This is a genomic window from Winogradskyella sp. MIT101101 (assembly GCF_047126865.1).
GTDB classification, from domain to species: domain Bacteria; phylum Bacteroidota; class Bacteroidia; order Flavobacteriales; family Flavobacteriaceae; genus Winogradskyella; species Winogradskyella ouciana.
This window is the reverse complement of the sequence record NZ_CP138982.1, coordinates 1,367,501-2,290,246: the sequence shown is the minus strand read 5'-3', so window position 1 is coordinate 2,290,246 and position 922,746 is coordinate 1,367,501. Positions and strand designations below refer to the sequence as shown.

At 35.3% G+C, this 922,746-nt stretch carries 763 protein-coding genes, 9 tRNA genes, 1 rRNA gene, 4 pseudogenes and 2 riboswitches (2 of these 779 only partly in view); of the genes and pseudogenes, 391 read left to right on the top strand and 386 right to left on the bottom strand.

Annotated features, from left to right (window positions below):
• Positions 1-1,333, bottom strand: partial view of an NADP-specific glutamate dehydrogenase gene (gene gdhA, locus SIB89_RS10295; protein ID WP_273289704.1) — the 5' portion only. 11 nt of this gene lie to the left of the window's left edge; only the first 1,333 of its 1,344 coding nucleotides appear in the window; its start codon is at positions 1,331-1,333; its stop codon lies off the left edge, out of view.
• A gap of 226 nt (positions 1,334-1,559) precedes the next feature.
• On the opposite strand from gdhA, the gene SIB89_RS10290 reads away from it, so the two are divergent.
• A complete protein-coding gene (locus SIB89_RS10290; protein WP_273289705.1) occupies positions 1,560-2,363 on the top strand; it encodes a THC0290_0291 family protein in 804 nt (267 codons plus the stop codon).
• Positions 2,364-2,394: 31 nt separating this feature from the next.
• Here SIB89_RS10290 and SIB89_RS10285 read toward each other — a convergent pair whose 3' ends face one another.
• Positions 2,395-3,534 carry a cystathionine gamma-synthase gene (locus SIB89_RS10285; RefSeq protein ID WP_273289706.1) on the bottom strand — a complete coding sequence of 380 codons (1,140 nt, stop codon included), beginning with the start codon at positions 3,532-3,534 and terminating at the stop codon, positions 2,395-2,397.
• Positions 3,535-3,632: 98 nt separating this feature from the next.
• Here SIB89_RS10285 and SIB89_RS10280 point away from each other — a divergent pair, with 98 nt between their 5' ends.
• On the top strand, positions 3,633-4,352 hold the full coding sequence (locus SIB89_RS10280) for a DUF3298 and DUF4163 domain-containing protein (protein ID WP_273289708.1): 720 nt from the start codon (positions 3,633-3,635) through the stop codon (positions 4,350-4,352).
• Here the strand turns inward: SIB89_RS10280 and SIB89_RS10275 are convergent.
• The gene (locus SIB89_RS10275; RefSeq protein ID WP_273289709.1) at positions 4,349-5,596 is read right to left on the bottom strand and encodes a cation:proton antiporter; all 1,248 of its coding nucleotides are present in this window, start codon (positions 5,594-5,596) and stop codon (positions 4,349-4,351) included. The two genes, SIB89_RS10280 and SIB89_RS10275, sit on opposite strands and share 4 nt — an antisense overlap.
• A 123-nt stretch (positions 5,597-5,719) precedes the next feature.
• Between SIB89_RS10275 and SIB89_RS10270 the strand changes: the two genes are divergently transcribed.
• From SIB89_RS10270 to SIB89_RS10260, 3 genes are read left to right on the top strand one after another with little or no spacing between them, the layout of a single operon-like run.
• Positions 5,720-6,073, top strand: coding sequence for an arsenate reductase family protein (locus SIB89_RS10270; protein WP_273289710.1), 354 nt, complete (start codon positions 5,720-5,722; stop codon positions 6,071-6,073).
• A complete protein-coding gene (locus SIB89_RS10265) occupies positions 6,066-6,959 on the top strand; it encodes a DMT family transporter (RefSeq protein ID WP_273289711.1) in 894 nt (297 codons plus the stop codon). The genes SIB89_RS10270 and SIB89_RS10265 overlap by 8 nt, the downstream gene beginning before the upstream one ends.
• 1 nt (position 6,960) lies before the next feature.
• Positions 6,961-8,097: a peptidogalycan biosysnthesis protein gene (locus SIB89_RS10260; RefSeq protein ID WP_273289712.1), complete on the top strand. Its 1,137-nt coding sequence runs from the start codon at positions 6,961-6,963 to the stop codon at positions 8,095-8,097.
• Position 8,098: 1 nt separating this feature from the next.
• On the opposite strand, the gene SIB89_RS10255 is transcribed toward SIB89_RS10260, so the two are convergent.
• Entirely contained in the window at positions 8,099-8,578 is a 480-nt protein-coding gene (locus tag SIB89_RS10255; protein WP_273289713.1) for an acyl-CoA thioesterase, read from the bottom strand.
• A gap of 132 nt (positions 8,579-8,710) precedes the next feature.
• Between SIB89_RS10255 and SIB89_RS10250 the strand changes: the two genes are divergently transcribed.
• From SIB89_RS10250 to SIB89_RS10235, 4 genes are all read left to right on the top strand, one after another.
• The gene (locus tag SIB89_RS10250) at positions 8,711-9,568 is read left to right on the top strand and encodes a YicC/YloC family endoribonuclease (RefSeq protein WP_273289714.1); all 858 of its coding nucleotides are present in this window, start codon (positions 8,711-8,713) and stop codon (positions 9,566-9,568) included.
• A 15-nt stretch (positions 9,569-9,583) separates the two neighbouring features.
• Positions 9,584-10,174, top strand: coding sequence for a guanylate kinase (gmk, locus tag SIB89_RS10245; RefSeq protein WP_273289715.1), 591 nt, complete (start codon positions 9,584-9,586; stop codon positions 10,172-10,174).
• Positions 10,175-10,198: 24 nt separating this feature from the next.
• Positions 10,199-10,777 carry a nicotinate (nicotinamide) nucleotide adenylyltransferase gene (gene nadD / locus SIB89_RS10240; RefSeq protein ID WP_273289718.1) on the top strand — a complete coding sequence of 193 codons (579 nt, stop codon included), beginning with the start codon at positions 10,199-10,201 and terminating at the stop codon, positions 10,775-10,777.
• A gap of 78 nt (positions 10,778-10,855) precedes the next feature.
• Positions 10,856-11,194 (top strand): hypothetical protein, encoded by a 339-nt coding sequence (locus SIB89_RS10235; RefSeq protein WP_273289720.1) that lies wholly within the window; start codon positions 10,856-10,858, stop codon positions 11,192-11,194.
• On the opposite strand, the gene SIB89_RS10230 is transcribed toward SIB89_RS10235, so the two are convergent.
• Complete coding sequence (locus SIB89_RS10230) at positions 11,191-11,550, bottom strand: YraN family protein (RefSeq protein WP_412559711.1); 360 nt, start codon at positions 11,548-11,550, stop codon at positions 11,191-11,193. The two genes, SIB89_RS10235 and SIB89_RS10230, sit on opposite strands and share 4 nt — an antisense overlap.
• 48 nt (positions 11,551-11,598) lie before the next feature.
• On the bottom strand, positions 11,599-12,621 hold the full coding sequence (locus tag SIB89_RS10225) for a S66 peptidase family protein (protein ID WP_412559710.1): 1,023 nt from the start codon (positions 12,619-12,621) through the stop codon (positions 11,599-11,601).
• An 85-nt stretch (positions 12,622-12,706) separates the two neighbouring features.
• On the opposite strand from SIB89_RS10225, the gene metG reads away from it, so the two are divergent.
• The 6 genes from metG (at position 12,707) to SIB89_RS10195 (ending at position 24,226) form a co-directional block, all read left to right on the top strand.
• Positions 12,707-14,773 carry a methionine--tRNA ligase gene (gene metG, locus SIB89_RS10220; protein ID WP_412559709.1) on the top strand — a complete coding sequence of 689 codons (2,067 nt, stop codon included), beginning with the start codon at positions 12,707-12,709 and terminating at the stop codon, positions 14,771-14,773.
• A gap of 137 nt (positions 14,774-14,910) precedes the next feature.
• Positions 14,911-17,319 (top strand): hypothetical protein, encoded by a 2,409-nt coding sequence (locus SIB89_RS10215; protein ID WP_412559708.1) that lies wholly within the window; start codon positions 14,911-14,913, stop codon positions 17,317-17,319.
• Between the two features lie 96 nt (positions 17,320-17,415).
• Positions 17,416-19,857: a hypothetical protein gene (locus SIB89_RS10210; RefSeq protein ID WP_412559707.1), complete on the top strand. Its 2,442-nt coding sequence runs from the start codon at positions 17,416-17,418 to the stop codon at positions 19,855-19,857.
• A 165-nt stretch (positions 19,858-20,022) separates the two neighbouring features.
• Positions 20,023-22,404 (top strand): hypothetical protein, encoded by a 2,382-nt coding sequence (locus SIB89_RS10205; RefSeq protein WP_412559706.1) that lies wholly within the window; start codon positions 20,023-20,025, stop codon positions 22,402-22,404.
• 22 nt (positions 22,405-22,426) lie between these two features.
• Positions 22,427-23,329: a histone deacetylase gene (locus SIB89_RS10200; RefSeq protein ID WP_412559705.1), complete on the top strand. Its 903-nt coding sequence runs from the start codon at positions 22,427-22,429 to the stop codon at positions 23,327-23,329.
• A 141-nt stretch (positions 23,330-23,470) separates the two neighbouring features.
• Positions 23,471-24,226 carry a T9SS type A sorting domain-containing protein gene (locus SIB89_RS10195; protein ID WP_412559704.1) on the top strand — a complete coding sequence of 252 codons (756 nt, stop codon included), beginning with the start codon at positions 23,471-23,473 and terminating at the stop codon, positions 24,224-24,226.
• Between the two features lie 53 nt (positions 24,227-24,279).
• Here the strand turns inward: SIB89_RS10195 and SIB89_RS10190 are convergent, their stop codons facing one another.
• Together SIB89_RS10190 and SIB89_RS10185 are read right to left on the bottom strand one after the other, a co-directional pair.
• Entirely contained in the window at positions 24,280-25,674 is a 1,395-nt protein-coding gene (locus SIB89_RS10190) for an RtcB family protein (protein ID WP_412559703.1), read from the bottom strand.
• 99 nt (positions 25,675-25,773) lie between these two features.
• The gene (locus SIB89_RS10185; RefSeq protein ID WP_412559702.1) at positions 25,774-26,358 is read right to left on the bottom strand and encodes a tetratricopeptide repeat protein; all 585 of its coding nucleotides are present in this window, start codon (positions 26,356-26,358) and stop codon (positions 25,774-25,776) included.
• Positions 26,359-27,261: 903 nt separating this feature from the next.
• On the opposite strand from SIB89_RS10185, the gene SIB89_RS10180 reads away from it, so the two are divergent.
• Positions 27,262-27,783, top strand: a complete 522-nt coding sequence (locus SIB89_RS10180; protein ID WP_412559701.1) for a ferritin — start codon at positions 27,262-27,264, stop codon at positions 27,781-27,783.
• A gap of 422 nt (positions 27,784-28,205) precedes the next feature.
• Positions 28,206-29,504, top strand: coding sequence for a T9SS type A sorting domain-containing protein (locus tag SIB89_RS10175; protein WP_412559700.1), 1,299 nt, complete (start codon positions 28,206-28,208; stop codon positions 29,502-29,504).
• A gap of 75 nt (positions 29,505-29,579) precedes the next feature.
• Here the strand turns inward: SIB89_RS10175 and SIB89_RS10170 are convergent, their stop codons facing one another.
• Positions 29,580-29,912, bottom strand: coding sequence for a single-stranded DNA-binding protein (locus SIB89_RS10170; RefSeq protein WP_412559699.1), 333 nt, complete (start codon positions 29,910-29,912; stop codon positions 29,580-29,582).
• Between the two features lie 193 nt (positions 29,913-30,105).
• Here SIB89_RS10170 and SIB89_RS10165 point away from each other — a divergent pair, with 193 nt between their 5' ends.
• From SIB89_RS10165 to SIB89_RS10145, 5 genes are all read left to right on the top strand, one after another.
• On the top strand, positions 30,106-31,020 hold the full coding sequence (locus SIB89_RS10165) for a TIR domain-containing protein (protein ID WP_412559698.1): 915 nt from the start codon (positions 30,106-30,108) through the stop codon (positions 31,018-31,020).
• Between the two features lie 146 nt (positions 31,021-31,166).
• Positions 31,167-31,652, top strand: coding sequence for a hypothetical protein (locus SIB89_RS10160; RefSeq protein ID WP_412559697.1), 486 nt, complete (start codon positions 31,167-31,169; stop codon positions 31,650-31,652).
• 156 nt (positions 31,653-31,808) lie between these two features.
• Entirely contained in the window at positions 31,809-32,453 is a 645-nt protein-coding gene (locus tag SIB89_RS10155) for a spermidine synthase (protein WP_412559696.1), read from the top strand.
• A gap of 38 nt (positions 32,454-32,491) precedes the next feature.
• Positions 32,492-33,016 carry a DinB family protein gene (locus SIB89_RS10150; RefSeq protein WP_412559695.1) on the top strand — a complete coding sequence of 175 codons (525 nt, stop codon included), beginning with the start codon at positions 32,492-32,494 and terminating at the stop codon, positions 33,014-33,016.
• 2 nt (positions 33,017-33,018) lie between these two features.
• Complete coding sequence (locus SIB89_RS10145; protein ID WP_155087987.1) at positions 33,019-33,369, top strand: DUF2116 family Zn-ribbon domain-containing protein; 351 nt, start codon at positions 33,019-33,021, stop codon at positions 33,367-33,369.
• Here SIB89_RS10145 and SIB89_RS10140 read toward each other — a convergent pair.
• Positions 33,366-33,851 (bottom strand): CBS domain-containing protein, encoded by a 486-nt coding sequence (locus SIB89_RS10140; RefSeq protein WP_412559694.1) that lies wholly within the window; start codon positions 33,849-33,851, stop codon positions 33,366-33,368. The two genes, SIB89_RS10145 and SIB89_RS10140, sit on opposite strands and share 4 nt — an antisense overlap.
• 114 nt (positions 33,852-33,965) lie before the next feature.
• On the opposite strand from SIB89_RS10140, the gene SIB89_RS10135 reads away from it, so the two are divergent.
• Entirely contained in the window at positions 33,966-34,775 is an 810-nt protein-coding gene (locus tag SIB89_RS10135; RefSeq protein WP_412559693.1) for an NAD(P)H-binding protein, read from the top strand.
• 68 nt (positions 34,776-34,843) lie between these two features.
• On the top strand, positions 34,844-35,560 hold the full coding sequence (locus tag SIB89_RS10130; RefSeq protein ID WP_273289753.1) for a hypothetical protein: 717 nt from the start codon (positions 34,844-34,846) through the stop codon (positions 35,558-35,560).
• Positions 35,561-35,640: 80 nt separating this feature from the next.
• On the opposite strand, the gene SIB89_RS10125 is transcribed toward SIB89_RS10130, so the two are convergent.
• Positions 35,641-36,168, bottom strand: coding sequence for a hypothetical protein (locus tag SIB89_RS10125; RefSeq protein ID WP_412559692.1), 528 nt, complete (start codon positions 36,166-36,168; stop codon positions 35,641-35,643).
• A gap of 169 nt (positions 36,169-36,337) precedes the next feature.
• On the opposite strand from SIB89_RS10125, the gene SIB89_RS10120 reads away from it, so the two are divergent.
• Both SIB89_RS10120 and SIB89_RS10115 read left to right on the top strand, forming a co-directional pair.
• Complete coding sequence (locus SIB89_RS10120; protein WP_412559691.1) at positions 36,338-37,294, top strand: NAD-dependent epimerase/dehydratase family protein; 957 nt, start codon at positions 36,338-36,340, stop codon at positions 37,292-37,294.
• Positions 37,295-37,348: 54 nt separating this feature from the next.
• Positions 37,349-39,409: an ATP-binding protein gene (locus tag SIB89_RS10115; RefSeq protein ID WP_412559690.1), complete on the top strand. Its 2,061-nt coding sequence runs from the start codon at positions 37,349-37,351 to the stop codon at positions 39,407-39,409.
• A 107-nt stretch (positions 39,410-39,516) separates the two neighbouring features.
• Here SIB89_RS10115 and SIB89_RS10110 read toward each other — a convergent pair.
• Both SIB89_RS10110 and rseP read right to left on the bottom strand, forming a co-directional pair.
• Positions 39,517-39,590, bottom strand: a tRNA-Asn gene (locus SIB89_RS10110).
• A 205-nt stretch (positions 39,591-39,795) separates the two neighbouring features.
• Entirely contained in the window at positions 39,796-41,142 is a 1,347-nt protein-coding gene (rseP, locus tag SIB89_RS10105) for an RIP metalloprotease RseP (RefSeq protein ID WP_412559689.1), read from the bottom strand.
• Between the two features lie 195 nt (positions 41,143-41,337).
• Here rseP and SIB89_RS10100 point away from each other — a divergent pair, with 195 nt between their 5' ends.
• From SIB89_RS10100 to feoB, 3 genes are all read left to right on the top strand, one after another.
• Positions 41,338-42,012: an SCO family protein gene (locus SIB89_RS10100; protein ID WP_412559688.1), complete on the top strand. Its 675-nt coding sequence runs from the start codon at positions 41,338-41,340 to the stop codon at positions 42,010-42,012.
• A gap of 72 nt (positions 42,013-42,084) precedes the next feature.
• The gene (locus tag SIB89_RS10095) at positions 42,085-42,318 is read left to right on the top strand and encodes a FeoA family protein (protein WP_162306918.1); all 234 of its coding nucleotides are present in this window, start codon (positions 42,085-42,087) and stop codon (positions 42,316-42,318) included.
• Positions 42,311-44,410 carry a ferrous iron transport protein B gene (gene feoB, locus SIB89_RS10090; RefSeq protein ID WP_155087976.1) on the top strand — a complete coding sequence of 700 codons (2,100 nt, stop codon included), beginning with the start codon at positions 42,311-42,313 and terminating at the stop codon, positions 44,408-44,410. Before SIB89_RS10095 ends, feoB begins: the two co-directional genes overlap by 8 nt.
• 169 nt (positions 44,411-44,579) lie before the next feature.
• Here the strand turns inward: feoB and SIB89_RS10085 are convergent, their stop codons facing one another.
• Positions 44,580-45,011, bottom strand: a complete 432-nt coding sequence (locus SIB89_RS10085; protein ID WP_273289763.1) for a hypothetical protein — start codon at positions 45,009-45,011, stop codon at positions 44,580-44,582.
• 118 nt (positions 45,012-45,129) lie between these two features.
• Here SIB89_RS10085 and SIB89_RS10080 point away from each other — a divergent pair, with 118 nt between their 5' ends.
• The 6 genes from SIB89_RS10080 (at position 45,130) to SIB89_RS10055 (ending at position 51,175) form a co-directional block, all read left to right on the top strand.
• Complete coding sequence (locus tag SIB89_RS10080) at positions 45,130-45,789, top strand: metal-dependent transcriptional regulator (protein ID WP_273289764.1); 660 nt, start codon at positions 45,130-45,132, stop codon at positions 45,787-45,789.
• Positions 45,776-46,579 (top strand): transporter, encoded by an 804-nt coding sequence (locus SIB89_RS10075; protein WP_273289765.1) that lies wholly within the window; start codon positions 45,776-45,778, stop codon positions 46,577-46,579. Before SIB89_RS10080 ends, SIB89_RS10075 begins: the two co-directional genes overlap by 14 nt.
• 64 nt (positions 46,580-46,643) lie before the next feature.
• On the top strand, positions 46,644-47,555 hold the full coding sequence (locus SIB89_RS10070) for a metal ABC transporter solute-binding protein, Zn/Mn family (protein WP_155087972.1): 912 nt from the start codon (positions 46,644-46,646) through the stop codon (positions 47,553-47,555).
• Positions 47,556-47,804: 249 nt separating this feature from the next.
• A complete protein-coding gene (locus SIB89_RS10065; RefSeq protein ID WP_412559687.1) occupies positions 47,805-48,578 on the top strand; it encodes a metal ABC transporter ATP-binding protein in 774 nt (257 codons plus the stop codon).
• A 316-nt stretch (positions 48,579-48,894) separates the two neighbouring features.
• Entirely contained in the window at positions 48,895-50,022 is a 1,128-nt protein-coding gene (locus SIB89_RS10060; RefSeq protein ID WP_412561901.1) for a metal ABC transporter permease, read from the top strand.
• On the top strand, positions 50,015-51,175 hold the full coding sequence (locus tag SIB89_RS10055; RefSeq protein ID WP_412559686.1) for a metal ABC transporter permease: 1,161 nt from the start codon (positions 50,015-50,017) through the stop codon (positions 51,173-51,175). The genes SIB89_RS10060 and SIB89_RS10055 overlap by 8 nt, the downstream gene beginning before the upstream one ends.
• 63 nt (positions 51,176-51,238) lie before the next feature.
• Here the strand turns inward: SIB89_RS10055 and SIB89_RS10050 are convergent, their stop codons facing one another.
• The gene (locus tag SIB89_RS10050; protein ID WP_412559685.1) at positions 51,239-52,027 is read right to left on the bottom strand and encodes a TerB family tellurite resistance protein; all 789 of its coding nucleotides are present in this window, start codon (positions 52,025-52,027) and stop codon (positions 51,239-51,241) included.
• 177 nt (positions 52,028-52,204) lie between these two features.
• On the opposite strand from SIB89_RS10050, the gene SIB89_RS10045 reads away from it, so the two are divergent.
• The 3 genes from SIB89_RS10045 (at position 52,205) to SIB89_RS10035 (ending at position 54,176) form a co-directional block, all read left to right on the top strand.
• Positions 52,205-52,615, top strand: a complete 411-nt coding sequence (locus SIB89_RS10045; protein ID WP_155087969.1) for a BrxA/BrxB family bacilliredoxin — start codon at positions 52,205-52,207, stop codon at positions 52,613-52,615.
• Positions 52,616-52,785: 170 nt separating this feature from the next.
• The gene (locus SIB89_RS10040; RefSeq protein WP_412559684.1) at positions 52,786-53,523 is read left to right on the top strand and encodes a lysophospholipid acyltransferase family protein; all 738 of its coding nucleotides are present in this window, start codon (positions 52,786-52,788) and stop codon (positions 53,521-53,523) included.
• On the top strand, positions 53,520-54,176 hold the full coding sequence (locus SIB89_RS10035) for an HD domain-containing protein (protein WP_412559683.1): 657 nt from the start codon (positions 53,520-53,522) through the stop codon (positions 54,174-54,176). The genes SIB89_RS10040 and SIB89_RS10035 overlap by 4 nt, the downstream gene beginning before the upstream one ends.
• 1 nt (position 54,177) lies before the next feature.
• Here the strand turns inward: SIB89_RS10035 and SIB89_RS10030 are convergent, their stop codons facing one another.
• Entirely contained in the window at positions 54,178-54,351 is a 174-nt protein-coding gene (locus SIB89_RS10030; RefSeq protein WP_412559682.1) for a hypothetical protein, read from the bottom strand.
• A gap of 13 nt (positions 54,352-54,364) precedes the next feature.
• Complete coding sequence (locus SIB89_RS10025) at positions 54,365-55,249, bottom strand: AraC family transcriptional regulator (protein ID WP_155087966.1); 885 nt, start codon at positions 55,247-55,249, stop codon at positions 54,365-54,367.
• 217 nt (positions 55,250-55,466) lie between these two features.
• On the opposite strand from SIB89_RS10025, the gene SIB89_RS10020 reads away from it, so the two are divergent.
• A complete protein-coding gene (locus SIB89_RS10020) occupies positions 55,467-56,030 on the top strand; it encodes a hypothetical protein (RefSeq protein ID WP_412559681.1) in 564 nt (187 codons plus the stop codon).
• Positions 56,031-56,095: 65 nt separating this feature from the next.
• Here the strand turns inward: SIB89_RS10020 and SIB89_RS10015 are convergent, their stop codons facing one another.
• From SIB89_RS10015 to hemH, 8 genes are all read right to left on the bottom strand, one after another.
• Complete coding sequence (locus SIB89_RS10015; RefSeq protein ID WP_412559680.1) at positions 56,096-57,169, bottom strand: PA0069 family radical SAM protein; 1,074 nt, start codon at positions 57,167-57,169, stop codon at positions 56,096-56,098.
• 118 nt (positions 57,170-57,287) lie between these two features.
• On the bottom strand, positions 57,288-57,773 hold the full coding sequence (locus SIB89_RS10010; RefSeq protein WP_412559679.1) for a hypothetical protein: 486 nt from the start codon (positions 57,771-57,773) through the stop codon (positions 57,288-57,290).
• On the bottom strand, positions 57,770-58,552 hold the full coding sequence (locus SIB89_RS10005) for an enoyl-CoA hydratase/isomerase family protein (protein ID WP_412559678.1): 783 nt from the start codon (positions 58,550-58,552) through the stop codon (positions 57,770-57,772). The genes SIB89_RS10010 and SIB89_RS10005 overlap by 4 nt, the downstream gene beginning before the upstream one ends.
• Before the next feature lie 62 nt (positions 58,553-58,614).
• Complete coding sequence (locus SIB89_RS10000) at positions 58,615-60,069, bottom strand: ATP-binding protein (RefSeq protein WP_412559677.1); 1,455 nt, start codon at positions 60,067-60,069, stop codon at positions 58,615-58,617.
• 159 nt (positions 60,070-60,228) lie between these two features.
• Positions 60,229-60,777 carry a CopD family protein gene (locus SIB89_RS09995; RefSeq protein ID WP_273292623.1) on the bottom strand — a complete coding sequence of 183 codons (549 nt, stop codon included), beginning with the start codon at positions 60,775-60,777 and terminating at the stop codon, positions 60,229-60,231.
• Positions 60,778-60,932: 155 nt separating this feature from the next.
• Positions 60,933-64,037: a WD40/YVTN/BNR-like repeat-containing protein gene (locus SIB89_RS09990; protein ID WP_412559676.1), complete on the bottom strand. Its 3,105-nt coding sequence runs from the start codon at positions 64,035-64,037 to the stop codon at positions 60,933-60,935.
• Positions 64,038-64,084: 47 nt separating this feature from the next.
• Positions 64,085-65,440 carry an MATE family efflux transporter gene (locus SIB89_RS09985; RefSeq protein ID WP_412559675.1) on the bottom strand — a complete coding sequence of 452 codons (1,356 nt, stop codon included), beginning with the start codon at positions 65,438-65,440 and terminating at the stop codon, positions 64,085-64,087.
• Positions 65,440-66,480 carry a ferrochelatase gene (hemH, locus tag SIB89_RS09980; protein ID WP_412559674.1) on the bottom strand — a complete coding sequence of 347 codons (1,041 nt, stop codon included), beginning with the start codon at positions 66,478-66,480 and terminating at the stop codon, positions 65,440-65,442. The genes SIB89_RS09985 and hemH overlap by 1 nt, the downstream gene beginning before the upstream one ends.
• 224 nt (positions 66,481-66,704) lie before the next feature.
• Here hemH and SIB89_RS09975 point away from each other — a divergent pair, with 224 nt between their 5' ends.
• The gene (locus tag SIB89_RS09975) at positions 66,705-70,226 is read left to right on the top strand and encodes a TraB/GumN family protein (RefSeq protein ID WP_412559673.1); all 3,522 of its coding nucleotides are present in this window, start codon (positions 66,705-66,707) and stop codon (positions 70,224-70,226) included.
• Here SIB89_RS09975 and SIB89_RS09970 read toward each other — a convergent pair.
• Positions 70,223-71,122 (bottom strand): helix-turn-helix domain-containing protein, encoded by a 900-nt coding sequence (locus tag SIB89_RS09970; RefSeq protein ID WP_412559672.1) that lies wholly within the window; start codon positions 71,120-71,122, stop codon positions 70,223-70,225. The two genes, SIB89_RS09975 and SIB89_RS09970, sit on opposite strands and share 4 nt — an antisense overlap.
• 200 nt (positions 71,123-71,322) lie before the next feature.
• On the opposite strand from SIB89_RS09970, the gene hemA reads away from it, so the two are divergent.
• The 5 genes from hemA (at position 71,323) to SIB89_RS09945 (ending at position 76,734) form a co-directional block, all read left to right on the top strand.
• Positions 71,323-72,573 (top strand): glutamyl-tRNA reductase, encoded by a 1,251-nt coding sequence (hemA, locus tag SIB89_RS09965; protein ID WP_412559671.1) that lies wholly within the window; start codon positions 71,323-71,325, stop codon positions 72,571-72,573.
• The gene (hemC, locus tag SIB89_RS09960; protein ID WP_412559670.1) at positions 72,566-74,143 is read left to right on the top strand and encodes a hydroxymethylbilane synthase; all 1,578 of its coding nucleotides are present in this window, start codon (positions 72,566-72,568) and stop codon (positions 74,141-74,143) included. The genes hemA and hemC overlap by 8 nt, the downstream gene beginning before the upstream one ends.
• A gap of 121 nt (positions 74,144-74,264) precedes the next feature.
• Positions 74,265-75,296 carry a uroporphyrinogen decarboxylase gene (gene hemE, locus SIB89_RS09955; RefSeq protein ID WP_412559669.1) on the top strand — a complete coding sequence of 344 codons (1,032 nt, stop codon included), beginning with the start codon at positions 74,265-74,267 and terminating at the stop codon, positions 75,294-75,296.
• A gap of 125 nt (positions 75,297-75,421) precedes the next feature.
• On the top strand, positions 75,422-76,192 hold the full coding sequence (locus SIB89_RS09950) for an EI24 domain-containing protein (RefSeq protein ID WP_412559668.1): 771 nt from the start codon (positions 75,422-75,424) through the stop codon (positions 76,190-76,192).
• Positions 76,189-76,734 carry a GNAT family N-acetyltransferase gene (locus SIB89_RS09945; protein ID WP_412559667.1) on the top strand — a complete coding sequence of 182 codons (546 nt, stop codon included), beginning with the start codon at positions 76,189-76,191 and terminating at the stop codon, positions 76,732-76,734. The genes SIB89_RS09950 and SIB89_RS09945 overlap by 4 nt, the downstream gene beginning before the upstream one ends.
• A 10-nt stretch (positions 76,735-76,744) precedes the next feature.
• On the opposite strand, the gene SIB89_RS09940 is transcribed toward SIB89_RS09945, so the two are convergent.
• Positions 76,745-78,589: a hypothetical protein gene (locus tag SIB89_RS09940; RefSeq protein ID WP_412559666.1), complete on the bottom strand. Its 1,845-nt coding sequence runs from the start codon at positions 78,587-78,589 to the stop codon at positions 76,745-76,747.
• A 173-nt stretch (positions 78,590-78,762) separates the two neighbouring features.
• Between SIB89_RS09940 and hemF the strand changes: the two genes are divergently transcribed.
• The 7 genes from hemF (at position 78,763) to SIB89_RS09905 (ending at position 85,043) form a co-directional block, all read left to right on the top strand.
• Positions 78,763-79,665, top strand: a complete 903-nt coding sequence (hemF, locus tag SIB89_RS09935; RefSeq protein WP_412559665.1) for an oxygen-dependent coproporphyrinogen oxidase — start codon at positions 78,763-78,765, stop codon at positions 79,663-79,665.
• 63 nt (positions 79,666-79,728) lie between these two features.
• A complete protein-coding gene (gene hemB / locus SIB89_RS09930; RefSeq protein WP_412559664.1) occupies positions 79,729-80,718 on the top strand; it encodes a porphobilinogen synthase in 990 nt (329 codons plus the stop codon).
• Between the two features lie 29 nt (positions 80,719-80,747).
• The gene (locus tag SIB89_RS09925) at positions 80,748-81,866 is read left to right on the top strand and encodes a CNNM domain-containing protein (protein ID WP_412559663.1); all 1,119 of its coding nucleotides are present in this window, start codon (positions 80,748-80,750) and stop codon (positions 81,864-81,866) included.
• A complete protein-coding gene (locus tag SIB89_RS09920) occupies positions 81,866-82,339 on the top strand; it encodes a methylated-DNA--[protein]-cysteine S-methyltransferase (protein ID WP_412559662.1) in 474 nt (157 codons plus the stop codon). Before SIB89_RS09925 ends, SIB89_RS09920 begins: the two co-directional genes overlap by 1 nt.
• 38 nt (positions 82,340-82,377) lie before the next feature.
• Entirely contained in the window at positions 82,378-83,544 is a 1,167-nt protein-coding gene (locus tag SIB89_RS09915; protein WP_412559661.1) for a serine hydrolase domain-containing protein, read from the top strand.
• 8 nt (positions 83,545-83,552) lie between these two features.
• Positions 83,553-84,242 (top strand): CPBP family intramembrane glutamic endopeptidase, encoded by a 690-nt coding sequence (locus tag SIB89_RS09910; RefSeq protein WP_412559660.1) that lies wholly within the window; start codon positions 83,553-83,555, stop codon positions 84,240-84,242.
• A gap of 87 nt (positions 84,243-84,329) precedes the next feature.
• The gene (locus SIB89_RS09905) at positions 84,330-85,043 is read left to right on the top strand and encodes a 3'-5' exonuclease (protein ID WP_412559659.1); all 714 of its coding nucleotides are present in this window, start codon (positions 84,330-84,332) and stop codon (positions 85,041-85,043) included.
• Between the two features lie 55 nt (positions 85,044-85,098).
• Here SIB89_RS09905 and SIB89_RS09900 read toward each other — a convergent pair whose 3' ends face one another.
• From SIB89_RS09900 to SIB89_RS09890, 3 genes are all read right to left on the bottom strand, one after another.
• Complete coding sequence (locus SIB89_RS09900; protein ID WP_412559658.1) at positions 85,099-89,838, bottom strand: immunoglobulin-like domain-containing protein; 4,740 nt, start codon at positions 89,836-89,838, stop codon at positions 85,099-85,101.
• A gap of 211 nt (positions 89,839-90,049) precedes the next feature.
• Positions 90,050-94,837 (bottom strand): reprolysin-like metallopeptidase, encoded by a 4,788-nt coding sequence (locus SIB89_RS09895; RefSeq protein WP_412559657.1) that lies wholly within the window; start codon positions 94,835-94,837, stop codon positions 90,050-90,052.
• Between the two features lie 167 nt (positions 94,838-95,004).
• Positions 95,005-98,874, bottom strand: a complete 3,870-nt coding sequence (locus SIB89_RS09890) for a M14 family zinc carboxypeptidase (protein WP_412559656.1) — start codon at positions 98,872-98,874, stop codon at positions 95,005-95,007.
• A 225-nt stretch (positions 98,875-99,099) separates the two neighbouring features.
• Here SIB89_RS09890 and SIB89_RS09885 point away from each other — a divergent pair, with 225 nt between their 5' ends.
• The gene (locus tag SIB89_RS09885; RefSeq protein ID WP_412559655.1) at positions 99,100-100,791 is read left to right on the top strand and encodes an ABC transporter ATP-binding protein; all 1,692 of its coding nucleotides are present in this window, start codon (positions 99,100-99,102) and stop codon (positions 100,789-100,791) included.
• 359 nt (positions 100,792-101,150) lie between these two features.
• Here the strand turns inward: SIB89_RS09885 and SIB89_RS09880 are convergent, their stop codons facing one another.
• The 5 genes from SIB89_RS09880 to SIB89_RS09860 form a co-directional block, all read right to left on the bottom strand.
• On the bottom strand, positions 101,151-101,804 hold the full coding sequence (locus SIB89_RS09880) for a CoA transferase subunit B (protein ID WP_412559654.1): 654 nt from the start codon (positions 101,802-101,804) through the stop codon (positions 101,151-101,153).
• 2 nt (positions 101,805-101,806) lie between these two features.
• Positions 101,807-102,508 carry a CoA transferase subunit A gene (locus SIB89_RS09875; protein WP_273292791.1) on the bottom strand — a complete coding sequence of 234 codons (702 nt, stop codon included), beginning with the start codon at positions 102,506-102,508 and terminating at the stop codon, positions 101,807-101,809.
• A gap of 89 nt (positions 102,509-102,597) precedes the next feature.
• Positions 102,598-104,958 carry a penicillin-binding protein 1A gene (locus SIB89_RS09870; RefSeq protein WP_412559653.1) on the bottom strand — a complete coding sequence of 787 codons (2,361 nt, stop codon included), beginning with the start codon at positions 104,956-104,958 and terminating at the stop codon, positions 102,598-102,600.
• Between the two features lie 5 nt (positions 104,959-104,963).
• Complete coding sequence (locus SIB89_RS09865; protein WP_155087936.1) at positions 104,964-105,467, bottom strand: gliding motility lipoprotein GldH; 504 nt, start codon at positions 105,465-105,467, stop codon at positions 104,964-104,966.
• The gene (locus SIB89_RS09860) at positions 105,451-106,635 is read right to left on the bottom strand and encodes a stage 0 sporulation family protein (RefSeq protein WP_155087935.1); all 1,185 of its coding nucleotides are present in this window, start codon (positions 106,633-106,635) and stop codon (positions 105,451-105,453) included. Before SIB89_RS09860 ends, SIB89_RS09865 begins: the two co-directional genes overlap by 17 nt.
• Before the next feature lie 193 nt (positions 106,636-106,828).
• Between SIB89_RS09860 and SIB89_RS09855 the strand changes: the two genes are divergently transcribed.
• On the top strand, positions 106,829-108,229 hold the full coding sequence (locus SIB89_RS09855; RefSeq protein WP_412559652.1) for a T9SS type A sorting domain-containing protein: 1,401 nt from the start codon (positions 106,829-106,831) through the stop codon (positions 108,227-108,229).
• Between the two features lie 39 nt (positions 108,230-108,268).
• On the opposite strand, the gene SIB89_RS09850 is transcribed toward SIB89_RS09855, so the two are convergent.
• On the bottom strand, positions 108,269-109,339 hold the full coding sequence (locus SIB89_RS09850; RefSeq protein WP_412559651.1) for a rhodanese-related sulfurtransferase: 1,071 nt from the start codon (positions 109,337-109,339) through the stop codon (positions 108,269-108,271).
• A gap of 393 nt (positions 109,340-109,732) precedes the next feature.
• On the bottom strand, positions 109,733-111,229 hold the full coding sequence (locus SIB89_RS09845) for a RagB/SusD family nutrient uptake outer membrane protein (protein WP_412559650.1): 1,497 nt from the start codon (positions 111,227-111,229) through the stop codon (positions 109,733-109,735).
• A gap of 293 nt (positions 111,230-111,522) precedes the next feature.
• Here SIB89_RS09845 and recA point away from each other — a divergent pair, with 293 nt between their 5' ends.
• The 4 genes from recA to SIB89_RS09825 all read left to right on the top strand — a co-directional run bounded on the left by recA (position 111,523) and on the right by SIB89_RS09825 (position 115,253).
• Positions 111,523-112,527: a recombinase RecA gene (recA, locus tag SIB89_RS09840; RefSeq protein ID WP_155089284.1), complete on the top strand. Its 1,005-nt coding sequence runs from the start codon at positions 111,523-111,525 to the stop codon at positions 112,525-112,527.
• A 100-nt stretch (positions 112,528-112,627) separates the two neighbouring features.
• On the top strand, positions 112,628-113,083 hold the full coding sequence (locus SIB89_RS09835; protein ID WP_155089264.1) for a hypothetical protein: 456 nt from the start codon (positions 112,628-112,630) through the stop codon (positions 113,081-113,083).
• Between the two features lie 17 nt (positions 113,084-113,100).
• Positions 113,101-113,646: an RNA polymerase sigma factor gene (locus tag SIB89_RS09830; protein ID WP_412559649.1), complete on the top strand. Its 546-nt coding sequence runs from the start codon at positions 113,101-113,103 to the stop codon at positions 113,644-113,646.
• Between the two features lie 2 nt (positions 113,647-113,648).
• The gene (locus SIB89_RS09825) at positions 113,649-115,253 is read left to right on the top strand and encodes a hypothetical protein (RefSeq protein WP_412559648.1); all 1,605 of its coding nucleotides are present in this window, start codon (positions 113,649-113,651) and stop codon (positions 115,251-115,253) included.
• Positions 115,254-115,361: 108 nt separating this feature from the next.
• Here the strand turns inward: SIB89_RS09825 and SIB89_RS09820 are convergent, their stop codons facing one another.
• Positions 115,362-116,105 carry a lysophospholipid acyltransferase family protein gene (locus tag SIB89_RS09820; protein ID WP_412559647.1) on the bottom strand — a complete coding sequence of 248 codons (744 nt, stop codon included), beginning with the start codon at positions 116,103-116,105 and terminating at the stop codon, positions 115,362-115,364.
• 121 nt (positions 116,106-116,226) lie between these two features.
• On the opposite strand from SIB89_RS09820, the gene trpS reads away from it, so the two are divergent.
• Together trpS and SIB89_RS09810 are read left to right on the top strand one after the other, a co-directional pair.
• A complete protein-coding gene (trpS, locus tag SIB89_RS09815) occupies positions 116,227-117,198 on the top strand; it encodes a tryptophan--tRNA ligase (protein ID WP_412559646.1) in 972 nt (323 codons plus the stop codon).
• 18 nt (positions 117,199-117,216) lie between these two features.
• Positions 117,217-117,384 (top strand): hypothetical protein, encoded by a 168-nt coding sequence (locus SIB89_RS09810; RefSeq protein WP_412559645.1) that lies wholly within the window; start codon positions 117,217-117,219, stop codon positions 117,382-117,384.
• On the opposite strand, the gene dprA is transcribed toward SIB89_RS09810, so the two are convergent.
• A complete protein-coding gene (gene dprA / locus SIB89_RS09805; RefSeq protein WP_412559644.1) occupies positions 117,377-118,480 on the bottom strand; it encodes a DNA-processing protein DprA in 1,104 nt (367 codons plus the stop codon). The two genes, SIB89_RS09810 and dprA, sit on opposite strands and share 8 nt — an antisense overlap.
• A gap of 197 nt (positions 118,481-118,677) precedes the next feature.
• Between dprA and SIB89_RS09800 the strand changes: the two genes are divergently transcribed.
• The 3 genes from SIB89_RS09800 to SIB89_RS09790 all read left to right on the top strand — a co-directional run bounded on the left by SIB89_RS09800 (position 118,678) and on the right by SIB89_RS09790 (position 120,573).
• Positions 118,678-119,616, top strand: coding sequence for an SPOR domain-containing protein (locus SIB89_RS09800; RefSeq protein WP_412559643.1), 939 nt, complete (start codon positions 118,678-118,680; stop codon positions 119,614-119,616).
• 60 nt (positions 119,617-119,676) lie between these two features.
• The gene (locus SIB89_RS09795; RefSeq protein WP_273289684.1) at positions 119,677-120,186 is read left to right on the top strand and encodes an acyl-CoA thioesterase; all 510 of its coding nucleotides are present in this window, start codon (positions 119,677-119,679) and stop codon (positions 120,184-120,186) included.
• Positions 120,187-120,357: 171 nt separating this feature from the next.
• Positions 120,358-120,573, top strand: a complete 216-nt coding sequence (locus SIB89_RS09790) for a DUF6515 family protein (protein WP_412559642.1) — start codon at positions 120,358-120,360, stop codon at positions 120,571-120,573.
• On the opposite strand, the gene SIB89_RS09785 is transcribed toward SIB89_RS09790, so the two are convergent.
• From SIB89_RS09785 to atpB, 14 genes are all read right to left on the bottom strand, one after another.
• A complete protein-coding gene (locus SIB89_RS09785) occupies positions 120,570-121,793 on the bottom strand; it encodes a murein hydrolase activator EnvC family protein (RefSeq protein ID WP_412559641.1) in 1,224 nt (407 codons plus the stop codon). The genes SIB89_RS09790 and SIB89_RS09785 overlap by 4 nt on opposite strands.
• A complete protein-coding gene (locus SIB89_RS09780) occupies positions 121,793-122,530 on the bottom strand; it encodes a DUF4292 domain-containing protein (protein ID WP_273289681.1) in 738 nt (245 codons plus the stop codon). The genes SIB89_RS09785 and SIB89_RS09780 overlap by 1 nt, the downstream gene beginning before the upstream one ends.
• Before the next feature lie 54 nt (positions 122,531-122,584).
• Complete coding sequence (locus SIB89_RS09775) at positions 122,585-123,946, bottom strand: tetratricopeptide repeat protein (protein ID WP_412559640.1); 1,362 nt, start codon at positions 123,944-123,946, stop codon at positions 122,585-122,587.
• A gap of 125 nt (positions 123,947-124,071) precedes the next feature.
• Entirely contained in the window at positions 124,072-125,091 is a 1,020-nt protein-coding gene (locus SIB89_RS09770; protein ID WP_412559639.1) for a sugar phosphate nucleotidyltransferase, read from the bottom strand.
• A gap of 146 nt (positions 125,092-125,237) precedes the next feature.
• Positions 125,238-125,672, bottom strand: a complete 435-nt coding sequence (gene dut / locus SIB89_RS09765; protein WP_412559638.1) for a dUTP diphosphatase — start codon at positions 125,670-125,672, stop codon at positions 125,238-125,240.
• Positions 125,662-126,423: a DUF6090 family protein gene (locus tag SIB89_RS09760; protein WP_412559637.1), complete on the bottom strand. Its 762-nt coding sequence runs from the start codon at positions 126,421-126,423 to the stop codon at positions 125,662-125,664. The genes dut and SIB89_RS09760 overlap by 11 nt, the downstream gene beginning before the upstream one ends.
• Positions 126,424-126,428: 5 nt before the next feature.
• Positions 126,429-127,904, bottom strand: coding sequence for an oligosaccharide flippase family protein (locus SIB89_RS09755; protein ID WP_412561900.1), 1,476 nt, complete (start codon positions 127,902-127,904; stop codon positions 126,429-126,431).
• Between the two features lie 125 nt (positions 127,905-128,029).
• A complete protein-coding gene (locus tag SIB89_RS09750) occupies positions 128,030-128,557 on the bottom strand; it encodes a hypothetical protein (protein WP_412559636.1) in 528 nt (175 codons plus the stop codon).
• A 217-nt stretch (positions 128,558-128,774) separates the two neighbouring features.
• Positions 128,775-129,638: an ATP synthase F1 subunit gamma gene (gene atpG, locus SIB89_RS09745; RefSeq protein WP_412559635.1), complete on the bottom strand. Its 864-nt coding sequence runs from the start codon at positions 129,636-129,638 to the stop codon at positions 128,775-128,777.
• Positions 129,639-129,692: 54 nt separating this feature from the next.
• Positions 129,693-131,273 (bottom strand): F0F1 ATP synthase subunit alpha, encoded by a 1,581-nt coding sequence (gene atpA / locus SIB89_RS09740; RefSeq protein ID WP_155089248.1) that lies wholly within the window; start codon positions 131,271-131,273, stop codon positions 129,693-129,695.
• Positions 131,274-131,316: 43 nt separating this feature from the next.
• A complete protein-coding gene (gene atpH, locus SIB89_RS09735; RefSeq protein WP_412559634.1) occupies positions 131,317-131,853 on the bottom strand; it encodes an ATP synthase F1 subunit delta in 537 nt (178 codons plus the stop codon).
• A 6-nt stretch (positions 131,854-131,859) separates the two neighbouring features.
• Positions 131,860-132,354 carry a F0F1 ATP synthase subunit B gene (locus SIB89_RS09730; protein ID WP_273289673.1) on the bottom strand — a complete coding sequence of 165 codons (495 nt, stop codon included), beginning with the start codon at positions 132,352-132,354 and terminating at the stop codon, positions 131,860-131,862.
• A gap of 115 nt (positions 132,355-132,469) precedes the next feature.
• Positions 132,470-132,676, bottom strand: a complete 207-nt coding sequence (gene atpE / locus SIB89_RS09725; RefSeq protein ID WP_103050608.1) for an ATP synthase F0 subunit C — start codon at positions 132,674-132,676, stop codon at positions 132,470-132,472.
• Positions 132,677-132,695: 19 nt separating this feature from the next.
• Positions 132,696-133,796: a F0F1 ATP synthase subunit A gene (atpB, locus tag SIB89_RS09720; RefSeq protein WP_155089245.1), complete on the bottom strand. Its 1,101-nt coding sequence runs from the start codon at positions 133,794-133,796 to the stop codon at positions 132,696-132,698.
• A 211-nt stretch (positions 133,797-134,007) separates the two neighbouring features.
• Between atpB and SIB89_RS09715 the strand changes: the two genes are divergently transcribed.
• Positions 134,008-134,154, top strand: a complete 147-nt coding sequence (locus SIB89_RS09715; protein ID WP_412559633.1) for a hypothetical protein — start codon at positions 134,008-134,010, stop codon at positions 134,152-134,154.
• Positions 134,155-134,340: 186 nt separating this feature from the next.
• Here the strand turns inward: SIB89_RS09715 and SIB89_RS09710 are convergent, their stop codons facing one another.
• From SIB89_RS09710 to SIB89_RS09690, 5 genes are all read right to left on the bottom strand, one after another.
• A complete protein-coding gene (locus tag SIB89_RS09710) occupies positions 134,341-134,619 on the bottom strand; it encodes an AtpZ/AtpI family protein (protein ID WP_412559632.1) in 279 nt (92 codons plus the stop codon).
• Positions 134,537-134,962 carry a bactofilin family protein gene (locus SIB89_RS09705; RefSeq protein WP_412559631.1) on the bottom strand — a complete coding sequence of 142 codons (426 nt, stop codon included), beginning with the start codon at positions 134,960-134,962 and terminating at the stop codon, positions 134,537-134,539. The genes SIB89_RS09710 and SIB89_RS09705 overlap by 83 nt, the downstream gene beginning before the upstream one ends.
• Positions 134,963-135,021: 59 nt before the next feature.
• A complete protein-coding gene (locus tag SIB89_RS09700; RefSeq protein WP_412559630.1) occupies positions 135,022-137,634 on the bottom strand; it encodes a tetratricopeptide repeat protein in 2,613 nt (870 codons plus the stop codon).
• 196 nt (positions 137,635-137,830) lie between these two features.
• A complete protein-coding gene (locus SIB89_RS09695) occupies positions 137,831-138,550 on the bottom strand; it encodes an ABC transporter ATP-binding protein (protein ID WP_412559629.1) in 720 nt (239 codons plus the stop codon).
• Positions 138,551-138,554: 4 nt separating this feature from the next.
• Positions 138,555-140,024: a DUF5687 family protein gene (locus tag SIB89_RS09690; protein ID WP_412559628.1), complete on the bottom strand. Its 1,470-nt coding sequence runs from the start codon at positions 140,022-140,024 to the stop codon at positions 138,555-138,557.
• Positions 140,025-140,126: 102 nt separating this feature from the next.
• Between SIB89_RS09690 and SIB89_RS09685 the strand changes: the two genes are divergently transcribed.
• The gene (locus SIB89_RS09685) at positions 140,127-141,185 is read left to right on the top strand and encodes a 2Fe-2S iron-sulfur cluster-binding protein (RefSeq protein ID WP_412559627.1); all 1,059 of its coding nucleotides are present in this window, start codon (positions 140,127-140,129) and stop codon (positions 141,183-141,185) included.
• Positions 141,186-141,246: 61 nt separating this feature from the next.
• Here the strand turns inward: SIB89_RS09685 and SIB89_RS09680 are convergent, their stop codons facing one another.
• Together SIB89_RS09680 and SIB89_RS09675 are read right to left on the bottom strand one after the other, a co-directional pair.
• Positions 141,247-142,278 carry a glycosyltransferase family 9 protein gene (locus tag SIB89_RS09680; RefSeq protein ID WP_412559626.1) on the bottom strand — a complete coding sequence of 344 codons (1,032 nt, stop codon included), beginning with the start codon at positions 142,276-142,278 and terminating at the stop codon, positions 141,247-141,249.
• A 51-nt stretch (positions 142,279-142,329) separates the two neighbouring features.
• Positions 142,330-142,938 carry a DUF4254 domain-containing protein gene (locus SIB89_RS09675; protein ID WP_412559625.1) on the bottom strand — a complete coding sequence of 203 codons (609 nt, stop codon included), beginning with the start codon at positions 142,936-142,938 and terminating at the stop codon, positions 142,330-142,332.
• Between the two features lie 69 nt (positions 142,939-143,007).
• On the opposite strand from SIB89_RS09675, the gene upp reads away from it, so the two are divergent.
• Positions 143,008-143,667 (top strand): uracil phosphoribosyltransferase, encoded by a 660-nt coding sequence (gene upp, locus SIB89_RS09670; protein WP_412559624.1) that lies wholly within the window; start codon positions 143,008-143,010, stop codon positions 143,665-143,667.
• Here upp and SIB89_RS09665 read toward each other — a convergent pair.
• Positions 143,656-144,573: a DUF6427 family protein gene (locus SIB89_RS09665; protein ID WP_155089235.1), complete on the bottom strand. Its 918-nt coding sequence runs from the start codon at positions 144,571-144,573 to the stop codon at positions 143,656-143,658. The two genes, upp and SIB89_RS09665, sit on opposite strands and share 12 nt — an antisense overlap.
• A 40-nt stretch (positions 144,574-144,613) precedes the next feature.
• Between SIB89_RS09665 and SIB89_RS09660 the strand changes: the two genes are divergently transcribed.
• Positions 144,614-144,841 (top strand): DUF6341 family protein, encoded by a 228-nt coding sequence (locus SIB89_RS09660; RefSeq protein ID WP_155089234.1) that lies wholly within the window; start codon positions 144,614-144,616, stop codon positions 144,839-144,841.
• Between the two features lie 4 nt (positions 144,842-144,845).
• On the opposite strand, the gene purD is transcribed toward SIB89_RS09660, so the two are convergent.
• Positions 144,846-146,117: a phosphoribosylamine--glycine ligase gene (purD, locus tag SIB89_RS09655; protein ID WP_412559623.1), complete on the bottom strand. Its 1,272-nt coding sequence runs from the start codon at positions 146,115-146,117 to the stop codon at positions 144,846-144,848.
• 84 nt (positions 146,118-146,201) lie between these two features.
• On the opposite strand from purD, the gene SIB89_RS09650 reads away from it, so the two are divergent.
• Together SIB89_RS09650 and SIB89_RS09645 are read left to right on the top strand one after the other, a co-directional pair.
• A complete protein-coding gene (locus tag SIB89_RS09650) occupies positions 146,202-147,512 on the top strand; it encodes a phenylacetate--CoA ligase family protein (RefSeq protein ID WP_412561899.1) in 1,311 nt (436 codons plus the stop codon).
• Between the two features lie 3 nt (positions 147,513-147,515).
• Positions 147,516-148,676, top strand: coding sequence for a glycosyltransferase family 4 protein (locus SIB89_RS09645; RefSeq protein ID WP_412559622.1), 1,161 nt, complete (start codon positions 147,516-147,518; stop codon positions 148,674-148,676).
• Here SIB89_RS09645 and SIB89_RS09640 read toward each other — a convergent pair.
• The 25 genes from SIB89_RS09640 to SIB89_RS09520 form a co-directional block, all read right to left on the bottom strand.
• Positions 148,673-150,028 (bottom strand): undecaprenyl-phosphate glucose phosphotransferase, encoded by a 1,356-nt coding sequence (locus tag SIB89_RS09640; protein ID WP_412559621.1) that lies wholly within the window; start codon positions 150,026-150,028, stop codon positions 148,673-148,675. The two genes, SIB89_RS09645 and SIB89_RS09640, sit on opposite strands and share 4 nt — an antisense overlap.
• Positions 150,029-150,218: 190 nt before the next feature.
• Positions 150,219-151,436, bottom strand: a complete 1,218-nt coding sequence (locus SIB89_RS09635; RefSeq protein ID WP_412559620.1) for a WcaI family glycosyltransferase — start codon at positions 151,434-151,436, stop codon at positions 150,219-150,221.
• A gap of 3 nt (positions 151,437-151,439) precedes the next feature.
• On the bottom strand, positions 151,440-151,979 hold the full coding sequence (locus tag SIB89_RS09630) for a putative colanic acid biosynthesis acetyltransferase (protein ID WP_412559619.1): 540 nt from the start codon (positions 151,977-151,979) through the stop codon (positions 151,440-151,442).
• A gap of 12 nt (positions 151,980-151,991) precedes the next feature.
• Entirely contained in the window at positions 151,992-153,083 is a 1,092-nt protein-coding gene (locus SIB89_RS09625) for a glycosyltransferase family 4 protein (protein WP_412559618.1), read from the bottom strand.
• Positions 153,077-154,171 carry an O-antigen ligase family protein gene (locus SIB89_RS09620; protein ID WP_412559617.1) on the bottom strand — a complete coding sequence of 365 codons (1,095 nt, stop codon included), beginning with the start codon at positions 154,169-154,171 and terminating at the stop codon, positions 153,077-153,079. The genes SIB89_RS09625 and SIB89_RS09620 overlap by 7 nt, the downstream gene beginning before the upstream one ends.
• A 148-nt stretch (positions 154,172-154,319) precedes the next feature.
• Positions 154,320-155,552 carry an O-antigen polysaccharide polymerase Wzy gene (gene wzy, locus SIB89_RS09615; protein WP_412559616.1) on the bottom strand — a complete coding sequence of 411 codons (1,233 nt, stop codon included), beginning with the start codon at positions 155,550-155,552 and terminating at the stop codon, positions 154,320-154,322.
• Positions 155,553-155,759: 207 nt separating this feature from the next.
• Positions 155,760-157,109, bottom strand: a complete 1,350-nt coding sequence (locus SIB89_RS09610) for a polysaccharide biosynthesis C-terminal domain-containing protein (protein WP_412559615.1) — start codon at positions 157,107-157,109, stop codon at positions 155,760-155,762.
• Positions 157,087-157,899: a sulfotransferase domain-containing protein gene (locus SIB89_RS09605; RefSeq protein ID WP_412559614.1), complete on the bottom strand. Its 813-nt coding sequence runs from the start codon at positions 157,897-157,899 to the stop codon at positions 157,087-157,089. Before SIB89_RS09605 ends, SIB89_RS09610 begins: the two co-directional genes overlap by 23 nt.
• Positions 157,896-158,801: a sulfotransferase family protein gene (locus tag SIB89_RS09600; RefSeq protein WP_412559613.1), complete on the bottom strand. Its 906-nt coding sequence runs from the start codon at positions 158,799-158,801 to the stop codon at positions 157,896-157,898. The genes SIB89_RS09605 and SIB89_RS09600 overlap by 4 nt, the downstream gene beginning before the upstream one ends.
• A gap of 18 nt (positions 158,802-158,819) precedes the next feature.
• Positions 158,820-159,362 carry a hypothetical protein gene (locus SIB89_RS09595; protein WP_412559612.1) on the bottom strand — a complete coding sequence of 181 codons (543 nt, stop codon included), beginning with the start codon at positions 159,360-159,362 and terminating at the stop codon, positions 158,820-158,822.
• Between the two features lie 29 nt (positions 159,363-159,391).
• Positions 159,392-160,645 (bottom strand): sulfate adenylyltransferase subunit 1, encoded by a 1,254-nt coding sequence (locus SIB89_RS09590; RefSeq protein WP_412559611.1) that lies wholly within the window; start codon positions 160,643-160,645, stop codon positions 159,392-159,394.
• 13 nt (positions 160,646-160,658) lie between these two features.
• Positions 160,659-161,564, bottom strand: coding sequence for a sulfate adenylyltransferase subunit CysD (cysD, locus tag SIB89_RS09585; RefSeq protein ID WP_412559610.1), 906 nt, complete (start codon positions 161,562-161,564; stop codon positions 160,659-160,661).
• Entirely contained in the window at positions 161,557-162,159 is a 603-nt protein-coding gene (gene cysC, locus SIB89_RS09580) for an adenylyl-sulfate kinase (protein WP_412559609.1), read from the bottom strand. The genes cysD and cysC overlap by 8 nt, the downstream gene beginning before the upstream one ends.
• A gap of 1 nt (position 162,160) precedes the next feature.
• Positions 162,161-162,616 carry a DUF2061 domain-containing protein gene (locus SIB89_RS09575; protein WP_412559608.1) on the bottom strand — a complete coding sequence of 152 codons (456 nt, stop codon included), beginning with the start codon at positions 162,614-162,616 and terminating at the stop codon, positions 162,161-162,163.
• A gap of 3 nt (positions 162,617-162,619) precedes the next feature.
• Positions 162,620-163,429, bottom strand: a complete 810-nt coding sequence (cysQ, locus tag SIB89_RS09570; RefSeq protein WP_412559607.1) for a 3'(2'),5'-bisphosphate nucleotidase CysQ — start codon at positions 163,427-163,429, stop codon at positions 162,620-162,622.
• Positions 163,407-164,453: a GDP-L-fucose synthase family protein gene (locus tag SIB89_RS09565; RefSeq protein ID WP_412559606.1), complete on the bottom strand. Its 1,047-nt coding sequence runs from the start codon at positions 164,451-164,453 to the stop codon at positions 163,407-163,409. Before SIB89_RS09565 ends, cysQ begins: the two co-directional genes overlap by 23 nt.
• 6 nt (positions 164,454-164,459) lie before the next feature.
• Positions 164,460-165,575, bottom strand: coding sequence for a GDP-mannose 4,6-dehydratase (gene gmd / locus SIB89_RS09560; protein WP_412559605.1), 1,116 nt, complete (start codon positions 165,573-165,575; stop codon positions 164,460-164,462).
• A 91-nt stretch (positions 165,576-165,666) separates the two neighbouring features.
• Positions 165,667-166,512 carry a dTDP-4-dehydrorhamnose reductase gene (gene rfbD, locus SIB89_RS09555; RefSeq protein WP_412559604.1) on the bottom strand — a complete coding sequence of 282 codons (846 nt, stop codon included), beginning with the start codon at positions 166,510-166,512 and terminating at the stop codon, positions 165,667-165,669.
• The gene (rfbC, locus tag SIB89_RS09550; RefSeq protein ID WP_412559603.1) at positions 166,509-167,054 is read right to left on the bottom strand and encodes a dTDP-4-dehydrorhamnose 3,5-epimerase; all 546 of its coding nucleotides are present in this window, start codon (positions 167,052-167,054) and stop codon (positions 166,509-166,511) included. Before rfbC ends, rfbD begins: the two co-directional genes overlap by 4 nt.
• Position 167,055: 1 nt before the next feature.
• On the bottom strand, positions 167,056-167,919 hold the full coding sequence (gene rfbA / locus SIB89_RS09545) for a glucose-1-phosphate thymidylyltransferase RfbA (RefSeq protein WP_412559602.1): 864 nt from the start codon (positions 167,917-167,919) through the stop codon (positions 167,056-167,058).
• The gene (gene rfbB / locus SIB89_RS09540; RefSeq protein WP_412559601.1) at positions 167,919-168,938 is read right to left on the bottom strand and encodes a dTDP-glucose 4,6-dehydratase; all 1,020 of its coding nucleotides are present in this window, start codon (positions 168,936-168,938) and stop codon (positions 167,919-167,921) included. The genes rfbA and rfbB overlap by 1 nt, the downstream gene beginning before the upstream one ends.
• Positions 168,931-169,986: a hypothetical protein gene (locus SIB89_RS09535; RefSeq protein WP_412559600.1), complete on the bottom strand. Its 1,056-nt coding sequence runs from the start codon at positions 169,984-169,986 to the stop codon at positions 168,931-168,933. The genes rfbB and SIB89_RS09535 overlap by 8 nt, the downstream gene beginning before the upstream one ends.
• A 3-nt stretch (positions 169,987-169,989) precedes the next feature.
• Complete coding sequence (locus SIB89_RS09530) at positions 169,990-171,681, bottom strand: DUF6909 family protein (protein ID WP_412559599.1); 1,692 nt, start codon at positions 171,679-171,681, stop codon at positions 169,990-169,992.
• Between the two features lie 27 nt (positions 171,682-171,708).
• Positions 171,709-173,211: a GH3 auxin-responsive promoter family protein gene (locus SIB89_RS09525; RefSeq protein ID WP_412559598.1), complete on the bottom strand. Its 1,503-nt coding sequence runs from the start codon at positions 173,209-173,211 to the stop codon at positions 171,709-171,711.
• Complete coding sequence (locus SIB89_RS09520) at positions 173,211-174,080, bottom strand: M23 family metallopeptidase (protein WP_155089204.1); 870 nt, start codon at positions 174,078-174,080, stop codon at positions 173,211-173,213. Before SIB89_RS09520 ends, SIB89_RS09525 begins: the two co-directional genes overlap by 1 nt.
• A 113-nt stretch (positions 174,081-174,193) precedes the next feature.
• Between SIB89_RS09520 and SIB89_RS09515 the strand changes: the two genes are divergently transcribed.
• The gene (locus SIB89_RS09515; protein ID WP_155089203.1) at positions 174,194-174,376 is read left to right on the top strand and encodes a twin-arginine translocase TatA/TatE family subunit; all 183 of its coding nucleotides are present in this window, start codon (positions 174,194-174,196) and stop codon (positions 174,374-174,376) included.
• Positions 174,377-174,428: 52 nt separating this feature from the next.
• Here SIB89_RS09515 and SIB89_RS09510 read toward each other — a convergent pair whose 3' ends face one another.
• From SIB89_RS09510 to SIB89_RS09500, 3 genes are all read right to left on the bottom strand, one after another.
• Positions 174,429-175,409: a DUF4837 family protein gene (locus SIB89_RS09510; RefSeq protein ID WP_412559597.1), complete on the bottom strand. Its 981-nt coding sequence runs from the start codon at positions 175,407-175,409 to the stop codon at positions 174,429-174,431.
• 23 nt (positions 175,410-175,432) lie between these two features.
• Complete coding sequence (locus tag SIB89_RS09505; protein ID WP_412559596.1) at positions 175,433-176,989, bottom strand: LysM peptidoglycan-binding domain-containing protein; 1,557 nt, start codon at positions 176,987-176,989, stop codon at positions 175,433-175,435.
• A 62-nt stretch (positions 176,990-177,051) separates the two neighbouring features.
• Complete coding sequence (locus SIB89_RS09500; RefSeq protein WP_155089201.1) at positions 177,052-178,239, bottom strand: phosphoglycerate kinase; 1,188 nt, start codon at positions 178,237-178,239, stop codon at positions 177,052-177,054.
• A 137-nt stretch (positions 178,240-178,376) separates the two neighbouring features.
• Between SIB89_RS09500 and SIB89_RS09495 the strand changes: the two genes are divergently transcribed.
• On the top strand, positions 178,377-179,537 hold the full coding sequence (locus tag SIB89_RS09495; RefSeq protein ID WP_412559595.1) for an ATP-binding protein: 1,161 nt from the start codon (positions 178,377-178,379) through the stop codon (positions 179,535-179,537).
• A gap of 32 nt (positions 179,538-179,569) precedes the next feature.
• On the opposite strand, the gene SIB89_RS09490 is transcribed toward SIB89_RS09495, so the two are convergent.
• The 5 genes from SIB89_RS09490 to SIB89_RS09470 all read right to left on the bottom strand — a co-directional run bounded on the left by SIB89_RS09490 (position 179,570) and on the right by SIB89_RS09470 (position 187,226).
• Positions 179,570-180,124, bottom strand: coding sequence for an OmpH family outer membrane protein (locus SIB89_RS09490; protein ID WP_412559594.1), 555 nt, complete (start codon positions 180,122-180,124; stop codon positions 179,570-179,572).
• 213 nt (positions 180,125-180,337) lie between these two features.
• Positions 180,338-181,195, bottom strand: coding sequence for a class I SAM-dependent methyltransferase (locus SIB89_RS09485; RefSeq protein ID WP_412559593.1), 858 nt, complete (start codon positions 181,193-181,195; stop codon positions 180,338-180,340).
• 79 nt (positions 181,196-181,274) lie between these two features.
• Entirely contained in the window at positions 181,275-183,146 is a 1,872-nt protein-coding gene (mnmG, locus tag SIB89_RS09480) for a tRNA uridine-5-carboxymethylaminomethyl(34) synthesis enzyme MnmG (RefSeq protein WP_412559592.1), read from the bottom strand.
• 83 nt (positions 183,147-183,229) lie between these two features.
• On the bottom strand, positions 183,230-183,640 hold the full coding sequence (gene ybeY, locus SIB89_RS09475; protein ID WP_412559591.1) for an rRNA maturation RNase YbeY: 411 nt from the start codon (positions 183,638-183,640) through the stop codon (positions 183,230-183,232).
• Positions 183,633-187,226 (bottom strand): DUF4175 family protein, encoded by a 3,594-nt coding sequence (locus SIB89_RS09470; RefSeq protein WP_412559590.1) that lies wholly within the window; start codon positions 187,224-187,226, stop codon positions 183,633-183,635. Before SIB89_RS09470 ends, ybeY begins: the two co-directional genes overlap by 8 nt.
• Before the next feature lie 110 nt (positions 187,227-187,336).
• Between SIB89_RS09470 and SIB89_RS09465 the strand changes: the two genes are divergently transcribed.
• Positions 187,337-188,380, top strand: a complete 1,044-nt coding sequence (locus SIB89_RS09465; RefSeq protein ID WP_412559589.1) for an alkane 1-monooxygenase — start codon at positions 187,337-187,339, stop codon at positions 188,378-188,380.
• A gap of 153 nt (positions 188,381-188,533) precedes the next feature.
• Entirely contained in the window at positions 188,534-190,051 is a 1,518-nt protein-coding gene (gene gltX / locus SIB89_RS09460; RefSeq protein ID WP_412559588.1) for a glutamate--tRNA ligase, read from the top strand.
• Between the two features lie 72 nt (positions 190,052-190,123).
• Here the strand turns inward: gltX and SIB89_RS09455 are convergent, their stop codons facing one another.
• A complete protein-coding gene (locus SIB89_RS09455; RefSeq protein WP_412559587.1) occupies positions 190,124-190,747 on the bottom strand; it encodes a hypothetical protein in 624 nt (207 codons plus the stop codon).
• Positions 190,748-190,895: 148 nt separating this feature from the next.
• On the opposite strand from SIB89_RS09455, the gene SIB89_RS09450 reads away from it, so the two are divergent.
• Entirely contained in the window at positions 190,896-191,825 is a 930-nt protein-coding gene (locus tag SIB89_RS09450) for an SPFH domain-containing protein (RefSeq protein WP_155089191.1), read from the top strand.
• 63 nt (positions 191,826-191,888) lie between these two features.
• Here the strand turns inward: SIB89_RS09450 and SIB89_RS09445 are convergent, their stop codons facing one another.
• The 3 genes from SIB89_RS09445 to SIB89_RS09435 all read right to left on the bottom strand — a co-directional run bounded on the left by SIB89_RS09445 (position 191,889) and on the right by SIB89_RS09435 (position 194,733).
• Complete coding sequence (locus tag SIB89_RS09445; protein WP_155089190.1) at positions 191,889-192,368, bottom strand: DUF1761 domain-containing protein; 480 nt, start codon at positions 192,366-192,368, stop codon at positions 191,889-191,891.
• A 95-nt stretch (positions 192,369-192,463) separates the two neighbouring features.
• A complete protein-coding gene (locus SIB89_RS09440; protein ID WP_412559586.1) occupies positions 192,464-192,673 on the bottom strand; it encodes a hypothetical protein in 210 nt (69 codons plus the stop codon).
• A gap of 59 nt (positions 192,674-192,732) precedes the next feature.
• The gene (locus SIB89_RS09435; protein ID WP_412559585.1) at positions 192,733-194,733 is read right to left on the bottom strand and encodes a glutamine--tRNA ligase/YqeY domain fusion protein; all 2,001 of its coding nucleotides are present in this window, start codon (positions 194,731-194,733) and stop codon (positions 192,733-192,735) included.
• A gap of 127 nt (positions 194,734-194,860) precedes the next feature.
• Between SIB89_RS09435 and SIB89_RS09430 the strand changes: the two genes are divergently transcribed.
• The 3 genes from SIB89_RS09430 to SIB89_RS09420 all read left to right on the top strand — a co-directional run bounded on the left by SIB89_RS09430 (position 194,861) and on the right by SIB89_RS09420 (position 195,588).
• Positions 194,861-195,061 carry a zinc ribbon domain-containing protein gene (locus SIB89_RS09430; protein ID WP_155089187.1) on the top strand — a complete coding sequence of 67 codons (201 nt, stop codon included), beginning with the start codon at positions 194,861-194,863 and terminating at the stop codon, positions 195,059-195,061.
• Between the two features lie 43 nt (positions 195,062-195,104).
• Positions 195,105-195,467 carry a dihydroneopterin aldolase gene (gene folB / locus SIB89_RS09425; protein WP_155089186.1) on the top strand — a complete coding sequence of 121 codons (363 nt, stop codon included), beginning with the start codon at positions 195,105-195,107 and terminating at the stop codon, positions 195,465-195,467.
• Positions 195,468-195,517: 50 nt separating this feature from the next.
• A tRNA-Cys gene (locus SIB89_RS09420) sits at positions 195,518-195,588 on the top strand.
• A 658-nt stretch (positions 195,589-196,246) separates the two neighbouring features.
• Here SIB89_RS09420 and SIB89_RS09415 read toward each other — a convergent pair.
• The 5 genes from SIB89_RS09415 to SIB89_RS09395 all read right to left on the bottom strand — a co-directional run bounded on the left by SIB89_RS09415 (position 196,247) and on the right by SIB89_RS09395 (position 201,024).
• Positions 196,247-196,906 (bottom strand): hypothetical protein, encoded by a 660-nt coding sequence (locus SIB89_RS09415; protein WP_412559584.1) that lies wholly within the window; start codon positions 196,904-196,906, stop codon positions 196,247-196,249.
• 60 nt (positions 196,907-196,966) lie between these two features.
• Complete coding sequence (locus tag SIB89_RS09410; RefSeq protein ID WP_155089184.1) at positions 196,967-197,656, bottom strand: LysE family translocator; 690 nt, start codon at positions 197,654-197,656, stop codon at positions 196,967-196,969.
• 44 nt (positions 197,657-197,700) lie between these two features.
• Complete coding sequence (locus tag SIB89_RS09405) at positions 197,701-198,372, bottom strand: head GIN domain-containing protein (protein WP_412559583.1); 672 nt, start codon at positions 198,370-198,372, stop codon at positions 197,701-197,703.
• 23 nt (positions 198,373-198,395) lie between these two features.
• A complete protein-coding gene (locus SIB89_RS09400) occupies positions 198,396-198,695 on the bottom strand; it encodes a YbjQ family protein (RefSeq protein ID WP_155089182.1) in 300 nt (99 codons plus the stop codon).
• A gap of 94 nt (positions 198,696-198,789) precedes the next feature.
• The gene (locus SIB89_RS09395) at positions 198,790-201,024 is read right to left on the bottom strand and encodes a ribonuclease R family protein (protein WP_412559582.1); all 2,235 of its coding nucleotides are present in this window, start codon (positions 201,022-201,024) and stop codon (positions 198,790-198,792) included.
• Positions 201,025-201,710: 686 nt separating this feature from the next.
• Here SIB89_RS09395 and rpiB point away from each other — a divergent pair.
• The 3 genes from rpiB to SIB89_RS09380 are packed head-to-tail and all read left to right on the top strand — an operon-like array spanning position 201,711 to position 203,534.
• Complete coding sequence (gene rpiB / locus SIB89_RS09390; RefSeq protein ID WP_155089180.1) at positions 201,711-202,145, top strand: ribose 5-phosphate isomerase B; 435 nt, start codon at positions 201,711-201,713, stop codon at positions 202,143-202,145.
• Positions 202,146-203,060 carry a cation diffusion facilitator family transporter gene (locus SIB89_RS09385; RefSeq protein ID WP_412559581.1) on the top strand — a complete coding sequence of 305 codons (915 nt, stop codon included), beginning with the start codon at positions 202,146-202,148 and terminating at the stop codon, positions 203,058-203,060.
• Positions 203,061-203,087: 27 nt separating this feature from the next.
• Entirely contained in the window at positions 203,088-203,534 is a 447-nt protein-coding gene (locus SIB89_RS09380; protein ID WP_412559580.1) for a GNAT family N-acetyltransferase, read from the top strand.
• On the opposite strand, the gene SIB89_RS09375 is transcribed toward SIB89_RS09380, so the two are convergent.
• The 6 genes from SIB89_RS09375 to SIB89_RS09350 form a co-directional block, all read right to left on the bottom strand.
• Positions 203,531-204,376 (bottom strand): OmpA family protein, encoded by an 846-nt coding sequence (locus tag SIB89_RS09375; RefSeq protein ID WP_155089177.1) that lies wholly within the window; start codon positions 204,374-204,376, stop codon positions 203,531-203,533. The genes SIB89_RS09380 and SIB89_RS09375 overlap by 4 nt on opposite strands.
• Before the next feature lie 85 nt (positions 204,377-204,461).
• Positions 204,462-206,099 carry a S41 family peptidase gene (locus SIB89_RS09370; RefSeq protein WP_412559579.1) on the bottom strand — a complete coding sequence of 546 codons (1,638 nt, stop codon included), beginning with the start codon at positions 206,097-206,099 and terminating at the stop codon, positions 204,462-204,464.
• A complete protein-coding gene (gene rnpA, locus SIB89_RS09365) occupies positions 206,096-206,473 on the bottom strand; it encodes a ribonuclease P protein component (protein ID WP_412561898.1) in 378 nt (125 codons plus the stop codon). Before rnpA ends, SIB89_RS09370 begins: the two co-directional genes overlap by 4 nt.
• A 63-nt stretch (positions 206,474-206,536) precedes the next feature.
• Complete coding sequence (locus SIB89_RS09360; protein ID WP_412559578.1) at positions 206,537-208,342, bottom strand: M1 family metallopeptidase; 1,806 nt, start codon at positions 208,340-208,342, stop codon at positions 206,537-206,539.
• A 34-nt stretch (positions 208,343-208,376) separates the two neighbouring features.
• Complete coding sequence (locus SIB89_RS09355; protein ID WP_412559577.1) at positions 208,377-209,981, bottom strand: S8 family serine peptidase; 1,605 nt, start codon at positions 209,979-209,981, stop codon at positions 208,377-208,379.
• Between the two features lie 22 nt (positions 209,982-210,003).
• Positions 210,004-210,861 (bottom strand): MBL fold metallo-hydrolase, encoded by an 858-nt coding sequence (locus SIB89_RS09350; RefSeq protein ID WP_273289066.1) that lies wholly within the window; start codon positions 210,859-210,861, stop codon positions 210,004-210,006.
• A 196-nt stretch (positions 210,862-211,057) separates the two neighbouring features.
• On the opposite strand from SIB89_RS09350, the gene SIB89_RS09345 reads away from it, so the two are divergent.
• The 3 genes from SIB89_RS09345 to SIB89_RS09335 all read left to right on the top strand — a co-directional run bounded on the left by SIB89_RS09345 (position 211,058) and on the right by SIB89_RS09335 (position 215,145).
• Positions 211,058-211,375, top strand: coding sequence for a DUF202 domain-containing protein (locus SIB89_RS09345; protein ID WP_155089171.1), 318 nt, complete (start codon positions 211,058-211,060; stop codon positions 211,373-211,375).
• A 13-nt stretch (positions 211,376-211,388) separates the two neighbouring features.
• Entirely contained in the window at positions 211,389-213,164 is a 1,776-nt protein-coding gene (locus SIB89_RS09340; protein ID WP_412559576.1) for an SLC13 family permease, read from the top strand.
• A gap of 70 nt (positions 213,165-213,234) precedes the next feature.
• Positions 213,235-215,145, top strand: a complete 1,911-nt coding sequence (locus SIB89_RS09335; RefSeq protein ID WP_412559575.1) for a cation:proton antiporter — start codon at positions 213,235-213,237, stop codon at positions 215,143-215,145.
• Between the two features lie 58 nt (positions 215,146-215,203).
• Here the strand turns inward: SIB89_RS09335 and SIB89_RS09330 are convergent, their stop codons facing one another.
• The 5 genes from SIB89_RS09330 to lepA form a co-directional block, all read right to left on the bottom strand.
• Positions 215,204-215,953 (bottom strand): hypothetical protein, encoded by a 750-nt coding sequence (locus SIB89_RS09330; protein ID WP_155089168.1) that lies wholly within the window; start codon positions 215,951-215,953, stop codon positions 215,204-215,206.
• Between the two features lie 22 nt (positions 215,954-215,975).
• Positions 215,976-218,381 carry a T9SS type A sorting domain-containing protein gene (locus SIB89_RS09325; RefSeq protein ID WP_412559574.1) on the bottom strand — a complete coding sequence of 802 codons (2,406 nt, stop codon included), beginning with the start codon at positions 218,379-218,381 and terminating at the stop codon, positions 215,976-215,978.
• Positions 218,382-218,633: 252 nt separating this feature from the next.
• Positions 218,634-220,460, bottom strand: a complete 1,827-nt coding sequence (locus SIB89_RS09320; protein ID WP_412559573.1) for a 7TM diverse intracellular signaling domain-containing protein — start codon at positions 220,458-220,460, stop codon at positions 218,634-218,636.
• Positions 220,438-221,073, bottom strand: coding sequence for a response regulator (locus SIB89_RS09315; RefSeq protein WP_412559572.1), 636 nt, complete (start codon positions 221,071-221,073; stop codon positions 220,438-220,440). Before SIB89_RS09315 ends, SIB89_RS09320 begins: the two co-directional genes overlap by 23 nt.
• A 45-nt stretch (positions 221,074-221,118) precedes the next feature.
• The gene (gene lepA, locus SIB89_RS09310; protein WP_155089165.1) at positions 221,119-222,915 is read right to left on the bottom strand and encodes a translation elongation factor 4; all 1,797 of its coding nucleotides are present in this window, start codon (positions 222,913-222,915) and stop codon (positions 221,119-221,121) included.
• Between the two features lie 152 nt (positions 222,916-223,067).
• Between lepA and SIB89_RS09305 the strand changes: the two genes are divergently transcribed.
• Positions 223,068-225,473, top strand: a complete 2,406-nt coding sequence (locus SIB89_RS09305) for a TonB-dependent receptor domain-containing protein (protein ID WP_412559571.1) — start codon at positions 223,068-223,070, stop codon at positions 225,471-225,473.
• A 61-nt stretch (positions 225,474-225,534) separates the two neighbouring features.
• On the opposite strand, the gene SIB89_RS09300 is transcribed toward SIB89_RS09305, so the two are convergent.
• The gene (locus SIB89_RS09300; protein ID WP_412559570.1) at positions 225,535-226,641 is read right to left on the bottom strand and encodes a TolB family protein; all 1,107 of its coding nucleotides are present in this window, start codon (positions 226,639-226,641) and stop codon (positions 225,535-225,537) included.
• Between the two features lie 60 nt (positions 226,642-226,701).
• Between SIB89_RS09300 and SIB89_RS09295 the strand changes: the two genes are divergently transcribed.
• Positions 226,702-227,946, top strand: coding sequence for a M28 family peptidase (locus tag SIB89_RS09295; protein WP_412559569.1), 1,245 nt, complete (start codon positions 226,702-226,704; stop codon positions 227,944-227,946).
• 30 nt (positions 227,947-227,976) lie between these two features.
• Here the strand turns inward: SIB89_RS09295 and SIB89_RS09290 are convergent, their stop codons facing one another.
• Positions 227,977-228,543: a hypothetical protein gene (locus SIB89_RS09290; RefSeq protein WP_412559568.1), complete on the bottom strand. Its 567-nt coding sequence runs from the start codon at positions 228,541-228,543 to the stop codon at positions 227,977-227,979.
• 101 nt (positions 228,544-228,644) lie between these two features.
• On the opposite strand from SIB89_RS09290, the gene dusB reads away from it, so the two are divergent.
• Positions 228,645-229,637, top strand: coding sequence for a tRNA dihydrouridine synthase DusB (dusB, locus tag SIB89_RS09285; protein ID WP_155089161.1), 993 nt, complete (start codon positions 228,645-228,647; stop codon positions 229,635-229,637).
• Between the two features lies 1 nt (position 229,638).
• Here the strand turns inward: dusB and SIB89_RS09280 are convergent, their stop codons facing one another.
• Both SIB89_RS09280 and rbfA read right to left on the bottom strand, forming a co-directional pair.
• Entirely contained in the window at positions 229,639-230,841 is a 1,203-nt protein-coding gene (locus SIB89_RS09280; RefSeq protein WP_412559567.1) for an ABC transporter permease, read from the bottom strand.
• Positions 230,842-231,234, bottom strand: coding sequence for a 30S ribosome-binding factor RbfA (gene rbfA / locus SIB89_RS09275; protein WP_155089160.1), 393 nt, complete (start codon positions 231,232-231,234; stop codon positions 230,842-230,844).
• 93 nt (positions 231,235-231,327) lie between these two features.
• On the opposite strand from rbfA, the gene mce reads away from it, so the two are divergent.
• Together mce and SIB89_RS09265 are read left to right on the top strand one after the other, a co-directional pair.
• Positions 231,328-231,732: a methylmalonyl-CoA epimerase gene (mce, locus tag SIB89_RS09270; protein ID WP_412559566.1), complete on the top strand. Its 405-nt coding sequence runs from the start codon at positions 231,328-231,330 to the stop codon at positions 231,730-231,732.
• A gap of 74 nt (positions 231,733-231,806) precedes the next feature.
• Positions 231,807-231,880: transfer RNA gene (locus SIB89_RS09265), tRNA-Ile, on the top strand.
• A gap of 463 nt (positions 231,881-232,343) precedes the next feature.
• On the opposite strand, the gene SIB89_RS09260 is transcribed toward SIB89_RS09265, so the two are convergent.
• Positions 232,344-232,934 (bottom strand): riboflavin synthase, encoded by a 591-nt coding sequence (locus SIB89_RS09260; protein ID WP_412559565.1) that lies wholly within the window; start codon positions 232,932-232,934, stop codon positions 232,344-232,346.
• Positions 232,935-233,032: 98 nt separating this feature from the next.
• On the opposite strand from SIB89_RS09260, the gene pdxA reads away from it, so the two are divergent.
• The 20 genes from pdxA to SIB89_RS09160 all read left to right on the top strand — a co-directional run bounded on the left by pdxA (position 233,033) and on the right by SIB89_RS09160 (position 251,557).
• Positions 233,033-234,073, top strand: a complete 1,041-nt coding sequence (gene pdxA / locus SIB89_RS09255; protein WP_273289086.1) for a 4-hydroxythreonine-4-phosphate dehydrogenase PdxA — start codon at positions 233,033-233,035, stop codon at positions 234,071-234,073.
• Positions 234,074-234,152: 79 nt separating this feature from the next.
• The gene (locus tag SIB89_RS09250; RefSeq protein WP_412559564.1) at positions 234,153-234,692 is read left to right on the top strand and encodes a YceD family protein; all 540 of its coding nucleotides are present in this window, start codon (positions 234,153-234,155) and stop codon (positions 234,690-234,692) included.
• An 8-nt stretch (positions 234,693-234,700) separates the two neighbouring features.
• Positions 234,701-234,904, top strand: coding sequence for a 50S ribosomal protein L32 (gene rpmF, locus SIB89_RS09245; protein ID WP_087492327.1), 204 nt, complete (start codon positions 234,701-234,703; stop codon positions 234,902-234,904).
• A gap of 178 nt (positions 234,905-235,082) precedes the next feature.
• Positions 235,083-236,081 carry a beta-ketoacyl-ACP synthase III gene (locus tag SIB89_RS09240; protein WP_412559563.1) on the top strand — a complete coding sequence of 333 codons (999 nt, stop codon included), beginning with the start codon at positions 235,083-235,085 and terminating at the stop codon, positions 236,079-236,081.
• Between the two features lie 30 nt (positions 236,082-236,111).
• Positions 236,112-236,594 carry an acetyl-CoA carboxylase biotin carboxyl carrier protein gene (gene accB / locus SIB89_RS09235; RefSeq protein ID WP_155089153.1) on the top strand — a complete coding sequence of 161 codons (483 nt, stop codon included), beginning with the start codon at positions 236,112-236,114 and terminating at the stop codon, positions 236,592-236,594.
• A 95-nt stretch (positions 236,595-236,689) separates the two neighbouring features.
• Positions 236,690-238,039: an acetyl-CoA carboxylase biotin carboxylase subunit gene (accC, locus tag SIB89_RS09230; RefSeq protein WP_155089152.1), complete on the top strand. Its 1,350-nt coding sequence runs from the start codon at positions 236,690-236,692 to the stop codon at positions 238,037-238,039.
• A gap of 129 nt (positions 238,040-238,168) precedes the next feature.
• Complete coding sequence (locus SIB89_RS09225) at positions 238,169-240,211, top strand: T9SS type A sorting domain-containing protein (protein ID WP_412559562.1); 2,043 nt, start codon at positions 238,169-238,171, stop codon at positions 240,209-240,211.
• A gap of 52 nt (positions 240,212-240,263) precedes the next feature.
• Entirely contained in the window at positions 240,264-241,379 is a 1,116-nt protein-coding gene (locus tag SIB89_RS09220) for an NAD(P)/FAD-dependent oxidoreductase (protein WP_412559561.1), read from the top strand.
• The gene (locus tag SIB89_RS09215) at positions 241,376-241,825 is read left to right on the top strand and encodes a 3-oxoacyl-ACP synthase (RefSeq protein ID WP_412559560.1); all 450 of its coding nucleotides are present in this window, start codon (positions 241,376-241,378) and stop codon (positions 241,823-241,825) included. Before SIB89_RS09220 ends, SIB89_RS09215 begins: the two co-directional genes overlap by 4 nt.
• Before the next feature lie 65 nt (positions 241,826-241,890).
• Positions 241,891-242,403 (top strand): YceI family protein, encoded by a 513-nt coding sequence (locus SIB89_RS09210; protein ID WP_412559559.1) that lies wholly within the window; start codon positions 241,891-241,893, stop codon positions 242,401-242,403.
• Entirely contained in the window at positions 242,403-243,533 is a 1,131-nt protein-coding gene (locus SIB89_RS09205; RefSeq protein WP_412559558.1) for an NAD(P)/FAD-dependent oxidoreductase, read from the top strand. The genes SIB89_RS09210 and SIB89_RS09205 overlap by 1 nt, the downstream gene beginning before the upstream one ends.
• Before the next feature lie 47 nt (positions 243,534-243,580).
• A complete protein-coding gene (locus tag SIB89_RS09200) occupies positions 243,581-244,243 on the top strand; it encodes a methyltransferase domain-containing protein (RefSeq protein WP_412559557.1) in 663 nt (220 codons plus the stop codon).
• Positions 244,244-245,296 carry a type III polyketide synthase gene (locus SIB89_RS09195; RefSeq protein ID WP_412559556.1) on the top strand — a complete coding sequence of 351 codons (1,053 nt, stop codon included), beginning with the start codon at positions 244,244-244,246 and terminating at the stop codon, positions 245,294-245,296.
• Between the two features lie 55 nt (positions 245,297-245,351).
• A complete protein-coding gene (locus SIB89_RS09190; RefSeq protein WP_412559555.1) occupies positions 245,352-246,146 on the top strand; it encodes an enoyl-ACP reductase in 795 nt (264 codons plus the stop codon).
• Positions 246,147-246,177: 31 nt separating this feature from the next.
• Positions 246,178-246,576 carry a hypothetical protein gene (locus SIB89_RS09185; protein ID WP_412559554.1) on the top strand — a complete coding sequence of 133 codons (399 nt, stop codon included), beginning with the start codon at positions 246,178-246,180 and terminating at the stop codon, positions 246,574-246,576.
• Positions 246,577-247,020, top strand: coding sequence for a 3-hydroxyacyl-ACP dehydratase FabZ family protein (locus tag SIB89_RS09180; protein WP_412559553.1), 444 nt, complete (start codon positions 246,577-246,579; stop codon positions 247,018-247,020).
• A 24-nt stretch (positions 247,021-247,044) separates the two neighbouring features.
• Positions 247,045-248,319, top strand: a complete 1,275-nt coding sequence (locus tag SIB89_RS09175) for a beta-ketoacyl-[acyl-carrier-protein] synthase family protein (RefSeq protein WP_412559552.1) — start codon at positions 247,045-247,047, stop codon at positions 248,317-248,319.
• Between the two features lie 89 nt (positions 248,320-248,408).
• Positions 248,409-248,660, top strand: a complete 252-nt coding sequence (locus SIB89_RS09170) for an acyl carrier protein (RefSeq protein ID WP_412559551.1) — start codon at positions 248,409-248,411, stop codon at positions 248,658-248,660.
• Positions 248,660-249,259: a 4'-phosphopantetheinyl transferase superfamily protein gene (locus tag SIB89_RS09165; protein ID WP_412559550.1), complete on the top strand. Its 600-nt coding sequence runs from the start codon at positions 248,660-248,662 to the stop codon at positions 249,257-249,259. The genes SIB89_RS09170 and SIB89_RS09165 overlap by 1 nt, the downstream gene beginning before the upstream one ends.
• A gap of 45 nt (positions 249,260-249,304) precedes the next feature.
• Positions 249,305-251,557, top strand: a complete 2,253-nt coding sequence (locus tag SIB89_RS09160) for an efflux RND transporter permease subunit (protein ID WP_412559549.1) — start codon at positions 249,305-249,307, stop codon at positions 251,555-251,557.
• A gap of 3 nt (positions 251,558-251,560) precedes the next feature.
• Here SIB89_RS09160 and SIB89_RS09155 read toward each other — a convergent pair whose 3' ends face one another.
• The 9 genes from SIB89_RS09155 to SIB89_RS09115 all read right to left on the bottom strand — a co-directional run bounded on the left by SIB89_RS09155 (position 251,561) and on the right by SIB89_RS09115 (position 264,933).
• Complete coding sequence (locus SIB89_RS09155) at positions 251,561-252,472, bottom strand: ABC transporter ATP-binding protein (RefSeq protein ID WP_412559548.1); 912 nt, start codon at positions 252,470-252,472, stop codon at positions 251,561-251,563.
• A gap of 68 nt (positions 252,473-252,540) precedes the next feature.
• Positions 252,541-255,567, bottom strand: a complete 3,027-nt coding sequence (locus SIB89_RS09150) for an FG-GAP-like repeat-containing protein (protein WP_412559547.1) — start codon at positions 255,565-255,567, stop codon at positions 252,541-252,543.
• A gap of 11 nt (positions 255,568-255,578) precedes the next feature.
• The gene (locus tag SIB89_RS09145) at positions 255,579-256,940 is read right to left on the bottom strand and encodes an Ig-like domain-containing protein (protein WP_412559546.1); all 1,362 of its coding nucleotides are present in this window, start codon (positions 256,938-256,940) and stop codon (positions 255,579-255,581) included.
• 124 nt (positions 256,941-257,064) lie between these two features.
• A complete protein-coding gene (locus tag SIB89_RS09140) occupies positions 257,065-259,134 on the bottom strand; it encodes an HAD family hydrolase (protein WP_412559545.1) in 2,070 nt (689 codons plus the stop codon).
• A 32-nt stretch (positions 259,135-259,166) separates the two neighbouring features.
• Positions 259,167-261,335, bottom strand: coding sequence for a prolyl oligopeptidase family serine peptidase (locus SIB89_RS09135; RefSeq protein ID WP_412559544.1), 2,169 nt, complete (start codon positions 261,333-261,335; stop codon positions 259,167-259,169).
• 185 nt (positions 261,336-261,520) lie between these two features.
• The gene (locus SIB89_RS09130; protein ID WP_412559543.1) at positions 261,521-262,510 is read right to left on the bottom strand and encodes an aspartate-semialdehyde dehydrogenase; all 990 of its coding nucleotides are present in this window, start codon (positions 262,508-262,510) and stop codon (positions 261,521-261,523) included.
• Positions 262,511-262,699: 189 nt separating this feature from the next.
• Entirely contained in the window at positions 262,700-263,101 is a 402-nt protein-coding gene (gene mscL / locus SIB89_RS09125) for a large-conductance mechanosensitive channel protein MscL (protein WP_155089133.1), read from the bottom strand.
• A gap of 82 nt (positions 263,102-263,183) precedes the next feature.
• On the bottom strand, positions 263,184-264,293 hold the full coding sequence (gene alr / locus SIB89_RS09120) for an alanine racemase (protein WP_412559542.1): 1,110 nt from the start codon (positions 264,291-264,293) through the stop codon (positions 263,184-263,186).
• Positions 264,286-264,933 (bottom strand): thymidine kinase, encoded by a 648-nt coding sequence (locus tag SIB89_RS09115; RefSeq protein ID WP_155089131.1) that lies wholly within the window; start codon positions 264,931-264,933, stop codon positions 264,286-264,288. Before SIB89_RS09115 ends, alr begins: the two co-directional genes overlap by 8 nt.
• 171 nt (positions 264,934-265,104) lie before the next feature.
• Between SIB89_RS09115 and SIB89_RS09110 the strand changes: the two genes are divergently transcribed.
• Positions 265,105-265,851, top strand: a complete 747-nt coding sequence (locus SIB89_RS09110; protein WP_155089130.1) for a hypothetical protein — start codon at positions 265,105-265,107, stop codon at positions 265,849-265,851.
• On the opposite strand, the gene SIB89_RS09105 is transcribed toward SIB89_RS09110, so the two are convergent.
• Entirely contained in the window at positions 265,848-269,267 is a 3,420-nt protein-coding gene (locus SIB89_RS09105) for a gliding motility-associated C-terminal domain-containing protein (protein WP_412559541.1), read from the bottom strand. The genes SIB89_RS09110 and SIB89_RS09105 overlap by 4 nt on opposite strands.
• Before the next feature lie 92 nt (positions 269,268-269,359).
• On the opposite strand from SIB89_RS09105, the gene rsmI reads away from it, so the two are divergent.
• From rsmI to SIB89_RS09090, 3 genes are read left to right on the top strand one after another with little or no spacing between them, the layout of a single operon-like run.
• Positions 269,360-270,028: a 16S rRNA (cytidine(1402)-2'-O)-methyltransferase gene (rsmI, locus tag SIB89_RS09100; protein WP_412559540.1), complete on the top strand. Its 669-nt coding sequence runs from the start codon at positions 269,360-269,362 to the stop codon at positions 270,026-270,028.
• A complete protein-coding gene (locus tag SIB89_RS09095; protein WP_412559539.1) occupies positions 270,028-270,600 on the top strand; it encodes a uracil-DNA glycosylase family protein in 573 nt (190 codons plus the stop codon). The genes rsmI and SIB89_RS09095 overlap by 1 nt, the downstream gene beginning before the upstream one ends.
• A gap of 30 nt (positions 270,601-270,630) precedes the next feature.
• On the top strand, positions 270,631-272,505 hold the full coding sequence (locus tag SIB89_RS09090; protein ID WP_412559538.1) for an AAA family ATPase: 1,875 nt from the start codon (positions 270,631-270,633) through the stop codon (positions 272,503-272,505).
• Positions 272,506-272,587: 82 nt separating this feature from the next.
• Here the strand turns inward: SIB89_RS09090 and SIB89_RS09085 are convergent, their stop codons facing one another.
• Complete coding sequence (locus tag SIB89_RS09085) at positions 272,588-273,190, bottom strand: carboxymuconolactone decarboxylase family protein (protein WP_412559537.1); 603 nt, start codon at positions 273,188-273,190, stop codon at positions 272,588-272,590.
• Between the two features lie 66 nt (positions 273,191-273,256).
• Between SIB89_RS09085 and SIB89_RS09080 the strand changes: the two genes are divergently transcribed.
• The 19 genes and pseudogenes from SIB89_RS09080 (at position 273,257) to argH (ending at position 296,704) form a co-directional block, all read left to right on the top strand.
• Positions 273,257-273,685, top strand: a complete 429-nt coding sequence (locus tag SIB89_RS09080) for an OsmC family protein (protein ID WP_412559536.1) — start codon at positions 273,257-273,259, stop codon at positions 273,683-273,685.
• 215 nt (positions 273,686-273,900) lie between these two features.
• A complete protein-coding gene (gene ilvD, locus SIB89_RS09075) occupies positions 273,901-275,580 on the top strand; it encodes a dihydroxy-acid dehydratase (RefSeq protein ID WP_412559535.1) in 1,680 nt (559 codons plus the stop codon).
• 56 nt (positions 275,581-275,636) lie between these two features.
• A complete protein-coding gene (gene ilvB / locus SIB89_RS09070) occupies positions 275,637-277,373 on the top strand; it encodes a biosynthetic-type acetolactate synthase large subunit (protein WP_412559534.1) in 1,737 nt (578 codons plus the stop codon).
• On the top strand, positions 277,373-277,903 hold the full coding sequence (ilvN, locus tag SIB89_RS09065) for an acetolactate synthase small subunit (RefSeq protein WP_273289128.1): 531 nt from the start codon (positions 277,373-277,375) through the stop codon (positions 277,901-277,903). Before ilvB ends, ilvN begins: the two co-directional genes overlap by 1 nt.
• Before the next feature lie 19 nt (positions 277,904-277,922).
• Positions 277,923-279,422, top strand: a complete 1,500-nt coding sequence (gene ilvC, locus SIB89_RS09060; protein ID WP_412559533.1) for a ketol-acid reductoisomerase — start codon at positions 277,923-277,925, stop codon at positions 279,420-279,422.
• 60 nt (positions 279,423-279,482) lie between these two features.
• Positions 279,483-280,751, top strand: a complete 1,269-nt coding sequence (gene ilvA, locus SIB89_RS09055; protein ID WP_273289130.1) for a threonine ammonia-lyase IlvA — start codon at positions 279,483-279,485, stop codon at positions 280,749-280,751.
• Between the two features lie 22 nt (positions 280,752-280,773).
• On the top strand, positions 280,774-283,221 hold the full coding sequence (gene thrA, locus SIB89_RS09050) for a bifunctional aspartate kinase/homoserine dehydrogenase I (RefSeq protein ID WP_412559532.1): 2,448 nt from the start codon (positions 280,774-280,776) through the stop codon (positions 283,219-283,221).
• Between the two features lie 4 nt (positions 283,222-283,225).
• A complete protein-coding gene (locus SIB89_RS09045) occupies positions 283,226-284,167 on the top strand; it encodes a homoserine kinase (protein WP_412559531.1) in 942 nt (313 codons plus the stop codon).
• Between the two features lie 36 nt (positions 284,168-284,203).
• A complete protein-coding gene (thrC, locus tag SIB89_RS09040) occupies positions 284,204-285,505 on the top strand; it encodes a threonine synthase (RefSeq protein ID WP_412559530.1) in 1,302 nt (433 codons plus the stop codon).
• 11 nt (positions 285,506-285,516) lie between these two features.
• The gene (locus tag SIB89_RS09035) at positions 285,517-287,106 is read left to right on the top strand and encodes an NADP-dependent glyceraldehyde-3-phosphate dehydrogenase (RefSeq protein WP_412559529.1); all 1,590 of its coding nucleotides are present in this window, start codon (positions 285,517-285,519) and stop codon (positions 287,104-287,106) included.
• A gap of 425 nt (positions 287,107-287,531) precedes the next feature.
• Positions 287,532-288,155 (top strand): GNAT family N-acetyltransferase, encoded by a 624-nt coding sequence (locus SIB89_RS09030; RefSeq protein WP_162306941.1) that lies wholly within the window; start codon positions 287,532-287,534, stop codon positions 288,153-288,155.
• Positions 288,152-289,345: an argininosuccinate synthase gene (locus tag SIB89_RS09025; protein WP_412559528.1), complete on the top strand. Its 1,194-nt coding sequence runs from the start codon at positions 288,152-288,154 to the stop codon at positions 289,343-289,345. The genes SIB89_RS09030 and SIB89_RS09025 overlap by 4 nt, the downstream gene beginning before the upstream one ends.
• Positions 289,342-290,316: an N-acetyl-gamma-glutamyl-phosphate reductase gene (gene argC, locus SIB89_RS09020; RefSeq protein WP_412559527.1), complete on the top strand. Its 975-nt coding sequence runs from the start codon at positions 289,342-289,344 to the stop codon at positions 290,314-290,316. The genes SIB89_RS09025 and argC overlap by 4 nt, the downstream gene beginning before the upstream one ends.
• A gap of 80 nt (positions 290,317-290,396) precedes the next feature.
• Positions 290,397-291,197, top strand: a complete 801-nt coding sequence (gene proC / locus SIB89_RS09015; protein WP_412559526.1) for a pyrroline-5-carboxylate reductase — start codon at positions 290,397-290,399, stop codon at positions 291,195-291,197.
• Positions 291,194-292,331, top strand: a pseudogene (locus SIB89_RS09010) (aspartate aminotransferase family protein). Before proC ends, SIB89_RS09010 begins: the two are co-directional and overlap by 4 nt.
• Positions 292,332-292,466: 135 nt before the next feature.
• Positions 292,467-293,402 (top strand): acetylornithine carbamoyltransferase, encoded by a 936-nt coding sequence (locus SIB89_RS09005; RefSeq protein ID WP_412559525.1) that lies wholly within the window; start codon positions 292,467-292,469, stop codon positions 293,400-293,402.
• Positions 293,403-293,492: 90 nt separating this feature from the next.
• On the top strand, positions 293,493-294,269 hold the full coding sequence (gene argB / locus SIB89_RS09000; protein ID WP_412559524.1) for an acetylglutamate kinase: 777 nt from the start codon (positions 293,493-293,495) through the stop codon (positions 294,267-294,269).
• On the top strand, positions 294,266-295,327 hold the full coding sequence (locus tag SIB89_RS08995) for a M20 family metallo-hydrolase (protein ID WP_155089110.1): 1,062 nt from the start codon (positions 294,266-294,268) through the stop codon (positions 295,325-295,327). The genes argB and SIB89_RS08995 overlap by 4 nt, the downstream gene beginning before the upstream one ends.
• Before the next feature lie 102 nt (positions 295,328-295,429).
• Positions 295,430-296,704, top strand: a complete 1,275-nt coding sequence (gene argH, locus SIB89_RS08990) for an argininosuccinate lyase (protein ID WP_412559523.1) — start codon at positions 295,430-295,432, stop codon at positions 296,702-296,704.
• A 126-nt stretch (positions 296,705-296,830) separates the two neighbouring features.
• Here the strand turns inward: argH and SIB89_RS08985 are convergent, their stop codons facing one another.
• Positions 296,831-298,297: a glutamate synthase subunit beta gene (locus tag SIB89_RS08985; RefSeq protein WP_412559522.1), complete on the bottom strand. Its 1,467-nt coding sequence runs from the start codon at positions 298,295-298,297 to the stop codon at positions 296,831-296,833.
• 3 nt (positions 298,298-298,300) lie between these two features.
• Positions 298,301-302,797: a glutamate synthase large subunit gene (gltB, locus tag SIB89_RS08980; protein ID WP_412559521.1), complete on the bottom strand. Its 4,497-nt coding sequence runs from the start codon at positions 302,795-302,797 to the stop codon at positions 298,301-298,303.
• Positions 302,798-303,236: 439 nt separating this feature from the next.
• On the opposite strand from gltB, the pseudogene SIB89_RS08975 reads away from it, so the two are divergent.
• The 3 genes and pseudogenes from SIB89_RS08975 to SIB89_RS08965 all read left to right on the top strand — a co-directional run bounded on the left by SIB89_RS08975 (position 303,237) and on the right by SIB89_RS08965 (position 305,889).
• Positions 303,237-304,257: pseudogene (locus tag SIB89_RS08975) on the top strand (porin).
• A gap of 55 nt (positions 304,258-304,312) precedes the next feature.
• Positions 304,313-304,651 (top strand): P-II family nitrogen regulator, encoded by a 339-nt coding sequence (locus SIB89_RS08970; protein WP_155089105.1) that lies wholly within the window; start codon positions 304,313-304,315, stop codon positions 304,649-304,651.
• A 5-nt stretch (positions 304,652-304,656) separates the two neighbouring features.
• The gene (locus SIB89_RS08965; protein WP_412559520.1) at positions 304,657-305,889 is read left to right on the top strand and encodes an ammonium transporter; all 1,233 of its coding nucleotides are present in this window, start codon (positions 304,657-304,659) and stop codon (positions 305,887-305,889) included.
• Positions 305,890-306,010: 121 nt separating this feature from the next.
• Here SIB89_RS08965 and SIB89_RS08960 read toward each other — a convergent pair whose 3' ends face one another.
• The 5 genes from SIB89_RS08960 to SIB89_RS08940 all read right to left on the bottom strand — a co-directional run bounded on the left by SIB89_RS08960 (position 306,011) and on the right by SIB89_RS08940 (position 312,962).
• Positions 306,011-308,593: a phosphoenolpyruvate carboxylase gene (locus SIB89_RS08960; protein ID WP_412559519.1), complete on the bottom strand. Its 2,583-nt coding sequence runs from the start codon at positions 308,591-308,593 to the stop codon at positions 306,011-306,013.
• A 3-nt stretch (positions 308,594-308,596) separates the two neighbouring features.
• A complete protein-coding gene (gene leuB / locus SIB89_RS08955; protein ID WP_412559518.1) occupies positions 308,597-309,715 on the bottom strand; it encodes a 3-isopropylmalate dehydrogenase in 1,119 nt (372 codons plus the stop codon).
• A gap of 6 nt (positions 309,716-309,721) precedes the next feature.
• Complete coding sequence (leuD, locus tag SIB89_RS08950; protein WP_412559517.1) at positions 309,722-310,312, bottom strand: 3-isopropylmalate dehydratase small subunit; 591 nt, start codon at positions 310,310-310,312, stop codon at positions 309,722-309,724.
• Positions 310,313-310,400: 88 nt separating this feature from the next.
• Positions 310,401-311,786, bottom strand: a complete 1,386-nt coding sequence (gene leuC, locus SIB89_RS08945; protein ID WP_412559516.1) for a 3-isopropylmalate dehydratase large subunit — start codon at positions 311,784-311,786, stop codon at positions 310,401-310,403.
• Positions 311,787-312,962, bottom strand: a complete 1,176-nt coding sequence (locus SIB89_RS08940; RefSeq protein WP_412559515.1) for a 2-isopropylmalate synthase — start codon at positions 312,960-312,962, stop codon at positions 311,787-311,789.
• Between the two features lie 143 nt (positions 312,963-313,105).
• Between SIB89_RS08940 and SIB89_RS08935 the strand changes: the two genes are divergently transcribed.
• From SIB89_RS08935 to SIB89_RS08925, 3 genes are read left to right on the top strand one after another with little or no spacing between them, the layout of a single operon-like run.
• Positions 313,106-314,668 (top strand): hypothetical protein, encoded by a 1,563-nt coding sequence (locus tag SIB89_RS08935; protein WP_412559514.1) that lies wholly within the window; start codon positions 313,106-313,108, stop codon positions 314,666-314,668.
• Between the two features lie 2 nt (positions 314,669-314,670).
• Positions 314,671-316,362: a single-stranded-DNA-specific exonuclease RecJ gene (recJ, locus tag SIB89_RS08930; RefSeq protein WP_412559513.1), complete on the top strand. Its 1,692-nt coding sequence runs from the start codon at positions 314,671-314,673 to the stop codon at positions 316,360-316,362.
• A 3-nt stretch (positions 316,363-316,365) separates the two neighbouring features.
• Positions 316,366-317,640, top strand: a complete 1,275-nt coding sequence (locus SIB89_RS08925) for an MFS transporter (protein WP_412559512.1) — start codon at positions 316,366-316,368, stop codon at positions 317,638-317,640.
• Here SIB89_RS08925 and SIB89_RS08920 read toward each other — a convergent pair.
• The 4 genes from SIB89_RS08920 to SIB89_RS08905 form a co-directional block, all read right to left on the bottom strand.
• Positions 317,637-318,392 carry a UDP-2,3-diacylglucosamine diphosphatase gene (locus SIB89_RS08920; RefSeq protein ID WP_412561897.1) on the bottom strand — a complete coding sequence of 252 codons (756 nt, stop codon included), beginning with the start codon at positions 318,390-318,392 and terminating at the stop codon, positions 317,637-317,639. The genes SIB89_RS08925 and SIB89_RS08920 overlap by 4 nt on opposite strands.
• Before the next feature lie 10 nt (positions 318,393-318,402).
• A complete protein-coding gene (locus tag SIB89_RS08915; RefSeq protein WP_273289157.1) occupies positions 318,403-318,855 on the bottom strand; it encodes a 6-pyruvoyl trahydropterin synthase family protein in 453 nt (150 codons plus the stop codon).
• A gap of 114 nt (positions 318,856-318,969) precedes the next feature.
• Complete coding sequence (locus SIB89_RS08910; RefSeq protein WP_412559511.1) at positions 318,970-320,304, bottom strand: MATE family efflux transporter; 1,335 nt, start codon at positions 320,302-320,304, stop codon at positions 318,970-318,972.
• Positions 320,301-320,801, bottom strand: a complete 501-nt coding sequence (locus tag SIB89_RS08905) for a GNAT family N-acetyltransferase (RefSeq protein WP_412559510.1) — start codon at positions 320,799-320,801, stop codon at positions 320,301-320,303. Before SIB89_RS08905 ends, SIB89_RS08910 begins: the two co-directional genes overlap by 4 nt.
• Positions 320,802-320,837: 36 nt before the next feature.
• Here SIB89_RS08905 and SIB89_RS08900 point away from each other — a divergent pair, with 36 nt between their 5' ends.
• Together SIB89_RS08900 and SIB89_RS08895 are read left to right on the top strand one after the other, a co-directional pair.
• A complete protein-coding gene (locus SIB89_RS08900) occupies positions 320,838-321,635 on the top strand; it encodes a universal stress protein (RefSeq protein ID WP_155089091.1) in 798 nt (265 codons plus the stop codon).
• A 103-nt stretch (positions 321,636-321,738) separates the two neighbouring features.
• Positions 321,739-321,812 (top strand) — tRNA-Ala (locus SIB89_RS08895).
• Positions 321,813-321,848: 36 nt separating this feature from the next.
• Here the strand turns inward: SIB89_RS08895 and SIB89_RS08890 are convergent.
• The 5 genes from SIB89_RS08890 to SIB89_RS08870 form a co-directional block, all read right to left on the bottom strand.
• A complete protein-coding gene (locus SIB89_RS08890; RefSeq protein ID WP_412559509.1) occupies positions 321,849-322,688 on the bottom strand; it encodes an alpha/beta hydrolase family protein in 840 nt (279 codons plus the stop codon).
• Entirely contained in the window at positions 322,688-325,450 is a 2,763-nt protein-coding gene (locus SIB89_RS08885) for a PD-(D/E)XK nuclease family protein (protein WP_412559508.1), read from the bottom strand. Before SIB89_RS08885 ends, SIB89_RS08890 begins: the two co-directional genes overlap by 1 nt.
• Positions 325,451-325,513: 63 nt before the next feature.
• Positions 325,514-326,911 carry an OmpA family protein gene (locus tag SIB89_RS08880; protein ID WP_273289163.1) on the bottom strand — a complete coding sequence of 466 codons (1,398 nt, stop codon included), beginning with the start codon at positions 326,909-326,911 and terminating at the stop codon, positions 325,514-325,516.
• A gap of 127 nt (positions 326,912-327,038) precedes the next feature.
• Positions 327,039-328,232 (bottom strand): glycine C-acetyltransferase, encoded by a 1,194-nt coding sequence (kbl, locus tag SIB89_RS08875; protein ID WP_412559507.1) that lies wholly within the window; start codon positions 328,230-328,232, stop codon positions 327,039-327,041.
• Between the two features lie 42 nt (positions 328,233-328,274).
• The gene (locus SIB89_RS08870) at positions 328,275-331,406 is read right to left on the bottom strand and encodes a UvrD-helicase domain-containing protein (protein WP_412559506.1); all 3,132 of its coding nucleotides are present in this window, start codon (positions 331,404-331,406) and stop codon (positions 328,275-328,277) included.
• A gap of 113 nt (positions 331,407-331,519) precedes the next feature.
• Between SIB89_RS08870 and SIB89_RS08865 the strand changes: the two genes are divergently transcribed.
• Positions 331,520-332,128 carry a superoxide dismutase gene (locus SIB89_RS08865; protein ID WP_155089085.1) on the top strand — a complete coding sequence of 203 codons (609 nt, stop codon included), beginning with the start codon at positions 331,520-331,522 and terminating at the stop codon, positions 332,126-332,128.
• 479 nt (positions 332,129-332,607) lie between these two features.
• On the opposite strand, the gene SIB89_RS08860 is transcribed toward SIB89_RS08865, so the two are convergent.
• From SIB89_RS08860 to purN, 4 genes are all read right to left on the bottom strand, one after another.
• On the bottom strand, positions 332,608-334,506 hold the full coding sequence (locus SIB89_RS08860; RefSeq protein ID WP_412561896.1) for an amidophosphoribosyltransferase: 1,899 nt from the start codon (positions 334,504-334,506) through the stop codon (positions 332,608-332,610).
• A 45-nt stretch (positions 334,507-334,551) separates the two neighbouring features.
• Complete coding sequence (locus SIB89_RS08855; RefSeq protein WP_273289167.1) at positions 334,552-335,478, bottom strand: PfkB family carbohydrate kinase; 927 nt, start codon at positions 335,476-335,478, stop codon at positions 334,552-334,554.
• Between the two features lie 79 nt (positions 335,479-335,557).
• Positions 335,558-336,199: a viroplasmin family protein gene (locus SIB89_RS08850; protein ID WP_412559505.1), complete on the bottom strand. Its 642-nt coding sequence runs from the start codon at positions 336,197-336,199 to the stop codon at positions 335,558-335,560.
• Between the two features lie 56 nt (positions 336,200-336,255).
• Positions 336,256-336,819 carry a phosphoribosylglycinamide formyltransferase gene (gene purN, locus SIB89_RS08845; RefSeq protein WP_412559504.1) on the bottom strand — a complete coding sequence of 188 codons (564 nt, stop codon included), beginning with the start codon at positions 336,817-336,819 and terminating at the stop codon, positions 336,256-336,258.
• A gap of 182 nt (positions 336,820-337,001) precedes the next feature.
• Between purN and SIB89_RS08840 the strand changes: the two genes are divergently transcribed.
• From SIB89_RS08840 to pyk, 5 genes are all read left to right on the top strand, one after another.
• Positions 337,002-337,235, top strand: coding sequence for an acyl carrier protein (locus tag SIB89_RS08840; RefSeq protein WP_008269813.1), 234 nt, complete (start codon positions 337,002-337,004; stop codon positions 337,233-337,235).
• A gap of 13 nt (positions 337,236-337,248) precedes the next feature.
• A complete protein-coding gene (gene fabF / locus SIB89_RS08835) occupies positions 337,249-338,499 on the top strand; it encodes a beta-ketoacyl-ACP synthase II (RefSeq protein WP_412559503.1) in 1,251 nt (416 codons plus the stop codon).
• A 7-nt stretch (positions 338,500-338,506) separates the two neighbouring features.
• Positions 338,507-339,250, top strand: a complete 744-nt coding sequence (gene rnc / locus SIB89_RS08830; protein ID WP_155089079.1) for a ribonuclease III — start codon at positions 338,507-338,509, stop codon at positions 339,248-339,250.
• 121 nt (positions 339,251-339,371) lie between these two features.
• Positions 339,372-339,848: an IPExxxVDY family protein gene (locus SIB89_RS08825; protein ID WP_412559502.1), complete on the top strand. Its 477-nt coding sequence runs from the start codon at positions 339,372-339,374 to the stop codon at positions 339,846-339,848.
• 4 nt (positions 339,849-339,852) lie between these two features.
• Positions 339,853-341,286: a pyruvate kinase gene (pyk, locus tag SIB89_RS08820; RefSeq protein ID WP_412559501.1), complete on the top strand. Its 1,434-nt coding sequence runs from the start codon at positions 339,853-339,855 to the stop codon at positions 341,284-341,286.
• Between the two features lie 14 nt (positions 341,287-341,300).
• On the opposite strand, the gene SIB89_RS08815 is transcribed toward pyk, so the two are convergent.
• Complete coding sequence (locus SIB89_RS08815) at positions 341,301-342,278, bottom strand: TolB family protein (protein ID WP_412559500.1); 978 nt, start codon at positions 342,276-342,278, stop codon at positions 341,301-341,303.
• Positions 342,279-342,324: 46 nt separating this feature from the next.
• Positions 342,325-343,437 (bottom strand): DNA polymerase IV, encoded by a 1,113-nt coding sequence (gene dinB, locus SIB89_RS08810; RefSeq protein WP_412559499.1) that lies wholly within the window; start codon positions 343,435-343,437, stop codon positions 342,325-342,327.
• Positions 343,438-343,480: 43 nt separating this feature from the next.
• Between dinB and SIB89_RS08805 the strand changes: the two genes are divergently transcribed.
• Both SIB89_RS08805 and SIB89_RS08800 read left to right on the top strand, forming a co-directional pair.
• Entirely contained in the window at positions 343,481-343,957 is a 477-nt protein-coding gene (locus SIB89_RS08805; RefSeq protein ID WP_412559498.1) for a CYTH domain-containing protein, read from the top strand.
• Positions 343,954-344,460, top strand: a complete 507-nt coding sequence (locus SIB89_RS08800) for a YciI family protein (protein WP_412559497.1) — start codon at positions 343,954-343,956, stop codon at positions 344,458-344,460. Before SIB89_RS08805 ends, SIB89_RS08800 begins: the two co-directional genes overlap by 4 nt.
• A gap of 63 nt (positions 344,461-344,523) precedes the next feature.
• On the opposite strand, the gene SIB89_RS08795 is transcribed toward SIB89_RS08800, so the two are convergent.
• The 4 genes from SIB89_RS08795 to SIB89_RS08780 all read right to left on the bottom strand — a co-directional run bounded on the left by SIB89_RS08795 (position 344,524) and on the right by SIB89_RS08780 (position 353,882).
• Positions 344,524-346,440 carry an OmpA family protein gene (locus SIB89_RS08795; RefSeq protein WP_412559496.1) on the bottom strand — a complete coding sequence of 639 codons (1,917 nt, stop codon included), beginning with the start codon at positions 346,438-346,440 and terminating at the stop codon, positions 344,524-344,526.
• Between the two features lie 20 nt (positions 346,441-346,460).
• A complete protein-coding gene (locus SIB89_RS08790) occupies positions 346,461-347,372 on the bottom strand; it encodes a type IX secretion system membrane protein PorP/SprF (protein WP_155089067.1) in 912 nt (303 codons plus the stop codon).
• 26 nt (positions 347,373-347,398) lie between these two features.
• Entirely contained in the window at positions 347,399-352,720 is a 5,322-nt protein-coding gene (locus SIB89_RS08785) for a fibronectin type III domain-containing protein (protein ID WP_412559495.1), read from the bottom strand.
• A 211-nt stretch (positions 352,721-352,931) separates the two neighbouring features.
• Positions 352,932-353,882 (bottom strand): endonuclease/exonuclease/phosphatase family protein, encoded by a 951-nt coding sequence (locus SIB89_RS08780; protein WP_412559494.1) that lies wholly within the window; start codon positions 353,880-353,882, stop codon positions 352,932-352,934.
• 73 nt (positions 353,883-353,955) lie between these two features.
• Here SIB89_RS08780 and hflX point away from each other — a divergent pair, with 73 nt between their 5' ends.
• Both hflX and SIB89_RS08770 read left to right on the top strand, forming a co-directional pair.
• Complete coding sequence (hflX, locus tag SIB89_RS08775) at positions 353,956-355,176, top strand: GTPase HflX (RefSeq protein ID WP_155089062.1); 1,221 nt, start codon at positions 353,956-353,958, stop codon at positions 355,174-355,176.
• Complete coding sequence (locus SIB89_RS08770; protein ID WP_412559493.1) at positions 355,176-357,443, top strand: penicillin-binding protein 1A; 2,268 nt, start codon at positions 355,176-355,178, stop codon at positions 357,441-357,443. The genes hflX and SIB89_RS08770 overlap by 1 nt, the downstream gene beginning before the upstream one ends.
• A 60-nt stretch (positions 357,444-357,503) precedes the next feature.
• Here SIB89_RS08770 and SIB89_RS08765 read toward each other — a convergent pair whose 3' ends face one another.
• The 15 genes from SIB89_RS08765 to SIB89_RS08695 all read right to left on the bottom strand — a co-directional run bounded on the left by SIB89_RS08765 (position 357,504) and on the right by SIB89_RS08695 (position 371,295).
• Positions 357,504-358,412 carry a DUF3078 domain-containing protein gene (locus SIB89_RS08765; protein WP_412559492.1) on the bottom strand — a complete coding sequence of 303 codons (909 nt, stop codon included), beginning with the start codon at positions 358,410-358,412 and terminating at the stop codon, positions 357,504-357,506.
• A 139-nt stretch (positions 358,413-358,551) separates the two neighbouring features.
• Positions 358,552-359,058 (bottom strand): DUF2480 family protein, encoded by a 507-nt coding sequence (locus tag SIB89_RS08760; protein WP_155089057.1) that lies wholly within the window; start codon positions 359,056-359,058, stop codon positions 358,552-358,554.
• A gap of 1 nt (position 359,059) precedes the next feature.
• Complete coding sequence (locus SIB89_RS08755; RefSeq protein WP_155089054.1) at positions 359,060-359,386, bottom strand: DUF59 domain-containing protein; 327 nt, start codon at positions 359,384-359,386, stop codon at positions 359,060-359,062.
• 77 nt (positions 359,387-359,463) lie between these two features.
• Positions 359,464-359,886, bottom strand: a complete 423-nt coding sequence (locus tag SIB89_RS08750; RefSeq protein WP_412559491.1) for a SufE family protein — start codon at positions 359,884-359,886, stop codon at positions 359,464-359,466.
• Between the two features lie 43 nt (positions 359,887-359,929).
• Positions 359,930-360,424 (bottom strand): hypothetical protein, encoded by a 495-nt coding sequence (locus SIB89_RS08745; RefSeq protein WP_412559490.1) that lies wholly within the window; start codon positions 360,422-360,424, stop codon positions 359,930-359,932.
• A gap of 106 nt (positions 360,425-360,530) precedes the next feature.
• Positions 360,531-361,769: an aminotransferase class V-fold PLP-dependent enzyme gene (locus tag SIB89_RS08740; RefSeq protein WP_412559489.1), complete on the bottom strand. Its 1,239-nt coding sequence runs from the start codon at positions 361,767-361,769 to the stop codon at positions 360,531-360,533.
• Positions 361,770-363,083, bottom strand: coding sequence for a Fe-S cluster assembly protein SufD (gene sufD / locus SIB89_RS08735; protein ID WP_412559488.1), 1,314 nt, complete (start codon positions 363,081-363,083; stop codon positions 361,770-361,772). It abuts the gene before it with no gap.
• A gap of 76 nt (positions 363,084-363,159) precedes the next feature.
• Positions 363,160-363,912, bottom strand: coding sequence for a Fe-S cluster assembly ATPase SufC (gene sufC / locus SIB89_RS08730; protein WP_155089042.1), 753 nt, complete (start codon positions 363,910-363,912; stop codon positions 363,160-363,162).
• 1 nt (position 363,913) lies between these two features.
• Positions 363,914-364,333, bottom strand: a complete 420-nt coding sequence (locus tag SIB89_RS08725) for a hypothetical protein (protein ID WP_412559487.1) — start codon at positions 364,331-364,333, stop codon at positions 363,914-363,916.
• Positions 364,334-364,341: 8 nt separating this feature from the next.
• A complete protein-coding gene (gene sufB / locus SIB89_RS08720) occupies positions 364,342-365,790 on the bottom strand; it encodes a Fe-S cluster assembly protein SufB (RefSeq protein WP_155089040.1) in 1,449 nt (482 codons plus the stop codon).
• A gap of 55 nt (positions 365,791-365,845) precedes the next feature.
• Entirely contained in the window at positions 365,846-366,175 is a 330-nt protein-coding gene (locus SIB89_RS08715; protein WP_412559486.1) for a HesB/IscA family protein, read from the bottom strand.
• Between the two features lie 492 nt (positions 366,176-366,667).
• A complete protein-coding gene (locus SIB89_RS08710) occupies positions 366,668-367,723 on the bottom strand; it encodes a cytochrome-c peroxidase (RefSeq protein WP_412559485.1) in 1,056 nt (351 codons plus the stop codon).
• Between the two features lie 12 nt (positions 367,724-367,735).
• A complete protein-coding gene (locus tag SIB89_RS08705; RefSeq protein ID WP_412559484.1) occupies positions 367,736-368,503 on the bottom strand; it encodes an MbnP family protein in 768 nt (255 codons plus the stop codon).
• A 1-nt stretch (position 368,504) separates the two neighbouring features.
• A complete protein-coding gene (locus tag SIB89_RS08700; RefSeq protein WP_412559483.1) occupies positions 368,505-369,839 on the bottom strand; it encodes a hypothetical protein in 1,335 nt (444 codons plus the stop codon).
• 1 nt (position 369,840) lies between these two features.
• Positions 369,841-371,295, bottom strand: coding sequence for a choice-of-anchor B family protein (locus tag SIB89_RS08695; protein WP_412559482.1), 1,455 nt, complete (start codon positions 371,293-371,295; stop codon positions 369,841-369,843).
• A gap of 108 nt (positions 371,296-371,403) precedes the next feature.
• On the opposite strand from SIB89_RS08695, the gene thiL reads away from it, so the two are divergent.
• Positions 371,404-372,450, top strand: a complete 1,047-nt coding sequence (gene thiL / locus SIB89_RS08690; RefSeq protein WP_412559481.1) for a thiamine-phosphate kinase — start codon at positions 371,404-371,406, stop codon at positions 372,448-372,450.
• Here the strand turns inward: thiL and SIB89_RS08685 are convergent.
• Both SIB89_RS08685 and SIB89_RS08680 read right to left on the bottom strand, forming a co-directional pair.
• Entirely contained in the window at positions 372,447-372,674 is a 228-nt protein-coding gene (locus SIB89_RS08685) for a hypothetical protein (protein ID WP_235898305.1), read from the bottom strand. The genes thiL and SIB89_RS08685 overlap by 4 nt on opposite strands.
• Positions 372,675-373,076: 402 nt before the next feature.
• Entirely contained in the window at positions 373,077-373,853 is a 777-nt protein-coding gene (locus SIB89_RS08680; RefSeq protein ID WP_412559480.1) for an alpha/beta fold hydrolase, read from the bottom strand.
• 209 nt (positions 373,854-374,062) lie between these two features.
• Between SIB89_RS08680 and SIB89_RS08675 the strand changes: the two genes are divergently transcribed.
• The 4 genes from SIB89_RS08675 to SIB89_RS08660 all read left to right on the top strand — a co-directional run bounded on the left by SIB89_RS08675 (position 374,063) and on the right by SIB89_RS08660 (position 379,074).
• Positions 374,063-375,613, top strand: a complete 1,551-nt coding sequence (locus SIB89_RS08675; RefSeq protein WP_412559479.1) for a serine hydrolase — start codon at positions 374,063-374,065, stop codon at positions 375,611-375,613.
• Positions 375,614-376,921 carry a branched-chain amino acid transport system II carrier protein gene (brnQ, locus tag SIB89_RS08670; protein WP_412559478.1) on the top strand — a complete coding sequence of 436 codons (1,308 nt, stop codon included), beginning with the start codon at positions 375,614-375,616 and terminating at the stop codon, positions 376,919-376,921.
• A complete protein-coding gene (locus SIB89_RS08665) occupies positions 376,918-377,622 on the top strand; it encodes a DNA adenine methylase (protein ID WP_412559477.1) in 705 nt (234 codons plus the stop codon). Before brnQ ends, SIB89_RS08665 begins: the two co-directional genes overlap by 4 nt.
• A 123-nt stretch (positions 377,623-377,745) precedes the next feature.
• Positions 377,746-379,074 carry an aspartate kinase gene (locus SIB89_RS08660; protein ID WP_412559476.1) on the top strand — a complete coding sequence of 443 codons (1,329 nt, stop codon included), beginning with the start codon at positions 377,746-377,748 and terminating at the stop codon, positions 379,072-379,074.
• Between the two features lies 1 nt (position 379,075).
• Here the strand turns inward: SIB89_RS08660 and SIB89_RS08655 are convergent, their stop codons facing one another.
• The gene (locus SIB89_RS08655; protein WP_412559475.1) at positions 379,076-379,390 is read right to left on the bottom strand and encodes a hypothetical protein; all 315 of its coding nucleotides are present in this window, start codon (positions 379,388-379,390) and stop codon (positions 379,076-379,078) included.
• An 80-nt stretch (positions 379,391-379,470) separates the two neighbouring features.
• On the opposite strand from SIB89_RS08655, the gene SIB89_RS08650 reads away from it, so the two are divergent.
• A complete protein-coding gene (locus tag SIB89_RS08650) occupies positions 379,471-379,734 on the top strand; it encodes a helix-turn-helix domain-containing protein (protein WP_412559474.1) in 264 nt (87 codons plus the stop codon).
• A complete protein-coding gene (locus SIB89_RS08645) occupies positions 379,734-380,204 on the top strand; it encodes a hypothetical protein (RefSeq protein ID WP_412559473.1) in 471 nt (156 codons plus the stop codon). The genes SIB89_RS08650 and SIB89_RS08645 overlap by 1 nt, the downstream gene beginning before the upstream one ends.
• A 3-nt stretch (positions 380,205-380,207) precedes the next feature.
• On the opposite strand, the gene SIB89_RS08640 is transcribed toward SIB89_RS08645, so the two are convergent.
• On the bottom strand, positions 380,208-381,500 hold the full coding sequence (locus tag SIB89_RS08640; RefSeq protein ID WP_412559472.1) for an aminopeptidase P family protein: 1,293 nt from the start codon (positions 381,498-381,500) through the stop codon (positions 380,208-380,210).
• A 202-nt stretch (positions 381,501-381,702) separates the two neighbouring features.
• Between SIB89_RS08640 and SIB89_RS08635 the strand changes: the two genes are divergently transcribed.
• The 6 genes from SIB89_RS08635 to SIB89_RS08610 all read left to right on the top strand — a co-directional run bounded on the left by SIB89_RS08635 (position 381,703) and on the right by SIB89_RS08610 (position 391,374).
• Entirely contained in the window at positions 381,703-384,546 is a 2,844-nt protein-coding gene (locus tag SIB89_RS08635) for a WD40/YVTN/BNR-like repeat-containing protein (RefSeq protein ID WP_412559471.1), read from the top strand.
• Between the two features lie 132 nt (positions 384,547-384,678).
• Entirely contained in the window at positions 384,679-385,914 is a 1,236-nt protein-coding gene (locus SIB89_RS08630; RefSeq protein WP_412559470.1) for a hypothetical protein, read from the top strand.
• A gap of 99 nt (positions 385,915-386,013) precedes the next feature.
• Positions 386,014-386,700: a succinate dehydrogenase cytochrome b subunit gene (locus tag SIB89_RS08625; RefSeq protein ID WP_273289306.1), complete on the top strand. Its 687-nt coding sequence runs from the start codon at positions 386,014-386,016 to the stop codon at positions 386,698-386,700.
• 13 nt (positions 386,701-386,713) lie between these two features.
• A complete protein-coding gene (locus SIB89_RS08620) occupies positions 386,714-388,711 on the top strand; it encodes a fumarate reductase/succinate dehydrogenase flavoprotein subunit (protein ID WP_412559469.1) in 1,998 nt (665 codons plus the stop codon).
• A 9-nt stretch (positions 388,712-388,720) separates the two neighbouring features.
• Complete coding sequence (locus SIB89_RS08615; RefSeq protein ID WP_273289304.1) at positions 388,721-389,467, top strand: succinate dehydrogenase/fumarate reductase iron-sulfur subunit; 747 nt, start codon at positions 388,721-388,723, stop codon at positions 389,465-389,467.
• Positions 389,468-389,601: 134 nt separating this feature from the next.
• Positions 389,602-391,374: a MutS-related protein gene (locus tag SIB89_RS08610; protein ID WP_412559468.1), complete on the top strand. Its 1,773-nt coding sequence runs from the start codon at positions 389,602-389,604 to the stop codon at positions 391,372-391,374.
• Between the two features lie 159 nt (positions 391,375-391,533).
• On the opposite strand, the gene rpmA is transcribed toward SIB89_RS08610, so the two are convergent.
• Positions 391,534-391,794 carry a 50S ribosomal protein L27 gene (rpmA, locus tag SIB89_RS08605; RefSeq protein ID WP_155088992.1) on the bottom strand — a complete coding sequence of 87 codons (261 nt, stop codon included), beginning with the start codon at positions 391,792-391,794 and terminating at the stop codon, positions 391,534-391,536.
• A 41-nt stretch (positions 391,795-391,835) separates the two neighbouring features.
• Positions 391,836-392,540, bottom strand: a complete 705-nt coding sequence (rplU, locus tag SIB89_RS08600; RefSeq protein WP_412559467.1) for a 50S ribosomal protein L21 — start codon at positions 392,538-392,540, stop codon at positions 391,836-391,838.
• A 297-nt stretch (positions 392,541-392,837) separates the two neighbouring features.
• Here rplU and SIB89_RS08595 point away from each other — a divergent pair, with 297 nt between their 5' ends.
• The gene (locus tag SIB89_RS08595) at positions 392,838-394,157 is read left to right on the top strand and encodes a M16 family metallopeptidase (protein WP_273289300.1); all 1,320 of its coding nucleotides are present in this window, start codon (positions 392,838-392,840) and stop codon (positions 394,155-394,157) included.
• A gap of 19 nt (positions 394,158-394,176) precedes the next feature.
• On the top strand, positions 394,177-396,255 hold the full coding sequence (locus SIB89_RS08590; protein WP_412559466.1) for a M16 family metallopeptidase: 2,079 nt from the start codon (positions 394,177-394,179) through the stop codon (positions 396,253-396,255).
• A 50-nt stretch (positions 396,256-396,305) separates the two neighbouring features.
• On the opposite strand, the gene SIB89_RS08585 is transcribed toward SIB89_RS08590, so the two are convergent.
• Positions 396,306-397,184: a DMT family transporter gene (locus SIB89_RS08585; RefSeq protein WP_412559465.1), complete on the bottom strand. Its 879-nt coding sequence runs from the start codon at positions 397,182-397,184 to the stop codon at positions 396,306-396,308.
• 96 nt (positions 397,185-397,280) lie between these two features.
• On the opposite strand from SIB89_RS08585, the gene SIB89_RS08580 reads away from it, so the two are divergent.
• Complete coding sequence (locus SIB89_RS08580; protein WP_412559464.1) at positions 397,281-397,793, top strand: cation transporter; 513 nt, start codon at positions 397,281-397,283, stop codon at positions 397,791-397,793.
• A 485-nt stretch (positions 397,794-398,278) separates the two neighbouring features.
• On the opposite strand, the gene SIB89_RS08575 is transcribed toward SIB89_RS08580, so the two are convergent.
• Both SIB89_RS08575 and SIB89_RS08570 read right to left on the bottom strand, forming a co-directional pair.
• Positions 398,279-399,700, bottom strand: coding sequence for a DUF5689 domain-containing protein (locus tag SIB89_RS08575; RefSeq protein ID WP_412559463.1), 1,422 nt, complete (start codon positions 399,698-399,700; stop codon positions 398,279-398,281).
• A 35-nt stretch (positions 399,701-399,735) separates the two neighbouring features.
• Positions 399,736-402,621, bottom strand: a complete 2,886-nt coding sequence (locus SIB89_RS08570; protein ID WP_412559462.1) for a carboxypeptidase regulatory-like domain-containing protein — start codon at positions 402,619-402,621, stop codon at positions 399,736-399,738.
• A 135-nt stretch (positions 402,622-402,756) separates the two neighbouring features.
• On the opposite strand from SIB89_RS08570, the gene SIB89_RS08565 reads away from it, so the two are divergent.
• The gene (locus SIB89_RS08565; protein WP_155088977.1) at positions 402,757-403,836 is read left to right on the top strand and encodes an endonuclease/exonuclease/phosphatase family protein; all 1,080 of its coding nucleotides are present in this window, start codon (positions 402,757-402,759) and stop codon (positions 403,834-403,836) included.
• Positions 403,837-403,888: 52 nt separating this feature from the next.
• Here the strand turns inward: SIB89_RS08565 and SIB89_RS08560 are convergent, their stop codons facing one another.
• Positions 403,889-404,320 (bottom strand): hypothetical protein, encoded by a 432-nt coding sequence (locus tag SIB89_RS08560; RefSeq protein ID WP_412561895.1) that lies wholly within the window; start codon positions 404,318-404,320, stop codon positions 403,889-403,891.
• A 49-nt stretch (positions 404,321-404,369) separates the two neighbouring features.
• The gene (gene pbpC / locus SIB89_RS08555) at positions 404,370-406,721 is read right to left on the bottom strand and encodes a penicillin-binding protein 1C (RefSeq protein WP_412559461.1); all 2,352 of its coding nucleotides are present in this window, start codon (positions 406,719-406,721) and stop codon (positions 404,370-404,372) included.
• Between the two features lie 79 nt (positions 406,722-406,800).
• Here pbpC and SIB89_RS08550 point away from each other — a divergent pair, with 79 nt between their 5' ends.
• Positions 406,801-409,095: a T9SS type B sorting domain-containing protein gene (locus SIB89_RS08550; RefSeq protein WP_412559460.1), complete on the top strand. Its 2,295-nt coding sequence runs from the start codon at positions 406,801-406,803 to the stop codon at positions 409,093-409,095.
• A gap of 68 nt (positions 409,096-409,163) precedes the next feature.
• Here SIB89_RS08550 and SIB89_RS08545 read toward each other — a convergent pair whose 3' ends face one another.
• The 15 genes from SIB89_RS08545 to SIB89_RS08475 all read right to left on the bottom strand — a co-directional run bounded on the left by SIB89_RS08545 (position 409,164) and on the right by SIB89_RS08475 (position 425,724).
• A complete protein-coding gene (locus tag SIB89_RS08545) occupies positions 409,164-409,484 on the bottom strand; it encodes an antibiotic biosynthesis monooxygenase family protein (protein ID WP_412559459.1) in 321 nt (106 codons plus the stop codon).
• 126 nt (positions 409,485-409,610) lie between these two features.
• Positions 409,611-410,468 carry an SH3 domain-containing protein gene (locus SIB89_RS08540; protein ID WP_412559458.1) on the bottom strand — a complete coding sequence of 286 codons (858 nt, stop codon included), beginning with the start codon at positions 410,466-410,468 and terminating at the stop codon, positions 409,611-409,613.
• 205 nt (positions 410,469-410,673) lie between these two features.
• Entirely contained in the window at positions 410,674-416,262 is a 5,589-nt protein-coding gene (locus SIB89_RS08535) for an MG2 domain-containing protein (protein ID WP_412559457.1), read from the bottom strand.
• A gap of 205 nt (positions 416,263-416,467) precedes the next feature.
• Positions 416,468-417,199, bottom strand: coding sequence for a DUF6090 family protein (locus SIB89_RS08530; protein WP_273289285.1), 732 nt, complete (start codon positions 417,197-417,199; stop codon positions 416,468-416,470).
• Positions 417,200-417,240: 41 nt separating this feature from the next.
• Positions 417,241-417,990 carry a DUF6090 family protein gene (locus SIB89_RS08525; RefSeq protein WP_412559456.1) on the bottom strand — a complete coding sequence of 250 codons (750 nt, stop codon included), beginning with the start codon at positions 417,988-417,990 and terminating at the stop codon, positions 417,241-417,243.
• Positions 417,991-418,100: 110 nt separating this feature from the next.
• Complete coding sequence (locus SIB89_RS08520) at positions 418,101-418,805, bottom strand: DUF6090 family protein (protein WP_412559455.1); 705 nt, start codon at positions 418,803-418,805, stop codon at positions 418,101-418,103.
• Entirely contained in the window at positions 418,802-419,524 is a 723-nt protein-coding gene (locus SIB89_RS08515; RefSeq protein WP_412559454.1) for a DUF6090 family protein, read from the bottom strand. The genes SIB89_RS08520 and SIB89_RS08515 overlap by 4 nt, the downstream gene beginning before the upstream one ends.
• Positions 419,525-419,535: 11 nt before the next feature.
• Positions 419,536-420,258 (bottom strand): DUF6090 family protein, encoded by a 723-nt coding sequence (locus SIB89_RS08510; protein WP_412559453.1) that lies wholly within the window; start codon positions 420,256-420,258, stop codon positions 419,536-419,538.
• A gap of 114 nt (positions 420,259-420,372) precedes the next feature.
• Complete coding sequence (locus tag SIB89_RS08505) at positions 420,373-421,077, bottom strand: DUF6090 family protein (RefSeq protein ID WP_412559452.1); 705 nt, start codon at positions 421,075-421,077, stop codon at positions 420,373-420,375.
• 32 nt (positions 421,078-421,109) lie between these two features.
• Complete coding sequence (locus SIB89_RS08500) at positions 421,110-421,793, bottom strand: DUF6090 family protein (protein ID WP_412559451.1); 684 nt, start codon at positions 421,791-421,793, stop codon at positions 421,110-421,112.
• A 42-nt stretch (positions 421,794-421,835) separates the two neighbouring features.
• Positions 421,836-422,552: a DUF6090 family protein gene (locus tag SIB89_RS08495; protein WP_412559450.1), complete on the bottom strand. Its 717-nt coding sequence runs from the start codon at positions 422,550-422,552 to the stop codon at positions 421,836-421,838.
• Positions 422,549-423,304 (bottom strand): DUF6090 family protein, encoded by a 756-nt coding sequence (locus tag SIB89_RS08490; protein WP_412559449.1) that lies wholly within the window; start codon positions 423,302-423,304, stop codon positions 422,549-422,551. Before SIB89_RS08490 ends, SIB89_RS08495 begins: the two co-directional genes overlap by 4 nt.
• A 1-nt stretch (position 423,305) precedes the next feature.
• Complete coding sequence (locus SIB89_RS08485; protein ID WP_412559448.1) at positions 423,306-424,058, bottom strand: hypothetical protein; 753 nt, start codon at positions 424,056-424,058, stop codon at positions 423,306-423,308.
• Between the two features lie 176 nt (positions 424,059-424,234).
• Positions 424,235-424,609: an endonuclease domain-containing protein gene (locus SIB89_RS08480; RefSeq protein WP_412559447.1), complete on the bottom strand. Its 375-nt coding sequence runs from the start codon at positions 424,607-424,609 to the stop codon at positions 424,235-424,237.
• A gap of 47 nt (positions 424,610-424,656) precedes the next feature.
• On the bottom strand, positions 424,657-425,724 hold the full coding sequence (locus SIB89_RS08475) for an isoaspartyl peptidase/L-asparaginase family protein (RefSeq protein WP_412559446.1): 1,068 nt from the start codon (positions 425,722-425,724) through the stop codon (positions 424,657-424,659).
• A gap of 122 nt (positions 425,725-425,846) precedes the next feature.
• Between SIB89_RS08475 and SIB89_RS08470 the strand changes: the two genes are divergently transcribed.
• The 3 genes from SIB89_RS08470 (at position 425,847) to SIB89_RS08460 (ending at position 430,076) form a co-directional block, all read left to right on the top strand.
• Positions 425,847-427,400, top strand: a complete 1,554-nt coding sequence (locus SIB89_RS08470) for an aldehyde dehydrogenase family protein (RefSeq protein WP_412559445.1) — start codon at positions 425,847-425,849, stop codon at positions 427,398-427,400.
• A 112-nt stretch (positions 427,401-427,512) separates the two neighbouring features.
• A complete protein-coding gene (locus SIB89_RS08465) occupies positions 427,513-428,886 on the top strand; it encodes a DUF1800 domain-containing protein (RefSeq protein ID WP_412559444.1) in 1,374 nt (457 codons plus the stop codon).
• Between the two features lie 2 nt (positions 428,887-428,888).
• Positions 428,889-430,076 carry a DUF1501 domain-containing protein gene (locus SIB89_RS08460; RefSeq protein ID WP_412559443.1) on the top strand — a complete coding sequence of 396 codons (1,188 nt, stop codon included), beginning with the start codon at positions 428,889-428,891 and terminating at the stop codon, positions 430,074-430,076.
• 210 nt (positions 430,077-430,286) lie between these two features.
• Here the strand turns inward: SIB89_RS08460 and SIB89_RS08455 are convergent, their stop codons facing one another.
• The 3 genes from SIB89_RS08455 to SIB89_RS08445 form a co-directional block, all read right to left on the bottom strand.
• A complete protein-coding gene (locus SIB89_RS08455; protein WP_155088955.1) occupies positions 430,287-431,420 on the bottom strand; it encodes an ATP-binding protein in 1,134 nt (377 codons plus the stop codon).
• A 28-nt stretch (positions 431,421-431,448) separates the two neighbouring features.
• Positions 431,449-432,081 carry a hypothetical protein gene (locus tag SIB89_RS08450; RefSeq protein WP_412559442.1) on the bottom strand — a complete coding sequence of 211 codons (633 nt, stop codon included), beginning with the start codon at positions 432,079-432,081 and terminating at the stop codon, positions 431,449-431,451.
• A 100-nt stretch (positions 432,082-432,181) separates the two neighbouring features.
• Positions 432,182-433,045, bottom strand: coding sequence for an aldo/keto reductase (locus SIB89_RS08445; RefSeq protein ID WP_412559441.1), 864 nt, complete (start codon positions 433,043-433,045; stop codon positions 432,182-432,184).
• Between the two features lie 104 nt (positions 433,046-433,149).
• On the opposite strand from SIB89_RS08445, the gene SIB89_RS08440 reads away from it, so the two are divergent.
• From SIB89_RS08440 to SIB89_RS08370, 15 genes are all read left to right on the top strand, one after another.
• The gene (locus SIB89_RS08440) at positions 433,150-433,713 is read left to right on the top strand and encodes a DUF4382 domain-containing protein (protein ID WP_412559440.1); all 564 of its coding nucleotides are present in this window, start codon (positions 433,150-433,152) and stop codon (positions 433,711-433,713) included.
• Positions 433,714-433,878: 165 nt separating this feature from the next.
• Positions 433,879-434,685 (top strand): DUF4382 domain-containing protein, encoded by an 807-nt coding sequence (locus SIB89_RS08435; RefSeq protein ID WP_412559439.1) that lies wholly within the window; start codon positions 433,879-433,881, stop codon positions 434,683-434,685.
• A 152-nt stretch (positions 434,686-434,837) separates the two neighbouring features.
• Entirely contained in the window at positions 434,838-435,839 is a 1,002-nt protein-coding gene (locus SIB89_RS08430) for an AAA family ATPase (RefSeq protein WP_273289268.1), read from the top strand.
• 108 nt (positions 435,840-435,947) lie between these two features.
• Complete coding sequence (locus SIB89_RS08425) at positions 435,948-436,814, top strand: DUF58 domain-containing protein (RefSeq protein WP_412559438.1); 867 nt, start codon at positions 435,948-435,950, stop codon at positions 436,812-436,814.
• 62 nt (positions 436,815-436,876) lie between these two features.
• Positions 436,877-438,580, top strand: coding sequence for a hypothetical protein (locus SIB89_RS08420; RefSeq protein ID WP_412561894.1), 1,704 nt, complete (start codon positions 436,877-436,879; stop codon positions 438,578-438,580).
• Positions 438,580-439,584, top strand: a complete 1,005-nt coding sequence (locus SIB89_RS08415) for a vWA domain-containing protein (RefSeq protein WP_412559437.1) — start codon at positions 438,580-438,582, stop codon at positions 439,582-439,584. Before SIB89_RS08420 ends, SIB89_RS08415 begins: the two co-directional genes overlap by 1 nt.
• Positions 439,577-440,614, top strand: a complete 1,038-nt coding sequence (locus tag SIB89_RS08410; protein ID WP_155088944.1) for a vWA domain-containing protein — start codon at positions 439,577-439,579, stop codon at positions 440,612-440,614. The genes SIB89_RS08415 and SIB89_RS08410 overlap by 8 nt, the downstream gene beginning before the upstream one ends.
• Positions 440,615-440,687: 73 nt before the next feature.
• Positions 440,688-441,515, top strand: a complete 828-nt coding sequence (locus SIB89_RS08405) for an aerotolerance regulator BatC (protein ID WP_412559436.1) — start codon at positions 440,688-440,690, stop codon at positions 441,513-441,515.
• Between the two features lie 47 nt (positions 441,516-441,562).
• The gene (locus SIB89_RS08400; RefSeq protein ID WP_412559435.1) at positions 441,563-443,332 is read left to right on the top strand and encodes a BatD family protein; all 1,770 of its coding nucleotides are present in this window, start codon (positions 441,563-441,565) and stop codon (positions 443,330-443,332) included.
• A gap of 1 nt (position 443,333) precedes the next feature.
• Positions 443,334-444,092, top strand: a complete 759-nt coding sequence (locus tag SIB89_RS08395; RefSeq protein WP_412559434.1) for a tetratricopeptide repeat protein — start codon at positions 443,334-443,336, stop codon at positions 444,090-444,092.
• A 99-nt stretch (positions 444,093-444,191) separates the two neighbouring features.
• Positions 444,192-444,437 carry a hypothetical protein gene (locus SIB89_RS08390; RefSeq protein ID WP_412559433.1) on the top strand — a complete coding sequence of 82 codons (246 nt, stop codon included), beginning with the start codon at positions 444,192-444,194 and terminating at the stop codon, positions 444,435-444,437.
• 101 nt (positions 444,438-444,538) lie between these two features.
• Positions 444,539-446,131: a SulP family inorganic anion transporter gene (locus SIB89_RS08385; protein ID WP_412559432.1), complete on the top strand. Its 1,593-nt coding sequence runs from the start codon at positions 444,539-444,541 to the stop codon at positions 446,129-446,131.
• Between the two features lie 3 nt (positions 446,132-446,134).
• The gene (locus SIB89_RS08380) at positions 446,135-446,911 is read left to right on the top strand and encodes a universal stress protein (RefSeq protein WP_155088933.1); all 777 of its coding nucleotides are present in this window, start codon (positions 446,135-446,137) and stop codon (positions 446,909-446,911) included.
• Between the two features lie 89 nt (positions 446,912-447,000).
• Entirely contained in the window at positions 447,001-448,863 is a 1,863-nt protein-coding gene (locus SIB89_RS08375) for a SulP family inorganic anion transporter (protein ID WP_412559431.1), read from the top strand.
• A 26-nt stretch (positions 448,864-448,889) separates the two neighbouring features.
• Complete coding sequence (locus tag SIB89_RS08370; RefSeq protein ID WP_412559430.1) at positions 448,890-449,519, top strand: carbonic anhydrase family protein; 630 nt, start codon at positions 448,890-448,892, stop codon at positions 449,517-449,519.
• 73 nt (positions 449,520-449,592) lie between these two features.
• On the opposite strand, the gene SIB89_RS08365 is transcribed toward SIB89_RS08370, so the two are convergent.
• Entirely contained in the window at positions 449,593-450,111 is a 519-nt protein-coding gene (locus SIB89_RS08365) for a CvpA family protein (RefSeq protein ID WP_412559429.1), read from the bottom strand.
• Positions 450,112-450,229: 118 nt separating this feature from the next.
• On the opposite strand from SIB89_RS08365, the gene SIB89_RS08360 reads away from it, so the two are divergent.
• Both SIB89_RS08360 and pheS read left to right on the top strand, forming a co-directional pair.
• Entirely contained in the window at positions 450,230-450,586 is a 357-nt protein-coding gene (locus tag SIB89_RS08360; protein WP_155088926.1) for a hypothetical protein, read from the top strand.
• Between the two features lie 88 nt (positions 450,587-450,674).
• Positions 450,675-451,694, top strand: a complete 1,020-nt coding sequence (gene pheS, locus SIB89_RS08355; protein WP_412559428.1) for a phenylalanine--tRNA ligase subunit alpha — start codon at positions 450,675-450,677, stop codon at positions 451,692-451,694.
• A 429-nt stretch (positions 451,695-452,123) separates the two neighbouring features.
• Here pheS and SIB89_RS08350 read toward each other — a convergent pair whose 3' ends face one another.
• Positions 452,124-452,525, bottom strand: a complete 402-nt coding sequence (locus SIB89_RS08350; RefSeq protein ID WP_412559427.1) for a hypothetical protein — start codon at positions 452,523-452,525, stop codon at positions 452,124-452,126.
• A gap of 134 nt (positions 452,526-452,659) precedes the next feature.
• Here SIB89_RS08350 and SIB89_RS08345 point away from each other — a divergent pair, with 134 nt between their 5' ends.
• Complete coding sequence (locus SIB89_RS08345; RefSeq protein WP_273289256.1) at positions 452,660-453,055, top strand: hypothetical protein; 396 nt, start codon at positions 452,660-452,662, stop codon at positions 453,053-453,055.
• A gap of 5 nt (positions 453,056-453,060) precedes the next feature.
• Here SIB89_RS08345 and SIB89_RS08340 read toward each other — a convergent pair whose 3' ends face one another.
• Together SIB89_RS08340 and SIB89_RS08335 are read right to left on the bottom strand one after the other, a co-directional pair.
• On the bottom strand, positions 453,061-453,504 hold the full coding sequence (locus tag SIB89_RS08340; protein ID WP_412559426.1) for a nucleoside deaminase: 444 nt from the start codon (positions 453,502-453,504) through the stop codon (positions 453,061-453,063).
• An 11-nt stretch (positions 453,505-453,515) separates the two neighbouring features.
• Positions 453,516-454,517: an NAD(P)H-dependent glycerol-3-phosphate dehydrogenase gene (locus tag SIB89_RS08335; protein ID WP_155088916.1), complete on the bottom strand. Its 1,002-nt coding sequence runs from the start codon at positions 454,515-454,517 to the stop codon at positions 453,516-453,518.
• A 190-nt stretch (positions 454,518-454,707) separates the two neighbouring features.
• Here SIB89_RS08335 and SIB89_RS08330 point away from each other — a divergent pair, with 190 nt between their 5' ends.
• A complete protein-coding gene (locus SIB89_RS08330) occupies positions 454,708-455,652 on the top strand; it encodes a nicotinic acid mononucleotide adenyltransferase (RefSeq protein ID WP_412559425.1) in 945 nt (314 codons plus the stop codon).
• Positions 455,653-455,716: 64 nt separating this feature from the next.
• Here SIB89_RS08330 and SIB89_RS08325 read toward each other — a convergent pair whose 3' ends face one another.
• The 4 genes from SIB89_RS08325 to mfd all read right to left on the bottom strand — a co-directional run bounded on the left by SIB89_RS08325 (position 455,717) and on the right by mfd (position 462,504).
• Complete coding sequence (locus tag SIB89_RS08325; RefSeq protein ID WP_412559424.1) at positions 455,717-456,646, bottom strand: glycoside hydrolase family 113; 930 nt, start codon at positions 456,644-456,646, stop codon at positions 455,717-455,719.
• 222 nt (positions 456,647-456,868) lie between these two features.
• The gene (locus SIB89_RS08320) at positions 456,869-458,170 is read right to left on the bottom strand and encodes a TlpA family protein disulfide reductase (protein ID WP_412559423.1); all 1,302 of its coding nucleotides are present in this window, start codon (positions 458,168-458,170) and stop codon (positions 456,869-456,871) included.
• A gap of 46 nt (positions 458,171-458,216) precedes the next feature.
• On the bottom strand, positions 458,217-459,080 hold the full coding sequence (locus SIB89_RS08315) for a DMT family transporter (protein WP_412559422.1): 864 nt from the start codon (positions 459,078-459,080) through the stop codon (positions 458,217-458,219).
• The gene (gene mfd, locus SIB89_RS08310; protein WP_412559421.1) at positions 459,073-462,504 is read right to left on the bottom strand and encodes a transcription-repair coupling factor; all 3,432 of its coding nucleotides are present in this window, start codon (positions 462,502-462,504) and stop codon (positions 459,073-459,075) included. The genes SIB89_RS08315 and mfd overlap by 8 nt, the downstream gene beginning before the upstream one ends.
• Before the next feature lie 112 nt (positions 462,505-462,616).
• On the opposite strand from mfd, the gene SIB89_RS08305 reads away from it, so the two are divergent.
• Positions 462,617-463,048: a TerB family tellurite resistance protein gene (locus SIB89_RS08305; protein ID WP_155088907.1), complete on the top strand. Its 432-nt coding sequence runs from the start codon at positions 462,617-462,619 to the stop codon at positions 463,046-463,048.
• A gap of 48 nt (positions 463,049-463,096) precedes the next feature.
• Here the strand turns inward: SIB89_RS08305 and fbp are convergent, their stop codons facing one another.
• Positions 463,097-464,110 (bottom strand): class 1 fructose-bisphosphatase, encoded by a 1,014-nt coding sequence (fbp, locus tag SIB89_RS08300; RefSeq protein WP_155088905.1) that lies wholly within the window; start codon positions 464,108-464,110, stop codon positions 463,097-463,099.
• 226 nt (positions 464,111-464,336) lie between these two features.
• Here fbp and SIB89_RS08295 point away from each other — a divergent pair, with 226 nt between their 5' ends.
• From SIB89_RS08295 to SIB89_RS08285, 3 genes are read left to right on the top strand one after another with little or no spacing between them, the layout of a single operon-like run.
• A complete protein-coding gene (locus tag SIB89_RS08295; RefSeq protein WP_273289242.1) occupies positions 464,337-464,813 on the top strand; it encodes a GNAT family N-acetyltransferase in 477 nt (158 codons plus the stop codon).
• Positions 464,813-466,063: an aspartate kinase gene (locus tag SIB89_RS08290; RefSeq protein WP_273289241.1), complete on the top strand. Its 1,251-nt coding sequence runs from the start codon at positions 464,813-464,815 to the stop codon at positions 466,061-466,063. The genes SIB89_RS08295 and SIB89_RS08290 overlap by 1 nt, the downstream gene beginning before the upstream one ends.
• Positions 466,064-466,082: 19 nt before the next feature.
• Positions 466,083-467,921, top strand: coding sequence for a lysophospholipid acyltransferase family protein (locus SIB89_RS08285; RefSeq protein WP_273289239.1), 1,839 nt, complete (start codon positions 466,083-466,085; stop codon positions 467,919-467,921).
• A gap of 48 nt (positions 467,922-467,969) precedes the next feature.
• On the opposite strand, the gene SIB89_RS08280 is transcribed toward SIB89_RS08285, so the two are convergent.
• The 12 genes from SIB89_RS08280 to SIB89_RS08225 form a co-directional block, all read right to left on the bottom strand.
• Positions 467,970-468,416, bottom strand: coding sequence for an NINE protein (locus SIB89_RS08280; RefSeq protein WP_412559420.1), 447 nt, complete (start codon positions 468,414-468,416; stop codon positions 467,970-467,972).
• A 61-nt stretch (positions 468,417-468,477) separates the two neighbouring features.
• Positions 468,478-468,864, bottom strand: coding sequence for a VOC family protein (locus SIB89_RS08275; RefSeq protein ID WP_155088895.1), 387 nt, complete (start codon positions 468,862-468,864; stop codon positions 468,478-468,480).
• Position 468,865: 1 nt separating this feature from the next.
• The gene (locus tag SIB89_RS08270) at positions 468,866-469,324 is read right to left on the bottom strand and encodes a DUF1801 domain-containing protein (RefSeq protein ID WP_412559419.1); all 459 of its coding nucleotides are present in this window, start codon (positions 469,322-469,324) and stop codon (positions 468,866-468,868) included.
• Between the two features lie 28 nt (positions 469,325-469,352).
• A complete protein-coding gene (locus SIB89_RS08265; RefSeq protein ID WP_412559418.1) occupies positions 469,353-470,348 on the bottom strand; it encodes a 2-hydroxyacid dehydrogenase in 996 nt (331 codons plus the stop codon).
• 91 nt (positions 470,349-470,439) lie between these two features.
• Positions 470,440-470,805, bottom strand: a complete 366-nt coding sequence (locus SIB89_RS08260) for a cupin domain-containing protein (RefSeq protein WP_155088889.1) — start codon at positions 470,803-470,805, stop codon at positions 470,440-470,442.
• Positions 470,806-470,876: 71 nt separating this feature from the next.
• On the bottom strand, positions 470,877-472,265 hold the full coding sequence (gene mgtE, locus SIB89_RS08255) for a magnesium transporter (RefSeq protein WP_412559417.1): 1,389 nt from the start codon (positions 472,263-472,265) through the stop codon (positions 470,877-470,879).
• 87 nt (positions 472,266-472,352) lie between these two features.
• The gene (gene rsmA / locus SIB89_RS08250) at positions 472,353-473,126 is read right to left on the bottom strand and encodes a 16S rRNA (adenine(1518)-N(6)/adenine(1519)-N(6))-dimethyltransferase RsmA (RefSeq protein WP_412559416.1); all 774 of its coding nucleotides are present in this window, start codon (positions 473,124-473,126) and stop codon (positions 472,353-472,355) included.
• 154 nt (positions 473,127-473,280) lie between these two features.
• Entirely contained in the window at positions 473,281-473,601 is a 321-nt protein-coding gene (locus SIB89_RS08245; RefSeq protein WP_412561864.1) for a DUF4286 family protein, read from the bottom strand.
• Between the two features lie 53 nt (positions 473,602-473,654).
• Complete coding sequence (locus tag SIB89_RS08240; protein ID WP_412561863.1) at positions 473,655-475,442, bottom strand: tetratricopeptide repeat protein; 1,788 nt, start codon at positions 475,440-475,442, stop codon at positions 473,655-473,657.
• Positions 475,443-476,006: 564 nt separating this feature from the next.
• Complete coding sequence (serS, locus tag SIB89_RS08235; RefSeq protein ID WP_412561862.1) at positions 476,007-477,278, bottom strand: serine--tRNA ligase; 1,272 nt, start codon at positions 477,276-477,278, stop codon at positions 476,007-476,009.
• A 78-nt stretch (positions 477,279-477,356) separates the two neighbouring features.
• Positions 477,357-478,664 (bottom strand): HTTM domain-containing protein, encoded by a 1,308-nt coding sequence (locus tag SIB89_RS08230; RefSeq protein ID WP_412561861.1) that lies wholly within the window; start codon positions 478,662-478,664, stop codon positions 477,357-477,359.
• A complete protein-coding gene (locus SIB89_RS08225) occupies positions 478,657-479,565 on the bottom strand; it encodes a bifunctional riboflavin kinase/FAD synthetase (protein ID WP_412561860.1) in 909 nt (302 codons plus the stop codon). Before SIB89_RS08225 ends, SIB89_RS08230 begins: the two co-directional genes overlap by 8 nt.
• A 102-nt stretch (positions 479,566-479,667) precedes the next feature.
• Between SIB89_RS08225 and SIB89_RS08220 the strand changes: the two genes are divergently transcribed.
• Together SIB89_RS08220 and SIB89_RS08215 are read left to right on the top strand one after the other, a co-directional pair.
• Entirely contained in the window at positions 479,668-484,617 is a 4,950-nt protein-coding gene (locus tag SIB89_RS08220) for a thrombospondin type 3 repeat-containing protein (protein ID WP_412561859.1), read from the top strand.
• A gap of 29 nt (positions 484,618-484,646) precedes the next feature.
• Positions 484,647-485,549: a type IX secretion system membrane protein PorP/SprF gene (locus SIB89_RS08215; RefSeq protein WP_412561858.1), complete on the top strand. Its 903-nt coding sequence runs from the start codon at positions 484,647-484,649 to the stop codon at positions 485,547-485,549.
• A gap of 44 nt (positions 485,550-485,593) precedes the next feature.
• On the opposite strand, the gene pth is transcribed toward SIB89_RS08215, so the two are convergent.
• The 3 genes from pth to SIB89_RS08200 form a co-directional block, all read right to left on the bottom strand.
• The gene (gene pth, locus SIB89_RS08210; protein WP_412561857.1) at positions 485,594-486,226 is read right to left on the bottom strand and encodes an aminoacyl-tRNA hydrolase; all 633 of its coding nucleotides are present in this window, start codon (positions 486,224-486,226) and stop codon (positions 485,594-485,596) included.
• A 75-nt stretch (positions 486,227-486,301) separates the two neighbouring features.
• On the bottom strand, positions 486,302-486,970 hold the full coding sequence (locus SIB89_RS08205; protein WP_273289225.1) for a 50S ribosomal protein L25/general stress protein Ctc: 669 nt from the start codon (positions 486,968-486,970) through the stop codon (positions 486,302-486,304).
• Positions 486,971-487,177: 207 nt separating this feature from the next.
• Positions 487,178-488,119, bottom strand: coding sequence for a ribose-phosphate pyrophosphokinase (locus SIB89_RS08200; RefSeq protein ID WP_155088869.1), 942 nt, complete (start codon positions 488,117-488,119; stop codon positions 487,178-487,180).
• A 143-nt stretch (positions 488,120-488,262) separates the two neighbouring features.
• On the opposite strand from SIB89_RS08200, the gene SIB89_RS08195 reads away from it, so the two are divergent.
• Positions 488,263-488,344, top strand: a tRNA-Leu gene (locus tag SIB89_RS08195).
• A 319-nt stretch (positions 488,345-488,663) separates the two neighbouring features.
• Here the strand turns inward: SIB89_RS08195 and SIB89_RS08190 are convergent.
• Positions 488,664-489,761, bottom strand: coding sequence for a helix-turn-helix domain-containing protein (locus SIB89_RS08190; RefSeq protein ID WP_412561856.1), 1,098 nt, complete (start codon positions 489,759-489,761; stop codon positions 488,664-488,666).
• Between the two features lie 565 nt (positions 489,762-490,326).
• On the opposite strand from SIB89_RS08190, the gene SIB89_RS08185 reads away from it, so the two are divergent.
• The 3 genes from SIB89_RS08185 to SIB89_RS08175 are packed head-to-tail and all read left to right on the top strand — an operon-like array spanning position 490,327 to position 492,563.
• On the top strand, positions 490,327-490,989 hold the full coding sequence (locus tag SIB89_RS08185; protein ID WP_412561855.1) for a multiubiquitin domain-containing protein: 663 nt from the start codon (positions 490,327-490,329) through the stop codon (positions 490,987-490,989).
• On the top strand, positions 490,964-492,142 hold the full coding sequence (locus tag SIB89_RS08180; RefSeq protein WP_412561854.1) for a ThiF family adenylyltransferase: 1,179 nt from the start codon (positions 490,964-490,966) through the stop codon (positions 492,140-492,142). Before SIB89_RS08185 ends, SIB89_RS08180 begins: the two co-directional genes overlap by 26 nt.
• Positions 492,126-492,563 (top strand): DUF6527 family protein, encoded by a 438-nt coding sequence (locus SIB89_RS08175; RefSeq protein WP_412561853.1) that lies wholly within the window; start codon positions 492,126-492,128, stop codon positions 492,561-492,563. The genes SIB89_RS08180 and SIB89_RS08175 overlap by 17 nt, the downstream gene beginning before the upstream one ends.
• A gap of 30 nt (positions 492,564-492,593) precedes the next feature.
• Here SIB89_RS08175 and SIB89_RS08170 read toward each other — a convergent pair whose 3' ends face one another.
• The 8 genes from SIB89_RS08170 to SIB89_RS08135 form a co-directional block, all read right to left on the bottom strand.
• Complete coding sequence (locus SIB89_RS08170) at positions 492,594-493,856, bottom strand: hypothetical protein (RefSeq protein WP_412561852.1); 1,263 nt, start codon at positions 493,854-493,856, stop codon at positions 492,594-492,596.
• Between the two features lie 6 nt (positions 493,857-493,862).
• Entirely contained in the window at positions 493,863-496,874 is a 3,012-nt protein-coding gene (locus tag SIB89_RS08165) for a type I restriction endonuclease subunit R (RefSeq protein ID WP_412561851.1), read from the bottom strand.
• Between the two features lie 81 nt (positions 496,875-496,955).
• The gene (locus SIB89_RS08160) at positions 496,956-498,536 is read right to left on the bottom strand and encodes an RNA-binding domain-containing protein (RefSeq protein WP_412561850.1); all 1,581 of its coding nucleotides are present in this window, start codon (positions 498,534-498,536) and stop codon (positions 496,956-496,958) included.
• Positions 498,537-498,540: 4 nt separating this feature from the next.
• A complete protein-coding gene (locus SIB89_RS08155; protein WP_412561849.1) occupies positions 498,541-499,881 on the bottom strand; it encodes a restriction endonuclease subunit S in 1,341 nt (446 codons plus the stop codon).
• Complete coding sequence (locus SIB89_RS08150) at positions 499,881-500,813, bottom strand: DUF4268 domain-containing protein (protein WP_412561848.1); 933 nt, start codon at positions 500,811-500,813, stop codon at positions 499,881-499,883. Before SIB89_RS08150 ends, SIB89_RS08155 begins: the two co-directional genes overlap by 1 nt.
• Positions 500,810-501,220 (bottom strand): hypothetical protein, encoded by a 411-nt coding sequence (locus tag SIB89_RS08145; RefSeq protein ID WP_412561847.1) that lies wholly within the window; start codon positions 501,218-501,220, stop codon positions 500,810-500,812. Before SIB89_RS08145 ends, SIB89_RS08150 begins: the two co-directional genes overlap by 4 nt.
• A complete protein-coding gene (locus tag SIB89_RS08140) occupies positions 501,220-502,968 on the bottom strand; it encodes a type I restriction-modification system subunit M (protein ID WP_412561846.1) in 1,749 nt (582 codons plus the stop codon). The genes SIB89_RS08145 and SIB89_RS08140 overlap by 1 nt, the downstream gene beginning before the upstream one ends.
• A 245-nt stretch (positions 502,969-503,213) precedes the next feature.
• Positions 503,214-503,477: a helix-turn-helix domain-containing protein gene (locus SIB89_RS08135; RefSeq protein WP_412561845.1), complete on the bottom strand. Its 264-nt coding sequence runs from the start codon at positions 503,475-503,477 to the stop codon at positions 503,214-503,216.
• Positions 503,478-503,552: 75 nt separating this feature from the next.
• Between SIB89_RS08135 and SIB89_RS08130 the strand changes: the two genes are divergently transcribed.
• A complete protein-coding gene (locus tag SIB89_RS08130; RefSeq protein ID WP_412561844.1) occupies positions 503,553-503,966 on the top strand; it encodes a hypothetical protein in 414 nt (137 codons plus the stop codon).
• 2 nt (positions 503,967-503,968) lie between these two features.
• The gene (locus SIB89_RS08125) at positions 503,969-504,346 is read left to right on the top strand and encodes a hypothetical protein (protein WP_412561843.1); all 378 of its coding nucleotides are present in this window, start codon (positions 503,969-503,971) and stop codon (positions 504,344-504,346) included.
• Between the two features lie 8 nt (positions 504,347-504,354).
• Here SIB89_RS08125 and SIB89_RS08120 read toward each other — a convergent pair whose 3' ends face one another.
• The 9 genes from SIB89_RS08120 to SIB89_RS08080 form a co-directional block, all read right to left on the bottom strand.
• A complete protein-coding gene (locus SIB89_RS08120; RefSeq protein WP_412561842.1) occupies positions 504,355-505,557 on the bottom strand; it encodes a primase C-terminal domain-containing protein in 1,203 nt (400 codons plus the stop codon).
• A 2-nt stretch (positions 505,558-505,559) separates the two neighbouring features.
• On the bottom strand, positions 505,560-505,844 hold the full coding sequence (locus tag SIB89_RS08115; protein ID WP_412561841.1) for a helix-turn-helix transcriptional regulator: 285 nt from the start codon (positions 505,842-505,844) through the stop codon (positions 505,560-505,562).
• 175 nt (positions 505,845-506,019) lie between these two features.
• Positions 506,020-507,330 carry a hypothetical protein gene (locus SIB89_RS08110; RefSeq protein WP_412561840.1) on the bottom strand — a complete coding sequence of 437 codons (1,311 nt, stop codon included), beginning with the start codon at positions 507,328-507,330 and terminating at the stop codon, positions 506,020-506,022.
• On the bottom strand, positions 507,327-508,616 hold the full coding sequence (locus SIB89_RS08105; protein ID WP_412561839.1) for a phage integrase SAM-like domain-containing protein: 1,290 nt from the start codon (positions 508,614-508,616) through the stop codon (positions 507,327-507,329). The genes SIB89_RS08110 and SIB89_RS08105 overlap by 4 nt, the downstream gene beginning before the upstream one ends.
• Positions 508,617-509,011: 395 nt before the next feature.
• The gene (locus SIB89_RS08100) at positions 509,012-510,214 is read right to left on the bottom strand and encodes a polysaccharide lyase family 7 protein (protein ID WP_412561838.1); all 1,203 of its coding nucleotides are present in this window, start codon (positions 510,212-510,214) and stop codon (positions 509,012-509,014) included.
• Positions 510,215-510,255: 41 nt separating this feature from the next.
• Positions 510,256-511,212 carry a methylenetetrahydrofolate reductase [NAD(P)H] gene (metF, locus tag SIB89_RS08095; protein WP_412561837.1) on the bottom strand — a complete coding sequence of 319 codons (957 nt, stop codon included), beginning with the start codon at positions 511,210-511,212 and terminating at the stop codon, positions 510,256-510,258.
• A gap of 123 nt (positions 511,213-511,335) precedes the next feature.
• Positions 511,336-514,074 (bottom strand): methionine synthase, encoded by a 2,739-nt coding sequence (gene metH, locus SIB89_RS08090; RefSeq protein ID WP_412561836.1) that lies wholly within the window; start codon positions 514,072-514,074, stop codon positions 511,336-511,338.
• Between the two features lies 1 nt (position 514,075).
• Positions 514,076-514,432, bottom strand: a complete 357-nt coding sequence (locus tag SIB89_RS08085) for a four helix bundle protein (RefSeq protein ID WP_412561835.1) — start codon at positions 514,430-514,432, stop codon at positions 514,076-514,078.
• Between the two features lie 24 nt (positions 514,433-514,456).
• Entirely contained in the window at positions 514,457-515,470 is a 1,014-nt protein-coding gene (locus tag SIB89_RS08080) for a homocysteine S-methyltransferase family protein (protein ID WP_412561834.1), read from the bottom strand.
• A 103-nt stretch (positions 515,471-515,573) separates the two neighbouring features.
• Positions 515,574-515,698: riboswitch (SAM riboswitch) on the bottom strand.
• A gap of 135 nt (positions 515,699-515,833) precedes the next feature.
• Between SIB89_RS08080 and SIB89_RS08075 the strand changes: the two genes are divergently transcribed.
• From SIB89_RS08075 to SIB89_RS08065, 3 genes are all read left to right on the top strand, one after another.
• Positions 515,834-516,421, top strand: a complete 588-nt coding sequence (locus SIB89_RS08075; RefSeq protein WP_412561833.1) for a HupE/UreJ family protein — start codon at positions 515,834-515,836, stop codon at positions 516,419-516,421.
• 76 nt (positions 516,422-516,497) lie between these two features.
• Positions 516,498-516,929, top strand: a complete 432-nt coding sequence (locus SIB89_RS08070) for a deoxycytidylate deaminase (protein ID WP_155088857.1) — start codon at positions 516,498-516,500, stop codon at positions 516,927-516,929.
• A complete protein-coding gene (locus SIB89_RS08065; RefSeq protein WP_412561832.1) occupies positions 516,929-518,536 on the top strand; it encodes a S41 family peptidase in 1,608 nt (535 codons plus the stop codon). The genes SIB89_RS08070 and SIB89_RS08065 overlap by 1 nt, the downstream gene beginning before the upstream one ends.
• Here SIB89_RS08065 and SIB89_RS08060 read toward each other — a convergent pair.
• From SIB89_RS08060 to SIB89_RS08050, 3 genes are read right to left on the bottom strand one after another with little or no spacing between them, the layout of a single operon-like run.
• Positions 518,526-519,137 carry an FAD-dependent oxidoreductase gene (locus SIB89_RS08060; RefSeq protein WP_412561831.1) on the bottom strand — a complete coding sequence of 204 codons (612 nt, stop codon included), beginning with the start codon at positions 519,135-519,137 and terminating at the stop codon, positions 518,526-518,528. The two genes, SIB89_RS08065 and SIB89_RS08060, sit on opposite strands and share 11 nt — an antisense overlap.
• A complete protein-coding gene (locus tag SIB89_RS08055) occupies positions 519,134-519,337 on the bottom strand; it encodes a hypothetical protein (protein ID WP_155088852.1) in 204 nt (67 codons plus the stop codon). Before SIB89_RS08055 ends, SIB89_RS08060 begins: the two co-directional genes overlap by 4 nt.
• Positions 519,338-519,347: 10 nt before the next feature.
• On the bottom strand, positions 519,348-519,929 hold the full coding sequence (locus SIB89_RS08050; RefSeq protein WP_155088850.1) for a MarC family protein: 582 nt from the start codon (positions 519,927-519,929) through the stop codon (positions 519,348-519,350).
• Positions 519,930-520,019: 90 nt separating this feature from the next.
• Here SIB89_RS08050 and SIB89_RS08045 point away from each other — a divergent pair, with 90 nt between their 5' ends.
• Positions 520,020-520,592 (top strand): DUF3109 family protein, encoded by a 573-nt coding sequence (locus SIB89_RS08045; RefSeq protein ID WP_155088848.1) that lies wholly within the window; start codon positions 520,020-520,022, stop codon positions 520,590-520,592.
• 3 nt (positions 520,593-520,595) lie between these two features.
• Here SIB89_RS08045 and SIB89_RS08040 read toward each other — a convergent pair whose 3' ends face one another.
• Positions 520,596-522,524, bottom strand: coding sequence for a tetratricopeptide repeat protein (locus SIB89_RS08040; RefSeq protein ID WP_412561830.1), 1,929 nt, complete (start codon positions 522,522-522,524; stop codon positions 520,596-520,598).
• 18 nt (positions 522,525-522,542) lie between these two features.
• Positions 522,543-523,277, bottom strand: a complete 735-nt coding sequence (locus SIB89_RS08035) for a LytR/AlgR family response regulator transcription factor (RefSeq protein ID WP_155088846.1) — start codon at positions 523,275-523,277, stop codon at positions 522,543-522,545.
• A gap of 839 nt (positions 523,278-524,116) precedes the next feature.
• Here SIB89_RS08035 and SIB89_RS08030 point away from each other — a divergent pair.
• Both SIB89_RS08030 and SIB89_RS08025 read left to right on the top strand, forming a co-directional pair.
• Positions 524,117-525,406, top strand: a complete 1,290-nt coding sequence (locus SIB89_RS08030; protein ID WP_273290521.1) for a ribonucleotide-diphosphate reductase subunit beta — start codon at positions 524,117-524,119, stop codon at positions 525,404-525,406.
• 6 nt (positions 525,407-525,412) lie between these two features.
• Complete coding sequence (locus SIB89_RS08025; protein WP_412561829.1) at positions 525,413-527,212, top strand: ribonucleoside-diphosphate reductase subunit alpha; 1,800 nt, start codon at positions 525,413-525,415, stop codon at positions 527,210-527,212.
• 164 nt (positions 527,213-527,376) lie between these two features.
• On the opposite strand, the gene SIB89_RS08020 is transcribed toward SIB89_RS08025, so the two are convergent.
• Positions 527,377-527,844: a hypothetical protein gene (locus SIB89_RS08020; protein WP_412561828.1), complete on the bottom strand. Its 468-nt coding sequence runs from the start codon at positions 527,842-527,844 to the stop codon at positions 527,377-527,379.
• Positions 527,845-527,856: 12 nt separating this feature from the next.
• Entirely contained in the window at positions 527,857-528,579 is a 723-nt protein-coding gene (locus SIB89_RS08015; RefSeq protein WP_412561827.1) for a DUF6503 family protein, read from the bottom strand.
• A 16-nt stretch (positions 528,580-528,595) separates the two neighbouring features.
• Here SIB89_RS08015 and SIB89_RS08010 point away from each other — a divergent pair, with 16 nt between their 5' ends.
• Both SIB89_RS08010 and SIB89_RS08005 read left to right on the top strand, forming a co-directional pair.
• Positions 528,596-529,165: a hypothetical protein gene (locus tag SIB89_RS08010; RefSeq protein WP_412561826.1), complete on the top strand. Its 570-nt coding sequence runs from the start codon at positions 528,596-528,598 to the stop codon at positions 529,163-529,165.
• Between the two features lie 17 nt (positions 529,166-529,182).
• Positions 529,183-529,941 (top strand): type II CAAX prenyl endopeptidase Rce1 family protein, encoded by a 759-nt coding sequence (locus tag SIB89_RS08005; protein WP_412561825.1) that lies wholly within the window; start codon positions 529,183-529,185, stop codon positions 529,939-529,941.
• Between the two features lie 81 nt (positions 529,942-530,022).
• Here the strand turns inward: SIB89_RS08005 and SIB89_RS08000 are convergent, their stop codons facing one another.
• The 4 genes from SIB89_RS08000 to SIB89_RS07985 all read right to left on the bottom strand — a co-directional run bounded on the left by SIB89_RS08000 (position 530,023) and on the right by SIB89_RS07985 (position 534,682).
• Positions 530,023-530,874, bottom strand: a complete 852-nt coding sequence (locus SIB89_RS08000; RefSeq protein WP_412561824.1) for a flagellar motor protein MotB — start codon at positions 530,872-530,874, stop codon at positions 530,023-530,025.
• 156 nt (positions 530,875-531,030) lie between these two features.
• Positions 531,031-533,304: an inorganic phosphate transporter gene (locus tag SIB89_RS07995; RefSeq protein WP_412561823.1), complete on the bottom strand. Its 2,274-nt coding sequence runs from the start codon at positions 533,302-533,304 to the stop codon at positions 531,031-531,033.
• 123 nt (positions 533,305-533,427) lie between these two features.
• The gene (locus SIB89_RS07990) at positions 533,428-534,108 is read right to left on the bottom strand and encodes a DUF2490 domain-containing protein (RefSeq protein ID WP_412561822.1); all 681 of its coding nucleotides are present in this window, start codon (positions 534,106-534,108) and stop codon (positions 533,428-533,430) included.
• Positions 534,095-534,682 carry a hypothetical protein gene (locus SIB89_RS07985; RefSeq protein WP_412561821.1) on the bottom strand — a complete coding sequence of 196 codons (588 nt, stop codon included), beginning with the start codon at positions 534,680-534,682 and terminating at the stop codon, positions 534,095-534,097. Before SIB89_RS07985 ends, SIB89_RS07990 begins: the two co-directional genes overlap by 14 nt.
• Positions 534,683-534,930: 248 nt before the next feature.
• Here SIB89_RS07985 and SIB89_RS07980 point away from each other — a divergent pair, with 248 nt between their 5' ends.
• Positions 534,931-535,290 (top strand): toxin-antitoxin system YwqK family antitoxin, encoded by a 360-nt coding sequence (locus tag SIB89_RS07980; protein ID WP_412561820.1) that lies wholly within the window; start codon positions 534,931-534,933, stop codon positions 535,288-535,290.
• Between the two features lie 76 nt (positions 535,291-535,366).
• Here SIB89_RS07980 and SIB89_RS07975 read toward each other — a convergent pair whose 3' ends face one another.
• Together SIB89_RS07975 and SIB89_RS07970 are read right to left on the bottom strand one after the other, a co-directional pair.
• Positions 535,367-538,192: a TonB-dependent receptor domain-containing protein gene (locus SIB89_RS07975; protein WP_412561819.1), complete on the bottom strand. Its 2,826-nt coding sequence runs from the start codon at positions 538,190-538,192 to the stop codon at positions 535,367-535,369.
• 65 nt (positions 538,193-538,257) lie between these two features.
• Positions 538,258-539,532 (bottom strand): hypothetical protein, encoded by a 1,275-nt coding sequence (locus SIB89_RS07970; RefSeq protein WP_412561818.1) that lies wholly within the window; start codon positions 539,530-539,532, stop codon positions 538,258-538,260.
• 408 nt (positions 539,533-539,940) lie between these two features.
• On the opposite strand from SIB89_RS07970, the gene SIB89_RS07965 reads away from it, so the two are divergent.
• Together SIB89_RS07965 and SIB89_RS07960 are read left to right on the top strand one after the other, a co-directional pair.
• Entirely contained in the window at positions 539,941-541,281 is a 1,341-nt protein-coding gene (locus SIB89_RS07965) for a deoxyguanosinetriphosphate triphosphohydrolase (RefSeq protein ID WP_412561817.1), read from the top strand.
• Between the two features lie 85 nt (positions 541,282-541,366).
• On the top strand, positions 541,367-541,537 hold the full coding sequence (locus SIB89_RS07960) for a hypothetical protein (RefSeq protein WP_412561816.1): 171 nt from the start codon (positions 541,367-541,369) through the stop codon (positions 541,535-541,537).
• Here the strand turns inward: SIB89_RS07960 and SIB89_RS07955 are convergent.
• Positions 541,511-543,286 (bottom strand): 1-deoxy-D-xylulose-5-phosphate synthase, encoded by a 1,776-nt coding sequence (locus SIB89_RS07955; protein WP_412561815.1) that lies wholly within the window; start codon positions 543,284-543,286, stop codon positions 541,511-541,513. The genes SIB89_RS07960 and SIB89_RS07955 overlap by 27 nt on opposite strands.
• Positions 543,287-543,308: 22 nt before the next feature.
• A complete protein-coding gene (locus SIB89_RS07950) occupies positions 543,309-544,262 on the bottom strand; it encodes an energy transducer TonB (protein WP_412561814.1) in 954 nt (317 codons plus the stop codon).
• 166 nt (positions 544,263-544,428) lie between these two features.
• Between SIB89_RS07950 and SIB89_RS07945 the strand changes: the two genes are divergently transcribed.
• Genes SIB89_RS07945 through SIB89_RS07935 form a run of 3 tightly spaced genes read left to right on the top strand, consistent with a single transcriptional unit; the run spans position 544,429 to position 547,521 of the window.
• Complete coding sequence (locus SIB89_RS07945; RefSeq protein WP_412561813.1) at positions 544,429-546,891, top strand: T9SS-dependent M36 family metallopeptidase; 2,463 nt, start codon at positions 544,429-544,431, stop codon at positions 546,889-546,891.
• On the top strand, positions 546,851-547,057 hold the full coding sequence (locus tag SIB89_RS07940; protein WP_412561812.1) for a T9SS type A sorting domain-containing protein: 207 nt from the start codon (positions 546,851-546,853) through the stop codon (positions 547,055-547,057). Before SIB89_RS07945 ends, SIB89_RS07940 begins: the two co-directional genes overlap by 41 nt.
• Before the next feature lie 14 nt (positions 547,058-547,071).
• Positions 547,072-547,521, top strand: coding sequence for a nucleoside deaminase (locus tag SIB89_RS07935; RefSeq protein ID WP_155088816.1), 450 nt, complete (start codon positions 547,072-547,074; stop codon positions 547,519-547,521).
• A gap of 58 nt (positions 547,522-547,579) precedes the next feature.
• Here SIB89_RS07935 and SIB89_RS07930 read toward each other — a convergent pair whose 3' ends face one another.
• The 4 genes from SIB89_RS07930 to aspS all read right to left on the bottom strand — a co-directional run bounded on the left by SIB89_RS07930 (position 547,580) and on the right by aspS (position 551,787).
• The gene (locus SIB89_RS07930; RefSeq protein WP_155088814.1) at positions 547,580-547,771 is read right to left on the bottom strand and encodes a cold-shock protein; all 192 of its coding nucleotides are present in this window, start codon (positions 547,769-547,771) and stop codon (positions 547,580-547,582) included.
• A 179-nt stretch (positions 547,772-547,950) separates the two neighbouring features.
• Positions 547,951-548,196: a hypothetical protein gene (locus SIB89_RS07925; RefSeq protein WP_412561811.1), complete on the bottom strand. Its 246-nt coding sequence runs from the start codon at positions 548,194-548,196 to the stop codon at positions 547,951-547,953.
• A 10-nt stretch (positions 548,197-548,206) separates the two neighbouring features.
• Complete coding sequence (locus SIB89_RS07920) at positions 548,207-549,988, bottom strand: chloride channel protein (protein WP_412561810.1); 1,782 nt, start codon at positions 549,986-549,988, stop codon at positions 548,207-548,209.
• 44 nt (positions 549,989-550,032) lie between these two features.
• Positions 550,033-551,787 (bottom strand): aspartate--tRNA ligase, encoded by a 1,755-nt coding sequence (gene aspS, locus SIB89_RS07915; protein ID WP_412561809.1) that lies wholly within the window; start codon positions 551,785-551,787, stop codon positions 550,033-550,035.
• 206 nt (positions 551,788-551,993) lie between these two features.
• Here aspS and SIB89_RS07910 point away from each other — a divergent pair, with 206 nt between their 5' ends.
• Both SIB89_RS07910 and SIB89_RS07905 read left to right on the top strand, forming a co-directional pair.
• Positions 551,994-554,954, top strand: coding sequence for a SusC/RagA family TonB-linked outer membrane protein (locus tag SIB89_RS07910; protein WP_412561808.1), 2,961 nt, complete (start codon positions 551,994-551,996; stop codon positions 554,952-554,954).
• Between the two features lie 10 nt (positions 554,955-554,964).
• Positions 554,965-556,278, top strand: coding sequence for a RagB/SusD family nutrient uptake outer membrane protein (locus SIB89_RS07905; RefSeq protein WP_412561807.1), 1,314 nt, complete (start codon positions 554,965-554,967; stop codon positions 556,276-556,278).
• A gap of 61 nt (positions 556,279-556,339) precedes the next feature.
• On the opposite strand, the gene SIB89_RS07900 is transcribed toward SIB89_RS07905, so the two are convergent.
• The 4 genes from SIB89_RS07900 to SIB89_RS07885 are packed head-to-tail and all read right to left on the bottom strand — an operon-like array spanning position 556,340 to position 563,020.
• Positions 556,340-559,873 (bottom strand): efflux RND transporter permease subunit, encoded by a 3,534-nt coding sequence (locus SIB89_RS07900; protein ID WP_412561806.1) that lies wholly within the window; start codon positions 559,871-559,873, stop codon positions 556,340-556,342.
• Entirely contained in the window at positions 559,863-561,053 is a 1,191-nt protein-coding gene (locus tag SIB89_RS07895; protein ID WP_412561805.1) for an efflux RND transporter periplasmic adaptor subunit, read from the bottom strand. The genes SIB89_RS07900 and SIB89_RS07895 overlap by 11 nt, the downstream gene beginning before the upstream one ends.
• Before the next feature lie 12 nt (positions 561,054-561,065).
• Positions 561,066-562,409 carry a TolC family protein gene (locus tag SIB89_RS07890; RefSeq protein ID WP_412561804.1) on the bottom strand — a complete coding sequence of 448 codons (1,344 nt, stop codon included), beginning with the start codon at positions 562,407-562,409 and terminating at the stop codon, positions 561,066-561,068.
• A gap of 5 nt (positions 562,410-562,414) precedes the next feature.
• On the bottom strand, positions 562,415-563,020 hold the full coding sequence (locus SIB89_RS07885; RefSeq protein WP_412561803.1) for a TetR/AcrR family transcriptional regulator: 606 nt from the start codon (positions 563,018-563,020) through the stop codon (positions 562,415-562,417).
• A 119-nt stretch (positions 563,021-563,139) separates the two neighbouring features.
• On the opposite strand from SIB89_RS07885, the gene SIB89_RS07880 reads away from it, so the two are divergent.
• Complete coding sequence (locus SIB89_RS07880) at positions 563,140-564,114, top strand: polyprenyl synthetase family protein (protein WP_412561802.1); 975 nt, start codon at positions 563,140-563,142, stop codon at positions 564,112-564,114.
• Positions 564,114-564,461 carry a hypothetical protein gene (locus SIB89_RS07875; RefSeq protein WP_412561801.1) on the top strand — a complete coding sequence of 116 codons (348 nt, stop codon included), beginning with the start codon at positions 564,114-564,116 and terminating at the stop codon, positions 564,459-564,461. Before SIB89_RS07880 ends, SIB89_RS07875 begins: the two co-directional genes overlap by 1 nt.
• Here SIB89_RS07875 and SIB89_RS07870 read toward each other — a convergent pair.
• Complete coding sequence (locus SIB89_RS07870; RefSeq protein ID WP_412561800.1) at positions 564,458-565,000, bottom strand: alpha-ketoglutarate decarboxylase; 543 nt, start codon at positions 564,998-565,000, stop codon at positions 564,458-564,460. The two genes, SIB89_RS07875 and SIB89_RS07870, sit on opposite strands and share 4 nt — an antisense overlap.
• 113 nt (positions 565,001-565,113) lie before the next feature.
• On the opposite strand from SIB89_RS07870, the gene SIB89_RS07865 reads away from it, so the two are divergent.
• Together SIB89_RS07865 and odhB are read left to right on the top strand one after the other, a co-directional pair.
• Positions 565,114-567,876, top strand: a complete 2,763-nt coding sequence (locus SIB89_RS07865) for a 2-oxoglutarate dehydrogenase E1 component (protein ID WP_412561799.1) — start codon at positions 565,114-565,116, stop codon at positions 567,874-567,876.
• A gap of 33 nt (positions 567,877-567,909) precedes the next feature.
• Entirely contained in the window at positions 567,910-569,166 is a 1,257-nt protein-coding gene (gene odhB / locus SIB89_RS07860) for a 2-oxoglutarate dehydrogenase complex dihydrolipoyllysine-residue succinyltransferase (RefSeq protein WP_412561798.1), read from the top strand.
• 497 nt (positions 569,167-569,663) lie between these two features.
• Here odhB and SIB89_RS07855 read toward each other — a convergent pair whose 3' ends face one another.
• Both SIB89_RS07855 and SIB89_RS07850 read right to left on the bottom strand, forming a co-directional pair.
• Positions 569,664-570,290 carry a response regulator gene (locus tag SIB89_RS07855; protein ID WP_412561797.1) on the bottom strand — a complete coding sequence of 209 codons (627 nt, stop codon included), beginning with the start codon at positions 570,288-570,290 and terminating at the stop codon, positions 569,664-569,666.
• A gap of 33 nt (positions 570,291-570,323) precedes the next feature.
• Positions 570,324-570,791, bottom strand: coding sequence for a retropepsin-like aspartic protease (locus SIB89_RS07850; RefSeq protein WP_155088788.1), 468 nt, complete (start codon positions 570,789-570,791; stop codon positions 570,324-570,326).
• A gap of 60 nt (positions 570,792-570,851) precedes the next feature.
• Between SIB89_RS07850 and SIB89_RS07845 the strand changes: the two genes are divergently transcribed.
• From SIB89_RS07845 to SIB89_RS07810, 8 genes are all read left to right on the top strand, one after another.
• On the top strand, positions 570,852-571,619 hold the full coding sequence (locus SIB89_RS07845) for a TatD family hydrolase (protein WP_412561796.1): 768 nt from the start codon (positions 570,852-570,854) through the stop codon (positions 571,617-571,619).
• A 3-nt stretch (positions 571,620-571,622) separates the two neighbouring features.
• Positions 571,623-572,648: an asparaginase gene (locus SIB89_RS07840; protein ID WP_412561795.1), complete on the top strand. Its 1,026-nt coding sequence runs from the start codon at positions 571,623-571,625 to the stop codon at positions 572,646-572,648.
• A gap of 74 nt (positions 572,649-572,722) precedes the next feature.
• A tRNA-Ser gene (locus SIB89_RS07835) sits at positions 572,723-572,810 on the top strand.
• Positions 572,811-572,886: 76 nt separating this feature from the next.
• Positions 572,887-573,654: a MotA/TolQ/ExbB proton channel family protein gene (locus tag SIB89_RS07830; protein WP_155088783.1), complete on the top strand. Its 768-nt coding sequence runs from the start codon at positions 572,887-572,889 to the stop codon at positions 573,652-573,654.
• Between the two features lie 9 nt (positions 573,655-573,663).
• Positions 573,664-574,101: a hypothetical protein gene (locus tag SIB89_RS07825; protein WP_155088781.1), complete on the top strand. Its 438-nt coding sequence runs from the start codon at positions 573,664-573,666 to the stop codon at positions 574,099-574,101.
• A gap of 6 nt (positions 574,102-574,107) precedes the next feature.
• Complete coding sequence (locus SIB89_RS07820) at positions 574,108-574,722, top strand: ExbD/TolR family protein (protein WP_155088780.1); 615 nt, start codon at positions 574,108-574,110, stop codon at positions 574,720-574,722.
• A gap of 14 nt (positions 574,723-574,736) precedes the next feature.
• Positions 574,737-575,201: an ExbD/TolR family protein gene (locus SIB89_RS07815; RefSeq protein ID WP_273290584.1), complete on the top strand. Its 465-nt coding sequence runs from the start codon at positions 574,737-574,739 to the stop codon at positions 575,199-575,201.
• Positions 575,202-575,286: 85 nt separating this feature from the next.
• Positions 575,287-575,988, top strand: a complete 702-nt coding sequence (locus tag SIB89_RS07810; RefSeq protein ID WP_412561794.1) for a porin family protein — start codon at positions 575,287-575,289, stop codon at positions 575,986-575,988.
• On the opposite strand, the gene SIB89_RS07805 is transcribed toward SIB89_RS07810, so the two are convergent.
• From SIB89_RS07805 to SIB89_RS07710, 20 genes are all read right to left on the bottom strand, one after another.
• Complete coding sequence (locus SIB89_RS07805) at positions 575,983-576,591, bottom strand: hypothetical protein (RefSeq protein ID WP_155088774.1); 609 nt, start codon at positions 576,589-576,591, stop codon at positions 575,983-575,985. The genes SIB89_RS07810 and SIB89_RS07805 overlap by 6 nt on opposite strands.
• Before the next feature lie 17 nt (positions 576,592-576,608).
• Positions 576,609-578,072, bottom strand: coding sequence for an RNA polymerase factor sigma-54 (rpoN, locus tag SIB89_RS07800; protein WP_412561793.1), 1,464 nt, complete (start codon positions 578,070-578,072; stop codon positions 576,609-576,611).
• 132 nt (positions 578,073-578,204) lie between these two features.
• Positions 578,205-579,638, bottom strand: coding sequence for an asparagine--tRNA ligase (gene asnS / locus SIB89_RS07795; protein ID WP_412561792.1), 1,434 nt, complete (start codon positions 579,636-579,638; stop codon positions 578,205-578,207).
• Positions 579,639-579,657: 19 nt separating this feature from the next.
• Positions 579,658-582,078 carry an efflux RND transporter permease subunit gene (locus SIB89_RS07790; RefSeq protein WP_412561791.1) on the bottom strand — a complete coding sequence of 807 codons (2,421 nt, stop codon included), beginning with the start codon at positions 582,076-582,078 and terminating at the stop codon, positions 579,658-579,660.
• 110 nt (positions 582,079-582,188) lie between these two features.
• Positions 582,189-583,469 carry a DUF5686 family protein gene (locus SIB89_RS07785; protein ID WP_412561790.1) on the bottom strand — a complete coding sequence of 427 codons (1,281 nt, stop codon included), beginning with the start codon at positions 583,467-583,469 and terminating at the stop codon, positions 582,189-582,191.
• Positions 583,470-583,589: 120 nt separating this feature from the next.
• Positions 583,590-584,144, bottom strand: a complete 555-nt coding sequence (frr, locus tag SIB89_RS07780; protein WP_155088766.1) for a ribosome recycling factor — start codon at positions 584,142-584,144, stop codon at positions 583,590-583,592.
• A gap of 48 nt (positions 584,145-584,192) precedes the next feature.
• A complete protein-coding gene (gene pyrH / locus SIB89_RS07775) occupies positions 584,193-584,900 on the bottom strand; it encodes a UMP kinase (protein ID WP_155088764.1) in 708 nt (235 codons plus the stop codon).
• A gap of 127 nt (positions 584,901-585,027) precedes the next feature.
• Complete coding sequence (gene tsf, locus SIB89_RS07770) at positions 585,028-586,002, bottom strand: translation elongation factor Ts (protein WP_412561789.1); 975 nt, start codon at positions 586,000-586,002, stop codon at positions 585,028-585,030.
• A gap of 101 nt (positions 586,003-586,103) precedes the next feature.
• Positions 586,104-586,904, bottom strand: a complete 801-nt coding sequence (rpsB, locus tag SIB89_RS07765) for a 30S ribosomal protein S2 (protein ID WP_412561788.1) — start codon at positions 586,902-586,904, stop codon at positions 586,104-586,106.
• 172 nt (positions 586,905-587,076) lie between these two features.
• A complete protein-coding gene (gene rpsI / locus SIB89_RS07760) occupies positions 587,077-587,463 on the bottom strand; it encodes a 30S ribosomal protein S9 (protein WP_155088759.1) in 387 nt (128 codons plus the stop codon).
• Positions 587,463-587,918 (bottom strand): 50S ribosomal protein L13, encoded by a 456-nt coding sequence (gene rplM, locus SIB89_RS07755; protein WP_162306934.1) that lies wholly within the window; start codon positions 587,916-587,918, stop codon positions 587,463-587,465. Before rplM ends, rpsI begins: the two co-directional genes overlap by 1 nt.
• 207 nt (positions 587,919-588,125) lie before the next feature.
• A complete protein-coding gene (locus SIB89_RS07750) occupies positions 588,126-589,211 on the bottom strand; it encodes a DUF3179 domain-containing protein (RefSeq protein ID WP_412561787.1) in 1,086 nt (361 codons plus the stop codon).
• Positions 589,208-590,188: a hypothetical protein gene (locus tag SIB89_RS07745; protein ID WP_412561786.1), complete on the bottom strand. Its 981-nt coding sequence runs from the start codon at positions 590,186-590,188 to the stop codon at positions 589,208-589,210. The genes SIB89_RS07750 and SIB89_RS07745 overlap by 4 nt, the downstream gene beginning before the upstream one ends.
• Before the next feature lie 70 nt (positions 590,189-590,258).
• Positions 590,259-591,215: an L-threonylcarbamoyladenylate synthase gene (locus SIB89_RS07740; RefSeq protein ID WP_412561785.1), complete on the bottom strand. Its 957-nt coding sequence runs from the start codon at positions 591,213-591,215 to the stop codon at positions 590,259-590,261.
• Positions 591,216-591,256: 41 nt separating this feature from the next.
• Positions 591,257-591,406, bottom strand: a complete 150-nt coding sequence (locus SIB89_RS07735; RefSeq protein ID WP_155088752.1) for a hypothetical protein — start codon at positions 591,404-591,406, stop codon at positions 591,257-591,259.
• A 24-nt stretch (positions 591,407-591,430) separates the two neighbouring features.
• Positions 591,431-591,583, bottom strand: a complete 153-nt coding sequence (locus SIB89_RS07730; protein WP_202913887.1) for a hypothetical protein — start codon at positions 591,581-591,583, stop codon at positions 591,431-591,433.
• Between the two features lie 116 nt (positions 591,584-591,699).
• Entirely contained in the window at positions 591,700-594,552 is a 2,853-nt protein-coding gene (polA, locus tag SIB89_RS07725; protein ID WP_412561784.1) for a DNA polymerase I, read from the bottom strand.
• Positions 594,553-594,702: 150 nt separating this feature from the next.
• On the bottom strand, positions 594,703-598,848 hold the full coding sequence (locus tag SIB89_RS07720; protein WP_412561783.1) for a hypothetical protein: 4,146 nt from the start codon (positions 598,846-598,848) through the stop codon (positions 594,703-594,705).
• Positions 598,849-598,875: 27 nt separating this feature from the next.
• Positions 598,876-599,073 carry a hypothetical protein gene (locus SIB89_RS07715; RefSeq protein ID WP_412561782.1) on the bottom strand — a complete coding sequence of 66 codons (198 nt, stop codon included), beginning with the start codon at positions 599,071-599,073 and terminating at the stop codon, positions 598,876-598,878.
• Positions 599,074-599,229: 156 nt separating this feature from the next.
• The gene (locus tag SIB89_RS07710) at positions 599,230-603,225 is read right to left on the bottom strand and encodes an ATP-binding protein (RefSeq protein WP_412561781.1); all 3,996 of its coding nucleotides are present in this window, start codon (positions 603,223-603,225) and stop codon (positions 599,230-599,232) included.
• 155 nt (positions 603,226-603,380) lie between these two features.
• Here SIB89_RS07710 and SIB89_RS07705 point away from each other — a divergent pair, with 155 nt between their 5' ends.
• A complete protein-coding gene (locus tag SIB89_RS07705) occupies positions 603,381-604,316 on the top strand; it encodes an isoaspartyl peptidase/L-asparaginase family protein (RefSeq protein ID WP_412561780.1) in 936 nt (311 codons plus the stop codon).
• Between the two features lie 36 nt (positions 604,317-604,352).
• On the opposite strand, the gene SIB89_RS07700 is transcribed toward SIB89_RS07705, so the two are convergent.
• Positions 604,353-605,213, bottom strand: coding sequence for a cyanophycinase (locus SIB89_RS07700; protein ID WP_412561779.1), 861 nt, complete (start codon positions 605,211-605,213; stop codon positions 604,353-604,355).
• Between the two features lie 103 nt (positions 605,214-605,316).
• Between SIB89_RS07700 and cphA the strand changes: the two genes are divergently transcribed.
• Positions 605,317-607,959, top strand: a complete 2,643-nt coding sequence (gene cphA, locus SIB89_RS07695; protein ID WP_412561778.1) for a cyanophycin synthetase — start codon at positions 605,317-605,319, stop codon at positions 607,957-607,959.
• A gap of 59 nt (positions 607,960-608,018) precedes the next feature.
• Here cphA and SIB89_RS07690 read toward each other — a convergent pair whose 3' ends face one another.
• Complete coding sequence (locus tag SIB89_RS07690) at positions 608,019-608,279, bottom strand: hypothetical protein (RefSeq protein WP_412561777.1); 261 nt, start codon at positions 608,277-608,279, stop codon at positions 608,019-608,021.
• 268 nt (positions 608,280-608,547) lie between these two features.
• On the opposite strand from SIB89_RS07690, the gene SIB89_RS07685 reads away from it, so the two are divergent.
• Complete coding sequence (locus SIB89_RS07685; RefSeq protein WP_412561776.1) at positions 608,548-609,960, top strand: aldehyde dehydrogenase family protein; 1,413 nt, start codon at positions 608,548-608,550, stop codon at positions 609,958-609,960.
• On the opposite strand, the gene SIB89_RS07680 is transcribed toward SIB89_RS07685, so the two are convergent.
• Genes SIB89_RS07680 through SIB89_RS07665 form a run of 4 tightly spaced genes read right to left on the bottom strand, consistent with a single transcriptional unit; the run spans position 609,957 to position 616,005 of the window.
• On the bottom strand, positions 609,957-610,961 hold the full coding sequence (locus SIB89_RS07680) for an isoaspartyl peptidase/L-asparaginase (protein ID WP_412561775.1): 1,005 nt from the start codon (positions 610,959-610,961) through the stop codon (positions 609,957-609,959). The two genes, SIB89_RS07685 and SIB89_RS07680, sit on opposite strands and share 4 nt — an antisense overlap.
• Positions 610,962-611,017: 56 nt before the next feature.
• The gene (locus tag SIB89_RS07675) at positions 611,018-612,691 is read right to left on the bottom strand and encodes an MFS transporter (RefSeq protein ID WP_412561774.1); all 1,674 of its coding nucleotides are present in this window, start codon (positions 612,689-612,691) and stop codon (positions 611,018-611,020) included.
• A gap of 12 nt (positions 612,692-612,703) precedes the next feature.
• Complete coding sequence (locus SIB89_RS07670) at positions 612,704-613,069, bottom strand: VOC family protein (protein WP_155088733.1); 366 nt, start codon at positions 613,067-613,069, stop codon at positions 612,704-612,706.
• 2 nt (positions 613,070-613,071) lie between these two features.
• On the bottom strand, positions 613,072-616,005 hold the full coding sequence (locus tag SIB89_RS07665) for a GH92 family glycosyl hydrolase (RefSeq protein WP_412561773.1): 2,934 nt from the start codon (positions 616,003-616,005) through the stop codon (positions 613,072-613,074).
• Between the two features lie 35 nt (positions 616,006-616,040).
• On the opposite strand from SIB89_RS07665, the gene SIB89_RS07660 reads away from it, so the two are divergent.
• The 5 genes from SIB89_RS07660 to SIB89_RS07640 all read left to right on the top strand — a co-directional run bounded on the left by SIB89_RS07660 (position 616,041) and on the right by SIB89_RS07640 (position 623,309).
• A complete protein-coding gene (locus tag SIB89_RS07660) occupies positions 616,041-618,350 on the top strand; it encodes a beta-N-acetylhexosaminidase (RefSeq protein ID WP_412561772.1) in 2,310 nt (769 codons plus the stop codon).
• An 83-nt stretch (positions 618,351-618,433) separates the two neighbouring features.
• Positions 618,434-619,123 (top strand): copper homeostasis protein CutC, encoded by a 690-nt coding sequence (locus SIB89_RS07655; RefSeq protein ID WP_412561771.1) that lies wholly within the window; start codon positions 618,434-618,436, stop codon positions 619,121-619,123.
• A complete protein-coding gene (locus SIB89_RS07650; protein ID WP_412561770.1) occupies positions 619,113-621,581 on the top strand; it encodes a beta-mannosidase in 2,469 nt (822 codons plus the stop codon). The genes SIB89_RS07655 and SIB89_RS07650 overlap by 11 nt, the downstream gene beginning before the upstream one ends.
• Before the next feature lie 35 nt (positions 621,582-621,616).
• Positions 621,617-622,906, top strand: coding sequence for a metallophosphoesterase (locus tag SIB89_RS07645; RefSeq protein ID WP_412561769.1), 1,290 nt, complete (start codon positions 621,617-621,619; stop codon positions 622,904-622,906).
• Positions 622,907-623,012: 106 nt separating this feature from the next.
• Positions 623,013-623,309: a thioredoxin family protein gene (locus SIB89_RS07640; RefSeq protein WP_155088725.1), complete on the top strand. Its 297-nt coding sequence runs from the start codon at positions 623,013-623,015 to the stop codon at positions 623,307-623,309.
• On the opposite strand, the gene SIB89_RS07635 is transcribed toward SIB89_RS07640, so the two are convergent.
• From SIB89_RS07635 to SIB89_RS07625, 3 genes are all read right to left on the bottom strand, one after another.
• Positions 623,290-623,955 (bottom strand): polysaccharide deacetylase family protein, encoded by a 666-nt coding sequence (locus SIB89_RS07635; protein ID WP_412561768.1) that lies wholly within the window; start codon positions 623,953-623,955, stop codon positions 623,290-623,292. The two genes, SIB89_RS07640 and SIB89_RS07635, sit on opposite strands and share 20 nt — an antisense overlap.
• Before the next feature lie 5 nt (positions 623,956-623,960).
• The gene (locus SIB89_RS07630; protein ID WP_412561767.1) at positions 623,961-627,353 is read right to left on the bottom strand and encodes a protein O-mannosyl-transferase family; all 3,393 of its coding nucleotides are present in this window, start codon (positions 627,351-627,353) and stop codon (positions 623,961-623,963) included.
• 85 nt (positions 627,354-627,438) lie between these two features.
• Positions 627,439-628,941 carry a T9SS type A sorting domain-containing protein gene (locus SIB89_RS07625; RefSeq protein ID WP_412561766.1) on the bottom strand — a complete coding sequence of 501 codons (1,503 nt, stop codon included), beginning with the start codon at positions 628,939-628,941 and terminating at the stop codon, positions 627,439-627,441.
• A gap of 142 nt (positions 628,942-629,083) precedes the next feature.
• On the opposite strand from SIB89_RS07625, the gene SIB89_RS07620 reads away from it, so the two are divergent.
• Positions 629,084-629,156: transfer RNA gene (locus SIB89_RS07620), tRNA-Gln, on the top strand.
• Between the two features lie 172 nt (positions 629,157-629,328).
• Here SIB89_RS07620 and SIB89_RS07615 read toward each other — a convergent pair.
• Complete coding sequence (locus SIB89_RS07615; protein WP_155088720.1) at positions 629,329-630,153, bottom strand: universal stress protein; 825 nt, start codon at positions 630,151-630,153, stop codon at positions 629,329-629,331.
• Positions 630,154-630,307: 154 nt separating this feature from the next.
• Between SIB89_RS07615 and rimP the strand changes: the two genes are divergently transcribed.
• From rimP to infB, 3 genes are all read left to right on the top strand, one after another.
• The gene (gene rimP, locus SIB89_RS07610) at positions 630,308-630,772 is read left to right on the top strand and encodes a ribosome assembly cofactor RimP (protein ID WP_412561765.1); all 465 of its coding nucleotides are present in this window, start codon (positions 630,308-630,310) and stop codon (positions 630,770-630,772) included.
• 12 nt (positions 630,773-630,784) lie between these two features.
• Positions 630,785-632,017, top strand: coding sequence for a transcription termination factor NusA (gene nusA / locus SIB89_RS07605; RefSeq protein ID WP_155088716.1), 1,233 nt, complete (start codon positions 630,785-630,787; stop codon positions 632,015-632,017).
• 69 nt (positions 632,018-632,086) lie between these two features.
• Positions 632,087-634,768: a translation initiation factor IF-2 gene (gene infB, locus SIB89_RS07600; RefSeq protein WP_412561764.1), complete on the top strand. Its 2,682-nt coding sequence runs from the start codon at positions 632,087-632,089 to the stop codon at positions 634,766-634,768.
• Positions 634,769-634,840: 72 nt separating this feature from the next.
• Here the strand turns inward: infB and SIB89_RS07595 are convergent, their stop codons facing one another.
• On the bottom strand, positions 634,841-635,224 hold the full coding sequence (locus SIB89_RS07595) for an SPOR domain-containing protein (protein ID WP_155088714.1): 384 nt from the start codon (positions 635,222-635,224) through the stop codon (positions 634,841-634,843).
• 209 nt (positions 635,225-635,433) lie between these two features.
• Here SIB89_RS07595 and SIB89_RS07590 point away from each other — a divergent pair, with 209 nt between their 5' ends.
• The 11 genes from SIB89_RS07590 to queG all read left to right on the top strand — a co-directional run bounded on the left by SIB89_RS07590 (position 635,434) and on the right by queG (position 650,771).
• Positions 635,434-636,720 carry a c-type cytochrome gene (locus SIB89_RS07590; RefSeq protein WP_412561763.1) on the top strand — a complete coding sequence of 429 codons (1,287 nt, stop codon included), beginning with the start codon at positions 635,434-635,436 and terminating at the stop codon, positions 636,718-636,720.
• Between the two features lie 86 nt (positions 636,721-636,806).
• Positions 636,807-639,941 (top strand): TAT-variant-translocated molybdopterin oxidoreductase, encoded by a 3,135-nt coding sequence (locus SIB89_RS07585; protein ID WP_412561762.1) that lies wholly within the window; start codon positions 636,807-636,809, stop codon positions 639,939-639,941.
• Between the two features lie 27 nt (positions 639,942-639,968).
• Complete coding sequence (nrfD, locus tag SIB89_RS07580; protein WP_155088711.1) at positions 639,969-641,702, top strand: NrfD/PsrC family molybdoenzyme membrane anchor subunit; 1,734 nt, start codon at positions 639,969-639,971, stop codon at positions 641,700-641,702.
• A gap of 8 nt (positions 641,703-641,710) precedes the next feature.
• Positions 641,711-642,247 (top strand): DUF3341 domain-containing protein, encoded by a 537-nt coding sequence (locus tag SIB89_RS07575; protein ID WP_412561761.1) that lies wholly within the window; start codon positions 641,711-641,713, stop codon positions 642,245-642,247.
• Between the two features lies 1 nt (position 642,248).
• On the top strand, positions 642,249-642,857 hold the full coding sequence (locus SIB89_RS07570) for a c-type cytochrome (RefSeq protein WP_155088707.1): 609 nt from the start codon (positions 642,249-642,251) through the stop codon (positions 642,855-642,857).
• A 51-nt stretch (positions 642,858-642,908) separates the two neighbouring features.
• Positions 642,909-644,264: a quinol:cytochrome C oxidoreductase gene (locus tag SIB89_RS07565; RefSeq protein WP_412561760.1), complete on the top strand. Its 1,356-nt coding sequence runs from the start codon at positions 642,909-642,911 to the stop codon at positions 644,262-644,264.
• A gap of 25 nt (positions 644,265-644,289) precedes the next feature.
• Positions 644,290-645,354, top strand: coding sequence for a cytochrome c oxidase subunit II (locus SIB89_RS07560; RefSeq protein ID WP_155088705.1), 1,065 nt, complete (start codon positions 644,290-644,292; stop codon positions 645,352-645,354).
• Between the two features lie 36 nt (positions 645,355-645,390).
• Positions 645,391-647,184 (top strand): cbb3-type cytochrome c oxidase subunit I, encoded by a 1,794-nt coding sequence (locus SIB89_RS07555; protein WP_155088703.1) that lies wholly within the window; start codon positions 645,391-645,393, stop codon positions 647,182-647,184.
• A gap of 135 nt (positions 647,185-647,319) precedes the next feature.
• Positions 647,320-648,342 (top strand): Holliday junction branch migration DNA helicase RuvB, encoded by a 1,023-nt coding sequence (gene ruvB, locus SIB89_RS07550; protein ID WP_412561759.1) that lies wholly within the window; start codon positions 647,320-647,322, stop codon positions 648,340-648,342.
• Positions 648,343-648,474: 132 nt separating this feature from the next.
• Entirely contained in the window at positions 648,475-649,815 is a 1,341-nt protein-coding gene (locus SIB89_RS07545) for a cytochrome-c peroxidase (RefSeq protein ID WP_412561758.1), read from the top strand.
• Between the two features lie 35 nt (positions 649,816-649,850).
• A complete protein-coding gene (gene queG, locus SIB89_RS07540) occupies positions 649,851-650,771 on the top strand; it encodes a tRNA epoxyqueuosine(34) reductase QueG (RefSeq protein ID WP_412561757.1) in 921 nt (306 codons plus the stop codon).
• Here queG and SIB89_RS07535 read toward each other — a convergent pair.
• Positions 650,752-651,792 carry a LacI family DNA-binding transcriptional regulator gene (locus tag SIB89_RS07535; RefSeq protein WP_273289573.1) on the bottom strand — a complete coding sequence of 347 codons (1,041 nt, stop codon included), beginning with the start codon at positions 651,790-651,792 and terminating at the stop codon, positions 650,752-650,754. The genes queG and SIB89_RS07535 overlap by 20 nt on opposite strands.
• Before the next feature lie 168 nt (positions 651,793-651,960).
• Between SIB89_RS07535 and SIB89_RS07530 the strand changes: the two genes are divergently transcribed.
• From SIB89_RS07530 to gtfA, 4 genes are all read left to right on the top strand, one after another.
• Positions 651,961-654,591 (top strand): TonB-dependent receptor domain-containing protein, encoded by a 2,631-nt coding sequence (locus tag SIB89_RS07530; RefSeq protein ID WP_412561756.1) that lies wholly within the window; start codon positions 651,961-651,963, stop codon positions 654,589-654,591.
• Between the two features lie 152 nt (positions 654,592-654,743).
• Positions 654,744-656,102: an MFS transporter gene (locus tag SIB89_RS07525; RefSeq protein WP_412561755.1), complete on the top strand. Its 1,359-nt coding sequence runs from the start codon at positions 654,744-654,746 to the stop codon at positions 656,100-656,102.
• A gap of 6 nt (positions 656,103-656,108) precedes the next feature.
• Positions 656,109-657,047, top strand: coding sequence for a carbohydrate kinase family protein (locus SIB89_RS07520; RefSeq protein ID WP_412561754.1), 939 nt, complete (start codon positions 656,109-656,111; stop codon positions 657,045-657,047).
• Positions 657,048-657,053: 6 nt separating this feature from the next.
• Positions 657,054-658,622 carry a sucrose phosphorylase gene (gene gtfA, locus SIB89_RS07515; protein ID WP_412561753.1) on the top strand — a complete coding sequence of 523 codons (1,569 nt, stop codon included), beginning with the start codon at positions 657,054-657,056 and terminating at the stop codon, positions 658,620-658,622.
• A gap of 2 nt (positions 658,623-658,624) precedes the next feature.
• On the opposite strand, the gene SIB89_RS07510 is transcribed toward gtfA, so the two are convergent.
• A complete protein-coding gene (locus SIB89_RS07510) occupies positions 658,625-661,003 on the bottom strand; it encodes a DUF5686 family protein (protein WP_412561752.1) in 2,379 nt (792 codons plus the stop codon).
• A gap of 105 nt (positions 661,004-661,108) precedes the next feature.
• Between SIB89_RS07510 and SIB89_RS07505 the strand changes: the two genes are divergently transcribed.
• The 8 genes from SIB89_RS07505 (at position 661,109) to SIB89_RS07470 (ending at position 676,167) form a co-directional block, all read left to right on the top strand.
• On the top strand, positions 661,109-663,403 hold the full coding sequence (locus SIB89_RS07505) for an NADP-dependent malic enzyme (RefSeq protein ID WP_412561751.1): 2,295 nt from the start codon (positions 661,109-661,111) through the stop codon (positions 663,401-663,403).
• Positions 663,404-663,558: 155 nt separating this feature from the next.
• A complete protein-coding gene (gene ruvA / locus SIB89_RS07500) occupies positions 663,559-664,140 on the top strand; it encodes a Holliday junction branch migration protein RuvA (protein WP_155088687.1) in 582 nt (193 codons plus the stop codon).
• Positions 664,140-671,438 (top strand): cell surface protein SprA, encoded by a 7,299-nt coding sequence (gene sprA / locus SIB89_RS07495; protein WP_412561750.1) that lies wholly within the window; start codon positions 664,140-664,142, stop codon positions 671,436-671,438. Before ruvA ends, sprA begins: the two co-directional genes overlap by 1 nt.
• 74 nt (positions 671,439-671,512) lie before the next feature.
• The gene (gene gcvH, locus SIB89_RS07490) at positions 671,513-671,893 is read left to right on the top strand and encodes a glycine cleavage system protein GcvH (protein ID WP_155088683.1); all 381 of its coding nucleotides are present in this window, start codon (positions 671,513-671,515) and stop codon (positions 671,891-671,893) included.
• Positions 671,886-672,248 (top strand): VanZ family protein, encoded by a 363-nt coding sequence (locus SIB89_RS07485; protein ID WP_412561749.1) that lies wholly within the window; start codon positions 671,886-671,888, stop codon positions 672,246-672,248. The genes gcvH and SIB89_RS07485 overlap by 8 nt, the downstream gene beginning before the upstream one ends.
• Before the next feature lie 63 nt (positions 672,249-672,311).
• The gene (locus SIB89_RS07480) at positions 672,312-673,040 is read left to right on the top strand and encodes an energy transducer TonB (protein ID WP_155088680.1); all 729 of its coding nucleotides are present in this window, start codon (positions 672,312-672,314) and stop codon (positions 673,038-673,040) included.
• 119 nt (positions 673,041-673,159) lie between these two features.
• Positions 673,160-673,954, top strand: coding sequence for an energy transducer TonB (locus SIB89_RS07475; RefSeq protein WP_412561748.1), 795 nt, complete (start codon positions 673,160-673,162; stop codon positions 673,952-673,954).
• A gap of 110 nt (positions 673,955-674,064) precedes the next feature.
• Positions 674,065-676,167 carry a gliding motility protein RemB gene (locus SIB89_RS07470; RefSeq protein WP_412561747.1) on the top strand — a complete coding sequence of 701 codons (2,103 nt, stop codon included), beginning with the start codon at positions 674,065-674,067 and terminating at the stop codon, positions 676,165-676,167.
• Here SIB89_RS07470 and SIB89_RS07465 read toward each other — a convergent pair.
• Positions 676,164-677,054: an MBL fold metallo-hydrolase gene (locus SIB89_RS07465; RefSeq protein ID WP_412561746.1), complete on the bottom strand. Its 891-nt coding sequence runs from the start codon at positions 677,052-677,054 to the stop codon at positions 676,164-676,166. The genes SIB89_RS07470 and SIB89_RS07465 overlap by 4 nt on opposite strands.
• A 148-nt stretch (positions 677,055-677,202) precedes the next feature.
• Between SIB89_RS07465 and cyoE the strand changes: the two genes are divergently transcribed.
• The 11 genes from cyoE (at position 677,203) to tsaB (ending at position 686,247) form a co-directional block, all read left to right on the top strand.
• Complete coding sequence (gene cyoE, locus SIB89_RS07460; RefSeq protein WP_412561745.1) at positions 677,203-678,096, top strand: heme o synthase; 894 nt, start codon at positions 677,203-677,205, stop codon at positions 678,094-678,096.
• Between the two features lie 3 nt (positions 678,097-678,099).
• Positions 678,100-678,690 (top strand): heme-copper oxidase subunit III, encoded by a 591-nt coding sequence (locus SIB89_RS07455; RefSeq protein WP_412561744.1) that lies wholly within the window; start codon positions 678,100-678,102, stop codon positions 678,688-678,690.
• A 135-nt stretch (positions 678,691-678,825) separates the two neighbouring features.
• Positions 678,826-679,827, top strand: a complete 1,002-nt coding sequence (locus tag SIB89_RS07450; RefSeq protein ID WP_273289557.1) for a cytochrome c oxidase subunit 3 — start codon at positions 678,826-678,828, stop codon at positions 679,825-679,827.
• A gap of 21 nt (positions 679,828-679,848) precedes the next feature.
• Complete coding sequence (locus tag SIB89_RS07445; RefSeq protein ID WP_155088669.1) at positions 679,849-680,295, top strand: cytochrome C oxidase subunit IV family protein; 447 nt, start codon at positions 679,849-679,851, stop codon at positions 680,293-680,295.
• Between the two features lie 94 nt (positions 680,296-680,389).
• Positions 680,390-681,100: a hypothetical protein gene (locus SIB89_RS07440; protein WP_412561743.1), complete on the top strand. Its 711-nt coding sequence runs from the start codon at positions 680,390-680,392 to the stop codon at positions 681,098-681,100.
• Complete coding sequence (locus SIB89_RS07435; protein ID WP_412561742.1) at positions 681,093-681,848, top strand: SCO family protein; 756 nt, start codon at positions 681,093-681,095, stop codon at positions 681,846-681,848. Before SIB89_RS07440 ends, SIB89_RS07435 begins: the two co-directional genes overlap by 8 nt.
• A gap of 44 nt (positions 681,849-681,892) precedes the next feature.
• Positions 681,893-682,420, top strand: a complete 528-nt coding sequence (locus SIB89_RS07430) for a DUF420 domain-containing protein (protein WP_412561741.1) — start codon at positions 681,893-681,895, stop codon at positions 682,418-682,420.
• Positions 682,421-682,422: 2 nt separating this feature from the next.
• The gene (locus SIB89_RS07425) at positions 682,423-682,665 is read left to right on the top strand and encodes a hypothetical protein (RefSeq protein WP_155088661.1); all 243 of its coding nucleotides are present in this window, start codon (positions 682,423-682,425) and stop codon (positions 682,663-682,665) included.
• Between the two features lie 139 nt (positions 682,666-682,804).
• On the top strand, positions 682,805-684,247 hold the full coding sequence (locus SIB89_RS07420) for a TolC family protein (RefSeq protein ID WP_412561740.1): 1,443 nt from the start codon (positions 682,805-682,807) through the stop codon (positions 684,245-684,247).
• 2 nt (positions 684,248-684,249) lie between these two features.
• Positions 684,250-685,557, top strand: coding sequence for an efflux RND transporter periplasmic adaptor subunit (locus SIB89_RS07415; RefSeq protein ID WP_412561739.1), 1,308 nt, complete (start codon positions 684,250-684,252; stop codon positions 685,555-685,557).
• A gap of 18 nt (positions 685,558-685,575) precedes the next feature.
• On the top strand, positions 685,576-686,247 hold the full coding sequence (gene tsaB, locus SIB89_RS07410) for a tRNA (adenosine(37)-N6)-threonylcarbamoyltransferase complex dimerization subunit type 1 TsaB (RefSeq protein ID WP_412561738.1): 672 nt from the start codon (positions 685,576-685,578) through the stop codon (positions 686,245-686,247).
• On the opposite strand, the gene SIB89_RS07405 is transcribed toward tsaB, so the two are convergent.
• The 3 genes from SIB89_RS07405 to SIB89_RS07395 form a co-directional block, all read right to left on the bottom strand.
• On the bottom strand, positions 686,244-687,056 hold the full coding sequence (locus SIB89_RS07405) for a mechanosensitive ion channel family protein (RefSeq protein WP_155088654.1): 813 nt from the start codon (positions 687,054-687,056) through the stop codon (positions 686,244-686,246). The genes tsaB and SIB89_RS07405 overlap by 4 nt on opposite strands.
• Positions 687,057-687,132: 76 nt before the next feature.
• A complete protein-coding gene (locus tag SIB89_RS07400) occupies positions 687,133-687,333 on the bottom strand; it encodes a dodecin family protein (protein ID WP_273289549.1) in 201 nt (66 codons plus the stop codon).
• 68 nt (positions 687,334-687,401) lie between these two features.
• On the bottom strand, positions 687,402-688,304 hold the full coding sequence (locus SIB89_RS07395; protein ID WP_412561737.1) for a NifU family protein: 903 nt from the start codon (positions 688,302-688,304) through the stop codon (positions 687,402-687,404).
• 182 nt (positions 688,305-688,486) lie between these two features.
• Between SIB89_RS07395 and SIB89_RS07390 the strand changes: the two genes are divergently transcribed.
• Positions 688,487-695,293, top strand: coding sequence for a choice-of-anchor L domain-containing protein (locus tag SIB89_RS07390; protein ID WP_412561736.1), 6,807 nt, complete (start codon positions 688,487-688,489; stop codon positions 695,291-695,293).
• An 8-nt stretch (positions 695,294-695,301) separates the two neighbouring features.
• Positions 695,302-696,316 (top strand): annotated as a pseudogene (locus SIB89_RS07385) (type IX secretion system membrane protein PorP/SprF).
• Between the two features lie 47 nt (positions 696,317-696,363).
• On the opposite strand, the gene SIB89_RS07380 reads toward SIB89_RS07385, so the two are convergent.
• Together SIB89_RS07380 and SIB89_RS07375 are read right to left on the bottom strand one after the other, a co-directional pair.
• Positions 696,364-697,530 (bottom strand): vWA domain-containing protein, encoded by a 1,167-nt coding sequence (locus SIB89_RS07380; RefSeq protein ID WP_412561735.1) that lies wholly within the window; start codon positions 697,528-697,530, stop codon positions 696,364-696,366.
• Between the two features lie 5 nt (positions 697,531-697,535).
• On the bottom strand, positions 697,536-698,567 hold the full coding sequence (locus tag SIB89_RS07375) for an SIMPL domain-containing protein (protein ID WP_155090214.1): 1,032 nt from the start codon (positions 698,565-698,567) through the stop codon (positions 697,536-697,538).
• Between the two features lie 231 nt (positions 698,568-698,798).
• Between SIB89_RS07375 and SIB89_RS07370 the strand changes: the two genes are divergently transcribed.
• The 4 genes from SIB89_RS07370 to SIB89_RS07355 all read left to right on the top strand — a co-directional run bounded on the left by SIB89_RS07370 (position 698,799) and on the right by SIB89_RS07355 (position 702,681).
• A complete protein-coding gene (locus SIB89_RS07370) occupies positions 698,799-700,964 on the top strand; it encodes a histidine kinase (protein WP_412561734.1) in 2,166 nt (721 codons plus the stop codon).
• 1 nt (position 700,965) lies between these two features.
• Entirely contained in the window at positions 700,966-701,700 is a 735-nt protein-coding gene (locus SIB89_RS07365; RefSeq protein ID WP_412561733.1) for a LytR/AlgR family response regulator transcription factor, read from the top strand.
• Positions 701,700-702,101 carry a hypothetical protein gene (locus tag SIB89_RS07360; RefSeq protein ID WP_412561732.1) on the top strand — a complete coding sequence of 134 codons (402 nt, stop codon included), beginning with the start codon at positions 701,700-701,702 and terminating at the stop codon, positions 702,099-702,101. Before SIB89_RS07365 ends, SIB89_RS07360 begins: the two co-directional genes overlap by 1 nt.
• Before the next feature lie 64 nt (positions 702,102-702,165).
• The gene (locus SIB89_RS07355; RefSeq protein ID WP_412561731.1) at positions 702,166-702,681 is read left to right on the top strand and encodes a gamma carbonic anhydrase family protein; all 516 of its coding nucleotides are present in this window, start codon (positions 702,166-702,168) and stop codon (positions 702,679-702,681) included.
• A gap of 12 nt (positions 702,682-702,693) precedes the next feature.
• Here the strand turns inward: SIB89_RS07355 and murI are convergent, their stop codons facing one another.
• The 8 genes from murI to SIB89_RS07315 form a co-directional block, all read right to left on the bottom strand.
• Entirely contained in the window at positions 702,694-703,473 is a 780-nt protein-coding gene (gene murI / locus SIB89_RS07350; RefSeq protein WP_412561730.1) for a glutamate racemase, read from the bottom strand.
• A 63-nt stretch (positions 703,474-703,536) separates the two neighbouring features.
• On the bottom strand, positions 703,537-704,082 hold the full coding sequence (locus SIB89_RS07345) for an OmpH family outer membrane protein (protein WP_412561729.1): 546 nt from the start codon (positions 704,080-704,082) through the stop codon (positions 703,537-703,539).
• A gap of 31 nt (positions 704,083-704,113) precedes the next feature.
• The gene (locus SIB89_RS07340; protein WP_412561728.1) at positions 704,114-705,202 is read right to left on the bottom strand and encodes an OmpH family outer membrane protein; all 1,089 of its coding nucleotides are present in this window, start codon (positions 705,200-705,202) and stop codon (positions 704,114-704,116) included.
• A 153-nt stretch (positions 705,203-705,355) separates the two neighbouring features.
• Complete coding sequence (gene bamA, locus SIB89_RS07335) at positions 705,356-707,941, bottom strand: outer membrane protein assembly factor BamA (protein ID WP_412561727.1); 2,586 nt, start codon at positions 707,939-707,941, stop codon at positions 705,356-705,358.
• Entirely contained in the window at positions 707,913-708,653 is a 741-nt protein-coding gene (locus SIB89_RS07330; RefSeq protein ID WP_155090207.1) for an isoprenyl transferase, read from the bottom strand. Before SIB89_RS07330 ends, bamA begins: the two co-directional genes overlap by 29 nt.
• Positions 708,654-709,343 carry a DUF6089 family protein gene (locus SIB89_RS07325; RefSeq protein WP_412561726.1) on the bottom strand — a complete coding sequence of 230 codons (690 nt, stop codon included), beginning with the start codon at positions 709,341-709,343 and terminating at the stop codon, positions 708,654-708,656.
• A 99-nt stretch (positions 709,344-709,442) separates the two neighbouring features.
• Positions 709,443-710,321, bottom strand: coding sequence for an NAD kinase (locus SIB89_RS07320; RefSeq protein WP_412561725.1), 879 nt, complete (start codon positions 710,319-710,321; stop codon positions 709,443-709,445).
• 1 nt (position 710,322) lies between these two features.
• Positions 710,323-710,979 carry a CBS domain-containing protein gene (locus tag SIB89_RS07315; protein WP_155090204.1) on the bottom strand — a complete coding sequence of 219 codons (657 nt, stop codon included), beginning with the start codon at positions 710,977-710,979 and terminating at the stop codon, positions 710,323-710,325.
• A 91-nt stretch (positions 710,980-711,070) separates the two neighbouring features.
• On the opposite strand from SIB89_RS07315, the gene SIB89_RS07310 reads away from it, so the two are divergent.
• The 7 genes from SIB89_RS07310 (at position 711,071) to clpX (ending at position 717,480) form a co-directional block, all read left to right on the top strand.
• Positions 711,071-711,784, top strand: coding sequence for a pyridoxine 5'-phosphate synthase (locus SIB89_RS07310; RefSeq protein ID WP_412561724.1), 714 nt, complete (start codon positions 711,071-711,073; stop codon positions 711,782-711,784).
• Positions 711,781-712,545 (top strand): alpha/beta fold hydrolase, encoded by a 765-nt coding sequence (locus SIB89_RS07305; protein ID WP_412561723.1) that lies wholly within the window; start codon positions 711,781-711,783, stop codon positions 712,543-712,545. Before SIB89_RS07310 ends, SIB89_RS07305 begins: the two co-directional genes overlap by 4 nt.
• A 19-nt stretch (positions 712,546-712,564) precedes the next feature.
• Positions 712,565-713,638: an energy transducer TonB gene (locus SIB89_RS07300; RefSeq protein ID WP_412561722.1), complete on the top strand. Its 1,074-nt coding sequence runs from the start codon at positions 712,565-712,567 to the stop codon at positions 713,636-713,638.
• A gap of 15 nt (positions 713,639-713,653) precedes the next feature.
• Positions 713,654-714,001, top strand: coding sequence for a phage holin family protein (locus tag SIB89_RS07295; protein ID WP_412561721.1), 348 nt, complete (start codon positions 713,654-713,656; stop codon positions 713,999-714,001).
• 81 nt (positions 714,002-714,082) lie between these two features.
• Positions 714,083-715,405, top strand: coding sequence for a trigger factor (gene tig, locus SIB89_RS07290; RefSeq protein WP_412561720.1), 1,323 nt, complete (start codon positions 714,083-714,085; stop codon positions 715,403-715,405).
• An 87-nt stretch (positions 715,406-715,492) separates the two neighbouring features.
• Entirely contained in the window at positions 715,493-716,167 is a 675-nt protein-coding gene (locus SIB89_RS07285; protein ID WP_273289032.1) for a ClpP family protease, read from the top strand.
• Positions 716,168-716,250: 83 nt separating this feature from the next.
• A complete protein-coding gene (gene clpX, locus SIB89_RS07280; protein ID WP_155090197.1) occupies positions 716,251-717,480 on the top strand; it encodes an ATP-dependent Clp protease ATP-binding subunit ClpX in 1,230 nt (409 codons plus the stop codon).
• A gap of 265 nt (positions 717,481-717,745) precedes the next feature.
• Here clpX and SIB89_RS07275 read toward each other — a convergent pair whose 3' ends face one another.
• Both SIB89_RS07275 and SIB89_RS07270 read right to left on the bottom strand, forming a co-directional pair.
• Positions 717,746-718,954, bottom strand: a complete 1,209-nt coding sequence (locus SIB89_RS07275; RefSeq protein ID WP_412561719.1) for a hypothetical protein — start codon at positions 718,952-718,954, stop codon at positions 717,746-717,748.
• A 145-nt stretch (positions 718,955-719,099) separates the two neighbouring features.
• Complete coding sequence (locus tag SIB89_RS07270) at positions 719,100-720,617, bottom strand: GH3 auxin-responsive promoter family protein (RefSeq protein WP_412561718.1); 1,518 nt, start codon at positions 720,615-720,617, stop codon at positions 719,100-719,102.
• A gap of 103 nt (positions 720,618-720,720) precedes the next feature.
• On the opposite strand from SIB89_RS07270, the gene SIB89_RS07265 reads away from it, so the two are divergent.
• Positions 720,721-721,512, top strand: a complete 792-nt coding sequence (locus SIB89_RS07265; RefSeq protein ID WP_412561717.1) for a DUF2797 domain-containing protein — start codon at positions 720,721-720,723, stop codon at positions 721,510-721,512.
• Between the two features lie 57 nt (positions 721,513-721,569).
• Here the strand turns inward: SIB89_RS07265 and rpsU are convergent, their stop codons facing one another.
• The 4 genes from rpsU to SIB89_RS07245 form a co-directional block, all read right to left on the bottom strand.
• Positions 721,570-721,764: a 30S ribosomal protein S21 gene (gene rpsU / locus SIB89_RS07260; RefSeq protein ID WP_008269492.1), complete on the bottom strand. Its 195-nt coding sequence runs from the start codon at positions 721,762-721,764 to the stop codon at positions 721,570-721,572.
• Positions 721,765-721,865: 101 nt separating this feature from the next.
• A complete protein-coding gene (locus SIB89_RS07255) occupies positions 721,866-722,729 on the bottom strand; it encodes an RNA polymerase sigma factor RpoD/SigA (RefSeq protein ID WP_155090193.1) in 864 nt (287 codons plus the stop codon).
• 112 nt (positions 722,730-722,841) lie between these two features.
• A complete protein-coding gene (locus SIB89_RS07250; protein ID WP_412561716.1) occupies positions 722,842-725,493 on the bottom strand; it encodes an AsmA-like C-terminal region-containing protein in 2,652 nt (883 codons plus the stop codon).
• 98 nt (positions 725,494-725,591) lie between these two features.
• Entirely contained in the window at positions 725,592-726,296 is a 705-nt protein-coding gene (locus SIB89_RS07245; RefSeq protein ID WP_412561715.1) for a queuosine precursor transporter, read from the bottom strand.
• 71 nt (positions 726,297-726,367) lie between these two features.
• Here SIB89_RS07245 and folK point away from each other — a divergent pair, with 71 nt between their 5' ends.
• On the top strand, positions 726,368-727,498 hold the full coding sequence (gene folK, locus SIB89_RS07240) for a 2-amino-4-hydroxy-6-hydroxymethyldihydropteridine diphosphokinase (protein WP_412561714.1): 1,131 nt from the start codon (positions 726,368-726,370) through the stop codon (positions 727,496-727,498).
• Positions 727,499-727,516: 18 nt separating this feature from the next.
• On the opposite strand, the gene SIB89_RS07235 is transcribed toward folK, so the two are convergent.
• A complete protein-coding gene (locus SIB89_RS07235) occupies positions 727,517-728,176 on the bottom strand; it encodes a class I SAM-dependent methyltransferase (protein ID WP_412561713.1) in 660 nt (219 codons plus the stop codon).
• Positions 728,177-728,200: 24 nt separating this feature from the next.
• Positions 728,201-728,764, bottom strand: a complete 564-nt coding sequence (locus SIB89_RS07230; protein WP_412561712.1) for an RNA methyltransferase — start codon at positions 728,762-728,764, stop codon at positions 728,201-728,203.
• Positions 728,765-728,976: 212 nt separating this feature from the next.
• Here SIB89_RS07230 and mutS point away from each other — a divergent pair, with 212 nt between their 5' ends.
• From mutS to SIB89_RS07215, 3 genes are all read left to right on the top strand, one after another.
• Entirely contained in the window at positions 728,977-731,589 is a 2,613-nt protein-coding gene (gene mutS / locus SIB89_RS07225) for a DNA mismatch repair protein MutS (protein ID WP_412561711.1), read from the top strand.
• Positions 731,590-731,686: 97 nt separating this feature from the next.
• Positions 731,687-731,758 (top strand) — tRNA-Gly (locus SIB89_RS07220).
• 43 nt (positions 731,759-731,801) lie between these two features.
• A tRNA-Leu gene (locus SIB89_RS07215) sits at positions 731,802-731,886 on the top strand.
• A 140-nt stretch (positions 731,887-732,026) separates the two neighbouring features.
• Here the strand turns inward: SIB89_RS07215 and SIB89_RS07210 are convergent.
• From SIB89_RS07210 to SIB89_RS07200, 3 genes are read right to left on the bottom strand one after another with little or no spacing between them, the layout of a single operon-like run.
• Complete coding sequence (locus SIB89_RS07210) at positions 732,027-732,503, bottom strand: hypothetical protein (RefSeq protein WP_412561710.1); 477 nt, start codon at positions 732,501-732,503, stop codon at positions 732,027-732,029.
• Positions 732,504-732,527: 24 nt separating this feature from the next.
• A complete protein-coding gene (locus SIB89_RS07205; protein WP_412561709.1) occupies positions 732,528-733,070 on the bottom strand; it encodes a helix-turn-helix domain-containing protein in 543 nt (180 codons plus the stop codon).
• Positions 733,063-733,374 (bottom strand): hypothetical protein, encoded by a 312-nt coding sequence (locus SIB89_RS07200; protein ID WP_412561708.1) that lies wholly within the window; start codon positions 733,372-733,374, stop codon positions 733,063-733,065. The genes SIB89_RS07205 and SIB89_RS07200 overlap by 8 nt, the downstream gene beginning before the upstream one ends.
• 583 nt (positions 733,375-733,957) lie before the next feature.
• On the opposite strand from SIB89_RS07200, the gene SIB89_RS07195 reads away from it, so the two are divergent.
• The 18 genes from SIB89_RS07195 (at position 733,958) to SIB89_RS07110 (ending at position 768,179) form a co-directional block, all read left to right on the top strand.
• Positions 733,958-736,210, top strand: coding sequence for a T9SS type A sorting domain-containing protein (locus tag SIB89_RS07195; RefSeq protein WP_412561707.1), 2,253 nt, complete (start codon positions 733,958-733,960; stop codon positions 736,208-736,210).
• Between the two features lie 199 nt (positions 736,211-736,409).
• Positions 736,410-739,214 carry a triple tyrosine motif-containing protein gene (locus tag SIB89_RS07190; protein ID WP_412561706.1) on the top strand — a complete coding sequence of 935 codons (2,805 nt, stop codon included), beginning with the start codon at positions 736,410-736,412 and terminating at the stop codon, positions 739,212-739,214.
• A gap of 235 nt (positions 739,215-739,449) precedes the next feature.
• Positions 739,450-742,467: a SusC/RagA family TonB-linked outer membrane protein gene (locus SIB89_RS07185; protein ID WP_412561705.1), complete on the top strand. Its 3,018-nt coding sequence runs from the start codon at positions 739,450-739,452 to the stop codon at positions 742,465-742,467.
• 7 nt (positions 742,468-742,474) lie between these two features.
• The gene (locus tag SIB89_RS07180; protein ID WP_412561704.1) at positions 742,475-743,938 is read left to right on the top strand and encodes a RagB/SusD family nutrient uptake outer membrane protein; all 1,464 of its coding nucleotides are present in this window, start codon (positions 742,475-742,477) and stop codon (positions 743,936-743,938) included.
• A gap of 11 nt (positions 743,939-743,949) precedes the next feature.
• Entirely contained in the window at positions 743,950-746,001 is a 2,052-nt protein-coding gene (locus SIB89_RS07175; protein ID WP_412561703.1) for a PKD domain protein, read from the top strand.
• Positions 746,002-746,031: 30 nt separating this feature from the next.
• Positions 746,032-746,946, top strand: a complete 915-nt coding sequence (locus tag SIB89_RS07170) for a glucan endo-1,3-beta-D-glucosidase (RefSeq protein WP_412561702.1) — start codon at positions 746,032-746,034, stop codon at positions 746,944-746,946.
• A 14-nt stretch (positions 746,947-746,960) separates the two neighbouring features.
• Positions 746,961-748,349 (top strand): glycoside hydrolase family 16 protein, encoded by a 1,389-nt coding sequence (locus SIB89_RS07165; RefSeq protein WP_412561701.1) that lies wholly within the window; start codon positions 746,961-746,963, stop codon positions 748,347-748,349.
• Positions 748,350-748,486: 137 nt separating this feature from the next.
• Positions 748,487-751,951 (top strand): hypothetical protein, encoded by a 3,465-nt coding sequence (locus SIB89_RS07160; RefSeq protein ID WP_412561893.1) that lies wholly within the window; start codon positions 748,487-748,489, stop codon positions 751,949-751,951.
• A 13-nt stretch (positions 751,952-751,964) separates the two neighbouring features.
• A complete protein-coding gene (locus tag SIB89_RS07155; RefSeq protein WP_412561700.1) occupies positions 751,965-753,254 on the top strand; it encodes a glycosyl hydrolase family 17 protein in 1,290 nt (429 codons plus the stop codon).
• Positions 753,251-754,270, top strand: a complete 1,020-nt coding sequence (locus tag SIB89_RS07150) for a glycoside hydrolase family 2 TIM barrel-domain containing protein (RefSeq protein WP_412561699.1) — start codon at positions 753,251-753,253, stop codon at positions 754,268-754,270. The genes SIB89_RS07155 and SIB89_RS07150 overlap by 4 nt, the downstream gene beginning before the upstream one ends.
• Before the next feature lie 11 nt (positions 754,271-754,281).
• Positions 754,282-755,784, top strand: coding sequence for a glycoside hydrolase family 30 protein (locus SIB89_RS07145; protein WP_412561698.1), 1,503 nt, complete (start codon positions 754,282-754,284; stop codon positions 755,782-755,784).
• Between the two features lie 2 nt (positions 755,785-755,786).
• On the top strand, positions 755,787-757,427 hold the full coding sequence (locus SIB89_RS07140) for an MFS transporter (RefSeq protein WP_412561697.1): 1,641 nt from the start codon (positions 755,787-755,789) through the stop codon (positions 757,425-757,427).
• Between the two features lie 17 nt (positions 757,428-757,444).
• A complete protein-coding gene (locus SIB89_RS07135) occupies positions 757,445-758,329 on the top strand; it encodes a glycosyl hydrolase family 17 protein (protein WP_412561696.1) in 885 nt (294 codons plus the stop codon).
• A gap of 93 nt (positions 758,330-758,422) precedes the next feature.
• Complete coding sequence (locus SIB89_RS07130; RefSeq protein ID WP_412561695.1) at positions 758,423-761,722, top strand: VCBS repeat-containing protein; 3,300 nt, start codon at positions 758,423-758,425, stop codon at positions 761,720-761,722.
• A gap of 206 nt (positions 761,723-761,928) precedes the next feature.
• Positions 761,929-763,806 carry a T9SS type A sorting domain-containing protein gene (locus tag SIB89_RS07125; RefSeq protein WP_412561694.1) on the top strand — a complete coding sequence of 626 codons (1,878 nt, stop codon included), beginning with the start codon at positions 761,929-761,931 and terminating at the stop codon, positions 763,804-763,806.
• A 98-nt stretch (positions 763,807-763,904) separates the two neighbouring features.
• Positions 763,905-766,025, top strand: a complete 2,121-nt coding sequence (locus SIB89_RS07120) for a thioredoxin domain-containing protein (RefSeq protein WP_412561693.1) — start codon at positions 763,905-763,907, stop codon at positions 766,023-766,025.
• A 185-nt stretch (positions 766,026-766,210) separates the two neighbouring features.
• Complete coding sequence (locus tag SIB89_RS07115) at positions 766,211-767,113, top strand: T9SS type A sorting domain-containing protein (RefSeq protein WP_412561692.1); 903 nt, start codon at positions 766,211-766,213, stop codon at positions 767,111-767,113.
• A 64-nt stretch (positions 767,114-767,177) separates the two neighbouring features.
• Positions 767,178-768,179: a LacI family DNA-binding transcriptional regulator gene (locus SIB89_RS07110; protein WP_412561691.1), complete on the top strand. Its 1,002-nt coding sequence runs from the start codon at positions 767,178-767,180 to the stop codon at positions 768,177-768,179.
• Positions 768,180-768,267: 88 nt separating this feature from the next.
• Here the strand turns inward: SIB89_RS07110 and SIB89_RS07105 are convergent, their stop codons facing one another.
• The 3 genes from SIB89_RS07105 to SIB89_RS07095 all read right to left on the bottom strand — a co-directional run bounded on the left by SIB89_RS07105 (position 768,268) and on the right by SIB89_RS07095 (position 770,104).
• Entirely contained in the window at positions 768,268-768,501 is a 234-nt protein-coding gene (locus SIB89_RS07105; protein WP_155090174.1) for a hypothetical protein, read from the bottom strand.
• A gap of 37 nt (positions 768,502-768,538) precedes the next feature.
• On the bottom strand, positions 768,539-768,769 hold the full coding sequence (locus SIB89_RS07100; RefSeq protein ID WP_155090173.1) for a hypothetical protein: 231 nt from the start codon (positions 768,767-768,769) through the stop codon (positions 768,539-768,541).
• Positions 768,770-768,868: 99 nt separating this feature from the next.
• The gene (locus SIB89_RS07095) at positions 768,869-770,104 is read right to left on the bottom strand and encodes a 3-deoxy-D-manno-octulosonic acid transferase (protein ID WP_412561690.1); all 1,236 of its coding nucleotides are present in this window, start codon (positions 770,102-770,104) and stop codon (positions 768,869-768,871) included.
• Positions 770,105-770,225: 121 nt separating this feature from the next.
• Between SIB89_RS07095 and SIB89_RS07090 the strand changes: the two genes are divergently transcribed.
• The 4 genes from SIB89_RS07090 to SIB89_RS07075 all read left to right on the top strand — a co-directional run bounded on the left by SIB89_RS07090 (position 770,226) and on the right by SIB89_RS07075 (position 774,066).
• Positions 770,226-771,386 (top strand): DegT/DnrJ/EryC1/StrS family aminotransferase, encoded by a 1,161-nt coding sequence (locus SIB89_RS07090; RefSeq protein ID WP_412561689.1) that lies wholly within the window; start codon positions 770,226-770,228, stop codon positions 771,384-771,386.
• Between the two features lie 2 nt (positions 771,387-771,388).
• Positions 771,389-772,408, top strand: a complete 1,020-nt coding sequence (galE, locus tag SIB89_RS07085) for a UDP-glucose 4-epimerase GalE (RefSeq protein ID WP_412561688.1) — start codon at positions 771,389-771,391, stop codon at positions 772,406-772,408.
• A gap of 9 nt (positions 772,409-772,417) precedes the next feature.
• Positions 772,418-773,698: an amidohydrolase family protein gene (locus tag SIB89_RS07080; protein ID WP_412561687.1), complete on the top strand. Its 1,281-nt coding sequence runs from the start codon at positions 772,418-772,420 to the stop codon at positions 773,696-773,698.
• A gap of 176 nt (positions 773,699-773,874) precedes the next feature.
• Positions 773,875-774,066 (top strand): hypothetical protein, encoded by a 192-nt coding sequence (locus tag SIB89_RS07075; protein WP_412561686.1) that lies wholly within the window; start codon positions 773,875-773,877, stop codon positions 774,064-774,066.
• Here the strand turns inward: SIB89_RS07075 and lspA are convergent.
• The 3 genes from lspA to SIB89_RS07060 are packed head-to-tail and all read right to left on the bottom strand — an operon-like array spanning position 774,063 to position 776,441.
• Entirely contained in the window at positions 774,063-774,569 is a 507-nt protein-coding gene (gene lspA, locus SIB89_RS07070; protein WP_412561685.1) for a signal peptidase II, read from the bottom strand. The two genes, SIB89_RS07075 and lspA, sit on opposite strands and share 4 nt — an antisense overlap.
• Positions 774,570-774,579: 10 nt before the next feature.
• The gene (gene fabD / locus SIB89_RS07065; protein WP_412561684.1) at positions 774,580-775,473 is read right to left on the bottom strand and encodes an ACP S-malonyltransferase; all 894 of its coding nucleotides are present in this window, start codon (positions 775,471-775,473) and stop codon (positions 774,580-774,582) included.
• A gap of 35 nt (positions 775,474-775,508) precedes the next feature.
• Positions 775,509-776,441, bottom strand: a complete 933-nt coding sequence (locus SIB89_RS07060) for a dihydrofolate reductase (RefSeq protein WP_412561683.1) — start codon at positions 776,439-776,441, stop codon at positions 775,509-775,511.
• 285 nt (positions 776,442-776,726) lie between these two features.
• On the opposite strand from SIB89_RS07060, the gene SIB89_RS07055 reads away from it, so the two are divergent.
• Entirely contained in the window at positions 776,727-777,023 is a 297-nt protein-coding gene (locus tag SIB89_RS07055) for an isoamylase early set domain-containing protein (RefSeq protein WP_155090164.1), read from the top strand.
• An 80-nt stretch (positions 777,024-777,103) separates the two neighbouring features.
• Here SIB89_RS07055 and SIB89_RS07050 read toward each other — a convergent pair whose 3' ends face one another.
• The 5 genes from SIB89_RS07050 to SIB89_RS07030 form a co-directional block, all read right to left on the bottom strand.
• Entirely contained in the window at positions 777,104-777,928 is an 825-nt protein-coding gene (locus tag SIB89_RS07050) for a thymidylate synthase (protein WP_412561682.1), read from the bottom strand.
• A 180-nt stretch (positions 777,929-778,108) separates the two neighbouring features.
• Positions 778,109-779,824 (bottom strand): nucleoside transporter C-terminal domain-containing protein, encoded by a 1,716-nt coding sequence (locus tag SIB89_RS07045; RefSeq protein ID WP_412561681.1) that lies wholly within the window; start codon positions 779,822-779,824, stop codon positions 778,109-778,111.
• A gap of 14 nt (positions 779,825-779,838) precedes the next feature.
• Positions 779,839-780,453, bottom strand: coding sequence for a bifunctional nuclease family protein (locus tag SIB89_RS07040; protein ID WP_155090161.1), 615 nt, complete (start codon positions 780,451-780,453; stop codon positions 779,839-779,841).
• Positions 780,454-780,565: 112 nt separating this feature from the next.
• Positions 780,566-781,528 (bottom strand): electron transfer flavoprotein subunit alpha/FixB family protein, encoded by a 963-nt coding sequence (locus SIB89_RS07035; protein WP_412561680.1) that lies wholly within the window; start codon positions 781,526-781,528, stop codon positions 780,566-780,568.
• Positions 781,529-781,630: 102 nt separating this feature from the next.
• Entirely contained in the window at positions 781,631-782,377 is a 747-nt protein-coding gene (locus tag SIB89_RS07030; protein ID WP_412561679.1) for an electron transfer flavoprotein subunit beta/FixA family protein, read from the bottom strand.
• A gap of 245 nt (positions 782,378-782,622) precedes the next feature.
• On the opposite strand from SIB89_RS07030, the gene SIB89_RS07025 reads away from it, so the two are divergent.
• The 5 genes and pseudogenes from SIB89_RS07025 to SIB89_RS07005 all read left to right on the top strand — a co-directional run bounded on the left by SIB89_RS07025 (position 782,623) and on the right by SIB89_RS07005 (position 790,766).
• On the top strand, positions 782,623-783,600 hold the full coding sequence (locus SIB89_RS07025; RefSeq protein WP_412561678.1) for a pyruvate dehydrogenase complex E1 component subunit beta: 978 nt from the start codon (positions 782,623-782,625) through the stop codon (positions 783,598-783,600).
• 77 nt (positions 783,601-783,677) lie between these two features.
• Positions 783,678-786,190 (top strand): annotated as a pseudogene (locus SIB89_RS07020) (DUF5686 family protein).
• Between the two features lie 80 nt (positions 786,191-786,270).
• On the top strand, positions 786,271-786,798 hold the full coding sequence (locus SIB89_RS07015) for an inorganic diphosphatase (protein WP_155090156.1): 528 nt from the start codon (positions 786,271-786,273) through the stop codon (positions 786,796-786,798).
• 126 nt (positions 786,799-786,924) lie between these two features.
• Complete coding sequence (locus tag SIB89_RS07010) at positions 786,925-789,339, top strand: sodium-translocating pyrophosphatase (protein ID WP_412561677.1); 2,415 nt, start codon at positions 786,925-786,927, stop codon at positions 789,337-789,339.
• Between the two features lie 158 nt (positions 789,340-789,497).
• Positions 789,498-790,766, top strand: a complete 1,269-nt coding sequence (locus SIB89_RS07005; protein WP_412561676.1) for an MgtC/SapB family protein — start codon at positions 789,498-789,500, stop codon at positions 790,764-790,766.
• Between the two features lie 2 nt (positions 790,767-790,768).
• On the opposite strand, the gene SIB89_RS07000 is transcribed toward SIB89_RS07005, so the two are convergent.
• On the bottom strand, positions 790,769-793,309 hold the full coding sequence (locus SIB89_RS07000; RefSeq protein ID WP_412561675.1) for a prolyl oligopeptidase family serine peptidase: 2,541 nt from the start codon (positions 793,307-793,309) through the stop codon (positions 790,769-790,771).
• A 175-nt stretch (positions 793,310-793,484) separates the two neighbouring features.
• Here SIB89_RS07000 and SIB89_RS06995 point away from each other — a divergent pair, with 175 nt between their 5' ends.
• Positions 793,485-794,489, top strand: a complete 1,005-nt coding sequence (locus tag SIB89_RS06995) for an App1 family protein (RefSeq protein ID WP_412561674.1) — start codon at positions 793,485-793,487, stop codon at positions 794,487-794,489.
• An 8-nt stretch (positions 794,490-794,497) separates the two neighbouring features.
• Here SIB89_RS06995 and ppk1 read toward each other — a convergent pair whose 3' ends face one another.
• From ppk1 to SIB89_RS06970, 5 genes are all read right to left on the bottom strand, one after another.
• Positions 794,498-796,522 carry a polyphosphate kinase 1 gene (gene ppk1, locus SIB89_RS06990; protein ID WP_412561673.1) on the bottom strand — a complete coding sequence of 675 codons (2,025 nt, stop codon included), beginning with the start codon at positions 796,520-796,522 and terminating at the stop codon, positions 794,498-794,500.
• Between the two features lie 53 nt (positions 796,523-796,575).
• On the bottom strand, positions 796,576-797,190 hold the full coding sequence (locus SIB89_RS06985) for a deoxynucleoside kinase (protein WP_273288988.1): 615 nt from the start codon (positions 797,188-797,190) through the stop codon (positions 796,576-796,578).
• A gap of 3 nt (positions 797,191-797,193) precedes the next feature.
• Complete coding sequence (locus SIB89_RS06980) at positions 797,194-797,901, bottom strand: hypothetical protein (protein ID WP_412561672.1); 708 nt, start codon at positions 797,899-797,901, stop codon at positions 797,194-797,196.
• A 154-nt stretch (positions 797,902-798,055) separates the two neighbouring features.
• On the bottom strand, positions 798,056-798,739 hold the full coding sequence (locus SIB89_RS06975; RefSeq protein ID WP_412561671.1) for a response regulator transcription factor: 684 nt from the start codon (positions 798,737-798,739) through the stop codon (positions 798,056-798,058).
• Positions 798,732-800,261: a sensor histidine kinase gene (locus SIB89_RS06970; protein WP_412561670.1), complete on the bottom strand. Its 1,530-nt coding sequence runs from the start codon at positions 800,259-800,261 to the stop codon at positions 798,732-798,734. Before SIB89_RS06970 ends, SIB89_RS06975 begins: the two co-directional genes overlap by 8 nt.
• A 125-nt stretch (positions 800,262-800,386) precedes the next feature.
• Between SIB89_RS06970 and SIB89_RS06965 the strand changes: the two genes are divergently transcribed.
• The 4 genes from SIB89_RS06965 (at position 800,387) to SIB89_RS06950 (ending at position 806,157) form a co-directional block, all read left to right on the top strand.
• Positions 800,387-801,244, top strand: a complete 858-nt coding sequence (locus SIB89_RS06965) for a GLPGLI family protein (protein ID WP_412561669.1) — start codon at positions 800,387-800,389, stop codon at positions 801,242-801,244.
• A 97-nt stretch (positions 801,245-801,341) separates the two neighbouring features.
• On the top strand, positions 801,342-802,223 hold the full coding sequence (locus SIB89_RS06960; RefSeq protein WP_412561668.1) for a GLPGLI family protein: 882 nt from the start codon (positions 801,342-801,344) through the stop codon (positions 802,221-802,223).
• 161 nt (positions 802,224-802,384) lie between these two features.
• Positions 802,385-803,287: a GLPGLI family protein gene (locus SIB89_RS06955; RefSeq protein ID WP_412561667.1), complete on the top strand. Its 903-nt coding sequence runs from the start codon at positions 802,385-802,387 to the stop codon at positions 803,285-803,287.
• A gap of 80 nt (positions 803,288-803,367) precedes the next feature.
• Positions 803,368-806,157 carry a carboxypeptidase regulatory-like domain-containing protein gene (locus tag SIB89_RS06950; RefSeq protein ID WP_412561666.1) on the top strand — a complete coding sequence of 930 codons (2,790 nt, stop codon included), beginning with the start codon at positions 803,368-803,370 and terminating at the stop codon, positions 806,155-806,157.
• Between the two features lie 55 nt (positions 806,158-806,212).
• Here SIB89_RS06950 and SIB89_RS06945 read toward each other — a convergent pair whose 3' ends face one another.
• The 5 genes from SIB89_RS06945 to metK form a co-directional block, all read right to left on the bottom strand.
• A complete protein-coding gene (locus SIB89_RS06945; protein ID WP_412561665.1) occupies positions 806,213-808,000 on the bottom strand; it encodes a hypothetical protein in 1,788 nt (595 codons plus the stop codon).
• A gap of 77 nt (positions 808,001-808,077) precedes the next feature.
• Complete coding sequence (locus SIB89_RS06940) at positions 808,078-808,515, bottom strand: carboxypeptidase-like regulatory domain-containing protein (RefSeq protein ID WP_412561664.1); 438 nt, start codon at positions 808,513-808,515, stop codon at positions 808,078-808,080.
• A 147-nt stretch (positions 808,516-808,662) separates the two neighbouring features.
• Positions 808,663-809,178: a hypothetical protein gene (locus SIB89_RS06935; RefSeq protein WP_412561663.1), complete on the bottom strand. Its 516-nt coding sequence runs from the start codon at positions 809,176-809,178 to the stop codon at positions 808,663-808,665.
• Positions 809,179-809,303: 125 nt separating this feature from the next.
• On the bottom strand, positions 809,304-811,121 hold the full coding sequence (locus SIB89_RS06930) for a hypothetical protein (RefSeq protein ID WP_412561662.1): 1,818 nt from the start codon (positions 811,119-811,121) through the stop codon (positions 809,304-809,306).
• A gap of 150 nt (positions 811,122-811,271) precedes the next feature.
• Positions 811,272-812,525, bottom strand: a complete 1,254-nt coding sequence (gene metK / locus SIB89_RS06925) for a methionine adenosyltransferase (RefSeq protein WP_412561661.1) — start codon at positions 812,523-812,525, stop codon at positions 811,272-811,274.
• A 385-nt stretch (positions 812,526-812,910) separates the two neighbouring features.
• A riboswitch (SAM riboswitch) is annotated at positions 812,911-813,035 on the top strand.
• A gap of 122 nt (positions 813,036-813,157) precedes the next feature.
• Between metK and SIB89_RS06920 the strand changes: the two genes are divergently transcribed.
• The 6 genes from SIB89_RS06920 to SIB89_RS06895 all read left to right on the top strand — a co-directional run bounded on the left by SIB89_RS06920 (position 813,158) and on the right by SIB89_RS06895 (position 818,813).
• Entirely contained in the window at positions 813,158-814,456 is a 1,299-nt protein-coding gene (locus SIB89_RS06920) for an O-acetylhomoserine aminocarboxypropyltransferase/cysteine synthase family protein (RefSeq protein ID WP_412561660.1), read from the top strand.
• 71 nt (positions 814,457-814,527) lie between these two features.
• Complete coding sequence (locus tag SIB89_RS06915) at positions 814,528-815,523, top strand: alpha/beta fold hydrolase (RefSeq protein WP_412561659.1); 996 nt, start codon at positions 814,528-814,530, stop codon at positions 815,521-815,523.
• A 74-nt stretch (positions 815,524-815,597) separates the two neighbouring features.
• On the top strand, positions 815,598-816,011 hold the full coding sequence (locus SIB89_RS06910; RefSeq protein ID WP_155090136.1) for an RrF2 family transcriptional regulator: 414 nt from the start codon (positions 815,598-815,600) through the stop codon (positions 816,009-816,011).
• A gap of 112 nt (positions 816,012-816,123) precedes the next feature.
• Positions 816,124-816,744 carry a phosphoadenosine phosphosulfate reductase family protein gene (locus SIB89_RS06905; protein ID WP_412561658.1) on the top strand — a complete coding sequence of 207 codons (621 nt, stop codon included), beginning with the start codon at positions 816,124-816,126 and terminating at the stop codon, positions 816,742-816,744.
• A gap of 234 nt (positions 816,745-816,978) precedes the next feature.
• Positions 816,979-818,073: an acyloxyacyl hydrolase gene (locus tag SIB89_RS06900; protein WP_412561657.1), complete on the top strand. Its 1,095-nt coding sequence runs from the start codon at positions 816,979-816,981 to the stop codon at positions 818,071-818,073.
• The gene (locus SIB89_RS06895; protein ID WP_412561656.1) at positions 818,070-818,813 is read left to right on the top strand and encodes a head GIN domain-containing protein; all 744 of its coding nucleotides are present in this window, start codon (positions 818,070-818,072) and stop codon (positions 818,811-818,813) included. The genes SIB89_RS06900 and SIB89_RS06895 overlap by 4 nt, the downstream gene beginning before the upstream one ends.
• A 63-nt stretch (positions 818,814-818,876) precedes the next feature.
• Here the strand turns inward: SIB89_RS06895 and gldA are convergent, their stop codons facing one another.
• Positions 818,877-819,776, bottom strand: a complete 900-nt coding sequence (gene gldA, locus SIB89_RS06890) for a gliding motility-associated ABC transporter ATP-binding subunit GldA (RefSeq protein ID WP_273288970.1) — start codon at positions 819,774-819,776, stop codon at positions 818,877-818,879.
• 299 nt (positions 819,777-820,075) lie between these two features.
• Here gldA and SIB89_RS06885 point away from each other — a divergent pair, with 299 nt between their 5' ends.
• The 14 genes from SIB89_RS06885 (at position 820,076) to rlmN (ending at position 835,851) form a co-directional block, all read left to right on the top strand.
• Positions 820,076-820,903 (top strand): prephenate dehydratase, encoded by an 828-nt coding sequence (locus SIB89_RS06885; protein WP_412561655.1) that lies wholly within the window; start codon positions 820,076-820,078, stop codon positions 820,901-820,903.
• Positions 820,900-822,042: a pyridoxal phosphate-dependent aminotransferase gene (locus tag SIB89_RS06880; protein ID WP_412561654.1), complete on the top strand. Its 1,143-nt coding sequence runs from the start codon at positions 820,900-820,902 to the stop codon at positions 822,040-822,042. The genes SIB89_RS06885 and SIB89_RS06880 overlap by 4 nt, the downstream gene beginning before the upstream one ends.
• Positions 822,043-822,046: 4 nt before the next feature.
• A complete protein-coding gene (locus SIB89_RS06875) occupies positions 822,047-822,898 on the top strand; it encodes a prephenate dehydrogenase (protein ID WP_412561653.1) in 852 nt (283 codons plus the stop codon).
• A 27-nt stretch (positions 822,899-822,925) separates the two neighbouring features.
• Complete coding sequence (locus tag SIB89_RS06870) at positions 822,926-824,008, top strand: bifunctional 3-deoxy-7-phosphoheptulonate synthase/chorismate mutase type II (protein ID WP_155090129.1); 1,083 nt, start codon at positions 822,926-822,928, stop codon at positions 824,006-824,008.
• 203 nt (positions 824,009-824,211) lie between these two features.
• Entirely contained in the window at positions 824,212-825,861 is a 1,650-nt protein-coding gene (locus SIB89_RS06865; protein WP_412561652.1) for a hypothetical protein, read from the top strand.
• A gap of 87 nt (positions 825,862-825,948) precedes the next feature.
• The gene (gene rsgA / locus SIB89_RS06860) at positions 825,949-826,899 is read left to right on the top strand and encodes a ribosome small subunit-dependent GTPase A (protein WP_412561651.1); all 951 of its coding nucleotides are present in this window, start codon (positions 825,949-825,951) and stop codon (positions 826,897-826,899) included.
• Positions 826,896-827,348 (top strand): D-aminoacyl-tRNA deacylase, encoded by a 453-nt coding sequence (gene dtd / locus SIB89_RS06855; RefSeq protein WP_412561650.1) that lies wholly within the window; start codon positions 826,896-826,898, stop codon positions 827,346-827,348. Before rsgA ends, dtd begins: the two co-directional genes overlap by 4 nt.
• Positions 827,348-827,863: a metal-dependent hydrolase gene (locus tag SIB89_RS06850; RefSeq protein WP_412561649.1), complete on the top strand. Its 516-nt coding sequence runs from the start codon at positions 827,348-827,350 to the stop codon at positions 827,861-827,863. Before dtd ends, SIB89_RS06850 begins: the two co-directional genes overlap by 1 nt.
• Before the next feature lie 131 nt (positions 827,864-827,994).
• Complete coding sequence (locus tag SIB89_RS06845; protein WP_412561648.1) at positions 827,995-829,899, top strand: DUF3857 domain-containing protein; 1,905 nt, start codon at positions 827,995-827,997, stop codon at positions 829,897-829,899.
• Between the two features lie 49 nt (positions 829,900-829,948).
• Positions 829,949-831,994, top strand: coding sequence for a hypothetical protein (locus tag SIB89_RS06840; RefSeq protein ID WP_412561647.1), 2,046 nt, complete (start codon positions 829,949-829,951; stop codon positions 831,992-831,994).
• A 2-nt stretch (positions 831,995-831,996) separates the two neighbouring features.
• On the top strand, positions 831,997-832,323 hold the full coding sequence (locus SIB89_RS06835) for a nucleotide pyrophosphohydrolase (RefSeq protein WP_155090122.1): 327 nt from the start codon (positions 831,997-831,999) through the stop codon (positions 832,321-832,323).
• Between the two features lie 29 nt (positions 832,324-832,352).
• A complete protein-coding gene (locus tag SIB89_RS06830; RefSeq protein WP_412561646.1) occupies positions 832,353-833,582 on the top strand; it encodes a 3-phosphoshikimate 1-carboxyvinyltransferase in 1,230 nt (409 codons plus the stop codon).
• A gap of 68 nt (positions 833,583-833,650) precedes the next feature.
• Entirely contained in the window at positions 833,651-834,700 is a 1,050-nt protein-coding gene (gene queA, locus SIB89_RS06825; RefSeq protein ID WP_155090121.1) for a tRNA preQ1(34) S-adenosylmethionine ribosyltransferase-isomerase QueA, read from the top strand.
• A gap of 110 nt (positions 834,701-834,810) precedes the next feature.
• Entirely contained in the window at positions 834,811-835,851 is a 1,041-nt protein-coding gene (gene rlmN, locus SIB89_RS06820; protein ID WP_273288957.1) for a 23S rRNA (adenine(2503)-C(2))-methyltransferase RlmN, read from the top strand.
• Positions 835,852-835,904: 53 nt separating this feature from the next.
• Here rlmN and SIB89_RS06815 read toward each other — a convergent pair whose 3' ends face one another.
• Positions 835,905-836,705 (bottom strand): T9SS type A sorting domain-containing protein, encoded by an 801-nt coding sequence (locus SIB89_RS06815; RefSeq protein WP_412561645.1) that lies wholly within the window; start codon positions 836,703-836,705, stop codon positions 835,905-835,907.
• 207 nt (positions 836,706-836,912) lie between these two features.
• Here SIB89_RS06815 and SIB89_RS06810 point away from each other — a divergent pair, with 207 nt between their 5' ends.
• From SIB89_RS06810 to SIB89_RS06785, 6 genes are all read left to right on the top strand, one after another.
• Positions 836,913-837,056, top strand: a complete 144-nt coding sequence (locus SIB89_RS06810) for a hypothetical protein (protein ID WP_412561644.1) — start codon at positions 836,913-836,915, stop codon at positions 837,054-837,056.
• Complete coding sequence (locus tag SIB89_RS06805) at positions 837,053-839,659, top strand: alkaline phosphatase family protein (RefSeq protein ID WP_412561643.1); 2,607 nt, start codon at positions 837,053-837,055, stop codon at positions 839,657-839,659. The genes SIB89_RS06810 and SIB89_RS06805 overlap by 4 nt, the downstream gene beginning before the upstream one ends.
• Positions 839,660-839,715: 56 nt before the next feature.
• Entirely contained in the window at positions 839,716-840,693 is a 978-nt protein-coding gene (locus SIB89_RS06800; protein WP_155090116.1) for a polyprenyl synthetase family protein, read from the top strand.
• Positions 840,694-840,812: 119 nt separating this feature from the next.
• Entirely contained in the window at positions 840,813-841,376 is a 564-nt protein-coding gene (locus SIB89_RS06795) for an RNA polymerase sigma factor (protein WP_412561642.1), read from the top strand.
• A complete protein-coding gene (locus SIB89_RS06790; protein ID WP_412561641.1) occupies positions 841,363-842,145 on the top strand; it encodes a hypothetical protein in 783 nt (260 codons plus the stop codon). The genes SIB89_RS06795 and SIB89_RS06790 overlap by 14 nt, the downstream gene beginning before the upstream one ends.
• A 47-nt stretch (positions 842,146-842,192) precedes the next feature.
• Positions 842,193-843,278: a hypothetical protein gene (locus SIB89_RS06785; protein WP_412561640.1), complete on the top strand. Its 1,086-nt coding sequence runs from the start codon at positions 842,193-842,195 to the stop codon at positions 843,276-843,278.
• A 76-nt stretch (positions 843,279-843,354) separates the two neighbouring features.
• On the opposite strand, the gene SIB89_RS06780 is transcribed toward SIB89_RS06785, so the two are convergent.
• Complete coding sequence (locus tag SIB89_RS06780; RefSeq protein WP_412561639.1) at positions 843,355-844,665, bottom strand: T9SS type A sorting domain-containing protein; 1,311 nt, start codon at positions 844,663-844,665, stop codon at positions 843,355-843,357.
• Between the two features lie 178 nt (positions 844,666-844,843).
• Between SIB89_RS06780 and dnaG the strand changes: the two genes are divergently transcribed.
• Positions 844,844-846,823 (top strand): DNA primase, encoded by a 1,980-nt coding sequence (gene dnaG / locus SIB89_RS06775; RefSeq protein WP_412561638.1) that lies wholly within the window; start codon positions 844,844-844,846, stop codon positions 846,821-846,823.
• Here dnaG and SIB89_RS06770 read toward each other — a convergent pair.
• Entirely contained in the window at positions 846,816-847,445 is a 630-nt protein-coding gene (locus tag SIB89_RS06770; RefSeq protein ID WP_273288946.1) for a response regulator transcription factor, read from the bottom strand. The genes dnaG and SIB89_RS06770 overlap by 8 nt on opposite strands.
• A 132-nt stretch (positions 847,446-847,577) precedes the next feature.
• Positions 847,578-848,366: an NAD(+) synthase gene (gene nadE, locus SIB89_RS06765; RefSeq protein WP_412561637.1), complete on the bottom strand. Its 789-nt coding sequence runs from the start codon at positions 848,364-848,366 to the stop codon at positions 847,578-847,580.
• A gap of 84 nt (positions 848,367-848,450) precedes the next feature.
• Here nadE and gldB point away from each other — a divergent pair, with 84 nt between their 5' ends.
• Positions 848,451-849,413 carry a gliding motility lipoprotein GldB gene (gene gldB / locus SIB89_RS06760; RefSeq protein WP_412561636.1) on the top strand — a complete coding sequence of 321 codons (963 nt, stop codon included), beginning with the start codon at positions 848,451-848,453 and terminating at the stop codon, positions 849,411-849,413.
• Positions 849,413-849,748 (top strand): gliding motility protein GldC, encoded by a 336-nt coding sequence (gene gldC / locus SIB89_RS06755; RefSeq protein WP_273288943.1) that lies wholly within the window; start codon positions 849,413-849,415, stop codon positions 849,746-849,748. Before gldB ends, gldC begins: the two co-directional genes overlap by 1 nt.
• 19 nt (positions 849,749-849,767) lie before the next feature.
• Here the strand turns inward: gldC and SIB89_RS06750 are convergent, their stop codons facing one another.
• The 11 genes from SIB89_RS06750 to SIB89_RS06700 all read right to left on the bottom strand — a co-directional run bounded on the left by SIB89_RS06750 (position 849,768) and on the right by SIB89_RS06700 (position 859,002).
• A complete protein-coding gene (locus SIB89_RS06750) occupies positions 849,768-850,487 on the bottom strand; it encodes a hypothetical protein (protein ID WP_412561635.1) in 720 nt (239 codons plus the stop codon).
• Positions 850,488-850,856: 369 nt separating this feature from the next.
• Complete coding sequence (locus SIB89_RS06745) at positions 850,857-852,584, bottom strand: amidohydrolase (protein ID WP_412561634.1); 1,728 nt, start codon at positions 852,582-852,584, stop codon at positions 850,857-850,859.
• Positions 852,585-852,656: 72 nt separating this feature from the next.
• Entirely contained in the window at positions 852,657-853,094 is a 438-nt protein-coding gene (locus SIB89_RS06740; RefSeq protein ID WP_412561633.1) for a hypothetical protein, read from the bottom strand.
• A gap of 42 nt (positions 853,095-853,136) precedes the next feature.
• A complete protein-coding gene (locus SIB89_RS06735; protein WP_412561632.1) occupies positions 853,137-853,784 on the bottom strand; it encodes a DUF2459 domain-containing protein in 648 nt (215 codons plus the stop codon).
• Positions 853,785-853,807: 23 nt separating this feature from the next.
• Entirely contained in the window at positions 853,808-854,248 is a 441-nt protein-coding gene (locus SIB89_RS06730) for an SRPBCC family protein (protein ID WP_412561631.1), read from the bottom strand.
• Between the two features lie 68 nt (positions 854,249-854,316).
• The gene (locus tag SIB89_RS06725) at positions 854,317-854,967 is read right to left on the bottom strand and encodes an SGNH/GDSL hydrolase family protein (protein WP_412561630.1); all 651 of its coding nucleotides are present in this window, start codon (positions 854,965-854,967) and stop codon (positions 854,317-854,319) included.
• The gene (locus SIB89_RS06720) at positions 854,954-855,556 is read right to left on the bottom strand and encodes a hypothetical protein (RefSeq protein WP_412561629.1); all 603 of its coding nucleotides are present in this window, start codon (positions 855,554-855,556) and stop codon (positions 854,954-854,956) included. The genes SIB89_RS06725 and SIB89_RS06720 overlap by 14 nt, the downstream gene beginning before the upstream one ends.
• A complete protein-coding gene (locus SIB89_RS06715; protein WP_412561628.1) occupies positions 855,553-856,056 on the bottom strand; it encodes a nuclear transport factor 2 family protein in 504 nt (167 codons plus the stop codon). The genes SIB89_RS06720 and SIB89_RS06715 overlap by 4 nt, the downstream gene beginning before the upstream one ends.
• A gap of 102 nt (positions 856,057-856,158) precedes the next feature.
• On the bottom strand, positions 856,159-856,926 hold the full coding sequence (locus tag SIB89_RS06710; RefSeq protein WP_412561627.1) for a hypothetical protein: 768 nt from the start codon (positions 856,924-856,926) through the stop codon (positions 856,159-856,161).
• 226 nt (positions 856,927-857,152) lie between these two features.
• The gene (locus tag SIB89_RS06705; RefSeq protein ID WP_412561626.1) at positions 857,153-858,088 is read right to left on the bottom strand and encodes a hypothetical protein; all 936 of its coding nucleotides are present in this window, start codon (positions 858,086-858,088) and stop codon (positions 857,153-857,155) included.
• Positions 858,089-858,276: 188 nt separating this feature from the next.
• The gene (locus tag SIB89_RS06700) at positions 858,277-859,002 is read right to left on the bottom strand and encodes a hypothetical protein (protein WP_412561625.1); all 726 of its coding nucleotides are present in this window, start codon (positions 859,000-859,002) and stop codon (positions 858,277-858,279) included.
• 189 nt (positions 859,003-859,191) lie between these two features.
• Between SIB89_RS06700 and SIB89_RS06695 the strand changes: the two genes are divergently transcribed.
• Positions 859,192-859,806 carry a DUF4230 domain-containing protein gene (locus SIB89_RS06695; RefSeq protein ID WP_412561624.1) on the top strand — a complete coding sequence of 205 codons (615 nt, stop codon included), beginning with the start codon at positions 859,192-859,194 and terminating at the stop codon, positions 859,804-859,806.
• On the opposite strand, the gene SIB89_RS06690 is transcribed toward SIB89_RS06695, so the two are convergent.
• On the bottom strand, positions 859,801-860,106 hold the full coding sequence (locus SIB89_RS06690; RefSeq protein ID WP_412561623.1) for a rhodanese-like domain-containing protein: 306 nt from the start codon (positions 860,104-860,106) through the stop codon (positions 859,801-859,803). The two genes, SIB89_RS06695 and SIB89_RS06690, sit on opposite strands and share 6 nt — an antisense overlap.
• A gap of 46 nt (positions 860,107-860,152) precedes the next feature.
• On the opposite strand from SIB89_RS06690, the gene SIB89_RS06685 reads away from it, so the two are divergent.
• The 14 genes from SIB89_RS06685 (at position 860,153) to SIB89_RS06620 (ending at position 873,736) form a co-directional block, all read left to right on the top strand.
• Entirely contained in the window at positions 860,153-860,722 is a 570-nt protein-coding gene (locus SIB89_RS06685) for a TetR/AcrR family transcriptional regulator (protein ID WP_412561622.1), read from the top strand.
• A gap of 68 nt (positions 860,723-860,790) precedes the next feature.
• Complete coding sequence (locus SIB89_RS06680) at positions 860,791-861,864, top strand: 2Fe-2S iron-sulfur cluster-binding protein (protein ID WP_412561621.1); 1,074 nt, start codon at positions 860,791-860,793, stop codon at positions 861,862-861,864.
• A gap of 73 nt (positions 861,865-861,937) precedes the next feature.
• Entirely contained in the window at positions 861,938-862,894 is a 957-nt protein-coding gene (gene paaA, locus SIB89_RS06675) for a 1,2-phenylacetyl-CoA epoxidase subunit PaaA (RefSeq protein ID WP_412561620.1), read from the top strand.
• 11 nt (positions 862,895-862,905) lie between these two features.
• Entirely contained in the window at positions 862,906-863,193 is a 288-nt protein-coding gene (gene paaB / locus SIB89_RS06670; protein WP_155090090.1) for a 1,2-phenylacetyl-CoA epoxidase subunit PaaB, read from the top strand.
• A 59-nt stretch (positions 863,194-863,252) separates the two neighbouring features.
• Positions 863,253-864,008 carry a 1,2-phenylacetyl-CoA epoxidase subunit PaaC gene (gene paaC, locus SIB89_RS06665; protein WP_412561619.1) on the top strand — a complete coding sequence of 252 codons (756 nt, stop codon included), beginning with the start codon at positions 863,253-863,255 and terminating at the stop codon, positions 864,006-864,008.
• Positions 864,009-864,101: 93 nt separating this feature from the next.
• On the top strand, positions 864,102-864,602 hold the full coding sequence (paaD, locus tag SIB89_RS06660; protein ID WP_273288923.1) for a 1,2-phenylacetyl-CoA epoxidase subunit PaaD: 501 nt from the start codon (positions 864,102-864,104) through the stop codon (positions 864,600-864,602).
• Positions 864,603-864,685: 83 nt separating this feature from the next.
• Complete coding sequence (locus SIB89_RS06655; RefSeq protein WP_412561618.1) at positions 864,686-865,468, top strand: enoyl-CoA hydratase-related protein; 783 nt, start codon at positions 864,686-864,688, stop codon at positions 865,466-865,468.
• A 43-nt stretch (positions 865,469-865,511) separates the two neighbouring features.
• The gene (locus SIB89_RS06650; RefSeq protein ID WP_412561617.1) at positions 865,512-866,447 is read left to right on the top strand and encodes a threonine/serine dehydratase; all 936 of its coding nucleotides are present in this window, start codon (positions 865,512-865,514) and stop codon (positions 866,445-866,447) included.
• A gap of 62 nt (positions 866,448-866,509) precedes the next feature.
• Positions 866,510-867,685, top strand: coding sequence for a 3-hydroxyacyl-CoA dehydrogenase NAD-binding domain-containing protein (locus tag SIB89_RS06645; protein ID WP_412561616.1), 1,176 nt, complete (start codon positions 866,510-866,512; stop codon positions 867,683-867,685).
• Positions 867,686-867,761: 76 nt separating this feature from the next.
• The gene (locus SIB89_RS06640) at positions 867,762-868,169 is read left to right on the top strand and encodes a PaaI family thioesterase (RefSeq protein WP_412561615.1); all 408 of its coding nucleotides are present in this window, start codon (positions 867,762-867,764) and stop codon (positions 868,167-868,169) included.
• A gap of 68 nt (positions 868,170-868,237) precedes the next feature.
• A complete protein-coding gene (pcaF, locus tag SIB89_RS06635; protein ID WP_412561614.1) occupies positions 868,238-869,446 on the top strand; it encodes a 3-oxoadipyl-CoA thiolase in 1,209 nt (402 codons plus the stop codon).
• Positions 869,447-869,677: 231 nt separating this feature from the next.
• Positions 869,678-872,215, top strand: a complete 2,538-nt coding sequence (gene paaZ / locus SIB89_RS06630; RefSeq protein ID WP_412561613.1) for a phenylacetic acid degradation bifunctional protein PaaZ — start codon at positions 869,678-869,680, stop codon at positions 872,213-872,215.
• Positions 872,216-872,305: 90 nt separating this feature from the next.
• Positions 872,306-873,058, top strand: coding sequence for an enoyl-CoA hydratase/isomerase family protein (locus SIB89_RS06625; RefSeq protein ID WP_412561612.1), 753 nt, complete (start codon positions 872,306-872,308; stop codon positions 873,056-873,058).
• Positions 873,059-873,139: 81 nt separating this feature from the next.
• Positions 873,140-873,736, top strand: coding sequence for a transferase hexapeptide repeat family protein (locus SIB89_RS06620; protein ID WP_412561611.1), 597 nt, complete (start codon positions 873,140-873,142; stop codon positions 873,734-873,736).
• 75 nt (positions 873,737-873,811) lie between these two features.
• Here SIB89_RS06620 and SIB89_RS06615 read toward each other — a convergent pair whose 3' ends face one another.
• Positions 873,812-874,285, bottom strand: coding sequence for an Lrp/AsnC family transcriptional regulator (locus SIB89_RS06615; protein ID WP_273288915.1), 474 nt, complete (start codon positions 874,283-874,285; stop codon positions 873,812-873,814).
• A gap of 198 nt (positions 874,286-874,483) precedes the next feature.
• Here SIB89_RS06615 and SIB89_RS06610 point away from each other — a divergent pair, with 198 nt between their 5' ends.
• From SIB89_RS06610 to SIB89_RS06600, 3 genes are all read left to right on the top strand, one after another.
• Positions 874,484-875,755 carry a dihydrolipoamide acetyltransferase family protein gene (locus SIB89_RS06610; RefSeq protein WP_412561610.1) on the top strand — a complete coding sequence of 424 codons (1,272 nt, stop codon included), beginning with the start codon at positions 874,484-874,486 and terminating at the stop codon, positions 875,753-875,755.
• A gap of 89 nt (positions 875,756-875,844) precedes the next feature.
• The gene (locus SIB89_RS06605; RefSeq protein WP_273288913.1) at positions 875,845-876,915 is read left to right on the top strand and encodes a branched-chain amino acid aminotransferase; all 1,071 of its coding nucleotides are present in this window, start codon (positions 875,845-875,847) and stop codon (positions 876,913-876,915) included.
• Between the two features lie 259 nt (positions 876,916-877,174).
• The gene (locus SIB89_RS06600; protein WP_273288912.1) at positions 877,175-879,223 is read left to right on the top strand and encodes a thiamine pyrophosphate-dependent enzyme; all 2,049 of its coding nucleotides are present in this window, start codon (positions 877,175-877,177) and stop codon (positions 879,221-879,223) included.
• Positions 879,224-879,282: 59 nt separating this feature from the next.
• On the opposite strand, the gene SIB89_RS06595 is transcribed toward SIB89_RS06600, so the two are convergent.
• The 6 genes from SIB89_RS06595 to SIB89_RS06570 all read right to left on the bottom strand — a co-directional run bounded on the left by SIB89_RS06595 (position 879,283) and on the right by SIB89_RS06570 (position 888,788).
• Positions 879,283-879,474, bottom strand: coding sequence for a cold-shock protein (locus SIB89_RS06595; protein WP_155090075.1), 192 nt, complete (start codon positions 879,472-879,474; stop codon positions 879,283-879,285).
• Positions 879,475-879,606: 132 nt separating this feature from the next.
• Positions 879,607-881,283, bottom strand: a complete 1,677-nt coding sequence (locus SIB89_RS06590; protein WP_412561609.1) for a SulP family inorganic anion transporter — start codon at positions 881,281-881,283, stop codon at positions 879,607-879,609.
• Between the two features lie 124 nt (positions 881,284-881,407).
• Positions 881,408-881,962, bottom strand: coding sequence for a DUF4136 domain-containing protein (locus SIB89_RS06585; RefSeq protein ID WP_155090073.1), 555 nt, complete (start codon positions 881,960-881,962; stop codon positions 881,408-881,410).
• A gap of 20 nt (positions 881,963-881,982) precedes the next feature.
• Positions 881,983-883,983 carry a urocanate hydratase gene (locus tag SIB89_RS06580; RefSeq protein ID WP_412561608.1) on the bottom strand — a complete coding sequence of 667 codons (2,001 nt, stop codon included), beginning with the start codon at positions 883,981-883,983 and terminating at the stop codon, positions 881,983-881,985.
• The gene (locus SIB89_RS06575) at positions 883,983-884,153 is read right to left on the bottom strand and encodes a DUF5522 domain-containing protein (RefSeq protein ID WP_162306989.1); all 171 of its coding nucleotides are present in this window, start codon (positions 884,151-884,153) and stop codon (positions 883,983-883,985) included. Before SIB89_RS06575 ends, SIB89_RS06580 begins: the two co-directional genes overlap by 1 nt.
• A gap of 468 nt (positions 884,154-884,621) precedes the next feature.
• Complete coding sequence (locus tag SIB89_RS06570) at positions 884,622-888,788, bottom strand: CUB domain-containing protein (protein ID WP_412561607.1); 4,167 nt, start codon at positions 888,786-888,788, stop codon at positions 884,622-884,624.
• Positions 888,789-888,937: 149 nt separating this feature from the next.
• Between SIB89_RS06570 and SIB89_RS06565 the strand changes: the two genes are divergently transcribed.
• Genes SIB89_RS06565 through hemL form a run of 3 tightly spaced genes read left to right on the top strand, consistent with a single transcriptional unit; the run spans position 888,938 to position 891,918 of the window.
• Complete coding sequence (locus SIB89_RS06565) at positions 888,938-889,828, top strand: 1-aminocyclopropane-1-carboxylate deaminase/D-cysteine desulfhydrase (RefSeq protein ID WP_412561606.1); 891 nt, start codon at positions 888,938-888,940, stop codon at positions 889,826-889,828.
• Positions 889,825-890,628, top strand: coding sequence for a glucosaminidase domain-containing protein (locus SIB89_RS06560; protein ID WP_412561605.1), 804 nt, complete (start codon positions 889,825-889,827; stop codon positions 890,626-890,628). Before SIB89_RS06565 ends, SIB89_RS06560 begins: the two co-directional genes overlap by 4 nt.
• A 3-nt stretch (positions 890,629-890,631) precedes the next feature.
• Positions 890,632-891,918: a glutamate-1-semialdehyde 2,1-aminomutase gene (gene hemL / locus SIB89_RS06555; protein WP_412561604.1), complete on the top strand. Its 1,287-nt coding sequence runs from the start codon at positions 890,632-890,634 to the stop codon at positions 891,916-891,918.
• A 49-nt stretch (positions 891,919-891,967) separates the two neighbouring features.
• Here the strand turns inward: hemL and SIB89_RS06550 are convergent, their stop codons facing one another.
• The 3 genes from SIB89_RS06550 to SIB89_RS06540 form a co-directional block, all read right to left on the bottom strand.
• Positions 891,968-892,297: a hypothetical protein gene (locus SIB89_RS06550; RefSeq protein WP_412561603.1), complete on the bottom strand. Its 330-nt coding sequence runs from the start codon at positions 892,295-892,297 to the stop codon at positions 891,968-891,970.
• A gap of 81 nt (positions 892,298-892,378) precedes the next feature.
• Positions 892,379-892,786: a hypothetical protein gene (locus tag SIB89_RS06545; protein WP_412561602.1), complete on the bottom strand. Its 408-nt coding sequence runs from the start codon at positions 892,784-892,786 to the stop codon at positions 892,379-892,381.
• Positions 892,787-892,867: 81 nt separating this feature from the next.
• Positions 892,868-894,364 carry a hypothetical protein gene (locus SIB89_RS06540; RefSeq protein WP_412561601.1) on the bottom strand — a complete coding sequence of 499 codons (1,497 nt, stop codon included), beginning with the start codon at positions 894,362-894,364 and terminating at the stop codon, positions 892,868-892,870.
• 150 nt (positions 894,365-894,514) lie between these two features.
• Between SIB89_RS06540 and SIB89_RS06535 the strand changes: the two genes are divergently transcribed.
• The 7 genes from SIB89_RS06535 to SIB89_RS06505 all read left to right on the top strand — a co-directional run bounded on the left by SIB89_RS06535 (position 894,515) and on the right by SIB89_RS06505 (position 898,402).
• Positions 894,515-894,697, top strand: coding sequence for a hypothetical protein (locus SIB89_RS06535; RefSeq protein WP_412561600.1), 183 nt, complete (start codon positions 894,515-894,517; stop codon positions 894,695-894,697).
• Between the two features lies 1 nt (position 894,698).
• Positions 894,699-895,166: a hypothetical protein gene (locus SIB89_RS06530; RefSeq protein WP_155090065.1), complete on the top strand. Its 468-nt coding sequence runs from the start codon at positions 894,699-894,701 to the stop codon at positions 895,164-895,166.
• A gap of 27 nt (positions 895,167-895,193) precedes the next feature.
• A complete protein-coding gene (locus tag SIB89_RS06525) occupies positions 895,194-895,673 on the top strand; it encodes a hypothetical protein (protein ID WP_273292533.1) in 480 nt (159 codons plus the stop codon).
• Between the two features lie 70 nt (positions 895,674-895,743).
• Complete coding sequence (locus tag SIB89_RS06520; RefSeq protein ID WP_412561599.1) at positions 895,744-896,439, top strand: type II CAAX prenyl endopeptidase Rce1 family protein; 696 nt, start codon at positions 895,744-895,746, stop codon at positions 896,437-896,439.
• 7 nt (positions 896,440-896,446) lie between these two features.
• Positions 896,447-896,713 (top strand): hypothetical protein, encoded by a 267-nt coding sequence (locus tag SIB89_RS06515; protein WP_412561598.1) that lies wholly within the window; start codon positions 896,447-896,449, stop codon positions 896,711-896,713.
• 32 nt (positions 896,714-896,745) lie between these two features.
• Positions 896,746-897,624 carry an alpha/beta hydrolase gene (locus SIB89_RS06510; protein ID WP_273292527.1) on the top strand — a complete coding sequence of 293 codons (879 nt, stop codon included), beginning with the start codon at positions 896,746-896,748 and terminating at the stop codon, positions 897,622-897,624.
• 34 nt (positions 897,625-897,658) lie between these two features.
• Positions 897,659-898,402 (top strand): alpha/beta hydrolase, encoded by a 744-nt coding sequence (locus SIB89_RS06505; protein WP_412561597.1) that lies wholly within the window; start codon positions 897,659-897,661, stop codon positions 898,400-898,402.
• A gap of 52 nt (positions 898,403-898,454) precedes the next feature.
• On the opposite strand, the gene SIB89_RS06500 is transcribed toward SIB89_RS06505, so the two are convergent.
• The 5 genes from SIB89_RS06500 to SIB89_RS06480 form a co-directional block, all read right to left on the bottom strand.
• Positions 898,455-900,956 (bottom strand): zinc-dependent metalloprotease, encoded by a 2,502-nt coding sequence (locus tag SIB89_RS06500; protein WP_412561596.1) that lies wholly within the window; start codon positions 900,954-900,956, stop codon positions 898,455-898,457.
• Between the two features lie 95 nt (positions 900,957-901,051).
• Positions 901,052-902,032: a hypothetical protein gene (locus SIB89_RS06495; protein WP_412561595.1), complete on the bottom strand. Its 981-nt coding sequence runs from the start codon at positions 902,030-902,032 to the stop codon at positions 901,052-901,054.
• Between the two features lie 124 nt (positions 902,033-902,156).
• On the bottom strand, positions 902,157-903,845 hold the full coding sequence (gene lysS / locus SIB89_RS06490; RefSeq protein WP_412561594.1) for a lysine--tRNA ligase: 1,689 nt from the start codon (positions 903,843-903,845) through the stop codon (positions 902,157-902,159).
• Between the two features lie 107 nt (positions 903,846-903,952).
• Positions 903,953-904,360, bottom strand: a complete 408-nt coding sequence (locus tag SIB89_RS06485) for a DUF1573 domain-containing protein (RefSeq protein WP_273292511.1) — start codon at positions 904,358-904,360, stop codon at positions 903,953-903,955.
• A gap of 109 nt (positions 904,361-904,469) precedes the next feature.
• Entirely contained in the window at positions 904,470-905,528 is a 1,059-nt protein-coding gene (locus SIB89_RS06480; protein WP_412561593.1) for a response regulator transcription factor, read from the bottom strand.
• Positions 905,529-905,636: 108 nt separating this feature from the next.
• On the opposite strand from SIB89_RS06480, the gene SIB89_RS06475 reads away from it, so the two are divergent.
• Genes SIB89_RS06475 through lipB form a run of 3 tightly spaced genes read left to right on the top strand, consistent with a single transcriptional unit; the run spans position 905,637 to position 907,340 of the window.
• Positions 905,637-905,795 (top strand): YqaE/Pmp3 family membrane protein, encoded by a 159-nt coding sequence (locus tag SIB89_RS06475; RefSeq protein ID WP_155090056.1) that lies wholly within the window; start codon positions 905,637-905,639, stop codon positions 905,793-905,795.
• A gap of 39 nt (positions 905,796-905,834) precedes the next feature.
• Entirely contained in the window at positions 905,835-906,638 is an 804-nt protein-coding gene (locus SIB89_RS06470) for a hypothetical protein (protein ID WP_273292507.1), read from the top strand.
• Between the two features lie 3 nt (positions 906,639-906,641).
• A complete protein-coding gene (gene lipB / locus SIB89_RS06465; protein ID WP_412561592.1) occupies positions 906,642-907,340 on the top strand; it encodes a lipoyl(octanoyl) transferase LipB in 699 nt (232 codons plus the stop codon).
• 102 nt (positions 907,341-907,442) lie between these two features.
• Here the strand turns inward: lipB and SIB89_RS06460 are convergent, their stop codons facing one another.
• The 5 genes from SIB89_RS06460 to SIB89_RS06440 all read right to left on the bottom strand — a co-directional run bounded on the left by SIB89_RS06460 (position 907,443) and on the right by SIB89_RS06440 (position 914,064).
• Complete coding sequence (locus SIB89_RS06460) at positions 907,443-908,087, bottom strand: DNA alkylation repair protein (RefSeq protein WP_412561591.1); 645 nt, start codon at positions 908,085-908,087, stop codon at positions 907,443-907,445.
• Positions 908,088-908,222: 135 nt separating this feature from the next.
• A complete protein-coding gene (locus tag SIB89_RS06455) occupies positions 908,223-909,272 on the bottom strand; it encodes a nucleoid-associated protein (RefSeq protein WP_412561590.1) in 1,050 nt (349 codons plus the stop codon).
• Positions 909,273-909,426: 154 nt separating this feature from the next.
• A complete protein-coding gene (locus SIB89_RS06450; protein ID WP_412561589.1) occupies positions 909,427-910,992 on the bottom strand; it encodes an OmpA family protein in 1,566 nt (521 codons plus the stop codon).
• A gap of 81 nt (positions 910,993-911,073) precedes the next feature.
• A complete protein-coding gene (locus SIB89_RS06445; RefSeq protein WP_412561588.1) occupies positions 911,074-913,431 on the bottom strand; it encodes a ribonuclease HII in 2,358 nt (785 codons plus the stop codon).
• Positions 913,432-913,461: 30 nt separating this feature from the next.
• A complete protein-coding gene (locus tag SIB89_RS06440) occupies positions 913,462-914,064 on the bottom strand; it encodes a ribonuclease HII (RefSeq protein WP_412561587.1) in 603 nt (200 codons plus the stop codon).
• Between the two features lie 214 nt (positions 914,065-914,278).
• On the opposite strand from SIB89_RS06440, the gene SIB89_RS06435 reads away from it, so the two are divergent.
• The 5 genes from SIB89_RS06435 to SIB89_RS06415 all read left to right on the top strand — a co-directional run.
• Positions 914,279-917,539, top strand: coding sequence for a SusC/RagA family TonB-linked outer membrane protein (locus SIB89_RS06435; RefSeq protein WP_412561586.1), 3,261 nt, complete (start codon positions 914,279-914,281; stop codon positions 917,537-917,539).
• 17 nt (positions 917,540-917,556) lie between these two features.
• Entirely contained in the window at positions 917,557-919,053 is a 1,497-nt protein-coding gene (locus tag SIB89_RS06430; protein WP_412561585.1) for a RagB/SusD family nutrient uptake outer membrane protein, read from the top strand.
• A gap of 23 nt (positions 919,054-919,076) precedes the next feature.
• Positions 919,077-919,793: a DUF1735 domain-containing protein gene (locus SIB89_RS06425; RefSeq protein ID WP_155090338.1), complete on the top strand. Its 717-nt coding sequence runs from the start codon at positions 919,077-919,079 to the stop codon at positions 919,791-919,793.
• 200 nt (positions 919,794-919,993) lie between these two features.
• Positions 919,994-921,889: a putative porin gene (locus SIB89_RS06420; protein ID WP_412561584.1), complete on the top strand. Its 1,896-nt coding sequence runs from the start codon at positions 919,994-919,996 to the stop codon at positions 921,887-921,889.
• Positions 921,890-922,330: 441 nt separating this feature from the next.
• Positions 922,331-922,746: ribosomal RNA gene (locus SIB89_RS06415) — 16S ribosomal RNA — on the top strand; it runs 1,111 nt beyond the window's last position.

Sequence of the window (922,746 nt, the reverse complement as noted above, 5' to 3'; positions counted from 1 at the left end):
CTTGTGCCAGCATAGCATCTGCTACTTTCACAAAGCCTGCAATATTAGCGCCTCTTATGTAGTCTATAGACCCATCTTCATTCTTTCCATATTCTACACAAGAATCATGAATATCTTCCATTATGTCTTTTAGCTTTTCATCTACCTCTTTTCTAGACCAGCTTAAACGTAGGGAATTCTGGCTCATTTCTAAACCAGAAGTCGCTACACCACCTGCGTTAGAAGCCTTTCCTGGTGCAAATAAAATGCCTGCTTTTTGGAACTCATGTATTGCTTCTGGTGTAGAAGGCATATTCGCACCTTCAGATACACATATACAACCATTTTCTATGAGTTGTTTTGCTTCTTCACCATTCAGTTCATTTTGAGTCGCACAAGGAAGTGCTATATCGCATTTTACTGACCATGGTCTTTCGCCTGCAACATATTTAGCATTTGGATATTTCTCAACATATTCACTTATTCGGCCTCTTTTTACATTTTTAAGGTCCATAACAAACTTTAGTTTTTCTGAACTTATGCCTTCTTCATCAACAATATAACCTCCAGAATCCGAAAGTGTTAATACTGTTGCACCGAGCTCAATGGCTTTTTCTGCAGCATACTGTGCAACATTTCCTGACCCAGAAACAACAACTTTCTTACCTTTAAAGGAGTCGTTTTTTCTTTTTAACATATTGTCAGCGAAGTAAACATTTCCATATCCCGTAGCTTCTGGCCTAATTAAAGATCCTCCCCAAGATTGTCCTTTACCAGTTAAGACGCCTGTAAATGTATTATTCAGCTTTTTGTACATTCCAAACATATACCCAATCTCTCTCGCTCCTACACCTATATCACCTGCTGGTACATCCGTATTATGACCAATATGTCTGTATAGCTCCGTCATAAAAGCATGACAGAAACGCATAATTTCATTATCTGACTTGCCTTTAGGGTCAAAATCAGAACCTCCTTTTCCTCCACCCATTGGAAGTGTCGTTAAACTATTTTTAAAAACCTGTTCAAACGCCAAGAATTTAAGAATACTAGCATTTACTGTAGGGTGGAAACGCAAACCGCCTTTGTAAGGTCCTATAGCAGAATTCATCTGTACTCTATAGCCTCTGTTCACTTGTATTTCACCAGAATCGTCAACCCAACTGACTCTAAAAGAGATCAATCTTTCTGGCTCTACCATTCTAAGTAAAATATTTTTTCCATTATAGATTTCATGTTTAGCTATGTATGGAATAACTGTTTCTGCTACCTCTTGAACTGCTTGTAAAAACTCTGGTTCGTGACCGTTGCGCTCCTTTACAAGATCTAAAAAAGCTTCAATTTTATCTTTCATATAAAAAAATGTTAAGAAATTGTAATTTTAAGGGCATAAAGATACGTTATCTATAAAAATAACCATTCATTTTTTTTATATTCTCAATTATTTTTTCAATATTTCAGAATTGCAGTAAAATTCTTATCCCTAACAAGAAAAATGCATTTTGTCCGTTTTATTTTGTAGTTCGTCGAGTTTTTATATATTTGTTCGATAAGAGCTTCAAATTTTTAGATAGAGTTATATGGCAATACACTTAAAAAAACTATTTCTTTTGTTTGTGCTTGTTTTTTCAGTGCAAACTACTTCTGCCCAGTTGGGCTTCTCTCATGAAATCGGTGCTTTTGTAGGTGCTGTTGCTTTCCAATCTGATTTTGGAGTTAGAAAAGATTTTGAAACTAATTCAGGGAATACTGGTATTGCCGTAGGTATTGTTCACTACATTAATTTTGCCTATCGTGCTGACTGTAATTGTTATTCTACTGACACATATTGGAATGACCACTTTAAAATACGAAGTGAAATTTCTTGGAATAAGACTTCGTTAAACCATTTTGGAAAATGGGTGGATGACTCTAGAACAAGTCAAGATGCGGAACGACTAAGACAGCATACTGGTGAAGCCCAAAACTGGGACATAGGTATGCAACTTGAGTATTTTCCTAGAAGTATTAGAGCTTTCTCAGCTGGTGCTTATTCTTTTGCCCCTTTTGGTGCGCTTGGAGCACACTTTGTATCTTACAACCCATCTGTAGAAACTACCTATGGTGATGGCAATATATTAAACAACAGCAATTTTTATAACCCTTGGGGAGCTGCTTCTGGTGGTGACCCATTTGTAAGCAACGAGTCTGGATCAACTTGGTCCGTTGTTGCGAGTATAGGAACCCGATATAAGCTCACTATACTTTCAGATTTATTTTTAGAACTTCGTTGGCAATATTATTTTAATGACTTTATAGATGGTCTAAATCATAAATTACCTTCTAACAAAAACAACGACTGGAATTTATGGCTCAACTTTGGGTATATCTATTATTTAGACTAGAATATAATATGTTTTTTGTGATGCGAAGTAACTAGCCTATGGCTTGTTCTAAATCTGCTATTAAATCACCTTCGTCTTCAATTCCTACACTGAGTCTGATTAATGAGTCCACTATTCCTGTTTTTTCACGTTCTTCTTTAGGAATGCTAGCATGTGTCATACTCGCTGGATGACCAGCTAAAGATTCTACACCACCAAGTGATTCTGCAAGGGTAAAAACCTTAAGATTTTCAACAATTCTAATAGCTTCTTCATAGTTGTTTCCTTTAGTCGTAAAAGAGACCATACCTCCAAAATCATCCATTTGAGATTTTGCAACCTCAAAATTAGGGTGGCTTTCAAAACCTGGCCAGTACACGTTTTCAATTTTTGGGTGATTAGCCAAATAGATTGCTATAGCTTTCCCATTTTCACAATGTCTTTGCATACGTATATGAAGTGTTTTAATTCCTCTTAAAACTAAAAACGAGTCTTGTGGCCCACAGATTGCTCCACTTGCATTCTGAATAAAATAAAGTTTATCTGCTAAATCTTTGTCCTTAACCACTAATGCTCCCATTACCACATCACTATGACCACCTAGATATTTGGTTGCAGAGTGCATAACAATATCTGCACCTAAATCTAAGGGACGCTGTAAATAAGGCGTTGCAAAAGTGTTATCAACTGCTAATAAAACGTTGTGCTTTTTTGAAATATTAGAAACCGCAACAATATCTATAATATTCATCATAGGATTGGTTGGTGTTTCTACCCAAATGAGTTTAGTGTCTGGTGTTATGTATTCTTCTATTTTAGCAACATTCTGCATACCAATGAAATGGAATTTTATTCCGAAATTTTCATATATTTTGGTAAATAGACGATAGGTGCCGCCATACAAATCGTTTGTAGAAACCACTTCGTCACCAGGTTGTAATAATTTTAGAATTGCATCTATTGCCGCCAAACCCGACGCAAATGCTAAGCCATAATTTCCGTTTTCTATACTGGCAACTGCGTTTTCCAGAGCATTACGCGTTGGGTTATGCGTTCTGGAGTATTCATAACCTTTATGTCCTCCAGGTGTAGATTGTGCAAAGGTTGTTGTCTGATATATTGGTGGCATTACAGATCCATAAGCTGGATCGTGCTCCTGACCTCCGTGTATTACTTTTGTATTGAATTTCATGAAGTGCATTTTTATATTACAACAAATTTAAGGGATTATGCGTTCTATTCAATTCTATGCAATACCTTTATGGTATGATTAACTAAAACACAAGATTCTTGAAGCGATTACTGCCTTTTTTCGTTTTTTTATTCCTGTTGAATTCCTGCGATTCGGAATTTAAACCTGTTGTATTTGAAACAACTGAAATTAACAATACTTACGAAGCTGACATTTCCGTGATTTATGATAAAGCTATTGGCAAAAATGAGCTAAGTAAAACCATTAATTTTAAGATTGAAGAAGCTATAATTACCACATTAAGTGATGCAACAAAAAAGACGAACCTTGAGTCCATTTTAAAAGATTTCAATTCAGAGTTTATAAACTTTAAAAAAGACTTTCCTGATGCCTCTGAGCCTGTTTGGGAGCTGCATATTGAAACAGAAAAAATTTATCAATCTGACGAGGTTATTACTCTTGCTGTCAGTACTTACGAATTTAAAGGTGGCGCACACGGAAATGACAAAATAAAATTCTTAAACCTTAATGCTAAAACAGGTGAGGTTCTCAATCAAAAAGATATAATCGAGAATTTGAAAGATTTTAAAGTTATAGCTAAATCACACTTTGTAAAGTCTCTTGATAGAGATAGCGAACAAATAAAAATGGAAGATTTCTTCTTTGGAAAGCCTTTTCAACTGCCAGAAAATATTGGTTTTAGTGATGATGGCTTGGTTTTACTTTATAATGTCTATGAAGTAGCTTCTTACGACCAAGGTTTTACAGAATTTGTTATTCCTTTTAATGATGTCGAGTCTTTGCTTAAAGTGCATTAAACTTTGGGTCTTGTCAATCGTTTTATAATAGGCTCTACGGTTAAGCCCTGACCTACTATAGATACAATTACCACAATATAAGTTATCACCAAAAATAGTTCTCTATGCATTTCTTCTGATAAACTAAGGGCTAACGCAATTGAAATCCCTCCACGCAATCCTCCCCAAGTCATTATAAGGTTAGTCTTTGGAACAAAATCCAACCGTTTAGAAAAGAATTTTATAGGTAGCCACAAAGAAATATAACGGCACAATAAAATGATTGGTATAGCCAATAAGCCTGCATAAATGTATTTTCCTTCTAAAGTTAAGACTAGCATTTCCATACCAATCATTACAAACAAAACAGTATTTAATAATACATCTATAAGCTCCCAGAATTTATCAACATAGATTTCGGTAGTTTCAGACATTGCCGAATTTCTTACAGTATCGTTTCCGACAATTAACCCAGCTGTTACCATAGCCAAAGGTGCCGATAAATGAAACTTATGTGCTAACATGGTACCTCCCATTACAGTTGCAATAGTAAGAATAACTTCTACCTCATAATTGTCAATAGAACGCATTAATCGATAAGTTATCCAGCCTAAAACTAAGCCCAAAATCAATCCACCTATAACTTCTTGACCAAATAAGGTCGCTATAGATGAAAACTCTATAGCCGCTTCAGGCTTAGCTGCAATGGCAAATATGGTTAAGAATATCACTACACCTACTCCATCATTAAATAAGGATTCACCCACAATCTTAGTTTCTAATTTTTTCGGTGCGCCCGCCTTTTTTAATATTCCTAAAACGGCAATAGGGTCGGTAGGAGAAATTAATGCCCCAAACAATAGACAGTAAATAAAATCAACATTCAAATTCATCCATTGCAGTACAAAGAACATAATTACTCCCACCAAAAAGGTAGACATTAAAACCCCTAAAGTGGCAAATGCTAGAATTGGTCCTCTTTGAATTTTTAATTGCTGAAAATTAGTATGCAGCGCGCCAGCAAAGAGTAGAAAGCTCAACATTATATCCAACAGAACCGTTTCAAAATCTATGCTATTAATGAATGCTCTTTCTTGCAGAAGTAGTGTGTCATTAAACTGTGCAATGGCAACCACAACTGCTGTAAATACAATGGTAATTACCATTAAACCAATAGTAATTGGAAGTTTTAAGAACTTTACATTGATGTAACCAAAAATGCCCGAGAGCACTATTAAAATTGTTGCTATTGAATAATATTCCATTACTGACAATCGATTTTTGAGCGGGTTAAAAATATAATATTGTGCTTTATTTTCTAAAAGTAATCCTTTTTAGGATTAAATAAATTTACTTTGTATTTCAAATATAATTAAGGGACTAATAACATGAAAAAAGTATTTTATCTAAGCACTTGCAATACTTGTATGAGAATTATAAATGAGCTTGATTTATCTAGTGATTTTCACCTTCAGGATATAAAAACGGAAGCTATTACTCAAAGTCAACTTGAAAATATGAGAAGCCTTACAAATAGTTATGAAAGCCTCTTTAGTAAACGCGCTAGACTTTATAAGGAACTTGATCTAAAAAATAAAAACCTAACAGAAGAAGATTACAAAAATCATATTCTAAAACATTACACTTTTTTAAAACGGCCTGTTATCATCTTTAATGATCAGATTTTTATAGGCAATTCCAAAAAAACAGTGGCATCTACAAAACAAGCTTTAGATGAATAGTAGAGCTTTTGCCATTTTTGCGCTCTTCATGGTACAACTGCTATACGGACTTAATTACACTATAGCAAAAGCCGTAATGAATGAAAACTACATTAAACCTTTCGGCTTTGTACTATTAAGGGTAGCAGGAGCAACTGTGTTATTTTGGCTTTTAAGCCTAATTGTACCTCAACAAAAAATTGAAAAAAAAGATTTTATAAAACTTTTCGCAGCTGCGTTGTTTGGCGTGGTCATCAATATGTTATTCTTTTTTAAAGGATTGGAATTCACATCACCAATCCATGCCTCCGCGATAATGACCATTGTACCAGTTATTATTCTAATTCTATCGGCTTACGTTTTAAAGGAAAAAATTACTTCATTAAAAATTGTCGGTATTGTCTTGGCCCTTTGTGGTGCTTTAGCACTAACCATTTATGGTAAATCTGTCAGAACAGGAGACAATGTGCCATTGGGAAATTTGCTTATTTTTTTAAATGCCATTTCGTATAGTATTTATGTCATATTAATCAAAAAATTAACAGCGAAATACCACCCTTTTTCATTTATTAAGTGGTTGTTCTTGTTTGGGTTAATTGTTCTTATTCCTTTTGGGTATAGCGAATTACAAGAGGTACAGTGGCAATCGTTTACACCATATATTACATTCTCAGTCTTATTTGTAATTTTAGGTGCCACCTTTGGTACCTACTTGTTAAATCCATTAGCACTTAATAAACTAAAAGCATCAACTGTTGGTATATTTATTTATCTTCAACCTGTAATTGCTGGTTTATTTGCTATAACAATGGGTGCAGACAACATTGATGCCATTAAGATTTTTGCTATGATTTTAATTTTTACAGGAGTGTATCTCGTATCATTTAAACCCAAAAAGATTCACTGATTTGTCTTTTAAATCTGAAATTTTTGAAACCGTAGATGCGATTCCAGAATCCTATTGGGAAAGCTTGGGCTGTACTTCAAACATTTATTATTCCCCAGAATTTTTAAAAGCGTTTGAGATTGCAAATACAGATATTGACTTTAACTACATCTTCATTCTAAAAAAAGGTAAAGCCGTAGCATTTGGCAATACCCAAATTGTTACCATTGGTGTTGAAACCATAACAAAAAATACACGTTTACTCCCTTGGATAAAACGTTTTTTTAACTGGTTATTTTGTAATAGCAAAGTCCGAATTCTTTTTTGTGGCAACGTGTTTTTAAGTGGTGAATATGGCACCTTTTTAAAAACAGGTGAACCAAAAATAGAAACCTTTGAAGCACTTGCCCAAAGTATTAGGCAATTAAAATGCAAAAAGCGAATGAACGCCATTTTTGTGAAGGATTTTATAAACGAATCACTTTACATTACTGAGCATCTTAAAACATTTGGCTATGTGCCAATGCATGTTGAACCCAATATGGTGATAAGTTTAAAACCAGAATGGAAGTCATTCACCGATTACCTCAATGCATTAAAATCTAAATACAGAGTAAAAGCGAATAGAGCTGATGCTAAAACTGAACCTCTCGAAGCAAAGTTCTTCACGGAGGAAGATATTGAGAGCTATAAAGAGGAGCTTCAAAAATTATATCAAAACACTATTGATAATGCCGACTTTAATGCTCAAATCTTAAATTTAGACACTTATATCCATCTCAAAAATACATTTAAGGATAAGTTTATTGTAAAAGGGTACTTTTTAAATAACGTATTGGTTGGGTTTTTATCCGCTATGCAAAACGGAGCTAATCTAGATGCTCATTTTATTGGCTTAGATTACACTAAAAATAGAGAGTTTTCCATTTATCCCAGAATACTCAACGACTACATTAGGCTGGGATTACAAACTAAATCAAAACAGATTAATCTGGGCAGAACAGCCTCTGAAATAAAAAGTACGATTGGTGCAGAACCTGTGCAGCTTACTTGTTACATTAGGCATAAACATTATCTGCCTAATCAAATACTTAAGCCTATTATTCAGAGAAGTGGTGCGGCTATAAAACGATTTAAACAGCATCAGCCGTTTAAATAATTCAAACTTCTAGTGGCTTCGGCCTTACACCATGCTTACGTGTGTCTTCTTTTGTAAGCACTTTAAAACTTTCAGACTTTGGAAATTTATGCGCCAACTCTAATAAAGATTCTGGCAAACCTGTAAGTTTTCTAGCCTTAAGGTCTATCCAACCTCCTTGCATTTCGCAATGAGCTAAATTGTTTCCTTCAGTATCATAGAAATTATGCTCAAACATAAAAAGCATACCATCTTCACTTATGCCAGACACTTCAATGGTCACAGTAATGGGTGCGCCAAGAAAAGATTCTTTAAAATAATACATGTGCTCATAAAATACTACCGGACCAATATTGTGCTTTTTAATTTCATGCATAGAAAAGCCATATTCAGCGAAAAAAGCCATTCTGGTATGGCTCATAAAATTGGTATAGGCAGAATTTGCTAAATGGGCATTGGCATCTACATCACTCCAACGGATTTCAAACTGTTTTTTGTACATAAATTGTTTTTCAGATCAAAAACGCAAAGTTATAAAAGTCTCTTGGGTCACCTCAATACTTTTCAAACTATTTAAATAGCGCGTTAAACATTCATTTTTGTACCTTTGCGCAACTTTAATCGCATCGTATTAATGATACAATCTATGACTGGTTATGGGAAATCTGTTCTGCAACTCCCAACCAAAAAAATATCTATAGAACTAAAATCACTGAATAGCAAGAATTTAGACATAAATGCACGTATGCCATCGATGTACCGAGCAAAAGAGCTCGAAATTAGAAAGCTAATAGCTAAGCATCTGGTACGTGGAAAGGTGGATTTTTCGCTCTATGTTGAAATCACAGGTGAAGACACAAGTTCTCAAATCAATAAGACTGTAGTAAAAGAATACATCAAACAACTAAAGGATGTTGTTGATGGTGATACTACAGAATTACTTAAAATGGCAATCCGTTTACCAGATGCGGTTACGACAGAACGAGATGACATTGATGAAGAAGAATGGACCTTAATTGCCAATGGCATTAATGATTCTGTCTCTAAAATTGTTGCCTACAGAAAAGACGAAGGTGCTACTCTAAAACAAGATTTTTTAGATAGAATTGTCACTCTTAGACGTTTGTTGGAAGAAGTTATTACTATGGATCCAGATCGTATTGATGGTGTAAGAGCAAGATTGGAAAAAGGTATTGCAGATATTAAGGAAAAAGTGGATGAAAACCGTTTTGAACAAGAGCTCGTATATTATATCGAAAAATTTGATATCACCGAAGAAAAAGTAAGATTGGAAAATCATTTAGATTATTTTGAAAAAGCCTTAAATTCTGATGATTCCAACGGAAAAAAACTAGGGTTCATTTCTCAAGAAATTGGAAGGGAAATTAATACCATAGGCTCAAAATCCAATCATGCGCCTATGCAAAAATTGGTTGTACAGATGAAAGATGAGCTAGAAAAAATTAAGGAACAGTTATTGAACGTCCTTTAATAAAATTTTTAGTCAATGTCAGAAATTAAAACCAAAAAACAAGGTAAGCTCATTGTGTTTTCAGCACCATCAGGCTCTGGAAAAACGACTATTGTTAGGCATTTATTAAAGCAACCAGAATTAAATTTAGAGTTTTCAATCTCAGCAACTTCGCGCGAAAAACGTGGCAATGAAATTCATGGTAAAGATTATTATTACCTCTCCTTAAAAGAATTTAAAAACAGGATAAAAAATGATGAGTTTTTAGAATGGGAAGAAGTCTATCGCGATAACTTCTATGGTACACTAAAGACAGAAATTGCTCGTATATGGGCTAAAGGAAAGCACGTTATTTTTGATATTGATGTGTCTGGAGGCTTACGTATTAAACGTAAATTCCCAGAGCAAACTTTAGCAGTATTTGTAAAACCACCAGACCTAAACGAATTAGTAAGACGTTTAAAAGATCGTGGCGAAGAAAGCGAGGAAAAAATAAGCATGCGTGTAGCAAAAGCGCCAGCAGAATTGGCCACTGCTCCACTATTTGATGAAATCGTGATTAACTCTAATTTAGACGAGGCTTTGGAGAATGCCTATAAATTGGTTTCTGATTTTATAAATGAATAGATACTGGAATAAATTTAGCTGATAATGAAAATTGGTCTATACTTCGGAACATTTAACCCTATTCACATTGGTCATTTAACTATTGCAAATCATTTAGCTGAGCATAGTGATCTAGACCAGGTCTGGTTCGTAGTGACACCTCAAAGTCCTTTTAAAACAAAAAGTAGTTTACTGGATAATCATCAAAGATTAGAGATGGTTTACAGAGCGACCAAAGATTATACAAAATTAAGACCTAGCGATATTGAGTTTGGGCTAAAGCAGCCCAACTACACAATAGACACGCTCACTTATCTCGGTGAAAAATTTCCTGAGCATGAGTTCTCATTGATTATGGGAGAGGACAATCTAAAACATTTTCATAAGTGGAAAAACTATGAACTTATTTTAGAAAATTACAACATTTATGTTTACCCTAGATTATCAGATGGTAAGGTGAACACAAAATTTAACAATCATCCGAAAATTTTTAACATTTCTGCGCCAATAATGGAGCTGTCTTCGACGTTTATACGACAAGAAATAAAAGCGGGAAGAAATGTTCGCTCCATGTTATCCGATAATGTGTGGCATTATATAGACGAAATGAATTTTTATAAATAATTTAATAGTTAACCCTCTCAATTTTTATTATTCTTTAAAAGAATAATTATTTTTAATTAAAATAAATTTGAAAAAGAAATGACGTTTACCATAGTATTTTTGACAGCTATTATTGCTCTGATTGTTTCAAAAATCAGAACCATTGTACTGAGAAATAATTTAGATGATGTAAATGAAAAACGCCTTTTAATTACAGGAGGTTTACTGATACTTTTTTTTGTTACTAGCGCAACCTTACCCTATCCAGAATCATTATATTGGTTTATTGGATTAGGAGTAGTTTTTACAGGTGTTCTATTATCTTTTAATGTACTAAAGAAAGAGTTTAAAAGATTTTTGAAATTAAGAACTAAAGACAAGGTTGTAAATGTTCTTTTTTATAGCCTCTTTATTGTGGTCACTAACATTTACCTCTAAAAATGATAGAATGCATTTTCTAAATGTTCTATTTTAAACCCCTTCTTTTCTTTTACTATTGCAATAATATCAAAACGGACTTCTACATCTAAGTCGTTTTCGGTGACGTATTCATGTACCGCTTTCACCAAGTTTTTAATTTGCTTAGGTTTTACAAAGTCTTGCGGATTTCCAAAATCTATCGTAGAACGTGTTTTCACCTCAATTATGGCTAGGGTATCACCTTTTTGAGCAATAATATCTACTTCAGCTTTGTCAAACCTGTAGTTGCGCTCAACAATTTCATAGTTGTTATTAGCTAGATAATTTACGGCTAGTTGCTCTCCTTTTTTGCCAAGTTCGTAATGCTGTGCCAAGTATTTATATTTGAATGATTGTGAAATTTTTCAATAAGGCTAAGAAATTTATTCAAAAGTTAAAGTGCTTTCCTTTTTATCTACCTTTAACTCAACTGCTCTTCCTAAAACCAAGGCTCTATTGTCTTTCTCATGTCCAGCAGGCATATTGAAGGCAATTGGAAAATCATATTCCTTTAAGGCATCTAAGACAAGTTGTTCTACTGAAGTTCCCCATAGCGTGGTGTTTTTTCTTAGCTTAGACATATCACCTACCACTAATCCCTTTAGGTTATCAAAATAGCCAGCACGTTTCATGCTCTGTAACATGCGGTCTATATGATATTTGTATTCACCAATTTCTTCAATAAATAAAATTTTCCCTGATGTATCAATACTTTCCTTAGAACCCAACATGGTATGTAATATGGTAAGGTTTCCGCCGACTAGCTGACCTGAGGCTTCACCGTTCCTATTGTATTCTGAACCCTCTAATATGTAATTGGTAGGATTGCCAAACAAAGCAGATTTAAATGTTTCTATTGAGTTCTTTACATCCTCTAAATCCTTAGTCAGACTAACGCACATAAGCGCATGGAGCGACTCATATCCCTCATTATGTAATTGATTGTGCAATGCTGTAATATCACTGTACCCAATCACCCATTTAGGGTTTTTCTTAAACTTGGAATAATTTAATTTATCTAAAATACGCACGGTTCCATAACCACCTCTTGCACACCAAATAGCACTGATTTTAGGGTCGTCCATGGCGCGTTGTAAATCTTCACAACGTTCATCGTCAGTGCCGGCAAAATGATCTGCTTTGCTAAAGACATGTTTTCCTACTACACTATGTAAACCCCAACTTTTTAATAAATCAACGGCTTGTTGTACTTCGCGCTCTCGGTTTTTTAAAATTCCTGATGGAGCAACAATAGCTACGGTGTCACCTGCTTTTAAGTATGGAGGTCTAATCAATTCGGTTATCATGTCAGAAGATTTATCATTATCATTTTGAGCAAAGGCATAATTGCCCATTTCTAATATAATGGCCATACAGAGGAGTAAAATAGTGCGTCTCAAAATCATAAAAACTGCTTTTTGTAAATGTACATTTTTTTTCTAATTCGACTTTATAATGTGTACTTTTGTAGCTTGAAAAAAACCATCCTTTATGTCTAAAAGATATACCATAACTGCTGCATTACCATACACCAACGGCCCAATACATATTGGTCATTTAGCAGGTGTTTATGTACCAGCAGATATATATGCTAGATATTTAAGGCTAACAGGTAATGATGTGGCTTTTATTTGCGGAAGCGATGAGCATGGAGTTCCGATTACTATAAAAGCCAAAAAAGAAGGTGTTTCGCCTCAGGATATCGTAGATAAATATCATGAGATTATTAAATCCTCATTTGAGGAATTTGGAATTACGTTCGATAATTATTCACGTACTTCAGCTAAAATCCATCACGAAACAGCGTCTGAGTTCTTTAAAACTCTATATGATAAAAACGAGTTTGTAGAAGAGGTATCAGAGCAGCTTTACGATGCCGAAGCCAATCAGTTTTTAGCAGATCGTTTTGTGACAGGTACTTGCCCTAAATGCGGTAATGAAGAAGCTTATGGTGATCAGTGCGAAAACTGTGGTACTAGCCTTAACGCTACGGATTTAATAAATCCAAAATCAGCCATAACAGGAAATAAACCCACCTTAAAAGAAACCAAACATTGGTTTTTACCATTAAACAAGTACGAAGACTTTTTAAAAGAATGGATTTTAAAAGGTCATAAGAAAGATTGGAAACCAAATGTTTACGGCCAGGTTAAATCTTGGGTTGATGATGGTTTGCGCCCAAGAGCGGTAACGAGAGATTTAGATTGGGGAATCCCTGTGCCTGTTGAAGGTGGTGAAGGCAAAGTCCTTTACGTTTGGTTTGATGCACCTATCGGTTACATATCCGCAACCAAAGAATGGGCGGAACGCGAAGGAAAAAACTGGGAAGATTACTGGAAGAATGAGGACACAACTTTAGTACACTTTATTGGCAAGGATAACATTGTTTTTCACTGTATTATTTTTCCATCAATGCTCAAAGCTGAAGGATCTTACATATTACCAGAAAATGTGCCTGCCAACGAATTTTTGAATCTCGAAGGCAATAAGCTTTCAACTTCAAAAAACTGGGCGGTTTGGTTACCAGATTATTTAGAGGATTTTCCGAATCAACAAGACGTATTGCGATATGCTCTAACGGCAAATGCACCAGAAACTAAGGATAACGATTTTACGTGGAGAGATTTTCAGGCCAGAAACAATAATGAGCTGGTTGCTATTTTCGGTAATTTCATTAATCGTGTAGTGGTTTTAACTAACAAGTATTACGACGGTGTTATTCCTACACCTTCTGAATATTCTGAAATTGACGAAGAAACTTTAGCAGCTGTAAAGGCCTATCCAGCAGTAATTGCTAGTTCAATAGAGCGCTACCGTTTTAGAGAAGGGAGTCAAGAGCTAATGAACTTGGCACGGCTTGGTAACAAATACTTAGCAGATGAAGAGCCATGGAAAACTATAAAAACTGATGAAGCACGTACAAAAACAGTAATGTTTGTGGCTCTACAGATTGCCTCTGCCTTAGCAGTTTTATGCGAGCCGTTTTTACCGTTTACCTCAACAAAATTAAAGTCAATTCTTTGTCATTTTAAACTTGACGAAGAGCCTACTTGGGACAACGTTCCAACAAAAGATATTTTACTCCCTGCTGAACATACCATAAAAACAGGAAAACCAGAGTTACTTTTTTCAAAAATTGAAGATTCTGAAATACAGAAACAACTCGATAAGTTAGAGGCTAATAGAAAAGCAAACGAAGCGGCCAACAAAACGGTAGAACCTCAAAAAGATGAAATTACGTTTGATGATTTTTCTAAACTAGATTTACGTGTTGGTACTATTTTAGAAGCTGAGAAAATGCCCAAAACAAAAAAACTTTTAGTTTTAAAAGTAGATACTGGCATAGATACACGTACCATAGTTTCTGGTATTGCAGAAAGTTTTTCACCAGAAGAGGTGATTGGTAAACGTGTTACTGTTTTGGTGAATTTGGCTCCAAGAGCACTTCGAGGTGTTGAGAGTCAAGGTATGATTTTAATGACGGAAGATGAAAACGGTAGTCTGGTTTTTGTTAATCCTAGTATTGAAGGGGTTTCAAATGGGTTGAAGATTAGCTAGTCTTTTAATATCTGATTACACTGGTTTGAATTTTTACAGAGAATAACGTAAAACTTTACTATTCTTTACTAAACTCGCGTTAAAATTGTTTCTTGTTGACGTGGTTTTTGATAAATTTATATTAAAAATCAACTGTTATGAAAGCAATTAACTCACTTCCTCTCTTTAAAACTATTTTTTTACTTCTCTTGTTCTTTGGACTGTCAATTAGTGCACAAGAAGATTCAGAAGTTTTGGAGGCTTATGAAGACTATACTGAAGCAGCTCGTGAAGTCGTTTATATGCACCTTAACAAATCCACTTACATTAAAGGTGAGTCCATAGGTTTTACAGCATATGTGATGGATAAAAAAGATAAAAAGCCATCACTACTTACCACTAATCTGTATGTGAGTATTGAGGATGAAAATAAAAATGTAATCAAACAAAAGCTTATACGCGTAGATGATGGAGTAGCTTCTAATTCCTTTGAGGTTGATTCACTTTTTTCTTCTGGTTATTATAATGTAAAAGCATATACCAATTGGATGCTGAATTTTAACGAGCAAAATCACTATGTGGAATCTGTAAGAATCATTAATCCAGAAACTGAGGAATATATAGAGGAAGAACGCATAGAAAATACAGTTGATGCTCAGTTTTTACCAGAAAGTGGACATTTACTTAGTGGTGTTATTAATAATGTAGGAGTTGTCATAAAGGACAATCTTGGTTTTGGAATTCCCAATGCTAAAGGTGAAGTCATAGATAGTGACAATCAAATATTATCAACATTCGAAACCAATCAGTTTGGTATTGGTAAATTTCAATTGTTACCAAGTACAAATGAAACCTATAAGGTTAATATTACAAGTGCCAACAAAGATTTTACGGTCAACCTTGATCAGAATGTTGAACCAAGAGGTATTATTATGTCCTTAAAAAGCCTAAAATCTAAAGTGTTTGTCTCATTAATTACCAATGATGAAACTTTAGAAAACATAAAAGGCAACCGATATACCCTAATGGCTCATAATGGTGATAACTATGACATCATGGACATCTATTTTACTGATGAAACCGTTGTTACCAAAGCCATTGATTACAGTAATACAGCAACAGGTGTAAATATCCTAACACTATTTAATGGAGAAGACAAGCCAATTGCCGAGCGTTTATTCTTTAATCATAAGGGTATAGATGTGTTAAAGACCAATGATCTTTCTGCGTCTAGAAAAAGAGATACAGTTACAGTGAACTTAGGCTTTAAGAATATTAATTCAGAAACTATAAACTCCTTGAGTGTATCTGTATTGCCAGAAGAGACAAAATCTTATAATAGGCACAACAATATTGTGTCTTACACGTATCTACAGCCTTATTTAAGAGGTTATATAGAGCAAGCAAAGTACTATTTTACAGATGTTGATCCCAAAAAGCAATACGAATTAGACAACTTATTACTTACCCAAGGTTGGAGTAGTTATGACTGGAACACCATTTTTCAGAACGCTCCAAACCAAACACATACTTTTGAGCAAGGCATAAGATTAAAGGCAAATCTCGCTAGCGACATAAGTGATAATGACGACAACTCATTTTTAATGCATGCCGTTGCTGATGAGGAACCAAGAATTTTTTCGCTTTCTGAAGGTGAAAATAGTTTTTTAATAGACAACCTTTTCCCTGTTGGCTCTGATAAGATTTATGTCTCCAAGATGACAAAGGTTAACGGTTTATTACCAGCTTCATTATATTTTCAGAGTTTTCCAAGTGCAATCCCGAGATTAACTACGGATTCTAGAACATTAAATCCTAAACACGATTATAAAATAGAGGCCAATATAAAGCCCAATGTATTTAAAGAATTTAATTTTGATGAAGTCCAAGCACTTAATGAGGTTGTAGTGCAAAGTGAATTGGATAGAAAGCGTACAAAAATGCGCGAATTTGGAAAGCATAAATTTGGTAAGATTTCCGTTATAGAAGAAGAAGATAGGCTATTGTTTAACACGCTTGGCCAATTTCTAGTTTCAAAAGGTTTTAATGTTATTGATAATCAAGGTGAATTTGCGGTAGAAGACCGAATGTATTTTGCAGATAGAACTCCTAATGGCTCACGTGTGGGTCCTGAGTTTTTCTTAGACGGAATGTATATTGCCGATACACAAATATTTTATCAATATTCACTGACCAACGTCGGTTATATTGAAATTAACAGGCAAGGGATTGGTGAGGGAGCCAGAGGTGCAAGAGGTGTAATTAAAATTTACTCTAGCACAAAAGGCTCTAAAAGTACCAACAACCAAGATACCGTACAAGATTTTAAGTTACCACTATCGTTTAGCGCAGAGAAAAAATTCTATGTCCCTAAATACCAATCATACTTTAGTGATTTTTATAAAGGTTATGGTGTTATTGGTTGGGAACCAAAAGTAAAAATTGATGAAAAGGGCATAGCTAGTTTTAAAATAGTTAAACCAAGAGGGAACATAAAGTTATTTATAGAAGGAATAGCAAACGATGGTTCATTTATTTTTGAAGAAAAAACCATTTCACTGAACTAGTAAATAAAGACCTCATATAAAACGTGAATAGAGTTTGGCATAAAGTTTGAGATTATTCTTACAAAGCTATTTATTAATCTCTAAAACCATCACGTTATGAAAAACTCTACTCATTTTCGGTTTTTAAAACTATGTATACTTTTTTTTACCTTAAACCTCTACTTCGCTAGTGCGCAAAATAGAACTGACGATATTCTCGATTTATACCAAAACTACACCTACGATGCCAGGGAAGTCGTATATGTCCATTTAAACAAATCTACGTTTATTAAAGGTGAAAATATTGGGTTTACAGCCTATGTCCTCGATAAGAAAGACAAAAAACCCTCTCAAGTTACTACAAACCTTTACGTAAGCATTGAAGATGAAAACAACAACGTCCTAAAACAAAAACTATTAAAGGTAGAAAATGGTGTTGCCACCAATATTATCGAAATTGATTCTGCCTTTACTTCTGGCCATTATCATTTTAAAGCTTATACTAATTGGATGCGCAACTTTAACGAGCAAAACTATTATGTAGAATCCATTAACGTGATTGATCCAAAAGTTAGTGAATATATAGAAACGGAAGTAACTCAAAATACTATAGATGCTCAGTTTTTACCAGAAGGCGGCCACTTACTAAGCGGAGTGGTTAACATTGTTGGTGTTATTTTAAAAGATAGCAAAGGTTACGGAATTCCACACTTAGATGGTAAGGTCTATGATCAAGACAATAATTTTATCACAGAATTTAAAGTTAATAAATTAGGGATTGGTAAATTTCCTTTATTGGCTGAAATTGGCAAATCCTATAAAGTAAATATCAAATACTTAAACAAAGACCATACAATGGATTTTAGCCATGCGGTTGAACCTCTCGGTGTAACGCTTTCTATGGTACAACATAGAAACAAAGCTATTGTAACACTTAAGACCAATAATGAAAGTCAAGATTTGGTGCAAGGGAAGACTTTTCAATTGACTATTCATAATGGTGATAACATTGATGTCGTACCAATAATTTTTAATGACGAACTCAAGGTCACTAAAGCTTTTGATCTCAAAAACTTGGCCTCGGGTGTAAATATACTAACGCTTTTCAACGACGATAACAAGCCCGTTGTAGAACGATTGTTTTTTAACTATAACGGTATTGATATTCAAGAATCAAATAATCTTACGGCAAAGAAATCTAACGATTCAGTTGTAATGAAACTTAATTTCAAACATCTAGACTCTGGTGCCCATAACAACATCAGTGTGTCGGTTCTGCCTCAAGAGACTGTATCTTACAATAGGCACCATAACATTATATCCTATACCTACCTGCAACCTTACGTAAGAGGTCAGGTAGAACAAGCTAAATATTATTTTAGTGATATTACGGAAGAGAAAAAAGCAGAGTTAGATAATCTTCTTATTACGCAAGGCTGGAGCAGCTATGACTGGAATACGATATTTAGCGAATTACCAGAGTTGCGATACACCTTTGAACAAGGGATAACCTTAAAGGGTAACATTAACGCAGAAAGGAAAGAAGATAAAAACATCTATATGATGCACGCTGTATCAAATCAAAATCCGGTGTTTGCAGAAGTAGAAGAAAATGGTAAGAATTTCACTATAGAAAATGTATTTGTTGCTGAGACTGATAGTATATTTATATCTAAAGTGAAAAACAATGCAGATTTGGTACCAGCACAATTATATCTACAGGCTTATCCTAACAAAATTCCAAATTTAGAGGTTTCTACAACTATACTTAGACCAAAAACTAATTATAGGACAACTGTGGAGTTAAACCCAAGTAGTATTTATTTTAAAACGGCCAATAACGTTCAAAAATTAGATGAGGTCGTCGTTAAAACGGAATTAGATAAAATTAGAACAAGAACTCGTGAACTTAGCCATCATAGGTATGGAAAAGTTAAAGTATTGTCTCAGTTAGATAGGCTAAGTTTCTATACTTTAGCAGAATATTTAATTGCTCAAAACCTTACAGTGGTAGAGTCGCCACAAGATGGCCTAATAGTCGGTGGTAGAGGCACAAGTTCTGGAGGTCCAAATGCTCCTTCACAAAATGGAAATAATGGTGCAATGGGATTAAACCCAGGTATGGCAATTCTACTAGATGGCAATTTAATGCTAGATACGAGAATGTTCTATAGATATTCTTTAAGTAATATAGATTATATAGAGATAGACCGATCTGGTTTAGGTATGGGTGCAACGGGCTCTCGTGGCGTAATAAAGTTATACACATTAACTACCAGTGCTTATAAATCTGTTGATAAAAGTACAGCGCAAAAATATAAACTGCCCTTAACCTTTAGTGCTAAGAAAAAATTCTATGTGCCTAGATATCAATATTACAATGACGATTTCTTTAAAGGTTACGGTACTGTAGATTGGAAACCTGATCTCACAACAGATGCCAATGGAAATGTTACGTTGAAAATAGCTCAACCAGAAGTTCCTATTACCTTGTTTATAGAAGGCATTGCTAACGACGGTACGTTTATTTTTGAAGAAAAAACCATTTCTCTTAATTAATACCTTACAACCTCTGCTTCAACCTGCTAAATGTTTAAAATTTAGCAGGTTTTTTAATTATTCTTCAAGTAAATTTAGGTTTTACTTAAATATTATTAAAGTTTGGCATTAAAATTGAGAGGTTTCTTACAAGCTATAAATTATTAATTTTTAAAACCATCAATTATGAAAAACTCTACTCGATTTCGTATTTCAAAACTATTTATTCTATTAATTTTTCTCAGCAGTTTATCTTTAAATGCCCAAGACAAGGCTAAAGAAATTGTAACCCAGTACCAAGATTACACCTCGGATGCAAGAGAAGTTGTATATGTGCATCTTAATAAGTCTGCTTATATTAAGGGAGAAGCTATTGGATTCACTGCTTATGTCCTCGACAAAAAAGACAAAAAACCATCTAAGGTTACTACAAATCTTTATGTAAGTATTGAAGATGAAAATAACAACGTCTTAAAGCAAAAACTTCTCAAAGTAGAAAATGGTGTAGCGGCTAACATCATTAAAATTGATTCAAGCTTTAGCTCAGGCTATTACACTTTTAAGGCTTACACAAACTGGATGAAAAACTTTAACGAGCAAAACTATTTTGTAGAATCTGTTAAAGTTATAGACCCAAAAACAGAAAAAACCATTATAACTGAGTCGGTTAAAAATTCTATTGATGCTCAGTTCTTACCAGAAGGTGGACATTTGCTAAATGGTGTTGTTAACAATGTAGGTGTTGTTTTAAAAGACTATAAAGGTTATGGTGTACAATCAGTAAAAGGTGAGGTTGTTGACCAAGACAACAACCTGATTACTGAATTTGCCGTGAATGAATTGGGTATCGGAAAGTTTCCGCTTTTAGCCGAAATAGGTAAATCCTATAAAGTAAATATCAAATACTTAAACAAAGATTATAGTTTTGATTTTAACGAACAAGTTGAACCTCTTGGTGTGACGCTCTCTCTTGTTAAGCATAGAAATAAAGCTATTGTGGCACTTATGACCAACAAGGAAAGTTTAGATTTGGTTAAAGGAAAGCCATATCAAATGACAATTCATAATGGAGATAATATCGATGTTACTGAAATTGTATTTAATGAAGATCTAACTATTATGAAGGCTTTTGAGCTAGATAATATTGCGGCTGGCGTAAATGTTCTTACACTATTCAATGAAAATAATGAGCCAATTATAGAACGCTTATTTTTTAACTACAATGGTATAGATATTATTGCTTCTAACGAGCTCTCGGCTGTTAAGGCTAATGATTCTATAACAATGAAACTCAACTTTAAGCAAGTTAACCCTTTGCTTATAAATAATATGAGCGTTTCTGTTTTGCCACAAGAAACATCATCTTATTACAGACATCACAATATTTTATCTTATACCTATCTTCAACCCTATGTAAATGGTGTAGTTGAAAATGCTAAGTATTATTTTTCAGATATCACTGAAGAAAAGAAAGTAGCGCTAGATAATTTATTGATCACGCAAGGTTGGAGCAGCTACGATTGGAATACAATTTTTGCGCCTAATCCTGGTCTTACTCATACGTTTGAGCAAGGTATAACTTTAAGAGCCAATATTAATGCTCAGTCAAGAGACAAAGAGGAAACCTATTTGGTACATGCTGTATCTAATCAAGATCCACAATTTTATGAGGTTGATAATGATATAAGTAAAGCTTTTACAGTAGAAAATGTTTTCTTAAACGAAGATGATAAGCTTTATTTATCTAAGGTCAATAAAAATAACGAATTAGAACCTGCGAAGCTCTATCTGCAATCGTTTCCTAGCAAAATTCCATCATTTCAAACTAATGCTGGGATTATAAAACCTAAGTGGGACTATGAAACCTATGCTGGATTAACAAACACAAATATTTCATTTTTAAACTTAAATGAAACACAACAATTAGATGAAGTTCTTGTAAAAACTAAAGCAGGAAGAAAAGAATTAAGAACCCGAGAATTAAGTCAAGGACGCAGTGGCAGAGTACATGTTGTAGATGAGGATGACGTAATTCAGTTTCAAACATTTGCCGACTTCCTTGTATTCAGGGCAGGTTTAACAAAAAGAACTGTAAATGGAACCACTACCATAACAACGTTTTCTGGCGGTGTACCTGTAATATTCTTGGACGATATGCGTGTGCTAGACAGATCTATAATTGATAATCTACCATTGCTCTATGTGGATTTTGTCGAAGTTGATAGACGTGATATTAGTAGAACATCGAATAGTTCTGGCGGAATTGTTAAAATTTATACAGATTTTAAAAATAGACCTAGTAACAATGTAAAGACTACACAAGATTATGAATTGCCACTGGCATTCAGTACAAAGAAGAAATTCTATGTGCCTAATTATAAATATTACAACGATGATTTCTTTAAAGGTTATGGTACTATAGATTGGAAGCCTGAGCTTACAACAGATGCCAATGGAAATGTTACATTAAAAATAGCTCAGCCAGAAGTTCCTATTACATTATTTATAGAGGGAATTGCAAACGACGGTTCGTTTATTTTTGAAGAAAAGTCTATATCATTAAATTAGATGAAAAATTATCTAATTGTGTATGCTAAAAATAGCGTTCCACCCCATTTATAAACATCCTCTCCCAAAAGGACACCGTTTTCCGATGGAGAAATATGAATTATTGCCACAACAATTGCTACACGAAGGCACTTGTAGTGGCAATAATTTTTTTGAACCTACAAAACCTAATGACAAATATATTTTAGAAGTACATGAACCCGAATATTATTATGATTTGGTAAACATTACTTTAGATCAACGCGCTGCAAGAAAAATAGGTTTTCCACTAAGTGAGGTTTTGGTAGAGCGCGAAGTTATCATTGCAGACGGCACAATTAAAGCAAGCGAATATGCATTAAAACACGGAATTGCAATGAATATTGCAGGAGGCACACACCATGCTTACACTAATCGTGGAGAAGCGTTTTGTTTACTAAATGACCAAGCGATTGGAGCACGCTATCTACAAAAGATGGGATTGGCTAAAAAAATTCTCATTGTAGATTTAGACGTTCATCAAGGTAATGGCACTGCACAGATCTTTCAAAATGATGAGTCCGTATTTACTTTTTCTATGCATGGAAAAAGTAACTATCCTTTTAAAAAGGAAGTAAGTGATTTGGATATTGCTTTAGAAAATGACGCTAATGATAAGACATATCTCAAACTATTAAAAGAAACTTTACCAAAGCTCATAGACCAGCAACAACCCGATTTTATTTACTACCTCAGTGGAGTAGATGTCATTTCATCAGACAAATTAGGTAAGCTTAGTATGTCCGTAGAAGGTTGTAAAGAACGTGATCGTTTTGTTCTACAAACGTGCAAGAACAACAAAATACCAGTGATGTGTAGTATGGGAGGTGGTTATTCATCGGATATTAAAGTTATTGTTGATGCACATGCCAATACCTACCGATTGGCTCAAGAAATCTTCTTTTAAAAAAACAATAATGTTTTTAAAGGATTAAATTCTTCTATAGAAATAAGCACAATCAGAGGAATTTATTATATCTTTTACTCAATTCTAACGTATTGATCACTGGATATATAGAATAATAGAATCCTAAAATAAAAATTGATTATGAAAAAAAATTACTTACTAAAGGTGTTGTTGATGGCAATCATATCTACAACACTTTCTACAACAACATTATTCGCTCAAGAAAATGTTAGAATTTTGAAAGCTGACCCTAATACAAACTCCATAACACTAAAGAATTTTGGAGATGTAACAGCAACAATTTCAGGATATTGGTTTTGTGTACGCCCTCAATACGCACAGCTAAGCAGTATGACTACTGTTACAACATTAGCTCCGGGAGCAGAATTAGATGTTGCAAGCTCAATAAATTTCCCTGTTTCAAGTGGAGAGTTTGCGTTGTATAGTAGTTCTGGATTTGGTTCTAGTGCAAATATGTTAGATTTTTTACAATGGGGAACCGGAGCTTCACCAAGCAGAGAATCTGTTGCTGTTGCTGCTGGTCTATGGGTCGCTGATACTTTTATTACTGTATCACCGCCTTTTCAGTATAATGGTGATGGCACACAAAACGGTGTTGCGAACTGGAGTACTCTCGGGATTGACGATTTTGAAGAAAGTAGTAGTTTAAGGTTATTTCCTAATCCTTCATCTACTATCTTAAATGTAGAATTTAAATCAGTAGTTGCAGAAGGAACTTTACAAGTATATGATATATTGGGGAAACAAGTCTATGCTCAGTCGATTTCATCTAATATTGAAGCGCAAATTGATGTCTCTGGATGGGAAACAGGCTTATATCTTATTAAAATATCTTCTGAAAATGGTCAGAATATAAAACGATTTATAAAACAGTAGAATCTTATTCTAAAATCAAAAGCGCAAGTGAATCACTTGCGCTTTTTAAAAAATCAACGTCTGTTACGCTTTCTGTTTTCTCTTCTCTTCTTCCAAGGTGCATTTTTCTGCCAATCTCCTGCCATAATGCAACCATAAGGCATTACTTCGTCAATGACATTACCTAAACCAAATTCGTCCATTTGTGCCCTTACTGCATTCGCATTTTTATAAGCACTAGGTAACTCGGTAATATCAATTTCCGTAGAAAAGAATCGTACATCCAATCCACGTGTTTCCTCTTTAAAGATTTGCATAACACTCCCTGTTTTACTTTTTCTATGCTGTGTTCTACTCACATTTCTACCAGCACCATGTGGTGCAAAACCTAAATTGGTTTTTGTGGTAGATCCCTCAACAATTAAAACAGGCTCAGACATATTCAAAGGAATCAATCGAGGTCCTGTAATATCAGGCATAAACTTAGCATCCAAAGGAGTTGCACCTTTAGCATGGTAAAACAAATCACCATCTTTAAACACAAAGTTATGCTCATTCCAGTATCGGTTTTCAATATCAATTCCTAAGGTTTCAGCAACTGAATTGTGCAATACTTCATGGTTGGTTTTTGTCCAATCTCTGATAGTCTGCAATGCATCCCAATAATTTTCACCTTCTTCAGTATCAAAAGGAATCCAAGCATTTTGCTTTTTAGTTTCAGGTGATAAATCACGTCTAAAACGTTCGGCAATTTTCATTCCTTTATTGTACAATTTTGCACCAGGACCTCTAGAACCATGATGTGTTACCATCATAGTGTTTCCTGTATTTTTAGAGGTTCCAATAAATAAAAAATGGTTACCATCACCCTGAGTTCCTAAATGAGAACGTGCAATTTTGATCATTTCTTTGTCATTCAACAACACGTTATCTTCAAAAGCCTCTAACAATTCCTTTGGGAATCTAAATTGAGAATTTCTATCTCTTCCACCAGGACCAAAATGTGTATTGGCATGTGCTGCATCTAAAATGGCTTTAGGGTCTGTTTTACCGAAATCGGTTAACATTACAGAGCAACAGATGTCAGCACTATGCATTCCTGGATGAATGGCGTTTTTAGCCACAGCAACACCTCCTACTGGAATTGTTCCGTCAGGACCAGCAGGACAAGCATCTGGCATAATAGCGCCATCAACCAATGTTGGTGTTTTCATCAAGGTTTGCATTGAGTTAATGACTTTAGAGACATTGTCCTCTTCCATTTCATTTTCTGCCTTGATATTTATTGAAAATTCAATCGGAGTTTTATGTAATGCTATTGGATCTGGCAATTTAAACTGCTCTAAATACTCAGTCATTGCTTCTCCTTGTAATTCATTTTCATTGATATGTGCAATGGCTTCTTTCATCCATTTGCCTTGTCTGTATCCTAAGGCAATTAAATCGTGCCCTGTTATTTTTGTTTTCATGTTTTCTAATTTTATTAAGCTCTGCCAGCTTCTACATCTGGCAGAGCGCTACATTGAAGCCTGATTCCAAAAAGACTTCTACTAAATTACTTTTTTTAATTACAATAAATTATTCAGCCTATTCTGAAACCAGCTATTTTTAGTTTCTGCTTCAGGTTCTTTTTTAGCCTGATTTTCTATGATTCTATTTTCGTTTGCCTGTACTTTTCTCTTCTTTTTTACTCGAGATAAAACAGTATCAACAAAACTGATAAAATCATCGTTCAATGCTAATTGCTTTGCTTCTTTAAGAACCTTTTCAGCATCTTCATACTTAGCGATACTTTCGTATAGTTGTCCTTGTGCCAAAGCAATACCAGCCTTACCAACTCCTTTTATAGTTTTAGCGAAGTCAATTAACTTTTGGGCTTCATTAAAATCCTCGTTATTAATCAACAGCCTTATATAATCTGGGTATATATCTGGTGTTTCAATATTGCTAGCCAAAGCTTTTTCAAAATAGCGTTTTGCGGTTTCGTTATCACCCAATTGCTCATAGTGTACTTTAGCCATTAAATGCAAAGCTTTTACATTTTCCGGGTCGTAAGACAAAGCATAATTTAAGGCTTCAACCGCTTTCTCTAATTCCCAAGGGTAGGCTTCAATAGCTCTAAACAAGTGGATGTTATGCAAATTATTTTCCATGATACTTTTATTCAATAGTTTGTTACTGTTTTAAATGCAGCGCGTTATGTACTGCTCTTAAAACTGTTCAGATAGATGTATTCTTAAATTTTTTGAAATAAAAAATCCGAAACAGTTTATTTGCTTCGGATTCTTCTCTGGGAAATAAATTATCTACCAGTCTGCCGACAGGCAGGCAGAAAATACCGAAGCCTTGTAAATGACTCGAGGTCATAACTTAAATTTTGAAATGCTACTATTTGTTTTAGCATGGCTTCTTTGTTTTACTGAAATGAATTCAGCATTAATATTATTATTTATGTTATTGCGAATTGTTTAATTCTGCGATGCTTCGACTACGCTCAGCACTGGTGCAAATATAAAATGGAATTTTTGAAACTTCCAAATAAAAATTCAATTTAATTAATTGATTATCAATTAGTTAATTTGTTTTTGGACAGAGGAATTCCTGTCCGCTTTATGCAGATGGTTGAAGGTTTTTGGCAAGCGTCTGTCTCCCAATTGCTTAGTCTTCAATACGTGTTATTTTATTTTTTAAAGTCTAGTTTCAAATTTTTGTAATTTTTTTCATAAAAAAAGCGCCCAATTTCTTGGACGCTTGTTATCTATGTATAGTTTTTGTGCTTAAATCATGTGTAATTAATGATTAATAATAGATACATAACGTCCTTGCCGTTGAAATAATTCGATACTATTTCCTCGATAATCCCACTGACACATCAGTGATTTTGGTGCTCTATGTACTATTGTTTTTCTCATTAGTATTGCAAATATGGCATAAACCGTACCTTAATTCCAAATTTCAGGGTCATAAAGTTTTTAAATCCGCTATTACAACTACTTATCAATTAAAGCTTTTAATAGTGTTTTTAACTGCTTATCTTTGTGTAAAACCGAGAAGTTATGTTATCAAAATCAATAGAAGCTGCATTAAACAAACAGATAAGAATAGAAGCCGAATCATCCCAAGTGTATTTAGCCATGGCTGTATGGGCTGAGGTAAAAGGTCTGGAAGGTATTTCTAACTTTATGTATGATCAGTCTGATGAAGAGCGTGAGCACATGTTAAAATTGGTGAAGTTTATAAACGAGCGCGGAGGACATGCGCAAATATCCGAGCTTAATGCGCCAAATGTTACGTTTACGTCTTTTAAGGAAATGTTTGAAAAATTATTAGAGCACGAAGTTTTTGTGTCTGAAAGTATCAATGAATTGGTTCATATCTCTTTACAAGAAAAAGACTATGCCACACACAACTTTTTACAATGGTACGTCGCTGAGCAAATAGAGGAAGAAGCTATGGCGAGAACCATATTAGACAAAGTCAACATGATTGGTAATGATAAAGGTGGACTTTACTTATTTGATCGCGATATTCAACAACTAACAATAAGTTCTGCAGCTGACACTCCTGGAGGAGTTTAAATGTTAAACCTTATTTAGAATAAATAAAAATAGTTATTTTTGTGGCCGAATTTTAAAGATTCCCTCTTTCGAGGGAACTAAAGATGGGCAAAAAAAGAAAAACAAAAAGCTTAAAAAAAAACGCATAAAAGTTCTTGAAACTTCTGGTTTTGAAGCCTTGGGCAAAGTTAAATCCAAGTGCTGTAAAAAGTATAAGAAAGCAGAAAGTAAACGCTGTAAAAAATGTCCTTGCTATGATTTGCTAAAAAAAGTGGCTTAATTATTATTCCAGCATAACCTTTCTTTCTTTTCAGTCACTAACTCTTGGTCGTCTAATATAGTGGCGGTTTTATCCAATATTCATAGCTATACCTTATTTTTATCTAAAATTGTATTATTTTTAAGCTGAAAAAAATAAGTCTATGAACAAAATTACATTTAAAATGAAAAATTTTATAAAGCCACTTACTATTGTTGGTGCATTGTGCTTTACAATAGGTGCTTTTGCACAAGATGAAACCGAATTTGTACCTAAAGTAAAAAATGTTACTACACCTGCATGTGTACTTTATGCCAAAGATTATGAAGGACCTAGCTCTACACACACATCACCAGAAGTTTTAAATAGAATGGCAAGTGGTACAGCATGTACAAACTTTATTGTTAATTATACGGGTTTTACTGGCCCTGAAGGAGCGCAAGCTATGGCAGCCTTTCAATTTGCTGTAGATATTTGGGCTAATTCTATAGAATCCTCTCAACCCATTAGAATAAATGCAAGTTTTGAGCCTCTTGGCCCAGGAGTCTTAGGCCAAGCTGGTCCAACTACAGTTTTAACATCTAATCATCCAGACGCTACCCCAAATGTCTTTTATCCTGTTGCATTATGGGAAAAAATTGAAGATCAAGACTCAAGTGGTTTTGGATCTATAGACATAAATGCTACTTTTAGTAGTTCTTTTAACTGGTATTACGGTACAGATGCTATGCCTCCAGGAAGTCAATTTGATTTTGTCACGGTAGTATTGCATGAGTTAGGTCATGGTTTAGGCTTTATAAGCTTTGCCACGACAGATGGGTCTACTGGAAGATTGAGAGAGCCAAACAACATGATTCCGACTGTTTACGATCTTAATGTTGAAAACGGCATGGGTCAATCCCTTTTAGATTCTGGTCTTTTTACTGACCCTTCTAATGATATGCATTTACAGTTAACAGGTAGTAACCTCTTTAACAACTCGCCAACATCTGTAGGTCAAAACGGAGGTGTAATACCAAGGATGTTTGCACCTAGCCCATGGGATCAAGGTTCTAGTTATAGCCATTGGGATGAGTCAACGTTTCCTAATGGAAATGTAAATTCATTGATGACTCCTCAAATAGGCTCTGGTGTTGCAAACCATAATCCAGGACCAATTTCTTTAGGACTTTTTGAAGACATGGGCTGGTCTATATGTGGTGGTTCTCTTACTGTAGATGAATTTACTGTAGATACTGTTGAAATAAGTCCAAATCCATTTACATCATCTATTGCCATAAAATTATCTAATGGTGCAAATGATGACTACACTGTAAATCTGTTTGATATCAACGGACGTGTTGTAATGAGCGAAACGCTAACTGCAACAAACGGTAACCTCACGCTTTCTAATTTAGATAAGTTAGGTGATGCACTATACTTTGTTAAAATTACCAATGACTTTAGTGGTAGTAGTATTACTAAAAAAGTAATTAAGAACTAATTTTATTATTTATATAAATAGAAAAGAGCTGCCAAATGGCAGCTCTTTTTATATCTCGACTTTTTTACTTGGGTTTTATTTCCCCAACATTAAAAGTTCGCTACAAACCACTTCCGTCATATAACGTTTCATACCGTCTTTGTCTTCCCAAGAGCGTGTGGTCAGTTTACCCTCAATGGCAACCTCCTTACCTTTGGTTACAAATTTCTCTACAATCTGTGCCGTTTTACCCCAAGCTACGATATTGTGCCATTGCGTGTCGGTTACCTTTTCGCCTTGCGCATTTTTATAGCTCTCGTTAGTCGCTATAGAAAATTTTGCCAAGGTTTTTCCTGACTCTAAATTGATGATTTCTGGATTCTTACCTAAGTTACCAATCAACTGTACTTTGTTTCTTAATGTGTTCATGTGTTCTAAATTTTTAATGTTAAACAGTTAATACTATCGAGACTTGCCTACTCATTCATGGATAGGTTCTTATGTTTCGACACTGCAAAGATTATACGGTTGGCAAATTTTAGTCGGTAGTTACGTGTTTAAATTCGTTTGTAAATGTTTGTAGTCGTTTGTAAATGACTAAAACGCTATAGCTGTTGGTTTTGTGGATATTTTGTTTAATTTTATAAAAAAGATTTACATACCTGTTGCGAGCAAGCTAAAACTATATCAAGAATATAAAATGGCCATTTATAATAAAAATACTTTAAAGAAACCCAGAGCTGTTTTCAGTGATGAATTAAAAAACCGTATTGAACTTGGAAATAAATTATTGACTCGCAAAATAAATACTACTGACGAATTAGATGAGCTATATTTAGATTTTTATGCCTGGGAAGATATAAACAAAGAACTTATAAAGTACGCATTTGAACAACCCGACAATGAACATTTTAAAAAATATGAAGGATTGCATACCTATTCGGGTTTTGCAGATGCGTTTAATCGAAATATCAACACAAATGACTTTCAATATAAACTAAATGCACAAACGAAAAAGATAAAAGGTAGTATTCGATTTCTGAATCATTTAAGCCAAAAACTTGCTATTCTGCCATCTAGCAATTCAATAGCGCCCTATTCAACATTAACTAAAGAATACACCAATAAAGGTTTTATAGTTCACGGACATAATAATACTTTAAAACTTGAAGTTGCCAGGTTTATAGATAAACAGCTAAAAAAAGATACGGTAATTCTACACGAACAAGCGAGTAAAGGAAAGACGGTAATCGAAAAATTTGAAAGCTACTCAACTGTTGATTTTGCAATAGCATTATGGACAAATGATGATCTTGGAAAAGCGAAAGACAACAAAAATTTAAAACCTAGAGCGCGACAAAATGTAATTTTTGAAACAGGGTTTTTCATTGGTAAAATTGGAAGAGAAAAAGTAATTATTCTCCACGAAAAAGACATTGAAATTCCTTCCGATTATTCGGGAGTAGTATATATTTCAATCGAAGGAAACTGGAAAGAACAACTGAGAACTGAAATCGATGAGATATACAAAATATAAAAACAGCTGGCCACAATGGCTAAAAGTAATCGTTCTCGTTTATTTCTGAAAATCCTAGCGGATTTTCAGTTTGGTGTGTATTTGCAAAGTTAAGTGCTAACCACGAAACTACTCATAGCCGAGACCGCGAGGCTTAATTTAACCAAATGCGAAAAGAAAATATTTTACTGATATTATGGATAATCTTCGGGTTTATCTTTATTGTTGCCATTGAGTCAATATTATATTTCCTGATTAATTTACTTTATTTTGGTTTGGCAGAATTAGGAGTTTCATATAATATAATGACCTACGTTTTCCCCATAATAACTCTGGTTTTATATTCATTAACTGCATTTTTTCTTTTAGAAAGAGTTAAGATAAAATCAATAAAATTTGGAGTTGAACCTTCTAAATTTCCAAAAAAATTATTGATTATTCTGGGAATTACTATTCTTGTTTTAACACCATTGACAGAGAAATTATCTGGTATTTATTCTGAATCTGCGATGGATGATACTCAATTCAGAATAGGCGAATATTTTTTGTTTTACGGTTGGTTTAATCTCGGATTTGCAATTTCTCAAACGTTAGTTTTAATTATAATAGTTGTGTATTTATTCAAAAAATTGAAAGAAATAAAAGATAACTAAGGGCAACAATGAACTAAGCTAAAAAATCTTCTTGTTTTTTCTATCTTTCGTTCTTAACCAGAAAACTGATACCAAGCATTTTAGCGAATTAGACAAGGGAAAAGGTAATACACCAAATGACAGTACTATTTATGAAATTGCATCTTTAATCGCGATATGAAACAGCTACTCAGCTACATCTTGCCGGTAACAAAAACTATAGAATCCGATTATAGTGGTACTCTAGAAATCACCTGGCACAATGGTAAAAAGCACCTCAACTCCCAAAATGCCAACTATAGTTATGGCTCGCTTCAACGCATTTTAAAATTTGGAATTGAAAAAATAAACTTACAAAAAGTCAACTCTATTTTAGTGTTAGGCATGGGAGGCGGAAGCGTTATTGATACGCTTCGTAAAGATTTTGAATTCAATAAACATATTACAGCTGTTGAAATTGACCCTGTAATTATAGGTATTGCCAATAGTGAATTTGGTATTTCAGAAAATAACAATCTCAAAATCTACTGTGCTGATGCGTTTGAATTTGTTAAGCAGAGTAAAGCTCAGTTCGATTTAATCATTGTAGATCTTTTTATAGATTTATCTGTTCCCAATCAATTTTTATCTGAAGAATTTTGGGAACATACGCTCAATTTAAAATCTTCAAAAGGTGATATCATCTTTAATGCCTCTGTAAAAGATGCTAAAAACGAAAGTGTAAATCAGCTCATCAATTACCTTAAAGCAAAAGTGTATAAAGTCGATGTTTTTGAAAACGTTAACGATACCAATACACTCGTGATTTTAAAATCTCTGTAAACGTTTGTAAACGAATATTTTGTATTTTGTCGCTACGTATGAAGTATTCGACTGAAAAGGCATTAGAAATTTTAGAACAAACGCCAAAAACCTTAAAATCCTATTTGGGCAATCTCTCTAACGATTGGCTTTTTGCCAACGAAGGAGGTGACACCTGGAACCCATATGATGTGGTTGGACACTTAATTCATGGCGAAAAAACGGATTGGATACCACGTCTTAAAATCATTCTCAGTAATTCTGAAAACAAAACCTTTGAATCCTTCGATCGGTTTGCACAATTTGAAAATTCCAAAGGAAAAACCATCACCCAACTACTAAATGAATTTGAGAATTTAAGACAAGATAATCTCAAGGTTTTAAAGCAACTCAATTTATCGAGCGAACAATTACAACAAAAAGGTATGCATCCAGAACTAGGTGAAGTTTCTATTAGTGAATTATTAGCCTGCTGGGTAACTCATGATTTAGGTCATATTGCCCAAATAAGTAGAGTTATGGCAAAGCAATATAAAAACGAAGTAGGGCCTTGGGTGGCGTACATCCCAATTTTAAACACATAATTATGCATAGAAAATGTCCAGAATGTGGCGATAGAATTATAGGCAGAGTTGATAAAAAATTCTGCAGTGATGGTTGCCGTAACGCTTATAACAACCGCATTAACAAAGATTCCAAAAATCTTATTAGAAACACTAATAATCGCCTACGAAAAAATTATAGGATTTTGGAAGCCCTTAATCCGAACAAAAAAACTAAATGTTCTAGAGCAAAACTCGTTGAGCGTGGTTTTGATTTTAATTATTTCACAAGTATTTATACAACAAAAGCAGGTACGATCTACTATTTTGTTTACGACCAAGGCTACTTGCCTTTAGAAGGAGACTATTATGCTTTGGTAAAACGAGACGATTAACCCTTGGTTTTACTGTTCCAGTTTTCTCCTTTCAGTTGAAGTGCTGCTTTTAAAATATCTTTTTGACTTATCTGACCTACCAATTTACCGTTCTCAACTATAGGGAAACGTCTTCGTTTAGAATTTAGAAACTTATTTGCAGCATCAAAAACATCCATGTTGCCATCAATGGTTTCAACATTGGCAACCATACGTTTTTCTACATTATCCTGCTGAAGAGGCATATTATAATATCGGCTTTCGCTCAGATGTTTTAAACAATCCCCTTCAGAAATAATACCTACTAACTCATTTTTGTCATTAACTACTGGTCCACCAGAGATCTTATATTTTATTAAACACTCTACCACTTGCTGTACGGACTGGTCTGGTTTAAATGTTATGAGATTTGTGGTCATATAATCTTTTACTTTTAGCGCAACAGGCTGACTAGTGCTTTGCTGTTGTTGCTTACGAGCACCTTGAAAACTTTTTATTCCCATAACGTTTGAATTTTAGAGTTAATTTTAAATTTAGTGAAAATTACTTGTTTGACAAAATGATAAGTTCTTGGTCTAAATTTTAGGTACTTTTATCCTTTATAAACTCATCGACGTTTGAAAAATCAAATAAGTATCATTGGTTGTGGCTGGCTTGGCTTTCCTTTGGCTAAAGCATTAATTAGTGAAGGCCATAAAATAAAGGGTTCAACAACATCTCAAAACAAGATTGAAGAACTAAAAAAAGCTTCAATCGATAGTTATTTAATTCAGTTAGGTGAAAATGGAATTTCTGGGAATCCTTCAGAATTTTTAGCGGAAAGCGAAACTGTAATCATTAATATTCCACCTGGCTTAAGAAAAAATCCGTCCAAAAACCATGTTGCCGAAATAACGCATTTAGTGGTAGCTATTGAGGCAGCACAAATAAAAAACGTGCTTTATGTGAGCTCAACTTCGGTTTTTAAAGATGAAGAGGATTTTCCTATAATAGATAGTGATACCTTGCCCAATGCAACTTCAAATAGTTCTAAGCAACTTATAGAAATTGAGCAAACGCTTCAAAACAATTCAAACTTCAATACTACTATATTACGATTTGGTGGTTTGTTTGATGAAGAAAGGCATCCTGCAGAATATCTTTCAGGAAAGAAAAATGTTGCTAATCCCGATGCCCCAATCAATTTGATTCATAAAGACGATTGCATAAAAATCATTGGCAAAATATTAAAAAATAACCATTGGAATATGGTTTTTAATGCAGCTCACCCAGATCATCCTAAGAAAAGCGAATACTATACAGCCTATTGCAAACACCATAGTTTACAGTTACCAGAGTTTAATTCGGAATCCAAAAGCAAAGGAAAAATAATAGATAGTACTAACTTGGTACAGCTTTTGAAATACACTTTTAAACAGGCGCTATAGAAATTAATAGTTTTTTAAGAGCTATTCACATTAAATTTTATAGTTTTAGCCCTCAAAATTTTAAGACAATGAAACAGATTACATTAGCAATTGCGATACTATTTTCAGTTAGTGCTTTTGCCCAGACCAATGCAGAATTAAAGGAACACTACGAAGCGTATTACCAGCAAATGAAAAAACAGGGTGATGTACAAGGTATTATTAATGCTATGACACACCTTAATCTTTTAGAGCCATCAGTTGCTAGACAAGACACCCTTGCATACTTATACCTTTCTGAAGGTAAGTATATGCAGGCCTTAAATACTATAGGTATTGAAAAAAACGCAACGGATTCGGATATGAATGTTGAAGTTAAAGCTTTAGCACTTAAAAATCTAAATCAGCCAAAATTAGCTTTAGAGCATTACGAGATTTTGTTTGAGCGCGATCCTAATGTTTACTTGGCATACGAAATTGCTGACATGAAAATTCAAACTGGTGATTCAGCAGGTGCTAAATCTAAAATTGAATATGGTTTAGCCAATGTAACAGATGATATGAAGCGTGGTTTCTACGAAACCCAACAGCCTTACGAAACTTCTATGAAAGCTGCATTATTGTGTTTAAAGGGACTACAAACATTTACTGAAGACAAAACTGCAAATATAGATGCAGCTATTAAGTTAATGAACGATGCCTTGGCCATAGATCCTAATTTTAATTTGGCAAAAGTGAGTCGCCAAGCTTTAGAAAGCCAAAAAGCACAACAAGCACAACAAGCTGCCGCTGCTAAAAAGAACTAATAATCACAACACGATGTATAAAAAAAGCTGCCAATTGGCAGCTTTTTTTATTTTCAATCTTTTTGGTTTCTTACCAAATTCTAATATTCTGCTTTAATCTGTTCGTAAATATCGCGCGATAATTTTTTGTTGATTTGATAATTAAGATTAGAAAAAGCAACGACGACCTCTTTAACGCTTTCTAATTTTAAGTCACTATCTATATTGTCTAGTGTTAGATTTTCGTTTAACCTTAAAAGTGTTGTTTCAATAATTATCGTTCTGGAAATAATTGGGTTAGTCTGTAAATCTTCTGGAATCTGTGCTTTAAATTCGTCTATAAACTTCTTTAAGAGTTTTTTGTCCCCATTAAAAAAAGATAAGTCCGCTTTTTTAAGATAGCTAATTTGGATTGCCAATTCTTGATATTTTTCCCAATCAGCAACAGCTTCCTCTCCATTGGTACTCAAGGCATAATCAGAATAATCAAAATTCTCAATAGCCTTTGCCGTAATCGCAGTTTTTTGGTTCTCAGTTTCGGTGTCTGTGATTTGAGATTGTGATTCCCCATCTCCGCAACTCATTAATAGAAAGCTAAATATATTTAAGAGCACTAAACCTATTCTCATATACTGTTATAATTTGATTGTAAATATACTTAAACTATTATTTTGGGTTTATAGTATATTCTTAAAATGAAGATTGACAACTTCTTACTTTAAAGCTGTTTTTTTTGAAAATTTTAATTTTTAGACGTCTAAATTCTTGCTATTTTTGAAGATACTTTAATTAAACTATATGCCTTCTAAAATATTAATAATTGGTGCCTGTGGACAAATTGGCTCAGAGCTTACAACTAAGTTAAGAGAAATACATGGTACAGAGAATGTTATAGCCAGCGACATTAATACCAGAAAGCTAGACTTGGTTAATTCAGGTCCTTTTGAAATTATTGATGCCAAGAACTTCAACGCTATAAAAGACTGCTGTAAAAACCACAATATAGATACCGTTTATCTAATGGCTGCCTTATTAAGTGCTACAGGCGAAAAATACCCTATGGAAGCTTGGGATCTCAACATGAATTCCCTTTTCCATGTCCTTAATTTAGCCAAGGGAGGTAACATAAAAAGAGTCTATTGGCCTAGTAGCATTGCCGTTTTTGGCCCTACAACTCCTAGAGAAGACACACCTCAACATACCATCTGTGAGCCAACTACGGTTTATGGTATAACGAAACAGGTAGGTGAGCGCTGGTGCGAATATTATTATAAAAAATACGGTGTTGATGTTAGAAGTATTCGCTATCCAGGTATTATAAGTCATAAAGCTATGCCTGGTGGTGGCACAACGGATTATGCCGTAGAAATTTACCATGAAGCTATCAAAAAAGGAACATATGAATGTTTTCTTTCAGAAGATACAAGTTTACCAATGATGTTTATGGACGACGCTATAAAGGCAACAATAGATTTGATGGAAGCACCGGGAGAAAATTTGACTATTAGGTCATCCTATAACCTTTCAGCTATTTCGTTTACTCCAAAAGAAATATATGAAAGCATAAAAGCGCAAATGCCTGATTTTGAAATCACCTATAAACCCGATTTTAGGCAAGCCATTGCTGATAGTTGGCCATCTTCTATTGATGATAGTGTAGCCAGACAGGAATGGAATTGGCAGCATAGTTTTGACTTGGATGCTATGACTGCTGAGATGTTGAGAGCATTAAAGAAAAAGTACCATACCTCTTAAGAATTATTTGTTAAATTATATAAATGTTTTATATTCGGCGCTTTAAAGCCTCAAATGTTTACAAAAGTGAGAAAAAGAGAAGCCCTAATTCCTCTTTTTTCTTTTATATTTCTTAACCTACTCGTTCTATTTTTATGGGATCAGTCTATTAGTGCTCAAAAATCAGCGCTTCAAAATAGGGTTCACAATTCGGGCGAACTCTTATCGCAAAAGTTTCTTTCTATTGTTAAAAGAGATATTCAGAGTTTAGAAAATTTAAAGGATAGACTTCAGATTACAAATGGCGCTTATTTTGATTATTGGGAACATGATGCGGAATTAATATTACAGCAAAATCCTTCTTTTAAATTTATTGAGTGGATAGATGATCTTATGATCATTCGCAAAATAAACCCTACCCTAGGAAACCAAGCCGCTATCGGGTTGGATATTTCTAAAATTGACTACAGACGCGATGAGTGGATTAGACATAGCTTAGATGGATCTACCAATGTAACCTCGTGGTTTAAGATGACTCAGGGTGGTCACGCCTTTTTAGTAGACGTTCCCGTTTACTTTCAGAACAAATTTAGAGGAACGATTACTGCGGGAATGGATTTTAAGAAAAACCTTGATGCATTTGCAGAAAACCTGCCTGATTATAGTGTAGAAATCCGTGATGATAAAGGGACTGTTTTCTATACTCAAAACCCAACCCAATCCGAAACTGGCAATGATGATTTTGTATATAGCAATACATTGAAAATCGATAGTTTAGATAGTCAATTTTGGTCCATAAAAGTAAAGCCAGCCTCTGCCAATTTTTTAAACGACAAAAGTTCTTCAATAAACAACATGCTTATCTTTGGACTGGCACTATCTACTTTAATGAGCCTACTTATTTATTTCCATTTAAGAGCAAAGCTTGAAACCACAAGGGCTGTCAGAGCAAATAAAAAATTAAAAATAACCAATAAAAAACTTAGTAAGCAGCGTAATAGAGCAGAAAGAGCATCAATGGCTAAAACAGAATTTCTCTCTAACATGAGCCATGAAATTAGGACACCTTTGAATGGTATTTTAGGACTAATTCAATTATTGAAAAATTCGAGCAACCCAGAGAACAACGCGCATTATTTGTATCTAATGGACAAATCTTCTAAAAACCTCTTGGCTTTGGTAAATGATGTACTTGAAATAGACAAAATAGAATCTGGGGAAATGAGTTTAAATGAGGTTGTGTTTACACCAAGTAAAGAGGTTGCGGCTTTAGTAAGTCAGTTTAAAGCAGAATTTGAAACAAAAAATCTGTACCTAGATTTAGAGCTTCACTCCAATTCAGAGCTGTCCGTTGTGGGTGATGAGGGAAAATTCAACCAAGTTATTATCAATCTTATAAAAAATGCCTTGAAATTTACAGCTCGTGGTGGCGCTTGTGTGGTTTACAAAGAAACTCTAAAGGACAATTGTCTAAACATATCATTAAAAGTTTCGGATACAGGGATTGGCATACCTCAGTATAACCTTTCAAAAATATTTAAAAGATTTACGCAGGTAGATCAGGGAATTAAGAAAAAACATGAAGGCAGTGGGCTAGGCTTGGCGATAAGCCAGAATTTAGTTGAATTAATGGGAGGTACAATTTCTGTTGATAGTCAATTGGGCAAAGGCAGTGAATTTATGTTTAATATACCTTTTGCATTATCTGAAATTCAACCTCAAAACAATTTTAACACTGATTCATTCCATTTTAGTTTTGAGAATATAAAAGTTTTAGTAGTAGATGATAACAATATTAATGTTCTTGTCTTAACTAAACTTCTTCGAGATCTTGGTGTAAAAACAGATAAAGCCAAAGATGGTATAAGTGCTGTGAAAATGGCTAGGGAAAAACAATACCAATTGATATTAATGGATATCCATATGCCTTTGATGGATGGTTATGAAGCAACCCGCTTAATACGAGAAGTTAATAAGGACATATTAATCATTGGCCTATCTGCTGATGTCACAAAACAAGCCATAGACAAATCCTTAAAACTTGGTATGAACGACTATCTTACTAAGCCCTTATCTAAGGAGAAACTCCAAAATATTTTAATCAAATATTTCTCAGTAAAAAAAGTTGTAGCTTAATAACCTTATGGGTTGTTTTGGTATTGAACCTAATAACTTTTCAAAACTGTTGTAAATCCTGCTGAGACAGTGCATAAAAAAAGCCCAACATGGTAGTTGGGCTTTTGCTCCTCAGACTGGGCTCGAACCAGTGACCCTCTGATTAACAGTCAGATGCTCTAACCAACTGAGCTACTGAGGAATTTATAAGTAGTGTTTTAACAAGACACCAAACTTGTGGTTTTTTAACCTTTCTCTATGCCCTCTGATTAATTCCGCACCTGCGGAACTCTAACCAACTGAGCTACTGAGGAAGATGCTTTTCGCTTAAGCGAGGGCAAATATAAATTATTTTTTAATCTCTACAATATGAAATTTTAATTTTTTGATTTAAAAATTAAAATTCATCATCGGTTTGTTATCCACCTAAAAACGTCATTACCATTAGCAAATAATACCAGAGCGATTAAGATAAAGAATCCAACGATTTGCGCACGCTCTAAGAACTTTTCACTTGGCTTGCGACCAGATATCATTTCGTACAATAAAAATATAACGTGTCCACCGTCTAAGGCAGGTATTGGTAACAGATTAAGTATTGCCAACATAATTGACAAGAAAGCTGTAAGTCTCCAAAAAGCTTCCCAGCTCCATACTTCTGGGAAAATATCAAAGATGGCTTTAAAACCGCCTAGACCCTTATAAGCTCCTGTACTTGGCGTAAAAATCGCCTTTAACTGATCAAAATAACCTGCTACTTGATCTACAAATTTATCTGCGCCACCACCAAAGCTCTCTAAAAATGTATACTCCTTTCTGGTAATATCTATATATCCTAATTCTTCAAACTTATTTTCTGAAATACCCGGAAACACACCTATTTTACCATTTGAGTTTACTTTTAATTCCCTCTCAATACTATCATTGTCTCTCAAAAGTGTGGCAGTAATAGTTTGGTTTTTATAGTTTTTCAATCTTGGTTCTAATTGATCAAAATATCTAATCCCTTTTCCATTTATAGCTAACAGAACATCTCCTTGCTTTAGGTCAACATCTTTATTCTGCATAGTATCATCAACCTTTGCTACCATAAACGGTATTCTAAGGTTAAATAGACTAGAACGGTTTTTTCTAGAAGACAACTGTCCCAAGAAATCTTCCGGTAAATTGATGTTTTTAGTTTCGTTGTTACGTTCTACAGTAAACTCCTCTGCAGAAATCAAGCTTTTAATAACGTCTGAGTGTGCTTCAACAGGTTCGCCATTAACCGCAATTACTTTATCACCTGTTTTAAAACCTAAATCGAGCATTAATTGGTTTTCAATTAAATACCCATCTTTAAGGCTTTCTAGCGTATAGTCTTTATCACCATAAGCAAAGGAAATAAAGACATAAATAAAGTAAGCCAGAATAAAGTTAACTGTAACACCACCAAGCATAATAATCAACCGTTGCCAAGCTGGTTTAGAACGGAATTCCCACGGTTGTGGAGGTTGTGCCATTTGTTCCTTATCCATACTCTCATCTATCATTCCGGCAATCTTTACGTAACCTCCAAGTGGTAACCAACCGATTCCATATACAGTATCCCCTATTTTCTTTTTAAACAGCGAGTATTTTACATCAAAAAAGAGATAAAACTTCTCTACTTTGGTTTTAAATAATTTGGCTGGTATAAAGTGGCCCAACTCGTGCAATACGATTAGAAGCGATAAACTCAGTAAAAATTGGGATATCTTAATTACAAATTCCATGTAGTCATTTTCAAATTTTCAATTGACAAAAGTAAGGTTTTAAAGCAACTTAGAAAATAATTGTATTTCCAATCGATTTATTTTTAACACCGATTTATAAATCATAGGATTTCTCTCTCACGTTTCTGTTAAAATAATAGAGTCAAATTGCCAACTGTTGTATCTTTGCAATTCAAAAATTTTAACGAAATATCAATGTCTTTTCTTTCGTTTTTTAAGCGCTATAAAAAATTCGGAATTTTCTTTTCTGTCCTTTGTGTCATTATCATTGGCATAATTTACAGCATTCTTAATGTTGAACGACCATTGCCAATATACCAGCCAGCCATGGTTAGTGAAGAATTGGTGGATAGCACTATTCAGCACCAAATTAAATATCATAAAATTGCGGATTTTAGTTTAATCAATCAAAATGGCGAAACCATTACGCAAAACACTTACAAAGACAAAATATATGTAGCTGACTTTTTCTTTACGACCTGCCAAACGATTTGTCCGATTATGACGGATCATATGTATCAAATTCAAAAGGAAATAATTAGTGATGACGATGTAATGCTCCTCTCCCATTCTGTTACTCCAAGAATAGATAGCGTTGCACAACTTAAAAAGTATGCCAAGGAAAAAGGCGTCATTGACCGTAAATGGAATTTAGTGACTGGCGATAAAAAACAAATCTATGAATTGGCCAGAAAAAGCTACTTAGCGGTAAAAACGCAAGGCAATGGTGATATGTACGACATGATACATACCGAAAACTTTATGCTTATTGATAAAAAGCGTCAAATCAGAGGATTTTATGACGGTACAAATCCTGAAGACATCGAAAAGCTTCTGGAAGATATTGAAACCTTAAAAGACGAATCCTAAATTCTTTAAAAAGGTTTTAGCCCCTTAAAATTTTATTCTATTTTTGCTTCTTTAAATTCAATCTAAATAAGAATAAGCTTGACACTAGCAGAATTAAAACGTGGACAACAAGGTACTATTAAAGATGTTTCCTCAATCCATATTCCTTTAAAACTTCTCGAAATGGGCTGTTTGCCGGGTAATTCTGTGGAGCTGGTTCAAGTTGCTCCTTTTGCAGATCCCATGTACCTCAACATTAATGGCTCGCATTTGGCCATTAGAAAGGAAACTGCTGTGCACATAATAATAGAGGTAATAAATGGCTAAACAAATCAACGTTGCTTTAATAGGAAACCCAAACACAGGAAAAACCTCTGTTTTTAATGCCTTAACAGGATTGAATCAAAAGGTGGGTAACTATCCTGGTATTACAGTTGAAAAAAAGGAAGGCATCTGCAAATTACCTCGAGGTGTAAAAGCACATATTATTGATTTACCCGGAACTTACAGTTTGAATGCCTCTTCGCTTGATGAAAATGTGGTCATTGAACTGCTCCTTAATAAAAACGATAAAGATTTTCCTGATGTTGCTGTTGTAGTCAGTGATGTTGAAAATCTAAAGCGAAACCTTTTGCTTTTTACCCAAATAAAGGATTTGGAAATTCCATCCATACTGGTCATCAATATGTCAGACCGAATGGCCTATAAAGGTATCTCCTTGGATATTGATTATTTAGAGCAACAGCTCGAAACCAAAATTGCACTTATAAGTACACGGAAGAATAAAGGCATTGGTGAACTTAAGGAGCTCATTGCAAATTATAAAGACCTCTCTACAAAACCATGCCTTAATGCTTCGTCAATAGATGAGGATTATTTTAATAATCTAAGAAAAGCATTTCCCAATCAATTATTGTACAAACTTTGGTTAGTGATTACCCAAGATGTCAACTTTGGTAAAACCGATAGAAACACCATAGATGCCGTTTCAGATTTTAAAACAAAAACAAAAGCAGATCTAAAACGACTTCAGCAAAAAGAAACAATAAAGCGCTATCAGTTTATCAATAACACGCTTAAAAAAGGGCAAACTATTGATTTGGCCAGTGCTAAGGATTTAAGGGTTAAATTAGATAGGATTTTAACACATAAGGTTTGGGGCTACCTCATATTTGGAATAATACTCTTAACTATTTTTCAGGCGATATACGATTGGGCACAAATTCCTATGGAACTTATTGATAGTGCGTTTGCGTCTTTAAGTGAATGGACAAAAAACACGCTGCCAGATGGAGCATTTACAAGCCTTATAGCCGAAGGCATTATTCCTGGGCTTGGAGGTATTGTTATTTTTATTCCGCAGATTGCTTTCTTATTTCTCTTTATTTCCATTCTCGAAGAAAGCGGTTATATGAGTCGTGTGGTCTTTTTAATGGACAGAATTATGCGACGGTTTGGACTAAGCGGAAAAAGCGTAGTGCCTTTAATTTCCGGGACAGCTTGTGCCATACCTGCAATAATGGCGACACGTAATATTGAAAGCTGGAAAGAACGTTTAATTACCATTTTAGTAACTCCATTTACAACATGCTCTGCACGTTTACCAGTGTATTTAATCATTATAGAATTAGTTATACCTGAAGGTCGCTTTTTAGGATTAGGTTACCAACCCTTAACTTTAATGCTGCTGTATCTGATCGGGTTTGGAGCTGCGGTTGGTTCAGCTTGGATATTGAATAAGATACTGAAAATAAGGAGTAAAACTTTTTTTGTAGTAGAAATGCCCAACTACAAATTACCGTTATTTAAAAATGTAGCTTTAACGGTTTTAGAGAAAACAAAGGCTTTTGTATTTGGCGCAGGAAAAATCATCCTGGCTATTTCAATTATTCTTTGGTTTTTAGCTTCTTACGGTCCTGGCGAACAATTCAACAATGCAGATACTATTGTTACGGAACAATTTGCTTCAGAAAATCTGTCTGAGGACGAGTTACAGCAAAAAATTGCATCACACAAGTTAGAACATTCCTTTATTGGTATTACAGGAAGAGCAATTGAACCTGCGATACGACCCTTGGGTTACGATTGGAAAATTGGTATTGCCATTGTAAGTTCTTTTGCAGCACGCGAAGTCTTTGTAGGTACATTGGCGACCATTTATAGCGTTGGTAGTGATGAAGAGGAAACTATTAAAAACAGAATGGCTGGCGAGGTCAACCCAATTCTTGGTGGACCCTTATTTAATTTTGCATCAGGTATTTCCTTATTGCTGTTCTATGCTTTTGCCATGCAGTGCATGAGCACACTAGCCATTGTAAAACGTGAAACCAACTCGTGGAAGTGGCCCATGTACCAACTTGTAATCATGAGTGCTTTTGCTTATCTTGTAGCATTGGCGGCATTTCAAATGTTAAAATAAATGAACACACTTATTCAAAACATATTGGTTTTTTTTGCTCTAGGCTTAGCACTTCTATTTCTGGTAAGAAAATTTATTTGGAAGCCAAAAAGCAAATCTTCTTCGGCTTGTGGGACTGATGACTGCGGATGCCATTAACCTAAAATAAACTATAATCATAGTGTTTGATTCATTCTTTAGGCTGAAAGACAACTTCCAGCTGATAATCCTCTTCTTTTGTTTCAACAGAAGTGTCGGGATATGGAGTTAAGCTAAAACCATAAATTAATAAATCCTCAGAATAAAAAGCTAAGTTATTGCTAGCCGTTACAAAACCGCTGGCATCAATTCTAAGTTTCTTCTTTTGAATAAATTTTGAATCTTTATAAATCAACACTTCTACAAAAGCCTCACCTGCTCTAACACACATTACATCTTTTGGACATCTTGAATCGTTTATCACCTTGTTGAATTCCACTTGAAAAGTGCCGAACTTTGCCTTTTCATTCAATTTTATGAATTTGCTGATACTTAACGAATCTTTTTGTACAACGTTTTGTGCTTCTAGTGCATTAAATGAACCAACAATGCAGCACAATAATAAAAACAGTCCTTTTCTCATATTACTAATATATAATCTAAAGACTTAAATAATTTATTAATGTGACAAATTATAAAATATTTTAGCTACATTTGAAAAATATTTAAGCTAACTTAAAAATTAATTAAAGTAATTATAAATGTCCGTAGCTACTGAAAATTTTATAAAAGCTATTTATAACAATAATTCCCACGATGCTCGCAACACAAAACCAGGGAATATTGCTAAAAAACTTGGTATATCCAATGCTGCTGCAACCGATATGGCAAAAAAACTGGCTATAAAGGATTTGCTGCATTATGAAAAGTATCAAGAATTACAGCTAACAGATAAAGGCAAAAAAATGGCGCTCAATGTAATTAGAAAACATCGTCTTTGGGAAGCCTTTCTCTTTAAAATGTTTGATATGTCTTTGCACGATATACACAGAGAAGCAGAGCTTTTAGAGCACCAAACTTCAGATTTGCTGGCCAATAAAATCAGTGAGTATCTCGGCAACCCTAAGTTTGATCCGCATGGTGACCCAATTCCAAATTCAAAAGGAGAAATAACAACAACAGACACTTCCATTCCGCTGTCTAATGCTGTTGAAGGAAAAAAATATGTCATTTCTCGTTTAACAAGCGATGACAAGGAATTCTTTGAGTTTTGCGCGCATCACAAATTAAAATATGGCAATGAAATCAAAGTTTCAAAGCAATTCAAAAACAACAAAATGACTGAACTCTCAGTTGAAAACAACACAATTTTATTAAACGAAGATTTTACAACCTTAATTTATGTCAATGAAGCTAACTAACAGAAATTTATTATTGAGTCTCACTTTATTTACCGCGTTACAATTTGGTTTTGCACAAGAAACTGATAATGTAGAAGCAATAGTAACCGATAGACCAGATGCAACCGAAGCCTCTTCAACAGTAGGTAAAGGTGTTTTACAATTTGAAACCGGAGGACTTTACGAATCCTTTGAAGAGAATAATATTAAGTCTGAAAACTACACGTACAACACTATGCTGATACGTTACGGAATTTTAGATAATCTGGAATTTCGATTAGGCTGGGATTTTGTTGAAGGCGTAACCACAGTAAACGGCAACAAATTAGATAATGTTACCAGTGGTCTTTCTCCATTATTACTTGGTTTGAAGTTAGATATTGCCGAAGAAGATGGCTGTATGCCAGAGATCGCATTGATAGCCCGTGTATTTCCGGTATTTAGTGCTGCAGAAGACTACAGACCAGAATATACGGGAGTAGATTTTAGACTTTCGCTATCACATACTTTGAGTGAAAATTCTAGTCTTGGTTATAATATTGGTGCACAATGGGGAGATGACTCTCCTGAAGCTGCAGCAATCTATACGCTTGCTTATGGTTATAGTTTTACAGAAAAATTCGGAATGTACGCTGAAGTGTATGGAGACTTGCCAGAAGACAGTTCTGCCAACCACTTTTGGGATGCAGGACTGACCTATTTAGTTTGCAACGATTTACAACTTGATGCCTATTTCGGTACAAGTTTTACCGAAGGGCAAGATATTTTAATTGGAGCTGGATTAAGCTATAGAATAAGAAAGAAAAAATAAAGATAATTTTTACTGTGCGTGTCACATTGAGCGCAGTCGAAATGCAATTGAAAACAAAATTTAAATGAAAAATATAACACTACTATTTCTCTTATTAATAACAGTATTTGGCTGTAAAAACGAGAAAAACGACAATGGTAAATTAAATGTAGTCACCACAACAACTATGATTACCGATTTGGTAAAAAACATTGGTGGAGATGCTATTAATGTAGAAGGTTTAATGGGAAGTGGAGTTGATCCTCACCTTTACAAAGCAAGTGAAGGTGACGTAACAAAACTGTTTAATGCAGATATTATTTTTTATAATGGGTTGCATCTTGAAGGCAAACTAGTAGAGGTTTTTGAAAAAATGGGTAATCAAGCGAAAACTCCTATAGCATTGGCCGATCAACTAGACAAAAAAGGATTGATTGGTTCTGATTACTTTGCTTCCAATTACGATCCACATGTATGGTTTAATATTGACTATTTTAAGCAATTTGCTGAAAAAGTAACAGAAGTTCTATCCGAAAATAATCCAGAAAACAAGGACACATTTGAAGCCAATAAAATGAAATATTTATCAGAATTGGATGAACTTCAAGAAAAAGTAAGGACCGTTATCGAAACGCTTCCAAAAGAAAAGAGAATATTGGTGACAGCACATGATGCCTTTAATTACTTCGGAAAAGCTTACGATTTTGAAGTGGTCGGCCTTCAAGGATTATCCACTGCAACAGAAGCTGGCGTTCAAGATGTACAGAAATTAGCTGCTTTTATTATTGAAAAACAAATCAAAGCTATTTTTGTAGAAAGCTCTGTGCCAAAACGAACGATTGAAGCACTACAAGCTGCTGTAAAGTCAAAAGGTCATGAAGTAGAAATTGGAGGCACCTTATATTCTGATGCCCTTGGAAATGCTGGTACAGTTGAAGGGACCTATGTTGGTATGTTTGAGTATAATGTGAATACGATTGTAAATGCTTTGAAGTGATTAGTGATTAGTGATTAGTGATTAGTGAGAAATAAACCAAAAGAACAGAAAATAGCATAAATGAATGTCCCTAATTCCGACTGTGTCGGAAACATCAAAATTCAGAAATAATGAGCGAAAGAACGAAGATGCAGGGCGTAGCCTTAAGTACGAAGTTCTGAAAGTGAATGGTGCGTTAGCAATTTCCTAATTTTGATCGTGATTTTTTGGTTCGTTTTGCATCAAGGCAAAATGAACATAAATTAAATTATGAAGAAACAAACTAAAGACAATGAGACTCCTGCTTCCGTAGGAGTGGTAGCAGTTAAAGTAGATGACCTCACCGTAGCCTACAACTACAAACCCGTACTCTGGGATATCGATTTAGAAATTCCAGAAGGAGTTCTTATGGCTATTGTTGGGCCAAACGGAGCAGGAAAATCAACCTTGATAAAATCTATTCTTGGTATTTTAAAACCCATAGCAGGTAGTGTCGCCATATACGACAAACCCTACGAAAAGCAACGACAGCTAGTAGCTTACGTGCCTCAAAAAGGAAGTGTCGATTGGGATTTTCCAACAACCGCTTTAGATGTGGTGATGATGGGCACCTATGGAAGTCTGGGCTGGATTAAACGACCAGGACAAAAAGAAAAGAAAGCAGCACTTGAAGCCCTTGAAAAAGTAGGTATGCTACCCTTTAAAAACAGACAGATTAGTCAACTTTCAGGAGGGCAACAGCAACGTATATTTTTAGCAAGAGCTCTAGTACAAAATGCATCCATCTATTTTATGGACGAACCGTTTCAAGGTGTTGATGCTTCAACTGAAATCGCCATCATTAATATATTAAAAGCCTTAAGAAAAGCTGGCAAAACGGTTATTGTTGTTCATCACGATTTACAAACCGTACCAGAATATTTCGATTGGGTGACCTTCTTAAATGTGAAGAAAATTGCCACAGGACCAGTGAAAGACATTTTTAATGATGATAATTTAACGAAGACTTATGGTATTAACTATAAGGTGAGTATACAAGAGTAGAAAAGTGTAAAGTAAACAGTGTTCAGTCGCAGTTTGCAGTACATACTCTAACTAATGAAAACCAAAATATAAATCGAACTTGATATTCCGACAAGGTCGGAAACATCAAAATTCAGAAATAATGAACGAAAGAACGAAGATGCAAGGCGTAGCCTTAAGCACGAAGTTCTGAAAGTGAATGGTGCTTTAGCAATTTCCTAATTTTGATCGTGATTTTTCGGTTCGTTTTGTATCAAGACAAAATGAACAAAAGAAAAAAAACAGATTGCCGCAGCTGATTAAAAATCAGCTTCGCAATGGTAAATAAAAGAAAATTATAGACTTAACAGAATACATAGAACTCGTCTTCACAGACTACACACTTAGAACCATAACTCTTGGTACTGCCATACTAGGTGCGGTAACCGGAATGTTGGGCAGTTTCGCCGTACTCAGAAAACAGAGTTTACTCGGAGATGCGATTTCACACGCTGCATTACCAGGTATTGCCATCGCTTTTTTAATTACTGGTGCAAAGGATAGTAACACCTTATTGCTCGGAGCACTGGTCAGTGGTCTTATTGGCACCTTCTGGATTCGAGGTATTGTTACAAAAACCCATTTAAAATCAGACACGGCTTTAGGCTTGATTTTATCCTTGTTTTTCGGCTTTGGTATGTTGCTGTTGACCTTTATTCAAAAACAGCCCAATGCCAATCAGGCCGGATTGGATAAATACCTTTTTGGACAAGCAGCAACCTTAGTTGAAAGTGATGTATGGCTAATGGCAATCGTCACAGGAATCTGTTTAATCATTATGCTCACCTTTTGGAAAGAATTCAAAATACTGCTCTTTGATGCAGACTATACCAAAACACTTGGCTTCAATACCAAAACCATTGATATACTTATTACCAGTTTTATTGTTTTGGCTATTGTTTTAGGCTTACAAACTGTTGGTGTGGTATTAATGAGTGCCATGCTTTTGGCACCAGCTGCAGCAGCAAGACAATGGACCAACAAATTATCAGTTATGGTGTTTTTGGCTGCGCTCTTTGGAGCTTTTTCAGGAGTATTTGGTACTGCGATTAGTGCCAGTCAGAATAATTTATCCACTGGACCTGTCATTGTTTTGGTAGCAGCGGTTTTTGTTATTATTTCTTTTGTTTTTTCACCTAGTCGAGGATTGTTGTTTAAACAGATCAGGTTTATTAAAAACCGTCGTGATTTAGAATTACACAAAACATTGGCATTTATGCATAACATTGCTGCAACGCACGAGGATATTTCGCATCCACATGCTATTATTATTTTGAACAACTTTCAAGGTTATACCAAAGGCACTTTACAGAAATTGGTAGATAAAGGCTATGTAGAACTACAAGGTAATATGTGGAGTTTAACTGAAAAAGGGTTTGAAGCAGCTTCAAATTTATACAACCAACAAAACGAAAACGATGAGTAGCGCACAGTTTGAAATACAGTTGATTGCAAGTTTGGTTGCTGTGGCCTGTGCCATACCAGGAACATTTTTGGTGCTCAGAAAAATGGCAATGATAAGCGATGCCATAAGCCATTCCATCTTACCAGGTATTGTTGTCGGTTTTTTTATTACGCACGATTTAAACTCACCTTTACTCATTCTTTTAGCAGCGCTAACAGGAATTATCACCGTAATTTTAGTAGAGTATATTCAGAAAACAGGATTGGTAAAGGAAGACACTGCTATTGGTTTGGTATTTCCTGCATTGTTTAGTATTGGTGTGATTATGATTGCCAAAAACGCCAACGACGTACACTTGGATGTTGATGCCGTTTTATTGGGTGAATTAGCTTTTGCTCCTTTTGATAGACTACTTATTGCTGGCACTGATGTCGGTCCAAAATCGCTTTGGATCGTTGGGACAATTCTACTTATTACAGTCACCTTACTATTTACCTTTTTTAAGGAATTAAAAGTCAGCACGTTTGATAAAGGCTTAGCCGCATCTCTTGGGTTTTCTCCAGCCATTATTCACTATGGTTTAATGTCGGTGTCGTCCGTAACAACCGTTGGCGCTTTTGATGCCGTTGGTGCTATTTTAGTCGTTGCCCTTATGATTGCACCTGCTGCAGCGGCTTATCTTTTAACAACGGATTTAAAGAAAATGCTTGGACTTTCTATTGGATTTGGGATTTTTAGCGCCATTTTAGGCTATTGGGTAGCACATTGGCTAGATGCTTCCATTTCTGGTTCCATAACCACAGTGCTAGGGCTTGTCTTTCTATTGGTCTATTTATTTGCACCAACAAAAGGTATTATAGCTGTGATGTATAGAGAAAAACAACAGCGTAGAGAAGTATCGCTTATCACCTTTTTATTGCATTTAAAAAACCATGATGAAATCTCTGAACGCCACGTAAAACATCTCAACGAGCATATCAATTGGCAAAAAGTGCGCTCTAAAAGCATATTAGACTTAGCGCAGAAGAACAATATGATTACTATTGACAATAAGATCGTATCCCTTACTGAAAAAGGCGATGAATTCACGTCTAAAGCCATCGACTATATTATTACCAACGAAGATGCTCAGATTGAAGATATGAAAGATGACTTCTTTTTGTTTAGAGGGTAAATCAATTTTTGATTTACGAATTACGATTTTTGATTTTGCTTTTCACAGACTGCTTACTGAAACCTATTTAAACCCACGCTCCTTCTGAATATGCTCATAAGCTTCTTGCACTTGTCTAAACTTTTCCTCTGCTCCTTCTTGGTGTTCTTTGCCTAGATGCCCAACACGGTCTGGATGGTATTTCTTTGCCATTTTTCGGTAAGCACGTTTTACTTCATCATCAGAAACCGATTTATCGATTTCCAGAATTTTGTAGGCATTGTCAGAACTGTTATAAAACATCGCCTTTATACTTTCAAAATCCTTGTTGCTAATGCCCAAATACCCAGAAATGGTATAGATTTGTCGCATTTCGTCTTCGGTTACATGACCATCTGCTTTAGCAATCCCGAATAAAAAATGAAGCAGTTGCAAACGTGATGGATGATCCATCATTTGACGTATTTGAGTACAAACTTTGTGCGTAGAAATGTTTTGTTTGGTTATACCCTTAAATAACTTAAAGGCGTGGTTGGCACGTTCCTTACCATACATATTTCTAAACTGCTGACGTACGTAATCCAGCTCACGTTGATCTTGTTTACCATCTGCCTTTATCACAACTGAAGCCAATATTAAAAGGCTCACTTCAAAATCACCAGATTGTGTTTGAGGACGACTAGTTCTGGTTTGTGTTCGTCGTTGACTATAAGGGTCACGTCTTTGCCTTCCTGTTTGTTGCTCACCTAGCAGTGGAGTTCCGTTTCCAGCTAAATTATCAACAAAACTTCCTATTGCCAATCCGATTATAGCACCAATTGGCCCTCCAAATGACCAGCCTATGGCACCTCCTATCCATTTTGCAAAACTCATGTATTCTCTTGTTATCTATTAAAATTCAAATATACTACTTGTTAGTAGATTATTTCTGCCGTTTGTTACCATTGAAAATCAAAATAGCATGATTGATACTGCTTACTAAATACTGAATACTGCTTACTTTTTTCCGTATCTTTGCAGTTCAAAATTAGTTTAATAAAAAATTGAAATATGTATCCAGCAGAATTAGTAAAACCAATGCGTGAAGATTTAACCAACGTAGGTTTTGAAGAATTACATACAACAGAGGCTGTTGATGAGGCTTTGGCAAAAGAAGGAACGACTTTGGTAGTGGTGAATTCGGTTTGCGGTTGTGCAGCAGCTAATGCCAGACCTGGTGCTCGTATGAGTTTACAGAACGCAAAACGCCCAGATCACTTAGTGACTGTTTTTGCAGGTGTTGATAAAGATGCTACAGACAAAGCAAGAGAATATATGATTCCTTTTCCACCAAGTTCACCAAGTATGGCCTTGTTTAAAGACGGAGAATTGGTTCATATGTTAGAACGTCACCATATTGAAGGTCGTCCTGCAGAATTAATTTCAGAAAATCTTATGGATGCTTATAATGAGCATTGTTAATTTCATGTCATTTCAAAGGTGAATGACGCAGCAATCTCGCTAAATTTTATCTATAAATTAAAAAGATTGCTTCACTGTGTTCGCAATGACGATTAATTTTTTAAATATTTAAACCACGAATTAATTCGTGGTTTTTTTGTGCATCTACCTCATTGATTTACTTTTGTATTATGACAAAATTGCTGGCTTACCCTCTTACAGTGTTTTATTTCATCTGCTTTGGGCTAACTTTGGTAGTATTTCACCCAATACAATGGTTTTGTAAAAATGTATTTGGTTACCAAGCTCATAAAATCAGTGTGGACTGGCTGCAGTTTTTCATCATGAGGTGCCTTAACGTTTTAGGCACGACCTTCTCTTTTACCAATCCTTATAACATTGAAAAGGGAATTCCTCTAATCTTGGTTGCCAACCATCAGAGCATGTATGACATTCCGCCTTTAATATGGTATTTCAGGAAGCACCATGTAAAATTTATCAGTAAAAAAGAATTGGGTAAGGGCATTCCAAGTGTGTCCTATAATTTGCGTCATGGTGGATCGGTTTTAATCGATAGGAAAAAACCTGTTGAATCTATTAAAGCCATTGAAGCGTTTGCCGAACGCGTACAAAAAAACAATTGGGCTGCTGTTATTTTTCCTGAAGGTACCAGAAGTAGAAATGGTCATCCAAAACCTTTTAAAACCAAAGGATTGTTAACCATGGTAAAGCATGTACCAAACGCATTAGTGGTACCGATAACTATCAACAACTCATGGAAAACCCTGCGCTATGGGAAATTCCCAATGGGAATTGGTGCACATATCACATTTAGGGTTCATAAGCCTTTACAAGCTAATCATTATGAAGACAAAATTGAGTTGATAAGCCTTATTGAAGCTCAAGTAAAAAGTAGTATCGACGCATGACCAATGATAAACTCATAGAAGCCACAAAAGCCTTTGTAAAGGAACAATTAAAACATGCTGAAGGTGGCCACGATTGGTTTCATATTGAGCGTGTTTATAAGAATACGCTACGGATTGCTAAACATGAAAATGTTGACTTAACTTTAGTTTCATTGGCGGCATTACTTCATGATATTGCCGACCCAAAATTCAATGATGGTGATGAAACCATTGGGCCAAAAAAAGCAAGCAAATTTCTTTTAGAGCAAAATGTAGATAGCGAAATCATTGAGCATGTCACCAAGATTATTGAAAACATGTCCTTTAAAAATTCCTTTGATTTAAACACCTCTTTTACCTCAAAGGAAATGGAAGTGGTACAAGATGCAGACCGATTAGACGCTATTGGTGCTGTTGGCATTGCGCGCTGTTTTAATTATGGAGGGTTTAAAAACAGACCACTCTATGACCCAGAAATAAAACCAAACCTAAACATGACCAAGACCGAGTATAAGGCCACAAAAGCGCCAACCATAAATCATTTTTATGAAAAACTGTTACTATTAAAAGACCAGATGAATACCAAAACTGGGAGGCGAATTGCGGCAGATCGGCATAAATATATGGAAGGCTTTTTGAAACAGTTTTATGACGAATGGGAAGGTAACAAGTAACTTAGTTTTCCTTGGCTATCTCAAGTGCTGTCAGTTTATACTCAATAACAGCCATTTCTTCACCATATTTAATAAGTTCATCTGCCGTAAGATTTGAATTTGCATTTACACTATTTAAAATGCTTTGCCCTTTTTTAGTGTAATATTCTATAGCTATATCAATCTTTGTGTCCATTACGTTCTTATTGCTATTGCACCATTAATTTTAATTCGCTTCGGTATTTTGAAGCACTCTTCCCTGTAAATTCTTTAAATAGCTTATTAAAATGCGAAAAGTTGTTAAATCCACACTCATAACAAACATCTGTAATACTCATTTGGCTCTCTGAAAGCAGTTTGGTAGCATGTACAACACGGTATTCATTGACTAGCTTAGTAAATGTTTTTCCCGTTACTTTTTTAAAATAACGGCAAAACGCAGGCACCGTCATACTTACCTTATCTGCAATCTCTTCTAAACTAATATGCTCTTGAAAATTTTGATTGACATGCTTAAAGACAATATCAATCTTGGCACTATCTTGTGGTTCTGTTTCAAACGCATAACCATCGGCATTAAGTATCGTATAATCTTCTGACTTTGCCAAACCATGCAATATTTCGAGGAGCACCAATATTTTTTTAAAACCCTCTTTTTCTGATAGTTTTTCTATTTTCTTACCAATCTTTTTCTTTGTTTTTACGCCAAATAAAATGCCGCTTTTAGCACGTTCGAATAGATTATTAATGCCTTCCATCTCTGGAATATTAAAGAAATACTCACCTAGAAATTCGGGTCTAAACTGTACAATCGTTTCGCTACCATTAACTGTAAGACGATCCGTAAAACCGTTATGTGGGAGATTAGACCCAATAAGTAACAACTGACTATTGTTAAAATAAGACAAGTGGTTTCCTATATGACGCTTACCCTTTCCTTTATTAACGTAAACTAATTCAATTTCTGGGTGAAAGTGCCAAAAAGGCTTCACTTCTCCAGCATATGCATCAACATTATGTTTTCTAATTAAAATAGAACTTCCAAACTCTGGACTTATCTTTTCTAATGTCGGTTTACGTTTCGTGTTATTCATTGTCATAATCAAGTGCTTAAACAAATTTAGCTGATATTAAGACATAAAACCTATGTTCAATTACCAATAATGTGTGCTATTTTAACCCATATAAATTCAAATATCGAATATAAGGTTAATTTAGAACATAAATGTGCCAAAATCCTTGTTTTCTAAGCTTAAGATGCAACATACCTTTGTAGTGTTAATTTAGTTTAACCCCAAAAAATTGAAAACAATGAAAACACTTATTAAAAGTATTTTAGTAGTAGCAGTGATGTTTGGAACATACACAGGCTACGCAAGCGAAACATTAAGAACCCTACCTACATTTAAATTTATAAATGAAGGAGACAGTATATCTGTAACTGATTCATCTGGTGAAGTCATCTACCAAGGACGTATTAATTATAACGGAAACCTTATAAGACTTTTTGATTTCAGTCAATTAAATGATGGTGTTTACACTGTTGAGATCAGTAAAGACTTTGAGATTGAAATTTTAAATTTAAATGTAAAAAACAAGGAAGTAACCTTGTTAACGGACTCTCAAGAGAAAATCTTCAAACCGGTTTTTAGAACAGAAAACAGTAAAATTATCATTTCTAAAATTGCTTTAGACACAAAGGAAATGGAAGTGGAACTTTATTACGAAGATGAGTTGATCTACAACGAAAGTGTTGATGGACAGGAAGAAGATATCTTAAATAGGGTTTATAAATTAGATGAAACTAATCGTGGTGATTATACAGCAATTGTAAGAACTAACGATAGGGTTTACATCAAGAGGTTTAGAATATAAATTGTTGTTTATATATTAGTTAATTATTTAGTGATAAAGTGGGCCTAGTTAGCCCACTTTTTTATTTAAAACAATTTCATTTGTCCTACTTTGTATTGCTCGTGTAAATCTGTGTTAAGCCTTGGCATACTTTTATCCTTAAAATATTTAAGTCTAGCTAATTTCACTAAATCATTGATTTGCTTAGCAATGTTGCCTTCTCCACGCATTCTAACTCCGTATCTACTTTCGTTTAAGGTTCCACCATGGCAACTTTCGATTTGGTGTAATACTTTATCTGCCCTATCTGGTAGTGTTTTTTTAATCCAATCGGTAAAAATCTCACCAATAGCTCCGTTTAACCTTACAATGGTATGTGCAATACTGAGGGCTCCAGCCTCTGAAACTGCTTTTGCCATGGGTAAAATTTCATGACTATTTATCGATGGAATTATAGGCGCTAACATCACATTAACAGGAATACCATTATCACTTAATTCTTTTACAACCTGAAGCCGTCTTTTAATCGTTGCCGTTCTTGGTTCTAAAATGCGTCTGGTATCTTCTGATAAGGAGGTAATGGACACGTTGACTGAAATCAAATTAACTTTTGCCAATGCTTTAAGCAAATCCAAATCCCGAAGGATTAAAGCATTTTTTGTTATTATTGATGTTGGGTGTTTGTACTTTAGAAACACTTCTAGACATTGTCTGGTAAGTTCAAATTTCTTTTCGGCAGGTTGGTAACAATCCGTATTGCCCGACATTACTATTGGGTGTGCTTTCCAGTTTTTCTTTTTAAGATGAGCTTCTAAAAGTTTAGGAGCTGTTTTCTTCACTAAAATGCGACGCTCAAAATCCAAGCCTGCACTATAACCCCAAAACTCATGGCTATTGCGAGCATAGCAATAAATACAACCATGCTCACAACCTTGGTACATATTCATGGAATAAGCCATACCAACATCTGGACTAGTGACTTTATTGACTATGGTTTTGGGAAATACGTTAAGGTAAAGTGTCTTGTTTTTGTCCGCTATTTCACCTTCTTTTTCGCAGAACTCCAAGAAATCATCACGCATCTCGTGCGATAATTCGAAAAAACGGTTGTGGGCATTGCGCTGGGCACCACGACCCTTTATTACAGATTTAGAGCTCATATAGAGATAATTAAAAAGTAAAACTTGAAAAAGTAGAACTTTAAAATTACCTAATAATTTACCGCTTTGGTGTTAATAACAGCTTTGGTTGTTCACAAATTTTGTAGGAAGAGTTGTGTTATTTTTCTAAAATTTCAATATCTCTAACACTAATAATTTTTATTCGACTATTATATGAATTCAAATGACCAAATCCATTGAGTGTGCTTATAATTGTATCTTTGTTAGTGATAATATCTTCCTGTATTGGGCTAACCTGAAAGATTCCAGTTACAGTCATTTTTGCTTTATACATATAATATTTAGAGTGTACCTTATTTAGTTTTCTTATAATTGATTTATTACCTTTTTGACGATAGTAATTATCAAAATTTAAATACACCTCATTAAATCCGTCTCCACAGGTGCCATATCCACTGGCACTCCAATACTCATCAACACCAGAATAGATTAAATCCGTGGTTATTAGTTTATTAGCATGGTTTTTAAGATTACAGAAATCGATTGGTATCGCTTTATTTGCACTAATACCATCAGAATTTGCTGATTTACTTTTACAAGAAATTAGAATTATAAATAATGATATTCTAAATATATGCTTCATTTCCCAGGAAAATCAGCCTTACGTTTTTCCAAAAACGCTGTAGTACCTTCAGTAAAATCTTCTGTCCCGAAACAATTACCAAAGGCTTCAATTTCTACATCATAACCGTCGACACCATCTTTATAATTGGCATTAATGGCTCTAATGGCTTCGGCAATGGCAACGGAAGAATTTCGCATTATTTTACCTGCTATCTTTTCACAAAACGGTATCAGCTCTTCAAGTTCTGTTACATGGTTTACCAACCCATAGTGAGAGGCTTGTGTGGCATCTATCATACCAGCCGTCATTACCATTTCCATAGCCCGGCCTTTACCTACTAATTGTGGTAAGCGTTGGGTGCCTCCGTAACCAGGAATGACTCCAAGAGAGGTCTCTGGTAAGCCCATTTTGGCATTGTTGCTTGCGACCCTAAAATGACAAGCCATGGCCAATTCTAATCCACCACCAAGTGCAAATCCGTTGACGGCTGCAATCACTGGTGTGCTTAAGTTTTCAACAAAATTAAATAATAACGCTTGACCTTGAGCTGCTAACTTACCACCTTCTTCAACACTGAAATCTGCAAATTCGCTGATATCAGCTCCGGCTACAAAAGCTTTATCACCGCTTCCGGTAACAATAATAACTTTGGTGTCACTATCGCTATCAGCGTCTTCAAAAGCATCGTGCAACTCTTGGATGGTATCCTTGTTTAAAGCATTTAACTTTTTAGGTCGGTTAATAGTAATGGTTGTAATTCCATTATTATATTCAGATAGAATGTTTTCGTAGTTCATTGATAGTTGATTTTTATTAGAGACCTTTCGACTGCGCTCAAGGTGACATATATTTTTGAGTGTTATTCCTTAGGGAAAGACACGGTAAATATCGTTCCTTCACCTTGTTGAGATACAAAGGTAATACTTCCGTTATAAGTTTCTACAATGTTTTTTACCATAGCCAATCCCAATCCCATTCCGCTACTTTTGGTGGTGAATTTAGGTTCAAAGACCTTGGTTTTATTCTCTTCTGAAATTCCCAAGCCATTATCTTCTACTGTTATTTTAACTGAATTCTCTTCGCTAAAAACTTTAACTTCTATTTTTGGGTTTTCTGCATCTTCTGGTATCGCCTGAATTCCATTTTTCACCAAGTTGGTAACCACTCGTATCAGCTGTGTTCTATCGAACTTGGCGATAATTTCTTCTTCTTCAGCTTTAAACGCAATGTAGTGTTCGTTAAAAATATCGAGTGCCAGTTTTACGATATGTACTACATTGAGGACTTCACTTTTTTGTGCTGGCATTTTTGCAAAGTTTGAAAACGCAGAAGCTATGGAGCTCATCGTATCTATCTGCTGAATCAAAGTATTGCTATATTCCTCAACTTTTTGATGAATGTTTTCATCTTCAGGGTTGAATTTTCGTTGAAAACTCTGAACGCTCAAACGCATTGGTGTTAGCGGATTTTTAATCTCATGGGCTACTTGTTTTGCCATTTCACGCCAAGCTTGCTCACGTTCACTGGTAGCTAATTTCACAGCACTGGCTTCAAGCTCATCAATCATACTGTTGTATGAATTCACCAAGGTTTCAATTTCTTCGCTAGAGGATTCTATTTGTATTTTTTTATTACGCTTTTCGAGACGGATTTCATTCATCTTTTCACTTATGTTCTTAAGTGATTTAGTGATGTATTTTGAAATGAAATATGCAAATACAATAGCCGCTAATATCATGGCCAAATAGGCATAACTTAAGCGACCTAAAAATTCCTTTAGCTCTTTATTGAGAAAATCGTCATTCTCTAAATACGGTAAATTTAAAATAGCGAGATTCTTAAATTTTTCATCTGTAATGTAAGAGTAGGACGACTGAAATGTTTGTCCATTTTCCTCTTTCTTTATCACATGGCGATGTTCTACCGTGTTGGATAATGCATTGAGCACTTCTGCATCCAAACAAGTTTCGGTTGTATCTCGTTGTATTGTTCTTTTGGAACTTATCAACAACTCTCCCTCTAAATCGTAAAGATTAATTTGAAGATTATGAATGGCATCAATATCAAAAATTTCTTCCTTAAAAATTAAGGGAATGTTCTCTGTTTTTACTTCCCATGTGGTTTCCCTGATTGCAAAATCTATACTTTGCCTAATGGCTTTCTCTTTACGTTCAAGCCTCTCTCTATGGTAATCTTGAGCCTCTTCGTGATATTGATAAATGGTAACAGCGGCAATAAGAACAGAAGCCAACAACACTAAAAGTATCATGGCTACAAATATTCTTGCTCTTAAGGACAGGCGTTTTATTTTCATCAAAGTGCCCTTAAAAAAGGGTAACTGTTAATTCTTAATTTTGAGTTTAAATATAGCAATAATCAAACCAAAAGTACGGAGCACAAATTTCAAATTACAAAAACAAAATTCTAATCGTAAATATTTGGGATTTGTGATCTAGATTTTAGAGTTTATTTTTTATAGGTCTTGGTTTTTAGAGCGAATATTCTTGTAAAGTTTAAAGCCCAACATAAGAAGAATACCCAAAACAACAATTCCAATAACACCAAAAATCCAGTTGATGGCATTTTTTAATATCACTAAAAAGACAACCGCAAATAAAATAAATGTTGCTCCTTCATTCCAAATACGCATAAAGTTAGATGTGACTTTTACCTCATCTCTTTGAAGTTGCTTGTAATAGAGATGCGTTTTATAGTGATAAATAAAAAGTAGAAGTACAAACGTTAGTTTTACGTGCATCCAGCCTTGCTCAAGCCAACTAGGTATTAATATCAATAGCCAAATGGCGAAAATAGTTGCTAAAATCGCTGAAGGCCATGTAATGATAAACCATAATCGCTTTGCCATTAACTTGAGTTGTTTGCCCAAGATTTCCTTTTCTGGAGATGGTTTGTGAAAGGCTTCAATTTGATATACGAATAACCTAGGGATGTAAAACAAACCTGCAAACCACGTGATGACGAAGATTAGATGTAGGGATTTTATGTAGTTGTAGTATTCCAATTCTGAAAATATAGTGTTAAAATGAAATCGTCATTACGAGAAATTTATTTTGAAGTAATCTCTTGATTTAAAAACTAAACTTCATGAGATTGCTTCGTCATTCTTCCCTGTCTGTCGACAGGCAGGCTCCCAATGACGAAATCAATGATATTTTGCTAGTCCTCAACAAATAAATAATTGAGATTCTTATTGTTAAAGGCTTCATTAAAAGCTTTTACCTCATCACTTAAAATCGTATTGAATGCGTTTAATTGCTTCTCAATCTTAGCCGTTAACTCATTTTTTACAGCAATATCTTGTTCTGTTGGCGGGAAATCTCCCATGCTCACCAATGAATTTAAATGCCCTAATTTGTTGGTTAATTTAATTGGGAAATTTAATGGATCTTGACCGCTTCGGTTTTTGGTTTGATAGAGTTCTTTTTCGATGTTTGACAATTCCTCTTCCAATTTTTTAGCCTTTTCTACCAATACTTTTACGTTGTCATCATTTTTATATTGTTTTTGAAATGCCGAAAGCTGCTCATTGATGTTTCTGATTTTCTTTATGGATTTGTGCGCATCATCCATCGTTTTATTTACATCCTTTATAAAATCGAACTGCTTTTGCATATCCGCCAACGTGCTTTCGGCTCTAGGGTCAGCCAGAATAGTAAAAGGTTTTGACATCTCTATTGCATTTGATGGGATTGAATCTTCAACACGTAAAGTCACTTTATATTCTCCTGGAATTGCTCTTGGTCCTTCCAAGCTTGCCCACCATAAAATCATACCTGGCAGTCGCTCTGCTCCATCGTACGTCATGTCCCAAACAAATTGATTGGCACCTCTTTCAACCTTGAGCATATTCTTTTTGTCTTTATTAGAATAGGTTTTTATAGTATCACCTTTAGTATCAAAATAAGTTAATGACACTTTATCATTTTCATCAAAATCTTTCAAGTTGAAATAGGTCATCACACCATTAGGATGGTTAGTGCCTGCGGTTTTACTCCCTTTTCTACTGCCTCCACGCATTCTATACGTGTCTTTTGGTTTGAACAATGTTGTTTTGCTCAAATCTGCATCATACAATTGATGAATAACTGATAAATCGTCAATCATCCAAAGGCTTCGACCCTGTGTGGCAACGATAAGGTTATTGTCTTTAATGGTTAAATCTGTAATTGGTACGATTGGTAAATTTAACTGAAACGGTTTCCAGTTCTTTCCATCGTTAAATGAAATATACATTCCTGTTTCTGTTCCAGCATACAACAACCCTTTACGTTTTGGATCTTCGCGAAGTGCTCTTGTAAAATGCTCTTCGTTAATGCCATCGGTGATTTTTTTCCAAGTTTTGCCGTAATCAGTTGTCTTATATAAATATGGTGCAAAGTCTCCCGTTTTATATTTTGTGCCTGCAACATAGCACGTCCCTTCGTCAAATGCGCTTGGCTCTATGCTGTTAATCATCATCCATTCTGGCATTCCCTTTGGCGTGACGTTGTCCCAAGTTTTTCCTCCATCTTGGGTAACGTGAATCAATCCATCATCACTACCAACCCAAAGCAAACCTTCTTTTAATGGCGATTCCTGAGCGGCAAAAATGGTACAGTAATATTCAACCGACGTATTATCTTGCGTGATTGGTCCACCTGATGATTTCAATTTTTCTGGGTCGTTTCGGGTTAAATCTGGACTAATGATTTCCCAAGATTGCCCTTCATTTTCGGTCACATGAACATGTTGCGAAAACGTATAAAGTCGATCTGGATTATGTTTTGAAAATATAATCGGGAAATTCCACTGAAAGCGATATTTCATCCCTTCAGCTCCATGACCCATTGGATTATCTGGCCACACGTTAATGGCTCTTACCGTTCCTGTTTCGTGGTTTACTCGTGTTAGGAATCCGTCGTAGCTTCCGCCATAAACAATATCATTATTTTCTGGATCAACCGCAATATGTGCACTCTCACCTCCTGCTGTACTTTCCCAATCGTCTTCGGTGATGGCTCTATCATCTGTTCTATGCGGAATTCTAATAGTCGAATTATCTTGCTGCGCCACATAAATACGATATGGAAAAGCATTATCCGTTGTCACACGATAAAATTGCGATGTTGGTTGATTGTGATACGTGCTCCACGTTTCGCCACCATCGTAAGTGACTTGCGCTCCACCATCATCTCCTATAATCATTCTATCTGGATTCTCTGGTGCAATCCATAAATCGTGATGATCACCATGAGGTGCATTGTGCGTACTAAATGTTTTTCCTCCGTCTGTACTTTTATGGTAGCGTACGTTTAAAACATACACTTTATCAACGTCTTCGGTATCTGCATAAACGCGCGTATAGTACCATGCACGTTGACGTAATTTACGTTCACTGTTCACTTGATTCCAAGTTTCGCCACCGTCGTCACTTCGATACAATCCTCCTTGATCTTTGTTTTCAATAATTGCCCAAACGCGTTGGTTATTTACAGGTGATACTGTGACTCCTATGATACCCAAAATACCTTCTGGAAATCCTTTTTTCGTTGAAATCTCCGTCCACGTTTCGCCACTATCTGTGCTTTTCCATAAGGCCGAACCTTCGCCTCCAGAACTTAAACTGTAAGGTGTACGTTGCACACGCCAAGTTGAAGCATATAAAATTCTTGGGTTGGTTGGGTCCATAATTAAGTCAACCACTCCTGCATGGTCGTTGGCGAAGAGTGTTTTCTTCCAAGTTTTTCCACCATCAACACTTTTGTAGACTCCGCGTTCTTGGGTTGGTTTATAGATATTACCTAAAACTCCAGCATACACTATATTATGATTTTGCGGATGGACAGCAATTCGTGGTACATGGCGGGAATTTTTCAATCCAGATTCCGTCCAGGTTTTTCCTGCATCGACACTTTTCCAAATACCGTAACCAGACGACACGTTTCCACGAACGGTTTTTTCTCCTCCGCCAACATAAATCACATTCGGGTCACTTTTAGAAACTGTGATTGCTCCAATACTTCCACCAAAAAAACCATCTGAAATATTCTCCCATTCGCGACCTCCATTAGTAGTTTTCCAAATACCTCCACCAGTGGCTCCAAAATAGAACAAGTTGGGTTTATTGGGAACGCCTGTTACGGCTGCACTTCTTCCGCCTCTAAAAGGGCCAAGCAAACGATACTCTAAAGCACCGTAATCGGCTTCTTCAAAATTTTGGGATTGAACGTTTAGACTTAAAAATGACAGCAGAACGACTGCTAGGATGGTTGAAAATCGCATAATTATTTGAATCGTTAGTTTTGAATTCTAAAATTACGGATTTAAAATTATTCCGTCGTCTTTGGTTTCAAATTTAACTTCACTTCACGATGTAAAAAATAAGCTGTAACTATTGTTGCCATCACATCAGCAATTGGGAATGACATCCAAACACCCATTTCGCCATAAAAGTTTGGCAGAATTAATATTAGTGGAATAAAGAAAAACCCTTGTCGTGTCAATGTTAATAGTAATGCAGGAATGGCTTTCCCAACAGCTTGAAAATACGCGGCACCAATCAACTGTACCGCAATAATTGGTGTGGCGGCAAACACCCAACGCATTGCTGGTGGTGTCTCTTTCAATACTTGTGCGTCTTGTGTAAACACGCTTGTAATAGTTTCTGGAAACACCATTAAAAAAATGAACACAATACCAGCCAGCAAAGCGGCATATTTAATCGCAGTATAAATGGTTTGCTTAACTCTGTCGTATTTATAAGCTCCGTAATTGAAGCCTGCAATCGGTAAAAATCCTTGTGTAATACCGTAAACGGGAAAGAGTGCAAACATCAACATTCGACCAACAATGGCATAAGCCGTAACTGAGGTTTCTCCTCCTAAATCGAATAAAATATTATTCATTAATAAATAAGTGAAGCTCACGATAGCTTGTCTAGATAATGTTACAAATCCGAGCGAACCAATTTCTTTTACGATGGGTAAGTCCAACCCAAAATGTTTTACATTGATTTTTAATTCTGAATTTTTCGACAGGAAAAACCAAAGAATAAATATGAAACACATAATGTACGAGCCTGTTGTTGCCCACGCAGCGCCTGTCATTCCCCAATCAAAAACATTAATAAAAAGGTAGTCTAAAATCAAATTTCCAACGGATGGAAACATCATCGCGTACATGGCAAATTTTGGCTTGCCTTCGGCTCGGATTACCGTATTCCCCATCATACAAAGTGCCAAGACCGGAACACCGTACAACACAATTCTGTAATAAATTTTTGCAGGCTCAAAGATGTCGCCCTTTCCTCCAAAAGCTGGAATGAGGTCGTTGATATAAATCAACCCGAAAATCACAAAAAGAATCGTTATAAAAATGGTTAGGGTAATCTGATTGCCAAACGTCTTGAGTGCCTTTTTTTCATTGTCAGCTCCCAAAGCTCTTGAAATTATAGACGAGCCACCAACACCAATAGACATACCCAAAGCCGCAATAAAAAACGACACAGGAAGCACCACATTGATTGCTGCAATGGCTGTTGGCCCAATCCAATTTCCGACGAAAATTGTATCGATTAGAATGTTGAGTGACATGACCAAAATCCCAATAGATGCTGGTACAGCCTGTTGAATCAGAAGTTTACCGATCGATTTGTTGCCTAGTTCCTGTGAGGATGCTTTTGCCATTAGGCTGGTACAGTTTTATCTGAACTTGCCCATTCTTCAATCATATTTGTAAGCACTTGTGCGAAATCGTCACGGTCATTTAGACAAGGAATTACTGTGAATTCTTCTCCTCCTACTTCATGGAAAATTTCTTCTCCTTCCATGGCTATTTCTTCCAAAGTTTCAAGACAATCGCTTACAAATGCTGGTGTGACGATGGCCATTTTTTTAGTGCCTGCTTTGCCCATCCTTTCAATAGTTCGATCTGTGTAGGGTTTTAACCATGGGTCAAAACCTAACCTGGATTGGAATGTTGTGGAATATGTTCCGTTTTTTAATCCTAATTTTTTAGCAACGTTTACCGTTGTAATTTCACATTGATGACGATAACAGAATTCGTGTTGTTTGCTGCCCATTTTAAAGCAGCATTTACCGTTCATTTTGCAGTTGCCATTAGTGATGTCACTTTTTCGGATGTGGCGTTCAGGAACTCCATGATAACTAAAAAGTATGTGCTCATAATCCAAGCCCTCAAGCATTTCACCAATACTTTTTGAAAGCACATTGATGTAATCTTCACGCTTATAAAAGGCTGGTGTTCTTGTAATTGTAACTTGCGGAAAATGTTCAGCAACCAATTCATCCACTTTTACGTCAATGGTTTCTGTTGTTGCCATGGCAAATTGTGGATAGAGCGGAATAGTTTTTATTTCCGTACAGCCTTTATCCACCAATTCTTGAATCCCTTTTTTCAGCGTCATGCTTCCATAACGCATGGCTAGAGCTACAGGATAATCAACTTTACCCTGTACTTTTTCTTGTAGCCTTTCGGACAAAACAATTAGTGGAGAACCTTCGTCCCACCAAATTTTTTGATAGGCTTCTGCCGAAGCTTTTGGTCGTGTATTTAATATTATACCTTTAACTAAAAGCGTTCGTGCCCAAAGTGGCACGTCAATAACGCGTTCGTCCATTAAGAATTCGCCAAGGTATTTTTTAACGTCCTTTGGTTTTGGACTGTCTGGCGAACCAAGATTAACAAGAAGAATTCCTTTTGACATAAATTTTCTTTTTCAATTGCAAAAATACAACTCTAATTGCAATAGAACTGATTATCTCCAATAGGAATTAGTTATTGAGCTATCATCAAATATTTTCGTGATTTATTTGTTCTATTTAAAAGCTAGAACATCTATAATATGAGTTTTTAAACGAGTTTTATGGACGAACTATGGCTATTTCAATGATTTAAATATCTTTACGAGTTCTGATTATAATTTTAAAAATGAAAAAAATTCTTACAGCCCTAATATTTGTAGTTTCAATAACATGCTTTGCCCAACAGAAATACCAGAGCTTACTTTGGGAAATCACTGGTAATGATTTGGAAAAACCATCGTACCTATATGGAACGATGCACGTGAGTAAAAAAGTGGCCTTTCGCTTGGATGATGTGTTCTATAAAGCCTTAAATGAAAGCGAATGTATTGCTTTAGAGTCTGACCCAATTACTTGGCCAGGTTTTAACTACGACATGATGATAAATGAGATTGCGTTTTACAATAATTACCAAAACGAGTTCTACACCAATCTTTTTAAACTAACCCATCCTGAGGAAATGGCCATTAGAGCTTCAGTAAGAATGGATAATGGTGCCGTAAATGCTTATTTGTACAGAAAGAGTAATGCATCTGATAATTTTGAGGAGGAAACCTATTTAGATATGTTTATCTATCAAGCCGGAAAGAAAAATGGAAAGGAAATTTATGGCTTAGAAGATTTAGCAGAATCTCGCTATTTAACTACAAAAGCAGCGTATAACGCTAACAAGAAAGATTTAGATCCTTGGATTCAAAAACTATATGCCAAGGAGAATCCATATTTGATTCAAGAAAATTTATATCGCGATAGAAATCTCGATTTATTGGATTCTATTGGTGCCGGAGTCAATACAAAATTCTATAGAGAGAATATGCTGTTTATTAGAAATGAGAACATGGTAAACTCTTTAGTAGAGTTGATGCCATCCAAATCCGTTTTTGCAGGTGTTGGTGCGGCTCACTTACCTGGTGATAAAGGTATGATTAATATGTTACGCCAAAGAGGATACAAAGTAAAAGCCTTAACCTCTGAGCAAACCGATTTCAGCAAGGCAGAAAAAACAAAACTCGATAGTCTCTTTGTGGCTCCTAAGCTGAAAATGCACAAAACACCTGATGGGTTTTTAGGACTTAATACTTATGACAAGCTAAGAGAGTTTTCTTATGCTGGACAAAAATATTATTTAGATCCTGATATGACCAATGGTGCTTATTTAACCGTTACAAGGATTAGCCGTTTTATGTATTTGCCTAATGAGAAAGACAATATCACGCTTAAGGACATAGACGATTTATTGTACGAGGATATTCCTGGAGACATCATTAAAAAAGAAGAATTGGCTGAACCATATCCTGGTTTAAGTATTGTAAATAAAACCAAAAAGGGAGAGTTTCAAAAGTATCATATCTATCAAACACCCTTAGAAATAATCATTGTAAAGTTTGCTGGGCGTAGTGATTTTGTATTACATCATGAAGCTAAAATTTTTAACTCCATCACTATCAAAAAGCCTTCAAGCTTAAGTAAGGTTTTTGTGTCGCCAAACAAAAAATTCAGTGTTGATTTCCCAGAATATTACATCACAAGTAATATGAGCAATAGCGGAAAGAAGTTATTAGAAGGCTATAAAGATGATGCCTACTATTTTCTTGAAGAAGTAGCATTACACGATTTAGACTATATTGAAGAAGATAGTTTTGAGGCTAAATATTTTCACCATGCACTGTATAAAAACTACAAGCTTAAAGAAGCTGAAGGTGGTTTTAAGAAAGGTATATATAAAACCTATGAATCTCGCGCAGTTTTAGATTCTACTTCTGGTAAAAACTTGCACTTAAAAACTGTGGTTAAAGATGGCAGTTACTATCTATTAGGTTATGTTGGCACAAATGAAACTGAAAAAACCGCCTTTTTTAAATCTTTTAAGTTCAACAAAACGAATTATACAGGTTTTGAGAAAGTCATAGACACTTCATTACATTTCTCAGTAAACACAAATGCAAAAGCACCAATACCTAATCCTTATGGGTATGGCAGTTACAACAATAATGATGAAAAAGATTACGAAGAGAAAACAAAATCGACGACATATTCTACAAAGGCCAATGAACAAATTTTAATATCGAGACAGAAGTTTCATGATTTGCAGATGTTTCATAATGTTGATAGCCTTTGGAAAGACCTTGAGCGAAACATAAACTTCAGCACTCGATTTTATAAGCCAGAAAAAAGATTTAACATCGCTAATCGGTCTAAATCTAAATTAGAAGATGTTCATTATTACAATTTCACCTATACCGATTCAGCAAGTGCAAAGCAGGTTATGGTTAAGAATATTTTAAAGGAAGGTGTGCTTTTTCAGCTTAAAACTTTAATCGATTCCATAAGCGGACCTTCAAAGTTTGTAACCGAATTTTACGATTCCTTTACACCAATAGATACATTAATGGGCAAGGATGTTCTTAAAGACAAGACCAAGCAGTTTTTTGAAGCCTTAAGAGCAAACGATAGTATTGTCTTAGAGTCTTACAACCTTGTAAAATTCAAAAAACATAATAGTAAAGACATCGTCTCTGTTTTAAAGGACTTTGAGTTCGAAAAAGAACGCATGGATATTAAATCGCACTTGGTAGGAAAACTTGTGGAGATTGACTTAAAAAACAATTTAGATTTCATTAAGCAATTGTATTACGATAGCTACTCAGATCCGCAAATACAGTCGTCTATTTTAGAAGGTTTATTCGATTCCAATAAAAAGGAAAATTACGATCTGGCCATGGATTTAATGGAGCGCGATCTACCTTTAGGTGGTATTGGCGGAATTTTCTATAACTACTATGGCAAAGACTCATTACAATTAAAAGCCTCGTTGTATCCTAAAATACTTCAGTACAGCACTATAAGTGAATACAAACAACCCCTTTATGATTTGTTGGCACGTGTTAAAGACAGTGGGTATATAAAGACTAAAACTTATAATAAATATAAGAATCAACTTATTAATGATGGTAAAATTGAGGTAAAACGTAGTTTGAGTAACAGCGGTTATGGCTACGGTTCTTATTCTGATGATCTTTCAACTTACATCAATCTTATTTTTCCGTATAGAAAAGAGCGCACTGCCCAAGATTTCTTTGAGAAGATGCTCAATGTTGATGAAAAATTAGCACTGGTAAAGTACTATGTATTGTTATCAAAAAACAAAGAAAACATACCAGATCAGCTTAAGGAAAAATTAATTGAAGACGAGGAAAATCTATATCTACTTCTAGAAAAGCTTGATGAGGCCAAACTGCACAAAAAGATAAAGTCTCTTAATATTAGCCAACAACAATTTGCTAAATCCAAATTACTGGCACATTCTAATTACGAAAAAGAGAAGGACTCCATTAATTTTCTTTTAAAACGCGATTTTGTTACAGACAAAGGCAAAAATGCAGTAATGTATTTCTTTAAGATAGATAAGGATGACGAGTATTCTGGTAAGTCTGAAGTACTACACTACATTTCTTTTATAAAACCTAAAGACCCTAAACAATTGGTGGTAGATTACTATAGTATTTCTCAAAATTATGGTACTACCGTTGATGAAACCAAGGAATTAGAAGAACAATACGAAGAGATTATCAACCTAGCCATTTATAAAGACCGAAAACGAGTGACTCCGAGTTCTCGTGGTAGTTATAATGGGTATTATGATTATTAACTAGTAGCCTGTATATACTTCTTGGGTGTAGTCCCAAACTTCTTTTTAAATGCCGCAATAAAATGGCTTGCTGTACTGTAGCCCACTTTTAACGCGACTTCGTTAACATTGTAATCATCAGACTCTAAAAGTTTGCGAGCCACTTCCATTTTATAGTCAAACAGAAAGCCATAAACCGTATCGCCATAAATTTGCTTAAAGCCTTCTTTGAGTTTTTTAAGGCTTAGTCCTATGGTTTCTGAAAGCTCTTGTAGCGTTGGAGGCTCAGCCATATTGGCGATGATGATATCTTTTGCTTTTTTAAGTTTGGCTACATTTTCCTCATCCACCAAAAATGGACATTGCTCAATATCAGCTTCTTCATTACGATTAAAGTATAGGCTCAACAACTCATAAACCTTACCTTTAAAATAAAGTGGCTTTATGGAATCGTGCAGGCCGAAACTTATCAATTGGTTTAGCACCACAGCCATTGATGGTGAAATTTTACCATCCGTGTAGTATTTTTTATCCTTGTTGTCGTCGGTTAAAAACGTAATGTAGTTGGCATCCTTAGAAAACAAACCGTGGAATTTTTTAATCGAAATCACAAAAGACACCAACCAAGACTGTGGTTGCAATTCTAAATGAATGGGTAAATCGCGTTGCGGATTATAAAGCAATAAAGACATGTCTTCAGTAATGTTTAGCGTGTAATTACCATTGTTAAAAACAAAGTCTGCCTTGCCTTTTGTACAAAAATGAAACTGAAGGTAGCTGCTATCAATTTCTCTTTCAAGAATTTGAACCGCATTGTCGTCATTCTTATATGTTAAGACAAAAAAGCCATCTTCTATAAACGTTTCATCAAAAGTACCTCTAGCGATACTTTTTGAAGTCGATTTTTCTAAATTCATTTTATTGTTATTTAGATTCGTTCTAAACAAAGAGTCCAAAAACCCCTAATTTTACTGTAAAAGTATGATAAAAATCATGTTTTAGTAAAAAACAAACCAAAAAAACCAGAAACGATACTTTAAGTTCTTCTAGCGTTATTTTTTCTTCATTAAGCAAATTATTTTTGTCCAGCTTAATACACAAAGCGTTTATTGCCCTAATGCAACAACAAAAAAGCACATATTTTTATGCCGTTGGCCTTAGCTATAAAAAAGCTGATGCTGAAGTTCGTGGTCATTTCAGTCTTAGTGATACGGCTAAGCAAAATTTATTGAACCAAGCCAAGCATAACGGTATTGAAAGTATTTTAGTGACTTCCACTTGCAACAGAACTGAACTTTACGGTTTTGCAGAACACCCTTATCAGCTCATTCAGTTAATTTGTGACAACACCAAAGGAACGGTTGAAGAGTTTCAAGAAGTGGCTTATGTTCACAAAAATAAGGATGCGATAAATCACATGTTCCGAGTAGGCTCTGGATTGGATTCGCAAATTTTGGGCGATTTTGAAATTATTAGTCAGCTTAAATTCAGTGCGCGTGCTTCAAAAAAGGAAGGGCTTCTCAACTCGTATATGGAGCGTTTGGTCAATTCTGTAATTCAAGCCAGTAAGCGCATTAAGAACGAAACGGAACTATCTTCTGGAGCAACATCAGTATCCTTCGCCTCTGTTCAATACATCATGAACAACGTTGAAGCCATTTCAGATAAGAACATCTTGCTTTTCGGAACTGGTAAAATTGGAAGAAACACCTGTGAAAACTTAGTGAAGCACACCAAAAATTCACATATTACGCTTATCAATAGAACCAAAACAAAAGCTGAAGAAGTTGCCGGAAAATTCAACCTCATCGTTAAAGATTATCAAAACCTTGAAGCCGAAATCAATGCATCAGATATTGTGATTGTTGCTACAGGTGCTGAAAACCCTACGGTTTACAAATCGTTAATTTCTACTCAAAACCCTTTATTGGTATTGGATTTATCTATTCCGAAAAACGTAAATGAGGATATTCGCGAATTATCAAATGTGACCTTGGTTCATTTAGATGATTTGGCAAAAATCACTGATGACACCCTAGAAAAGCGAAAAGCGTACATCCCAAATGCTGAAGCGATTATTACTGAGATCACAAACGAATTTAATGCTTGGTTAGATACCTTAAAATTTGTACCTACCATTCAAGCCATCAAACATAAATTAACGGATTTTAAAAATTCCGAACTTAATACCCAACGTAAAAAACTCAGCGACTTCAATGAAGACCAAGCCGAATTGATTACGTCAAATATCATTCAGAAAATTACCAACCAATTCGCGCATCATTTACGTGAAGATGGTAACACTTCAGACGAAAGCATTGAGCTTATCAAGAAAATTTTTCAGTTAGAAAACACTAGTAATGTCTAAAATTATTCGCATTGGCACACGCGACAGCCAACTCGCTATGTGGCAAGCAAAAACTGTACAAGCACAGTTAGAAAACCTTGGCCATAAAACTGTATTGGTACCTGTAAAATCTACAGGCGATTTGGTTTTAGATAAGCCGCTTTACGAACTTGGTATTACGGGAATTTTCACAAAAACCCTAGATATTGCTATGCTTAATGGCGATATCGATATTGCCGTACATTCGTTAAAAGACGTGCCTACCGTTTTGCCAAAAGGCATAGTACAGGCGGCAGTCTTAAAGCGTGGCAATATTAACGACACTCTGGTTTTTAAAAAGAACGAAGAGTTTCTATCTACAAAAGATGCTGTTATTGCCACAGGAAGTTTACGTCGTAGAGCGCAATGGCTCAATCAATATCCTACACACAAAGTCGTTGGATTACGTGGTAATGTCAATTCCAGATTAGAGAAGTTAGAGGATAATGAAGATTGGGATGCTGCTATTTTTGCAGCAGCAGGATTGGGACGATTAAATATTAGACCAGAAAATTCAATTAATCTACATTGGATGATTCCTGCACCAGCACAAGGAGCCGTTATGGTTGCTGCTTTAGAGGATGATGAAGAGACACTAGCAGCATGTGCGGAAATCAATCATGAGGAAACCGAAATTTGCACATCTATTGAACGCGAATTTTTAAACAGACTCGAAGGAGGCTGTACTGCGCCAATCGGAGCTTTAGCGTTTATTAAAAACGAGGAAATCAACTTTAAAAGTGTTTTGCTCAGCAAAGATGGTTCGAGGAAAATTGAATTTTCTAAAGTTGTGCCGCTAGACCAAAAAGATGATTTGGCAAAGTTTGCCGCTGATTACGTGATTGAAAAAGGTGGAAAAAAACTGATTGACCAAGTTAAGCGCAGCGAAAAAGAGATAAATATCTATTCCACTAAAAAGTTGACGGATGACCAGGTGTTGTTGTTTCACAATGACGTCATTGCCGACAGTAACGATGCAATAAAAATCAGTTTGAACCGTATTCCTAAAACCGTTGTTCGAAACGAAATTGAGAATGTCATCATTACCAGCAAAAATGCTGTTGAAGCATTATTGCACAATTTTTCAGCTCCCGAATTGCAATTCAAAAACATCTATTGTGTCGGTCGAAGAACCAAGCGCATGATTGAAAGGCGTATTGGTAAAGTAAAGCACACGGAAGCCAACGCTAAAAAATTAGCTGAGCATTTAGTGGAATTTATGGAGGGTACTGAAGTCACATTTTTCTGCAGTGATTTGAGATTGGATGATTTACCAAACATCCTAATTGAAAATAATATCACAGTCAACGAAGTTGAGGCTTATCAAACCAAATTTGATGCAGATAAAGTTGAAGCAGAGTTAGATGGTGTGATGTTTTATAGCCCTTCTACAGTTGAAAGTTTCTTGAAGCAAAATGAGGCTAATGGAATCGCTTTCTGCATTGGAGAAACGACGGCTAAAGAAGCTAAAAAGTATTTTGAAGACGTACGTGTGGCAAAAGTGCCGACTGTTGAGAGTGTTATTGAGTTGGTGAATGAATATTATGTTTAAAAGCCCATCCTAGCCTTCCCAGAGGGAAGGAAATGGAAGCGCAAAAACATGACCTTGCAGATCTGAGATGTAATAACTTAAAGTTTAATTAAAAAGATTCCCGTTTTCAAGGGAAGTGAGCATGATAAAAAACGATTTATTCCTAAGAGCATTAAAAGGTGAAACCGTTGAGCGTCCACCAGTTTGGATGATGCGCCAAGCAGGACGGTATTTGCCAGAGTTTATGGAAATCAAGAAAAAGTACGATTTCTTTACGCGTTGCCAAACACCGGAGTTAGCAAGTGAAATTACAGTTCAGCCAATTCGTCGTTATGGCATGGATGCTGCTATATTGTTTTCAGATATCTTGGTGATTCCACAAGCGATGAATATTGAGGTACAGATGAAACCCAATTTTGGGCCGTATTTGCCAAATCCTGTGCGTTCTCAAAAAGATGTGGATAATGTTATCGTTCCGGATGTAAAAGAAGAACTGAATTATGTTTACGAAGCCATAAAAGCGACCAAAGAGAAACTGAATGACGAGATTCCGTTAATCGGTTTTGCAGGTTCACCTTGGACGATTCTTTGTTATTGCGTACAAGGACAAGGCTCTAAAAACTTTGATAAAGCCAAGGAATTCTGTTTTACAAACCCTATTGCAGCACATCAATTATTACAGAAAATCACAGATACAACAATTGCTTATCTTAAAGAAAAAGTAAAAGCAGGTTGTAATGCCGTACAAGTGTTTGATTCTTGGGGAGGCATGTTATCACCAGTAGATTACCAAGAGTTTTCGTGGCAATATATTCAGCAGATTATTGATGCGTTAAAAGATGACACTCCAGTAATTGCTTTTGGAAAAGGCTGTTGGTTCGCTTTAAATGAAATGTCTAAATCTGGAGCATCAGCTTTAGGTGTTGACTGGACCTGTTCTGCAAGAAATGCACGTTATTTAACTGGAGGCAACATCACGCTACAAGGTAATTTTGACCCAACGCGATTATTTTCACCTCCTTCAGAAATTAAAAAAATGGTGACCCAAATGATAAATGAGTTTGGAAAAGATAAATACATTGTAAATTTAGGTCATGGTATTTTACCAAATATTCCGTTGGAAAATGCAAAGGCATTTATTGATACAGTGAAGGAATATAAAAGCCCGTCCTAGCCTTCTAAGGAACGCTTACTCAAACACAAAGAGGTGGAAAGTTTTTTTTGTAATTTGTAACTTTAAAAGTTGAATTAATTACTATATAAATTCCTTTTCTTCTGGGAAGGATTAGGAAAAGGCTTATGTTTAGAAACATACTTAAAGGCATACAAGCATACTCGGGTGCGCTGGCACTGATTTCAAAATTAAAACTTTGGAAGTATTTTGCCATACCTATTGCCATCAGTATTATTACAGCTACTATAATTGGTTTTTCTGCTTATGGACTTTCAGATAATATTGGAAGGTTCGTAGCTAGAATCTGGATTTGGGATTGGGGAAAGGAAACCTTTACCGCGATCTCTACCTTTATAGGAGCCATAGTGATTATCGCCATTGGTTTGATTCTTTACAAACACATCATCATGGCATTATCCGCGCCGTTTATGAGCCCGGTTTCAGAAAAAATTGAAGCGCATTTAACAGGTGTAGAATCACATCAGCATCGCAATACAACCTTTAAAGAGCAATTATGGCGAGGTATAAGAATCAACGTTAGAAACTTAGGTAAGGAACTGTTGATTACGATTCCTATTTTAATATTGAAGTTTATACCAGTGGTCAATATTTTTTCAACGGTTTTGCTGTTTTTAGTTCAAGCCTATTATGCTGGTTTTGGTAATATGGACTACACTTTGGAACGCCATTTTAAGTATCGCGAAAGCATTCGTTTTGTAAGGCAACATAGAGGTGTTGCGATTGGCAATGGTATTATTTTTATTCTATTTTTATTGATTCCTGTTATTGGTGTGATTTTAGTTTTACCGATGAGCGTAACAGCTGCATCATTAAAAACAGTGAACCTCCTTAAAGAACAGGGTGTGCTTTTAGAATCAGAAGAACTTGTGACATGATCGCTCAGTTCAATGGCTTTGAAATAAACCCGGTCCATTCTGGAGATGCTTGGAAAATCTGTGATTTTTGTGTCGTTAATGCCTATCGATTGAAACGCTTTTTCCCGAAGACCTTGGAGCAAAATTTAAGTCCGACCTTGTCACAGATATTTGTAGATAAGAAGATAAAACAATTTCAGAACCGAGATGAATTTCTGTTTACTTTAAAAGATTCTGAAACAAGAGAACTTGCAGCCCTTATCTATTTAAAAGAACTCGATTGGCAAAAGAAACAAGGTGAATTTGCGTATGCCACAGATTATAATTTTGAAGGTCAAGGATTGGCAACTAAGTCTATTCAGATTTTGTCTGAATACGCTTTTAATAGTTTAGAGTTGGAATCGCTTCAAATTATAGCACACAAAGAAAATTTATCAAGTATTAAAGTGGCTACAAATAATGGTTTTAAATGGCAGAAAACATTATTAAATGAATTTTCTCCTCCTAATGAACAGGTTTTAGATATGGAGCTGTATGAACTTTCCTATCAAAATGCACTTTAGTGACATCTAATTAAAAGCTCATAATATGCTTTTCCAAATTTTCATCAGAAGATAGGTTTAATTTTTTTCGAAGTCGATACCTAGCTTTCTTTACTCCTTCAGTTGATATATTTAACAAAGAGGCTATTGTACTGGTATCAAATTTCATTTTCAAGAGTGCAATTAATCTGATATCGTTCTTTGTTAAATCATCATAAAGTTCTGTAATCCTGTTAAAAAAATCTGGATTCATTTCCATGAATTGCGTTGTAAATTGCTCCCAGTTATCATCAATTTGCTTGTCAAAACGCAACTTATTTAGAAGATGGTTTACCTCGTTAATATTAGAGTCTTTTTTTAAATTATTCAGATCCTCTTTAAGTTCATTTAGCATTTCGTTTTTCTGAGCAATATGAAGTGCTTTTGAGGCTAATTCACGTTTTTGATGTTCAATCTTTTGGTTGAGATTGTCATTTTCAAGTTCCTTTACTTTTGTGATAGCCTTTTGTTTGGTTGCTCTTAATCTAAACTTATTGATGAGCGCATAAGCGATGGTACCCAATAGCAATAAAGTAATGAGTAAGGCTATATTTCGGTTGTTTGCAGCCCTATTTTTGGTTGTTAGGAGATCATTTTCCTGTTGTTGAATCTTAATCTGGTTTTCGCGCTTTTCAGCTTCATAAAATTTTTCAAGTGCCGCAACTTCTTTTAATTTTTCTTCGCCTAAAAGGCTATCTTTCAATTTTATGTAATCTAAAAAGGCATCATGGCTTTGGTTGTTTCTTCCAACGTCATGGCTAGCTTTTGCTAGAGTCAACAGACTATTCAATCTTTCATAATTATTACCAATGGATTTTGATACAGAGTCTGATTTTAATGCGTAGAAATACGCAAGATCAGGCGTTTTTTTCCCTTTGTAAGCCAAAACCAAAAAATTATACAGATTGATGTTTAGACTTCTATCACCTATATTTTTATTGACCTCCAACCCTTTTTTTAGGTTTTTAATAGCTTCATCATATTTCTGTTGTTGAATATTTAAATTACCATAATGTTGATACACATAAGCATTGGCAAGCTGATGCCTGTTTTCAACAATTTTATGTGCAATAGGCAAATATTTTATGACGCTGTCTGTTTCCATAATGTCCAAATAAGATGAACACATATCGATTAATGCCACTGCGTAATTTAAATCCCTTCCTGCCCCTTTATAAATTAGTGCAGCCTTTTTTGTCACTGCTATTGATTTTTCATCTTCTTGTAAGTTAGAATAGACAATTGCCAAATCGAGGTTGACCATGGCCATTCCTAAAGAATCATTAATCTTTGCATAGTTCTTTTCAGAATCGATAAGGTTGCTTAAGGCATTTTTATAATTGGCGGCGTTTATATATGCGGCACCCAAAAAAGACTTTGCATGTGCAATGTGTTTTAATTCTCCACATTCTTTAGCGAGTTCTAACCCATGTTTTGCAAGGTCTAACAAATTTTTACCATCTTGAAAAAGAGCAAATCGCGTTAAGTTAAACAGACTAACAACTTGTTTACAGACATCACCAGAAGCCTCAATTCTATTATACCCTTTTTGATGTGTTTGTCTAGAAATGTTGTCCCAATGACCCATATCTTGTCGGAGGTTGGCGAATTTGTGGTAGAATTCACCAGCTATGGTATCATTTTCTATCTTTTCAATAGATGTAATAGCCCTTTCAATTCTAACTAAATTAGATTCAGTATTCTTTAAATTAGATTTTATGTCTTTATAAATACTATCTAAATCAGCTTGGTCATAAAACTCACTTTGAGCTAGGATAGAAAAAGAAAAAAAGCTGAAAATTAAAGCACAACAGGTTTTTACAACTTGCACTCTCATATTTAATTGACAGATAATTAATTTATTAATAAAAGTAAGACTTTTTCAAGGATTAAAAAATGAAGTTGTCATTTATAAATTTCTAGTTTATAAAATCCCCTTGAGATAGTTCTATTGTTGTATTTTTGCCTTGTATAATCAAGTCTCTAAAATAGGGTTAGCAAACCTACGGAATGAAAGACAAATTCTTCAACTACATACACGAACTACAAGACACCATTACTTCTAAACTTGAAGCTATTGACGGTAAAGCCAAATTCCAAGAAGATATCTGGGAACGTCCAGAAGGCGGCGGAGGAAGAACTCGAGTCATAGAGAACGGTAACGTTTTTGAAAAAGGAGGTGTCAATATTTCTGGCGTTCATGGAAAATTACCAGAATCTATGCAAAAGTATTTTGGAGTTAAAGATGCCGATTTTTTTGCCTGCGGACTAAGTTTGGTATTACATCCCAAAAACCCAATGGTGCCAACAGTGCATGCGAATTGGCGCTATTTTGAGATGTACGATCAGGAAGGCAACATAGTAGACCAATGGTTCGGAGGCGGACAAGATCTAACACCCTATTATTTGTTTGAAGAAGATGCCAAACATTTCCATCAAACCTGTAAAACGGCTTGTGATAAGCACAACTCAGAATTCTACCTAAAATACAAAGCAAGATGCGATGAGTACTTTTACAATGCACATCGAAATGAAGGTCGCGGAATAGGTGGTTTATTTTTTGATTATTGCAAAGCTACAGAAGATATGAGCATGCAAAACTTGTACGACTTCGTTACTGAAGTTGGCAATAGTTTCCTCGATGCTTATATTCCAATAGTTGAAAAACGAAAAGATTTACCATACACTAAAGCGCAACGCGATTGGCAAGAAATACGTCGTGGACGCTATGTGGAATTCAATCTAGTGCATGATAAAGGCACCTTATTCGGATTGAAAACAAACGGAAGAATTGAAAGTATTTTGATGAGTTTGCCGCCACATGTGCAATGGGTTTATGACCATCAACCTAAAAAAGGAAGTGAAGAAGAAAAATTAATAGAAGTTTTACAGCATCCAAAAGAATGGGTTTAACATAAAATTGAATGTCAGGTTGAGCGCAGTCGAAACCTAATTCAATAACTAAAAACATTGACTATGTTTCCTATAAGAAGAAACCGAAGATTACGAACAAACGAAGCCATTAGAAGTTTAGTAAGAGAAACTTACATCACTCCAAATGATTTTTTAGTACCATTATTTATAGTCGAGGGCAAAGGTGTTAAAGAAGAAATCGCCTCAATGCCTAATTACTATCGCTTCAGTTTGGATTTACTAAAAGATGAAGTAAAAACACTATGGAATCTCGGTTTAAAATCCGTTTTGCTTTTTGTAAAAGTTGAAGATAACTCAAAAGATAACAAAGGTACAGAGGCTTTAAACCAAAACGGATTAATGCAGCGTGCCATAAAAACCGTAAAAGACGTTTGCCCAGATATGTTGGTAATGACAGATGTGGCTTTAGATCCATTTTCATCTTACGGACATGATGGCATTCTTGAAAATGGCAAAATAATAAACGACGCTACGGTTGAAGTATTAGCCGAAATGAGTATATCCCATGCTGAGGCTGGTGCCGATTTTGTAGCGCCAAGCGACATGATGGACGGAAGAATTATTGGAATTAGAGAAGGCTTAGACCAATCTAACTTTTTAGATGTTGGTATTATGAGTTACTCTGCCAAATATGCTTCTGCATTTTATGGGCCCTTTAGAGATGCATTGGATTCTGCACCTGTGGACATGGTAGATGTACCAAAGGATAAAAAAACGTATCAAATGGACTTTGCTAATAGAGATGAAGCCATCAGAGAAACCGAAATGGATATTAACGAAGGAGCAGATATCGTTATGGTTAAGCCTGGTTTATGCTATCTAGATATTGTACGTGATATTAAAAACACATTTAATGTGCCTTTGGCTGTTTATCAAGTGTCCGGTGAGTATGCCATGCTTAAAGCTGCTGCGGAAAAAGGCTGGTTAGACCATGATGCGGTAATGCTTGAGCAAGTGACGTCTATTAAACGTGCTGGTGCTGATATTATAGCTTCCTACTTTGCTAAGGATGTTGTAAAATTGATTTCGTAACTTCGCACTAACTAAACTTCAATATATTAATGGGCTTACTCATTTTTTACGCCATAATTTCCATTTTCTTTTCTTTTTTATGTTCCATTTTAGAGGCTGTACTTTTGAGCATAACACCAACATTCATCAACGTTAAAAAGAAAGAGGGTAAAACTTATGCTAATAATCTGGAAGAATTAAAAAAAGATGTCGATCGCCCTTTAATTGCCATTCTTACGCTTAACACAGTTGCTCATACAGTTGGTGCTATTCTTGTTGGTGTACAAGCAAAGGTGGCTTATGCCGATCTCTATGGCAACACAAAACGCACTGTTTTAGGCATCGAATTTACCGAGGATATTATGGTTGGAGTCGTTTCAACAATAATGACAATATTAATTTTAGTTGCTTCGGAAATCATTCCAAAAACGATTGGTGCAACATATTGGAAACGCCTGGCAAATTTCACGTCTAAAGCACTCAATATTCTAATTTTTCCTCTAAAATGGACAGGTATACTTTGGATATTACAACTCACTACTAAACTTATTGGAGGAAAGGGTCATGGTAGTGTATTGAGCCGAGAAGGATTTGTCGCTATGGCGGATATCGCACACGAAGAAGGTGTTTTTGAGGAAAGTGAAAGTAAAGTCATTAAAAATCTACTCAACTTTAAAGAAGTACAAGCCAAAGATATTATGACTCCTCGCACAGTAATGAAATCTGAAGATGAAACCATGTCTGTCCGCGATTTTTTTGACGCCAATTCCAATATACGTTTTTCACGTATTCCTGTTTACACCAAAAATCCAGATAACATAACTGGTCTAGTATTAAAGGATGAGGTGTTTAAGGAAATGGGATTGGGCAATGGTGATAAGCTACTCTCTGATATTAAAAGAAGTATCATTGTTGTCAATAGAAGTTTGCCAATTCCGACGCTGTTCAATCAACTTGTGGAAAGTCGAAACCATATGGCCTTGGTGGTTGATGAATACGGTTCCGTCAGCGGTATTGTTACCATGGAAGACGTAATTGAGACCTTGTTAGGGTTGGAGATTATGGATGAAAGTGATAATGTATCTGATCTACAAAAGTTAGCCAGAAAAAGTTGGGAATATAGAGCAAAGCGTTTGGGCTTAATAGAAAACGACAATCCAGAAAACTAATGCCAACTTGCTATATTGAAACACCACTTGGGCATGCTAAAATCGTTGGAGATGATGATGGTATCTCATCCGTTTCAATATTAGACTCAAAAGAAGAACTCGTTGAAGTTATTCCCGAAGCACTTTTGGACTGTGTAACACAGCTTAAAGCTTATTTTAATAACGAGCTTCAACATTTCGACTTAAAACTAAATCCTGAAGGTACAGATTTTCAGAAAAAAGTCTGGAACCAACTCAAAACCATTCCTTACGGTAAAACCATCTCTTATTTAGAGTTGTCTAAACAAATGGGCGACGTAAAAGCTATTCGTGCTGTTGCTGGTGCCAATGGAAAAAATCCACTTTGGATTATTGTGCCTTGTCATCGTGTTATTGGAAGTGATGGAAGTTTAACAGGTTATGCAGGTGGATTGCATAGAAAACAGTGGTTGCTCAATCACGAAAACGAATACAAACAACAAACACTTTTTTAAATTCACTTTTTACTATATTTAGTTCTTAAATCTTCTTTATGAAATTCCTTAAAAAACTATTAAAGGTTTTAGTCATCTTTTTCGGATTGCTAATTGCCATACTTTACATCACAGATACCGATTACCTCATCAAAGCGGTAAGAACGATTTACATGAAAGGCCATACCACCGCTTTTTTAGAAGATTATAAAGAATTTGACAACCAAGCCATAGAGGCAAGTGATAATCCACAACCTTGGCCAAACCATAAAGATTATAACTCAGTTGAACCCACTAAAGAATTAGCCAAGGCCAATAAAGATTGGGGAACGGTTGCATTTCTGATTATAAAAAATGATAGCATTTGGTTTGAAGATTACTACGATGGTTTTAATGAAGACTCAAAATCGAATTCGTTTTCAATGGCAAAAAGTTATGTATCTGGTTTAATGTTTAAAGCGATTCAAGATGGTTATATTAAAAGTTTAGACCAACCTGTTTGTGATTTTTTACCTGCGTTTTGCGAAGGCAATGCAGTAAAAATGACGGTTGGCGATTTAAGTAGTATGGCATCTGGCACCAATTGGGACGAAGCGTATTATTCACCATTATCCATTACTACACGTGCTTATTTTGATGATGATTTAGCCAAAGTAATGAACGGTCTAAAAATGGAAACCGAACCAGGACAGGCTTTTAAATACGCTAGTGGAGATACACAGATGTTAGCTATGGTTATTGAAAAAGCCACAGGCAAAAAGCTCTACGATTATTTTGAAGAAAGCTTTTGGAAACCTTTAGGTTCAGAAAATTCAACCTTATGGCAAGTGGATAGCGAGGACCATGATTTGGTAAAAGCCTATTGTTGTATTGCCAGTAACGCCAAAGATTTTGCACGTTATGGTAAACTATTTAAAAACCATGGTAAATGGAAAGGGAAGCAAATTTTGGATTCCAGTTATGTTGCTTTGTCCGTGAAACCTAGATTTGATGAAAGCCCAGAATATGGCTATGGTTGGTGGCTACACCGTCAAATGGGCAAGGATTTCTTTATGATGCGTGGTCATTTGGGTCAGTACGTTATTGTTCAACCAGAAGATAATGTTATCATAGTACGTTTAGGGCATCAAAAATCGCCAAACCTGGCGAGTGATGGTATTTATACTTATGATATAAGTTTGTATATCGACGAGGCTTATGAGATGATGAATAAAATTTCTAAATAGACTTTTGTATGCTAGGAATTTTAGTCTTGTTAGCTACGTCGTGGCTATTACTTTACCTTGTTGAAAAGAAATCCATTTTAGCACTCGGTTTCCTTCCTGTTTTAAATAGGCTTCAACAATTCATTACTGGTTTTCTTATTACTGCTGTACTCTGCGTAATTGTTCAATATCTAGAAAGCCTTTTGAAAACCTCACATTTTGTTTTAAGTGAAAATTTTTCAATACAACTTCTCTTTGAAGCTTTTTGGTGGGACATAAAATCTGTTATAACGGAAGAATTAATTTTTCGCGGTGCTTTGCTATACATTTTAATTAAAAAATTAGGCTCAAAAATTTCAATCTCAATTTCTGCTGTGGCTTTTGGTATTTATCATTGGTTTACATTTGGAGTGTTAGGTAACCCATTGGCAATGCTAATGGTGTTTTTAGGAACTGGCCTTATGGGATATGCATGGGCTTTGGCTTTTTACAAAACTAAATCTATAATGCTTGCTTTCGGCTTGCACCTTGGATGGAATTTTACTTATAACACTGTATTTTCAAAAGGTCCATTAGGAGATATAATATATATTTCTCAGGGAGGAAATGAACTTACGGGCTGGCTTTCATTTTTAAATTTTTCTATGGGAATGTTAGTAGTGCCGATCATTGTTTTAATTTATGTTAGCTATTTTAAAAAAAACACTAACCCTATCTGAACCCGTATCTAATTGTTCTTGAATTTGTTATATTTGAATTAAGATGAAAAATTCTTACAGCGAACATTGTGCCTTTATTAACGTATTATGATTAGCAAACTCAACTTAGAAAACATACTGTTCTTAGATATAGAAACGGTTCCTGAAACGGAAAATTTCTCGGATTTAGACCAAACCAAACAAGAACTTTGGGACGCCAAATCAAAATATCAGCGAAAAGAAGATTTCTCTGCTGAGGAGTTCTATGATAGAGCTGGCATTTGGGCTGAATTTGGGAAAATCATTTGCATTTCGGTTGGTTATTTTAATATTGAGGGTGATATAAGAACATTCCGAGTGACCTCTTTCTATGGTGACGAAATAAAGATTCTTAAAGACTTTAAAAACCTCATCATTTCACACTTTAGCAAAAACAAGCATTTACTTTGTGCGCACAATGGTAAGGAATTCGATTTTCCTTATATCGCAAGACGAATGATAATTCATAATATAGAATTGCCATACAAACTCAACCTCTTCGGTAAAAAACCTTGGGAAGTTCCTCATCTCGATACTTTAGAATTATGGAAATTTGGCGACTATAAAACTTATACTTCTCTAAAGTTGCTTACCAATGTTTTGGGCATTCCATCACCCAAAGACGATATAGATGGGAGCGAAGTCTATCGTGTCTATTATAAAGACAATGATATTGACCGGATTATTAATTATTGCGAAAAAGACACCATAGCTGTTGCTCAAATTTTCTTACGCCTTCGTGGTGATGAACTGCTTCATGACAACGAAATAAAACACATATAAAAAAACCCAGAAGCTTAACGCTTCTGGGTTTTCATTTTAGAAAGTTATTGCTTAATTAGTTCTTAATAAACTTCTTAGTGATTAATTCGTCACCGTCATTCACTTCAATAAAGTACATACCTCCATCAAGTTCAGATACATCTATTTTACCTTGAGATGTTCCGCTTACAATTGTTTTCCCAAGTATGTCTACTATTCGATACTTAAACATTTCTAGGCTCGGCACCTCAACATTCAGTATGCTTCCTTTAACTGGGTTTGGATACACTTTAATATCAAATTCCGAAAGTTCAGGACTATCTAAATAACCAACGGCTTCTAGAGTATCTCCTTTTCCTTTTCCACCTCCAGAGATACCTGTAATAGTTACTTGATCAATGAATATTTGATCGTTATTCCCAGAAGCATCATTTTGAAATCTAAATCCGGAATTCACGGCAAAATTATACTGAGCAGGTGTAACAGTTATCGTTGCGTTATAGAAGGTATTGTTGTTAATATTTACACCACTGGTCCATGTTGCGACGGTATTCCAGCCAGAGCCATCAAAGAAACGTAACCAAAAATCTTCACCGTTCTCCATGCTAAGCACATAGAAGTAGAAATCTATTTCTACTGATGTAAATGGTGTTACATCTATATTAGATAATGTCATCGATGAAGCCACGCCAGAATTATCTCTAATTCTTATAGAATATTCTCCTTCATAAGATCTGGCAGCATCTAGTCTCCTAGCACAATCACTTCCTCCGTCAGTCCAACTATCCCATCCAGTCTCAAAGTAACCTTCATTAAGTGTTACGTTAGACGTGCTACAAGGCGCACAGGTTGAACCACCACAATCTACTCCCGTTTCGTCTCCATTCTGAATTCCATCAGAACATGTTGGTGCTACTGGTTCTGACAACTGCACATCGTCTATGGCGATATCGGCTTGCCAAGTACTTCCCACAAATCGATTAAATCTTATCTGAATATTGCTTCCTGCATAAGCCGATAAATCTAAATCTACGGTTAACCATTGGTTACCTTGGTTACCAGTTTGACTCCAAATGCTAGTCCAATTTGTACCATCATCATCAGATAGTTCAACCGTAATTGAGCCCATATCCGATGCACCAAACATATGATATTTAAAGCTGAATGTTGGAGTTGTTAATCCGCTTAAATCAAAACATGGAGATGTTATAATCGCTCTTTTGTTAGGGTAGCCTGTGCCATTGCCAGAAGCTTCAACATAAATATAATCAGAGCCTTGCACAGCACTTGATGGACCTGTATTGCTAGAAGGTGTTCCCGCTGCATCGACCAACCAGTTTAAATCATCTGCTGTCGATTGTGTCCATGCTCCAATTGAGCCTTCAAAACCTTCCGTATATGGATAAGTAGTAATACCACTGGTACATCCAGTAGAAGGGTCTGATACATTTACAGTTCTCACAACTTGTGCAGCAGCATTTCCTGCGGAATCACTAACATCGTAATATACAAAATAGGTGCCAGCAGTTGATGTGTTAACGCTCCCTGTAATAACAATATTTGCAGTAAGGTCACCATCTATATTATCTGTTGCAGTAGCCCCTTGTTCGTTATAGGTATCTCCAACAATCAAATTGATTGTTGATGCTCCATTTAAAGTTATAACAGGTGCTGTTGTATCTGCACTTACATTAACTGTTCTTGTTACTTCATTTGCGGCATTACCAGAAGAATCACTTACATTATAAGTGACAATATAAGTTCCTGCTGTATTTGTATCTACAGTATCTCCTCCAATTACAATACTAGAAGTTATATCACCATCAAAATTATCGGTTGCAGTTGCTCCTTGTTCGTTGTAAGTGTCACCTAAGTTGAGATTTACAGTTGATGCTCCATTTAATGTTATTACTGGTATTGTAGTATCTGGATTTACATTAACAGTCCGAGTAACTTCAACGGCATTATTTCCAGCTGTGTCACTTACGTTATACGTCACCACATAAGAACCTACTGTATTGGTATCAACAGTGTCGCCACCTACAACAATATTTCCTGTTATGTCCCCATCAATATTATCTATTGCAGTTGCTCCAAGTTCAGAATAAGTATCACCTAATTCTAAATTTAATGTAGAGGCGCCATTTAATGTAATTACTGGTGCTTCGGTATCTGGTCCATTACCTTCAATAATAATAGTATAATCTTCGACCTCACCATAAGTGAAATTATCACATGGTCCTGGTACTTGATTGTAACGCATGGTTACTCTCATTCTTGTTGAGTTTTCAACAGCACTAGATGGCACTGTAAAACTTCCACTAACCGAAGTAGCTTGAGTATTGCCTTGAGTGAAAACTTGTTCGCCTGCATCTGTAAAATCACCATCTCTATTATAATCTATCCAAACACCATACGCTTCATTATAAACTGTACCTGTCCATGTTGGAGTCACCGTAATTGTATATTGTGTGTCTTTAGTTAGGGTTGTGGAAATACTTGTAAAATCGGAATAAAACTGAGGCCCAGAACTATTGTCAATAGTATTTAACTGAACTCTACTAATGTACTCATCATTAGTGTTTGTACTTGCAGAGTTACAGTAATTTAATTGCACATCTGTAGTTGTAAAGTTTACCGAACTGCTATATGCAGAATTTGAACCTCCGGAACATTTACTTCTTACTTGTGCTTCGTACTGTGTTAAAGCCGTTAAGCCAGAAAGGTTAGACGATACACCAGTTACAGCAACAGTAGTCCAAGTTGATGTCCCTGATTCTCTATATCTTAGATCGTATGTTGCTCCTGGTACAGCATCCCAGCTTAGAGTAGCTGTAGTTTCTGCTAAGTTTGAGGCCGTTAAACTTGTTGGCACTGTTGCATTACAAACCACTGGCGCACCAATGGTAAAATTGCTATTAGAAATATCGAAGAATATATTGTTAGAACCTCTAACCATAATTCTATTTTGATTTCCTTGGTTGTTTGGTACTACAATATCATGCGACCCATCATTTGGCACTCCGGATGCAATTGTTATTGGGTAAGTATCTCCACCATCGGTTGATAATAAGATGTCAACATTAGCTGCATTTATTCCATTACCTGTTGTACCTGCAACATCCCAACTTACATTTTGAGTTGTTCCTGCATTCCATGTTACATTGGTGTTGGGTGAATTTAAGATAAATGGGCCTGCTGTACCATTAACCGTAACAACCATATCATCACTATTATTAGTTCCTCCACCAGCTACATTATCTCTTACCGTAAGCCTAAAATTTAATGTTCTTGCTACATTAGGCACTGCTTCCCATTGCCAAGATGTTGCTCCAGCTTTTATAGTTTGTAGTCTTGGTAAGTAACGATTAGGATTGGTTGTAGGCTCATAAGCTCTAAAGGCCACGCCTGTTGTTGCTGTTGTGCTAGGGTATGTCGATGAGGCATTATTCTCATCCATTTGCTCCCAAGAATAAGTTAATACATCACCAGTGTCTGCATCTGTTGCTGAACCTTCGAGAACAAAAGGCGTTCCTCTTGGAATTGTATAATTAGAACCTGCATTTACAACTGGTACTGCATTGCCTGTGTTGGTATTGGTTTGGCAACTTGTGCCTTTTATATAATCTGTTACTTGCTCTATAGAAACAGCATGGAAGTTTGGGTGAACATTAGGCTGCACATCTGTTGCTCCTGTGATACCAGCATAACTCATAATAGTAGAACCACTACCTGGTTCTACCTGTACATTTGTACCTTCATTTCCTCCATGAGTCCATGTATGGTTGGCACCAAACTGATGGCCCAACTCGTGTGCTACATAATCAACATCAAAGAAATCCCCTTCAGGAATCGTAGCAGAAGTCCAACCGCTACCCTTTTGACCATTAACGCAGACACATCCTATACAACCAGCATTACCATTGTTTTGAAGATTTGCAAATAAATGACCAACATCATAATTAGCCTCTCCAATTACATTTGTGAGGGTATTTTGTAAAGCACTATTATATCCACTAGTTGTATTTCCATAAGGATCAGAAGACGTGCTGGTATAAATAACATCATCTGTATTAGCTATTAAGATCATGGTGACATTAAAATCCACTTCAAAGATACCATTGACTCTGGTCATGGTTGTATTAATGGCTGCTAATGCCTGAGCTTTTGTTCCTCCATGAAACTGTGTATATTCTCCCGTTGCTGAAACCGCCAAACGGTAAGTTCTTAAAATAGAATCGTCTGCATTTCTTAAAGCTGTATTACTGATTGTATTATTTATTTGCTCTGTAACAGAACACTCAAAGTCATTATCCGTATTTATTCGGTTTTTTCTATTGAAAACAATATAGCTATTAGACCCTTGCGTTGCTTGTTCAATAAATGTATTTCTTCCATTTGAAGATAGTATCATTCCGCTGAAACCGTAAGGCGATAAACTGAATCTTAATACAGACGAAGCATCGTCAATACCTTGACCAACGTATGATCTAATTTCTGGAAAACGTTCTTGTAAATCTGGATGCATTATAGAGGCTTCCTTAATAGAAAAGCGTTCTAGTTTTCCCTCAGAATTAGGAAATGATAAAATTGTGTTAGACGAGACAGAAAAATCGTTTCGTTGGGCAACATTCTTAAGCGATTGCCTAAGCGCGTCAGTGTTCAAACTAAACGTTTGAAACGTCTTTAATGATTGGTGGTTTTCTTGTAAAACAGTTGTGGCATTAGAAGTTTGTTTTTGCCATAAAGTTGTGTTTTGAGTCCACACGATGGTAGTGTTCATCATTACGATGAGTAACAGTAATTTAATTTTCATAATATGCTGAGGTTTATGGATTAATTAATAGCATTCATCTCTGAAATTAATTAATTATGTCATTTAAAATTGCAGTGTTAATAACTTATTGCCTTAAAACCGAAAATGTGCGGAAAAACCGTAACATAAAGTAAGAATGCATTTACTTATTAGCAACTAACAAAAAAAGCTCAGATTTCTCTGAGCTTTTAATCAAATACTTATATAACAATTACCTTACAATTAGTTTTTTAGATATTTTGTTTTTCGTATCTTTTAGTTGAACTAAATAAACTCCACTTACAAATCCAGAAGTGCTTATTGTATTAGACAAACTACCTACTGGTAGATCTTGGTTTAATATTTCTCTACCTCGAACATCAAAAATTGTGAGCTCCGTTAACTCATCTAGCTGGCCTTTTACAACGATTTGTTTTGGGTTTGCCAAGCTTATAATTTGAATAGTTTCTAAACTAGAGTCATCAACATTTAAAACACTTTGATTGAAACGCAAAAAGAACCGTCCTATCCCTTGCAAATCTGATGCGTCAGATAGAATAAAATCAGTATCATTTAAAAGCGTAAAGGAATTGTTTTGACGATCTTCCAAATAAATATCGATTTCTTCAGGGAAACTATAATCAGATAAACTTATCGTTAATTGCTGACCTGCAACTGCATTTATTCCTATTGGGATTATAGCATCATTTGCAATATCTAAATTAGAAATAGCTTGAATGGCCATATCAGTGCCATCATTATCTTCAACTAGCTGAGAGTAAATGCTAAAGTCTGGGGCAATACTTCCGAAAGTTCTAGCATCATAGCCAGGATCTAAACTTAAGGATGCATCATCAGAAACATAAAATTCTGTATGGTATGAATTACTTTCGCTTGTAAGATTTAATTTAAAATAAGATATGCTACTCGGGTTATTTCTACCTGTAATAAAATCATCAGAATTTCCGATTTCTCTCATGCTAGGTGTGAAACTAATTGTTCCTCCTCCAGGAATTGAAGCGACTAAAAAGCCCTGTCCAGGTGTGATTTTTGCATTCGGATTTAGCAAAGAATATGCTTGATTCCAAATGGTCCATCCGTTTGATGCATTACCATCATAGCCATAAATACCTACATTAGGCACAGCCAATTGAGAATCGTTTGCCGTTAAAAAATCTGCCAACGAAATATAAGATGGATAAGGGTTACCTACAAGATTCCATTCTGGGTACGTTGATCCTGATACCTCTATAGGGACATTTATATTTCCTGTATTTACAGTTCCAAAAAATTCAAAAGTTGAGTTATTCGTAGATGCGGCTCTATAACCAGTACCAGCATCTAAGGTAGCTGTTTCTGTATTTGAATACAAAACATATGTATTTGCTGGCTTTTCAAACGGACCAAATAAGTAAAGGGTGTTATCATTACTACTTACTATATTACTGTTGCTACTTGCAAATACGTTAAAGGCTTGCCCTGATACTGGTGGAGCAATTAAATCGTTTGCGTCACCTTCGCCAACTGTAGCGGTATTATTGGCATGTCTAAAATATCTCACGTTACCTGTTACAGTACCATCGACAATTAAACTTGAGTAATTAGTTGAAACAGAATTGAGCGATAACATTCCATCGCTGACTAAATTGCCATTTAACGTAAGCGAACCAGAAGAATCTACCTGCAGTTCAGCACCTGTTCTTATAATAATATCATTCAATTCTATATCAGATGTTATTGTGCTTATACCATCAAGTACAAGAGCATTGTCGGTGCCAGTTGTATTATCTGGTGCATTTGGTGTCCATGCATTATTAGTGAATAGTAGTCCATCAAAGGCCATATTGACCGTATAGTCTTCAACTTCACCAAACCCAAATGATTCACATTGAGTTGGGATGCCATCATATTTTAACGAAACTCGCATCCTTGTTGGTCCTAAGAGTGCATCATTAGGTATAGAAATATTACCCGTAACTGGATTATCTTGTGTAGGCGCTTGTGTAAATACCTGCTCACCAGAATCATCAAAATCCCCATCTTGATTAAAATCTATCCATACAGAATATCCCTCATTATATATTGTCCCTGGCCATAAAGGTGTAATTGAAATAGGGTATGATGATCCAATAAATAAGTCTGTACTTATACTGGTAAAATCTGAATACCCTAAACTAGTTGCACTATCACCAGAATCATTATCAATTGTATTTAAGGTAACGTTAGAGATATACTCATCACTTGTATTATTACCATTAGAGCTACAATAAGTCGGTGCTCCTATTCTAAAATGATCAATAGCTATATCGCTTTCAAATCCATTTCCAGTTAAACCTGTAATCCTAAATTTAACGGTAAGTCCGTTATACGCAGAAAGGTCTAACTGCACAAAATTCCATTGGTTACCTTGATTTCCACTTTGGGTAAATAGAGTAATCCAATTAGACCCATCGTCAGTTGTAACTTCTAAAGTAAGTGTTCCTGTATCTCCACCAAACATATGATTATAAAATGATAAAAAAGGATTACTTTCTGAGCTCAAATCAAAGCATGGACTATCTAATATGGCTGTTGCATTAGCACCAATCTCACCAGGTGTATTATTAGAGGATGCTTCTATATATAGATAATTTCCTCCTCCGGTAATATCATCTGAAGGTCCAGTACCTCCAGAAGGGGTTCCGTTATTAGCTAAACCATTATATAAAATCCAATCGCCATCATCTCCACTAGCTTGAATCCAATCACCAATTCCAGAATCATAGGATTCTTCATATGGAAAAGAATTTATTAATGCTCCTGTACATGGTGGAATTGCAGTTGTAGAAAACAACAATGTTGTTGAATATGCTGAATTAGATGCCGTACATACACTTCTTATTTCAAGTTCATAATCAGTTGTAGGAGTTAAACCAGTTAGTTGGTATGTGTTTGAAGTGACACCAGTAATATTTGTATAAGGTGTTGTACCTACTTCTCTGTATCTTATATCAAAGGTAGCCCCTACATTCGAGTCCCAATCAATTGTTGCAGAATTGAAACTTACATTTGAAGCTGATAAACCTGTTGGTACAATAGGGTTACAAGGAATAGGTGCATCAATTGTGAAATTAGTGTCAGAAATGTCAAAGAATATATTATTAGATCCTCTTACCATTATTCTATTTTGGTTTCCTTGATTGTTAGGTATTACAACGTTATGAGACCCGTCATTGGTAACACCTGTTGCAAGGGAAATTGGATACGTATCTCCTCCATCAGTAGACAAGAATATATCGACATTAGCGGCATTTACACCATTACCTGTCGTCCCTGCTACATCCCATGTTATTGTCTGTGTTGTTCCTGCGTTCCGTGTAACATTCGTATTTGGTGAGTTAACTACAAATGGTCCTGCAGTCCCATTAACAGTAACCACCATATCATCACTATTGTTTGTTCCACCTCCCGCAACATTATCTCTAACTGTTAGTCTAAAATTTAATGTTCTTGCCACATTAGGAACCGCTTCCCATTGCCAAGACGTTGCACCAGTTTTAATGGTCTGTAATCTTGGGAAATAGCGAAAACTGTCTGATGTGGGTTCATAGGCCCTAAAAGCAACGCCTGTGGTCGCCGTTGTACTAGGATAAGTTGTTGAAGCATTGTTTTCATCCATCTGCTCCCAACTATATGTTAAAGCATTTGAAGGCGTATCTGCATCAGTAGCCGAACCCTCTAAAATAAAAGCTGTACCTCTAGGAATTGTATAGTTAGAAAGTGCTGTTATAACAGGAACTGCGTTGCCTGTATTAGTATTGGTCTGGCAACTTGTTGATTTTACATAATCCGTAACTTGCTCAATAGACACTGCATGAAAATTAGGGTGAACATTTGCTTGCACGTCAGTAGCACCAGTTATACCTGCGTAACTCATAATTGTAGATCCACTTCCTGGCTCTACCTGTACATTTGTACCTTCATTTCCTCCATGAGTCCATGTATGATTAGCACCAAATTGATGGCCCATCTCATGTGCTACATAATCTACATCAAAAAAGTCACCAACAGGATTTGTTGCAGAAGTCCATCCACTTCCCTTTTGGTTATTAACACAAACACAGCCTATACAACCTGCATTACCATTATTTTGAAGATTGGCAAAAAGGTGTCCTATATCATAGTTTGCTTCACCAATAACAGAGGTTAATGTGTTTTGTAACTCTGAATTATAATTCGTAGTTGTGTTGCCATAAGGATCTGATCCAGCGTTAGTATAAATGACATTTGTGGTGTTAGCAATTAAAGTCAAGGTAACATTAAAATCCACTTCAAAAATACCATTGACTCTTGTCATTGTCGTATTAATAGCGGCTAAGGCATTAGATACTGTTCCACCATGAAACTGTGTATATTCTCCTGTTGCAGAAACTGCTAACCGATATGTCCTTAGAATTGAGTCATCTGCATTTCTAAATGCCGTACCATTATTTATGACGCTGTTAACCTGTTCTGTTACTGAGCATTCAAAATCATTATTAATATTAACCCTATCCTTTCTGTTGAAAACAATATATGAATTGGTATCCTGTCCTATTGGTTCAATAAATGTGTTTTTACCATTAGCCGAAAGAATCATTCCACTAAAACCATAAGGAGACAAACTAAACCTTAAAACGGATGAAGCATTATCTATACCTTGGCCAACATATGATCTAATTTCGGGATAAGCTGCTTGTAAATCTGGATGCATAACAGACGCTTCTTTAATTGAAAAGCGCTCTAATTTTCCATCAGAATTGGGAAACGATAAAATTGTAGTTGTAGAAACTGAATTATCACTTCGTTGGGCAACACCCATTAAAGATTGTCTTAACCTATCTGTGTCTAAATTAAAGGACTGAGAATTGTTTAAGGATTGATGACTCTCCTTTAAAACCTCATTAGACCTTAAGGATTCTTTTTGCCATATTGCATTATCTTGAGACCAGGTCATGGTCGTTGCCACCATAGCAATAATCAACAATATTTCTTTTTTCATAACATTTTTGAGTTAATATTCTAAATTTTACAAATACCACTCTTATTTAGCTTGCTACTATGTAAATAATGATAAACCTAATTTTAAGTAAGCACTGTTTATTTACTGCGTAAAATACAAAAACAGCCTAGATTTCTCTAGGCTGTTTAATAAAATTAATACGTCATTTATCTTATTACTAGCTTTTTAGTGATAACATTTGCTCCGTTATTTAGTTGCACTAAATATATACCCTTCATTATTCCAGAGGTATTTACTGTATTAAAGTTTTTATTAATATCTAAATCTTTAACAATAACTTCTCTTCCTTGGATATCATATAATGCTAATTTTGTTTTCTCATTTAGTTGCCCTTTTATAACTATTTGCTGCAATTCAGCATCATTAAAAATTTGCAACCCGTCAAATTCTGATGTATTAGTTGACAATACTTCTTGTCCAAATCTTAGGTAAAATCTACCTATGCCAGACATGTTTGAGTCTGGTATAAAACTAAAGTCTTCTGAATTTAAATGTGTAATGGTATTATCAACTATGTCCTCTAAGTAAACATCTTGAGTAACATTAGAACCTTCTAAGCTTATCACTAATTGTTGTCCTAGATTAGCATTAATTCCTAGAGGTATATTTGTAGTAATGTTAAGGTCATCATTACCTATAGACTGTATTGCCATATCTTTACCTTCATTATTTTGGGCAAGTTCTGAATATATTGAAAAATCTGATGGAGCTCCTCCAAAATGTTCTGCATCATAACCCATATCTAATCCTAAAGTAGAGTTATCGTTAAAATAAATATCAGTCTCGAAAGTGTTTTCTGTTGATGTCATTTTTAAGACAAAATGCCCAACTGTTGTTGATGGATTTCTACCAGCAATAAAATCATCTGATGATCCTATTGATCGCATCGATGGTGTAAACGAAATATTCGCTCCGCCGTCTTTAGACGATACAAAAAATCCTTGACCTGGTGCAATTAATGTACCTGGGTTTGCCGATGCATATGCTAAATTCCATATAGTCCATTTACTTCCATTTGAAGCATCAGCGTCATATCCGTAAACCGCTGCACTAAATGGATCTAGTTCAGACACATTTGCAGATAAGAAATCTTCTAATTTTATATAGCTGGTATATGGATTTCCTATTAAATTCCACTTGTCGTAGTTACTTCCGGTTTTTTCAATAGCAACGTTAACATTTCCTGTGCTGACTGCTCCCGAAAATGTGAATGTACCATTATCTGTTGATGCCACTCTATATCCCTTTCCAGCTTCCAAGTTTACTGCTTCATTATTTGCGAAAAGCAAATAGTCATTAGTTGGCTTTTCAAAATTTCCGAATAGATATTGTGTTTGGGCTATATTTGATAAAATGTTGGAATTGTTAGATAAAAAATCTACAAATGATTGTCCACTAACAGGTGGGGCAATTAAATCATTACCGCCAGCATTAGAATTAACATGACGGTTATAATTAATATTACCTGTTGCCGCACCTGACAGCATTAAACTAGAGAATTCGTTAGAATCTGAGTTTAATACAAACTCGCCGTTGTTAGTTATGTTTCCCGCTACTGTAACTGACTGACTTTTGTCAACATTGATTGTAGCTCCTGAATTAACGGTAATATTATTAACACTAATTGCAGAGTTAACATTATATGTTCCGTCTTCTATTAAAATATTTGTAGAAGATGTAGCGCCAGTAGGTGCGCTAGGTGTCCAAACATTACTACTAAAGACTAAACCGTTGAACAAATTAATAGTATAATCTTCAACCTCTCCATAGTTATAGCCATTTGTATCACAAGCTGGTGGTGTTGCATTGTATTGCATAGCTACCCTCATTCTGGTGTTACCTATGCTAATTGATAATGGCACAGTAAAAGTAGCACTCACAGTTGTATTTTGTGTAGGTGCAATGTTCATAACACGCTCTGCTGTTGTAAAATTTCCATCTTTATCATAATCTATCCATACACTATACCCTTCAGAATAAGTTGTTCCCGTCCATTGAGGAGTAACTGTAATAGTGTATTGAACTCCAGAAATTAATGTTGTGGAAATATTTGTGAAATCAGAGTAGCTTTGAGCACCTGATACATTATCAATAGTATTTAGTTGAACTCTTCCTATATATTCGTCAGAAACATCACCACCTAAATTAGCACAATAAGTTACCGCAGATGTACTAAAACTATAGGCACTAGAATATGCTGAGGTATTAGAATTACATAATGACCTTACTTCGAATTCATAATCAGTATCAACAGTTAAACCAGTGATATCATATGAATTTGTAGATAACCCATTAACGTCTATCCAAGTAGGAGATCCAACCTCTCTATATCTTAGGTCAAAAGTAGATCCTGTTGAGTTCCAGCTTAAATTTGCTGATGTTGTTGTTATAGAAGACGCGTTTAAGGTATTAGGTACCGAAGGTGTAATCGGAGTAAGTAATATGTCTGATAGATCTACTATCGCACCATCAGTTATTGATTGACTACTTAAAGTAACGGATTGATAACACGGAGCGCTAATCAATAAATCATACGTTCCTCCTTTTATAGGTCTGTAAAAATCACCATCTACGTCAGATGAAACCTCAGATCCATATGAATCATGACCAACTACAGTGATTGTAGCACCCTCTATTGGGTTTGTATCCGAGGCATCTTTTACCAAACCTCTAAATCCATAAGTTCCTTGAGTTAAATAATCCAGTAAGGCATCTCTATTGTAATACCAATAATCTACTAATGAACTCTCTGGCAAAACTTTGGTATCTGATAATTCTATGGTTACCTCTCTACATTGCTGATAAACATTCATATAATCTTGTCTTCCACCATAAACGCGATACCACTCAGCACCATGAGTTACTCCCGGACTTTGGGAGTAATTGTTTTGCCAAGGTTGACTACCTGCACTTCCATCCCAATCGTCATCATCAGTCATATATGATGATTTATTAGTATAAGTTGGTGTTGATGTATTACCAGCATTAGCATCGGATTGGCAATGTGTGGCATATTCTACACTTACATATTCATACCAATCTGTGTCTGCATGTGTGTATTGCGATGTGGCATAGGCATTATCAAAAGGATAATTCACAAGTTCAGTACCACCATGAAAATTAGCAGCAATTACAAAATTATGCTGATCTGCAAAGTTCATAAAGGCAATAGTTTCTGTTTGATAAACTTCACCATCAGGATGTGGTCCCGCTACGTTATCTGGATAATTTCTATTTAAATCTATATTGTTACCGTTCCCTCTTCTGGCACTCCCTACAGAAGTGTTTGATGCACTATTATGATAGGTTCCATCTGGATTTGCACTAGGGTTAATCCATATTTCGGCATTTTCAACTAGGTTTTTTACTCTAGCATGATCCGCATGACCCGTATCACTATAGACCGTTAATATATAATCTATCAATGTTAACATCATAGGGTATCCTGCAATTTCATCGCCATGCATAGAAGATGTAAACATCAATTTAGGTTCTGCCTCATCTACTGAAACATTATCAGATATTTTTACAAATAAAAGTTCTTTATCGCCTTGACCTGTCGTGCCGATACTTATTTTCTCTACCAAAGCAGGATAATCATCTTCAAAATCTTGCATTTGTTGTGCATATTCTGCATAGGTTGGGTAGCTACTAAGCGGAAATGTAAGTGTTGACATCATACCTCGACTTGCTAAAGGTCTAACATCGTAAATTGTAGCTTCATCAACTTCGTTTTCATTTCTTGGTACCTGATAAGAAATATTTAAAGCTTCAAAAGCTCTAAACTGAGCCTCATTGGCCCAAGCTTTTACCGTATTGGTAGTTTCATCGAAATTAATTAAGGAAATATTTCTGGTTAAAGATTTTAACCGGGATCCATCCTCAATTTGAAAGGTAAAAGTTAATTCACCTTGCTTGGATAGATAGTTCTCAGCTTTTTCTTTTTCTGATAGTTGAGCGTTTACATTAAGTAAACAAAAAAATAAAGCGGTTAAGGTTAAAGTAATTTTTTTCATTTGTTTTGGGGATTAAATGAATTTGTTGAGGGGCTAATATATTGTAAAATTTTAATAAAAACAGATAAAATGCAAATAAAATCGACGAAATGCAATATTGGTTTTTTGTTGATTTATTTATGTGGCTGAATTACAGCCTTTTAATTGTATTCGTGAGCAATTTGCTTTTAAAGTCAATATCATTGAAATATCATAATTCTATCCTTTATTTAATTATTTTTACACATGCCAAATCAAGATTTACTTAAAGTTAATGCGCTCTCAATTTCATTTTTTGGTGAAGGAATAGAGAAGAAAATTATTAAATCAATTTCGTTTGCTCTAAGACAGAATGAAATAACTGCAATTGTAGGCGAATCTGGGTCAGGAAAATCTGTATCTTCATTAGCAATAATGGGGCTTTTACCAAAAGGAATTTCTAAAATTACGTCGGGTTCAATATGGTTTGAAGATAATGACCTTGTTAAAGTTGACAACAATGCTTTTCAAAAAATAAGAGGGAATGAAATTGCTATGATTTTTCAAGAACCTATGAGTTCCCTAAACCCATCTATGCGATGCGGTAAACAGGTTGAAGAAATATTGAAACAACACACAAAACTATCTAATTCAGAGATTAAAACCGAAGTTATTGATCTGTTTGAAAAAGTAAAACTTCCTAAACCTTTACGAATCTTTAAATCCTATCCACACGAAATCTCTGGCGGCCAAAAGCAAAGAGTTATGATTGCTATGGCAATTGCATGTAAGCCAAAATTACTCATTGCTGACGAGCCCACTACTGCTCTAGATGTTACTGTACAAAAAGATATTTTAGATCTATTGAAAGATATCCAAGAAGAAACTAAAATGAGCATTTTATTTATCTCACACGATTTATCTTTAGTTTCAGAGCTTGCAGATAAAGTTTTGGTGATGTACAAAGGGGAAATTGTAGAGCAAGGTGACACTAGTTCTATTTTTAAAAATCCAAAACACAATTACACCAAGGCGCTCATTGCGGCAAGACCTTCCGCAGATTTTAGACTAAAGCAATTACCAACTATTTCTGATTTCATGTCGAATGAAGTCGATAAAACCATTATCTCAAAAGAAGATAGGCTTAATCGTCATAAAACATTATACGCTCAAGAACCTTTACTAGAGGTCATTGATGTTGAAAAAACATATCTTTCAAAATCAGGTTTATTTTCTAAAGATGTTCCTTTTAAGGCGGTTGATGGTGTAAGTTTTAAAGTGTATCCTGGCGAGACCATTGGTTTGGTTGGTGAGTCTGGTTGTGGAAAATCTACTTTAGGAAACGCCATACTTCAATTGGATAAAGCCACTTCTGGAATTATAAAATACAAGGGTAATGATATTACTGTGCTAGAAAAGAAGGAGTTACGTGAATTACGTAAAGATATTCAGATAATATTTCAAGATCCTTTTGCCTCTCTCAACCCTCGTCTAACAGTTGGTAACGCCATAATGGAGCCTATGAAGGTCCACAATGTTGGCAATTCTTCAGCTGAACGTAAAGAAAAAGTGTTAGATATTCTTAATAAAGTAGGACTAGAAGGCTCGGCTTTTTATAGGTATCCGCATGAATTTTCTGGTGGACAACGTCAACGTATAGGCATTGCAAGAACTATTGCTCTAGAACCGCAACTGATTGTTTGTGATGAATCCGTGTCTGCATTGGATATTTCGGTACAGGCACAAGTTTTAAATCTATTGAATGATTTGAAATCGCAATTTGGATTTACCTATATTTTTATTTCACACGATTTAGCCGTTGTAAAATATATGGCAGACCAATTATTGGTTATGAATAAAGGAAAAATTGAAGAATTAGGAGATGCTGATGATATTTATGCATCCCCAGAAAAGGAATACACCAAAAAATTAATTCATGCTATCCCAAAAGGGTTATAGCATGAATATTTTCTTGGTTAACTTTAAAACACCTGAAATTACTCTCATTGTGTTTTTAATGTTCGAAAACAAAACGTTTTCGTTCAAAGTAGGTTCTGGTAGATTTGATTTAGTTTTCATAAGCTAAGTTTATGGTAGATTTGGGGCAAAATCAATAAATTAAGTTTATGGTAAATTTGGTTAATTTAGTTTTTATTTGGGTTTGCTAATATGAAACAAATATTCATTTTATCAGTTGTAATACTTTATAATTCGATAAAATGCATATAATTTTAACATTTGTAGTCTGTTTCGTCTTCTTTTCTTACAAAAAAACCGCAAGTTAATATGCGGTATAACATTTTTGCAAATAGAATTCTCTAAAACTCCATTTCTTTAATCTCACCTTCAACGATTAAGTGACCATCGGTAGCGTTTTTAATGTCCTCAACAGATACACCTGGAGCACGTTCCAATAGTTTAAAACCTTTATCTGTAACTTCTATAACTGCCATATTGGTTACTATTTTCTTTACACAACCAACGCCAGTAAGCGGTAATGAGCATGTTTTAAGCAGCTTAGATGCTCCTGCTCTATTAGTATGCATCATCGCAACAATTATATTTTCGGCACTGGCAACCAAATCCATGGCACCTCCCATACCTTTGACCATTTTTCCAGGTATTTTCCAATTTGCAATATCTCCGTTCTCCGCAACCTCCATCGCTCCAAGAATGGTTAGATCTACATGTTGCCCTCTAATCATTGAGAAACTCATAGCAGAATCAAAAAAAGATGCTCCTGGTAATGTTGTTATAGTTTGTTTTCCTGCGTTGATAATGTCCGCATCTTCCTCTCCTTCAAAAGGAAATGGGCCCATGCCCAAAACTCCGTTTTCACTTTGAAATTCTACCTCAATATCATCTCTCACATAATTTGCAACTAAAGTAGGTATGCCAATGCCTAGATTAACATAATAACCATCTTGTACTTCCTTAGCTATGCGTTTTGCTATTCCGTTTTTGTCTAACATTCTTAATTCTTTTGCCTAACTGTTCGTTGCTCAATTCGTTTTTCGTAATGTGCACCTTTAAAGATTCGTTGCACGAAAATACCAGGTATATGAATTTGATTAGGGTCCAATTCACCTACAGGAACAAGTTCCTCTACCTCAGCTACATTTATTTTTGCCGCACCGCACATATTAGGATTAAAATTTCTGGCTGTTCCTTTAAAAATTAAGTTGCCAGCTGCATCACCTTTCCAAGCCTTTATAAATGCAAAATCTGCTTTAAATGCATGTTCTAAAACATACATTTTACCATCAAATTCTCGTGTTTCCTTTCCTTCTGCCACTTCAGTGCCGTAGCCAGCTGGTGTGTATATTGCTGGAAATCCTGCTTGGGCTGCCCTACAACGTTCTGCTAAAGTGCCTTGTGGAATCAACTCTACGTCTAATTCTCCTGAAAGCATCTGACGCTCAAACTCATCATTCTCACCAACATAAGATGAAATCATTTTATTGATTTGCTTTTGCTGTAACAACAGCCCTAAACCAAAATCATCGACACCTGCATTGTTAGAAATACAGGTTAAGCCTTTTACATTCAGCTTCACAAGTTCTGCAATGGCATTTTCAGGAATACCAGATAAGCCAAAACCACCGAACATAAAGGTCATATTATCCTTTACTCCTTGCAAAGCTTCAGTAACATTAGCTACTTTTTTACTAATCATAAATTGAAAAATTATCTTCTGAAAAATACAAAAGACTAAACAAACTTCATACTAAAATTTGCTTAAATATGTCGAAGAAGTATGTTGCCTTATTCGAAATCTACATCAACTTCGACATCATCATCATCAGTATCAGAATCGGCACCAAGATCACCTTCATCGTGCACAGAACAATCAACATTAATGGTCAATCCAGATGGCTTTTCAAAGTCATCTTTAGAAACATCCAGAGTTTCATCGGCATAACAAGCCTTCATATAAAGTCCCCAAATAGGTAGTGCCATAGAGGCTCCTTGACCATAAGTAATAGTTTTAAAGTGAGCAGCCCTGTCTTCTGCACCTACCCATACACCAGTTACTAAGTTTGGCACCATGCCCATAAACCAGCCATCACTTTGGTTCTGTGTCGTACCAGTTTTACCAGCTATCGGATTTGTTAATTCATAAGGATAGCCTGTCATAATTTCTTTATACATGGCATTCCATTTATCAAACCCTTTGTGCCTTAATCTTCTACCTGAGCCTGCTTGTGTTACTCCTTCCATAAGGTTAACAGTTACGTAAGCGACTTCCTCACTCAAAACATCTTTACTTTCTGGCGTTACTTGATAAAGAACGGTTCCGTTTTTATCTTCAATACGCGTAACCATTACGGGTTTATTATAAACACCTTTATTGGCAAAAGTAGAATAGGCTGCCACCATTTCGTATACACTTATATCAGCAGTTCCTAATGCAATAGCTGGCACAGGTAAAATCTCTTGCTCAACTCCTAATTTTTTAGCCATTTCAACCACAGGTTGTGGACCAATTTCATTCATTAGGCGTGCAGTGACAGTATTAGTAGAACTTGCCAGAGCATCTTTTAAGGTTTGCTTACCAGAATAATTACCGTCAGAATTTTTTGTTGTCCAAGACTCTGGATTACCAAATTTATTAGCTTCAATTGTGATTGGTGTTCTTGGGAAAGAATCGCACGGAGACACTTGCAATTGATCAATAGCTGTGGCATAAACAAAAGGCTTAAACGTAGAACCGACTTGGCGCTTACCTTGCTTTACCATATCGTACTGAAAATGCTTATAGTTCATACCGCCAACCCAAGCTTTTACATGGCCAGTTATTGGATCCATAGACATCATGCCTGGCTTTAAGAACGACTTATAGTAGCGCATAGAGTCTATTGGCTTCATAACCGTATCTACCTCACTGGCTTTTCCATCTATCCATTTAAATACCGTCATTTCAACTGGTTTGTGAAAAGATGCCTCAATTTCTTTGTCTGATTTTCCTTGGTTTTTTAAAATTCTCCAACGTTCTCCTCTACGCATTCCGTCTTTCATCAACTTATTGATTTCAGACTGGTCTAATTCCAAAAACGGAGCTGTTGGGTTTCTATCCGGAGTATTTTGATGATCAAACTCTGCCTGAAGTCTTGGCATATGTTGAGCTATAGCGTCTTCAGCATATTGTTGCATACGCGAATCAATAGTGGTGAATACTTTTAACCCGTCGCTATACAAGTCGTATTTACTACCATCTGGTTTTCTATTGTTTTCATCTTCAGCCCATTCTTTCATAAAACCTCTAAGGTATTCTCTGAAATAAGTGGCTATACCTTCGCGATGAGACTCTGGTGAGTAATTTAAATCTAATTCTGTTGCTTGTAATGAATCCTTTACTTCTTCGGTAATGTATTCGTACTTATGCATTTGCGCTAAAACAACGTTACGTCTATTTTTAACTCCTATAGGATTTCTTCTTGGGTTGTATAATGAAGAGTTTTTAAACATGCCTACCAGCATAGCTGATTCTTTTAAATCCAAATCCTTAGGCTCTTTACCAAAATAGATTCTGGAAGCGGAACGAATTCCATCACCATTGTTTCCGAAATCGTAGATATTGAAATACTGCGCTATGATTTCCTCTTTAGTATATTGACGTTCTAACCTAATAGCTATTATCCATTCTCTAACTTTTTGAAGTGCGCGTTCTATACTGTTTTTTGAAACTTGATCAGTAAACAATTGTTTCGCCAATTGTTGCGATATCGTACTTGCTCCACCTCCTCTACCAAGTTTGAAAATTGCTCTAAGTGTACCTCTGCCATCAATGCCTGAGTGCTCATAGAAACGAATATCTTCAGTAGCTATTAAAGCATCAACCAAATTTTTTGGCAAATCTTCATAACCAACTGGAGTTCTATTATCGTTAAAATAAAATTTGCCTAAGGTTTCGCCATCTGAAGAAATAATTTCGGTAGCTAAATTAGTCTCTGGGTTTTCCAATCTGGTATGATCTGGCATTTCGCCTAAAAGTCCCCAAGATGCCAAAAGAAACAATAATACGAATGCAAAAATACCGCTTGCAAAAAGTATCCAAAATCGTCTTATATATTTTGAAAAGTCTAGTACCTCTGTTTTAGATTTTGTCGTTTTCTTTTTTGCCATAATTATTACTCTTGAGCGTTCTCTACCCTAAAACCAATATCTGTTATACCTTCTAAGTTCACCACGCCATTTACATCACCATTTTTTCGCATAGCATGTTGAATGTTTACATTATAGTCTCCTGTTTCACTAAATTTAAACGGCGACTTATAACCTCTATACCAAAGCTTGTTTTCCTTAATGTCAGAAAATCCTGTCCCTAAAAGCTCACCATTTGGCGCTGCCATTTTATATTCTAAAGTGTCTTTTACAGCTTTACCGTTTGGATAATTTAACTCTACAATGAGAAATAAATTACTGAACTTATAATCGTTAGTATTTCTGAGATTAACATAGAGATTATAATTCTTTATAGTGTCTGGCGCTTTAAAATTAAAACTCGCAACTGAATCTTTATGCCATTTGTTAGGAACAGATTTATATTCGTCATAAACCGCTTTAGAATCACAACTTGTAACCATAAACAAACTAACAAGTGCCAATAGTAACCAACTAGTTCTTTTTTGCATTTTGTTTTTGATTGCGGTTTCTGTTGCGGTTTTTGTTTCTCTTCCTATTGTTTTTACGTTTCTTATTTGATTTTGGATTATCGAAACGTGTTAAACTATCCTGACCTACAACGTTCTCAAACTCGGTTTTAGTGTCTTGAATGTGCTCAGCTGCATATTCTTCAAGGCTTGCAACTTTTTCTTTTTTCTTGTTTTTTGCAATAATTTCGTTAGCCTGTTTGGTTGTAATGACGTGCCAATTCATCCATTCTCCTTCATAGGCGTACCACATAAGACCTTTAAAAATATCAGTCTTTTGGCAAACTGCAGTTCCTTTTTCAGTGTAAAGTTTTATGTCGGTTTTTGGAAAATCCTTTAATGCATCTAAGTAAGCATCAAGTTCATAATTTAAACAACATTTTAACTTACCGCACTGGCCAGCTAACTTTAATGGGTTTAAAGATAATTGTTGATAACGCGCTGCAGAAGTGCTAACTGATCTAAAATCCGTCAGCCAAGTAGAACAACACAATTCCCTTCCGCAAGAGCCAATACCACCAAGTCTTGCCGCTTCTTGTCTAAAGCCAACTTGCCTCATCTCTATACGCGTTCTGAACTCACGAGCAAAAACTTTGATCAGCTCCCTAAAATCTACACGTTCTTCAGCAGTGTAATAAAAAGTTGCCTTGCTGCCATCTCCTTGATACTCTATGTCAGAGATTTTCATCTTCAGATTAAGGTCAATAGCAAACTGGCGTGCTTTTACTTTCATTGCCTCCTCCTTGTCTCGCGATTTTGACCAAACATCTATATCTCTTTGAGATGCTTTTCGGTATATTTTTAGAACGTTTTCTTCGTCATTGATATCCACCTTTTTGCGCTTCATCTGTACACGCACCAATTCACCTGTTAAAGTGACCATGCCTATATCGTGCCCAGATTTTGCTTGGGTAGCGACAATATCGCCTATACTTAACGTTAAGTTTTCTGTGTTTTTGTAGTATTGTTTTCTTCCATTTTTATAACGAACTTCAACACCATTAAAGGGTTCTTGTCCGCTAGGAAGTGACATATTTGCCAACCAGTCAAAAACCGTGAGCTTATTGCAGCTATCTGTACCGCAGGTCCCGTTGTTTTTACATCCTTTTGGTTGGCCGTCTTTACCAGTTGCACAACTGTTACAAGCCATAAAAAGTTTTATATATTCAATCTGGACATAAAAAGCCTAGATAAAGGATTCATAATTTATTAATGAGTAAAGATAAGATTATTTCTTGAGTCAAATAAAGAGTTAGCTAATAATAACTTATAGAATATTATTTATCTTAATGCTCACATTTTCAGATTAGTTCGATGTTACTACAAACCAATACCTTAACATTATGAAATCAAAAATTACATTATTCAGTTTTGTCCTCAGTTTTATCTTCAGTTTTGCTCAACAACCTTCATCTGACGTTACTGGTGGTGAATTTGTTTTTAATCCTGAAAAAGCGGAATGTCTAACTGATGCTCAACGAGAAGTCATTTATCAGAATATACAATCCCGCATCTCCGAATTAAGTCAAAATAACCGCTTAGCTTATTCTGCCGAAAACAGAGGTGTTCATCCTTTATTTGTATGGCCTTTACAAAAATCAACCAATTCAACTTATAATGAAATTTATGGTATTTCTGGTTATATAGATCATAATGCTGCATACCCAGACCAATTGACCGATTACAATTGTGGTACACGATCTTATGATACCGACAACGGATACAATCACCAAGGTATAGATTATTTTACTTGGCCCTTCGGATGGAAAATGATGGACAATGACGAAGTAGAGATTATTGCTGCAGCTCCTGGGCAAATTGTTGCTAAAAGCGATGGTAATTTTGATCGCAGTTGCGATTTTGATACTACAACACCTTGGAATGCCGTTTACATTCAGCATAGTGATGGTAGTATTGCTTTGTATGGACATATGAAAAATGGCTCAACAACGACAAAGAATATTGGTGATATGGTCATTGAAGGGGAATATCTTGGTGTTGTTGGTAGTTCTGGTGTTTCTACTGGACCTCATTTGCATTTTGAAATATTTACTGATGCTACATTCACCCAACTTGTAGATCCTTATGCTGGCACCTGTAATAGTTTTAATGCTGATTCTTGGTGGCAAAACCAAAGGCCTTACAATAATCCTGGAATCAATGCCGTGTTAACGCACACAGCTGCTCCGGTTTTTCCGGCCTGCCCAACTACTGAAACTTCTAATGAGAATGATCAGTTTGATTTAAATGACACTGTAACTCACTTCATTTATTTAAGAGATCAGGTTGCCGGAACAACGGTAAACCTTAAAGTAATAAGACCAGACAACACCTATTTGTATAATTGGGATTTTGATCTTAATGACAATTACTATGCTTCATATTGGGGAGGATGGATTTCGGTCGCAAATATTGTTGGAGAATGGAAATGGGAAGCCACGTATAATGGACAAACTGTAACCCATAGCTATTATGTTGGCGCTTTAAGTGTGGAAGAAGAAGGGCTGGAAAGCACTTCAATTTACCCAAACCCCTTTAATGACATAGTTAATATTAATTCTACCTCAAAAGTCAAAAGTGCAAAAGTTGTTGATATTTTAGGTAAGACCATCAAAACTTTCGAAGAAAATTCTCCTGAAGGTGTAAAAGAATTAAATCTCTCAGAACTTTCAGGTGGAATGTATTTTGTAACTCTAGAAGGAGAACAAAACCAAAAGAAAACAATCAAACTTATTAAAAAATAGACATTAAAAAAGGCTCTGGTTTAACCTAGAGCCTTTTATTTATTTTGAAGATTTAAGTGTTTCAAATATATTTCTCAAATCTTTCTTATATGGTAGGTGGTCCGCCCTTCCTTTTTTAAATATGTCGTTACTGTTACCTTGCCCTCTGCGCAAAGCTTTTTGTTCTTCATAAGACAGTTTAATGATTTCTTGACAATTTGTAGAGCAGCAATTATCCATCTTTTCTTTACACTCATCACACTGAATAAATAATAAATGACAAGCTTCATTAGCACAATTGGTATGTAAATCTGCGGGCTTGCCGCATTGGTGACAACTAGCAATAACATCATCGCTAATGCGTTCTGACCGTCGTTGATCGAAAACAAAATTCTTTCCAATAAATTTATTTTCAAGACCTTCAGCTTCAACTTGTCTGGCATAATTTATTATACCACCCTCTAACTGAAATACATTTTTAAATCCTTTGTGTTTATAGTAGGCACTGGCCTTTTCACATCGAATTCCACCAGTACAGTACATAACTAGCTTTTTGTCTTCTTTGTATTCTTTTAAATCTTCTTCTATCAAGTCCAGTGATTCCCTAAACGTATCTACATCTGGTGTAATGGCGTTTTTAAAATGGCCTATTTCACTTTCGTAATGGTTACGCATATCTACTAAAACCGTGTCTGGGTCTTCAATAAGTTCGTTGAACTTTTCTGCATTTACATGAACCCCTTTATTGGTCACATCAAAAGTATGGTCATTTAAACCATCGGCAACAATCTTATTACGTACTTTAACTTTTAGTTTTAAAAACGCAAAATTGTCGTGCTCAATGGCAACGTTCAACCTTACATTTTCAAGAAACGAGATAGTGTCTAAATGATTTTTAAAGGCTTCGAAATTCTCTGCAGGGACAGATAGCTGAGCATTAATGCCTTCGTTAGCAATGTATATTCTACCTAAGACATCTAGCTGGTCCCAAGCCAAGAACATATGGTTTCTAAAAATTTCGGTATTGCCAATTTTGGCGTACTTGTAGAAAGAGATTGTTAAGCGGTCTTTTCCTGCTTTTTCAATAAGTTCTGCTCTTTCTTTAGCACTTAAGTTATTGTACAGTTGCATGCTATACTAATTTTTTAAGGTTAAAGAATTAAAGTACATCTCTGCTAAAGCCTTGATGTATATTGTGCAAAGGTATTCATTTTAATATTTTTTCATTAAAAAAGCACCGTGAAATTATCAAGGTGCTTTTCTAACTAACCACTAACTTAAAACTAATTGAAAAAGTTAACTCACTTAGACTTTTCGGCTGTTGAACTAAACAACAGCCGAGTCGTCATGTGTTTTGCTAATTGTTATTAAAAAGTAGAAAATTTATTTTCAAGACTCATCTCAACTTTTTAAAGGGTTTTCATAGCAACTTTTTCCTTTTTCATATAGTAGATGCAAAAAATGTAAAATGGTTGCGTCATAAAATTGAAAAAAATTAAATTTTATTATTCTGACGGCAGTTAATTAATTTTGTTCGTTAATGAAAACGTTACTTTGAATTTCCAATTCAGGGATTTCAAAAGTTAAACGCTCATCATTATGCATAAATGATTCACCAACAAAAGATAAGTGGTTACTTCCTCTCACACCTGTTGATGTCTGGTTACGCTTTATAGAAAGGTATGTTTTACCTTCACCCCAAAACTCAATACGGGTCTGTAAGTGAATCTCAGCCAATAAAGCCGCTCCTGACAATCCATTTAAATAAGATGTGTCTGGCAAACGTTGGTCCAATACCTCTCTCAATGCAGTTCTAGCTGGTCCATCCTGGCCCATTTTTGCTAAAGCCTCTGCTTTTAAGATGTGCATCTCAGCAATTCTCATGTATACATAATCAGCTACAACCGATCCACTTGGTCCACCGATAATTCTACTGGCATCGTAGAACTTATCCAATGGCATTAGGTTATAATAACCTGAACCCGGGAAGAACTGTGCTTTTCTAGCATCATTAGCAGGAATAGCATCATATAGGTTTTGATCTATAGCCTTGGCATCACCTGCCCAAGCATAACTATATGAGAACGCATCCATTTGTCCCCACCAAGAAATAAGTCTTAAACCAATATCACCATTAAGGTCTACACCCCAAATCCATCCTGGAGTAGCCACATTGTTAAAACCACCTGTAACCTCTGCTGCGGTCATTACCGTAGCACCAGTTCCAGAAATCACAGCATCACATAACGCAACAACTTCGCCCATACGAGAAACATCGCGTTGAGAAGCAATAGCATAAGCTAACATAGCCTGTGCAACTTCCTTGTTCACCTGGGTCTTAGTTGGTCTGTTATAATCATCCAATAATACGATGGCTCTGTTAAGATCACTCTCTATAAGTTCAAAAACCTCAGCAGCAGTAGATTTACCTACACCTACGTTAGTTACTGTTCTATAGATTGGAAGAATCTCTTGTGAAGGGTTGTAATCATTCTGCATATACTGGGTCAAATACCAGTAAGAATGAGCACGCATAGCTAAAGCCTGTCCTAGAGTTGCTCTGTTATCAGGATTTTCTGGATCCGCTTCATCACCACCTAAAGTTTCAATTACGGTATTGGCAGCACGTATCATTCTATAATAGTGTCTCCAAACTTGGTAATTATCTAAAAAGGTGAAATCTTCAGTACACTGCATCTCAGTAATACTAGCTCTATACCATCCATAAGTACTTACGGACAGGGCAACATCACTAGATAAGAAATCAGCAAACAGGTCATAGGCTTTATGACCGAAGTCATCATGCCCACCGGTACCACCTGTACCAACCGTATACATCGTAGAGTAAACACCCTCGATGAAACCTGTTACGATGTCAGGATTGTTACTCGCAGCTTCACCAAGCTGGTTGATGTTCTGAAAACCACTTTCAGGGTTTTCGTTCACAAAGTCATCAGAACACCCTAAGAATGTTAGAAGTAGTCCCGAGACCATCATTAATTTAATTACATTTTTTTTCATAATCGTTTTTTTTAGTTTTTAAACTTAGACAATAAACTATCTGTGATAATAAATTCACCTATTGGTGAACCCATATATTTTCAACTCTAATCTAATTGAATAGCTCTTCTTTTTCAAAAGGTGCTATAAAAGCTTTGAATACATGTTTTGTTATTGAAAACAAAACTTTTCATAGCAATTATTCCCTTTTTCATATAGTAGATGCAAAAAGTGTAAAATGGTTGCGTCATAAAATTGAAAAAAATAAAATAAGTGGTATTTTTGATAACAATTTAATTAAGACAATAGAAGAAATGAGTAGTGAAAAAGACGCAAAATTAAAAGCCCTAAAATTAACGTTAGACAAATTAGATAAGGCTTATGGCAAAGGAACAGTAATGAAAATGAGTGATCAAGCGATTGTTGATGTAGATGCGATTTCATCTGGATCTTTAGGCTTAGATATTGCATTAGGTGTAGGAGGATACCCAAGAGGTAGGGTGATAGAAATATACGGTCCGGAATCTTCTGGTAAGACCACATTGACATTACATGCTATTGCCGAAGCACAAAAAGCAGGAGGTATAGCCGCATTTATTGATGCAGAACATGCCTTTGATCGTTTTTATGCCGAGAAATTAGGTGTAGATTTAGAAAACCTGATTATTTCCCAACCAGATAATGGTGAACAGGCTTTAGAAATTGCGGATAATTTGGTGCGCTCTGGCGCTATTGATATCATTGTTATTGATTCTGTAGCAGCGTTGACACCTAAAAGTGAGATAGAAGGTGAAATGGGAGATTCTAAAATGGGGCTTCATGCGCGTTTAATGTCTCAGGCATTAAGAAAGCTTACGGCTTCCATAAGCAAAACCAATTGCACCATGGTTTTTATTAACCAATTACGTGAAAAAATAGGAGTAATGTTTGGTAATCCAGAAACTACAACTGGTGGTAATGCTCTAAAATTTTACGCTTCAGTTAGATTAGATATAAGACGTTCTACACAGATTAAAGACAGCAACAGCAATGTGATGGGTAATAAAACCAGAGTAAAGGTTGTTAAGAATAAAGTGGCTCCACCATTTAAGACTGCGGAGTTTGACATAATGTATGGTGAAGGCATTTCTAAAGTTGGTGAAGTCTTAGACTTAGCTGTAGATAGTGACATTGTAAAGAAAAGTGGCTCATGGTTTAGTTATGAGGATACCAAACTAGGTCAAGGACGAGATGCGGTTAAATCTTTAATTAAGGATAATCCTGATTTAATGGATGAATTAGAGGAAAAAGTTCGAGCCTTAATAAATGAAAATCAGTAAGTTAAACAAAAATCCTGTTAAAATCAGGATTTTTTTTGTTTTTAGACGCAACCCTTTTGCTTTTTCTGCATCTATAGAGTGAAATTGATTATGTTATCTAATGAAGAAGTTCGTAATATTAGTTGCTATTTTTATCACCACTATTACATCATGTAGTATTGAGAGTGATGATTCAGAGACTTTTTTTCTAGAAGTATTGCCTGTTGAAAGTATTGATGTTCCAGAACAATTTATTTTTGGAGAGGTTTATGAAATCTCAATGACTTACAATCAGCCTACTTCTTGTTACGATTTCAGTGACTTTATATACGAAATTAATGGGCAAGAAAGAACCATAGCAATAGTAAATACCGTTTTTGTTAGCGAGAGGGCGGCATGTGTTACTGGGCCCGAAGAAGTTACTGCAAGTTTTAACTTTGAGGTGACCAGCAATGAAACTTATTATTTTAAGTTTTTTCAAGGAGAAAACGAAGAGGGTGAAGAAATGTTTGAGGTGGTGGAAATCCCAGTGGTTGATGGCAGAAATGCAGTAAGTAGTAAGAAAGATAATTATTAATTAATTCCGACAACAATGTGAGTTTAGATAGACTCATTAAAAATTGTATAAAACAAGATGCTCAAGCTCAAAGCCAATTATACAAGCAGTATGCAAGTAAGTTATTTTCGCTTTGTCTTAAGTATTCTAAAAACTATGCGGAAGCAGAAGATAATCTGCACGATGCATTTATAACTGTATTTAGTAAAATAGATCAGTACAATAATAAAGGTTCTTTTGAAGGTTGGTTAAAACGGATTGCAATTAATACATCATTGCAAAGCTATAGAGACAATGTAGGTGTTTACGATATTGTAAATGAAGATAATATTGAAGACGTCACGGTAGATATAGATGATGATGAGTTGAATATTGATTTTTTATTAAAAATCATTCAAGAATTGCCCGACAGATATAGATTGGTATTCAATTTGTATGTATTAGATGGTTACTCTCATGTAGAGATTAGTGAATTGATCAATATCTCAACTGGAACCTCAAAATCAAATCTTGCAAGAGCACGATTGATTTTAAAAGAAAAAATAGAAAATTATAAGTCGAATGGAAATTCGCAATCATCATAACAATGAATGATAAAAAGAACATAGACAGACTTTTTCAAGAAAAGTTTAAGGATTTTGAAGTAGCACCTAACGATGCTGTTTGGAATCGCATAAGTGAAAGTCTGCCTAATAAGAAGAGAAAACGCAGAGTTGTAGCGCTTTGGTGGCAAATAGGTGGCGTAGCCGCTGCAATTGCTTTGCTTCTTACTATTGGTATATCTGTATTTAATTCAGACATAGACAATTCAGTAGACCCTACTGTTGTTGATACAGAAGATTTAAACAACAACTCTAATCAAAACAATAACAACTCAACGTCTAATGACAAGCAAAATGAGCTTAAGGATGATGAAGCATATGAAAAGCTTGAGTTTGTAGGTTCTGAGAAAGACGACGAATCAATTAATGGTTTAAAGGAAGATAACGGTTCCGATAAGAAAAGTGCTTCTAAAAATCTTACTTCCAACCCTAAGTCGCAGTTAAATTCTGTTGCGGTTTATTCAGACAATAAAGATAAAGGCGAAAACCCACCTTCACAAGAACGTGAAAAATTAACTACAATAATTGATGCGGATAATACAAAGGTAGCTTCTGTTGATACGAAGAGTTCAGAAAACAGTAATAAAACAGAACTTGCTAACGATAAGGACATAAAGTCGGCAATTAAGAAAACAATAGAAGATAACAACACAGCAGTTACGGATAATTCAACATCAAAGGGTTCTGAAAAATCCAATTCAGAAAACACGGACGCTACATCTGCTACTGAAGATATAGAAAAGAAAGACATTCTTAAAGAAGACCCAAAAAAGGAATCTATTTTAGATGCTATTGCAGCAAATAATACAGAGGATAAAGATACTGATGAAAAAGAGAAAGAAGATGAACAAAACAGGTGGAGCATTACGCCTAATGTTGCGCCTGTTTATTACAGTTCTTTAGGTGAAGGGTCTCCTATCGATGGACAGTTTAATGACAACTCCAAAAGTAGCGATATCAATATGAGCTACGGAATTACTACTGCCTATGCTGTAAACGAAAGGTTAAAAGTGCGTACTGGTGTAAATGTTGTTAATCTTAGTCAGTCAACTTCAGATGTTTTCGCTATTACAAACCCTAATCCTGCAGTGTCTGCCTCTTTTGTAACTTCAGGTTCAGGTGCAAATGTGACTCAAAAATATGCAAATGTCACTTTAAATAACCAAGCACAAAGTGTATCATTAATGAGTGCCAAAGCAATGGTATCTTCTTTAGACCTAAGCACAAAGGTGGGTAGCATTGATCAGCGTTTTGGTTTTATTGAAGTGCCTTTAGAATTGGAATATCGTGTGTTAGATAAAAAATTTGGAGTTAATGTAATTGGCGGATTTAGTACGTTCTTTTTAAATGAAAATGAAATCTACGCAGATTTAGACGGAGTTAACACCTTAATTGGTGAAGCTAACAATATTAATAGTACAAGTTTTAGTGCCAACTTTGGTTTGGGATTAGATTATAGCTTGTCTAAACAGTGGAATATTAATCTTGAACCTCAGTTCAAGTATCAAATAAATACATTCAATAATACGTCTGGTAATTATAGACCATTCTTTATTGGAGTATATACAGGATTAAGTTTTAAGTTTTAGGTAAATTTAAATTAGGTTAGGTTATTGCAAACAAACTAAAGCAATGGTGAATGCAATGATGACAAAAAAAGCTACTCTTGGTTAGAGTGGCTTTTCCTTTTTTAGGAATTAACTCTTTATGTTACCCTTTTCTAACTCGTTTAAAATTACAGTTCTGGCAGTTTCGTTTAAGGTTTTAGTCTCTTTAATTGTTAAGCCTTTTGTTTGTATAAAACTGTGAATTTTAACTAGCATTCTACCTGGACCACCGCTAAAAAACGTATAAGAGAATCTTTTTTTGTTGTCGTAAAAGGTAATCGGTACAACTGGTATTTGATGGTTAATGGCTAAGCGAAAAGCCCCATCTTTAAAAGTGTCTAATACAACGTCTTCTTCCGGCACTCCTCCTTCAGGGAAAATACAAATGCTTAAGCCTTGTTTTAACCGTCTTTGAGCTCTTAAAAAAACGGCTTGTCTGCTCTTCGCACTACTTCTGTCAACCAAAATACAGGTACGCTTGTAAAAGAAGCCAAACAAAGGGATTTTTGCCAATTCCTTTTTGCCAACAAACACAAAAGGTTTTTTTACAGACACCAGCATTAACATAATATCCGCCATAGAAGTATGGTTGGCAACAAACATATAACTCTTCTTCGGGTCTGGATTTTCTTCTTTTTTAACCCTATAGGCAAAACCCATCCCAACTAAAATAAACTTGGCCCAAAAACGGGCTAGTTTAAAGAAAAACGGATACCATTTTTCTCTAGAAATGGAAATCAATAGAATAGGAAACAATACAATAATAGGTATGGCTACCAAAATGTAGAACCAAATGCGATATAAAACCCAAAACGGATACTTAAATATTGCCATGGCACCAAAACTAAGTATTTAATTCAAATAGCTTCTTATAGTTCTTTCAAAAATTTATCTTTGCTTTCAGTTTTAGAACTAAGTTTAATTTAATTAAATACCTGCCTACGCAGGTAATGTTATGGCAAGAATACTAACAGGTATACAAAGTACAGGAACACCGCACTTAGGTAATATACTAGGTGCTATTTTACCTGCAATAGAAAAAGCAAAAGATAAGGCAAACGATTCTTATTTATTTATTGCAGATTTACATTCTTTAACTCAAATTAAGGATGCTGAAACGCTTAGTAACAATACGTACTCTACTGCAGCTACTTGGTTGGCGTTTGGTCTAGATATAGATAAAACCGTGTTTTACAGACAAAGTGATGTGCCACAGGTGACTGAATTAGCTTGGTATCTAAATTGCTTCTTCCCTTTTAAGCGATTAGAATTAGCACATAGTTTTAAAGATAAAGCCGACAGATTAGACGATGTCAATGGAGGTCTGTTCACCTATCCTATGCTTATGGCTGCGGATATTCTGTTGTATGATTCTGAAATCATTCCTGTTGGGAAAGATCAGGAACAACATATAGAAATGACGCGTGATGTGGCATCACGCTTTCATGCCAAAATGGGAGGCGAAACTTTTGTCTTACCAAAAGCTGATATACAAAAAGAGACCATGTTGATTCCTGGCACTGATGGTGCTAAAATGAGCAAGAGTAAAAACAACATCATTAATATCTTTTTGCCAGAGAAGAAATTACGCAAGCAGATTATGTCTATAGAGACGGATAGCACACCGCTTGAAGAGCCAAAAGATTGGAAAACCTGCAACTGTTTTGCTATTTATAACCTATTGGCATCAAATGAGCAGATTGCAGAAATGAAGGCCAATTACGAAGGTGGCAACTATGGTTATGGACATGCTAAACAAACTCTATACGAATTGATTTTAGAGCGTTTTGCTGAACCTAGAAAACGCTATGATTATTATATGGAAAACCTCAGCGAAGTTGATGCGGCTTTAGCCAAAGGCGCTGCAAAAGCTAAGGTTGTGGCTGATGATGTTTTAAAGCGTGTTAGGGAAAAGGTTGGGTATTAATCAACAACAACTATTAAAATGAAAAAAGAATTGCTGACCCCTCTGTTAGTCATTGCTGCAATGATTTTACTTATTATTTCTAGAGTAGGTGATGCGAAAAAAATAGATTGGATAGCTTATGCTGCTGTAGCAATTATTGCGGTATGTGTAATATTGATAGTGAATTTGGTTAATAAATCTAAATAAGCTCAAACAACTTCCCAGGCAAAGGTCTAATCACACCTTTCAGTTCCATATTAAGAAGTAAGCCAGCTAATTTGTAGGTTGGAATTCCGCATTGATGCGCTATAACATCAAGCAATTCTTTGTCATTGTCTTTTAAATAGTTATAGATAATTTTTTCATCGGGTTCTAACTCTACAAACAGTTGTTTTTGAACTGCTGGTTTGGTCTCCGTTTCCAATTGCCAATTCAATAAATAGGGGACATCCATTGGGTCAGACAATAAATGTGCTTTTTGAAATTTTATGAGGTTATTGCAACCCACGCTTTGGCTATCTGTTGTTCGTCCTGGTACTGCAAAAACTTCACGATCATAAGAATTGGCGATGTCTGCGGTAACCAAGCTTCCACCCTTTTCTGCAGATTCTATGACGATGGTGGCTTCGCTCAGGCCTGCGATGATTCTATTTCGCTTTAAAAAATTGTTCCTATCAAATACATCTGTACTCCAAAAATCGGTGTAAAAACCACCGTGTTTTTCAACATCTGCCACATATTTCTTATGCACCTTAGGATAAATTTGATTTAAGCCATGCGCCAAACAGCCAATAGTTTGTAAGTTGTGATTAATAGCTGCCTTTTGAGCTGTAATATCTGTGCCATAGGCAAAACCTGAGACGATAATTGGATTATAAGGTGATAGCGATTCTACTAATTTGTTACAAAAGGCAATTCCGTTTGTAGTGATTTTTCGCGCTCCAACAATACTTATAATAGGTTGCTGTTTTAAGTTGATATTACCAGATTGAAATAATAATATAGGGCCGTCAATACAATGTTTTAAGCGTTCAGGATAAGTGTCTTCTGTAAAATAATGTACTGTTATGTTATTGTCTCTTATGAATTTGAGTTCATTTTCGGCTTCTTCAAGATGAAATTTATCAAATAGACCTTCTATAGTGATAGTACCAATACCGTCAATTTTTAAAAGTTTAGATTTCTTTTCTTTTAAAACCGCTTCAGCTGAGCCGCAATGATTAATTAGTTTTTTAGCTGTTGTGGAACCTATTTTAGGCACATGTTGCAATGCTAGAGTATAAATAAGTTGTTCTTCTGTCATTTTTAAACGGCTGATTTAAAACCTACAAGAAACTAAATTTTTCTGATGTTAATAACTATATGTGTGCAAACTTTTATCAATTTCAAAAATTTTTAACTTTACTCCATAAACTAGTTTTAGCAAAACTGAAGCTTATACTAAAGAGATAATTTTAGTTCAATCATTATCTCGGTTTTACTTACAATAGTTAGAGTAATATGCAATTAGAGACTTACATTAGCGACCTTTTATACCGATACGACTGTGTAACCGTTCCAAATTTTGGTGCTTTTTTAACCAATCGTATTTCTGCCAAAATGCATGAGTCAACTCATACATTTTATCCTCCAAAAAAAGCGTTATCGTTTAATGAGCAATTGCAGAGCAACGATGGCTTGTTAGCTAACTACATTGCTGAGGTTGAAAAGATTCCTTACAATACCGCTAACAAAAAAATCACTAAGCATGTTAAAACCATAAAGTCGTATTTAATTGAAGGTGAAACCATTCAATTTGAAAATATTGGCGAACTGGTTTTAAATGCAGAAGGCAAAATTGTATTTAACCCTTCTAACCATATTAATTACCTAACGGATTCCTTTGGTTTATCTCACTTTACCTCTAACGATATTAAGCGTGAAGTTTATAAAGAAGAGGTTGAAGCCATTGAGGAAACAGCACCAATTGCATTTACACCAGAAAAGCGCTCTAACAACAACTGGTTAAAGTATGCTGCTGCAGCTGTTATTGTGTTGGGCTTAGGAGGTTTTGGAGCTGCAAAGTATTACAACAATACCATTGAAAACCATAACCAACTAGCACAAGAGGAGGCCAATGCACAATTGGATGCCAAAGTACAGGAAGCTACTTTTGTTATCAGCAACCCATTACCTGCTGCAACGTTGTCGTTAGAAAAACAAACTGGAAATTACCATATTGTTGCCGGTGCTTTTAGAATTGAAGCTAATTCCGATAAAAAAGTGAAGCAGCTAAGAGACAAAGGCTATAAAGCCAGAAAAATTGGCAAAAATCGCTATGGCTTGCACGAAGTGGTTTATTCTAGCTTTGAAACTAGGTCTGAGGCTCAAAGTGCACTCTACAAAATCCGACGTGAGCACAACCGTGATGCTTGGTTGTTGATTAAGAAGTTAGATTAGTTCTTAGTTATCCCTTTATTAATTCAATTCACTTTATCTTTGCACAAATTTTAATGATTTATGCAACCTAGAACCGCATTTCAGTCTAAAACGGTGGTTACCGATTTAGTATTACCAAGTGAAACCAACCCTATCAACAATCTCTTTGGTGGTGAGTTATTGGCACGTATGGATAGAGCAGCAAGTATAGCAGCGAGACGTCACTCACGTCGTATTGTTGTTACGGCTTCTGTTAACCATGTAGCTTTTAATAGATCTATTCCTCTTGGAAGCGTTGTGACTATAGAGGCAAAAGTTTCTCGTGCCTTTAAGTCTTCAATGGAAGTTTATATGGATGTTTGGATTGAAGACCGCGAGTCTGGCGAATGTATTAAAGCCAATGAGGCTATTTATACCTTTGTTGCTGTAGACGAGACAGGTCGTCCTGTAAAAGTCCCAGAGCTTATCCCAGAAACCGAATTAGAAAAGGAACGCTATGACGCGGCTCTGCGTAGAAAACAATTGAGCTTGGTGTTAGCAGGAAAGATGAAACCTTCTAATGCTACTGAACTAAAGGCGCTTTTTGAGTAATAGATTCTAAAACGTGTTCAGAATAACAAATCACATGATGTAGCACAGAAGGTGAAAGCTCTCATGCTAAATTTGTTTCAGTATCTCGTTTACCCTTATATCTTACAATCTGTAGAATTAAACCTTTTCTAAATATCCGTGTCTTATCATTAAACCAAATTTATTAATGATATGAAATATTTAGTTTACACCTTAGTTTTTGTATTTGCATTAAGTTTAAATTCTTGTGCAAGTAGAGTGGTTGTAAAACAACCTGCTTCTGTTACTGTAGTAAAAAAATTACCTGGAAATTATAAAGTCGTTAGGGTAAAAGGAAAACGTTACTATTTCTTTAATGGAAAACACTACCAAAAGACACGAAAAGGTTATGTAGTGGTGAGAGTTTAATACTTAGACAACCAATATTGAGGATTAAGCTTTTGATTGTTCTTATAAATTCTAAAGCCCAATAAAGTTTCTCCATTGGTTTTGTTGGTAAACGCTTGTCCAATGGCCTGACCAGTTTTTACCTTGTCTCCTTTTTTTACATAAATTTTAGAAAGGTTTGTATATACAGTTAGGTAATTTCCATGTCGTATTAAAATGGCTGGATTCCCTCTCTTTATAACTAAAATTTGAGAGACTTCACCATTAAAAACTGCTTTAACTTCAGCGCTTGTAGTCGTTGCAATCTTAATTCCAGGATTGTTAACCTCAACAGAACTGTCCGTTAAGGAACGGCCTTTTCCGAATTTAGCTTTTATTACTCCTCTCTCAACAGGCCAACCCAGTTTGCCTTTGTTGGCCTCAAAATTAGCAGCTAGTTTTTTAGCCTCTGGAGTGAGCACAAATTTTCCTGTAGATGATTTATTACCCGCTTCTTTATTGGATGCCGCAATGGCTTCTCTAATCAGTCGGTTAATTTCCCTATCCAATCGGTCTGCTTCTTGTTTCTTCTTTTTAATCTGAGCGGCAAATTTGCTCATATCGGCTTTTATGGAAGCCATCAATACCTCACGCTCTTTAAGCTCTCTTTCCAGCTGACGTTTAGCAGCTCTATTTTCTTCAATTAATTTTTGTTTATCCGCCTTTTGTTTGGAAAGTTTAATATTTAAATCTTGTAACTCTTTGGTTTTGGTTTTTATCGCTTCACCTTGTTCTTTTTGATAATCTCTATATTGTCTAATGTATTGTAATCGCTTATAAGCCTGTTTAAAATCATCGGATGACAATAAAAACATCACCTTACTTTGCTCTGATTTACTTTTGTATGATTTTACAACCATGGCAGCATAATCATCTTTTAATTCTTGTAACTGTGTTCTAAGGCTTGTAATCTCTTTTTGGTTTGTATTGATTTCGCGAGTTAATAAATTGGCTTGTTCGTTAGTGATTCTAATCAAATTTTGCCTAACACTCACTTTATAGTTAAGGTCTTCAATATGGGTGATTTCAGATTTTTGTTCCTTCTTTTTAGTGAATAATAAAGCATTTATTTGCTTCATCTCTTTAAGAACTTGCTGGCGTTGAGCTTCTAACTTTTCTTGTTTTTTACTTTGCGCAATAAGCGATGGTGAGGATAGTAGAAACCCTAAAATTATAATGATTTGTAAACACTTTGCATTCATTACTTAATAACTATTTCTTTATAACCTGCTGGAATTTTAAATGGAAAACGGACCTCTTCATTGAGGGTTAAGGACTTAAACTCCATGGTGATTGCAACCTCATCAGTGTCTTCAACCGCAATAATTTTGATATCTTTTGGTAAAACCTGCTTCCCAACTTCTTGATAAGACATATAATCTACTTGAAGAATACGTTTTTTTAACTGTTGAAACAACTGTAAACTATCCATCTTAAAATGCGATGGGTTAATTAAATAAAACAGCTCTAATAGTGCGTTTTGGTCTTTAGGTTGCAAGGCATAAGAATTGTCATTAACCGAAACTGTATGAGCTTCATCTTTTAAGTTAAATATGGCCTGACCCAATAATATATTTTGAACTTTATCAAAATCTAAGTCAACACCTACAAAATCACTTAATAATTTGTAATCACCATCAAAATACTCATTATCTAGTTTATTATAGAATCTTACTTTCTCTGGAGTGATCATCATTCTAGCCAACCCGAGTTTTGCACTCAGCCAAATAACCTTATCTTTTTCAATTCTCAAATTGAAGGTTGAACCTTGTTCCTCTTGGTTTTGGATAATATCTATCTTTACCTTGCCTTGAAGCGTTTTAAAGTCTGCATCATTTTTCTGATGCTGTTTAATAACTTGCTTGGCAGAAAGCTTGTCGCTTGCTTTACCAGATTCTATAACACTTTTGGCTGACTTGCAGTTTAGTAAGAAAGCCATCAAAATAAATGATAAAATTACTCTAGAGAACTTAAAGGTGGGATTTAAAATCATTTACTGTTGGGCTTTTATGGCTTGTGCCTTTTTAGCAAACGTTTCAGATTTACTAATATTATTAAGAGCTTTATAGGCTAAACTTAATTCTGAATAAAAATCAGCTTCCATGTTAGGATTGTCGATTAGGAAATCCAAGCCCATTTCTAGATTATCTATAGCCTTTTTGTGACTGCCTTGCTTATTGTTTGCAACTCCATTAACCAAGTACAATATTGGCTGTGCAGGATACAATTCTAAGGCTTCTTCGCTGTCCTGTACTACCCCTGTATAATCTTGAATATCTAATTGAAGTAACAATACATCCTTAATGAGTTTAAAGTCATTAGGGTCTTGTTTTAAGGCTTCTTTGAAATTTGCCAATGCCTTTACTTTATCACCTGATTTTAGATAGTATTGCCCAAGGTCACTATAGGTTTGGGCATCTTTATTATCGTCCACCAAAACAGTAATATCAACTAAATCACCCTCATATTCTGGATTTTTAGACACAAAATTCACAAAATCCTTAAGTACTTTGGCTTTAGCACCTGCATTTATTTCTGGACTTGTCAGTGCTATTTTTACGGATTTTATAGCATCTTCCAACTTACCATCTTGTAGATAAAATTTGTATAGCGCCAAATGTACAAATTTTGAATCTGGTTTTATTCTTAGAAGATTCTCGGCTGCTTGATAGGCTTTCTGTTTATCTCCTGTTTGACTGTATCTATAAATGAGCTTTAGGTGATTGTCTTCGTTGTTGGGATTGTTTGCGATTCGCTGTTCAAGGTTTTCAATTCTGTCATCAACATTGCCGGTAATACTATAGATATCATTTCGCATAGCATCTCTGGCTTCACTTACTCCCAACTCTTCATCGAGCTCGTCCAAAAGCTCCAAGGCTTGCTTGTATCGCTTTTCCCTGACATACAAAGCAGCTAAATCCTCTTTGTAATCTGGATGGTATTTAACCAATTGCTTTATAGTTTTGATGGCGTTGTCTATGTCCTCTTGTTGGAAATATACATCGTATAGCTCATCTAAAAACCATTCGTTATCGGGTTGCATACTAATCGCCTTTTTGAGGTTGTCTTCAGCAGCACCAAAGTTTTTGAGCTTATTGTAGTTCTTTCCCAGTTCAAAATAAATAACCGGTTTTTTACTGTTGAGATTTAAACACTTGTGAAGGGCTTCAACGGCTCTATCATAATTTTCGATTCCTTTTTGCTTAAGAGCTTCGAAAAAATACTCCTGAAACTCATCTTCAACATTGCCTAAGTCATCATCTGGACGTTTGTTAAAATCCACTTGGGCCATAGCAAGGCTTGGCACTAAAACTAGTACCACAAGAATTCTTGTTATTTTATTATTAAATTTCATTTGAGATTCTTCACTTCGCTTTGACTTCGACGAGCTCAGCCTGACAGCTCTGAATGACATTATCTTTTCAAAAGTCGTTCCAAACTAAAACTTACTTCGACTGCGCTCAGTATGACATTCTTGTTTTATTCTAATACAGAATAATCACCAATGCTTATTTTAGTAAACTTACCATTGTACTTTACGTGGTTACCAATCATAGCTTCCTCTAAATTAGCGTTTTTAATAGAGGTTTGATTCTGGATTAAGCTATTTTTAACGCTTGAGTCTTCAATAACACAGTCCTTGCCAATAGAAACGTAAGGTCCTATGGTTGTATTGCGTAAAATGGTGCCTTTGCCAACACAGCAAGGTTCAATAATTTTTGAGTTCTCTAAAACGACAGAATCATCGACTAATTGTTCTTCGGCATCAGCTTTTAAGAAGTCTAACATTTTTGCATTAGTCTGTAATGTAACGGTTTTGTTACCGCAGTCCATCCATTCATCAACAGTACCTGTTTTGAATATTCTGCCATCAGCCATCATGCGCTTTATCCCATCGTTGATTTGGTATTCGCCTCCATTCATAACGTTTTCATCCAGAACTTCTTGAAGCTTTTCTTTTAAAACCGCAACATTTTTAAAGTAGTAAATACCTATTACCGCTTGGTCGCTGACGAAGGTTTCTGGTTTTTCAACCAGCTCCACAATATTTTCGTTTTCATTTAATTTTACAACACCATAAGCTTCAGGGTTTTCAACTCTTTTTGTCCATATCACACTGTCTGCAGTTGGATCTAAATCAAACTCTGCTCTAATCAGCGTATCCGCATAGGCAATTACGGCTGGACCAGAAAGTGAAGGCTTGGCACTCATTATGGCGTGTCCTGTTCCTAATGGTTGGTCTTGTCTGTATATGGATGCTTTAGCTCCTAGGTCCTGAGCTAGTTCTGTTAAACTCTCAACCACATCTTCACCAAAAAATGCTGGATCACCCAAAACGAAAGCAATTTCTTCAATAGGTTGTTTCAACACTTTGGCAATATCCTTTACTAAACGATGCACAATGGGTTGGCCTGCAACAGGTATTAATGGTTTTGGAACTGTTAAACTATGTGGTCTAAGGCGAGAACCTCTGCCTGCCATTGGTACTATTATTTTCATCGAAAAACTTATTTTTCGTTTCCGCAAAAGCGGAAATCTCTTTTATGTTAAACTTTATCTTTGTTTATGTTTAAGGTGATTTTTTTTAATACCCCTAAAGTCCCCTCAAGGGGACAATTCTGAAATCGTCAATCGTAATTCTACAATTACGAGGTGCCAGTACTTCCAAAACCGCCTTCACCTCTGTCAGTTTCTGAAAGTGTTTCTACTTCTTGCCAGTCTGCGCGTTCGTGTTTTGCTATTACTAATTGTGCGATGCGTTCACCATTATTAATGGTAAAATCTTCATTTGAAAGGTTGACTAAAATGACTCCTATTTCACCTCTGTAATCTGCATCAATGGTTCCTGGTGCGTTTAAAACTGTAATCCCTTTTTTTGCTGCTAAACCACTACGTGGTCTTACTTGTGCTTCTGTACCAATTGGTAATTCTATAAATAAACCTGTGCCTACTATTGTGCGTTCTAAAGGTTTTAGAGTTCTAGATTCAGTTAAACTTGCCCTTAAATCCATACCTGCGGAAGCTATGGTTTCGTAATGTGGTAAATCGTGCCTGGATTTATTTATAATTTTAATTTTCATGTTTTTCTATTTCTTGTTCTAACAGTTTGACGATTAATACCATTTCATTTCTTAATTCTGGGCCAGCTATTAATACATCTTTTAGCCAGCCGTCTAAAAAAACGAGTTGACTTTCATAACTTTCAGATTCAATAAGTTTAATATATTTCTTTTTAATTCGTTCTCGTTCCTCTGTCGATATTTTAGCTTTTTTTGCTAAAAAAGCATAATTATCAAAGGTCTTTTCAAATAATTCTATTTTATGTAGGTTTTCGGAAATGAATGTTCTTACATTATCTTCATCTTCACGAAAATCAATTTGTACATCTTTAAACCCAGAAACTTTCTCTTTTAGTAATTCGTTAGAAATTAACTCTATTCTACCAGAATTAATCATTGAATTGTATATCCCTTGATAAGGGTCAAATGTTGGCGAGTCATGAACTTCAGAAAATAGTGACCATAAACTATCAATTGTAAACAAATTGGCATCAATTGACATAATGGTATTTATACTTTCTTTTTTGATGAGATGCTGTTTAAATTTCTTATCAAACTTAACTATGTTCTTGCTAAACTCCTTATGAAGACTTTTCATCATTTTAAGCTCTTCTTTTTTAAGCTCACGATTGTTATTCCAGGTGTTTACCTGTAGGGCTAACAAAATACCAATCATCACTAAAATGATTTCGCCAATTGCGTATTTGAGATATTTTGAGGTTTTGCCTGTTTCCATTAAGTTATATCTGATTCTTCTAAAAAACTTAAGCATAGTTTCTATTTAGTAGATTCCTGCCTACGCAGGAATGACAATAGTTGTTTCTTTTCCAACATAATAACCAATGCCAAAAATACAATTAACATTGTAATTCCTATAACATAATTCTCTCGATATTGATAGAAAGATAATGCCGATAAACCAATCGAAATGCCTAGGTAAAGACCAATTTTTTTAAGATTATAAGGTATGGGATAATACTTTCTTCCGAAATAGAAGGACAATAGCATCATTGTTCCATAAGCTACCAATGTAGCAACGGCAGATGCCTTGTAACTATAGGTTTCTATAAACATAAGATTGATAGCAAGTGTTACTAAAGCTCCAATAACGGAAATATAAGCACCGAACTTTGTTCTGTCCGTTATTTTATACCAAACGGATAGATTGTGATAAATACCCAAACAAAAATTGGCCAATAGAATTATTGGAACAATCCACATAGCTTCCCAATAAGCTTCACTTCTAATGATGATTGGTTTGAAAATATCCGCAAATACAACAACGGCCAATAGAATAATAGATCCAAATGCCACAAAGAACTCTAAAATATTGGCATAGTTTTTTTGTGGGTTCTTAGTTTTTGCGTGACTGAAGAAATAGGGCTCTATACCTAAGCGATAAGCTGTTGCAAAAAGTGTCATGAATAGTGCCAATTTGTAACACGCTGAATACATTCCTATTTCACTTTCAGCAATATCTGGCGGTAATAATTCCTTTAACAAAATTCTATCGAAAGTCTCGTTTATTGAAAATGCAACACCTGCAACTAAAACTGGCATGGCGTAGCGCATCATTTGTTTCCATAAGTGTTTGTCGAATCTATAGTTGATTTTTGCATAAAATGATAACATTACCAACAATGTAAAGGCACTTGCTACGAGGTTTGCAATAAATATGTAACTGATTTCGAAGTTGGGTTTGTAGATGCTTTCAAATAATCCACCTCCTTGGGCTAAGTCTTTTAAAACCAGTAAGAAGAATAGATTCAACCCAATGTTAATAACAACATTCAATATTTTAATAATTGCATAGCGAGTTGGTTTTTCGTTCGCCCTAAGCCACGCAAAGGGAATAATAACCAATGCATCGAGTAATAATATCCATATCACTAGATTGATGTACTTTACGTCAATATCAATAACATTTGAAATTTGATTTTGAAATATTAAGGCTAACACGAAGAACACAAAAGACGATACAATTAAGGATAGCGACGACGTACTAACCACCTTGTCTTTATTTTCTTCTTTATTGAAAAAGCGGAAAAATGCAGTTTCCATACCGTAAGCCAAAACCACATTGAACAGTACGAAGTATGAAAAAATAACAGAAACCTTTCCGTATTCGGCTGGATTGGCCAACACAGCTTCACTTGTGTAAAGTGGCACCAACAAGAAGCTCAACATCCTCGGTAATACCGTTGCCAAGCCATAAATAAAAGTTTGTTTAAAAAGGGATTTAAAACCGCTCAATTGATTGTGTTCTGTGCTGTGTAAAAGTATTAAATAAATAGCTCTTCTAATAAGCTGAAATAAAAAAGCCTTACACATAGCATGCAAGACTTTTTAATCACTAACTAAAAATTATTTATATGAAACTAATTATCATTCTCTTCGTCTATAGTTGCTAAGCCTTCTGAGCTTTCTCGTACATAGATTGATGGTGGACCATTCTCATAGTAAGTCCCTGCAAATTCATTAAGTTGTTGAATTTTATAATATTTTGTTTCTCCGTTTTGAATGTAGCTAATCACACATTCGTAAGCTTTTAAATCAAAAGGGTAGCCCTCAGGCTTATCTTCAACTCTAAAGGTGTAGCTGCGTGACTTGTTTTTAAGCACCGCTGAATATTTCCCTTGGGTCTTTACCAATTTACCTTGAAGATTTCTAAAATAGACACTGTCCACTATAACACCTGCAGGTTTGTCGACCACTGGAATAAAAATGTTTACACCTGTACCACCAACTTTAATGCCTGCATACCATTCTTGAAAGTAAACATCTTCAATATTAAAAGGTATTTCGTTTTCAAAGGTAGTTGCCGCTTTTGGACTAGCGCATTGGAAGGTAAGACACATCGCAATAGCGAAAATTAGGGCATAAATTCCTGCTTTAAGCTTTTTCATTTTATAAGTAGGTTTAGATTTGGGAGGACAATATAGGAATTTTATTTATTTTATCGATGATTTCGGTATTTTATCGATGAAATGCATTGGTTTTTTAAATTTGCTCAAAGAAAAAGTCCAACTCAATGAGTTGGACTTTGTTTTATTTTTGAAAATATGTTTTGACTTAAGCCTAATTGTTAAGAGCCTCTGCAGCTCTTTTACATTTAGCTTGCGCTTAATTGTTAAGTGCCTCTGCACCACCAACAATTTCTAATATTTCGTTAGTAATAGCCGCTTGTCTTGCTTTGTTGTACGTTAACTTCAATTGATCTCTTAACTCAGTGGCATTGTCCGTTGCTTTGTGCATTGCCGTCATACGTGCACCATGCTCAGAAGCAAATGAATCTCTGATCGCCTTATACAACTGGGTCTTTAAAGACTTAGGTATTAAGGTCTCTACAATTTCTTGCTTAGAAGGCTCAAAAATGTAATCTAAGTTTGCGTGAGCATCCTCCCCTTCAATTGGTACGATTGGTAAAAACTGCTCGGACATTATAATCTGTGTTGCAGCATTTTTAAAGCTGTTATATACCAATTCAACTTTATCATAATCACCTTCAACAAACTTCTCCATGATTATTTCGGCGATTTCCGCAACATTTTCAAATGTTAGGTCATCGTAAAGATCACTTTTATTAGCAATTACTTTATTGGTCTTTTTAAAAGCATCATTAGCTTTTTTACCAATTGCTAAATACGATACTTCTTGATTTGCATACGTCTCAGTTGCAATTCTGTTAACTTCTTTTATAATATTAGAGTTAAAAGCTCCTGCAAGACCTCTGTTAGAAGTGATAGCAACAATCAAAACATTTTTAACCTCTCTCTGAACAGAATACTTACTACCAGAGTCAGCATCTAAAGTAGCGCTTAAACTTTGTAATAATTCTGTTAACTTATTAGAGTAAGGACGCATCGCAGTAATAGCATCTTGTGCCTTCTTTAACTTTGCGGCAGATACCATTTTCATGGCACTGGTAATCTGCATCGTTGAAGATACTGATGATATTCTGTTACGTATTTCTTTTAAGTTTGCCATTCTTTAATTTATAAAGACTCTTCGACTGCGCTCAGAGTGACATTAGATTAATTATTAAGCTCTGTATTTTCCTGTAAGGTCTTTAGCTACATTAGTTAATGTATCAATAACCTCATCAGTTAATTTACCTGCTTTAAGCGTATCAAGCGTATCTCTATGCTTAGCATTTAAAAATTCGATATAATCTCTTTCGAATTCTTTTACTTTTTCAACAGGAACATCTCTTAACAAGTTCTTAGAACCTGCGTAGATAATTGCAATCTGATCTTCTACTGTATAAGGATCGTTTTGAGCTTGCTTTAAGATCTCAACGTTGCGCTTACCTTTTTCAATTACGTTTAATGTAGATGCATCTAAATCTGAACCAAACTTAGCAAACGCTTCTAATTCACGGAACTGAGCTTGATCTAGTTTTAAAGTACCAGATACCTTCTTCATCGATTTAATCTGAGCATTACCACCAACACGAGATACAGAAATACCTACGTTAATTGCTGGACGTACACCAGAGTTAAATAAATCACCATCCAAGAATATCTGACCATCTGTAATCGAAATTACGTTAGTCGGGATATATGCTGATACGTCTCCTGCTTGCGTTTCAATGATAGGTAAAGCAGTTAAAGAACCACCACCTTTTACCATTGGCTTAAGAGAATCTGGTAAATCGTTCATTTCCTTGGCAATAGTATCATCGTTGATGATTTTTGCAGAACGCTCTAACAATCTTGAGTGAAGATAGAAAACGTCACCAGGATACGCCTCACGTCCTGGAGGACGACGTAATAATAACGACACCTCACGGTAAGCAACTGCTTGCTTAGATAAATCATCATAAATGATTAATGCCGGACGACCCGTATCTCTAAAGTACTCTCCAATAGAAGCTCCAGTCATTGGTGCATATACTTGCATCGCTGCTGGATCTGATGCGTTAGCCGCTACAATTGTAGTATAAGCTAAAGCTCCTCTTTCTTCTAATGTTTTAGCAATGTTTGCTACAGTTGACGCTTTTTGTCCAACCGCTACATATATACAGTATACAGGCTCACCTGCATCGTAAAATTCTTTTTGATTTAAAATGGTATCAATACAAACCGTTGTCTTACCTGTCTGACGGTCACCAATAACCAACTCACGCTGACCTCTACCTACAGGAATCATAGCATCAATAGCCTTAATACCCGTTTGTAATGGCTCAGTTACAGGTTCTCTATAGATAACACCTGGTGCTTTACGCTCTACAGGCATTTCATAAGTTTCACCAGTAATTGGTCCTTTACCATCGATTGGGTTACCTAAAGTATCAACAACACGACCTACGATACCTTCACCTACTTTTACAGAGGCAATACGCTCAGTACGTTTTACTGTCGATCCTTCTTTTACACCAGTAGAAGCACCTAATAATACGATACCTACGTTATCTTCTTCAAGGTTAAGTACAATTCCTTCTGCACCACCTTCGAATTCTACTAATTCACCATATTGTGCGTTAGCCAATCCATAAGCACGTACAATACCATCACCTACAGTTAATACTGTTCCTACTTCGTCTAATGAAGCGCTTGCTTCAAAACCTGAAAGTTGTTGTTTTAAGATTGCTGATATCTCAGCTGGTTTTACTTCTGCCATCTCTATTTAATTTTGAATTCAAAATTCTGAATTCTGAATTATTTCAATTTAATGTAAATTCTCTTTTTAGTTTTTCGAGTTTGTTTGCGATACTAGCATTGTACTGTGTATCTCCAACTCGTAAAATGAAACCACCTAAAATGCTTTCATCTATAATATTTTCTATTTCTGCGTCTTTACCAGTTAATTCCTTAACCTTAGCTAAAACCTTAGTCTTTAAATCTGCTGTTAAAGGCACTGCTGTAGTAACCTTAGCAATTTGACTTCCTCTTAATTGATCGAATAACTGAACGTAACTTGAAGCTACTTCGTTTAAGAGTGCTAATCGTTTGTTTGAAATTAAAGTATCTATCAGGTTTTCTGTATTAGCACTTACTTTTGAAAATACAGAAGACAATACAGACTTTTTGTCTGAAGATCTTACAACAGGACTCTGAAGCACTTGTCTAAGCTCATCACTTTGAGAAATAGTTTCTGAAATAAGTTTCATATCACTATTCACTGCTTCTGCTGCCTTTTGATCTTGTGCTAAACTTAAAACCGCTTTAGCATATCTTACTGCTGCTCTTGATCCTGCCATTTATCCTTAGTTTAATTTTGCTTCACCTAACATGCCTTCAACCAATTTCAATTGCTTGTCTTTGTTAGATAATTCTTCGCGCACTACTTTTTCAGCGATTTCTATTGATAAACCAGCAACATGACTCTTTAGCTCAGCCATTGCAGCTTTCTTTTCGCTTTCTATAGCCGCTTGCGCCTTCTCAATGATCTTACTTGCTTTTTCTTGTGCTTCTGTTTCAGCTTTAGCAATAGTCTGCTCTCTTATTTCACGAGCATCCTTAAGCATAGCCTCACGTTCTACACGCGCTTCTTGTAAAATACGCTCGTTATCTGCTTGAAGGTTTTCCATTTCCTTGCGTGCATTCTCAGCAGAAGCTAAGGCATTTTTTATACCTTCTTCTCTTTCACTAACGGCACCAAGAATAGGTCTCCAAGCAAACTTTCTTAATAAAAACAATAATATTAGGAAGGTAATTACCGTCCAAAATACTAATCCAAATCCAGGTTTAATTAAATCCATGTTTTATAAATGCTTTTTAATCTAAATTTTATTCTCCGTAACCAAAGCCACATGGAGAATGATAAAAATTACAGAAGCAACCAACCGTTACTTCTGTAATTAGTTTTAATCATAATTATACGATTAACGCTGCTACAACGCCAAATAGCGCTACCGCTTCTACGAAGGCTGCTAAAATTAATGCAGAAGATTGAATCTTACCGTGCATTTCTGGTTGACGTGCCATAGCTTCCATAGCAGATCCACCAATTTTACCAATACCTACACCAGCTCCGATAGCTGCTAAACCAGCTCCAATAGCTGCAATTCCAGTAATAGTCATAATATAAAATTTAAATTAATTAATGATGCGCTTCTTCAGTTGCCATCCCAAAATACAGGGCAGACAATACTGTAAATATATAGGCTTGAATTGCAGTTACCACAATTTCAATAATCCCGATAAATAACGAGAATGCTACTGAAACTGGTGCTACAGCCCAAGTCTTAAATATAAATATCAAAGACATTAATGCTAAAATGATAATGTGTCCTGCTGTAATGTTAGCAAACAAACGAATCATAAGCGAAATTGGCTTTGTAAATATTCCTATTAATTCTATTGGCATTAAGAATATTTTCATTGGCACAGGTACACCTGGCATCCAGAAAATATGCTTCCAATAGTTTTTGTTTCCACTAAATGTTGTGATGATAAATGTGAATAGTGCCAATACCATTGTAAAAGCAATATTACCACTAAGGTTAGCTCCGTTTAAAATTGGGATCAAACCGAAAATATTGTTAATCCAGATAAAGAAAAATACCGTTAACAAATAAGGCATGTACCTTTTGTATTTATGCTCACCAATCATTGGTTTTGCGATTTCATCGCGCACAAACACCACCAAAGGCTCAACAAAGCTTCCGATACCAGAAGGCACATTGTTCTTGCTCTTTTTGTAACTTTTTGCTGCAGCAAAGAAAATCAGTATTAAAACAATAACCGAAACCCACATCATAAAGACGTTTCTTGTGATAGATATGTCTATTGGTCGCTCAGCATTGGTAGGATGTCCTTCTTCGTCTAACTTTACTTCTGTTTCACCTTCATTAAGTTGATATACCTTTTCATGAACATTAACGAACTTGCCTCCGTTTTTTTCAACCACCTCATGTCCGTGATAGTCATGATGAAATTCTGAAGACATAAATGTAGTTAAACCATTATCTGTCCAAAGAATAACAGGTAATGGAATGGTAATGTGCTTTTCGTCTTCTTTACCTTCGTTAAACGTAATAATGTGCATGCCATAGGCATCTTTAACGTGATGCATTATCATTGACTTAGCGTCAAACTTTTCATCATCTCCTTGCTCTTTAGCATCCTTGGCAAAACCAAAACTAAATACGGATAAAAACAGAACTGTAAATACTGTACGCTTTAAGGTGCTTAACGTCATTCTTTGTGGCTTTAAAATACCTTGTTTTAAATTCGCTGCAAATGTACGTACATTATATGAATTGACAAACAATAATTTCGCTATAATTTTTCAGGTCTTTTAATCGGTAAAATCAGTTGATTTAAAGGCGTGTTAAAAACCTAAAAATTACTGTTTTTGAAGAAATTTTGTCAAGGCAAAAACTTCAAAGAATAAAAACAAGAAATACGGAATGAAAAAATTAAAAACATCTGGTTGTTTGTTTTCAAACTCCGAAAGTATCAAAGGCAATAGGAAGACAATAGCCAATGCCATCTTTACAAAAGTCATAATCATAAAGACATTAAAAATGTCTGTTTTACCTGAGGAATATCTATAATTGATAATAGTATATAGGACAAGTGTAATAACGAAATGAAAAACATAAATCTGCCAAACAGGAAAAAAGAATATTCTCTCAGAGGCAAAGTGATGTAGCAAATAGCTGTGAATTCCAAATAAAACCGCACTAATCCCTATAAGTTGTAATACAAATGATATCTGTCTTTTCTTAAAAGCTTCCATTTTAATCTTCTTTTGAAGCTGCAATAATACGTCTAATTACAAAAACAATTGAAAGAACCACGGATAATAAAGACAATATTATAGTATAAAGGTTATGCTCATTAGGATAGTACTCGTCTAGTTTTACACCAGCATAAGTGCCTACACCAATAATGGCAAACATTTGCAAAGCGATACTAGAAAAACGTGCGTAGGTATTAAGCTTGTCTTTCTGGTCTTTGTGAGGCTTGTGTGGCTTTGACTTGTTGCTGCTCTGGTTGTTTTGGTTTAACTGGCTCATTAGGTAATGCTTTTACTGTACCCTTCATACTACATGTTGCGTTAAATGTAGCGCCTGGCTCAACAGCTAATTTACTCGTATGGACTTCACCCTCTATGTGCGCTGTGGTTTTTAAAGACAATGTACCAGACAGTATAAGCTTACCAGAAAATTTACCTTCAAAATCAGCATTTTCACCCTGTAAGGTACCTTTAATGAATCCTGATTTACCTATTACCACTTTACCCGAAGTTTTTACATTCCCTTCTACGGTGCCATCTATTCTAAAAGGCCCTTCACTTGCTATATCTCCAACAATTTTAGTGCCCTTTGCTATAATATTCTGTTGCGTACTTGTTTCCATAGTCGTTGTTTGTTTAGGTTTCTTGTTGTCTGAGGAAAACATGATGATTTGGTTTTAATTTACTCTAATTTTAGATATGTGTTCAAATTCTTATGGCGTTGGATGATAGCATAATTTGGCGAGGATATTGCAATATATTCTTTTGTTATTTTTGGTTTTACCGGTCGTCCTCGACTATCTCTTTCGTCTGATTGCAATAATTGGGCAAAACCACTAGCTCCTTGAATACTAGTTAGGCCGTGTACAACTACAAAGGTAGTGTTTTCATCATAGACGTCTATTGAAGTGGTTAAGTCAAAGTACTTTATCTTTTTTTCAATTTCTTCATTTAAGGTTTTTACAAAGGCTTCTATATCTTCACCAGACCCTTTGTCAAATTGATAAATCACATTAAAGTTCTTCGCTACGTCGTCCGATACAAAATCTTTTTTAGCCAATGCAGGAATAGCATTATTCAATATTTCTTGAGCCTTTTTGCCTTCTTCAGAATTTGGATAGGTCAGTGCAATGTGATTAATACCTTCTTTATATGCCTCAAACCCATAAAGACGGCCTTTGGCAGAGGCTTTTAAAATCTCGAACTTTGGCAAAAAGTCGTCGCCTTCTAAACGTTTTATTTGAATATCTGCTTCAGTGATTACTTCTTGGTATTCTTGGTTTTCAAACTTTTTATAAAGATTGGTGTAAATCACTTCTGGGCTGTTTTCATCCTTAGCCAATTCTGACTGAGGGTTCAACAGGATTTCTGCATAACGCGAATCTGGGTAATTAGCAACAATGTCTCCCTTCATCGCTTCAGCCTTTCTATTAAGACCTAATTCAACATAAATCTTATAAAGGTTATATTTTGAAGGAAGAATTAATCGATCCTCAGGATTGTTATTTAATAAATCTTCGAAACGAGATTTGGACAATTCAAACTCTCTGAATTTTTCTTTGTAGATAATTCCCAATTGATAATAGGCGAAGTTTCTTTCTTTAGCTATGCTATCGATTTCAGCTTTATCAGTAGGTAGCGAAGCTATGTATGTTTCAGGATTGTAAAGCTCTTCGCTTCCTTTGCTTTGCGATATGCTTTCTTGTTTGTCAGCAGCTTTAATACCAGCACGTTGATCTGAAAGCCTCCAATTATCCTGAAGCTTTCGCTCTCCCCAAAGTCTTAAGAATTCATTTTTACCGTAAGCAACAGTTGTTGGATTATAGAAATAAAAACTACTGCCACCACCATCTTTAGTGTTAAATTCTCCAGGTAAACCTCTCGGACTTATACTTGCTTTTCGGTTATTGTCCTTTATGTTATTTGTTGCCGCGTTTTTTCTTACCTCCTGCTTTTTTAATTCTTCTTCTTTGAGTTTTTCTTCCTTTAGCGCTTTAGCTTTTAGTTCTTCGGTATGTTTAACATAAATGGCCAACTGCTCTTCCTTGGGAAGATTGATTATGTGTAAAATACTATCATTGGCTCGAGCTATGTCTTCGTAATAAATGACGTCATCTAGATTTTCGCGCTTTCTCTTAATAATTCTAAAAGGCTTAGAATTTTGCACCATAGCGGTCATAGTGCTGTCATAATAGGCGCCAGCTGTTTTATAGGCGTTTCTGTCAAAATACATATTGCCGAGTGTCTCATAGTTGAGCGCTCTTAAGTATTTGTCTGATGACGTTTTTCTTAAGGATTTATTATAATATGCTTCTGCTAAACTATCTGATGCTCTATTGCGGTGAAACTCTGCAATACGATAATAAATTTTATCTAGGAAAGGCCTGTTTTCACGATTTTCTTCAAGTTCTGTCAGATATTCCTGAAAGGCCACCTCATCACCATCCACAGCATCAAAATTATAGGATTTTTCTAAGTGAGCGTTAATATAAAACGATCTAGGAATTTGTCTGTGCATCTCTATAATGGCGTCAAACTCCATATTGGCACTATCTCTTTCTTCCATCTCATTGTATAGCTGACCTCTAATAAAATGAAAACGTGCTTTTTCACTCTTTACTTTAGTGTTTTCAGCAGCAACACCAAGCAATGATATAGCACTATCTTTAGCTTTAATGTTAATATAGGCCTGAGCCAAAGTCGCTGTGGCATCTGCAAGATCTTGCCCTTCTATCTCTTCTTCTTTGAGTAAACGTTCAAGTTTATTTATAGCACCTATATTATTGTCTAAACGCATATTGGCTTTTTCTCGCCATATCTTTACCTGATTGATTTTATCGCTCGTAGGATATTTATTCAAGATGTTGTTAAATGCTGCCAATGCAGGTACAAAACGCTGGTCGTAATACCGTGCCTTACCCAATAACAGATAAGCTTCGTCTATTTGTGGGTTTTTTTCCTTTCCCTGTATATTCATTCCGTGCTTTTGAATAGCTTTAATAGCTTTTTCTTCAGCACGTTCAAAATCTGCGTTCTTTGTTTGACCAGGCAGAAAAATATCTTCACTCACCTTCATCCGCTCCACAGGAAGCAACTCCCAAAAGTTTTCGGTAAACTCATCATTAACCGCAAGTTTGCCACGCTCTAAGGCTATATTTCCATTGTAGAGAATGTTGTATTTGGTGCCTAAGGCATGAAAATTTCTGTTAATAAAAGTGTCCTTTTTGCGCGAACAACTTTGTGAAATTAGCGCAATACAGAATAGAGATAATATGAGTTTGTAATAGGTCTTCAACGTCGGTTCTATTTGATTAATAGATAACTAAACTATTGGGTTTTTAGTGTGCTAAGTGGTAAAAATAAGCATCTTTTTGAATTTTTGACGCTATTAAACTGTTTTTCGAGGAATTACAAGGTTTTTCTCAATAAAAAAGCTTGTGATTAAATCGTTTGTATAATCACAAGCTTAAAAAATGATTGGTTGATTTTTTTTACTCCTCTTCCTGAGAAACCATACTGCCCGCAAAATGTGCTTCGAGCTCTTTTAACGTTGCAGGATTGGTCTCTAAATCCTTAATGATATCTCCTTTTTCTAACACCACAATACGCTCGCAAACATCCGTAACGTGCATTAAATCGTGACTGGATACAAGTACGGTTACTCCTTTCTTTTTGGCTAGATCTTTAATGATTTGTTTTAGTCGGATTTGTGTAGTTGGGTCTAGGTTAGCAAAGGGCTCGTCTAAGATAATCACTTCAGGATCACCAATAAGTGCAGCAACAATACCTACTTTCTTTTGGTTTCCTTTACTTAAATCTCTCAGGTATTTTTTTTGTTTAAGAATTTCTCCATGAAAAAAATCTTCAAATTGAGCTAACAATGCGTCGACATCTGCTTTGTTCTGTCCTCTAAGTTCACCTATGAAGTAAAAATATTCTTCTGGTGTTAGGTAACCAATCAAAAATGTTTCGTCAATAAAGGCTGAAGTAAACGGTTTCCAGTCTTCACTTTCATTAACCAAAACATTATTGTTTTTTATATGTCCTGTCGTTGGCTGAATTAAATCTAACAACAAACTGAAATATGTAGTTTTACCAGCACCATTGTTGCCTACAAGTCCAAAACTCTGTCCTTTCGGAATGTTTAAACTATCAATTTTTAAAACCGTATTGCCGTTATATGTTTTTGATAAGTTGGATGTTATAATCATAATTTTAATTGTTTTGTTTGTAAGCGACTAGAGTTTTATACTTTTCAGACTTATAAATCTTCTCTATAATACCGAATACCTTATTTTTAAATAATAATCCTGCTAAGCCTGTAACTGCTACTAATGCAAAGCCCAAGACTTCACTGTAGCCAAAATGACCTATAGCATATATAACCATCGGCAATAAGAGTTTTGGAATGGTTAATAGTAATGTTTTTACGTTAAACGATTTTTTGTCTCCAAACGCTTTTTTTGCAGAGGTTAAGTCTATTGGTGTTTTTATATATGCTCCTCCCCAAAGCACCATGTGCGAATTCACACCAATATTATAAATAGCACCTACAACAACAGCTGCATAGGCTTGCCAACCAAAATAAAGATAAAAGGAAGCAATTATGGTTGTGAAAATAGTGGCAATAACCATAAGATACCATTTAGATTCTAGGTACTCCTTATAACGAATATTCTGACTCATTAAAAGTGGGTAATAAGCACTGTCCCAGCTTGGTACGAATTGACCAAAACTAAACAAGAAGCCACCTGAAACAAAAATACCAGCAAAAATTTTCCAGAATGGACCATCATAGACCTCTATACTTCCTGTAAATAATAATCCATAGAAAATAAAAAGAAAACTCATAAAAATGGTCATCTTAGAACGCTTGTTGCGCTTTATGAGTTTTATGTCATTTTTTAAGAATGTTGACACACTACCAAAACGGTCTAACCATATCATATTATCCGTTTCTGCAATATCTACTTTCTTAGCTAAACCTGCATCTAGATAAAAGTTGTCTCTAAAATATTTAAATGCCATTTTATAGAGCACAAAAGCCACAATAATTGGAATTATAGCCAAATAAGGTTGATTATAAAATGCTGAAAAAATTGGTGCTGTGAACTGCGTTACATCGAAAATATCAAAATATAACAAAGCGACCAGAGCAACAATGATACCAATTACAGTGAAAAAAATACCGTCCTTACTGTTTACAAAAATATTTATAAAGTTATTACAGTATACAAGAGCGAGCATTGCAATGTGCCAGCCTACAACATTTAATAAAGAATGACCCTCTATAAGCAATACAATGGAAAATGGAATAAAAAAGAAAGCATGCCAAATATTAAAAAACGAAACCATCGTTTTGTTAATCCCAAAACTTACAACTTGGTTCTTTTTTAGTGGTAAATAGAGTAAGGGCTTAATGTTTACTATAGGCATTTTTTGGAGGAAATACTTTAACACCAAGTCGAAAATAAAATAGAAGATCAAAAATTTATTAATGATTTTTAATGGTTCTGGATCAACCATTTCTTCGATAATATAATAAGCTCCTATACCTAAACCCAAAGCATATAATATCATAAAAAATGCTCCGATAATCATTAAGATTTTAAGAGCCAGATTAACTTTAAACGATGCAGATCGTGTAAAGGCTTTCCATTCGAGATTAATGAAATGTTTTATCATGCTGTTGGTTAGTTTTTTCTATTAGTAAGCTTAATCGTTAATTTGTTACAAACAAATTTAGCATTCCGTCTTGCTTCCTTATTTTTGCATAAATTTATTGCAATGGCACAATTTCATAGTCTTACTATAAAATCAATTGAAAACGTAACGGATAAGTCAGTAGCTATTACTTTTGATATTCCCGCAAACCTTAAAGATAATTTCAGCTTTATAGCTGGACAATATATAACCTTAAAAACAACTATTGATAGTGAGGAAGTTCGGAGAGATTACTCAATTTGCTCGTCCCAAAACAGTGGAGAAGTTACCGTAGCCGTAAAAGCTGTGGAAGGAGGAACCTTTTCCATTTACGCCAACGAAAAACTGAAAGCTGGTGATATTATAGACGTGGCAGAACCCAACGGCCGCTTTATATTAGAGGCCAATGAAGCCAAAACCAGAACTATTGCGGCTTTTGCTGCTGGTAGCGGTATTACACCTGTTTTGAGCATTGCTAAAACACTTTTAGAAGAAGAGCCTTTTAGCAACTTTATATTGGTTTATGGGAATAAGACTTTAGCAGACGCTATGTTCATTAAAGATTTGCTCGAGCTAAAAAAAACCTACGGAAATCGTTTCCATGCCCATTTTATTTACAGTCAAGCACGTGAGGAAAATGCATTATTCGGTCGCATAGAAAAAAGCACGGTAAACCTTATTGTTAAGAATAAATACAAAGGAGTCTCTATTGAGAAATTCTACCTCTGTGGCCCTGAAGAAATGATTCACACGGTCAAAGACGTACTATTAGAAAACGGTATTAAGGAGAAAGATATTTTATTCGAATTGTTTACAGCTCCAGTTGAAAGTGAAAACGATTCTGATGTTGAAGTTCCTAACGGAAACTCAAAAATAAAAGTGTTGGTTGATGATGAAGAATTTGAATTTGAAATGTCTCAAGAGGATTCTATTCTCGAAGCGACCTTAAAACAAGATATTGATGCTCCATACTCTTGCCAAGGTGGAATTTGCAGCAGTTGTATTGCCAGATTAACGGAAGGGCAAGCAAAAATGCGTCAGAATAATATTCTTACAGATAGTGAAGTTGCAGAAGGATTGGTGTTGACCTGCCAAGCGCATCCTACTTCGGCTAAGGTTGTGGTGGATTATGATGATGTGTAAAGCCCATCCCTAACCCTTCCCAGAAGTAAGGGGATTGATGACGTATTAGGTATCAGACCTTTCAGGTTTTAGAAACCTGACAAGTCTTTTTAATTTTCGAAACAACCTCATCAACTGAAATACTTCCCGCAGCATTCTCGTAACCTTCGGGATATTTATTACCGTAAACTGAGGTAGGTATTAAAGGATATTGCTCTCTATTTGCCACTAAAGCATAATCCTCTGGTTGATTGAAAGGTGCAAAACCAGCAAATGGGTGTGTCACTCCCCAAATCGTAATCACTTTTTTACCTAACATTGCCGCCAAGTGTCCGTTACCTGAATCCATGGACAACATCACATCTAAATTAGAAATCAAATCCAGTTCTTCTTCTAAACTCAGCTTCCCTGCTACTGACTTTACATGGTCATATTTCGTTTCGAGATCGTTTAAAATTTTCACCTCCTTATTTCCTCCACCAAATAAAATGACATTATACTCCTTTGAAAGTTGTGCAATGACCTTTTCCATTTTTTCTAATGGATACATCTTGCTTTGGTGAGCAGCGAAAGGTGCAATGCCAATAATTTTTTGTTCAAAATTTGAAATAAAGGATTTTAGTTTTGAAGTTAATTCAGGTTTTTCAGGAAACTGAGGACTGGATAAATCTATTTGATAACCGAGTTTTTCAAACACGTCAGAATAGCGTTTATGTGTGGTTTTTAATTGTTGAAATATTCTGCCCGAAGTCAAAACTTTCTTCTCTGCCCTACATTTATCAATTTGCACAACTTTTTTTCCTGTAAAAAAGAGTTTTAAAATTTTACTTCGTAATACATTGTGCAGATCCGCAACAGCATCAAATTTGAGCGCTTTTAATTCTTTAGAAAGTTTATAAAGCCCAAGAACGCCTTTGTGTTTTCCCTTTAAATCTGCAGCATAAACCTCAACATTTTTTAAATTCGAAAAGAAAGGCTTAAAGAAAGCTCTAGTAACCACTGTCATTTTTAAGTCAGGATGTTCTACGGTTAAAGCTCTTAAAACAGGAACTGTCATAGCCACGTCTCCCATGGCAGAAAACCTAATGACGAGTATGTGTTTAGGGTGTGGCATAAAAACTTCTAGCGCTCTGAGGTCTTCGACTGCGCTCAGACTGACAACGTCCTACTTTTGCCCTCTTAAGACAGGGTTAAGCTCATCATCATTGTACATCTTCATTTGCTTATACACTTTCATGTATTTGTCTCCGTTCGAAATATCATTCAGCAAATCATCAATTGCTGTGCTTAAATCCTTTCGTTGCTCTAACAAAACATTGAGCTTATTTAGGCAAGCTGCTTTATGAGCATCAGATGCATCTTCTCTCACTGTTTCTAGGTGCATGTGATAGATTTTTAACGCCAAAATCGATAAGCGATCTATAGCCCAAGCCGGACTTTCAGAGTTTATCTTAGCGTTAGGCTTTACGTCCACATCTTTGTATTTGTCCAAGAAATAACTATCAATAAACTCAACCGTATCCGTTCTGTCTTGGTTAGACGCATCAATCTTTCGCTTTAATTTTAATGCAGCAACTGGATCGATGTTTGGATCTCTAATGATGTCCTCATAAGCCCACTGAACAGTGTCAATCCAGCATTTTCTGTACAGCAAATGTGCGATGAGATCTTCATTTTTATTGTATTTATTTGTGAACGGCTGATCAACAGTATTAAGAATTTTGTAGGTTTTTATAGCGTCTTGAAATATGGAGTTTGCTTTTTCCGAAAACATGTCTTATAAATTTGAATATGCAAATATAGTTTGAATTATTAACTTAGCGATTGAATTAAAAGCGAATCTATGCACATTCACGACCTCTCAAAAACATCTTCCATACTAAACACATTTATTTCAGAAATAAGAGATAAGGCCATTCAAAACGACAGCATGCGGTTTAGAAGAAACATTGAGAGAATAGGAGAGGTTTTGGGATATGAATTAAGTAAGTCCCTAAACTATGAAGCACACACGACAGAAACTCCGTTAGGTACATCTAACACTGTTTTACATCAAAGTGATATTGTTCTGTGCTCTATTTTAAGAGCAGGAGTACCACTTCACAACGGATTGTTAAACTATTTTGATGCTGCTGAAAATGCTTTTATTTCGGCCTATAGACAACATAAGCATAATCCTGAGAGTTTTGAAATTGTGGTGGAGTATTTAGCATGCCCTAGTTTGGAAAACAAAACACTTATTCTAGCCGACCCAATGTTGGCAACCGGCCAGTCCATGGTCGCGACATTTGAAGCATTAAAACCATTTGGTAACCCAAAAGAAGTTCACTTAGTGAGTGTTATTGGTGCTCAAAAAGGTGTTGATTATGTTGCTAATGCTTTTGATGCTGAATCCCATCTCTGGATTGCAGCGGTAGACGACACTTTAAATGACAAAGGTTATATTGTTCCTGGTCTCGGTGATGCTGGCGATTTAGCCTACGGCAATAAATTACAGGAATAAGGCAAGTATTGGCGTTATAATTAACAAGACTACAAAAACCTCTTTAAACCATCGTTCTGAGATCACCTCAATATAATTGGCCATAATTATAGAGAAAGGTGCAAACAAAAATATAAACTCGCTACCATTTTTTACAGGAGCTATAATTGCTACCAATATAGCGATTATTGAAGACCACGCTATGAGAAAATAAGACGGCCTCAATTTCTTGTTCTTATCCGGAAGGATTCTAAAGAAATAGATAAGTATCCATACAAAAGTTGCGAATAGTACTGTAAACTTCAGTACGCTCCCTTTACTGTTATACGGTGTGTAATCTAAACTCGCAAATCGTTGAAAGTTTGTTGGTCTTATAAAATTATCGTGAACAATAATATTGTAGACCAATAGTAAAACAATAACTGTTGCCACACCAACAAAAGGAATAATGGTGTTTTTAACGTCGTTTTGCGAATGATAAATCAATGCAACTATGACTAATGCAAAAAACAGAATTGCCCAAAAATAAAAAAGAGTAGCCAACATTAGCCAAAAACCAGCATCGAATAATTTTTTCTTAATGTGAAGGTTGGTGTGCAAGCTTATAATGCGTCTTAAAGCAAAAAGGACGAATAAATTAGCAAATAGAATATCGGAATAACGAAGTGCTTCTGGGAACATTGCGAACAGCAAACCAAATGTCATTAAAGCATAACTGTTTTTTTTTGTGAGGTTGTTTTTTGAAATTATAAAATCGATGAGAAACACCAAAAACAAAGCAACTATCAATTTAACTAGTGCCTTTAAGGTGCTGTCTAAATCACCAAATAAGGTGTTGATATTTGTAATTACAAAAAGTAGCGCAACAAAAACTGTAACTATTATATAGTTTATAGGTTTAGATTTACTAAAAATGCTTGTAATCATTAACTCTTTTTGTATTTTTGCTCTGTAAATTTATAAAGTTATGAAGGATTTCTTTTACGCAATACAAGATTTATTTGTTGATGTACTATTTGCGCCGTTTGATGCTTTAAGAGCGTTAGAGCTAGAAAGCTGGTTCACTGCTAATTTTATGTCTTGGCTTTTCACTATCGTTGGCATGGTTGCTTTTATCTATTGGATGCTTCAATTGAAAAAATACAACGACAATAACGAAGAAGATAAGAGCGTAACAGCTCACTCATATTTGTAGGTCTTTAAAGGTCGAAACCTATATCCTTACGATAATACATCTTATCAAAATGTAGATTTTCTATACTTTGGTAAGATTTTTTTATGGCTTCTTGGTAAGTGTTGCCATATGATGTAATCGCCATAACACGTCCTCCTGAAGTTACTACCTTATCCTTTTGATATTTTGCTCCGGCATGAAACACCAGAGAATCTTCAATTTTATCTATTCCAGAAATTTCTTTCCCTTTTTCATAAGCTTCTGGATAACCGCCTGAGACCAACATAACCGTTGTCGCTGCTCGTTCATCAATTTCTATAGTTACATCTGACAACGTTTGATTGGCCATAGCTTGGAAAATTTCAACCAAATCCGTTTTTAATCGTGGTAAAACTACTTCGGTTTCAGGATCACCCATTCTAACATTGTACTCAATTACTTTTGGGTCGTCACCAACTTTAATCAATCCTATAAAAATAAAGCCCACATAAGGCAAGTTGTCTTTTCTTAAACCTTCAACCGTAGGCCTAACAATTTGATTTTCAATTTTACTTAAGAATTGATCTGTTGCAAAAGGTACTGGCGAAACGGCTCCCATTCCTCCAGTATTCAATCCTGTATCACCTTCTCCGATGCGCTTGTAATCTTTTGCTGTGGGTAGGATTTTATAGTCTTTCCCATCGGTAAGCACAAAACAACTCAATTCTATACCATCCAAAAATTCTTCAATAACCACCTTGGTACTAGCATCTCCAAATTTGGCATCAACAAGCATGTTTTTTAATTCAGCTTTAGCCTCAGATAAATCATTAATAATTAAAACACCCTTACCAGCCGCCAAACCATCCGCTTTTAAAACGTAAGGTGGGTTTAGGGTTTCCAAAAACTTGTACCCTTCTACAACATTGTCTTTTGTAAAGCTTTGATAGGCTGCCGTTGGGATATTATGACGCATCATAAACTCTTTGGCAAATTCTTTACTGCCCTCAAGCTCTGCAGATGCTTTTTGAGGACCTATAACTGCAACATGCTTTAAATCCTCGTCTTGTAAAAAGAAATCATGAATGCCTTGCACCAAAGGATCTTCTGGTCCAACGACCACCAACTCAATCTCATTTTCGATAACTGCTTTTTTAATCGCTTCAAAATCAGTTACGGAAATATTTAAATTAGTAGCAATAATTGCAGTACCAGAGTTTCCTGGAGCTACAAAAAGTTTGTTACAATGTTCGCTTTGAGCAATTTTCCATGCAAACGTATGTTCTCTACCACCAGAGCCAAGTACTAAAATATTCATGCCTAAATTTTCTTTGGGCAAAAATAATTGGTTTTAAGATGAAAAAACAATTAATTTACGGAAACCTTTTTGGCTTTAAACATCTTGCGACTATTTGATTTTTCACTTAAAATTAATGGCTTTGACATCAACAAGGCGAGGTTGGCTTTGTCTAAAGTTCAGGCTAAAAATGATTCGGACTTTAAAGCTTATGTTGAAAAGCAGAAAAAGGACATCATTTCATTCCACTTGAAGAACAATTCGTTTTATAGATCTTTTGCAAGTCAAGTAGATGTCAATGATTGGAGCTCTGTTCCTGTTATGACCAAACGTCACCTACAGCAGCCACTAGACAAGCGCTTGAGTAATGGTTATGAGTTAAAGAATATTTACGTAAATAAAACTTCGGGCAGTTCAGGTGACCCTTTTATTTTTGCTAAAGATAAATGGTGCCATGCTATGACCTGGGCAGCAATTACTGATAGATTTTCTTGGTACGGTATTGATTTTAATACCTCAAAACAAGCGCGCTTCTACGGCATACCATTAGACAAGAAGGGATATTATAAAGAGCGCTTAAAAGATTGGTTTAGTAACCGATATCGGTTTTCGGTTTTTGACCTGAGTGATAATGCTTTTGAAAAGGCTCTTGTAAAATTTAAGACTTCAAAATTTGATTTTATCAATGGTTATACGAGTCCAATTGTCCAATTTGCTAAATTCCTAAAGCGTAAAGACAATATATTAAAAGATTTGTGCCCAAGTTTAAAGGTTTGTATTGTAACGTCTGAAATGTTATTTGATGATGATAAGGCACTTATGGAAAAACAATTTGGTGTGCCGATTGTTAATGAATATGGTGCTTCTGAACTGGATTTAATAGCTTTTCAGAATACACAAAACGAATGGCAAGTAAATAGTGAAACTTTATTTTTGGAAATTCTAGATGATAATGATAATGTGCTTCCCTATGGAGAAGAAGGTAGAATAGTCATCACTTCTTTATATAACAAAGCACATCCCTTTATTCGCTATGATATTGGTGATATTGGCATTTTAAGTGACAAAAGCACATTGAGAAAACCCATTTTGAAAAAGCTTGTAGGCAGAACCAATGATATTGCTGTTTTGCCTAGCGGAAAACAAGCGGCTGGTCTAACATTTTATTATATTACCAAAAGCGTCATTGAAGATGATGGCAATGTCTCTGAGTTTATTATTGAGCAATCAGCAATAGACACTTTTAAGATTAAATATGTGAGTCGTGAAGTGTTGTCTTCAGATAAAATAAAGATCATCACCAAAGCTATGGAACAGTATTTAGAACCAGGAATTTCTATTACTTTTGAACGCGTTGATAAATTAGACCGTTCTAAATCCGGAAAGTTAAAGCAGTTCACATCTTACGTTGACTAGGTTATGGAAGAACTAATGATTATTACGAGTTATTTTCCTCCTGAGATAGGAGCTGCATCTAATCGTATATATCATTTGGCTGAGGGTTTAAGGTCCAGCTATAAGGTTCGTGTAGTGACACCGTTGCCAAATTACCCAACAGGTAAGATTTTTTCTGAATACAAAGGCAAATACAAATCTAAGACTTTAGAAAACGGCATTGAGGTAAATAGGATTTGGCTGTACGCAAGCAAATCTAAAAACAAGTTTGTACGTTTATTTGCTATGCTATCCTACAGTATAAGCATAATATGGTTTTTTACTTGCAACAAAATACCTAAGAAGGTTATTGTTCAATCTCCTCCATTGCTTGTTGCTTTTACCTGTATGTTTTTTTTGAGGTCTAAAAAACGAAAGTTAATCTTAAATGTTAGTGATTTATGGCCAAGTGCTGGGCTTGAGTTAGGTGCTTTAAAAAACAACTTTAGTTATAGTGTTTTAAAAAAGCTAGAGCGATTTAACTATAAAAATGCTGATTTAATCTTGGGGCAGAGTAATGAAATACTGTCGCATATTGAACAAATTACCAAAAAACCTGAGCTGTTTCTTTATCGTAATTATCCTAATATTCCGGTAAACAACATATCAGAAAACCATTCGGACACCAAAAAAATTAAGATAGTTTATGCTGGGCTTTTGGGTGTGGCTCAGGGAATTTTAAAACTATTTGAAAATTTAGACTATGATAATATTGAACTTCATATCTATGGTTCTGGCGCAGAAGAGGAAGATGTAAAATCTTATATTGAAACCAATAAAGAATTGCCCATTTTCTTTTATGGTCGAGTAGACAGAAGTGTTTTACACCAAGAATTAAAAAAATATGATGTTGCTATTATTCCACTGCTCAATAGAATATATGGATCGGTTCCGTCTAAAATTTTTGAATATGCAAAATTAGGACTCCCAATGCTATATTTTGGTGGAGGTGAAGGCGAGTCTGTAATCAGTAAACACAAATTAGGCTGGATAGCTGAAGCTGGAAACTATACTGAATTGAATTCAATAATCAACTCCATAAAAAAGTCAGATATAACTATTGAAAGAAAAAAAGCAATACAAGCTACAGCATGTACAAGCTTTGATTTAAACGCTCAATTAAATGGCTTAAAAGGCAAAATTTAATAAGCTTTATCCTCTCCCTTTATAGCATTAATGAAAGTCTGTACTATAATCTTTATATCGAGTAGTAAAGACCAGTTTTCAATATAAAAGATATCATATTTTACGCGGCCAATAATATCCTTATCCGTTTCAACTTCGCCTCTAAACCCACTAATTTGGGCTAAGCCTGTAATGCCAGGTTTAACAAAGTGTCTCACCATAAATTTGTCAATCTTCTTGGCGTACATATTGGTATGGCTCACCATGTGCGGCCTAGGACCAACCACAGACATGTCTCCAAAAAGGACATTAAAGAACTGAGGAAGCTCATCTATGCTCGTTTTTCTTATGAATTTACCAACTTTTGTTACTCGTTGATCTCCTCTTGTGGCTTGATATAAATTCGCGTCTTTATTTGGTGTCATAGACCTAAATTTGTAACAATCAAACTCTTTATAATTAAAACCATTTCTAGATTGCTTAAAAAACACTGGTCCTTTGGATTCTAATTTAATAAGAATTGCAATTAAAGGGGTTAACCATGATAAAACGAAAACAATTACAATACTTGAAAATAAAATATCAAAACCTCGTTTTATGACCATGTTTGCCGAATCTTCTAGTGGTATGGTTCTTAATGTTAAAACGGGTATGTAATCATAATATTCGTACCTAAGTCGTTTTGAATATATCTCTTTGCTATCTGGTATAAATTTTAAAATCTTTAGATTATTATCTGCAAAATCTACAATTTCAGCTATCTGAGAGTTTGTAAGTTCAGAAATGGAGCAATAAATTTCGTCTATTCGTTCATTTAGCACATAATCAAAGCAATCGCTCAATGTGTGCTCTTTATTCTTAAAGTTAAATGTCTTTTGGTGCAGATACCCATATTCTGGATTTTTATTGAAAAAACTTTCTAGAGCAAGTGTCTTTTTGTTTGCACCTAAAATAACTGTTGACCTGTAGTTTCCGCCAAACGAGACTCTATACTTCTGTAATAGATAATAAATTGTAAACTTAGAAACAGTAATTAACAAAGAACAAAGAAGCGTATATTTTACAATTGGCCTTGGGTAAATGTTTAATTCGTGGTACAGCCCCGAAAATGCAAACACTAAAAGCAAAAACAAGATAAATTGTTTTACTACAAGGGCCAAGATATTAACGGGTCTTGTATATCTATAGACTTCATAAAATTTTGAATAAATGGCCAATAAAACCCAACCGACAGATATAAATATTGAGAAAATTAAAGGGTCTTTGCCTTCTAGCAAATACAGAATTGCTACCCCATTTATAATACTTAAATCGATTAAGTAAGATATGGGTCTTAAATATCCTGAATATCTTCCGTGTTTAAATAAACTCAAATTTCTTGAAAATAGATGACAAAAGTAATTTTTTTCCTGAGCTTATTGGTTTTAAAGTGAATGAATTTTACTACTTTAAAGTTAGTACAAAAACCTAATATACACAAAACTAATCTGGAGTTTAGCAAGAGGTAATTTCATCAAAAAAGAAAAGGATGGTTCAGGTATTGAATACGCACTTTTTTTTGTTTCATATTTCACCCTCTAAGTTTCTAAGTTTCTTAAGCATTTTTGAAAGAATTTTATCTTTAGAGAAATTTTCAACAACATATTTTCTGCCATTGTTCCCATTAAGTATTAAGTTCTTTTTGTCAGAAATTAACTCATCAATGCTCTTTATAATATCTTTTGAATACTGGAAAAAGTACAAGCCTGCGCCAGAGGCTTCAAAGATAGATTTTACTTCAGAGGCTTCATTTCCTATAATTATCGAAGGTTTGGCACTTGCCATCATTCCCAATACTTTTGATGGCATAACGGTATCTAAAACTTCGGGCTTTTGAAAAAGAATATGTATATCTGCACTACACAAAAGATCTGAGAGTTCTTCAAATGGTACCGGAGAGTAATGTTTCACATTATTAAATTGTTTTGTTTCCTTTTTTACCCAATCTTTTTTTGAACCGTCTCCCACAACAATAATTTCGTACTTGTGTGGGTCGATATCATTACAAAATTCAACAAACACTTCCCAATCTTGCTTATCTCCTATATTACCAGAATATAAGATTTTTACCTTATCAGATGTTAAATAAGGATGTATCTTAGATTTATTGGGGTCAATTTTCTTATCGTCAATCCAGTTAGGCATGTAGTATTGTTCTGAATTGCTCTTTTCAGAAAATCTTTTTAACATGGTATTGCTTATGGTACTTCCCAGGTCTGGTTTAGAAAATAGCCATTTCTCTAGCCTAAATAGAAATGAAAAAACTATATTTTTATTTTTTCCCACTCCCGTCTGCAATGCCGCATCAAATTCAAAATCTTGAATATGCATCCAAAATTTCACTTTAAATCTCTTCTTTTGGATATAGCCAAGTAATGCTGATGTTGTAAAGGGAACAACCGATATAACTAAATCGCACTCTTTAATTTTAAACAAGTTTATAAATGACCCAACTGTGAAATCAGAAAGATGAATAACCCTCTTTAAGAAACTTGGATTCTTTGGCACATATTGTTTATACCTCAATATGGATATACCATTCCTTTCTTCTCTTAAGAAAGTCCTTTTGTTTTTATATGTTTTTGAAATCTCCCATTTAGGATAATAAGGAAAAGCCGTAACAACAGTAACATTGAAGCCTGCTTCTTTTAAAAATTCTACCCACTGAGTAGAATATAGACCAATTGCAGTATCTTCTGGAGCGTAGTTGAGACTTATAAATGTTACGTTTTTTATTTTCACAAATTAAATTCTATCTTTAATAGGTTTTGCTGGGCTGCCAACACATACCTTGTTAGGTGGTAAGTTAGAAAAAACACTACTCCGAGCCCCAACTATTGTAAAATCACCTATTGATACGGAAGGTGCAACATATACATCAGTTGCTAACCAGCACTTGTCACCAATGGTTATTTTTTTAGAGTATATATCGAAACTTTCAGAATTGTAGTCATGGGAACCTGTACATATATAACTCCTTTGAGATATTACGGTATTTGAACCTATCTCTATTTCTCCTAAAGAATACAGTACCACGCCGTCTCCAATCCAGCTGTAATCTCCGATAGAGATTTTCCAAGGGTATGTGATTTGTGCTGATGGCCTAACGATTACATTTTTTCCGATTTTTGCACCAAAACTTCGCAAAAGAAAACGTCTCCATCCATAAAATAGTTGTGGTGAAAGCTTAAAAAAGGTTGCTTGTATAAACCACCATAACTGCACAGACCATTTAGACTTGCCTCTAAAGTCTTTTGGGGTTTTATATGTTTTTAAGTTTTGCAACTGATTTTGTGTTTATGCCTCAAAAATAGCTTTTATACTTTCAATAAAATGTGATACACGATACTTTTCTTTCGCTTCATTAATGTTTTCTAATATAATTTTTTGGGAAGTTTCTTTGTTTTCTACAATATGCATTAAGACATCAACGATATGTTGAGAATCATTTTTCCTTACAAAAAAGCCGTTTTTCTTATTTGAAAAAATATCTGGTATTCCCGCGTGATTGGTAGTTATAATAATATTTCCTGTCGCCATTGCTTCGAGTATAGAAATAGGCTGTCCTTCCATTTTATAATACGTGGGTAAGATAAACACATTGCCCCAAGATAATAAGTTTCTTTTTTCGTCACCCGAGACAACACCTATATAAGCTGTGTTTTTAAGTTCTTTGAAATACGAATTAATTCTTTGAGCGCTGTCTTTATCTATGTTACCGGCTACTTTTGCCTCATAGTCAAAATTTGATTTTTCAAGAATCTTTAAACTATCTAGCAACTCAAAAACACCTTTCTCCTGCATTAAATTACTTAAAAAAATTATTTTTGGTTTTAATAATTTTAATTTTTCATTTACAGTATTTTCTTCGATATTATAGAGGTGATCTTCAACAAAATTATACAAAACGTGTATTTTTTTCTGTTCAATAAATGGAGACATATTTCCTTTTAATGATTCTGATAGAACAACTCCTTTAGATGTGTGTTTAAGAAGGTTTTTGAATATCTTTTTTTTAATTCCACTAAGCGTTTTATATTCTTCTCCTAAATGATTACCGTGAACATGAATTATTATCTCTTTTCTTAATAATTTGCTTAGGTGTATAAATAAAGAATATTTAACTACGCCAAAAAAAGTTTGGCCAGGTGTTAAGTATATAATTTTAGAAGTAAAAATTTTATACGCAAAAAAATTTAACTTTAGGTAAAACCAAATTTTATAAAGAGAGAGTGCGCCCAAACTTTCATCAAACCTATCTAGGGAGGTGTTTATAAAATCGATTTGATAGCCTTCAGTTTTTTTAAAACTTTCAAAAACAACTTTATTGGCTAATGAAACTCCTGTGGTAGGTTCTGGTAATGGACCTATTAGTAAAACTTTTAACATTTAGATTTTTGTATACTACTAAATGCAAAGTAATTAATAAAAAATGAGAAAAGTATTATACCGTTTTGTCTATCTAAGATATTTTCAAATATCATATTTCCAAAAAATAATATAACTATAAAAAGGTATATTATGTTTTTGGATTTATAAGCAAGTTTAAAGTTGTATGCCAATATAGTTAGTAGTGACACAAGCCCTAATATCCCTGAGCTCATCAACGCACCAAAATATTGATTGTGCGTGTTGTATTTGGTGCCTTTAAAAATATTAGGAAAATCACTATAGCATTCGGTTAAAACATTTAACACATCACCTATTCCATAGCCTAGAACAGGGTTTTCCATAACTGACTTCAACGAACATTCATATATTTTTAATCTAATTGAGGTAGAGCCTGCAGTATTTGTGCCATCAATAAAAAAAGTAAATAATTCTAAAAACCTATTTCTAACTGGAGCAATTGTCATTGAAATTATAAACAATATAGAAACAAGAGCTATAAACAAAAATATCTTTTTTATGTTGCCTTTTCTTATGAAATAAGCCAATAAAATTATAAGCATTAATATTATTGCCCCTTTTCTCATCATCATAAATAGCATTAATAGTAAAAACAAGTTGGAAATATAAAATAAGTTTTTCAACCCCTTTGTATTAATATATTTATTAATTCGAATTGAAAAAATTAGAGAAATACAGATGAACAATGATGCATAAATTGGATGTATGGAATATTTCCAGTATTTAGAATTTATTCTCTCAGATATATGGATAAAGTAGTTTTTATTAAATCGACCATCAAAAAAATTATAAATTAAAATTCCTACAAAAAAAATAATTGTTGATATATAGAATAATAGCATAATATGTTTTTCAAAGTTTTTAAGTGATACTTTGGTCTTGTGAACCACCAAATAAAAACATAAGGGAACAACCAATGTAGGAAGAAGCCTTAGTGTTAAATCAATTCCATAACTGTAATTGCTTGAATAGATAACACTTATAGCACACATTATAAAGAAAGAACTATTAATTAACAGCAATTTGTTAACGGTTGGTCTATTGTTTACTTCGACTTCATTTTTCATAAATAGTAGAAGTAATACAATTGGGCTAAATACTATGGTAGGTATATTTCTAAAGTTTTCAGGCAATAGAAGTGATATGGAAAATATATATATAGCAAATACTAAAAGAATTACTAGATAATATATACCTTTTTTAGATGTTATCACTTTATATTTTTTTTGTAAACATTGCTCGCACAAAAAACCCTATTATTAATGGAAGAATATACATGCCTATGAAAGTGCCTACATAATATGAAAACCCATTAGTAAAATCTCCTCTTAAAAGAAAAATTAAATGTACGGAGAAATAAAAAGCGGCAATTTTTTTTAATGGGTCATTGGATTTTAGCCACTTAAGAAAAAAGACCACAACAAAACCTAACGCAATTGCCATTAAAATAACACCTAATATTCCAAGGTTAATATAGCCCTCGGACACAACTGGATTAGATAAATTATCGTAATTAAATCCGTAATCATCAATGAGGTAACCTCCTATTAATTCACCTGTAGAATATGGCTTTGAAACCCAAATAGATCTCGGAATAAAGAATAATAATCCACTGGACAATTGGTAACCGAAAGAAAGTCCATAAACTGAAACATAATCGATAGTAGCCATTATATTGGCAAAGGCATCATAGTGCAAAATTTTAAATGTATCAAAAATACCTTCCTCTCTGTAATGGTCGGCGAGAAGCCCTGGGTTACTAATTATATCATCAAAAGTAGCATCTAAATGTGTTAGAGAAGATATGAGAGGAAAAGCAATAATCAGTGATAAAAACAAAAAAACAAACATCTTAGCGTTTGTATTTATTAGTTTGGGGTAAAAAATAAAAATCATGGCTATGTAGAGCGGTCCGATTGCATTTCTTTTCTCTGTAAGAGGGTTTTTTAACAATAGAGTGGTCAGAACTAATACCATTAGCGCAATGAAGACGATCATTGTGTTTGTTGAAACTCTTCTTTTGAGTTTTAAATAATAAACTGCAAGAACGGCTCCTGCCAAAGGAAGGGTAAATAACACTTTCTTTTTAATAAGCATAGCCGAAACTGAAATATCCATAGCTTTCTTAACGCGCCAATGAGATTCACTAATTTGAAGAATTAGGTAATCATAGTTCAACACCAATATTACAATTCCCAAAAAGGAAAATGTAAGAACTTTAAGACTAATTAAAGGGTCATTATTAAAATTGTTTTTTACTTGTTTTTTAAAAAACGTTGTCTTTTTTAAATAAACATAGCAAGAATAAAAGACAAGATGAAATAATAATATAACAAGATTTGTTTCTACAACACCACCCGTTGTTGCGGGGAAAAAATTTGGAAACAAGTTACTCCCTTCGCTTTTCATACCAAGCAATTGAATTAGTGGGGCAACTAAAAAAAACAAATAGTTAAAAACGATATATGCGGAAATAAACGGTGAATATAATTTTTCTTTTACAATGTGATTAAAGGTTATATATGTTAAAAAAATGAAGTTAATGAAGAACGAAAGCCACACTAATATATTAAGCTGTAAGCTCCATATAAATAATAGTGAACTTACAAGTAAATAGGTGAAAAGAATTAATGTCCTTAATTTCAAAATTTGATTTTATTTTCTGCTTAAAACAGATAATACTGTTAGATTAATCTTGTCTGTCATATATATATAAGTGACACCAAATACGTTCCATGATGCATATGAAAAAGCCGTACTCATAGCGGCTCCTATCATACCATATCTTGGCACTAAAATGAGATTTAAGATCAAATTAACAAACAATGATAAAAATATAATATTACGAAACTTTTTCTGTCTTCCAGTCATATTAAAATATAAGCCCACTGGTCCGCAAAAAGCGTTAAACATTTGTCCAATTAGTATTAAAATCATTGCGGTAGAGGCTAAGACGTAATTCGACCCAAAAAACGCCAAAATAGATTTAGAAAACACTAGCATGATCAAAATTAATGGACAGGTAAATATAAAATTTATAATTACCCCCTTTTTGATTATACTTTTAAGTTCTAATTTTTTGTCAGAATAGAATAGGTTTGAAATTTTAGGGGCCATGGTTGCGTTAATAGATGACAACACTATGCTCACGATTGCCGAAATTTTTATCGCTACACCGTAATAGGCGACAGTCTCAAAGGTATAATGCTTTTCTAGCAGGAAAATGTCGAAGCTTTGCATAATTAAAAGTGAGACGAAAGTTAACGACATTGGAAATGAAACGGTTAAAATTTCTTTTAAATTCCAATTTATTACTTTTTTGAACAAATAATCTTTTCGGTTAAAATAAGTTGCGATAACACCGGTTGAAGATAAGAACAGTAGATAAAATAATATAATATACCCATTTAATATAAAATTAATTGAATCGAAAATTAAAAGGATTAACACTAATGCCAATAGTCCGCCGTACCTGAAAATATTTCTGTAAAACTCAGAAAAGATAAGTTTGTCAAGCCCTCTTAAAACTTCAAGATTGAGCATAGTATATGAAAACGGTAAAATAATCAGCATAACTTTGTCAAAAATTGAAATTTTATCTTCGTTGAAAAATTCAATATCAAAAACTCTTGATATAAGTAAATATGCTGTAACAAAAGCAACATAGCCAAGAAAAACTAGTAAATATTTCTTTTTGGTTAAAGTTACAATCCCTTCATCATTACCTTCTGCTTTAAATCTTCCTGTAAATTGAAGAAAAGAACTATTCATACCAAATAAAGCGAGGGAACCTAGAAGAATAGACATGGAGTTTAGATAATTATATTTACCTACTAAAATTTCAGAAGCATAGTTTGTTAATAAAAACAGAGCCAAAAATTGACATCCAGACCCTAAAACCCTCAATACCATCACCTTAAAGCTGTCTTGAAATAAGCGCCCTTTGATAATTTGTTGAAGCTTTTGAATAATAGCCATACATTTACCAATTGTCATCTTTTTCATAGCCTAAATCTATGAGTGTTTGGCCTGCGTATTTTTTAAATACTACTTTTGCTTCGTCATCGAAATAGTTTTTCCAATCACCAGAGATTCCCTTTCTTAGAAAGCTTGATTTGTCTTCTGTTCCCGGCTTTCTCTTGGTTTGGTTTTCAAATGAAAATTTATGGACTATATCTTTTAAGTGATTTTTACAAACATTGTCTTTTTTAAAGAAATGATCCACCAGTTTGGTCATTTCTAATTCGGTATTTAGCAGCATGTCTTCATACCTAATTATATAAACATTATCTTTACTCTTGCTTACATTAAGCCACTTTTTGTTGTAAGTTGCCCAATCACCAGGGTAGTTAAAAAATTTTAGCTTTGAGGGCTGGTCTGTAAACAAAAACTCGATAAAGGTCGATAAATTAGAATTGATATCTTCATAATTCTTAAATTGTAATTTATCTCTATAATAGTTTACTAATTTAGGATTTTTTTTATTCTTATTATTCCACACTAAATAGTGAAAATAAGAGGAAACCATTATATCTCTTCCGTCTCTAACTAACCATACAATCTTTTTATTCTTATCTATGAAATATTTGGGTTGATAATGACTGTGGTATATAGCCCTACCAAAAACTGGAAATTTGTTCTGTGGGAAAGGTATTTTTAATATGCCAGAGATTAACTGGGTCAACCATGTCCCACCAGACTTTGGATACTCCACAACTAAAACCGAATTGTTAAAGTGCGTAATAGAATTAACGTATATAAGTCTAAGAGCGTGCTCTATTTTTTTTATTATCATTTCAGTTTTTTCCAGACGTCTAAATTAATACTTAAAAGGTTTTCGAGGTTATCAATATCTTCACTAAAATCTTTTCTTAGGTTTTCTAATGTCTCCTTGTCTTCTGGTATTTTGTTGAGGTTTTTATTAAAAGTAAAGTTTTTAATTTTAGCCTTAGTTTTTTCACTGAGAATTCTTTTAAAAATATCTTTAATAAAATAGTCTTTGGTTAATAAATTGTGTAGAAACACCGATTTGGGTTTACCAGATTTATTAACAATAGCTGAACTAATTTTGTGAGAACCCTCCGCGCCTAAAAACGTTAGCACATCGTTAACCACTTTCTCTTGATTTTTTATAAAATCTTCAAATATTATGATTTTAACATTTTTGAAGTTTTCTATATAAGCTTTGACAGATGAATAGTAAAGACCTTCTGCTTTATATGCCCAAATAAATTCAAAACCTTTTTGTAATCTCTCTTTTTCCTTTTCTAATCCTACTTGAAAAGATTCTACTTCCCTTGAGTCTCTAACCAAATGCTTATATGCTGAAAATGCTCTTGAGGCTGGTTCTCTCAGCATAATAATAATTTTTGGATTCCCTATAGTATTTTTTATAATAGGAATAACCATGTCGTGGTAATATAACGTGTCCACACTTGCTTCTCCTTTTATGGAATTTATAGGGGCTTTTGAAAATAATCTTTTATAATCTTCTAGGGATTTAATACTTTTTTTCAAGGTATAGTCATCACCTGGTCCTTTGTATTTATTCTTTAAAAATGAGTATGTAAGGTACTTTGGCTCTTTGGGAGTTGAGATAAAAATGCCTTTTGTTTGGCTTAAATGAGATGACAAAGCCGTGGTGCCACACTTAGAAGCTCCTACTATTAAAAAATCTGGTAAGTCATTTTTATCCATTGAAAGAGTAGGCGGTTTTCACTTCTTAAGTTTATTGATAATATTTGGTTTTAATATTAATCTTGGAAAATGCTGACCGTTGATTTTTTTCGTCACGAAAATATTATTCTCGTCATCATAAGAAACAAATTTATTTAATCTAAAGTAGTCTTTGATTTGATCATTTGATGCCAATATTGCATTTGATCCATAGGTTAATTCAACACTACTAATTTCAACATTTTTTTCCGCTTTATTTCCTAAGTCCAATATAATGAGGTTTGAAAAGATTCCTTCAAAAAATGTTACTTCCAATGTTTCCATAGCTGTAGAAGTGGGTATCACCTCATAAGCGGAAATATTCATTTTTTGAAACTCATCTATTTTAACATTATTCATTATAAGTGAAAATTTATCTTCAACAGATGTCTTTAATTTTATTGTAGCTTTGAAAACTTTTGGAGTAACTACTTCGGGCTTAACCTCTTGTTTAGGATTGTTTTTTTTCTCCTCATTACAATTGGTAATTAAAAATGAAGCTAAAGCGATTAGCCCTATTTTAAATGTTTTTTTAAAAGTCATATCGTCGTGTTTATGTCAACAGTGGTATTTTATACTATCATACCAGCTGCTACTGTCTCATTTGTAGCGTCGTCTATTAAAATAATACTACCAGTAGTCCTGTTTTCTCTGTAAGAATCTACCATAAGGGGCTTTGTGGTCCTTATCTTAACTTTTGAGATATCGTTCATGTTTAAGGTTTTATCTTCCGTGATACGATTCAATGTTTCTATATTTATTTTGTAAATAACCTCTTTAATCATTGCCTTCTGTTCATTGGTTGTGTGTTTGATACTGTACTTAGCTCTTGGCTTTGCGGAATTATTGTGTAACCAACAAAGCATAACCTCAATATCTTGAGAAGGCTCCGGCTTATTATTAGACCTTACAATCATGTCTCCTCTACTTATATCAATGTCATCTTCTAAAGTGACCGATACAGACATTGGTGCGTATGCTTCTGTTAATGATTTATCTAAAACATCGATTGATTTTATTTTAGATGAAAAGCCAGAGGGCATAGCCGTCACCTCATCACCAACTCTAAATATACCACTGGCAACTCTACCGGCATACCCTCTATAATCTCTGTGGGTACCATTCTGAGGTCTAATTACAGTTTGAACAGGAAATCTGGCATCAACCTTATTTATATCGCTACTAATATGCATGGTCTCTAAGGTATGTAAGAGGGGCGCTCCTTGATACCAATCCATATTTTTAGATCTATTTACTACATTATCTCCGTTTAAGGCACTAATGGGTATAAAGCGAATATCTTGAACAAGCAGTTTAGATGAAAATTCCTCAAATTGATTGATTACTTTGTTATATGCATCCTCAGAATAATCAACCAAATCCATTTTGTTTATACAAACAATAACGTGTGGTATCTGTAATAAAGAAGCTATGAACGAATGTCTTTTTGTCTGTTCAATAACACCATGCCTAGCATCAACGAGAATGATAGCTGCGTTAGCAGTTGAGGCACCAGTGACCATATTTCTAGTATATTGAATATGCCCAGGAGTATCTGCTATTATAAACTTGCGTTTTGGAGTTGTAAAATACCTATAGGCCACATCTATAGTTATGCCTTGTTCTCTTTCATCCCTGAGCCCATCTGTAAACAGGGCTAAATCTACACCATCGTGCCCTTTCTTTTTACTGGTGTTTTCAATTGACTGTAATTGATCTTCAAAAATAGATTTTGAATCGTACAGCAATCGACCAATTAAGGTACTTTTGCCATCATCTACACTGCCTGCGGTTGTAAACCGTAATAATTGATTGTTATCTAACATTACTCGTTATTTCTTAAAAATATCCTTGACGTTTTCTATCTTCCATTGCAGATTCAGAACGCTTATCATCACTTCTATTGCCTCGTTCTGTTTGTCTCATCCCAGACACTTCATCTGCGATTTTTTCCAAAGTGTCTGCATCAGACTCTATACCACCTGTTATTGTTATATCGCCAAGTGTTCTAAATCGAATTTTCTTTGTTACAATTTCCTCATCATCTTCTAATATCAAAAACTCAGAATTAGGTATCCAGCTATCTTGTCTCCAAACGACTTCACGTTCATGTGCAAAATATAATGATGGTATGGCTATGTTTTCTCTTTTAATGTAGTTCCAAACATCCATTTCTGTCCAGTTACTGATTGGAAAAGCTCTAAAATGCTCACCTTCAAAATGTTTGCCGTTGAAAATGTTCCAAAGCTCTGGTCTTTGGTTTTTAGGATCCCACTGACCAAAATCATCCCTATGCGAAAAAAAACGTTCTTTAGCTCTCGCTTTTTCTTCATCTCTACGCCCACCACCAATAGCGCAATCTATTTTATTAGTCTCTATAGCATCAAGAAGTGTTGTGATTTGCAGTGCATTTCTTGTAGCGTTTTTTCCTTTTTCTTCAGATACACGTCCTTCATCAATAGATTCTTGTACCGAACCTACAATAAGTTCAACACCCAATTCTTTTATAATGTTATCTCTAAATTGAATGGTTTCCGGAAAATTATGCCCTGTATCAACATGCATAAGTGGAAAAGGAATCTTTGCTGGATAAAATGCTTTTCTCGCTAAGTGTGTAACCAAAATAGAGTCTTTTCCACCTGAAAATAAAATTACAGGGTTGTCAAACTGGGCCCATACTTCACGTAAGACAAAAATAGCCTCACTCTCTAATTCATCTAAGTAATTTAAATAATATTTACTCATTTTTGAGTTTTAATTTTGGTTTTATAAATTCAATGATCCTTTCGGCGGCGTCCTCTATAGATTCATTTTCAGTTTTGATTTCTATGTCTGGGTTTTCTGGAGCTTCATAGGGAGCAGAAATCCCTGTCATGTTTTTAATTTCTCCTGCTCTGGCTCTCTTATACAGACCTTTTACATCTCTTCGTTCGCATTCATCAACGCTCGTATTAATATAAATTTCAACAAAGTTAATATCTTTGACGATAGTTCTAATATTCTCTCTATCTTTTTTATAAGGAGAAACGAATGCGGCTAAAACCACTAAACCTGCATCAACCAAGAGATTTGCAATTTCAGCAATTCTGCGAATATTTTCCGTTCTATCACCTGGTGAAAATGAAAGGTCTTTATTAATTCCTTTTCTAATATTGTCGCCATCTAAGGTATAAGTATTAATACCTCTCTGAAATAACTTTTGTTCCACCACATTTGCTATGGTAGATTTTCCTGAGCCCGATAAACCCGTAAACCATAACACAAAAGAACTATGGTTATTTGAGGCTAGTCTGTTTTCTTTAGAAATCTGATAGCTATGTGGTATAATGTTTTTTGACATATTATCTTCTCTTACCATAAAAAAAGCGCCTAATTCTACCCAAAGGAAGTTTTAGCCATATTCTTTCATGTAAATAATAAAGTGCGAATTTCGTAAATAATTCTGTAAGCGCAATATATAGTGCTATCTGATCAAATGATTCTAAAACAGATCCCGAAATAAAAAAAGTCATTGTGGTTGCAATGATACGCCACGAAATTGTCTTTCTAAGTGTTTGCTTTTGAGTAACTTTCTTGTTTACTAGTATCTTTTGCCAGGCTCTCTCATGAAAATAGTAAATTATAAACTTTACCAAAAACTCAATTACCCCAATCTTAATAGCGCTGTCTATACTACAGTTTCCGTCTAAGCAAGTAACTAAAAGCACAACCAAAACAGTATCGGTCGTTGCAACTACTCGCCAAGAAACACCCTTAAGGACACTTCTAATATGTGACTCGGTTTTATAAACGGTCATGTTCTATTGATTTGAGACTACAAACCACGGGTTTAATAAGTTTTCTTTATTGTAAAGAAGTGCTTCTTTAGTATCTTCTGAAATTACTTTAATACCAACAGCATTGCAAATGGCTTGGCCCGCTGCTGTATCCCACTCCATGGTAGGTGCAAATCTAGGGTAAATGTCTGCATTACCTTCTGCAACTAGGCAAAACTTCAATGAGCTTCCTTTTGAAACTATATTAACCTCTTTTCCTGTTGATTTAATTTTTTCAACAAAATCCATTGTTTCTTGGCTCATATGAGAACGGCTTCCGACGACTTCAACCGAATTTGAAGGTGTTTTTGGTTTTAGCGGTTTCGCAATTGCGTCAACCATATCTATAGAAGAACCATGGGAGGGTAAATCTGCAGAATAAGCTAACTCCTTTTGTACATCTGCAAAATATAGCCGTTTTATAGCTGGTACATAAATCACACCCAATAAAGGTCTTCCATGCTCAACCAAAGCTATGTTTGCTGTAAATTCTCCGTTTCTTTTGATAAACTCTTTGGTCCCGTCTACAGGGTCTACAATCCAGCAAGTGTCCCAGTTTTTCCTTATAGCATAGTCAATTCTTCTGTTTTCTTCACTAATTATTGGTATACCTGTGCTTTTTAGATAGGAGTTTATAACATCATTCGCTTTTTTATCAGCTTCTGTCAGGGGTGATTTATCGTCTTTTATTTCAACATTAAATGCTGTATCATAAACTTCCATAATTGCCTTACCTGCATTTAGAGATGCTTTAATTGCTGTTTGTAGATTCTTATTTTTTGGTATACCAGTCATACATTTCCTTAATTCCGTTTTCTAAATTCACTTTATGCTTCCAGCCTAATTCATTAAGTTTAGAAACATCTGTTAACTTTCTCAGTGTTCCGTCTGGTTTTTCTGAATTGAAAACCAACTCCCCATTAAATCCAACAATTGATTTTATCATCACCGCCAGTTCAGAAATTGAAATATCTTCACCTGTTCCAATGTTTATATGCGTATTGCGTATTTCAGTTTGCCCCTTTGTATATGTGTCTACAAAATTCCTCTTTTCCATAATAAAAACACACGCATCTGCCATATCTTTTGACCACAAAAACTCTCTTTTGGGTTTTCCCGTTCCCCATATTTCAACTGAGTTTCCACTTACGCCAAACTTTGAAAGATAGACTTTAGCCTCCTCTATATCAGAAACGCAAAGATCTGAAACTACTTCTTTGTATCTATTTTCAGAAAGTAGTTTTGCCAAATGAATTTTTCTAATCAATGCAGGAAGGACATGAGACCTTTCTAAGTCAAAGTTGTCATTTGGGCCATAGAGATTTGTTGGCATTACTGATATAAAGTTGGTGTTATGCTGTATATTATAGCTTTCGCACATTTTTATACCTGCGATTTTTGCTATTGCATAGGGTTCGTTGGTGTATTCTAGCTCATCAGTAAGCAGATATTCTTCTTTCATGGGCTGAGTGCAGTCTTTTGGATAGATACAGGTACTCCCTAAAAAAAGTAACTTCTTAACGCTGTTAACATAGCTTTGGTGTATTACGTTGTTCTGAATCATTAGATTTTCATATATAAAATCCGCCCTATAAACATTATTTGCAACTATACCTCCTACTTTTGCTGCAGCCAGAAAAACATACTCTGGTTTTTCTTTAACGAAAAACTCTGCAACATTTTTTTGGTTAGTTAAATCTAACTCTTTATGCGTTTTTGTGACAATATTTTGATAACCTTTGCTTTGGAGATTTTCCAATAATGCACTTCCCACAAGGCCTCTATGTCCTGCAACATAAATTTTAGAATCTTTTTTCATACAGGTTTACTCAAAATAATTTTTGATTCTATAGCCCCCATCTCTAAGGTATTGTTGCTTTCCCATAAGCTTTAAATCACTAGACATCATATCTTCTACAAGTGCGGGCAAATCGTATTTAGGAATCCAACCCAATTTTTCTTTAGCCTTTGTCGCGTCACCAACGAGTAAGTCAACTTCTGTTGGGCGATAGTATTTTTCATCAACCGAGACTACTTCTTTTCCAACTTCGAGAGGATATTTAGAATTGCTTGATGATTTAACACAACCCCTTTCTTCCGAGCCTTTTCCTTTAAATTCTAATTCAACCCCTATGTGAGCAAAGCACATACGCACAAAATCACGAACTGAAGTGGTTTTGCCTGTTGCAATTACCCAATCTTCTGGCTCGTCAGCTTGTAAAATCATCCACATCATTCTTATGTAGTCTTTAGCATGACCCCAATCGCGTTGAGCATCTAAATTTCCCAAGTACATTTTCTCTTGCATCCCTAGTGCAATTCTAGATGTAGCTCTAGTGATTTTTCTGGTAACAAAAGTTTCTCCTCTTATCGGAGACTCATGGTTAAAAAGGATGCCATTACAAGCGTACATGCCATAGGCCTCACGATAATTTACGGTAATCCAATAGGCATAAATCTTAGCTACGGCATAAGGGCTTCTTGGATAAAACGGTGTGGTTTCGGTCTGGGGTACTTCTTGTACTTTCCCATAAAGCTCAGAAGTAGAAGCTTGGTAAATTCTTGTAGATTTTTCTAAACCTAGAATTCTCACAGCTTCTAAGATTCTCAGCGTACCTATTCCATCTGCATTTGCCGTATATTCTGGTGTTTCAAAAGACACATGAACATGGCTCATGGCTGCCAAATTATATATTTCATCAGGTCTAACCTCTTGAATAATTCTGATTAGGTTAGTGCTATCCGTTAGGTCTCCATAATGAAGAAAAAAGTTTCTGTTCTCCTCATGAGGGTCTTGATAAAGGTGATCTATCCTATCAGTGTTGAATAAAGATGATCTTCTTTTTACGCCATGAACCTCGTATCCTTTCTTTAAAAGAAACTCGCTCAGATAAGCCCCATCCTGACCCGTTACACCTGTAATTAAAGCTATTTTTTTCATTAATTAAGTATTATATAATCTCTAATTGAAAGACTATTAATTTACAAAAATAACCTTTCTCATATAAATTTAAGCACTATTGAATCTTTACTTACAGGTCATTAATAAGCGACTTTACACTTTCTTGCCATTTATTTAAATCCTTGTACATTTTTTCCGTTTCTAAAATGTCTAAAACGCTATATTTAGGTCGCTTAGCTATGGTTTTATAACTGTCTACAGAAAAAATATTTGAAGTTTTCTTTGAGTTAAAATGCTTTACTATTTCTTTTGCAAAACCGTACCAAGTTGTTTTCCCTTTGGCCGAGAAGTGGTAGATTCCGTAATGAATATCGTCTGATTTAATTAGATAAATAATAAACCTTGAGAGATCCAAACAGCTTGTGGGTGTACCTTGTTCTTCTGTAGTAATTTTTAACTCTACGTTTTGTTTTGTTTTGTTGACAATGGTTTTGAGAAAATTTTTGCCAAATAGAGAATAAAGCCAAGACGTTCTTATAATGTAATGCTCTTTTATTGTTTCCTTAATATAGAGTTCGCCTTTAAGTTTAGACCTACCGTACTGGTTTATTGGATTGGTTTTGTCTTTTGTAGTGTATGGTTCTCTTTTTTTTCCGTCAAAAACATAATCCGTAGAAATGTGAACTAATTTTATATTTTTTGACTGGCAAACCTCTGCAATATTCTTTGCTCCTTCTGCATTTACTAAAAAAGCTTGGTCAACGTTTTTTTCTGCCAACTCAACATTTGTAAAGGCGGCACAATTGACACAAAAATCAAAATCATTCTTATTAAAAAGAGTGCTAATTGACTCCTTATCGGTTATGTCAACATCCTCTTTTGAGTAAAAGCTATAACTGTCTGGCTCTTTATCAACTAAAGAATTTAGTGTCTGGCCTAATTGCCCGTTAGCACCTAAGACAGCTATCCGCTTCATAATTTAGCGTTTTTAAAAGATGGTAAAAGCAAGTCTTTCTCTGAGAGAATTAATTCAGACTCTGGGTATTTCCAGTCTATATTTAAATCTTTGTCATTGTATATTACCCCTGTTTCTGATTCTTTGTTATAAAAATTATCACATTTGTAACTAAAAATAGTATTATCCTCTAAGACCAAAAACCCATGGGCAAAGCCTCGAGGTATAAAAAGTTGAGTTTTGTTTTCTTCAGATAGAATTGCTGAGACGTGTTCGCCAAAAGTTAAGGAGTTTTGTCTCAAATCAACTGCAATGTCCAACACTTTACCTTTAATAACCCTGACCAATTTTGCTTGTGCAAACTCACCTGTTTGGTAGTGGAGACCCCTTAAAACACCTTTAGAGGATTGGGATTCGTTATCTTGAACAAAGTTAATGTTCTTTCCAAGGGCTTTTTTAAATACGTTTTCATTGTAGCTCTCTATAAAATAGCCCCTTTTATCTTCAAACACTTTTGGTTGTAGTGTATAACACCCTTTTAATTTTGTTTCTTTTATAATCATATTATTCAGCCAGTAAACTCAGGAGGTGCTTGCCGTAACCGCTTTTGGTTAGGGTTTTTGCAACTTTTTTGAATTGCGCCTTATCTATAAAACCCATTTTGTACGCTGCCTCTTCAATAGCTCCAATTTTTAAACCCTGTCGTTCTTCTATTACCTGGACAAACTGTGAAGCTTGCATCAGTGAATTAAACGTGCCTGTATCTAGCCAAGCTGTACCTTTATCTAAAACACTTACTTTTAGTTTCCCCCTCTCTAAATACGTTTTGTTAACATCGGTAATTTCTAATTCTCCTCTTTTACTTGGTTTTATGTTTTTTGCTATTTCTACTACTGAGTTATCGTAAAAATATATTCCTGGGACTGCATAGTTAGATTTTGGCTTCATGGGCTTTTCTTCAATCGACACCACTGTACCGTTTTTATCAAACTCAACAACTCCGTAGCGCTCTGGGTCGTGTACATGATAGGCGTAAATAATTCCACCGTCGGGATTATTGTTTTGTTGAAGTAATTCTGATAAGCCTGTACCGTAAAAAATGTTATCTCCAAGGATTAAAGCAACTTTATCCTTTCCTATAAAATCTTCTCCTATGATAAAAGCTTCAGCAAGACCTTTGGGTTCTTCCTGTACTGCATATTGAAAATTACAGCCATACTTTTTACCATCTCCCAATAACTTTTCAAATAGTGGAAGGTCCTCTGGTGTAGAAATTATAAGTATGTCCTTTATCCCAGACCACATAAGCGTAGATACGGGATAATAAATCATAGGCTTATCATAAATCGGCATAAGTTGTTTACTTATGGCTAAAGTTAATGGATGCAATCTTGTACCTGATCCGCCCGCTAGAACTATCCCTTTCATTAGTTTTCGTATTTATCTAAGTACCAGTGTATGGTTTTTTCTATTCCTGTTTCAAAATTCTCTTTTGCTTCCCAGCCTAATTCACTTTCAATCTTTGAGGCATCAATAGCATATCTAAAATCATGTCCAGGTCTATCCTTTACAAAGGTTATTTGTTTAGAATATGGTTCTTTTTTCGGTTTGATATTGTCTAGAATTTCACAGATCTTATGGGCTATATAAAGATTATCTCTTTCATTCTTTCCTCCAATATTGTAGGTTTCTCCTTTTCTTCCTTTTTGAAAAACTAAATCAATTCCTCTACAATGGTCTTCTACATACAACCAATCTCTTATATTTTTTCCATCACCATATATAGGAATGTTTTCTCCACTAATAGCTTTTCTTATAATTGTTGGTATTAATTTCTCATCATGCTGTTTTGGTCCATAGTTGTTACTGCAATTTGTGGTAACTACGTTCATGCCATACGTATGGAAATAACTCCTAACAATAAAGTCTGATGATGCCTTAGAGGCGCTATAAGGACTGTTGGGAGCGTAGGGTGTTTCTTCTGTAAAAAGCCCTGTTTCCCCTAGGGTGCCATAAACCTCGTCTGTAGAAATATGATGAAATCTATTGCTTACAAAACCTGATTTGGGTTTAAAGGGAGCGTCCATCCAAAAGGTTTTAGCTATATTAAGAAGATTAAAGGTGCCTTCTATATTTGTTTTTATAAAAGCATCTGGGTTGCTAATTGAATTGTCTACATGAGACTCGGCAGCAAAATGAATGACTCCAGAGAAGCTGTGTTTTTTGAAAAGTTCATTGACCAATTCTGTGTCGCATATATCTCCCTTTACAAAACTATAGTTTTTATGGTTTTGTAATTGTTTTAAATTAGAAAGCTCGCCTGCGTAGGTGAGCTTATCTAAATTAACAATATTGATGTTTTCTCGCTCTTTTAGCAAATAGAAAATAAAATTTGAGCCAATAAAACCAGCACCACCTGTAATTAGTATGGTCTGTTGCTTATTCATATTCCTTAATGAACTTGAATGTTTTAAATATACTATAAACTATTATCATTACTAATAACGCTAGTGTAGGAAAAGTTAGAGAATACTTGTCAATTATATCTGCCTCTAAAGTTCCTACTTCTTCAAAGCTAGAAAGTATGTCATAGTACTCACCTTCTTCAAGCGTCTCTTCCTCTAATGTCCTTAAAGAGCTTCGTATTTTTAATTCTTCTTGAAACAGCTCAAATTCTTTGGTTTCTGTTTTTTCTTGTACTAAAGGTATAAATCCTTCTGCGCCCAATTTTACCTCTCCCTTTTCTGATTCATTTTTCTTAATTTCCATGTAGGTTTCTTGAAGGCTCTCTACTCTTCTAAGCTCTTCAATATAGTAAAGTTTTTTAACCGCCCGAATCGAGTCAGTTCTTGTCTTTAACTTTTGGGAGTATTCATTTTCAAATGTCTTTATAAACCCCTTTTCTAAGCTAGGAAAAATATCATTGCTTGTGGCCTTGGCCTTGATGGAGAAAATGCTTCCAGCAAGTATATCTCTGTTTTCAATAAAGTCTTCGTAAGCAACTTCAACTGCCAAAGTACTGTCTAAAGATTTTATGTAATCATCATATTCCTTTAGTAAATCATTTTGTGTTTCTGGTCCAATTTCAATTTCAAATCCAATTAGTTGTTTTGCTGTGGTTAGGCTATCTATTTCAAAAATATTGGATAGTTCTTTGTAATTTTCTGAGCTAATAAGCGCATTAAAATAATCTACATTGTTTGAGAGCTGATATTTAGAATCGTAATACGGTCTAACCAGCATATCAGAAACATATACGGGGTCTTTAAATTTTTCAATGGTAAATCCAAGTATTGCTGTAGTCATCAGTACTATAGCCACTAATTTAAAATTATTAACCAACGGCTTTAAAGCAAAAATCAAGGCCGAAAAAAGACCTATAAAAATTTTACCTATAAACGAAAAAAGTTTTTCAAATAAATTTCCTATGGCGTTGAAAAACTGCCCTAAATCAATTTCCTCATCCTGAGGTTTATGCGGTGATTTATCACTCATGTATTACGAATTAAATATTTGTTCTAGTATTTTTTTTGTTATGACGTATGTTGGTTTAACACCCGATGCTCCTAAACCTCCTGAAGCCAATGTGCTTCCAGTCTCTAGTGGGTTGTCACTAGCATAATAAGCATATCTTACTTTTACATCTTCATTTATACTGCCTCTAACTCTTGATGCCGCTTGTATCGCTTTTTGATAATGTGCTCCTTCCATTTCTAAACCAATGACATTCCATGTGGATTTTTTAAAGAATTTTAAAATTTCTTTATTCTGCAAGGAAGTGCCTAATACCGTAACCATTGTACCTTCATAAACATCAACTCCGCAATCTACTAAATCGTTTTTACTTAGTTCGTTTTTAAATGGATAATTGTCAGCTGTACCTTCAAAAATATGGGCCGAAGGAATCATAACATCTCCTTTACCTCCCTCTAAAATACCTGCCTTACCCATAATAGATATGGATTTAACATCTAAATGAACTTTTTTACCATTCACCTTTATCGGTTTTAGAAATTCATCCATAGTTTCATACGCCTGTTCTCCAAACGCATAGTCCATAACAAAAATTACAGCTTTGTCATCCTTATTGGATTGTGAATACTCAAAGTCTGTATTAGAAAAATCTATTTTATCTGTATCAAAAATTTGGACATCTATGTTGGTTCCAGACGTGTCCTTTATGTAGATCATTCCGTTCTGCAACGCAGATTTCTCTACTTTATTGCGCATTGCAACACTTTTTGAGTTGCTTAGAGTTTCGTAAACCTCAAAAATGTCTTTTTTGGAATCAGCACCCTTAAGAGTACCTTTCGCGAAAATAGAATTCATAACGCTGTGCATGTTTGCGCTAATAATGTGTATCGGTCGCTCTAAAAGTCCGTGCTTATTTAATATCTCTTTTATATTGTCTGCCCATACTTCACCGTGGATATGATGGCCCAATCGTTCTCTTAAAACTGGGCTAAAAGTTATGGTTCTTTTATTGCCATTTATGACCTCCTCAATTGCCAACTTACCCAGCCAATAAACAATGTGTAATAAGCGTTCTGGTTGACTTTCGGTAGCAAATTTAGGATATGCTTCGGTTAATTCATTGAAAGTTCTCCCTAAAATATTTGCTGTGTGCGTAATGGCAATTTCGCGCTCTTTTTGAGTTAGTTTTTTTGTTGAAGTAACAGCATTTTCTAACTTCTGCCAGTCTCTAACAGTGGCCCCTTCTTCATTAATAATAATCCGCTTACTTATTTTGTGAGACTCCACAAACAAAAATGTAAGATGTGTTAAAATATCGTAGATTTCTGAACGACCTCTTGTTATTTCAATATTCATTTGCTCATCGTCTATACGATAGCAATTTCGTCTTCGTTTTGGTGGGATTATAGGCTTAAAATGTGAGTTGGTATAGCCTTCATCACTTGTTAGGTTTATGAACGTGCACTCCTCTATACCTCGAGGTAAACGATCAATAACGTACAACAAGCCCTCTATTTCTGCCTTTTCATCGGCAATAGAACCGTAGATTTCTGGGCGTAATAACAACAATGCCTCCCGCAAAGTTTCGCCCGAAACTCCCATTGGTTTATAAAATCCACGATTAAACAAATGCCGCATGGTTATATACATACGCTCGATTGCATTTGAGCTTTCTTGCGCTCTAGTTCTTTCGTGTTTTTTCTTAACTGTGCTCATACATTATTTTAACCTACAAATATAGAGTTATTTAGTTAATTGAAGTTCGTATATTTTATCAGCTATTTTTCTATCGTTGGATAATCTTGGGATTTTATTTTGTCCACCTAGTTTTCCTATGGATTTCATATAGGCTTTGAAACCATCTTTCTTTACTCTAGTAATCTTTAAGGGTCGCAAGACCTTTCCTTTTATTAAATCTAGATAATAGCTGTTTTGTTTTTGAAGCGATTGCTCTAAATCTTCTATAAATTTAGCTTCGTTTTCAGGTTCATTTTCATACTCAATAAACCATTCGTGATACGGTAGCCCCTCCACTGGGTTAATTTGAGGTGCTACAGTAAATTCATTAACAGTAATTGATGTATTTTCTGTAGCTTCTTTTAGGGCTTGTTCAACTTCCTTCCCTATAACGTGTTCTCCAAAAGCAGAAATAAAGTGTTTTATTCTGCCACTAACAATAAGTCTATAAGGTTTTAGTGATGTGAACTGCACTGTATCTCCAACATTATACGCCCAAAGACCAGCTGTTGTAGAGATGATCATAACGTAGTTAACACCAAGTTTTACATCTTTTATTGTTATTCGTTCCGGATTGTCACTAAAGAAATGTTCAGCTTCAACAAATTCATAAAATATACCGGAGTCTAATTGTAAGAGCATCCCTTTTTCATTTTGCTTGTCTTGAAATGCAAAAAATCCTTCACTTGCAGGATATAGTTCTATACTATCAACCTTTCTCCCTATTAGGTTTTCGAATTTAGCTTTATAAGGCTCATAATTAACACCTCCAAATATGAATAAATTAAAGTTTTTGAAAATTTCGCCCACCTTCTTTCCTCTCTTTTCTATTAACTTTTCAAAATACATTTGCACCCATGACGGTATCCCTGAAATAACCGTCATGTCTTCGTCAATAGTTTCTTCAACTATGGCGTTTACTTTAGTTTCCCAATCCTCAATGCAATTGGTTTTTAAGCTAGGCAATCTGTTTTTTTGAAGGTATTTAGGTACATAATGTGCCACAATGCCAGAAAGTCTTCCAAGCTTAATCCCGTTTTTTTCTTCTAGAGTTGGGCTTCCTTGTAAAAAAATCATTTTGCCATCTACAAATTTTGAGTTTCCGGTTTCGTTGATGTACATTAGAATGGCATTTCTAGCGGCATCAACATGTGTGGGCATGCTTTCTTTAGTAATGGGAATATATTTAGCACCAGATGTCGTACCGGATGTTTTAGCGAAATACAAGGGTTTACCTTTCCACAGTATATTCTCTTCGCCTTTAACAACGCGTTCTACATAGGGCTTTAAGTCTTCATAGTCCCTTATGGGAACTTTAGACTTAAAATGTTCATGAGTAATAATCTCACTGAAATTATGGTCTTTACCAAAAACAGTGTTTTTTGCTTCTACTATAAGATTATGAAACACTTTTTCTTGGGTCTCAACAGGATTTGAAGCCCATTTTTTTATACGCCAAGCTATAATTTTGGCAAAAGGTTTGGATAGTGCTGCTTTAACCGATGGCATTACTGAAAATCAATGAAATTAGTTGGGTTTACTGGGTAGCCTTTACTCCAGAGTTCAAAATGAAGGTGCGGACCTGTGCTCAACTCTCCCGTATTTCCAGACATGGCGATGACCTCTCCTGCCTTAACTAAATCGCCTTGAGACTTTGTAATGGCTGAGTTGTGCTTGTACACAGAAATTAATTCTTGGTTATGCTCAATAATAACTACATAGCCCGTTTCTACAGTCCACTCTGCAAATATAACTGTTCCATCTGCCGTGGCCTTAACAGGAGTGTCATTAGCAACTACAACATCTACAGCAAAGTGCTTGTCTTCAATATTATACTCTTCTGATATAGTTCCGTTAACGGGCGGAAATAATACAAAGCTGTTTTGATTCGTTGATTCTTCAAACAGGTTATATTTATCCTCTTTTTCAACTTTTTCTCTTAACAAAGAGTCTTCTTTGTTGGTCGTAATCTGCAAAATATCTACGTCGTTTTTGGCCGCTTCTATAATGGAATCTCTGTTAAATTCAACCGTTGATACATCACCTGTAAGTACTTTTCGGATTGAGGCATAATATCGTTTATTTAGCTCCAATTCCTGAACCAACGAGTCTGTTTTATAGTTAAGGACAGAGGCTTCTTTTTTAAGCTTTGCTGATGAATACCCAGGAATATACTCTCGCAACGGCGTAAAGGCAATCAATAGGATGGTAAAGAATACCAAGAAAATTGCCGAAAGTGATGTTAAGACAAAAACATTAAGGCGTGTTAGTTTAATTGCAAAACGCTCTTCAAAAGTATCTTCATTAAGGATTACTAAGCGATACTTATGAAGTAGCTTTTTAGCAATTTTTTTTTCTTTTTTTTTCTTTTTTGCCATTAAAACAAAATTAGTTAAAATAGTGAAATAGCGCTATCAATAAGTGCTAAAGTTGGGTTTACAACGTTATAATTAAAGTATAATTACTAACTTTGTGGTCTAAATTTAAAAATATGATTTCTAGCAATATAGTTTTAGCGTTGGGTCCATGGCAAATCGTTTTAATAGTTGTGGCCATTTTACTATTGTTTGGTGGTAAAAAAATTCCTGAACTAATGAGAGGTTTGGGTAGTGGTATCAAAGAGTTTAAAGACGCAAGTAAGGAAGATCCTGCTGACAATAAGGAAAAAGAATAGATCCTTAATTGAAAAACATAAAAAAAGCCAACTGAATCAGTTGGCTTTTTTATTACTTAATAGTTATGGATTTAATGATTGATTCTATTTCAAAAATATACTCGCCTTTATTAAGTGATGGTGCATATACATAACCATCTGCAATTAAATAGCGTTTGTTCACTTTATCCTCTATGGCGAAGGTTATAAAAGGCCCTCCCATGGTATAACCTTCCATATCCCAAAGCCCTCTAACTTCATAAGTTGGTTTATTATCAATTATGGTTTTGAACATTGCGGGTGCGAAGGCGTCTTCAACCTTCATATAAATACCATCTTCGCCTGGGACTTTAGTTTTTGTAATGTGATTTCGCATTTTAATAATGTCAACAACAGTGCTATCACCTTCAGAAATTGTTTCCATTGGAACTTCATAAAACATAATATCTATTGTTTTACTGTTATCCAACGCTTTCCTTAGCCAATAAAAGTCGTTCTCTGATTTTCCAAACTTATAGACTGAAGGAATATCAACTGTAAAACCAAGCTGATTTTCCATTTTTTCGTCTTTTAAAAGTGATTTATTGATTTGTCTTTGCTTCTCCTTTACTTCTTCTTTATTAAATGCATCAATAATTCTCGCTTTGCTTTCTTTTAATTGAGCAATTATATCTTGATTTGTTTTCCCACGAACTACAGCTACGGTTTGTGGCTTTGCGAAAACATTATTCTTAATAATGGTCGTCGCTTCTACATCACTTTTCTCAATTTTAAGAACAATTCTACTGCGTGTAGCGAAACCGTCAAAAACTTGAGGCGGAATCTGTTTTAAATTAAACATTGGTTCGTCTGTTGGCAGCCCATTAAGTGGTGCGGCAAAAATTTCTCTAACACTTTCACCCACACTACCTTCCCAAAGCGTATTGTCTACAACCACCGAAATACTGTTTAAAATACCGTTAGATGCTGGGAGATAAGTTGTTTTGTCATCGTCTTTTTTGTCACCACATGCAACCAATAGCACACAGAACAGTAAAGTATATAATGTTCTCATAAGTTTATTTTTTGTTGATTTTTTTATTCAGACACAACAAGTGTCATTCCTATTTTGAGTTTACTACCACTAATATCGTTCCATTCTTTAAGATTTTGAACAGAAACTCCAGAAAATTTTTGGGCAATACTCCAAAGCGAATCACCAGATCTTACTTTATAAATTTGTTTACCGTTTGTATTTACAACCTTTTTTTCTGTTTTTGGTTTTGTAGAAGCAACTGGATTTCTCGGGTAGATGGTTAGGCGCTGTCCAATTTTTAGGTTGTTACTTCTGAGACCGTTCCAACGTTTTATCTGGCTTACTCGCACTCCATACCTCCTTGCAATCTTGCCTAAATAATCGCCACTCTTAACGCGGTATCTTATTTTGGTATCAGAATTCAACAATTGTGGCAAAGGTTTTTCACGCTTATTAAATTCTGCATTTGCAAAAGCATATATTTTATCTTCGTTTGTGGTGAAGATACCGACAGCTTCTCTGGGCAAACGTAGTGTGTAGGTTTTTCCGTCTACCTTAGGTATAATGTCCAATTTATAAGACGGATTCAAAAACTGTAGCTCTTCAATTTTTACTCCCGTAGTCTCAGAGACCTGATCTAAAGAAATCATTTGCTTCACATGGATGGTGTCTGTTTGTACATACTGAAATGCTGGTCGCTCAGGTTTAAAACCGTGTTCTTTAGCATATTCAAAAATGTACATAGTTGCCAAAAACGCGGGAACATAGCCAGCTGTTTCCCTTGGTAGGTTTTGGCGGATATTCCAATAGTTCTTATAACCACCTGAACGTCTTATGGCTTTATTGACATTTCCTGGTCCTGAATTATAGGCGGCTAAAGCTAAGTCCCAATCTCCAAAGATTTTATAAAGCCTAGATAGGTATTGAGCTGCTGCAGTTGTCGATTTTATTGGGTCACTTCGTTCATCTACATAGCTGCTCACATCCAATTTATATTCTTTCCCGGTAGCAAACATAAATTGCCATAAACCTGTTGCACCAACTCTAGAACGTGCTCTGGGTTTTAGTGCAGATTCTACAATTGAGAGATACTTCATTTCCAAGGGAATATTATAATTGTCAAACTCTTGCTCAAACATTGGGAAATAAAAATGGCTTAATCCCATTAAGCGCTCCATGGATGTGCGTCTATATTTGAGATAGTTTTTTATAACACTTTCTAATGAAGGGTTATATTCTACATTGAAAGGTGTTCTGGCATTGAGTCGTTTTAGCCTCGCTTTTAAGGTATCTGTGGTTAATTCTGGATAATCAACAGGTTCGTAAGTTAGTTCTGAAACCGATTTGTAAATGGTATCAAATAATGAGTTGTTATAAAGCTCATCTAACCATTTTTGATCTAACTCAGCAGCTTCAGCTAAATCCTGAAGGTTTTTGATGTTTAAAGAATCAATCTCGGCAGGAATATTTTTTTGTGGTATTACAGAGCCATCAACTATGGTGTCTGTTTTCTCGGAAATCTTTGTTTGTTGCTTAGTTATGCTATCAGTTTTTACTTGAGAAAAACCAAAAGACATAAACAAGAGTAAGCAAAATGATACAATACCTTTAATTCCCATAGGCCTAGTTTAGATGTGCCAAATATAACGTTAGAGGCTCTAAAATAGTATTTTTTACGACTTTAGTCTAAAATAGCAGCAATTCCTGGTAAGGTTTTACCTTCTAAGCTCTCTAACATTGCCCCACCACCTGTGCTCACGTAGCTTACCTTATCTTCAAACCCGAATTGCTTTACGGCTGCAACAGAGTCTCCTCCACCAACTAGTGAGAATGCGCCATTTTTAGTGGACTGCGCAATCGATTCGCCCAAAGCTATAGTGCCTTTTGCGAAATTTTCCATTTCAAAAACACCAAGGGGACCGTTCCATAATATCGTTTTGCTTTGGTTTACTACATCATCGAAAATTTCCAAAGACTTTGGTCCAGCATCTAAGCCTTGCCAACCATCTGGGATTTGCCTAACATCACAAATTTGTGTATTCGCATCGTTACTAAAAGCATCCGCAGCAACGACATCAACAGGTAAGTGGATTTTGACATTTTTTGCTTCTGCTTGTTTCATAATGTCTAAAGCCAAAGCTGTTTTATCGTCTTCGCAAATAGAATCTCCAATATTTCCTCCTTGGGCTTTTATGAAGGTAAACGTCATTCCTCCTCCTATAATTAAATGATCTACTTTATCTAATATATTTTCAATCACTGTGATTTTTGAAGACACTTTTGCTCCGCCAAGTACTGCTAGTACTGGTTTTTCTCCACCTTCCAATACTTTTTTAATACTTTCTATTTCCTTTGCCAATAAGTGACCAAAACATTTTGCCTCAGGAAAAAACTGTGCAACGATTGTGGTAGAGGCATGTGCTCTATGCGCTGTACCAAAGGCGTCATTCACATAAATATCACCTAGTTTAGAAAGTTTTTCAGCAAAATCCACATCACCTTTAGTTTCCTCTTCATGAAAACGCAGGTTTTCAAGCAACAAGATTTCTCCAGGTTGCAGTGTACTTGCTTTTTCCTCTGCTTCTTCGCCAATACAATTTTTGGCGAATTTTACTTCAACACCCAAAACGTCTTCAATTTTATCTACAATGTGCTTAAGGGAAAATTCTTCCTGAACACCCTTTGGTCTTCCCAAATGCGACATTAGTACACAACTCCCGCCATCTTCTAAAATCTTAATTATAGTCGGTTTAGCAGAGACGATTCGAGTGGCGTCTGTTACTTCAAGGCTATCGTTTAATGGCACATTAAAATCTACGCGTATTAATGCTTTTTTATCTTGAAAATTGAAATCGTTTATGGTCTTCATATTTTAAATTTTGAAAAGCAAATATAAACCCATAATGTGCATTTGACAAACAGAACCTTTAGATGCTTAAATAGCATTATGTCTATTACATTTAATTGATAGTTTTTTATGGATAAAATAATGCATAGTTTTGCCCTATGCTATTTTCTGAAGTTTTAGGACAGGCTCATATTAAAAACCACCTTACAACCAGTGTTGATAAAGGTAGAATTGCACATGCGCAACTTTTTGTTGGACCTGAAGGTTCTGGTACGTTACCAATGGCACTAGCATATGCGCAATATATTCTGTGCAGTAACACGAATGGCGAAAATACGGGCGGAAATGATGCCTGTAATTTAAAGTTTAAAAACTTCTCGCATCCTGATTTGCATTTTGCGTTTCCGGTAACCACCAGTGATAAAGTAAAAAGTAAGCCTGTTTCAAGCTTTTATCTCGAGGAGTGGCGACAACTTTTAGAGCAGCAGCCCTATGGTAATCTATTTGATTGGTATAAACTTCTTGGAGTAGATAATAAACAGGGACAGATAGGTGTTGATGAAGCCTTGGAGATTGTGAAATCTCTTTCTCTAAAATCTTACGAAGGTCGCTACAAGGTTATGATTATTTGGATGGCTGAAAAAATGAATATACCAGCCGCCAATAAACTTTTAAAGTTAATTGAAGAGCCACCAGAAAAAACCATCTTTATTCTGATAGCAGAGGATGAAGAGCAAATCATTAATACCATTCTTTCTCGTTGTCAGGTTTTACACTTTCCTCCTTTAGCAGAAGAGGCTATTACCGAGGCATTAGTAAAGAATTATCATATTGAAAATGCTGTTGCCACAAAAATTGCACATCAGTCCAACGGAAATTACAACAAGGCTTGTGATTTAATCTATCAGGATAGTGAGGATATTCAATTTGAAAAATGGTTTATCCTTTGGGTACGTTCTGCTTTTAAGGCAAGAGGAAATAAAAGCGCCATTCACGATTTAATTTCTTGGTCTGAGGAAATTGCCAAAACAGGTCGGGAAACACAAAAGAAATTCTTAAGCTTTTGCTTAAATTATTTTAGACAGGCTCTGCTGTTGAATTATAAAGCTGATGAATTGGTTTATCTAGAACCCAAATCAGAAGATTTTAAACTTGAGAAATTCGCGCCTTTTGTTCATGACGCAAATATTTTAGAGATTTCCGACGAGTTGCAAGATGCTATTTACCATATTGAACGTAATGGGAATTCTAAAATTATCCTGACAGATCTATCTATTAAGTTAACAAGGTTATTGCATAAAAAAAGCCAAGCTATGTAGCTCGGCCTTAGTTTGAACTATGTTATCAATATTTATTCTTCTTTTGCCTCTTCAGAGGTAGAAGCTTCAGCATCTTTTTTACCGTAAGCATCATTTAGTGCTTTGGTAATGGTTTCTGAAATATCATTAGCATCACTACCGTACATCACGCTTCCCGCTTCATTTTTTCCTAAAATATAAGTGTAGCCGTTGTCTTTTCCATAGTCTTCAACAAAAGTCCTGACTTTAGATATTACAGAGTCAATCTCGGTATTGAATTCCTGCTGCATCAGTTGTTGCTCATACTGAAACTGTTGCTGTAACATTTGTTGTTTTTGCCCCAGCTCATTATAAATTTCCTCTTGCTTGGTCCTTGACATCTTTTGTGCATCAGCACTTAGTTTTTGCGCTTCTGTTTGAAAAGCTTTTCCGACACTATCCATTCTCTTTTTAAAAACTTCGTCTTTTCCTTTAAACCTTTCTTCTATATCAATTTTCATTTGATAATCATTAATGACTTTACTGTTATCAATGAATGCGATTTTTTGTTGTTCTTGGCAAGACGCAAAAACGACCAAAGTAATTAAGGCAACAATTATTTTTTTCATGATTTTAATTCTATTTAAATTTTTGCAAATGTATAAAAGTTAGCTTGTGAATTACATAATTTTATTACCATTAATAAAACCTATGGTGACTTACCTCTTTTATTATTAAAAGTTATTGGTTTTGAGCTAAAATAAAGCGTTTTAAGCGCATTTTGGTTTTTTAGCCTGTAATCTGCTATTATAATGGACTAAAATTAAACAGTTGTCTTTTATTTAAGTATACTGTTGTTTTAAGATATAAATATGAGATGAATACTCTTTTGAGCGTTTTGCTTTTTGATTTGATTGCATTCCTATCCAAAATGCTCTAAGTGGATTCATCCATCCTGATTTATATTTTTCTGAAAGCAAACTCACGTAATAGGCGTCAAAAACCATTGGTAAGATTTTTACTACTTTAAGGTTTTGTGGTTGAAACATTTTTGAAATTGAGGTTTTTGAAAAGTGCCATAAATGTCTCGGCACATCATAAGCTGCCCAAAAGTTTTGATAGTGCTTAGCATCATAACTTTTAAAATTAGGAACCGCTATCACCAATCTGCCATTTGGTTTTAAAAGTCGCTTAAATAATTTAGCGTGCATATCTAAATTTGGCAAATGTTCTAACACGTGCCAAAGCGTAATAACGTCAAAAGTGTTTTGTTCTAAATCAGCTAAGTGATCTATCTCAAAAACTGAATTATTAGTTTTAGAATTTGCAATTTGTCTTGCATTTTTGTTAGGTTCAATTCCTGTGATTTGCCAACCATCATTTTGTGCGGTTTCTAAAAAATCACCCGTTCCGCAGCCAATATCTAAAAGTGTTTTATCTTCTGACTTAAAAGCGTTAATGAGCTTAAGTTTTCGTTTTAGTGAAATACTTCTCACTATGTGATAAACTCGTTCTAATAAATTTCGTTTGGTATCGGTATGAGAAATATAGTTCTCGCTGTTATAATAATCTGAAAGATTCTCTGCCTTCGGCTGCGGGAATGTCTCCAACATATCCAACTCGTCATTATATAATAACTGAAAGGTTTCACCCGAGACCGAATGGTCTTTTACAGTAAGATATGTAGGTTTGTTATTCATTCTATTGGATTCTGAATCTAATTCAGAATGACAAATTATGGTATATAGTTTTATTATGTTCCACGTGGAACATAATATATTATCGGCCTAAATAAACCAGTAAAACCGAAACATCATTTGGCGACACACCACTAATTCTTGATGCTTGGGAGATGGTTACAGGTTGTATTTCTGATAACTTTTGTCTTGCCTCCATGCTCATAGACTTAAGCTTTGAATAATCGAAATTAGACGGGATCTTTACGTTTTCAAGACGGTTTAGTTTATCAGCATTATTTTTTTCCTTCTCTATATAGCCAGCGTATTTTACCTGAATTTCGGTTTGCTCAATAACTTCAGAATCAAGATTATTTTCTTTAATGTAATTATCTACAGCCTCCACCTTACGCATATCCTCTATGCTAATATTAGGCCTCGCATATAGCTTAAACATTTTATCCTGTTGTTTTACCTGAGCAGAATTCTTGGATTCTAAAACAGGATTTATTTCTTCAGGCTTAACACTTGTATCTTTAAAAAACTGGACAAATGCATCAGACTTAGATTGTTTTTCTTCCATCCTGCGTAATCGCTTTTCAGATGCTAAACCAAGTTCATAGCCTTTTGGTGTTAATCTAAAATCTGCATTGTCTTGACGTAATAAAGTTCTGTACTCGGCTCGAGATGTAAACATTCTATAAGGCTCTTCAGTTCCCTTTGTGATTAAATCGTCAATCAAAACTCCGATATAAGCTTCGTCTCGTTGCAGCGTAAAAGCATCTCTTTCCTGAACTTTAAGGCTTGCATTTATACCTGCCATTAAACCTTGGGACGCTGCTTCTTCATAACCTGTGGTTCCGTTAATTTGACCTGCAAAAAACAAACCTTCAACCAATTTAGTTTCCAGTGTGTGCTTTAGTTGCGTAGGTGGAAAATAATCATATTCAATAGCATAACCAGGTCGAAAGAACTTGACATTTTCAAACCCTTTTACAGATTTTAAAGCATTGAACTGAACATCTTCAGGTAGCGATGTTGAAAAACCATTGACATAAACTTCAACCGTATTCCAGCCCTCTGGCTCCACAAATAATTGATGACGATCTTTATCAGCAAATCGATTAATCTTATCCTCTATTGAAGGGCAATATCTTGGTCCAACACTTTGTATTCTTCCATTAAACATTGGTGAACGATCAAAGCCTTCACGCAATAAATCATGTACTTCCGGACTTGTATAAGTCATATGACAAGAACGTTGTTCTTGCAATGGTTTTGTAATATCTAAGTAAGAAAACTTTTCAGGATTTTCATCTCCTGGTTGCTCTATCATTACAGAATAATCTAACGATCGTCCATCGACTCTAGGCGGTGTTCCTGTTTTCATTCTTCCGGAATCAAAACCCATTTCGATCAACTCTTCCGTTATTCCTGTCGCGGCTCTTTCACCTGCTCGACCTCCGCCAAAATTTTTATCACCAATATGAATTAAGCCATTAAGAAAAGTTCCGTTGGTTAACACAACAGTCTTCGCCTTCACTTCAATTCCCAATGATGTTTTTACACCAACAACTTTACCCTTTTCTATAATGAGGCCTGAAACCATTTCTTGATAGAAATCAAGATTAGGTGTGTTTTCCAATAGCAACCTCCAATCTTCAGCAAAACGCATTCTATCAGATTGCACTCTTGGACTCCACATAGCTGGTCCTTTAGATTTATTGAGCATCTTAAATTGAATCGCTGATGTGTCTGAAACAATTCCGCTATAACCTCCAAGCGCATCGATCTCGCGTACAATTTGTCCTTTTGCAATGCCTCCCATCGCAGGATTACAAGACATCTGAGCGATGTTCTGAAGATTCATTGTAATTAACAAGGTCTTACTTCCCATATTGGCAGCCGCAGCCGCAGCTTCGCTACCCGCATGGCCAGCACCAACAACTATAACATCATAGACTTCGTTAAACATGATTTAATTCTTTTTGTTCCACGTGGAACATAATTGTAAACATAAATTTTTAGGCGCGCAAAGATACGTTGAAATAGTAATATTCACGAACGTTTTGACAAGTAGTGGTCCTCTTTGGAGCGCATCTGATTTTTATCTTCTTTTGTTTTGTCTTTGTAACCACAATAATGAAGAATACCATGAATCATTACTCTTGCTAATTCATCTTCAAATTTTACATTGAATTCTTTGGCATTTTCCGCTACTCTATCCACTGAAATATAAATATCACCGTGTAGTTCTTTTCCTGCTGAATAGTCGAAACTTATAATGTCCGTGAATGTGTCATGATTCAAAAATTCCAAATTGATTTTGTGTAAATATTGGTCTGAGCAAAAGATATAGTTAATCTCCCCTTCCTTGCAATTCTCTTCCTCAATTGTATTGGAAATCCAATCGGAAAATTCTTTTTCGTTATCTGAATTAAAATCGGTTTCGTAATTAAAACTAATCATCGCTCTTAAAATACTCTTGAATCTTTTTCTTAAAATGATTCTGCAAAGGTAGTGCTTGGCGATTTAATATTTCAAGCGTATTGAAGTATTGTTTTGCGGTTTGAATTTGACTAGGATTATTATTTTCAAATTCTTTTTTATTGGTTTCAGATTCACGCTTTGTGTCTTGTCCTTGCATGAAAGTAGCATTCTCTAATTTCAACAACTGATGTTGCAAGTCCATCATCTTTTGGAGTGTTTGATTGGTGAAACCGTAATTCAACAAATCGAGCTCCACCTCTTCCATTTGCTTTATTAATTGCCCAGCGGATTCAATTTTTCCTTCCTTAGCCAAACGATCTTCTAGAGCCTGTCTGAGTTGTTGCTGTTGTTGATATATTTTAAAGAGTTGTGCGTTCTGTTCTTCATTCCCACCTTCACCGTAGCCATCATTTTTCACTTCATTACCGTCACTACCATTTCTTCCATCTTTTCCGTTCTTTCCACCTTTTCCGTCTTTTCCTTCACCATCTTGATTGCCTTCACCGTTCTGATTGCCGTTCCCTCCATTTTGACCTCCTTCACCGCCTTCACCTTGCTGTTCTCCAGACTTGCCATTTTCACCACTCTGACCGCTTTCTCCTTCTTGGCCTTTTTGTCCTTGTTCTCCTGGCTGTTTTCCTTCGCCTTCTTTTCCTTCTTTGCCATCTTCACCTGGTTTTTCTCCTTCACCCTCTTTTCCTTCTTCTCCAGATTTACCTTCTTCGCTCTTTTTAACCCCTTCTTCCATTTGCTTATTCAACTCTTCTTGACTCATTATAATATCTGGAAGCTGTTGACCTCCACCACCACCAGAACCGGGTGATGGCATCATGGACATTTCCATGTTGTCCAAGACATCACTCAAGAAACTCGCCAGCTCGTTACTGGCCGTAATGGCATATTGCTGTGAGGAAACCCCTTGATATAATCTGTTCTCGGTCAGCTGACCCAGGGCTTTATCAATGTTGAAATATACCTCAGTTATTTGTGAATTTACTTTCTCTGAAATCTTTGGCTGACGCAAAGACAAGGCGAACAAGCTGTCGTCGATATGCTCAAAGTGTTCCCTTAGATTGCTCTGGGAAATAATGTATTTACCGTATTTGTTGTTGTTGATGTCAATACCCTCGAAGGTGTTCATCAATTCTTCCTGATCAAAAGAATAGAGCAATAAATTTTCTAGGATTTGACGTAGCGTGTCAATATCCTCAGACATTTGGTCGCCCCCTCCGCCACCACCACCGAGCTTCTGCATCATTTTTTCGCTCATTTCTTTCATCTTCTTGGCGGCTTTCTTTTGGTTTTCTTTTGCCTTTTGCTGCTGTTCTTGTGCTTCTTGTGGCTTTCCTTCTTCTTCGTTTTGTTCCTTTTGGTCTAAAGCTTCTTTAGCTTCCTTTTGGTCAAACTTTACACCATCTTCTAAGAACTCATCAACCTTAACATCCATTGGCTTTTGAAGTCGTCGATCTTCTTGTTTTAGGTCTTCTATATCCTCTTGCAGTTTTTCAAACTCCTTGTTTAATTCCTCCTGTTTATCTTTTGTGTTTTCTTTTTCCTTGCTTGAAAGTTCTTCTTGCTTTTTGGACAAATCTTCTAACTGATTCGCGATTTTCTCGGCCTTTTTCATCACATAGAAACGTTTGGTCAACTCTAAGAGTTGTTTCATGCTGCGTTTCTTGTTTTTGTTCTGCTTGGCTAACTCTTCAAGTTTTTGTGTGAACTCTTCCTTGTTGATTTTGTCTTTTAATTCCTCGAGTTCCTCTAAAAGCTTCTCGTCTTTTTTGAGTTGCTCTTCATTCTCTTTTAAGCGCTCTTTTAAGTCCTCCTTAAACTGGTCTTCTTTTTTCTCTTCTTGAAATTCTTCGAGATTATCTTGAAGTTTTTTGTTGAAGTTTTTCATCAGCTGTTCTTGCTGTTTCTGACGCTTTAAAAAGTCTTCAAACTTCTTTTTATCATTAAAGTTAAGTTGTTGCTTTTCTTTTTGGGTTTTAGAAAACTCTTCTAGCTTTTTGTCTTGTTCCTGCAGCTTTTCAAAAGTCTTACTAATATCCTTTATGGTTTCGTTTTGTTCTTGAAGTTGTTTCTGCTCTTCTTCTTCTTGGGTTCGCTTTCTATAGCTAAACACACTACTTTTTGTGCGCTTGTAATTATGTAGCACATCATTATCAAAAACTTCAAAATACAGTTGGTAACTTACACCCTCTTCTAGGTTCAACTGATTTGGAAAGGCGCTTACAAATTCACTAAAATTAGATTTTGAAATGCTAATGGGCTCAACAGTCTTATTCGCTTCATTATCAATTGGATAGTATACTAAATTCAACTTTGTTAACCCAAAATCATCACTCGCCTGACCGTAGAAGTATAAACTTTGCTGATCCAAAGAATCCTTTTGCACTTTTATACTTAGTTCTGGACTTAAATCCTTAACCACACTAATGCTGTATGCTAAATTTTCGTAATCTTTAAGGTTGTCATTGCTTGTTGAAATACTGTAATTGTAGTTTCTGTATAGGCGCTTGGTGGCTTCAAACTTTCCCTTTTCGTTTTGAGTGAACGGCAAAGTGTCATTAGCATAAATATTGACTTCGCTTGTGGATTTTGTCAAGGCCTTCCAAGTCACTTTGGTGCCTTCAGGAATTACAGCTGAGCCTGTACTTTTTAAAACTTCATCTTGTTTTCTTGTGTAAGTCGGATAATCTAAAACCATTTCAAAATTGACAAGATTTGGCGTATTGATTACTTCAAGAGCATAGGTTTTGGAGGTGACATCATTAGCCGATAAACTAAACTCAATGTTGTTTTTTGGTAGGTTAAAGGTGTATTGAAATTCGCCAGGTGCCAATTGCTGTAAATAATAGGACTGACCATTGAATTGAATCTGTGCGTTCTCTGGTATAACATCACCTACTGTAGATACTTTCAATTTAAAATCCTTGCCCTCAATAGCCTGAAGAGATTCATTTAACACAAAAAACTGAAACGGAGCTGGTGGCTCATAGGCTGTTTTGTAATTAACAACACGCTCGTAGCTATCACTAAACCAATTGATTTTTCCTGTCAAGAATGATAAAAGTAAAATGGTAATCGGGATTGCCGCATACTTTAAGTATTTGGTGTTTGATTTAAAATTAATCGCAGATTTAAACGGAATAGGTTGTAATTCTTGTGATTTCTGCTCTATACTCGCAATCAAAAGGTCTGATTGTGTTGGGCTTTGGTTTAATTGAAGTACGTTGAGCAACTTGTCGTTAACCTCAGGGAAATGACTCCCAATCAATTTTGAAGCCGCTTCATAATTAATACCTTTTCTTAAATTAAATAGGTGAGCCAACGGTATGGCGATGAATTTTATAAACAAACCAATCTCTACAGCTATGAATGTCCAGAATAAAACAGTTCGTGCTGTCGGGTTAAGCCATAGCACATACTCTACAAAAAGTGTCACAATAAGGTACAGCAAACCAATGGCGAAAAACAGTATGGCGCCTTTTAGTAATTCATTAGTGTAATACTTTCTAATGAATTCTTGTAGTTTGTTTTTTATGGTTTCGAAATTGCTCATTCTTTTATTCTAACTGACTAATCTACGATTTTATTTTAATTGTTAATTCCTTTAATTTGGTAAGATTCTGTTAATTTAGGGGCTTTAACTGTTAAATACGGACTCAAAGCATGAAAGACCTTAAATATTTAGCTGCATTTTCAATCCCGTTAATGGTGTTTATTGGGCTATATTTAAAAGGCTATTGGGTTTGGGCAACACCTGTTTTTGCTTTTGTTTGTATTCCTGTTTTGGAATTGATTTTTGCCGTGGACACCAAAAACCTCCAACCCGAAGAAGCAGATAGTAAACTAAAACATAAACTCTTTGATTGGCTGCTGTACTTGAATCTTCCTATTGTATATGGGCTCGTTCTATATGCTTTGGTTTTGGTTTCTAATCAACATTTAGAAACTTATGAATTTGTAGGTCTCGTCATTTCCGTTGGTATTGTTCTCGGTGTTAATGGTATCAATGTTGGTCATGAACTTGGTCACCGACAAACTACTAACGAACACTTTATTGGTAAAGCTCTACTTCTGCCCTCGTTCTACATGCATTTTTATATTGAGCATAATTTCGGCCATCACTTGCATGCCGCAACACCTGAAGATCCTGCAACGGCAAAATACAATCAATCTGTTTATTCATTTTGGTTGACCTCATCTATTAGACAATACTTTAATGCGTGGAACATTCAAAAGAAGTTGTTGAAGAACAATAACCGATCTTTTTTCTCTGTTAAAAACGATATGCTTTGGTTTAATCTATTTCAGATTGGGTACTTAATGGTCATTGGGCTCACTTTTGGAACTACAGCTTTAATATTTGCGGTGTTAGCGGGAATTGTTGGTTTTATTCTACTTGAAACCGTCAATTATATTGAACATTACGGTTTGCTGCGTTTAAAAACCAAATCTGGTCGTTACGAACGTGTGAAGGAAATACACTCGTGGAATTCCAATCACGTTATTGGGCGTATTGTGTTATATGAACTCACAAGACATAGTGATCATCATTATAAATCTTCAAAAAAATACCAGGTTTTAGATTGCCATGATGAGAGTCCGCAAATGCCTTTTGGCTATCCCACCTCTATGGTTTTGGCAATGGTGCCACCACTCTGGTTTAAAATTATGAATAAGCGCGTGCCGAGAAGTATGATTCTGGAATAGTTTTCAGTAACTGGTTTAAGAAACTTTGAACTTGAAACTTTGAACTTTGAATTTCAAAAATCTATCTTTGCAGCCATTCTGCTAAGCACTAGCTTTTGAAGACACTTCGACTGCGCTCGGTGTGACAACAGACTTAATTTTTGAAATTATATTATGTCAAAAAATGTACGCGTGCGATTTGCGCCAAGTCCAACAGGCCCTTTACATATTGGTGGTGTAAGAACCGCTCTATTCAACTATTTATTCGCTAAAAAGCATGGTGGTGATTTTGTGCTTAGAATCGAGGATACAGATCAAAACCGTTATGTTGAAGGTGCTGAAAATTATATTGTAGAGGCTTTAAATTGGTGCGGCATTCCATTTGACGAAGGCTCTGGGAAAAACGAAAAATTTGGACCGTACAGACAAAGTGAGCGCAAACATCTGTATAAGCAATATGCAGATCAATTGGTTGCTGAAGATAAAGCATACTATGCTTTTGATACGGCCGAACAACTTGATGCACATAGAAAACAACACGAAGCCGAAGGAAAAACCTTTATCTATAATTGGCACAATCGTGAAAAAGGGCGTTTGGTCAACTCTTTAGTTCTATCTGAAGAGGAAACACAAGGCAAACTTGATGCTGGTGAAGATTTTGTTATTCGTTTTAAATCACCACAAGATGAAACTCTACACTTAAAGGATATTATTCGTGGTGATATCTCAATTGACACCAATACGCTAGATGATAAGGTGTTGTTTAAAAGTGATGGCATGCCAACCTATCACCTAGCGAATATTGTAGACGACCATTTAATGGAAATCACACATGTTATTCGTGGAGAGGAATGGTTGCCTTCTTTAGCATTACACCAATTATTATATGATGCCTTTGGCTGGGAAGCTCCTGAATTTGCGCATCTACCATTGATATTAAAACCCACAGGAAAAGGAAAATTAAGCAAGCGTGATGGAGATAAATTGGGATTCCCAGTATTTCCTTTAGCCTGGAAAGACCCAAAAACCGGAGATGTTTCTAAAGGCTACAAAGAAGAAGGTTACTTCCCTGAAGCTGTGGTTAATTTCTTAGCGTTTTTAGGTTGGAATCCAGGAACAGAACAGGAAATCTTTAGTTTAGAAGAACTCGTACAAAGTTTCGACTTAGAACGCGTTAATAAAGCTGGTGCACGTTTTGATCCTGATAAAACCAAATGGTTTAATCATCACTATATGCAACAGCAGTTGGATTTGGATTTGGCTAAAGCATTTCAAGCAAAAAACATTCTTTTAGAGGGTGTTGATGTTAACTATATTGCTTTAGTTGTTGGTCTTATTAAAGAACGTGCAACATTTGTTAAGGACTTCTGGGAATTGAGTCATTTCTTCTTTGTGGCTCCAGCTAATTATGATGAAAAGGCGTCAAAAAAGGCGCTAAAAGAAGACACACCTCAATTGATGCAAAAGGTTATAGAAATTGTGACGGCAACTGGAGATTTTACGGTTGAAAACCTTCAAACCAAACTCAAAGGTTGGATTACAGACAATAATATAGGTTTTGGTAAAGTAATGATGCCGTTGCGATTAGCATTAGTTGGCGCTTTGCAAGGACCCGATGTTTTCGAGATTATGTTTATGATTGGTAAGGCTGAAACGGTAAGGCGTGTAGAAGCTTTGATTAAGACTATATAATTGCTGGATGAGATCCTTAAGCAGCACTTCGACTGCGCTCAGTGTGACGGTTGGTATGGCAACTTAAAGTTGCTAAAACGTAATTAAAGCAGTAAAAACCAAAAGGGATTGGTTTCCTTCAAAACGGTCTGCGTTATTTAGATTAAAGTCGTTATCATTCAACTTTCCTAAAATATTAGTGAAGCCATAAACATATTGCGCGCGTAATCTAAAGCTACCAAAGCCGGCAGATAATCCTACAGCTCCATTAACGTTAAACTTTGAGATATCGGATATGTCTTCAGTAAATAGATTGTCGTAACCTGTAACCAAAAAGCCTTCTTTAGAATCATCTTTAAGATCTAATTCGCCATTATACTGCAACATAGGACCAACATCTAAAGTAACATTATTGCTGATAAGTTTTACATGGAACAAAAACGATAATTGTGCTGTTAGCATTTTATATTCAATATACTCCTCTCTAGCTGTTGCAGGTGTTTCACCTAGTATATCAATATTGTTTTCTGATAGTTGAATGTTGTAGCTTACATTATACCATTTGTGAGGAATGTTAACAGAAGCCGTTAAACCTCCCAAAAAACCAGTATTGGATTTGGTTTTAAAATTATCGGTAATGATATCAAATTGTGTGATTCCTCCCTGTATACCTATACCATTTTTTATGGCATAACGCTTATGTTGTCCGTAGCTCATTGTAACAAAAGTTATGCAAATAGCTACTAATAAGAGGTGTTTTGTTTTTTTCATACCGATTTAAGGCTTATTAAAGCAAACCTAAGTAAAATAATTTAATATTACTTACATTTAGTTTCTCGTATTCACTAACCTTAAAAAACTTGTTATGGGTCAATTTATTTTAGTTCCGATTATATTTTTTGGATTACTTATCCTTATTTCTTCATTCTTTATCGTAAAACAGCAGACTGCTGCTATTGTGGAACGCTTTGGTCGTTTTCAATACATAGCGCAATCGGGTTTGAGGATAAAAATCCCTCTTGTTGATCGTGTTGCTGGACGTTTGAGTCTTAAAATTCAGCAATTAGATGTTATCATTGAAACTAAAACCTTGGATGACGTATTTGTGCGTTTAAAGGTTTCTGTACAGTACAAAGTAATTAAAGATAAAGTTTATGATGCTTTTTATAAACTTGACTATCCGCATGATCAGATCACGTCATATGTGTTCGATGTGGTGCGTGCCGAAGTTCCAAAAATGAAACTGGATGACGTTTTTGTTAAAAAGGATGATATTGCCTTAGCGGTTAAAGCAGAACTTAATGATGCTATGTTGGATTACGGTTTTGATATCATTAAAACTTTGGTAACAGATATTGATCCTGATGCGCAGGTTAAACAAGCCATGAACCGTATCAATGCTTCTGAACGCGAAAAAATTGCTGCGCAGTTTGAAGGTGATGCTGCTCGTATTCTTATCGTTGAAAAAGCAAAGGCGGAAGCAGAAAGCAAACGTTTACAGGGTCAAGGTATTGCCGACCAAAGACGTGAAATAGCACGTGGTTTGGAAGAATCCGTTGAAGTTTTAAATAGAGTTGGTATTAACTCACAGGAAGCATCTGCTTTGATTGTTGTGACACAACATTATGATACGCTACAGTCCTTAGGCGAAGAAACCAATAGTAATCTTATTCTACTACCCAACGCACCACAAGCTGGAAGCAATATGTTAAACGATATGGTGGCGAGTTTTGCGGCAAGTAACCAGATTGGCGAGGCTATGAAAAAAGCTAGAAAAGAGAGTGACGAAAAATAAGCGTCAAAAAATAAAAACCTCGGAAAATTTTCCGAGGTTTTTATTTTCATGTGGTTAAATTCACTATCGCCATCCACAGACAATTGCTCCCATTACAGCTAAAGTAAGCGTCCAGTAGCCCACATTAATAAAAATGTGTTTCCATGATTTACGTTCAAACAAACCATTGGTTCCCATTATAGGAAGTACAAAGAAGATCCCGAGCAAAGCTCCATGAAATGCTCCGTGTTTAAACGTTCTAAATTCATCTTTATAATCAGACATGAAAGCCTCATATGAAGGTAGTTCTCCCAGTTCTCCCTGAACCAAGCTAAATGCACCCATTTGGTGATTCGTTACAGTTGGTAAAAAGAAGGCCAACAAAATTGCCAATAAAAATGACACACCGAAAATGACTCCCATGTTTCCACTTTTCATTTTCTCTTCAGTCATTCCAGACTCTCGCATCCAGGCTTTACCAAAAATTGCCGGATTATACCACAGAAACCCTAATACCATAGGTACAACTGCAGCAACTAAAATTGCTAAAAAATTAAATTCCATTTGTTTTGATTTTATTAGTTAGTATGTTTTAAATGTACAAAAAAACCCAAGAATATAAGTCCTTGGGTTTTTTATTGGTGTGGTTTAATGTTGTTTTAATGCTCTTTCTTATATTTTGAAACCAATTCCTTCAATTGGTTTAAATAATTCTCTAAATCCTCTTTATTTAATGTTGCGCTAGCGTTAGAGCCTTCCGGCAAAGTACTTCTCGTTTCGTTGAGATATTTCATGAGTTCTGGATAGTTATCCTCTATCTCTCGTGTAACGGTCGCTATTTCTGTCAGTATTTGTTGTGTTTCTTTCATAATGTTCCAAGTTTACACTAAGATAAAAATTTATAATTAAAACACCTATGAAGACTTTGTTAAACCTCTGATGCTTCCTTCACCAAAAGTTCATTTTTATCTTCCAAAGCTTTTGCTATAAATTCATTTATGGCGTCGTTGCGCTCTAATCCTTTATTCAAAAGTACCTTTAGCGTTATCATAGTAGCAATGCGTGTCCCAGCCTTTTTTACTGCGGTACCAAACCAAGGTTCTAATTCTTCGTAAGAAACTTTTTTAGCCAGTTCTTGTATTTCCGCTTTTGTGCGTATTTGCTTTTCCTCAGGTAAATTTGTGTATTTTTTACCTAATTGCTGAATAATACTAATCGCTGGACGTTGCGGTTGTTGTTTCTTTGGTTGTTGCTTTTGTTGCGGTTTTGGTTTTTGCTTTGCCCAACTATCACGAAGTCCAACTGTTTTATTAAATACCAATTTATCCTTGGTAGAATCTTCATCCACCACAAAATAGCCTAAGCGCTGAAACTGAAACCGCTCTCCCACTTCAACATCAGACAAACTGGGTTCTAGGTAGCCTGTTTTCACATCTAATGAATTCGGGTTCAAAAATTCCATAAAATCCTTATCCTTGTCGCTGTCTGGTGCTTCATGCATAAACAAACGATCATATTCTCTTATTTCAGCTTTTATGGCATGTTTTATAGAAACCCAGTGCAAAGTGCCTTTGACTTTCTTTGAGGTGTCTGTATCATAGGTGCAGTGAATTTCTATGATGTCTCCATTTTCATCTTTAATCACATCATTTGCTTTAATAATATAGGCATTCTTCAAGCGTACTTCACCACCTAGCTTTAATCTAAAAAACTTGTTACCAGCTTCTTCTTTAAAATCTTCTTTTTCAATATAGATTTCTCTTGAAAAAGGTACTTTTCTATAACCGGCAGATTCATCTTCCTGGTTGTTTTCTGCCTCAAGCCATTCTTCCTTATCCTCAGGGTAATTGGTAATGACTACTTTCACGGGATCTAAAACCGCCATCACACGATTTGCTGTTTTGTTTAAATCTTCACGAATACAGAATTCAAGTAATGATACATCAATGACATTTTCACGCCTGGCAACACCTACTTTTTTTATGAACTCACGTATTGAACTTGGTGTATAACCTCGTCGTCTTAAGCCAGAAATAGTTGGCATACGTGGATCGTCCCATCCAGAAACCAACCCTTCTTCGACTAAACGTAATAATTTACGCTTGCTCATTATGGTGTAGCTGAGATTTAATCTTGCAAACTCACGTTGTTTAGGCGGAAGTGGTAATTGGTCCTTAGCGTATTCGTAAACATGATCCCTAAACCAGTTATAAAGCTTTCGGTGAGGTTTAAATTCCAGAGAGCAAAGTGAATGTGAAACTTGTTCTATGTAATCGCTTTCACCGTGGGTCCAATCGTACATTGGGTAAATGCACCAGTCATCACCTGTTCTATGGTGTTTGGCGTGTAAAATGCGATACATTATTGGGTCTCGCATCAACATATTTGGGTCCTCCATATCTATTTTAGCGCGCAGTACATGTGTACCCGCTTTGAATTCCCCAGCTTTCATACGTTGGAATAAATCTAGGTTCTCCACCACGCTTCTGTCTCTGAAAGGACTATTGGTTCCTGGTTGTGTTGGCGTCCCTTTTTGTTCTGCCATGGCTTCTGAAGACTGGCTATCTACATAAGCTTTTCCATCTTTAATGAGCTGAACAGCCCAATTGTAAAGCTTATCGAAATAATCTGAAGAATACAGTTCATTTGCCCATTCATAGCCTAACCAAGCAATGTCTTTTTTTATGGCATCTACATACTCCTGCTCTTCTTTTGCTGGATTGGTATCATCAAACCTTAGGTTTACGGGAGCATTATATTTTTTGCCTAAACCAAAACTAATACCAATAGCTTTTGTGTGGCCAATGTGCAAATAGCCATTTGGTTCAGGAGGAAAACGGAAACGAAGTTTCTCTTTTGGCAAACCGTTGGATAGGTCTTCTTCTATAATATGCTCAATAAAATTGAGTGATTTTGTTTCTTCTGACATTGTTTAGGTATTGGGTAAAAGTTCCAACTTTGCCAAGGCTTTGTTGGACGTGGCAAAATTAAGCAAAATGTAACATTATTGCACTATAGGATACTTATAGAATAGATATAACATAAACCAAAAAAACATGAACTACAAATGTCCTAAATGTGATAACACCACTTACGAAATTGGTGAAATGAGAGCTACAGGAGGTACATTGTCTAAAATCTTTGACGTACAAAACAAAAAGTTTACTTCAGTAACTTGTAAAAAATGTACCTATACTGAGTTTTTTAAAGCTAAAACTGGTGCTTTGAGCAATATCTTTGATTTCTTTACAAATTAACTCAACGTCCAGTAACAATTAAGGGATTCTCTATATTTGCAGCATGGGAGTAATAAAAGTTGAAAATATCCGTGTTTTTGCATATCATGGCTGTTTGAGAGAAGAAACCGCTATTGGTAGTGATTACCGTGTTGATTTAGAGGTTAAAGCAGATTTGAAGCCTTCTTCTAAATCTGATAAGTTGAGTGATACCGTTGATTATGTCTTTTTAAATAAAGTTGTAAGGGATGAAATGGCTAAACCGTCTAAACTGCTAGAAACCGTTGCACAACGGATTATTGATAAAATTTTTAGTGAGGATAAATTGGTTACCAAGATTAAAGTTGCGGTTAGTAAGATTAATCCTCCTATTGGTGGTGATGTGGAAATGGTGACTATAAAACTTTCTGAAAAGCGAAAAAAGTAAGCCTGTATAGGGTAAAACGTTTATAATTTATATATTTGCCCTCTCAAAAGGGTGTCGTGGCCGAGTGGCTAGGCAGTGGTCTGCAACACCATCTACAGCGGTTCGAATCCGCTCGACACCTCAAGAAAGAGATACCGAAAAGTATCTCTTTTTTTATTTTAAAATTTTAGAAAAATTTAATTAAAGTAATACACCATCTACAGCGGTTCTCTATACACTTAGGAAGCTCGATAGCTCTTCAAACCTTCAATATATGTAAAAAGCTTTTTGTTTTAAAAATTTTAAGAAAATTTAGATTAAGACATGCGCGGTTCGAATCCAAGAAAGACATCTTGAAATGATTTACTCAACTGAGCTTTTTTAAATTTTTTATAAAAAATTAATTAAAGCAATACACCATCTACAGCGGTTCTCCATACACTTAGGGACGCTCGATACCTCTTCAAACCTTCAAAATATATTGAAAGCGTTTTGTTTTAAAATTTTAAGAAAATTATGATTATGTCATTGCGGTTCGCGTCCAAGAAAGACATCTTGAAACGTCTAGCATAACTGAGTTTTTTGTGGATTTTTTACGAAAATTAATAAAAGACAGACGCCGTCTATAGTAATTATACGAGTCTTTATGGACACTTGATAGCACGGAGAAATTTCAACAAGAATCGAAGGGTTTTTAGCTATAATAGTTATGACGAAGCCTATTGAAAGTCATACAATACAAATAAAGATTTTTAGATACCTTAAGAAGCCAAAATTTCACAAAGAGTTTTCTTTTAATACTATTGGTCTGACTCCAGGTGTTCTATTAATTGGACTATGGTTAGTGGCTCTTTTGTATCGACATCATGTGATTTTCTATAGGTTTTAATGTCTTTTTTTCGGTCTTTATAAAGCTTCTTAAGTTGGCTCAATGATTTAAACTTTGTTACAACATCATCTTTATAGAACCAATATTCCTTAATCGGTTTAACCTTATACATTTCTGGTAATTCCAGGTCATATAGATTTCCTCGGTTTTCTATTGAAGACACTGTTCTACCTGAGGTGGTTTGCGATGTTCCGCCGTATCCACCACTAGCAGCTGTTGATGATTCTAAATTACATTTATGTTCCAAATACAACTCAACGTCAGACTTCATTAGCAATTCTAAAAAGACACCATCTTTTCTTATAAATTTTCGATTTGAAACATAAACCGTATCTATTCTCCCAATATCGGTTTGTGTCATTGCCAAGATTTCATCATCTTTTTTAAAAGCAAAGTTTTCGGAAAGTGCATTGTAATTTAAAACTTCGGTTAGCTTACTTCCGTCCTTCATTAAAATAATACCTTCGGTAAATTCAGGCAATACATAATGTGGAGATTTACTGGAATTGTCTTGTGTATATCCAAAGCACGTAAAAAGTGTAATACAAAATAAAGTAATAACTGATTTCATTATAAATCGTATTTGTTGGTTTTGGTAATTTATACCTCAAGAATTATACCTATCTCTATCCTACTCGTTTTTTATTGGGTTTACTCTATCAATCTGTTCCTTACCTTTTTCATATAAATCTGGGAACAATCCCTGAGATAAAAGTAGAATTCCAAACCCTAAAATAACCAAAGCCACAATTTTCTTTGTCTTAAAAATAAGTCTAGGTGTAAGTTTGCTTCTTAGCCGTTTTGCCATAGCAATTTTAAAGAGATCACATAAAAAATAGGATATCAACATGGTGGTAATAAAGATTGCTACACCGTTTGAAGATTCTGTTATTGATGTACCGATAACAATGAAGCCTAACCAGCCCAAAAGCACTCCAATATTAATAAAGTTGAGTAAAAATCCTTTAACAAACAGCTTTCCGTAGTCGTTTTTTGGTAATTCTATGCGATGGTGCTCCCTTACTATGGAACGAAAAGATTTTGACGTTTTTATAAAACTTATGACTCCATAAATTACTAGAAGAACACCTCCAAACACCAATAAATTAGGGTCGTCTTTAATTTTGTCTAGTAGCGTATCAGTGCTTTTAAAAATAACAAGTATAAAGACTATATCCGCTAGAATAACACCAAGATCAAAAACCACAGCTCTTGTAAATCCTTTTGTAGCACTTGTTTCTAAGAGCACAAAGAATACTGGACCTATGGTAAAGGCTAAAATAATCCCAAAGGGAATGGCTGTTAAGATATCATCTAACATGTAAACTTGCGGTTTACACAAAAGTAACAAAAAGTAATAGGAATTTACATACGCTTTACTTTGCCACCAAGAACTGTCTTTTCGTCTATGAGTTTTGGATTACCGTAAATAAAAACATTTCCGCCAGCTTTTATCCTTACATCCACATACTCAGATGCATTGATATAAGCTTCACCACCAGCATTGATGCTTACTTCCGTTTGCTCCGTTTTTAATTCTTTTGCATTAAAAACTCCGCCTGTATAAATAGATATATCCTGATTTTTAGAGCTTCCTGTTGTATTAATTAACGCACCAGTTACAGCTCTAATATTTGCATAAGTTGTTTTTATATCTGCTGTGATTTCCGCTCCTTCTTGTGCTTTTAGGTCAATCTCATATTGTTCTAAGGTTTCATCTACGTTAACTTTTGCTCCTTCATTTGCATCAATAACATCTACTGAAGTGTAATAAAGAATAACGACTGTGTCGTTTCCGTCATAACTCTCTTCTAGCTTCATTCTTATTTTTAGCTTACCGTTATTGTTCAAAACCTGAACATCTTTATGGTTTTTACCAGAAATAACAACTTTGTTCTCATCAGATTTTTTCATCTTTAGATTAATTAGGTCGTAAACTTTTACGGTATTAAACTCACCAACTGTCTTCTCAATAGTATCTTGAGCAGTAATAGAACAGCTGAATAAAACAGTAAGGACAAGAATTATATTTTTCATTTTTTTAAGTTGATTTTAAGAATTTATGTTGCCACTTTTACTGCGGTTCCAGTCACGGAAACCATTGCATAGTTACTTGTAGTTAATTCTATTTCTACTTTAATACCAACGATGGCATTAGCATTTAATTGTTTTGCATTTTCCTGAAGACTCTGAAATGCTTTTTCTTTGGTTTTATCTACACTATCTTGAATTGTCTTATAGTATTTAGAGACACTAAAGCCCATTGCTAATTTCTCTTCATTCATAGCAACACCAGTGACAATGCCTAAATAATCCATTATTTTAAAACCTTCTATGGAATTTGTTGTGGTTAGAATCATACGATAAGTTTATTTATATGTCTATGTCAAATATAAATCGTTGCACCACAACATACAAGATACTGAAACAAGTTCAGCATGATAAATTTAGGTTTTATTCAGGTTTTCCTACCAAATAAAAATCCAAATGTTTTTTTACCAAGTCGGTATTTTTAACCTTTACAATGATTTCGTCACCTAATTGATATATATTCTGTGTTTTACGACCAACCATAGCATATTGATCTTGATCAAAAGAATAATGATCATCTTTCATGTCTCTAACACTTACCATTCCTTCGCATTTGTTGGAGATAATTTCAACATAGATTCCCCAATCCGTAACACCAGATATCACTCCTAAAAACTCTTCGTCTTGGTGATCTTGCATAAAGCGTATCTGCATGTACTTAATTGAATCGCGCTCTGCTTTAGTGGCTAAATATTCCATGTTACTGGAGTGTTTACACTTTTCTTCGTAAATCTCTTCGTTGGCTGATTTACCACCATCTAAATAATGCTGTAACAAGCGATGTGCCATTACATCTGGGTAACGACGAATAGGTGAAGTAAAGTGACTGTAATAATCAAACGCTAGTCCGTAATGCCCTATGTTTTGCGTCGTATATTCTGCTTTAGACATGGTACGGATGGTTAAGGTATCAACCAAATTTTGCTCTTTCTTACCTACAACATCTGTTAATAGTTTGTTTAATGATGAAGCAATGCTATTACGATCCTTAAACGTGAGTTTGTGTCCAAAACGACTTACCACAGTTTGTAGCTGTGCTAATTTAGCTTCATCTGGCTCGTCATGTACTCTATACACAAAGGTTTTCTTTGGATTCTGCTTACCTATAAATTCTGCTACTTTTTTATTAGCCAATAGCATAAATTCTTCAATCAGTTTGTTGGCTTCTTTACTGGTTTTAAAGAATACTCCCGTTGGGTTGGCTTCTTCGTCTAAATTGAATTTCACTTCAACCTTATCAAAAGAAATCGCTCCCGATCGCATTCGTTGCGAACGCATTTTTTTTGCCAATCTATCTAAAACCAAAACAGCTTCGGCGATCTCTGGTTTAGTGTTGTATTGTTTTCCTGTTAATGACACTTCTTGAGGGATCGTTGTATTAAGTTGAGACGTTTCAACTGCTCCCAGTGTGACTTTAGGGTTGTTTTCTATGATAGCCTGTGCTTCTTCGTAAGCAAAACGTGCATCGGAATAGGTCACTGTTCTACCAAACCATTGGTCTTTAATTTCACATTTATTGTTCATTTTAAAGACTGCAGAAAAGGTGTATTTTTCTTCATGCGGACGTAATGAACAGGCTCCGTTAGATAAAATTTCCGGTAGCATCGGCACTACACGATCTACTAAATAAATAGAGGTAGCACGCTCGTAAGCTTCATCATCTAAAACCGTTCCTGGTTCTAAATAATGAGAAACGTCTGCAATATGTATTCCTATTTCGTATAAGCCATTTTCTAAAACTTTAAATGATAAGGCATCATCAAAGTCTTTGGCATCCTTAGGATCTATGGTAAAGGTTAAATCCTTACGCATATCGCGTCGCTTGGCAACTTCTTCAGCTGTAATATTTAAGTCTATGGAGTTAGCATAATTTTCCACCTCGTGAGGAAACTCGTGAGGCAAACCATACTCTGCTAAAATGGAATGAATTTCTGTACTGTGCTCACCTGGTTTACCGAGAACTTCCAATACTTTACCATTGGGTGAATCTGCCTTTTCTGGCCACTCCTCTATGGATACCAAAACTTTGTCTCCATCCTCAGCTTTCTTGGTTTTATTGATGGGTACAAAAATATCAGTGTACATCTTAACGCTATCAGCTACGACAAAGGCAAAATTCTTTTTTTCGTGAATCTGAATAGTACCTACATATTCACTTCTCGCACGCTTAATAATATTGGTGATTTCACCTTCTTGTTTTCCTCTTCGTTTTCTTCTGTAGGCGTAAAATTCTACTTCGTCACCATCCAAAGCTCTATTGATATTATTGGATGCTATAAATACATCCTCTTCAAAATCATCACTGATGATGTAGCCATTGCCTTTTGAAGAAAGGTCTAGAATACCAGTATGATATTCTGTGTTTACAATGGCTTTGTATTTACCTCTATCGACTTGTTCTATTTCTTGTTTAGAAGTAAGTTTAGCTAAGGTTTTTATGATTTGGTTTCGGCTACTAGCATCGTTAACACCAAGTATAGATGCAATTTGCTTGTAATTAAAAGTTTTGTTTTTATCTTTTTTTAAAATACCTAAGATGGTATTTGTAAGGTTAGGAATCTTGTTCTTTTTAGATTTCCTTTTTTTCTGTCTTGTCATTTAATTTGTAATCATATTCGTTTCCTAAAAGTGTTAGGAATTCTTCATTTAAAACTCAATATAGGTGGAAGTGAAGATATTAAGTTTTGTGCAAAGCTACACTATTAAATTTTAATAGTGTTTAGTAAAGGTTAAATTAATAAAAAAATCACTTATCAACATATATATACATATCATCATTTTTCTTTTAAAATTTAAAAAATAAAATGATGGTTATTATAGTCTGTTAATAGCTTGTATAACTTTTTTAAGTTTTATTTTGATTTGTTGTAGTTTACAATTTATTACGGTTTAGTTAACACTAAATTTACATGTAAAAGGTTCATTTATAAGCTAAACAAAAAAGCTATCAACAACTGTTAATAATCTATGTTAATAGAATTAACTGATATGTTTTGAGTAAAAATTTGTTCATTTGAACAAAAAGGCTGTTTATAAATTCACTCCAAAAAAAGGATTAAAAAATTAGGTTATATAAATGCTATTTTGGTTTAAAAAATTAAATGAATAATCCTAATTTTTGTTTTCAAGACTTGTGAACAGTTATTAACAAGTAATGAGTATTACTATTAACCAGTTTTTATTATTTGTAACTTTGTTGAAAGATAAGATTAGTAATCCAGAGCTAAGAAATTAATCTCCATAATTATGGGATTGCCGCACTTCGCTCGCAATGACATAAAAATATGAACATCTCAATAGGAAACGACCATGCAGGTCCAGAATACAAGCTAGAAATTTTAAAATACTTACAAACTAAAGAACATGTCGTTACCAACTATGGTACCGATTCTACGGATAGTGTAGATTACCCTGATTTTGTGCATCCTGTAGCTAAGGATGTTAACGATAAAAAAGTGGATTTTGGAATTTTAATTTGTGGTAGTGCTAATGGTGTAGCTATGACGGCAAATAAATATCAAAACGTAAGAGCTGGTGTGTGTTGGACAAAAGAAATCACAGAATTAACTAGACAGCATAATAATGCCAATATTATATGTATTCCAGCACGTTTTACATCTGTTCCACAAGCTATTAAAATGGTAGATACTTTTTTAAATACTGAGTTTGAAGGTGGTCGTCACCAAAAACGTGTGGATAAGATTCCGTTATCCTGTTAAATGGGTCACTCGCACGCTCATAAACATTCTCATAACCACGATCTAAATGGTCGTAATCTGTTTATTTCCATACTTCTCAATATTGTTATTACAGTCGCTCAGGTTGTAGGTGGTTTAATTTCAGGTAGTTTGGCCTTGCTTAGTGATGCGCTCCATAATTTAAGTGATGTTGTCTCTTTGATTATAAGTTTAATTGCGAATAAGTTAGTTAGACAAAAAGCCTCATTAAAACGGACTTTTGGATATAAACGTGCGGAAATCCTAGCGGCTTTCATTAATGCGGCTACACTTATTATTATAGCTATACTTTTAATATTTGAAGCTGTTGAGCGTTTTAAAAATCCACAGCAAATAGAATCTAACCTTGTGATTTGGCTTTCTGTTATCGCTATTATAGGTAATGGATTTAGCGTCTTATTGCTAAAAAAGAATGCAGGCGACAACATGAATATGAAAAGCGCCTACCTTCATCTTTTAACCGATATGATGGCAAGCGTTGCAGTTTTAGTGGGTGGATTGTTAATGAAGTTTTATCAGATTTGGTGGATAGACAGTGTGTTAACCTTTGCTATATCCATTTATCTTATTGTTATGGGATGGAACTTATTAAAAGACTCATTTAGAGTCCTAATGTTGTTTACGCCAGAGTCTACTTCTGTTGATGCTATTGTTAAAGATATTCAAACCATAGATACAATTAAAAATGTTCATCATGTACATATCTGGCAATTGAATGAAGAAGAAATTCATCTCGAAGCTCATATAGATTTTAATAAGAATATTACCTTATCTGAATTTGACACCATTTTAGATGAAATTGAAGAACTGGTCTATCACAAGTACGAAATTAATCATATTAATATTCAACCAGAATTTGGAAAATGTGATGCCAAGGATGTAATTGTACAAGACTAATTAATTTTGTCAGGCTGAAAAAAAATTATGCTAGAAATAAAGACAAAAACATTTCAAGAATTAAACACTAAAGAGCTCTACGACCTACTTCAATTACGTAGTGAAGTGTTTGTGGTAGAGCAAGATTGTGTCTATCAAGATATTGATGGTAAAGATCAGAAAGCGCTACATGTATTAGGCTATAGAGATAGAAAATTAGTGGCCTATACACGTATTTTTAAACCAGGTGATTATTTCGATGAAGCCAGTATAGGTAGAGTAGTGGTGAAAGAAAATGCTCGGCAATGTAAGTATGGTTATGATATAATGACTGCTTCAATACAAGCAATTAAAGACTATTACGACGAATCTAAAATTAGAATTTCTGCCCAAATATATTTAAAGCGATTTTATAACAATCTAAATTTTAAGGAAGTGGGAGAGGAGTACCTAGAAGATGGCATTCCGCATATAAACATGATTAAATCTTCTTAGTTAGAAGTTTTGGGTTTAATAACACGCGTCACAACGATTTCTACACGTCTATCTAATTCCGGCTCACCACCAAGTGGAAATTTTCTTCGTTGACCAACAAACTTCATGCGATAGCGCTTTACACCTTTTTCTGCTAAATAATCGTAAACTGTCTTAGCTCTTGCTAAGGATAAATTACGTTTTTTGGTTTTTCGGTCAATAGCATCTCGTGCACCGTGGGTACAACATACATGGCCTTCAATATTGAAATAAATATCTGTTCGCTTTACTAAAATTTTAGCGATTTCGTCTAATTTAGCCTTTGACTCCTTGGTAAGATAACTGTAACCCGTACGGAATAAAATATTCTCTAGTTGAATTTTATCACCTTCTTTGAGTTCACCGCTTAGTAGTTCTTCAGTAGTTTCTTTTTTTGGTTGTTCTACCTTTTCACGAGGAGGATCATATGGTTGTACTATAATTTCAACTTTTCTGTTAAGTCCACGAATTTTATAAAGATCCTTATCATTAACAACATTGAGAAGGATTTCACCCTTTCCGTCTACATTTGTAATTACGGACTCATCAAACTCATTGTTAGAAAACACTTCCTTTATAGCATCTGCGCGCTGTTGAGACAACACCATGTTATAAGAATCACTACCTCTATCATCACAAAAACCGTATATGGATATTTTCTGAATATCCATGTTTTCAATTTCCGATAAAAACAAGAGGAGTCGACTTTCTTCAGTCTCAGGAATTTCGTATTTATCCGTTAAAAAATATACCTGATGCTTAATCTCCTTTTGAGCAAAAGCAAACTGAATGGATAGGCATATAAAAACGAGTAGGGACTTCATTTTTTCTAGAATTTTCTTACTAATTGAAAATTTCCTTAGTGTTAAATATAGATATTTTTTTCTTAAACGCTTTTATAGAGCGCTCTTACTTACCTAAAATGCTAGTATACTGCTTGGTATCATTCAATATAGAAACCGCTTTATTTATCTCAGGGTTATTTGCGGTATAATATTGATACAAACCTTCACTATAGAAATAGCGTTTAATAATTTCATCAGTTAACAACGATTTTAATTGAGGTTTATTAGCATTAATAGCATTCGTTTTATAAGCCTTTAAAGCATTGTTTAAATCATCTATTTCTGAGTTTATAACACCACTCAATTCTTCTTCATTAGCAACAGATATCGCATCTTCCAAAGCTTTTTCTGTTTTGGTTTCAAAATTAAAACCAGTGGTTTTTAAATACCCCTTAAAGGCATTGAAATCTGAATCAGATAACTTAAAGGCGCTTAAATCCTCTACTTTATTATCGTAATAATATTGCGTCGCAAAATTAAAGACTAAATTTTCGTTTAAAATCGCTTTGGTTATTGGCGTAAATTTAGAAAGCTCTATTTCAACATCTGGCTGTACTCCGCCACCATCAAAAACATCGCGCCCGTTGCGAGTTTTAAAGGCATTGTAATTTTCTTTTTTAACACGAGTTGCTTTTCCGTTCTCGTCTCTATTCCAATAATCTAAAGCCTGTATACAACGACCAGAAGGTGTATAATATCTCGATATGGTAATTTTCATTTGTGTTCCATAGGTCAAAGGTTTAGGACGTTGAACCAGTCCTTTACCAAAGCTACGTGCACCTACTACTACTGCTCTATCCATATCTTGCAAGGCACCAGAAACAATTTCACTGGCAGAAGCACTGCTACCATCTATTAAGACCACTAATGGAATTTCAGTATCAACAGCATCTCTTTTTGTATAATAGGTTTTGTTATATTTTTTAACTTTAGATTTAGTGGTCACCACTAACTGATCTTTAGGTACAAAAATGTTAGTGACATTTACCGCCTCGTGCAATAAGCCACCTGGATTACCTCTTAAGTCTAAAATAAGTTGTGTAGCTCCTTGATTTTTTAATGCTCTTAACGCACCAAGTGTTTCGGCTGAAGCTTTTTGATTAAACTTTCTCAATACAATGTAACCCGTTTTATCATCAATCATTGAATAGTGCGGAACAGCTTTTATTTCAAGTGATTCTCTAATTATTTTTACCGTATTGGTTTTACCCTGTCGTTTGTAGGTTACGGTAACTTCGGTACCTGCTGCACCTTGAAGCAGGTTGGCAGCATCATCCTTAAAATCGGCTACGACAACATTATCTACCTTAATTATTTCATCACCTGCTTTTAGTCCGGCTTTATCTGCAGCGTAGTTTTTATAAGGCTCAACTATAACCAATTTATCTTTTAGCGTGAGTACTTTGGCACCAATACCAGTATAATCTCCAGCATTGTTTATTCGTGAAGCCTCAACATCTTGCTCATTATAAAACTGCGTGTAAGGATCTAAATCGTCTAACATGCTTTTAATAGCCGTGTCCATTAACTCACCAGGATTGGTCTCGTCAACATAGTTCATGTTGAGCTCCTTAAACATTGTGGTGAAGATTTCAATTTGCTTTGCTATTTCAAAAAAATCATTTTTAAATGCTGTAGTACTGAAAAATATAATTACAGCTAGAGCAGGTATTATGAGTTTTTTATGTAGATATTTTTTCATGATTCTGAGGTTTTATCTAAGAATTTCTTAAATAACAATTTTATACTGTCATTCAATTTATCAAAAGTTGTTCCATCCTTGCTAAGGTACAAAATCATAAACGCATAAGATGTTGAACTATTGTTAAAGTATAAGGGTTTATTCAGCCTATAAGCTTCTCTTAGTAAACGTTTTATTCTGTTTCTGGCCACTGCAGTTTTATGGAGGCGCTTACTTACTGAAACACCAGTTTTGAGCGTGCTACCATCTTTATAATCTGTTTTAAGGTAAATAAGACGTAGAGGATAAACCGTAACAGATTTGCCTTCATTAAACAAATGCTCAATGAGTTTTTTACTTTTTAGCTTATCTTTTTTAGAATATTGAAATCGCATCATAACAAAAATAGAAAACCATGCCGATTAGACATGGTTTTCATAATCTATTTGAATAATTGCTTACTCTAAAGTAAGTGAATTATTTTCTCGTTTTACATCTGCCATCATCTGAGAAGGATCAATTTCAACAGATTTAACAGCTTTATTTGCTTCAAAAGTGTAGGTTGGCATTGCCCAAGCCCAATCATCTATTGTAGTTGCTGATGTTGGTTTTTCTCCGCGCATCATTTGTAACGGAATATAAAACTCTTCAGTTGAACCATCAGTATAGGTTACGGACAAATCAATAGGCATTGGCATTAATCCCATACGTTCTAAAGTAATGGATTTGCCCTCAACCGCTTTTACAGCATAATCAATAGTATTGGTGGTTTGGCCAAAATCTATTAAGTACCAATCCAATTCAAAATCAGTTACACGTTCTGCTGTTCTTATAAAATCCATTGGTTTTGGATGTTTAAAGGCAAAATCATCATAATACTTTTTAATGGTTTTCTTAAGATTATCTTCACCAATAACATAGCCAAGTTGTGCCATAAATACAGCTCCCTTGCTATATGCAGCAGCTCCGTAAACTTGATTATAAGCATATCGATCGGCATGTGTAGTCAATGGTTGTTCATAGCCCGAATTTGCTAATCCTATGTAGTTTCGATAAGAGCCAACTTGTGGATTATCTTTTTTGGTTTCATTCAGTTCATTTTCAGCAAGATTAGAAATATAGCTTGTAAAGCCTTCATCCATCCACTCGTGCTTTGCTTCGTTAGTAGCTAATAAGAATTGAAACCATGTATGAGCCAACTCATGGGCTGTAACACCGAGTAAACTTCCATAACTTCGCTGACCGGTAATCAATGTACACATGGCGTACTCCATACCGCCATCTCCACCTTGTATAACAGAATATTGGTCGTAAGGATATTCACCAATATTTTCACTAAAGAAATCCATTAATTTTGCAGTGTCTGGCTGTAGTTTCTTCCAATTTTCAAGATACTTAGGCTCTAGATCTTTTTTGTAGTAGAAATGCAGTTTAGGACCATTTGGCATTTCATAAGTATCATGGATAAAATCTGGATCTGCAGCCCAAGTAAAATCATGAACTTTTGGAGCTTCAAAATGCAAGGTTTTTTTACCACCTTTAGCCTTGGTTTCATTTTTCAGATAACCCGTACCGCCAACAACATAATCTTTGTCGATAGTCAATTTGACATCAAAATCTCCCCAAACACCATGGAATTCTCTTCCGATGTATGGATCTGCATGCCAACCTTCGTCATCATATTCTGCTAATTTCGGGTACCATTGCGTCATAGAAAGTGCAACATCTTCCTTGTTGTTTCTACCAGAACGACGAATTTGAACAGGGACTTGAGCATCAAAATCCATATCAAAAGTCACTTTTTCACCTGGTTGAATAGGCTGAGCCAACTTCACCTCTAATACCGTGCCGACAGTTTCGTGCGTAATTGTTGTGCCGTTTTGCTTTAATGAATTAACTTTTATAAAACCAATTTCATTTGGTTGAAGTTTACTGATACGATCTCCTACTCTTGGGTCGGCATCTGCAATAGTTCTAGAGCGTACGTCCATTTCGCTTCCAGGCTGAAAGGCATTAAAATACAAGTGATAATACACTCGGCTTAATACATCTGGTGAATTATTGGTATAAACCAACTTCTGTTTTCCTTTATATTGAAAGGTATTGACATCCATATCGATTTCCATTTGGTAATCTACATGTTGTTGCCAGTACTCTGTTTTAGGTTTAGCAATAGGGCTATTCTTACTCTGACTAGGCTTTTCTGTTGCTCCACAAGAGAAGACAAGAGCGATACAAGAAAGGCTTAAAAGAATTTTTTTCATATAATTTTAGGTTTAATTAAACGTGTTTTAATGGCTATTTAATTTTTGAAGCCATTATTAATGCGTTGTAAGCATTGGCTATTTTTCCAGATGAAGACAGCTCAACAAATGGTTTAACGTTTGAAGCATCTCCACCGACCACAACCTTTGTTGTTAATGGCAAGCCAGAATCTAAAATCACTTGCTTAACTTGTGCGGCGGTTAAATTTGGATATTGAGAACGGATTAAGGCGGCAATGCCAGCTACACCTGGTGCAGCCATTGAAGTTCCTCCGTTAAAGTCGTATTCGTTTTCTGGCATTGTAGAGTAAATTGCAGAACCTGGAGCAAAAACATCCACGTTCTTCTTACCATAGTTTGAAAAGCCCGAAACCAATTTAGAACCATATTTTTCAGTCAATGAGCCCACTCTGATGTAAGTATCTGAAACCTCGACATAGTCAACGTTATCATCTGGGAAATTAGGCTCAATATCTACATCCTTACTATCATTACCAGCAGCATGTACAAACACCACATCGTTATCAGAGGCATATTTAATGGCTTCTCTTACCCAGTCTGCATGTGGTGAAAATGACTTTCCAAAACTACCATTAATGACTTTTGCACCATTGTCAACCGCATAACGGATGGCAAGAGCAACATCCTTATCGTACTCGTCTCCGTTAGGCACAGTTCTTAAAGCCATTATTTCTACATTGTTTGCTACACCGTTGGCACCCTTCCCATTGTTTCGTTCTGCAGCAATTATACCAGCTACATGCGTACCGTGAGACTCTGATTTTTTTACTGGCTTTACATTACTGTTACCGTAGCCAATATCAGATAAATCGTTGATATCATCATTCGTGGTTCTGCCTTTAAAATCTTTGTTTAGATTATAGTTTAAACGCTCATTAACCTGCTCTTGAATACCTTTTAATTCCTTTTGAGCTTCTTGTAAGGTTAAACCGTTGGCGTTTATATTTTGTGCTATTTGTTTCGCTTGTTGTACGTCTTGTTCTTCAGAAGAAATAGCATTGACCTCTTCCATAGTGTAATTTTCTTTATTAAGATGTTTTGCTAAAGTTTCATGAGCATTATTAACAGCTTGTGCAATTTGATCGTACTGTGTTTTTCTGGCTGTCCAAGTTTGGTATTCAGACTCATAGGTGGTTTTAGCTTCTTCATAACGTGGATGTGATGTATCTCCGCTCGCTAAAATTCTAACATATTCCAATTGTTCATTGTAAGCATCACCAAGAAAATTCCAACCATGGATATCATCTACATAGCCGTTGTTGTCATCGTCTTTACCATTATTGGGGATTTCATCCTCATTCGTCCAAATAACATCATCCAAATCTTCATGGTCAATATCAATACCAGAATCAATAACGGCAACAATCACTTTCTTACCTTTCTTACCTTTTATTATTTCTTCATAAGCTCTATCAACCGCCATTCCCGGAATGGTATCTCTTACAAGATCTAAATGTCCCCAGTTTTTCTTTTCAGCTTCTGTAAGTTCAGTAACTTTTAGAGGAGATGTATCAATATTTTCAACGGGAGTTGAGAGAATATCAGCTGTTCCTCCACAACCCACCATAAGCGTTGCTGTTATACCTAAATATAAAATAGGTCTGTAATTAAATTTCATTTGTGTTTATATATTAGTTTATTTAAAATAATTCGTTGCAAGTAAAAGTTTCATTGAGTCGCACCCCTTTTTCTGAGTGCTTTACGGTAATGATTTCGTTGTGAGCATCGTGCTCTAAAAATAGATAAAAATTTTGGTCTGCTGCCATATTCAAGAATAATTCTTTTTCGTCTAAAGTCAGCAAGGGTCTGGTGTCATAACCCATTACAAATGGTAAAGGTATGTGACCAGCGGTTGGAACCAAATCTGCCATAAAACAAATGGTTTTTCCTTTATAGTTAATCATTGGAATCATTTGCTTGTCGGTATGGCCATTGGCGTAAAATATATCAAAACCGAGCTCAGAATTCTGCAAGATATGATGATTAGGGATTGAGGTAAATTTTAATTGCCCACTTTCTTCCATTGGCAAAATATTTTCTCTTAAAAAAGATGCTTTTTCCCTCTGGTTGGGTTTTGTTGCCCATTGCCAATGGTCAGCATTACTCCAAAAGTGCGCATTTTTAAAAGCCGGTTCGTAACCTGTTTTGTCCTTGTTCCATTGTATACTACCGCCACAGTGGTCAAAATGTAAATGCGTCATAAAAACATCAGTAACATCATCCTTATGGAAACCATATTTAGCCAAAGACTTATCAATACTATCATCTCCCCAAAGGAAATAATAACCATAAAATTTGTCACTTTGTTTATTGCCCATGCCAGTATCAATTAAAATCAATCGATCTCCATCTTCAATAAGCAAACAACGTGCCGCAATATCTATCATATTATTGGTGTCCGCAGGGTTTGTTCTGGTCCACAACGATTTTGGAACCACACCAAACATAGCACCACCATCAAGCTTAAAGTTACCTGCATTAATAGGGTATAGTTGCATTAAAAAGTCAATTTTTAGTGAAGTGCAAATTACTAAAAGCACCAATACTAAAAGGTTTAGACGCAAATAATTGATTGTTTTTTAACATTTTTGAGGCTAATTGCATTTTCATTCGCATTAAAATTAATTACATTTATATAATGCAAAACGTATAATGATGAAGCCAAAAGTGAAATCCCCTGTTAAGATAAAAAAGATGAAACTATTAAGGTTCGGTAGGGATTTTGAACCAGACCAACAGGTTATTCTTAGAGATTATTTGGCAATAGAGCGCACACGTTTAGCGAATGAACGCACACTATTGTCTTACATAAGATCTTCATTATATCTGCTCCTTGGTGGCATAGCTTTTTTTCAACTTAAAGAGTTCCCAAATTTTAAATATTTGGCCATATTGTCACTGGTCTTTAGCCTTATCTTTTTTATCATTGGTATATATAGGTTTACACTTTTAAAAAAGAGTTTAAAACGCCTTTATTATAAATCAGAAGAGATAGAAGAGGAGAACGACTAAAATTTAAGACATATTGAGTGTAGAATTAATCATCACGTTTGCCATTATTGTTGTTGGCGTATTCCTATTTGTTAGGGATTACTTTTCTATTGACACTACTTCGATATTAATAATGGCCATGTTTATTGTCTCTGGAGTTTTGAATCCTGAAGAGGGTTTTTCTGGGTTTAATCATCCGGCTACAATAACCCTTGGTTGCATCTTTGTAGTTAGTGGTGGTGTTTTTAGTTCAGGTATTTTAGATGGTTTAAGCCATAGAATTATTAAACTGGCAAAGATCCATTACAGTATAGCTCTAATTGTATTTTGTACCATTTCAGGATTATTTTCTGCATTTATTAACGATACCGCAGTAGTAGCTTTACTACTGCCTATTGCATTAACGGTCTGCAGGGAAACCAAGATTGCCCCAAGCCGATTATTGATGCCCATTTCTTTTGCCGCACTATTTGGCGGAACCTGTACACTAATAGGTACATCTACAAATATTTTGGTTAGCAGCTACGCAAAAAAGTATGGAGTTGAAGAGTTTGGGATGTTTGAGTTTAGCGGAGCGGCTTTTTGTTTACTTATTGTAGGCTTTGTGTATATGTTTATAATTGGGCCAATTTTGTTACCAAAAAACAGAGGTGCGGATGATGAATTTACCAAAAAAGCCGAAACTTATATTACAGAATTGTATGTTGAAGACAATTGTGAAGACATCAATAAATCCTTAGGCAATTCGCAATTGGTTAAGGATTTTAATGTAAACATCCTTTCCATTCTAAGAAATGGTGTACTGAAGCATACTTTTGGACTCGACACAAGAATTATGGAAGGTGACATACTTAAAATTTTGGCGCCACCACAGACGCTCAGCAGGCTTTTAGATTTTGAGGGCTACAGTATTAAAGGCAATAAACGTATGAAAAAAGCCGAGGATAAGTACAAATCTTTTAACCTTTACGAAGTCATCATCCCTTATGGATCTGGTTTATCAAACAGCACATTAAAAGAATCTAATTTTAGAAGGCAGTACAATTCATCAGTAATTGCCATACGACAGCGTGGTGATGAAATTTACGATAAGCTGACACGCGTAATCCTGAAAGAAGGTGATATGCTTATTATATTGGGACAAGCTGAAGACATCAATAATCTCGAATCGCAAAACCTTGTTGTAAAACTTTCGGAATACGCAAAAAAGAAAACAAACCTTAAAAAGGCAATCCCAGCGGTTCTAATAGGTGTTGGAGTAGTCTTAGCAGCTTCACTAAATCTTACGTCCATATTGATAAGCGCTATGGTTGGAGCATTGTTAATGGTGATTTTGGGCATACTAAAACCTATAGACGCCTATAAAGCAGTAGAGTGGAAAGTGATTTTTATGATGGCTGGCGTCTTATCGATGGGTACGGCATTGGAAAAAACAGGAGGCGCTGAACTTATTGCGAATTTTATTCAAGAAAGTCTGGGTCAGTATAGTGCGCAAATAACACTAAGTCTAATCTATCTTGCTACATTTATTTCTACCAATCTTATTTCTAGTAAGGCTACAGCCGCACTAATGACTCCCATTGTTATAAGTCTATCACAGGTAATGCAAGTGAGTGAACGACCATTTTTGGTTGCTGTAATGTTTGCTTGTTCATTAACATTTATGACACCAATGAGTTATCCAACCAACACCATGGTCTATGCCCCTGGAAATTATAAGTTTAATGATTTTTTAAAAATGGGGACGCCATTAAACTTGTTGATTTGGTTGGCAGCCTCTTTTGTAATTCCTTATTTCTTTCCATTCTGAGTTATTGGTGATTAGCTGAAAAAGCCTTTCAAATTATATTTATTTAGTATTTTCACCAAAAAGTAAATTTATGTTAGAGTTAGCAGGAATCATCATACTAGGCATACTCGCACAATGGGTAGCTTGGAAGTTTAAAATACCAGCAATATTACCTTTGATATTAATTGGGTTGTTAGTTGGCCCAATAGCCGCAGAGTTTTTTAGTTCAGATGGGGTTACAAAATTAATTGATCCAATTTGGATTGAACCACAGTTAGATAATTATGGTAACCCTGTCTTAGATGAAGAAGGGGAACCTATAATGGGCAGAGGTCTTTTTCCTGGAGAAAGTCTTTTTTATTTTGTGTCGCTTGCTATTGGTATTATTCTCTTTGAAGGAGGGTTAACCTTAAAGAAAGGCGAAATTAAAAATGTAGGACCCGTCATTACCAAACTTATTACCATTGGATCTTTAGTTACATTTTTTGGAGGAGCTATAGCTGCTTACTATATTTTTAATTTAAGCTGGAAAATGGCATTTTTATTTGCGGCACTGATAATTGTCACAGGCCCAACGGTTATTACCCCAATTCTAAGGAATATCCCCTTAAAAAAGGATGTCTCTGCTGTTTTAAAGTGGGAAGGTATATTAATAGACCCTATAGGAGCCTTGGTTGCTGTATTAGTATTTGAGTTTATTAGTGTCGATGCCGGTGGGGAATTTACCAAAACCGCTTTAATTGAATTTGGAAAAATTGTTCTATTTGGGTTTACATTCGGTTTCACATTTGCGCACACGCTCAATTTTATTTTAAACCGAAAATGGGTACCACATTATTTAATGAACGTCTTTACTTTAGCTGTAGTTCTTGGATTATTTGTATTATCAGATGCCTTTGCTCACGAATCTGGGCTTTTAGCGGTTGTCGTAATGGGAATGGTTATGGGAAATTCAAACTCTCCTTATTTGAAAGATATCTTGTATTTTAAGGAGTCTTTAAGCGTTCTACTAATCTCCATATTATTTATATTATTAGCGGCGAACATAAACTTTGAGGAGTTAATGCTTATTTATAATTGGAATACTGTAGCTCTTTTTGCGATAATTGTATTTTTAATTAGACCTATTGGAGTGTTTTTGAGCACTTATGATTCTAACCTAAAGCTTAACGAAAAATTATTTATTAGCTGGGTTGGACCGCGTGGTATCGTTGCGGCTGGTATTGCTTCTCTTTTTGGTTTAAAACTAGCAAGTAAAGGTGTTGCGGGAGCAGAATACATTACGCCACTAGTTTTTGTTATAGTTCTAGGTACTGTTTTATTGAATGCAACTACAGCAAGGTTATTTGCAAGATTAGTGGGTGTATTTCTTGTTAAATCTGACGGGATTTTAATTGTGGGCGCATCTAAAGTTTCTCGTTTGTTAGGGCATTACCTCGAATCAAACGGAAGACATGTAGTACTTATAGACAGTAATCAAAGCAATATTGCAAAAGCAAAAGAATTAGATTTGGAGGCAATTAATACTAATATTTATTCTGATACACTTTTGGATAACATAGAGTTAAATGATGTAGGTTATTTAATGGCAATGACAGGAAGCTCTGACATAAACCGATATGCAATTAGCAAGTTTAGCAAACAGTTCGGTGAAAACGGTTCTTTTAGATTGGTATCCCCAGAGGAAATGAGCGACCCAAAAAACAATCCTAAAGAAGGACTATTTTCCCATACCGATGATTACAATAATTTAACAGATGTCACAAGAAAATACCCATCCATTCAAGAGATAGAGATAGAGGACAAATCACATTACGATAGCTTAATTGATATTACTAACAAGGACAAGGATATCATTCCTTTATTTATAAAAGACAATGAGGACGAGCTCCACATTTTATCCTCCGACAGCATAGAATTTGAAGATATTAGCAAAGGTTGTAAACTTGTCTATTTAGGAAAGCCTTTTGATGTTGAAGAAGTTGCGGTTGAAGATGATTAAAATACAGGGAGGGCTTTTTCTAAAATCCCTCCCTGTATTGAATGATTAAAGGTTAGAGTTAATTTTTTCCGAGGTTAAATAATAACGACAGAGTAAATATGTTGTTCTTGTTTATCAAGAAATTTGTAAAGTCATTTTTAAACTCTCCACCACTTTCGGGTTTAAATGTCCAACGATTATGAGCAACAAGGTTGGTGTGCAGCGCTAAAGACCAATTTGTAGATAGCATCAGCTGAAAACCAACCACAACGGCAAGTGTGATCCGCGTAATATCAGTTGTAAAACTGTCAAACTTTTCGTTACCAAACCCATAACCTCCAAGTAAGCCATAAATTAAACGAATTTCATTAAACTGAGATATGGCTTGAAACATGAGTAAACTTACTTGTAAACCTACTAAGCTTTGTGTTCGGTCTCCAATGCTTAAGCCATCGTATTTTAAACCGAGAGAAGCAAAAAGCGCAGAACGCTGAAACAACTTTAATCTGTAATAATAAGCAGCTTGTAAACACCATAAGGTTTCATCGTCACCAAACCCTACACCAGCTCCAATGGCCAACATTTGCATTGCAAACACAATATCTTCTGGATTGACTTGCTCATTTATTGCCTTGCTCAGCTCGGGTTTGTTTTCTAAGTAAGACTTAAAATCTTCAACAAGATAATCTGTTTCGAGATTGGTAAAATCTTCTGCTTTTATCTCTTTCTTTTCGAGATTGATGTCATTAAATAAGTCAGATTGGGCATTAAGTTGTATTAAAGAACACACTAAAAGCGCACTTAATACAAGAGAAAATTTAGTTTTCATAATATGTGGGTTTTGGTTGTATTTAGTTTTTTATGATCTTTTTAATGATTTCTGAGCCATTCTCTAATTGAGCTTTTACGATATAAATTCCAGCGTTTAAACCCTTTATTGAAAATATATTAGACTGTGCGGTTAAAACTAACCGTCCATTAATGTCGTAAACTGTTGCAGAATGGATGTTTTTGTTTGAGAAAGATACCTTGTCTTTTGAAGGGTTGGGAAATAAAGTGGTTTCATTTTCACTTAATTCTACGTCATTATCACTCAGGGTAAATTGGGAAATATCAATTCCGGACTTAACCAATAGACCATAGTTTGTTAATAATGCTATAAGAAGCTCACTATCGCTATACTGAATCATGCTTATTTTGCGTATAAAAATATCTGGAGGGGGATTATTAAATTGGGCTTGTTGTATTTCGTTATTCTGATTTGAGAATGAGTTGAAGGATCTTTCGGGATCAGTGTTAATCCCTCGATATTGATTAACCCTGAGTTGTGTACGATCTCCAACAAAGACTAGTAATGCATATACAATATGGGTCGCTTCATCATCAGTAATTTCCACATCTACCACACCCATAAACTCATCATCCATTCCATCTTCATCTAAATCTAAAGTTACATCCGTTATAATCGGATTTCCACCAGAATCTTCAGACCGAGACTGAAGAGTTGTTTCATCATTAATAAATACTGACTCTTCATCATCACCTATTGCTACTGAGACTGCAATTATTAAACAATCGAATAGTGGATATAATGGGTGGTTTTCTTCCCAAATGGTCAGTGGAGAGTCATTCAAAGAATCACTCCAAGAATTTTTTTCTCGTTTCACCTCACCAGATGCATCAGTTTTTACACCAACTGTAATTACTTCATCATTGACAACATCTAAGACAGTACCAAATCTGACATCTTGTGTTATATCTCTATCATTAGTGAAAATTTCCTCAGAAGGAGAACAATTGCCCAATTGTGTATTACATTGGGTTTTATAAACACGATAATTAAACGACCCATCAAAACCTTTATGAATTAAATTAATAATACCATCATCAGAATGATAAGCACCTGCTTTTTTAGTTATAAAAGCAGAATGATTAGCAATGTTATGGTCAAATTCTGTGATGACATTATTGCCATCTATAAAATTCCAACCGGTATTATTCTCTGTTATAAAATAATCGTTGTCTGAAACAATACTCCAGTTGTTTTCAGTAGTATCAAGGTTGCTAAAGCCTAAATAATTATTTCCAACACCAAGCTCAAACTCAAGCATATGAACCTTGTCTGATCTGATGACACCAATATCTATATTACCAGATGGATTTTGTCTAAGAGCAAAGTCACCTATTGTGTTGGTGTTTATAGCTCTCGGAACACCTATGTAATCGATATCTAATGACATACAAAAATTACCAGGATTAAAATGTATAAACTTACCAGGGTCTGAGAAATCAGTTGGTGCCACAAACATTTCACCATTACTATCATAAGCACAAGCACTCAGCGCATTTTCGTTTAAACAGTTAAGGCCGTCTTCCCTATAGTTTGTCCATGAGCAAGAATCAAAATCAACAATACTCAATCCAAAGTTGCTTGCACTGTTTAGTCGAGAATTTCTAACCAATAGCTCACCGTTTATTGGATTAATATTTATGTCGAAAACAGGAATAGGTGTACCGTCATTGCAAGATGTAAAACTTCCGCTAGTATCTAATTTATCAATCCCTTGGTAATTGCCTATGTAAAGATTATCTGAAGAATCAAAGCATAGCGAGGTTAAGAAATTTTGAAACAAATCAGAATTAGAGGTCGTATAATTAGTCCAAGTGTCTGTAGTTTTATCCAATTCCCACAATCCATTGTTGTCTCCTGCAAAATAAGCTTTTGCACCATCACTGTTTTCTACAATGTCCTGAGGTCTAAACGAAGTAACCATTTCGGTTTCAAAACTACCATTGTTAAATTTTTGATATCCGAGAGCATCTTCTTTATAAATATATAGTGATCCATCTTTTGCATAATCCACCTTTGGTGAGATAAATTGACTTGTAGACTCGCCAATAGTTAAGTCAGAGGTTGCGTAACTATAAACAGTTACGGCTGACCCATTATATATAGCTATTCCATCTTTTAGTGCAAGAGCTATGTCATTACTAGTTGGGTCTAAAGCGATATCTTTTACATTGCCAATGGCTGGGTTTTGAGAAGTGAGATTTAGATAATCCACCACCATATCGGTGCTGGTGTTGTATTTGATATAACCAATATCGGTAGCAAGATGAAGTTCATCAGCATTTACATCGTCTGGTAAAATTTTCGTGATTTCAGATGCTTTTGTAAAAAGGTGCCATCCATCGGTTTGTGCAAAAGCGTTAATGGCATAAAAAAATGCCAAAAGCACAAGTATTTTTGTTTTCATAATGCATGGTTTTAAATTGATAGAGTAAAACTAAGCGGAGAACACCCCTTAAGGCAATACCAGAGTTCAGGTATATTTGATTTCTTAAAAAACGAAGAGGTCTTACGTGTGCAAAACCTCTTCTCTCAAGATAATAGTGATCAATTTAAAACATACATCTTGATGGTTTTTACCAAGAGATTATTGAATTAATAGCAAATTATTTCGAACGGTAAAGCTAATCTTGAAAATGAATAAATTCAATACCAGAATTCAGGTAGATTCTAAATTAGGAATTGTAATAATTATAGAAGTGCCTTTGTTTTTTGTTGAATCAATTTCTAAAGTCCCACCAATTTGCTGGATTCTAGATTTCATATTTTTAAGACCTAGACCAATATTTCTATTACTTGTACTAAAGCCTTTTCCATCATCCTCTATACTAATGCTTGCATACATATCATGCCCAACCAGCTGTATATCTACATGTTTGGCATTAGCGTGTTTAATAATATTATTGATTGCCTCTTGAAGCACACGATATAGTTGGGTTTCTACATTTTCATCAAGTTGTGTGGGAAAATTATAACTGTTAAAATCGATATTCAAGGAAGTTTGCTCTGATAGTCGTTTTGACAAATCTGAAGCAGCATTTTCGAACCCGATAAAATTTAAATGTGAGGGAGATATGTCGTGCGAAAGATTTCTTACGTCATTGCATAAGCTATCAATAGCTTCACTTACAGCACCATCTTTAAATTTATCAGAGACAAAACGCTTAAGGTAACCCAATTGACTGCCAATATTGTCGTGTAGTTCTTTGCTTATTCGCTTTCGTTCTTTGTCTTCCCCTTTTATAAAGGCGTTTAGGCTTTTCTTTTCTTCAACTATGAGCTTTTCTGATAGTGAATTGCGCTCATCATAAATATCCTTTACCATAAAAATCACAGTGAAGGTTAAGAAAATGATCTCTAAAAATGAGGAATAAAAAACAACAGGTAATCCGTAAATCATAGTATTAATAATACCGTAACTATGATAAAGAATGGTAACACATACACCCACTATCATAAACAAATAAGCAAACGCAAAAAGAGAGGATCGTTTAAAATTAGTTTTAAAATAGAGTACGATTTCTATAGCAACCAGCACCACCATTACTATAAAAACTGCATACCATAAGTTCATGAATATTGAAATATATGCTTCAAAAATATCTGTAAAAACAAAGTGTATTAATAGCCTAATAGAGACAAGTACAATCAACAGAATGTCTATTGCTTTTTTCAACTTGGGCATGTGGGTTTTTGCTTCAAGAATTTTTTGTGAAAAGACCACAAATAATAACATTGATATTTCACTAAACAGCACATAATGTGTGTATTTGTTGAAAAAACTTGAAGCGTCTAGAAAGAGCTGTGAAAACAAACCCGTGTAAGAACTAATAAACAAACCAAGAAAAATAATGTAAAGTGCGTAGATAAGATAACTCCCTTTTCTTAAAATAAAGAACACAAACAAACTGAATAGAATAGACAAAATACTAATGCCGAAATAGATGCCAATTACGGTTTGCTGAATTGAATTTTGCCTATTAAAAGCCTGAAAACTTTTTAAATAAACTGAAGTCACCAAGGGCTTGCCTTCTTCTTTTTTCAACTTTATTTGATAAGTGGCAGCTTCATGGGGATTTAGTTTTATTTGGAACGCAAAAAGCCTATGCTTCAAAGGCTTTTGGGAGGTAGGATAATCAATACCGGTTTTTTTAACCGTTTGAAATCTCTCATTGTCTTTCTTCAACAAAACAACTTCACTAATCAGCGCATTAGAAAACTCCAGCACCAAATCTTTATTAACGCTTTCTGTATTTTTTATGTGGAACCCAATAGTGTTGTATTCGTTTTTAAAACCGAAATAAAAAAATTCTCGGTGAGTAATAGATGCTGAACTATTTATTTTTGAAAATGCTTTTATATTCGTTTTTTCAAAATTTGAACCCACAAAAAGAGTATCAACATTTTGAGCGTCTAAATTGAAAAAAGACGCAAAACTCAAAAACAGAAGACTTAAAACCAGCCTATGTAAACAAGTTATTATCATTTACGAAGGTTATTAAGTCAATAGAATTATGAATATTTAGTTTTTTAAATATGTTTTTTTTATGTGTCTCAACAGTATAGGGGCTAATATATAGAGACTCGGCAATTTGTGGAACATTATATCCTTTTACCAATTCTGCAATGATTTCTTTTTCCCTTCTGGTAAGCTTTATTTTTTCTGTGAAACCATCGGATTCTTCAATGGAGTTGTTCACTCCTTTGCCAACATAGAATGTTTTCTTTTCGCTCACACTATCTAAAGCCCGAAGCAAATCATCTGAAGAACAGTTTTTTAATAAGAATCCATCACCCCCGCACTGTTTTACTTTTTTTACAATACTCTCCTTATTGTACATGGTAAGTATAACAACCTTAATTTCGGAGTTGTAAAGTTTCACCTCATTGAGAATATCTAGCCCATTTTTATTGGGAAGGTTTAAGTCTAGAAGTAGGATGTCAGGATTATCATTTTTGACTTTAGATAGAACATCTTTGCCATCTTTTACATAGCCCAAAACATTGAAATCCTTTTGATTTTTGAAAATAGAAACAAGACCATCAATTACAATTTGATGATCTTCACAGATGAGTATGTTTTTTGGCTGGTTTTCCATAGGACAAAAACCTACCAAACAAGATACTAAAAAAGAGGCTAAGAATTAGTCGTTTAACTTTAAAACAGCCATAAATGCTTGTTGAGGAATTTCTACATTACCCACTTGGCGCATACGCTTCTTACCTTTTTTCTGCTTTTCAAGGAGTTTACGTTTACGAGAAATATCACCACCATAACATTTAGCAGTAACATCTTTACGTAATGCCTTAACCGTTTCACGAGCAATGATTTTCGCACCAATTGCAGCTTGGATAGGAATATCGAACTGCTGTCTAGGAATTAACTCTTTTAATTTCTCGGTTATTTTTTTGCCAATAGTATAAGCATTATCAGCGTGTATCAATGCGGAAAGCGCATCTACGGTTTGGGCATTTAAAAGTATATCTACACGTACCAATTTAGATTCTCGCATTCCTATTGGAGCATAGTCAAATGATGCATATCCTTTTGAAACGGTTTTCAATCGATCATAAAAATCAAAAACAATCTCCGCCAAAGGCATATCAAAACTTAGCTCAACACGCTCTGTGGTCAAATACGTTTGGTTGGTAATTTGCCCACGCTTTTCAATACAAAGGCTCATCACAGGACCAACAAAGTCAGATTTTGTTATGATTGTGGCTTTAATATATGGTTCTTCAACACGATTTAATGTTGAAGGCTCTGGTAAATCAGAAGGGTTGTTTACGATGACAATCTCGTCAGGGTTTTTATTGGTAAAGGCGTGATAGCTTACGTTTGGTACGGTTGTAATAACCGTCATATCAAACTCACGCTCTAAACGCTCTTGTATGATTTCCAAATGCAACATACCTAAGAAACCACAACGGAAACCAAAGCCTAAAGCAGCAGAACTTTCTGGGGCAAAAACCAAAGATGCATCATTAAGCTGCAATTTTTCCATGGAAGTCCTAAGCTCTTCGTAGTCTTCGGTATCAACAGGGTAGATACCAGCGAAAACCATAGGCTTTACATCCTCAAAACCAGAAATGGCGTTTTTGGTTGGCTCTTTAGAATCCGTAATGGTGTCACCAACTTTTACTTCACGCGCATCCTTAATTCCTGTAATCAGATACCCAACATCACCAGCTTTGATTTCTTGCTTTTTTACTTGGTTTAATTTTAAAGTTCCAACCTCGTCGGCATAATAACTTTTGCCTGTGTTAATGAATTTAATGTGCTGCCCCTTCTTAATTGAGCCGTTTATTACTCTAAAGTAGGTTTCAACACCTCTAAAAGGATTATAAACAGAATCAAAAATCAAAGCCTGTAAGGGCTCATCAACATTACCTTTTGGAGCAGGAATCCGTTCAATAATAGCAGAAAGAATATCCTCTACACCAAGACCGGTTTTTCCACTGGCAGGAATCACCTCAGAAGGGTCACAACCTAAAAGATCAACGATATCGTCAGTTACTTCTTCAGGATTGGCACTTGGTAAATCTATTTTATTCAATACAGGAATAATTTCCAGATCATTCTCTAAAGCTAAATACAAATTAGAAATAGTTTGGGCCTGAATGCTTTGCGCAGCATCAACAATTAAAAGCGCTCCTTCACAAGCCGCAATAGAGCGAGATACCTCGTATGAAAAATCCACGTGACCAGGAGTGTCAATAAGATTCAACACATATTTTTCGCCATTATACTCATAATCCATCTGTATGGCGTGCGACTTTATGGTAATACCACGTTCGCGCTCTAAATCCATACTATCCAGTAACTGATCTTGTTTTTCTCTATCGGTAACAGAGCCTGTGGAATCCAATAAGCGGTCTGCTAGCGTACTTTTTCCGTGATCTATATGTGCAATAATGCAAAAATTGCGAATATTCTTCATCTCTCTTTTTCTAAGGGCGTTTTAAGACTGCAAATATAATCGATTTCTTGTGCATTACGCTATCCAAGGCTACATTAAACAGTTGATGAATTACGGAAAAACCATAATAAAAAGTAAAAAACAATCTTTATATTGCGATACAAACCTAACTAATGATTGCTCACCTACGAAATTATATTAGCACAATTCTTTTTGTGCTATCTTTAAGTGCCTTTGCTCAGGATTTTTCCCTTTCTGGAAAAGTGGTTGATGCTAACGGAAGTCCTATTGAATTTGCCAATGTTATTTTATCAGTTGAAAACGAAGATGAATTCTACAAGGGTACATCAACTGATGATAAAGGATATTTTATAATTGATAACCTAGATGCAACCACATATTTTGTTAGAATTAGTTTTATTGGACATGAAGAGTTCGCTCAGAAAGTTATACTCACCGGAAATTTAGATCTCAAAACCATTCAACTTAACGACTTACCAGAAAGCCTAGACGAGGTGACCGTTGTGGCCAAGCGCCCAACAATTACTAGAAAACCAGACCGATTAATTTTTAATGTCGAAAACACAGCGTTGACAGAGGGCTCAACTCTCGGAGTTTTAAAAAGTACTCCAGGCATCATTGTAAGCGAAGGAGGTATAAATATTAAAAGTGCACCAGCCGCCGTTTATATCAACAATCGTAAGGTGCAGTTAACTTCGGATGAACTCATTCAATTGCTTGAAAGCGCACCAGCAAACAGTATAAAATCTGTGGAGGTCATTACAAATCCACCTGCTAGCTACGATGCTGACAGTGGTTCGGTAATTAATATTATAATGAGCAAAAATCTGGTGACAGGTTACAGAGGAAGTATTCAAACCAATTTTACGCAAGGAGTATTTCCGAGGTATAATGCTGGGACAAGCCATTATTTTAAGAATGACAAAATCAACCTAAACTTAAATTATAGTTATACCAACCAAAAAATCAATAGAGACCAAGACAATAGAGTGAATTTTTTAGATGACTCTAATCAAATAGAAGAGATTTGGAAATCGAACGTCAATAGAAACACATGGTCTGAAACCCATAATCTCAATCTAAATTTTGATTATTATATTGATGAAAGAAATACATTAAGCTTAACGAGCACAGGTTTGTACACACCGTATTTTAAATATCAACTTAGAAACAATACTGATATATTTGATGCCAATAAAAACTTTGTGTCAAGTTTTACGGCAGACAACTTATCAAGGGACAATAAATATAATATTGGTACGAATTTAATTTTTAGACATGGTTTTAAGAATGATGCTAGCCTCACTTTTAACGTGCACCATACAGTTTATGATTATGAGCGCGACCAAAATGTGTTTCAAGATGAACCCGGAGTTGATGATGACTCAGAATTCAATACGCTAGCCAACCAAGACACACAAATTATTACTGGTAAAATGGACTATAATTTACCGATCAATGAAAGTTCTACTTTTGATCTTGGAGCGAAATACTCAAGTGTTAATACAGATAGCGACATTACAAGAACCGATATTATTAATGGTAATGAAGTGGTGAACATGGAGAATAGTGATGCGTTTAAGTATGATGAAAAAGTTTTCGCAGCCTATTCCAACTACAACAAATCTTGGGACAGTTGGGAGTTAAACTTAGGCTTGCGTGCAGAGCAAACTAATATTGAAGGAGAATCTTTAAGCTTAAGCGAAACCAACACGCAAGATTATTTAAATTGGTTTCCCAGCGTAAGTTTATTGCACACCATTTCTGATGATGTTAATATTTACTCTAGCTACAAAAGAAGCATAACGAGACCAAGTTATACGAACTTAAACCCTTTTACTTTCTTTTTAAATGAAAACACGGTGGTTTTGGGTAACCCTAATCTAGTACCGACTTACAGAGATCATTATAAAATAGGAACCAGTTTTTTAGAGCATTTTACAGTTGAGGCTTATTATATGAACTATGATGGTGATATTGTAGAGTTGCCAAGGCAGAACAACCAAACCAATATTGTTGCCTACACACCTGTGAATTTGGATAAAAAAATAGAGTATGGATTTGACTTTCTTTTTGATTACTACCCAACAAACACATGGAATCTCTACTTTGTTACATCGTTTTATAATATCTCTGAAGAATCTGATTTTGGTGAGGGTTTTGTGAAACAAGACCAATGGTCTAACTATAGCATATTGTACAACAATGTGTCATTTCTAGAAGACAGAAGTTTAAATGTGAGCTTAGTACTTACTTGGGCAGGAAAAAACTTGCAACAATTTCAAACGCTTAAAAATCGATTGGTTTCAGAGCTCAGTATCTCAAAGTCCATTCTGAATAAAAAGGGTATTATTTCCTTAGCAGTGGACGATATCTTTAACATGCAAGATTTTGACTCTTCTACAAATTATCTCAACCAGTCTAGTAGTAGCTTTGTTGATGTTGACACTAGGTTTGTTAAACTTGGTTTTCGTTATAACTTTGGTAATACAAAGCTAGAAACCAATGAACGCACCACAAGCGCAGAGGAGCGCGAGCGTTTAAAAGACTTAAACTGAAACATGCAATTTGTCATTCAGAGTGCCATGCTGAACTTGTCGAAGTGCTAAGCGAAGAATCTCAATCTTGCCACTCTGCAATAAATAAATTGGTATCTCTTGTCCCTCCGTTATTACGGTTAGATGAAAAAATCAAATGTTTACCATCATTAGAAAATACAGGGAAAGCTTCAAACGTATTACCATGAGTAACGCGTCTTAGGTTTTTACCGTCAATATCGATCATATAAAGGTTAAACGGGAAACCGATTTCACTTTCAAAATTAGAAGAGAATAATATTTTTTCGCCACTTGGATGAAAAAACGGACTCCAATTGGCATTCCCCAAAAAGGTTAATTGTCGCATATCACTTCCATCAGCGTTGCAGATAAACAATTCCATATCACTTGGTTCAACAAGACCTTTGGCTAGTAGGTCCTTGTATTCTTTCTTTTTTTTTTCGGTTTTAGGACGTGATGCTCTAAAAATCAACTTCGTACCATCTGGTGAAAAGAACGCTCCGCCATCGTAACCCAATTCATCTGTAATTTGCTTTACGTCGCTACCGTCAAGGTTCATGGTATAAAGTTCCAAATCTCCACTTCTTGTAGAGGTAAACACAATTTTATCACCCTTTGGTGACACGGTAGGCTCTGCATCATAACCCACTTCGTCGGTCAGCTGCTTTACTATGTTACCTTCCAAATCCGCAATAAAGATGTCGTAACTATCATAAATTGGCCATATGTAATTACCATTTTCTTTTAGTGGAACTTCCGGACACTCGTCGTCGCCCAAATGTGTAGAAGCGTAAATAATGTGCTTATTGTCTGGCAGAAAATAAGCACAGGTGGTTCTCCCTTTTCCTGTACTTACCATTGGCGGTGCAATACTGTCTGTAAAGGTTTCATCTGCATCCATTAAAAACATTTGGTCGCAATTAACTCCCCATTTTGTATTGTTAGATTGAAAAACCAATTGCTTGTCATCAAAACTCCAATATGCCTCGGCATTATCTCCGCCATAGGTGACTTGGCGTAAAGATTTAAAGTTGGTTTCTTCAGGATATATTAAGGATTCATTCATTTTTGTTGCACCAGAAGATACCTTTGAATCAGATGAATTCTTTTCGTTTTTACATGAAAAAAACAAAAGACTTACAAAAACAATAACAGCTAATCTGTTCATAGTAAAGAATTATAATAAATGGCTATTAATGCCTAATTTTGTGCAAAAATAAGATTTAAGATGAAAAAAATTGTCCTTTTTGTTGTTTTAGCATCGATACTTTCTTGCAAAACTGAACCTAAAGTAGCGGAAAGCAAAATAAAGGAGGATATTGCTTTTTTAGCAGACGATAAACTCGAAGGTCGACAAACCGGAACAGACGGCGAAAAAAAAGCCGCAGAATATTTAATAAAACGGTATAAGGAAATAGGTCTAGACCCAAAAGGCACTGAAGGTTATTTACAGCCATTTTCATTTAAACCAAAAACAGATCCGCATAAAGAAGTAGAATTTACAACTAATGCAGACAGCACCATAACAGGAAACAATGTTATTGGTTATATTAATAATAGCTCCAAGAGCACTATTGTTATTGGTGCGCATTACGATCACCTAGGTTTTGGCGGAGAAGGCTCTCTTTTTAGAGGAGAAGAAAAAGCCGTACATAACGGAGCGGATGACAACGCAAGCGGAGTTGCGGTAATGTTGAATTTAGCAAGTCGATTAAAAGTGAAAAATGATACCGCTAAAGTTAAAGACAACAACAACTACCTGTTTATGGCATTTTCTGGTGAAGAAATGGGTTTGTTAGGCTCTAATTATTTTTCAAAAAACCCAACCATTGATGCCAATTCTATTAATTACATGATAAACATGGATATGGTTGGTAGAATGAAAGCTGATAGCACATTGGCGGTTTACGGTACTGGCACATCACCATTGTTTAAGCAAACATTAAAAGCCAATAACGAGAAATTTAAACTCATAGAAAATGAAAGTGGAGTAGGACCAAGTGATCACACCTCATTTTACTTAATTGATATACCGGTTTTACACTTCTTTACAGGGCAGCATGAAGATTACCACAAACCTGGAGACGATTCTGAAAAGTTAAATTACGAGGGCATGCGTTTAATTTCAGATTACATCTATTCTGTTATAACAGATTTAGATGATAACGGAGAATTGGCTTTTAGAAAAACTAAAAACGAAAGTGAAGAAACACCACGATTTAAAGTTGGTTTAGGTGTTGTGCCAGATTATCTGTTTGACGGAAAGGGTATGCGTATTGATGGAACTCGTGAGGATACTCCTGCTTTTAATGCAGGTCTACAAAAAGGCGATGTTGTAGTGAAATTGGGTGATAGCACAGTAACGGACATGATGAGCTATATGCGAGCACTTTCAGTTTTCGACAAGGGAGATGAGGCGGATATTACGGTAAAACGCAAAGAGAAAACTATAGAGACCAAGGTTAAATTTTAAAACAAACCGCTAATAACTTGTAATTTAACCTTACTTCTTTAGTTTGAAAGATTTTATTATCGATTGTATATCTTCTTTATATTCCTCGAATAAATCTCCTCTCATCTGAATTCTTAAATAGTCTAGTTTGCCATCAACTGCATAGAAATACTCAATTCTTCTATATGTTTCATTTGTCCATTCATACACAATATCGTAATCCACTTTACAGATAAACCTTGGATCTTCATTCAGTTTTAGGATTTCATACTCCTTTTTTGCCTCACCTCTAATTAGTGTATTGCAATGCGTGTCCAATGTTTTTTCAATATTCTCATATTTATCTACATAAATTACATTTTTCTTTAACGAAATATTATTAAACTCATCTTCCGGATTTAGCTCTTTCAATTTTTTAGGCGCTAAAATAATATGGACATAAGGACTTGATTTTACCCAAGAATTAGGATAATTTATTCTAAAATCTTTTGTGTTTATGGTTTTAAGTTTAGTGTCATTCCCAATTGAGTTCCTTGCTATGTCACTGCTATTTATTGCACAATTATTGTTTAAAGTTGTTGATGCTGCCAATATTATGACTAAGAACATTCGTTTCATTAAAAACTATTTGTCCTAAAAATAACCATTTTTCAATGATGGTTTTCTCAGTTTTCTTAATTGTTTCTTTAAAAGATGTAATTTTGCATAAAATTTAAGCCTTGGTTAAAATAGGAGACATAGAATTACCAGACTTTCCGTTGCTTTTGGCACCAATGGAAGATGTTAGCGATCCACCTTTCCGTGCATTGTGCAAAGAGCAAGGCGCAGACGTGGTCTATACCGAGTTTGTGAGTAGCGAAGGCTTAATTCGTAATGCGGCTAAAAGCGTTATGAAGCTAGATATCTACGAAAAAGAACGCCCTGTTGGCATTCAGATTTTTGGGGCCAATATGGAGAGCATGTTGCAGACCATTGATATTGTAGAAAAATCCAATCCAGATATAATTGACATTAATTTTGGCTGCCCTGTAAAGAAGGTTGTTTCTAAAGGCGCAGGTGCGGGAATTTTAAAGGATATCTGTTTAATGGAAAAGCTCACAGCCGAAATGGTAAAGCGTACCAATCTGCCAGTAACCGTGAAGACTAGGCTTGGCTGGGACCACGATTCCATAAAAATTGTTGAGGTTGCTGAACGCCTTCAGGATGTGGGTTGTAAATCTATTGCAATTCACGGAAGAACAAGAGCACAGATGTATAAAGGTAACGCAGATTGGAAACCTATTGCACAAGTAAAAAACAATCCCAGAATGCACATACCTGTATTTGGAAATGGTGATGTAAACACACCAGAACGCGCTGCAGAAATGCGAGACAGTTATGGGTTGGATGGCGCCATGATCGGTAGAGCAACCATTGGTAACCCATGGTTTTTTAAGCAAGTTAAACACTACTTTAAAACGGGAGAACACCTGCCACCAATCTCAATGCCAGAGCGTGTAGAAGCAGCGAGACGCCATTTACAAATGTCTATTGACTGGAAAGGCGAAAAGCTCGGTGTTTTTGAAACCAGAAGACACTACACCAACTACTTTAAAGGTATTCCTAACTTTAAGGAATATAGAATGAAAATGGTGACCAGTGATGATTCTAAAGATGTATTTGACACGTTTGACGAAGTATTGGAAAAATTTGCAGACTACCAGTTCGCTTAGATTAACCTTGTATAAGGTTTTTAGTAATTCTCTGTGATGCAATTCGAGAAGCCACAACACCTAGCGCAAAAATTGTCGCTAAAACTATAAGTACATTAAACGCATTTAATCTTACCGGATAAGGTAATTCAGGCGTGAGCATTACCAGCTCAAAAGATTGTTGGAAAAAGACAATAAGCAACCCAAGGGCTACACCGATTATACCGCTAAACATTGTCATTAAACTGCCTTGCCAAAAGAAAATAGATTTAATGTTTTTGGGTTCTGTACCTAAGTTAAAAAGCGTGTTCAGAGACTTTTTCTTATCTAAAATCATCATAATGATAGCGCCTATGACGTTAAATAGTGCAATAATAATCACTAAAGTAAAGATGAGGTAAATCGCAAGGTTTTCAGTATTCAACATTTTAAAAAGCGCATCATTGAGTTGCTCTCTGTTCTTAATAGTGAAACGATTTGGGAAACTTGAGTTGATTTCGGCTCTAACATCACCTTCGTTAGCATTTGGATTTAATTTTAATTCTACCGCGCTAATTTGATTTTCCTTATAGTTCAACAGTTGCTTGGCCAAGTCAATACCCGAAAACACAAATTCTGAATTGAGCTCCTCATTAATATCAAAAAGCCCGACATTGTTTACGTAAGCAGAATTATAAATACTTTTTAGCGAGCTCGATTGTCCTTTTCCCGGCTTAGGGACATATAATGATAACGCTTTTCTATAATCAAGGATACCAAAAGAGAGTTTATTGGAAATTCCCCAGCCAGAAACCACATCGTTGCTTTCAGGCGAAATCCAACTACCTTTTGTTACCATAGAGTCTACATTGGTAACATTCAAAAAATTAGAATCCACACCTTTTAAAGTGGCAAGGAGATTTTTGTTTTCAGACTTTATAATGATACGTTCCTCTATAATTTCAGAATAAAACGCGATACCGTCAATGGAATTGAACTTAGAAACATCATCATCTGTAAAAAGAAACGATTTACCTTCTGAAGGTAGCAATTTTAAGTCGGGATCTACAAAAGATGAAAACTGAAGGCTGTAATCCTTAAGGCCCGCAAAAACTGAGAGCACAATAAATAAAGCAGCCGAAGCAATAACAACTCCGCCTGAAGCGATGAGTGTCATAATATTTATAGCATTATTACTGCTTTTAGAAAACAGGTAACGTTTTGCTATATATAGGGAAAAATTCACTTAAGATTTTTTGCGCTTACCTAACAAATCAGGATCCTCAAGAGGGTTGTCGCCTCCTTTAAGAGAACGCTCAATACCATCGATATACTCTAACGAGTCATCTATAAAGAATTCGAGTTGAGGCATACGTCTTAGCTGATGCCTTGTGCGTTGTGCCAATTCGTGACGTATTAACGGAGTATTAGACCTAACGCCTTCCAATAATTCTTTAGCCTCTTTATTCGGAAAAATACTGAGGTAAACTTTAGCAATGGATAAATCTGCGGTAACGCTCACTTTTGAAACAGATATGATAACCCCTTTCAATCCACCATCTGCAGCAGCACGCTGCAAAACTTCTGCCAAGTCTTGCTGTAAAATACCCGCTATTTTTTTCTGTCTGTTACTTTCCATGATGCAAAAGTATAGGATATTATAGTATTATAGTATTTTTGAAGGTAAATATTAAGTAGAATTCTGCTTTAAGGAGACTGAAATTGTTTTAAAATGAAGAAAATTGAACACATTGGCATTGCCGTAAAGGATATCGAGAATTCGAATCAATTGTTTAAGGCCCTTTTTGGAAAATCGCACTATAAAATTGAAGATGTAGAAAGCGAAGGTGTTAAAACATCTTTTTTTAAATGTGGACCGAATAAGATTGAGTTGCTACAAGCCACAAATGAAGACAGCCCAATTGCAAAGTTTATTGAAAAAAAGGGAGAGGGGATTCATCATATTGCTTTTGCGGTAAGTGATATTGAAAAAGAGATTGAACGTTTGACAAAAGAAGGCTTCAAAATGATTCATAAAACACCAAAAAAAGGAGCAGACAACAAGCTGATTGCTTTTTTACACCCAAAATCTACCAACGGTGTGTTAGTAGAGTTATGCCAAGACATTAGCGATTAAAATTCTTGTAGAGTTTTAAAATATATAGTAATATTGCACACTCTTTAGAAATAGAGAGATTGGTTTTACCAATAGGTCCTATAACTCAGTTGGTTAGAGTATCTGACTCATAATCAGAAAGTCCCTGGTTCGAGCCCAGGTGGGACCACAAATTAGAAGCTGCCTCATTAATTTGACGCAGCTTTTCTTTATTATATTCTTAGCTTTTAATGAATTAAAGGCTTTTGAGTATTCATCGAATAAGGAATAAATATTATATTTGTGTTAAGTGTTCATGTGAAATGTGCGTATCTTCCCTAATTTAAGCTCATTTTATGCATTTCATCGACAATATTTACCGTTCAAAGACGTTTTTTAGTTGAATTAGTTTTGTTAGATAGGTTTTTTTTATACATTTACAGCTTAAATTATCACATGCAGAATAAAAATATGTTAGCCTCAATCTTATTTTTCTTCGTAGGTTTCATATCTATGGCTCAGGGAGCTACGCCTCCTCCGCCTATGCCTCCTCCTCCTCCGGGACTGCCAATTGACGGTGGAATTGTGGCGCTATTTTTAGTTGCCCTAAGCTTCGGGATTTATAAAGCTTATACAATTTCAAAAAAAACTGCTTAGTTCCTTAGATCATTAAGACGCTTAATATATTTACCTATTACATCAAACTCAAGGTTTACATCATCACCAACTTTTAAGGTGTTGAAGGTGGTATGCTCATACGTAAAAGGAATTATCGCTACAGAGAATTGATTTACCTTAGAGTTTACAACAGTTAAGCTAACACCATTCACTGTAATTGAACCCTTTTCTATAGTTATATTATTAAGGCTCTTATCGTAGTTAAAAGTAAACAACCAACTTCCATTTTCCTCCTCAACCGATATACATTTTGCAGTTTGGTCAACATGACCTTGTACAATGTGTCCATCTAAGCGGTCACCTAATTTCATTGCACGTTCTAAGTTTACCACATCACCTTTTTTAAGAGAACCTAAATTGGTTTTATCCAAGGTCTCCTTTATGGCGGTTACAGTATAATTATTATTTTCTAAACTTGTAACGGTTAGGCAAACGCCATTATGTGCGACACTCTGATCAATCTTTAATTCATTGGTAATTGAAGAACTCAATGTTAAATGAAGATTGCCCTCTTCTTTATCTAATTTTTGAACAGTTCCTAAATCTTCAACGATACCCGTAAACATAGTATGTGCTTTATTTGGTTAAATTTGCATCAGCAAAGTTAAGTACACCACTCAACTCAATCACCAATTTTAATAAAAAAATAGGAGAATCACTTATTATGAAGAAAGAAGAAAAAGTTATTGTTGGTATTTCTATTGGTGACCTCAATGGTATAGGACCGGAAATCATCATAAAAACTTATGAAGACCCGAGGGTGTTAGAACTAAATACACCCGTGATTTTTGCATCAGGCAAGACGATGCAATTTTTTAAGAATCATTTTAAAAGTAAAATCAACTTTTTTAATATTGATGATGTAAATAAAATTTCCCATGGAAAAGTCAATGTGGTCAATGTGTGGCAAGAACCAGTAAAAATTGAATTTGGTAAAGAGGATAAAAGAATAGGGGAATATGCCATAAAATCACTTGAAGCCGCAACCAACGCTCTAAAGGATGGAGCCATAGATGTTTTGGTTACCGCTCCAATAAATAAACACAATATCCAATCAGATAAATTCAATTTTCCAGGCCACACGGATTATCTGGCACGAGCTTTAAATGGTAAAAGTTTAATGTTTATGGTATCTGAAGAACTGCGCGTAGGACTTTTAACCGATCACGTGCCTTTAAAAGATGCCAGCAATCATATTACGGAAGATTTAATCCAAGAAAAAATTGCTACAGTAACTAAATCCTTAAAGCAAGATTTTAATATTAGAAGGCCTAAAATAGCTGTTTTGGCAATAAATCCACATGCAGGAGATAATGGTGTTATCGGTAATGAGGATGACACAATTTTAAAACCTACATTAGAAAAAATTAAAGCTGATGGCAACTTGGTTTATGGACCATATTCTGCGGATAGTTTCTTTGGCTCAAATAATTATGAAAGTTTTGATGCCGTAATTGCATCTTATCACGATCAAGGGCTCATCCCTTTTAAAACCATTGCGTTTGGAAAAGGTGTAAATTTCACTGCTGGGTTAGACAAGGTAAGAACATCACCAGACCACGGCACAGCCTATGAAATTGCGGGAAAAGGCACTGCTGACGAAAGTTCATTTAAGCAAGCTATTTATACTGCAATTAAGATTTACAGAAATAGACAGGATTTTAATCATTATAGCAAAGACCCACTAAAGAAAGCCTCAAAATAGATATTAACAAATTTTGTTGATATCTAGGCTTTAAATAACTAAAAATTTATATATTTGCACGCTCAAAATGAGTGTGGTAATGAAGGCATTAAAAGAATATACAATCCAATTCGTTGGGTTAAAAGAAGGAGAGCACAATTTTGATTTTAATATAGACAATACGTTCTTTCAGAATTTTGAATACGATGAGTTTAATGAAGTTGATGTGAAAATCGATCTAAAACTCATTAAGAAAACGACGCTTTTGGAGTTGTATTTTTCTGCTTCTGGACATGTCAATGTAAATTGCGACTTAACCAATGAGCCTTATAATCAGGTTGTTGAGGATGAGTTTAAATTGGTTGTAAAGTTCGGTGCAGAATATAACGACGACAATGAGGACATTTTGATTGTGCCTCATGGTGAGTATGAAATTAATATAGCTCAGTATATTTATGAGCTTATTGTTTTAGCAGTACCGGCAAAACGAGTTCATCCAGGTGTTGAAGATGGAACATTAAAGTCAGAAATACTTTCAAAATTAGAAGAATTAAGTCCAAAGGAGGACTCAAAAACAAAATCATCCGAGGAAATTGATCCTCGTTGGAATAATTTAAAAAAACTATTAACGGATAAATAACATTTAAAATGGCACATCCTAAACGCAAAATATCTAGAACAAGAAGAGACAAAAGAAGAACACACTATAAAGCTTCTGTACCTCAAATAGCAACTTGCCCAACAACAGGTGAGCCACATTTGTACCATAGAGCACATTGGCATGAAGGTAAACTTTATTACAGAGGACAAGTTTTAATAGACAACTCTACTGAAGAAGAGAATTTAGCATAACTGTTATGCACGCATATAATAAAACGCTCACTTGTGAGCGTTTTTTTTGTTATTATTTTCTGAATAAGCCAAAAACCACTTAATTTGTATAATTATTTGCCAAAAAATGAGGGAAATTGGCTAAAAAAGCATTGGTTTTGTCTTTTTTCAACTAATTTTAATTAACTAAATCCTAACAATGAGTAAAATCACAGCGGCAATCACAGCTGTAGGAGGCTATCTTCCTGACTTTGTGTTATCAAATAAGGTTCTTGAAACTATGGTTGACACAAATGACGAATGGATTACCACACGTACGGGAATTAAAGAGCGAAGAATTCTTAAAGAAGAAGGAAAAGGAACCTCATTTTTAGCCATAAAAGCTGCTGAAGATCTTATCAGTAAAAAAGGATTAGACCCTAAAGAGATTGATTTGGTTATAGTTTCAACAGCTACTCCAGACATGAAAGCTGCCTCAACCGCAGCTTATACAGCAACTCAAATCGGAGCCGTAAATGCATTTTCCTATGACCTTGAAGCGGCTTGTTCTAGCTTCCTTTTTGGTATGTCAACGGCAGCAGCTTATATAGAGTCTGGGCGTTATAAAAAAATTCTTTTAATAGGAGCAGATAAAAACTCATCATTTATTAATTATGAAGATCGAGCTACTTGTATCATTTTTGGTGATGGCGCAGGCGCTGTATTATTTGAACCTAACGAAGAAGGGTTTGGTTTGCAAGATGAGTTATTAAGAAGTAATGGGGAAGGACGAGAATTTTTACAAGCCACATATGGTGGCTCGTCTTATCCAATCAACGAAAACACCTTCAAGGAAGGAAAGCATTATGTTTTTCAAGATGGGAGGACCGTATTTAAAAATGCAGTTTTTAATATGGCAGATGTAACTGAGCGCATTTTAAAAAGAAACAATCTTACTAATAATGACATTTCTTGGTTGGCTGCTCACCAAGCTAATAAAAGAATCATAGACGCTACGGCACAACGTATCAATCTAGAAAATGAAAAGGTAATGATGAATATACAGAAATATGGTAACACTACGTCTGCAACATTACCATTATTATTATACGACTACGAATCCCAATTAAAAAAAGGGGATAATATGATATTCGCTGCTTTTGGCGGTGGATTTACTTGGGGCTCAATTTATTTTAAATGGGCTTATAATCCTAACTAATATAACTAACGAACAAATAATCTAAAAACTATGGATTTAAAAGAAATTCAGAACTTAATTAAGTTTGTGGCCAAATCTGGTGCAAGTGAAGTTAAGCTAGAAATGGATGATGTTAAAATTACCATCAGAACAGGTTCAGAAAACGATACCACTATTGTTCAGCAGGTACCAGTGCAGTCTGCGCCTATGGTTCAACACGCTCCCGCACCAGCACCTGCCGCAGCACCACAAGAGGCTTCTGCCCCAGCTGCCTCAGCAAATGATGATTCTAAATATATTACTATAAAGTCGCCTATAATAGGTACATTTTATCGTAAACCATCTCCAGACAAACCAGTTTTTGTAGAGGTAGGTACTGAAATAAAAGAAGGAGATGTGCTTTGTGTCATTGAGGCAATGAAATTATTTAACGAAATAGAATCTGAGGTTTCTGGTAAGATTGTAAAAGTCTTAGTAGATGACTCTTCTCCAGTTGAATTTGACCAACCACTATTTTTGGTTGATCCATCATAACAATTGAAAATTCCAATCTACTCCCGTTATTTCGGGACCAAAACCCAAATTATTGGATTTTGGTGCTTGGAAGTTGAATTTTTAAAACCAAAGTTATGTTTAAAAAAATACTAATTGCCAATAGAGGCGAAATAGCATTACGTGTTATTAGAACCTGTAAAGAAATGGGCATTAAGACCGTTGCGGTTTATTCAACTGCAGACGCTGAAAGTCTGCACGTAAAGTTTGCAGATGAAGCAGTTTGCATTGGCCCACCTCCCAGCAGCGAATCATATTTAAAGATATCCAATATAATTGCAGCCGCAGAAATCACAAATGCTGATGGAATCCACCCAGGTTATGGTTTTTTATCTGAGAATGCTAAGTTCTCAAAAATCTGCGAGGAACACGGTATTAAATTTATTGGAGCATCAGAAGAGATGATTTCTAAAATGGGAGACAAAGCGACTGCCAAAGCAACTATGAAAGCGGCAGGAGTGCCATGCGTACCAGGAAGTGACGGAATTATTGCAGATTTTGATGAATGCAAAAAAGTTGCCAAGTCCACAGGATATCCTGTAATGTTAAAGGCAACCGCAGGCGGAGGTGGAAAAGGGATGCGAGCCGTATGGAAGCCAGAAGACTTAAAAGAGGCATGGGATTCTGCAAGACAAGAGTCTAAAGCAGCTTTTGGGAATGACGATATGTATATGGAGAAACTCATTGAAGAACCTAGACATATAGAAATTCAAATAGTAGGTGATTCGAGAGGTAAAGCATGCCATTTATCCGAAAGAGACTGTTCTGTTCAACGTCGCCACCAAAAATTAACTGAAGAAGTACCATCTCCGTTTATGACCGACAAGTTAAGAACAAAAATGGGTAAGGCTGCAGTTAAGGCTGCAGAATACATCAAGTATGAAGGCGCGGGAACTGTGGAGTTTTTAGTGGATAAGCATAGGAACTTCTATTTTATGGAGATGAATACGCGTATTCAAGTTGAGCATCCAATTACTGAACAGGTTATAGATTTTGACCTTATTAGAGAACAAATATTGGTTGCGGCCGGAGTGCCGATTTCTGGTAAAAACTATACACCAAACCTGCACTCCATAGAATGTAGAATCAATGCTGAAGATCCGTTTAACGATTTCAGACCATCACCCGGAAAAATTACGACGCTCCACGCACCAGGTGGTCACGGAGTACGACTAGACACACATGTTTATGCTGGTTATAGCATACCTCCGAATTATGATTCTATGATTGCAAAATTGATTACAACGGCACAGACTCGTGAAGAGGCCATCAACAAAATGAAGCGTGCTTTAGATGAATTTGTTATTGAGGGTATAAAAACTACAATTCCATTTCATCGACAATTAATGGAGCATCCAGACTATTTGGCTGGTAATTACACCACCAAGTTTATGGAAGATTTTAAGATTAAAGAAGAATCAGAATAAAATTAAAGCCCAAGTTTAAACTTGGGTTTTTTTGTAGGGTAAACTTTAAAAGCTTAAAAAAGCTTCAATTTGTCAAAATTGCTTAAATTTGAGTCTAACCTACGGTTATTAATAATTAAATATTATCACATGAAAAACTTTACACTTTGTGTTTTATTAGGACTGCTGTTGGCGGCTGTTCCATATAATAGTCATGCCCAAGACCGTTGCGGTATGGAAGAATATATGGAAGAAATGATGAAAGATCCTGAGTATGCCAGACAATACGAGGAAAAACAAAAGGCTTTAAAACAGAGACTACAAAACTATCTTAACAACAGTGATTTATATCAACGCGGCGGAACTATAGAAATTCCTGTTGCGGTTCACTTTCCTGAAGCTAGTGAAGCAGAGAGATCTTGTTTAGAAGCGTTAGCTCAAAACCAGATTGATATATTAAATGCTGATTACACAGCAACAAACTCAGACATTTCAAGCTGGAACGCAATTAGCAGCCAGTATCCTGGCACTAGTGCAGGTGTGGCTAACATATCATTTTGTATTGCAACATCCAACCACCCAACAGGATTGGACCCAGAGCTACTAGAAGGAAACCCTTGTATTACCATTGGCTACAATTTTGGTGGTGGTAGTAATACAGATGGCAACTGGAGTGGCTATCTTAATTTTGTGATTAGAAATATTGGAGCCTTAGGTTTTTCACCGTTATTTGGAGATATTTCAGATGGAGACGCTGTTACTATGGATAATAACGCATTCGGTTCGGGTGCAGGTTGTACGTCTGTAGTTCCTGGTGCACCTTATAATTTAGGTAGAACAACAACACATGAACTGGGGCATTTTTTCGGTCTTAATCATACATTTAATGCAGATGGTGGCGGTACTTGTGGTTCTGGAGGAGATGGTATTGCAGATACACCAGAAGTTGCTAACAGCACCTATGGATGTCCTAACCCACCAACATCAGTTCCTTCATGTACACCTGGCCAACCTGCATTAACCATGAATTATATGGATTATGTTAATGATGCCTGTATGTATATGTTTAGCCAAGATCAAATGACATTCGCAGAAGCTTACATATCTAGTATACAAGCAGATATTAAACCAAATGTTTGCCAACCGGCTAGTCCTGGTTTCAATCTAATTGCAGATCCACAAGAAATAGTAACATGTCCAAACAACGATACAGAGGCCGTTTATATGTTTTCTTACAATACGATTCAAGGGTTTTCGGAAACCACGAACTTTAGTGTATCAGGTGTTCCGCCAGGTGTAAGTTCTGATTTGAGCCCTACTACCTTGAACTCTGATGGTACTGTTACTTTAACGCTCTCAAACATTAGTTCTCTGGCTAATAATACTTATACGATGACCTTAACAGGTACTTCGAGTTCGGTTACAGAACAAGCTTCTGTTGACCTAACAATTACAAGCAGCCTTTGCCCTTCAGAAGGTGATTTAAGTTTCCAAACGAGAGTAACAGGAGTAAACTTTAATACAATAAACAACTCATCACCAGGTGCTAAAACGGCACCATATTCTGATTTCACTAGCCAATCAACTGATGTTGAAGCTGGCCAAAATTATGATTTAACAGTGAATATAAATACCGATGGTAATTTTCTTGTCATTACTAGAGTTTGGATCGATTGGAACCAAAACTGTTCTTTTAACGACCCAGGAGAAGAATATGATATGGGTGATACGGCTAACGTCGTAGATCAACCAACTACCAGCTCACCGTTAACCGTTTCAGTCCCAACAGATGCGGCCTCTGGTACCACAATAATGCGAGTAAGTGCAAAATACTCACCACCAACAGGAAATGACTTCCCAACATCGTGTGAGATAGGATTTGATGGTGAAGTAGAGGACTATACGCTGAACGTAATGAATAATTTAAGTATAGACGAGAGCATAATTGATAACCTTAGTGTTTATCCAAATCCTAATAACGGCACTTTTAACATTGGTTTTAGCCCTAAGTCAGGTGAGGATATTACTATTCAGGTTTATGATATTAGAGGTAGAGCTATTTTTGAGAACACGTATAATAGTGTCGGTAGCTTTGATGAAGTTATTCAATTGACGAATGCAGAATCTGGTGTTTACCTGTTAAGCATTTCTGATGGCCCTCAAAAAGTAACTAAGAAAATAGTAGTTGATTAACTATTTAATTTATTAATAAAAAGCTCCTAATATTAGGAGCTTTTTTTATAACATGAATTTATCATATTGGGAAATAAAGACATGGTTATCTAACATTGATTTTACAATTGTTGGAAGCGGAATCGTAGGTCTAAACTGTGCCTTAGAATTAAAAAAGAAGTTCCCTAATTCTAAAATTCTAATTTTGGAAAAAGGGACTTTGCCACAAGGTGCAAGCACTAAAAATGCTGGTTTTGCTTGTTTCGGAAGCCTTAGTGAGATTATAGATGATTTAGAGAGCCATTCAGAAGAAGAGGTTTTTCAGCTTGTTAAAAAAAGAGTTGATGGCTTAAGTTTACTTAGAAAAACTTTAGGAGATGAGGTTATTCAATATCAAAATAAAGGAGGCTATGAATTATTCTTAAGTGAAGATAAAGAACTATATGATTTATGTGTAGGTAAGCAACAATACGTCAATAAGCTTCTAAAGCCAATTTTCAAAGCCGATGTTTTTTCATTTAAAGAAAACCTTTTCAACTTTAACAAAATAAAACCACAGTATAGTTTTAATCAATTTGAAGGGCAGATTGATACAGGAAAAATGATGGAAGCCCTATTGTTAAAAGCGCTGAAATCTGGTATAAAAATATTGAACAATACTAGTGTAGAGAGTTTTTTAGAGGGCACTGAACAAGTAGAAATCAAAACGAATAATTTTGAGTTCTCAACTTCAAAATTGTTAATAGCCACTAACGGATTCGCCTCAAAACTGATAAATCAAAACGTAAAACCCGCAAGAGCACAAGTTTTAGTTACCGAACCGATAAAAAATCTTCATATTAAAGGAACGTTTCACCTCGATAGAGGCTATTATTATTTTAGAAATATTGATGATAGAATATTACTTGGAGGCGGACGTCACTTAGATTTTAAAACCGAGGAAACCCAAGAGTTTGGTAAAACACATATTATTCAGAGTAAACTAGACGAATTACTTAGAACAATGATTTTGCCAAATATAGATTATAAGATTGACTATCAATGGTCTGGTATTATGGGAGTTGGAGAACAAAAGAGCGCCATTGTAAAACAATTAAGCAATAATGTGTACTGTGGAGTAAGATTAGGTGGAATGGGAGTCGCCATCGGCAGTTTAGTTGGTAAAGAACTTGCAGACTTAATAGCATGAATACCAAACAGCAACTTTATAACAAATGCAAAGCGCTTATAGATAGCCGTTTAAAGGTTATTCAGAAGAGTATTTTAGACATCCAAAATGCCCTACAATCGGAAACCAAAAGTAGTGCTGGCGATAAACACGAAACAGGTAGAGCTATGCTTCAACTTGAGCGCGAAAAGGCAGGTCAACAACTTGCTGAAATCCAAATGCAATTTGAATTATTAAACAAAATAAATCCAGAGACTATTCAAAACACAGTCGCTTTAGGCTCTGTAGTTTATACTCCTCAATCTAATTATTTTTTAGCGATCAGTGTAGGAGAAATTAAAATAGACGAGCAATGCTTTTTTGCTATTTCGCCTGTCACACCAATAGGTAAATTATTAATGTCTAAAGCTGAGGGCGACAAAATACAATTCAAGAATCAAGAGATTAAAATTTTAAAAGTATTGTAGAAAAACGTTAAATCATTTTAAAGTGTTTTGGTTGTACAGTAACTTAACAAAGAAAAACTGTTATTATGCAACGCCTTTTAATTCTATTTATTAGTTTGTTTTGTTTTGGGAATGCAAATGCTCAAGACTCTAGCATAGATTTCATCATTAAAAACCTTGGCGTTAATGTAGATGGTCATTTCAATGAATTTGTCATAACTGCTGATTTTGATTCAGATGGTAAGCTGAATGACATTGAGGGCACTATTGATGTATCTTCAATAGAATCGGGAATTGATAGTAGAGACGAACATATCTTAGAGGAAGATTATTTTAATGCAAAAAAGCATCGAAAAATTATCCTGAAGAGTACCGCAATCAAAATATTAAAAGTCGGCAGTTATGAGGTAACAGCCCATTTAACTATTAAGGGGAAGACAAAGAAAATCACAATTCCTATTGCCTTAGAGAAGGTAGATGGTAAATATAAAATTACCTCATATTTTGAAATCAACCGCAAAGATTTTGATATTGGAGGCGGTAGTTTCATAATGGGTAAAACGGTTAAAATTAGTGTGACACATTACCAAGATATCTAATGCACAAACAAGACTTTGATGTTATAATCATTGGTGGTGGTTTAGCCGGATTAGCAAGTGCCATACACTTAGCTAAGTACAATATTGAAGTCTTGCTTATCGAAAAAAACAGCTATCCAAAACATAAAGTTTGTGGTGAATATGTGTCTAACGAAGTATTGCCATACTTGAAGCATTTAGGTTTTAATCCATTTAGTTTTGGTGCTAAAGCCATTTCTAAGTTTGAGTTAACAGCACATAACAATAAAAAGATTCAGGCCAATTTACCTTTAGGAGGTTTCGGTATGAGTCGCTATGCAATGGATTTTCAGCTATATAAATTGGCCGTTTCTAATGGAGTTGAAGTACTTCAAGATTCCGTAATTGATGTAGACTTTGAACAGGATATTTTTAAAGTAGAAGCTAAATCCAATGGAACATTCCATTCAAAAATAGTAATTGGTGCATTCGGGAAACGATCTAATCTAGATGTCAAATTCAACCGAAAATTCATAAAAAATAAGTCGCCTTATTTAGGAGTGAAACTTCATGTTTCAGGAGTATTTCCTGAGGATAAAGTTGCGCTTCATAACTTTAAAGGGGGTTATTGCGGTGTTTCAAAAGTTGAAAACGACCACATCAATTTATGCTATATCACAGATTTTAAAGCTTTTAAAAAGTATAAGGATATTGAATCTTTTCAGGAAGAAGTAGTGTTCAAAAATTCAGCATTAAAAGAGATTTTCAATAATTCTGAAATTCAATTTGAAAACCCTTTGACGATCAGTCAGATTTCATTTGAAACGAAACAGCCAATAGAAAGCCATATCATAATGTGCGGTGACTCTGCAGGAATGATTCACCCCTTGTGCGGCAATGGAATGGGAATGGCAATAAGAAGTGCACAATTAGCATCAGAGCTCATTATTGATTATCTTCAAGGAAAAATTGAATCCAGGGAAAAATTGGAGAAATATTATACCAAACGCTGGCAACAGACATTCAGTTTTAGATTAAAAATTGGCCACACAATTGCGTATTTGTTTAGGCAAAATTGGTTAGCTCCAAAGCTATTGATTATGTTGAGATGGTTTCCGTTTTTAGTTCCTTTAATCATTAAAATGACACATGGTAAACCTATGAAAGCGTAGTGAATTTATTTATAAACACTAAATATCGAAGCAATAAAACTGAGCTCATGGACGATTTTTCTCTAAAAGGGGAATTGTTACGCGACACCTTGGATAAACTCGGTAACATCAATAAATGGCTAGGAGGAAACCGTGTGACTTTAGATGGTATTATTCAGCTTTTAAAAAACCAGCCAAAGAATAAAACCTATACCATTATAGATTTGGGCTGTGGACACGGAGACATACTAAGACAAGTCGCAAAATATGGTCGTAAACATCAATATAGCTTTAGATTAATAGGTATCGATGCCAACCAAGATGCAATTGCTTATGCCACGGAACTATCTTCTGGGTATCCTAATATAACTTTTAAAAGTATCGATATTTTTTCGGACCAATTTGAAACTTTGAATTTTGATATTGCGCTTACAACACTTTTTCTGCATCATTTTAAAGAAGAGGAAATAAAAAAATTATTAAAAAAATTATATGCCAATGCTAATATTGGTTTGGTTATAAATGACTTACAAAGGAGTAAATTGGCCTACGGACTCTTTAAATTATTAGGTTTGGTGATAACCAACCAAATGATAAAACAAGATGGATTAACCTCTATTCTTCGTGCTTTTAAACGAGAAGAATTAGAAGAAATATCACAACAACTACACCTCAAATCACAAATCCGCTGGAAATGGGCATTTCGTTACCAATGGCTAATTCAAAAATAAATGGCAGTTAGAATTACATCAGTTGCAAAACAATTACCAAAATATACCAGAGAGACCAAAGACATTTTACCCTTTGTGGAACTATGGCTAAATGGAAAAGAAGAACGTTTTAAAAGAAAAGTCCTAAAGATTTTTGAAAATGCAGCAGTAGATAAACGCTATTCCATAATGGATGCCGAAGAGGTTTTCAACAAAACATCCTTTGAAGAAAAAAACGATATCTATACAAGAGAGGCGATAATATTAGCTGAGAAAAGTTTGCTTAAAGCATTGAAAAAAGCCCAACTAAAACCTACTGACATTGATTATATAATTACGGTGAGTTGCACTGGCATTATGATTCCGTCGTTAGATGCCTATCTTATTAATAATCTTGAAATGAAACAAGATATTGTACGTCTCCCAGTAACCGAAATGGGTTGTGCAGCAGGAGTTTCAGGAATTATATATGCCAAGAATTTTCTAAAAGCCAACCCGAATAAACGAGCAGCGGTGATTGCGGTAGAATCGCCAACGGCAACCTTTCAACTTGATGATTACTCTATGGTGAATGTTGTAAGTGCTGCAATCTTTGGTGATGGTTGTGCAAGTGTGATTTTATCATCGTATGAAGATGAAAAAGGCCCAGAAATAAAAGACGAAGCCATGTACCATTTCTTTGATGCCGAACATATGATGGGTTTTAAATTGAAAAATTCTGGCCTACAAATGGTGTTAGACCAATCAGTGCCACAAACCATTGCAGACCATTTTCCTAAAATAATACATCCGTTTTTAGAGCGAAACAATCTTACGATTGAAGACATAGATCATTTGGTTTTTCATCCAGGAGGAAAAAAAATAGTACAGACGGTAGAAGATTTATTCGGTGATTTAGGCAAGAATATAGATGACACAAAGGAAGTGCTAAGACTTTACGGAAACATGAGCAGTGCAACCGTGCTTTACGTGCTAGAGCGATTTATGGACAGAGATTTACCAAAAGGAGATAAAGGCATCATGCTCAGTTTTGGACCAGGATTTTCGGCACAAAGGATTTTGTTAGAGTGGTGACATAATTTTATTCGTCATGCTGAACTTGTTTCAGCACCTCATTATTATTAAAAACATGAAAGAATTCAAAAACAAAAATTATTGGGCACTCATTTTAGGAGGCAGTAGTGGTTTAGGTTTGGCAACAGCAAAAAAACTCGCCAAACACGGTATGAATATCTGTATAGTTCATAGAAATTCAAGATTGCAGGAAGACGAAATTCAGGCAGAATTTGAAGTCATAAAAAATGAAAATGTAAAGTTTAAATCCTTCAATACGGATGCTTTTAAAAGTGAAAAACGAAACGAAGTCATCCAAGAATTAAAAGAAGCGCTTGGAAGTGACGGGAAAATTAAAACCCTTGTTCACAGCGTCGCCAAAGGCAATTTAAAACCAATGGTTTCAAACGAAAAACCGGAATTAAAAAATGATGACTTCAATTTAACTATAAATGCGATGGCAATAAGTCTTTACGATTGGACAAAAGCCATTTATGAAGCCGGTTTGTTTTCAGAAGATGCCAGAATCATAAGTTTTACAAGCGAAGGCAATACTAAGGCTTGGCCAAATTATGCAGCAGTTTCAGCGGCCAAAGTCACCCTCGAAGCTATCACGAGAAATATCGCACTTGAGTTTGCACCATACGGCATTAAAGCCAATTGCATACAGGCTGGCGTTACAGATACATCATCATTACGGATGATTCCTGGAAGCGATAAAATAATTGAGCATACTTTAAAACGAAATCCCAATAAGAAATTAACGCAACCAAAAGATGTTGCAAATGCTGTATATTTATTGAGCAAAGATGAAGCCTCTTGGATCACGGGAACTGTGATTCCTGTCGATGGTGGTGAACATTTGTCTTAGACAAATTTCTTTAAAAAATGTAAAAAAGATAATGAAAAGGTTGATAATAATATTGGTGTTGTTTTTCTCTTGCAAGAGCAAACATTCAAGTATCAACCATGAAAAATATATACTGATTGACCAAGAGAAAATACTTAATTATCAATTGCTGACTTATAAGAAAGATTCAGATACAATTTTAGCAGTGATTTCTTCTGATGCATTTAGATTGTGTGGAAAATCAAATTTCAAAAAACTAAACGATACCACTTATAAAAAAGTGGCTTCTGTTGGTTCAGAATCAATACACATAAAATTTTATTATAAAACAAAAACTATTAAGGGTTTAGAAGTTAAAACGGGAAACTTTAAGCCAGGTGAATTCAATGGAGCAGTTTATTCATATAAATCTTATCCGTTTTTTATTGACGATTGTAAACCGATGAAATAAATGTCAAAAAACGAAATCATATCGCTTTTACCCTATCAAAACCCATTTTTATTCGTCGATGGCATAGATGAAATTTCAGAAGAAAAAATCAAAGGTCACTACACCTTTAAAAGTGATGAAATGTTTTACAAAGGCCATTTTAAGGACAACCCAATCACACCAGGAGTGATCTTAACAGAATGCATGGCGCAAATAGGATTAGTTTGTCTAGGGATATATTTAATGAAAGACGAATTAGACGATAGCAAAAACCCACAAATAGCATTGACGTCACATCAAATGGATTTCTATTTACCGGTTTTGCCTAATGAAAAAGTAACTGTCATTTCAGAAAAAAAAGTATTTCGATTTAATAAATTGAAGTGTAATGTAAAGATGATTAATGAAAAAGAGGAATTGGTTGCACGTGGAAAAATTTCGGGAATGATACAAATTCCTGTGTAGGCAGTAATCTCATAATTGGAAAAAATGAAAAAAAGAGTAGTCATAACAGGTTTGGGAGTAGTCGCACCAAACGGAGTGGGAGTGACAGAATTCACAGATGCGCTAAGAGAAGGTAAATTAGGCATCACATTTCACCAGAACCTAAAAGACCTCAATTTTTCTTGTCAAATTGGTGGCGTTCCAAATATTTCTGAAGACTTAAAGTCAAAATATTTTACAGATTTACAATTAAGGGGATTTAATAGCTCAGGAATTTTGTATGGTTGTATCGCTGGTGTAGACGCCTGGAAAGATGCTGGTTTTAATATGAATCCAGAAAGTGAATTGGATTATGATACGGGACTTATTTTCGGAACAGGAACATCTGGTGTCGAGAAGTTCAGAGAAGCCATTCATGGAGTCGATGAAGGCAAAGTGCGTCGTTTGGGAAGCACAGTGGTGTTACAAACCATGGCAAGTGGAGTTAGTGCATATCTGAGTGGAATGTTAGGTTTGGGCAACCAGGTTACAACAAATTCTTCAGCTTGCACAACAGGAACAGAAGCATTGTTGATGGGTTTTGACCGTATTCAAAATGGAAAAGCCAAACGTATGCTTGTTGGCAGTTGCAGCGACGATGGACCATATATTTGGGGCGGATTTGATGCCATGCGCGTAATGACTTACAAGCATAATAATGAACCAGAAAAAGCCTCAAGACCAATGAGTGCCACAGCATCAGGTTTTGTCCCTGGAAGTGGTGCAGGCACTTTGGTTTTAGAATCTCTTGAGAGTGCGTTAGAGCGTGGTACAACTATTTATGCTGAGGTTTTAGGTGGAGAAGTTAATTCTGGTGGACAACGAGAAGGCGGTACATTGACCGCACCAAATCCAGAAGCCGTAAAACGTTGCATCAAAAAAGCAATTGAAAATTCTGGAATTTTGTCAAATGACATTGAAGTAATAAATGGTCATCTTACAGCTACTACTAAAGATGCTCTAGAAATTGAAAATTGGACCAAAGCCTTAAATCGAACAGGTATTGATTTCCCATATGTAAATTCTACTAAATCCATGATTGGTCATTGTTTGGCAGCCGCTGGGGCGATTGAGTGTGTAGCGAGCGTGATTCAATTAAAAGAACAATTTATTGCACCAAACATCAACTGTGAAGATTTGCATCCTGAAATTGAAGCACTTATCGATTCAGAAAAAATTCCTACGGAAAAAATAGATTTAAATTTTGATGTTCTGGCGAAGGCAAGTTTTGGTTTTGGCGATGTTAATGCTTGTGTGGTTTTTAAGAAGTTTCATTTATAATTCGCTGTCAGTGTGACGGATAGTTAGCCTTATATTTTCTATTTCATAGATGCCATTTATAGCGTAACTTTACAATACAATAACAAGCTATGAACAAAGAAGAATTAATCCCAAAACTAAAAACCATAATAGCACCTTACGTTCAAGACGAAGAAGCTTTTAAAAACTTATCCGAAGACACCGATTTTGTAAAAGACCTGAAGATAAATTCAGCAAATTTAGTTGATATTATTCTTGATATCGAAGACGAATTTGATATAAGGTTGGAAAACGAGGATATGGAGAAAATGCTCGATGTTAAGTCAGCTATGCAAATTATAAACACCAAATTAGATAATTAATGGTTGGCAATGATATTGTTGATTTGGTTGAAGCAGAACGGGCGTCTAACTGGCAAAGATCTCGATTTTTGGATAAGATTTTTACTTCAAAAGAGCAACAATACATTCAAAATTCCGATAATCCATTTTTAACAGTGTGGCAATTGTGGTCCATGAAAGAAGCTGCATACAAGCTTTACGCACAGCTCAATCCAAGCCGATTTTATAGCCCCAAATCTTTTGAGTGTGCAGTTCAAAATAAAAACCAAAAAGTGTTTTTCAAAGACTTTGAATGTTACATACAATCAAAAGTAACTTCAAACTATATAATTTCTGAAGCACGGTTAAATCTTTTTGAAATGAATTCAGAAGTCATTCGACTTAACGTAAGACATCATAAATCACAGAGCAAAGAAACTAAATCAGCGTTATTGAGCAGCATTTCAAGAACACATCAAGTTCCTTTTTCAGAACTAAAACTTCAGAAATCAGAGCTTGGAATTCCGAACGTGAGTTTTAATTCAGAAAAAATCAAAGTGAGCATTAGTCATCATGGGCAATTTGGTGCTTATGCATTTGTGCACGTTGCCCTTCCTGCGAAAGCAGGAGTATCATTATGATATAAACTAAACTAAAATAGATCCCTGCTTTCGCAGTAATGATAAATGAATAAATTAAAAGCCATCATATTAACTATCATCAAATTCAGAATAACAATCATTATGGTTTTGGTGTTGCTCATGGGTGTTTCAGCCTACCAAACTATAAATAAACTCAGTGTTGACAACTCATTGTCTATTTGGTTTTTAGAGGATGATCCTAGCTACAAAGCGTATATAGATTTTCAGGAAAATTTTGGTTCAGATGAAATCTTTATTGCTATGCTTCCTGTTGAAAATGCCATTGGCGAAATTGAAATAAATAGGTTAAAAAAGCTTCATAAAACTTTCGAAGACTTACCTTACGTGAAGACAACGTTCAGTTTGGCTAAAGCCAAATACCCTATTTATGCCAACAGCAAAATAAATTTTGATAACCTCTACAATCCGAAACGTAGTGAAAAAGGATTAAAAAACCTCTTTTCAAAATTACAGAATATTACTTCGCAATTGGTGACCAAAGACTACAGAAATCAATTCTTTTATATTCAGCTCAACCCAACTCCGACGATTGAAGCCAAACGCCAAGATATTGCTGGGGAGATACGTGCAATTTTAGATAAGGAATTTTCAAATTATTATCTAACGGGTCCACCAGTATTAAACGAAGCGTATAGTAAAGGGATTTACAAAGAGAGCTTAACCTTTGGGGTTTTAACCGTTTTGGTAATCACAATTTTACTTTTGTTTATGTTGCCGAGTAAGCGTTATTTAATTATCTCACTTTTGTCGGTAGCGGTTCCAATAACCCTGTTATTTGGACTTATAACATCCTTGGGATATGCACTCAATATGATATCTATGCTCATCCCAACCATATTAATGGTTTACAGTGTTAGTGATGCTGTTCATATCATTAACATTTATCATAAAGAAGGGATTTTAAACAAAACATTGAACAAAATTGATCTGCTAACCATTGCCATTCGAAAAAGTCTCACACCTTGTTTCTACACTACGTTGACCACATTCGTTGGTTATTTTGCGCTGTATTTGTCACCTTTACCAGCGTTTAAGAATATGGGTGTTTTTACGTGTATTGGCTTATTACTAAGTTTTATCTTGGTATATGTGATTACCATTATTGGCTTCAGTTTTATGACTCATAATTTTGAAAAGGCCAAACCGCTTTTAAGCTTAAAAAAATGGAATCAAAATGCGTTTATTAATTGGATTAATAGTGTGACTTCCCAATATAAAACGACCATTATAGTGGGCTTTTCGGCAATTCTTTTGTTTGGTATATATTCTATATTTCAAGTTAAAATTGATACTAATTCCCGTGACCTTTTGGCAGAAGGAACAGCAAAACAGGATTTAAGAACTGTTGAAGTTGAACTCGGTGGAAGTAACCGTTTACAGCTCAATATTTCTACAGTAAATGGAGACGTTATTCTTAATAGAGACGCCATAAAACAACTTGAAGATTTTCAAAATAGATTGGAGGACAATCCATTTATTGCGAGTCCGGTTTCGGTAGTTACTATAAAATCCTTTTTGGAAAAACGAACTCCTGTTTTGTTTCAATCCAACATTTCTGAAGAAAAATTAAAAAACACGTTAGCTGAAGCTGATAGTAATGATAACAGCTTCTTCAAACTCTTTTCTGAAGATCTATCAACTGCAGGATTCACGTTGACGCTAGGAGAAATGAAAACATCTGAACTGGAAAAAGTACTGGAAGATATTCAGAGGGATTTTGAAGCGACCTTTAATGTTGAAGATTACAATTTAAAAATTAACGGATTTGCTGTTGTGTTTGCACAGCTCAATAACTTCATCCTAGAGACACAATTTAAATCGTTTTTTGCTGCTTTTTTTGTGGCGTTTCTTTGTCTTTTGATTTTTATTAAGCGATTGAGAACCACGCTATTGGTTTTAATACCTAACTTATTACCACTTGCAGTGTTGGCAATTTTTATGAGCTTGTTGGATATTCCGTTGGATGTGACCACGGCAATGATTACACCCATTATGTTGGGTATTGCTATGGACGACACCATCCACTTAGTGCACAAATACAGACGAAGTAAAACCATAAAAGGCTCTCCAAAAAACCGAATGGATAATGCGATGCATTATACGGGAAGTGCATTGATTTCTACAACTATCGCTTTGGTTGGTGGTTTTTTGATTATTGCCTCAAGTGCTACACCTTCCGTTAAGGATTTTGGTTTGTTGTGTGCGGTTACAGTTGCGATTGCGTTGATAACGGATATATTTTATTTGCCAGCACTCTTGAAGAAGTTTGATAAGTAAAAGTTATTTTTTGATATTAAAATACACGACAGTGTCTTTTTCTAAGAAGTTTCTGTGAGTAATGAAAACAGAAGCACTATTATATTCTGCTTCAACCAACCAAGAATTACCGTTAAAATAAGACTGTTTCACAAGAGCTTTAAAATTAGATCGCTCTACAATTTCAAGTTGATGTGCGTAATAGATTTTATCATTTATAGACGAAAATTCTTCAAAAAAAGAAGCAATCAGTGGTATTTTAGGTTTTTTGTATAGCTCTTGAGGTGTGCCTTTGGCAATGATTTTTTTATTGTGAAGTACAATCATTTTATCAGCAAAGCCCAGTACATCACTTTTGTCGTGAGTGGCAACAATACAAGAAATACTGTTGTCCTTTAGATATTTAAAAAGGTTTCGTCTTAAAGATTGTTTTTTAAAATTATCAATGTGGCTAAAAGGCTCATCAAGTAACAAGATTTCGGGTTCTTTTGCTAATGCTCTAGCGAGTGCAACACGTTGTTTTTGCCCACCACTTAAGTTTTTAATTTTAGTTTTTGAAAAGGACTCAAGCTCTACAACTTTAATCAGTTCTTTAATCCGTTTTTCTTTTTCCTTTGGATAAAAACGAGACAGGTATTTGCCTATATTTTCTTCAACAGAGGTGTAAGGCATTAAATCAAACTCTTGGGTAACATATTTCATAAAGTCATAGCCAATTACCAGATTGTATTTTGGCCCAAGAATTTTAATGTCATTCCATAAAATTTCACCGACTTCTAAATCATATTTACCGTAAATTAGTTTGAGCATGGTACTTTTTCCAGAGCCACTTTCGCCAATAATGGCTAGGTTTTCACCAATTCCAATACTAAAGTCAACTTCTTCTAAAATAGTAGTTGAAGAATATCCAAAAGAAATATTTTTTACTTGAAGCATGTTGTAAAAATACCATAAAAAAACCGCTTGATTTCTCAAACGGTTTTAAGGATAGTTATATGGTGATTTTATTTTTTTATAAATTTTCGTCTTATGCTTTTCCCATCAGATTCAAGCCTTAAGAAATATACACCACTTTGCAAGCTTGAAACGCTAAGCTCATTGGTAAGTAGCTTTTGGTTGTAAACCCTTTTACCCGTAACATCAAAAATAGTTGCAATTTTTTCTGTTAAATCCGCCCTTGTTTTAATGATTAAAACGTCATCAACTGGGTTTGGATATATAGAAATGTCACTTAAGATTTCGTCTTCTACACTTAATGGCGAAGAACCCTCTACTATTGTATGTGTAGTGTTGTAACCAGGATTTTCAATAACATCTATTTCACCTGAAGGCCAATATACTCTTATCTCGTTTATAGTTGTATCCGAGCCAATTCCAAAATGTGTATTGAGTGAGCTCATAAACTCAAATCCCTCACCACTTCTAACATCTCTAATCTGAGTACCCGAAGGAGTTGTAAGCACAACTCTTGCACCAATACCATTTCTATTACTGTAGTTTGGTGTAACATGCGCCATACCGACAGTGTTTATTTTAACCCAGTTGTTGCTGTTACCTTGGTTATAATACCTTACACCATTATAATAAGCGTCTATAAAACCATCATTGTTTAAGTCACCAAAGCTACCATTCTTATAATTTAATTGGTTTGGATCTGCGTCTTCAAAAGTCATATCGCCTTTTCCGTACATTATGGAGCCATTACTGATAATGTCTAAATTACCATCATTATCAATATCGAAGGAAGAACTCTCCCAACCAGTTGGAGCGGAAATTCCGGCACCAGCAGTAACATCTGTAAATAAGTAATCATTGTTAGGGTTTCCATCGTCTGTAAAGCCATTGTTCATCATAAGTTTATGACTTCCTGAACTTGCACCTACAAAAACATCCATATCTCCATCGTTATCATAATCTCCCCAAGAAGAGGACCAAGTTTGCATAGGATCATCCAAACCTAAGACAGCAGCATTTTCTGAGTAAGTACCATCACCATTGTTTGTAAGCATCATATTGGTTCTTCGTTCTACAGAGCCGCCACATTTTGCTATAAACAAGTCTATATTCCCATCGTTATTGTAGTCAATCCAAATTGAGCCATAATCGCCACCAGAAGGATAATTACCTAATGAATACGGTGCGCCTGGCGTAACATCAGACTGGTAGAAAGTTAAATTACCTGTACCGTCGTTAATAAAATATACGTTTGGTTCAACATCGTGGCATACAAAAGCATCAAGATTACCATCGTTATTAATATCTACAAAGTTTGAGCGTTGCGAAAACACATATTCAGTTGTGGATTGTTCAGTAAAACTAAGCCCATCATTACTGGCTTTCATAAAAGTAACACCACTACCTGCACCATATAACAAATCTGTTTTTCCATTGGCGTCTATATCTGCTGCAGCTATACTCCAGCTTGGTAAGTAGTCTGCATTGGGCGTTGTGATATTAATATCCGTAAATGTACCATCAGGGTTTTGTTTCTTTATGTTTACGTTAGTAGAAGAAACTCCGACAATATCATCTAAGAAGTCACCATCCATATCAACCACAGCTAAATCAGAGCCACTCACAGAAATCGGCTGTTGTGAGTAATTTATTCTTGACAATGCTTGTGTGGTAAAGGTATACGGTCCAGAATAATTTGAAGTTTCACCCGTACAAACCGATTGAACATAAAAATCATAAGATGTGCTTGGCGATAACCCTGTTAAATTATAGGATGTATTTGTTAAACCATTAGCCATATTGCCCGAGCCTATAAGAAACCCAGTGTTTCCCCATTCTAAATTCCATTGTGATGCAGAACCATTTTCTGCCCAGTTTAAGTCGGCAGAATCTAAAGTTACTCCAGAAGCTGTTAAATTATTTGGTCCTGGGCAACTAGAGCCTTCTTCTATACATATATCAGCAGTACCACTCTGTTGATCCCTCCAAATTACAGCATAGTATGTAGCACCAGGAGTTAAGCCGCCTATTTGACCAGAGTTATCACCCGCGTCGAAACCGTTGTTTGTACAATTTGAAACCGAGTTGCCGCCACAAGAATCATACACTTCGAGCCCAATAGCATTAGCGGCGCCACTAAAATGTATAGCAACAGACCCAACAGCAGGGGCTGTAAAACTTATAAAATACCCATAGTTACCAACGGCGTCACAAGATGGGTTTTCATTATTTGCATCTATGTCTGCTGCAACACTAAAGTCAAAAGTCGTTGGTGTTGCACTGCTACAATTGGACTCTACATTGACGCTAACTGCTGAAATGCAAGTTCCACCGGGAGCAGCGGTAATAAAGTTAAAAGGTCCAGCAAAATTAGATAAGTCGCCTCCTCCACAATTTGATTGTACATAAAAATCATATGAAACTCCTTGAGAGAGACCAGACAAACTATACGTTGTAGAAGTAACATTAGCTATTGTTGTGCCTGTTCCTGGAGTAAATCCGCTAGTTCCCCATTCAATATTCCATTGGGTAGCAGAGCCAGATTCTGTCCATTGAATGTCAGCAGAAGTTTCCGTGACATTAGTTGCATTAAGGTTTATTGGATCTGGACAACTAGGAGTTTCAATCAGAGTCACTACGATGTTCGACCAATTGGCATCCGAACCACCATAACTTTGATTTAAAACTAAATCGATATATCCATCTACAGCTGGATTGTATACACCAGCTAAATTACCTTGGAATGTTAAAACTGTATTACTAGTTGAATTTGCAGCACCAGTTGTAGGTGGATCAATAGTTGTTGAACCTGCAGAGGTGGTAAAAGTCAAATCAGCTTCTGTTGACCAAGGAATTCCTGCGCCAGCTGCCCAATCTACGGAAATAGAAAAAGAGTTATAAGTACCTGTTGAAGATGCAGATACATTAGCTGAGTTAGCAGCATTATTTAGATTTATGGTAACAGGAGAGCCTTCTGCAACATTGGTAGGTCCAACTATTGGATCAAAAACAAACTGAGCATTACCCACAAAGGAAGACAATACAACAGCAATTAAAAGTAAAGTAAAATTTTTCATATTTATTTGTGTTATTCGCAATTAGTTAATGAGGCAATCCACTCCTCTACAAGGTCAATACCTTCTTCATGATTAATAGTCCTTCCTAGCAAGGGCATTCTAAAAGATTCGTCAGTGGTACTTAATCTGTAATAGAGTATGGATAGATCTGTGTCGTTGGGCTTTACAATATAAGAATTTGGAATGAATTGAGTTTCAGGTTCTACACAAACTCCAATATTTTCGGGTTCATCTGTAAACTGAAATTCAAACCTCATAGGTCTGTAATTACAATGTCCGTTGTCTGAATGACAATGTGCACAGTTTATATCTAAATATGAACGAACTCTTTCTTCAAGGGGCTGGGAGGAGTCATCCCAGGCCACGGTTGTCTCAATATTGTTTGGTATATCAGAATTAAGATAGCCTATTTCGCTAAGCTTACGTAGTTGATTAGCTATTCCGCTGGCATAGTTATAATCCTTATTTAGGTTTTGTGGTTTTAAACCAATAACCGTAGGGTCATCTAGTTGATTATGACAAGTGAAGCATTCTGCTCTAGAAGGGATTCGGTAGTCTGTTGTTTTAATATTTTCGCCCTGAAGCCAACTTATATATACCGTACTGCCCTGATTAGTAAAAAAAGCCTCTGTTTGGTCCTCGTTCCATACATAATTGGCAAAATCCCACCCGGTTGATTTTTTATACATTATCCTAGTCTCTAGGATTTTAGTGGAATTATTTGGTTGGACATCATTATAATAAAAATTTTTAATAATAATTGTGCCTTCGGGAAATTGAAGAGATGAATGATCGTCTACATAATTCGCACTAACGCCATTTGGCAACCATAAAAAGCGTTTTTTCTTAGCGTAATCGGTAAATAATGGGGAAATTAAATCGTAAGGAACCACTCCAAATGTGGGATTTAAATCTTTTAAATCTCCCTCAAAAAAATTATACTCTGAAAGTGTTTGATGAGGTGTATCGCCAGTAAAAACATTCACAACAGAAGAAGATATAATTGTAATGGAAACATTTCCGGTTTCACACTCCCCTGAATTATTACATATGGTATACTGAAAAGAATCTTGCCCTACTATATTAGGGTTGGCCGTGTAAACTACAGAGTCATCACTCGGATTATTGGGTGTGCCATTAGCATCTATAACTTGTACCACTCCCATTGTTGGAGAACTAAGGGACAGACTACCAATTTCAGGAATATTAGAATCATTTTCAAATATGAAGATTTCAACCTCAGAGTTTTGAGCTAATACAGCGTGATCTGCAACAGTTTCAATATTTACTGGAGTTGTACCGTCATCTGTGCCACAGGAAAAATGCAGCAAAAGTAAGACTAAAAATAAGCTAAGTACGTACTTCTTTTTCATACAATTATTAGTCTATATCAATAGAACAACCTAAACTGAGAAACCCCTACTTTTTACAAAAACAGGAGTAAATCTAAGATTTTTTTATTAAATCGTTAATAATCAATAAAAAGGGATGACCTACCTACTTAAAAGCGTTGTATTTTAGAAGGAAAAAACGCTTAAGGATTTTAAACCTAATGTATTTATTGAGCTTAATATAGAGATAAACAAAATACATAGGCGCAAGCATTGTTATTAACTTGTTCTTTTTGTAAAGTACAGGTTTTAGCTTTACTAAATACCTAAAATATTTTTCAGGAGTCATTAAGAATTTAATAGTACTTTTAATAGGGCTTTTAATTTTTGGCGGTTCATAAGATATACCAACTTGATTTGTCCCAACATTTTGATAAAAACCATGGCTTAGCGTATCTAAAAACTTTAATTTTTTGACACTCTGAAATAACCCAACCTTTAAAGCTATTTTAGACATGGTCTCTTGCATCATTTCTTCGGAATAGCACAAAGGTTGTAAATTGACTAATAGCTTTTTATGTAGGCTATACATTTGCTCTTGGTGAGGCTTAATGTGATTTTCGTAAAGCCACTTTTCTTCTGGTTTATGATATTCTAAGGTGTAGCCCTCTGCATCTAAACTGTAATCTAACGCACTACCATGATCTGCCGCAGAAAATTGTTCGTAAAGCTGCATATTCGCCATTATAATATGGTCGTGGTAGTCTGGATAAGGCATTAAGGAAAAGTTTAATCCATGTCGTTTTGTTAAAGGTTGTATATCATAGATTTCATTCAAACCAAGATAATAACCAGTGACCGGAATTTGTTCATCAAAAAATGCATAAATGGCCTCTTGCATAGTGCCTCCCCAACCAATATCAACGAGATGAATTCCGTTTTCTTCAATGTTGGTGTTAAAAGACTGAATATATGTTTCAAATGCCCTACGGCTTAAATCCCTGTGCTCGTTATAATATGAAACAAAGGTTTCATTCTGTTTTAAACTCTCAAATATAGGAGAGTTAAAAAAACCTTTAACACTGGCCTTCCCTTCGATATTAAGTTCTTTTATCACCTTGTCCCTAAGGTTGTCTGGGCAATTGACGGCAATTAAAAAATCTTCAGTTGAAATATTGCCATACTTTTTACTTAGAAAAGTAAATGGCTCTTCATTAATATCTTTTAAGGACATTTGAAGTGCGGCATGCCTCGATATTTTTAAATAGTGCGTTTTTATTCTATGGCTTTCATCAATCAAAGCGAAATCTTGATAGGAGTCAAAAAGTTTTTTTAGATATTGCCCTTCGCGAGAAAGAAAGAATAAATTCTTAATTTTTTTCCTTTTGGCAACTTCGTATAAGCGTTCGGCAAATATGTGATAAAATATAACGTATTCAGTATATGGTATAGCGGAGCTATTTTTGCATTTTTTATATACAGCGTTGATAATTGATTTTAGTTGCTTTTTGTCATTGCCAAAATTATTACGCTTGTTTTTCCTTAAATACTTCTTATGAGGCAGGTGATAGGCATTCAATCCATTTTTAATAGCATTGGTGTAATCACTTTTTAAGTTGTCACCAATCATCATTACCTCTTCGGGTTCTATTTTTAATTCTGAAAGAATTGGTTCATAGATTGAATTTGAAGACTTACTTTTTTCCAATTCAGCCGAGCTATATACACCATCAAATAAATCTATGATTTTATGATGTGTCAATAGTTTTTCGAAAAGAGTTTTGGCGCCATAGAAATCTGAAACTATATAAACCTTTCCTCCATTACTCTTAAAGTATTTGATGGTATCCAGAACATCTTGGTCTATGTATTGCACGCTAGACTCTGCTTTTACATCTGCATCTTCAAAAAGGTTGATAAAATCATCTTTTTCGTTTACAGAAATGACATCATCGTTGATTAACCTTTTACTAATTTCTTCTTTTTGCCTGTGATAAGGAATTTCATCAATACTCTTTCCTAACTTATTAATAAGATAGTTTACGGATTCTTGTCGTATAAAATATAGCTTATCAATAGAAATACACAATCCCAACTCCCTGATCATAAATTTAGCCCACAAACGTTGAGCATAATTTGGATGCACATGTCTATGTACTATGGTATCATAGTAGTCCGTGAAAAGAAATTTAATATCCTTTTCTTTAAGTTGCTTATGAAGTTGGTTAAGTGACAAAAAATATGATTTGGTTAATAGCTAAAACGGTGTTACCCTTTTACTTTTTCTTTGGTTTTGCTCGGCAATACATCAAATCCCATATTGTAAAGTGTAAAACCGTAAATATCAGCATACTGCTCTATAGTCTTGCTGACAGGAGTTCCTGCGCCATGGCCAGCATCTGTTTCTATTCTTATTAAAACCGGATTGTCTCCAGCTTGTTTACTCTGTAATTCTGCTGCAAATTTAAAACTGTGAGCAGGTACAACCCTATCATCATGATCGCTTGTTGTAACCATAGTTGCAGGGTATTCGACACCTTCCTTTACATTATGAACAGGTGAATAACCTTTAAGGTAATCAAACATTTCCTTACTGTCTTCAGCGGTTCCGTAATCATAAGCCCATCCTGCTCCTGCTGTAAACGTATGATAACGTAGCATATCTAAAACGCCAACGGCAGGTAATGCTACCTTCATTAAATCTGGTCTTTGGGTCATAGTGGCACCAACCAACAAACCTCCATTAGAACCACCTCTGATAGCTAAATAATCTGATGAGGTATATTTTGAGTCTATGAGATATTCCGCTGCTGCAATAAAATCATCAAATACATTTTGTTTTTTCATTTTAGTACCTGAATTGTGCCATGCCTTTCCATATTCACCACCACCACGTAAATTGGCTACAGCATATATGCCGCCTTGCTCCATCCATACTGCATTAGCGATACTAAAACTTGGTGTTAGAGATATATTGAAACCACCATACCCATAAAGAATGGTTGGATTTTTCCCATTAAGCTCTATACCTTTTTTATGGGTGATTATCATCGGCACTTGTGTTCCATCTTTTGAAGTATAAAAGATTTGCTTACTCTCATAATCATTTGGGTTGAAATCTATATCTGGTTTACGATATAATTCTGAAGTACCATTTTCTATATCGTATTTGTAAATGCTTCCTGGAGTTACATAATTGGTAAACGAATAATATAATTCCTTTTCTTCTTTTTTGGCACCGAAGCCACCAGCGCTTCCAACACCTGGTAATTCAACCTCACGAACTAAGTTCCCATCATAATCATACTGTAAGACTTTAGAAACTGCATCTACCATATATTCCGCAAAAAAGTAACCACCACCTGTTGACGGGCTTAAAACATTCTCCGTTTCAGGAATAAAATCCACCCAATTTTCTGGTGTAGGATTAGATGCATCTACTGTGACAATTTTTTGATTAGGAGCGTTAAGGTTGGTCATAATATATAGCTTAGAACCAACATTTTCTATAATATTAGAATCAGAATCGGTATGTCCTAAAATCTCAACTAAAGGAGCATTTGGTACAGTTAAGTCTTTAATGTATAACTTGTTTCCAGAAGTTGAAACCCTTGGAGTAATCACTAAATAGCGATCGTCTTCAGTGACACCTCCATAAATATAACGGTGTTTTTCTTCAGGAGCTCCTCCGTAAATTAATTTGTCTTCAGATTGTTTAGTGCCTAATTTATGATAGTAAACCTTGTGCTGGTCGGTTTTAGCAGACAGTTCGCTTCCTTCAGGCTTATCATAGCTAGAGTAATAAAAACCGTCATTTTTATACCAAGACATACCACTAAACTTTATATCAACTAAAGTGTCTTCGACTATCTCTTTGGTTTCAGCATTCATTACCAAAACTTTTCTCCAATCACTTCCTCCCTCTGATATGGCATAGGCTAAAACTTTTCCATTTTTTGAAAAGCTTACTCCTCCCAATGAAATGGTACCATCTTCTTTAAACGTATTTGGATCTAAAAACACTTCAGCATTTTTTGGGTCAGATCCTGTTTTATAACGATAGATGACATATTGGTTCTGTAACCCATTATTTTTATAGAAATAGGTATAATCTCCCTCTTTAAAAGGAGCGCCTATTTTTTCGTAATTCCAAAGTTTAGAAAGACGTTCTTTTAATTCTTCACGATAAGGTATATTGTCTAAATACCCAAAAGTTACTTCGTTTTGAGCTTTTACCCAAGCCTCTGTTTCTTCGCTTCTATCGTCTTCTAACCAACGATATGGGTCTGGGACCTCTTCGCCAAAGTAATTGTCAACAACAGTATCAACTTTTTTTGTTTCAGGATAATCTACGGAAATTGGTTTCACCTTTTCAGTTTCGTTTTTACAAGAAACAAAAATACTTAGCACAACAGTAATTAGAAGTAATTTTTTCATAATTAGGTTTTTTGAATGATAACAATGTTAAATTCAAAGATAAGTATTTAACAAAACTGATTTTATCAAATTTTCTTAAAACTTAGGTAAAATGGGAGGCCAATATATAGACATTTACAACTAAAAAATTAATTAATTAGTTGAAATACAAAAAATTACTGTTGTTGCGAAAGACTTAAAAGATATTAAACCAACCCTTCTTTAACCAAATACTCCGCAATTTGAACAGTATTGGTCGCTGCACCTTTTCTTAGGTTATCGCTAACCACCCAAAGGTTTAATGTGTTTGGCTGTGAACCGTCACGCCTAATACGTCCAACAAAAACATCATCCTTTCCGTTGGCATACATTGGCATTGGATAGACATTAACGTCTAAATTATCTTGCACGGTAACACCTTCGGTTTCACTAAGAAGTTGGCGAACCTCGCTTAAATCAAAATCATTTTCAAACTCAACATTAACAGCTTCACTATGTCCACCTGTTGTTGGTATTCTAACTGCTGTAGCAGTTACAGCAATGGTTTTGTCATCAAGGATTTTTTGGGTTTCTCTAACCAATTTCATTTCCTCTTTGGTGTACCCATTTTCTTCAAAAACGTCGCAATGAGGAATAGCATTCTTATGGATAGGATAGTGGTAAGCCATTTCGCCTTTTACACCAGCCATTTCATTTTCCATTTGTTCAACAGCTTTTACGCCTGTACCAGAAACCGATTGATAGGTAGAAACAACAATACGCTTAATTTTATATTTTTTATGAAGCGGTGCCAACGCCATTACCATTTGTATAGTGGAACAGTTAGGGTTAGCAATGATTTTATCATTTTTGGTTAGTTGATTGGCATTAATTTCTGGGACTACTAATTTTTTTGATAAGTCCATTCTCCAAGCAGAGGAATTGTCGATTACCGTTGTACCAACTTCAGCAAACTTTGGAGCCCACTCTAAAGATGTGCTTCCACCTGCTGAAAACAAAGCAATATCTGGCTTCTTTTCGATAGCTGTCGGTATGCTAATAACCTCATAATCTTTTCCTTTGAAGTTTACTTTTTTACCAACAGAGCGCTCAGAAGCTACCAATAATAATTCATCTATTGGGAAATTACGCTCTTCTAACACTTTGAGCATTACATTTCCTACCAAACCAGTTGCGCCAACTATTGCTACTTTCATAATAAAAAAATTTAAACCACAAAATTATAGCATTTCTGCAACTAAATAAGGCTGTTTACCTATAAAAATATGATAAAAATTTACGTTTAAAATTATGGGTTTTATAAAAGAGAAGACTATAAAAGAAAAACCCAGACAAAATGCCTGGGTTTGGTTAATAATATATAATGTAGCGGTGACGCTAATTTCTTATTTCTTTAGGGAATCTCTAATCTCTTGAAGTAGTTCAATTTCTGTTGGACCCGCTGGCGCTTCTGGTGCTGGCTCCTCCTTTTTCTTTGTTTTATTAACACCTTTTACTACCATGAACATTACAAATGCTACGATAATAAAATCGATTACATTGGTTAAGAATGTACCGTATTCCAAGAAGACTTCTCCTGCCATTTCTCCTGCATCGTTTAGTTCGCCATCTTTTAGTTTGTACTTTAAATCCTTAAAGTCGGCATCGAAAATTAAACCGATTAAAGGAGAAACAATTCCTCCAGTGAATGAAGAAACTACTTTATTAAAAGCAGCACCCATTACAAAACCTACAGCAATGTCTACAAGGTTGCCCTTCATTGCAAATTCTTTAAATTCTTTCAACATAATTTAGTGTTTTTAAAATAGTTAGTATTTATGTTAATCTGACACTAAAGTAATTAAAAAGTCACAATATGTTAAAAAAACCTTAATCTGCGATTATAATCCGTTTAACTCGCTGAGATATGGCAGTTAAAATTTCATAAGAAATTGTTTGTGCAGATTCTGCTAAATCACTGGCTTTATATCCAGAACCAAATACCACGACCTCGTCACCCTCCTTACAATCAACATTAGTGATATTTACCATAACCATATCCATACATACATTGCCAATAATAGGAGCTTTTTTACCATTTATGAATACAAATCCATTTCCGTTTCCATAGATACGGCTTATACCGTCTGCATGTCCAATAGGTATGGTTGCTGTTTTTTCAAATCCTTTTGATTTGTATGCTCTATTATAACCAACAGTTTCGTCTTTCTCAATTTTATGTATTTGAGAAATTACAGATTTAAGCCTAGCAACAGGCTTTAAATTTTCATCCTCTTTTGCAGAATTACCAAATCCGTAAAGCCCTATACCACAACGCACCAAATCCAAATGAGCATCAGGATAGTTAATTACACCAGAGGTATTGCATAGATGTAACCATGGTTTATAACCTATCTTATTTTCAAATGCTTTAGCTGTTGACTTAAAAGATTCAATTTGCTTATTTGAAAAGGCGACTTCATTTTTATCTTCACTAGCTGCTAGATGAGAAAAAATGGATTTCACTATAACGGATTTTGTTTCTTGTAGTTTTGAAACAATATAATCCACATCATTTTCCCAAAATCCCAGACGGTTTAAACCTGTATTAAATTTAATGTGTACAGGATAATTTGATTGGTTATGCGCTTCTGCAGTTGCGATAAATTCTTTTAAAACCTTAGCGCTGTAAAGGCTAGGTTCTAAGCAACACTCAATAATTGTCTCAAAACTTGTTGGCAAAGGGTGAAGCACTAAAATAGGTCTTGTGATGCCAGCGTCGCGTAACACAACACCTTCAGAAGCATAAGCTACAGCAAAATAATCTACATCTAAAGCTTGAAGATGTTTGGCTACTTCTACAGAATCACTTCCGTACGCAAAGGCTTTAACAACGGCTAAAAACTTTGTACTTGGTTGTAGTTTAGATTTTAAATAATTGAAGTTATGGGTTAAGGCACCTAAATCAATTTCAAGAACTGTTTCTTTAGCTTTAGGCATTAGACTTTTTTTCTTTAGAATTCACTTCTTCAGCATCATTCACCTTCATTTGTCTTACTTTATCACGAAGCATGCTTTTATAGTAAGCGGCTCTACTTAATGGCTCATATTCATCGACTTCGCCGAGCAAAACCAAATCGTCACTTTTTGCTTTTCTGTAACTGTATTGCGCTAGGTTTCCGGTTTTGGTACAAATAGCGTGCACTTTGGTCACATATTCTGCAGTAGCCATAAGATAGGGCATTGGCCCAAAAGGATTGCCTTTAAAATCCATATCCAATCCAGCGACTATAACCCTTATGCCTTTATTGGCAAGGTCGTTACAAACCCTTACAATTTCATCATCAAAGAACTGTGCTTCATCAATTCCGACCACATCACAACCATCGGCTAAAATAGGAATATTGGCTGCTGCAGGTACAGGCGTAGATCGAATTTCATTAGCATCATGAGACACAACCATATCATCATCATAGCGCACATCTACGGCTGGTTTAAAAATTTCAACCTTCTGCCTTGCAAACTGAGCGCGTTTTAATCTGCGAATCAACTCTTCGGTTTTACCAGAGAACATCGATCCACAAATCACTTCAATCCACCCAAATTGTTCTTTATGATTTACCGTATTTTCAAGAAACATTTCGTAATTTTAGCACTAAAACGTAGTAATAATTCGTTTGTATAAAGGTCACGCAAATTTATTAAAAAACAAAAGTAAAATTCATGAAACATCTATGATTTGTTTACAAACGCTGTAAAGCAAAGATTAGGATGTTCCATGTGACTTTAAAAAATCAATAAAAATAAGCACATGAAAAAGAAATTAGAATCAGAATTGGTTAGCATAGCGCACAGGATTCTAAAACTAAAAGGCAGAGAAGATGTTGATAGAATGCACGAAGAAGTGTCTAAACTCTACGAAAAGCTTACGGTTTTAAAATTTGCTCAAGAGAATTTTGAAGATGATATGCCAACTATTGGCAACGACTCCTCATTTTTTGATATGCTAGACACAGCATTTAATAATAAAGTAAGCGACAATATTGAGGTTGGTAACAAGACCTATGTTAATTTAGATGAGGTAGAGGATGATGGCATTATGGAACCCGTAATGGAGAAAATTAAGGATATGGTGGCACAGATGCCCGAAGAAACCCAACAAGTTGATGTTATTGTTGAGGAAGCTGTTGCAAAGGAAAACCCAAATACGGTAGAATTTGAAAACATAAGCTCAGATTTTGCTGAAATCCCAGAGTTTGAACCTATTGAAGACGCAAAAAAACGTGAAGCAGAACAAGGGAAAAAGTCTCTTAATGACAAGCTTAAGGGTAAAGGTTTAAAAATAGGCTTGAATGACAAAATCGCGTTTATAAAACACCTATTTGAAGGTAAAAACGAAGATTACGAGCGCGTGGTCTCTCAAATAAATACCACCAAATCATTTAGTGAGGCCAAAGCACTCATTTTAGATATGGTAAAGCCAGATTACAACAATTGGGAAGGCAAAGAAGAATACGAAGAACGCTTTATCGAAATTGTTGAGAGCAGGTTTAATTAATAGTTGAGATAGACATATCCTTGTAACGGTTTTTCAAAATCCATAATTTCTAAAATATAGAAATAGGTGCCAACTGGCAATAATCTAGACGAATTTGGAACTCCCATATTTGCTCTTCCATTCCAATTGTTTATATAATTGTTTGTCTGATATACTTGCGTACCATAGCGGTTGTATATTTTAATAATGTTATTAGGATAAGCTTCAATACAAGGAATTACCAAGAAATCATTTTTTCCATCACCATTTGGTGAAATTCCTTCAGGAATAGATAAACAGTTAGAAATTTCAACAAGCGCACTGTCTTCATTATTGGTAGCGTCTCTATCAATTTCATTTACGCTATTTAAAAGAGCAACATTTAATAAATCGTTAGATGCTACCACTCTTGCAATCAAGCTTAGTGTAGCTGATTCACTTGGGAATAGAGTTGAAATTGTCCATATAAGAGTACCCTCATCAAAAACACCCAAGTTGGTTGTGGCTGAAATAAATTCATAACCAATAGGTAGTTGATCCAAAACTTCGATATCAGTTGCGTTGGTTGTTCCTAAATTAGTTGCTGTAATAGTGAAGATAACTTCCTCTCCAATAATAACTTCTGCTGGCTCGACTATTTTAGTAATTTCAATATCCACATTAGACGTGTCAGCTAATACGTTTAATGTGGCATTGGTTTGAGAAGCATCAATATTATTGGTGTCCGAGAAATTCTCAAAGTTATTAAGATAATTTCCGGCGACATCAGCAGTTACCATCACTGAGAATGTACAACTTTCAACACCAGCTGGGAAAATTAAATCCGTAACACCTACAAAATCATCTCCTGGATCACCAATAAAATTAGTTGTACAGCCATTGGCTTCTACCCAATTAGGTACTTGAGTTATTACAACTCCAGTTGGTAAATTATCTGTAAACGAAATATTATTCTGTGTTGGGTTGTTAGCAATGTTGTAAACGGTGAAAATCAACTCACTTTCGCCACCTTCAAAAATAGTGTCTGGAGAAAACATTTTTTCCAGAACGGGAGAAATAACCTGAACGCTATTAATGGAAATATTAGTTTCTGGCGTTAATTCTTCATTGTTAATTGCACTCGGAATTGCTTCTGCAATATTATTATATGCACCTCCTAAGTTTGGAGCGATTACAGGAATACTAATCCTTACAGTAGATCCAGCTGCCATTGAAGGAATGATTCCAGAGATAAAATTACCATTGATGTTAAAGTTGGTAATACACGTAGCATTGCCCGATGTAACAGTACAAGTTGGTGTTCCGGAAATGTTGAAAACAGAGTTTAGAGTATTTTCAAAAAGTACATCAACGGCATCAGCGCTTGTAATGCTATTACTAATATCTACAACCCAGTTAAAAGCCTGACCTGTATCAACTTGAGTAAATTCAGGATACGTTTGAACCACCAAATCCACACATGGTGCAAAAAAAGTAGTTACATCATCAGCAATGAAAGAGCCCACTTCATTTTCAGGGCCATCAGCATAACCAGCAAGAGCAACATTAGAACCTGCCATAGGTTGATCTATGGAACATTCCGGAAGCCAGTCTACAACAACATGAAACGTTACAGAACTATTTGCAGGTAATACCCAATTATCTTCCGGTAGAATTTCCCAAAACACATCTGACTCACCATCTTCAGGAACACCATCATAGGACACTCCTATATTAGCATTTTGAATGCTAAAACAAGATGCGGTTCCTGTAGTACTTACGCAATCAACCGAAACCAATGATGCCGTAATTGGAGCATAATTAGTTTCCAATATAGCCATGTAATCTTGTAAAAATAACATGCCATCATAGTCTCCTGTATTGGTTGCCGTTATTTCGTACGTTATCAAACCCCATTCTGCAGTGTTTTCTTCAGAACTTCCTATGGGTAACTCAGGACTTATTTGAGTTTTAGAGATTTCTAAACCAGAAAGACTAGGTCCATCACAGTTTTCTGGATCTGGAGCAGGAAGTTGTAAATAATTAAAAAACTGATTGTTATCTAAGTTGACATCTATGATCTGACTGTCTAAAATATTAATGGCACTACGAGCAATGGCTTCAATTGGCACAGGGTTTTGAACACATTGAGGTTCTATGAATTTCAATATAGTTTCAATATTAATAGTTGTATTGCCTTGTAAAACAAAATCACTACTAACCCATAGCTGCCCATTATCTGAGGCGTTAATGTCAAAGTCAGTACAAGAAACAGGCCCTAATGTACTTGTACAGTTTACAGATTCTAGCTCCCAAAGTACATCTCCAGCCGTTATATTCTGAAAAAAGAACCTTATAGGTGTTGGTGTAGAACTTGTGTTGCATACCGTTGTATTGAATGTAATCTCCTGGTCATAATCGAGAGTAGCGGATATATCTGGATTGGTTTGTACTGTTTCAATACAGATATCGGTTTCCGGACATGGATCTGCATTAAGCAAATTGGTAATAATTGTATTCGAGTTATTTGATGAAGCGTTATCATGCTCTAGCTCTATTTCTATAATACTATCAACATCTATAGGCATGGGATTTGGCGAACACGAGAAGTTGGAGTATTTGTAAACCATTTCAAACGTAATACTTCCTCCAGAAGTAATTTCAGTATCTGTTTCAAAAATAAATACAGGAGTTGGCTGCGAGGCTACCACAACAGTTGTTCCTGTAAGGTCTGTTAAATCTGGGCACAATGTTCCATTGGTTGTCGCTATACATTCTAGAGATATAAATTGGGTAATTGGCTGACCATTATTTGGCAAAGTGTTTAATTTAATGTTTCCAAAAATTGTACTTACAGGAAAATCTACAGCACTATTATTGGTTATTGTAAATTGATAAGTCACCTCATCTCCCCAAGCATTTATAGGAGTTCCTAATGTTGGTTGTATTTGGGTTTGCGTGACTGAAAAATCTATAACGATATCCAAAACATCAATGGATATTATAGACTGATTATTATTGGAGTTTGTGTCTGTCGTTCCTGTAGGAGGACTTATGGTTCCATTGGCTGCAATTCCACCTAGGTTTGTAGGAGCGGTAACTAAAACCAATAACTCAACACTAGAGTTGTTGGGCATATTATCTATAGAAGCGGTTAAGACATTTGCGACTACATTAATGTTAGAAATATCTGAAGCGCCATTAATATTATTTTGAGAGTTTGTTGAAATCAGGGCTAAATCGTCATCAAAATCAATAGAAATTGTAGCATCATTTACGGCATTACCAGAATTAGAAATGGTAATTAGATATTGAAAATCCTCATAAATATCAACCTGAGACACAGTAGTGCCATTTAAATCTTGAGCCTCAATAGTAATGGATAAGTCTGTAGTTTGCGCAGATAGCAGGCATGCGTTTACACAAAAAACGAACAAAAGGCAGATTGATTTTAACATTGATTGGTTTTATACTATAGATGTAGATTCTTACAAATGGTTGCGTAAAGAAATGCAAAAGATTGTAAATTTGAGGTGTAACAAACGCAAATATGAAGTTATTTCTGGTACCAACGCCAATAGGAAATCTAAAGGACATGACCTTTAGAGCTGTTGAAGTTTTAAATGATGTCGATTTGATTTTAGCCGAAGACACCAGAACTTCAGGAAAACTCTTAAAGCATTTTGAAATTTCTACCCAAATGCAAAGCCACCACATGCACAATGAGCATAAAACGGTTAATGGTTTAGTTGAAAAGCTAAAGTCTGGAATGTCCATTGCGGTGATAAGCGATGCTGGCACTCCTGCCATTTCTGATCCAGGGTTTTTATTGGTAAGAGCTTGTATAGAAAATAATATAGAGGTGGAATGTTTGCCAGGAGCAACGGCTTTTGTACCAGCATTGGTCAATAGCGGATTACCTAATGACAAGTTTGTTTTTGAAGGCTTTTTACCTGTAAAAAAAGGGCGCCAAACTCGACTTTTATTATTAGCAGAAGAAAGCAGAACGATGATTTTTTATGAAAGCCCACATAAACTCATAAAGACTTTAGGGCATTTTTGTGAGTATTTTGGGGAAGACAGATTGGTGTCGGTGTCGAGGGAATTGACCAAGCTCTACGAAGAAACCATCAGAGGAACAGCTAAAGAGGTATTGGAACATTATACCAACAAACCACCAAAAGGGGAGATTGTAATTTGTGTTGCTGGAAAAAAGTGATGGAAGAACTACTCCACAACATAAGCCAATGCACCATTTGCAAAGCACACCTTCCATTAGGGCCAAGACCTGTTGCAACGGCACACACAAATTCTAAAATTATGATTATTGGTCAAGCACCAGGAACTAAAGTCCACGAATCTGGAATCCCTTGGGACGACCAAAGTGGGAAAAAACTAAGGCAGTGGCTAAATGTTACTGATGAACAGTTCTATAACACAGAAAACTTTGCCATTATACCAATGGGCTTTTGCTATCCAGGAAAAGGTAAAACAGGAGACCTGCCACCAAGACCAGAATGTGCACCACAATGGCATGATCAATTATTGGATAAAATGCCTAAGCTGGAATTAATTATTTTGATTGGAGCTTACGCGCAGAATTATTATTTAAAAGACAAGAAAACTTTGACAGAAAGAGTTGGCGATTATAAGTCCTATTTGCCAAAATATTTTCCGATTCCACATCCATCACCAACCAACAGATTTTGGCGTGCCAAAAATCCTTGGTTTGAGGAATTGGTGGTGTCTGAGTTGCAGAAGAAGGTAAATAGCATAATGCCAATTAATTGAACTAAATTAGACTTTTAAAAAAATTATAATATGTTTTTTCATTTTGATAGACCTAGTGTAGACTACCCTAAGGAAATAGTTGAAAACAAGACTAATTTACTTTATGAATGGGAAATTGAAAACGATAATAAGGTTTTAGAGATAAATAAGATCAACTTATTTGTTGGAGCAAATAACTCAGGGAAAAGCAGATTTCTTCGAGGAATATTAAAAACTATAAATGACGTTGATTTATTTTCAAAATATAATAATCATTTTGATGAAATTCGAAGAGATTACAATTCTTATTATCAGCTTAATTTCGGAAACCTACATCCTTCATTCAGAAATGAGTTCAATTCGAGAACAAGAGAGTTTCCTTTTACTAGCACAAACCTCAAGAATTTAGTGTCTAATATAACAAAATATGAATCTAGTTTTTCGTTTATTAATAGAGTAGTAAACAAGTTAAATGATTTAAAAGCTTTAGGCAGACTTAACTTAAATCAAGAAAAAGAATTAAAATTTCTCAAGAAAGTTGAGTTAATAGTGGATGAACTTAATTATTTGAAATCCAATAAACCAAGTCATAAAAAATACATTCCAATTTTAAGAACACTACATGAAAATCAATATCTTACTGAAGGAGTAATAAAGAATACAATAAAAATAAATTATGATATCGATGGGAATGTATTCACAGGGCTGACACTTTATAAAAAAATTTTAGGATTAAAAAATTCTCCAGGCCCAAATAGGAAAAAAGTCAAACAGTTTGAAAAATTCCTGTCAAAGCACTTCTTTGATAAGAAAGAGGTTGAAATTACTTCAAACTCTGAAACAAATGAACTTTTATTCTCTGTCGATGATTTAGAGCATCCTGTGTATGATTTAGGTGATGGAATCCAATCTTTAATAATATTGTTGTTTCCAATATTTACAGCAAATAAAAATGATTGGTTTTTTATTGAGGAACCCGAGATTAATTTACATCCTGGATTACAAAGAATTTTCATACAAACCTTACTGTATGATGAGTATTTAAAAGAAAAAAAATTAAGATATTTTTTCACGACACATTCAAATCATTTTTTAGATATAACATTGTTAAATGATAACATATCAATTTTTCAATTTGAAAAGAATGAGAAAGATACTTTCAGAATAAGAACCAATGTCAAGCCAAGTAAAGACGTATTAGACGTTTTAGGTGTGAATACTTCCTCAGTATTTCTTGCTAATACTTCTATTTGGGTAGAAGGGCCAACAGATAGGAAGTATATATCTAAACTATTAAGTTTATTGTTTGAAAAGAAGAATCAATTTCTCAAAGAAGATATTGACTATTCGTTTTTCGAGTACGGAGGTAATTTAATTGAGCATTATTTATTTGATAACAATATTGAGTTTAATGAGGTAGCTGTAAGAGAAAAAATAAATTCGTTTGCTTTATCAAATAAGATTTATCTTTTAGCAGATAACGATAATGTAGATATGCGCTCTGCAAAAGGTAAGAGAAGAAAACTTCTAGAAGAAAGTGCAAAGAAGAATCCTAATTTTATGTATCAGAACACAGAATTAAGAGAAATTGAAAATCTATTACCAAAAGCAATTATTAAAGGTTTTTTGAGATTTTTGGTTAAAGATTTAGAGGATATTGATCTGGTTAACGCTATTGACTTCAATAAAAGTGATTACAATAAAGTAGGACTTGGTGAATTTTATGAAACTTTACTTCTGGATAATAATATCCCAAAAAAAACGCACAAAGCATTTAAAGCAGACTCTGGGACTTTAAAAAACGATTATAAAATTAAACTTGCAGACTTTGTAATTAATTCAGAATATAAATATGATGATTTTATAGAAGATAATGACACTCTAAAAACAATAATTGAAAACCTTTATAAATTCATAAAAAAATAAACCTCGCCATTTCTGGTAAGGTTTAACCTAATTTGTCTAAAAGTCTAACTATCTAGATTCCTGCCTTCGTAGGAATGACAATCTAATACTGACTCCCATCATGCTTACCAACTTCATAACCATGTTTTCCTAAATATTTATTGCCACTTTCCACAGCACCTTCTTCAATATCAGTTCCCATAGAGTCATTCCAACGGTTAAGATATCCAAAGAGCGAAATCACACCTAGCATTTCTACGATTTCACCTTCATCCCAATGCTTGTATAATCGATCTTTAATTTCAGCATTAACGGCATTTGGGACTTGGCTTGCCGCCAAACTAAAATCCAATGCGGCACGTTCCGCTTCAGAAAACGCAGGATGCGTTCTGTATTCCCAAATATTGTCTAACTGCTCTTGTTCTGCACCATAACGTTCTGCAGCTCTAATGGCATGTGCTTGGCAGTATCTGCAACCTGTAGAGTTGCTACTTACCCAAGCAATCATACGTTTAAGTGCTGAGGTTACCTTACCTTCATTTGCCATTACAGCTTTATTCAAATTAATAAACGCCTTGCTTATTGCCGGTCTGCGTTGCATGGTTAAGACTGAGTTTGGACAAAATCCAAGTGTCTCGTTAAAGAATTCTGCTAACGCTTTGGTTTCTAAATCATGCTCAGGAGATAATGGAGTTACTAATGCCATGGTTGTATTTTTAGTAGTATTTTTGAACGTACAAGATAGGAGTTATAACGTTTAATTTAAAAGAATATGGATCATAAAATCACAACACATTGGAAAGGCGGATTGACTTTTGAGTCGGACAATCCGAGTGGAAAATTTGTAACTATGGATACAGATGTTATGGGAGAAGAACGTAAAGGTCTCTCGCCAAAAGCCATGATGTTATCGTCCTTAGCAGGTTGCTCGGCAATAGACGTTATTTTAATGTTGGAGAAAATGAAAGTTGAAATCGATGACCTTAAGATTGAGGTGTCTGGAGAGCTGACCGATGAACATCCAAAATATTACCATTCGGTTTTAGTTGATTATCATTTTTATGGTTCAGATTTAAATAAAAAGAAGTGCGAACGCGCTGTAAACTTATCCGTTGAAAAATATTGTGGTGTTATGGAGATGTTTAGACGTTTTGCAACAATCAATTTTAATATTCATTATCACATAGTGCTTAAAAAATAATGGCTTCACTTTATTACAAAAGCACTTTATGTGACTTTTTCTAATAAAATAAATTATTGGGCATCATAACAAATTTCATATAAATAATTGATTTTCAAACAAATAAAAAATTAACTCTACAATTGAATTTAGAGGTTAACCTATCTCACCTACCCTAAAGCCTTGCTCAAAAAGTAACTTTATCACTGCAATTGAGATTTTTGCACGATTTAGTTATGAGTCAATTAAACAAATACAGTAAAACCGTTACCCAAGATCCAACGCAACCAGCGGCTCAAGCCATGTTGCATGCTATTGGATTAACAAAAGAAGATTTTTTTAAACCTATAGTAGGTATTGCAAGTACAGGTTACGAAGGTAATCCTTGTAATATGCATCTGAATGATTTGGCAAAACTTGTAAAGCAAGGCACACAAAACGAAGATGTGGTTGGGTTGATTTTCAATACCATTGGAGTAAGTGATGGTATATCTATGGGAACACCTGGTATGCGCTATTCATTGCCATCACGAGATATTATTGCAGATTCTATGGAAACTGTTGTACAAGCTATGAGTTATGATGGCTTGGTGACTGTTGTTGGATGTGACAAAAATATGCCAGGCGCATTAATAGCGATGATTCGTCTGAATAGACCAAGCATTTTGGTGTATGGTGGAACCATTGACTCGGGTTGTCACGAAGGAAAAAAACTAGATGTCGTGTCTGCTTTTGAAGCTTGGGGAAGCAAGGTCGCCGGAACCATGTCTGAGAATGAATATCAAAATATTGTTGAAAAAGCCTGTCCTGGTGCAGGTGCCTGTGGTGGTATGTACACAGCAAACACAATGGCTTCAGCGATTGAAGCTTTGGGTATGGCATTGCCATTTAATTCGTCCAACCCAGCATTGAGTGACGCAAAAAAGCAAGAGTCGGTGAAAGCTGGTGAAGCATTGAGAACATTGTTAGAAAAGGATATAAAGCCTTCAGATATTATAACAAGGAAATCCCTTGAAAACGCAGTTAGGTTAGTAACTATATTAGGAGGTTCGACCAATGCTGTTTTACACTTTTTAGCTATTGCTAGAGCAGCACAAATTGACTTTACACTTAAAGATTTTCAAGACATAAGCGATAACACACCGTTTTTGGCAGATTTAAAACCAAGCGGAAAATATTTGATGGAAGACGTTCATGCTGTTGGAGGTATTCCTGCGGTATTAAAATACCTTTTAAAGAAAGGATTAATTCACGGAGATTGTTTAACCATTACAGGAAAAACAATTGCTGAAAATTTACTGGAAGTTGAAGATTTAGCCGAAGGACAGGACGTCATTAAACCTATAGAACAACCCATTAAAATTTCTGGGCATTTGAGAATGCTCTACGGCAATTTAGCAACTGAAGGATCTGTCGCGAAAATCACAGGTAAGGAAGGGCTGTCGTTTAAAGGAAAGGCTAAAGTTTTTGAGGGTGAATATGCTGCCAACGATGGAATCAGAGATGGGAAAGTTGAAAAAGGAGATGTCGTGGTCATAAGATACGAAGGTCCAAAAGGCGGACCAGGAATGCCAGAAATGCTCAAACCAACAGCTGCCATTATGGGAGCAGGTTTTGGAAAAGATGTGGCATTAATTACAGATGGAAGATTCTCAGGAGGCACACATGGATTTGTTGTTGGACATATCACACCAGAAGCACAAGAAGGTGGAGCCATCGCACTTGTAAAGGATGGTGATATGATTACAATTGATGCTGAGACCAATTCAATTTCATTAGAGGTTTCGGAAGATGAACTTCAAAAAAGAAGAGAAAAATGGAAAGCACCAGAACTCAAATTTGAACGTGGTGTTTTATATAAATATGCCAAAACAGTTTCCTCAGCATCTAAAGGATGTGTAACGGATGAGTTTTAAAATTGAAATGAGAATGTCACTCTGAGCGCAGTCGAAGAGTATTGAAAAATTAAAACATGAAAGAAGCTCAAACCATAAACAAGCAAGAAGAACAAGTGTTAACAACACAAAGAATCTCAGGAAGTGAAGCCGTAGTAAAATGTTTATTGGCAGAAGGTGTCGATATTCTTTATGGTTATCCAGGAGGAGCGATTATGCCTGTATATGACGAATTATATAAATATCAAGATCAGTTACACCATGTATTAACACGACATGAGCAAGGCGCAACCCATGCAGCACAAGGATATGCTCGTATTTCGGGCAAGGTTGGTGTGGCGATTGCAACCTCTGGTCCAGGTGCCACAAACCTAATTACTGGAATCGCAGATGCCCAAATTGATTCTACTCCTATGGTTTGTATTACTGGTCAGGTCGGCTCGCATTTATTGGGAAGCGATGCCTTTCAGGAAACAGATATTGTTGGTATTTCTACACCTGTAACAAAGTGGAACCATCAGATCACCAAAGCTTCAGAAATACCAGAAGTTTTTGCTAAAGCGTTTTACATTGCAAAAAGCGGAAGACCAGGACCTGTGCTTATTGACATAACTAAAGATGCTCAATTTGAGGAATTTGATTTTACATACAAAAAATGCGAAGGCATTAGAAGTTACAAACCCGTTCCAGAAACAGATGAAAAATCCCTTAAAGTTGCAGCAGACCTCATTAATAATGCTAAAAAGCCATTAATAGTTTGGGGACAAGGTGTCATTTTAGGAAAAGCAGAAGAAGAGTTTAAAGCAGTTATAGAGAAAGCGGGAATCCCCTCTGCATGGACTATTCTTGGAGCCTCAGCAATTCCGTCATCACATCCTTTAAATGTTGGTATGGTTGGTATGCATGGTAATTACGCACCTAATGTTTTAACTAATGAATGTGATGTGTTAATCGCCATAGGAATGCGTTTTGATGATAGGGTTACGGGAAATTTAGCGACGTATGCCAAACAGGCAAAAGTGATTCATTTTGAAATTGATCCAGCTGAGGTTAACAAAAACGTAAAAGCAGACATTGCAGTTCTAGGTGATGCTAAAGCGAGCTTACAAACTTTATTGCCATTGTTAAATCCAAATTCGCACGGCGATTGGCATCAAAAATTCAAAGATTTATACAAAATCGAATATGAAAAAGTCATTAAAAACGATTTGCATCCAACCAAAGATGGTTTAACTATGGGTGAAGTGTTGAAAGAAATCAACATACAGACCCAAGGTGAAGCAGCAATTGTTACTGATGTTGGTCAACATCAAATGATTGCGTGCCGCTATGCAGATTTTAAGGTATCAAAAAGTAATATCACCTCAGGTGGATTAGGCACCATGGGATTCGCGTTACCAGCAGCCATCGGAGCAAAAATGGCTGCTCCAGATCGCGAAGTGGTGATGATTGCTGGTGATGGTGGTTACCAAATGACAATACAAGAGTTAGGTACTATTTTTCAACAGAAAGTTCCTGTAAAAATCGTGGTTCTAAATAATGAGTTTTTAGGAATGGTTCGTCAATGGCAGCAACTATTTTTTGATAAGCGCTATGCTTCAACCGAAATGGTAAATCCAGATTTCGTTGCTATTGCAAAAGGCTATGGTATTAAAGCGCAAAAAGTTTCAGAAAGACAAAGTTTAAAGGATGCGGTAAAAGAAATGATAGACACTGATGGGCCATATTTTTTGGAGGTTAGAGTAGAAAAAGAAGACAATGTTTTCCCGATGATTCCTACAGGCGCAAGTGTTTCAGATATAAGATTAGAATAATGGAGGATCAAAAAAAACAATTCACGGTTTCGGTATATACCGAAAATAATATCGGGTTACTGAATAGACTTTCGGCAATTTTTCAAAGACGCCATATTAATGTGGAAAGCCTAAACACTTCGGCTTCAGAAATTGAGGGTGTTTCACGATTTACAATTGTGGTAAAAATAACGGAATCCCAAATGAAGAAAATCATTGGCCAGATAGAAAAGCAAGTTGAGGTGATAAAAGCTTATTACCATACCGAAGACGAAATCATTTATCAAGAATCGTGCTTATTCAAATTCAAATCAGATTTGTTATTTGATGAACGACAGATTCAGAATATCATAAAAGAAAGTAATGCTAGAATTGTAACCGTTAACAAAGAGTTTTTTGTGATAGAAAAATCAGGAAGAAAAGAAGAAATAGATTTATTGTACAGAGAATTAAATGTTTTCGGGATAGGGCAATTCACACGTTCTGGACGAGTGGCAGTGACCAAGGATAAAATGAACATATCAAAGATGCTTGAAGCATTTCAGAATTAAAAAAATAAACTAAAAAACAATGGCAAATTATTTTAACACATTACCATTAAGAACACAACTAGAACAATTAGGAAAATGTAGATTTATGGATGCTTCAGAATTTGAAGATGGCGTAGATGTATTAAAAGGGAAGAAAATCGTAATTGTTGGTTGTGGTGCGCAAGGATTGAACCAGGGTCTTAATATGAGAGATTCTGGCTTGGATATCTCTTATGCATTAAGGCAAAATGCCATTGACGAAAAACGGGCATCCTATAAAAATGCGACCGAAAATGGTTTTACAGTTGGTACGTACCAAGAACTTATTCCTTCAGCTGATTTGGTATTGAATCTAACACCAGACAAGCAACACACCAATGTTGTAAAAGCGGTCATGCCTTTAATGAAAAAGGGAGCCACACTAAGTTATTCACATGGATTTAATATTGTAGAAGAGGGCACAAAAATCCGTGAGGATTTAACCGTAATTATGGTAGCACCAAAATGTCCGGGAACTGAAGTTCGAGAAGAATACAAAAGAGGGTTTGGTGTGCCAACGTTAATTGCAGTGCACCCTGAAAATGATCCTGAAAATAAAGGTTGGGTACAAGCAAAGGCTTATGCTGCTGCAACTGGAGGACATAGAGCTGGTGTGTTGGAATCGTCTTTTATCGCAGAGGTAAAATCGGATTTAATGGGAGAGCAAACCATTCTTTGTGGTTTGTTGCAAACTGGTGCAATCTTGTCATTTGATAAAATGGTTGAAGAAGGTATTGAGCCAGGCTATGCAGCAAAACTTATTCAGTTTGGTTGGGAAACGATTACCGAAGCTTTAAAACATGGTGGTATTACCAATATGATGGATCGTTTATCGAATCCAGCAAAAATCAAGGCTTTCGAATTATCCGAAGAATTAAAAGATATTATGCGCCCACTTTTTGAAAAGCACATGGACGATATCATTTCTGGCCATTTCTCAAAAACCATGATGGAAGATTGGGCAAATGACGATAAAAATCTATTAAAATGGCGTGAAGCTACAGGCGAAACTGCGTTTGAAAAAACAGCATTGACATCAGACCACATAACAGAACAAGAATATTTTGACCATGGAGTATTGTTGGTGGCTTTTGTAAAGTCAGGTGTGGAACTGGCCTTTGAAACCATGGTGAGCGCTGGTATAATTGAAGATTCTGCATACTATGAATCTTTGCATGAATTACCATTGATCGCAAACACCATTGCAAGAAAAAAACTATTTGAAATGAATCGTGTTATTTCAGATACTGCAGAATATGGTTGCTATCTATTCGATCATGCCTGTAAACCTTTGTTAATGGACTTTATGGAAAATGTTGATACGTCCGTTATTGGGAAACCATTTTCAAAATCAAACGGAGTAGATAATGTAGAATTGATTGCAATAAACGAGACCATTAGAAATCATCCCATAGAATCAGTTGGAAAACGATTACGTGCATCCATGACTGCAATGAAAGCAATAAAAACCGAAGAAGTAAAAGAAACTACTTTAGCTTAAAAAGCCGACAAGTCTTTTAAGAAAAGAAGCAAGAAAGTCTCCGAAAGGGATTTTAAAGGAATGAACGAAACAAAAACAATATATAAGCCAACACTAAAAGCTGTTAAAGCTGCAGCAGAAAAACTTAGTGGAGTATCATCAGTAACTCCGTTAATTAAAAATGCGCAGTATTCAAAACAGTTTGGAGCCAACATCTATTTTAAAAGGGAGGATTTACAAGAAGTCCGTTCTTATAAAATCCGTGGTGCTTATAACAAAATCTCATCATTATCGGAAACTCAGGTTGAAAATGAAATTGTTTGCGCCAGTGCTGGAAATCATGCTCAAGGCGTTGCTATATCGTGTAAGCTTTTAAAAATAAAAGGTACCATTTTTATGCCTGCACCAACGCCAAATCAAAAGATTGAGCAAGTGCAACTATTTGGTGAAGATTATATCGATGTGGTTTTAATTGGTGACACTTTTGATGATGCTTATGATGCCGCAATTGAAGAATGCGAACGATTGAACAAAACATTTATCCACCCATTTAACGATAAGAAAGTGATTGAAGGGCAAGCTACGGTCGGACTGGAAATAATAAATCAGGCTAAGGTACAACCAATTCACTATGTGTTTGTACCTGTTGGAGGAGGTGGTTTATCATCTGGATTGTCTTCAGTGTTTAAAATTTTATCTCCTCAAACTAAAATAATTGGAGTAGAGCCAAAAGGAGCGCCGTCTATGATCACATCACTTAAGAACAATCGGGTTACAGAGTTGAAATCGATAGAAAACTTCGTTGACGGAGCGGCTGTAAAGCGTGTGGGTGATTTAAATTTTGAGATTTGTAGAGAAACATTACACGACGTAATTACGGTTGATGAAGGTAAGATTTGTCAAACTATTTTAGACCTTTATAATAAAGATGCCATTGTTGTAGAGCCTGCAGGTGCATTGAGTGTTTCCGCTTTAGAACAGTACACTGAGGATATCCATGGAAAAAATGTGGTTTGCATAATTAGTGGTAGTAACAATGATATTACAAGAACACCAGAAATTAAAGAGCGCGCCTTATTATACGCCAATTTAAAACACTATTTTATCGTTAAGTTTCCGCAACGTGCAGGTGCACTGCGTGAATTTGTCAGCACTATTTTAGGTCCAACGGACGATATTACCCATTTTGAATACACCAAAAAAGTCAACCGTGAAAACGATGTTGCAGTCGTTGGTTTAGAATTAAAAAAACCAAGTGATTTAGAACCTCTGATTACAAAAATGAAACTTCATAATTTTTATGGAGATTATCTCAATGACAAACCAGATTTGTTTCAATTTTTAATATAATTGCTAAAAAGAATACAATCAGGTGAAAGTACTTAAGTTTGGTGGCACGTCAGTTGCAAATGCCGAAAATATATCAAAGGTTATAACGATTCTTGTTCAAGAATCCAAAAAGCAAAATGTTGCTGTAGTGGTGTCTGCACTCGGTGGTGTTACTGATGCTCTAATTAAAACAGGAGAACTTGCTACTGAAAAGGATGGATCCTACATCACGGTTTTTGAAAATATTAGAGAAAGACATTTAGAAACCATACAATCTTTAATGCCAAAAGCTCAGTCAAATGCAGTAATTAAAACTGTTGAAGGAAAGCTTGAAGAGCTTAAAAATTTACTTCATGGTATTTATTTGATTAATGAATTTTCAGATAAAACTCGAGATAAAGTTTTAAGTTTTGGAGAGTTATTGTCCTCCTATATTATCTCTAAAGCCTTAAAATTAAAAATAGAAAAATCGTCTTTAAAAGATAGTCGAGAACTGATTGTAACCGATGACTTGCACACACAAGCCAATGTAAACACTAACGAAACCAATATTAGAATTTCAAGTTTTTTTAAATCCAATAAAGATAAGGTGGTTGTATTACCTGGATTTGTTTCTAGAAGTGAAGAAGGCGAAACAACAACTTTAGGAAGAGGTGGCTCTGATTATACGGCAGCACTTATAGCATCTGCCTTAAAGGTTTCCGACTTGGAGATTTGGACAGATGTAAGTGGTATGTTTACTGCTAACCCTAAATTGGTAAAACAGGCATTTCCGATAGAAGAAATCTCATATCAAGAAGCTATGGAATTATCACATTTTGGAGCCAAGGTTTTGTACCCACCAACAGTACAGCCCGCTTTGCAGAAAAATATTCCTATATATATAAAAAACACATTTCAACCGGAAGCAAAAGGCACTTTAATTTCAAAAAAAGCAGCTTCAAAAAATGGTCCAGTTAGAGGGATAAGCCATGTAGAAAATATAGCACTCGTAACGTTAGAGGGTAATGGTATGGTTGGTGTTCCTGGGTTTTCAAAGCGCTTGTTCTCTACATTATCCGCAGCACAGATCAATGTGGTTTTAATTACCCAAGCATCCTCGGAACATTCCATTTGTGTTGGTGTTTATAGTGAAGATGCCAAGTTAGCTAAACGCATTTTAGACAATGAGTTTGCTTACGAAATATCACTTAAAAAAATAAAGCCATTATTGGTTGAGGACAACTTGGCTATAATTGCGGTTGTGGGAGACAATATGAAAAACCATCAAGGTATTAGTGGTAGAATGTTTAGGTCCCTAGGGCAAAATAATGTAAATGTTAGAGCCATTGCCCAAGGAGCATCAGAACGAAATATTTCAGCAGTAATCGCTCATAAAGATATTAAAAAAGCTCTTGTTTCACTCCATAATAGATTCTTTGAAAAACAAGTAAAGATCTTAAACTTATTTCTTGTTGGTGTTGGTAACGTAGGCTCAATATTACTAGATCAAATACTGCAACAACAAGAATATCTAAACGAAAACTTGTTGTTAAATATTAAAGTCGTTGGAGTTAGTAACTCAAGAAAAATGGTTTTTGATGAGGAAGGTATTGACTTAAGACACTGGAAAGACCTTATTAAAAAAGGACAACCGAGGACAAATCAAACATTTTTTAACGCAGTTAAAGAGTTTAATTTAAGCAACAGTATTTTTATAGATGTAACAGCTAACGAAGATGTTGCTAATACCTATGCATCATATTTAAAGGAAAGTATTTCGGTAATAGCGTGTAATAAAATAGCGTGCTCATCAACTTATAAGTCTTATAGAGAATTAAAGGACTTGTCAAGAAAATACGGAGCATCCTTTCTCTTTGAAACCAATGTTGGCGCAGGATTACCAGTCATATATACATTGAACAATTTGATTAATTCAGGCGATAAAATTACTTCAATACAAGCTGTATTATCAGGAAGCTTAAATTTCATTTTCAACAATTTCAATGAAAACAACAGTTTCCACGATGTTGTAAAACAAGCGCAAAAAGAAGGCTATACCGAACCAGACCCTCGTATAGATTTAAGTGGTGTGGATGTTGCTCGAAAAATTTTGATTTTAGCAAGAGAAGCTGGTTATAGAATGGATTTAAAAGATATTAAAAACGAATCTTTTTTACCTAAAGGCAGTTTAGAAGCAAAGACCACGGACGAGTTTTATAAAATTCTAAAGGCAAATGACTCCCATTTTGAAACTATGTATGCAAAAGCAAAAGAAAAGGATTGCCAATTAAAATACGTAGCAGAATTTAATGAAGGTAAAGCGGCAGTAGGATTGAAAGCTGTAGACAAAAACCATCCTTTTTACAATCTTGAAGGCAAGGACAATATCGTATTATTTTACTCAGAACGTTATGCACAACAACCTTTAATCATAAAAGGTGCTGGTGCTGGTGCAGAAGTGACTGCATCAGGATTGTTTGCAGATATCATTACCTTAGGAAGAAATTAAGACCATGAACCAAGTTAAAATATTTGCTCCGGCAACAGTAGCGAACGTATCATGCGGTTATGATGCTATGGGTTTTGCTTTGCAAGCTCTTGGTGATGAAATGGTTTTCACTAAAACGGATTCTAATGCCGTTACAATTTCAAAAATAGAAGGTGCCAAATTGCCTTTTGAAGCCGATAAAAATGTAGCGGGAGTCGTTGCAAAATTAATGCTAGAAGATAGTAAGTCTGATTTTGGAATAGATATTCAAATTTTTAAGAAATTTAAACCAGGTAGTGGCTTAGGAAGTAGTGCTGCCAGTGCATCTGGTAGTGCGTTTGCAATCAACCAATTGTTAGGAAACAAGTATTCAAATCTAGAGCTCACAAAATTTGCAATGCATGGGGAAGTTGTTGCTTGCGGTTCAGCTATTGCAGATAATGTTGCAGCAGCAATTTATGGAGGTTTTATTTTGGTGAGAAATTACCAACCCTTGGATATTGTTGAGATTCCTTCACCTTCAGAATTAGTGGCTACAATCATTCACCCACAAATTGAAGTCAAAACAGAAGATGCTCGTAAGGTTATAAAACCAGAAATACCTATAAAAACAGCTATTGCACAATGGGCAAATGTTGGTGGACTCATTAGTGGATTACATACCTCAGATTTTGATTTAATAAGCCGCTCATTGGTAGATTATGTAGCAGAACCGGCAAGAAAACATTTAATACCGCACTTTGATGCTGTAAAAAATGCAGCTATAGAACAGGGTGCATTGGGAGCAGGAATTTCGGGTTCAGGACCATCAATATTCGCTTTGAGTAAAGGGGTAGAAACAGCAAATAATGTTGCAGAGGCCATGAATAAGATATATAAAGACAAAAACATAGATTACAAAATCTACATCTCTAGAATTAGCACTCATGGAGCAAAAATTATAAATTCAGTTAACGCTAGTTTATAATACATACACTAATCAATCTAGCTTAAAAAGTATCGAATGAACTATTATAGTTTAAATCATAAAGCACCTAAAGTTTCATTTGAAGAAGCTGTCGTCAAAGGTTTGGCACCAGATAAGGGCTTGTACTTTCCTGAGTCGATCACAAAATTACCAGACACCTTTTTTCAGAATATTGAAAAGATGGATAATGTTACGATTGCTTATGAAGTGATTCAGCAATTTATAGGCAATGAAATCCCTAAAAATGAATTAAAAGCTATTCTTGAAGATGTATTGAATTTCGATTTTCCTATTGAAAAAGTTGAAGACGATATTTATGCATTGGAATTATACCACGGACCAACAATGGCGTTTAAGGATGTTGGTGCAAGGTTTATGGCAAGATGTTTAGGCCATTTTAATAAGGATAAAGCAGAAAATAAAAAAGAGGTAACGGTTTTAGTAGCAACGTCTGGAGATACAGGAGGCGCAGTTGCCAGTGGATTTCTTGGAGTAGATGGTGTTGAGGTTGTCATTTTATACCCAAGTGGAAAAGTAAGTGACATACAAGAAAGACAACTCACAACTTTAGGTCAGAATATTACGGCTTTGGAGGTTGATGGAGTTTTTGACGATTGCCAAGCGATGGTCAAACAGGCGTTTTTGGATTCTGATTATGAAGGAAAACGCGTGTTAACTTCGGCAAACTCTATAAACATTGCACGTTGGTTGCCACAAATGTTTTATTTTTTTATTGCTTATAAAGCATTAAAATCTAAAAACAAAAAACTGGTATTTTCCGTTCCAAGTGGCAATTACGGAAATATATGTGCAGGAATGATGGCACAAAAATTAGGATTGCCAATTCATCATTTTGTAACTGGCACCAATGCCAACAACATAGTACCAAACTATTTAGAAACTGGTAAATACCTAGCAAAACAATCAGTACAGACCATTTCCAATGCTATGGATGTTGGTGACCCAAGCAATTTCATCCGAATAAAAGAATTGCACAACAATAATTTTGAAACATTGCGTAATAATCTTTCGGGTTACAGTTATTCCGACGCAGAAACAACGGAATCGATTAAGAACCTACGTTCAAAATTTAATTATATCGCAGATCCTCACGGCGCTATAGGATATTTAGCATTAAAAGCCTATTTGAAAGACAAAACCCATACTCTGGGAGTGTTTTTAGAAACCGCACATCCAATAAAATTTTTGGATGTTATGCCTAAAACCATTGCTAAAGAAATTAAAATGCCACCTCAGATCGAAGCTGTTCTAAACAAGGATAAGAAACGGATTAAAATATCCAATTACAATCAACTAAAATCATATTTGTTGAGCTAAATAAAGTAATTATGAGTCTTAAAGTAAATATTCCAAAAGAATTTCAAATTAAGAAACCACAGCACCAGGAGACCTATTTGGTTAATGGTGAATTACGAATATGGAGAGGACAAACGTCAGAAGTGTATTCTACGATTTCATCAACTGATGACTATAAACCAACACTGTTGGGTACTATCCCAACCTTAGAGAAAAAAGAAGCAATTAGTGCGTTGGACGCTGCGGTTAATGCTTATGACAATGGTCAAGGTTTATGGCCTACAATGAAGGTTGAAGACAGGATTGCTTGTATGGAAAAGTTTGTTTCACAAATGAAAACAAAACGAGAGGAAGTGGTTAAGCTTTTAATGTGGGAAATAGGTAAAAATCTGCCAGACTCTCAAAAGGAATTTGATAGAACGGTAGAATATATATACGATACAATTGAGGATTACAAACAAATGGATCGCGATAGTGCAAAGTTTCATAAACATGATGGTGTGAGAGCACATATTAGAAGAGGGCCATTAGGTGTTGTATTGTGCTTAGGACCTTATAATTACCCTTTAAATGAAACCTTCGCTTTATTGATTCCAGCTATCATAATGGGAAACACCACAATTTTTAAACCAGCTAAACATGGTGTATTGTTATTGTCTCCGTTATTGGAGGCGTTTCAAAATAGTTTTCCAAAGGGAGTAGTGAATATTTTATATGGAAGAGGTAGAACAGTGGCCGCACCAATTATGCAAACCGGTAAAGTTGATGTCTTGGCTTTAATAGGAAACAGTAAATCTGCTAACGCGTTGCAAAACCAACATCCAAAAAGTAACAGATTGCGTTTGGTGTTAGGTTTGGAGGCTAAAAATCCTGCAATTGTTTTACCTGATGCAGACTTGGATCTTGCAATTACCGAATGTATTGCAGGCACCACATCATTTAATGGTCAACGCTGTACAGCATTGAAAGTGCTCTATGTGCATGAGGATATTGTGGAGGAATTCAACAAGAGATTTTCTGCCAAAGTAGATGCGTTAAAGTTTGGAAACCCATGGGAGGAAGGTGTAAAACTTACGCCTTTGCCAGAACCAGATAAGCCTGCTTATATTCAGGGCTTAATAGATGATGCTCTTGCGAAAGGTGCTACAATCATCAACGAAAAAGGTGGGGAAACTAGTGAAAATTATATTTTTCCCGCTGTACTTTATCCAGTGTCAAAGGATATGAGAGTATTTCAAGAAGAGCAATTTGGACCAGTAATTCCCGTAATTTCATTTAGTGATATCGAAGAACCATTAGATGATATGGCAGAATCTAACTACGGACAGCAAGTCAGCTTATTTGGCAAAGATGTTAATACATTGGCGCCATTAATTGACACTTTGGTGAATCTGGTTTGTAGAGTTAATCTCAATAGTTCTTGTCAGCGTGGACCAGATGTTTATCCCTTTACCGGTAGAAAGGATTCTGCAGTGGCAACGTTAAGCGTACATGATGCATTACGTTCGTTCTCCATAAGAACGTTTGTGGCTTCAAAAGACAATGCCTATAATAATGAGATTTTACAAGATTTGTTGGATTCTAAAGCCTCAAACTTTGTTAACACGGATTATATATTGTAAACGAAATAGCTTAAAAATGAGATATTTATAATTTATAGGCTCATAATTCATAAATTCATAAAAGTTCTAAGAAACTGATTTTTAAAGGTCTTTAATAGAAAATTAATTTATAGATTAGCCTCATGTTCACACTAAGACATAAATATAGAAGACCCAGACCCACAGAACTGAATCTGGAGAAACGCCGTCGCTAATTCTTCATTTTAGCAACAAACTCTATAGTCAATTTTATTTCTTTTACTGTGTACAACTCAATTTTCAATACCAATTTTTTATCACTAATTATCTCAACAGATAATAACAGTGCAGAGCGTCGCTTTTTTCCACGTCGCCCGTAAGGGTACATTTCTATTTACGGAACCTAGGTGAGTCCGGTTCTACTTTCAAAAACAACTTCAAAATTTTAATTTTTTAAATCGATTACAGTGAAAATTATCATTGCTGATAAGTCACATAGTATATATGCAGATATCATCTGCAAAACCATAGAAGATGCTGCGCAAGTTAGAGGAACTGGTATTGCCAAGCGTCAGCCAAAATACATCATCTCTAAGATGGAAAATGGTAATGCGGTTATTGCTTTAAACGGAGATGAATTTGCTGGTTTTTGCTATATCGAAGCATGGAGCCATGGCAAATTTGTAGCAAATTCTGGTCTGATTGTGCACCCAAATTATAGGAATCAAGGTCTTGCGAAAAAAATTAAGAAAGTAATTTTCGACCATTCAAGAACTAAGTTTCCAGAGGCCAAAATCTTCAGTATCACAACTGGTTTAGCGGTTATGAAAATGAATAGCGAGCTAGGTTATAAACCCGTTACGTTTTCAGAATTAACCGATGATCAATCCTTTTGGAAAGGTTGCCAAACCTGTAAAAACTTTGATGTTTTGACAAGAACAGAACAAAAAATGTGCTTGTGTACAGGTATGCTCTATGACCCAAATAAAAAAGAGATTTCAAAATCGAAAGAAAGAAAAATTGATAAAAAAGCTTGGACAAGATTGAAAAACATAAAGCAATCCATGTTCCTGAAAAAAGATAAAAAATGAAAAATAAAGGAAAACTTGTTATTGCCTATAGTGGCGGATTGGATACATCTTACTGTGCTGTTAGTTTAAGCAAAGCGGGATACGATGTTCACGCGGTGAGTGTAAATACAGGCGGTTTTACAACTGAAGAAATAAAAACCATTGAGAACAATGCCTACAAAATGGGTGTTTCAACCTATAAAAATATTGATGCCGTTGCTTCGTATTACGAAAAAGTAATCAAGTATTTAATATTCGGAAATGTGTTGAAGAACAACACCTATCCTTTATCAGTGAGTGCAGAGCGTATCATTCAAGCCATTGAAATTATTCAATATGCAAAGAGCATCGACGCAAAATTCATCGCACACGGTAGTACAGGAGCAGGAAACGACCAAGTGCGTTTTGATATGATTTTTCAAACTTTGACACCAGAAATTGAAATCATTACACCTATCAGAGACGGCAAACTGACTAGACAACAGGAAATCGATTATTTAGTTGAAAACGGAATCGATATATCTTGGGAAAAAGCGCAGTATTCTATAAACAAAGGACTTTGGGGTACAAGCGTTGGTGGTGCGGAAACCTTAACTTCAGAGAAACCTTTGCCAGATTCAGCTTACCCTTCACAATTGAAAAAAGAAGGTAAGGAACAAGTAACATTGACTTTTGAAAAAGGAGAACTAACAGCAATTAACGGAAATAAAAACAGACCAGAATTAAATATTGAGATATTGAACAATAGGGCATCAGCTTTTGCCATCGGAAGGGATATTCATGTTGGTGACACCATTGTGGGCATTAAAGGTCGTGTTGGTTTTGAAGCCGCAGCAGCTTTAATCATTATCAAAGCACATCACTTATTGGAGAAACACACGCTGACCAAATGGCAACTGCAACATAAGGACTATATCTCAAATTTCTATGGTATGCATTTGCACGAAGGGCAATACCTAGATCCTGTAATGCGAGATATGGAAACCTTTTTTCAGAGTAGTCAGGACAAGGTTTCAGGGGATGTTTTTGTGACGCTAAAACCGTATCATTTCAGTTTGGATGGCATTGAGTCCAATCACGATTTAATGAATGCCAAGTTCGGGAGTTATGGAGAGGAAAATAAAGGCTGGACAGCTAACGAAGCCAAAGGCTTTATAAAAATCCTAGGCAATCAAAACAAAATATATCAACAAGTAAATCAAAACGCATGATACAAGTAGGAATTATTGGAGGAGCTGGTTACACGGCAGGAGAGTTAATCCGATTGTTGATTCATCATCCAAAAGTGAATATCGATTTTGTTTTCAGCACATCAAATGCAGGAAACCACGTTGCTGAAGTGCATCAAGACTTAGTAGGAGAAAACATTAAGTTTTCGAGCGAAATCAATCTGGAAGTAGACGTGTTGTTTTTGTGTTTGGGTCATGGCAATTCAAAAGCATTTTTAAATAAAAATGAATTTTCAGACAATACAAAAATCATTGATTTGAGTAATGATTTCAGGTTACAAAAGGATGAAATATTCAATGGTAAAGCGTTTGTTTATGGTTTGCCAGAACTGAATAAAGACGCTATTGAAAAAGCAAATTACATTGCTAATCCAGGTTGTTTTGCCACAGCCATTCAGTTGGCTTTACTACCATTGGCAAAGTCAGATTTGTTAAAAGATGATGTTCACGTCAATGCCGTGACAGGTGCAACAGGTGCAGGAACATCATTATCTGCAACCACACATTTTACTTGGCGCGACAACAATTTTTCACATTACAAAGCTTTTACGCATCAGCATTTGGATGAAATAAATCAGACTGTAAAAAACACACAAAGTGATTTTAAATCAGACATCAACTTTATGCCTAATCGCGGTAATTTTTCCAGAGGAATTTTTGCTACGCTTTATACTAAGTTTGATGATAGTTTAGAAGATGCAAAGCAATTGTATTCTGAATTTTATAATAATGCAGAATTTGTTGTGATTTCAGAGGAAAATATTCATCTAAAACAAGTGGTAAACACCAACAATTGTATCCTTCATTTGCATAAACACAAAGATAAATTATTGGTAACGAGCATTATTGACAATCTCTTGAAAGGTGCTTCAGGACAAGCAGTTCAAAACATGAATTTAATGTTTGGTTTTGCCGAAACTGAAGGCTTACAATTGAAGGCGAATTACTTTTAAAAACGTCATTGCGAGGAACGAAGCAATCTGCTTAAAAAGATTATTTCAGTAACCTTCGTAATAACACAGAACATAAAAAGATGAAAATAGCAATCATAGGAACAGGAAACTTAGGAAAATCCATCGCCAAAGGGCTTATAACCAATAATGTCATAACCACACTTTATTTAACCAAAAGAAACTTGAGTGATATTCAGGAATTAGATGGTTATAAAAATGTGATTTTAACAACAGATAATATCGAAGCCGTAAAGCAATCCGATATTTTGATATTTGCCGTTCAACCAGCGCATTTTGAAGCAATTTTAAATGATATCAAACCGCATTTGACCGAAAATCATGTCCTAATTTCAACGATTACAGGATTCTTGATTCCAAAAATTGAAAAAATTGTTGGAGAAGATATTTTCATTATTCGCGCTATGCCAAATACAGCCATAGCAGTTGGTAAATCCATGACCTGTTTATGCTGCAATGAAAAAGGTGAAAAGCGTATTAAAATTGCAGAGGCTATTTTCAACCGTTTGGGACATTCGCTGAAAATTCCTGAATCACAAATGCAGGCTGCAACGGTTGTCTGTGCCAGCGGAGTTGCCTTTTGGATGCGGTTGATTCGTGCTACGACACAGGCGGCAATTCAATTGGGTTTTGATGCCAAAGAGGCTCAGGAATTGGCCATGTACACCAGTGAAGGTGCAGCACATTTATTGATCACAAATGGCGATCATCCTGAAGAGGAAATAGACCGAGTCACCACACCAATGGGTTGCACCATTGAAGGTCTAAACGAGATGGAGCACAAAGGATTAAGTTCATCTTTAATTCAAGGTATGGTTGCTTCATTCAACAAAATAAACAACATTAAAAAAGAGCAGATATGAGTTTATTTAATGTTTATCCGCTATACGACATTACACCAATAAGAGCAAAGGATGTTTACGTTTATGACGAAAAAAACGTGGAATATCTCGATTTATATGGTGGACATGCCGTGATTTCAATCGGACATTCCCATCCAAAATATGTTAGGGCGATTTCGGAACAAGTTGAAAAATTAGGTTTTTATAGTAACTCCATTCAAAATCCATTACAAGTTGATTTGGCCAATAAACTATTAACTCTATCAAGTTGCAAAAACTATCAATTGTTTCTATGTAATTCTGGTGCAGAAGCTAATGAAAATGCTTTAAAATTAGCCTCTTTTCATAACGGAAAGAAAAAAGTCATAGCGTTCAAAAATGGCTTCCACGGAAGGACATCTGCAGCAGTTGCTACAACTGATAACCCTAAAATTATTGCACCAATAAATGCACAACAAGAAGTTGAAATTTTAAGACTCGGTGATTTGGACATATTAGAAAAAGCACTTGCTAAAAACGATGTTTGCGCTGTGATAATTGAATGTATCCAAGGTGTTGGAGGGTTGGACGAAAGCACAACCAAATTTTATCAAGGCTTAGAAAATCTTTGCAGAAAATATAGTACCTGTTTTATAGCAGACGAAGTCCAGTCTGGTTTTGGAAGAACTGGAGATTTTTTTGCATTTCAAAAACAGAATATTACACCAGATATCATATCAATGGCAAAGGGTATGGGAAATGGTTTTCCTGTGGGGGGAATATTGATTCACCCATACATCAAACCATCTTATGGATTGTTGGGAACAACATTTGGCGGTAATCATTTGGCATGTGTGGCGTCTTCAACCGTTTTGGGTGTTATTAAAGAAGAAAACTTAATGCAAAATGTAAAAGACATTTCAGCATATTTTATGGATAAAGCTAAAGGTATTTCAAAAATAAAACAGGTAAAAGGTAGAGGGTTAATGTTGGGTTTGGAGTTTGATTTTCCGGTTGCAGAATTACGAAAAAAGCTCATTTTTAACCATTATATATTTACAGGAAGTGCAAAGAATCCTAATGTGTTGCGGATTCTCCCACCTTTAACGATTCAGAAAAAAACATATTGATGTGTTTTTTGAGGCTTTAGAAAAAGAATTAAAAATGAGAAAATAAATGATTTGAAAACACCCCTAAAGTCCCTCAAGGGGACAATAGTACCTAAGTTGATTTGAGGATTGTCCCCTTGAGGGGACTTTAGGGGTGTAAAACGAGTTAAAAAAAGTTAATCCTCTTTCGTGAGAAATAAATATGAAAAACTACACCAAAATAAAAGACATACCCAACCTTTCAGAAACCATAAAGGATGCTATTTTATTAAAAATGAACCCTTTTGAATTTCAAGATTTGGGCAAAAACAAAACCTTAGTAATGCTCTTTTTCAATTCGAGTTTAAGAACACGATTAAGTACTGAAAAAGCAGCAAGAAACTTAGGAATGGAAGTAATGATTTTGAATGTAAACGACGCGTGGCAATTAGAATTTGAAGATGGAACAATCATGAATGCCAACACCCCAGAACATATCAAAGAAGCTGCTCAAGTAATTTCACAGTATGCTGATGTTATAGCTGTTAGGGCATTTCCAACTTTAAAGGATAAAACAAGGGATGAAAGCGAATATGCTTTAAAAAGTTTTAAAAAATATGCCACCGTGCCAATCGTAAATATGGAAAGTTCTACAGCGCATCCACTACAGGCTCTGGCAGATGCCATTACGATTTCAGAACTGACCGAAAAGGCAAAACCAAAGGTGGTATTGTCCTGGGCACCTCATCCAAAAGCTTTGCCTCAAGCCGTGGCAAATTCTTTTGTAGAAATGATGCAATACTTGGAAGTTGATTTAACCATTACACATCCCAAAGGATATGAGTTGGATAATAATATCACCAAGGATACTTCAATAAATTACGATCAAGAAGAAGCGTTAAAAGATGCCGATTTTGTATACGTTAAAAACTGGAGCAGCTACAATGACTATGGAAAAGTATTGCATCAAGATGAAAATTGGATGATGACGAAGGCAAAGTTGGGAAATGCAAAATTCATGCACTGTTTACCCGTGAGAAGAAATGTTGTGGTTGAAGATGCGGTTTTGGATAGTGAAAAATCTGTGGTTATTAAACAAGCAAATAACAGAACGTATGCTGCACAAATTATTTTGAAGCAGATATTGGAAAATTTATAAACGTCATTGCGAAAGAGGTACGATTGAAGCAATCTTTAAAATTGAACAGATTTTTTCGTCATAAATCCCTCGTAATGACAACTAGAATAGATGAAAACACTAAAAATCATAAAAATAGGAGGAAACATCATCGATGATAAGGAAGCATTGCATTCATTTTTAAAAGAATTTGCCTCCATTGATGGACTAAAATTATTAGTGCACGGAGGTGGAAAATCAACCACAAAACTCGCCAACCAAATGCAAGTTGAGGTTAAAATGATTGATGGAAGGCGTATTACTGATGCCGAAACACTAGATGTTATTACAATGGTTTACGCAGGGAAAATCAATAAAAATATAGTTGCTCAATTACAAGCAAGTAATTGTAATGCTATTGGGTTTTCTGGTGCAGATGGGAATGCCATTGTTTCAGAAAAACGACCAATTAAAACCATAGACTACGGTTTTGTTGGCGATGTAAAAAAAGTAAACACAAACGCTTTAGAGATTATACTAAACAACGCAATCACACCTGTTTTTTGCGCTATAACACATGATGGAAACGGACAATTACTTAACACAAATGCAGATACTATTGCATCAGCTTTGGCAATTGATTTATCAAATATTTTCAATACAGAACTGTATTATTGTTTTGAAAAAAATGGTGTTTTGGTCGATGTAAATAATAACGATTCTGTTATAGAACACATCAACTCACAGACCTATCAAGAATTAAAATCGAAGGGAATTATTTATGAAGGGATGTTGCCAAAAATTGATAACTGTTTTCATGCCATAACCCATAACGTGAACAAGGTTTGCATTGGAAAACCTGAAATGCTTTTCAATGCAAAAACAAAATATACAGCGATTACAAAATGATAGAAAGATTAACTACAAAGGCAATAAAATTGCTGAAGACACTCATTGAAACTCCCTCGTATTCTTCAGAGGAAGACCAAACGGCAACTTATATCGAGACGTGGTTTCGAGAACTGAACATGCCCTGTAAACGGATTAAAAATAATGTTTGGGCAACCAATAAATATTTTAAAGAAACCAAACCTACATTGCTTTTAAATTCGCATCACGATACCGTAAAACCAAATAATGGTTACACCAAAGATCCTTTTAAAGCTATTGTAGAGGATGGAAAATTATACGGTTTGGGTAGTAACGATGCTGGTGGTTGCTTAGTAAGTTTGTTGGCTGCTTTTGCGTATTTCTATGATAAAAAAGACTTAGCATACAATCTCGTAATTGTTGCTTCTGCAGAAGAGGAAAACAGTGGAGATAATGGTTTAAATAGTATGTTAAGCATTATTCCAAAAATTGATGTGGCCATTATTGGCGAACCAACATTGATGAATTTAGCCATCGCGGAAAAAGGTTTGGTGGTCTTTGATGCCGTTGTTAAAGGTACGCCAAGTCACGCAGCACATCCCAATGAGAATAATGCGATTTACAATTCCATTTCGGTATTGGATTGGTTTAAGAACTATACCTTCAAGAAATCATCAGAAGCTTTGGGAGATGTAAAAATGACCGTTACCCAAATTAATGCAGGGAAGCAGCATAATGCGGTTCCCGCAGAAGTAAATTTGGTCGTAGATGTTCGTGTTAATGACAAATATTCCAACCAGGAAATTGTTGATATTTTAAAGGATGAAGCACCATGCGATAGTATCATTCCGCGAAGTATAAAATTAAATTCGTCGTTTATACCAATTGACCACCCTTTGGTAGTCGCTGGTGTTGAAATAGGAAGAAGTACCTATGGTTCACCAACATTATCGGACCAAGCGGTTTTGAGTTGCCCATCGTTGAAGTTAGGACCTGGTGATAGCACGCGTTCACATAGTGCTGATGAATTTATTTATATCAATGAAATTGAAGAAGGGATAAAGATTTATATTGAATTGTTAGAAAAGATACTATAAACACTAATAAAAATGTCATTTTGAACGTGGTGAAGCAATTTTATAATTAATAGACGGATTGCTTCGTCATTTTTCCTCGCAATGACAGTAAAATTGATAATTATGAAACTTTGGGATAAAGGATTTTCAATCGATAAAAAAATAGAACAGTTCACTGTTGGTAACGACAGGGAAATCGACCTACATATTGCAAAATACGATGTTCAGGCATCTTTGGCACACGCTATAATGCTAGAATCAATTGGCATTATTACGTCGGAAGAATTACAGAAACTCAAAAGTGGATTACGAGTAATTTCAGAAACCATTGAAAACAGAACTTTTGTAATTGAAGATTCGTTTGAAGATGTACACTCTAAAATCGAGTTTGAATTGACTAAAACCCTTGGTGAAGTTGGAAAAAAAATTCATACTGCACGGTCTAGAAACGATCAAGTTTTGGTAGCGCTTCAATTATATTATAAAGAGAATCTACAAATCATTAATGATAAAACTAAAACGTTTTTCGATACACTCTTAAGTCTAGCCGAAACACATAAATCAAAATTATTACCAGGTTATACGCATTTACAAGTTGCTATGCCATCATCATTTGGATTGTGGTTTTCTGCTTATGCCGAATTGTTGATTGATGATGTTTATGTGCTGAATGCGGTTTCAAAAATTGTAGATCAAAATCCGTTGGGTTCAGCGGCTGGCTATGGGAGTTCATTTCCTATTGACAGAAATATCACAACTGAGGAATTAGGGTTTTCAACTTTAAAATTTAATGTGGTTGCAGCTCAACTGAGCAGAGGTAAATGTGAACGTGTTATTGCAAATGCTTTAGGCGGCTTATGCAACACTATGTCACGATTCGCTATGGATATTTGTCTCTATATGAGTCAGAATTTCGGATTTATTAGTTTTCCGGATAAGCTGACCACAGGTAGTAGTATTATGCCACATAAAAAGAATCCTGATGTATTTGAGTTAATACGAGGCAAGTGTAATAAGATTCAAGCCTTACATTCTGAAATGTTGCTCGTCACCAATAATCTTCCAAGTGGTTATCACAGAGATTTTCAATTGTTGAAAGAAAATATTATCAACGCTTTTGAAGATGTAAAAGACATTTTGGATATTTTCAATTATGCCATTCAGCAAATCATAGTAAAAGATATTGACTTGAATGACGAAAAGTACCAATACCTCTTTACGGTAGACAGTATTAATAATTTGGTGGTTGAGGGAATGAGCTTTAGGGAAGCATATCAAAAAATAGGAAACGAAGTTCAGGCAGGGACTTACAAACCAGATTTAGGAAAAGAACATTCCCATATGGGGAGTATTCATAATTTAGGTTTGGAATATATTAGGAAAAAGTTTCCTGATTAAATGTTCAAAACCTAATGTGATTGCTGCGACACCATAATAAATAAAAAAAGCATCTTATCTAAGATGCTTTAAATATTGCCACCAGAATTAATCCCCTAACCCTAAAACTAGCGACTTTTCTTAATTTTATATTCTCGGCAAATCATTGTCATCTTTTAATGGCAAATTGGATTCACCCATTAAATATGTATCGACGTGATGAGCGGCTTGGCGGCCTTCTGAAATTGCCCAAACAATTAAGGACTGCCCTCTACGCATATCACCAGCAGCAAAAATGCCAGGTACATTAGTTGCATAATCCTTTGTTGATGCTTCAATATTGGTTCTAAAATCCATATTGAGACCAAACTGGTCTGCAAGCGTTTTTTCTGAGCCTGTAAAACCAAGTGCTAATAAGGCCAACTCGCATTTCCATTCTTTTTCTGTGCCTTCAATTTCTTTCAGTTGTGGACGCTCACCGGCTTTAAAAATCCATTCTACCTCAACAGTTTTCAACCCTTTTAGATGACCATTTTTATCTCCTAAAAATTCTTTGGTTGAAATACTAAAAAAGCGTTCCACACCTTCTTGATGAGACGATGTTGTCTTTAACTTCATTGGCCAATAAGGCCAAGGCTGATGTGCTGGGCGACCTTCTGTTGGCTTGCTTAAAATTTCAAAAATGGTAACAGATTTCGCTCCGTGTCGATTTGAGGTTCCAATACAATCACTTCCTGTATCTCCTCCTCCTATAACAATTACATTTTTGTCTTTTGCCGAAATAATATCTTCAAAACCCTTTAGGCCATCCACATATTCATTGTTCTGTTTTAGAAAATCCATGGCTTGAACAACACCTTCTAAATCGGCTCCAGGAATTGGGATCTGTCGCCTTACAGTTGCTCCTCCACATAACACTATAGAATCAAACTCATCTTTCAACCTATTGGCATCAATATTTCCACCAACATGAGCATTGGTTTTAAAGGAAATGCCCTCTTCTTCTAGTACCTTGAGGCGTCTGTCGACGATATGTTTTTCCATCTTAAAATCAGGAATGCCATAGCGTAATAAGCCACCGATCTTTTCGTCGCGTTCAAAAACGGTAACCGAATGACCTGCTCTATTCAGTTGCTGAGCAGCTGCTAATCCTGCTGGTCCAGAACCAACAACGGCCACAGTTTTACCAGTTCTTGTTTTGGGAGGTTGTGCAGTAACCCAGCCTTCAGAAAAAGCTTGTTCAACAATATTTTTTTCGATGTTTTCTATGGTTACAGGATCTTCATTAATACCTAATACACATGCTTCCTCGCAAGGCGCAGGACATAAGCGACCCGTAAATTCTGGGAAATTATTGGTTTTGTGTAAAATCTCTGCGGCTTCTTTCCACTTGCCTTTGTAAACTTTGTCGTTAAAATCTGGTATTAAATTTCCAAGCGGACAGCCACTATGGCAAAATGGAATACCACAATCCATACAACGCGCACCTTGATTTTTCAACTTTTTTTCTTCAAGCGGAATGGTGAACTCCTTGTAATTTGTAACGCGTTCTTTTGGCTTTACGTAACTTTCGTTCTCTCGCTTATACTCTAAAAATCCTGTTATCTTTCCCATAATCTACGCAGTTTCTAATAGTTCTTGTTCTAATCTCAACAAAGCTTGTCTATATTCCTCAGGAAGTACTTTTTTAAATTTTGATAGGCTGTTTTTCCAGTCATCTAAAAGTCGTCTTGCTAAAGGGCTTCCTGTCGCCAAGAAATGATTTTCAATCAATTGCTCCAACTGTACTTGATCTTCAATACTTTGAACAGGGTCAATGTTTAAGTCCGCTCCATTACAATATTGCTCAAACGTGTTATCGCTATCCAATACATAAGCGATACCACCACTCATTCCAGCACCAAAATTTCGACCTACTTTTCCTAAAACAACAGCAACACCACCAGTCATGTACTCACAACCATGGTCTCCGATGCCTTCTACAACGGCTTTGGCACCAGAGTTTCTCACGCAAAATCGTTCGCCCGCTTTACCATTGATGTAAACCTCACCAGAAGTTGCTCCATAAAGTGTCACGTTTCCGGTAATAATATTGTCTTCAGGAATGATGGTGCATTTTTCAGGTACCTTTATGATTAGCTTTCCACCAGAAAGCCCTTTTCCTAAATAATCGTTTGTGTTTCCATGCACCGTAAATCTTAGTCCTTTAGTTGCAAAGGCACCAAAACTCTGACCAGCTGAACCAGTGAAATCTATATTTATAGTGTCTTCTGGTAAACCATCGGCACCATAAATTTTTGAAATTTCGTTACTCACTATGGCTCCAACAGCTCTGTCTATATTTGTGATTGGAAGCTCCAAATGTGTGTTTTGTCGTCTGAATAAAGCCTGATGTGCCTGCTTTATAATTTGAAAATCGAGATGTGATTCGAGAGCATGGTCTTGTAGCTCTGTGTTGTATAGTTTCACCTCTTCCGCCACTTTTACTTTATGTAGAATTGGAGTTAAATCAATTCCTGATGCTTTGTAATGCTCAATAGCTTTATTGCGATTTAGCTTTTGCACTTGACCAACCATTTCATTAACGGTTCTAAATCCAAGTTTTGCCATAATTTCTCGCAGTTCTTGAGCTACGAAATACATGTAATTGACTACATGCTCTGGTTTACCTTTAAACTTTTTACGCAACTCTGGATTTTGTGTAGCAATCCCAACAGGACAAGTGTTAAGATGGCATACTCGCATCATAATACAACCTGAAGCGACGAGTGGTGCTGTGGCAAAACCAAATTCTTCCGCTCCTAACAAGCAAGCAATGGCAACATCTCGACCAGTTTTTAATTGACCGTCACATTCTAATACGATTCGGTTTCTAAGGTTATTCATAACTAACGTCTGCTGTGCTTCTGCAATACCGAGTTCCCACGGTAAACCAGCATGTCGTAATGAAGTTAATGGTGAGGCACCCGTTCCACCATCGAAACCAGAGATTAAGACTACATCTGCCTTGGCTTTTGCTACACCAGCAGCGACTGTGCCAACACCAACTTCTGATACTAATTTAACATTGATTCTTGCGTCTCTATTGGCGCATTTCACATCGTAAATTAATTGTGATAAATCTTCAATGGAATAAATATCGTGATGAGGTGGTGGAGAAATTAATCCAACGTAAGGTGTGGAATTTCTTGTTTTGGCGATTTCAGGATTTACTTTTGGTCCAGGTAACTGACCACCTTCACCTGGTTTTGCTCCTTGAGCGATTTTTATTTGAATTTCGTTAGCGTTGGTCAAATAATTAGATGTTACACCAAAACGACCCGAAGCAACTTGTTTAATGGCAGAATTACGCCAATCTCCTTGCGAACTTTTATAAAAGCGTTCTTGGTCTTCGCCACCTTCACCCGAATTGGATTTTCCTCCAATCCTGTTCATGGCAATTGCTAAGTTTTCGTGCGCTTCTTTACTTATGGAACCGTAGGACATTGCACCTGTTTTAAATCGCTTGACGATTTCCGTCCAAGGCTCAACTTCATCAATCGGAATTGGGTCGAATTGATCGAATTCGAAAAGACCTCTAATAGTCATTAGATTTTTAGATTGGTTGTTTACCAACTCTGAATATTCTTTAAATGTTGAGGCCTTATTTGTTCTAACGGACTCTTGAAGTTTAGCCACGGTTAATGGGTTGAACATATGTTTTTCCTGGCCTCGTCTCCATCTATAATCTCCACCAATTTCAATATTAGGCTCAACGTTTTGGTTAAATGCTTTTTTGTGGCGCTTTACAATTTCCTGTTCAATTTCTCGTAATCCTATCCCTTGAATACGGGTTGGTGTATTCGGAAAATACTTGTCTACCGTAGCTTTATTGATACCAATACACTCAAATAACTGTGAACCTCTGTAAGAATTCAATGTTGAGATCCCTATTTTGTTCATCACTTTCAAAATGCCTTTTCCGATGGCTTTGTTGTAATTCTTAATGGCTTTGAGATATTCTAAATCTGTGACATCCTTATTATTAACTTGTTTCTGAACAATCTCATTAACGATATATGGATTCACGGCACTTGCTCCATATCCAAACAATAAGGCAAAGTGGTGGACTTCACGAGGTTCTGCCGACTCAATAATTAGGCTAATTTGTGAGCGTTTTTTTAATTTGTGTAGGGCATGATTAACATAGGAGCAGGCCAAAAGTGCTGGAATCGGAGCGTGGTTTTCATCGACATATCGGTCTGAAAGTATAATGATGTTCGCTCCTTCATCAATAGCCTTGGACGCTTTTGTGACCAAATTTTCCAATGCTATTTCCAATTCATTTAAGCCTCGATTCACTTCGTATAACATTGAAATCGATTCGATTTTAAAATCTGGATTGGTATCATAATTTCTGATTTTATCTAAATCATGCTTAGATATTACAGGATTTTGAATTTTCAATTTTTTGCAATGCTCTGGACTTATATCAAACAGGTTAACATCGCTACCAAGTGTTAGACTGATGTCTGTAATCAACTCTTCTCTAATTCCATCTAAAGGCGGATTGGTTACCTGGGCAAACAACTGCTTAAAATAGTTGTAAACTAATTGCGGACGTTCTGAAAGTACGGCAATTGGAGCGTCGCTTCCCATGGAACCTATTGGTTCTTTGCCCAATTGTGCCATTGGTCTAATGATGGTATTTAAATCTTCTTCCGTGTAACCAAAAACTATTTCACGCTTTTTTAATTCAATTTCATCATAATTTATTGGTCCTTTCTTGGCAGAAAGATCCCTTAAGTGTACCATATTCTCATTAAGCCATTTTCTATACGGATGCAATGAGGCGATTTCCTCTTTTATTTCTTCGTCATTAACAATTCGGCCTTCATTCATATCCACTAAAAACATCTTGCCAGGTTCTAGCCTGCCATGATGTTCTACGTTTTCTGGTTTTATATCTACCACTCCGGTTTCTGAAGACATGATAACATTACCCGATTTTGTAACCGTGTATCGAGAAGGTCGCAGACCATTACGATCTAGTACTGCACCTATATAATTACCATCTGTAAATGGAATGGAGGCAGGACCATCCCAAGGTTCCATAAGACAAGAATTGTACTCATAAAACGCTTTTTTGGCATCCGACATATTATCGTTTTTTTCCCATGCTTCTGGTACCAACATCATCATAGCTTCTGGCAAGGAACGACCTGTCATCAATAATAATTCCACAACCATATCTAAAGTAGCAGAGTCTGATTTGCCTTTTAATACCGTTGGGATAATTTTCTTGATATCCTCGCCAAATAGAGGACTTTTCATTATCTCTTCTCGCGAAAACATTCGAGACACATTTCCTCTTAAGGTATTGATTTCGCCGTTGTGGCAGATGTATCTAAAAGGTTGAGCTAAATCCCAAGTAGGAAATGTATTGGTTGAAAATCGCTGATGTACTAATGCTAATCTTGTATCTAATGCAGAATTGAACAAATCCAAATAATATTCATTAATATGTTCTGGTTTTAGCAACCCTTTAAAAATGATAATCTTTGTAGATAGACTTGGAAGGTAAAAGAATTTAGACTCTGATAATTTAGATTCGTAAATGGTATGTTCAGCAATTTTGCGAGCGGCAAATAATTTTAGGTTAAAGTCTCTATCGGATTGATTTTTATCAGACTTGCCAATAAATATTTGTTTTATGGAAGGCTCAGTGACCGTTGCGATGGCACCTAATATATCACTGTTAACAGGAACATCTCTCCAGCCAATTAATTTAAGCCCTTGGTTTTCAATTTCTTTTTCAAAAACATCTATACAATATTGACGCTGATTTTCCTTTCTGGGCAAAAAGACATTACTTACTGCATATTCGCCAGCTTCAGGCAATTCAAACTCACAGAAAATTTTAAAAAACTTGTGTGGAATATCTATTAAGATACCAGCTCCATCTCCAGTAACACCATCTGCACTTACGGCACCACGATGCTCTAGCTTCACTAAGATTTCTAGTGCTTTGTGTATAATGTCATTGGAGCGTTTTCCGGTTAAACTACAAATAAATCCCGCTCCACAATTATCGTGTTCAAATTCCGGTAAATAAAGTCCTTGTTTCTTCAGCATAATTCCAAGTGTTTTAGAGCCTTCTGTGCTCTATTTGAAAGGGTAATATATACTCTAATTATTGATTAAGAAAGAAGTGAAAAAACTTTTCACAAATCGATAATTCAAGGCTTTCTAAATGAAAATTCGATAAATGTACTGGGTATTATTTGCGAAATAAACAATGAAAAAAATTCAACAAAACTAAGGTTGTGTTGCGAAAACGTTTGCGAAAATATAGTTTAATTAATAATAATTTATAAAAAAGTAAAAAAATGCAACAATAATTAAATTTTAAAATTACTGATTTATCAAAATTTGATAATAAATAAATTTAACCCTAAAAAAATGGGGTATAAATTCATAAAATGATAAAAATATATTTTTTACCCTATTTAATTAGGGGGTATTTTTAAAGTTTATATAGATTTGGCTCGTCTAACTAATAAAATAGATTTTTATGAAACGATTATTTACTTTAATGTTATTATTAATGGTAGCAGTAACTAACGCGCAAGAAGACGAGGAAAAAAAGTCATTTGAGATAAGCGGAAGTATAGATGCTTATTATAGAGCAAATTTAACGGCTCCAAACGATGAGAACGCTATCGCACCTGGATCGTCCTTTGCTAACTTACCTGGCTTTGCATTGGGTATGGCAAATGTAATTGCCTCTTATGAGGGCGAAAAAGTTGGTTTTGTTGCGGATTTAGTTTTTGGCCCTAGAGGAACTGATGCCATATTTGCTTCTCCAATGTACTCCGCAACAGGAAACATTGTTAACCAGCTATATGCGTATTGGAATGTTAGCGAAAGTGTTACCCTTACTTTAGGAAACTTTAATACCTTTTTAGGCTATGAAGTTATATCACCAGTAGCCAACTTTAATTATAGTACTTCTTATTTATTTTCATATGGACCGTTTAGTCATACTGGATTTAAAGCTGACTTTGCCTTATCAGACGATTTAAGTTTAATGTTGGGTGTTTTTAATGACACTGATTTAACTGAGTTTAATCCAACAGGAGATTATGCAGCCGGAGCGCAATTAGGCTATGCTGGTCAATATTTAAATGTACTCTACGATCCATTCATTTTTTGAAATTGATTTTACAGGTGGGTTCGATTTATCGGATGAGTTCTTCTTGGGTATCAATGCCGCTTATCTAGCTGTAGAAGATGATGGTCCAGGATTCATGGGTGCAGCGCTTTACCCTCAATACACAATTTCTGATGATTTTACACTTGGTTTAAGAGGAGAATACTTCGCTGAAGACGGCAATTTTGGGGCGATAGGATCTGGCGTTGCAGATACTAGTGTAATTACCGCGACACTTACCGGAAGCTATACTGTGGATAATTTAATCATTAAACCAGAATTAAGACTCGACAGTGCATCTGATGATGCCTTTATAGATAATGACCTAGCAGCAACTAAGAGTTTAGGGTCATTTTTAATAGCAGCTATTTATCAATTCTAACTAAATACTAATTAATAAAGATTTCCACCTGAGTGGAAACCAAAAACCAATTTTTATGAAAAAAGTTGAAGCAATTATCAGAAAATCCAAGTTTTCTGCAGTGAAAACCGCACTGCACGAAGTTGGTGTAAACTTCTTCTCGTATTGGGATGTTACCGGACTCGGTAATGAAAAAGAGGGACATGTTTACAGAGGTGTTACTTACAGCACAAGCGACATACAACGACGCTACCTTTCTATTGTAGTTAACGATGATTTTGAAGAGGTCACTATAAAAGCCATTCTAGAATCTGCTGCTACGGGAGATGTTGGAGACGGAAAAATATTCGTCTCTCACATTGAGGAAGTCTATAGAATACGAACGGGAGAAAAAGGAGGACAAACTTTAAAATAACTAACATGGAATTATTAACTACAAATAATGTATGGATGATGATCTGTACAGCACTCGTTTTCTTTATGCACTTAGGATTTGCATTTTTAGAAATCGGATTAACACGTCAAAAGAATACGATTAACATATTATTTAAAAATATATTTATTATCACAGTAGGTTTACTATTGTATTGCTTGGTTGGCTTTAATTTAATGTATCCAGGAGACTTCAATGGATTTTTAGGATTCGCAGGGTTTGGATTGGACTCACCACTTACAGATGCAGGCGCTTTAGATTTGGCCTATAATGAAGGTTATACCTACTGGACAGATTTCCTTTTCCAAGGTATGTTTGCTGCAACAGCTGCAACAATAGTATCTGGTGCCGTTGCTGAGCGTATTAAAATTGGTCCATTTATGTTATTTACAGTACTATATGTTGGATTAATTTATCCAATTGCAGGTTCATGGAAATGGGGTGGAGGCTTTTTACAAACTTTGGAAACTCCGTTTTATGATTTCGCTGGTTCTACGTTAGTTCATTCAGTTGGTGGTTGGGCTGCCGTTGTGGCCGTTTGTTTATTGGGCTCTAGAATAGGAAAATTTAAAGATGGAAAATTACAAGCTATTCCTGGTCATAATATTTCTATGGCAACAGCGGGAGTTTTAATCCTTTGGTTAGGATGGTTTGGTTTTAATGGTGGTTCTGTTTTGTCGGCAGATCCTGAACTAACCTCACTAACTTTAGTCACCACATGTTTAGCTGCTGCTGCCGGAGGCGTTGTAGCCGCTCTAGTTTCTACATTACGGTATAAAAATTTAGATTTAACTATGTTTCTTAATGGAATCTTAGGTGGCCTTGTTGGTATAACAGCAGGAGCAGACCAAATGAGCCCTACAGATGCGATAATTATTGGAGCAGTAGCTGGTGCGATTATCGTTTTTGCTGTGTCTCTAATTGACAGACTTAAGTTAGATGACCCAGTAGGTGCCATAGCCGTACACTTAGCTTGTGGTATTTGGGGAACTTTAGCAGTAGGTATTTTTGGGAATTTAGCGAGTGGAGCACAATTTGTTAGTCAGTTAATAGGTGTTGCCTCTTATGCTGCCATTTGTATTGTCTCATCTTTTATAATCTTATTTGTATTGAAGAAAACGGTTGGTATTAGAGTTTCTGAAAAAGAAGAATTAGAAGGGCTAGATGCCCATGAACATGGTATGGATGCATATCCGGATTTTAGACTAAACGAACATTGATAGATTGTTTTAAATTTGATTGTTTAGATCATTAGTTGTTAGTTAAAACCCTCTGAGCATTTGCTTAGAGGGTTTTTTATGTAGTAGATTCCTGCCTACGCAGGAATGACAAGTTTATGAATTAAGCCGAATTACGACTGGCATTAATATTTCCAAATAATGAACGTGTTACCATACTAGCATAGACCTTCATTTGTTCGTCATCTGGTTTTGCTCCAGATTTTTCTAGCTCTTGGATTTTCTTTAAAGCATATTGCTGAATGGTCAGTAGTGGCAACACAATTGATTCCCTCATGGCAATTGACGCCTTACCTGTAGGCTCTTCTTGCATCAATTCTTTATAGCCTGTAAGCTTTAAAATTAATCGTTTTGAAGTTTCGTATTCGTTATAAATAATTTTCCAGAATTCTCCGTATTCAGGATCTTCTGCCATATATCGTGTTAAATCAAAAAAGGATTTAGATAATGACATCATACTGTTTTCAATCAGTGTTTTAAAGAAATCAGAGGTTTTGAATAAATTTTTGACTTGTTCAAAATTCCCAGTTTCTTCATAATGCTTTAAAGCGGTACCAACTCCAAAAAAGCCTGGTACGTTTTGCTTTAATTGACTCCAAGAGCCAACAAAGGGAATCGCTCTAAGGTCTTCAAAAACTAAACCTTTGGATTTCCCTCGTTTAGAAGGTCGGCTTCCTATATTCGTTTTTGCATAATATTTTAAGGTACTCATATGCTCCAAATATGAAATAAATTTTGGATGCGCTTTAAAGTCTGAATACGCTTTATAGCTTCTTTCAGCAAGATCTGTCATTACCTCTCGATTTTCTGGAGTCATGCTCAAATCCTTATCGCTAATACTGTTGTAAATTCCAGAACTTATGAGTTGTTCTAAGTTGTATTGCGAAGATTCTAAGGTGCCAAAATTAGAACTAATGGTTTGCCCTTGTATAGTAAGCTGTACTTCTTTATCCTCAATCGTAGGTCCAAGCGAAGCATAAAAATTATGGGTTTTTCCTCCTCCACGTGCAGGTGGTCCTCCACGTCCATCAAAGAATATAACTTTGATACCATGTGCTCTTGAAACTTTGGTCAGATTTTCTTTAGCTTTATAGATAGCCCAGTTTGCCATTAAATAACCACCATCTTTGGTGCCATCACTAAAACCAAGCATTATAGTTTGCTTGTTGCCACGAGATTTTAAATGCGCTGCGTATTCTGGATTGGTATATAGTTCTTCCATCACAGCCGGAGCATTTTCTAAATCGGTAATTGTTTCAAATAAGGGTCCGATATCCACGGTTAATTTATCATGAAAAGCTACCAATTTTAACATGGCAAACAATTGCATGACGTTTAAGGTCGTTTGGTTATTACTGATTATATAACGATTTGCAGCCTTTTCTCCATTTGTACCTTGAATGGTTTTAATAACCTTCATGGTTTTTAGGGCTTTTAAGGTTTCATCATCCTTAATTATACCTAAATCAATTTCCCCTTCAACTTTAGATAAAATTTTTATCTGTTCTTTTTCTGATAAATCGTGATAGTTTTTTGGGAAAATTGTGCTGCCATTTTCAATCAATGCATTCACCATATCGTTGAAGAATTGGTTGTGCTTTCTACTATCTTGGCGGATATCTAAATTTGCAAAATGAAAACCGAACAGATGAATTTTATTCAATAAACTATTGACTTCGGATACATAGAGCGACTGATGTTCTTTTGTAATGACATTTTTAATTACCTCTAATTCTGAAGCAAAGCTTTCTGCTGTTAAGTTTGAATTCTTGTCGGTAATAATTTTATAGAGCTCTTTTTCTAAAACATTTATTCGTTCTTCGACTCCGACAAAAGTCAATTTTCTTTTTAATCGACGTACGTCTCTATAATAGTTTTTTATTACTGTATCATGCAAACGTTTTGCGACATTCAATGTAATTTCTGGTGTTACAAATGGGTTACCATCTCTGTCTCCACCTGGCCAAAAACCGATATTAATAATATCGTTATCAATCTGTTTTCCTTCAAAAATATTTTGTTGAATGTAATCGTAAATCGTTCCGAAGGATTTGTAGAACACATTTTCCAAATACCATATTAAACTCACAGCTTCGTCAAAAGGTGTCGGTTTTTTATGTTTGAAAAAAGGTGTCTTTCCCAGTTGTGCCAATAAATCATTTATTCTCAACAAATCGTTTTCGCGAATGGCTTCGGTTAAGTCTGTTATTATACCCAAAACAGAACCAGGGTAAAACTGGGTTGGATGTGCTGTAAGTACTATTCTAACCTTAAACTCCTCAAGATATTTTCTGAGCGTTTCTAATTTATTTTCAGCCGTAACGGATTCCTTTAAACTTCTTAAGGTTCCGATACCATCCATGTTATTGACAACAGGAAATGCCGCATCCTCAATAGCATCAAACAATACAACTTGCCGCTCTATATATTGTATAAACCGAAACAATAAGTTAATCTGACTTTCTTTAGAGCGTCTCCCTTGATACTTCTTAAAGAATTCATTTACAATGGTCGTGGGATCTTCTTGATTAGCAAAACCCTTCTGACATGTTTCATGAAATAAAGGCAAAAGAGCTCCCGTCTTTGTAACATTATCAAAAGGCAAGGTCATAAATATACTGTTGTATATCTGATATTTTGACAATACATTTTGATTAAATCTCGTAAGCTTTGGCTGTGTAGGCATCAATTAAATAATTGTGGATTGTCCTAAGTGGATGTTTGTAAAATTCATGTTGGTGTCATTAGGGTTTAATATAAAATCCTCAATGAAATCACCAACCTTGTCAGTTGTAACATTATCATATTTGTTATTGATATCTGGTGTTGAAATGTTGAGTTTTAATGACTTGTCAACCGCCTCTTTAATTAACTCGGCTTCTTCAAATAGACCAAAATGTTCTAACAGCATGGTTGCAGATAAAATTGATGCTATTGGGTTGGCAATACCCTTGCCTGTGGCTTGCGGAAAAGATCCATGAATAGGTTCAAACATGGCATATTTATTTCCAACGGAAGCAGAAGCCAATAATCCTATGGAACCACCGATGACACTCGCTTCATCACTGATAATGTCACCGAACATATTCTCAGTTAAAATAACATCAAACTGTTTTGGGTTTAAAATCATTTGCATAGCTGCATTGTCTACAAACAAAAAATCCAATGTTACATCCTTATATTGCTCAGCTACTTCTCCAACCACTTTTCTCCATAATCTAGAGCTTTCAAGGACATTGGCTTTATCTACCAAGGTCACCTTTCTGCTTCGGGTTTTAGCAGCCTTAAATGCTAAATGTGTAATTCGCTCAATTTCTTCACGGGAATATTCGCATAAATCTGAAGCCAGATTGCCGTCTTCACTCAAGTGCTTTTCTCCAAAGTATATTCCACCAGTAAGTTCTCTATAGATACTGATATCAGTGCCTTGAATAATGTTTTGCTTTAAAGGAGATTTATCTAAAAGTGTATCGTAAGCCTTTACGGGTCTTATGTTAGCAAACAGGCCAAGCTCTTTTCTTAGCTTTAACAACCCTTGTTCTGGACGTACTTTTGCCGTAGGATCATTATCGTACTTTGGATGTCCTATGGACCCAAATAAAATGGCATCACAGGATTTACATAAATCCAATGTAGCATCTGGCAAGGGGTTATTGTGCCTGTCTATGGCTACAGCACCTACATCAGCCGTTTTAAATGTAAACTTATGATCAAACATCAAAGCTATAGCTTTTAAAACTTTAATAGATTGATTTGTAACCTCTGGACCTATACCGTCACCTGGCAATACTGCAATGTTTAATTTCATTTTTATTTAGTATGTTTTTTGAGCCTCAAAAGCTTCAATTTGTTTTTTATTATTCACGAGATAATCAATATCGTCGTACCCATTAAGCATGCATGTTTTTTTGTAAGCATCTATTTCAAAATGTTCTGACAAATCTGAGTCTTGAATTGAAATGGTTTGGTTTTGAAGGTTTACCTCTATTACCGTCTTTGGATTGGACTCAATTTTCTGCATCAAGTCACTTAAAAATTCTTCAGAAACCTGTACTGGAAGAAGCCCGTTATTTAAAGCATTTCCTTTAAAAATATCAGCAAAAAAGCTAGAAACTACCACTTTAAAGCCATAACCAACAATTGCCCATGCGGCATGCTCTCTACTAGAGCCACATCCGAAATTATTGCCCGCAACCAAAATGCTACCAGAGTACTCTGACTTGTTTAATACAAATTCTAAATTTTCAGTGCCATCTTTATTAAATCTCCAATCTCTAAAAACATTGTCACCAAAGCCTTTTTTGTCCGTTGCCTTTAGAAACCGTGCTGGGATGATTTGATCCGTGTCAACATTCTCAATATTCAATGGAATTGCAGTTGACTTTAATGTTGTGAATTTTTCCATATTATTTACTGCGAAAGCAGGAATCTGTTTTTATTATCGTTCAAGACCTCACAGGTTTTTAAAAACCTGTGAGGTCTCCTATCCAAAGTTAATTTAAATGCTTAGTAATATCAGTAATCTTTCCTTCTACTGCTGTGGCAGCCGCAACTAATGGACTGGCTAAGATTGTTCTAGAGCCTTGTCCTTGTCGTCCTTCAAAATTTCTGTTGGATGTAGATACACAATATTCTCCTTGAGGTATCTTATCATCATTCATCGCTAAACACGCTGAGCATCCTGGTTGACGCAGTTCAAATCCTGCATTATCAAAGATGTCCTTCAGGCCTTCTTCAATGATTTGAGCTTCTACTTGTTTGCTTCCTGGAACCAGCCAAGCCGTCACATTTTGGGCTTTTTTCTTTCCTTTTATATAATTGGCCGCCACCCTAAAGTCTTCTATTCTAGAATTGGTGCAACTTCCTATAAACACGTAATTAATGGGTTTGTTTATTAGACTTTCACCAGCTTCAAAATTCATATAAGCCAATGATTTTTTAAACGACGCATTCTCTTCTATAGGAATGTTTTCAGAAATTTTAATGCCCATTCCCGGGTTGGTACCATAGGTAATCATAGGTTCTATATCGGCAGCATCAAAGTGGTATTCTTTGTCAAAAACAGCATCTTCATCTGTAGGTAGGGTTTTCCAGTAGGCTACTTTCTTTTCAAATTCTTCTCCTTTTGGAGCAAATTTTCGGCCTTTTATATATTTAAATGTGGTTTCATCTGGTGCAATCATGCCTCCGCGTGCTCCCATTTCAATGCTCATATTACAGACCGTCATACGACCTTCCATACTCATTTCTTCAAATACATTGCCTGCATATTCGCAAAAATACCCTGTACCAGAATTGGTTCCTAATTTTGAGATAATATAAAGAATGACATCTTTTGGCAATACACCTTTTTTAAGTTTTCCGTTTACTGTAACCCTCAAACTTTTGGGTTTAGTCAGCAATAAACATTGACTAGCAAACACTTGTGCAACTTGACTTGTGCCAATACCAAATGCAATGGCTCCGAATGCACCATGGGTTGATGTGTGACTATCTCCACACACCATAGTAATACCTGGTTGTGTAATACCCAATTCTGGAGCCATTACATGGACTATTCCATTATATTTATGTCCTAACTCATATAATGTAATATTGTTCTTTTTACAGTTTATGGAAAGTTGCTTTAACTGTTGTCTTGATAACGCATCTTTTACTGGCTGATCTTGATTTAAGGTTGGTGTATTATGGTCAGCAGTTGCCACAATTTGGTCTGGTCTGAATATTGGAATGCCACGTTCTTCCAATTCATTGAAAGCTTGTGGACTTGTGACTTCATGGATTAAATGCTTGTCAATGTATAGAACCTGTGGCCCATTTTCTATTGTACTTACCACATGCGAGTCCCAAACCTTATCGAATAATGTTTTTTTTGACATCTAAGCAGAAATAATTTGTTGATAGACTTTGCTTGTTTCAATAATCTGATGAATATCATTATCATCAATCTCCTTCTTTCTATCTGCAAAAGTTAAGAAGTTGGCATAGACTTCATCTAGCTGAAGTTTGGTTAGCTCATATCCAACATTTTTGGCACGATATGCTAAAGCTGCTCGTCCACTTCTTGCAGTTAAAACTATTGCTGATTCTGTAACACCGACATCTTTTGGATCTATAATTTCGTAAGTTTCTCTATTCTTTATCACACCATCTTGATGTATCCCTGAGCTATGAGCAAAAGCATTTGCACCCACAATCGCTTTGTTAGGTTGGGTGTAAATACCCATACTTTCACTAACCAACTGACTCATACCATAAAGCATTGAGGTGTTAACATTGGTATCTAGATTAAGGTATGGATGTTGTTTTAAGACCATAACCACTTCTTCTAGTGCTGTGTTTCCCGCACGTTCACCAATACCGTTAATGGTACACTCTATTTGCCTTGCACCATTAATTACGCCTTCAATAGAATTAGCCGTAGCAAGACCTAAATCGTTATGGCAGTGACAAGATAAAATCGCCTTTTCAATACCTTTTACATTTTCCTTTAGGAATTTAATCTTTGCTCCATATTCACTTGGCAAACAATAGCCTGTGGTATCGGGAATGTTTAGAACTGTTGCTCCAGCTCTAATGGCTGCTTCACAAACTCTTGCCAAATATTCATTATCTGTACGACCAGCATCTTCCGCATAAAATTCCACATCTTCCACAAAGGATTTAGCGTATTTAACAGCTGCATAGGCACGCTCTAAAATGTCTTCTTGAGTAGTTTTAAATTTATGTACAATATGAGACTCTGAAGTACCAATTCCTGTATGGATTCTAGGCTTTTTTGCATACTGTAACGCTTCTGCAGCAACTCTAATATCATTTTCTACGGAACGCGTTAAGCCACAAACCGTTGCATTCTTTACTATTTTTGAGATGGACTGGACAGATTTAAAATCCCCTGGACTTGAGACCGGAAAACCTGCTTCGATAACATCAACACCTAAAATATCTAATTGCTCAGCAATCACTACTTTTTGTTTTGTATCTAGTTTACAGCCCGGAACCTGTTCACCATCACGTAGGGTTGTGTCGAATATTTGAATAGCGTTATTTGACATTTAACAAAATAAAGATTAGTATTGTCTAACGAAGTTATGCTTTGATTTTTTCAATGACTTAAGCGTTAATTTGATTTTACGATGTTCAAAATCAAAAACATATATTAAAACGCATATAGTCAAGCAATTAAGACAAATTTGTATTGACAACTAAAGACCAAAAAGATAATCTATTTTCACTTGTTAAATCGCTGACTAAATCAGAGAAAAGGCAATTTAAACTCTATGTGGGTCGGTTAGGTGTGAATGCGGATTCTAAGTTTTTGAATCTTTTCAATCTTCTTGATAAAGCCAAAACCTACAATGAGGAGACTATTTTGCAGAGTAAAATAGTTAAGAAACAACAATTGGCTAATGTTAAAGCGCACTTGTACAAGCAAATACTAATAAGCCTAAAACTTAATCCATCACATCAAAATGTGCGCTCTCAAATAAGAGAGCAGTTAGATTTTGCTTCCATTTTATATCATAAAGGACTTTATAAACAAGGTCTAAAAATTTTAGATAAAGCAAAGGACCTTGCCATAGCCAATGAAGAAAAGAACTTGGCTTTTGAAATTGTTGAGCTCGAAAAAATAATAGAATCCCAATACATTACTAGAAGTATAAGCAATAGGGCTGATGAATTGGCAATACAAGCGCGTGATTTAAGTTCGCAAAATGTTATAGCGAGTAAGCTCTCTAATTTATCGTTACAGCTTTACAGCATTATACTAAAAACGGGTTACGTTAAGAACGAAGAGGAGGCTAAAATTGTCACAAAATATTTTAATGACAGACTTCCTAAAATTAAAAAAAAGAAATTAGGTTTTAGGGAGAAGCTATGGTATTATAAAGCACATTTATGGCATAGCTTTTTACTTCAGGATTTTTTGAATTGTTACAGATATGCTTCAAAATGGGTGGATTTATTTTATCAAAACCCAAAAATGATAAACGTAAACCCAGTGTTTTTCTTAAAAGGCAACAATTATCTTCTCGAAGCCATATTTTTTATAGGAAACAAACCAAGATTTGTAGAAAAGTTAAAGGATTTTAAAGCTACCGTTGATAATAAAAAATTCATACAAGACGAAAATGTTTCCACCTTAGTGTTTCTTTATACAAATTTTCACAGTATCAACCAACACTTCATTGACGGTAGTTTTGAAGAAGGGCTAGAGCTCATCCCTAAAATTGAAAAAGAACTTGTTAAATTTGAAAGCCGTATCGATCCTCACCACAAAATGATATTTTATTACAAGTTTGCCAGCTTACATTTTGGTGCGGGAAACAATAAGGCGTGCATTGCCTATTTGAGCAAAATTATATCAAACAAATCTTTATCCATGCGTGAAGATTTGCTCTGCTTTTCTAGAGTATTGAATCTTGTTGCCCATTATGAAGCAGGATTGGATTATCATTTAGATACACTTCTACGCAGCACCTATAAGTTTTTAATAAAAATGAACGATCTGCACGAAGTGCAAAAAGAAATGATAAAATTTATACGCGGACTACAAGATATTTACCCTCATGATTTAAAGAATGCTTTTAAGGATTTACTTGAAAGGCTTAAGGTTTATGAAGATCACCCTTTTGAGCGTAGAGCTTTTTTATATCTCGATATTATTTCCTGGTTGGAGAGTAAAATTGAAAATTGTACGGTTCAAGAGATAATTAAGAGGAAATATTTAGCGTCTCAAAACAACAGAAGACTATTTTAACTATGCGTTGGACACTTAAACCAAAACCACACGTTACAAAAGTTGAAGAGTTGAAAAAAGCACTTCAAGTCAATGATATTGTTGCCACACTATTATTACAGCGCGGCATAGAAACTTATGAAGCTGCAAAGACGTTTTTTAGGCCAAGTTTTGAAGATTTGCACGATCCATTTTTGATGAAGGATATGGATAAAGCTGTTGCTCGCATTGAAAAAGCAATTGCAGACGGTGAAAATATCTTGGTGTATGGAGATTATGATGTGGATGGTACAACATCTGTAGCTTTAATGTATTCGTACTTAAAAACAAGGTTGGATTCCGTTGCTACTTATATTCCTGACCGCTATGATGAAGGTTATGGCATTTCATACAAAGGGATTGACTTTGCGCACGATAATGATTTCAGTCTCATTATTGCTTTAGATTGTGGAGTCAAAGCAGTTGATAAAGTCAAATATGCTAAAGACAAGAGTATCGATTTTATTATTTGCGATCACCACAGACCGGGAAACAAATTGCCTGAGGCTATAGCAGTTTTAGATCCAAAAAGAGATGACTGTGACTACCCTTTTAAGGAATTATGCGGCTGTGGAGTTGGTTTTAAACTCATTACAGCTTTGGCCTCCAAGGAAGGTCAAACGGTTGAAGATTTAGTAGAATATCTCGATTTGGTGGCAACAGCGATTGGTGCGGATATTGTTCCGATAGTTGGCGAAAACAGAGCTTTGGCACACATAGGCTTACATGTTATCAATACTGCACCAAGACCAGGAATGAAAGCCATTATAGCTGAGGTTAAAAAAGAGGAACTGACCATTACTGATGTGGTCTTTATCATCGCACCTCGCATTAATGCAGCAGGAAGAATGAAACATGGCAACCATGCCGTTACATTATTGACAGAAACTGATTTTAATCTCGCTGCAGAATATGCTGTGGATATCGATCAATTCAATACAGACCGAAAGGAAACCGACAGACGTATTACAGAAGAAGCATTGCTTCAAATTGAAGAAAACAATGAACAAGAAGGCTTTACCACAGTGGTTTATAATGAAAACTGGCATAAAGGAGTAATTGGGATTGTCGCATCAAGATTGATAGAAACCTACTATAGGCCAACTTTAGTGTTTACTAAAAGCGGAGATAAATTAGCGGCTTCAGCACGTTCTGTAAAAGGCTTTGATGTTTATAATGCTTTAGAAGCCTGTTCAGAATATATCGAGCAATTTGGAGGTCATAAATATGCAGCAGGATTAACGCTACTACAAGAGAATTACGAGGGTTTTAAAACTAAATTTGAAAGCATTGTAAAAGACACCATTGACCCAAAACTTTTAACACCAGAACTTAAAGTGGATTTAGAAATAGAGTTAAGTCAAATAGACCATAAGCTATTTCGCATACTAAGACAATTTGCACCATTTGGACCTGGCAATATGTCTCCAACATTTATGACGCAAGGAGTGAAAGATACAGGTTGGGGAAAATGTGTTGGACAAGATGATAAGCATTTAAGGTTTACAGCAACACAATCACTTCATGACAATATGGTTTGTATAGGTTTTGGTTTAGGTGACAAAATCGACTTTATAAAAAGCAGAAAGCCTTTTAGCATAGCCTATTCAATTGATGAAAACCATTGGAACGGAAATACAAGCTTACAGCTAAAACTAAAAGACATAAAACCATAATCTTTGGCAAAAAACGACCCATACGCAGCACTTCGGTTTAAAGAGTTCAACATCTTTCTATTGTTGCGTTTTGCATTGGTTTTAGCTTGGTCTATGCAATTTGTTGTAATTGAATGGCAAGTCTATGCATTAACGGAAGATCCACTTTCATTGGGTATCATTGGGCTTTGCGAATTTTTACCTGCATTTCTTTTAGCTCCTTTTGCTGGGCATATCGTAGATAAAAAAGAAAAACGTAACCTGTTTACGCTTTGTATTGCATTGTTCTCTTTAATAAGTTTTGGGCTGTTCTGGTTAACTTCAGAATATATAGAAGCTAATTGGGAAACGGGTTCCATTCTCTTCGGTATTTATGCGTTGGTGTTTTTTGGTGGTGTATTAAGAGCATTTTTCGGACCGACCATTTTTTCACTTATTGCACTTTTGGTACCAAAGCGAGCTTACCCAAATGCTGCCACTTGGAGCAGTAGCACATGGAAAGGAGCCAATGTTTTTGGAGCCTTGTGTGCTGGATTTTTGATTGCATGGATTGGAGTGCATTACACCCTTGGAATTATATTTATATTGGTAATGTTTGCCTTATTGTTGGTGTTTAGAATTGGAAAAAAGCCTATTCTATACAAAGGAAATAACGAATCAGTAAAAGAAAGTTTAAAAGCTGGACTTAGTTTTGTCTTTAACGATAAAGTTATTTTAGGAGCATTGACCTTAGATATGATTGCCGTTCTATTTGGTGGTGCGGTAGCGATTTTTGCTGTTTTTGCTAAAGATATTTTAGATGCCGGACCTAAAGGATTTGGGCTGCTGAATGCAGCACTTTCTTCAGGTAGTATTATAACTATGCTGGCCACCACATATCTGCCAATCACAAAAAACACAGGAAAAAAACTACTTGTTTCGGTATTTGGTTTTGGTGTCTTTATGATCATTTTCGGAGCTTCAAAATTGTTATGGTTGAGTGTTGTAGCATTATTCTTTTCTGGTGTCTTTGATGGTGTTTCTATGGTGATTCGTCAAACAATCCTTCAACTTAAGACACCAGATGAAATGCGAGGTCGTGTAGGGGCGGTCAATTCTATGTTTGTGGGATCTTCCAATGAACTTGGTGCGCTAGAGAGTGGTATAGCCGCAAAATTGTTTGGAGCTCCATTAGCGGTTGTGCTTGGAGGCACTGTAACATTGATAATAGCTGCAGTAATTGGAGTTAAAAACAAACCGTTACGAGAGTTGGATTTGCGTAAAGATATTGAGGAACACGAATTGGAGGAAATTCTCTAATATTCTTTTAATTTGAGAGTATCACCATCAAAAACACCATAGGTATAATACTGAATCCAATCTCCAAGGTTGATGTATTTAGATGACTGATTCAATTGTATTTCTAGTGGTAAGTGTCTATGGCCAAAAACAAAGAAATCGCGGTGCTTTTCTTCAAGTTTACGTTTGCAATAAAGAACTAGCCATTCGTTGTCTTCACCCAAGAATTTAGCATCATCATCTCCAGATATCATTTTGTTTTTTACAGACATATAATGTCCAATCCGCATCCCAAAATCTGGATGTAATAAGCGTTTAAATAACCATTTACACACAGGATTGGTGAAGACTTTTTTCATGCGTTTGTAGCCTTTATCTCCTGGACCCAAGCCATCACCATGACCGATAAAAAACACTTTATTACCAAGCTTGAATTCTTGCGGCTTATGATATACAGGAATGTTAAGTTCTTCTTCAAAATAGCCATCCATCCACAAATCGTGATTACCTACAAAATAATAAACAGGAATGCCAGAATCCGTAATTTCAGCAAGCTTACCTAAAGTCCTTGTAAAACCTTTTGGGACGACTCGGCGATACTCCATCCAAAAATCAAACAAATCACCCAACAGAAAAATGGCGGCAGCATCTTGTTTAACGTCATCCAACCATGCTACAAATTTCTTTTCGCGAGGTAAAGAATCTTCACGTGTAGGTGCACCCAAGTGATTGTCTGATGCAAAATAGATTTTTTTTCCGTCAGGAATTTTTATGTGATGACTGTTATTCATTATCCGAAGCGTACCATTCTGCAAAGCTGGTCGCTGTTTCTTGTAATTTTAGAGAATGCAGTTTGATATTTTTGGGTAAGCGTTGCTTTATTTTTTCGGCAAAATCAATCACCATCATTTCACTGGTCGGTTGATAATTTACAAGGAGTACGTTGTGACCTCTGTCTTCCAATTCCTTTGCCAATTCCACATGTGGTGTGTTTTTATTAAATACGGTTGCATGGTCGAAAACTTCAACAATTTCTTCTTTCACAATTTTTTTTAAGTCACTAAAATCAATGACCATCCCAAATTTTACATGAGAAGTGTCTGAAATAGGCTCGCCAATAACGGTCACATCCAATTTGTAACTATGACCATGCACATTTTTACATTTGCCGTCATAGCCGTAGAGTGCATGGCCGGTTTCAAAAGAAAATTGCTTTGTTATGCGTATGTTACTCATTAACGTCTTTTATTTCTATTAACAAAATATACAATTATCAAAACGATTGCAAGAATTAAAAAAAGCATGTTTCCCATCATAGTTGCTAATGTTTACATTTTTGATGCAGTAAATTTAAGCGTTTTGAACTAGTGGTTTAAATGTTTTTCTGAATTTTATGATTAAAGGCAGTCCTCTTGCAATAATCCAAAGTGTAAAAGCAATGAAGACTCCGAATAACTTGTAGTTTAGTTCATCCGTAATGAAAATTACTGGGACAAATACCAAAAGGGTCGAAAACAAGAGTACATTTCTAAGATAGCGCATCTTTCCCAAACCTTTAAAAACACCATCAAAGATAAATGCTAAAGCACATAAGGGTTGCATGGCCAATATAATCCAAAAGATACTGTAGAACTCATCTAAAACCGCTTTATCGTCGGTAAATATGTTACCTATTGGGTAATACAAAAGAGCACCAGCCAAAGCAATGACCAAGCCTACAATAATACCATATTTAATAAGCTTATTACTGAGGTCTAAAAGTGTTTTATACTGTTTTGCACCAAATAGTTTGCCTGATAAAATATTACCAGCACTAGCATAACCATCTATTAAAAAAGCCCCTAAAAACCAAAGGTTAATGGCAATGGTATAAGCGGCAATATATGTAGTACCATACTTTGTGGCATAACTGGTTCCAAAATATAAGGCAATGTTAAGAGCAATCGTTCTGATAAATAAATTGAGTATCATCAATACAAATCGCTTTATCTCTGGATTAAACGGAAATTTCACCAACAACGGAATATCAGTTTTTTTAAGGATATAAAATGCAGAAAGAACAGCCATTATGATTTGTGCCAATACACTGGCATAAGCTGCACCCTTTATGTGCATAGCAGGAATTACACCCTCTATACCATATACAAAAACAATATCTAGGATGATATTAGCAACTGCACCTGTAATGGCTATTAACATAGGATAGTATGTGTTTTGCAATCCTCTAAATGTGCCAAAAACTGCAATGGTAAATAAGGTAAACGGAAAACCAAAAACACGTATTTGATAGTAATCTACACTCAAATCTAAAATTGGACCTGATGCATTATACAATTTGAAAATTTGAGCTGCAAAGGGAAATGTGACCAGTATGATGAGTATACTTAAAGAGGTAATTAAGAAGATAGCTTGAGCGGGAAGGTTCTTAACTTCACTCAATTTATCAGCACCTAAATATTGTGATACAATGGATGAAATGGCACTTCGTGTTTGTCCTAAAACCCAAATAAGCATAGACAAGAATGTAGTAACAATACCAACAGCAGCTAGAGATTCTGTGGCATTGTAATCCATATTACCAATAATTGCTGCGTCGGTTAAAGACAATATAGGCTCAGACACACCAGAAATTAATGCTGGGATGGCGAGTTTATTGATTTGTTTTAATGTGATTGCTGTACTCAAAGGACTAACTCATAACAATGAAACGGAAATTCACTTTGTTTCGGAAAGTAAATATCTCCCAATCTTTTATAGCCGCGAAGTTCGTAAAACTTTTGATTTCTTTTGTTCTGTGAGAACGTATCTAATCGAATAGAACTATAGTCATTTTCTATAGCATGGTTTTCGGCAAAGTCCATGAGTTGCTGCGCATAGCCTTGTCCTTGTAAATCTGGATGAATAGCTAAGCGGTGGATATAAACATTCTTTTTATTTTTCGTCAGCCATTTAATAGAGATATACTCCTCATCCATAAATGTAGAAATCACAATTGTGCCTTTTACTTGGTTGTCAATTTCTAGAACATACAGTTCGTTGCGGTTTACATCATTTATAAACGCAGGCGGATTAGGGTAGTGCTCATTCCATTGATAAATGCCATTGGCAATCATGGTATTAGCACAAGCCTTGGTTAAATTCATTATACTGTCTATATCTTCTAAACTACCTTTTCGAATCATTTATAATGTTTACTTTTGCATTTAAATTCATGTCTGATGAAAACAATACTAGTTCCTGTTGGATCCTCAAAAAACGCAAAATCGCATTTACAATATGCTATTGATTTTGCTAAAGCTTTTGGAGCCAAGCTTTATGTGGTTCAAATATATAATGTTTACACCAAAGCAGGAACCATGATAAAGGTCGATCATATAATAGAACGTGAATCGAAACAGTTTTTGAAAGATCATGTGGCTTCGGTTGACACCAAAGGCGTGGAAGTGCATACCAAAACCTTTAAGGGAAAACTTGTGGATACTCTAGAAAAAGTTTGTGAAGCACTCGATGTTGACCTAATTATTTTAGAACCTCGTACCAATTCTATAAAAGACGAAGTATATTTGGGCAAAACCTCAGGCAAAATTATTAAACAGACACAAATACCAGCCTTGATTGTGCCAGAAGGGTATACTTATAAGCCTATAGTGAAAATCTTGATGGCCGTTAAATCTGCTATTACGAAAAAAGAAGGCGTTTTAAGACCCTTGCTGAATATAAAGAATCATTTTAAGGCAGTTGTTAATATTCTTTTAGTAAAAACTCCATACCATGTAGAGGCTGATTTTGAACTTAATGATGAGTTGAAAGACTTGGTAACAAATATTAAGTTTGCCGAGAGTCCAACAACGTTTCAGGCAGTTTTAGAACATTACAAATCTGATTATCCGGATTTATTATGTGTAGTGCGAAGAAAAAGAGGGTTTTTTAATAAGCTTTGGGAAGACGACACTATTTTGAAAAAAGACTTTCACAGTTCTAAAATGCCAGTTTTGGTATTGAGCGGATTAAAATAAAAAACTATATTCACGCCACGAAATGAAATTTCATTCCAGTGGTTGAAGACGGTAATACGGCAATGTTGGAATTTGTATTTTTACATATTAAATATTTTTGTTTGGGGCATTAGCTCAGCTGGCTAGAGCGCTACGCTGGCAGCGTAGAGGTCATCGGTTCGACTCCGATATGCTCCACAAAACTCGCCATAGTTTTAAACTACGGCGAGTTTTTTATTTCAAAAAGTCAATTATTGAATCAGTTACAATTTTGAGTTCGGGTGAAAGATTTTCTTGCTCCCAAGGATGCTTGGTGTTGAATACATGGTCAGCACCTTCTATTATTTTGAGTACACTGTCGGGATTCCATTGATGTAGTGTATAGGCTTCATCAACCTTTACCGAAGTGTCGTTATCTCCATGAATAATGAGATGTGGTATTTTAAGTTGTTTTTCGGCTGATTCAATATGTAGTCGCTTTTCATTTACTTTAAAATCTTCATAAAATTGATAATAGTGTGGCATTTGTTGTTTGGTTCTACCATTGAGAACATACTTTACACCATTTTTTTTCCACTCTTTAAGATTACCAACAGTATAAGTCCTGGTGCCAAAATCACTGACACTGGCCAAAGTGATAAATTTTTTAATTCTTTCGTCTTCTGAGGCTTTTATTATGGCAATACCACCACCACGACTATGACCAATTAAACAGATTTGAGATGTGTTTACCCATTTATTGCTTTTGAAATGGTTTTGAGTCCAGTTTAGAACATCGTTTAAATCATCAAGTTCCTTAGTATAATTGTTATTCCCGAAGGCTTCTAAGTCTGGAAAATCTATCGGATTTTCCATGGTGCCACCATTATGTGAAAAATTGAATTTTATAAAACAAAAACCTGCTTCAGCAATAGATTTCGCCATTAAATTCCAAGCTCCCCAATCCTTAAAGCCTTTATAACCATGACAAAAGATTATTATAGGTTGATTTTCTTTTGATTCAGGATAAAACGAGTCTAAAAGAATTGGCTTTTTGCCACTTCTTTCAATAACTATATTTTTATTGATGATCATTAATCTAGTTCTTTTTCAACAAAGTCAATATTTGGGTTGCAGATCTCTAGGATGAGTTTTTTAAGTTCAATTTCAAAATTCGCCAATGTTTCCTCTGTAATTATTTGAATTTTTGTTCTACTATAAGCCGATTCTTTTTTGCCAAATTTTAAAAAGCCGGCATTTAGATTTTTAAAAGATACAATACCAGCTTCTATAGGTAAATGTATTTTATTTTTTCGGTGCATCATATAGGCATAGCATAAGATCTGAAAGGATTTACTATACTTTTCATAATCAGTGGTTAAATCATTCCAATCTACTATCTCAACTTTATTTTGCTCAACCTTTCCAGATTTATAATCGATTACTCTGGTCACTCCATTAAACTGATCAATCCTATCAACTTTACCTGTAAGTTTAATAGAAAAATCCAAGCCATCAATTTTAAGTTCTACGTCTTCCTCTGTTTCGATAGCAATTATTTTAATTTGGTTACCGTTATTTAGATTTTTAATTTCTGAATTAATGAAATTAGAAATATAGCGCTGGGCAATTTCAAAAATAATGAGGTTTTTACCTTTGGAAAAATCACCTTCCTTGTATAAAATTTTAAAATGCTTGGTGACCGTTGCTTTTGTTTTAGTTTTAAATGTACTCAGATGCTCCACGGTCAAAAACTCACCCTCTAATGGTTTGTAAAAATCTTCAAGTGTATCATGGATAACAGAACCTAAGGTATTTGCCGCAATGTTTTCTTCTACGTCTTCAAACTCTTTTATACCAAGAATCTTTTCATAATAAAAATCAATAGGGTTTCTGATATAATTTGTTAAGGAGGATGGTGAAAATCCTTTAGAGGATAATTGTTTTAGCTTTTCTAGTACGGAATTTGTTTTTGTAATCTGTTTTAGCTTTTTTTCAATAGCGGGAACTTCTGGTGAAATAATGGAATGTTCAATATCATGAATACCTTCAACTTCTAACTGTGTAATAAACCTACTTTTTTCACCTCCCTTTAATGCGTCAACTTCAGTATTATATAATATATAGACATTTTTAGCACGCTGTAGTAGTCTATAGAAATGATACGTATAAACGGCATCTTTTTCTTTAAAAGTGGGTAAATTGTTTTCAATTTTCACATCAAATGGAATAAATGAATTGTTTGTCTTCCCAGACGGAAGAATGCCTTCGTTAACTGAACTTATAATTACAGTTTCAAAATCTAAAACACGAGATTCTAACATACCCATAATCTGTAAACCTTCTAAAGGCTCACCCTGAAAGTCTAAGGTTTCTGTGTTTAAAAGTTCTTTATAGATGCCATACAGCGCATTTACAGAATCAAGATATTTATAATTGGAGTTGAGCTCTGATAATTGGTTGAATAATGTGTTGAATCGATAGAGATATTCCAATTCTAAGTTATTAAGACGTTTATTTTTAGTGAGATTATCTTTTATTGCCAAAATAAGTTGAGAGCAATTTTCTAACGCTGTTTTTGGATTGTCTTTCCAAGAATTGAATAATAATCCTATAATGTTTTGATTGGGCTCATCAACAAGTCCTTTTAAATTTGATGGCGTTAAGTAAATTAAGTTGTTTTTTTGAATATGGTTTACAATATCAGTTGAGTAATTTGTTGATTCTAATTTAAATAGGCCATAAATTGACGGGTGTGAAATAATATCAACGACATCTTTATAGTAATACTTTTCAGGATTATTTTTATGGGTTGAAAATAATAGTTCGAACAATGAAGCTAAAGGCACAAACCTTAAAGGCAAGCCCATAGTAACATTAATACCGGTTATTGTTTTAGGGATAGAATTAATAACAGGAATTAATAGGTTTTCCTCACCCAAAACAACAGCAACATTAGTCAGTTTTGCATTATTTTTACTTAGCTTATCTAAAATTTGACCTATATATTTTGCCTGACCTATAAGTTTAGGAATTCCTACAGCTTTGATATTCTTCTTTTCGTTGTAGTGAGTCGTTATCCAATTAAAAGGGTTCTTTTTAAAATAATTCCAGTTGTTTTTATGCTGCCTGGTAAACAAACCAGCATCATGAATGTTATCCTCAGTAAATGTTTCGTCAATATCCCAATAGATATTTGCTAAGTCACTTTGAAGCAACCCTTGTATGATTCTTGACTCTGATTCGTTTAGGGCGTTAAAACCTAGAAAAATGTGTTTTCGGTTGGTATTATTTTCTATGTAATATTCGAGGTTGTTGGCTGCCTCTCGGTACATAAGACCTTGGTAGCCTTGTTTAGATTTGAGCAACTTTTCTGTAAAGACTAAATAATAGTCTTTTAACTTTCTCCAGAATTTTAAATGATTTTTAATTAAGTTCGTTTGCTGCGACTCGAGTGACCAATGATCTAATTCCTTTATGGCGCTTAAGTAATCGAATATTTTTTCATGCTCAACTAGATACCTATCAATTTCGTTAAAGTCTTGTAATAGGATTTGAGCCCATTTAGAAAACAATTCAAATGATTCGGTTTCAGATTTGTTAGTTAGAGAGTTATAAGCTTCGTATAATTTAAAAAGCAATTCAGAGTTGGGCAAACTCTTTAATCCGGATAATTCTTCTACAAATTCTTCAATACTAAGGATATGAGGAAAAAATATAGGTTGGTTTAATACAGAAGACAGTTGGTGTTTTAAAAAAGTTCCAGCACGTTTACTGGGAAGGATAAAGTGTAAATCTTCGAGATTAAGGTTTTTTTTCTTAAGATTAACTAATACCGTTTGTATAAAACTTTCCATTATATAAAAATAAAAAACGCTCCGAATTTCGGAGCGTTTTTTAAATCTATTTTAGAGTATAAGTTAGTTTTTCAACTTAACTTCTACACGTCTGTTTTCTTTTCTTCCTGCTCTTGTTTTGTTGGTTGCAATAGGATTATCTTCACCAAATCCTTTAGCTACTAATCTGTCAGCATCGATTCCATTGGCAATTAAATAATCTCTAACTGCATTTGCACGTCTTTCTGACAATGCTTGGTTCATTGAAGCAGAACCAGAGCTATCTGTATGACCTTCAATAGTAAAGTTAGCTTTAGGGTAATCCTTAAAGATAGCTACCATTGCTTGTAATACTTGGTCAGTCTCTTGTCTAAAAGAAGCTTTACCAACATTAAATAAAATAGTTCTAGCATAACTATTTAATTCTTCCATCACTTCTGCAGTTGGCTTAACTTCTGGGCAACCGTTATTTGCAGCTGTACCAGCTTCGTTAGGACACTTATCATCTTTGTCTAAGATACCATCACCATCAGTATCTGGCCAAGGGCAACCGTTGTTTGCAGCAGGACCAGCTTCGTTAGGACAGTTATCATCACCATCAGCAACACCGTCACCATCAGCATCTGGACAACCCATTAATGATTTTAAACCAGCAACAGTAGGACACTTATCATCCTTGTCCATTACACCGTCACCGTCACCATCAGGACAACCGTTGAACTCAGCTAAACCAGCAGTGTTAGGGCAATCATCTTTAGAATCTTGGATACCATCATTATCTGAATCTGGGCAACCATTAAAGATTTCTAAACCAGCTTCTTCAGGACAAGCATCATCTTGATCGTAGATACCATCGTTATCAGTATCAGTACCACCAAACTTAAAAGAAAGACCAACTGTGTGTTGGAAATGCTTAGGTAAAACATCCTCAAAAGAGTGCTTGTAAGTAGATTGAATATCTAAACCTAACTTTTCAGTAATCCAATATTTGAAACCTAAAGTTCCGTTTAGAGTTCCGGCACCTAAATCATCTAACCATGAATAACCACCACCAACACCTAAATAAGGGTCGAATTTGTTAGAGTTAATTAAATCCATAAGGCTGTATGAAACTCTACCGTCAATACCAAAATATGTTAAATCTTCAACTCTATTTATTGACTCTTCACCAGTCATAGGGTCAAAATTAGTACCAAATTTGTCGATTTTGTTTATAGAACCAGAAGCAGTAAAAGTAAAACCATCACTAAGATATCTAGAAACAGAAATCGTAGATAGTGAAGGATAAATATTCCAATGGTCTGTTACATTAAAGTATTCGTCAAAATAATCTCCTTGAGGCGAATCTTCTCCCACAGGGTAAAAATCAACTGCGTTTGCTCCAATTGTAAGAGCCCATGGATTGTTCTTGTCTTGAGCATGTGTAGTGCTAAAGCTTATAAGAAGCACTGCAACAAAAAGTAATCTGCTAAGATTTTTCATATTCTAATTAATTTTAATTTTTTTAAGTGTTAATTGTTGGCAAAAGTAAGTTGTTAAATGTTATTAACAAAGACAAATATATAAAAATATTGTTATAATGCCCTATAATAGTATGTTTGGAACGATTTTAAATAATTTCTAGTTCTTTACCTACTTTTATAAATGCCGCAATAGCTTTATCTAGCTGTTCTTTAGTATGCGCGGCCGATAGCTGAACACGGATACGGGCTTTATCTTTAGGAACAACAGGGTAAAAGAAACCTATCACATAGACTCCTTCCTCTAATAGCATATTAGCCATGGTTTGAGAGAGCTTGGCATCATACAACATTACTGGTACTATAGCAGAATCACCATCCACAATGTCAAACCCAGCTTCTTTCATTCCCTTTTTAAAATATTTAGTGTTCCAATCAACTTTATCTCTTAGTGAAGTATCGTTTTTTAACATATCAAAAACCTTAATAGAAGCGCCCACTATTGCTGGTGCTAAAGAGTTTGAAAACAAATAAGGTCTAGAGCGTTGACGTAAAATTTCTATAATCTCTTTTTTTGCTGTGGTGTAACCACCCATGGCACCACCCATTGCTTTACCAAGGGTTCCTGTGATGATATCTATTCTTCCTAAAACCCCTTTTTCTTCAAGAGTTCCTATTCCTGTTTCTCCAATGAAACCTGTAGCATGGCATTCATCAATCATTACCAAAGCATCATATTTGTCTGCTAAGTCACAAATTTTGTCTAAAGGAGCAACTAAGCCGTCCATAGAAAACACACCATCTGTAACTATAATCTTAAATCGTGCATCATTTTCATTAGCTGCGATAAGCTGCTTTTCTAGATCAGCCATGTCATTATTTTGATAACGATAACGCGCAGCTTTGCATAACCTTACGCCATCGATAATAGAAGCATGGTTTAATGAGTCTGAAATGATAGCATCTTCTTTTGTTAACAGTGGTTCAAACACACCTCCATTTGCATCAAAAGCTGCTGCATAGAGTATAGTATCTTCTGTGCCATAAAAATCTGCAATTTTTTGTTCTAACTCTTTATGAATGTCTTGTGTGCCACAAATAAATCGTACTGAAGACATTCCAAAACCATGAGAATCTAAAGTATCCTTAGCTGCTTGTATTACATCTGGGTGAGAGGATAGTCCTAAATAATTATTGGCACAAAAGTTTAGAACTTTTTCACCTGTATTCAGTGTAATTTCTGCTCCTTGAGGAGAAGTGATTATACGCTCTTCCTTGTAAAGGCCTGCGTCTTTAATAGACTCTATTTCTTGTTGTAAGTGTGATTTTATACTTCCGTACATGTAATTTGATATTAGTTGTTGCGCAAAGATACTATCAATAAATTATACTTCAATGACTTCGACAGTATCATTTATATAAACAATATACTTGTGCTTTATGGAATAATTCATGACTTCAAGAATTGAAGCATAACTATTTAGCTGGGATTTATATGAGGTTTTTTGCTCACCAGTTTTGTAATCTATAATGATGGCTTCATTATTGGGATGAATATTTATACGGTCTGGTCTTAGGATTTGACCAGTATTGGTAATAATATCTCTTTCGTTATATATTTCGAATTCACTTGTAAAATATGGGCTTAATTTTTGGTGTTGTATTACTTCCATTACTAAATCTCTTAATTCTTTCTCCTCTGAGCTTAGAATATCCCCAGATACCACCAAGTCATTGATTGCAAAATCTACATCCTGGCTCGTTTTAATCTTAGATAGAATAAGATGCACTAGGTTACCACGTTCCATCGCTCTTTCTTGTTTTGTGTCCCAAAGTTGACCAGACTTGGTAATAATATTTAGGTTGTGATCTTCTTTGGGAACAGAAGTGAGTTGAAGAGGCTCATTTTTATCTTCTGACTCTGGTCTTTTTTGATTATTAATGAGTGAGCCGAAACTATAAGTTGATTGGTTATCGGACCACTTTCCTAAAGTCTGTAAATAAGAAATGAACATTCCAGCATAGGTGTTTTCAGCAACCACACCTTTATTATTTATGTCTTTTTTTGAAATTACATAAAGCTGCTCTACAGCTCTAGTAAGTGTAACGTACAAAAGGTTTAAATTATCGAGTTCTAATTGTGATTGGTGTGTGTTATATATGAGTTGTCCTATTTCTCCAAAATGCTCAGTGTCCTTATTGTAATTGAGCAAAAGAGTTTCAAAGCCATTATAGTCATTTTCCTCTACTGGAAACCATGTCTTTGGGTCTAACTCTCTGTAAATATTTAAATCCGCAAATGGAAATATGACCACAGGAAACTCTAACCCTTTAGACTTATGAATGGTCATTATCTGAACTGCATTCATGTTTTTTGGGGAAACAACACTAAGACTGTCCTTTTTCTTGTCAAAATAGTCAATAAAAGCAGCTAGATCTGAATTTTGCTTTTGAGTAAATTCTAAAACAACATCTAAATAAAACATAAGATAGGCATCAGATGAATTATGAAGATTGAAGGTTCTTATCAGTTGCTCAACCAGCTCATAAAGCGACATGCGCAAAAGCTCGTTTTTTTCTAGAAATATATCTAAACTCTTTAAGCTTAAAAACAATTCTTCAATACTTGGTTTAAGGTGTGTTTCAAAAAACAAATGTTTATCATTGATGCTATGTTGTTCGGCTATGAATGATAAAATTTCAATCTTTAAGCTGTCATTATTAGGCTGTAGCAACAAGCGTAAAAACGAATCGAGAAAATTAACCTTATCAGAATTCTTTAAAAGTAAAGTCTCTGGAGATGTAATTTCTATACCATTTTCACTGAGATGGTTAGCAATGGCTACGCCTTCTTTTCGCTTTCTAACAATTATACAAATATCATTAAGTGAATAGCCATTGTTTTGACACTCTTTTATTCTGTTGAGCACCTGGCTTGCGTATAAATCAGTAGCATCATCATCTTTAGAAATATCTAAAAATTCGATATTTACATAGCCTTCAATGTCATTATTTAAGTTTTGATTTGAGTTTTCGTAAAGTTCTGCATAACGTTTGTCGCTAAAATAATTCTCACTCAAAAACTTAAAAAACCCATTATTGAAATTAATAATCTCCTTCGCGCTTCTGTAATTGGTGTCGAGGGTTAAGACTTGAGCTTCTACCTGAAACGGATTTTCGATTTTGTTATAAAGATCAATAAACTGTTCCGCCTCACCACCACGCCATCTATAAATAGCTTGTTTGGCATCACCAACCAACATCACAGAGCCATTTGAAGTCGATAAAGAACTGTCTAAAAGCGAAGTGAGGTTTCTCCATTGCATTTTAGATGTATCCTGAAACTCGTCAATAAAGTAATGCTTAAATTTCTCTCCCAGCCGTTCATAAATAAATGGTGTAGGTTGGTCTTTAATTTCGTTGCTTATGATTTTGTTAAACTCCGAAATGAGCAATTTATTCTGCTCTTCCTTGAGCATATTTAGTTCATTTTGAATAGCATTGAGAACTGATAAAGGCGTAATATTTTTATAAAATCCTTTTTTTAGCTTTAACTCTATAATTAAGGCCTTAGTTTTGAGAAAAGCCTCGGCCAAATCGGGTTGAACACTTTCAATCGTAGAGGCAATAGTTTCTGAAACTCGTTTAGGGTATAGGCTATCTCCATTTATTAAGTTGTTTTGCCATACGGACCCAAATGCAACATCAAAATTTTTATGAATAAGCTTATTAAAATACTTTGGAAGATATTTACCGCTAAAATCATCCTCTTGTAAACCACATTCATCAATTAAGGTTAAGACTGTTTCGGCAATTTTTATAATATCAACTTCAAGTTTAGTAATTTGTTGGCTTAAACTAGATTTTAAAATTTTAAAATCAGTAATGTTTTTGTTTTTTAGGGTTTCTATAGCCCGTAAATCGTTTTCACTCACCAAAAGCTTCGCTATTTTATTAAAATCGTAACTGATGTCCCAGCTTTTGTCATCATCAGCTTTTTCAATGGCGAAATCTACCAGTACTTTTGTGAGTGCTTTATCTGTTCCTGCTTTGGCAATAAGACTATCAACGGCTTCATTCAAAAGGCGCTCTTGGTCTAATTCCACTTCAAAATTTACAGGTAATTTTAAATCGTGGGCAAAAGTTCTAATAACCCTATGTGTAAATCCGTCTATAGTAGAAATATCAAACGCACCATAATTATGGATAATATGTTTGAGTATGTGCTTAGACTTATTATGAAGGTTTTCAGCTGAAATGGACAATTCTTCACAGATAGCAGTAAACATAGGGTGTGGTTCTCTAAGGCTTTTTTCTTGAGAAAACAGCTTGAGCATCTCAATAATCCTTTCTTTCATCTCACCAACCGCCTTATTGGTAAATGTAATGGCTAAAATGGATTTAAACTGATCGTAATTTTGGGATTGGACCAATATTTTAATATACGATTTGGCTAAAGTGAATGTTTTTCCACTACCAGCAGAAGCATTGTATATTTTAAAGGGTGAATTTGACAAAAGATAAATTTTATACCAAAATAGGGAATCTTAATAATTTATTTAGAACTTCTTGTTTTCAAAATCGTAAATTTGTTAGAATTGAAATATTAACCATTAAAAATAAATACATTATGGCTTTTGAATTACCAAAATTAAAATACGCTTATGATGCTTTAGTACCACATATTGATGCTCGCACAATGGAGATTCATCATTCTAAACATCATCAAGGTTACACCAATAAATTGAATGGCGCAATTGAAGGCACCGATCTTGAAGGAAAAACAATTGAAAATATCCTTATTAATTTAGATATGGATAACAAAGCAGTTAGAAATAACGGAGGTGGTTTTTACAACCACTCATTGTTTTGGGAAGTTATGAATCCAGAGGATAAAGGTTACCTTTCAGGGGATTTAAAGGATGCAATTGAGGCAGAATTTGGATCTAAAGAGGCTTTTGTCGATGCGTTTTCTAAAGCTGCTGCAACACAGTTTGGTTCTGGTTGGGCTTGGTTATGTGTCCATAAAGGAGGTAAGGTTGAAGTTTGTTCAACTCCTAACCAAGATAATCCATTAATGCCAGGAGTTGGTTGTGGTGGAACACCAATATTAGGTTTAGATGTTTGGGAACATGCATATTATTTAAACTACCAAAACAGAAGACCAGATTATATTGATGCCTTTTTTAAGGTAATTAACTGGAATGAAGTTGAGCGTCGTTACGCAGAAGCGAAATAAGTAGTGGCATAACACAAATAAAAAATCCAGGCTTGTCGAGCTTGGATTTTTTATGAATTAAAATGAAAAAAGGTGAACGAGAGTTCACCTTTTTTGCCCCAAATCTACCATAAACTTAACCTACTTATGTTATGGTGAGTCAAATATAAGTTCACATCATTTTAACTTCTGAATTTTTTGGATAAACGACCTATATATTAGTCTAAGCGTGGAAACTACTTTGATTACTTAGCTTTTAGTTAATAAATAACCCCTGGAAATTAAAAATTCAAGGATTTTTATTTTAATGGTATCCATAAAAAAAGGTGAACACTGTTCACCTTTTTTTGCCCCAAATCTACCATGAACTTAACCTACTTATGTTATGGTGATACCAAAGTAAATGTTATTTGTTAAAAGAGTACATATATTGGATGAAATGCATCTTTCTTAGATTAAATACACATTTTTTCGGATTAAACGTTAATTTTGAGCGATAATTAGTAAGCGCGCTCTTTATTTCCTTCGTAGAAATTTATAAATGCTCTATTCACTACTCTATTGCCTCCGTCTGTTGGATAGTCTCCAGTAAAATACCAATCTCCTAAATTCTTTGGACAAGCCTTATGAAGGTTTTCAACTGGCTGAAAAATGATTTTCACTTCTGCGTTCACGTCTTCATCACTCAAAAGTTCTGCGATTTTATCAGAAATTTGCTCGTCAGTAAAATTATTATAGATCTCTTTTACATAATTCACTACATTTTTATCATTTAGATGGACCTGCTCAAGACATTTTTTGTAAACGTCCTCTACAGTGTGGTATTGGTCATTATCTCTTAATAATTCTAAGGCAGCTCTAAAAGCCACAAGACTTTCTAGGTTTGCCATATCTATACCGTAGCAATCTGGGTAGCGTATTTGAGGAGCAGATGATACCACAACAATCTTTTTGGGATTCAAGCGGTCCATCATTTTTATGATACTTTTCTTAAGTGTAGTGCCTCGTACTATACTATCATCTATAATCACTAAATTATCTGTGGACTTTATAACTCCATAGGTTACGTCATATACGTGGGCAACTAAATCATCCCTACTACTATCTTCAGTAATAAATGTTCTTAGCTTTACATCTTTAATGGCAATCTTTTCTATTCGCGGTCTTTCTGATAATATTTCTGTAACTCTTTCTGCTGAAAGTTTTCCGTTTCCATCTAAGATAGATTTAGTTTTTTTGGCATTAAGGTGTTCTTCAACCGTATCAATCATTCCATAAAATGAAGTTTCAGCGGTGTTTGGTATAAATGAGAATACTGTGTTTTCAGTATCATTGCCAATAGCTTCAAGAACCTTAGGCATCAATAAACGACCTAATTCTTTTCTTTCTTTATAGATTTCTGCATCACTACCTCTAGAGAAATAAATACGTTCAAACGAACAAGCTTTACGCTCTAAGGGCTCTAGTATCTTTTTAATTTTAGTTTCACCAGATTTCTTTGTGATAATGGCATGTCCCGGATCTAATTCTTTTACATCTTCAAAAGCAACATTAAAAACGGTTTGTATTACAGGTCGCTCAGAAGCAACAACAACAACTTCGTCGTCTTTATAATAATATGTAGGCCTGATGCCTGCAGGGTCTCTTAAAACAAATGAATCTCCATGACCTAATAAGCCAGCCATGGCATAGCCGCCATCCCAATTTTTAGCCGCACGTTTTAATATTTTGCTCAGTTTTAAACGCTCAGCTATTAATGGCGAACATTCAATTTTTGAATAGCCTTCTTTTTTTAAGTCTTTATAGATTTTAGCGACAGCGTCATCTAGGAAATGACCAATTTTTTCCATTACAGTTATGGTGTCCGCTTTTTCCTTGGGATGCTGACCTAAATCTATCAAATTATCGAAAAGCTCATTAACATTGGTCATGTTAAAGTTACCGGCAACAATCAGATTTCGGTGCATCCAATTGTTCTGTCTCAGAAAAGGATGAACACTTTCCACACTGTTTTTCCCAAATGTGCCATAGCGTACATGACCCAATAACAATTCGCCAACGTAAGGAATATGCTTTTTTTGAAGTTCAGTGTTGTCTTTATACTCTGGGTGCTTTGTAATTTCCTCATTAATACGCTCATTAATCTGAGCAAATATATCTTGAATAGGCTGTTGCGCAATAGAACGCACTCTACTGATATAGCGTTCACCAGGGCTTGTGTCTAATTTAATACTTGCAAAACCAGCACCATCTTGTCCACGGTTGTGCTGCTTTTCCATCATTAGGTACATTTTATTGACACCATAAAAGGCACTCCCATACTTTTTCTTGTAATAATCTAATGGTTTTAAAAGTCTAATAAGTGCAATACCGCACTCATGTTTTAAAGCATCACTCATACTTCTATAATAAAAAAACGCACTCATTTTCAGAGTGCGCTAGATTTAAGTTAATTCTATATCAAATTGTGTTAGACTCTTAAATTGGCCTAATCGTTTATGTACTTCACTTGCAGTGAGATTAAGCATTCGCTCCGTGCCAAATTTTTCTACACAAAAGGATGCTAAGGTAGAACCGTAGATTACAGCATTCTTCATGTTCTCAAAGGAGTAATCTTCAGTTTTGGCTAAGTAACCTGCAAAGCCACCAGCAAAGGTATCACCTGCTCCTGTTGGATCAAAAACTTCTTCTAAAGGTAATGCAGGCGCATAGAATACATTATCGTCATGAAACAATAACGCTCCATGCTCACCTTTTTTAATCACTACATATTTTGGGCCCATCTCATGAATCTTTCTAGCAGCAACAACTAATGAATATTCTCCGGTTAATTGTCTTGCTTCCTCATCATTGATAGTGATAACGTCTATATGTTTTATAGTATTGTGTAAATCCTCTAGGGCACAATCCATCCAAAAATTCATAGTATCTAGTATGGCCAACTTTGGCTTAGTCTCCATCTGGTTTAAAACACTCATTTGGGTTAATGGATGTAAATTGCCGAGCATTACCACCTCAGCATCCTTATAATCTTCAGGAACTTTAGGTTCAAAATCGGCAAGTACGTTTAATTCGGTGACCAAGGTGTCTCTAGAGTTCATATCATTATGGTACTTACCACTCCAAAAGAAGGTTTTGCCGTCTTTTACAATTTCAACACCAGAAATATCGATATTTCTGTCTGTCATTAAATCTAAGTACTCTTGTGGAAAATCGCCTCCAACCACAGATACAACTGCGGAATCAACATTAAAATTTGACGCAGCCAAACCTATAAAAGTCCCAGCACCACCAAGAATTTTATCGGTTTTGCCAAAAGGTGTTTCAATAGCATCAAAAGCCACTGTTCCGACAATTACTAATTTACCCATTAAAGTAAGTTTGAATTAAGGTGCAAAAGTACATAAAATATCTTCCTTGTGAAATAGCGCCCTGACCTAATAATAGAAATTATTTTCTTCCAAAATCTGCAGGAATTTCTCCCCAAGCCTTTGTTTCCCATTTTACTATGGTAGTAGAATAATTATTGGTTTTCAACCATTTTACAGCTCTATCAACCAACTCAAACAAATCTTTGTTTTTGTTATTCCGCTCAAGTTTAGTATTGCAAGTTTTTTTTCGTACCCAACTCATAGCGGTTTTAGAATCTGTGTAGATAATCCTGTCACTTTTATGTTGCTTTAAGAATGCCAAACCATGTACTATGGCCAAGAATTCGCCTATGTTATTAGTGCCTTCCTCAAAAGGACCTTGTATAAAAAGTTGTTTTTTGGACTTGGTATCTACACCACGATATTCCATTTTACCAGGATTACCAGATGATGCTGCGTCAACTGAAATAGAGTTGTAATTAGGCTGCCCTATTTTTTTTAGTTGCTCTTTAGAAAGTTCACTTTTAAAACTTTTCGATTTTCCTATATGGTCTTTTGGCCCATCTCTATATGCTTTCTTTGCTGCGTCAAAAGTTGTGAAGGATTTATACTGTGCTCCTTTAAAGTCTTTGATTTGAGCCTTGCAATCATGCCAAGATTCAAAGACTCCTGTGTTATGGCCTTTCCAGACGGTGTAATATTTTTTTTTCTTTTTTGACATGAATTATTTTGACACGGATTTCACAGATCGTTTTGGAATTTAGATTTTGAAATTTGTTAATTAATTAATTGCTGTACCACCTTAGGAAAATGTTTCATCTCCAACTCATGAATCTTTTTAGCCACATCTTCAGCAGAATCCGATGGTTCAACCTCACACTTAGCCTGGAAAATTATAGCTCCTTCGTCATAATTTTCATTTACGTAATGAATTGTTATCCCAGTTTCGGTTTCTTTATTAGCTACAACAGCTTCGTGAACAAATTTCCCATACATCCCTTTTCCGCCATATTTTGGTAATAGAGCAGGATGGATATTTATCACTTTATTTTCAAATTCCTTGAGGATAAATTCAGGAAACTTCCAAAGAAAACCTGCCAAAACAATAAGGTCTGGTTGAGACGCTTTTAGAATATTCAACACATCTTCAGACTTTGAAAAGGCAATTCTATTGAATGATAAAGTGCTCACTTTTAATTTATTACATCGCTCTAAGACTTTGGCATGAGGATTGTTAGTCAATACCTGAATAACAGACGCATTATCGCTGTCGTGAAAAAACTTAATTAAATTTTCAGCATTACTTCCACTTCCGGACGCAAAAATTACAATTCGTTTCATATACTTGCCATCATGTTCAAATTATTCAAACAAAAAAAAGAATAATAATTAACAATTAGGGCAAAACGGAATACTTCTATTTTATTTTTACTAAATTAAAAGCACATTTTATTGGTAAAGATGATTTTTAACGTAAAGTTTTTTATTTTTGCCATCTAATTAAAACTTAAAATTAAAAGATTATGTCAGACATTGCATCACGAGTAAAAGCGATTATCGTAGACAAATTAGGTGTTGATGAAAACGAAGTTGTAACTGAAGCGAGCTTCACTAACGACTTAGGTGCAGATTCATTGGATACTGTAGAATTAATAATGGAATTTGAAAAAGAATTTGATATTCAAATCCCAGATGATCAAGCTGAGAACATTGCAACAGTTGGTCAAGCTATCTCTTACATAGAAGAAGCAAAATAAGAACTTTATTTTTATGGAATTAAAGCGAGTCGTAGTTACTGGTCTAGGTGCTCTTACGCCAATTGGCAATACCAAAGATGAATATTGGAATGGTCTTGTTAATGGTGAAAGTGGTGCTGCTCCAATTACACATTTTGATGCTGAGAAGTTCAAAACACAATTCGCTTGTGAAGTAAAAAACTTTGAAGTTACTGACTTTATTGACAGAAAGCTGGCAAAGCGAATGGACAAGTTTTCGCAGTATGCAATGGTTGCTTCGGATGAAGCAATTGCAGACTCAAAACTTGATCTAGATTCATTAAACAAATATAGAGTAGGAGTTATTTGGGGAGCTGGTATTGGTGGTTTAGAGACATTTCAGGAAGAAGTGTTAAATTATGCTGCTGGTGATGGCACACCTCGTTTTAACCCTTTCTTCATTCCGAAAATGATTGCTGATATTGCACCAGGAAACATATCTATTAAATATGGTTTCATGGGACCAAACTACACAACGGTTTCTGCTTGTGCTTCTTCTGCTAATTCAATGATCGATGCCTTAAACACGATACGTTTAGGTCATTGTGATGTTGTAATTACAGGTGGAAGTGAAGCTGCGGTTACCATTGCTGGTATGGGAGGTTTCAACGCTATGCATGCTATGAGCACTCGTAACGATAATCCAGAAACAGCTTCTAGACCTTTTGATGCTAACCGAGATGGTTTTGTACTGGGAGAAGGAGCCGGTTCTATTGTTTTAGAAGAGTATGAGCATGCAAAAGCAAGAGGAGCAAAGATCTATGCGGAAGTAGTAGGCGGAGGTTTATCTTCTGATGCTTATCATATGACAGCACCTCACCCAGATGGTATAGGAGTTGTTGCGGTAATGAAAAATTGTTTAGAGAATGCTGGTTTAAATCCTGAAGATGTAGATCATATTAATACACACGGTACATCCACACCATTAGGTGATGTTGCCGAACTTAAAGCTATATCTGAAGTATTTGGCAGCCATGCTAAAAACATAAATATTAATTCTACCAAGTCTATGACTGGTCACTTGTTGGGTGCTGCTGGAGCTATTGAAGCTATTGCTTCGATTTTGGCTTTAGAACATGGAATTATTCCACCGACAATTAACCACGAAACTCACGATGAGAATATAGACCCAGAATTAAATTTAACGCTCAATGAAGCGCAGAAACGAGATATAAAAGTCGCAATGAGTAATACATTTGGATTTGGCGGCCACAACGCTTGTGTGTTATTTAAAAAAATAGATTAAATCCCGAATGACTTTCATTCGTAACATATTAAAAAATTCCCGTTCTCAAGGAGACGGGAATTTTTTTTTACAACTAAAAAATATTCTTGGCTTTAAGCCAAAATCTAAATCACTTTACATAAAAGCTTTTACCCATCGTTCTATGAATATTAGGGACAAAAAGGGCAACCCTATTAACTATGAACGTTTGGAGTTTGTTGGTGATGCCATGCTGAGTTCCGTTATTGCAGCATACCTATACGAGAAAGTGCCCCATGGTGACGAAGGCTATCTTACAAAGATGCGCTCTAAAGTAGTAAGTAGGGAGCACTTAAATGAACTTGGTAAAGAACTCAACCTCATTGACTTGGTGCAAAGTAGAATACCAAAGTCTAATTTTGGTAACAACATCCACGGTAATCTTTTTGAAGCTTTAGTAGGTGCCATTTATTTAGATAAAGGTTATAAAACTTGCGAAAACTTTATTTACAAACGTGTTATTAATCCTCATGTAGATATAGAGACCTTAGAAGGCAAAGTTATTAGTTATAAAAGTCTGTTGATTGAGTGGTGCCAAAAAGAAAAAAACACATTCGATTATGAAGTCTACGAGGACACAGGCAAAGATGAGTTAAAGCACTTTTCTGTTAAACTTAGTATTAATGATAAAGTGGTCTCAAAGGCCAGGGCAACTTCAAAAAAGAAAGCTGAAGAAAAGGCATCCAAACGCGCTTTTTTTGCATTTCAGAAGCAAATTACCAAGCTTATTTAATTCAAGAATTTAATTTTATTAAACTACAACGTTTTCGTAGATTTTAAGGGTTAAGATTAACCAAAAGTTAATAAATCTAAGGCATTTATATTCTATATTTACATTTCAGAGTTATGACTATATGGCTTTACACAAACTTCTTGTTGACGATTTTTATGACGAGACCTACAAACTCATTGCTATTCATTGTGGGCTAGAAGACTATCGTTTGGCTTATTTACTTAACCAAAGTTTAGAACTAAACTTAAAGCGTAAATCCAAAGATCTTGATTTTGAATATTTAAAATCTTCGTACAGTATTTTTGAGTGGAATAACGTTTCACAATTTGTAACATGGAACTTGGTTTCTAACGTATGCAAAAAAGAGGAAGAGAGTCTATATAGTACAGGCTTATTTCAAACTAATGAAAAAGTATTAAAGACTTTTAATTTAGTCCCAGAGTACAAAAGGGTAGATTACTTTATAAAGATTTCTGATGAGATACAGAATGTAAACGAAAAATTAATCTTGGATAAACTGCAGAATATTCCGCAGATTGTAACAAGTTATTCTGTTAATCCGATACAATTAAAATCAAAAGACCATTTAATTTTTTGAATTGATGCTAAACAAAAAAACCAAAATAGTAGCCACATTAGGCCCAGCAACAAGTAGCAAGGACGTTTTAAAAGCCATGCTCGATGAAGGCGCCAATGTTTTTAGAATAAACTTTTCGCACGCGAATTATAAGGATGTTGAGGAGCGCATAAAAATGATAAGAGAGCTCAATGACGAGTTTGGATACAATGCTTCGATCTTAGCAGATTTACAAGGTCCCAAACTACGTGTTGGCACCATGAAAGGCGAAGTTGTTGTTAATGAAGGGGACGAAATTATTTTCGCAACTGGCAAACGATTTGAAGGCACTAAAGAACGTGTCTATATGACTTACGATAACTTTCCACAAGACGCTAAAAGAGGTGAAAGAATTCTACTGGATGATGGAAAATTAATTTTTGAAGTCGTTTCCACAGACGGAAAGTCTGAAGTAAAGGCAGAAGTTATACAAGGCGGTCCTTTAAAATCTAAAAAAGGGGTAAACCTTCCAAATACAGATATCTCTCAACCTGCTTTGACAAAAAAGGATATAGAGGATGCCATTTTTGCTATAGGACAAAAGGTGGATTGGATCGCTTTATCCTTTGTTAGGCATGCTGAGGATTTAATGCAATTGGAAGAATTAATTAAAGAGCATAGTGATCATAAAATTCCGATTATTGCTAAGATAGAAAAGCCAGAAGCTGTTGAAAACATTGATAAAATTGTTGCTTACTGTGATGGTTTAATGGTAGCTCGTGGTGATTTAGGTGTTGAAATACCAGCTGAGGAAGTGCCATTAATTCAAAAGAAATTAGTACTAAGAGCCAAACGCGCAAGAATTCCTGTAATCATAGCTACGCAAATGATGGAAACCATGATTACAAGCTTAACACCAACACGTGCTGAGGTCAACGATGTTGCCAATTCGGTAATGGATGGTGCTGATGCGGTAATGCTTTCAGGAGAAACCTCTGTTGGGCAATATCCTGTACAAGTGATACGCCAAATGGCAAATATTATACGTAGTGTAGAAGATTCTCCCTTAATTGAAGTGCCACAATCTCCTCCTCATATACGTACCAAACGGTATATAACTAAATCTATTTGTTATCACGCTGCTAATATGGCAAATGAGATCAATGCCAAAACCATTTCTACCTTGACCAATAGTGGTTACACGGCTTTTCAGATTTCTGCATGGAGACCACAAGCCCATATTTTAGTGTTTACATCTAACAAGCGTATTTTAACACAACTGAGTTTACTTTGGGGAGTAGAAGCTTTTTTCTATGATAAGTTTGTAAGTACTGACGAAACGGTTGGTGACATTAATAAAATTGCTAAAGAGCGAGGTTATCTTAAAAAAGGCGATATGGCCATTAGCTTAGCTTCCATGCCAATTACGGAAAAGGGGATGGTGAATACCTTACGTGTTAGGGAGATTACTAATGATTAGAGGTTTAAAAGTATTTAATTTCTAAACTCTACATGATAAATCCGGCTTGCGCCATTATCATATTTATTAATTTCAGAGATTAACTCCTCTGTGTTGGTAAAACCATTTTCTTTTGACTCTACGCTACTTCTTCGGCTTGTAAAATAAAGTGTTCCGTTATTTACAAAAGGACAAAATTCCATGTATTTGGAATTAATGGTTTCTCCTAGATTTTCAGCAGTTGTCCATTCACCATTTACACTTCTACTGATATACATATCACCAGAACCAATAGCGTCTGGTCTGCGCCAACCTCCGAAAATGATATAAGATTCATCTGGTGCAATAAAAGCATTATACTCAGCACCTTTGGTGTTCACTCCCTCTCCTAAAATTGTTGGCTCTGCATAAGCGTTGTTTTCCCATTTGCTTACATAGATATCGTCTGCAGATTCTAGTTCTTCTTTAATAAGAGTAAAATATAGATTGCCATTTGAAGCCACAGCAGGATAAAACTCATCACCATCTGTATTTATTGGTGCACCAATATTTTTTGGTTTTGACCATGCCTCAGCTTTAGTGGAACGCTCCACATACCAAATATCCATATCTTTTGTATTGGTGCTATCTTTTGAAACAGGTCTGTTAGATACAAAATAGAGCTTTAAATTATCGGGAGATAAAAAAGGTTCAAGATCTGTATATTGGCCTGAAAAACTACTAATTTCAGGGTCTTGCCATTCATTATTTTTCTTTTCAATTTTCATGATTACCGAAAGCTCTCTTGCTGGACTTTGCAATGAAAAATAAGCCTCGGTTTCGTCTTTATCAACTGTAAAATCCCTAACATTAGTAAACTGCGAAAAGATATGTTCTGCAAAGGGTTGTACACCGCCTTTTTCTTGGTTTTCCATTTCTGGTTCAGAAGTTACTTCTTTTGAAGCTTCATTATCTTTACATGAAGAAATTGAGAGTAATATGACTACAGCGATTAGTACATTTAAGAATTTCATACGTGGTTGATTTAGTAGTTGACATAAACTTAAGAAATTCAACGGATTAAAAATCGAACTTTAACTGAACGCTAACAGATTTCTTTTTGTCTTCCGAAGCCTTTGCTTTGACTGACTTATCTGTATTTAAGTTAGAGAGAGAAATTCCTAAAAGTCTCACCGAATTTTTTAGTTTGTCTTGATATAACAAATCTTTTGCAGTCTCTAAAATAACAGCCTTATCGCTTACAAAATAAGGAAGTGTCTTACTTCGCGTCTGTAATGTAAAATCAGAGTATTTTATTTTTAATGTTATGGTTTTTCCTGTAACTTTACTTTTTTCAAGTCGCTTGGCGACTTCTTCTGCAATATGGTCAAGCTTTTCTAGCATAAAAATTTCAGAAGACAAATTTTCACTGAATGTGCGCTCGGCAGCTAGAGACTTGCGTATGCGATTAGGTTTTACTTCACTATTGTGAATGCCTCGCACTACATAGTAATAATACCGACCTGACTTTCCGAAGTTTTCGTCTAAATATTCAAGACTTTTAGCTTTTAAATCCTTACCGGTAAAAATGCCTTTTTGATACATCTTTTCTGCGGTGACTTTACCAACACCATAGAATTTTCTAATGTCCAAATCTTCTAAAAATTGAAGCACGTCTTCAGGATTCACCGTTTTTTGGCCATTGGGCTTATTGTAATCGCTCGCAACCTTAGCAATAAACTTGTTGATTGAAATGCCTGCGGAAGCCGTTAAGCCAACTTCGTCAAAAATGCGTTGCCGTATCTTTTGAGCAATTAATGTCGCACTAGGCAAGCCTATTTTGTTTTCCGTTACGTCAAGATAGGCTTCATCTAGCGATAAAGGCTCTACTAAATCTGTGTACTCGAAAAAAATTTTCCGAATACGATTGGAGATGTCCTTATAACGTTCAAAATCTGTTCTAACAAAAATTAGTTCTGGGCATAGTTTTTCTGCCAGGCGACCAGACATGGCACTTCTTACTCCATATTTGCGAGCTTCATAACTTGCCGCACTTATCACGCCTCTTTTTCCGCCACCTCCAACAGCTATTGGTTTGCCTTTAAGTTCAGGGTTGTCCATTTGGGCTATGGAAGCATAAAACGCATCCATATCCACATGAATTATCTTTCTTATTGGTAAATCGTTTAGCATGCAGTAAATTTAGGGATTAAATATAGTTTAAGTAGTATCGATAATGGCCGTAGAAATTGAGCGTAAGTTTTTAGTGACATCTGATGGCTTTAAAAAAGAAGCTTCAACGACCTATAGTATTCAACAAGGTTTTTTAAACATTCATAAAGAACGAACTGTACGTGTGAGATTGAAGGAGGATAAAGGCTATTTGACTATAAAAGGAAAATCTTCTAACGATGGTTTATCTCGATTTGAATGGGAAAAAGAAATTACTAGGGCAGAAGCTGAAAATCTTTTAGACCTATGTGAAGAATCCATTATAGATAAGAAACGCTACGAAGTCAAATATGGCAGCCACACGTTTGAAGTTGATGAGTTTTATGGTAATAATGAAGGTTTAATTATTGCTGAAGTTGAACTACAATTTAAGAATGAAACTTTTGAAAGACCTAACTGGTTGGGTAAAGAAGTTACTGGTGATATAAAATATTATAATTCGCAATTAAGCAAACAACCATTTAAAAACTGGAAAGAATGAAAAATATACTAATAATTCTATGTGTATTTAGTTTACTATCATGTAAAAACGAAACAAAATCCAATGAGAAAACTTCAGAGTCCCAAGAAGAAAGTATTGAAACTATTAAAGAGCAATCTGTTGCTGAAATAAAAGCTAAACTTGTAGACGAGGGTTATGAGGTCTTTGATTATGTTGATGAGAAGACAAAGGATACTACATTAATGCAGCAATACTTTATAGCGTTTTTAAAACGCGGACCAATTAGAAATCAAAATGAAGAGGAATCCGCGAGACTTCAAAAAGAGCATTTAGCGCACTTAGGTAAAATGTACGAATTAGGTTATGCGGATATCTCTGGACCTTTTGGTGATGACGGTGATATTAGAGGTATCACAATTTACAACGTGCCAACTTTAGAAATGGCAGACAGTTTAGCAAATGCGGACCCAATGGTTAAAGCTGGACGATTAGTTATAGAATTGCATCCATGGTGGGCAGCTAAAGGCTTTCCATTACGATAAAACAAAAACGCTCTGATATTTTTATCAGAGCGTTTTTTATTATAATCTTAAACTCAATAAGACTTACTTCTGAGTCTCAGGAGAACCACTAACTATTAAAAACTCTGAGCGTCTATTTTGTTGGTGCTCTTCTTCAGTACAGTTTTGACCACATTTTACCTTAAGGTTACTTTCTCCTTTACCTTCCGCAGAGATTCGAGATTCGTCTATACCTTTGGAAATAACATATTGCTGTGTGCTCTTTGCTCTACGTTGAGAAAGCTTTTGGTTGTATGGCACAGATCCTCTACTATCTGTATGTGATGTAGCATTAATTACTAGATCTGGATATTTGTTCATTATCTGTACCAATTTATCCAATTCAAAAGCAGCTTGTGCTGTGATATTGGACTTATCGAAATCAAAGTAAATAGGGTTTAATACTATTTCCTCTGGTGCAATAATTTTTTCTATTGGGTCTAAAGAAATTTGAACCTTTAACTCTTCCTCACTTGTTCCGTTAACAGTGACTTTTTTGCTTTCAAAATCTTCCATCACTACTTCAAGCTCAGTATCTTGCTCACATTCTATTATAAATTCAGCAATACCCTCAGCATTAGTAGTTTTAGTTGCCATTTTGTTACCTTCCGCATCGTACAATGAAACAGAAGCGCCATTTAAAGGATTTCTTGTTTCGTCATCCAATACTATTGCAGTAATTAAAACATCGCAAAGCGGTTGTAGTTTTTTGAATGCATAAATATCATCACTTCCTTGTCCACCATCTCTGTTTGAAGAGACAAAACCTTCTTCAGCTTCTTCATCAATGGTAAATGCAAAATCGTCACCATTACTGTTAATAGGAATTCCTACATTTCTTATTGGTGCCATTTTCCCATCTATTTCCCTAGTGTAGAACACATCCATTCCTCCGAGGCCTAAATGACCCGTAGAAGAGAAGTAAAGCGTATTGTTGCTACTTATAAAAGGAAACATTTCTTGACCTTCAGTATTTACTTTTTGACCTAGGTTTTGAGGCTCTCCAATAGTCCCATCATCATTAATTGGCGCTTTATAAATATCATATTTTCCAAAACCACCAGGCATATTAGATGCGAAATATAAAGTAGAACCATCAGGACTAACTGAAGGGTTCTTTACAGAGTAATTTTCGCTGTTTATTGATAAGCTTTCCACATTATCAAAATCATCACCCAATTTAGTAGCCTTATAAAGATATAACTGGCTGTATCGCACTTTACTTATGGAATCTTTTTCAAAATCCTTCTCAAAATAACTTTCTCTAGAGAAGTACATGGTGTTACCATCTGGTGTGATTGAAACTAAACCTTCATGATGTCTAGTATTTATCTGATCGTTCATTAAGGTCGCCTCAGAATATGACCCATCAGAATTTTTGGTCAGAGTGTAAATATCTAAAAATGGTTGTTCGTTCCAACCATAAGTTTTTCGGTTATCATTTCTGGCAGAAGTAATATAAAGTTTACCATCATGCATGGTTCCCCCAAAATCTGATTGAGCCGAATTAAAACCACCGTCTTGCACATTAAACTTTTTACCTTGTTCTAAAATTTTAGGAAGGTAATTAGGGTTTTTTCTAAAGGCTGTTGCTCTATCATCGGATGGACGCATAGAAGCAAATTTTTCCATTTGCTGGTTAGATTCTTCATATTTTCCATTAGCCTTTAGCATTTCGGAATATTTGAAGATCATTTCTGGATCATCCATAGATTCTAAAGCCTTTGCATACCATTTCTCAGCCTCAACAGTATTGAAAATGTTATAATTGCTTTCTGCCAATTGGGCATAAACATAAGGAGAGCCCTTACCGTCGTCTACGAGTTTTTTATAGCTTTCAGCAGCATCAACATATTCAAATCTGGCAAATTCCTTGTCAGCTTTCTTGGTGTCTTTGTTCTGAGCAGTTAAGCATAAACCACTCATCAACGTGATAAATAATAGTATTTTTAAGTTTTTCATAATTTGTTTAGCTTAACGGATTAAAAGTATCTAGGTGAACGAGAAACTCGTTTCGGGAAATTAAGGTCAAATAACAGCATGACTTCATGCGATGCTGGCGCAAAAGCCTTAATGTCAGATGATACAGCATCATACGCATAGCCAACCCTTAATGATGGCGACAATGCAAAATTAACCAATCCAGAAAATGAGTCATCTAATCTGTATGAAGCACCAATTTCAAATTTCTTAAAGAACCTTGCATTAAGGTTGACATCAAAAGATGTTGGTGCGTCAAAAGCAGACTTAACCATAAACGAAGGCTTCAATTCTGTGTTAGGTGATAAATCAAAAACATAACCACCTGTAACAAAATAATGTTGAGTTTCTGATCCAATTTTATTTCCGTTTGAGTCTAAATGAACAGATGACAAAAGATTGGGAACGGATAAGGATAAATAATATTTATCAGTATAATAAAAGAAACCTGCACCAATATTTGGTGTCGTCTCATTGATTCCGATACCGAAGAAAGGGTCATTCATATCTATTACATCTACATTTCCGCTGGTTAAATTTATATCATGAAATGTAGCTCCAGCTTTAACACCAAATGCCAAACGGTGCTCACCACCTAACCTAAGTGTATAAGATAGGTCAACATATGCGTTGGTTTCTTTTACCGGACCTATTTGATCTGCAATTAATGATACACCAAGGCCAAGGTTATTGCCAATTGGCGCGTGACCAAAAAACGTACCAGTTTCAGGTCCGCCATCTATTTTAGCCCATTGATTTCTGTACAATAATCCAAAAGATAGATTTTCCCTAGAACCTGCATAAGCTGGGTTCATAATATTCATATTGTACATGTACTGTGTGTACTGAGGGTCTTGTTGCCCATGCATTTGAAATGCTAAAAGCAAAACCGCTATTATCGAGAGTTTTTTCATTATAATAAGTTGATTCTGTTAGTTGATTATCTGTTAATATATACCCAAGCGCTCTTTTGTTTAGCACCGCCTTCATAGATCACTGTATAAAAATAAGTACCTACCGGAAGTTCTTCACCATCATTAGTTTGACCTTCCCATTCATCTGTATAGTTACTCTTAGAATATACAAGTGTTCCATTTCTGTTGAAAATTTCTAGTTTAACAACATCAAAGCTGCTTAAATCAAAACGGTCATTTTGTCCTGGACTAACTCCTGGAGAAATTCCCTCTGGGAAAATGCAATTATCGAGTTCTATTACAGTAGTTATAACGGTATTGCTACAACCCGTAGCACTAAAAGTAATTTCAGCTGAATAGTCTCCCGAAACCAAAACGGTATCTAACATTAAACCACTAGCACCAGATATTAGAGTTCCATCTAAGTACCAATTAACTGATACGTCAGCTGCTGAGAAGTTATCAGGAATTATTGCAATTGTAATAGGAACCGTTGCGTTTGGACAAACTTCATAATCTATGCTTTGATCAAATGTCGCTAGAGGAATAAGATTAACCACAAGATTGAATGATGTGGTCTGATAACATCCTGTTGCATTGTCTTCAGCTCTTACATATATGGTCTCTCCACCACTGTTGTGAGGGCTCGACAATGCAGCTGTACCACTCTCGGCATCTGCCTGAGATGAATGATAAGTAATTGTAACATCTGGATCTGTGCTTACTTCAGCATCTATTGAAGTTAAATCAAAATCTGTCATACCGTCAACAGCTCCATCCATATCATCGCAGACAACAAAATCTGCTGGTTGATTTACATCTGGTCTGGTATTAACAACCAATTCTACTTCAGATAATTGACGACACCCTAAGAAACCATCATTAGCCGCGTCTGCATCTTCTACTCTAATTATCAGTGTTTCACCAGATGAGGTATATGGAGAAGATACTGCATTCATTGCTTGATTTGCATCTGCGGTATTTGTATAGTATGACACAGTAAAATCAGCGCCAAAACCTAGAGAGGCAGTTAATGCATCTAAGTCAAATGCTTCAGAACCATCAGCTTCAGGGCCATCACAGACTGTTATGTTCTGTGGGTCAACCGTACCTGCATCGTCGTAAAAGTTTATTTGAACTAATGCTGAAAAATATTGCTCACTTTGGTCACAAATACCTCCTAAGACTTGAACTTGATAGGTTCCAGATTCAGTTGCAGTTAACATAGGGTCATTATAATCAGGAATAACGAAACCATCTTTATACCACACATACTCATCTACATCGTAAAATGTTGTTGCCTCTAACTGAACGCTAGGGAAACCACAGTAATTAAAAGTGCCATCTGGTGTTCCAGGATCTTCAACAGTGTCTTCAACAGGACCACCTTCAAGGTTTAAAGTAACGTCGCAAACAACTTCACAATTGGTACCATCTGCAGGTCCAGAATCTTGCGTAAAGGTGTAAAATCCTGGTTGTTGTGAGAAGTTTGTGATAAGTATAATATAAGTTGAATTTGCTGGGACATTGGTTAATGTTATAGTCTCACTTGCAGTTGCTGAATAACTACAATCTGCAATATTTTCAGTGAGTAATTCATAACAACCTTCTTGTTGATCTACAAAAGGACCCCAAACTATAAAGTCAATATCCAATGGTGCTCCACCTGTACTGGTTTGATCTAAACTAAACTCATAATCTCCCGCGTCATCAAATTGTATTGTGTTCCACTGAGGGTCTGGTTGTGAGAACAGGCAGTCATAATCCAAATAAGGAGGTGCTACTTGATCACCAACTATACTTTCGTATTGGATACTTGGATCAGCACAAATTGGTAAGGCATCTAAACAATAGGTTGGTGTTCCTAAAGTGCTGATACATAAATCAAAGCTACTTGTTTCACTCGTTGAACCAGCCGAGAATATTCTCACGTAATACGTATTGCCAACTACTAGAGAAGGTGTTAGGCTAAAAGTATCATCAGAGCAATATAGTTCTGTAAGACTACCACATGCACCTTCATATACTGCATGGTCTAAATTTGTGGTCCCACCAGTTATATTTTGAATATCTATAATTTGCTGTTCTCCTAGTGCCGTAAATTGAAACCAAACGTCATCATCTGGTGAACCAGAACAACTACCGTTTGGTACACCAGACGGTGTTGCAGCTAAAATAGTACCTGAATTTACACTATCACATGATTCATCTGCATTAACTACAGCAACGGTTGCCATATCACACTCATCATTTGCTGGTGGACAAGCTAATACTTCAAAGAACTCACTACTGATAACACAATTATTATCTTGTTCATTGGTTACAAATACTTTTACTGAATTGCCAAAAGGGAAAGGTCCAGCTTGATAAACTCCAACTGCAGTAGCTTGTACTGTAGAGGCATCAAAATCATTAGATATTTCTAGTGAAGTTGCATCACCTAAACTGGTAACATCGACATCTATAAAGAATTGATCGCTATTACAGTCAGTAGTAACAGAATAATTGGCTTCAGGCAACGTACAGGTTAATTCCTGAACATTTACTGTAAAGTCTAATGTTACACCCCAAGTACCATTATAACAAGGGTTAGGTGTAGCTTGTCCTGAATCTGCAGTACCAATTCGCATTCTATGTTGACCTAAAGGCGCTGTTGCTGGCATAACAAAAGAGGCATCTAAAGTTGTTGGGTTTGCATTGGTAGATTCCCCTTGAAAAACTAATTCAGTTGCATTGTCAAAAACCAGATCGTCATTAAAGTCAATCCATATATTAGTGCCATATGTAAAACCGGTCGCAAAAGTAACGGCTACATTTGTATTTATACCTTGAAATACGTTTACTACGGTGCCTGTATGGTTTTCATAAGTAACATCTCCAAAACTAGGAAAATCAGTGACTCCAATAGTTACGTTCGTTACACCATCACCATCATTACTAGTTGGTTCAGAAGCACAATAACCCGTGTAGAATGTACCAGGTCCGGTCCATGAACTTAAGTTTAGAGGGTCACAAACAGCCTGAACATAAAACTCATAATTAGTATCTGATGTTAATCCTGTAATCACATAAGGATTTGTTGTTACATCTGATACAACAGTTCCTGTACCTTGTACGAAGCCAGCAACTCCATATTCAATATTCCATGTTGTAGCTGTACCTGTTTCTGTCCATCCAACCTCTGTAGAGGTTAAACTTAAGTTAGTAGATGTTAAATCTGTAGGTTCAGGACAAGTAGGAATATTTCTTACTTGAAAATTATCTACAAATATATCATTGTCCTCAGGATCATCAATAGTACCTTCAGAACCTAAAATACCAAACTGTACGGTTTGACCAGCATAGGCCTCTAGCGTAACAACAGGATGTTCACCTGTAGGAGAAACTACAGATGTGCTGTCATAAACCAAAAGAGGTATCCATGTAGTACCACCATCATTGGTAATTAAAAGTTGAACAGTATCATCTGAACCTAAAGTGCCAGCTGTTGTAGAACTACCAAATTGCATTATCCCAAAATCGAACTCAACTTGGAAAGGGCCACCAGTTAAATCAAATTCTGGTGAAAGAATCCAGTCACTTTTAGAGGCTACCCATAAATTTATTTTATAAGCACCAGTAAATCCATTATTGAGAAAACCATCGGCTGTCCAAGATCCAGCTCCTAAATCTCCTGGCCCTGTAGTAGCATCACCACTATCTGCTTCATCCCAACAGTTAGGAATGATGGTAGTAAAATCTTCTAAATAATCTGGTACAAAGACATCACAAGCTGTGGTAAAAGTGAAAGGACCATTAAAATCACTAGTATCTCCACCCCCACAATCTGCTTGAACATAAAAATCATAATCTGTATTAGCCATAAGACCAGTCGCCGTATAAGGATTAGAAACTCCTGTAGCTGTTGGTGTTCCTGTAGGTGTATCACCAGATGGCACTATTTCAACATTCCACATAGTGGCGGATCCATTCTCTGTCCAACTTAAATCAGCTCCATCTATTGTAAAGTTATCTGCGGCTAAATCTGTAGGGAATAAACAAGTAGGGCCTTCCTCTATACATACGTCTGCGGTTCCGTCTTGTCCATCTCTCCATATAACTGCAACATATGTGTTGCCAGGAGTTAATCCACTTATAATATCAGAACTATCTCCAGCATCATAAATATTATTATCGCAGTTTCCTATTGTAGTTCCTCCGCACATGTCTAATACCTCTAGTCCAATGCTATCTGCACCACCGCTGAAGTTAAACACTACAGATCCTATTGCAGGTGCTGTAAAACTTACCCAATAACCCCAATTTCCGAATGCATCACAAGAAGGGTTCTCGTCAGCAGCATCTAAATCTTCAGCTATTGCAAAATCTAGAGTAACAGGTGTAGCAGTGCCGCAATCTGCCTCAACGGCCATAGAAAATGCTGATGCACAACTACCACCAGGTACAGAAGTATTGAAAGTTGTTGGGCCAACTAAGCTCGAAGTTCCTGAGCCACAATCAGCTTCTATGTAAACATCATAAGAGGTTCCTAAAGTAAGACCTGTGAAACTAAAAGTTGTAGAAGTCAAACCAGATTCTAAAGTTCCTGAACCTGGAGTAAACCCAGCTGTTCCCCATTCTAGGTTCCATAAGGTTTCTGTTCCACCAGCCATCCAGTTAATATCTGCTGTCGTTTCAGTAACGTTCGTAACTGTAATGTCTGTAGGCTCAGGACATGATACCTCAAAAATATTAATATCATCAAAACCAAAACCTTCATCCGTAACAGAACCATCAGAACCAAAAGCAACTCTAAATATTACATTTGATTGCCCACCCAAGCCTGTTAGAGCATGTCTAGCAGTTACCCAAGCATTTGTACCCGCAGTACCAGTTCCTGACCAACCTTCTTCCTGACCTCCAGGCTGACCATTGATAGTATTGTCAGTATACCAATTATTTGGATCACCAAATGCACCAACGTTTTGCCAAGACGTACCTGAATCAATCGAGGATTGAAGTACCGCTCCATCCCAACTAAATTCAATATCATACCATATACTCATTTCAATTGAAGGTGCAGCTAGAGATGAAAAGTCAAACACTGGACTTGTGACCCATGAGTCTTCGTTAGAGTTATAATTACCTGATAGGTTTGTTACCCAAGCATTTGCTCCAGAGGCAGCACTGTTGATAATAGCTCCTGTAGGAGTTCCCAGTGCCCAAGTACCGTTTGTTGTATTGTCGGCAATCCAACCACCATCACCAGATTCAAAATCCTCGGTGTAAGGAAAAGTTGTTATTTGTGCTTCAATGCTTGTGAATGTAACAAATGAAAGCAGAAATAAAAATAGAGTAATCTTTTTCATTATTAATCGGTTTGTTAGAAATTATTTAACCCTTTGTAACACGTTGATTACAAAGGATTTATTTTGTTTTAAATAAAATGAGGCTATTGCGAGCATTAATTACGTTGGTTGGTCGTTTTTTTTATGCCTATTCGAATATATAAAAAATGCCTATTAACATGATGTTAACATTGTTATAATAGACTAACTACATTATTAATCGACAAATGGTTTATGGGTTTTTGAGTTGTATATAAACTGGGAAATGATCACTATAACCGCCTTTATATTTTTTGCCCACATAGGTCCTAAATGGCTGTCCTTTATACTTACCATGATACTGAGTTAAATTCTTATTGTTGAAGACATTTGCACCATTAAAAGACAATGAAGATTTTGAGGATTCGAAAAAGTTTGTTGAAATTAAAATTTGATCAAACAGGTTCCAGCCAAAATTATGATTCAAACTTCCTTTATCTCGAGACCAAACTGTTTTAAAGGGATTGTACAAATTGCTTTCCTTTTCGAGCAAAGAAAGACTCTTATTGTTAGGGTTGTCATTAAAATCACCCATAACAATAATCCTTGCATTTGCATCTTCCTTTTTTAGCATTTTAACAACAGAGTTTACAACGTTAGCTGCGGTAATACGTTTGTACTCCGTTTCTTTTTCACCTTCTCTTCTAGAAGACCAATGATTAACTATAATATTTAATTTTTCATTATTTAATTTACCTTGTACCAAAAGAATATCTCTTGTATAATCTTGCACTCCAAATTCATTTTGTAAATAAACTGAAAAGGTCTCTGAATTTTCAACTTTAAAGACATCACTTTTATAGAGTAATGCGACATCTATTCCTCTTTCATCAGAAGAGTCGTAGTGAACATAGCTATAGTTTTCTTCAATAAGATTTTTACTTCTTACTAAGTCAGACAGCACGGTTTTATTTTCTACCTCTGCTAACCCAACAACTACAGGTGCAGCATCTGTATTTTCTTCACCTATTTTTGAAATTACAGAACCTAACTTTCGCAATTTGTTTTCGTAACGTTTGGATGTCCATCTTTTTCTTGAAGTTGGTAAAAAGTCATCATCATTGGTTAAAGGATCATTTTTAATATCAAATAGATTTTCAATATTATAGAAAGCTAAAGTGTAAGTTTTAGAATTGTTGCTCATGGCAATAAATATAGGTTTTTAAAACATTATTAAGAAAAATCCATTTGCTTAACTTTGTACTTTAATAGTATATATGATAGAGAAAAAAGATATCAATTTAGAGAGCGTTGTTTTAATAGGGATAATTACGCAAGACCAAGATGAGGAAATGTCGAAGGAGTACTTGGATGAGCTCGAATTCTTAACCTACACGGCAGGTGGTGATGTTGTTAAACGGTATACCCAAAAGATGACTATGCCAAATCCCAAAACTTTTATTGGTACTGGTAAAATGGAAGAAGTAAGGGAATTTGTGACTGAGAACGACATAGGTACGGTAATTTTTGATGACGAGCTTTCGCCAGCCCAAGAACGAAATATCAGTAAAATACTCAATTGCAAAATATTGGATAGAACTAATCTTATCCTCGATATTTTCGCTCAACGAGCCCAAACCAGTTATGCAAGAACTCAGGTAGAACTGGCACAATGTGAATATTTACTGCCAAGATTAAAAGGAATGTGGACACACCTCGAAAGACAAAAGGGTGGTATCGGTATGCGTGGACCTGGTGAAACTGAGATTGAAACCGATAGACGTATAGTGCGTGATAAAATAGCTTTGTTAAAGTCTAAGATTAAGACCATAGATAAGCAAATGGCTGTGCAACGTGGTAACAGAGGTAAACTGGTCCGTGTAGCACTTGTAGGTTATACCAATGTGGGTAAATCCACTTTGATGAATGTAATTAGTAAAAGTGAAGTGTTTGCTGAAAACAAACTCTTCGCTACTTTAGATACTACGGTTAGAAAAGTAGTGATTGGTAATCTGCCATTTTTGGTTAGTGATACTGTTGGGTTTATTAGAAAATTACCTACTCAACTTGTAGAATCTTTTAAAAGTACTTTAGATGAGGTTAGGGAAGCAGATTTGTTGCTTCATGTTGTCGATATTTCGCATTCTAATTTTGAAGAACATATTGAGTCCGTAAATCAGATTTTAGATGAAATTGAAAGTAAGGACAAACCAACTATTATGGTGTTCAACAAAATTGATGCTTATAAAGCCGTGCCTTACGATGAAGATGATTTAATGATAGAACTCACTAAAGCTCACTATACCCTAAAGGACTGGAAAAAAACATGGATGGCAAAACTCGGAGATAACGCCTTGTTTATTTCCGCTATTAATAAGGAGAATATGGATGAATTTAGAAAACGCGTCTATAAAGAAGTAAGAGAAATTCATGTCACACGTTTTCCGTACAACAATTTTCTGTATCCAGACGTTGAAGACCCGAACCTTTCTATTTAATGAATACGTATTGGGAACATTTTAAAACTTGGTCTTTCAAGAGATGGCAAAACAAATGGGTGAAAACTGCGATCATTTCACTTTCAGCCGTTTTTATTTTTCTAATAGGACTGTACATCAGCATCTATTTCGGACTATTCGGTAAAATTCCAACAAAAGAAGATCTCAGTTCCATAAAACAGGAAGAAGCTACACAATTATTGGATAGAAATGAAAAACTCATCGGTAAATATTATATCTATGATAGACAACCTGTAGCTTTTGATGACTTCCCTAAGCATTTAATCAATGCGCTCGTCGCAACGGAAGATATTAGATTTTACGAGCATGATGGTGTAGATAACATGAGCTTAATGCGTGTATTTGTAAAAAACCTCTTAATGGGTGATGCATCTGCAGGTGGTGGAAGCACAATAACTTTACAACTAGCTAAAAATCTTTATGGTAGAAAAGATTATGCTATGTTCAGTATGCTCATCAATAAGTTTAAGGAATCCATTATTGCTAAACGCATCGAAACCGTGTATTCAAAGGAAGAAATTCTAACCCTTTACTTAAATACAGTTCCATTTTCTGACAATACCTATGGTATTGAAAGTGCTTCAAGAAAATTTTTCAATAAATCTGTAAATGAACTTTCTCAGCTTCAAGCCGCTACACTTGTTGGTACACTAAAGGCAAATAATTATTATAATCCAAGGTTGCATTTAGAAAGAAGCAAGGATAGACGTAACGTAGTGTTGGATCAAATGGTAAAATACGGTTACTTAGAAAAAGATTCATTGGATATATTTAAGAATTCTGAGGTTGAATTAGACTATCGCTCCTTTAATCATGATTTAGGTATAGCGCCATATTTTCGTGAAACGGTTAAGAAGCAGTTGGCAGAAATTCTGGATTCCATCAAAAATCCCAATGGAGAAAAATACAATCTCTACAAAGATGGTTTAAAAGTTTATACCACCTTAGATTATAAAATGCAGGAGTATGCAGAAGCTGCAATGGAAGAGCACATGGCTAAATTACAAGTAGCTTTTGAAAATTCTTATGGGAAAAATGCACCTTGGGAAACGGATAATAAACTGTTAAAAGCGGCAATTAAAAACACCATTCAATATAAATCATTACAAAAGAAAGGGCTAAGTGAAAAACAAATTGAAGATTCACTGAGCGTTAAAAGAAACGTAGAATTATTCGACTGGAAAGGGGATACGATTAGAAATGTTTCAGCAATTGATAGCCTTAAGCACTTTTTGAAGTTTCTAAATACAGGCATGTTGTCCATAGATCCAAACGACGGAGCGGTTAGAGCCTATATTGGTGGCATAGATTATCGTTATTACAAATACGATCATGTTTCGCAAAGTAAACGTCAGGTTGGTTCTACATTTAAGCCTTTTGTCTATACGGCAGCCATTGAAGATGGTATGAAACCTTGTGAGTATTTTTCACTATCAAAAGTGACTTATACCAATTATGATGATTGGTCTCCTAGTAATTCTGGTGATAAAGAGGAAGATCCTTACATTAATTATAACTTAGAAAAAGCGCTAAGTAATTCTGTAAACACTATAGCTGTAAAGGTTTTTGATAAAGTCGGGATACCTAAAGTAATCGATCAAGTAAAGAAATTAAATATTTCAGAAGAACTTCCGGAAGAGCCTTCGCTTGCCTTGGGAGTTGCAGAAATAAACTTAATGGATTTAACAGGAGCTTATGCAAGCTATGTAAATAATAGTGTGCCTGTAGAACCTTATTACATTACCAGGATTGAAGACAAAGATGGTAATCTTATTTATGAGTATAAACCAGAAAACAAAATTAAAAAAGCCTATTCTGATTACACAAGACAGGTGATGCTACAATTTATGAAGGCTACAGTAAATAATGGAACCGCATCAAGATTGCGAAGTACTTACGGACTTAGAAATGCAATAGCAGGTAAAACGGGTACTACCCAAGATAATAAGGATGGTTGGTTTGTTGGAATTACGCCAAAATTAGTCACAGTAACTTGGGTCGGGAACGACAACCACAGTATAGGTTTTAAGACTACTGCTTTAGGACAAGGAGCGAATTCAGCATTACCAATTTTTGCTAATTTTTATAAGAAGCTGAATTCAGATATCGAGTTTAAAACCATTACCAATGCACAGTTTGAAAATCCCTCAAGAGAAGTTATCAATGATTTAGATTGCGAACCAGAAAAGCGTGATGGGTTATTTAAAAGAATTTTTAAACGAAAGAACAAGAAAAAGAAATTCTAATAAAAAAGACCTGACATTTTAAAATGTCAGGTCTTTTTTTAAATAACGTTCTATCTACAATTAGAAGCTGTAGCTTAAACCAATTGTATAATAAGATTGTAATTTATTATCAGCATCAGCTAAATCCACTCCTTGAAAATTAGCGGCTTCTTGTTGGTTGCTTCTTAAAGCAAAATCAAAACCAACACCAATCATCTTCCATAATGTGTAGCTAAAAGAGTTAGTCCACGTCCAGTTAGATAGGTCGCTAGACTTATAACTCTGGAAGATAGAAAAGTTAGATTTAAACGAGATTTTACCAATTTGCCTTGTATAATCCGCAACAATTTTTGCACCAGTAGAAGACTCAAAAGCAGCATCATTTTCAGCAAATACAAAGTTGTAGTTTAGTGGGTGAATCACAACAATTAAATTGTCTAATGGTGTCCATGTAGCACCAACACCAACATCTAAAAATCCTGGATCATTAAAGTTGTCCAATAATGTGGTTCTATATTCTGCCAAACCAGAGATGGCCCATTTATCGCTTATATTGCGACCATAAAGTGATGAAATATTAAATACATCTGTAGTTGGGTTGAATTCATCACTGTCCATATCAGTGTCCTTGTTATCTAATTTTACCCAATTTAAGTTAGTTGTTAAAGAATTTCTCCAAAAGAATTTATCTTCAATTAGATTGGCAAAACCATTAACGGTAATACCAATATTACCTGATGAGTTGTTAGGTGCTCCTTGCGCATACCAATTATTAAAGTTGGATAAGCTACCTCCAATAGTACCAAACGCGCCAGTACGCCAACCTGGCAATGCATCTATTTGTGCTTGTATAGCATCAGCTTCACTTTGAAACTTGTCTGCTTCGGCTTGTTTTTCTGCCTTTTGTGCTTGTAGCTCTTCTTTTGTTTGAGAAAAACTAATGGTAACCGCAAACATTAAGAATACAGATAAAAGTAATTTTTTGTTCATAATGAATTAAAATTTAGTAAATAATAGTTGTTATTAATTTGTAAATATAAGTGTTTGTTGATTTTGTTGAAATATTCAAATGTGTGCTATAATTACTCTTAAGACTTAGAAATAATTTAAAAGTCACATTTTTTAAAGATTATTTTCTTTTATAAAGGGGCACTGAAGAGCAAGCTTCACCAAACATTATAGATTTTGCGATAGGTTTCAGCTTTTGAGAAAGTAATATGAGAGCATTAGCAGGCACAGGCTTGTGAGAACACCCTTTTATAATCACAGGCATATCTTTGTAGACGTTAAGATCTAAATCTGAAATGATTGAAGTATAGATAATAGACTCTAGTTGGTCTAAGGGTCCAATCACTGTTAGTTTTGAAAATTCCTGAAGTTGTAAAGAAATAAGCATATAAGCCCAGTCTGGCACGATAGCATCTGTTGAGCAATGCAAAGCCACATAGCAATCTTTGTATTGCGACCAATCATGCTCAGAAACATGCTGTCTAAAATCTTTTTCCCTAAGCACCAAGCCTTCAAGCAACCAATCCTTAATATCAAATAGAACACGTTTCCCTTCAGGGTAGTAGTCTTCTAAATCAATGACTTTTAGTTTGCTGTTAGCAACTCTATTAATAATTTCTTGTGCCATATTATAGCATACCTAATTCTAACTTGGCTTCTTCGCTCATTAAATCTTGGGACCAAGGTGGATCAAAAGTAATTTCCACTTCAGCATCTTTAACTTCGTTAATGGATTTTACTTTCTCTTCAACTTCTAGTGGTAAGGTTTCTGCCACAGGGCAGTTTGGCGTTGTCAATGTCATTAAGATTTTTACATCGTAATCTTCGTTCACAAAAACATCGTAAATAAGTCCTAATTCGTAAATGTCAACTGGGATTTCAGGATCGTAAATCGTTTTTAAAACTCGTACAATTTTATCTCCAAGTACATTTGTATCTATAGTTGTTTCGCTCATAATATGCTGTTTAGATGTTAAGTTGTTTGTCGTTTAGTTGTATTTAGATTTAACGACTCCAAAACAAACGACTCAACTTAATTAAGTTGTGTTTGGTATGCAATGGCATACATCTTTAATTGTTTAATCATACTTACCAAACCGTTAGCTCTGGTAGGTGATAAATGCTCTTTCAAGCCAATTTCATCAATAAAATCAGTATTGGCTTTAATGATATCGTCTGGATGTTGATTAGAGAAAACTCTTATTAAGATTGCAATGATACCTTTAGTGATAATGGCATCACTATCTGCAGTAAACTGCACCTTTTCATCATTCATTTCTGCATGAACCCATACCTTGCTTTGGCAGCCTTTTATAATATGGTCTTCGGTTTTGTATTGTTCTTCTATGAGTGGGAGCGTTTTTCCTAAATCAATCATGTATTGATAACGTTCTTCCCAATCCTCGAACATTGAAAACTCATCTACAATTTCGTTTTGAATCTCTTCAATTGTCATCTGTATTTTTCTTTTGCAATTATTTGTCAAAGATACGGCTTCCCTATTGTTTCTCAAACAATGACTTAATTGATAATATTTTTTCGATGATATCACTAATAGTTTTCGGTGGCTTACCGTGATCAAAACTTGGGCTCATAAATTCTTCATCACCTTTTGTCACCTTTAAAAATGCTGCTGGTGCGGCATCGTACTGATGCGTTTTTGAAGGAGCTTCTAGTTCTGAAAGTGTGCTAAAATCCAATTCACTTAACAATCTATTAAATTCCTCTTTTTCTTCTGCTGGAATCGCAAATGTGTTTACCCTTTTAAGGTTATAATCATTAGTAAACGAAATAGAATCGCCTTTTATGGTTATGAGTTCAAAAAAACCTCTCGTTGAAGCTCTATATGATACTTCTACATCATCTTGCGCAGTTCTCATTTCAGAAATTTCAGTTGTAGCTTCAGATGATATTTCACTAGAATTTTGTGATTTACTTTCATTACATTCTTTTGCTGAAACCAGCATAAATAATAAGCATATAATTAATTTCATAATACTTTGCTTTTTAGTTGTTATTAGTAATGACACAAAAAAGAAGCCAAAGTCTAACAGCGCTGTTGTTTTCTGAAATCATTAAAATACCTGAAGGACTTAAAAACTAGGACAACATCATTACTGCCTTTTTAAGAGAAGCAATAAAGGTGTCAATTTCTTCTTTAGTATTATAGAACATAAAAGAGGCTCTAATAGTACCTGGAATTTTATAAAAGTCCATAATAGGTTGTGCACAATGATGTCCTGTACGAACGGCAATGCCCATTTTATCTAAAATGGTACCAATGTCATAAGGATGAATGTTACCTACATTAAAGGAAATAACAGAAGTTTTATTTTTAGAGGTGCCATATATTTTTAAGCTTTCAATTTGAAGTAATTTTTCAGTAGCGTATTCTAAAAGCTCATGTTCGTATTGGGATATGCTGTCAAAACCTATTTGGTTCATATAATCTATAGCGGCACCAAAAGCAATGCCGCCACAGATGTTTGGTGTACCGGCTTCAAACTTGTGAGGTAAATCAGCGTAGGTTGTTTTTTCAAACGTAACTTCGGCAATCATTTCGCCACCACCTTGATATGGTGGTAATTTCTTCAGCCATTTCTCTTTACCGTAAAGCATACCAACACCAGTTGGGCCACACATTTTGTGTGCAGAACAAACATAGAAATCTACATCTAGCTCTTGAACATCTGGTTTTATATGCGGACAAGATTGTGCTCCGTCAACCAAAACAGCTGCACCAACAGAATGTGCTTTTTCAATAATGTCCTTGATAGGATTAATGGTGCCTAAAGCATTCGATATATGATTAACAAAAACGAGTTTGGTGTTTTCGTTTAAAAGTGAATTAAATTCCGAAAGAATTAATTCTCCATTTTCATTCATCGGAATCACCTTAAGTATTGCACCAGTCCTTTCGCAAAGCATTTGCCAAGGCACAATATTACTATGATGCTCTAAAGCTGAGACGATAACTTCATCACCTTTTTCAAGCAATGAGGAAAACCCATTGGCAACCAAATTAATACCATGTGTTGTACCCGAGGTTAAAATAACTTCATACGGATGCTTAGCATTAAAATGTTTTTGAATTTTAAGTCGCGCTTGCTCATATGCATCGGTTGCTTCTTGGCTTAAGCTGTGTACGCCTCTGTGGATATTGGCGTTATAATTTGAGTAATAATCTACAATAACATCAATTACTTGCTGAGGTGTTTGTGATGTTGCTGCGTTGTCAAAATAAATCAAAGGTTTTCCGTTAACCTCACGATTGAGGATTGGGAAGTCTTTTCTTATAGTTTCAACATCAAAAACAATATGTTCCGTAGCATTACCCATTTACAAATCAAACCCAATATTAACGCCTAACTTATTTGCGATAATCTTTGTAATTCGGTTTTTAACCTCAGTAATTTTAACCGAGTCCAGTACATTATTACTAAAAGCGAACATCAATAAAGCTCTTGCTTCTTTTTCAGGAATACCACGAGAGCGTAAGTAAAACATAGCACTTTCATCAAGCTGACCAATAGTACAACCGTGAGAACACTTTACGTCATCCGCAAAAATCTCTAATTGAGGTTTGGTGTTTATACTCGCTTTATCGCTAATTAAAATATTATTGTTGGCCTGAAACGCATTGGTTTTCTGGGCTTCTTTTTCTACAACAACTTTACCATTAAACACACCTGTAGAACTATCATCAAAGATACCTTTGTAGTCTTGGTGACTTTCACAATTAGGTTCTATATGGTGAACTAAGGTATTATGATCTACATGTTGTTTATTACCAATAATGGTAATCCCTTTCATGGTAGAATCTATACGCTCTCCGTTTTGATAGAAATTTAGGTTGTTTCTAATAAGTTTCCCACCAAAAGAAAAGGTATGCACCTTAGCTAAACTTTCTTGTTTTTGATTTACAAACGTGTTGTCAATTAAGGATGCAGATTCTCTATCATTCTGAATTTTGTAATAATCTACTATAGCACGTTTGTTAGTGAATATTTCAGTAACACTGTTTGTTAAAACAGGATTATCCGTTAAACTCTGATGACGCTCAATAATCTGAACATGGGAATTTTCGTCAACAATCACCAAATTTCTAGGTTGAAGCATTAAAGCCGCTTCATTGCCTGTTGAAAAATGAATAATTTGTATGGGCTTTTGAACCAATTTATTTTTCGGGATGTGGATATAGGCACCTTCTGCAGAAAATGCTGTATTTAAAGACGACAAACCGTCTTTTGACGCAATTTTATTGAAGTAGTTTTCAATAATTAAGCGGTATTTAGGCTTGCTAAGTGCCGAAGACATTAAGCAAACATCGATACCATCATGTGTGGTTTGCGATAAATGTGATGCGTATTTACCATCGATAAAAATGATTTTATAGGCATCAATATCGTGGATGAAGTATTTTTTTACATCTTTGAATTCTATCTCATTTTCTTTCTTAGGAAACACACTGTAATCGTGCTTTAAAACTGAATTTAAAGAGGTATACTTCCAAGCCTCCTGTCTTTTGGTCGGGAAACCTTCAGTTTCAAATGTCTTTATTGCTTCGGTTCGTATATCATGTATTGGTGAGTGCACATCTACTGTGTCCTCAAAAGCCATAAATGACGATACTAATTTTTCTTTTAATTCCATTTTAATCAGTTGTTAGTCGTTAGTTGTTAGTCGACAGTAGCTTACTGCTAACTGTGGACTAATCACTGCCTACTAATTATGCGTTCACTTCTTCCTTAATCCAATCGTAACCTTTAGCTTCTAACTCGTGAGCTAATTCTTTATCACCAGACTTTACAATTTTACCATCATGTAAAACATGAACAAAATCCGGTATGATATGGTCCAACAATCTTTGGTAATGGGTAATAACAATCACAGCATTATCTTTAGATTTTAGTTTGTTGACACCATTGGCTACAATACGGAGCGCATCAATATCTAAACCAGAATCTGTTTCATCTAAAATAGCAAGCTTTGGCTCTAACATTGCCATTTGGAAAATCTCGTTACGTTTTTTCTCACCACCAGAAAAACCTTCGTTAATTGAACGTGAAAGAAACTTACGGTCAATCTCCAAAAGTTCAGATTTTTCACGAATCATCTTAAGCATTTCATTAGCTGGCATATCTTCCAAGCCTTTTGCCTTTCGTGTTTCGTTTATTGCTGTCTTCATAAAGTTAGTGACACTAACTCCAGGAATTTCTACAGGATATTGAAAAGATAAAAACACACCTTTGTGAGCACGCTCATCTGGACCAAGCTCATCAATATTCTCTTCTTCTAAAAGAATTTCACCTTCTTCTACTTCATATTCTTCCTTGCCTGCAATAACAGCCGCCAAAGTACTTTTACCAGAACCATTAGGTCCCATAATAGCGTGCACTTCACCAGCTTTTACTTCTAGGTTTATTCCTTTTAAAATTGCTTTACCTTCTACACTTGCGTGTAAGTTGTTTATCTTTAACATGTTATTGATTTGATAATTTTATAACGTCTTCTTTATTTGGGTCAGGTGCTTCCACCTTTAAAATTTCTTTTACTTCTAGATTATATTTCCAGAGGGAATTTTCATTTCCGTTTTCTACCCTTTTTACCCGTATGGTGACAGGCACAGACGTGTATTGGTCTGTTTTAAAGGGTTCTACTTTTTCGTTTAGCTGATGTAAATTTTCATCTATAATTACACCATAGATTTCGTTAGGTGTTTGCAAAACTGCAGCTTTTTTATCTGCGTCATATACAAAGTCACCCATCATGGTAATAAACCCATCATTAGCATCATACGACTTTGCACGATTTTTCTCTAAGTTAACTTCTGACTTTGTTTCATTTTTACAACTATAAAAACTAATAACAGCCAATAAAATAATTACAAGTTTTTTCATCATTTGAAAATTTATCCTACAGATCCTTCTAAACTGATTTCCAATAATTTTTGGGCCTCAACGGCAAATTCCATTGGTAATTTATTGAGTACTTCTTTACTAAAACCGTTTACGATTAACGCAATGGCTTTTTCAGTATCAATACCTCGTTGATTACAATAGAAAATTTGATCCTCACCAATCTTGCTTGTTGTGGCTTCGTGCTCTATCATTGCAGATTTATTTTTAGCTTCTATGTATGGAAACGTGTGTGCGCCACATTCATTACCCATGAGTAAACTATCACATTGTGAAAAATTTCGAGCGTTGTCTGCACGAGAGCTAATCTGTACCAAACCTCTATAAGAATTTTGAGATTTACCAGCAGATATACCTTTGGAAATTATGGTTGACTTGGTGTTTTTTCCTAAGTGAATCATTTTTGTTCCCGTATCTGCCTGTTGGTAATTATTGGTAACAGCTATTGAGTAAAATTCACCTACTGAATTATCACCTTTTAACACACAAGAAGGGTATTTCCAGGTTACTGCAGAACCCGTTTCTACTTGTGTCCAAGAAATTTTTGCATTGGTCTCGCAAAGTCCTCTTTTAGTTACAAAGTTGTAAACACCACCTTTACCTTCGGCATTTCCTGGGTACCAGTTTTGTACCGTAGAGTATTTGATCTCAGCATCATCAAGTGCAATGAGCTCCACAACGGCTGCATGCAATTGGTTTTCGTCTCTACTCGGAGCCGTACAGCCTTCAAGATAACTTACGTAACTGCCTTCATCTGCAATTACGAGAGTTCTTTCAAACTGACCTGTACCTGCTTGGTTGATTCTAAAATAAGTTGATAATTCCATTGGACAACGTACACCTTTTGGAATGTAACAGAAAGAACCATCACTAAATACTGCCGAATTTAAAGCCGCATAAAAGTTGTCTTTTTGTGGTACAACAGTTCCGATATATTTCTTCACTAACTCAGGATACTCCTTAATTGCTTCAGAAATACTCATAAAGATGATACCTTTTTCAGCTAATGTCTTTTTAAAGGTAGTTGCTACTGAAACAGAATCTACAACCACATCCATAGCTACACCAGCCAACTTCTTTTGTTCGTCTAAGGAAATACCAAGCTTTTCAAAAGTGGCTAAAAGTTCTGGATCTACCTCATCGATACTATCATATTTTGGTTTGCTGTTTGGTGCCGAATAATAAGAAATGGCCTGAAAATCTGGCTTCTTATATTTTACATTCGCCCAATCTGGCTCAGCCATCTCTTTCCAAGCTTTAAAAGCCTCAAGCCTCCATTCCGTCATCCACTCTGGCTCTTCTTTTTTCTTCGAAATTGCTCTAACGATATCTTCATTTAGACCAACAGGAAATGTTTCAGACTCTATGTCTGTGTAAAAACCATATTCATATTCTTTGGTTTTTAATTCTTCCCTTAAATCGTCTTCAGTATATTTTGACATTTTATAATTCTGTGTTTAATTTTTTAAGTCTTCCCTTTGAGAAGATTTAGATGGCTTATAGTGAAAAACTCTCTCCACAACCACAAGTACGGTTTGCATTTGGGTTATTGAACACAAACCCAGTTCCATTTAATCCGCCAGAATATTCTAGGGTTGTACCGATAAGATATAGGAAACTCTTTTTGTCCACGATGATTTTTACACCATTGTCTTCAAAAATTTTGTCCTCTTCTGCATGTGAGTTATCAAATTTTAAATCATACGACAGGCCAGAGCAGCCGCCACTTTTAACACCAACTCTAACATAATCACTAGTTGGGCTAAAGCCGTCTTCAGTCATAAGTTCTACGACTTTCTTTTTAGCTGATTCAGAAACTTTTATCATATTCTAATATAGATTAAATCTAAATTGAGGGCAAAGATACGATATAAGTCTCTTTTAACCATAGAACCTAACATTATATTAGGATATGGTTTTATAGTATATTTTTATAGGTGAATTAACCGAAAGACGGTTTGTAAGCACGAAGTTTTAAATGGTATAATTTTCTTAACGTAGTTTGGAGATGTGTATTGGTCAGAGTTTCATCCCTGAAATTGCCTTCAATATCTGTTGTTGCTATGTGGTTACAATGACAACATGTAAGTTCTGCCGTGTGATCAGAATTAGTTTTTGATTTCACATAATTATGACCAAACACAGCACAGGGCAATGCTTTGTTTGAAGTAGGTTTCATATATCAGTACATTAGGGAAATCCAATATAAACAAAACACTAATATTTGACGTTTATATGAAATATTTTTAGACGACATGAAGAATAATGAAAGAAAAAACCTTCATTTAGTGCTTTTCGTCGAGGTTTTTAATTGATATATTAATTCTGAAACTCTGGATTATTAATAAATGATGGATCAGAAAGCGATAGCAAAAAGGCTTTTAGATCTGCTTTTTCCTGAGTAGTGAGTTGCACACCTCCTTGGTCTAGTTGTTTCATTAAAGGATCAATTGTTGGTGAGTCTTGTAACCCTTCACTATAATGATTTATGACTTCGTCTAATGTGGCAAATCTACCATCATGCATATAAGGTGCTGTAAATGCTAAATTGCGCAAAGATGGAGTACGGAATTTACCATTATCGTTAGGATCTCCGGATACAGCACCGAGACCTAAATCCTCAAAAGTTGAATCGAGCCCATTATTGTGAAAGTCGTTATCTGTCCAAAGCGGATTGTTAGGGTTACCATGACAATGAAAACAATCACCTTTGTCTTCTCTTAGAAAAATATCCAGACCATTCAGTTCTTGTACTGTTAATGAAGCTTGCCCTAAAGAATATCTATCAAATTTTGAATTGGCTGAAATTAAAGTCCGTTCAAATTGCGCTATGGCTTTAGTGGTAAGTTCTTTGGTAATGGTTGAGGTATTAAAAGCACGTTGAAATAACTCGGGATATTCAGGGTGATTCTGCAAGCGATCCACAACATCATCCCAGTTACTGTGTAGCTCAATTGGGTTTTGTACTGGTTCTTCTGCTTGCCGTTCTAAACTCAATTCTTTCCCGTCCCAAGTAAATCGTTCGCCATAATTCCAGGCCAAATTAAATAGTGGCATAGAGTTTCTAGTGCCAAAAACACCATCGATACCAGCACTTGTTGGTGTGTTGTCCGTAAAGGCACTTTGCGGACCATGGCAAGAAGCACAAGATTGTGTGCCATCAGCGGATAGAATTCTATCAAAAAAAAGCTGTTTCCCCAAAGCGACCCCTTCAGTGGTTTGTGGATTATCAGCAGGAATTACTGGAGCTATAATGTTGTCTGAGAAAACCTGAGGAATGTCTAAAGGTTGTGGAGTAGGCTCAAAACCTGTGTCTTCGTCTGAGCAATTCAAACAAAGTAAAGTTATAAAAACCAAAAACACACCTTTTTTCATTTATCATAGTTTTTATTGAAAAACCTCGCCTAAGCTAAACGCATCTTGGCCGTTTTCATACATCATTATTTGGGCAGTGGAATTTGGCATTAGCATTTGGTTATACATATTTAAATCCCATAGGTTTGGATTTTTGAACCATTCTGCAATGTTCATCTGCACTTCAATTTCCACATCATTGGTGATATTAATTGCACCAAGGTTAACTGTAAAAAAAGTATCCTGTGGAAAAGTCGGATTGGAACCAGGATTATCTACTGCTCTTATGGTATGATAGTTAAACCCTTGCTCTTGCATATTTGAATTGATAAACTTTCCATCGAACTGCATATAGTGGTATCCGCCTCCAAGATTCTCAGGCACATTAAATGATGCCGAGTTTAGGTCTAAATGATTCTGAGAGTTATCTTCATTATCCAATCCAAATGTAAATGACACATTAATATAGTTGCCAGGTGGAATTTGAGTCTCTGGAGTATACTCCATATTAACTTCATTTGTGAGGTCAACCAAGTTATACACGTCTAATTCTATTTGTTCGCCATTAGCTTTTGTGAACACAATATCAGATATTAAATACCGAAACCTTTCAAAACCTATAACATCACCATTGGCGTTTGTGTACTGAATAGGGCCAAAATTATAATCCCTTATTAAAGCTCCGTCCCAGTTATGTGTAAATTTAAATGTGGTCGAAACCGTAGGTGTATCTGCATCGTCATTACTGCTACAAGATGTTAAGAGCATTATTGAACATAATAGCACAAATAGTCTATTCATTTTAATCAATTTTTACAATAAGTACATCTGCGAAACCTTTATTTTCTAAAATATCGCCATCACTACTCGCAGTATCTCCAACAGCAATAATTGAGCCGTTGCTTAATTCTGCAATTCCATAAGAAAAGTCAATATTAGAGCCACCTACTGTAGTCTGCCATTCTAAATTTCCGTTGTCATCTACTTTTAGAATCCAAGCGTCATTTTGACCCTTATTTTCATTAACGTCAAAATCGTTACTGCGAGAACTTCCTGAGATTAAGAAACCATTATTTTGAGATTTTACAATAGCTCTGGCCACGTCAAAACTTGAACCTCCTATGGTATTTTCCCAGATTAAATTACCATCTGGTGAAATTTTAATAAGCCATAAATCAGCTGCACCTTTATTTATTGAAACGTCATTGTCACTACTTCTAGTATCACCTGCAATTAGATAATTGCCATCATCAGTTTTGGTGATAGCCCTCGCTTCATCAATTTGGTTGCCTCCAAAAGATCTTTCCCAAATTAAATCTCCTGATGAAGAAATTCTAATCACCCAAAAATCATAAGCACCTTTATTATTTGAGATATCTGTATCATTACTATCTGAGCTTCCTACTATAACGAACCCATTATCATTAGTTTGAACTACTCCTTGAGGTGTGTCCGTAAAATTCCCGCCAAAAAATCGACTCCATTCTATATCTCCTGAACTATTGAGCTTTAATGCCCAATAATCACCACCAGCATGTCTATTGGAATTTCTAGAAGTATTCCCTTGTCCTCCTGAAGCAGTGACGTCAAGAACTCCTGTAATTAAGTAACCTTGGTCATTAGTTTGAATTACCGAAACACCAGAATCGGCACCTTGATAACCAAATGACTTTTGCCAACTTACAGCTCCATTAGCATCTAATTTTGCTAACCAAAAATCTTGAAGCCCAGCATTTACAGTAACATCACCATCATTACTAAAACTGTAGCCTAAAATAGCATAACCACCATCTTGGGTCTGGATGATAGCATTGCCTCTATCATCAGCACTCCCGCCATATGTTTTTTGCCATTGGAGTTGATCTTGGGCATCAAACTTTAAGACCCAATAATCAAAACTGTCATCTTGTTTATCGTTAATGTCTCCGTCGTTACTTTGAGTATAACCCAAAATTGCATAACCACCATCATTGGTGGCAACAACAGATTGTCCACTATCATTTTTTGTACCTCCGTAGGTTTTAACAAAAGTAATTTGCCCTTCTGTAGATGTGTTTGAAGAATCATCTTTGCTGCAACCCAATACCAAAAACAAAGAAAAAAACCTGAGTATGTGTATTGATTTTTTTAGCTTCATTCTATTGGCTACTTGGTCTGACGATGTACAAACCTCCGTCAATATCACTTACCACAATATTACCACTTTCAAAGAAAGGATAGATATTCCAGGCACCATTAAAAGCTGTGTTATCATTAGGAATGTAAGTGTCAATAAAAGCTGTTTCAGTCATAACGCCTGAAGCTATATTTGAAATATCAATAGCTCTTACACCAGCAGTATAATTTGCAACATAAAATGTATTGCCAACTACATAACCGTTATGGTCAATAGCAGCAGTTGGGCCTAAATATTCCATGTGGAAAACTGGATTGTCAAGGTCATTAAAATCAAAAACAACCGTTCTTGAATTGATGCCAAAGTTAATCTCATCAACTTCATCACCTAATAAAAAGTATTCCATATTATCAGTGAACCAACCTTGATGTGTATAACCAATATTATCATAACCTATTGTTGAGATTTGGGTGGGATTGCTTTTATCCGTAACATCTACAATAACAACTTCATTTTCATTACTTCCAATCAATATTTCTCTTCCTGTATAATCTGAATCAGGACCGTTATAAGTCACTACTTGGGCATCGTGAGAATACGAATCATCGGCATAACCTCCGGCTGCAGTTGGCGAAGTAGGATTTTGAATATTTACAAAATGAGGTCCTCCACCAAATGTATCGGAACCAACAGCATAAGCAAAGCCACTATCTTCATTAATTACAATATTATGTGCGCTTCCAAACCCTGTATAAGTAGCATCTGCGGTAAAGGTTTCTGGCGGATTGGCTACATTTCTTAGTCGTGTTAAATCAAAAACCTGCATACCGTGTCCTCCTGCTTCACTTACTATAAAAGCATGGTTGTTGTACGTTTTAATATCTCTCCAAGGACTGTTAGAGGTAGCAGTTGGCAATACTCCTAAAAGTATCGGATTAGAGGGATCGGTTATATCAACAAACGCAGCATTTGTAGAAGTGCCTATCAATGCATATTCATTTCCTGTTTCTGGATCTGTCCATCCCCAAGAATCATTGCCCTCTGCACCAGCGCCTCCTAGCACATCAATAGGAATTTGACTCATTAAATCAAATCCATCGCATGGATGACCATTTGCAAACCCATTAATACAGGGAAACTGTGGAACAATTGTACTGTCATCACAAGCATCACCTATACCATCATTATCAGTATCTTCTTGGTTTGGATTTGGAAACAATGGACAATTATCATCATCATCTAAAATTCCGTCATCATCGTCATCATCATCACAAACGTTACCCATGCCATCATTATCTGTATCCAATTGATCAGCGTTAGCAACAGACATACAATTATCTAAAGTATTGGCAATACCATCACTATCTATATCGGTATTGGTACTACTAGGCTCATCACTAAAGCAACCGTATAATATCATTATTAAACTACAGAAAATAGTAAGGCAAAGCGATTTACAAAGGGCAGTAAATTTCATATTCTTTTTTTTAGCAATTTACAGTAATTTTTGCACTTCAATAAAAATGCTAATGAATTAACGTCAATAAGCACCTGTTTATTTAAAAAAGCATAATATTTTTGCAATATGATAGAAGACAAAAACCCAAAGCGAACACCATTGAGTGAGTTAGGTGAGTTTAAACTCATTGAGCATTTAACAAAACATTTTAAGATTGAACAAAAGTCAACCATAAAAGGGATTGGTGATGATGCAGCTGTTTTAAGCTATGGAAAAAAACAAATCGTGGTTACAACAGATTTGTTAGTAGAAGGAGTACATTTTGATTTGAGTTATGTGCCACTAAAGCATTTAGGGTACAAGGCTGTAATGGTAAACCTTTCAGATGTTTATGCTATGAATGCCAAGGCTACACAGATTACTGTTTCTATAGCAGTATCTAACCGCTTTCCTTTAGAAGCATTAGAAGAATTGTATGCTGGTATTTCGACTGCTGCGAAATTATACAATGTTGATGTTGTTGGTGGCGATACTACGTCATCAACCTCTGGTCTAATAATCTCCATTACTGCAATCGGAGAAGTAGAAAAGGGAAATGAAGTATTGAGGTCTGGAGCCAAACCAAATGATCTCCTAGTGGTAACTGGTGATATTGGTGGTGCATATATGGGCTTACAGGTTTTAGAACGCGAAAAAGAGGTGTTTAAGGTCAATCCTAATTCGCAACCCGATCTATCCATGTACACATATATAGTAGAGCGTCAATTAAAACCTGAAGCACGGAAGGATATTGTTGAGCTTTTGAAGCAGCTTGATGTAAAACCAACGAGTATGATAGACATCAGTGATGGTTTATCATCTGAAGTAATTCATCTTTGTAAACAAAGTAAGGTTGGTGTTGATGTGTATGAAAATAAAATCCCACTAGATCCTCAGGTAATTTCAACCTGTGAGGAATTCAATATAGATAGCACAACGGTTGCTTTAAATGGTGGAGAAGATTACGAATTGTTGATGACGATTTCCCAAGAGGATTTTCCAAAAATTAAAGGGAATCCTAATTTAACCGTAATTGGTTATATGACCGAGGAAGAAAGAGGTATGCACTTGGTGACAAGAGCAGAAGAAAAAATCCCGATTATTGCAAAAGGGTGGAACGCACTTAATGATTAATTAGACATTAAAAGTCTTTGACTTCTTTCTAATCGTTTGGTGTGAATTCGATTTAATACCGAGTTGATTTCTTTGAACTTTGGCGTCAACGGAATAAACTTTCCGCTACCATTAATAGTCATTTCGGATTTGCAGTGTTTGCATTTGTACTCTTTAACATGATAGGTTACAACTTTTGAAACTTTGTAATCATGTCCAAATAATGAGCAGTAAACATTTTTCATTTTAGCTTAGTAGTCTTATAGAGATTAAGGTCGGTTAGGAGACTTAAAGATAAGAAAACTACTTATTCACAGGTTATTAACAATCAACAAATCGATGAACTGATTGTTTTTTGCTTTAAACGCATCATCCTATTGTTATATATACGTTCTAAGGCTGAGTTAATCTCTTGAAATTTTGGAGTTAATTCTGTGAGTTTACCATTACTGTTTGTGGTCAATTGTTTTTTGCAACACTTACAAGTGTATTCTTTAACGTGGTTGGTAACTTTTTTCGTCATTTGATAATTATGGCCAAAAAAGTCGCAGTAAAGTTTAGTAGGCATAATAGTAGATTTATTAATTGAGCTTTTTCTTTAGGTGCATAAACTTAGAAAAAAAAGACACAAAAAACGTTAAAGGGATTTATTTTTCGATGAAATGTTTAATAATGTAAGTTAATTCTGATTTATTTTCAATGTGGCTCATATGGCCTTCGGAAAGTTCTTCTTGTACGATTGAAGTATTACTAATTTTTTCGGCTATCGTTTCAGGATCGATTAAGGTGTCTTTCTTTCCCGTGATAATAAGCTTTTTACCTTTTATGGCTTTAAAAGTTTTAAAACGATTCGGTCGCCGTTTCATCCCTTCTTGTGCTGCGATATAACCTTGTACTGGTGTTTGAAGTGCTGATTGCAGAGCGATATCATACGCTTGCTTAAATCTTAACTTACTTTCGGGAGCAAAGAGATTGGCAAAAGACATGCGCACCAAATTGTTATAATTGGTAGTGGCCATTTTTATGGCTCTTGTTCTTAAAAGTCGGCGCTCTTTATCGTCAGCTTCAAAAGTGGAATTCATTAAACACAACCCGTTAAACAGTTGAGGTTCTTTTTCAGCCAAAGCTAAAGCCACATAACCTCCCATGGAGTGACCAACAAATTTTGCTTTTCCTATTTTAAGTTGAAACAAAACAGCGTGGATAGCATCTGCCATATCTCCCACACTATGAACGTAGCCTAAACATTCCGTTTTTCCGTGACCTAATAAATCGATGCAAATAACTTGGTGATTCTTGGACAGCTCAGGAATTAAATCATTCCACATCTCTAAACTTTCAAGAAAGCCATGCAGTAGAACGACAGCTTCACCTTCACCTTCAACCGAATAATTTATTGAAATGTTTTTGTGTTTCAAGATCATAGCTGCAAAGATAATTTTTGAAATTGGTTCGCAACAGAATCGCTTTCATATTTGTTATATTTACCACGTATTCTAATAATACGAAGAGCGTATATATTTTTCAATTAATTCAAATCAAATTTGTCATTCAGAGCAAAGCGAAGAATCTTTTGGTTATGTGTTGTGAGATTTCTCACAAACGTTCGAAATGACATAAACCGATACTATTTATGAATTTAAAACAAATTCTTTCATTTATAATTATCATTACAGCATTCAGCATTAATGCTCAAATTGAAGAACAACAACTTGATAAATTAATAAAAAAAACCTTAACCACTTTTGAAGTGCCTGGCATATCTGTCGGAATATTAAAAGATGGCGAAGTGGTATATTCAAAAGGTCATGGAGTCCGTTCGTTGACCTCTAAAAAAGACATGACCGATGAAACTTTAGTTGGAGTCGCATCCAACAGTAAAGGTTTTACCTGCTTTGCTTTGGCCATGATGATTGACGAAGGCAAACTCAACTGGGACGACCCAGTTAGAAAACACATTCCCGAATTTCAATTATATGATCCTTGGGTAACAGCCCATTTTACGGTTCGAGATTTGGTGACACACCGAAGCGGAATGGGATTGGGCGCAGGTGATTTAATGTTCTTTCCTGAAGGCAATGATTTTGATGTTGATGATGTCATTAAAGGAGTAAAATATTTAGAACCCGAAAGTTCTTTTCGAAGTCAATTTGCCTATAACAATAATATGTTTATCATCGCAGGTGAGGTTTTAAAACGTGTTAGCGGATTATCGTGGGAAGAATTCATCGAAACCAAAATCATGAAACCTGTTGGGATGAATGCTTCCAAAGCATCCTACAACAGAGTCACTGATAAATCGAATATCATTGATGCGCATACACGAGCAGAAGGAGAGGTGATTCAAATTCCGCATGACTGGAGTCCAACGGCAAATGCTGCTGGTGGTATTGTAAGCAACGTTCCGGATATGTTAACCTGGGCAAAATTTTTAATGAATGATGCTGTGACGGAAAGCGGTGAACGATTGTTGAGCGAAAAGCAATTTTATGAGCTTTGGCAATTACAAACGCCATTAAGAGTAAGAGCTAATGACCCTTACGATTCTAACTTCAGAGGATATGGACTGGGTTGGTTTGTTACGGACGTTAAAGGAGGTCACAAGCAAGTGTATCATACAGGTGGACTTATCGGAACCGTAACACAATTCACGATGATTCCCGATTTGGATTTGGCGATTGTGGTGTTAACCAATCAAATGAACGGTAACGCTTTCAATACCATTACAAATACCATTAAAGATTCCTATTTAGGCTATGAAGATCGAAATTGGATACAATCTTATGGTGAAAGAAATTCAGGTTATTTAAAATATAACGACAGTATAAAAACTGAGGTATTTTCACAAGTTGAAAAAATGAAAGGCAGTCCAAAATTGCCAAAACCAGAACAAATTGTTGGCACGTATTCCGATGATTGGTTTGGCGATATCATTATTTCACATGATGGTGAAGGTTACAAAATTAAATCAGTACGTTCTTCAAGATTATTTGGTGAATTGCTGCCTTACAACGCAACAACCTACGTGGCTAAGTGGAACGATAGAAGCTACGATGCCGATGTGTTTGTGATGTTCACGTTTAACGAGAAAGGGGAAGCCGTTTCAACAACCATGAAATACATTGCACCAATTACGGATTTCAGCTTCGATTTTCACGATTTAGAACTTGTAAAGACCAACTAAGTGAACATTCAACGGAAAGAACTTTTAGTCACCAGCTTTGCCCTATTTTCATTATTCTTTGGAGCAGGTAATTTGCTATTACCTCCATTATTGGGTTATAATGCCGGAGACGATTGGTTTTGGGTCGCCATCGGATTTATGATTACAGCTGTGGTGATTCCGATTATTGGCATTCTCGCTCATGCCAGATTACAAGGAACTTTGTACGACTTCGGAAAAAAAGTATCGCCAACATTTAGTTTAATTTATTGCATCTTAATTTATATCATTGCTGTTGCTATTCCATCGCCACGAACAGCAGCTGCCACGCACGAAATTGCTATTCATCCAGCGTTTGGTACCAGTCCTTTATTAACCAGTGCCATTTATTTTGCATTCGTTTTGGTCTTTGTTCTTAACCGCTCAAAAATCTTAAACCTCATAGGTAAGTTTTTGACACCATTCATTGTATTGATGCTTTTGGCAGTTATTGGTATTGGTTTGTTTTCTTCAGAATTTACAACAGGAATTGCACAATTTGAAGCGCCACTGGTTTCAGGAATATTAGAAGGTTACCAAACCTTTGATGCCATCGGAGCGGTTGTGGTTGGAGCAGTGATTATTGTGTCGCTCAACTTTAAGAATATGGAAGTGGAGCAATACAGCTCTAAACGAATCTTAATCCGAAAATCGGGTTTTATTGCCGGTTTTGGACTCTTTATCATCTATGCAGGTTTGATTGCCGTTGGTGCGTATTACAGTTCGGAAATTAGCATTAATGCCGAATTGAGCAACGACATGCAACGCGCCAATTTACTACGCGATATCAGCATAAAATCCTTGGGAGAATTTGGAAATACCGTCTTGAGCATCCTCATCTCATTGGCTTGTTTTACAACAGCTGTTGGTATTATTGCGGGTGCTTCAGATTATTTTAAAGGCTTGTTTAACAATTCGCAAACGGTTTTTGTGGTGACGGCAATTATCGGTTGTATTCTCGGAGTTGTCGTTGGACAGCTAAATTTTAATTCTATTATAATGGTGGCAATACCAGTGTTGCTATTTATTTATCCGATTACTATTGTATTGATTTTATTGAATGTGTTGCCAGAAAAAATAGCAACGAGTTTGGTATTTAGAGCTGTAGTTTTAGTAACCTTTTTGTTCAGTATACCAGATGTGATTGGTTTTTTAAGTCCTTCGGAAGGATTATCTGAACTTACAAGTTATATTCCGTTTGCCAAACATAGCTTAGGTTGGGTATTGCCAGCGTTTTTGGCGTTTATTATTGTATCTCTTGTTCAACCAAAACAAAAGATTACCGCATGAAATACATGGGAAGCAAGGCACGTTTCGCCAAAGACTTATTGCCTATTATTCTGAAAGATAGAAAACCCAATCAAGCCTATCTCGAACCCTTCGCAGGTGGCATGAATATGATAGACAAGGTCGATGGCATCCGAATCGCAAATGACCAACACGAAGAATTAATGGCAATGTGGCAAGCTTTGATTTATGACAATTGGGATCCACCACAATTGATTTCAGAGGAAGAATACAAACACATCAAGTACAATCAAGACCAGTACCCAAAACATTTAGTGGGTTATGTAGGATTTAATTCGTTTGGCGGCAAATGGTTTGCAGGTTACCGTCGCGATAAACAAGGTAAGCGCGATTATTGGTCTGAGCACTACCGAAACATCACCAAACAAGTCCCGAATTTAGAAGCAGTTGTGTTGTCCTGTAAATCGTATTTAGATATGGATATTCCCGAACAAAGCATCATCTATTGCGATCCACCTTATGCGTCTACCACCAAATACCGAGACACCTTTGATCACGACCAATTTTGGGAATGGTGCCGCCAACAAAGCAAAGCAGGTCACCAAGTCTTTATAAGTGAGTATAATGCACCTGAAGATTTTGAATGTATTTGGGAAAAAGGATCAAAAACCACCTTTTCCTGGCATGCTGAAAATCTATCGACTAAAGAAAGCGTGGAGCGACTGTTTGTTTATAACCACTAAACCTACACTTACGCTACTTGATTTGTTATATAATTAACATTCTGTAAAAAATTGAACTAATTTTTGCATTTATATGCAAATCAGGACTTGGGTATATACATTTGCGCCCTAAAATTAAAGTACATGTTAGTATATAAGTTTGGAGGTACATCCGTTGGGTCGGTTGTCAATATGAATCACGTTAAGGATATCATAAGCAGTGGCGAGCAGAAAATTGTAGTGCTATCTGCCATGTCTGGCACAACGAATGCCTTGGTTGACATTTCACAGTTAATTGAAACAGGTGATCTTAAAACCGCTAAAGCCAAAATTAATGCCCTAAACGAAACCTACAACAGTGTCGTTTACGATTTACTGCAAAACCAAACGCTTCGTAAAGAAGTAAGCGACTATGTTAATACACGATTTCAATTATTGTTGCAATCCGTAAATCAACCTTATTCCCAATTGCTACACAATTATATTGTAGCCAATGGAGAATTGCTATCCACGTTTATGTTCAGTCGTTTGTTACAACAGGAAGGTTTTAAGGCGCAACTTTTACCTGCCTTGGATTTTATGCGGATTGATGCCACTAACGAACCTGATAATTTTTACATCAAGCAAAACTTAAATCGTTTAATTGAAGCTTCTGAAGACGCTGACATCTATATCACCCAAGGTTTTATCTGCCTTGATGCCGAAGGCCAAATCACCAACCTGCAACGTGGAGGTAGTGATTATACAGCTACCATCATTGGAGCTGCCATCGAAGCCGATGAGGTTCAAATCTGGACAGACATCGACGGATTTCACAATAACGATCCACGCTACGTGAATGACACTAAAGCGCTTTCGCATTTATCTTACGACGAAGCTGCTGAGCTGGCTTATTTTGGTGCTAAAATATTGCACCCACAAACCGTAATGCCAGTGCGAAGTGTAGATATTCCTTTACGATTAAAAAACACCATGGCTCCAAATGCACATGGCACGTTAATCACTAACCAAGTACATGGCGAAGGGATTAAAGCCATTGCCGCCAAGGATGGCATTACAGCCATAAAAATAAAGTCGGTACGCATGTTATTAGCGCATGGCTTTTTAAAGAAAGTCTTTGAGGTATTTGAAAAATATGAAACGTCCATAGACATGGTGACCACGTCGGAAATCGCAGTCTCGCTCACCATAGACAATACCACGCATTTAGATGCCATTATCGAAGAACTCGAAAAATTCGCCACGGTAGAAATTGACGATTATATGAGTATCGTTTGCCTCGTTGGTCACCACATTATTTATCATCCAGATACACCAGAATTGTTTCAGGTGCTACAAGATGTTAACGTACGTATGATTGCTTATGGTGGTAGTAACAATAACATTTCACTGTTGGTAAATACCAGTGATAAACTGGAAACTTTGCAGAAGTTACAGCGTTATGTTTTTGAGGGTGAGGTTGTGGGAGTTTAATTTAAATTGATGTGAAACATTTTTTACAAATTTTGCTTTTTAGCATTACAGGTTTATTACATCTTTTACATGTTGTATATGCATTACCTTCACTATCAAAAAATTCTTCTGGGTCAATTTCTTCCCATTCTGTAAAATAGAACCATTCTTCTCTGGTGTTGAATTTACTTAGTTCTTCTTTCCAATCTAATCCTAATGATTCTATATATTGTTTAGCTTGTTCATCATTTTGGCAATAAAAATCTCCATTACCAAAACAATATCCATTATTCATTCCTTTGCCATCAACATCACTTTTTCTTGCATATTTTTCCATAATATCTTTTTTTATCAAATATAAGGGAATGATACTTATTGTATGTTGAATACCGCATACAATAAGTATAGTTTTGATTAATGGTAAATCAATTCATACTTAAAGAATTTGGTAATCGAGTTCGACACTTAAGAACTCAGGCAGGACTAAGCCAAGAGAAATTATCTTTTTTAACAGGTTTTCATAGAACATATATTGGAATGATAGAGAGAGGTGAAAGGAATATTTCTTTGACCAATATTCTGGTTTTTGCTAAAGTCTTCAACATAACTATTGACGAATTGGTCAAATTTGAAAATCCCAAAAAGTTATTTAAACAATATGAACTAAAAACAGAAGAATAATGTCAAGAAAACATTCGTTTAAATTGACATTATCTAACAATGTCACTGAAAAACAAGGTATAAACTATCTAATTGAAGAACATACAGGATTTTTCAAAATTGATAAGGAAACGAAAAAATTACTACTGGACAAAGTTGGTGTTCCCTATAATTACTTACAGTCTTTTGACATGGTTTACATCCCAAAATTGAAAGGAATAGAGTTTGAAAAAGAATACATAGAAACACATCTGGATGAAATTCTATTCATTGAATTAAAAACAACTAAAAAATACCTTCCTGAAAATCCCAAAGGATTCTTCTTTGGTGCTACTGAAAATGAATTTAATTTTGGAAAATTATTAGGTGATAGATTCAGGTTCTGCTTTGTTTGCTTAAATGAAAAATCACCTTCTTACGTAATGTTAACGATAAAAGAACTTGAAAAAATAATAAGAAATAAAAGAATTCAATTTCAAATTAATTTATAAACTCTAAGAATTCATAATCTCCTCAATCTCTTCAACCTCAATAGGAATATTACGCATTAAATTAAAAGGCTCACCAGATTCTTGGATCACCACATCATCTTCTAAACGGATACCAAAACCTTCATCTGGGATATAAATACCAGGCTCAACGGTAAATACTTGGTTGGCTTGCATAGGTTCGTGTAATAAACCATAATCGTGTGTGTCTAAACCAATGTGGTGAGAGGTACCATGCATAAAGTACTTTTTATACGCTGGCCAGTCTGGGTTTTCGTTTTGTACATCGGCTTTATCGAGTAAGCCAAGACCTAATAATTCTGAGGTCATTAGTTTACCGACTTCCACATGGTACTGTTCCCAAAGGGTTCCTGGCACGAGCATTTTAGTGGCTTCGTCTTTTACACGATTGACTGCGTTATACACTTCTTTTTGTCTGTCGGTGAATTTCCCTGAAACGGGAATCGTACGGCTCATATCACTAGAGTAGTTAGCGTATTCTGCACCAGCATCAATCAAAATTAAATCGCCTGCTTTACATTGTTGGTTGTTTTCAATATAGTGCAACACATTGGCATTGTTTCCCGAAGCAATAATTGGAGTATAGGCAAAACCTTTAGAACGGTTGTTTAGGAACTCGTGCATAAATTCGGCCTCAAGATTATATTCCCAAACGTCAGGTTTTGTGAACTTTAAAATACGACGGAAGGCTTTTTCGGTAATATCGCAAGCCTGTTGCATTAAGTCTATTTCAATCGGGTCTTTTACAGAACGCAGACGTTGCAAAATAGGATTGCTCTTGGCAACGCTATGCGCAGGATATTTGTCTTTTAATTTCTTTGCAAAACGTGCTTCGCGTGTTTCGGTTTCTACACTTGCTCTGTAATGTTCGTTGGTGTTGAGGTAAACCGTGTCGCATTGGGTCATAAGCTCAAACAACACTTTTTCCATATCCTTTAACCAATACACGGTTTTAATGCCTGAGGTTTCAAAGGCTTTTTCCTTAGTGAGTTTTTCACCTTCCCAAACTGCAATGTGCTCGTTGGTTTCTTTTAGGAATAACACCTCACGATGTTTCTCTTTTGGGCAATCCGGAAAGATGACCAATACACTTTCTTCCTGGTCCACACCACTGAGATAAAAAATATCGCGATGTTGTGCAAATGGCAAAGTACTATCTGCGCCTGTTGGATAAATGTCGTTGGAATTAAATATCGCCAAACTGCTTGATTGCATAAACTTGGCGAAGTTTTTACGGTTTTTTATAAAGAGTTGTGAGTCTATTGGGTCGTATTTCATAATAAGAAAATTTTGAGTTTTTCACGTTGCGACATAAATGCATAATCATCCTTGCGAACACGTGAAAGTTTTATTGAGTTTCAAAAATAAACAAACAAAAACGCAAGCCAAAGCAACTTGTGATAATCTGTTAAACTTTGTTATTAAATTTTGAGGACGAATGAAGATTGGTTAATTTTCGTTCACTTTAAAACTAACCAACATGTCAAACACAAAATTCCTTTCCATTGTATTTTTTGTGAGCTCACTTTTTGTAAGTGCTCAGCAACCGTCAACCTCTGCCGAAACCGTAAAACAGGCTTTAGAACACAAGCAGAAGATGACACAATCGTCATTGGTAAAAAACGTCCCTTTTGAAAATATTGGACCAACCATTATGAGTGGTCGTGTGGTAGATGTGGATGTGAATCCAGAGAGGCCGTCTGAGTTTTATGTCGGTTATGCGTCAGGTGGAGTTTGGCATACCACTAACAACGGTACAACTTTCACTCCGATTTTGGATAATGCTGCCACACAAAATGTAGGTGATATTGCTGTCGATTGGAAAAACAGAACCATTTGGGTTGGGACAGGTGAAAACAACAGTTCGCGATCGAGCTACGCAGGTATAGGTATTTTGAAATCGTCTGATAACGGTAAAACCTGGGAACATCTTGGGTTAGACGACTCGCATCATATCGGTCGAATTTTAATTAACCCAAATAATCCAAACGAAGTGATTATTGGTGTTACAGGTCATCTGTATTCACCAAACGAAGAACGAGGCATTTACAAAACCACTGATGGAGGACAAACCTGGAACAAAACCTTGTTTGTAGATAACATGAGCGGTATCATTGACGTGCAACACGCACCAGATAATTTTGATGTGATGTTTGCAGCCTCTTGGACAAGAGATCGTAAAGCATGGAATTTTACAGGAAGCGGAAATAATTCAGCCATTTATAAAAGTACAGATGGAGGAGATACTTGGGAGAAAATTTCAACAAAAAATAGTGGATTTCCAACAGGTGAAGGTGTGGGTAGAATTGGACTTGCCGTGTTTGATGAAAACACCGTTTATGCGTTGCATGATAGTCAATTTCACAGAGAAGACGATGCGGAAAAAAGCGAGTCTTCAGGCTTAACAAAAGATGATTTTAAGACCATGTCCACCAAAGACTTTTTGGCATTAGAGGACAAAAAATTAAACGCCTTTTTAAAGACCAATGGTTTTCAGGAAAAATACAGAGCTGAGAACGTCAAGCAAATGGTGCGTTCTGGTAATGTGAAGCCTATAGATTTAGCCAAGTATTTAGAAGACGCTAATGCTATGTTGTTTGATACTCCTGTGATTGGAGCTGAGGTTTATAAAAGTACAGACGGTGGAAAATCATGGAAAAAAACGCATGAAGACTATATCGATGGACTCTATTACAGTTATGGCTATTATTTTGGAGAAATTAGAGTAGATCCACAAGATAAGAACGGCATCTACATTATGGGAGTGCCTATTTTGAAATCTAAGGATGCCGGAAAAAGTTTTACATCAATAGGTCGTGAAAATGTCCATGCAGATCATCAGGCACTTTGGGTCAACCCTAAAATGCAAGGTCATCTTATCAATGGAAATGATGGTGGATTGAATATGAGTTACGACGATGGTGAAAGTTGGATAAAGCTGAATTCGCCATCAGTTGGTCAGTTTTATGCCATCAATGTCGATAACGAAAAACCGTACAATGTGTATGGTGGTTTACAGGATAACGGTGTTTGGGTAGGAGCCAACAATGCGAGAGAAGATAAAAGCTGGCATCAAAGAGGTCAATATCCTTGGGAAGGCATCATGGGAGGAGATGGTATGCAAATTCAGATAGATAATAGAAATTCGGATATAGTCTATACAGGTTACCAGTTCGGAAATTACTTTAGAATCAATCGCGAAACAGGCGAACGTAAATACATTCAGCCAAAACATACCTTAGGAGAAAATCCGTACCGCTTTAATTGGCAAACGCCAATTTTGCTGTCACCTCACAATCAGGATATTTTGTATTTGGGTGGCAACAAGTTGATGCGTTCTATGAACCAAGGTAACGATTGGGAAGCTATTAGTGACGATTTAACCAACGGAGGTAAAAAAGGCAATGTGGCTTATGGTACTTTGACAACAATTTCCGAGAGTCCATTTCAATTTGGCTTGATTTACGCAGGGAGTGACGATGGAGTTTTAAGTGTCACCAAAAATGCAGGAGGTAGTTGGACGAAAATTTCCAATTCCTTTCCAAAAGATTTATGGGTGAGCAGAGTCGTTGCGTCTCAACATAAAAAGGAACGCGTGTACGTTACTTTAAATGGTTACCGATGGGATGACTTTAAAGTATATGCGTATATGAGTGATGATTACGGACAGACTTGGAAAGACATCAGCGGAAATATTCCGGCTTCTCCAGTCAATGTGATTAAGGAAGACCCAAAGAATGAAAATATGCTGTACTTAGGAACAGATAACGGAGCTTATGTGTCATTTAATATGGGACAATCTTGGGAAGTGTTTTCAAAAGGATTACCAAATGTCGCTGTTCACGATATGGTTGTTCAACCTGAAGCCAAGGATTTATTGTTGGGTACACATGGACGCAGTATTTATAAAGCGGATATTGCGGGATTACAGCAACTGGATTCAGATATGCAGTCAAAAGGAATCACTATGTTTAACTTAAGTCCTGTTCGTTCTTCAAGACGTTGGGGAAGTTCGTTCAGCCAATGGTCAGATGCCTATGAGCCAGAGAAAACCATTCAGTTTTATAGCAATGCATCAGGTAAAAAAACCATTAAAATTTTGTCTGAAAAAGGGACAGAGCTCAATAGCATGACAGTTGATGCTGACAAGGGATTCAACTATGTGGATTACAATCTAGAACTCACAGAAAAAGGCAAAAAAGCCTTAATGAAAGAAAATACAAGTGTAGATATTTCAAAAGCTGGCAATGGGAAATATTATTTGCCAAAAGGCGTATATACGGTACAAATAGATAACGCGAAAACCAAGTTGGAGATAAAATAAAAGACTAAACTTTAAAGACTTTAGAATGATTACAAATTAGAGAACCTTAATGTTAAACTGAACTAAAAGCGTGGGTGTAACGTTAAAGTTCGAGGTAAATTTGCCGAAACTAAACTAAACCATCGCTAAATAATGCTAAAGTCCTCCACTTTATTAGTATCACTATTTTTATTTTTTAACCTAATCGCACAGAACGATTCTACTGAGCAACTTAAAATTTTTTTAGATTGTAATGTTTGTGATCAGACTTATTTAAGGCAGAACTTAGGTAATGTTCAGTTTGTAAGAGATCAAGGGCTTAGTGATGTACACTTATTTTTTGTGACACAGCGCAATGGTAGTGGTGGAAGAAGTTATGATGTTGAGTTTATTGGGAAAAAAGAATTTGAAGCCATTAATTATAAACTCAGTTTTTCTACAGACTCCAATATGACACGAGATGATGAAAGACGAAAGATTTTAGAAAATCTTAAGCTTGGATTGGTGCGCTTTTGGATTGCAAAAGGAACTACAGATGAGGTGACAATCAATGTACCAACGCCAGAGAATGAAGAAGAAAAAGTTGAGGAAAAAGACCCGTGGAATTATTGGGTATTTAGGCTTGGTGCTAGAGGTTTTTTTAACGGTCAGGAAACTAATAATTCCAGTAATTTAAACTTTAGTGTTTCGGCAAGACGTGTTACAGCAAAGAATAAGTTTTCTTTTAGACTAGGGTTTAGCGAAAACAAATCTACGTTTACATTCGATGGTGAAGATATCGTCGCTATTAACAATAGCAAGAACTTAAACGTTAGTGATGTAGTAAGTATTACTGAACATTGGTCTGCTGGTGTTTTTGGTAGTATAGGGACATCTACATTTAGTAATTATGAACTGTTTTGGAGATTAAGGCCCGCAATAGAATATAATTTCTTTAAATATTCAGAATCTGCAAAAAAGCAGTTGATCTTATCGTATCGAAATGGGTTAGTTTACAATGACTATATAGAACGTTCTGTATTTGCTGAAGAGGAAGAAACACTTTTTCAGCATTCATTATTACTTGGAACTAGTTTTAGACAGGAATGGGGAAATATAAATGCTGAAGCGTCTTTCAATCAATTTTTGCATGATACAAGTTTAAAGTCCTATGGTTTTTTTCTAGGTGCAAATATTAGAGTTTTTAAAGGCTTTAATTTTAATGTAAGTGGTAATTATCGAATTACCAGAGACCAAATCAACCTTCCTGCCGGAGATGTATCTTTGGAAGAGTTATTATTGCAACAACAGCAACTACAATCGGGTTATAATTATTTTGTAAGTGTTGGATTTAGTTATCAGTTTGGTTCTATTTACAATTCCATTGTTAACCCAAGATTCAATTTTTAGATTAAAATCATTCTAAATAATTAATTATACTATAGCGCAGTTGGGAATAACCCGTTTGCGCTGTATCTTTGTAACTCTAATTAGTTAACTAAAATTATAATGAGCGGAATTCTAAATTCTACGATTGGAAGAAAGTTTGCCATGGCACTTTCGGCACTCTTCCTAATGATTTTTTTACTTCAACATTTTGCAATTAATATTCTGTCTGTTTTCAGTGAAGATCTTTTTAATGAAGCTTCTCACTTTATGGGGACGTTTTGGGCTGTGCAATTCGTTTTACAACCTATTTTAATTTTCGGTGTTATTTTTCACTTTATTATGGGATTTGTTTTAGAGTATAAAAACAATAAAGCCAGACAAAAGAGTTACAAAAGAAATAACGGGAATGCTAATTCTACTTGGATGAGTAGAAACATGCTACTCTCTGGAGCGGTTATACTAGCGTTCTTGGTATTGCATTTTATAGATTTTTGGGCTCCAGAAATTAACATTAAATATTTTAAAGGAGATATGAGCGGTCTGTTAGATCCAGATAATGTAAATAGTGGCTTTAGATATTATGAAGAACTTGTACACAAATTTGAAAACCCATTGCGTGTTGGAGCCTATGTATTAGCTTTTGTGTTATTGAGTTTACATTTATTACATGGATTTAGTTCAGCTTTTCAATCTATTGGTGCAAATAGCATCTATAAGAAAAGTATGAAAGGCTTAGCTCAGGTGTATGCAATTGGATTGCCATTAGGTTTTATTTTCATTGCATTGTACCATCATTTTAACCACTAAAATAATAGCTGATATGGCTTTAGATTCTAAAATACCAAAAGGCCCACTTTCAGAAAAGTGGACCAATCATAAAAACAACATCAATCTTGTTAATCCTGCAAACAAACGTAACATTGATGTTATAGTAGTTGGAACAGGTTTAGCCGGTGGCTCTGCTGCTGCAACGTTAGCGGAATTGGGTTACAATGTTAAAGCATTTTGCTTTCAAGATTCTCCACGTCGTGCGCACTCAATTGCAGCTCAAGGTGGAATTAACGCAGCAAAGAATTATCAAGGAGATGGAGATTCAACCTACCGTTTATTTTACGATACCGTAAAAGGTGGTGATTATCGTTCTAGAGAGGCAAACGTGTATCGCTTAGCTGAGGTTTCTGCAAATATTATTGACCAATGTGTGGCGCAAGGTGTGCCTTTTGCCCGTGAATATGGTGGATTATTGGATAACCGTTCGTTTGGTGGTGTACTGGTATCACGTACATTTTATGCGGCAGGACAAACTGGTCAGCAGTTATTGTTGGGTGCCTATTCTGCAATGAATCGTCAGATTGGTCGAGGTAAAATTAAAATGTACAATCGCCACGAAATGTTGGATGTGGTTATGGTTGACGGAAAAGCAAGAGGAATAATTGCCCGCGATTTGGTTTCCGGTAAAATTGAAAGACATTCGGCTCATGCTGTAGTGTTAGGTACTGGAGGCTATGGAAATGTATTTTTCCTTTCAACTAATGCGATGGGAAGTAACGTAACCGCAGCTTGGAAAGCTCACAAAAGGGGAGCTTACTTCGCCAACCCTTGCTATACTCAGATCCACCCAACTTGTATTCCGGTTTCTGGAGAACATCAGTCTAAATTAACTTTGATGTCTGAATCACTTCGTAATGACGGACGAATTTGGGTACCAAAAAAGAAAGAAGATGCTGAAGCTATTAGAGAAGGGAAATTAAAACCTACCGAATTAGCTGAAGACGATAGAGATTACTATTTAGAGCGTCGTTATCCTGCCTTTGGAAACCTTGTGCCTCGTGATGTGGCATCGCGTGCTGCAAAGGAGCGTTGTGATGCTGGTTATGGTGTAAATAAAACTGGTGAAGCTGTTTATTTAGATTTTGCTTCAGCATTTATGCGCTATGGAAAAGAGCAAGCACACGTTAAAGGTTTGGATGAAAATGACGATGCTCTGGTAAAGAAGTTAGGTCAGGAAGTTGTAAGGAAAAAGTATGGAAATTTATTTCAGATGTACGAGAAAATTGTAGATCAGAATCCGTATGAAACTCCAATGATGATTTATCCTGCGGTACATTACACAATGGGAGGACTTTGGGTTGACTATAACTTACAGACTACTATACCAGGATTGTACTGTATTGGTGAAGCTAATTTCTCTGATCACGGAGCCAACAGACTTGGCGCTTCAGCGTTAATGCAAGGATTGGCAGATGGTTATTTTGTATTACCTTATACTATTGGTGACTACCTGTCTAATGATATTAGAACTGGTGAAATTCCAACCGATACCAAAGAATTTGATGACGCTCAAAAAAGAGTTGAGGACAATATAAACCATCTCATAAATAATAACGGTAAACATTCTGTAGATCATTTCCACAAACGTTTAGGAAAGATTATGTGGAATAAATGTGGAATGGCACGTAATGCCGAAGATTTAAAATCGGCAATATCAGAAATTTCTCAATTAAGAGAAGAATTCTGGAAAGATGTTCTTGTACCAGGAACTGCAGATGAATTTAACGAAGAACTTGCAAAAGCGGGTCGTGTTGCAGATTTCTTAGAATTAGGTGAATTGTTTGCTAAAGATGCATTGCAACGCGAAGAGTCTGCTGGAGGCCACTTTAGGGAAGAATACCAAACTGAAGAAGGAGAAGCGATGCGTAGAAAAGAATTTCAATACGTATCAGCTTGGGAATATAAAGGAGAACCAAAAGATGCAGTACTTCATAAAGAAGACTTGCAGTATGAAAATATAGAGGTTAAAGAAAGAAGTTATAAATAAGAGGATAATATGAATCTTACACTCAAAATATGGCGTCAAAATAACGCTAATGACAAAGGAAAAATGGTTGATTATAAAATCAATGATGTATCGCCAGATATGTCTTTCCTTGAAATGTTAGATGTGTTAAATAACGAACTAATTACCAAGGGCGAAACACCAGTTGCATTCGATCACGACTGTAGAGAGGGCATTTGTGGCTCTTGCTCACTATTTATTAATGGTCGACCTCACGGTCCTGACAGATATATTACGACGTGTCAGTTACACATGAGGTCTTTTAACGATGGTGACACAATAACCATTGAACCATTTAGAGCTACGGCATTTCCTGTGATAAAGGATCTTATTGTAGATAGGAGCTCTTTTGATAAAGTACAGCATGCAGGAGGGTTTATTTCTGTTAATACCTCTGGTAATACAATTGATGCCAATGCGATTCCTGTTAACAAACACGATGCGGACGATGCCTTTAGTGCTGCAACCTGCATTGGATGTGGTGCATGTGTGGCAGCTTGTAAAAATGCTTCGGCAATGCTATTTGTTGGCGCTAAGGTTTCTCAATTTGCATTGTTACCTCAAGGTCGTATAGAAGCAACAGATCGTGTGTTGAACATGGTAAAGCAAATGGACGAAGAAGGTTTTGGTAACTGTACCAATACCGGAGCTTGTGAAGTAGAGTGTCCTAAAGGAATTTCCTTGGAAAATATTGCACGTATGAACCGAGAGTATCTTTCCGCTACTGTGAAAAAATAATATCGTTCAGAACTGTCGGACTAAACTGAGCAACGCCAAAGCGAAACTGTCTGCCGAAAGTTAGTGATCTTGAAAAAATATGAACTCCCAAGGTAAAATCTTATCTTGGGATTTTATTTTGAACCCAATCTTAAATGCAAAACCCAAACCAATTTTATAAGACTCAGTCAGAGAAGCACAAAGCAGAATCAAAACGCATTTATAAACAGATGGGTTTGTTAAGCACACTTAGACTTTTGGTTTTCGGATTAACAGCATTCGGAGTTTATATGTTGTTTCAGAAGTGGCAAATAGCTATAGTAATTGCAGCTGTAGGCTCAGCCATCTTTTTATTTTTACTGTCTAGATATACAGATTTAAAAGCACAGCGAGCACTGCATAAACGTCTCGCAATTATGAATGAAGACGAACTTAAAATTGCTGCAGGTAATTTTCACGCTAGGGCAGACGGCAAAATGTTTCAAAATCCTAAGCATTATTATAGTTTAGATATCGATTTATTTGGGAGAGGCTCTTTCTTTCAGTTTATTAATAGAACAACTATAAAAGAAGGCACACAATCGCTTGTAAATTGCTTGTTGGCTAATGATATCTCTAATATTAAAGCAAGGCAAGACGCCATAAAAGAATTGGCCGAAGAGCCAGAATGGCGACAATACTATTCTGGTGTGGCGCAAGGTGTTGAGGTAGAATATTCAGCAAAATCTATCATTACATGGTTGAAAGACTATAAGCCTTTTTTAAGCTCTACCATTTACTGGTTTACTATCGCTTTTAGTGTAGCTTCTTTAGCAATTTTGGTCTTAGGTATCACCGAAGTTATCCCAATAGAATATGTGGGTTATTGGTTGCTTTTAGGTTTGGCAATTACAGGGCGATTTTTAAAGAAAATAAATGCGGTGGCCCAAAACACCGAACGTACCAAAGACACGTTTAGGCAATATGCACTATTGCTCAATCAGATTGAACAAAAAGAATTTCAGTCGGATTTACTAAAGCAAAAACAAGAAAAAATACAGTCCGAAGGGTTGAAAGCCTCTCAGATATTTTCAAAATTTTCAAAAGCTTTAGATGCATTAGACAATAGAAACAATTTTATTTCTGCTATTTTTGGGAATGGTTATTTGCTTTGGGACATAAGGCAAACCTATCATGTAGAGCAATGGATAAGTCACTATGCAGATAAAGTAGAAGATTGGTTTGATGTCGTCACGTTTTTTGATGCCTATAATACTTTAGGAAACTATGCTTTTAATCATCAAGGCTTCACCTATCCTGAAATTACTTCAGAAAGTATAACCATTAACGCTAAAGATTTAGGACATCCATTGTTAAATCCTGAAAAGCGTATTGATAGTGATTTAGAGTTGCAGGAAGAGCAATTTTTCATTGTTACAGGCGCGAATATGGCTGGCAAGAGTACCTTTCTTAGAACGGTTGCGCTACATATCGTAATGGCAAATGTAGGATTGCCTGTTTGTGCAAAAGAAAGTAAATACAAGCCGATTAAACTTATTACGAGCATGCGCACTACGGATTCCTTAACGGATGATAGCTCGTACTTCTTTAGTGAGTTAACACGATTAAAATTTATAGTTGATACGATTGCTGAAGACAAGAATTATTTTGTGATTTTAGATGAAATCCTAAAAGGAACAAATAGTACAGACAAAGCTATTGGCTCAAGAAAATTTGTAGAAAAGTTAGTAAAGCAAAATGCCACAGGAATTATTGCCACACACGATTTAAGCCTTACAGAAATTGAAGCCGAATTAGAAGCCGTAAAAAACTACTATTTTGATGCAGAAATCAAAAACGACGAACTCTTTTTTGATTACAAGCTTAAGAAAGGTGTTTGCCAAAATATGAATGCTAGTTTTCTGTTGAAAAAGATGGAAATAGTGTAAAATGTTTTCTATAGTGTCACACTGAGCGCAGTCGAAGTGTAATAACAGAGTTTCTAACTATAATCTCTATGGAAGATTTTTACTTCGTATTTAATGATAACAAAAAACCCTCTCTGTTTCCAGAAAGGGTTTTTAAAATATGTATTAAGAAGTTATGTCTTAAGCCTCAAATGGTGCTATAGAAACATAAGACTTATTGTCTTTCTTCTTAGTAAATTGTACAAGGCCATCAACTTTAGCATGTAAAGTGTGGTCTTTTCCTTGATAAACGTTTTCACCTGGGTGATGTGTATTACCTCTTTGTCTTACGATGATGTTCCCAGCAACAGCAGCTTGTCCACCAAATATCTTAACACCTAAGCGTTTCGATTCTGATTCTCTACCGTTTTTAGAACTACCAACTCCTTTTTTATGAGCCATTGTCTTAAGGTTTTATTTTGTTAATATTAAAGGATGAAAATTTATTTTCTTCCTCCGTCTAAATTATCTTGTAATTCTTTAAGCTCGTCCCATTTTCCATCAGCAGCTAATTTAGCTTGTTGTGGCCATGTATTAGCTACTAAATGTGCTAATCTAGAACTTGCTTCAGCCAAAATTGCTTCAATGTCTTCTGGCTTAGCTTTTGCTACTTTCGCAAAAGTATCTAATCCAGCATTAACCATAGCTTCAGCAGCCTTTGGTCCAACACCTTCAATTTTCTTTAAATCATCAGCTTTACCTGTTGCTTTCTTTGCAGCTGGTTTAGCTTTTGGCGCTGCCTTCTTAACTTCTGTCTTAGCAGCAGCTTTAGGTTCAGCTTTCTTTGTTTCTTTCTTCGGTGCAGCTTTTTCAGCTTTCTTAGCTGGTTTAGCTCCAGAAGCAGTAATGCCTTCAATTACGATTTCGGTTAAGGCTTGTCTGTGACCATTTTTTACACGGTAACCTTTACGTCTTTTCTTTTTGAAAACGATTACTTTGTCACCTTTAAGGTGCTTTAAGACTTTAGCACTTACTTGTGCTCCGTCTATAGCTGGGGCGCCTAAAGTAGTTTTGTCACCATCACCTATTAAAAGAACGTTATCGAAAGAAACTTTCTTGCCTTCTTCAGTAGATAAACGGTTAACAAAAACTTTTTGGTCTTTTGCAACTTTAAATTGCTGCCCTGCTATCTCTACAATTGCGTACATAGCGTAACGTTTTTATTAATTTGTTTAAAATTATAAGCTTCCTTCTCAGAAAGCGGATGCAAATATAATTCTAAATTCTTAATCTACAAACGTTTTCAGGCTTTTTGAACTCTTTTAGGAATAGGATTTTGATATCTCAATAAAATGAGTTAGAATTTTACAGGATTAAATAGAGTTTTTGTACTTTATTATGTTAAAAAGTGGAATCATTCCTTATTTTTGTAGGGCTTTGTGTAACGATGTAAACTTAACATAGACAAACACTAAAAACAATTTAAACACTAAACACATTTAATAATGAAAAAAAGCTTTTTTACTCTAGCGCTCTTGTTGTTAGTTGGTTTTCACTCCAACGCGCAACAGGTAGAATTTGAAGAGTACGATTTAGATAATGGTATGCACGTTATCTTGCACCAAGACAATTCGGCTCCTGTAGTAACAGTATCTGTAATGTACCATGTTGGTGCAAAAGACGAAGACCCAGAACGCACAGGATTTGCTCACTTTTTTGAACATCTTTTATTTGAAGGTACGGAGAATATTCCACGCGGAGAATGGTTTAACATTGTAACGTCTAATGGAGGAAGCAATAACGCCAATACTACTGACGACAGAACTTACTATTATGAAGTGTTTCCTTCTAATAGTGTAGAACTAGGTCTTTGGATGGAGTCTGAGCGTCTTTTACACCCAGTTATCAATCAGATAGGTGTAGATACGCAAAATGAAGTAGTAAAGGAAGAAAAAAGACTTCGTGTAGATAATCAACCTTATGGAAACATATTGGCTGAGATTAAAAAGCGCATGTTTAAAGTACATCCTTATAAAGGGACTACAATTGGTGAGATGGAGCATTTAGATGCTGCTACCTTAGAAGAATTCCAAGCATTTAATAAAAAATACTATGTACCAAACAACGCTGTTTTAGTAGTTGCTGGTGATATTGACAAAGCTGAGGTAAAGAAAATGGTTCAGGATTATTTTGGCCCAATTCCAAGAGGTGAGGATATTGAAAGAAACTTCCCTAAAGAAGAGCCAATCACTGAATCTATGAGAGATAAGGCTTACGATCCTAATATTCAAATTCCGGCTGTAATTGCAGCATACAGAACTCCTTCTTTTAAAGATAGGGATTCTTATGTGTTAAATATGATTTCTCAATATTTAAGCGGTGGTAAAAGCTCAGTCTTATACAAGAAGATGGTAGATGAGCAAAAGCAAGCTTTACAGGTACAAGCAGTAAACATAAGCCAAGAAGACTACGGTATGTACGCTTTGTTTGGTTTACCGCTAGGTGATGTATCATTGGATACTTTAATTACAGAAATGGATGAAGAAATCGCTAAGATTCAGACAGATTTAATTTCTGAGCGCGATTATCAAAAGCTTCAAAATCAATTTGAAAATCAATTTGTAAACTCTAACTCGAGTGTAGCAGGAATTGCCAATTCATTGGCACGTTACTATATGTTGTATGATGACGTAAATTTAATCAATAACGAAATTGATATCTATCGTTCCATCACCAGAGAAGAAATGAGAGACGTTGCCAAGAAGTATTTAAATCCTAATCAGCGTTTAATACTAGAGTATTTACCTAAGAAAGATGATCAATAAAATAAAAATGAATAGTAACATGAAAACTAAAATATCAGCATTTATTGTATTGTTTTTAATGGCAGTAGGTGTAAATGCACAAATAGACAGATCTAAGCAACCTGAGCCAGGTCCAGCTCCTAAAATAACATTAGAGAAGCCAGGTGAGTTTAAGTTAGATAACGGGATTGAGGTCCTTGTTGTAGAAAACCATAAATTACCTAGAGTATCTTATTCTTTAACCATAGATAACAAACCGATTAGGGAAGGTGAAAAAGCAGGTGTCTCTAGTATCCTCGCTGCCATGTTAGGTAATGGAACAACTAATATTCCTAAAGATGAATTTAATGAAGAAATTGACTTCTTGGGAGCGAGTTTAGGCTTTGGTGCTCAAGGAGCTTTTGCAAGTTCATTATCTAAATATTCTGACAGAATCATTGAATTAATGGCTGATGCGGCAATTAATCCATTATTGACTAAAGAGGAATTCGAAAAAGAGAAAGAGAAGCTTATTGAAAATTTAAAGTCTCAAGAAAAGAGCGTAGATGCTGTTGCTGGTAGAGTTGGTGGCGCATTATCTTATGGGGCAAATCATCCAAGAGGTGAATTTGTTACAGAAGAAACGGTTAACAATATTGAGTTTGGAGATGTATTGGCATTTTACGAAAAGTATTTCAACCCTAACAATGCTTACTTAGTTGTTGTTGGTGATGTTGAGATCGGTAATGTAGAAAGACAGATTAAAAATCATTTTGGGAAATGGGAAAAATCAGCTGGTGTAGATATTACTATTCCAGAGCCAAAAGCCAATGCTCAGTACACGCAAATTAATTTTGTGGATATGCCAAACGCAGTACAATCTAACATCTCTTTGACGAACAATGTTGATTTTAAAATGAATGATGAGGATTACCATTCAGTTTTAATTGCCAACAAGATTTTAGGTGGTGGTTTCGGTAGTTATTTAAACATGAATCTACGTGAAGAACACGGCTATACCTATGGTGCACGTTCTAGCATTGGAACCAGCAGATGGAACGCTTCTCGTTTTACGGCTGGTGCTGCGGTAAGAAACGCAGTTACGGATAGTGCTGTTGTGGAAACGCTTAAGGAAATCAACCGTATTAAAACTGAGCCTGTAGATTCTGAAGATCTAGCTAATGCAAAAGCTAAGTATGTAGGTGATTTTGTATTGGCATTAGAGCGTCCGCAAACAATTGCTAATTATGCTTTAAACATTAAATTAAATGACTTACCAGAAGATTTCTACACCACTTATTTAGAGAAAATAAATGCGGTGACTAAGGATGATGTAATGCGCGTAGCAAATAAGCATTTTAAGACAGAAAATGCGCGTATAATTGTAGTTGGTAAAGGAAGTGAAGTATTAGAGAATCTTGAAAAAACAGGAATTCCAATCAAGTATTATGATAAATATGCTAAACCTACTGACAAGCCTGTATATTCTAAACCATTACCAGAAGGTTTAACGGCAGAATCTGTTGTAAAGACATATGTAGATGCCGTTGGAGGTGAAGAAAACCTTAGAAGTGTAAATTCGACTTTGACAACTGCAGATGTAACTATTCAAGGAGCGCCATTTAAGCCTATAGCAATATTGAAGCAAATGTCTCCGAATAAGTTTTCTATGGAAATGATTGTTGAAGGTATGGGTACCGTAATGAAGCAAAATTTTGATGGTGAAACTGGTTATATGGAACAACAAGGGAGAAAAATTCCTATGGACGAAAAAGATATCGCGTCTAGAAAGTCCGAAAAAGGTTTGTTCCCAGAATTATTTATGGAATCATCTACCTTAACTTTAGATAGTAAAACTACTATTGATGGCACAGATGTTTACAAAATAAAGGTAACTAAAGACGGTAAAGAGTCATTTAGATACTATGACGTTGAGACAGGCTATTTATTAAGAGCAGAAGAAACTAACGAAACTGCTGGGCAATCTGTAACGACTGTTACCGATTACTCTAATTACAAAGAAGTAAACGGTGTTATGATGCCTTACACTTGGAAAATAGCAACAGGGCCTCAAGTTCTTAACTTAGAAGTTACTGAGATTAAAGTAAATGAAGGCGTAACAGCAGAAGATTTTAATTAAAACCTTTAATTTTTATAAAATTAAAACCGAAGTGAAAGCTTCGGTTTTTTTTATGCTTTGCGTTTATGTGATAAATACACGCCAACTAAGATCAACAATGAAGCCATAGCTTGGATTAAACTAAAAGCTTCACCATCCAAAACTCCCCAGATTAAAGCTATAAGGGGCATAATATACGTAACAGAGGATGCAAAAACAGGGGTAGAAATCTGAACCAATTTATTAAAGACCACTTTGGCTAAAGCGGTACCAAATACAGATAAAATAATAACATACAATAAAGCACTCGGTAAATCAGGATTGTTAAGTCGTTCAGATGAGAAGAAATCTGTAAATAATAGTATGACTAACGCAGGAATAACAATAAAAATGTAATTACCAGCCGCGATTGCTAAAGGTTTTACATCCTGTAAATAACGTTTTATAATATTTACGTTAGCACCATACATCAAAGTTGAGGCAATCACAAAACCAGCATATAAATAGTTTTGATTTGGGTTGAGTTCAGATCCTTTCATAATTAAAATGGAAGTACCTATAAAACCAATAATGACACCTAAAACCTGTCGTTTTGTTGAGGCGATTTTAAAGACTGCAAAACCCAATAATATGGTGTTTAGTGGCACGAGAGAATTTAAGATGGATGCCACAGCACTATCTATTTCTGTTTCTGCAATCGCAAAGAAGAAAGCAGGAAAGAAAGAGCCTAAGAATCCTGAGATGCATAACCATTTCCATTTAGATTTTGGGATGTCTTTTAATTGAGAATAGCCGAAAGCCAAAAGGATTATTCCCGTAATAATAGTTCTCAAAGCTCCAAGCTGATAAGGAGTCAGTCCTAATAAAGATTTCTTAATTAATATGAACGAGCTCCCCCAAATTATGGAAAGAATTATAAGATAAATCCACTTAACGTTAGGGTTTTTCATACTAAGGCTTTGTAAAAGAATCACAAAATTCGTTAATTCTTATGTAAGAAACACCAATATTTATTAGTTTTAGCCAAAATTTAATAGTTTAAATCTATGAACACATTAAAGAGTATATGTATCATCGCAGTTATGACTTTGGTTTTTACATCATGTAAAAATGAGACTCAACCAGAAGTTAAGACTGTAGATGTAGAAGTTACCAATAAAGATGTTTCCAAAACCCTAGACCCTAATGCTACTTATGCCAAAGTAGAATTTAGTATCGATGGTATGACCTGCGCTATGGGTTGCGCAAAGACCATTGAGAAAAAGATGGCAAAAATGGAGGGAGTAAAATCTGCAAAAGTAGATTTTGATAAGCGTTTGGCTATGGTTGAGTTTGATGAGGCCAAAGTGACACCAAAATCCCTTGAAGATGCAGTGACTGGCGTTGCTGAAATTTACAAGGTGAAAGATTTAAAATTAGTAGATGATTTTGGAAAAGAGAAAACGTGTAAAGCGGACTGTAAAATGGAATGTTGTACAGGTGATGCAAAAAAAGATAAAGCTGTTTGCATGAAAGATTGTAAAAAAGCATGTTGCTCTGAAGAGAAGAAATCAGAATAAGATTATAATAGAAATATAATTTAGAAACGCTATCCAGTTGGGTAGCGTTTTTTTATTGTACCTGCAGTAAAACAAAAGCAATTAGTAAACATCCTATAGGAAGAAACCATAGCAGGAATATAGAAATTGACTTCGCTTTTAATTTAGCATTGAGAACATTCCTTTTTTTTCCATTATACCGCATCCAGTTCTTAAAGATTATAAATAAGGAAACGATACCCAGTAGTATCCAGAATTTAGTTGAAGCGATAGTTAAGACCCTCATCTGACTGGCAAAGGCCTTAAAAAAAGCAGCTAAAGCGAATAAAATAGAAAGCTCTAGCAAATTAATATACAATAATGCCAACGTAAGACTCCGTTTGCCTAAGGTCTTTTTGTAGTAGTTAAACACGGAAATATAGTAGTGATCTAACATAAGCTTATCTATAAATAAAAAGCCACACCTTAAACTCTTAAGATGTGGCTCAATATAAAATTATTTAATTTTAGTTGCCAGTAACAACAACATTATCTAAATGATATCTTGTCGTCGCACTAGGATCAGAACCTTCATAGAAGAATCCGATAACTGCGTTACCATCTACACAAGAAATATTGATAGGGCCAACAGTTTCAAAGTTACCAAAGGTACTTGCCGGACCAACAGGAATTGTTGCGTCTAAGATAGACCATGTTGCTGTTGTTGGGTCACCTGCATAATCTGTAGACACCCAGGCTGTTAAGTTAGTGCCGTTATCAAAGTTAGCTTGTATATCAAAAGATAATTCTTCACCTGTAGTAGCATCCATGTTAATAGCAGGAGTAACCAACCATACATCAGCTTCGTCATTATCTGAGTTAAATGCAGAAATACGAGAATAGAAGTTACCACTAAAACTACTGATAAACCAATCCGTATCAGTACCACTGATATTGATATTATCCCATCCTTCAGAATCATAGGTTCCGAAACCTTCAAAGTCTTCCGCGAAAATTGCAGAACCTCCACCAGAAGCGCCTGTACATTCTAAAAAGTCTGGGTCGCAACGGTCTGTGCTATCAAAGTTGATATCTTCTGGAGTGTTTACGACAACGTTAAATACTTCACCAAAGAAATCCTTAGTTAAAATAGCACTCATACTTCCTCTTCCGGAAGGTAATGTAAGTCCTTTAAAATCTGCGAAGGTACTTGTACTAAAAATTACAGACGCAGAAGTTGCACAACTTTCTAAAGTTCGCTCACCATCAAATTGATCTGATTCTTCTGATGCAAAAGATTGTGGGTTATCTCCAGTAGCCTGATTTCTGTTGAATTGCACATCTTGTAGCTGAATAAATAAATTTGTTTTATCGTCGCTAAAATCTATAAAAGCTAAAGGAAGCGGGACTAAGTCCATCTTCTCTGCCGATCTAAAAATAACATCATTTTCTGATGCAGATGGCACTTTATCAACCTCATTTCCATTTAGCGCCCCAAGAGTTAAAACACCATTTGTAATACCGACAGCAAGACCATTTAATTTAACATAAATCTTTCTACCTTGCTCATAACGAACAAATAACGGATTTACATCAATTAATAATTTGATACCAATGGTTGGGTTTTCAAAATTATCTTGAATGATAATCTCCTCAAAGAAATTTCCACCTTCATCTGTTGAAACAACATAACCTTCCATAAACAAATCATTTTCATTAAATGTATAAGAATATGTGGTGTCTTCATCAGAATAGTCTAAAGAACTGTTTCCTTGCGCTTGAGCTAATTCACCAGCTAATGCACTAATCTGTACTTTAGTACTATCAGGAATATTAGGTTCGTTTATTGTTGTGTCTGGTGTGCTAAATTCGTCATCCTCAACACAGCCATTAAATACTACTAAGCCTATAAGTAATAGTATTATTTTGTTAATTTTTAAAGTTTTCATTTTTTGTATTTTATTTTGTTCTAACATAGCTTTTATTAAAATCTTACATAAACGTTAAAGTAATATGTAGTACCATTACCAAAGAAATATCTAGGACCAAATATAGGACCGTTATCTCTTGATTTATCTTCACTGACACGTCTAAAGTTTGCTAAACGCGATTGCTCAAAACCACCGGTTTTATACTCTTGGTCAAATACATTATTTATTGTTGCAAAGAACCCTACAAAGTAATCATTTATTTTCCAAGATTTACCACCAATGATGTTAACTAACATATAATCATCAAACTGCTCTTGCTTTAGTAGCTCTTTAGCAAGGTCAGGATCATAATCGTTAAATGTGTTTCCATCAAAATCCGAGGTAAAGTTAGCTGATCTTGCCAAGTTACTTACATCTAAATACGCATTAGAAAAGAAGTTACTTGTTACACCAACATTCCAAAAATCTGGATCTCTATATTCAAACCCTATTTGAAATGCACGTTCAGGTCCACCAGAAACATGATAGCCATCTAACTGTGTTGTACCATCACCAAAGGTAACTTGAGGATCAATATCACTTCTGTTTAAGAAATCTACACTTGTTAAATATAAATTAGGATCGTTCTGAAAAGTAAACTGTCCAATAGAAGCAGCACCTTTTAATTTAATAGTTGGTGTTACTTGTGCTTCTATACCCAATTCTACACCAACATGTCTTCTTTCTATGTTGGTCATAATTTCCTGTACAAAAGCATCTCCTGTATCTACACCTAAACCAGCCAAATCTTCTGTGAAATAAAAACCGATGTCTGACCCATCTTTAAACCCTGAATAAAAACCAGTAACTCTAGCCTTTACTATTGGTGATCTAAATATATAACTAACATCTACAGATTGTATTTTTTCACTTTCTAAGCCAATCACTTTTGCATTGGATTGTCTTGCATTACCAAAAGAATTTCTAATGCTTGGTGCCTTAGTAAAGTAACTAGCATTAACATCAATTAAATGTTTACCCGTAACTTTATAGGTAAATCCACCTTTAATACCATAATTAGAAAAGTCTAACTTATCGCTTTCTCCAAACGAACCATCATTACCTCCACCTCGAAAGAAACCACTTTCATATAGACCAACTCTTTGATAAGTTGTTTGAGAAACATTTAGTCCAGCATAAAAATCTACTTTGTTATACTTAAATTGTGCTTGGGCAAATGCAGAAATAACATCAGCATGCATCTCATAATTATATTTATAACGATCACCTTCAGTAACAATTCTGTTAGGGTTTCTAACATCACTTTGAGCAAGATTTGCTGCTACCTCATCACTGATTGTTGAGTTGTCATCTTCCTCTGCAAAGAAGTCTACATCCAAATAGCCAGTTCCTCCAAGAAGATCTTCCATACGAGCAAAGTTTTCACTTTTTAAGTTTCTATAACTTACCGCTGCGTTTAATTTAATATTGTCGGTTAACTCCGCATCTAAAATAGAATTGAAAGTTAGCTGTTGATCTTTTACCACATCAGATTGGATAGCGTATAGTGAGTTGCCACCATCAGCTCTAAGTGCTGCATTGGCTTCGTACATTCTGTACCAATCCAACTGACCATCATTAATAAAAGCTTGCTGTGCTAAATAGGCTTGTTGATAATCATAAGCCGTAGGATTATCATCTTGTAAAAAGAAGCTAGGTAAATTTTGGTAATATTCTGGCGTTGGGTTTCTAGCTCCACCAATATAAGCGGTTTCACCGTTAAATTCTACCAGTCTTGTTCCACCATTATCAATTCTACTGTTGGCAATTTCTCCAAACTGATAAGCCACGTTATTATTCAAGCGAACTTTATCTGAAATCTGCCAGTAATGATTAAGCATTAAAATAGGTTCATTGGTTTCTCGCATTCTAGCATTACGCTGTTCACCATTAAGCTCTCCCCAAAAAGGGTTGTACTCACGTCCTTTCAATTCAAATACTTCTTGTGTTATAGCTGTAGAACGACCACGTCTATTCTGAGCATAAATACCAGTAAAGTTTAAACTATGGTTTTCATTCAATTGCTTTTCAACTGCAACAAAAAGTGAGTTGGCATCGTAAAGTGTACCATCTCTAAAACCTTCTTCTCCATAACGTCGAGAACCTAAAACAGAATACGACCAACCTCCTTCTAAAAGGCCAGAACTATAACTCGCCATGACTCTGCCAGTATAACTACGGTTAGCTGATGCATACGAAATGCGTCCGCCTCTTCTATATTTAGAAGCACGCATTATAATATTGTTTGTACCTGCTAAGTCACCAAAGGTGTAATCGTTAGGCGACATACCCATAGTAAACACACGGTTACGCTGTACGTCATTTAAACCTCCCCAATTTGCCCATTGTGGTCTTCCGTTAAATTGTTTGTTCATTTCTACACCATTGATAAGAACCTTACCATTGGCATTGTCTAAACCTCTAGGCCTAAAGAATGTGGCACTAAAGTCAAATGCTGCTGCATTAAGAAATACATCCCTTGAGGCTTGTAATAAACCAGAAATGTTGTCCGTAAGGCCATCATCTTCACTATTCAAATTGTCATCCGAAATTGAAATAATGAAAAGGTCATCCTTATCACTTTGATCATAGTCTAATGTCATCCCGCTAATGTCAACAGTTTGTCCTTCGTTAACAATGATTGGGTAACGTTTTGTAACATAGCCTACTTTTTCCACCTTTAAGACTTGTTCTCCAAGAGGAACGTTTTGGGTAAAACTAAATTCACCTTTCCCGTCCGTGTTTTGGGTTTGTCCGGTTTCTTCAATAGTAATTGTTACATCAGGAATTGGTTCTCCTGTCGTTCCGTCCAAAACACTTCCCTTAACAATAGTTTGCTGAGCAAAACCCGCTAATGAAAAGACAATTCCGAACAGAAAAATTAAAAAACTTTTTTTCATGCTTAATATTAAAATTGATTGTTAATAGGTTAAAAAATGGTTATTTAAGGGTTGCAAATGTACGTTATTTATAATAATTACATACTTTTGGCAAGCAATTTGCTTATGATATAACGATTACATAATATAACCAAGATGAAATTTTTAAAGTCCCTTCTAATTTTAACTGCTATTGTAAGTTTTACAAGCGTTTCTGCCCAAAAGGAAAAACGTTTTAAAATCCATACTGTAGCATTTTACAATTTAGAAAATCTATTTGATACTATCAATGACCCATTAAAATTTGACGAAAGAAGTCCGATAATGGAAATGAAAGCTAATCGTTCTGAAGTCTATAAACAAAAGATAAAGAACATGGCACGCGTAATTGCCAATATTGGTGCTGATAAAGCCAATAACGCACCTGCAGTAATTGGAGTTTGTGAAGTTGAGAACAGAAAAGTTCTAGAAGACCTAGTTAATGATCCCTTACTTTTAGGAAAAGATTACGGCATTATTCATTACGATGGTCCAGATGCAAGAAGTATTGATGTTGCTTTATTATATCAAAAGGCACTGTTTAAACCAGTCGATTCTAGTTCTCATGAATTATTGATTTACGATGATGCAACAAGAAAACGCGTGTATACTAGAGATCAGTTATTGGTAAAAGGTGAGCTTGATGGAGATTTAATTCATATTCTTGTTAGTCACTGGCCATCTCGAAGTGGAGGTGAAGCTCGCAGTCGATTTAAAAGAGTTGCTGCGGCTAGGTTGAACAAACGTTTAATAGATTCCTTACAGTCTGTTGATCCATATGCTAAGATTTTTACGATGGGTGATTTAAACGATGATCCAACAAACGAGAGTGTAAAAGAAGTTTTAAAAGCTAAGAAAGAAAAGAAGGATGTGCCATTAAAAGGGCTCTATAATCCTTATGAAAAAATGTTTACCGAAAAAGGTTGGGGAACTACGGCTTATAGAGATGCTTTAAGTTTATTTGACCAAATCATAATTTCACAGCCTTTACTTGAAGATGACTATTCGTCTTTCAGATTCTGGAAAGCAGGTATTTATAACCCAGCGTATATGTTCAATAAGCGTGGACGTTATAAGGGCTATCCCTTAAGAAGTTTTGCCGATGGTGGTTTTACGGGTGGCTTTAGTGATCACTTCCCTGTTTATGTCTATCTCATAAAGGAAGTGGAAGAAAACGAAGACCAAGAGGAAGATTAATTACAAAGATTACATATTAAAAAGGCGCAAACTTATTTTGCGCCTTTTTTTATTAGTTGAACCAAAGATTCCAAGGTATCATATATAATACCAATGCTAAAGCTATTGTATAAAAAATAGCCAACACCTTAAATTTTGGTTTAGAAACAAGTTTTTTCTTATGTTTAGAATACCCAATGGTTACCAATGCAACCGCTATGAGCATGGTTACGGGATGTTCAATCGCTAATTTTCTAACCGCCTCGCTTTTCATCACTTCTCCAACCGTCATTTCATCAAAATAACCTTTAGTAAACCATAAAATTAATCCTAACAACAGTTGAATATGCATTGTAATTAGGGTAAACAATGAAATTCTAAAATCCTTCGCGTCGAATTCCTTGTCACCAAAAAATTTAACCAAGGCATTTAAGGTTGCAAGTATTAATACGAGTAGAACTAAATAAGCCCAACCCGAATGTAAAAATTGTAAAGTCTCCATAATTGATAGTTGATTTATGAGGACAAAAATAAGGATTTGAAGATGAATGCGATTATTCTGAAATAGTAATTTTATGCCTCAACTCATTTCCCATTTCATCCACAACGGTAATGATATGCTCTCCTTCCGATGGTAAAACAGCCATATCGTGAATATCCTTTGTGGTTCCGATGAATTTACTATCTACATACCAATACAGTTCTAACTCGGGTTTAGAATGTGCAACTTTCAGCACCAAGTCATTGGTGTCGCCGTCAAAATCCTTTGGAAGGAAAATAGTGCTTTGTTGATTGGGATAAATAAATTCCATTGAAATTCCCGAAGATTCAATACAGTCATTTCTATAAGGAGGAAGCGGTTTGTAAAACGGATTTTTATTCTGAAAATAATACGCTTGCAAAGGAGGTAATACAAACCATGATTTGTTGTTAATTCTTGAAACAGCTTCGCAAGAGGAGTTAACTTGAAATCTTTCCGAAGTATCTAAATGTACTAACTGATGAAACGGACACGGTTCAGTTTTTTGGCCACTTTTTTGAATGTGTTTCAATTCCGTATCATCGCAAATTGAAGACGCTCTATAACCACTCTTTTTACAGATGCTGACTTCTAACATTTCGTCATAAGGTTTTGCAAACCAATCACTTTTTGGTAGTACATCAAACACATCAAATAAAATAGGTGCCGCTGTTTGCACACCAACCAAACCTGGTCTTCCTTCACCGTCAGCATTGCCAACCCAAACACCAACCACGTAATCTTTAGTGGTCCCGATTGCCCAAGCATCCCTAAACCCGAAACTGGTTCCTGTTTTCCATGCGATCTCTTGGGACGAATCGTAGAATTCCCAACTCTCGTCGCTTTCTGGTCGGTTGACTTGCTTCATACTTTCAAACGTGAGGTAAATGGAAGCTGCATCAAAAACGGTTTTCTCAGTAGTTAGTTTTCCGAAGTTAATTTTTGATTCAGAATTATAAACAGGTTGAATAAATTCCTTTGTAAAATATTGACTCGAATTATCATTAAAATGATTTAAAGTTGAAGCCATTGCAGCATAACTCTTGCACAAATCCCAAAGGTTGCTTTCTGCACCTCCAAGAACTAGAGATAGTCCATAATGATTGGCATTATATTTTATATCTTTTAGTTGAAGTTGCTTCAAATAATGATAAAACCGATCCAATCCAAAACCTTGCAGCATCCGTACAGCTGGCACATTTAATGAGCGCGATAAGGCTTTGTTGGCATGGACAGCACCATCATAAGACTGATTGAAATTTTCAGGTTGGTAGCTCCCAAACTGTGTTGGTACATCAGCCACTAAAGTGTTTGGCAGTAAATCGCCAGCATCAAGCATGGAGGCGTAAAGAAAGGGTTTTAAAATACTTCCAGTACTTCTGGGTTTATCAATAATATCCACACTTCTTTGATGCGCTCTGTCCGTGGGTGAATTACCAATATAAGTCAAGACTTCTCTGGTATTAACATCTAATACTAATACTGAAATATTATAAATTTCGTTTTGCTTTAACTGATTGTAGTGTTGCTTTACAATAAAATTCGCCTGCTCTTGTAGCGATGATTTTACGGTTGTTTTAATCCGTTTACCTTTATGGGTTTTAGCCACTTTTTGAAGCAAGTGCGGTGCAATTTGTGGTAGCGGATAGGGTTTTTGTGGTAAACCTTCAGCAATGGACAGTTCATAAGTCAATTCATCAATTGTTCCGTTTTCATAGAGTTTTTTCAATAAGCGATTGCGCTTATCCAATAATCGCTTTTGGTTTTTTCCGGGATAAATTAAGCTTGGTGCGTTGGGTAATACAGCAAGCGTGGCACTTTCGGCCCAAGATAAATTATGAGCACTACGATTAAAATATCTCCATGACGCAGCATCAATACCAACCACATTGCCACCAAACGGAGCATGGCTCGCATACAGGTTTAGGATTTCATCTTTTGATAATCTGAATTCCAATCGTGTGGACAGAATGATCTCTTTAATTTTTTCAAGATAGGTTCGCGATTGCCCTTTACGTGATAGGCGAATCACTTGTTGTGTAATGGTACTTCCACCACGTTTTACTGAACCAGAACTCCAATTGTCTTTTAATGCTTTAAAAATGGAAACCGGATTGAAACCAGGATGCTTGTAAAAATATTCATCTTCAAACTGAAGAATACAAGTTTTGAATTTGCCAGGAATACTATCACTCTCTGGGAATCTCCACTGTCCATCTTCGGCGATTAATGCTCCTAATAATTCATCTGATTGACTTGTAATTACAGTTGCTGTAGGATCTTTAAATAATTGATTTGGTAAACAGAAATAATACGCAACGAGAAGCACAAAAATCACTAAAGATTTTATTCTATTTCGCTTAATATATCTGATTAACCTATACATGGACTATACAAAAGTAGGTTTTATGGTCTTTTCGTCGAAAAGTTAAAACTATTACACTAACTTATCTATATATTTAAACGTGCAAAACCCTCGCTTAGATCTTAAATTACTTATAATTTTATGCTTTTCTTTTGTTTCAAAAGAGATGCAGGCGCAATTGGGTTTCTGCCAAGGCAACTCTGGTGATCCTATTTTTGTGGAAGATTTTGGTACGGGTTTACAAGATACGTCACTACCACCTGGCACTACAACTTACACGTATGCGAATGGGCAACCACCAGACGATGGTCTTTATACCGTAACAAGCAACACTAATTATTTTGATTGGTTTGATACTGATGACCATACACCAAACGATTCTAATGGAAGAATGTTGATTGTAAATTCCAGTTTTAGCGCTGGTGAATTTTACAGAACAGAAATAACTGGTTTGTGCGAAAATACGACTTATGAATTTTCGTCATGGCTATTGAATTTAACTCCTGCAAACGGGTTCTGTGGTCCTGGTGCAATACCTGTTAATGTAAGGTTTGAAATTTGGGATAGTACGGATACCAATCTATTGGCTTCTGGCAATACAGGAAACATAAATGGTACTCTGACACCCACCTGGGATCAATACGCTCTAGTGTTTCAAACTATACCTGGTCAGACTTCTGTTATTTTGAAAATGATAAACAATAGTTCAGGTGGTTGCGGTAATGATGTAGCCATTGATGATATAGTGTTTAAAAGTTGCGGTGATACCATTTCGGTAGAAGATAGTAGTAATAGCGATAATATTACAACTTGTAGCACACAGCCATTTTCAGATACGATAACTGCAGTACCTGATAATGCGGTTTTCAGTTCACATTTTTACCAATGGCAAGTAAGTACTGATGGTAACACATGGACAGATATAGCTGGTGAAACTAATGCTTCTATTACGGTAGTTGGGATTGCTACCACTACGTATTATAGAGCTAAAGTTGCTGAATATCAGGCAAATTTGAATAACTCGGATTGTATAACCCTTTCTGATGTGTATCAAATTACCGTAAATCAAGCTCCACCACCTCCAACTACAGAATGTTGGGAAACCGCTACATTTGATGATGCCTCGTGTAGTTGGACAGTAACAGGAACACAACCAGCTGAACCATCTGATTTGGAGTGCTGGGAGACAGCAATGTTTAATGATGTTACTTGTGCTTGGGAAGTTGCAGGCACGCAACCCTCACAACCTACAACAGAATGTTGGGAGACAGCAACATTTAACAATACGAGCTGTTCTTGGGAGGTTTCAGGCACACAACCTACACAACCATCTTTAGAATGTTGGGAAACAGCGACGTTTAATAATACAACCTGTTCATGGGAAGTTACAGGTACGCAACCTGCCGAACCAACCGGATTAGAATGCTGGGAAACTTCATCTTTCAACAATACATCATGCGCATGGGAGGTTTCAGGTACACAACCAATGCAACCAACAACGGAATGTTGGGAAACAGCGATATTTAATGATTCAACTTGCTCTTGGGAAATTACTGGTACGCAACCAGAGGCACCGTCTAATTTAGAGTGTTGGGAAGATGCTACTTTTGATGATAACTCATGCAGCTGGGTAGTTTCTGGTACACAACCCGAAGAACCAACCGATCTAGAATGTTGGCAGACCACGTCGTTTAATGAAGAAACTTGCGAGTGGGAAATTAAAGGTACGCAGCCGTTAGAAATTAGAGATGAATTTGTAACGCTTTGCGAAGATAATGACGTAATGCTTATCGCTACTTCAGATATTTCAGACCCACAATATCAGTGGGCTTCTGGTGAAATGTCCCAATCCATAACCGTTGACGCTGAAGGTATTTATGAAGTTGAGGTAACTGATGGTTGTCTAACAGAAATCATAACGTTTACAGTCACGGAAATTGAAAATCCGATTATTGATAGTATAGTCACTCAGGGAAGTTCCATAATAGTCAACTTGGCTAATACAGGGAATTTTGAATATTCACTCGATGGTGTAGATTACCAGTTTAGTAATGTGTTTAACAATCAACCAAGTGGATTATATACAATCTATGTTAGGTCTAATGAATGTGATGTTGTGGTAACCCAAGAGCATTTTCATTTTTATATTCAGAAGTTTATGACACCTAATGATGATGGTGTTAATGATTTCTTTTCTTTAAATATTACTCAATTTTTCTCTTCTACTGAAGTATATATTTTTAATCGCTATGGAAAATTATTGTACTCGGCTTACAACACGGATATAAATTGGGATGGCACTTTTATAGGTAATGAGCTTCCAACCTCAGATTATTGGTATCGCATCGTTTTAGATGGACAAGTAATTAAAGGACATTTTACTTTGAAAAGATAAAAGCTTATTGTCACACTGCGCACAGTCGAAGTGTCTCTATTTGCTATTTAGCTTTATGCCAATTAATTTTAAGATTCCTGCTTTCGCAGGAATTCATACTCACGTTCCACTTTACAGATTCTCACATTATACCAATTGTACCATTGTTCGCGCCCTTTTTGTTGTGCGAGCAAATGCTCAGTATTGGCTTTCCAATTTTTTATGGCTTTTAGACTCTCCCAATAGCTAACCGTTATTCCAACTTCATTTTTAGCAGATTCTATTCCTAAATAACCTTTTTGTTGTTTAGCCAAGGCTTCCATTTTTTCAGCCATTTTTGTGTAGCCTTTAGTGTCTTCTGTTTGTGTTGAGGTGAAAATTACGGCGTAGTATGGTTTGAAGTTTTTCATATTTTATTTCCCATGAAAACGGGAGTCTCTTAAATTAATATTTTTTGTCAGGTTGAGCGCAGTCGAAACCTATTTGAAGTTAATAAGTTTCAAAACCTTTCGACTGCGCTCAAGGTGACAATTATTTTACTTAGAACCTTTAGGTATCTCAAATTCTATTATTTTCTCTGTGATATTATCTTCAAAATCCGTCAAGATAAATTTAATAAAAACACGGTTTGTAGAAACGCTCACAGGGAAATCTTTTACATTTTCTATGGTCTTTACATAAGCCAACCAATCTTCACCACATTTATCAACGACATCATCTTTTAAGTCCTTAGTGGCAGTTTCTATAAAATCAATCCAGTCCTTTTCTGTATAAGTTGAGGTTTCAAAAGTGTTAGACTTTAATTGTTTTAGAGGCTTCCATTCGGTATCAAATTGTTTCCATTCGTTACTGCTACAATTAGCATCAGCACTCATAAAAGAAAAACTGTTTTCATAACGCTGAAATAAACTGACTTGCTTATAATCGTTATCAACTAAAACAACATGCTTCCCTTCTGGTGAATCACTTACATCAACATTGATAGTTGCCTTATCTTCATCTTTTAAATCATGGGTTCTTTTGTAATCACTGGTTGCAAGGTTTTTGATTTCAACCTTTACGTCACCGAGATTTAATCGTATGGTTCTGGCAATTTTATTTGGTGATAAATAACCGTTGAACACATAACCAATATGGTTTCTGGTTTCTACCTTAACCCATTTTCCGCTAATTTTCTCTCCTCCATCGAGTACCACCAAATTTTTATCAGTTTCTTCTAATACGCCAATGGCTTCGCCATAGGCTAATTTTGTTAGCATTTTACCACTAACATCTGGTTGATCTCTAAGGGATAAACCACTTTCTGCAGCTACATAAGCTTCTTCTTGTTGAGCAGTTAGTACTGCTAGATTGAATACGAATCCGATCGCTAAAATCATTTTTAAATTGTTCATAATTACTTGTTTTTAAGTTAAACATTTTAGCGGTTTATGTTTAGAATTCTTGTCTTCCGGACGACAAGTTTTAGTTTGTTTAGAAGTGTCATTGCGAGGCTGACTTTTTTGTCAGCCGTGGCAATTAGTTTAATTTTAGTTCTCATTACAGAGAGATTGCCACGTTATTCGTTCCTCATTCCTCGCAATGACAGTATCTTTTATGTTATTTTTCTACTGTAACCCATTTACCTTTATTCCTCACCAAGTAGTCATCATTATCGTACATGGCTTCGGCTTGTGCGCCAGGTAAATAATAGGTACCCAAATAAGATGTATTCAACATTACGGTGAATGTTTTAGTGCCATACTTTCCTTTTCTATTCATGTCGAAATAGAAGTTAACGCGATCATCTCTAATATCTGTATATCTGGCTTGGCTTACTGTGGTATCTCCAAAATCGGTAAATCTTGTATTCACAATATCCCAGCCAGATGGGAAAATCTGAGTCAATGCCACATCATTTACGTTATTACTGGTTAAGTTTGAAATGCTAACCGTTGCTACAAAATCCTGTCCTTGTTGCAACTTGGTCACATCAATCTTGTTGCCTTGTAAATCTTTATAGACTGTTGAAATGGACAATCCACGTTGTTCAGTTAATTCTTCTCCGAGTTTCAATTTTCCTGAATTGAGAATTCTTACGTAAACCAGATTATCTCTTTCATTGGTAATCACAATTTGATTTGAACCTTCATTTATAGGAATGTTGCGCTGTGCGATGCCATTTTTAGTATCAATGGTTTCGGTTTTACCATTGATACTATAGGTCAGTTTTAAATCTTTACCACCATTTTGCATAATCAGTTTTCCCATGGCCAATAAGCTATATGCTGTGGTTTGTGTACTCATCCAACGGTCACTAGATAATGATTTTGCTATACTCTTCGCGAGTTCTACTTTTTCAGGATGATTGGTCAACAACATGGTTTCTAATGCCATAGCTCTATTTCTATGTAGTGAGCCATAAGTGTAAGCGTTGGATTGTGGTGGCTGAAAATCGATATTAGCCGTTTTTGAAATCGCTTCACTGGCTTCCTTTTGACCAGCCAATGCATAAGCCGCAGCCAATCTCCATTTAGCATCATTTGATATTTCATCAAACTCTCTCAATCGGTTCATACTTGCCAAATCCGGACTACCAGCTAAGGCCAAGGTATAAAGTCGATACGCTTGTGCTAAATCACTATGGTATACACGGTAACTCGGTCGCCAATTACGAGCAGCTTGTCTTTGATAGGCAAGCCAGTTACTTTTGAAAGTTAATGGTAAAACAAATCCTTTTTTCTCGGCTTCTATCATAAAATGCCCAGCATAACTTGTTCCCCAATCATTGGCTGTGTTTTCTCCCATCCAATAACCCAATCCGCCATCAGCATTTTGAAAACCTCCTAATCTTCTAATCCCATTTTCAATATTACGTTGTACTTCTTTTTTCTTTTTATCCGTTAGATCGAAAATCTCTGCCAAGAACAATTGCGGAAATACACCAGATGTGGTTTGTTCTACACAACCATGAGGATAACGAATAAGGTAAGCCATACGTCTCGAAAAATCCATTGGTGGTAAGGTTGAAAACTCTACCGTTGCTGAATTTGTTCCAGGCACTCCAAAGGTGTTAAAGCTAACAGTTTCTTTTGCATTGGCCTGCAGTTCGTTATCAATAACACGAGAGGTCATTAGGTTCGGATTTTCAATATCAATCTCTACTTTGTAGGTTGATTTTTCGCCATTTCCTGTTGCAACAACTTCAATGGTATTGATGCCTTTTGCTTTGGTAACATCCAATTCAAAATAGACCATTTTTTCATCCGGTTTGCTGAATTGTAGTGATTGAGTTTTATTGCCTTTTACGGTGATTCCGTCACTGAGTTTTAATGATAGATTGACATTCTTAACCTTATTTTCCATAGCGAAAACGGTAATAGGAAGTGTTACTTTTTCGCCTGGACTCAACTTACGAGGTAAGGTGGCCAAAACCATGAGTGGCTTTTTAACCTGTACTGATTTTTCGGCACTACCATAGGCTTCTTTATTGTTATTGCCAGCGACAACCATTGCTCTAACAGCTCCAACATAGTTTGGCATTTTAAGCTGATGTGTTTTGGACTGCCCTTCCTTCAACAAAAAAGGCCCTAGATATGTCACAACGGGTTTAAACCGATTCGCTTTTTTGTTTTTGCCTTTAGCGGCAGCACCATCTCCACCAATGGCGAAAACTTGGTCTATACTGCCAGAGTAGGCTCCAATAACATCATCGAAAATATCCCAGGTTTTTACGCCTAAAGCTTCACGAGCGTAGAAACTATTCCAAGCGTTTGGTGTTTTAAATCGGGTTAAATCCAATAAACCTTCTTCCACAACAGCAATGGTATAGGTCATTGGTTTGTTGTTCTTTTCAGATACTTTTATTTCATAGGATTGTTCTGGTTTAATAGCATCTGGCATATTGATTTGTGGTTCTAACTTCGTTGCAGGATTTTCTACCATCATAGGAATGACGCCATACAAACGAATCGGTAAATCGTTGGACGTGATAGCGTGTGGCTGCAACAATGAAATATTGATGAACACGTTTGGTGCCATTTCGGCCGTGACAGGAATATCGACTGTGGTTTCACCTGGGCTTGTTTTTATCCATTGGTGTTGCAACACTTCAGTACCATTTTCAATGCTAACGAGTGCTCTACCTTCACTACCAGATGGGAACGTTAATTTTGCAGTGTCACCAACATTGTAGTTGTCTTTATCGGTTGAGAAGACCAACATTTTAGCGGCTTCCTTATCTCCCGCTGGCGAGTTGGACCACCAGTTTTTATAGAAATAAGCCGTACGACCAGTAGCGTGTCCACTCACAGGATCAACCACTCTGATTAAATAACGACCTCTGTCGTTTTCTGGAATGTTGACTTTAAAACTAGCTTTTCCATTGGTATCTGTATCGATTTCATATTGCTGAACAGGTCTGTGGTAATTGCTAGATACGTAACTTGATAGGTTATCGTAAGACGAATTCCACCACCATCGCCATTCAATTTTATAAACTTTGACTTCTAGTTTTTTTCGTTGAATGGGTTTGCCTTCAGCTGTAACCGTTGCGATATCAAAAGTGTGGTTTTCATTTGTAAAATAAGAACCATAACGACTCCCTTCTGGTGAACGCAAACCAACAAAACTCTCGTAAGGTGCGTAAGGCATTGTGAATGCGTCGAGTGAAAAATCACCACCATTCTCAAAAGCTCTTACCAAAAATTGAGCGGTTAACATGCCTGGTGCATTTTTGCCAATATTAAGCTTTGCATCTACTTTCGCATTTCCGTTCGCGTCTAAATAACCTTCAAAAACATTGGTTTCTTCGGTGTTGAATCGTTTTGTAGGGTCATTGAAAATATAGTTTTTGTACCCTTTAAAGCTTGTATTTGTGGTTGTGAATTTTGCTTTTATTTCAGCTTTTAGGTTCTTTGCTGGTGCACCATGTAACCAAGCCACATTAAGGTCTCCTTGTAATGGTTTGTTGTTGGTCAGCACATCATCTTCAAAATCGATTTTAATTTTTAGACGATTTGGTTTTACCGTTTCAATTTTTAAATTTTTCGTGAAATTAGCACCACCAACAGAAACTTTTGCATTGTAATTTCCGGTTTTGTAATCGGATGAGGTTGGTACCTTAAAATCATAAAAGTTGTTGATGTTATCCACAGAGATCTTTCTATAAACAAGTTTACCAACTGGGTCTGTGATTTCCAATTTTACAGGATGACGTTTTGGTAGTTCATTGGCTTTGTCATTCAGCACAAAAGTTAAGAACAAACTATCACCTGGTCGCCAAACTCCACGTTCTCCATAGATATAGCCTTTTAGGCCTCGTTGCAATCTGCTACCAGACACATCGAACTTACTTAGAGATAACGAATTACCGTCCAACAGTTTTACATAGCTCACATTTTTTCCTTTTGAAACGATAGCAAAAGCCGCACGTTTTTTCGCATCAATTTCTAAAATTCCGTCACCATTTGTGATGCCTTTTGCCAATTCTTGTTGCTGGTAATTGTATAAGGTGACTTTAGCGCCTGACTCTGGATTGGTAGACAAGATGTTGGTCACAGCAAAAAAGTAAGTGTTGTCATTACCTTGCTTTGCAATCACACCAAGATCTGAACCGATTAGGTTTGCAGCAACCGTTCTGTTACCATAGTTAAAATAGGATGCTGTACATGGATTGTCTCTGTCGCGATATCTGTAATTATTATTTCTGTAATTGTAGGTTAAATTATCCCAATAGCGTTCTTCTCTTAGTTCTTGCTCTTCTTCACTGATATCATTGGTAGCATAAAAATCCTCTTCGTAGTAATCGTCGTAATAGTCATCATAATAATCGTCTTCTTCTACTTCAGTCGTTTCGGAATTTGATGTGCAATCGTATAGCGAATAATCGCGCTTAAAACTCAATTCTACTCTATAAATAGCACCAGGATCAGCAGTTAAATATTTAGATAAATCAATGCTATAAGCTTTCCATTTGCCTGTATTTTGAGATTTTGTCTGAATAAGGGTTATAGTTTCTTTTGCAATACGACGGCCAACATGTTTTATGTGATATTCGTTGTTGCTATTGATGTTGTTTTCTTGAAGAAATTGCAATACGTTGTCTTCATAAATTTTAATGATTCTTACATCGACTTTACTCAAGTTAACCGCTTCAAAATTGAATTTTAAGTCTTTTGAATTTGGTAAAATAGAACCATTACTTATCAAACGTACTTGTGGTTTTAATTCTTCAAACGTTAGGGTTTGGGTAAATGCATTTTTGAGTTTGAAACCATCTGTGTTTTTGATTCCTGTAAAGACATCAACTTTTATATCTCCAACTAATTTATTGTCTGGATAAACTTTTAAGACGTTGCCATCTACTATATACTTTGGATTCTTCACATTCTGAATGGTGACCAAACCAGCAAAGTTTTGCTGCTTTTTTAGTGGGTCTGAAAAATTAATGGATAAATACTGCTCTGGATTTTGAATCACGTTGGTTTCTACAATAGTAAAATTGTTCTTTCCTGGAATGTCGATTGAGTTTTCACCTTTATTATCTGCTTTTATGGCTTTGCCATTCCAGCTTACGTTGACCTTGCTGTCTTCAATGTAGCGTTGAATGCTGTCTATTTTGAATTCGAAATATTTTGAACGTTCGTTATTTTCTAACCAAACAATATTTAGCTCATTTTTGTTTTGTGAAGCCGATACCAGTTTTTTGGCATCATTAAGTGAAATAACATCTGCGGACTGCAACACACCTGATACATATTGCCATTCTTTGCTATAGGATTGTAGGTTGTTGGTGATAATGTTGAAGCTAGGTCTTATGGTTTTAAACTTAAAGGTGTAATACTCAAAATCTTTGGGAATGTTGGTGTAAATATCATCTAGTTTAACGGTGACCGTATATTCTGTATTTGGCTCTAATGGTTCGTCTGGTGTAAATAAAAGGGTGTGCTTATTGATGGTCTTTAAAGTGCCTTGTGCATAAGGATGCATTTTCACCAGTTTGTCATCTAGCTCTTGCTCTGCCTCCCAGGCCACTACTTCTTGCGCAAGATTAATCCTAATTGGCTCTTCAACAGATACATGTCCAGAAGTTGTATAACTGATATAATCTCTGTATTTAAAAATATTATCGGTTTCAACAGGTTTCTTTTTACAGGAAAAAATGATTGAGAAAAGGCATAGGAGGACAAGGTGCTTTTTGGTGTGCATGATGATGAATTTAAAGGTAAAACTTCGACTTAAAAAAGAGAGAGTAGGTGCTTTCTTGTTAAATATTTACGCCAGTTTTTAAACGTTTAGACTTTGGGCTATTGTTAAATTGTTCTTAAAGTTAAGGATAATAGGTTTTAATTGAAGTAATCTACCCCTTAATCCCCTTCCAGAAGGGAAAGTACTAAAGATATGTCTGAAGAATTTAATCATTAGCTTCAAGGGTTTTTAACAATACCGATTTTGTTTCTTTTAACTCAGACAACAATGCTTCAAAATCTTCTTTAATCTTGTAGTTGTAGAAATACCTGTTATCTATAAGGTTTTCAAATTTTTGACTGAGAAAAATAGTTCTGAATTCTGTATTAAATGCAGAACCTTTAGTGTCTTTTTCAAAAGAAGAGAACTGATAGTCCATTTGTCTCCAGTTGAAATTATCATATAAAAAAGGGACTAAATAGCTGTTAAGATCCTCATTGTTTATCGCTTCACTATGTTGAATATCCTCAACCATGGTACGCCAACTATACAATCTATTTCGTAATGTATCTGATGGGATTAGAGCAACACTACCGTTATTAATACCTTCACTTAGAGTTTCCATTTTAAGGTCAATACCAGTACTCTTTAGAACATTGTTAATAGCTCTATTTATCTCTTCTTTATTTAGGTCTTCTACATTGGGTTCGTGGAACATGTTTAACAATGCTCTTGCGCTGTTTCCAATGGTATCAACGCGTGCTATATTTTTGTTTATTTCATCAATATTGCTCTCCATTTCTGGAACTAAACGTTTTAAAAAATTAACAGCTTGCTCATTTTCTTTTCGTTGTTCATTCCAATTGTTGATTGATAGTGCAATGAGAATACCAATAACTACAAGAATAATTTCACCGATGGCGTATTTGAGGTAGCGTGTTGTTTTTCCCGTTTCCATAAGCTTATAACGTATATGTCTAAAAAATTTAATCACTGATCTTAATTTTCTAATTCTGAATTTATAGTATGGATAAGTTTTTTACAGCTTTCAATAAAATCTGCAATGACCCTTCTTCTAATTTTATTAGTGGTTTTATAATATTCCGCCTTTCTAAAAAACCCTGTATATATTTTAGAATTGGGTCTATGTATCCAACTTGTATCTATATCCTGAAGTTTTTGAGGTGATTGTTTTAATCTATCCAAAAGAAGAGATAGAGGGTATATATCCTTGTTGTATGCAATATCCTGACCATTGCTGTTAATTTCAGAAAATGCACTTATATATCTTTCCCCTAATATATAATGACTGATTAACTGTTCTCGTAGTGATTTGTTTTGTAGTGAATATAGGCTACCATTGTTCTGCATTTCGTCAAACGTACTTCTACTGACCTCAAAAGTTGTCCAATTGGTGCGTACTAATGAATCTATGACACCAAAATCTTTAATAGAAGGATTGTTTTTAAATAGTTCCAGTCCCCTTATGGTATTTTTTTTTCGTATTGAATAAACCGAGTCGGTTTTTTGAAGCAATCTTATATTGTTTGTTAATTCCTTTTTTAAGTTTTCCAAATACACTTTTTCCTTTTGGATTGCCAAACGATTTTGGTTCCAGTTGTTCACCTGTAAGGCAATCAAAATCCCAATAACCACAAGGATGATTTCGCCAATGGCGTATTTGAAGTAGCGACCTGTTTTGTTTTTACTCATGAGCTGGTATCTAATTCGTCTGAAGAACTTTATCATATTTCTTGTTTCTGTTTTTTCCGCAAGCGGCTATCTTCACCAAAGGTCTACAAGACCTTTGATTTTGCAAAAGCAAAATTTTGTTTCGATAACGTATTTTTCGGAAGAGTTTAATCATTTAAAATATTGTTTATAGAATTAATAGACATTAAACATAAATTATAAGCTTCTTTTACTTTGTTAGATTGGGTATATAAATAATTGGTTCTAATTAGGTTAGGTAAAAAATTACCAGACATAATCTCAATTGTTTCTTCCTTAGTCGGTTTATCTAGGCGGCTTAAATGAATATTGAAATAATCCACCATTTTTTGCTGCTTTTCGGTACCAAGAGCAAGTTTAATGGATAGATTATCATATGTATTATATAATTTTACAAGATTCCGTCGAATTGAATTGTCTGAAATGATATTGAGGTGACTACTATTTTTTATCTCGTCTATTGTAGTGGTGTTTGGTGTAAAGTCACTAACAAAGTTAATTTGGTTTTTTAAATATATAGCTAATGAATCTTCTTTTTGATGATTTCCTTGGGCATAGTTGATCAATTTCTCTTTTGAATAAACGGCTACATCAAAAACGTGAACCAAGGCTGCAAGTTTAACCGAGTCAGATTTTAAGTCTTCACGGAGGTTGGAGAGATAATATTCTTCTAACCTTTTATCTTTTTTGTTATCATTCCAGTTATTAATCTGTAGCGCAATCAATATCCCAATAACAACAAGGATAATTTCACCTATGGCGTATTTAAGGTACTTTCCTGTTTTGTTTTCACTCATAAGGTTGTATCGTATTTTTCGGAAGAATTTAATCATTGACTTATGTAATTATTAATCTTTTCTATTAAATTTTCAATGGCAACTATGGTGTTTTGATAATCCTGTATTTGGTTAAATTCTAATGTTATGATTCTGTAGTGAACAATATTTTTATACTTATGGTCAATCCAAATTTTTTGATAGTCTATTGGTGTTGCTGAATCTTGAAAGTCCAATGCGATGAAATTATCAAGGTAATAAGGCCTCACAACTTGGTTAACACTACGTTCGTTTTCCAGAAAGGTTTCCAGAAGGCGATAGTTGTTTTCAAACAGATCTACGATTTGGGCTCTTAAATGCTTATCACGTATGATTTGTAATCCACTGGACTTTAAATCTTCGTAAAATGCATGGTTGAGTCTTACATTCCTAATGCCATATACCTTGCCAAACAAGGTGTCCATATCTTTGGAATAAGGATGTTTCGGATTTTTTAATAAAGAATCTAAAATAAGTAGTACCTTTTGGTCATTCTCGTCTTTTTTAAACGTGTTTTTTAATAAGTCTTGATCATTTTTAAGACCTTCCTTAAGTTCGTTTAATATACCCAACTCTAACTTATGAGCCTGGTTGGTAGTGTTCCAATTATTAATTGATAAAGCAATGAGAATTCCAATTACCACGAGGATGATTTCGCCTATAGCGTATTTTAGGTAGCGAGATGTTTTTCCAGTTTCCATGAGGTTGTATCTTATTTTTCGGAAGAGCTTAATCATATCTAAATATACTATTCTAAGTATGAATTAATATCGTCCACTAATTTTTGAATTACTGGTATGGTTTTGCTATAGACATCTAATTGATTGACTTCAAGGCTCAGAATGCGATAGGCCACAATATTCTCATAATAGGTATCTTTCCATACTGACTCAAAGTTATTGGGTGTGGCTGAGGTCCATAGTTTGATGTTGTTGAAATTTTGCAGATAATAAGGGCGTGTCACCTCATTTATTGATGGCTCGGCCACGGAAAATACATCGCGCATTTCTACATAGTTTTCTTCAAAAAGTTGAACGATTTGCAGACGTATATCATCGTTTTTTATAATCCTTAGGCTGGTGGCTTTAAGGTCTTCGTAGAATGCTCTATTTAAAAATACTTTACGAATTCCATAAACCTCTCCAAAAAGACTGTCTAGAGATTTTGAGTAAGGATAGGTTTTATCTTGAAGCAACTGTTGCAACTTTTTCATTTGGCGAACTGCTTGTTTGCATTTAACTAGCTGTACTTCCATTTTCTCTTTATCTAATTGCAATCCTTTTTTAAGCTCTAATAGAATTTTTTCTTCATTACTATTATCGACTCTATTGGTATTCCAATTGTTCACCTGTAATGCAATAAGAATGCCGATGACTACAAGGATAATCTCGCCAATGGCGTATTTGAAGTAACGTCCAGTTTTGTTTTTACTCATGAGCTGGTATCTAATTCGTCTGAAGAACTTTATCATATTTCTTGTTTCTGTTTTTTCCGCAAGCGGCTATCTTCACCAAAGGTCTACAAGACCTTTGATTTTGCAAAAGCAAAATTTTGTTTCGATAACGTATTTTTCGGAAGAATTTAATCATTTATTTAGACGTATTTCTTCATTGATTTTATGAACCACTTGCTTTAAACGTTGGGCACTATTTCTAGAATTTATTGCTGTTTGCTTTCTTCTGTAAGCCAATTCTGTGCACATATTAAAAAATTCAACATCCTTAATCATGGATTCATAATTTATAGGATGTAAACCTGAGTTAAGATTTTTGGCCTTCCAATGACGTGAGAAATATTTATTTTGAAGTGGTAATACTACATTAGCGTTATATCGATCGTTTCTCGCTTGAATATATGGATCGAAATGTTTTAATTCAATCTCAAAGATATTGCTGATAGCATTTTTTAAACTATCATTAGAAATGAGATTTGCATCCACAACTTTTAAATTTTCATATGCGGTACGCTCAAAGCTAATATTGCTATAGACATGAAACAATGAAAATAAACTATCCATTTCAGGTCTATATGGTGTTTGGTTTTCACAGAAACTCAGAATTTGAGTGATTGCTTCATTCAAGCTCAAACAATAGTCTGCATTTTCTTCTAGCCACAAAATATTTTTTTCCAGATTGCTTTTTATTTCTTTTAGTGTAGCAATCTCTAGTCGTTTTTGTTTTTGTTCTTCGTTCCAGTTATTGATTTGAAGGGCAATAAGAATTCCAATAACCACCAGGACAATTTCACCAATGGCGTATTTGAGGTAGCGACCAGTTTTTCCTTTTTCCATTAATTTATATCTTATTTGTCTAAAGAACTTTATCATTCCTTTAAATAATTATCAATTGCGTTTATAAGTTTTGTGTTATCTTTTTGAATAATTTCAAAACTTTGTAGCGTAGATTCCCTATTGCCAAGGTTCATTTTCAGCATCATTAAAAGTCGTGAATCATCACTGAGGTTTTGGTAATCATTAGGTATGCCATACTCACCAAATTTCCAGTCCTTGAAATTATTTATCAAATAGGGTCGCCAGTCAGTTAAAAATTCTGTTTCGTCGTCTAGGGTAGCTGAATTGAGATTACCCAACAAAATATTATAGTATCTAACGATTTGTTTTTCAAAGGCATCATCTTTGAGCTGCTCCATTCCTAATTTTTTAAGAGTATTATAGCCATTATCAACCAGTAGGATTCGGCGCATAATCAAAACTCTACCAAAATGTTCATTAAAACTGCTGTCTAAAAGTTCCTTGGATTCTAACTTTGCTATAAGCTCTCTTTGCATTTTTACGTCTTTTCGCTGTGTTTTTAATACATAAAAAATAGGGATACTATCACCCACAAGATTGCGTCTTATTTCTTTGAGGCTTTTTGTTAATTTTAAATTTAACTTTCTGTTTTCATTCCAATTATTAATCTGTAGAGCAATAAGAATCCCAATGACCACAAGAATGATTTCGCCAATTGCGTATTTTAAGTATTTACCTGTTATTTTTGTACCCATAAGGTCATATCTTATTTTTCTTAAAAAGCTTTTCATTCTTAATTATAATTGTTCTAGTAATAACAGGGCTTCTTTTGATTTATTTATTATCATTGTTCCAAAGCGCTCCATGACATAGGCAAGTTCTTCCATTTCTTGCAGACGATTGTGCTGATGTAATAGTGCTTTAATGAGGGTGTTTTTATCTGGTTCTATACCATGGGACTTATAAAAATCATTATTTTCTGTAATATATTTATTTCGTGCACTAAGTTCTCCAATGGCTATTTCTATAATCTTATCATTGGCTATTACCAATCTATTTTGTAAATACCCAATATCAATTAAAGCGCGTCGTTGTTCTTCGGTTAGCAATGCTGAATTACCAGAAGATTGCATGTCCAAAAATATTTGATTGATGGGAAAGTAACGATAAAAGGGTGTGTTGAGATTTAGTGAACTGTCAAGCTTTTGTTGAATAGAAACAGTACTTTGAGTTGAAAACGATTTAAATTTCTCAATTTCCAGTAGTTGAGATTTACCTACTGCTATATGCTTATCTATATTTGTTGTATCTCTAATTAAATCAGACTGAAGACTTTCTATATAGCCATGGGTTTTGTTATTTAATTTTCGGCTTTCATTCCAATTATTAATCTGTAGCGCAATTAGAATTCCTATTACTACTAGTAGAATTTCTCCTATAGCGTATTTGAAGTACTTGCCTGTTTTACCTGTTTCCATGAGATTGTATCTAATATGTCTAAAAAATTTAATCATTGCTTTTTCAATTCAGATTGGATTAACGAGATAATTTCGTCGCATTGGTCTATAAGAATTTGGTATTCTTTTTTGGTATAACGTAGTCTGTGTAATCTTAGTAAAACGTAATTTTCAAAGGCTTGGCTTTGATATATTTTGGTGTAATCAGTTATAAATCCAGATGGTGTATCCGTTACTGTTTTTACCCTCCCAATGTACAATGTGTAATTTTGGTGTACAAAGGGAAAAATATCATTTGATAAAAGTTCGCGTGTTCTGGCCTCAGTCTCTACTTTATGATCTATTAATTCTATTTTCCAATTGCTTAGCATAAACTGTAAGTCTTCATTCTGAATGATCTTTATTTTTCCGGTATTTAAAGTTTCCTCCAAGTAACTTGTGCTAATATCTGCAGTAGATCCGGCTAATAACCTATTTATTAAACTATCTGATGCTTGCCTGCTCAGACTGCCATCCCATTTACTGCCCGTGTGCTTAAATATTTCATGAACATGATTAAAAATGGTGTCGTTGGTATTTGTAGTTTCAATAAAATCATCTTTACTATTCTGAAATTCCTTTAAAAGCGCTAATAAGATCTTTTTTTCCTCGTTCTGTATTTTATGATTTTCATTCCAATTGTTAATTTGTATTGCAATGAGAATTCCTATCACTACAAGGATGATTTCGCCAATGGCGTATTTGAAATATTTGCCAGTTTTATTTTGCTCCATGAGGTTGTATCTTATTTGACGGAAGAATTTTATCATACTAGTCTTCGTGTTTTTTTATCTCTAATTCAATCATATCAATAACTACATCAATATCTTCGGCCATTAACTTTAAATAAGTAATTGAGTCATTTTCTGAGACTTCCTTCCACCTTTGAACCGCATCCAATCCTAAAATAATTTGTGGCATATTTTCATCAAACTCTAAATAAGATTTTAGTTGAGGTTGATTTTTAAGTCTGCTATCTAATGTTGATGCTCCTCTATAAATACCTAAGTCCTGAAGCATATTATTTTTTCCTTTATCGGAAAACTCACTGTTCTTTAATATTTCTTCTTGAAATCGAAATACATCAATGAGCTTATTTCTAATAGTTAAAGGAATTAAAATAATTTCACCACTACTACGTAAGGATTCTATAGTGTTTGAATTGAATGACAATGGTGTAGAGATTATATTTAATGTCATGAGATGATCATAGACTTGTGATGGTGATAAATCAGTTGCGGAATATATTTCTAGATAAGTGTTGTATTCCTTCCTATCTTTCTCAAACAATTTAATGATCTCATTTGTAAACTGCTTGTCTTTGTTTAGGTCTTCTAATAGTTGTACGTAATAGTCTTGTCTGGTACTATCAGTCTTTTTGTTCTCTGCATTTTGATTTATTTGTAAAGCAATCAAAATCCCTAAAACGACGAGTATAATCTCACCAATTGCATAGATGAGGTATTTCGAAAATTTGTTTTCGGATAATAGTTGTTGGCGGATTCGCCTAAAAAATTTAATCATTTACTTTCTTTATGAAAGCAAATTAGGTAAATGGTTGTAGTTGAGGTTGGTTAATTATATGTGTATGAAGATAATGAAATGTTACAAATCAAAATAACACCTACCCCTTAATCCCCTTCCGGAAGGGGAATTGTTGTGATTAATATTATTGTTTTGAGTTCCCTTCCTGAGAAGGGCTAGGGATGGGTTTGTAAACCATCAATCTCTTTTACAATTTCTCTTAATACCCAACTAAGATTATTTCTGACATCCCAATCACTAAAGCGAATAAATTTTACACCTAAGGATTCAAGTTTTTGTTGTCGAAGTTTATCTTTCTCTTCCTGTCCTTCTTTAAAATGAATTGAACCATCAACTTCAATAGCTAGTTGCAAATCTTTACAATAAAAATCGACAATAAAATTATCGATTGGTATTTGTCTACTGAATCTTACTCCAATTTTTTTGTTACTTATTTCTCGCCATAGAGCTACTTCACCCAAAGTCATATTTTTGCGAAGTTCTTTTGCTAATGCGACTAGTTTAGGATTATATGGTATTATTTTTCTCATTTTGCACCCATCCCTTAATCCCTTCCCAAGAAGGGAATTAAATCTTTCTACTTTTCATAAATACCAATTTCCAACTCACCCTTGTCATTCAGGGTTGCTCTATACATACCAGCGGTATTAAACTCAGCCACCATATTACCATTTTTATCTACAGCAACAATACCTCCATCACCACCTAAATCTTCAACTTTGTCCAATACAATTTTTGCAGCCTCTTTGAGGCTTAACCCTTTGTAATCCATGAGTGCCGAAATATCATGCGCCACTTGTGCTCTTATAAAATATTCACCCCAACCTGTACTCGATACAGCACAAGTTTCGTTGTTAGCGTATGTACCAGAACCAATAATCGGAGCATCACCAATTCTACCATAACGTTTGTTGGTCATACCTCCTGTTGAAGTTCCTGCGGCGAGATTTCCATTTTTATCTAATGCTGCACAACCAACCGTCCCGAATTTTGAATCTTTAATGGTTGGATCGTAAAATGCCGTTTTAGCATCATGGTCTAATTCTGTTTTTTCTCTGTCCTTAATGCGTTGTAAGGATTGAAATCTATTTTCAGTAAAGAAATAAGAGGGTTCTACAATGGCTAAGCCTTGTTCCTCAGCAAAGATTTCTGCACCTTTTCCAGAAAGCATCACGTGTTCTGAATTATCCATAACAGCCCTAGCTAAATCAATGGGGTTTCTAACGGTTGTTGTGCCAGCCGAAGCTCCAGCGTTTAAGGTTTTTCCATCCATAATAGACGCATCGAGTTCATTGGTTTCTGCATTGGTGAACACTGCACCTTTGCCCGCATTAAAAAGTGGTGAATCTTCCATTACATTGATGGTTTTGGTAACTGCATCTAAGCTGGTTCCTCCGTTTTTCAGCACTTCGTAACCGACTCTAATGGCTTCTTCAAGCTTAGCTTTATAGGCGGCTTCTTTTTCAGGCGTCATGTTCTTTTTTAAAATTGTACCAGCTCCTCCATGGATAATGATGGCGAATTCTGGTTTTTCCGAATTCATTTCGTTGGTTGTTTCTGCTTGTGCAGTCTCAATGGATGATTTTTCATTTTTACAAGCAAAGCAAAGAAATAATACTAGGATAAAAGGAATGATTTTCTTCATGATTGAATATGATTTATAAGCGCCCTAAAGTTACATATTTTAAGAGAGTTGAGCTTCGACTAACTAACAAATTATTAGTAACTTCGCGTCAAAATTTAATAATTCATAAAATTTAAACATATATGGAAGCAGTAGCTACCGATTTCGGAATAAAAGAAGCACTTCAACAATTAGGTGTAAAAGATATAAATGAAGGATCTTCAACAGGGTCTAATAATTTTTCTAACGGAGAAATTATTGAATCTTATTCGCCTGTTGATGGTCAATTAATTGGAAAAGTAAAGTCAACAACTAGAGAAGACTATGACAAGGTGATGGATGTTGCTACTAAAGCATTTCTAACTTGGAGAGATATTCCTGCGCCACAACGTGGTGAAATTGTACGTCAGTTTGGAAACAAATTAAGAGCGTTGAAAGAACCATTAGGCAAGTTAGTGTCTTATGAAATGGGAAAATCTTTGCAAGAAGGTTATGGTGAAGTTCAGGAAATGATAGATATCTGTGATTTTGCTGTTGGGTTATCAAGACAATTGAACGGACAAACGATTCCGTCTGAACGTCCAGGACACGTTATGAGAGAGCAATGGCACCCACTTGGTGTTGTTGGTATTATATCGGCATTTAATTTTCCTGTCGCTGTTTGGGCATGGAATACAGCATTAGCATGGGTTTGTGGTGATGTTTGTGTGTGGAAAGCTTCTGAAAAAACACCATTATGTGCAGTAGCTTGTCAAAATATTATTGCTGAAGTTTTAAAAGACAACAATATGCCAGAAGGTATTTCTTGTATTATTAATGGCGATTATAAAGTAGGTGAATTTATGACCACGGATTCTAGAATTCCTTTAGTGTCTGCTACTGGGTCTACTAGAATGGGACGCATTGTTGGTAAGACTGTTGCTGAACGCTTTGGAAAATCGTTGTTGGAATTAGGAGGAAATAACGCCATCATCATTACACCAACTGCAGATTTAAAAGTGGTGGTTCCTGGTGCTGTTTTTGGTGCTGTTGGTACTTGTGGACAACGTTGTACATCAACCAGAAGATTAATTATCCACGAATCCGTTTACGATAAAGTTAAAGATGCCATCGTTGGTGCATATAAGCAATTAACAATTGGAAATCCTTTAGATGAAAAGAACCATATAGGTCCTTTAATCGATAAAGATGCCGTTGATACGTATTTAGCTGCGATCGAAAAAGCAAAAGCTGAAGGCGGAAACGTATTGGTTGAAGGTGGTGTATTAGAAGGTGAAGGTTATGAAAGTGGTTGCTACGTAAAACCAGCAATTATTGAAGCTGAAAATGATTTTGAAATTGTACAGCACGAAACATTTGCGCCAGTTTTATACTTAATGAAATATTCTGGAGAGGTTGAAAATGCCATTGCAAAACAAAATGGTGTGGCTCAAGGTTTATCTTCAGCCATTATGACCAATGAAATGAAAGAAGCAGAAAAATTCTTGTCTTACGCTGGTTCTGATTGTGGAATTGCAAACGTAAACATAGGAACTTCAGGTGCTGAAATTGGAGGAGCTTTTGGTGGTGAGAAAGAAACAGGTGGAGGACGTGAGTCTGGATCTGATGCTTGGAAAGTATATATGAGAAGACAGACAAATACTGTAAACTATTCAGATGAGTTGCCATTAGCGCAAGGCATTAAGTTTGATTTGTAGGGCATTGGTTTAATAAAAGTGATTTAAGACCGTTTCATAATGAAAGGGTCTTTTTTTTGGGCATAATAATTGTTACAATTAAACCATAAAGCCCTTACTTAGTCTAATTCACATGAATCAAAAAGAACTTCAGCATCTATACTGGCGTGCAGGTTTCGGGATGCTACCAAAAGTGTATACTGCGAATTCTAAGAGCAGAAAGGATGTTGTGGATGCACTTTTTGTAAATTCTGAGGCCATTTCTCCCACACATATAGACCTGTCTTATCTCGATGGGATCAATCCTATGGATTTTAAAAAATATCCATCCTTAGCCAAAGAAATCAATGAAAAAAACATCAAGTCTATACTAGAACTTAATTATAAATGGATTGAACAGTTAATACAACCAAAAGAGGTACTAAGAGAACGCATGACTTTGTTTTGGGCCAATCACTTTGTGTGTAGAGATCGAAATCCTAAATATGCACAGCAATACAATAATACGATGAGATATTATGCCTTGGGTGATTTTAGAGCCTTTGTAAAAGCGATTTCTAAAGAAGCTGCCATGCTGAGGTATTTAAACGGAAAACAAAACAGAAAGCATAAACCCAATGAAAATTTTGCACGTGAGTTGATGGAATTGTTTACTCTAGGCGAAGGACAGTATTCCGAAAAAGATATTAAAGAGAGTGCAAGGGCGTTTACAGGTTATAACCATGATTTTGATGGGAGTTTTAGACTTAGAGAATTTCAGCACGACAATGAATCCAAGACATTTTTAGGACATATAGGTAAGTTTGATGGTGACGATATAATCGATATTATATTGGAAAACAAACAATGTGCACTATTCATCTCAGATAAAATCTATCGCTATTTTGTAAATCCAGTACCCAATAAAAACCATATTGAAGCTATGGCAGATGTGTTTTTTAAGGATTATAATATCGAAAACCTAATACGCTTCGTATTTATGTCAGACTGGTTTTATGATGAAGTAAATATAGGAGCGAAAATAAAATCACCAATTGAGTTTTTGGTAGGTATGGCAAATACCATTCCTGTTGAATTTGAGAATAAAAAAGATCTTATAAAAATTCAAAAACTTCTCGGGCAAACCTTATTGGATCCGCCAAACGTAGCAGGATGGAAAGGCGATAAGGCATGGATAGATGCTAATACTATTATGGTTAGGTTAAAACTAGCATCGTTGTTGTTTAACAATGCTGTTATTTCACTAAAAGAGCATGGTGATTTCAATGACAGTTTTAGAGAGAAATACTTTAAGCGAAGCAAAGATAAATTGCCTTTTAAGACTTTGCCAAACTGGGAAGCTTTCTTGGACAATTTCAACTCTATTGAAACAGAAAACCTTCATGAATATATCATTCAAGGCAACTTAAATAAAGGCACGGCTGATTATCTAGAATCGCTAAGCAAAAAATCGAAACAAGATTACTGTATTCAGTTAATGTCATTACCAGAATACCAAATGTGTTAGTTATGGATAGAAGAAAATTTATAAAAGATTCAGCATTGGCGAGCAGCTTGTTCTTTGTGCCAAGTTTTGTAAAGGCCTTTGAGTCTGTAGCTGCCGCACAATTGGGTTACAAACGATTGGTTATAGTTCAGCTTGCTGGTGGTAACGACGGACTAAATACTATTATTCCACACAATAACGATATTTATTACAATGCCAGACCACGCTTAGCCATAACAAAAGACATCATAAAGCTGAATGATGATTTAGGCTTTCACTCGAGTTTATTACCATTAAGAGCGCTGTACGACAATGGTGAACTATCCATTTTAAATAATGTAGGTTACCCAAATCCTGTACGTTCGCATTTTAGATCCATGGATATTTGGCAAACTGCAAGTGATTCTGACGAGTATTTGCAGAGTGGTTGGCTGGGACGTTATCTCGATGCACATGGTAAAAAACCATACAACGCCATTGAAATGGACGAGCAATTAAGTCTAGCAATGAAAGGCGAGCATTTTAATGGTATTGCCACAAATGATTATAAAGTTTTATACAGAACGGCTAAAGACCCTTATTTTAAGAATGTGCTTAACCATTACAACGATGCGCATTTAAGTGAACACAATTTGGGTTATCTCTACCAAACTATGATAGAGGCCAAATCTTCTGCCAAGTATATTTACGAAAACACCAAAGTGAGGTTGTCTCAACAAGAGTATCCTCAGAATAAATTTGCCAAACAACTTAAAAATGTGGCACAGTTTATCAACTCTGGTTTAGAAACCAAAGTGTTCTATACTTCGTTAGGCGGCTTTGATACGCACGCCAATCAGCAAAATAAACAAGCAAGGCTATTAAAACAATATGCAGAAAGCGTCTCGGCCTTTGTAAAGGACTTAAAACAAAACGGAACTTTTAACGACACATTGATTTTAACCTTTTCTGAATTTGGAAGGCGTGTTAAACAAAACGCAGCAAATGGTACAGACCACGGAGCCGCTAATAATGTGTTTATCATAGGCAAGAATCTAAAAAAAGCAGGATTCTACAATAGCTTGGCAAGCCTCAGTGATTTAGATACAAATGGGGATTTAAAATATGAAATTGACTTTAGATCAGTTTATGCAACCGTATTGTCTAAATGGATGAATGTTTCTACGGAAGGAATTATCAATTCAAAACAAAAAACCTTAAACTTTATTTAAACAAAAAAACCTCGTTTCAGTTTTTGCATTTGCAATAGTGAAACAAGGTTATATAATTGATTAATAGCATATCAAAGATGCAAGATATTTTGCTTTGTCCTTAAATTTTTTGATGAATGGTCGAAAAAAATGTATAATCTGTAGTGTTTTTGTAGGTACTTCGATAAGATGCAGAAATCAAGGATAAAATATTCAATAAATTCGACGAACCTAATTATACTTCACTTTCCGCAGAATCCTAATGGTTTCTTTGTAAGACCTGTAGAGTTCAGAATTATAGCCTTTTATATATGGCTTAGCAGATTCTAACTTTAGCAAAGCATCGTCAAAGCCATTGAGATAACAAATTAGGTAACTGGCAGCTAAATTTTCTAAATCAACAATCTCATGATTGGCGAGCCTAACACCTTTTTCAAGTTTTGCAAGAATAACATTGTTGGTGTTATAAATATGATGGAGTATTTTTTTATCAAATTGCGGTGGCTCAAAAATGAGATTTGCTTCTATGGAATAATTGGCATTATCATCAAAATGAATGATTTTTTCTTCGAGCTTATAATACTTATGAGATTGTTGAAGACCAAGTCTAACGTATTCTACAATCTTAAAAGAGTCTTTATTATAAGAAATGGAAACCTCATCTAGAGCAGAATAAAACAGCCTAACCTGTTCATTTATCAATTCTATATCTACGCGAGAATAAAATACTTCATCCTTAACGTATTTTTTTTGCCCTGACCAGCATAACACAAAATACTCTTTAAAGACCCTATACTGAGGGTTGAAATCTTGACGTTTGTTCATAAAGTCAAACACGCCATCGAGTGTCAATTCAATATTGTTTTGTGCGTGATTTTCAATAGCTGAAACTATATCGGAGTTGACGTCTTTTATTTCAACATCAAAAACTTTTGGCATGCTCATACTCCCATCTCTAAAAAATACCGAGCCTCCATAGTATTTCCATATATTTTTCCTTAGTGAGGTGATTTTATCAATTGATCTAATGGTAACGAGACCAACGACCTTGTCATCTGGCAAATGTGGAAACGGAATATTCTCGTACTGAACAATAGGTGGATTGGTTAAATACGCATTGATGAGGTTTTGAATTTTGCTGTCATCAAAAAAATCGACACCAATAATTTTATTGTCCTCGTCTTCAACACCAATAACGATATACGAATTGTTTTTTGGATTACTATTAGATAGTGCGCAAATATGCTTTAAAAACTTCGCCTTACCTTCTTTATGGCTAATGTCAATCTTTCGTTTTTTATCATAGAAACTGTTCTCATCGTTGTGAGCAAGTAGGTTTTTAATGAGTAGGCGTTTATTGATCATAAGCCCATAAATCCCCAAAGAGGACTTTTTATAATAGCTTTAATTCTTTTATTATATTCTCTCTAGCTTGAGTTTCAAACTTATCCTGATATACTTCTGTAAAATACAACGTTTCACGTTCTAAAAAATGTTGAAGCACTTTTTTTCTCCCTGGCTTATACATAAATTCAGGATAGATTTTATATTCCTTTCTGATTTGTTGTGTATAATTTTGATAGGTTTTCCAATCACTCCCTAGAATTGATAAATCAAAATCCAAAAGATAGGCATTATCATCATTTTCATCTAAAATGATTTGATGCTTTTTAGTCGAAATAATCAAATCTTCGATGTTTTTAAGCTTTTTTTCATCAAAATCCAACGATTTTAAAGCTTTTTTGGCGAAAAGTGCACTTTTTACTTCGTTATCATTTTTAGTGGATTTGTAAATAATGTCATGATACCAGATGGCGAAAACTAAAACATCATAATCCTCTACATGGCTTTTAAAGTCTTCTGCTTGATTCAGCATATTTTGAATGTGGGCGAGATTGTGGTAATATCTACTTGTATTGGAATAATGATCTACAATATCTTTCCAAAGCGAAGCAACAATTGCTTTTTTATCGGTATAATTTGAAACTAAATCAACCCACTTGGGCTTTAGCTCAGTTCTATTCATGGTTTTGTAGTTCTTATTTTTTCGATGATGCCAAAACTAGACTGCAACAGAACACTGCCAACTTTTCCCCTCTGGGGAAATGTCCATAAGACAAAGGGGCTTATGGCACCTTATGCCCTTGACTAGCCACCAAAATCAAAAACCAATCCTCTAATTCAAGTTCAATTTTTGAGGCTTCTACAGCTTGTGTTAATCGCTTTTTATTTGTGGTCCCAACCACAGGATGAATACCAGCAGGATGTTTCATTATCCATGCCAACAGTAACTGGTCTTCTGTTGCACTATACTTATCCATCAATTCGCCAAGCTGTTTATGAATGCGTCTGGTCTGTTCATTGTCTTCTCTAAAAACTGAGCCCAATGGTGACCAAGCCATAGGTTTTATACCACAAGTTGTCATATAATCTAAAGTACCGTTATGCATGGCGGAATGCTCAGTCAATGAAAATTCAATCTGATTAACATCAATATCCATTCGCAGACCAATCATATCCATTTGTGCTGGAGTAAAATTAGATACTCCAAAGTCTCTAATTTTTCCATCTTTTTTTAACATGGTAATCGCTTCGGCAATGTCTTCAGCAACCATTAGTGGACTTGGCCTGTGTAACAGTAATAAATCCAAATACTCAGTGTTTAAATTCTTTAAGGATTCCTCAACGGACCAAATGATATATTCCTTGCTGTAATCGTAATGTTTAACCTTGTTATCTCTATTATCGCTGAGGTATTGAATACCACATTTTGAAATCAGTTGAACGTCTTCACGTTTAATTCCAGAATCTTTAAAAGCCTTTCCAAATTCGGCTTCTGTGGTATAAGCACCATAAATATCAGCATGGTCAAAAGTAGTAATGTTGTTGGAAACGCAATGGTGCATTAAAGCAGTCATTTCTTTTTTTGAGAGCTGTTTTCCCCAGCTCCCCCAGGTCATAGTACCTGCAATTAATCGAGAATATGTCACTTTTTTTTCGGTTTATAATGGTTTTTTTGCAATTGGTGTATAAAAATACTCAAAACCATAAGATTACGGTATTCTTGTTATGTAATTATTCCATTCCTCAAATCATGAAACATTTACAAGCTATTAACCGGATATTTTTTTCCTTTTTTCTTTTAATCTGTTTTACCAGTTGTACAAAAGACGATGTTAATGCTGAGGTCACCAGTATTACGGTAAAGTTAAAAAGCACATCGCAAGAACACGATAAGGTTTTTATAGATATTGAAGATGTTCAGTTTAAAGTAAAAGAAGACGATAATGAACCCAATGCATGGATGAGTCTTAATGCCATTAATCAAGGAACTTATAATGCATGTGATTTAAATGAGGATTCCGCTTTATTACTGGTAGACCATATAGAAATTGAACCCACCTTTATACATGAAATAAGGTTGGTGTTAGGCGATAACAATTTTATGGATGTCAATGGCTTATTGATAAGTTTGGAAGTGGAGAACTTAGGTAATGCAACACCTTCAAATTTGGTAAAATCAGAATTGGTTTCCAACAGAAGCTACGAGTTTGTCATTGATTTTAATATTGACGAATCCATAAGTTTCAATGAAGAAGAAAACATGATGGTTTTAAATCCAAAATTATATACTGCAATACGACAATTTGAATATTAATTATCCTAATCCGTAATTAATGAAGATAAAAGGGCAATACTAGGGTGTTGCTCTTTGTTTTTTAATTAAAGCTTAATACTATTCTGACCAGAAACTATTAGATTAAGACGTCTAAATACACATTAGGTGCGTATATTTAGATGTAACCTTAAAATCTAAAAAATCATGAAATATTTAAAACAAACATTGCTTCTACTTATAGCAATATTTACCTTTTCCTGTAATAATTCTGACGAATCAAGTAATGATGGTACTGCAAGACTATCCGTAAAATTAGTGGATGAGCCTGGTGATTATGAGCATGTATTTGTAGAGGTTGTAGATGTTATGGTGAAATATGATGGTGAAAGTGATGATGACGAAAATGGATGGCAATCAATAGGAATTATTAATCCTGGTGTATACGACTTATTGGAATTGACTGGTGGTGTAAGTTTAGAACTTGTAGATAATGAAGAAATTGAAGCTGGTCTTCTTAAACAGATAAGATTAGTTTTGGGAGATGATAATTCTGTTGTCTTAGAAGGCGAAACAGAACCACGTCCTTTAAATACACCAAGCGCACAACAATCAGGCTTAAAAATAATGGTCAATCAAGAGATTGTTGCTGGTCTTAACTATGATTTTATATTAGATTTTGATGCTGACGAATCCATAGTGATGGCTGGTAATTCAGGGAATATTAATTTAAAGCCTGTCTTAAGAGCAAGTTTAGAAGTCAACTCAGGTAGTTTGTCAGGTACTGTATTACCTGCGGATGTGGTAGTTGCTGTAGAAGCAACAAACGGAATTGAAACCGCATCAACACTTACAGATGATTCAGGGAATTTTCAAATTTTAGGATTGTCACCAGGAGTTTATACAGTAACAATTACTCCAGATAATGATTCCATGTTAAATGCAGTAATAATTGAAGATGTTGAGATAGTTATTGGTGAAACCACAAATTTGGGCACAATCACGCTAGAGTAGCATTATTTAAGAATTTATAGAAAAGCGCAAGTTCATTAGAACTATGCGCTTTTTTTTTTAACCAATTGTTAACAGCAACTCCCGAAAAATTTTAACATTTTGCAACCTCGAAAAAATTATTATAATAGTTTCGTTTTTAAACCCTTAAAAAAATGGAAGAAGCGAGTACAATTGATATTAAATCAATTAATGAAAAGATAGAAAAAGAAAGTGCCTTTGTTGACCTACTTACCTTAGAAATGAATAAGGTCATTGTTGGACAAAAACATATGGTTGAGCGTTTGCTCATTGGCTTGCTTGGGCAAGGTCATATTTTATTGGAAGGTGTTCCTGGCTTGGCAAAAACCTTAGCCATTAATACGCTGTCTAAAGCTATTGACGCCAGTTTTAGTAGAATTCAGTTCACACCAGATTTATTACCGGCAGATGTTGTTGGTACCTTAATCTACAATATAAAAGAGAACGATTTTTCAATTAAAAAAGGGCCAATCTTCGCCAACTTCGTTTTAGCGGATGAGATCAACAGAGCGCCAGCTAAAGTACAATCCGCATTGTTAGAGGCGATGCAAGAAAAACAGGTGACTATTGGTGACGAAACATTTATATTGGACAAACCATTCTTGGTAATGGCTACCCAAAACCCTGTTGAACAAGAAGGAACTTATCCATTACCAGAAGCACAGGTAGATCGTTTTATGCTAAAGACTGTAATTGATTATCCAAAACTAGATGAGGAGCAACTTATCGTAAGAGCCAATCTAAAAGGGGCTTATGAAAAAGTAAACCCAGTGGTTTCTACGGCTCAGATTTTAAGTGCACAAGAGGCGGTTAGAGAAGTTTACATGGATGAAAAAATTGAAAAATATATTCTAGATATTGTTTTCGCCACACGTTATCCTGAAAAGTATAAACTTCCAAGTTTAAAGCCATTGATATCATTTGGTGCATCACCTCGTGGTAGTATCAATTTGGCGACTGCTGCAAAATGCTATGCGTTCATAAAGCGAAGAGGCTATGTTATTCCTGAGGATGTTCGTGCAGTTGTGCATGATGTTCTACGTCATAGAATAGGCATCACTTACGAAGCGGAAGCAGAAAATGTGACTTCAGAAGACATCATCAACAAGATTGTAAACGAAATTGAAGTGCCATAGGTATATGCTGCGCATCGGTAAAAAGTACAAAGGAATAAGTAACAAGCCAACCTAATCTTGCTACTTTGTACTCACTACTTAATACTTAATAAGCGAAAGCGAATATAAATGGATACCAAAGAACTTCTAAAAAAAGTACGAAAAATAGAGATCAAGACACGTCGTTTGTCTGATCATATATTTGGAGGCGAATACCACTCGACTTTCAAAGGTCGTGGTATGACTTTTTCTGAAGTCCGTCAGTATCAGTATGGTGACGATGTAAGAAATATTGATTGGAACGTGACAGCACGTTACAATGAACCTTACATTAAGGTTTTTGAAGAAGAGCGAGAACTTACCATGATGCTCATGGCAGATGTTTCGGGTAGTAAGTTTTTTGGGACACAAAATCAATTTAAAGATGAAATTGTAACCGAAATTGCTGCAACATTGGCGTTTTCGGCTACTCAGAATAATGATAAGATTGGTCTGATTTTATTTTCAGATGAGATTGAGCTTTACATTCCGCCTAAAAAAGGTCGTTCACATGTATTGAGAATCATTAGAGAGCTATTAGAGTTTAAACCAAAGAGCAAGAACACCAATATAGCAGAGGCTTTTAAATTTTTATCTAATGTGATGAAAAAGAAAGCGATTGTGTTTATGTTATCAGATTTCATTGCAGACGACTATAAACAAAACTTAAAAATTGCGTCTGGCAAGCACGATATTACAGGTATTAGAATTTACGATAAGCATGAAGAATCCATTCCAAATATTGGAATGGTGCAAATGCAAGATGAAGAAACAGGTGAGTTGCTGTTGGTGAATACGGCTTCTAAAAAAGTACGTCAGAATTACGGGAAATTTTACAATGAGAAAGTGAATTATTTCAAGGACAGTTTCACAAAATCAGGAGCTGGTACCATAGATTGCCGTGTGGACGAAAGTTATGTAAGAAAACTATTGGGTTATTTTAAAAGAAGAGGATAATACGCACAAAGTGCGAAGTGTAAAGTAAAAAGTGTAAAGTGATAAAGTGTATTCTAAATAGAATTAATACCACGTCAAGAACCAAAGAAACAGGCTACAAGCTAAAAGTTCGCGGTATCGTACTGGCTTGTACTTTGTACTCCATACTTTGTACTTCATACTTACAAAGTCAAGTCAAAACCGAGGTTGATACCACCAAAATTCGAATAGGAGAACAAATCAATTACAAGATTAAGGTAGAAGCAGATTCTTCTGCATTGGTTGTGTTTCCAGAAGGGCAAACCTTTATGCCTTTAGAAGCTGTTGAAGCTTCCGAAATAGATACGACAAAGAAAAACGCCAATTTTTTACTATCTCGAATTTACAAGCTTACCCAGTTCGATTCGGGTTCTTATACCATTCCGAGACAGAAAGTAATCATAGGAGATAAATCGTTTTTCACAGATTCTCTAAGAGTGGATGTCAATACTATTGAGGTAGATACCACTAAACAGAAACTATACGATATCAAACCCATTATCGAAGTTGAAAAGTCAGGTGGCAATTGGTGGAAATGGTTATTGGGAATTTTAGCAGCTATCGCATTAGTAGCATTTTTACTCTGGTGGTTTATCTGGAGACAAAAACCATTAACCGAAGAGGAAGAAATTGCCTTACTGCCTCCATACGATAGAGCTAAGCTAGCATTAAAAAAATTGGACGAGAGTCAGTATTTAATGCGTTCTGAAGTCAAGGAATATTATTCTCAACTGACTTTGGTCATTAGAAAATATCTTGACGAAAAAGTTTACGACCGTTCATTGGAAAGTACAACGGAAGAGTTAATATCGAGACTTCAATTATTGAAAGAAGGCAATCAATTCAACTTTTCAAAAGAGACATTAAACAATCTTGAAACCATTCTCAAACGTGCCGATTTAGTAAAATTTGCAAAGTCTGCACCAGATGCTGCGCTTATTGAAATGGATAGGGCTACTATTGAGAAGGAAATAGATAGTGTAAAGGCAGTGTTGCCAGAACCAACAGAGGAAGAAAAGCTTTTAGATCAGCAATATAAAGAAGAACAAGAGCGCAAAAAGAAACGTAAAAAAGTAATTCTTACGGTTGCTATTTCCCTATTCTTGCTTATCGCTACATTCGTTGGCTTCGGCATTAAATATGGTTTTGGTTATGTTAAGGATACCGTTATTGGTCACGAAAGTAAAGAACTATTAGAAGGTGAGTGGGTAGAAAGTGCTTATGGTTTTCCACCAATTTATATTGAAACACCAAAAGTGCTTAAACGACAGGAAACTGAACTTCCAGAAGGGTTTGAGGACAAAGCTGAAATAACAATGTTTGGTTATGGCAGTTTAATTGAACAATTCTACATAGTTACAGGGACTACTGTTTTAAATATCCCTAAGGGTCAGGGTGAAGATTCAGATCAGCAGAAAGCTATCAACTTAAATACTGTTGTTGAAGGAAGCTTGAGTAATTGGGAGCAAAAAGGTGTAAGAAACATTATTACAAAGAATGAACAATTTATTACGCCAAATGCTGCAGAAGGTTTAAAGACTTTTGGTACAGCAGAGTTCCCTGGTTTAAAACCTGGTACCTATGAAGGTGGTGAATATATTATCTTAAGTTTTACTTCGGAAAATGTTATTCAACAAATTGTAATTGTATGGAGATCGGATGACAATTATGCCAGCGATATAGTAGACCGAATTGTAGATTCCATTGAGTTGAATCCAGATGAACCCGTTGAAGAAGAGGAAGAATAATGTTCGAGAATATAGAATTTTTAAATAAAGAACTATTTTGGTTTCTATTGCTTTTGCCAATAGCCATAGCTTGGTATGTATTTAAGCGAAATCAGCAAACAGCAGAGCTTAAGATATCGAGCATAAAAGGTTTTAAAACGTCGTCTTCTTTCTGGTCTAAATTTAGACATGTTTTATTTGCCTTAAGAATCATTGCCTTAGGACTTTTAATTACGGCTTTGGCAAGACCGAGAACAGTTGATGTTTCAACAAAGACTAAAACAACAAGAGGTATAGACATTGTAATGGCTATTGATGTGTCTGCCAGTATGTTGGCTAAAGATTTACGACCAAATCGACTAGAAGCCTTAAAAGAAGTTGCTGCGGATTTTATTGATGGCAGACCAAACGATCGTATTGGTTTGGTAGAATATGCAGGCGAAGCATATACAAAAACACCTATTACTAGTGATAAATCAATAGTTCAACGCTCACTGAGAGATATTAAATACAATACTATTATTGAGGGTGGAACAGCCATTGGAATGGGCTTAGCAACTTCCGTCAATCGCTTAAAAGACAGCAGAGCAAAGAGTAAAGTCATCATTCTGTTAACGGATGGTGTCAACAACGGAGGATTCATAGACCCAAAAATTGCTAGTGAGTTAGCTTTAGAATATGGTATTAAGGTTTATACCATTGGACTGGGAACAAACGGTATGGCATTGTCACCTATGTCCATTAATCCCAATGGTACTTTTAGATACGGGAGACAGCAAGTAGAGATAGATGAGGAATTATTGAAAGAGATTGCAGAAGTTACAGGTGGAAAATATTTTAGAGCGACCAACAATAAAAAACTAGTTGAGATTTATAAAGAGATCAATAAGCTCGAAAAAACCGAAATAGAAGAAAAGAAGTATTACAACTATGAAGAAAAGTATAGACCTTTAGTCTTATTGGCTGGGTTATTGCTTTTGATAGAATTATTATTAAGAAACACAATATTTAGAAGCTTTGTTTAGACTAGACGAAAAAATATGGTTTTGGACATTACTGGTAATTCCGGTAATAATGCTCTTGTTTGTGTTATTGCAAATTTGGAGGCGCTCTGCACAAAAAAAGTTTGCGGATAGTAACTTATTAAGACGATTAAGTCCTAACCAATCTGTATTTAAGAGTGTTTTAAAAGTATTGGTACTTTGTGGAGCATTTGCGTGTTTGTCCTTAGCATTGGTCAATCCAAAAATTGGTACAAAACTAGAAACCGTTAGAAGTCAAGGAGTGGATATCGTTTTTGCAGTAGATGTATCTAAAAGTATGTTGGCAGAAGATATTGCGCCGAACCGCTTAGAGAAATCAAAGCAATTGGTACGAGAGATTATAAATAGTTTGGCAAGTGATCGAGTTGGTATTATTGCCTATGCAGGTAAAGCCTTTCCGCAATTACCAATTACTACGGATTATGCATCAGCTAAAATGTTTTTGCAAAACATGAATACGGACATGCTATCATCTCAAGGTACAGCAATCCACGAGGCCATTCAATTAGCAAAGACCTATTATGATGATGAAGAGCAAACCAATCGTATTTTAATCATTATTTCAGATGGCGAAGACCACGAAGGTGATGCTGCAGATATTGCAGAAGAAGCAAGTGAAGAAGGTATTAGGATTTTGACCATTGGTGTAGGAAGCACCAAAGGTGGCCCAATACCAATAAAAAGAAATAATATTATACTCAATTATAAGAAGGACAATAAAGGTGAAACTGTAATTACCCGTTTAGACGAAACCACTCTAAAAGAAATTGCTGAAGAAACCAACGGAGTCTATATTAATGGAAGCAATACAGCCGAAGTTGTTGAGGCAATTAAGGATGTATTGGATGAGACCGATAAAAAAGAATTTGAGTCTAAACAGATTGCAGATTTTAAAGATCAGTTTCAATGGTTTTTAGGTCTGGGAATCTTGTTATTGTTTATAGATATATTCTTTTTAGAACGAAAAACAGCTTGGCTTAAAAGGTTAAACCTGTTTAATGAGAACTTTTAGACTTTCTTTAACTGTAAGTCATGGCATGGTTTGCTAACTTTAAAAATATTATTAAGCATAAAAAATGAGTAAGATGAAATTACACATATTGACTATAGCATTATTGGTGTGCTTTTCAAGCTTTGCTCAAGAAGGAGATAAAGCACGGTTAAAAGCAGAAAAGAATGCAGCTAATCTCGTTTACAAGGCTAATGAGTTGCTCGAAGAAGAAAATTATATTGAAGCAGAAATGGAATATAGAAGAGCCATTTCTAAAGCGCCAAATAAAGCGGTTGGTGCATATAACTTAGCCAATTCCTATTACAAGAAAGGTAATTATGGCGAGGCACTGTTTAGAACTGAGGAAGCTGCAAAAAATGCTGCTACTAAAGAAGAAAAGCATAGAGCCTTTCATAATTTAGGCAATATATTGATGCAAAAAGAGATGTGTAAAGAAGCCGTTGAAGCTTTTAAAAACGCTTTGCGAAATAATCCAACAGATGAGGAAACGCGATACAACTTTGCTTTAGCAAAAGAATGTGCTGAGCAGCAACAAGACGGTGGAGGAGAAGACAACAAGAAAGACGAAGATAAAGAGGAGGAAAAGGACAAAGAAAACGAAGAAAAGAAGCAAGACGATAAAAAAGAAGACCAAGACAAAAAGGACGAAGGCGATAAAGACAAAAAAGACGGAGATAAAGAAGAAGACGAAAACGGAAAGCCTAAAGACGATAAAAAAGATGGTAAAGGAGATGATGAAAAGAATAAAGATCAAAAACCGAAGCCAAAACCAGGACAGATGTCTCCTCAACAGATAAAGAATATTTTGGAGGCGATGCAAAATCAAGAGCAAAAAGTTCAGGAAAAAATAAATGCAGAAAAACAAAAAGGAGCCAAAGTAAGAACTGAAAAAGATTGGTAATATCGTAAGTAGTTGCAGTCTTAGTTTTAATATACTGTAAGGTTTTAATGAAATTCACAATACACATATCAATATTATTTTTCTTACTAACTTCAAGTTTAGTATCAGCCCAGGTAAAATTCGAAGCTAAAGTCAGTAAAAAAAAGCTTGGAGTTAATGAGCGTTTGCGTATTGATTTTGAAATGAACAAAGATGGTGACAATTTTGTGCCGCCCAGCTTTGAAAATTTTACCGTTGTTGGTGGCCCTAATACGTCTGTTAGCAACACATGGGTCAACGGAGAGCGTTCTTACACCAAAACTTACAGTTACTTCTTAGCACCAAACAAACGTGGTAACTTCACCATTAAACAGGCCACTATAGAAATTGAAGGCGAAATCTATAAAACGTTTCCCGTAACCATAAATGTTACGGCTGCTGTAGATCGGCCAAATGGTCCACCTGATGCTTCAGATGTGGCCTCAGAGAATATTCATTTAGTAGCAGAAGTATCTAAGACCAATCCTTACCTTAATGAAGGGTTCACGGTAGTATACAAGCTCTATGTGTCCCCAGAAACAGGAGTTAGTAATTGGCGTGAAAAAGATAATCCAAGATATAACGATTTCTGGAGTCAGAATATAGAAATTAAGGGATTGAATATTCAGAAAGGTCTATACAAAGGAGAAGAATATCGTTATGTTGTCTTGAGGAAAACGGTATTGTATCCTCAAAAAACAGGCAAACTAAAGTTAGAACCTTTAGTGTTGGACATTACTGTTGAGGTACCTTCTGGTAGAGCTGACATTTTTGGGCGTCAGATCATGACCAAAGTTCCAAAAACGGTTACTGCTGGCAGCAGAACCATAGATGTTAGACCATTACCGGAAGAAGGAAAACCTTCAGACTTTAAAGGAGCTGTGGGAGACTTTCAGTTTAGTGTTACGACTTCAAAAACTGAACTTAATGCTACGGAATCACTACAAGCTAAAATTGAGGTTTCTGGTAAAGGGAATTTAAAACTATTTGAACTGCCTAAGTTAACCACACCTAGTTCACTTGAGGTTTATGAACCAGAGCACAATGAAAATGTGAACACCAACCTCAGTGGTATGCGTGGACGTATTTCAGACACTTATACCATTGTACCACAATATAGAGGAAAGTATCCTATTCCTTCTATTGCATTTTCTTATTTCGATTTAAATACCGAAAGTTATAAGCGCATCACATCAGATGAGATTGTTATTGATGTTTTAGAAGGCCCAATGGCATCTAATACTAATGGAAATTCGACTGTATCTAATACCAAACAGAATGTAGTACCAAACACTAATACTTTTGCATTTATAAAAACATCATCTAATTGGTCTAGTATAAAAAGCGAACCATTTTTTAAATCCACTACATTTTGGACCTTGTTATTAGTGCCTTTTTTATTGATTCCACTAGCAATTGTTATCAGAAAAAATAAAGATAAACGAGATGCAGATGTACAGGGCAACCGTATTAGAAAAGCAGATCGCTTGGCAAGAAAATACTTGAGTGAAGCTAAGAAAAACCTAGGGCAGAAAGAGACGTTTTATGAGTCTTTAGAAAGAGCACTTCATAATTACTTAAAGGCAAAATTGAATATTGAAACCAGTGATTTCAATAAAGAAAAAATAGAAAGTTTACTTACGGCACGAAATGTAGAAAGTAGCATAGTTTCAGACTTTATTTCAATATTAGAAAGCTGTGAACTTGCAAGGTACACTCCAATTACACAAGTGACTATGCAGAATGATTATGATAAGGCGGCAAAGACCATTTCAATAATTGATAAACAATTAAGATAGTATGAGAGCAATTTTATGTCTTTTGGTTTGTTTTTTGAGTTGGTTTGGATTGTCTCAAAATAATCAACGTTTTGAAGATGCAAATGCTTTATATAACCAAGGTAAATATGCTGAAGCCATTGATAAATATGAGGCCATTTTAGATACAGGACAACATTCTGCTGAGCTATATTACAACTTGGGCAATGCAAATTATAAGTTAAATAACATTGCGCCAAGTGTCTATTACTTTGAAAAAGCATTGTTGCTCAATCCAAATGATGAGGACATAGTAAATAACTTGGCTTATGCCAAGAAAATGACAGTTGATGCCATAGATAAAGTGCCGCAAGTTGGCTTTTCTAGAATTATAAATAATGTGGTCAATACACTCAAGGCAGATACATGGGCAAAAGTGGCAATAACAGGAGTGTTACTGTTTGTCTTACTATTCTTAATGTATCACTTTTCTTATACAACTTCAAAGAAGCGCATAGCCTTTGTGATAAGTATTTTAGGGCTACTGTTGGCTTGCTTTTCTATTGGCATGGCATTTCAAAAGCAAAGTTTAGATAAAAAAGATAATCCAGCAATTGTATTCGCTCAAGAAAGTAGAGTAAAAGCCGAGGCTAATAAAAGCTCAGAAGAAGTGTTTAGATTGCATGAAGGCACTAAGGTACAAGTTTTGGAAGCCTATGAAGATTGGCGCAAAATTCAACTCTCAGATAATTCCGTGGGCTGGATTCCAGAAGAGGACATCAAACTGTTAAAGACTTTTTAAATATTATTTAACAAACCTATAATTTTCAATTATTATATTTGCGCTTCTATGTTTGAAAAGTTAAGATACAGGACATCAATATTCTTCACCATTATCTTTATGGCGTTGATATCAGCACCAACTGTTATTCTGTCGATAGACGATTCAACAGATGTCTCAATTTTTTATAGCATAACCGAAGAAGAAGAAAGCGAAAAGCTCAAAATTGTAGTAGAGGATATTTCTCCAGATAATGAAGGATTAATTTTAAATGAAAACCAGTCTAAAATAGATGGCTATACCTACAAAAAATACGCTAAGCCGCACCTAAACTTAATTTCTCCACCTCCAGAATTCATTTTATAAATTTTATCGTTTTAGGACAGTCCTACTGTTCTTAACTAACTAATTAAATGTTAAAAATTAGCTTTTGAGAAGTATCTCATTGGCAAAAAATGAATTTATATATGTTTAAAACATTAAAAAATGACATACCAGCGAGTATTGTCGTATTCTTTGTTGCACTACCTTTATGTTTGGGTATTGCATTGGCCAGTGGTGCGCCGTTATTTTCAGGATTAATTGCCGGAATTGTTGGTGGTATCATAGTCGGATTCTTAAGTGGATCGCAAATTGGCGTTAGTGGTCCTGCTGCTGGTTTGGCAGCTATTGTATTAACGGCAATTACTGCCCTTGGTGGTTGGGAAAATTTCCTAGTTGCTGTAGTATTGGGTGGCGTAATACAGATACTTTTTGGAGTTTTGCGATTTGGTATTATTGCTTATTACTTCCCGTCTTCTGTAATTAAAGGAATGCTTACGGGAATCGGAATCATAATTATTCTTAAACAGATTCCGTATTTCTTTGGGATTGATAAAAACGCCGAAGGAAACTTTGCGTTTTTAAAGTTAGAAGGAAAAAATGCCCTTACTGAGTTATTGAATAGCCTGAACGCCTTATTTAGTGGAAACTTTGATAACGGAGCTACGATAATAGCACTCATTGCAATGGCAATATTATTGCTGTGGAGTAATGTGTTGAGCAATAAGGGGAAGTTCTTTCAACTTGTACAAGGACCTTTGGTAGCAGTTGTAGCTGGTATTGTATATTTCCTGCTTACAAGAGATTCAAGTTTAGGATTGAGTGGAGACAACTTGGTGTCTGTGCCAGTACCAGAGAGTTTTTCTGACTTAAAGGCACAACTTGCTTTTCCAAATTTTAGTGTCATAACAAGGACAGATGTTATAGTTGCAGGATTTACCATTGCTTTGGTGGCATCTCTTGAAACCTTATTATGTGTGGAAGCAACCGATAAGTTAGACCCTCAAAAAAGAGTAACACCCACCAACCGTGAATTGTTAGCGCAAGGTACAGGTAATATTGTATCTGGATTAATAGGAGGTTTACCAATTACGCAGGTAATTGTTCGTAGTTCTGCTAATATTCAATCGGGTGGACGCTCAAAAGCAAGTGCTATTATTCATGGATTTTTACTGTTGATTTCAGTAATGACCATTCCTCATATACTCAATTATATTCCACTTTCAGTATTAGCTGCAGTTCTATTCATTGTAGGCTATAAATTGGCAAAGCCAAAATTATTTAAGCAGATGTATGAACTTGGCTGGAAACAATTCATTCCATTTACAGTTACTGTGGCAGGAATAGTGTTCACGGATTTATTAACGGGAATTGGTATGGGACTAGCTGTTGGTATTGTTGTTATTTTAATTAAGAGTTACCAGAATTCGCACTTCCTTCATATTGAAGATAAGAGCAACGGAAAGCACAAAATTAAAATGACTTTAGCAGAAGAAGTAACTTTCTTTAACAAAGGAGCGATTCTCAAAGAACTAGACAGTTTACCAAGAGACACTTACTTAGAATTAGATGTAAGAGATACAAGATATCTGGATAATGACATTATAGAGATCCTCGATGATTTTGCCTTTAAAGCTAAGGAGCGAAACATTGACATAAAGCTAATTTCCGAAAGAGGAGTGGTGGAAAACCCAGATAGCTTTATTGAATTTTTTAGACTAAGACCTAAAGCAAGTTAAATCATGGAAAATAAAAAATATAAAATAGTAGTGCTTTCAGATTTAAAAAGTACTACGGTTTCGTTAATAAAGAATACCGTCGGATTAGCCAAAATGATAAATGGCGACATTGAACTTTTTCACGTAAAAAAGCCAACTGAGATTGTTAAAAGAGAAAGTCAACTTTCCGCAGTAAGGGATATTAATGAACAATCCCTAAATACACATAATCAGTTAAAAAATCTATTGGAACCAATTGCTAAGGATTATGATATTAAGTTGAGTTATAAATATGCCATCGGTAATGTTAAAGGTGAAATAGAAAGCTATATCAAAGAAAGCTCTCCTGATATTATAGTTTTGGGAAAAAGAAAACCAAGCGCAATTCGTATCGTTGGTGACAACTTAGCGGATTTTGTTCTCAAAAAATTTGAAGGTCCGGTTTTGATAACGTCAAACGATGATTTGTTAGCGTCAAACAAAATGCTGTCAATGGGTATATTGAATGACTTTGGAAAATCCTTAAATACTAGTTTGACAGAAAACCTTATCAATAACACAAAAGAACCATTGAAGAAATTCAAAATAGAGGGACTTGCTGAAAGTGAGAAAGCTTCGGATTTGTACCAAAACAGAAAAATTGTTGAGTACGTGTTCAACGATGGTTCAAGAACAATTGAAACGATTTCGGATTATGTCTCCAAAAGCAATATAAACTTATTGTGTTTGGATCGTAATTACAAAGGAAGCCTTACAAAAAAGGCTATCAATAAGGTGAACGTTTCTTTGTTGGTGACCTAGAAAGCTAGAAATCTTTTCTAAAAGAATGTGGGATCATAATTTCACATTATTTAAAATTTAAGTTAACTTAGAAAAGTTAAAATCAATATATGAAGAACTTATTTAGCAACATCAAAGGAGATGCATTTGGTGGGATTACAGCAGGAATTGTAGCATTACCACTAGCATTGGCCTTTGGAGTATCCTCTGGCTTAGGCCCTAGCGCAGGATTATATGGAGCTATTTTTATAAGTTTCTTCGCGGCACTTTTCGGGGGAACCAACACACAGATATCTGGCCCTACTGCACCAATGACAGCCGTTAGTATGGTAGTCATTGCAGGTATTGTTGCGGCAAATGATGGCGATGTCAATAAAGCATTGCCAGCAATTTTGACCGTGTTTTTGCTTGCCGGATTAATGCAAATTGGCCTTGGTGCCATTGGGTTGGGAAAATATATTAGGTATATTCCTTATCCTGTGGTTTCAGGTTTTATGACCGCTATTGGTGTGATAATATTGGTGACTCAAATTCTGCCGGCAGTAGGATATTATCCTAAGGAAGATGTTGATTTGGTCACTCAATTTAAACCACAAGCAGAGGAAATCATTTTAGAAAACATCCTAAAAGAAGAAGCTGGTGAAGGTATTCTTGTATTAGAGGATTTTGAAGAGACGATTAAGCGTGCCCAACTGACAACTCAAGATGATATAGCTAAAGAGTCGCAGACATTGGCAAAATCTGCAAGTTCTGGAGTTTTAGGAACATTTAAAGTACTACCTAGAGCTTTAAAAAATATAAACTGGTTAGAGCTTATATTGGCCTTAGCCACTATATTTATTGTATATGGCTTTAAGCGCATAACTACCAAAGTACCGAGTGCTTTAGTGGCGTTGATCGTAGTTTCTGGCATAGCGTATGGTTTTGGGATGGACTATAGACCAATTGAGGAAATCCCAACAGGATTACCGGTCCCTAATCTGGAGATTTTCACAAATTTTAGCTTGGGATCGATTACACCTTACATTTTTACGGCTCTAACTTTAGCATTGTTAGGAGCAATAGATTCTTTATTAACAAGTGTTGTTGCAGATAATATGACTAAAACTAAACACGAACCCAACAAAGAATTAGTTGGTCAGGGTATTGGTAATAGTATAGGTGCAATATTTGGAGGAATACCAGGTGCTGGAGCTACGATTCGTACGGTTGTAAATATAAATTCTGGTGGTAAAACCAGGCTGTCAGGTATGATTGCAGGTATTTTATTACTGGTTATATTATTAGCCCTCGGACCTGTAGCTTCAAAAATTCCGGCAGCAGTGTTAGCTGGTATTTTAATTACAGTAGGTATTGGTGTTATGGATTATAAAGGTCTTAGAGCTATACCTTCGTTGCCAAAAGATATTAAATTAGGCCCTTTTAAACTCAGTTCTGAAGTTTTAATTATGCTAGTTGTATTAGTGCTATCAACAGTTTGGAACTTAGTATATGCCGTTGGTATAGGGTTGGTCATTGCTTCATTAATGTTCATGAAAAAAATAGGAGATTTAACAGCAGAACGCTCAGATGTAAAATCTTTAAAAGAAGAAGCATGGCAAGATGAAACCGGTTTTCCTTCGAGCTTAAAGGAAGAGGTGTTTGTTAAACACATTAAAGGACCATTGTTCTTTGGTTCCACAAGTGATTTTCAGGCCTTGGCATTACAAATTCCTATTACGGCCAAAACTGTTATTATGCGATTAGACCGAATGCAATATATGGATCAGTCTGGATTGTATGCTATGGAAGACATGCTACAAGATCTGAAACAGAAAAATATTCAGGTTTTATTTGTGGGATTATTGGAACAGCCAAGGTACATGATGGAACGGATTGGTATTATACCAGACTTTATACCAAACGAACACATCTTTAAAAGCTTTAAGAAGTGCATAGCTTGGGTAAAAGAAAATGTAGAAGACAAATATTAATTATAAAATTAAAACAAAAAATAAAAATGAAAAATACAGCAATAACTAAAGACGTACAAAGTAGATTAACCCCAAATAGTGTATTAAAAGATTTACTTAATGGTAACGAGCGTTTTGTAAATGGTAATCTTGAAGGTGCAGATAATGCTGCATTAGTACAACAAACTACTGGTGGGCAATTCCCAAAAGCAGTGGTTTTATCTTGTATCGATTCGCGCGTGCCAGTAGAAACCGTATTGGACCAAGCCATTGGTGATATTTTTGTTGCAAGGGTTGCAGGTAACTTTGAGAACACGGATATTTTAGGAAGTTTAGAGTATTCTTGTAAAGTCGCTGGAAGTAAATTGGTCTTGGTATTGGGTCATGAAGCTTGTGGTGCGGTAAAAGCAGCTTGTGATGGTGTAGAGCTAGGAAATATCACACACCTTCTAAGCAACATAGCGCCAGCAGTTAAAAAATCTGCTGATGAAGTTGAAGGAGAAGCAAACTCTTCTAATGCAGAATTTGTAGCCAAAACTGTAGAAAACAACGTAAAACTGACTATAGATAGAATCCGTGAAAAAAGTCCAATATTAAAGGAAATGGAAGATAAAGGTGAGATTGCTATTGTTGGTGCAGTTTATAGTTTACAGACAGGTAAAGTAGAAATGATATAAATTGTTAATCTGAGGGAAAACTAAGATTCTCAACATAAATTAACTAAAAAGCCATTCAAACGAGTGGCTTTTTTTATGCGTCACTTTCTGTGGTTTCTTCCTCTTCTAATTCACTTTTTATAATATTTGGAAATAACATTGGTGCCAGAGATTTAACAGGTTCGTAGAGAACACTTTCCTCCAGATCCTCTTCTTCCATAAAAGGTAATGTGTTATTTAGTTTGTCGAATACAATCAATAATACACTAAGAATCAAACCGATTTTAAGAGCTCCAAAAACACCTCCTAAGAGCTTGTTTAATATACCCAAGGCGGCAAAATCCGCAAGTTTTGTTAAAGCCTTTCCTGCCAAACTGATGGCTAAAACAATAATGACAAAAGTGATTGCAAATGCTACAATATTGATGGTTTTTTCATTCCAATCGACCTTAGAGTCTAATAAGTCGGCAGCAAAATAACTGAAGTGAATAGCACCATAAATGCCGAGTACTAATGCCAATAACGAAGCAATTTCAACAAAAAGGCCTTTAAAGAGCCCTCTTATAAACCCAAAAAGGAGAAGGGCAGCTAGGATAATATCAATAATACTCATAGTTAGTAGCGGTTTAGGCAAAAGTACACGAAATTTCGCCAATTTATAGTATTAACGTAAATCATCAGGTTTTAGTTTATTAACTTTGAACCTTGAATTTTAGAACTTTAAATAGGTAATGGCAAGGGACGAACAACTTAAAGAACGATGGGACTTAGTGGTAGAAAAGCTTTCTAACCAGTTTGCGGATGGTGATACCTTAGATTTAGATTCAATTATCTATTTAATAGGCGTACAAGAGCTTGGGCAGATTCATCGAGACTATAAAAAAGATCATAAGTTAGACTTAATGCACATCGCTATTTGTAAGCTTTTAGAGCCTTATGGGTTTTACGAATTCGATTATGTAGATGATGAAGGTTGGCCACATTATAAAGTAAAAGAGCAATTACCCTTTTTAAAGGCTGGTGAGCAAAGTGTATTAATGAAAGAAGCGATTGTGAACTATTTTGTAGAAACCGAATATATCGATTAGCTTAGACTGCGCTGAGCTACCAATACTAACAAAAAAAACTTAAATTTGCCGTCTGAAAAAGAAAGGTACTGAATAAATTCAGCATAAAATGATAGACAAGCTAAAAGAACTCATTGCAGAAGCCGAAGCATTTACAGCCCAATCTAAGGATGAGGTTGAACAGTTTCGTATCAAATATTTGGGCTCAAAAGGATTATTGAAGCAATATTTTGCTGAATTTAAGAATGTGGCAAACGAGCAGAAGAAAGAGTTCGGGCAAACGATCAACCAGCTTAAGAAAACTGCTGAAGATAAAGTCAACGCTTTAAAGGAAGAGCTTGAAAGCAAAGAAGAGGATAAAGGCATCTATGGCGACTTGTCTAGACCAGGCGAACCGATTGCTATTGGTGCTCGTCATCCAATATCTATAGTAAAAAATCAAATCATAGATATTTTTTCGCGGATTGGTTTTAACGTGAGTGAAGGTCCAGAAATTGAAGACGATTGGCATAATTTCACGGCATTGAATTTACCAGAATACCATCCCGCTCGTGATATGCAGGATACTTTCTTTATTCAGACTGATCCAGATATTTTATTGCGTACGCATACCAGTTCTGTTCAAGTGCGCTATATGGAAAACAACAAACCTCCAATCCGTACCATTTCACCAGGTCGTGTGTATAGAAATGAGGCAATTTCTGCACGTTCGCATTGCTTTTTTCATCAAGTGGAAGGTCTTTATATTGATAAAGATGTAAGCTTCGCGGATTTAAAGCAAACGTTACAATACTTTACTACTGAGATGTTCGGGAAATCTAAGATTAGATTGCGTCCATCCTACTTTCCATTTACTGAGCCAAGTGCTGAGGTGGATGTATATTGGGGACTTGAAACCGAAACCGATTACAAAATCACGAAAGGAACAGGTTGGTTAGAGATTATGGGCTGCGGAATGGTAGATCCTAATGTTCTAGAGAATTGTGGTATTGACTCAAAAGAATACTCTGGTTTTGCTTTTGGTATGGGTATCGATCGTATAGCGATGTTATTGAACCAAATCAGTGATATTCGTTTGTTGAGCGAAAATGATGTTCGGTTTTTAGAGCAGTTTAAGAGTGCGCTTTAAAATGGAATTCTTCAATATTTATTTTGGATATTTTGACTTAATCTTAGTTTTCATTTTAATAATTACGAATTATATTTTCTGGAATAAATTTCAAGTTTTTAATAGTTGCTTACCAACTGCTCTCTTATTTGTTTTATTTGGTCTCGTATTTCCTTTAGTTTCTATGTTTATTGAAATAAAATTGAACTCAAGTCCAGGAGATGATGCTTTTAATTTACTCTACACCTATTTTAGGTTCCCTGTTTATTGGGCAATTGGTCTAATTCAAATTCTTATTATTCATTTTAGGATTAAAAAAGCTTAAAAATATTTCAAAATCAAAACTCACCCCTTAATCCCCTCTCAAGAGGGGAAATTGTAAAACTTGAAGTTGTGGTGTAAATTTTTAATTGTAAAAGTTCCCTTCCTCGGAAGGGCTAGGGATGGGTTTTATTCCAAATGCTCAGCACCTTCAACACTAAAAACAGACTTCCTAAATTCAGAAGGTTCTTTTTCGTTTAATAGTTTTAAAGCACCTTTTTCTTTAATGAGTTCAGAAAAGTGAGCTTCTCTTTTATCATATTGTGCTTTATCGGAATACGTGGTGATTAACACTATATGAAACGGTGTTTCATCGCTGTATGTGGTTTTAAGAAATTGAAACGAATGAATATAACCCTTTTCAATAGCTTTTATTCTTAGTTGTTTCCAGTTGTTTTGAAAGTAGTAAATGGCCTCTTCTGTATTACCATTTAAAATTTCTACGGTTTCAATCGTCGTGATTTTTTCGTTGGTTTGCCCAAAGCTTAAACAGCAAAAGAGAAGTGTTGCAAAAAGGAATTTTAGTTTCATGATTTATGGTTTTTGATGATGCGTTTCTAATTTAAGGATTTTGCTTTTTATACTTTTGCTTTTAAATTATAATTAACAATTAAAAGCCTTCCCTTTGGGAAGACCTGTCTGCCGATAGGCAGGTTTAGACGACTATGAAAAAAGACATAAAAATCCCAGAAGTAAAAGATGTTCACGTTGCCATAGTGCAAGAAGAACACCTAGAATATAAAACCCAAGATTGGAATGCCTATATCATTAACAATAGTGATGCGGATTTAGATACAGTTCTAATTGTGTCGCAAGGTAAATCAGAGAGCAAAATGACACCTCCTATGCGTCATACGATTTCAAAATTACCAGCTAGAAGTTATGCTAAGATTGAGTATTTACAGGAGAAAGTTTTAGAACTCAATAATTCGTTTAAAGTGACTTTCTTTAAAGGCAACCAAATGTTTGATAAAACCTACCTCTTTAGAAAAAATACCATTAATGAAAAAGCTTTGCAGAATCTACCTTTGATGCAGTTGAAAGGTGTTTTGGTGAAATAATAAAATTATTCACCTATATCCTCGTTCCATAATTCGGGTTTATTATTTATAAAGGTGTTCATCATGTCGATACATTCTTTGTTATTCAAAATATGTACTTCTACACCTCTAGATTTTAATAAATCCTCTTCACCAAGAAATGTTTTGTTTTCTCCAATAATCACTTTGGGAATTCCATATAAAAGAATGGTGCCAGAGCACATAGAACAAGGTGACAGCGTGGTGTACAATACACACTCTTTGTAAACAGAGGCTTTTTGTCTGCCTGCGTTCTCTAAGGCATCCATTTCTCCATGTAATACAACACTACCTTCCTGTACTCTTTTATTGTGACCTCTACCAATGATTTTATTATTATGAACAATGACAGAACCTATAGGTATACCACCTTCTTGCAATCCGATTTTTGCTTCTTCAATAGCGGCCTTTAAAAATACATCATGATTCATAGTTAACTTATCTAATCCAATTTCTCGGTCAATTTCTTAAAGACCTTCTTAGGATTTTTGTTTTCGTAGAGAATCCCATAAACTGCATTGATAATTGGGAGTTTCGTCTTTTTGGCATTCTTCTCATTCAATAAGTAGGCACTTTTTGCGGCATAGAACCCTTCGGCAACCATATTCATTTCCATTTGGGCAGATTTCACCGTGTATCCTTTTCCAATCATATTCCCAAACATTCTATTTCTCGAAAACACAGAATAGCCCGTTACCAATAAATCCCCTAAATAAGCCGAGTTGTTGATGTTACGTTTCATCTTGTGCATTTTTTTAATAAAACGCTTCATTTCTCTTATGGCGTTGCTCATCAACACACTCTGAAAATTATCACCATAACCCAAGCCGTGAGCTATTCCTGCAGCGATAGCATATATGTTCTTTAGCATTACAGCATATTCCACACCGATAATATCATCACTGGTTTTGGTTTTAATATAATCACTCGCTAAATTATTGGCAATGGCCTGCGCTGTAACAGGATCTGCACAAGAAATAGTAAGGTAAGACAAACGCTCTAGTGCAACCTCTTCAGCATGGCAAGGACCAGCAATAACTGCAATGTTCTCAAACGGAATTTTGTAAATATCGTGGAAATGCTCACCAACTAATAGTCCAGATTCAGGAATAATACCTTTTACTGCCGAAACCACTATTTTTTCACCGATATCTGTGGTGAGTTTTTCTAATTCAGAATGCATAAAAGCAGAAGGAATCACAAAGATGAGCACATCTGCCCAATCTGCAATTTCATTAATATCGTTGCTTAGCTTCAGTTGTTCAGTATGAAATTCAACAGAACTTAAATAGCTAGGATTATGTTGCTCTTTCAACAGATGTTCTTTAGTGTAAACACTGCGCATATACCAACCGACTTCATCTAGATTTTCGCAAAGCATTTTTACAATAGCAGTGGCCCAACTTCCTGCTCCAAAGACAGCATATTTTTTGGTGTCGCTCATAGGATATGATATCGTTTAAGTCTTTCAAAAATAAGGAATCTTTTATGGAATGGCTAATGTAATTACACGCTTTAAATAAAGGCGTTAGCGCTTGTTTGAGATTCTGAAACAAGTTTAGGATGACAAATTTCTAAAATCTTGGCACACGTTTTGAAATGCATTAGATAATAACCCTAAAAACCGTTGAATTATGAAGACATTGAAATTACTCTTAGGATTTGCGCTTAGTGCAACATTGTTTACCTCTTGTTACACAGAGGAAGTACATATAAATGATAATGGCCCAACAATTTCGTTGAATCAGCTATTACAATCTTACGATTTGTGGTATGTAGATATCAATGCTACTCAAGGTTTTGGTGAAACACCGTTTATGGAAATTGCATTCACTATGTCGTTTAGTAACGGTCGTGTGTATGCCAATAATAATTTGGTTGGTATCGGTAGCCAAGGTGGAGGATATGGAGTACAGATAGGAAACTATGATGCTTATGACATGATACTGGATATAGACCATGTTATTGATGGATTTAACAGTTTTGATGTGTACCAAATAGACAGCAACACTATAGAATTGTACAACCCATTTAATGATACGTCTTACTTTTTAGATGGTTATCAGCAATCTAATTTCGATTATGATTTTGTGTTCTATGATAACATTCATTATTTCTTGCAAGAGTATGAGGCTTGGGAAAAAGTTTATACCAGTGAGTATGGTGCTATAAATGAGTTTGACAACGAAAACTACTTACAGTTTTTATCTGGTGGAAACGACTCTACATTTAGAAGTTCTCAAGATGCCAATGTGAACAACCCTAATAATATTTATTGGGATTATACAGGAGTTTACGGTGTAGGAGATGTATCAGGAAATATGTACCTAAAAACTTTAACGTTAGATTATGATTTCTTTGACAATGAATTCTTTGAACTCAGCGTTATAGATGATGGAACAATAGAGTTGTACCATGTAGACTCAGGAACAGCTTACGAGTTTGAAGGTAGAGGATACATAGCTTACTATAGAAGTTCTGATACGCAAGGTCGTGTGACCAAGGATGAAAACAAGCTGAAGAAACGTAAACAAAAAACACCTAAGGTAGATAACCCTAGGGAAAATACTCGAAGCTAAATTTTGGTTGGTTATTTAGTTTCAAAACGCTCAGTTAAAGCACTTGCTTTACTGGGCGTTTTTCTTATTGAGTAAAAAAAGAATGCAATATTTTCTCTGCTGATTTTCCTTGAATATTAAAGTTTAAATCATCAATTTCATCACCAATCTTATAATCTGTTCTAAGTTGCCAAATATGAGCACCGGCAAACCAATCTTCATTCCAAATAGTATTAAGAAAAGATTCATAACAATTGGCTTGAGTTTTACTCGAGTATTCCACACCATCTTCAATAGCGTTTTCAATCCATTTCCATGGCTCAATACCAGCATCTGAAGTACTTTTATAACCGATCTCAGTAAATATTACCTTTCTCTCATTTTTACGACTTAGGTTGTCTAATTTAGGAATGATTTTTTCCCATCCCAGATTTAACTCTTCAGTAGAAGGGAAAAGTTTATCCGTTAACGGAAAATATGCCTGCACACCGATAAAATCTAAATCTTGCCAAAAAGTAATGTGTTCATAGGATTGATTCCAATTCGCAGCATAGGTAAGTTTTCCTGAGAAAATCTTTCTAAGATCGTTAATTAATTCTTTCCAAAATAGAGGTTTTTCAACGGCTAATCTTGAAAATTCTGTACCAATACAAAACATATCAGCTTGGCCCAATTCGGCTATCTTGGCATATCTGAAAATAAAATCACGATAACTGATTTTCCATAATTCCCAGTTATTTTGGTTTGTCGGAAAAATATCTGATCGCCATTTTCCATTCAAAGTTTTATCTATCCATACGTGTGGTTTTATAAATACTTTATAACCTTTAGATTTAATAAGTTTTATACGGTTTAATAATTCTAAATTACCGTTTTCAATATTAGTACTATCGGAATTATGATGGGTGACCTTTGTGCTTTTATAGTTATCCTGAAAACCCCACGGAACTAGAGTAATATAGTTGAAGTTTGTATTTCTTAGGACTTGTATCCTCGTAGAATCTAGACTACCCATCAAATGTGCTCCTTTTTGTTTAATAAAAGAAGTCTGAATTGAGTTTTTTAGTTTTGATTCTGAATTACTATCAAATTTAGATGGACTTGTCCTCAGGTAAATTAATACACATACAGCAATTAGTATTAAAATTGACAATATATTTAGAATAATAATACGACCTTTCCCTTTCATCTATTAGGTATAAAACAATGAAAGATAATCATTTAAATTTGGGTATTTCTAAAGGTCTTTGAGCACCATTTCTAAATCCTCAAAAGCATAAGGTTTGGCGATAATAATCTTAGAGCTGCTTAATAAAAAGTACATTGGTGTTGCAGCAATACCGTAAGTTTTAACGATCGGGTTTTCCCACTTGCCTAAACCAATAGTATGTGTAAAGTTTGGATACTTTTTTATTTCTTCTGTCCACTTGGTAGGTTCGTCTTCCAACCCAAAAGCAACAACTTTTAAGTATGGTTTATTGGAGACAAGTTCTTTTACCTTTGGTAATTCATTTAGACAATGTCCACAACCACTACTCCAAAAAATAAGCAAGTAGTAGTCTGAGCCTTCCAAATTGTGTAGAGATGTGGTATTTTGGGTTGAAGCAATCTCAAAATTCGGTGCTTTGGTGCCAATGGAGGTGTTTTTATAAGAGGAAATGGTTTCTGCTAAAACTCTGTTTTCAGATTTATTTGCCAATTCCAATAGGTAATTATCAGTGATATAGTTAGCTAATTCATGGTTTTCTAGAGCGACAAAACGTTGCCATAAAATTTCAATAAGACTGGTTTTTATCTTCAAGTTATCATCACTAATGGTATTGGCAACATCATCAACCAATTGTTTATACGTAGTGTTACTTGGATTTTCCACCAGGTTAAAGACATAACCAGTAACACGATCTACCAAGAACGAAGAACTTTGCAGTAAATAGTTACTGAAATCTATCTGACTCAAAAAATGTTGTTTCAGGTTGTTTGAATAGGTAGAGATGTCTTCATATTGCTTTGGGATATATGGTCTGTTTGCTGTAATAAAAGCAGATACAAGTTTGCCATTTGCAGATTCCTCGTATGCCATTTGAGTGTCCTTTACAACCTTGAAAATTGAGTTAAACCCTTCTTTGTCCGTCTTGCCTTTAGAATAGAAATTACTAATGGTTTGGTTGACCATAGCCATACTGTTTAGGTAGGAATTCCAGAGTTTGTTTTCTTCTGATTTGGTAAACTCTACGCCATTATCATAGCTAAAGTTAAACGCAACAGTTTCCTTGCCGTCGTAAATAAAATCGAAGTTATTTTCTTCTGGCGGAATGGCATAAACTATTTTGTAAATACCTGGTGCGATAGTAGAATCTAAAGGAATTTCAAAATTACCGATACTGTCTAATTTCCCTCTATTGACATAGTTGGCACCTTCTGGTGTGGCTTGATATAAATAGGCAAAAGAAAAATCTTCAGCAGGAGAAAATGTGCCTTTTACACTTTGGCTAAATGCTAGAAAAGGTAATATAAAAAGTAAGAGTGTGAATTTTTTCATTTCAATAGTGGGTTTTGTCTACTTATTTTCTTCAATAATTAAGCCATTATTTGTTTTTAGACCTTATACTTTCAATGACTACAGTGGCTAAAATCAAAGCACCTCCAACAAATGTATGTATTGTTGGTATTTCATTCAAGAAAAAAAATGCAATTATAATCCCAAAGACAGGTTGCGTACTAGAAATGATACTCGCTGTACTGGCTTTAAAATATTTAAGGCTATTTATAAATAACGTATGACCGATTGCTGTGGTTAGCAATGCCAATAAAATGACATAAGGATATTGGGTTTTAATATTGCTGGTTTCCATATAATATAAAGCGGGAAGTAGAATTATGCTCAGCAATGCTACTTGATAAAACATAAGCATGGTGCCATTATATTGCTTTACATGTTTTTTAAGAATTAATATGCGAATTGAATAGCATACAGCTGATAACAAACCAAAAAACACTCCTTGCAAATGCGTGTTTTCTAAATCAAATTCAGGTGCCAAAATAAAAACGCCTAAAAGCACAAAAAGCCCAAGAAGAATATGAATCGGGTCGAATTTTACTTTTGAAAATAATGGCTCTAAAATTGCCGTAATTACAGGAAATGTAAAAAGCGATAACATCCCAATAGCAACATTAGACAGTTTTAAAGCATAGAAATAGGTAATCCAATGTGCTCCCATAAAAACAGCAGCGAGAATGAAGGTCCAACGGTCTTTACCACCATATATTTTTAAGTTTATTTTTTTATACAAACAGAAAATGAAAAGAAAAACTGCAGCTAAAGCAGAGCGCCACCAAATAATCACTGGTGTTGGCATATCTATGAATTTGCCCAAAGCACCAGAAGTACTGATTAATATTGTGGCTATGGTAAGCCACAGTAAATGATTTAAATGACTTTTATCATTCATTTATTTTAGAAAGTGCATCCAATGCTTGCTTTGTGGATTTTATTTTTTCAAACGTAATGAGTAATCGCAGGCCATTTCGGGTTTGTTTCTCTTTCATCTTACATGTGCCTGCGTTCATTTGTACAAACTGAAGTACTTTGGTAAAGGCATCACTTTGATAGAATTTACTTTGCTGATCTTGAATAAAATACCCAGTCATCTTCCCTTTTTTCATCACCAGTTTTTCAATACCCATTTTTGTGGCTATCCATTTCAATCGCACACTATCAAATAAATCCTCGACTTGCGTTGGCAATTCGCCAAAACGGTCAATAATATCGCTTTCAAATTTATCGAGATCTTCTTCAGACTTAATATCGTTGAGTTTTGTATAAAGATTTAGTCGCTCAGTAATATTGTTAACGTAATCGTCTGGGAACAACAGTTCAAAATCAGTATCTATGGTAATATCCTTAACGTATTGTTTTGGCTTACCATCGTCTTTGTATAGGTCTGCAAATTCAGATTCTTTTAATTCTTCAATGGCTTCATTTAGGATTTTTTGATACGTATCAAAACCAATATCATTGATAAAACCGCTTTGTTCTCCGCCCAATAAATCTCCTGCTCCTCTAATTTCTAAATCTTTCATGGCAATATTGAATCCGCTACCCAATTCGGTAAATTGTTCTAATGCTGTAATGCGTTTGCGAGCATCATTTGTCATAGCAGAATACTCTGGCGTTATAAAATAACAAAAGGCTTTTTTGTTGCTACGACCAACACGTCCTCGCATTTGATGCAAGTCACTGAGTCCAAAATTATTGGCGTTATTGATAAAAATGGTATTGGCATTTGGTACATCTAACCCGCTTTCAACGATTGTCGTGCTCACCAACACATCAAATTCACCATTCATAAAGGCAAGCATTAGGTGTTCTAATTTTTTACCATCGAGTTGCCCATGACCAATACCAATCTTTGCATCTGGCACCAAACGCTGAATCATGCCTGCAACTTCCTTTATGTTCTCAATTCTGTTATGAATAAAAAACACTTGTCCACCACGTTGTATCTCATAGCTAATGGCATCTCTGATTGTTTCTTCATTAAGTCGTACAACATGACTCTCAATCGGATAGCGATTGGGAGGTGGAGTCGTAATGACAGATAAATCGCGCGCTGCCATTAAACTAAATTGTAGCGTTCTCGGAATTGGAGTAGCGGTCAATGTCAATACATCCACATTTTCTTTAATGGTCTTGAGTTTTTCCTTTACGGCAACACCAAATTTTTGTTCTTCATCAACAATCAAAAGTCCTAGATCTTTAAACTTCACATTTTTATTTGCGAGTTGATGCGTGCCAATGACAATGTCAACACTTCCTTTTTCGAGACCTTCTAAAGTTTCGCGTTTTTCTTTAGCAGTTCTAAAACGATTGACATAATCTACCGTCACGGGAAAATCCTTTAAACGCTCGGTAAATGTTCTGTAGTGTTGATAAGCCAAAATGGTCGTGGGCACCAAAACCGCAACTTGCTTTCCATTATCCACAGCTTTAAAGGCTGCTCTTATAGCAACTTCGGTTTTACCAAAGCCAACATCACCACAGACCAAACGATCCATTGGTCGCTCACTTTCCATATCGGCTTTTATATCTGCAGTAGACGTAATTTGATCTGGTGTATCTTCATAAACAAAAGAGGCTTCAAGCTCATGTTGCATATAACTATCTGGCGCATATTGAAAGCCTTTTTTTAGCTTTCGTTTAGCATAGAGTTTAATAAGGTTGAATGCAATTTCCTTAACACGAGATTTTGTCTTTTGTTTAAGGTTTTTCCAGGCCTTACTTCCTAGCTTATATACTTTGGGTGGCTTGCCATCCTTACCATTAAACTTGGTGATTTTATGTAAGGAATGAATACTCAAATACAGTACATCACGCTCTCCATAAACCAATTTTATGGCTTCTTGTTTTTTGCCTTCAACATCTATTTTTTGGAGACCACCAAATCTTCCAATACCATGATCTATGTGCGTAACATAATCGCCAATTTCAAGATTAGTGAGTTCCTTTAAGGTAATAGCTTGCTTCTTGGCGTAGCCATTTTTTAAGTGGAATTTATGATAACGATCAAAAATTTGATGATCGGTATAAACGGCAATTTTATGTTCTTCATCAATAAAACCTTGATACAACGAAAGAACTACGGTTTTGTAATGAACATCTTCCTCAACATCGTCAAAAATATCGTGAAATCGCTTAGCTTGTTGCTCGCTAACACACGCAATGTAATTGGTAATGCCCTTGTTGTGATTTTCATTGAGGTCGTCAATCAACAAATTAAATTGCTTGTTAAATGCTGGTTGTGGTTTGGTGTTGTATTGAATTATACTGTCATTGCGAGCCTGCCTGTCGGCAGACAGGGAACTTTTTTGTGACGTGGCAATCTCTTTGTTAGTGACAGATTGCTTTACTTCGTTCGCAATAACGTTTGTAAAAAAAGCCGAAGTACCAAACTCAACCAAATTATAATCCAAAAACTGACGCTTCAATAATTCTGAATTACAAAACAGTTCTTCAGGCGATGCATGTTTGACTTCAGATGATAGACTTTTAAAAGCCTCTTCTGCTTTACTGAAAAACTCATCAATTCTTGAAAATATCAATGATGAATTCTTGGTAAAAACAACAGTTTTGTTAGAAATGTATTTCAGAAAACTTTCACGTTGCTCTGCAATTTGCTTATTGGCAACGTTTGGGATAATACTGACTTTTTTGATGCGTTCCGTGGACAACTGCGTTTCAACATCAAAAGTTCTTATACTATCCACTTCATCACCAAAAAATTCAATACGGTAAGGTTCATCGTGCGAAAATGAAAACACATCAATAATACCTCCACGTACAGAAAACTCACCAGGTTCGGTTACAAAATCTACACGTTTAAATTTGTATTCAAACAAGACTTCGTTCACAAAATCGATACTCAATTCATTCCCAACGGAAATTTTAAGAGTGTTTTTTTCGAGTTCTTTTTTAGTGACAACTTTTTCGAATAAAGCATCAGGATATGTAACAATGATGCAAGGCTTTTTTCGTGAATTGATTCGGTTGAGAACTTCGGCACGTAATAGCACGTTGGCATTGTTGGTTTCTTCAATTTGATACGGTCTTCTGTAACTCCCAGGATAGAACAGTACATCCTTATCATTGATAAGTTGCTCTAAATCGTTGAGATAGTATGCGGCTTCTTCTTTATCATCAAAGACAAGCAGAAAAGGTTTTTCAGCCGTTTTAAATGCTTCGGAAACTACTATTGACAATGATGAACCAACGAGACCTTTTAAGTGTGTATTTTGGTCAGTTTGGGCAATAGCCGTCTGCAGATTTTGCAGTTGCAAAGTCTGTAAATAGGTTTGGGTAATCTGTGTTTTACTCAAGTTCCTTTAATTGAGGTGCAAATATAAAATTTTTGAAGCTTTGTTTATGGTAAAAACTATGAATAGATTTATATTTGCTTAGTTAATAGTAACAAGACTTAAAACCATATATATGTCATTTTCAGATTTATTCGATAGCGGATTTAAAAAGCGTAATGAAGACCACTTTGCCTCAATAGTTAGAGTAGCAATGAGCGATGGTATCATTACAGATACCGAAAAAGCATTTTTAGACCGTTTAGCTGTGCGCTTAGATGTTACAGAGAGCGAATACAAGCAAATATTAAAAGATTATAAAAGTCATCCTATAAATCCACCTACGTCTTACGATGTACGTTTAGAGCGTCTGTATGATTTAGCACGTATGGTATGGGCTGATGATATTGAAGGCCCTAACCAGCATTGGTTATTGGAAAAATTATGTATTGGTTTAGGCTTTAATTCTGCAAATGTAAAATACATTGCTGACAAAGCATTGGTATTGGCTCACGATAAAGTAGATTTGGATACATTTATAGATGGTATCAAATCCATGAATGAGTAATGTAATATTTCAATAAAAAATTAAAGCGAACAGAGATGTTCGCTTTTTTTATTCAGCATTGCGCATAAATTCTTCAGCCTTTTCAACCATATTTTTACTACCACAAATAAAAGGCACACGCTCATGGAGTTCAGTGGGTTCAATATCCATAATACGTGTAAATCCGTCACTGGCTTTACCATTGGCCTGTTCAGCTAAAAATGCCATAGGGTTACACTCATAGAGCAATCTCAATTTTCCTTTAGCATTCAATGAACTTTTAGGATACATGTATATGCCTCCTTTAATCATATTTCTATGAAAATCAGATACTAACGATCCTATGTAACGTGAGGTGTATGGTCTGTCACCTTCTTCCATTTGGCAGTATTTTATATAATCTTTAATGCCTTTAGGAAAATGAATATAATTCCCTTCATTAACGGAATAGATTCTGCCATCTTCAGGGAATTCCATATCAGGATGTGATAAATAGAATGTCCCTATGGCTGGGTTTAAAGTAAAGCCGTTAACACCGTGGCCTGTTGTATAAACCAACATTGTCGATGTTCCATAAACCACATAACCTGCAGCAACTTGCTGATTTCCTTTTTGTAAAAAATCGTCAATGGTTACAGGCGTTCCAACAGGTGTTACACGTCTGAAAATTGAAAAAATAGTGCCGACGGAAACATTTACGTCGATATTAGAAGATCCATCCAAGGGATCAATCAAAACCACATATTTGTTCTGGTTGTTCTCATCCTGGCTGTTAATTGCAATAAAATCATCTTCTTCTTCACTGGCAATACCACAAACAATGTTTCGTTTGGTCATCGTCTGTATAAACTTATCATTGGCGTAAACGTCTAATTTTTGTTGATCCTCGCCTTGTATATTAGTATCACCTGCATTTCCAATGATATCTACCAAGCCAGCTTTGTTTACTTCGTGATTGACGACTTTTGCAGCTAAACGAATGGAATTTATTAATCTAGAAAGTTCACCTGAGGTATATTTAAAAGACGCTTGATTTTCTATGATAAATTCACCTAAGGTTTGGTTTAATTTGGAATTGGCCATGAAGCATTTTATTGATTAGATGGGACAAATATCGCATTTTTTAGCAAACTACAACGTTTTCGTAAAATGTAAACGAAATTAGATAAAGCTCAACTATAAATATTCTAAGAGGTTACTGCTATTATAAGTAATACTCTATAGGTTTCAATCTCAATTATGATAAAGATTAATTATAAAGTAAAGCGAGTTTTAGGTTATATTTGAATTCCTTTTTTTAAAACCAAAAATGAACCAACCAAGATTAGCTACTAAGCAAGATATGCCAAGGGTTTTAGAACTCATAAAAGAGTTGGCTGTTTACGAAAAAGAACCCGACGCCGTTGAGGTAACAGTTGATATGTTAGAGTCTGATGGATTTGGTGAGCATCCTAAATTCACTTGCTTCGTAGTAGAAGTAGATGGCAAAGTTGAAGGCATGGCGCTGGTGTATATGAGATATTCTACATGGAAAGGTGAGGTTTTACATCTTGAAGATTTAATAGTAAGCCAATCGCAAAGAGGTAAAAATTTAGGAACTAAACTTTTGGACCAAGTCGTTAAGTACGGAAAAAATTTAGGAGTAAAACGAATAAACTGGGAAGTTTTGGACTGGAATGAACCGGCCATTAAATTCTACGAAAAAAAAGGTGCAAACGTAATGAGAGATTGGGATGTGGTACAACTCAATGAGAAAGGAATTGAAAACTATTTAAACAAATTATAATGCGTGTTTTTAAATTTGGTGGTGCTTCGGTAAAAGATGCCAAAGGTGTTAAAAACTTAGTCTCGGTATTAAAGACAACAGGTCACGATAAAACATTGGTTGTAGTGTCGGCAATGGGCAAAACCACTAATGCCATAGAAGTAGTGATTAAAAACTATTTTGAAAATAAAGACGAATTACAGAGCTCTCTCCATGATGTTATTAAGTTTCACAATGAAATTCTGTTGGATCTATTTGCTAATGAAAGACACCAAGTCTTTGCGGACGTTAAGGCTTTTTTTGATGAACTGACCATGTTTTTTAAAAGCAACAAGTCACCGGATTATAATTATGTTTATGATCAAACCATTGGTTTTGGCGAATTAATTTCCACAACAATAATAAGCCACTACTTGAATGAAGTTGGCCTAAAAAATAATTGGTTAGACGTAAGAGAATATATTAAAACCGATAATTATTATAGAAGGGCAAATGTAGACTGGGAGCAGACCCAAGAACAAATTTCTTCAAACTTTAATAAGTCAATTCTAAATATCACTCAGGGATTCTTAGGTAGTGATGCGAATAACTTTACCACAACGCTAGGCAGAGAGGGTAGTGATTACACAGCGGCAATTTTCGCTTACTGTTTAAATGCCAACAGCGTAACCATTTGGAAAGACGTGCCAGGTGTGTTAAATGCCGATCCACGATATTTTGAAAATGCTCAGTTATTACATCAGATTTCATATAGAGAAGCTATCGAGCTGGCATTTTATGGAGCTTCAGTCATACACCCAAAAACACTTCAGCCTTTACAGCGCAAGGAAATTCCGTTGTATGTAAAATCGTTTTTAAATCCTAAAGAAAATGGTACATGCGTTAGCAAGGGAAAAGCTATTGAACCCGAAATCCCTTGTTTTATAGTTAAAAAAAACCAGATTTTAATTTCGTTGTCATCTTTGGATTTTTCATACATCGTTGAAGAAAACATAAGTGAGATTTTTAGCCTGTTGCACTTGTATAAAATGAAGGTAGATGTGATTCAGAATTCAGCCATTAGTTTTTCAGTTTGTATAGACAATATTTACGATAATCTCGAAAAATTATTGCAGCATTTAAAAGCCAAATTCAAAGTAACATCTCACGAAAATGTGAGTCTTTATACTATTAGACACTATAGTGATGCTTCAATAAAAGAAATGGAAAAAGATAAAACCGTATTGTTGAAGCAGTTAACAAAAGAAACGGTGCAAATCGTTACTAAATAACATTTACTACATTTGTTACATGGGGAAATCATCTGATACAGGATTAGTTACTGCCAAAGAAGTTGCCAAAGCTATTCATGCAGATAAGTACGGTTTCTTGGGTACTTTTTTCGGATGGATAATGATGAAAGTTCTCAAAATTTCTACATTAAACAGAATCTATAACCGAAACAAACATCTAAGCGAACTCGAGTTTTTAGATGGTATTTTAGATGAATTTCAGATTAAGTTCGAAATTCCTGAAGAAGACCTCAAACGACTTCCTAAAGATGGATCCTACATTACCATTTCTAACCATCCACTAGGTGGTATCGATGGTATTTTGCTTTTAAAGTTAATGCTAGAACAACGCAATGATTTTAAGATCATCGCCAATTTTCTGTTGCATCGTATAGAACCCTTGAAACCATATATAATGCCAGTAAATCCTTTTGAAGACCGAAAGGATGTAAAGAGCAGCATTTCAGGATTTAAAAACGCTATAATGCATTTAAGGGAAGGACATCCTTTGGGTGTATTTCCGGCAGGTGAAGTGTCAACCTATAGAGACGGAAAATTAGTAGTGGACAGACCTTGGGAAGAGGCTGCTATGAAACTGATTAAAAAGGCAGAAGTGCCTGTGGTGCCTATTTATTTCCATGCTAAGAACAGTCGATTGTTTTACCGATTGTCTAAAATCAGTGATACGTTAAGAACAGCGAAATTACCTTCAGAACTCTTAACTCAAAAGCGTAGAACGATAAAGGTTAGGATAGGGCGACCAATTTCTGTGAATGATCAAAAAGAACATGAAACACTAACGGATTTTTCAGATTTTTTAAGACGAAAAACCTATATGCTCTCAAAAACTTTTGAGGACAAGCCAAAGATATTAGATAATATTCAGGCACAGTTAAAAGTACATAAACCACCAAAACGTATCGTTACTCCGATAGCGACAGAAATTATGGTCTCTGAAGTAGAAAACCTTAGAGAAAAGGATTGTAGGCTTTTGGTAAGTAAAAATTATGAGGTGTTTTTGGCCGAAGCTAAAGAGATGCCTAATATATTGAGGGAACTGGGAAGGTTACGTGAAATCACTTTTAGGGAAGTTGGAGAAGGCACTAATGAAGCTACCGATTTAGATACCTTTGATACGTATTATCATCATATGTTTTTATGGGATAACGAAAAAAATGTAGTTGCTGGTGCCTATAGAATGGGCTTGGGATCACATATTTTTGAACGTTTTGGTATAGACGGTTTCTACTTACAGGATTTGTTCCGTTTTGAACCAGAACTTTACAAAATGATGAGCCAATCCATAGAAATGGGACGTGCATTTATCATAAAGGAATACCAACAAAAACCAATGCCATTATTTTTACTTTGGAAAGGTATTGTACACACCACATTGCGTTATCCAGAGCACAAATATTTAATTGGTGGCGTGAGTATCAGCAACCAGTTTTCAAACTTCTCAAAAAGCTTGATGATTGAGTTTATGAAATCGCATTACTATGACCCTTATGTGGCACAGTATGTACATCCTAAAAAAGAGTTTAAGGTAAAATTAAAAGATGCCGATAAGGAATTTGTTTTTGATGAAGCCGAAGCCGATTTAAACAAACTCGACAAACTGATTGACGAGGTAGAACCAGGAGCACTGCGATTACCAGTTCTGCTTAAGAAGTACATAAAGCAGAATGCTAAACTTGTAGCATTTAACGTAGATCCGTTATTTAATAACGCTGTAGATGGTTTAATGTATATAAAAATTGCTGACTTACCAGAAAGTACAGTTAGACCTGTGATGGAAGAATTTCAGGCTGAGTTGGAGCGCAAGTTTATGAACGGTAACGGAGATGATGACAAATAAAAAACCCAGAACTCTCGTTCTAGGTTATCTGTCTATGTTTTTTATAAATTAGAACCAAGGTTTTTTACCCACCTGATAGGTGTTGTAAAATTCTGCATCAGATTTGGTAAGATAGATAATACCTTCTATAAGTCCGATTATACTCATAATCCAGACAACAAAAATTCCAACACCAACACAAGATAGAATTATGCCAACCAATGTAATCCCTAGCATAATACCACCTTCTTTGTTGTAACCTAAAATGAACTTATGTATTCCAAGGCATCCAAAAATAATTGCAAGTACACCAGCTAACACTTTTTTGTTTTCACCAGTTGATTTCTCGAACACCTCTTTTGCGCCATCCGAAAACTCTTGCGCACTTTCTTTAGCTTCGTTAGAAAATTCCTTTGCCTTTTGGCTAATTTTATCTCCTGTTTTTTTAGCACCGTCCTTGGCGTCGTCTAACATATCGTTAAGATCGTCACCCAAATCTTTATTATCGTCTGACATAATTTTAAATGGTTTTAATGATTAATAGTCTTCGCTAAAATTAATAAAAAAACAGATGCAATTATTGAAAAGCGGCATCAATAGGTTCCCACAGTTCAATTTTGTTGCCATCATTATCCATTATCCAACCAAATTTACCATAATCGTATTCTTCCATTTCACCAACTATAGTAACACCTTCTTCTTTCAGTACCTTTAAAAGTTCTTCAAGATTTTCAACTCTGTAGTTAAACATAAAGTCTTTCTTAGATGGCTCATAATACTTGGTGTCTTCGGCAAATGGACTCCATTGTGTAGAACAATCGTTTCCTTCCTTGTCTTTCCACCAAAAGGTACAGCCATAATCATCTGTATTAAAACCCAAGTGTTTTTTATACCAATCTTTTGAGGCTTTTGGGTCTTTGGTTTTAAAGAATAGACCTCCAATTCCTGTTACTCTCTTTTTCATCTTATTTTTTCTTTAAAGCGGTTTCATAAATATCTATCCACTCCTCACAAGTCATTTTTCTGGTAAGTTCGCCTATAAGCTCAAAAGGAATTTCATCTATTTTTTTGAATCTAATACAGCTCTTGCCCATATCTAATTTGCGTTTACAATGTTTTGGATATTCGTTGACAAACCAATCATGTAACTCGGGTTTTGCATAAATACCACTATGATATAAATTCACTGAGTTTTTTTGAGATGCAAAACTCATAAATGGTAGTGGAACCTCAGGGCTGCAATGATAACCATCTGGATATACAGAATGTGGCACATAATAACCAATCATTTTGTAGATCATGCCTTCTTGAAAATCTTTAGGTAGATTATCATTGATGACTTTGCGTAATTTTTTTAAAGTCTCTTGTCGTTCTTCAGGTACTTGGCTTATATAGTCTTCTGGTGATGTTGCGTCGTATTGCATAGTTTGATTGATTTAGTAGGTATCTAAGTTAACAAAATTTTACTTTTATCTTATCTACAATGGTTTGGGCCAATTTTATGTTGCTTTCAACGGTCCAACCTGCAACATGAGGTGTTAACAACACATTATCTGCGTTAATTAAATATTGAAAGGCTTCTGGTGCTTCGACTGCGCTCAGCAACCCAGTCTTTTTTCTTTTTCGCATCCATCTGAATCTTGGTTCGGCAGTTTTAAATAAATTTTCGAATGATGACTTTTCATATTCTAAAACATCAAGTCCAGCTCCTAAAATTTTACCAGTATCTAATGCACTTACTAAATCTTCGGTGATTACACTTTTGCCACGCGCAGTGTTAATCAGCCAAAACGGTTTTTTGAAGCTATTGATGAATTCAGTATTCACCATGTTTAAAGTCAATGGTGTTTGTGGTGTATGAAGACTTAGCACATCAGCTTTTTCTTGAAGCTCTTCTAACGAAACTTGTTTACAATTTTCATCTCCAACGTTGTCTTTAATGTCATAACAAAGTACCTCTACATCAAACCCTCTTAGTTTTTTAGCGAAAGCTTTTCCCATATTCCCGTAGCCGATGAGTCCAACGGTTTTACCATCGAGTTCCAATCCACGATTGGCTTCTCTTTTCCATTTGCCTTGCCTAACTTCTTGGTCTGCTTTATTGAGCTTATTGAAAAGTGAAAGCAACATTCCTAAAGCATGTTCACCAACGGCATTTCTGTTGCCTTCTGGAGCCGAGATAAGATAGACTCCTTTCTGCTCTGCATAATCGCAATCTATGTTTTCCAATCCTGCACCAACACGACCAATAAATTTTAGGTTTTTTGCTGCGTCTAAAAATTGCTTATCAATTTTGAAACGACTGCGGATAACGATACCATCGTAATCAGATATTTTTGCTTCAACTTCAGTTTTAGAAGAGGTGTAATCTTCATCATTGGTAAAGCCTAAATCGTTGAGTTGATTTATGAGTAAGGGATGGTTGGTATCTAAGTGGAGAATCTTCATAGGTGTCATTCTGAACTTGTTTCAGAATCTTTTGTATGTTATCAATTTAAAATGAGGTGCTGAAACAGTTCAGTATGTCAAATCGTTAGTATTAAATTTCGGGATATTCAGTTTGCGTCATTTCATCTTTTACATTGCCAGTATGCGCTGTGTTCAATTTTTCAAACAGCATAAGGTGTACTTCTTCGCCATCTTTTGTTGACGGATTATGTTCCACACCTTTTGGAACTACAATGATCTCGCCTTCTTTAACGACCTCTGTACGGTCACGGAACTGCATATACAATGTTCCTTTGATCACTTGAAATAATTCATCTTCCTCATCATGGCTATGCCATACAAATTCACCTTTGATTTTTGCCAAAATCACTTGCATATCATCTACAGTTGCAATGCGATGTGGATGCCATTGCTTTGAAAACAAAGCGTGCTTGTCTTTAATGTTTATTGGTTTCATTCTATAAAATTAAACAATAAAAGATGCTGAAACAAGTTCAGTCTGACAAAGGAATAAGCAAAATCTAGAATTTAAATTCCCAAAATCATTTTAGCAATCCAGAAGTAAATCAATATCCCGAAGATATCATTGCTTGTTGTAATAAAAGGACCTGTGGCAATAGCAGGATCAATACCTCTTTTATCTAAAAATAAAGGTACGAATGTGCCAATTAAGCCTGCTACAATGATGACGGCAATCAATGATACGGAAATAGCAAGCGCTGTACTAAAATCTCCTTTGGTTGCCCAAACAAACAAAAATAAGAATATGGCTAAAATGGTTCCGTTTAATGCCGCTAATAACATCTCTTTTATTAATCTACTATTAACACTGCCTTTAACATCGTCGTTTGCTAAACCTTGTACGATAATAGCGCTTGATTGTACTCCTACATTACCAGCCATCGCAGCAATTAAAGGTGTAAAGAAGAATAAAACAGCATACTTATTAAATGCATCCTGAAAACCTTCCATAATTAAAAAGGCACCAACTCCACCAACTAGTCCTAAAAACAACCAAGGTAAACGTGCTCTTGTTAACTGAAGGATGCTGTCGTCCGCTTCTACACCTTGGGTAATACCTGCCGCTAATTGGTAATCCTTATCGGCTTCTTCCTTAAGGACATCTACAATATCGTCGATGGTGATTCTACCCAATAAAGTCTGGTTATCATCAACAACTGGGATGGCCTCTAAATCGTATTTCGCCATTACTCTTGCCACATCTTCCGCATCATCGTTAACGTTTACCCAATCTACATTCTCTTTAGCGATTTCAGCAATTTTCTGTTCGCTTTTGGCAACGATTAAATCTTTTAACGATAGACGGCCAATCAGTTTTTCAGCTTTATCAACAACATAGATAGAGTGCACACGAGTGACATCTTTGGCTTGTCCTCTTATACGACGCAAACAACCAGCAACCGTCCATGTTTCATAAACCTTAACAAGTTCTTTTGCCATTAATCCACCAGCAGTATCTTCATCATAAGCTAATAGCTCTTCAATTTCGGCTTTATGCTCTTGGTCTTCAATTTTTGAAATGACATCATCTTTACGATCTTCAGGCAGTTCTGCAATGATATCTGCAGCATCATCCGTGTCTAGTTCCTCAATTTCTTCAGCAATTTCTTTGGCAGAAAGGTGTTTTAAGATATTTTCTCGATTGTCCTCATCGAGTTCCATTAAAATATCTGAAGTCAACCCTGAGTCTAACAGTTTTATAATATATACGGCATCTTCAACATCTAGCTCATCTAAAATCTCTGCTATATCTGCGTAGTGATATTCATTTAAAAATAGTTTTATCTCTTTATCGTTTTCGTCTTCGATAAGAATTTCTACTTTTTCTATGAGCTCATCAGTAAGCTGAAACTGTATGTTGTCTTGGATGTCTTCCACGTGATGGTTTTTTGTCATTAAGAGAACGAAGGACGTGGTAATCTCATTAAGTTAAGTATTCTATTTAACAGATTGCCGCACTACGTTCGCAATGACGATACATTACTAGATGTCATTTTCTATAAGCGACGTCAGCTCAATAAACTGTGAAACACTTAATTGCTCTGGTCGCTGCCCAAAGATAGTATTTGCTTTTAAATTATCGGAAAGATTGAAGCTTTTTAAACTGTTGCGCAATGTTTTTCGGCGTTGTTGGAATCCGGTTTTCACTACCCTGAAAAATAGTTTCTCGTCACAAGGCAACTTATAATTCTCTTTTCGCTTTAGAAGTAGCACTCCAGAATCTACTTTTGGTGGTGGATTAAAAACATTTGGTGGCACGGTAAACAAGTACTCAGCATCATAAAAAGCTTGGGTCAATACGGAAAGAATGCCATAAACTTTAGACCCTTCTTTTGAACAGATGCGCAGTGCAACTTCCTTTTGAAACATCCCGGAAAATTCCGGAATTTGATTTCGCATCTCTAAAGTCTTAAATACAATCTGCGAAGATATGTTATAGGGAAAATTACCAATGATAGCGAAGGGTTGATCCTTGAAAATTTGGGTTAAGTCGTATTTTAAAAAATCCTTTTCATAGATTCTATTAGAAAGGTTGAGGTAGTTATTTTTTAGATACTCAACGGATTCTGTATCGATTTCTATGACGTGTGTGGTGATGTCTTTTTTGAGCAAATATTTAGTCAGCACTCCCATACCTGGGCCAATTTCTAAGACATCATTATAGCCATCTAAGGATAAGGTGTCGGCTATTTTTTGGGCAATGTTTTCGTCTTTTAGAAAATGTTGACCTAGATATTTTTTTGCTTTTACTGACATAAGTTATGGGTTCTCGCAAAGTCGCAGAGGCGCAAAGCGGTGTTTTGATGTATTTCTACAAAGATACACAGAGATGCACGGAGATTTGCTGGGAAGTTGTTTTTAATTAGCAAAATGGTGACGTTCATAAACTATGCTACTTTGCGAGCATAGTTTAATTAAAATCTACAGAATACTCATCAATAACTTCGAGTTCTGTTCTAAAGGCTAACATTTTATCTGCAAATTTTTCTAAGCCTGCTTTTCTGAGTCCTTCGGCATCATTGGCATAATAATCTTCTAAGGCTTCTCTACTGTGCGCTCTATATTGAATGGAATACGTATCCGCATCGTCATCTTCTACCAAAACCTTGGTGAGCTTAGCTTCTTTAAATTTACCTGTAGCCAATACTTGTGGAATGTGTTCTTTTATCCACGCTAGCCATTCTGCGTTTATGCTTTTATCTATGTTTACGGTGACGTTGTAAATTATCATAATTTCTAATTTTCAAATTCCAAATAGTGCTATTGGAATTTAGTTTTTGAGATTTAGTTTATTGTATCACCTCTAAGCATCCTAAACTTCTTTCGCGCTTCAATAAAGTAGATGCTGTCCTCAAACTCAAAGATAATTTTTTCGTAGAGTTGTTTGGCGTCTTCGGGTTTTGCCAAATGGGTGTTATAAAGTTCTGCTAAATAGTAATGTGCATCGTCCGCTAATATGTCTTCTTTCCAGTCTTTAATAATGAGAAGATAATTAGCTTCGGCTTTGTTGTATTGCTTTTTATTTTCAAAGAGTTTGGCTTGTTTAAACAAGGTTTGGTCAATGATACTTTCGCCTTCGTGTTCTTCTAGGATTTTATCCAATAGCGAAATAGCCTCATCTGTTTTATTCTGAAAGGCATATAAATCTGCTTTGGCATAATGTTTTAATGCGGTTTGTAAGCTGTCTTCAAACTTATTATCAGAAATAAGAAGTTTTAAGTCCAGCGCATCATTGGCAATCAATTGTGAGGTTGAAGATTTCAAAATCTTAAGTTGTGATTCTGCCCAATCAAAATCGCCTTTGTAATAACTTGTTTTTGCAACTTTGAATCGTGCTTCTTGCGAAATGGTACTGTTCTTTAAACTCAGTTGAATTTGAGAATAGAATATTAGGGCTTCATTAAAGCGTTCCTGTAGCACCAAAATATCAGCCAATAACAATTTTACCTTCGCTTCTTGAAATTCGGAAATATTCAACTTTAAACTTTGGCGCAAAAAGGCTGTTGCACTTTCTGTATCTTTTTGATGAAACGCTAAAAATTCACCATAAGCTAGCTGTAAAGGTAAGGTCAGTTCTGATTTTCCGTAGTCTTCAAATAAGGTATTGAAAGCGTTATCAATTCGATTGAGTTCTTTTTCCGAAGTTGCATTTTTGGTGTCAATTTCTAAAATATATTGGTGTGCCGTCAACGCTGTACTGGCATCTTGCGTGGTTTCTAAAATGAAATTGAAAATATCTTTAGAGGTTTCGTGGTCATTGTCATTTAGCGCAGTAACAGCAAGTTCTATGATACGGTCTAAACTTTCTGGATTACGTTTGTAAAGTGCTTTTTCTTGAATAAAGGATTTATTATAGGCTTTTTCCTGGACATAGAGCCAACTTAATAAATCGTACCAATATGGGCTCGGCTCTTGCTGAATTTTCTTTAGCAGCAAACGTCTTAAATAGATATTATTTTCGTTGTCCTTATTTTCGGATATAAAATCGCTAACGGCTCGCTTAATGTTGTTGAGGTAATTGGGTCTATAGGCAACATAATCGATGTAGTTTTCAAACATTTTTTCAATCTTACCTTGGTCACCATAAATGCGTGCTAATTGAATGCTGTAGTTTTTATCCGGAGTTAATAATTTGCTTCGGTCATACACTTGTATGGCTTCATCTAAAAGCGAATGATCTTCGAATTTTTTAGCAATGCTATAGATGTAATTCGGGTTTTCATCAACGAAAGCAATGGCTTCATTATATAAATTTTTTGCTCTGGCTAAACTATCCTGAAGTTGATAATTATAACCTAATTCTACAATTAGAGTTGGATTTCGTCGTTTGGCTAAACGCTGTACAAGTATATTTTTAGCTTCCTCAAATTGCTCTAACTGCTGATGGGTTTCAACAAGCTTATATACATATTTGTAACTATATGGCTTTTCTTTATTAAGATTTTGGTAGATGACAAGTGCTTTTTTAAACTCACCTTTTTTATAATAGCTGTCAGCAAGCACCTCACTATTTTGACCAAAACCAAAATTGAGCGCGAAAAGGAATACTATATATAAAAAAATCTTTTGCATTGAAGCGTTTTTATCCGTTGTGCATTTTGCGCATTTTCATCAATTTTCCCTATCCCTAAAGGGTATATTGATGAAATTTTTGGTTCATCCTTTAGGATTGAGGCAAAAAAGCAAAAATTTCACCTATATTATTTAAAGAGTTGTCTTCAAAATGCACAACGGATAGTTTTTGTAAATATAACTAATGCGGATTTTAGATATTGTGAAATCTTAGTTAAATCAGTTTATAAAAAAATGCCTAAACGTACGTTTAGGCATTTTGACCAGCAAAATAAATGTGCTATTAACCATTATTCGTTATAAATATGATTCAATTACTTTGTCTAGGTGTTTTTACTATTTTTAATATTGTTACTAATTATAGTTAAAACAAAACTTTGCTTACCATAACAACTAATGCAACGAGTAATACAATGCGTTTAATGTTTTTCATAATTAGGTTACGTGTCGATTTGGAATGCTAACATAGCCGAAAATAATTAAAATAAACGAAGAAATACACTAAAATTCGATAAAAAACACTTTTTTTTAACAATTTAGTCAGAATCCCTTAAGTTTCAGTAATTAGGAAATCATGTCAAAACCAGTATATGGCACTAAAACTTCGGGGATTTTAATACCGTCTTTGATTTGGTAGTTTTCTAGAATTCCGGCTAAGACTCTTGGTAGTGCCAGTGAACTTCCGTTAAGTGTATGGCAAAGTTCATTTTTACCTTCGCTGTTTTTAAAACGTAATTTTAAGCGATTGGCTTGGAAAGTTTCAAAATTTGAAACCGAAGAAATTTCTAACCATCGATCTTGTGCTGTTGAAAACACTTCAAAATCGTAAGTCAATGCAGAAGTGAATCCTAAATCGCCACCACATAATCTTAAGATACGGTATGGTAGTTTTAATTCTCTTAAAATATCCTTTACATGTTCTACCATGCCATCTAAAGCGCTATAGGAATTATCTGGATGCTCAACTCTCAATATTTCAACCTTATCGAATTGGTGTAAACGATTCAATCCTCTAACATGCGCTCCGTAACTACCAGCTTCTCTTCTAAAACAAGGTGTGTAACCTGTAATACTTTTAGGCAAATCACTTTCGTTTAAGATGGTATCCCTAAAAATATTAGTTGCAGGAACTTCGGCCGTTGGGATTAAATACAGATTATCTGCCGTGACATGATACATTTGCCCTTCTTTGTCTGGCAACTGACCAGTACCAAAGCCAGATGCTTCATTTACTAAATGAGGTACTTGAATTTCTGTATAACCAGCTTCAGTATTTTTATCTAAGAAATAAGTAATAAGGGCACGTTGTAACTTTGCTCCTTTGCCTTTATAAACTGGGAAGCCAGCACCTGTGATTTTGTTACCTAATTCAAAATCTATGATGTCGTATTTTTTGGCGAGTTCCCAATGCGGTAAAGCTCCTTCATATAACTTTGGCACATCTCCTTCTCTAAACGTTTCCTCATTATCTTCGTCTGTGTTACCAGCTGGCACCATGTCATTGGGCACATTAGGTATAAGATACAACAGCTGAGAAAGTGCATCTGCTTTGTCATTGAGTTCTTGCTCTAAGGTTTTTGTTGTTTCCTTGAGTTGGGTTGTCTTCTCTTTTAAAAGATTTGCTTTTTGTGCTTCACCAGACTTAAACAAATTGCCTATTTCCTTAGACAGGGTGTTAGATTCTGCTTTTACATTATCTAACTTAGTTTGAAGTGCTCTGCGTTCTTCATCTAAAGTAATAGCGTCATTGACCATTTGAGTAGCATCAATATTTCGTTTGGCTAAACGTTTTATGATATCTTCTTTATGTTCTCTAATAAAGGCAACTTGTAACATAGTTTAAAATTTGAATTTACGCCAATTAGCGCAAGAAAAACAAGCCACAAAAGTAATAAGATTTTAAGCGGATAAAAACTATTTTGAAGGCAATATCCAGTCGTGATGTTTAAAATGATGCCATTCTTCGCTGGCGAGGTCAACTTTTGGGTCTATGAGTTGTTTTGCAGGTTTACCATTTACGCTAACGTAAGACCTTACATATACCTTAACCGATTTCCCTTTTTTGGCAAAATCTTCTTTTAAACGTTGAGCAAATTGCCAAATAATGTCAGGTTTTGCACTTGCACCACGTTGTTGTTTTTTGGTAAGATAATCGTCTAATTTTATAGGAATTTGCTGATTAGTTGCTTCATCAATAACCCTATACTTTGTGGAGCCACTCTTTGCCCTTAGCATCATTCTCCAAGACAGACGATGCCCTTCTTCTGTCCATAACACATCATCCTTAAAAAAGTGATGGCGAAGCGGAAGCGCAATATGAATTAAAAAGTAAATTGAAAAAAACCAAACCAAAATATTGCCGTGCTTTGGCACAATCACTTCTTTGGAATTATAGTACGGTTTCTTTTTCAAGAATATATCCCTAATAGTTTTAGGTTCAAAAAAGAACAGACTAAAGGCTAAAGATAAATACGGGAAAATACCAATTTGAAACACTATGGAGTTAAACAGATGAAAGAATATAGAAGCAAAAAAAGCATACTTTCTTGTAGGTTTAAAGAGCAATAACGGAATAATTAATCCATCAAACAAAATGCCACCGTAAGCGATGCCATAATGAACCCAGCTTTGCTGTAATATATCACCAATTAAAGGGTAGTTGGCCTTGCTTTTCATCAGTAGTGCAGGTACAGAAGCATCCAGCCAATCCGGATATAATTTTGCGATAGAAGCATACGTATAAAGTATAAATAACTGAATGATAAAAACCCACTTACACCAACTGGGCATGGATAATCGTTTTAACGACGGATTCAATTTTACGTCCAGAGAGGCATAGCGATTGGCAGGCAAAAACACCATTAAATAACTGAGGATAAATAACAAGTAGTAATGGTTGTTGTATGATGACTTCTGCATCAGGTAGGTGGCCGTCCACATCGTAGCGAACATAAACATGCTAAAGCGGTATTTGTAGCCAACCATTATGAGCAAACCGAATAGGCCCATAACTATATAATAAACATACATCCAATTACCTGGTAAAGGTTGCAGCCATTCAAAGCCGATGAACGAAAAGGTAAATTCAGGTTCAATAAGCGTACGTCTAATCCAACCTGTGAACACAGCACCAATGGCTTCTAAGGCGCAAAGAAACCCAAAGACAATTCTAAATACAATAAGACCAGAATTGTCAATATGTTTAAATAGGAAGTTATTCATTTTGCTTTTCTATATATTCCATGGCGTTGTTCATATCGTCATGCAACTGCGTTTTAAGTGCTTCCAGGTTACCGAATTTTTGTTCACTTCTTAAACGTTTGAGGAATTCAATTCTTAACTCCTGATTGTAAATATCTTTTTTGAAATTGAAAAAATGAACCTCAATAGAACGCGATTTACCATCGACAGTAGGATTGGTGCCAATGTTCATCATGCCGTACACATTAGAGTCTCCAATCATTGATTTAACCACATATACACCATCACATGGAATTAATTTGTAAGACTCCTTAATGAATATGTTAGCTGTTGGAAAATCTAATGTACGCCCTAAACCTTTACCTTTGATTACATTCCCAGTAATAAAATAATTATAGCCCAAAAACGAATTTGCAATAGCTACTTGTCCAGTTTCCAGTGCATTTCTAATTTTAGTTGAGCTCACAGTGACATCTTCAATATCTTGAGCTGAGATTTCTTCAACTTTAAAGTTGTACTTTTTTGCATAGGTTTTTAAGTCGTCAATATTGGCACTTCTGTTTTTTCCAAAATGATGGTCATAGCCGATTACAATTTGTTTAATATTTAGTTCATCGACCAAAATATTCTTCACGTAATCTTTAGCTGAGAGATCTGCAAATTCTTCAGTAAATTTTTTAACTACTACCTCTTCAATGTCAAATGACTTTAATAATTCTATACGTTCATCAATTGTGTTGAGCAATTTAATCTTGTCATTTTTTTTCAGAACCATTCGTGGATGTGGGAAAAGTGTTAAAACCACTGGTGTGTAGTCATTTGCTGTAGCTAGATTTACAACACGTTTTAGTATTTTTTGATGTCCAATATGGACACCATCAAAGGTTCCGACAGTAACAATTTTTGCTGAATTCGCAATCAAGAGCTTAATCTTATGAAGTTCTAATATTTTTTTAATAATCTAATTTGTCTTTGTTAAAAAAACCATAAATTCGAGGAATTTTAATTTTCTACACAAAAACTTATGAAAACAAAGCTACATTTTGTTTTGTCATTATCCATGTTTTTATCGGTATTTTCTGCTTTTGCTCAACAGGGTTATTGGCAAAAAACCAATGGAATAGATTTAAACAGTAATGATGAAAAAACGACACTAAATCAAAAATTTTATCAGACATATCAATTAGATTTAGATGCATTTAAAGCTGAACTTGTAAATGCTCCATTGCGTTCTAATGTCACTACATCGTCAAACGCAAGGGTTTACCTTCCCAATGTTAAGGGTGAACTTGAGCAATTTATGGTTGTTGAAGCACCTGTATTATCAGAAGAACTATCTGAGTTGTATCCTGAGATAAAAACTTACATAGGATACAGTATAGAAAATCCAGGAACCAGAGCACGTTTTAGTGTTACACCTCAAGGAGTGCAAACACTAATATCCTATCCTAACGAACCAATGAACTTTACGGTACCGTTAAGTAAAACTGATAATGGTTCATACATCGTTTACAGTAGAGAAGTAAGAACGGAGGGCTTAAAAGATTATGAGTGCCTCACTGAAAATGAGTTTTTGCCTATTGATACAAGTGGACTAGCAAGTAGAGATGCGGATGACCAAACCTTGAGAACGTTTAGAATTGCGATTTCAACTAATGGTGAATATACCAACTTTTGGGATGATGGAGATAACTCTAATGGAGATGCACAAGCAGATGCGCTTGCCCAAGTCGTTTCTACATTAAATAGAAGTAATGAAGTATTTGAAGTAGATATGGCAGTAACATTTACCTTAGTAACAGGTACTGAAATTATATATCCAGATGCTTCTTCAGATCCTTATAGCGGAAATTTTAATGGTGAATTACAGTCAACTTTAACAGCAAATGTAGGTGAAGCCAATTATGACATAGGACATCTATTCGCTTTTGGAGGTAATAACGGTAACGCGGGTTGTATTGGATGTGTCTGTGTAGATGGACAAAAAGGAAGTGGATTTTCATCTCATTCATTTCAAGATAATGATGGTGGGCCTTATATGTCAGACTTCTTTGATATTGATTATGTACCACATGAAATTGGTCACCAGATGGGTGGAAATCATACTTTTTCTCAAGGTAATGAAGGACAAGGTGTAAATGCGGAGCCTGGTAGTGGTACAACCATTATGGGTTATGCAGGTATTACTGGTGCTAATGATGTACAAGATCATTCAGATCCTTATTTTCATTATTATACAATTCTTCAGATTTTAACCAATTTAGAAACTCGAACTTGTTGGGTTGGTACTGCTATTAGTAATAATCCACCAGTGGCAGATGCTGGCTCGGATTATACAATTCCAACAGGAACAGCATTTGTTTTAAGAGGTGCAGCTACTGATGCTGATGGAGGCGACATCTTAACTTATACTTGGGAACAAATTGATGATGGTACAACCACATCAGGAAATTTTGGGCCTGATAAAACTACAGGTGCTGTTTGGCGATCTAGACCACCAAATACATCACCAGATCGTTATATGCCAATTATAGAGCGTGTAGTTGCTGGTCAATTGACAGAAACGAACCCAGTGGAAACTGTGGATAATACGTCTTGGGAAACAGTATCTAATGTTGGAAGAGCATTAAATTTTGCATTAACGGTAAGAGACCGAAGTGAAGCAAATGGTGTTGGACAAACGCCACAGAGCGACTATGATACTATGACAGTGAATGTAGAAGGTACCGCTGGCCCATTTGTAGTTACTTCTCAAACCACCAACGAAACTTGGGATGCTGGTTCAAACCAGACAGTAACTTGGGATGTAGCTGGTACAGATGGAGGTGCTGTAAACACTCCAACTGTAAATATTCTATTATCAACCGATGGAGGCTTTACCTATCCATTTGTAATGGCAACAGACGTGCCAAATGATGGTTCGCATGATGTAACTGTACCTATTACAGGAAGTGACTCTTCAACAGCAAGAGTTAAAGTAGAAGGGAATAACAACATTTTTTACGCTATTAATTCAACAAACTTTACGCTACAAGAATCAGAATTTGTATTAAATGTAGCAGATAGTTCAATAGATGTTTGTACGCCAGATGATGTGGTATATAACTTTACTTATAACACCTTCCTTGGGTTCACAGATGAAACCACTTTTAGTGCTACTGGATTGCCAGCTGGTGCTACTGTTGTGTTTTCACCGACATCAGCAACAGTTGATGGAACTGCAGTAACTGTAACAGTATCAGGAACTGGCAGTTTAGCTATTGGTAACTATCCTTTTACCTTAGTTGGAACTTCAGGTGGAATAACTAAAACAGCTGATGTAGAGTTTAATGTTTATGACTCTAATTTGGCGACACTTAATATATTGACACCTGCTGCTGGTGCTACAGATGTTGATGCATCTAACGGAGTAGTATTTACATGGGATGCTGATCTAAATGCAACTGCTTACGAAATAGATGTTGCTACAGATGCTGCTTTTACAAATATAGTTGCAGGTACAGTGGTAAACTACCCAACATTTACAGCAACAAACTTAAATATTGTAACAGAATATTTTTGGAGAGTTAGAGGAGTTAATGATTGTGGTACAGGAGCTTATTCAGAAGCTAGTTTTACTACAGCAAATATTATTTGTGGATCTTTTGATTCTACAGACACACCTATTGATATCCCAGACTCCAACACATTTGGGGTTAATTCAGTAATCAACGTTCCGACCACATCTATAATCTCAGATGTAAATGTAACGGTAAATGTATCTCACGAATGGACAGAGGATATTACGCTGAAGTTAATTGCACCAGATGGAACGGAAGTTTTACTCACAGCAGGTAATGGTGCAGATGGTGATAACTATACAAATACAGTTTTTGATGATGAGGCATCTACTCCTATAGGAGCTGGGACTGCTCCATTTACTGGGAGTTTTCAACCCGATGGAGATTTATCTGTTCTTAATGGAGGATTCTCTGGTGGTGATTGGACCTTAAATGCTTCAGATACTATAGCTTTTATTGCAGGAACATTAGATAGTTGGTCTTTGGAAATCTGTGGAATTCCTCAAGCAGATAATGATGATGATGGCATTCCGAACGATGCAGATAACTGTCCAGATGTTGCAAATTTTGATCAAGAAGATTTAGACAACGATGGAATAGGAGATGTTTGTGATGATGATATTGACGGTGACGGAGTATTAAATGTTGATGATAACTGTCCTTTGATTGCTAACGCTGATCAAGCAGATGAAAATGGAAATGGTCTAGGAGATTTATGTGATACATTATGTGGAACTTTTGATTCTGCTGATACACCTGTTAACATACCAGATAATTTTGAAGGTGGAGCGGATTCTAACATTGATTTTTCTGGCGCCTATGAAATTACAGATGTCAATGTTATAGTAAACATAACACACACATTCGATGGCGATTTAACATTGGTGTTAACGAGTCCATCAGGTACTTCAGTGATTCTATCAGACCAAAACGGTGGGGGTGGAGACAACTATACTGCTACCGTATTTGATGATGATGGAGATACAGCTATTCAAGCTGGCGCACCACCATTTACTGGGTCTTTTATACCTGAGGAAGCTTTATCTGCCTTTAATGGCGAACCTTCGGGTGGTGTATGGACACTTAATGTTGCTGATGGATTTGGAGCTGATACAGGTACAATTGATAGTTGGACACTAGAAGTTTGTGGATTTGAGCAAGATGATAATGATAGTGATGGTATTCCTAATGCTGAGGATAACTGCCCTGATACTGCCAATACAGATCAAGCAGATTTAGATAATGATGGAATAGGTGATGTCTGTGATGATGATATAGATGGTGATGGAGTATTAAATGTTGATGATAATTGTCCAGGAAATGCTAACCCAGAGCAAACAGATTTTGATGGTGATGGAATTGGTGATGAGTGTGACGAAGAGTGTACCAATGGAACTTCACTAGATACACCAATTGATATTGCTTCTTCAGGAGATGATGCAGATTACTTTGCTACTATTGATATCGTGGAAAGTTTAATAATCACAGACGTTAACGTAACAATCAATATTGAGCACGATTGGGATGCAGATTTAGATATTTCTATAACAAGTCCTGATGGCGTAACGGTTGATTTATCCTCTGGAAACGGTGGAGGTGGCGATGATTATATCGATACGGTATTTGATGATGATGCAACTTCACCTATCACAGCAGGATCACCACCATTTACTGGTTCTTTCCAACCAGAAGGTGATTTAAATTCATTTAATGGTGACTTTTCAAACGGAGTTTGGACGATTACAGTTTCTGATACATTTGGAGCGCTTGATGGAGGTGTGATCAATTCATTGTCAATTGAGGTTTGTGGAACAAGAGACCCAAATGATTTTGATGGTGACACTATTTTAAATGATGATGATAACTGTCCGTTAGTTGCGAATACTGATCAGTCTGATATAGATGGTGATGGAATTGGTGATTTGTGTGATGATGACATGGATGGCGACGGTATTTTAAACGTTGATGATAATTGTGCAATGATACCTAACCCAGACCAAGCAGATAACGATCTTGATGGTATAGGAGATATTTGTGACGATGATGATGATAATGATAATGTGTTAGACGAAGAAGATAATTGTCCTTTGGAGGCTAACCCTAGTCAATCAGACCTTGATGGAAATGGAGTTGGTGATGTTTGTGATAATATGTTACCTAATGATGTGCTAACACCTAATGGTGATGGTATTAATGATACCTGGATTGTAATTAATGCTGAAAGATTCCCAAGCGCATCTGTTAAAGTTTATAATAGATGGGGTAATGAAGTATATAGCACTAAAGGATATAGTAACGATTGGAATGGATCTTATAATGGTGAAACTTTACCAACAGGTTCTTATTACTATTCTATAGACCAAAACGGTGATGGTACAGTGGTACTTACAGGATGGATATATTTAACTCTTTAATAGCATATAACTTAAATAAAATGAACACAATGAATTTTTATAAAAACACTTTAATAATAATTGCAATTCTTTTGTTTGGGTCTGTATATGCTCAACAAGAACCCAACTATACTTTGTATAGATATACAATGAATGTTATAAATCCTGCTTATGCAGGTGCCGATGGTAACACGAGCCTGACATCAAATATTAGAAGTCAATGGGTTAATGTGGAAGGTGCGCCAGAAACTCAAAGTTTCTTTTATGCTCAGTCTATTGGTGATAAAATAGGTGTAGGTGTATCTTTGGTAGCTGATCAAGTATTTATTGAAAGTCAAACGAGTTTTAATATTGATTTTTCTTATCGACTGCAAATCTCAGAAGCTACAGACCTGTTTTTGGGTTTAAAGGCAGGTGGAAGTACATATGATATAAATAGAGATAACCTATCAAATTTTGGTTTTCAATCCGATCCGGCATTAAGTAATATAGACACTGGTTTTAGACCAAATTTTGGAGCTGGTGCATACTTAATGAACGATGATTATTTTGTTTCTCTTTCTATACCTAGTATTTTATCTAGCGAAAGAATTGATGAATCAGAAGGAAGAGTAACTCAAGCTACAGAAGAGGCTCATGTGTATTTGTCTGGTGGTTATAATTTTTCCATAAGTGAAAACACAGAGTTTAGACCTTCTACTATTATTAGATATGTAAGTGGAACTCCATTGTCTGCAGATATTACTGCAGCTTTTAGATTTTACAAGAGGTTTGAAGTTGGAGCTGCTTATAGAACAGATGAAGCTTTCGCTGGATTAATGATGGTTAACTTAGCCGACTGGATGGATATTGGCTATGCTTATGAAAGTTCTACTAGAGATGATATTTCTAATATGAGTAATGGGACACATGAAGTTTTAGTGAGATTTAATTTTAAGAATAAATCTGATTAAGACAGTTCTTATAAAATAAAAAAGACCGCAATTTGCGGTCTTTTTTATTTTCCATTAAATTGGTTCATGGTAATGTTTACGCCTGCCAGAGCAAAGGATTTTATGAGTTCAACAGATGTTTTTAAACGTTCATTGAGCTTCGCGTTTTCTTCATCACCCCATTCACCTAAAACATAATCTACCTGTCTTCCTTTACTAAAAGCATCACTTATACCAAACCTAAAACGATTGTATTTAGTGGTCTGTAATTTATCTTGTATATCCTTGAGACCATTGTGCCCACCATCACTACCTTTTGTTTTTAACCGTAAAGTACCAAAAGGTAAATTGAGATCATCGGTAATAACGAGTAGATTTTCTAATGGAATTTTTTCTTTTTCTAACCAATATTTTACGGATTTTCCACTTAGATTCATATAGGTACTTGGTTTTAGAAGAATCAGAGTTCTCCCTTTAACTTTTATAGTAGAAACATCACCTAGCTTTAATGTTTCAAAAGAAATATCTTCTTTATCAGCCAGGTAATCTAAAATCTTAAAACCAATGTTATGTCTGGTATTACTATATTTTTCACCAATATTACCTAAACCAACAATTAAGAATTTTTTCATGTTGTCTACTTCATTTTGCTCAATAGTATTGCTAAAACCAAGCCATTTTTTTAAAAACCTAAACATCTTGTTCTATTTGTGTAAAAATAAAAAAAGCATCCTGATACAGAATGCTTTTTAAATATTTGAAAAAATATTGATTTATTCTTTTGCTTCTTCCGCAGCAGGCGTATCTGCTCCTCCTTCTGCAGTTGCAGCTCCTTCTTCTCCTTCAACTCCTTCTTCCTCTTCTTCTTCCTCATCCACTTCATCAACAATGGCCAATCTACTACGTCTTACTTGACATACAACTGTATTGTCTGGGTGAATTAAATCGTAATCATCGTTCTTTAAGTCGCCAATGTAAACTTTGTCTCCAATTTTTAGAGGTGTAATATCTATCTCTATAAAATCTGGTAATTTAGAAGGAATAGCTTTTACTCTTAATCTTCTGTAAGGCATTCTTAAGTTTCCTCCATTCAGCACTCCTTTTGAAACACCTTCTGTTTTTACAGGAATTTCCATGGTGATGGTCTTGTTTTCATAGATTTCATAAAAATCTATATGAAGAATTCTGTCTGTTACAGGATGAAACTGAATGTCTTGCATTACAGCATTAAAAGTGTCTCCGTTATCTAGTTTTATCACAACCGTATGCGCATTTGGTGTGTATACGAGTTTCGAAAACGCTAGTTCTGGCGCTGTAAAATGCACTGGCTTAGCTTCTCCTCCGTATAATACGCAAGGAACCTGACCAGCATTACGTAGGGCTTTTGTTGACGTTTTGCCCACGCTTTCTCTTTGAGATCCATTGATTGTAATTGATTTCATTTTAGAAATTTTAATTTATATTATTAATTACCTCATTTTGAGGGTTTGTCCTCTCTAAGCAGATCCTGCGTTAGAGGGCTGCAAATTTAAAAAAATAATACGGAAATACTAGCTTTCTTTTGCTATTTTTTAAACTTTAGAAATAATAGCAAGAAAAAATAACTTTTAAACGGATAATGGTTGAGTTGAGTACTTTAAAAAAACCGTTTACATCACAAACTTATTACTAATGGATTTGTTGTGATGCACATTATACATGACTTCTGCAAACAATTCAGCACAATTTAAAACCCTTAATTTTTTACTTTCTTGTTTTAGAGGAATAGAATTAGTAACGATTAACTCTTCAAGTTTGGAGTTTTCTAATCTTTCGTAAGCACTACCAGATAAAATAGGATGTGTACATATTGCCCTTACACTTTTAGCTCCACGTTCCATCATTAAATCTGCGGCTTTGGTAAGCGTGCCAGCAGTATCCACCATATCATCTACCAAAACCACATTTTTACCTGTAACATCTCCAATGAGTTCCATGTGTGAGATAACGTTGGCTTTTGCACGTTGCTTATAACAAATAACAACATCACTTTTTAATGCTTTAGAATAAGCGTAGGCACGTTTAGAACCTCCCATGTCTGGTGATGCAACTGTTAGGTTATCTAAGTTAAGACTTTTTAAATATGGTAAAAATATAGTGGAAGCGTATAAATGATCTACAGGCTTTTCGAAAAAGCCTTGTATCTGATCCGCATGCAAATCCATTGTAATGATACGAGTAGCACCAGCAGCTTCAAGCATTTTTGCTACTAATTTAGCAGCGATTGGCACTCTTGGTTTGTCTTTTCTGTCTTGTCTTGCCCATCCGAAATAAGGCATCACAGCTGTAATATGTCTTGCAGATGCACGTTTGGCAGCATCTATCATTAAAAGCATTTCCATAAGGTTTTGCGGACCTGGATGTGTAGAACCGATGATGAAAATTCGAGTTCCTCTGATAGATTCTTCATAAGAGGGTTGAAACTCACCATCACTATATGTGGATGTTATAACTTTACCTAATTTGACTCCATAGGCGTCAGCAATTTGTTCTGCTAAATCTTTACTTTGGGTACATGGAAAAACCTTGGCTTCTATGGTATTATTCGGCATTGCGATGAGTAATTAAAAAGAGTTGTTAGTTGTGTTTTTAGCTAGGGTCAAATTTAGGAAAATTATTTGCTAGGGAATATATAAAACCTAGTATTTTTAGTTGGTTAGCGAAAAATATTTTCTATTTTTGCTGTCCAAAATTTGCTCAAGTGGCGGAATTGGTAGACGCGCTGGATTCAAAATCCAGTTTCTTCGGAAGTGTGGGTTCGATTCCCACCTTGAGTACGCTAATAATCCTTTAATTGATTGATAATAAATCTTTTAGAGGATTATTTTTTTATACAATCCCCACATGTTCCCCAAAATAAAAGATTTTATGATATTTTGAAAGCCTTGTAGTGTTTGGCTTTAGAGTTAATTGAAGCTTTAGCAAGTTATAATAAAAAATCTTATCTATCAAAGAAAATTTTATTCTTTGGGACTCCTACCGTTTTCTGCATCAGAATTATCACTAATTGTAATAATCAATAGGGGTTGGGGGATAAAAAAAAGACACCCCTGCCCCAAAACAAGGAGGTGATGTCTTTCATTTTGTATGTAATGGTTAATCTACCTCAAGTTTATTTAGAGCAGTTATTACAGACCTTTTTCTGTAATATTCGTTGTATTCAAAACATACTCTCCCTCTAACAATACCTGCGTGTATTTTATGTCTTTTAGAAAAATCTAAAATAATATCATCAGTAAACTCTTCATTTAGAGTTATAAAATCACTCCAAAGATTTTGTTCTATTAGATTATTTCTTGCATAGTTATCAGCCTCAAACTCTACAATTTCTGTATTGGAGCTATTTATAAAGAATTCCTCGTCTCGATATTGGGGTTTGTCAGGATTAGTTAAATGTTCAAAAACATGACCTAATTCATGGAACAACGTAAAAGCAAAATTATCCAGACGTTTATATTTTAGAGATAAAACAATTGCAGGATTCTCTCCTGACATAAATGACTTTCCATCAACTGGAGTTTGAGGAGGTCTGTTTAATGTAAAAAACTTTATTCCGAACTTATTTAAAATTGTTCTTGTTTTGTTGATTACATCTTGGTTGCTGTAAAAGCATTTTTTCAACTCTTTTAACAACAGTTGTTCATTTGAACGCTTAAAGCTAGGAACTGTTTCTTGATTTGCTTTATATTTAGCAATAAGAGACCAAGCGACTACATTGTACTTGTTTTCAGAAAATTTTGAGGATTTTCTAAAGTAGGTAGGATTAAATTCACTCACTCTTTTTTCAAGACTTTTGTAATCTTCCACACCATAAACTCTATAAATTTTATCAATATCATCTGATGTATTGACTCCAATATTTTGTTTTTTAAAGAAGTTTAATGGAACAATCCCACTCTCTTCAATATCATTCCATTCTTTTATTGATTTTGTTTTCTTAATTACATCTTCATCATTGTGAGCTTGATATAAGTTAAATTTCATTTGTTCCATTAGCCAATAATTAGCATCCTCAAATCCTGCTGATTCAAGTGCTATAGCTATATGAACATTAATATTCCTATTACCTTTTAATATATTGTTGAGCAAAGAATGAGCTACGTCAATTCTTGAGGCTAGGTCTCGTTGGCTTAAACTTCTTTCATTCAACATATTATCAAGTGTAATACCTGGGTGAATGACTTTGTTTCGCATAAAAGGGTTTAGATTTAAAAAGTGTACAAATATAGTTATTAACTTCTTATTATCAATAATATGTTAATAACTTTATTTGAATTAATTGATAAAAGTTAAAAACTTTATATAACAGTATAACGAATCTATTTTAAAAATATTGTAAGTTTGTTTTAGAATCAATTAAAAATATTAATATAAAATAAAGTTTAACAAAATTGTTATCACTAAAAATTTACTTAACTGATTTTTTTAGTATATTTGTAGATGTATAATTTTAAATATTAAGCTGACATGAAATAAAAAAATCCAATTTGTTGTTGGAGCAACAGATTGGATTTAAGATTATCTAGGAATTTTTTTTAGTCTGGTAAACTAATCTTCAAAAGGCTTGTCACCTAAATTGAAGCGTTCCTTATGTTTTTATTTTGTTCTACGAAAGTAACATCTTTTTAGGATTTATACAATTGTTTTAACAAAATATTTTACCTGAGCAGTACATAGCCCATGCTGTTTTAAAGAAAATGGGGTGTTAAAGAGCTATCTATTTTGATGGCATTTTGTAAAACAATAAATTTTAAAACAGATGATTTATTTATTTAAAATTAATAATCAGAAATTCGAGTCCGACGAATCAAAAAAAACAGGACGTGAATTATTAACTATTGCTAATTTGACTCCTGTAGAGGATTTTGAGTTACTATACAAAATCAACGAGAAGGGCTTCGAGCCAATTCAACTTGATGAGATAGTTGACCTCAAAACAGCAGGTATTGAAGGCTTCAAGGCAAAACCTTATAGAAAGCTGAAAATAAAAGTTGATGATAAGCAGTACGAAGTTGAAGAGTGCTTTATGACTCCTTTAGAAATAATGGAAGTAGCAGGTATTAATCCTGACCGATTCTATCTAAAAGAGATTCGGAAAGGAAATGTAGAGGTTTCTTATAAGGATGATGTAGAACATAAGATAGCTATAACAAAAACATCATGTTTTGTGAGCTGTGAACGAGAAGAGATTAAATGCGTTATTGTAAATGCCAGAGAAAAGGCATGGAGCAATGAAAAAATCTCTTTCGATGATGTTGTAAAACTTGCTTATGGAGAAGTTTCAACTAATCCTAATGTGATTTATACAATAAATTACAAGCGAGGTGTACCTAGTAAGCCAGAAGGAAGTATGGTTAAAGGTGAAGTGATATATGTTAAAAATAAAATGATTTTCAATGTCACACAAACTAATAGATCATAGTCCAGATGTCAAAAAACTTCGTGACAATGGTTACGAAGTAGAAGTAATTGGGAATTACTTATTGATGCATAGTGTTCCTTATTTGAACGCTAATAAAGAAGTAGTAAAAGGCACGTTGGTTAGCAACGTGTCTATTGCTAACAATCAAGTTACAAAGCCTAATACACATGTAATTCATTTTGCAGGTGAATTTCCTTGTAACATTGATGGAACTATAATTCGTCAGTTACAGCATTCGAGCCGAACTACGAATTTAACTGATAGGATTGTTGTAAACCATTCATTTTCAAATAAACCTGCAAATGGTTATCAGAATTACTATGATAAAATGGTGCAGTATGCTGAAATAATTTCAGCACCTGCCAGAAATATTGACCCTAGTGCTACTGCTCGAACATATAAAGTTATTGAGTCATTGGATGAGGAGTCTGTATTAAATTATAGTGACACAAATTCTTCAAAAGCTGAAATTGAAGCTATTAACCAGAAGTTGTCAGGGCTTAAAATTGGCATTATAGGTCTTGGAGGTACAGGTTCTTACATATTAGATTTCATAGCAAAAACTTATGTAGGCGAAATACACTTGTATGATGGTGATAAGTTTTTACAACATAATGCTTTTAGAGCACCTGGTGCACCTTCGTTGGAAGAACTCAATGAATCCGTTTTAAAGATAGATTATCTTTATAATATTTATTCTAAAATGCACAAGCATATTATAACTCATGGTTTGTTTATAAATGAATCTAATGTAGGTATGCTTAAAGATTTGGATTTTGTATTTGTTTGTATTGACAAAAGTGAAATCAAAGAATTAATATTTAAAAAACTGGAAGATGAAGGGGTCGAATTTATTGATACAGGAATTGGAGTGGAACGAGTTGATGATTCCTTAATAGGAATGATTAGGACTACTACGAGTACTAAAAATAAAAGAGACCATGTTTGGAATGGATGTATTTCATTTGCTGATGAAGAAAATGAAGAGTATGCTTCCAATATCCAAATTGCTCCTTTGAACTGTTTAAATGCAACGTTTGCTGTAATTAAGTTTTACAAGCGTTATGGTGTTTTAAATGACCTTGAGAATGAGCATCACAGCACTTATTCGATTAATGTTAATCAATTAGTAAGTGATGAGATTTCAGCATAAGTTCGTTGACTTTATACCAGATATAATTGAAGAAGGTATTCTGTACATTTCTTTAGATTATGGTACTGTGATTCATAAATGTGCCTGTGGTTGTGGAAGTGAAGTTAATACGCCCTTAACTCCTACAGGATGGAAAATGATTTATAATGGAGAAGCAATCAGTTTAAAACCATCGGTTGGTAACTGGAGTTTTGATTGTAAATCTCATTATTGGATTACTAACAACGAGGTTGAATGGTCATTAAAATGGTCTGACAAAACAATACGTGAAGTCAGAGCAGTTGAAGATTCTGAAAGAGAAGAGTATTATAGGAATAAAGACTCGCAAAATTTAGAGGAGGGGTTAAGTGATTCTGTTGAATTATCTAAACCTGAACCTAGAAAGAAGAGTTGGTTTCAGAAGCTCTTATTTTGGAATTAGTTTATAAGCCCTAGTTGAAAGACTAGGGTTTTATATTTTGTCAATTAATGATTTATCAGGAGTCTGCTTAATAAGCTTTGCACCTAATTTATTTGCAAATGCCACAACTTTATCTGAAGGATAAGGGTCAATAATTACGGTTTCTTTGTTTCTGAAATCAAAATTATTTAAAATAAATTCATTTATTTTAGAATCTCTACATCCATATCCTACAATGATAAGCCTATCAGATTTTGTTAGGTTAGATTTAAAATGATTAAAAACTTTTTTATAATACCCTTCATCATTATACCTTAATATTTTAGATGATGTACCAGACAAGAAATCAGCATAATAGTTTGTGAAATCATTCTCATAATTGAATTCCCCATCTCCTTTCTGTACTTCTTTGTAGAGATTTGAAATGTTAACACCTTTCTTTATTTTTATATATTCCTTTGGGCTACCATCTTGATGCCTAAAAGGAAATTGGTCAATACTACCATGAAGTTTATACAGTCTATATCTAGTATCATATCGATTGGTAAAACAGGACAGTCTTATCATAATATTATCTTGCATTCGTGCATAAAACTTTGAGCCTAATTCCTCGAAGCCAGTTGAGAGTTCACCATTTATCCAATCGGTATGGTTAAACGTCTCAAACAAAATATCATGGTTTAATGTGTGAATGTGAACAATAGAAGTTTTGCCTGTTTGCTCTAAAAATTGAAGAAATCCAGTATATTCGCTTGGCAAAGGCTTCATTTGATGAATTGGCTTATGAAAATTTTGCCCATGCTTATCAACTAGTAAAACTTGAATTAATTGATTTATTAACTTAATTGTAGTGTCGATTAATCTCCTGTCATTATACTCCAAAGAGTTTTCATCCTGATTTATATTAAATTTCTCCCTAAATTCATTAGCGATTTTTTTGAAATCTTCTCTTTTTGCCAGTTTTGGATTTACTAGGAAATCATAAAATTCTTCATAATCAAAAACCTTATTCTCTTTAAGAAATAAGGCTATTAATTCTTTTATAAAAAATTTGTTTTTTGCATCTGCATAAAACCAATTTGGGTCATCTACAGTAGCAGGTAAGTTAAAGAGGTTACCTTCGCTATTTATTGAGTAATTGTCAGGATTAATATTTTGTATTTGACTATTAAGTTCACTTGCCGTAGGATAGCCATGATTAACTGAGAACCCTGCACCAAGTAGAAAACTTGTGTGCTTTGTTGGGGTTTTCTCTTCTTCTTTGAAAAACTCAAAGTCTGGCATCTCTATCCAATCTGATTTATCATTAGTCATAGACAATTACTCATTCAATCGTTTATAAACTTTCTTCAACATATAATTCCTTACAATCATACCAAAATCCTTATCATCCATCATTTTAGAGAAGATGTCTTGATTTTGTTCCATTCTACCAATAAGCTTATCCATAAAAGCATCTTCAAAGCCAAATTTAAAGTTGTCTAACGTATTGTTTTGAGCTTGTTCAGATAGTTTGCTATCAGCTACTAGTTCTTCTTCTATTTGGTCAAAAAACAACTTATCAGCCTCTGTAAACTCTGTCCCAAATTTTGTATTGAGTACGTTTATGATTTCAGATAGTGCTTCTTTTTCTTCTTTAGTAGCTCTAATTCCTGATTCTGTTAGACCATCTAATCCATATTCACCTATACTCTCAAGCACTAAATTTTGTTCAGCAATTTTTTGAAGTCTATAATATTCCAATGAAACTTCATCCCCTAGCTTAAACCTATCACGCTGATTTTTACGTGGCAATTTCTTTAAAAGGAATCTACTGTAAGTGAATAGCTTTTCTAAATCCACATCCGTAAAAGGCATGATTTGAGTTAAAAACGAATAGGTTCTAGTAAACGATTGTAGGGCATGTTTGAAATTGTCTTGAGTGGTTTCAGTTCCTATTACATCTTCTTTTGAGTTCTCTTCTGGAAGCTGTTTATAGCGTTCAACAGCAGGGTCTATAAATGCGTTTAGTTTGGCTTGTTGCTTTACATTTAAAGCATTCATGGATTTAAAATAGACATTGCAGAAATTATCAACTTCTGAATGCCAGATTACTTGAGCTTTTTCAATTTCATTTTTCAAATCATATAAATGATTTGGGTCTGTATTGGACTCAATAGTTGTTAATTCATAATAGGGTTGGAATGAACTTACAATGTCCTGCACTTCATTAGTAAAATCTAAAATAAAAGTATCTTCTTTTCCTGCATACATTCTATTCAGTCTTGAAAGTGTTTGTACGCATTTTACCCCTGACAATTTTTTATCCACATACATAGTATGCAATAATGGTTGGTCAAATCCTGTTTGGTACTTGTCAGCCACTAAAAGTAATTGATATTCGCTAGTAGCAAATTTTTTAGGAAGTTCTTTTTCTTTAAACCCATTAAGTTCAACTTCTGTAACACCTTCTGGGTAGGTGTCATAAATAACTTTTCCAGAGAATGCTACCAATGTTTTTACATCCGTATAGCCTTTATCTTTAATGTATTTGTCAAACTCTTCTTTATAACGTACAGCATGAAGCCTAGAACTGGTTACAACCATTGCTTTAGCTTTACCTCCAATCTTTTTTGAAACTACTTGCCTAAAATGCTCAATTATTACTTCTGTTTTTTGAGCTAAATTATGTGGATGCAAAGAAAGGAATCGACCTATTGCTCTTGATGCTTGTTTTTTGTTGACCTTTGGGTCTTCCACAATTTCTTTTGAGAGCCTAAAATAAGTTTTGTAAGTCGTATAATTTTGAAGCACATCCAAAATAAATCCTTCTTCTATAGCTTGTTTCATGCTATATAAGTGAAAAGGTTTTGGTGTTCCATCAATATTAGGTGTTCCAAATACTTCAACAGTTTTGGCTTTTGGAGTAGCAGTAAAGGCAAAGAAACTTAAATTGTCTTGTTTGCCTCTGGCTTCCATAGACTTTCTAATTTCATCTTCTGCATCATCATCTAAACCAGAATCTAATTCAAGGTCTTGAGCTTCTTCTAATGTTTTTGCAGATAAAACCTCCTTCATCTTTTTAGTAGCTTCACCACCTTGAGAGGAGTGAGCTTCATCAATAATAACAGCATATTTTCTTGTTGGTAATTCCCCAATTTTATCAAGAATGAATGGAAACTTTTGAAGCGTTGTGATGATTATGTTAGAACCTGCTGTTAAAGCATCTGCTAATTGTTGAGAGTTCTTATCAATCTTTTGAACTACGCCTTGTTTATGCTCAAATTGATAAATGGTATTTTGTAATTGACTATCTAAAACCCTACGGTCTGTAATTACAATTACGGAATCAAAAATACGCTCATTACTGGCATTGTGTAAACTGGATAATCGGTAAGATAACCAAGCAATAGAATTGGATTTTCCTGAACCTGCCGAATGTTGAATTAAGTAGTTTTTACCTGCTCCATTGCTTTTAGCATTTTTGGTTAACTCTCTAACCACATCTAATTGATGGTATCGAGGGAAAATCATGGTTTCTTTTTTCCTTTTTACTCCATTTAGCTCATACTCTTCAACATGCAAATGAAGGAACTTACCAATAATATCCATGAAGCTATCTTTAGCCCAAACATATTTCCAAAGGTAATCCGTTCTATACCCATCTTTGTTTGGTGGATTTCCTGCTCCATTATTAAACCCTAAATTAAAAGGTAAATAGCGAGTGGCTTTAGCATTTAGTTTAGTGGTCATGTAGCATTCATCCGTATCTACAGCAAAATGCACTAAAGCTCTCTTTTTAAATGCAAATATTGGTTCGGTTGGCTCTCTGTCAAAAACATACTGTTTTTTGGCATTGTTAACATCTTGACCAGAAAACTGATTTTTAAGCTCTATGGTGGCAATTGGTAGTCCATTTAAACTCAATACCATATCTAAAGAGTTATTGCCATTACGCTCGTAATAAAGCTGTCTGGTAACGCTTAAATGATTTTTTTGGTATAATACCTTATCATCTTCGTTAAGTGTGGTTTCAGGCTTAAAATAGCCCATTTTAAACTTAACGCCATAATCTGTAAATCCATTTCTAACAACATCAAGAGTTCCTCTTAAATCCAATTCTCGAATTAAACGTTGAACAACTTTGGTTTCTACATCCTCTTTATGGATATTATTTAATTTATCCCAAGCTTTAGGTTGAGAGTCTTTAAGAAAATTAGTTATATATGTGGGAAATAAACCTAATTGAGCATCAAAGTCTTTAGATAGTCCTTTTGCATAACCACCTTCTTCTAAAAGCGATGCTTCAATAGCTTCTTCAAATGTTAGTTCAGTATGAATACCTTTTGCCATAGTATGTCTTATCTTAATTACTCACCTAGTTACTACCTTAGTTACTACCTTAGTTACCATCTTAGTTACTACCTTAGTTACCTAGTTAGTTACTTCATCATTTTTATCTCTATTTTTAATAGATGCAAGAACACTCTTTCCAATATTGGTAGTTACATATTTTTGATTTTGACTAGTTGGTTTATCAGGAATAGTCAATTCAATCAGATTTAAAACTACAAGAGGTTCAATATGTGTGCTAAAGTTTTTAGTTTGATTAGAAAGCCCTAGACATTCTTCTAAAATCTCTTTTCTTTTTTGAGGTTTGAGAGTAAAGTTTAAAACTTCAATTTGTTCTTTAGTTAGTTTATTTGCTTGGTCAGTAACTTGGTCAGTAACTTGGTCAGTAACTTGGTCATTCTCTTGGTCGTCAAATTCAGGATGAATAGGAATCTCAATTAAAAAATGAGTTCTTTGAGGTTCATTAGTATCAAATGTAGGACTACCAGAACCATTATCTTTTAAAGCTTTTACAATAGTAGGGATACCAGTTCCTCTACCTTCAGTAAGTCTTAATTCTTTTAAAAATTCTCCAATACGTCTATTCCTGTAACGTCTAGCTCTAACAATGCCTTTGTCAAAATCTTCTTGTTTTAAAGAAGGGTCAGCACCATTGTAACTAATAATCTCAATAGCATCAGGAAGTATTCTCACTTCAATAGGGTCTTGAAGCTCATAATTCCTATGATAAACAGCATTAGATAAAGCCTCCTCAATAGCATTAAATGGATAATTAAAAACCCTATCGGAAGCTTCTTTATCAGGATGTTTAATTACTTTCTCTTTAATTACATTGGTTTTTATATAGGAGAGAGCATCTACTAATTGCTTTTGTATTGCCCCTTGAAAAATCTTTTCGGTAAATTCTTTTCCTGCAACGCCATTTGGAAACTCTACAACATCTATTTGAACACCTTTAAAATATTTCTCTGGATGGTTTGAAAACATGAGTAAGCCCACATTTTTAGGAAACAAATGTTCATTTGCTCCTTGAGATAAGTTCATTTTTTCAGCAAGTTCCTCTACGGTCATTTTATTGCTTTCCTCTAATAGCCTACTTTTTGTTTTCTCAAGATGTTCTCGCATAAGTGAAGAACTCATGTCATTTACACTAGCTTGTGTATTGACCCTATCATCAAAAGGGATTTTGGCTGTAAGTTGCAACAATTCAGCTTCTTGCTCTGGGTTTGGAACAATACTGTTGGAGTTAAAACGAATGCGATAGTTATAGGTTTTATGTTTCGCTAAAACATCATCTGGCACTTTGTACGGTCTGTTACTACCTGCTGTAATCCAAATAACCAAAACATGTTTGCCGTCAATAGCCTCTAAAGATGTACGAGGCATGTAGTGAGGTTGCATAAGATTGCATAAACCTATTAATTTCTTTTCTACAGCTTCTAAATCGTTTGGAGGAAAGCCAAAAACAGGGCGTATTGGTTTGCCATCTACTTCATCTACACCTACAATAATATAACCACTACCTTCATTCTCAAAATCGTTAGCAAAAGCACATACAGAACGCATAATGGGTTTAGGATTCCATCCTTTTTTAAACTCCATACGTGTGCCTTCCACCACGTTTCCAGATAATAAATCTTCTATGCTAACTAATATGCTCATATTGCTAATTTAACACTTCTTCTCTAACATCAATTTTACCAGTAACTACATCACTAATTAATGTGGTTTTGTATTCTTTTAAAAGTTCTATTTCTTTTGAAACCTGACTTATGGTTTTGTCAATTTCAAATCTTTTCTTTTCAACAAATTCAATAATTTTATTTTGCTCACCAATTGGAGGTAGAATACAAATGCTATTCATAATGTCCGACATATAAACTCCACTTTGAGCACTTGTTTTAGCTAAACTTTTTAAAACATTTTGATACATATCAGACTCAACATATATTTTATAATATTTAGGGTTAGCTTTTTTAATATAGAACCTAATAAATGTTACACTTCTTTGGAAAGCCAAAGATTCTTCTTTATCATAAACAAAAACTCTTCCTATTGTTCCCACACATGTTAGTAATAAATCATTCTTTTGAGGAAAACCATTTTTCACAATTTCTTGATAACTCTCTTCAGAAATATAGCTTTCATTTTTAGTAATTTTAATGCCATCATTATAGACATTTTTTGCACTTAAAAAAGGTCTGCCTTTAGGAACTCTTACGAATGTCCCATGAGTACCATCTTTTATTCTTTTAATTATCCTTTTGAATAAAATTACATCCCAATGCTCTGGAATTTCACCCAACCAATCAATACCAGAATCTTTCATAGATACATCTGGATTTAATCCTTTGGTTACTGCTTGGTTTATAATGGCTGTAAGCTCTTCTTCTAAAAGTTGAATAAGTTGCTTTTTTTTAGAAATTAACTTATCTAAACTTTTTGTTTTTTGAATGAGGTATTTATTGATTCTAACCTGTTCCTCTAATGTAGGGCAAGTAAACTTAAACTCGTTAAAAACGTTTTGATAAAGATGTTGAATTGTAGAACCAGATTTATTGTAATCATAAAACGATTTAAAAACGTCAGATTCTAAAACCCAATATAGATATTCCGATTTATAATCATCAGTTTTAGGTCTTGTTACAAATACACCACTATTGAGTGTTGCCATTTTTGGTATATCTTTTACAACAGCTATTTTTCCAATAGTGCCATCTTTTGTTATTAACAAATCACCTTCCTTTAATTGTATAAATGGGTCTTCATCATATCTTTCTTTTGGAATTTGATAACATGTTTCCCATTTTATTTTTCCTTTTTTAAAGTCTGTTCCAGTAACAACAAAGCTATCACTCTCTTCAAGAAATTCATCAGACCTTAAACCTTTCCAACCTATACGACCTTTCACATAAGTAGTATGTTTAATTCTTTTTAATTGCCAAGAAACTGGAATTTCACCAATCCACTCAACACCAGAATCTTTATATGTTTCGTAACGCCTCATTAATAATATTTAGAAAATTCTTTAGCCATTTTTTCAGCCTTTTCAAGTAACCAACTAAAATAGGTTTCCCATTCATCTTCATTGTTTAGGTCGGCATGTCTTCCAATGGTAATTCTTGAAGCTAATTTACCTTCCAATTCATGCCATTCTAAAGAAAAGCCTAAACCTTCTTCTATAGCTTCCTTGTTTAGTAAGAATTTTTCAAAAAGTTCAGGAGATTTTGATATGTAAATGCTAGAAGCAATTGCATTATCTCTGGTGCTTACTGTTAATGCAATGTGTGCTTCGGAAGTTCCAAAACTGATATTGTACCAATGCTGTGCTCTTGCTTTTCTACCTATTCTTAAACTGGTATTGTTGGCTTTAGCAAAGTCCTTAAATTGCTTCCAAAAGTCTAGCTGACTTAATTTAGTGTCGGTTAACTCTTTAGTTGTAGTTGTGCTATCCTGTAAGGCTTTTGCCCAGTCATTAGGCTCAACTATAATATGAAATTTAGGAGCAAAAGGTGAATCGCCAATTTGCCATAACTCCATACGAATTAAGAAGAAACTTAAATCTGCCGAAGTGTTATTGTTTAGCCACTCCATAGCTTTTTGGTGTTCCTCTCTTACTTCTTTAACAATCCAAATAATAATACTTGCATTATAGCCAGAGGCATAAGTAATAATTTGTCCTAAATGCTTGTGGTCTGTGTATTCTAATTGGTTTTCAATAATGACTTTACGTTCTGAATCTTCATCGGTAGCCACTAAATCTACATTGTATCGTCCAATAGCCTCCTCTGGTCTTACATTGATTAACGAAACGCCAATTTCATCACTTAATAATTGAATATTCTCTTCTTGGGCTAACCATTGTGTAAAGTCAAGAGCTTCGTGTGCCCAATACTCTCTTAAATTGACTTTGTTTAATTTTCCTAGCTTTCTATTCATTCTAATAAACTTCTTAAAAATTTAGCTCGGTCTTGAAAGAATAACTTGTATTGTTCATCATTAAAGACATCACTTTTATCATTATTACAAAAATAACAAGCCAATACACAGTTGTCCTTTGAGTATTTTTCTTTAGGCATTTTACGGTCTATCTCCAACCAATAACCTCTATTGACTCCCTGTTTAAAATTACCATATTTAGGGAATCTGTTAGAAGTTAAAATGCCTTTATGCACAATCTCTTGACATTCTTGTTCTGAAATTCCACAATAAAAACATTGCTTTTCTATATTTCTGTACCAATTATAAAAAGCATTAAAAGAATCAAATTCTCTATTTCCTTTCTTTCCATAAAACCAACTTTTTAATTGACTTTCTTTTTTGATTCTATATTTCCATTCTGCCATTATTTTATCACTTCTTTAATTAAACCATCGGTTTGTTCTTCTAAAGCTAAAATGTCAGCTCTAATTTCCTCTAAAGACCTTAATGGTTTATATTCATAAAAGTATTTTGTAAAGTTGATTTCGTAACCAATTTTGGTTTTCTTTTCATCGACCCAAGCATCAGGCACATGAGGCAATACTTCTCGTTTCATATAGCTTGTAACATCTTCTTTTAAGGGAATATTTTCGGTGTCTCTTAAACTGCTATCTGGTTTTGGGTTGCCACTACGGTCTGTTACTACTTTGCCATTTTCTTTAAGAGGTCTTTCAACAGTTACTTTAGAGTAGCCAAAATCTTCATTGTCAAAAATTTTGCAATATTTACTTTCTTTAAAATTGCCATAAAGCTCTGTGATTTCCTTAATGTGGTCATCACTCAACTCATTGCGTTTATCACCTAAAGATTTACTCATTTTTTTATAGAAGTCAATAGCATTAACCAGTTGTACTTTGCCTTTACGTTCAGTAGTTTTATGGTTGCTAATTATCCAGATGTAGGTACTTATGCCAGTATTGTAAAATAATTGATTAGGAAGTGCTATAATGGCTTCTAAAAGGTCGTTTTCAATTATCCATTGGCGAATAGAGCTTTCATTCTTTTTACTACTAGGTGAACCAGAAAATAATGGAGAACCATTAAAAACGATTGCCAAACGAGAACCACCTTTTTTTGGGTCTTGCATTTTGCTGATAAGGTTCATTAAAAACAAGAAAGAACCATCACTTACAGAAGGTAATCCTGCTCCATAACGTCCACCATGACCAAGCTCATTATGTTCGTCTTTTACTTCTTTTTCAACCTTTTTCCACTTGACTCCAAAAGGAGGGTTTGTAATTAAGTAATCGAACTTATGATTAATAAACTGGTCGCCCTTTAATTTGGTGTCTGTAATACGTTTTAAACTATTAGCATGTTTGATGTTTGAAGGGTTTTGCCCTTTAATTAGCATATCAGATTTACAGATAGCATAAGATTCTGGGTTTAGCTCTTGACCAAACACCTCCAAACGAGCCTCTGGATTCAGTTCAGCTAAATACTCTTCGGCTACAGATAACATGCCTCCAGTTCCTGCACAACAGTCAAAAATGGTTTTTACAATACCTTTTTGGGTAAGAATTTCTCTATCGTTCATAAACAATAGGTTCACCATTAAACGAATTACCTCTCTAGGTGTAAAGTGTTCCCCTGCTGTTTCGTTAGAGATTTCAGCAAACTTCCTAATAAGCTCTTCAAACATATAACCCATTTCCATACTGGAAATTTTATTAGGATGTAAATCGACCTCTTGGAAGCGTTTTAAGACCATAAACAACAAATTAGCATCATCTAGCTTGGTAATTTGGTTATCGAACTCAAACTGCTCAATAATCTCTCTGGCATCCTCTGAAAAACCATTAATATAATTTCTCAAGTTAGAAGCAATATTATTTGGGTCTGCAATAAGCTTATTAAAGTCGAATTGGCTTTTATTATGAAAGTTATAACCTGCTTCTTTATTTAGGATTGGGTCAAGATTTTGAATGTTCATGGTCTTAACCTGGTTGTACTTTTTAAGTACGTTTGCTTTGGTGTTTTCTAAAACGCAATCTAAACGCCTTAAAACGGTTAAAGGCAAAACAACCTTACCATAATCACTTTGTTTGTAATCACCTCTTAAAAGGTCTGCAATAGACCAAATAAAGTTAGCTGACTCTTTTATGTTTGTCATAAATCTTTTTAAAATATATGTTTAATTAACTTGGGAGAGAATTAGGGATAAATATAGTAAAGTTGGTTTTAAAAGGAAATGATTTGGGGTAATAAAGATGAAAATGATTACTTCAAAATCAATTTTGATAGCTCCTCAAAAATTTGCGTTTTGATTATATTGTTTAACTAGTTGTTTTGCCTTGTGAAAAAAATAGCCCAAAATAGGCTCAAAAATGGGGTTAAGACATATAGGTCTTTCGTGATTTATTTAGAAGTTTTGAAATCAAAAAGTTCTTTAGGTTCAACCTCAAGAGCTAGTGCTAATTTAATTGCAGTTGTTAAAGTAATATTTGTTCTTCCATTCTCAATTCGAGAAATTGAAGTCTTGTCAAATTTGGAACTCTCCGTTATATCATTTACAAGAGAAGCTAAATCAAATTGAGATAAACTCTTTGACTCTCTTATGCGTTTGATATTATCTCCGAACAAGTATTTATATGATTCTATTTTTGAAAAAGCTATTGACATTATTGTCAATTTTACTTCTTATATTAGCATAAATTGTAAACATTAATGTCAACTTTTTAAAGTGCCATTTGAGATATGAAAAAAACAATTACTATAAAGAAAGATATACCAAAATCAATCATAATTGGATTATTATCTAGTATAATATTGGTGTTTGTAATAGAGCATTTTGGGGACTTCTCATACGTAGCCAATGTAGAAAACACATATACTGGAGGAAAGATTAACCTAGTTGATTATGTTTCACCTAAAACGCCTTTAGAAAATATCTATCTTGATACACCTTTTGGCTCAAGATTCACCTTTGATGGCAACAATTTTACAATAGGAGATATGAAGTTTGTTGGTGGAGATTTTAAACCTTATACCAATAGAATTTCATATTACTTTAAAGCTACTTTTATGGATTTTAAGTATGTTTTATTAGTTAGTTTAATATTGACTGTGATTGTTTACTTATCAAAGAATTTTAAGCTAAAATTCAATTAGATATGGATTTGATAAATTATGACTTTATGCCTTTAATTAGCTCTTTAGATACTAAACCTATTCAAGAACAAAAAGTTATCATAAAAGAAATCAAATCCGAAATGGTAAATATCCTCAAACATTTTATTGAATGCACATGGGGTAGTCATTACAATACTGTTTTTAAAAGGCTCATAAAACCATACCTAGACAATCCTTTAGTGTTAGATTATGTTTTGAAATCTGAAATAATAAAGGATAAAAATATTGTTATTGGCAAGACAGGAGCTAAAGCCTACCCAGAACTACTTAAATACTTGATGTTAGTCGATAGCTTGAAAATTAGAATCTATTTGAGCAATGAATTTGAATTGAATGATTTATATGTCAAAGAACGTTAGCAAATAAGTTATTTGCATTGGATTTGCTTTGTTTTGGATATGTTCAATTTCTCAATAAGCTCTGAATAATACTTTTGAACTGTTTTACGATTCATTTTACTTATTGAAGCAACTCCTTTTATGGTAATTTTACCATGCTTTTTATAATCCCAATTAGTTAGTGTTTTTGTAATTTTTATTTTAGACATTTCAATCCTATCTCTATTAATTTTTTTTATTGTTAATCGTCTTTTTTGCGTTGCATTTAAGCTGTATTCAGGGTTATAAAAAAACCTTCTGGATGCATTGATTAAAGGAGTTAGATTGTGTCTATTTCTAAATTTTTTATTTACAATTGAATTAATTTCATCAATATCAAGTGGAGGAATCATTTTGTCCTTATTGATGGCATTTATAAGAGCAAACAATCTACTTTTAGGATAGCTTTTATTTAATGCTATCAATTGATGGGCTATTGAACTCATTACTTTCTCTCTTCTGCCTTTATGTATAGGTTTGAAGGGAGCTTTGACCTCCGAAAATTCTAACTTGTTATTCTTACCCAAATCGAACAAACCATCTTCATTGTAATTTAACACAATACCCTTTTCAATCATTACTTCTTCTCGATTATCAAACCTAATTTTATCCCCATCACAGTCATAACCTAAATAAAAAGATTTTTTGTTACTGTGTTGGGTAAATTCTATACTACTTAAATCTATAACAATAGAGTCATTATTAAAGTAAGCATTAGGGTCATAGGATAGTACAGTGACTCTATCTTTTGAGATAGCAGCTTTATCATAACCTACATCTAATAAATCTCCTACATATCTATAAGATTCTTTCAAATGATTGTCATTAAGACCTTTGACCTTTAAAACTACCGAATACCCATTATTAGAAAGACTTCTCCAATAAGCATGAACATAGTTTAAGTCAAAATCTAAATCACACTCATCATCTATATCAAGATACATGTAGCCAGTAGGTTTTAGTAGTGTTGAACGTTTTACATATTTATCATGTTCAAAATTGATAATAGCACATGGAATTTTATTCCTTTTTAAAGTATCATACTCATCAGTTCCCTTACCAAAACTTCTGGCTTTTTCAATGTATTTATATTCTGGTCTTTGATTGTCTCTGACATAATTAATTACAGCTTCTATGTCATTAAAATTGTCAACAATCTTCCTATTAGTAATACTGTTGATTTTATTAATCATAGCTACTGTTTTTTAGAGTTAATAAAATCTTCAATATCACTTTTTAAATACCTCACATTTCTACCAGTTCTTATAGGAATAAGAATACCTTTATTGCTCCAATGCCACAAGGTCGTCATAGAGCATTGAAGAATCGTACATACTTCCTTTCTTGTTAGAAGTTCTTCTTGGTTTTTTTGAGGAGTTAATTGAGAGATAAGCTCTTTAAACTCTTCTCTAATTCCTGCTACAATTAAATCTTTTAATTGGTCAGGATGTAGCTGTGTAATTAATGTTTGTTGAACCATAATTTTATTATTTAAAATTGATATGGTACAAATCACATAAAGAGGGATTTACACAAAAAGAGAAAACTTACATCACCTATTAATAAATATTAAGTTATTAATTAACAGGTAGTTACATCGGTGAAATAAATTGTATTACACTAGAGGGAAATGAGAGGGAAAAGAGGGAGGTTAATTAAAATGTCAAATTGGAGATTTTTTGAAGTTTATCAGCGTTAAAACCTAATCTTTGTGTAATGATTTTTTTAACCTTTTCTCGCTTATTAAAAGGGTATCTTTTTTTATTTGTAGGGGAATCTTTTTGCTTATAATAATCTCGAAAAACTTTTATATCGACGTTATTCTCGAAAAAATTTAGATGCTCATCTAATATTTTAAATCCATTGATGGAGTTTAAGTCTTCCTGTTTAATTTGTGACAGGAATTCAAAATAACCAACATAGTAACAGAATGTAAATAGTTCTGTTAATGCATCGAAAGTATAATTTCTAATTGATAGATTAGAAAAATCTCTTTGAGCAATGATAGATATAATTATTCTTATTTGAGAGTTTGTAAATGCCCTCTCCAAATAGTTTATAAGACCAATTTCCTGTGACCACTTATTTAAAGCTTGATATTTTTGAGTGTTCTCATGTATAGCTTTTCTTGTTTCTTCAGATAGATTTACTTCCAGAACTTCACTACCAATAAAAGTGTTATTTAGCCAATTGAAAGCAAAGTAAGAATGACAGGTTTTAAATTCATTTTCAAGACTATCTTTATTTAATTCCAATAGAGTCTTTTCAAAAGCCTTATCCTTTGAAGTTTTCTGTATAAGGCTTATTAAGTTATCATTTGGATTCAAATACAAACCATCTTCATCTACTAATCCCCTAGTAAAGAATCTTTTCTCTTTGGTAGCCTTGTACAATTTATCCTCTATTTCTTTTGATAATTTGCTTTTGAATATTTTTTCAAACCCCAACATGTCTTTTTCAACAATTTCATAACTATCAATCACACTTGTTTTGAACTCATCGTAAAGCACTTTAGTTTTATGTTCAATCAAAGTTGTGTAGAAAAAGAAATGAGTTACAGGAATACTTGACTTGTTGGAATTATAAAGCTTAATATATCTATGAAAATTAGCATCAAAATCTTCTTGGGATATATCTTCAAATCGATATTGATAATTTTTAAGATTGGTCATTACATTTTTAATTGTGCTGACTTCATCTTTTGTTAAAGGAAATTCGTTGAATTCATCTAATACTACTTGGTCAGAATCATTGAAAAATCTCATTCCCTCAAGTATCTGAATATCTTCATTGCAAAGTCCATGATTGATTTTTGTAATGGATTCAAAATAATTAGCTTCATCAAAATACCTAAACTTCTTTAAGTCGTCTAAACTGTAATAACCAAATTTATCTTCATCAAATTCTGATGTGTTTATGAATGTTATTAAATCAATTATTAAATTCTTTTTACTAATATTTCTCATTGCTTATTCGTGAGGTGTAAATTATCCCATAAACTCTTTAATTTCTCTGCATGTTCTTTAGGCGTTACCTTAATGTACTCCAAAAATTGCTTCTCGGTTTGGTGTCCTGTGATTTTCATTATAGTTAATGTGTCTAGTTTACCATAATGATTAGTAGCGAACGACCTTCTGCAAACATGGCTACTTACAAGCTCATGTTTGTAATATACATCAAACTTCTTTCGTGAGATTTTTTCTTTGCCCTTTTTAATTTTGACCATTTTAGCTCCTTCTACCTTATCATTTATTTCAGCTAATTCACATACCTTTTTAATGTATTCATTGAATTTCTGGTGTGATATTTTACGTGGAAATTGCCCATTACGTTTCTTTAATATTGCTTCAATTTGAGGGTGAATAGGTATTATAACTGGGAAGGAAGTTTTTGTTGTTACAACCTCAAAATAACCTTTTTCAATATTCTTCTTGGTGAGTGATAAAAAGTCTGAAATTCTTAATCCTGTCCATAGTCCGATAATAAACCAATCTCTTGCATTATCTAACATTTCCTTTTTTGATAGGTCAACATTATAGACATCATTTATTTCATCAATCGTTAAATAGATGTCTTTTGTTTTGTTGGATGGAGAATGAAAATCTGGATGTTTATATTCAGGATTCACTTTTAGCCCTTTACTTTCGGCTCTTTTACAAAACAATTTAACATCATCAATGTATCTTCCTACAGTATTTGGATTAAGGTGCTTTTTATTAGATAAATAATCCACAAGCTTTGAATGAAACTTCAGGTTAATATCCAATAACCGAAGACGAGTTTTTGAACTTTCCTCAAATCCAATTAGATGATTTTTTGTTGAAGTATAACGTTTAATTACTCTATCGCTCAAAGGAGTTCCTTTTTTAGTTAACCGATATTTTGACTCTTCAATAAAAGCCTCTGTAAAAGCAACTAAATAGGTTTTACTATCTGCATCGTTTTTATTAGGTCTAATGAACAAAGCATTAATACAGTTCTTTAACCAAATATTGTCAATGGCAGTTCCGTTAGTGCTACCTAAATTAAACTGGTCTATAATGAATGATTCTAGTTTTCTTAATTTGGAGTTTGTTTCTGCATAATCAAAGTCAGATACTGTCTTAACTAAAGATTTGTTACTACTCCAGTGTTTTTTGGGAACTTTCAATCCTGTTGATACTTCTAAATCTGTTTCTCTACCATCACGTAGTCTAATGTAGATAGAAGCAGGGTCGGCTTTTCCTTTTATTCTGTATTTTACTGTTGCCAAGATTAGATTATTTTACTACAGTAAATATAGCATTTAATCCCCACATGTTCCCCACAATTATTAAATAAAATGAAATCTCAATGAAAGTCAAGATTTAATTAAATTTATAAAATACCCTGTTTTATTAAGGTTTTGAGTGTTTTTTTGAAATAATAGGATTTGCAGTAATTTAATAGGTGTTATTCCCACCTTGAGTACAAGAAAGTCCTTTGATAACTGTCAAAGGACTTTTTAGCTTAATAAAAGCACTCGGATCAGCCCTAATATTATCACTCTTGACCTTAGGTAATAACGTACTACAGGAATACGATATTCCTATTTTCCTAAATAGACCAAAGCCTTAATTCCGTATTTTTGGATAGCATTTAGCTATAATAAGTGTTTAAAAACATATACTAATTTGTAGTGTGCGATTTTTCTAAAGCGTAAAACGTTGCTTGTGCATAATCATCATCATTTCCAGAATTGTTCACATGATATACACCAGCCTTAAAATACATATATTGACCACCAACATTAAAGCCACTATTTACCATATCAACGGTTCTAACAATATCATCTTTTCCTTCTCTAATAATTGTAACCGTTAATATATCTCCAACGACTTTAAGCCTATAACTAAATACCTCATCAAGTGCTATTCCATCAGAAGGGTTGGAAGCACTATTACTACGAGAACCTATCATTTCATGCCATTGTTCATCTCCATTGCCATCAGTAGGTTCGTGAGCATAATAAATTGAACCTAATGCATTATTTGGTAATTTCCTATAATATAAACGAATAGGCTCATCGCTATTGGCATGTATTTGTCCAATAATAACTCTCCCGATATGACCATCACTGCCTGTTGTAGTCACATGATTTACTGCAAGTGTGGCATTCATTTCGCCATCATAACCTCCAGCAGCATTAATGTCTGAAGCTGGTGCGGTACCAAAAACCCAGTTATTACCATTAACACCTTGTGTACTAATGCTTGTATCAGTACCTCTAAGCATTTCGCGTAACTCTACTCTTGTATAACTTGTATTTGTAGAAGTTGTAAAACCAGCGACAGGGCATTTAAAAACCATGCCACCATCATCTGCAGTATAAAAATAGTTTACATTTTCATAGCCATTGTTAATCTCACTAACCGAAATATCTGTTGCCGTACCATCACCTTCGTCTTCTGGGATGCTTAACTTCCAAGTAGATAAATCAAAATTTTCTGAAGGCGCTTTATTTGGGTCTAACTCTCCTGAGTTATCTGCTGCTGCTTGAATAATTGTAACGTCTCTTGAAATATTACCGCCAGAAACCGTAACTATTCCTGTTCGACTATTAGAGCTTGAGTTTGCTTGTACAGAAATATTTATTGAACCATTGTTAGTTCCGCTTGATGGTGATGTGGTAATCCAATTAACAGATTCTGCTACACTCCAGTTAATATTAGATATTACATTAACTGATTGCGTTTCTCCATTTGCAGGAAACGTCGTAAGTGAAGATAAATTTAAATTTAGCGTTGGGTCAACTTCATTTGAATCATTAGAACTACAGCTAAATAGAAATATAAAAACTAAAAGGCTAAAAGCGAGATTTAATAACTTCATAGTATTTTTTTATAAAAATAACACCTATTGGTCATAATAACCTAAAAAATTTGTTCAGCAATGGCTTTTATGTTCGTGCTCTTTCCCATGGAATAATAATGTAATACGGGAATACCAACTTTTTGCAATTCTTTGGATTGTTCAATACACCACTCGATACCAACTTGTCTCACTTGTTTATTGTCTTTACATTTTACAACAGCTATAATTAGATCCTCTGGTAAATCAACATGAAAGCGATGTGGAATTAAATTCAGTTGTTTTTTTGTGGATATGGGTTTTAATCCTGGGATAATAGGTACGGTAATACCTTCCTTTCTACATTTTTTCACAAAATCAAAATACTTTTGGTTGTCAAAAAACATTTGGGTGACGATGTATGTAGCACCATTTTTTATTTTCTTTTTCAAAAAATGGATGTCGCTATCTAGGCTAGGAGCTTCCATATGTTTTTCTGGGTATGCCGCAACACCAATGCAAAAGTCGGTTTTAGAACTATTCAATAATTCTTCGTCTAGATAAATACCTTTGTTTAAATCTTCAATTTGCGCAACCAATTCATTGGCATAATTGTGACCCTCTTTTTCGGGTTTAAAATAAGTTTCACTTTTTACCGCATCACCACGTAATGCCATCACATTATCAATGTCCAAAAAGTCTAAGTCGATCAAGAAATTTTCGGTATCCTCTTTAGTGAATCCTCCGCACAAAATATGCGGAATGGCATCCACACCATATTTATTTTGTATAGCAGCACAAATACCCACTGTACCTGGTCGTTTTTTAACCACTTGCTTTTTCAGCAAGCCATTTTCAACTTCCTTAAAAACGTATTCTTCGCGATGATAAGTGACATCAATAAATGGGGGTTTAAATTCCATTAAAGGGTCAATATTATCAAAAATAGACTGTATATGTTGCCCTTTTAAAGGTGGCAATATCTCAAAGGAAAACTGTGTTTTTCCGTTGGCTTTTTTTATGTGTTCTGTTACTTTCATCTTGTGCCTGCAAAAGCAGGTATCTCATTAAATTATTGTTTTGGCGTTACCACAAGGGTCGCGCTTTCCGTTATATCTTTTTCTCGTGCCTCAAAAAAGGATGCCACTGCAATCGCTAACGCGCTAATCCGCTAAATTCGGGCTCAACCATTTTTTTGCTTCTTCCTCGCTAATGTCTCTGCGCGTCGCATAATCTTTAATTTGGTCTTCTTTAATTTTCCCTAACCCAAAATATTTAGCTTCAGGATTTGCAAAATAGTAGCCACTTACACTTGCTGCTGGCCACATGGCCAAACTATCCGTAAGCTCTACTCCAATAGCTTCTTTTACATTAAGAAGTTTCCAAATGGTTGTTTTTTCCAGATGATCTGGACAAGCTGGATAACCTGGTGCTGGGCGAATTCCCTTATAATTTTCTTTAATCAGGTCTTCGTTCGTTAGGTTTTCGTTTTTAGCGTAATTCCAATGTTTTGTCCTAACTTCTTTGTGTAAATATTCAGCAAAAGCCTCTGCCAATCTATCGGCAAGCGCTTTAATCATTATGGCGTTGTAATCGTCATTGTCCTTTTCAAATTGTGCTGCTAGTCCTTGGGTTCCAAATCCGGTTGAAACACAAAAACAACCCATATAATCTTGTTTGCCAGAAGATTTAGGTGCTATAAAATCTGCTAATGCTATGTTTGGTTTGCCTTCAGATTTTTTAGATTGTTGGCGAAGGGTTAAGAATTTGTAACTTTCTTTTTCTAAGAGATCTCTCGACTGCGCTCGAGATGACATTGTCATCTCTATATCATCATCATTTATTGTATTTGCAGGAAAAACTCCAAATACGGCTTTGGCCTTCAAAAGCTTTTCATCAAAAATACGTTTGAGTAAAACTTGAGCATCAGTAAATAATTCTGTGGCTTGTTCGCCAACAATAGCATCAGTTAAAATCGCTGGATATTTACCATGCAAATCCCAACTTCTAAAAAATGGTGTCCAATCGATAAAATCTTCAAGCTTTGTAATATCAAAATCTTCTATAACCTGAACTCCCAATTGTTGTGGTTTTACAATTTCAGAAGTGTTCCAGTCGATTTTAAATTTATTTTTCCTAGCGTCTTCAATAGAAAGATATTCTTTCTTTTTGCCTCGTTTCATAAATTGCTCTCGGAACAAATCATACTCTTCTCGAATTTGATTTTTATAAATCCTACTGTCATTTTGAAGTAAATTTCCAACCACAGTAACCGCTCTTGAGGCATCATTAATATGAACAACCGTATTACTGTAATGTGGTGCAATTTTTACTGCGGAATGTGCTCTAGAGGTTGTCGCACCACCAATAATAAGTGGAATATTCAATTGCTCCTTTTCCATGGCTTTTGAGACATAGACCATTTCATCTAACGATGGGGTAATTAAACCACTCAAACCAATGACATCTACATTTTCTCTTTTTGCAGTTTCAATGATTTTTTCAGGTGGTACCATTACTCCTAAATCTACAATTTCGTAATTATTACAGCCTAAAACGACGCTTACTATATTTTTACCAATATCATGAACATCACCTTTTACGGTAGCCATTAAAATTTTGCCGGCAAATTCTTGCTTACCATCTTTTTCTGCTTCAATAAAAGGTTGGAGGTAAGCCACGGCTTTTTTCATTACACGTGCCGATTTCACCACTTGTGGTAAAAACATTTTTCCGCTACCAAATAAATCTCCTACTACATTCATACCAATCATTAAATGACCTTCTATAACATCAATTGGTTTTTTGGAAGCTAATCGAGCCTCTTCAACATCTTCTATGATAAAGGCATCAATACCTTTTACCAAAGCATGCGTGATTCTATCTTGTAGAGGATCGTTTCTCCATTCCTGTACTGCTGCATCTTTACTTGTTGAGGTTGAACCTTTTGCCTTAAGTTCTTCTGCAAAATCCAATAAGCGTTCTGTGGTATCATCGCGTCTATCGAATAGCACATCTTCAACTAGTTCTAATAACTCCTTGTCTATTTCGTCATAAATTTCAAGCATGGTTGGGTTAACGATACCTAAATTCATTCCGTTTTTAATGGCATGGTATAAAAATGATGAGTGCATGGCTTCCCTAACCACATTGTTTCCTCTAAAAGAAAATGAGACGTTACTCACTCCACCAGAAACATTGGCATAAGGTAAATTTTCACGAATCCATTTTGTGGCTTCAAAAAAGTCGATGGCATTTCTGCGATGCTCATCCATACCTGTTGCCACAGGAAAAATATTAGGGTCGAAAATAATGTCTTGAGGTGGAAAGTTTAGCTCGTTAACTAAAATATCATAAGAACGTTTACAGATTTCAATACGTCTATCGTAAGTGTCTGCTTGCCCATCTTCATCAAAAGCCATGACAATGACAGCAGCTCCGTAGCGTTTTACCAATTTTGCTTGACGCTTAAATTCAGCTTCGCCTTCTTTTAAACTTATAGAGTTGACCACACATTTTCCTTGTGCAACTTGTAAGCCAGCTTCGATAATTTCCCATTTAGAGCTATCGATCATTAATGGGATTCTAGAAATATCTGGTTCAGACGCGATGAGGTTTAAAAAGTTCGTCATGGCATGGACTCCATCGAGCATACCTTCATCCATGTTAACATCTAGAATCTGCGCGCCACCTTCTACCTGATCTCTAGCAACATCAAGGGCTTCATCGTATTTTTCTTCTTTTATTAAACGTAAAAATTTTCGGGATCCAGTTACGTTTGTTCGCTCTCCTACATTTATAAAATTACTTTCTGGAGTTACAACGAGTGGTTCTAATCCAGATAAGGTTAAATATTTATATTGGTTGCTAGTTGTTAGTTGTTTGTTGTTGGATGAACTCATACTATTTTTTTGATTTGAAATAATTAATGAATCCGTTCAATAATTTTTTACAAGTTGTAATTTTTGTTAATATGTTCTCTAGTTGTTCTTCGGAAATGTATTGCAAATCAAAGGCTAAATAAAGCTGAGTTTCTAGTTCATACAAAGATCCTTTTGAGATATATAAAAAATGAATGGTCTCTTTATTAGACTGTCTTCCTAGACCTTCAGCAATATTTGAAGGTATAGAGATTGAACATCTTCTAACTTGATTTGTTAATGCATATAATTCTTCTTTGGGGAATAGATCGCTCAAGAGATAAACTTTTTTAACTAATTCTCTAGATGATTTCCAAACGTCTAATTCTATATAATTCATTTCTTCTTTTTTGTGAACTAACAACTAACAACTAACAACTATCTGTCTTGGTTTGTATTTCTGAGCAACTTCAGCAATAGCTTTGATGTGATCTGGACTTGTGCCACAGCAACCACCAATTATATTGATGAGGCCATCCTTAAGATAGTCTTCAATAAAGCCTTGCATCTGTTTGGGTGATTCATCATATTCTCCAAAAGCATTAGGTAAACCTGCGTTGGGATGTGCTGAGGTAAAAAATTCAGTTTCGTTAGAAAGCCGTTGTAAATATGGTTTCAACTGTTCTGCACCAAGTGCACAATTAAAGCCAACACTCAATAAAGGAATATGAGATATTGAGGTTAAAAAAGCTTCAACCGTTTGACCAGATAAAGTTCTACCCGAAGCATCTGTAATCGTTCCCGAAACCATAATCGGAATGTCTATGTTTCGTTCTTCCTTAACTTCTTCAATAGCGAATAAAGCTGCTTTTGCATTAAGCGTGTCAAAAATAGTTTCAACTAAAAGGATATCAACACCACCATCAATTAAGGCTTCAACTTGTTGTTTGTAGGCAATTCGTAATTCGTTAAAAGTAATCGCTCTGTACTCTGGTCGGTTAACGTCTGGTGATAAACTTGCGGTTTTATTGGTTGGACCAATACTACCTGCCACAAAACGTGGTTTTTCTGGGTTGGCTTTTGTGAATTCATCAGCAACTTGTTTCGCAATTTTGGCGGATTCAAAATTGAGCTCGTACACCAAATCTTCCATATCGTAATCTGCCATGGCGATTGTTGTGCCAGAAAATGTGTTGGTTTCAACGATGTCTGCACCAGCTTCAAAGTATTTAGCATGTACTTCTGCTATGGCTTTTGGTTGTGTTATGGATAACAAATCGTTGTTGCCTTTTAGTGGCGAAGGGTAATCCTTAAAACGTTCGCCTCTAAAATCTTCTTCTGAGAAATTATACTGCTGAAGCATGGTTCCCATGGCTCCATCGAGGACTAAGATTCGTTTTAACAATTCGATTTCTACTTTACTATTGCGTTTGGTCATAGTTGTTTTTTTGGTAAAACCAAAAGTCAATTGCACCGTAAAGGTGTGCTTAATAGAAAAATGTTATAAGAAAATATGGAATTACAGATGTGTAATTTCGTTTAGGTTATCTATCCGAATTTGCGAGAAATGATTCGCTATAAACAGTAGAATTTAGCACCTTCTTAATAAGTTTAAGGGTTGCTAAGGTTTCAATGGGTCTAATCCCTCCACCTTTCTTGATAACATCTCAATAAGTTAATTGAACTTTGTGTACACAATATTCCGAAAGAAATTATCAATAAGCAAATTTTATTCACTTTATTTTAACTAGAGCATATTGCATTTTAATCGTAACTTTGGACTATCCCAAATGAATTAATTATGTTAGAAAACTTCTGGTTTAATGTTAAAATAGGCATTAACCATATTTTAGATATTAATGGCTACGACCATGTGCTTTTTTTGATGGTATTAGCTGTGCCTTATGTGTTTAAGGACTGGAAACGTGTTTTGGTTTTGGTGACACTCTTTACAGTAGGCCATACAGTTTCTCTATTTCTAGGTGCCTATGATGTTGTTACCGTTAACAGCAAATTGGTAGAATTTTTAATACCGATAACCATTTTAATAGCGGCTATTTATAATGTGTTTACCGCAGGCAAAAAAGAACGAAACAATAAAATTAGTGTGCTTTTTATTACCACGCTTTTTTTCGGACTTATTCACGGATTAGGTTTTGCACGTGAAGCAAAGATGTTAGACGATGGCTCTTTGGCATTTCTTATTGAGTTTGCCATTGGTATAGAGATAGCTCAAATCATTGTGGTTTTCATTATCTTATTTTTAGGGTTCTTGTTTCAAACTATCTTTAGATTTTCGCGTAGAGATTGGGTCATGGTCCTTTCTGCTATTGTTATTGGATTGGTGATCCCAATGATAATAGGTAGTGATTTGTTAAACGCTTCATAATTGATAAAACTTTAACGGCAAGTAAATTGTTTATACAATTCTAACCTTTTATATTCGTTACTTACATTAATGCTTAATGTCCAAGGAAAAACAATTACGTTACGATAAGGCCTATTTAAGAATTGCACAAGAGTGGGGAAAGCTGTCTCATTGTAAGCGCAAACAGGTAGGAGCGCTGATTGTAAAAGATAGAATGATTATTTCTGATGGCTATAATGGAACACCAACAGGTTTTGAAAATTACTGCGAAGATGAGGAAGGCTATACTAAGTGGTATGTTTTACATGCTGAAGCTAATGCCATTCTAAAAGTAGCATCCTCAACACAATCTTGTAAAGGAGCAACATTATATATTACGTTATCACCTTGCAAGGAATGTAGTAAGTTGATTCATCAGGCTGGCATAATTCGTGTAGTGTATCAAGAAGGTTATAAAGATGATTCTGGACTGCAATTTTTAAAAAAAGCAGGAATAGAATTAGAGCATATTGAAGATTTAAAAGCCTAATGGCAACAAAAAATAAATACATACCACTTATCATCGGTGTTGCAATAGCAACAGGTGTTGTCATTGGTGGTAAGTTGAATTTTACTGACACTTCTGATAATCTTTTTACTACCAATAGTAAAAAAGACAAGCTCAACCGATTAATAGATTACATAGATTATGAGTATGTAGATGAAGTTGATACGGATAGCATAGTGGATGTAACCGTTAACGGTATTTTAGATAATCTAGATCCACATTCTACCTACATTCCAAAAGAAGATTTACAGCGAATTACCGAAAACATGAAAGGTGATTTTGTCGGCATCGGGATTAACTACTATCCATATAGAGATACCATTGCAGTTGTAAAACCTACAGAAGGTGGCCCGAGTGAACGTGCCGGAATTTTAGGCGGTGACCGCATATTAATGGCAGATGGCGACACTATTTTCGGAAAGGATATTACGAGCGATTTTATTTCAAAAAAACTTAAAGGCGATAAAAACACAAAGGTTAACCTGACTGTTTACCGAAAGAGTGAAAATAAATTACTTGAGTTTGAAATAAGACGAAAAGATATTCCAATTAAAAGCATTGAAGCGGCTTACATGTTGACCGATGAATTAGGTTACATCAAAATGAACCGTTTTGCAGAATCTAGTTTTAAAGAATTTAAATCGGCTTTAGAAGAATTACAGGAGCAAGGTGCAACCAAATTAGCCCTAGATTTGAGGGATAATCCAGGGGGATTTTTGGGAATTGCAGAACAAATTGCTGATGAATTTTTGGAGGACGATAAGCTTATTTTGTTTACCAGAGATAAAAAAGGAAAAGAAGAGCGTACTTATGCCACACGTAGAGGCGATTTTGAGGATGGTGAGATTTATATTTTGATAAATGAGAACTCAGCCTCGGCAAGTGAGGTTATAGCTGGTGCACTTCAGGATAATGACAAAGGTATTATTATAGGACGTCGATCTTATGGCAAAGGTTTGGTACAACGTGAAATGGCATTGGGTGATGGTAGTGCGGTACGTTTAACGGTTTCAAGATATTATACTCCAACAGGTCGATCAATACAACGACCTTATACCAATGGGGACAATAGATCCTATTACAACGATTATTACAAACGCCTTAGAACTGGTGAGCTGGCTGACGAGGAGAGTATTAAAGTAGATGATTCCTTAAAATTTACAACACCAAAGGGTAAGATTGTTTATGGAGGCGGAGGTATTATACCAGATGTTTTTGTACCTGTTGACCGTTCGTTTGATAACGAAACCATAAACTATTTACGTAGAAGAGGGCATTTTGGTTATTTCGTTTTTGAAGAATTGGATAAAGATAGAAATGCATACGACCACGTTACTAAATATGACTTCATTAATAATTTTGAAGTGAGTGATGATATTGTTGTTCGCTTTCAGGAATTTGTTAACCGAAGAGAAGGCACAAATTTAACCTTTGTTGCTTATAACGACGAAATCAGACGATTGATTAAAGCTACTTTAGCAAGGCAATTGTATGATGACAATGCTTTTGAAGAAATCCTTAATAAAGAAGATGTAATGGTACAGGAGGTGATACTCTTAAGTACAGAATACCCAAATTTTAAACAGTAATCTTATCATGCACTTTAGTGTGCTGCCCATCATTCCAAAGTGTTAGAATATCTGTAGCAACATGTGATCCGCTTCCACAAGCCATTGAAAATTGACTTCTCCAACCAGCCAAGGTACCAGCAACATAAAGGTTTTCTTCAATTAAATGATCAGTGTTTTTTAACCAGATTCTATTTTTTTCAGGTTTTGTTCTAGGATGAGGTTCAACATAATCTTCAAGGCCTTTTATGGTCATAAGATTTGTATAACCAACCGCAACAACAACAATTTTTGAATGATAAATGCCTTTATTGGTAATGACTTTAAATCCACCTGAAAGTTTCTCTATTTGCGTTACTTTCTCCTTTTCAATTTGGGATATATGAGGATATAGCTCTTTGAGCTGTTCCTTTCCGCTTTCTAAGATATCCTTACCCAAAGTGCCAGGTTGTAATCCTAACACATTCTTGAAAAGCGCATTTTGTAAGTGCGACGCTTTTTGATGGGCTATTATACCAATAGACTTATCTTTAGCAAAGGCCTTTTCTTTTGCCGAACCTAAAACCAATGCGCAAGACAAACCCGCTGCTCCACCTCCTATGATTAAAACATCAAAATTCATTTATGTTTCTTACTTAGGGTTTCAATTTTCTTAGAAATTCTAAGAATTTGAAGTAAAATTACAGCACATAATGAAGCTATAATAGTAAGAACAGCTGTGTAGCTTTCTCCTTCAAAAGGTGCCTCAAAATCTAGTTTTGTAGCATTAAAAATCATTAGGCCTAATGCAAGAATGGTTATTATCCAAGTAAATACTTTCATAGTTTAGTTTTTAAACCAATAATGCTTTAATATTTGCAGCAAAAAGTTTCACTGCTATTGCCAACAAAATTACACCAAAAACTTTTCTTATAATCTTAATACCGTTTGCACCTAATATTCTTTCAATTTTTGCCGACGTTTTCAATACAATATATATAAAAATGACGTTGCAAATTACGGCAACAATAATATTTTCAATTGCAAATTCTGCACGTAAGGATAGTAAGGTTGTTAGACTTCCTGGGCCAGCGATTAAAGGAAATGCCAAAGGAAAAACCGAAGCTGTCAATGCATTATGCTCTTCGTCTTTGTATAATGTAATGCCCAAAACCATTTCTAGGGCTATAAAAAAGATAACAAAGGCACCAGCTACGGCAAAAGAATTAACATCAATACCAATGAGGTTGAGTAAACTCTTTCCAACAAACAGAAAAATAATCATTATCACACCAGCGATAAGTGACGCCTTTTCACTCTGAATATGACCAACTTTTTTACGTAAATCGATGATAATTGGAACGTTTCCGATAATATCAATTACCGCGAAAAGTACCATAAACGCTGTAAAAATCTCTTTAAAATTTAACTCCATGACATTTAATTCTAAAATTCGCCGCAAAGGTGCGACTTAATTACTGATTTTCAATATTAAATTATAGTAAACTTTAACTATTTTTGCGGCATGTTTCAGCTAGGAAAAACAATCGTTTCAGAAGATATAATACAGAAGGACTTTGTCTGCAACCTTTCTGCTTGCAAAGGTGCTTGTTGTGTTGATGGAGATGCAGGTGCACCTCTTGAGGAAGCAGAAGTCAAAATCTTAGAAGACATTTATCCAAAAGTAAAACCATTCCTTAGAAAAGAAGGCATAGAAGTCATAGAGGCTCAGGGCACTTCCGTAAAAACAGATTATGGAGAGCTGGAAACACCATTGATTAATGGAGCAGAATGTGCTTATGTGATTTTTGATGAAAAAAATACGGCCCTTTGCGCTATTGAAGAAGCATATAATCAAGGCGAGGTTGATTGGAAAAAACCTGTGTCTTGCCATTTATATCCTATACGTGTAAAAGACTACTCTGAATTCTCTGGAGTTAACTACGAAAAATGGGAAATTTGCGATGATGCCTGTTCATTGGGAAAAGAACTTCAAGTGCCTGTTTATAAGTTTGTAAAAGAAGCGCTAATTAGAAAGTTTGGTGAAGATTGGTATGCTGAACTGGAGAAGGTTGCTGAGAAAAACTTTGGGAAGTAATTTTTACACAGGGATATTTAGCGTCACTCGAGTACCTGAAGGTGTGTTACTTTCGTACAGGTCATCAATATCTAGAGTATAAGAATTTTGAAAGGCTTTGGAGAAATTGGCCAAGCGTGCTTTTGTAATATCTATACCCACTGATTTTCGTTTTAGTTTTTTATTGTCCTTAATTCTTTTTGAAGCGATTCTGCCAATCCCATTATCAATGATTTCAACAGTGATATAGTCTGAAGAATTCTTAAACACGTTCAAATCTATTTTTTTGTTATCATGTTTAGACGATAAGCCATGCCATAGCGCATTTTCTAAAAAAGGTTGAAGGATTAACGATGGCACCTTAGTGACTTCAGTATTTATGGATTCATCAACGTTTATGTTAAAATCTATCTCATTGTCAAACCTTATGTTTTCTATATTCATGTAAAGCTTCATGGTTTCTAATTCGTCATGCAACGTCGTTTCTTTTTCTTTTGAAGCGATTAAGATTTTACGAATTAATTTGGAAAACTTATTGAGGTAATACACCGCATTTTCCTTTTCATTATTAATGATATAGAGTTTTATGGAGTTCAGGGAATTAAAGATAAAGTGAGGATTCATTTGGCTTCTCAACATATCTTGTTCTAAGGTTAGGATTTGTTTGTCTTGCTCCAAACTTCTATTTCTGTTAATGATGAATAAGGCAATTCCAAAAATGGCTAAAGCTAACATAGAATACCAAAAAATACTTTTGTTGCGCTCCAGACGTAGCCTCATAGCTTCTTTTTCTGATGCTAAGGCTTTAATTTGATTGTTCTTGTTTTGGTTCTCATATTCAATAACGATATCATTAACATATTGAAGGTTTTTTTCTGTAAGAATAGTGTTTTCAATATCTACCGCATTTTGATAATACTCTAAAGCAGTTTTATAATTCCCTTTTAACTTATTGACTTCAGAAAGTAATTTACTAGAGGATGCAATAGACGATTTTAAATTGTAAGTACTAGCGACTTCAAGGCCTTTTTTTAAGGTGTTTTCTGCCTGGGAAATTTGATTAAGGGCAATTTCTAGCTGGCCGAGATTAATATAAGAGGATGCAATATAGAACTGATCCTTTAGTGCCAATGATTTTTTTAGAGCATCCTTGATAATAGGTTCTGCCTTTTCATAATTTTCTTTCTTAAGATAAATACCTCCAATACTATTAAAACATATCATACGACCAACTTCAGAATTAATAGCTTTGTTGTAATACAAGGATTTTTCGTAGTTAGCTAATGCAATGTCTAAATTCCCTTTAGCCTCTTCTGCGTAACCAATATTGTGATAGTTAATCGCCAAGCCTAATTTATTATTGGCTTTTTCCTCAATTTCAAGTGATTTTTTAAACTGCATTATGGCTATGTCGTACTGCTGCAACGCCAAATAAATGTTTCCAATACTATTTTGTGAAACGGCGATATTATAGTTTACGGTTGGTGATGGGTCTTTTACTTCGTAAGCAATTTTTAAAGCTTCGGTGTGATAATCTAGTGCAGGTTTAATAATATCCATACGTCTGTAAGCGACACCTATCATGTTAAGGTTTACAATGCGTAATTCATTGTTTTTTGCTTTATCTGCAAAAGATTCTCCCTGTTCGTGAAGCTCGATGGCTTTATCATAGTTAGAAATATTTCTGTTGATTACTCCAAGTGCATTGAGTGCATAGCTGGCACCTTCATGATAGGCGTTTAGCTTAGCAGTTTCTAAAACACGCTTCATTTTTATACTATCCCTTTCAAAAGGTTTTAATATAGAATCAATGCCAGTGTAAGTTGCAGGTTTTGTTTTACTAAGGTGATCTAGCGCAGCTTCAAAATCTAAATCTTGGGCATTGCTTATTAAAGAACCCATCGCAAATACTGCGACAAAAAATAAAATTTTATATGTAATGTTATTTTTCAAAGATATTAAGCTATTCTATTAAAGTTTTTCAAGGAAATCAGATTTACGCTGCCTAGCAACAGGGATTTTATGGTTGCTATCCATAATCACGTAGCCTTCATTTTTTATAAAGGCTTTTATCTTATTTAGGTTAATGATGAATGAATTATGAATTCTAAAAAAATAGTGCTCAGGTAAAATGGCATCTACTTCTTTTAGCTTTTTAGTGACTACTATCTTTTTTTGATCTTGTAGAAAAAGCGTACTATAATTACCGTCAGATTCTACATAGATAATATCATCAACATCTAAAAATAAAAGCTTACCATCTGTATTTATCGTAATACGTTTTTTATCGAATTTCGAATTAAAATTAGAAAGCATGTTTTCTAACTTGGTTGCATTCAAAAACCGATCACTATGCTTTTTTATTTTATCTATGGTTTCTCTTAAATCGTCAGAATCTATAGGTTTTAAGAGGTAATCAATAGCTTCGTGCTTTAGTGCTTTTATTGCATATTCATCATAAGCCGTTGTAATTACAACCGCAAAATTTATTTGTTCTAACTGTTCTAAAAACTGAAAACCACCAATGGTTGGCATCTGTACATCCAAGAACAAACAATCTGGTGTATGCGATGCTAAATATTTTAAAGCCTCTTCTGGGTTTGTAAATGACTGTGTTACCTCAATTTCTTTTTTGAAGTTGCCCAATTCCCAAATTAAGCTTTGAATGGCCTTAGGCTCGTCATCAATAATTACAGCTTTTAACATAATTGAGATTCTAAGTTATAAATATATACATATATTAAATGATGTCGTTTTTTTATGTATATCATGTAGAGATTTATGTATAGTGTGTTTAAAATTGGAATGTTAAATTTCAAATATCCACCTATACACTTTTTTTTACCAGTTATACATTGCTATTAAAATATGTACAAGTTTATTTTGATATTTGAGTAATGAAACTGACCAAGTTAGGAGTGAATGGGGGTTTGCTCTTAATAAAAAGGTTAAACGCTATTAATCATATAAAGTCAGGATTTGTTTTTAATTCTGCCTTTTTATTTCAGTGTTAATTTGTTACAAGCAATTTAGGGATTGCTTTTTCATTACTTAGTTAGTTATTAGGGAGAAAAAGAGCGTTTATTAAAACGCTCTTTTTCGTTATCTACATACCATATACAAATTATAAAACTATCAATAAACACGCCTACTAGCCATTGTTTTTATATGATTAATCCTACATCTAAATGAATGACTACGTATTTATAAACAATTGAAAATCAAATATTTATATAATAATTTCACAAAACATTAGGTTTTATAGGCGATACCGCAGTTTGTTAAAAACTTGTTGACAATGTTTATGATTATGCCTTTTAATTTTAACGACAATTGTCAATATTTGTTCAGGGCAAAGTAAAAAATAGATTTTAATAGCGGTTTTTAAGTCAACTTTAAAAATCTCTGTTTTTGAAAGTTTCGAGCCCTTTTTTATTCCTCGAATAGGAAAATTTTTAACTCAATTTACGGCATTTGCTAATTGAATTCGGAGTATTCACACTTTTACTCCCTAGGACTGTTAGCTTCAAAAATTAACAAAAACCATGGAAACCAAACAACTAGAAATCACAGAAATTATTAAAAGGGATTACGAAACAACTCCATTTGTTTTAAATAAAATTTCTAATGCTGTCGAAAAAGCAATGATGTCTGTTGGCAATGGTACCAAGGAAGATGCAAAAGGAATAGCGGCAAAAGTTTTTGAGGCTTTATTGGAGCGAAGAGCAGATGACCAAAATTATGTCCCAACTGTTGAGGAGGTACAAGATCTCGTAGAGGTTAAATTAATGGACAGTCAGTTTTTGGATGTTGCAAAGGCGTATATCCTTTACAGAGACGAGCAAGCCAGAAACAGAAAGACCAATATTTTTGAAAAGCGTATCAATTTAAAGCCTTATGAGTATCCGGCACTTAATGAATACGTGGATGCAATTAGACACTCATACTGGATACACTCAGAGTTTAATTTTACGAGCGATATACAAGATTTTAAAACAAGGCTTACTGTTGTAGAGCAGAATGCTATAAAAAATACCATGCTTGCCATTTCGCAAATCGAAGTTGCGGTAAAAACATTTTGGGGAGATATTTACCAAAAGATGCCAAAACCAGAGATTGGGTCTGTAGGAGCAACGTTTGCAGAAAGTGAAGTGCGTCATCATGATGCGTATTCTCATTTACTAGAAATTCTTGGACTTAATAATGAATTTAAGCGACTAAAGAAAAATCCTGTAATAATGCGACGTGTGCATTATCTGGAAACGGCTTTAAAAAATGCAAAAAGTGAAGATAACAAAGAGTATGCGGAATCTATTTTACTGTTCTCTCTATTTATAGAGCACGTATCGTTGTTTTCACAATTTCTAATCATAATGGCTTTTAACAAGCACAAGAATATGCTTAAGGGTATCTCTAATGTTGTGGAAGCAACATCTAAAGAAGAACAAATTCATGGAGATTTTGGTATTGATGTCATTAGAATTATAAAAGACGAAAACCCAACTTGGTTTGGCGAAGAGCACAACACCATTGTAAAAGTAATGTGTGAAGAAGCTTTTGAATCTGAAAGTAGAATCATCGATTGGATTTTTGAAGCAGGTGAATTGGATTTCCTTCCAAAGAATGTGATCAATGAATTTATTAAGCAAAGATTTAATAATTCCCTCGAAAGTATTGGCATTGATAAAGTATTTGATATCGATGAAAGCTTACTAGAGCAAACCGAATGGTTTGACGATGAAATCATTGGTACTAAACACGGTGATTTCTTTGTGAAACGCTCAATCAACTATAGCAAAAGAACTAAAAGTATAACCAGCGACGACTTATTTTAATTAACCATGAACGACAACACTAAACTAAAAATTGACAACAACGTAGAGAATCCTCAATTTACTAAAACCTTACCTCACGAAGAACTACTAAAAGCCAGAAAAGAAGCCATTAAGGAGGCTAAATCTGAGCCGGAAATAAAATGGTTAACAGACCATAGTCGCAAATTTTTGTCATCGGGTTACCTTACGGAAGGTACAACACCAGAAGCAAGAATAAGAGAAATAGCAGATAACGCAGAGCGCATCTTAAAGATTGATGGTTTTGCAGATAAGTTCTATGGCTATATGGCAGAAGGGTTTTACTCTCTCGCATCACCTGTGTGGTCTAACTTCGGTAAAAAGCGTGGTTTACCAATAAGTTGTTTTGGTTCGCATATTTCTGATGATATGGGAGATATTCTTTATACGCAGTCAGAAGTAGGCATGATGTCTAAACTAGGAGGTGGTACTTCGGGTTATTTCGGTAAACTTCGCCATAGAGGTGCACCAGTAAAAAACAACGGTGAATCATCAGGAGCTGTACACATTATGCAACTGTTTGAAAAAATGGTTGACGTTGTGAGCCAAGGCTCAGTAAGACGTGGTCGTTTTTCCCCATATCTACCAATTGAACATAATGATATACACGAATTTTTAGAAATCGGTACAGAAGGTAATCCAATACAAGAGTTAACACATGGAGTTACTGTTGGTAATGAGTGGATGCAAGAAATGATTGATGGTGATACTGAAAAAAGAGCCATTTGGGCAAAAGTATTACAACGAAGAGGAGAAATAGGGTATCCTTATATCTTCTTTAGGGATAATGCTAATAACACTGCACCTGAATGTTATCAAGAAAATAAGCACGAAATCTACGCAAGTAACTTGTGCTCTGAGATTATGTTACCAACCAATGACAGATGGTCTTTTGTTTGCGTATTGTCTTCAATAAATTTATTGCATTACGATAAGTGGAAGAACACAGATGCGGTTGAAACGATGATCTATTTCTTGGATGCCGTGTTAGAAGAATTTGTAACCAAGCTCGAAGTGTACAGAGATTCTCCAGATCGTGACGACCAGCAGACTTTCATGTTTATGGAGAAAGCTTACAACTTTGCTAAAGAAAACAGAGCATTGGGAATGGGAGCTTTAGGTTGGCACTCGTTACTTCAGTCTAAGATGTTACCATTTGATAGCGCTGAAGCATTTAACCTTAACAGTGAAATCTTTAAGACCATTAAAGAGAAGTCGGTTAAAGCTTCTGAAGAATTGGCAGAGTTATTTGGTGAACCAGAAGTATTAAAAGGCTACGGAAGACGTAATGCAACATTAAATGCTGTAGCACCAACAACATCGTCTGCATTTATCTTAGGACAAGTATCACAAGGTATAGAGCCAATTTGGTCTAATAGCTATGTTAAGGATATTGCTAAAATTAAAACAACGATTAAGAATCCGTTCTTAAAAGCACTTTTAAAAGAAAAAGGAATGGATACACCAGAAATTTGGAAAAGTATCCGTGATTATGACGGTTCCGTACAACATTTAGAAGGCTTATCGGATCTTGAAAAAGATGTATTTAAGACCTATTCTGAAATTGACCAAATGACCATCATTTATCAAGCGGCAAACAGACAGAACCATATCGACCAAGGGCAGTCGTTGAATATTATGGTGCATCCAGATATGCCAGTGAAGGACATTAATAAAATCTATGTTACGGCTTGGCAACTAGGAGTAAAATCATTGTACTACCAACACAGTATGAACGCTGCACAGAAATTTAAACAAAAGAAGGAATGTGCTAGTTGTGAAGGGTAGGAATTATTATTAACATCAATTAACCAACTCGAAAGAGTTGGTTTTTTTAAATACAAATAAAATGAGTAAAGTTAAACCCAAACACAGACCTGTAACAGGAGGTACACAAACAAATTCACAACCGACTAATACTAGACCAATAAATCCTGTGGTTAGGCCTAAGCCTAAAAAGTAGTTAGTATAAAAATAGAAATTAGTACCATTGAAATTATTAATAATAACATATTAATAATGTTCAGTGAAATAATGATTTTATTGTCAGACTTATTTAGTTTGTATTCATTATCTTCGGTAAGCTCATATTTTATAATTTCGTCTTCTTTTCTAGCCCATTTTCTTTCAAGATTATGAGCTTTAGCAGCAACATGCTGATTTACATAATTTACTATGATTGTTATTGCAAATGCCACAATAGAAATTTTAAGCAAAGCGGTATTTATAACAATTTTCTGTTCATAAATAAATTTTAAAATACTTAATCCGAGTATTATTCCTCCTGTTGATAAAGCAATTGTAACTACGTCTATTCTTTGCCTAGAGTAAGTTTCAGATTTATAAGATTCTGTATAGTGGAGAATGATGGCTTCTCTATACAGATCTATTTTTTTTCTAAGTTCTTTCTTTTTTGTCATTCCTATAATGTTTTAGTTTTCAATCAAAGTATCAGAGCCTAAATACTTATCATCCTTATTATAATACCAAGCCCTTACTTTTGGCATTTTAATGCCATTAACAATAGCTTCTTCCGACAGTAAAATATATTCACCAGTGTCAGGTTGTTCTTTGCCATTCTCATCCGTTTTAAAAAACTGATAGACTTCCATGGCATAAGTTTTTGGGTTAAAATAAAAGTACCAAACATCACTACCTACAGCTTCATCATAAGTCACTTTTATAACCAGATAGTCTTTACCTTTAAAGGTTTTCTTTTCAACGTTTTGGCTGAGGTTGGTGCCAGGATCATTGAGCTTCATGGGTAAACCATAGAGATAAGTGTAATAGTTTTTATAGAGGTTGGCTCTATCACAAGACATATTTTTGCCTTTAGCCTCTATGCTGTCCAAAACCGTACCGTTATAAACCATTGAGCATGTGTCTTTATTGATGGTATATTGAGTGGTTACAGTATCTCTTGTTGCTGTGACGTTAAAATATTCAGCAGGTAAATCAATCTTTATTTTACTGGTACGCTTAGATGCATTTGGTGTCGTCATCACCACTGTAAACTCCTCATTAAAAGTTTCCCAATTGTTATTTGGGTCGTGATAGGCAATGGTGTTTTCCAATACCTGTTCTGCAGATAGGTCTTGAGCACTTAAGCCAATTGAAGCACAGAAAAGAAGCGCAACGAAGATTTTTCTTATCATATCGATAATTTGTTTGATGTTTACTAAAGTACTGGCTTTTTTTCTATATTGGATGCTTCAACCAAAAAAACACGCTCCAAATATGGAAGATATGACCATACTAGAAGTTAGCGAATCGAGCTGCTCTATTTGCAAAACTCCAATGCAGACCGAAAATATTTATTGCCCAGAATGTGGCTTCCCAGAAAATGGTACGGATACCGATGTGGCAAAATTCCATGCGAGAAATGCCATGAAGAAAAACCAGCACATGGATGCGGGTAAAAAAATAAGATCGGCAAGAAATGTGCTTTACGTTATGGCAGGAATTATTATTCTATTTGGCGTTGTCAGTTTTTTTAATGATCAGGATATAGCACTGTTAATTAGCAATGTTATCGTTGGTATTATTTATTTGGCCTTAGGCTCTTGGACATCGAAGAAACCTCTTGTAGCAATATTATTAGGGCTTTTACTTTACTTAACAACAATTATTATCTCAGCAATTTTTGAGCCTTCAACACTTTTTAGAGGTCTTATTTTTAAGATATTAATTATTGCTTATCTAGGCGCGGGAGTATATTCTGCCTCATCAATAAAAAAATAAAGGAATAGGGTTTTAGTATGGATAAGAGTTGCTCTAGCTGTAAAACAGTATTTCTAGAAGATGTAAAGTTCTGTACCAATTGTGGTCAATCACTTCTCAAACCAAAAGTTGGGACAAGAACCACCTCCCTTAATATTATTTTAGCATTCTATGTCATTTTTTTGCTCTTTGCTGTAGCTGCGTATTTTCTGTATGAGCAATATCCATTTAGTCTAAAAGTCGAAATAATAATAGAGAGCATCTTTGCGCTATTGGTTTTAGGATTTTCGGCATTAGACTACAGAGCTATTTTAAAGCTATACAAACTGCCCAAAATTGATTGGAAAATAGTCACATTCTCTGTTGTCTTTCCAATTTTTTCGGCATTCACAGTGTACTTAACCGTAGAATACGCCAACACCCATTTGTTTGAATCGTTTGAAGATAATTACTATGGCGGTTACACCTATTTAGATCATCCTTTGTTTTGGGCTATACTATTTACAGCTATACTACCACCAATTTTTGAAGAATTGGCATTTAGAGGTTTTTTGTTTAATCAATTACAAAAATTAGTAAGCGAAAAAGTAACCATCATAGCAACTGCATTCATTTTTGCTTTGGTCCATTTTTCGTTTATATCCCTAATCTGGATTTTACCTTTTGGTTTAATCTTGGGATATATAAGAAGTAAGTACAATACATTGTGGTATGGGATTGTCATCCACTTTATCCACAATTTCATCATAATAATGATAGATTATTATACCTACAACTCTACATTACTAGAGCTGTAAACAAATCGTATAAAAACGAAAAGCACCCAATGCCGAACTGTACGGGAGGGTGCTTTATTATAAGTTAATAAAACCTATATCTTAATTTGCTTCCATTAAAGCAAAAAACTTGTCAATATTTGGCATTAAGATAATGCGAGTTCTTCTGTTTTTAGAACGATTTTCTCTCGAGTCATTCTCAACTAAAGGTTGGTAGCTACTGCGACCTGATGCAATCATCTTTTCTGGTGCTACGCCATATTTGTTTTGTAATTTTCTAACTACAGATGTTGCTCTCAATACACTTAAATCCCAGTTGTCTGCGATTTTTTCAGTATTAATGGTTCTAGAGTCTGTATGTCCTTCTACCATAACATCAATACTTTCTTCAGAATTGATAACATCTGCTAATTTCTGAAGGATATTATTGGCTTTATTGCTAATTCTGTAGCTACCTGTGTTGAACAACATCTTATCAGAAATTGAAATCATAACCACAGTTTCATTAATGTTTACTGCAATGTCTTCATCTTCATTTAAGTCAGATGTACCCATAGTCTTTGAAAGATTGTACTGAACCGCTAAGTTCATGGAATCTTTCAGAGTTTTAGCTTCAGCTAATTTTGCAGGATCAACATTTTCTAATGTCGCCATCATTTTACGCTTACTCTCATTAGACATTACTGTTCCGTCTGCGTTAACATCTAATTTAATATCGTTTTCTATTTTAAGACCTTCAACATCTTCATTTAAGGTGTTGATTTTTTCATTGTATCTATCAACACGCGCTTGAATTTTAGCAAACTTGTCTTCTAGGTCTTCTTTTTCTACTCTTGTTTTGGCCAGTTCACTTTTAATCTCACCATTCTCTTGCTCTAATGCCATATATTTCTTTTTTGAAACACAAGAACTCAAAAGAATCGTTGTTAATAAAAGAATTGAAATTTTTTTCATGTTTATGTTTTAAATTAGTTTGTTACAAAATGATATACGTTAAAAATAATACGATGGATGTTTTGTTTGTGATTTATTTAAAGTTTTGTTTAACTCAAATAAAAAAACCTTAGATGTTCTCTAAGGTTTTCTGTATTAATTTTCTTAGTTTCTACTTTATTCTTCCTGCTCCGAGCTCGGTTGTGCTGGCGCTATAGAACTATCATGAGAATGAAAGTATTCTTCAAGTAGATTCATCATAGCCGTTAAAAGATCTTTTGTTTCTAAGAGTAAACTAAAATACAAGGTTGTGTTCTTTGGACTAGATTCTTCATTTCTAGTACGTTCAACTTGTTTCTGAATTTTCTCTCTAACCAACTCAAAGATTTTAGCCTTATCTGCTAAAACGGAACCAATCATTTCAAACGAGCGCGATTCAAATGCGGTCTGTGTGGTTGAAAACAAGGTTTCAAGACTTTCGTCCAGGTCTTTTAATTCTTTAACCTGACTAAACTTTAATTTTTTGTGATTATTGTTAATGTGTTTGTGGCTCGCTTTTGAAATATATTCTAAAGACTGCGTCATGTCTTGCAAGTAACCTAAAATATTGATATAGAAATTACTTGCAGAGACACTAGGCTCTTCTAGGTTGCGAATAAAGTAGAAAATATTGTCCTTGAGGTCATCAATTTCAGTAGACAGCTTATCAATTTGTTTACGGTTCTTTTTAAGAAGCTTTAAGTCTTGAACGGCTAAACCGTTAATGGCAGATGTGTAAATTTTATTTCCACGTTTTATAACATTGGCAATATTTGCAGCACTTTCATGAATAACCCCTTGAGTAGAACTGCTCTCAGCTTTTTCGAGCTGGTCTTCTTCTCGCATTATTTTAGAACTTTTGCGATGCGATAGATAGTTTCTTGCCAACAAGATTATAGCAAGTGTTAGAAGTCCTGCTAGAGCATAGCCTTGACCATGATATAGTATAAATGCCATTACAGAAGCAGCAACAAATGCACTAAACGCCGTAAAGAACCAACCGCCTATAACATTAAGCACACCAGCAACTCTGTACACGGCACTTTCACTTCCCCAAGCTCTATCTGCTAATGAGGTACCCATAGCTACCATAAATGTTACGTAAGTTGTAGATAATGGTAATTTCATTGACGTAGCAATAGAAATCAAAACACTTGCTACCATTAAGTTAACAGCCGCTCTCACTAAATCAAATGCAGGTTTATCTTGAGCTTTGGTAATAACTGTAGGCTTTACAAATTGGATGTTTGACCAATTTTTAAAGGATTCTGGTAAAATATGATTAATACTATCATTAAGACCAATCGTTAATCTCACAATGTTTCTAGATAAGTAATTGGGTTCAAAACGTTCTTTAACTTCATCTTGTCTAGATAGGTCAACTGAAGTTTTAACAACGGACTTGGCTTTACTAGAAAACCATAAAGTTAGTACCATAATTAGACCAGCAACAAGTAATAAATATGGTTCGGTTTGCACAGGTTCTCCAAGCGCAACCATGGCATACTTGGATGCTTCGATACCACTTGTAGACCAAACTTCGAAAGAATTGTATGCAGCAATTGGTACTCCAATAAAATTAACCAAATCATTACCAGCAAAAGCCACAGCTAATGCAAAAGTACCTACAATAATGATTAATGTGTAAATTTTGGCATTGAAGACCTTTATTGCTAAATAAGATAATAGAGTAAAGGTAATAAAGCTAACTGCAATAAAAGTTAATGGGTTGGTGCTCAAAAATTCTTTAACGGAAGAAGGCATAAAAGCAGCATTCTTAAGGCCTTTTACAATGATAAAATACATTATTGAGGTAATAGCAAAACCACTGAAAATAGCACTATACCATATTGGCTTTTCTTCAAACTTAAATGATAGCAAAAGACGTGATACGTATTGCACTATAGCACCAACTGTGAAGGCTACCACAACCGATAAGAGTATGCCAAGTATAATCTCAATCGCCTTTTCATTATTAATATAGTTGGCCAAATCTATTATTGATTGGCTATCGTCGGCATAAATCTTAATCAGTGCCACTGCCACGGAAGCTCCTAGTAATTCAAATACTATAGAAACCGTTGTGGATGTTGGTAAACCTAACGTATTGAAAAAATCTAACAACAAGATATCAGTAAGCATTACGGCCATAAAAATGACCATAATTTCATCGAACATAAATTCACCAGGATTAAATATGCCTTTTCTGGCAACCTCCATCATGCCACTAGAGGTCATTGCACCAACAGCAACACCTATACTTGCAACAATCATTATGGTTTTAAAAGAAACGGCTTTAGAGCCTATAGCAGAATTTAAGAAATTAACGGCATCGTTACTTACTCCAACTACTAGATCTGCTACAGCTAAAAAAGCCAATGCAGCTAGCATATAGACATAAAGATTTTCCATGTATTAGGTTAGCTAAAATTGAACGCAAATTACTTTAAATATTTTTAAAGTTACGTTATCTAAACGTTATTTTTGAGGAGGTGCCTGCAATCAAGGATAAAATATGATTAGCTATTATTTATCCTATATTTTTAGAATAAGGGATGTAAGTATAAAAAGCTTTTCTTTCGTTTGAATATTGAAGGCTTCAAACCTATATTCAAGTCCAAACTGAAATTTTAATTTTTCAGAAAAAAGCCAGCCAATTTGTGCAGTAGTTCTGTGGTCCAATTCAGGTTTCATTTTTTGACTTTTACTTAGCAAGGCTTCCATTGCACTTACTAAATAACTTTCGCCTACATCTAACTTTTCACCATTTAAAGGAAAATCTAAAGCAAAGCGATAACGTGACCTTAAAATCGTTAGATCATCTAAAATGCGCTGTTCAAATCGTATACGATGCCCAAAACGTAGTGCTAGATTCTTTTTTGTATGGTTAAACTGTTGGGTTAATCGCAATTCATTATTTCCACCATCAATAGATTCTCTTGTACGGTATTGAACACCAATACTTATACTGTGATTGTAATCTAAGTTTAGAGTAGAAAAATGCACAACATCTAACTGGCGGTTTTCAAAATTAAAGGTATTGTCTTGATAAAGATAGTAACGCGACCGGAAAGAAAAGTTTATTTTGTAATCACTATTAACTTTATGGTTTATGGCAAGCCCAGTTTCACCCAGAGTTTCAAAATTTTCTTGTGAAAAAAGTTGTAATCCAATAAAGCAAGCCACAATGGTAATAGATGCCTTAATATAAAACATGCTCGTAAGATGTTGGGTTTAAAACTCTTGATTTTGAAAAATAACCGTTGGAGTTAAATATAAATTCCCTTATTTCGCTTTTCTTCTTGGTCTTAACTTCAGCAATAATTTCATAATTAATAATGCACTTTGGCTTTTGTGACAATACATCATTTAAAAATTGAACAGCATCCATTTCTGTGGTATATACGTGCTGCTTTTGAATTTTGATGAGCTTATATTTGGTGAACGAATTTTTAAAATAAGCCTTTATACTATCTTTTGCTGAACTTTTAATATTCTTAAGATTTGTAATTACTTCAATATCTTCTATGCTTCCATTTACTGAAAACTCTAGACTGTAGCGCTGTCTTTTGTACTTAAACTTTGCTTCAAAACTATGTTTTTCACCATCAGTTTCTTTATAAAAACGCAATCGTTTACAATTTTTGGGTAGTGCTTTAATAATGGTTTGAGCTAGTTCTGGAAACTCAGAAACCTTAACGCGCTCTTCTTTTTCATTCTTTGTTTGGCAGACTATAGTTTGCGTTAAAGAAAAAGATATAAGTATTAATTGAAAAAGCTTAAACTTCATATAAAATAATTCTTGTAAGACAATATGTTTAGCAAAGTTACGATACGCTTTTAAATTTTCTTCACTTGAAAAAACATAAATTATTAATAGAGAATAGAAATATTTATCCTGAATTAGCCAGGTATTTAAAACACTGAAAATCAGTAAATTATAGGTTTTATGTTAATTTAATGTTATGTAATTGTTGTTTAAATGTAAAAATAATGTTAGATTTGTTATGTAATTATTAATTAAAAACCCAAATAGATATGAAAAAGATAGTAGTACTTCTAATAATGTTAAGCGTAAGTTTTAGTTATGCACAAGATAATAAAGAACCTAAATTAGAAAAGAAAGGTGATTTAACTCATATAACTTATTTCCATGATAATGGTGAAATAAGTCAGATAGGTATGTTTAATGCAGAAGGTAAAGTGCATGGTGAATGGAAAATGTACGATACTAACGGTAAGAAAATTGCTTTAGGATCATATGACAATGGAAAAAAAGTTGGTAAATGGTTTTTCTGGGAAGGAGAATCCTTAAAAGAAGTTGACTATATAGACTCAAGAATAGTTAGCGTTAATAAATGGGACAACAAAACCAAAGTTGCCATTAACAATAAATAACATTTCGAAGAACAACAAATAAAAAGGCCTTCTGTTTAACAGAAAGCCTTTTTTGTTTAAAGCCAATTGACTTTTCCTAGAATTTAAACGTGTAACCCAATGATATTTCTATACCAGGCTCTCTTAAAGAGTAGAGCTGGTTCTCTGTATTAAAAGATTCAAATTCACTTAGCCTTTCATCACTTAATAGATTAGAGACTTTTAGATCTACTACAGAGTTCTTGTTTTCTCCAAACCCTTTACTTACTGTAGCATTTAAACTATTAAAAGGTTGTGTGTAAACATCTGGTACCAATCCAATACCAACAACTTCTAGAGTAGGGCCTTGTACATTATAGAATAAACCTGCCTGAAATGCTGAATCTGCATTTCTATACTCTAAACCAACATTAATAAGGTAAGGTGCTTGGCCTTGCATATCTCTTTCTCTGTCTATAGTTTCACCTTCTCGTTTTGCACTGTTTCTAGAGTTGAATTCGTCATCAGACATGGTAAGTTCAGACTTAATATAAGAGGCGTTTACATTTACCTTTAAATCATTTAAGCCTTCAGATATAAACCCTAAACGTTGTCTAAATTCAATTTCTGCACCATAAACTATGGCATCACCAAGGTTACCAGGTCTAATTTGTGTTGGTGCCTCTTGAAAGAAAGCTTGTTCTATTGGGTCAGTAAAGTCCTTGTAAAATGCACTTACAGCAAACATTTGGCTATTTTCACCAAAACGCTCGTACCTTATATCAAAGTTGTTGACGTACGTAGGCACTAAGTTGAGGTTACCAATAAATAATCTACCAGTAATAGGGTCAAAAATCTGGGCGACCGAAGCTTCTTTAAAAGAAGGCCTTGCCGTAGTCCTAGAGTAAGACGTTCTTAAATTGGTATTGTCGTTTACGGCATAGATAATGTTTGCAGATGGAAAGAAATCCAACTCATCTAGAATAGGTTCTCTGTTAAATATCTGCGAGTTATCTTGGCCTGTATAGAAAGAATTAAAAAATTCGGTTCTTACACCCAAAACAGATTTAAGGCTTTCACTTAAATTGAATTCTGCCGAAAAATAAGTTGCGGCAATGCTGTGCTCTCCCTCGTAGGCATCATTAGGATTAAATTGGTCTCCAAATACTAAATGAGCACCTTCATCCGAGTCTGGAGTCCATAAATTGTCTGAAAGCAACAAATCATCAGGGTCACCACCAGCAATAAAACTATCGTCTCCAGTAATAGTAAACGTATAGTCGTCAGTGCTAAAATCTCTAAACTTATAGGTGTAAGCACCACCAAACTTTAATTTACCTGGTTTACCAAAGATCTCTACCTTCTTATCAAAATCAGCCTTAAAGGCCCAATTTTCTTCAATTAAGTTTCTCCATAATTGAATAGGATAAGTAGTGGCACTAGGACTGATAAAAAAATCTCCATTATCTGCCTGTTGCAAAGGTGTAATTCTGTGCGCTTTATCCATTACCTTAGAAAAGGTAGGTGAAATTACCCAATTGAACTTAAGTGCTTTTTCTCCAGTTTCAAGTGTATGGTTACCACTAACCTGCAAATTGGTTATAGAACGTTCTGTATAGGTTAAGGAATTTTTTACCAATGGCTCAAAACCTCCACCAACTCCATCTTGGGATATACCTTGGTCAAAAAAACCAGCGGTTGACTCACCATTCTGAATGTGTAAAAAATTAACACTGTATTTAGATAGGTCTGTTTTATAGGTAACACCAAGTAAACCATTTAAAATAATATTGTTAATACCTTCAGAACCATTTGAAATTAATACAGGGTTAAGAGTATTAACGGAGTTGTCATCAAAATTCTTTACGTAACCTCCATCATTACGCTCTTTATAGAACGTAGTTTCATTTTTATAAGAAAATGAAGCTTGATAACCCAATCTGTTGTCACCAACATCGTATTGATTACCTAATGTAAAACCAAAATCAAAATTCATACCACTGGTTTCTTGCTTAGCACTTAGCTCTTTTTGAAACCTATTGGTTAATGAAGTGAGTAAAAGCTTGTTTTCAAATGTTCCCGGAATTGGTTGATATCTATGAATAGGTAAATCGCGCGTACCATCATCAAATCCTAAAAAATCAGTATCACTACCTGTGTAGGTTAAATACTGATCATTAAAGTGCATATCAGGATTATAACCACTACCTAAAGATATGGTGTACTCTGCCTTGCTCGGAAAATCTTTGGTTACAACATTGACGATTCCACCAGTAAAGTCGGCAGGATATTCTGCAGATGCTGATTTTAATACTAAAACATTTTCTAAGATGTTGGTAGGAAACAAATCCATCTGAATTGTATTTCTATCAGGATCTAAACCAGGAATATCAACACCGTTTAAAATGGATTTGGTATAGCGATCACCCAAACCACGAACATACACATACTTACCACCTTGAATGGAAACACCTGGGACACTTTTTACAGCACTAGCCACATTACTTGCGCCAGAGCTTTTTATTGCTTGGGCAGATAAACCATCCAATACCACAACTGATTTCTTTTGTATGTTTAAGACGGCGTTCTCAGTATTTCGTTTTGTAGATGTTGTAATGACAACCGTATCTAAAGAGTTAGTCTCTAATACAACGTCTAATGTTACTACCTCATCTTCTTTTACTACTACGTCTGTTATTTCCTTTGTGACATAACCAACAAATGAAAATACTATAGTATAAGTTCCGGCTTCTATTTCGAGCTCATATTTGCCATCAAAATCTGCACTAGCTCCTTTGCTTGTACCTTTTACTACAATATTTGCAAATGCCAAGGGTTCGTTAAACTCACCATCTATGACAGTACCAGCAATCTTTCCTTGCGAAAAGCCTAAGGAAGTAATTAGAAAGAAAACAAAAGGTAGAACTTTTTGTATATTTTTCATATAATATTTTATATAATCCATCGCCTACCTAGTAAGCGATGGATTTATGTATTAAAAGTGAATTTTTAGAATCCTAAACCTCCAGCTGTGTTTGCGTAAGTCCAGCTAAGCTCAGAAGTGTTTGCTCCAACTGTTTGGCTACCTTGGGTAACAGCAGTTGCAAAATCGCCAAAACCAGTTACGGTTACGGTTTCAGCATTGTTCTTAAATATATCTCCAACATTGGTTACACCAGTTGGTAGAACTATTTCCCAAGTACCAAACGTTAAGTCTCCGTTGTTATAGTTAGTCGCAACTCCGTCGTTGTCTAACTCTACATCAGAAGAATCCTTAAAGTCATAAGCAAAAATGTTTGCAGTGTGCCCTTGAGCGTTACTTCTGTAGTCTGCGTATTCACCGTTAGACGTTACAGAATTACCAATAATAGTTGCGTTTTGTAATGTAAATGCACCATTTAAAGTACCTTCAGGACCATCAATCTCAAAAGCGTGGTCTGAAACATCACCTAACACAACAACTGCGTTATCAATAAGACCAGAGTAAGCTTGGTCAATATCCAAAGCGTCATCACCTTGTGCCCAAACTAAAAGGTTGGAAGCATTAACGCTACCTCCGAAGAACTCAATTCCGTCATCAACATTTGCAACAACTTCTATATTATCGATTACAGTACCAGAACCTACACCACCAAGAGTAAGACCATTGATTTCGTTTCCTTCACCAATTAATGCACCACCATGACGGATAGATATGTATCTTAAAAATCCTGAGTCATCATCTGCAACAGTACCACCATATTGACCAAATGTATCATCTGCAGGGATACCTTCGATTTGAGCCGTTTCTATATCACCAGAGAAAGAACATGGTGCATAACCTAAAACGATTAAACCTCCCCAAAGACCTCTGTCATTTTCACCTAGGTTAGTTCCTGCTGTTTGACCACAAGAAATATTGTCACTAGTTGAAGTAAAAATAATAGGTTGCTGAGCAGTACCTTGTGCATTGATGCTACCACCACGCGCAATGATTAATGCAGATGCTAAAGAACCAGTACCAGAAGACCCTTTTATTATAGTACCTGGATTGATAGTTAAAGTAACACCATCTGGCACTACAACTTTTTGGTTAAGTTGGTAAATGTTGTCTGGTGTCCAAGTAGTATCTTCGTTAATAAAACCTGTTACAGCTATAACTGGGCAATCTTCGCCTCCATTTCCGCCTCCGTCGTTGTTGATTATTGTAGTTTCTTCGATAATAATTGGAGTATCATCGTCTTTAAAACAACCAGTAAATACTAGTGTTGAAACCGTTAACGCGATTAAAAGTAATTTTTTCATTGAGTTAAATTTTAATAAACAATTTTAGTTTTTTATTGTGATGCAAAGAAAGAGGGATAAGATGGTTTGCAGGTTAATCAAAAATTAAAGATTTGTAATCAAATGGTTAGTTTAGTGTTAGCTCTGTATTAAGGGAAATGATGTTAAAGAAACAATTTGGTAACATTAGAATTTTAAGAGATTGCCTATTTTGTTTTTCTAATCAAACTCGCTGTGCATTTTGGTGTAAATAGACATAAAATGAACTGAATTTTTTGATTTTTGCCTCGATCCTAAAGGATGAACCAAATATTTCATCAATATTCCCTTAAGGGTCAGGGCATAGATTGATGAAAATGCCCGAAATGCATAACGGGTTAATCAATTCTCTGGCAATTTATCTATCTTGCATATTTTAATTTTGAGCTTATGAACTGGGAGCAATTACTATCCTTAAAACGTTTTGGTGACACAAATAAAAGACTGAGAAAAGAACAAGATGAGACACGCTTGGGCTTTGAGGTGGATTATGACCGTATTATATTTTCATCTGAATTTAGAGGTCTACAGGATAAAACACAGGTTGTTCCATTATCTAAGACAGATTTTGTACATACAAGATTAACCCATAGCTTAGAAGTAAGTGTTGTAGGAAGATCCCTTGGACGTAGAGTGGGTAAACTTCTATTGGAAAAGCATCCACATCTTCAAAATATCCATGGTTACAGAATGAACGATTTTGGTGCTATAGTCGCTGCTGCTGCTTTAGCGCATGATATTGGTAATCCTCCGTTTGGTCATTCAGGTGAAAAAGCCATTGGATCTTATTTTAAAAATGGTGATGGATCTCAATTTAAAGATAGCTTAACGGATAAAGAATATCAAGATCTTTGTGATTTTGAAGGTAATGCCAACGGTTTTAAAATCTTAACCGAAAGTAGGGCAGGACGAGCAGGTGGATTGCGATTAAGCTATGCAACATTGGGAGCGTTTATAAAATACCCAAAAGAATCATTGCCAAAGAAACCAAGCCATCATATAGTAGATAAAAAATATGGTTTTTTTCAGAGTGATAAGGATATGTTTAAAGACGTAGCTTCTGAGTTGGGTCTTATAAAAAGAAGTGACAATCACCTCAATTACAATAGACATCCATTAGCTTATTTGGTTGAAGCGGCTGATGACATTTGTTACACAATTATAGATTTTGAAGATGGTATTAATCTTGGATTGATTGAAGAGGATTATGCGCTGGAATATTTAATTAAACTAGTAAAAGGTAAAATTATAACCGAGAATTATAATGCGTTGCAGACCACTGAAGACCGTGTAAGTTATTTAAGAGCATTGGCCATAAATACGTTGATTGATGAAGCAGTGTCAATTTTTATGAAAAATGAAGAAGCCATTTTAAATGGTGAATTTGAAACAGCACTTTTAGACGTTAGTCAATATAAAGCTCAGATTAAGGATATAATTGACCTGAGTGTAAAAAATGTATATCGCTCTAAAGAGGTCATCAACAAGGAAATTGCTGGTTATGAAATTCTGAATCAATTATTGAACGCTTATGGTAAGTTGGCTTTCAATTATTATGAAGGCAGATTATCTAATTATGACAAACTACTGTTAAACCTTATTCCAGAAACTGTTAAACTTGGGGAGGAATCCCTTTATGATAATCTTTTAAATATCTGTTTGTACGTCTCAAAACTGTCTGACACAAATGCCATGTTATTGCATCAAAAATTGAAGGGCAATATTTTATAGCGTGCATTTCATCGAATAAATTTGTTTTTTAACGATATATTGTGTTTATTTACTTTATAATCAGCCCTCACCAAATTACCTACTTATGAGAAATAATATACTTGGAGGCTTGGTCATTTTCATGGTTGTATTGACTTGCCTATTGATGTTAGATGATATTTCTAATAATCAAGAAGAACCTGTTTTAGAAGAGACTGCTCATGTAGAGCAGAGTGCAGAGCAAACAGATTTAGCTGTTATTGAGGAAGAAGAGTAACTCCGTAACCTTCTTCTTTACAGACTCAATATCCAATTCTTGAATTTCAAATAATTGGGTTACAGAGCCATGCTCAACAAATTTATCTTCTACGCCTAATACAGTTATTGGTAGTTTATAACTATTAGCGTTTGCAAATGTCAAAACTGAACTGCCAAATCCACCGACTATAGTACCATCTTCAATAGTTACTATCGATTCATAATGTTCAAAAATTTCATGTAATAAGTCTTCATCCAGAGGTTTAACAAATTGCATATCGTAATGTGACACATCTAAATCAATTGTAGCATCTTCTACAACTTTTGCCATTGTTCCTATTGAGAGTATTGCAAGTTTCTTCCCTTTTTTTAGGCAAACCCCTTTCCCTATTTCTATGGTTTCAAAAGGTTTTCTCCACTCCAAAAGGTGGCCTCTTCCTCTGGGATATCTTATGGCTAATGGAAAATCGATACCCAACTGAGCCGTGTACATAATATTTCTTAAAGCAATAGCGTCTCTGGGTGCAAAAATCACCAGATTTGGGATGCAGCTTAAATAAGCCAAATCAAAAACTCCGTGATGTGTCGCTCCATCTTCTCCAACCAAACCAGCTCTATCCAAACAAAAAATAACAGGAAGTTTCTGCAAGGCCACGTCATGAATCACCTGGTCGTATGCACGTTGCAAAAACGTTGAATAGATATTACAAAACGGAATGATACCTTGAGTGGCCATACCTGCAGCTAAGGTCACGGCGTGCTGCTCTGCAATACCAACGTCAAAAGCGCGCTCAGGGATTTTATCCATCATATATTTTAATGAACTCCCAGTTGGCATGGCTGGTGTAATACCTATGATGTTTTTGTTTTTTAAAGCAAGTTCAACTATCGTTTCACCAAACACATCTTGATACTTTGGTGGCTGTTCATTGGTGTTGGATTTAGGATGAATCTCACCAGTTTTGGCATTGAATTTACCAGGTGCATGGTATTTTACCTGATCTAATTCAGCTTGTTTTAAACCTTTGCCTTTCGTAGTAATAACATGCAAAAATTTTGGTCCTTTTACGGATTTTAAACGCTCTAATTCAGAAAGTAGAAGAGGTAAATCGTGTCCATCAATTGGGCCAGAGTAATCAAAGTTTAAAGCTTCAAAAATATTGTCTTGTTTTTCGGTGCCTTTTTTAACGTTGGTTAAATATTGTTTTAAAGCTCCAACACTTGGATCAATACCAATGGCATTATCATTTAAAATGACCAATAGGTTAGCATCGGTGACGCCAGCATGGTTAAGGCCTTCAAAAGCCATTCCGCTTGCTATTGATGCATCTCCTATAACAGCGATATGATGTTTGTCATCGCCTTTAATTTGCGAAGCAATTGCCATACCTAGAGCTGCAGAAATCGATGTTGATGAATGACCAACACCAAAAGCATCATACGCACTCTCGCTGCGTTTAGGAAATCCACTAATACCGTTGAGTTGTCGGTTGGTATCAAAAATTTCTTTTCTACCAGTGAGTATTTTGTGCACATAGGCTTGATGACCTACATCCCAAATTAACACATCTTCTGGTGTTTTAAAGACATAATGCAAAGCAATGGTCAATTCAACAACTCCCAAACTCGCACCCAAATGACCTTCTTTAGTAGCTACAATATTGATGATAAAGTCACGTAATTCTTGAGCAAGTTGAGGCAGAGCATCTCGTTTAAGTTGACGTAAATCTTTAGGTAAGTTGATATGTTCTATAAGTGATTTTTGCACCAAACAAAAATACGAGATTTTGCTAGTCTTGGGATATAAAAGTGATAGGAAGAGTATAAGTTACCGAAACATTTTTATCTCTTTGCCTTGCTGGTTTAAATTGAGGAAGCAAATTTAACACACGTATAGCTTCTTTTTCAAAGACTATATGAGGTGCTCTAACTTTTATATTACTCACTTTACCAACTTTATTAATAGTAAATTGGGTAAATATTCTTTGCCTACCAGAAATATCAAGGTCTCCTTGGCCAATATCAAAATTTTCTAGAACAATTTGATTTATTTTTTCAGAGAAATAATCTTTTTTCTCTTTATTTGATAAATGATGAGGTGTATTAAAAAATTCTGGCGGACTTTCAATATTAATAAAGCCTATTATAAATTCCTCTTCAGGATCTGGGCATTTTGGTAAAGGTTCAACTTTCAAAGAATCTATCTCGACGGGTTCTACTTCTATGCCACCCGTTTCAACTATCATCATGCCCTCTATATGTTCTTGTTCTTTAACGATAGATTTTGAAGACTTAACCTTTTCTCTTAGATTGTTATCTAATTGAATCGTTTTTGTGTCATTATTATTTATGATGGTGTCAATGGTTTTTTGATGTGTTTCAACAATTTCAATACTTTCTATTTTTTTTGCTTTTCCTTTCTCATCTTCGCAATTAAATAAAGTCAATCCCATAGAAAACAAAAGAGCCAAGATGAATACCCTATGAAAACTAAGCTTCTGATTAAAGATAGTTTCAGGTATTTTTAAATTAATTGTATCTAGTTGACTTTGTTTTATGTGGCCACAAATCCTTTGATTTCTATTATTATGAATATAATCTTGTATTTCATCAGTATTCATTTTTGTAAAATCAACAACAGTTTTAGAGCAAGACTGGCAAAACCTTCCTTTTTCATTTGGTGTCATTTTATACCAGTCTTGGTGACAAGGTTGAGGTATAGAGATAGAATAGTTAAGTTTCATAATTAATAGCTTTCCTATAAAAACATCAAAATTCTTGCCGATTCCTTAGTTAAGAATAAAAATTTTTATATATCCTTAATGATTCCTTACTTTTGGCGAAATAAAAATAATTCTGTATGGTAAGAGAAATTTCTCCGACTTACAGTCTAACCATTACATATTTGCTATGAAAAAAAATTACCTATCCCTGGTACTATTATGCTTAATAGTATCTGTTTCCTTTGTATTTGGTCAAAGTAACGAGCCTAGTTCTAATTATGAAGCTTTAATTAATGACTATCTAAAAAATAACCAATCAAAATTTGGTTTGCAAAGTGAAGATTATGCTGACCTTGTTATTAATAACGAATATTTTTCTGCAGGCACGGAAATAACACACGTGTATATAAATCAGGCTTATCAAAATATTAGAATTTCTAATGCAATTTCAAGTGTCGCGATTAAAAATGGTGAAGTATTTTATTTTTCTAATAGATTTTTTAAGGATATTTCAAACAAGATTAATACAAGCACAGCATCACAAACACCAGCTTCTGCAATAGAAGGTTTAGCTAGTCATTTTCAGTTAGGAACTCCGCAGAATCTTGTTCAATTATCTAAAGATGGCAATGCGTATACATTTACTAATGGAAACATTTCTACAAGAGATATCTCTGCCGAGTTGGTATACGTTAATGTTGAAGATCAGTTAAAACTAGCTTGGGACGTCATCATTTATGCAAATGACAATACGCATTGGTATAGTGCAAGAATCGATGCAACAACAAATGAAATAATCGAAGTTGACAATCTTGTACTGAGCTGTAATTTTGAAAGACCGCATACACACGAGAAGATATCAGAATCTATTGATTTTTTCAATAAGGTTAACGTGTCTTCACCATCGATTTTAGTGGATGGCTCAAGGTATAACGTTTTTGCACTTCCGGCAGAAAGCCCAAATCATGGACCTAGGCAAGTTGTTACAGATCCGGCAAGTATATTGGCGTCTCCTTTTGGATGGCATGATGATGATGGAGTTTTAGGTGCAGATCACACAATTACCAGAGGTAATAATGTTTGGGCGCAAGAAGATAGAGACGGGCTACCTTTTACTACAGGTTTTTCCCCAGATGGTACGAGCGCATTAAGCTTTGATTTTCCGTTAGATATTAATCAACCACCAGCAGGCTATGAAGATGTATCTATTACCAATTTGTTCTATACAAATAATATGATGCATGATATTTGGTATCACTATGGTTTTGATGAAGCAGCCGGAAATTTTCAAGAAACAAATTATACAACTTTAGGTGCCAGTGGAGATTATGTTAATGCAGATGCCCAAGATGGTAGCGGACAAAATAATGCCACTTTTGGAACTCCACCAGATGGTCAAAACCCAAATATGACCATGTTTTTGTGGACTCCAGCTGGCCCACTTAACGAACCTTTAACTATAAATAATGGTACTGTTGCAGGTGATTATAATGGGAGTGAAGCTACTTTTGGTGATGCTTTATCTACAACTCCGATAACATCAAATTTAACGTTGGCCATAGATGGAACACCAGATGCTAACGATGCTTGTGAAACACTTATTAATACTGGTGCTTTAAATGGAAGTATCGCTGTAATACGCAGAGGAACTTGTGAATTTGGGTTTAAGGTACGTGCCGTTGAAAATGCAGGTGCAATTGCAGCAATAGTTGTAAATAATGAAGCTGGAGCAACTGTAACTATGGGTCCTGGTACAGTTGGGAATCAAGTTACCATCCCTTCTATAATGGTAAGCCAAGCAGATGGTGAAGCTATAATTTCAGCTTTATCTGGAGGGCAAACTTTATCAGCGACATTGGTTAATAACGGCCCTTTTGATATTGATGGTGATTTTGATAATGGAATTGTAGCACATGAGTATGGGCATGGAATCTCTACCAGATTAACTGGTGGACCAGCTGCAGCAGGATGCCTTTTTAATGAAGAACAAATGGGAGAAGGATGGTCTGACTGGTTTGGACTTATGGTTACAATGTACCCTACAGATACTGAAGACGACGCTAGAGGAATAGGGACTTTTGCTGTAAGCCAACCAACAACAGGTGGAGGTATTAGACCAGCGCGCTATAGTCCAGATTTTGCAGTAAATAATTTTACGTACGGAGACACTAATAACCCTGGTTTGTCAGTACCACATGGTGTAGGTTTTGTATGGGCAACTGTACTTTGGGACTTAACGTGGGCTTATGTAGACAAATATGGCTTTGATCCAGATTTGTATAATGGAAATGGCGGAAACAATAAAGTAATGCAACTTGTATTGGATGGTTTAAAACTTCAACCTTGTGAACCTGGCTTTGTAGATGGTAGAGATGCGTTACTTGCGGCTGATACAGCAATGGGTGGTGCAGATCAATGTATGATATGGGAAGTTTTTGCCAGACGTGGACTTGGATTTAATGCCTCTCAAGGGCTGTCAACTTCAAGGTCAGATCAGGTAGAAGATTTTAGCATGCCACCAAATTCAGATCCTTCTTTAGCTAATTGTACAAGTCTTAGTGTAGAAGAGTTTTCTGCTAACACTTTACAAGTATATCCTAATCCAACAAATGATAAAATTTCAATTTCTACAAAAAACCGGTTTAGGTAATGTTACAATAAAGCTTACCGATTTAAATGGAAGAGCGGTGTTAACTATAAAGAAAGAGCTCTTTGACACGGTTTCAATAAGCACAGGGAATCTTCAAGACGGAATGTATATACTGTCAATTACTGGAGAGAACTTTAATTTTGTAGAAAAAATAGTGAAAAACTAACATTAGACTTTATAATGATTCGCCCTTTTGATGACACTTACTTTATGCGAAAAGCACTGCAAGAAGCTAAGGTCGCCTATGAAAAGGGCGAAATTCCTGTTGGAGCAATCATTGTTGTAGAAGACAGGATTATTGCCAGAACACATAATCTTACAGAGTTGCTAAATGATGTAACAGCACATGCCGAAATGCAAGCCATAACATCAGCAGCAAATTTTTTAGGCGGAAAATATCTTAATAAATGCACACTATATGTCACCTTAGAGCCATGTCAAATGTGTGCAGGTGCATTATATTGGAGCCAGATTTCTAAAATAGTTTATGCAGCTTCAGATGCCGAACGAGGATATAAGACACTTGGAACCAAGTTGCATCCAAAGACTAAGGTTGTAAGCGGAATTCTGGCGGAAGAGGCGTCAGAATTATTAAGGAGATTTTTTATAGAGAAGCGTAATTTAAATTAAGTATAAAAAAAACGCCCAACCAAAGGTTGAGCGTTGAAACTTGTAAGATATATACTTATTATAGTACCTGTACGTTTGCAGCTACCATTCCTTTTCTTCCTTCTTCTTCTGTGTACTCTACTTGATCACCTTCGCGTAACTCTACACCGTTAAGGTTTGATACGTGTACAAAGATGTCTTTTCCTGTTTCTTCGTTGGTAATGAATCCAAATCCTTTTGAATCATTGAAAAATTTAACTGTTCCAGTCATTATAAAATAAATAAAAATTAAAGTGCAAAGATATAATATAAATTAATGCTAGTGTTAATAAATCATTTTATTTTAATTATTTGAAACTTAATAAGTTAAAAATCACACATACCAAAGTGTTGCCAGCGCCTACTGTTAAAGGACTAAGCGGAACCGTTCAAAAATTCTTAGAGCGATTTTTAAATCTTCTTTTCTCTCTGGTTTTCTCGCATTTTATCCAAATTTTCCTTGGTGAGCATATAATCTTTTGCGTTTTTGCCTTTCCATCTGTAGTAAGAAAACAACGGAAATACTATTAAAAACAACCCAATAACACCAAAACCGATTAATTTTTGAGAATAGTCTACATTTAAAACAAAGCCACAAATAATACTTGTAATTGAGGCGATAAAGGCAATGAGTGTTATGATGTGAATGGGTTTCATATAAAAATACTTAGGACGTAAAGTTAATTAATTGGTGTCGATAAGCTGTTAGCAACTTAGATTTTGAAACAAAACCATAATACTTATTATCTTTAATAACAGGAAGATTCCAAGCTTGTGAATCCTGAAACTTCCGCATCACATCTTGCATAGAATCTTGTTCATATATAATATACTCTGGTGCTTGGTGCATAAAGGTTTCAACAGTTGTAGATTGATAAAGTGATTGGTCAAACATCACGGTTCTTATATCATCTAACAATATAATACCCACAAAGCCACCATTGGAATCCGTCACCGGAAACAAATTTCTGCTAGATTTTGACACACCATTTTTCAACATTTCGCCTAAAGTCATTTCAGGATGCAGTTGAACAAAATCTTGTTCAATGACCGAATCTAGCTTCATTAAAATGAGTACATTTTTGTCCTTGTCTTGTGTTAATAAAGCCCCTTTTTCAATAAGTTCTTTCGTGTAAATGGTATGATCCAAACCATTTTTGTTGATGATAAAAGACATCGATGCTGTAATCATTAAGGGTACAAATAGCTCGTAACCACCAGTGATTTCAGCAATTAAGAAAATAGCAGTCAAGGGAGCATGAAGCACACCAGCAATTAAACCAGCCATCCCAATTAGCGTAAAGTTGGCTTCGGAAACAGTGAAACCTAGCCCGCAATTATTAATCACTTTAGCAACAACATTACCCAGCGCACTTCCCATAACTAATGTTGGGATTATAATTCCACCTGTACCACCAGCAGCAAAAGTGGTGGTCATGGCAATGGCTTTAAAAATTGTAATTCCGAAGAGCAGTCCAATAACGATCCAAATATTGTCTAAGTGCTCATCAAAAGGTGTATTGCCCAAAGCTTCAATATCGTTGCCTAACATTAAATTATTTATAAATCCAAAACCTTCACCATAAAGTGGTGGAATAAAGAACAGCATAGTGCCAATGGCCAAACCACCAAAGATTAGCTTTTGTTTGGCGGATTTAAAACGGTTAAAGAATGAGGTAATCCCAAAATAGATTTTAGAAAAATAAACGGAAGCGATTCCGGTTCCAATACCAAGAATAATGTAAAATAGGGTGTCCTTAATTAGGAACTTTTCAGACACATTAAAATCAAAAAGCACGCTGTCTCCCAAAAAGAAGTATGAGGTTATCACAGAGGAAACAGAGGCTATTAAAAGTGGTAATAACGACGCAAAAGTTAGGTCTAAGCTAAACACTTCAATAGCAAAAATTATAGCTGCTATTGGCGATTTAAAAATGGACGCTATGGCTCCAGCTGCAGCACAACCAATTAACAGGCTTCTGGTTTTTCTGTTGATATGTAGAAATTGCCCTAAGTTAGAGCTAATCGCAGATGCAGACAATATCGCAGGACCCAACAAACCAACGGAACCACCAAAACCTGCGGTTAGTGGAGCGGTAATCAGTGGGAGATAGATGTTCTTTTTTTCAAGTATGCCATCTCTTTTAGACAGGGAATATAATATGGACGGAATGGCGTGGCCACTCGGTTTTTTAGAGACATACTTTACAAAAAGATAGACCAAGAAAAGTCCGATAATGGGTAAAATAAAATAGATGCTATTTTGCGATAGAATAATACCTTTTTCAAAAATCGCTTCAATAGTAAACGTTATATTCTTAATGGTTACCGAAACAATACCAGAGAGCAAACCTATAACCAAACTCAATAGAAAAATAAAATTCTTCTCCGAGATATACTTATATCTTAGAATAAGCAATCGCTTAAGGAATTTGGATTTAGTTGGCATAGTTAAATCTAACAAAAAATCCTGCATAAAGCAGGATTTGATATCTAAGATTTTAAATTAAGCTTTAAACTTAATTCTTCAAGTTGTTCATCATCTATTGGTGCAGGTGCATCAATCATAACATCTCTGCCAGAATTGTTTTTTGGAAAAGCAATAAAGTCTCGTATCGTTTCCTGTCCGCCTAAAATGGCAACCAATCTATCCAATCCAAATGCAATCCCTCCGTGTGGTGGTGCACCATATTCAAAAGCATCCATTAAAAATCCGAACTGAGCTCTAGCTTCATCTTCAGAAAAACCAAGGTGTTTTAACATAATGGCTTGTGTGGCTTTATCGTGAATACGAATTGAGCCTCCGCCTATTTCGTTTCCATTCAATACTAAATCGTAGGCATTGGCTTTAACGTCTCCCGGATTGGTGTCCAATAACTCCAACTGTCCTGGTTTTGGAGAGGTAAATGGATGGTGCATCGCATGGTAACGCTCTGTATCTTCATCCCATTCCAATAACGGGAAATCCATAACCCAAAGTGGAGCAAATTCATCAGGTTTACGTAACCCTAAACGTTCTGCCAATTCCATTCGTAATGCGCTCAATTGCGCTCTTGTTTTGTTGGTTTCTCCAGATAGGACCAGAATTAAATCACCGGCTTTTGCGTCAGTTTTTTCTGCCCATTTTGCCAAGTCGTCTTGGTCGTAAAATTTATCGACTGAAGATTTATAAGTGCCATCGTCATTGCAACGACAATAAACCATACCTAGAGCTCCCACTTGTGGACGCTTTACCCAATCAATGAGTTTATCGATCTCTTTTCTTGTGTAACTATTTCCACCAGGTACAGCAATACCAACAACAAGTTCAGCAGAATTAAATACGTTGAAATCTTTATGTTGAGCAACTTCATTGAGTTCTCCAAACTCCATACCAAAACGAATGTCTGGTTTGTCGTTACCATATAAGCGCATTGCATCATCGTAGAGCATTCTCGGGAATTTCTCTACTTCAACACCATTGATTTCTTTTAATAAATGACGCGTTAGTCCCTCAAAGGTGTTTAAGATATCTTCTTGCTCCACAAAGGCCATTTCACAGTCAATCTGTGTAAATTCCGGTTGTCTATCTGCTCGTAAATCCTCATCCCTAAAACACTTTACGATTTGGAAATACTTATCCATACCACCAACCATAAGCAATTGCTTGAAGGTTTGAGGTGATTGTGGTAAAGCGTAAAATTGACCTTCATTCATGCGAGAAGGCACCACAAAATCACGCGCTCCTTCTGGCGTAGATTTAATTAAGTAAGGTGTTTCTACTTCTATAAAACCATCACTAGACAAATAGTTTCTTACTGCCTGAGTAACCTTATGTCTAAAGATTAAACTTTCTTTTACAGGATTACGACGAATATCCAAATAACGATATTTCATACGCAAATCATCACCACCATCTGTGGTATCCTCAATAGTAAATGGTGGCACCAGAGAAGAATTTAAAATAGTTAATTCTGAAACTAACACTTCAATATTTCCTGTTGGAATATTTGGATTTTTAGAAGCACGCTCTTGCACTTTCCCAGTAACCTGAATCACAAATTCACGACCAAGTTTTTGAGCTTTTTCCATCAAGTCTTTTGAAGTCTGTTCTTCATCAAAATAAAGTTGGGTAATACCATAACGGTCTCGTAAATCCACATAGACCATAAAACCCTTATCTCTAACTCCCTGTACCCAGCCTGCGAGGGTAACTTCTGTATTGTTATGTGTGGCTCTAAGTTCACCACAATTATGACTTCTAAACATATTGAAAAATTAAATAATTCACCTTTGAATAAAGCTATGGCGAATAAGGTGCAAATTTAATATAATATGTGAACTTTATTTAACAACTGACTTCGAAAAGTTTAAGTAAGTTATTTTGAGGATTATTCAAAATTTTGCTTAAAAAACTGTTAAAAATTAAATATAATTCAGATATTTGGTACTAAACAATAACTAATTCTAAACAAATGAAAGAAAAATCGATTTTATTAAAATGGCTTTTGTTTTCGTTTTTCTTGTTCCCTGCGATGTTGTTTGCGCAACAAGTTACAGGAAAAATGACAGACAAGGCTAGTGGTATTCCAATTGCAGGAGGATCTGTACTTGTTAAAAACACAACAAACGGAACCTCAACGGATTTTGATGGTAATTATACCTTAAACGTGGATAGTTTCCCCGTTACGATTGTATATTCTTATTTAGGCTATACAACTCAAGAGATTGTTGTTAATTCGGCATCTGTTGTTAACGTTGTAATGGAGGAGTCGGCTACATCTTTAGACGAAATTGTAGTTACAGGTTTGGCATCATCCACTAAACGATCTAATGCGGCTAACGCAGTTGCCTCAGTTTCTGCAGATGAATTAACCGGTGTAACAGTACAATCTGGATTAGATGGTGCACTCTCAGGTAAATTTACAGGTGCTGAGATTAAGGCCAATTCTGGTGCTCCAGGTGGTGGTATTTCTATGCGTTTAAGAGGTGTAACTTCTATATTTGGAGACCAACAGCCATTATTTATTGTAGATGGTGTTTATGTAGATAACCAGTCCATAGGTCTGGGAAATAATATTGTAAGTGAAGCAGCTGGTGGTGGTAACACGTCCACTAACCAAGATGACGCTTCTAACCGTATTGCTGATATCGATCCAGAAGATATCGAAAGTGTAGAAATTTTAAAAGGTGCATCTGCGGCCGCAATCTATGGCTCTAGAGCAGCAGGAGGTGTGGTTCTTATTACTACTAAAAGAGGAAGACAAGGGAAACCGCAAGTGTCTTTTTCTCAAGTAACCGGTTTTAGAAGTCCAACACAATTATTAGGATTGAGAGATTACACCCAAGAGCAAATTACGGCGTTAGGTGGTCCAGATAATCCTGTTTTAAGAGATTATGAAGCCGAATTGTTTGACCATACAAGAGTGTCTTCTACAACCAGATTTTCAACTTCTGGTGCTAATGATAAGACAGATTATTTCTTTGGTGCTACTCACAGAAACGAACCTGGTTTAGTTGATAATACAGGGTACAAAAAGAGCTCTATAAGACTTAATATTGGTCAGCGTTTTAATGATTGGTTAGATTTATATGTTACAACCAATTACATCAATTCAGAATCTGATAGAGGTTTCTTTAACAATGGAAATGCTAACAGAACAGTTGGTTATGCATTGGCATTTACTTACCCTTGGGAGGATTTATCTCCAGTTGATGGAGTGTTTCCTCAAGGAGGTGCAGGATCTAACGTTTTAGAAACAGTGGCAATAACCACTAATAGAGAAGAGGTTAATCGTTTTATTGGTAGTGCAAAAACTAATATAAAACTTCTTACCACAGATTCTAATAGGTTAAAGCTGGTATTTGAAGGTGGTTTTGATCAGTACACACTAAGAACCACAAGTATTTTCCCAAGCGCTTTAACTTATTTTAGAGATCCTTCATCTTTAGGAGGAGTCGCTATATCAGGTACAACCGTGAACACTAATTTTAACCTATCCGCATTTTTAGTTCACAACTTATATTTAGATAATGGATTGGAGTTCACAACTCAAGTTGGTAGCTTCTTACAAGATTTTGATAGAAATACTGTAACTACTATTGGTACCGGATTAAATGGATCTCAAACAAGTTTGAGCCAAGCATCTAATATTTCTACTAATCAATTGATAATCCCTCAAAGGGATAAAGGATTCTTTGTACAAGAAGAAATCAATTATCAAGATCAGATTATTGCTACGTTAGGTATTAGAGGGGATAAATCTACTAATAATGGTAATGCAAATCAGTTTTATTACTATCCAAAAGCTAACCTGGCAGTTAACCTGAGTAAATTTGATTTTTGGGATTTTGAAACGATTAATTATTTTAAACCAAGAATTGCTTACGGTGAAGCCGGACGTTTTTCTACCTTCAACCAAAGGTTTGCTACAATGAATGCACAATTCATTGATGGTCAATCGGGTTTAAGCCCTGCTAATTTAAGAGGAAACTCAAATATAGGACCTGAGAGACAGTCTGAGTTGGAGTTTGGATTTGATCTAGGAGTATTAGATAATAAGTTTTTATTAGAGGTTTCATTCTATAACAAACAAGTCAAAGATTTATTATTAAACTCTCAAGTGCCAACGTCATCTGGTTTTACTCAAGCACCAGTAAATGCAGGTACCTTACAGAACAAAGGGGTTGAGTTAGGATTAAATGTTAATGTATTAGAAAAAGAGGATTTGTCTTGGAACGCTAACTTTAAGTGGTGGAAGAACAAGTCTGAAATTACGGAATTAGATATCCCTTCATTTACAACAGGTGGTTTTGCAGCTTCGTTAGGTACATTTCTAATTCAAGAAGGTAAAAGTGCCACTCAAATTGTTGGAACATACGATCCTGATGCTTATACTGCAGAAGAGATGGCTAGACGAGATCCAGAAGGAGACGGTTTCTTCGTTTATGGTAATGCAGAACCTGATTTTCAAATGTCATGGTATAATGAAATCAATTACAAGAATTTTGATTTTACGTTCTTATGGCATTGGAAAAAGGGAGGGGATAATATAAATTTATCAACCTTATTATATGATTTGGCTGGTACAACTTGGGATTATAATGACACTGGTCTTGATCCTTCAGGTCAGCTTAATAATGGAGACTATAGAGCAAGTCAGGCCTTTGTTAATCCAGATCCATATATTGAAGATGCAGGTTATATAAGACTAAGAGAAATAGGTGTATTCTATACTTTACCAGAAGGTCTCATTAAATATGCAACAAAAATAAAAGTAGGTCTTTCAGGTAGAAACCTCATTAATATTTTTGATTACAACAGTTATGATCCTGAAGTTTCTAACTTTGGTAATAATGTATTAGCAAACAACATTGAGGTAACACCATACCCACAGTCAAAGTTTGTCAACTTTCACTTAAATGTTAACTTCTAAAAAAAAAATTATGAAAAAAATAGCAATAAAATTTGTCTTTATGTTTGCCGTGATACTCTTTTCGGGTTGCGAGCTTGAAGATATAGAAAATCCTAACGCACCTACTGTTGGCAGTTTTGAAGAAGGCGCTACAGCAGAAGATGTTAGGTTATTGGCAGTTGGATTAGAGGCTGTCATGCGAAATGATCTGGCATTCCACTATGATACAGTAAGTATTTTAGGAAGAGAATATTATGACTTAACAGGAGTAGATCCTCGTTATACGGGTGAATTGTTAAAAGGACCCTTAGACAATAATGGCTTTTTAACCACTAGAGCATATGCTGCTTGGTATAAGGTGGTAAAGTCTGCCAATATACTTATTGAAGCAGTAGAAAATTCCGCAGCTGGTTTTACAGATGAGGAAAAGAATAGCTACTATGGATATGCCAAAACATTAAAAGCTTATGCTTTACTTATGGTGGCTAATAGGCAGTTTGACAATGGCATACGCTTAGATGTTGCTGACCCAGATAATCTTGGGCCAAATGTTGGCTATTCTGAAGCGCTTACAGGTATAATGGAGTTGCTAAATGAAGCTAACGCAGATTTAGCGAGCGCTTCTGCAGATTTTGATTTTGACCTTAGCTCAGGCTTTGATGGTTTTGATACTACGGCTTCTTTTGCGGAGTTTAATAGAGCCATAGCAGCAAGAACTGCGCTTCACCAAGGTAATAATGGTTTAGCCTTATCATTGCTGGGAGATTCTTTCTTCGATATCAATGGTGACTTATACAACGGCGTAGCACATGTTTTTGGTCTTACAGGTAATGATATACTAAATACTCAGTTTCATGTGCCGTTACAGTCGGGACAAGAATTTATGGTACACCCAACTTGGATAGCTGATGCGGAAGCAGGTGATACTCGCGTAGATGAAAAAGCTATTTTATTACCAGGTGGAACTATGTTTGATGGGCTTTCTGCTGATTATCAAATAGCGGTATACGACAGCCAGGTTGATCCAGTTTATTTAATAAGAAACGAGGAGTTGATTCTAATCTATGCTGAGGTTAATATTGGAACCAATGATGCAGAAGCTATAGCAGCTATCAATAGAGTTAGAAATGCAGCTGGGTTGCCAGATTATGCAGGTCCTGTTGATGCGACAAGTCTTTTAGATGAAGTTTTGCGTCAAAGACGTTATTCTTTATTGGCTGAAGGTCATAGATGGATTGACTTGAGGAGGTTAGATAGGTTAAACCCTACAAATATTCCTCTAGACAGATCTGGAGACAATATTATAAATGCGTTCCCAACGCCATTTACTGAAAATCTAAATTAATTTTAGAGTAGTCTATTTTAAAAAGCCTCAACTTAAATAGTTGAGGCTTTTTTTATGACTTTTATTTGTCTAATGCAATCTTTCTATTTTCTATCAGATCATCATCGAACGTTTCTGTTTCAGTAACGACATCGGAGCTGAATTTTCGTCTTGCCCACATTTTTAACTTCATACTTAGGAAGAATAAAATTGGGACAACAATCAACGTTAGGAACGTTGCAATGAGCAGTCCGTAAATAACTGTCCATGCCAATGGTCCCCAAAAGACAACGTTGTCACCTCCCATATAAATGTTTGGGTTAAACTCTGAAAATAAGGTGAAGAAATTAATGTTTAATCCAATCGCTAACGGAATCAATCCTAAAATTGTAGTAATAGCAGTTAATAATACTGGTCTTAAACGTGCTTTCCCTGCTCTTACAATGCAGTCAAAGAGGTCATCAGTTGACAGATATTCATCGTCTTCTAAATCCAGTTCGTTTTTCTTTCTATCTATAAGTAATTGTGCATAATCCAAAAGCACAACACCATTGTTAACTACGATTCCTGCGAGAGAAATAATACCTACCATAGTCATCATAATTACAAAAGCACTGCCTGTAATTACGATACCTCCAAATACACCAATCAAACTCAATAATATAGCTAGCATGATTATCGTAGGCTTAGAGATGGAATTAAATTGAAAAATCAAGATAAAGAATATTAAGCCCAATCCTGTAAAGAAAGCTCCCATTAAGAATGCCATTTGCTTGTTCTGCTCTTCAATCTGTCCGGTATAATCAATCTTGATATCAGATGGTAATCCTTCAAAACTTCTCATTTCATTTTGAATTTGGGTTACAATCGCTCCTGCATCTGTATAGCCTGGTGCCAATGCTGAATAGACAGTAACTACTCTTTTTGTATCCTTATGCTTAATAGCACTAAATCCTGAATTATTTTTTTGGCTTGCGACCGCAGATAATGGGATTTCCTTTATCTGACCTGTGTTATCCCTAAAGATGATATTTTGGTTGAATAAAGCACTCGTGTTATACCTAAGATTTTCATCAAATCGAACATAAATATCAAAATCATCTCCATCTTCCTTGTAAATTCCAGCCTTGGATCCAAATATGGAATTACGCAACTGGTCACCAATTTGTTTTGCAGAAACACCTAATTCACCGGCTTTTTCACGGTCGATTTCAACTTGCATCGTTGGTTTGTCTTTATTGACATCAATTTTGAGTTCATCAATACCAGCAATATTTCTAGAGTTAATGAAATTACGCATTTGTTCTGCTGTGGCGATAAGCTCATTATAATCCTTGCCTTCTAACTCAATATTAATAGGCGCTCCAGCAGGTGGTCCGTTTGCATCTTTTTCAACTGAGATTAAAACCCCAGGATATATTCCTACGAGAGCTTCCTGTACTTTTTGTCTCAATAACTCACTGTCCTCACCTCTACGGAACTTATATTCGCGCATGGATGCTGTAATTTTTGCTTTGTGAGGCATCTCAGCTGCAGAACCACCATCAGTTTGTGGATTCCCAGCACCTTCTCCAACTTGTGATACAGCACTTTCTACTAAAAAGTTTCTGCCATCATCCATATATTGATTTTGGTTGATGACATCGTAAACACGTTCTTCAATCTGTTTTGTGATGGCATTGGTTTTCTCAATTGCAGTACCTTCAGGATATTCTATATAAACAATGATTTGGTTAGGTTTGTTATCAGGGAAAAACTCAATTTTTGTTCGTTGCTGGTCGACAGAGACTCCAAATGACATAAAAGCGACAATTAACAATAAAAATGTTCCACCAGTTAGTAAGTAAGGACGCTTTTTAGAAAGTGCTCTAGTTAGCATTTTCTCGTACCAGTTCTCTAGTTTTACCAAAGATTTATTCTGAAAATTATTCGCCCATTTTCTGATGAAAAAACGGTATGCCCAAAGCATAATTGCCGTAAAAATCATTAGAGAACCCAATCCACGATATGGACCACCAAAAATGAGAATAAGCAAACCAATACCTCCAACAATAGCAGTGGTTCTTATAATTTGATTCAGAGGCATTTCTTTATCTTCAATCTTCATAAATCGAGATACTAAAACCGAGTTAAAGAAAATAGCAACGAATAGTGAAGATCCTAATACTACCGATAGTGTAATCGGTAAAATCTTCATAAACTCTCCCATTATACCTGGCCAAAATGCTAATGGCACAAAGGCGGCAACGGTTGTCATAGTTGAAATAATGATAGGAAATGCAATTTCTCCAATACCTTTTTTGGCAGCTTCAATCCGACTCATACCTTCATCTTCCATCAATCGATACACATTTTCAACGACTACAATTCCATTATCAACCAGCATTCCCAGACCCATAATCAATCCGAAAAGCACCATAGTATTTAAACTATAGCCGATAATGTTCAATAGCATCAGTGACATGAACATGGACATTGGGATAGCGAAACCAACAAAAAGTGCGTTTTTAAATCCAAGGAAGAACATTAAAACGGTAACAACGAGGATTACACCAAATATGATGTTATTTACTAAATCGTCAACCTGTCCAATAGTTACGGAAGATTGATCATTTGTAATCGAAACTTCCAAATCCTGTGGAAATACATTGTCAATGGCATCTTGAACAATAACTTGAATTTGCTCTGCAGCAGCCACCATATTTTTACCAGCACGTTTTTTAACATCGAGCATAACAACCGGCTTACCAGATTTTCTCGCAAAAGTAGTTTTGTCTTCTTCGTGAAATGACACTTCGGCAACGTCTTTCAGATAAATAGCATTACCATTTTCAGATTTTACCACGAAATTTTCAAGCTCTGATGGCTCTTCAATTTCGCCTATAACCCTTATGGTTCTTCTTTGTCCGCTAGCTTTAATATTACCGGCAGATTGCGTTAAATTTCCTTGACTGATGGCTCCCAAAATGTCATTGAAATTTACCTTTGCAGCCATCATTTTATAGATGTCTACTTCAACTTCAACTTCTTTGTCTTGAGCTCCACGAATGTCTGCTTTCTTTATTTCAGATAGGTCTTCTATTTCATCTTGAAGATATTCTGCGTAGTCCTTTAGTTTTTCAACTGGATAATCTCCAGAAACATTAATATTTAGGATAGGCATTTCTTCAGAAAGACTCAATTCAAACACATCTGGTTCTACTTTTGCACCATTGAAGGTTGGCCAGTCTTCACCGGAAGTTTCAGAATCAATTTCATCTTTCACTTTTTGCTTGGCTTGCTCTACAGTTATATTTTCATCAAATTCTACAATAACGATAGAATAATCTTCTTGAGATGTTGAAGTGATTTCCACTACATTACTTACCGTTTTGAGTTGGTCTTCCAAAGGGTCTGTAACGAGCTTTTCGATATCCTCAGCAGTATTTCCTGGGTAAACCGTGCTGACATAAATTTTGGTTTCGTTAACCTCTGGGAAATTTTCCCTTGGCATACTAAAGAATGCTGAAACTCCCAGAAAGAAGAACACAGCAATAAGTACATACATCGTGGTTTTATTATTAATTGCCCACGAGGAAAGACCAAATTCTTTTTCTGTGTTTTTTTTAGTTTTCATCTTCTATTCCATTATAAGTTATCACTTCTACAGATTGTCCGTCGCGTACACTACGCGCTCCTTCACTAATAATTTCTGCACCTTCCTCAAGTCCGCTCAATATTTCTATGACATCACCTTGCTGGCGACCAGTTTCAACAATGACACGTTTAGCTTTGCCAATTCCATCGGAACCTTTATTGTTAACGATATACACATACTGTTCGCCTTCAGCATTTTCTGAAATCACACTTTGTGGAATTAATAGTGCGTTTTCATTGGTGTAATCATTGATTTTTAAACGTGCGGTAAGGTTTGGTTTTACAGTATTGTTTTTGTTTGGAATAGGAATTTCTGCAGTAAAAGTTCTGTTAGCAGGATTTATAAAATCGCTCACTTGGCGAACCTCAGTGTCTATAGTTTTTCCTAGTATTGGCAAATCTACTTTCACACTTTTTCCCACAGTGACGTCAGCTACGTAGCGCTCTGGCACTTCGGTCTCTATGTACATATTGTCTAGGTTTACAATACGCATTAATGGTGTCTGCCCAGCAGCGACCACACTTCCTTGTTCTGTAATAACATCATCAATGGTACCGGAAAATGGTGCTCTAACAGTTGTTTTTGCTATTTGTCTATTTAATTGGTTGACGGCTTCTTGTTGTGATTCGTATGCAGATTTAGCCTGTAAATATTGAATTTCACTTCCTATATTTTGATCCCAAAGACGTTTCTGACGTTCAAAAGTGGTCCTAGCCAATTCTGCTTGAATCTGTAGTTGAGCTACTTGCTGGCTTAAACCACCATCATCTACTTTTGCCAAAAGTTGACCCTTTCTAACTTTTTGACCTTCTCTGACGTAAACATTAGTCAAAATACCATTGTATTCGGGTGTTATGGTTAAAAGATCTTTTGTAGTTACGTTTCCTTGAAGTTCTAAAACGTGATTGAAGACTTCTGGATTGGCTTTAAACGTGGTTATTAATGGTACATTCTTGGTCGTGTCCATCGTTTTTATTTTGGCATCCAAAAGTTTTATTTGATCGTTGAGTGCTTGTTGCTCGTTTACAAGAGCCCCTCTTTTTTCACGAAGGGTTTTAAGGTCTCCATTTTCAAGAACACTCTCTACAGAATTCTTTTTGTCGCCTGAGCAGGAAACAATTATAAGAGATACTAGGACTAATTGATATATATGTTTCATTATAATTGAATTTTAATTGTTGATTGGTGTGTTTAATATGGTTTCTAACTCTGCTTTTGCATTAATAACATCTAACATGGTTTGAAGCAGTTCTTGTTGAGCAGTATATAATTGTGTTTGTGCTTGTCTGAGTTCAAAACTTGAGCCAATACCTTCAAAAAATTTGGTTTGGTTTTTTTGCTCTATACGTTCTGCAAGAGCTAAGTTTTGTTTTTTGTTATCATAGTCTTCAATAGCAAATTTGTAGTTGCTTTTAGCTGTTTCAATTTGAAGGTATAGACGTTGCTCGGTTTCCGTTAGGTCGTCTTTAGACTTTTCTAAGTTAATCTTAGCGCGTTGGGTTGCTGCACTTCGTTTTCCCGAGCTGAAAATAGGAATGTTGAGATTAAGACCAAAACTTGAAAAACCAGCCCAATTCTGGTCATTATCAAAAAAGGTGAATTCATTGCTAAAACCAAGATATCCACCATTTAAATAGGCACTTAGCTGAGGCAGTGCTTTGGATTTTTCTAATTTTAATAGTAGTTCTTTTGATTTTCTGTCATTTGCCGCAATACGATAGTCTATGGTTGAAGTAACATCAAGCTCTTGACTTAGGATCTCTAAAGAAATATTTTCTAAAGTGAGGTTTTCAAGTGTATCTGTAAGCGTGGTATTGGTGTTATAATCGATACCTAAGGTTATGTTGAATAATTGATAAGCAATGCTTTTTAAACGATTGGCATTATTCAGGTTGCTTTTAAGGTTAGACAATGTGATTTGTAACTGCTCTACACTTTCTTGCTCTTCTAAACCATTTTCATAGATTTTGGTGGTTTCGTTTAAGTTTTTTTGAAGCACAGCCACATTACTTTCTAGAATTTTTACACTTTCCTCAGATAATAAAACGTTTCCATAAGCATTGATTACTGCCTCCCGTACCTCAAGATCAGTTTTAGTTTTGGCATTTTCAGAAATTTCCAAAAACACTTTTGCAGATTGAAGACCGACTAAATAAGACCCATCAAACAATAATTGATTTAAAGTAGCTGTTGCGTTAACGTTTTGCTTAGTGCCAAAAATAACTTCTGCAAACTCACCAGGTTGCCCTCCAAAAAATTCTGCTGGAACTAACGAGACTTGTTGCTTTAAATTATTTTGATAATTAATATTTGCGTCTAGTTGTGGTAAACCTGTGGCAGTTGTTTCCCATTTTTGTTGTTTTGCTGCTTCAATATCTCTAGCCGCATTCTTTGCTTGTCTATTATTTTCTATTGCGTAGTCTATGGCTTCTTGCAAGGTGAAACTTGTAGGTGTGTCTTGGGAAAAGACAACACTGAAGCATATTAGAAAAAGAAGGGTTGAAAGTTTTTTCATTGATGTTATGATTGATTTTTTGATATAAATTGGTTAAGAATTTTAACCCCTTTTGTTGTACAAATACCTCGTAAATGGTATTCTAAATAATATTCCATTAAGGTGTTCATTGAAAATGTTTTAAGCGGAAACAGTTCTTGGTCTTTTAAAGTCACCATACCATTAAAGTAGATTCTAGATATAAAATCAACATTTATAGTGTCTCTATATAAACCTTGTTCTAGCCCGCGCTTTAAATTATCAGTAACACATTCTTGCATCACTTCAAATTGCTTGGATTTTAGCGCAGCAAAAATTTTAGGGTAATATTTTTGAAGCTGATATTGCGGAGAGGATTTTTCATTCTTTAAATGTTCCATCACAAACTGCTTAATGTCAAAAATTTCTTCAATGGGATTTTTTTCTAACGCACAAATACAGTCTATACCATAAGATATGGTTTCGAACATGTGCAATGTTGTTGCTTCAACAAGCTTTGTTTTATTAGGAAAATGGACATATATAGTTTTTTTTGAAATACCCATTTCACTGGCTATATCATCCATTGTCACACTCTTAAAACCGAAGTTTAAGAAGAGTTCTTGTGATTTGTCTATTATTTTTTCTCTCATAATCAGGCGCAAAAGTACGATAGGAAACTTTAAAAACAAAAATAGTTTCCATAGTTTTAATAATTATTTAACATTGGTATCATTAGTTTAAAATATGTTGAAAGCATTATTTTTGTTCCATGCAACATATAGAACAGTATCAGAAGTCTTTCATAACTTATATGGAAGGTTTTACCACAGATAAAGAACCAAATAACCTATACCAGCCTATTAACTATATCTTAAAATTAGGCGGCAAAAGGCTAAGACCAGTTTTAACCTTAATGACTGCAGAAGTTTTTGGTAGTAATATTAATGAAGCTATGGATGCGGCACTTTCTGTTGAGGTCTTCCATAATTTTTCATTGGTACACGATGATATTATGGACGATGCACCTTTGCGAAGAGGAAAAGAAACCGTTCATGAAAAATGGGACTTAAACACAGGTATTCTGTCTGGTGATGCGATGTTGATTTTGGCCTATCAGCTGTTTGAGAATTATGAACCAAAAACATTCCAGGCTTTAGCAAAATTATTCAGTAAAACAGCATTGGAAGTTTGTGAAGGCCAACAATACGATATTGATTTTGAAACCCGAAATGATGTCTCCATACCAGAATATCTGAAAATGATTGAGTATAAAACAGCTGTTTTGGTAGGAGCTGCTATGAAAATGGGTGCAATTGTGGCTGAAGCTTCAAATGAAAATCAGGATGCCATATATGATTTTGGGCGTTATTTAGGCATCGCCTTTCAACTGCAAGATGATTATTTAGATGCTTTTGGTAATCCTGAAACGTTTGGGAAACAAGTTGGTGGCGATATTTTAGAAAATAAAAAAACATACCTCTATCTAAAAACATTAGAGCTTGGCACTGAAACGGATAAAGTGAATCTAATAGAATTTATGAATAGTGATACCCTTTCTAACGACGCCAAAGTGAAGCAGGTTAAAACGGTATTTAAAACTTCTGGTGCAGCCGAAGCTACGCAACTTGCCGTAAAAGGTTATACAAACAAAGCTTTTGAAATCTTAAAAACATTGAACATATCAGAAGACAAAAAGCAACTGCTTAGAACGTTTGGCGAGCAACTAATGAACAGAAACGTGTAATGACGTTACTATCAAGTTTTGAAGATTTAATCGCTGAGGCTAATTCGCTCAACCTCTATAGAAAGTTAATAATACAATTAAATAAAGATTTATTATTTGCCAATGTCGATTTGGAATTTGATGAAGAAACTTTACCTACGAGTTTAAAGTTGGTCTTGCAAGAAACGGTATTTCACCTCATTCAAAATAAATTCTCAGATTATCTCAACCTGCTTTATCAAGTCGATGTTTCAGAAAAAAAGATTCGTTCTCTAAATGGTGAAGATTTAGTAAAACTTTCTGAAGATGTTACGTTTTTAATTCTTCAACGTGAGTGGCAAAAGGTCTGGTATAGAGCTAAATACTAAAACCAAAACCGTACAAAAGGCATCCAAGCTTGATTCTGTATACTTTTGTCTTCGTCATAAAGTACATCATATCTAATGCCAAATGTTACATTGCCACTTCGGTAACCAGCACCTATAAAAAGCGCAGGATACCAATAACTATCATCTGCATTTGCTACAAACTGCTCGTCAAAATCCCGATTCACATATAGTTGCTCAAACTCTGTTGAGAGTTGAAGTTCCCTATAAGGATTGAATAAGCCTATAATACTTCCGCCAATAACAGTGGATTTAAAAACATCGCGTTGCGAACTATATTGAAAATTAAGTCCAATTCCTGTAGAAACATACGTGTTGTGTCTATACAGAGCTGCAGGCGCTAAGGCTCCGCTAAAAAAGCCATCACCAAAGTTAAGTCCAACACCTCCGCCAAATTGCACGTTTTTCCAAAAGCTATCATCATCAACGGTGCTTTGGGCATTTAAGGAAAACACAAAAAAGCCCATTAGAAGACTATTAATAATTAATTTTTTGGCAATGATTTTTCTGAATTTTATCATCTCAATAATTCTTAAATCTAAATTGTTATAAATATAATAAAACCGTTACTATATCTAGTAAAAGTTGTATTTTTGAAGAAATTTTGTAGAAACGACAACGTCTCGTAAATATAATGGATAAGTATTCCTTTCTCAACGCAGCACATACAGCATATTTTGCTGATTTGTATGACCAATACCTAAAAAATCCCGATTCTGTAGAACCTAGTTGGCGTGCCTTTTTTCAGGGGTATGATTTTGGTTCTGAAAATTACGGAATGGAAGGTGAAATTGTAGAGGGTGTCTCCACACAAATTCCGGAGCAACTTCAAAAAGAGTTTCAGGTTGTAAAACTTATTGATGGTTATAGAAGTAGAGGGCACTTGTTTACTAAAACAAATCCTGTTAGGGCAAGACGTAAATATGCACCAACTCTGGAAATTGAAAATTTTGGCTTATCTAAGTCCGATTTGCAAACTGTGTTTTCAGCCGGTGAGATTATTGGCTTGGAAACTGCTTCGCTCCAGAATATTATAGATCATTTAGAACGAATTTACTGTGACTCTATTGGCGTGGAGTATATGTACATTAGAAAGCCAGAAGAAATCGAGTGGATTCAGAAGAAGCTCAATGTTAATGATAACCACAGCAATTTTACTCCTGACGAGAAAAAGTACATTCTAAAAAAATTAAATCAAGCAGTAACATTTGAATCGTTTCTCCATACAAAATATGTTGGACAAAAGCGTTTTTCACTCGAAGGGAATGAATCTTTGATTCCTGCAGTAGATGCTATAATTGAAAAGGCAGCCGATGAAGGTGTGAAAGAGTTTGTTATGGGTATGGCACATCGTGGCCGACTAAGCACGCTTACCAATATTTTCGGAAAATCGGCAAAAGATATATTCAGTGAATTCGATGGAAAGGATTATGAAGAGGAGATTTTTGATGGCGATGTAAAATACCATTTAGGATGGACCAGTAACCGCGAAACCTATAACAATAAAAAAATCAATCTAAATATTGCGCCCAACCCATCACATTTAGAAACCGTTGGTGCCGTAGTACAAGGTATAACTAGAGCAAAGCAAGATAAAGAAGATATAACTGATGCTTCCCAAGTACTGCCGATAGTTGTGCATGGTGATGCAGCAATTGCTGGCCAAGGATTGGTTTACGAAGTGGTGCAAATGGCCAAATTAGATGGTTATAAAACCAATGGTACTATACATATTGTGGTCAATAACCAAATAGGGTTTACCACAAATTATCTTGATGGTCGCTCAAGTACCTACTGTACAGATGTTGGCAAGGTGACTTTATCTCCTGTGCTTCACGTTAATTCAGATGATGCCGAAGCAGTTGTGCATGCAGCACTTTTTGCATTACATTTTAGAATGAAGTTTAAGCGCGATGTCTTTATTGATTTATTAGGGTACAGAAAATATGGGCATAATGAAGGAGATGAACCTAAATTTACACAACCACTTCTATATAAAGCTATAGCCAAGCATAAAAACCCTAAGGATATTTACGCAGCAAAGCTCATAGCTGAAGGTGTTGTAGACGAGGGTTATGTGAAGCATATAGAAGCTAGGTATAAGGCTAAGCTTGAAGAAAATCTCGAAGACTCACGTAAAGAAGATAAAACCGAAATTACTGCTTTTATGCAAGAAGAGTGGAAAGGTTTTGTTCGAGTTGATGAAGATGAAATGATGAAAACTGTAGACACTACGGTTTCAAAAAAGCTTCTAACAGATGTCACAAAAGTGATTTCTAATTTACCCAAGGATAAAAAATTCATTAGAAAGATTCAGCGTTTAGTGGAATCTCGACAAACCATGTTTGACGAAGATCGATTGGATTGGGCAATGGCAGAGCATTTGGCCTACGGCTCACTTTTGGCTGAAGGTTTTGATGTTAGGATATCAGGTCAGGATGTAGAACGTGGTACGTTCTCACATCGCCATGCAGTCGTTAAGGTGGAAGACAGTGAGGAGGAAATAATCTTACACAAGAATATTTCCGAAGACCAAGGGCAATTCAATATTTATAACTCGTTGTTGTCAGAATATGGAGTTGTAGGTTTTGACTATGGTTATGCCATGGCTAGCCCAAATACGCTGACCATATGGGAAGCGCAATTTGGTGATTTTAGTAATGGTGCTCAAATAATGATAGACCAGTATTTATCTTCGGGAGAGGATAAATGGAAAACATCAAATGGATTGGTTTTGTTGTTACCGCACGGTTATGAAGGGCAAGGTGCAGAACATTCTTCCGCACGTATGGAGCGTTATTTACAACTATGCGCCAAAGACAATATGTTTGTAGCGGATTGTACTACTCCAGCAAATATGTTTCATTTACTACGTAGGCAAATGAAGGCCAATTACAGAAAACCTCTAGTGGTGTTTACGCCTAAAAGTTTGTTACGTCATCCTAAGGTGGTTTCTACTGTAGATGAGTTTGCAAAAGGTAGCTTCCAAACATTGATTGATGATGAAAATGTTAAGGCTGATAAAATAAAGACTCTAGTTTTTATGACTGGTAAGTTTTATTACGATTTACTTGAGAGAAGAGAAGAACTTAATAGAGACGATGTAGCTCTGGTAAGAATTGAACAATTGTTTCCATTTCCAAGTAAAGCAATAGAAAATACCCTAAAAAAGTATAAAAATGCTGATGATATAGTTTGGGCACAAGAAGAACCACGAAATATGGGTGCTTACAGTCATATCCTAATGCATATTGATGGTGCCAAAAATTGGAGGGTAGCGAGCAGGAGACCATACGGAGCACCAGCAGCAGGTAGTTCTTTACGTTCAAAAATAAGACATCAACAAGTTATAGATTATGTTTTTGACAAGAGCAAAAACAATCAAAGAAAAAATTAAAATAACTCAAATTAGAGCTTAAAATAACAAAGCATGATTTTAGAAATGAAAGTGCCTTCGCCAGGCGAATCGATTACAGAAGTAGAAATAGCGGAATGGTTAGTAGAAGATGGTGATTATGTAGAAAAGGACCAAGCCATTGCTGAGGTAGATAGTGATAAAGCAACTTTAGAACTTCCAGCTGAGGCAAGTGGAACAATTACCCTAAAGGCTGAAGAAGGTGACGCTGTTGAAGTCGGAGCAGTAGTTTGTTTAATCGACACTAGTGCAAAACCTGAAGCTGATTCTACGACCACCTACAAAGGAGGCGACGAAGGTGGTAACGATGAAAATGTTGCAGAAGAATTAAAAAAGGAGCAAGAGCAAACACCAGATACAGGTAAAAAAGCACCTAATCCTGCTAACAAAACATATGCATCTGGCACTCCAAGTCCAGCAGCTAAAAAAATCCTAGACGAAAAAGGGATAGAGGCTAGTTCAGTTCCTGGCACAGGTAAAGATGGTAGAATTACTAAAGATGATGCTGTAAAAGCTACTCCTTCTATGGGAACACCATCTGGTGGAAGTAGAGGGTCTTCTCGAAGTAAGATGTCAATGCTACGTCGTAAAGTTGCTGAGCGATTGGTGGAAGCTAAAAACACTACCGCAATGTTAACCACGTTTAACGAGGTTGATATGACACCAATTTTTGATTTACGTAAACAATACAAAGAAGACTTTAAAGCCAAGCATGGTGTAAGTCTTGGGTTTATGAGTTTCTTTACTCTAGCGGTAGTAAGAGCATTAAAAATGTATCCTGCCGTTAATTCTATGATTGATGGTAAGGAAATGATTTCTTACGATTTTTGTGACATTAGTATTGCCGTTTCAGGTCCAAAAGGATTGATGGTGCCAGTGATTAGAAACGCAGAAAATTTAACCTTTAGAGGAGTAGAATCTGAAGTAAAGCGTTTAGCGATACGTGCACGCGATGGACAAATAACAGTTGATGAGATGACAGGTGGTACATTTACCATTTCTAATGGTGGTGTATTTGGTAGTATGTTATCAACTCCAATAATCAACCCACCTCAAAGTGGAATTTTAGGAATGCACAATATTGTAGAACGACCAGTCGCTGTTGATGGTAAGGTTGAAATTAGGCCAATTATGTACGTGGCTCTATCCTATGATCATAGAATAATAGATGGAAAAGAATCTGTTGGTTTCTTAGTTGCAGTTAAGGAAGCTTTAGAAAATCCAACGGAATTGTTGATGGATAATGATCCTAAAAAGGCTTTAGAGATGTAGAGCAAAAAAACATAGAAAAAAACAAAAAGCGCAATTTTATTAAAATTGCGCTTTTTTACTCCTAACTAACAAGAGTAACTAACTAAAATTAACTAAAAAAATTAACAGCTATATTGGCTGAGATTACTATAATAGAGCTTATGATAAGAAGTATCATAAATATTCTATCCCTTTTTGCGGTATTATCTTTCATTGTTTGCATAAGACTATATTTTAATAAAAAAGCTCTGCGCAATAAGCGTGCCCAGAGCTTTTGAAAGTTTAACCTGAGGCATTGATTAATAGCGATGTAAAATTGCAAATAATAATAAAGCCATACTATACGTAACCTTACGTATTTTTTATTTTTTTTTTCCAAGAAAAAGGCCCTGAGCCGAAACCCAAGGCCAAAATAATCCCCTAAGAACTAATTAATAGCTCGTTATTAACCCTTAATTAATAACAATGTAAATTTCAGAAATAAAACCATGTAATAATATACGTAACCTTACGTATTTTTAAGATAAATGATGTTGGTTCTCTTTTGCCCAGATAAGAAGACTATTTGGTGTTTTTTCAATTTCTAATTTCCTGATAGTGTTGCTCTTATGTTTTTCAACAGTTCTTGGAGATATAAATAATTCTTCAGCAATTTCCCTTGCGGTCTTGTTTTCGGTTATTAGTTTTAAGATTTTTAGCTCTGTTTTTGTTAGGGAGTTTAACTTTTCTGGAGCACTATCAACTTCTATATACGCTAAAAGCTCTGGACTAAAATAAGGTTTGTTCTTAATAACGGAAGCTATACAGTTTTCTATTTCGTCTAAAGCAAACTCTTTTAACACATAACCATAGATTCCTAGTGACTTAGCTTCGTTGTATATCTTCTCGTCTTTTTCAAAAGTAATGAGTATTATCTTGGTAGGGAGTTTGCTTTTTTTACATTTTTCAGCAATTTGTAATCCTGTATAAAAAGGCATTTTAATATCTAAAATGGCAATATCAGGATTGTGTGCCTTTATTAAGGAGAGTGCTTCTTTACCATTTTTGGCACTTGCTAAAACGTTAAATTCTTTTTCAAATAAGTACTCTTCCAGCCCTTTTAAAACCAAAGGGTGGTCATCTGCAATTATGATGGTTGGGTTCATTTTGCTATTAATTCAACTAGAGAGTTAAATATACTAAGAATCTTTAGGCAATGAAATTTCTTTCAATTTTAAATACAAATACTTTTTTTGGTAGTCTATAATCGCCTTTCCTTTTTTTAATATATCTGCACCAATAATACCATCAACGGGATCCGCATTGTGGTTGATTAGTCCATTATTAACATGAGACAGGTTAAATAAAATTAATGCGACCCGATTTTTTTTCCACTTCCCTATTTTTAAATGGTTTGATTTAGAGATTTGCGTCAACATATCAGATGCACCTGCACCAACAGCTTTTATTTCAGAATCCTTAACCTTAAGATTAAAACGTTCAATAGCTTCAAACCCAACACAACTACTAGATGCGCCAGTGTCTAAAATAAACCGACCTTTAATACCATTGATAGTGGCCTTAATTTCAAAATGATTGGTTTTGGTGAGTTTCAACTTAATTTTTGAATAACCTTTATTAATTAGGAAGTCTTTTAGGGTTTCCATTTTTCAGAATTTATGTAAATATAATAAACGAATAATTTGCTAAACAATTACTTTTGCAAAATGATAATTACAGATACGCATACCCATTTGTATAGTGAAGCTTTTGATGAGGATAGGAGCGAAATGATAAACCGAGCTATTGACGCTAATATTAAACGTTTTTTTATTCCTGCCATAGATTCAACCTATACAGAATCTATGCTTCAACTTGAAAAAGATTTTCCTGAAAATATCTTCTTAATGATGGGTTTACACCCAACACATGTAAAAGATAACTTTAAAGAAGAATTGGCTCATGTTGAAGAGATGCTTGCCAAGCGAAAATTCTATGCAATTGGAGAAATCGGTATTGACTTGTATTGGGATAAAACAACCTTGGGTATACAGATAGAGGCTTTTAAACATCAAATTAATTTAGCGAGGAAATATCAACTTCCTATCGTTATACACTGTAGAGAATCCTTTGATGAAATTTTTGAAGTTTTGGAAGAAGAAAAGTCTGAAGATTTATTCGGTATCTTTCATTGTTTTACCGGGACCTTAGAGCAAGCTCACAAAGCCATATCCTATAACATGAAATTAGGAATTGGTGGAGTGGTAACATTTAAGAACGGAAAAATAGATCAGTTTATAAATCAAATTGATTTAAAGCATATCGTATTGGAAACCGATTCTCCTTATTTAGCACCAAAGCCCTATCGAGGAAAACGAAACGAAAGTTTCTATATATATAAGGTATTAGAAAAATTATCCGAACTTTACGGCTTAAGCAAAGAAGAAATTGCAAGAATAACAACTGAAAATTCTAAAAACGTATTTGGTATTTAACATATGCAAAAACCAAAAATTCTTTTAATATATACTGGCGGAACAATCGGAATGATTAAGGATGCCGATACGGGAGCGTTAAAGGCATTCGATTTTAATAGTATTCTTACCAGAATACCAGAGCTTCGCTTATTGGATTGCGAGATTGAGACGGTTTCCTTTAAAGAACCCATAGATTCATCGAACATGAATCCGAAGTATTGGGCTGATATTGCAGAAATCATAAAATCCAATTATAAAACTTTTGATGGATTTGTTGTGCTACATGGTAGTGATACCATGAGTTATTCTGCTTCGGCATTAAGCTTTATGCTAGAAAATTTGTCAAAACCAGTAATTTTTACTGGGTCACAATTGCCTATTGGTGATTTAAGAACGGATGCAAAGGAAAATTTAATTACTTCCATACAAATAGCATCTTTGCGAGAAAATAGTTTGCCAGTAATACAAGAAGTTGGTCTGTATTTTGAATACAAATTATATAGAGGCAACAGAACAACCAAAATCAATGCTGAGCATTTTGAAGCTTTTGAGTCCCTTAACTATCCGCATTTAGCAGAATCTGGCGTACATATAAATGTCAATAAAGACTATTTATGGAAGTCAAAACATCAAAATAATCTTATAGTACGCACAAAAATGAATACTAATGTTGGTATTCTTAAATTGTTTCCTGGAATTTCAAGACCAATAATTGAAGCGGTTTTAACCAGTAATTTAATAGAAGGTTTAATTTTAGAAACTTACGGTTCTGGTAATGCGACTACAGAACCTTGGTTTATAGACCTAATCAAAGAAGCCATTTCAAAAGGCTTATATATTATTAATGTAACGCAATGTGCGGGTGGTAGCGTTTCTATGGGACAATACGAAACCAGTTCACAATTAAAATCTATTGGAGTTATCTCTGGAAAAGACATTACTACTGAGGCAGCGATTACCAAACTAATGTACCTATTAGGGGAAAATATAGGACAATCAGAATTTAAGAACACCTATGAAACTCCCTTAAGAGGTGAAATGTCCTAAAATTAACGGCTCAAATTTTAGTGTCTAAATTTTTTTTTGTTATTTGGCACACCGTAACTTTTACGAGAGTTTAGAGAGAGGTGGCCGAGTGGTCGAAGGCGCACGCCTGGAAAGTGTGTATACTCCAAAAGGGTATCGAGGGTTCGAATCCCTTCCTCTCTGCTTAGATTTTACGCATTTGTTACATTATTTTTTTTATCTTTAACACTTTAACTAATAAAATTAAGAATTAAGAACAATGAAAAGATTATTTTCTATCCTTGCCATTACGTGTTTAATGGCTGTCGGAACTGTTAACGCTAATACTACAACATTAGCTACTACAACAGCAACTGTAACAAGTGTAACTCAAGAAGCTGAAGAGACATCAGAAGATTTGAGTTTCCATCAAGAATTAAAAAAGCGTTTTATTGAAGGTGGCCCAGGCTTTATGGGTATTGTATTATTATGTTTAATTCTTGGTCTAGCAATAGCTATTGAGAGAATTATCTTTTTAAACCTTTCAACTACAAACACTAAAAAATTAACCCAAAATGTAGAAGATGCATTAAACTCAGGTGGTATTGAAGCTGCAAAGGAAGTTTGTAGAAATACAAAAGGTCCTGTTGCTTCTATTTTCTATCAAGGTTTAGATCGTGCAGACGAGGATCTTGATGCTGCTGAAAAAGCTGTAGTTGCTTATGGTGGCGTACAGATGGGACAGTTAGAAAAGAACGTATCTTGGATTTCTTTATTTATAGCATTAGCACCAATGCTTGGTTTCATGGGTACTGTAATTGGTATGATTCAGGCCTTTGATAAAATTGAAGCAGCTGGTGACATGCAACCGTCTTTAGTTGCTGGTGGTATTAAAGTAGCACTTTTAACAACTGTATTTGGTCTTATTGTAGCTATTATTCTTCAAATTTTTTACAACTACATTATCGCTAAAATAGATAGTATTGTAAATGACATGGAAGATGCATCAATTACATTGATGGACTTATTAGTAAGACACAAAAAATAAAAAATTATTATGCACAAAATATTAAAAATAGTTGCCGCACTGTTGAGTTTAGCTGGGATTGTATTCTTGGTTAGAATCATAGCTGCAGGTGATGATGCAATAAAGTCAGGCGAAGAAGCCAGTCTTGTTGATCCTATGGCTTACATAGCCTATATAATACTAGTTCTAGTTTTAGCTTTTGTAGTGATTTTTGTTTTAAAAAATCTATTCACAAATACTTCAGGCTTAAAGAATACGTTAATAGGTGTAGGAGCCTTTGCTGTGATATTGATTGTTTCATATCTATCAGCTGGAGGTGATCCACGTCAATATGACCTACAAGATGGAGTAGCTACTAGTGCGCAGTCACAAATGGTAGGAGCTGGTTTAACAGCATTTTACATATTGATTGTTATTGCAGCATTAGCAATGATTTTCTCAGGAGTTAAAAAAATAATCAGTAAATAATATAGTATGGCAAAGAGATCGGCACCAGAAGTAAATGCAGGTTCAATGGCTGACATTGCCTTCTTACTTCTTATCTTCTTCTTAGTTACAACAACGATAGAAAAAGATAAGGGATTATTAAGAAGTTTGCCACCTATTGACGATTCTGAAGTAGAGCCTCCTATTATTAAACAGAAAAATTTATTTACCGTACTTGTTAGTCGTGATAACCAATTGCTCGTAGAAGAAGAGTTAATGGAGTTAAAAGACTTAAGACAAGCGGCAATAGACTTTTTGGATAATGGTGGAAGCACTAATGCAGAAGGAGAAACTTGTACTTACTGTAAAGGAGATAGAGACCCTGCTTCTTCGGATCACCCTGATAAAGCAATTATCTCAATGAAACATGATAGGGAAACCTCCTATGAGAAATATATTGAAGTACAGAACGAATTAGTTGCAGCTTATAATTTCTTAAGAGAAAGAGAAGCACAGCGTTTGTACAATAGAAGCTTTCAGTCTATGTTGGAGGAAAAGGAGAAAAATCAATTTAGTAAGGATGAAAAACTCAATGAGCAAATTGAGGCCATTAAAAAGCTATATCCTATGAAATTGTCTGAAGCAGAACCAGATAAAAGTTAAAAAAGTAACAAATTATGTCAAAATTTAAAAAAGGAAAACAAGGAGACTTGCCGGCAATTTCAACGGCCTCCCTACCTGATATTGTATTTATGTTGCTTTTCTTTTTCATGGTAGCAACAGTAATGAGAGACAGTAGCTTAATGATTGAAAATATCTTACCTGCTGCAGATCAGATAGAGAAGCTTAAGAAAGATAGAACAGCTTTTATATATGCTGGTAAGCCGAGTAGTCAATTTAAACAGTTTGGTGATGAGCCACGTATACAGTTTAATGATGCTTTTATAGACGTTGACCAAGTTAAGCCAAGCGTTTTAGCGGCACAAGCTGAATTGGTTGAGGAATTACAACCTAAGTTTGTTGTAGGTCTTAAGGTAGATAAAGAGACGCATGCTGGTTTGGTATCTGATATTAAACAAGAGCTAAGAAAGGCAAATACATTAAAAGTAATGTATATAGTAAATGCAAAAGCCGAAGAATAATTACTCTTAATTTTATATAATAACGTCCTGAGGAATCAGGGCGTTTTTTATTTCATCTCATTTAAAGATTTTGTAGCTTTAGCTTATGAAACATACCATACTGCTTTTAACGGTTTTAATGAGTTGTTTTGGTATGGCCCAAAACAATGAGAATACTACAGATAAATCTGAATTGTATAAAAACTACAGAGAAGACCAGTTTTACGTTTCTATAACATATAATCTTCTAAACATTAAACCCAATGGCGTTAATCAAAATGGATTTTCTTCAGGGTTTCATTTGGGCTTTATAAGAGATATGCCCGTTAATGAAAGAAGAAATGTTGCTATTGGTTTGGGTTTGGGCTTGTCTTCAAACTCTTATAATCAAAATGTTTCTATACTAGAGACTAATAATGATATTTCATATAATATCATTGATGAAAGCGAGGTGAATGTCTCAAAAAACAAGTTCACTACCTATTTGGTGGAGGTGCCATTAGAGTTTAGATGGAGAACTTCTACTGCAACAGACTACAGTTTTTGGCGAATTTATTCAGGGTTCAAATTAGGTTATCTTTTTTATAATTCTACTAAATTTAAGAGTGATAATGGAGATGAAAAACTAACTAATGTTGAAGACTTTAATAAACTTCAGTATGGCTTAACCTTAAGTGTAGGTTATGGCACATGGAATTTCCATGTGTATTATGGACTGAATTCAATTTTTGATAATTCGGCAAAACTCAATGGGCAATCTATAGATATGAAATCCTTAAAAATAGGATTGATGTTCTACATTTTATAACCAGTAATTCATAAATACAAGTTGTGGAAACAACCCAGTAAACATGCCAATAATTAATTCTTGATTGGAGTGTGCTTTTAAATGCAAGCGAGACGTTGCTATAGCGCCAAGTACAATCATCATTAAAGCAATTGTACCATTGATATTAATTTGAAAATGAATACCAATAGCAATGGCAAACATAAAAAAGCCTGAGGCAGCAATCATGTGAATACTAGCCTTTACCTTAAATATTGCCATTATTAAACAAGCCATTGTAGAACATAAAATTCCAAGAAAAAAGAAGTATAGTTCTATTATCTCGTTGGAAGTTAAAACACGTAAAAGAATAAGCACAATTATAACACAATTAATCAGTAATGGTATTAGCCTTTCTTTGGTGCTTTTTAAATAAATAGTCTCAACTTTATTAATAGTCTTTAATAAAAAGAAAAGCAGAATGGGAAGAATAATTGTGAGAATTACAATTGAAAAAATCTTGGCATTTCTTAAGGGTTCTGGAATATAACGTGGTGTTTTATGAAAATAAAACATAACACCAAGAAGTGGCATTATCAACGGATGAAAAACAAACGAGATACTTTTTAGAATAAAATCTTTCATCCAAATGATATGTTTTACTATAATTCCTTTCTAAGTCTTGCAACGGGAATATCTAATTGTTCTCTGTATTTAGCAACAGTACGTCTGGCAATAGGGTAACCCTTCTCTTTTAAAATTTTTGATAGTGCCTCATCAGTTAATGGCTTCTTTTTATTTTCTTCTTCAATAACAGTTTCAAGAATTTTTTTTATTTCTCTGGTAGAAACTTCCTCTCCTTGGTCGTTGGTCATAGATTCAGAAAAGAACTCTTTTATAAGTTTAGTACCATAAGGTGTGTCGACATATTTACTGTTAGCGACACGCGATATCGTAGAAACATCCATTTCTATTTCATCTGCAATATCTTTTAATATCATAGGACGAAGCTTGCGTTCATCACCAGTTAAAAAGTATTCTTTTTGATAATGCATTATAGCACTCATGGTTACAAAAAGTGTTTGTTGACGTTGTCTTACAGCTTCTATAAACCATTTGGCTGCATCTAACTTCTGCTTAATGAACATCACAGCATCTTTCTGTGCTTTAGATTTTTCCTTGCTGTCCTTATATCCTTTAAGCATATTATTGTATTCTCTAGATACGTGTAGCTCTGGGGCATTTCTACCGTTTAAGGTCAAATCAAGTTCACCATCAACAATTTTTATGGCAAAGTCTGGTACAATATGCTCCACAATTTTGTTGTTACCAGCATAAGAGCCCCCAGGTTTAGGATTAAGCCTTTCAATTTCTTCAATGGCATCTTTGAGCTGCTCTTCATTGATACTGAATTTTTGCATCAACTTTTTATAGTGCTTTTTGGTAAATTGTTCAAAGGCTTTGTTAATTATCGCAGAGGCTAACTCAACATCTGGGTTTTGCTCTTTTCTGCCTAATTGTATACTCAAACATTCTTGAAGATTTCTAGCACCAACACCTGCAGGATCTAGCTGATGTACAACTTTTAGAACTTTTTCAACCTCTTCTTCGGTTGTATAGACATTTTGTGTAAAAGCTAAATCGTCAGTAATATCAGATAAAGAACGACGTATATAACCACTTTCATCTACACTTCCAACTAAGAAATAAGCTATTTCTTCTTCTTGCTCAGATAATCTAAATGTGTTTAACTGATTTATTAGGTGTTGGGTAAAAGAAGTTCCGGCTGCGTAAGGAACACTTTTTTCTTCATCATCAGAGCTATAATTATTGGCTCTTGTGCGATAATCAGGAATTTCATCATCACTTAAATATTCATCAACATTAATATCCTCAGCCTCTATTGTTTCACTATCATTATAATCTTCTGTATTGTCAAACTCGTCAAAGTTGTCTTCAGAAGTGTCAGATTCTTTACCAGTATCCAAAGCAGGATTTTCTTCTAATTCTTGCTTTAAACGTTGTTCAAATGCTTGTGTAGGTAACTGAATCAACTTCATGAGTTGAATCTGCTGAGGTGACAGCTTTTGTGAAAGCTTAAATTGTAAATACTGTTTTAGGGCCATAAATCTTCTTGTTGATTATAAAAATAACGAATCTATTTGATTTATTATTTATTTGTCATACTGAGCGCAGTCAAAGTGCCTTTTAGCAATATTATGAATTGGGTTCAACTGCGCTAAGCCTAACAGTAAGTCTTAAAACTCCGCATTTTGAGGTGTGCGAGGATAAGGAATGACGTCCCTAATATTACCCATACCTGTAGCAAACATTACCAAACGCTCAAACCCTAAACCAAAGCCAGAATGTACTGCAGTACCATATTTACGTAAATCTAAATACCACCATAATTCTTCCTCAGGAATGTCTAAAGCTTTCATTTTTTCTTTTAACACCTCTAAACGCTCTTCACGTTGAGAACCACCAACCATTTCACCAATACCAGGAAATAAAATATCCATTGCTCTTACCGTTTTACCGTCTTCATTTAAACGCATATAAAATGCCTTGATATTGGCTGGGTAATCAAATAATATTACAGGGCATTTAAAATGCTTTTCTACTAAGAAGCGCTCATGTTCAGACTGTAAATCTGCTCCCCATTCTTCAATAATATATTTGAATTTCTTTTTCTTGTTAGGTTTGCTGTTTCTTAGAATATCTATGGCTTCAGTATAACTCACACGTTTAAAATTGTTATCGACCACAAACTTAATTTTATCAATTAAGTTCATCGGACTACGGTCTGCTTGAGGCAATTTCTTTTCTTCGTCTTGCAGACGCTTATCTAAAAATTCTAAATCTTCTTTGTTATGTTCTAGTACATAACTCAAAACTGATTTCATAAAGTCTTCAGCCAAATCCATATTGCCAGCTAAGTCCATAAAAGCAACTTCGGGTTCAATCATCCAGAATTCAGCTAAATGACGTGATGTGTTTGAGTTTTCAGCTCTAAATGTTGGGCCAAAGGTATAAACCTTTCCCAAAGACATAGCGTAAGTTTCGGCTTCTAATTGACCGGAAACCGTAAGGTTGGTTTCTTTACCGAAGAAATCTTCTTTGTAATCAACCATACCATCCTCAGTCAATGGTGGGTTTTTTGGATCTAATCCGGTAACTCTAAACATTTCTCCAGCTCCCTCAGCATCACTACCTGTAATAATTGGTGTGTGCATATAGTAAAAACCATTGTCGTTAAAATACTTGTGGATAGCAAAAGATAATGAAGATCGTAATCGCATTACAGCACTAAATGTGTTGGTTCTGGTACGTAAATGTGCATTTTCCCTTAGGAATTCAAACGTGTGCTTTTTAGGTTGAATAGGATAAGTCTCAGGATCAGATTCACCCAACACCTCTAACTCCTTAACTTGTATTTCAACAGATTGGCCTTTACCTTGACTTTCTACCAGTTGCCCTGTTACATGTATGGCAGCGCCTGTCGAAACACGCTTTAACAGGTCTTCATCAAAATTTTCAAAATCTACAACGCACTGAATATTATTTATAGTAGAACCATCATTAAGAGCAATAAATCGATTTGCTCTAAACGTTCTTACCCATCCCTTTACGCTAACATCTTGCAATGTCACATCTTGTGATAATAATTCTGCTACTGTTTTTGTTGTCATTTTTAATTATTTTGAAATACTAAGATAAATGTTCTAGTTGATTTTCTTGGTCATCTTCATTGTCATCCTCCGAAGGAATAATATCAATTGAAGGTTTACGCAATACTTCTTTGTTTGCAATATTACGCTCTAATGATAATAGAAGTGAAGGTAATAGCAACAAATTAGAAAGCATCGCAAATAATAAGGTTATGGAGACTAAAGCACCTAAAGCAACCGTACCACCAAAGCTAGAAATGGTAAATACAGAGAATCCGAAGAATAAAACAATGGATGTATAGAACATACTGACTCCTGTTTCCCTAAGTGCAGCATAAACCGATTTTCTTATTTTCCAGTGGTTAGCCTGTAACTCTTGTCTATATTTTGCCAAAAAGTGAATGGTGTCATCTACAGAAATACCAAAAGCGATACTAAACACCAATATGGTTGATGGTTTTATAGGCACACCAACATAACCCATTAAACCTGCCGTAACTAATAGTGGCAATAAGTTAGGGATGAGCGACACAATAATCATTCTAAATGAACGAAAGAGGTATGCCATAAATAACGAGATAAGAAAAATGGCCAATGACAATGAAATGACAAGGTTTCTTACTAAATACTTTGTTCCTTTTTGAAACACCAGCGCCTTACCTGTCATAGTGACTTCATAACGTTCTTCTGGGAATAATTTATCAATTTTATTCTGAAGATTCTCTTGAATACGCTCCATTTTGTCAGTGCCAATATCTTTCATAAACGTAGTGATACGAGCATACTGACCTGTGCTGTCTACAAAGTTTTTCAACAAATCTACATCAGATGATGAATTTTTGGCATAGGATAGAATAAAACTGTTCTCTTGACTGGTAGGTAACTGGTAATACTTTGGATTACCATTGTAATATGCCTGTTTACTATACTTTACCAAACTAACTACCGAGATAGGTTTTGATAATTCGGGTGTTTCTTCAATTAAATCCTCGAGCTCGTTAATTCGTTTTAAGGTTGCCAATTTCATAACACCTTTTTTGCGTTTAGTGTCAACCATAATCTCTAAAGGCATAATACCATTAAACTCTTCTTCAAAAAAGCGAATATCTTTAAAGAACTGTTTATTCTTTGGCATGTCCTCAATTAAACTCCCAGAAATTCTTATTTGATTTATACCAATCATGCTGGCAATAATCAATACAAACGCGGTAACATAAATAGTGATTTTTTTATGCTTTACCATACGCTCCATCCAATCTACAAAACCACCAATCCAACGCTTATTGAGGTGTTCTAAATGGCGTTGTTTTGGGTAAGGCAGAAAAGTGTAGATAATAGGAATAATTAATAAACACAAAATGAAGATGGCCAGAATACTTAAGGAGGCAACGATACCGAATTCTTTAAGTAGCTTGCTTTCTGTTAAGATGAAAGTTGCAAAACCAGATGCCGTCGTAACGTTGGTCATTAAAGTAGCATTACCTACTTTAGTTATTACACGCTGAAGCGATTTCACTTTATTACCATGAGATCTTACTTCATGCTGGTATTTATTGATTAAGAAAATACAATTAGGAATGCCTATAACGATAATCAAAGGTGGAATTAGAGCTGTAAGCACTGTAATCTCGTAGCCAAGTAAACCTAATATTCCAAAAGTCCACATTACACCAACACAGACCACGATGAGCGAAATAAATGTGGCTCTAAATGATCTAAAGAATAAAAAGAAGATTAAAGAGGTTATAAAAAGTGCGGCACCAATGAAAACAGGGATTTCATCAATAATATTCTGAGAGTTTAATGTGCGAATGTAGGGCATACCCGAAACACGAACATCTAATGATGTATTACTTCTAAACTCTTCGATTTTAGGCTCTAAGACATTTAAAATAAAATCTTTTCTTGCTGATGTATTAACAATGTCTTTCTTTATATATACGGCAGTACGAATCGTCTTTGTTTCGGCATTGAACAGAAAGTTGTCGTAAAAAGGATACTTTTTAAACAGCTCCTCTTGTAGTGTTTTTATTTGCTCTATATTGGTTAAAGAATCCTTGATAAAAGGCTCTAAATCAAACTGTTCTTTTTTGGTGTTTTTTACAAGTTTTTGAAGATCTTTTATAGAAATTACAGTTTCAACTTCATCATATGGTTTGAAAGATTCTGCAAGGTTGTTCCAAGCATTAAGCTGTTTAACAGTAAATAAGGTTGAATCTTTAACTCCAATTACAACGAGATTGCCTTCTTCTCCAAAAATTTCCAGAAACTCATTGTAAGCGAGGTTAACCTCATGGTCATCTGGCAACATATTGGCTTCAGTATTGGTAAAGCGCATATGTTTCCACTGCATACTAAAAAACACGGTCGCTGCAATGACAGTAATGAGAATAAAGATTTTGTTACGAAGAATTAACCTCGCAACAGCCTCCCAAAAACCTATAGTTAACAGTTTAAACATTTTTTAGTATCTACCTAAAATAAATAGTGCCACTTTATTTATTGAAACGAGCCGCAAAGGTAGAAAAAACCTAAGGAATTGTTATGTAATTAACAGTAATATAATTTGCTCTAAAGCGAAATATTAAAGGTAAACTTAAAAGCTATATTGTCTTCAAAATTAGGAAGATGATAACCTCCATATCTGTACGCAAAACTAAGTCCAAAGCCAAAGAGAAGTTTATTAATTTCAAAACCAGATTCTGAGTAAACGTGTTCTAAAGTGTTGAAATTTATACCTTGATGTCTATCAATACTTTTCATATCTCCAACAGCATATCTTGAAATTAAAACGAGTTGTGGTTGAAATCGGTCAGAAATTTTGAAAGGTTTAAAGTAATGTTTCAATTGTAAGGTCGAAAACTTATCGCTAAAGAATTCATTAAAATACATGGTTTCAAAACTATTGAGACCAGCTACAGAGAACCGTTGAAGAATGGTTTCTTTTGTAATATTATTTGGGTAGGCATGGTAGAGGTGCGTTAAAGGAGTTTCTCCACCAGCTATACCAGCAACTAGCGTTATTTTGCTAATCGCATCGTTTTTATGATAGAACTGTTGAACGGTCCTAAAATCTAATTTGGAAAAATTAAAATCGCTTCCAAAAACGGATTTAAATCCTTGAGTAACTTGCAGGGTGAATTTTGGATAGCCATTTTTAATTTCCAGTACTTTGTTTTTGACCAGTTCAAATTGGCTAAAAGGACTCCACTGTAAACTGATTTTAGCAGTACTTATATCAAAAGTGTTATAACTTCTGTCGTCTAAATTAAACCTGTAATTGTATGTTGGGTTTATTTTACTAGTCGCTAATTGGGTTTCTGACAAAAGATGATTGGATATTTTATGCTGTAGGCCAACGGACTTTGTTATATGCCTGTGAAATAGATCTATATTTAATAGTCGAGGTTCAAAAAAAGTAAAAAAGCGTTTGTCAGTTAAAAAGGTAGAACTTCCTGTTTCTTGCAAATCATCCGTGTAAGCTAGGTTAACCCATGTATTGGATTTTTCATTTATTCTAAAACCACCACCAACACTATATTTATAGCGCTTATCCTTAAAACCATAAACGGTATAACCGTTAATTCGGAAATGTTCAGAAAGACGTTTATTGGTAACACCTCCTAAGCCAGTTCTAAAACCTTCAAACTGATTGAATTTAATTAAATAACGAAGGTCTAAATCAAAAAAGCCAATGGATATATAACCATTGCCTATTTTTTTTAAAAATTCGGCTTTTTTTATAGAATCTCTTGCAATTTGCGAAGAATCCCTTTCTTGAGAAATAGGGTTTTGAGCAAAACTATTTGTTGCTAGGCCAATTAGAAAAACAACAAACAGATGTTTTAGCATTAAAGTATTTTTATTTTAAAACAGAAGAACCAAAATCCTATAAGTTGACAATCTGTCCCAAATGATTGGGGGTTTAAGATTCTGAAATTAAATTGAGAATGGCTCAATTTCAACTTGGTATTATACGGTCATAATCTCATTCTCCTTAACATCAAGAATGCTGTCTATCTTCTTAACGTAAGAATCCGTAAGTTCTTGCACATCTATTTCTGCATTATTTTGTAGGTCTTCAGAAACATCAACTTTTTTAATTTCATTCATGGCATCCTTACGTGCATTTCTTACACCAACTTTAGCGTCTTCGGCTTCCGCTTTAGCTTGTTTTGCTAAATCCTTTCTACGTTCTTCGGTTAAGGGTGGTACGTTAATGATAATCATTTCACCATTATTCATAGGATTAAAACCTAAATTAGCCAGCATTATTCCGCGCTCAATTTCCTGAAGCATACTTTTTTCCCATGGTTGTACAGAAATTGTTCTGCCATCTGGTGTGTTTACATTTGCAACCTGGTTCAATGGAGTCTGCGAGCCATAATAATCTACCATTACACTACCTAACATCGCAGGACTTGCCTTACCAGCTCTAATGTTAACCAATTGCTTTTCTAAATGCTTTAGAGCAGCTTCCATTGCTTCTTCAGCAGTATCTATTATAAATTTAATGTCTTCGTTCATAGTGTTATAATTTTAATTGAGTGCTATCAAAAGTTGAGCCAATTTTTTTTAAAGATTAACTTCCGTTCCTACGGTTTCACCAGAAACTACTTTTAAAAGGTTACCCTTTTTGTTCATATCAAAAACTATAATTGGCAGTTTATTTTCTTGACTAAGTGTAAAAGCTGTTGTATCCATAACCTTTAAGCCTTTACGTAAAACATCATCAAAAGTGATGTGGTCAAATTTAGTTGCTGTAATATCCTTTTCAGGGTCAGCATTATAAATTCCATCTACTCTAGTGCCTTTTAAAATTACGTCCGCTTCAATTTCAATTGCTCTTAATACTGCTGCGGAATCTGTGGTGAAATATGGATTTCCTGTTCCTCCACCAAATATAACGACACGCCCTTTTTCTAAATGGCGAAGTGCTTTACGTCTTATAAAGGGTTCTGCCACTTCATTTATTTTAATTGCCGATTGTAACCGTGTAGGGATGCCAGAATCCTCTAAGGCACTTTGCAATGCTAAACCATTAATAACTGTTGCCAACATGCCCATGTGGTCTCCTTGAACACGATCCATACCATTACTAGCGCCAGCAACTCCTCTAAATATGTTTCCGCCGCCAATAACAATAGCGACCTGTACTCCTAAGTCGGTTATCGCTTTAATATCTTGAGCGTATTCTGCCAATCGCTCTGGGTCAATACCGTATTGACGATTACCCATAAGTGCTTCACCAGACAGTTTTAGTAGTATTCTTTTATATTTCATGTTAGAATTTGAAAGTTGAACAAAGCTACATAATTATTAGCATCTGTAAAAGTGAAAAAAATGCCAAAAAAAAAAGCTTCTCATAAATTGAGAAGCTTTTAAAATATTTAGAATGGATGTAAGATACTTATCCTACAGTTGCTCTTTTAAATCCGGTAACTTCAACATCACCATAAGATTTTACATATTCAGCAACAGTTTTCTTTTCATCTTTAATGAACTTTTGATCTAATAAGCATTGCTCTTGATCTAAAGTTGTGTTATCAGAAATGAAACGCTCCATTTTACCAGGTAAAATTCTGTCCCAGATTTGTTCTGGCTTACCTTCAGCTTTTAATTCTGCTTTTGCAGCTTCTTCCGCTTCTGCCATTACCTCAGGAGTTAATTGAGCCATAGAAATGTATTTTGGTACATTCTTTAATGTCTTACCTAAACGTCCTAATTCAATATTATCTTTTTCGATAACTGCAATACGAGCTTCAGTTTCTGAAGCAACATAAGCAGGATCGAAATCTTTATATGATAATGTTGTTGCTCCCATAGAAGCTACTTGCATAGCAACGTCTTTAACCAAAGTTTCAACGTTATCTACTTTTGTAGATAAACCTACTAACGCAGCAATTTTATTAATATGAACATATTGTCCAACATAAGGTGCATCTAACCTTTCAAAAGCAGTGATATCTAATTTCTCACCGATAACACCTGTTTGCTCAGTTAATTTTTCTGCAACGGTCATTCCGTCGAAATCTCCTGCTAAAAATTCTTCTTTTGTATTATAGTTTAATGCAACTTCACCTAGCTCGTTAGCAAGTTTTACAAAGTTTTCGTTTTTACCTACGAAATCTGTTTCGCAACCTAAAACGATAGCAACACCAGAAGTGTTATCTGCATTAATTTTAGCTACAGCAGCACCTTCAGAAGAATCTCTGTCGGCTCTTTTTTCTGCAACTTTTTGACCTTTTTTACGTAAAACTTCAATGGCTTTATCAAAATCACCACCAGCTTCAACTAAAGCTTTTTTACAATCCATCATACCAGCACCAGTTGCTTGTCTTAGCTTGTTTACTTCTGCTGCTGTAACTTTTACAGTATTTTCCATAGTTTTTAAATTTAAAAAGTCATTCAATTAGTTTAATGCCCTTCGACATTGCTCAGGGTAAAAAAAGAATTAAATGACTTTTAGTATTGTATAAATGTTATTTATTCTTCTTCCTCAGCTGCTACTTTTTCCTTTTTTGCAGCTTTTGGTTTAGCCTCAGCTTTTGTTTCAGATTTTTGATCTGCTTTCTTAGTGTCTTTTTCAGCACGCTCTGCTTTTCTTTCATTAAGACCATCTTCTACTGCAGATGTTACAATAGATAATATCTTATCGATAGATTTAGAAGCATCGTCATTTGCTGGGATAAGATAATCAACCTCACGTGGATCGGAGTTGGTATCTACCATAGCGAAAATAGGAATGTTTAATTTCTGTGCTTCCTTTATTGCGATATGCTCACGCATAATGTCAACTACAAATAGTGCGCCAGGTAAACGTGTCATGTCAGAAATAGAACCTAAATTCTTTTCTAACTTAGCACGCAAACGATTGACTTGTAAACGCTCTTTCTTAGATAAAGAGTTGAATGTTCCGTCTTTCTTCATTCTATCAATAGAAGCCATTTTTTTAACAGCTTTTCTAATGGTAACAAAGTTAGTTAACATTCCACCTGGCCAACGCTCAGTAATATAAGGTTGGTTTACAGCACTTGCTTTTTCAGCTACGATGTCTTTAGCTTGTTTTTTTGTTGCAACAAATAAAATTTTCTTTCCTGATGCTGCAATTTTACTTAATGCTGCACAAGTTTCATCAATCTTAGCTGCTGTCTTGTAAAGGTTAATGATATGGATGCCGTTTCGCTCCATATAGATGTAAGGGGCCATGTTTGGGTTCCACTTACGTGTGAGGTGACCGAAGTGTACACCTGCATCGAGTAGTTCTTTTACTTCTACTTTTTCCATGTTTTAATAGTTTACGTTCTGTTAAATTAGCAATGATTAAGTGGTCGCTATTGCTCGCCTTAACCATTTAGATGCTAAACTTTTAATTCTGAACTCATTTCAGAATCTTTTCAATAAAATAAGATAATTCAGAACTTGAGTGATCAAGTTCTGAATTAAATGTTGTTGGATATTAACGTTTAGAGAACTGGAATTTCTTACGCGCTTTCTTCTGTCCGAATTTCTTACGCTCTACCATTCTTGGATCTCTAGTCAATAGACCTTCTGGCTTTAATATTGCTCTGTTTTCAGGATCTAACTCGCACATTGCGCGAGATAATCCTAAACGTATTGCTTCTGCCTGGCCGGTGATACCACCTCCATATACGTTAACAGTAATATCAAAGTTGCCATCATTGTTAGTCATGGTAATTGGTTGGTTTACTTTGTACTGAAGTGTTCCAGTAGTAAAGTATTCCGCCATGTCTTTTTTGTTCACCGTGATGTTACCTTTTCCTTTGGCAACGTACACACGAGCAACAGCCGTCTTTCTACGGCCAATTTTGTGAATTACTTCCATTAGTTAATTTCGTTTAATTTCATTGTCTTTGGTTTTTGAGCCGCGTGAGCGTGCTCTGTACCAGCAACAACAGTTAAGTTTCTAAAAAGAACAGAACCTAATTTATTTTTAGGCAACATTCCTTTTACTGACTTTTCTACTAATCTGGTTGGGTCTTTCTCAAACATCTCAGTAGCAGTCAGGCTTTTTTGACCACCTGGATAACCTGTGTGACGGATATAACTTTTTTCCGTCCATTTGTTACCCGTTAAGTTGATTTTTTCTGCATTAACAACAATTACGTTATCACCGCAATCAACGTGTGGCGTAAAATTAGGTTTGTGCTTACCTCTTAAAAGTATTGCTACTCTTGAAGCTAAGCGACCTAAAGTTTGTCCTTCAGCATCAACTAAAACCCACTCCTTATTAACGGTAGCTTTGTTAGCAGAAACTGTTTTGTAGCTTAATGTGTCCACACTAATTTGATTTAATATTACGCTTCACAGCGCAAAAGATTATACATTCCTCTTCCGAAAAAGAGTTTGCAAATTTACGATAACTTATTGGATTGACAAACCTTAGCCTATGTTTTTTTAGAGCTGAAATTGACCGAAATGTATTTTATAAAAAACCATAAAGTCTTTGGCTTCTATACAATAGAATTTAGAAAGGACATTTTAACTTTACTCTTGATAGATTGTTGGGTTTGGAAAAAACGCTGCAATAGCAAACCACATACTTGTTACAGAGTTGGCAGGTGTTAGTTTCTGACCCTCTCTTGGACCCTCAATAGCTTCACCAAACATATTCCATTTACTACCTTCATTATCCTTAAAGAAAGCTTCAGAGTTTTGAAAATCATAAGTAAATGTTAGGTTACTGTTAGAACCACTTAGCTCAAAGGCTACAATGAGGTTTTCATCACCAACAATTAAAAAATTCTTATTAAAAAAATTCTCTCTAAGAACATTGCCGTTATTGAAGTCTGAAAATTTATAAACTCTAGATTGGTTATTTGCCATCAAAGCAAAAACACGTTGTTTGTTGGGAAGCGCAGGATTTAAAATTTCTGGCACGAATAGAAAAAAGTCGTGACTGGTTTTATAGGGTCCATAAGGATACGTTCCGTAAGGCTTGCTAAAGCCAGTGTTGGAATTTAAGACCAAAGAGTTTGGGTAGGCATCTTTCCAAGTTCCCCAATTGGTTTCAACGACCATAATTTTTTCAGGTGTATCTCCAATTAACTCGCCATTGACACATTGTTGTAAGATTTGAGACCAGTTACTATCTGTTTGTCTGTCGTACAAAATTAAATTACTGTTATATAACAAACCAGAAACACCAAAAGTTGTGAAAGAGCTATCGGCCAAACTTTCCCAAGCAAAGGCTGTACCTGTTAATGGACAGTAAGAAACAGTCATATTGGTTCCGTTGACATCATCATTAACAATTTCATGCCAATCTATTACATAATGTGGATAGGCTTTTACCACATCGCCCTGTTTTATTCCCACAATTAATTCATCATCAGAAAGAAAATTAACCGAAGCGGCATTTGTAAACATTGGGTTGTCAATGGATGGGATACCATCTTTCCCAGGGCCACCATCTCTTACTTGATCAGATGGGATCAACCATGTATTGGATGGAGTAGATCCGTCATCGTCATTACCCATACTGCCATCATCAGAGCCTGTTGCATTACTAGAACTACAACCAACTAGGGCTAAACAAAATAATATGGCGAATAAATAGTTGAATATTTTCATAATTCTTGATTTAATGTTAAGGCTTCTGGTTTACTAAACAGCTTAAACAAAAGTCCGGTTGTTAATCTATAGGTTGGTGTTAGTTGAATTCCGTCTGGGCTAGAATATAAAGGTAGTTCAGCAGCTGCATTAAAAGAAATGTTTTGAAACAATTTCACTGAAAAACTTGGAATTATAAAAACCCAATCCCCTCCTGTATTTGGGATATCGAATCCTTGCGTCTCGTCCTTTTCTGCGTTTCTATATTTAAAACTCAGGCTAGGATTTACAAATGTGTTTTTTATTAGAAATTGATCTGAGACATTTAAAAATGCTTGAATTTCATTACCAAATTTATAAGAAGAGTTACCAAAATAAGAATCATTTTCTCCTGTTTGGCGATAAACCACGCGTGAAGAAAAAGTCATAGTCGGTCTAAAATCGAAAGTTTTTGAAGTTCCTACTAAATAGACCAAGTCCCAAGCATTGCTGCCTGGCTGTAAATCTGCATTTAGAGTTATGCCTTGGTCATTTGTTTCAGTTGAAGAACCTAAAGGGATTTTTACACCAGCACCAATATTTAGATTCCAGTTTTTGGGAGTGTTCTTTAGAAGGGAGTAACGAATTAAAACGATGGCATCACCTATACCATAGGTTTGGTCTAAGTTTTCTGAATCAAATTGAGAAATAATGCGCCTTTGGTTTACCCATGTAAACAAGCCTTCTACTGACCATTTACTTAAAAAAGCATAACCAGTATTTATTAAAATAGAATGTGTGGTTCTTAATCTTGAATTATCATCTAAAGTTTCTGTATTATTCTTTAGGGTATTGAGGTTATTGAAATCGTAACTAATATTTAAGAGCAGTGTATTGTCTTCGTTAAATTCTAAACCAATATTGTTGGACAATGGAATACCACCAGAACAACAGGTTTGGCCTGCAATTAGTTGGGAAAATCCCAAACCTATAAACACAGAAAGAAATCTGAACATCATTGCTTTTTATTCAAGAAGTCTTTAAGTTTAGACGAAAAATTTTATGGTACTTACATTAGAAGCAAAATAATTACTTTGTGGCTCTAGATAAACGATCGTTTATTGATTTGCCCAAACCATATTCAGGAAATTTTTCAGCAATAATAACATCGAGGTCCATTTTATCTAATTGATGCAGTACGTCGTAAAGTTTTGAAGCTGACTCAGCTAAATCACCTGTTTTTGAAAGTGCTATTTGAACCTCTATATTACTATTAGCAATTTCAGATTGAAAAGTGATAATTCCTATACGTTTGCCTTTATACTGATCGACCATACCCAAAATATTGTCCGTAAGTATAGTCTTGGTTTTTGGAGCATAATGGCGCTCTAACATACCTGGAGCATCTGGTGCGATTTCTTTTTTATTCTTAATCTGAATTTCACCCACCACAGCTTCAATATCTTCAATGGCTGTAGAGCCTAAACGATAAATAATGGGTTGGTCATTTTCAAAGCCTATGATGGTGGATTCTATACCACTTTTACAAGCACCTCCATCCAACACCATTTTAATATTATCTTTAAAATAGGTTTCAACATGAGCTGCAGTTGTTGGGCTAATACTACTAAATGGATTAGCACTTGGTGCTGCCAAAGGAAAATCTAACTGACGTAAAAGTTCTAGAGTAGTTGTGTGATTCGGCACACGCACAGCAACAGTGTCTTTACCCGCTGTAATTACATCTGGAATCGTATTTTTCTTTTTTAAAACGAGGGTAATTGGTCCTGGCCAAAAAGCTTCTGCCAATAATTTTGCTTTTTTTGGAATGTGTTCAACAATCTGTGATAAATAATCTACAGAGGAAATATGAACAATAAGTGGATTAAAAAAGGGACGCTGCTTAGTTTCAAAAACCGACTTGATCGCTTTTTCAGAATAAATATTACCAGCCAAACCATAAACCGTTTCAGTTGGTATGGCAACAATCTCCTCAGCATTTAATAAGGCTACAGCTTTTGATATGTCTTTTGAAATAATACTCATAATCCAATTAGACTGCAATATTAGTTCAAAAACCAATAATTTTAAGAATTAAGCCGCTTATTTTCGTTCTCTTTCTTTTGTTGGTGTAGTGCATAGGCTAAAATACCAATCTCAATAGCGAGAATTGCGATTTTAGCTTTTTTGCTCTTTGTAAGTGCGCTGGTAAGCCCTAATACTTTGGTGATAATCATTATTTAATTTTTATGAATTCCTAATTAGGCGTTGTCCCTCGGTTGGTGAATTTCTCTGCGCTCTTTCTGCTGATGGTTAATGTCTTTTCCGTCAACTTCTTTTTTATTTATAGCTGTCTCGGCTATGCTTGTTTCGTTTTTTTCTTCTTTATCGTTTTTCTTGTCATTAGTTCCCATAATTCGCTGTTTTTAGATTTTAACCCAAATTAGAGAATAGTCGAGATTCGTTTTTGCTTAAAAAGAAAAATGGTTGACTTATTTAAAATCAACCATACTAAAAAAAAAGTGAAGTTTTAATGCGCCTCCAACCAATTATCTCCAATATCTAAATCTACATCCAAAGGAACTTTTAGCTTATAGGCATTTTCCATTTCGGTTTTAATGAGAATTTTCATGTCTTCTAACTCTGGTTTGTAGATATCAAAAACCAATTCATCATGAACCTGCAAAAGCATTTTTGATTTATACGCACCTTCTTGAAGCTTTTGATGAATATTGATCATCGCTATTTTAATGATATCTGCAGCACTACCTTGAATCGGTGCATTTACCGCGTTGCGTTCTGCAGCTCCTCGTACCACGGCATTACGCGAATTAATATCTTTTAAATACCTACGACGACCCAAAACCGTTTGTACGTAACCATTATCTCTTGCAAAATCTACTTGTTTGCCCATATAGGCTTTTAGTTTTGGATAGGTGGCGTAATACGTTTCTATAAGCTCTTTAGATTCACTTCGAGACAAATCGGTTTGGTTGCTCAACCCAAAAGCGGATACTCCATAGATAATTCCGAAGTTGACAGTTTTTGCATTGCTACGTTGTTCACGAGTGACCTCATTAATCGGTACGTTAAATACTTTTGAAGCCGTCGAGGCATGAATGTCCTCTCCGTTTTTAAACGCTTCTATCATGGTTTCCTCTTCGCTCAAAGCCGCAATAATTCTCAATTCTATCTGCGAATAATCAGCAGCTAACAATGTATATTCCTCATTTCTTGGTACAAAAGCCTTACGAACTTGTCGACCACGTTCGGTACGGATCGGAATATTCTGAAGATTTGGATTATTACTGCTCAAACGCCCAGTGGCAGCAACGGTTTGCATATAATCTGTGTGGACGCGTCCAGTGCTTTTTTCCACTTGTAAAGGCAAAGCATCTACATAAGTGCTTTTTAATTTACTAAGTCCTCTATAATCTAATATTTGCTGAATGATGTCGTGGTCTTTTGCCAAATAACTCAACACATCTTCTGCCGTGGAATATTGTCCTGTTTTGGTTTTTTTAGGTTTATCGACCAATTTCATTTTTTCAAATAAAATAACACCCAATTGCTTTGGCGATGCAATGTTGAATTCCTCACCTGCAGCTTCATATATACTTTTTTCTAGATTGGCAATATCATTATTGAGTTGTTCTGAAAGTGAGCTTAAAAAGTCCTTGTCTAAATTAATGCCTTCCAACTCCATATCAGCAAGTACTCGGAGAAGCGGTACTTCAATCTCATCGAATAATTTTTGAGTATTAGCTTCGCCCAATTCCTTTTCAAAATGCTCTTTTAGTTGCAAGGTGATGTCAGCATCTTCTACAGCGTATTCGGTTTGTTTTTCCAAAGGGACTTCTCGCATGGAGAGTTGATTTTTTCCTTTTTTGCCGATGAGTTCTGTGATGGAAATAGGTGTGTAGTTAAGGTACGTCTCTGCCAATACATCCATGTTATGCCGCATATCTGGGTTGATGAGATAATGCGCTAACATGGTGTCGAAAAGCTTGCCTTTAACCTCAACATTGTATTTAGCCAAAACCTTAATATCGTATTTTAAATTTTGACCGATTTTTTCAATGCTTTCATTTTCAAAAAAAGGTCTAAGTACTTCAATTAATTCTTGAGCTTCGTTTTTGTCTTCTGGAAAAGGTACATAAAACCCCTTGCCAGCTTCCCAAGAAAAGGCAATACCAACTAACTCTGCTTGTAGTGGATTTATGCTTGTAGTTTCGGTATCAAAACATACCGAAGTTTGGTTCATTAAGTTCTTTACAAACAATTTTGTGGCCATCCCAGAAGCTACGCTTTGGTAAAAATGCGAAGTCGTTTCAGAGGTGTTTCGGGTGTATTCTGAACTAGTTTCAGTGGTGTCTGAATCAGCTCCTCCGAACAACGAAAACTGCCCAGCACCAGCTGATTTTTTTTCCTTTGGGGTAGAGGTTGGCTTAGTTTTTTCTGTTGTGGAAGACGTACTCGAACTAGAATCTGAAACGTCTTGAGGAGCAAAGGTTTTCAAGAAATTATCCGTTAAACGTCTAAATTCTAAATCCTGAAAAATCTGTTTTACTTTTTCAACATCCGGATGGTCTAATTCAAAGTCCTTGGCATTAAACTCAACCGGTACATCGAGCATAATGCGCGCAAGTTCCTTTGAAAGTAATCCTAGTTCCCTATTAGCCTCTATCTTTTCTTTCATCTTACCCTTGAGTTGGTCAGTATTGGCTAACAAGCCTTCCATACTTCCAAATTGCTTAATGAATTTTTTGGCAGTTTTCTCACCGACACCTGGCAAACCAGGAATGTTGTCTGAAGAATCTCCCATCATGCCTAAAAAGTCAACCACTTGCATTGGAGTTTCAACTTCAAATTTTTTCTGAACCTCAGGAATTCCCCAAGTTTCATAACCACCGCCAAAAACAGGTCTGTACATAAAGATGTTGTCAGTGACTAACTGCGCAAAATCCTTATCTGGTGTTACCATAAAAGTTTTGTAGCCTTCTTTTTCAGCTTGTCTAGATAGTGTGCCAATGACATCATCGGCTTCATACCCTTCTTTCACCATAATAGGAATGTGCATGGCTTCAAGAATATTACAAATATGAGGTATTGCTGTTCTAATGCCTTCAGGTGTTTCGTCTCTATTGGCTTTATAGGCTTCAAACATCTCTACACGATCTACACTCCCTCCTTTATCAAAACAAACGGCTAAATGATCTGGTCGTTCGCGTTTAATAACATCTAAAAGGGAGTTCATAAATCCCATAATGGCAGAAGTGTCTTCACCTTTAGAATTGATTCTAGGATTTTTTATAAAGGCATAATACCCACGGAAAATAAGGGCGTAGGCATCAACAAGAAAAAGACGTTTTTGGTCTGACATGAAATAAAATTTTGAAGTCTATAAAACTACAAAACTTAAATCTTGAAATGAAAGATTGAGAAGCTAAAAATGAAAAAGAAAGCCGATCCCTACTTCGGCTTTCTTTGCTCAAACAATAATTGAAGACAATCCAATTATTTTTTTAATAGTTTAACGTATTTGTTGTATTTCAAAAGCCACGGATTGTTGACTGGCAAAACATGTGATGCTGGTTGTTGTATAAAAATAAATTTCGACAGTATCTGCGGCATTAAGACTCAAAACACTGTTGATATCGCGTCTTACTAATCCATTTCCCCAATGATGATAATTTTTAAATCTCGTAGAGGTGCCATTCACATAAATGGCAACACCAAATGAATTTGTTGAGGTAGAACTGGCTATACTTCCCCAAGAGGCACTTATCTTGTAATAGCCTGTTGTGGGTGCGTCAAATGTATTTGTTGTGGTGTTAAAATCAGAGTTGACATCATAATCAACAGTGTCAAAGTCGACCTTTTGCCATCCTGACGTATTAAATGACTGATTAGCACCTAAGGTGATTCTCGCAAGCGAGTACGAAGAATTAAGATTAGACAAATCGACTGTGTGAGCGGCTTGGCCATCATCTTCAACTTCCAGGGTTAGAATATTGTTTGAGCTATTAAAAGAAAAGGTGTCTACTTCTTGGTTATCTGTGTCTATTGAAGATAAATCTACCGTTACTGGTGCTATACCATCGTCTTCAAGTGAAATACCTAAAACGGTGCCTACCAAACCAAGATTGTCTATTTGTTGATTGTCAGTATTAATAGACGACAAATCTACTGTCGCAGGTGCAACTCCATCATTTTGTAACGAAATACCTAATAAAGTACCTGTTAAAGCTAAATTATCAATTTGTTGGCTGTCTGTGTTTATAGCTGCTAAATCTACTGTAACTGGTGCCACTCCATCGTTCTGTAACGAAATACCGAGTGTAGTACCTGACAAAGCAAAATTGTCTATTTGTTGGTTGTCTGTATTAACATTGGCATTTTGAAACGTGACGTTACCGGCTCCATCAGTGGTCATCACCTGGCCATTTGTACCATCTGTTAACGGCATATTATAAGCATCGTTAATATTCATAGTACCGTTTTTATAAATGGTAAGCGCGTTACTTCGGGCACCAAAATTTGAACCATTACCGATAGAAAATACTCTATCATTAGGATTAAAATTAGTAGCCGACGAAACAGAATAGTTAGTGTTATAGAGTCCAATTACAGTCTCGCCATATGAAGGTGAAATTGTGTGTATACCAAGTACACTCGAATTTTCTCCAGAGGCAAGTGTGTTTAATCCAAATGAGACAGCGTTGTCTCCAGAAGCTGTACTTGTATAGCCTGAAGCTAATGAATTTTGACCTGAGGCCGTTGTGTTATATCCTAATGCTGTGGAAGAGAGTCCCGATGCGTTGGTATCGTGCCCCAAAGCTGTTGAGTAACTACCACTAGCCAAAGTTCCATCGCCGAAAGCTGTAGAAGCTGCAGCTGAGGCAGTCGTTTGATAGCCAAAAGCGGTTGAATAAAATTCAGAAGCTTGAGTATTGTAACCAAACGCAGTAGAATGAGCTCCCACATTAGCATTATTCCACCGATTGCCACTAACATAACCAGCTCTAAAAGCTGCTTTTCTTGGATTAAAAAACATACGTGTACCAGTGCCCGTAATTTCGTCGTCAATGGTATTGCCGAAACCATAAGTCCCAGTCACAAAAAAACCATCTGTACCATTAATTGTTACAGCACCATTATTTGCAATAATCTCTTTTCCAGCACCAGCCCCACCTTCGTTATAAGCTTGGTCGAGGGTGTTTTGGGTGTCATTATCAATAAATACAGTACTGGCATCTACAAAATTGGTTTGTCCAGCACCATCAGTAGCTAAGACTTGACCGTTGGTGCCATCTGCCGCTGGTAAATTATAAGCTTCATTTATATTTAATAAACCATTTTTATAAATCGTTAAGGCATTGTGTCTTGCTGCATCTGATGTGCCGTTGCCAACTACAAACAATCTGTCATCAGGATCAAAAGCTGATGTGTTATCTGGTGTATAGTTGGTATTGAAATTGCCTAATGCAGTTTCTGCGAATGAGGCTGCAATGGTACCATTTCCCATAGCGGTTGAGCGGTCACCATTAGCTTCTGTTAAGTAACCAAAACCTGTAGAGGCAATACCAGATGCTAATGGTGCATAACCCATAGCAACAGAGTAATTGCCGATATTTCCTGAAGTCCAGACAGAATTTGTGGCGAAGCCAGATCGAGTCGCGGATGTTCTGGGATTCATAAAAAACGCGGATAGATCAGCATGTACGGAATAAGGAACACCAACGCCATGTTGACCTGTTACCCAAAAGCCACCACCTCCATTGATCTGTACGGGTCCAACATCGGCATCGATAATTGCTCCTGCTCCTAATCCACCTTCGTCATAGGCTTGATCTAATGTGTTTTGCGTGTTATTAAAAACCGTACTTGGATCAACCCAATTAGCATCTCCATTAGCGTTACTCCTTAGAATATAGCCTGGTGTTTCATTGCCGTCTGTATATCTAAATGATGATGCTACCTCTAAATAATTGTCTATATAAACATTGCCATTTCCTGGAAGATTGGAATCACCAAAGTAACCTGCCCAGTTGGTTGTTCCGCCTGTGGCAATTCCAACTATACCATAATTAGTTGTTGCAGCAGATGTTGCTCTAAACTCAGCTCCAACATTTCGATTAGTACCTCCTGAAACTTCAACACCTAACCCATAATTAGTAACACCCGATCCCGTTACTTGACTAATTAAGCCAACATTTTGAGTACCACTGGCAGAGTTAATTAGATGCGATCCATACGTTGAGAGGCTATTCCCTGAATTTTCTACAGTGATTCTTGAGCCTACAACAGTACTACCAGCATTTGTGCCTCTAGCTATTACATTTAACCCAACACCTTCGGTTGAAGCTTCACTATAGGTATAATCTAAATTTAAACCATTTACCTGAGAGCCTGTATATAACAAATCTAATGAAGCATCTGGCGAGTTACTGCCAATACCCACATTGCCTTGTGTAAATATATTATCGTTGATATCATCAGACCCAAATGTAGTTCCTACTTCATACCAATCCGCATCACCTATGGGATTTTGAAAAGTGATGTTACCAGTACCATCAGTAGTCATTACTTGGCCACTAGTACCATCTGTTAATGGCATGTTATATTCGTCATTAATATTCATCAGACCACTTTTGTAAACGGTAAGCGCATTGCTTCTTGCTGAAGGCGACGTACCATTCCCTAATACAAATAATCGGTCATTCACATCAAAAGCAGTTGACGAAGTTTCGGAATAATTGGTATTGTATAGGCCAAATACGGTTTCAGCGTAGGATTCTGCATTTAAGTAAGTTCCAATAGTTACGGAATTAGCGGCGTTTGAGTTAGAGTATTCGCCAAAGGCAAATGCATAATCGGCAATATTGGAGGTAGAAGAACGACCAAAAGCATAGCTGTAGTCACCTCTCGCAAAAATATTATTACCAAACGCAAAAGACCTATCTCCAGAAGCTCCAGAATTGTTCCCTCCCACAAAGGCGTACGTGCCAATTGCATCGTTATCTAATCCAAAAGAGAAACTGTAGTTTCCAATAGCAGTAGATTCTATACCAAAAGCGACTGCATAATTCCCACTAGCTTGTGTGTCATTCCCTACAGAAAAACTGTAATCACCAATATTAACATCATCCCATCGACTTCTGTCTGCAAAGCCAGCTCTAAGTGCCCCCTTTCTAGGATTAAAAAACATGCGCATGCCATCTCCAGTAATTTCATTGTCTATAGTATTGCCAGACCCATATGAACCTGTAATTAATAAACCATCAGTACCATTAATTGTAATCGCTCCATTGTCTGCGGTAATATCCTTGCCTGCACCAGCACCACCTTCGTCATAGGCTTGGTCTAATGTATTTTGAGTGTTAATACCAGTAACACTAAACCATGATGCACTTCCATTATCCCAATAATAAAAGCCTTTAGCTGGTGTGCCGTTACCGGTTACAAATACCATCATACCATCTTGGTCTGCTGTTGGATTTGTCGTTGGGAAATTGTCTATTCTTGGTATAAGAATACCATCAGTATTTGCTGGCGTAGCAGTGTTAGACGCAGTTACATCTAAACTTGCTTTTGGGTCTGTGTTACCCACACCGACTTGTGAATATCCGAAAAATGATATCAGTGATAACAGGTATGTGAGTTTAATTGTCTTCATAATAATAGGGATTAAATCTGTGTAAGATTATAGTTTTACGTCTACATCAAATGCGTTTCTAACATCTCTGAAAATCGTATGGATGTAATAAGTTAAGCCAAGAAAAAGTTCGCTTCCACCAAGTATAAAAGGATTAAGGTTTCCCATTAATTGAATGGAAATATGGCCTGCCAAAAAACTAGAGTTAATGATGAGTAGTGAGACGAGAAGTGTTGACGTTTTCATCTGACAATGGTTTTATAATTAATAGCTTAACAAACCTATAGTTTATCCCTAAAAATGGTCTTGATTATTTTTTCAAAAACAAGGAGTATTTTGTCAAAATGAAGAAAAATGACAAGGATTATTATGTCTGATATTGAAAAAAAATCTGATTTTCAGTTAGTTACGAAAATCAGAAGGACTTTGTCCAAATTCCTCTCTAAAGGTCTTACTAAAGTAGTTTGGATCGTTAAAACCAACATTATAAGCGATTTCAGAAATGGATAAATGTGATGTTTTAAGTAATTTCTTACCTTTTTCCAAACGTACTTTTCTTATAAAAATGGCCGTACTGGTATTTGAAATTGCTTTTAGCTTTCTGTAGAGTTGTGAGTCGCTCATCGCTAAAAAATTAGCAAGTTCGGTAGCTCCAAAATTAGAATCGTCTAAGTGTTTGTGAATAGCATCAACTACTGAATTTAAAAAGATAAGGTTTTTGTCTTTTGGTTTAGCTCGTTCTACTTTTTTCTCAACAATTGTGTTAACAGCATAACGCTCTTGCAATTGTTTACGTTTAGCTATAAGCTTTTGTATACGTAATTGCAATTCTTTTTTTTGAAACGGCTTTGTTAAATAAGCATCTGCACCACTTGTAATACCTTCCAATCTATCTTCTTGCATCGCCTTAGAGGTTAACATAATAATAGGAATATGATTGGTATTGTTATCAGATTGCAGTTTTTGGGTCAACTCAAACCCATCCATAATTGGCATCATTACGTCCGTAACAACGATATCTGGAATTTGAGAATTTGCCAGTTCCAACCCTTCCTTGCCATCTTTGGCAAAAGTGACTTTGTATTCTGGTTTAAGACATGAAGCTATGTAACGTGCCATATCAGTATTATCTTCAACAATCAATACACTATTGGCGTCATCGTCTACAATAATATCATCTGTTTGAGGCACAACTGTACCAATGGTTATCTGATGCTCTTTTTGTTCAATATTTTTTGAGGCTGCTGTATTTGTTATCGGTAATTCAATAGTAAAGCTTGTTCCTTTATTGATTTCGGAAGTGACATTTATGGTTCCATTAAATAACTCTACCAATTCTTTAGTCAATGCTAAACCAATTCCAGTGCCTTGAGAAACCTTATGTTCTGCATTTTTAACCTGATAAAAACGGTCGAAAATGAAAGGCAACTCTTCTTTAGAGATACCATAACCTTGATCAGCTACTTCAATTTGAAGCACTGGAGAATTCATTCTTTGAAGCCTTATATTTAAATCAGAATTCTGAGGCGAAAATTTTATAGCATTTGAAATGAGATTAGTCAAAATCTGACGGATTTTTTCTGCATCAAAATCCATAATGATTTCATCGGGTTTGGCTGAGAATTTTAAGTTCACACCTTTATCAGTAGCAATGCTTTTAAAGCTATCTACTATATGAGATGAAAAAGCAGCAATATCATTTTGAATGAGATGAATGTTGAGTTGTCCTTTCTCAAGCTTTGCCAAATCCAGCATTTGATTGACCAAGTCGAGTAAATTATTACTATTTTGCTCTATGGTATCTAAAGAAGTGCCAACTTCATCTTTTGAAGAAAAACGTTCTTTTAAATTACCTAAATTACCTAAATAACCTAAAATAATAGTCAATGGTGTTCTGAACTCATGCGTTATATTGGTAATGAAGCGTGATTTTAAATCATCCAAGTCTTGTAATCGCTTCGATTCTTGTCCAGCGATTTGCCGTTGAAGACTCATTCTGTAAAAGGCATAAACGATTCCTAGAAATAAAAGTAGATATGATAGATAGGCTAGATTACTTTTATACCAAGGTGGTGTGACGTTTATTTTTAATTCCAAAGGTGGTTTTTGCCATAAATCATTACGAGACTTTCCCTGTATTTGAAGCGTGTACGATTTAGAGGATAAGTTGAGAAGTTGAATATTGTTTTTACTATCTAGTATATTCCAATCTGTATCATCTGGTAGCAATTTATAGACGTACTTTATATTACTATTTGGGCGGTAATCCAGTGCTGAAAAATCGAGATTAACAGGAAAATCGTCATAATTGAGATGGATTTCTCTAGTGTTGCTTATGGATGTTGAAAGCACTTTGGAGTTTTTAGGCAGCACATAGTCATCCTTAATTTTAAGACTGGTAAATTTTAGATGCCCTTCTTTATCAAGCTCATCGATGCGCTTTGGATCAAAAATATTTAAGCCATTGATGCCACCAAAATATAAATGACCGTTAGTGTCGTTTTTAAATGTTGCGCCCAGATTAAACTCGGTACTCTGTACACCATCTTTTGGATTGTAATTGGTAAATTCTTCAGTTGATTTATTGAATTTAAATAAGCCACCATTTGTTGATAGCCACAAGTTGCCTAAGTTGTCTTCGTTAATATTGTAAACAAAAGTGTTGCTTAGGCCATCACGTTTTCCATAGGACTTAAAACTGTCCGTTTCAGCATTATATTTATTCAGTCCTTTGCGACTTGCTACCCATAGTGTGTTTTCAGAATCTACAAACGAACTCAATACACCTCTTGTCGCTAATCCCAAAGTTTCATCATAATTTTTGACTGCAACTAATTCATCATTTTCAAAATTGAGTTTACTCAAGCCTTTTTGGGTACTCATCCAATAGTTGTTCTGAGCATCTTTAACCATAGATAATGTAAAAACTGAAGCCAAATCTTCTGAGCTGTAATTTTTAAATCTAAAATCACCTTCGGAAACATTACCAACAAACTTTGAAAATCCAGCATTAAAAGTCGTAATCCAAATGCTGCCAGAGTTATCTTTATAAATGCTCCGCATATTTTCGGCTGGTAGTTGTGATGGATTATTGGTATTAATTGGTGCTTTTAGAATTGTTGGATTTTCAATATCAAAATCTGTAAGTAGTATCACAAAAACCCCTTTATTAGTCACAAACCAAATATTATTGTTATCATCTTTTGTAATGCCTCTAACACGATTATGATTTGTTAGAACATTGAATTTTGAGGGGTCTGAATTACTAGAAATAACCAATCCACTTGAAGAACCTGTAAACAAATAGTCCTCAGTATCATAAACTGCAAAAACAGAAGGGTTATCTAGATAGAAATTATCCGTAGGCTGAGCAAAGACATCTTGAGCTTCAACAGTTGTAATATCTAAATTAATATTTCCTATAAACAACAAACCATCTGAAATGAATAGCTCGTTAATACCATCTGAATTAATGGTAGAAGCATCATATTTTTTATCAGCAATATAATGTTGTTTTACATCATGTTTACCATCAGTATAGCTTGCTAACAATAGTCCATCAGAGGTTGTGCCAATATAAAATGTATTGTTGTGATAGGCCAAGGTATTGGTGTTGAGCAGGACCGTGTTTCCACTTTCAATGATTTCAGTAAATTCAAACTCATTTTTTTCTTCAGAAAATTTAAATATTCCAGAATCTGTAGTTACCCAAAGATTATTGTTTAACGTTTTAAGATTGTTGATTGGAGTATTAAGATTGGCAATGGGTTCAAAAAAGAGGTCATAACCAGAATCGTTATTGGTATTGAATGTTGCAGCATGAATAATGCCTTCGTCTGTTCCAACGTAAATAATGTCTTTATATACCGCAATGCCAGTGATTTTCTTAGGAAAATTCCTTTCGAAATTGTTACTATGAAAAGTACCAAATTGGTCAATGATAGCTACACCATTATTATAAAAAGCTGCCAAAATAAAATCATTGTATGCAATCAGTCTTGTACAGTTGGTATTGGTATCACCGACCTGAACAATGGACTCATTATAAATATCATAACGAATTAAGCCATTTTGACCTGTGCCAACATACACAAAGTTGTCCTTAGCTAGTATGGTTCCAATACGATAACCAGCAATATCAAGACCAGAATTTGCATCTGGCTGAGGCACAAAAAAATCATGTCCATCATAACGTACCGCACCATCTGAAGTACCAAGCCATATAAAGCCGTTTTTATCTTTATCTATACAATGAATGGTCTCTTGTGGTAAACCTTCGTCCAAACCTAAATGAGAAAAATTTAAGTTTTGAGCACTAGAAATTAAGCTGACTAAACATAAGAGTAGGGAAAGGTTAGTGTTACTTAATCTAAAATAAGCGTAAGTGTTCTTGTTCATTGTAGATTAATAGTCTCATACTAAAATACAAATTCTAAAATTCATAAGGAAATACTTACGATTAATTACAAAATATGCTACATCACTTGTGAATTTTTTTAAAAGCTACTTGGATATAATTTTCAAGGCTTATTTTTGGCAATAATTTATTTTATATGAATGACAACACATTCTCAATAGCCATCCATGGAGGAGCTGGGACATTGGTAAAAGGGTTAATGACTCAAGCCTTAGAGACCAAATACAAAAATGCCTTAAAAACCGCCAGAGATGCAGGTTTTGAGGTTTTGGAAAAGGGAGGTACAGCTACAGATGCTGTTGAAGTTGCCGTAAAATTATTGGAAGATACACCATTATTCAATGCAGGCAAAGGTTCTGTTTTTACGGCAGAAGGCACGCACGAAATGGACGCTGCCATAATGGACGGTAAAACCCTGAATGCTGGAGCAGTATCATTGGTAACAGGAATTAAAAATCCAGTATCCTTGGCAAGAGATGTGATGGATAATAGTTACCATGTGTTTTTGGCGGGTGAAGGTGCCATGAAATTTGCTGAAGAGCAAGGTTATGGTATAGAATCACCGGAATACTTTTACGACGAAGTAAGATACAAGCAGTGGCAAGGTATTAAAGATAGTGATACGTTTCAGTTAGACCATAGCGTAAAGAAAGACGGAAAATTCGGAACCGTTGGTGCTGTAGCCTGTGACCAAAATGGAAATATTGCTGCTGCAACTTCAACAGGTGGAATGACCAATAAAAAATGGGGACGTGTTGGTGATTCACCCATGATTGGTGTGGGTAATTATGCCAATAACAAAACCTGTGCAGTGAGTTGTACTGGTAGTGGTGAGTTTTTTATTAGAGGAGTAGTGGCTTACGATGTTTCGTGCTTAATGGAACATAAAGGCATGAATTTAGAAGAGGCTTCAGACGAAGTGATTAATAAACGTATCCTCGAAATTAATGGTGACGGAGGGCTAATTGCCGTAGATGCCAAAGGGAATATCGCTATGCCTTTTAATACAGAGGGAATGTACAGAGCTTGTAAATCTTCGGATGGAAAAGAAGAGATTTCAATCTATAAATAGTGGAAGTAAAACATCTTGGAAATAAGTGTTTTAAAGTTAAATAAAAGGAGCCTCAATCGGTAATATTTCAATCTTTTGATTCTTAATATTGAAACGGTCACCGTTGGATAAAATATGGGTTTTCATATTTGTAAGTGACATTGGAGTCCCTTCTTGCAAAACGCTATGGTTGTTGTGTTTTATTTTTCTACCGTCAAAAACAATCACCATTCCAGAGCCGATAACTTCAAAACGATTATTCTTAATGATCAAACCTGTGTCTTCTGCTAAACCAAGTCCAATAAGCTTCGGAAATTGTGCCACAGCTTCAGAAATACGACCAAATCGTCCTCTTCTTATAAAATGTGTATCTATAATGAGTTCTGGTATTAAGCCCAAACCCTTATACATTTTAACTGCACCTTTAACAAAAGACTCCGCAGCGCTTCCTCCAGCCACCATTTCTTTAGCCATTGCCATTGCACCAGCACTTGTACCAGCAATCACAAACCCTTTTTCGTTTTTGTAACGATCCAATAAAATTTTATGAATAGTTGAGCCACCAATTTTATTAGCTATTTTAGACTGGTCACCTCCGGAAAACATAACGCAGTCAGCATTTTTTATGAGAGCAATAGCGTTTTCGGTTTCAGAATCTTCTTTAGACCTAATATCCAATACATCTATATTTTTGCAACCTAGAGTAGAAAAGGCTGTTAAGTAATTTTCACCAACTTCAACAGGAATACTAGATGCTGTAGGAATAACGACAATATTAGCATCAATTCCACCAGCTTCTCTCACCACATGGGACAAGATTCCTTCATCAATAAAGTCTAAAGTGTACATTTCATCATCTTCAATACCTTTATCTTCATTTCCGCCTATAGGTATTAATGTCCCCTTATTCTTCTGCATAGTTTTTATCTAAAAATATTGAGCAAAAATAAGTCAAATTTTCTATTGGAATGTCTTATATTTATAATCTTTCACTCTTAAAAACTAACAAAACCAACTATAAATGGAGATAAGAAGTATTAATGCCATGCGAGGACCAAACTATTGGTCCGTAAGACGACATAAGCTAATTGTAATGGTTCTGGACTTGGGCTCTATGGAAGATTATCCATCTAACAAGGTGCCTGGTTTTTATGAGCGACTTACGGAAATGTTTCCAAGCATGCACTCCCATCGTTGTTCGGTTGGTGAGCCAGGTGGTTTTTTTCAGCGTGTAAAAGAAGGCACGTGGATGGGCCATATCATTGAACATATCGCTCTCGAAATTCAGACCCTTGCAGGTATGGATACAGGCTTTGGTCGTACAAGAGGTTATGGCGAAAAAGGCGTTTATAATGTAGTATTCTCCTATATTGAAGAAAGTGTTGGACGTTATGCTGCAAAAGTTTCTGTGGATATCTGTGAAGCCTTGATTAAAGGTGAGGATTACGATATGGAGGACGATATTCAGCACATGCGTGAGCTAAGGGAAAAAGAGCGTCTTGGACCAAGTACGGGCTCTATAGTTGAGGAAGCTGAATCTAGAGGCATTCCATGGATTAGACTTAATAAATATTCGCTTTGCCAATTGGGTTATGGAGCCAATCAAAAGCGAATTCAGGCAACGGTTACCAGTGAAACGAGTAGTATCGGTGTGGAATTGGCTTGTGATAAAGAAGATACGAAATATCTATTGGAGCAAGCTGAGGTCGAAGTACCTAAAGGAGACATCATCCGTCGCGAACGCAGTTTAGAGGAAGCATGTCGTTATGTGGGTTACCCTTTGGTTATAAAACCCATTGATGGTAATCATGGTCGTGGTATTACGGTTAATATTAATAATTACGATGAGGCGCTCGAAGCGTTTAGACAAGCAAAAGAAAGTTCGCGCAGTGGAGCCATCATAGTTGAGAAGTTTATCATTGGTGATGACTATAGATTACTTGTTATAAATAATAAATTGGTTGCTGGTGCTATCCGTACACCAGCTCATGTGGTTGGAAATGGAAAATCAACTGTACAGGAATTAATCGATGAAGTCAATAGAGATCCACGACGTGGTTATGGACATGAGAATGTGTTGACTCAAATCACGGTTAACGACCTTACCAAAACTATTATTAAGGATGCAGGCTATACCTTAGATTCTGTTTTAGCAGATGGTGAACGACTGATTCTAAAGGATACGGCCAATTTAAGTACGGGAGGTACTGCTGAAGATATTACAGATATTATCCATCCTGCGAATGTGAGCATGGCAGAGCGTATTTCAAAAATCATTGATTTAGATATTTGTGGCATTGATATTATGACTACGGATATTACCAAGCCATTATCAGAAACGGGTGGTGCAGTGTTGGAGGTTAATGCAGGCCCAGGGTTTAGAATGCATTTGGCACCAACAACAGGTTTACCTCGTAATGTGGCCGCTCCTGTTATAGATAAATTATTTCCAACGCAAGGTGATACTGGTCGTATTCCAATAATAGCAATTACAGGCACTAATGGTAAAACCACCACATCGCGATTAATTTCTCATATAGCTAAAATGAAAGGCTATCGTGTAGGTTATACCACGAGTGATGGTGTATATATTCAGAATAGACTTTTAATGACAGGTGATTGTACTGGTCCTGCTAGTGCAGAATTTGTTTTAAAGGATCCAACGGTCAACTTTGCAGTGTTGGAATGTGCTAGAGGTGGACTGTTAAGAGCTGGTCTTGGTTTTAAAAAGTGTGATGTTGGTATTGTAACAAACGTTGCTGCAGATCATTTAGGACTAAAAGGGATTCATACCGTTGAGCAATTAGCCAAAGTTAAAGGGGTCATTCCTGAAACCGTTTTACCAGATGGTTATGCCATTTTAAATGCTGATGATGATTTGGTGTACGATATGAGACGAAGTGTTGAGTGTAATGTAGCATTATTCTCAATGGATGAAAATAACCCAAGGATTAAAGCGCTACAACGCCTTAATGGGATTACTGCAGTCTATGAAAACGGTTATGTAACTATTTGTAGAGGAGAGTGGAAAATGCGCATCATGAGAGCGGAGAACATTCCGTTAACTTATGGTGGGAAGGCGAAATTCATGATTCAGAATGTGTTAGCTGGTATTTTAGCAGCACATGTACAGGGTATCAGTATTGAAGATATGAAAGCAGGATTGGAAACTTTTATACCATCTGCTTCACAAACACCCGGACGATTAAATTTATTCAAGTTTAACGATTTTAGTATCCTGTTGGATTACGCACATAATGCAGCAGGAATGCGAGCTTTACAGAAATTTACTGATGAGTTAGAAGCAACCGTTAAAGTTGGTATCATTGCCGGAATTGGCGACAGACGTGTTGAAGATAACAACGAAATGGGATCTATAGCTGCTGAAATGTTTGATGAAATCATCATTCGTCAGGATAAACGTTTACGCGGTAAAACAGAAGAAGAGTTGATTAAGATGTTGAATGATGGTATAAAGATGAAGGATCCAAATAAGAAGACCACAATAATTCCTTCAGAAAGTGAGGCCATAAAGTATGCGGTTAAAAATGCCGTAAAAGGATCTTTGATTATATTATGTAGTGATGTAATACCAGATGCATTAGATCTGGTTAAAGAACTGAAGGAGAAAGAAACCAAAGGCGAACTGCATTTAGTGGATTAATACAATTAAAAAAGCCGAAACAAAAGTTTCGGCTTTTTCGTTAGTTAATAGCATATTAATTAGCAAAGCTTAACAGTCTTAACTTTAATTTGAAGACTTTTTCTGTAAGCTTTAATACTTATGATCTCGTTACTTTTTTTATGATTAATTCTAATCACTTTAGCCTTGATCTTAGCAGAAAGTGTAGCTTTCTTAGCTTCAGGCTTTTCAGCTTTAACAGTCTCAACAAGTTCAGTATCCATATTGCTAACAACATCTTGCTGAGCATATCCTGCTATAGATAATGTTAAGAATAATAATATGACTAAACCTTTTTTCATGAGTGTTAAATTGTTTTGTTTAACTTCGGTTCAAAGAAACGTTAGATATTTATTGTGCACGAAATTTTTGGACGAAACAAGGCGATAATTAGATAACTGACATTTGTTAGTTAAAAACATCGACGAAATGCACAAAGTGAGCTTGTATCCCTTTAAAACTGTTGATTTTCAAGATGAAAAACCTTATGTTTTAGATGAAATACAGTGCCATACACAATATATCGATGAAATGCACAATTGCAAATCACTTTGACGGTAAACAACGAAAATGAAAGATTACAAAGACAATCCATATTTTAAATTGTTCTCAGCGCAAAAGAACAATCAATACAAAATAGCACAAAGCACTATTAAAGAGAGAAAAAGGAAACTCAATGCTTTACAACACGCTATTGAGGTAACCTATAGAGAACAAATCAAAAAGGCTTTATATAAAGATTTAAAACGACCTGTTGTAGAATCAGACTTAGTAGCTGTCTATCTTATCATAAAAGAAATTAAACATGCTAAGTCTAATCTGCATCGTTGGTTAAAGAAACAAAAGGTGAAAACAGATATTGTACTATTAGGTACAAAGTCTTGGGTTAAGTACGAACCCAAGGGTGTTTGCCTTATTATGTCTCCTTGGAATTACCCTATAAATCTAACCTTATCACCTCTTGTCGCGGCAATTGCTGCTGGAAATACTGTAATTATAAAGCCTTCTGAAATTTCATCGCATTGTTCTGAGCTAATGGCAACTATAGTAAAGGACTTATTTAATGAAGATGAGGTTGCATTAGTACAAGGAGATGTTGAGACAGCTCAAAATTTATTAAAACTTCCCTTTAATCATATCTTTTTTACAGGTTCAATACCTGTTGGAAAAATAGTAATGAAAGCTGTCGCAAAGCATTTAACTTCTGTAACTCTAGAACTTGGAGGAAAATCACCTGTGATAATAGATAATAATGTTGATATAAAATTAGCAGCAAAAACGGTAGCTTGGTTAAAACACTTTAACTGTGGACAAACTTGTATAGCACCAGACTATGTATTTGTACAAGAGAAGATCTTAGATTCTTTTATAATTCATTATAAGCAATATCTAAACGAATTTTATGGTTCGGATACTTCAAAATCTAATAGTTATGGTAGAATCATTAGTAGTAAAAATTTCAATAGGCTTAAGTTTTATCTAGAAGATGCTAAAACACACAAAGCTGAATTTATAGTAGAAGGAGAAATTAATGAAGAAGACCTATTTATTGGTCCTACAGTAATATCAAATTTAAAACAAGAGTCTCTTTTAATGAACGAAGAAATTTTTGGTCCAATCTTGCCTATCAAAACTTATAAAGAGAAAGAAGAGGTTGTGTTGTATCTAAAAGATAAGGATAAACCACTAGCGCTATACGTATACTCTAAGTCAAAATCTTTTACAAACTATATTATTGATAATACCAGAGCAGGAACAACATGCATTAATGCTAATGGAATTCAATTTTCTAATCATCATTTGCCATTTGGAGGTAGTAATAGTAGCGGTATTGGTAAAGCTCATGGATTTTATAGTTTTAAAGCTTTTTCTAATGAACGTGCTATATTAAAACGTTATGCGTCTGGACCAGTGACTTTACTTTTTCCACCTTATACTAGTTTGAAAGAAAAAATAGCGAGGCTAACTGTAAAGTGGTTTTAAACTTTATTGTAGTAATCCGACTGAATTTGCTCATTAACACCGTCCTGAAATTTAGTCATGCTAAAATACTGATGAATGGAATAATGACCAGTTTCTCCTCGCTTGTTAACTGCAATATACCCAACCTGAAAGTCTTTATAATTACTATTAGGTTTATTGACGATTCTACCAATGGCTTCCTCACAGGCTTCCTGTGGAGATTTGCCTTGGCGCATCAGTTCTACCACTAAAAAGCTGCCAACTGTTTTAACCACTTCTTCGCCTAAACCTGTTGCCACACAAGCACCAATTTCGTTATCTACAAATAAACCAGAACCAATGATAGGTGAGTCACCAACACGGCCTCCCATTTTGTAAGCTAAGCCACTGGTGGTACATGCGCCAGAAATATCTCCATTTTTATCAATGGCAAGCATACCAATAGTATCATGGTTTTCAATATTGATAATAGGTTTGTATTTGGCTTCTACTTTCCATTTTTCCCAAGCTTCTTTTGAAGCTTCTGTCAACAAATCTTCTTCCTTAAAGCCATTTGAAAGTGCAAATTGTTTGGCACCTTCACCAGCAAGCATCACATGAGGAGTGTCTTCCATAACCTTTCTGGCTACGGAAACTGCATGTGTTATATTTTGAAGATAGACCACTGAGCCACAGTTACCGTGTTTATCCATAATGCAAGCATCTAGAGTAACATTTCCATCTCTGTCAGGTAAACCACCTTTGCCAACCGACTGTCCTTTTTCATTGGCTTCCTCAACTCTACAACCTTGCTCAACGGCATCGAGTGCATTGCCACCAGCTTGCAAGACTTCCATAGCTTTGGCTGTAGCTTCTTCTACGTGCCAAGTAGCGATGACCAATGGTAAACTTGCTTTTATGCTTGTAGCTGTAGTAGATTTATTCTCTTTGGATTCGTTATCAACACAACTCGCTAGAGTTGATCCAACTGCTAATCCTGCTCCGGATAATGCCGTATTTTTTATAAATTTTCTTCGTTTCATTTCATCCTGAATTTATTTCAGGATCTTTAAAATTTTAACCCTGAAGTTAATCGAATTTAATATTCCACACCTTGCTTATCCAATACCGTTTTCGTCCTAAATGCGTAAAACAACAAATAAATAAAACAGCCTACAGCAATCCAATACGATGATTGAATCGTAAACACATCAGCCAATTTCCCTTGTACAGGCGGAATGATAGCTCCACCGAGAATCATCATAATTAAAAACGCTGACCCTTGTGAGGTGTATTTTCCGAGACCTGCAATACTCAAGGTAAAGATACATGGCCACATAATTGAACAGAACAATCCACCAGATAGGAAAGCGAAGAGTGCCACATTTCCAGATGAAAATAAACCAATTAGCATAGCAATAATACCTAATAAACTGAATACTTTGAGTGTTTGTACGGGATTGTCTTTTGCGATAAAGAATCCAGCAATCTGTACCGCAATACAGATAGCGAAGAATAGAATTTCTTTACTTGAGAATTCGTTGCCAGCAATGTAATTTACAGCGAGGATAACTCCAAATGCAACATACGGGACAAGGATTAATAATACTTTTTTAAGGCCTTTACTCGGATTAAAAACCGTTATGGCGCCAACCCAACGACCAATCATCAATCCGCCCCAATACATAGAAATGTAAATGCCAAGTTGCGAATCGTTCAGTACAGGTAAGCCCAATAAGTTTGAACCTGTTCCATCAACACCTTGTTTTAAAAGTTCGCCCAAATTACTGCCAATGGTTACTTCTACACCAACGTACATAAAAATTGCGAGCATGCCCAACACCAATTGCGGATATTTCATGGCTCCCCAACCCGTGGCGTTTTTCGTGGCACTACTATTGGCTATAAAAACTGCAGCTATAACAGCAAAGAGTGCAACAAACAAAACAATCAATCTTGTCTCCTCTACGCTCTCGGTCGCTACAGTATCTTCTGCATAGGTGCTAAAGATATAGCCAAAACAACCTACAATGATGAGAGTTAATATGATTAGTAAATTTCGTGCTTTATTGGCAGGTTCAAATACTGTTTCCGATTTTAGGGAAGGCAATTTTTTTGAGAAGTAAAACAGGGCTGCTGCAACCAAAAATAACGCACCTACACCCAAATAAAGGCTTTGTACGGTTACTAATGAAATTTCGTTATTGGAAATCATAGATGCTAATTCATCTGTACTCCAAGATGCGGAACCAAATATCACCAAGCTCACTACAATAGGTCCAATGGTTGTTCCGAATGAGTTGATGCCTCCAGCCAAATTTAAACGATGCGAACCTGTTTTAGGGTCACCTAAGGCAATGGCGAAAGGATTGGCAGCCGTTTGTTGTAAAGAGAAACCCAATGCCACAATAAAATAGGCTATTAGTACTAAATAAAACACATTGGTTTGGCCTTGCTCAGCACCAGCAGTTGCAGGATACATGACAAAAGCACCAATTGCTGAAAGTAATAAACCATAAATAATCCCATTTTTATAGCCCCAATTATTCATAATATCTTTTTTTATGGAACCTGACATAATGAAAAGCAGTAAAGCACCTATGTAATATGCTCCATAAAATGCAAAATCTACCAATTGCGACTGAAACTGGTCTATATTAAAATACGTCTTACAAAACGGAATAAATACTCCGTTAGAGGCTGCTATAAATCCCCAGAAAAAAAACACCGTCACTAAGGTTGCTAAGGCAGATTTGTTATTTTGATTGCTCATTATTTTTAATTGTTAGTTAGTTTCTAGTTCTTGACCAAATTGAATGCGATAGCCATTATTATCGTAAATGGCGAATTCGCGCATACCGTATTCAAAGTTTTCTAAAGGATAGCTAATATCCACTTTATCTTTTAGGATTTGCCATATCACATCAATATCATCGACGTAAATGTACAAACCACCTGTAAAGACTGTCTTTGGAAATTCATCTTTGTTAAAACGAGAGGATAACATAATCTCAACATCATCTTTTTTTATAAATGCCCAATGGTTTTCCTCACGACTTACACACTTAAAATCCAAGTAGGACTCATAGAACGCTATGGTTTCATCCATATTTTCAACTTCTAATGTGGGTACTAGTGCGTTAAATGCCATAATTATCTAATCGAAATTTCATCCACAAAAATCCAGCTACGACCATCCATTGGATAACCCAAGTGCCATTCTGGTAATTCGCCTAATTTCTTGGCTATGATTTTTACATATTTATATTCGGTTTGAGGAATTTTAAATTCTACAGTTTTAATTTCAAGTTCGCTATTACGTTTTGAAGCATCAATCTTTTGGGTTGATAGAGCGGAATAATTTTTACCGTCTTTTGAAACCAGACATTGCACTTCGGTAGGATAAAATATCCATGCGCCTTGGTCTTGTAAAAAATTTACTTTTACAGAACTGATTTCCTTTTCTGAACCTAAATCCACAGTCGCCACCAGATCGGTATCATGGTAACCTTGCCAGCTACCAGTTCTATAATTCTTCGTACTCCTAATACCATCAATGAGGGCATCATTGCCGCCAGCGGAATACTGATTGGCAAATTCGCTTTCTAAAGTAATGCTGAGGTTTGGGTCTATCTTATAAAATGGAGTTGTTAAAACAGGACTTTTTAAACCTCCTTTTTCTGAATACAACTTCACTTTTGCATCTTCTAAAATTTTAAATGGTTCTTTATAAATTTTGAAATCTTCATCATTAACAGCGTAGTAGATTTTTGCATCTTGTTCTGAAGTATTTAAAACCACTTCAGTTTCACCTCGAAATGTAATGTCTCCTTTTTCAATATATGGCGACGGTAAGATGAGATGCTCGGTAATTTCCGTTTTTGGTTCCTGGCCTTCTCGACTTCCCCAAATTGCTGGATTGTCCGTCATTTTAAATTCTAATGTGCCACCAGAAACAATATCATCGTGTGTGATAAAAGTAACATTTAAATCCTTTCCATTTAGTTTTACGTATTCAACATATTTGTTAGTGTCGCTTACATTTTTGGCTATGATGTTGAATTGTTTTCCATTTTCAAGATTAATCGTGGCTTTTTCAAAAAGTGGTGTCCCGATAATGTATTCATTACTTCCAGGTGTTACCGAATAAAACCCCATGGAGCTCAAAACATACCATGCGCTCATTTGACCACAGTCCTCATTTCCAGAAACTCCATCAGGTTCATTCGTATATAATTCAGTTAAAATCTGATGGACTCTTTCTTGAGTTTTATGAGGTTTATTCACAAAATTATAGAGGTAAGCCATGTGGTGACTCGGTTCGTTTCCATGAGCATATTGTCCAATTAAACCTGTAATATCGGATTGGTCTCTACCTGAAGTTTCTGTCTTTGCTGAAAACAATTCATCCAATTGTGCTTCTAGTTGGTCTTTTCCACCAAGTAAATCTATAAATCCTGAAACATCCTGCGGCACATAAAAACTGTACTGCCACGAATTAGCTTCGGTATAATTAAAGTTGACTTCATAAGGGTCGAAAGGTGCGAACCAGGTATTTCTAAATCGGCCACGCATAAATTTAGTCTCTGGGTCAAACACATTTTTGTAATACTGCGCACGTTGAATATAAGTTTTGTAATCTTCAGTTTTACCCATGTCTTTTGCCATTTGCGCAATGGTCCAATCGTCATAGGCATATTCCAAAGTTTTGGAAACGGATTCGCTTTCTTCATCTACAGGTATAAAACCATATGTTTTATATGCTTCTAACCCAAATTTATCGCGTGTCGCCGAATGTTTCATCGCCTCAAAAGCTTTTTCAACATCATAATCTCTAATACCTTTTAAATATGCATCTGCAACCACAGGCACAGCATGATAGCCAATCATACAATCGGTATAATTACCAGCTAAATCCCACATTGGCATAATACCACCTTCATCATATTTCGCTAAAAACGTATTGATAAAATGGTTGGTTCGTTCTTGTTCAATAATTGTATAAAGTGGGTGTGCGGCTCTATACGTATCCCAAAGTGAAAATACGGTGTAGTAGTCAAAATCGGCATTATGAATTCCTAAGTCCATCCCTCTATAGCGACCATTCACATCTTGATAACGATTTGGCGCGAGCATGGTGTGATAGAGTGCTGTGTAAAAATTGGTTTTCTTGTCTAAATCATTCGACTCGATTACAATTTTTTCAAGTTGGGTTTCCCAATAATCTTGGGCTTCCTTTTTAACAGTTTCAAAATCTTTGTTTCCGATTTCTGCTTCTAAATTTTTACGAGCACCTTCAATATCAACAGCAGAAATACCAACTTTAATATAAACAGGTTCATTGTCGGGATTCTTAAATTTTAGTGACGATCGTCTTGCGCCAGGCATTCCAGTTTTTGGAGGCGATTGTAATAGGTCATCAAACGGATGCGATGTTTTTATAGCGAAGAATAAACGTTGGTCTTTTGCCCAAGCTTCGGAGTGTCTGTAACCCACTATCTCAGTATTTGAAATCTTTTCAATTTTTGCATCCAAAACCTTATCACGATGCACCAAATCTAAAATCACAAATTGATTTTCAGCAGATGGAAATTGGTATTTATGTATTCCGCTGCGCAACGATACTGTTAATTCCACATCAATATTTGTTGAGTCTAAATGCACTTTATAGTAACCTGGTTCTGCAAATTCATTATCATGACTGAAGTGCGCACGATACCCTTTTTTACCATCTGCACCATTGTTAAAATTGGTTTCGTTGGTTGGCATTAAAAGCACATCACCATAATCGCTAATACCCGTTCCGCTTAAATGCGTATGCGAAAAACCGTAAATATAACTGTCCGTATAGTGGTAACCAGAACAGCCGTCCCAACCTTCTAATCGTGTGTCTGGACTAAGTTGCATCATGCCAAAAGGCAGCGTTGCACCAGGATACGTGTGGCCGTGACCTCCAGTACCGATGAATGTATTGACATAGTTAATGAGCGGTTGGTCTTTTTCGGCTGATGGAGTTTCTATTGTTTCTTCGCAACTAAAAAAGAGAGCGATGGCAACGAAAGCCGAAATAAGTTTAGGATTCTTCAAAAGATTGCTAATTTTAATGCAACTAATATACTAAAATGCATTTCAAGAAAATTGCCTTCGTTTTACTTTTATCCGTATTCATTTTTGGTTGTGTTGAAAATGAAGTTGAAACAGCCAAGGCATTGCTAATTCCTGCGCCTGTAAATCAAGAATTTAGAGATGGACAGTTTGTGCTGTCTTCTGAAACCACCATACATTTTGAAGATGAATTTAGTGTTGCTGGAAATTTTCTTTCGGAATTTCTAAAGCCTGGATTGAAAAAAACAAAGGGAGTGGAAAACAGAATTAATTTTGTAAAGGATTCCACCATTTCAAATCCTGAAGGCTATAGGATTGAAGTCAATCCAATTCATATAGAAATCAGTGCCTCCACTGCTCAGGGCGCATTTTATGCAGTACAAAGTTTAAGACAGTTGCTTCCAGTTGGTTTAGAAACTGGCAAACTTTCCCCTTTGGGGAAAATGTCCGCAGGACAAAAGGGGATCGCTATTTCAGCAACTATAATAAGGGATTATCCACAATTTCAATATAGAGGCATGCACCTGGATGTGTCTCGGCATATGTTTTCGGTAGAGTTCATTAAAAAATATATCGATGCCTTGGCCATGTTAAAGATGAACACCTTTCACTGGCACCTTACAGACGACCAAGGCTGGCGAATTGAGATTAAAAAATATCCAAAATTACAGGAAATTTCGGCTTATAGAGATGAAACGCTGATTGGTCATTATAGTGACCAACCACATCAATTTGATAGTAAGCGATATGGTGGGTTTTACACTCAAAATGAAGTTAAGGATATTGTCGCTTATGCTAAAAAACGCTTTGTAACGGTAATCCCAGAAATTGAAATGCCAGGTCATGCACAAGCTGCCATTGCGGCTTATCCTGAGTTAGGATGTGCTTCGACAAGCTCAGCAACCAGCGAACCAATTAAGGTTGCCACAAAATGGGGTGTTTTTGAGGACATTTATTGTCCGAATGAAAAGACGTTCACTTTTCTGGAAGACGTTTTAGATGAGGTTTTAGAACTGTTTCCGAGTACATACATTCATATTGGTGGAGACGAAGCGCCAAAAACACGTTGGAAAAATTGTGAGCACTGCCAAGACTTAATTAAAACAGAAGGTCTAAAAGACGAACACGAATTGCAAAGTTATTTCATCACAAAAATGGAAAGCTATTTGAATTCTAAAGGCCGACAAATTATTGGTTGGGATGAAATTTTGGAAGGTGGTCTCGCACCAAACGCTACAGTTATGTCATGGAGAGGAATCAGTGGAGCGGTTGAAGCAGCAAAGGCTGGGCACAATGTTGTAATGACACCAACATCACATTGTTATTTCGATTATTACCAATCTGAAAACGAGGACGAACCTTTGGCCATTGGTGGTTTTTTACCGTTGGAAAAAGTGTATGGATTTAATCCAATTCCAGAGGAACTCACGAAAGAAGAATCAAAGTATGTATTAGGAGCCCAAGGCAATGTTTGGACAGAATATATGCCAACCGAAGACCAAGTGGAGTATATGGCTTTCCCGCGACTATTAGCAATGAGCGAAGTTGTTTGGTCAAAACCTGAAAATAAAAACTACGAGAATTTTGTATCACGATTAGAGACGTTTCATAATCGATTGGATGCTTTGGATATTAATTATGCCAATCATTTATATGAGATTGACGGTAATATGGTTTCAAAAAATGATAGTGTTTTTTATGAACTTAAAACCTTAACTAAGGGCAAAACCATTCGTTATACTTTGGATGGTAGTGTGCCTGATTTAAATTCCAAAATTTATAAATCCCAAATCCCGATAACTGAAAGTACGACGCTAAAAGCAGCAGTTTTTAAGGAGAATAAACAACTCGGAAAAACATTCACTCAAAGCATTAATTTTCATAAAGCTGTTGGAGCAAAAATCACCATTGATAAAGAACCGCATAAAGCGTATTCTGGTAGTGGTGCAGAAGGTTTGATTAATGGTATTAGCGGAAGTGATTCGCGTTATGGTGATAAAGAATGGTTGGGGTTTTGGGGAGAGGATTTTGAGATTACTATTGATTTGGGTGAGGAAAAAGAAATCAATTCTATTGAAACACGATTTTATAATGGAAATGGTCAGTGGATTTATGCGCCTTTAGAAGTCGATATCGAAGTTGAAGAAGAAATCGAAAAAATTAAGCTTCAAACTAATGATAAGAACATAGTTGAATTCAAACTTAAAAAAGAGCTGAAAGGAAAAACCATAAAATTGAGAATCCCAAACTACGGTACAATCCCAGAAGGTAAACAAGGTGGTGGAAATAAAGCATGGACATTTATTGATGAGATAATTGTTAATTAGTTTGTCATTCCTGCGAAGGCAGGAATCCACTTTGAAATTTATAATAATTAGATTCCTGCCTGCGCAGGAATGACAGTAAAAACATGAAACTAGAAGTCTGCGCCAACTCATATCAATCCGCCAAAAATGCTCAACAAGCTGGAGCCCATCGTATAGAATTATGTCAGGAATTGAGTGTTGGAGGAATCACACCATCTTATGGATTATTAAAACAAGTCATAGAACATTTAAACATTCCGGTATATGTATTGATTCGGCCAAGAGGAGGAAATTTCGTGTACTCAAAAGATGAATTTAAAATCATGAAGCATGATATTGAGATATGCAAAGAATTAGGTTGCGCCGGAATCGTTTCAGGTGTTTTAAAAGACGATAACAGTATAGATATTAAGAGAACAAAAGAATTGGTTGAACTATCTAAGCCATTGGATTTTACATTTCATCGTGCGTTCGATGAGGTTAAAAACCCAAAAGAAGCCTTAGAACAACTCGTTGATTTGGGAGTACATCGCGTACTGACTTCAGGCCAGCAAAAAAATGCTGAAGAAGGACTGGAATTGCTAAAGGAACTCAACGGAATCGCAAACGGAAGAATCACAATATTAGCAGGAGGAGGTGTAAATTCTGAAAATGCAATTAAATTTAAACAAGCTGGTTTAAAGGAAATTCATGCGTCAGCTTCAACGACAATAGAACAAGAAAATTTCATGTTTTTTACGAACTTGACCGTTTCGGACCCTCAAAGAATAAAAGCTATTTTAGATGCGATATAGTTTTCTACTTTTAATATTGGTTTGTTGTAGTTGTCAACCAAAACATGATGTTCCTGTTACCATTGAATTGCATAATGATTGGCAATTTAAGAAAACGACAGATTCGGTATGGCGCTCTGCAAGCGTTCCTGGGAATGTGTTTTCAGATTTATTAGATCACGACCTTATTGAAGACCCATTTATAGGCAATAACGAAGAAAAAGTGCAGTGGGTTTCCGAAGCTGATTGGGAATACAAAACTATATTTTCGATTGACGAGGAAACCCTTCAAAAGAAAAACATTGAACTCAATTTTGAAGGACTCGACACCTATGCTTCGGTGTTTTTAAATGATAGTTTAATCCTAAAAGCGAACAATGCATTTAGAGCTTGGGACATAGATGTTAAATCGCTTCTAAAAGAAGAAAATGAACTTCGAGTCCTATTTGAAAATACTTCAAAATACGAAGAAGTTGAGAAAGAAAAGCTGCCCTATGAGTTACCCGAAGGCAATCGCATTTTTACCAGAAAAGCACAATTTCAATATGGTTGGGATTGGGGACCGAAATTAAATACGAGTGGTATTTGGAGACCCATTAATTTAGTCGCTTGGAATGATGCAAGGATTTATGATCTGTATGTTAATCAACATAGTCTTACTGATTTAATTGCAAAACTTTCTGTACAATTAGATTTTGCCAATCGAAAAACCCACGACTACAATTTTGAGTTATTTGTTAACGACTCTTTAGTTGCCGTATCAGAAGAAGGATTTCAATATAGTCCGCATTCAATTCCGTTTACTATCAAGAATCCAAGACGCTGGTGGCCACACAATCTAGGTGAAACTTATTTATATGACATTAAAGTTATTGTAAAGGATGATGAAAAAATTCTCGACAGCATTTCGGTGAAAAAAGGATTACGAACCATAGAATTAGTAACTGAAAAGGATAGCATCGGTGAATCCTTTTATTTTAAAGTCAACGATGTCCCAGTGTATGCCAAAGGAGCCAATTACATTCCGCAACACAGCTTTCAGGATAAAGTCAAGGACGAAGTTTATGAAAAATTGTTGAGCGATGTCGTCGATGCCAATATGAACATGCTCAGAGTTTGGGGAGGAGGCATTTATGAGAATGATATGTTTTATGACTTGTGCGATGAAAAAGGCATTTTGGTTTGGCAAGATTTTATGTTTGCTTGTGCGATGTATCCTGGTGATAATGATTTTTTAAAAAATGTTGAAAGAGAAGCGGAAGAAAATGTAGAACGTTTGAGAAACCACGCTTCAATTGCACTGTGGTGTGGCAATAATGAAAACTCAGAAGGTTGGCATCGTTGGGGCTGGCAAGCAGATAGAAGTGAAGCCGAAAAAGAAGAGATTTGGAACAACTATTTAAAAGTATTCGATTCTATTTTGCCGAATACAGTTTCAAGTTTGACCGATACAAATTATTGGGAAACCTCACCAAAATTTGGACGAGGCAATCCTAAATACAAAACCGAAGGTGATGCACACGATTGGTGGATTTGGCACGATGGCTATCCCTTTGAGCATCTCGAAATAAACGTTCCACGTTTTATGAGCGAGTTTGGATTTCAGTCGTTTCCGAGTTATGAGACGATACGATATATTAATCAAAGTGATTCGATTGAAATTAATTCTGAAGGCTTTAAAAATCATCAAAAGCATTCCAGAGGATTTCAAATTATAGAAGAGTATATGCAACGCGATTTCCCTGTGCCTGAAAGTCCAGAAGATTATGTGTACATGAGTCAGCTGTTGCAAGCTTACGGCATTACAAAAGGTATTGAAGCACAACGCAGAGCTAAGCCTTACAATATGGGAACCCTATATTGGCAACTCAACGATTGCTGGCCAGCAATCTCTTGGAGTAGTATAGATTACTTTGGAAATTGGAAAGTATTGCATTATAAGGCTAAACGTAGTTTTGAGAATGTTTTAATTTCTTCAATAGTTAAAAATGACACTTTAAAAACTTGGATTGTAAATGATGATTTAGTTTTAAAACAAGGAACACTTTCACTACAATTATTCGATTTTAATGGTAACTTGATTTGGCAAGATTCAAAAGAAGTTATGGCAAATCCCACTTCAAGTGAAATAATGTATCAATTGGATTTAAACACGGTTCAATTCAACAAAAATGAAACAGTTTTAATTTCAAATTTCAATAAACGAACTTCAAATTTCTACTTTGTAAAACCGAAGGAATTAAAACTGAAGAAATCTGATATTCAAAAGAAAATCACAAAAACTGCTGATGGATTTAATATAGAACTTTCAAGTAGAACCCTTCAGAAAGATGTATTTCTCTTCACAACAACAAAAGGTCGTTTCTCGGATAATTTTTTCGATTTGTTGCCTAATCAACCAAAAACTATTGAATTTTATACAGAACAAAAGGAATCAGTCAATTTCAATATTAAATGCATTAATAACTTAATAAGATAGTTTGTAATTTCACACCTTAAATTTACGGTACCGTTATGCTACGTTGGATATTACTTTTTATCCTTATTTCTCTACTCGATTTTTATGCCTTTCAGGTGGTGCGAACATTGACAAAGAGTTCTTGGATTTATCTGATTTATTGGGTGCTATCTATATTGGTAGTCGGCAATTTTACCTATTACTATTATAATTTTGTTCGAGGTGAGAGCTTTACACATGGTCATGGTTATGCCGTGGCGTTTTTGATTATGCTTTTTTTGCCCAAAGCCTTTATGTTGCTGTTTATGCTTGGTGAAGATTTGGTAAGAGGTGTTTCCTATGGCATTCAAAAGCTGTCAGGTAATGAAGTTCATTTTAAAGGAAGAAGAGAGTTTGTGTCTAAGTTGGCACTTGGTGTTGCTGCCATTCCTTTTGCGTCTTTTCTTCATGGGATTACAAGAGGTAAATACAACTTTCAAGTTATTAAACACCAACTATTTTTTGAGGATCTTCCAGACGCTTTCGATGGCTATACCATTACCCAAATCAGTGATATCCATTCAGGTAGTTTAGAAAGCAAGAGCGAGATAGCTGAAGGGATTGATTTGGTCAATCGACAAAACAGTCATCTTATACTATTTACTGGTGATATAGTGAATAGCAAAGCCGAGGAAATGACAGGTTGGTTGTCTGTCTTTGATAAATTTGAAGCTAAAGACGGTAAATTTTCAGTACTGGGAAATCACGATTATGGGTATTATGCTTACGGAGGTGATATTGAACTCAACCGACATAACCAAATGAAGATGGAAGCCGTGCATAAGCGCATAGGTTTTGACTTGTTATTGAACGAAAGCCGACGAATTGAAAAAAATGGACAACACATCAATATTCTGGGCGTAGAAAATTGGGGAGCTTCTCGTCATTTCCCAAAACGTGGAAGTCTAAAAGAAGCGACTAAAACTATTGGAGAAAACGAGTTTAATATTTTAATGAGTCATGATCCTTCGCACTTTGATTACGAAAAAATGGAATTAAATACGGATGACATCAATAACCACGACATTGTTATAGACGAAACCAACGTCATTAATTTTGAAAAAGATATTCAATTAACGCTCGCAGGTCATACACACGGTATGCAGTTTGGTATTGAGCTACCACGATTAGGCATTAAGTGGAGTCCAGTAAAATACCGTTACCCAAAATGGGCTGGTTTGTATAAGGTAGCTGGGAAATATTTGTATGTTAACAGAGGGTTTGGTTATCTAGCTTTTCCCGGTAGAGTAGGTATCTGGCCAGAAATAACAGTGATAGAGCTTAAAAAGGGTAAAAAAGAAGCGTAATTGACAACAATTGCTTATTTTTATGTTGTTGATAACAAACTTACTGAGATTTACTATTAAAAATTTATGTAGGTTTGTGATACACGTTTGACTAAAATAATAACTTATGTCAAAATTTGGGGAATTAATAGATGTCGATATTCCGGTACTATTAGACTTCTACACAGAATCGAACGATCAATCTGTTGCTATGCATCCGGTACTAAGAGATGTTGCAGCCGCTCTAGGCGATAAAGCGAAAGTCATTAAAATTGATGTAGATAAAAACAAAGAGTTAGCAGAAGCACTTCGTGTTAAAGGTTTACCAACATTGATTATCTATAAGGACGGTGAAATGAAATGGCGTCATAGTGGTGAAAAAGATGCAGATACTTTGATTGGTATTATTCAAGAATATGCTTAGACAAAGCTTTAAACTCATACCCTTTATTACTGTAGTATTCCAAAACTTTAGGCAAGGTATATTTTAGATTTCGTGATGCCTTAATGCTATCGTGAAAAACCATGATGCTCCCTTCCTTTGCTGCAGATGTTACATTTTTGAAACAGGTTTCTTTACTTACGGATTTATCCCAATCATAAGAAAGCACATCCCAAAGTATAACCCGATATCCTAACTCCAGTAATTTTTTGCTTTGTTTGTTTTTAAACTTACCATAGGGAGGTCTGAAAAGATTGCTGATTGCCGATTGCCGATCACCGAATTTAGAATTTATCAAAAACTGAGTTTTCTCAACATCTTCAACATAATCTTTGGTTTTATGCTTCCAACCCTTAAGGTGATTATAAGTGTGGTTGCCAACCGTGTGACCTTTGGATATTATATTTTGAAAAATTTCGGGATGTTTTTCAATATTAGTACCTATACAAAAGAAAGTTGCTTTAGCATTATATTCATCTAAAACATTGAGTACCCAGTCAGTGATTTCTGGAGTTGGGCCATCATCAAACGTTAGATAGAGTTCTTTGTTTTCGGTATTAATATTCCAGACAAAATTTGGAAATAATGTTTTAACAAACCCTGGTGTCTTAGCTGGAATGATTTGCATCGTCTTTATTCTTCGGGTGCTAAAGAATCAGGTATAGAATCGTTTAGAATACTATTGATATCTATATCTTCTCTAGGCTCGGGTTCTTCTTCGGGTGATCCCATAAATTTATCCAGTAAACTCAGATAACTATTGAAGGTTTTGGTTTCTTCTAAAGCAAAATCCTTATCGTTATAGATTACCAATATATCCACTAAAGCTCTGTATCGCTGAATATCTAGATATACATCATCTATCAATCGTATTTGGTCATCTTCATCCAAACCACTGAAATACATAATGTTTTCCTGATAGATTTTAGCCACATCTTTGTAAAGAGCTCGTCCTTTTTCAACGTTTCCAATTTCGTAGTAAGCACTGATGTATGGCTCTAAAAGCGAATGGAAACCAAATTTATCCACAGGCATTTTTTCCATGGCCAGATCGGCAATTTCTTCAGCTTTATCTAACTTATCTTCATTGATAAGTGCTTCCATTAAACGCGCTAAATTCCCTCTATAGGTAATTCCGTTACGTCTGGTTTCTATATCGTGATAAATCTCTTCTCCACTTCCGCCCCAATTCCATTGTTTTACCATGTCATACATCAAATCTGGGTCTACACGTCCCATATCATAAGGATTCGCTCTATCTACAGGTGTTTTTATTGGTACGAGTTTATAGCACATACCATCTAGCTGCAAATAATCTTTTAACCATATATAATCATCTGCTCCAAAAGCTCCACCAGTAAAGTAGATTGGTCGTTCCCAGTTGTTGTTGGCAAGAATATCTAGCATCAACAATCTATTTTTGTAGATATAACTGCCTTCAATTTCAGCATACAGAGTGTCTTCAATTTTATCTGCATCTTTCGGTTTTACAATGCCATTTTTAAGTACTTGTTCTTTGTTAACAGGAATACTAATATGCCTAGTTGGGAAGTAATTTGTGTTTAACAAGTGGCTAGGATATTGTCTAGGGTCTTCACCTTGTCTTTCAACCACATACTTAAATTTTGTTGTAGGTTTTTCACTAGACACAAAGTCCATAAAATCTTTAATTGGTAGAGTGTCATTTGTGATTTCTCGTCTTATGATAACATCTCTGGTTCCACCTCTATATTGATTATGCGTCAATTGAGACGGGATAGGGTCACTCTCATAGGCTTGGCGTTTCATTTGGTCGATGTACCAATCGGTTTGAAATAAACTCGTATTCACCACTCTAACATCCGTCCTCACACCTTCAATTTCTTGGAGATACCATAATGGGAACGAATCGTTATCACCTATGGTAAAGAGTATGGCATTCGGCGCACAAGATTCTAAATATTTACGTGCCATGGCATTGGCGGTGTATTTTCCTGAACGGTCATGGTCATCCCAGTTATTAGCTGCTAAAACACCAGGTACTATAATAATGCAAAGCACAGTAATTGCAGGAGCCAATAATTTTGACTTAATGCTAGACTTTAATAAATCATAGATTGCATAGACTCCAAAACCAATCCAAATAGCAAATACATAAAACGAACCGACTACAGAATAGTCACGCTCACGAGGTTCAAAAGGTCTTACGTTGGTATAGAACTGAATTGCAATACCAGTTAATAGGAAAAACACCAATAGCACCCAAAAACGTTTGGCATCTGTGTACATTAAAAAGAAAAATCCAATAAGACCGAGTATAAGTGGTAAGAAATAATACGTGTTTCTGGCTTTATTTTCTGTGACTTCCGTTGGTAAATTATCTTGTGATACTCCTAAGTGTATTTCGTCTATGAATTTTATTCCTGAGATCCAATTACCATTAAAGTCGTCATATTTTCCTTGAATATCGTTTTGTCGTCCTGTAAAATTCCACATAAAATAACGCCAGTACATATATCCGAATTGATATTGAAACATATAAGCTATATTGTCAAAAAAAGAAGGCTTTTCAACAATTAAATATTGCTGTCCATAACGCCTTAAAAACTGATCATAATCTTCATAGTCAACTTCACCTTTTGCAATTCGCATTCTAAAATCATTAACCACTTGGTCAAAACGTCTTTTTTCTTGAACAGAATATTGACCAGCCTCCTCCTCTGAGAGTCCATAACTGAGTGCCTCATTATAAGCTCGTGTTTGCAAATTCGGGTCGACTTTAAAGTCAATCAGACCCGTAAACATCATGTAGTTTTCAGCATGTTCGCTACTCCACATTCTTGGTAATATTGAAGCATGCTCATGGTTGTAATTCTGTTTACTGCCTTCCCAATCGTTTATAATCACATATTTACCGAGTTTTTCGTCGCGCTCATAATTCTTTTTGTCATCCACAAATGGTTCATCTTCATCGGCACCAGAGTAGATTTCTGTAAACTGAGGGCCATAAAATAAATGGGTTTCAGGATACTGTTCTAGGTTATAGTATGCTAAAAGCTCTCTAGCATCCGAAGGGTCGTTTTCGTTAATAATTACGTTGGCGTTAGCTCTAATCGGTAACATCATCCATGATGAAAAACCCATAAAAATAAACATGAGGCAAAGCACCAAGGTGTTGGCATGTATCATGCCTTTTTTACGTGTATAATTCAAGCCAAAGTAAAACAGGGCAATTACCAATAAGCCTGTGATGATGGTACCAGAATTAAACGGTAACCCTATTGAATTCACAAAAAATACTTCTAGATTTCCAAATAACTGTAAGGTTGAGGGCAATAACAATTTGAATATAAAAAGCAAAATTGCCGCAGAAGCGACGTTCGCAATAATAAAATTCTTAACCGTTATGGTCTTATAATTCTTAAAATAGTAGATAAGCCCAATTGCCGGAATGGTCAATAAACCCATAAAGTGAACACCAAATGACAAGCCAATAACAAAAGCAATTAAAATCAGCCAACGATTACCTCTTGGCTTGTGCATATCTTGTTCCCAACGTAAAGCGAGATAAAACATTACGGCCATAATTAAGGTTGCCATGGCGTAAACTTCAGTTTCAACCGCGTTAAACCAAAAAGAATCCGTAAATGTAAAGGCCAAACTACCAACCAGTGCACTTCCTAAGATAGCCATTGCTTTGCTTGAGCTAGAATCTTTATCATATTTAACAAGCTTTACGAGCAGCAAACTAATGGTCCAGAACATAAATAGAATAGTAAAGGCACTTGCTGTGGCACTCATCATATTCATTATCATACCAATTTGCGAAGGCTCTAAAGCAAACATTGAGAAAAACGCTCCCATCATCTGAAACAATGGTGCTCCTGGTGGGTGACCAACTTGTAATTTAGATGAGGTTAAAATATACTCACCTGCGTCCCAAAAACTTACTGTTGGTTCTATGGTTAAGGCGTATACTACAAATGCGACTGCAAATACAAACCATGCTAAGATGGTATTCCACTTTTTAAAGTTAAAATCTGTCATTGAAAACCTTGCTTATTGATGCTGGCGAATTTACTAATTATTATAGTAATGCCTACGTTTTTAAGTTAACGTTAAGTAATTTCAATTATTTTTCTTTTATTAATTTGATGATTTGACTATAATCTTGAGAATATATTTTTATAAAGTAAATACCTTGAGATAACATTTCTGTTTCCAATTCTATCTTATCAGTATTGCTATATAGGTTAGAGGCAATTAGTTTGCCAAACGCATCGTAGATATTAACATTAACAACTTCAAAGATGTTACCAAGTTCTAAATATGAAGTGCCGTAACTAGGGTTAGGGTAAAGTTTTATACGTTGTGCAAAATCAATATCATTAGTGCTTAATATAGGGTTGTGGTATATTCGTACATGACCAGCGTTATTGCCATTACCACTGTTAGATCGTGCACCTATAGCTATGGTACTTCCATTAGCACTTAACGCTACCGATCTACCAGACCCATCATTTGCAGCTTCACCGTCAATGTCACCACCTACCTGTACCCAATCGCCATTTGTGTATTCAAAAATACGAGTGTGTCCATAACTCACACCGTCTTCGGTACCATCATTAAGGGCAGCACCAATAGCTAAAACAGTACCAGCGGCATTAATACTAACAGCCCCACCAGAAAAGTCATTTGCAGCTTCACCATCAATATCACTGCCTAATTGTATCCAAGCGCTTCCATCATATTCAAAAACTCGTGTGTGACCAGAAAATGTTCCAGTTATACCAGAATTAAAATAACCACCTATAGCTAAAATAGTTCCGCTATCGTTTAAAGAAACTGAAATACCAAACTCATCCATACTCGCTTCTCCATCAATATCTTGTCCTATTTGTATCCATTCACCGTTTATGTTCTCAAAAACACGCACATGGCCAGAGTCAGGCCCATTTACCCCATCATTACTTATAGCACCTATCGCCAAAATATTACCAGCATCGTTAAGGCTTATAGAATCACCGCCAGCAGAATCGCCTTGAGCTTCACCATATATAGTAGAGCCTATCTGAGACCAAACACCAGCATTATTTTCAAACACCTGTACATAACCTGAGTTACCAGGAGCACCAGCTGTGGTAAATCTAGCACCCATGGCTACAATATTGCCATCTCCATTAAGACTAACACTACTGCCAGCCATATCGTTAGTATTTATACCCAATAAATCATCACCTATTTGTGTCCATGTACCATTAATGTTTTCAAACACTTGCACATGCCCTCTAGATGGTACACCAGGAGTACCAAAAAGAATAGCTCCAGCTGCAACGATAGTACCATCATTGCTAAGGCTTAAAGACCTTCCTAATTGAAAGCCACTACCAGCACCAATAATATCATCTCCTATTTGAATCCATGTGCCATTGATATCTTCAAATACGCGTATTTGACCTGCTGCACTATTACTTTGAGTAGCTGCAATAGCCACGATTGACCCATCTGCACTTAAGGCAACCTTTGACCCAGAGGTGTCATTTGCAGATTCTCCATCTATATCATCACCAACTTGAATCCATTGAGCAATTGAGAATAAAGGTAAAAGAGCAAGAAGTAGGGTGATTTTTTTCATAAATGTTGATTATGTACAACTTAAAAAATAATGTTCTAAATTTTTTGCAGGATAGGTTTTTGCAATAAAAATAAAAATAAATTCTTCATTTTTTTGCCCAAGACAAACTTTGTTTTAAATTTGCACCCTCAATTTAAGAGATTGGCCTATGGTGTAACTGGCAACACGTCTGGTTTTGGTCCAGAAGAGTCTAGGTTCGAGCCCTAGTAGGCCAACGATATTTAATCCCGAACATTAATTTGTTTGGGATTTTTTCTTAACAGGAAATTATAATGGGGCGAGAAGCCTGTGCTGAGCGCAGTCGAAGTAAGCCCTAGTAGGCCAACAAATAAAAATCCTAACCGCAAACGGTTAGGGTTTTCTGTTTAAGGGAATTTATTTAGAGGACTATATCTTAAAAGTAATAACCGGTCGCTTGGCATGGTTAACTAAATCCTCGCTTATACTACTGTTAAAGAAGTGCGCTATACCTTGGCGTCCATGTGTACTAATGCCAATAAGATCTGCATCGATTTCCGCAGAGAAATTTAAAATGCCCTGCTCAACACTGGTATCGTTATGTACGTTAATGGTGTAATTTTCAAAAGTTTGACCTGAGATAAAATCGTTAATTCTTGTTCTAGACTCGTATGTTGTAATAAAATTATTCGCAGTATTTACTAATAACAAGTGGATTTTTGCACCAAACAATTCTGCAAACTTAACGGCCTGCTCGTAGGTTTTTTTGTTGTCGTTTTTAAAATCAGAAGCAAACACAAAATTTCGAATGCTAAAACTCGCATGGTGGTTTTTAATCACAAGCACTGGCACATCAGAAGAACGCACCACTTTCTCGGCATTAGAGCCAATAAACATTTCCTTAAGCCCAGACGCTCCATGAGAACCCATAACAATTAAGTCTATATCAAATTCTTTACAGGCTTCTTTAATTTCATTAAAAGAAATATCTGCTTTAACGGTTTCATGAACGGTAATGCCCTCCAGAAAATCACTTTCCATTAATTCTTCAAATTGTTTGTGGGCTAATTTCATAAAGAATAGGGCCTCTGGAATATCGCTTCTAACAGCTCCAGGATCTATATGCTGCATGGGTATTTCCATCATGTGCAATAGGTAAATGTCAGCATTGTATCTTCGGGCTAGCATTGCTGCAACTTTTAATGCGTTTTCAGCTTGCTCAGAAAAATCGGTAGGGACTAGTATTCTGTTCATTATGTTTTTGGTTTATGTTGTTATCTTAAATTTACAAAAATAATTCCACTTAGCGATGCTTTGAAAAATCAATATAAATATTGTATATTTGCATCGTTATTTACGGAAATAAATACGCGAGAGGACGAAAAGTCCTCTCTTTTTATATTTAAAAATGTTTAAGAGTACAGTAGAAGACTTATTACAAAATGCCTTAAAGGAAAGACAAGATCTATTCTTAATAGATTTTAATGTGTCTAATGACAATGCGATTAAAATTGTAATAGATGGAGATAAGGGGGTGCTGGTTGAGGATTGTATGTTCATAAGCAGGGCAATAGAGCACAACTTAGATAGAGACGAGCACGATTTCTCTTTAGAGGTTTTATCATCTGGTGCAGCGACACCTTTGGTTTTGCCGAGACAGTATAAAAAGCATATTGGGCGTAACTTAGAAGTTAAGACCAATGATGGTGAAAATATAGAAGGTCAGTTGACCGAAGCTGACGACAAAGGCGTGGTTTTAAAGTGGAAAACTAGAGAACCAAAGCCTGTAGGTAAAGGAAAGGTAACTGTAACAAAAGAAGCTAATGTTGCCTTTAGCGATATTAAAGAAGCAAAAGTTAAAATAAAATTTTAATTCATATCAATTATGGAGAATGTAGCATTAATTGAATCATTTTCAGAGTTTAAGGATGATAAGTTAATAGACAGAGTTACGCTGATGGCGATTCTAGAGGATGTGTTGCGTAATGCATTGAAGAAGAAGTATGGTGATGATGATAATTTTGACATTATTATAAATCCAGATAAAGGGGATTTAGAAATATGGAGAAATCGTATTGTTGTGGCAGATGGCGAGGTTGAAGAACCAAACCAAGAAATTGAATTATCCGAAGCACAGAAAATTGAACCAGATTTTGAAGTTGGTGAAGATGTGGCTGAAGAAGTGAAACTAATTGATTTAGGGAGACGTTCAATTTTAGCATTAAGACAAAATCTTATTTCTAAGATTCACGAGCACGATAATACAAACATATATAAGCACTTTAAGGAATTAGAAGGAGAGATTTATACGGCTGAAGTGCATCACATTCGTCACAGAGCTATCATCCTTTTAGATGATGATGGTAATGAAATCATCCTTCCAAAGGATAGACAAATACCTTCAGATTTCTTTAGAAAAGGAGAAAATGTAAGAGGAATCATAGAGAGTGTTGAATTAAAAGGAAGCAAACCAGCAATTATAATGTCTAGAACATCTCCATTGTTCTTAGAAAAGTTATTTGAGCAGGAAATCCCAGAAGTGTTCGATGGTTTGATTACAGTAAAGAAAGTAGTACGTATTCCTGGTGAAAAGGCGAAAGTAGCGGTAGATTCTTATGATGATAGAATCGATCCTGTTGGAGCTTGTGTTGGTATGAAAGGATCTCGTATTCATGGTATCGTTCGCGAATTAGGGAATGAAAACATTGATGTTATCAACTATACAAATAACATCCAACTTTTTGTAACAAGAGCATTAAGTCCTGCACGTGTAACATCTTTAAAATTAGACGAAGAAAACATGCGAGCTGAGGTGTTATTGAAACCAGAAGAAGTTTCTAAAGCCATTGGTAGAGGTGGTCATAACATTCGTTTAGCAGGTCAATTAACAGGTTACGAAATTGATGTATTTAGAGAAGGGGCAGAAGAAGATGTAGAATTAAAAGAATTCTCAGATGAAATCGAAGGATGGATTATCAGTGAGTTCAGCAAAGCTGGTTTAGACACCGCAAAAAGTATTCTAGAGCAAGACGTTGTTGATTTAGTGAAACGTACTGATTTAGAAGAAGAAACAATATTAGATGTCATTAGAATTCTTAAAGAAGAATTTGAAGACTAATAGCAGTTTAACTTTAAAACAAGGAAGTTAGATTGATATAAAACAGATTTAAGTATATTACAGCAATTTATGGCTCAAATTAGAATTAATAAAGTATTAAGGGAACTGAACATCTCATTAGATCGTGCTGTGGATTTTTTAGAATCCAAAGGTATCGAGATTGAGAAAAGTCCTAATACAAAAATTTCGCAAGAGGTTTATGATACGCTTTCTGATGAATTTCAGACAGATGCAACAAAGCGTGAAAAAGCCCAAGAAGTTAGTGAAGCTAAACTCAAGGAAAAGGAGAAGCTTCGCGAACAGCGTGAACGCGAAATTGAAGAAAAAGAAAAGGAAGAAGCCGCAAAGGAAACTGTAGTAAAAGCTAAGGCCGATTTAAGTGGACCAAAGCAAATCGGTAAAATTGATTTAGAGAAAAAACCTGAGGCGAAGGCAAAAGAAGAGAAGAAGGAAGAAGAAGAAAAGCCAAAGGAAAAGCCGGCTGCTAAAAAAGAAAAACCTAAGAAAGAAACTAAGGAGCCTAAAAAGGAAGAAAAGAAGGTTAAAACCAAGAAAGAAAAGCTAGAAAATGAAGATGAATCTGGTGAGCCTGCAGAAGAAACGCTAAAGACACAATACAAAAAACTTTCCGGACCAACATCTACCGGAAAAAAAATAGACCTTTCTCAGTTTAACAAACCAAAAAAGAAGAAAGAAGAAAAGCCTGCTGCATCTAAAGAGGGTAACAAGCGTAAGAGACGTAGAATCAGCAAAGGAGGAAACGATGGTGGAGGAAGACCAAATTTTGACAACAGAAGAGGTGGAAAAGGAAGAGGTTCTCGACCAAAAGTGGTTAAGGAAGAGCCAAGTGAAGAAGAAGTACAAAAACAGGTAAGAGAAACGCTTGAAAAACTTCAAGGAAAATCCAGTAAAGGAAAAGGAGCAAAATACCGTAGAGAAAAGAGAGATCAACACCGTCAGCAGACTGAGATTGATCAAGAAATTGCAGCAGCAGAGAGTAAAACGCTTAAAGTAACTGAATTTGTTACCGTAAGTGAAGTTGCTACAATGATGAACGTTGGTGTTACTGAAGTAATTTCAGCATGTATGTCGCTTGGTATGATGGTGACTATGAACCAAAGATTGGACGCAGAAACATTATCTATCGTAGCCGAAGAATTTGGTTATGATGTAGAGTTTGTTACTGCAGATATCGAAGAGTCCATAGAAACGGTTGATGACGATCCAAAAGATTTAGAGCCTCGTGCTCCAATCGTTACGGTAATGGGTCACGTAGATCATGGTAAAACATCGTTATTGGATTATATACGTGAAGAAAATGTAATTGCAGGCGAATCTGGTGGAATTACACAGCATATAGGTGCTTATGGTGTTCAGCTAGATAGCGGACAAAAAATAGCATTCTTGGATACACCAGGTCACGAAGCCTTTACGGCAATGCGTGCTCGTGGTGCTCAGGTTACAGATATTGCTATTATTGTGGTGGCGGCAGATGATGCCATAATGCCACAAACCAAAGAGGCAATTTCACACGCTCAAGCGGCTGGAGTTCCTATTGTATTTGCAATTAATAAAATAGACAAGCCAGATGCTAATCCTGAAAAAGTAAAAGAAGGCTTAGCAAGCATGAATTTATTGGTGGAAGATTGGGGAGGAAAAATCCAATCCCATGATATATCTGCCAAATTTGGTACAGGTGTTAAGGAGTTACTAGAAAAAGTACTTCTTGAAGCTGAATTATTAGAATTAAAAGCCAATCCTAATAAACCTGCTCAAGGTACAGTTGTGGAAGCTTACTTAGATAAAGGTAGAGGTTATGTTTCTACCATTTTGGTACAGGCAGGTACTTTAAAAGTTGGTGACTATGTTTTAGCCGGAAAAAATAGTGGTAAAGTAAAAGCCATGCACGATGAACGCGGAAATGATGTAGGGGAGGCTGGACCATCTACACCAGTATCAATCTTAGGATTGGATGGTGCGCCGCAAGCAGGTGATAAATTCAATGTATTTGAAGATGAACGTGAAGCGAAACAAATTGCTGCTAAACGAACACAATTACAACGTGAGCAATCGGTAAGAACGCAACGTCATATTACATTAGACGAAATCGGAAGACGTATTGCGCTTGGTGATTTCCAAGAATTGAACATCATTCTTAAAGGTGACGTAGATGGTTCTGTTGAAGCGTTAACAGATTCGTTCCAAAAATTATCTACCGAAGAGATACAGGTAAATATTATTCATAAAGGTGTTGGCGCCATTACAGAAAGTGATGTATTATTAGCAACAGCTTCTGATGCTATTATAGTCGGATTTAATGTGCGTCCTGTAGGAAATGCAAGGTCAATAGCCGATAAGGAAGAAATTGATATCAGAACGTATTCTATTATCTATGCAGCTATCAACGACCTTAAAGACGCTATGGAAGGTATGTTATCTCCAGAAGTTAAAGAGGAAGTTACAGGTACTGCCGAAATTAGAGAAACGTTTAAAATTTCTAAGGTTGGTACTATTGCAGGATGTATGGTTCTAAGCGGAAAAATCTTTAGAAATTCTGGAATCCGTTTAATCAGAGATGGTGTTGTAATCCATACAGGTGAGCTTACATCTTTAAAGCGATTTAAAGATGATGTTAAGGAAGTATCTAAAGGTTACGACTGTGGTATGCAACTAAAAGGTTATAACGATATTCAAGAAGGAGATGTTATTGAGGCATTCCAGGAAGTTGAGGTTAAAAAGAAGTTGAAATAATAAAAACTTTTAAACATAAAAAAAAGCCGACTTATAGTCGGCTTTTTTGTTTTATTATTTCTATTTAGGAAACTACTTTTTATCCAACTTTGGCTGAAAGATAATTGCATTCATATATTTTTTTTTGATTTTCACCAAAGCTCTATCGGCCTCCAATCTTGTAGCAAAATTACCAACCCATACTTTATAATTTGGTGTGTTCCAAACGACTTCAGCAGGCCATTCTCCATAAGCATTAGAGAAATTGCTTTTTTCGCGTTGCGCTTTATCCGGATCTACACTTTGATAAACCTGTATTCTATATACCTTAGTTGTTTTTATATCTTTTTTATACTCCAATAGCTTGTCAATATCACTATCCTGATCCACATTGACCTCGCCTTGTTGGGCACTCATTGTAAATGAGAACATTGCAAGTAAAATTACTACGCTAAAATATTTGGTTTTTATTGCCATGGTTTTTTATTTAAATACAAAGGTATATTATTCAACGCAAATGCTTAAAAAATCTTATTTAGAATTGGTATAAATTAGATATTAACACTTCTCTAAGATTTCTAAAATCGACTTTATATCTTACTTTTGCATGAGTTTTTACAAACATGTTTTTTCGCATTTAAATGAAAAAATCGTACCAAAGTTTAGAAGATAATTCAACTCATAATATGAAACAGGTGATCTACCGTAATTTAACCTCTAAGATTCTTCATTTAGGTTTTATTTTATTACTCACGTTTTCAACCTCATTAACAGCTCAAGAAGGTGATCCAGCGAATGGAAAATCACTCTTTAATGCTAACTGTGCATCTTGTCATAAACTAGACAAACCAATGACTGGTCCTGCGTTAAGAAACGTAGAAGCTAGATTGGCAGAAGAACAAGGCTTGGATAGAGAATGGATAAATGCATGGATACGTAATAGTGCTGCCATGATTAAATCTGGTGATCTGTATGCGACTAAGATATTCGCTGAATGGAATAATACGGCGATGACAGCGTTCCCGCAATTGAGTGACCAAGACATTACTGATATTTTAGCTTATACAGCACAACCAAAACCAGAACCTGTTGTATTGAATGGCGGCGGCGGTGAAACACCTCCTGATGATAGGGGAGCATCGAATAATTTAATCTTAGGTGCTCTAGCGATATTATTTGGTTTATTGGCTATAGCGTTAGTTTTGGTTAAGCGTACATTAAACCGTTTCGCAGATGCTAAAGGTATTGAGGTAGCAACTAAGGAAAAAGGCTTGCCACTTTGGAAAGCTTTTGTTCAAAACCAATTCTTGGTGTTGGTTACAGTTATTTTCCTTTTATTGGCGAGTGGATATTTTGTATATGGTTATTTTATGCAGGTAGGTATAGATCAAGGTTATGAGCCAGTTCAGCCAATTCACTATTCACATAGGATTCACGCTGGTGACAACGCTATAGATTGTAAATATTGTCATTCCTCAGCGAGAGTAAGTAAGCATTCAGGAATCCCATCATTGAATATTTGTATGAACTGTCACAAGTCTATTTCAGAAGTGGCACCAGAAACTTTAGCGGAAGGAAGAGAGTATGGTGTAGATTACAACGCTGAGATCCAAAGACTTTATGATGCGGTAGGATGGGACGGAACAGCTTACACAGGAGATTCTAAACCTGTGAAATGGATTAGAATTCACAATTTGCCAGACTTTGCATATTTCAATCACTCGCAACATGTTTCGGTGGCAGGTATTGAGTGCCAGACTTGTCATGGCCCTGTTGAGGAAATGGAGATAATGTACCAACATGCACCATTAACGATGGGTTGGTGTATCAATTGTCATAGAGAAACCAATGTTAAAGTACAGGATAACGGCTACTATACTAAAATTCATGAAGAATTGTCTAAAAAGTATGGTGTCGATCAACTGACTGCGGCACAAATGGGTGGATTAGAATGTGGTAAGTGCCACTATTAAAAAATTAAAGAATTACGATTGACGAATTACGAATGTTAACACAAGAAAAATCGTAAATCGTAAATCAAAAATCATAAATTAACACTATGTCATCAAACAAGAAATACTGGAAAAGTGTTGAAGAGCTAAATGAAAATAGCTCTATTGTTGAGACGCTAAAACAAAATGAATTTGTGGAAGAAATTCCAACAGATGAGTTTTTAGGCGATAAAGAGGCTTTAGAGTCTTCGTCAACATCGCGTCGTGATTTCTTAAAATATGTTGGATTTAGTACGGCAGCCGCTTCATTGGCAGCTTGTGAAGGTCCAGTGATTAAGTCAATTCCTTATGTTGTACAACCTACGGAAATTATTCCAGGTGTGGCTAACTACTATGCTACAACCATAGCAAATGGTTTTGATTTTGCTAGTGTTTTAGTAAAGACAAGGGAGGGACGACCAATAAAGATTGAAAACAACACAGATGCTGCAACCAACGGTATAGCAAATGCGAGAGTGCATTCATCAGTTTTAGGTTTGTATGACAACCTAAGGGTGAAATCACCTATGAAAGGTGATGCCAAGATTTCTTGGGATACCTTTATGTCTGAAACAACTTCAAAATTAAATGGATTAAGTGACGGAAAGCAAATCGTTTTCTTAACGGCAACCATGCCTAGTCCATCAACACATAAATTAATTGCAGACTTTTCGGCAAAATATGGTAACGTAAAGCACGTTGCTTATGACGCTGTATCAGAATCTGCAACTTTAGATGCTTACGAAGCCAAGTACGGAACAAGGGGAATGGCTAATTATGATTTTTCAAAAGCCAAAACCATTGTTTCAATCGGAGCTGATTTCTTAGGAGATTGGCAAGGTGGAGGATTTGAATCTGGTTATGCAAAGAATCGTATTCCAGATCATGGTAAAATGTCTCGTCACATTCAGTTTGAATCTAATATGTCTTTATCTGGAGCAAATGCAGATAAACGTATTCCTTTAACGCCAAGCGAACAAAAATTGGCTTTAGCTAAACTTTACAGTTATGTTACTGGTGTAGCTCTACCTGGTTCTTTGCCAGAAGGGTTAGACAGCGCAGTAAAGGCTGCTGCCAAAGAATTGATAGCGGCAGGTAGTAATGGTGTTGTGGTTTCAGGTATTCAAGATGTGAATGCTCAAACTACAGTATTAGAGATCAATGAGGAATTAGGTAGTAAGGCTTTTGATCCTGATACAACTATAAAAACAAGACAAGGAAGCGACAAAGCAGTAATGCAATTGGTTGCTGATATGAAAGCTGGTAGAGTTGGTGCACTTATTATGAATGGTGTTAACCCAATGTACAGTTTGCCAAGTACGATAGATTTCAAAGCCGGATTGGATAAAGTAGATTTATCTATTGCTTTCTCGATGAAGCAAGACGAAACGGCTTCCAATTGTGATTATATTGCGGCGGCACCACACTATTTAGAATCCTGGGGAGACTTTGAGTTAAAGTCTGGTCATTATTCAATGATGCAGCCAACAATTCGCCCATTGTTTGATACAAAACAATTTCAAGAGGTATTGTTAGCTTGGAACGGAAACGATTCAACATATAGAGACTTTATTAAATCATACTGGACAAGCAATATCTTAGGAGGAAGTTCTTTTAACAAAGTTGTACAGGATGGTGTTTTTGTTACTAGTGCTTCGTCTGATTTAGTAGAAGCGGAAACGTTAGAAACAACAACTGAAAATGCTGAAGTTACTGAAGAAGTGACTGTTTTAACAGGAGGAACTGCAGCAAGAGCTTTGGCTAATTCTGCAAAATCCAATGGTATGGAGTTGTCATTCTATACCAAAGTAGGTATGGGTGATGGGCAACAAGCCAATAACCCTTGGCTACAAGAGTTTCCAGATCCAATAACTAGAACAACTTGGGATAACTACTTAACAATTTCTCAAGCTGATGCAGATAGATTAGAATTAAAGAATTGGAATGTTGCCAATGGAGGACTTAACGGAAGCTATGCCAATGTTACGGTAAATGGAGTAACGTTAGAAAATGTTCCGGTAATTGTTCAGCCAGGTCAAGCGAAGGGATCAGTAGGTTTGTCTTTTGGATATGGTAGAAAAGCCGGCCTGAAGGAAGAAATGCAAACAGGCGTTAATGCTTATAAGTTATATCAAGACTTTAACAAGGTTCAAGATGTAACGATTAGCAAGGCCGCAGGTGAGCATGAGTTTGCTTGTGTGCAATTACACAATACTTTAATGGGTCGTGGCGACATCATTAAAGAAACAAGTTTAGAGATTTTTAATACTTATGGTCCAGAGGATCATTATCATGGGTGGAACAAAACACCAGTAGTTTCATTAAACCATGAGGAAGTAAAGGTTACAAACCCAGATGTAGATTTATGGGAATCTTTTGATCGTTCAGTCGGACATCATTTTAACCTATCTATAGACTTAAATGCCTGTACAGGCTGTGGTGCATGTGTTATAGCATGCCATTCAGAAAATAACGTTCCTGTAGTAGGTAAAACTGAAATGAGACGTAGTAGAGATATGCACTGGTTGCGTATTGATAGATATTACTCTTCTGAAGATTCATTTGAAAGTGATAACGAAAAGAAAGAAAATATTTCTGGTTTAGGGAGTTCTCTAAGTGAGTTTGGTGAGATGGAAAGTCCTGCAGCCAACCCACAAGTAGCATTCCAGCCAGTAATGTGTCAACACTGTAACCATGCACCTTGTGAAACAGTTTGCCCTGTTGCTGCGACATCCCATGGTCGCCAAGGTCAAAACCATATGGCATATAACCGTTGTGTAGGTACAAGATATTGTGCTAACAACTGTCCTTATAAAGTGCGTCGTTTCAACTGGTTCTTATATAGTAAGAATGAAGAGTTTGATTATTACATGAATGACGATTTAGGACGTATGGTGTTAAACCCAGATGTGGTAGTACGTTCTCGTGGTGTTATGGAGAAATGTTCAATGTGTATTCAAAAAACACAAAAAACTATTCTAGATGCAAAGCGTGAAGGACGTCCTGTTAAAGATGGAGAATTCCAAACAGCTTGTTCAGCAGCATGTGGAAACGGAGCGATTGTATTTGGCGATATTAACAACAAGGACAGCAAAGTTGCCGAATTAAAAGATGATAAAAGAGCGTATCACTTACTAGAGCATGTAGGTACTAAGCCAAATGTGGTGTACCAAACTAAAGTAAGAAATACAGCTAAAGCATAAATAAATTAAAGAAACACGTATATAATTATGGCGTCTCATTACGAAGCACCTATTAGAAGACCTTTAGTTACGGGAGAAAAATCGTATCACGATGTTACTGTAGATGTAGCAAGACCGGTTGAAGGCAAAGCCAATAAAGCATGGTGGATTGTTTTTAGCATTGCTTTGGTCGCATTCCTTTGGGGAATAGGTTGTATCATTTATACCATATCTACAGGTATTGGAGTTTGGGGTCTTAACAAAACCGTAAACTGGGCTTGGGATATTACTAACTTCGTTTGGTGGGTTGGTATTGGTCACGCAGGAACACTAATTTCTGCAGTACTCTTACTTTTCCGTCAAAAATGGAGAATGGCAATTAACCGTTCTGCTGAGGCAATGACAATATTCTCGGTAGTACAAGCAGGTTTATTCCCAATTATTCACATGGGTCGTCCATGGTTGGCATACTGGGTATTACCAATTCCAAACCAATTTGGGTCTTTATGGGTAAACTTTAACTCACCATTACTTTGGGATGTATTCGCGATTTCAACATATTTATCGGTTTCATTAGTATTCTGGTGGACAGGTTTATTACCAGATTTCGCCATGATTAGAGATAGAGCTGTTAGACCATTCCAAAAGAAAATATATTCATTATTAAGTTTCGGTTGGTCTGGTAGAGCAAAAGACTGGCAACGTTTTGAGGAAGTGTCTTTGGTACTTGCTGGTTTAGCAACACCTTTAGTACTTTCTGTACACACTATTGTATCGTTCGACTTCGCCACTTCTGTTATACCTGGTTGGCATACCACGATTTTCCCACCTTACTTCGTTGCAGGTGCGATTTTCTCAGGTTTTGCCATGGTAAACACACTTCTTATTATTATGAGAAAAGTGTGTAACCTTGAAGATTATATAACGGTACAACACATCGAATTAATGAACATCGTAATTATGATTACAGGTTCTATAGTAGGTGTGGCATATATTACTGAGTTGTTTATTGCATGGTATTCTGGAGTAGAATACGAGCAATATGCGTTCCTGAACAGAGCAACAGGACCTTACTGGTGGGCATATTGGGCGATGATGACTTGTAATGTATTCTCTCCACAATTTATGTGGTTTAAGAAACTCAGAACTAGTATTATGTTCTCATTCTTTATTTCAATTGTTGTAAATATCGGAATGTGGTTTGAGCGTTTTGTAATTATTGTAACATCGTTACATAGAGATTACTTACCATCATCTTGGACAATGTTCTCACCAACATTTGTAGATATAGGAATCTTTATCGGAACCATTGGATTCTTCTTTGTATTGTTCTTATTGTACTCGCGTACATTCCCTGTAATTGCACAAGCGGAGGTTAAGACTATTTTAAAATCTTCGGGTGAGCGTTATAAGCGTATCAGAGAAAGTGGAGACAGTTTAGTAGGTACAGGTGCTGATGCCAGAACTTCTAATTTTAAACTTCCTGAAGAAACGACAGGTTCAAAACCACAGCAAGATGATGTTGAAAAGTTGGGTAGCCTATTAGAAGGAGTTGGACGATTTGATGCAGAGCTTCAAACACCAGATGACCTTAAAGTAATTAGCGGCATCGGACCAAAAATGGAACAAACGCTTAATAATATTGGTATTTATACTTACGCGCAGGTAAGCAAAATGACGAAAAGAGAATATGACTTGTTAGACTCAATTACAGGTTCTTTCCCAGGAAGAGCTGAGCGAGATGATTGGGCGGGACAAGCAAAAAAATTATTAAATAACTAATATAGTCTATGGAAGCTTCGAAAGTAATTCATGCTATTTATACAGATGATGATGTATTAATGTCAGCCGTTAAAAAGGTGAAGGCAGAGAAACATCACATTGAAGAGATATATACACCTTTTCCAGTCCACGGACTTGACAAGGCAATGGGATTAGCTCCTACACGTATTGCCATAACCGCATTTATGTATGGTTGTGTTGGCCTTACGGTTGCTATTGTGATGATGAATTTTATAATGATTGAAGATTGGCCACAAGACATTGGTGGTAAACCAAGTTTTAGTTATTTAGAAAACATGCCAGCTTTTGTTCCTATTATGTTTGAGCTTACGGTATTTTTTGCTGCTCACTTAATGGTAATTACATTTTATCTTAGAAGTAGAATGTGGCCATTTAAAAAAGCTGAAAACCCAGACCCAAGAACAACAGATGATCATTTCTTAATGGAAATAGCAGTACATGATAATGAAAGTGAATTAACTTCATTATTACAAGACACTGGAGCTGTTCAAATAAATTTAGTTGATAAAGAAGATGCACATTAATATGAAGACATCGTTAAAATATATCGTAGTATTAGTAATGTTGATAAGTTTTGTGTCTTGTCAAAAGAATTCAAGACCAAACTATCAGTATATGCCTAACATGTATGAACCAGTTGGGTATGAAACCTATCAAGAATCTGACGCTTTTGCAAATGGTGTTGAAGCCCAATTACCAGCAGAAGGAACAATTCCAAGAGGTGATTTTATGCCTTACGAAATTGAAAATACTAATGAAGGTTATGAATTGGCAAAAGATACCTTAACAAACCCATTAGCTGATCCTATTCCTTTGGAGATGGCTGATTCTATAAAGGTCGATCCTAATGTACCTAGAGTTGATTATGCCGTTGGTGGTCCACTTTATGCTATATATTGTGCAATTTGTCATGGTACTAAAGGTGATGGTCAGGGAAAATTAGTACAGCGTGAAAAAATATTGGGTGTACCTAGTTATGACGACCCAGGTAGAGCCATTACAACAGGTAGTATTTACCACGTTATTTATTACGGTAGAAATACTATGGGTTCTTATGCAAACCAATTGAATGAGAACGAACGTTGGCAGGTGGTTGCTTATGTTGAAAAGCTAAAAGCGGATTTAGAAAAATAAGATTTAGATAAAGATTATATAATGGAATATAAAATTTCAAATCGATTAAGAATGGGTGCAATCATCATGGTAGTTTTAGGACTATTAGGTGTTGTATATGGCTTTATGGATGCAAATAGTGTTACTGAAGACAATATTTCTGAAGTTATAGCGGCAGAACATCATGGACATGGTGATGAACATGCTACTGAAGGCCACGGCGATGAGCATGCTGAAGAAGCTCACGGTGAAGAGCACGGAGAATCTGCGTCTCATGTTGATGATAGTCATGGTGATGAGGCTCATGGAGGAATGACAAAGCATGAAGAACACGCTTTACACCAAATTCATAATAGACCTTACTCAGCTTTATATGTTGCAGCATTCTTTTTCTTTATGATTGCTTTAGGTGTACTTGCGTTTTATGCCATTCAATATGCGGCACAAGCCGGTTGGTCACCTGTATTATTTAGAGTTATGGAAGGTATTACATCTTATGTTTTACCAGGTGGATTACTAGTATTAGCAATCGCTTTTGTTGCAGATAGTCACTTATTTGTATGGTTAAAAGAAGGTGTAACTGAAGTAGGTCATGAGAATTATGACAAATTAGTTGCAGGTAAATCAGGATGGTTAAATAAAACAGGATTCTTTATCAGAGGTTTAATATTTTTAGGAGGTTGGTCTTTATACAGATATTTCTCTAGAAAATTCTCATTGGCGCAAGATACAGCTGATGATAATAGAAACTTTAAAAAGAATTTTAGAATTTCGGCGGCATTTTTGGTATTCTATATCTATACAGAATCAATGATGTCATGGGATTGGATTATGAGCGTTGATCCACACTGGTTCAGTACCTTATTTGGCTGGTATGTGTTTGCAAGTATGTTTGTGAGTGGTATTACTGTCATCGCAATGATAACGATTTACTTAAAGTCTAAAAACTTACTTGAATTTGTAAATGACAGCCACATACACGATTTAGCTAAATTTATGTTTGCTATTAGTATTTTCTGGACGTATTTATGGTTCTCTCAGTTTATGCTGATATGGTATGCAGATATACCAGAAGAGGTAACGTATTTCGTAACACGTATTGAAGATTACAAATTACCATTCTTTGGTATGTTGGCACTGAATTTCATATTCCCATTGTTACTATTAATGAATAGTGATTACAAGCGTATCAATTGGTTTGTGATAATGACTGGTATTGTAATCCTTTGTGGACATTATATTGATGTATTCAATATGATTATGCCAGCAACTGTAGGTCCTAGATGGTCTATAGGAATTCCAGAAATAGGTTCGATACTATTGTTTGGTGGTCTTTTCTTATTCATTGTCTTTACGGCTTTAGGAAAAGCACCGTTGCTCGCTAAGCGAAACCCATTTATGAAGGAAAGTGAACATTTCCATTATTAATTATTAAAAAAGAACAGAAACGATAATGACTGCTTTATTAACGATAATAATTGTACTCTTTGTAGCCGTTGCCATTTGGCAACTGGTAAAGATTTTTGATTTGGCTCAAGTGGATTCGCAAAGTTCACCTGTAGCCACAGACAAAGACAATAAATTAAATGGTTATTTAATGATGGGCTTTTTAGCATTCATCTATATTATAACTATTTTAAGCTTCTGGTATTTAGGCGATTTACCATTAGTGTCCAACTCGGCATCAGAGCATGGTCCTGGGTTAGATAATCTTATGATTATCTCTATGGTAATTATTTTTATTGTTCAGACCATAACGCAATTCATATTACACTATTTCGCTTTTAAATATAGAGGTGAGAAAGGTAAGAAAGCCGTCTTCTATGCGGATAACAATACCTTGGAATTTATCTGGACAATTATCCCTACAATAGTTTTGGCAGGTTTAATCATCTATGGTTTATTCACATGGAACGATATTATGAATGTCGAAGAAGAGGAAGATACGCTTGTGGTAGAATTATATGCGCAACAATTTAATTGGAAAGCAAGATATGGTGGTGAGGATAATGTATTAGGAAAAGCCAATGTGAGATTGATTGACTTGGATAAGGCCAATATATTGGGTGTCGCTGAAGATGATCCAAACGCGCAGGATGACGTTATTGTAACTGAATTGCACTTACCAGTTGGTCGACCAGTTTTATTTAAAATGCGCTCTCAGGATGTGTTACACTCGGCATATATGCCTCACTTTAGAGCCCAGATGAACTGTGTACCAGGTATGGTGACTCAATTTGGATTTACACCAACCGTAACAACTGAGGAAATGCGTCAAAATCAAGATATCATTGACAAAGTTCAAAATATTAATCAGATTAGAACAGAGAAAAGTAAAGAGTTAACGGCAAATGGTGAGGAGGCATTAGAGCCTTACGAATTTGATTACCTTTTACTATGTAATAAGATCTGTGGGAAGTCGCACTACAATATGCAGATGAAAATCATTGTAGAGACACAGGAAGAATATGATGCTTGGATGGCAGAACAAACGACCTTTGCCAAATCATTAAACTAAAATTAGAAATCATTTTAAGCAATAGATAAAGAGATTATGTCAGCAACAGTAGATACACACGGTCACGACGATCACGACGTACATCATCACAAAGAAACTTTTGTAACTAAATACATATTTAGTCAAGATCATAAAATGATTGCTAAGCAGTACCTTATTACAGGTACGATTATGGGAGTTATTGGTGTTTTAATGTCCATAATGTTCCGTATGCAAATTGCTTGGCCAGAAAAGCCAAATGTATTATTTGAAGCCCTTCTTGGAAAATGGGCTCCAGAAGGCGTTATGGATGCAGATATTTATTTAGCATTGGTAACTATACATGGTACCATTATGGTATTCTTTGTATTAACAGCGGGTTTAAGTGGTACATTTAGTAACCTATTAATTCCATTACAGCTTGGTGCACGCGATATGGCATCAGGATTCCTAAACATGGTGTCTTATTGGTTATTTTTCCTTTCAAGTGTTATCATGGTGATTTCACTGTTTGTAGAAGCAGGACCTGCAGCAGCAGGTTGGACCATTTATCCACCTTTATCAGCATTGCCATTGGCACAAGGAGGCTCTGGTATGGGTATGACCTTGTGGTTGGTGTCCATGGCTATTTTCATAGCATCATCATTACTAGGTTCATTGAATTATATTGTTACAATAATTAACTTACGTACCAAAGGAATGTCGTTTACAAGAATGCCATTAACTATATGGACATTTTTTGTAACAGCGATATTAGGTGTAGTTTCGTTCCCTGTTCTATTATCTGCAGCGTTATTGTTGATTATGGATAGAAGTTTTGGAACATCCTTCTTTCTATCAGATATATTCATTCAAGGTGAAGTATTACATTATCAAGGTGGTTCTCCAGTATTGTTTGAGCATCTATTCTGGTTCTTAGGACATCCAGAAGTATATATAGTTATACTACCTGCAATGGGTCTGGTATCAGAAATTATGGCATCCAATTCTCGTAAACCAATATTTGGTTATCGTGCGATGATAATGTCCATTTTAGCGATTGGATTTTTATCTACCATAGTTTGGGGTCACCATATGTTTATTTCGGGTATGAATCCTTTCTTAGGATCTGTATTTACATTTACAACATTATTGATTGCGATTCCATCAGCAGTAAAAGCCTTTAACTGGATAACTACGATATGGAAAGGAAACCTGCAATTGAATCCTGCAATGCTATTTTCAATTGGATTCGTTTCAACATTTATTACAGGTGGATTAACAGGTATCATTTTAGGAGACAGTGCTTTGGATATTAACGTACATGACACGTATTTTGTAGTTGCTCACTTCCACTTGGTAATGGGTATCTCAGCATTGTACGGAATGTTTGCTGGTATTTATCATTGGTTCCCTAAGATGTTTGGTCGTATGTTGAATAAAAACTTAGGATACTTGCATTTCTGGGTAACCGCAATTTGTGCTTATGGTGTATTCTTCCCAATGCATTTTATAGGTATGGCAGGTCTACCAAGGCGTTATTATACAAACTCTAATTTCCCGTTATTTGACGATACAGCTAATGCTAATGTAATTATTACAATGTTTGCTATTGTCGGTGGTATTTTCCAATTGGTGTATTTATGGAATTTCTTCTATTCAATTTTCTACGGAAAGAAAACTGTACAGAATCCATGGAGATCTACTACTTTAGAGTGGACAGCGCCTGTAAAGCATATCCACGGTAACTGGGAAGGAGCTATTCCTCACGTTTATAGATGGCCTTACGATTATAGTAAGCCGGGACACGAAGACGATTTTGTGCCTCAGAATGTGCCATTATATGATGGTGAAGAGGAATTGCAGCATTAAAATTGCCGTGAAAACGGAAATCACATAAGAAATTGAAAAGACCTTTGGATTGATATAATATTCCAAAGGTCTTTTTCTTTATATTTGATTATTGTGAAATAACTAGATAAGATTCCCGTTTTCACGGGAAATGCTATGAACGAAAACCTAAACCCATCCAACGATAATTTCAGCCCAGAAGAGCTCGATGTCGAAAGAAAGTTAAGACCCTTGACTTTTGAAGACTTCACAGGTCAAGATCAGGTACTAGAAAATTTGCTGGTTTTTGTTCGAGCGGCTAACCTTAGGGAAGAAGCATTAGATCATACACTCTTTCATGGTCCACCAGGACTCGGAAAAACCACATTGGCGCATATTCTTGCTAATGAATTGGATGTTGGTATTAAAGTTACCTCAGGACCAGTATTGGACAAACCAGGCGATTTAGCAGGACTATTAACTAATCTCGAGGACAGAGATGTCCTTTTTATTGACGAAATCCATCGATTGAGTCCAATTGTTGAAGAGTATTTATACTCAGCAATGGAAGATTACAAAATTGATATTATGATTGAGTCTGGCCCAAATGCCAGAACTGTTCAAATCAATTTGAACCCATTTACTTTGGTTGGTGCAACAACACGTTCAGGACTGTTAACTGCTCCGATGCGAGCACGCTTTGGTATCAGCAGCCGCTTACAATATTATAAAACGGACTTATTGACTACTATCGTGCAGCGAAGCTCATCCATCCTTAATGTACCGATAACCATGGAAGCTGCTATTGAAATTGCAGGTCGTAGCAGAGGAACACCACGAATTGCAAATGCACTTTTAAGACGTGTTAGGGATTTTGCCCAAATAAAAGGGGATGGCAACATTGATATAAAAATCGCAAAATTTGCCTTGGAAGCATTGAACGTTGATGCCCATGGCCTTGACGAAATGGATAATAAAATTCTTTCTACCATAATAGAAAAGTTTAAAGGTGGTCCAGTAGGTATAACAACTCTGGCAACAGCAGTAAGTGAAAGTTCTGAAACCATTGAAGAGGTTTACGAACCTTTTTTAATTCAGCAAGGGTTCATTATGCGAACTCCAAGAGGACGTGAAGTTACAGAATTGGCATATCACCATTTAGGGAAAATCAAAGGACCTTCTCAAGGTGGCTTGTTTTAATTGTAAAACTGTCCTGTTACCGAAAATTTTAGCACCTTACATTACTTTAACTAATTTTTTGTGATTTAATCTATTTGAATAAAAAATCAATATAGCTGATTTTATATTTGATTGTAAATAACCATTCAAATCATGAAAAACCTACGCCTAAAATCAATTGCTGTATTAGTTAGTTTATCGCTTACATCTTGCTTTTCAGATAAAGATGATTATGAAAATGTATCAAACGGACTTGAATTAGAAAACCGCATCATAGAGCTTTATGGTTCCACTTCAGTATTAATTCAACCTTTGGAAACAGATTATAACGCTATACCTAACGACATCAATAACCCTATTACAGAAGACAAGGTGGAGTTGGGTAAATTATTGTATCACGAAACAATGATTGCCACAAATGCGAATATGGAAGAAGGTATGTACACTTATTCTTGTGCGAGCTGTCATCATGTTGATGCAGGGTTTCAAAGTGGTATAAGACAAGGCATTGGTGAAGGCGGATTGGGATTTGGAATTTATGGAGAAAGTAGAATCAAAAATCAAAATTATGCTGAAGCAGACCTCGATGTACAACCTATAAGATCTCCAAGTGTTTTAAATGTAGCTTTTCAGGATGTTATGTTATGGAATGGACAGTTTGGTGGTGTGGGTTCAAATGAAGGTACTCAATCATCGTGGACCGTTGGTACACCAAAAGAAGTTAATAATTTAGGTTTTGAAGGGATAGAAACTCAAGCCATTGCAGGTTTAGATGTCCATAGATTAGTTATTGATTCGGAAGAAATTATAAACTCATCCTATAAGGAACTTTTTGATAATGCTTTTCCAGAAATAGCTGTTGAAGAACGTTATACAAAAATCACAGCTGGTTTAGCAATTGCAGCTTATGAGCGTGTTTTATTGCCCAACCAATCACCATTTCAAAAATGGTTAAAAGGAGATACTAATGCGATGAATAATGAAGAAATAGAAGGCGCAAAAGTCTTTTTTAATAAGGGACAATGTTATACCTGTCATTCAGGACCTGGTTTTAACGGTATGGATTTTCATGCATTAGGAATGAAGGATTTAGAAGGCCCAGAGGTAACGACCGTAGTTGATGATGCAACAAAAAAAGGACGTGGTGGTTTTACAGGAAACCCAGATGATGATTATAAGTTTAAAACACCTCAATTATATAACTTAAAAGGATTGCAATTTTTTGGGCATGGCGGAAGTTTTAGTTCAGTTAAAGAAATAATCGAATACAAGAATGAAGCCATTGCTGAGAATACTGAGGTGCCTGCAAATAAATTATCTCCGTTTTTTGAACCATTAAACCTAACTGAAACCGAAATTGATCAGTTAACATTGTTCATAGAAAACTCGCTGTATGATGATAACCTAATGCGCTACGTTCCGGAATCCTTACCATCAGGAAATTGTTTTCCTAACGCAGATTATATGTCATCTTCAGATTTAGGGTGTAATTAAAAACATTATTGTAGTTTAGTTCTTTTAAACTACAATTGAATACAACAAAACATACACAACTCATAAAAGCCGAAGCGAAACGCCTTGGCTTTTTGTCTTGTGGCATTAGCAAAGCTGAATTTCTGGAAGAAGAAGCACCAAGGCTAGAAGCATGGCTCAACAAGAACATGCATGGCGAAATGCACTATATGGAAAACCATTTTGATAAGCGTTTAGATCCAACATTGCTTGTGGAAGGTTCAAAAAGTGTGGTGTCTTTATTGTTGAATTATTACCCATCAGAATTTCAGAATGAAGATTCGTACAAGCTATCCAAATACGCTTATGGTACGGATTATCATTTCGTCATTAAAGACAAATTAAAATCACTTTTACAGTTTATTCAAGATGAAATTGGCGAAGTTCATGGAAGAGCTTTTGTGGATTCAGCACCAGTATTGGATAAAGCTTGGGCAGCAAAATCGGGTTTGGGTTGGGTTGGAAAACATTCTAATTTATTGACGCAACAAGTGGGTTCGTTTTACTTTATTGCCGAATTGATTATTGATTTAGAACTGGATTACGACACACCAGTAACAGACCATTGCGGCACTTGCACGGCTTGTATAGATGCTTGCCCAACGGAAGCCATAACAGAACCTTATGTTGTAGATGGAAGTAAATGTATTTCTTACTTCACCATTGAGTTAAAAGATAATATACCAACAGAATTTAAAGGACAATTTAACGATTGGATGTTTGGTTGCGATATCTGCCAAGATGTTTGTCCATGGAATCGATTTTCTAAATCGCATAACGAACCGTTGTTTAACCCACATCCAGAATTACTATCCATGACGAAAAAAGATTGGGAAGAGATTACGGAAGATACGTTTAGAAAGGTGTTTAAAAAATCTGCTGTTAAACGAACTAAGTTTTCGGGACTAAAACGTAATATTAAGTTTTTGAAAGACTAGCTTGTTTTGTTGACTCTCTAATTATTAATTCTGTTTGTAGCTCAACGGTTTTAAAGTTTGGCGGTAAGTTTTCTTTTTTCTTTTTAATCTCTTTATATAAGAGTTTAAACGCCGTCTTACCCATTTTATAACCTGGCTGGTCAATTGTTGTTAATCTAGGGTTGATAACAGAAGACATAAACCAATTGCTAAAGCCTACTATGGAAATATCATCAGGTATTTTAACACCCATCTCATTAAATTTGGTAATGGCACCTATTGCAACTAAGTCCGTATTTATGAAAATACCATCAACATCCTTATGGTCTTTTAATAATTTTTCTGCAAAATATTTACCCTCGTCAAAGCTCATATCATCTAAAATATATACCAGTGAAGGATCATATGGAACATTATTATCTACTAAAGCTTGCTTATATCCAAGAAACCGATCTATAGAGTTTTGTGGTAGCAAAGGGCCTCTAAAATGTGCAATACGTTTGCAACCATTATCAATTAAATGTTGGGTTGCTGTATAAGCTGCTTTTCTATCGTTAATAATAACCTTAGAGCAATTAACAATTTTTGCAATCTTATCAAACATAACTAATGGAACATCTTGAACCATTAAATCATTAAGATGCTTAAAGTCTCCTGTTCCGTTGGCAAGTGATATAAGGACTCCATCAACCCTTTTACTCAATAATAAATCTATTTGTTTCTTTTCAAGTTCATAAGATTCATTTGATTGGAGTATAATTACTAGATATCCTTTTTTTTCAGCTTGAGCGATAATGCCTTTAATTACGCTCGAAAAAAAATGATGCACAACTTCAGGAACAATTAAACCAATCGTTTTAGATTCTTTAGTTCTCAAAGTCACGGCAAAGGCGTTGGGTTTGTAGTTAAGGGTTTCAGCCAGCTCTTTTACCAAGCGTTTTGTCTTTTTACTAACGTCTGGATAATCTTTCAATGCCTTGGATGCAGTTGTAATACTTATACCTAGGGTTTCTGCTATTTGTTTTAGGGTTACTGGTTTCATAAAACAATGATATTAACTTAAAGTCTATTTATCACAAAGTTACACAATCGAAAACGTTTTCGGAAAATCGAAAACGTTTTCGATTGTAAATTCTCAATAATTTTTATGTATAAATGTAGATTTGATAAAAATTAAATCACTTAACTAATAATTAAACAACTAAAAGAGATGAAATCGATTAAAAACAAATTGAGTTTACTGCTTGTTTTTACCATGGTATCATTTTTAGTTTCTGCGCAATCCAATATTTCGGGTACTGTGCAAGATTCTGAAGGCATGCCACTACCAGGTGTAAACATAATTTTAGACGGAACTACAAATGGTGCTGTTTCTGATATAGATGGAAACTACAGTATAACAAATGTAGAAAATGGTACTTATACCTTAACCGCTTCGTATTTGGGTTTTACAACATTCAAAAAATCGGTTACCATTGATGGTGCCGATGTTGTAGTAGATGTGACAATGGCTGAAGATGCAGAATCCTTAGATCAGGTTATCGTTACTGGTGTGACCAACCCGAGATCTAGAATTGAGTCTAGTGTATCTGTAACTACAATGAGACCAAAGACCATACAGCAATCTGCACCAAGAACAACAGCAGAAATATTTAGAACAATACCAGGTATTCGTTCTGAGTCTTCTGGAGGTGAAGGTAACTCAAATATAGCGGTACGTGGTGTACCTGTATCTTCTGGAGGTTCTAAGTATGTACAGCTTCAAGAAGATGGATTACCAGTATTATTGTTTGGTGATATAGCGTTTGCTACAGCAGATATTTTTACAAGATTTGATAATAACATTGGTAGAATTGAGGCCATAAGAGGTGGTTCTGCTTCAACATTATCGTCTAATTCTCCTGGTGCTATTATTAACTTAATTAGCAAAACAGGAAAAGTTGAAGGTGGATCTTTAGCAACATCTTTTGGTTTGGATTACAATTCTTTTAGAACTGATTTTGATTATGGTTCGCCAATAGGTGAAGGACTTTATTTCCACATGGGTGGATTTTACAGAGTTGGTGAAGGTATCAGAGATGCTGGATATACCGCTAATAATGGTGGGCAATTCAAACTGAATTTAACAAAGGAATTCGAAAACGGTTATGTAAGACTTTACGGAAAATATCTTAATGATAGAGCCATTGCTTATTTGCCAAACCCAATTCAGGTAACAGGCACTAATGATGATCCTAATTTTGAGAACATTCCAAATTTTGATGCCAACAACCAAACATTACACACACCATATTTACAGCAAAGTGTTGGTTTGGGAGAAGATGGACAATTAAGAAGCTCTGATATTTCTGATGGGATGAATCCAATTTCAACATCTATTGGTATGGAGTTATCTTTTGATTTAGGTAATGATTATAAGGTTACAAATAACGGTAGATTCTCGTCTAACAGTGGTGGTTTTAATTCACCTTTCCCAGCGAGTGTACAGACTGCCTCAGACTTTTTGGCGAGTGATTTTGCTACCGATAGAGGTTACGATGCTCTTGCTTTTGCAAATGGTGATGGTGCTGTTAATGGTAGTTCAATTATTACACCAGTGGTTCTGTTTGACACAAAATTGAACAACTTCAATAACTTTATGAATGATATTCGTTTAACAAAGAAGTTTGATAATTTCAATATTACCGCAGGATTTTTTAAAGCGATGCAAAATGTATCTATGTCTTGGTTATGGAATTCTTATTTGCTTGAAGGTGTTGGAGATGAAGCAAGGCTTATTGATGCATTGGATGCCAACGGTGACCCACTATCGGTAAATGGACTTGTGGGCTACGGAGCAGCATTTTTCGGGAACTGCTGTCAAAGAAATTATGATACGCGTTATAATACTTCTGCACCATATTTGGCGGTTGGTATTGAGGCTTCAGAAAAATTAAATATTGATGCAAGTATCCGTTTTGATAAGGGTAGAGTTGACGGAACATTTTCAGGCCCAGTAACTTCTGTTTTTGATATCAATAACGATGGTGAAATTTCCCAGCCAGAAGAAACAGTACAATCGATTGATTTGGCAAACCCAACTACGGTAAACTATGATTACGATTACGTGTCTTACTCAATAGGTGTTAATTATAAACTTCAAGATAACCAAGCTGTTTTTGCAAGATACAGTAGAGGTGGTTCAGCCAAAGCAGACCGTATTTTATTTACTGGTTTGGATTTCACGGATAGTGACGCCATTAACGCGTTGGATTTTATAAATCAAGCTGAATTTGGTTACAAAAGAGGATTTGAGAACGGATCATTATATGCAACATTGTTCTTCGCAAATACTACTGAAGAAGGCGGTTTTGAAGCAACTACCAACAGCGTTATAGAAAATGATTATAAATCGTTTGGTCTAGAAATAGAGGGAACTTATAGAGTCAATGATTTTGGTTTTAGAGGTGGATTAACCTTTACTGATGCAGAAATTACTTCAGGAGATAATGATGGCAACACTCCTCGTAGACAACCAGACTTTATCTACAACTTTATTCCAACTTATAACTTTGGAAATGAAAAACAAAACTCAGTTGGCCTTAGCTTTATTGGTCAGAGTAAAGCATTTGCGCAAGACAATAATGAGTTGGTATTACCAGGTTTTGTTATCATAAACAGTTTTATCAATGTAGGTATAACGGAAAACCTAAAAGCAAATCTTTCTGCAAACAATATATTCGATACGTTAGGTATAACAGAATCCGAAGAAGGAAGTATTGTAGAAGGACAGACAAATTTCCTAAGAGTTAGACCAGTACCAGGAAGGTCTATCTCACTAGGATTGAGCTATAATTTTTAATAAAAATTACTTGAGTAGTCTAAGTAATTAACTTCTAAGTTTGATTGATTGGTGAAAGAGTCAGTGTTAATATTATTTTATCATTGGCTCTTTTTTTAACTATTGATTATAAACAGAGATTTTAAATAGTATTTTTAAGTAAATCTAAAATTATGGGAAGGTTAAAACCAACACTAAGTTTCTGGCAGATATTTAATATGAACGTAGGATTCTTAGGAATTCAGTTCAGTTTTGGATTGCAACAAACTGCCGTTAATCCAATATTCTCTTTTTTAGGTGCCAGCCCAGAAGACCTACCGCTTCTTAATCTTGCAGGCCCAGTAACAGGATTGATAGTTCAGCCAATTATTGGAGCAATATCGGATAAGACTTGGTCACCAAAATGGGGAAGACGTAAGCCTTTTTTTTTAATAGGAGCAATTATTGGTAGCCTGTGTTTATTTGCTTTTCCATTTAGTCCAGCTTTGTGGTTTGCTGTAGGTCTATTGTGGATTTTAGATGTGGGCAACAATATGGCCATGGAACCTTACAGAGCTTTTGTTGGTGATAAATTGCCCAATAAGCAATTGAGCTTTGGCTATCAGATGCAAAGTTTATTTGTTGGCGCTGGTATTGTTTTGGCAAATGCTTCCATATTTCTTTTTCAAGATTGGTTTGGTGGACAAGAGGTAGTGGATGAAAGTGTAAAGAGCATCCCAAAATGGTTGTATTATTCATTTTTTATCGGAGCAATTTTATCAGTAACTACAATTTTATGGTCAGTTTTAAAAACACCGGAAATTCCGCCAGAGGATGAAGAATTAAAAGAAATAGAAAAACATAAAAGCCTACCGTTAGCACAACGCATTAAAACACCATTTCTGGAAATTGTTGACGCTGTAAAGGATATGCCAAAATTTATGTGGAAGCTTTCTGCAGTATATCTTTTCCAATGGTACGCACTTTTTATCTATTGGCAATTTATTTCACCAATGTTTGAAGAGAGTTTAAGTTTTGATAAATCTCAAGCCTTGAGTCAAGCGGCTAAAATGAATACTACTTATAATATTTCAACTATAGTATTCGCATTGGCTTTGGTGCCATTAGCATTAAAATGGGGAGGAAAGAAAGTATATGTATTTAGCTTGTTTTTAACTGGTATCGCCATGCTGTCCATTCCAAATATTCAAGATCCGACCTATGTGTTGTTTCCAATGGTACTTTTCGGAATTGGCTGGGCTGCAATGATGGGAATTCCATATACAATGGTTTCAAAAATTGTACCTCAAGAACGCCGTGGAGTATATATGGGAATTTTAAATATGATGATTGTAATACCGATGGGAATCCAAACCGTAACCTTTGGGCCAATTGTTAAAAATCTTTTAGGCAATAGTGCTGTTAAGGCAATACTGTTTGGTGGTGTATTTTTTATTATAGCTGGGTTATTGGCATTACGCTTAAAGCAGCCAGAATCTGAGTTGTACGATGATCTGAGCGAAGTAGATATTTTTGATAATAACGAAGAATAAATTTTTGTGAAAGCAAATAATAGAGATATAGATATTTTATGCGTTGGTGAAGTCTTGATTGACTTTATTGGCCACCAAAAAGATGTTTTAATTAACAATACAAGAGATTATCATAGGTACTTGGGCGGTTCACCTACAAATGTAGCTATGAATTCCGCTAGACTAGGATTAAACGCTAAAATGGTTGCCACGGTTGGCAATGATGGTTTTGGGGAATATATTTTTAAACGACTTAATGAAGTTGGAGTTCAAGCGAGTTCAGTAAAGAAAATTTCTAATAAGCCAACTAGTGTAATTTTTGTTTCAAGATCAAAGAAAACACCGGATTTTATTCCCTTTCGTGAGGCAGATTATTGTATTTCTGAAGATCAAATCCCAACAGAATTATTAAAGGAAACCAGTATTTTTCACACAACTTGTTTTGCCCTTAGTAAAAATCCTGCGCAATCCACCATCTTAAAAAAGGCAGAAGAAGCCTATAACTTAGGTTGTCAGTTAAGCATAGACATTAATTATGCTGATGAGGTTTGGGATAATAAAGATGAAGCGCTTAACGTAATTAAAGCTTACTGTAAATTCAATCCGCTTATAAAAATTAGCGAAGACGATATGCTAAGACTCTTTGAGCGTAGTTTACCTCACGAAGAAATTTTTGAGTTTTTCCATAATGAAGGTGTAGAGACAATTTGTCTAACATTGGGAAGTGAAGGCGTAAAACTATCTCAAAAAGGTAAAGGGATTATACAATTGCCAGCAATAAAAGTTGAAAGCGTAATGGATGCCACAGGTGCTGGCGATGCGTTTTGGTCTGGATTTTTGTTTGCTTACATAAAAGAAAAACCAATTAAAGAATGTTTAGAAGTAGCCTTACAATTGGCATCTCTCAAGCTTCAAAATGTGGGTAGGCTACCAGACAATATTGATATTCTTTCCAAACTACTCTAAAAAGATATGAATACTAAAACCAATATGGTAAATAATGGTGTAATGCTCAATGCATATCCAGATAGTATTGGCAATAAACTAAGCGACACTATTAAAATGTTGCAAAGACCAGAATTTAAAGACGCCTTTTCATTATTCTACATACTACCAACATTTTTCAATAGTGATTTAGATAGAGGTTTTTCCATTATTGATTATAACATCAACAAGGAGTTAGTTTCAGAAGTCGATTTAGCAGCATTAGAAAAGTTGAATATTCAATTGAAGTTTGATATTGTATTAAATCATTTATCGGTTGCTTCACCTCAGTTTAAGGATTTACTCAAAAACGGAAAAGATTCCAAGTACAAAGATTTCTTTATCAATTGGAATAGCTTTTGGAAAGGTCACGGCACAATGAATGCTGAGGGAATCATAATTCCAAAAGAAGAATTTCTCAATAAGTTATTTATGAGAAAATCAGGTTTACCAATCTTAAAAGTACCATTTCCTGATGGCTCAAAACAACCGTATTGGAACACGTTTTATCAAAAAATAGATGATGACAAAAACATCTTGGGTCAAATGGACGTCAATGCCAACTCAGAATTGGTGTGGGATTTTTATGAAGAAACCTTAGCTAAGGTAAAGAGTTATGGCTGTGAAGTTTTACGATTAGATGCCTTTGCATATTTGCACAAGGAAGTTGGGCAAACCAATTTTTTTAATGTTCCTGGCACTTGGGATTATCTTAATAGAATCAAAGAGATAGCTGATAAAAATGATTTAAAACTCTTACCAGAAATTCACGCAGAATACGGCTTATTTTTACATAAAGAAGTAGCCAGTCATGGCTACCAAATTTATGACTTTTTCTTACCAGGATTGATTATTCACACCTTAGAGAAGGGAAGTAATGAGGCTCTTATAAAATGGGCAAACGAAATTATTGAAAATAGTTACAGAACAGTAAATATGCTGGGTTGCCACGATGGTATTCCTGTTCTGGACTTAAAAGGTAAAGAAGTCAACGGAATTTACAACAAAGGATTGCTTTTAGACGATGAAATCGAAGACCTAATGAATCTCATCCTTGATCGAGGTGGTCGAGTAAAAAATCTATATGATTCTGAAGGAAATAAAATTTCGTATTACCAAGTCAATGCTACTTACTTTAGTGCATTAGGTGAAAGCGAAGAGAAATTGTTGTTAGCAAGAGCCATTCAACTGTTTATGCCAGGTATTCCACAAATTTGGTATCTCGATTTGTTTGCTGGTACAAATGATTATGAAGCTGTGGAGCGCGCAGGTGAAGGTGGTCACAAAGAAATAAATAGAACTACACTAACTAATAAGCATATAGAAGACGGTTTGCAAAAAGATATAGTTTTAAATCAGTTAAAGCTAATTAAAATAAGAAACACTTCAAAAGCCTTCAGTGGTGAAATAGAAATTGAGCAAAGCTCATCATTAGATATTAATATCAAGTGGACGAACAAAAGCCATTATGCCCATTTGCAAGCAGATTTAAAAACGTATAAGTTTGTTATTAGTTACAATGATGAAGATGATAAAGAAATACGACTTAGTTTTTAATCTTACTTAAAACTAAATCCCATCGAATATTTAAAAGCAAAATTATTATCAAACTTGTCTAAGTTATGAAACCCATAGCGGTAAAAGCCACCAACACCAATTCCCATATAGCCAAGATCAAATAATGGTAATTTTATAAGGTTTTGTAATTCCAATCCGGTTTCTAAAAAAAGTTCTTCTTTAGTTGAGAAACCGATGAGTTGATGATGTTCTGGATTTGATAAACTTCCAATTCCAAAATTATTGTGCAATATAATGTCTGGTTGTAGATAACCTTTGTTGTTGAATAAGCGCCCAAAATTATGTGTTGTAAACAGGTGTGCGTATTTATCTGATAAAAACTCATAAGGTGTTACGGTCTGAAAATAATTTCTGACCACAAATCGAAGATCTCTCTCAAAAGCTCCTTCGCCAGTGAACATTAAACCATAAGGAAGTGATTTGTCTAAATAGCCTAAATCTAGACGATAGGTTGTTTTACCTAAGCCTTTCGTAATAAAACTATGGTCTAATGTAAATCTAAATTTGTTATAGCTAAAATCACCATCTAAGGTGCCTCCAAGTCCACGAGAATATAAAAAATTGAGTATTGGTGCATCACTGGGCATTCTCCCAATGACTCCAAAACTGTTGACCAATTGCTCTTTTGCATGATAACCAATACCGATATTTAATTCAGAGTTAGTATAATTTGTTACTGGATTACCATTGTTTAAAAACATATACTCATAAAGCGGAGTAACATCTGTGGTTTTAAAACCAAGTGTCCAATTTAGATTTCTAAAAAGTTTCATATCGGTCGTTATGCTATAAGACTCAATACCATCCATTTGGCTAGCTAAGAAATCACGAAAGGATAGAACTTCGTTAAACCTATTATCGGACAAGGTTCCTACTTCCTTGAGATCGTTCATATACTTTAAACTAAAGGAAATCTCTTTTTTGCCAGGAACATCAATCAACAGCTCTCCACCATACTTCCAAGCATCGTCTTTTAGACCATAGCCAGCGTAACCACCAATTGATACATTTTTAAAGATGTCGTCATTGGTGTAAAGTCCTAACCCTGGCCTATAACCTTCATATTTGTTAGCTATAAAAAATTTAGTAATATCAATATCTACATATTTTAAAGGATACCGACCCTTCATTAAACTAGGAAGTAAATCAAACATCTTGTCGAGCTTAATCTTTTCACTAATGCTATCTATAAACACATAGGTGCGCTTTTCATTGGTGTTTAGTGTATCTCTTCGGTTTAGTTTCCAAAATGTTTCATCTTTTAAACCTGCATTCTCAGGCAACGTTACGGATACAAATGGAAAATCCTTTTTATTAAGAGAAGCATTGGGTTTAATTTTAGAGAGGTAACTTTTTCCAATATAAGAAACACTTCCAAAACCTTCGCCTACGTTAATTTCAAAATTCAACTGTTCAGGGAACCAATGTTTATCATCAACATGCTTGTATTTTTGCTGAATAGTAACATCGAGCTTACCAGAATTAAACGTTGTAGCATCCACACTCTGTACAGCATATTTATTAGAGTTGATGGTAAGTAAACCTTTTAAGCCTTCAAAATTACGATTGGCCTTAGGCTCAAAGGAAATTACAAAAACGGTATCTGTTCCTTGAATATACTCTTGTTTTAGTCTGAATTTATATTTACGCGTACTGCCTTTAGAAATGGGATTTAAATAGTTGGTTTCAAACAATTCGATGTGCTCATTATAAAAAGAAAACGGCTGAAAGCTATTTGCCAACATAGCAAACCTTGGGTTTTTAAACCCTGAAGATCTAGTGGCAATGACACTGTCCTCAGAGAAACGAGGTTTTAAATATTTATGCTTGGCTAAGGTTTCGGTGATAAAAAAGTGAGAGCCTTTCATGATACTATCTATTTTTTCTCGTATGGTATCACTTTTTGCTTTTGTTCCTTCTTTTGGCTTACCTAATGTTATGATGATTTTGTCATAAGACTCATAAGTAAATGAATTTAAATTTTCAGGATTGTTTAGTGTCTTATTGGCAACGACTTTCCTAATAATGCGATGTGCAGGGTTTTCACCATCTATAACTACTTCATCTAAGGCACTAGCTTTAGGTTTCAATCGTATAATTTGAGAAGAAATATCGCTTATCCTCAATGTTTTTGTTTCAAAGCCAACATAACTTATAGTTATACTTTCAACAGTTTTTGGTACATAAAAGGCACCGTCAATGTCTGAAGACGTCCCTTTATAATCTACTTTGCTAAAAAGAATATTTGCAAATGGTACAACTTCTTCTGTAGTGTCATTGATAAGAATTAGTTTTTTCTGGGATTGTGCTAAAGTCTTGGTAATGAAAAAAAGAAGTGTTAGTAAAAGGAGGTTTTTCATTGAAATCTTGGTTAGCACAGTACTAATTAACGTAGAATTTTTGAAACTATTGAATTTTCAGACCAACTTTCATTATGTATCTTTGTGGCTTAATCCAATTTGAATATGAGCAAGCAAAGCAAGCGTATAGAAGCCTTGGTATATCATGCAAAACCTACACCAGGAAAAATTAAAGTTGTACCCACTAAGAAGTATGCCACCCAACGCGACTTGTCACTAGCATATTCACCAGGTGTGGCTGAACCTTGCTTAGAAATAGAAAAGGACGTTAACAATGTCTATAAATACACCGCTAAAGGAAATTTAGTTGCTGTAATTTCTAATGGTACTGCAGTTTTAGGATTGGGAAACATTGGGCCAGAAGCTTCCAAACCTGTTATGGAAGGAAAAGGGTTACTCTTTAAAATATTTGCTGATATAGATGTGTTCGACATTGAGGTAAATACCGAAAATGTTGATGAATTCATTGAAACCGTAAAAAACATTGCTCCAACTTTTGGTGGTATTAATCTTGAAGATATTAAAGCTCCTGAAGCCTTTGAGATTGAACGTCGCCTTAAGGAAGAATTGGATATCCCTGTAATGCACGATGATCAACATGGAACTGCCATTATCTCTGCAGCAGCCTTGTTGAATGCTCTTGAACTTGCTGAAAAAAATATTGAAGATGTAAAAATTGTGGTGAGCGGAGCTGGTGCAGCCGCTATATCCTGTACGCGCTTATATCAATCATGTGGTGCTAAAGGGGAAAATATCGTAATGTTAGATAGTAAGGGAGTTATACGAAAAGATCGAGATAACATCACCTCCCAAAAAGCTGAATTCGCTACAGACAGAAAAATAGATACTTTAGATGAAGCCATGAAAAATGCTGATGTGTTTATTGGTCTCTCTATGGCAGATATTGTAACTCCAGCAATGCTAAAGTCTATGGCAAAGAATCCTATTGTATTTGCTATGGCGAATCCAAATCCAGAGATAAGTTATCAGTTAGCCATAGATACAAGAGATGATATTATTATGGCCACTGGTCGTAGTGATCACCCTAATCAGGTAAATAATGTGCTTGGCTTTCCTTTTATTTTTAGAGGAGCTTTAGATGTTAGAGCTACTAAAATCAATGAAGCCATGAAAATGGCCGCGGTAAAAGCGTTGTCTAGACTAGCAAAAGAGCCGGTGCCAGAACAAGTTAACTTAGCCTATAATGAAACCCGATTGACTTTTGGGCGAGATTATATTATTCCAAAACCATTCGACCCTAGGTTAATTGCAGAGGTGCCTCCAGCAGTAGCTAAAGCAGCTATGGAAAGTGGAGTGGCAAAAGAGCCTATAGAGGATTGGAGTAAATATAAGGATGCCCTTTTAGAGCGCCTAGGTTCTGATAACAAGTTGGTTAGATTGTTGTTAAGCAGAGCACGTACCAATCCAAAACGGGTTGTCTTTGCTGAGGCAGATCAGTTAGATGTGCTTAAAGCTGCACAGATAGCACATGATGAAGGTATAGCCATTCCAATACTTTTAGGAAGAAAAGATACGATTTCGTCTTTAATGAAAGAGATAGAATTTGAGGCTGAAGTTGAAATTATTGACCCTAAATCTGATGAAGAGCTAGAACGAAAAAATAAATATGCAGAGGCCTATTGGATGCAGAAAAAGCGTAAAGGCGTGACCAAGTATTCTGCTCAAAAGATAATGCGAGAGCGTAATTACTTTGCTGCTATGATGGTCAATGAAGGTGATGCAGATGCTTTAATTTCAGGATATTCTGCTAGTTATCCAAAGGTGTTAAAGCCTATGCTAGAATTGATTGGAAAAGCAAAGGGAGTCACAAGGGTGGCAACAACCAATATTATGATGACCCAGCGAGGACCAATGTTTTTAAGTGACACGGCAATAAACATTGATCCAAGTGCAGAAGATTTGGCGAAAATTGCTTACATGACCTCAAGAGTAGCAAAAATGTTGGGTATAGAGCCAATTATAGCAATGACCTCTTATTCTAATTTTGGATCTTCGGATAATCCAGATGCTAAAAAAGTGAGAGAAGCAGTTGATTATCTCCATAAAACATATCCAAACATGGTAGTTGATGGTGAGGTGCAAATGGATTTTGCCCTAAACTCTAAAATGCTTCAGGATATTTTTCCATTTTCCAGATTGGCAGGTCGAAAAGTAAACACACTTATTTTTCCAAATTTAGATTCGGCCAATATTACCTATAAACTATTAAAAGAGTTGAACAAAGCTGAGTCCATAGGGCCAATTATGATTGGTATGGGCAAACCAGTACATATACTGCAACTTGGTGCCAGTGTAGACGAAATTGTAAATATGGTGGCTATTGCTGTAGTTGATGCACAAGAGCGCGAAAAAAAGTTGCAAAGGGAAGCACATTCTTAGTCTAGGCCTTGCCCTAATAATGTAAATAATTTTATTACATTTGGGACTTTAACCTATGACACGGATTTATCAAGTTTTTATGGCAAAACAAAAATGTCATTTTATGCATTTTGGTAAGTTTTGATTAGTGTTGATCTAAGGAGATAGCTAAATTTATGATTACGCACTTAGAGGGCAAACTTGTTGAAAAAAATCCTACAGATGTTGTGATAGATTGCAATGGTGTAGGGTATTTTATTAATATATCACTTCATACCTTTTCTCAAATTCCAGATAGGGAACATTTAAGATTATATACTTATTTACAGGTTAGGGAAGATTCACATAGTCTTTATGGGTTTTCGTCTAAAACCGAGCGAGAAATTTTCAAATTACTGATTTCTGTTAGTGGCATAGGCGCAAATACTGCCCGTACTATGTTATCATCTCTAACTCCAGACCAGGTAAAGGAAGGTATTGCTGGTGAGGATGTGGCATTAATACAGAGTGTTAAGGGTATAGGTGCGAAAACGGCACAGCGTGTTATTATTGACCTAAAGGACAAAGTGTTAAAAGTCTATGGCATTGATGAACTTTCTCTAATACCAAACAATACGAATAAAGATGAAGCGTTATCTGCTTTAGACGTTTTAGGATTTAATAAAAAACAGTCTGAAAAAGTAGTTGATAGAATTTTAAAGTCCCAACCAGACGCCCAAGTAGAGCAAATTATTAAAGATGCTCTTAAAAACTTATAATGCAATTGAATAAAACTAACTATACTCAATTAAAATCAATACGTTTTTGCCTTTCGTTAGTGCTTATGATGCTAATGAGTGCATTAGCCTTCGCCCAAGAAGAGGGCACTGAACAAGATTCTACCAAAACCACATTTGCATTAGGGAAACTTAAGATGCCAAATCCCAGTAGTATTGAATCCAAATACACCTACGATCCTATTTTAGACCGATACATCTATACTGAGAAAATAGGCAGTTTCAATATTAATTACCCTTTGATTCTTACACCAGAGGAATTCCAGAGATTGGTACTTCAAGAAAGATTGAAAGAATACTATAAGCGAATGGCAGATGCTGCTGCTGGTCAAAAAGAAGGATCGGAAGAAGATCAAAAGAATTTATTGCCAGAGTTTTACGTTAATTCAGGTTTATTTGAAACTATTTTTGGTGGTAATACGATAAATATTGTTCCTAGCGGTTATGCAGAGGTAGACTTAGGTGTGTTGTTCTCAAAACAAGATAACCCGGCATTTTCACCGAGAAATAGAACTAATTTCACGTTTGATTTTGACCAGAGAATAGGAATAAGTTTACTAGGTAAAGTCGGTACACGTTTACAGGTAACCGCAAATTATGATACTGAAGCTACGTTTGACTTTCAACAACTAGTAAAGTTAGAATATACTCCAACAGAAGATGACATTGTCCGCAAAATAGAAGTCGGTAACGTCAATATGCCTTTAAACAGTTCGTTGATAACTGGAGCACAAAGCCTGTTTGGTGTTAAAACCGAACTTCAGTTTGGTAAAACACGAGTTACAGCTGTTTTTTCTGAGCAGCAATCTCAATCGAGATCAGTGACTGCTCAAGGAGGAGGGACATTAGAAGAGTTCGAATTTTTCGCAAGAGATTATGATGAGAACAGACACTATTTCTTGTCACATTATTTTAGGGATAATTACGATAATGCTTTATTGCAATACCCATTTATTGACAATCAAGGACTTCAGATTACAAGGGTAGAGGTTTGGGTAACCAATAGGAATAACCAAACAGATAATGTTAGAAATGTGGTTGCTTTTCAGGATTTAGGTGAATCCGAAGCTGAAAATATTGGGTTAGAGCCTTTACCAGCGGGTTTTGTAAATAATCCTGGAGCTCTACCAGATAATGAGAACAATGATTTTGACCCAACGAATATTGGAGGTCCTGGTTCATTGTTAACAGAATCAGTGAGAGACATAACAAATGTTGAAGCTGGAGTTCAAGTGCCTGTTGACGAAGGATTTGATTATGGAAAGCTTGAAGCTGCAAGAAAACTTAGAGAAGGTCAAGATTATGTTTTGAACTCAGAGTTAGGATACATCTCTTTAAATCAACGTTTGCTTAATGATGAGGTCTTAGCTGTTGCCTTTCAGTATACGCGTGGTGGCGAAGTATTTCAGGTGGGTGAATTTGCCAATGATGGTGTAGATGCTACGGAAGTAAGCGATGGCAATAATGGCAATCAAATAATTAATAACCAGAGTTTGGTTTTAAAAATGCTAAAGAGTGCTGTGACTTCTGTTGAGCAGCCAATCTGGGATTTAATGATGAAAAATATCTACGACACTGGTGCGTTTCAGTTAAGTCCAGAAGATTTTAGACTGAATATTTTTTATACAGAAGCGTCTCCTGTCAATTATATTAGACCTGTTGAAGGCACAACCTTTCCTCCTTTTGATAATAACACACCATTTACGGGAGATGATACGGAAATCAATGAAACCCCTTTACTTCGTATTTTTCATTTAGATCGACTCAATTTTAATAATGACCCACAAGAACGTGGTGATGGGTTCTTTGATTATGTGCCAGGTTTAACGGTAATACCACAAAATGGTAAAATTGTTTTTACTAAGGCTGAGCCTTTCGGTCGCTATTTATTTGATGTGTTAGATGATGATGGCAACCCAAATAACAACGATACGGACTACGAGCAAGATACTTACGCTAATGAGAATCAAGAAAAGTATGTTTACGATTTACTCTATAAATCCACAAAAACACAAGCTTTAGACGAAGCTGAGAAGAATAAATTCCAAATCAAAGGACGCTTTAAAAGTAGTGGTGGTGATGGAGGTATTCCTATTGGTGCATTTAATGTGCCAAGAGGCTCGGTAAGGGTTACAGCAGGCGGACGACTACTTGTAGAAGGTATTGACTATACAGTAAATTACCAATTAGGACGTGTAGAGATTTTAGATGAAGCCTTAAAAGCATCTAACACACCAATTAACGTTTCTGTTGAAAATAATGCAGTGTTCGGACAGCAAACCAGACGTTTTACAGGTGTTAATTTAGAGCATCAATTTAACGAAAACTTTGTTCTTGGTGCAACAATTCTAAACCTTAACGAACGACCAATTACACAAAAGGCTAATTTTAATTCTGAACCCATTAACAACACTATATTTGGTTTCAATGGTAATTACTCTACTGAAGTACCATTTTTAACCAGAATGGTTAATAAGCTTCCAAATATAGATACGGATGTGCCATCTAACCTTTCTGTTAGAGGTGAGTTTGCTTATTTATTACCAGGTGCACCAAACGGAACGGATTTCAATGGTGAAGCCACAGCTTATATTGACGACTTTGAAGGGACACAAGGTTCTATCGATTTATTAAGCCCTCTATCTTGGTTTTTGTCGAGTCGTCCTAAAGAATTACCAGCAACCATACCAGGTAATGACGACAATGGGATACAAAATGGTTATGGTAGAGCATTTTTAAACTGGTACACCATTGACCCTATTTTTTACAGTAACCAAAGACCAGGTGGTATCACAGATGATGATGTCTCTAATCTATATACCAGACGTGTATTTATAGAAGAGATTTTCCCGGAAGTAGATATAGTACAAGGGCAAACATCGGTAATAAATACTTTAGATTTAGCATACTATCCTACAGAACGTGGGCCATATAATTTTGATCCTAATGCAACCGATGATACTTTGAACCCTAACCAAAGTTGGGCAGGTATTACAAGACAGATTACATCTACTGATTTTGAACAAGCCAATGTAGAGTATATTGAATTTTGGGTACAAGATCCATTTTTGGATAACCCAACAAGTTCTGGAGGAAAACTGTATGTGAACCTTGGAAATATTTCCGAAGATATCTTAAAAGATGGTAAGAAACAGTTTGAAAATGGACTTCCGGAAGACGGAAATATCGAATTTTTACAACCAGATCCACTACAACCAGAAGCACCCTATGTTGTACCTCAAAGTCAATCCTTAATATACACATTTGCGACAACTGGGCAAGAGCGTGCCAATCAAGATGTGGGTTATGATGGCTACGATGATGTAGAAGAAAGCCAAATGTTAACTGAAATTTATGGGGCCAATAATTTTGGTGAAGATCCTGCAAGAGATAACTATACCTATTACTTAAATACAGATGGAAATATTTTTGAGCGTTATAAGCAATATAATGGACAGGAAGGTAACACGCCAGATGTATTTACGGATACCAACAGAGGTTCTACAACACAACCAGACGTAGAGGATATTAATAGAGATAACACAATGAATACCATTGATAGTTATTTTCAATATGAAGTTGATATGAACCCAACGAATCTTAATATCAACAATCCACAAATTAATGATGTTAAGTTGAGAACTGTAACCTTGCCTAACGGAGACGAACGGGAAGTATCATGGTATCAATTTAGATTACCGATAAATGAACCTACCGATGCTATAGGAGGTATTACTGATATTAGATCTGTGCGTTTTGCACGTTTATACCTGAGAGAATTTCAAGAAAACACGGTCTTGCGATTTGCTACTTTAGATTTGGTAAGAAGTGATTGGAGACGTTATACCTTAGACTTAGATAACGACCCAACAAACAATAGTGCCGATGCAGAATTTAATGTTGCCATAGTTGGTGTACAAGAAAATGATGGGGATTATGTTATTCCACCTGGCGTAAGACGTGAAGAATTAAATAATAACAATAATATTATAAGGCAAAACGAGCAATCCTTAGTATTACAGGCTTGTGAGTTAGAACCAGAAGATTCTCGAGGTGTCTTTAAGAATATCAATGTAGATATGCGTCAGTATAAAAACTTGCGTATGTTTTTGCATGCTGAAGCACAAGAAGGGCAAACTCTAGACGAAGGAGAGATGATTGCCTTTATTAGAATGGGTAATGATTTTACTCAAAATTTCTATCAAATTGAAGTGCCGCTTTTACCAACGGATTTGGTTGATGGTAATTTACCAATTGAAGAACGTGTCTGGCCTTCTGTTAATGAAATAAATATTCCATTAGAAATCCTTCAGCAAATAAAATCCAAAGGTATCTTCGACCAATCCTTATCTAATGAAGATCCTACGTTTTATGATGTGGTCGATGGGCAATTAAACGAAACACCAGTTGCTGAATTTTCACCATTACCTACGGGTCAACAACGTGTCGCTATAAAAGGTAACCCTAATTTTGGTGATGTAAGAGTGTTAATGGTTGGTGTTAAAAACTCAGGTAATACCGGAATGAATTCTTGTGGAGAGGTTTGGTTTAATGAGTTGCGCATGTCGGAGTTAGATAATGAAGGCGGTTGGGCAGCTGTAGTGAGTATGGATTCTAATATTGCTGACTTTGCAAATGTAAGTGCAACAGGACGACGCAGTACTATCGGATTTGGAGGTATCGAACAGTCACCTAATGAGCGAAGCCGAGAAGATGTAAAACAATATGATGTTGTAACTAATGTACAGTTAGGCCAGTTGTTGCCAAAAGAATGGGGTTTACAGATTCCATTTAACTATGCGCAAAGCGAAGAAATTATTACACCTCAGTATGATGAGTTTTATCGCGATATTGAATTGCAAACACAGTTGGATAATACAACCAACCAAGATTCCATTCTTAAGGTAAACGAGAATTATACCAAAAGAAAAAGTATCAACTTTATAGGTGTAAGAAAACAAAGAACTACTGATAAGGAAAAACGATTTTATGATATTGAAAATTTAACGCTCAACTATTCATACAATAAAGTAGAACATCGCGATTTTGAGATTGAGAATTCATTAGATCAGAATGTGAGGGCAGGTGTCAACTACAATTATGCTTTTAATCCTTTAAGAATAGAACCTTTTAAAAAGAATGATTCATTATTTACAGGCAAATACTGGAAGATCTTAAAAGATTTTAACCTCAATTTATTGCCATCAAGTTTTTCGGTCAATACAGATATTAATAGACAATTTAGCAAACAGAAATTTAGGGAAGTTGAGTTAGGTGGAGATAATATAGGTATCGAAGAATTGTTTAGAAGAAACTACACTTTCGATTTTCAATATGTCATTAACTATAATCTTACGGATGCATTAAGTTTAAACTTTACGGCTGCAAACAGTAATATTGTTCGTAATTACTTTATTGATGATCGCATCAACGGAAGACAAGACCCAGAGTTAAATGTTTGGGATGGCTTCTTCGATTTTGGAGATCCGAATTTTCAAACACAGCAGCTACAAGTTAATTATGAAGTGCCGCTTTATAAAATACCAGCTCTAAGTTTTTTACGAGCTACTTATGCCTACAATGGTACTTTTCAGTGGCAAAAAGGCTCGGATCTAAATGAGGGACTACTACTAGAAGATCCAGATAATCCCGGAACTTTTGATTCATTTAACTTGGGACATTCCATTCAGAATTCTAATACCCATAACATCAATTCTACGCTTAATATGGAGACCCTATATAAATCCATTGGCTTAGAGAGAAAAGGTAACCAGAGAAATAGAGGAAGAACAAGAACTGCCACTCCAAGAACACGTACAGCAACACCAGATCCTAATGCTAATAATAGTCAAGCAAATGATCCAAATAAATTAAGCGCAGGAAAAAAAGCATATAATACTTTGATAGATGTTGTAACTATGGTAAAACGTATTCAGTTTGGTTATACTGAAAACAATGGTACATTCTTACCAGGTTATTTACCAACACCTGGTTTTATAGGTACACTGCGACCAACTTGGGGTTACACATTTGGAAGCCAAAGAGATATTAGAAGTTTAGTAGCCAGAGAAGGTTGGCTAACTACATTCCCAGAATTTAATCAGCAATACACAGAAGTGACCAATAAAACATTAGATTATTCTGTAAATGTTGAACCGATGAGAGACTTAAAAATAGACTTAATTGGTAACAGAACCTATGCTGAGAACATAACTGAGAATTTTAGAGGGCTAGATAATGATAATGATGGCCTTAGTGATGAATATGAAGATTTAATTACCAACTCATTTGGTAACTTTAATATTTCAACCGCACTAATAAAAACCGCGTTTAGTACAAGTGATGAAAACCAATCCGCTGCTTTTGACGATTTTAGAGCCAACCGTCTAATTATTGCTAATCGTTTGGCTAGAGAATTTTATGGAACAAATACCTTCGCAACAGATGCAGAAGGTTATCCGTTAGGATTCGGTAAAAATAGTCAACGCGTACTTTTACCAGCGTTCTTATCGGCTTACCAAGGTGCCAATCCAGAGAAAGTAAGTACCAGCGCATTTAGAGATGTACCAATTCCTAACTGGACATTGAAATATACTGGTTTAATGAAAATTCCATGGTTTAAGAAAACCTTTAGACGTTTTTCAATTCAGCATGGTTATCGTTCACGCTATACAATTAATCAGTTTAGAACCAATTTAGATTTTGTTGCTGGAGATAGAGGCGAAGCGTATGGTGACCAACCAGACGATGCATTAGATCAATCGGGTAATTTTAAAAATCAAACCTTATATAGTAATATTAACCTAGAAGAGCAATTCAGTCCTTTGATTCGTCTTGAGTTTGAGATGAAAAATTCCATCAAAGTTTTGGCAGAGGTTAAAACCGATAGATTATTGTCATTGAGTTTCGATAATAATTTAATGACAGAAATACAAGGCAAAGAATACACCCTAGGCTTGGGTTATCGTATAAAAGATTTAAGGATTCGCTCTGCGCTTGCTGGTGCAAAACAAATTGTAAAAAGTGACTTAAACATGCGTGCTGATATATCCGTAAGAGATAATAAAACCATCATAAGGTATTTGGATTTAGAGAACAATCAAGTTACGGCAGGTCAGACCATTTGGGGACTAAAGTACACGGCAGACTATGCCTTCAGCAAAAATTTAACGGCCATTTTCTATTTCGATTACACCTTTTCTGACTTTGCAATTTCTACATCATTTCCACAGACCTCATTACGATCAGGAATTACATTGCGTTATAACTTCGGAAATTAATTTTCCACGTTAATTTTGAAAACAAGAAATTAAAAAATTACATTTGTTTCATTAATATATTACAACACTAAAGAATGAACATACCATCAGAATTAAAGTACACCAAAGACCACGAATGGATTAAGATAGAAGGCGATATTGCAACCGTTGGCATTACTGATTTTGCGCAGGGAGAATTAGGGGACATCGTTTATGTAGAAGTAGATACCTTAGATGAAACGCTTGAGATTGAAGAGGTGTTTGGTACTGTTGAAGCTGTAAAGACGGTTTCAGATTTGTTCTTACCACTTTCTGGAGAGATTGTTGAGTTTAACGAAAGCTTAGAAGATGAGCCAGAGAAGGTAAATACAGACCCTTACGGAGATGGTTGGATGATTAAATTGAAATTCTCTGACGAATCCCAAATAGACAACCTCCTTTCAGCAGACGATTATAAAGCCATTATAAGTGGTTAAAAAATTGCTATTGCCAGTAACGGTAATTTATACCGTAGCTCTGGTTATTGCGAGCTTAATCAACCTAAGCGGAGTGCCAAGTCTTGGGTCGTCTTTCGATGATAAAATTTATCATTTTTTCGCCTATTTTGGATTAGCGTTTTTATGGATATCCTATTTTAAACCCATCAAAAAAAAGTACACCTTAACAGTTGTATTAATCGGTTTAATTTTATTTGGAATATTGTTAGAACTCATTCAGCATCAGCTCAACCCAAACAGAACATATGATAATTTTGATTTAATGGCAAACTGTTTAGGTGTTATCATTGGCACATTAATTGCAGCTAGATTAAATATAATTAAGTTAAAATAAACTGAAGTTTTGCTTTTTTAGCTATTATTTAGTTAAATTAGCAACACTATAAAAGAAAGTACTATGGAACCTAAAAAGAATCCAAAATCTGATGTAAGCCGTAACAGCTCTCTCTATTTTGCTGTTGGACTTGCCTTAATGCTGGGTATCACCTACATGGCAATCAATTACAAAACGTATGATAAGAGCGATATTGTTGCAGATACGCTTAACTTAGATGATGATTTAGAAGAAGAAATACCAATCACAGAACAGATTATTACTCCACCACCTCCACCACCTCCACCACCTGCTGCTCCAGAAATTATTGAAGTTGTAGAGGATGAAGAAGAAGTAGAGGAGACAGTAATTGAATCTACCGAAACTGAAATGGATACAGAAATTGTTGAAGTAGAAGAAGTAGAGGTAGAAGAAGTAGAAGAAGATATTGAGGTACCTTTTCATGTAATTGAAAATGTGGCTGTATTTCCTGGGTGTGAAAACAAAAAAGGAAATGCCGCAAAGAAAGATTGCATGAATGAAAAGGTAAACAAGTTCATTAATAAGAAATTTAACACCGAATTAGCAAGTGATTTAGGTTTACCTCCAGGTAGAAAAAGAATCTTTGTACAGTTTAAGGTAGATAAAGCTGGTAATGTTACAAGTATTGTAGCACGTGGACCACACCCAGGTCTAGAAAAAGAAGCTAAACGTGTTATAGGTCAATTACCTAAAATGAAACCAGGTAAGCAAAGAGGAAAAGCAGTGGTAATGCCATTCTCTATTCCTATTGTGTTCCAAGTACAAGACTAAAAGAGAAATAACTTTTTTAAATATCAAAAATCCCGTTCAAAATTAATTGGACGGGATTTTCTTTTTGGTATGCTTATTGTGACTTTATCATAATATTAACATTTTAAATAATACGTATTATGAAAAATTCTAAAAAAACCTTCAATGGTGTTGGTCAGAACACTAAAGGAGTAAAGAAGTCACAAAAGCATGATGCAAATTTACAAAAAAACTCAACCCTATATTTTCAAATAGGGTTGATTCTTTGTCTATTGGGCACATATTCGCTTTTTGAAATGCAGTTTCAGGAAAAGAAAATTATTCCTGATACTGTAACAATTGACGAAGTTGCTACAATTGATGTAGCACCGAACTATCGGGTGGAAAAAGTAAAAGTAGAGAAACCAGAGCCTAAAGTTGAACGCAGTAAGGTCTTGACTGAGAAGTTTAAGGAAGTTGAGAATAACACTCCAGAGATCGAAGCTAAGATCTTCACTCCAGACGCGCCAGATACAACAACTAAACCTGTTGATCTGGGTAGTTTACCAGATGATGAACCCATAGAGGAAGAGATATTTGTCCCTTTTTCAAAAATTGAAAAAGTGCCAGTCTACCCAGGTTGCGAAAAAAAGAAGACCAATGAAGACAAGAGGCAATGTATGTCTGATAAGATAAACAAATTGGTAGGTAAAAAATTCAATACTGGTATTGCTGAAGAATATGGCATAACAGGATTTCAAAGAATTCACACTCAGTTCACCGTAGATAAAAACGGACATGTTACTGATGTAAAAATAAAAGGACCTCATCCTGAATTAGAAAAAGAAGCAAAACGTGTTATTGATAAAATACCACACATGAAACCAGGTTATCAAAGAGATCAGCCAGTAGGTGTTATTTATACGTTACCAATTGTCTTTGATATAAAAAATTAAAGAAGTACACTTTAAAATAATTAAAACCGTTATCATTTTTGGTAACGGTTTTTGTTTTAGGGTTACTAAAAAAATTGAGTATCTTTCGACCAGTAAATTCTGTCTTTTCCATGAAGCGTATTTGGCTTGTAACTTTTTTATTCATTTCATTGATAGGTAATACCCAAACCCTTTCTGCATACGAAAAACCACCTGTTTTTAGTGAATGTGACTCGTTAGCCGTAGAGCAATTAAAGCCTTGTTTTAATTACACCTTAAATAATTTCATATTTAAAAACTTTCAAGTGCCTCAAATTGTCACTGACGAAGAGTATAAAGGTGATGTGCAGGTGTTGTTCGAAGTTGATAAGAAAGGTGAGTTTAAAGTGGTATATGTAGATGCCATTTATGATGAATTAAAAGATGAAACCAAACGTGTGTTTGGTGTATTGCCAAAAATTAAACCCGCCACTTACAATGGTAAGCCCACCTTTGTGCAATACAGTTTAAGTATTTCTATTCCATTGACAGAGCCTGTTAAGGAAACCATAGAATCAAATGATGAGCAAAAATCTGATGAAGCTAGCCTCAATGCTACATTATCCAATGAGTTTGATGCTATTAATGCTGAACTTAAACCTTATGAAAAATTAGAGTATAGCAGTCAGTTAAATATACCCTTTACACATTCATATTATGCGCGCTTTGATGATGAAATGAACGCCATTGGCACTAATAGCCACACAGCGGCAAAACCATTTGTGTATAGTGATGTGGCACGATATTATGACATTAAAGCAGAAAAAGAAAGTCTAGCAAAAGAAACTGATTCTTGGTTGGGTAGAAAGTTGTACAATGAACACTTGGTAAAGGTACAAGGTAAAGACTATTGGTTTACGGTAGACCCTATTTTAGATTTACAAGTTGGTGCTGACTCTGAAGCTGATGATGGCACTTGGAATAATACGAGAGGTGTTTTTATACAGGCAGGTTTAGGAAAACGATTTAATTTATCTGCATCGGTTTATGAAAGTCAAGGACGTTTTGCGGATTATTTTAACCGCTATGCTGAAAGTTTGAAAGCATTTGGGCCAGATCCTGCAATAATTCCTGGTCGTGGAATTGCCAAACGTTTTAAGGAAAACTCATACGATTATCCTGTTGCAGAAGCCTATTTATCTTATACACCAGCCGACTTTTTAAATATCCAATTCGGACATGGGAAAAATTTTATTGGTGATGGTTATCGCTCTTTACTTCAAAGTGATGTTGCCAGCCCATATCCGTTTTTAAAATTGAATGCCAGTTTTTGGAAAATTAAATATACGAGTACTTGGATGTGGTTAAAAGATGTACGCCCAGAAGTGGTTGAGGATAAAGCGTTTTTAACCAAGTATATGGCAAACCATTATTTGAGTTGGAACGTATCTAAGCGTTTAAACATCGGATTGTTTGAATCTGTAATGTGGGCTGACGACAATGGTAGAGGATTTGATGTCAACTATTTAAATCCAATTATATTTTTTAGAGCCATTGAGTTTCAGACTGGTCAAGGAGCTGGTAATGCCATTTTGGGATTAAGCGGAAAATATAAATGGAATAACAAAGTAAATCTATATGGTCAGTTCATTATAGATGAATTCTCATTGAGTGATGTTACAGGTGGTAATAAAAGTTGGAAGAACAAATTCGGATTTCAATTAGGAGCAAAATACTTTAACGCATTTAAGGTGGATAACTTATTACTGCAAGCTGAGTACAACCAAGTACGTCCTTATACCTATTCTCATAATACCGAAATTTTGAATTACGGACATTTTAACCAGCCTATGGCACATCTTTGGGGAGCTAACTTCAGGGAGTTGGTGTTAATAGGAAGATATAATTACAAACGCTGGTTTGCAGATGCCAAAATAATCATAGGACAACGAGGCTTTGACTTTAATACAGAAGAAGACAGTTTTGCTTATGGAGGAGATATTTACACCAACGAAAATGATCGTGTTGGTGATACAGGTATAACCATTGGACAGGGAAATAAAACCAATAGCTTTATGTGGGAACAGCAAATGGGTTATTTGGTAAATCCTGAAACCAACTTAAAACTATTTGCCAATATTATTTTCAGGGATTTTAATCCTGGAGCTATTACAGCAACAACAATGGATTCAAATACACTTTGGTTTAGCATTGGTGTAAGAACAGACTTGTTTAATTGGTATAATGATTTTTAGTACTTGTCTTCTTTCAGGCTTTTATAAAAAGTCAATCGCATTTTCTCACTATTAATGTAACCAGTCCCATAACCTAAATCGTCATAAGTTTTAGTAATGCTTGAGTCTGTTTTAACTTCATCCTCGGTTTTGCCATTGTCAATTGCCTTTTGAACTTTGTCCCTTATAGTTTCAAGCATGGTCAAAAAATCCTTGTATTCTTCTTTATTGGATACTTTACCATGACCAGGAATAATTTTGGTGTCTTCATCAATGACCATTAATCCGCGTTTTGTAGCTTCAATATAACCGTTTACACTTCCTCCAGAATCTAAATCGATATAAGGATATCGGCAATTAAAATAAGTGTCTCCCGTATGAAGTACATTACTTTCGGTAAAATATAAAATGGCATCACCATCTGTATGCGCATTTGCTACGTGAAATACAGCTATACTTTCATCATTAATAGTTATACTGAGTTTGTCATTAAAGGTAATAACAGGTAAAGCTTCCTCAGGTCTATAACTTCCATCACGTTGTTTATCCTGCAAACGCTTTTTTACATTGTCGTGCGCAATTATTGTGGCTCCAGCTTCAGCCATGTTTTCGTTTCCGCCTGTATGGTCGCCATGATGATGCGTATTTACCAAATATTTTAAAGGCTTGTCAGTTAAAGCTTTTATAGCAGTCAAAATCTTTTCAGACAAAGGAGCAAACTGATCATCAATAATAAAAACACCATCTTCACCAACCGAAACACCGATGTTGCCTCCAGCCCCTTCGAGCATATAGGTATGTTCAGAAAGTTGAGTTGTCTTTATTTCTACTTTATCAAAACGACCTTGAGCATATATTGAGGTTGAAAAAAGAAATAGAATAATCAATATGTATTGTGAAGATTTCATAATATGAATTTTATGTGCTTTAGTCTTATAAAAATAAGCATTATTGGGCTACTTTATAAACCAAAATTAAAACTAGGTCTTACGTTGGTTAAAATTAAATTTCAGAGTATCTTTGCACTCGCTAAGAATAGGACAAAACGCTAACGATTTGGCTAATACAAAATCTTCATTATCAAAAGCTTCTGTGGTTACTGATTTTAAGGAAATCACTAAAATGGGCTTGTCCATAAGTGTGGTGTTTTCTGCGCTTGCAGGTTATCTTCTTGGTGCTGAAACTATAAATTATACAACCCTTATTCTATTAGCTTTAGGTGGCTATTTTATGGTTGGTGCATCTAATGCTTACAATCAAATTATTGAGCGCGACTTAGATGCGTTGATGGACCGAACAAAAAATAGGCCTATACCTGCCGGTAGAATGTCTGTAAATACAGCATTCATTATAGCGACTTCGTTTACTGTCTTAGGTATTATCACCTTGTATATCATCAACCCTAAAACAGCAATGTGGGGAGCGATATCCATATTTTTATATACTAGTGTCTATACGCCTTTAAAAACCAAAACACCTTTGGCAGTATTTGTTGGAGCTCTCCCAGGAGCGATTCCATTTATGTTAGGCTGGGTTGCAGCGCGAAATGGTTTTGGTATTGAAGCGGGAACGCTGTTCGCGATTCAGTTTTTTTGGCAGTTTCCACATTTTTGGGCCATAGGATGGTTTTTATATGAAGACTACGAAAAAGGAGGCTTTTTTATGCTGCCAACAGGTAAACCGGATAAAGGGACCGCTGTACAGATAATAGTTTATTGTATATGGACGGTTGTGGTGTCTATTATTCCGGTATTAGGGTTCACAGGTGATTTAAAACTATCAATAGTAGGTGCAATACTGGTCTTTATGTTAGGAATGCTAATGTTGATATTTGCAATGCGATTGTTTCAGCAGAGAACGGCAAAGGCGGCTAAGCAGCTAATGCTATCGAGTGTATTTTATATTACCATGCTTCAGATTATATATGTAGCGGATAAATTTTTGAGATAAATAATGGATTTAACAGAAGGAACACCAGAAGAAAAAAGAGTAAGATCTAAAAAGATGATGCTCTGGTTTGGTATAGGGTCGCTTATAATGTCATTTGCTGCATGGGCAAGTGCATTTTTGGTGAGTAAAAAGCAACGTTTAGATAAAGATTGGCTGACTAACTTTGATTTGCCAAGTGCATTTCTTATCAGTATAGCGGTTATTGTACTTAGTAGCTTCACGTTTATATTGGCCAAGAACGCCTTAAAGCGAGGCAATAGACAAATGACCAGCGTTTGGTTAATGACAACATTTGTTCTTGGTTTGGTTTTTATTTTCAATCAATTTGAAGGCTTTAATCAGATAATTGAAGATGGTCACTATTTTACAGGGCCATCTAGTAATATTACGGTGACATATATTTATTTTATTGCAGCGGCTCATATTGCTCACGTTGTAGTAGGGCTTATATGTCTTTTAGTTGTAATTTATAATCATTTTAAACAGAAGTATAGTGCCAACAATATGTTAGGTTTAGAATTGGCAGGTAACTTTTGGCATTTTGTTGATATACTGTGGATTTGCCTGTTTTTGTTCCTTTACTTTTTTAAATAATTATAATATATTTTTTAATACTGTAAATGGTTAATTAGAGTAGCTCTAGACTTAGCTTCAAAATTTACACATTGGTATTTCTAAAGATGAATAAATTGATTATTTTTGTCCAATCTTAAAATTTAAATAATTTCTATGGATTCTACAGTAGCAAGTACTGGCACAGAAGGAAAAACTTGGGGAGGCGGAAATCAACCGCTTAAGGCAAGTTATGGTAAGTTGATGATGTGGTTTTTCATTGTTTCTGATGCACTGACATTTTCTGGTTTCTTAGCAGCTTATGGCTTTTCTAGATTTAAGTTTATAAAAGAATGGCCAATTGCAGACGAGGTATTTACCCACGTTCCATTTTTACATGGACAGGAATTACCAATGATCTATGTAGCATTCATGACATTTATTCTTATTATGTCTTCTGTAACTATGGTATTAGCTGTAGATGCAGGGCATCATATGAACAAAGCCAAAGTTACCTTATACATGTTCTTAACCATTATAGGTGGTGCGATATTCGTAGGGTCTCAGGCTTGGGAATGGGCAACATTTATACAAGGAGATTATGGAGCTGTACAAACTAAAGGTGGAAACATTTTACAGTTTGGCGAGTATGTTAATGTTGATGGTGAAGAGAAGTTTAAGCGTATTTCAATAGATGAATTTGCTGTGTCAATTCCAGATGTTCGTGTTGAGCATGAGCGTAGTAATGGTTTATGGTTTAGAGAAGAAGCGAACTTACCTCCTTACACAGTCAATGAGATTTACACAGGTTTAGCTGCTAATGACAATATTTTAGTAAGAACCCAGATTATTAATGATGAGGGCGAAAAAACAGTACTTTCTAGAGAAGAATCCCTAAAACAAATAAGAGATAACGGAAAATTGGTTGTTAAAGGTGCTAATTTGCATGTTAATGAATACGGAACAGCATTGTTTGCTGATTTCTTCTTCTTTATTACTGGTTTTCACGGATTCCACGTATTTTCTGGTGTAGTGATTAACATTATTATTTTCTTTAATGTTATTCTTGGTACCTACGAGCGAAGAGGAAGTTATGAAATGGTTGAAAAAGTTGGATTGTACTGGCACTTTGTCGATTTAGTTTGGGTATTTGTATTTACATTCTTCTACTTAGTTTAAAAAAGCATTTAAGATTCAGTTATGGCACACGAACATAAATTAGAAATATTTAGAGGACTTTGGAAATTTAAGTCTAACACACAAAAAATTTGGGGAGTTTTGATTTTCTTAACTTTTGTGACTGCTATAGAGGTTGTACTTGGTATTTACAAACCAGACGTCTTAATGAGCGTATGGATTAACCCTATTGAAGGTGGCTTTTTTGCGACCTTGGCAAATATCATATTGTCACCATTCGTTTATATGAAGCCCTTAAATCTAATCTTCATTCTCTTAACAATAGTAAAGGCATATTATATTACTTGGGACTTTATGCACATGAGAGATGAAACCAAAGCGTTAAGACGTATGGTGGTTTGGACAGCAGTTTTCTTAATCTGTTATTTAATCTTTATCTTATTGCAAGAAGGTGGTTATGTATTTGATGTATATAATAATGATAAAGCTATAATTAAAAGAGATTTTTAAACTCAAAATATTTACGATAACACTTAGCTTGTTAAAGTGTTAAATAACATATTAAAAGGTGGTTTTTCTAAACCACCTTTTTTATTTTTGCAGTATGGAAATAAGTAAAAGAAAACGCTATATTATTCTGAGCATTTTGTTCTTTTTACCTGTAGCGTTCATTATCATAATGTTGCTCTCTAAAGAAAACTATAATCCTTTAGATGTTGTAAAAGAAAATATTTCCGAATTACCAGCAAACAGAGATAGTATTCAATTAAAAGACCATATTACGGTATTATCCTTTTTGGGTGAAAAACCAATGAATAACTCTATTGCAGCTTTAAATTTAAAGGAGCTGGTATATGACAGAAACAAAGGTTTTAAAACCTTTCAGGTCGTTGTAATGTTACCTCATGAAGCTAAACAAGAAGCTGAGGAATTACTCACGGAAATTAAATCTTACGAAGACTTAAGGTTTTGGCACATGGTATATGCTGATGACTCTGAAATTGAAAGAGTTTTCAATAGTTTAAAATCTGATGTAAAATTGGACAACAACTTGGCTTGCAATTCAGTATTTATAGTAGATAAAGACTTAAAACAAAGAGGACGTTTAGACGATAGAACAGATAAACAGATAGAGAACGAAGAACCAATTTATGGACTCTATGACTACGATTGTATACAAGTTGCAGAGTTAAAAAATAAAATGGCAGCAGAAGATATGCGTGTTTTGTTTAAAGAATACAGAGACAAGCGCAAAGGGGATTTTGATGAATCTAACAAGAGGCGCGAAAATGAGATAAAACAAAGTGATGAGTAAGAAAACAAATTATTCTTATGTAGGTATTGCATTTGTCATTCTAATCTTTGGAATTATTTTCATTCCAAAGATTGTGGATAGAATAACCAACGACGATATTACTAGAGATGGAATCCGAAGTAAAGATGTTTCCACTGAAGTGGGTTCAAAAAGTACCAAAAGCGATTTAGCATACCTTGAGATTAATGGTCAACCAAAAAAAGTCCCAGCATTTAGTTTTACCAATCAAGAAGGACAAACCATTACCAATGAAGATTATTTAGGTAAAGTTTATGTGGTTGAATTTTTCTTTACCACTTGCCCAACGATTTGTCCTATAATGAATCGTAATTTGGTTGAGGTTCAAAACCATTTTAAAGATTTTAAAAACTTTGGTGTGGCCTCATTTACAATCACACCAGAGATTGATACACCAGAAGTTTTAAAAGCCTATGCCGACCATTATGGTATTACCAACCCTAACTGGCATTTATTGACAGGAGATGAAGACGCTATTTATAAATTGGCCAACGAAGGGTTTAACCTCTACACGGCCAAGGATGAAACTGTTGAGGGCGGATTTGAGCATTCAGGAAACTTTGCATTAATAGATAAAGAAGGTTTTATACGTTCTAGAAGAGATAGTTTTGATAACCCTTTAATTTTTTATAATGGGTTAATTCCTGAAGCTGACGTAACGGATGAGGATGGAATTCCACAAGAAATCACCATCTTAAAAGAAGATATTGCTAAACTGTTAAAAGAATAAATGTGTCACCTTGAGCACAGTCGAAAGGTCTTAGATAAAAATATATGAATTTAAATTCCAACATAGAAAAAGAAAAAAAATACAATAAATGGATCGTAATACTTTCAATAGTAATTCCATTAGTTGTAGCATTATTATTTGGTGTAAAAATAGATATGGAACTTCCTTTATTTTTACCGCCTATCTATGCAATGATTAATGCATTAACAGCTTTAGTATTGATAGTTGCATTTATTATGATAAAAAATGGAAAAATAAAACTTCATGAACGCTTAATGAAATTTGCCATAATTTTATCTGTGCTATTCTTGGTAATGTATGTTTTGTATCACATGACAAGTGATTCTACATCGTATGAAGGAGCTTACAGAGGGGTTTATTTATTCATTTTAATTAGCCATATAATATTATCTGTAGCTGTTATTCCTTTTGTGCTAATTACATACGTAAGAGCCATTACCAATAATATAGAGCGTCACAAAAAGATTGCCAGAATCACTTTTCCGCTTTGGCTGTATGTAGCCGTAACAGGTGTTGTGGTTTACATTATGATTTCACCTTTTTACGCATAAGCATGAAACGCAAAGCCATCTTTTTTCTTTTTTCTTGTCTCTTTTTCCTAAAAGGGTCAGCACAATGTGCTATGTGTAGAGCTGTTTTAGAAAGTGGTGAAGATCAATCAGCGGCAGAAGGCATTAATGACGGGATTATGTTTCTTATGGCAGTGCCCTATATTTTGGTCGGTGTATTAGGCTACATAGCGTATAGGACGTATAATAAATCGCTAAAGCCTAAAAATACAGAAGAAAGTGTGTAACATTTTATGAGCTTTATAGTCTTACTGTTGTCTCATAAATTTAAGAGTACAAAGGCCTGTGATAATTAAATTTACTAGTTATTACAGATTTTAATCCTATAGTGTAACACTTTAGCATTTATATAGACAAATAGACATCATGAAAAAATCAACCATAATAATAGTACTTCTTTTAGGGTTTTTTGCTCAAGCGCAAAATAAAAAATGGACACTAAAGGAGTGCGTTCAATATGCTTTAGAAAATAATATCTCAGTAAAGCAAAGCGAACTGGATATAGAATTAGCAGAAATAGAAAAGCTCACTGCTAAGGGTAATTTTATTCCAAGCCTTAACTTAGGAGCTGGTGTTTCTGAGAATACGGGTTTAAGTTTCAACCCTATTACCAATAATGCACAGACAACAACATTCCTATCTGCTTCAGGGAATATTAATATAGGTTATACTTTATTTGACGGTCTTAGAAATATTAGACAACTACAACGTGCAGATATGTCTAAATTGGCAAGTCAGTATCGTTTAGATAAGATGAAAGATGACATTTCACTTTTTGTTGCTAATGGATATTTAACTGTTATTTTAAATAAAGCCAATTTAGAGGTGCTGAGATCGCAAAATGAAGTGACTCAAGAGCAGATTCAAAGAACTCAAGAGTTGGTTGATGCGGGTTCATTACCGAGAGGTGATTTGTTAGAAATACAAGCGACCAACGCTAGTGAGCAACAACAAATAATCAATGCAGAGAATAACGTACAGATATCATTGATAAGTCTTGCACAATTACTTTTAATTAAGGATTACGAAAACTTTGATATTGAGGATGAGGGCTATAATATTGTTGATGATGGAGTTGCAAGTAGAGATGTCGAAGAAATTATTGCGGCTGCAAAAGAAAATAGATCTGAAATTAAAATAGCAGAGCAAAATGTAGATTTAGCTGAGATAGACTTAAAAATCGCTAAAGGTGCTAATTTGCCAACTTTAGGTGCGTTTTTTGGATATAATACACGTTATGCAAATACACCAGGATTCATTCAGCAGATAGATCCAGATAACCCTACAGTGACACAACAAATAGGTACAGTCGAAGATACAGGGCAAGCCGTTATCGGAACGTTTCCAAATACATTTCCGGTCGAGGTAGCCGCTGATCCGTTTGTAGATCAATTATATCAGAACGATGGTATTGGTTATGGGCTTCAACTTAATATTCCTGTTCTAAATGGGTTTAATACTAAAGCTAGTGTACAGAGAAGTAGAGTAGGTTTAGAACGTTCTAAATTTCAATTAGAACAGGCAGAGCTGGACTTAGAGTCAACTGTATATCAAGCGTATGTGGATGCCAAAGGAGCTTTAAAATCTTATGAAGCAGCACAATTAGCTTTAGAGTCTCAAGAATTAGCATACAATTACGCCAAAGAACGCTATGATGTTGGGCTAACTAACGCATTTGACTTTAGTCAATCTAAACTAAGGTACGATAATGCAAAAATTGAATTAAACAGAGCAAAATACGATTACATATTTAAATTGAAGGTTATCGAATTATATTTTGGAATTCCTGCAACTGAATTAAAATTTTAATTATGAGTAAAACAGTAAAAATTATCATCGGAATCGTCATTCTTGTACTTATCTTGCTAGTTACAGGATCTAAAATGGGATGGTTCGGAAAAAAGGGAAACTTTAAAGAAGTCACTGTTAAAGAGGTTACTACTATGGATATTGTAGAAACCGTTTCAGCTACAGGTAAGATTCAACCAGAAGTTGAGGTGAAAATATCTTCAGAAGTATCTGGTGAAATCTTAGAATTGCCATTCAAGGAAGGTCAAGAAGTGAAAAAAGGTGACTTATTAGTTAGAGTAAATCCAGATTTAATTCAATCAGCAGTAAGTAGGTCTCAAGCTTCTTATCAAAATGTAAGAGCAGGATTGGAGCAGGCAGAAGCAAACCTAAAACAAGCCAAGGCAGATTACGATAGAAGTAAAACTCTTTTTGAAAAAGGAGTGATTTCTAAAGCAGATTGGGACAGAGCCATTGCAGCTTATGAAACAGCCGAGGCTAATAAAAGTTCGGCTTATTATAGTGTGCAAAGTGCAGCAGCAACCGTAAATGAGGCCAAAGATAATTTAACCAGAACCACGATATATGCTCCTATGAGCGGTACTATATCTATGCTCAATGTTGAGTTGGGTGAACGCGTTGTAGGTACACAACAGATGGCTGGTACCGAAATTTTACGTGTAGCCAATCTGAAAAATATGGAAGTTGAGGTAGATGTTAATGAGAATGACATTGTAAAAGTGAGTATCGGAGACTCTACGATTGTTGAAGTAGATGCTTATCTAAAAATGGAATTTAAAGGTATTGTTACAGAAATTGCAAACTCTGCGGCTGGTAATTTAGCAGCAGACCAAGTCACAAACTTTAAAGTTAAGGTTAGAATTCTTGAAGAGTCATATAAAGACCTAACTGAAGGAAAACCAGAAACCTATTCACCTTTTAGACCAGGTATGACAGCTACAGTTGACATCATTACTAAAACACGTAAAGATGCTATAGCTGTGCCAATTAGCGCCATCGTTATAAAAACCGATACTAGTGCTACTAAGAAACCTTTTGGTAAATCACCTGAAATGGGAAATAGCGAGACACAAGTAGATGAAGAGAAATTTGAATGTGTCTTTGTCAATGATGGAGGTAAAGCGAAACTTAAAGTTGTTGAGACAGGCATACAGGATGATACCTATATTGAGATTGTTTCTGGCTTGAGTAAAGACGATAAGATTATAACGGGTCCATATAACGTAGTCTCTAAAACTTTAAATCCAGGAGATTTAATTGAAGAAAAAAATAATCAAGTAAGCACTTCTGAGGACAAAGAAGAAGAGTAATTTAACAGATATCTACTAATGGCCTTAGTGCTAAACATAGAAACAGCAACTACTAATTGTTCAGTCTCCTTATCTAATGATGGGGAGACTTTAGTTTTAAAGGAAGACAAAAGTGCTGGGTATTCTCATGCCGAAACTTTACATGTTTTTATAGATGAAGTTTTTAAAATAGCCAAATTAAATCCTACTGATATTGATGCCGTTGCAGTGAGTAAGGGACCTGGTTCCTATACTGGTTTGCGTATTGGCGTATCTACAGCCAAGGGTTTGTGTTTCGCTTTAGATAAGCCTTTGTTGGCTATAAATACACTAGAAGTCTTAGCACATCAGGTAAAGATTGACAACGGATATATTATCCCAATGTTAGATGCACGACGAATGGAAGTTTATTCAGCGGTTTATAATACCAATCTCGATTTGCAAAGAGAAATTAAAGCCGAAATTCTCACAGAAGAAAGTTATAGTGAATTGCTAAATGAAGGAAAGGTTTATTTTATTGGTAACGGAGTTGAAAAAACCAAAAGCCTTATAAGCCATCCTAATGCTGTTTTTATTGAAGGTAAATTACCATCATCAAACGAAATGGCAATGCTCTCAGAATTAAAGTATAAAAAAAGCGACACTGAACATGTCGCCTATTTTGAACCCTACTATTTAAAGGATTTTGTAGCTCTAAAAAAGAAGAGTTAACCTTGCTTCTGTATTTCTACAGTATGCGGATAAGGTATATCAATACCAGCAGCATCAAGTGCTTCTTTTGTTTGTTCTATTAGATCAAATTTTACAGCCCAATAATCTGGAGTCTTAGCCCAAACCCTAGTGAAAAAATTGATGGAACTATCCGCAAGCTCAGAAACATGAATTGCTGGAGATGGTTCTTTAAGAATTAATGGGTGTCGTTCAATAACACTCATAATTACTTCTTTGGTTTGTTTGATGCCAGAATCATAACCGACGCCAAAAGTAATATCAACACGCCTCATATCTTCAGTGGAGTAATTAATGATATTACCGTTAGATAAACTCCCGTTGGGTAGAATAACCTCTTTATTATCAGGAGTTGTTAGTTTGGTTGTAAAAATCTCAATTTCTTTTACAGTACCAGACTCACCTTGAGCTTCTATAAAATCTCCAATTTTAAAGGGCTTGAAAATCATAATTAGAACTCCTCCTGCAAAATTCCCTAAAGAACCTTGTAGTGCTAAACCTATGGCCAAACCGGCTGCAGCAATTACGGCAGCAAATGAGGCTGTCTCAATACCTACGGTACCAAGTACTATAACTACTAATACGATTTTAAACGTCCAGTTAAGTAAATTAGACAAGAACTTCTTTAAACTTTCGTCATAATTGGCTTTATTCATTGCCTTTCTAATTCCTTTTAATAATAAGCTTATTATCCAAAGACCTATAATCCAAATAAGTATAGCTGCTAATAGCTTAGGAGCGAATTCAATAATAATATTATAGCCTTCGTCAATCCATTTTTGTGTTTCCATATACGTTTAATTAATAGTTAGTTAAATAAAAAAACCCGGTAATAAAACCGAGTTATTATATAGTTTAATAAATGATTTAGTTGACTTCAAATGTCAATTTTACGTTGACTCTAAATTCAGTGACATCATCACCTTTTACAACAGCCGTCTGTTCGTTTATGTAAACAGATCGTATGTTCTTTACTGTTTTAGAAGCTTCTTTTACCGCTTTTCTTGTTGCATCCTCCCAACTTTTTTCTGAGTTTGCTAATATTTCCAATACTTTTAATACTGCCATTTTTTATGATTTTAAATTAATTTTTCTATTTAAATCAATATAAGAAAACATAAACGAAATGTCGTTAACTAATTGTTAATAGCATCAACGGTTATAGCAGCATCGTTGAGCATTTCTCTTAGCATGCTTTCAATCCCATTTTTTAATGTAAAGGTGGAAGATGGACAACCACTACAGGCACCTTGAAGCAAAACTTCTACCTTTTTAGTGTTTTCATCATAGGACTTAAACTCTATATTACCACCGTCGCTAGCTACAGCTGGTTTAACATATTCCTCTAGAATATTTACAATATTTTTTGAAGTATCGTCCAAAGCTTCAAATTTCTGCTCAATAGCCTCTTCAGTTTTATTAAGTTGCTTAGGAGCCTCATCATTCAAAATGGTTTTGCCGTCCTCAACATAAGATTTTATAAACTCGCGTAATTGAAGCGTAATTTCTTCCCATTCGATAATATCAAACTTTGTAATGGAAATAAAGTTTTTTTCCATAAAAACGTTTTTTACAAACGGGAACTGAAATAATGCTGTTGCCAAAGGAGAAGGTTTTGCTTCTTCTATGGATGTAAATTCATATAAACCTGGAACTAATACTTTGTTACAAACAAATTTTAAAACACTCGGATTAGGTGTACTTTCGGCATAAACCGTTACAGCGGCCTTGGGTTTTACTGCTTCTTCCGTGACGATAATTCCGTCATTAGATATGTAATCTTCAATTTGTTTGGCAACTTCATCTTGTACGTCGTTCCATTCAACAATATTATATCGCTCAATAGCCACAAAATTAGAAGCTATATAGACTTTCTTTACAAAAGGTAAATAAAACAACTGTTGCGCTAATGGGGAATGCTTGGCGTCATCAATATTATTAAATTCAAAACTATTGTGATTGGTTAAAAACCGATCAGCTTCAAACTTTAATATCGCTTCGTTAGAAGTTGGAACTATGGTGATTTTTGTCTTTGACATCTTTTTTTTGCAAAAATATGAAATATCAAGATGAAACGTTCATCTTATATATTATGTTTTGTAACTGAATTCTTAAGTCAATTCATATAATTTGATTAAATTTCGTCCTCATTTACAGAAACGGAATTGAGTATAGGTTTTAACACCTGTAAACAATACTGTTAAATGAAGCCTAACTAACTATGAAAAAGATATTTTTTGTTGCGGCCCTAATCGTTTCATTTATTGGATTATCACAAGATCTTTCAATGCAAAATGGAACATTTAACCGCTGTGCGCCAGATAGATTTTTTGATTCTGGTGGAGAATTTGGTAACTATGGTAATAATGAAAATTTTACAACAACCATTTGTCCTCAAAATGCTAATGAGTTCTTAATACTCAATTTTCTACAATTTAGCACACAACAAAATTTAGATATATTAACTATATTTGATGGTGATGATACTTCATCTGCGGTATTAGGGACTTGGTCTGGTGTAAATTCACCTGGAACGGTCTCGGCTACAACAAGTAATACATCGGGTTGCTTAACAATAACATTTACAACTAATGGTTCTGGAAATACATTAGGTTGGGAAGCAGAAATATTATGTGCAACACCTTGCCAGGATATAATTGCTTCTATAGACAGTACCAATCCAGCACCTAATGGCTCGGGTGTTATTGGAATTTTACCAGGAGAATCTGTAGATTTTTCAGGAAGCGCAACGTTCTCTGATGATGGAACCAACGCTACGTATAATTGGGATTTTGGTGATGGTAATTCAGCATCTGGTACAGATGTCTCCAATACATTCGCAACCGCAGGAACTTATTCAGTTACATTAACAGTGACTGATGATAACCCTCAAGGATGTACAGGTGTAGAAACTATTACCGTTTTTGTGTTAGGACCAAATGTTGTCGTAGAACAGGATACATTCACTCCCGAAGAATTGATTGAAGATGTGCTCGTAAATAGTCCTTGTGCTACGGTCTCAAATATTATATCATCAACAGGTGTTGATTTTAACCCTGCAGAACCAAATGGAATTGGCTATTTTTTCAGCAATGGGATTGATTTTCCTTTTGAAGATGGAATATTACTAACCAGTGGTAATGCAAGTAGAGCTAGAGGTCCAAACAATAACTTCTTAGGCGATGGATCCAATGCTTGGCCAGGAGATGCCGATTTAAATGCACAAATAGCAGGTGTAGATTCTCATAATGCTACTTTTATCCAGTTCGATTTTACTCCCTTGGCCGATAATATCAGTTTTGATTTTATCATGGCTTCAGAAGAATATGATATGGGCGGATTCGAATGTCAATTTTCTGATGCATTTGCATTTTTGTTAACTGATTCCAGTGGCGTTACAACAAACTTGGCGGTACTGCCAGGTACTACAACTCCTATTTTAGTTACTAATATTCATCCAGATAACGGTACGTGTGGTGCGGCTAACCCTCAATTTTTTGGAGAGTATATACCTAATAATGGCCCTCCGATTTCTTTTGATGGTAGAACAACTGTTTTTACAGCGCAATCAGCTGTAACACCTGGTGAAAATTATACTATTAAATTAGTTGTAGCAGACGATAGGGATAATATTTATGACACTGGTGTATTTTTAAAAGCTGGAAGTTTTGATTTAGGAGGTGATTTAGGAGAAGATATTACAATTGAAGCCGGTACTGCCGAGTGTGGCGGTAGTTCAATTACATTAGATACAAGCGTTACTACAGCAACACATACGTGGTATTTGGATGGAGTTGAGATAGCAGGTGAGACAGGCCCAACAATCGATGTGTCAGAAACAGGAACCTATTCTGTCGATATCATTTTTACTGGTGTTTGCCAAGCTTCAGATTCTATTTTTGTTGAATTTAAACCTAATCCTGAAGTTAATCCAGCTCAAAATTTGTCAATTTGCGAAACCGATGGAACAGCAGAATTTAATTTATCAGATAATGATGACGATATTTTAGGTACACAAAACCCAAGTGACTTTATTATTACTTATCACCTTAGCGAACAAGATGCAATTGATAATGTCGGAGCTCTACCGACAATCTATGAAAATGTAGCTAATCCGCAAATTATATGGGCTCGTATCGCAGATAGTTCCCAAGAATGTTTTGCTACAACCTCTTTTGAATTAACAGTTAGTGGAATAACTATTAATAATTCGGTTACACCTTTACTGGTTTGTGATGACGACGGAGATGGCTTTGCTCCATTTATACTAACAGATAGAGACACTGAAGTTATTGATGCTAACAACCCAAGCGATGTAAATGTAACATATCATCTAACTCAAATGGATGCTGAAACAGATACTTCTCCTTTACCAATACCTTATACAAATGCAACTGCTAATAGTCAAATAATATATGTTCGTTTAGATTTAATCAATAATCAAGATTGTTACAACGTCACAACCTTAGAATTAGAAGTATTAAATAACCCAGTAGCTAATACGACAACGCCATATGAGGTCTGTGATGATAATTCCGATGGATTTGCAGAATTTGATTTGAGCACAAAGGACCCTGAAGTGATAGGGCCTCAGACTGGTGTCACGGTGACCTATCATGCAACTGAAAATGACGCCATACAAGGTACAGGGGTGCTACCAACACTTTATACCAATATGATAGCGGGAAGCGAAACGATCTATGCTCGAATTGAGAACGCAGCAGGATGTTTTGATACTACGGAGTTACAGTTAATAGTAAATCCATTACCTATAACAACAGCCGTAAGCTCTTACGAACTATGCGATGCCGACAACCCAGGTGATGGACAGGAGCTGTTCGACCTGACCACAAAAGATGCAGAAGTTCTGAATGGTCAAGTAAATGTAACAGTGAGCTACTTTGCAAACCAGTCAGATGCCAACACAAATAGCAACGAAATAATTGGGCTTTATGCCAATATAAGTAATCCACAGGAAATTGTAGCGGTATTGACAAATACTAACACAAATTGCAGTTCACAATCGACTTTTGATTTAATAGTAAATCCCCTCCCAACCTTGGTGGCACCGACGCCACTTGAGGTCTGCGACGACGGTGTGCCAGACGGATTAACAGAGATCGACCTGGGCATCAAGAACGCAGAGATCAGCGGTGGCAACCCAGGCTATACGGTGAGCTATCACTTGGACCAGGCGGATGCGGACACGGCAACGGACCCACTGCCGATCCCCTACACCAATATCAGCAACCCGCAGACGGTCTTCGTACGTGTCGAGGACAACGCGACGGGCTGCTACGACACTGTGACCTTGGACCTTGTTGTGGAACAGGCACCGATAGCCAACACGCCGGAGCCGTTGAGGTATTGCGATCCCGACAACGACGGTTTCGGAACCTTTGTCCTCACCGATGCGGACGACGGGATCACAGGGGGAGCGCCGGGCCTTACGGTAAGCTACCACGAGACGCTTGCCAATGCGCAGAACGACGCCGACGCGATAGACACGGGAGTTGACTACAACAACATCGTGGTGAACATGCAGACGCTCTACGCGAGGGTGGAGAGCGGAACGATAGCGACGGACTGTGCCACGATAGTGGAGCTGCTCTTGGTCGTCGAGCCGAGCCCACAGATAGAGGACCCAACGCCACTTGAGGAATGCGACGATATCTCGGCCGACGGCTATGCGACGTTCGACCTCACGTCGAAGGACGCTGAGATACTGGACGGCCTTGACGCGATGCAGTACACGGTCACGTACTACGAGACCGAGGCGGATGCCAACGCACCGAACAATGCGATAGCCAACCCGAACGCCTACACCAACACCTTAGAGGACAACCAGTTCATCTGGGTGCGCGTAGAGGACACCAATACGGTAGAGGGCTGCTATAAGGTAACGACCCTAGAGCTGATCGTCAACCCGCTGCCCGAGCTGTTGCCGCCATTGCCGTTGGAGCTGTGCGACGTGGACAACCCAGGTGACGAGCAGGAGCCGTTCACCCTAGAGGACGCCAATGCAGGGATTCTCAATGGGCAAAACGGCATTACCCTGAGCTATTACGAGACCTTGGTTGATGCCGAGGCAGGCACAAGCCCGATAACGAGCCCTTACATAAACACGAGCAACGCACAGACGGTTTACGTAAGGGGAGAGAACGACATCACGGGCTGCTACAGTACCGTAACGCTGACCCTTAGGGTGGATCCCGTACCATCACCAGAACCGGACCCGGACCCGATAGAGGTCTGTGACGACGACAATGACGGCTTTGCGGAGTTCGATCTGGAGATCCGTACCATAGAGATCACCAACGGTGAGCCCGACGTGGTGATCACCTACCACGAGACCGAGGAAGAGGCCAACCAGGGGGATAATGCCATAACGGGCCTGTACACGAACATAGTGGCGAACAGCCAGATGATCTATGTACGTTCGGAGAACACGATAACGGGTTGCTATAGCCTTACACTGAATACCCTAGAGCTGATCGTGGTACCGTCACCGGAAGTACCGACGGACATAGCGCCATTGGTGGTATGTGACGACGACGACGATGGGACGGCACAGTTCGACCTCACGGAGAGGGATGCCGATATCCTTGGGGCGCAGAACCCAGCCGATGTTGTCCTGACCTACCACGTTACGGCCGCGGATGCACAGGTGGGCAACAACCCGATCATCAATGTGGGCAACTATACCAATACGGCGAACCCACAGACGATCTACGTGCGCCTTTTCAACCCGACAACGGGCTGCCAGGACACGGGCGAGTTTGAGCTTCAGGTGCAACTGCCACCAGAGCCGGTACAGCCGACACCATTGGAGGAATGCGATGACCTTGGGGAATCGCCAGGGGACGAGATGACGGAATTTGACCTTACGGTCAAGGACGCAGAGATCACGGACGGCAACGGGAGCTGGTCGGTAACCTATTATGAGACCAATGCAGATGCCCAGGCAGAGATGAATGCCATACCAGACCCGACGCAGTACACCAATACCTCGGTAAACGGATTGCCGGCCAATCCGCAGACCCTTTACGTAGTGGTGACCGATACCGATACGGGATGTGTGGCCTATACGACGATGACGATAAGAGTACTACCCAACCCAACACCGACACCGAGCGACCAGTTGCCGGATCTGGAGCTGTGCGATGACATCAACACGGGAGATGGAGTAGAGGAGTTCGATTTGACAGCGAATGAAATATTGATACTCAATGGAGAGGCAGGGGTGACACCGACCTACCATGAGACGGCAGAAGATGCCGATACAGGGGGCAACCCAATAGTAGATCCAACAGCATATACCAACATAGAAACGCCAGAGCAGGAGATCTATGTAAGGGTGACCAATGACGCCACGGGCTGTTACACGGTTGTGGACTTTACCATAAGGGTCAACCCATTACCGGAAGTGGTGGCGGTAACGGACTTTATCCAGTGCGAGCTCAACACGGACGGATTTGACAGCTTTGACCTGACGACCAAGGATACGGAAGTGTTAAATGGTCAGAACCCAACACAGTATACAGTGACCTACCATGATAACGTGGCGGATGCGGAAGCAGGGATGAACGCCCTTGTGAGCCCATATACCAATACGAGCAACCCACAGCAGATATTCGTGGCGATAACGGACACGACAACGGGCTGTTCGATAAGCACGCAGAGCTTTAACCTTCAGGTGGACGAGGCGGCCCAGGCCAACCCTGACATGGGCAATATCGTTTATGAAGAGTGCGACGACAACATGGAAACGGACAGTGACCCGAGCAACGACAGCGTACAGTTCGATCTATCGACACAGGACGCACAGGTGCTCGACGGTCAGGATCCAGCTGACTATATTGTGAGCTACTATGCGACGGAAGCGGACGCGAACCTTAACGTGAACCCGTTGCCGAACCTTTACGAAAACATTACCAACCCACAGGTGGTCTATGCCAGGGTGGACAACAATACCTTAACGGTGGTTCCCATCGCCTTGGATTTGACGGCCCTGACCACGGGACTGGACCTGGATGCGGACGGTACGGTGGATACTTACGACACGGACGCGGACGGCACCTTTGACCTTATCGATGTGGACGGTGACGGACTGTCGGACGGGATAGACAACAATGCGGACGGACTGTTCGAGTTCGTGGACGTTGACGGAGACGGAGTGGGAGACCCGGTGGATTTGAACAACGACGGCACGTTCGACAACCAGCAGGACGGCTCGATCTGTTTTGCGGTGGCACCGTTGACCCTTCAGGTGAACCCTTTGCCAGAGTTCGATCTAGATGACAGTTATGTACTATGTATCAATACCAATGGTACGGAGATACTGGATATACCAGTACTGGACACAGGCCTATCGGACATGGACTATAGCTTTGAGTGGAGCTACAACGGCACGGTATTGCCAGGGGAGACAGGATCGACGCTGACGCCGACCCAGGGAGGGACCTATAGCGTAACGGTGACCGATACGAGCACATCAACGGCAACGAGCTGTACCAATACCGATAGCGCAGAGGTAATAGAGAGCGAGCCACCGATGCTGACCGCCGAAGTGGTAACACAAGCTTTTGGGAATAATAACGTTATAGAGGCAGTGGCAACCGGAATCGGCGACTATGAGTACAGCCTTGACGGAGGCCCATGGCAGGACAGCGGCATCTTTGACAACGTCTCCCAGGGAGACCATGTGATAACGGCAAGGGACAGGATAGGTTGTGGATTGACCACGGTAACGGTATTTGTACTGGACTATCCGAAGTACTTTACGCCGAACGGAGACGGCAACAACGACACATGGAACATCGAGGGCATTGGAAATGGTGCCAAAATTTATATATTTGACCGCTATGGGAAACTGCTGAAGCAGTTGAGCCCGAGTGGGTCCGGATGGGACGGGACGTTCAACGGCAACATGATGCCGACCAGCGACTACTGGTTCACCATTGAGTACGACGAACCGACCAACGGACAGAGAAAGGAGTTCAGAGCCCATTTTACCTTGAAACGATAATAAAAATTATGAGATTAAAAAAGTTTTGTTTAGTAGCATTTACAGCTTTAGTAGCAAATTTTAGTTTTGCCCAAGAAGGAATGCCAATTTATTCGGATTATTTGACGGATAATTATTATTTAATACATCCTTCTATGGCTGGTGTAGCAAATTGTGCTAAAGTTAGATTAACAGCTAGACAGCAATGGTTTGGTGTCGATGATGCACCAAGCCTGCAAACTCTGAGTGTAAATAGTAGACTTGGAGATTCACCTGTTGGATTGGGAGGTATTATATTTAATGACGCCAACGGTTATCATTCTACAGTTGGTGGATATGCAACATTTGCGTACCATTTTAATGTTTTCAAGAAACGAAATTGACTTAAACATGTTGTCATTTGGTTTAAGTGCTGGGTTTATTCAATATAAATTGGATGAAACAGATTTTTTAGCACCAGGGGAGTTTGACCAAGCTGTAGCAGGTATTGAACAAAGTGCAACTAATTTTAACGTTGATTTCGGGTTCTCTTATCATTTCTTAGACTTTTATGCACATTTTACTGCAAAAAATATTCTTGATAATGATGGCATTAACTATAATCAAAATGGTGAATTTGAATTTAAGAATTTAAGAACTTATTTAGGTTCTATGGGTTACACTTTCAGCAAGTTTGGAAGTGATTGGAGCTATGAGCCTTCTATTATGTTTATGTATAGAGACGCTACGGAAGAATCTTCAATTGATATTAATGCTAAGGTTTATCGTGAGATGGATTTTGGTAAAGTATGGGGAGGTTTATCATACAGACGAAGCTTGGATGGTGCTGAATTTGCTAGTGGAACAGGTGTAAGTAGTCAAAAATTACAATACCTCACTCCATTTGTGGGAGTTGATTATAATAATTTTGTATTCGCATATACATATTCATACCAGGCTAATACAATTAATTTTAATACAGGAGGTTTCCATCAAATTACTTTAGGGTACAACTTTAACTGTAGACGAGAGAAATATGAATGTAATTGCCCTGCAATAAACTAATAATATAAAAGGCTCAATTTATAAATTGAGCCTTTTCTTTTTTTATCCTAATCCCATATATAGTTTTTCTTATTCGCTTGGGATTTGATAGCCTTTAGCATAGCATTCTCCAAACCATTTTCAGGGCTTTTGGATTGCTTGGCAATATAATCTCTTCGCTTTTGGTTTAAATCGTTAATTGACTTTTGAAGCGCTTCTCGTTCTTTTCGTTTTTTATCAATGTAAGATTTAATTTCAGTTTTTGACTTGCCTTTCAATTCTTCAGGAAGTTGCTCTTCTTTCAAATCATCATACGAAAAACTATTTTCTGCTTCGGCATCTACCAAATCCCAAGAACTGTTTTTGTAAAATTTAGAACTCTTACTTACAGTCCTACTTACAGCATTTGCTTTGTCATAATCCATGGCATTGGAATCTTGTTCAGCCTGTAGTTCCATTTTAGATCGACCTGCTTTTCCGTAAGCCACATAAGTTTTATTTAGTTTTTTATTGAGCTCTAAGATTTTATCATCATAAGGCGATGCTATATGTACTGTAGACTGATTATGGTTTATAGCCATATAATCGCCATGTGTTAAGTCTGCACCATCTTCCCAATAGCTTGAAATTCCTTGATTATAATCACCACAGTAGATTGTATTAACCGTAACATCATTTTTATGTGCCAGTTTAGAAGCATCTTTATAGCTGACATTTCCCTGAGTGTAAGGCTCATTTCCGGCAATGAAAATAAACTTTAAGTCATTGTCATTATTTCCCCAATCTAATTGGTTTAATGCGGTCTGAATGACTTTTCCGCAATATTCATTACCACCATTTGTGGTTAAAGAGAATAAGGATTTTGAGATTTCGTCCAGGTCGTCACTAAAAGCAATGACTTGCCTAAGGTAGCCTTCATCTGCATTAAGGTTGTCGTTGCCGTATTCATAAAGTGCTATTTTAAGATCTGGACTTTCCTCTTTACATTTTGCATAAGATAATTCGTTGACAATTTGCCAAAGTTGTGCTTTAGCTTGATCTATTAACCCATCCATACTGTTACTGGTGTCTAGTAGAAGTGCCACTTTTATTTCTGGTTTTTCAGTTTTTAAAGTGGTTTCAAGTTTTGTTTCTGCAACTGCAAAATTCTGTTTTTCTTGCTTGGTATTTGCGTTACAAGCCGTAAAACTTGCAATACTAACCGTAATAACGAGTGTTCTGAATAATGTTTTCATAGTTATTAATTTTTTGTGTTTAATTCTTTTACGTCAATAGTTCCGTTAGGTGAAATGACGTAGTACTTATGGTCTATTTTTGTTTTAGTGATAGGTTCCGTTTTCTTTTCTTTAGGTTTTGGTGTAAAAACCAGTTTTATATGCATACCTATTTGCACCACAGGTTCTAAAATCGATGGATTTACGACGACATCAAAAGTCTCATAAGTCAGTGGTTGATAATAATAGGAAGTTTGTTTCTTCGCTGAAGTCACGCCTTTATTTTTATCTAAAGCTTCAAAAGAAACGCTATTATAGGCTTGGTAGCTTTGATAAAAATCTTTTGGGAAATAGCAATATTTGTCATCTGCGATAGCAACATCATATTGAGATAGATCAAAACCTAGACTATTGTAATATGCTTTTTTGTCTTCAATGAGCTTTAGAAGCTGATCCTGTAGATTTTTGTAAACCTCTTGAATGTTTTCAATAAAATAATCCACCTTAACCAAGTTATATACTTCACTTTTTGCACAAGCCTCGAGAATGGCTTCAAATTGATTGGTCTTGGTAAATTGAATATGAATATTCTGTTGCAACTCAAACCCCTTAGGAACTTCAGTATAGGTCTTGCTGAATAGCTTTTTGGTGACTTCAACTTCATAAACAGGTATAAAGGATATGACATCTATGGCGAAATTTTTCGGTGAAATTCCAATAGCATTCAATCTCAGTTTTATGCTATCTACGCGTTGTTTCATAAGTGCATTTGTAGTTTCTGCAGAAGGCCCAATTTGAGATAGATTAAAAATTGCCGTGTAAGTTGTAGCATTTACATTTTGAAGTGCTTTTACATCAATATTTAAAACATTGCTGGCGTGTAGCACTTTATTAATTTGTTGCAGTACCACTGGATTGTAAATAGTGGCATTTCCGGCAGACAAAATATTTTGTCTCGAAATATCTTGTGTAATTTGATTGTAATTCCCTTTGTGCTGAGCAATTGCGGTACTCCCCAAAACAAGAAGCAGCAAAACAAATAGATTGCTTTTTTTCATTATGATTTATTTTTTTTGATTAATGATGCCGTAAAGCTCCATGGAAAAAACAGGAAAAAAAAAGCAGAATGAGTGAATGACCTATATGGATGAGTGAAATAAATTGCCGCTTTAGTAATTAGGTCTATTTAGTAGTTTAAAAGCCCATATATTGCGTTATGCTATTTTTTGAAACCAAATAAAGTATGTAAGTTTATTCCAATTTAAAAATTGTTCACAAAAGTGAAACTAATGTATAAATACATATTCATTGTCCTTTTTTGTTTTGCGGCTTCCTTAAGTTATGGGCAAAACAAAAAAGAAGCAGTTGTCCCAGTTGAAGATGAAATATTTACCATCAGAGGTTCTGTCTATATACAAGGTTCTCGTATTCCTATAGAACAGGTGGATATTGAAGTCAATAATGGAACATATACAACAACAAATAAAGATGGAAAGTTCGTCATTAAGGCTAAAATCGGTGACCAGCTTACAGTAATGCACAAGGATTTTGAAACCATATTCCATACCATAGAAAGTGGAGAACGAATAATCATTGAAGTTACTTCTGAGGATAGTTGGAGTTCCGGAAGAACGAAAACAGCCAATATTACTAAAAGATTTAATCAAATGATTGACTCTGCGGATGCCTATTTAAAGAAAGATGCAGAGAAGAGTATAAAGTTTGTGGGTGATGCTCTTAATGTCAATGTTTCCCCAAGTCAGAGTGCTGAGGCGCATGAACTTTTGGGAGATATCTATATGTATTGGAAACAGTATGACCTTGCTATTTCGGCATATAAAATTAGTATTCAGAATACGGAAACATCATCTGCAAAATTAAAATTGGCAAAAGCTTATGAGTATAACGGAGATCTTAAAGAAAGTATTTCTACTTATGGAAATCTCAACGAAAAGGATTTGTCAAACTATCAAAAAGCTGTACTGTACGAAGGTGTTGGTGATGCTAACTTAAAACTCAAAAATATACCTAAAGCAATCACCTCTTATGAAGAAGGTTTAAAAATTGCCAAAAGACATTTGATAGCTCCTAAAGTGACTGACTTAAATTCTAAAATAGCACAGGCTTATAATGTGAAAGGGGATAAAATTAAAGCTAGAGGTTTTTTTGACAACTCTCTCGATTTAGCGGCTAAAGAAAACAAGAAACGCTCTGTAGAAGAAAAGATAAAAGTAGCTGAGTTTAACAGCGAAAACCAGGATTATGAGAGCGAAATAGAATTGAGAAAACAGGCATTGGAGGACATTGAGGATATTGAAAAGGATTCTATAATCCCAAACGAAAGTCCACTCACTTCACAGAAACAAAATTATAAAATAGGAAATGCCCTGATTTTACAAAACAGAAACGATGATGCCATACCATTTTTAGAAGAAAGCAGAAAAGAGGCTGATAAAAAAGGAGACTTAGTGGTAGGTAAGGATGCCACACGAAAACTATCTGAAGCGCTTATCAAAAAAGGAGATACAGAAGAAGGCCTTGCCATGATTGAGAATTATGAAAACATAGTTGATGAACTATATGCTAAAAAGGAACAAGAAATATCTCAAGCAGCGCGTTTTAGTAGAAATTTAGCAATACAACAGAACAGAATTACGGCATTAGAGAGTGATAGGGCATTATCTAGAAGCACTTATGAGTTAACCCAAGAGAAGAATAAACGTCAACAACTAATTATTTACTCACTTATTGGTGGTTTGGTACTGCTTTTAATTACAGGCTTTATGATGTACAAATACATAAAGCAACAGCGTTTGGCAAATAATCTATTGGCTTTAAAATCACTGAGAAGCCAAATGAATCCTCATTTTATTTTTAATGCTCTTAATTCAGTTAACAGTTTTATAGCAACAAATGACGAACGTACAGCAAATAAATACTTATCCGATTTCTCTCATTTAATGCGTTCCGTATTGGAGAATAGCGAAGAAGATTTTATTCCGTTAAAGAAAGAAATTGAGTTATTGGATTTATATACCAAATTAGAACATTTTAGGTTTCAAGATAAATTTGACTACTCCATTAAAGTTGATGAAAGTATTGATGTAGATGAGTTTCAAATTCCACCAATGCTATTGCAGCCTTATATTGAGAATGCTGTGTGGCATGGCTTACGTTATAAAACCGAAAAAGGACACCTTAACATAGAGATACTTCCCAAATCTAAAGACGAAATCGCAATTGTTATAACTGATGATGGCATAGGTAGGGAGCGTTCTAAAGCCTTAAAAACGGCGAACCAAAAGAAACAGAATTCTAAAGGTATGAACAACATTAAAAAACGTGTTGCCATTTTAAACGAAATGTATAAAGACAAGGTTGATGTGACTATAGAGGACTTTCAAGATTTAACAGATGTAGGGACCAAGGTTGTAGTGACTTTAAAAAAAGATTGATATGAAATTAAGCGCCATATTAGTAGAAGACGAAGAAAAAAGTAGAGAGATTCTAAGAAATTATCTCACTAAGTATTGCCCAAATATTTCAATTGTTGGCGAAGCTGCTAATGTTGATGAAGCTTTGGTTTTAATTAGAAATAATGATTTAGATGTTGTGTTTTTGGATGTAGAAATGCCTTATGGTAATGCATTTGATTTATTGGATAAAGTCGGTAATATTGATTTTGAAACTATTTTCGTTACGGCTTATAACCATTATGCTATTGAGGCTTTAAATGCTCATGCATCGTACTATTTGATGAAGCCTATTTCCATAGATGAATTGATAAAAGCAGTGGATTATGTTACTGAAATTAGAGCCAAGGAAGATGCTTTACAAGACCAGGTTTTAGTGCCAAAGACAAATTCTGTAAATGGTAAAATTACCATTCCACAACAGAACGGATTTGAGATTTTGGAGACAGACAACATTATGTACTGTAAAGCTGATGATAACTATACTGAGATTTACCTTAACAACAACAAAAAGAAACTGGTAAGTAAAACTTTAAAGTATATTGAAGAAAGTTTAAAGGATGCCAATTTTGCTAGAGTACATAAAAGTTATTTGGTGAATGTCAATGAAATTGTTAAGTATGTAAAAGGAAAAGGGGGAAGTGTAGTGTTGAGCAACGGAAAGGAAATTATGGTGTCAGCTTCTAAGAAATCTGATTTGTTGTCTTATTTTAAGTGATGAAATTACTTTTAATAATACCAGTCTTTTTTTTTATCAACATTTCATTTGGACAAGAAATAGAATCAATTTATTTGTTTAAAAAAGAGCTTAATAACAAAAACGGATTTTCTTACTTCGAATCTGATAGCTTAGTTTTGTATAAAAATGGAGAATTCTACAGAAAGAAATATTTTTGGAACCATGAAGTTATTGAATCAGAATATAACGGAGTTTGGTCACGAAATAATAATATCCTTGAATTGAATATTACTTCTACTAAAGAATACTCTAAAGCTGAAAATATTCATTGTAGTCTAGTACGTTACTATAAAATTAAGAGACAAAGAATAGTGCCAAAAAAAGGGTTTCAATGTGAATTTAAAACTCGTAGGTTAAAACGTATTTTAGGTAAATATTGAATTTTGAATTGAAATTAATAAAAAAGGATTGTCATCATGAGATTCCTTTTTGCAAAGGAATAAAATGCCAATAATAAAACCAGTAAGAGGAATACACCCACAAATACCAGAAGATTGTTTTATCGCAGATAATGCTACCATCGTTGGTGAAGTTACAATGGGTCATAATTGCAGTATTTGGTTTAATGCCGTAATCCGAGGTGATGTCCATTTTATAAAAATGGGTGATAAGGTCAATGTACAAGATGGTGCTATAATACATGCTACGTATCAAAAATCACCAACAACCATAGGGAATAATGTGTCTATTGCGCACAATGCTATTGTACATGGCTGTACAATTCACGATAATGTACTGATTGGTATGGGAAGTATTGTTATGGATGATGCCATTGTACACTCTAACAGTATTATTGCGGCAGGCGCAGTGGTTACTCAAGGAACTATTGTAGAATCCGGAAGTATTTACGCAGGTATGCCAGCAAAAAAGATCAAGGACATTAGTGAAGAACTAATTTCGGGTGAAATTGACCGTATTGCCAATAACTATGTGAAATATTCGGGCTGGTTTAAAGAATAGAGCATTTTTACTCTAAAAGTCTAAATAAGCAGTTTCAAATTTATTATCTAAGATAGAATTCAGCACTTCTATATTTCCATTGGAATATAATGAAATGGTGGGAGTCTTCGTCTCAAGATTCAACAAATCATTTGCCTTAAGTATAGCTTTAGTCTGTTTGGCAACTGCTAATCCAGAATCTATAATCGTAACTTTCTCAGGTAATAATTCTTTAAGTATAGGAATAAGATAAGGGTAATGTGTACAGCCTAAAACCAAATAGTCGATATTTTCATTTATCATTGGCTTTAGGTATGTCTCCAATAGTTTTTTCATTTCATCGGAATGTAATTTTCCTGATTCAATCAATGGGACTATACCATCTCCATCTTGCTCAATAACTTTAATGCCACTTGCGTAGATATCGGATGTTTTGTGAAATAAATGGCTGCTTAAAGTACCTTTGGTCGCTAAAATGCCAACAGCTTTAACTTTGCTTTTTAAAGCCGCAGGTTTTATAGCAGGCTCTATACCAATAAAGGAAGCATCATAATTGGCTCTGAGGTAATCTATAGCATTTGTTGTAGCAGTATTACAGGCCACGACTATAATTTTACAATCTTTACTCAGTAGCAATTCGGTGTTTTTAATACTGAGCTGAAGTATCTCCTCTTTAGACTTATTACCATAAGGTGCATTTCTGCTGTCAGCTAAATAAATACAGTTTTCGTTTGGTAAAAGGGCATGTATTTCCTTAAAAATAGATGTACCACCAACACCAGAATCGAATATGCCAATAGATTTTTTACTCATTGTTACAAAAATAAAAAGTCGCTTTGTTAAAAGCGACTTTCTTAAAATTTATTTAGAAGGTCATTATATTTTTAAATGAGCCTTTACATCTGCCATAAGGTCTTTACCGTCTGCCATAATCAACATTGCTGAATCCACAACGTAATCAAATCCTTGAGCCCTAGCTACAGTTTGTATAGCCTTGTCAGCCTCTTCTAAGATAGGCTTAAGTAAATCAAATTCTTTCTTCTGCATGTCTTGCTGTGCATTTTGCTGAAACTGAGCGATGCTCTGCTTAATACCTTCAACTTCTTGCATACGTCTTTGGTTCTCTTCTTGCGTTTGCGCTTCTGCCTCAGAATTATACTGCTTTAATTTCGCGTCTAATTCTTTTACAGAATCCTGGATCTGAGCTTCGTAAGTTTTACCTAATTTAGTAATCTCACCTTGCGCTGCAGTGTATGCAGGCATAGCTTTTATCAATTCTTCCTTATTAATATGTGCAACATTACTTTGGGCAGATATAAAACTTGTTGCTCCAATGAAAAGTGCAGCTAATAATAGTGATTTTAAATGTTTGCTCACTTGAAATTTATTTGCTTTAGTGAGTTTGTGAATCTGTGATTTCATTTTTCTAAATTGTATTTGTGTGTTATAATTATTAATTGTTTTCTCCTTCGTTTTTCCTAGCCTTAGCTATAGAATCTCTCTTTTTTAGTTGTTTTTCACGCTCTTCACGTGCTTTTTTTCTTTCTTCTAGTATTTTTTTCTTTCGTTCTTCTAGAGCTTTTTTTCTATTTTCTCTATCTCTAGCTTTGATCTCAGCTGCTGTTAAAGGCTTCTTTGCATTTGTTGAGTCCTTTTTCACAGTTGCCTTAGTCTTTGTACTGTCAGTTTTAACTGTGCTCTTAGCTTTATTGGCTGTACTGTCTTTAGCAGTAGTTTTAGTGTCGTCATCTTTATTGTTTCGCGCATCTAAAACTTTTTGACGACGCTCATCAGCTTCTCGCTTTTTTGCAGCTCTAATAGAGTCTTGCGTTGCTCTTCTTGCTTCTAAAGCTTTTTCTCGCTCAGCACGTTTGGCAGCTAATTCTGCCTCTCTAGATGCCTTACGTTCTTCTAAAGCTTTTTGGCGTTCATCCTTTTCTTCACTAACCACAGGAACAACTTCTTCTTCCTCAAGTTCCTTAAGCTCTTTTTTGTTTTTAGCTTGGCTTCGTCTAGACGTTCTTGTAATTGTTCTTAGAACTTGTTCGCTAATATCATAACGTTCAGCAGAATAAAGCATCACTACATCAGCGGACTTATCAAATACGAAATCGAATTTTTTCGTTTCAGCAATTTGCTGAACAGCTGCAAAAATTTGATCTTGGATAGGTTCTATTAATTGACGCTTCTGAATGATTAAATCTCCATTTGGGCCAAAACGTTTTTGTTGATAGTCTAAAATTTCAGCTTCTTCAAAAGAAATATCCTCCATGCGTTCTTCATATAACTCTTTGGTTAAAAGAACACTTTCGTTTTCAAGTTCTTTTTTCTTTTGCTCTATGACACTGAGTTTTTGCTCAACTTCACTTTTCCATTGTTGAACTTTTTTATCCAACTGTGTAGAAGCTTCTTGATATTCTGGTACATTCTGTAAAATATATTCAGTATCTATATACCCTATTCTAACACCACGCTGTGCGTTAACACTAAAGCTCATTAGACCAATTACTGCCAGTAAAAAAAGAACTTTAAATTTCATCATGTTTGTTTTTGTTTTGAGACATTATCGTTGTAAACCAAACGTTTTTTATCTTATTTAGTGTTACTAATCTTCAAATTTAACGAAATATATCTTTAAAAATTTTAACACCATGATGAAATCCTCATTTAGCAATTAGAAAATATCGTGCCAAACTTAAAATTGCTGACCAATTATAAAGTGTGTTTCCCATTTTCTAGGCACAGTACCATCTGGCAAATCATCGAAAGCATGACCGAAATCTATACCCAATAAACCAAAAGCTGGCATAAAAATTCTCAACCCTACACCTGCTGATCTACGTAAGTTAAAAGGATTAAAGTCCCTAAAATTATTTACAGACTGACCACCTTCTAAGAACGTAAGCGCAAAGATTTTAGCTTGAGCTCCCAAAGTTATAGGATAACGCAGCTCTAATGAAAATTTGTTATAGATAGAACCACCATCTGTAGAGGATAATGATTGGTTAGGATAACCACGAAGTTGGATAACCTCTCTGCCATCTAAGGCGAAGTTTCCGAGACCGTCACCACCAACAAAGAATCGCTCAAAAGGAATAACTCCTCTATCGTTGTTGTATGCTCCTAAGAATCCAAACTCTAAACTAGGTCTTAATACCAAATCTTTATTGCCTAATTTAAAAAGAGACGTATACCAATCTGCTTTGAACTTTATTTTATAGAATTCTAACCATTTAAAACGTTCCTGGTCAATTTCTCCGATACGCTCAAAATCATCCTGATCGGTAGGATCTAGCTGATCTCTTTCGTCCTTTAAAGCTTTATAATCTACTCCATTAACTAGTGAATAAGGAAATGAGAATTTAGCTGAGGCTGTAAAATTAGAACCTCCCGTTGGGAAGATAGGGTCTGTATATAAATTATTTCTGCTTAAGCCAATAGTGTATGATAAGTTGTTAGACGTTCCGTCTCCAAAAGTAAATAAACCCGTGTTATAATTTCTAAGGTCATAATTTTGATAACTCAAGGCTTGTGACAGCGTAAAATAATCGTCTGGTTTGGCAAGTCTTGTAGCTAAGCCAACAGTAACACCGAAAATGTTAAATCGTCTACTTTTATCAGCTCTTCGTGTTTGAGAGTTGAATAAAAATTGCTTAGAATACGAAACCGACGTAGATAATTGAAACGGTTTTTTACCACCTAACCAAGGTTCGCTAAAAGAGAAACTATAGGTTTGAAAAAACTGACTTGCTTGCAATCTTAAAGCTAAACTCTGTCCATCACCTCTTGGTACAGGCTTATATGCTTCTTTCTTAAAAATATCCTTTATGGCAAAATTATTAAAAGATAAACCTAATGTACCAATGAAGCCACCTCCGCCATAACCACCTTGAAGTTGTATTTGGCTAGAGCCCTGTTCTGCTACTTCATATTCAATATCCAATGTGCCATCAACTGGGTTAGGGTTTTTAATGTTAGGAACTAACTGTTGTGCATCAAAGAAACCTAATTGCCCTAATTCCCTTAATGTTCTAATAATTTCAGACTTACTGTAAAGTTCACCAGGACGTGTTCTTATTTCTCTGTATATAACATGGTCATTTGTAACATCATTACCAACTACTGTTACATTGTTAAAATAGGCTGGTTTACCTTCAGAGATTCTGATCTCCATATCAATAACATTACCTTCAGCACTAACTTCTACAGGGTTAATAGTAGAGAACATATAACCCGTATTTTGGTAAGCATTAGATAAACTAAGCGCATCAGGATCATTTGGATCATCGATTCGTTCTCTGAGCTCAACACCATTATAAGTGTCACCTTCCTTTATACCTAATAAATTTGACAGTTGCTGATCTGTGTATACGGTATTACCAACAAAATCAATTTTACCAAAAGTATATTTCTCTCCCTCTTCAACTTTAATGTCTAAGTTGATGTTTTTTTCATCTAAATAACTAATAGAATCTGATATTATTCTGGCGTCCCTGTAACCATTTTCTTTATAATAATCTATAACGTTTACTAAATCCTCTCTAAAGTCTTCTTCTATGTATTTTGAACGCTTTAGAACTCTAATAAAGTTTTTTTGCTTCGTATTTTTCATTGCTTTACGAAGCTTTTTATCTTTTACCTTTTCGTTACCTACAAAATTGATGTTTTTGATCTTTACCTTTTCGCCCCTGTCTATTTTAATGCGCATATTAACACGCTCTTTTTCTACAGAGTCGATAACTTCAGTTGTAATAATATCTACATCGGTATTTAAATATCCTTTCTCTTTGTATTTATCAGTAAGATAATTACGCGTAGTTGCAATAAGGTTTTCTGTTACTTTTACACCGCTTTGAAGCTTATTTTCACTTATTATCTCGGCTTTCTTATTCTTCTTAACACCTTCAATAGTTAAGTCTAATAGTTCTGGTAAATCAATAAGGCGGATTTCTAAATTCGCAGTATTACCCTCTATATTCGTAATGTATATGTCAATACTACTAAAGAGATTAGATTTCCATAAGGTTTTAATGGCATTCGCAATTTTTTCTCCTCCAACCTGTATTTCTTCGTCTTTTCTAAGCTTAGAATAGGCAATAATAGTTTGAGGGCTAAAATTTGTATTTCCTGTTACGGTAATGTCTTTAATCAAGTATTTTGCACCATCTTGAACCTGTGCATTACTTTTTAAGGAGATTGTAAAAAATAATACAATACAAATAAGTTTAGTAAAAGTGTTCAATACTTTATTGTTAGGTGAGTTGTTCGCTTGTTTTTCCAAATCTTCGTTCTCTATTTTGATAGTCTATGAGCGCTTCGTATAGGTTTTCCTTCTTAAAATCTGGCCATAAAATATCCGTAAAATACAATTCTGCATAGGCAATTTGCCAAAGCAAAAAATTACTTATTCTCTGTTCACCACTTGTGCGAATAAGTAGGTCAACGTCTGGTAAATTTTGCGTGTAAAGATGCTTATTTATAATGGATTCATCAATACTTTCTGTAGAAATTATATTATTTTTAACTTTAAGTGATAATTCTTTAATAACATTAACAATTTCTTCACGAGAACCATAGCTTAAGGCTAGGGTTAATGTCATGTTCTCATTATTTTTCGTCTTTTCTATAACATCTAAAAGTTCTTGGTGCGCTTTTTTTGGCAAATCGTGTAGACAGCCAATAGCTGATAGTTTTATGTTATTGTCTTGAAGAGTTTTTATTTCTTTTTTCAGGGATTTTACTAAAAGTTTCATTAATGTTTGGACTTCTAGTTTTGGTCTGTTCCAGTTCTCAGTCGAAAAGGCATAAAGAGTTAGATTTTTTATACCTAGCTCTGCACTGGCTTCAACAACTTGTCTAACGGATTTAGTGCCGCTCTCATGACCAATTACACGCATAAGGCCTTGTTGCTTTGCCCAACGTCCGTTGCCGTCCATAATAATGGCGACATGGTTAGGAAGCTTTTCTTTATTTATTTGTTCTTTAAGGCTCATTTAAAAATTACAATAGCAAGGTCTTCTGCCAAAGGTGTAAGTTAATGTAATTCCTGAAAATACATACCAATCATTGCTATTAGTATTTCCAAAACTTAATTGCTGTCTGTCTTTATTGTCTGGTACACTACCGTCTAGTTCATCAGAAAAAGTATAGCGCGCACCAATTTCTAACGCTAATATAAGATGATTGCTAATGTTGGTTTTATAACCTAGCACCATGGGAATACCATAAGCCCAACTCGATGTGTTTTCTGAAGTGTATTCGCCAGCAGGCGTAAAGTAATAATTATCGTGATTTGCCAAGGTAATACCAGAATATAAATACGGTGTGCCTTGTATGCCTATTTCGTGTAGGTTAAAGTCCCAAAACGTAAATTCCATACCAGCAGAGATTTCTAAAATACTAGTGTTAAAGTTGTAACCACGTTGTCTTCTCCTTGGGTCATCTGATTTAGCATCGATACCTTCTAAATCTGAAAAAATTACAGAAGCTCTAAACGAATGTCTTGGGCTTCTATTCCATTTAAAGATGGCTCCAAACGCACCTTGGTTTGGGGAAATATAATCGGTTGCCCCAACATCTCCTATAAAATTACTCCCACCAGCAAATACACCAACCTCATAAATTTGAGCATTGGTATTTTGGACGAAAAATATACTTATTAGAATTAGGATTAAATACCTCATAAATTTTTCAAAGTTTGCAAATATAATAATAATGATTAGCCTATAACAATTTGATGCTAATAGTCTTACAGATAAACAGAATTTGCTTGTATTTATTGCCTAATTGCGACGATCTTCACCCCAAAGTAGTTTTTTTCTTAGCGTGTCTAAAAAGGTTTCGTCTAAGCGCTCTACCATCTTAATTACAAAATCAGCTTTTTTAACGGTGACTGTTGTAGTATTTGGTAAGGTCGCAATTCTAGAGTCTAAGGACATTAGAAATTGATCTTCTCGACCATCAACCCTAAAGGTAACTGTTGTATTGTCTGGTATAATTAAAGGGCGCGCACTTAAATTATGAGGTGCAATAGGTGTTAAGACAAAATTATTGGCATCTGGTGCTATTACAGGTCCGCCACAACTCAAGGAATATCCTGTTGAGCCTGTTGGAGTCGAAAGAATAAGACCGTCTGCCCAATAGGACGTTAAATACTCATCATTGAGGTGTGTTTTTACCGTAATCATTGATGTGGTATTCTTTCTACTTAAAGCGATTTCATTTAGTGCAAAGTTGGTGTCTGTAATATCACTGTTGGTAGGCGAAGTGCTAACACTAAGCAATGAGCGCTCGGATATTTTATAGTCTCCTTTAAATATTTCAGAAAGTGAAGCTTCTATCTCATCAGTTTGAATAGTCGCTAAGAACCCTAATCTACCTGTGTTTATACCAACGATTGGGATGCCCAAGTCTCGTACAAAGGTTATAGCTCTTAAAATGGTTCCGTCTCCACCTATACTTATTAGTAAATCAAAAGTATCATCTAATTCTTTGAACTTTGCAATAGCAGAACTAGTTTGAATAGCTTCATTTTGAAGTTTTAAAAAATCTTCTTCAATGTAAACACCGACCTTACGCTCTAAAAGTACATCGAGTAGAATTTCGAATGCCTTTTGAGTAGATTCTTTGGCATAATTCTGACCGTAAACTGCTATTTTCATATTACATGTTTAGGTATTTGTCAAGATATTGAGAGCGCTCTCTTAGGCTTTCAATATAAGAATCATCTTCATGACCCGATACAATATTATAGCTGTAGCGTCTAAAGGTTTGAATAATTTCATTAAGACTGGCGTTGCCAATTTTTAAGGTAATTCTTACCAAATCACTGTCCATTTTAGAGATAAATGCACCCATCAATTTAGCATCATTGGACTCTACAATCTGACTAATTTCACTAAACGAATAATCGTGTATCCCTTTTTCAACAATTAGAATGCCTCCAGGTTCAGAAAAAAAAGGTGTTTCATTAAACAAGTGCATAATGTCATTGAGCTCGTAATAGCCAAGATACAGGTTGTTCTTATCCAAAACAGGCATTATGTTAGAGTCGTTTTGTGCAAAAGCTTCCAATACATCTAACCAGTTAGTGGTAGGTCTCACAAAAAAACCTTCGATAGTATAATTGCAGTCCCCAATGATTTTTGCACCATCAAAACAATGGGCATCAGTTTCAGAAATACAGCCCATGTAAACTCCATCTTTCTGTATAGGAATGTGAGAATATGTCAACTGATTAAAAAGCATTTGTAAATCGCTGATTTTATCAGTAATGTTTAATGGGTTTATGTCATTTATAACTAAATCTTGTAACTGCATAATTCGGGTTTCAATATCTTGCAAATTAATCAAAAATAAGCATAATAACCCAAGATGAGTTCTGTATTTTTGTAATACAAAACCCAATGGAATGACAAAGTTAAGCGTTAATATAAATAAGATTGCTACACTTAGAAACAGCAGAGGAGGCGATGTGCCAAATGTTGTGGAATTTGCAAAAGATGTACAACGATTTGGTGCGGAGGGAGTAACGATTCACCCAAGACCAGATGAACGCCATATTCGTTACCAAGATGCTTATGACCTAAAGCCAGAAGTTCATACAGAATATAATATTGAAGGAAATCCTATCCCTAAATTTGTGGATATGGTTTTAGAGATAAAACCAACCCAGGTAACCTTGGTGCCAGATGCAGAAGATGCCATTACCTCTAATGCAGGTTGGGATACCGTAAGGCACAAGGATTTTCTTATTGATGTGATTAAGGAATTTAAGAACAATGGTATAAGGACTTCAATTTTCGTTGACCCTGATCTGCACCAAATTGAAGGAGCAAAAGAAACAGGAACAGACAGAATTGAGCTTTACACTGAGGCATATGCACATCAATATAAGTTGGGAAATAAAGAAGGTATAAAACCTTATATGGCTTGTGCAGGTCTTGCCAATGCACTTCAATTAGGCATTAATGCAGGTCACGATTTATCTTTAGATAATATCAAATACTTTAAAGAAAACATTACAGGATTGTTAGAGGTTTCCATCGGACATGCCTTAATAGCAGAAAGCCTTTACTTAGGAGCTGAGAATGTGATTAAAATGTATTTAGAAAAGCTGAAATGATTTTATACTCCAATATTATAGGTAAAGGAAAACCCTTTGTGATTTTACATGGCTTTTTGGGTATGGGCGACAACTGGAAAACCTTGGCCAGGCAATTCTCGGAATCTAATTTTGAAGTTCATCTCGTAGATCAGCGTAATCATGGTCGCAGTTTTCATGCTGATGAATTTGACTATGAACTCATGGCTGAGGATCTGAAACGGTATTGTTATGAAAATAATTTGAGTGATATCGTACTATTGGGACATAGTATGGGAGGAAAAACAGCGATGCTCTTTGCGGCTAAATATCCAGAGCTGGTAAATAAATTGCTGGTTGCTGACATTTCACCTCGTTATTATCCTGTACACCACGATGCCATTTTAGAAGGTCTGAGTAGTTTGGATTTTTCTGAAATTAAAAGTAGAGGCGAAGCCGATGAAGCTTTAAGTGCTTATGTCCCAGAAATAGGTACACGTATGTTTTTGCTCAAAAATTTGTATTGGGTCGAAAAAGGCCAATTGGGATTAAGAATGAATCTTGAAGTCTTAAAGGAGCAAGTATCTGAAGTTGGTGAAGCTTTGCCTGTCCATGCTACTTTTGATAAAGAGACGTTGTTTTTGCGTGGAGACAAATCTGAATATATAGGCGAAACGGACGAAACGATCATTAATAGACATTTTCCCAATTCTAAGATTGTTACCATAACAAACGCTGGTCATTGGTTACATGCTGAGAACTCTAAGGAATTTTATGATGTTGTAATGGAATTTATTCAATAAAAAATAACTAATTTTCAATATGAAAAACATTTTTATACTTACACTTTTTTTATTCAGTATTCAATCTTCAATATCGCAAAACCGACCAGATGGACCATTTAAAGATTATCATGACTCGGGCGAATTGATGTTAGAAGGTCAATATAAGGACGGTAAGCGTGTCGGTGAATGGAAAGGTTATAATAAAAACGGACAGGTTGTTAATATTTCAAGCTTTACAAAGGGGAAAAAGGATATTCCTGAGATTTCTTTTTTTGATGACGGTTCGGTAAAAAGAAAAATCGAAAAAGAAGGTGATATTCATGTAGTAAGAGAATATGATGAGTCTGGTGGTTTGTTTTATGAACGTGCCTGTAAAAGCGGATACTATAAACAATTTACCGAAGAAGGGAAGTTGAAAATTGAAGCGAATTATAAAGATTTTCAGCTCTATGGTAAATGGAAATTATATGATGAAGATGAGAATTTAGAATGGAGTATCAGTTATGAAAATGGATATAGAAACGGGATGTATCAAAATTATCATAATAATGGTGAGATAAAGATTCAGGGAGTTATTCTTAATGACAGAAAAAATGGTGAAGAAAAACGTTACGATAATAATGGAAACCTAATTTGGAAGGGTTATTACGAAAATAATGAGTTTGCCAAAACATGGATTAATTATAACGAGAAAGGCAAAAAAATCAGAAAAATAAACACTAAGAAAGAAGATTTAGATATATTACCTACTGTTGTCCCAGATGGTGTGATAGAAAAATTTCCGATTTTTCCAGGTTGCGAAGACGTATTCGGAAACATGGCGAAACGTAAGTGTGCAAACCAGAGAGTAGCTGAACATATTGTTTCAAACTTTGACAAGAAAAAGATTGAAAAATTAGGGTTGTCACCTGGAAAAAAGCGCATTTATGTCATGTTTAAAATCGATAAATCAGGAACCGTTAAAGACATTAAAGTTAGAGGGCCACATCCTGAATTAGAAAACGAGGCTCAAAGAATTATAAAAAAATTACCAAACGTAGAGCCGGGTACGCAAAGAGGCGAGCCGGTAACTATGCCTTTTTCAATACCAATCGTTTTTATGGTAAATTAATAAAAAAATAAGACTATGAATTTAATAATCAGACTTTTACTAAATGCCTTAGCTGTTTTTGTTTTAGCACATATCCTAAACGGTGTAACTGTAGATGGCTATGTTGGTGCTATTATAGTAGCAGTGGTACTATCAATTCTTAATTTATTGGTAAAACCGATTTTGGTAATATTTACCTTACCAATAACAATAGTTACATTAGGTCTTTTTCTGTTAGTTATTAATGCATTAATCATACTTTTGGCAGATAAACTTATAGACGGATTTGGCGTAAGTAGTTTTTGGACAGCACTTCTTTTTAGTGTTTTATTATCCATACTACAATCGTTGCTACAATCCTTCTTAAAAGAAGACAAAAAGTAACTTAAATTCAATCACTTAAAACAATTGTTGGGTTGTAAAAAATATTGTATTTTTGCAGCCCAATTTTTAGTTACAAAAATAATGAACATTACAAGAGAAGACATTGATGCATTAAATGCAGTTGTAAAAGTGGATATCGCTAAAGAGGATTATAGCGATAAAGTAGAGAAAATCTTAACGGATTATCGTAAGTCTGCTAACATTCCTGGGTTTAGAAAAGGACATGTGCCAATGGGAATGGTTAAAAAGCAATATGGTAAAGCTGTATTGGTGGATGAGGTGAACAAATTGCTTCAAGATGCATTGGGTAAATATCTCGTTGAAGAGAAGCTAGATGTTCTTGGTAATCCATTACCAAAACCACAAGATGATTTAGACTGGGATGCAGATGCTTTTTCTTTTGAGTTTGAATTAGGTTTGTCACCAGAATTCGATGTTAAGTTAAAAGGAAAAAAAGCCATTACGCATTACAATATCGTCGCGGATGATAAGATGATTGATAATCAAGTTAAGCACATCCAAAAGCAATATGGTAAGCTTATTTCTCAAACCGAAGTCACTAAAGATTCTGAAGTAACAGGAAAGTTCACTAACGAGGAAAAAGGCATTGAGAATGTAGCGACATTCACATTAGATAAATTAAAAGGAAAAACAAATCCAAAGAAATTTATTGGTGCTAAAGTTGGTGACGTTATTGAGTTAAAAACTAAAGGTTTATTTAATGACGATCATGATTTAATGACGTTCTTAAAAGTGCCTCATGATGATGCTCACGGATTAGATATCAACGTTAACTTTGAAGTTTCTGAAATCAATGAGCGTGAGTTGGCTGATTTAGACCAAGAGTTGTTTGATAAATTGTTTGGTCCTAAAGCGGTAACATCTGTAACTGAATTGAAGGAAAAAATTAAGGAAGATTCTGAAAAGCAATTCAAACAACAAAGTGACCAAAAATTGTTGAATGACGTTACTGAATATTTGGTAGAAAGCACAAAGTTTGATTTACCAGCAGAATTTCTTCAAAAATGGATGCAAACTGCAGGTGAAGAACCAATGACAGAAGAACAGGCTAAAGAAGAATATGAGAAGTCTGAAAAGAGTATGCGCTACCAGTTAATTGAAGGTAAATTAATTACTGAGCATAACTTACAGGTTCAGTTTGAAGAATTGAAGGCTTATGCTATGGAAATGATAAAAGGGCAAATGGCACAGTTTGGGCAAATGAATCCTTCAGAGAAAGAATTGGAAGATATTGCAGCTCGTATACTTGGAAATCAAGAAGAGGTAAAACGCCTTTCTGAGCAGTTGATGAGCCAAAAATTATTAAACCTATATAAAACTGAAGCAAACCTTAAGACAAAGGAAATCACTTATGATGATTTTGTTAAAGAATTCTACAGTTAAGGGTTATTGAATAAATTAGTATCTTTAAGGCGTAGAACTGAAAAGTTTTACGCTTTTTTTTTTAATCAAAAAACAAATTGAAATTAAATGGATTACGGAAAAGAATTCGAAAAATTCGCTATAAAGGATCAGGGTATCAATAGTAACTATTACAGCAAAATAATTGATAGCATGTACCCTTCAAATTTAACACCTAATATTATTGAAGAGCGTCAGATGAATGCCGTTGCTATGGATGTGTTTTCACGTTTGATGATGGATCGTATCATTTTTCTTGGTACTGGAGTCAATGATCAAGTTGCAAACATCATTCAGGCACAACTGTTGTTTTTGCAGAGTGCGGATGCTTCAAAGGATATTCAAATTTATATTAATTCCCCAGGCGGAAGTGTATATGCTGGTTTAGGGATTTATGACACTATGCAATTTGTAAAACCAGATGTAGCAACAATCTGTACAGGTATTGCTGCTTCAATGGCTGCAGTTTTGTTATGTGCTGGTGAAAAAGGGAAGCGCTCTGCGTTAAAACATTCTCGCGTCATGATTCACCAGGTGAGTAGTGGTACGCAAGGTCAATTAAGTGATATGCAAATTGCCCTTAAGGAAACGATACGTGTTAAAGAAGAATTGTATAGAATCATTGCGGACCATTCAGGCAACTCCATAGAGCAAGTAGAGAAGGATTCTGATAGAGATTATTGGATGCGATCTCAAGAAGCCCTTAAGTACGGAATGATTGATGAAGTTTTAGAACGCAAGTAATAGTATTTACTTACGACTAAAGTATTTGAAGATAAAATAATGAGAAGATTTCCATTGTTGTGGAAACCTAAATGAAATTTAAAATGGCCAAAGAAGAATTAGAATGTTCGTTTTGTGGTAGGAAAAAGCCAGAAACAAATTTATTGATTGCAGGACTAGATGCACATATATGTGATCGCTGTATAGAGCAAGCGCATGGTATTGTTATTGAAGAGTCCAAGCAAACAGGCAATTCTGAGCTCAGTGCAGAACTGATGCTAAGAAAACCCAAAGAAATTAAAGCATTCTTAGACGAATATATCATTGGACAGGAATACACAAAGCGTGTGATGTCCGTTGCTGTCTATAATCACTATAAGCGTTTATTGCAACCACCTTCTGATGATGATATTGAGATTCAAAAAAGTAATATCATTATGGTTGGGCAAACAGGTACTGGTAAAACCTTAATGGCAAAAACGGTGGCTAAAATGCTCAATGTGCCATTGGCAATTGTTGATGCAACTGTACTTACTGAAGCAGGTTACGTTGGTGAAGATGTTGAAAGTATTTTAACCCGTTTGTTACAAGCTGCTGATTATAATCTTGAAAAAGCCCAACGCGGTATTGTATTTATTGATGAAATAGATAAAATTGCACGTAAGAGTGATAACCCTTCAATTACCAGAGACGTATCTGGTGAAGGTGTACAGCAAGCCTTGTTAAAATTATTGGAAGGGACTGTAGTTAACGTACCGCCAAAAGGAGGTCGTAAACATCCTGATCAAAAATTTATTGAAGTTAATACAGAGCATATCTTATTTATAGCTGGTGGAGCGTTTGACGGTATTGAACGTGTTATAACCAAACGACTCAATATGCAAGCCATAGGATATAGTACCGTTAAGGATGATACCATAGATAATGATAACATTTTACAGTATATCATACCAAAAGATTTAAAGGATTTTGGATTGATACCAGAAATTATTGGTCGATTACCTGTGTTAACTCACATGGATCCTTTAGATGCAGACACGCTTAGAGCCATTTTAACTGAGCCTAAGAATGCCATTATCAAACAATACAAAAAATTGTTTGCCATGGATGAGGTTGAATTTACCATTACTGAAGGAGCATTAAATTATATTGTAGAAAAAGCAATAGAATATAAATTAGGTGCTCGTGGATTACGCTCGCTATGCGAAGAGATATTAACGGAAGCGATGTTCGATTTACCAGGCTCTGGTGAAACCAAACTGAATGTCACCAAAGCTTACGCAGAAGACAGATTGTCTAAATCTACTTTAAAGAAGTTGAAGGCGGTGTCTTAGATTAAAAAAGTTTAATAAAAAAAGAAACCACAATCTCAAGATTGTGGTTTTTTTTATTGAATTAGGATTGATTAATATAATATTGCTGGCAATATTTTATAATTATTTAATTAAGGTTTAAATAAACTTAATAGCACATTTATTTACTGCTAATATAGAATCAACTTTTAGAGTAAAACGTTTTTATTTTCTTTTTTGGTTAAAGGTGTTTTAAATCTCGTTGTATGAAATTTCAATGCACTAAATGTCGTTAAATGGTTCACAACTATTTTTGGTTATAACTTACCTTAGAGGATAGTTTTAATATGGCCTTAAATTGGCTTTCCTCAGATTGAAATTTTAAAGAATAATCTTTGTAACCATCCTTAACCACCTTTAGTTGGTAGTCTTCAAAAGCTTTGATTTTAAAACTGTAAGTGGCATCATTACTTGTAACTTGTCGTTCTATCTCTTGCCCTTCACCGTTTAACAATACAACGGTTGCATTTGGTAATATTCTATCATCTTCAGTTATTACAATACCATTAAGCTCTTGATAAATTGCTCTCGACTGAAATCTATACAAGTTAAACGCATTGTTCTCATTGTCTTTGTTAGATGAGAATACGCCTTTCTTATGATCAATAAATATAAACGCAACTTCATCTTTCTCTGAATTAACAGCATACCCTAAATTTCTTGGAGTTTTGTAATCCGAATTGGTCACTGTAGAAATGAAGATATCATAACCACCAATACTGTTATGTCCTTTGGAAGAGAAAAACAATTCTGTACCATCTTTGGATGTATGCGGATATTTTTCGTCTTCAGAAGTGTTAATTGTACTTCCCAGGTTTTCAGGATGACCAAGTGAGCCATCAGCTTTAATTTCAGCTTTATAAATATCAAAACCTCCAAAACCAGCTGACATATTAGAAGAGAAATAGAGGTGCTTTCCGTCAGATGATACATGCGGATTTTCTATAGAGTAGTCATCACTACTAATAGAAAGCTCCATTTCATTGATCCAATTACCATAAGAATCTTTTTCCAATTCGGCTTTAAATAATTTATAGTTCAAGGAATTGGTACGCGTACTTCGTGTATAATAAATGGTATGTTCGTCTGGTGAAAAAGCAACTTGACCTTCATTGGCCTTAGTGTTTAAAATACGACTAAATAATAAAGGTTGCGATAATTTGCCATAAGCTTCAATATCCGTGCAAAACAAATCAGTGAAAGGTTCATTGGTAACAGGATCTACTCCGTTACCTAAACCGCCAATTTTCTTTGAGGATACCAAAACCAATTTATTTCTAAACGTGGTACAGGCAATTTCAGAATACTTGGAGTTAATTTTTGAAATATTTACAGTGTAAGTGTAGCCACTTTTGTTTCGGTCATCAACACTGTCTTTTGCAGGGTCTGTAGTATCTAATGAAGAGTAAGTACAGATCATAAGTGCCGATAACAGCACATGAATCGTAGATTTCATAACGTAGGGATAATGGATTAATAGCAATAGCAAATTACCAACAATGTTACACACCCTATGTTTTTGTCACTTTTTTTAGATAATAATCGTATTTATCCGACAATTATTAAGCAAATACTGATTTCATCGATGAAATTAGGTGGTTTTAGACTTCATTTAGACGCAATAACTCATCCACATAATCTCTAGAGTTGGATAAACGAGGGACTTTATGTTGTCCTCCCAGTTTATTATTTTCCTTAAGCCAGTCATAGAAAAGGTTGGTTCTGGCACAGTGAATTTTTGGTTTGTTTAACGTCATATTGTTATAACGCTTGGCTTCATAATCAGAGTTTAATGACTTTAAAGCGTTATCGAATAACTCTTCAAAATAAGACATATCCTCGGGTGGCCTTTTAAATTCAATGATCCACTCGTGAGCCCCTTTTTCTTTGCCATTCATATAGATTGGAGCCGCAGTATAATCCACAATTTCTGCTGAGGTTCTTTTACAGACTTTCTTTAGGGCATCTTCAGCATTTTCAATAATCAATTCCTCTCCAAAAGCATTGATATGATGTTTTGTTCTACCAGAAACTTTTATTCTATGCGGACTTAAACTCACAAAACGAATGGTGTCACCAATTTTATAACGCCAAAGTCCAGCATTTGTAGTGATGATTACGGCATAGTTTTTATTGAGCTCAACCTCACTTAAAGGAATTACCTTTTGCTCGCTTGTACCATAAGAATCCATAGGAATAAACTCATAGAAGATACCATAATCTAGCATTAGCATTAAATCACTAGAATTATTTTGGTCTTGAATAGCGAAGAACCCTTCCGAAGCATTATAAATTTCGTAATATCTAAAATTATTTTTAGGTAATATGGCTTTGTATTGGTCTTTGTAAGGATTAAAACTGACACCACCATGAAAATAAACTTCAAGATTTGGCCATATATCAAAAATACTTTCCTTTTCTGTCTTGTCTAAAACGTTATTGAGCAAGACAAGCATCCAAGACGGCACACCAGCTAAGCTAGTTACATTTTCATTAATGGTCTCGTCAACAATGGCTTGCATTTTAGTTTCCCACTCACTCATCAGTGATACTCTACTACTAGGAGTGCTGCTGAACTCTGCCCAGAATGGCATGTTATCTATAAGAATAGCACTTAGGTCTCCAAATACGGTTCCGTTCTCTTTGTAAAGTTCTTTACTGCCACCCAACCGTAAGCTCTTGCCAGTAAACAATTGTGCGTCTTCGTTATTGTTAAGGTACATACAGAGTAAATCCTTACTGGCCGCGTAATGACAGTCTTCCAAAGAGTCCATACTAACAGGAATGAATTTACTTTTTGCATTGGTTGTACCGCTCGACTTCGCAAACCATTTAATAGGCCTTGGCCAAAAAATGTTCTGCTCACCATTTCTAGATCGTTCAATTAGCGGTTGAATAATCTCGTAATTAACAATGGGAATACGATCGTTAAATTCTGCGTAGGTTTTTATAGAGGCAAAATCATATTGTTTTCCTATTTCGGTATCCTTAGCGAATTTTAATAAGCTAAACAGTAATTCATTTTGTACTTCATTAGGGTATTTCAAAAAGAGTTCAATTTGATGGAACCGCTTTTTTAAAAACCACGAAGCAATAGAATTTACTATGGGAATTGGCATGGATTATTTATCTTTTGGCTAATTTTGAGGTGAACCCATATAAACCTTTTCTGTTTGATAAAGATTTATATAAGTTCAACGATAAAAATACTAAATTTCTTCTATGATTTATACAGGTGTTCTTACTAAAATGCAGACAGAGTTTTTAGAGCCAATACAATATTATTTGGTTTTTGAGAATGATTTTATTCACATGAATCAGTTACTAAACAAACCTATTACAATGAAACTTGTCGGTCACCAGTGTTTAAGCTGTGGTTTGGACAGGCCAATTTACAGACAAGGTTTTTGTAAGACCTGTTTTTTTGACAAACCAGTTGCAGGCGATTGGATTATGCGACCAGAGTTAAGTACAGCACATTTGAATAAAGAGGATAGAGATTTAGAATATGAAAAGCAGGTACAGTTGCAACCACATATTGTGTATTTGGCAAACTCAAGCAATGTAAAAGTAGGAGTCACTAGAAAAAGCCAAGTACCAACGCGTTGGATAGATCAAGGAGCACATGAAGCTATTGAAATCGTTGAGGTTCCTAATCGTTATTTAGCTGGAATCACAGAAGTAGCCTTAAAAGATCACGTAGCTGATAAAACCAACTGGAGGAAAATGTTGAAGAATGATATTGAAGATGTGAATCTTATAGAATGGAGGAACAATTTAAAAGAATTCATTCCAGAAGAAGCCAAAGATTATTTTATTGAAAGCAATTCAGAAACTCATTTAAAATTTCCTGTGGATCAGTATCCTGTAAAACCTAATAGCTTAAATATAAAAAAGGAAATTAATTATTCGGGTAAACTTGTTGGGATTAAAGGGCAATACCTCATTTTTGAAGATAATAGAGTCTTTAATATTAGAGCAAATGAAGGCTTAGTAGTTGAGTTGAGTTTATAGAACAAAAAAAGAGCAATATTTCTATTGCTCTATATATGATAGGTACGTATAAAAAAATTATACGTTCTCCGCGTCTCTTAATCCTTGGATATACTCAGCCTTCTGAATTTCTCTTCTTCTCTTAACAGATGGCTTAGTGAAATAACGAGACTCTCTTAGGTTTTGCATAATCTGCACATTTCTATGCTTACGCTTGTAACGCTTAAGAGCTCTCTCTATATTTTCTCCTTCTTTGATTTCGATTTTAATCATTATATCGATATATTTTGTTAACTAATTCTTGCAAATGGTCGGCAAATATATGCCAACTATTTGAAAATAAAAAATAATTATGTTATTAAAATAAGGAATTTTTAACCTAGATATGTCTTCAAGATTTTACTCTTGCTGGCATGTCTTAATCGTCTGATTCCTTTTTCACGTATTTGTCTTACACGTTCTCTAGTTAAATCATAAATACCACCAATCTCCTCTAAAGTCATTGGAGGTTGATCACCTATTCCAAAATTAAGACGAATGACGTCACTTTCCTTTTGTGTCAGAGTTTCTAATGCACGCTCAATTTCAGTATTTAATGACGCTTTCATTAAATTTTTATCTGGCTTTGGAGATTCACTAGCACTTACCACATCATAAAGACTAAAGGTTTCTCCATCCTTTAATGGTGCGTCCATAGAGAGGTGACGTCCAGAGTTTTTCATGGATTGTTTTACCTCACGTACGCTAATGTCTAATTCTCTCGCAATTTCTTCTGCATTTGGAGGTCTTTGGTGTATTTGCTCTAAATGCGAAAAGGTTTTGTTGATTTTATTAATCGTACCAATTTTATTCAATGGTAGTCTTACAATACGAGATTGCTCGGCCAATGCCTGTAGAATAGCTTGTCTAATCCACCATACAGCATAAGATATAAACTTAAAACCTCTTGTTTCGTCAAATCGCTTAGCTGCTTTTACCAAACCAGCATTACCTTCGTTAATTAAATCCGGAAGTTTTAAACCTTGATTTTGATATTGCTTAGCAACAGAAACAACGAACCTTAAGTTGGCTGTTGTTAATTTATCTAAAGCTTCTTGATCACCCTTTTTTATTCTTTGCGCTAATTCTACTTCTTCATCAGCGGTTATCAACGGAATTTTACTGATGTCTTGTAGATATTTGTCTAAAGATTTGTCTTCTCTGTTGGTAACCTGCTTGGTGATTTTTAATTGCCTCATGTACTTATTTTAAAATTAGTGAACCTACAACATAACTTTATTATTCAGAAAAACAAGAAAATGGCTAATTATTAACAAATTTTGGGAAAAATGTATGGTTTTTGCGTAAAAATCAATTGTTTTTTGTCGAATCTTGGGCTTTTTTGTCTTTTGATTTTTTCTTTCCACCGAACAAATCGCCTATGGCATCTTTTACGCCCTCCTTAATTTTATCCTTTGGATCTGTTTTACTGCTATCTGTTTTTACAGTTGTAGAATCTGTCTTTGTTTTATTGCTACCTAAAACACCACCTAACAAGTCGTTGATTTTGTCCTTGCCTTTACCAATTAGTTTTTGCTTTTCAATTTCAATGAGTTGCTTGGTTAAATTAGAAACTCCACTCGTTAAATCTGTTGAAATATTTGGACTGGAAAAACTACCATTAATATTTGCCGTAACAGGAATGGAAATATTATTCACCTCTGGGTCATTGATTTTTCCTATTAAACGGTTGACTTCACTACCTAAATATTTTGCTGGGACTTGAAACACAACATCATATTGTAAATTATTAGAAAATGTGTGTGTACCCGAAACTTCTATAGGAATGTCCTTGTAGTTTATGGTAAATGGTTTTACTGAAACCAAACCATTCTCAATATTTAGTTTGGTGGCAATATTTTTCTGAAGATTTTGAAGGTCTAAAAAATCTAACTTATTATCCAAACCAGCTAATAAAGGACTTTTTGAAACATCAATATTGGAAGTTAGTATTTCAGCTAATGCGTTTCCTGAAATGGTGCTTAATTCTGGTGAGAAGTTTTCGTCCAAAAATCCGCTTATATCAATGGTAGAGTTCAATTTGCCTTGGAGAACCTTAGCGATTGGCGCAAGTGCTTTTAACATTTCCAAATCTCTAAAGGACTGGGAGATATCAAACTGTTGCATGGCGAGTTTCATATCAAATTTTGGTTTAGCCTCTTTTGTTGAAACGTTACCAGAAATTCCCAACTGACCATTGAACAAATCCGTGGTCATATTAATGAGATTAGCATTTTGATCTTTTATGCGCATCTGTCCTTTTACATTCTTCAAATTGAGATTGTCGTAAATGACGGTATTGGCATTTGCTGTAATGGTGCAATCCAAAAACTCAGGAATCTTCAGTGATTCTCCATCAGATGTTGTTTTGTTTGATGTTTCTGAAGCCGTTTCATCTTCAACCATAAAATCTGAAATTGCAAACGTATTGCTGTTCACGTTAAAATTTCCTTGTAATTTTTTATCGCTCAACAAGAATCCAAGCAGATTATTAATGGTACCTGTTGCTGAAAGATCACTTTTTCCTGTTAAGGCGTCAAAACTGTTAAGGCTCACCGTTCCTGGTTTAAAGGTTAATTCTGCTTTATTGATTTGAATAGGGTTTACAATATCTTCCGACGAAAAAATAAAATCCGTAATCGACACGCTTCCGTTGTTTTTAATACGTTGGTAAGCGTTGGTTTCAATAGCATCCATATCAAAGGAGGTGTTGAGTTTTCCCTTTAGGATACCACTCAATTGATTTTCTATGTCAACAGGATACGCTTTTGTAACATTCGCCAGATTTAGCACACCGTCTAGATTGGCATTAACCAACATATTGCCAGTGAGGTTTTTTATATGCGCTTCGGACTTAAAGACATCTTGGTCAATTTTAAAATCAAAGGTATTGATGTCCATATAAGTGTCATCAGCATTTCCAGAAGTGTTCTTTACGGAAGCATCAATCATAATATTGGTGACACTTTTTGGCAAATCAGGATACTTAAACGATGCATTGTTAGAGCGCATGTTTATATCTAAAGTCGGAATGGTCTCTTCTGAAATTAATCCTTTGATTATACCATTTACCGTAAAGTTTCCAGTGGTATTGACGTTTTCTATGTTCTTGGAATATGTTTCTGGTATAACCGCTAAAAAGGACTTAAAAGACGATTCAGGATTTTTAAAACTAATATCTATTTGTTGGCCACCTTCCACATTTTGCACAAAACCTTGAAACTCTAATGGCAAAGCGTTAATAAAGCCTTTGTTCTCTTTAAAGGTATATTTTTCTTGCTCTAAATCGAGATCAATTAAAGCGTCTAGTTTAATAATGTTGTTGGTAAGATATTCTACACTATCAATAGACATAGTGATTTTAGCTTCGGTATTAGTGTCTAATTCCGAGAGTTCTCCCGAAAAGATGCCTTTTCCGGTATGGTTGATTTCTGTGGCATATATGTTTGTTTCGGTTTGCTCGTCTATATAGGTGAACGCACTATTATTGATTTCGTAATTTTCTATATCAAAACTAAAACCTGTTGATGTGGTGTCAGAAGCAACAGTTGTGCTTTCTTTCTCTTTTATGATATCGTAATTGGTGGTTCCGTTTTTATTGGTCTTTATGGTTAAGAGCATTTCGTCTGCAATAATTTCATTAACCGTCAATGGCTCTTCAGTACCTTTAAATAATTGACCGATAGGCATTTCAAAAGAAAGGGATTTCGCTGTGGCTAAAGTTTCGTCCTTAAAAGGTGCTCTGTTGGTGATTTTTAAATTTTCAACACTGACCTCAGCTTTTGGAAAACTACTGATGAGGCTTAAACTGATGTCGTCAAAACTTAAATCGGCATCAAGATTCTCATCCGCATAATTTTGAACGATGGTGTCAATTTTAGATTCCAGTACAAAAGGAATTGCAATAAGGATGGCAACAAAAATGAGTAAAATAATCCCAATAATTTTGAAAATTTTCTTCATGGCGAAAAGTTATAGCTTGTTTAATAGTTACGCAAAAATCCTTAGAAAAGTTGCTTTCATGGTTAAGTTTAAGAAGAATTTAATGTTTTAGATAACTCTTATAGTAAACTTATTTCCTCATTTACCTTTAGCTTAAAACGTTTTCTGAAGAGATAAACTCCAAGATATAGAAAAGGGGTGTCTAAAGCTGCCACCAAGACTTTAAATAAAAAACCACTGATTAATAAGCCTTTGAAATTAACCCAATCTATAATGCCGAACGAGCACAATAAGAAAATGATAGTAAACGTGTCAACAAATTGGGAAAACCAAGTAGAGAAATTGTTACGTAACCATAAGTGTTTACCTTTGGTAAGGCGTTTCCAAAAATGATAGATTTGAATGTCCACAAATTGTGCAAATAAATAGGTAAGCATACTGGCAAAAACAGCAATGGCAGAATTGCCAAAAACAGTATTAAACATTTCGTCATCCACATAAGACCAAGAGGTTGCTGGTACCAGGGAGCCTGTATAGATTATTAATAGTGAAAAAAGTGACGCAAAAATTCCAACAATCACAACATCATTGGCGCGTTTTTTTCCATAAATCTCACTGATTAAATCCGTTATGAGAAAGGTTATTGGATACGGTAAGATACCAACTGAAATTTCAAACAATTTACTGCCAAAAATTTCAACATCTACAGGATACCAATAAAAAAACTTTTGAAAAATTAAGTTAGAAACGACTAAGGATGTAATAAAAAGCGCACCAAGCAAGAGGTAAATACGTTGTGCTAAAAGTTTGTCTTTTATTGGCATTAAAAATGGTTGATAAAATGTTGTTGTAAAGATAATCTATTAATATTTCTTTTAGTTATTTTGCTAATTCCATGACATCAACTAAATCCGTTTACATAGCATTAGGAAGTAACAAAGGCAATAAATTGCAGTATCTGCAATCTGCTGTTGATGCTATTTTTAAAACGGTAGGTGCCGTAAAAAAGATTTCTAAAGTTTACGAAACGCCAGCATTAGGATTTGATGGCGATGATTTCTACAATACATGTATTAAGGTTGAGACGGAGTTAAAGCCAAAAAAGCTTTTAAAAACACTCAAGGATATTGAAAAGGTATTAGGTCGTTCTAATAAGAAATCAGACAAATATGAATCTAGAGAGATAGATTTAGATATTCTGTTTTATGGTGATGAGATGATTGAGGAAAAGGCTTTGGTAATTCCACACCCAGAACTACATAAACGTAAGTTTGTATTAAAGCCATTGCAGGACATTGCTAAGGATTTTCAGCATCCTGAATTTAAAAAATCAGTTGAAGATTTACTTGTTGAATGTAATGATGAATCAGAGATTGAACCTGTAAATATCTGGTTGAAGAACCCGAAAAAGACCTATAATTTTTGCAATTATAATTTTATAGCCATTGAAGGAAATATTGGTGCTGGTAAAACCAGTTTGGCGACAAAAATCTCGCAAGATTTTAATGCAAAGCTGATATTAGAACGCTTCGCGGACAACCCATTTCTTCCTAAATTTTACAAGGAACCAGAGCGCTATGCTTTTACTTTGGAAATGTCTTTTTTGGCGGATCGTTATCAGCAAATCAGCGATGATTTGTCGCAATTGGATTTATTCAAGGATTTTATGGTCAGTGATTACGATGTGCACAAATCGCTGGTATTTTCAAAAGTGACTTTGCCAGAGGATGAATTTAGATTATACCGTAAATTATTCTATCAGGTATATAAGGATATAGCGAGGCCAGATTTGTATGTGTACCTCTATCAAAACACAGAGCGATTACAGGCCAATATTAAAAAGCGTGGCCGTAAGTACGAGAAGGAAATCCAAGATGAATACCTCGATAAAATCAACTCTGGTTATCTTGAATTCTTAAAATCACAAACGGACCTTAATATTAAAATCATTGATGTTTCTGAAAAGGATTTTGTGAAAAACCGTGCGGATTATTTGTGGTTGCTTAATGAAATTGGTAGCCGGTAGCTGGTAGCCAGTCTGCATTCAGGATAACTTATAAAGTGTTGTTACAATTCTACCTTTGCCAATATCCAAAATGACTTCGTTCAAGACTTTGATATCTAAAATCTTCAACTTAAAAGGCTCAGCCAACACATCCACACCACTATTTTGTTTTAATCGTATGCCTTGACCAGAAATAATGTCTTTGTTGGGTTTAAATTCACCAACGGGAAGGTGTTCTGTCAATATAATGTATTTGTAGTTTTTTAGCTTATTTACAATTTGTTGAATTTCTTGGTTGGATAAATGTTGAAGCACTTGCCTTAAGATGACGCAATCGGCATTTGGTAATTCGTCCTTGGCAATATCCAAACATTGAAATGTTAGGTTTTCTGCTATAAACTGTGTCCTATTTCGCTCAATGAGATTTTCCACAATATCAACTCCTATATAATTTTTCGTGAAAGGGATAAGGTGTTTCCCAATATTAAAATCACCACAGCCCAAATCACAAACGGTCAGTTGATTATTTTTAGACTTCAAAAAATCGATAACAACGTCTAAATAAGGATTTATGGTCTTTGGATCGTGAGAACCTATACCAGAATAGAAATCATACTCTTTTCCGCCCCAAAGATGCTTTTCATAGATCTGTTCCATTACGGCTTTTGTTGGCCAGGGAGATTTTGATTTCTTTTTCAAAGTTCAAAGTTCAAAGTTCAAAGTTCAAAGTTTTGAGTTTTGGAATTTGGAATTTATTTTTTGGAGTTTATTGTGGGCATCCCAAACCACAACACCACAACTCACTGAGATATTCAAAGAATGTTTAGTACCATATTGCGGAATTTCAATAACAACATCACTGGCATCAACAATTTCTTGAGCCACACCTTTAACTTCATTCCCAAATACAAAAGCATATTTGGTATTGGCTTGAGGTTTAAAATCGTTTAGCATCGTCGCGTTTTCGGCTTGCTCAATACTTGCGATTTTAATATTTTTAGCTTTTAATTTTTTAACGACTTCTAAAGTATTTTCAGCATATTCCCAATCCACCGTTTCTGTGCTGCCTAGAGCGGTTTTACGAATGTCGTTATGAGGTGGCTGTGCTGTAATGCCACAGAGATAAATCTTTTCAATCAAAAACGCATCACTGGTTCTAAATACAGAACCAATATTGTTTAAACTTCTAATATTATCTAGAATTATAATGATAGGCGATTTCTCAGCGTCTTTAAATTCTGAAACTTCTAACCGGTCTAATTCTTCGTTTTTTAGTTTTCTTTTCATAGTGTATCTGTCATTGCGAGGACGAAGGACGTGGCAATCTTTTCAAATCAAGAGATTATTTCGTTTCATTGCATTTCACTCGTTATGACGTTTCAATTTTTGTTTTAATGTTATCAACAGCTGTAGATAACTTATAGCTTTCAGGCTTCAATAAACCTCAAATTATAAGTAAATTAGCGAACTTTCAATTTCAACAAAAATACATAAATCTCTTGGCTAAAAAGGCAAAAAAAGAAACACCATTAATGAAGCAGTACAATGCCATAAAGGCAAAGTATCCTGATGCATTATTGCTATTTAGAGTTGGTGATTTCTATGAAACCTTTGGTAGTGATGCCGTTAAAGCATCCAAGATTTTAGATATTATTTTAACCAAGCGCGGTGCTGGCAGTGAAAGTGAAACAGAATTGGCTGGGTTTCCTCATCACTCGTTGAATACCTATTTGCCAAAATTGGTGAGAGCTGGTGAACGTGTTGCCATTTGCGATCAGTTGGAAGATCCAAAACAGACCAAGAAAATCGTAAAGCGTGGTGTGACAGAATTGGTAACGCCTGGTGTGGCGTTGAATGATGATATATTACACTCCAAATCCAATAATTTTCTATGCGCTGTTCATTTTGATAAAAAATATATCGGAGTTTCTTTCTTGGATATTTCTACAGGTGAGTTTTTAACCTCTCAAGGTAATGCTGAATATGTGGACAAACTACTTCAGAATTTTAACCCAAGTGAAGTCCTCATTTCAAAACAATGCCGAAAGGAATTTACGGAGACCTTTGGTAGCGATTTTCATACTTTTTATATAGAAGATTGGGTATTTCAAGCTGATTATGCACACGAAACATTAACCAAACATTTCAATACAAAAACCCTGAAAGGCTTTGGGATTGAAGATTTATATGAAGGTATTATAGCTTCTGGTGTTGTACTTCATTATTTAAGCGAAACGCGACACAATAAACTAGAGCACATTGCTACAATTTCAAGAATTGCAACGGACGATTATGTGTGGATGGATAAGTTTACCATCCGAAATTTAGAGCTATACCATTCTACAAATGCCAATGCTGTTACGCTGATCAATGTCATCGATAAAACCATTTCCGCAATGGGAGGTCGAACATTGAAGCGTTGGTTGGCTTTACCGCTAAAACATACTGATAAGATTAAACAACGTCACGAAGTAGTTCAATTTTTGTTGAATAATGAAGTAGTACTGCAAAAGATTCAAGGACAAATTAAACACATTGGTGATATTGAACGGTTAATATCTAAGATTGCCACCACTAAGGTGAGCCCTCGTGAGGTGATTCAATTGAAAAACTCCCTTGAAGCCATTGTGCCCATTAAATCCATGACTGAAAATTGCAATAATGAAGCCTTAAAAGTTTTAGGTGCCAATCTCAATAATTGCGATTTATTACGAGAAAAGATTAAACAGACACTTAATGAAGAAGCGCCAGTTAATATCCTAAAAGGAAGTACCATTGCCGAAGGTTTTTCTCAAGAACTGGATGAGTTGAGAGGATTGTCAAAATCAGGAAAGGACTATCTCGATAATATGCTGAAGCGCGAAAGTGAGCGTACAGGAATTACGTCCTTAAAAATAGCCTCTAATAATGTATTTGGGTATTATATTGAAGTGCGTAATTCTCATAAAGATAAAGTTCCTGAAGCGTGGATTCGCAAACAAACTTTAGTGAATGCAGAGCGTTACATCACTGAAGAGCTAAAAGAATATGAAGCAAAAATTCTTGGTGCTGAAGAACGTATTCTGGCTATTGAACAGCAGCTCTTTGCTGAATTGGTAACTTGGATGCATCAGTTTATAGTTCAAGTGCAACAGAATGCACAATTGATTGGCCAATTAGATTGTCTTTGTGGTTTTGCGAGTTTGGCAAAATCCAACAACTATAACTATCCAACGATAGATGACAGCTGTGACCTAGAAATTACAGATGGTCGTCATCCTGTGATTGAAAAACAATTGCCTTTAGGTGAAGCTTATATAGCCAATGATGTGTTTTTAGATAGGGAAACGCAACAAATCATAATGATTACGGGTCCAAATATGTCTGGTAAGTCGGCTATTTTAAGGCAAACGGCCTTAATTGTACTATTGGCACAAATAGGCAGTTTTGTACCGGCTAAAGAAGCTAAAATTGGATTAGTGGATAAGATTTTCACACGTGTAGGAGCAAGTGATAACATCTCAATGGGCGAATCTACCTTTATGGTAGAAATGAACGAAACGGCATCTATTCTAAACAACATTTCAGAACGAAGTTTGGTACTATTAGATGAAATAGGTCGTGGTACAAGTACTTATGATGGTATCTCCATCGCTTGGGCAATCAGTGAATATTTGCATGAGCATCCTGCAAAACCGAAGACACTTTTTGCGACGCATTACCACGAGCTCAATGAAATGACTGAGACTTTCTCACGGATTAAGAATTTCAATGTTTCGGTAAAAGAGTTAAAAGACAATGTGCTTTTTGTACGTAAGTTGGTTGAAGGAGGTAGTGAACATAGTTTTGGTATTCATGTCGCAAAAATGGCAGGTATGCCGCAACAAGTGATACGACGTGCTAATAAAATATTGTCGAAATTAGAAAAGTCACATTCTAGTGAAGAACTTACGGACAAGGTAAAATCATTAAAAGATGATATGCAGTTAAGCTTCTTTAATTTAGATGATCCTTTGTTAGAGGAAATTAAAGATGAGATTTCGCATATAGATATTGATACACTTACACCTGTTGAGGCATTGATGAAACTCAATGAAATTAAGCGTATGTTGGTAAAGAAAAAGCAAGCTTAGTTAAGTTTAATTTATTTTAAAAAAATCTTTGCATTTATAAGAAATAGTTTAAATTTGCATCCGCTTTTATAGCGAAAAAGTTCTTTAAAAACACTACGCGAAAGTAGCTCAGGGGTAGAGCATCACCTTGCCAAGGTGAGGGTCGCGGGTTCAAATCCCGTCTTTCGCTCTATACAATATATACCAATTAAGTTGCAGTCTGCAACTGGGATGCTGAAGTGGTGGAATTGGTAGACACGTTGGACTTAAAATCCAATGGCCATTATGGCCGTGCGGGTTCAAGTCCCGCCTTCAGTACGAAAAACTCTCTTAGTCATTTGATTTTGAGAGTTTTTTATTTTTATGAATTATATATTCCCCACATGTCTCTATATTAACGGAAATCGATGTTTGTTTAACCTCTTTAGGGTTTAATCATACATTAAGTAAAACAATACTTATTTTTTATTCTTTTTTTTACTTTCTTTTTTAGTTCTCTCATCATAGTCTTTGTGTAGTGCTTCCATATCGATTAATGGAAGTGATAAGCCTTCATTTAAGGTAAGTGCGGTTAAATTGAAGAAAGATGTTCTTAAAAAATTTATCGCTAAAGATAGACTTCCAAAATGATAGAGCGAAGAAAATTCTTTAGGGTCAATTTCTGAATTTATCTTATAATGACCTTGAACAACCATGCCTAAGTGTATTGAATCATCTTTTTCTGCTTCAATTTCCTCAATTTCAAGTATAATAATTAATAGATGTTCAGTTTCTTCTTCTTGATTGACATATAGATTGTACTCTATATTAATTGAAAATTGTTCATTATCCAAAAGGTCAAAATCAAAATTTTCATCAAAAGCATCTGAATAATGTAATTCTCTAATTCTTTGTTCTATTATTTCTATATCTGAAAAAAAAATGTTTTTTGTCATTGTCACATATTTTTAAAAAAAAGATTATCCGTATACATTTACTTTTTTATTTGAAGCATATACAATTTTTCCTTCTTGTTTTATTTTTCCGATTCCTTTTTTTGTCAGCCCTTTTTTAATTAATTCTCTTGTATGGGAGTAAGTAGACTCATCATTTATAAATGAAGTCATGTAAATACAGTTGTCAAATTCCCTGGTGTTAACTTTTTTTAACTCTGATAATCCTCTAATGGCCCATGTCAAATTTGCTATATCAAACTTTTCATTATTTTCACTATAAAATTTTGCTTTATGAGTTTCTTTATCAAGAAATTTCGGTGGCTGGAGAACTATACCTAATGCTTCTTGAATTAAAGCAATATGTTTCATGCTTAAGTTTTTCTTATTATTGAAAATACTACTTAAAAAAGGTTGGCTCAGACCAGTTAAATTTTCTAAGTCAGATTGATTGAATTCTCTATCATCCATGACTTGAAGTATCGTACTTAAAATACGAGATTGAACCATATTAGTTTCATGGTTAAGATCGAATTTTGGATTAGATAAAATGTCTTTAAATTTATTCAATGATTTCGTAAACATAGTTGGATACTATTTTATATCTGTTATTTAGTTCTCTATTGTTTGATTGAGTTTTTTTATGGTAATGTATTTCGGACATAACTATGCATTGCTTTTTGTTTTTTCGCTTAGCAACTTTACAGATGATCCTATCGTTTTCTCTATTTAGAAATGGCTTCATTGCCTTGGTTCCAAATGGTTCTTGACCATATTTTTTAGTGTTTAAACCTTCTAGTATTTGACTAAAAATTAGTTTCATCTCTTTAGAATGGCTTGCATCTGACATGACATATTGCATAAATTCATCCATAAGTTTTATGTCGCAACAAATGTTGAATTTAGTTCCCTTTCTTATTATAATAGCCTTTCTTTTCAAGATAAATATAACCTATTAGTTATAAAATTGTTCAAAATTAACTTTTTTTTTAATATTTTAAACTTAAATGAGGTTTTAAAATTTACACTTCCTTATATTAATTCTATTGGAAATTTAATTTATTATGCTTAATACATAATATAACAACCTCTATGAAATTAATAACAGAACTATTTTCCCGCCTTCAGTACTGATAAAAAGCCGAAACGAAAGTTTCGGCTTTTTTTGATTTTATGATTATCGGAAAGTTGGATTTAAAACTGTAAGTATTTAAGATTAAAAATCAGCGTTTTCACTTCTGTATAGATGCAAACCTTTTGTGGTAAATAATTGACTTTTAGACGATAATAGTAAATTTACATAGTTTATCAAATATTTTTTTATTAATTTCATAAAGGTTTTTTTTACCCTTTTTAGTAATTGGTTAACATAAAATTCCTACCCTCAATTTTCTACTCCTTGTTCCGGGCATTTAATAGGTTATGGTCATTATAATCAACCATAATAATGCTTTATCATGAAATTGAATTTCATCTTTTCATTTTTCACAATCGTCTTGATTTTTCCATTAATTAATGAATCTTCTATAAACCTAAAGCAAAAAAGCAAGGATAAGCCTAGATTAAAAACCGAAGATTTAAGAAGGGTAAATGAATTTACCAGCCAAGGACAATTGCGTCTATCTTTATATGAAAGTAGTGCGTTAGCTAATAATGAGTCGGCTACAGATGCGTTATTAATTTTATTTGACACCGAAGGTAATAATGCTATTGATGCTAATGATGCGCTACATATTCCCAATTTAGACGAAAATTTTGCAACTAATAATAACGGGATTTTATTAAGTGTTGAAAATAGAAATACTCCACAGGATGGAGAGGAAATCCAATTAGAAGTTAACACTTACAGGAACACCAATTATACAATTGTAGCAGAAGGCATAGCTATGCAATGCGCAACGGCATTCTTATTTGATAACTATACTAACATATCTACTGAGATTCCGCAAAGTGGTACGGTTAACTATAGCTATTCTATTACTTCTGGTACACCTGCTTCTATTGCCAATGATCGCTTTGAGGTAGTCTTTGTCTCCAGTCCTTTGCAAATTACTTGGAATGGTTCTGCCTCTAACAACTGGAACGATCCAAATAACTGGACACCAAACCAAGTACCAGATTTTTGTTCGGAAATAACAATTCCAGTAACAGGAACTTTACCCATATTATCTGGTGATAAAACCATTACAGATTTAAACATTCATAGTGGAGCAAATTTAATCGTTTCTACAGGAGCAACTCTAAACATAGATGGTGATTTAAATATGTATTCTGAATCAGATTCATACTCTGGTTTAATTCTAAAAGGCACAATAGCTGTTTCAGGAACCTCTAAATACCATAGATATACCAATTCGGAACTGAATGGTAATGATTTGATTGCCCCTCCGTTATCAGGACAAAGCTGGACTTCTTTTCTAACTAACGACAATAATTATAATTCAGATGTTCTATTAAGTAATGGAGAAGCTCAACCAAATACAACCTATCTATTTGGTCCGTTTGAAAAAGGCAATACAGATGACTATTTGCTATATAACTACAACACTTCAACAACTTTATCTTCAGGTACGGGTTACAGAGTAGCAACGAATACGTCATTAGATGAAGGTTTAGGGGAGGCCTTGGTTTTTACTGGGTCAATTGTAACGGGTTCTGTTAATACATCTGTTGAAAATGATTTTACGGGTGATTTTCCGGAGTGGAACCTCATAGGAAACCCTTATCCTTCGTATATAGATGTTAACACATTTTTGAATCATATAGGGTCTGTCTCTGGAGTATCAAACCTTAGTTTGCTGGATGAGGATACTGCAGCTATTTATGGTTATGATGCAAATAATACAGACGGATCAGGAAGTAATTGGACGATTACAAATTTGGTGGATGGACCTGCTCTAATAGCTCCAGGACAAGGCTTTTTTGTATCGTCAAATTCATCATCTGCTGATTTGGAGTTTACACCAAATATGCAGACTGTGGGTAATTCAGATGACTTTATAATAGGTAGAACATCAAGTGATGTAAATTTTATCAAAATAAGGGTGAGTACAGCTTCTGATAGTTGTTTAACATCTGTTTTTTTTCATGACAATGCAAGTGTAGGATTAGACAGAGGGTTTGATGCAGCTGTTTTTGGAGGTAATATTCCAGAATTTGCTTTGTATTCGCATCTGGTTGAGGACAATGAAGGTGTTCCAATGGCTGTACAAACAGTTAATTCTAGTAATCTTTCAGATGTCATAATTCCATTAGGAGTAAATGTAAATCAAGGAGCGCAATTAGCCTTTAGTATTGCTGATATGTCATTGCCAGCTTCTGTTAATGTCTATCTTGATGATACGCTTGCAAATACATCAACCTTATTAATCAATAATGACTATGTGATGTTGCCTACAACTTCAGTGTCCGGAACCGGACGTTTCTACTTGAGAATATCTGAAGGTGCATTATCTACTACTGGAAATAATTTACATACTCTGAATATCTTTGTTTTAAATAGTTCTAAAGAATTAATAGTTAATGGTCGGTTACAAGAAAACACACAATTAGATTTATACGATATCCAGGGCAGGAAGGTACTTGCAACTGAGCTTAATTCATCTATTGTTGAGAATCGCATAAATATAGCTTCACTTAGTGGAGGTATTTATATTGTAAATCTTCAATACGAGACAGGACAAAAATCAAAAAAAGTTGTTATTAAATAAAACCCAATCTATTTTTTTACTTGTCTAATTACAAGATAATTCAGTTTAATTTCACCCTATACTATCTATTGCTGATAACACTACATTATGTCTAAAGTCCTTTTATTTATCTATATTAGTACCTTAACAAGTTAGTTATTAATATATCTATTGTTCTTTTTTGAATTATGAAAAGGGCAACTCACTTAAAGAATTAGTAATGGGTGTAATAAATAAAATTCTTTGTTTTTTATTGTGCTTGTTTGGACTAACTGTCCATGGTCAAGAAATTCCACCAATACAGATTTTTACACCGCAAGATTATGCTGCAGAAGACCAGAATTGGTCTATATCCCAAACCGAAAACAGTTTTATTTACATTGCGAATAATGCAGGTTTGTTAGAGTACAATGGTGCGTCCTGGGAATTGTATCGATCACCAAATGACGATATTTTGAGATCTGTTAAATCTGTAGGTGACCGAATTTACACGGGTGGTTACATGGACTTTGGGTACTGGAACAAAAACCAATACGGGACACTTGTTTATACTTCACTTACAAAACAAAATAACATTAGCGTTAAAGAAGACGAGGAATTTTGGGGTATAATAAATCTCGAAGACTACGTATTGTTTCAATCTTTTGAACGTATTTATATATATAATATAACTGATAAAAGTTTCGAAATTGTTGATTCTAAAACAAGAATTAATAAAATATTTGAAGTCAATGGCGCTGTCTATTTTCAAAAAATTGAGGATGGCATATTCAAAATAGAGAACGGTAAATCTCAATTGGTTGTTTCATCACCAAAAATAAATAATGTTGAGTTGGTTAATATTTGCCAGTTAGAAAACGGGTTGATGCTGCAAACCAAAGATAATGGGTTTTATATCTATAAAAATGGTGTAATAAGCCAATGGCAGACAACTACCGATGACAAACTTTCTGGTTATAGCTTATATAGCAGTGTCAGGTTAAAAGATGGAAATTTTGTTCTCGGAACAATTTCTAACGGAATTTTGGTGTTGGATAAAGATGGTGATTTATTACAGACAATTGATCAGAAAGATGGACTAAGTAATAATACAGTGCTTTCAATTAATGAGGATAATAATGGAAACATTTGGTTAGGGTTAGATAATGGTGTCAATGTTATAAATTTAGATTCTCCCTATAGAGTTTATAAAGATAAACAAGGCGCTTTAGGAACTGTATATACCTCAGAAAAAGTAGATGACCATTTATATCTCGGAACCAATCAAGGTCTGTTTTATAAAAAGCTAAATTCAGATGACAGATTCGAACTTATAGGAGGAACTCAAGGGCAAGTATGGACTTTAGATGTTAAAAATGGAACTTTGTTTTGTGGCCATGATCAAGGGACTTTTATCATAGAGCAAAATAGAGCGACAAAGATTTCAAGTATAAGAGGAACTTGGATTATAAAGTCCATTGAAAATAGAACGGACTTGCTGTTGCAAGGTACCTATAAGGGACTTAATGTTCTAGAGCTTGTTAATGGGCAATGGAGGTACAGAAATAAAATTGAAGGCTTTGATATATCTTCAAGATTCATAGAATTTTCAGGTTTAAACGAAGTATTGGTTAATCACGAATACAAAGGGGTTTACAAATTGACTATTGATAATGATTTTAGGAGGGTTCTAGACTACAAGAAACTCTCAATTGAACACGGAATAAAATCTAGCTTAACAGAGTATAACGATTCAATTCTATATTGTTATAGAGAGGGAGTGTTTAGTTTTAATAAAGATTCAGATACCTTCATAAAAGATTCAATTTTAAGCGATTTATTTACGGGCAACAAATATTTGTCAGGTAAATTGATATATGAAGAAGAGCACAATAGATTATGGGGCTTTACAAAGGATAAAATACTATATGTAGAGCCAGGTATACTTTCTAATGAACCAGAGGCCAATATCATCGAAATATCTGAAGATATGCGAAAAATTAAAACGGGTTTCGAAAACATATTACCTATAAGCGATGAAGAATATCTATTCGGTAATAAAGAAGGTTATATAACGGTAAATATTAACACCCAAAGACCTGAATCTTTTAACATTTATTTGAATGGCGCATCCTATACTTCTCTTCATAATGAATTTGCCCCTATAGATTATAGTGAGCCAATTAACCTAGAAAACAAGTACAACAGTGTTCATTTTAGTTACAGCGCTCCATATTATAATAAACTTTCCATAACCAAATACCAATACAAATTGGTAGGTATATATGACGATTGGAGTGATTGGTCCACCGATTCTGAAGTGCTATTTGAAAATTTACCTCATGGAGACTATGAACTTAAAGTTAGGGCAAAAGCAGGTACGGTTTCTGCGGCTAATACCTTGTCTTACAGCTTTTCGATAGATAAACCTTGGTATTTAAAACCAATAGCTATAATAGCTTATGTTTTGGTGTTTTTGTTATTTGTGTTTTTAGTTCAATTTTTCAATAAGAGGTATTATAAAAGACAACAAGAAAGGGTCATAGAAAAAAAAGAAAGAGAGTTAGAATTAGAGCAACTTGAGAATCAACGTCAATTAATGGAGTTTAAAAACCAAAATCTTCAGTTAGATATTGATAATAAAAATAGAGAACTCGGTACAGCTACTATGAATTTAGTAAAGCGTAATGAACTACTTAATAATATAAAGGAAAAACTATCTAAAAGTAAATCTTTGGATGAGGTTAAGGGTGTTATCAAAATGATAAACTCAAGTTTAAATAACACCAGTGATTGGAAGTTGTTTGAAGAAGCCTTTAACAATGTAGATAAAGACTTTATGAGAAAAGTTAAATCCTTGCACCCCTCAATCACGTCAAATGACCTGAGGTTATGTGCTTATTTAAGATTGAATTTGTCTTCGAAGGAAATAGCCCCTTTATTGAATATCTCCCATAAAAGTGTCGAAGTAAAACGCTATCGATTAAGAAAAAAGATGGGATTAGACCACGAACAAAGCCTTACTAACTACATTTTAGAACTATAACACCTATACAGTCCTTGTTAACACCTATACATTACCTATACAAATAGATCTGCAGCTTGTATTTTTACTTAGAACTCATTAATTTTTGAATAGTGAAAGTCATGAATTCATTGGCTTTTATTGCGATATTAATAAGAATAACTAACTTTTTTTGTATTGTATGTTTTTTGTATAGTCTTTTTTTGAGGATTCCTTAGTCTTATATTGTAAGTTGCATCATCTAAATATTTAATCGATGAAAATAAAACTTTTTACGCTCTTAGCTTTTGTGTTTTCAATTGCAATACATGGGCAAAATGTAAACGTTACGGGTACGGTTACAGAGGCTTCTACAGGACAACCACTTCCGGGAGTTAATGTTTTGTTGAAAGACACCTCTAGAGGAGTATCTACTGATTTTGATGGAAACTTTACTTTTAATGATGTGCCCCTAAATTCAGTTTTAGTAATTTCTTATCTTGGATTTGTATCCCAAGAAGTTACCATAACAAATAATCAACCGATTAATATTGCGCTTCAAGAGGATACCGAATCTTTGAACGAAGTTGTAGTAATAGGTTATGGTACACAAAAGAAAAAGGAAATTACAGGAGCTGTTTCTGTAGTTTCTAGTGAAACCATTGAAACTTTAAAGCCAACAAGAATAGAGCAAGCCTTACAAGGGCAAGTTGCAGGTGTTAATATTGTATCCAATTCTGGTTCGCCTGGTGCGTCTTCTACTATTAGTATTAGAGGGATTTCAACCAATGGTGATAACAGACCATTAATATTGGTAGATGGAACAGTAGTGGAGGATTTGAGTGTAATCAACCCTAATGATATAGAGTCTGTAAATGTTTTAAAAGATGCAACGGCAGGTATCTATGGTGTAAGAGCAGCAAACGGTGTAATACTTATTACTACAAAATCTGGTAGAAAAGAAATGCCACTAACCATTGAATATAATGCCTATGGTGGAGTTCAGGAAACAACAAGAAAATTGCCAATGCTCAATGCAACAGAATATGCATTGTTATTGAACGAAGCTTTTGCTGCAAATGGCGAGAGTTTACCATTTCCAGATGTGTCTGGTTTAGGTCAAGGCACAGATTGGCAAGATCAGGTTTTTCAAAATGCACCAATTTTCAGTAACGCCTTAACTCTTAAGGGTGGTGGTAAGAAATCAACCTATGCATTTGGTAGTTCCTTCTTAACCCAAGACGGTATCGTTGGTGGTAACAAAGCAAAGTTTACCAGATTAACAAAGCGATTGAGCTATGGACTAGATTTCTTAGAGAACTTTAAGTTAAACTCGGGTATTACTTGGACGCACACTGTAAGAAGAACACTTCCTGAAACAGGTATTGGTTCAGTGTTGTTTAATGCACTTAATATGGCGCCAACAATTAGACCTAATGGAGTAGCTGAAAATCTTGGATTTGAAGTAGTAAACCCAAATAAACAAATCGATAACACCTATAATAGAGGATTAGTAGATAAGATTAACGGAAATATAAACCTATCATATAACTTCTTAGAAAACTTTACGGCTCAGGCTAGTTATCAATTCAACTATGCACAAACAACAGGAAGAACATTTTCACCAATTGTAGATTATGGTATTCAAGGTACTGTTGATAAGGTGTTTGATATTGAGCGTAACCAGGTTGTAGAGACTAGAAACTATTTTAGAGACTATACGTTTGATGCTTTTATTAAGTATGAAAACAGTTTCAACGACGCTCATAACCTTAATGTGCTTTTGGGTACATCTGTATTTAAGACTACAGGGAACTTCACAGGTTCTGTAGGATTTGAAATTCCAGATAACTACGTTGGAAACGCTACAATAGAAAATTCGACAGGTGTTCAGAATATTGTTCCATTTGAGTCAACATTTGACTCTAGACTTTTGTCTTACTTTGCCAGATTACAATATGATTATAAAGGAAAGTACTTGTTGTCTGCCGTTGTAAGACGAGATGGATCAAGTAACTTCGGTCCTCAAAACAAGTTTGGTATTTTTCCATCAGGCTCAATAGGCTGGATTGCTTCAGAAGAATCATTTCTAGAAGATAGTTTACTTATTAATTTTTTAAAGTTCAGAGCTTCTTATGGTATATTAGGTAATGATAGAATTGGTTCATTTAGATTCGTTTCTCTGTTAACAGGAGAAGGAGCATATGTGTTTGACGATGTATTGACTTTTGGTACAACACCAGGTGCTATAGCTAACCCGCAAATTAAATGGGAAAAGCAAAAGACATTTGACTTAGGTTTAGATGTGCGTTTTTGGGATAACAGGTTCGACTTAACCGTAGATTATTTCAAAAGAAGAACAGAGGATTTATTAGTGTCTCCACCAGTATCCGGAATTTTAGGTGCGGCAGCACCAGGTTCTGGTTCACCTTTCATTAACGCTGGTATAGTTGAAAACAAAGGTTTTGAATTTGCTATTGGTTATACAGAAGAGTTGAGTGAAAATTTTAAAATGAACCTTAAGTATAACCTAACAATGTTAGATAATAATGTCATCTCAGTAAGTAGTTCTGGTGATTTTATTCCAGGAGGTGCATTTGGTATAGGGCAAGATCCACCTGCAAGAATGGAAGCTGGTCAGCCTATAGGTTATTTTAGAGGTTTTAGAACCAATGGGATTTTCCAAAATCAGGCACAAATAGATAATTCGCCAGTTCTTAATAACAACACACAACCAGGTGATTTAATATTTGTGGATATAAACGGTGATGGTGTTATAAATGATGATGACAGAACTAATATTGGTGATCCTATTCCTGATGCTACAATGGGTCTTAACCTTACATTTGATTATAAAAACTTCGATTTTGGTGCTTATGCATTCGCCTCAGTAGGTAATGACATTGTAAGGAATTACGAAAGAAACCTACCACGTACTAATAGAACAGTACAGTATTTAAACCGTTGGACGGGAGAAGGTACAAGTAATACGTTCCCAAGAGTAACAACTGGCGCAACTAACAATACGTTATTCTCAGACTTCTATGTAGAGGATGGTTCTTTTGTTAGATTACAGAATGTACAAATAGGGTATTCTATTTCGCCAGAAACGGCAGAAAAATGGGGAATACATAAATTGAGATTATATGTGTCCGCTAGTAATTTGGTCACATTAACTGAGTACAGTGGCTATGACCCAACGGCTTCTACAGGAGAGGCTATTGGTGGAGGTATAGATTACGGATTCTATCCTAATCCAAGAACATATTTAATAGGAATGAACTTAAAATTTTAAATAGACCATGAAAAATTTAAAAATCACATACATTTTTATTGCATTATTTATCATGGCTTCATGCAGTGATGATTTTGTAGATGTTGAATCAAATGCAGAAAACTCAGAAAACTTTTTCAATTCTGAAGAAGATTATCAAAATGCCTTAATAGCTGCATATGATTTATTGCAAACTACATACTTAAGTGTAATGTTGGGTGATATAGCGTCTGATAATACGCTGGCGGGTGGCGAAAACGCCAATGACGTCCCAGGCATTCAAGAAATTGATGATATGATTCATACACCAATTAATCAGCAATTAAGAGATATTTGGCAATGGATGTATGCGGGTGTTAATAGAGCTAATTACATAATGGAGTTTCAAGACAAAACTGACTTTGCTGGTAAGGAAGGTGTTTTGGCACAAACAAGATTTTTGAGAGCTTATTATTATTTTGAATTAGTAAAGTTTTTCGGAGATGTACCTTTTGCAGTAGATAAAAGATTGCAATTTGGTGATCAATTTTCAATAAATAGAACACCTAAAGAAGAAATTTACCTGCAAATGGAGCAAGATTTAATGTTTGCGGCAGATAACCTTCCTTATGTGCAATCCCAAACAGGTAGAATAACTAAGGGTGCAGCTCAGGCTATGTTAGGTAAAGTATATCTATACCAAGATAAATTTACTGAAGCTGCAGCAGTTTTAGAAGATTTAATAGATAATGGACCTCATGATCTTATTACAGATTATAGCACCATGTTTGAAAACGATAATGAAAACAATATAGAATCCGTTTTCGAAGTACAATATACAGACGTAGAAGGTGCAGGTTTTGGTTGTTTTCAATGTAGTGAAGGTAATATAGCAGTAGGGTTTAATGGTATAAGAAATTATAACGGACCGCTTTTTGAATCAGGTTTTAGTTTTAATGTGCCTACTCAAGATGTGGTTGATGAGTTTGAAGAGGGAGATATGAGATTAGAGACTGCTATTTTGGATATCGACGCTTGGGCTGCGGAAACAGGTGCTACCTTCAGTACTGGTTTTGAGCACACAGGATACTTCAATAGAAAATACATCTCTAGACAAGGAGATTTAAATACAGGTGATGCTAACTTAACAAATCCAAATAACTACAGAGCAATAAGGTTTGCAGATGTGCTATTAATGGCTGCAGAGGCCTTAAATAGAGGTGGTATAAGCGATTCTAGAGCACAGATGTACTTAAACAGAGTTAGAGAACGTGCTTTTGGAAATTCAGATAATAATGTTAGTGCTACAGGTAGCGCACTTACTGATGCGATTTATCATGAAAGAAGAGTAGAGTTAGTTGGTGAAGGACATCGCTTCTTCGATTTAGTAAGAACAGGAAGAGCAGCTTCAGAAATTAATGGTTTCCAATCAGGTAAGCATGAGTTGTTCCCTATTCCTTTAATAGAAATTCAGTTAGCTGGGAACCAGTGGGAACAAAATCCAGGATATTAAAAAAAAGTGATATGAAAAATATAAGATTAATTTTAGTTAGTTTTCTTCTTATAGCCTTTGTAGGTTGTGAAGAAGATGAACGTGGAACTCAATTTGTAGATAATGCAGATGCTCCAAGCGATGTATCATTACAATTTAGAACTACCCAAGATAACTCTGGGTTAGTAACAATTACACCTACAGCTGTAGGTGCTACACAATTCGAAATTGCACTTGGCGATGGAACAGGAAATACTATAAATTTAGAGCCAGGCGAAAGTATTGACAATGTTTATGCAGAAGGTACCTATACAGTTGGTGTAACTGCGACAAGTATTAATGGCTTAATAACACAGGCTGAGCAACAATTAGTAGTGTCTTTTCAAGCTCCTCAAAATCTTGTGGTGACTATTGAAAATGATGCCGCAATATCAAAACAAGTAAACGTAACTGCAACCGCAGATTTTGCTATGAGTTATGATGTTTATTTTGGTGAGCCAGGTAATGATACTCCATTAAGTGCTAATATAGGTGAAGGTGTCTCATATATATATCAAGAAGCAGGCACTTATACCATTACAGTAATTGCAATGGGGTCTGCAATTGAGACTACGACGTACACAGAAGAGTTTGAAGTAACAGCAATTGAAGCACCAGTGGCTTCGGCGCCTACACCTCCAGCGAGAGCTGAGAGTGATGTTATTGCATTATATACTGAAGCTTATACAGACATAGAAGGAACAGATTTTTTTCCTAATTGGGGACAAGGTGATTGCTGCGGAAGTAGTTGGGGAACTTATGACTTAGATGGCGATGAAATGCTACAATACACAAATATTAGTTATCAAGGTAACCAATTGGCTGCACCAATTGATGTTTCCGATATGGAATTCATACACTTGGACGTTTGGACTGCAGATGTCTTAGAAAGTATTGAGGTTTCACTTATTAGTGTTTCAAATGGAGAAAGACCTGTAGTTGTTGATTTGAATCCTAATGCTTGGACAAGCATAGATATTCCAATTTCAGATTTTACGGATCAAGGAGGTTTTACTGTAGCTGATATACATCAGATAAAATATGTAGGAGACCCTTTTAGTGGTGGCGGAACTGCGTTTATTGACAATATATATTTCTATAAGGAAGCTACAGGTGTTGTAACGGCAGTGATTGAAGATTTTGAAGGTGCAGAACCTGCTTTTACAGTATTTGGTGATATTGCGCCTACTGAAGTTGTTGCGAACCCAGACGCCTCTGGTGCTAATACTACGAGTACAGTTGCTAAGTTAACTAAGTCATCTGGTTCTCAGCCATGGGCAGGAACATTCTTTGAAACGGCTGCTCCTATTGATTTAGTGAGTTATGGAAAAATAAATGTAAAAACTTGGTCGCCAACTGCAGGTGCTGTTGTTAAACTAAAACTTGAAAATGCCGATGCTAGTATAACGCATGAAGTCGACCTCAATACAACTGTAACAAACCAATGGGAAAACTTGTTGTACGACTTTAGTGCTGCACCAATAGCAGATTACGTTAGAGTAGTTATATTCTTTGATTTTGGAAATGCTGGGGACGATTCAATGTATTTCTTTGATGAGATTGAATTAGTTAATGATTCTGGTGCAGGCTCATTAGGCTTTCAGGATTTTGAAGGTGATGCACCTGAATTCACAGTATTTGGTGATATAGAAGGAATCGAAATTTTGGCTAATCCAGATGTCTCAGGAGTTAATACAACAGCTACTGTTGCAAATTTAACGAAGACCTCTGGTTCTCAACCATGGGCAGGAGCATTCTTTGAAACGGCTACTCCTTTGGATTTTAACACATATTCTAAAATCAGTGTAAAAACCTGGGCACCAAATGCAGGAGGAGTTGTGAAATTAAAATTAGAAAATGCCGACGCAAGTATTACTCACGAAATAGATATCAATGCTTCAGTTGCCAATACTTGGGAAGAATTAGTGTATGATTTCTCAGGTGCACCTGCAGCAGATTATGTTAGAGTTGTAATTTTCTTTGACTTTGGTAATCCTGGTGATGATTCAGAGTATTACTTTGATGAATTTGCATTAACTAACTAAACATAGTCTAAAACATTAAAATATATAATTATGAAAAACTTAAAATATATAATGTACAGTATGGTAACTATGTTTTTATTAGTTACTGGTTGTCAAGAGGACGATGTAGAGTTTGGTGATATTGTTGCTCCATCCAATATTCAAATCGAAGTTGATATTGTTGGAGCTGATGCTGCCAACCCAAATGGAGACGGTAGTGGTGTAGTCAATTTTAGAGCAACAGCTAACAACGCTATATCGTACCAATATACTTATAATGGCGCAACATCCTCTGCTCCTAACGGAATGCAGACTTATAATTTTGCGACTTTAGGATTAAACACCTATACCGTGACCGTTGTGGCTTATGGTACAGGAGGTGCATCATCGAGCCAAACGATTGATGTTGAGGTATTGTCCTTATATGAACCGCCTGCAGATTTAATTACAATGCTCACAAATGATAGCTCTAGAACATGGAGGATTAAAAGTGAAGCAAATAGTCATTTTGGTTTAGGCCCTGTTGGTGGTATATTCAATGAGTTTTTTGGAGCTCCACCATTTGACAAGGAAGGTGTAGGTATGTATGATGATCGTTATATCTTTAATGTAGATGGCACGTTTACTCATATCACTGATAATACTAATGATGAAGGTGGAGATGACCCTTCAGGAACTGTGTTCGGACGTGAAGTGCTTATCAATGAACTAAACGGACCTGGTGAAGGAGTTCAGAATGGTGCAGATATTGAAAACTATCCATATTCAGATTATACTGAACAATGGTTTATCACTGCTCCAGGTGGTGTCGAAACATTAAACTTAACAGGAATAGGATTTTTAGGCTATTATATTGGTGGAGATCATACGTATAAATTCGAAATGCGTTCTGCTAATGAAATGGTGTTAAGATCAACTGATGGAAATGGTCAATTTGATTGGGGATTCATCTTAATTGCAGAATAATCAGTAGTTAGAAGATGAGACTATTCAAGTTGAAAGCATATTCAATCTTATTTATAACGGTATCACTTTTGATATTGTGGAGTTGCTCCAGTGATAGTTCCGACGATGGCTCTGGAGGCAACACGCTGTCTAATTTAGTGGTGACTATTGATATTGTTGGTGCCAATACTGCTAACCCTAATGGTGATGGTTCTGGTGTGGTAAATGTTTCTGCAACTGCTACTAATGCGGTCAATTACGGATTTAAATTCGGAAGTGGCGCAGAAGTACAAAATACCAGTGGTACCATTCAACATATTTTTACGGATGAAGGAACAAATACCCATATCTTAACGGTTAAAGCCTATTCAAGTAGTGGGGAATCTATTAGTGAGGTAGAAAGTTTCTCGGTTTACGTAGAAGAAGATACAACCGTTATTGTACCATCAAATCTTGTGGTAACTGCTACAATTGAAGGTGCAGACACTAATAACCCTTATGGTGATGGTTCTGGTGTTGTCAACTTTAATGCGCAGGCAACAGATGCTGTGTCATATGGTTATATTATCGATGGAGGTAATGAAGTTCAGAGTGTAGATGGTACTTATCAATTCACTTTCAATAGTGTTGAAGGTATAGACAATCATGAAGTGACTGTAGTAGCCTACTCAAGTACAAATAACACTATAGACACGTCAGAAACACTTGCAGTATCTTATTATGTTGGAGATCCACCTGTTTGGGCTGATGAGTTTTTTCAAGATGGAGCTCCTAACAGCGAAAACTGGACCTATGACTTAGGTGCAGGAGGTTGGGGAAATAATGAAGAGCAGACCTATACCGACAATTCTACTAATGTAAAGGTTGAAGATGGACGTCTTAAAATTATTGCAAAAGCCAATGGCTCTAGCTACACCTCTTCGCGTTTAAAATCCATAGGACTTTTCGAATTTAAGTATGGTAGAGTTGATGTAAGGGCTAAACTACCTTCTTCGCAAGGGACATGGCCTGCGATTTGGATGATGGGAGCCAATTTCCCATCCGTTGGTTGGCCAAGATGTGGTGAGATTGATATTATGGAACAAACGGGTTGGGACAAAAGTAAGGTCTTAGGAACCTGCCATTGGTTCAATACATCAGATTCTAGTCATGCAAGCTATGGTTTAGAAACTAATGTGACTAACGCTTCATCTGAATTTCATGTGTATTCTTTAGAATGGGACGCTAGTAGCATAAGAATTTTTGTAGATGATGTGCAATACTTTGTGATGAATAGTAGTAGTTCTGCTATCCCAAGTTCACCATTTCAAGATGATTTTTTCATGATACTGAATGTGGCAATGGGAGGTACACTAGGTGGAACAATCGACCCTAGCTTTACTGAAGATAGTATGGAGATTGATTATGTAAGACTTTATCAATAAAAAATATTGTTTTTTCATAAACCTTTTACTGAGTTGTGTTTACTAAAACAATCTAAAGGTCGAGCTGTTGTTCGGCCTTTTAACTAAATGAAATCAAATTGCAATTAGTTCAATTAAATTATTTTAAAGAAGAAAGAATGCATTCGCATAACGACAATATATATATAGGGAATCAACCGGCTTCATTTGATGATGCTGAAGTGCAAGGGCAACTTGTGAAATTGAATGGTGAAGATTATTACAAAATTTCTAATTGTGATAATATGCGACCATTTTTCATGAGCCTTGTAAGTGACTCTAACCATTGGATGTTCATTTCTAGTAATGGCGGCTTAACTGCAGGAAGAAAAAATGCTGAATATGCTTTATTTCCATATTACACGGACGATAAAATAACCGAATCGGCTGAGGTTACTGGAAGCAAAACTATTTTCAGGGTTCATAAAGATGGCAAAACACATTTATGGGAGCCGTTCTCAGATCATTACGTTGGCATATACAATGTTAAAAGGAACCTTTATAAAAACAGTTATGGCAACATGGTTGTATTTGAAGAAACTAACAATGATCTTGGATTAACTTTCAAATACCAATGGAGCTCTAGCAATGCTTATGGGTTTGTTAAGACGTCAACATTGATAAATAATAATTCAGAAGGAATTGAAGTTACGGTATTGGATGGATTGCAAAATATTATCCCTTATGGTGTTGGCGCAGATCTACAAAATCAATACAGCAATTTGGTTGATGCTTATAAGAAAAGCGAATTGCAAAGTGATTCTGGTATAGGAATCTATGCCCTAAGTGCTATCATTGTTGATAAGGCAGAACCTAGTGAAGCCTTAAAAGCTAACATAGTATGGTCGCTCGGTATCGATAACCCTAAAATATTACTGTCTGCTCGTCAACTGAATAATTTTAGAAAAGGAAAGGAAATCCATCAAGAAGAAGACGTACGTGCAGAAAAGGGAGCCTATTTTATATCCTCAGAAATAAAATTAGAGGCTAACGGAACAAGCTCTTGGAGCTTCATTGCAAATGTCAACCAAACTGTCAGCGATATACAAGCTATCTCAGTTAAGATTAAAAATGAAAATCAACTTTTAGAGCAAGTTCAAAATGACATTGATCAAGGAACTGAAAAGTTAATTGACATTGCTGGCGCAGCAGATGGACTTCAATTAGGAAGTGATCAGCTTAGGAATACGAGGCATTTTGCCAATACGCTTTTTAATGTAATGCGTGGCGGAATATTCGATGACAACTATACCATTGAAAAAGAAGATTTTGTAAAATACATTGCTAAAGCCAACAAAACTGTTGCAAATAACAAAGCTGATGTATTAAATGGACTGCCTGAAACATTTAGCGTTCACCAACTAAAAACCTTAGCTAAAGACGATAACGATTCAGACTTTAAGCGACTGTGTTTTGAATATTTACCGTTAAAATTCAGCAGAAGACACGGAGATCCGAGCCGACCTTGGAATAAATTTTCCATTAACACACATAGCGAAATTGATGGTTCAAAAATTCTCGATTATCAAGGGAACTGGAGAGATATCTTCCAGAACTGGGAAGCTTTGGCACATTCGTATCCTGAGTTTATTGAAGGAATGATTCATAAATTCCTTAATGCTTCAACTTTTGAAGGTTATAACCCATACCGAGTGACCAAAGATGGTTTTGATTGGGAAGTTATAGAAGAGGACGACCCTTGGTCTTATATAGGGTATTGGGGCGACCATCAAATTATTTATTTGTTGAAGTTCTTAGAGTTTAGTGAGAAGCACTATCCTAAAAAATTGGCAAATAGCTTCGATGAAAACATTTTTGTTTTTGCCAATGTGCCTTACAAAATCAAGAGTTACGAAGACACCTTAAAAAACCCAAAAGACACTATAGATTTTGACTATAAGCTCAATGAAACTATTGAAAAATCGAGAGAAAAGATTGGAGTAGATGGTGCGTTGTTGAAAGCTAATAACAATGAAATTTATAAGGTCAATCTCATTGAAAAACTTTTAGTCACTGTACTGGCTAAAGTATCTAATTTTATTCCTGAAGGCGGAATATGGCTAAACACGCAACGACCAGAATGGAATGATGCTAACAATGCACTAGTTGGTAACGGAGTGTCAATGGTTACACTTTATTATCTGCAACGATTCTTAAACTTTTTTGAAAAGGTGGTTTCAAGTTCAGATATGGAAACAGTTGCTATTTCAAGTGAACTACATCAATTTTTCAGTACGGTTGTTGAAACCTTAAATGAAAATAAGAATATCCTAAAGGGAGCGATTTCAGATAAAGACAGAAAAACGGTATTAGATGGTTTGGGCAAAGCAGGAAGTCATTACAGATTATCTATATACGATGCTGGATTTAAAAATGAAAAAGAACAAATCTCTAAATCTGACTTGCTGAATTTCTTCAGCATTACAAAATCATATTTAGAGCATACTATAAAAGCCAATAAGCGTTCAGATAATTTATATCACGCCTATAATCTAATGACGGTAGAAAATGATACCGAAGTTTCGATATCATATCTGTCCGAAATGCTAGAAGGGCAAGTTGCTGTATTAAGCTCAGGATTCTTAAGTTCAAAAGAAGCTTTAGACTTGTTGAATGGATTAAAAGCAAGTGCCTTATTCAGACCAGATCAATACAGTTATATACTTTACCCTAATAAAGAACTATCTCGTTTCGTAGATAAAAATAACATTCCAGAAAACGCAATTAAAAATTCAAAATTGCTACAACAACTTATCAGTGATGGTAATAAGCAGGTCATAGAAAAAGATGTATTGGGAAATTACCATTTTAATGGAAATTTCAACAATGCGGATAGTTTGAAATCAGCAATTAAGGAACTACCAGAACAATACAGGGAACTTGCCAAAAATGAAAAACAACAACTTCTCGAAACCTTTGAGTCGGTCTTTGACCATAAATCCTTTACAGGACGTTCAGGCACCTTCTATGGCTACGAAGGATTGGGTTCTATTTATTGGCACATGGTATCTAAATTATTACTGGCTGTGCAAGAAAATTGCATAAAGGCCATTGAGAATAATGAAGATGATAAAATCATTGGTGGTTTATTGGACCATTATTACGAAATCAATGAAGGTATTGGTGTACATAAATCACCAGAACTCTATGGAGCATTTCCAACAGACCCTTATTCCCATACACCAGCAGGTAAAGGTGCACAACAACCTGGTATGACAGGTCAAGTAAAGGAGGATGTACTTTGCCGTTTTGGGGAACTTGGTGTTTTTGTTGAAGACGGTATCATTCGTTTTAATCCAAGTCTGTTAAGAAAAGAAGAATTTCTGAATGCATCAGAGGTGTTTAATTATACAACTGTCGATGGAAAAGCAAAATCGATCCAATTAAATAAAGGAGAGTTGTGCTTTACCTATTGCCAAGTGCCAATTGTATATAAGCAAGATAGCAATTCAGGAATAGAAGTTGAATGGACTGATGGTTCTGTAACAACGTTTCAAGAATTAAAACTAGATGCAGATACTAGTGATAATATCTTCAAACGTAAGGGAGATGTAAAACAGATTATTGTGTCATTGAATAAATAGAAAGTTGAAAACCATGAAGATCAGTATTAAAATAGGAGTCTTCTTTTTAGTAGCGCTATTGTTCTCATGTAATGATGTCAAAAAAAACGACAATGATTCAACAAATATAAAAGCAAAACAAAGTTTGAGCGCAGAAGATATTTTAGGAAAACCAGAGTATTTAGCAATTTCTTATGGTGGCTATAGGTCCCAAAGTAGAGATATACAACCTACTATTGAAGAAATTAAAGAGGATATGAAAATCCTCAATGCTATGGGAATCAAAATACTGAGAACGTACAATGTTCATTTGCCTCACGCTTCAAATGTGCTTAAAGCTATAAAAGAGCTTAAGCAGGAGGATTCAAATTTTGAAATGTATGTCATGCTCGGTATTTGGATTGATTGCAAAAATGCTTTCGATTGGTCAAATGGCGAACCAGACCATGATGAGGAGAGTGAAAGAAATCCTGTAGAAGTAAAAATGGCTGTTGAACTTACAAAAGAGTATCCAGAAATTGTAAAAATTCTTGCAGTTGGTAATGAAGCTATGGTTAAATGGGCAACGGCATATTATGTGCAACCTGGTGTCATCTTAAAATGGGTGAACCATTTACAGGATTTAAAAGAGCAAGGAGAATTACCTAAAGATCTTTGGATTACAAGCTCCGACAATTTTGCCTCTTGGGGAGGCGGAAGTGAAGAATACCATGTCGAAGACTTAGAAAAATTGATAAAAGCGGTCGATTATATTTCCATGCACACCTACCCAATGCACGACACACATTATAACCCAGTATTCTGGGGAGTTTTAGATTCTGAAACTGAATTGTCCAAAACAGAAAAAATAGATGCAGCCATGCTACGTGCAAAAAAGTACGCTGTTTCTCAATACGATAGTGTTGTAGCTTATATGAAAAGCCTAGGGGTAAATAAGCCGATTCACATAGGAGAGACAGGTTGGGCAAGTCATTCAGCTGAACTTTACGGAGATTCGGGAGCTATGGCAACTGATGAGTATAAGCAAGCTTTGTATTATAATCATATGAGAGATTGGACAAATGCAGCAGGTATGTCTTGCTTCTATTTTGAAGCTTTCGATGAGAACTGGAAAGATGCTAAAAACCCTAAAGGCTCAGAAAATCATTTTGGCTTATTCACCATAGACGGAAAAGCAAAATATGCACTTTGGGATTTGGTAGATAAGGGAGTTTTTAAAGGATTGGGAAGAAATGGAAAACCTATTACAAAAACATATAATGGAAACAAAAGCAGATTGATGAAAAATGTTTTGGTTCCTGAATTAAAAAAAACCGCACAGTGAAAAATTTTCTAACTTTTTTGGTCATAGCATTTGTACTACTGTCTTGCGAGAGTAAATCCCAAAATACTACGGTTACTGTAAAAGGCCGTCATATTTATGTTAATGACGTGCAATACATCATTAAGGGTATTTGTTACCATCCCGTACCGAAGGGCAGTGGCAACCAACGCGATTTTGGAAATCTTACACAAGATCTTGCTTTAATGAAAGAAGCAGGCATCAATACCATTAGAGTTTATGCGCCCATTGAAGAAAAAGAAGTGTTAGATGAAATTGATGAGGCAGGCATTAAGGTAATCATCGGCTTCGGATATAATCAAGGTGGTAAAAACGACATCGTGTCTGGTACATTCATAGATTACATCAATACATATAAAAATCATAATGCCATTTTAATGTGGGAATTGGGTAATGAATATAATTATCACCCAGAATGGTTTGATGGACAAATTAAAAATTGGTACAAAGCCATGAATGATGCAGCTAATCTAATCCATCAAAATGATAAGTCTCACCCAGTAACGACAGCCCATGGCGATTTACCAGATACTTTGGCACTGACTATGAGCCCTAATATCGATGTTTGGGGAATGAATGTTTATCGCTCAGTAAGACCAGAAACGATTTTTAAAGAGTGGAAAGAAGTTAGTGATAAACCGATGTATTTATCCGAAACAGGGGCAGATAGTTATATGCAAGTTGCTAATGAAGGTTATGAGCAAGGTGTAAATGAAAAAGCACAAGCAGATGCTACCGAAATTATTTTAAAAGCAACTTTTGATGGTCAAGATATCTGTTCGGGTGTCACATTGTTTTCATTTACTGATGGTTGGTGGAAAGCTGGTAACAATGACGTGCAGGATACTGGAGGAACTGCACCTAATAGTACAGGAGTTCCTTTTGATGGAAGCCCTAACGAAGAGTATTGGGGAATTGTGGATATAGACAGAAATAAGAAAGAAGTGTTTTCAGTCGTGAAAAAGATTTACAGAAATGTAAATAAACAAGATAATTAAAATTACATCGTATGAAAATATTCAAGTGCAGTCTAGTGGTTATTTTAATGTTTGCTGTTATGAGTTGTAATTCTGAAAAAAATGATAACCTAAGAGTTGAGATTTATGAAACTTCTGCTAGTGGTAATAAACTAACAAGAATAACAGAATATTCGGAAGTGGATTCTGCTGCTGTGATTAAAATACTGCCAGAACAAAAATTTCAGACCATTACAGGGTTTGGTGGTTCGTTCACAGAATCATCTGCGTATTTGTTGAATAAGCTCAGCAAAAAAAATAGAGATACAATTCTTCAAGCTTATTTCTCTGAGGATGGTGCAAACTATTCATTAACTCGAACTCATATTGCTTCATGTGATTTTTCATTAAACAATTACACATATGCACCTGTTCCTGATGATATGGAATTGAAAAATTTCTCGATAGAAGAAGATCGAGAGGATTTAATCCCAATGATAAAGGATGCTATGGCAATTTCAAAAGATGGTTTTGGTATTATTGCTTCACCATGGACAGCGCCACCATGGATGAAAGATAATAAGGAATATGTAGGTGGAAAATTACTACCAGAATATTACAATGTCTTTGCACTCTATTTTTCAAAATACTTAGATGCCTATAAGGCAGAAGGTATTGATATTTGGGGATTAACACCAGTTAATGAACCACATGGAAACGGAAACAATTGGGAAAGTATGCACTTTTCACCTCAAGAGGAAACTGATTTTGTTCAAAACCATTTAGGACCAAAATTAGAAGCTGACGGAAAAGGTGAAGTCAATATTTTGGGTTATGATCAAAATAGAGATGGCTTAAAAGAATGGGTGGATGTAATGTTTAAAGATGAAGCATCCTCAAAATATTTTGATGGTACAGCAATTCATTGGTACGAGAGTACTTATGATGTTTTCCCAAAAGCATTACAATATGCACACAATAAAGCACCGAATAAATATTTAATTGAAACTGAAGGTTGTATAGATTCTGAAGTACCGGCTTGGAAAGACGATTCTTGGTACTGGAAAAAAGAAGCAACAGATTGGGGTTATGATTGGCGAGAGGACGAAAAAAAATACTTGCATCCTAAGTATGCGCCAGTTAATCGCTATGCTAGAGATATTATTGGTTGTTTGAACAATTGGGTAGATGGTTGGGTAGATTGGAATATGGTATTAAACCGACAGGGAGGTCCAAATTGGTTTGAGAATTGGTGTGCGGCACCAGTTATTGTAGATGAGGAGGCGGATGAGGTTTACTTTACGCCACTTTACTATACCATGGCACATTTCAGTAAATATATAAGACCAGGAGCAGAAGTTATTGGCGTGGACAATTCAGCTGAGACACTTCAGGTTACTGCTGCTAAAAATCCTGATGGCTCAATAGCTGTAGTGGTGTTTAATGAAGGTAAAGAACCAAAAGATTTTATGTTGTCTCTTACTGAGGACAGTGTAAAATTAAGTATAAGTGCGCAGGCAATTCAAACGATAATAATTCCATCTAAACTCAAATAGATATGTCAAACATCAAAACGGCGAAGCGAGATAGAGTTCCTATAGGTCAAAAAGCGGCCTTTGGTTCAGGACACTTGGTTCTTAATTTATTACCTGGAGCTTTAGCGGTTTTCATGTTTTTTTTAGTAACAGCTTTTGGAATGGATCCCTTTTTGGCTGGATTGTTAGGTGGATTACCTAGAATATTTGATGCACTCACAGACCCGATAATGGGTTTTATTTCTGATAATACTAAATCTAAATGGGGAAGGCGAAGACCTTATATTTTCATTGGAGCTATTCTAAGTGGTATCCTCTTTGCATTATTATTCCAAATGAGCGAGAACAACTCAGTAATGTTCAATTTTTGGTATTTTCTTCTCATGTCATTACTGTTTCTAATCGGTAACACAATGTATGCCACACCGTTAGTGGGATTAGGATACGAAATGACTTCAGATTATAATGAGCGTACGCGCTTAATGGCATTTGCTAATACTGTCGGACAAATAGCTTGGATGCTAGTGCCTTGGTTTTGGGTAGTTATTGCTGATCCTACCGTGTTTTCATTAAGTGATGAAGCTCTTAGGGCTATAGGAGAAATGGGTCTTACAGGAGATGATTTACAAAAAATAACGGACGAAAAATTACAGGCTAATGGTGTTCGTAAATTGTCTTTAACAGTTGGTTTAGCATGCGCAGTACTTGGTATTCTGCCAGCATTATTCTGTAAAGGGATTGATGCCGGTAAAATGGAAAATAGAAAAAAAATTAGTATGAGTACACTAGGTTCTAGCTTTAAAGATTTGTTTCAAGGTATTAAGGAAGTGTCAAAAAACAAACCTTTTATGAAGCTGTGTGGAGCGACATTCTTGGTGTTCAACGGGTTTCAAATGGTAGCTTCCTTCAGTTTCTTCATAATTGTTTTTTATATATATAATGGTAACTATGGTGATGCTGGTACATGGCCTGCTTGGTTTGCTTCCCTCACTGCGGTAGTTACTGCTTTTATGGTAATCCCAATTATTTCTCGCATAGCAAACAAGTTTGGTAAGAGAAAAGCTTTTATAATATCTACTGTTATTTCTATTGTTGGGTACATTCTTAAATGGTGGGGTTTTGATAATGAATTGAATAGGCAATTTAATGAGACAAGTCTAGGCCAAGGACTGAACAATAGTGTAGTCTCAATATTTAATGCTATAAATCCTTTTTTAGACAGTATAGGTATGTCTTGGTTTAGTATGGATACGAGCCAAGGAGGTCCTTGGTTAATGTTTTTACCAATACCTTTTATGGCTTTTGGTTTAGGTGGATTATTTACATTAATGATGAGTATGACAGCAGATGTATGTGATTTGGATGAATTAGAAAATGGGATGCCGAGAAAAGAAGGGACTTTTGGTGCAATATATTGGTGGATGGTAAAGTTAGGTCAGGCCATTGCTCTAGTACTTGGTGGAGCAATTCTAACATTAGTTGGATTCGACGAAGGAGCCGTATCTCAAACGGCCGAAACAATGATAAAGTTACGATTGGCAGATATCATTATACCAGCTTCAACAGCTGCAATAGCGATATGGGTAATGTTGAAGTACAGCCTAAATGAGACTAGAGCAAGAGAAATAAAAGAAAAATTAATAGAACGAAGAGGCGAGTTATAATTTTAATAAAATAAGACATGTCGTACAGAGAAGAAAAGCATTTCGCATTGGCATCATTAGATTATGCCAATAAAGACATAAAAGAGATAAAAAAGGCTTACAGAAAGATTTTAAATCAAGGAGTACATGGCTTATGCTTTAGTCCTTATATGGAGGGGCAAAAGCCAGGTAATCAATTATCTGAAAAACAAATAAGAAGAAGAATTGAGATTATAAAACCATACACTAAATGGATTCGTTCTTTTTCTTGTACAGAAGGTAATGAAATGATACCTAAGATTGCGAAAGAACATGGCATTAAAACGCTTGTTGGTGCATGGCTAGGTGATGATCTTGAAATCAATGAAAACGAAATTGCTGGATTAATTGATTTGTCAAATCAAGGTTACGTTGATGTTGCCGCAGTTGGTAATGAGGTCTTGTATCGTGGAGATTTATCAGAAGAGGAATTGTTAGAACATATATATAGTGTAAAAAGAGCAATTAAAAATGTTCCGGTAGGCTATGTCGATGCTTATTATGAATTTACTGATCGTCCAAACATTACTGAAGCTTGCGATATAATATTAGCAAACTGTTATCCGTTTTGGGAAGGCTGCGACCAAGATTACTCGTTATTGTACATGAAAGATATGTACAACAGAGCTTTAAAAGCAGGAAATGGAAAAAAAGTAATAATTACAGAAACGGGCTGGCCAAACAAAGGTTCAAAATTAGAAGGCGCACACCCATCAGAAGAAAATGCGTTGAAGTATTTTATAAATGCACAGAAGTGGTCTAAGGAAGACGACGTTGAGATGTTCTATTTCTCTTCTTTTGATGAATCGTGGAAAGTTGGTGCCGAAGGAGATGTTGGCGCTTATTGGGGAATTTGGGATAAAAATGAAAAGCTTAAATACTAAGATTAATATTTTTTAACATATCAAGAATGTACTAATACAAACTTTTACTCTTGCATTTGTATATATTTACTGTATTCATATAATTTTCTGATAATGAAGAGAAGCTCTAGAATTCAATATTTAGTAATTTTTACCCTGTGTACTGTGTTTTTTTCATGCAATAATGGTAATGAAAGAAATTTATATCCTAAAGAACTGGTAGGCGGATTTGAGTTATTGCCTGCAGAAAAGACGGGAATAGACTTTGAAAATACGATAAAAGAATCAACCTATTTTAATCATTACTATTACAGCCAAATGTATGTTGGGTCAGGAGTCGCCATTGGAGATATTAACAATGACGGCTTAGCGGATGTTTTCTTTGGAGGTAATCAGGTAGAGGATAGATTATATCTCAACAAGGGCGATTTTCAATTCGAAAATATTACCAAGAAATCAAGAGTAGCCGTAAACTCTGGTTGGACCTGGGGAGTTACCATGGCAGATGTTAATGCAGATGGTTACTTAGATATATATGTAAGTAGAAATGGTACTTCTGCCAATACTGCAGATCGTAGAAATCAACTCTATATCAACAATAAGGATTTAACGTTTACCGAGTCTGCTATACAGTATGGCCTTGCTGATGTTGGTTTTTCGACTCAGGCTGTTTTTTTTGATATGGATAATGATGGTGATTTAGATATGTACCAGGTAAATCAAGTAGCTGATAAAAAATTATTACTTCTAAATAAAATTCCAAGAGAACAATTCAAATTTTTTAGAGACAGAATTTATAGAAATGATAATGGGAGATACAAAGATGTTTCTGATCAAGTCGGCATTTCTAGAGATGTGGCCTACGGACTAAGTGTTAACACTACGGATTTCAATAATGATGGTTGGATGGATCTATATGTCGCCAATGATTACGCCGAACCAGATTTTATGTATTACAATAACGGAGATGGGACATTTACAAATGTTATCAATGAGCAGTTGAAACATATTACCCAGCTAAGTATGGGTTCTGATACGGGTGATATTAATAACGATGGGTTGATTGATTTGATTACAACAGATATGACACCAGAAGATCATTATCGTTCCAAGACTAATATGGCTTCAATGAGTACTGAAGCTTTTAAAACAATGGTTGAAGCTGGTGCACATCATCAGTATATGGCCAATGCTTTGCAGGTTAATACTGGTCTAGGTAGTTTTTCTGATATTGGGAACATGGCAGGTATCGCTTACACGGATTGGAGTTGGGCAAGTCTTTTGGTGGATTTGGACAATGACGGGTTAAAGGATATAATTATTTCTAACGGGATTAAAAAAGACGTAGATAATAACGACTACAGAAATAAAGTTAAGAACCTTGCAAAAGGAGCAACCGCTGAAGATTTATTTCAGCTAAGTAAGGAAACACCGTCTCAACCAGTGTCTAACTATGCTTTTAGAAATAATGGTAACCTTAAGTTTGAAAAAGTTGCTGAAGAATGGGGTTTTGATACACCTAGTTTTTCTAATGGTATGGCCTACGGAGACCTGGATAATGACGGTGACTTGGATGTTATTGCCAATAATATTGATGCTCCAGCTTTTGTTTACGAGAACAAAGCAACAGGCAATTTTCTAAAAATAAATGTCGAAGGACCAGAAAAGAATAAATTTGGAATTGGCGTAAAAGCCGTTATCCATTATGATGGTAAAAAACAAATTGTAGAGAACTCGGTTACCAGAGGATTTATTTCTTCTGTAGAACATGGGATGTTTTTTGGGTTGGGTAAACATACTGAAGTTGATAGAGTAGAAGTTATATGGCCCAATGGAAAGGTCAATACCTATGAAAATGTAAAGGCCAATCAAGTACTATTGGCTAAGCTATCTGACGCTAAAGCAATTCAACAAGATAAAGAAGAAAAGTCGGCATTACTGGCAAAAATAAATGTTGATGATTTAGGCATAGACTTTTTACATCAAGAAAATGAATTTGATGAATTTACTGATGAAATATTATTACCTCACAATGTATCCCAAAATGGACCATTTTCAGTCTCTGGCGATGTTAATAAAGATGGCTTAGAGGATATTTTTATTGGAGGAGCAGTTGGGCAATCCGGTACCTTATACCTTCAAAATGGTGATGGTAAGTTTATTAAAAACTCATCCCAACCTTGGGAGGCAGATAGAGCCTCAGAAGATTTAGGTTGTTTGTTTATTGATGTGGATAATGATGATGATTTAGATTTATATGTTGCCAGTGGTGGTGGTGAATATATGAGAGGCGATAAACTTTTAAAAGACAGGCTATACATTAATGATGGTACTGGGAATTTTACCAAAAACAATTCGGCAATACCAGATATAAGAGAGAGTTCTCAGGCCGTAAAGGCATCAGATATTGATTCAGATGGTGATATGGACCTGTTCGTTGGCACACGTTTAGTTGCTAAATCCTATGCCTCTCCTGCATCGAGTTATATTCTTCTAAATAACAAAGGAAAGTTTACAAAGGCTTCAAAAGAAACAGCACCTGCATTAACTAACATAGGCATGGTGACAGATGCTGTGTTTACAGATATTGATAATGATAATGATGAGGATTTAATGATTGTCGGTGAGTGGATGGAGATTAAAGTTTTAACTAATAGCAATGGTGTTTTTGAAGATACATCAGAATCATTTGGGTTAAGCGATACAAGAGGTATCTGGTGGTCTGTTACGGCAAGCGATATTGATAATGATGGCGACGAAGATTACATTGTTGGAAACCTTGGAAAGAATAATAAATTCAAGGCATCTGAAGAGCATCCATTTAAGGTATATGCCAACGACTTCGATAATAACGGTACTAATGATGTGGTTTTGGCAAAATTTTATAAAAATGATTATGTACCAGTAAGAGGCAGAGAGTGCACAAGTCAACAAATGCCTTATGTTGCAGAAAAATTTGAAGATTATCACAGTTTTGCCTCTTCTAAATTAATAGACATTTTACCAGAAGACAAAGTAGAGGATGCTATCATCTATGAGATAAAGAGTTTTGAGAGCATTATATTGATTAATGACAATGGTAAGCTGGTGAGAAAAGAATTGCCTAATGATGTTCAGATATCACCAATAAAATCCTCATTAGTCATGGATGTTGATAAGGATGGTAATAAAGATATAATTATAGCTGGGAATCATTACGGAGTAGAAGTTGAGACTACACGTTATGATGCTGGTTTCGGCGCAGTGCTTTTAGGTGATGGAAATAATAACTTTAAGTATATAACGCCCAATGAAAGTGGTTTTTATGTGCCCTACGACAGTAGAAATATTACCACAATAAGTAAATCTAAAAATCCATTAATCGTTGTTACCAATAACAATGAAAAACCTACAGTTTTTAAATTTAAAAGCTAAAACCGACCTGTATAGGTGATTTGTTTCATAAAAATTTAACGATTTAAATTTTAAACAATTGACAAACAATTATTTAGACTTAATTGTTTCATTGTGTAAAATTTGTTTTTTATATGTCTGTATGGTTTTTGTATAGGTGTTATATAGCTCTGTATTGAATAATAATCAGTTTCTTGCGTAGAATATTAATGATTAACTAAAAAAACATGAAAAAAATTACATTTTTAATGTGTCTTCTAGTTTCAACTTTGGGTTTTTCTCAAGTAGTATTAGAAGATTTTGAATCTTCTTATCCCTCGAGTGATTTAGAAGCGTTTGAAGGAGCCTCTGGTGCAACAATTGTTGCTGACCCTGCTCCTGGTGGAACTAATGGACAAGTTTTAGAAATTGTATCTGAAGCCTCTGGAAATCCATGGCAAGGTGCAAGTATGTTATTACAGAGCAACTATGTAGATTTAACTACGGACAAAGCAATTCAGGTAGATATTTATTCTGATGACTCTTTTGGGATGTTACTGAAAGTTGAAAACGGCCAAACTGGTCCAGATTCAGCAGGTGACAACGATACCAATGTAAATTATGTTGGTGGTTCTGGTTGGCAGACCATTACAGTTACTCTAAATCAAAATTTAGATATGACAAGTACAGCTGATGGTGAGTATGGAAAAATTGTTTTCTTTCCTGGATGGGACAATGCCGCTGATGGTTGGGCAAGTTGTTGTAATCCTGGTGTAGGTACTGCTAACACTATATATATAGATAATATTAGAGGTGTTCAGGGCTCCGCTATTGGTGGTGGTGGATCATTGGATTTACAGGAAGATTTTGAAACATTACCTACTGACCAATTTACAGGTTTTGAAGGCTTAGGGGGTGCGAATATTGTTGCAGATCCAGCTTCGGGTGGAACCAATGGACAAGTTGGTGAAATAATTTCGTCCTCGGCAGGTCAGCCATGGCAAGGAGCCCAACTGTTAATGCAATCTAATTATATGGATTTAACTACCAACATTACTGTAGAGGTAGATGTTTACTCCGTTATGCCACTAACATTGTTTGCTAAAGTAGAAGATAATGTTGCAAGTGTAGCACCAGATTCAGCTGCTGATGAGCCACATACAGGTAGTGGTTGGGAAACATTAACGTTTACATTCAACGAATCTTTGGATATGACAGTACCTGCTAACGGTGAGTATTCTCAAATTGCGTTTTTCCCAAATTGGAATGGATCAGGGTTTAATGATCCAGCTGGTGATTTCACTATTTACGTCGATAATATTAGAGCTACCACCGGAAGTGCAATTGCAGCACCTGAACCAGATCCTGCAGCTGCTCCAATACCAACTTCTTCAGATGGTGAAACCTATAGCATCTATAATGACACGAATGCGTATTCCACATTTTTAGTATTTGACTATGACTTTGGTTCTGTAGCTGGTGAACCAGATTTAGACCCAGGAGCAGGTGAGAATAAAGCACTTAAGTTTGATTTTAGTGTTGCTGGATACGGTGTAGGTGAAGGTGGTCCTGATGATGTGTCTTCATACAATTTTGTTTCATTTGATTATTTCGCAAGAGCAGGTATACCTGGTTTTAGATTTGTTATGATTAGTAACGATGGTGGTGTAACAGAGCATAACTATGAAATAGGTGTTGATGAAGCTGTTGTTAATGAGCAGTGGACTAAAGTTGTAATACCTATGTCTTTCTTTACCAATCTTGGTTTTTCAGATACTAATTTCTGGCAGTGGAAAATGGATCCGTTTATGCAAGATCCTGGTCAAGGAGGTGTTGTGTATGTAGACAATATCCTTTTAACTCAAGGTAACCCTCTTTCTGTTGATGGATTTGAGACTACTGAGTTTAAAGCATTCCCTAATCCAACAAATAATAATTGGAACATATCAGGGAGCACAACCATTCAAACAACAACTGTTTATGATATTTTAGGTAAGCAAGTTATGGCTTTAAAACCTAATTCAAATAGTTTTGTAATTGAGGCATCGTCATTAAAAACAGGTGTTTATTTTGCAAGATTAGAATCTGATAATGGTTCTAAGACTATAAAACTGGTTAGACAATAAATAATATAATAGCAGTATAACTAGATAAAAGCGTGTTTACAATATTGTAGACACGCTTTTTTTTATAAATTGTCTATGGTTTAATCCCAAAAGAAAGTATGATCAAAAAACTCGTTTTTATAATACTCTTGTTTGTAATTACCTATAGTTGTTCTCAAAAGAATACAACTCAATCTGATGCTCATAGTCAACAGGAAGCTAATGATTTAATTAACGAAACAAGTCCTTACCTGTTACAGCATGCCTATAATCCTGTAGACTGGAAAGCATGGAACGACAACACTTTGCAATTAGCTAAAGATCAAAATAAATTAATTATAATATCTGTTGGCTATTCCGCATGTCATTGGTGCCATGTTATGGAAGAGGAGAGTTTTGAAAACGACTCGGTTGCCAAAATAATGAACGAGAACTTTATTAATATTAAGGTCGATAGAGAGGAGCGACCAGATGTTGATCAAATTTATATGGATGCTGTTCAGCTGATGACTGGTAGCGGAGGTTGGCCTCTTAACTGTATTACGTTGCCTGATGGAAGACCAGTTTTTGGAGGAACATATTTTACAAAAAAACAATGGACAAAAATCCTAAGGGATATGTCCGATCTTTATGAAAATGATCCTGAAAAAGTTATCTCGTTTGCAGAGAAGTTAACGGAAGGAGTTAACAAATCCAATCTAATTACAGTAAACAAAGAACCCGTTCAGTTCAACACTAAAAGAATCAATGACGCAGTTGAGAACCTTGAAAAGACCTTGGATTTTAAAATGGGTGGCATAAAAAAAGCGCCAAAATTTCCAATGCCAAGTCATTTAAATCTCCTGCTTCGATATGGCTATCAGTATAATAATAAAAGTTTAGTTGAATACGTAATGACCACTTTGGATAAGATGGCAAATGGCGGTATTTACGACCAAATAGGAGGTGGTTTTTCAAGATATACAGTGGATGAGAATTGGCACATACCTCATTTTGAAAAAATGCTATACGATAACGCACAATTGGTAAGTCTCTATTCTAAAGCTCATCAAGTGAGCAATAAAGAAAGTTACAAGACAATTGTAGAGGAAACATTAAGGTTTGTAGACTCAGAGTTAACGGGTAAAAATGGATCATTCTATTCTGCATTGGATGCCGACAGCGAAAATTTTGAAGGTGAGCTAGAAGAAGGTGCTTATTATGTTTGGACAGCCGAAGAATTAAAGTCTTTATTGGGAGCAGATTTTGACATATTCAAGGCCTACTATAACATTAACGCTATTGGTAAATGGGAAAAGAATAACTACGTACTGTATAAAAACACAACCGATTCTGAATTTGTTAAAAAGCATAACCTTTCGTTATTTGACTTAAAGACTAAATTACTAGAATGGAAATCAAAGCTTAAAAAGGCTAGAGATAATAGGAAACCTCCAAGAAAGGATGATAAAGCACTTACTTCATGGAATGCATTAATGTTAAAAGCTTATGTGGATGCCTACAAGGCTTTTGGTAATAATTCCTATTTAGATAAAGCATTAAAAAATGCAAATTTTATTAAAGAGAATCAAATACAATCAAATGGAGGATTGTTTCACAATTATAAAGATGCCAAAAGTATAATTGAAGGTTTCTCTGAAGATTATGCACATACAATTGCTGCGTTCATAGAGTTGTACCAGGTAACTTTTGATGAACAATGGCTTGATCTATCAAAAAGTCTAATGGATTATGCTATATCTCATTTTTTAAATGACGAGAGTAGTATGTTTTATTTTACATCAGATAAGTCAACTAATTTAATAGCAAGAAAAACAGAAGTTTTTGATAATGTTATTCCTTCTTCAAATTCTGTTCTGGCGGATTGTTTATTTAAATTAGGCCATTATTATGCTAATAAAGATTACTCTAAATTGGCCGCTCAAATGCTAGCCAACATTGATGAGGATATGCAAAAATCACCATCCGGATATACCAACTGGATGACATTATACCTAAATCATTCTAATGCTTATTATGAGGTGGCGATTTCGGGTAAAGAAGCTGTTGATAAGCTAAATGAGCTAAATGCCCATTATATACCAAATATATTGATCTCTGGTTCTAAGACTGAAAGTAATTTGCCTTTATTGAAGAATAAGTTTATTGAGGATGAAACATTGATATATGTTTGTGTAAATGGCACATGTAAACTTCCCGTTAATTCTATAGAAAAAGCCAGAAATCAGATATCCAAATAAAAGTAGTTTAAGAAAAAATCACTCTGCGACGGTATTTCCATTCTATAATTGATTTGTTTTAAAACTTAGAAAATGAATGATTTTTTAAATAGGCTATTGTTAAATAATTTTATTATTTAATTTTTATAAATTATCTTTATTAGGTATTGAAAAGAATAATTTCTAGAAACTAAAATAATATTACTATGAGAAAAATTACTTTATTCCTAGCATTATTAACGTTGTCATTTGGGTTTTCCCAAACGGTAATAAATTTTGATGCTACAGCATTTAGTCCAGATCCTACTGGTAATGGTCTCGGCTTTATGAACGTATTTGATAATCCTAAAGATGGAACTATTGGAGGTTTTCAGTTTGAATCAGGATGGGGAATTCCAGATTTAATAGCCGAATTAGACACAGGTGCAAATTCTGTAACATTGAAACCAAATAGAATAGGTGATACCAATGTGTACTGGCAAACTGATGGAGTATTGGAAGGTAACAAGATAATGGATGCAAATTGTTTTATACAAGATGATACTTTGGCTGGTTCTGTATTTTCTTTTACTGGAGAAGTCACATCTAATACTATAATGGATTCTGGCTTAAGTATTCCTTATACAACAATTGCATTTATCAAGGTATTTGCATCAGATTTCTCATCAGTGTTGGCCGAAGATACAGCGGTTTTAAATGAAGGAACATTTCTATTGAATATGGACGCTACATCATATAATTCTGGTGAGCATGTGCAATATGGTTTTCAATTTATTGGACCAAACATTAATTCAAGACCAGAGTTTGATACAGATTATAACAATTTAGGAAGTATTGTTGTTGAACCGGCTCTTTTATCTATTGATGAGTTTGAAACTTCAGAGGTTAATGTATATCCAAACCCTACAGCTTCAAAATGGAGAATCAAATCAAACAGCCAAACTATTAATAGTATTGAGGTTTTTGATATACTCGGAAAGCAGGTGATGCAATTAGAGCCAAACACAACAGAGGTTATGGTTGATGCCTCAGAATTAAATGTTGGTGTCTATCTTGCAAAAATTTCATCCGAAAAAGGAACCAAGACCATTAAATTGGTTAAAAACTAAATGTTATTTTTTAGAATAGCATAATAAAAGAGCGTACATTATACGCTCTTCTTATTTTATAAATATGGCAACATTAAAAGAACTAGCAAAACTCCTTAATATTTCAGTGTCCACAGTTTCTAAGGCACTCAACGATAGCCACGAAATAAGTGAGACAACAAAAAGACGTGTCAATGAACTGGCAGAAAAGGTTAATTATAAACCCAATCGAATTGCACAACAATTAAAAACCAATAAAACCAAAACGATTGGTGTTATTTTACCCAAGGTAACCAATCCGTTTTTTGCTGAAGTTTTGCATGGTATTGAGACTACGGCTACCAATAGCGACTATGATATTATTGTTTGCTTATCTAATGAGTCTTTTGAGAAGGAACAGCGTAGTTTAGAGTTATTGTCTAATGGTAGTGTTGATGGTTTTATTATGGCCGTTGCCAGAGATACTCAGGTTAAAGAACAATCAGAACATATTAAAGCAGCAATTGCAAGTAAGATTCCTGTACTGATGTTCGATAGAGTAATCAATGAAATAATTTGTAATAAAGTTATTGTAGATGATTTTAAGTCTGTATATGAAGCAACAGAGTTCTTAATAAAAAAAGAAAGAAGAAAAAACATCTTATTGGTAAGTAATGTTGAAGAGCTTAGTGTTGGAAAACTAAGAATTAAAGGATATCAAAAAGCCATTGAAGAAGCCAAGTTGCAATCACAAATTTTAAAACTTGCAAATGTTGATGATGTAGATGAAAGTGTCTACAATTATTTAAAGGATAATACTGGGATTGACGCTATAATATCCATAGATCATATTACAGGAATAATCGCTATTAATATGGCCAAAAAACTAGGGAGGAGCATTCCTGATGACTTATCTATTATTGGTTTTGGTTATGAGCATACACATCTACTAGCTAGTCCTAAGATTTCAATTATCCATCAGAAAGCATTTGAAATAGGTGAGGTGGCAGTAAAATTATTAATAGAACAACTTAATGATGAAGAACACCAACAGAAAACCTTGATAGTGCCAAGCGAATTAAAACTTTGGGAGTCAACAAAAAATTAACAATAAAAAAAGCCTGATAATTTATCAGGCTTTTTAGTTTTTATGGAATAATAAAGGAAAACCAGTTCGCCTTTATTTGGTCATCAATTTAATTAGCATCATCAACTGCATCCTCCATGTCATCAGCTGCGTCTTCAGCAGCATCACCAGCGTCATCAACAGCATCTTCCATAGCCTCACCTGCTTCTTCCATAGCATCTTCTGTTTCTTCTACAGCTTCTTCTATTTGGTCTTCAACCTTTTCTTCTTTAGTTTCTCTACAAGAATTTAACGATAGGCCTAAGAATGCAACTAGAGCCAAACTTAAAATTACTTTTTTCATTTTTTTGTTTATTTATATGATTAGTGATTAATGTAAATTAGTTATCGTCGCCGTCGACTTCGTCAACAGCATCTTCCATGGCTTCACCCGCTTCTTTAGTTTCCTCAACAGCATTGTCCATAGCCTTTCCAGCTTTTTCCATAGCTCCTTCAGTTTCTTTTTCAACGTTTTCAACTGCCGCTTCGGTTTCTTCTTTAGTTTCTCTACAAGAATTTAATGATAGGCCTAAGAATGCAACTAGGGCCAAGCTTAAAATTACTTTTTTCATTTTAATAGTTTTAGTGTTAATTATTAGTTATATGCACTAAATTAACAATTTAAACGAAACTTTAACAAAATTTCGATGTTTATTAGTAGTGCAACACTTCTATATACGTATGTAATTAAGGATTTGGATGATGGCGCCTCTATTATTTTCAATAAACGCTTTGTTAATCTCACCTTGCTTTTTTCTATAGGAAAGGTCAGATACTAAAGTGTTTAAAATAGATTCAAATTCAGAAACCGACGAAACAGTAGTGACACCACCCAGATTTATTAGAGCTTTGGCTTCGGGAAATTTGCCGTAGTTTTTCCCTATTATTATAGGGATTCCAAAAACAGCAGGTTCTAATATATTATGTAATCCTGTTGTTCCAGCTGCACCACCAACATATGCTATATCTGCATAACTATAGACTTTACTTAGATAACCAATCGTGTCTAGAATAAAAACACCGTAGTTTGATAAATTTTCATTCTGCATTTCTGAAAAACAAATGGTGTTAACCTTAAGTTGAGACTTTAGAGACGCAATGTAACTAGGTTTTATATTATGTGGCGCAATTATGTACTTTGTGTTATCGTTTGAAGTATCATTAATATAATCCAAATACAACTTATCATCATCTGGCCAAGTGCTTCCAAAAACAACACATGTTCTACCATTTTTAAAGCTTTCAATAAAATCAACTGTATTATCAGTATCCAGTTGATTATATACCCGATCAAAACGCGTATCGCCAGAAACGGAAACATCGTTATAACCTATTCTTTCAAGTAACAATTTAGAATTCTCATCTTGCGTAAAAATATGATTGAAAGCAAATAAAGAAGATGTCATAAAACTTCCATACCACTTAAAGAAACTTTGGTTTTCCCTAAATACTGCAGAAATAAGTATAGCATTTAGGCTTCGTTTTTTTATTTCTGAAAGGAAGTTGGGCCAAATTTCATACTTCACAAAGATGATGTAATCAGCATTCACAATATCCAGAAAGCGTTTGGCATTAGCTTTCGTGTCAAAAGGAAGGTAGACCACCGCATCAGCAATTTTACTGTTTTTTCTGACTTCATAACCTGAAGGAGAAAAAAAGGATAGCACAATTTTATAGTCTGAATATTTAGTTCTTAAAGCTTCAAAAACAGGCAAGCCTTGTTCGTATTCACCTAAAGAAGCACAGTGAAACCAAAACGTTTTATCGGTAGGTTTTATTGAGTGTTCTAACTTTTTAAACGTTTCCTTTCTACCATCTACACCTAACTTCAATTTCTGGTTAAAAAGCGCAATAAGCTTAACAACGAAACTTGCAATATTAATTCCTATGGAATAGAGTAGTCCCAAACATAAAGATTTGTGCTAAAATACATTTCTTTCAATTAATTGCATTGGCATAGCGATTACAATTTTGTATTTTCGCTAAAGACCTAATTCTAGGTTGCAGATATAAATTAGAATCTCCGGAATGAAAAAAATCCAAATGGTTGACCTACAGGGTCAGTATGCAAAAATTAAAGATGTTGTAGATCCATCAATTCAAGAAGTAATGGATAGTGCAGCATTTATCAATGGTCCAAAAGTACATCAATTTCAAAAAAACCTTGAAGATTACCTTGGTGTTAAGCACGTTATTCCATGTGCCAATGGAACGGATGCACTTCAAATTGCAATGATGGGCTTAGGGTTAAAACCAGGTGATGAAGTCATTACAGCCGATTTTACTTTTGCGGCTACAGTTGAGGTCATTGCCTTGCTACAACTAACTCCAGTCTTGGTAGATGTAGACCCTGTGACCTTTAATATTGATGTCGATGCTATTGAAAAAGCCATCACACCAAAAACTAAAGCTATTGTACCAGTGCATTTATTTGGATTGGCTGCAGATATGGATGCCATTATGGATTTAGCGAAAAAACATAATTTATACGTTATTGAAGATAATGCACAAGGCATTGGTGCTGATTACATTCATAATGATGGTACAAAAACCAAAACGGGAGCTATAGGCCATGTAGCCTCAACGTCTTTTTTTCCTTCAAAAAACTTAGGTTGCTATGGTGATGGTGGTGCAATTTTTACCAATGATGACGATTTAGCGCATACTATTAGAGGAATTGTAAATCATGGTATGTATAAGCGTTATCATCATGATGTAGTTGGAGTAAATTCGAGATTAGATTCTATACAGGCTGCAGTGTTAGATGCTAAATTACCTCATTTAGATAATTACAATGAAGCAAGACGTAATGCTGCTAGAAAATATTCTGAAGGCTTTAAAGATCATCCAAAAATTACAGTTCCGACAGGAAGAACTGCTTGTGAAGGTATTTGCGATACATGTAATTGCCATGTATTTCATCAATATACTTTAAACTTAAAAGATGTTAATAGAGACGCTCTGGCGGCACATTTGCAAGAACAAAATATTCCTTGTGGAGTATATTACCCAATTCCATTGCACCTTCAAAAAGCTTATGCTGACGAGCGTTATAATGAAGAAGATTTTAAAGTGACTAATCAATTGGTGCAATCTGTAATTTCATTGCCAATGCACACAGAATTAGATGATGAACAAATTGAATTTATTACCACTACAGTTTTAAATTTTATAGACGGTAATTCTTAAATATGAAAATATTAGTTACAGGTGGTTTAGGTTTTATCGGTTCTCATACCGTTATAGAATTACAGAACGAAGGCTATGATGTTGTAATTATTGATAATCTCAGTAATTCGTCGGTTGAGGTTTTAGATGGAATTACAGCCATTACAGGTAAAAGACCACATTTTGAAAAACTTGATCTTAAAATAAAGGATGATGTTAAATCATTTTTCAATACACATAGTGATATTTCTGGAGTTATCCATTTTGCTGCCAGCAAAGCTGTAGGTGAAAGTGTAAATAACCCTTTAATGTATTATGAGAACAACATTAATACCTTGGTATATGTGCTTCAAGAGTTGAGTCAGCTGAATCAACAAAATTTTATTTTCAGCTCGTCTTGTACGGTTTATGGTCAAGCAGATGAGTTGCCCATAACCGAAAATGCACCAGTAAAACCTGCAGAATCACCATACGGAAACACCAAACAAATCGGAGAAGAAATTATAAAAGACACTTGTAAGGTTAATGAGAAACTCAATTGTATAGCGCTGCGTTATTTTAATCCTATTGGGGCACATCCATCAGCAGAAATAGGTGAATTGCCAATTGGCGTACCACAGAATTTAGTGCCATATATTACACAAGCGGCTATCGGAATGCGGGAGCAACTTTCGGTTTTTGGTGGTGATTACCCAACACCAGATGGCACCTGTATAAGAGATTATATTCATGTGGTGGATTTGGCCAAAGCGCACGTAGTAGCCCTACAGCGTCTAATGTCTGGTAACAATGATTCAAATTTCGAATTTTTTAATCTTGGTACAGGCAAAGGAAGTTCGGTTTTAGAAGCTATTCAATCATTTGAAAAGGTTTCAGGCAAAAAGTTGAACTATAAAGTGGTGGATAGAAGAGCAGGAGATGTGATTTCCGCTTATGCAGATACCAATAAGGCAAATGATGTTTTGGGCTGGAAAACAGAATTAACATTAGATGATGCTATGGCTTCAGCATGGAAATGGGAACAAAAAATTAGAAATAAATAATAAAGTCATATGAAAACTTTACTTAAAATATTGATGTTGCTGGTCTCAATAACAGTTTCAGCGCAAAACACTTACTTACATTGTGGTAAATTAATCGATACCAAATCTGGAAAACTGCTGACGGAAAAAACCATAGTGGTTTCAGGAGAAAAAATTATTTCTGTTGAAGATGGTTACGTAAATCCACAAAATTCTGAAGATTCAGTCGTGGATTTAAAATCAAAAACCGTGATGCCAGGATTGATTGATATGCATGTCCATATTGAGCATGAGACCAACCCAAAGAAATATCTTCAAGCTTATACAGAAAATGAGGCTGATGTTGCTTTTGGTTCCGTAAAGTATGCAGAAATCACTTTAATGAGTGGTTTTACAACTGTTAGGGATTTAGGTGGTTCAGGTGTTAATGTGGCGCTCAGAAATGCTATCAATGCTGGTAAAATAGATGGTCCAAGAATTTTTACCGCAGAAAAAGCCTTGGCAACAACTGGTGGTCATGCTGACCCAACCAATGGAGCAAAGAAAAGTTTAATGGGAAACCCAGGCCCAAAAGAAGGTGTGGTCAATGGAGTTGAAGATGCAAAAAAAGCAGTAAGACAACGCTATAAAAATGGTGCGGATTTAATTAAGATAACAGCAACAGGTGGAGTATTGAGTGTAGCTAAAAGTGGCCAAAACCCTCAATTCACTATTGAAGAAATAAAAGCAATATGCGAAACAGCAAAAGATTACGGATTTCATGTTGCAGCTCATGCGCACGGTGATGAAGGTATGCAACGTGCTATTTTAGGTGGTGTTAAGACCATAGAACATGGAACGCTTATGAGTGCTGAAACTATGGAGCTAATGAAAAAACACGATGTGTATTTAGTACCAACAATTAGTGCAGGAAAGTTCGTTTCCGATAAAGCAAAAATTGAAGGATACTATCCTGAGATTATAGTTCCTAAAGCTTTGGATATTGGTCCAAAAATTCAAGATATGTTTGGTAGAGCTTACAAAGCTGGAGTCGGAATTGCGTTCGGAACAGATGCAGCTGTTTTTTATCATGGAGACAACGGGAAAGAATTTGGTTATATGGTTGAGGCTGGGATGCCTGCGATGGAAACCATACAAAGTGCAACAGTTACCAATGCCATGATTTTAAAAATGGAAGATCAACTAGGTCAAATTAAATCAGGTTATTTAGCAGATATTGTGGCCGTGGATAACGATCCGACAGAGAATATTTCTACTATGGAGAATGTCACTTTCGTGATGAAAAACGGTGAAATTTATAAAAACCAATAATTTTCCAATTATCATACTCTCAATGATTTGCATAGTGTGTTGCGAATATGGTAATGCTTTTATGTCTTGATTTTCAATATGATAATATAAAAAACGCTTAACCCTATTTTAACACTTATAACTTGACATTGGTTATAAGTCTTTGTTGTTTTGTACTTAATGATAACGGATTTAGCATGAAATTGATAAGTATAAAACGTGAGACCAAACAAGAAGGTCGATTTTCAAAAAAGATGGGTGTATTGTCTACAAAAGTCACCTATATTAAAAAGCAATTTTTAAATATTCCAGTCAAAACACTTCATAAATATCGTGAAACATATTACGGTGAAGTTAAAGATTGTGAAGACTGCCGATTGGCACGCTAAACAGTTTCTTCTGCTTTTTTCTTCTTACTGCTGAATATTCCACTGAATAATAACATTATCATTCCCGTGGTCACCGATAGGTCGGCAACATTAAAGATTCCGGTCTTAAAAACGCCTCCGAGATCAATAAAGAAAAAATCCGTGACTTCTCCTCTGGTAATACGGTCAAAAACGTTGGCTATACCTCCACCTATGATACAACAAAAGGCAATAACACTTAATCGGTCTAGCTCTTTTGTTTTTACGATGTAGTAAATTACATATATCAGTACTATTGTAGGTAAGATTAAGAGGAAAATGAGTCTGAGTGTAGGATTCATATCACTTCCCATACCAAGAAATGCTCCTTGGTTTTCAACCCATATTAATTGAAAATAATCACCGATTACATCAATTTCACCATTTCTTCCAGGTGTCATTGAACTTCTAACTATAACTTTAGAAATCTGATCAATGGCTATGTTAAATACGATTAAGAGTACAATAAAAATGTTTCTATTCAAAACAGTGGATTTAGGCGTTAGTTTCAAAAGTAGCTGAAGTCGTTTCCGCCTCTCTATGTATTTTCTTTACTAGACCCTGTAAAACTTTACCTGGTCCAACTTCTGTAAAATGTGTGGCGCCATCAGCTATCATTTGCTGTACAGATTGCGTCCAACGTACAGGTGCTGTTAATTGGGAAATTAAATTGGCTTTTATTTCATTTTCATCAGTAACGGCAGAAGCTGTGACGTTCTGATATATTGGGCAATTAGGTTTGCTAAATGTTGTGTTTTCTATGGCCGCTGCCAACTCTTCTCTAGCTGGCTCCATCATTGGTGAATGAAAAGCTCCGCCAACCAGTAAGACTAAAGCACGTCTTGCGCCTTCTTCTTTCAACGTTTCGCAAGCTTTATTTATCGCTTCAATTTCTCCAGAAATCACTAATTGACCTGGGCAGTTATAATTGGCTGCAACCACAACGCCTTCGGTCGTGGCACATATTTTTTCAACCACATCATCATCTAAACCTAAAACCGCAGCCATTGTACTTGGTTGTAACTCGCAGGCTTTTTGCATCGCTTGAGCACGTTGAGATACTAGTTTTAAACCATCTTCAAACGTTAAGGCACCAGCAGCAACCAAAGCAGAAAATTCACCAAGCGAGTGACCAGCAACCATATCTGGTTTAAAACTGTCACCTAAAGTCTTTGCTAAAATAACAGAGTGTAAAAAGATAGCAGGCTGCGTTACCTTAGTTTCTTTTAGGTCTTCAGCAGAGCCTTCAAACATTATGTCCGTAATTGAAAAACCTAAGATATCATTGGCCTTTTCAAACAGTTCTTGTGCTAATGGTGAATTCTCGTAAAGGTCTAAACCCATTCCTGAGAATTGTGCTCCTTGACCTGGAAATATATATGCGTTCATGTGTATCAAAATTTATGCTGCAAAAATAGGAATATTTATTTTCTTAAATAGGTGATAAACGAAAATGCATATTTATGATTTTCATCAGCATCATGGGTTGTTCTGCTAACTTCTCTCCATTTGGTATCATCGATCTCAGGAAAAAATGTATCCGCATTTTTAAAGGTTGAATGGACACGAGTCATTTCAAGCTTTTCTGCTAAATTAATTGACTGTTTGTAAATTTCACCACCACCTATTATGAAAGGTTGATTGTCTTTTCTGGCAGCATCAATGGCGTCTTCAAGGTTATTGACCACAATAACTCCGTCAGGAACTTTGTAATCTTTCTGTCTGGTAATAACAATATGTGTTCTATTGGGAAGTGGTTTTGGGAAGCTTTCAAAAGTCTTTCTACCCATAATAATATGGTGGCCAGAGGTTAATTTTTTGAAGCGTTTTAAATCATCACTAAGATGCCAGATAAGGTCATTGTCCTTGCCAATGGCATTGTCTTCACCTGCAGCTACGATAATGGTCAGTTCTCTAAACTTTTTTTTTTCGCTAGTTGGCTTTGAAGCAGAAGCCTCGTTATAAGCTTGGGACTGGGCTAGTTTTGTCTCTTCTTTAAGGAAGCCTTGCTTTAATTTTTCTATACGTTCTTTCTGCTGGCTCACCAATTTATCGAGTTGTTGCTTTTCCCAATCCTTACCCATAAACTTATTGGTGATAAACACATTAAAAAAGTGATAAGCAAAAAGAAATAACCACGCTAAAATGGCATAAACAAACCAATCTATTCCGGCTATAGTAAAGTTTTTACCAATACCCAGAACGGTGTTGGCTAGAATTAAAAAAACAGCTCCAATTAAAAAGACAACAAAATGAATGTACAAACGCTTTTTTTGTCTAATGCGTTTTTGGGCGTTTTCTATAAGCTCTAATTGATCTTTATCTATGGTTGAAACTTGTTTTTTCTTTCCGAACATAATTTAAATTTAATAGTATAAAGATACTTTTTTTTAACTAAAACGTTATCGTATTTTTTTAATAAGGAAGTGGGATGTTTTTCGAAAACGATATAGTTGATAATCAATGGATAAGCGTAGGTTTTTGGGTTGTTAATCTCATAATTTTAGACCTTTAAAATTATGTAGTTTACTAAAAAGTAAAGGCTATTTTATTAAAATGATAATTCTTTCATTATTAGTAAAGTAAACTATAAATTGTTTATGATTCTTTTATAGTTTTGACCCATAATTAAATCTATTATTATGGCAATTAAAAAGCAGTATTTAAAAAGTAAGCCGGTTTGTAAGGTAACATTTTCAGTTCCTGCGGAGGAGGCAAAAAGTGTAGCGGTTGTTGGAAGCTTTAACGAGTGGAATACTGAAGCTACAGAATTAAAGAAATTAAAAAACGGAACATTTAAAGGAACCGTTGATTTAGAAAGTAATAATACGTATGAGTTTAGATACGTTGTTGATGGTACATACATCAATGATGACCAAGCAGATACCTATGCTTGGAATGACTTTGCAGCAGCAGAGAACGGAGTATTGAATTTATAATTATTAATGTGCTATTAACCTAAAAAACGCGTCTCAGTACTGAGACGCGTTTTTTCATTACTAAAATACGTTGTAGCGTTTTATACGGCTACTACACCTTTAATATGTGGATGCGGATTGTAATCTACTAAGGTGAAATCTTCAAACTTAAAGTCGAAAATATCCTTTACCTCTGGGTTGAGAATCATTTTTGGTAATGGTCTTGGATCTCTGGAAAGTTGAAGTTCCAACTGCTCCATATGATTATTATATATATGAGCATCTCCAAACGTGTGAATAAAATCTCCTGGTTGGTAACCGCAAACTTGTGCCATCATCATGGTAAATAAAGCATAAGACGCAATATTAAAGGGTACGCCTAAAAATATGTCAGCACTACGTTGGTATAATTGACAAGATAATTTACCATTTGCTACATAAAATTGAAAAAACGCATGGCACGGAGGTAAAGCTGCTTTACCATCGGCCACATTTTGTGAAAATGATTTAGAGGTATCTGGTAAAACTGAAGGGTTCCAAGCAGAAACCAACATTCTACGACTATTTGGATTATTCTTAAGTGTTTGGATAACCTCTTTGATTTGGTCAATATCTTCGCTAGCCCAATTACGCCATTGATGGCCATACACTGGTCCAAGGTCGCCATTCTCGTCAGCCCACTCATTCCAGATACGGACTCCGTTTTCTGTTAGGTATTTTGTGTTAGTATCACCTTTTAAGAACCAAAGTAATTCATAAATGATAGACTTTAAATGCAACTTTTTTGTAGTTACCATAGGGAAACCTTCACTGAGGTCAAATCGCATTTGATAACCGAATACACTTTTTGTGCCTGTACCTGTTCTATCTCCTTTTTCGTTTCCGTTTTCTAAAACGTGTTTTACTAAGTCGTGGTATTGTTTCATAATAAGCCCATCTTCCGTCTTCCCAGAGGGAAGAAACTTTCTTATAATTAAGAATATATTGTGGAAACGAATTTAACTAAAATGATACTTATTGAATCGAAATATCTAGTAACAAATATCAAAAGTTATTAACGAGTGTTTATTTTTCCCTTAGAGGTAATGTCCGCAGGACAAAGGGGATTACCCAATTATCATTCCTGCTATAGTCGCAGAAATCAAAGATGCAATCGTACCACCTATTAAAGCCTTCATTCCGAATTTAGAAAGTTGTTTGCGCTGACCTGGTGCTAAAGATCCTATTCCGCCAATTTGGATACCTATTGATGCAAAATTTGCAAAACCACAAAGCATATAGGTTGCCATAATTATAGACTTTTCATAGGTGAGGTGTGTAGCATTGGCTACGTTTTTTAAGTCTGCTAATTGAATATAACCTACAAACTCACTTGCAGCCAATTTAATGCCTAGCAGTTGTCCCATCATCATCATATCTTCTTTCGCTACGCCAATGAGCCACATTAGAGGTGCAAACACGGTTCCTAAAATGGCTTCCAATGAAAATTCAGGATAAGGCGTGTTAGCTGCCATCCAATCGTTTAACGTGGTGACATCGCCAACCCATCCTAAAATACCATTGATCATAGCAATAAAGGCAACAAACACCAATAACATGGCTCCAACATTTACAGCAAGTTTTAATCCTTCTGTAGTACCATTGGCAATAGCATCTAGTAAATTTGATCCAATTTTTTCTTGTGAAACCTTAACATCTGTATTTATAGCTTCGGTTTGTGGATATAAGATTTTAGAAATTACAATAGCTCCTGGAGCTGCCATAACTGAAGCTGCTAACAAATGTTTTGCATATACTAAACGTAAAGCAGGATCATCTCCTCCTAAAAATCCGATATAAGCAGCTAATACAGCGCCTGCAACGGTTGCCATTCCACCAATCATAACGAGCAGAATCTCAGACTTATTCATTTTTTCCAAATACGCCTTTATAAGTAAGGGTGCTTCAGTTTGTCCTAAGAAAATGTTACCAGCTACACTCAAACTTTCTGCGCCAGATATTTTAAGAAGTTTTGTTAGCAACCAACCAAAGGCTTTTACCACTTTTTGAATTATACCCAAATAGAACAGAACAGAAGTTAATGCTGAAAAGAATAAAATGGTTGGTAACACTTGAAAAGCGAAGATGAACCCAAAGGTATCCATATCAACCACCAAGCCTTCGAATAAAAACTTACTACCAGCTCTTGTAAAATCCAAGACACTTACAAAAAGACTTCCTACCCATTCAAAAGCGGTTTTTACGAATCCTACACGTAGAACGCCAATTGCAATTAGAAGTTGAAATGCTAATCCAATACCAACAGTTTTCCAGTTAATAGCTTTTCTATTGCTACTGAATAAAAAAGCGATGAAGATTAAGGTAATCATTCCTAAAATACCACGCCACAAACTACTGAAAGAGAAACCTTGACTAGGGATAATGTCAGAATCCGTTAATTCATTAACGATGGCTTCGACTTCGCTTGAGGTAAGTGTTTTAAACTTAAAAGAAGTGCCATTTTCAGAAAAAACAAGAGTAGAGTCCGTTAATTCCTGAATTTTATAGCGTCTTATAGTATCATTAGGCTTGTTGTAATAAAATACTAAGAGATTATTCTGAAAAATATAATCACCTGAGGCTTCAAGATTATCTTTAGCTTCAAGATTATATTGAAATTCCCCTTTGTTAAAAACAATGCTATCGTTTTCAGATATATTAAAAAGTGAATTGCCTTCTGAATTTTCTATGGCTTCAAATTGCCATGTCTTTTCAAGCTCTTGTGCTGTAATTGATGAAAGTCCAATAAAAATAGCAATCAGGGCTCTGAAAAAATGATTCATAAAGGTTATGTTAGTTAGCGCTTAGAAATTTCGTCTCTTATCTTGGCAGCTTTTTCATAATCTTCATTATTTACGGCTTCATCTAAGAGACTGTGAAGTTCTTCTAGGGATTTGTCTTTATAGCTTTCTTGCTCACTTGCTGCCGCTTCAATTTCTTCGGCAATAATGTCATCAACCAGAATACTATCTTGTTCCTCGTCTTCCTTTTTGGGATTGACTTTAAGATAAATACCTGCTTTGTCCAAGATATTTTTATAAGTAAAAATTGGTGCTTGAAAACGCAATGCTAAAGCAATAGCATCACTGGTTCTGGCATCAATGATTTCTTCAATTTTATCGCGCTCACAAATCAAACTTGAGTAGAAGACACCGTCAACCAATTTATGAATAATAACCTGCTTCACCACAATGTCAAAACGGTCTGCGAAGTTTTTAAATAAATCGTGTGTTAACGGTCTTGGTGGACGAATTTCCTTTTCTAGGGCAATGGCAATAGATTGAGCTTCAAACGCACCAATAACTATAGGTAGTTTACGGTCACCATCAACTTCATTAAGAATTAAGGCATAGGCGCCATTTTGGGTTTGGCTGTAAGAAATACCTTTAATATTTAAACGAACTAAGCTCATAATTTATAAAACACAAAGAACTGTTTAAATTAGGACTTTACCAAACTGCTTTAGCAGATTTCGATTTTATGCCAATTTAAACAGTCCTTATGAATATTACAAGTTACTAAAATTATGCGTTTTCTGCTTTAAAAGCTTTTAATTTTTCTGTTAGTTTTGGTACGACCTCAAAGGCGTCACCAACAACTCCGTAATCAGCAGCTTTAAAGAAAGGCGCTTCAGCATCTGTATTAATTACAACTTTTACTTTAGAGGCGTTGATACCTGCCAAGTGCTGAATGGCACCAGAGATACCAATGGCAATATATAAGTTAGAAGCTACAGGTTTACCTGTTTGCCCCACGTGCTCACTGTGAGGTCTCCAGCCTAAATCCGATACAGGTTTAGAGCATGCCGTTGCTGCTCCCAAAACTTCTGCAAGTTCTTCAACCATTCCCCAGTTTTCAGGGCCTTTAAGACCTCTTCCTCCAGACACAACGATTTCTGCATCGGCAATACTTACTTTATCTGTGGCCTTATCGATTGACTCTACCGTCACTCCAGATTCTGGTATTGATGGAGAAAAATCTTCTACTGTAGCACTTCCGCCAGATTCAACAACACCAAAAGAATTGTTAGATAACCCAACAATCTTTATATCCGTTGTAATTTCGGTATTAGCAAAAGCTTTGTTAGTAAAAGCGGTACGCTTAACTGTAAAAGGAGATGTGCTAGATGGTACTTCAACGACGTTAGAAACATAACCTGCATCTAATTCAACCGCTAAAAGTGGAGCTAAATATTTACTATCTGCGCTAGAGCTTACGACTACAACTTTAGCATCTTCTTGCTTTGCAGCTTGCTCTAAAATAGCAGCATATTTTTTGGCATTGAATTTACCTAAACCATCATTCTTTACTGAAAGCACTTTGGATGCTCCGTAATTCCCTAAGCTATCAGCGTTATCTGCATTGACAGCTACGGCAGTAACCGAAGTTCCCATTTGGTCTGCAATGGCCTTAGCATAAGATACAACCTCTAGAGCTGCTTTCTTAAATTTTCCGTTTTCTGATTCTGTATATACTAGTATTGACATAATTTTTTGTTTTTCGTAAGTTACACTTCGACTGCGCTCAGTGTGACATTATAATTTTTTATCCTCAATTGTTCCCTTCCTTTGGAAGGGTTAGGGTAGGCTTTAAATTACTTTAGCCTCGTTATGAAGTAAGTTCACTAATTCATCTAAATTATCTGGCTCAACCAGTTTAACAGCGCCTTTTGGAGCTGGCTTTTCAAAGCTTACTGATTTGGTTTCAGCACTGACATCGGTAGGCTCAACCACATTCAATGGTTTTTTACGCGCCATCATTATACCTCTCATATTTGGAATACGAAGATCACTCTCTTCAACTAATCCTTTCTGTCCTCCAATAACTAAAGGTAAAGACGTACTAACGGTTTCTTTTCCACCATCAATCTCTCTAACCGCTTTGGCACTTGTACCGTCAACTTCTAAACCGATGCAATTGGCAACGAAGTTTGCATCAATCATTGCAGCTAACATTCCTGGTACCATGCCGCCATTATAATCAATAGATTCTCTACCAGCTATTACCAAATCGTAACCACCTTCTTTTACCACATTCGCTAATTGTTTAGCTACAGAAAAACCGTCTGTAGCAGGAGTGTCAACTCTAATTGCAGTGTCAGCACCAATAGCCAAAGCTTTTCTTAGCGTTGGTTCTGTTTCTGCTCCACCTACGTTAATGACATCTACACTAGCACCTTGCTTTTCCTTAAACCACATTGCACGTGTTAAGCCAAACTCATCATTTGGGTTAATCACAAATTGTACACCATTGGTATCGAACTTGGTGTCATCATCAGTAAAATTAATCTTTGAAGTTGTATCTGGTACATGGCTAATACATACTAAAATCTTCATATTCTTTATCTTATTTAATTTTTAAATTGTAATTCCTTTACACTAAAACGTTTTCGCAACATAATGGTTGTTAATCTGTATTATTTTTAACTTTAAGTGTAAAAAATAGCCCTAAATATTGCGGATACGAAGGTAATTATTTTATTTTGAATATTTACTATGCATGCATAGTAAATTTTAGATAATTTTGATTTATTTAGTTTTTCAATTATGCTTACTTTTGTTTTTCGTTTAAGAACAAGAGTATGAAGACAATTCAATTTAGAGAGGCCGTTTGTGAAGCCATGAGCGAAGAAATGCGCAGAGATGAGAGCGTTTATCTTATGGGTGAGGAAGTGGCTGAATATAATGGTGCTTATAAAGCGTCTAAAGGCATGTTAGATGAATTTGGTGCAAAGCGAGTTATAGATACACCTATTGCGGAGCTTGGTTTTGCAGGTATTGCTATTGGGTCTACCATGACAGGAAATCGCCCAATCGTTGAATACATGACTTTTAATTTCTCTTTAGTCGGAATTGATCAAATTATAAATAATGCGGCAAAGATTAGACAAATGTCTGGTGGACAGTTTAAATGCCCTATTGTTTTTAGAGGCCCAACGGCTTCTGCAGGTCAATTGGGAGCAACACACTCGCAAGCATTTGAGAGTTGGTTCGCTAATACTCCAGGTTTAAAAGTAATCGTACCATCCAATCCTTACGATGCCAAAGGCTTATTAAAGGCAGCAATAAGAGATGACGATCCTGTTATTTTTATGGAGAGTGAGCAGATGTACGGAGATAAAGGTGAAGTGCCAGAAGGTGAGTATATTTTACCAATTGGTGTAGCGGATATTAAACGTGAAGGGACAGATGTTACTATTGTGTCTTTCGGGAAAATTATAAAGGAAGCTTACAAGGCAGCAGACGAATTAGAAAAAGAAGGTATCTCTTGTGAAATCATAGATTTACGAACTGTTCGTCCTATGGATAGAAAAGCTATTTTGGAGTCTGTAAAAAAGACAAATAGATTAGTGGTTTTAGAAGAAGCCTGGCCTTTTGGTAATGTGGCAACCGAAATTACTTATTTAGTGCAATCAGAAGCTTTTGACTACCTGGACGCTCCTGTAGTAAAAATAAATACAGCTGATACACCAGCACCATATTCACCTGTGCTTTTAGAAGAATGGTTGCCAAATAGTGAAGACGTTATAAAAGCGGTGAAAAAAGTTATGTACAAATAAAGCGCAACTTTTTGCGTTATATAAACTTCATCAAGTAAGTGTAAGTTTTGCACAATAGTTGATGAAGTTTTTTTATTATGAAAAAGAAACTACTTATACTCTTTTTGTGTTTTGGAATTATAACGGCTTTTGCTCAAACGAAAGTGAGCGGTTATGTCTATGATGAAAACAACGACCCAATTCCTTTTGCCAACGTATTATTCAAAGGCTCAACAGAAGGTACCATAACCAATGAAGATGGAAAGTTCTACTTAGAATCTGATGAAACATGGGAAACCTTAATAGTGTCCTTCATTGGTTTCGAAATTTTAGAAGTTCCACTTACTAAAAAAGTTAACTACGATTTAAAATTTATTCTAAAAGAAGAGGCTTCGTCTTTAGATGAGGTGGTTATTGTAACAGGAAAGCAATCTAAAAAAGCTTCTGAAAATCCTGCGATCCGTATTCTGCAAAAAATATGGGAACGTAAACGACAAAATGGATTGAGTCAATTTAAGCAGTATGAGTATGACCAATATGAAAAAGTAGAGTTTGATCTCAATACTATAGATAGTTCGCTGATTAAAAGTAAACTTTTTAAGGGTATGGAGTTTGTGTTTGAAGAAGTGGACACATCTTCTGTAACAGGTAAAACATACTTACCAATCTTTTTAAATGAGTCTGTAAAAAAAGTTTATGGTGATAATGTCATTAATGAAAAACGAGAGGATTTATTGGGTAATAAGAATTCTGGGTTTAGTAACAACCAGGTTATAATAGACTTTGTTGATGATTTATATTCAGACTATAATGTCTATGATAATTACCTAAAGTTTTTTGACAAGAGTTTTGTTAGCCCATTGAGTAGAACAGGTGTGCAAACCTATAACTATGTGCTTTCAGACAGTGCTTACATCGACAATAAATGGTGCTATAATATTATCTATTATCCTAGACGAAAAAATGAGTTGACCTTTAAAGGAGATTTTTGGCGTTAACGATTCTACCTATGCGATAAAAGAAATTAATATGCAGGCTTCAAAAAGCGCCAATATTAATTGGGTTAAGGAGATTTATATTGAACAAGAATTTGAGGTGCTGAACGATTCTGTATTCCTAATCAAACGCGATTATTTCCTATCGGATTTTGCATTAAACAAAAAAGAAAAGTCTAGAGGTGTTTATGGAAAACGAACAACTCTATACGATAACTATCAATTTAACCAGCCAAAGGATGAAGATTTCTATGACAAAGAAGTTTATAATTATGATAAAGATGTTTATAATAGGGAAGACGATTTTTGGGAAAAGAACAGGCTAGAAGCGTTAAATAAAGATGAAAAAGGTGTCTATAAAATGTTGGACACGCTTAAAACTGTAAAAAAATTCAAGCGACTATATAATATAGGGAGCATTTTGGCTTCTGGTTATGTGGAGTTTCCAAGTATAAATTTCGATTATGGACCGATCTTTTCAACTTTTGGTTTTAACGAAGTAGAGGGTTTACGGTTAAGAACTGGCGGAAAGAACGTATTTTGGTCCAAATGACCCATGGAGACTCGAAGGGTTTTTGGCATACGGCTTTAGAGACAATAAGTTTAAATACGGTTTATCAGGTAAATGGTTGTTGGATAAGAAAAGCCGATTGACCTTATTTGGTGGTACGCGAAGGGACGTGGAGCAAATTGGAGCAAGTTTAACAAGTTCTACAGATGTGCTGGGAAGAAGTTTAGCGTCTTCTTCAGTTATAAATACAGGAGCTAATGATAAACTCAGCAATATAAAGCTGACCAATTTGGGTATGTCTATTGAGCCTTCCCGAAATTTTGTGGTGCGTTTAGACGGAAGTTTTAGAAATGTACGATCAGCATCACCTACTTTTAGCTTAGATTTTAATGATCCTGAATCACCTACAGGAATCTCCTCTGAAGTAAAACAGTTTGAAACTCGACTCTCACTAAACTTTTATCCAAAACGAGAAATGACGGGTTTTGGTGTAGAACGAAAAACAAAGAATGATAATTTCGCAAAACTATTTGCGCAGGTTACCAGAGGTGATCGTGATTGGTTTGATAGCGATTTTGATTATACAAAACTACAGTTCTCATATATACAACCATGGCAGGTTGGAGGCTTTGGTCGTTTAACCACATCCATAGAAATGGGTAAAACCTTTGGTGAAGTGCCTTTGGCTTTGCTAAGTGTTGTGCCAGGTAATCAAACGTATTTTTCAATTTATAATACATTCTCTCAACTCGATTTTTATGAGTTCGTAACCGACACCTACACATCGATGCATATAGAGCATAATTTTAATGGACGATTGTTCTCTCGTATTCCATTCTTAAAAAAATACAATTTAAGGGCTATTGCAAGTATTAGAGGTGTTTGGGGAGAATTGTCAGATGAGAATATTGCATTAAGCACTACTGGAAATCCAGTAGAATTTCCACTGGTTGCGCCAGACTCTAAAGTGTACTACGAGTACAGTTTTGGAGTCGCAAATATCTTTAAGATATTACGTATAGATTTTAATTTTAGAGGTAACTATTTAGATAATCCTGATGCTAGAAAATTCGGTGTAACAGGAAGTTTTGGATTCTACTTTTAACCGCCTTCACTATTTGCGTTTTCATTAGGTATAACTGTATCTAAGTTATATATTTGCAGCCCCTTAAAAAAATAGAGAATATGACTAAGCCTAAAAAACTGACCTTCGATGTATTAATAGAAATACCAAAAGGTAGCCGTAACAAATACGAATATGATTTTGTGTTAAATAAAATACGGTTCGATAGAATGTTATTTTCATCAATGATGTATCCAGGAGATTATGGGTTTATACCAGAAACTTTGGCATTAGATGGTGATCCTTTAGATGTTTTGGTAATGGGGTCTGAACCTACATTTCCCATGTGTGTTATGGAAGTAAAACCAATTGGTGTATTTCATATGGCAGACGAAAAAGGGCCAGATGAGAAACTGGTGTGTGTACCTGTAAGCGATCCTATTTGGAACAGCTACATGGATATTATGGATTTAAATCCTCATAGAATGAAGGAGATTACCCATTTCTTTCAGGTTTATAAGGATTTAGAGAAAAAGAAAGTTGATGTTGGCGGTTGGGGAAATGCAGAAGAGGCTTACGATATTCTTAACAAATGTATAGACCGTTACGAAGCTAGTGAACATAAGAAAAACAGAACTTTCACAATATAATTACGATATTGATAGAATAACATCAATAGTGTTGAGCCACCTTTAATTTAAGGTGGCTTTTTTTATCAGGTATATTTTTCTATTTTTGGCAACGTTAAAAAATTAACTAAACTAACACATATCAATATGGAATTATTAATTAAAGGTTTGCCAGCTTTTGGAGTTTTGGCATTACTATTTGTATTCATTAAGAGTGCTTGGGTAAACAAACAAGATGAAGGAAGTGATAAAATGGCACGTATAGCCAAAAACATTGCTGATGGTGCAATGGCCTTTTTAAAAGCTGAATATAAAGTTTTAGCAATTTTTGTTGTAGCGGTAGCAGTATTATTGTTCTTTAAGGGAAGCAATGAAGAAGGCTCAAACTGGATGGTAGCAATATCATTTATAGTTGGAGCGATTTGTTCAGCTTTGGCTGGATTTATTGGGATGAAGGTTGCTACTAAAGCAAATGTTAGAACTACACAAGCTGCGAGAACGTCTTTAGGTAGAGCATTAGAAGTTGCTTTTGCAGGTGGTTCTGTAATGGGTCTAGGTGTTGTAGGCTTAGGTATTTTAGGATTGAGTGGCTTATTTGCAATATATCAAAGCATGTGGCCTGGATCAGAAAATTTAGGTATGGTACTAAATGTACTTTCAGGATTTTCTTTAGGTGCATCTTCAATTGCTTTGTTTGCACGTGTTGGTGGAGGTATTTATACAAAAGCTGCTGATGTAGGTGCCGATTTAGTTGGTAAGGTGGAAGCTGGTATTCCTGAAGATCACCCTTTAAATCCTGCAACAATTGCTGATAATGTTGGTGATAATGTAGGTGATGTTGCTGGTATGGGAGCAGATTTATTCGAATCGTATGTTGGTTCTATTATAGGTACTATGGTATTAGGTGCTGTTATTATAACTCCTAATTTTGATGGCTTAGGAGCGGTATATTTACCTTTAGTTCTTGGAGCTGTTGGTATTATAATGTCTATAGTAGGTACGTTTTTTGTAAAAGTAAAAGATGGAGGAAACCCTCAAACAGCCTTAAATATTGGAGAATTTGGTTCAGCAGGATTGATGGCTGTTGCAACCTACTTTTTAATTCAAGAGTTTATACCAGAGACATTTAATTTAAATGGAGTAGAGTATACATCTTTAGGAGTGTTTATTGCTGTAATAGCTGGTTTAATAGCTGGTTTAGCAGTTGGTAAAATAACCGAATATTATACGGCTACAGGTAAAAAACCGGTAAACTCTATTGTTAAACAATCAGAAACTGGAAGTGCAACTAATATTATAGCAGGCTTAGGTGTTGGGATGATGTCTACAGCTATTCCTATTATTTTAATAGCTGCAGCTATTATTATTTCTCATCATTTTGCTGGTTTATATGGTATCGCAATCGCAGCTGTAGGTATGTTAGCAAATACAGGTATTCAATTGGCTGTAGATGCTTATGGACCAATTTGTGATAATGCAGGTGGTATTGCTGAAATGGCAGAATTACCGAGTGAAGTTCGTGAGCGTACAGATAAATTAGACGCTGTTGGTAATACAACTGCGGCTGTTGGAAAAGGTTTTGCAATTGCTTCTGCTGCATTAACGGCATTGGCATTATTTGCCGCTTTTATGCAGACAGCTGGAGTAATTGCTATTGATGTATCTCAACCAAAAATTATGGCTGGATTATTAGTTGGTGGTATGCTACCATTTGTATTCTCAGCCTTATCCATGAATGCTGTTGGTCGTGCTGCTATGGCAATGATCGAAGAAGTTCGTCGTCAGTTTAGAGATATTCCACAATTAAAGGCTGCTTTAGAAGTAATGCGTAAATATGATAGTGACATGTCTAAAGCATCTGAAGCAGATAGAAAAATATTTGATGATGCAGATGGTGTTGCAGATTATGGAAAATGTATTGATATTTCTACAAAAGCATCAATTAAGGAAATGGTATTACCAGGTTTGTTGGCAATCGTTGTTCCAGTAGCAGTTGGTTTTATTGGAGGTGCTGAAATGTTAGGTGGGCTTTTAGCAGGTGTAACAACTTGTGGTGTGCTTATGGCAATTTTCCAATCGAATGCAGGTGGTGCTTGGGATAATGCTAAGAAGACTATTGAAGAAGAAGGCAGAAAAGGAACAGAGGCTCATAAAGCTGCTGTAGTTGGAGATACCGTTGGTGATCCATTCAAAGATACTTCTGGGCCTTCGTTAAATATCTTATTGAAGTTAATGTCTGTTGTGGCATTAGTAATAGCTCCAAGTATTGCATTATCTTCAGACGATTTGTCTGCTTATGCTTCTAATAATATGGACATTGAAAAAATGGAAATATCTAAGGAAGTAAAGGTAGATATGGAGAGCAATGATGACGGAACTGTAAAGGCTGTTGTGACCACTGTAACTTCTGAAAATGGTGAAGAGTCTACGGACACTCAAACTTTTGAAGGAACTAAAGAAGAGGTTGAAGCTAAATTAGACGCCATGAATGAAGCTTCGGAAGATGTAGAGGTGAAAGTCAAAAAAGTAATTAGAGAAGTAAAGGAAGAAGTAGATAACTAATAGTTATTACTGACCAGTTTATAGTTTAAAGCCTCATCATTGATGAGGCTTTTTTTATCGTTTACGTTAATAAATTTAGTTATTGAAACGAGATGTTTTTTGGATTTGCTCTAAATTTCGTCAGAAATGCGTAATTTTCTAATAGCCAAAAAAGACATATGGATTATTCAGATTTATCGACATTAGGTATTGCCTTTGGTTTAGGGCTTTTGGTTGGATTACAGCGCGAAAAAACCGATAGCCATATGGCAGGAGTGCGAACTTTTACACTTATAACTGTCCTTGGTACTATCTCTGGATTGCTAACACGAGAGTTTGACAATCCATTTATTCTTCCTGTATTGGGTTTGTGCATGGCGGCAATGCTTTTGATGGCTAATTATATAAAACTTAAAAAACTCAATCAAGCAGACATTGGTCAAACTACAGAGGTTGCGGCTTTATTGATGTTTGCCGTTGGTGCTTATCTTGTTATGGGAAGTCAACTTATTGGTGTTCTTATAGGTGCTTCTGTTGCCATTTTATTGTATGTTAAAGAACATTTACACGAATTTATAGAAAATCTTAAGGAGAAAGATCTATCTGCAATAATGACTTTGGCTGGTATAAGTTTAGTCATTTTGCCAATTCTTCCTGATAAAACATTTGGGCCTTACGATGTTATCAATCCTCGGAATATCTGGTTAATGGTTACACTCATTGTTGGGATTAGTGTCGTAGGTTATTTCATTTACAAGTTCGTAGGGAAAAAGGTAGGCGTAATCTCAAATGGTATTTTGGGTGGTTTAATAAGCAGTACGGCAACGACGGTTAGTTATGCGAGGAAAACTGCAGATAATGCATCAATTAGCAAAACGGCTGTGTTTGTAATTGTCACAGCATCAGCCATATCTTTTGTGCGAGTTTTGTTTGAAGTCGGTGTAGTTATTCCGCAGTACCTCAATATTATTGCTATACCTATAGGAGCGGTAATTATTTTTATGGCGTTGACTGCAGTCGCTCTTTTCTATCTAATCAATAAAAAAGATTCAGAAGAAGAAAAAATGCCTGAACCTAAAAACCCAGCACAGTTTAAAAGTGCATTGGTTTTTGGATTGCTCTATGGTTTTATACTCTTGGCTGTAGCATTTACCAAAGAAAAATTTGGAAATAATGCATTGTATATTATTTCAATAATAAGTGGTTTAACAGATGTTGACGCCATAACACTATCATTATCCCAATTGATAAAGGAAGGAACTCTAAAAGCTACCGTAGGGTGGAAACTTATACTATTGGCAGGACTCTCTAATATGCTCTTTAAAGGAGTTATGGCCATAGTGCTTGGTGCCAAAGAAATAATGAAATGGATCATTATTTCTTTTGGACTCACAATCGCTTTCGGATTATTAGTTATGTTCCTTTGGCCTGAATCCTGGTTTTTTTAATACTAGGATTTAGTTTTAGGTTTATCCCTGTTTATTTCCGTAATATCTACTTCAGTAGCTTCTTTTCCTAAAAGATGTTTGCTAAAATGATCTGCTCTTAGCCAAAATGAGTATTCCGTCATACTTCCAAAACCATGACGCTGTCCTGGCATTAACATAAAGTCAAAACGTTTGTTGGCTTTTATTAAAGCATTAGCCATTCTAATGGTACCACCAGGGTGAACGTTATTATCTACATCTCCCGTAATCAACATTAATTTTCCTTTTAGGTTATTGGCAAGTGATTGATTGTTGTCTATAAGATACTTGTATTTGGTATTACCATCTTCATCAGTTTCTTCTTGTACTCCATGGTGCGTTTCACTCCACCAGCTATTATAAATAGCATTATCATGATTACCAGCTGAAGACACAGCTGCTTTAAAGAAATCTGGATAAACCAAAATAGCTGCGGTGCTCATAAAACCACCACCAGAGTGTCCGTAGATTCCAACTTTTTCAATATCAATAAAATCATGTTTATCCGCTAACTGCTCTGCTACATGACGTTTATCTGCCAAACCATAATCCCTTAAATTCCCGTAACCATAATTATGATACCACTTAGAACGATCAGGATGACCACCGCGATTTCCCATGGTTACAACAATAAACCCTACCTGTGCCATACGGTCTAGTCTATCCATACGAACAGAGAACGATTTATTGACCGCTTCAGTTTGTGGGCCTGGATATACATATTCCAGTAAAGGGTATTTTTTAGTAGAATCCATTTCAAAAGGTCTATACATTACTCCGTAAATATCCGTAATACCATCGTCAGCTTTCATTTTAAAAGGTTCTGGAAATTTATAACCCGTTGCCATAAGTTGTGACAAATCAGCTTCCTCTAATTCCAAAACTACCTTGCCTGCACTGTTTCTCAATTCTGATTTTGGCACTGTATTTACCCTTGAATAATTGCTAACAAAAAAATCATTGGAGTCAGCCATATCTGTTCTTGTGTTAAAGTTACCAGGATTCAATGCTTTTAAGCCAGACCCATTTAAATTAACTTTATATAAATGTTCGTAATATGGATCTTGGTCTTTTGGTATACCATGAGCTGTGAAGTAAAGTGTACGCGATTCATCATCTACTCCAATAGCATGTTCAACATGAAACGAACCATTGGTTATCTGATTTTTTAAGTTTCCATTAATATCATAGAGGTAATAATGTGCCCAGCCTGTGCGTTCTGCCCAATGCAACATTTCTATTTCATCATTTAATAATACTAAGGGACGTGATTCTATATAGGTATTAAATCGCTCTTCTATCAATACTTTAGATTCTCCGGTATTTATATCAGCGACACAGATATCGAGCTTTTTTCGGTCTCTACTGATTGTATTATAATAAATTTTTCCTTTTTTTGAGAGTAGCAAGGCAGGGTTAAAATCATCATCGTAATTTGATTTTTTCAAGGGTTCTCTATAGACTTGGACACTTTGTTGTTTTACTGTATCTAATTGAACCTGTAAGCTACTTTTGGTGGGTATATCAAAAACATGAAGTTCAGTTTTGTAAAATTCATCTTCACCTGGCATGTGATATTTATAGGTTTCTAAAGTTGGTCTTTTGCTTGCCGTGGTATTGATAACCCATAACTCATTTATGTGTCTTGAATCTGTTCGTTGAAACACAAACTTTTTAGAATCATGTGACCATAGACCATAAATACGTTGTCGTTTGTCTTTGTTTTTCTTCATGGACTCGTTGGTTTCACCTCTTCCGCTACTTCCTCCATAAGAATAATATAGTTCTCCGTCTGTAGTCCATTGGTTTTCAACTATTGTGCTGTCTTTTTCGTTTTTGACGGCTTTCAGAAAGTTCTCTTTATCCATCCAATACAAATTATAGTTCTTTGAGAACAAGACTACAGAACTGTCAGGAGCAATATTTGCCCATTTTTTCCACTCTTCTTTACCTTTCTTTTTATTGCTTAAAACAGTTAAGTTATTACTGCCAAGAACATATTCAAAATGATAAACTTTATTTACCATTTTTGGTTTACCCTTTTTCATTTTCTTAGTTTTAGTAGAATCGGTTTCTTCTTCTCCATTTTCACCTTCGTTTTCAACTTCTTTTTCTTCTTCTACTTTTTCAGTTGAGGTAACATAAAACCGTATCGCTGTTTCGTTTTTTACAAACTCAAAATTAAAACGTGGTAAATGCTTTGCGTCATAAGGATCTTTGGTTATTTCGGTAAGCCATCTGGCCATTTTTTCATTGTCAAACAGTTCTTTTTTGCTTCGCTTATCGGCATCAACGATGTAGTACTTAGAACCTTCAGTAGTCTTGTATTGATACCAAAAACGATTCCCATTTTTTAACCAATGTGGTCTAACAGAAGTAGAGTGAACCAATTTCCCTAAATTAGTTGGTGAGTATTTAGCAGCGGCTCTATAGTTGGGTGTTGGTGTACTACTTTCTCTAGCAGTTTGAGCATTTAAAAAACAGAATGATAGGCAAAAAAATAGAAGGAGAATAAGATTCTTCATGAATTGAGATGGTTTGAGTATAGTTCTTGATGTTTGTGTTGCTACTAAAATACTTTGAAAAATTATGAACTTAGATAACTTCGATAATTTTTAACATTTATTAAGTTATTTAGTTTGTATTATTATTTCGTATATACGGATTTTAGTATCTTGAAATTTTTAAAATTTCATTTCATTGGGCTGGTTAAAAAAAGATCCATTACAAATAATTGCATTTCAGGGTTATGGCACGGATTCGCATTTCTATGCACGTGGAAGAGCTTTGGAGGACGAATCTATTGACCTGGAAGACCAGCACATTTGGCACCTTATTGTTAATACATGGAAACGTTTTGAAACCGATGAAATCAAAAATGTTGATATTAATATTAAGCTACCCAATAATAAAATTTTAAAGGGAGTTACGGACAATGATGGGTACTACAAAGTCGAAGCAAATCTCCAAGATTTAAAGAAGCTGACCAATGAAGAAGGATGGCTGTCTTTTGAGCTCTCGTACAGTGATGTCAATATTAAACGAATCATACAGAATGAAAATAGGTTTCCTGGTGAAATATTAATTCCGTCCACTACCTCACAATTTGCTGTTGCCAGTGATATAGACGATACTATTTTGCATACAGGTGTAGTTTCTATGTTAAAGTGGAAAGTGGTTTATAATTCAATTTTTAAACACGCCAAAAATAGAAGTCCGTTAGAAGGTGCAGCTGATTTCTATCACAGACTCCACAGAGGGGCTTCTGGAAAAAATGCAAACCCGATTTTTTATGTAAGCCACAGCCCATGGAATTTATATCGTTATCTAGAATTGTTTTTGAGACAGAACAATTTTCCTAAGGGGCCAATTTTATTACGAAGTCTAAGTAATTTTTTAAAAAGGAAATCACTGGATGAAAAGCCACAAAAGCAAAAGGAAATTCTTAATCTTTTAAAAACTTATCCTGATTTGCCTTTTATTTTAATTGGTGATAGTGGTGAGCACGATCCAGATATATACATGGAGATTGCCGAAGAGTTTCCAGATAGGATACTAGCCATTTATTTAAGAAGTGTGAAGCATAAGAAAAAAATGATAAGGGTAAAAGGGTTGATAGAAAACTATAAAACCACACAAGTTTTAATGGTTGAAAAAAGTGCTCAAGCCATTGACCATGCCAGAAAAAATGGATTTATACAATAGCTTGTTTATCAAAGCTTATTCTCAAAATACTCATAAGTAGCATATTGTGCCCTTACTTTTTTCTTGGAATTGTCGACGTATTCATTTTTCTGCTCAGCATCTATAATTCTGGCCTTTGTGTTATCACTTAACTGTATTTCTATTAAGTCTCTTAATGTCTTATGCACATCCTTATCGTAGATAGGTGTCAGTACTTCTATACGATGGGTTAGGTTTCTGGTCATCCAATCTGCAGAACCTATGTAAATTTTTTCGTCACCACCATTGCCAAAAATATAAACACGTCCATGTTCTAGAAATCGATCTAAAATACTTATAATCTCAATATTTTCACTTTGATTTTTAATGCCAGGTACAAGACTACAAATGCCTCTAACGATTAGCTTTATTTGCACTCCGGCATTGCTTGCCTTATAAAGATACTCAATCATGGATTTGTCTTGTAGGCTATTCATCTTCAAAATTATATAGGCCTCGTTACCATTTTTAGCATGCTCTATTTCTGCATTCACTAATTTTTCAAGTTTGTTTCTTGTGGTGTAAGGGGAGACTAATAGTCTTTTGGTTTTTGGGACTATGGTAACCTTTTGTAAAACTAAAAACACTTTGTTTAAGTCTTTGGTTATTTTTTTGTGAGCTGTGAGAAGTCCATAATCCGTATAGAGCTCTGCAGTTTTCTCATTAAAATTTCCTGTACTAATATAAGCGTAGCGTTTCTTCTTGTCATTTACTACCCGTTCAATGTATAAAATCTTAGAATGAACTTTTATATCAGGATAGCTATAGATTACCGTAGCACCATTTTTTTTGAAAATATTACCCCATTTAAGATTGTTCTGCTCATCAAATCTGGCTTTTATTTCAATAAACACAATGACTTCTTTTCCATTTTTTGCAGCTTTGGCAATGGCAGTATTTAATCGGGATTCGTCTGCCAATCTATAGAGCGTCATTTTAATGGTAGTTACCGTTGCATCTTCTGCAGCATTTTCAACCAAATTAATTACAGGGTCAAATTGCTGATAAGGATAATGGAGTAATTGATCTTTTTTATCTATTGCATCAAAAATATTTTCTGTACTTGATAGTATAGGATGTGGTAATGGCTCTAGTTTTTTAAACGATAAATCTTTTTCAGTAGGATTAGGGAAGGCAAAGAAATCCTTAAAATTATGATGCCTGCCACCCATAACCAAGTCTGCATTGTAAATATCCAAAGCCTCTTTTAATACCTCCTGAAATTCCTCTGGCATTCTTTTGTCGATGAGAACTCTTGTGGGCTGACCTTTATCTCTTTTTGGTAACGAATTTTTAATCTTATTCATTAAATTTCCTGAAAACTCATCCTCAATATATAATTCCGCATCACGTGAAATTTTCAAGGCATAGTAAGTGACTTCATCTTCAGGATGGTTTTCGCCGAGATTGTATTTTAAAATATCGTCAATAAATGTGATGAAGTGCTTGCCGTTTTTTGTAGGAAACGTAAAAAATCGAGGCTCGGAATCTGGGATTTTTACGAGTTGAAGTTCTCCATTCGATAGAGTAGTTAAGTAGGATGCTTCATTTTCAACAAAAATAGACTCAGGGTTCTTATGAAATGAATTTTCTAGATCTAAAAGAGGTTTTAACTGTTCTTCAAAGTAGGTTTTTGCTATTTGTTTTTGAGAATCGGTAAACGCATGGTAGTCAATTAAAACAATACCTTCTTTTTCTAAATCTGGAATTATTTCATTCTTAAATATATGACCAAATTCCTCTTGTTGCTTGTGGACTTGCTTTTTAATTTCCTTTAAAACCTTGTTGGGTTTAGTAATAAGTTTTTTTCTTAAAGGCTTTTTTAAACTTTTAATTTGCCTAATGTCTGAAACCCTTACTCTAAAAAATTCATCAAGATTTGAAGAGAAAATAGCTAGAAACTTTATGCGCTCATAAAGCGGATTTCTTTTGTCAGTTGCTTCTTGTAGCACACGATGGTTAAAGCGTAGCCATGATAGATCACGATGGTAAAATTTGGAATTGTACAATTTCATTGATGTAAAAATAAAACTATTTAAACTGAAATTGTGTTACTTAATTCATAAGATTAAAACAGACCATGAATCTGTGCGTCAATTTTATTGATAATGCCACCCAAATCTTCAGGATTAGCCACAAAATCTAGATGGTCTACATCTATAATAAGTAAGTTGCCTTTGTCGTATTTGGTAATCCAGGCTTCGTAACGCTCATTTAATCGGCTTAGGTAATCTATGCTAATGGTGTTTTCGTAATCGCGACCACGTTTATGGATTTGGTTAACGAGATTTGGGATAGAACTACGTAAATAAATCAATAAATCCGGACCTTTTACAAACGATTCCATCAACTCAAATAGAGAGGAATAATTTTCAAAATCGCGATTGGTCATTAATCCCATAGCATGAAGGTTGGGTGCAAAAATATGCGCATCTTCATAGATGGTTCTATCTTGTATAATATCCTTTCCACTATTATGAATCTGGTTGACCTGACGAAATCTACTGTTTAAGAAATAGACTTGTAAATTAAAGCTCCAACGTTCCATCTGATTGTAAAAATCATCTAAATAAGGGTTGTCAACAACGTCTTCTAATTGTGCTTCCCATTTGTAATGTTTGGCTAGTAATTTTGTGAGCGTAGTTTTTCCAGCTCCTATATTTCCTGCAACAGCAACATGCATAATTTATTCTAGTTTAAGTTGGTATCGACGTAGAATTTCGTCGTCGTAAATATACAAGGTTTCATTGGTTACCAAAAACTGATTTATTAACAAATATGGATGCTTAATCGGTTGTATTTTATTATCCGTTTTTGATAAAATATGTAATGAATTTCCTTTTTTTAAAATTAAATGTGCTTTACTAAAAGCTAAACTCTCGTAACCTTCATTTTTGTGTTTAGAAATTAAACTTCCGAAGTAACTGTAAACATATAGGTGGTTTTCGGTAAGCATGTAGCAATTGTTATAATCGCTCTTAAGGTCCAATACGTCAGACTGTACTGGCACCGTTTTTAATCGTACTTTATTGGTTTTGTAATCATATAATTCTAACTGCTGTAAATCTTGATTAAAAATCCAAAGCGTATTGTCAAAGCCTGTAGAAACAAAGCTGACATTTTTATAAGGCTGTACGGTGTTAAAGTCAATCTTAAAAATCTCGGCCAATCGGTTGTCTAAAATGATAACTGTATTGAAATCTCGATAAAAAAGATTGATTTTTAAAGGGTTAAAAGTGTTTGCGGACGTAATCTCACCAAGTTGAAAATTGGAATAGGTAATAGTAGTGTCTTTTGCTTTTTTGTGAAATGTATGATCTTCAGTTGAGTAATACAGCGTACCAAAAGTATCTACGCCAAAAATCCTCTCGACTTTAATGGATGTTGAATCCATAATGCTAGCTGAAATTTGTTCTTGGGAGAACAATGAAATGCTAAAGAAAAAAAAGAAATAAATAGGCGTTCTCATACGAACTAGAAAAGTACAAAAATTGAACCACTTTCTTGCTAGAGTATTAGGTTTTTAAAACTTGAAAAGTTTACAATGTTTAAACAGTCAATTTATAACCAAACCCTCTAACATTTATAATCTGAATGGTTTCGTCCTTTTTTAGTTTTTTACGCAGTTTAGTGATAAAGACATCCATACTACGTGCCGAAAAGAAATCATCCGTTCCCCAAAGTTTATTGAGTATGACTGAGCGATCTAGTACTTGATTTTTATTATTTATTAAATGAAAAAGAAGATGCGCTTCTCTGTGCGTAAGTTGAATGGTTTCTTCATCCTTAAATTGAAGTCGTTGTCTAGGGAAATCAAAAATATAGTTTCCAATTTTTAAAATTTTTGACGCTTTCTGAACTTTAGTACGACTCACCAAATTATGAATCCTAACAATTAACTCTTCCATACTAAATGGCTTTTTAAGGTAATCGTTGCCGCCAATTGAAAAACCCTCAACCACATCTGCAGTTTGCGATTTTGCGGTTAAAAAAATAATAGGAATAGTGTCGTCTATAGCTCTAATCTCTTTTGCTAGAGTAAAGCCATCTTTTTTGGGCATCATAACATCTAACACTAAAATTTCTGGCGATTCAGATTTGTATTTTTCAAAAGCTTTTTCACCATTGTCGCATAAAATGACTTCAAAATCTCTTGTTTCGAGACTTTCCTTTATAATTTGCCCTAGTGCAGATTCATCTTCGGCTAATAATAATTTTAGTTTACTAACCATTTGGAAGTGTAATTTTAAAGGTTGTTAAGTTTTTGTTTAAATCTAAAGAGATGGAACCATTGTGCTTTTCAATAATGGTTTTTGTATAATATAAGCCAATTCCAAAACCTTTTACATCGTGTGTATTACCTTTTGGTACACGATAGAATTTTTCAAAAATACGCTCTCTATTCTCTTTGGAAAGGGTATTTCCGTTATCCGAAATAAGAATGTCAAACATATCTTTTTTTGGAACTAAATCAATGGAAATTAGCTCTCCACCATATTTAACGGCATTGTCTAAAACGTTATTTAAGGCATTTTCAAAATGAAAGACATCAACGCTGGCCTTTAAGCTTTCGACCTTAAAACTGGTATTGAATGTTTTCTCTGGATATTGAATTTTGTAACGACTAACTAGCGAGTTAAGCAACTCAACACAATCTATCGACTCTTTGTTTAATTCTAGGTTATCACTGTCTAAAGTTGCCGTTTCCAGTAGCTTTTCAACCATAAGGTTGAGCTTACCTAATTGTTCAGAGGACATTTTGATGTATTTTTTTGTCTTCTCTTTGTCTTCAATAGCATTAAAATTATTGATACTTTCTAAGGCGACTCCAATAGTGGCAATAGGTGTTTTAAACTCGTGAGTAATATTACTGATGAGATCATTTTTTACTTCGGCGAGTTGTTTTTGATGTTTTATGATGCGCAGTAGATAAAACAGACAGCTTATCACTGCAATTACCAATATTGTTGATATTAATATACCTGTTAAGCTTCGTTTTAAAATGGTAGAAGTAGAATTAAAAAAATATAGTCTTAGCGAACTGCCCTTAGGTAAAAAAGTCGATTTTGATGTGGTGCTGAGAATGTCCATATGTTTAAGGACAGAGTCTCTTGCTGTATGGATAATTGGTTCAAAATTTTTATTGGGTAAATTTTTATCAAAATAGAGCTTGTGTTGTATGTTAATGTTTTTTCTTTCAAATTCAATTTTCATTAAGCTATCTACCTTTTTTAAGTCTAAAGAATCATTACTTATTGCAACGACGACTTTAGATGTAAGCAACTCAAAACTTGAAGGGCTTATACTGTCAATGAATTTATAATTGCCAACTCGAAGTCTAAATGAGTCTTCGTTAATAGTTTGGTGATCCGTATGATAGCTAAAGACTGCAGAATCGGCTTCTCTAGTGTCTATAAATGTGAAGCTTTTGTAATTATTTGTTTTTAAAGAGTCTATGCTTTTTAGCCCTTTAGAAGGATGGTCAATTTTTTTGAGAAGTTTTGAAATTTCCGTCTCTGGATTTAATGAATCAACAGTGTAATTATTGATTAACGAAAAGTTAAGTGTGGTGCGTTCAGCTAAGGCAGCATAATAATCATCTACGGCTTTATCCAAACTTATCTGCACATCATTGATTAATTGCTGCTTATTGGTTTGGTAGTTCTTGTAATTCCAAAACACCTGAATACCAATAGTGATAGCTATCACAGCAATAATTATGTACAGTATCCATTGATATCGTTTATCGTTCATATTTCAAAAGTAAATGTTAAAGTTCAATTATTGACCATTGGTTAACACACGTTAACGTTCATTAACGCTCAGAAAAGTGTAGATTGTAGATATTTGTATTGTAACATTTATAAAATTCAATCAAAATGACAACAATTATTAGAACATTAGTCGTAGCAATAGCGCTTAGCGTAACAGGTTTGCACGCCCAAGATTTTCAGGGTGTGGCAACCTACAAGACACATCGAGATATCGACATTAAAATGGATAGCACTCAGGTAAATGACGAGATGCATGCCAAGATGGTGGAGATGATGAAAAAGCAGTTTCAAAAAACATACCACCTAGCTTTTAACCGAGAAGCTTCAACCTACCAACAAGAAGAGGAATTGAGTAAGCCGCAAGTTGGTGGAGGAGATTACCAAATTGTGGTTATGGGTAATGGAGGCGGAGATGATGTGCTCTATAAAAACACAAAGGAAAACCGTTATGCCGAATTGAGAGATACGTTTGGCAAGCTTTTTCTCATTAAAGATGAAATAGAGCCTATTGAGTGGAAGCTAGAGTCTGAAACTAAGTTCATAGGAGAATATCAATGCTTTAAAGCAACGTACACCAAAATGGTAGAAAAGCCAAGGGTTGTCGTGAGTACGAATGATGAGGAAGAAGAAAGTGATCTAGATAAAGAACCAGAAATGGAAGAGCGTACAGTAACAGCTTGGTATGCACCACAAATTCCAATAAATAATGGTCCGGATAATTACCAAGGTTTACCTGGATTAATATTAGAAGTGCATGATGGTAAGCTAACCATTATATGTAGTAAAATTGTTTTGAACCCAGAAGAAAAGGTAGAAATAGCTGAACCGACTAAAGGTAAAGAGGTTTCACAGGAGGAATATGAGAAAATCATGGAGAAAAAAGCCAAGGAAATGCAAGAGCGTTATAGACCTAGAAAAGGCCAGAGAGATGGTGAAAGTTTTTCAATAACTATTGGTGGCTAGACTAAAAGAAAATATTTTGATGTTAATATTATGGTAAAGAGAATAGTAATGTTTAATAATTAATTAAATTCGTTAAACAAAAATAAGTTTATCTATCATGAAGTCCATATTATTAAAATCTAGCATTCTTGTTCTTTCCGTATTATTTTCTAGTTCTTTCAAAGATAAAGAGATCACTGATCCACAAAATGAAATAGATATTCAGGAATTTCAAGGTAAAGCCATTTATGTTTCAAAATCTACTATGGATTTAGGAAGATGGGGAGCAAGAATGAGTGAAGAACAAAAGAAGCAAGTACAAGCTCGACTTAAAAATAGACTTGAAAAAGAATACATACTGTCCTTTAACAAGGAAGAGTCTCTATTCTATGAAGATGAACAATTAGATGCTATGTCTGGAGCCACAGATTCTTGGGGAAAAAATTTCGCACCAGGAAAACAGTACAAAAATGTTAAAACCAATACTCAAATTCAAAACCAGGAGTTTTATGGCAAGCAGTTTTTGGTTAAGGATAAGCTTCAAGACATTAAGTGGCAGTTAGAAAAAGAAACTAAGCAAATTGGTAATTATACTTGTTTTAAGGCAACGGCTTCCATACCGACGAGTGATTTAACCTGGTACGACTTTTCATGGAGTCGATTGAGAAGCACCAATGATGAGGAGACAGAAAATGATTCTACAAATACAACCATTGAAGAGCCTAAAGTAGCAATGACCGAAGTTGAGGCGTGGTATTCGCCTCAGATACCTGTAGGACATGGGCCTTCAGAATATTGGGGACTACCAGGATTAATATTAGAAGTCAGTGCAGGTAACACAACCATGCTTTGCACAAAACTTATATTAAATCCAGAAGAACAAATTGAGATAGAAGCACCAGATAAAGGAAAGGAAATTACTAAGGCAGAATATCAAGAAACGATTGTTTCTAAAATGAAGGAATTTCGAAATAATAGAATGGGTCGAAGACGAGGTTAATTTTATTAACACAACTTTAACGCAAGTAATTATTACGTTTTGCATCTAAATAAGTCTAATGCAATATCAATTTAGTTGATTGTCGATTTATGTAACACTTTTTTTAATCAATACTTAAAATTATAAAGCTACATTTAACACTCAACATTAACCTTATTAAGATGAAAAAACTAGTTTTTAAACTTACATCATTACTGTTATTTTGCCTCTGTACTGTTTCGTATGGGCAAGACTTTCAGGGCAAAGCGTACTACCAAACTAAAACAACTATGGATTTAGATCAATTTGGTGGTAGAGAGATGAGCCCTGAGCAAAAAAAGCGTATAGAAGAGCGCATGAAGAGTTTTCTTGAAAAAGAATACATCTTAACCTTCAACAAAACAGAATCCATTTACAAAGAAGACGAAAAATTAGAGGCACCAGGTTCTGGTGGAGGTTTTGGTGGTTTTAGTAGTAGTTTAACAGGTGGTCCTAAATATAAAAATGTTAAGGATAAGGAGTTGATACAAGATCAGGAATTCTTCGGAAAGCAATTTTTAATTAAAGACGAATTGAAAGGTCTTGAGTGGAAAATGGGAACCGAAACCAAACAGATTGGTCAATACACATGTTTTAAGGCAACAGCCACTAAAACCGTAGATGAGTTTGATTGGAGAAGTATGAGGCCAAGACGAGGGAGAGATCGAGACAATGACGAAAAGAAAGAAGGAGAAGAAGCCAAAGATTCTACTAAAGTAGATAAGGACGATCCAATGAGCCAGATTGAAGTGCCAAAAACTATTGAAGTTACAGCTTGGTATACTCCACAAATTCCAATTAACCAAGGTCCAGATGATTATTGGGGCTTACCAGGATTAATATTGGAAGTCAGCGCAGATAGAACAACAATACTGTGTACAAAAATTGTAATGAATCCTGAAGAAAAAGAGGAGATTGAAAAACCTGAAAAAGGCGAGGAAGTTACACAGGCCGAGTATAATGAGATCATAACCAAAAAGATGGAAGAGATGCGAGAAATGTACGGAGGCCGTCGAGGTGGCCGTGGCGGAGGACGTAGAAACTAATATAAATGCATCTAAAGTTATATGGGAAAACTTCTATCAAAGAAGTTTTCTCAACCAACCAAAAGAAAACAATCAACAACATGAAAAAATTATTATTGCTACTATGCATAGTAGCATCAAGCAGTTCCTTTGCTCAAATTAAAATGCAAGGTATAGTAAAGGATAGCATTGGGACTCCTTTAGAATTGGCAAATGTTATTGCCATCAACCAAGAGAGCAATACTCTTGAGTCTTATGCTACTACTGACGAACAAGGTAAATATATTTTGGCCTTGGGTAAAAATGGGAAGTATAAAGTACAAGTCAGTTACATTGGGTATAAAACCGCAGATGAAACTGTTACTACTCTTGATGCTGACATCACTAAAGATTTTATCCTTCAACCAGACAATTCATTAGATGCTGTAGAGCTCACTTACGAAATGCCTGTGACCATAAAAGGAGATACTATAGTCTATAACGCAGACTCATTTAAAAATGGTAGTGAACGTAAATTGGAAGATGTACTTAAAAAACTGCCTGGTGTAGAAATAAATGCTGATGGACAAATTGAAGTAGAAGGAAAGGTTGTTAACAAGGTTATGGTTGAGGGTAAGGATTTCTTTGATGGAGATACAAAACTGGCAACCAAGAATATTCCATCTAATGCTGTGGATAAGGTACAAGTACTTCGTAATTATGCTGAGGTTGGTCAGTTAAGTGGTGTACAGAATAACCAAGATAATGTGGCAATTAACATTAAACTAAAAGAAGGAAAAAGCAACTTTTGGTTTGGAGATGTTACGGCAGGAGTTGGTACAGCACCATCGCCTAATGATGAGTTGTACTTAGTGCAGCCAAAGTTATTTTACTATAGTCCTAAATACAGTATCAATGTTATAGGCGACATGAATAATATTGGTGAAGTAGCATTAACCAATAGAGATTTAAGAAATTTTGGAGGAGGCTTTGGATTTAGAGCACCAAGTAGAACAAGTGGTACTAATATTAATTTAGGTAACAATGGTCTGGGAGGGTTAACAAATATCCAAAACTCGCAAGAAGTAGTAACAAAACTAATAGCTACTAACTTTAGTTATTCACCTAATAAGGCATTGGATTTAAGTGGTTTCGTCATTTATAACAGTAGTAGACTTAGAACCAGAGAAGAAAGTTTTATCGACTATATAGATATTGAAGATGATCCTAGTACTCCAATTGATGAATCAGCAAGTGTGCCACCAGATGAAGCTACCGTTTCAACAGGTAGGGAAGCGTCTAATCAGGCTATAGCTAAATTAAGTGCTACCTATAAACCTAATGTTAATAATCAATTAGATTATGATCTTTTGGGTCGTATTTCAGACGATAAGGAACGACAGAATTTATTTTCATCAGTCGTTGGCAATACCAATCAATTGGATACTGCTAATCCCTATAGCATTAATCAAACTTTGAATTATTACTACACGCTCAACGAGAACAACATTTTTGCTTTTGAAGCACAACATTTAATAAAAGATGAAGATCCATTTTACAATGCGTTGTTGATGAACGATCCATCTAATAATGATGACCCAGATAATGATGCTTTTGACGACACAGCAGAAGGCTTAGGTTTAAATAGAGATCAGTTTGGTTATGATATCAACCAAGAAAGACGTGTAAAATCTAATCAGTTGGATGCGAAGTTAGATTACTATAATATTCTGAACACAAAAAGTAACATCAATCTAACCCTTGGGACGATATTGAGCAATCAAAAATTCAACTCCAATATATTTCAGTTTTTAGATGATGGTACACGTTTTGACCCAACACCAACCATTACTGATACAGATGGTAATACCTTGTCTGCAATGAATGATGACGTAGAATACCGATTTGGTGATGTTTATTTAGGTGTTCATTACAGATTCAAAACCGGTAAATTTACCTTTACACCTGGTGTGTCATTCCATGCGTATAGCAATCAGAATACACAAGGAGGAGAAACCTTTAAGGACAATTTCTTTAATGTATTACCAGATTTTGAAACGCGTATTCAATTTAAGAAAAGTGAGAGTTTAACATTCAATTACCGTATGTCTAATACCTTTACGGATGTTACTAATATTGCAGAAGGCTTGGTGCTAAATAACTTTAATAGCATTCAATTTGGTAACCCAGAACTGCAAAATGCATTATCACACAACTTAAGTTTGTTCTATAGTAGTTTCAACTTATTTAATTATACCAATGTATTTGCAGGTGCCAACTATAGTAAAAATATTGATCAAATACGTTCATTAACAAACTTTGAAAGCGTTATTAGAACAAGTTCATTCTTTAACTCGCAATTTGCAGATGAGAGTGCAAGTGTATTCGGTAGAGTACAACGTACGTTTGGAAAAGTTAGAGCTAGTCTTAGAACTAACTTTAATTATAGTAAACTTAACCAGTTTATTCAAGGCAGACAATCCGTTAACGAGAGTTTTACGCAGAGTTATACTCCAGAAATTAGAACCAATTTTAGGGAGGCTCCAAACGTAAGATTAAGATATAGCTATACAGTTAGGGATAATGACCAAGGTACCAATACGACTAAGTTTATTACAAGAGCACCATCTATAGAGTTTGATGCTTATATATGGGATGCCTTAACCTTTGTTACGGATTTTACCTATAACGAACAAGAAAGTAATGGAAGTAAAGATGTGTTTAAAACATGGAACGCGTCTTTGATGTACAGAAAAAATAGTGATGCTAAATGGGAGTACTCATTAAGAGCCTCTAACATATTAGATATTGATTCTAATATTAGTAATGGTGCTGGTAATATCTCCGTATTTAGTTCAGAGACGTTTATTCAGCCACGATTTGTTACTTTTAGATTGACTTATACGCTATAGAAAATATAGTCTACATTGAAAAAGCCCTATCAACTGATAGGGCTTTTTTTAGTTTTTACTCATCTCTTAATACATGAATTGTGCCATGTACAGGTAAAACGCCATTTTGTGAACTATGGAATCCACTGAAACTTATATCTATGTATTCTCCAACTTCACCAAGAGTGTTTATGGATAATATCCCAATTGATGCAACGCCACTAGATGCTATAAAAGATGTGTCATCGGTATTATATAAGCCAATGAAGTCTGGAGCATGGGCCCAAACCTTTAAATTGTAATTATGGTTAATATTGTCAACATTGGTACTTCCATTTATCGATAGCATATGTGTTATTGGATAAATATTATTAGGAATTTCCGTAAATGTTGCATTAATATTATCAAAATCAATCACGGTAATATTGTCTCCTATGACATATTGAACAAATTCCTCAACGGAATTACATGCCATTATCGTTCCTATGTCTGTAACAGGAGAAGTAAAAAAGAAATTTAGATGGTCGGTTTCTGTTAAGTTATCATAATCAGTGCCAGTAATACCAAATGCATCATTCGTTGAACAGCTTAAAAATTGAAATTCAAAGTCACCTTCTTCATTGACAATTTCTGTGTACGATTGATTACCATAGGTCAGTTGTATATAACCGTTACTTACAGGATTTCCATCACAGTTTAAAAAATTACCTCTAATTGTCTCAAAACTTATAACTGGATGATTGGGAACGATAACAGAAATACTGGAATCTGCATTAAAAGGTCCAATCATTTCAGAATACAAAAGTGAAGTATCGCATGAGTATTGGACATAGATATTAAGTTCTAAGGTTTCACCACTTGGAACAAAACCACAGACTTCGCCATTTTCGTTGGTGTTACCACCTCTTGTGCCAAATGTTAGGCTTGTTATATTTACACTAAGATTATTTATGGCATTACCACTTTCATCTGTAACTGTAACACAAAGTGTAATCGCTTCAGCAGGAATGTCACAATTCCAAAAAGAAAAATGTGATACGGAACCAACATACATATTACCTTGTAGCGTAGCTTCGCCTTCTTCTTTCCAATAGCCATTGGCTTCATCAAAATACCAAAGCGGTATGGTTGCTGGTGCAATTCCCATTAAACTGGCATCCACAGGCATTTTAATTTCAGATATTGAGCCTTCTGCCAAGTTTAATTCTTCTCCACCAGAGCCTCGTAATTCTACCGCAAGCATACCTAAAGTTTGTAGCATACGTTCGGCACCATCTTCATTTTCGGCATAGAGCATGCCTGGCATTTGCATTGGCATATCTTGGTCAACAGGATCTAAATGGTGCATAATCACATTTACACTGCCTTCATAATCTGAGCCATCTTCCTTAACAAAATTGCCATCAAAACTTACGGAACTACCATTAGATAAAGAAACCGTTTCGGCAGTACCACTGCTTATTGTGGCAATAGGAGTAGCTTCGAGCAACATAATCTCTACTTTGTTAGTGCCCTCCGATGGGACAACACTTCGAGAACCATGAATGTATCCTGCTTTTTCAGCTTTTATATAGCCGAAACGCTCATTAACTTCAGCATCTTTAATAATAAAAACACCATTGCTGTCGGTTTGGGCAGTCTCATTGCCTATGGTTATTGTAACACCTTGTAAGGGAAGATTATTTTTATTGACTACAGTTCCGAGAAAATCCCTATTAATGGTATTGCCAAAATATTGTGAAAAGGTATCCGGAATATTCTCTTGTTGTTCGCCATCTCTAAAACTGCCATCATCGTGTTGACAAGAAGAAAATACTAGGAGAAAAGTGAATAAAAATGAAAAGATAATTGTTGATGATTTCATAGTGATTGGTTGTTGGTTTTATCTTTTAGATGTAAAAACCACCAAAAGGTTGCGTGAAAAAATCGTATTAATTTTTCTTAATCAATAGTATTAGGTAAGTTGTGATTGTGTTTACAAAACCAAAACAAACACGGTGCTGTAGCCTTGTGAAGTGTTATGTTTACTGTACTCGTATCTTTTTTAGGAACAAGATTTACCACTGTATTTTTAAAATCTTTTCTTTGAGCTTCTAGAGCTACAAATTCTTGGTGGGCCGATACATTTTTAATTGTAAAATTACCATATTCATCGGTTGTGGCAGACTTGTTTCCGGCAACAACCAAAACACTATCTAGTGGAGTATTGTTAAGGTCTATAACTTTACCCTTTAGGTCAATTTTAATTGGTTCGCCTAAATAGTCAGCAAAGGTGTTTATGGTATTGTTTTGGTTGGTTTTATCTGTATTCTCCCTACAGGAAGTTGTATTGAGAAAACAGATAAATAGCACCAGCCATATGGATAGAACTGATTTCATTTTTTGATTGATGATTGATGATAGTTTCTAAAACTAAGATACAGAAAGTGTAAAAGGGTTGCGTTAAAATTCTCACAAATAAAAACTCTTAAATCTTAATTTTTTTTGACTTGAGAGTTTATAGTTTGTTTTTCAAAAGTGTAACTACTAGTTGTCTCTTATGACATGTACAATGCCAGTTATAGTATGTGGATTACCATCATAATCTTCATAGTCTCCACTAAAATTAATGTCTATATACTCACCAACTTCTCCAAGTACTGTTAAGTTGTAGGTTATATTATTATTAATGCTGCTAATATTAAATGCATCAGAACAATTAACCCAGTCAAAATCATCCATAGAGAATCCTGTATCATTTTCCTGAAAATCATGATTATCATAAGTGCCTAAATAATTAGGGTTATGTAGAGCACCTCTTATGCGAAAACAAGTGTTATAATCGTTTGTAAATGTAAAAATATCTAATACAGGGCTTGAAAAATCTTGATTATTAGGATAGAAGATGGCATTTATATCTTCAAAAATTGTAACAGGCTCTCCACCATCTATAGTGTACTCAATAAACTCTGTGTTATTTTGATCTTCTAAGTCTTCATTATTACATGAGAAAATAATTAGACTAATAAATACTGGGAGAATTAAAAAGTCTGTTGATTTCATAGCGATTGATTTTAGTTTTATATTTAATAGATGTAATAATCACCAAAAGGTTGCGTAAAAAGTTTCATTAAAAATAAAAACCTTCTCAGATGAGAAGGTTTTTTTTAAATCTATGTATTTAGGTTTTAGTTATCCCTTAGTACATGTATAGTACCAGTTATGGTATGGGAACCTCCATTCCAATCTTCATAAGAGCCACTAAAATTGATGTCAATATATTCTCCTACGTCGCCTAAAGTGGTAAGGTTGTATATAACATTGTTATTGGTGTCAGCCATGCCTATACATTCTGTAATGTTAAACCCTGTGTCGTTAATGTCATTCCAGTCTAAGTAATCATACGTGCCTTCATAGGATGTTTCATCTAGCCTACTAAATAAATAGAAACATGTGGTTTGTCCATCACCATTTCCATAAATATCCAATGTTGGTCCATTTGTGTTAGGGCTGTCTGTATAAAAGTTAGCAGTGATATTGTCAGAGATGAAAAATTCGGTTTCTCCATCATCAATGGTGTATTGAATAAATTCTGTAATCGAATTACATGCCGTAATCACACCAATATCGGTTAAAGGTGTTGTAAAGGTATAGCTAATGCTGTCCGTAGTTTGTAAGTTAACGTAATCGCTTCCTTTAATGGTAAACTCGTTATTCTCATTACATCTTAAAAGGTTAACTTCAAAAGTTCCGTCAGTTACTGCATCTGTAAACGACTGGTTACCATAAGTCACTTGTACATAGCCATCCGTTACTGCGTTATCATCACAGGTGTTAAATGTACCAACAACCGTTTCCTGGATAATATCAGGATTATCGGGTACAATAACCGTAAGGTTTGAATCTGAACTAAATGGTCCGACAGTTTCAGTATGTAGAGCATTTTCGCCACATACATTATAATTATACACATTAAGTACTAAACTTTCATCGCTAGGGACAAAACCACACACCTCTCCGTTATCATTGGCATAACCACCTCTTGTGCCAAATGTTGCACTTGTAATGGTGACGTATAAATTGTTAAGTGTGTTGTTATCTTCATCAGTTACAGTAACGCAAAGTGTTATCGCTTCAGCTGGTATATCGCAATTCCAGAATGAAAAATGCGACACTGTACCAACATACATATTGCCCTGTAATGTAGCGACACCCTCTTCTTTCCAGTAACCGTTGACTTCATCAAAATACCAAAGTGGTATAGTTGCTGGTGCTATTCCCATCAAACTAGCATCTACAGGGATTTTTATTTCAGAAGTAGAACCTTCGGCTAAATTTAAATCTTCACCACCAGAGCCTCTTAGTTCTACAGCCAACATTCCTAAAGTTTGTAACATACGTTCGGCACCTTCTTCATTTTCAGCATAGAGCATGCCTGGCATTTGCATTGGCATATCCTCATCTGCTGGATCCAAATGATGCATAATGACATCCACAGAACCAGAATAGGAAGAACCGTCTTCTTTTGTAAAATTACCGTCAAAGCTTACTGAACTACCATCATTGGCGGTTACAGTTTCAGGTGTGCCACTACTCACTGTGCCAACTACTGTGGCTTCTAGTAGCATAATGGTAACCTTGTTAGTACCATTGGAAGGTACAACACTTCTAGAGCCATGAATGTAACCTGTTTTTTCAGCTTTTATATAACCAAAACGTTCGTTAACTGTTGCGTTGTTCAGTATAAAAACGCCATTGCTGTCTGTTAGAGCGGTTTGGTTACCAATGGTTATGGTAACTCCTTCAATAGGGTTTTTATTAGTGTCTATAACGTTACCAAGAAAATTTCGTGAAACTGAATTGCCAAAATATTCTGAAAAAGTGTCTGGAATGTTTTCTTGTGGTCCGCCACCTCCTGAACCATCATCTTTTTGACAAGATGTAACGGTGAGTAACGAAAAGAAAAGCATTAAAATAAGATTTGGGAATTTTTTAATGTTGATCATAATGTGTTGATTTAATTGAGTTTTATGTGTTTGTTTGGTATAAAACAGATAGAAAGTATAAATTCCTACCTTAAATAGCATGTTTTCGATAAAAAGAAACCCTCAAGATAAATTTCAAGAGGGTTTAATACATAATAAAAGGGATAAGCACTATATCTTAAAAGCTGCTTTAACTTTATCAACATAATCTAGTTTTTCCCATGTAAATAACTCTACATCAAGCGAAACGGGCTCACCATAAGGCTGCTCAAATGTTTTGGTTACGGTTTCATGTTGTCGTCCCATGTGGCCATAAGCAGCGGTTTCGCTATACATTGGTTGACGTAATTTTAAACGTTTTTCAATAGCAGCAGGTCGCATATCAAATATTTCAGATACTTTTTCAGCGATTTCACCATCCGTTAAGTTAAATGGACACGTACCATAGGTATCTACAAAAATGCCCATAGGTTCAACAACACCAATCGCGTAGGATACTTGCACTAAAATTTCTTCACAAAGTCCGGCTGCAACCAAGTTTTTTGCAATATGTCTTGTGGCATAAGCAGCACTTCGATCTACTTTACTTGGGTCTTTACCAGAAAAAGCTCCTCCTCCATGGGCGCCTTTACCACCATAAGTATCTACAATAATTTTTCTTCCTGTTAGACCAGTATCTCCATGTGGTCCACCGATGACGAATTTTCCAGTAGGATTAATATGGTACTTAATATCATCAGTAAATAATGGTTTAATATGGTCAGGTACTTTTGCTACTACTCTTGGGATGAGGATTTCTACAATGTCCTTTCTGATTTTAGCGAGCATGGCTTCATCAGAATCAAAGTCATCATGCTGTGTAGAAACCACAATAGCGTCAATACGTTGAGGTGTGTTATCGTCACTATACTCAATCGTTACTTGACTTTTAGAATCTGGTCTTAAATAAGTGATGTCTTTATTTTCCCTACGAAGTTCAGCTAATTCCTTTAAAATAATATGCGAAATATCTAAAGCCAGTGGCATATAATTGTCGGTTTCGTTTGTAGCATAACCAAACATCATCCCTTGGTCACCAGCACCTTGCTCTTCTTTGGAAGCTCTATCTACACCACGATTAATATCCTCAGATTGCTCATGTATTGCTGAGAAAACACCACAAGAATTGCCATCGAACATGTATTCGCTTTTGGTGTAGCCAATCTTATTAATGGTATCTCTAGCTATTTTTTGAACATCTAAGTAGGTGTTGGATTTTACTTCGCCTGCAAGCACCACTTGTCCTGTGGTTACCAAAGTTTCACAAGCCACTTTAGACTCCGGGTCAAAAGCTAAAAAATTATCTATTAAAGCGTCACTAATTTGATCAGCTACTTTATCTGGATGACCTTCCGAAACACTTTCTGAAGTAAATAAATATGGCATAAATCTCTTTTAAATTTTAATGTATTCTTGAAAAACCTATTGAGATTGCTTGGTTGCTAGAGAAGTTGAAAACCTAACTGCTTTAGCATTTTTTATTGAGGTTGCAATCAGAACAAATTTTTCCTCTTTTTTAATCTGGGCAAATGTACAGATTAAAATTTAAGATAAAAAAGGTTTAAGCGATAAGAAACTTGAAAATAGTTTGTTCATTTACAATTGAATCTATATCAATATGATTATAGATTTAAGATATATTACATATTTTTCAAAAACAAGCGTTTATTTTGTCGATTTCATAAATAATTTAAAAACTTGCCGTTTTATTTTGAAATTAAAAATTTATAACACAATATTTGTACTCACAAAGTTCAAAACACTTACTGAAATGTTATCAAGAAAGGTGGAGGGATTAGACCCATTGAAGCCTTAGCAACCCTTAGATTTACTAAGAAGGTGCTAAATTCTACTTGAATTTGCGAGTCATTTTTTGCAAATTTAGATAGATAACCCAAGACTAATTACTCATCTGTAATTAGCATATTTCTTCATAACATTTTTCTATTAAGTATGCCTCTAACCGAGGTCTATTTGGCTTTTGTTTTAATTATTTATTAACTCAAAAACTTAGAAAAATGAGTACACAAAAATTCGCAACAAAAGCGTTGCATGCAGGACACGATGTCCAAAACAATGGAGGAACCAGAGCTGTTCCTATTTATCAATCCACAGCATATGTTTTCAATGATTCTGACCATGCTGCAAATCTGTTTGCTTTAGCAGAAACGGGTAATATCTATACAAGAATCAACAACCCAACAAATGATATTTTAGAACAACGGTTAGCGTCATTAGAAGGCGGAATTGCAGCAGTAGTTACAGCTTCAGGTACATCGGCAATCGCAACAAGTTTGCTGACCTTGTTAAAAGCTGGAGATCATATTGTAGCATCCAACAGTTTGTATGGCGGAACCTATAATTTGTTGAGCGTAACATTACCGAGACATGGTATAACGACCACCTTCGTAGATCCATCAGATCCAGAAAACTTCAACAAAGCTGCTCAAGAAAATACAAGGGCTTTTTTCATTGAATCCTTAGGGAATCCAAAATTAGATGTGTTGGATATTGAAGCTATTTCAAAAGAAGCAAAAACATACAAAGTACCTCTTATTGTTGACAATACAGTTGCAACACCGTATCTGCTAAACCCAATTGACTATGGTGCAAATATTGTTATCCATTCATTAACAAAATATATCAACGGTAATGGAACAGCACTTGGAGGAGTCATCATTGACGCAGGTACTTTTGATTGGGCTAATGGAAAGTTTCCTGAATTCACAGAACCATCACCTGGTTACCATGGCTTAGTGTATAATGAAGCTCTTGAAGAAGCTGCATTTATTGCCAAAGTAAGGATAGAAGGCTTGCGAGATTATGGAGGTGCTTTGAGTCCGTTTAATGCGTTTCAGATTATACAAGGTTTAGAGACCTTAGAATTACGTATAAAAAAGCACAGCCAGAATGCTCTAGAATTGGCGAAGTGGTTACAAGAGCAACCAGAAGTGACATGGGTAAATTATCCAGGTCTAAAAACCAGTAAATACCATGAGCTTGCTAAAAAATATTTACCTCAAGGTCAGAGTGGTGTGGTTACTTTTGGTGTCGATGGTGGTTATGAATCTGCAAAGACCATTGCAGACACAACAAAACTATTTTCACTTTTAGCGAACATTGGAGATACAAAATCACTGATTATACATCCTGCGAGTACTACACATCAGCAATTAACTGATGAAGCTCAACAAAGCACTGGTGTGACGAAAGATCTTATCCGTTTATCAGTTGGTATAGAAAATATTGAAGATTTAAAAGCCGATTTGAAGGAAGCATTTGCTGTTGTAAAACAGCATAACGTTTTTCAAGATTAGCCTTTAGTGTTGTTTAGTTTAGAACAGATGCCCTTGTACTAGGGCATCTGTTAATCTTAAAAAAAAGATTCATGAGAAACTTAAAACATATTAATATTCCAAATTATAGAACTAAAAATGGTGAGACTGTAGCTATTTCATTGTCTTATCAAACTTTTGGTGTTACTCTGGGTACTGCACCGATAATATTAGTCAATCATGCGCTTACAGGAAACTCAAATATAATTGGCGAAAATGGCTGGTGGAATGATTTAATAGGTGATAATAAATGTATAGATACTAATTATTACACAATTATAGCCTTTAATATTCCCGGCAATGGTTATGGTGACATTAGAGAAAACCTAATTGATAACTATAAGGATTTTACGGCTAGGGACATTGCCAAATTGTTTGCGATAGGTTTAGAGCGATTAAATATAAATGAACTGTATGCTGTTATAGGTGGTTCTGTTGGTGGAGGTATCGCTTGGGAATTGGCAGCGTTGAAACCCTATTTAATTGAAAATCTTATCCCAATTGCTACAGATTGGAAATCTACGGACTGGATTATTGCCAATTGTCATATACAAGATGCTATTCTAAATAACTCTTCAAAACCACTTGAAGACGCAAGAAGACATGCAATGACATTATACCGTACACCAGAGTCATTGACCCAGAAATTTGAGCGATCAAAAAAAATGAGCACCCTTTTTAATGTTGAATCTTGGCTGAATTATCATGGAGACAATCTTTCAAACAGATTTCATCTAAAAGCCTATAAAATGATGAATCAAATTTTAAGAACCATAGATATTACGCAAGGAGAAGGTGAACTCAGATTTGGGTCAATTGCTAAACACATAACGGCAGATATTCATATAATAACCATTAATTCAGATTTGTTATTTAAACCTGAAGAAAACTGGAAGACTTTTGTGGAACTAAAATCAGTAAAAGAAAACGTAACCATAGGTGAGATAAAGTCTATACATGGGCATGATGCCTTTTTAATTGAATATCATCAATTGGCTAAACTTTTACGACCAGTTTTTAGTATAAAAAAGAAAGAAATGATAGCATAAATTAAATATAACTGTAGTTTTTAATTGGCAAAAGTGTAAATCATAGAGTTATAAAAATGTATTAGATTTACACTATGCTTTCAAAGAAAACAAAATATGGGATAAAAGCTTTAGTGCATTTAGCGAAGAAAGAAGATAGGGTTCCTGTTCAGATTTCTTCAATCTCCAAAGCAGAAAATATTTCTCAAAAATTTTTAGAAAGCATATTACTCACTTTAAAGAAAAATGGAATTTTAGGCTCAAAAAAAGGCAAAGGTGGTGGCTATTATTTATTAAAAGACCCAAAAGAAATTCCAATGACAAGCATAATGAGATTATTAGAGGGGCCAATAGCTATGGTGCCTTGCGTGAGTTTAAATTTCTACGAAAAATGTGATGATTGCCCAGATGAAAACGCTTGTGCCGTTCATAACATAATGATTAAAGTAAGGGATAATACCTTAGAGATTTTTAGAAATACAAGCCTGGCTGATTTGTCTCATCCTTAAACCCAACTATATTTTTAAATTAATATTCAGAAAAATACTTAATTATCTATATGTTTGCATGTACTCTACTAAGTCTATAGGATAATAGTATTAAAAATTTAAAGCTTAAGTAATGATTAGATTAGATCTAGATATTTGGAATAAAAAATTAAGAAACAGAACGCCTGATGAGATTGTTGAATGGGCTTTGAGGTTGTCAGACAATAGAATAGTAACGACGAGTTTTGGAGTCTATTCAGCAGTATTATTGAGCACAATGTCTCGCCATGATAAAAATATTAGAGTGGTTTGGTGTGATACATTATATAATGAGCCAAATACCTATACTCACGCCTCAAGTTTAATAAAAGATTACAATCTTAACATTCAAAAGTACCAATCCTTGTTGACCAAGGAAGAAATCGATAAAACCATTGGTTTACCCAATATAGATGATAATAACCATTCCGTTTTCTCTGAAGTGGTAAAGCTAGAGCCCTTTAGACGTGCCTTAAAAGAACAAAATCCAGATGTTTGGTTTACTAATATTAGAGTAAGACAAACCGAATATAGAAACAAGAAGGACATTTTAAGCTATAGCAAAGATGGTATTCTAAAAGTCAGTCCATTTTATTATTGGAGTGATGCCGATTTAGATGCGTATATAGACAAGCATCAGTTACCAAAGAATATAGATTATTTCGACCCTATAAAAGTCTTACAAAATAGAGAGTGTGGCATTCATTTACAGTAGCATACATATTTATTAAACGGTAACATTTCCTTAGACTTAGCTTAACACTAAAACGGATATTGCGCTTCATATTTGTATTGTATTTCAAAGCCCCTTAAAAATGAAACTCATAAAAAATAATAAGGCCGAATTTAGGTTTGCTATAAAGCTATTATTGATAACAGCAGTATCTTTATTGGCGACTTTGTTTTTAAATTAATTATTCTATTACTTTTGCCAGTAACCATATTATCTATGAAGTACTGGCTTACAGGTTTTATAATTCTATTTGGATTGCTGTTGTTTTCTCAAGAAAAGAGAACGTCTGACTCGTATTTCGATTTGAATTATTTCTCAGGAAACATTGCACTTCATAATAACGATATTCTTCATTTAATTACAGGTCATCCTGAAGGTGTTATTTTAAGCTGGAACAAAAAAACCTTTGGAAACGACCCTTGGGAGCAACGTTTTAACTATCCAGATTATGGCGCTTCATTTATTTATCAAGATTTAAAGAATGATGTTCTAGGTAATAATTACGGACTGTATGCGCATTACAATTTCTACTTTTTTAAGCGAAATCTAACGCTTCGTGTTGGGCAAGGTATAGCCTATAACACCAACCCATACGATAAATTGGAAAACCATAAGAACATTGCCTTTGGTTCGCATTTGTTGAGTTCAACTTATGTGATGCTGAATTATAAAAAAGAACGACTGCTTAATCGTGTTGGTTTGCAAGCGGGTTTGTCTTTAATTCACTATTCTAATGCTAATGTAAAAGCACCAAACACAAGCGTCAATACCATCGCTTTTAACGTAGGGTTAAACTATAATCTGGGTGAAGAAGATCAAGAGTTTATTGATAACCTAGACGACGATAAATTCACGGAACGCATTAAATACAATATCGCCTTTAGAAGCGGTATTAACCAAAGCGATATTATTGGCAGTGGTCAATTTCCGTTTTATGTGGTGTCGGCTTATGCCGATAAACGATTGAGCCACATTAGTGCTGTTCAATTTGGTGCTGATGTATTTTTTTCAAACTTTTTAAAAGAGTTAATTTATTATCAATCTGTTTCCTTTCCAGAAGAAAATGTTAGCGGAGATGAAGATTATAAACGTGTTGGGTTATTCGCAGGACATGAGCTTTTTATCAATAAGATGTCCATAGAAACACAATTGGGCTATTATTTATATTACCCTTTTGATTTTGAAGGGAGAACTTATATACGAATAGGATTAAAACGTTATTTTGGAAATAAATTCTTTGGTGCTATAACATTAAAATCCCATGGAGCAAAAGCTGAAGCTGTTGAATTTGGAATTGGAGTAAGACTATGAAAAAAATAATTTACATATGTGTTTTTCTGGTGTTCGCTTGTAACAGTGAAGATGCTAACGATTGCTTTCAGACTTCAGGAAACATTATTCAACAAGAGGTTGAGGTTTCAGATTTTGAAAGGATTTTAGTCAATAGAGATATAGAGCTGATTATTTCTGAGGCTTCAGGCTATAAAGTCACTATAGAAATAGGTGAAAATTTACTCAATGATGTCAAAGCTGAGGTTATAGGTAATCGATTAGTGCTTACGGACGGGAATACTTGCAACTATGTAAGGGACTATGGCATCACTAAGATTTATGTAGAAGCACCGAACTTAACAGAGATAAGAAATTCGTCACAATACGAGGTGTCTTCCAATGGCACTCTAACCTACCCAGATTTAAATCTGATTTCAGAAGACTTTAATGAGAATGTTGAATTTACGGTTGGTGACTTTAGGTTGGTAGTTGATAGTCAGAATTTAAATATTATATCTAATAATATTTCCTCGTTTTATATTGAGGGAACTGCCGAAAATTTGTTTGTAGGTTTCTTCGCTGGTTCTGGTCGTTTTGAAGGAGAAAATTTAACAGCTCAGAATGTAGATATTAGTCATAGAGGAAGCAATGATATGATTGTAAACCCAATACAATCTTTAACAGGAGAGCTGAGAGGAACAGGAAATGTTATTGCAGTAAACGAGCCGCCTATTGTAGATGTCGAGAGGATTTATACTGGACAATTGATTTTTGATTAGATATCTTCATAACATTGAGAGTTCCTTCTTGAGCCTGTACTGAGCGCAGTCGAAGTATGAAGGCTAGGATGGGCCTGTCAATTCCCTAAACAAACTCTCCAAACTCGCATTTTTCTGATTGAGCTGTAGGATTTTCAACTTGTTATCATGTGCAAAATCAAACACATGAGAACGCATATCATCTTTAGTAGAGAAGGTGATTTCGTAGATAAAATCGTGTGTGTTTTTTACCGAAGTAACTTTAGGTAATTTTAGCAAAAAGGCATCTTCTACACGATAGTCAAACTCTACAATAACAACCTGCTTCTCTCCGTCTCTTAAATCTTTTAAATATTTGTCAGCAACAACTTCGCCTTTATTTATAATTATCACACGATCGCACATCGCTTCAACTTCTTGCATAATGTGTGTGGATAGAAAAACGGTTTTTTCTTTGCCAATAGTTCTAATTAAATTTCTAATGTCCACTAACTGATTTGGGTCTAAGCCAGTGGTAGGTTCATCTAAAATCAACACATCAGGATTGTGTAATAAGGCATTTGCCAAACCAACACGTTGCCTGTAGCCTTTAGACAATTGACCGATTTTTTTGTGCGCCTCTGGAGTTAAACCAGTCAGCTCAATAACGTCTTCAATTCTAGATTTTGAAGCACCATATACGTTAGCGTTAAAATTTAAATACTCTTTTACGTACAAATCCGTATAAAGCGGATTGTGCTCTGGTAGATAACCAACACTGCTTTGTACATTCTTCTTATTGGTGTTAACATCAAAACCATTAACATTTGCAGAGCCTTCAGAAGCTTCAATATAAGTGGTTAGAATCTTCATCATTGTGGATTTTCCAGCACCATTTGGTCCTAAAAAGCCAACTATTTCAGCATCTTTCACCTTAAACGAAACATTATTCAGCGCTTTTTGATCCTTATAAAGCTTTGTAATGTTTTTAACTTCAATAGACATATTGGAAAAAGTTTAATCAAAAGTAAGGATTATATAATTTTATGAAGTAATAATTGGTTATTCTTTAAAACTTAAAAATTAATTTCAAAAAACTAATCCAAGCATTTTGATTTATAAAAATATTAATTACATTAGCCACATAATTAAAGACTTCCACATTTGTGGAAAATAAATATGAACACATCTAAAACATATTTTAACTGGTTTTATTTCTTTTATAGCTAAAGGAACGAGACTGGGTATGTTTTATTTAAAATATAAATTAAAAAAGTCTCGATAATATCGAGGCTTTTTTTATTATGACAAAACCAATAGCCATACAAGGAATTAAGGGGTCGTTTCATCACGAAGTTGCTCAACTTTATTTTAACGATAAAGCAGATGTGATTGAGTGTATGTCCTTTGACGGTACAGTAGATAGTCTTTTAAAAGGCAATACGGATTTTGTTGTTATGGCTTTGGAGAATTCTATTGCTGGCTCAATTATCCCTAATTATGCTTTGATCGATAATCATAATTTAACAATGGTTGGTGAGTACTATTTGGACATTCAGCATAATTTGTTGGCATTAAAAGGTGAAACAGTAGAATCTATCAAAGAAGTGCATTCGCATCCTATGGCGTTGCTACAGTGTAAAGTCTTTTTTAAAGATTTTCCGCATATTAAATTAGTAGAAGCTAAGGATACAGCAGACGTGGCTAAACAAATTTCAGAAGAAAACATAAAAGGCATTGCAGCCATTGCAAGCAAAAAAGCAGCGCATTTGTATGGCTTAGATGTTTTGGCAGAAAGCATTCAAACCATAAAACATAACGAAACACGCTTTGTTATTGTTAAGCGAGAAAATTACGAAGTTGAACGAAAAGGAATCAATAAGGCATCCTTAAAATTTGAATTAGACCATAAACGTGGTAGCTTAGCTACAATACTCAATGTTATGAGTGATTGTAAACTAAACCTAACCAAAATTCAATCTTTACCAAAAATTGATACTCCTTGGAAATATGCCTTTTTTGTCGATGTTACTTTTGAAGATTATAAAGACTATGAAAAAGCGAGTTCCATTATGCAGTTAATGGCAGAGAATTTTAAAGTGTTGGGCGAATATAAAAATGCAAGATTATGATTGAAGTTGCCAACCGATTAAAACATGTTGAAGAATACTACTTTTCTAAAAAGTTGCGCGAAGTTGCGTTCTTAAAATCGCAAGGAAAACCAATCATTAACTTAGGTATTGGTAGCCCAGATTTAGAGCCTCCTTCTAAAGCAATAGTTCAATTAAAAGAGAGCTTAAATGATGAGGGTGCAAATAAATATCAGAGTTACCAAGGCTTGCCAGAGCTAAGGGAAGAAATAGCTAATTTTTATAAAAAGCGTTTTAGAGTTAACCTAAGCGGACAAGTAGAGGTGCTGCCATTATTGGGTAGTAAGGAAGGTATAATGCATATTTCAATGGCATTTTTAAACAAAGGTGATGAGGTTTTAATACCAAATCCAGGGTATCCAACTTATTCTTCTGTAACCAAACTATTGGAAGCGAAGCCAATTTTATACGATTTAAAGGAAGACAATCATTGGTTGCCAGATTTTATAGCCTTAGAACGCTTAAATCTGACTAAAGTAAAAATTATGTGGATTAATTATCCGCATATGCCAACAGGCGCAAATGCACCCAACAAATTTTATGATGAGGTCATTGCTTTTGGCAAACGCCATAATATTCTTATCGTCAACGATAACCCTTACAGTTTTGTATTAAACGAAAGACCTATAAGTATTATGCGTTATAGGAATGCTAAAGAGGTGTGTTTAGAGCTTAATTCATTTAGCAAGACGTTTAATATGTCTGGCTGGAGGGTAGGTATGGTTGTAGGGAGCCACGAGCATCTCAGTGCCGTTTTAAAGGTGAAGAGTAATATGGATTCCGGAATGTTTTATGGTGTCCAAAAAGGTGCTATAGAAGCTTTAAAATGTTCAGACATGTGGTTTGTAAGTTTAAACAGTGTATATCAACTAAGGCGTGAACTAATTTGGAAATTAGCAGAAGCACTCAATTGTACATACGATGAGCATGCCACAGGAATGTTTGTTTGGGCAAAATTACCACCAAACATAAAATCCGAAGAGTTTACGGATATGGTATTAAAAAAGCATTCCATTTTTATTGCTCCAGGAACTGTTTTTGGGAGTAATGGTGAGGGTTATGTTCGCTTTTCATTATGTGCACCAGAAGAAATAATAAAAGAAGCAATCGCAAGAATTTAGAGACATGGAGAATGTTTTTGTCATAGGAGTAGGATTAATTGGTGGAAGCTTTGCTTTGGATATAAAAAAGCAAAATTCTGAATGTCACATTTTTGGAATAGATAAAAACGAATCGCACTTAGATGAAGCAATTGGTTTAGGTGTAATTGATGAAAAATCAAGTTTTGAAGAATTAGATAAAGCCGATTTGGTGATCATTGCCATTCCTGTTGATGCTACTTTAGATGTTTTACCTAAGGTGTTGGATAAAATCAATGACAACACAATTGTGTTTGATGTAGGTTCAACAAAAGAGGATATTTGTCTAAAGGTGAAAAATCATCCAAAACGTAGAAATTTTTTAGCAGCACATCCTATTGCAGGTACGGAATTTTCTGGACCCAAAGCCGCTCTAGAAGGTCTGTACAGAAACAAAACAAATATCATTTGCGAGGTTGAAGAGACGGCATTCAAACTTCAGGAAAAAGCGCTGAAACTATTTGTAGAATTAGGGATGCGTATTCGCTATATGAACCCTAAGGCTCATGACAAGCACATTGCTTATGTATCGCATTTGTCTCACATCAGTTCATTTATGTTGGGTAAAACGGTCATTGAAAAAGAAAAGAACGAACGCGATATTTTTGATATGGCAGGCAGTGGTTTTGAAAGTACAGTGCGTTTGGCAAAAAGTTCGCCAGCCATGTGGACACCAATATTTCAGCAAAATAAAACCAATGTTATAGAAACTTTAGACGAATATATAAGTAACCTCAAACATTTTAAACAGCTTATGGAGAATGGTGATTTTGAAGCCGTCTATAATGAAATGGAAACTACAAATCATATAAAAGACATATTAAACGGAATACAATAAAATTTAGAAAAAGAAGATTAATAGCAGATGGAAAACAAAAAAGAATTAAGGAATTGGTTAGATGCATATAACTTAGACCATCCACTGGTTATCGCAGGACCATGTAGTGCGGAAACTGAAGAGCAGGTGTTAAAAATAGCACATCAACTAAAAGATAGCGATGCTACAGTATTTAGAGCAGGTATCTGGAAACCAAGAACGCGACCTGGAAATTTTGAAGGAGTTGGTGCATTGGGCCTAAAATGGCTGCAAAAAGCAAAAGAAGAAACAGGTATGAAGATAACTACAGAGGTGGCTAATGCCAACCATGTAGAATTGGCCTTAAAACACGATGTAGATATCCTTTGGATTGGAGCGCGTACTACCGTAAGCCCATTTATAGTTCAAGATATTGCTGATGCTCTAAAAGGAACTGATAAGCCTGTGTTGATCAAAAACCCAGTAAACCCAGATTTGTCATTATGGTTAGGAGCTGTAGAACGTTTTTATACAAATGACATTAAGAATTTAGGTGTCATCCACAGAGGATTCTCAACTTATGAAAAAACACGATACAGAAATAATCCGGAGTGGCAAGTGGCTGTAGATCTACAAAACCGTTTTCCTGATTTGCCATTGATTTTAGATCCATCGCATATTGCAGGTCGTCGTGATATTATTTTTGATTTAAGTCAGACAGCTTTAGATTTAAACTACGATGGTTTAATGATAGAAACACACCACGATCCTGATAACGCGTGGAGTGATGCCGCACAACAAATTACACCAGAAACTTTAATAAAGTATACTGAAGATTTAAAAATCCGAAAGGAAGTAGGTGATGATAAGGCGTACAATAACAAAATAAACACCTTAAGAACTCAAATCGATGTGGTGGATCATCAGTTGATTGAAATGTTAGGGAAGCGTATGAATATAGCCGACGATATAGGGCAGTTAAAAAAAGAGCACAATGTTGCCGTGTTACAGTCTAAACGTTGGAATGAGATTTTAGGAAAAATGATTCTTCAAGGAGAAGAGAAGAACTTAAGTGAAGAATTTATTCTTCGTGTGTTTAAAGCCATTCACCAAGAATCGATTAATCACCAAGAGAAGATTATTAATCATTAAGACCAGGTTATATCTTAAGAGAGGCTCGCAACAGCGAGCCTTTTTTTATGTGTTGTGTTTACTAGCTTAAAGCGAGTTCTACAATCAATATTATTGTAGATGGACGTCATTTAGAGGTAGTTAAAGCTATAATAGGCGAAAAACACTGTTGCATTGTAATAAAATTCTTATCATTGCCACCTCAACAACAAATGTATTTAATAATGAAAAAAAATTACCTATTGCTAGCATGTGGTTTGCTATTTACCATGCTGTCATTCTCTCAAATCCAAGTTGGAGATTTTACAATTACCCATGGTGCAGAAATTGAGGATAACTCTTTAAAAATAGTAAGAATTGCTGGCGAAGCCGATGGAAAAATTTATGCATTGGCTAACAAGAAAAAGAAATTCTACATCAAAGTATTTAAATCTTCAGATATGTCTATTATATCTACAAATGAAATAGACCTGTCTAGTTTTAAAGATAGATCCATAGATTTTGAAGAAGTAGGCATGATAGGTAATAAGGTATATGTTTTTGGAAGTGTTTACGATAAAAAAGCAAAAACAGCACATCTGTTTGGAGTTGAAGTTATGGAAAGTGGAAAACTTGCAAACGAGCAAGTAAAATTGTTTTCTACTGAGGTAACCAAAAAGAGAGAGCAAGGTGCATTTTACTTTAAGGATTCACCAGCTGGTGACCGTCTGCTAATTATGCATGCAGCACTTTTTGATAAAGAAGAAGTGATTCAATATGAAATTAAATTATTGAACGAAAACCTAGATACGGTAATGTCCCATATCGAAAAAGTACCTTTTGAAGACAGAAGAGATCTTGAGTTTACCATCGCAGATTATGATGTGAGTGTGGACGACGATGTGTTTTTGGTAATCAATGAAAGCTTTAGGGATAAAAAGGCTAAAACCAATAATGAAAAATTTCAGGTGCATGCTTTCAAAAGCTCAAAGGGTTATGCTAAAGAAGTTATAGATATAAAATTTCAGGATAAAGAAATTATCAACTGTGAGATGCTAGCCAATAAGGAAGGTTTATTGCATTTAGTTGGATTTTATTCTAGCGTTAGAAAAAACGGAAAAGCAAATAAGGAACTAAAAGGAATCTATGCTGCAGCTATAAAAGTTTCCAATAATGAAGTAGAACGCTTAAACTTTAATGAGTTCGATTACGATACTAAAGTTAAATTAATCGGTGAGCGTAGAGCCAAGAAAGGAAAGGATGTAAAACCATTATATGTTACGCACAGCTTAATCGAAAAAAATGACGGAGGTTTAATATTATTGTCAGAATACCAGTTAATTATTCAAGGTAGAAGTTCTGGTATTGGGCCATTGGCATTTACACCAATTACGTTTATTAATAATGAAATTATAGTAACCTCTTTAAATCCTGATGGTACTGTTGCATGGTCTAATGTAATTCCTAAAAAGCAAAAAGCGGCTTACACAACATTATCTCTTGGAATTTTTGGATTCTCCAATCAAGGAAATTTTTCAGTAAGTGCAGGTATTATGGTGCCATTAACCGTTATGGGAAAAGGACCTGAATATCTTAGTGCTATGCCAATTTATCATAATGATAAGCTAACTGTGATTTTTAATGATAACACAAAAAATTATGGTGTAACTGATATCGAAAAAATCAAATGGTTAGGTAATTACAATAAAGCGGTACCAGCTGCAATGACCTTTAATGATGATGGTAGTTTTACAAGATTAGATCAAGAAAATGTGGAGAAATATCAGTTGGTATTACGTCCAAGGGTTTTCTATAGAACATCACCTTCAGAATATATTATCTATTCTTCTAGAAAGAGCAAGGATAAATTAGGAAGAATGAGTGTGGGTCAATAATCTACTCTGTAATAAAAAATTAAAAAGGCTGTCTTATTAGGCAGTCTTTTTTTGTACCATTAAACAATATTAGTCATCTTTGTAGTAATGACAGGAACAGTATATAAATCTACAGGTAGTTGGTACACCGTTAAAACCATGAACGGCAAGTTCTACGACTGCCGTATTAAAGGTAGGTTTAGGTTGCAAGGCATTAAAAGTACCAATCCTATAGCTGTTGGAGATAAAGTACAATTTGAGCTCGAAACAAAGAATAATACTGAAACGGGAGTCATAAATAGAATTGAAGAGCGTAAAAATTACATTGTACGCAAATCGGTAAACCTGTCTAAGCAAACACACATCATTGCATCAAACATAGACCAGGTATTTCTTTTGGTTACCATAGACAATCCGCCAACCTTTCCAAGTTTTATAGATCGCTTTTTGGTGACTGCAGAGGCATATTCCATCAAAACGATTTTACTGTTTAATAAGATAGATACTTATAATGACGAAACTTTGCTAGAGGTAAAATATTTAGCGAGTATTTATAGGCAAATCGGTTACGACTGCATAAATACTTCAGCGAAGACGGGTGAAAACATAGACAAGGTAAAAGCGCTAATGGTAGATAAGGTGAGCATGTTTGCTGGTCATTCTGGTGTGGGTAAATCTACCTTGGTCAATGCTATAGAGCCCTCCTTAAATTTAAAAACTAAGGAAATATCTGAGCAACATATGCAAGGACAGCATACCACAACCTTTGCTGAGATGTTCGATTTAAGTTTCGGTGCAAAGATTATTGACACACCAGGTATAAAAGGATTTGGTGTTGTAGATATGGAAAAGGAAGAGGTCGGTGATTATTTTCCTGAGTTTTTTGAGTTAAAGCAAGATTGCAAATTCAATAATTGCTTACACCTAAAAGAACCAAAATGTGCGGTAAAAGAAGCACTGGAGAATGATGAGGTGTCTTACTCAAGATATAGGAGTTATATTCAAATCTTAGAAGGAGAAGATGAGCATTACAGAACTGATAATTGGGATAACGAATGAGAGCAGTTATACAGAGAGTTTCAGAAGCTTCAGTCGTTATTGATAATACAAAAGTAGCATCCATTAAAAAAGGGCTTCTAGTATTGCTAGGCATAGTTAATGATGATATCCAAGAAGACATAGACTGGCTCTGTAAAAAGATTGTGAATCTTCGTGTTTTTCCAGATGAAAATGGTGTGATGAACACATCGCTTTTAGATTCAGGAGGTGATGTAATTCTTGTGAGTCAATTCACGCTACATGCCAGTACTAAGAAAGGAAACAGGCCAAGTTATATAAAAGCAGCGAAGCCAGATGTTGCAATTCCTTTATATGAAAACTTTATAGAAACACTTCAGACACAATTAGGTAAACCCATACAAACAGGTGAGTTTGGTGCAGATATGAAAGTTCATTTAGTTAATGACGGCCCTGTGACCATTATTATAGATTCTAAGAACAGAGAATAATGGCATCAATATTCGGTCATGGATTAGTAGCTTATACCACTTCAAAAGTCATAGATTCAAGATCCAGTAAACTGCTTTTACTTTTAGCAATTATATCGGCAATCATCCCAGATATTGATGTATTGGCGTTTAATTTTGGAATTCCTTATTCACATCCATTTGGGCATAGAGGTTTTACGCACTCTATTCTGTTTGCGATTATTTGGAGTGCTTCGCTGGCCTTATACTTCGGAAAAAACAGAAAGCTCATATTTTCAATTGTTCTATTCCTGTCAACCATCTCTCATGGTATTTTAGACGCGATGACAAATGGAGGAAGAGGGGTTGGGTTCTTTATTCCGTTTGATAATACGAGATATTTTTTCCCATTTAGGGAAATTATTGTATCACCTATAGGCGTTGAAAATTTCTTTTCAGAATGGGGAATGCATGTTATTATCAGTGAACTAAAATATATAGCTGTTCCTTGTTTAATACTTTTAGCAGTAATATTTTATGTAAAAAATCGAAACTGAATAATACAGGAATTCTATTTTAATTGCAGATAATCGAAAATTTCAAAAGCGTAAGAAATATATGATATAAATTATTTGCTAAAAAAGATTTCCTTTTTATATTGTAGTACCTAACATAATTAAATCACTACATGCCCAGCATAAAATCGGCCTTTTTCGCTTTCTTATTTTCATTTTCTTTTTTTTGTTTTTCCCAGTCCGAAGCAGATTATAACGCACTTCTCGTTCCTGTAGAGTTAAAGACCAAGGCAAATGCTGTGGTCAGGTACGAGAAAAAGACCGTTGAGATTGTAGGCTATGATGAAATTGTGGTTAAAAATAAACGTATTGTAACCATCTTTAATAAGTATGGAAAACGACACGCCAATGCGGTACAATTTTATGATGATCATAGGGAAATAGAGCATATGGAGGCGCGTATTTATGATGCCCTGGGTGAAGAAATAAAAAAAGTAAAGGAAAGAGATTTTACAGATGCAAGTGCTGTAAGTGAGATATCTATTTATGAAGATGATCGCGTGAAATACCTAAATTATATGCCTTTAAAGTATCCTTATACTGTAGAATACACGTCTGAGGTAATTTATAGGAGTACCGCTTTTTTTCCAGATTGGAGACCTGTAGGTGATTATTATGTTAGCTTACAACATGCCGAATATGAAATTATTAATACAGCAGGAGTAGAGCTAAAAACCAAGAAAGAAAATTTTGAAGGCACTAATATCGAAGCACTTTCAGAGCATCATTTTGTTGCTACAAATGTACCAGCAATTAAGTATGAAGCCTATACGCCAGGATTGAGTAGCATTGCTCCACGTTATAAAGTAGCGATGAAAAAGTTTAATATGGTAGGTGTAGAAGGAATCAATAACAATTGGCAAGACTTTGGCAAATGGATGTATGATAGGTTATTGACTGGCACAGACGCTATACCACAGACTACAATTGATGAGGTTAAACAACTCACGGCAGGAGTAGATGATAAGATAGAGCGTGCAAAAATGGTCTATAAGTACATGCAAGATAAAACCCGCTACATAAGCATTCAGGTTGGTATTGGAGGTTGGAAACCCATGATGGCGAACGATGTGGATAAACTTGGCTACGCAGATTGTAAAGGTCTTACCAATTATACTAAAGCGCTATTGGAAGCTGTAGAGGTACCATCTTACTATACGGTTGTTTACGGAGGAAGAAGTATTACAAGTATTGATGCTGAGTTTTCTGCTATAGAAGGAAACCATGTGATTCTATGTGTGCCAGATGACAACGAAAATATTTTCTTGGAATGTACAAGCCAAACTAGCCCTTTCGGCTTTACGGCAGGTTTCACTGATGATAGAGATGTATTATTGGTAAAACCCGAAGGTGGAGAAATAGTGCATACCAAAGTTTATGAAGCTGATGATAGTGTTCAACAAACAACGGCAAATATTAACTTGGATGAAACAGGAAGTTTTGAAGCCAATGTAAATATCACAACAACGGGCTATCAATACAATTTGCATGAAGGTGTCGAAAACAAAACCGCAAGAGATCAGCAATTACATTACAAGGAGTATTGGGACAATATCAATAACATAACCATTGATAATATCACAATAGAAAATGATAAAGAAAAGATAGTATTTAAAGAAGATGTAAAACTATCATCAACTAATTATGCGTCTAAAAGTGGTACAAGACTCATATTTCAGCCCAATATGTTTAATAAGGTTACCGATATTCCACCAAGATATTCAGAACGCAAGTTAGAATTTAAGATAGACCGTTCTTTTAAGGATGTAGATGAATTTATAATTAAGTTTCCAGAGGCCCTAAAAGTGGAAGCTATGAGTGAAGGTAAAACCATTGAAACTAAATTTGGGACGTATAAATTTAAAATAGAACAACTAGAAGACAACACCATAAAATATACAAGAACATATATCTTAAATAAAGGTAACTACCAAAAAGAAGATTACAAGGCTTTTAGGGATTTTAAAAAGAAAATTGTGAAAAACGATAAAACTAAGATTGTTCTTGTCGCCATTTAATCCTGAACAAAAATTCAAACCAATTAATAACCATCAATTTAATCAACATATGAAAAATCTATTATTTACTGTAATCACAATTCTCGGAATTACGGTAATCAATGCACAAAATTATAACTTTGGTAAAGTGTCTAAAGCTGAATTAGAAGAAAAATTTCACCCTTCTGATTCATCTGCTAATGCTGCCATTTTGTACAGAAATGAAGATATCAAATTTACGTTTAATCAAAATACGGGCTTTACGCAACAAAAGGAGATTACAATGCGTATAAAAATTTATAATAGAGAAGGTTTTGAATGGGCTACTGAAAAGGTTTTATTGTATAAGGGCGATAACGGAAATAATGAAAAAATAAAAGGTCTCAAAGGACAAACATATAACCTCGAAGGAAATAAAATCAAAAAGGATAAGCTAAAAAGTGACGGGATTTTTGAAGAAAAAGCTTCTGATATATTTGAAGTTTCGACTTTTACCATGCCTAATATTAAAGAGGGATCTGTAATTGAGTACACCTATAAAGTAATTTCTCCCTTCTTGCAAATAGATGACGTTAATCTTCAATTTAGAATTCCTGTAAAAAAACTAGATGCTAAGATTGCTACACCTCAAATATTTAGATACAATGCTCGTATAAATCCAAAAGCGTTTTATGTGCCTGCTTATACTACTACAAAAGAGGATAAGACTTTAACGACAACTACCAAAACAAGAACGTCAACCCGATTTGTTGGACAGGGAGGGCAAGGAGGTACTCTTAGTTCCGCTTCTTACGACAAAAATGACACCAATTATTTTGATAATGTAATTTTATTTAACCTTGAGGGTATTCCTGCGTTAAAAGCAGAGTCTTTTGCTGGTAATATTAATAATTATAGAGCAAAGTTAAGTTTAGAATATGAAGCAAGGTTATCATTAAGTGGCGTTGTTGAGAAATCGTACGCTTCTAGTTGGGATAGAGTGTCTAAAAGTATTTATGACAGTCAAAATTTTGGAGGTCAACTCGTTAAGTTTAATTTTTATAAGGATGATTTAAACTCTGTTCTAGAAGGAGTTGAGGACGATTTTCAGAAAGCTTTTTTAGTAGAAAACTTAGTGAAGTCTAAAGTAAAATGGAATGGCAACTATGGTAAATATGCGCAGAAAGGAATTCGATCTGCCTATAAGGATGGTGAAGGCAATGTTGCCGATATAAATTTGTTGGTTACTTCCATGCTTCAGTCTATTGGGCTAAATGCAAATCCGGTTTTAATAAGTACCAGAAATAATGGAGTGCCATTATTCCCTACAAGAGAAGGGTTCAATTATGTGATTTGTATGGTGCAAAGCGGTAATTCTTATCTGTTAATAGATGCTACAGAACCTTACAGTGCTGGTAATGTGTTGCCAGAACGTGTGCTCAATTGGCAAGGAAGATTGCTGTTAGATGGAGGAACATCGAGATGGGTAAACATTAAGCCTAACGAAAAGTCATCAGAATCTACAATGCTAAATGTAAAGCTAGACGAGGATTTTATAGCAACAGGAAAAGTGAGAAAGAACTTCACTTCTTATTTGGCAATGAATTATAGAAAGCGTTATACCAATTTAAGCACGGATGATCATATAAAATCTCTGGAATCCGATAAAGGAGCTTTAGAGATTAGTGAATTAAGCTATGAGAATGATAAAGATTTGAGCCAACCTGTTAAGGTTACTTACGACTATGAGTTATCTGATGGAGTGGATGAAGTAGGTGATAAATTATACTTCTCTCCACTTTTATTCTTGGCAATGAAAGAGAATCCATTTAAACTTGAAGAACGTTTATATCCAATAGATTTTGTTATACCTTACGAAGATAAGTACATGGTGAACATAATGTTGCCAGATGGTTATGTGGCAGAATCGCTTCCACAAAGTGAAGCCATGTCATTTAAAGAAGGACAAGCAAAGTTTGATTATGTAGTCAAAGAGAATGGTAAATATTTACAGCTAATGGTAAGGTTGGAGATAAGCAATCCATTGATTCAACCTGTAGATTATGAAGATTTTAAGGCATTTTTTAGTAAAATTGTAGAAAAGCAGGGAGAGCAGATAGTATTAACAAAGACGTAATAATGGATTTAAAAGGTGCACAGGTAGAAGTAGATAAATGGATTAAGGAGCATGGAGTAAGATACTTTAATGAACTTACCAATATGGCTCAGCTTACCGAAGAGGTTGGTGAAGTGGCACGTATTATTGCGAGGCGCTATGGTGAGCAAAGTGAAAAGGAAAGCGATAAAGACAAAGATTTAGGAGAAGAATTGGCAGATGTGGTATTTGTAGTGCTATGTTTAGCTAACCAAACCGGAATAGATTTGCAAGATGCCTTTGATAAAAAAATGAACAAAAAGACTAAACGAGACCACGATAGGCACCATAATAACGATAAATTAAAGTAGATTTGTAGCTACAAATAATTTAAGTATTAGTGGATATTCATATTCTTAAATCGTCAATTGCCAACCGTCAATCTTCTATAACTATTACAGGGTCTAAAAGTGAGTCTAACCGATTGCTCTTGCTACAAGCTTTATATCCTCATATACGGATTGAAAACCTTTCTAATTCAGACGATTCGGTACTTATGCAAAAAGCTTTAGCATCTAACGCTGAACTTATCGATATACACCATGCAGGCACTGCCATGCGTTTTTTAACAGCTTATTTTTCTATTCAAAATAACCGAGAAGTGGTTCTTACTGGTTCGTCCAGGATGAAAGAACGGCCAATAAAAATCCTGGTAGATGCTTTGAGAGATTTGGGAGCAGATATTAGTTATTTAGAAAATGAAGGTTTCCCACCGTTAAAGATAAAAGGAAAAAAACTATCCAAATCAAAAGTCACATTAAAGGCCAATGTCAGCAGTCAATACATTTCCGCATTGCTTTTAATAGCTTCAAGATTAGAAAATGGTATTGAGCTTACGCTAGACGGAAAGATTACATCCATACCATACATAAAAATGACATTAAGTCTTTTGGATGAACTTGGAATTAAATCCGAATTCAAAAGCAATAAAATCAGTGTTCAGTCACATGTTTCAAGTGATAAATCTCAAACATTGGTTGTAGAATCAGATTGGTCTTCAGCATCCTATTTTTATAGTATTGTAGCGTTGAGTGAATTGAATACGGAAATTACGTTGACATCCTATAAAAAAGATTCACTGCAAGGAGATTCAGTGTTAGCAGAGATTTACAAAGAATTTGGTGTTGCAACCAAGTTTGAAGATAACTCCATTACACTCACCAAATCGTCAAACATCGATAGTCAGTCGTCAATTGATTTTGATTTAAGTAATGCGCCAGATATAGCACAAACTATTGCTGTTACAGCATTTGGCTTAGGTTTAGAATGTTATATGTCAGGTTTACATACCTTAAAAATCAAAGAAACAGACCGCTTAGTAGCATTAAAAATAGAGTTGGAAAAGTTAGGAGCTGAGGTAGAAATTACAGACGCTACTTTGCACCTTAAACCTTCTAGTATAATTAACAGTGATGTTTCCATAGCAACATACAAAGATCATAGAATGGCAATGGCATTTGCACCACTTGGCTTAAGAACGTCATTAACCATTAAAGATGCTGATGTTGTAAGTAAATCGTACCCTGATTTTTGGAGCGATCTAAAGTCTTTGGGCTTTAATTTAAAATAAACCTCTATTTACTTGACAAGGCCTATGCTGAGATTGTATATTTGCAACTTCAAAAAATTACTATTTAAATGAAATTATCACACTTCAGTTTTGACCTTCCGGAAGAATTATTAGCAGAACATCCTGCAGAACACAGAGACGAATCAAGATTAATGGTTCTCAATCGGGAAAAGCAAACGATTGAACATAAGCAATTTAAAGACATTATTGATTATTTTGACGAAGGTGATGTTATGATAATGAATAATACCAAAGTTTTTCCTGCCAGACTTTTTGGAAATAAGGAAAAAACAGGTGCACGTATTGAAGTGTTTTTATTAAGAGAACTTAATCAAGACCAGCGCTTATGGGATGTGTTGGTAGATCCTGCACGTAAAATAAGAATTGGGAATAAGTTGTATTTTGGTGAAGATGAAACATTGGTTGCTGAGGTAATAGACAATACAACTTCAAGAGGTCGTACATTACGCTTTCTATATGATGGATCTTACACAGATTTTAGAAAAAAATTAACGGAGCTTGGTGAAACACCACTTCCAAAGTACATAAAAAGAGATGTAGAGCCAGAGGACGAGGAACGTTATCAAACGATATTTGCAAAAAATGAAGGTGCTGTAGCTGCACCAACTGCAGGTTTGCACTTTTCTAAGCACTTATTAAAACGTTTAGAGATCAAAGGTGTAGAAATGGCAGAAGTAACATTACATGTTGGTTTAGGTACTTTTAACCCTGTAGAAGTAGAGGATTTATCCAAACATAAAATGGATAGCGAAGAAATTGTTATTACCCAAAGAGCTGCAGATAAAGTTAATAAAGGTATTGAGAATAAAAAGCGTGTTTGCGCTGTAGGTACTACATCTATGCGTACAGTAGAGAGTTCAGTATCTTCTAATGGGAGATTGAATGAATTCGATGGTTGGACAAACAAGTTTATCTTTCCACCTTACGAGTTTAGCATTGCCAATTGTATGATTACTAATTTCCATACACCAAAATCAACCTTGTTGATGATGGTCTCTGCATTTGCAGGTCACGATTTTATGAAAAAAGCATACGAGGAAGCCGTAAAGGAAAAGTATAGATTCTATTCTTATGGTGATGCTATGCTAATTATCTAGAGCAGAAAATAAAATAATTTTAAAAGCCTCTTCACTTCGATAAACTCAGTGACAAGAGGCTTTTTTTATGCATGGGATATTACGATAACATTTAAGTAACTTTGCACCCAATGGAAACTAAAAAGAAAGACATAAGAGCATTAACCAAGGAACAGCTAAGGGATTTTTTCGTTAAAGAAGGTGATAAAGCTTTTAGAGGAAATCAGGTTTACGAATGGTTATGGCAAAAGTCAGCGCACAGTTTTGAGGATATGACCAATATATCTTTAGAAACACGCCAGATGCTGAAAGATAATTTTGTCATCAATCATATTAAAGTAGACCAAATGCAACGTAGTTCTGATGGTACTATAAAAAACGCTGTAAGACTACATGACGACTTAATTGTAGAATCGGTATTGATTCCAACAGCAACAAGAACTACAGCCTGCGTATCCTCTCAAGTTGGGTGTAGTTTGGATTGTAAATTCTGTGCCACGGCAAGATTAAAACGTATGCGTAACCTAAATCCGGATGAAATCTATGATCAGGTTGTGGCTATTGATAACGAAAGCAGATTATATCATAACAGGCCATTGAGCAATATTGTTTTTATGGGCATGGGCGAGCCATTGATGAATTATAATAATGTTTTAAAAGCCATAGATAAAATTACATCACCCGAAGGCTTGGGCATGTCGCCAAAACGGATTGTGGTTTCTACTTCTGGAGTGCCTAAGATGATAAAAAAAATGGCAGATGATGAAGTGAAGTTTAAGCTAGCAGTGTCCTTGCATTCTGCAATTGATGAGGTAAGAACTTCCATAATGCCCTTTAATGCTACGTTTCCGTTAAAAGATTTGCGAGAAGCCCTAGAATATTGGTATTCCAAAACAAAAAATAGAATTACTTACGAATATGTAGTTTGGGAGGGGATTAATGACAAGCGAAAGGATGTAGATGCGTTGGTGGAATTCTGCAAATTTGCACCAAGTAAAGTTAATTTAATAGAATACAATCCTATTGATGATGGTGAATTTCAACAAGCCAACCCTAAAGCATTGGATATGTATGTTAATGTTCTTGAAGCTAATAATATTACAGTAACTGTAAGACGAAGCAGAGGAAAAGATATTGATGCAGCCTGTGGGCAGTTGGCTAACAAAGGGTAATAAAAAAGCCTAAAGTTATTGCTTTAGGCTTTTATTCGTTTTTAAACCAGAATTTATAAAACAATTTTCTTGCGAATAACGGCCTTAGAATTTACATCGTTCAGCTCTACGATATATACACCGTTAGAAAGAGAATTTGCTTCAATAACATAAGAGTCAGTTTCTAAACTACCGCTAAGAACAGATTTTCCTGTAATGTCAATAATTCTATATTCTGTAGACGCAGGTAAATTGTATAAGCCTATGCTCTTATTTATAGGTACAATTCGTGTGTTATTATTTTCGAATTCATTTATGCTTAAGGTCGTTTGCCCAGCGTTAATAGCTTCTCCAGGCGTGGAATTATAAGCATAATCTTTAACTGTAAAGCTATCACCAGAGGCACTCACGTCAAGTCTGGCCCAGCCATAGTGAGTATTCCCTCCAATATCAAATCTTAGGCCTATAAACTTATCAGATACTCCGCACCAGTTGCTACTTCCTGTACCATTATAGCAACTGACATAATTTAATGTGCCAATATTATACCATCCAGTTTGCCCAGAACTAATTGCATCTCCTGCATTCATGGCAAAAGGATATGTATAATTGGGCTGTGAGCCTAGAAATGAATTTGTTGATAAGCTAGAAGAGTTTAAAAAAACGGCAAAAATCGAGGAATTGTATGAACTAGCGTTAACTATAAAATCAATTGTAGAGTCATTGTTCAAATCAAGATTGTAATCAACAGCTCCACCACCTGTAAAATCTGCTATGTCTGTATAAACGATTTGACCATTAACATCAGCAATTCCTGCAATTGCTGCAGAAAGAGCACTATATTTCAGTAATTTTTTTGAAGTAATTTTTTTCATAAGCTGTAAAATATTTAAATATATCTAGTTTTAAAGTTAGACATTTTTAATTAAAAAATATAGTTCCTTATTGAATAATTTGATATTAAGTTAGTTAATTATCAAATTACAATATTTTAAATTCAAATTTTATCTATTTAACAATAGATTATATTCCTTAATCCTTAAAATATCATTTAAATTTGTTAACCGTCAAAAGTAGTTGATATGCAAAATAAAAATGAAGAACAGAATCCAAAAACATTTGTTATAACCGAAAAGGGTTCTCTTGGACTTTTAGCGTATGGCGACATAGGTTTACGGGAGTGGAGAAAGGTAAAGCAAAATGTAACCAATAAAAACGATGAATGAAAAAACCAAAAGTATTACTGATTGGTTGGGATGCTGCCGATTGGAAAATTATTTGGCCACTGGTTAACAGTGGTCAAATGCCTGCTCTTAAAGGTTTAATGTCTCGTGGTGTATATGGTAATATGAGCACCATGAATCCTCCATATTCACCTATGCTTTGGAGTTCGGTAGCTACTGGTAAAACCCCAGACAAACATGGTGTTCTTGGATTTATTGAAGTTAATCCTGACGGTAACGGCATACGGCCTGTAACTGTAAACTCAAGAAAGGTAAGAGCCCTCTGGAATATATTCCATAACCAAGGTTTAAAAAGTAACTTAGTCGGTTGGTGGCCTAGTTTTCCAGCAGAACCCATAAACGGTGTAGTAGTTTCCGATAAATTTCAAAAAGTAAATAAGGATCCCAAAAAGAAAACCTCAATAGTAAAGGGTACTATTCACCCAACTCATTTTACGGAAAAAATAGCTGATTTGAGAATGTTTCCTCATGAAGTCACAGAAGCCCATATTTTACCCTTTATACCAAGGGCTTCAGAGATAATTCAAGAAAAGGATGCTTCATTGGCATCATTAGCAAAATTATTAGCAGAAAATACATCAGTACATGCTGCAGCAACAAATTTAATGCGCACAACGGATTGGGATTTTATGGGGATATATTATGATTTAATAGATCACTTTTGCCATGCCTTTATGAAGTTTCATCCGCCAAAATTAGCGGCTATACCAGAAAACAAATTTCAATTATATAAAGACGTAATCGAAGGAGCATATCGTTATCAAGATATGATGTTAGAACGAAAACTAGAGCTTATCGATGAGGATACAACTGTTATTGTAATGTCTGACCATGGTTATGAGTCTGGGCATAGACGTATTCTTAAAATGCCAAAATATCCTGCAGCACCTGCTCTAGAGCATAGAAATTTCGGAATTTTTGTTGCTGCAGGCCCAAAGATTAAGAAGGCTGAAAAAGTGTTTGGATTAGGTCTTATTGATGTTGCACCCACCATTTTGCATATGTTTAATTTGCCAGTCGGAAAGGATATGGACGGCAAAGTAGCTCTTGAAATTTTCGAAGAAGCCAATAAGGTAGATTATATAGAGAGTTGGGATAAAATCCAAGGAGATTTTGGTGAGCATCTCAATAAAGAGGATCAATTACTTAGCGATGAAGAAACAATGAAGCAACTCATTGAGCTTGGCTATATTGATAAACCTGATGACAATGTAGAAATAGCGGTTCTAAAGACAAATTGTGATTTAAAGCATAACTTGGCAAGGGTTTATTTGGGTAAAAAAGATTTTGAGAAGGCCAAAGCTATTTTATTGACATTGGTAACAAAAGAATATCCCGTTTATAGTGAATCGTCTTTTAAGGGAAAAAATAAAGATGTTCTAGAGAGACAAGGATATAAAGTCGGTGACAGTGTTATCGATAAAATTCCTTTTTATATGGATTTGCTTACTATAGCTCTCTCAGAAAAAGATTATGATTTAGGTGAGAAATATTTAAAAGTTCTAAGAAGAAAAGATAAGCGGTTTGAAATTAATACATCAGTCTCGGAAGCAAAGATCTTATTAGGTCAAGGTAAAGTAAAACTTGCCTTAAAATGCTTAGAAGAAGCTCGAGATAAAAACCCAAATTCGCAAGTGTGGTATCAAATAGGTAAAGCTTACGATAGAATTGATGATTTAGACAGTGCAAAATCCGCATTTGAATCTGCAATTAAATTTGAGGCAGATAGTGCTAAATCACATCAGGCACTTGCAAAGGTCTTAATAGAATTGAAAGAATATGAAGAAGCGGCTGATCATGCTTTAACCGCTATTGAACTTGTTAGATATTTTCCTGAAGCACATTATACATTGGGTCGTGCTCTTGAAAAAATGGGTCATTTAGAACACGCTAAACAGGCTTATGAAACAGCTGCAATGTTAAAACCAAAAACCTTTCATAGGGCAGAAAGTGCTATTGAGAATATCAATGATGCTTTAAGTGAAAAAATATCTTTTAAAGATAAATCAAGTCGTACGTATAAGAAAGATCAAATAGTTATTGTTTCTGGTTTGCCAAGGTCTGGTACGTCTTTAATGATGCAAATGCTAAATGCTGCAGGACTTGATATACTCACCGACAAGAATAGATCTGCTGATGCATCGAACCCGAAAGGATATTATGAATACGAGCCAGTGATGTCATTGCACAAAGACAATACTTGGTTAGCGAAAGCAAAAAACAAATCTCTTAAAGTAGTGGCTCCTTTACTTAAGTTCCTTAATCCAGAATTTAGGTATAAAGTCATATTTATGAATAGAGACCTTACGGAAGTCGTTAAATCTCAACAAAAAATGATTGGTAAAGACCCGGAGACCTTGCCTACTAAATTGCTTCAAGCATATGAAAAACATTTAAAGCAAGTTGAAACATGGAAAGACAAAGAACCAGGTGTGGAACTTATATATGTAAATTACAAAGATGTAGTTGATGATGCTTCTAGTGTTGTAGATAAGTTAGAATCTTTTATAGGCCTAGAACTAGATAAAAAAAGTATGATGGGTTGTGTAGACAAAAAGCTTTACAGGAATAGGGTTTCAAAATAATTTATACGATTTGATATAGGATTTAGGTATTTTTGCTTAATTCATTAAAATTATTGTTGAAAATAACAGAACAAATAAAGCAGCCCATTGCCTATGAAATGGAACTTTTCGAGCAAAAGTTTCAACTTTCAATGGCCAGTAAAGTTGCGCTTCTCAATAGAATAACGCATTATATTGTTAACCGAAAAGGCAAACAGATGCGCCCAATGTTTGTGTTTTTGGTGGCTAAAATGATGAATAATGGTGAGGTTAGCGAACGTACGTATAGAGGAGCTTCTGTAATTGAGCTTATTCATACAGCTACTTTAGTACATGATGATGTTGTAGATGATAGTAATCGAAGAAGAGGTTTCTTCTCTATTAACGCCTTATGGAAAAATAAAATTGCTGTGCTTATTGGCGATTATCTGTTGTCAAAAGGACTTCTACTTTCCATAGATAATAATGATTTCGACTTACTTAAAATTATTTCCGTAGCTGTCCGCGAAATGAGCGAAGGCGAATTACTTCAAATTGAAAAAGCCAGACAGCTAGATATCACTGAAGATGTCTATTATGACATCATTCGTCAAAAAACGGCAACTTTAATTGCAGCCTGTTGTAGTTTGGGTGCCGCATCGGTAAAGCCTAATTCACCAGAAGTGGAAACCATGCGAAAGTTTGGGGAACTCATAGGTATGGCATTTCAGATAAAGGACGACTTGTTCGATTATGGTGAGGAAAAAATAGGCAAGCCAACAGGTATTGATATCAAAGAACAAAAGATGACATTACCATTAATACATGTTTTAAACAATTGCTCCAAAAAAGAGAAATCTTGGCTCATCAATTCAGTTAAAAATCATAATAAGGATAAGAAAAGAGTTAAGGAAGTTATTGCATTTGTAAAAACTAAGGGCGGATTAGAATATGCCGTTTCTAAAATGAAAAATTTTCAAGCTGAAGCATTGACATTATTAGACAGCTACCCTGAATCTCCATATAAATCTTCACTAAAACTTATGGTGGATTATGTTATTGATAGAAAAAAATAAATATTATATGACTGATAATCAGTAATATATAAAATTTTTCAAAATATTTTTATTTCATAGGCAACCATTAGCACAACTATTGCGTCTTTATAAATAGAAGCGCAACCGTAATCAATTAAATGAAAGTTATTCAACTTCATAAAAATGAAACTAAACTCATACAAAGAGCTGCGAAACAAAATCGTGAAGCACAACATGTATTGTACAAGTTGCATGCACCAAAAATGCTAAGCGTTTGTAGATATTACATTAAGGATGTGCATCAGGCTGAAGAAGTAATGTTGAATGGATTTTTCAAAGTATTTAAAAATTTAAAATCGTTTAGAAAAGAGGGTAGTTTTGAAGGGTGGATTAGACGAATTATGGTAAGAGAGGCGATTTCATATTTAAGGCAAAAAAAGAAGGTTGAATTTGCTTCTGAAGACGAATATTTAGAGCGTGATTACAGCAATAATATCAAAACCAATATCGAAGTTGCAGAAATCCAACAATTGATAGATAGTTTGCCAGAAGGTTACAAAATGGTATTTGTAATGTATGCCATAGAAGGTTATAAGCATTATGAAATTGCTGAACTATTGAATATTTCAGAGGGAACATCAAAATCACAATTATTCAAGGCAAGACAGATGCTTCAGAAAAAAATAAAAGAATTAAATAACAACAGTTATGGCACCAATTAAATTCGAAGAACAATTAAAGGACAAGCTCGAAAAGCGCAGCTTGCAACCGTCGGCCGATAGTTGGGCAAAACTGTCGCAACGTTTAGATACTGAAGAAAAGAAGTCTAGGAACCCATGGTTTTGGTGGATGGGCATTGCCGCAGGTTTAATAATTATGTTGGCAATCGCAGTAGAGGTATTTGGCTCTAAAGATGTCATTGATAGAGTACCGCAGATGGTAGAAGAAGATACCATTGAAAACACTATAGAGCCAAAACAACCAAATGGTAACGAAACCCAAACCACAGAGCTCGCTGTAGAAAACGAGCAAACTGAAACTGAGAAAGAGAACGCCAATAACGTTGAGCAACCAGAAATCATAAATTATAAATCCGTTACCCAAAAAGAACCAAAATCTAAAACACAGTTTGCAAACACTGATGAAACTAAAAAAGCTAAGGCTGAAACTTCTGGTAACGCTAATAATGATCAAAAGTCTGCGGTAGATAAAGTTATAATTAATAAAGAAGCTTTTGCAGGAGTGATTAAGGATTTTAAATCTGAAAACACTTCGGTTACTGATAGGGAGGTGGATTCGCTACTGAAGCTGGCAAGCAAAGAATTGTTTAAGGACAAATTACAGAAAGAAACAGCTAAAACCGTTGATGCTAATTTACTCTTAGAAGATGTTGAAGACGAAATGGGACAATCCTTTAGAAGCAAAGTGTTTGACGCACTTAAGGACAGTTACGAAACTGTAAAAACAGCAGTTGCAGAACGTAACAACTAACATAAGAATCAAATAGAATAATTATAAATCATCAAAAACGAACAGTTATGAACACAATTACAAGATTAGTAGTCTATGCCATCGTATCAATGACATTTGCTACAGCACAAGCACAAGAAACAAAAGTAGATTCTACAAAAACGGCTAATCACTACAAGATTGAAGCCCTTGAGGATCTAAAGGCTAAAATTGAGAAAGAAGAACGCGAATTTTTAAAACAAGAAATCGAAGCGATTAATCAACGTTTAGATGCTAAGCAAATCACAGCTGCTAAAGCTGAAGAGCTTAAAAAAGAAGCCGCAAAAAAGAGAGCTGCCAATATTGAAAACCGAATGGATATTATCGATAATAAAATAGCGTTACTGGCCAGAAACGAATCTGGTTACGAGACTAATGATAGTTCCGGAGGTTACTTTTCAATATCATTTGGCAATGACGACGACGAGAGTAAATCAATTAGGGTTGGTAAGAAAAACAAACCTAGAAAGTACGATAGACGCACTACGACAGATGTTGTATTTGCCATTGGATTCAACAATACCTTAATCGATGGAGTAAGTTTGGACGACTCACCATACAAATTAGCAGGTTCTGGGTTCATAGAATTAGGATATGCCTGGAAAACACGAATCTTTGACAATACTAATTTCTGGAGATTGAAATATGGATTTTCCTTTCAATGGAACAAATTAGATATAAAAGACAATAATTATTTAGTAAATACTGATGGTGATATTTCACTGCAAGAATTCCCGTCTGATTTAAACAAGGCTAAATTTAGAACAACCAATTTAGTGTTCCCTGTGCATATAGAATTTGGGCCATCCAAGAAAATTGAAAAAGAGAACTATTTTAGGTATTCAACTTACAATAAATTAAAGATTGGTCTTGGTGGTTATGCAGGTTTCAATATTGGTAGTATGCAAAAGCTTAAGTACAAGGAAGACGGTAACCGTGTAAAAGACAAACAACGTGGAGGCTTTGAGGTGAATGAGTTTGTGTATGGTGTAAGTGGTTATGTGGCCTTAGGAGGAGTGGCCTTATACGCAAAGTACGATCTCACCCCATTATTTAAAGATCAAGCGGTTGACCAAAACAATATTTCTATTGGTTTCCGTTTTGATATGGATTAAATATTGATTTCATCAATCATTTTTTGAGTGTTAACAAGCCTTAATCTAGAGTTAGATTAAGGCTTTTAACTATGTGTTAATTTTTAATTAACTTGAACGTCTCTTCAACACCAGAAGATGAAATTTTTGCAAAATAAACCCCATTTGTCAAACCTTCAGCATTAATCTCTATGGAACTTTGGTTCACTTTTAATGTCAATACTTCTTTACCAAATAAATCATAAATTTCTATAGAGTCAATGAAAGTATCGGATAATTCAAAAGTCCAACTATTCTTAGTGGGATTAGGATAAATATTAACTTTAACTTTCTCAAAATCATTAACTGATAACGGTTGGGTAGAAAAAATAAGATTGTCTAAATAAACGGTACCATTACCAACAACTTTAAATTGCATCACATCCAATAGGCTAAACCCTTGATCTGTAAAATGAGATAGAGGAATGTCTTTACTAACCCAAGTATTGTTAATTATACCATCTTCAATAGCAAAGTCGTAAAATTTTTCACCAGCACCTCCTGTGGATTGATTAATAAGAAAGAACTGTAGGGCAGTGGCGTCAGAAGACCAATAATCTATATGAATATAATTCATGCCAGTAACGTCTTGTACATTTGTGGAAAAATCTGTCCCTTGATAATTTAAGTCGTTATATTTTAAAGTATTATTTCCTTGTATATCTATTTGGGTAGTTACGGTAGCTTGTCCCCAAAATGGGTTGTAGTCTACATTAGAAATATCCATATAAGGATTATTTGTATTGAAGACTGAAATTACATTTGCAGCCGGAAGCGTTGGTGTTGGTGCTGCTTCCATAGGGGACGGCTCAACAACTTGTTCAGAAAACGAAATATTATCAAAGTAAACGATATTATCTTGAGTTCTACCCGCATTGTCAAAATCCGGAAAGATTATGATCTGATCTACAACTTGAGGGAACAGCCCTATGTAAGGAGAAAAGTCAAAAGTTAATTCTTCCCATTGATCAGTGACTGTATTCGCAACTTTGATCTCTGGTTGCGCAGCAGAATCGCTAGCGGCAAACTTTAATCCTACATCACTTATAACAGATTTATAAACCATTATTTTTATAGTGCTATTATTTGCATCAAAAGTAAAACTACCAATATCTGCTCCATGCATGGATTCGCAACCAGCAAATGGCTGACCAGTTTGCAAGGCAGTAAATTTTGCAACTGTCGCAGATGTATTCTGACCTTCAATAAAGGGATTGGCTATTATCTCTAAGGGTGGGTTAGTGTCGTTCTCAAAAACGGACCATGTCCAATCGCCTCCAATTCCACTAATTTCAAAATCAATTGGCGCATTCTGTGAATAAGAAAAGATTGAAATAAGTGTTGCTGTAATAAGTAATTTTACTCTCATAGTTATTATGGTTTATTAATACTCTCAATGTTAGGGCTAATTATTGATTATATAATAATATCCACCCATACAAAAACCATACATATTGTTTTATGATTAAAAAAGAGGTAAGTGCTGTTTTATGTTTTTAAAACAAATAGTTTATCTTAAATTTACAAACTTGCTAAAATTCTAATAATTGATCTCACAAAACACCATAGCACAAGTCTTTGAAACTGCTCGAGTAGAGGAGGTTATTGGTGATTTTGTACAACTAAAAAAAGCGGGTAGTAATTTTAAAGGACTAAGCCCTTTTAGTGAAGAGCGCTCACCAAGTTTTATGGTATCTCCGGTAAAACAAATCTGGAAAGATTTTTCGAGTGGTAAAGGTGGAAATGCTGTTACGTTTTTAATGGAGCACGAGCATTTTACCTATCCTGAAGCAATAAAGTATTTAGCTAAAAAATACAATATTGAAATAGAGGAAACTGAACGTACAGACGAAGAAAAAGCACAACAAAATACCAAGGAAAGTTTGTATTTGGTTAGTGAGTATGCTAATGAGTACTTTCAGAAAATACTTCATAAAACAGATCAAGGTAAAGCCATTGGTCTAAGCTATTTTAAAGAACGAGGATTCACCGAAGAGACCATTAAAAAGTTTCAATTGGGTTATGCGCTAGATGAGTGGCAAGCATTTACAGATGATGCTTTGGGGAAAGGTTATAAGCTAGAATTCTTAGAGCAAACAGGTCTTACCATTGTAAAAGACCAAAAACGCTTCGACAGGTTTAAAGGCAGAGTGATGTTTCCTATCCATAGTATGAGTGGTCGCATTCTTGGTTTTGGTGGTAGAATTTTAACCAACGATAAAAAAGCAGCCAAATATCTTAACTCACCAGAAAGCGAAATTTACCATAAAAGCAAAGTTTTATACGGTCTATATTTTGCTAAACAAACCATTGCCAAAGAAGACAATTGCTTTTTGGTAGAGGGTTATACAGACGTTATTCAGTTTTACCAAACTGGAGTAAAAAATGTGGTGTCGTCGTCTGGTACGGCATTGACATCTGATCAAATTAGACTCATCAACAGGCTTACCAATAACATTACCGTACTATTTGATGGTGACGCTGCAGGTATTAGAGCTTCAATTCGTGGGATAGATTTAATCCTAGAGCAAGGAATGAATGTTAAGGTCTGTACCTTCCCAGATGGTGAAGATCCAGATAGCTTTGCCAAGTCTAATACTTTAGAAGAACTTACAGCCTATCTTGATGAAAATGCCAAGGATTTTATACAATTTAAGGCATCACTTTTGGTTAAAGAGGCTAAGAATGATCCTATAAAAAAGGCCGAAACGATTCGTGAGATCGTCAATAGCATTGCTAAGATTCCAGATGCCATTAAGCGTGAAATCTACATACAGGAATGTGCCTCAATAATGGACATTAGCGAAAATGTGTTGTTCAGCACTTTGGCACAAATTTCTAAAAAGGAATATCAGGAGGCGAATAAAAAACATAAGCAACAACAAAAAGCTTTTGAGGTTGTAAAAAGCGAACCGCAACAAAAGCAAAAGATAGATGTACAATATGAATTAGAACGAAAGATTATAGAAATCTTAATGCTTTATGGTGATAGAACGGAACAGTTTGAAGATTTGATTTTAAAAGAAGATGAGACTTCGGGCGAATTACTTTTAGAGCCAACAGTACATGAAGCACGTGTGTTTGAAAAAATTTATCTCGACCTTCAGGAGGATGAAATGATGTTTTCTAACGAAAAGTTTAGGGAATTATATTATTCCATAATAGATAAACTGAATCAAGACGAAAACTTTTCAACCAAAGATTTCATTAATCAATTGGACCAAGCAACCGCAAGTGAGGTTACAGGTATTCTAATGGAAGATGAAAAGTATAATCTACATGATTGGCAGCGCAATCATATCATCCCTAAAGAAAAGGAACATTCAATTTCCCAACTGGTGAGCCAAACCATCTTAAGCTTGCGTTGCTATTTAATAGACCAAAAAGTAGCCGAATACAAAAATGATACCTTAAGAGAAGGTGTAGATTCGCGTACAATTATAGAAGATGTAAAAGATTATCTTGGTCTTAAAATGCTTCTATCCCGCAAACTTGGTAAAGTAATAGGAGGTTATTCTATTAAGTAAGGTTATGATGTTTAGCTTGGTGAATTAAATCAACGATATTATTTACATTGAGTTTCTTAAAAAGTCTAGCTTTGTAAGTACTCACCGTTTTTTCGTTAATGTCCAATTCCTCAGCTATTTCTTTGTTTTTTCTACCAATTGATAATAATTTCAACACCTCGACCTCTCTGGTAGAAAGCTTTTTAAACATACGGCTTCTACTTTTTCGAGTGTCTTCGTAGCGTAAATGTTTGTCCATTTTTTCGCTGAGAGAAACTTCACCTCCATGAATTTTTCTTACAGCAGCTTCAATGGCATCAACATCGGCAGTTTTACTTAAGTAGCCAGAAGCTCCAGCTTTTAGCGTGCTAATGGCATAAATCTCTTCAGGTTGATGGCTGAACATCAACACATTAACGGATTTATTTTCTTTTTTAATGGCTCTAAGTGCAGTAATACCGTTAAGTTCTGGTAAATCAATTTCTGAAATAATAACATCAACTTTATGACGTCTTACAAATTCAAAAATCTCAATGCCACTACTTAACTTGCCTACTACCTTTAAATCTGGTTTACTATTTAAGAACAATTCTAATCCTGTTCTTACAATAGGATGGTTGTCAACAATCAAAATATGTATCATGACAATTGTTTTTGGGTTGGTTAGGGTTAATTAAAATAGAAAAACTAAGTCAAGAGTATTCAAGGGGATTTGCTGCGCAAAAATAACTAAAAATTAAACGATTTAAGCAATTTAATCGATAAACGGCAATATTTACCTTAAATCTTTAGGAATTTCGCAAACTGGAATTGGAATCATTTTGTGCTGATTACGAGTATTATAGCTCGTAAAAATCTCAAAAGCTTCACGCTGTCTGCCTGTAAAGTCATCAGCTGTTTTACCTTCGTCTTTCATCTTCATGGCCCATTCTAACTCCGGATAAGATGCTCCGATTTGGTCTTCATCACTTCGAGCATCACCAAACAGACCATCGCTAGGAGCTGCGTTCATGATGGATTCTGGCACTTCTAAATAGTTACCAATTTTATAAACTTCAGATTTCAGTAAATCTGCAATCGGACTTAAATCCACACCACCATCACCGTATTTTGTAAAAAAACCAACACCAAAATCCTCAACCTTGTTTCCTGTGCCAGCAACTAAGAGTCCTAAGAGACCTGCATGGTAGTAAAGTGTTGTCATTCGCAATCGTGCTCTAGTATTGGCCAATGCCATATCAACAGTTTCTTGTTTACCATCTAAACTGACTTCGGTTTTAAATTCTTCAAAAACAGGTGTTAAATCCACACGAGAATCACTAACATTAGGAAAGCGTTTTTTTAGCTGTGCAATATGTTCTTGCGCTCTTGTAACGTGACTTGCCGCTTGGTGAATAGGCATTTCTATACACAAAAGGTCTAAACCAGTTTTGGCGCAAAGGGTTGAGGTAACGGCAGAATCAATCCCACCAGAAATACCAATAACAAAGCCATTGACCCTAGCTTTGGTAGCATAATCTTTTAACCAATCTACAATGTGATTTACAACCTTTTCTGTTTGCATAATGTTTATAATTTAAAGCAAAGAAACGTACCTTTGCACAACAAAAATAACGGAAACGTGTTAGGATTAAAAATGTTTTGTAAAATGTCATCGAGAATTTACATACTCTTAATGTTTGGGCTCATTTTGCTGTCTTGCGGAGAAGATTCTAAGCTTGAGAGCGAGATTGAAAAAATTGAAGTAGATTTTGTTGTAGAGCGTTTTGATAAGGCTTATGAAAATGCAACGGCAAATGATTTGCCAAAACTAAAACAAGCATATCCATTTTTGTTTTCTAAACATGTACCGGATTCTGTTTGGATAAAAAGAATCAACGATACATTACAAGGTATGCTATTGAATGAAGTGAATAAGGCATATCCAGATTTTACGGATGAAAAGGAAGACTTAAGAAGCTTGTTTAAACATTTAAAGTATTACGATAAAACGTTTAGCACACCAAGAGTGGTTACCTTAACAAACGATGTGGATTATAGAAATAAAACCATCGTAACAGATTCGTTAGTGCTTATCGCTTTAGATAATTTTTTGGGCGAGAATCATGAGTTTTACCAAAACATACCAAGGTATTTAGCTGCAAATATGCAAAGCGACCAAATTGTACCAGAAGTGGCGGAAGGCTATGCAAAAAAATATACATTTCAAACTGATAGAAAAACCCTTTTGGATGAAATGATTTATTTCGGGAAATTGTTATACTTCAAAGATGTTATGATTCCTTTTGTATCTGATGCAGAAAAAATTGGTTATACAGAGCAACAGTTAAAATGGGCAGAAGCCAATGAAAGTCCTATTTGGAGTCATTTTATAGAAAACGAAATGCTTTACAGTACAGATAGTAAGCTTCCTAGTCGTTTTATTGCGGATGCACCTTTTTCAAAATTTTATTTAGAATTAGACAACGAATCTCCTGGGAGGTTGGGACAATACATAGGTTGGCAAATTGTTAGAGCTTATGCCGAAAATACTGGAGAAGATATAATGCTTGTATTGCAAAAAGAACCTGAAGAAATTTTTATAAAATCGAAATTTAAACCAAAAAAATAATGGCTAAAACCATAAAATCTAAAATAGAACTAAACGTAGAACTCGACGAAAATCGTGTGCCAGAAAAATTAAAATGGTCTGCACAAGATGGAGGAGTTAATAATGAAGAGGCTAAAGCTATTATGTTATCCGTTTGGGATAGTAAAGCACAAGAAACATTAAAGATTGATCTGTGGACAAAAGATATGCCTGTAGATGAAATGAAACTGTTTTTTCATCAAACTTTAGTCACTATGAGTGATACGTTTTTACGTGCTACCCAAGATGAGAAAATGACAGCGACGATGAAAGACTTCTGCGATTATTTTGCTGAGAAATTAGAATTGAAAAAATAATAGCTCATTACCTCTAACCTTAAGATTTATAAAAGGGCACAGTATTGAAGCAATTGGCTTCCTGTGAATTGGCATAATCTGGATTTTGTCTTTTAAAACGCATAAATTCTGTCGTGTCATAGACTTCCCAAATGGTTAACTCGTTATGTTTTCCGGCTTTGGATTTTAAATCAATTTTATGCTGGGCGATCATCCTATCGACAACCTCCCTATCTCCAATTCGCATTTTTTTACTTGAGCTATGACCCTTGTTTATGAGCTTCACTATCCAATAAAACCTTACGTTTCTCACAGGCTGTTCCTTTGTGTCAGTAATAGGTAGTGTTTTGCCTTCGGCTTCGTTAGTAAGCGTAATTTCATTGATTGTAGTGGTTTTTTCTGAATCAGTATCCACTATTGGGTCTTCTACTGTGTTTAATGCTTTGTGCCTTAATAAAGTGATAATAATAAGTTTGTCCTGTACCTTAACTTCGGTGACAAATCGTCCATTAGGAATTTTAGCTAAAGGGATTTTGGCTTTTTGCTTTTCAACAATAAAGGTTTTTTCAAATGTATTGTTATAGATATTAACCTTGGAAATATCGAATTCGCTTTCGAGTAGTAAGCTGTCACCAGATGCGTTTAAAGAATGTTTTAGATCCTTAGCTCTAAAATTAATATTCTGTATAAGGCTAGACTCTTGACCAAAGATAAGGGTAGTCAAAAACAGGCATGCTATTCTGCAAATAGTTTTCATCATAAGTAGGTTTTTGTTTTGGGAAACAAACAATATTCCAAAATGCTTTACGAACTTTCGAATATCTGAGACTAAAAATATAAACGAATGCGGTTTTTTAAATACTACTTAGTTATATAACGTTTTTTTAAGATAAAAGACCTAAGCTATCGTCATAAAACCAAAAACTATGTTGAATGAAATTCTCTTTTTGCTGTTTTATAAAGACTATGTTTGGTTATTAGACGTTCATACCTAATGCTTAAAAACTCATAACATATTAGTAAAGTTTTGGTAATACATTAGTGTAAAAAGCATTCTATTTTTGTAGCGATAGTAGTCACTATTAAACATTAGTTAGGCCTTCATATGAGAAGGAAACTAGTGTTTTTTTTATTTTTTGTTGTCATACACTACCTTTCCATCAAAAATAGTCATCACTACTTTGGTGTCTAGAATTTTTTCTTCTGCAACTGTCATTATATCTTGATCGTAAATGGTGAAATCGGCAAGTTTACCAGCACTGATTGAACCTTTTATATGATCTTCAAAAGCACCATAAGCTGCATCTAAAGTGTAAGATTTTAAGGCTTGTGCTCTTGTCATTTTTTGCTCAGGTTCATAACCACCTTCAGGAGTGCCTTTTAAGGTTTTTCTACTGACACTAGCATAAAAACTTGCAATCGGATTTATTGGTTCCACAGGCACATCTGTTCCGTTTACTATTGGCACTCCACTTTGTAACAAATCTTGCCACATATAAGCACCTTCCTTTATGCGCTTTTCGCCTAGACGATCAATCGCCCAAGGTCTATCGGAAGACATATGTACAGCTTGCATAGCAGGAATAACATTGAGTTCTGCAAAACGTGGAATATCTTCTGGATGTAAATGCTGTGCATGCTCTATTCTGAACCTATGATCGTTAGCCATATCTGGTAGCTCCTTAAAGGCCATTTCGTATCGATCTAGAATTTCTCTATTGGCACGATCGCCAATGGCATGTGCACATACCTGAAAACCATGTTTAAGTCCATTTAAGGAAGTTTCCTTTACAAATTCCATAGGCAAAGTTTCATGCCCAAAATGATCTGGTCGGTCTGAGTACGGTTCTAAAAGCCATGCACCACGCGAGCCCAAAGCACCATCACAGTTTAACTTCACTGACCTGATGGTGAAGAGGTGATCGTCATCTACCATAATGCCTTTTTTATACCAATCGTTAAGTAAGTCTTTTTCCCACCCTGTAAGCATCGCATAAATACGTGTATGCATTTTACCTTCGGATTTCATTTTTTCGTAAAGCGCTATGGTTTCTCTTCCAATGCCAGCATCATGAAAACTGGTAATGCCATTTTTATGACAAGCTTCAACAGCTAATTGAAAAGCTTTGGCATCTGATTCGGGAGTCTTTTCTGGAATGTGCTGTGTGATTAATGTTTGTGCTCGTTCATTAAAAACACCTGTTGGTCTGCCAGAGGCATCTACAAGTACTTCGCCACCTTCTACTTCGTATTTTTTTACGCCATCTAAAGCTAAATTTTGCAAACCTGCTATTTCCATAGCCTTAGCGTTTGCAAAACCTGCATGTCCACTTGCATGCTTTAAGTAAACCGGATTTTCTGGTGAAACCTCACTCAATAAGTGATGTGTTTGAAACCCATGAACCGTTTCAGCAGGCATGCTATCCCATTTGCTTTGGTGCCAACCACGACCTACAATCCACTCACCTGGCTGAGCTGTTTTTACACGCTCGGCCACAGCATCAACAATAGCTTGGTAGCTGGTCGTATTCATAAGATCTAAATTGAGTTCGTTATAACCCAAGCCCATAAAATGTCCATGGCCTTCAATAAGACCAGGTGTCATGGTTTTACCCTTTAAGTCTATAAGTTTTGTTTGCTCATTTTTATAGGTTTCAGCTTCTTCTAGACTGCCTGCAAATAGTATTTTATTATCCTTGGTAGCTACAGCTTCTACAGTTACTGAAATGGAATCTACAGTGTAAATCGTGCCTCCATAAATAAGCAATGTTGCCGTTTCTTGTTTAGGGTTAGAACAAGCTAAAACACAAAGCAGAATTAAAAAGGCGCTAGAAATCTTAAAAAATCTTGATATCATAAAGGATGGTTTTTTTAGTGGGATAAGTTACAAATATTAGTACGAATTTGCTAGGTTGAATTATGTATAATCTTAGCTGCAATTATTTTTAATCTTTTCTAACGCTTTAGGAAATGTACTCTTCATAAAACCCAAATGCTCATCCATGACATCTACTTCAACCATAAGTGTGTTACTGTCCTTTCCTTCTGCAAGTCTGTAAATTTCAGAAGCTCCAGACCATATCTTTGTTTCGTCATCTATGGGTTGTTCCTTGCCGTTTACTACAGTTCCGATATGCTTAAATTGTATAACTTCATTAGGAACGTGTTTTTCAACAATACTATAGATGCCACTTTTATCTGGTGCGAGAAATAGTACTGTACTGCCTTCTTTCCAATTATCGGTTACGGCATAAGAACCCTCGAAAAAGACACTAACCCAATCGCGATATAAACTGTCATCCCAGAGTGCATTCCATATTTTGTTTTTTTCTGCTTTAATATCTATTGAGAAGTGTAGTCTGTTCATTGTTGTTTGATTGGTAAACCATAGCCATTTGGGTTATAGTTCTTATTTGTACTTGTTTAATAATCCAAAGTCAAAAGGCGTCCATAGGCAAGATTTTAGTCCACTTTCCTTAAATCCTGTATTTACCCAGCTGTTGCAAGTATTAAAACAAGAATAGTTGCCATTGGCCTTGTAAAAATCATCGATTGGTGAATAGCCTTTATCTTTTAGCATAATCTTTGTGCCGTCTGTTTTGGTTTTAAAAGTTTTAAGTAAATATGAATTGAGTTTTTGTAGCTCTGCGTCATTCACTTTTATTTCTACCCAGTCTGTTCGTTGTTTTTTATATCGTGTTACGTGAACTAGTGTTGTGCTTTTTAAAAACATCGCTCTAGTGGCATTACTAAGGGTTAAATCTCCCCAAGTAGGTGTGTTGATGTAGAAATTCTCATCTCCCCAACCAAATGATAAATAGTTTTCGTTTTGAGAATGTCTAATTCCAGATAAGACTAAACTATCTATATGTTTTACAGGTATAATAATATCCAAATGAACACCATTTGTGCCCAAAAATATGGTCTTATCGGCACTTGCAGCAATTTCATTTCGGTCTATTGTTATTAATGTCAGAATCAAAGAAATTAATAGGTAACTTAGAGGGATGAGTAAAAGGTAGAGAACCCATTTAAATATTTTCTTTGTTGCTCTCATGTGAGGACTTTAGTGTTTTTTACTTAATTCTTCTCAGCGAAAGCCTTAAACTGTTTCAGCCATTTTTCAGCTGGTTTTTTATACATGCTCGGAAAAAGAATGGCGATAAGTTTTGGCATTACCCAATCAATGCGCGTGTACTCATACTCATATTCGTAACGAGTTTGGTTATCACTTAGTGCAGTAAAATTACATTTCATGGTGTTGTCCATATGTTTATGATGGTAATGGGCTTCAAATGTGTGCGGTAATTCGTTTTTGGTTATGGTTTCAGTTAACTCCATGTCATGTTTGCCATGTTTGTAGTACATCTTGGCAATGGCTCCCGTTTGCCCTTCATCACCACTTACATGTACCTTTTTTATAAACCCATCTTGATATTCCTTAAGGTTATTTGGGTCTGCGAAAAGCTCAGTAACTTTATCTAACGACTGGTTAATGTCTATAAATCCTTTTTGTTTCATTTGGCTGATGTTTTAATAGTCAAAATCCCGTTCTATTTCAATTCCATTAGAGTTATAAAGATATTATATTATTTGTTGAACAAATAGTTTACAATAACTTCAGCAGCTTTTTGACTTCCTTTTAATGAGGGATGAAAACCGTCATTAGAGTAATAATCGAAATTCTCTGTTGTGTCAAAATAAGCTTTCCAAACTTCACCAACAGGAAGCAAAATGGCATTATTTAATCGTGATGCTTCCCTGTGGTTTTTAATAACACCATCAAAAGTTTTGTAATAGGTCAGTGAAGGCCAAACCATAAAATAGCACAATTGTGCACCATTTTCTTTGGACAAGTCATTGTACTTTTTGCCATAATTAATCAAAATATCTTTACCGAAATCTTGGGAAGAAGGCCCTTGTTGTACAATAACAAAGTCATATTGTTTTGTTTCTATTTCTTTTTGAACTTTTCCATCGTTCCAATGATCCATCAAGGCATAGTTTGGAAAAGCTATCATTTTGGTTTCAATGGTTATGCCTTTTTCCTTAGCTGACGTTTCTACGAGCTTAGGAAGATTATTAGTATAAGTAAGGCTATTACCAACAAATAGAATTCTACTAGGATTCTTTTGAATTGTTCTTGTTGATTTGGATTTGCCAGCTAAAGAACAACCACAAAAAGCACTAAAAATGAAAAGTACACAGATGATATTTTTTATGCTACTAATCCGAGGCACTGTCTGTATTGGGATTTTTTACCTCTATTGTAATAAAGCAAACCAATGTACTGTCCTTAGCACGTTTTAGATCTGCTAAAAAGTGTTGGTCGCTTCCATTAATGAAATTTCTGCCCATAGTACCAGTATATTGATTGAAGTTAATGTCATAGGCTTCTGGTTTGGCTCCAAAAACAGACGTGTGGATATGACGATTGTTTTCCGAACTTCCATAATCTCCTGGTAAGATAGTTTCTATATAAATTCTACCTTCCATGTTTGTATATGCATCACCACTGAGTCTTGCGGAAGATTCATCTCCATTATCTACAGGTTCATAGTCTCCTTCATTATTGGTATGATAAAATCTCACTTTTTGATTTGGTAAATAATCCTTATTGGCTTTGTTCACAAAAGTGGCACAAACCAAAAGTTTTTCTCCAGGTTCATCGTTATCTGTAATGTGTAGTTGGTGGCGACCATCTAATTGTTGAAATTGACTTAAAGTTGCATTTTCAGAATCAGATGTTTCGGAAATAGTTGGGTCAGGACCACATTGCAAAAGCAAAAGGCAGAAAACGAGAATGGGTATGTGTTTTAACGCTTTCATTCTTCAATAGGTTTGTTTGTAGATGTAACACAATCAATTTTCCATTGGTCTCCGTACTTTTTGTAAATAGCGGTCCAAGCAAAATGTGTTTGACCTTCCGTGGGATTTCCGTTTTCATCTTTATGGGAAACGGCAACTATTTTATCTACAATAGTATAGGCCATTGAACCATCATCTGAAAATTTAATAATAGGATCAGACACATCGTCCCATTTTAAAAACTCTACACTTGAAAAATAACCATGATATCTAGAAATGGTTTTGTCTTTTTTTGGGGAGCTTATCTCGCCTCTATTTACTGAAATGAAATTTTTGGAAAGTTGATTGGCAAATGCAATGGAATCTTTATTAAAATGATAATCGCGTTGGGCATTGTGCATTTTTAAAATTTCCTCTTTTTCTGAATCAAAATCTACTTTTTTCTGGTCATGGCAAGACGAAAATGTAAATGCAACTAAAGCGAAAATTGAAAATAGCTTTAACACTGTTTTAGCTTTCATAATTTGGTTATACTTAGTGCAACTAAGTTAACCAAAAGCTAAAAATTTGCGCTTTATTTGACAAAACTTTGTGATTTGCTGTTAAAGAGTCTAGGATTTCTACTATTGCAGCGCAATTAGATTTTTAGTGGAAGTATAGTAAGGTGCTACATTAAAAAAGTCTGATGATGTAGAGTTGATATAGTTTGGGTCTGCAACTTGATTTTTCATAAACTCAGAAGAATTATAGACTTCCCATACCGTCAATTTATTTCGTTTTCCGAAATCAGTTTTTGCATCTAGCTTGTTTTTTGAAATCATTTTTTCGGCGACATTCTCACTGACTAATTTCATGCTTTTATAAGAATTACTTCCATTACAAACCTCAAGAACTATCCAATAAAATTTTTGCTTTTTGTTGACAGGTTTTTTTCTCTTTGATCCTGTTAAAAGGAATTCAACACTAATTTTCGGCGAGTTTTTTATAACGTTAAATTCTTCATCTAGCATCATTCCGTTACCTTCAATAATATCATCTTTATTGTGAGCATTATCAGTATCTTTCTCTAAATTTTGGTGCTTTATGATATGCATTTCTACAATTTTATCCACTAATTGTACATCTACCACAAATTTACCTTCAGGCAAATCTTCTAACGGTATTAGAGAATGAAAATCCTCTATCTCGAAAGTTTCTTCATAATCTTCATTATAAATATCAACTTTAACAATTTTGCTTTCACAGATGAGATTTAAGCTATCTCTACTCTCATTAAGGCTGTGTTTGAGTTCTTTAACTTTTGGATTAAAGTTTTTTAGTAACGTTACATTTTGGCCATAACCTATAAGTGTTGAAGCCAACATAAGCAGTGTGTATATTTTAATAGCCATAATATTCACAATTTAGATTTGAGGGTATGTAATCTTCAGACTTAAATCAAAAAAAATGACTTAGCTGTATTATAAAGTTAAAATGATACTAATGAGGTAGACTATTTTTAAGATGTCTTACATTTTTTTTAGTTGATTCGCTTTCAATTACGATGTAAAGCAGAAAAAAGAGATTATTATAACCTAAAATACAAGCATTTAACAGCGAAATTTACCGTTAAAGAATTCATTTTGCTGAGGAGTAATAAGGAGATACGTCAAAAAGGTTGGACACTGCAGAATTGATATAGTCTGGGTTTTCAGCTTGCTTTTGCATAAACTTAACCGTGTCATATACTTCCCAAACCGTTAATTTATTTAGTTTCCCCTGATTTGTTTTGCTTTCAATTTTGTGCTTAGCGATTATCCTATCAATCTCACTTTGAGAGACCAATTTCATGCTCTTTCTAGATGTAGTTCCGCTATTTACAATATGGGCAATCCAGAAAACTTTTTCGCTGGTATTAGGTTTTTTGGCTTTCCAGTTTAACATACCGGACAAACTGGTTTTTGGTTTGGGTTGCAGATTGGTGTTACCTTCATTAAGCACAACAGAATCAATGATTTCAATTTCTTCTTTCTCAATTATTGGTTCTTGTTCATTAACTAATGTAAGTTTAATTTCAGGCTTAGGTATGGTGACTGTGATAATATCTAGATTTAATTGTTCAGAAAACTCTGGAAGTACATCTAATGTTACTAGGCGTATATTTTGAAGGGATTTAACAATTGGTAAATCTATGGCTTTTGGTCTCGCCTTAGCTATTTCAATAGGTTTTACTTCAATAGGTTTTGCTTTTATGGTGTCGTGTCTCTGTAAGGTAATTAATATGCGCTTGTCAATCATCTTAGCCTGTACAACCAACCTTCCTAAGGGTGTTCCGTGTAATGGAATTTTAACTTCGTTGCTGCCAACTTGGACAAGTTTTTCATAATGCTGATTAAAAATCTCTACGCTGTAGATCGTTCTTTCACTTTGTAGTATTAGACTATCTCCAACTTTATTCAAGCTGTGCTTTAATTCTTTAGCCCTGTAATTGATATTTTGTAATAGCGTAGATTTCTGGCCGTATGTAAGCATAGCCAAAGACGTAAAAACTAATAGCAGAAAGTTTTTAAGCATCAAAAAATGGATTAATTGAATATCGCTAAATAAATTTGAGGAAAAGCAATATTGTAATTAACTAAAATACAGTATTGTACATAATGTAAATTAAAACTTAAGATACATTGCATTTTTTTTAGCTGAGTAGCTATACTGCTCGTTGTAATGCAGAAAAACGGGATTTAAAAGCAGTGTTTTCTATTGGTCTATTGAACAATAACATCGTGATTTGGTGAAACGTAATACGGGTCAACATTAAAGAATTTTGATTTAGATGTGTTGAAATATTTAGGGTTTCTCAATTGTTTGCGCATAAATTTTGAAGTATTATAAACTTCGTAAACAATTAACTTATTGTTCTTACCAATTTCAGTATTTAATTCTAGTTTGTTTTTTGAGATCATTTCAGATACAACTTCCTTGCGCTCTAAACTCATAGACTTATAGGACCCAGAGCCGCTATTGCTTTCATATACAACCCAGTAACTTACAACAGGTTTCTTTTCAGGTTTTGTTGTTGTCGTTTTTGGGCTCTCTAATTTTTTTTCCTCAAGAATGGTTGAGGCAATTGTAGGCTCGTCGCTCACATTGAGCTCAGTCTTTTCTTTAAAAAATTCATGTCTTTCAAGATACATTACAATGCGTTTTCTGTCTAACCTCGCCTGAACAATAAATTTCCCCAAAGGTAGAGTGCTAAGGTCAATTTTGGTTTCATTGCCGTTTACATCAATGCTTTTCATATAATCATCATTGAAAATATCTACTTGGCTGATGGTTTTTTCACTCCTTAAGGTTAAGCTATCACCTTTTTTATTAAGTATTTGCTCCAACCCTTTAGCTCTTTTATTTGCGTTTTTTTGGAATGTTGTTTTTTGCCCATAAATACATACAGAAAATAAAGTAAATGCTAGGATACAGAAGTTTTTAATCATCTTAAATTTCTTTGTAAGCAAATGAAACTGTAATTTAATACAAAATACTTAGAGTTAAACCTGTCGATTAACTCTATGTGATCAATTGTTAATTCATATGGTTGTTGTCTGTTGACAGAATAATAGAAAAATAAACAATTCAAATAGTGCGTTAGGTGCATTTACAACTTTAAATATTTAAATTAGCATATGCGAAAAATATTATTTGGAGTCATTATAACATTAGTTGTTTTGTTCACGTTCAAATATTGTGGTGATAGAAAAGAGGATAAAATTATTCTTCAAGAAAACACGGCTTTAATACAAGAGCAAATTAAAAACGTAGGTAAGCTTGTAGTTACCGAAGGGCATTTTAGTGAGGTGTTCAGCTATAAAAATTCCAAAGCGCTTTTTGGTAATTTTATTGAAGCGGAAAAGAAAGCGCTTGTAGTTGTTAATGCAGATGTTACCATTGCCTACGATTTGAGTAGAATTGAATACCAAATTGATGAAGCCACCAAAACATTACGGATTTTAAGTATTCCAAAGGAAGAAATAAAAATAAGTCCAGATTTTGAATATTACGACATACAAGCAGATTTTTTAAATCAGTTTGAAGCAAACGATTACAACGAAATAAAAGAAACCGTCAATACCTCTTTGATGAAAAAAATTGAAGCTTCTGATCTAAAATCAAACGCAAAGAATAGGTTAATAAGTGAGCTTGCTAAATTCTACATTCTCACAAATTCTTTAGGCTGGACATTAGAGTATAATGAAAACCCGATTAGGTCACCAGAGGCATTTCAAGACATAAAATTATAGTTTATTCTTTAAATTCACCCAACCACCACCATTGGTTGCTTCGATATTGTGTAGATTTAAAAACTTGGCAGCCTTGGCAGAACGTACACCACTAGCGCAACATGCAATAATGGGTTTGTTAAGTTTTTTTACTTCTTCAACTCTGTCATTTAATTCGTCAATTGGAATATGAATAGAGTTTTCGATATGCGCAGCATCCCATTCACGTTGACTTCTGACATCTAAAATAACAGCTCCGTTTTCTAAAAATTCTTCAACTCGACGCTTCTTGGCGCCAAAAATAAAATCTAAAAATCCCATAGGTTCTTTTTGTTTAAATTTACGAATAATAAAAGACTATAGTTTTTTGAAACAAGAAACACGTAAAGAAGAAATTATAAGAGTAGCTGCAAAACTTTTTAAAGAAAAGGGATATAGTGCAGTAACTATGAGAGACCTTGCTTCAGAAATGGGAATTAAAGCAGCGAGTCTTTATAACCATATTAATTCTAAGCAAGACTTATTAGATACTATCATAATCTCTTTAGCAGAAGAGTTTACTGAAGGTATGCATATTATTCAATCTTCTAGGGAGAATTGCATTGGGAAGTTGAAGCAAATTATACAATTGCATGTAAGGATATCTAGTCAGAACATTTATGGGATGGCGTCATTAAATAATGATTGGATGCATCTTAAAACAAAGCGCGATTATTATAAGAAATTACGTATAGATTATGAGGACGATTTTAGGGGCATTCTTAAAGAAGGAATTGCATCTGGAGAGATTGTAGATGTTAACCCAGAAGTTATGATGTTTTCTATATTAACAACACTTAGATCACTTTACATTTGGATTCCAAAAAAGGAAGATTTAAACCTTGAGGAATTGTCTAGTACACTCAATCAAATTTTGATAGATGGAATTAACAAATAATTTAGATTAAATTTCTTAACTTTGTCATGTAAACTAACAATTGTTAGTTTGTTAATCTTTAACATGAAATGGCAGAATTTCACAATTTAAGAGTTGCAGATATATATAAAGAAACTGAGGATACTTCAGTGGTGACTTTTGATGTTCCTTCGGAATTGAAGGAAGAATTTAAGTTTAGACAAGGTCAGCATTTAACCCTCAGAGCATATATTAATAACGAAGATGTTAGGCGTTCATATTCATTATGCTCATGCCCAACGGAAAGTAAATGGCAAGTTGCCGTAAAGAAAATTCCAGGAGGGAAATTTTCAACCTTTGTTAATTCAGAATTAAAAGCAGGAGATACACTAGAAGTGATGGCACCAAGCGGAACTTTTGGTGTGGATTGCAATCCAGATAAAGCTAAAAACTATCTGTTTTTTGCTGCTGGAAGTGGTATAACACCTGTTTTGTCAATGATAAAGGCACATTTAAAAGCAGAACCTAATTCTACATGCAAGCTTTTTTATGTGAATAAGACAGCTAAATCCATTATCTTTAAAGAAGAACTAGAGCAACTGAGAAATACCTACTTCGGTAGACTTGAAATATATTACTTCCTAACTAAAGAGCGTCGGGATATAGAGTTGTTCAATGGTCGTTTTGATGATGAAAAAATGCAGGTTTTAACAAAGACATTCATAGATATTCCAGATACAAGTGAAGTCTTTTTGTGCGGACCAGAGCAAATGGTAGAATATGTGAGCAACTATTTAATAGAGGCAGGTTTGCCGAAAGAATTTGTGCATTTTGAGTTGTTCGTAAAAGGACTGTCAGATGAAGACATAAAACGAGCTGAGCGTTTAGCGCAGCAAAATGTAGAAGGAACTGAAGTTACCATAGTAGATGGCGGTAAGGAGTTTTCTTTTACAATGACCAAAGAATACGACAATATTTTGGATGCAGCACTTGGAGCTGGAGCAGATTTACCATTTGCATGCAAAGGAGGCGTATGTAGTACATGTAAATGTGAAGTCAAAGATGGCTCAGTAGAAATGAAAATAAACTATGCTTTAGACGATAAAGAAGTGTCGCAAAACTTAGTTTTAAGTTGCCAAGCCGTACCAACATCAGATAAAGTAGTGGTCGATTTTGACGTTTAAAATATATTGAAAAAAGGAAAAATAAGTTTCACTAGCTAAAAGCGAAGAGCTAATAGCCAAAAAGCTAAAAGAAATGAGTGATGAACAAATAAAAAATCTCGAAGTACAATTTGAAGCACGTATAGCACGTGACGAAAAAATTGAACCTAAAGATTGGATGCCAGAGAAGTATCGCCAAACCCATATTCGTCAAATGTCTCAGCATGCGCATTCTGAAATTGTAGGTATGCTGCCAGAAGGCAATTGGATTACAAGAGCACCTTCCTTAAGAAGAAAAGTAGCGTTATTAGCTAAAGTACAGGATGAAGCCGGTCATGGATTATACTTGTACTCAGCAACTGAAACTCTTGGCATTTCTAGAGACGAAATGTATGAGCAATTGCACACAGGTAAAGCAAAATATTCTTCAATATTCAATTATCCAACTATTACATGGGCAGATATGGGAGCTATAGGCTGGTTAGTAGATGGAGCTGCAATTATCAATCAAGTACCATTGTGTAATACGTCTTATGGACCTTATGCTCGTGCGATGATTCGTGTGTGTAAGGAAGAAAGTTTCCACCAACGTCAAGGTTTTGAAATCATGTTAAAACTATGTAATGGTACACCAGAGCAAAAAGAAATGGCTCAAGATGCCTTAAACCGATGGTGGTGGCCAAGCTTAATGATGCTAGGGCCAACAGATGCGGAATCTATTCATACGGAACAATCTATGAAATGGAAATTAAAACGTAAGTCTAATGACGATTTACGTCAGCAATTTATAGACCAAACAGTTCCACAAGCAGACATTTTAGGACTTACAATACCAGACCCAGATCTAAAATGGAATGAAGAACGAGGAAGTTATGATTTTGGAGAAATCGATTGGGATGAATTTTGGCAGGTAGTTAAAGGTCACGGTCCTATGAATAGAGAAAGAATGAAGGCAAGAGTCGGAGCATGGGAACGCGGAGAATGGGTTAGAGATGCAGCAATGGCTTATGCAGAAAAGAAACAAAACAGAAAAGAAAAACAAGCAGTTTAAATAATAATATTATGTCAACAAAAAACTGGCCACTTTGGGAAATCTTCGTTAGAAGTAAAAACGGATTAGAACACAGGCATTGTGGAAGCCTACACGCTACAGATGCAGAAATGGCACTAGAAAATGCGCGAGATGTTTATACTAGAAGGAATGAAGGTGTTAGCATTTGGGTTGTAGAGTCTAAAAATATCACAGCCTCAAATCCAGAAAACAATGGAGAATTATTTGAACCTGCACAAGACAAGGTCTATCGTCACCCAACATTTTATGATTTACCAGACGAAGTAAAGCATATGTGATAAATCTTTGATTTGTCATCCTGAAGTGGTTTCAGGATCTCATCAAGAAATATATTAAGATGAAAAACGAAAACTTATACAATTATATCCTTGGAATAGCAGATAATAGCCTAATTCTCGGACAAAGAATGGGAGAGTTGTGTGGTCATGGACCAACATTGGAAACCGATATTGCCTGTACTAATATATCTTTGGATTTATTTGGGCAAGTACGCAGCTATTTCCAATATGCCAGTAAGATTGCTGGTGATGGTAGAACGGAAGATGATATTGCCATGCTACGTAAAGAGAGAGAATACATCAATGTTTTACTTGTAGAACAACCAAATACTGATTTTGCATACACTATGGCACGTCAGTTTTTATTCGACGTATATCATTTAGCCTTTTTAGTAGAATTACAAAAGAGTGCGGATTTAACACTATCTGCTATTGCTAACAAAAGCATCAAAGAAGTGAGCTATCACGAGCGTTTCTCATCAGATTGGGTAAAGCGTTTAGGTGATGGTACAGAAGAAAGCAATACCAAAATGCAAGAAGCGATTGATGCATTGTGGACCTATACTGATGAATTATTCCATCAAACTGAAGTTGATAAAGCTATGGTTGCAGAAGGTATTGGCGTAGATGTCACTAAATTAAAAGATAGCTATTATAGACAAGTCAGTGCACTTTTAGAAGAAGCAACACTTCAAGTGCCTGAGTCTAAATACTTTCAAAAAGGAGGTAAAGAAGGTATTCATACAGAGCATTTAGGGTATATGTTAGCTGAATTACAATACATGCAACGCACTTACCCAAACATGGAATGGTGATAAATTTTTGATTTGTCATCCTGAACTTGTTTCAGGATCTCATCAATTGAAATTAAGTGTTACTCTGAGCGCAGTCGAAGAGTCTCAATACATATGACAACAACAGAACAAGACATAGACAAAAAACTAATTCCAATTTTGGAAGGCGTTTCTGATCCAGAAATTCCGGTACTATCCATAATGGATATGGGAGTCGTGCGTTCTGCTGTGATAAAAGATAACACGGTAAAGGTCCAAATTACACCAACCTACAGTGGCTGCCCTGCCATGGATGTTATTGGTGATGATATAAAAGCGGCTTTAAAAGAAGCAGGGTATAATTCAGAAATCGAATTAATCTTGCATCCAGCTTGGACGACCGATTGGATTACACCTAGAGGACGAAAAGCATTAGAAGAATACGGAATAGCAGCACCTTTAGATGCAGAAGCAGATAAAGATGTTTTATTAAATGGAAAACGAATTGTAAAATGTACTAATTGTGGTTCGCAAAACACGAGATTGGTAAGTCAGTTTGGTTCAACAGCGTGCAAAGCACAATTTCAGTGTGAAGATTGTCAAGAACCGTTTGATTATTTTAAGTGTTTAAAATAATAACGTCATTCCGAGCGAAGTGAAGGAATTTCTTGGTGAGATTGCCGCGTCCTTCGTCCTCGCAATGACAATTAAATATTAAGATGAAAGAAAGTATACTACTAAAAATAGAAAACAAAGTAGCCACAATAACACTTAATAGACCTGAAGTGTTCAACAGCTTCAACCGTGAAATGGCATTAACTCTTCAAGATATCCTAGATGATTGCGAAGCTAATTCTGAAGTAAGAGCAATTGTCTTAACAGGAAATGGAAAAGCATTCTGCGCAGGTCAAGATTTAAAAGAGGTGACTTCCCCAGAATTAAACCCAGGATTCAAAAAAATTCTTGAAGAACATTATAATCCAATCATCACAAGAATCAGAAACATTAAAAAACCAATCATCGGAGCTATTAATGGAGTAGCAGCAGGTGCAGGAGCTAATATTGCATTAGCTTGTGATATTGTCGTTGCGCACGAAAAAGTAAGTTTTATTCAAGCTTTCAGCTTAATCGGATTAGTGCCAGATAGTGCTGGTACATTCTTTTTGCCGCGCTTAATTGGTTTTCAAAAAGCACAAGCATTGGCAATGTTAGGAGATAAAATTTCAGCTGAAGACGCAGAAAAAATGGGAATGATATATAAATCAGTTCCTTTAGAAGAGTTTGAAGAAACATTATCTAAACTAGCAATTAAACTGGCCAATATGCCAACAAAAGCATTAGGTCTTATTAAAGAGTTATTTAATATGTCAATGACAAATACTTTGGAGGATCAGTTGGCATTAGAATCAAAATTACAAATAGAAGCAGCAAGCAGTAATGACTACGCAGAGGGAGTTGCAGCATTTATAGAAAAACGTAAACCTAATTTTAAAGGGAATTGACAGTTTATTGTCATCCTGAACTCGTTTCAGGATCTCATTACATATGAATAAACAAACCCTCATACAAACACAAAACCGAATAAAACCATTTATTCACCAAACACCTGTGCTAACATCACAATTGTTAAATGAAAAAGCTGGTTGTAATTTGTTTTTTAAGTGTGAGAACTTTCAAAAAATGGGTGCGTTTAAAATGCGAGGTGCAACCAATGCTATACTGTCGTTATCAGAAGATGAAAGACAAAAAGGAGTAGTCACACATTCGTCTGGTAATTTTGCACAAGCAGTTTCATTAGCAGCACAAAAATTAGGTGTAAAAGCCTATATCGTTATGCCAGAAAGCGCACCTCAAGTAAAAAAAGATGGTGTAAGAACTTATGAAGGTGAAATTATAGAATGTGAATCAACACTGCAAGCGAGAGAAGCTACAGCCAATAAAATTAGAGAAGAAGAAGGTGCGTCATTTCTGCATCCATCAAATCAAGATGAGGTGATTTACGGCAACAGTACAGCTGCTATGGAGCTGTTAGAAGAACAACCAAATTTGGATGTCATTTTAGTGCCAATTGGTGGTGGCGGACTTATAGCAGGTACAGCTTTAGCAGCATATTATTTTTCAAAAAATTGTAAAGTCATTGGTGGTGAACCGATAGAAGCTGATGATGCTTATCGTTCTTTAGCTTCGGGTAAAATTGAAACTAATAAGGGAGCAAACACCATAGCGGATGGGTTGAGAACACATTTGGGAAATAGAAATTTTCCAATTATAAAAAAGCATGTCGATAAGATTATTCGTGTTGAAGAAGATGAAATTATAAATACGATGCAACTCATTTGGGAGCGTATGAAGGTGTTAGTAGAACCATCAAGTGCTGTACCTTTTGCAGCAGTATTAAAAAATAAAGAAGAATTTAAAAATAAAAACGTCGGAATCATTTTATCTGGCGGAAATGTAGATGTGACAAACCTTCCCTTCTGATTAATTGAAGGATTGTCCCCTTGACGGGACTTTAGGGGTGTTTTCAAAATGAAAAATAAAACATGAACGTAGGAATCATAGGAAGCGGAACAATGGGAAGCGGCATCGCTCAAGTAGCGGCTACTGCAGGTTGTTCTGTAAAATTATATGACACTAGTCAAGCAGCATTAGATAAGGCTAAAGCAAGTCTCGAAAAAATATTGAAGAGACTCATTGAAAAAGGACGTATTGATAGTAATGAAAAATCTAGAATTCAATCGAATATTTCTTATGTCGATAACTTAAAAGATTTATCAGATTCAAACCTAACCATTGAAGCGATTATTGAAAATCTTGACATCAAACAAAAGGTGTTTTCAGAATTAGAAAGCTACGTGGCAGATGATTGTATCATTGCATCAAACACATCGAGTTTATCAATTGCATCTATCGCAGCCTCATTGCAAAAACCAGAACGTTGCATCGGAATTCATTTTTTCAATCCAGCACCATTAATGAAATTGGTTGAGGTAATTCCTGCGATTCAAACATCAAAAGAAGTATTAGAAAAATCTATTCAAACAATTAAGAATTGGAAAAAAACAGTTGCCGTTGCAAAAGATACACCTGGATTTATAGTGAATCGTGTTGCAAGACCATTTTACGGTGAATCATTAAGAATCTATGAAGAAGGTATAGCCGATTTTGCAACCATTGATCACAGCTTAAAAACACTAGGTGGTTTCAGAATGGGACCTTTCGAGTTGATGGATTTTATAGGTAATGATGTCAATTACACAGTAACTGAAACCGTATTCACAGCCTTTTATTTCGATCCAAGATACAAGCCAGCATTTACGCAAAAACGATTTGCAGAAGCAGGGTATTTAGGTCGTAAATCTGGAAAAGGGTATTACGATTATGACGAAAATGGAAAGAAGATTGAAAGTAATGCTGTCACTCTGAGCGCAGTCGAAGAGTCTCTAAAAGAACAAATTTTCAATCGCGTATTAGTCATGCTAATCAACGAAGCGGCAGACGCCTTGTTTTTAAACATCGCATCCGCAGAAGACATTGACAATGCCATGACCAAAGGCGTTAATTACCCAAATGGATTATTAGCTTGGGCAGACGAAAAAGGCATCGATTGGTGCGTGAGCAAAATGGATGAATTGTATAACGAATATCACGAAGATAGATATCGTTGCAGTCCACTGTTGCGAAAAATGAATAAAGACAATAAAACATTTTTTAACTAAAATGTCATTCAGAGCGAAGCGAAGAATCTCTCGATGAGATTGCCACGTCCTTCGTCCTCGCAATGACAAAATAAATATGAAAGGAGAACAAATCCCACATAAAATGTTAAGTCAAGATGCTTACAGCACTTGGCTCGGAATTGAAATCCTAGAATGTGAAATCGGACGATGTAAAGTCGGAATGACCATTAGAAAAGAAATGCTCAACAGCATGAACAAAGCACATGGTGGAATCAGTTATTCATTAGCAGATACAGCATTTGGTTTTGCGGCAAATACGCATGGTAAATATGCAGTTTCTATAGAAACGAGTATTAACCATATTGAAGCATTAAATGAAGGCGATTTTCTGGTTGCTGAATCTGTGATTGAAAAAGTAAATAACAAATTAGGGTTTAATATCATCGAGGTAAAAAGAGGCGAAGAATTAGTAGCGCTTTTTAAAGGCGTTGTATATAGAACTCAAAAAGATTGGGAAGAATAAAATGAATTTAAGGTTTACGAATTCAGATTTGGAATCGTAATTCGTAAATTAAAAAGCGTAAATCAAAAATGGAAGCATATATAATAGACGGAATTAGAACACCAATAGGAAATTACAAAGGCACATTATCTGCAGTTCGCACAGACGATTTGGGAGCCATTGTTATTGAAGAAATTGTAAAAAGAAACCCAAACATCCCAAAAGAAGCGTATGATGACGTCATAATGGGTTGTGCCAACCAAGCAGGAGAAGATAACCGTAATGTGGCGAGAATGTCTGCATTATTAGCTGGACTACCATTTACAGTTCCTGGCGAAACGGTAAACAGACTTTGCAGTTCGGGCTTGTCTGCAATCATACATGCGAATAGGGCAATTAAGACAGGTGATGGTGACCTTTTTATTTCTGGTGGAGTTGAAAATATGACGCGTGGACCATACGTTATTGCAAAACCATCAAGTGCTTTTGGTAACGATTCCAAAATGTACGATTCCAGTTTCGGATGGAGATTCGTTAATCCAAAAATGCACAAAATTTACGGAACCGATGGTATGGGAGTGACTGCCGAAAATTTAGTAGAAAAATATAATATCTCAAGAGAAGATCAGGATAAGTTCGCTTATTGGAGCCAAATGAAAGCGACTAAAGCGCAAGAAAACGGAAGGCTGGCTAAGGAAATTGTAACGGTTGAAATTCCACAACGCAAAAAGGACCCAATTAAATTTTCTGAAGATGAATTTATTAAACCTAATACCTCATTAGAAGTTTTAGGTAAATTAAGAGCAGCCTTTAAAAAAGAAGGCGGAAGCGTAACGGCTGGAAATTCATCAGGTTTAAACGATGGTGCAGCAGCTACAATTGTTGCTTCAGAAGACGCAGTAAAAAAATACAATCTAAAACCATTAGCAAGAATCGTAAGCTCGGCAGTGGTTGGAGTAGAGCCTAGAATTATGGGCATCGGTCCGGTAGAAGCTTCAAATAAAGCACTCAAAAAAGCAGGCTTGACTTTGGATGATATCGATATCATCGAGCTTAACGAAGCTTTTGCTGCACAGGCATTGGCATGTACACGAGAATGGGGACTTGCAGATGATGACCCAAGGTTAAATCCAAATGGTGGATCTATTGCGATTGGTCATCCACTTGGAGTCACTGGAGCAAGACTAGCATATTCCGCAGCTTTAGAGTTGCAAGAGCAAAACAAGCGCTATGCATTAGTAACTATGTGTGTTGGTGTAGGTCAAGGATATGCTGCTATTATTGAACGAGTAGAATAGAAAATAGACCGCTACGCTCATAGAATATAGAATATAGATAGCAAGAGGTGGTCGTTGAAATGCAGAATATAAAAATCAAATCGTTAAGAATTTCTGAAGCCTTGGAAGAAATTTAGATTTTATTTTTGGTTTTCAAGCTCGATTAGAGATTGAAAAATTCCTCATTTCAACTTGAATTTTTGGTTCGTTTTGTTTCAAGACAAAATGAACATAAATAAAAACAAATACGAAATGAATAAAATACCGCATTATATATTAGGTTCATGGACAACAGGAAAAGAAGAAGGAACACCAATTTTGGATGCAGTCACTGGCGAAGCCTTTACAAGCGTTGCAATTGAAGGTCTCGACATTCCTGAAATCCTGAACTACGGAAGAACAAAAGGAGGAGAAAAGCTTCGTAAAATGACCTTTCAAGAGCGTGGAAATATGCTAAAAAAGTTAGCATTATATCTTACCAAAAGAAAGGATTCATTTTACGACTTAAGTTACAGAACTGGAGCAACCAAAGTAGATAGTTGGATAGATATTGAAGGTGGTTTTGGCAACCTATTTGCCAATGCATCCTTACGAAAATTGTTTCCAAACCAACCCTTTCACGTGGAAGGCGATCCAATCGATTTATCGCGTGGTGGACGCTTTATGGCGCATCATATTATGGTGCCTAAACGAGGAGTCGCAGTACACATCAACGCTTTCAATTTCCCGGTTTGGGGCATGTTAGAAAAATGTGCAGTAAACTGGATGGCAGGAGTGCCTGCGGTTGTTTTGCCTGCGCCTTCATCGTCTTATCTAGCCGAAGCTGTAGCAAGAACAATTATCGATTCAAAAATATTGCCAGAAGGTGCACTTCAAATAATTAACGGGACCGTTAAAAACATATTAGATACGGTCGGATCCCAAGATGTTGTAACCTTTACAGGTTCTGCCTCAACAGGTCGATTGCTAAAAGCACATTCAAGGTTAATTGAGGAATCCGTGCCATTCACTATGGAAGCAGATTCGCTAAATGCATCAATTTTAGGAGAAGATGCTAAACCTGGTACACCGGAATTCGACCTGTTCATTAAAGAGGTTCGAAAGGAAATGAGCGTAAAATGTGGACAAAAGTGTACCGCAATCCGAAGAGTTATCGTTCCAGAAAATTTAGTTGAAGACGTTCAAATTCACTTAGGAAAAGCACTGGATAAAGTCACAATCGGAGACCCAAGGTTGAAAGAAGTTAGAATGGGTTCTTTGGTCAGCCGTCAGCAAGTTGAAGCCGTAAGGGACTCAGTAAATGATTTAGCAAAAGAAGCTCAAATCGTTTATGGAGATTTAGATAAAATTGAAACCATTGGAGCGGATGCCAAAAAAGGTGCGTTTATTAGTCCGATATTATTACGAGCAGATCATCCATTTCAAAATACAATTATTCACGAGCGCGAAGCATTCGGACCTGTAAGTACTATAATGCCTTATAAGAATTTGGATGAAGCCATTCAATTGGCGCAAATGGGTAAAGGCTCGTTAGTATCTTCAATTGCTACAAATGACGATAAAATTGCTAAGGAATACACCATAAATGCAGCATCGCATCATGGACGAATTTTAGTGATTAATCGTGAAATGGCGAAGCAAAGTACAGGTCACGGTTCACCATTACCATATTTGGTGCATGGTGGTCCAGGACGAGCTGGTGGTGGAGAAGAAATGGGAGGAATGCGAGGTATTAAGCATTATTTGCAACGTACAGCTATTCAAGGTTCGCCGACAACCATTACTGAAATTACTGGCATTTATCAACAAAACGCAAAGTATAAAAAAGCAGAACAACATCCCTTTCAATATCACTGGGAAGATATTGAACCGGGAATGTCGCTCAAAACGCATAAGCGTACCTTAACGGATACTGATATCATAAATTTTGCAAATCTCACTTGGGACCATTTTTATGCCCATACAGATATTACATCTTTAGATGGCAGTATTTTTGAAAAGAGAACGGCCCACGGCTATTTCATTATTTCGGCTGCAGCAGGTTTGTTTGTATATCCGAATAAAGGTCCTGTCGCTGCAAATTATGGCTTGGACAGTATTCGGTTTTTAAGACCACTATATCATAACGACACGATATATGTACGTCTGACGTGTAAAGAAAAAGTAGATAGAGACGTAGCATCAACAGAGCATCCAAGCGGAATCGTAAAATGGCATGTCGAAGTCTTTGATGCTAATTTTGAAAACAGACCAGAAAGCGAAAAAACTGAAAAAGATAGCCCTTTAGTTGCTGTCGCAACCATATTAACTATGGTTCAGAAAAAACAGGAAACGTTTGTAGAAATGACTGACGAGAAAATAGATGAATTGCTATCAAAGTTGAAGTCAGACATGAAACCAGAATGGGGAATCATGACACCACAACACATGGTTGAGCATCTGGAATACACTTACAAAATCGCTTCGGGAGAAATTCAAGATTTTGATGTGAATACACCAGAAAAGATTTTGGAAAAAGTACACGCAAGTTTATATAATTACGATAAGTTTCCTAAGAACAGTCAGTTTCCTCTATTAGAAAAAGACACTTTAGATGAATTGAGGCATGCCGATTTAGAAACGGCAATTGAAAAGTTCAAAGAACAACGCAAAAAATATATAGAGTATTTTAAAGAGAACCCTGGAGCTATATTAAACAATATGGTATTCGGAGAAATGAATAAATATGAATGGTATTTGTTAGAGCGTAAGCATCTTAATCACCATTTTGGACAATTCGGATTAATATAGTTTTGTCATTCCTGCGAAGGCAGGAGTCCACAGTAGAATAAAAATTAAAATAGATTCCTGCCTTCGCAGGAATGACAGTAAAAGAAAAACATGAGTGACCCATACGTAAAACAAACCATAGAAAACGAAGTAGCATACATAGAATTTTTCCACCCAGCACACAATTCCTTACCTGGAGATGTTTTGGCAGAATTAGCCCAAACTATAAAAGATGCAGGAACTAACGACGATATAAAAGTCATCGTCCTAAAAAGTGGAGGAGATAGAACATTCTGTGCAGGAGCAAGTTTTAAAGAGTTGATAAATATAAATGATGCATCCACGGGAAAAGTCTTCTTTTCAGGATTTGCTAATGTGATTAATGCGATGCGCAAATGTCCAAAATTCATAATCGGTCGTATCCAAGGAAAAACCGTTGGAGGCGGAGTAGGATTAGCGGCTTCAACCGATTATTGTATGGCTACAAAATTCGCAGCCATAAAATTAAGCGAATTGAATATTGGCATCGGACCATTCGTCGTAGGCCCAGCCATAGAACGCAAAATGGGATTAAGCGCGATGTCGCAAATTGCTATTGATGCGAACTCTTTTTATCCACCAGAATGGGCAAAACAAAAAGGACTGTTCACACAGGTTTATGAGAGTACTGATGAGCTGGATGAAGCTGTAAAAACAACAGCAGAGCATTTATGTACCTACAACCCTGAAGCCATGAAAGAAATGAAGAAAATTTTCTGGAAGGGTACTGAAGATTGGGACAAACTATTAGCTGAGCGTGCAGAAACGAGCGGAAGATTGGTGCTTTCTGAATTTACGAAAGAGAAATTGAAAACCTATAAATAAGAACGTCATTGCGAGGAAGAAGGACGTGGCAATCTCATGATGAGATTCTTCGCTTTGCTCTGAATGACATATTCAAAAAATATGATTTATTCATTTAAAGGCTACACACCAGTTGTACACAAAAGCAGTTTTGTTCACCCATTGGCTGCCGTCACTGGAAACGTCATCATCGGCAAAAACTGTTACATTGGTCCTGGAGCTGCAATTCGTGGAGATTGGGGACAAATCATTCTAGAAGATGGTGTCAATGTACAAGAAAATTGTACCATACATATGTTCCCTGGTAAGTCAATCGTCTTAAAGGAAAGTGCGCATGTTGGCCATGGAGCCATAATTCATGGAGCAAATTTGGGCAGAAATTGTTTAATTGGAATGAATTCGGTAATTATGGATGATGCAGAAATTGGAGATGAAAGTATAGTAGGAGCTATGGCATTTGTAAAGGCAGAAACTATAATTCCGAAGCGAAGTTTAGTAGTTGGAAATCCAGCAAAAGTGATAAAACAAGTGAGCGACGAAATGATTGAATGGAAAACAAAAGGAACTGAACTCTATCAACAATTGCCCAAGGATTGTCATGAGTCATTGAGAGCAGTTGAACCGATAAGAGAAGTACCTGAAAATATGAAAGTTCAAGGAGATGTTTATAAAACGCTTCGAGAAACTTTTAAAAAATAGTATGTCATTCAGAGCGAAGCGAAGAATCTCATCATGAGATTGCCACGTCCTTCGTCCTCGCAATGACATTTCAATTTATATCCTACTCAAATCAATTTCATTGGTTTCTTTACCAGTTGAAAGTGTAATCAAACTCTGCACATTACCTAAGTAAGGAAGTAGAGTCAATTTAGAAATAATAAATGTTTCGTAAGCTTCAATATCTTCCACAATAAGTTTGAGTAAATAATCAAAATTTCCACTAACACGATGGCATTCTACAATCTCCGGAAAATTGTTGATCTCGGTTACAAATTTTTCTAGATAACTTCTCGTATGACCTTGCAGTGTAATACCAATAAATACAGTTAGTTTAATCCCGATTTTTTTATTATCGAGAACAGCAACGTACTTTTTAATATAACCTTCTTTTTCTAACTTCTTAATACGCTCAAAAACTGGTGAAGTGGTCATGCCTAATTCCACGGCAATGCTTTTAGTAGTTCGATTACTATTCTTTTGAAGAATAGCCAGGATTTGAGTGTCAATTTTATCTAAAGAATGTGCCATCAGAAAATTATATTTTATAACTGCTTAAACACAAACATATAAAGAATAAAATTCTTATAAAAGCGTAATATAAAGAATATATTGCTTTTATAACTTAATAATTAAGTTATTAACAATTTAAAATGCTATAATTTCTTATTTTTATTGCTGATTTTAAAAGTGTTGAATTTGAGCAAGTTTGAATTAAAAATGCCTAAAATGGGTGAAAGCATCACCGAAGGAACCATCATCAATTGGTTGGTTGATGAAGGTGATAGCTTTGATGAAGGAGACATAATTTTGGAAGTGGCAACTGATAAAGTTGATAATGAAGTGCCAGCACCCGCCTCTGGAGTTTTAAAAGAAATATTGTTTTCTGCTAAAGATGTTGCTCCAGTTGGAGAAGTGATTGCCATACTTGAAGTTTCCAAAGAGGTGAAATCTTCAAAGAAGCAAAATGTCATTCAGAGCGATAGCGAAGAATCTCCAAAAAAGAAAAAAGATAGTAAGCGACCAAAATCAACACAATCATTCTCTACTTCAAATTCATTTTCAGTCAACAATACAAACACTTTCTTTTCGCCATTAATCATAAAAATAGCCAAAGAACATCACATTAGTTTTGAAGAATTAGCTCGAATCCCAGCAACAGGAAACGAAGGCAGGTTGCGAAAAAGTGATGTTTTCAATTATATAGAAGAAGGGCGTCCATACAAATTCGCACAGCCAATAACCCAAGACCCAACGGCATATCGCATTCCACAATTGACTTTCGATAAAGGCAAAGGAAAGGTGATTGAAATGGACAGAATGCGCCAAATGATTGCAGATCATATGGTATATTCAAAACACACGTCACCTCATGTCACAGCATATGTTGAGGCAGATTTAACCAATATGGTCAACTGGCGAAATGCTAACAAAGTTGCGTTTCAGGAAAAGTATGGTGAGCGCTTAACATTCACACCATTATTTGTAGAAGCGGTAGCAAAAGCTGTAAAAGATTTTCCAAATATTAATGCTTCAGTCGATGGTAATAACATCATTGTAAAAGAAGACATTAATATTGGTATGGCAACTGCATTACCAAGTGGTAACTTAATTGTTCCTGTAGTTAAAAATGCAGATACGAAAGATTTAAAAACCTTGGCTGAAAATGTCAACGAGTTAGCAAGTAAAGCCAGAGAGAACAAACTCGCTGGAGACGATATAAAGGGAAGTACGTTCACTATTTCTAATGTGGGAACCTTCGGAAGTGTCATGGGAACACCGATCATCAATCAACCTGAAGTAGCCATTTTAGCATTAGGTATCATCAAAAAAAGACCAGAAGTTATAGAAACTGAAAAAGGAGACGAAATAGCAATACGCAGTATGATGTATTTATCATTATCCTTTGACCACAGAGTAGTTGATGGTTTTCTAGGTGGAAGCTTCGTACGCAGAGTTGCCGACTATTTTGAGCAATTCGATGTCAATAGGAAAATATAAAAATGAACTGTCATTCCGAACGATAGTGAAGGAATCTCATCAATAGATTGACATGTCCTTCGTCCTCGCAATAACAAAGAAATAGAGTTATGAGTTACAACATATCAATACAAAAATCAGAAAAGTCTAATCTCGATAAATTAGACTTCAACAATATACCTTTAGGAACTACATTCACTGATCACATGTTTATCTGTGATTACGACAATGGCGAATGGACCAACCCTAGAATTGTTCCAATGGGAATGATTCCAACGCATCCTGCAGCAATGGCCTTGCACTACGGACAAGCTATTTTTGAAGGTATGAAGGCCACAGTAGATTCAGATGGCAATCCAATGTTGTTTAGAGCAGAGGATAATGCCAATCGTTTGAATTTTAGTGCCGACCGTATGGGCATGCCTAATATTCCAACTGAGTTATTTGTAGATGGCTTAAAACAATTGGTAGATTTAGACAGACAATGGATTCCACCTATTGATGGCAGCGCGTTATATTTAAGACCGTTTATGTACGCAGATGAGCCATTTATTGGTATGCGTGCAGCAACACATTACAAGTTTATCATCATGGCATCGCCAGCAGGTCCATTTTTCAGCAAACGTATAAAATTATGGGCCGAAAAGAAATTCATTAGAGCTGCTCAAGGTGGTACAGGAGAGGCAAAAGCTGCGGGAAATTATGCGGCCGCAATACGTCCAACAGAATTGGCAAAAGCCAAAGGTTACGACCAAGTGTTGTGGTTAGATGCAGTTGAACATAAGTACATTCAAGAAGTAGGTACGATGAATATCTTCTTTAAGATTGATGACAAATTTATTACACCAGAACTAGACGGTTGTGTTTTGGATGGTATAACCAGAAAGAGTGTGATTGCCTTATTGAAAGATCGCGGTTTTGAAGTTACAGAACGAAAAATCACCATTGATGAAATTAAGGAAGCCTCTAAAAATGGTACCTTAAAAGAAGCATTTGGGACAGGTACGGCAGTAGGTATTGCTTACATTCAGGAAATTGGATTGGATGGCGAATCCATTCACGTGTCTCACGATAGTCCTGTTGGGATAGAAATAAATCAGCGATTAAACGATATAAAAACCGGAAAAGTTGAAGATAAATTTGATTGGATGACCAAAGTAGATAAGCAATTGGTGGATTAGGGCGCCTGCCTGCCGGCAGGCAGGTTACCACAAGGGTCGGGCTTTCACTACTCGCTTCCCGACGAAAAAGTCGGGAGAGCTCAAACAGGTCGTTCAATCCCAGCGCAAACTCACTCAACCGCAAAGACCTCAAAGGTTTTCAAAACTTGTGAGGTTTCAACAAAAATAATAAACTAGTATGTCATTTAGAACGACATCGAAGAATCTCACCAAGAGATTGCCACGTCCTTCGTTCTCGCAATGACATTAAGAAAAGCACATGAATAAAGACATCTTAAAAAAAGCATACTCAAAACTCTGCACAGCGAAAGCCATGACTGAGCTGTACGAAGAAAACTTCAAGCAAGTTTCAAAATATGTACATGCCACATCACGTGGTCACGAAGCCATTCAAATTGCATTAGGTTTACAGTTATTGCCTCAAGATTTTGCGTTTCCATATTATAGAGATGATGCGATGTTATTATCATTTGGTTTAGAACCTTATGATTTAATGTTGCAACTGTTAGCGAAGAAAGACGACCCATTTTCAGGCGGAAGAACCTACTATTCGCATCCAAGTTTAAAGGATGATGATAAACCTAAAATTCCACATCAATCTTCAGCAACAGGTATGCAAGCTATTCCTGCAACAGGTGTTGCCATGGGAATGCAGTATAAAGAATTACAGGGTTTAAACGATACTTCAGTTGAGAATCCAATTTCGGTTTGCTCACTTGGCGACGCTTCAGTAACCGAAGGTGAAATCGCAGAAGCGTTTCAAATGGCGGCTTTAAAGCAAATGCCAATTCTATATTTAGTTCAGGATAACGGTTGGGATATTTCAGCCAATGAAGCCGAAACAAGAGCACAAAATGCTTATGAATATGCACAAGGTTTTCATGGCTTGGAAGCGATTTCAATTGACGGTGCAAACTTTACTGAAAGTTATGAGGCTTTAGAAAAAGTCATTAAAACCATCAGGGGAGAAAGACGACCATTTTTAGTGCATGCTAAAGTCCCGTTGCTAAATCACCACACTTCTGGTGTGCGAATGGAATGGTACCGTGATGATTTAGACGAAGCACGAAGCCGCGATCCATATCCAGTCTTAAAGCAACAATTGTTAGATGCTGGATTTTCAGAAAAGGAAATTTTAGAAATAGAAAATTCAGCTAAAGAAAAGGTTCAATCTGATTTCGAAAAAGCTTTAAAGGCAGATGATCCAATACCGGAAGATTTATTTACAAACGACTTCGTTCCTACCACAATTACAGAAGAACAAGGTACACGCGCACCAGAAGGTGCAGAAAAAGTGGTGATGGTAGATTGTGCCTTATTCGCCGTTGAGGAACTGATGAAAAAGCACAAAGAGTGTTTACTTTACGGACAAGATGTTGGAGGACGACTTGGTGGTGTATTTAGAGAAGCAGCGACTTTGGCTCAGAAGTTCGGTGATGATAGAGTGTTCAATACACCAATCCAGGAGGCATTTATTGTTGGTTCAACGGTTGGGATGAGTGCTGTTGGATTAAAACCTATTGTTGAGGTTCAGTTTGCAGATTATATTTGGCCTGGGCTTAATCAGTTATTTACTGAAGTCAGCAGAAGTTGCTATTTAAGTAACGGAAAATGGCCAGTGAGTATGATTCTTAGAGTACCGATTGGTGCCTACGGTAGTGGTGGACCTTATCATAGTTCATCTGTAGAAAGTGTGGTGACCAATATTAGAGGTATAAAAATTGCCTATCCAAGTAATGGTGCCGATTTAAAAGGTTTGATGAAGGCAGCCTATTACGACTCAAATCCAGTCGTAATTTTAGAGCACAAAGGATTGTATTGGTCAAAAGTGCCAGGTACAAAAGGAGCAACATCAATAGAACCAGCAGAAGATTACATATTGCCTTTTGGTAAGGCGTGGTTGTTACAAGAAATCTGGAAGCAGGAAAGTGTTGAAACACTAACTATAGTGACCTACGGAATGGGAGTGCATTGGGCTTATAATGCTTCGGGCGAATTGGATATGCGTGATCAAATCGAAATCATCGACTTGAGAACATTGTTTCCACTTGATGAAGACACGATTATGAAATCAGTCAAGAAAACAGGAAAATGCTTGGTCGTTACAGAAGAGCCTTCAAACAATAGTTTTGCGAGAGCCTTAGCTGGGAAAATTCAAGAAGAATGCTTCAAATATTTAGATGCTCCAGTAATGACGATTGGTAGTGAAAATATGCCTGCTATTCCTTTAAATTCAACCTTAGAAGAAACTATGATTCCTTCGACTGAAAAAGTAAAGGCCAAAATACAGGATATATTAAAGTATTAAAAATAGAAAAGCCTATCGAAAGATAGGCTTTGTTCTTAAAAAGATTGTAAGGTATATACTTATATAACTTTTACATTTACTGCATTTAATCCCTTTTTTCCTTCTGTTAAGTCGAATTCTACATTATCACCTTCTCTTACTTCATCAACTAAACCAGAAATGTGTACAAAATGATCTTTGTCGCTTCCTTCTTCTGTTATGAATCCAAAACCTTTAGAATCATTAAAAAATTTTACTGTACCAGTACTCATATTAAAATATATTAAATTAAGTGGCGAAGGTAGTCTAATTAATTGATTTTCAATCATTTTAATCTGATTAATTTCTTAATTAGAAGCTAATAGCCTAATACTTAACCTATAGGGTAATGAAATAATAGAGAATTACATGTTATATTCAGAAAGTGGTTTTGTAAATTTTTCAGGATCTGCTGCTAAATGGTAACGCGGATCGTCAACCGCTTCAATAATCACTTCTTCAAACTTTGGACTTGCTTTACGAAGTAATACTTTGCAATCTTCACTTAAATGTTTGAGTTTAATAGACTTCCCTTCAGCTTCATATTTTTCAACTAAATTGAAGATTGCTTCTAGTGCAGAATGATCACTAACTCTAGATTCTATAAAATCTATTTCAACATTTTGAGGATCATTTTTGGCATCAAACTTAGAGTTAAAATTCTGAATAGATCCAAAAAACAAAGGTCCCCAAATTTCATAAGTTTTGGTACCATCTGGTTGCATACGTTTACGTGCTCTAATCATTGTAGCATTTTTCCATGCGAAAACTAAAGCAGAAATAATAACTCCTGCAATAACTGCTATAGCTAAATCTTGCCAAACTGTAATTGCAGAAACAGCGATTAGTACGATAGCATCAGATAAAGGTATTTTTCTAATAATCCTAAAACTACTCCAAGCGAACGTTCCGATTACTACCATGAACATTACACCAACTAGGGCAGCTATAGGAATTTGTTCAATCAGTGGAGCTCCAAATAGCACAAAGCATAGTAACGCAATTGCAGCGACAGCACCAGATAGACGGCCTCTTCCACCTGAGTCAACATTAATAATAGATTGACCGATCATAGCACAGCCGCCCATTCCGCCGAATAATCCGTTTAAAGTATTTGCAGCACCTTGTGCTATACACTCTCGGTTACCGTTTCCTCTTGTATCTGTCATTTCATCAATGAGATTTAAAGTCATTAAAGATTCAATTAGGCCTACTGCAGCAAGTATGAAGGCAGTCGAAAGAATTAAACTCCAATGTCCTGAAAGTGTTCTGAAGAATCCAAAAATTTGATCTTGAAATGTTGGTAGTCCACCTTCTAAACCATTTCCGCCACCTTCAGCAATAAACGAACCAACAGTACTGACTTCTATACCACCAAAAATTGTAATACAAGCCACAACAATTATGGCTATTAAAGCCGCTGGAATTTTCTTTGTAAGTTTAGGTAGTCCATACATAATACCCATTGTCAAACCAATGAATCCCATCATCTTCCAGAATGTAGCATTCGAGAACAATGCAGAAAACCATTCTGACGTATTATCTAAAAACGAAATATCTTTCGGAACAGCATTAGGAAATAATCCTAATTGAGAAAGGAAAATAACAATAGCCAAACCGTTAACAAAGCCCATCATAACTGGGTGTGGAATCAATCGTACAAATTTCCCCAGCTTAAAAACACCCGCCAAAATTTGAATACCACCAACAAAAAGAAGTGTTATAAATAGCCACTGCAATCCTAGGTTATCTACAGGTGTGTCTAATGCTAAACCAACTTCATTTCCTTTTTGAATAAGATGTACCATAACTACGGCCATTGCACCTGTAGCACCTGAAATCATTCCTGGTCGACCACCAAATAATGCGGTGACAATTCCCATCATAAATGCACCATATAGTCCAACTAGAGGATCTACACCAGCTACAAAAGCAAAAGCTACGGCCTCGGGTACTAGTGCCAGCGCAACGGTTAAACCTGAAAGAATATCATTCTTAGGGTTTTGGGTGAAGTTTTTTCTTGTAGTGTGACCTAATATCATAACTATATCTTTTAGAAGTCGGCAAAGATAAAGTATTTAGAATTATAGCCTAATTACTCATTAAAAGGAATAAAAAAAGCACTGGTAAAAACCAGTGCTTAAGTAATTTTATATTTAAATTGAATTATTCTTCAGGTGGAAATTGCTCCAAAGTTTTGGCAACAAATTCTTTAATTCGCTCTTCTTTTTTCTCTATATTTCTTGTGGTTAAATAACCAGTACCAGAGCCTTGCCAAATCAATTCTTTTTCGCTAGTGTCTATAAAATCAATAAAAAGCATACCTTCTGTTCTGGTGGAAACATTGCTTCCTCCCCAGCCAGGTCCCCAGCCCCAGCCCCAACGATTGAAACCGCCCCAGCCCCAGCCACCGAAGCCCCAGGCATTGTTGTAGACATCAACACGTTGAGTAGATTTTGTAAAAATACTAACGAGCATATCAGGGTTTTCGGATTTGGTCATGCCTTTTGCCATTAGCTCTGCTTCAATAGCTCTTAATATTCTACGTTTATCAATATCGTTAATCTCTGCTTTGTCAATTCCAGGTTTAAAGAATGCAAAGGTTTTGTAGTTGTCAAAATTTGCCTCTCTATCATAATCGGCTGCAACTCTAACTGAACTACAAGAAGATAGAAGGATGGCGAAAACTAAAATCGGTGTAAATTTAAGTAGTTTCTTCATATCACTTTTTTTTTAATTGTTTAAAATAGATTATCATCAACTTCATTAGGTAAAGTTACTTTTAAATTAGGCTCTATTTCCATGGCACGTTTTATAGCAAAAACAGCACCTTCATTTTGAGCCCAACTGCGTCTTGAGATACCATTATTAACATCCCAAAACAACATCCTTTTTAACCGTGTTGATGCTTCTTTAGTACCATCAAGAACCATACCAAAACCACCGTTAATCACTTCTCCCCAACCAACTCCACCACCATTATGAATACTGACCCAAGTTGCACCTCTAAAACTATCACCAATAACATTGTGAATGGCCATATCTGCTGTAAAACGAGAACCATCATAAATGTTGCTCGTTTCTCTGTAGGGTGAATCTGTACCTGAAACATCATGATGATCTCTTCCAAGAACAACTTCGCCTATTTCACCTCTAGAAATAGCTTGGTTAAAAGCTTCTGCAATTTTCATTCGGCCTTCGGCATCTGCATAGAGAATTCTGGCTTGAGAACCCACAACAAGTTTGTTTTCTTGAGCTCCTTTTATCCATTGAATGTTATCCGCCATTTGCTGTTGGATTTCTTTAGGGGAATTTTTCATGATTTCTTCTAAGACATCACAAGCAATGTTATCTGTTTTTGCTAAATCTTCTGGTTTTCCTGATGCGCAAACCCAACGGAATGGCCCAAAACCATAATCAAAGCACATGGGTCCCATAATATCCTGTACATAGCTTGGATACTTAAATTCTCTACCAATAGTTGGATTCTCAGACATTACATCAGCACCTGCACGAGAAGCTTCAAGAAGAAATGCATTTCCATAATCAAAAAAATAGGTGCCTTTTGAAGTATGTTTATTGATAGCCTTAGCATGTCTTCGCAAGGTTTCCTGTACCTTTTCTTTAAACAATTCTGGCTTATTTGCCATCATATCGTTGGCATCTTCAAAAGATATATCAGCAGGATAATAACCTCCAGCCCAAGGATTATGAAGCGACGTTTGATCACTTCCTAAATCGATATGAATATTGGCTTCATCAAATTTCTCCCACACATCAACTACATTTCCTAAGTAAGCTAGGGAAATGGTTTCCTTTTCAGCTTGTGCTTTTTTGACTCTGGTAACAAGCTCATCTAAATCAGTGATCTTTTCATCAATCCAACCTTGGTCTAAGCGTACTTGAGTTATTTTAGGATTAACTTCGGCACAAACGGTAATACAGCCCGCAATGTTTCCGGCTTTAGGTTGTGCGCCAGACATGCCTCCTAAGCCTGAAGTCACGAACAAATTACCTTTTGGTTCTTTACCTATTTTTCTAAATCCGTTTAAAACGGTAATCGTCGTACCATGGACAATGCCTTGAGGGCCAATGTACATGTAACTTCCGGCTGTCATTTGTCCATATTGGGTAACTCCTAAAGCATTGAATTTTTCCCAGTCATCTGGTTTAGAATAGTTGGGAATCATCATACCATTTGTGACGACAACTCTAGGTGCCTCTTTATGTGAAGGGAATAAGCCCATTGGATGACCAGAATACATCACAAGGGTTTGTTCGTCATTCATCTCTGCCAAATATTTCATGGTCAGTCGATACTGAGCCCAATTTTGAAATACAGCGCCATTACCACCATAGGTAATCAATTCATGTGGATGTTGTGCAACAGCATAATCCAAATTGTTCTGAATCATTAACATGATGGCAGCTGCTTGTTTTGATTTTGCTGGATACTCCTCTATAGGCCTTGCGTACATTCTGTAATCTGGTCTGAAGCGGTACATGTATATTCGACCATATTTTTCGAGCTCGGACTTAAACTCAGGTAATAGAATTTCGTGATGCTTTTTGTCAAAATAGCGCAAGGCGTTTCGAAGGGCTAATTTTTTTTCTTCGGCATTTAGAATGTCCTTCCTTTTTGGTGCATGATTTATGGATTCATCATACACTTTTGGCACTGGTAAAATCTCTGGTATGCCTTCTAATATTTGATCTTTGAATGGAACTTTTAACTCTTGCATTATTGTATTGAATCTTTATTGTTGGTCTTAGAATTGAATCCGTATGGACAATGCCTGCATCCGCTTTCGCAACAATAGCCACGTTTAAGGTGATATTGTTCGGTAAAACAGCGATAGCCTTCGGGCGTTAGATAGTAATCTCCGTCTTCAATTGGGACATATTTCTTCATAGGCCTATCCCTAACCCTTTCCCAAGGAAAGAGAACTCGGTTGTTTATACTTTTAATAAATGGTTATAAGTTTTTCAGTTTGTACAAAACTGATTCGCTTTATCAACAAAGATAATGTAAATTGGATTGATTTTTGAATTGGATAGATTGTGATATTAATTTCAAAATATATGGTGCCAAGAGGGTATGTTGGGATAACTATTTTTCCATTTATGTTTTTAAAATATAAAGCTTTGAAATGGAATAAAGTGCTGATAAATCATGAAAAAATCCACCTTAGACAACAGCTAGAATTATTGATTATTCCGTTTTTTATTTTATACGCCTTTGAGTTTTTTATTCGATTGATTCAGTATAAAAACTGGAAACGTGCCTATCGCAATATCTCTTTTGAACGAGAAGCATACAGAAAAGAAAAAGACCTATATTATTTAAAATCCAGGCCTTTATACAATTTTATAAATTTTGTCAGAAAATAATCTTTGCAATTTTTTGCTTACCATCTGTTAGTCTTATTTTTAAGAATAAGGTCAACTCATTTGGTCTTATGGCATTGATATTGAAACGATTTCTGTTAATTGATTTATTGGCAAAAAGGTTTCTTCCTAAAATGTCGTAAATTTCTATAGATTGAATGTTTTCATAATCAGATTCAACTACGATGTTTTCATTTTCTTCAAATATCTGAACTCCGTTTACACTGTCAAAATCTTCGACACTCAGGCTAGAATTAGTATACCTTAGTATAAATCTGTCGTTGAATGTGCCTTCACCTGAATTAAAATTATAAGGACTGTCGCGCAAGTCATGGATTATATTTTCGTAAGTATCTTCGAGGTAAATATCTTGTGTGTTAGTTCCTTCAAATAATCCATCGACACCACTAATAGAAATTGTGTAAATATCATTTTGTAAGATTTCAATGCCTAATGGTACTTGGTCTTCAATTTCAAAGGGTAATTGACGTCCTTGTATTACCATACGTTCATTATCTAGCATTGAATAAATATTCATTGTGTTAGACTCAAAAGTGTAAGCATCATAAGACCTGTCTTTTGCTTGGGTTGCTCCTTCAATATAACCAACCATAGTGCTAGAAGTTTGTTCATTTTCGTTGCTTAAATTGAGCCATATACGATGACGCTCAATGGTATTAGTCGTTTCAGAGATTGGATCACTACTTCTGTAAAAGCTACTATTGTCATTCCCTATATCTCTCATTGTATTACTAAATGTTACACTCCCAGTTTCATTGTCATTAAGTGCTAGCACAAAGAATCCTTGACCAGATCCAATATAGTAATCAGTTGCTGTAACTTCATTGGGATATGTGTTTGTACCAGATAAGTTATAAGTTAAATAATCATTAGGGCTATAATTTAAACCATAATCATCATAAAAAGGATCGGGATTACCAGCATTTGGGTCAGTGCCATGTGTCCAAATATGTACCGCTCCTTCAATTAAGTTGTTGTCTCTAGTGCCATCATCATAAGTGATAAAGGCATTAGCACTAATGGCGGATGGGTATGGATTACCTATAAGATTCCAATTGTCGTCGAATGGTGTGACTGTAACAAAATCGTTACCATAGGGTTGATACGAAAAGCTACAATATGTTGGGCTATTATTTCCGCTTTCAATAACACGCGTTATTATCCCATTATTTGGAATAATTCCAGAAATTGAGGTCTGATAATTAGTGGCAGTTTGGCCTTGATCTGTTGGGCCATTAGATATATAACCTCTACCGATATCCATATTGCCAGAATAATTTTCCCAATCACCATAACAAATAGGTATATTTGCATTAACGCATGGTCCTGGTGGTACTGAAATAGTTCCGTTAGGTATTGTTGGTCTCCATCTATAAGTGGCTCCAGGTGTATTTATTCCATAAATATTTGAAAGACTAAAATTAGAAACTGGAGACGACCAGTACACATAGTCACTTTGACTTATATTTGGGGCTCTGTCTAAAATTAGTGTGCCAATTCCAGTATTGTTATTGGCATTTGGTGCTCCTTCATTAACCTGAATTAATTTTGAATTATTACGAATATGTAAAACCGAGTTGCCTTGTAAATCTATAAAATCCGTTATGGTTAAACTTCCATAATTGGCGTCAGAATCGTCATCGTCTATTGTTAGTGTTGCATCAGCTTCAATAGTTAAGTTATAACCAAATCCATCTGTTGTCCCATCAATTATTGGATTATTACCACCTGTATCAACTATATCTATACAATTGGCCGCTGAAGGTACTCCATTAGGAAACCAATTAGTAGCGGTATTCCAATCTGTATTGCTAGGAGTACCATTCCATACTTTTTTATTATAGGTAACCGTAACCATATCTGTACAACCATTAGCTGTTTCGGTAGCCGTATAGGTTTGTACACCATTAGGTGCAGCATATACTGTGCCGGCATAGTTGCCCAATACATAAGGTATTGTAAGTGCTGAATCTGTATATAAACCAACAGCTGGTGACCATGTGACTTCTGGTGGAGAAGGTGCAGCGTCTGCTGAAATTGTTATATCATCAATAGCCCAGTGGAAAATATCAAATGAATCACCAGTAAGTCTAAATCGAAAATAGAGTGTGTTATTTCCATCCAATGAAGATATATCTACGTTTCGTGTTTCGGTTATATCGGGAGGATTTGCCACAGTATATTGCGTAGTCCATGGAGCACCTCCAGTTAAGGAAGTTTCCAAAAATATTGAAAAATTAGTGCCAAACTGCCACAAATCGTGATTAAAGCTTAGTTGAAGGTTTGTATAACCAGTTATTGTGATAGCTGGTGAAGCTAAAGTCCATGTTGAAATATCAGAACCAGAAGTCCAATCTAACATAGCTTCATTAGCTGTACCACCTGCATTAGTTGTATTTGATATAATCCAATCAGCACTTGCGGCTCCATTAGCAATTGTCCAACCCGCAGGAAAAGTTGCTCCATCAAAAGATTCAGAATAAACTGTTGTAATGGCTGGAGGAGGCGGGACATTTGCATCGAGTTCAACATAATCTAAGTTACATTCATCTGATCCTATAGGGTAATTAGTATCTGTGATGGAAACCGTGCAAAGACTAACACAAGTTATGTCTGCCACCCATCCAGGATCTGTAATTGAACTATCACTTGTAAACACAAATGTTAAGGCACCACTTGCATGCGAAGAAGTAACAGTACCAGGATTATTTGTACCAGTATAAGTTCCTATAAGAGGGAATGTATTATTAGGGCCATCATAAATGTAGAGAAAATCATAGGTGTTTTCTGTTTCGAAAGCTGTAAAAGTTGCAACCAAACTAGTACCAGGTATATCTGGTGTTAATGTTGTAGTTGTATTTTCATTATTAGAATAATCACCACCTGTACCACCACTATCAGTAAATGTAGATCCACAAACAGTCGGCGGAACATAAGGAGCGCACGTTATGTCTGCTGCCCATCCTCCATCAGTAATCGATGAATCGCTATCAAAAACAAAGGTTAGCGCACCAGATGGATCACTGGATGTAAAAGGACCAGGAATTCCTGTCCCTGCAAAAGTTCCTAAGAGTGGATAAGTAGCATCTGGACCATCATAAACTGATAGATCATCACAACAAGATTCGGTTTCGAAAAACGTAAAAGTCGCAGTAACCGCATCTCCTGGAGTAATCGGAAAAATAGTTGTGGTTTCTAGTTCGTTGTTAGCATAATTTCCCGAAAGACCACCAGTATCATAAAATGTATCACCACACATTGGTGGGGGTACTGGGCAATTTAGGGTAAAGCTAACATTACCGCCAGAACTGTTTTCAGAATCTAGCATAATGTAATAGGTTGTGCCAGCTGTCATACTAAATGAACCACTTGTTTCATTGTTGCCAAATAAATCCTCAATACATGTCCAACCTGTTGCTGAACAGCTTGTTTGATATAAATAATTAATATGGTCGAAAGTAGATATCTGTGTGATTGTATAATTACCGGTTATTGTTGGTGTAAAAGAGTAAATAGCTTCATCACCAGGTACATCTTCACAGGCTGAATCATTGAAGGCTCCAAACCCAGAGTCTATTGTTGCATTTATTGCTGTAGCTCCACAGGCAGGTATGTTGGTAATGCTGGAGCAAGGATCTACAACTTCTGAAGCGCAAATCTCAAATGTACCTTCGTCATTTCCTCCCCAATCCCAAACCCTAAGATAAACTCTTGTACTTGGTGTAAGTACATTCAAAACACTAAAATTGGCTTCAAGAAAACCATCGCCTGAATCATCATCACATTCAACAATGGTTAAATTACCTCCACAAGTACCAGTATAAAGAGCCACAACTCCATCGTCAAAAGTAGACGTTAGTATGTGATTTAAATCTATTTGTAAACTTGTAGTAGTAGGCCCAAGATCGATATAAAACCAAACGTCAGCACCGTTATAGTTAGCACTAACTGGTTCGCATCCTGTTGGAGGATCAATATTTGGATTGCTTGAATCCGTTGCTCCAGTATTATCTCCTACAACATATGTACAAGAGCCAACAGGGCTTAATGGTAAAGGAAGTGCAGTACAAGGGTCGTCTTGTGCAAAAGAAAGGTTTAAATTTGCTAAAATTAATATTAAGAGTAAAGTTCTATTCATAATCTATATTTTAAAACAAAGCCATAACCATAACTCACAGTTATGCAGAAGGTTATTTGCAATAGATTATGTAGGGATTGGGTTTAAATGTATTAAAAATATAGTTAATTTAACATTATGATAAGAAATTTGTTTAAAAATCAGTTGAAATGTTAAAAAATAATGATTTAAAAAACATTCAAATTGATAATCAGGTCTTTATAAAGCCAGAATATCTTATCCATCCATTTATTTCTGGAAATAAGCACCGAAAACTTAAATACAATATACTCGAGGCTAAATCTCAAAAAATCGACTTACTTCTTACATTCGGTGGTGCTTATTCTAATCATATAGCGGCAACAGCCTATGCAGGGAAAATTTATAGAGTAAAAACAGTAGGTATAATAAGAGGTGAAGAATTGGAATCTAAGATAAACACAAACCCAACACTGAAATTTGCACAATCTTGCGGAATGCGCTTAAAGTTTGTTACTAGAGAAGCGTATAGAAATAGGGCTAAGACTGAGTTTATAAAACAGCTAAATTCTGAATTTGGTGATTTTTATCTGATTCCCGAGGGTGGTACTAATGACTTAGCTATAAAGGGGTGCGAAGAAATTCTCAATGATGAAGATAGTGAGTTTGATTTTATTTGTTGTAGCGTGGGCACAGGTGGCACGATTTCTGGACTGATAAACTCATCAAAGAAGCATCAAAAAGTATTAGGATTTCCTGCGCTTAAAGGTGACTTTTTAAATCAAGATATTCGTAAATTTGCAACTCAGGGAAATAGGGAACTAATTGATAAGTATCATTTCGGTGGCTATGGAAAAATAAAGCCAGAGTTAATTACGTTTATCAATAAGTTTAAAAAAGATTTTGACATTCCTTTAGATCCTATATATACAGGAAAAATGATGTATGGAATTTTTGATTTACTGGATAAAGGATTTTTTCCAAAGGACTCAAAAATACTAGCGATACACACTGGTGGATTACAGGGAATAGAAGGGATGAATCTAAAATTAAAACAAAAGGGTTGGCCATTAATAAAATGAATTTCAATTTTAAATATGTAGTGTTGATTTTAGCTGTTTTCGCTTTTAGTTGCGGACCAAAGAAAGGAATTGCAACTAAGAAAAAGCATGAAAAAGGTAAAACGGAAACTGTTGAAGTAAAAACTGCTGATACATCTATTGATAAAGTCGAAAAAGAAGAAATAATAAAGCCGCCTTCTTCTACAGATAAATATATTGCTACCTATGCTGAGATTGCGAAAACAGAAATGCGCAAATCAAAAATACCTGCCAGTATTACCCTTGCTCAAGGAATTTTGGAATCTGGCTCGGGTAGGGGAAGATTGGCGGTTAAAGCCAATAATCATTTTGGTATTAAATGCCACGGTTGGAAAGGTGCTAAAATTTATCATGATGATGATGCTTCACAAGAATGTTTTAGAAAGTATAGAAAAGCCGAATCCTCATACGAAGATCATTCCGATTTTTTAACCGGTAGAAAACGTTACGCTGATCTTTTCAAATTAAAACCAGATGATTATAAAGGCTGGGCAAGAGGTCTAAGGGCAGCTGGTTATGCTACGGATAGAAAATATCCTCAAAAACTCATCAGCCTAATTGAGCGTTATGAGTTATATAAATATGACCAAGAAGTTTTAGGCAATAACGACGTTGAAATTGTAAGAGTAAATAGTGGAGTTATTAGATATGTTATCGAAAAAGGCGACACGTTATACTCATTGGCAAAACGCTATAATACAACTGTTGAAGCTATAAAAAAATTAAATAATCTCAGTTCTAATGACCTGGCATTGGGTCAGGAAATAATGATTCCCAATTAATTTATGTTATACCAAAGAAGTAGTGCTTTATTTAAAGAGGCACAGCAAGTAATTCCCGGAGGGGTAAATTCGCCAGTAAGAGCATTTAAGGCGGTAGGTGGTACACCTATTTTTGCAAAATCGGCAAAAGGAGCATATATCTATGACGAAGATGGCAACCGATTTATTGATTACATCAATTCTTGGGGACCAATGTTGTTGGGTCATGCGTTTCCTCCTGTGGTTGAAGCAGTAATAGAAAAAACAAAAGAAGGAACCTCTTTCGGAATGCCAACAGCTTTAGAAACGGAAATAGCTGAGTTCGCGGTTTCAATGGTACCTAATATTGATAAAATCCGTTTTGTCAATTCTGGTACTGAGGCTTGTATGAGTGCTGTAAGATTAGCAAGAGGTTTTACAAAAAAAGATAAAATTATAAAGTTTGCTGGTTGCTATCATGGACATAGTGATTCATTTTTAATTGCGGCAGGAAGTGGAGCAGTAACTTTTGGAACGCCAAATAGTCCTGGTGTTACTCAAGGTACTGCTAAAGATACCTTATTAGCGCGTTACAATGATATTGATAATGTAAAAGAGCTCGTTGAAGCTAATCCTAATGAAATTGCGGCAATAATCATTGAGCCCGTTGCTGGTAATATGGGCTGTATTCCACCTGTTGAAGGATTTTTAGAAGGTTTGAGAGAACTTTGTGATGCAAATGACATCCTTCTGATATTTGATGAGGTAATGACAGGTTTTAGATTAGCTAATGGAGGAGTGCAAGAATTAAAGGGTATTGATGCAGATATAGTTTGCTTTGGTAAAGTCGTTGGAGGTGGTTTGCCAGTTGGTGCCTTCGCAGCAAGAAATGAAATAATGGATTTCCTTGCGCCATTGGGTCCAGTATATCAAGCAGGAACTCTGAGCGGAAATCCTTTGGCTATGGCAGCTGGATTAGCTATGCTTAAAGCTATTAAGGCAGACAAAGGGTTGATGACTAGACTAAAGGAGAAGACAAAATATCTTCATAATGGTATAGCTGATGCGCTAAATAAAAATAATGTAACCCATACCATAAACAGAGTGGGCTCAATGATCTCTGTGCATTTTTCAGAAGACGTAGTTCTCGATTTTGAAAGCGCAGCTAAAGGAAACAATGATACATTTAAGAAATTCTTTCATGGAATGCTAGACAAAGGTATTTATATTGCTCCAAGCGCTTTTGAAACCTGGTTTATTACGGATGCCTTAACTTATCAAGACTTAAATGAAACTATTGCTGCTGTAGAAGAGATTGCGAAAACATTGTAAATAAAAAAACCTCGCATTTAGCGAGGTTTTTTTATTTAAGGTGGTTTTTTTATTCTTCTTGGAACGATTGATATCTTTCAAACTGCTCTTCAGTTAAAATGGCTTTCATCTTACCTTCAAGCAATAGTTTAATTTTTTCAACAGCACCTTCTTTTACAACTTCAGCTTTCTCTAGATCTAAAGTAGCCTGTGTATATTCCTGTACGGCTAAATAGACCTTTTCTTTTTGCTCATCATCAAATTTTATAAACTTATGCAAGGCTTCCGTTTTTTCAGCAGCTTTTGCATTGACTTCTATCTTATTAGATTGCGCATTTACAGAATCTGTTCCAAGAAACATTGCAAAAACGAATAAGCACAGTGTAATTATCTTCTTCATTAGTAGATTGTTTAGTTATTTAGAGTACTAAAATAATAATTTTATTTAAAACTAATTAACAAATTATGGCGACAGTTGAAACTAATATTTCTTTTCTAAGGTCCGTTTTTTATTTTGTTGTTGCATTTCTTCATACTTTTTGTATTGTTCTTCTGTAAGGATTTCTTTTAGTTTACTATTGGTTCTAGTCATTATCTTATCATTTTGCTTTAACATGGTTTTTTTAGCGTCCTCTTTACTCATCTTATTTTCAGCTTTTAAAGCCTCTTTTATTTTGAGTTTAACCTTTTGCATTTCTTTGTTATGATCTAAAAATACAAGCCTTACTTTTTCTTGTTGATCGGGAGTAAGCTCAAGTGTTTTTACGAGCTTTTTCACTTTGTTGTCTACAGATTGATCTGTCTTTATTTTTTCTTGCTTAACTTTTTGTTCTTGAGCTACGGCATTTAAAGTGAAAAATGCTACAGCAATTAGTACTAATTTTTTCATGTTGTTTGTCTTAAGTTTTTACATCATTAATGAATGACCAGCAATAAAAATACTAAATTTTAGCCTTTAATTTCTAGTTGGTTAGGACTTTATCAGATTTATTGTAGTTTGATAAAGGGTGTTTTCTTCAGTCTTGTTTTTTAACCAAGCATAAAAACTGATGACAAAAATGTCTTCTTTTTGAATAGATGTCCACTCGAAAGTAGATTTTATTAATTTCGAAAACTCATTGCTTTTTATCATTTCAGGTTGTTTGTATATTTTTTCGGCATAGTTAATAAAAGTTACAATGCGTGTTTGGTGAATCTGTTTTAAATATCCTTTATAGCGTCGCTTAAAGCTTTTTAGCCTAGAGTAAAGTAGGTCGTCATCTTGTAATTCTATATAAAGTAAAATTTCTGCTAAGTTTTTTTTAATTACCCAATCTATACCTGCTTTTTCAATGTAATACTGGTCTGTATGGTAGAATTTTGATAGAACAGATTTAGCATTTGTGAGGTCGCCTTTCTGAAAGTAAAACATTAAAAGCGATAAGTGTAAGTCCAATTGTGATTCAATATCGCTATGCTTTTTCTTAATTATGGTTTCAACAAACTCAATAGCCTTTTCTTGCTGATGATTATAATTATAATTCAATGCTTCAACCAGGGTCTTTTTCAAAATAAACTCTTTACGATAGATGCCTTTTTTTAGTTGCATCAACTCTTCCATTTCGGCAATATATTTTAATGAAACATCAAATTTTTTATTTCTGAATAGCGTGTTAGCTATGATGTAAACAATGTGAATTTGGTAATACAGTTGTTTGTTGGTGTCTTTCTTTTCTTTTAGAATTTTATAGCTTTTCAAAACAAAGTTTTCAATTTCGAAATATTTGTTGGTAACCAAAGCAGATATGTTGGCTATGGCTAAAATTTGGTATAAAGACTTGAAGGAAAGCGATTCGTCAATTTCAATACTGTAGTCAGCTAAGATGGATTCTAATTCTTTTTCAAAATCAATCACTTTTCCTTCGTAGCTGATGGTATTTAGTACGGATTTTAGTTTTGCATACACAATATTGAGTTGGTCCTCAAGCTGGTGCTTTTTCTGGTTCTCTTTTTGTTTAACAATCAGTTGCTCTAAATCTATCTTGGGATTATTGGGAGCATATTGAATTTTGGTGTGATAGATTTCATTAAGTATTGGGTAGAGCAAGTGCTCGTCTGCCAAGCGCTCGGCTTTATCTAGGATTTTATATGCGATGTCATAATTTTTCTGAAGTAAATAAGTGCGAGATGCCAAAATGTATTTTATAATCTGCATGTCTATTGAATTCTCATCTTCTAGATTTTTGTTAGCTGTAAAGTCAATTAAAGACTGAAACAGGCGCTTTCTAAGCGCATGGTAAGCATTGCAATTATCTTCATTGTAGAGGTGTTTACAAATAGATTTAGAATCTAATTCCGGATGGGTCATTAACTTGAATAACTGTATGTTTTTGGTGTCCTTCCGTTTATTTTTTTGCTGTAAATATGCTATGAATTTTTGCTGGTCTTCTGGGTTAAAAGTGTCGATAATGGATTTTAATGCTATCATTTAATCGTCATTATGTTTTATGATAATTCAATAAAAATAGTAATTAATTAGGTAATGAATAAAATATATCGTCAGTAATTGTGAATAATTGATTTTTATCTGATTGTGTTTTACTTCAAATTTGTCCTGTAATCATTAAAACAAAACATTATGAAATCTAAATCAAGCTTCAGGAAAATTGAAGACATTAAGTTGACCTTGTTAGTAATAACCTTGGGTTTTGTGACCATTTTTTCAAAATCAATTTCAAACTACGTAGTTAAATCCTATAATGATAAAATTGAGTTTTTAGCAAGTCAAACTGTAGAAGGTGCAAACTTGATTAGGTATTAAGATGAAGCAAAAAAATCTAAATATTGCTTTTTTTATTACCGTCGGAGTTTCAATCATTGTTTTTATTTATCTCGTTTTTTTAGGATATGACGAAATAAAGACCTTAAAGGATGTTGTGAAGATTGTGGCTTCAATTATGTTTCCGCTCCCTTTGTTGTTTTTTGTAAGATTTATTGTGATAGAGCATTTTTTGCCAGAAAACACAGATGAATACAAAGAAAAGAACCAAAGACCAGCTACAATGCTTTTAGTAGTGTCTATTGTTGGTGTAATTCTTTTAATGCAACTAATGGAATTTGTAACTCAAAAAAAGCTCGAAGACGCACTAATATTGGCACATCTTATCAATTCAACGACTATAAGTTCTTATGTGTTTAATTTTTTACTGTATAACAATCTCAAAGCTAATGGAATTTTAAGTGGAGTTCTAATGGCTTTGGCAATTCATATATTCTTTTTATCTGCTTAGAAATAAAAATCATCAAAAATTAATATTATGGACATTATCAAAACATCAAAAAAACAGACCAACTCAGGAAAGCGTGAGTTATTATTTACAGTTCAAACTATTATAGTTACTGGCCTTTTGGCTTTTACGGCTATTGCATTCTTCTTTTATAACAATCTTTCTGTTGTAAAAGGAATAAAGGTCATTTTTGCACCATTTTTATCGGTTGTGCCACTTCTCTTTGTACTTTCTATTTTACGCGATTTGCGAAAAGGATTCATAGAGGGTAATTATACCAAAAACGAAATTCTAAAATTTGGCTTAATAACCGTTGGCATAACAGCGGCATTTACAGGTATTACTTTGCTCTTATCAAAGATTGATGCTCTAGAGATTTTATTAGCTGGTATCATTGCCATATTAAGTACTGTATTTTTTCTTCGAAGCAAGATTAAGGACATTTTAGGAATGTCCATTGTCACAGGTATAGCCGAAGGCATCATCGTCTATATGATCTTTTTGTTTTGATGATCGGTTAGTTAGTAACCCAAAACCTCGCAGATTGGTTTAGAGCTGCGAGGTTTTAAAATTATTTATCATGAAAAATAGATTGACTAGATACCTATCGGAATTTTCTATTATAAAATTAACGCGACCTGTATCGGATAAAGTTAGACTTCTTGAAATACTTGGAGTTGTTTTAACAGGGATTGGAAAGTTCGTTTTTATGGATTATCTCAATTGGCGATTACCATATGTTGCTGTTGCGATTTTGGCTTGGTCTTTTTATGTGTATTACCGTTATAGCAAGGACAAAAATGTACTTACAGATTGGGGTTTTCGGAGGGACACTTTTATACCTGTTTTACGAATGATGTTGCCGTTTGCAATAGTATCACTTTTAGCGTTTTTTGTTATTGGCTATGTGCAAGGCACAATAAACCTCACCTGGCATATCATTCCTTTGCTTATAACTTATCCCATTTGGGGAAGTATTCAACAGTTTTTAACTATTGGGTTGTTGGTAGGTAATTTAAAGGATTTTAGAAAGGTAAAACTAAATAAGAGTTTTATAATTCTAGTTACGGCAGTTTTCTTTTCAATAGTACATTACCCATCGGTTTGGCTAATGCTGGGAACATTTGTCTTGGCCTTGGTTTACGGATATATTTACCTTAAGGCAAAAAACATCTTTGTGCTTGGGTTGTTCCATGGTTGGTTGGGAGCGTTGTTCTATTATACAGTTGTGAATCAAGATCCTTTTGCAGATGTATTTTTGAAATACCTAACCTAAAGCAGTTATGAGAACAGATTTTTTTAGAGTAATTATATTATTGCTTCTAGGCTTTTTAACCTTTCTACTTCTCGAAGTTTTACCTGTTGGTGGAGGTGGTATAGCTTTAATTGTTGTTTTAACAATTCCTTTTATAATTTTAGTAGCAATAACAATGGCAATAATTTACAATAGTTATTTCAAAAAGAAAAGCAAGATGAAAAAGGATACGGCATTTTATCTAATGGTTTTAATCTTAATCATTCTAAACTGTGTTCTCTTTCCGCATAGGTAATTTTTCCTATCTTGTATAAATAACAACAATTTATGGCTTATTGGGTCTCAACTATTTTAACAATTCTGGGAATATACATTGCTATCAGCATTGCGCTGTATTATTTGCAGGATTATATGTTATTTAAGCCCGAAAAATTGCCTAAAGATTTTCAGTTCCATTATGAAAATCAGGAAACCAAAGAATATAATCTAGAAACCAGAGATGGAGCTGTAATCAATGGCTTGCGATTTTTTCCGAAAGGGGAAAGTAAGGGAGTGGTCTTGTATCTAAAGGGAAATTCAAAAAGTATAAAAGGCTGGGGAAAGTTCGCTGTAGATTTTACGAGGCATGGTTATAATGTGCTGATGGTAGATTACCGTGGTTTCGGAAAAAGCACAGGAAAACGTTCGCAAAAAGCCATAAAACGCGATTTGCAATTGGTTTACAACAAGATTAAGGAACAAACCACTGAAGACCGAATCATACTTTACGGTCGCTCATTAGGCTCAGGTTTTGCTACAAAGTTAGCGTCTATGAATAATCCAAAAAAACTTATTCTCGACGCTCCATATTACAGCTTAACTAAAGTAACTGCCCGCTATGCACCATTTATGCCGTTATCTCTTTTAATGAAATATCCATTGCCAACCTACAAATGGTTAAAGTATGTAAAATGTCCAATTCATATCATACATGGTACACACGATAAATTGATTCCGTATAAGTCTAGTGTAAAATTGGCCCAAATCAACCCTGACTTAACAAAACTGCATACCGTAATTGGTGGTGGACACAAGAATTTAAATAACTTTGAATCGTACCATGAGATGTTGGATGAAATTTTAAACAGCGAATCAAAAACAATTGACTTAGAAACCACAAGTATTAATGTCATTCACTCATCAAAAAAAACGAAAAAAAGGGCTTAAAGGAATACTAATAATTCTTTTTGGTTTATATGTTATGATAGGATCTGCACTTTACTTTTTTCAGGAAAAAATTCTGTTTCTACCCACTACCTTAGAACAAGATTATCAATACCAATTCGATTATCCATTTGAAGAATTGTTTTTAAAAACGGATAGTGATGCTACGATAAACGCACTTCACTTTAAAGTTGAAAACCCAAAGGGTGTCATTTTATATTTTCACGGTAATGCTGGTGATTTAAGCCGATGGGGAAAAATCACGGAATACTTTGCGGAAAAAAAATATGATGTCTTAGTCATGGACTACAGAACTTATGGAAAAAGTGTTGGAAAACTAAGTGAAGACGCTATGTATAAGGATGCGCAATATTGCTATGATTATTTATTGAAGCATTATTCTGAAAATGAGATTACATTATACGGTAGATCTTTAGGAACAGGTATAGCATCCTATTTAGCTTCAAAAAACCGACCGAAACAACTCATTTTAGAAACACCGTATTACAGTATTTTAGATGTAGCGGAACATCGTTTTCCTGTGTTTCCTGTAAAGCAATTGTTGAAATATCGTTTTCCTACATTTCAATATTTGCCAAAGGTTGAATGTCCTATAACCATCATTCATGGTACTGCAGATAGTGTAGTTCCGTATTCGTCCGGTAAGAAGCTTTCAGAATTAGAAATGAATGTTGATTTTATTACTATTGAGGGAGGTGGACATAATAATCTCGTTGAATTTGAAGGTTATCATAAGGCCATTGATAACGTGCTAAAATAAAAAAAAGGCTTCAAGTTAACTTGAAGCCTTTTTAAAAAATTACTATCTCGTATTAGTCCTTTTTCACAATAACTTTAGGATCTAAAATGTCATTAATTCGCTCAATAGCATCTGCAATATGAATTCTGCTCATAGCATCTCCACCACGTGCAGAACGCAGTTGACTACGTAATGTTTTTAACTCTGCTCTTACGACCGCTCTAATATCAGATTGGCTTGTGTTAACAGGTGTTGTTTTAACATAAGGACTTCTTGAACGTCCACTTTGGTTTTCAGCAGTCATTAAGTATGCTAATCTATCGATGTGAGCACGTTGTAAATTACGTCTATAGGTGTCAATTTTCTTGCCAGTACGTAACTCGCTCCAAACACCTTGGCGTAAATCCTTCATCATTTCTGGTAAAGAGTATGCATCACTGTCAAAAGTATGTGCTTCAGTTAAACGTTGCATTTTGCCTAAACTTAAAATGTTGTTAAGTGTTCTTGCTTGTAATGCTCTAACACGTTCAACAGAACCGGTAAATTCAATACGATCAAAAATATCTTTATCAATTAACCAGTCTGGGGTGTCAAATAAATTATCCTGAACAAATTCCATTGCTTCTTTTTGATGTGCTTTTGGTACTGGTGTATAAACTGCGCCTTCTTGGTCAGCAGTTTTATAATGCTCATAAACACCACCAATATTGTTAGAAACATGTCCCATATAACGGTTAAACTGAGAGACAACATGGCCGTACATTTCCTGCAAGTCGTCATAATCTTCACCAGCTTCTGTAGTCCACTCAATTAAGTTTGGTACAATACGCTTAAGGTTTTTAATACCGTATTCACTTGCCAACATGGCGTTGTCACCTAAATCCTCAGTTTGTGAGCTTGGATCTACAACATCGCCTGCTTGTTGGTGGCCAAATCTGTACATTGGGTCACCTGCGTGTTCTGTAATCCATTGGTTAAGAATTGGCTTTTCTTCTTCTGCTGTTTTGTCTAAAATAGGTCTGTAGCCCCATTCTATGGCATATTTGTCGTAAACACCAATATTTGGCATCAATGCCACGCCTTCATCTCCAGGCTGAGCAACATAATTAAAGCGCGCATAATCCATTATAGACGGTGCCGTTCCATATTTACTCGTAAATTCGGCATCACGTAATTTTTCAACAGGATAAGCAACACTACTTCCCATGTTATGTGGTAAACCAAGTGTATGACCTACTTCGTGAGCAGATACAAATCGAATTAAGCGACCCATAACTTCATCCTTAAACTGTGGACTCTGTGCGTCTGGGTTAATCGCAGCAGTCTGTACAAAGAACCAACCGCGTAATAAGGACATTACATTGTGGTACCAGTTGATATCACTTTCTAATATTTCACCTGTTCTTGGATCACTAACGTGTGGTCCGTTTGCATTAGGAATAGGTGAAGCCAAATAACGTACAACAGAATAACGTGCGTCCTCTGGACTCCATTCTGGGTCTTCTTCAACAGTAGGTGGATCTTTTGCAATTATTGCATCTTTAAAGCCAGCGGCTTCAAAAGCTACTTGCCAATCTTCAATGCCTTGCTTAATGTATTTTCTCCATTTTTCTGGAGTTGCTCTATCGATATAATAAACGATTTGCTTTTTAGGAACAACTAATTCGCCACGTTTAAACTTTTCAATATCTTCATCTTTTACCTCTAATCTCCAACGGTCTAAATACGTTAAAGATTTACTCTTTTGGTCTTCTTGCCCGTAATCTGTGGTGCTACTTGTAAACCAACCTACACGCTCATCAAAGTAACGACGTTTCATTGGGTTGTCTGGTAGTAAAATCATTGAGTTATTGATCTCAATTGAGATACTTCCAGTACTTGAATTTGATGGTGGACGGCCTGCAGCATATGTTTTTACGTGGCGCGCTTCAATATTTCTTGGATAACTTTTAATACTTTCAATAAAAGACTTATCGCTCTCTAAACGTGTTACTCTATAAGGAGTTCTTCTAAACTGTGGAAGTCCAAGAGACTTTACATCCTTTTCAAATAAGGGTGAAGCATCAATTACAGTACTTGTAGAGTCTTTGCTATAGGCTTTAATTGGGAAGGTGTATAGTACAGGTTCAAAATTAGAATTCTCAACCGCTTCATTAACAGGTAATGAATCTGCTGCTGTAACATTATAAGACACAACTCTAAGCACTACTTTTTTACCTTTTCTTTCCCAGCGGAGAACTTGCTCGTTTTGCTTGCCTCCACCAAAACCTAATCCACTTGCTGTTTTGGCTATACGAGTAACCATTAGCATTTCTCTATCAAAAAGAGAATCTGGGATTTCGTAATAGAATTTGTCATCTAAAGTATGAACCGTAAAGAGACCTTTGTCACTTTTAGCGTCTTTTGTGATGACTTTGTTATAAGGTTTTGGGTCATTTTTACCAGGCTTTTTCGCTGCTGGTTTTGCCATGGCAGTGGCATCATTTTTTGATTTACTGGCTTTTTTTGTTGTTGAGCATGAAAATGCCAAAAAAGCAGAAACTACAAGAAGTAGTTTAATTGATAGTTGTTTCACTTTTGTCGGTTTTTAAAAAATTTGCATGAAAATACGGATTCTACTAAGAATCTTTTATTTACAAACCCTTTTTTAGTATTTTTTTAACGTGATTGTTAAAGTGTGTCCAAATAATCTTGGATTAAATCAACGCCTTCTTCATGTATCATTGTTGTACCAATAAAAGGCATGCTAATACCAGGATTATATTCCGAAATCCTGAAACTTATGCTGCCTTTTCTTTCTACAATCTGAGAGTTTTCCAATAATGTTTCATAGTCCATTCTCAAAGTGGATTCATTTTCGCAGAAACCTCCGTCTGTATGGCAATAGGCGCAATTAATATCCATATAGGCTCTTGCCCTAGCTTCTAATGAAGCTGAACCGTCTTGCCAATTAGGTAAGCTAGAGACCGATGTGCTATTAGAGAGGCCTTCAATATTTTGATTGTTAATAATCTCTTGCAACTGGTTTTCTCCGTTAATTTCAAAATTAAGGTTTCTCAATTTAGGACCTAGCGGAACCAATTCGTTGAAAGATCTATGGCAGGTGAAACACTGTGAATTTTCAGGGATGAGATAATCAGTAGCATTGGTATTGCCTTCTTGGTCAATCCAAGACACAGGCACAGTACTCCCATTTAAGTCCAAGACAGCTTCAGTCTGTGCATCGTTCCATTTGTAAACCCCACTTTCCCATTCGCCATTGACTTTTATGAGTAGCCTTGTTTCTATGATTTTTCTACCTAAGGATAAATCGCGATCATCGTTATTATAATAAAATGTTTTGGCTATTAAACTGCGCTCAGGAAAAATGGGTAAACCATTGCCATTATATTCAAGAGATGTCCCTTCTGGCAATGCTATAAAACGTTGTTTTTTAGAATAGTCTGCGAAAGATGGAGTGCTTATGCTATATTCAAATGCTCTAGATGTAATATTTAATTCGCTCAAGTCCCCAACAAATAGATTAAGTTCCGAAAGGTTTTGTCTAAATTCTGCTACTACCAATGGGTCTTCCACAGGAGTCATAGAATCATCATCATTGTTACACGAAAAGAGAATGACAACCAATAAAAATGCAAAAAATTTTTTCATTTAAAACCGTAATTTTTCTTAATAGCAAGACGAATTTAATAAAAATGAAGAGAATAGCAAGAATTTGTCTTGTAAGTGCACGGATATAACAAATAGGAATAAAACTAATCGATCAGTATTAGAATTAAACCATTTCAACAAACAAGCCTTCCTCAGTTTTTTCAACCTTAGTTAAACCATGTTTACCAAGTCCCTTGATGCCTTTGTCCCAACCTTTGTTACTTAGTCCAGATTGTGATTTAAGCTCGTTTAAATCCATACGTTTTTGAGATTTTAGAATTTCAAAAATGGCTTTTTCATTATCACTTAAATCTACTTTTTTCTTCTCTGGTCGCATCTGAGGGAAGAATAATACTTCCTGTATACTCTGATTGTTGGTTAAAAACATGATTAGCCTGTCCATGCCTATTCCCATACCTGAAGTAGGAGGCATACCATATTCTAAAGCACGTAAAAAATCATAATCTATGGTTCCCGTGGCTTCATCGTCACCTTTCTTAGCTAATTCTAATTGATGCTCAAAACGCTCACGTTGGTCAATTGGATCATTAAGTTCAGAATATGCGTTAGCGATTTCTTTACCACAAACCATTAACTCAAAACGTTCGGTTAATTCTGGGTTTTCTCTGTGCTCCTTACACAATGGACTCATCTCCTTTGGGTAATCCGTAATGAAGGTTGGTTGTATGTAGTTGCCTTCACATTTTTCACCAAAAATCTCATCGATGAGCTTACCTTTACCCATGGTGTCATCCACTTCAATATTCATGCTTTTAGCAGCAGTTTTGATTTCGTCTTCAGATTTATCGTAAATATCAAAACCAGTGAATTCTAATATAGAATCGCGCATGGTAATACGCTTATATGGTGCTTTAAAATCGATGTTATGTTCACCAAATGTGGCTTCTGTTGTTCCGTTAACGGCAATAGCGCAGTGCTCTAATAGTTTTTCACAGAAGTCCATCATCCAGTTGTAATCCTTGTAAGCGACGTAGATTTCCATAGCTGTAAACTCAGGATTGTGGGTTCTGTCCATACCTTCGTTACGGAAGTTTTTAGAGAATTCGTAAACTCCTTCAAAACCACCAACGATCAATCGTTTTAGATATAGCTCGTTCGCGATTCGCATGTATAACGGAATATCTAAACTGTTGTGATGCGTCACAAACGGACGCGCTGCAGCTCCACCAGCTATAGGCTGTAAGACTGGAGTTTCAACCTCAAAATAACCAGCATCGTTAAAAAATTGACGCATGGCGTTGAACAGTTTTGTGCGCTTTATAAACACGTCCTTAACGTGAGGATTTACAGCCAAATCAGCATAGCGTTGTCTGTAACGCTGCTCAGGATCTGTAAAAGCATCGTATGTTTTTCCGTCCTTTTGTTTCGGAATAGGTAGGGGTTTTAAAGCTTTACTAAGTAATTTAAATTCCTTTACCATAACGGTTTTTTCACCAACTTTAGTAGTGAAAAGTTCCCCTTCAATACCAACAAAATCACCTAAGTCAATGAGTTTTTTAAAGACATCATTGTACATGGTCTTGTCCTCACCAGGACAGATTTCGTCTCTATTAAAATACACCTGAATGCGACCTTCGCTATCTTGTAATTGCGCAAAAGACGCTTTTCCTTGAACATTAATAGCCATAAGACGACCAGCAATAATCACCTGTTTACCTTCTTCATAATCAGATTTTATCTGTTTGGAAGTATGATTTACTGGGTATAAATCGGCTGGGTAAGGATTAATCCCTAAAGCACGTAATTTTTCTAACTTTTCGCGTCTTACTAATTCTTGTTCTGAAAGTTGCATCTTAATTCATTTGAGACGGCAAAATTACGTTATTTATTTAAAGTATAAAACAAAGAAAACTGCTAGAGGACAATATCCTTTAGCAGTTTTGTTGTTTTGGTTTGAAATTATTTTGAAGCTATAATATTTCCTTTGATTTTAAGGATCTTATTACCGCCTTCGGCATTCGATGTAACTGTAACAGTTTTAGTAAATGCACCTAATTTTTTGGTGTCGTACTTAATTTCTAATTCACCTGAATCTCCTGGCATAATAGGAGCTTTAGAATAACTAGGTACTGTACAACCGCAGCTTGTTTTTACTTTGGTTATCAATAATGGAGCATCTCCTTCATTGGTAAATGTAAAGGTTCTTGTACCGTCTGAGTGTTGTTCTATGGTTCCGTAATCGATGACTTCAGTCTTAAATTTAATGACAGCAACTTTTGTATCGTATTTGTCGAATTCTGTTGAAGTTGCATTGAAGAGGCCAATGGCTAAAACTAAAATGATAATGGTGTTGAATGTTCGTTTCATGATTAAAATTTTTTATGATTAATACTGCAACAAACTTCAGTTATAATTTCAAAAAAAATGAAAAATAAAGGTTGGAAATCGGTACTAGTACCTAGGTTGAATTTTTTAACTATTTAATAAACAACGATTTAGCATCATCTCTAGATTGCACATTCAATTTCTTATAGATGTTATTGGTGTGTGATTTTACAGTGCTAACACTTAGATAAAGTGCTTCGGCAATGTCTTTATTGGTTTTGTCTTTAAGCAAATGCTCTAAAACAACTTGCTCTTGTTTAGATAATTTAGCTTTTAAGTCTTCGGTTTTCGATTGCTTTTGTTTCCAGTTACGATACAATAAAAAAGCATTCAGTAAAAACGAAAGCGCTAGAATAAAATAGAAGTAAATATTCCAATTGGTTGCTACGGCATTTCTACCTGATGAGGCCAACATATAACGATCTGCGGCCAATTCATTTCTGTACTGAACCGTATAAGTGGCATTCGGATAGGCGTTCTCGAGCCGTGTCTTTAGATTATCGTAATATGGGTTATTTTGTAAGTCCTCAACATAGTAGCTATGCAAATCACTGCTTCTATCCGATAGATAGGCATAGATGGATAGTTCGGCAATGGGCTCGTTTAAAGCCTCTCCGTAAGATTGTAGTGCTTTAAACCATTTTTTATTGTTGAGTTTGCGATTGGCTTCACTTCGTACAGCGCCATAGGCGAAACGCATGTCGTTTTTTAACGAATCGATTTTTAAAAAAGCATTCGCTTTAGGATTGCTCGATTCTATTTTGCAAAAGACTTGATTACCGAAGGAAAAAGGAAGATTGAGCGTATCGGTGTTTTTTGCTATAAATAGTAGTTCTTCACTATCGCTACAATGGCCATTAAAATGATTGAGATCTTGTTGGGTTTCAGAACACTTATCAACATGGATGCGATAAATTCGATTTTCAGCATCTAGCATATTGCCTTTAAATTCGAAGAAGCCAGTTTCGTCAGCAGTAGTCTTGGCAATAATCTGCTCGGAATATACACCTGACATTTTACGATAATCCTCAACTATTGAAAGATAGACTGTGTTTTGCCATTCATCAGGATTAATATAACCCGAAAATGAATATTGTGCTTCACAGAATAGCGAAGTCAATAAAAATGCTATTAAGATTCTAAATTGCATAAAACGAATCTACAAAATTTTGTTCAGTAGCGTAATGCGACTTTTAAAACTGTAACAATTTTAACAAAACTGCGTCATATCAGTACATCAAATCATCAAACGAAAATTATGAGTATCTGGCGAGTTATATTGTCTATTATTTGCCCACCTTTAGCCGTATTGGATAAAGGTTGTGGTTCTATTTTTATCACGTTTTTATTATGGCTTTGCGGTTGGGTTCCTGGCGTAATTGCAGCATTGGTAATTCTAAATAATCCTGAGCGATAAATCCGTATCTTTGTACTTTACTAAATACATAAAGTACACATGAAAAAATTAATCCTATTATTTGCTATTACCTGTTTTTTAACGAGTTGTAATGTTACTGAATCTATAATCTTTAATGAGGACATGAGTGGTAAATATGCTACCACAATGGATTTGGCGCCAATGATGGAATTTGCATCAGAAAATAGGCCTTCTTCTGCGGAAGGACCAAAGATGGAAAAAATGGATACTACTATAGTTTTCAATGACTTTTATGAAGCTCATAAAGATAGCATAGCTACTCTTTCAGAAGAACAAAGAGCTAAATTTGAAACATTAAAAGGAATGGTTCTAGACATGAACATCGATGAGGCCAACAATGTTTTTAACATTAAAATGGGAAAGACTTTTGAGGATTTTAATGAATTGGGAAATGTCTTTGAACAGATGGATGAAACCATGAATTATGTTAAGGCTATAGGGAATAAAGATGGGCAAGCGCCATCGGAACAATTAGATGTGTTGACAAAGACTGATAAAGTAAAATATACATTTGAGAATAATACATTTTCTCGTTTTGAGCCTAATTCAATGAATTCTGATGATTCTGAAGAATCTTTAGATGAAATGGAAGAAGAAGGTGAAAAGGATGAATTTTCCGAGCAATTTGAAATGCAGTTTCAAGAGATTTTCTCAGGATCTTATTACACGCTTATTTATAAATTTCCGAGAAAAGTAAAATCGGTGTCAAAAGAAAATGCTGTCATTTCTGAAGATGGTAAAACGGTAACCTATAAAGTTGATTGGGATACGTTAAAAGATGATGATACAGCATTGAATTTAGATGTTGTTTTAGAAGATTAAGATTTGAATAAAACCGTAAAGATTGAAGATTTAGGCTTAAAGGATTTTAAAGACACTTGGGATTACCAAGAAACCCTTTTTAAAGCCATTTTAGATACAAAAATAAAGAATAGAAGAGAAGATGCAGGTTTAGAGACCGACAACCATTTTCTTTTTGTGGAGCATCCTCATGTCTATACTTTGGGCAAGAGTGGAGACTTGTCTAATTTACTATTGTCTGAGGAGCAACTCACAGAAAAGGGAGCAACATTTTACAAAATTAATAGAGGCGGAGATATTACCTATCATGGTCCTGGACAAATTGTAGGCTACCCGATTTTAGATTTAGATAATTTCTTTACCGATATCCACAAATATCTCCGGTTTTTGGAGGAAATGATTATTCTTACCTTAGCAGAATACGGTTTACAAGCCGAGCGCAGTCCTGGTGAAACAGGTGTGTGGTTAGATGTTGGCACTCCGTTTGCACGTAAAATCTGCGCCATGGGAGTGAGAGCCAGCCGTTGGGTGACTATGCACGGTTTTGCACTGAATGTCAATGCAGATTTAGGTTATTTTGATAATATTATTCCTTGTGGTATTAGAGGGAAAGCGGTAACTTCTTTGAATAATGAATTGGGTGTTGAAAAAGTTGATGAAGAAGAGGTGAAGCAGAAGCTTTTAAAGCATTTTAAAACGCTTTTTGAGGCTGAGATCGTCTAAAGTATTTGTATTTGATTACACAAAATCAATTGTGATTGTTCGTGATGAAATTCAGAAGCAATAAATTATAAGTTGTTGTATAAAAATTTTCTTTAAATGACCTCACTTTTTTAATTTAGCAACCTCTATTGGAATGAATTTCGGAAGATAACTTGGGACACAATTTTTTGCTACCTTTTCATCTTTATAGAGTCCTGTTTCTTCTCCAATTAAAATACATCTATTACGATATTTTTCTTGCCATTTTCCTATTTGACCAGCAGTATAATTCATTGCCCATTGAACCTCAGGTTCTTCTATCATGAGGTTTTTCTCTATTAAATCTAATAGTTCTTCTGTGTTAGATTGATTTGTGTTCCCCATCCATCTTAATCTTGCTTGATAATACCAAAAAACTCTCCGTTGTAATTTAGAAGGACTATTATTCCAGGATTCCATGAGAGAAATTAGCTTTTTGCTTTTAGTTAATTGATTAGCCATCAACCAATCCATCAAATGATTTCGCTCATCAAATTCGTGCTGCTGAATATCATTGTCGAGTTGGTCAATTAATTCTTGATTTAAATGTTTATTATCCATTATTAAAATGGCTAATTGGCGAGACAAAAATTTCTCAGTTTTCCAAAGTTCTATAGCCAAAGTTTGGTCTTTATTTATCTCTTTCGCGATTTTTCTCAAGTCTCCCAACTTTGTTGCTTCATTCTCTATTTGATTATAAATATATTGGGCTTTAGACGATAGTTTCATTTAATACTATATTGGTTTAAAATTACACACAATTGTGTCAGTATGAGTTGATGTTAATACTTTGACTAAGTTAAGTATAATTGAATTATATCGATTGATAGTTGAAGTTAATTGAAAATTTTTAAAAATTAAAAACTAAGCCTCAGCATTAAAAAAGACCTTATAAAAGTGCATTTTTTTATCGTCGTCATAACCGCGTTCTAGGTATTCGGCAGAGGCATCTGGTGCATCTACATCGAGTTTTATTTGTATATTGGTGTCTAGTTTTATTTCGGTTTTAATCTTTTGTTTTTGCTTTTTTAAAACCCGTTCCGATACATCAAACTGGTTTCTAATGAGGACTTTGTTTTCGGCTTCGTAGCTTTTTTTATAGTCTTCAAAAAGTTGTATTTGGTCTTCTTCATCAAAGACTTCTTCTTTAAAAGTTTCAATATTTACAATTTCATTTTCCTTGAAGAAATCAACCGTGTTAGCTAGGAAATTGCTCTGAGCCTGGCCACCAAAATTAGGCTGCAATACTTCTTTAGAAAACTCTCTACAAAGCTCAATACAGTTCTTAGTGTGTTGGTTGCTGTCGTCTGGGTATTTGATGTTTAGGAAGCTTTTAATCCAATATTGTGTATCGTAGGTGTTGTTGTCTACACTAAAGACAATTTTGCCTTCCATGTCTGAGGTATTGAGAACTAAACAACCTTTATCTACTTTTTTCGCCTGTATGCCTTTTTGCACTAAAATATCATAATTGCCACCTTCTAAATAGGTTTGGAAAAACTCGGTTTTATTTTCAATTTTATAGATGCCGATAGCGTCGGTGAAATAGTCTTCGTACTGGATGTTTTCAAAATGACAGATAAGCACATCGCCTGTTTTAATTTGAGCAGAATTGCTCTGCTCATATAAGTGCGTGAGGATATGTTTGGAAACTTCAACAAAATCGGCTTCGTCCTTAAATAATTGCTCGGAATACGTGTTGATTTCGTTCAAACCAACGTCGCTGTGATGATGAAAACGATAGCTTTCTGCTGCACTCACAAAAGGTTTTAACAGATAGGGTAGCATGAGGTTATAAGTGGCTTCATCAAAATCTACAGTAGTGTCGGAAAATGCATTTTTTGTGTCATTAAATTTATTACCGACTTTGTGAATAATACAGTGCTTTATAGATGCTTTTTGGCGTTTAATCATTTTAAAATTCTGATATAATGACAAGGTTACGAAACGCTTGCACAATTAATTAAAATTAGAGTTGCAATGTTACAAAAGGAAGGACATATAACGGAGAAAACGCCAAAATAAATTTGGCGTTTTCAGGACTCGAGGACTTTAGATTTGGTTATCGTTATGTTTTTACAAATTCTACGCGTCTGTTTAGTGCTTTTCCGTCTGTTGTACCATTATCTCCGACGGGTTGTGTTTCGCCTTTGCCATCTGTAGTTAACCGATCAGCAGAGATATTGTAAATGTTGACCAGTGCCTCTTTTACAGCCGCAGCTCGGTCTTTAGATAATTTGAGATTGGCCTCGTCAGAACCATCAGAATCCGTGTGGCCAATGATATTGAGTTTTATGCTTTCTTCTTGCATCAGCACTTGTGATATCTGGCGTACAATTCCTAGTGACTGTGGTTGAATATTCGCAGAACCAGAATCAAACAAGATTCCGTTAGTTGATATCTTACCTTCACTTAGTAATTTGCGTCTTAAATCCACACCGCCTTCGGCGACTTTAATGTTTTTAATAAACACTCGTTCTTCACCATCTTTAAGTCCATACAAATGAAACTTTAAGTAATTTAGAACATCTAATTCTTCAATAAATCTAGGGATATCAACATATTTTACTTCATTAACCCAAAGGCGATAACGTTTTTTGGTTACCGAGATAGCAATGTGAGGTTGATTTTTGACTTCGTCTCTAATATCTGCAGTCAGTCCAGAATTAATCATTCCGCCCTTACCATTAAAGTGATTGTAAGCATTAATATTAAATGCTGCATACTGACCCAATGGCAGTGTTACTGCAGCATAATGCGTCTTTCCGTTACTAAACGCATTAGTGTCGCTAAGCACAATATGAAGTCTGGCACCAGAAGAGGTTTGGTTGCTTAAGCCAGAGGTTAACACATCAAATTCAATAGTATAGTCTTCTGGGAGCTCATTAATATCAGGAATAACATAAAGACGATACCCAGCTTTGAGCTCAAACCAATTGCCTTCAACTTTATTAAGTTTTACAATTGCACCAGAGCCATTGGTGTTCCATTTACTAGGAAGGTCACCAACAAAATCCTGGGAAAAATCGTCAAAGAATAAAATTTTGTCACCTGGTACAAAATCGTATTTGCTATAAACTTCCAAGCCATCTGAAACATTAGTGGGTTCTTCTTCTGTATCGTCATTAGAATGGCCATTATTGGCATCGTTATCTGATTCTTCATCTCCATCATCATTATCATCGTCTGAGGTTGTGGTATCGTCATCCTCTTGCGTTTCGCGTTCGCGCTGTCCTAATAGTAATTCCTTAGCTGTCTTTATGCTGTACTGTAAGGCTTTTTTTGCACGATTGACTTGTAAGGTGGCCTTGCCTTGTTTTAAGACTCCTACACCATCTAGATCGTTAATAATATCTGGTGCACTTTCGCTGAGCGAAGACATTTCTGCGAGCGCTTCTTCAAGCACATCTATATCGTCGTCTTCCAAAGGTGTGCCTGACGCTGCGTAGCCATCGTATTTATAAACTTTATCGTATAAATCAAACGATTCCTGTACAAAACTATCAACACTTGCTACGCCTACACGGCTTTTTGGACGCTTTATTTTTTTAGTTTGTGCCTCAAGGTTGGGAGAAAGAAAAACGGTCAGACAAATGGTGATTAAAAACTGTTTAAAAAATGCTGGATGTTTCATTTTAAGTAATTGATTAATAGCTCTCTAAAAATAAGAATAACTATTGATACTAAAAAATGAAATGTATATTTGGCTATGTATTTAGTGTAGTTTGTAAACTATTATAGTTTTATCATCGGCTTGTGTAATGAGCTCTAGACCTTTGTCTTGGTCTAACTTTTGTAGCTCAGCTGCAGAAGTTCCAAAAACAGGAAAGTTAGGAATAGACTTCGCTTGGCTATCAAACAAGTACACTTTTTTAGATTGTAGGTCTGTAGTGGTCACATAGATTTTATCGTTGAGATAAAAGATTCTAGGTGCTGTGTAATTGCCATAATTTAAGTCTACAGTTCTTGACTTTATGTTTAGCTTGTTTTCGGTCATTGAGACCAAGGTTTTGCTTGTGGTTTCCAAATGATGGTTGTCGGTTAAGTTGAGGTTTTTTGTGCTCAACTTTCCTCTCGTATCTACTTGTACTAACTGCCCTAAGGTATTAGTTGTAGTAAATTTGTTTTTATAGAGATACACCTCATTGTCGGAAAAACGGATCTTATCCTTTACGTTGATACGCACGTTGCCTTGACGATTTAATATTTTCAATGTTTCGCCTGCTGCAAAAGCAATGTAGTCTTTACTGCCTATTCTAAAGTGCTTGGGCTGTGTAGTAATTTCAGAACCATTGTTTCCGTAGTTAAATCCATTTACGGATTTGCCTTTAGCGTCGTACATCAAAAGGTTTTTGCCTTGGGTGATTAGCAATCTATAGTTTTTCCGTTTATCATAATCAAAAACTGAAAGTGGTTGTGTGATTTCATCATTGAACCTATGCGGAAATGGCGAGACATCATTACCGTTTCTGTCCAACACATACAAACGGTTAGGAGTAACAAATGCAAGTTGTAATCTTCCGTTTTTGTACATGTCTATTTGTTCAATTTTTCCGAGGATTTTTCCTTGTAATTGTTTTTGCCAGAGAACGTTACCTGTGCTTGAGATAAGGTATAGCACATTGTTAACGTCTTGCACTGCTATATCATGAGCTTTGGTTACGTGATTTTTAACGGTTTGAGGTGCGGAAATGATAGGATCGTCAAGAGTCGCGGAAAACGCTTCCGTTACTGAGTTTGAAGCCCTTCTTTTTTTGAATTCTTTAATTATACCGTTGACATGGGCATAGCCATCTTCATAAATAAATTGAACCGCATTTGCATTATAACCTTTAATGGTTTTGTCAAAGATTTTTGATAAGCCTTCAGAATTTTTAAAAATAAAAAGCGAAGCTTCATCACTAAGGTTTTCGCTAATACTTTCAAAAGCATCAGTGTTCACTAAAGTATTATTGTTGAGTGCATCAGTAATAATTGATTTTAAGGTCTCAGTGGAATTTGAAAAGATGATGAATTCATCATAAATTGAAAAATAACGAGCATTTTCAAACGTAATAAAAGGCTGTAATCGATCTTGAAAAAAATCAGAATCCCCAAACTCATAAATATCAATATCTCTAAAGGTTTCAATATTTGATTTTTCTTCTATGGTTTCAAAAACTAAATCTGTATCTAAAGAGTGCAAAATAATGGCATTATCAATTTGAGCAATTTCATTGGTGAAGTTTAAGAATGTCTGCATACTATCAATTTCCACTTTGCGCAACTGGTGAATGTTTTTGTTGAAAATTGAAAAATCATCATACGAAATACTTATTAATGATTCTGTATTGAATGGCGCAATGTTTATAGATTGGGTTTTTTGCGGAATTGTATTTTTAAAGCAATCGATTTTAATTTCAATAGAATCACTTGATGTGGTAATACCATTGTATTGAAGACTTTTGTCTGAATAGTTTAAGTCTAATACAGAATAATTGGTGCTCTCAACTTCTTTGGAAAATAGAAGCCTAGAATAATTTGAGGAGTTGGATTTAAAAACCATAGAAGCAATTGATTTGCTATCTGTAGTTTCTATAAGAGTTGTTAGCTTATTATTTTCTTGATTAGTATTTAAGTTTTTTAAAATTTCCAGATTATTTGATACGGCAAAAACATTGCTTAAGCTTTTATGATAGAAAACCGTAGAATCTATTTGGGTTTTATTGACTTTTAAATCATTAAGGTTTTCAGAAATATGATTTGGTATAGAATCTACTATAAATAGAGTAGAATCATTCTCTGTAAGAATGAGGTAATCTGAGTTGTTTTCACCCAAAAAAGCGATATAAATCTGCCTTGTTGTATTGAGGTTTTCTAAAACAGAGGATGCATTTGTTAACTCCTTAATATATATACTAGATAAAAGGTTATGATTTTTTATGCTTTTAACAAAGTCATTTAATTCGTTAACTGCAAAAACGGAATTGGTTTCAGGCGGTAGGAATTTATAAGGTGATTTAATTTTATCATAGTCTTTCTGACAAGATATTACCACAGAGAACAAAACCAATAAAAAACAAAATCGCTTCATTAAGATGTATATATCTGCAAATATAAAAAGTTATATGTCCAAACGATATTGCTCTGGCAATAATCTAAAGGATTTTCTATGGTATTTTGTGATACCGTATTTTTCAATGGCTGCTCTGTGCTCTTTGGTAGGGTAGCCTTTGTTTTGTTTCCAGTTATACATTGGGAATTCTTCATGGATTTGTTCCATATATGCATCTCTATAGGTTTTTGCCAAGATAGATGCGGCAGCAATATTAAGAAACTTACTATCTCCTTTTATAATGGTTTTATGTGGGATAGATTTGTAAGGTTTAAACTTATTACCATCTACAACTATATAATTAGGATTAATTTTTAGTTGAGAAATAGAGCCGTGCATAGCCTTAATGGAAGCATTTAAGATGTTGATGCTATCAATTTCGGTTTCGTAAATATGCTGAACGGCGAATGATATGGCTTCAGTTTCAATAATAGGTCTTAGTAGGTTTCTGTTTTTTTCTGAAAGTTGTTTAGAATCGTTTAATATGGTGTTCTTAAATTTTGAAGGTAATATAACTGCAGCAGCTGTAACAGGGCCAGCCAGGCAGCCTCTGCCAGCCTCATCGGTACCGCATTCTAATTCAAAAGATGAAAACTGAATTTTTAAAGTCAAAATGTTAAAGTTTAGGCAAAGTTAAAATTTTAACGCAACCCTTTTACAGTTTTTGCATCTACCTAGTGAGTTATATGTTATAAACATTGAATTTTTGTTTGCAAGTTTTTGTTTGCGTATTGATAATTACCTTAACATTTTTTTGGCAAAAACACTTGTTTATTTAATATTTAATTAAGATGTTTGCAACTAGACTAACTCAAATAATTGTTTTATGAAATTAAAGTTAACATGGTTATTAACGCTTTTCATGGCGTTCGTGATGCAATTTTCTTTTGCACAAGAGAAAACTGTCACAGGTACAGTTACAACAGCAGACGATGGTTTACCCCTTCCTGGCGCTAGTGTAATTGTAAAAGGTACCTCAAGAGGTGCGCAAACAGACTTTGATGGAAAATATTCCATCGGTGTCAATACAGGAGATGTATTAGAAATTTCTTATGTAGGTATGAAGACTGCCGAAGTTACAATTGGCGCTAGTAATACTTACGATGTAGCATTAGAACTAGACAACGCTTTAGAAGAAGTTGTTGTTATTGGTTATGGTACTACAACTAAAAAAGCTTATGCTGGTACAGCGAAAGTGGTAAACAATGAAGATATAGAGACGAAAAACTTCTCTAACGTATCTCAGTCACTTGCTGGTGAGGCAGCTGGTGTAACAGTAATCAATACTTCTGGGCAACCAGGTACGACTTCTACAGTACGTATTAGAGGTTTCGGTTCCATTAATGGTAACAGAGCACCACTATATGTAATCGATGGTGTACCTTATACTGGTAGTTTGAATGCGATTAACCCAGCGGATATTAAATCTACTACCATCCTTAAGGATGCAACTGCAACAGCTATCTACGGTTCTCGTGGTGCAAATGGTGTTGTATTGATCACAACAAAAGGAGGTAGTTCAACAGAATCTTATGTTGAGCTAGACGTTAGAACTGGTGTTAACGCACAGTTGATTCCTCGTTACGATGTAATAACTTCACCTGAAGAATCTATTGCATTTGTATGGGAAGGACTTTTAGGTAGAGGTCAGGTAACTGGTGTTGCAGATCCTGTAGCCTTCGCAAACAACACGTTGTTTACGCCTGGTATGATTGATCCTGCATACAACATGTGGAATGTTGCTGATGGTGGTGAATTAATTGATCCGGTAACGCGTGCGGTAAGAGATGGTGTTACAAGACGTTATACTCCATTGCGTTATGAGGATGCAGCTTTTGATGCAGCATACAGAACAGAGGCCAACTTAAGAATGGCTGGTGGTAATGCTGACTCTAGATATTTTGTGTCTTTTGGTTTCCTTGATGATGATGGTTATGCAAAGAATACAGGATTTAAGAGATATACGACAAGAATAAACGTTAATTCTAACGTAAAAGAGTGGTTGACACTTGGTGCTAATATAGGTTATGCCTATTCCCAAACACAGAATAATGGACAAACAGCAGGATCTGAAAACGTATTTGAATTTGCAGATAAAATGCAGCCGTTTTTCCCAGTATTTTTAAGAGATCAAAACTATCAATTGGTGCCAGATCCTATTTTCGGTGGGTTCCAGTATGATTATGGTTCAGCATCTGTAGGGCCAAGTAGTCCAAACCCAACAATACCGACTAGATCAAGAACCAACGCCAACTTATTAAACCCTATTGGTACAGCAACTTTAGATTTTGTTGGTACTGATAGACACGAAATGAACGGTAGTTTTACTGGTAAGATCAAGTTTACTGATGATTTGACTTTCGAAACTACATTTGGTGCACAGTATTCTAATAGTATTTTCAAATCTGTTGGTAACCCATTCTATGGAACAGCAAGAAATGATGGTGGTAATATTACGCAAACAAATACAGAAAGATTAACACTTAACTTCTTACAGTTATTACGTTACCGTAGAGATTTTGGAAACCACTCTTTAGAGGCTTTAGTGGCACACGAGGGGAACAAATTTGAAACTAATTTCCATTCTACTTTCAAGACTACAGTTGTGAACCCTGATATCGACGAATTAAATCAATATATTGTTCAGCCAGGTCCTTCTACAGGAGGTAGATCTGCAAGAACTTTGGAATCTTACTTCGGTCAGGTTAATTACGATTTTGACGATACATATTACTTAACGTTATCTGCTCGTCGTGATGGATCATCTAAGTTTGCTTTCAACAAATGGGAAACTTTCTATTCTGTTGGTGGTGCTTGGATTATTTCAAACGAAGATTTTATGTCCGATAGCTTTATTAACTTCTTAAAGTTAAAAGCATCTTATGGTAAGACAGGTGATGAAGCAGGTGTAGGTTTCTATACAGGTATCGATACATTTAGTATTACCAACAATGGTTCTGGTGGATTTGCTTTCCCAGCTAATACTTTTGAGAACCCTGATTTAACTTGGGAGACAGCTATACAATATCAAGCTGGTCTTGAGTTTAGTCTTGGGACTTGGTTAGATGGCTCTATTGATTACTTTATCAAGGATACTGAAAACCTATTCTTTACAAGAACCAATACGATTTCTACTGGTGTAGCAACATTAACTATTAATGAAGGTGTACTTAGAAATAACGGTTTGGAATTTGATTTCACAGGACATGTTATAAACACTGATGACTTTAAATTAGACCTAAGCGTTAATGGTGCTTTTATAGATAACGAAATCAAGGAAATGTATATCAGTCCACAAACAGGTGAGCAAGAGGTACTTGATACTAGAAATGCACCTTATGGATATTCAGTTGGTAGTTCTATTTTTGATTTTTATATCAGAGAATGGGCAGGTGTTGATCCATCAGATGGTGCACCAATGTGGTACCAGTACTATGATGATCAAAATAACAACGGTGTTTTAGATTCAGGAGAAGAGTTAAATATTGGATTAACACAATATCTTGCTACAACAACAACAGACCCTAATATACAGCGTACTATTACTAAGACGTATTCAAATGCAACTGAAAAGTATGTTGGTAAGTCTGGTATTCCAGATGTGTCAGGAGCATTCCGTATATCTGCAAAGTATAAAAACTGGAACTTATCTACACAATTTACTTATCAAATTGGAGGTTATGCTTTAGATAATCAGTACGGTGAGTTAATGAGTGACCGTTTTGGTGCTGCTGGTAATAATTATAGCTCTGATATTAGAGCAAGATGGCAACAGCCAGGTGATATAACTAATGTTCCTAGACTATCGGATAATGCCATAGTGAACGGTACATCAACTTCAACAAGATTTTTAACTAAAACTGATTTCTTGGCCTTAAATAATATTTTAGTAGGTTATACTTTACCTTCTAAATTCTTAGACAAGACAGGTTTAGATTTAGTAAACATATATGTCTCTGGTGACAACTTGTGGTTAACAAGTGCTAGAGAAGGTTTCAACCCTAGAACAAGTGAGAGTGGTAATACTGGTCGTAGATTATACGCGCCGTTGAGTACTTTTACTTTGGGTGTGAAATTGAAATTTTAACTTAAAAAAAAGCGATAATGAAAAAAAATGTAATTAAATTAATGATGGTCTCGGGACTACTTCTAACATTCTTAGGGTGTTCTGATGACTTTGTGAACGAAAACCCTGAAAGTGGTTTTCAGAACATCAACCAGCTTGGTGAAGCTGCGAGTAACAATCCTGACATCGTAACAGGTTTCATCGAGGGTGTTTACTCTACGATGTATACAACTGGTACTGGTGGTACCGGTGGGCATGATGATTTCGGTCATAAAGCCTATGACCTGTTTGCTGATTTCTTATCTAGTGATGTTGCCCTGTCTGTAAGTACTTATGGATGGTATAGAGCTAGTATTACTGAGATGCAGTGTACTGAAGATTTCACCTTTTTAGATAATTACCAAGTTTGGAGACACTATTATAGAATGATACGTGCTGCCAATACCGTAATTGAGACTTTAGGTGGTGATGAAGCGGATCCAGAAAATCCTGATAACAGAGCTACTCTAGGACAGGCTTTAGCTATGCGTGCTCATTCTTACTGGTATTTGACCCAGTATATGCAGAATGATTACAACCCTTCACAAGAGATCCTTCCAATTTATAGAACAGTAACTAACGTAGGTGTAGGTAAATCTACTGCTGCTGAGGTTTTTGCACTAATAGAAAGTGATCTTAACAGAGCCATCGTATTATTGGATGTATATAACAGACCAACTAAGACTCAGGTGAACAAGGAAGTTGCACAGGCTATGTTAGCTTATGCTATTGCTTCTCAACGTGATGTTTCTCGTATGGGCGAAGTTGTTGCGTTATGTGATGCTGTTATTTCTGGAACTGGTGCTACGGTAATGACCGCAGCAGAGGTTACAGGTGGTTTTAACAATGTGGCTACTCCAGGATGGATTTGGGGTGTAGACCTTAATGGTGATATCGGATTAAGACTTGTTTCTTGGTGGGGACAAATGGATGCGTTCTCATATAGTTATGCTTGGGCAGGTGATGCCAAGGCTATAGATCAAAACCTATATGATGCTATTCCTGCTGATGATGCTAGAAAAGCACAGTTCTTCCCAGGTTCAGGTTATTATAACCTAATGCCATTGGATAAGTTCTACGATGCCAGTAGAATTATCGGTGGACCAAGTGGATCGGTTGTAGCTGATTATGTATACATGAGAATTGCTGAGATGCACATCTTAAAAGCAGAGGCTTTAGCAAAAATGGGCCAGGATGGACCAGCTAGAACTGCATTGAGAGAGGTATTGGACCAACGTTTGCCAGACACATCTTATTTAAATGGATTGTCAGGAGCGGCTTTATTGGCTGAGATTCACTTACAGACGCGTATTGAGTTTTGGGGTGAAGGTAAAACATACCTTTCTATAAAGCGTAACCAGACATCAACAGGTGTAAGAGGAAGTAACCACTTATCTTTTGTTGGTGAATCATTTATGCATAATGATGAGCGTTTAACTTTTGAAATCCCTGAATTGGAAATTCAAAGTAACGTTTTCATTAACGAACAAAATTAATTAACTAAATCAAGACTTATCTCATGAAGAAAATTTTAAATTATATAATACTTGGTATTTTCATTGCAACTGCTTACAGTTGCGATGAAGATGCTACAGGTAATAGTGTTAATTATGTTACTTTTGAAGATACCTCATTTGCCTTTGGTGTAGATATCGGTAGTTCTTCAACTAACGACATCAAAGTTTATGCTGGTAACATTACCGGTTCTGATAGAACGTTTAGTGTTGTTGTGGACACGGATGCTTCATCCTTAGATCCAGCGGCATATACCGTGCCTTCTTCAGTAACAATTCCAGGGGGTTCTAATGAAGGGGCTCTTACGGTACAGATTAGTGATACCAATATTAGTGCAGGTGGCGAAACTTTGGTTTTAGCATTGGCTTCTACAACAGAAGCGTTTACAAGCGGGCCAATTACATTAAATGTAACTCAAGTTTGTCCTACTAATGAAGTTTCTCTATTAATCAATTTTGATGATTATGCAGGTGAAACTAGTTGGGAAATCACTCAAGGTGGTTCAGTGTTATTCTCAGGTGATGGTTACACCGGAGGTAGCTTCTCAACAACTTTCTGTTTGGATAATGGTACTTATGAATTCACTATATTTGATTCTTTCGGTGATGGTATTTGCTGTGCATATGGTAATGGATCATATACACTGAATCTTGGAACAACAGTTCTTGCTTCAGGTGGTTCTTTTGGTGCTAGTGAAACAACATCATTTACATTGCCATAAGTAGACAGATTTATCTGTTTCTAAATAAGTTTAAAAGATCTGCGTTATTAACGTAGATCTTTTTTTATTATTTATTTTTACCGTAAAATATATTCATATAATAACTGTTTAGTTATATAAAGTTTTTTATGTCATACTTCAGATGCCTGTTATTTTTTTCTTTAATTTTTTTCTATAACGATATTTACGGTCAAACAAAGTTGAATAAAGGAAATGTTGTCAATAGAGAAAACCCTTTTGAAAATGACACATCTGACGTGAAAAGATCAAAAGGGTTTAAAAATTTAGCTTCTATAGATATGTACTTGCAGTTTAATACTGAGGTAGATACAGTTGTAGTCGATACTACATTGTCAATAAAGAAGGATTATAAATTTAACTACCTTCAAAAAGACAACTTTGGATTAATGCCATTTGCAAATATTGGCCAAACATATAATACACTTAGTCATAATTTCAATTCTAAAGAAACCAAACCGTTGTTCGGTGCGAGAGCAAGGCATTTTAATTACTACGAAAATGATGGCATTAAATATTATGAAGTACCAACTCCATGGACTCGACTAACGTATAAGACTGCATTTGAACAAGGACAGATGCTAGATGCTTTTTTTGCAGTAAATCTGTCAAAGCAATTTAACTTTTCGATTGCCTACAAAGGGTTGAGATCTTTAGGTAATTATCAAAACGCTTTAACAAGTTCTGGTAATTTTCGTTTTACTTCAAATTATAGTACCAAGAATAAGAAGTATAACGCCAAAGGACATATTGTAATGCAAGATTTGTTGAATCAAGAGAATGGTGGTTTATTAGATGAAGATTTAGAGAATTTTATATCTGGTGATGAGGATTTTATAGATAGATCTGTTTTTGATATGAATATAGAAAATGCAGAAAATATTTTAGTAGGGAAGAGATTCTTTATTAATCATTCTTATGATATAATCAAAAAGAATGACTCAGCCAATAATTATTTATCTATAGTAAACGAAACATTTTTTGAAGATAAGTATTATCAATATTATCAAGACTCACCTTCCAATGATTATTTTGGAAACTCATTCACTAACAATATAAATGATAAGGTAACCTTAGAGCATTTTAATTCAAGCTTCAAAATAGACTATTACAATAATATCCTTGGAAACCTGCAGCTTGGGGTTTTCTATTCAGACATAAACTATGGGTATGATAGTGTTGTTTTATTATCGGATGAAATAATTCCAAATAGAATAAAAGCAAACTTCTTAGGTGCAAATGCTTCATTTAAGAAAACAATAAACTCAATAAAACTCGAAGGTGATGCTAAAATTAATTTTTCTGAAGAATTTGTAGGAAGTTATTTTGATGTTAAGTTAGCCGTGGAATTGAATGAGAATATGGAGGTAAATGGAGGAATCAATATAAGCTCAAGACTTCCAAATTATAATTATTTATTGTATCAAAGTGATTATATTAATTATAACTGGCATAATTACTCAAACTTCAGAAATATTAATTCACAACAATTAAGATTCAATATCGTTTCAGAAAAATTCCTAAATGCATCATTCGATATTTCGAATATAGAAAATTACACTTATTTTAATTTAGACACAACCATTGATAAAAATAAAATTATTAAGCCAGAACAGTATAATGAGTCTTTACAGTATTTGAGGCTTAAGGTTCAAAAAGAATTTCGGTTAGGTAATTTTGCTTTAGATAATACAGTAATGTATCAAAATGTAGTCAGCGATGAAAAGGTTCTAAATGTGCCCAATTTAATTATAAGAAATACTCTTTATTATTCTAATCAGCTTTTTAAAAAGGCAATGACGTTGCAAACTGGGGTAACCTTAAATTACTTTACTAAATATAATATGAATGGCTATGATCCACTTCTTGCAGAATTTTATACACAGAATCAAACTGAGCTAGGAGCATTCCCTCGACTAGATTTCTTTATCAATGCCAAAATTAGACAAACAAGAATTTTTCTAAAAGCAGAACATTTTAATTCTGCATTTACAGGCTATGATTATTTTTCCGCTCCTAATCACCCTTATAGAGACTTTACTATTCGCTTTGGATTAGTTTGGGACTTCTTCTTATAAACGCATCCTTCTAACCAATTCTATTAGTTTAAACAATATCCTATTCATAACCACCTCGAAATAAGCTAACTAAAAATACTTTGAAAATATTTCCCAAAAAGTCCTTGCTATAAAGAAAAGGTGTTCTATATTTGCGCCCCGTTAGCGACGCGTTTGTGTTGTGGGCGGCAGTTCATTTCCATAAAAAGTGCGGCATTGAAAAAAAATAAAAATATTTTTCGGATAGATGTTGCGGGAAAGGAAAAAGGGTTTTATATTTGCACCCGCTTAAGCGATAAAGTGCTTAGGAAAGCGATTAAAAAGTTCATAGACATATTGAATTGACAGCGTAAAGTTTTGGTTGGAAACGGCCTAAACAGAACAAGAGAATAGATCATTTAGAGTACAGATTTTAAGAATTCCTATCAGAAGTTAAGAGATAGCCGCAAGGCTTAAAATTTAACGATGAAGAGTTTGATCCTGGCTCAGGATGAACGCTAGCGGCAGGCCTAACACATGCAAGTCGAACGGTAACAGGGAGAAGCTTGCTTTTCCGCTGACGAGTGGCGCACGGGTGCGTAACGCGTATACAACCTACCTTTTACAGGGGGATAGCCTTTGGAAACGAAGAATAATACCCCATAGCAAGTGATTTTCGCATGGAAGACACTTTAAAGATTCGTCGGTAAAAAGATGGGTATGCGTCCTATTAGCTAGATGGTGTGGTAACGGCACACCATGGCAACGATAGGTAGGGGCCCTGAGAGGGGGATCCCCCACACTGGTACTGAGACACGGACCAGACTCCTACGGGAGGCAGCAGTGAGGAATATTGGACAATGGGCGAGAGCCTGATCCAGCCATGCCGCGTGCAGGAA

Bases quoted from the DNA above. Each gene is read 5' to 3' on its own strand.
- SIB89_RS10290 (WP_273289705.1), top strand. From the start codon at position 1,560: ATGGCAATACACTTAAAAAAACTATTTCTTTTGTTTGTGCTTGTTTTT.
- SIB89_RS10285 (WP_273289706.1), bottom strand. From the start codon at position 3,534: ATGAAATTCAATACAAAAGTAATACACGGAGGTCAGGAGCACGATCCA.
- SIB89_RS10275 (WP_273289709.1), bottom strand. From the start codon at position 5,596: ATGGAATATTATTCAATAGCAACAATTTTAATAGTGCTCTCGGGCATT.
- SIB89_RS10270 (WP_273289710.1), top strand. From the start codon at position 5,720: ATGAAAAAAGTATTTTATCTAAGCACTTGCAATACTTGTATGAGAATT.
- SIB89_RS10265 (WP_273289711.1), top strand. From the start codon at position 6,066: ATGAATAGTAGAGCTTTTGCCATTTTTGCGCTCTTCATGGTACAACTG.
- SIB89_RS10255 (WP_273289713.1), bottom strand. From the start codon at position 8,578: ATGTACAAAAAACAGTTTGAAATCCGTTGGAGTGATGTAGATGCCAAT.
- SIB89_RS10250 (WP_273289714.1), top strand. From the start codon at position 8,711: ATGATACAATCTATGACTGGTTATGGGAAATCTGTTCTGCAACTCCCA.
- gmk (WP_273289715.1), top strand. From the start codon at position 9,584: ATGTCAGAAATTAAAACCAAAAAACAAGGTAAGCTCATTGTGTTTTCA.
- nadD (WP_273289718.1), top strand. From the start codon at position 10,199: ATGAAAATTGGTCTATACTTCGGAACATTTAACCCTATTCACATTGGT.
- SIB89_RS10235 (WP_273289720.1), top strand. From the start codon at position 10,856: ATGACGTTTACCATAGTATTTTTGACAGCTATTATTGCTCTGATTGTT.
- SIB89_RS10225 (WP_412559710.1), bottom strand. From the start codon at position 12,621: ATGATTTTGAGACGCACTATTTTACTCCTCTGTATGGCCATTATATTA.
- metG (WP_412559709.1), top strand. From the start codon at position 12,707: ATGTCTAAAAGATATACCATAACTGCTGCATTACCATACACCAACGGC.
- SIB89_RS10215 (WP_412559708.1), top strand. From the start codon at position 14,911: ATGAAAGCAATTAACTCACTTCCTCTCTTTAAAACTATTTTTTTACTT.
- SIB89_RS10210 (WP_412559707.1), top strand. From the start codon at position 17,416: ATGAAAAACTCTACTCATTTTCGGTTTTTAAAACTATGTATACTTTTT.
- SIB89_RS10205 (WP_412559706.1), top strand. From the start codon at position 20,023: ATGAAAAACTCTACTCGATTTCGTATTTCAAAACTATTTATTCTATTA.
- SIB89_RS10200 (WP_412559705.1), top strand. From the start codon at position 22,427: ATGCTAAAAATAGCGTTCCACCCCATTTATAAACATCCTCTCCCAAAA.
- SIB89_RS10195 (WP_412559704.1), top strand. From the start codon at position 23,471: ATGAAAAAAAATTACTTACTAAAGGTGTTGTTGATGGCAATCATATCT.
- SIB89_RS10190 (WP_412559703.1), bottom strand. From the start codon at position 25,674: ATGAAAACAAAAATAACAGGGCACGATTTAATTGCCTTAGGATACAGA.
- SIB89_RS10185 (WP_412559702.1), bottom strand. From the start codon at position 26,358: ATGGAAAATAATTTGCATAACATCCACTTGTTTAGAGCTATTGAAGCC.
- SIB89_RS10180 (WP_412559701.1), top strand. From the start codon at position 27,262: ATGTTATCAAAATCAATAGAAGCTGCATTAAACAAACAGATAAGAATA.
- SIB89_RS10175 (WP_412559700.1), top strand. From the start codon at position 28,206: ATGAAAAATTTTATAAAGCCACTTACTATTGTTGGTGCATTGTGCTTT.
- SIB89_RS10170 (WP_412559699.1), bottom strand. From the start codon at position 29,912: ATGAACACATTAAGAAACAAAGTACAGTTGATTGGTAACTTAGGTAAG.
- SIB89_RS10160 (WP_412559697.1), top strand. From the start codon at position 31,167: ATGCGAAAAGAAAATATTTTACTGATATTATGGATAATCTTCGGGTTT.
- SIB89_RS10155 (WP_412559696.1), top strand. From the start codon at position 31,809: ATGAAACAGCTACTCAGCTACATCTTGCCGGTAACAAAAACTATAGAA.
- SIB89_RS10150 (WP_412559695.1), top strand. From the start codon at position 32,492: ATGAAGTATTCGACTGAAAAGGCATTAGAAATTTTAGAACAAACGCCA.
- SIB89_RS10145 (WP_155087987.1), top strand. From the start codon at position 33,019: ATGCATAGAAAATGTCCAGAATGTGGCGATAGAATTATAGGCAGAGTT.
- SIB89_RS10140 (WP_412559694.1), bottom strand. From the start codon at position 33,851: ATGGGAATAAAAAGTTTTCAAGGTGCTCGTAAGCAACAACAGCAAAGC.
- SIB89_RS10130 (WP_273289753.1), top strand. From the start codon at position 34,844: ATGAAACAGATTACATTAGCAATTGCGATACTATTTTCAGTTAGTGCT.
- SIB89_RS10125 (WP_412559692.1), bottom strand. From the start codon at position 36,168: ATGAGAATAGGTTTAGTGCTCTTAAATATATTTAGCTTTCTATTAATG.
- SIB89_RS10120 (WP_412559691.1), top strand. From the start codon at position 36,338: ATGCCTTCTAAAATATTAATAATTGGTGCCTGTGGACAAATTGGCTCA.
- SIB89_RS10115 (WP_412559690.1), top strand. From the start codon at position 37,349: ATGTTTACAAAAGTGAGAAAAAGAGAAGCCCTAATTCCTCTTTTTTCT.
- rseP (WP_412559689.1), bottom strand. From the start codon at position 41,142: ATGGAATTTGTAATTAAGATATCCCAATTTTTACTGAGTTTATCGCTT.
- SIB89_RS10100 (WP_412559688.1), top strand. From the start codon at position 41,338: ATGTCTTTTCTTTCGTTTTTTAAGCGCTATAAAAAATTCGGAATTTTC.
- feoB (WP_155087976.1), top strand. From the start codon at position 42,311: ATGGCTAAACAAATCAACGTTGCTTTAATAGGAAACCCAAACACAGGA.
- SIB89_RS10085 (WP_273289763.1), bottom strand. From the start codon at position 45,011: ATGAGAAAAGGACTGTTTTTATTATTGTGCTGCATTGTTGGTTCATTT.
- SIB89_RS10080 (WP_273289764.1), top strand. From the start codon at position 45,130: ATGTCCGTAGCTACTGAAAATTTTATAAAAGCTATTTATAACAATAAT.
- SIB89_RS10075 (WP_273289765.1), top strand. From the start codon at position 45,776: ATGAAGCTAACTAACAGAAATTTATTATTGAGTCTCACTTTATTTACC.
- SIB89_RS10070 (WP_155087972.1), top strand. From the start codon at position 46,644: ATGAAAAATATAACACTACTATTTCTCTTATTAATAACAGTATTTGGC.
- SIB89_RS10065 (WP_412559687.1), top strand. From the start codon at position 47,805: ATGAAGAAACAAACTAAAGACAATGAGACTCCTGCTTCCGTAGGAGTG.
- SIB89_RS10055 (WP_412559686.1), top strand. From the start codon at position 50,015: ATGAGTAGCGCACAGTTTGAAATACAGTTGATTGCAAGTTTGGTTGCT.
- SIB89_RS10050 (WP_412559685.1), bottom strand. From the start codon at position 52,027: ATGAGTTTTGCAAAATGGATAGGAGGTGCCATAGGCTGGTCATTTGGA.
- SIB89_RS10045 (WP_155087969.1), top strand. From the start codon at position 52,205: ATGTATCCAGCAGAATTAGTAAAACCAATGCGTGAAGATTTAACCAAC.
- SIB89_RS10040 (WP_412559684.1), top strand. From the start codon at position 52,786: ATGACAAAATTGCTGGCTTACCCTCTTACAGTGTTTTATTTCATCTGC.
- SIB89_RS10035 (WP_412559683.1), top strand. From the start codon at position 53,520: ATGACCAATGATAAACTCATAGAAGCCACAAAAGCCTTTGTAAAGGAA.
- SIB89_RS10030 (WP_412559682.1), bottom strand. From the start codon at position 54,351: ATGGACACAAAGATTGATATAGCTATAGAATATTACACTAAAAAAGGG.
- SIB89_RS10025 (WP_155087966.1), bottom strand. From the start codon at position 55,249: ATGAATAACACGAAACGTAAACCGACATTAGAAAAGATAAGTCCAGAG.
- SIB89_RS10020 (WP_412559681.1), top strand. From the start codon at position 55,467: ATGAAAACACTTATTAAAAGTATTTTAGTAGTAGCAGTGATGTTTGGA.
- SIB89_RS10015 (WP_412559680.1), bottom strand. From the start codon at position 57,169: ATGAGCTCTAAATCTGTAATAAAGGGTCGTGGTGCCCAGCGCAATGCC.
- SIB89_RS10010 (WP_412559679.1), bottom strand. From the start codon at position 57,773: ATGAAGCATATATTTAGAATATCATTATTTATAATTCTAATTTCTTGT.
- SIB89_RS10005 (WP_412559678.1), bottom strand. From the start codon at position 58,552: ATGAACTACGAAAACATTCTATCTGAATATAATAATGGAATTACAACC.
- SIB89_RS10000 (WP_412559677.1), bottom strand. From the start codon at position 60,069: ATGAAAATAAAACGCCTGTCCTTAAGAGCAAGAATATTTGTAGCCATG.
- SIB89_RS09990 (WP_412559676.1), bottom strand. From the start codon at position 64,037: ATGCGATTTTCAACCATCCTAGCAGTCGTTCTGCTGTCATTTTTAAGT.
- SIB89_RS09985 (WP_412559675.1), bottom strand. From the start codon at position 65,440: ATGGCAAAAGCATCCTCACAGGAACTAGGCAACAAATCGATCGGTAAA.
- hemH (WP_412559674.1), bottom strand. From the start codon at position 66,480: ATGTCAAAAGGAATTCTTCTTGTTAATCTTGGTTCGCCAGACAGTCCA.
- SIB89_RS09975 (WP_412559673.1), top strand. From the start codon at position 66,705: ATGAAAAAAATTCTTACAGCCCTAATATTTGTAGTTTCAATAACATGC.
- SIB89_RS09970 (WP_412559672.1), bottom strand. From the start codon at position 71,122: ATGAATTTAGAAAAATCGACTTCAAAAAGTATCGCTAGAGGTACTTTT.
- hemA (WP_412559671.1), top strand. From the start codon at position 71,323: ATGCAACAACAAAAAAGCACATATTTTTATGCCGTTGGCCTTAGCTAT.
- hemC (WP_412559670.1), top strand. From the start codon at position 72,566: ATGTCTAAAATTATTCGCATTGGCACACGCGACAGCCAACTCGCTATG.
- hemE (WP_412559669.1), top strand. From the start codon at position 74,265: ATGATAAAAAACGATTTATTCCTAAGAGCATTAAAAGGTGAAACCGTT.
- SIB89_RS09950 (WP_412559668.1), top strand. From the start codon at position 75,422: ATGTTTAGAAACATACTTAAAGGCATACAAGCATACTCGGGTGCGCTG.
- SIB89_RS09945 (WP_412559667.1), top strand. From the start codon at position 76,189: ATGATCGCTCAGTTCAATGGCTTTGAAATAAACCCGGTCCATTCTGGA.
- SIB89_RS09940 (WP_412559666.1), bottom strand. From the start codon at position 78,589: ATGAGAGTGCAAGTTGTAAAAACCTGTTGTGCTTTAATTTTCAGCTTT.
- hemF (WP_412559665.1), top strand. From the start codon at position 78,763: ATGAAAGACAAATTCTTCAACTACATACACGAACTACAAGACACCATT.
- hemB (WP_412559664.1), top strand. From the start codon at position 79,729: ATGTTTCCTATAAGAAGAAACCGAAGATTACGAACAAACGAAGCCATT.
- SIB89_RS09925 (WP_412559663.1), top strand. From the start codon at position 80,748: ATGGGCTTACTCATTTTTTACGCCATAATTTCCATTTTCTTTTCTTTT.
- SIB89_RS09920 (WP_412559662.1), top strand. From the start codon at position 81,866: ATGCCAACTTGCTATATTGAAACACCACTTGGGCATGCTAAAATCGTT.
- SIB89_RS09915 (WP_412559661.1), top strand. From the start codon at position 82,378: ATGAAATTCCTTAAAAAACTATTAAAGGTTTTAGTCATCTTTTTCGGA.
- SIB89_RS09910 (WP_412559660.1), top strand. From the start codon at position 83,553: ATGCTAGGAATTTTAGTCTTGTTAGCTACGTCGTGGCTATTACTTTAC.
- SIB89_RS09905 (WP_412559659.1), top strand. From the start codon at position 84,330: ATGATTAGCAAACTCAACTTAGAAAACATACTGTTCTTAGATATAGAA.
- SIB89_RS09900 (WP_412559658.1), bottom strand. From the start codon at position 89,838: ATGAAAATTAAATTACTGTTACTCATCGTAATGATGAACACTACCATC.
- SIB89_RS09895 (WP_412559657.1), bottom strand. From the start codon at position 94,837: ATGAAAAAAGAAATATTGTTGATTATTGCTATGGTGGCAACGACCATG.
- SIB89_RS09890 (WP_412559656.1), bottom strand. From the start codon at position 98,874: ATGAAAAAAATTACTTTAACCTTAACCGCTTTATTTTTTTGTTTACTT.
- SIB89_RS09885 (WP_412559655.1), top strand. From the start codon at position 99,100: ATGCCAAATCAAGATTTACTTAAAGTTAATGCGCTCTCAATTTCATTT.
- SIB89_RS09880 (WP_412559654.1), bottom strand. From the start codon at position 101,804: ATGTTAGACAAAAACGGAATAGCAAAACGCATAGCTAAGGAAGTACAA.
- SIB89_RS09875 (WP_273292791.1), bottom strand. From the start codon at position 102,508: ATGATTAGTAAAAAAGTAGCTAATGTTACTGAAGCTTTGCAAGGAGTA.
- SIB89_RS09870 (WP_412559653.1), bottom strand. From the start codon at position 104,958: ATGGCAAAAAAGAAAACGACAAAATCTAAAACAGAGGTACTAGACTTT.
- SIB89_RS09865 (WP_155087936.1), bottom strand. From the start codon at position 105,467: ATGCAAAAAAGAACTAGTTGGTTACTATTGGCACTTGTTAGTTTGTTT.
- SIB89_RS09860 (WP_155087935.1), bottom strand. From the start codon at position 106,635: ATGGCTTGTAACAGTTGTGCAACTGGTAAAGACGGCCAACCAAAAGGA.
- SIB89_RS09855 (WP_412559652.1), top strand. From the start codon at position 106,829: ATGAAATCAAAAATTACATTATTCAGTTTTGTCCTCAGTTTTATCTTC.
- SIB89_RS09850 (WP_412559651.1), bottom strand. From the start codon at position 109,339: ATGCAACTGTACAATAACTTAAGTGCTAAAGAAAGAGCAGAACTTATT.
- SIB89_RS09845 (WP_412559650.1), bottom strand. From the start codon at position 111,229: ATGAAAAAAAATGTAATTAAATTAATGATGGTCTCGGGACTACTTCTA.
- recA (WP_155089284.1), top strand. From the start codon at position 111,523: ATGAGTAGTGAAAAAGACGCAAAATTAAAAGCCCTAAAATTAACGTTA.
- SIB89_RS09835 (WP_155089264.1), top strand. From the start codon at position 112,628: ATGAAGAAGTTCGTAATATTAGTTGCTATTTTTATCACCACTATTACA.
- SIB89_RS09825 (WP_412559648.1), top strand. From the start codon at position 113,649: ATGAATGATAAAAAGAACATAGACAGACTTTTTCAAGAAAAGTTTAAG.
- SIB89_RS09820 (WP_412559647.1), bottom strand. From the start codon at position 116,105: ATGGCAATATTTAAGTATCCGTTTTGGGTTTTATATCGCATTTGGTTC.
- trpS (WP_412559646.1), top strand. From the start codon at position 116,227: ATGGCAAGAATACTAACAGGTATACAAAGTACAGGAACACCGCACTTA.
- SIB89_RS09810 (WP_412559645.1), top strand. From the start codon at position 117,217: ATGAAAAAAGAATTGCTGACCCCTCTGTTAGTCATTGCTGCAATGATT.
- dprA (WP_412559644.1), bottom strand. From the start codon at position 118,480: ATGACAGAAGAACAACTTATTTATACTCTAGCATTGCAACATGTGCCT.
- SIB89_RS09800 (WP_412559643.1), top strand. From the start codon at position 118,678: ATGCAATTAGAGACTTACATTAGCGACCTTTTATACCGATACGACTGT.
- SIB89_RS09795 (WP_273289684.1), top strand. From the start codon at position 119,677: ATGCAACCTAGAACCGCATTTCAGTCTAAAACGGTGGTTACCGATTTA.
- SIB89_RS09790 (WP_412559642.1), top strand. From the start codon at position 120,358: ATGAAATATTTAGTTTACACCTTAGTTTTTGTATTTGCATTAAGTTTA.
- SIB89_RS09785 (WP_412559641.1), bottom strand. From the start codon at position 121,793: ATGAATGCAAAGTGTTTACAAATCATTATAATTTTAGGGTTTCTACTA.
- SIB89_RS09780 (WP_273289681.1), bottom strand. From the start codon at position 122,530: ATGGCTTTCTTACTAAACTGCAAGTCAGCCAAAAGTGTTATAGAATCT.
- SIB89_RS09775 (WP_412559640.1), bottom strand. From the start codon at position 123,946: ATGAAATTTAATAATAAAATAACAAGAATTCTTGTGGTACTAGTTTTA.
- SIB89_RS09770 (WP_412559639.1), bottom strand. From the start codon at position 125,091: ATGAAAATAATAGTACCAATGGCAGGCAGAGGTTCTCGCCTTAGACCA.
- dut (WP_412559638.1), bottom strand. From the start codon at position 125,672: ATGAAAATTAAAATTATAAATAAATCCAGGCACGATTTACCACATTAC.
- SIB89_RS09760 (WP_412559637.1), bottom strand. From the start codon at position 126,423: ATGCTTAAGTTTTTTAGAAGAATCAGATATAACTTAATGGAAACAGGC.
- SIB89_RS09750 (WP_412559636.1), bottom strand. From the start codon at position 128,557: ATGAAAAAGCTTAAAGCAGGAATTTATGCCCTAATTTTCGCTATTGCG.
- atpG (WP_412559635.1), bottom strand. From the start codon at position 129,638: ATGGCAAACTTAAAAGAAATACGTAACAGAATATCATCAGTATCTTCA.
- atpA (WP_155089248.1), bottom strand. From the start codon at position 131,273: ATGGCAGAAGTAAAACCAGCTGAGATATCAGCAATCTTAAAACAACAA.
- atpH (WP_412559634.1), bottom strand. From the start codon at position 131,853: ATGGCAGGATCAAGAGCAGCAGTAAGATATGCTAAAGCGGTTTTAAGT.
- SIB89_RS09730 (WP_273289673.1), bottom strand. From the start codon at position 132,354: ATGGATTTAATTAAACCTGGATTTGGATTAGTATTTTGGACGGTAATT.
- atpE (WP_103050608.1), bottom strand. From the start codon at position 132,676: ATGACTATTACTGGAATTGCAGCTATTGGAGCTGGTTTAGCAGCTATC.
- atpB (WP_155089245.1), bottom strand. From the start codon at position 133,796: ATGACGTTAAGCACCTTAAAGCGTACAGTATTTACAGTTCTGTTTTTA.
- SIB89_RS09715 (WP_412559633.1), top strand. From the start codon at position 134,008: ATGAAAAAATTAAAAACATCTGGTTGTTTGTTTTCAAACTCCGAAAGT.
- SIB89_RS09710 (WP_412559632.1), bottom strand. From the start codon at position 134,619: ATGAGCCAGTTAAACCAAAACAACCAGAGCAGCAACAAGTCAAAGCCA.
- SIB89_RS09705 (WP_412559631.1), bottom strand. From the start codon at position 134,962: ATGGAAACAAGTACGCAACAGAATATTATAGCAAAGGGCACTAAAATT.
- SIB89_RS09695 (WP_412559629.1), bottom strand. From the start codon at position 138,550: ATGATTATAACATCCAACTTATCAAAAACATATAACGGCAATACGGTT.
- SIB89_RS09690 (WP_412559628.1), bottom strand. From the start codon at position 140,024: ATGATAAAACATTTCATTAATCTCGAATGGAAAGCCTTTACACGATCT.
- SIB89_RS09685 (WP_412559627.1), top strand. From the start codon at position 140,127: ATGGCACAATTTCATAGTCTTACTATAAAATCAATTGAAAACGTAACG.
- SIB89_RS09680 (WP_412559626.1), bottom strand. From the start codon at position 142,278: ATGCCACACCCTAAACACATACTCGTCATTAGGTTTTCTGCCATGGGA.
- SIB89_RS09675 (WP_412559625.1), bottom strand. From the start codon at position 142,938: ATGTTTTCGGAAAAAGCAAACTCCATATTTCAAGACGCTATAAAAACC.
- upp (WP_412559624.1), top strand. From the start codon at position 143,008: ATGCACATTCACGACCTCTCAAAAACATCTTCCATACTAAACACATTT.
- SIB89_RS09665 (WP_155089235.1), bottom strand. From the start codon at position 144,573: ATGATTACAAGCATTTTTAGTAAATCTAAACCTATAAACTATATAATA.
- SIB89_RS09660 (WP_155089234.1), top strand. From the start codon at position 144,614: ATGAAGGATTTCTTTTACGCAATACAAGATTTATTTGTTGATGTACTA.
- purD (WP_412559623.1), bottom strand. From the start codon at position 146,117: ATGAATATTTTAGTACTTGGCTCTGGTGGTAGAGAACATACGTTTGCA.
- SIB89_RS09645 (WP_412559622.1), top strand. From the start codon at position 147,516: ATGGAAGAACTAATGATTATTACGAGTTATTTTCCTCCTGAGATAGGA.
- SIB89_RS09625 (WP_412559618.1), bottom strand. From the start codon at position 153,083: ATGTTAAAAGTTTTACTAATAGGTCCATTACCAGAACCTACCACAGGA.
- SIB89_RS09620 (WP_412559617.1), bottom strand. From the start codon at position 154,171: ATGAAAAATGAAGTCGAAGTAAACAATAGACCAACCGTTAACAAATTG.
- SIB89_RS09610 (WP_412559615.1), bottom strand. From the start codon at position 157,109: ATGAAAAAGATGACAATTGGTAAATGTATGGCTATTATTCAAAAGCTT.
- SIB89_RS09605 (WP_412559614.1), bottom strand. From the start codon at position 157,899: ATGATAATAAAAAAAATAGAGCACGCTCTTAGACTTATATACGTTAAT.
- SIB89_RS09600 (WP_412559613.1), bottom strand. From the start codon at position 158,801: ATGGATAAAAATGACTTACCAGATTTTTTAATAGTAGGAGCTTCTAAG.
- SIB89_RS09595 (WP_412559612.1), bottom strand. From the start codon at position 159,362: ATGACTTTTAAAAAAACATTTAAAATAGGGCTAATCGCTTTAGCTTCA.
- SIB89_RS09590 (WP_412559611.1), bottom strand. From the start codon at position 160,645: ATGTTAGATAACAATCAATTATTACGGTTTACAACCGCAGGCAGTGTA.
- cysD (WP_412559610.1), bottom strand. From the start codon at position 161,564: ATGAGTAAATATTATTTAAATTACTTAGATGAATTAGAGAGTGAGGCT.
- cysC (WP_412559609.1), bottom strand. From the start codon at position 162,159: ATGTCAAAAAACATTATACCACATAGCTATCAGATTTCTAAAGAAAAC.
- SIB89_RS09575 (WP_412559608.1), bottom strand. From the start codon at position 162,616: ATGACCGTTTATAAAACCGAGTCACATATTAGAAGTGTCCTTAAGGGT.
- cysQ (WP_412559607.1), bottom strand. From the start codon at position 163,429: ATGACTGGTATACCAAAAAATAAGAATCTACAAACAGCAATTAAAGCA.
- SIB89_RS09565 (WP_412559606.1), bottom strand. From the start codon at position 164,453: ATGAAAAAAGATTCTAAAATTTATGTTGCAGGACATAGAGGCCTTGTG.
- gmd (WP_412559605.1), bottom strand. From the start codon at position 165,575: ATGAAAAAAATAGCTTTAATTACAGGTGTAACGGGTCAGGATGGGGCT.
- rfbD (WP_412559604.1), bottom strand. From the start codon at position 166,512: ATGAAGCGGATAGCTGTCTTAGGTGCTAACGGGCAATTAGGCCAGACA.
- rfbC (WP_412559603.1), bottom strand. From the start codon at position 167,054: ATGATTATAAAAGAAACAAAATTAAAAGGGTGTTATACACTACAACCA.
- rfbA (WP_412559602.1), bottom strand. From the start codon at position 167,919: ATGAAAGGGATAGTTCTAGCGGGCGGATCAGGTACAAGATTGCATCCA.
- rfbB (WP_412559601.1), bottom strand. From the start codon at position 168,938: ATGAATAAGCAACAGACCATACTAATTACAGGTGGTGCTGGTTTTATT.
- SIB89_RS09535 (WP_412559600.1), bottom strand. From the start codon at position 169,986: ATGAGTGATAAATCACCGCATAAACCTCAGGATGAGGAAATTGATTTA.
- SIB89_RS09530 (WP_412559599.1), bottom strand. From the start codon at position 171,681: ATGAGCACAGTTAAGAAAAAACACGAAAGAACTAGAGCGCAAGAAAGC.
- SIB89_RS09525 (WP_412559598.1), bottom strand. From the start codon at position 173,211: ATGCCATCGGTTAAAGCAGCACTATCCAAACCTTTTGCCAAAATTATA.
- SIB89_RS09520 (WP_155089204.1), bottom strand. From the start codon at position 174,080: ATGGCAAAAAAGAAAAAAAAAGAAAAAAAAATTGCTAAAAAGCTACTT.
- SIB89_RS09515 (WP_155089203.1), top strand. From the start codon at position 174,194: ATGATTTCTAGCAATATAGTTTTAGCGTTGGGTCCATGGCAAATCGTT.
- SIB89_RS09510 (WP_412559597.1), bottom strand. From the start codon at position 175,409: ATGAGAACATTATATACTTTACTGTTCTGTGTGCTATTGGTTGCATGT.
- SIB89_RS09505 (WP_412559596.1), bottom strand. From the start codon at position 176,989: ATGGGAATTAAAGGTATTGTATCATTTTGCTTACTCTTGTTTATGTCT.
- SIB89_RS09500 (WP_155089201.1), bottom strand. From the start codon at position 178,239: ATGAAGACCATAAACGATTTCAATTTTCAAGATAAAAAAGCATTAATA.
- SIB89_RS09495 (WP_412559595.1), top strand. From the start codon at position 178,377: ATGCTATTTTCTGAAGTTTTAGGACAGGCTCATATTAAAAACCACCTT.
- SIB89_RS09490 (WP_412559594.1), bottom strand. From the start codon at position 180,124: ATGAAAAAAATAATTGTTGCCTTAATTACTTTGGTCGTTTTTGCGTCT.
- SIB89_RS09485 (WP_412559593.1), bottom strand. From the start codon at position 181,195: ATGAATAACAAACCTACATATCTTACTGTAAAAGACCATTCGGTCTCG.
- mnmG (WP_412559592.1), bottom strand. From the start codon at position 183,146: ATGTTTAACGAAGTCTATGATGTTATAGTTGTTGGTGCTGGCCATGCG.
- ybeY (WP_412559591.1), bottom strand. From the start codon at position 183,640: ATGATTAGTTTTAATTACGAAACCGATTTTAATTCAGATAACGAAAAA.
- SIB89_RS09470 (WP_412559590.1), bottom strand. From the start codon at position 187,226: ATGAGCAATTTCGAAACCATAAAAAACAAACTACAAGAATTCATTAGA.
- SIB89_RS09465 (WP_412559589.1), top strand. From the start codon at position 187,337: ATGAAAGACCTTAAATATTTAGCTGCATTTTCAATCCCGTTAATGGTG.
- gltX (WP_412559588.1), top strand. From the start codon at position 188,534: ATGTCAAAAAATGTACGCGTGCGATTTGCGCCAAGTCCAACAGGCCCT.
- SIB89_RS09455 (WP_412559587.1), bottom strand. From the start codon at position 190,747: ATGAGCTACGGACAACATAAGCGTTATGCCATAAAAAATGGTATAGGT.
- SIB89_RS09450 (WP_155089191.1), top strand. From the start codon at position 190,896: ATGGGTCAATTTATTTTAGTTCCGATTATATTTTTTGGATTACTTATC.
- SIB89_RS09445 (WP_155089190.1), bottom strand. From the start codon at position 192,368: ATGGAATTTAATTTTTTAGCAATTTTAGTTGCTGCAGTTGTACCTATG.
- SIB89_RS09440 (WP_412559586.1), bottom strand. From the start codon at position 192,673: ATGAAAGAAACACAACAAATACTGACAGAAATAGCGACCGTTACACGA.
- SIB89_RS09435 (WP_412559585.1), bottom strand. From the start codon at position 194,733: ATGTCAGAAGAAACAAAATCACTCAATTTTATTGAGCATATTATAGAA.
- SIB89_RS09430 (WP_155089187.1), top strand. From the start codon at position 194,861: ATGAACTACAAATGTCCTAAATGTGATAACACCACTTACGAAATTGGT.
- folB (WP_155089186.1), top strand. From the start codon at position 195,105: ATGGGAGTAATAAAAGTTGAAAATATCCGTGTTTTTGCATATCATGGC.
- SIB89_RS09415 (WP_412559584.1), bottom strand. From the start codon at position 196,906: ATGAAATCAGTTATTACTTTATTTTGTATTACACTTTTTACGTGCTTT.
- SIB89_RS09410 (WP_155089184.1), bottom strand. From the start codon at position 197,656: ATGTTAGATGATATCTTAACAGCCATTCCCTTTGGGATTATTTTAGCC.
- SIB89_RS09405 (WP_412559583.1), bottom strand. From the start codon at position 198,372: ATGAAAAATATAATTCTTGTCCTTACTGTTTTATTCAGCTGTTCTATT.
- SIB89_RS09400 (WP_155089182.1), bottom strand. From the start codon at position 198,695: ATGATTCTAACCACAACAAATTCCATAGAAGGTTTTAAAATAATGGAT.
- SIB89_RS09395 (WP_412559582.1), bottom strand. From the start codon at position 201,024: ATGACAAGACAGAAAAAAAGGAAATCTAAAAAGAACAAGATTCCTAAC.
- rpiB (WP_155089180.1), top strand. From the start codon at position 201,711: ATGAACATCTCAATAGGAAACGACCATGCAGGTCCAGAATACAAGCTA.
- SIB89_RS09385 (WP_412559581.1), top strand. From the start codon at position 202,146: ATGGGTCACTCGCACGCTCATAAACATTCTCATAACCACGATCTAAAT.
- SIB89_RS09380 (WP_412559580.1), top strand. From the start codon at position 203,088: ATGCTAGAAATAAAGACAAAAACATTTCAAGAATTAAACACTAAAGAG.
- SIB89_RS09375 (WP_155089177.1), bottom strand. From the start codon at position 204,376: ATGAAGTCCCTACTCGTTTTTATATGCCTATCCATTCAGTTTGCTTTT.
- SIB89_RS09370 (WP_412559579.1), bottom strand. From the start codon at position 206,099: ATGAAAAAATATCTACATAAAAAACTCATAATACCTGCTCTAGCTGTA.
- rnpA (WP_412561898.1), bottom strand. From the start codon at position 206,473: ATGCGATTTCAATATTCTAAAAAAGATAAGCTAAAAAGTAAAAAACTC.
- SIB89_RS09360 (WP_412559578.1), bottom strand. From the start codon at position 208,342: ATGAAAAAAATTCTTTTAAGCCTTTCTTGTATCGCTCTTGTCTTCTCT.
- SIB89_RS09355 (WP_412559577.1), bottom strand. From the start codon at position 209,981: ATGAAATTTAATTACAGACCTATTTTATATTTAGGTATAACAGCAACG.
- SIB89_RS09350 (WP_273289066.1), bottom strand. From the start codon at position 210,861: ATGCAACTATACCCTATTAATGCAGGTAACTTTAAGCTTGATGGTGGT.
- SIB89_RS09345 (WP_155089171.1), top strand. From the start codon at position 211,058: ATGAAACTATTAAGGTTCGGTAGGGATTTTGAACCAGACCAACAGGTT.
- SIB89_RS09335 (WP_412559575.1), top strand. From the start codon at position 213,235: ATGTTAGAGTTAGCAGGAATCATCATACTAGGCATACTCGCACAATGG.
- SIB89_RS09330 (WP_155089168.1), bottom strand. From the start codon at position 215,953: ATGAAAACTAAATTTTCTCTTGTATTAAGTGCGCTTTTAGTGTGTTCT.
- SIB89_RS09325 (WP_412559574.1), bottom strand. From the start codon at position 218,381: ATGAAAACAAAAATACTTGTGCTTTTGGCATTTTTTTATGCCATTAAC.
- SIB89_RS09320 (WP_412559573.1), bottom strand. From the start codon at position 220,460: ATGATAATAACTTGTTTACATAGGCTGGTTTTAAGTCTTCTGTTTTTG.
- SIB89_RS09315 (WP_412559572.1), bottom strand. From the start codon at position 221,073: ATGGAAAACCAGCCAAAAAACATACTCATCTGTGAAGATCATCAAATT.
- lepA (WP_155089165.1), bottom strand. From the start codon at position 222,915: ATGAAGAATATTCGCAATTTTTGCATTATTGCACATATAGATCACGGA.
- SIB89_RS09305 (WP_412559571.1), top strand. From the start codon at position 223,068: ATGATTGCTCACCTACGAAATTATATTAGCACAATTCTTTTTGTGCTA.
- SIB89_RS09300 (WP_412559570.1), bottom strand. From the start codon at position 226,641: ATGAACAGATTAGCTGTTATTGTTTTTGTAAGTCTTTTGTTTTTTTCA.
- SIB89_RS09295 (WP_412559569.1), top strand. From the start codon at position 226,702: ATGAAAAAAATTGTCCTTTTTGTTGTTTTAGCATCGATACTTTCTTGC.
- SIB89_RS09290 (WP_412559568.1), bottom strand. From the start codon at position 228,543: ATGAAACGAATGTTCTTAGTCATAATATTGGCAGCATCAACAACTTTA.
- rbfA (WP_155089160.1), bottom strand. From the start codon at position 231,234: ATGGAAAGTAACAGACAGAAAAAAATAGCGGGTATTTTACAGCAAGAC.
- mce (WP_412559566.1), top strand. From the start codon at position 231,328: ATGAAGAAAATTGAACACATTGGCATTGCCGTAAAGGATATCGAGAAT.
- SIB89_RS09260 (WP_412559565.1), bottom strand. From the start codon at position 232,934: ATGTTTACGGGTATCGTTGAAGATTTAGGAACTGTTCAAAAATTAGAT.
- pdxA (WP_273289086.1), top strand. From the start codon at position 233,033: ATGAAGAAAGAAGAAAAAGTTATTGTTGGTATTTCTATTGGTGACCTC.
- SIB89_RS09250 (WP_412559564.1), top strand. From the start codon at position 234,153: ATGAAGGCATTAAAAGAATATACAATCCAATTCGTTGGGTTAAAAGAA.
- rpmF (WP_087492327.1), top strand. From the start codon at position 234,701: ATGGCACATCCTAAACGCAAAATATCTAGAACAAGAAGAGACAAAAGA.
- SIB89_RS09240 (WP_412559563.1), top strand. From the start codon at position 235,083: ATGAGTAAAATCACAGCGGCAATCACAGCTGTAGGAGGCTATCTTCCT.
- accB (WP_155089153.1), top strand. From the start codon at position 236,112: ATGGATTTAAAAGAAATTCAGAACTTAATTAAGTTTGTGGCCAAATCT.
- accC (WP_155089152.1), top strand. From the start codon at position 236,690: ATGTTTAAAAAAATACTAATTGCCAATAGAGGCGAAATAGCATTACGT.
- SIB89_RS09225 (WP_412559562.1), top strand. From the start codon at position 238,169: ATGAAAAACTTTACACTTTGTGTTTTATTAGGACTGCTGTTGGCGGCT.
- SIB89_RS09220 (WP_412559561.1), top strand. From the start codon at position 240,264: ATGAATTTATCATATTGGGAAATAAAGACATGGTTATCTAACATTGAT.
- SIB89_RS09215 (WP_412559560.1), top strand. From the start codon at position 241,376: ATGAATACCAAACAGCAACTTTATAACAAATGCAAAGCGCTTATAGAT.
- SIB89_RS09210 (WP_412559559.1), top strand. From the start codon at position 241,891: ATGCAACGCCTTTTAATTCTATTTATTAGTTTGTTTTGTTTTGGGAAT.
- SIB89_RS09205 (WP_412559558.1), top strand. From the start codon at position 242,403: ATGCACAAACAAGACTTTGATGTTATAATCATTGGTGGTGGTTTAGCC.
- SIB89_RS09200 (WP_412559557.1), top strand. From the start codon at position 243,581: ATGGACGATTTTTCTCTAAAAGGGGAATTGTTACGCGACACCTTGGAT.
- SIB89_RS09195 (WP_412559556.1), top strand. From the start codon at position 244,244: ATGGCAGTTAGAATTACATCAGTTGCAAAACAATTACCAAAATATACC.
- SIB89_RS09190 (WP_412559555.1), top strand. From the start codon at position 245,352: ATGAAAGAATTCAAAAACAAAAATTATTGGGCACTCATTTTAGGAGGC.
- SIB89_RS09185 (WP_412559554.1), top strand. From the start codon at position 246,178: ATGAAAAGGTTGATAATAATATTGGTGTTGTTTTTCTCTTGCAAGAGC.
- SIB89_RS09180 (WP_412559553.1), top strand. From the start codon at position 246,577: ATGTCAAAAAACGAAATCATATCGCTTTTACCCTATCAAAACCCATTT.
- SIB89_RS09175 (WP_412559552.1), top strand. From the start codon at position 247,045: ATGAAAAAAAGAGTAGTCATAACAGGTTTGGGAGTAGTCGCACCAAAC.
- SIB89_RS09170 (WP_412559551.1), top strand. From the start codon at position 248,409: ATGAACAAAGAAGAATTAATCCCAAAACTAAAAACCATAATAGCACCT.
- SIB89_RS09165 (WP_412559550.1), top strand. From the start codon at position 248,660: ATGGTTGGCAATGATATTGTTGATTTGGTTGAAGCAGAACGGGCGTCT.
- SIB89_RS09160 (WP_412559549.1), top strand. From the start codon at position 249,305: ATGAATAAATTAAAAGCCATCATATTAACTATCATCAAATTCAGAATA.
- SIB89_RS09155 (WP_412559548.1), bottom strand. From the start codon at position 252,472: ATGCTTCAAGTAAAAAATATTTCTTTTGGATATTCTTCAACTACTATT.
- SIB89_RS09150 (WP_412559547.1), bottom strand. From the start codon at position 255,567: ATGAAAAATTTTACTTTACTTTTAATTGCTGTTGTATTGTCTTCCTTT.
- SIB89_RS09145 (WP_412559546.1), bottom strand. From the start codon at position 256,940: ATGAAAAAGAAGTACGTACTTAGCTTATTTTTAGTCTTACTTTTGCTG.
- SIB89_RS09135 (WP_412559544.1), bottom strand. From the start codon at position 261,335: ATGAAAAAATTACTTCTAATTACTGTTGTGCTAAGTATTTTTGTTTCT.
- SIB89_RS09130 (WP_412559543.1), bottom strand. From the start codon at position 262,510: ATGAAAGTAGCAATAGTTGGCGCAACTGGTTTGGTAGGAAATGTAATG.
- mscL (WP_155089133.1), bottom strand. From the start codon at position 263,101: ATGTTGAAAGAATTTAAAGAATTTGCAATGAAGGGCAACCTTGTAGAC.
- alr (WP_412559542.1), bottom strand. From the start codon at position 264,293: ATGCCTAAAGCTAAAGAAACAGTTCTTGAAATTGATTTAGGTGCCTTA.
- SIB89_RS09115 (WP_155089131.1), bottom strand. From the start codon at position 264,933: ATGTTTCTTGAAAATACGGTAAATCATAAAGAACAATTTGGGTGGATT.
- SIB89_RS09110 (WP_155089130.1), top strand. From the start codon at position 265,105: ATGAAAAAGAAATTAGAATCAGAATTGGTTAGCATAGCGCACAGGATT.
- SIB89_RS09105 (WP_412559541.1), bottom strand. From the start codon at position 269,267: ATGTTAAAATCAATCTGCCTTTTGTTCGTTTTTTGTGTAAACGCATGC.
- rsmI (WP_412559540.1), top strand. From the start codon at position 269,360: ATGAAGTTATTTCTGGTACCAACGCCAATAGGAAATCTAAAGGACATG.
- SIB89_RS09095 (WP_412559539.1), top strand. From the start codon at position 270,028: ATGGAAGAACTACTCCACAACATAAGCCAATGCACCATTTGCAAAGCA.
- SIB89_RS09090 (WP_412559538.1), top strand. From the start codon at position 270,631: ATGTTTTTTCATTTTGATAGACCTAGTGTAGACTACCCTAAGGAAATA.
- SIB89_RS09085 (WP_412559537.1), bottom strand. From the start codon at position 273,190: ATGGCATTAGTAACTCCATTATCTCCTGAGCATGATTTAGAAACCAAA.
- SIB89_RS09080 (WP_412559536.1), top strand. From the start codon at position 273,257: ATGGATCATAAAATCACAACACATTGGAAAGGCGGATTGACTTTTGAG.
- ilvD (WP_412559535.1), top strand. From the start codon at position 273,901: ATGAGTCAATTAAACAAATACAGTAAAACCGTTACCCAAGATCCAACG.
- ilvB (WP_412559534.1), top strand. From the start codon at position 275,637: ATGAAAGAAGCTCAAACCATAAACAAGCAAGAAGAACAAGTGTTAACA.
- ilvN (WP_273289128.1), top strand. From the start codon at position 277,373: ATGGAGGATCAAAAAAAACAATTCACGGTTTCGGTATATACCGAAAAT.
- ilvC (WP_412559533.1), top strand. From the start codon at position 277,923: ATGGCAAATTATTTTAACACATTACCATTAAGAACACAACTAGAACAA.
- ilvA (WP_273289130.1), top strand. From the start codon at position 279,483: ATGAACGAAACAAAAACAATATATAAGCCAACACTAAAAGCTGTTAAA.
- SIB89_RS09045 (WP_412559531.1), top strand. From the start codon at position 283,226: ATGAACCAAGTTAAAATATTTGCTCCGGCAACAGTAGCGAACGTATCA.
- thrC (WP_412559530.1), top strand. From the start codon at position 284,204: ATGAACTATTATAGTTTAAATCATAAAGCACCTAAAGTTTCATTTGAA.
- SIB89_RS09035 (WP_412559529.1), top strand. From the start codon at position 285,517: ATGAGTCTTAAAGTAAATATTCCAAAAGAATTTCAAATTAAGAAACCA.
- SIB89_RS09025 (WP_412559528.1), top strand. From the start codon at position 288,152: ATGAAAAATAAAGGAAAACTTGTTATTGCCTATAGTGGCGGATTGGAT.
- argC (WP_412559527.1), top strand. From the start codon at position 289,342: ATGATACAAGTAGGAATTATTGGAGGAGCTGGTTACACGGCAGGAGAG.
- proC (WP_412559526.1), top strand. From the start codon at position 290,397: ATGAAAATAGCAATCATAGGAACAGGAAACTTAGGAAAATCCATCGCC.
- SIB89_RS09005 (WP_412559525.1), top strand. From the start codon at position 292,467: ATGAAAAACTACACCAAAATAAAAGACATACCCAACCTTTCAGAAACC.
- argB (WP_412559524.1), top strand. From the start codon at position 293,493: ATGAAAACACTAAAAATCATAAAAATAGGAGGAAACATCATCGATGAT.
- SIB89_RS08995 (WP_155089110.1), top strand. From the start codon at position 294,266: ATGATAGAAAGATTAACTACAAAGGCAATAAAATTGCTGAAGACACTC.
- argH (WP_412559523.1), top strand. From the start codon at position 295,430: ATGAAACTTTGGGATAAAGGATTTTCAATCGATAAAAAAATAGAACAG.
- SIB89_RS08985 (WP_412559522.1), bottom strand. From the start codon at position 298,297: ATGGGAAAGATAACAGGATTTTTAGAGTATAAGCGAGAGAACGAAAGT.
- gltB (WP_412559521.1), bottom strand. From the start codon at position 302,797: ATGCTGAAGAAACAAGGACTTTATTTACCGGAATTTGAACACGATAAT.
- SIB89_RS08970 (WP_155089105.1), top strand. From the start codon at position 304,313: ATGAAAAAAGTTGAAGCAATTATCAGAAAATCCAAGTTTTCTGCAGTG.
- SIB89_RS08965 (WP_412559520.1), top strand. From the start codon at position 304,657: ATGGAATTATTAACTACAAATAATGTATGGATGATGATCTGTACAGCA.
- SIB89_RS08960 (WP_412559519.1), bottom strand. From the start codon at position 308,593: ATGCCTACACAGCCAAAGCTTACGAGATTTAATCAAAATGTATTGTCA.
- leuB (WP_412559518.1), bottom strand. From the start codon at position 309,715: ATGAAATTAAACATTGCAGTATTGCCAGGTGACGGTATAGGTCCAGAG.
- leuD (WP_412559517.1), bottom strand. From the start codon at position 310,312: ATGGAAAAATTCACAACATTAAAGTCAACTGCAATTCCATTGAATATT.
- leuC (WP_412559516.1), bottom strand. From the start codon at position 311,786: ATGTCAAAAAAAACATTATTCGATAAGGTTTGGGACTCGCATGTGGTA.
- SIB89_RS08940 (WP_412559515.1), bottom strand. From the start codon at position 312,962: ATGTCAAATAACGCTATTCAAATATTCGACACAACCCTACGTGATGGT.
- recJ (WP_412559513.1), top strand. From the start codon at position 314,671: ATGCGTTGGACACTTAAACCAAAACCACACGTTACAAAAGTTGAAGAG.
- SIB89_RS08915 (WP_273289157.1), bottom strand. From the start codon at position 318,855: ATGAGTAACATACGCATAACAAAGCAATTTTCTTTTGAAACCGGCCAT.
- SIB89_RS08905 (WP_412559510.1), bottom strand. From the start codon at position 320,801: ATGATTCGAAAAGGTAGTTTAGAAGATATAGACAGTATAATGAATTTA.
- SIB89_RS08900 (WP_155089091.1), top strand. From the start codon at position 320,838: ATGAAAACAATACTAGTTCCTGTTGGATCCTCAAAAAACGCAAAATCG.
- SIB89_RS08890 (WP_412559509.1), bottom strand. From the start codon at position 322,688: ATGATCATCAATAAAAATATAGTTATTGAAAGAAGTGGCAAAAAGCCA.
- SIB89_RS08885 (WP_412559508.1), bottom strand. From the start codon at position 325,450: ATGGAAAGTTTTATACAAACGGTATTAGTTAATCTTAAGAAAAAAAAC.
- SIB89_RS08880 (WP_273289163.1), bottom strand. From the start codon at position 326,911: ATGAAAAATCTTAGCAGATTACTTTTTGTTGCAGTGCTTCTTATAAGC.
- kbl (WP_412559507.1), bottom strand. From the start codon at position 328,232: ATGTACGGAAGTATAAAATCACACTTACAACAAGAAATAGAGTCTATT.
- SIB89_RS08865 (WP_155089085.1), top strand. From the start codon at position 331,520: ATGGCTTTTGAATTACCAAAATTAAAATACGCTTATGATGCTTTAGTA.
- SIB89_RS08860 (WP_412561896.1), bottom strand. From the start codon at position 334,506: ATGAGTGATGCTTTAAAACATGAGTGCGGTATTGCACTTATTAGACTT.
- SIB89_RS08855 (WP_273289167.1), bottom strand. From the start codon at position 335,478: ATGGGTAAATTAGTAATTGTCGGAACAGTGGCTTTTGATGCTATTGAA.
- SIB89_RS08850 (WP_412559505.1), bottom strand. From the start codon at position 336,199: ATGTCAAAAAAGAAAAAAAAATATTACACCGTCTGGAAAGGCCATAAC.
- purN (WP_412559504.1), bottom strand. From the start codon at position 336,819: ATGAAACGAATTGTAATTTTTGCGTCCGGAAGTGGAAGTAATGCTGAA.
- SIB89_RS08840 (WP_008269813.1), top strand. From the start codon at position 337,002: ATGTCAGACATTGCATCACGAGTAAAAGCGATTATCGTAGACAAATTA.
- fabF (WP_412559503.1), top strand. From the start codon at position 337,249: ATGGAATTAAAGCGAGTCGTAGTTACTGGTCTAGGTGCTCTTACGCCA.
- rnc (WP_155089079.1), top strand. From the start codon at position 338,507: ATGACTTTCATTCGTAACATATTAAAAAATTCCCGTTCTCAAGGAGAC.
- SIB89_RS08825 (WP_412559502.1), top strand. From the start codon at position 339,372: ATGGCTTTACACAAACTTCTTGTTGACGATTTTTATGACGAGACCTAC.
- pyk (WP_412559501.1), top strand. From the start codon at position 339,853: ATGCTAAACAAAAAAACCAAAATAGTAGCCACATTAGGCCCAGCAACA.
- SIB89_RS08815 (WP_412559500.1), bottom strand. From the start codon at position 342,278: ATGAAATTCTTAAATGTACTAATCGCTGTAGTCATATTACTCTCAATT.
- dinB (WP_412559499.1), bottom strand. From the start codon at position 343,437: ATGCTAAACGATTTACCAATAAGAAAGATAATTCATGTGGATATGGAT.
- SIB89_RS08805 (WP_412559498.1), top strand. From the start codon at position 343,481: ATGGCCGTAGAAATTGAGCGTAAGTTTTTAGTGACATCTGATGGCTTT.
- SIB89_RS08800 (WP_412559497.1), top strand. From the start codon at position 343,954: ATGAAAAATATACTAATAATTCTATGTGTATTTAGTTTACTATCATGT.
- SIB89_RS08795 (WP_412559496.1), bottom strand. From the start codon at position 346,440: ATGAAAAACTTAAAAATACTATTATTTATCACGTTGATGAGTGGTTTA.
- SIB89_RS08790 (WP_155089067.1), bottom strand. From the start codon at position 347,372: ATGAAAAAACTCTCGATAATAGCGGTTTTGCTTTTAGCATTTCAAATG.
- SIB89_RS08785 (WP_412559495.1), bottom strand. From the start codon at position 352,720: ATGAAAAAGATTACTCTATTTTTATTTCTGCTTTCATTTGTTACATTC.
- SIB89_RS08780 (WP_412559494.1), bottom strand. From the start codon at position 353,882: ATGAGCAACAATTCTAAAACTTACACTTTAGCTTTCTATAATATTGAA.
- hflX (WP_155089062.1), top strand. From the start codon at position 353,956: ATGATAGAGAAAAAAGATATCAATTTAGAGAGCGTTGTTTTAATAGGG.
- SIB89_RS08770 (WP_412559493.1), top strand. From the start codon at position 355,176: ATGAATACGTATTGGGAACATTTTAAAACTTGGTCTTTCAAGAGATGG.
- SIB89_RS08765 (WP_412559492.1), bottom strand. From the start codon at position 358,412: ATGAACAAAAAATTACTTTTATCTGTATTCTTAATGTTTGCGGTTACC.
- SIB89_RS08760 (WP_155089057.1), bottom strand. From the start codon at position 359,058: ATGGCACAAGAAATTATTAATAGAGTTGCTAACAGCAAACTAAAAGTC.
- SIB89_RS08755 (WP_155089054.1), bottom strand. From the start codon at position 359,386: ATGAGCGAAACAACTATAGATACAAATGTACTTGGAGATAAAATTGTA.
- SIB89_RS08750 (WP_412559491.1), bottom strand. From the start codon at position 359,886: ATGACAATTGAAGAGATTCAAAACGAAATTGTAGATGAGTTTTCAATG.
- SIB89_RS08745 (WP_412559490.1), bottom strand. From the start codon at position 360,424: ATGAAATTAATTATATGCTTATTATTTATGCTGGTTTCAGCAAAAGAA.
- SIB89_RS08740 (WP_412559489.1), bottom strand. From the start codon at position 361,769: ATGGGTAATGCTACGGAACATATTGTTTTTGATGTTGAAACTATAAGA.
- sufD (WP_412559488.1), bottom strand. From the start codon at position 363,083: ATGGAATTAAAAGAAAAATTAGTATCGTCATTTATGGCTTTTGAGGAC.
- sufC (WP_155089042.1), bottom strand. From the start codon at position 363,912: ATGTTAAAGATAAACAACTTACACGCAAGTGTAGAAGGTAAAGCAATT.
- SIB89_RS08725 (WP_412559487.1), bottom strand. From the start codon at position 364,333: ATGATGAAAAAACTTGTAATTATTTTATTGGCTGTTATTAGTTTTTAT.
- sufB (WP_155089040.1), bottom strand. From the start codon at position 365,790: ATGTCAAAATATACTGAAGACGATTTAAGGGAAGAATTAAAAACCAAA.
- SIB89_RS08715 (WP_412559486.1), bottom strand. From the start codon at position 366,175: ATGATAAAAGTTTCTGAATCAGCTAAAAAGAAAGTCGTAGAACTTATG.
- SIB89_RS08710 (WP_412559485.1), bottom strand. From the start codon at position 367,723: ATGAAAAAAGGTGTGTTTTTGGTTTTTATAACTTTACTTTGTTTGAAT.
- SIB89_RS08705 (WP_412559484.1), bottom strand. From the start codon at position 368,503: ATGAATAGACTATTTGTGCTATTATGTTCAATAATGCTCTTAACATCT.
- SIB89_RS08700 (WP_412559483.1), bottom strand. From the start codon at position 369,839: ATGAAGCTAAAAAAATCAATACACATACTCAGGTTTTTTTCTTTGTTT.
- SIB89_RS08695 (WP_412559482.1), bottom strand. From the start codon at position 371,295: ATGAAATTTACTGCCCTTTGTAAATCGCTTTGCCTTACTATTTTCTGT.
- thiL (WP_412559481.1), top strand. From the start codon at position 371,404: ATGATAGAAGACAAAAACCCAAAGCGAACACCATTGAGTGAGTTAGGT.
- SIB89_RS08685 (WP_235898305.1), bottom strand. From the start codon at position 372,674: ATGAAAAATGTTTACTGCTCATTATTTGGACATGATTACAAAGTTTCA.
- SIB89_RS08680 (WP_412559480.1), bottom strand. From the start codon at position 373,853: ATGATCTTGAAACACAAAAACATTTCAATAAATTATTCGGTTGAAGGT.
- SIB89_RS08675 (WP_412559479.1), top strand. From the start codon at position 374,063: ATGAATTTAAAACAAATTCTTTCATTTATAATTATCATTACAGCATTC.
- SIB89_RS08665 (WP_412559477.1), top strand. From the start codon at position 376,918: ATGAAATACATGGGAAGCAAGGCACGTTTCGCCAAAGACTTATTGCCT.
- SIB89_RS08660 (WP_412559476.1), top strand. From the start codon at position 377,746: ATGTTAGTATATAAGTTTGGAGGTACATCCGTTGGGTCGGTTGTCAAT.
- SIB89_RS08655 (WP_412559475.1), bottom strand. From the start codon at position 379,390: ATGGAAAAATATGCAAGAAAAAGTGATGTTGATGGCAAAGGAATGAAT.
- SIB89_RS08650 (WP_412559474.1), top strand. From the start codon at position 379,471: ATGGTAAATCAATTCATACTTAAAGAATTTGGTAATCGAGTTCGACAC.
- SIB89_RS08645 (WP_412559473.1), top strand. From the start codon at position 379,734: ATGTCAAGAAAACATTCGTTTAAATTGACATTATCTAACAATGTCACT.
- SIB89_RS08640 (WP_412559472.1), bottom strand. From the start codon at position 381,500: ATGAAATACGACCCAATAGACTCACAACTCTTTATAAAAAACCGTAAA.
- SIB89_RS08635 (WP_412559471.1), top strand. From the start codon at position 381,703: ATGTCAAACACAAAATTCCTTTCCATTGTATTTTTTGTGAGCTCACTT.
- SIB89_RS08630 (WP_412559470.1), top strand. From the start codon at position 384,679: ATGCTAAAGTCCTCCACTTTATTAGTATCACTATTTTTATTTTTTAAC.
- SIB89_RS08625 (WP_273289306.1), top strand. From the start codon at position 386,014: ATGAGCGGAATTCTAAATTCTACGATTGGAAGAAAGTTTGCCATGGCA.
- SIB89_RS08620 (WP_412559469.1), top strand. From the start codon at position 386,714: ATGGCTTTAGATTCTAAAATACCAAAAGGCCCACTTTCAGAAAAGTGG.
- SIB89_RS08615 (WP_273289304.1), top strand. From the start codon at position 388,721: ATGAATCTTACACTCAAAATATGGCGTCAAAATAACGCTAATGACAAA.
- SIB89_RS08610 (WP_412559468.1), top strand. From the start codon at position 389,602: ATGCAAAACCCAAACCAATTTTATAAGACTCAGTCAGAGAAGCACAAA.
- rpmA (WP_155088992.1), bottom strand. From the start codon at position 391,794: ATGGCTCATAAAAAAGGAGTTGGTAGTTCTAAAAACGGTAGAGAATCA.
- rplU (WP_412559467.1), bottom strand. From the start codon at position 392,540: ATGTACGCAATTGTAGAGATAGCAGGGCAGCAATTTAAAGTTGCAAAA.
- SIB89_RS08595 (WP_273289300.1), top strand. From the start codon at position 392,838: ATGAAAAAAAGCTTTTTTACTCTAGCGCTCTTGTTGTTAGTTGGTTTT.
- SIB89_RS08590 (WP_412559466.1), top strand. From the start codon at position 394,177: ATGAAAACTAAAATATCAGCATTTATTGTATTGTTTTTAATGGCAGTA.
- SIB89_RS08585 (WP_412559465.1), bottom strand. From the start codon at position 397,184: ATGAAAAACCCTAACGTTAAGTGGATTTATCTTATAATTCTTTCCATA.
- SIB89_RS08580 (WP_412559464.1), top strand. From the start codon at position 397,281: ATGAACACATTAAAGAGTATATGTATCATCGCAGTTATGACTTTGGTT.
- SIB89_RS08575 (WP_412559463.1), bottom strand. From the start codon at position 399,700: ATGAAAACTTTAAAAATTAACAAAATAATACTATTACTTATAGGCTTA.
- SIB89_RS08570 (WP_412559462.1), bottom strand. From the start codon at position 402,621: ATGAAAAAAAGTTTTTTAATTTTTCTGTTCGGAATTGTCTTTTCATTA.
- SIB89_RS08565 (WP_155088977.1), top strand. From the start codon at position 402,757: ATGAAATTTTTAAAGTCCCTTCTAATTTTAACTGCTATTGTAAGTTTT.
- pbpC (WP_412559461.1), bottom strand. From the start codon at position 406,721: ATGTATAGGTTAATCAGATATATTAAGCGAAATAGAATAAAATCTTTA.
- SIB89_RS08545 (WP_412559459.1), bottom strand. From the start codon at position 409,484: ATGAAAAACTTCAAACCATACTACGCCGTAATTTTCACCTCAACACAA.
- SIB89_RS08540 (WP_412559458.1), bottom strand. From the start codon at position 410,468: ATGAACAATTTAAAAATGATTTTAGCGATCGGATTCGTATTCAATCTA.
- SIB89_RS08535 (WP_412559457.1), bottom strand. From the start codon at position 416,262: ATGCACACCAAAAAGCACCTTGTCCTCCTATGCCTTTTCTCAATCATT.
- SIB89_RS08530 (WP_273289285.1), bottom strand. From the start codon at position 417,199: ATGGAAACGGGAAAAACAACACGCTACCTCAAATACGCCATCGGTGAA.
- SIB89_RS08525 (WP_412559456.1), bottom strand. From the start codon at position 417,990: ATGATAAAGTTCTTCAGACGAATTAGATACCAGCTCATGAGTAAAAAC.
- SIB89_RS08520 (WP_412559455.1), bottom strand. From the start codon at position 418,805: ATGATTAAATTCTTCCGAAAAATACGATACAACCTTATGAGTGAAAAC.
- SIB89_RS08515 (WP_412559454.1), bottom strand. From the start codon at position 419,524: ATGATTAAGCTCTTCCGAAAAATAAGATACAACCTCATGGAAACTGGA.
- SIB89_RS08510 (WP_412559453.1), bottom strand. From the start codon at position 420,258: ATGATAAAGTTCTTCAGACGAATTAGATACCAGCTCATGAGTAAAAAC.
- SIB89_RS08505 (WP_412559452.1), bottom strand. From the start codon at position 421,077: ATGGAAAAAGGAAAAACTGGTCGCTACCTCAAATACGCCATTGGTGAA.
- SIB89_RS08500 (WP_412559451.1), bottom strand. From the start codon at position 421,793: ATGGGTACAAAAATAACAGGTAAATACTTAAAATACGCAATTGGCGAA.
- SIB89_RS08495 (WP_412559450.1), bottom strand. From the start codon at position 422,552: ATGATTAAATTTTTTAGACATATTAGATACAATCTCATGGAAACAGGT.
- SIB89_RS08490 (WP_412559449.1), bottom strand. From the start codon at position 423,304: ATGATAAAATTCTTCCGTCAAATAAGATACAACCTCATGGAGCAAAAT.
- SIB89_RS08485 (WP_412559448.1), bottom strand. From the start codon at position 424,058: ATGATTAAATTTTTTAGGCGAATCCGCCAACAACTATTATCCGAAAAC.
- SIB89_RS08480 (WP_412559447.1), bottom strand. From the start codon at position 424,609: ATGAGAAAAATAATACCATATAATCCTAAACTAGTCGCATTAGCAAAA.
- SIB89_RS08475 (WP_412559446.1), bottom strand. From the start codon at position 425,724: ATGAAGAAAATCATTCCTTTTATCCTAGTATTATTTCTTTGCTTTGCT.
- SIB89_RS08470 (WP_412559445.1), top strand. From the start codon at position 425,847: ATGGAAGCAGTAGCTACCGATTTCGGAATAAAAGAAGCACTTCAACAA.
- SIB89_RS08465 (WP_412559444.1), top strand. From the start codon at position 427,513: ATGAATCAAAAAGAACTTCAGCATCTATACTGGCGTGCAGGTTTCGGG.
- SIB89_RS08460 (WP_412559443.1), top strand. From the start codon at position 428,889: ATGGATAGAAGAAAATTTATAAAAGATTCAGCATTGGCGAGCAGCTTG.
- SIB89_RS08455 (WP_155088955.1), bottom strand. From the start codon at position 431,420: ATGATCAATAAACGCCTACTCATTAAAAACCTACTTGCTCACAACGAT.
- SIB89_RS08450 (WP_412559442.1), bottom strand. From the start codon at position 432,081: ATGAATAGAACTGAGCTAAAGCCCAAGTGGGTTGATTTAGTTTCAAAT.
- SIB89_RS08440 (WP_412559440.1), top strand. From the start codon at position 433,150: ATGAAACATTTACAAGCTATTAACCGGATATTTTTTTCCTTTTTTCTT.
- SIB89_RS08435 (WP_412559439.1), top strand. From the start codon at position 433,879: ATGAAATATTTAAAACAAACATTGCTTCTACTTATAGCAATATTTACC.
- SIB89_RS08430 (WP_273289268.1), top strand. From the start codon at position 434,838: ATGGAAGAAGCGAGTACAATTGATATTAAATCAATTAATGAAAAGATA.
- SIB89_RS08425 (WP_412559438.1), top strand. From the start codon at position 435,948: ATGGATACCAAAGAACTTCTAAAAAAAGTACGAAAAATAGAGATCAAG.
- SIB89_RS08415 (WP_412559437.1), top strand. From the start codon at position 438,580: ATGTTCGAGAATATAGAATTTTTAAATAAAGAACTATTTTGGTTTCTA.
- SIB89_RS08405 (WP_412559436.1), top strand. From the start codon at position 440,688: ATGAAATTACACATATTGACTATAGCATTATTGGTGTGCTTTTCAAGC.
- SIB89_RS08400 (WP_412559435.1), top strand. From the start codon at position 441,563: ATGAAATTCACAATACACATATCAATATTATTTTTCTTACTAACTTCA.
- SIB89_RS08395 (WP_412559434.1), top strand. From the start codon at position 443,334: ATGAGAGCAATTTTATGTCTTTTGGTTTGTTTTTTGAGTTGGTTTGGA.
- SIB89_RS08390 (WP_412559433.1), top strand. From the start codon at position 444,192: ATGGCGTTGATATCAGCACCAACTGTTATTCTGTCGATAGACGATTCA.
- SIB89_RS08385 (WP_412559432.1), top strand. From the start codon at position 444,539: ATGTTTAAAACATTAAAAAATGACATACCAGCGAGTATTGTCGTATTC.
- SIB89_RS08380 (WP_155088933.1), top strand. From the start codon at position 446,135: ATGGAAAATAAAAAATATAAAATAGTAGTGCTTTCAGATTTAAAAAGT.
- SIB89_RS08375 (WP_412559431.1), top strand. From the start codon at position 447,001: ATGAAGAACTTATTTAGCAACATCAAAGGAGATGCATTTGGTGGGATT.
- SIB89_RS08370 (WP_412559430.1), top strand. From the start codon at position 448,890: ATGAAAAATACAGCAATAACTAAAGACGTACAAAGTAGATTAACCCCA.
- SIB89_RS08365 (WP_412559429.1), bottom strand. From the start codon at position 450,111: ATGAGTATTATTGATATTATCCTAGCTGCCCTTCTCCTTTTTGGGTTT.
- SIB89_RS08360 (WP_155088926.1), top strand. From the start codon at position 450,230: ATGGCAAGGGACGAACAACTTAAAGAACGATGGGACTTAGTGGTAGAA.
- pheS (WP_412559428.1), top strand. From the start codon at position 450,675: ATGATAGACAAGCTAAAAGAACTCATTGCAGAAGCCGAAGCATTTACA.
- SIB89_RS08350 (WP_412559427.1), bottom strand. From the start codon at position 452,525: ATGAAACTAAAATTCCTTTTTGCAACACTTCTCTTTTGCTGTTTAAGC.
- SIB89_RS08345 (WP_273289256.1), top strand. From the start codon at position 452,660: ATGAAAAAAGACATAAAAATCCCAGAAGTAAAAGATGTTCACGTTGCC.
- SIB89_RS08340 (WP_412559426.1), bottom strand. From the start codon at position 453,504: ATGAATCATGATGTATTTTTAAAGGCCGCTATTGAAGAAGCAAAAATC.
- SIB89_RS08335 (WP_155088916.1), bottom strand. From the start codon at position 454,517: ATGAGCGACACCAAAAAATATGCTGTCTTTGGAGCAGGAAGTTGGGCC.
- SIB89_RS08330 (WP_412559425.1), top strand. From the start codon at position 454,708: ATGAAGACATTGAAATTACTCTTAGGATTTGCGCTTAGTGCAACATTG.
- SIB89_RS08325 (WP_412559424.1), bottom strand. From the start codon at position 456,646: ATGGGTAGTCTAGATTCTACGAGGATACAAGTCCTAAGAAATACAAAC.
- SIB89_RS08320 (WP_412559423.1), bottom strand. From the start codon at position 458,170: ATGAAAAAATTCACACTCTTACTTTTTATATTACCTTTTCTAGCATTT.
- SIB89_RS08315 (WP_412559422.1), bottom strand. From the start codon at position 459,080: ATGAATGATAAAAGTCATTTAAATCATTTACTGTGGCTTACCATAGCC.
- SIB89_RS08305 (WP_155088907.1), top strand. From the start codon at position 462,617: ATGTCATTTTCAGATTTATTCGATAGCGGATTTAAAAAGCGTAATGAA.
- fbp (WP_155088905.1), bottom strand. From the start codon at position 464,110: ATGGCCAATTCCAAATTAAACCAAACCTTAGGTGAATTTATCATAGAA.
- SIB89_RS08295 (WP_273289242.1), top strand. From the start codon at position 464,337: ATGAACCAACCAAGATTAGCTACTAAGCAAGATATGCCAAGGGTTTTA.
- SIB89_RS08290 (WP_273289241.1), top strand. From the start codon at position 464,813: ATGCGTGTTTTTAAATTTGGTGGTGCTTCGGTAAAAGATGCCAAAGGT.
- SIB89_RS08285 (WP_273289239.1), top strand. From the start codon at position 466,083: ATGGGGAAATCATCTGATACAGGATTAGTTACTGCCAAAGAAGTTGCC.
- SIB89_RS08280 (WP_412559420.1), bottom strand. From the start codon at position 468,416: ATGTCAGACGATAATAAAGATTTGGGTGACGATCTTAACGATATGTTA.
- SIB89_RS08275 (WP_155088895.1), bottom strand. From the start codon at position 468,864: ATGAAAAAGAGAGTAACAGGAATTGGAGGTCTATTCTTTAAAACCAAA.
- SIB89_RS08270 (WP_412559419.1), bottom strand. From the start codon at position 469,324: ATGCAATACGACGCAACATCACCAGAAGACTATATAAGCCAAGTACCT.
- SIB89_RS08265 (WP_412559418.1), bottom strand. From the start codon at position 470,348: ATGAAGATTCTCCACTTAGATACCAACCATCCCTTACTCATAAATCAA.
- SIB89_RS08260 (WP_155088889.1), bottom strand. From the start codon at position 470,805: ATGAAACCAATAAACATTAAAGACAAGCACGCTTTGTTTTCAAAGCAA.
- mgtE (WP_412559417.1), bottom strand. From the start codon at position 472,265: ATGACAAAAAACCATCACGTGGAAGACATCCAAGACAACATACAGTTT.
- rsmA (WP_412559416.1), bottom strand. From the start codon at position 473,126: ATGTCAGTAAAAGCAAAAAAATATCTAGGTCAACATTTTCTAAAAGAC.
- SIB89_RS08245 (WP_412561864.1), bottom strand. From the start codon at position 473,601: ATGATAATTTACAACGTCACCGTAAACATAGATAAAAGCATAAACGCA.
- SIB89_RS08240 (WP_412561863.1), bottom strand. From the start codon at position 475,442: ATGCAAAAGATTTTTTTATATATAGTATTCCTTTTCGCGCTCAATTTT.
- serS (WP_412561862.1), bottom strand. From the start codon at position 477,278: ATGTTACAAGTTGCCTTTATTAGAGAACATAAAGAAGATATCATAAAA.
- SIB89_RS08230 (WP_412561861.1), bottom strand. From the start codon at position 478,664: ATGAATAACTTCCTATTTAAACATATTGACAATTCTGGTCTTATTGTA.
- SIB89_RS08220 (WP_412561859.1), top strand. From the start codon at position 479,668: ATGAAAACAAAGCTACATTTTGTTTTGTCATTATCCATGTTTTTATCG.
- SIB89_RS08215 (WP_412561858.1), top strand. From the start codon at position 484,647: ATGAATTTTTATAAAAACACTTTAATAATAATTGCAATTCTTTTGTTT.
- pth (WP_412561857.1), bottom strand. From the start codon at position 486,226: ATGTTTAGGTTTTTAAAAAAATGGCTTGGTTTTAGCAATACTATTGAG.
- SIB89_RS08205 (WP_273289225.1), bottom strand. From the start codon at position 486,970: ATGAAATCAATTACAATCAATGGATCTCAAAGAGAAAGCGTGGGCAAA.
- SIB89_RS08200 (WP_155088869.1), bottom strand. From the start codon at position 488,119: ATGCCGAATAATACCATAGAAGCCAAGGTTTTTCCATGTACCCAAAGT.
- SIB89_RS08190 (WP_412561856.1), bottom strand. From the start codon at position 489,761: ATGCGAAACAAAGTCATTCACCCAGGTATTACACTTGATAATATGTTG.
- SIB89_RS08185 (WP_412561855.1), top strand. From the start codon at position 490,327: ATGATTTATTTATTTAAAATTAATAATCAGAAATTCGAGTCCGACGAA.
- SIB89_RS08180 (WP_412561854.1), top strand. From the start codon at position 490,964: ATGTCACACAAACTAATAGATCATAGTCCAGATGTCAAAAAACTTCGT.
- SIB89_RS08175 (WP_412561853.1), top strand. From the start codon at position 492,126: ATGAGATTTCAGCATAAGTTCGTTGACTTTATACCAGATATAATTGAA.
- SIB89_RS08170 (WP_412561852.1), bottom strand. From the start codon at position 493,856: ATGACTAATGATAAATCAGATTGGATAGAGATGCCAGACTTTGAGTTT.
- SIB89_RS08165 (WP_412561851.1), bottom strand. From the start codon at position 496,874: ATGGCAAAAGGTATTCATACTGAACTAACATTTGAAGAAGCTATTGAA.
- SIB89_RS08160 (WP_412561850.1), bottom strand. From the start codon at position 498,536: ATGAGCATATTAGTTAGCATAGAAGATTTATTATCTGGAAACGTGGTG.
- SIB89_RS08155 (WP_412561849.1), bottom strand. From the start codon at position 499,881: ATGAGGCGTTACGAAACATATAAAGATTCTGGTGTTGAGTGGATTGGT.
- SIB89_RS08150 (WP_412561848.1), bottom strand. From the start codon at position 500,813: ATGAATAGAAAGCTAGGAAAATTAAACAAAGTCAATTTAAGAGAGTAT.
- SIB89_RS08145 (WP_412561847.1), bottom strand. From the start codon at position 501,220: ATGGCAGAATGGAAATATAGAATCAAAAAAGAAAGTCAATTAAAAAGT.
- SIB89_RS08140 (WP_412561846.1), bottom strand. From the start codon at position 502,968: ATGACAAACATAAAAGAGTCAGCTAACTTTATTTGGTCTATTGCAGAC.
- SIB89_RS08135 (WP_412561845.1), bottom strand. From the start codon at position 503,477: ATGTCAATAGCTTTTTCAAAAATAGAATCATATAAATACTTGTTCGGA.
- SIB89_RS08130 (WP_412561844.1), top strand. From the start codon at position 503,553: ATGAAAAAAACAATTACTATAAAGAAAGATATACCAAAATCAATCATA.
- SIB89_RS08125 (WP_412561843.1), top strand. From the start codon at position 503,969: ATGGATTTGATAAATTATGACTTTATGCCTTTAATTAGCTCTTTAGAT.
- SIB89_RS08120 (WP_412561842.1), bottom strand. From the start codon at position 505,557: ATGATTAATAAAATCAACAGTATTACTAATAGGAAGATTGTTGACAAT.
- SIB89_RS08115 (WP_412561841.1), bottom strand. From the start codon at position 505,844: ATGGTTCAACAAACATTAATTACACAGCTACATCCTGACCAATTAAAA.
- SIB89_RS08110 (WP_412561840.1), bottom strand. From the start codon at position 507,330: ATGAGAAATATTAGTAAAAAGAATTTAATAATTGATTTAATAACATTC.
- SIB89_RS08100 (WP_412561838.1), bottom strand. From the start codon at position 510,214: ATGAAGTTATTAAATCTCGCTTTTAGCCTTTTAGTTTTTATATTTCTA.
- metF (WP_412561837.1), bottom strand. From the start codon at position 511,212: ATGAAAGTAACAGAACACATAAAAAAAGCCAACGGAAAAACACAGTTT.
- metH (WP_412561836.1), bottom strand. From the start codon at position 514,074: ATGAGTTCATCCAACAACAAACAACTAACAACTAGCAACCAATATAAA.
- SIB89_RS08085 (WP_412561835.1), bottom strand. From the start codon at position 514,432: ATGAATTATATAGAATTAGACGTTTGGAAATCATCTAGAGAATTAGTT.
- SIB89_RS08080 (WP_412561834.1), bottom strand. From the start codon at position 515,470: ATGACCAAACGCAATAGTAAAGTAGAAATCGAATTGTTAAAACGAATC.
- SIB89_RS08075 (WP_412561833.1), top strand. From the start codon at position 515,834: ATGTTAGAAAACTTCTGGTTTAATGTTAAAATAGGCATTAACCATATT.
- SIB89_RS08070 (WP_155088857.1), top strand. From the start codon at position 516,498: ATGTCCAAGGAAAAACAATTACGTTACGATAAGGCCTATTTAAGAATT.
- SIB89_RS08065 (WP_412561832.1), top strand. From the start codon at position 516,929: ATGGCAACAAAAAATAAATACATACCACTTATCATCGGTGTTGCAATA.
- SIB89_RS08060 (WP_412561831.1), bottom strand. From the start codon at position 519,137: ATGAATTTTGATGTTTTAATCATAGGAGGTGGAGCAGCGGGTTTGTCT.
- SIB89_RS08055 (WP_155088852.1), bottom strand. From the start codon at position 519,337: ATGAAAGTATTTACTTGGATAATAACCATTCTTGCATTAGGCCTAATG.
- SIB89_RS08050 (WP_155088850.1), bottom strand. From the start codon at position 519,929: ATGGAGTTAAATTTTAAAGAGATTTTTACAGCGTTTATGGTACTTTTC.
- SIB89_RS08045 (WP_155088848.1), top strand. From the start codon at position 520,020: ATGTTTCAGCTAGGAAAAACAATCGTTTCAGAAGATATAATACAGAAG.
- SIB89_RS08035 (WP_155088846.1), bottom strand. From the start codon at position 523,277: ATGTTAAAAGCTGTAATTATTGATGACGAGCCTAAGGCCATTCAAAGC.
- SIB89_RS08030 (WP_273290521.1), top strand. From the start codon at position 524,117: ATGGAAACCAAACAACTAGAAATCACAGAAATTATTAAAAGGGATTAC.
- SIB89_RS08025 (WP_412561829.1), top strand. From the start codon at position 525,413: ATGAACGACAACACTAAACTAAAAATTGACAACAACGTAGAGAATCCT.
- SIB89_RS08020 (WP_412561828.1), bottom strand. From the start codon at position 527,844: ATGACAAAAAAGAAAGAACTTAGAAAAAAAATAGATCTGTATAGAGAA.
- SIB89_RS08015 (WP_412561827.1), bottom strand. From the start codon at position 528,579: ATGATAAGAAAAATCTTCGTTGCGCTTCTTTTCTGTGCTTCAATTGGC.
- SIB89_RS08010 (WP_412561826.1), top strand. From the start codon at position 528,596: ATGTTTACTAAAGTACTGGCTTTTTTTCTATATTGGATGCTTCAACCA.
- SIB89_RS08005 (WP_412561825.1), top strand. From the start codon at position 529,183: ATGGATAAGAGTTGCTCTAGCTGTAAAACAGTATTTCTAGAAGATGTA.
- SIB89_RS08000 (WP_412561824.1), bottom strand. From the start codon at position 530,874: ATGAAAAAAATTTCAATTCTTTTATTAACAACGATTCTTTTGAGTTCT.
- SIB89_RS07995 (WP_412561823.1), bottom strand. From the start codon at position 533,304: ATGGAAAATCTTTATGTCTATATGCTAGCTGCATTGGCTTTTTTAGCT.
- SIB89_RS07990 (WP_412561822.1), bottom strand. From the start codon at position 534,108: ATGTTTTATATTAAGGCATCTATTACCATTGTGGCTTGCTTTATTGGA.
- SIB89_RS07985 (WP_412561821.1), bottom strand. From the start codon at position 534,682: ATGAAGTTTAAGCTTTTTCAATTAATACTTATATCTTTTTCTTTAACG.
- SIB89_RS07980 (WP_412561820.1), top strand. From the start codon at position 534,931: ATGAAAAAGATAGTAGTACTTCTAATAATGTTAAGCGTAAGTTTTAGT.
- SIB89_RS07975 (WP_412561819.1), bottom strand. From the start codon at position 538,192: ATGAAAAATATACAAAAAGTTCTACCTTTTGTTTTCTTTCTAATTACT.
- SIB89_RS07970 (WP_412561818.1), bottom strand. From the start codon at position 539,532: ATGAAAAAATTACTTTTAATCGCGTTAACGGTTTCAACACTAGTATTT.
- SIB89_RS07965 (WP_412561817.1), top strand. From the start codon at position 539,941: ATGAACTGGGAGCAATTACTATCCTTAAAACGTTTTGGTGACACAAAT.
- SIB89_RS07960 (WP_412561816.1), top strand. From the start codon at position 541,367: ATGAGAAATAATATACTTGGAGGCTTGGTCATTTTCATGGTTGTATTG.
- SIB89_RS07950 (WP_412561814.1), bottom strand. From the start codon at position 544,262: ATGAAACTTAACTATTCTATCTCTATACCTCAACCTTGTCACCAAGAC.
- SIB89_RS07945 (WP_412561813.1), top strand. From the start codon at position 544,429: ATGAAAAAAAATTACCTATCCCTGGTACTATTATGCTTAATAGTATCT.
- SIB89_RS07940 (WP_412561812.1), top strand. From the start codon at position 546,851: ATGATAAAATTTCAATTTCTACAAAAAACCGGTTTAGGTAATGTTACA.
- SIB89_RS07935 (WP_155088816.1), top strand. From the start codon at position 547,072: ATGATTCGCCCTTTTGATGACACTTACTTTATGCGAAAAGCACTGCAA.
- SIB89_RS07930 (WP_155088814.1), bottom strand. From the start codon at position 547,771: ATGACTGGAACAGTTAAATTTTTCAATGATTCAAAAGGATTTGGATTC.
- SIB89_RS07925 (WP_412561811.1), bottom strand. From the start codon at position 548,196: ATGAAACCCATTCACATCATAACACTCATTGCCTTTATCGCCTCAATT.
- SIB89_RS07920 (WP_412561810.1), bottom strand. From the start codon at position 549,988: ATGCCAACTAAATCCAAATTCCTTAAGCGATTGCTTATTCTAAGATAT.
- aspS (WP_412561809.1), bottom strand. From the start codon at position 551,787: ATGTTTAGAAGTCATAATTGTGGTGAACTTAGAGCCACACATAACAAT.
- SIB89_RS07910 (WP_412561808.1), top strand. From the start codon at position 551,994: ATGAAAGAAAAATCGATTTTATTAAAATGGCTTTTGTTTTCGTTTTTC.
- SIB89_RS07905 (WP_412561807.1), top strand. From the start codon at position 554,965: ATGAAAAAAATAGCAATAAAATTTGTCTTTATGTTTGCCGTGATACTC.
- SIB89_RS07900 (WP_412561806.1), bottom strand. From the start codon at position 559,873: ATGAAAACTAAAAAAAACACAGAAAAAGAATTTGGTCTTTCCTCGTGG.
- SIB89_RS07895 (WP_412561805.1), bottom strand. From the start codon at position 561,053: ATGAAACATATATATCAATTAGTCCTAGTATCTCTTATAATTGTTTCC.
- SIB89_RS07890 (WP_412561804.1), bottom strand. From the start codon at position 562,409: ATGAAAAAACTTTCAACCCTTCTTTTTCTAATATGCTTCAGTGTTGTC.
- SIB89_RS07885 (WP_412561803.1), bottom strand. From the start codon at position 563,020: ATGAGAGAAAAAATAATAGACAAATCACAAGAACTCTTCTTAAACTTC.
- SIB89_RS07880 (WP_412561802.1), top strand. From the start codon at position 563,140: ATGCAACATATAGAACAGTATCAGAAGTCTTTCATAACTTATATGGAA.
- SIB89_RS07875 (WP_412561801.1), top strand. From the start codon at position 564,114: ATGACGTTACTATCAAGTTTTGAAGATTTAATCGCTGAGGCTAATTCG.
- SIB89_RS07870 (WP_412561800.1), bottom strand. From the start codon at position 565,000: ATGATAAAATTCAGAAAAATCATTGCCAAAAAATTAATTATTAATAGT.
- SIB89_RS07865 (WP_412561799.1), top strand. From the start codon at position 565,114: ATGGATAAGTATTCCTTTCTCAACGCAGCACATACAGCATATTTTGCT.
- odhB (WP_412561798.1), top strand. From the start codon at position 567,910: ATGATTTTAGAAATGAAAGTGCCTTCGCCAGGCGAATCGATTACAGAA.
- SIB89_RS07855 (WP_412561797.1), bottom strand. From the start codon at position 570,290: ATGAACCCAACCATCATAATTGCAGATGACCACCCTTTGGTTTTAAAA.
- SIB89_RS07850 (WP_155088788.1), bottom strand. From the start codon at position 570,791: ATGGAAACCCTAAAAGACTTCCTAATTAATAAAGGTTATTCAAAAATT.
- SIB89_RS07845 (WP_412561796.1), top strand. From the start codon at position 570,852: ATGATAATTACAGATACGCATACCCATTTGTATAGTGAAGCTTTTGAT.
- SIB89_RS07840 (WP_412561795.1), top strand. From the start codon at position 571,623: ATGCAAAAACCAAAAATTCTTTTAATATATACTGGCGGAACAATCGGA.
- SIB89_RS07830 (WP_155088783.1), top strand. From the start codon at position 572,887: ATGAAAAGATTATTTTCTATCCTTGCCATTACGTGTTTAATGGCTGTC.
- SIB89_RS07825 (WP_155088781.1), top strand. From the start codon at position 573,664: ATGCACAAAATATTAAAAATAGTTGCCGCACTGTTGAGTTTAGCTGGG.
- SIB89_RS07820 (WP_155088780.1), top strand. From the start codon at position 574,108: ATGGCAAAGAGATCGGCACCAGAAGTAAATGCAGGTTCAATGGCTGAC.
- SIB89_RS07815 (WP_273290584.1), top strand. From the start codon at position 574,737: ATGTCAAAATTTAAAAAAGGAAAACAAGGAGACTTGCCGGCAATTTCA.
- SIB89_RS07810 (WP_412561794.1), top strand. From the start codon at position 575,287: ATGAAACATACCATACTGCTTTTAACGGTTTTAATGAGTTGTTTTGGT.
- SIB89_RS07805 (WP_155088774.1), bottom strand. From the start codon at position 576,591: ATGAAAGATTTTATTCTAAAAAGTATCTCGTTTGTTTTTCATCCGTTG.
- rpoN (WP_412561793.1), bottom strand. From the start codon at position 578,072: ATGGCCCTAAAACAGTATTTACAATTTAAGCTTTCACAAAAGCTGTCA.
- asnS (WP_412561792.1), bottom strand. From the start codon at position 579,638: ATGACAACAAAAACAGTAGCAGAATTATTATCACAAGATGTGACATTG.
- SIB89_RS07790 (WP_412561791.1), bottom strand. From the start codon at position 582,078: ATGTTTAAACTGTTAACTATAGGTTTTTGGGAGGCTGTTGCGAGGTTA.
- SIB89_RS07785 (WP_412561790.1), bottom strand. From the start codon at position 583,469: ATGCTAAAACATCTGTTTGTTGTTTTTCTAATTGGCCTAGCAACAAAT.
- frr (WP_155088766.1), bottom strand. From the start codon at position 584,144: ATGAACGAAGACATTAAATTTATAATAGATACTGCTGAAGAAGCAATG.
- pyrH (WP_155088764.1), bottom strand. From the start codon at position 584,900: ATGAAATATAAAAGAATACTACTAAAACTGTCTGGTGAAGCACTTATG.
- tsf (WP_412561789.1), bottom strand. From the start codon at position 586,002: ATGGAAAATACTGTAAAAGTTACAGCAGCAGAAGTAAACAAGCTAAGA.
- rpsB (WP_412561788.1), bottom strand. From the start codon at position 586,904: ATGGAAAAAGTAGAAGTAAAAGAACTACTCGATGCAGGTGTACACTTC.
- rpsI (WP_155088759.1), bottom strand. From the start codon at position 587,463: ATGGAAGTAATTCACAAAATTGGCCGTAGAAAGACGGCTGTTGCTCGT.
- SIB89_RS07750 (WP_412561787.1), bottom strand. From the start codon at position 589,211: ATGAAAATATTCAACTATTTATTCGCCATATTATTTTGTTTAGCCCTA.
- SIB89_RS07745 (WP_412561786.1), bottom strand. From the start codon at position 590,188: ATGATGTTCAGATTTCTTTCTGTGTTTATAGGTTTGGGATTTTCCCAA.
- SIB89_RS07740 (WP_412561785.1), bottom strand. From the start codon at position 591,215: ATGAGTATTATTTCAAAAGACATATCAAAAGCTGTAGCCTTATTAAAT.
- SIB89_RS07735 (WP_155088752.1), bottom strand. From the start codon at position 591,406: ATGATTATCACCAAAGTATTAGGGCTTACCAGCGCACTTACAAAGAGC.
- SIB89_RS07730 (WP_202913887.1), bottom strand. From the start codon at position 591,583: ATGGGAACTAATGACAAGAAAAACGATAAAGAAGAAAAAAACGAAACA.
- polA (WP_412561784.1), bottom strand. From the start codon at position 594,552: ATGTCAGACCAAAAACGTCTTTTTCTTGTTGATGCCTACGCCCTTATT.
- SIB89_RS07720 (WP_412561783.1), bottom strand. From the start codon at position 598,848: ATGAAGACAATTAAACTCACATACCTGTTATCACTGATATCATTTTTC.
- SIB89_RS07715 (WP_412561782.1), bottom strand. From the start codon at position 599,073: ATGAAAACGTCAACACTTCTCGTCTCACTACTCATCATTAACTCTAGT.
- SIB89_RS07710 (WP_412561781.1), bottom strand. From the start codon at position 603,225: ATGAACAAGAACACTTACGCTTATTTTAGATTAAGTAACACTAACCTT.
- SIB89_RS07705 (WP_412561780.1), top strand. From the start codon at position 603,381: ATGAATGACAACACATTCTCAATAGCCATCCATGGAGGAGCTGGGACA.
- SIB89_RS07700 (WP_412561779.1), bottom strand. From the start codon at position 605,213: ATGCAGAAGAATAAGGGGACATTAATACCTATAGGCGGAAATGAAGAT.
- cphA (WP_412561778.1), top strand. From the start codon at position 605,317: ATGGAGATAAGAAGTATTAATGCCATGCGAGGACCAAACTATTGGTCC.
- SIB89_RS07690 (WP_412561777.1), bottom strand. From the start codon at position 608,279: ATGAAAAAAGGTTTAGTCATATTATTATTCTTAACATTATCTATAGCA.
- SIB89_RS07685 (WP_412561776.1), top strand. From the start codon at position 608,548: ATGAAAGATTACAAAGACAATCCATATTTTAAATTGTTCTCAGCGCAA.
- SIB89_RS07680 (WP_412561775.1), bottom strand. From the start codon at position 610,961: ATGAAACGAAGAAAATTTATAAAAAATACGGCATTATCCGGAGCAGGA.
- SIB89_RS07675 (WP_412561774.1), bottom strand. From the start codon at position 612,691: ATGAGCAATCAAAATAACAAATCTGCCTTAGCAACCTTAGTGACGGTG.
- SIB89_RS07670 (WP_155088733.1), bottom strand. From the start codon at position 613,069: ATGGCATTTAACGCACTAGTACCCACATTAGAAGTTGAAAATATGGAT.
- SIB89_RS07660 (WP_412561772.1), top strand. From the start codon at position 616,041: ATGCATTTCAAGAAAATTGCCTTCGTTTTACTTTTATCCGTATTCATT.
- SIB89_RS07655 (WP_412561771.1), top strand. From the start codon at position 618,434: ATGAAACTAGAAGTCTGCGCCAACTCATATCAATCCGCCAAAAATGCT.
- SIB89_RS07650 (WP_412561770.1), top strand. From the start codon at position 619,113: ATGCGATATAGTTTTCTACTTTTAATATTGGTTTGTTGTAGTTGTCAA.
- SIB89_RS07645 (WP_412561769.1), top strand. From the start codon at position 621,617: ATGCTACGTTGGATATTACTTTTTATCCTTATTTCTCTACTCGATTTT.
- SIB89_RS07640 (WP_155088725.1), top strand. From the start codon at position 623,013: ATGTCAAAATTTGGGGAATTAATAGATGTCGATATTCCGGTACTATTA.
- SIB89_RS07635 (WP_412561768.1), bottom strand. From the start codon at position 623,955: ATGCAAATCATTCCAGCTAAGACACCAGGGTTTGTTAAAACATTATTT.
- SIB89_RS07630 (WP_412561767.1), bottom strand. From the start codon at position 627,353: ATGACAGATTTTAACTTTAAAAAGTGGAATACCATCTTAGCATGGTTT.
- SIB89_RS07625 (WP_412561766.1), bottom strand. From the start codon at position 628,941: ATGAAAAAAATCACCCTACTTCTTGCTCTTTTACCTTTATTCTCAATT.
- SIB89_RS07615 (WP_155088720.1), bottom strand. From the start codon at position 630,153: ATGAACAGAATACTAGTCCCTACCGATTTTTCTGAGCAAGCTGAAAAC.
- rimP (WP_412561765.1), top strand. From the start codon at position 630,308: ATGTTTAAGAGTACAGTAGAAGACTTATTACAAAATGCCTTAAAGGAA.
- nusA (WP_155088716.1), top strand. From the start codon at position 630,785: ATGGAGAATGTAGCATTAATTGAATCATTTTCAGAGTTTAAGGATGAT.
- infB (WP_412561764.1), top strand. From the start codon at position 632,087: ATGGCTCAAATTAGAATTAATAAAGTATTAAGGGAACTGAACATCTCA.
- SIB89_RS07595 (WP_155088714.1), bottom strand. From the start codon at position 635,224: ATGGCAATAAAAACCAAATATTTTAGCGTAGTAATTTTACTTGCAATG.
- SIB89_RS07590 (WP_412561763.1), top strand. From the start codon at position 635,434: ATGAAACAGGTGATCTACCGTAATTTAACCTCTAAGATTCTTCATTTA.
- SIB89_RS07585 (WP_412561762.1), top strand. From the start codon at position 636,807: ATGTCATCAAACAAGAAATACTGGAAAAGTGTTGAAGAGCTAAATGAA.
- nrfD (WP_155088711.1), top strand. From the start codon at position 639,969: ATGGCGTCTCATTACGAAGCACCTATTAGAAGACCTTTAGTTACGGGA.
- SIB89_RS07575 (WP_412561761.1), top strand. From the start codon at position 641,711: ATGGAAGCTTCGAAAGTAATTCATGCTATTTATACAGATGATGATGTA.
- SIB89_RS07570 (WP_155088707.1), top strand. From the start codon at position 642,249: ATGAAGACATCGTTAAAATATATCGTAGTATTAGTAATGTTGATAAGT.
- SIB89_RS07565 (WP_412561760.1), top strand. From the start codon at position 642,909: ATGGGTGCAATCATCATGGTAGTTTTAGGACTATTAGGTGTTGTATAT.
- SIB89_RS07560 (WP_155088705.1), top strand. From the start codon at position 644,290: ATGACTGCTTTATTAACGATAATAATTGTACTCTTTGTAGCCGTTGCC.
- SIB89_RS07555 (WP_155088703.1), top strand. From the start codon at position 645,391: ATGTCAGCAACAGTAGATACACACGGTCACGACGATCACGACGTACAT.
- ruvB (WP_412561759.1), top strand. From the start codon at position 647,320: ATGAACGAAAACCTAAACCCATCCAACGATAATTTCAGCCCAGAAGAG.
- SIB89_RS07545 (WP_412561758.1), top strand. From the start codon at position 648,475: ATGAAAAACCTACGCCTAAAATCAATTGCTGTATTAGTTAGTTTATCG.
- SIB89_RS07535 (WP_273289573.1), bottom strand. From the start codon at position 651,792: ATGAAACCAGTAACCCTAAAACAAATAGCAGAAACCCTAGGTATAAGT.
- SIB89_RS07530 (WP_412561756.1), top strand. From the start codon at position 651,961: ATGAAATCGATTAAAAACAAATTGAGTTTACTGCTTGTTTTTACCATG.
- SIB89_RS07525 (WP_412561755.1), top strand. From the start codon at position 654,744: ATGGGAAGGTTAAAACCAACACTAAGTTTCTGGCAGATATTTAATATG.
- gtfA (WP_412561753.1), top strand. From the start codon at position 657,054: ATGAATACTAAAACCAATATGGTAAATAATGGTGTAATGCTCAATGCA.
- SIB89_RS07510 (WP_412561752.1), bottom strand. From the start codon at position 661,003: ATGAAAAACCTCCTTTTACTAACACTTCTTTTTTTCATTACCAAGACT.
- SIB89_RS07505 (WP_412561751.1), top strand. From the start codon at position 661,109: ATGAGCAAGCAAAGCAAGCGTATAGAAGCCTTGGTATATCATGCAAAA.
- ruvA (WP_155088687.1), top strand. From the start codon at position 663,559: ATGATTACGCACTTAGAGGGCAAACTTGTTGAAAAAAATCCTACAGAT.
- sprA (WP_412561750.1), top strand. From the start codon at position 664,140: ATGCAATTGAATAAAACTAACTATACTCAATTAAAATCAATACGTTTT.
- gcvH (WP_155088683.1), top strand. From the start codon at position 671,513: ATGAACATACCATCAGAATTAAAGTACACCAAAGACCACGAATGGATT.
- SIB89_RS07480 (WP_155088680.1), top strand. From the start codon at position 672,312: ATGGAACCTAAAAAGAATCCAAAATCTGATGTAAGCCGTAACAGCTCT.
- SIB89_RS07475 (WP_412561748.1), top strand. From the start codon at position 673,160: ATGAAAAATTCTAAAAAAACCTTCAATGGTGTTGGTCAGAACACTAAA.
- SIB89_RS07470 (WP_412561747.1), top strand. From the start codon at position 674,065: ATGAAGCGTATTTGGCTTGTAACTTTTTTATTCATTTCATTGATAGGT.
- SIB89_RS07465 (WP_412561746.1), bottom strand. From the start codon at position 677,054: ATGAAATCTTCACAATACATATTGATTATTCTATTTCTTTTTTCAACC.
- SIB89_RS07455 (WP_412561744.1), top strand. From the start codon at position 678,100: ATGGATTTAACAGAAGGAACACCAGAAGAAAAAAGAGTAAGATCTAAA.
- SIB89_RS07450 (WP_273289557.1), top strand. From the start codon at position 678,826: ATGGATTCTACAGTAGCAAGTACTGGCACAGAAGGAAAAACTTGGGGA.
- SIB89_RS07445 (WP_155088669.1), top strand. From the start codon at position 679,849: ATGGCACACGAACATAAATTAGAAATATTTAGAGGACTTTGGAAATTT.
- SIB89_RS07440 (WP_412561743.1), top strand. From the start codon at position 680,390: ATGGAAATAAGTAAAAGAAAACGCTATATTATTCTGAGCATTTTGTTC.
- SIB89_RS07435 (WP_412561742.1), top strand. From the start codon at position 681,093: ATGAGTAAGAAAACAAATTATTCTTATGTAGGTATTGCATTTGTCATT.
- SIB89_RS07430 (WP_412561741.1), top strand. From the start codon at position 681,893: ATGAATTTAAATTCCAACATAGAAAAAGAAAAAAAATACAATAAATGG.
- SIB89_RS07425 (WP_155088661.1), top strand. From the start codon at position 682,423: ATGAAACGCAAAGCCATCTTTTTTCTTTTTTCTTGTCTCTTTTTCCTA.
- SIB89_RS07420 (WP_412561740.1), top strand. From the start codon at position 682,805: ATGAAAAAATCAACCATAATAATAGTACTTCTTTTAGGGTTTTTTGCT.
- SIB89_RS07415 (WP_412561739.1), top strand. From the start codon at position 684,250: ATGAGTAAAACAGTAAAAATTATCATCGGAATCGTCATTCTTGTACTT.
- tsaB (WP_412561738.1), top strand. From the start codon at position 685,576: ATGGCCTTAGTGCTAAACATAGAAACAGCAACTACTAATTGTTCAGTC.
- SIB89_RS07405 (WP_155088654.1), bottom strand. From the start codon at position 687,056: ATGGAAACACAAAAATGGATTGACGAAGGCTATAATATTATTATTGAA.
- SIB89_RS07400 (WP_273289549.1), bottom strand. From the start codon at position 687,333: ATGGCAGTATTAAAAGTATTGGAAATATTAGCAAACTCAGAAAAAAGT.
- SIB89_RS07395 (WP_412561737.1), bottom strand. From the start codon at position 688,304: ATGTCAAAGACAAAAATCACCATAGTTCCAACTTCTAACGAAGCGATA.
- SIB89_RS07390 (WP_412561736.1), top strand. From the start codon at position 688,487: ATGAAAAAGATATTTTTTGTTGCGGCCCTAATCGTTTCATTTATTGGA.
- SIB89_RS07380 (WP_412561735.1), bottom strand. From the start codon at position 697,530: ATGAAAACATTATTCAGAACACTCGTTATTACGGTTAGTATTGCAAGT.
- SIB89_RS07375 (WP_155090214.1), bottom strand. From the start codon at position 698,567: ATGAAAAAAAGCAATCTATTTGTTTTGCTGCTTCTTGTTTTGGGGAGT.
- SIB89_RS07370 (WP_412561734.1), top strand. From the start codon at position 698,799: ATGTATAAATACATATTCATTGTCCTTTTTTGTTTTGCGGCTTCCTTA.
- SIB89_RS07365 (WP_412561733.1), top strand. From the start codon at position 700,966: ATGAAATTAAGCGCCATATTAGTAGAAGACGAAGAAAAAAGTAGAGAG.
- SIB89_RS07360 (WP_412561732.1), top strand. From the start codon at position 701,700: ATGAAATTACTTTTAATAATACCAGTCTTTTTTTTTATCAACATTTCA.
- SIB89_RS07355 (WP_412561731.1), top strand. From the start codon at position 702,166: ATGCCAATAATAAAACCAGTAAGAGGAATACACCCACAAATACCAGAA.
- murI (WP_412561730.1), bottom strand. From the start codon at position 703,473: ATGAGTAAAAAATCTATTGGCATATTCGATTCTGGTGTTGGTGGTACA.
- SIB89_RS07345 (WP_412561729.1), bottom strand. From the start codon at position 704,082: ATGAAATCACAGATTCACAAACTCACTAAAGCAAATAAATTTCAAGTG.
- SIB89_RS07340 (WP_412561728.1), bottom strand. From the start codon at position 705,202: ATGATGAAATTTAAAGTTCTTTTTTTACTGGCAGTAATTGGTCTAATG.
- SIB89_RS07330 (WP_155090207.1), bottom strand. From the start codon at position 708,653: ATGAGCCTTAAAGAACAAATAAATAAAGAAAAGCTTCCTAACCATGTC.
- SIB89_RS07325 (WP_412561726.1), bottom strand. From the start codon at position 709,343: ATGAGGTATTTAATCCTAATTCTAATAAGTATATTTTTCGTCCAAAAT.
- SIB89_RS07320 (WP_412561725.1), bottom strand. From the start codon at position 710,321: ATGAAAATAGCAGTTTACGGTCAGAATTATGCCAAAGAATCTACTCAA.
- SIB89_RS07315 (WP_155090204.1), bottom strand. From the start codon at position 710,979: ATGCAGTTACAAGATTTAGTTATAAATGACATAAACCCATTAAACATT.
- SIB89_RS07310 (WP_412561724.1), top strand. From the start codon at position 711,071: ATGACAAAGTTAAGCGTTAATATAAATAAGATTGCTACACTTAGAAAC.
- SIB89_RS07305 (WP_412561723.1), top strand. From the start codon at position 711,781: ATGATTTTATACTCCAATATTATAGGTAAAGGAAAACCCTTTGTGATT.
- SIB89_RS07300 (WP_412561722.1), top strand. From the start codon at position 712,565: ATGAAAAACATTTTTATACTTACACTTTTTTTATTCAGTATTCAATCT.
- SIB89_RS07295 (WP_412561721.1), top strand. From the start codon at position 713,654: ATGAATTTAATAATCAGACTTTTACTAAATGCCTTAGCTGTTTTTGTT.
- tig (WP_412561720.1), top strand. From the start codon at position 714,083: ATGAACATTACAAGAGAAGACATTGATGCATTAAATGCAGTTGTAAAA.
- SIB89_RS07285 (WP_273289032.1), top strand. From the start codon at position 715,493: ATGGATTACGGAAAAGAATTCGAAAAATTCGCTATAAAGGATCAGGGT.
- clpX (WP_155090197.1), top strand. From the start codon at position 716,251: ATGGCCAAAGAAGAATTAGAATGTTCGTTTTGTGGTAGGAAAAAGCCA.
- SIB89_RS07275 (WP_412561719.1), bottom strand. From the start codon at position 718,954: ATGAAATCTACGATTCATGTGCTGTTATCGGCACTTATGATCTGTACT.
- SIB89_RS07270 (WP_412561718.1), bottom strand. From the start codon at position 720,617: ATGCCAATTCCCATAGTAAATTCTATTGCTTCGTGGTTTTTAAAAAAG.
- SIB89_RS07265 (WP_412561717.1), top strand. From the start codon at position 720,721: ATGATTTATACAGGTGTTCTTACTAAAATGCAGACAGAGTTTTTAGAG.
- rpsU (WP_008269492.1), bottom strand. From the start codon at position 721,764: ATGATTAAAATCGAAATCAAAGAAGGAGAAAATATAGAGAGAGCTCTT.
- SIB89_RS07255 (WP_155090193.1), bottom strand. From the start codon at position 722,729: ATGAGGCAATTAAAAATCACCAAGCAGGTTACCAACAGAGAAGACAAA.
- SIB89_RS07250 (WP_412561716.1), bottom strand. From the start codon at position 725,493: ATGAAGAAAATTTTCAAAATTATTGGGATTATTTTACTCATTTTTGTT.
- SIB89_RS07245 (WP_412561715.1), bottom strand. From the start codon at position 726,296: ATGCCAATAAAAGACAAACTTTTAGCACAACGTATTTACCTCTTGCTT.
- folK (WP_412561714.1), top strand. From the start codon at position 726,368: ATGACATCAACTAAATCCGTTTACATAGCATTAGGAAGTAACAAAGGC.
- SIB89_RS07230 (WP_412561712.1), bottom strand. From the start codon at position 728,764: ATGAAAAGAAAACTAAAAAACGAAGAATTAGACCGGTTAGAAGTTTCA.
- SIB89_RS07210 (WP_412561710.1), bottom strand. From the start codon at position 732,503: ATGACAAAAAACATTTTTTTTTCAGATATAGAAATAATAGAACAAAGA.
- SIB89_RS07200 (WP_412561708.1), bottom strand. From the start codon at position 733,374: ATGGATGAATTTATGCAATATGTCATGTCAGATGCAAGCCATTCTAAA.
- SIB89_RS07195 (WP_412561707.1), top strand. From the start codon at position 733,958: ATGAAATTGAATTTCATCTTTTCATTTTTCACAATCGTCTTGATTTTT.
- SIB89_RS07190 (WP_412561706.1), top strand. From the start codon at position 736,410: ATGGGTGTAATAAATAAAATTCTTTGTTTTTTATTGTGCTTGTTTGGA.
- SIB89_RS07185 (WP_412561705.1), top strand. From the start codon at position 739,450: ATGAAAATAAAACTTTTTACGCTCTTAGCTTTTGTGTTTTCAATTGCA.
- SIB89_RS07180 (WP_412561704.1), top strand. From the start codon at position 742,475: ATGAAAAATTTAAAAATCACATACATTTTTATTGCATTATTTATCATG.
- SIB89_RS07175 (WP_412561703.1), top strand. From the start codon at position 743,950: ATGAAAAATATAAGATTAATTTTAGTTAGTTTTCTTCTTATAGCCTTT.
- SIB89_RS07170 (WP_412561702.1), top strand. From the start codon at position 746,032: ATGAAAAACTTAAAATATATAATGTACAGTATGGTAACTATGTTTTTA.
- SIB89_RS07165 (WP_412561701.1), top strand. From the start codon at position 746,961: ATGAGACTATTCAAGTTGAAAGCATATTCAATCTTATTTATAACGGTA.
- SIB89_RS07160 (WP_412561893.1), top strand. From the start codon at position 748,487: ATGCATTCGCATAACGACAATATATATATAGGGAATCAACCGGCTTCA.
- SIB89_RS07155 (WP_412561700.1), top strand. From the start codon at position 751,965: ATGAAGATCAGTATTAAAATAGGAGTCTTCTTTTTAGTAGCGCTATTG.
- SIB89_RS07145 (WP_412561698.1), top strand. From the start codon at position 754,282: ATGAAAATATTCAAGTGCAGTCTAGTGGTTATTTTAATGTTTGCTGTT.
- SIB89_RS07140 (WP_412561697.1), top strand. From the start codon at position 755,787: ATGTCAAACATCAAAACGGCGAAGCGAGATAGAGTTCCTATAGGTCAA.
- SIB89_RS07135 (WP_412561696.1), top strand. From the start codon at position 757,445: ATGTCGTACAGAGAAGAAAAGCATTTCGCATTGGCATCATTAGATTAT.
- SIB89_RS07130 (WP_412561695.1), top strand. From the start codon at position 758,423: ATGAAGAGAAGCTCTAGAATTCAATATTTAGTAATTTTTACCCTGTGT.
- SIB89_RS07125 (WP_412561694.1), top strand. From the start codon at position 761,929: ATGAAAAAAATTACATTTTTAATGTGTCTTCTAGTTTCAACTTTGGGT.
- SIB89_RS07120 (WP_412561693.1), top strand. From the start codon at position 763,905: ATGATCAAAAAACTCGTTTTTATAATACTCTTGTTTGTAATTACCTAT.
- SIB89_RS07115 (WP_412561692.1), top strand. From the start codon at position 766,211: ATGAGAAAAATTACTTTATTCCTAGCATTATTAACGTTGTCATTTGGG.
- SIB89_RS07110 (WP_412561691.1), top strand. From the start codon at position 767,178: ATGGCAACATTAAAAGAACTAGCAAAACTCCTTAATATTTCAGTGTCC.
- SIB89_RS07105 (WP_155090174.1), bottom strand. From the start codon at position 768,501: ATGAAAAAAGTAATTTTAAGTTTGGCTCTAGTTGCATTCTTAGGCCTA.
- SIB89_RS07100 (WP_155090173.1), bottom strand. From the start codon at position 768,769: ATGAAAAAAGTAATTTTAAGCTTGGCCCTAGTTGCATTCTTAGGCCTA.
- SIB89_RS07090 (WP_412561689.1), top strand. From the start codon at position 770,226: ATGAAAAAAATCCAAATGGTTGACCTACAGGGTCAGTATGCAAAAATT.
- galE (WP_412561688.1), top strand. From the start codon at position 771,389: ATGAAAATATTAGTTACAGGTGGTTTAGGTTTTATCGGTTCTCATACC.
- SIB89_RS07080 (WP_412561687.1), top strand. From the start codon at position 772,418: ATGAAAACTTTACTTAAAATATTGATGTTGCTGGTCTCAATAACAGTT.
- SIB89_RS07075 (WP_412561686.1), top strand. From the start codon at position 773,875: ATGAAATTGATAAGTATAAAACGTGAGACCAAACAAGAAGGTCGATTT.
- fabD (WP_412561684.1), bottom strand. From the start codon at position 775,473: ATGAACGCATATATATTTCCAGGTCAAGGAGCACAATTCTCAGGAATG.
- SIB89_RS07060 (WP_412561683.1), bottom strand. From the start codon at position 776,441: ATGTTCGGAAAGAAAAAACAAGTTTCAACCATAGATAAAGATCAATTA.
- SIB89_RS07055 (WP_155090164.1), top strand. From the start codon at position 776,727: ATGGCAATTAAAAAGCAGTATTTAAAAAGTAAGCCGGTTTGTAAGGTA.
- SIB89_RS07050 (WP_412561682.1), bottom strand. From the start codon at position 777,928: ATGAAACAATACCACGACTTAGTAAAACACGTTTTAGAAAACGGAAAC.
- SIB89_RS07045 (WP_412561681.1), bottom strand. From the start codon at position 779,824: ATGAATCATTTTTTCAGAGCCCTGATTGCTATTTTTATTGGACTTTCA.
- SIB89_RS07040 (WP_155090161.1), bottom strand. From the start codon at position 780,453: ATGAGCTTAGTTCGTTTAAATATTAAAGGTATTTCTTACAGCCAAACC.
- SIB89_RS07035 (WP_412561680.1), bottom strand. From the start codon at position 781,528: ATGTCAATACTAGTATATACAGAATCAGAAAACGGAAAATTTAAGAAA.
- SIB89_RS07030 (WP_412561679.1), bottom strand. From the start codon at position 782,377: ATGAAGATTTTAGTATGTATTAGCCATGTACCAGATACAACTTCAAAG.
- SIB89_RS07025 (WP_412561678.1), top strand. From the start codon at position 782,623: ATGAAGACAATTCAATTTAGAGAGGCCGTTTGTGAAGCCATGAGCGAA.
- SIB89_RS07015 (WP_155090156.1), top strand. From the start codon at position 786,271: ATGACTAAGCCTAAAAAACTGACCTTCGATGTATTAATAGAAATACCA.
- SIB89_RS07010 (WP_412561677.1), top strand. From the start codon at position 786,925: ATGGAATTATTAATTAAAGGTTTGCCAGCTTTTGGAGTTTTGGCATTA.
- SIB89_RS07005 (WP_412561676.1), top strand. From the start codon at position 789,498: ATGGATTATTCAGATTTATCGACATTAGGTATTGCCTTTGGTTTAGGG.
- SIB89_RS07000 (WP_412561675.1), bottom strand. From the start codon at position 793,309: ATGAAGAATCTTATTCTCCTTCTATTTTTTTGCCTATCATTCTGTTTT.
- ppk1 (WP_412561673.1), bottom strand. From the start codon at position 796,522: ATGAAATTGTACAATTCCAAATTTTACCATCGTGATCTATCATGGCTA.
- SIB89_RS06985 (WP_273288988.1), bottom strand. From the start codon at position 797,190: ATGCATGTTGCTGTTGCAGGAAATATAGGAGCTGGAAAAACTACGCTC.
- SIB89_RS06980 (WP_412561672.1), bottom strand. From the start codon at position 797,901: ATGGATTCAACATCCATTAAAGTCGAGAGGATTTTTGGCGTAGATACT.
- SIB89_RS06975 (WP_412561671.1), bottom strand. From the start codon at position 798,739: ATGGTTAGTAAACTAAAATTATTATTAGCCGAAGATGAATCTGCACTA.
- SIB89_RS06970 (WP_412561670.1), bottom strand. From the start codon at position 800,261: ATGAACGATAAACGATATCAATGGATACTGTACATAATTATTGCTGTG.
- SIB89_RS06965 (WP_412561669.1), top strand. From the start codon at position 800,387: ATGACAACAATTATTAGAACATTAGTCGTAGCAATAGCGCTTAGCGTA.
- SIB89_RS06960 (WP_412561668.1), top strand. From the start codon at position 801,342: ATGAAGTCCATATTATTAAAATCTAGCATTCTTGTTCTTTCCGTATTA.
- SIB89_RS06955 (WP_412561667.1), top strand. From the start codon at position 802,385: ATGAAAAAACTAGTTTTTAAACTTACATCATTACTGTTATTTTGCCTC.
- SIB89_RS06950 (WP_412561666.1), top strand. From the start codon at position 803,368: ATGAAAAAATTATTATTGCTACTATGCATAGTAGCATCAAGCAGTTCC.
- SIB89_RS06945 (WP_412561665.1), bottom strand. From the start codon at position 808,000: ATGAAATCATCAACAATTATCTTTTCATTTTTATTCACTTTTCTCCTA.
- SIB89_RS06940 (WP_412561664.1), bottom strand. From the start codon at position 808,515: ATGAAATCAGTTCTATCCATATGGCTGGTGCTATTTATCTGTTTTCTC.
- SIB89_RS06935 (WP_412561663.1), bottom strand. From the start codon at position 809,178: ATGAAATCAACAGACTTTTTAATTCTCCCAGTATTTATTAGTCTAATT.
- SIB89_RS06930 (WP_412561662.1), bottom strand. From the start codon at position 811,121: ATGATCAACATTAAAAAATTCCCAAATCTTATTTTAATGCTTTTCTTT.
- metK (WP_412561661.1), bottom strand. From the start codon at position 812,525: ATGCCATATTTATTTACTTCAGAAAGTGTTTCGGAAGGTCATCCAGAT.
- SIB89_RS06920 (WP_412561660.1), top strand. From the start codon at position 813,158: ATGAGTACACAAAAATTCGCAACAAAAGCGTTGCATGCAGGACACGAT.
- SIB89_RS06915 (WP_412561659.1), top strand. From the start codon at position 814,528: ATGAGAAACTTAAAACATATTAATATTCCAAATTATAGAACTAAAAAT.
- SIB89_RS06910 (WP_155090136.1), top strand. From the start codon at position 815,598: ATGCTTTCAAAGAAAACAAAATATGGGATAAAAGCTTTAGTGCATTTA.
- SIB89_RS06905 (WP_412561658.1), top strand. From the start codon at position 816,124: ATGATTAGATTAGATCTAGATATTTGGAATAAAAAATTAAGAAACAGA.
- SIB89_RS06900 (WP_412561657.1), top strand. From the start codon at position 816,979: ATGAAGTACTGGCTTACAGGTTTTATAATTCTATTTGGATTGCTGTTG.
- SIB89_RS06895 (WP_412561656.1), top strand. From the start codon at position 818,070: ATGAAAAAAATAATTTACATATGTGTTTTTCTGGTGTTCGCTTGTAAC.
- gldA (WP_273288970.1), bottom strand. From the start codon at position 819,776: ATGTCTATTGAAGTTAAAAACATTACAAAGCTTTATAAGGATCAAAAA.
- SIB89_RS06885 (WP_412561655.1), top strand. From the start codon at position 820,076: ATGACAAAACCAATAGCCATACAAGGAATTAAGGGGTCGTTTCATCAC.
- SIB89_RS06880 (WP_412561654.1), top strand. From the start codon at position 820,900: ATGATTGAAGTTGCCAACCGATTAAAACATGTTGAAGAATACTACTTT.
- SIB89_RS06875 (WP_412561653.1), top strand. From the start codon at position 822,047: ATGGAGAATGTTTTTGTCATAGGAGTAGGATTAATTGGTGGAAGCTTT.
- SIB89_RS06870 (WP_155090129.1), top strand. From the start codon at position 822,926: ATGGAAAACAAAAAAGAATTAAGGAATTGGTTAGATGCATATAACTTA.
- SIB89_RS06865 (WP_412561652.1), top strand. From the start codon at position 824,212: ATGAAAAAAAATTACCTATTGCTAGCATGTGGTTTGCTATTTACCATG.
- rsgA (WP_412561651.1), top strand. From the start codon at position 825,949: ATGACAGGAACAGTATATAAATCTACAGGTAGTTGGTACACCGTTAAA.
- dtd (WP_412561650.1), top strand. From the start codon at position 826,896: ATGAGAGCAGTTATACAGAGAGTTTCAGAAGCTTCAGTCGTTATTGAT.
- SIB89_RS06850 (WP_412561649.1), top strand. From the start codon at position 827,348: ATGGCATCAATATTCGGTCATGGATTAGTAGCTTATACCACTTCAAAA.
- SIB89_RS06845 (WP_412561648.1), top strand. From the start codon at position 827,995: ATGCCCAGCATAAAATCGGCCTTTTTCGCTTTCTTATTTTCATTTTCT.
- SIB89_RS06840 (WP_412561647.1), top strand. From the start codon at position 829,949: ATGAAAAATCTATTATTTACTGTAATCACAATTCTCGGAATTACGGTA.
- SIB89_RS06835 (WP_155090122.1), top strand. From the start codon at position 831,997: ATGGATTTAAAAGGTGCACAGGTAGAAGTAGATAAATGGATTAAGGAG.
- queA (WP_155090121.1), top strand. From the start codon at position 833,651: ATGAAATTATCACACTTCAGTTTTGACCTTCCGGAAGAATTATTAGCA.
- rlmN (WP_273288957.1), top strand. From the start codon at position 834,811: ATGGAAACTAAAAAGAAAGACATAAGAGCATTAACCAAGGAACAGCTA.
- SIB89_RS06815 (WP_412561645.1), bottom strand. From the start codon at position 836,705: ATGAAAAAAATTACTTCAAAAAAATTACTGAAATATAGTGCTCTTTCT.
- SIB89_RS06810 (WP_412561644.1), top strand. From the start codon at position 836,913: ATGCAAAATAAAAATGAAGAACAGAATCCAAAAACATTTGTTATAACC.
- SIB89_RS06805 (WP_412561643.1), top strand. From the start codon at position 837,053: ATGAAAAAACCAAAAGTATTACTGATTGGTTGGGATGCTGCCGATTGG.
- SIB89_RS06795 (WP_412561642.1), top strand. From the start codon at position 840,813: ATGAAAGTTATTCAACTTCATAAAAATGAAACTAAACTCATACAAAGA.
- SIB89_RS06790 (WP_412561641.1), top strand. From the start codon at position 841,363: ATGGCACCAATTAAATTCGAAGAACAATTAAAGGACAAGCTCGAAAAG.
- SIB89_RS06785 (WP_412561640.1), top strand. From the start codon at position 842,193: ATGAACACAATTACAAGATTAGTAGTCTATGCCATCGTATCAATGACA.
- SIB89_RS06780 (WP_412561639.1), bottom strand. From the start codon at position 844,665: ATGAGAGTAAAATTACTTATTACAGCAACACTTATTTCAATCTTTTCT.
- SIB89_RS06770 (WP_273288946.1), bottom strand. From the start codon at position 847,445: ATGATACATATTTTGATTGTTGACAACCATCCTATTGTAAGAACAGGA.
- nadE (WP_412561637.1), bottom strand. From the start codon at position 848,366: ATGCAAACAGAAAAGGTTGTAAATCACATTGTAGATTGGTTAAAAGAT.
- gldB (WP_412561636.1), top strand. From the start codon at position 848,451: ATGTCATCGAGAATTTACATACTCTTAATGTTTGGGCTCATTTTGCTG.
- gldC (WP_273288943.1), top strand. From the start codon at position 849,413: ATGGCTAAAACCATAAAATCTAAAATAGAACTAAACGTAGAACTCGAC.
- SIB89_RS06750 (WP_412561635.1), bottom strand. From the start codon at position 850,487: ATGATGAAAACTATTTGCAGAATAGCATGCCTGTTTTTGACTACCCTT.
- SIB89_RS06745 (WP_412561634.1), bottom strand. From the start codon at position 852,584: ATGATATCAAGATTTTTTAAGATTTCTAGCGCCTTTTTAATTCTGCTT.
- SIB89_RS06740 (WP_412561633.1), bottom strand. From the start codon at position 853,094: ATGAACAGACTACACTTCTCAATAGATATTAAAGCAGAAAAAAACAAA.
- SIB89_RS06735 (WP_412561632.1), bottom strand. From the start codon at position 853,784: ATGAGAGCAACAAAGAAAATATTTAAATGGGTTCTCTACCTTTTACTC.
- SIB89_RS06730 (WP_412561631.1), bottom strand. From the start codon at position 854,248: ATGAAACAAAAAGGATTTATAGACATTAACCAGTCGTTAGATAAAGTT.
- SIB89_RS06720 (WP_412561629.1), bottom strand. From the start codon at position 855,556: ATGAAAGCGTTAAAACACATACCCATTCTCGTTTTCTGCCTTTTGCTT.
- SIB89_RS06715 (WP_412561628.1), bottom strand. From the start codon at position 856,056: ATGAAAGCTAAAACAGTGTTAAAGCTATTTTCAATTTTCGCTTTAGTT.
- SIB89_RS06710 (WP_412561627.1), bottom strand. From the start codon at position 856,926: ATGGCTATTAAAATATACACACTGCTTATGTTGGCTTCAACACTTATA.
- SIB89_RS06705 (WP_412561626.1), bottom strand. From the start codon at position 858,088: ATGCTTAAAAACTTTCTGCTATTAGTTTTTACGTCTTTGGCTATGCTT.
- SIB89_RS06700 (WP_412561625.1), bottom strand. From the start codon at position 859,002: ATGATTAAAAACTTCTGTATCCTAGCATTTACTTTATTTTCTGTATGT.
- SIB89_RS06695 (WP_412561624.1), top strand. From the start codon at position 859,192: ATGCGAAAAATATTATTTGGAGTCATTATAACATTAGTTGTTTTGTTC.
- SIB89_RS06690 (WP_412561623.1), bottom strand. From the start codon at position 860,106: ATGGGATTTTTAGATTTTATTTTTGGCGCCAAGAAGCGTCGAGTTGAA.
- SIB89_RS06680 (WP_412561621.1), top strand. From the start codon at position 860,791: ATGGCAGAATTTCACAATTTAAGAGTTGCAGATATATATAAAGAAACT.
- paaA (WP_412561620.1), top strand. From the start codon at position 861,938: ATGAGTGATGAACAAATAAAAAATCTCGAAGTACAATTTGAAGCACGT.
- paaB (WP_155090090.1), top strand. From the start codon at position 862,906: ATGTCAACAAAAAACTGGCCACTTTGGGAAATCTTCGTTAGAAGTAAA.
- paaC (WP_412561619.1), top strand. From the start codon at position 863,253: ATGAAAAACGAAAACTTATACAATTATATCCTTGGAATAGCAGATAAT.
- paaD (WP_273288923.1), top strand. From the start codon at position 864,102: ATGACAACAACAGAACAAGACATAGACAAAAAACTAATTCCAATTTTG.
- SIB89_RS06655 (WP_412561618.1), top strand. From the start codon at position 864,686: ATGAAAGAAAGTATACTACTAAAAATAGAAAACAAAGTAGCCACAATA.
- SIB89_RS06650 (WP_412561617.1), top strand. From the start codon at position 865,512: ATGAATAAACAAACCCTCATACAAACACAAAACCGAATAAAACCATTT.
- SIB89_RS06645 (WP_412561616.1), top strand. From the start codon at position 866,510: ATGAACGTAGGAATCATAGGAAGCGGAACAATGGGAAGCGGCATCGCT.
- SIB89_RS06640 (WP_412561615.1), top strand. From the start codon at position 867,762: ATGAAAGGAGAACAAATCCCACATAAAATGTTAAGTCAAGATGCTTAC.
- pcaF (WP_412561614.1), top strand. From the start codon at position 868,238: ATGGAAGCATATATAATAGACGGAATTAGAACACCAATAGGAAATTAC.
- paaZ (WP_412561613.1), top strand. From the start codon at position 869,678: ATGAATAAAATACCGCATTATATATTAGGTTCATGGACAACAGGAAAA.
- SIB89_RS06625 (WP_412561612.1), top strand. From the start codon at position 872,306: ATGAGTGACCCATACGTAAAACAAACCATAGAAAACGAAGTAGCATAC.
- SIB89_RS06620 (WP_412561611.1), top strand. From the start codon at position 873,140: ATGATTTATTCATTTAAAGGCTACACACCAGTTGTACACAAAAGCAGT.
- SIB89_RS06615 (WP_273288915.1), bottom strand. From the start codon at position 874,285: ATGGCACATTCTTTAGATAAAATTGACACTCAAATCCTGGCTATTCTT.
- SIB89_RS06610 (WP_412561610.1), top strand. From the start codon at position 874,484: ATGGGTGAAAGCATCACCGAAGGAACCATCATCAATTGGTTGGTTGAT.
- SIB89_RS06605 (WP_273288913.1), top strand. From the start codon at position 875,845: ATGAGTTACAACATATCAATACAAAAATCAGAAAAGTCTAATCTCGAT.
- SIB89_RS06600 (WP_273288912.1), top strand. From the start codon at position 877,175: ATGAATAAAGACATCTTAAAAAAAGCATACTCAAAACTCTGCACAGCG.
- SIB89_RS06595 (WP_155090075.1), bottom strand. From the start codon at position 879,474: ATGAGTACTGGTACAGTAAAATTTTTTAATGATTCTAAAGGTTTTGGA.
- SIB89_RS06590 (WP_412561609.1), bottom strand. From the start codon at position 881,283: ATGATATTAGGTCACACTACAAGAAAAAACTTCACCCAAAACCCTAAG.
- SIB89_RS06585 (WP_155090073.1), bottom strand. From the start codon at position 881,962: ATGAAGAAACTACTTAAATTTACACCGATTTTAGTTTTCGCCATCCTT.
- SIB89_RS06580 (WP_412561608.1), bottom strand. From the start codon at position 883,983: ATGCAAGAGTTAAAAGTTCCATTCAAAGATCAAATATTAGAAGGCATA.
- SIB89_RS06575 (WP_162306989.1), bottom strand. From the start codon at position 884,153: ATGAAGAAATATGTCCCAATTGAAGACGGAGATTACTATCTAACGCCC.
- SIB89_RS06570 (WP_412561607.1), bottom strand. From the start codon at position 888,788: ATGAATAGAACTTTACTCTTAATATTAATTTTAGCAAATTTAAACCTT.
- SIB89_RS06565 (WP_412561606.1), top strand. From the start codon at position 888,938: ATGTTAAAAAATAATGATTTAAAAAACATTCAAATTGATAATCAGGTC.
- SIB89_RS06560 (WP_412561605.1), top strand. From the start codon at position 889,825: ATGAATTTCAATTTTAAATATGTAGTGTTGATTTTAGCTGTTTTCGCT.
- hemL (WP_412561604.1), top strand. From the start codon at position 890,632: ATGTTATACCAAAGAAGTAGTGCTTTATTTAAAGAGGCACAGCAAGTA.
- SIB89_RS06550 (WP_412561603.1), bottom strand. From the start codon at position 892,297: ATGAAGAAGATAATTACACTGTGCTTATTCGTTTTTGCAATGTTTCTT.
- SIB89_RS06545 (WP_412561602.1), bottom strand. From the start codon at position 892,786: ATGAAAAAATTAGTACTAATTGCTGTAGCATTTTTCACTTTAAATGCC.
- SIB89_RS06540 (WP_412561601.1), bottom strand. From the start codon at position 894,364: ATGATAGCATTAAAATCCATTATCGACACTTTTAACCCAGAAGACCAG.
- SIB89_RS06535 (WP_412561600.1), top strand. From the start codon at position 894,515: ATGAAATCTAAATCAAGCTTCAGGAAAATTGAAGACATTAAGTTGACC.
- SIB89_RS06530 (WP_155090065.1), top strand. From the start codon at position 894,699: ATGAAGCAAAAAAATCTAAATATTGCTTTTTTTATTACCGTCGGAGTT.
- SIB89_RS06525 (WP_273292533.1), top strand. From the start codon at position 895,194: ATGGACATTATCAAAACATCAAAAAAACAGACCAACTCAGGAAAGCGT.
- SIB89_RS06520 (WP_412561599.1), top strand. From the start codon at position 895,744: ATGAAAAATAGATTGACTAGATACCTATCGGAATTTTCTATTATAAAA.
- SIB89_RS06515 (WP_412561598.1), top strand. From the start codon at position 896,447: ATGAGAACAGATTTTTTTAGAGTAATTATATTATTGCTTCTAGGCTTT.
- SIB89_RS06510 (WP_273292527.1), top strand. From the start codon at position 896,746: ATGGCTTATTGGGTCTCAACTATTTTAACAATTCTGGGAATATACATT.
- SIB89_RS06505 (WP_412561597.1), top strand. From the start codon at position 897,659: ATGATAGGATCTGCACTTTACTTTTTTCAGGAAAAAATTCTGTTTCTA.
- SIB89_RS06495 (WP_412561595.1), bottom strand. From the start codon at position 902,032: ATGAAAAAATTTTTTGCATTTTTATTGGTTGTCATTCTCTTTTCGTGT.
- lysS (WP_412561594.1), bottom strand. From the start codon at position 903,845: ATGCAACTTTCAGAACAAGAATTAGTAAGACGCGAAAAGTTAGAAAAA.
- SIB89_RS06485 (WP_273292511.1), bottom strand. From the start codon at position 904,360: ATGAAACGAACATTCAACACCATTATCATTTTAGTTTTAGCCATTGGC.
- SIB89_RS06480 (WP_412561593.1), bottom strand. From the start codon at position 905,528: ATGCAATTTAGAATCTTAATAGCATTTTTATTGACTTCGCTATTCTGT.
- SIB89_RS06475 (WP_155090056.1), top strand. From the start codon at position 905,637: ATGAGTATCTGGCGAGTTATATTGTCTATTATTTGCCCACCTTTAGCC.
- SIB89_RS06470 (WP_273292507.1), top strand. From the start codon at position 905,835: ATGAAAAAATTAATCCTATTATTTGCTATTACCTGTTTTTTAACGAGT.
- SIB89_RS06460 (WP_412561591.1), bottom strand. From the start codon at position 908,087: ATGAAACTATCGTCTAAAGCCCAATATATTTATAATCAAATAGAGAAT.
- SIB89_RS06455 (WP_412561590.1), bottom strand. From the start codon at position 909,272: ATGATTAAACGCCAAAAAGCATCTATAAAGCACTGTATTATTCACAAA.
- SIB89_RS06450 (WP_412561589.1), bottom strand. From the start codon at position 910,992: ATGAAACATCCAGCATTTTTTAAACAGTTTTTAATCACCATTTGTCTG.
- SIB89_RS06445 (WP_412561588.1), bottom strand. From the start codon at position 913,431: ATGAAGCGATTTTGTTTTTTATTGGTTTTGTTCTCTGTGGTAATATCT.
- SIB89_RS06435 (WP_412561586.1), top strand. From the start codon at position 914,279: ATGAAATTAAAGTTAACATGGTTATTAACGCTTTTCATGGCGTTCGTG.
- SIB89_RS06430 (WP_412561585.1), top strand. From the start codon at position 917,557: ATGAAAAAAAATGTAATTAAATTAATGATGGTCTCGGGACTACTTCTA.
- SIB89_RS06425 (WP_155090338.1), top strand. From the start codon at position 919,077: ATGAAGAAAATTTTAAATTATATAATACTTGGTATTTTCATTGCAACT.